Annotated in this window: 982 protein-coding genes, 23 tRNA genes, 2 rRNA genes, 2 other RNA genes and 2 riboswitches (2 of these 1011 cut by a window edge); of the genes, 485 read left to right on the top strand and 524 right to left on the bottom strand. The window is 29.1% G+C overall.

Annotated features, from left to right (window positions below; translation table 11 throughout):
• The 5 genes in view from ACTT88_RS05590 to ACTT88_RS05570 are tightly spaced (at most 9 nt apart) and all read left to right on the top strand, a layout consistent with a single transcriptional unit that may run on beyond the window.
• Positions 1-472 carry the 3' portion of a cytochrome c oxidase assembly protein gene (locus ACTT88_RS05590; protein WP_440908323.1) on the top strand. 62 nt of this gene lie to the left of the window's left edge, so 472 of the gene's 534 nt are visible here — the last part of the coding sequence; the start codon falls outside the window, past its left edge; its stop codon occupies positions 470-472.
• A gap of 9 nt (positions 473-481) precedes the next feature.
• A complete protein-coding gene (locus ACTT88_RS05585) occupies positions 482-1,270 on the top strand; it encodes a cytochrome c oxidase subunit 3 (protein ID WP_440908322.1) in 789 nt (262 codons plus the stop codon).
• A 9-nt stretch (positions 1,271-1,279) separates the two neighbouring features.
• Positions 1,280-1,933, top strand: coding sequence for an SURF1 family protein (locus ACTT88_RS05580; protein WP_440908321.1), 654 nt, complete (start codon positions 1,280-1,282; stop codon positions 1,931-1,933).
• Complete coding sequence (gene thrC / locus ACTT88_RS05575) at positions 1,934-3,316, top strand: threonine synthase (RefSeq protein WP_440908320.1); 1,383 nt, start codon at positions 1,934-1,936, stop codon at positions 3,314-3,316. It abuts the gene before it with no gap.
• Positions 3,313-3,801 (top strand): redoxin family protein, encoded by a 489-nt coding sequence (locus ACTT88_RS05570; protein ID WP_440908319.1) that lies wholly within the window; start codon positions 3,313-3,315, stop codon positions 3,799-3,801. Before thrC ends, ACTT88_RS05570 begins: the two co-directional genes overlap by 4 nt.
• Here the strand turns inward: ACTT88_RS05570 and rnhA are convergent.
• From rnhA to ACTT88_RS05495, 15 genes are read right to left on the bottom strand one after another with little or no spacing between them, the layout of a single operon-like run.
• Positions 3,793-4,218, bottom strand: coding sequence for a ribonuclease HI (gene rnhA / locus ACTT88_RS05565; RefSeq protein WP_440908318.1), 426 nt, complete (start codon positions 4,216-4,218; stop codon positions 3,793-3,795). The two genes, ACTT88_RS05570 and rnhA, sit on opposite strands and share 9 nt — an antisense overlap.
• Positions 4,218-5,183, bottom strand: a complete 966-nt coding sequence (locus ACTT88_RS05560; RefSeq protein ID WP_440908317.1) for a homoserine kinase — start codon at positions 5,181-5,183, stop codon at positions 4,218-4,220. The genes rnhA and ACTT88_RS05560 overlap by 1 nt, the downstream gene beginning before the upstream one ends.
• A 2-nt stretch (positions 5,184-5,185) precedes the next feature.
• Positions 5,186-6,130, bottom strand: a complete 945-nt coding sequence (gene ispH, locus ACTT88_RS05555; RefSeq protein WP_440908316.1) for a 4-hydroxy-3-methylbut-2-enyl diphosphate reductase — start codon at positions 6,128-6,130, stop codon at positions 5,186-5,188.
• Positions 6,120-7,055, bottom strand: coding sequence for a Brp/Blh family beta-carotene 15,15'-dioxygenase (locus tag ACTT88_RS05550; protein ID WP_440908315.1), 936 nt, complete (start codon positions 7,053-7,055; stop codon positions 6,120-6,122). The genes ispH and ACTT88_RS05550 overlap by 11 nt, the downstream gene beginning before the upstream one ends.
• Before the next feature lies 1 nt (position 7,056).
• Positions 7,057-8,121 carry a lycopene cyclase family protein gene (locus ACTT88_RS05545; protein ID WP_440908314.1) on the bottom strand — a complete coding sequence of 355 codons (1,065 nt, stop codon included), beginning with the start codon at positions 8,119-8,121 and terminating at the stop codon, positions 7,057-7,059.
• The gene (locus ACTT88_RS05540) at positions 8,108-8,959 is read right to left on the bottom strand and encodes a phytoene/squalene synthase family protein (protein ID WP_440908313.1); all 852 of its coding nucleotides are present in this window, start codon (positions 8,957-8,959) and stop codon (positions 8,108-8,110) included. The genes ACTT88_RS05545 and ACTT88_RS05540 overlap by 14 nt, the downstream gene beginning before the upstream one ends.
• Complete coding sequence (crtI, locus tag ACTT88_RS05535) at positions 8,959-10,419, bottom strand: phytoene desaturase family protein (RefSeq protein ID WP_440908312.1); 1,461 nt, start codon at positions 10,417-10,419, stop codon at positions 8,959-8,961. Before crtI ends, ACTT88_RS05540 begins: the two co-directional genes overlap by 1 nt.
• A 39-nt stretch (positions 10,420-10,458) precedes the next feature.
• The gene (locus ACTT88_RS05530) at positions 10,459-10,971 is read right to left on the bottom strand and encodes a F0F1 ATP synthase subunit B family protein (protein ID WP_440908311.1); all 513 of its coding nucleotides are present in this window, start codon (positions 10,969-10,971) and stop codon (positions 10,459-10,461) included.
• Positions 10,946-11,536, bottom strand: a complete 591-nt coding sequence (locus tag ACTT88_RS05525) for a F0F1 ATP synthase subunit B family protein (protein ID WP_440908310.1) — start codon at positions 11,534-11,536, stop codon at positions 10,946-10,948. Before ACTT88_RS05525 ends, ACTT88_RS05530 begins: the two co-directional genes overlap by 26 nt.
• 4 nt (positions 11,537-11,540) lie before the next feature.
• A complete protein-coding gene (locus tag ACTT88_RS05520; RefSeq protein ID WP_006997791.1) occupies positions 11,541-11,768 on the bottom strand; it encodes a F0F1 ATP synthase subunit C in 228 nt (75 codons plus the stop codon).
• Positions 11,769-11,785: 17 nt separating this feature from the next.
• On the bottom strand, positions 11,786-12,520 hold the full coding sequence (locus ACTT88_RS05515) for a F0F1 ATP synthase subunit A (protein ID WP_440908309.1): 735 nt from the start codon (positions 12,518-12,520) through the stop codon (positions 11,786-11,788).
• 9 nt (positions 12,521-12,529) lie between these two features.
• Positions 12,530-12,805 carry an AtpZ/AtpI family protein gene (locus tag ACTT88_RS05510; protein WP_075484905.1) on the bottom strand — a complete coding sequence of 92 codons (276 nt, stop codon included), beginning with the start codon at positions 12,803-12,805 and terminating at the stop codon, positions 12,530-12,532.
• A gap of 9 nt (positions 12,806-12,814) precedes the next feature.
• Complete coding sequence (locus ACTT88_RS05505; RefSeq protein ID WP_440908308.1) at positions 12,815-15,388, bottom strand: chromosome segregation SMC family protein; 2,574 nt, start codon at positions 15,386-15,388, stop codon at positions 12,815-12,817.
• Positions 15,389-15,396: 8 nt separating this feature from the next.
• Positions 15,397-15,975, bottom strand: a complete 579-nt coding sequence (locus ACTT88_RS05500) for a thioredoxin domain-containing protein (RefSeq protein WP_440908307.1) — start codon at positions 15,973-15,975, stop codon at positions 15,397-15,399.
• Complete coding sequence (locus ACTT88_RS05495) at positions 15,972-16,460, bottom strand: DUF721 domain-containing protein (protein ID WP_440908306.1); 489 nt, start codon at positions 16,458-16,460, stop codon at positions 15,972-15,974. Before ACTT88_RS05495 ends, ACTT88_RS05500 begins: the two co-directional genes overlap by 4 nt.
• On the opposite strand from ACTT88_RS05495, the gene ACTT88_RS05490 reads away from it, so the two are divergent.
• Positions 16,461-17,447, top strand: a complete 987-nt coding sequence (locus ACTT88_RS05490; RefSeq protein ID WP_440908305.1) for an A/G-specific adenine glycosylase — start codon at positions 16,461-16,463, stop codon at positions 17,445-17,447. It begins immediately after the preceding gene.
• Positions 17,444-18,586 (top strand): FAD-dependent monooxygenase, encoded by a 1,143-nt coding sequence (locus ACTT88_RS05485; protein WP_440908304.1) that lies wholly within the window; start codon positions 17,444-17,446, stop codon positions 18,584-18,586. The genes ACTT88_RS05490 and ACTT88_RS05485 overlap by 4 nt, the downstream gene beginning before the upstream one ends.
• Here the strand turns inward: ACTT88_RS05485 and ACTT88_RS05480 are convergent.
• The 3 genes from ACTT88_RS05480 to ACTT88_RS05470 form a co-directional block, all read right to left on the bottom strand.
• Positions 18,583-19,653 (bottom strand): site-specific DNA-methyltransferase, encoded by a 1,071-nt coding sequence (locus tag ACTT88_RS05480; RefSeq protein ID WP_440908303.1) that lies wholly within the window; start codon positions 19,651-19,653, stop codon positions 18,583-18,585. The genes ACTT88_RS05485 and ACTT88_RS05480 overlap by 4 nt on opposite strands.
• Before the next feature lie 104 nt (positions 19,654-19,757).
• Positions 19,758-20,318, bottom strand: coding sequence for a ribonuclease HII (locus ACTT88_RS05475; protein WP_440908302.1), 561 nt, complete (start codon positions 20,316-20,318; stop codon positions 19,758-19,760).
• The gene (locus tag ACTT88_RS05470; RefSeq protein WP_440908301.1) at positions 20,318-21,037 is read right to left on the bottom strand and encodes a uracil-DNA glycosylase; all 720 of its coding nucleotides are present in this window, start codon (positions 21,035-21,037) and stop codon (positions 20,318-20,320) included. Before ACTT88_RS05470 ends, ACTT88_RS05475 begins: the two co-directional genes overlap by 1 nt.
• A gap of 11 nt (positions 21,038-21,048) precedes the next feature.
• On the opposite strand from ACTT88_RS05470, the gene ACTT88_RS05465 reads away from it, so the two are divergent.
• From ACTT88_RS05465 to ACTT88_RS05450, 4 genes are all read left to right on the top strand, one after another.
• The gene (locus ACTT88_RS05465; RefSeq protein WP_440908300.1) at positions 21,049-22,734 is read left to right on the top strand and encodes a tetratricopeptide repeat protein; all 1,686 of its coding nucleotides are present in this window, start codon (positions 21,049-21,051) and stop codon (positions 22,732-22,734) included.
• Positions 22,735-23,580 (top strand): GHMP family kinase ATP-binding protein, encoded by an 846-nt coding sequence (locus tag ACTT88_RS05460; RefSeq protein ID WP_440908299.1) that lies wholly within the window; start codon positions 22,735-22,737, stop codon positions 23,578-23,580.
• 33 nt (positions 23,581-23,613) lie between these two features.
• Positions 23,614-23,687, top strand: a tRNA-Gln gene (locus tag ACTT88_RS05455).
• A 3-nt stretch (positions 23,688-23,690) separates the two neighbouring features.
• The gene (locus tag ACTT88_RS05450) at positions 23,691-24,965 is read left to right on the top strand and encodes a CCA tRNA nucleotidyltransferase (protein ID WP_440908298.1); all 1,275 of its coding nucleotides are present in this window, start codon (positions 23,691-23,693) and stop codon (positions 24,963-24,965) included.
• Here the strand turns inward: ACTT88_RS05450 and greA are convergent.
• Genes greA through ACTT88_RS05435 form a run of 3 tightly spaced genes read right to left on the bottom strand, consistent with a single transcriptional unit; the run spans position 24,962 to position 26,745 of the window.
• Positions 24,962-25,438, bottom strand: coding sequence for a transcription elongation factor GreA (gene greA, locus ACTT88_RS05445; RefSeq protein ID WP_440908297.1), 477 nt, complete (start codon positions 25,436-25,438; stop codon positions 24,962-24,964). The genes ACTT88_RS05450 and greA overlap by 4 nt on opposite strands.
• A 4-nt stretch (positions 25,439-25,442) precedes the next feature.
• Positions 25,443-26,270 (bottom strand): oxygen-dependent coproporphyrinogen oxidase, encoded by an 828-nt coding sequence (hemF, locus tag ACTT88_RS05440; protein ID WP_440908296.1) that lies wholly within the window; start codon positions 26,268-26,270, stop codon positions 25,443-25,445.
• A 1-nt stretch (position 26,271) separates the two neighbouring features.
• Positions 26,272-26,745, bottom strand: coding sequence for a tRNA (cytidine(34)-2'-O)-methyltransferase (locus ACTT88_RS05435; protein WP_440908295.1), 474 nt, complete (start codon positions 26,743-26,745; stop codon positions 26,272-26,274).
• 92 nt (positions 26,746-26,837) lie between these two features.
• Between ACTT88_RS05435 and petA the strand changes: the two genes are divergently transcribed.
• Genes petA through ACTT88_RS05420 form a run of 3 tightly spaced genes read left to right on the top strand, consistent with a single transcriptional unit; the run spans position 26,838 to position 29,397 of the window.
• Positions 26,838-27,347, top strand: coding sequence for a ubiquinol-cytochrome c reductase iron-sulfur subunit (gene petA / locus ACTT88_RS05430; protein ID WP_440908294.1), 510 nt, complete (start codon positions 26,838-26,840; stop codon positions 27,345-27,347).
• A gap of 6 nt (positions 27,348-27,353) precedes the next feature.
• The gene (locus tag ACTT88_RS05425; protein ID WP_440908293.1) at positions 27,354-28,616 is read left to right on the top strand and encodes a cytochrome b; all 1,263 of its coding nucleotides are present in this window, start codon (positions 27,354-27,356) and stop codon (positions 28,614-28,616) included.
• A gap of 1 nt (position 28,617) precedes the next feature.
• Positions 28,618-29,397, top strand: a complete 780-nt coding sequence (locus ACTT88_RS05420; protein ID WP_440908292.1) for a cytochrome c1 — start codon at positions 28,618-28,620, stop codon at positions 29,395-29,397.
• Here the strand turns inward: ACTT88_RS05420 and ychF are convergent.
• Genes ychF through lgt form a run of 7 tightly spaced genes read right to left on the bottom strand, consistent with a single transcriptional unit; the run spans position 29,374 to position 35,314 of the window.
• Complete coding sequence (gene ychF / locus ACTT88_RS05415) at positions 29,374-30,447, bottom strand: redox-regulated ATPase YchF (protein WP_440908291.1); 1,074 nt, start codon at positions 30,445-30,447, stop codon at positions 29,374-29,376. The genes ACTT88_RS05420 and ychF overlap by 24 nt on opposite strands.
• A complete protein-coding gene (gene pth / locus ACTT88_RS05410) occupies positions 30,447-31,007 on the bottom strand; it encodes an aminoacyl-tRNA hydrolase (protein ID WP_440908290.1) in 561 nt (186 codons plus the stop codon). Before pth ends, ychF begins: the two co-directional genes overlap by 1 nt.
• Before the next feature lie 41 nt (positions 31,008-31,048).
• On the bottom strand, positions 31,049-31,762 hold the full coding sequence (locus ACTT88_RS05405) for a 50S ribosomal protein L25/general stress protein Ctc (protein WP_440643626.1): 714 nt from the start codon (positions 31,760-31,762) through the stop codon (positions 31,049-31,051).
• 45 nt (positions 31,763-31,807) lie between these two features.
• A complete protein-coding gene (locus tag ACTT88_RS05400; protein WP_440908289.1) occupies positions 31,808-32,740 on the bottom strand; it encodes a ribose-phosphate pyrophosphokinase in 933 nt (310 codons plus the stop codon).
• A 9-nt stretch (positions 32,741-32,749) separates the two neighbouring features.
• Entirely contained in the window at positions 32,750-33,508 is a 759-nt protein-coding gene (pgeF, locus tag ACTT88_RS05395; protein ID WP_440908288.1) for a peptidoglycan editing factor PgeF, read from the bottom strand.
• A complete protein-coding gene (locus ACTT88_RS05390; RefSeq protein WP_440908287.1) occupies positions 33,505-34,557 on the bottom strand; it encodes an SAM-dependent methyltransferase in 1,053 nt (350 codons plus the stop codon). The genes pgeF and ACTT88_RS05390 overlap by 4 nt, the downstream gene beginning before the upstream one ends.
• Entirely contained in the window at positions 34,544-35,314 is a 771-nt protein-coding gene (lgt, locus tag ACTT88_RS05385) for a prolipoprotein diacylglyceryl transferase (RefSeq protein ID WP_440908286.1), read from the bottom strand. The genes ACTT88_RS05390 and lgt overlap by 14 nt, the downstream gene beginning before the upstream one ends.
• Before the next feature lie 32 nt (positions 35,315-35,346).
• On the opposite strand from lgt, the gene ACTT88_RS05380 reads away from it, so the two are divergent.
• A complete protein-coding gene (locus tag ACTT88_RS05380) occupies positions 35,347-35,598 on the top strand; it encodes a hypothetical protein (protein WP_440908285.1) in 252 nt (83 codons plus the stop codon).
• Here the strand turns inward: ACTT88_RS05380 and ACTT88_RS05375 are convergent.
• From ACTT88_RS05375 to ACTT88_RS05365, 3 genes are read right to left on the bottom strand one after another with little or no spacing between them, the layout of a single operon-like run.
• The gene (locus tag ACTT88_RS05375; RefSeq protein WP_440908284.1) at positions 35,576-36,895 is read right to left on the bottom strand and encodes an ATP-binding protein; all 1,320 of its coding nucleotides are present in this window, start codon (positions 36,893-36,895) and stop codon (positions 35,576-35,578) included. The genes ACTT88_RS05380 and ACTT88_RS05375 overlap by 23 nt on opposite strands.
• Positions 36,876-37,553, bottom strand: coding sequence for a response regulator (locus ACTT88_RS05370; protein ID WP_440908283.1), 678 nt, complete (start codon positions 37,551-37,553; stop codon positions 36,876-36,878). Before ACTT88_RS05370 ends, ACTT88_RS05375 begins: the two co-directional genes overlap by 20 nt.
• Positions 37,546-37,983, bottom strand: a complete 438-nt coding sequence (locus ACTT88_RS05365; protein ID WP_440908282.1) for a MarR family winged helix-turn-helix transcriptional regulator — start codon at positions 37,981-37,983, stop codon at positions 37,546-37,548. Before ACTT88_RS05365 ends, ACTT88_RS05370 begins: the two co-directional genes overlap by 8 nt.
• 73 nt (positions 37,984-38,056) lie before the next feature.
• Here ACTT88_RS05365 and ACTT88_RS05360 point away from each other — a divergent pair, with 73 nt between their 5' ends.
• The gene (locus ACTT88_RS05360; RefSeq protein ID WP_440643620.1) at positions 38,057-38,938 is read left to right on the top strand and encodes a branched-chain amino acid aminotransferase; all 882 of its coding nucleotides are present in this window, start codon (positions 38,057-38,059) and stop codon (positions 38,936-38,938) included.
• On the opposite strand, the gene pgsA is transcribed toward ACTT88_RS05360, so the two are convergent.
• From pgsA to uvrB, 6 genes are read right to left on the bottom strand one after another with little or no spacing between them, the layout of a single operon-like run.
• Positions 38,935-39,519 carry a CDP-diacylglycerol--glycerol-3-phosphate 3-phosphatidyltransferase gene (pgsA, locus tag ACTT88_RS05355; protein WP_075485313.1) on the bottom strand — a complete coding sequence of 195 codons (585 nt, stop codon included), beginning with the start codon at positions 39,517-39,519 and terminating at the stop codon, positions 38,935-38,937. The two genes, ACTT88_RS05360 and pgsA, sit on opposite strands and share 4 nt — an antisense overlap.
• Positions 39,520-39,521: 2 nt before the next feature.
• Positions 39,522-41,357, bottom strand: coding sequence for an excinuclease ABC subunit UvrC (gene uvrC / locus ACTT88_RS05350; RefSeq protein ID WP_440908281.1), 1,836 nt, complete (start codon positions 41,355-41,357; stop codon positions 39,522-39,524).
• Positions 41,344-41,769, bottom strand: a complete 426-nt coding sequence (locus ACTT88_RS05345) for a dihydroneopterin aldolase (RefSeq protein ID WP_440908280.1) — start codon at positions 41,767-41,769, stop codon at positions 41,344-41,346. The genes uvrC and ACTT88_RS05345 overlap by 14 nt, the downstream gene beginning before the upstream one ends.
• A complete protein-coding gene (locus ACTT88_RS05340; RefSeq protein WP_440908279.1) occupies positions 41,769-41,915 on the bottom strand; it encodes a hypothetical protein in 147 nt (48 codons plus the stop codon). The genes ACTT88_RS05345 and ACTT88_RS05340 overlap by 1 nt, the downstream gene beginning before the upstream one ends.
• Positions 41,912-42,667: an SDR family oxidoreductase gene (locus ACTT88_RS05335; protein WP_440908278.1), complete on the bottom strand. Its 756-nt coding sequence runs from the start codon at positions 42,665-42,667 to the stop codon at positions 41,912-41,914. Before ACTT88_RS05335 ends, ACTT88_RS05340 begins: the two co-directional genes overlap by 4 nt.
• Complete coding sequence (uvrB, locus tag ACTT88_RS05330; protein WP_440908277.1) at positions 42,649-44,823, bottom strand: excinuclease ABC subunit UvrB; 2,175 nt, start codon at positions 44,821-44,823, stop codon at positions 42,649-42,651. The genes ACTT88_RS05335 and uvrB overlap by 19 nt, the downstream gene beginning before the upstream one ends.
• A 36-nt stretch (positions 44,824-44,859) precedes the next feature.
• Between uvrB and ACTT88_RS05325 the strand changes: the two genes are divergently transcribed.
• Positions 44,860-46,059, top strand: a complete 1,200-nt coding sequence (locus ACTT88_RS05325; protein WP_440908276.1) for a pyridoxal phosphate-dependent aminotransferase — start codon at positions 44,860-44,862, stop codon at positions 46,057-46,059.
• Positions 46,059-46,706 (top strand): NAD(P)H-binding protein, encoded by a 648-nt coding sequence (locus ACTT88_RS05320; protein ID WP_440908275.1) that lies wholly within the window; start codon positions 46,059-46,061, stop codon positions 46,704-46,706. The genes ACTT88_RS05325 and ACTT88_RS05320 overlap by 1 nt, the downstream gene beginning before the upstream one ends.
• On the opposite strand, the gene ACTT88_RS05315 is transcribed toward ACTT88_RS05320, so the two are convergent.
• Together ACTT88_RS05315 and trxB are read right to left on the bottom strand one after the other, a co-directional pair.
• The gene (locus ACTT88_RS05315) at positions 46,707-47,729 is read right to left on the bottom strand and encodes an NAD-dependent epimerase/dehydratase family protein (RefSeq protein ID WP_440908274.1); all 1,023 of its coding nucleotides are present in this window, start codon (positions 47,727-47,729) and stop codon (positions 46,707-46,709) included. It lies immediately after the preceding gene.
• The gene (gene trxB, locus ACTT88_RS05310; RefSeq protein ID WP_440908273.1) at positions 47,730-48,677 is read right to left on the bottom strand and encodes a thioredoxin-disulfide reductase; all 948 of its coding nucleotides are present in this window, start codon (positions 48,675-48,677) and stop codon (positions 47,730-47,732) included.
• A 21-nt stretch (positions 48,678-48,698) separates the two neighbouring features.
• Here trxB and ACTT88_RS05305 point away from each other — a divergent pair, with 21 nt between their 5' ends.
• Entirely contained in the window at positions 48,699-49,643 is a 945-nt protein-coding gene (locus ACTT88_RS05305) for a mitochondrial fission ELM1 family protein (protein ID WP_440908272.1), read from the top strand.
• Positions 49,643-50,308 carry a hypothetical protein gene (locus ACTT88_RS05300; protein WP_440908271.1) on the top strand — a complete coding sequence of 222 codons (666 nt, stop codon included), beginning with the start codon at positions 49,643-49,645 and terminating at the stop codon, positions 50,306-50,308. Before ACTT88_RS05305 ends, ACTT88_RS05300 begins: the two co-directional genes overlap by 1 nt.
• On the opposite strand, the gene carB is transcribed toward ACTT88_RS05300, so the two are convergent.
• Together carB and carA are read right to left on the bottom strand one after the other, a co-directional pair.
• Complete coding sequence (gene carB / locus ACTT88_RS05295) at positions 50,305-53,529, bottom strand: carbamoyl-phosphate synthase large subunit (RefSeq protein ID WP_440908270.1); 3,225 nt, start codon at positions 53,527-53,529, stop codon at positions 50,305-50,307. The two genes, ACTT88_RS05300 and carB, sit on opposite strands and share 4 nt — an antisense overlap.
• A complete protein-coding gene (gene carA, locus ACTT88_RS05290; protein WP_440908269.1) occupies positions 53,507-54,703 on the bottom strand; it encodes a glutamine-hydrolyzing carbamoyl-phosphate synthase small subunit in 1,197 nt (398 codons plus the stop codon). Before carA ends, carB begins: the two co-directional genes overlap by 23 nt.
• A 126-nt stretch (positions 54,704-54,829) precedes the next feature.
• Between carA and ACTT88_RS05285 the strand changes: the two genes are divergently transcribed.
• The 7 genes from ACTT88_RS05285 to ACTT88_RS05255 all read left to right on the top strand — a co-directional run bounded on the left by ACTT88_RS05285 (position 54,830) and on the right by ACTT88_RS05255 (position 60,384).
• Positions 54,830-55,291: a GatB/YqeY domain-containing protein gene (locus ACTT88_RS05285; protein ID WP_440908268.1), complete on the top strand. Its 462-nt coding sequence runs from the start codon at positions 54,830-54,832 to the stop codon at positions 55,289-55,291.
• Entirely contained in the window at positions 55,291-57,066 is a 1,776-nt protein-coding gene (dnaG, locus tag ACTT88_RS05280) for a DNA primase (RefSeq protein ID WP_440908267.1), read from the top strand. Before ACTT88_RS05285 ends, dnaG begins: the two co-directional genes overlap by 1 nt.
• A gap of 72 nt (positions 57,067-57,138) precedes the next feature.
• A complete protein-coding gene (gene rpoD, locus ACTT88_RS05275; RefSeq protein WP_440908266.1) occupies positions 57,139-58,962 on the top strand; it encodes an RNA polymerase sigma factor RpoD in 1,824 nt (607 codons plus the stop codon).
• A gap of 3 nt (positions 58,963-58,965) precedes the next feature.
• A tRNA-Val gene (locus ACTT88_RS05270) sits at positions 58,966-59,040 on the top strand.
• 58 nt (positions 59,041-59,098) lie between these two features.
• Positions 59,099-59,647 carry a tetratricopeptide repeat protein gene (locus tag ACTT88_RS05265; protein ID WP_440908265.1) on the top strand — a complete coding sequence of 183 codons (549 nt, stop codon included), beginning with the start codon at positions 59,099-59,101 and terminating at the stop codon, positions 59,645-59,647.
• The gene (locus ACTT88_RS05260; RefSeq protein ID WP_440908264.1) at positions 59,647-60,255 is read left to right on the top strand and encodes a 2OG-Fe(II) oxygenase; all 609 of its coding nucleotides are present in this window, start codon (positions 59,647-59,649) and stop codon (positions 60,253-60,255) included. Before ACTT88_RS05265 ends, ACTT88_RS05260 begins: the two co-directional genes overlap by 1 nt.
• 52 nt (positions 60,256-60,307) lie before the next feature.
• Positions 60,308-60,384, top strand: a tRNA-Ile gene (locus tag ACTT88_RS05255).
• Positions 60,385-60,396: 12 nt separating this feature from the next.
• Here ACTT88_RS05255 and ACTT88_RS05250 read toward each other — a convergent pair.
• Both ACTT88_RS05250 and ACTT88_RS05245 read right to left on the bottom strand, forming a co-directional pair.
• Positions 60,397-60,987: an MlaC/ttg2D family ABC transporter substrate-binding protein gene (locus tag ACTT88_RS05250; protein WP_440908263.1), complete on the bottom strand. Its 591-nt coding sequence runs from the start codon at positions 60,985-60,987 to the stop codon at positions 60,397-60,399.
• A gap of 14 nt (positions 60,988-61,001) precedes the next feature.
• Positions 61,002-61,790: an MlaA family lipoprotein gene (locus ACTT88_RS05245; RefSeq protein WP_440908262.1), complete on the bottom strand. Its 789-nt coding sequence runs from the start codon at positions 61,788-61,790 to the stop codon at positions 61,002-61,004.
• Positions 61,791-61,895: 105 nt separating this feature from the next.
• Between ACTT88_RS05245 and ACTT88_RS05240 the strand changes: the two genes are divergently transcribed.
• From ACTT88_RS05240 to ligA, 20 genes are all read left to right on the top strand, one after another.
• A complete protein-coding gene (locus ACTT88_RS05240; RefSeq protein WP_440908261.1) occupies positions 61,896-62,633 on the top strand; it encodes an N-acetylmuramoyl-L-alanine amidase in 738 nt (245 codons plus the stop codon).
• A 41-nt stretch (positions 62,634-62,674) separates the two neighbouring features.
• Positions 62,675-63,032: RNase P RNA component class A (gene rnpB, locus ACTT88_RS05235), an RNA gene on the top strand.
• A gap of 178 nt (positions 63,033-63,210) precedes the next feature.
• Complete coding sequence (mraZ, locus tag ACTT88_RS05230) at positions 63,211-63,669, top strand: division/cell wall cluster transcriptional repressor MraZ (protein WP_075536451.1); 459 nt, start codon at positions 63,211-63,213, stop codon at positions 63,667-63,669.
• Positions 63,670-63,679: 10 nt separating this feature from the next.
• A complete protein-coding gene (ftsZ, locus tag ACTT88_RS05225) occupies positions 63,680-65,158 on the top strand; it encodes a cell division protein FtsZ (RefSeq protein ID WP_440908260.1) in 1,479 nt (492 codons plus the stop codon).
• Between the two features lie 18 nt (positions 65,159-65,176).
• On the top strand, positions 65,177-66,187 hold the full coding sequence (gene rsmH / locus ACTT88_RS05220) for a 16S rRNA (cytosine(1402)-N(4))-methyltransferase RsmH (RefSeq protein ID WP_440908259.1): 1,011 nt from the start codon (positions 65,177-65,179) through the stop codon (positions 66,185-66,187).
• Positions 66,184-66,489, top strand: coding sequence for a cell division protein FtsL (locus ACTT88_RS05215; protein WP_440908258.1), 306 nt, complete (start codon positions 66,184-66,186; stop codon positions 66,487-66,489). The genes rsmH and ACTT88_RS05215 overlap by 4 nt, the downstream gene beginning before the upstream one ends.
• Entirely contained in the window at positions 66,489-68,180 is a 1,692-nt protein-coding gene (locus tag ACTT88_RS05210; protein WP_440908257.1) for a peptidoglycan D,D-transpeptidase FtsI family protein, read from the top strand. Before ACTT88_RS05215 ends, ACTT88_RS05210 begins: the two co-directional genes overlap by 1 nt.
• Positions 68,181-68,182: 2 nt before the next feature.
• Positions 68,183-71,026, top strand: a complete 2,844-nt coding sequence (locus tag ACTT88_RS05205; protein WP_440908256.1) for a UDP-N-acetylmuramoyl-L-alanyl-D-glutamate--2,6-diaminopimelate ligase — start codon at positions 68,183-68,185, stop codon at positions 71,024-71,026.
• A complete protein-coding gene (mraY, locus tag ACTT88_RS05200) occupies positions 71,027-72,112 on the top strand; it encodes a phospho-N-acetylmuramoyl-pentapeptide-transferase (protein ID WP_440908255.1) in 1,086 nt (361 codons plus the stop codon).
• On the top strand, positions 72,112-73,410 hold the full coding sequence (murD, locus tag ACTT88_RS05195) for a UDP-N-acetylmuramoyl-L-alanine--D-glutamate ligase (RefSeq protein ID WP_440908254.1): 1,299 nt from the start codon (positions 72,112-72,114) through the stop codon (positions 73,408-73,410). Before mraY ends, murD begins: the two co-directional genes overlap by 1 nt.
• Positions 73,397-74,518 carry an FtsW/RodA/SpoVE family cell cycle protein gene (locus ACTT88_RS05190; protein WP_440908253.1) on the top strand — a complete coding sequence of 374 codons (1,122 nt, stop codon included), beginning with the start codon at positions 73,397-73,399 and terminating at the stop codon, positions 74,516-74,518. Before murD ends, ACTT88_RS05190 begins: the two co-directional genes overlap by 14 nt.
• A gap of 3 nt (positions 74,519-74,521) precedes the next feature.
• On the top strand, positions 74,522-75,586 hold the full coding sequence (locus ACTT88_RS05185; protein WP_440908252.1) for a UDP-N-acetylglucosamine--N-acetylmuramyl-(pentapeptide) pyrophosphoryl-undecaprenol N-acetylglucosamine transferase: 1,065 nt from the start codon (positions 74,522-74,524) through the stop codon (positions 75,584-75,586).
• A complete protein-coding gene (gene murC, locus ACTT88_RS05180; protein WP_440908251.1) occupies positions 75,576-76,973 on the top strand; it encodes a UDP-N-acetylmuramate--L-alanine ligase in 1,398 nt (465 codons plus the stop codon). The genes ACTT88_RS05185 and murC overlap by 11 nt, the downstream gene beginning before the upstream one ends.
• Complete coding sequence (gene murB / locus ACTT88_RS05175; protein WP_440908250.1) at positions 76,970-77,875, top strand: UDP-N-acetylmuramate dehydrogenase; 906 nt, start codon at positions 76,970-76,972, stop codon at positions 77,873-77,875. The genes murC and murB overlap by 4 nt, the downstream gene beginning before the upstream one ends.
• Position 77,876: 1 nt before the next feature.
• A complete protein-coding gene (locus ACTT88_RS05170) occupies positions 77,877-78,791 on the top strand; it encodes a D-alanine--D-alanine ligase (RefSeq protein WP_440908249.1) in 915 nt (304 codons plus the stop codon).
• Positions 78,772-79,440 carry a cell division protein FtsQ/DivIB gene (locus tag ACTT88_RS05165; RefSeq protein ID WP_440908248.1) on the top strand — a complete coding sequence of 223 codons (669 nt, stop codon included), beginning with the start codon at positions 78,772-78,774 and terminating at the stop codon, positions 79,438-79,440. Before ACTT88_RS05170 ends, ACTT88_RS05165 begins: the two co-directional genes overlap by 20 nt.
• Positions 79,433-80,137 carry a hypothetical protein gene (locus tag ACTT88_RS05160; protein ID WP_440908247.1) on the top strand — a complete coding sequence of 235 codons (705 nt, stop codon included), beginning with the start codon at positions 79,433-79,435 and terminating at the stop codon, positions 80,135-80,137. The genes ACTT88_RS05165 and ACTT88_RS05160 overlap by 8 nt, the downstream gene beginning before the upstream one ends.
• Positions 80,138-80,201: 64 nt before the next feature.
• A complete protein-coding gene (lpxC, locus tag ACTT88_RS05155) occupies positions 80,202-81,122 on the top strand; it encodes a UDP-3-O-acyl-N-acetylglucosamine deacetylase (RefSeq protein ID WP_440908246.1) in 921 nt (306 codons plus the stop codon).
• A gap of 46 nt (positions 81,123-81,168) precedes the next feature.
• Positions 81,169-82,017: an outer membrane protein assembly factor BamD gene (locus ACTT88_RS05150; protein ID WP_440908245.1), complete on the top strand. Its 849-nt coding sequence runs from the start codon at positions 81,169-81,171 to the stop codon at positions 82,015-82,017.
• Complete coding sequence (gene ligA / locus ACTT88_RS05145; protein WP_440908244.1) at positions 82,010-84,040, top strand: NAD-dependent DNA ligase LigA; 2,031 nt, start codon at positions 82,010-82,012, stop codon at positions 84,038-84,040. The genes ACTT88_RS05150 and ligA overlap by 8 nt, the downstream gene beginning before the upstream one ends.
• On the opposite strand, the gene ACTT88_RS05140 is transcribed toward ligA, so the two are convergent.
• Both ACTT88_RS05140 and ACTT88_RS05135 read right to left on the bottom strand, forming a co-directional pair.
• A complete protein-coding gene (locus ACTT88_RS05140; protein ID WP_440908243.1) occupies positions 84,023-85,717 on the bottom strand; it encodes a M24 family metallopeptidase in 1,695 nt (564 codons plus the stop codon). The two genes, ligA and ACTT88_RS05140, sit on opposite strands and share 18 nt — an antisense overlap.
• Positions 85,714-87,750, bottom strand: coding sequence for an ATP-dependent helicase (locus ACTT88_RS05135; protein WP_440908242.1), 2,037 nt, complete (start codon positions 87,748-87,750; stop codon positions 85,714-85,716). The genes ACTT88_RS05140 and ACTT88_RS05135 overlap by 4 nt, the downstream gene beginning before the upstream one ends.
• Before the next feature lie 34 nt (positions 87,751-87,784).
• Between ACTT88_RS05135 and ACTT88_RS05130 the strand changes: the two genes are divergently transcribed.
• Positions 87,785-89,275, top strand: a complete 1,491-nt coding sequence (locus ACTT88_RS05130) for a hypothetical protein (RefSeq protein WP_440908241.1) — start codon at positions 87,785-87,787, stop codon at positions 89,273-89,275.
• Here the strand turns inward: ACTT88_RS05130 and fumC are convergent.
• Positions 89,263-90,651 (bottom strand): class II fumarate hydratase, encoded by a 1,389-nt coding sequence (gene fumC / locus ACTT88_RS05125; RefSeq protein ID WP_440908240.1) that lies wholly within the window; start codon positions 90,649-90,651, stop codon positions 89,263-89,265. The two genes, ACTT88_RS05130 and fumC, sit on opposite strands and share 13 nt — an antisense overlap.
• A 67-nt stretch (positions 90,652-90,718) precedes the next feature.
• Here fumC and ACTT88_RS05120 point away from each other — a divergent pair, with 67 nt between their 5' ends.
• On the top strand, positions 90,719-91,090 hold the full coding sequence (locus tag ACTT88_RS05120; protein ID WP_075505028.1) for a nucleoside triphosphate pyrophosphohydrolase family protein: 372 nt from the start codon (positions 90,719-90,721) through the stop codon (positions 91,088-91,090).
• On the opposite strand, the gene nadC is transcribed toward ACTT88_RS05120, so the two are convergent.
• Both nadC and nadA read right to left on the bottom strand, forming a co-directional pair.
• Positions 91,087-91,920 carry a carboxylating nicotinate-nucleotide diphosphorylase gene (gene nadC / locus ACTT88_RS05115; RefSeq protein WP_440908239.1) on the bottom strand — a complete coding sequence of 278 codons (834 nt, stop codon included), beginning with the start codon at positions 91,918-91,920 and terminating at the stop codon, positions 91,087-91,089. The genes ACTT88_RS05120 and nadC overlap by 4 nt on opposite strands.
• Positions 91,921-91,924: 4 nt before the next feature.
• Entirely contained in the window at positions 91,925-92,914 is a 990-nt protein-coding gene (gene nadA, locus ACTT88_RS05110) for a quinolinate synthase NadA (protein WP_440908238.1), read from the bottom strand.
• Between the two features lie 55 nt (positions 92,915-92,969).
• On the opposite strand from nadA, the gene ACTT88_RS05105 reads away from it, so the two are divergent.
• Positions 92,970-93,055, top strand: a tRNA-Leu gene (locus ACTT88_RS05105).
• 296 nt (positions 93,056-93,351) lie between these two features.
• Here the strand turns inward: ACTT88_RS05105 and ACTT88_RS05100 are convergent.
• From ACTT88_RS05100 to ACTT88_RS05075, 6 genes are all read right to left on the bottom strand, one after another.
• Positions 93,352-93,795: a hypothetical protein gene (locus ACTT88_RS05100; RefSeq protein WP_440908237.1), complete on the bottom strand. Its 444-nt coding sequence runs from the start codon at positions 93,793-93,795 to the stop codon at positions 93,352-93,354.
• Positions 93,767-94,024 carry a hypothetical protein gene (locus ACTT88_RS05095; RefSeq protein WP_440908236.1) on the bottom strand — a complete coding sequence of 86 codons (258 nt, stop codon included), beginning with the start codon at positions 94,022-94,024 and terminating at the stop codon, positions 93,767-93,769. Before ACTT88_RS05095 ends, ACTT88_RS05100 begins: the two co-directional genes overlap by 29 nt.
• A complete protein-coding gene (locus ACTT88_RS05090; RefSeq protein WP_440908235.1) occupies positions 94,011-94,478 on the bottom strand; it encodes a hypothetical protein in 468 nt (155 codons plus the stop codon). Before ACTT88_RS05090 ends, ACTT88_RS05095 begins: the two co-directional genes overlap by 14 nt.
• Positions 94,478-96,478, bottom strand: a complete 2,001-nt coding sequence (locus ACTT88_RS05085) for an AAA family ATPase (protein WP_440908234.1) — start codon at positions 96,476-96,478, stop codon at positions 94,478-94,480. Before ACTT88_RS05085 ends, ACTT88_RS05090 begins: the two co-directional genes overlap by 1 nt.
• A gap of 1 nt (position 96,479) precedes the next feature.
• Positions 96,480-96,917, bottom strand: a complete 438-nt coding sequence (locus tag ACTT88_RS05080; protein ID WP_440908233.1) for a hypothetical protein — start codon at positions 96,915-96,917, stop codon at positions 96,480-96,482.
• A 413-nt stretch (positions 96,918-97,330) separates the two neighbouring features.
• The gene (locus tag ACTT88_RS05075; protein ID WP_440908232.1) at positions 97,331-98,380 is read right to left on the bottom strand and encodes a tyrosine-type recombinase/integrase; all 1,050 of its coding nucleotides are present in this window, start codon (positions 98,378-98,380) and stop codon (positions 97,331-97,333) included.
• Between the two features lie 128 nt (positions 98,381-98,508).
• On the opposite strand from ACTT88_RS05075, the gene ACTT88_RS05070 reads away from it, so the two are divergent.
• Complete coding sequence (locus ACTT88_RS05070) at positions 98,509-98,670, top strand: hypothetical protein (RefSeq protein ID WP_440908231.1); 162 nt, start codon at positions 98,509-98,511, stop codon at positions 98,668-98,670.
• 5 nt (positions 98,671-98,675) lie between these two features.
• Here the strand turns inward: ACTT88_RS05070 and ygfZ are convergent, their stop codons facing one another.
• Positions 98,676-99,566, bottom strand: a complete 891-nt coding sequence (gene ygfZ / locus ACTT88_RS05065; protein ID WP_440908230.1) for a CAF17-like 4Fe-4S cluster assembly/insertion protein YgfZ — start codon at positions 99,564-99,566, stop codon at positions 98,676-98,678.
• A gap of 43 nt (positions 99,567-99,609) precedes the next feature.
• Here ygfZ and ACTT88_RS05060 point away from each other — a divergent pair, with 43 nt between their 5' ends.
• Positions 99,610-100,917 (top strand): dihydroorotase, encoded by a 1,308-nt coding sequence (locus ACTT88_RS05060; protein WP_440908229.1) that lies wholly within the window; start codon positions 99,610-99,612, stop codon positions 100,915-100,917.
• Here the strand turns inward: ACTT88_RS05060 and ACTT88_RS05055 are convergent.
• Both ACTT88_RS05055 and ACTT88_RS05050 read right to left on the bottom strand, forming a co-directional pair.
• Positions 100,910-101,242, bottom strand: a complete 333-nt coding sequence (locus ACTT88_RS05055; RefSeq protein WP_440908228.1) for a DMT family transporter — start codon at positions 101,240-101,242, stop codon at positions 100,910-100,912. The two genes, ACTT88_RS05060 and ACTT88_RS05055, sit on opposite strands and share 8 nt — an antisense overlap.
• A complete protein-coding gene (locus ACTT88_RS05050) occupies positions 101,235-103,136 on the bottom strand; it encodes a propionyl-CoA synthetase (protein WP_440908227.1) in 1,902 nt (633 codons plus the stop codon). Before ACTT88_RS05050 ends, ACTT88_RS05055 begins: the two co-directional genes overlap by 8 nt.
• Positions 103,137-103,378: 242 nt before the next feature.
• Here ACTT88_RS05050 and ACTT88_RS05045 point away from each other — a divergent pair, with 242 nt between their 5' ends.
• The 5 genes from ACTT88_RS05045 (at position 103,379) to ACTT88_RS05025 (ending at position 107,244) form a co-directional block, all read left to right on the top strand.
• On the top strand, positions 103,379-104,119 hold the full coding sequence (locus ACTT88_RS05045) for a bacteriorhodopsin-like (RefSeq protein WP_440908626.1): 741 nt from the start codon (positions 103,379-103,381) through the stop codon (positions 104,117-104,119).
• Between the two features lie 100 nt (positions 104,120-104,219).
• Entirely contained in the window at positions 104,220-105,221 is a 1,002-nt protein-coding gene (locus ACTT88_RS05040; RefSeq protein WP_440908226.1) for a fatty acid desaturase, read from the top strand.
• Between the two features lie 62 nt (positions 105,222-105,283).
• A complete protein-coding gene (locus ACTT88_RS05035) occupies positions 105,284-105,604 on the top strand; it encodes a 2Fe-2S iron-sulfur cluster-binding protein (RefSeq protein WP_440908225.1) in 321 nt (106 codons plus the stop codon).
• Positions 105,605-106,621 (top strand): NAD(P)/FAD-dependent oxidoreductase, encoded by a 1,017-nt coding sequence (locus tag ACTT88_RS05030; protein WP_440908224.1) that lies wholly within the window; start codon positions 105,605-105,607, stop codon positions 106,619-106,621. It abuts the gene before it with no gap.
• Positions 106,618-107,244: a glutathione S-transferase family protein gene (locus ACTT88_RS05025; RefSeq protein ID WP_440908223.1), complete on the top strand. Its 627-nt coding sequence runs from the start codon at positions 106,618-106,620 to the stop codon at positions 107,242-107,244. Before ACTT88_RS05030 ends, ACTT88_RS05025 begins: the two co-directional genes overlap by 4 nt.
• A gap of 213 nt (positions 107,245-107,457) precedes the next feature.
• Here ACTT88_RS05025 and ACTT88_RS05020 read toward each other — a convergent pair whose 3' ends face one another.
• Positions 107,458-107,973: a TraR/DksA family transcriptional regulator gene (locus ACTT88_RS05020; RefSeq protein WP_440908222.1), complete on the bottom strand. Its 516-nt coding sequence runs from the start codon at positions 107,971-107,973 to the stop codon at positions 107,458-107,460.
• Positions 107,974-108,051: 78 nt separating this feature from the next.
• On the opposite strand from ACTT88_RS05020, the gene ACTT88_RS05015 reads away from it, so the two are divergent.
• From ACTT88_RS05015 to ACTT88_RS05000, 4 genes are read left to right on the top strand one after another with little or no spacing between them, the layout of a single operon-like run.
• A complete protein-coding gene (locus ACTT88_RS05015; RefSeq protein ID WP_440908221.1) occupies positions 108,052-109,374 on the top strand; it encodes a glycosyltransferase family 39 protein in 1,323 nt (440 codons plus the stop codon).
• On the top strand, positions 109,375-110,244 hold the full coding sequence (locus ACTT88_RS05010; RefSeq protein ID WP_440908220.1) for a glycosyltransferase: 870 nt from the start codon (positions 109,375-109,377) through the stop codon (positions 110,242-110,244).
• Positions 110,245-110,262: 18 nt separating this feature from the next.
• On the top strand, positions 110,263-111,696 hold the full coding sequence (locus ACTT88_RS05005; protein ID WP_440908219.1) for a DUF1800 family protein: 1,434 nt from the start codon (positions 110,263-110,265) through the stop codon (positions 111,694-111,696).
• Positions 111,693-112,844, top strand: coding sequence for a DUF1501 domain-containing protein (locus ACTT88_RS05000; protein ID WP_440908218.1), 1,152 nt, complete (start codon positions 111,693-111,695; stop codon positions 112,842-112,844). The genes ACTT88_RS05005 and ACTT88_RS05000 overlap by 4 nt, the downstream gene beginning before the upstream one ends.
• On the opposite strand, the gene ACTT88_RS04995 is transcribed toward ACTT88_RS05000, so the two are convergent.
• Positions 112,841-113,062 carry a hypothetical protein gene (locus tag ACTT88_RS04995; protein ID WP_440908217.1) on the bottom strand — a complete coding sequence of 74 codons (222 nt, stop codon included), beginning with the start codon at positions 113,060-113,062 and terminating at the stop codon, positions 112,841-112,843. The genes ACTT88_RS05000 and ACTT88_RS04995 overlap by 4 nt on opposite strands.
• Positions 113,063-113,147: 85 nt before the next feature.
• Between ACTT88_RS04995 and ACTT88_RS04990 the strand changes: the two genes are divergently transcribed.
• Genes ACTT88_RS04990 through ureG form a run of 7 tightly spaced genes read left to right on the top strand, consistent with a single transcriptional unit; the run spans position 113,148 to position 117,980 of the window.
• Entirely contained in the window at positions 113,148-113,957 is an 810-nt protein-coding gene (locus ACTT88_RS04990; RefSeq protein ID WP_440908216.1) for an urease accessory protein UreD, read from the top strand.
• A complete protein-coding gene (locus tag ACTT88_RS04985; RefSeq protein WP_440908215.1) occupies positions 113,958-114,260 on the top strand; it encodes an urease subunit gamma in 303 nt (100 codons plus the stop codon).
• Between the two features lie 7 nt (positions 114,261-114,267).
• Positions 114,268-114,573 (top strand): urease subunit beta, encoded by a 306-nt coding sequence (locus tag ACTT88_RS04980; protein ID WP_440908214.1) that lies wholly within the window; start codon positions 114,268-114,270, stop codon positions 114,571-114,573.
• Positions 114,570-116,279, top strand: coding sequence for an urease subunit alpha (ureC, locus tag ACTT88_RS04975; protein WP_440908625.1), 1,710 nt, complete (start codon positions 114,570-114,572; stop codon positions 116,277-116,279). Before ACTT88_RS04980 ends, ureC begins: the two co-directional genes overlap by 4 nt.
• A gap of 3 nt (positions 116,280-116,282) precedes the next feature.
• Positions 116,283-116,726, top strand: a complete 444-nt coding sequence (locus ACTT88_RS04970; protein WP_440908213.1) for an urease accessory protein UreE — start codon at positions 116,283-116,285, stop codon at positions 116,724-116,726.
• The gene (locus tag ACTT88_RS04965) at positions 116,692-117,372 is read left to right on the top strand and encodes an urease accessory protein UreF (RefSeq protein WP_440908212.1); all 681 of its coding nucleotides are present in this window, start codon (positions 116,692-116,694) and stop codon (positions 117,370-117,372) included. The genes ACTT88_RS04970 and ACTT88_RS04965 overlap by 35 nt, the downstream gene beginning before the upstream one ends.
• The gene (ureG, locus tag ACTT88_RS04960; protein WP_440908211.1) at positions 117,369-117,980 is read left to right on the top strand and encodes an urease accessory protein UreG; all 612 of its coding nucleotides are present in this window, start codon (positions 117,369-117,371) and stop codon (positions 117,978-117,980) included. Before ACTT88_RS04965 ends, ureG begins: the two co-directional genes overlap by 4 nt.
• Positions 117,981-117,989: 9 nt before the next feature.
• Here the strand turns inward: ureG and ACTT88_RS04955 are convergent, their stop codons facing one another.
• Both ACTT88_RS04955 and ACTT88_RS04950 read right to left on the bottom strand, forming a co-directional pair.
• Positions 117,990-119,267 carry a Y-family DNA polymerase gene (locus ACTT88_RS04955; RefSeq protein WP_440908210.1) on the bottom strand — a complete coding sequence of 426 codons (1,278 nt, stop codon included), beginning with the start codon at positions 119,265-119,267 and terminating at the stop codon, positions 117,990-117,992.
• Complete coding sequence (locus ACTT88_RS04950) at positions 119,245-119,640, bottom strand: LexA family protein (protein ID WP_440908209.1); 396 nt, start codon at positions 119,638-119,640, stop codon at positions 119,245-119,247. Before ACTT88_RS04950 ends, ACTT88_RS04955 begins: the two co-directional genes overlap by 23 nt.
• A 184-nt stretch (positions 119,641-119,824) precedes the next feature.
• Here ACTT88_RS04950 and ACTT88_RS04945 point away from each other — a divergent pair, with 184 nt between their 5' ends.
• From ACTT88_RS04945 to alaS, 7 genes are all read left to right on the top strand, one after another.
• The gene (locus tag ACTT88_RS04945; RefSeq protein WP_075522948.1) at positions 119,825-120,175 is read left to right on the top strand and encodes a cupin domain-containing protein; all 351 of its coding nucleotides are present in this window, start codon (positions 119,825-119,827) and stop codon (positions 120,173-120,175) included.
• Positions 120,176-120,191: 16 nt separating this feature from the next.
• On the top strand, positions 120,192-120,575 hold the full coding sequence (locus ACTT88_RS04940) for a VOC family protein (protein ID WP_440908208.1): 384 nt from the start codon (positions 120,192-120,194) through the stop codon (positions 120,573-120,575).
• Between the two features lie 12 nt (positions 120,576-120,587).
• Complete coding sequence (locus tag ACTT88_RS04935) at positions 120,588-120,953, top strand: GFA family protein (protein WP_440908207.1); 366 nt, start codon at positions 120,588-120,590, stop codon at positions 120,951-120,953.
• A 7-nt stretch (positions 120,954-120,960) separates the two neighbouring features.
• Positions 120,961-121,890 carry a uridine kinase gene (locus tag ACTT88_RS04930; protein ID WP_440908206.1) on the top strand — a complete coding sequence of 310 codons (930 nt, stop codon included), beginning with the start codon at positions 120,961-120,963 and terminating at the stop codon, positions 121,888-121,890.
• On the top strand, positions 121,887-123,179 hold the full coding sequence (locus tag ACTT88_RS04925; protein ID WP_440908205.1) for a TolC family outer membrane protein: 1,293 nt from the start codon (positions 121,887-121,889) through the stop codon (positions 123,177-123,179). Before ACTT88_RS04930 ends, ACTT88_RS04925 begins: the two co-directional genes overlap by 4 nt.
• A 107-nt stretch (positions 123,180-123,286) precedes the next feature.
• Positions 123,287-124,441, top strand: a complete 1,155-nt coding sequence (recA, locus tag ACTT88_RS04920; RefSeq protein WP_440908204.1) for a recombinase RecA — start codon at positions 123,287-123,289, stop codon at positions 124,439-124,441.
• Positions 124,442-124,534: 93 nt separating this feature from the next.
• A complete protein-coding gene (gene alaS / locus ACTT88_RS04915; protein ID WP_440908203.1) occupies positions 124,535-127,201 on the top strand; it encodes an alanine--tRNA ligase in 2,667 nt (888 codons plus the stop codon).
• Here alaS and ACTT88_RS04910 read toward each other — a convergent pair.
• Positions 127,193-128,407, bottom strand: a complete 1,215-nt coding sequence (locus tag ACTT88_RS04910; RefSeq protein ID WP_440908202.1) for an NADP-dependent isocitrate dehydrogenase — start codon at positions 128,405-128,407, stop codon at positions 127,193-127,195. The two genes, alaS and ACTT88_RS04910, sit on opposite strands and share 9 nt — an antisense overlap.
• A 76-nt stretch (positions 128,408-128,483) precedes the next feature.
• On the opposite strand from ACTT88_RS04910, the gene ACTT88_RS04905 reads away from it, so the two are divergent.
• The 9 genes from ACTT88_RS04905 to panB are packed head-to-tail and all read left to right on the top strand — an operon-like array spanning position 128,484 to position 135,800.
• A complete protein-coding gene (locus tag ACTT88_RS04905) occupies positions 128,484-129,131 on the top strand; it encodes a phosphatidylserine decarboxylase (protein WP_440908201.1) in 648 nt (215 codons plus the stop codon).
• Positions 129,132-129,134: 3 nt separating this feature from the next.
• Positions 129,135-129,944 carry a CDP-diacylglycerol--serine O-phosphatidyltransferase gene (pssA, locus tag ACTT88_RS04900; RefSeq protein ID WP_440908200.1) on the top strand — a complete coding sequence of 270 codons (810 nt, stop codon included), beginning with the start codon at positions 129,135-129,137 and terminating at the stop codon, positions 129,942-129,944.
• Entirely contained in the window at positions 129,944-130,855 is a 912-nt protein-coding gene (locus tag ACTT88_RS04895) for a glycosyltransferase (RefSeq protein WP_440908199.1), read from the top strand. The genes pssA and ACTT88_RS04895 overlap by 1 nt, the downstream gene beginning before the upstream one ends.
• Positions 130,856-131,467 (top strand): RlmE family RNA methyltransferase, encoded by a 612-nt coding sequence (locus ACTT88_RS04890; protein WP_440908198.1) that lies wholly within the window; start codon positions 130,856-130,858, stop codon positions 131,465-131,467.
• Between the two features lie 37 nt (positions 131,468-131,504).
• Complete coding sequence (gene guaB, locus ACTT88_RS04885; RefSeq protein ID WP_440908197.1) at positions 131,505-132,581, top strand: IMP dehydrogenase; 1,077 nt, start codon at positions 131,505-131,507, stop codon at positions 132,579-132,581.
• A complete protein-coding gene (locus ACTT88_RS04880) occupies positions 132,581-133,021 on the top strand; it encodes a tetratricopeptide repeat protein (RefSeq protein WP_440908196.1) in 441 nt (146 codons plus the stop codon). The genes guaB and ACTT88_RS04880 overlap by 1 nt, the downstream gene beginning before the upstream one ends.
• On the top strand, positions 133,011-134,573 hold the full coding sequence (gene guaA / locus ACTT88_RS04875; protein WP_440908195.1) for a glutamine-hydrolyzing GMP synthase: 1,563 nt from the start codon (positions 133,011-133,013) through the stop codon (positions 134,571-134,573). Before ACTT88_RS04880 ends, guaA begins: the two co-directional genes overlap by 11 nt.
• 21 nt (positions 134,574-134,594) lie before the next feature.
• Positions 134,595-135,014, top strand: coding sequence for a VOC family protein (locus ACTT88_RS04870; protein ID WP_440908194.1), 420 nt, complete (start codon positions 134,595-134,597; stop codon positions 135,012-135,014).
• Between the two features lie 15 nt (positions 135,015-135,029).
• Complete coding sequence (panB, locus tag ACTT88_RS04865; protein WP_440908193.1) at positions 135,030-135,800, top strand: 3-methyl-2-oxobutanoate hydroxymethyltransferase; 771 nt, start codon at positions 135,030-135,032, stop codon at positions 135,798-135,800.
• Here panB and ACTT88_RS04860 read toward each other — a convergent pair whose 3' ends face one another.
• Entirely contained in the window at positions 135,801-136,412 is a 612-nt protein-coding gene (locus ACTT88_RS04860) for a TerC family protein (protein WP_440908192.1), read from the bottom strand. It lies immediately after the preceding gene.
• 111 nt (positions 136,413-136,523) lie between these two features.
• Between ACTT88_RS04860 and ACTT88_RS04855 the strand changes: the two genes are divergently transcribed.
• The 3 genes from ACTT88_RS04855 to ACTT88_RS04845 are packed head-to-tail and all read left to right on the top strand — an operon-like array spanning position 136,524 to position 139,336.
• The gene (locus ACTT88_RS04855; protein ID WP_145597144.1) at positions 136,524-137,495 is read left to right on the top strand and encodes a TRAP transporter substrate-binding protein; all 972 of its coding nucleotides are present in this window, start codon (positions 136,524-136,526) and stop codon (positions 137,493-137,495) included.
• Positions 137,496-137,544: 49 nt separating this feature from the next.
• Positions 137,545-138,033, top strand: a complete 489-nt coding sequence (locus ACTT88_RS04850; RefSeq protein ID WP_440908191.1) for a TRAP transporter small permease — start codon at positions 137,545-137,547, stop codon at positions 138,031-138,033.
• Positions 138,026-139,336, top strand: a complete 1,311-nt coding sequence (locus ACTT88_RS04845; protein WP_440908190.1) for a TRAP transporter large permease — start codon at positions 138,026-138,028, stop codon at positions 139,334-139,336. The genes ACTT88_RS04850 and ACTT88_RS04845 overlap by 8 nt, the downstream gene beginning before the upstream one ends.
• Here the strand turns inward: ACTT88_RS04845 and ACTT88_RS04840 are convergent.
• Together ACTT88_RS04840 and ACTT88_RS04835 are read right to left on the bottom strand one after the other, a co-directional pair.
• Complete coding sequence (locus ACTT88_RS04840) at positions 139,333-139,830, bottom strand: tetratricopeptide repeat protein (protein ID WP_440908189.1); 498 nt, start codon at positions 139,828-139,830, stop codon at positions 139,333-139,335. The two genes, ACTT88_RS04845 and ACTT88_RS04840, sit on opposite strands and share 4 nt — an antisense overlap.
• A complete protein-coding gene (locus ACTT88_RS04835; RefSeq protein ID WP_440908188.1) occupies positions 139,827-140,600 on the bottom strand; it encodes a 5-oxoprolinase subunit PxpA in 774 nt (257 codons plus the stop codon). Before ACTT88_RS04835 ends, ACTT88_RS04840 begins: the two co-directional genes overlap by 4 nt.
• A 27-nt stretch (positions 140,601-140,627) precedes the next feature.
• Between ACTT88_RS04835 and ACTT88_RS04830 the strand changes: the two genes are divergently transcribed.
• The 10 genes from ACTT88_RS04830 to ACTT88_RS04785 all read left to right on the top strand — a co-directional run bounded on the left by ACTT88_RS04830 (position 140,628) and on the right by ACTT88_RS04785 (position 151,403).
• Entirely contained in the window at positions 140,628-141,305 is a 678-nt protein-coding gene (locus ACTT88_RS04830; RefSeq protein WP_440908187.1) for an allophanate hydrolase subunit 1, read from the top strand.
• Positions 141,295-142,239 (top strand): biotin-dependent carboxyltransferase family protein, encoded by a 945-nt coding sequence (locus tag ACTT88_RS04825; RefSeq protein WP_440908186.1) that lies wholly within the window; start codon positions 141,295-141,297, stop codon positions 142,237-142,239. The genes ACTT88_RS04830 and ACTT88_RS04825 overlap by 11 nt, the downstream gene beginning before the upstream one ends.
• Entirely contained in the window at positions 142,239-143,111 is an 873-nt protein-coding gene (locus ACTT88_RS04820) for a DMT family transporter (RefSeq protein WP_440908185.1), read from the top strand. Before ACTT88_RS04825 ends, ACTT88_RS04820 begins: the two co-directional genes overlap by 1 nt.
• A 30-nt stretch (positions 143,112-143,141) precedes the next feature.
• Positions 143,142-143,227, top strand: a riboswitch (glycine riboswitch).
• A gap of 77 nt (positions 143,228-143,304) precedes the next feature.
• Positions 143,305-144,408, top strand: a complete 1,104-nt coding sequence (gene gcvT, locus ACTT88_RS04815; protein ID WP_440908184.1) for a glycine cleavage system aminomethyltransferase GcvT — start codon at positions 143,305-143,307, stop codon at positions 144,406-144,408.
• Entirely contained in the window at positions 144,408-144,788 is a 381-nt protein-coding gene (gene gcvH, locus ACTT88_RS04810; RefSeq protein WP_440908183.1) for a glycine cleavage system protein GcvH, read from the top strand. The genes gcvT and gcvH overlap by 1 nt, the downstream gene beginning before the upstream one ends.
• Positions 144,788-147,658, top strand: coding sequence for an aminomethyl-transferring glycine dehydrogenase (gene gcvP / locus ACTT88_RS04805; RefSeq protein WP_440908182.1), 2,871 nt, complete (start codon positions 144,788-144,790; stop codon positions 147,656-147,658). Before gcvH ends, gcvP begins: the two co-directional genes overlap by 1 nt.
• Before the next feature lie 6 nt (positions 147,659-147,664).
• On the top strand, positions 147,665-148,903 hold the full coding sequence (locus ACTT88_RS04800; protein WP_440908181.1) for an NAD(P)/FAD-dependent oxidoreductase: 1,239 nt from the start codon (positions 147,665-147,667) through the stop codon (positions 148,901-148,903).
• Positions 148,896-149,660 (top strand): DUF1365 domain-containing protein, encoded by a 765-nt coding sequence (locus tag ACTT88_RS04795; RefSeq protein WP_440908180.1) that lies wholly within the window; start codon positions 148,896-148,898, stop codon positions 149,658-149,660. Before ACTT88_RS04800 ends, ACTT88_RS04795 begins: the two co-directional genes overlap by 8 nt.
• Complete coding sequence (locus tag ACTT88_RS04790; protein ID WP_440908179.1) at positions 149,660-150,838, top strand: class I SAM-dependent methyltransferase; 1,179 nt, start codon at positions 149,660-149,662, stop codon at positions 150,836-150,838. Before ACTT88_RS04795 ends, ACTT88_RS04790 begins: the two co-directional genes overlap by 1 nt.
• A gap of 4 nt (positions 150,839-150,842) precedes the next feature.
• On the top strand, positions 150,843-151,403 hold the full coding sequence (locus tag ACTT88_RS04785; protein WP_440908178.1) for a DUF3833 domain-containing protein: 561 nt from the start codon (positions 150,843-150,845) through the stop codon (positions 151,401-151,403).
• Here the strand turns inward: ACTT88_RS04785 and ACTT88_RS04780 are convergent, their stop codons facing one another.
• On the bottom strand, positions 151,404-152,162 hold the full coding sequence (locus ACTT88_RS04780) for an SDR family NAD(P)-dependent oxidoreductase (RefSeq protein ID WP_440908177.1): 759 nt from the start codon (positions 152,160-152,162) through the stop codon (positions 151,404-151,406). It lies immediately after the preceding gene.
• Between the two features lie 23 nt (positions 152,163-152,185).
• Between ACTT88_RS04780 and ACTT88_RS04775 the strand changes: the two genes are divergently transcribed.
• Positions 152,186-152,653, top strand: a complete 468-nt coding sequence (locus tag ACTT88_RS04775; RefSeq protein WP_440908176.1) for a TspO/MBR family protein — start codon at positions 152,186-152,188, stop codon at positions 152,651-152,653.
• A 2-nt stretch (positions 152,654-152,655) separates the two neighbouring features.
• Positions 152,656-153,759: an NAD(P)/FAD-dependent oxidoreductase gene (locus ACTT88_RS04770; RefSeq protein ID WP_440908175.1), complete on the top strand. Its 1,104-nt coding sequence runs from the start codon at positions 152,656-152,658 to the stop codon at positions 153,757-153,759.
• A gap of 2 nt (positions 153,760-153,761) precedes the next feature.
• On the opposite strand, the gene ACTT88_RS04765 is transcribed toward ACTT88_RS04770, so the two are convergent.
• Genes ACTT88_RS04765 through ACTT88_RS04740 form a run of 6 tightly spaced genes read right to left on the bottom strand, consistent with a single transcriptional unit; the run spans position 153,762 to position 161,374 of the window.
• Positions 153,762-155,207 carry a protein adenylyltransferase SelO gene (locus ACTT88_RS04765; protein WP_440908174.1) on the bottom strand — a complete coding sequence of 482 codons (1,446 nt, stop codon included), beginning with the start codon at positions 155,205-155,207 and terminating at the stop codon, positions 153,762-153,764.
• Between the two features lie 5 nt (positions 155,208-155,212).
• A complete protein-coding gene (fdhF, locus tag ACTT88_RS04760) occupies positions 155,213-157,981 on the bottom strand; it encodes a formate dehydrogenase subunit alpha (protein ID WP_440908173.1) in 2,769 nt (922 codons plus the stop codon).
• Positions 157,981-159,636 carry an NADH-ubiquinone oxidoreductase-F iron-sulfur binding region domain-containing protein gene (locus tag ACTT88_RS04755; RefSeq protein WP_440908172.1) on the bottom strand — a complete coding sequence of 552 codons (1,656 nt, stop codon included), beginning with the start codon at positions 159,634-159,636 and terminating at the stop codon, positions 157,981-157,983. Before ACTT88_RS04755 ends, fdhF begins: the two co-directional genes overlap by 1 nt.
• 18 nt (positions 159,637-159,654) lie before the next feature.
• Positions 159,655-160,494 carry a formate dehydrogenase accessory sulfurtransferase FdhD gene (gene fdhD, locus ACTT88_RS04750; protein WP_440908171.1) on the bottom strand — a complete coding sequence of 280 codons (840 nt, stop codon included), beginning with the start codon at positions 160,492-160,494 and terminating at the stop codon, positions 159,655-159,657.
• Between the two features lie 4 nt (positions 160,495-160,498).
• The gene (locus ACTT88_RS04745) at positions 160,499-160,975 is read right to left on the bottom strand and encodes an HPP family protein (RefSeq protein ID WP_440908170.1); all 477 of its coding nucleotides are present in this window, start codon (positions 160,973-160,975) and stop codon (positions 160,499-160,501) included.
• A complete protein-coding gene (locus ACTT88_RS04740) occupies positions 160,976-161,374 on the bottom strand; it encodes an iron-sulfur cluster assembly scaffold protein (protein WP_440908169.1) in 399 nt (132 codons plus the stop codon). It abuts the gene before it with no gap.
• 42 nt (positions 161,375-161,416) lie between these two features.
• Here ACTT88_RS04740 and mobA point away from each other — a divergent pair, with 42 nt between their 5' ends.
• Genes mobA through ACTT88_RS04715 form a run of 5 tightly spaced genes read left to right on the top strand, consistent with a single transcriptional unit; the run spans position 161,417 to position 166,557 of the window.
• Positions 161,417-162,025, top strand: coding sequence for a molybdenum cofactor guanylyltransferase (mobA, locus tag ACTT88_RS04735; protein WP_440908168.1), 609 nt, complete (start codon positions 161,417-161,419; stop codon positions 162,023-162,025).
• Positions 162,018-163,262, top strand: coding sequence for a molybdopterin molybdotransferase MoeA (locus ACTT88_RS04730; RefSeq protein ID WP_440908167.1), 1,245 nt, complete (start codon positions 162,018-162,020; stop codon positions 163,260-163,262). Before mobA ends, ACTT88_RS04730 begins: the two co-directional genes overlap by 8 nt.
• Before the next feature lie 49 nt (positions 163,263-163,311).
• Positions 163,312-164,217: a DMT family transporter gene (locus ACTT88_RS04725; protein ID WP_440908166.1), complete on the top strand. Its 906-nt coding sequence runs from the start codon at positions 163,312-163,314 to the stop codon at positions 164,215-164,217.
• A 1-nt stretch (position 164,218) separates the two neighbouring features.
• Complete coding sequence (locus tag ACTT88_RS04720) at positions 164,219-165,436, top strand: aminopeptidase P family protein (protein WP_440908165.1); 1,218 nt, start codon at positions 164,219-164,221, stop codon at positions 165,434-165,436.
• Positions 165,437-165,441: 5 nt separating this feature from the next.
• Positions 165,442-166,557 (top strand): serine/threonine protein kinase, encoded by a 1,116-nt coding sequence (locus ACTT88_RS04715; RefSeq protein ID WP_440908164.1) that lies wholly within the window; start codon positions 165,442-165,444, stop codon positions 166,555-166,557.
• Here the strand turns inward: ACTT88_RS04715 and ACTT88_RS04710 are convergent, their stop codons facing one another.
• Together ACTT88_RS04710 and ACTT88_RS04705 are read right to left on the bottom strand one after the other, a co-directional pair.
• Entirely contained in the window at positions 166,558-166,785 is a 228-nt protein-coding gene (locus tag ACTT88_RS04710) for a hypothetical protein (RefSeq protein ID WP_440908163.1), read from the bottom strand.
• A gap of 11 nt (positions 166,786-166,796) precedes the next feature.
• Positions 166,797-167,264 carry a hypothetical protein gene (locus ACTT88_RS04705; RefSeq protein WP_440908162.1) on the bottom strand — a complete coding sequence of 156 codons (468 nt, stop codon included), beginning with the start codon at positions 167,262-167,264 and terminating at the stop codon, positions 166,797-166,799.
• Positions 167,265-167,363: 99 nt separating this feature from the next.
• Here ACTT88_RS04705 and ACTT88_RS04700 point away from each other — a divergent pair, with 99 nt between their 5' ends.
• The 3 genes from ACTT88_RS04700 to ACTT88_RS04690 are packed head-to-tail and all read left to right on the top strand — an operon-like array spanning position 167,364 to position 170,241.
• Entirely contained in the window at positions 167,364-168,791 is a 1,428-nt protein-coding gene (locus ACTT88_RS04700) for a CRTAC1 family protein (RefSeq protein ID WP_440908161.1), read from the top strand.
• Between the two features lie 7 nt (positions 168,792-168,798).
• Entirely contained in the window at positions 168,799-169,491 is a 693-nt protein-coding gene (locus tag ACTT88_RS04695) for a hypothetical protein (protein WP_440908160.1), read from the top strand.
• 12 nt (positions 169,492-169,503) lie between these two features.
• The gene (locus tag ACTT88_RS04690; protein WP_440908159.1) at positions 169,504-170,241 is read left to right on the top strand and encodes a CDP-alcohol phosphatidyltransferase family protein; all 738 of its coding nucleotides are present in this window, start codon (positions 169,504-169,506) and stop codon (positions 170,239-170,241) included.
• Positions 170,242-170,246: 5 nt separating this feature from the next.
• Here ACTT88_RS04690 and ACTT88_RS04685 read toward each other — a convergent pair whose 3' ends face one another.
• The 3 genes from ACTT88_RS04685 to ACTT88_RS04675 are packed head-to-tail and all read right to left on the bottom strand — an operon-like array spanning position 170,247 to position 173,155.
• Positions 170,247-171,320, bottom strand: coding sequence for a Gfo/Idh/MocA family protein (locus ACTT88_RS04685; protein ID WP_440908158.1), 1,074 nt, complete (start codon positions 171,318-171,320; stop codon positions 170,247-170,249).
• Entirely contained in the window at positions 171,317-172,327 is a 1,011-nt protein-coding gene (locus ACTT88_RS04680; protein ID WP_440908157.1) for a Gfo/Idh/MocA family protein, read from the bottom strand. The genes ACTT88_RS04685 and ACTT88_RS04680 overlap by 4 nt, the downstream gene beginning before the upstream one ends.
• 3 nt (positions 172,328-172,330) lie before the next feature.
• Positions 172,331-173,155, bottom strand: coding sequence for a phytanoyl-CoA dioxygenase family protein (locus ACTT88_RS04675; RefSeq protein ID WP_440908156.1), 825 nt, complete (start codon positions 173,153-173,155; stop codon positions 172,331-172,333).
• 47 nt (positions 173,156-173,202) lie between these two features.
• Between ACTT88_RS04675 and ACTT88_RS04670 the strand changes: the two genes are divergently transcribed.
• Positions 173,203-173,649, top strand: coding sequence for an MOSC domain-containing protein (locus tag ACTT88_RS04670; protein WP_440908155.1), 447 nt, complete (start codon positions 173,203-173,205; stop codon positions 173,647-173,649).
• 6 nt (positions 173,650-173,655) lie between these two features.
• Here ACTT88_RS04670 and ACTT88_RS04665 read toward each other — a convergent pair whose 3' ends face one another.
• The 12 genes from ACTT88_RS04665 to rpsF form a co-directional block, all read right to left on the bottom strand.
• A complete protein-coding gene (locus ACTT88_RS04665) occupies positions 173,656-174,969 on the bottom strand; it encodes an MFS transporter (protein ID WP_440908154.1) in 1,314 nt (437 codons plus the stop codon).
• Positions 174,970-175,026: 57 nt separating this feature from the next.
• On the bottom strand, positions 175,027-175,887 hold the full coding sequence (locus tag ACTT88_RS04660) for a DMT family transporter (protein ID WP_440908153.1): 861 nt from the start codon (positions 175,885-175,887) through the stop codon (positions 175,027-175,029).
• Positions 175,884-176,810 carry a glutathione synthase gene (gshB, locus tag ACTT88_RS04655; RefSeq protein WP_440908152.1) on the bottom strand — a complete coding sequence of 309 codons (927 nt, stop codon included), beginning with the start codon at positions 176,808-176,810 and terminating at the stop codon, positions 175,884-175,886. The genes ACTT88_RS04660 and gshB overlap by 4 nt, the downstream gene beginning before the upstream one ends.
• Positions 176,800-178,095: a glutamate--cysteine ligase gene (locus ACTT88_RS04650; RefSeq protein WP_440908151.1), complete on the bottom strand. Its 1,296-nt coding sequence runs from the start codon at positions 178,093-178,095 to the stop codon at positions 176,800-176,802. The genes gshB and ACTT88_RS04650 overlap by 11 nt, the downstream gene beginning before the upstream one ends.
• 29 nt (positions 178,096-178,124) lie before the next feature.
• Positions 178,125-178,682: an HD domain-containing protein gene (locus ACTT88_RS04645; RefSeq protein ID WP_440908150.1), complete on the bottom strand. Its 558-nt coding sequence runs from the start codon at positions 178,680-178,682 to the stop codon at positions 178,125-178,127.
• A 3-nt stretch (positions 178,683-178,685) separates the two neighbouring features.
• Positions 178,686-180,167: an amidophosphoribosyltransferase gene (purF, locus tag ACTT88_RS04640; protein ID WP_440908149.1), complete on the bottom strand. Its 1,482-nt coding sequence runs from the start codon at positions 180,165-180,167 to the stop codon at positions 178,686-178,688.
• Positions 180,121-180,666, bottom strand: coding sequence for a CvpA family protein (locus ACTT88_RS04635; protein ID WP_440908148.1), 546 nt, complete (start codon positions 180,664-180,666; stop codon positions 180,121-180,123). Before ACTT88_RS04635 ends, purF begins: the two co-directional genes overlap by 47 nt.
• Entirely contained in the window at positions 180,666-183,062 is a 2,397-nt protein-coding gene (locus ACTT88_RS04630; RefSeq protein ID WP_440908147.1) for an efflux RND transporter permease subunit, read from the bottom strand. Before ACTT88_RS04630 ends, ACTT88_RS04635 begins: the two co-directional genes overlap by 1 nt.
• A gap of 21 nt (positions 183,063-183,083) precedes the next feature.
• On the bottom strand, positions 183,084-184,502 hold the full coding sequence (locus ACTT88_RS04625) for a replicative DNA helicase (protein WP_440908146.1): 1,419 nt from the start codon (positions 184,500-184,502) through the stop codon (positions 183,084-183,086).
• Positions 184,503-184,570: 68 nt separating this feature from the next.
• Positions 184,571-185,029 carry a 50S ribosomal protein L9 gene (gene rplI / locus ACTT88_RS04620; protein WP_440908145.1) on the bottom strand — a complete coding sequence of 153 codons (459 nt, stop codon included), beginning with the start codon at positions 185,027-185,029 and terminating at the stop codon, positions 184,571-184,573.
• A gap of 1 nt (position 185,030) precedes the next feature.
• Positions 185,031-185,303 carry a 30S ribosomal protein S18 gene (gene rpsR, locus ACTT88_RS04615; protein ID WP_440908144.1) on the bottom strand — a complete coding sequence of 91 codons (273 nt, stop codon included), beginning with the start codon at positions 185,301-185,303 and terminating at the stop codon, positions 185,031-185,033.
• Entirely contained in the window at positions 185,303-185,656 is a 354-nt protein-coding gene (gene rpsF, locus ACTT88_RS04610) for a 30S ribosomal protein S6 (RefSeq protein WP_440908143.1), read from the bottom strand. The genes rpsR and rpsF overlap by 1 nt, the downstream gene beginning before the upstream one ends.
• Before the next feature lie 86 nt (positions 185,657-185,742).
• Between rpsF and fabD the strand changes: the two genes are divergently transcribed.
• The 4 genes from fabD to gmk are packed head-to-tail and all read left to right on the top strand — an operon-like array spanning position 185,743 to position 188,332.
• Positions 185,743-186,669: an ACP S-malonyltransferase gene (gene fabD, locus ACTT88_RS04605; RefSeq protein WP_440908142.1), complete on the top strand. Its 927-nt coding sequence runs from the start codon at positions 185,743-185,745 to the stop codon at positions 186,667-186,669.
• Positions 186,666-187,403, top strand: a complete 738-nt coding sequence (gene fabG / locus ACTT88_RS04600; protein WP_440908141.1) for a 3-oxoacyl-[acyl-carrier-protein] reductase — start codon at positions 186,666-186,668, stop codon at positions 187,401-187,403. Before fabD ends, fabG begins: the two co-directional genes overlap by 4 nt.
• Before the next feature lie 48 nt (positions 187,404-187,451).
• On the top strand, positions 187,452-187,691 hold the full coding sequence (locus ACTT88_RS04595; RefSeq protein ID WP_008544320.1) for an acyl carrier protein: 240 nt from the start codon (positions 187,452-187,454) through the stop codon (positions 187,689-187,691).
• Positions 187,692-187,699: 8 nt separating this feature from the next.
• Entirely contained in the window at positions 187,700-188,332 is a 633-nt protein-coding gene (gene gmk, locus ACTT88_RS04590) for a guanylate kinase (protein ID WP_440908140.1), read from the top strand.
• On the opposite strand, the gene rsmA is transcribed toward gmk, so the two are convergent.
• The 6 genes from rsmA to ACTT88_RS04560 are packed head-to-tail and all read right to left on the bottom strand — an operon-like array spanning position 188,321 to position 195,817.
• Entirely contained in the window at positions 188,321-189,106 is a 786-nt protein-coding gene (rsmA, locus tag ACTT88_RS04585) for a 16S rRNA (adenine(1518)-N(6)/adenine(1519)-N(6))-dimethyltransferase RsmA (RefSeq protein ID WP_440908139.1), read from the bottom strand. The two genes, gmk and rsmA, sit on opposite strands and share 12 nt — an antisense overlap.
• A complete protein-coding gene (locus ACTT88_RS04580; protein ID WP_440908138.1) occupies positions 189,103-190,071 on the bottom strand; it encodes a 4-hydroxythreonine-4-phosphate dehydrogenase PdxA in 969 nt (322 codons plus the stop codon). Before ACTT88_RS04580 ends, rsmA begins: the two co-directional genes overlap by 4 nt.
• Positions 190,061-190,987, bottom strand: a complete 927-nt coding sequence (locus tag ACTT88_RS04575) for a peptidylprolyl isomerase (RefSeq protein ID WP_440908137.1) — start codon at positions 190,985-190,987, stop codon at positions 190,061-190,063. The genes ACTT88_RS04580 and ACTT88_RS04575 overlap by 11 nt, the downstream gene beginning before the upstream one ends.
• Position 190,988: 1 nt before the next feature.
• Positions 190,989-193,607, bottom strand: coding sequence for an LPS-assembly protein LptD (locus tag ACTT88_RS04570; RefSeq protein WP_440908136.1), 2,619 nt, complete (start codon positions 193,605-193,607; stop codon positions 190,989-190,991).
• Complete coding sequence (locus ACTT88_RS04565; protein ID WP_440908135.1) at positions 193,597-194,670, bottom strand: LptF/LptG family permease; 1,074 nt, start codon at positions 194,668-194,670, stop codon at positions 193,597-193,599. The genes ACTT88_RS04570 and ACTT88_RS04565 overlap by 11 nt, the downstream gene beginning before the upstream one ends.
• Before the next feature lie 4 nt (positions 194,671-194,674).
• Positions 194,675-195,817, bottom strand: a complete 1,143-nt coding sequence (locus ACTT88_RS04560; RefSeq protein WP_440908134.1) for an LptF/LptG family permease — start codon at positions 195,815-195,817, stop codon at positions 194,675-194,677.
• A 60-nt stretch (positions 195,818-195,877) separates the two neighbouring features.
• On the opposite strand from ACTT88_RS04560, the gene ACTT88_RS04555 reads away from it, so the two are divergent.
• Positions 195,878-197,332 carry a leucyl aminopeptidase gene (locus tag ACTT88_RS04555; RefSeq protein ID WP_440908133.1) on the top strand — a complete coding sequence of 485 codons (1,455 nt, stop codon included), beginning with the start codon at positions 195,878-195,880 and terminating at the stop codon, positions 197,330-197,332.
• Positions 197,325-197,735, top strand: a complete 411-nt coding sequence (gene ndk, locus ACTT88_RS04550; RefSeq protein WP_440908132.1) for a nucleoside-diphosphate kinase — start codon at positions 197,325-197,327, stop codon at positions 197,733-197,735. Before ACTT88_RS04555 ends, ndk begins: the two co-directional genes overlap by 8 nt.
• On the opposite strand, the gene purN is transcribed toward ndk, so the two are convergent.
• Both purN and purM read right to left on the bottom strand, forming a co-directional pair.
• The gene (gene purN, locus ACTT88_RS04545; protein WP_440908131.1) at positions 197,725-198,306 is read right to left on the bottom strand and encodes a phosphoribosylglycinamide formyltransferase; all 582 of its coding nucleotides are present in this window, start codon (positions 198,304-198,306) and stop codon (positions 197,725-197,727) included. The two genes, ndk and purN, sit on opposite strands and share 11 nt — an antisense overlap.
• Positions 198,284-199,312, bottom strand: a complete 1,029-nt coding sequence (gene purM / locus ACTT88_RS04540; RefSeq protein ID WP_440908130.1) for a phosphoribosylformylglycinamidine cyclo-ligase — start codon at positions 199,310-199,312, stop codon at positions 198,284-198,286. The genes purN and purM overlap by 23 nt, the downstream gene beginning before the upstream one ends.
• An 11-nt stretch (positions 199,313-199,323) precedes the next feature.
• On the opposite strand from purM, the gene ACTT88_RS04535 reads away from it, so the two are divergent.
• From ACTT88_RS04535 to aspS, 3 genes are read left to right on the top strand one after another with little or no spacing between them, the layout of a single operon-like run.
• Positions 199,324-200,412: a hypothetical protein gene (locus ACTT88_RS04535; protein WP_440908129.1), complete on the top strand. Its 1,089-nt coding sequence runs from the start codon at positions 199,324-199,326 to the stop codon at positions 200,410-200,412.
• Complete coding sequence (locus tag ACTT88_RS04530) at positions 200,399-201,061, top strand: DNA replication protein (protein WP_440908128.1); 663 nt, start codon at positions 200,399-200,401, stop codon at positions 201,059-201,061. The genes ACTT88_RS04535 and ACTT88_RS04530 overlap by 14 nt, the downstream gene beginning before the upstream one ends.
• Positions 201,062-202,846, top strand: a complete 1,785-nt coding sequence (gene aspS, locus ACTT88_RS04525; RefSeq protein WP_440908127.1) for an aspartate--tRNA ligase — start codon at positions 201,062-201,064, stop codon at positions 202,844-202,846.
• A gap of 1 nt (position 202,847) precedes the next feature.
• Here the strand turns inward: aspS and ACTT88_RS04520 are convergent, their stop codons facing one another.
• Positions 202,848-203,672: a TSCPD domain-containing protein gene (locus ACTT88_RS04520; RefSeq protein WP_440908126.1), complete on the bottom strand. Its 825-nt coding sequence runs from the start codon at positions 203,670-203,672 to the stop codon at positions 202,848-202,850.
• A gap of 114 nt (positions 203,673-203,786) precedes the next feature.
• On the opposite strand from ACTT88_RS04520, the gene ACTT88_RS04515 reads away from it, so the two are divergent.
• Both ACTT88_RS04515 and ACTT88_RS04510 read left to right on the top strand, forming a co-directional pair.
• Positions 203,787-204,146 carry an NADH-ubiquinone oxidoreductase subunit NDUFA12 family protein gene (locus ACTT88_RS04515; protein ID WP_440908125.1) on the top strand — a complete coding sequence of 120 codons (360 nt, stop codon included), beginning with the start codon at positions 203,787-203,789 and terminating at the stop codon, positions 204,144-204,146.
• Positions 204,109-204,516 (top strand): DUF2155 domain-containing protein, encoded by a 408-nt coding sequence (locus ACTT88_RS04510; protein ID WP_440908124.1) that lies wholly within the window; start codon positions 204,109-204,111, stop codon positions 204,514-204,516. The genes ACTT88_RS04515 and ACTT88_RS04510 overlap by 38 nt, the downstream gene beginning before the upstream one ends.
• On the opposite strand, the gene accC is transcribed toward ACTT88_RS04510, so the two are convergent.
• The 3 genes from accC to aroQ are packed head-to-tail and all read right to left on the bottom strand — an operon-like array spanning position 204,513 to position 206,721.
• Positions 204,513-205,850 carry an acetyl-CoA carboxylase biotin carboxylase subunit gene (gene accC, locus ACTT88_RS04505; protein ID WP_440908123.1) on the bottom strand — a complete coding sequence of 446 codons (1,338 nt, stop codon included), beginning with the start codon at positions 205,848-205,850 and terminating at the stop codon, positions 204,513-204,515. The genes ACTT88_RS04510 and accC overlap by 4 nt on opposite strands.
• Positions 205,851-205,853: 3 nt before the next feature.
• Positions 205,854-206,285 carry an acetyl-CoA carboxylase biotin carboxyl carrier protein gene (locus ACTT88_RS04500; RefSeq protein ID WP_440908122.1) on the bottom strand — a complete coding sequence of 144 codons (432 nt, stop codon included), beginning with the start codon at positions 206,283-206,285 and terminating at the stop codon, positions 205,854-205,856.
• The gene (gene aroQ, locus ACTT88_RS04495) at positions 206,272-206,721 is read right to left on the bottom strand and encodes a type II 3-dehydroquinate dehydratase (RefSeq protein ID WP_440908121.1); all 450 of its coding nucleotides are present in this window, start codon (positions 206,719-206,721) and stop codon (positions 206,272-206,274) included. Before aroQ ends, ACTT88_RS04500 begins: the two co-directional genes overlap by 14 nt.
• Positions 206,722-206,737: 16 nt before the next feature.
• Here aroQ and thiS point away from each other — a divergent pair, with 16 nt between their 5' ends.
• Both thiS and ACTT88_RS04485 read left to right on the top strand, forming a co-directional pair.
• Positions 206,738-206,956 carry a sulfur carrier protein ThiS gene (gene thiS, locus ACTT88_RS04490; protein ID WP_440908120.1) on the top strand — a complete coding sequence of 73 codons (219 nt, stop codon included), beginning with the start codon at positions 206,738-206,740 and terminating at the stop codon, positions 206,954-206,956.
• Between the two features lies 1 nt (position 206,957).
• Positions 206,958-207,731, top strand: a complete 774-nt coding sequence (locus ACTT88_RS04485; protein WP_440908119.1) for a thiazole synthase — start codon at positions 206,958-206,960, stop codon at positions 207,729-207,731.
• Here the strand turns inward: ACTT88_RS04485 and ACTT88_RS04480 are convergent.
• Complete coding sequence (locus ACTT88_RS04480; RefSeq protein WP_440908118.1) at positions 207,724-209,544, bottom strand: Rne/Rng family ribonuclease; 1,821 nt, start codon at positions 209,542-209,544, stop codon at positions 207,724-207,726. The two genes, ACTT88_RS04485 and ACTT88_RS04480, sit on opposite strands and share 8 nt — an antisense overlap.
• 100 nt (positions 209,545-209,644) lie before the next feature.
• Here ACTT88_RS04480 and ACTT88_RS04475 point away from each other — a divergent pair, with 100 nt between their 5' ends.
• The 3 genes from ACTT88_RS04475 (at position 209,645) to ACTT88_RS04465 (ending at position 215,498) form a co-directional block, all read left to right on the top strand.
• A complete protein-coding gene (locus ACTT88_RS04475) occupies positions 209,645-211,981 on the top strand; it encodes a penicillin-binding protein 1A (protein WP_440908117.1) in 2,337 nt (778 codons plus the stop codon).
• A protein-coding gene (gene prfB / locus ACTT88_RS04470; RefSeq protein WP_440908116.1) for a peptide chain release factor 2 occupies positions 211,981-213,082 on the top strand; the annotation gives its coding sequence in 2 pieces (ribosomal slippage) (positions 211,981-212,049 and positions 212,051-213,082; 1,101 coding nt in all). The genes ACTT88_RS04475 and prfB overlap by 1 nt, the downstream gene beginning before the upstream one ends.
• Complete coding sequence (locus ACTT88_RS04465) at positions 213,072-215,498, top strand: hypothetical protein (RefSeq protein ID WP_440908115.1); 2,427 nt, start codon at positions 213,072-213,074, stop codon at positions 215,496-215,498. Before prfB ends, ACTT88_RS04465 begins: the two co-directional genes overlap by 11 nt.
• Here ACTT88_RS04465 and tyrS read toward each other — a convergent pair.
• The gene (tyrS, locus tag ACTT88_RS04460; RefSeq protein WP_440908114.1) at positions 215,495-216,724 is read right to left on the bottom strand and encodes a tyrosine--tRNA ligase; all 1,230 of its coding nucleotides are present in this window, start codon (positions 216,722-216,724) and stop codon (positions 215,495-215,497) included. The genes ACTT88_RS04465 and tyrS overlap by 4 nt on opposite strands.
• Positions 216,725-216,769: 45 nt before the next feature.
• Between tyrS and ACTT88_RS04455 the strand changes: the two genes are divergently transcribed.
• Complete coding sequence (locus ACTT88_RS04455; protein ID WP_440908113.1) at positions 216,770-217,912, top strand: anhydro-N-acetylmuramic acid kinase; 1,143 nt, start codon at positions 216,770-216,772, stop codon at positions 217,910-217,912.
• Here ACTT88_RS04455 and ACTT88_RS04450 read toward each other — a convergent pair.
• Positions 217,909-218,553, bottom strand: a complete 645-nt coding sequence (locus ACTT88_RS04450; protein ID WP_440908624.1) for an alpha/beta hydrolase — start codon at positions 218,551-218,553, stop codon at positions 217,909-217,911. The genes ACTT88_RS04455 and ACTT88_RS04450 overlap by 4 nt on opposite strands.
• 149 nt (positions 218,554-218,702) lie before the next feature.
• Between ACTT88_RS04450 and ACTT88_RS04445 the strand changes: the two genes are divergently transcribed.
• From ACTT88_RS04445 to ACTT88_RS04405, 9 genes are all read left to right on the top strand, one after another.
• Entirely contained in the window at positions 218,703-219,128 is a 426-nt protein-coding gene (locus ACTT88_RS04445) for an Rrf2 family transcriptional regulator (protein WP_440908112.1), read from the top strand.
• Position 219,129: 1 nt separating this feature from the next.
• The gene (sufB, locus tag ACTT88_RS04440) at positions 219,130-220,572 is read left to right on the top strand and encodes a Fe-S cluster assembly protein SufB (protein ID WP_440908111.1); all 1,443 of its coding nucleotides are present in this window, start codon (positions 219,130-219,132) and stop codon (positions 220,570-220,572) included.
• A gap of 1 nt (position 220,573) precedes the next feature.
• Entirely contained in the window at positions 220,574-221,308 is a 735-nt protein-coding gene (sufC, locus tag ACTT88_RS04435; protein ID WP_440908110.1) for a Fe-S cluster assembly ATPase SufC, read from the top strand.
• Positions 221,309-222,556: a SufB/SufD family protein gene (locus ACTT88_RS04430; protein WP_440908109.1), complete on the top strand. Its 1,248-nt coding sequence runs from the start codon at positions 221,309-221,311 to the stop codon at positions 222,554-222,556.
• On the top strand, positions 222,553-223,770 hold the full coding sequence (locus ACTT88_RS04425; RefSeq protein ID WP_440908108.1) for an aminotransferase class V-fold PLP-dependent enzyme: 1,218 nt from the start codon (positions 222,553-222,555) through the stop codon (positions 223,768-223,770). The genes ACTT88_RS04430 and ACTT88_RS04425 overlap by 4 nt, the downstream gene beginning before the upstream one ends.
• Positions 223,770-224,234: a Fe-S cluster assembly sulfur transfer protein SufU gene (sufU, locus tag ACTT88_RS04420; RefSeq protein ID WP_440908107.1), complete on the top strand. Its 465-nt coding sequence runs from the start codon at positions 223,770-223,772 to the stop codon at positions 224,232-224,234. Before ACTT88_RS04425 ends, sufU begins: the two co-directional genes overlap by 1 nt.
• Before the next feature lie 3 nt (positions 224,235-224,237).
• Positions 224,238-224,537 (top strand): SUF system Fe-S cluster assembly protein, encoded by a 300-nt coding sequence (locus ACTT88_RS04415; RefSeq protein ID WP_075485463.1) that lies wholly within the window; start codon positions 224,238-224,240, stop codon positions 224,535-224,537.
• Positions 224,537-224,872 (top strand): HesB/IscA family protein, encoded by a 336-nt coding sequence (locus ACTT88_RS04410; RefSeq protein WP_072091219.1) that lies wholly within the window; start codon positions 224,537-224,539, stop codon positions 224,870-224,872. Before ACTT88_RS04415 ends, ACTT88_RS04410 begins: the two co-directional genes overlap by 1 nt.
• 66 nt (positions 224,873-224,938) lie before the next feature.
• Entirely contained in the window at positions 224,939-225,109 is a 171-nt protein-coding gene (locus tag ACTT88_RS04405; RefSeq protein ID WP_023855029.1) for a hypothetical protein, read from the top strand.
• Between the two features lie 9 nt (positions 225,110-225,118).
• On the opposite strand, the gene glnA is transcribed toward ACTT88_RS04405, so the two are convergent.
• Positions 225,119-226,525, bottom strand: a complete 1,407-nt coding sequence (glnA, locus tag ACTT88_RS04400; protein WP_075504285.1) for a type I glutamate--ammonia ligase — start codon at positions 226,523-226,525, stop codon at positions 225,119-225,121.
• Positions 226,526-226,662: 137 nt separating this feature from the next.
• Here glnA and ACTT88_RS04395 point away from each other — a divergent pair, with 137 nt between their 5' ends.
• Positions 226,663-227,145: a YbaK/EbsC family protein gene (locus tag ACTT88_RS04395; RefSeq protein WP_440908106.1), complete on the top strand. Its 483-nt coding sequence runs from the start codon at positions 226,663-226,665 to the stop codon at positions 227,143-227,145.
• Positions 227,142-228,029 (top strand): DMT family transporter, encoded by an 888-nt coding sequence (locus tag ACTT88_RS04390; protein ID WP_440908105.1) that lies wholly within the window; start codon positions 227,142-227,144, stop codon positions 228,027-228,029. The genes ACTT88_RS04395 and ACTT88_RS04390 overlap by 4 nt, the downstream gene beginning before the upstream one ends.
• Here the strand turns inward: ACTT88_RS04390 and ACTT88_RS04385 are convergent.
• Genes ACTT88_RS04385 through ACTT88_RS04375 form a run of 3 tightly spaced genes read right to left on the bottom strand, consistent with a single transcriptional unit; the run spans position 228,022 to position 230,301 of the window.
• A complete protein-coding gene (locus tag ACTT88_RS04385) occupies positions 228,022-228,927 on the bottom strand; it encodes a homocysteine S-methyltransferase family protein (RefSeq protein WP_440908104.1) in 906 nt (301 codons plus the stop codon). The two genes, ACTT88_RS04390 and ACTT88_RS04385, sit on opposite strands and share 8 nt — an antisense overlap.
• On the bottom strand, positions 228,927-229,517 hold the full coding sequence (locus ACTT88_RS04380) for a putative 2OG-Fe(II) oxygenase (protein ID WP_440908103.1): 591 nt from the start codon (positions 229,515-229,517) through the stop codon (positions 228,927-228,929). Before ACTT88_RS04380 ends, ACTT88_RS04385 begins: the two co-directional genes overlap by 1 nt.
• 37 nt (positions 229,518-229,554) lie before the next feature.
• Positions 229,555-230,301, bottom strand: a complete 747-nt coding sequence (locus tag ACTT88_RS04375; protein WP_440908102.1) for a sulfite exporter TauE/SafE family protein — start codon at positions 230,299-230,301, stop codon at positions 229,555-229,557.
• Positions 230,302-230,310: 9 nt separating this feature from the next.
• Here ACTT88_RS04375 and moaB point away from each other — a divergent pair, with 9 nt between their 5' ends.
• A complete protein-coding gene (gene moaB, locus ACTT88_RS04370; RefSeq protein WP_440908101.1) occupies positions 230,311-230,811 on the top strand; it encodes a molybdenum cofactor biosynthesis protein B in 501 nt (166 codons plus the stop codon).
• On the opposite strand, the gene ACTT88_RS04365 is transcribed toward moaB, so the two are convergent.
• Positions 230,812-231,057: a DUF1244 domain-containing protein gene (locus tag ACTT88_RS04365; protein ID WP_072091233.1), complete on the bottom strand. Its 246-nt coding sequence runs from the start codon at positions 231,055-231,057 to the stop codon at positions 230,812-230,814.
• Positions 231,058-231,078: 21 nt separating this feature from the next.
• Between ACTT88_RS04365 and ACTT88_RS04360 the strand changes: the two genes are divergently transcribed.
• From ACTT88_RS04360 to ACTT88_RS04330, 7 genes are all read left to right on the top strand, one after another.
• Positions 231,079-231,645, top strand: a complete 567-nt coding sequence (locus ACTT88_RS04360; RefSeq protein ID WP_440908100.1) for a CoxG family protein — start codon at positions 231,079-231,081, stop codon at positions 231,643-231,645.
• Positions 231,646-231,740: 95 nt separating this feature from the next.
• Positions 231,741-232,202 (top strand): (2Fe-2S)-binding protein, encoded by a 462-nt coding sequence (locus ACTT88_RS04355; protein ID WP_075504294.1) that lies wholly within the window; start codon positions 231,741-231,743, stop codon positions 232,200-232,202.
• A gap of 19 nt (positions 232,203-232,221) precedes the next feature.
• Positions 232,222-234,600 carry a xanthine dehydrogenase family protein molybdopterin-binding subunit gene (locus ACTT88_RS04350; RefSeq protein ID WP_440908099.1) on the top strand — a complete coding sequence of 793 codons (2,379 nt, stop codon included), beginning with the start codon at positions 232,222-232,224 and terminating at the stop codon, positions 234,598-234,600.
• Positions 234,601-234,607: 7 nt separating this feature from the next.
• Positions 234,608-235,393 (top strand): FAD binding domain-containing protein, encoded by a 786-nt coding sequence (locus ACTT88_RS04345; protein ID WP_440908098.1) that lies wholly within the window; start codon positions 234,608-234,610, stop codon positions 235,391-235,393.
• Between the two features lie 21 nt (positions 235,394-235,414).
• Positions 235,415-235,744 (top strand): XdhC family protein, encoded by a 330-nt coding sequence (locus tag ACTT88_RS04340; protein WP_440908097.1) that lies wholly within the window; start codon positions 235,415-235,417, stop codon positions 235,742-235,744.
• A complete protein-coding gene (locus ACTT88_RS04335; RefSeq protein WP_440908096.1) occupies positions 235,744-236,424 on the top strand; it encodes an XdhC family protein in 681 nt (226 codons plus the stop codon). The genes ACTT88_RS04340 and ACTT88_RS04335 overlap by 1 nt, the downstream gene beginning before the upstream one ends.
• Positions 236,421-236,996: a nucleotidyltransferase family protein gene (locus ACTT88_RS04330; RefSeq protein ID WP_440908095.1), complete on the top strand. Its 576-nt coding sequence runs from the start codon at positions 236,421-236,423 to the stop codon at positions 236,994-236,996. The genes ACTT88_RS04335 and ACTT88_RS04330 overlap by 4 nt, the downstream gene beginning before the upstream one ends.
• On the opposite strand, the gene ACTT88_RS04325 is transcribed toward ACTT88_RS04330, so the two are convergent.
• The 9 genes from ACTT88_RS04325 to ACTT88_RS04285 all read right to left on the bottom strand — a co-directional run bounded on the left by ACTT88_RS04325 (position 236,979) and on the right by ACTT88_RS04285 (position 243,468).
• The gene (locus tag ACTT88_RS04325; protein WP_440908094.1) at positions 236,979-237,560 is read right to left on the bottom strand and encodes a sulfite oxidase heme-binding subunit YedZ; all 582 of its coding nucleotides are present in this window, start codon (positions 237,558-237,560) and stop codon (positions 236,979-236,981) included. The genes ACTT88_RS04330 and ACTT88_RS04325 overlap by 18 nt on opposite strands.
• Before the next feature lie 6 nt (positions 237,561-237,566).
• Positions 237,567-238,472 (bottom strand): protein-methionine-sulfoxide reductase catalytic subunit MsrP, encoded by a 906-nt coding sequence (msrP, locus tag ACTT88_RS04320; RefSeq protein ID WP_440908093.1) that lies wholly within the window; start codon positions 238,470-238,472, stop codon positions 237,567-237,569.
• A 1-nt stretch (position 238,473) separates the two neighbouring features.
• Positions 238,474-238,920: a molybdopterin synthase catalytic subunit gene (locus ACTT88_RS04315; protein ID WP_440908092.1), complete on the bottom strand. Its 447-nt coding sequence runs from the start codon at positions 238,918-238,920 to the stop codon at positions 238,474-238,476.
• Positions 238,920-239,189 (bottom strand): MoaD/ThiS family protein, encoded by a 270-nt coding sequence (locus ACTT88_RS04310; RefSeq protein ID WP_072091250.1) that lies wholly within the window; start codon positions 239,187-239,189, stop codon positions 238,920-238,922. Before ACTT88_RS04310 ends, ACTT88_RS04315 begins: the two co-directional genes overlap by 1 nt.
• On the bottom strand, positions 239,189-239,734 hold the full coding sequence (gene moaC / locus ACTT88_RS04305) for a cyclic pyranopterin monophosphate synthase MoaC (RefSeq protein WP_440908091.1): 546 nt from the start codon (positions 239,732-239,734) through the stop codon (positions 239,189-239,191). Before moaC ends, ACTT88_RS04310 begins: the two co-directional genes overlap by 1 nt.
• Complete coding sequence (gene moaA, locus ACTT88_RS04300) at positions 239,734-240,726, bottom strand: GTP 3',8-cyclase MoaA (RefSeq protein WP_440908090.1); 993 nt, start codon at positions 240,724-240,726, stop codon at positions 239,734-239,736. Before moaA ends, moaC begins: the two co-directional genes overlap by 1 nt.
• A 62-nt stretch (positions 240,727-240,788) precedes the next feature.
• Positions 240,789-241,115 carry a GYD domain-containing protein gene (locus tag ACTT88_RS04295; protein WP_075504306.1) on the bottom strand — a complete coding sequence of 109 codons (327 nt, stop codon included), beginning with the start codon at positions 241,113-241,115 and terminating at the stop codon, positions 240,789-240,791.
• 209 nt (positions 241,116-241,324) lie between these two features.
• Entirely contained in the window at positions 241,325-242,338 is a 1,014-nt protein-coding gene (gene iolG, locus ACTT88_RS04290) for an inositol 2-dehydrogenase (protein WP_440908089.1), read from the bottom strand.
• Complete coding sequence (locus ACTT88_RS04285; RefSeq protein WP_440908088.1) at positions 242,323-243,468, bottom strand: Gfo/Idh/MocA family protein; 1,146 nt, start codon at positions 243,466-243,468, stop codon at positions 242,323-242,325. Before ACTT88_RS04285 ends, iolG begins: the two co-directional genes overlap by 16 nt.
• 28 nt (positions 243,469-243,496) lie before the next feature.
• Between ACTT88_RS04285 and iolE the strand changes: the two genes are divergently transcribed.
• A complete protein-coding gene (iolE, locus tag ACTT88_RS04280) occupies positions 243,497-244,399 on the top strand; it encodes a myo-inosose-2 dehydratase (protein ID WP_440908087.1) in 903 nt (300 codons plus the stop codon).
• 38 nt (positions 244,400-244,437) lie between these two features.
• Here the strand turns inward: iolE and ACTT88_RS04275 are convergent, their stop codons facing one another.
• Positions 244,438-245,403: a hydroxyacid dehydrogenase gene (locus ACTT88_RS04275; RefSeq protein ID WP_440908086.1), complete on the bottom strand. Its 966-nt coding sequence runs from the start codon at positions 245,401-245,403 to the stop codon at positions 244,438-244,440.
• 116 nt (positions 245,404-245,519) lie between these two features.
• Here ACTT88_RS04275 and ACTT88_RS04270 point away from each other — a divergent pair, with 116 nt between their 5' ends.
• The 3 genes from ACTT88_RS04270 to ACTT88_RS04260 all read left to right on the top strand — a co-directional run bounded on the left by ACTT88_RS04270 (position 245,520) and on the right by ACTT88_RS04260 (position 248,542).
• Positions 245,520-246,110 carry a TRAP transporter small permease gene (locus ACTT88_RS04270; protein ID WP_440908085.1) on the top strand — a complete coding sequence of 197 codons (591 nt, stop codon included), beginning with the start codon at positions 245,520-245,522 and terminating at the stop codon, positions 246,108-246,110.
• Complete coding sequence (locus ACTT88_RS04265) at positions 246,110-247,399, top strand: TRAP transporter large permease (protein WP_440908084.1); 1,290 nt, start codon at positions 246,110-246,112, stop codon at positions 247,397-247,399. The genes ACTT88_RS04270 and ACTT88_RS04265 overlap by 1 nt, the downstream gene beginning before the upstream one ends.
• A 90-nt stretch (positions 247,400-247,489) precedes the next feature.
• Entirely contained in the window at positions 247,490-248,542 is a 1,053-nt protein-coding gene (locus tag ACTT88_RS04260; RefSeq protein WP_440908083.1) for a TRAP transporter substrate-binding protein, read from the top strand.
• A gap of 40 nt (positions 248,543-248,582) precedes the next feature.
• Here ACTT88_RS04260 and ACTT88_RS04255 read toward each other — a convergent pair whose 3' ends face one another.
• Entirely contained in the window at positions 248,583-249,053 is a 471-nt protein-coding gene (locus tag ACTT88_RS04255; protein WP_440908082.1) for a tetratricopeptide repeat protein, read from the bottom strand.
• Between ACTT88_RS04255 and ACTT88_RS04250 the strand changes: the two genes are divergently transcribed.
• Positions 248,982-250,391, top strand: coding sequence for a cytochrome-c peroxidase (locus ACTT88_RS04250; RefSeq protein WP_440908623.1), 1,410 nt, complete (start codon positions 248,982-248,984; stop codon positions 250,389-250,391). The genes ACTT88_RS04255 and ACTT88_RS04250 overlap by 72 nt on opposite strands.
• Positions 250,392-250,421: 30 nt before the next feature.
• Entirely contained in the window at positions 250,422-251,504 is a 1,083-nt protein-coding gene (locus ACTT88_RS04245; protein WP_440908081.1) for a Gfo/Idh/MocA family protein, read from the top strand.
• On the opposite strand, the gene ACTT88_RS04240 is transcribed toward ACTT88_RS04245, so the two are convergent.
• The 4 genes from ACTT88_RS04240 to ACTT88_RS04225 are packed head-to-tail and all read right to left on the bottom strand — an operon-like array spanning position 251,497 to position 255,262.
• On the bottom strand, positions 251,497-252,420 hold the full coding sequence (locus ACTT88_RS04240; protein ID WP_440908080.1) for an NAD(P)-dependent oxidoreductase: 924 nt from the start codon (positions 252,418-252,420) through the stop codon (positions 251,497-251,499). The genes ACTT88_RS04245 and ACTT88_RS04240 overlap by 8 nt on opposite strands.
• 15 nt (positions 252,421-252,435) lie before the next feature.
• The gene (locus tag ACTT88_RS04235) at positions 252,436-253,416 is read right to left on the bottom strand and encodes a phytanoyl-CoA dioxygenase family protein (protein ID WP_440908079.1); all 981 of its coding nucleotides are present in this window, start codon (positions 253,414-253,416) and stop codon (positions 252,436-252,438) included.
• 31 nt (positions 253,417-253,447) lie between these two features.
• On the bottom strand, positions 253,448-254,317 hold the full coding sequence (locus ACTT88_RS04230; RefSeq protein ID WP_440908078.1) for a 2OG-Fe(II) oxygenase: 870 nt from the start codon (positions 254,315-254,317) through the stop codon (positions 253,448-253,450).
• Positions 254,318-255,262, bottom strand: a complete 945-nt coding sequence (locus ACTT88_RS04225; protein ID WP_440908077.1) for a ketopantoate reductase family protein — start codon at positions 255,260-255,262, stop codon at positions 254,318-254,320. It lies immediately after the preceding gene.
• An 88-nt stretch (positions 255,263-255,350) separates the two neighbouring features.
• On the opposite strand from ACTT88_RS04225, the gene ACTT88_RS04220 reads away from it, so the two are divergent.
• The 3 genes from ACTT88_RS04220 to ACTT88_RS04210 are packed head-to-tail and all read left to right on the top strand — an operon-like array spanning position 255,351 to position 257,585.
• Positions 255,351-256,328 (top strand): DUF1907 domain-containing protein, encoded by a 978-nt coding sequence (locus ACTT88_RS04220; RefSeq protein ID WP_440908076.1) that lies wholly within the window; start codon positions 255,351-255,353, stop codon positions 256,326-256,328.
• 28 nt (positions 256,329-256,356) lie between these two features.
• Complete coding sequence (locus ACTT88_RS04215; RefSeq protein WP_023854035.1) at positions 256,357-256,773, top strand: MarR family transcriptional regulator; 417 nt, start codon at positions 256,357-256,359, stop codon at positions 256,771-256,773.
• A complete protein-coding gene (locus ACTT88_RS04210) occupies positions 256,770-257,585 on the top strand; it encodes a 3-methyl-2-oxobutanoate hydroxymethyltransferase (protein ID WP_440908075.1) in 816 nt (271 codons plus the stop codon). Before ACTT88_RS04215 ends, ACTT88_RS04210 begins: the two co-directional genes overlap by 4 nt.
• Here ACTT88_RS04210 and ACTT88_RS04205 read toward each other — a convergent pair.
• Both ACTT88_RS04205 and ACTT88_RS04200 read right to left on the bottom strand, forming a co-directional pair.
• Positions 257,582-258,376 (bottom strand): HpcH/HpaI aldolase family protein, encoded by a 795-nt coding sequence (locus tag ACTT88_RS04205; RefSeq protein WP_440908074.1) that lies wholly within the window; start codon positions 258,374-258,376, stop codon positions 257,582-257,584. The genes ACTT88_RS04210 and ACTT88_RS04205 overlap by 4 nt on opposite strands.
• 2 nt (positions 258,377-258,378) lie before the next feature.
• On the bottom strand, positions 258,379-259,821 hold the full coding sequence (locus tag ACTT88_RS04200) for an NAD-dependent succinate-semialdehyde dehydrogenase (RefSeq protein ID WP_440908073.1): 1,443 nt from the start codon (positions 259,819-259,821) through the stop codon (positions 258,379-258,381).
• Between the two features lie 92 nt (positions 259,822-259,913).
• Between ACTT88_RS04200 and iolD the strand changes: the two genes are divergently transcribed.
• The 9 genes from iolD to ACTT88_RS04155 all read left to right on the top strand — a co-directional run bounded on the left by iolD (position 259,914) and on the right by ACTT88_RS04155 (position 269,011).
• Positions 259,914-261,758, top strand: coding sequence for a 3D-(3,5/4)-trihydroxycyclohexane-1,2-dione acylhydrolase (decyclizing) (gene iolD / locus ACTT88_RS04195; protein ID WP_440908072.1), 1,845 nt, complete (start codon positions 259,914-259,916; stop codon positions 261,756-261,758).
• A gap of 6 nt (positions 261,759-261,764) precedes the next feature.
• The gene (locus ACTT88_RS04190; protein WP_440908071.1) at positions 261,765-262,919 is read left to right on the top strand and encodes a Gfo/Idh/MocA family protein; all 1,155 of its coding nucleotides are present in this window, start codon (positions 261,765-261,767) and stop codon (positions 262,917-262,919) included.
• Positions 262,920-263,942, top strand: coding sequence for an NAD(P)-dependent oxidoreductase (locus ACTT88_RS04185; protein WP_440908070.1), 1,023 nt, complete (start codon positions 262,920-262,922; stop codon positions 263,940-263,942).
• 22 nt (positions 263,943-263,964) lie between these two features.
• Complete coding sequence (locus tag ACTT88_RS04180; protein WP_440908069.1) at positions 263,965-264,714, top strand: ATP-binding cassette domain-containing protein; 750 nt, start codon at positions 263,965-263,967, stop codon at positions 264,712-264,714.
• Between the two features lie 2 nt (positions 264,715-264,716).
• Entirely contained in the window at positions 264,717-265,730 is a 1,014-nt protein-coding gene (locus ACTT88_RS04175; RefSeq protein ID WP_440908068.1) for an ABC transporter permease, read from the top strand.
• Between the two features lie 119 nt (positions 265,731-265,849).
• On the top strand, positions 265,850-266,782 hold the full coding sequence (locus tag ACTT88_RS04170; protein ID WP_440908067.1) for a sugar ABC transporter substrate-binding protein: 933 nt from the start codon (positions 265,850-265,852) through the stop codon (positions 266,780-266,782).
• Positions 266,783-266,855: 73 nt separating this feature from the next.
• Complete coding sequence (locus tag ACTT88_RS04165) at positions 266,856-267,317, top strand: RbsD/FucU family protein (RefSeq protein ID WP_440908066.1); 462 nt, start codon at positions 266,856-266,858, stop codon at positions 267,315-267,317.
• 3 nt (positions 267,318-267,320) lie between these two features.
• Positions 267,321-268,235 (top strand): ribokinase, encoded by a 915-nt coding sequence (rbsK, locus tag ACTT88_RS04160; protein WP_440908065.1) that lies wholly within the window; start codon positions 267,321-267,323, stop codon positions 268,233-268,235.
• Between the two features lie 14 nt (positions 268,236-268,249).
• A complete protein-coding gene (locus tag ACTT88_RS04155) occupies positions 268,250-269,011 on the top strand; it encodes an SDR family NAD(P)-dependent oxidoreductase (RefSeq protein WP_440908064.1) in 762 nt (253 codons plus the stop codon).
• On the opposite strand, the gene ACTT88_RS04150 is transcribed toward ACTT88_RS04155, so the two are convergent.
• On the bottom strand, positions 269,008-270,003 hold the full coding sequence (locus tag ACTT88_RS04150) for a 4-hydroxythreonine-4-phosphate dehydrogenase PdxA (RefSeq protein ID WP_440908063.1): 996 nt from the start codon (positions 270,001-270,003) through the stop codon (positions 269,008-269,010). The two genes, ACTT88_RS04155 and ACTT88_RS04150, sit on opposite strands and share 4 nt — an antisense overlap.
• Positions 270,004-270,072: 69 nt before the next feature.
• Here ACTT88_RS04150 and ACTT88_RS04145 point away from each other — a divergent pair, with 69 nt between their 5' ends.
• The 15 genes from ACTT88_RS04145 to ACTT88_RS04075 all read left to right on the top strand — a co-directional run bounded on the left by ACTT88_RS04145 (position 270,073) and on the right by ACTT88_RS04075 (position 284,294).
• Positions 270,073-271,047 carry a Bug family tripartite tricarboxylate transporter substrate binding protein gene (locus ACTT88_RS04145; RefSeq protein WP_075485956.1) on the top strand — a complete coding sequence of 325 codons (975 nt, stop codon included), beginning with the start codon at positions 270,073-270,075 and terminating at the stop codon, positions 271,045-271,047.
• A 23-nt stretch (positions 271,048-271,070) separates the two neighbouring features.
• The gene (locus ACTT88_RS04140; RefSeq protein WP_440908062.1) at positions 271,071-271,577 is read left to right on the top strand and encodes a tripartite tricarboxylate transporter TctB family protein; all 507 of its coding nucleotides are present in this window, start codon (positions 271,071-271,073) and stop codon (positions 271,575-271,577) included.
• Positions 271,578-273,059, top strand: a complete 1,482-nt coding sequence (locus tag ACTT88_RS04135; RefSeq protein WP_440908061.1) for a tripartite tricarboxylate transporter permease — start codon at positions 271,578-271,580, stop codon at positions 273,057-273,059.
• On the top strand, positions 273,052-273,801 hold the full coding sequence (locus ACTT88_RS04130; RefSeq protein WP_440908060.1) for an SDR family NAD(P)-dependent oxidoreductase: 750 nt from the start codon (positions 273,052-273,054) through the stop codon (positions 273,799-273,801). Before ACTT88_RS04135 ends, ACTT88_RS04130 begins: the two co-directional genes overlap by 8 nt.
• A gap of 2 nt (positions 273,802-273,803) precedes the next feature.
• Complete coding sequence (locus ACTT88_RS04125) at positions 273,804-274,706, top strand: ROK family protein (protein ID WP_440908059.1); 903 nt, start codon at positions 273,804-273,806, stop codon at positions 274,704-274,706.
• 189 nt (positions 274,707-274,895) lie between these two features.
• Positions 274,896-276,152 (top strand): ABC transporter substrate-binding protein, encoded by a 1,257-nt coding sequence (locus ACTT88_RS04120; protein ID WP_440908058.1) that lies wholly within the window; start codon positions 274,896-274,898, stop codon positions 276,150-276,152.
• A 72-nt stretch (positions 276,153-276,224) separates the two neighbouring features.
• On the top strand, positions 276,225-277,100 hold the full coding sequence (locus tag ACTT88_RS04115; RefSeq protein ID WP_440908057.1) for a carbohydrate ABC transporter permease: 876 nt from the start codon (positions 276,225-276,227) through the stop codon (positions 277,098-277,100).
• Entirely contained in the window at positions 277,090-277,995 is a 906-nt protein-coding gene (locus tag ACTT88_RS04110) for a carbohydrate ABC transporter permease (protein ID WP_440908056.1), read from the top strand. Before ACTT88_RS04115 ends, ACTT88_RS04110 begins: the two co-directional genes overlap by 11 nt.
• A gap of 2 nt (positions 277,996-277,997) precedes the next feature.
• On the top strand, positions 277,998-279,092 hold the full coding sequence (locus tag ACTT88_RS04105; protein WP_440908055.1) for an ABC transporter ATP-binding protein: 1,095 nt from the start codon (positions 277,998-278,000) through the stop codon (positions 279,090-279,092).
• A 1-nt stretch (position 279,093) separates the two neighbouring features.
• Positions 279,094-279,855, top strand: coding sequence for an SDR family NAD(P)-dependent oxidoreductase (locus tag ACTT88_RS04100; protein ID WP_440908054.1), 762 nt, complete (start codon positions 279,094-279,096; stop codon positions 279,853-279,855).
• Positions 279,856-279,860: 5 nt separating this feature from the next.
• Positions 279,861-280,829 (top strand): aldose epimerase family protein, encoded by a 969-nt coding sequence (locus ACTT88_RS04095; protein ID WP_440908053.1) that lies wholly within the window; start codon positions 279,861-279,863, stop codon positions 280,827-280,829.
• 3 nt (positions 280,830-280,832) lie between these two features.
• Entirely contained in the window at positions 280,833-281,870 is a 1,038-nt protein-coding gene (locus tag ACTT88_RS04090; RefSeq protein ID WP_440908052.1) for a Gfo/Idh/MocA family protein, read from the top strand.
• Positions 281,871-281,920: 50 nt separating this feature from the next.
• Complete coding sequence (locus ACTT88_RS04085; protein WP_440908051.1) at positions 281,921-282,430, top strand: pentapeptide repeat-containing protein; 510 nt, start codon at positions 281,921-281,923, stop codon at positions 282,428-282,430.
• A 3-nt stretch (positions 282,431-282,433) separates the two neighbouring features.
• Positions 282,434-282,727, top strand: coding sequence for a hypothetical protein (locus ACTT88_RS04080; RefSeq protein WP_440908050.1), 294 nt, complete (start codon positions 282,434-282,436; stop codon positions 282,725-282,727).
• 127 nt (positions 282,728-282,854) lie between these two features.
• Positions 282,855-284,294 carry a sodium:solute symporter family transporter gene (locus ACTT88_RS04075; RefSeq protein WP_440908049.1) on the top strand — a complete coding sequence of 480 codons (1,440 nt, stop codon included), beginning with the start codon at positions 282,855-282,857 and terminating at the stop codon, positions 284,292-284,294.
• Here the strand turns inward: ACTT88_RS04075 and ACTT88_RS04070 are convergent.
• Positions 284,287-284,655, bottom strand: coding sequence for a thioredoxin family protein (locus tag ACTT88_RS04070; RefSeq protein WP_440908048.1), 369 nt, complete (start codon positions 284,653-284,655; stop codon positions 284,287-284,289). The two genes, ACTT88_RS04075 and ACTT88_RS04070, sit on opposite strands and share 8 nt — an antisense overlap.
• 68 nt (positions 284,656-284,723) lie before the next feature.
• On the opposite strand from ACTT88_RS04070, the gene ACTT88_RS04065 reads away from it, so the two are divergent.
• From ACTT88_RS04065 to ACTT88_RS04035, 7 genes are all read left to right on the top strand, one after another.
• The gene (locus ACTT88_RS04065) at positions 284,724-285,659 is read left to right on the top strand and encodes an ABC transporter ATP-binding protein (RefSeq protein ID WP_440908047.1); all 936 of its coding nucleotides are present in this window, start codon (positions 284,724-284,726) and stop codon (positions 285,657-285,659) included.
• A complete protein-coding gene (locus tag ACTT88_RS04060) occupies positions 285,652-286,416 on the top strand; it encodes an ABC transporter permease (RefSeq protein ID WP_440908046.1) in 765 nt (254 codons plus the stop codon). Before ACTT88_RS04065 ends, ACTT88_RS04060 begins: the two co-directional genes overlap by 8 nt.
• Before the next feature lie 173 nt (positions 286,417-286,589).
• Positions 286,590-286,859 carry a GNAT family N-acetyltransferase gene (locus tag ACTT88_RS04055; protein WP_440908045.1) on the top strand — a complete coding sequence of 90 codons (270 nt, stop codon included), beginning with the start codon at positions 286,590-286,592 and terminating at the stop codon, positions 286,857-286,859.
• Entirely contained in the window at positions 286,850-287,596 is a 747-nt protein-coding gene (locus ACTT88_RS04050; protein ID WP_440908044.1) for a sulfite exporter TauE/SafE family protein, read from the top strand. The genes ACTT88_RS04055 and ACTT88_RS04050 overlap by 10 nt, the downstream gene beginning before the upstream one ends.
• A gap of 54 nt (positions 287,597-287,650) precedes the next feature.
• Complete coding sequence (locus tag ACTT88_RS04045; RefSeq protein WP_440908043.1) at positions 287,651-288,205, top strand: hypothetical protein; 555 nt, start codon at positions 287,651-287,653, stop codon at positions 288,203-288,205.
• Between the two features lie 2 nt (positions 288,206-288,207).
• The gene (locus ACTT88_RS04040) at positions 288,208-288,774 is read left to right on the top strand and encodes an SOUL family heme-binding protein (RefSeq protein WP_440908042.1); all 567 of its coding nucleotides are present in this window, start codon (positions 288,208-288,210) and stop codon (positions 288,772-288,774) included.
• Positions 288,771-289,187 (top strand): carbonic anhydrase, encoded by a 417-nt coding sequence (locus ACTT88_RS04035; RefSeq protein WP_440908041.1) that lies wholly within the window; start codon positions 288,771-288,773, stop codon positions 289,185-289,187. Before ACTT88_RS04040 ends, ACTT88_RS04035 begins: the two co-directional genes overlap by 4 nt.
• Here the strand turns inward: ACTT88_RS04035 and ACTT88_RS04030 are convergent, their stop codons facing one another.
• Together ACTT88_RS04030 and ACTT88_RS04025 are read right to left on the bottom strand one after the other, a co-directional pair.
• Positions 289,188-291,722: an ABC transporter permease gene (locus ACTT88_RS04030; protein WP_440908040.1), complete on the bottom strand. Its 2,535-nt coding sequence runs from the start codon at positions 291,720-291,722 to the stop codon at positions 289,188-289,190.
• Positions 291,706-292,371: an ABC transporter ATP-binding protein gene (locus tag ACTT88_RS04025; RefSeq protein ID WP_440908039.1), complete on the bottom strand. Its 666-nt coding sequence runs from the start codon at positions 292,369-292,371 to the stop codon at positions 291,706-291,708. The genes ACTT88_RS04030 and ACTT88_RS04025 overlap by 17 nt, the downstream gene beginning before the upstream one ends.
• Here ACTT88_RS04025 and ACTT88_RS04020 point away from each other — a divergent pair.
• The 8 genes from ACTT88_RS04020 to ACTT88_RS03985 all read left to right on the top strand — a co-directional run bounded on the left by ACTT88_RS04020 (position 292,370) and on the right by ACTT88_RS03985 (position 298,224).
• Complete coding sequence (locus tag ACTT88_RS04020) at positions 292,370-292,981, top strand: arylesterase (protein WP_440908038.1); 612 nt, start codon at positions 292,370-292,372, stop codon at positions 292,979-292,981. The genes ACTT88_RS04025 and ACTT88_RS04020 overlap by 2 nt on opposite strands.
• The gene (locus ACTT88_RS04015) at positions 292,982-293,437 is read left to right on the top strand and encodes a hypothetical protein (protein ID WP_440908037.1); all 456 of its coding nucleotides are present in this window, start codon (positions 292,982-292,984) and stop codon (positions 293,435-293,437) included.
• A gap of 40 nt (positions 293,438-293,477) precedes the next feature.
• Positions 293,478-294,026, top strand: coding sequence for a tetratricopeptide repeat protein (locus ACTT88_RS04010; protein WP_440908036.1), 549 nt, complete (start codon positions 293,478-293,480; stop codon positions 294,024-294,026).
• Between the two features lie 93 nt (positions 294,027-294,119).
• Positions 294,120-294,857, top strand: a complete 738-nt coding sequence (locus ACTT88_RS04005; protein WP_440908035.1) for a WecB/TagA/CpsF family glycosyltransferase — start codon at positions 294,120-294,122, stop codon at positions 294,855-294,857.
• Entirely contained in the window at positions 294,844-297,294 is a 2,451-nt protein-coding gene (locus tag ACTT88_RS04000; protein ID WP_440908034.1) for a GcvT family protein, read from the top strand. Before ACTT88_RS04005 ends, ACTT88_RS04000 begins: the two co-directional genes overlap by 14 nt.
• A gap of 49 nt (positions 297,295-297,343) precedes the next feature.
• The gene (locus ACTT88_RS03995) at positions 297,344-297,553 is read left to right on the top strand and encodes a hypothetical protein (RefSeq protein WP_440908033.1); all 210 of its coding nucleotides are present in this window, start codon (positions 297,344-297,346) and stop codon (positions 297,551-297,553) included.
• A 69-nt stretch (positions 297,554-297,622) separates the two neighbouring features.
• Positions 297,623-297,699 (top strand) — tRNA-Met (locus ACTT88_RS03990).
• Between the two features lie 6 nt (positions 297,700-297,705).
• Complete coding sequence (locus ACTT88_RS03985; protein ID WP_440908032.1) at positions 297,706-298,224, top strand: phosphoribosyltransferase; 519 nt, start codon at positions 297,706-297,708, stop codon at positions 298,222-298,224.
• 1 nt (position 298,225) lies between these two features.
• On the opposite strand, the gene ACTT88_RS03980 is transcribed toward ACTT88_RS03985, so the two are convergent.
• Together ACTT88_RS03980 and ACTT88_RS03975 are read right to left on the bottom strand one after the other, a co-directional pair.
• Entirely contained in the window at positions 298,226-299,260 is a 1,035-nt protein-coding gene (locus ACTT88_RS03980) for a GMP reductase (protein ID WP_440908031.1), read from the bottom strand.
• Between the two features lie 70 nt (positions 299,261-299,330).
• Positions 299,331-299,858: an adenine phosphoribosyltransferase gene (locus ACTT88_RS03975; RefSeq protein ID WP_440908030.1), complete on the bottom strand. Its 528-nt coding sequence runs from the start codon at positions 299,856-299,858 to the stop codon at positions 299,331-299,333.
• Positions 299,859-299,899: 41 nt separating this feature from the next.
• Here ACTT88_RS03975 and ACTT88_RS03970 point away from each other — a divergent pair, with 41 nt between their 5' ends.
• Genes ACTT88_RS03970 through ACTT88_RS03930 form a run of 9 tightly spaced genes read left to right on the top strand, consistent with a single transcriptional unit; the run spans position 299,900 to position 307,468 of the window.
• Positions 299,900-300,772, top strand: coding sequence for an S-methyl-5'-thioadenosine phosphorylase (locus ACTT88_RS03970; protein WP_440908029.1), 873 nt, complete (start codon positions 299,900-299,902; stop codon positions 300,770-300,772).
• A complete protein-coding gene (gene mtnA, locus ACTT88_RS03965; RefSeq protein ID WP_440908028.1) occupies positions 300,769-301,839 on the top strand; it encodes an S-methyl-5-thioribose-1-phosphate isomerase in 1,071 nt (356 codons plus the stop codon). The genes ACTT88_RS03970 and mtnA overlap by 4 nt, the downstream gene beginning before the upstream one ends.
• Positions 301,836-302,501 (top strand): class II aldolase/adducin family protein, encoded by a 666-nt coding sequence (locus tag ACTT88_RS03960; RefSeq protein WP_440908027.1) that lies wholly within the window; start codon positions 301,836-301,838, stop codon positions 302,499-302,501. The genes mtnA and ACTT88_RS03960 overlap by 4 nt, the downstream gene beginning before the upstream one ends.
• 4 nt (positions 302,502-302,505) lie before the next feature.
• Positions 302,506-303,546: an adenosylmethionine decarboxylase gene (speD, locus tag ACTT88_RS03955; protein WP_440908026.1), complete on the top strand. Its 1,041-nt coding sequence runs from the start codon at positions 302,506-302,508 to the stop codon at positions 303,544-303,546.
• A 60-nt stretch (positions 303,547-303,606) separates the two neighbouring features.
• Entirely contained in the window at positions 303,607-304,458 is an 852-nt protein-coding gene (locus ACTT88_RS03950) for a transporter substrate-binding domain-containing protein (RefSeq protein WP_440908025.1), read from the top strand.
• A gap of 44 nt (positions 304,459-304,502) precedes the next feature.
• On the top strand, positions 304,503-305,195 hold the full coding sequence (locus tag ACTT88_RS03945) for an ABC transporter permease (protein WP_440908024.1): 693 nt from the start codon (positions 304,503-304,505) through the stop codon (positions 305,193-305,195).
• On the top strand, positions 305,195-305,866 hold the full coding sequence (locus tag ACTT88_RS03940; protein ID WP_440908023.1) for an ABC transporter permease: 672 nt from the start codon (positions 305,195-305,197) through the stop codon (positions 305,864-305,866). Before ACTT88_RS03945 ends, ACTT88_RS03940 begins: the two co-directional genes overlap by 1 nt.
• Positions 305,844-306,659: a nitrilase-related carbon-nitrogen hydrolase gene (locus ACTT88_RS03935; RefSeq protein WP_440908022.1), complete on the top strand. Its 816-nt coding sequence runs from the start codon at positions 305,844-305,846 to the stop codon at positions 306,657-306,659. The genes ACTT88_RS03940 and ACTT88_RS03935 overlap by 23 nt, the downstream gene beginning before the upstream one ends.
• A 14-nt stretch (positions 306,660-306,673) precedes the next feature.
• The gene (locus tag ACTT88_RS03930) at positions 306,674-307,468 is read left to right on the top strand and encodes a phytanoyl-CoA dioxygenase family protein (RefSeq protein ID WP_440908021.1); all 795 of its coding nucleotides are present in this window, start codon (positions 306,674-306,676) and stop codon (positions 307,466-307,468) included.
• On the opposite strand, the gene ACTT88_RS03925 is transcribed toward ACTT88_RS03930, so the two are convergent.
• Positions 307,458-307,847, bottom strand: a complete 390-nt coding sequence (locus ACTT88_RS03925; RefSeq protein WP_440908020.1) for a DUF6165 family protein — start codon at positions 307,845-307,847, stop codon at positions 307,458-307,460. The genes ACTT88_RS03930 and ACTT88_RS03925 overlap by 11 nt on opposite strands.
• 32 nt (positions 307,848-307,879) lie before the next feature.
• Here ACTT88_RS03925 and ACTT88_RS03920 point away from each other — a divergent pair, with 32 nt between their 5' ends.
• Positions 307,880-308,821 carry a glycosyltransferase family 9 protein gene (locus ACTT88_RS03920; protein WP_440908019.1) on the top strand — a complete coding sequence of 314 codons (942 nt, stop codon included), beginning with the start codon at positions 307,880-307,882 and terminating at the stop codon, positions 308,819-308,821.
• On the opposite strand, the gene ACTT88_RS03915 is transcribed toward ACTT88_RS03920, so the two are convergent.
• Positions 308,811-309,887, bottom strand: coding sequence for an AbrB family transcriptional regulator (locus ACTT88_RS03915; RefSeq protein WP_440908018.1), 1,077 nt, complete (start codon positions 309,885-309,887; stop codon positions 308,811-308,813). The genes ACTT88_RS03920 and ACTT88_RS03915 overlap by 11 nt on opposite strands.
• A gap of 222 nt (positions 309,888-310,109) precedes the next feature.
• Between ACTT88_RS03915 and ACTT88_RS03910 the strand changes: the two genes are divergently transcribed.
• From ACTT88_RS03910 to ACTT88_RS03900, 3 genes are read left to right on the top strand one after another with little or no spacing between them, the layout of a single operon-like run.
• Positions 310,110-311,090: a tripartite tricarboxylate transporter substrate binding protein gene (locus tag ACTT88_RS03910; protein WP_440908017.1), complete on the top strand. Its 981-nt coding sequence runs from the start codon at positions 310,110-310,112 to the stop codon at positions 311,088-311,090.
• Positions 311,091-311,117: 27 nt separating this feature from the next.
• Positions 311,118-311,588: a tripartite tricarboxylate transporter TctB family protein gene (locus ACTT88_RS03905; protein WP_440908016.1), complete on the top strand. Its 471-nt coding sequence runs from the start codon at positions 311,118-311,120 to the stop codon at positions 311,586-311,588.
• Positions 311,585-313,084: a tripartite tricarboxylate transporter permease gene (locus tag ACTT88_RS03900; RefSeq protein WP_440908015.1), complete on the top strand. Its 1,500-nt coding sequence runs from the start codon at positions 311,585-311,587 to the stop codon at positions 313,082-313,084. The genes ACTT88_RS03905 and ACTT88_RS03900 overlap by 4 nt, the downstream gene beginning before the upstream one ends.
• On the opposite strand, the gene ACTT88_RS03895 is transcribed toward ACTT88_RS03900, so the two are convergent.
• The 3 genes from ACTT88_RS03895 to ACTT88_RS03885 are packed head-to-tail and all read right to left on the bottom strand — an operon-like array spanning position 313,081 to position 315,604.
• Positions 313,081-313,971, bottom strand: coding sequence for a DMT family transporter (locus tag ACTT88_RS03895; RefSeq protein WP_440908014.1), 891 nt, complete (start codon positions 313,969-313,971; stop codon positions 313,081-313,083). The genes ACTT88_RS03900 and ACTT88_RS03895 overlap by 4 nt on opposite strands.
• Complete coding sequence (locus ACTT88_RS03890) at positions 313,968-315,050, bottom strand: glycosyltransferase family 4 protein (protein WP_440908013.1); 1,083 nt, start codon at positions 315,048-315,050, stop codon at positions 313,968-313,970. Before ACTT88_RS03890 ends, ACTT88_RS03895 begins: the two co-directional genes overlap by 4 nt.
• Positions 315,050-315,604: a thioredoxin family protein gene (locus ACTT88_RS03885; protein ID WP_440908012.1), complete on the bottom strand. Its 555-nt coding sequence runs from the start codon at positions 315,602-315,604 to the stop codon at positions 315,050-315,052. Before ACTT88_RS03885 ends, ACTT88_RS03890 begins: the two co-directional genes overlap by 1 nt.
• 19 nt (positions 315,605-315,623) lie before the next feature.
• Here ACTT88_RS03885 and ACTT88_RS03880 point away from each other — a divergent pair, with 19 nt between their 5' ends.
• Genes ACTT88_RS03880 through ACTT88_RS03870 form a run of 3 tightly spaced genes read left to right on the top strand, consistent with a single transcriptional unit; the run spans position 315,624 to position 317,021 of the window.
• On the top strand, positions 315,624-316,136 hold the full coding sequence (locus ACTT88_RS03880) for a gamma carbonic anhydrase family protein (protein WP_440908011.1): 513 nt from the start codon (positions 315,624-315,626) through the stop codon (positions 316,134-316,136).
• Between the two features lie 43 nt (positions 316,137-316,179).
• Complete coding sequence (locus tag ACTT88_RS03875; protein ID WP_440908010.1) at positions 316,180-316,692, top strand: RDD family protein; 513 nt, start codon at positions 316,180-316,182, stop codon at positions 316,690-316,692.
• 38 nt (positions 316,693-316,730) lie between these two features.
• A complete protein-coding gene (locus ACTT88_RS03870) occupies positions 316,731-317,021 on the top strand; it encodes a DUF1330 domain-containing protein (RefSeq protein ID WP_440908009.1) in 291 nt (96 codons plus the stop codon).
• Positions 317,022-317,034: 13 nt separating this feature from the next.
• On the opposite strand, the gene ACTT88_RS03865 is transcribed toward ACTT88_RS03870, so the two are convergent.
• Genes ACTT88_RS03865 through ACTT88_RS03855 form a run of 3 tightly spaced genes read right to left on the bottom strand, consistent with a single transcriptional unit; the run spans position 317,035 to position 318,725 of the window.
• The gene (locus ACTT88_RS03865) at positions 317,035-317,238 is read right to left on the bottom strand and encodes a hypothetical protein (RefSeq protein ID WP_440908008.1); all 204 of its coding nucleotides are present in this window, start codon (positions 317,236-317,238) and stop codon (positions 317,035-317,037) included.
• The gene (locus tag ACTT88_RS03860; RefSeq protein WP_440908007.1) at positions 317,239-317,844 is read right to left on the bottom strand and encodes a flavin-binding protein; all 606 of its coding nucleotides are present in this window, start codon (positions 317,842-317,844) and stop codon (positions 317,239-317,241) included.
• 5 nt (positions 317,845-317,849) lie between these two features.
• On the bottom strand, positions 317,850-318,725 hold the full coding sequence (locus ACTT88_RS03855; protein WP_440908006.1) for an NAD(P)-dependent oxidoreductase: 876 nt from the start codon (positions 318,723-318,725) through the stop codon (positions 317,850-317,852).
• 11 nt (positions 318,726-318,736) lie between these two features.
• Here ACTT88_RS03855 and ACTT88_RS03850 point away from each other — a divergent pair, with 11 nt between their 5' ends.
• From ACTT88_RS03850 to ACTT88_RS03830, 5 genes are all read left to right on the top strand, one after another.
• Positions 318,737-319,945 (top strand): MFS transporter, encoded by a 1,209-nt coding sequence (locus ACTT88_RS03850; RefSeq protein ID WP_440908005.1) that lies wholly within the window; start codon positions 318,737-318,739, stop codon positions 319,943-319,945.
• Between the two features lie 43 nt (positions 319,946-319,988).
• The gene (gene rpoZ / locus ACTT88_RS03845) at positions 319,989-320,525 is read left to right on the top strand and encodes a DNA-directed RNA polymerase subunit omega (RefSeq protein WP_440908004.1); all 537 of its coding nucleotides are present in this window, start codon (positions 319,989-319,991) and stop codon (positions 320,523-320,525) included.
• Positions 320,526-320,547: 22 nt separating this feature from the next.
• Positions 320,548-321,540 carry a tRNA dihydrouridine(20/20a) synthase DusA gene (gene dusA / locus ACTT88_RS03840; RefSeq protein WP_440908003.1) on the top strand — a complete coding sequence of 331 codons (993 nt, stop codon included), beginning with the start codon at positions 320,548-320,550 and terminating at the stop codon, positions 321,538-321,540.
• Between the two features lie 40 nt (positions 321,541-321,580).
• Positions 321,581-322,366: a sulfite exporter TauE/SafE family protein gene (locus ACTT88_RS03835; RefSeq protein ID WP_440908002.1), complete on the top strand. Its 786-nt coding sequence runs from the start codon at positions 321,581-321,583 to the stop codon at positions 322,364-322,366.
• A 217-nt stretch (positions 322,367-322,583) separates the two neighbouring features.
• Positions 322,584-323,687, top strand: a complete 1,104-nt coding sequence (locus ACTT88_RS03830) for a hypothetical protein (RefSeq protein ID WP_440908001.1) — start codon at positions 322,584-322,586, stop codon at positions 323,685-323,687.
• Here the strand turns inward: ACTT88_RS03830 and ACTT88_RS03825 are convergent.
• Complete coding sequence (locus tag ACTT88_RS03825) at positions 323,684-325,138, bottom strand: phosphomannomutase/phosphoglucomutase (protein WP_440908000.1); 1,455 nt, start codon at positions 325,136-325,138, stop codon at positions 323,684-323,686. The two genes, ACTT88_RS03830 and ACTT88_RS03825, sit on opposite strands and share 4 nt — an antisense overlap.
• Positions 325,139-325,318: 180 nt before the next feature.
• Between ACTT88_RS03825 and ACTT88_RS03820 the strand changes: the two genes are divergently transcribed.
• Genes ACTT88_RS03820 through ACTT88_RS03810 form a run of 3 tightly spaced genes read left to right on the top strand, consistent with a single transcriptional unit; the run spans position 325,319 to position 328,436 of the window.
• Positions 325,319-327,259: a ribonucleoside-diphosphate reductase subunit alpha gene (locus ACTT88_RS03820; protein ID WP_440907999.1), complete on the top strand. Its 1,941-nt coding sequence runs from the start codon at positions 325,319-325,321 to the stop codon at positions 327,257-327,259.
• Positions 327,250-328,257, top strand: a complete 1,008-nt coding sequence (locus ACTT88_RS03815; RefSeq protein WP_440907998.1) for a ribonucleotide-diphosphate reductase subunit beta — start codon at positions 327,250-327,252, stop codon at positions 328,255-328,257. The genes ACTT88_RS03820 and ACTT88_RS03815 overlap by 10 nt, the downstream gene beginning before the upstream one ends.
• A 5-nt stretch (positions 328,258-328,262) precedes the next feature.
• Positions 328,263-328,436 (top strand): hypothetical protein, encoded by a 174-nt coding sequence (locus ACTT88_RS03810; protein WP_440907997.1) that lies wholly within the window; start codon positions 328,263-328,265, stop codon positions 328,434-328,436.
• A 1-nt stretch (position 328,437) separates the two neighbouring features.
• Here ACTT88_RS03810 and ACTT88_RS03805 read toward each other — a convergent pair whose 3' ends face one another.
• The 4 genes from ACTT88_RS03805 to ACTT88_RS03790 are packed head-to-tail and all read right to left on the bottom strand — an operon-like array spanning position 328,438 to position 332,679.
• A complete protein-coding gene (locus ACTT88_RS03805) occupies positions 328,438-329,562 on the bottom strand; it encodes a bifunctional 2-methylcitrate synthase/citrate synthase (RefSeq protein WP_440907996.1) in 1,125 nt (374 codons plus the stop codon).
• Entirely contained in the window at positions 329,562-330,458 is an 897-nt protein-coding gene (gene prpB / locus ACTT88_RS03800; protein ID WP_440907995.1) for a methylisocitrate lyase, read from the bottom strand. Before prpB ends, ACTT88_RS03805 begins: the two co-directional genes overlap by 1 nt.
• Positions 330,458-331,960, bottom strand: a complete 1,503-nt coding sequence (locus ACTT88_RS03795; protein ID WP_440907994.1) for an MmgE/PrpD family protein — start codon at positions 331,958-331,960, stop codon at positions 330,458-330,460. The genes prpB and ACTT88_RS03795 overlap by 1 nt, the downstream gene beginning before the upstream one ends.
• 53 nt (positions 331,961-332,013) lie before the next feature.
• Positions 332,014-332,679 (bottom strand): HAD family hydrolase, encoded by a 666-nt coding sequence (locus tag ACTT88_RS03790; protein ID WP_440907993.1) that lies wholly within the window; start codon positions 332,677-332,679, stop codon positions 332,014-332,016.
• 69 nt (positions 332,680-332,748) lie between these two features.
• On the opposite strand from ACTT88_RS03790, the gene ACTT88_RS03785 reads away from it, so the two are divergent.
• The 10 genes from ACTT88_RS03785 (at position 332,749) to rpsD (ending at position 343,464) form a co-directional block, all read left to right on the top strand.
• Entirely contained in the window at positions 332,749-333,360 is a 612-nt protein-coding gene (locus tag ACTT88_RS03785) for a DapH/DapD/GlmU-related protein (protein WP_440907992.1), read from the top strand.
• Between the two features lie 3 nt (positions 333,361-333,363).
• The gene (glmS, locus tag ACTT88_RS03780; RefSeq protein WP_440907991.1) at positions 333,364-335,184 is read left to right on the top strand and encodes a glutamine--fructose-6-phosphate transaminase (isomerizing); all 1,821 of its coding nucleotides are present in this window, start codon (positions 333,364-333,366) and stop codon (positions 335,182-335,184) included.
• Between the two features lie 5 nt (positions 335,185-335,189).
• A complete protein-coding gene (locus ACTT88_RS03775) occupies positions 335,190-335,999 on the top strand; it encodes an FkbM family methyltransferase (RefSeq protein WP_440907990.1) in 810 nt (269 codons plus the stop codon).
• 73 nt (positions 336,000-336,072) lie between these two features.
• Positions 336,073-337,452, top strand: a complete 1,380-nt coding sequence (locus ACTT88_RS03770; RefSeq protein ID WP_440907989.1) for a class II 3-deoxy-7-phosphoheptulonate synthase — start codon at positions 336,073-336,075, stop codon at positions 337,450-337,452.
• A 38-nt stretch (positions 337,453-337,490) separates the two neighbouring features.
• Positions 337,491-338,228 (top strand): NAD(+) synthase, encoded by a 738-nt coding sequence (nadE, locus tag ACTT88_RS03765; protein ID WP_440907988.1) that lies wholly within the window; start codon positions 337,491-337,493, stop codon positions 338,226-338,228.
• 45 nt (positions 338,229-338,273) lie between these two features.
• The gene (cysS, locus tag ACTT88_RS03760) at positions 338,274-339,629 is read left to right on the top strand and encodes a cysteine--tRNA ligase (RefSeq protein WP_440907987.1); all 1,356 of its coding nucleotides are present in this window, start codon (positions 338,274-338,276) and stop codon (positions 339,627-339,629) included.
• Complete coding sequence (gene cimA, locus ACTT88_RS03755; protein ID WP_440907986.1) at positions 339,626-341,227, top strand: citramalate synthase; 1,602 nt, start codon at positions 339,626-339,628, stop codon at positions 341,225-341,227. The genes cysS and cimA overlap by 4 nt, the downstream gene beginning before the upstream one ends.
• A gap of 2 nt (positions 341,228-341,229) precedes the next feature.
• Entirely contained in the window at positions 341,230-342,093 is an 864-nt protein-coding gene (locus ACTT88_RS03750) for an urea carboxylase-associated family protein (protein WP_440907985.1), read from the top strand.
• Positions 342,093-342,806, top strand: coding sequence for an RNA methyltransferase (locus ACTT88_RS03745; RefSeq protein ID WP_440907984.1), 714 nt, complete (start codon positions 342,093-342,095; stop codon positions 342,804-342,806). Before ACTT88_RS03750 ends, ACTT88_RS03745 begins: the two co-directional genes overlap by 1 nt.
• Before the next feature lie 40 nt (positions 342,807-342,846).
• The gene (gene rpsD / locus ACTT88_RS03740; protein WP_440907983.1) at positions 342,847-343,464 is read left to right on the top strand and encodes a 30S ribosomal protein S4; all 618 of its coding nucleotides are present in this window, start codon (positions 342,847-342,849) and stop codon (positions 343,462-343,464) included.
• Here rpsD and grxD read toward each other — a convergent pair whose 3' ends face one another.
• The 9 genes from grxD to sfsA are packed head-to-tail and all read right to left on the bottom strand — an operon-like array spanning position 343,465 to position 350,691.
• Entirely contained in the window at positions 343,465-343,803 is a 339-nt protein-coding gene (gene grxD, locus ACTT88_RS03735) for a Grx4 family monothiol glutaredoxin (RefSeq protein WP_440907982.1), read from the bottom strand.
• Complete coding sequence (locus tag ACTT88_RS03730) at positions 343,804-344,034, bottom strand: BolA/IbaG family iron-sulfur metabolism protein (protein ID WP_440907981.1); 231 nt, start codon at positions 344,032-344,034, stop codon at positions 343,804-343,806.
• Positions 344,034-346,226 carry a phosphoribosylformylglycinamidine synthase subunit PurL gene (gene purL / locus ACTT88_RS03725; protein ID WP_440907980.1) on the bottom strand — a complete coding sequence of 731 codons (2,193 nt, stop codon included), beginning with the start codon at positions 346,224-346,226 and terminating at the stop codon, positions 344,034-344,036. Before purL ends, ACTT88_RS03730 begins: the two co-directional genes overlap by 1 nt.
• Entirely contained in the window at positions 346,223-346,906 is a 684-nt protein-coding gene (gene purQ, locus ACTT88_RS03720; RefSeq protein WP_440907979.1) for a phosphoribosylformylglycinamidine synthase I, read from the bottom strand. The genes purL and purQ overlap by 4 nt, the downstream gene beginning before the upstream one ends.
• 3 nt (positions 346,907-346,909) lie before the next feature.
• A complete protein-coding gene (gene purS / locus ACTT88_RS03715) occupies positions 346,910-347,152 on the bottom strand; it encodes a phosphoribosylformylglycinamidine synthase subunit PurS (RefSeq protein WP_440907978.1) in 243 nt (80 codons plus the stop codon).
• Positions 347,149-347,934 (bottom strand): phosphoribosylaminoimidazolesuccinocarboxamide synthase, encoded by a 786-nt coding sequence (purC, locus tag ACTT88_RS03710; RefSeq protein ID WP_440907977.1) that lies wholly within the window; start codon positions 347,932-347,934, stop codon positions 347,149-347,151. The genes purS and purC overlap by 4 nt, the downstream gene beginning before the upstream one ends.
• Positions 347,934-349,226 carry an adenylosuccinate lyase gene (gene purB / locus ACTT88_RS03705; protein ID WP_440907976.1) on the bottom strand — a complete coding sequence of 431 codons (1,293 nt, stop codon included), beginning with the start codon at positions 349,224-349,226 and terminating at the stop codon, positions 347,934-347,936. Before purB ends, purC begins: the two co-directional genes overlap by 1 nt.
• 3 nt (positions 349,227-349,229) lie before the next feature.
• A complete protein-coding gene (gene map, locus ACTT88_RS03700) occupies positions 349,230-350,000 on the bottom strand; it encodes a type I methionyl aminopeptidase (RefSeq protein WP_440907975.1) in 771 nt (256 codons plus the stop codon).
• Positions 349,993-350,691: a DNA/RNA nuclease SfsA gene (gene sfsA, locus ACTT88_RS03695; RefSeq protein ID WP_440907974.1), complete on the bottom strand. Its 699-nt coding sequence runs from the start codon at positions 350,689-350,691 to the stop codon at positions 349,993-349,995. Before sfsA ends, map begins: the two co-directional genes overlap by 8 nt.
• Positions 350,692-350,711: 20 nt before the next feature.
• Between sfsA and ACTT88_RS03690 the strand changes: the two genes are divergently transcribed.
• Positions 350,712-351,461, top strand: a complete 750-nt coding sequence (locus ACTT88_RS03690) for a competence/damage-inducible protein A (RefSeq protein ID WP_440907973.1) — start codon at positions 350,712-350,714, stop codon at positions 351,459-351,461.
• Positions 351,461-351,868, top strand: a complete 408-nt coding sequence (locus tag ACTT88_RS03685; RefSeq protein WP_440907972.1) for a gamma-glutamylcyclotransferase family protein — start codon at positions 351,461-351,463, stop codon at positions 351,866-351,868. Before ACTT88_RS03690 ends, ACTT88_RS03685 begins: the two co-directional genes overlap by 1 nt.
• An 11-nt stretch (positions 351,869-351,879) precedes the next feature.
• Here the strand turns inward: ACTT88_RS03685 and ACTT88_RS03680 are convergent.
• Together ACTT88_RS03680 and rlmB are read right to left on the bottom strand one after the other, a co-directional pair.
• Positions 351,880-351,955 (bottom strand) — tRNA-Thr (locus tag ACTT88_RS03680).
• A gap of 33 nt (positions 351,956-351,988) precedes the next feature.
• Positions 351,989-352,732, bottom strand: a complete 744-nt coding sequence (rlmB, locus tag ACTT88_RS03675; protein WP_440907971.1) for a 23S rRNA (guanosine(2251)-2'-O)-methyltransferase RlmB — start codon at positions 352,730-352,732, stop codon at positions 351,989-351,991.
• A 129-nt stretch (positions 352,733-352,861) separates the two neighbouring features.
• Between rlmB and ACTT88_RS03670 the strand changes: the two genes are divergently transcribed.
• From ACTT88_RS03670 to ACTT88_RS03465, 42 genes are all read left to right on the top strand, one after another.
• Positions 352,862-352,947 (top strand) — tRNA-Tyr (locus ACTT88_RS03670).
• Between the two features lie 44 nt (positions 352,948-352,991).
• Positions 352,992-353,065 (top strand) — tRNA-Gly (locus tag ACTT88_RS03665).
• Positions 353,066-353,111: 46 nt separating this feature from the next.
• A complete protein-coding gene (gene tuf / locus ACTT88_RS03660; RefSeq protein ID WP_075503663.1) occupies positions 353,112-354,302 on the top strand; it encodes an elongation factor Tu in 1,191 nt (396 codons plus the stop codon).
• A 10-nt stretch (positions 354,303-354,312) separates the two neighbouring features.
• Positions 354,313-354,388: transfer RNA gene (locus ACTT88_RS03655), tRNA-Trp, on the top strand.
• A gap of 17 nt (positions 354,389-354,405) precedes the next feature.
• Positions 354,406-354,597, top strand: coding sequence for a preprotein translocase subunit SecE (gene secE, locus ACTT88_RS03650; protein ID WP_072090353.1), 192 nt, complete (start codon positions 354,406-354,408; stop codon positions 354,595-354,597).
• Entirely contained in the window at positions 354,597-355,127 is a 531-nt protein-coding gene (nusG, locus tag ACTT88_RS03645) for a transcription termination/antitermination protein NusG (RefSeq protein ID WP_440907970.1), read from the top strand. Before secE ends, nusG begins: the two co-directional genes overlap by 1 nt.
• On the top strand, positions 355,127-355,552 hold the full coding sequence (gene rplK / locus ACTT88_RS03640) for a 50S ribosomal protein L11 (protein ID WP_440907969.1): 426 nt from the start codon (positions 355,127-355,129) through the stop codon (positions 355,550-355,552). Before nusG ends, rplK begins: the two co-directional genes overlap by 1 nt.
• On the top strand, positions 355,552-356,241 hold the full coding sequence (rplA, locus tag ACTT88_RS03635; RefSeq protein ID WP_440907968.1) for a 50S ribosomal protein L1: 690 nt from the start codon (positions 355,552-355,554) through the stop codon (positions 356,239-356,241). Before rplK ends, rplA begins: the two co-directional genes overlap by 1 nt.
• A gap of 5 nt (positions 356,242-356,246) precedes the next feature.
• Positions 356,247-356,765, top strand: a complete 519-nt coding sequence (rplJ, locus tag ACTT88_RS03630; protein ID WP_440908622.1) for a 50S ribosomal protein L10 — start codon at positions 356,247-356,249, stop codon at positions 356,763-356,765.
• Positions 356,766-356,770: 5 nt separating this feature from the next.
• Positions 356,771-357,136, top strand: coding sequence for a 50S ribosomal protein L7/L12 (gene rplL, locus ACTT88_RS03625; RefSeq protein WP_145597943.1), 366 nt, complete (start codon positions 356,771-356,773; stop codon positions 357,134-357,136).
• Positions 357,137-357,192: 56 nt separating this feature from the next.
• The gene (gene rpoB / locus ACTT88_RS03620; RefSeq protein ID WP_440907967.1) at positions 357,193-361,281 is read left to right on the top strand and encodes a DNA-directed RNA polymerase subunit beta; all 4,089 of its coding nucleotides are present in this window, start codon (positions 357,193-357,195) and stop codon (positions 361,279-361,281) included.
• On the top strand, positions 361,281-365,453 hold the full coding sequence (gene rpoC, locus ACTT88_RS03615) for a DNA-directed RNA polymerase subunit beta' (protein ID WP_440907966.1): 4,173 nt from the start codon (positions 361,281-361,283) through the stop codon (positions 365,451-365,453). The genes rpoB and rpoC overlap by 1 nt, the downstream gene beginning before the upstream one ends.
• A gap of 166 nt (positions 365,454-365,619) precedes the next feature.
• Complete coding sequence (rpsL, locus tag ACTT88_RS03610; protein ID WP_023853696.1) at positions 365,620-365,991, top strand: 30S ribosomal protein S12; 372 nt, start codon at positions 365,620-365,622, stop codon at positions 365,989-365,991.
• Positions 365,991-366,461, top strand: a complete 471-nt coding sequence (gene rpsG, locus ACTT88_RS03605) for a 30S ribosomal protein S7 (RefSeq protein WP_440907965.1) — start codon at positions 365,991-365,993, stop codon at positions 366,459-366,461. Before rpsL ends, rpsG begins: the two co-directional genes overlap by 1 nt.
• Positions 366,462-366,467: 6 nt before the next feature.
• A complete protein-coding gene (fusA, locus tag ACTT88_RS03600) occupies positions 366,468-368,546 on the top strand; it encodes an elongation factor G (RefSeq protein ID WP_440907964.1) in 2,079 nt (692 codons plus the stop codon).
• Positions 368,546-368,854, top strand: coding sequence for a 30S ribosomal protein S10 (rpsJ, locus tag ACTT88_RS03595; RefSeq protein ID WP_023853699.1), 309 nt, complete (start codon positions 368,546-368,548; stop codon positions 368,852-368,854). The genes fusA and rpsJ overlap by 1 nt, the downstream gene beginning before the upstream one ends.
• A gap of 2 nt (positions 368,855-368,856) precedes the next feature.
• A complete protein-coding gene (gene rplC, locus ACTT88_RS03590; protein ID WP_440907963.1) occupies positions 368,857-369,567 on the top strand; it encodes a 50S ribosomal protein L3 in 711 nt (236 codons plus the stop codon).
• Entirely contained in the window at positions 369,567-370,190 is a 624-nt protein-coding gene (rplD, locus tag ACTT88_RS03585; protein ID WP_440907962.1) for a 50S ribosomal protein L4, read from the top strand. The genes rplC and rplD overlap by 1 nt, the downstream gene beginning before the upstream one ends.
• A 1-nt stretch (position 370,191) precedes the next feature.
• The gene (gene rplW, locus ACTT88_RS03580; RefSeq protein WP_440907961.1) at positions 370,192-370,485 is read left to right on the top strand and encodes a 50S ribosomal protein L23; all 294 of its coding nucleotides are present in this window, start codon (positions 370,192-370,194) and stop codon (positions 370,483-370,485) included.
• Positions 370,486-370,488: 3 nt separating this feature from the next.
• A complete protein-coding gene (rplB, locus tag ACTT88_RS03575) occupies positions 370,489-371,328 on the top strand; it encodes a 50S ribosomal protein L2 (protein WP_440907960.1) in 840 nt (279 codons plus the stop codon).
• Entirely contained in the window at positions 371,328-371,624 is a 297-nt protein-coding gene (gene rpsS, locus ACTT88_RS03570) for a 30S ribosomal protein S19 (protein ID WP_023853704.1), read from the top strand. Before rplB ends, rpsS begins: the two co-directional genes overlap by 1 nt.
• 2 nt (positions 371,625-371,626) lie before the next feature.
• Positions 371,627-372,025 (top strand): 50S ribosomal protein L22, encoded by a 399-nt coding sequence (rplV, locus tag ACTT88_RS03565; RefSeq protein WP_440907959.1) that lies wholly within the window; start codon positions 371,627-371,629, stop codon positions 372,023-372,025.
• A complete protein-coding gene (rpsC, locus tag ACTT88_RS03560) occupies positions 372,009-372,689 on the top strand; it encodes a 30S ribosomal protein S3 (RefSeq protein WP_072091187.1) in 681 nt (226 codons plus the stop codon). The genes rplV and rpsC overlap by 17 nt, the downstream gene beginning before the upstream one ends.
• On the top strand, positions 372,689-373,099 hold the full coding sequence (gene rplP / locus ACTT88_RS03555) for a 50S ribosomal protein L16 (protein WP_023853707.1): 411 nt from the start codon (positions 372,689-372,691) through the stop codon (positions 373,097-373,099). The genes rpsC and rplP overlap by 1 nt, the downstream gene beginning before the upstream one ends.
• Entirely contained in the window at positions 373,099-373,290 is a 192-nt protein-coding gene (gene rpmC, locus ACTT88_RS03550) for a 50S ribosomal protein L29 (RefSeq protein WP_440907958.1), read from the top strand. The genes rplP and rpmC overlap by 1 nt, the downstream gene beginning before the upstream one ends.
• Positions 373,283-373,519 (top strand): 30S ribosomal protein S17, encoded by a 237-nt coding sequence (gene rpsQ / locus ACTT88_RS03545; RefSeq protein ID WP_023853709.1) that lies wholly within the window; start codon positions 373,283-373,285, stop codon positions 373,517-373,519. The genes rpmC and rpsQ overlap by 8 nt, the downstream gene beginning before the upstream one ends.
• Positions 373,519-373,887: a 50S ribosomal protein L14 gene (gene rplN / locus ACTT88_RS03540; protein WP_023853710.1), complete on the top strand. Its 369-nt coding sequence runs from the start codon at positions 373,519-373,521 to the stop codon at positions 373,885-373,887. The genes rpsQ and rplN overlap by 1 nt, the downstream gene beginning before the upstream one ends.
• Entirely contained in the window at positions 373,887-374,132 is a 246-nt protein-coding gene (gene rplX, locus ACTT88_RS03535) for a 50S ribosomal protein L24 (RefSeq protein WP_072091182.1), read from the top strand. Before rplN ends, rplX begins: the two co-directional genes overlap by 1 nt.
• Complete coding sequence (gene rplE, locus ACTT88_RS03530; protein ID WP_440907957.1) at positions 374,132-374,686, top strand: 50S ribosomal protein L5; 555 nt, start codon at positions 374,132-374,134, stop codon at positions 374,684-374,686. Before rplX ends, rplE begins: the two co-directional genes overlap by 1 nt.
• A 2-nt stretch (positions 374,687-374,688) precedes the next feature.
• A complete protein-coding gene (gene rpsN / locus ACTT88_RS03525) occupies positions 374,689-374,994 on the top strand; it encodes a 30S ribosomal protein S14 (RefSeq protein ID WP_023853713.1) in 306 nt (101 codons plus the stop codon).
• 11 nt (positions 374,995-375,005) lie between these two features.
• Positions 375,006-375,401 (top strand): 30S ribosomal protein S8, encoded by a 396-nt coding sequence (gene rpsH, locus ACTT88_RS03520; protein WP_075485249.1) that lies wholly within the window; start codon positions 375,006-375,008, stop codon positions 375,399-375,401.
• Complete coding sequence (rplF, locus tag ACTT88_RS03515) at positions 375,401-375,940, top strand: 50S ribosomal protein L6 (RefSeq protein ID WP_075503619.1); 540 nt, start codon at positions 375,401-375,403, stop codon at positions 375,938-375,940. The genes rpsH and rplF overlap by 1 nt, the downstream gene beginning before the upstream one ends.
• Complete coding sequence (gene rplR, locus ACTT88_RS03510) at positions 375,940-376,296, top strand: 50S ribosomal protein L18 (RefSeq protein WP_440907956.1); 357 nt, start codon at positions 375,940-375,942, stop codon at positions 376,294-376,296. Before rplF ends, rplR begins: the two co-directional genes overlap by 1 nt.
• Positions 376,297-376,298: 2 nt before the next feature.
• Positions 376,299-376,814 carry a 30S ribosomal protein S5 gene (gene rpsE, locus ACTT88_RS03505; protein WP_023853717.1) on the top strand — a complete coding sequence of 172 codons (516 nt, stop codon included), beginning with the start codon at positions 376,299-376,301 and terminating at the stop codon, positions 376,812-376,814.
• Positions 376,814-377,266: a 50S ribosomal protein L15 gene (rplO, locus tag ACTT88_RS03500; RefSeq protein ID WP_023853718.1), complete on the top strand. Its 453-nt coding sequence runs from the start codon at positions 376,814-376,816 to the stop codon at positions 377,264-377,266. Before rpsE ends, rplO begins: the two co-directional genes overlap by 1 nt.
• A gap of 9 nt (positions 377,267-377,275) precedes the next feature.
• Positions 377,276-378,556, top strand: coding sequence for a preprotein translocase subunit SecY (secY, locus tag ACTT88_RS03495; RefSeq protein ID WP_440907955.1), 1,281 nt, complete (start codon positions 377,276-377,278; stop codon positions 378,554-378,556).
• Positions 378,557-379,120 carry an adenylate kinase gene (locus ACTT88_RS03490; protein WP_440907954.1) on the top strand — a complete coding sequence of 188 codons (564 nt, stop codon included), beginning with the start codon at positions 378,557-378,559 and terminating at the stop codon, positions 379,118-379,120. It begins immediately after the preceding gene.
• Between the two features lie 55 nt (positions 379,121-379,175).
• A complete protein-coding gene (rpsM, locus tag ACTT88_RS03485) occupies positions 379,176-379,559 on the top strand; it encodes a 30S ribosomal protein S13 (protein WP_023853721.1) in 384 nt (127 codons plus the stop codon).
• A gap of 2 nt (positions 379,560-379,561) precedes the next feature.
• A complete protein-coding gene (gene rpsK / locus ACTT88_RS03480) occupies positions 379,562-380,011 on the top strand; it encodes a 30S ribosomal protein S11 (protein WP_440907953.1) in 450 nt (149 codons plus the stop codon).
• Complete coding sequence (locus ACTT88_RS03475; protein ID WP_072091166.1) at positions 380,011-381,039, top strand: DNA-directed RNA polymerase subunit alpha; 1,029 nt, start codon at positions 380,011-380,013, stop codon at positions 381,037-381,039. The genes rpsK and ACTT88_RS03475 overlap by 1 nt, the downstream gene beginning before the upstream one ends.
• Positions 381,039-381,473 carry a 50S ribosomal protein L17 gene (gene rplQ / locus ACTT88_RS03470; RefSeq protein ID WP_440907952.1) on the top strand — a complete coding sequence of 145 codons (435 nt, stop codon included), beginning with the start codon at positions 381,039-381,041 and terminating at the stop codon, positions 381,471-381,473. The genes ACTT88_RS03475 and rplQ overlap by 1 nt, the downstream gene beginning before the upstream one ends.
• A 10-nt stretch (positions 381,474-381,483) precedes the next feature.
• Positions 381,484-382,401, top strand: a complete 918-nt coding sequence (locus ACTT88_RS03465; RefSeq protein WP_440907951.1) for an RluA family pseudouridine synthase — start codon at positions 381,484-381,486, stop codon at positions 382,399-382,401.
• On the opposite strand, the gene lipB is transcribed toward ACTT88_RS03465, so the two are convergent.
• Entirely contained in the window at positions 382,379-382,996 is a 618-nt protein-coding gene (lipB, locus tag ACTT88_RS03460) for a lipoyl(octanoyl) transferase LipB (RefSeq protein ID WP_440907950.1), read from the bottom strand. The two genes, ACTT88_RS03465 and lipB, sit on opposite strands and share 23 nt — an antisense overlap.
• 61 nt (positions 382,997-383,057) lie before the next feature.
• Here lipB and mgtE point away from each other — a divergent pair, with 61 nt between their 5' ends.
• On the top strand, positions 383,058-384,431 hold the full coding sequence (mgtE, locus tag ACTT88_RS03455; RefSeq protein ID WP_023853727.1) for a magnesium transporter: 1,374 nt from the start codon (positions 383,058-383,060) through the stop codon (positions 384,429-384,431).
• Positions 384,432-384,433: 2 nt separating this feature from the next.
• Here mgtE and panC read toward each other — a convergent pair whose 3' ends face one another.
• Positions 384,434-385,279: a pantoate--beta-alanine ligase gene (gene panC / locus ACTT88_RS03450; protein ID WP_440907949.1), complete on the bottom strand. Its 846-nt coding sequence runs from the start codon at positions 385,277-385,279 to the stop codon at positions 384,434-384,436.
• A 4-nt stretch (positions 385,280-385,283) separates the two neighbouring features.
• On the opposite strand from panC, the gene ACTT88_RS03445 reads away from it, so the two are divergent.
• Positions 385,284-386,099 (top strand): sugar phosphate nucleotidyltransferase, encoded by an 816-nt coding sequence (locus ACTT88_RS03445; RefSeq protein ID WP_440907948.1) that lies wholly within the window; start codon positions 385,284-385,286, stop codon positions 386,097-386,099.
• Positions 386,096-387,394 carry a UDP-glucose dehydrogenase family protein gene (locus ACTT88_RS03440; protein ID WP_440907947.1) on the top strand — a complete coding sequence of 433 codons (1,299 nt, stop codon included), beginning with the start codon at positions 386,096-386,098 and terminating at the stop codon, positions 387,392-387,394. Before ACTT88_RS03445 ends, ACTT88_RS03440 begins: the two co-directional genes overlap by 4 nt.
• A 1-nt stretch (position 387,395) precedes the next feature.
• Here the strand turns inward: ACTT88_RS03440 and ACTT88_RS03435 are convergent, their stop codons facing one another.
• The 7 genes from ACTT88_RS03435 to ruvX are packed head-to-tail and all read right to left on the bottom strand — an operon-like array spanning position 387,396 to position 394,044.
• Positions 387,396-387,857, bottom strand: a complete 462-nt coding sequence (locus tag ACTT88_RS03435) for a RidA family protein (RefSeq protein ID WP_440907946.1) — start codon at positions 387,855-387,857, stop codon at positions 387,396-387,398.
• Positions 387,857-388,111 (bottom strand): hypothetical protein, encoded by a 255-nt coding sequence (locus ACTT88_RS03430; protein WP_440907945.1) that lies wholly within the window; start codon positions 388,109-388,111, stop codon positions 387,857-387,859. Before ACTT88_RS03430 ends, ACTT88_RS03435 begins: the two co-directional genes overlap by 1 nt.
• Entirely contained in the window at positions 388,108-390,699 is a 2,592-nt protein-coding gene (gene topA, locus ACTT88_RS03425) for a type I DNA topoisomerase (protein ID WP_440907944.1), read from the bottom strand. Before topA ends, ACTT88_RS03430 begins: the two co-directional genes overlap by 4 nt.
• Positions 390,700-390,736: 37 nt before the next feature.
• A complete protein-coding gene (gene plsY / locus ACTT88_RS03420; RefSeq protein ID WP_440907943.1) occupies positions 390,737-391,315 on the bottom strand; it encodes a glycerol-3-phosphate 1-O-acyltransferase PlsY in 579 nt (192 codons plus the stop codon).
• A 2-nt stretch (positions 391,316-391,317) separates the two neighbouring features.
• Positions 391,318-392,604 carry a dihydroorotase gene (pyrC, locus tag ACTT88_RS03415; protein ID WP_440907942.1) on the bottom strand — a complete coding sequence of 429 codons (1,287 nt, stop codon included), beginning with the start codon at positions 392,602-392,604 and terminating at the stop codon, positions 391,318-391,320.
• On the bottom strand, positions 392,605-393,546 hold the full coding sequence (locus ACTT88_RS03410) for an aspartate carbamoyltransferase catalytic subunit (RefSeq protein WP_440907941.1): 942 nt from the start codon (positions 393,544-393,546) through the stop codon (positions 392,605-392,607).
• A gap of 42 nt (positions 393,547-393,588) precedes the next feature.
• Entirely contained in the window at positions 393,589-394,044 is a 456-nt protein-coding gene (ruvX, locus tag ACTT88_RS03405; RefSeq protein ID WP_440907940.1) for a Holliday junction resolvase RuvX, read from the bottom strand.
• Positions 394,045-394,094: 50 nt separating this feature from the next.
• On the opposite strand from ruvX, the gene gatC reads away from it, so the two are divergent.
• Genes gatC through ACTT88_RS03370 form a run of 7 tightly spaced genes read left to right on the top strand, consistent with a single transcriptional unit; the run spans position 394,095 to position 400,752 of the window.
• Complete coding sequence (gene gatC, locus ACTT88_RS03400; RefSeq protein ID WP_075485199.1) at positions 394,095-394,382, top strand: Asp-tRNA(Asn)/Glu-tRNA(Gln) amidotransferase subunit GatC; 288 nt, start codon at positions 394,095-394,097, stop codon at positions 394,380-394,382.
• Positions 394,382-395,839 carry an Asp-tRNA(Asn)/Glu-tRNA(Gln) amidotransferase subunit GatA gene (gatA, locus tag ACTT88_RS03395; protein ID WP_440908621.1) on the top strand — a complete coding sequence of 486 codons (1,458 nt, stop codon included), beginning with the start codon at positions 394,382-394,384 and terminating at the stop codon, positions 395,837-395,839. Before gatC ends, gatA begins: the two co-directional genes overlap by 1 nt.
• The gene (gene gatB, locus ACTT88_RS03390; protein WP_440907939.1) at positions 395,836-397,299 is read left to right on the top strand and encodes an Asp-tRNA(Asn)/Glu-tRNA(Gln) amidotransferase subunit GatB; all 1,464 of its coding nucleotides are present in this window, start codon (positions 395,836-395,838) and stop codon (positions 397,297-397,299) included. Before gatA ends, gatB begins: the two co-directional genes overlap by 4 nt.
• 5 nt (positions 397,300-397,304) lie before the next feature.
• Complete coding sequence (locus tag ACTT88_RS03385) at positions 397,305-397,955, top strand: O-methyltransferase (RefSeq protein WP_440907938.1); 651 nt, start codon at positions 397,305-397,307, stop codon at positions 397,953-397,955.
• Positions 397,955-398,860, top strand: coding sequence for an oxygen-dependent tRNA uridine(34) hydroxylase TrhO (gene trhO, locus ACTT88_RS03380; RefSeq protein ID WP_440907937.1), 906 nt, complete (start codon positions 397,955-397,957; stop codon positions 398,858-398,860). The genes ACTT88_RS03385 and trhO overlap by 1 nt, the downstream gene beginning before the upstream one ends.
• Before the next feature lie 14 nt (positions 398,861-398,874).
• On the top strand, positions 398,875-400,212 hold the full coding sequence (locus ACTT88_RS03375; RefSeq protein WP_440907936.1) for an MATE family efflux transporter: 1,338 nt from the start codon (positions 398,875-398,877) through the stop codon (positions 400,210-400,212).
• Positions 400,213-400,224: 12 nt separating this feature from the next.
• Positions 400,225-400,752: a thermonuclease family protein gene (locus tag ACTT88_RS03370; protein WP_440907935.1), complete on the top strand. Its 528-nt coding sequence runs from the start codon at positions 400,225-400,227 to the stop codon at positions 400,750-400,752.
• 2 nt (positions 400,753-400,754) lie between these two features.
• Here the strand turns inward: ACTT88_RS03370 and ACTT88_RS03365 are convergent, their stop codons facing one another.
• Genes ACTT88_RS03365 through ACTT88_RS03350 form a run of 4 tightly spaced genes read right to left on the bottom strand, consistent with a single transcriptional unit; the run spans position 400,755 to position 405,846 of the window.
• Complete coding sequence (locus ACTT88_RS03365) at positions 400,755-401,318, bottom strand: sarcosine oxidase subunit gamma (protein WP_440907934.1); 564 nt, start codon at positions 401,316-401,318, stop codon at positions 400,755-400,757.
• Entirely contained in the window at positions 401,311-404,316 is a 3,006-nt protein-coding gene (locus tag ACTT88_RS03360; protein ID WP_440907933.1) for a sarcosine oxidase subunit alpha family protein, read from the bottom strand. The genes ACTT88_RS03365 and ACTT88_RS03360 overlap by 8 nt, the downstream gene beginning before the upstream one ends.
• A 1-nt stretch (position 404,317) precedes the next feature.
• Entirely contained in the window at positions 404,318-404,593 is a 276-nt protein-coding gene (locus ACTT88_RS03355; RefSeq protein WP_145597818.1) for a sarcosine oxidase subunit delta, read from the bottom strand.
• Positions 404,593-405,846: a sarcosine oxidase subunit beta family protein gene (locus ACTT88_RS03350; RefSeq protein ID WP_440907932.1), complete on the bottom strand. Its 1,254-nt coding sequence runs from the start codon at positions 405,844-405,846 to the stop codon at positions 404,593-404,595. Before ACTT88_RS03350 ends, ACTT88_RS03355 begins: the two co-directional genes overlap by 1 nt.
• Before the next feature lie 67 nt (positions 405,847-405,913).
• Here ACTT88_RS03350 and ACTT88_RS03345 point away from each other — a divergent pair.
• Positions 405,914-406,005 (top strand) — tRNA-Ser (locus ACTT88_RS03345).
• On the opposite strand, the gene ACTT88_RS03340 is transcribed toward ACTT88_RS03345, so the two are convergent.
• Positions 406,006-408,231, bottom strand: coding sequence for a lytic transglycosylase domain-containing protein (locus tag ACTT88_RS03340; RefSeq protein ID WP_440907931.1), 2,226 nt, complete (start codon positions 408,229-408,231; stop codon positions 406,006-406,008). It lies immediately after the preceding tRNA gene.
• A 43-nt stretch (positions 408,232-408,274) separates the two neighbouring features.
• Here ACTT88_RS03340 and dapA point away from each other — a divergent pair, with 43 nt between their 5' ends.
• The 10 genes from dapA to recO are packed head-to-tail and all read left to right on the top strand — an operon-like array spanning position 408,275 to position 415,603.
• A complete protein-coding gene (gene dapA / locus ACTT88_RS03335) occupies positions 408,275-409,156 on the top strand; it encodes a 4-hydroxy-tetrahydrodipicolinate synthase (protein ID WP_440907930.1) in 882 nt (293 codons plus the stop codon).
• Positions 409,156-409,626, top strand: a complete 471-nt coding sequence (gene smpB, locus ACTT88_RS03330; protein ID WP_072090643.1) for an SsrA-binding protein SmpB — start codon at positions 409,156-409,158, stop codon at positions 409,624-409,626. The genes dapA and smpB overlap by 1 nt, the downstream gene beginning before the upstream one ends.
• Positions 409,553-410,110 carry a 2-amino-4-hydroxy-6-hydroxymethyldihydropteridine diphosphokinase gene (folK, locus tag ACTT88_RS03325; RefSeq protein WP_440907929.1) on the top strand — a complete coding sequence of 186 codons (558 nt, stop codon included), beginning with the start codon at positions 409,553-409,555 and terminating at the stop codon, positions 410,108-410,110. The genes smpB and folK overlap by 74 nt, the downstream gene beginning before the upstream one ends.
• A 21-nt stretch (positions 410,111-410,131) precedes the next feature.
• On the top strand, positions 410,132-411,877 hold the full coding sequence (locus ACTT88_RS03320; RefSeq protein ID WP_440907928.1) for a RelA/SpoT family protein: 1,746 nt from the start codon (positions 410,132-410,134) through the stop codon (positions 411,875-411,877).
• Complete coding sequence (gene pyrE, locus ACTT88_RS03315; protein WP_440907927.1) at positions 411,834-412,421, top strand: orotate phosphoribosyltransferase; 588 nt, start codon at positions 411,834-411,836, stop codon at positions 412,419-412,421. Before ACTT88_RS03320 ends, pyrE begins: the two co-directional genes overlap by 44 nt.
• Positions 412,418-413,137, top strand: coding sequence for a pyridoxine 5'-phosphate synthase (locus ACTT88_RS03310; protein WP_440907926.1), 720 nt, complete (start codon positions 412,418-412,420; stop codon positions 413,135-413,137). Before pyrE ends, ACTT88_RS03310 begins: the two co-directional genes overlap by 4 nt.
• Positions 413,138-413,524: a holo-ACP synthase gene (gene acpS, locus ACTT88_RS03305; RefSeq protein ID WP_440907925.1), complete on the top strand. Its 387-nt coding sequence runs from the start codon at positions 413,138-413,140 to the stop codon at positions 413,522-413,524.
• Positions 413,521-414,258, top strand: a complete 738-nt coding sequence (gene lepB, locus ACTT88_RS03300; RefSeq protein WP_440907924.1) for a signal peptidase I — start codon at positions 413,521-413,523, stop codon at positions 414,256-414,258. The genes acpS and lepB overlap by 4 nt, the downstream gene beginning before the upstream one ends.
• Positions 414,258-414,926 carry a ribonuclease III gene (gene rnc, locus ACTT88_RS03295; RefSeq protein ID WP_440907923.1) on the top strand — a complete coding sequence of 223 codons (669 nt, stop codon included), beginning with the start codon at positions 414,258-414,260 and terminating at the stop codon, positions 414,924-414,926. The genes lepB and rnc overlap by 1 nt, the downstream gene beginning before the upstream one ends.
• Positions 414,923-415,603 (top strand): DNA repair protein RecO, encoded by a 681-nt coding sequence (recO, locus tag ACTT88_RS03290; protein ID WP_440907922.1) that lies wholly within the window; start codon positions 414,923-414,925, stop codon positions 415,601-415,603. The genes rnc and recO overlap by 4 nt, the downstream gene beginning before the upstream one ends.
• On the opposite strand, the gene hemB is transcribed toward recO, so the two are convergent.
• Positions 415,604-416,593, bottom strand: a complete 990-nt coding sequence (hemB, locus tag ACTT88_RS03285) for a porphobilinogen synthase (RefSeq protein WP_440907921.1) — start codon at positions 416,591-416,593, stop codon at positions 415,604-415,606.
• A 73-nt stretch (positions 416,594-416,666) separates the two neighbouring features.
• Between hemB and ACTT88_RS03280 the strand changes: the two genes are divergently transcribed.
• The 11 genes from ACTT88_RS03280 (at position 416,667) to ACTT88_RS03230 (ending at position 426,200) form a co-directional block, all read left to right on the top strand.
• On the top strand, positions 416,667-417,305 hold the full coding sequence (locus ACTT88_RS03280; RefSeq protein WP_440907920.1) for an aspartyl/asparaginyl beta-hydroxylase domain-containing protein: 639 nt from the start codon (positions 416,667-416,669) through the stop codon (positions 417,303-417,305).
• Position 417,306: 1 nt separating this feature from the next.
• Positions 417,307-417,732, top strand: a complete 426-nt coding sequence (gene rpiB / locus ACTT88_RS03275; RefSeq protein ID WP_440907919.1) for a ribose 5-phosphate isomerase B — start codon at positions 417,307-417,309, stop codon at positions 417,730-417,732.
• A 2-nt stretch (positions 417,733-417,734) separates the two neighbouring features.
• Positions 417,735-419,042 (top strand): serine hydroxymethyltransferase, encoded by a 1,308-nt coding sequence (gene glyA / locus ACTT88_RS03270; protein ID WP_440907918.1) that lies wholly within the window; start codon positions 417,735-417,737, stop codon positions 419,040-419,042.
• A gap of 3 nt (positions 419,043-419,045) precedes the next feature.
• Complete coding sequence (gene nrdR, locus ACTT88_RS03265; protein WP_072090630.1) at positions 419,046-419,504, top strand: transcriptional regulator NrdR; 459 nt, start codon at positions 419,046-419,048, stop codon at positions 419,502-419,504.
• Positions 419,485-420,588 (top strand): bifunctional diaminohydroxyphosphoribosylaminopyrimidine deaminase/5-amino-6-(5-phosphoribosylamino)uracil reductase RibD, encoded by a 1,104-nt coding sequence (gene ribD / locus ACTT88_RS03260; RefSeq protein ID WP_440907917.1) that lies wholly within the window; start codon positions 419,485-419,487, stop codon positions 420,586-420,588. The genes nrdR and ribD overlap by 20 nt, the downstream gene beginning before the upstream one ends.
• Positions 420,589-420,593: 5 nt before the next feature.
• Positions 420,594-421,187, top strand: coding sequence for a riboflavin synthase (locus ACTT88_RS03255; RefSeq protein WP_075503529.1), 594 nt, complete (start codon positions 420,594-420,596; stop codon positions 421,185-421,187).
• On the top strand, positions 421,174-422,274 hold the full coding sequence (ribB, locus tag ACTT88_RS03250; RefSeq protein ID WP_440907916.1) for a 3,4-dihydroxy-2-butanone-4-phosphate synthase: 1,101 nt from the start codon (positions 421,174-421,176) through the stop codon (positions 422,272-422,274). The genes ACTT88_RS03255 and ribB overlap by 14 nt, the downstream gene beginning before the upstream one ends.
• Entirely contained in the window at positions 422,274-422,663 is a 390-nt protein-coding gene (ribH, locus tag ACTT88_RS03245) for a 6,7-dimethyl-8-ribityllumazine synthase (protein WP_440907915.1), read from the top strand. Before ribB ends, ribH begins: the two co-directional genes overlap by 1 nt.
• Positions 422,660-423,064, top strand: a complete 405-nt coding sequence (locus ACTT88_RS03240) for a transcription antitermination factor NusB (RefSeq protein ID WP_440907914.1) — start codon at positions 422,660-422,662, stop codon at positions 423,062-423,064. Before ribH ends, ACTT88_RS03240 begins: the two co-directional genes overlap by 4 nt.
• Entirely contained in the window at positions 423,057-424,016 is a 960-nt protein-coding gene (gene thiL / locus ACTT88_RS03235; RefSeq protein ID WP_440907913.1) for a thiamine-phosphate kinase, read from the top strand. Before ACTT88_RS03240 ends, thiL begins: the two co-directional genes overlap by 8 nt.
• Before the next feature lie 78 nt (positions 424,017-424,094).
• Complete coding sequence (locus ACTT88_RS03230) at positions 424,095-426,200, top strand: sodium-translocating pyrophosphatase (protein ID WP_440907912.1); 2,106 nt, start codon at positions 424,095-424,097, stop codon at positions 426,198-426,200.
• On the opposite strand, the gene ACTT88_RS03225 is transcribed toward ACTT88_RS03230, so the two are convergent.
• Positions 426,187-426,672 carry a hypothetical protein gene (locus ACTT88_RS03225; RefSeq protein ID WP_440907911.1) on the bottom strand — a complete coding sequence of 162 codons (486 nt, stop codon included), beginning with the start codon at positions 426,670-426,672 and terminating at the stop codon, positions 426,187-426,189. The two genes, ACTT88_RS03230 and ACTT88_RS03225, sit on opposite strands and share 14 nt — an antisense overlap.
• On the opposite strand from ACTT88_RS03225, the gene ACTT88_RS03220 reads away from it, so the two are divergent.
• Genes ACTT88_RS03220 through ACTT88_RS03195 form a run of 6 tightly spaced genes read left to right on the top strand, consistent with a single transcriptional unit; the run spans position 426,671 to position 429,191 of the window.
• Positions 426,671-427,138 (top strand): ubiquinol-cytochrome C chaperone family protein, encoded by a 468-nt coding sequence (locus tag ACTT88_RS03220; protein WP_440907910.1) that lies wholly within the window; start codon positions 426,671-426,673, stop codon positions 427,136-427,138. The two genes, ACTT88_RS03225 and ACTT88_RS03220, sit on opposite strands and share 2 nt — an antisense overlap.
• Positions 427,139-427,140: 2 nt before the next feature.
• Positions 427,141-427,323 carry a 50S ribosomal protein L32 gene (gene rpmF, locus ACTT88_RS03215; protein WP_023853776.1) on the top strand — a complete coding sequence of 61 codons (183 nt, stop codon included), beginning with the start codon at positions 427,141-427,143 and terminating at the stop codon, positions 427,321-427,323.
• 20 nt (positions 427,324-427,343) lie between these two features.
• A complete protein-coding gene (gene plsX, locus ACTT88_RS03210) occupies positions 427,344-428,345 on the top strand; it encodes a phosphate acyltransferase PlsX (protein ID WP_440907909.1) in 1,002 nt (333 codons plus the stop codon).
• A gap of 1 nt (position 428,346) precedes the next feature.
• Entirely contained in the window at positions 428,347-428,646 is a 300-nt protein-coding gene (locus ACTT88_RS03205; RefSeq protein ID WP_440907908.1) for an integration host factor subunit alpha, read from the top strand.
• A complete protein-coding gene (locus ACTT88_RS03200) occupies positions 428,636-429,022 on the top strand; it encodes a MerR family transcriptional regulator (RefSeq protein WP_440908620.1) in 387 nt (128 codons plus the stop codon). Before ACTT88_RS03205 ends, ACTT88_RS03200 begins: the two co-directional genes overlap by 11 nt.
• Positions 429,000-429,191 (top strand): 50S ribosomal protein L33, encoded by a 192-nt coding sequence (locus tag ACTT88_RS03195; RefSeq protein ID WP_023853780.1) that lies wholly within the window; start codon positions 429,000-429,002, stop codon positions 429,189-429,191. Before ACTT88_RS03200 ends, ACTT88_RS03195 begins: the two co-directional genes overlap by 23 nt.
• Here ACTT88_RS03195 and ACTT88_RS03190 read toward each other — a convergent pair whose 3' ends face one another.
• Positions 429,192-429,482 carry a chorismate mutase gene (locus ACTT88_RS03190; RefSeq protein ID WP_440907907.1) on the bottom strand — a complete coding sequence of 97 codons (291 nt, stop codon included), beginning with the start codon at positions 429,480-429,482 and terminating at the stop codon, positions 429,192-429,194. It abuts the gene before it with no gap.
• Positions 429,483-429,525: 43 nt separating this feature from the next.
• On the opposite strand from ACTT88_RS03190, the gene ACTT88_RS03185 reads away from it, so the two are divergent.
• Positions 429,526-430,551 carry a COX15/CtaA family protein gene (locus tag ACTT88_RS03185; RefSeq protein WP_440907906.1) on the top strand — a complete coding sequence of 342 codons (1,026 nt, stop codon included), beginning with the start codon at positions 429,526-429,528 and terminating at the stop codon, positions 430,549-430,551.
• A gap of 29 nt (positions 430,552-430,580) precedes the next feature.
• Here ACTT88_RS03185 and ACTT88_RS03180 read toward each other — a convergent pair whose 3' ends face one another.
• Positions 430,581-431,909, bottom strand: coding sequence for an O-acetylhomoserine aminocarboxypropyltransferase/cysteine synthase family protein (locus ACTT88_RS03180; protein WP_440907905.1), 1,329 nt, complete (start codon positions 431,907-431,909; stop codon positions 430,581-430,583).
• A 1-nt stretch (position 431,910) separates the two neighbouring features.
• Positions 431,911-431,977, bottom strand: a riboswitch (SAM riboswitch).
• Between the two features lie 144 nt (positions 431,978-432,121).
• On the opposite strand from ACTT88_RS03180, the gene rplM reads away from it, so the two are divergent.
• The 7 genes from rplM to ACTT88_RS03145 are packed head-to-tail and all read left to right on the top strand — an operon-like array spanning position 432,122 to position 437,355.
• Positions 432,122-432,580 (top strand): 50S ribosomal protein L13, encoded by a 459-nt coding sequence (gene rplM / locus ACTT88_RS03175; RefSeq protein ID WP_440907904.1) that lies wholly within the window; start codon positions 432,122-432,124, stop codon positions 432,578-432,580.
• Position 432,581: 1 nt separating this feature from the next.
• Positions 432,582-433,019 carry a 30S ribosomal protein S9 gene (rpsI, locus tag ACTT88_RS03170; RefSeq protein ID WP_440907903.1) on the top strand — a complete coding sequence of 146 codons (438 nt, stop codon included), beginning with the start codon at positions 432,582-432,584 and terminating at the stop codon, positions 433,017-433,019.
• A gap of 33 nt (positions 433,020-433,052) precedes the next feature.
• Positions 433,053-434,075 carry an N-acetyl-gamma-glutamyl-phosphate reductase gene (gene argC, locus ACTT88_RS03165; RefSeq protein WP_440907902.1) on the top strand — a complete coding sequence of 341 codons (1,023 nt, stop codon included), beginning with the start codon at positions 433,053-433,055 and terminating at the stop codon, positions 434,073-434,075.
• Entirely contained in the window at positions 434,072-434,299 is a 228-nt protein-coding gene (locus tag ACTT88_RS03160; RefSeq protein WP_440907901.1) for a hypothetical protein, read from the top strand. The genes argC and ACTT88_RS03160 overlap by 4 nt, the downstream gene beginning before the upstream one ends.
• Positions 434,296-435,588, top strand: a complete 1,293-nt coding sequence (locus ACTT88_RS03155) for a homoserine dehydrogenase (protein ID WP_440907900.1) — start codon at positions 434,296-434,298, stop codon at positions 435,586-435,588. Before ACTT88_RS03160 ends, ACTT88_RS03155 begins: the two co-directional genes overlap by 4 nt.
• Positions 435,588-436,487 carry an AEC family transporter gene (locus ACTT88_RS03150; protein ID WP_440907899.1) on the top strand — a complete coding sequence of 300 codons (900 nt, stop codon included), beginning with the start codon at positions 435,588-435,590 and terminating at the stop codon, positions 436,485-436,487. The genes ACTT88_RS03155 and ACTT88_RS03150 overlap by 1 nt, the downstream gene beginning before the upstream one ends.
• 16 nt (positions 436,488-436,503) lie before the next feature.
• On the top strand, positions 436,504-437,355 hold the full coding sequence (locus ACTT88_RS03145; RefSeq protein WP_440907898.1) for a DMT family transporter: 852 nt from the start codon (positions 436,504-436,506) through the stop codon (positions 437,353-437,355).
• Positions 437,356-437,869: 514 nt separating this feature from the next.
• Here the strand turns inward: ACTT88_RS03145 and ACTT88_RS03140 are convergent.
• Both ACTT88_RS03140 and ACTT88_RS03135 read right to left on the bottom strand, forming a co-directional pair.
• A complete protein-coding gene (locus tag ACTT88_RS03140; RefSeq protein ID WP_440907897.1) occupies positions 437,870-438,139 on the bottom strand; it encodes a methylated-DNA--[protein]-cysteine S-methyltransferase in 270 nt (89 codons plus the stop codon).
• On the bottom strand, positions 438,139-438,390 hold the full coding sequence (locus tag ACTT88_RS03135; protein WP_440907896.1) for a hypothetical protein: 252 nt from the start codon (positions 438,388-438,390) through the stop codon (positions 438,139-438,141). The genes ACTT88_RS03140 and ACTT88_RS03135 overlap by 1 nt, the downstream gene beginning before the upstream one ends.
• A 55-nt stretch (positions 438,391-438,445) precedes the next feature.
• On the opposite strand from ACTT88_RS03135, the gene ACTT88_RS03130 reads away from it, so the two are divergent.
• Positions 438,446-439,399, top strand: a complete 954-nt coding sequence (locus ACTT88_RS03130; protein WP_440907895.1) for a site-specific integrase — start codon at positions 438,446-438,448, stop codon at positions 439,397-439,399.
• Positions 439,400-439,416: 17 nt separating this feature from the next.
• On the opposite strand, the gene ACTT88_RS03125 is transcribed toward ACTT88_RS03130, so the two are convergent.
• The 9 genes from ACTT88_RS03125 to ACTT88_RS03085 all read right to left on the bottom strand — a co-directional run bounded on the left by ACTT88_RS03125 (position 439,417) and on the right by ACTT88_RS03085 (position 446,009).
• A complete protein-coding gene (locus ACTT88_RS03125; RefSeq protein WP_440907894.1) occupies positions 439,417-440,250 on the bottom strand; it encodes a glycosyltransferase family 2 protein in 834 nt (277 codons plus the stop codon).
• Positions 440,251-440,265: 15 nt separating this feature from the next.
• A complete protein-coding gene (locus tag ACTT88_RS03120) occupies positions 440,266-441,204 on the bottom strand; it encodes a glycosyltransferase (protein WP_440907893.1) in 939 nt (312 codons plus the stop codon).
• A 15-nt stretch (positions 441,205-441,219) separates the two neighbouring features.
• Positions 441,220-443,322, bottom strand: coding sequence for a glycosyltransferase family protein (locus ACTT88_RS03115; RefSeq protein WP_440907892.1), 2,103 nt, complete (start codon positions 443,320-443,322; stop codon positions 441,220-441,222).
• 1 nt (position 443,323) lies between these two features.
• The gene (locus tag ACTT88_RS03110; RefSeq protein ID WP_440907891.1) at positions 443,324-443,581 is read right to left on the bottom strand and encodes a GIY-YIG nuclease family protein; all 258 of its coding nucleotides are present in this window, start codon (positions 443,579-443,581) and stop codon (positions 443,324-443,326) included.
• A gap of 4 nt (positions 443,582-443,585) precedes the next feature.
• A tRNA-Glu gene (locus tag ACTT88_RS03105) sits at positions 443,586-443,660 on the bottom strand.
• A 47-nt stretch (positions 443,661-443,707) separates the two neighbouring features.
• Positions 443,708-444,649 (bottom strand): class II fructose-bisphosphatase, encoded by a 942-nt coding sequence (glpX, locus tag ACTT88_RS03100; protein ID WP_440907890.1) that lies wholly within the window; start codon positions 444,647-444,649, stop codon positions 443,708-443,710.
• Entirely contained in the window at positions 444,649-445,641 is a 993-nt protein-coding gene (locus ACTT88_RS03095) for a putative transporter (protein WP_440907889.1), read from the bottom strand. The genes glpX and ACTT88_RS03095 overlap by 1 nt, the downstream gene beginning before the upstream one ends.
• 3 nt (positions 445,642-445,644) lie before the next feature.
• Positions 445,645-445,926, bottom strand: a complete 282-nt coding sequence (locus ACTT88_RS03090) for an ETC complex I subunit (protein WP_440907888.1) — start codon at positions 445,924-445,926, stop codon at positions 445,645-445,647.
• 6 nt (positions 445,927-445,932) lie between these two features.
• Positions 445,933-446,009, bottom strand: a tRNA-Pro gene (locus ACTT88_RS03085).
• A 94-nt stretch (positions 446,010-446,103) separates the two neighbouring features.
• Here ACTT88_RS03085 and ACTT88_RS03080 point away from each other — a divergent pair.
• Genes ACTT88_RS03080 through ACTT88_RS03070 form a run of 3 tightly spaced genes read left to right on the top strand, consistent with a single transcriptional unit; the run spans position 446,104 to position 448,328 of the window.
• Positions 446,104-446,601 (top strand): zinc-ribbon domain-containing protein, encoded by a 498-nt coding sequence (locus ACTT88_RS03080; RefSeq protein ID WP_440907887.1) that lies wholly within the window; start codon positions 446,104-446,106, stop codon positions 446,599-446,601.
• A 6-nt stretch (positions 446,602-446,607) separates the two neighbouring features.
• Positions 446,608-447,789 (top strand): Na+/H+ antiporter NhaA, encoded by a 1,182-nt coding sequence (nhaA, locus tag ACTT88_RS03075; protein ID WP_440907886.1) that lies wholly within the window; start codon positions 446,608-446,610, stop codon positions 447,787-447,789.
• Positions 447,786-448,328: a glutathione peroxidase gene (locus tag ACTT88_RS03070; RefSeq protein ID WP_440907885.1), complete on the top strand. Its 543-nt coding sequence runs from the start codon at positions 447,786-447,788 to the stop codon at positions 448,326-448,328. Before nhaA ends, ACTT88_RS03070 begins: the two co-directional genes overlap by 4 nt.
• Here the strand turns inward: ACTT88_RS03070 and ACTT88_RS03065 are convergent.
• Genes ACTT88_RS03065 through ACTT88_RS03020 form a run of 10 tightly spaced genes read right to left on the bottom strand, consistent with a single transcriptional unit; the run spans position 448,323 to position 457,474 of the window.
• Positions 448,323-449,093, bottom strand: coding sequence for an MBL fold metallo-hydrolase (locus ACTT88_RS03065; protein ID WP_440907884.1), 771 nt, complete (start codon positions 449,091-449,093; stop codon positions 448,323-448,325). The two genes, ACTT88_RS03070 and ACTT88_RS03065, sit on opposite strands and share 6 nt — an antisense overlap.
• Before the next feature lie 5 nt (positions 449,094-449,098).
• Positions 449,099-449,860, bottom strand: coding sequence for a TatD family hydrolase (locus tag ACTT88_RS03060; RefSeq protein ID WP_440907883.1), 762 nt, complete (start codon positions 449,858-449,860; stop codon positions 449,099-449,101).
• Positions 449,853-451,394 carry a methionine--tRNA ligase gene (metG, locus tag ACTT88_RS03055; RefSeq protein ID WP_440907882.1) on the bottom strand — a complete coding sequence of 514 codons (1,542 nt, stop codon included), beginning with the start codon at positions 451,392-451,394 and terminating at the stop codon, positions 449,853-449,855. The genes ACTT88_RS03060 and metG overlap by 8 nt, the downstream gene beginning before the upstream one ends.
• Positions 451,387-452,316 carry an AAA family ATPase gene (locus ACTT88_RS03050; protein ID WP_440907881.1) on the bottom strand — a complete coding sequence of 310 codons (930 nt, stop codon included), beginning with the start codon at positions 452,314-452,316 and terminating at the stop codon, positions 451,387-451,389. The genes metG and ACTT88_RS03050 overlap by 8 nt, the downstream gene beginning before the upstream one ends.
• Entirely contained in the window at positions 452,313-452,927 is a 615-nt protein-coding gene (gene tmk / locus ACTT88_RS03045; RefSeq protein ID WP_440907880.1) for a dTMP kinase, read from the bottom strand. The genes ACTT88_RS03050 and tmk overlap by 4 nt, the downstream gene beginning before the upstream one ends.
• Positions 452,920-454,071: a D-alanyl-D-alanine carboxypeptidase family protein gene (locus ACTT88_RS03040; RefSeq protein ID WP_440907879.1), complete on the bottom strand. Its 1,152-nt coding sequence runs from the start codon at positions 454,069-454,071 to the stop codon at positions 452,920-452,922. The genes tmk and ACTT88_RS03040 overlap by 8 nt, the downstream gene beginning before the upstream one ends.
• Positions 454,064-454,825, bottom strand: a complete 762-nt coding sequence (locus tag ACTT88_RS03035) for an SPOR domain-containing protein (RefSeq protein WP_440907878.1) — start codon at positions 454,823-454,825, stop codon at positions 454,064-454,066. The genes ACTT88_RS03040 and ACTT88_RS03035 overlap by 8 nt, the downstream gene beginning before the upstream one ends.
• On the bottom strand, positions 454,815-455,816 hold the full coding sequence (locus ACTT88_RS03030) for a lytic murein transglycosylase (protein ID WP_440907877.1): 1,002 nt from the start codon (positions 455,814-455,816) through the stop codon (positions 454,815-454,817). The genes ACTT88_RS03035 and ACTT88_RS03030 overlap by 11 nt, the downstream gene beginning before the upstream one ends.
• On the bottom strand, positions 455,803-456,684 hold the full coding sequence (gene rarD / locus ACTT88_RS03025; RefSeq protein ID WP_440907876.1) for an EamA family transporter RarD: 882 nt from the start codon (positions 456,682-456,684) through the stop codon (positions 455,803-455,805). Before rarD ends, ACTT88_RS03030 begins: the two co-directional genes overlap by 14 nt.
• Positions 456,685-456,688: 4 nt before the next feature.
• Positions 456,689-457,474: a class I SAM-dependent methyltransferase gene (locus ACTT88_RS03020; RefSeq protein WP_440907875.1), complete on the bottom strand. Its 786-nt coding sequence runs from the start codon at positions 457,472-457,474 to the stop codon at positions 456,689-456,691.
• Between the two features lie 93 nt (positions 457,475-457,567).
• Here ACTT88_RS03020 and ACTT88_RS03015 point away from each other — a divergent pair.
• Positions 457,568-457,657: transfer RNA gene (locus ACTT88_RS03015), tRNA-Ser, on the top strand.
• Here the strand turns inward: ACTT88_RS03015 and ACTT88_RS03010 are convergent.
• Complete coding sequence (locus tag ACTT88_RS03010; protein ID WP_440907874.1) at positions 457,658-457,921, bottom strand: succinate dehydrogenase assembly factor 2; 264 nt, start codon at positions 457,919-457,921, stop codon at positions 457,658-457,660. It lies immediately after the preceding tRNA gene.
• A 25-nt stretch (positions 457,922-457,946) separates the two neighbouring features.
• Between ACTT88_RS03010 and recG the strand changes: the two genes are divergently transcribed.
• Positions 457,947-459,998 (top strand): ATP-dependent DNA helicase RecG, encoded by a 2,052-nt coding sequence (recG, locus tag ACTT88_RS03005; protein WP_440907873.1) that lies wholly within the window; start codon positions 457,947-457,949, stop codon positions 459,996-459,998.
• Here the strand turns inward: recG and ACTT88_RS03000 are convergent.
• Positions 459,995-460,612, bottom strand: coding sequence for a DUF502 domain-containing protein (locus ACTT88_RS03000; protein ID WP_440907872.1), 618 nt, complete (start codon positions 460,610-460,612; stop codon positions 459,995-459,997). The genes recG and ACTT88_RS03000 overlap by 4 nt on opposite strands.
• Before the next feature lie 117 nt (positions 460,613-460,729).
• Here ACTT88_RS03000 and ACTT88_RS02995 point away from each other — a divergent pair, with 117 nt between their 5' ends.
• Positions 460,730-461,557: a M48 family metallopeptidase gene (locus ACTT88_RS02995; protein ID WP_440907871.1), complete on the top strand. Its 828-nt coding sequence runs from the start codon at positions 460,730-460,732 to the stop codon at positions 461,555-461,557.
• Positions 461,558-461,567: 10 nt separating this feature from the next.
• Here the strand turns inward: ACTT88_RS02995 and ACTT88_RS02990 are convergent.
• From ACTT88_RS02990 to ssb, 6 genes are all read right to left on the bottom strand, one after another.
• Positions 461,568-461,643 (bottom strand) — tRNA-Lys (locus ACTT88_RS02990).
• Positions 461,644-461,727: 84 nt separating this feature from the next.
• A complete protein-coding gene (gene tgt, locus ACTT88_RS02985) occupies positions 461,728-462,840 on the bottom strand; it encodes a tRNA guanosine(34) transglycosylase Tgt (protein WP_440907870.1) in 1,113 nt (370 codons plus the stop codon).
• 8 nt (positions 462,841-462,848) lie between these two features.
• Entirely contained in the window at positions 462,849-463,409 is a 561-nt protein-coding gene (locus ACTT88_RS02980) for a peptidylprolyl isomerase (protein WP_440907869.1), read from the bottom strand.
• Positions 463,402-463,896, bottom strand: coding sequence for a pantetheine-phosphate adenylyltransferase (coaD, locus tag ACTT88_RS02975; RefSeq protein WP_440907868.1), 495 nt, complete (start codon positions 463,894-463,896; stop codon positions 463,402-463,404). The genes ACTT88_RS02980 and coaD overlap by 8 nt, the downstream gene beginning before the upstream one ends.
• Positions 463,896-466,475 carry a DNA gyrase subunit A gene (gyrA, locus tag ACTT88_RS02970; RefSeq protein ID WP_440907867.1) on the bottom strand — a complete coding sequence of 860 codons (2,580 nt, stop codon included), beginning with the start codon at positions 466,473-466,475 and terminating at the stop codon, positions 463,896-463,898. Before gyrA ends, coaD begins: the two co-directional genes overlap by 1 nt.
• 5 nt (positions 466,476-466,480) lie before the next feature.
• Entirely contained in the window at positions 466,481-466,930 is a 450-nt protein-coding gene (gene ssb, locus ACTT88_RS02965; protein ID WP_075536288.1) for a single-stranded DNA-binding protein, read from the bottom strand.
• Between the two features lie 88 nt (positions 466,931-467,018).
• Here ssb and uvrA point away from each other — a divergent pair, with 88 nt between their 5' ends.
• Both uvrA and ACTT88_RS02955 read left to right on the top strand, forming a co-directional pair.
• Positions 467,019-469,871, top strand: coding sequence for an excinuclease ABC subunit UvrA (gene uvrA, locus ACTT88_RS02960; RefSeq protein WP_440907866.1), 2,853 nt, complete (start codon positions 467,019-467,021; stop codon positions 469,869-469,871).
• Between the two features lie 50 nt (positions 469,872-469,921).
• On the top strand, positions 469,922-470,524 hold the full coding sequence (locus tag ACTT88_RS02955; protein ID WP_440907865.1) for a urate hydroxylase PuuD: 603 nt from the start codon (positions 469,922-469,924) through the stop codon (positions 470,522-470,524).
• Positions 470,525-470,528: 4 nt separating this feature from the next.
• On the opposite strand, the gene ACTT88_RS02950 is transcribed toward ACTT88_RS02955, so the two are convergent.
• Genes ACTT88_RS02950 through ACTT88_RS02885 form a run of 14 tightly spaced genes read right to left on the bottom strand, consistent with a single transcriptional unit; the run spans position 470,529 to position 483,346 of the window.
• Positions 470,529-472,484, bottom strand: a complete 1,956-nt coding sequence (locus ACTT88_RS02950) for an acetoacetate--CoA ligase (RefSeq protein ID WP_440907864.1) — start codon at positions 472,482-472,484, stop codon at positions 470,529-470,531.
• A 60-nt stretch (positions 472,485-472,544) separates the two neighbouring features.
• A complete protein-coding gene (gene secF / locus ACTT88_RS02945; protein WP_440907863.1) occupies positions 472,545-473,444 on the bottom strand; it encodes a protein translocase subunit SecF in 900 nt (299 codons plus the stop codon).
• Positions 473,444-474,997: a protein translocase subunit SecD gene (gene secD / locus ACTT88_RS02940; protein ID WP_440907862.1), complete on the bottom strand. Its 1,554-nt coding sequence runs from the start codon at positions 474,995-474,997 to the stop codon at positions 473,444-473,446. Before secD ends, secF begins: the two co-directional genes overlap by 1 nt.
• Positions 474,998-475,011: 14 nt before the next feature.
• Complete coding sequence (gene yajC / locus ACTT88_RS02935) at positions 475,012-475,305, bottom strand: preprotein translocase subunit YajC (protein ID WP_023853826.1); 294 nt, start codon at positions 475,303-475,305, stop codon at positions 475,012-475,014.
• A gap of 55 nt (positions 475,306-475,360) precedes the next feature.
• A complete protein-coding gene (gene serS, locus ACTT88_RS02930; RefSeq protein ID WP_440907861.1) occupies positions 475,361-476,620 on the bottom strand; it encodes a serine--tRNA ligase in 1,260 nt (419 codons plus the stop codon).
• Positions 476,613-477,383 carry a twin-arginine translocase subunit TatC gene (tatC, locus tag ACTT88_RS02925; protein ID WP_440907860.1) on the bottom strand — a complete coding sequence of 257 codons (771 nt, stop codon included), beginning with the start codon at positions 477,381-477,383 and terminating at the stop codon, positions 476,613-476,615. The genes serS and tatC overlap by 8 nt, the downstream gene beginning before the upstream one ends.
• Positions 477,373-477,594: a Sec-independent protein translocase protein TatB gene (gene tatB / locus ACTT88_RS02920; protein WP_440907859.1), complete on the bottom strand. Its 222-nt coding sequence runs from the start codon at positions 477,592-477,594 to the stop codon at positions 477,373-477,375. Before tatB ends, tatC begins: the two co-directional genes overlap by 11 nt.
• A gap of 5 nt (positions 477,595-477,599) precedes the next feature.
• Complete coding sequence (gene tatA, locus ACTT88_RS02915; protein ID WP_023853830.1) at positions 477,600-477,800, bottom strand: twin-arginine translocase TatA/TatE family subunit; 201 nt, start codon at positions 477,798-477,800, stop codon at positions 477,600-477,602.
• Positions 477,801-477,847: 47 nt separating this feature from the next.
• Positions 477,848-478,549, bottom strand: coding sequence for an SMC-Scp complex subunit ScpB (gene scpB / locus ACTT88_RS02910; RefSeq protein WP_440907858.1), 702 nt, complete (start codon positions 478,547-478,549; stop codon positions 477,848-477,850).
• Positions 478,542-479,285 carry a segregation and condensation protein A gene (locus ACTT88_RS02905; protein WP_440907857.1) on the bottom strand — a complete coding sequence of 248 codons (744 nt, stop codon included), beginning with the start codon at positions 479,283-479,285 and terminating at the stop codon, positions 478,542-478,544. Before ACTT88_RS02905 ends, scpB begins: the two co-directional genes overlap by 8 nt.
• Positions 479,286-479,294: 9 nt before the next feature.
• Positions 479,295-480,245 (bottom strand): glycoside hydrolase family 3 N-terminal domain-containing protein, encoded by a 951-nt coding sequence (locus tag ACTT88_RS02900; RefSeq protein ID WP_440907856.1) that lies wholly within the window; start codon positions 480,243-480,245, stop codon positions 479,295-479,297.
• Positions 480,238-480,498 (bottom strand): hypothetical protein, encoded by a 261-nt coding sequence (locus tag ACTT88_RS02895; RefSeq protein ID WP_072090570.1) that lies wholly within the window; start codon positions 480,496-480,498, stop codon positions 480,238-480,240. Before ACTT88_RS02895 ends, ACTT88_RS02900 begins: the two co-directional genes overlap by 8 nt.
• Positions 480,498-482,231, bottom strand: coding sequence for an arginine--tRNA ligase (gene argS, locus ACTT88_RS02890; protein ID WP_440907855.1), 1,734 nt, complete (start codon positions 482,229-482,231; stop codon positions 480,498-480,500). Before argS ends, ACTT88_RS02895 begins: the two co-directional genes overlap by 1 nt.
• On the bottom strand, positions 482,228-483,346 hold the full coding sequence (locus tag ACTT88_RS02885; protein WP_440907854.1) for a deoxyguanosinetriphosphate triphosphohydrolase: 1,119 nt from the start codon (positions 483,344-483,346) through the stop codon (positions 482,228-482,230). The genes argS and ACTT88_RS02885 overlap by 4 nt, the downstream gene beginning before the upstream one ends.
• Positions 483,347-483,396: 50 nt before the next feature.
• On the opposite strand from ACTT88_RS02885, the gene ACTT88_RS02880 reads away from it, so the two are divergent.
• Complete coding sequence (locus ACTT88_RS02880) at positions 483,397-483,714, top strand: HesB/IscA family protein (RefSeq protein ID WP_023853837.1); 318 nt, start codon at positions 483,397-483,399, stop codon at positions 483,712-483,714.
• Positions 483,714-484,490, top strand: coding sequence for an exodeoxyribonuclease III (gene xth / locus ACTT88_RS02875; protein ID WP_440907853.1), 777 nt, complete (start codon positions 483,714-483,716; stop codon positions 484,488-484,490). Before ACTT88_RS02880 ends, xth begins: the two co-directional genes overlap by 1 nt.
• Here xth and ACTT88_RS02870 read toward each other — a convergent pair.
• From ACTT88_RS02870 to ACTT88_RS02855, 4 genes are read right to left on the bottom strand one after another with little or no spacing between them, the layout of a single operon-like run.
• Positions 484,482-485,480: an Ldh family oxidoreductase gene (locus ACTT88_RS02870; RefSeq protein ID WP_440907852.1), complete on the bottom strand. Its 999-nt coding sequence runs from the start codon at positions 485,478-485,480 to the stop codon at positions 484,482-484,484. The genes xth and ACTT88_RS02870 overlap by 9 nt on opposite strands.
• Positions 485,480-485,878: a Fur family transcriptional regulator gene (locus ACTT88_RS02865; RefSeq protein WP_075485722.1), complete on the bottom strand. Its 399-nt coding sequence runs from the start codon at positions 485,876-485,878 to the stop codon at positions 485,480-485,482. The genes ACTT88_RS02870 and ACTT88_RS02865 overlap by 1 nt, the downstream gene beginning before the upstream one ends.
• Positions 485,879-485,902: 24 nt before the next feature.
• Entirely contained in the window at positions 485,903-486,706 is an 804-nt protein-coding gene (locus ACTT88_RS02860; protein ID WP_075485720.1) for a metal ABC transporter permease, read from the bottom strand.
• Between the two features lies 1 nt (position 486,707).
• Entirely contained in the window at positions 486,708-487,454 is a 747-nt protein-coding gene (locus tag ACTT88_RS02855; protein ID WP_440907851.1) for an ATP-binding cassette domain-containing protein, read from the bottom strand.
• 71 nt (positions 487,455-487,525) lie between these two features.
• Here ACTT88_RS02855 and ACTT88_RS02850 point away from each other — a divergent pair, with 71 nt between their 5' ends.
• From ACTT88_RS02850 to ACTT88_RS02825, 6 genes are all read left to right on the top strand, one after another.
• Entirely contained in the window at positions 487,526-488,584 is a 1,059-nt protein-coding gene (locus ACTT88_RS02850; RefSeq protein WP_440907850.1) for a zinc ABC transporter substrate-binding protein, read from the top strand.
• Between the two features lie 129 nt (positions 488,585-488,713).
• Positions 488,714-489,595, top strand: coding sequence for a phytanoyl-CoA dioxygenase family protein (locus ACTT88_RS02845; protein WP_440907849.1), 882 nt, complete (start codon positions 488,714-488,716; stop codon positions 489,593-489,595).
• Positions 489,596-489,678: 83 nt separating this feature from the next.
• The gene (locus ACTT88_RS02840) at positions 489,679-489,900 is read left to right on the top strand and encodes a DUF6552 family protein (protein WP_072090559.1); all 222 of its coding nucleotides are present in this window, start codon (positions 489,679-489,681) and stop codon (positions 489,898-489,900) included.
• On the top strand, positions 489,900-490,334 hold the full coding sequence (locus ACTT88_RS02835; RefSeq protein ID WP_440907848.1) for an arsenate reductase ArsC: 435 nt from the start codon (positions 489,900-489,902) through the stop codon (positions 490,332-490,334). The genes ACTT88_RS02840 and ACTT88_RS02835 overlap by 1 nt, the downstream gene beginning before the upstream one ends.
• A complete protein-coding gene (locus ACTT88_RS02830; protein WP_440907847.1) occupies positions 490,324-490,974 on the top strand; it encodes an aquaporin in 651 nt (216 codons plus the stop codon). Before ACTT88_RS02835 ends, ACTT88_RS02830 begins: the two co-directional genes overlap by 11 nt.
• 260 nt (positions 490,975-491,234) lie before the next feature.
• Complete coding sequence (locus ACTT88_RS02825; protein WP_440907846.1) at positions 491,235-492,200, top strand: hypothetical protein; 966 nt, start codon at positions 491,235-491,237, stop codon at positions 492,198-492,200.
• A gap of 24 nt (positions 492,201-492,224) precedes the next feature.
• Here the strand turns inward: ACTT88_RS02825 and ACTT88_RS02820 are convergent, their stop codons facing one another.
• From ACTT88_RS02820 to ACTT88_RS02810, 3 genes are read right to left on the bottom strand one after another with little or no spacing between them, the layout of a single operon-like run.
• Positions 492,225-493,430 (bottom strand): sugar phosphate nucleotidyltransferase, encoded by a 1,206-nt coding sequence (locus ACTT88_RS02820; RefSeq protein ID WP_440907845.1) that lies wholly within the window; start codon positions 493,428-493,430, stop codon positions 492,225-492,227.
• The gene (gene ilvD / locus ACTT88_RS02815) at positions 493,430-495,148 is read right to left on the bottom strand and encodes a dihydroxy-acid dehydratase (protein ID WP_440907844.1); all 1,719 of its coding nucleotides are present in this window, start codon (positions 495,146-495,148) and stop codon (positions 493,430-493,432) included. Before ilvD ends, ACTT88_RS02820 begins: the two co-directional genes overlap by 1 nt.
• Complete coding sequence (locus tag ACTT88_RS02810) at positions 495,148-497,775, bottom strand: valine--tRNA ligase (protein ID WP_440907843.1); 2,628 nt, start codon at positions 497,773-497,775, stop codon at positions 495,148-495,150. The genes ilvD and ACTT88_RS02810 overlap by 1 nt, the downstream gene beginning before the upstream one ends.
• Positions 497,776-497,899: 124 nt before the next feature.
• On the opposite strand from ACTT88_RS02810, the gene ACTT88_RS02805 reads away from it, so the two are divergent.
• Together ACTT88_RS02805 and ACTT88_RS02800 are read left to right on the top strand one after the other, a co-directional pair.
• Positions 497,900-497,973 (top strand) — tRNA-Cys (locus ACTT88_RS02805).
• Positions 497,974-498,023: 50 nt separating this feature from the next.
• Positions 498,024-498,099: transfer RNA gene (locus tag ACTT88_RS02800), tRNA-Asn, on the top strand.
• A gap of 53 nt (positions 498,100-498,152) precedes the next feature.
• Here ACTT88_RS02800 and ACTT88_RS02795 read toward each other — a convergent pair.
• From ACTT88_RS02795 to ACTT88_RS02750, 10 genes are all read right to left on the bottom strand, one after another.
• Positions 498,153-498,524, bottom strand: coding sequence for a helix-turn-helix domain-containing protein (locus ACTT88_RS02795; RefSeq protein ID WP_075484522.1), 372 nt, complete (start codon positions 498,522-498,524; stop codon positions 498,153-498,155).
• A 189-nt stretch (positions 498,525-498,713) separates the two neighbouring features.
• Positions 498,714-499,448 carry an amino acid ABC transporter ATP-binding protein gene (locus ACTT88_RS02790; protein ID WP_440907842.1) on the bottom strand — a complete coding sequence of 245 codons (735 nt, stop codon included), beginning with the start codon at positions 499,446-499,448 and terminating at the stop codon, positions 498,714-498,716.
• Between the two features lie 3 nt (positions 499,449-499,451).
• Positions 499,452-500,894, bottom strand: a complete 1,443-nt coding sequence (locus ACTT88_RS02785) for an amino acid ABC transporter permease (RefSeq protein WP_440907841.1) — start codon at positions 500,892-500,894, stop codon at positions 499,452-499,454.
• Complete coding sequence (locus ACTT88_RS02780; RefSeq protein ID WP_440908619.1) at positions 500,895-502,040, bottom strand: amino acid ABC transporter permease; 1,146 nt, start codon at positions 502,038-502,040, stop codon at positions 500,895-500,897.
• Positions 502,041-502,109: 69 nt separating this feature from the next.
• Positions 502,110-503,150, bottom strand: a complete 1,041-nt coding sequence (locus ACTT88_RS02775) for an amino acid ABC transporter substrate-binding protein (RefSeq protein WP_075484502.1) — start codon at positions 503,148-503,150, stop codon at positions 502,110-502,112.
• 177 nt (positions 503,151-503,327) lie between these two features.
• Positions 503,328-503,404: transfer RNA gene (locus ACTT88_RS02770), tRNA-Arg, on the bottom strand.
• 28 nt (positions 503,405-503,432) lie between these two features.
• Entirely contained in the window at positions 503,433-504,698 is a 1,266-nt protein-coding gene (locus tag ACTT88_RS02765; protein WP_440907840.1) for a TrkH family potassium uptake protein, read from the bottom strand.
• A 145-nt stretch (positions 504,699-504,843) separates the two neighbouring features.
• Entirely contained in the window at positions 504,844-506,235 is a 1,392-nt protein-coding gene (trkA, locus tag ACTT88_RS02760; RefSeq protein ID WP_440907839.1) for a Trk system potassium transporter TrkA, read from the bottom strand.
• A complete protein-coding gene (locus ACTT88_RS02755) occupies positions 506,236-507,591 on the bottom strand; it encodes a sigma-54-dependent transcriptional regulator (RefSeq protein WP_440907838.1) in 1,356 nt (451 codons plus the stop codon).
• Positions 507,584-509,374, bottom strand: a complete 1,791-nt coding sequence (locus ACTT88_RS02750) for an ATP-binding protein (protein ID WP_440907837.1) — start codon at positions 509,372-509,374, stop codon at positions 507,584-507,586. Before ACTT88_RS02750 ends, ACTT88_RS02755 begins: the two co-directional genes overlap by 8 nt.
• Positions 509,375-509,398: 24 nt before the next feature.
• On the opposite strand from ACTT88_RS02750, the gene ispF reads away from it, so the two are divergent.
• Genes ispF through ACTT88_RS02735 form a run of 3 tightly spaced genes read left to right on the top strand, consistent with a single transcriptional unit; the run spans position 509,399 to position 511,451 of the window.
• Positions 509,399-510,499: a 2-C-methyl-D-erythritol 2,4-cyclodiphosphate synthase gene (gene ispF, locus ACTT88_RS02745; protein ID WP_440907836.1), complete on the top strand. Its 1,101-nt coding sequence runs from the start codon at positions 509,399-509,401 to the stop codon at positions 510,497-510,499.
• Positions 510,496-510,987: a phosphatidylglycerophosphatase A family protein gene (locus tag ACTT88_RS02740; RefSeq protein ID WP_440907835.1), complete on the top strand. Its 492-nt coding sequence runs from the start codon at positions 510,496-510,498 to the stop codon at positions 510,985-510,987. Before ispF ends, ACTT88_RS02740 begins: the two co-directional genes overlap by 4 nt.
• Positions 510,987-511,451: a CinA family protein gene (locus ACTT88_RS02735; RefSeq protein ID WP_440907834.1), complete on the top strand. Its 465-nt coding sequence runs from the start codon at positions 510,987-510,989 to the stop codon at positions 511,449-511,451. The genes ACTT88_RS02740 and ACTT88_RS02735 overlap by 1 nt, the downstream gene beginning before the upstream one ends.
• On the opposite strand, the gene ACTT88_RS02730 is transcribed toward ACTT88_RS02735, so the two are convergent.
• Genes ACTT88_RS02730 through tpiA form a run of 8 tightly spaced genes read right to left on the bottom strand, consistent with a single transcriptional unit; the run spans position 511,444 to position 517,894 of the window.
• Positions 511,444-511,899 carry a type II toxin-antitoxin system RatA family toxin gene (locus ACTT88_RS02730; protein ID WP_440907833.1) on the bottom strand — a complete coding sequence of 152 codons (456 nt, stop codon included), beginning with the start codon at positions 511,897-511,899 and terminating at the stop codon, positions 511,444-511,446. The two genes, ACTT88_RS02735 and ACTT88_RS02730, sit on opposite strands and share 8 nt — an antisense overlap.
• A complete protein-coding gene (gene lipA / locus ACTT88_RS02725; protein ID WP_440907832.1) occupies positions 511,899-512,819 on the bottom strand; it encodes a lipoyl synthase in 921 nt (306 codons plus the stop codon). The genes ACTT88_RS02730 and lipA overlap by 1 nt, the downstream gene beginning before the upstream one ends.
• A complete protein-coding gene (locus ACTT88_RS02720) occupies positions 512,809-513,111 on the bottom strand; it encodes an FtsB family cell division protein (protein WP_440907831.1) in 303 nt (100 codons plus the stop codon). The genes lipA and ACTT88_RS02720 overlap by 11 nt, the downstream gene beginning before the upstream one ends.
• The gene (gene eno, locus ACTT88_RS02715; RefSeq protein ID WP_440907830.1) at positions 513,111-514,367 is read right to left on the bottom strand and encodes a phosphopyruvate hydratase; all 1,257 of its coding nucleotides are present in this window, start codon (positions 514,365-514,367) and stop codon (positions 513,111-513,113) included. The genes ACTT88_RS02720 and eno overlap by 1 nt, the downstream gene beginning before the upstream one ends.
• Complete coding sequence (gene kdsA / locus ACTT88_RS02710; protein ID WP_440907829.1) at positions 514,367-515,191, bottom strand: 3-deoxy-8-phosphooctulonate synthase; 825 nt, start codon at positions 515,189-515,191, stop codon at positions 514,367-514,369. Before kdsA ends, eno begins: the two co-directional genes overlap by 1 nt.
• On the bottom strand, positions 515,188-516,804 hold the full coding sequence (locus ACTT88_RS02705; RefSeq protein ID WP_440907828.1) for a CTP synthase: 1,617 nt from the start codon (positions 516,802-516,804) through the stop codon (positions 515,188-515,190). Before ACTT88_RS02705 ends, kdsA begins: the two co-directional genes overlap by 4 nt.
• A gap of 44 nt (positions 516,805-516,848) precedes the next feature.
• The gene (secG, locus tag ACTT88_RS02700) at positions 516,849-517,148 is read right to left on the bottom strand and encodes a preprotein translocase subunit SecG (RefSeq protein ID WP_440907827.1); all 300 of its coding nucleotides are present in this window, start codon (positions 517,146-517,148) and stop codon (positions 516,849-516,851) included.
• Positions 517,149-517,153: 5 nt separating this feature from the next.
• Positions 517,154-517,894, bottom strand: a complete 741-nt coding sequence (gene tpiA / locus ACTT88_RS02695) for a triose-phosphate isomerase (protein WP_440907826.1) — start codon at positions 517,892-517,894, stop codon at positions 517,154-517,156.
• Positions 517,895-517,950: 56 nt separating this feature from the next.
• On the opposite strand from tpiA, the gene ACTT88_RS02690 reads away from it, so the two are divergent.
• The 7 genes from ACTT88_RS02690 to gltX all read left to right on the top strand — a co-directional run bounded on the left by ACTT88_RS02690 (position 517,951) and on the right by gltX (position 525,363).
• Positions 517,951-519,366, top strand: a complete 1,416-nt coding sequence (locus ACTT88_RS02690; protein ID WP_440907825.1) for a SurA N-terminal domain-containing protein — start codon at positions 517,951-517,953, stop codon at positions 519,364-519,366.
• Positions 519,366-520,823, top strand: coding sequence for an anthranilate synthase component I (trpE, locus tag ACTT88_RS02685; RefSeq protein ID WP_440908617.1), 1,458 nt, complete (start codon positions 519,366-519,368; stop codon positions 520,821-520,823). Before ACTT88_RS02690 ends, trpE begins: the two co-directional genes overlap by 1 nt.
• Positions 520,823-521,389, top strand: coding sequence for an anthranilate synthase component II (locus tag ACTT88_RS02680; protein WP_440907824.1), 567 nt, complete (start codon positions 520,823-520,825; stop codon positions 521,387-521,389). Before trpE ends, ACTT88_RS02680 begins: the two co-directional genes overlap by 1 nt.
• A gap of 4 nt (positions 521,390-521,393) precedes the next feature.
• Positions 521,394-522,386 (top strand): anthranilate phosphoribosyltransferase, encoded by a 993-nt coding sequence (gene trpD / locus ACTT88_RS02675; RefSeq protein ID WP_440907823.1) that lies wholly within the window; start codon positions 521,394-521,396, stop codon positions 522,384-522,386.
• On the top strand, positions 522,379-523,170 hold the full coding sequence (locus ACTT88_RS02670) for an indole-3-glycerol phosphate synthase TrpC (RefSeq protein WP_440907822.1): 792 nt from the start codon (positions 522,379-522,381) through the stop codon (positions 523,168-523,170). The genes trpD and ACTT88_RS02670 overlap by 8 nt, the downstream gene beginning before the upstream one ends.
• A gap of 89 nt (positions 523,171-523,259) precedes the next feature.
• Positions 523,260-523,937, top strand: coding sequence for a transcriptional repressor LexA (lexA, locus tag ACTT88_RS02665; RefSeq protein ID WP_440907821.1), 678 nt, complete (start codon positions 523,260-523,262; stop codon positions 523,935-523,937).
• 22 nt (positions 523,938-523,959) lie between these two features.
• Positions 523,960-525,363 (top strand): glutamate--tRNA ligase, encoded by a 1,404-nt coding sequence (gene gltX / locus ACTT88_RS02660; RefSeq protein ID WP_440907820.1) that lies wholly within the window; start codon positions 523,960-523,962, stop codon positions 525,361-525,363.
• Here gltX and lpxB read toward each other — a convergent pair.
• The 42 genes from lpxB to ACTT88_RS02450 form a co-directional block, all read right to left on the bottom strand.
• A complete protein-coding gene (gene lpxB / locus ACTT88_RS02655; protein ID WP_440907819.1) occupies positions 525,337-526,470 on the bottom strand; it encodes a lipid-A-disaccharide synthase in 1,134 nt (377 codons plus the stop codon). The two genes, gltX and lpxB, sit on opposite strands and share 27 nt — an antisense overlap.
• A complete protein-coding gene (gene lpxI / locus ACTT88_RS02650; protein ID WP_440907818.1) occupies positions 526,467-527,252 on the bottom strand; it encodes a UDP-2,3-diacylglucosamine diphosphatase LpxI domain-containing protein in 786 nt (261 codons plus the stop codon). Before lpxI ends, lpxB begins: the two co-directional genes overlap by 4 nt.
• 1 nt (position 527,253) lies before the next feature.
• Positions 527,254-528,036 carry an acyl-ACP--UDP-N-acetylglucosamine O-acyltransferase gene (gene lpxA, locus ACTT88_RS02645; protein ID WP_440907817.1) on the bottom strand — a complete coding sequence of 261 codons (783 nt, stop codon included), beginning with the start codon at positions 528,034-528,036 and terminating at the stop codon, positions 527,254-527,256.
• The gene (lpxD, locus tag ACTT88_RS02640) at positions 528,033-529,013 is read right to left on the bottom strand and encodes a UDP-3-O-(3-hydroxymyristoyl)glucosamine N-acyltransferase (RefSeq protein WP_440907816.1); all 981 of its coding nucleotides are present in this window, start codon (positions 529,011-529,013) and stop codon (positions 528,033-528,035) included. Before lpxD ends, lpxA begins: the two co-directional genes overlap by 4 nt.
• Positions 529,014-529,064: 51 nt before the next feature.
• Entirely contained in the window at positions 529,065-529,511 is a 447-nt protein-coding gene (gene fabZ, locus ACTT88_RS02635) for a 3-hydroxyacyl-ACP dehydratase FabZ (protein WP_440907815.1), read from the bottom strand.
• Positions 529,508-530,029 (bottom strand): OmpH family outer membrane protein, encoded by a 522-nt coding sequence (locus tag ACTT88_RS02630; protein ID WP_440907814.1) that lies wholly within the window; start codon positions 530,027-530,029, stop codon positions 529,508-529,510. Before ACTT88_RS02630 ends, fabZ begins: the two co-directional genes overlap by 4 nt.
• Positions 530,026-532,275 (bottom strand): outer membrane protein assembly factor BamA, encoded by a 2,250-nt coding sequence (gene bamA / locus ACTT88_RS02625; RefSeq protein ID WP_440907813.1) that lies wholly within the window; start codon positions 532,273-532,275, stop codon positions 530,026-530,028. The genes ACTT88_RS02630 and bamA overlap by 4 nt, the downstream gene beginning before the upstream one ends.
• A 6-nt stretch (positions 532,276-532,281) precedes the next feature.
• Positions 532,282-533,445, bottom strand: coding sequence for a 1-deoxy-D-xylulose-5-phosphate reductoisomerase (locus tag ACTT88_RS02620; RefSeq protein WP_440907812.1), 1,164 nt, complete (start codon positions 533,443-533,445; stop codon positions 532,282-532,284).
• Entirely contained in the window at positions 533,442-533,933 is a 492-nt protein-coding gene (locus ACTT88_RS02615) for a phosphatidate cytidylyltransferase (RefSeq protein WP_440907811.1), read from the bottom strand. Before ACTT88_RS02615 ends, ACTT88_RS02620 begins: the two co-directional genes overlap by 4 nt.
• A gap of 137 nt (positions 533,934-534,070) precedes the next feature.
• Entirely contained in the window at positions 534,071-534,745 is a 675-nt protein-coding gene (gene uppS / locus ACTT88_RS02610; protein ID WP_440907810.1) for a polyprenyl diphosphate synthase, read from the bottom strand.
• Positions 534,742-535,293 (bottom strand): ribosome recycling factor, encoded by a 552-nt coding sequence (frr, locus tag ACTT88_RS02605; RefSeq protein ID WP_440907809.1) that lies wholly within the window; start codon positions 535,291-535,293, stop codon positions 534,742-534,744. The genes uppS and frr overlap by 4 nt, the downstream gene beginning before the upstream one ends.
• Positions 535,294-536,145: a translation elongation factor Ts gene (tsf, locus tag ACTT88_RS02600; RefSeq protein WP_440907808.1), complete on the bottom strand. Its 852-nt coding sequence runs from the start codon at positions 536,143-536,145 to the stop codon at positions 535,294-535,296.
• Positions 536,145-536,954: a 30S ribosomal protein S2 gene (gene rpsB, locus ACTT88_RS02595; protein WP_440907807.1), complete on the bottom strand. Its 810-nt coding sequence runs from the start codon at positions 536,952-536,954 to the stop codon at positions 536,145-536,147. Before rpsB ends, tsf begins: the two co-directional genes overlap by 1 nt.
• A 130-nt stretch (positions 536,955-537,084) precedes the next feature.
• On the bottom strand, positions 537,085-540,501 hold the full coding sequence (gene dnaE, locus ACTT88_RS02590) for a DNA polymerase III subunit alpha (RefSeq protein ID WP_440907806.1): 3,417 nt from the start codon (positions 540,499-540,501) through the stop codon (positions 537,085-537,087).
• Positions 540,494-541,171, bottom strand: a complete 678-nt coding sequence (locus ACTT88_RS02585) for an ABC transporter ATP-binding protein (RefSeq protein WP_440907805.1) — start codon at positions 541,169-541,171, stop codon at positions 540,494-540,496. The genes dnaE and ACTT88_RS02585 overlap by 8 nt, the downstream gene beginning before the upstream one ends.
• A complete protein-coding gene (locus ACTT88_RS02580) occupies positions 541,164-542,396 on the bottom strand; it encodes a lipoprotein-releasing ABC transporter permease subunit (protein ID WP_440907804.1) in 1,233 nt (410 codons plus the stop codon). The genes ACTT88_RS02585 and ACTT88_RS02580 overlap by 8 nt, the downstream gene beginning before the upstream one ends.
• Complete coding sequence (gene proS / locus ACTT88_RS02575) at positions 542,393-543,727, bottom strand: proline--tRNA ligase (protein ID WP_440907803.1); 1,335 nt, start codon at positions 543,725-543,727, stop codon at positions 542,393-542,395. Before proS ends, ACTT88_RS02580 begins: the two co-directional genes overlap by 4 nt.
• A gap of 1 nt (position 543,728) precedes the next feature.
• Entirely contained in the window at positions 543,729-543,974 is a 246-nt protein-coding gene (locus ACTT88_RS02570; protein ID WP_075484785.1) for a DUF1467 family protein, read from the bottom strand.
• On the bottom strand, positions 543,974-545,632 hold the full coding sequence (locus ACTT88_RS02565; RefSeq protein WP_440907802.1) for a ribonuclease J: 1,659 nt from the start codon (positions 545,630-545,632) through the stop codon (positions 543,974-543,976). Before ACTT88_RS02565 ends, ACTT88_RS02570 begins: the two co-directional genes overlap by 1 nt.
• A 1-nt stretch (position 545,633) precedes the next feature.
• Positions 545,634-546,380 (bottom strand): type III pantothenate kinase, encoded by a 747-nt coding sequence (locus tag ACTT88_RS02560; protein ID WP_440907801.1) that lies wholly within the window; start codon positions 546,378-546,380, stop codon positions 545,634-545,636.
• Positions 546,380-546,916 (bottom strand): biotin--[acetyl-CoA-carboxylase] ligase, encoded by a 537-nt coding sequence (locus ACTT88_RS02555; protein WP_440907800.1) that lies wholly within the window; start codon positions 546,914-546,916, stop codon positions 546,380-546,382. Before ACTT88_RS02555 ends, ACTT88_RS02560 begins: the two co-directional genes overlap by 1 nt.
• A complete protein-coding gene (gene nuoN, locus ACTT88_RS02550) occupies positions 546,916-548,334 on the bottom strand; it encodes an NADH-quinone oxidoreductase subunit NuoN (protein ID WP_440907799.1) in 1,419 nt (472 codons plus the stop codon). The genes ACTT88_RS02555 and nuoN overlap by 1 nt, the downstream gene beginning before the upstream one ends.
• Position 548,335: 1 nt before the next feature.
• A complete protein-coding gene (locus ACTT88_RS02545; protein ID WP_440907798.1) occupies positions 548,336-549,817 on the bottom strand; it encodes an NADH-quinone oxidoreductase subunit M in 1,482 nt (493 codons plus the stop codon).
• The gene (nuoL, locus tag ACTT88_RS02540) at positions 549,817-551,727 is read right to left on the bottom strand and encodes an NADH-quinone oxidoreductase subunit L (RefSeq protein WP_440907797.1); all 1,911 of its coding nucleotides are present in this window, start codon (positions 551,725-551,727) and stop codon (positions 549,817-549,819) included. Before nuoL ends, ACTT88_RS02545 begins: the two co-directional genes overlap by 1 nt.
• A 2-nt stretch (positions 551,728-551,729) precedes the next feature.
• Positions 551,730-552,041: an NADH-quinone oxidoreductase subunit NuoK gene (gene nuoK, locus ACTT88_RS02535; protein WP_075501599.1), complete on the bottom strand. Its 312-nt coding sequence runs from the start codon at positions 552,039-552,041 to the stop codon at positions 551,730-551,732.
• The gene (locus ACTT88_RS02530; protein WP_440908616.1) at positions 552,034-552,666 is read right to left on the bottom strand and encodes an NADH-quinone oxidoreductase subunit J; all 633 of its coding nucleotides are present in this window, start codon (positions 552,664-552,666) and stop codon (positions 552,034-552,036) included. Before ACTT88_RS02530 ends, nuoK begins: the two co-directional genes overlap by 8 nt.
• Position 552,667: 1 nt before the next feature.
• Positions 552,668-553,153, bottom strand: a complete 486-nt coding sequence (gene nuoI / locus ACTT88_RS02525; RefSeq protein WP_440907796.1) for an NADH-quinone oxidoreductase subunit NuoI — start codon at positions 553,151-553,153, stop codon at positions 552,668-552,670.
• Positions 553,154-553,155: 2 nt separating this feature from the next.
• The gene (gene nuoH / locus ACTT88_RS02520) at positions 553,156-554,154 is read right to left on the bottom strand and encodes an NADH-quinone oxidoreductase subunit NuoH (protein WP_072090495.1); all 999 of its coding nucleotides are present in this window, start codon (positions 554,152-554,154) and stop codon (positions 553,156-553,158) included.
• Position 554,155: 1 nt separating this feature from the next.
• Entirely contained in the window at positions 554,156-556,183 is a 2,028-nt protein-coding gene (nuoG, locus tag ACTT88_RS02515; RefSeq protein WP_440907795.1) for an NADH-quinone oxidoreductase subunit NuoG, read from the bottom strand.
• A complete protein-coding gene (gene nuoF, locus ACTT88_RS02510) occupies positions 556,176-557,507 on the bottom strand; it encodes an NADH-quinone oxidoreductase subunit NuoF (RefSeq protein ID WP_440907794.1) in 1,332 nt (443 codons plus the stop codon). Before nuoF ends, nuoG begins: the two co-directional genes overlap by 8 nt.
• Positions 557,500-558,108 carry an NADH-quinone oxidoreductase subunit NuoE gene (gene nuoE, locus ACTT88_RS02505; protein ID WP_440907793.1) on the bottom strand — a complete coding sequence of 203 codons (609 nt, stop codon included), beginning with the start codon at positions 558,106-558,108 and terminating at the stop codon, positions 557,500-557,502. Before nuoE ends, nuoF begins: the two co-directional genes overlap by 8 nt.
• Complete coding sequence (locus ACTT88_RS02500; protein WP_440907792.1) at positions 558,105-559,280, bottom strand: NADH-quinone oxidoreductase subunit D; 1,176 nt, start codon at positions 559,278-559,280, stop codon at positions 558,105-558,107. The genes nuoE and ACTT88_RS02500 overlap by 4 nt, the downstream gene beginning before the upstream one ends.
• Entirely contained in the window at positions 559,264-559,869 is a 606-nt protein-coding gene (locus tag ACTT88_RS02495; protein ID WP_440907791.1) for an NADH-quinone oxidoreductase subunit C, read from the bottom strand. The genes ACTT88_RS02500 and ACTT88_RS02495 overlap by 17 nt, the downstream gene beginning before the upstream one ends.
• A 2-nt stretch (positions 559,870-559,871) precedes the next feature.
• A complete protein-coding gene (locus tag ACTT88_RS02490; protein WP_023853927.1) occupies positions 559,872-560,387 on the bottom strand; it encodes a NuoB/complex I 20 kDa subunit family protein in 516 nt (171 codons plus the stop codon).
• A gap of 15 nt (positions 560,388-560,402) precedes the next feature.
• On the bottom strand, positions 560,403-560,771 hold the full coding sequence (locus tag ACTT88_RS02485) for an NADH-quinone oxidoreductase subunit A (protein ID WP_023853928.1): 369 nt from the start codon (positions 560,769-560,771) through the stop codon (positions 560,403-560,405).
• 87 nt (positions 560,772-560,858) lie between these two features.
• Positions 560,859-560,935: transfer RNA gene (locus ACTT88_RS02480), tRNA-Asp, on the bottom strand.
• Positions 560,936-560,947: 12 nt separating this feature from the next.
• Positions 560,948-561,023 (bottom strand) — tRNA-Val (locus ACTT88_RS02475).
• Between the two features lie 49 nt (positions 561,024-561,072).
• Complete coding sequence (gene lon / locus ACTT88_RS02470) at positions 561,073-563,451, bottom strand: endopeptidase La (RefSeq protein WP_440907790.1); 2,379 nt, start codon at positions 563,449-563,451, stop codon at positions 561,073-561,075.
• Positions 563,452-563,511: 60 nt separating this feature from the next.
• The gene (gene clpX, locus ACTT88_RS02465; RefSeq protein ID WP_440907789.1) at positions 563,512-564,780 is read right to left on the bottom strand and encodes an ATP-dependent Clp protease ATP-binding subunit ClpX; all 1,269 of its coding nucleotides are present in this window, start codon (positions 564,778-564,780) and stop codon (positions 563,512-563,514) included.
• Between the two features lie 92 nt (positions 564,781-564,872).
• Positions 564,873-565,484 carry an ATP-dependent Clp endopeptidase proteolytic subunit ClpP gene (clpP, locus tag ACTT88_RS02460; protein ID WP_440907788.1) on the bottom strand — a complete coding sequence of 204 codons (612 nt, stop codon included), beginning with the start codon at positions 565,482-565,484 and terminating at the stop codon, positions 564,873-564,875.
• Between the two features lie 32 nt (positions 565,485-565,516).
• On the bottom strand, positions 565,517-566,941 hold the full coding sequence (gene tig, locus ACTT88_RS02455) for a trigger factor (RefSeq protein WP_440907787.1): 1,425 nt from the start codon (positions 566,939-566,941) through the stop codon (positions 565,517-565,519).
• A gap of 10 nt (positions 566,942-566,951) precedes the next feature.
• Positions 566,952-567,036: transfer RNA gene (locus ACTT88_RS02450), tRNA-Leu, on the bottom strand.
• 101 nt (positions 567,037-567,137) lie between these two features.
• Between ACTT88_RS02450 and ACTT88_RS02445 the strand changes: the two genes are divergently transcribed.
• From ACTT88_RS02445 to ACTT88_RS02435, 3 genes are read left to right on the top strand one after another with little or no spacing between them, the layout of a single operon-like run.
• Positions 567,138-567,389 carry a DUF1289 domain-containing protein gene (locus tag ACTT88_RS02445; protein ID WP_440907786.1) on the top strand — a complete coding sequence of 84 codons (252 nt, stop codon included), beginning with the start codon at positions 567,138-567,140 and terminating at the stop codon, positions 567,387-567,389.
• Between the two features lie 8 nt (positions 567,390-567,397).
• Positions 567,398-567,571 (top strand): hypothetical protein, encoded by a 174-nt coding sequence (locus ACTT88_RS02440; protein WP_440907785.1) that lies wholly within the window; start codon positions 567,398-567,400, stop codon positions 567,569-567,571.
• Positions 567,558-567,980 carry a hypothetical protein gene (locus ACTT88_RS02435; RefSeq protein ID WP_440907784.1) on the top strand — a complete coding sequence of 141 codons (423 nt, stop codon included), beginning with the start codon at positions 567,558-567,560 and terminating at the stop codon, positions 567,978-567,980. The genes ACTT88_RS02440 and ACTT88_RS02435 overlap by 14 nt, the downstream gene beginning before the upstream one ends.
• Here the strand turns inward: ACTT88_RS02435 and ACTT88_RS02430 are convergent.
• Positions 567,977-568,114, bottom strand: a complete 138-nt coding sequence (locus ACTT88_RS02430; protein ID WP_440907783.1) for a hypothetical protein — start codon at positions 568,112-568,114, stop codon at positions 567,977-567,979. The genes ACTT88_RS02435 and ACTT88_RS02430 overlap by 4 nt on opposite strands.
• Positions 568,115-568,125: 11 nt before the next feature.
• Positions 568,126-568,683, bottom strand: a complete 558-nt coding sequence (locus ACTT88_RS02425) for a histidine phosphatase family protein (protein WP_440907782.1) — start codon at positions 568,681-568,683, stop codon at positions 568,126-568,128.
• Positions 568,684-568,685: 2 nt separating this feature from the next.
• On the opposite strand from ACTT88_RS02425, the gene ACTT88_RS02420 reads away from it, so the two are divergent.
• The gene (locus tag ACTT88_RS02420; protein ID WP_440907781.1) at positions 568,686-569,366 is read left to right on the top strand and encodes a uracil-DNA glycosylase; all 681 of its coding nucleotides are present in this window, start codon (positions 568,686-568,688) and stop codon (positions 569,364-569,366) included.
• Here the strand turns inward: ACTT88_RS02420 and ACTT88_RS02415 are convergent.
• A complete protein-coding gene (locus ACTT88_RS02415) occupies positions 569,356-569,769 on the bottom strand; it encodes a YbgC/FadM family acyl-CoA thioesterase (protein ID WP_440907780.1) in 414 nt (137 codons plus the stop codon). The genes ACTT88_RS02420 and ACTT88_RS02415 overlap by 11 nt on opposite strands.
• A gap of 57 nt (positions 569,770-569,826) precedes the next feature.
• On the opposite strand from ACTT88_RS02415, the gene ACTT88_RS02410 reads away from it, so the two are divergent.
• Positions 569,827-569,970, top strand: a complete 144-nt coding sequence (locus ACTT88_RS02410) for a hypothetical protein (RefSeq protein ID WP_440907779.1) — start codon at positions 569,827-569,829, stop codon at positions 569,968-569,970.
• Here ACTT88_RS02410 and ACTT88_RS02405 read toward each other — a convergent pair.
• Entirely contained in the window at positions 569,967-570,617 is a 651-nt protein-coding gene (locus ACTT88_RS02405; protein WP_440907778.1) for a DUF3047 domain-containing protein, read from the bottom strand. The two genes, ACTT88_RS02410 and ACTT88_RS02405, sit on opposite strands and share 4 nt — an antisense overlap.
• 89 nt (positions 570,618-570,706) lie before the next feature.
• Here ACTT88_RS02405 and ACTT88_RS02400 point away from each other — a divergent pair, with 89 nt between their 5' ends.
• Positions 570,707-570,829 (top strand): hypothetical protein, encoded by a 123-nt coding sequence (locus tag ACTT88_RS02400; RefSeq protein WP_440907777.1) that lies wholly within the window; start codon positions 570,707-570,709, stop codon positions 570,827-570,829.
• Positions 570,830-570,831: 2 nt separating this feature from the next.
• Here the strand turns inward: ACTT88_RS02400 and ACTT88_RS02395 are convergent, their stop codons facing one another.
• From ACTT88_RS02395 to ACTT88_RS02375, 5 genes are all read right to left on the bottom strand, one after another.
• The gene (locus tag ACTT88_RS02395; RefSeq protein ID WP_440907776.1) at positions 570,832-571,578 is read right to left on the bottom strand and encodes an SDR family NAD(P)-dependent oxidoreductase; all 747 of its coding nucleotides are present in this window, start codon (positions 571,576-571,578) and stop codon (positions 570,832-570,834) included.
• Positions 571,579-571,584: 6 nt separating this feature from the next.
• Positions 571,585-573,042 carry a cytosine permease gene (locus ACTT88_RS02390; protein ID WP_440907775.1) on the bottom strand — a complete coding sequence of 486 codons (1,458 nt, stop codon included), beginning with the start codon at positions 573,040-573,042 and terminating at the stop codon, positions 571,585-571,587.
• A 25-nt stretch (positions 573,043-573,067) separates the two neighbouring features.
• The gene (locus ACTT88_RS02385) at positions 573,068-574,402 is read right to left on the bottom strand and encodes a TRAP transporter large permease (protein WP_440907774.1); all 1,335 of its coding nucleotides are present in this window, start codon (positions 574,400-574,402) and stop codon (positions 573,068-573,070) included.
• Positions 574,399-575,013 carry a TRAP transporter small permease subunit gene (locus ACTT88_RS02380; RefSeq protein ID WP_440907773.1) on the bottom strand — a complete coding sequence of 205 codons (615 nt, stop codon included), beginning with the start codon at positions 575,011-575,013 and terminating at the stop codon, positions 574,399-574,401. The genes ACTT88_RS02385 and ACTT88_RS02380 overlap by 4 nt, the downstream gene beginning before the upstream one ends.
• 68 nt (positions 575,014-575,081) lie before the next feature.
• Positions 575,082-576,176, bottom strand: coding sequence for a TRAP transporter substrate-binding protein (locus ACTT88_RS02375; protein ID WP_440907772.1), 1,095 nt, complete (start codon positions 576,174-576,176; stop codon positions 575,082-575,084).
• A 146-nt stretch (positions 576,177-576,322) separates the two neighbouring features.
• Between ACTT88_RS02375 and ACTT88_RS02370 the strand changes: the two genes are divergently transcribed.
• The 5 genes from ACTT88_RS02370 to ACTT88_RS02350 are packed head-to-tail and all read left to right on the top strand — an operon-like array spanning position 576,323 to position 580,490.
• A complete protein-coding gene (locus ACTT88_RS02370; RefSeq protein ID WP_440907771.1) occupies positions 576,323-577,918 on the top strand; it encodes a GMC family oxidoreductase in 1,596 nt (531 codons plus the stop codon).
• Complete coding sequence (locus tag ACTT88_RS02365) at positions 577,918-578,511, top strand: TerC family protein (RefSeq protein WP_075485547.1); 594 nt, start codon at positions 577,918-577,920, stop codon at positions 578,509-578,511. The genes ACTT88_RS02370 and ACTT88_RS02365 overlap by 1 nt, the downstream gene beginning before the upstream one ends.
• Positions 578,511-579,269 (top strand): SDR family NAD(P)-dependent oxidoreductase, encoded by a 759-nt coding sequence (locus tag ACTT88_RS02360; RefSeq protein WP_440907770.1) that lies wholly within the window; start codon positions 578,511-578,513, stop codon positions 579,267-579,269. Before ACTT88_RS02365 ends, ACTT88_RS02360 begins: the two co-directional genes overlap by 1 nt.
• Positions 579,254-580,054, top strand: a complete 801-nt coding sequence (locus ACTT88_RS02355; protein WP_440907769.1) for a M23 family metallopeptidase — start codon at positions 579,254-579,256, stop codon at positions 580,052-580,054. The genes ACTT88_RS02360 and ACTT88_RS02355 overlap by 16 nt, the downstream gene beginning before the upstream one ends.
• A 46-nt stretch (positions 580,055-580,100) precedes the next feature.
• Positions 580,101-580,490 carry a surface-adhesin E family protein gene (locus tag ACTT88_RS02350; protein ID WP_440907768.1) on the top strand — a complete coding sequence of 130 codons (390 nt, stop codon included), beginning with the start codon at positions 580,101-580,103 and terminating at the stop codon, positions 580,488-580,490.
• 13 nt (positions 580,491-580,503) lie between these two features.
• On the opposite strand, the gene ACTT88_RS02345 is transcribed toward ACTT88_RS02350, so the two are convergent.
• Entirely contained in the window at positions 580,504-581,808 is a 1,305-nt protein-coding gene (locus ACTT88_RS02345; RefSeq protein WP_440907767.1) for an NAD(P)/FAD-dependent oxidoreductase, read from the bottom strand.
• A gap of 387 nt (positions 581,809-582,195) precedes the next feature.
• Here ACTT88_RS02345 and ACTT88_RS02340 point away from each other — a divergent pair, with 387 nt between their 5' ends.
• Positions 582,196-583,188 carry a hypothetical protein gene (locus ACTT88_RS02340; protein ID WP_440907766.1) on the top strand — a complete coding sequence of 331 codons (993 nt, stop codon included), beginning with the start codon at positions 582,196-582,198 and terminating at the stop codon, positions 583,186-583,188.
• A 33-nt stretch (positions 583,189-583,221) separates the two neighbouring features.
• Here ACTT88_RS02340 and ACTT88_RS02335 read toward each other — a convergent pair whose 3' ends face one another.
• The 4 genes from ACTT88_RS02335 to xsc are packed head-to-tail and all read right to left on the bottom strand — an operon-like array spanning position 583,222 to position 587,370.
• The gene (locus tag ACTT88_RS02335; protein ID WP_440907765.1) at positions 583,222-585,057 is read right to left on the bottom strand and encodes a carbamoyltransferase family protein; all 1,836 of its coding nucleotides are present in this window, start codon (positions 585,055-585,057) and stop codon (positions 583,222-583,224) included.
• A 1-nt stretch (position 585,058) separates the two neighbouring features.
• Positions 585,059-585,208 (bottom strand): DUF5989 family protein, encoded by a 150-nt coding sequence (locus ACTT88_RS02330; protein WP_440907764.1) that lies wholly within the window; start codon positions 585,206-585,208, stop codon positions 585,059-585,061.
• Position 585,209: 1 nt separating this feature from the next.
• Positions 585,210-585,593, bottom strand: a complete 384-nt coding sequence (locus tag ACTT88_RS02325; RefSeq protein WP_440907763.1) for an SxtJ family membrane protein — start codon at positions 585,591-585,593, stop codon at positions 585,210-585,212.
• On the bottom strand, positions 585,586-587,370 hold the full coding sequence (xsc, locus tag ACTT88_RS02320) for a sulfoacetaldehyde acetyltransferase (protein WP_440907762.1): 1,785 nt from the start codon (positions 587,368-587,370) through the stop codon (positions 585,586-585,588). The genes ACTT88_RS02325 and xsc overlap by 8 nt, the downstream gene beginning before the upstream one ends.
• A gap of 111 nt (positions 587,371-587,481) precedes the next feature.
• Here xsc and ACTT88_RS02315 point away from each other — a divergent pair, with 111 nt between their 5' ends.
• From ACTT88_RS02315 to ACTT88_RS02305, 3 genes are read left to right on the top strand one after another with little or no spacing between them, the layout of a single operon-like run.
• Positions 587,482-587,766 carry a UxaA family hydrolase gene (locus ACTT88_RS02315; protein WP_075504801.1) on the top strand — a complete coding sequence of 95 codons (285 nt, stop codon included), beginning with the start codon at positions 587,482-587,484 and terminating at the stop codon, positions 587,764-587,766.
• 4 nt (positions 587,767-587,770) lie between these two features.
• On the top strand, positions 587,771-588,937 hold the full coding sequence (locus ACTT88_RS02310) for a UxaA family hydrolase (protein ID WP_440907761.1): 1,167 nt from the start codon (positions 587,771-587,773) through the stop codon (positions 588,935-588,937).
• 16 nt (positions 588,938-588,953) lie between these two features.
• Positions 588,954-590,021, top strand: coding sequence for a YeiH family protein (locus ACTT88_RS02305; RefSeq protein ID WP_440907760.1), 1,068 nt, complete (start codon positions 588,954-588,956; stop codon positions 590,019-590,021).
• Here ACTT88_RS02305 and ACTT88_RS02300 read toward each other — a convergent pair.
• The 12 genes from ACTT88_RS02300 to mnmA form a co-directional block, all read right to left on the bottom strand.
• Positions 590,018-591,097 carry a TSUP family transporter gene (locus ACTT88_RS02300; protein WP_440907759.1) on the bottom strand — a complete coding sequence of 360 codons (1,080 nt, stop codon included), beginning with the start codon at positions 591,095-591,097 and terminating at the stop codon, positions 590,018-590,020. The genes ACTT88_RS02305 and ACTT88_RS02300 overlap by 4 nt on opposite strands.
• A 232-nt stretch (positions 591,098-591,329) precedes the next feature.
• Positions 591,330-591,680, bottom strand: coding sequence for a hypothetical protein (locus tag ACTT88_RS02295; RefSeq protein WP_440907758.1), 351 nt, complete (start codon positions 591,678-591,680; stop codon positions 591,330-591,332).
• A gap of 21 nt (positions 591,681-591,701) precedes the next feature.
• Positions 591,702-593,561 (bottom strand): adenylyl-sulfate reductase subunit alpha, encoded by a 1,860-nt coding sequence (aprA, locus tag ACTT88_RS02290; protein WP_440907757.1) that lies wholly within the window; start codon positions 593,559-593,561, stop codon positions 591,702-591,704.
• Complete coding sequence (aprB, locus tag ACTT88_RS02285; protein WP_440907756.1) at positions 593,561-594,031, bottom strand: adenylyl-sulfate reductase subunit beta; 471 nt, start codon at positions 594,029-594,031, stop codon at positions 593,561-593,563. The genes aprA and aprB overlap by 1 nt, the downstream gene beginning before the upstream one ends.
• Positions 594,032-594,062: 31 nt before the next feature.
• Entirely contained in the window at positions 594,063-594,857 is a 795-nt protein-coding gene (locus ACTT88_RS02280) for an adenylyl-sulfate reductase (RefSeq protein ID WP_440907755.1), read from the bottom strand.
• Between the two features lie 115 nt (positions 594,858-594,972).
• Positions 594,973-595,368, bottom strand: coding sequence for an HIT family protein (locus ACTT88_RS02275; RefSeq protein WP_440907754.1), 396 nt, complete (start codon positions 595,366-595,368; stop codon positions 594,973-594,975).
• A gap of 2 nt (positions 595,369-595,370) precedes the next feature.
• Positions 595,371-596,114 carry an aminotransferase class IV gene (locus ACTT88_RS02270; protein ID WP_440907753.1) on the bottom strand — a complete coding sequence of 248 codons (744 nt, stop codon included), beginning with the start codon at positions 596,112-596,114 and terminating at the stop codon, positions 595,371-595,373.
• Positions 596,077-596,634 carry an aminodeoxychorismate/anthranilate synthase component II gene (locus tag ACTT88_RS02265; protein WP_440907752.1) on the bottom strand — a complete coding sequence of 186 codons (558 nt, stop codon included), beginning with the start codon at positions 596,632-596,634 and terminating at the stop codon, positions 596,077-596,079. The genes ACTT88_RS02270 and ACTT88_RS02265 overlap by 38 nt, the downstream gene beginning before the upstream one ends.
• On the bottom strand, positions 596,631-597,845 hold the full coding sequence (locus ACTT88_RS02260; protein WP_440907751.1) for a chorismate-binding protein: 1,215 nt from the start codon (positions 597,843-597,845) through the stop codon (positions 596,631-596,633). The genes ACTT88_RS02265 and ACTT88_RS02260 overlap by 4 nt, the downstream gene beginning before the upstream one ends.
• Positions 597,823-599,043 carry an MFS transporter gene (locus tag ACTT88_RS02255; protein WP_440907750.1) on the bottom strand — a complete coding sequence of 407 codons (1,221 nt, stop codon included), beginning with the start codon at positions 599,041-599,043 and terminating at the stop codon, positions 597,823-597,825. The genes ACTT88_RS02260 and ACTT88_RS02255 overlap by 23 nt, the downstream gene beginning before the upstream one ends.
• Positions 599,040-600,218 (bottom strand): trans-sulfuration enzyme family protein, encoded by a 1,179-nt coding sequence (locus tag ACTT88_RS02250; protein ID WP_440907749.1) that lies wholly within the window; start codon positions 600,216-600,218, stop codon positions 599,040-599,042. The genes ACTT88_RS02255 and ACTT88_RS02250 overlap by 4 nt, the downstream gene beginning before the upstream one ends.
• Positions 600,219-600,382: 164 nt before the next feature.
• On the bottom strand, positions 600,383-601,501 hold the full coding sequence (gene mnmA, locus ACTT88_RS02245) for a tRNA 2-thiouridine(34) synthase MnmA (protein WP_440907748.1): 1,119 nt from the start codon (positions 601,499-601,501) through the stop codon (positions 600,383-600,385).
• Positions 601,502-601,542: 41 nt separating this feature from the next.
• On the opposite strand from mnmA, the gene ACTT88_RS02240 reads away from it, so the two are divergent.
• Genes ACTT88_RS02240 through ACTT88_RS02230 form a run of 3 tightly spaced genes read left to right on the top strand, consistent with a single transcriptional unit; the run spans position 601,543 to position 602,623 of the window.
• A complete protein-coding gene (locus tag ACTT88_RS02240; RefSeq protein ID WP_440907747.1) occupies positions 601,543-601,713 on the top strand; it encodes a DUF3553 domain-containing protein in 171 nt (56 codons plus the stop codon).
• Positions 601,714-601,715: 2 nt separating this feature from the next.
• Positions 601,716-602,480, top strand: coding sequence for a 3'(2'),5'-bisphosphate nucleotidase CysQ family protein (locus ACTT88_RS02235; protein WP_440907746.1), 765 nt, complete (start codon positions 601,716-601,718; stop codon positions 602,478-602,480).
• Positions 602,480-602,623 (top strand): hypothetical protein, encoded by a 144-nt coding sequence (locus ACTT88_RS02230; RefSeq protein ID WP_179850730.1) that lies wholly within the window; start codon positions 602,480-602,482, stop codon positions 602,621-602,623. The genes ACTT88_RS02235 and ACTT88_RS02230 overlap by 1 nt, the downstream gene beginning before the upstream one ends.
• Here the strand turns inward: ACTT88_RS02230 and ACTT88_RS02225 are convergent.
• Positions 602,615-603,178, bottom strand: a complete 564-nt coding sequence (locus tag ACTT88_RS02225; RefSeq protein ID WP_440907745.1) for a regulatory protein RecX — start codon at positions 603,176-603,178, stop codon at positions 602,615-602,617. The genes ACTT88_RS02230 and ACTT88_RS02225 overlap by 9 nt on opposite strands.
• A gap of 26 nt (positions 603,179-603,204) precedes the next feature.
• On the opposite strand from ACTT88_RS02225, the gene ACTT88_RS02220 reads away from it, so the two are divergent.
• Positions 603,205-603,678 (top strand): ABA4-like family protein, encoded by a 474-nt coding sequence (locus ACTT88_RS02220; protein ID WP_440907744.1) that lies wholly within the window; start codon positions 603,205-603,207, stop codon positions 603,676-603,678.
• Entirely contained in the window at positions 603,671-604,249 is a 579-nt protein-coding gene (locus tag ACTT88_RS02215) for a 2-hydroxychromene-2-carboxylate isomerase (protein WP_440907743.1), read from the top strand. The genes ACTT88_RS02220 and ACTT88_RS02215 overlap by 8 nt, the downstream gene beginning before the upstream one ends.
• Here the strand turns inward: ACTT88_RS02215 and ACTT88_RS02210 are convergent.
• Positions 604,246-604,629 (bottom strand): rhodanese-like domain-containing protein, encoded by a 384-nt coding sequence (locus tag ACTT88_RS02210; RefSeq protein ID WP_440907742.1) that lies wholly within the window; start codon positions 604,627-604,629, stop codon positions 604,246-604,248. The genes ACTT88_RS02215 and ACTT88_RS02210 overlap by 4 nt on opposite strands.
• 25 nt (positions 604,630-604,654) lie before the next feature.
• On the opposite strand from ACTT88_RS02210, the gene ACTT88_RS02205 reads away from it, so the two are divergent.
• Together ACTT88_RS02205 and bcp are read left to right on the top strand one after the other, a co-directional pair.
• Positions 604,655-605,632, top strand: a complete 978-nt coding sequence (locus ACTT88_RS02205) for a glycosyltransferase family 2 protein (RefSeq protein ID WP_440907741.1) — start codon at positions 604,655-604,657, stop codon at positions 605,630-605,632.
• Positions 605,625-606,095: a thioredoxin-dependent thiol peroxidase gene (bcp, locus tag ACTT88_RS02200; protein WP_440907740.1), complete on the top strand. Its 471-nt coding sequence runs from the start codon at positions 605,625-605,627 to the stop codon at positions 606,093-606,095. Before ACTT88_RS02205 ends, bcp begins: the two co-directional genes overlap by 8 nt.
• 134 nt (positions 606,096-606,229) lie before the next feature.
• On the opposite strand, the gene ACTT88_RS02195 is transcribed toward bcp, so the two are convergent.
• The 3 genes from ACTT88_RS02195 to rseP all read right to left on the bottom strand — a co-directional run bounded on the left by ACTT88_RS02195 (position 606,230) and on the right by rseP (position 609,220).
• The gene (locus ACTT88_RS02195) at positions 606,230-607,531 is read right to left on the bottom strand and encodes an ammonium transporter (protein ID WP_440907739.1); all 1,302 of its coding nucleotides are present in this window, start codon (positions 607,529-607,531) and stop codon (positions 606,230-606,232) included.
• Positions 607,532-607,675: 144 nt separating this feature from the next.
• Positions 607,676-607,951: an HU family DNA-binding protein gene (locus tag ACTT88_RS02190; RefSeq protein WP_023853992.1), complete on the bottom strand. Its 276-nt coding sequence runs from the start codon at positions 607,949-607,951 to the stop codon at positions 607,676-607,678.
• Positions 607,952-608,107: 156 nt separating this feature from the next.
• On the bottom strand, positions 608,108-609,220 hold the full coding sequence (rseP, locus tag ACTT88_RS02185) for an RIP metalloprotease RseP (protein WP_440907738.1): 1,113 nt from the start codon (positions 609,218-609,220) through the stop codon (positions 608,108-608,110).
• Between the two features lie 111 nt (positions 609,221-609,331).
• Here rseP and ACTT88_RS02180 point away from each other — a divergent pair, with 111 nt between their 5' ends.
• Positions 609,332-609,817 carry a YajQ family cyclic di-GMP-binding protein gene (locus ACTT88_RS02180; protein WP_440907737.1) on the top strand — a complete coding sequence of 162 codons (486 nt, stop codon included), beginning with the start codon at positions 609,332-609,334 and terminating at the stop codon, positions 609,815-609,817.
• On the opposite strand, the gene ACTT88_RS02175 is transcribed toward ACTT88_RS02180, so the two are convergent.
• The 3 genes from ACTT88_RS02175 to ACTT88_RS02165 form a co-directional block, all read right to left on the bottom strand.
• Positions 609,818-610,438 (bottom strand): SOS response-associated peptidase, encoded by a 621-nt coding sequence (locus ACTT88_RS02175; protein WP_440907736.1) that lies wholly within the window; start codon positions 610,436-610,438, stop codon positions 609,818-609,820. It abuts the gene before it with no gap.
• A 24-nt stretch (positions 610,439-610,462) separates the two neighbouring features.
• Complete coding sequence (locus tag ACTT88_RS02170; protein ID WP_440907735.1) at positions 610,463-611,233, bottom strand: NAD kinase; 771 nt, start codon at positions 611,231-611,233, stop codon at positions 610,463-610,465.
• A 4-nt stretch (positions 611,234-611,237) separates the two neighbouring features.
• Positions 611,238-611,323, bottom strand: a tRNA-Leu gene (locus ACTT88_RS02165).
• Between the two features lie 97 nt (positions 611,324-611,420).
• Between ACTT88_RS02165 and ACTT88_RS02160 the strand changes: the two genes are divergently transcribed.
• Both ACTT88_RS02160 and ACTT88_RS02155 read left to right on the top strand, forming a co-directional pair.
• Entirely contained in the window at positions 611,421-612,224 is an 804-nt protein-coding gene (locus ACTT88_RS02160; RefSeq protein WP_440907734.1) for an HAD-IIB family hydrolase, read from the top strand.
• A gap of 11 nt (positions 612,225-612,235) precedes the next feature.
• A complete protein-coding gene (locus ACTT88_RS02155; protein ID WP_440907733.1) occupies positions 612,236-613,456 on the top strand; it encodes a glycosyl transferase in 1,221 nt (406 codons plus the stop codon).
• A gap of 125 nt (positions 613,457-613,581) precedes the next feature.
• Here the strand turns inward: ACTT88_RS02155 and ACTT88_RS02150 are convergent, their stop codons facing one another.
• Entirely contained in the window at positions 613,582-615,201 is a 1,620-nt protein-coding gene (locus ACTT88_RS02150; RefSeq protein WP_440907732.1) for an LIC_10190 family membrane protein, read from the bottom strand.
• Between the two features lie 15 nt (positions 615,202-615,216).
• Between ACTT88_RS02150 and ACTT88_RS02145 the strand changes: the two genes are divergently transcribed.
• A complete protein-coding gene (locus ACTT88_RS02145; RefSeq protein WP_440907731.1) occupies positions 615,217-615,915 on the top strand; it encodes a glycosyltransferase family 2 protein in 699 nt (232 codons plus the stop codon).
• A 10-nt stretch (positions 615,916-615,925) separates the two neighbouring features.
• Here ACTT88_RS02145 and ald read toward each other — a convergent pair whose 3' ends face one another.
• Together ald and ACTT88_RS02135 are read right to left on the bottom strand one after the other, a co-directional pair.
• On the bottom strand, positions 615,926-617,038 hold the full coding sequence (gene ald / locus ACTT88_RS02140) for an alanine dehydrogenase (RefSeq protein ID WP_440907730.1): 1,113 nt from the start codon (positions 617,036-617,038) through the stop codon (positions 615,926-615,928).
• Between the two features lie 9 nt (positions 617,039-617,047).
• Entirely contained in the window at positions 617,048-618,394 is a 1,347-nt protein-coding gene (locus tag ACTT88_RS02135) for an aminotransferase class III-fold pyridoxal phosphate-dependent enzyme (RefSeq protein WP_440907729.1), read from the bottom strand.
• Positions 618,395-618,575: 181 nt separating this feature from the next.
• Here ACTT88_RS02135 and ACTT88_RS02130 point away from each other — a divergent pair, with 181 nt between their 5' ends.
• The 5 genes from ACTT88_RS02130 (at position 618,576) to ACTT88_RS02110 (ending at position 624,611) form a co-directional block, all read left to right on the top strand.
• Positions 618,576-619,517 carry an ABC transporter substrate-binding protein gene (locus ACTT88_RS02130; protein WP_440907728.1) on the top strand — a complete coding sequence of 314 codons (942 nt, stop codon included), beginning with the start codon at positions 618,576-618,578 and terminating at the stop codon, positions 619,515-619,517.
• Positions 619,518-619,603: 86 nt separating this feature from the next.
• Positions 619,604-620,401, top strand: a complete 798-nt coding sequence (locus tag ACTT88_RS02125; protein WP_440907727.1) for an ABC transporter ATP-binding protein — start codon at positions 619,604-619,606, stop codon at positions 620,399-620,401.
• Entirely contained in the window at positions 620,401-622,326 is a 1,926-nt protein-coding gene (locus ACTT88_RS02120) for an ABC transporter permease (protein WP_440907726.1), read from the top strand. Before ACTT88_RS02125 ends, ACTT88_RS02120 begins: the two co-directional genes overlap by 1 nt.
• Positions 622,327-622,342: 16 nt before the next feature.
• Positions 622,343-623,347 carry an Ldh family oxidoreductase gene (locus ACTT88_RS02115; protein WP_440907725.1) on the top strand — a complete coding sequence of 335 codons (1,005 nt, stop codon included), beginning with the start codon at positions 622,343-622,345 and terminating at the stop codon, positions 623,345-623,347.
• 301 nt (positions 623,348-623,648) lie between these two features.
• Positions 623,649-624,611, top strand: coding sequence for a MarR family transcriptional regulator (locus ACTT88_RS02110; RefSeq protein WP_440907724.1), 963 nt, complete (start codon positions 623,649-623,651; stop codon positions 624,609-624,611).
• Here ACTT88_RS02110 and ACTT88_RS02105 read toward each other — a convergent pair.
• Complete coding sequence (locus tag ACTT88_RS02105) at positions 624,608-625,459, bottom strand: bile acid:sodium symporter family protein (protein WP_440907723.1); 852 nt, start codon at positions 625,457-625,459, stop codon at positions 624,608-624,610. The genes ACTT88_RS02110 and ACTT88_RS02105 overlap by 4 nt on opposite strands.
• 100 nt (positions 625,460-625,559) lie before the next feature.
• On the opposite strand from ACTT88_RS02105, the gene ACTT88_RS02100 reads away from it, so the two are divergent.
• Together ACTT88_RS02100 and hisD are read left to right on the top strand one after the other, a co-directional pair.
• On the top strand, positions 625,560-626,471 hold the full coding sequence (locus ACTT88_RS02100; protein WP_440907722.1) for a bifunctional enoyl-CoA hydratase/phosphate acetyltransferase: 912 nt from the start codon (positions 625,560-625,562) through the stop codon (positions 626,469-626,471).
• 60 nt (positions 626,472-626,531) lie between these two features.
• Positions 626,532-627,818, top strand: coding sequence for a histidinol dehydrogenase (gene hisD / locus ACTT88_RS02095; protein ID WP_440907721.1), 1,287 nt, complete (start codon positions 626,532-626,534; stop codon positions 627,816-627,818).
• On the opposite strand, the gene ACTT88_RS02090 is transcribed toward hisD, so the two are convergent.
• The 6 genes from ACTT88_RS02090 to ACTT88_RS02065 form a co-directional block, all read right to left on the bottom strand.
• Entirely contained in the window at positions 627,815-629,077 is a 1,263-nt protein-coding gene (locus ACTT88_RS02090; protein ID WP_440907720.1) for an MGH1-like glycoside hydrolase domain-containing protein, read from the bottom strand. The two genes, hisD and ACTT88_RS02090, sit on opposite strands and share 4 nt — an antisense overlap.
• A complete protein-coding gene (locus tag ACTT88_RS02085) occupies positions 629,077-630,270 on the bottom strand; it encodes a carbohydrate ABC transporter permease (protein WP_440907719.1) in 1,194 nt (397 codons plus the stop codon). The genes ACTT88_RS02090 and ACTT88_RS02085 overlap by 1 nt, the downstream gene beginning before the upstream one ends.
• Positions 630,260-631,519 carry a carbohydrate ABC transporter permease gene (locus ACTT88_RS02080; protein ID WP_440907718.1) on the bottom strand — a complete coding sequence of 420 codons (1,260 nt, stop codon included), beginning with the start codon at positions 631,517-631,519 and terminating at the stop codon, positions 630,260-630,262. Before ACTT88_RS02080 ends, ACTT88_RS02085 begins: the two co-directional genes overlap by 11 nt.
• Positions 631,520-631,566: 47 nt before the next feature.
• Complete coding sequence (locus ACTT88_RS02075) at positions 631,567-632,898, bottom strand: ABC transporter substrate-binding protein (protein WP_440907717.1); 1,332 nt, start codon at positions 632,896-632,898, stop codon at positions 631,567-631,569.
• Between the two features lie 143 nt (positions 632,899-633,041).
• Complete coding sequence (locus tag ACTT88_RS02070; RefSeq protein WP_440907716.1) at positions 633,042-634,097, bottom strand: ABC transporter ATP-binding protein; 1,056 nt, start codon at positions 634,095-634,097, stop codon at positions 633,042-633,044.
• 9 nt (positions 634,098-634,106) lie between these two features.
• On the bottom strand, positions 634,107-635,183 hold the full coding sequence (locus ACTT88_RS02065; RefSeq protein WP_440907715.1) for an ester cyclase: 1,077 nt from the start codon (positions 635,181-635,183) through the stop codon (positions 634,107-634,109).
• Positions 635,184-635,233: 50 nt separating this feature from the next.
• On the opposite strand from ACTT88_RS02065, the gene ACTT88_RS02060 reads away from it, so the two are divergent.
• From ACTT88_RS02060 to ACTT88_RS02030, 7 genes are all read left to right on the top strand, one after another.
• On the top strand, positions 635,234-636,178 hold the full coding sequence (locus ACTT88_RS02060; protein WP_440907714.1) for a cupin domain-containing protein: 945 nt from the start codon (positions 635,234-635,236) through the stop codon (positions 636,176-636,178).
• Positions 636,178-637,140 carry an ester cyclase gene (locus ACTT88_RS02055; RefSeq protein ID WP_440907713.1) on the top strand — a complete coding sequence of 321 codons (963 nt, stop codon included), beginning with the start codon at positions 636,178-636,180 and terminating at the stop codon, positions 637,138-637,140. The genes ACTT88_RS02060 and ACTT88_RS02055 overlap by 1 nt, the downstream gene beginning before the upstream one ends.
• 3 nt (positions 637,141-637,143) lie before the next feature.
• Positions 637,144-638,271 (top strand): cobalamin-independent methionine synthase II family protein, encoded by a 1,128-nt coding sequence (locus ACTT88_RS02050; protein ID WP_440907712.1) that lies wholly within the window; start codon positions 637,144-637,146, stop codon positions 638,269-638,271.
• Between the two features lie 82 nt (positions 638,272-638,353).
• Positions 638,354-639,574, top strand: coding sequence for an ABC transporter substrate-binding protein (locus ACTT88_RS02045; protein WP_440907711.1), 1,221 nt, complete (start codon positions 638,354-638,356; stop codon positions 639,572-639,574).
• Positions 639,575-639,624: 50 nt separating this feature from the next.
• Positions 639,625-640,653, top strand: coding sequence for a carbohydrate ABC transporter permease (locus ACTT88_RS02040; RefSeq protein WP_440907710.1), 1,029 nt, complete (start codon positions 639,625-639,627; stop codon positions 640,651-640,653).
• A 2-nt stretch (positions 640,654-640,655) separates the two neighbouring features.
• Positions 640,656-641,537: a carbohydrate ABC transporter permease gene (locus ACTT88_RS02035; protein WP_440907709.1), complete on the top strand. Its 882-nt coding sequence runs from the start codon at positions 640,656-640,658 to the stop codon at positions 641,535-641,537.
• Positions 641,534-642,196, top strand: coding sequence for an HAD-IA family hydrolase (locus ACTT88_RS02030; RefSeq protein WP_440907708.1), 663 nt, complete (start codon positions 641,534-641,536; stop codon positions 642,194-642,196). Before ACTT88_RS02035 ends, ACTT88_RS02030 begins: the two co-directional genes overlap by 4 nt.
• Here ACTT88_RS02030 and ACTT88_RS02025 read toward each other — a convergent pair.
• From ACTT88_RS02025 to ACTT88_RS02015, 3 genes are read right to left on the bottom strand one after another with little or no spacing between them, the layout of a single operon-like run.
• Entirely contained in the window at positions 642,183-642,938 is a 756-nt protein-coding gene (locus ACTT88_RS02025; RefSeq protein ID WP_440907707.1) for an alpha/beta fold hydrolase, read from the bottom strand. The genes ACTT88_RS02030 and ACTT88_RS02025 overlap by 14 nt on opposite strands.
• The gene (locus ACTT88_RS02020; RefSeq protein ID WP_440907706.1) at positions 642,935-643,540 is read right to left on the bottom strand and encodes a LysE/ArgO family amino acid transporter; all 606 of its coding nucleotides are present in this window, start codon (positions 643,538-643,540) and stop codon (positions 642,935-642,937) included. The genes ACTT88_RS02025 and ACTT88_RS02020 overlap by 4 nt, the downstream gene beginning before the upstream one ends.
• Positions 643,541-643,552: 12 nt before the next feature.
• A complete protein-coding gene (locus ACTT88_RS02015) occupies positions 643,553-643,963 on the bottom strand; it encodes a VOC family protein (protein WP_440907705.1) in 411 nt (136 codons plus the stop codon).
• Positions 643,964-644,043: 80 nt separating this feature from the next.
• Here ACTT88_RS02015 and epsC point away from each other — a divergent pair, with 80 nt between their 5' ends.
• Entirely contained in the window at positions 644,044-644,628 is a 585-nt protein-coding gene (gene epsC / locus ACTT88_RS02010; protein WP_440907704.1) for a serine O-acetyltransferase EpsC, read from the top strand.
• A complete protein-coding gene (locus ACTT88_RS02005; protein WP_440907703.1) occupies positions 644,621-645,622 on the top strand; it encodes a cysteine synthase A in 1,002 nt (333 codons plus the stop codon). Before epsC ends, ACTT88_RS02005 begins: the two co-directional genes overlap by 8 nt.
• Here the strand turns inward: ACTT88_RS02005 and ACTT88_RS02000 are convergent.
• Positions 645,619-646,035: a hypothetical protein gene (locus ACTT88_RS02000; RefSeq protein WP_271560130.1), complete on the bottom strand. Its 417-nt coding sequence runs from the start codon at positions 646,033-646,035 to the stop codon at positions 645,619-645,621. The genes ACTT88_RS02005 and ACTT88_RS02000 overlap by 4 nt on opposite strands.
• Positions 646,036-646,192: 157 nt before the next feature.
• Here ACTT88_RS02000 and ACTT88_RS01995 point away from each other — a divergent pair, with 157 nt between their 5' ends.
• From ACTT88_RS01995 to ACTT88_RS01960, 8 genes are read left to right on the top strand one after another with little or no spacing between them, the layout of a single operon-like run.
• Positions 646,193-646,669, top strand: a complete 477-nt coding sequence (locus ACTT88_RS01995; RefSeq protein ID WP_440907702.1) for a hypothetical protein — start codon at positions 646,193-646,195, stop codon at positions 646,667-646,669.
• Between the two features lie 11 nt (positions 646,670-646,680).
• The gene (locus tag ACTT88_RS01990; protein ID WP_075484765.1) at positions 646,681-646,971 is read left to right on the top strand and encodes a DUF3764 family protein; all 291 of its coding nucleotides are present in this window, start codon (positions 646,681-646,683) and stop codon (positions 646,969-646,971) included.
• Positions 646,972-646,988: 17 nt separating this feature from the next.
• Positions 646,989-647,273: a hypothetical protein gene (locus tag ACTT88_RS01985; RefSeq protein WP_075484762.1), complete on the top strand. Its 285-nt coding sequence runs from the start codon at positions 646,989-646,991 to the stop codon at positions 647,271-647,273.
• Between the two features lie 11 nt (positions 647,274-647,284).
• Positions 647,285-647,605: a nuclear transport factor 2 family protein gene (locus ACTT88_RS01980; protein WP_440907701.1), complete on the top strand. Its 321-nt coding sequence runs from the start codon at positions 647,285-647,287 to the stop codon at positions 647,603-647,605.
• On the top strand, positions 647,606-648,196 hold the full coding sequence (locus tag ACTT88_RS01975; protein WP_440907700.1) for a 2-hydroxychromene-2-carboxylate isomerase: 591 nt from the start codon (positions 647,606-647,608) through the stop codon (positions 648,194-648,196).
• Positions 648,197-648,234: 38 nt separating this feature from the next.
• The gene (locus ACTT88_RS01970) at positions 648,235-648,567 is read left to right on the top strand and encodes a DMT family transporter (protein ID WP_440907699.1); all 333 of its coding nucleotides are present in this window, start codon (positions 648,235-648,237) and stop codon (positions 648,565-648,567) included.
• Between the two features lies 1 nt (position 648,568).
• Positions 648,569-648,796 carry a DUF2798 domain-containing protein gene (locus tag ACTT88_RS01965; RefSeq protein WP_440907698.1) on the top strand — a complete coding sequence of 76 codons (228 nt, stop codon included), beginning with the start codon at positions 648,569-648,571 and terminating at the stop codon, positions 648,794-648,796.
• A 2-nt stretch (positions 648,797-648,798) separates the two neighbouring features.
• Positions 648,799-649,134, top strand: coding sequence for an SMR family transporter (locus ACTT88_RS01960; RefSeq protein WP_440907697.1), 336 nt, complete (start codon positions 648,799-648,801; stop codon positions 649,132-649,134).
• On the opposite strand, the gene ACTT88_RS01955 is transcribed toward ACTT88_RS01960, so the two are convergent.
• The 3 genes from ACTT88_RS01955 to ACTT88_RS01945 are packed head-to-tail and all read right to left on the bottom strand — an operon-like array spanning position 649,113 to position 650,852.
• Positions 649,113-649,484, bottom strand: coding sequence for a DUF952 domain-containing protein (locus tag ACTT88_RS01955; protein ID WP_440907696.1), 372 nt, complete (start codon positions 649,482-649,484; stop codon positions 649,113-649,115). The two genes, ACTT88_RS01960 and ACTT88_RS01955, sit on opposite strands and share 22 nt — an antisense overlap.
• A gap of 1 nt (position 649,485) precedes the next feature.
• Complete coding sequence (locus ACTT88_RS01950) at positions 649,486-650,049, bottom strand: DUF924 family protein (RefSeq protein ID WP_440907695.1); 564 nt, start codon at positions 650,047-650,049, stop codon at positions 649,486-649,488.
• On the bottom strand, positions 650,046-650,852 hold the full coding sequence (locus tag ACTT88_RS01945) for an inositol monophosphatase family protein (RefSeq protein ID WP_440907694.1): 807 nt from the start codon (positions 650,850-650,852) through the stop codon (positions 650,046-650,048). Before ACTT88_RS01945 ends, ACTT88_RS01950 begins: the two co-directional genes overlap by 4 nt.
• A gap of 67 nt (positions 650,853-650,919) precedes the next feature.
• On the opposite strand from ACTT88_RS01945, the gene ACTT88_RS01940 reads away from it, so the two are divergent.
• Positions 650,920-652,023 (top strand): TauD/TfdA family dioxygenase, encoded by a 1,104-nt coding sequence (locus ACTT88_RS01940; RefSeq protein ID WP_440907693.1) that lies wholly within the window; start codon positions 650,920-650,922, stop codon positions 652,021-652,023.
• On the opposite strand, the gene ACTT88_RS01935 is transcribed toward ACTT88_RS01940, so the two are convergent.
• The 13 genes from ACTT88_RS01935 to ACTT88_RS01875 form a co-directional block, all read right to left on the bottom strand.
• Entirely contained in the window at positions 652,013-652,600 is a 588-nt protein-coding gene (locus tag ACTT88_RS01935; RefSeq protein WP_440907692.1) for an FMN-dependent NADH-azoreductase, read from the bottom strand. The genes ACTT88_RS01940 and ACTT88_RS01935 overlap by 11 nt on opposite strands.
• A gap of 9 nt (positions 652,601-652,609) precedes the next feature.
• Positions 652,610-653,317 (bottom strand): cytochrome c biogenesis CcdA family protein, encoded by a 708-nt coding sequence (locus tag ACTT88_RS01930; protein WP_440907691.1) that lies wholly within the window; start codon positions 653,315-653,317, stop codon positions 652,610-652,612.
• The gene (gene ppc, locus ACTT88_RS01925; protein WP_440907690.1) at positions 653,318-656,008 is read right to left on the bottom strand and encodes a phosphoenolpyruvate carboxylase; all 2,691 of its coding nucleotides are present in this window, start codon (positions 656,006-656,008) and stop codon (positions 653,318-653,320) included.
• Positions 655,983-656,894 carry an SMP-30/gluconolactonase/LRE family protein gene (locus tag ACTT88_RS01920; RefSeq protein ID WP_440907689.1) on the bottom strand — a complete coding sequence of 304 codons (912 nt, stop codon included), beginning with the start codon at positions 656,892-656,894 and terminating at the stop codon, positions 655,983-655,985. Before ACTT88_RS01920 ends, ppc begins: the two co-directional genes overlap by 26 nt.
• On the bottom strand, positions 656,887-658,059 hold the full coding sequence (locus ACTT88_RS01915) for a mandelate racemase/muconate lactonizing enzyme family protein (RefSeq protein WP_440907688.1): 1,173 nt from the start codon (positions 658,057-658,059) through the stop codon (positions 656,887-656,889). Before ACTT88_RS01915 ends, ACTT88_RS01920 begins: the two co-directional genes overlap by 8 nt.
• A gap of 6 nt (positions 658,060-658,065) precedes the next feature.
• Complete coding sequence (locus ACTT88_RS01910; RefSeq protein ID WP_440907687.1) at positions 658,066-658,908, bottom strand: fumarylacetoacetate hydrolase family protein; 843 nt, start codon at positions 658,906-658,908, stop codon at positions 658,066-658,068.
• Positions 658,909-658,929: 21 nt separating this feature from the next.
• Positions 658,930-659,673 (bottom strand): SDR family oxidoreductase, encoded by a 744-nt coding sequence (locus ACTT88_RS01905; protein ID WP_440907686.1) that lies wholly within the window; start codon positions 659,671-659,673, stop codon positions 658,930-658,932.
• Positions 659,670-660,539, bottom strand: a complete 870-nt coding sequence (locus tag ACTT88_RS01900) for an NAD(P)-dependent oxidoreductase (RefSeq protein WP_440907685.1) — start codon at positions 660,537-660,539, stop codon at positions 659,670-659,672. Before ACTT88_RS01900 ends, ACTT88_RS01905 begins: the two co-directional genes overlap by 4 nt.
• Positions 660,536-661,852 carry a TRAP transporter large permease gene (locus ACTT88_RS01895; protein ID WP_023854093.1) on the bottom strand — a complete coding sequence of 439 codons (1,317 nt, stop codon included), beginning with the start codon at positions 661,850-661,852 and terminating at the stop codon, positions 660,536-660,538. Before ACTT88_RS01895 ends, ACTT88_RS01900 begins: the two co-directional genes overlap by 4 nt.
• 1 nt (position 661,853) lies before the next feature.
• Entirely contained in the window at positions 661,854-662,423 is a 570-nt protein-coding gene (locus ACTT88_RS01890; protein ID WP_440907684.1) for a TRAP transporter small permease subunit, read from the bottom strand.
• Positions 662,424-662,478: 55 nt separating this feature from the next.
• Positions 662,479-663,495 (bottom strand): TRAP transporter substrate-binding protein DctP, encoded by a 1,017-nt coding sequence (gene dctP, locus ACTT88_RS01885; protein WP_440907683.1) that lies wholly within the window; start codon positions 663,493-663,495, stop codon positions 662,479-662,481.
• A 125-nt stretch (positions 663,496-663,620) separates the two neighbouring features.
• A complete protein-coding gene (locus tag ACTT88_RS01880; RefSeq protein WP_440907682.1) occupies positions 663,621-664,589 on the bottom strand; it encodes a 2-hydroxyacid dehydrogenase in 969 nt (322 codons plus the stop codon).
• Between the two features lies 1 nt (position 664,590).
• Complete coding sequence (locus tag ACTT88_RS01875) at positions 664,591-666,375, bottom strand: IlvD/Edd family dehydratase (RefSeq protein WP_440907681.1); 1,785 nt, start codon at positions 666,373-666,375, stop codon at positions 664,591-664,593.
• A 46-nt stretch (positions 666,376-666,421) separates the two neighbouring features.
• Between ACTT88_RS01875 and ACTT88_RS01870 the strand changes: the two genes are divergently transcribed.
• Genes ACTT88_RS01870 through ACTT88_RS01860 form a run of 3 tightly spaced genes read left to right on the top strand, consistent with a single transcriptional unit; the run spans position 666,422 to position 669,675 of the window.
• Positions 666,422-667,927 carry a UxaA family hydrolase gene (locus ACTT88_RS01870; RefSeq protein ID WP_440907680.1) on the top strand — a complete coding sequence of 502 codons (1,506 nt, stop codon included), beginning with the start codon at positions 666,422-666,424 and terminating at the stop codon, positions 667,925-667,927.
• Positions 667,928-667,939: 12 nt separating this feature from the next.
• A complete protein-coding gene (locus tag ACTT88_RS01865; RefSeq protein ID WP_440907679.1) occupies positions 667,940-668,803 on the top strand; it encodes a DMT family transporter in 864 nt (287 codons plus the stop codon).
• A gap of 14 nt (positions 668,804-668,817) precedes the next feature.
• The gene (locus tag ACTT88_RS01860; protein ID WP_440907678.1) at positions 668,818-669,675 is read left to right on the top strand and encodes an NAD(P)-dependent oxidoreductase; all 858 of its coding nucleotides are present in this window, start codon (positions 668,818-668,820) and stop codon (positions 669,673-669,675) included.
• A 285-nt stretch (positions 669,676-669,960) separates the two neighbouring features.
• On the opposite strand, the gene ACTT88_RS01855 is transcribed toward ACTT88_RS01860, so the two are convergent.
• Both ACTT88_RS01855 and ACTT88_RS01850 read right to left on the bottom strand, forming a co-directional pair.
• A complete protein-coding gene (locus tag ACTT88_RS01855) occupies positions 669,961-670,488 on the bottom strand; it encodes a hypothetical protein (protein ID WP_440907677.1) in 528 nt (175 codons plus the stop codon).
• Positions 670,489-670,501: 13 nt separating this feature from the next.
• Positions 670,502-670,969, bottom strand: a complete 468-nt coding sequence (locus ACTT88_RS01850; RefSeq protein ID WP_440907676.1) for a cytochrome c — start codon at positions 670,967-670,969, stop codon at positions 670,502-670,504.
• On the opposite strand from ACTT88_RS01850, the gene ACTT88_RS01845 reads away from it, so the two are divergent.
• Complete coding sequence (locus ACTT88_RS01845; RefSeq protein ID WP_440907675.1) at positions 670,964-671,491, top strand: cytochrome b; 528 nt, start codon at positions 670,964-670,966, stop codon at positions 671,489-671,491. The genes ACTT88_RS01850 and ACTT88_RS01845 overlap by 6 nt on opposite strands.
• Before the next feature lie 2 nt (positions 671,492-671,493).
• On the opposite strand, the gene ACTT88_RS01840 is transcribed toward ACTT88_RS01845, so the two are convergent.
• Positions 671,494-671,931, bottom strand: a complete 438-nt coding sequence (locus ACTT88_RS01840) for a DUF4396 domain-containing protein (RefSeq protein ID WP_440907674.1) — start codon at positions 671,929-671,931, stop codon at positions 671,494-671,496.
• 22 nt (positions 671,932-671,953) lie between these two features.
• On the opposite strand from ACTT88_RS01840, the gene ACTT88_RS01835 reads away from it, so the two are divergent.
• On the top strand, positions 671,954-672,637 hold the full coding sequence (locus ACTT88_RS01835) for an MBL fold metallo-hydrolase (protein ID WP_440907673.1): 684 nt from the start codon (positions 671,954-671,956) through the stop codon (positions 672,635-672,637).
• Here the strand turns inward: ACTT88_RS01835 and ACTT88_RS01830 are convergent.
• From ACTT88_RS01830 to folE, 10 genes are all read right to left on the bottom strand, one after another.
• Positions 672,630-672,947 carry an AzlD domain-containing protein gene (locus tag ACTT88_RS01830; RefSeq protein ID WP_440907672.1) on the bottom strand — a complete coding sequence of 106 codons (318 nt, stop codon included), beginning with the start codon at positions 672,945-672,947 and terminating at the stop codon, positions 672,630-672,632. The genes ACTT88_RS01835 and ACTT88_RS01830 overlap by 8 nt on opposite strands.
• Positions 672,944-673,630 (bottom strand): AzlC family ABC transporter permease, encoded by a 687-nt coding sequence (locus tag ACTT88_RS01825; RefSeq protein WP_075536363.1) that lies wholly within the window; start codon positions 673,628-673,630, stop codon positions 672,944-672,946. Before ACTT88_RS01825 ends, ACTT88_RS01830 begins: the two co-directional genes overlap by 4 nt.
• A 12-nt stretch (positions 673,631-673,642) precedes the next feature.
• A complete protein-coding gene (locus tag ACTT88_RS01820; protein WP_440907671.1) occupies positions 673,643-674,704 on the bottom strand; it encodes an ABC transporter ATP-binding protein in 1,062 nt (353 codons plus the stop codon).
• On the bottom strand, positions 674,701-676,320 hold the full coding sequence (locus ACTT88_RS01815) for an ABC transporter permease (protein ID WP_440907670.1): 1,620 nt from the start codon (positions 676,318-676,320) through the stop codon (positions 674,701-674,703). The genes ACTT88_RS01820 and ACTT88_RS01815 overlap by 4 nt, the downstream gene beginning before the upstream one ends.
• 40 nt (positions 676,321-676,360) lie before the next feature.
• Positions 676,361-676,906, bottom strand: coding sequence for a peroxiredoxin (locus ACTT88_RS01810; protein WP_440907669.1), 546 nt, complete (start codon positions 676,904-676,906; stop codon positions 676,361-676,363).
• Positions 676,907-676,993: 87 nt separating this feature from the next.
• A complete protein-coding gene (locus ACTT88_RS01805; protein WP_440907668.1) occupies positions 676,994-677,179 on the bottom strand; it encodes a hypothetical protein in 186 nt (61 codons plus the stop codon).
• 6 nt (positions 677,180-677,185) lie between these two features.
• A complete protein-coding gene (locus ACTT88_RS01800; protein ID WP_440907667.1) occupies positions 677,186-678,214 on the bottom strand; it encodes an extracellular solute-binding protein in 1,029 nt (342 codons plus the stop codon).
• A gap of 128 nt (positions 678,215-678,342) precedes the next feature.
• Positions 678,343-679,230, bottom strand: a complete 888-nt coding sequence (locus tag ACTT88_RS01795) for a LysR family transcriptional regulator (RefSeq protein WP_440907666.1) — start codon at positions 679,228-679,230, stop codon at positions 678,343-678,345.
• A complete protein-coding gene (locus ACTT88_RS01790; protein WP_440907665.1) occupies positions 679,230-680,231 on the bottom strand; it encodes an MDR family oxidoreductase in 1,002 nt (333 codons plus the stop codon). Before ACTT88_RS01790 ends, ACTT88_RS01795 begins: the two co-directional genes overlap by 1 nt.
• A gap of 1 nt (position 680,232) precedes the next feature.
• A complete protein-coding gene (folE, locus tag ACTT88_RS01785; protein ID WP_440907664.1) occupies positions 680,233-680,853 on the bottom strand; it encodes a GTP cyclohydrolase I FolE in 621 nt (206 codons plus the stop codon).
• Positions 680,854-680,930: 77 nt separating this feature from the next.
• Between folE and hisI the strand changes: the two genes are divergently transcribed.
• Positions 680,931-681,398 (top strand): phosphoribosyl-AMP cyclohydrolase, encoded by a 468-nt coding sequence (gene hisI / locus ACTT88_RS01780; protein WP_440907663.1) that lies wholly within the window; start codon positions 680,931-680,933, stop codon positions 681,396-681,398.
• Positions 681,399-681,773 carry a DUF2237 family protein gene (locus tag ACTT88_RS01775; RefSeq protein WP_072090395.1) on the top strand — a complete coding sequence of 125 codons (375 nt, stop codon included), beginning with the start codon at positions 681,399-681,401 and terminating at the stop codon, positions 681,771-681,773.
• A 1-nt stretch (position 681,774) separates the two neighbouring features.
• On the opposite strand, the gene ACTT88_RS01770 is transcribed toward ACTT88_RS01775, so the two are convergent.
• Genes ACTT88_RS01770 through ACTT88_RS01690 form a run of 17 tightly spaced genes read right to left on the bottom strand, consistent with a single transcriptional unit; the run spans position 681,775 to position 699,226 of the window.
• Entirely contained in the window at positions 681,775-683,394 is a 1,620-nt protein-coding gene (locus ACTT88_RS01770; protein ID WP_440907662.1) for an electron transfer flavoprotein-ubiquinone oxidoreductase, read from the bottom strand.
• A gap of 23 nt (positions 683,395-683,417) precedes the next feature.
• On the bottom strand, positions 683,418-684,371 hold the full coding sequence (locus ACTT88_RS01765; protein WP_440907661.1) for an electron transfer flavoprotein subunit alpha/FixB family protein: 954 nt from the start codon (positions 684,369-684,371) through the stop codon (positions 683,418-683,420).
• Positions 684,371-685,120 (bottom strand): electron transfer flavoprotein subunit beta/FixA family protein, encoded by a 750-nt coding sequence (locus ACTT88_RS01760; RefSeq protein ID WP_440907660.1) that lies wholly within the window; start codon positions 685,118-685,120, stop codon positions 684,371-684,373. Before ACTT88_RS01760 ends, ACTT88_RS01765 begins: the two co-directional genes overlap by 1 nt.
• Positions 685,120-687,552: a GcvT family protein gene (locus ACTT88_RS01755; RefSeq protein ID WP_440907659.1), complete on the bottom strand. Its 2,433-nt coding sequence runs from the start codon at positions 687,550-687,552 to the stop codon at positions 685,120-685,122. The genes ACTT88_RS01760 and ACTT88_RS01755 overlap by 1 nt, the downstream gene beginning before the upstream one ends.
• Before the next feature lie 55 nt (positions 687,553-687,607).
• Complete coding sequence (locus tag ACTT88_RS01750; RefSeq protein WP_440907658.1) at positions 687,608-688,069, bottom strand: hypothetical protein; 462 nt, start codon at positions 688,067-688,069, stop codon at positions 687,608-687,610.
• Between the two features lie 9 nt (positions 688,070-688,078).
• On the bottom strand, positions 688,079-689,689 hold the full coding sequence (locus ACTT88_RS01745) for a hypothetical protein (protein ID WP_440907657.1): 1,611 nt from the start codon (positions 689,687-689,689) through the stop codon (positions 688,079-688,081).
• Complete coding sequence (locus ACTT88_RS01740) at positions 689,689-690,123, bottom strand: CoA-binding protein (protein WP_440907656.1); 435 nt, start codon at positions 690,121-690,123, stop codon at positions 689,689-689,691. The genes ACTT88_RS01745 and ACTT88_RS01740 overlap by 1 nt, the downstream gene beginning before the upstream one ends.
• The gene (locus ACTT88_RS01735) at positions 690,123-690,305 is read right to left on the bottom strand and encodes a hypothetical protein (protein ID WP_440907655.1); all 183 of its coding nucleotides are present in this window, start codon (positions 690,303-690,305) and stop codon (positions 690,123-690,125) included. The genes ACTT88_RS01740 and ACTT88_RS01735 overlap by 1 nt, the downstream gene beginning before the upstream one ends.
• The gene (locus tag ACTT88_RS01730; protein ID WP_440907654.1) at positions 690,305-691,084 is read right to left on the bottom strand and encodes an enoyl-CoA hydratase; all 780 of its coding nucleotides are present in this window, start codon (positions 691,082-691,084) and stop codon (positions 690,305-690,307) included. The genes ACTT88_RS01735 and ACTT88_RS01730 overlap by 1 nt, the downstream gene beginning before the upstream one ends.
• Entirely contained in the window at positions 691,085-691,936 is an 852-nt protein-coding gene (locus tag ACTT88_RS01725; protein WP_440907653.1) for a HalD/BesD family halogenase, read from the bottom strand.
• 6 nt (positions 691,937-691,942) lie between these two features.
• Entirely contained in the window at positions 691,943-692,317 is a 375-nt protein-coding gene (locus ACTT88_RS01720; protein ID WP_440908615.1) for a cytidyltransferase, read from the bottom strand.
• Positions 692,314-692,724 (bottom strand): adenylyl-sulfate kinase, encoded by a 411-nt coding sequence (locus ACTT88_RS01715; protein ID WP_440907652.1) that lies wholly within the window; start codon positions 692,722-692,724, stop codon positions 692,314-692,316. Before ACTT88_RS01715 ends, ACTT88_RS01720 begins: the two co-directional genes overlap by 4 nt.
• The gene (locus tag ACTT88_RS01710) at positions 692,724-693,959 is read right to left on the bottom strand and encodes a M24 family metallopeptidase (RefSeq protein ID WP_440907651.1); all 1,236 of its coding nucleotides are present in this window, start codon (positions 693,957-693,959) and stop codon (positions 692,724-692,726) included. Before ACTT88_RS01710 ends, ACTT88_RS01715 begins: the two co-directional genes overlap by 1 nt.
• On the bottom strand, positions 693,956-694,582 hold the full coding sequence (locus ACTT88_RS01705; protein ID WP_440907650.1) for a class I SAM-dependent DNA methyltransferase: 627 nt from the start codon (positions 694,580-694,582) through the stop codon (positions 693,956-693,958). Before ACTT88_RS01705 ends, ACTT88_RS01710 begins: the two co-directional genes overlap by 4 nt.
• Positions 694,582-696,987, bottom strand: a complete 2,406-nt coding sequence (locus ACTT88_RS01700; protein ID WP_440907649.1) for a GcvT family protein — start codon at positions 696,985-696,987, stop codon at positions 694,582-694,584. The genes ACTT88_RS01705 and ACTT88_RS01700 overlap by 1 nt, the downstream gene beginning before the upstream one ends.
• Positions 696,987-698,027 carry a homocysteine S-methyltransferase family protein gene (locus ACTT88_RS01695; protein ID WP_440907648.1) on the bottom strand — a complete coding sequence of 347 codons (1,041 nt, stop codon included), beginning with the start codon at positions 698,025-698,027 and terminating at the stop codon, positions 696,987-696,989. Before ACTT88_RS01695 ends, ACTT88_RS01700 begins: the two co-directional genes overlap by 1 nt.
• Positions 698,028-698,038: 11 nt before the next feature.
• Positions 698,039-699,226 carry an aromatic ring-hydroxylating oxygenase subunit alpha gene (locus tag ACTT88_RS01690; RefSeq protein WP_440907647.1) on the bottom strand — a complete coding sequence of 396 codons (1,188 nt, stop codon included), beginning with the start codon at positions 699,224-699,226 and terminating at the stop codon, positions 698,039-698,041.
• A gap of 271 nt (positions 699,227-699,497) precedes the next feature.
• On the opposite strand from ACTT88_RS01690, the gene ACTT88_RS01685 reads away from it, so the two are divergent.
• The 5 genes from ACTT88_RS01685 (at position 699,498) to ACTT88_RS01665 (ending at position 704,282) form a co-directional block, all read left to right on the top strand.
• Positions 699,498-700,508, top strand: coding sequence for a glycine betaine ABC transporter substrate-binding protein (locus ACTT88_RS01685; protein WP_440907646.1), 1,011 nt, complete (start codon positions 699,498-699,500; stop codon positions 700,506-700,508).
• Between the two features lie 48 nt (positions 700,509-700,556).
• Positions 700,557-701,444 (top strand): ABC transporter permease, encoded by an 888-nt coding sequence (locus tag ACTT88_RS01680; RefSeq protein ID WP_440907645.1) that lies wholly within the window; start codon positions 700,557-700,559, stop codon positions 701,442-701,444.
• A gap of 57 nt (positions 701,445-701,501) precedes the next feature.
• Positions 701,502-702,230, top strand: a complete 729-nt coding sequence (locus tag ACTT88_RS01675; RefSeq protein ID WP_440907644.1) for a methylenetetrahydrofolate reductase — start codon at positions 701,502-701,504, stop codon at positions 702,228-702,230.
• Positions 702,223-703,581 (top strand): aminomethyl transferase family protein, encoded by a 1,359-nt coding sequence (locus ACTT88_RS01670; RefSeq protein WP_440907643.1) that lies wholly within the window; start codon positions 702,223-702,225, stop codon positions 703,579-703,581. The genes ACTT88_RS01675 and ACTT88_RS01670 overlap by 8 nt, the downstream gene beginning before the upstream one ends.
• A gap of 155 nt (positions 703,582-703,736) precedes the next feature.
• Entirely contained in the window at positions 703,737-704,282 is a 546-nt protein-coding gene (locus ACTT88_RS01665; protein ID WP_440907642.1) for a hypothetical protein, read from the top strand.
• Here ACTT88_RS01665 and ACTT88_RS01660 read toward each other — a convergent pair.
• From ACTT88_RS01660 to ACTT88_RS01645, 4 genes are read right to left on the bottom strand one after another with little or no spacing between them, the layout of a single operon-like run.
• Complete coding sequence (locus ACTT88_RS01660; protein WP_440907641.1) at positions 704,279-704,446, bottom strand: hypothetical protein; 168 nt, start codon at positions 704,444-704,446, stop codon at positions 704,279-704,281. The genes ACTT88_RS01665 and ACTT88_RS01660 overlap by 4 nt on opposite strands.
• Positions 704,439-705,050, bottom strand: a complete 612-nt coding sequence (locus ACTT88_RS01655) for a DUF3726 domain-containing protein (protein ID WP_440907640.1) — start codon at positions 705,048-705,050, stop codon at positions 704,439-704,441. Before ACTT88_RS01655 ends, ACTT88_RS01660 begins: the two co-directional genes overlap by 8 nt.
• Before the next feature lie 2 nt (positions 705,051-705,052).
• Positions 705,053-706,714, bottom strand: coding sequence for a hypothetical protein (locus ACTT88_RS01650; RefSeq protein WP_440907639.1), 1,662 nt, complete (start codon positions 706,712-706,714; stop codon positions 705,053-705,055).
• A 2-nt stretch (positions 706,715-706,716) separates the two neighbouring features.
• Positions 706,717-707,682 (bottom strand): membrane dipeptidase, encoded by a 966-nt coding sequence (locus ACTT88_RS01645; RefSeq protein ID WP_440907638.1) that lies wholly within the window; start codon positions 707,680-707,682, stop codon positions 706,717-706,719.
• 94 nt (positions 707,683-707,776) lie between these two features.
• Between ACTT88_RS01645 and purE the strand changes: the two genes are divergently transcribed.
• From purE to ACTT88_RS01615, 6 genes are all read left to right on the top strand, one after another.
• Positions 707,777-708,268, top strand: coding sequence for a 5-(carboxyamino)imidazole ribonucleotide mutase (gene purE, locus ACTT88_RS01640; protein ID WP_440907637.1), 492 nt, complete (start codon positions 707,777-707,779; stop codon positions 708,266-708,268).
• Position 708,269: 1 nt separating this feature from the next.
• Positions 708,270-709,316, top strand: a complete 1,047-nt coding sequence (locus ACTT88_RS01635; RefSeq protein WP_440907636.1) for a 5-(carboxyamino)imidazole ribonucleotide synthase — start codon at positions 708,270-708,272, stop codon at positions 709,314-709,316.
• Positions 709,317-709,784: a GNAT family N-acetyltransferase gene (locus ACTT88_RS01630; protein WP_440907635.1), complete on the top strand. Its 468-nt coding sequence runs from the start codon at positions 709,317-709,319 to the stop codon at positions 709,782-709,784.
• A 117-nt stretch (positions 709,785-709,901) separates the two neighbouring features.
• Positions 709,902-710,108, top strand: a complete 207-nt coding sequence (locus tag ACTT88_RS01625; RefSeq protein ID WP_008545539.1) for a cold-shock protein — start codon at positions 709,902-709,904, stop codon at positions 710,106-710,108.
• Between the two features lie 141 nt (positions 710,109-710,249).
• Positions 710,250-710,996 (top strand): aspartate/glutamate racemase family protein, encoded by a 747-nt coding sequence (locus tag ACTT88_RS01620; RefSeq protein WP_440907634.1) that lies wholly within the window; start codon positions 710,250-710,252, stop codon positions 710,994-710,996.
• 3 nt (positions 710,997-710,999) lie between these two features.
• Positions 711,000-711,440, top strand: a complete 441-nt coding sequence (locus tag ACTT88_RS01615; RefSeq protein WP_440907633.1) for a hypothetical protein — start codon at positions 711,000-711,002, stop codon at positions 711,438-711,440.
• Here the strand turns inward: ACTT88_RS01615 and ACTT88_RS01610 are convergent.
• A complete protein-coding gene (locus ACTT88_RS01610) occupies positions 711,430-711,816 on the bottom strand; it encodes a hypothetical protein (protein WP_440907632.1) in 387 nt (128 codons plus the stop codon). The genes ACTT88_RS01615 and ACTT88_RS01610 overlap by 11 nt on opposite strands.
• Before the next feature lie 103 nt (positions 711,817-711,919).
• On the opposite strand from ACTT88_RS01610, the gene ACTT88_RS01605 reads away from it, so the two are divergent.
• Positions 711,920-712,768 (top strand): DMT family transporter, encoded by an 849-nt coding sequence (locus ACTT88_RS01605; RefSeq protein WP_440907631.1) that lies wholly within the window; start codon positions 711,920-711,922, stop codon positions 712,766-712,768.
• Between the two features lie 10 nt (positions 712,769-712,778).
• On the opposite strand, the gene ACTT88_RS01600 is transcribed toward ACTT88_RS01605, so the two are convergent.
• The 4 genes from ACTT88_RS01600 to ACTT88_RS01585 are packed head-to-tail and all read right to left on the bottom strand — an operon-like array spanning position 712,779 to position 717,885.
• On the bottom strand, positions 712,779-713,366 hold the full coding sequence (locus tag ACTT88_RS01600; RefSeq protein WP_440907630.1) for a sarcosine oxidase: 588 nt from the start codon (positions 713,364-713,366) through the stop codon (positions 712,779-712,781).
• The gene (locus ACTT88_RS01595; RefSeq protein WP_440907629.1) at positions 713,363-716,359 is read right to left on the bottom strand and encodes a sarcosine oxidase subunit alpha family protein; all 2,997 of its coding nucleotides are present in this window, start codon (positions 716,357-716,359) and stop codon (positions 713,363-713,365) included. The genes ACTT88_RS01600 and ACTT88_RS01595 overlap by 4 nt, the downstream gene beginning before the upstream one ends.
• Positions 716,359-716,628 carry a sarcosine oxidase subunit delta gene (locus tag ACTT88_RS01590; protein ID WP_440907628.1) on the bottom strand — a complete coding sequence of 90 codons (270 nt, stop codon included), beginning with the start codon at positions 716,626-716,628 and terminating at the stop codon, positions 716,359-716,361. Before ACTT88_RS01590 ends, ACTT88_RS01595 begins: the two co-directional genes overlap by 1 nt.
• Positions 716,629-717,885 (bottom strand): sarcosine oxidase subunit beta family protein, encoded by a 1,257-nt coding sequence (locus tag ACTT88_RS01585; protein ID WP_440907627.1) that lies wholly within the window; start codon positions 717,883-717,885, stop codon positions 716,629-716,631.
• Between the two features lie 129 nt (positions 717,886-718,014).
• On the opposite strand from ACTT88_RS01585, the gene ACTT88_RS01580 reads away from it, so the two are divergent.
• Positions 718,015-719,697: a formate--tetrahydrofolate ligase gene (locus ACTT88_RS01580; protein WP_440907626.1), complete on the top strand. Its 1,683-nt coding sequence runs from the start codon at positions 718,015-718,017 to the stop codon at positions 719,695-719,697.
• On the opposite strand, the gene ACTT88_RS01575 is transcribed toward ACTT88_RS01580, so the two are convergent.
• Both ACTT88_RS01575 and ACTT88_RS01570 read right to left on the bottom strand, forming a co-directional pair.
• On the bottom strand, positions 719,689-720,477 hold the full coding sequence (locus tag ACTT88_RS01575; RefSeq protein ID WP_440907625.1) for a glutamine amidotransferase-related protein: 789 nt from the start codon (positions 720,475-720,477) through the stop codon (positions 719,689-719,691). The genes ACTT88_RS01580 and ACTT88_RS01575 overlap by 9 nt on opposite strands.
• Entirely contained in the window at positions 720,477-721,634 is a 1,158-nt protein-coding gene (locus ACTT88_RS01570) for an iron-containing alcohol dehydrogenase (RefSeq protein ID WP_440907624.1), read from the bottom strand. The genes ACTT88_RS01575 and ACTT88_RS01570 overlap by 1 nt, the downstream gene beginning before the upstream one ends.
• 77 nt (positions 721,635-721,711) lie before the next feature.
• On the opposite strand from ACTT88_RS01570, the gene ACTT88_RS01565 reads away from it, so the two are divergent.
• On the top strand, positions 721,712-723,043 hold the full coding sequence (locus tag ACTT88_RS01565) for an NAD(P)-binding domain-containing protein (RefSeq protein WP_440907623.1): 1,332 nt from the start codon (positions 721,712-721,714) through the stop codon (positions 723,041-723,043).
• Positions 723,044-723,047: 4 nt separating this feature from the next.
• Here ACTT88_RS01565 and ACTT88_RS01560 read toward each other — a convergent pair whose 3' ends face one another.
• The 7 genes from ACTT88_RS01560 to ACTT88_RS01530 all read right to left on the bottom strand — a co-directional run bounded on the left by ACTT88_RS01560 (position 723,048) and on the right by ACTT88_RS01530 (position 730,703).
• Entirely contained in the window at positions 723,048-724,004 is a 957-nt protein-coding gene (locus ACTT88_RS01560; protein ID WP_440907622.1) for a 2-dehydropantoate 2-reductase N-terminal domain-containing protein, read from the bottom strand.
• A 7-nt stretch (positions 724,005-724,011) separates the two neighbouring features.
• Positions 724,012-725,490 (bottom strand): glycerol kinase GlpK, encoded by a 1,479-nt coding sequence (glpK, locus tag ACTT88_RS01555; RefSeq protein WP_440907621.1) that lies wholly within the window; start codon positions 725,488-725,490, stop codon positions 724,012-724,014.
• Positions 725,491-725,494: 4 nt separating this feature from the next.
• Entirely contained in the window at positions 725,495-727,648 is a 2,154-nt protein-coding gene (locus ACTT88_RS01550; RefSeq protein WP_440907620.1) for an ABC transporter permease, read from the bottom strand.
• A 3-nt stretch (positions 727,649-727,651) separates the two neighbouring features.
• Entirely contained in the window at positions 727,652-728,683 is a 1,032-nt protein-coding gene (locus ACTT88_RS01545) for a quaternary amine ABC transporter ATP-binding protein (RefSeq protein ID WP_075536409.1), read from the bottom strand.
• A 65-nt stretch (positions 728,684-728,748) separates the two neighbouring features.
• The gene (locus ACTT88_RS01540; protein WP_440907619.1) at positions 728,749-729,300 is read right to left on the bottom strand and encodes a hypothetical protein; all 552 of its coding nucleotides are present in this window, start codon (positions 729,298-729,300) and stop codon (positions 728,749-728,751) included.
• A complete protein-coding gene (locus ACTT88_RS01535; protein ID WP_440907618.1) occupies positions 729,300-729,677 on the bottom strand; it encodes a hypothetical protein in 378 nt (125 codons plus the stop codon). The genes ACTT88_RS01540 and ACTT88_RS01535 overlap by 1 nt, the downstream gene beginning before the upstream one ends.
• A gap of 81 nt (positions 729,678-729,758) precedes the next feature.
• Complete coding sequence (locus tag ACTT88_RS01530) at positions 729,759-730,703, bottom strand: ABC transporter substrate-binding protein (RefSeq protein ID WP_440907617.1); 945 nt, start codon at positions 730,701-730,703, stop codon at positions 729,759-729,761.
• Between the two features lie 104 nt (positions 730,704-730,807).
• Between ACTT88_RS01530 and ACTT88_RS01525 the strand changes: the two genes are divergently transcribed.
• From ACTT88_RS01525 to ACTT88_RS01460, 14 genes are all read left to right on the top strand, one after another.
• Positions 730,808-733,147 (top strand): DUF1989 domain-containing protein, encoded by a 2,340-nt coding sequence (locus tag ACTT88_RS01525; protein WP_440907616.1) that lies wholly within the window; start codon positions 730,808-730,810, stop codon positions 733,145-733,147.
• A 5-nt stretch (positions 733,148-733,152) separates the two neighbouring features.
• Positions 733,153-733,503, top strand: coding sequence for a hypothetical protein (locus ACTT88_RS01520; protein WP_440907615.1), 351 nt, complete (start codon positions 733,153-733,155; stop codon positions 733,501-733,503).
• 101 nt (positions 733,504-733,604) lie between these two features.
• A complete protein-coding gene (locus ACTT88_RS01515) occupies positions 733,605-734,933 on the top strand; it encodes an NAD(P)/FAD-dependent oxidoreductase (RefSeq protein WP_440907614.1) in 1,329 nt (442 codons plus the stop codon).
• Positions 734,934-735,002: 69 nt separating this feature from the next.
• Positions 735,003-736,472 (top strand): glutamine synthetase family protein, encoded by a 1,470-nt coding sequence (locus tag ACTT88_RS01510; RefSeq protein WP_440907613.1) that lies wholly within the window; start codon positions 735,003-735,005, stop codon positions 736,470-736,472.
• A 32-nt stretch (positions 736,473-736,504) separates the two neighbouring features.
• Positions 736,505-737,449 (top strand): glutamine amidotransferase, encoded by a 945-nt coding sequence (locus ACTT88_RS01505; protein WP_440907612.1) that lies wholly within the window; start codon positions 736,505-736,507, stop codon positions 737,447-737,449.
• Positions 737,437-738,291, top strand: a complete 855-nt coding sequence (locus ACTT88_RS01500; protein ID WP_440907611.1) for a GXGXG motif-containing protein — start codon at positions 737,437-737,439, stop codon at positions 738,289-738,291. Before ACTT88_RS01505 ends, ACTT88_RS01500 begins: the two co-directional genes overlap by 13 nt.
• Positions 738,291-739,703, top strand: a complete 1,413-nt coding sequence (locus ACTT88_RS01495; protein WP_440907610.1) for an FMN-binding glutamate synthase family protein — start codon at positions 738,291-738,293, stop codon at positions 739,701-739,703. The genes ACTT88_RS01500 and ACTT88_RS01495 overlap by 1 nt, the downstream gene beginning before the upstream one ends.
• Before the next feature lie 8 nt (positions 739,704-739,711).
• Positions 739,712-740,128, top strand: coding sequence for a hypothetical protein (locus ACTT88_RS01490; protein ID WP_440907609.1), 417 nt, complete (start codon positions 739,712-739,714; stop codon positions 740,126-740,128).
• Positions 740,129-740,254: 126 nt separating this feature from the next.
• A complete protein-coding gene (locus ACTT88_RS01485) occupies positions 740,255-741,655 on the top strand; it encodes an ammonium transporter (protein WP_440907608.1) in 1,401 nt (466 codons plus the stop codon).
• Positions 741,656-741,666: 11 nt separating this feature from the next.
• The gene (locus tag ACTT88_RS01480; protein ID WP_440907607.1) at positions 741,667-741,897 is read left to right on the top strand and encodes a hypothetical protein; all 231 of its coding nucleotides are present in this window, start codon (positions 741,667-741,669) and stop codon (positions 741,895-741,897) included.
• A gap of 50 nt (positions 741,898-741,947) precedes the next feature.
• Entirely contained in the window at positions 741,948-742,100 is a 153-nt protein-coding gene (locus ACTT88_RS01475; RefSeq protein WP_440907606.1) for a hypothetical protein, read from the top strand.
• Positions 742,101-742,117: 17 nt separating this feature from the next.
• Positions 742,118-743,443, top strand: a complete 1,326-nt coding sequence (gene glnT, locus ACTT88_RS01470) for a type III glutamate--ammonia ligase (protein WP_440907605.1) — start codon at positions 742,118-742,120, stop codon at positions 743,441-743,443.
• Between the two features lies 1 nt (position 743,444).
• Positions 743,445-744,578 (top strand): diaminopropionate ammonia-lyase, encoded by a 1,134-nt coding sequence (locus tag ACTT88_RS01465; protein WP_440907604.1) that lies wholly within the window; start codon positions 743,445-743,447, stop codon positions 744,576-744,578.
• A gap of 6 nt (positions 744,579-744,584) precedes the next feature.
• A complete protein-coding gene (locus ACTT88_RS01460) occupies positions 744,585-746,006 on the top strand; it encodes a cryptochrome/photolyase family protein (RefSeq protein WP_440907603.1) in 1,422 nt (473 codons plus the stop codon).
• An 8-nt stretch (positions 746,007-746,014) separates the two neighbouring features.
• Here ACTT88_RS01460 and ACTT88_RS01455 read toward each other — a convergent pair whose 3' ends face one another.
• Genes ACTT88_RS01455 through ACTT88_RS01420 form a run of 8 tightly spaced genes read right to left on the bottom strand, consistent with a single transcriptional unit; the run spans position 746,015 to position 753,469 of the window.
• Positions 746,015-746,434 carry a secondary thiamine-phosphate synthase enzyme YjbQ gene (locus ACTT88_RS01455; RefSeq protein WP_440907602.1) on the bottom strand — a complete coding sequence of 140 codons (420 nt, stop codon included), beginning with the start codon at positions 746,432-746,434 and terminating at the stop codon, positions 746,015-746,017.
• Positions 746,434-747,489, bottom strand: a complete 1,056-nt coding sequence (gene zapE, locus ACTT88_RS01450; RefSeq protein ID WP_440907601.1) for a cell division protein ZapE — start codon at positions 747,487-747,489, stop codon at positions 746,434-746,436. Before zapE ends, ACTT88_RS01455 begins: the two co-directional genes overlap by 1 nt.
• Entirely contained in the window at positions 747,489-747,920 is a 432-nt protein-coding gene (locus ACTT88_RS01445) for a hypothetical protein (protein WP_440907600.1), read from the bottom strand. Before ACTT88_RS01445 ends, zapE begins: the two co-directional genes overlap by 1 nt.
• A 2-nt stretch (positions 747,921-747,922) precedes the next feature.
• A complete protein-coding gene (locus ACTT88_RS01440; protein ID WP_440907599.1) occupies positions 747,923-749,221 on the bottom strand; it encodes a PQQ-binding-like beta-propeller repeat protein in 1,299 nt (432 codons plus the stop codon).
• The gene (locus ACTT88_RS01435; RefSeq protein ID WP_440907598.1) at positions 749,214-749,858 is read right to left on the bottom strand and encodes a hypothetical protein; all 645 of its coding nucleotides are present in this window, start codon (positions 749,856-749,858) and stop codon (positions 749,214-749,216) included. Before ACTT88_RS01435 ends, ACTT88_RS01440 begins: the two co-directional genes overlap by 8 nt.
• A gap of 2 nt (positions 749,859-749,860) precedes the next feature.
• Entirely contained in the window at positions 749,861-752,530 is a 2,670-nt protein-coding gene (acnA, locus tag ACTT88_RS01430; RefSeq protein WP_440907597.1) for an aconitate hydratase AcnA, read from the bottom strand.
• A 1-nt stretch (position 752,531) separates the two neighbouring features.
• Positions 752,532-753,125 (bottom strand): LysE family translocator, encoded by a 594-nt coding sequence (locus tag ACTT88_RS01425; protein WP_440907596.1) that lies wholly within the window; start codon positions 753,123-753,125, stop codon positions 752,532-752,534.
• Between the two features lie 2 nt (positions 753,126-753,127).
• The gene (locus ACTT88_RS01420) at positions 753,128-753,469 is read right to left on the bottom strand and encodes a tRNA-binding protein (RefSeq protein ID WP_440908614.1); all 342 of its coding nucleotides are present in this window, start codon (positions 753,467-753,469) and stop codon (positions 753,128-753,130) included.
• 27 nt (positions 753,470-753,496) lie between these two features.
• On the opposite strand from ACTT88_RS01420, the gene argE reads away from it, so the two are divergent.
• On the top strand, positions 753,497-754,675 hold the full coding sequence (gene argE, locus ACTT88_RS01415; RefSeq protein ID WP_440907595.1) for an acetylornithine deacetylase: 1,179 nt from the start codon (positions 753,497-753,499) through the stop codon (positions 754,673-754,675).
• Here the strand turns inward: argE and ACTT88_RS01410 are convergent.
• Both ACTT88_RS01410 and speB read right to left on the bottom strand, forming a co-directional pair.
• A complete protein-coding gene (locus ACTT88_RS01410; RefSeq protein WP_440907594.1) occupies positions 754,672-756,105 on the bottom strand; it encodes an aldehyde dehydrogenase family protein in 1,434 nt (477 codons plus the stop codon). The two genes, argE and ACTT88_RS01410, sit on opposite strands and share 4 nt — an antisense overlap.
• 20 nt (positions 756,106-756,125) lie before the next feature.
• Positions 756,126-757,085 (bottom strand): agmatinase, encoded by a 960-nt coding sequence (speB, locus tag ACTT88_RS01405; protein ID WP_075484331.1) that lies wholly within the window; start codon positions 757,083-757,085, stop codon positions 756,126-756,128.
• Between the two features lie 53 nt (positions 757,086-757,138).
• On the opposite strand from speB, the gene ACTT88_RS01400 reads away from it, so the two are divergent.
• Both ACTT88_RS01400 and ACTT88_RS01395 read left to right on the top strand, forming a co-directional pair.
• Positions 757,139-757,867, top strand: coding sequence for a putative zinc-binding metallopeptidase (locus tag ACTT88_RS01400; RefSeq protein WP_440907593.1), 729 nt, complete (start codon positions 757,139-757,141; stop codon positions 757,865-757,867).
• Complete coding sequence (locus ACTT88_RS01395; protein WP_440907592.1) at positions 757,864-758,514, top strand: peptidylprolyl isomerase; 651 nt, start codon at positions 757,864-757,866, stop codon at positions 758,512-758,514. Before ACTT88_RS01400 ends, ACTT88_RS01395 begins: the two co-directional genes overlap by 4 nt.
• Here the strand turns inward: ACTT88_RS01395 and ACTT88_RS01390 are convergent.
• The 7 genes from ACTT88_RS01390 to ACTT88_RS01360 all read right to left on the bottom strand — a co-directional run bounded on the left by ACTT88_RS01390 (position 758,507) and on the right by ACTT88_RS01360 (position 767,246).
• On the bottom strand, positions 758,507-760,729 hold the full coding sequence (locus ACTT88_RS01390; protein WP_440907591.1) for a 3-hydroxyacyl-CoA dehydrogenase NAD-binding domain-containing protein: 2,223 nt from the start codon (positions 760,727-760,729) through the stop codon (positions 758,507-758,509). The genes ACTT88_RS01395 and ACTT88_RS01390 overlap by 8 nt on opposite strands.
• Before the next feature lie 36 nt (positions 760,730-760,765).
• A complete protein-coding gene (locus ACTT88_RS01385) occupies positions 760,766-761,620 on the bottom strand; it encodes an ABC transporter permease (protein WP_075504029.1) in 855 nt (284 codons plus the stop codon).
• 2 nt (positions 761,621-761,622) lie between these two features.
• A complete protein-coding gene (locus ACTT88_RS01380) occupies positions 761,623-762,885 on the bottom strand; it encodes an ABC transporter permease (RefSeq protein WP_440907590.1) in 1,263 nt (420 codons plus the stop codon).
• 67 nt (positions 762,886-762,952) lie between these two features.
• Positions 762,953-764,071, bottom strand: coding sequence for an extracellular solute-binding protein (locus ACTT88_RS01375; RefSeq protein ID WP_440907589.1), 1,119 nt, complete (start codon positions 764,069-764,071; stop codon positions 762,953-762,955).
• A gap of 128 nt (positions 764,072-764,199) precedes the next feature.
• The gene (locus ACTT88_RS01370; RefSeq protein ID WP_440907588.1) at positions 764,200-765,285 is read right to left on the bottom strand and encodes an ABC transporter ATP-binding protein; all 1,086 of its coding nucleotides are present in this window, start codon (positions 765,283-765,285) and stop codon (positions 764,200-764,202) included.
• A 45-nt stretch (positions 765,286-765,330) separates the two neighbouring features.
• Positions 765,331-766,500, bottom strand: coding sequence for a M24 family metallopeptidase (locus ACTT88_RS01365; protein ID WP_440907587.1), 1,170 nt, complete (start codon positions 766,498-766,500; stop codon positions 765,331-765,333).
• A complete protein-coding gene (locus ACTT88_RS01360) occupies positions 766,500-767,246 on the bottom strand; it encodes a maleate cis-trans isomerase family protein (protein ID WP_440907586.1) in 747 nt (248 codons plus the stop codon). Before ACTT88_RS01360 ends, ACTT88_RS01365 begins: the two co-directional genes overlap by 1 nt.
• A 58-nt stretch (positions 767,247-767,304) precedes the next feature.
• Here ACTT88_RS01360 and ACTT88_RS01355 point away from each other — a divergent pair, with 58 nt between their 5' ends.
• The 3 genes from ACTT88_RS01355 to ACTT88_RS01345 are packed head-to-tail and all read left to right on the top strand — an operon-like array spanning position 767,305 to position 770,566.
• Complete coding sequence (locus ACTT88_RS01355; protein WP_440907585.1) at positions 767,305-768,177, top strand: DMT family transporter; 873 nt, start codon at positions 767,305-767,307, stop codon at positions 768,175-768,177.
• Positions 768,174-769,115, top strand: coding sequence for an NAD(P)-dependent oxidoreductase (locus ACTT88_RS01350; protein ID WP_440907584.1), 942 nt, complete (start codon positions 768,174-768,176; stop codon positions 769,113-769,115). The genes ACTT88_RS01355 and ACTT88_RS01350 overlap by 4 nt, the downstream gene beginning before the upstream one ends.
• Before the next feature lie 20 nt (positions 769,116-769,135).
• Positions 769,136-770,566 carry an aldehyde dehydrogenase family protein gene (locus ACTT88_RS01345; protein WP_440907583.1) on the top strand — a complete coding sequence of 477 codons (1,431 nt, stop codon included), beginning with the start codon at positions 769,136-769,138 and terminating at the stop codon, positions 770,564-770,566.
• Here ACTT88_RS01345 and ACTT88_RS01340 read toward each other — a convergent pair.
• Both ACTT88_RS01340 and ACTT88_RS01335 read right to left on the bottom strand, forming a co-directional pair.
• Entirely contained in the window at positions 770,550-771,701 is a 1,152-nt protein-coding gene (locus tag ACTT88_RS01340) for a TauD/TfdA family dioxygenase (RefSeq protein WP_440907582.1), read from the bottom strand. The two genes, ACTT88_RS01345 and ACTT88_RS01340, sit on opposite strands and share 17 nt — an antisense overlap.
• The gene (locus tag ACTT88_RS01335; protein ID WP_440907581.1) at positions 771,701-772,432 is read right to left on the bottom strand and encodes a class II aldolase/adducin family protein; all 732 of its coding nucleotides are present in this window, start codon (positions 772,430-772,432) and stop codon (positions 771,701-771,703) included. The genes ACTT88_RS01340 and ACTT88_RS01335 overlap by 1 nt, the downstream gene beginning before the upstream one ends.
• Positions 772,433-772,557: 125 nt before the next feature.
• Here ACTT88_RS01335 and ACTT88_RS01330 point away from each other — a divergent pair, with 125 nt between their 5' ends.
• From ACTT88_RS01330 to ACTT88_RS01290, 9 genes are all read left to right on the top strand, one after another.
• Complete coding sequence (locus ACTT88_RS01330; protein WP_440907580.1) at positions 772,558-773,583, top strand: quaternary amine ABC transporter ATP-binding protein; 1,026 nt, start codon at positions 772,558-772,560, stop codon at positions 773,581-773,583.
• A gap of 1 nt (position 773,584) precedes the next feature.
• Positions 773,585-774,046 carry a thioesterase family protein gene (locus ACTT88_RS01325; RefSeq protein ID WP_440907579.1) on the top strand — a complete coding sequence of 154 codons (462 nt, stop codon included), beginning with the start codon at positions 773,585-773,587 and terminating at the stop codon, positions 774,044-774,046.
• Positions 774,047-774,086: 40 nt separating this feature from the next.
• Positions 774,087-775,040, top strand: a complete 954-nt coding sequence (locus ACTT88_RS01320) for a DMT family transporter (protein WP_440907578.1) — start codon at positions 774,087-774,089, stop codon at positions 775,038-775,040.
• Positions 775,037-776,005 carry a 2OG-Fe(II) oxygenase family protein gene (locus tag ACTT88_RS01315; RefSeq protein ID WP_440907577.1) on the top strand — a complete coding sequence of 323 codons (969 nt, stop codon included), beginning with the start codon at positions 775,037-775,039 and terminating at the stop codon, positions 776,003-776,005. The genes ACTT88_RS01320 and ACTT88_RS01315 overlap by 4 nt, the downstream gene beginning before the upstream one ends.
• A 105-nt stretch (positions 776,006-776,110) precedes the next feature.
• A complete protein-coding gene (locus ACTT88_RS01310; RefSeq protein WP_440907576.1) occupies positions 776,111-777,277 on the top strand; it encodes an LLM class flavin-dependent oxidoreductase in 1,167 nt (388 codons plus the stop codon).
• A gap of 3 nt (positions 777,278-777,280) precedes the next feature.
• Positions 777,281-777,865: an amino acid synthesis family protein gene (locus tag ACTT88_RS01305; protein ID WP_440907575.1), complete on the top strand. Its 585-nt coding sequence runs from the start codon at positions 777,281-777,283 to the stop codon at positions 777,863-777,865.
• Between the two features lie 3 nt (positions 777,866-777,868).
• A complete protein-coding gene (locus ACTT88_RS01300; RefSeq protein ID WP_440907574.1) occupies positions 777,869-778,654 on the top strand; it encodes an alpha/beta fold hydrolase in 786 nt (261 codons plus the stop codon).
• On the top strand, positions 778,647-780,128 hold the full coding sequence (locus ACTT88_RS01295; protein WP_440907573.1) for an aldehyde dehydrogenase: 1,482 nt from the start codon (positions 778,647-778,649) through the stop codon (positions 780,126-780,128). Before ACTT88_RS01300 ends, ACTT88_RS01295 begins: the two co-directional genes overlap by 8 nt.
• A 109-nt stretch (positions 780,129-780,237) precedes the next feature.
• Positions 780,238-781,419 (top strand): ABC transporter substrate-binding protein, encoded by a 1,182-nt coding sequence (locus tag ACTT88_RS01290; protein WP_440907572.1) that lies wholly within the window; start codon positions 780,238-780,240, stop codon positions 781,417-781,419.
• 32 nt (positions 781,420-781,451) lie between these two features.
• Here the strand turns inward: ACTT88_RS01290 and ACTT88_RS01285 are convergent, their stop codons facing one another.
• From ACTT88_RS01285 to ACTT88_RS01210, 16 genes are all read right to left on the bottom strand, one after another.
• A complete protein-coding gene (locus ACTT88_RS01285) occupies positions 781,452-782,621 on the bottom strand; it encodes an MFS transporter (protein ID WP_440907571.1) in 1,170 nt (389 codons plus the stop codon).
• 76 nt (positions 782,622-782,697) lie between these two features.
• Positions 782,698-784,029: a branched-chain amino acid ABC transporter permease gene (locus ACTT88_RS01280; RefSeq protein WP_075484366.1), complete on the bottom strand. Its 1,332-nt coding sequence runs from the start codon at positions 784,027-784,029 to the stop codon at positions 782,698-782,700.
• Between the two features lie 35 nt (positions 784,030-784,064).
• Positions 784,065-785,075 (bottom strand): branched-chain amino acid ABC transporter permease, encoded by a 1,011-nt coding sequence (locus tag ACTT88_RS01275; protein WP_440907570.1) that lies wholly within the window; start codon positions 785,073-785,075, stop codon positions 784,065-784,067.
• Position 785,076: 1 nt separating this feature from the next.
• A complete protein-coding gene (locus ACTT88_RS01270) occupies positions 785,077-785,784 on the bottom strand; it encodes an ABC transporter ATP-binding protein (protein ID WP_440907569.1) in 708 nt (235 codons plus the stop codon).
• Positions 785,784-786,572 (bottom strand): ABC transporter ATP-binding protein, encoded by a 789-nt coding sequence (locus tag ACTT88_RS01265; RefSeq protein ID WP_440907568.1) that lies wholly within the window; start codon positions 786,570-786,572, stop codon positions 785,784-785,786. The genes ACTT88_RS01270 and ACTT88_RS01265 overlap by 1 nt, the downstream gene beginning before the upstream one ends.
• Before the next feature lie 5 nt (positions 786,573-786,577).
• Entirely contained in the window at positions 786,578-787,345 is a 768-nt protein-coding gene (locus tag ACTT88_RS01260) for a pyrroline-5-carboxylate reductase (protein WP_440907567.1), read from the bottom strand.
• 32 nt (positions 787,346-787,377) lie between these two features.
• The gene (glaH, locus tag ACTT88_RS01255; protein WP_440907566.1) at positions 787,378-788,289 is read right to left on the bottom strand and encodes a glutarate dioxygenase GlaH; all 912 of its coding nucleotides are present in this window, start codon (positions 788,287-788,289) and stop codon (positions 787,378-787,380) included.
• Positions 788,290-788,328: 39 nt separating this feature from the next.
• A complete protein-coding gene (locus ACTT88_RS01250; protein ID WP_440907565.1) occupies positions 788,329-788,652 on the bottom strand; it encodes an AzlD domain-containing protein in 324 nt (107 codons plus the stop codon).
• Positions 788,642-789,346 (bottom strand): AzlC family ABC transporter permease, encoded by a 705-nt coding sequence (locus tag ACTT88_RS01245; protein WP_440907564.1) that lies wholly within the window; start codon positions 789,344-789,346, stop codon positions 788,642-788,644. Before ACTT88_RS01245 ends, ACTT88_RS01250 begins: the two co-directional genes overlap by 11 nt.
• The gene (locus tag ACTT88_RS01240; RefSeq protein ID WP_075484363.1) at positions 789,346-790,131 is read right to left on the bottom strand and encodes an ABC transporter ATP-binding protein; all 786 of its coding nucleotides are present in this window, start codon (positions 790,129-790,131) and stop codon (positions 789,346-789,348) included. The genes ACTT88_RS01245 and ACTT88_RS01240 overlap by 1 nt, the downstream gene beginning before the upstream one ends.
• Positions 790,131-790,871, bottom strand: coding sequence for an ABC transporter ATP-binding protein (locus ACTT88_RS01235; protein WP_075484364.1), 741 nt, complete (start codon positions 790,869-790,871; stop codon positions 790,131-790,133). The genes ACTT88_RS01240 and ACTT88_RS01235 overlap by 1 nt, the downstream gene beginning before the upstream one ends.
• Complete coding sequence (locus ACTT88_RS01230) at positions 790,868-791,920, bottom strand: branched-chain amino acid ABC transporter permease (protein WP_440907563.1); 1,053 nt, start codon at positions 791,918-791,920, stop codon at positions 790,868-790,870. Before ACTT88_RS01230 ends, ACTT88_RS01235 begins: the two co-directional genes overlap by 4 nt.
• Positions 791,907-792,089, bottom strand: a complete 183-nt coding sequence (locus tag ACTT88_RS01225) for a hypothetical protein (RefSeq protein WP_440907562.1) — start codon at positions 792,087-792,089, stop codon at positions 791,907-791,909. The genes ACTT88_RS01230 and ACTT88_RS01225 overlap by 14 nt, the downstream gene beginning before the upstream one ends.
• A complete protein-coding gene (locus ACTT88_RS01220) occupies positions 792,086-792,979 on the bottom strand; it encodes a branched-chain amino acid ABC transporter permease (RefSeq protein WP_440907561.1) in 894 nt (297 codons plus the stop codon). The genes ACTT88_RS01225 and ACTT88_RS01220 overlap by 4 nt, the downstream gene beginning before the upstream one ends.
• Before the next feature lie 64 nt (positions 792,980-793,043).
• A complete protein-coding gene (locus tag ACTT88_RS01215; RefSeq protein WP_440907560.1) occupies positions 793,044-794,282 on the bottom strand; it encodes an amino acid ABC transporter substrate-binding protein in 1,239 nt (412 codons plus the stop codon).
• 86 nt (positions 794,283-794,368) lie between these two features.
• Positions 794,369-794,983, bottom strand: a complete 615-nt coding sequence (locus ACTT88_RS01210; protein ID WP_440907559.1) for a LysE family translocator — start codon at positions 794,981-794,983, stop codon at positions 794,369-794,371.
• A gap of 117 nt (positions 794,984-795,100) precedes the next feature.
• Between ACTT88_RS01210 and ACTT88_RS01205 the strand changes: the two genes are divergently transcribed.
• Together ACTT88_RS01205 and grxC are read left to right on the top strand one after the other, a co-directional pair.
• Positions 795,101-795,397, top strand: coding sequence for a TIGR03643 family protein (locus ACTT88_RS01205; RefSeq protein ID WP_440907558.1), 297 nt, complete (start codon positions 795,101-795,103; stop codon positions 795,395-795,397).
• A gap of 3 nt (positions 795,398-795,400) precedes the next feature.
• Positions 795,401-795,658: a glutaredoxin 3 gene (gene grxC, locus ACTT88_RS01200; RefSeq protein ID WP_440907557.1), complete on the top strand. Its 258-nt coding sequence runs from the start codon at positions 795,401-795,403 to the stop codon at positions 795,656-795,658.
• On the opposite strand, the gene ACTT88_RS01195 is transcribed toward grxC, so the two are convergent.
• The 24 genes from ACTT88_RS01195 to hflK all read right to left on the bottom strand — a co-directional run bounded on the left by ACTT88_RS01195 (position 795,655) and on the right by hflK (position 821,617).
• Entirely contained in the window at positions 795,655-796,887 is a 1,233-nt protein-coding gene (locus tag ACTT88_RS01195; RefSeq protein ID WP_440907556.1) for a YbiU family protein, read from the bottom strand. The two genes, grxC and ACTT88_RS01195, sit on opposite strands and share 4 nt — an antisense overlap.
• A 5-nt stretch (positions 796,888-796,892) precedes the next feature.
• Positions 796,893-797,267 (bottom strand): peptide-methionine (R)-S-oxide reductase MsrB, encoded by a 375-nt coding sequence (gene msrB / locus ACTT88_RS01190; protein ID WP_440907555.1) that lies wholly within the window; start codon positions 797,265-797,267, stop codon positions 796,893-796,895.
• On the bottom strand, positions 797,264-798,163 hold the full coding sequence (locus ACTT88_RS01185) for a histone deacetylase family protein (RefSeq protein WP_440907554.1): 900 nt from the start codon (positions 798,161-798,163) through the stop codon (positions 797,264-797,266). The genes msrB and ACTT88_RS01185 overlap by 4 nt, the downstream gene beginning before the upstream one ends.
• Positions 798,164-798,165: 2 nt before the next feature.
• Positions 798,166-799,116 (bottom strand): D-2-hydroxyacid dehydrogenase family protein, encoded by a 951-nt coding sequence (locus ACTT88_RS01180; RefSeq protein ID WP_440907553.1) that lies wholly within the window; start codon positions 799,114-799,116, stop codon positions 798,166-798,168.
• Positions 799,109-800,011, bottom strand: a complete 903-nt coding sequence (locus ACTT88_RS01175; protein ID WP_440907552.1) for a DMT family transporter — start codon at positions 800,009-800,011, stop codon at positions 799,109-799,111. The genes ACTT88_RS01180 and ACTT88_RS01175 overlap by 8 nt, the downstream gene beginning before the upstream one ends.
• A complete protein-coding gene (locus ACTT88_RS01170) occupies positions 800,012-801,253 on the bottom strand; it encodes an NAD(P)/FAD-dependent oxidoreductase (protein ID WP_440907551.1) in 1,242 nt (413 codons plus the stop codon).
• A 43-nt stretch (positions 801,254-801,296) separates the two neighbouring features.
• Complete coding sequence (gene rodA, locus ACTT88_RS01165) at positions 801,297-802,421, bottom strand: rod shape-determining protein RodA (protein ID WP_440907550.1); 1,125 nt, start codon at positions 802,419-802,421, stop codon at positions 801,297-801,299.
• Complete coding sequence (gene mrdA, locus ACTT88_RS01160) at positions 802,422-804,344, bottom strand: penicillin-binding protein 2 (protein ID WP_440907549.1); 1,923 nt, start codon at positions 804,342-804,344, stop codon at positions 802,422-802,424.
• A complete protein-coding gene (gene mreD / locus ACTT88_RS01155) occupies positions 804,337-804,855 on the bottom strand; it encodes a rod shape-determining protein MreD (RefSeq protein ID WP_440907548.1) in 519 nt (172 codons plus the stop codon). Before mreD ends, mrdA begins: the two co-directional genes overlap by 8 nt.
• Positions 804,855-805,703, bottom strand: coding sequence for a rod shape-determining protein MreC (mreC, locus tag ACTT88_RS01150; RefSeq protein ID WP_440907547.1), 849 nt, complete (start codon positions 805,701-805,703; stop codon positions 804,855-804,857). The genes mreD and mreC overlap by 1 nt, the downstream gene beginning before the upstream one ends.
• 5 nt (positions 805,704-805,708) lie before the next feature.
• On the bottom strand, positions 805,709-806,743 hold the full coding sequence (locus ACTT88_RS01145; protein ID WP_075504547.1) for a rod shape-determining protein: 1,035 nt from the start codon (positions 806,741-806,743) through the stop codon (positions 805,709-805,711).
• Positions 806,743-808,314, bottom strand: coding sequence for a 2-isopropylmalate synthase (locus tag ACTT88_RS01140; RefSeq protein ID WP_072090704.1), 1,572 nt, complete (start codon positions 808,312-808,314; stop codon positions 806,743-806,745). Before ACTT88_RS01140 ends, ACTT88_RS01145 begins: the two co-directional genes overlap by 1 nt.
• Before the next feature lie 102 nt (positions 808,315-808,416).
• Positions 808,417-810,099, bottom strand: coding sequence for a dipeptide ABC transporter ATP-binding protein (locus ACTT88_RS01135; protein WP_440907546.1), 1,683 nt, complete (start codon positions 810,097-810,099; stop codon positions 808,417-808,419).
• The gene (locus tag ACTT88_RS01130; RefSeq protein ID WP_440907545.1) at positions 810,096-811,034 is read right to left on the bottom strand and encodes an ABC transporter permease; all 939 of its coding nucleotides are present in this window, start codon (positions 811,032-811,034) and stop codon (positions 810,096-810,098) included. Before ACTT88_RS01130 ends, ACTT88_RS01135 begins: the two co-directional genes overlap by 4 nt.
• Positions 811,018-812,001, bottom strand: a complete 984-nt coding sequence (locus tag ACTT88_RS01125; RefSeq protein ID WP_256998075.1) for an ABC transporter permease — start codon at positions 811,999-812,001, stop codon at positions 811,018-811,020. The genes ACTT88_RS01130 and ACTT88_RS01125 overlap by 17 nt, the downstream gene beginning before the upstream one ends.
• A 61-nt stretch (positions 812,002-812,062) precedes the next feature.
• Positions 812,063-813,625 carry an ABC transporter substrate-binding protein gene (locus ACTT88_RS01120; RefSeq protein ID WP_075504551.1) on the bottom strand — a complete coding sequence of 521 codons (1,563 nt, stop codon included), beginning with the start codon at positions 813,623-813,625 and terminating at the stop codon, positions 812,063-812,065.
• 82 nt (positions 813,626-813,707) lie between these two features.
• Complete coding sequence (gene ilvC, locus ACTT88_RS01115; protein WP_145596083.1) at positions 813,708-814,730, bottom strand: ketol-acid reductoisomerase; 1,023 nt, start codon at positions 814,728-814,730, stop codon at positions 813,708-813,710.
• An 18-nt stretch (positions 814,731-814,748) separates the two neighbouring features.
• A complete protein-coding gene (gene ilvN / locus ACTT88_RS01110) occupies positions 814,749-815,297 on the bottom strand; it encodes an acetolactate synthase small subunit (protein WP_440907544.1) in 549 nt (182 codons plus the stop codon).
• A 5-nt stretch (positions 815,298-815,302) separates the two neighbouring features.
• Positions 815,303-817,069: an acetolactate synthase 3 large subunit gene (locus ACTT88_RS01105; RefSeq protein ID WP_440907543.1), complete on the bottom strand. Its 1,767-nt coding sequence runs from the start codon at positions 817,067-817,069 to the stop codon at positions 815,303-815,305.
• A 52-nt stretch (positions 817,070-817,121) separates the two neighbouring features.
• Positions 817,122-818,030 (bottom strand): tRNA (adenosine(37)-N6)-dimethylallyltransferase MiaA, encoded by a 909-nt coding sequence (gene miaA, locus ACTT88_RS01100; RefSeq protein WP_440907542.1) that lies wholly within the window; start codon positions 818,028-818,030, stop codon positions 817,122-817,124.
• Between the two features lie 2 nt (positions 818,031-818,032).
• On the bottom strand, positions 818,033-819,448 hold the full coding sequence (locus ACTT88_RS01095) for a Do family serine endopeptidase (RefSeq protein ID WP_440907541.1): 1,416 nt from the start codon (positions 819,446-819,448) through the stop codon (positions 818,033-818,035).
• Position 819,449: 1 nt separating this feature from the next.
• Entirely contained in the window at positions 819,450-819,635 is a 186-nt protein-coding gene (locus tag ACTT88_RS01090) for a DUF2065 domain-containing protein (RefSeq protein WP_440907540.1), read from the bottom strand.
• Positions 819,636-819,642: 7 nt separating this feature from the next.
• Positions 819,643-820,515: a protease modulator HflC gene (hflC, locus tag ACTT88_RS01085; protein WP_440907539.1), complete on the bottom strand. Its 873-nt coding sequence runs from the start codon at positions 820,513-820,515 to the stop codon at positions 819,643-819,645.
• A gap of 1 nt (position 820,516) precedes the next feature.
• On the bottom strand, positions 820,517-821,617 hold the full coding sequence (gene hflK, locus ACTT88_RS01080; protein ID WP_440907538.1) for an FtsH protease activity modulator HflK: 1,101 nt from the start codon (positions 821,615-821,617) through the stop codon (positions 820,517-820,519).
• 51 nt (positions 821,618-821,668) lie between these two features.
• Between hflK and ACTT88_RS01075 the strand changes: the two genes are divergently transcribed.
• The gene (locus ACTT88_RS01075) at positions 821,669-822,493 is read left to right on the top strand and encodes an Mrp/NBP35 family ATP-binding protein (RefSeq protein WP_440907537.1); all 825 of its coding nucleotides are present in this window, start codon (positions 821,669-821,671) and stop codon (positions 822,491-822,493) included.
• On the opposite strand, the gene thyX is transcribed toward ACTT88_RS01075, so the two are convergent.
• Positions 822,474-823,421, bottom strand: coding sequence for an FAD-dependent thymidylate synthase (gene thyX / locus ACTT88_RS01070; RefSeq protein ID WP_440907536.1), 948 nt, complete (start codon positions 823,419-823,421; stop codon positions 822,474-822,476). The two genes, ACTT88_RS01075 and thyX, sit on opposite strands and share 20 nt — an antisense overlap.
• Before the next feature lie 4 nt (positions 823,422-823,425).
• Between thyX and ssrA the strand changes: the two genes are divergently transcribed.
• The 4 genes from ssrA (at position 823,426) to ACTT88_RS01050 (ending at position 829,805) form a co-directional block, all read left to right on the top strand.
• Positions 823,426-823,724, top strand: a transfer-messenger RNA (tmRNA) gene (ssrA, locus tag ACTT88_RS01065).
• 164 nt (positions 823,725-823,888) lie between these two features.
• Entirely contained in the window at positions 823,889-825,598 is a 1,710-nt protein-coding gene (locus ACTT88_RS01060) for a type I restriction-modification system subunit M (protein WP_440907535.1), read from the top strand.
• The gene (locus tag ACTT88_RS01055) at positions 825,595-826,860 is read left to right on the top strand and encodes a restriction endonuclease subunit S (protein ID WP_440907534.1); all 1,266 of its coding nucleotides are present in this window, start codon (positions 825,595-825,597) and stop codon (positions 826,858-826,860) included. Before ACTT88_RS01060 ends, ACTT88_RS01055 begins: the two co-directional genes overlap by 4 nt.
• The gene (locus ACTT88_RS01050) at positions 826,857-829,805 is read left to right on the top strand and encodes a type I restriction endonuclease subunit R (RefSeq protein ID WP_440907533.1); all 2,949 of its coding nucleotides are present in this window, start codon (positions 826,857-826,859) and stop codon (positions 829,803-829,805) included. Before ACTT88_RS01055 ends, ACTT88_RS01050 begins: the two co-directional genes overlap by 4 nt.
• A 39-nt stretch (positions 829,806-829,844) precedes the next feature.
• Here the strand turns inward: ACTT88_RS01050 and ACTT88_RS01045 are convergent, their stop codons facing one another.
• From ACTT88_RS01045 to ACTT88_RS01025, 5 genes are all read right to left on the bottom strand, one after another.
• Positions 829,845-830,180, bottom strand: a complete 336-nt coding sequence (locus ACTT88_RS01045) for a hypothetical protein (protein ID WP_440907532.1) — start codon at positions 830,178-830,180, stop codon at positions 829,845-829,847.
• Positions 830,181-830,434: 254 nt separating this feature from the next.
• Positions 830,435-833,104 (bottom strand): pyruvate, phosphate dikinase, encoded by a 2,670-nt coding sequence (gene ppdK / locus ACTT88_RS01040; RefSeq protein ID WP_440907531.1) that lies wholly within the window; start codon positions 833,102-833,104, stop codon positions 830,435-830,437.
• Positions 833,104-835,170: a glycine--tRNA ligase subunit beta gene (gene glyS, locus ACTT88_RS01035; protein WP_440907530.1), complete on the bottom strand. Its 2,067-nt coding sequence runs from the start codon at positions 835,168-835,170 to the stop codon at positions 833,104-833,106. Before glyS ends, ppdK begins: the two co-directional genes overlap by 1 nt.
• Positions 835,170-836,051 (bottom strand): glycine--tRNA ligase subunit alpha, encoded by an 882-nt coding sequence (locus ACTT88_RS01030; RefSeq protein ID WP_440908613.1) that lies wholly within the window; start codon positions 836,049-836,051, stop codon positions 835,170-835,172. The genes glyS and ACTT88_RS01030 overlap by 1 nt, the downstream gene beginning before the upstream one ends.
• Entirely contained in the window at positions 836,041-836,847 is an 807-nt protein-coding gene (locus ACTT88_RS01025) for a S49 family peptidase (RefSeq protein ID WP_440907529.1), read from the bottom strand. The genes ACTT88_RS01030 and ACTT88_RS01025 overlap by 11 nt, the downstream gene beginning before the upstream one ends.
• Positions 836,848-836,961: 114 nt before the next feature.
• Here ACTT88_RS01025 and ACTT88_RS01020 point away from each other — a divergent pair, with 114 nt between their 5' ends.
• Complete coding sequence (locus ACTT88_RS01020) at positions 836,962-837,975, top strand: polyprenyl synthetase family protein (protein WP_440907528.1); 1,014 nt, start codon at positions 836,962-836,964, stop codon at positions 837,973-837,975.
• On the opposite strand, the gene pdxH is transcribed toward ACTT88_RS01020, so the two are convergent.
• Complete coding sequence (gene pdxH / locus ACTT88_RS01015) at positions 837,972-838,598, bottom strand: pyridoxamine 5'-phosphate oxidase (protein WP_440907527.1); 627 nt, start codon at positions 838,596-838,598, stop codon at positions 837,972-837,974. The genes ACTT88_RS01020 and pdxH overlap by 4 nt on opposite strands.
• A 33-nt stretch (positions 838,599-838,631) precedes the next feature.
• Here pdxH and aroC point away from each other — a divergent pair, with 33 nt between their 5' ends.
• On the top strand, positions 838,632-839,714 hold the full coding sequence (aroC, locus tag ACTT88_RS01010; protein WP_440907526.1) for a chorismate synthase: 1,083 nt from the start codon (positions 838,632-838,634) through the stop codon (positions 839,712-839,714).
• Positions 839,715-839,720: 6 nt separating this feature from the next.
• Here aroC and dxs read toward each other — a convergent pair whose 3' ends face one another.
• The 3 genes from dxs to ACTT88_RS00995 are packed head-to-tail and all read right to left on the bottom strand — an operon-like array spanning position 839,721 to position 842,738.
• Positions 839,721-841,637 (bottom strand): 1-deoxy-D-xylulose-5-phosphate synthase, encoded by a 1,917-nt coding sequence (dxs, locus tag ACTT88_RS01005; protein ID WP_440907525.1) that lies wholly within the window; start codon positions 841,635-841,637, stop codon positions 839,721-839,723.
• Positions 841,634-842,506 carry a polyprenyl synthetase family protein gene (locus tag ACTT88_RS01000; protein ID WP_440907524.1) on the bottom strand — a complete coding sequence of 291 codons (873 nt, stop codon included), beginning with the start codon at positions 842,504-842,506 and terminating at the stop codon, positions 841,634-841,636. The genes dxs and ACTT88_RS01000 overlap by 4 nt, the downstream gene beginning before the upstream one ends.
• On the bottom strand, positions 842,490-842,738 hold the full coding sequence (locus ACTT88_RS00995) for an exonuclease VII small subunit (RefSeq protein ID WP_072090936.1): 249 nt from the start codon (positions 842,736-842,738) through the stop codon (positions 842,490-842,492). The genes ACTT88_RS01000 and ACTT88_RS00995 overlap by 17 nt, the downstream gene beginning before the upstream one ends.
• 20 nt (positions 842,739-842,758) lie before the next feature.
• On the opposite strand from ACTT88_RS00995, the gene ACTT88_RS00990 reads away from it, so the two are divergent.
• Genes ACTT88_RS00990 through ACTT88_RS00980 form a run of 3 tightly spaced genes read left to right on the top strand, consistent with a single transcriptional unit; the run spans position 842,759 to position 845,207 of the window.
• A complete protein-coding gene (locus tag ACTT88_RS00990; protein WP_440907523.1) occupies positions 842,759-843,691 on the top strand; it encodes an L-threonylcarbamoyladenylate synthase in 933 nt (310 codons plus the stop codon).
• Complete coding sequence (locus tag ACTT88_RS00985) at positions 843,691-844,419, top strand: ABC transporter ATP-binding protein (protein WP_440907522.1); 729 nt, start codon at positions 843,691-843,693, stop codon at positions 844,417-844,419. The genes ACTT88_RS00990 and ACTT88_RS00985 overlap by 1 nt, the downstream gene beginning before the upstream one ends.
• A complete protein-coding gene (locus tag ACTT88_RS00980; protein WP_440907521.1) occupies positions 844,416-845,207 on the top strand; it encodes an ABC transporter permease in 792 nt (263 codons plus the stop codon). Before ACTT88_RS00985 ends, ACTT88_RS00980 begins: the two co-directional genes overlap by 4 nt.
• Before the next feature lie 2 nt (positions 845,208-845,209).
• Here ACTT88_RS00980 and ACTT88_RS00975 read toward each other — a convergent pair.
• Positions 845,210-845,286, bottom strand: a tRNA-Arg gene (locus ACTT88_RS00975).
• Between the two features lie 23 nt (positions 845,287-845,309).
• On the opposite strand from ACTT88_RS00975, the gene ACTT88_RS00970 reads away from it, so the two are divergent.
• The gene (locus ACTT88_RS00970) at positions 845,310-846,290 is read left to right on the top strand and encodes an RluA family pseudouridine synthase (RefSeq protein WP_440907520.1); all 981 of its coding nucleotides are present in this window, start codon (positions 845,310-845,312) and stop codon (positions 846,288-846,290) included.
• A gap of 53 nt (positions 846,291-846,343) precedes the next feature.
• Entirely contained in the window at positions 846,344-847,225 is an 882-nt protein-coding gene (gene rpoH, locus ACTT88_RS00965) for an RNA polymerase sigma factor RpoH (RefSeq protein WP_440907519.1), read from the top strand.
• Here the strand turns inward: rpoH and ACTT88_RS00960 are convergent.
• The 18 genes from ACTT88_RS00960 to ACTT88_RS00875 form a co-directional block, all read right to left on the bottom strand.
• A complete protein-coding gene (locus ACTT88_RS00960) occupies positions 847,222-848,514 on the bottom strand; it encodes an adenylosuccinate synthase (RefSeq protein ID WP_440907518.1) in 1,293 nt (430 codons plus the stop codon). The two genes, rpoH and ACTT88_RS00960, sit on opposite strands and share 4 nt — an antisense overlap.
• On the bottom strand, positions 848,514-849,326 hold the full coding sequence (gene thiD / locus ACTT88_RS00955) for a bifunctional hydroxymethylpyrimidine kinase/phosphomethylpyrimidine kinase (RefSeq protein WP_440907517.1): 813 nt from the start codon (positions 849,324-849,326) through the stop codon (positions 848,514-848,516). The genes ACTT88_RS00960 and thiD overlap by 1 nt, the downstream gene beginning before the upstream one ends.
• 1 nt (position 849,327) lies before the next feature.
• Positions 849,328-850,659, bottom strand: a complete 1,332-nt coding sequence (glmM, locus tag ACTT88_RS00950; protein ID WP_440907516.1) for a phosphoglucosamine mutase — start codon at positions 850,657-850,659, stop codon at positions 849,328-849,330.
• Positions 850,659-851,711, bottom strand: coding sequence for a dihydropteroate synthase (gene folP / locus ACTT88_RS00945; RefSeq protein WP_440907515.1), 1,053 nt, complete (start codon positions 851,709-851,711; stop codon positions 850,659-850,661). The genes glmM and folP overlap by 1 nt, the downstream gene beginning before the upstream one ends.
• Before the next feature lie 6 nt (positions 851,712-851,717).
• Positions 851,718-853,625 carry an ATP-dependent zinc metalloprotease FtsH gene (gene ftsH, locus ACTT88_RS00940; RefSeq protein WP_440907514.1) on the bottom strand — a complete coding sequence of 636 codons (1,908 nt, stop codon included), beginning with the start codon at positions 853,623-853,625 and terminating at the stop codon, positions 851,718-851,720.
• Between the two features lie 63 nt (positions 853,626-853,688).
• The gene (gene tilS, locus ACTT88_RS00935; RefSeq protein WP_440907513.1) at positions 853,689-854,717 is read right to left on the bottom strand and encodes a tRNA lysidine(34) synthetase TilS; all 1,029 of its coding nucleotides are present in this window, start codon (positions 854,715-854,717) and stop codon (positions 853,689-853,691) included.
• Positions 854,677-855,681 (bottom strand): tol-pal system protein YbgF, encoded by a 1,005-nt coding sequence (gene ybgF / locus ACTT88_RS00930; RefSeq protein WP_440907512.1) that lies wholly within the window; start codon positions 855,679-855,681, stop codon positions 854,677-854,679. The genes tilS and ybgF overlap by 41 nt, the downstream gene beginning before the upstream one ends.
• A gap of 86 nt (positions 855,682-855,767) precedes the next feature.
• Positions 855,768-856,259, bottom strand: a complete 492-nt coding sequence (gene pal / locus ACTT88_RS00925; protein ID WP_440907511.1) for a peptidoglycan-associated lipoprotein Pal — start codon at positions 856,257-856,259, stop codon at positions 855,768-855,770.
• Positions 856,260-856,356: 97 nt separating this feature from the next.
• The gene (gene tolB / locus ACTT88_RS00920) at positions 856,357-857,697 is read right to left on the bottom strand and encodes a Tol-Pal system beta propeller repeat protein TolB (RefSeq protein ID WP_440643767.1); all 1,341 of its coding nucleotides are present in this window, start codon (positions 857,695-857,697) and stop codon (positions 856,357-856,359) included.
• Between the two features lie 9 nt (positions 857,698-857,706).
• Positions 857,707-858,570 (bottom strand): cell envelope biogenesis protein TolA, encoded by an 864-nt coding sequence (locus ACTT88_RS00915; protein ID WP_440907510.1) that lies wholly within the window; start codon positions 858,568-858,570, stop codon positions 857,707-857,709.
• Positions 858,571-858,575: 5 nt separating this feature from the next.
• A complete protein-coding gene (gene tolR / locus ACTT88_RS00910; RefSeq protein ID WP_023854310.1) occupies positions 858,576-858,992 on the bottom strand; it encodes a protein TolR in 417 nt (138 codons plus the stop codon).
• A 3-nt stretch (positions 858,993-858,995) separates the two neighbouring features.
• Positions 858,996-859,670 carry a protein TolQ gene (tolQ, locus tag ACTT88_RS00905; protein WP_440907509.1) on the bottom strand — a complete coding sequence of 225 codons (675 nt, stop codon included), beginning with the start codon at positions 859,668-859,670 and terminating at the stop codon, positions 858,996-858,998.
• Between the two features lie 53 nt (positions 859,671-859,723).
• Positions 859,724-860,218: a crossover junction endodeoxyribonuclease RuvC gene (locus ACTT88_RS00900; RefSeq protein ID WP_145596142.1), complete on the bottom strand. Its 495-nt coding sequence runs from the start codon at positions 860,216-860,218 to the stop codon at positions 859,724-859,726.
• Positions 860,218-860,943 carry a YebC/PmpR family DNA-binding transcriptional regulator gene (locus ACTT88_RS00895; protein WP_440907508.1) on the bottom strand — a complete coding sequence of 242 codons (726 nt, stop codon included), beginning with the start codon at positions 860,941-860,943 and terminating at the stop codon, positions 860,218-860,220. The genes ACTT88_RS00900 and ACTT88_RS00895 overlap by 1 nt, the downstream gene beginning before the upstream one ends.
• 5 nt (positions 860,944-860,948) lie before the next feature.
• On the bottom strand, positions 860,949-861,752 hold the full coding sequence (locus tag ACTT88_RS00890) for a TIGR00282 family metallophosphoesterase (RefSeq protein WP_440907507.1): 804 nt from the start codon (positions 861,750-861,752) through the stop codon (positions 860,949-860,951).
• Positions 861,749-862,294: a 5-formyltetrahydrofolate cyclo-ligase gene (locus ACTT88_RS00885; RefSeq protein WP_440907506.1), complete on the bottom strand. Its 546-nt coding sequence runs from the start codon at positions 862,292-862,294 to the stop codon at positions 861,749-861,751. The genes ACTT88_RS00890 and ACTT88_RS00885 overlap by 4 nt, the downstream gene beginning before the upstream one ends.
• 4 nt (positions 862,295-862,298) lie before the next feature.
• Positions 862,299-862,745, bottom strand: coding sequence for a cell division protein ZapA (gene zapA / locus ACTT88_RS00880; protein ID WP_440907505.1), 447 nt, complete (start codon positions 862,743-862,745; stop codon positions 862,299-862,301).
• A complete protein-coding gene (locus tag ACTT88_RS00875) occupies positions 862,733-863,056 on the bottom strand; it encodes a 5-formyltetrahydrofolate cyclo-ligase (RefSeq protein ID WP_145596148.1) in 324 nt (107 codons plus the stop codon). The genes zapA and ACTT88_RS00875 overlap by 13 nt, the downstream gene beginning before the upstream one ends.
• A gap of 53 nt (positions 863,057-863,109) precedes the next feature.
• Here ACTT88_RS00875 and tkt point away from each other — a divergent pair, with 53 nt between their 5' ends.
• From tkt to ACTT88_RS00820, 11 genes are all read left to right on the top strand, one after another.
• A complete protein-coding gene (gene tkt, locus ACTT88_RS00870; protein WP_440907504.1) occupies positions 863,110-865,068 on the top strand; it encodes a transketolase in 1,959 nt (652 codons plus the stop codon).
• Position 865,069: 1 nt separating this feature from the next.
• The gene (gene gap, locus ACTT88_RS00865; protein ID WP_440907503.1) at positions 865,070-866,077 is read left to right on the top strand and encodes a type I glyceraldehyde-3-phosphate dehydrogenase; all 1,008 of its coding nucleotides are present in this window, start codon (positions 865,070-865,072) and stop codon (positions 866,075-866,077) included.
• Positions 866,077-867,255, top strand: a complete 1,179-nt coding sequence (locus ACTT88_RS00860; protein ID WP_440907502.1) for a phosphoglycerate kinase — start codon at positions 866,077-866,079, stop codon at positions 867,253-867,255. Before gap ends, ACTT88_RS00860 begins: the two co-directional genes overlap by 1 nt.
• A 1-nt stretch (position 867,256) precedes the next feature.
• Complete coding sequence (locus ACTT88_RS00855) at positions 867,257-868,267, top strand: class I fructose-bisphosphate aldolase (protein ID WP_440907501.1); 1,011 nt, start codon at positions 867,257-867,259, stop codon at positions 868,265-868,267.
• Positions 868,254-868,868: a thiamine phosphate synthase gene (thiE, locus tag ACTT88_RS00850; RefSeq protein WP_440907500.1), complete on the top strand. Its 615-nt coding sequence runs from the start codon at positions 868,254-868,256 to the stop codon at positions 868,866-868,868. Before ACTT88_RS00855 ends, thiE begins: the two co-directional genes overlap by 14 nt.
• Positions 868,865-869,425, top strand: coding sequence for an elongation factor P (gene efp / locus ACTT88_RS00845; protein ID WP_440907499.1), 561 nt, complete (start codon positions 868,865-868,867; stop codon positions 869,423-869,425). The genes thiE and efp overlap by 4 nt, the downstream gene beginning before the upstream one ends.
• 1 nt (position 869,426) lies before the next feature.
• Positions 869,427-870,167, top strand: coding sequence for an inositol monophosphatase family protein (locus ACTT88_RS00840; protein WP_440907498.1), 741 nt, complete (start codon positions 869,427-869,429; stop codon positions 870,165-870,167).
• 35 nt (positions 870,168-870,202) lie between these two features.
• Entirely contained in the window at positions 870,203-870,433 is a 231-nt protein-coding gene (rpmE, locus tag ACTT88_RS00835) for a 50S ribosomal protein L31 (protein WP_440907497.1), read from the top strand.
• Positions 870,434-871,015: a cell cycle transcriptional regulator TrcR gene (locus tag ACTT88_RS00830; protein WP_440907496.1), complete on the top strand. Its 582-nt coding sequence runs from the start codon at positions 870,434-870,436 to the stop codon at positions 871,013-871,015.
• Between the two features lie 63 nt (positions 871,016-871,078).
• Positions 871,079-871,273, top strand: coding sequence for a 30S ribosomal protein S21 (rpsU, locus tag ACTT88_RS00825; RefSeq protein ID WP_075484443.1), 195 nt, complete (start codon positions 871,079-871,081; stop codon positions 871,271-871,273).
• Between the two features lie 6 nt (positions 871,274-871,279).
• A tRNA-Met gene (locus ACTT88_RS00820) sits at positions 871,280-871,356 on the top strand.
• A 3-nt stretch (positions 871,357-871,359) separates the two neighbouring features.
• Here ACTT88_RS00820 and ACTT88_RS00815 read toward each other — a convergent pair.
• From ACTT88_RS00815 to ACTT88_RS00775, 9 genes are all read right to left on the bottom strand, one after another.
• Entirely contained in the window at positions 871,360-872,061 is a 702-nt protein-coding gene (locus tag ACTT88_RS00815) for a transaldolase family protein (RefSeq protein ID WP_440907495.1), read from the bottom strand.
• Positions 872,062-872,066: 5 nt separating this feature from the next.
• On the bottom strand, positions 872,067-873,461 hold the full coding sequence (locus ACTT88_RS00810) for an NAD(P)(+) transhydrogenase (Re/Si-specific) subunit beta (RefSeq protein ID WP_440907494.1): 1,395 nt from the start codon (positions 873,459-873,461) through the stop codon (positions 872,067-872,069).
• 3 nt (positions 873,462-873,464) lie between these two features.
• The gene (locus tag ACTT88_RS00805; RefSeq protein ID WP_440907493.1) at positions 873,465-873,773 is read right to left on the bottom strand and encodes a proton-translocating transhydrogenase family protein; all 309 of its coding nucleotides are present in this window, start codon (positions 873,771-873,773) and stop codon (positions 873,465-873,467) included.
• A 4-nt stretch (positions 873,774-873,777) separates the two neighbouring features.
• Positions 873,778-874,866, bottom strand: coding sequence for an NAD(P) transhydrogenase subunit alpha (locus tag ACTT88_RS00800; protein WP_440907492.1), 1,089 nt, complete (start codon positions 874,864-874,866; stop codon positions 873,778-873,780).
• Positions 874,867-874,884: 18 nt separating this feature from the next.
• Positions 874,885-874,995: an aa3-type cytochrome c oxidase subunit IV gene (locus tag ACTT88_RS00795; RefSeq protein ID WP_440907491.1), complete on the bottom strand. Its 111-nt coding sequence runs from the start codon at positions 874,993-874,995 to the stop codon at positions 874,885-874,887.
• 3 nt (positions 874,996-874,998) lie between these two features.
• Positions 874,999-875,124 carry a type B 50S ribosomal protein L36 gene (ykgO, locus tag ACTT88_RS00790; protein ID WP_008545413.1) on the bottom strand — a complete coding sequence of 42 codons (126 nt, stop codon included), beginning with the start codon at positions 875,122-875,124 and terminating at the stop codon, positions 874,999-875,001.
• A 2-nt stretch (positions 875,125-875,126) separates the two neighbouring features.
• Complete coding sequence (locus tag ACTT88_RS00785; protein ID WP_440907490.1) at positions 875,127-876,008, bottom strand: NAD-dependent epimerase/dehydratase family protein; 882 nt, start codon at positions 876,006-876,008, stop codon at positions 875,127-875,129.
• Between the two features lie 11 nt (positions 876,009-876,019).
• Positions 876,020-876,134, bottom strand: a 5S ribosomal RNA gene (rrf, locus tag ACTT88_RS00780).
• Between the two features lie 52 nt (positions 876,135-876,186).
• Positions 876,187-876,900: a glycosyltransferase family 2 protein gene (locus ACTT88_RS00775; RefSeq protein ID WP_440907489.1), complete on the bottom strand. Its 714-nt coding sequence runs from the start codon at positions 876,898-876,900 to the stop codon at positions 876,187-876,189.
• 110 nt (positions 876,901-877,010) lie between these two features.
• Here ACTT88_RS00775 and ACTT88_RS00770 point away from each other — a divergent pair, with 110 nt between their 5' ends.
• The gene (locus ACTT88_RS00770; protein WP_440907488.1) at positions 877,011-878,006 is read left to right on the top strand and encodes a hypothetical protein; all 996 of its coding nucleotides are present in this window, start codon (positions 877,011-877,013) and stop codon (positions 878,004-878,006) included.
• 10 nt (positions 878,007-878,016) lie between these two features.
• Here the strand turns inward: ACTT88_RS00770 and ACTT88_RS00765 are convergent, their stop codons facing one another.
• From ACTT88_RS00765 to ACTT88_RS00755, 3 genes are read right to left on the bottom strand one after another with little or no spacing between them, the layout of a single operon-like run.
• Positions 878,017-879,693, bottom strand: a complete 1,677-nt coding sequence (locus ACTT88_RS00765) for a hypothetical protein (RefSeq protein WP_440907487.1) — start codon at positions 879,691-879,693, stop codon at positions 878,017-878,019.
• 1 nt (position 879,694) lies between these two features.
• Positions 879,695-880,807, bottom strand: coding sequence for a UDP-N-acetylglucosamine 2-epimerase (gene neuC / locus ACTT88_RS00760; RefSeq protein ID WP_440907486.1), 1,113 nt, complete (start codon positions 880,805-880,807; stop codon positions 879,695-879,697).
• Positions 880,804-881,835, bottom strand: a complete 1,032-nt coding sequence (locus ACTT88_RS00755) for an N-acetylneuraminate synthase family protein (protein WP_440907485.1) — start codon at positions 881,833-881,835, stop codon at positions 880,804-880,806. The genes neuC and ACTT88_RS00755 overlap by 4 nt, the downstream gene beginning before the upstream one ends.
• Before the next feature lie 23 nt (positions 881,836-881,858).
• Between ACTT88_RS00755 and ACTT88_RS00750 the strand changes: the two genes are divergently transcribed.
• The gene (locus tag ACTT88_RS00750; RefSeq protein ID WP_440907484.1) at positions 881,859-882,530 is read left to right on the top strand and encodes a formyltransferase family protein; all 672 of its coding nucleotides are present in this window, start codon (positions 881,859-881,861) and stop codon (positions 882,528-882,530) included.
• A gap of 10 nt (positions 882,531-882,540) precedes the next feature.
• Here ACTT88_RS00750 and ACTT88_RS00745 read toward each other — a convergent pair whose 3' ends face one another.
• From ACTT88_RS00745 to ACTT88_RS00690, 12 genes are all read right to left on the bottom strand, one after another.
• Positions 882,541-883,266 carry a glycosyltransferase gene (locus tag ACTT88_RS00745; protein ID WP_440907483.1) on the bottom strand — a complete coding sequence of 242 codons (726 nt, stop codon included), beginning with the start codon at positions 883,264-883,266 and terminating at the stop codon, positions 882,541-882,543.
• Positions 883,267-883,352: 86 nt separating this feature from the next.
• The gene (locus ACTT88_RS00740) at positions 883,353-884,366 is read right to left on the bottom strand and encodes an STELLO glycosyltransferase family protein (protein ID WP_440907482.1); all 1,014 of its coding nucleotides are present in this window, start codon (positions 884,364-884,366) and stop codon (positions 883,353-883,355) included.
• A 2-nt stretch (positions 884,367-884,368) separates the two neighbouring features.
• Positions 884,369-885,403, bottom strand: coding sequence for a GDP-mannose 4,6-dehydratase (gene gmd / locus ACTT88_RS00735; protein ID WP_440907481.1), 1,035 nt, complete (start codon positions 885,401-885,403; stop codon positions 884,369-884,371).
• Between the two features lie 63 nt (positions 885,404-885,466).
• Entirely contained in the window at positions 885,467-886,921 is a 1,455-nt protein-coding gene (locus tag ACTT88_RS00730) for a hypothetical protein (protein ID WP_440907480.1), read from the bottom strand.
• Positions 886,905-888,197 (bottom strand): O-antigen ligase family protein, encoded by a 1,293-nt coding sequence (locus ACTT88_RS00725; protein ID WP_440907479.1) that lies wholly within the window; start codon positions 888,195-888,197, stop codon positions 886,905-886,907. Before ACTT88_RS00725 ends, ACTT88_RS00730 begins: the two co-directional genes overlap by 17 nt.
• On the bottom strand, positions 888,172-889,380 hold the full coding sequence (locus ACTT88_RS00720) for a glycosyltransferase (protein ID WP_440907478.1): 1,209 nt from the start codon (positions 889,378-889,380) through the stop codon (positions 888,172-888,174). The genes ACTT88_RS00725 and ACTT88_RS00720 overlap by 26 nt, the downstream gene beginning before the upstream one ends.
• On the bottom strand, positions 889,377-890,363 hold the full coding sequence (locus ACTT88_RS00715; protein WP_440907477.1) for a glycosyltransferase: 987 nt from the start codon (positions 890,361-890,363) through the stop codon (positions 889,377-889,379). The genes ACTT88_RS00720 and ACTT88_RS00715 overlap by 4 nt, the downstream gene beginning before the upstream one ends.
• The gene (locus tag ACTT88_RS00710) at positions 890,360-891,145 is read right to left on the bottom strand and encodes a glycosyltransferase (protein ID WP_440907476.1); all 786 of its coding nucleotides are present in this window, start codon (positions 891,143-891,145) and stop codon (positions 890,360-890,362) included. Before ACTT88_RS00710 ends, ACTT88_RS00715 begins: the two co-directional genes overlap by 4 nt.
• Positions 891,146-891,180: 35 nt before the next feature.
• Complete coding sequence (locus ACTT88_RS00705; protein WP_440907475.1) at positions 891,181-892,155, bottom strand: GDP-L-fucose synthase family protein; 975 nt, start codon at positions 892,153-892,155, stop codon at positions 891,181-891,183.
• Complete coding sequence (locus ACTT88_RS00700) at positions 892,139-892,924, bottom strand: glycosyltransferase (RefSeq protein ID WP_440907474.1); 786 nt, start codon at positions 892,922-892,924, stop codon at positions 892,139-892,141. Before ACTT88_RS00700 ends, ACTT88_RS00705 begins: the two co-directional genes overlap by 17 nt.
• Positions 892,924-894,138, bottom strand: a complete 1,215-nt coding sequence (locus ACTT88_RS00695) for a class I SAM-dependent methyltransferase (protein WP_440907473.1) — start codon at positions 894,136-894,138, stop codon at positions 892,924-892,926. Before ACTT88_RS00695 ends, ACTT88_RS00700 begins: the two co-directional genes overlap by 1 nt.
• Positions 894,135-895,613, bottom strand: coding sequence for a hypothetical protein (locus ACTT88_RS00690; protein ID WP_440907472.1), 1,479 nt, complete (start codon positions 895,611-895,613; stop codon positions 894,135-894,137). The genes ACTT88_RS00695 and ACTT88_RS00690 overlap by 4 nt, the downstream gene beginning before the upstream one ends.
• Positions 895,614-895,806: 193 nt before the next feature.
• On the opposite strand from ACTT88_RS00690, the gene ACTT88_RS00685 reads away from it, so the two are divergent.
• Positions 895,807-897,159 carry a hypothetical protein gene (locus ACTT88_RS00685; RefSeq protein ID WP_440907471.1) on the top strand — a complete coding sequence of 451 codons (1,353 nt, stop codon included), beginning with the start codon at positions 895,807-895,809 and terminating at the stop codon, positions 897,157-897,159.
• Here ACTT88_RS00685 and ACTT88_RS00680 read toward each other — a convergent pair.
• Genes ACTT88_RS00680 through ACTT88_RS00655 form a run of 6 tightly spaced genes read right to left on the bottom strand, consistent with a single transcriptional unit; the run spans position 897,130 to position 903,355 of the window.
• Entirely contained in the window at positions 897,130-897,996 is an 867-nt protein-coding gene (locus ACTT88_RS00680; RefSeq protein ID WP_440907470.1) for a hypothetical protein, read from the bottom strand. The two genes, ACTT88_RS00685 and ACTT88_RS00680, sit on opposite strands and share 30 nt — an antisense overlap.
• Entirely contained in the window at positions 897,971-898,894 is a 924-nt protein-coding gene (locus ACTT88_RS00675) for a glycosyltransferase (RefSeq protein WP_440907469.1), read from the bottom strand. Before ACTT88_RS00675 ends, ACTT88_RS00680 begins: the two co-directional genes overlap by 26 nt.
• The gene (locus tag ACTT88_RS00670; protein WP_440907468.1) at positions 898,888-899,937 is read right to left on the bottom strand and encodes a sugar phosphate nucleotidyltransferase; all 1,050 of its coding nucleotides are present in this window, start codon (positions 899,935-899,937) and stop codon (positions 898,888-898,890) included. The genes ACTT88_RS00675 and ACTT88_RS00670 overlap by 7 nt, the downstream gene beginning before the upstream one ends.
• Positions 899,930-901,075, bottom strand: coding sequence for a DegT/DnrJ/EryC1/StrS family aminotransferase (locus ACTT88_RS00665; protein ID WP_440907467.1), 1,146 nt, complete (start codon positions 901,073-901,075; stop codon positions 899,930-899,932). The genes ACTT88_RS00670 and ACTT88_RS00665 overlap by 8 nt, the downstream gene beginning before the upstream one ends.
• Positions 901,059-902,015: an NAD-dependent epimerase/dehydratase family protein gene (locus tag ACTT88_RS00660; protein WP_440907466.1), complete on the bottom strand. Its 957-nt coding sequence runs from the start codon at positions 902,013-902,015 to the stop codon at positions 901,059-901,061. The genes ACTT88_RS00665 and ACTT88_RS00660 overlap by 17 nt, the downstream gene beginning before the upstream one ends.
• A complete protein-coding gene (locus tag ACTT88_RS00655; RefSeq protein WP_440907465.1) occupies positions 902,012-903,355 on the bottom strand; it encodes a nucleotide sugar dehydrogenase in 1,344 nt (447 codons plus the stop codon). The genes ACTT88_RS00660 and ACTT88_RS00655 overlap by 4 nt, the downstream gene beginning before the upstream one ends.
• Positions 903,356-903,383: 28 nt before the next feature.
• Here ACTT88_RS00655 and ACTT88_RS00650 point away from each other — a divergent pair, with 28 nt between their 5' ends.
• Genes ACTT88_RS00650 through ACTT88_RS00630 form a run of 5 tightly spaced genes read left to right on the top strand, consistent with a single transcriptional unit; the run spans position 903,384 to position 907,566 of the window.
• Positions 903,384-904,076 (top strand): acylneuraminate cytidylyltransferase family protein, encoded by a 693-nt coding sequence (locus ACTT88_RS00650; RefSeq protein ID WP_440907464.1) that lies wholly within the window; start codon positions 903,384-903,386, stop codon positions 904,074-904,076.
• Positions 904,076-905,425: a glutamate-1-semialdehyde 2,1-aminomutase gene (locus ACTT88_RS00645; RefSeq protein WP_440907463.1), complete on the top strand. Its 1,350-nt coding sequence runs from the start codon at positions 904,076-904,078 to the stop codon at positions 905,423-905,425. The genes ACTT88_RS00650 and ACTT88_RS00645 overlap by 1 nt, the downstream gene beginning before the upstream one ends.
• Entirely contained in the window at positions 905,425-906,144 is a 720-nt protein-coding gene (locus ACTT88_RS00640) for an SDR family oxidoreductase (protein ID WP_440907462.1), read from the top strand. Before ACTT88_RS00645 ends, ACTT88_RS00640 begins: the two co-directional genes overlap by 1 nt.
• Positions 906,125-906,724: a GNAT family N-acetyltransferase gene (locus ACTT88_RS00635; protein WP_440907461.1), complete on the top strand. Its 600-nt coding sequence runs from the start codon at positions 906,125-906,127 to the stop codon at positions 906,722-906,724. The genes ACTT88_RS00640 and ACTT88_RS00635 overlap by 20 nt, the downstream gene beginning before the upstream one ends.
• Positions 906,725-906,726: 2 nt before the next feature.
• Positions 906,727-907,566 (top strand): hypothetical protein, encoded by an 840-nt coding sequence (locus tag ACTT88_RS00630; RefSeq protein WP_440907460.1) that lies wholly within the window; start codon positions 906,727-906,729, stop codon positions 907,564-907,566.
• On the opposite strand, the gene ACTT88_RS00625 is transcribed toward ACTT88_RS00630, so the two are convergent.
• Positions 907,567-909,276, bottom strand: coding sequence for an ATP-binding cassette domain-containing protein (locus ACTT88_RS00625; protein ID WP_440907459.1), 1,710 nt, complete (start codon positions 909,274-909,276; stop codon positions 907,567-907,569). It lies immediately after the preceding gene.
• Between the two features lie 21 nt (positions 909,277-909,297).
• Positions 909,298-910,893 (bottom strand): hypothetical protein, encoded by a 1,596-nt coding sequence (locus ACTT88_RS00620; RefSeq protein ID WP_440907458.1) that lies wholly within the window; start codon positions 910,891-910,893, stop codon positions 909,298-909,300.
• Positions 910,894-910,922: 29 nt separating this feature from the next.
• Between ACTT88_RS00620 and ACTT88_RS00615 the strand changes: the two genes are divergently transcribed.
• Positions 910,923-911,861, top strand: coding sequence for a hypothetical protein (locus tag ACTT88_RS00615; RefSeq protein WP_440907457.1), 939 nt, complete (start codon positions 910,923-910,925; stop codon positions 911,859-911,861).
• On the opposite strand, the gene ACTT88_RS00610 is transcribed toward ACTT88_RS00615, so the two are convergent.
• From ACTT88_RS00610 to ACTT88_RS00600, 3 genes are read right to left on the bottom strand one after another with little or no spacing between them, the layout of a single operon-like run.
• Positions 911,844-912,881 (bottom strand): nucleotidyltransferase domain-containing protein, encoded by a 1,038-nt coding sequence (locus ACTT88_RS00610; RefSeq protein ID WP_440907456.1) that lies wholly within the window; start codon positions 912,879-912,881, stop codon positions 911,844-911,846. The genes ACTT88_RS00615 and ACTT88_RS00610 overlap by 18 nt on opposite strands.
• Entirely contained in the window at positions 912,875-913,663 is a 789-nt protein-coding gene (locus tag ACTT88_RS00605) for an SDR family oxidoreductase (protein ID WP_440907455.1), read from the bottom strand. The genes ACTT88_RS00610 and ACTT88_RS00605 overlap by 7 nt, the downstream gene beginning before the upstream one ends.
• Positions 913,660-914,661, bottom strand: a complete 1,002-nt coding sequence (locus ACTT88_RS00600) for a Gfo/Idh/MocA family protein (RefSeq protein WP_440907454.1) — start codon at positions 914,659-914,661, stop codon at positions 913,660-913,662. The genes ACTT88_RS00605 and ACTT88_RS00600 overlap by 4 nt, the downstream gene beginning before the upstream one ends.
• Positions 914,662-914,703: 42 nt before the next feature.
• On the opposite strand from ACTT88_RS00600, the gene ACTT88_RS00595 reads away from it, so the two are divergent.
• From ACTT88_RS00595 to ACTT88_RS00585, 3 genes are read left to right on the top strand one after another with little or no spacing between them, the layout of a single operon-like run.
• Positions 914,704-915,543 (top strand): N-acetylneuraminate synthase family protein, encoded by an 840-nt coding sequence (locus ACTT88_RS00595; RefSeq protein ID WP_440907453.1) that lies wholly within the window; start codon positions 914,704-914,706, stop codon positions 915,541-915,543.
• 3 nt (positions 915,544-915,546) lie between these two features.
• Positions 915,547-916,257 carry an acylneuraminate cytidylyltransferase family protein gene (locus tag ACTT88_RS00590; RefSeq protein ID WP_440907452.1) on the top strand — a complete coding sequence of 237 codons (711 nt, stop codon included), beginning with the start codon at positions 915,547-915,549 and terminating at the stop codon, positions 916,255-916,257.
• 8 nt (positions 916,258-916,265) lie between these two features.
• Positions 916,266-916,835, top strand: a complete 570-nt coding sequence (locus ACTT88_RS00585) for a D-sedoheptulose-7-phosphate isomerase (protein ID WP_440907451.1) — start codon at positions 916,266-916,268, stop codon at positions 916,833-916,835.
• Here the strand turns inward: ACTT88_RS00585 and ACTT88_RS00580 are convergent, their stop codons facing one another.
• From ACTT88_RS00580 to ACTT88_RS00570, 3 genes are read right to left on the bottom strand one after another with little or no spacing between them, the layout of a single operon-like run.
• Positions 916,836-917,762 (bottom strand): Gfo/Idh/MocA family oxidoreductase, encoded by a 927-nt coding sequence (locus tag ACTT88_RS00580; protein WP_440907450.1) that lies wholly within the window; start codon positions 917,760-917,762, stop codon positions 916,836-916,838.
• A complete protein-coding gene (locus ACTT88_RS00575; RefSeq protein WP_440907449.1) occupies positions 917,755-918,894 on the bottom strand; it encodes a radical SAM/SPASM domain-containing protein in 1,140 nt (379 codons plus the stop codon). Before ACTT88_RS00575 ends, ACTT88_RS00580 begins: the two co-directional genes overlap by 8 nt.
• On the bottom strand, positions 918,894-919,703 hold the full coding sequence (locus ACTT88_RS00570; RefSeq protein WP_440907448.1) for a phytanoyl-CoA dioxygenase family protein: 810 nt from the start codon (positions 919,701-919,703) through the stop codon (positions 918,894-918,896). Before ACTT88_RS00570 ends, ACTT88_RS00575 begins: the two co-directional genes overlap by 1 nt.
• 66 nt (positions 919,704-919,769) lie before the next feature.
• Between ACTT88_RS00570 and ACTT88_RS00565 the strand changes: the two genes are divergently transcribed.
• Positions 919,770-920,612: an imidazole glycerol phosphate synthase cyclase subunit gene (locus ACTT88_RS00565; protein WP_440907447.1), complete on the top strand. Its 843-nt coding sequence runs from the start codon at positions 919,770-919,772 to the stop codon at positions 920,610-920,612.
• Positions 920,613-920,618: 6 nt separating this feature from the next.
• Positions 920,619-921,251: an imidazole glycerol phosphate synthase subunit HisH gene (hisH, locus tag ACTT88_RS00560; RefSeq protein WP_440907446.1), complete on the top strand. Its 633-nt coding sequence runs from the start codon at positions 920,619-920,621 to the stop codon at positions 921,249-921,251.
• Here the strand turns inward: hisH and ACTT88_RS00555 are convergent.
• Together ACTT88_RS00555 and ACTT88_RS00550 are read right to left on the bottom strand one after the other, a co-directional pair.
• Positions 921,248-922,456: an N-acetyl sugar amidotransferase gene (locus ACTT88_RS00555; RefSeq protein ID WP_440907445.1), complete on the bottom strand. Its 1,209-nt coding sequence runs from the start codon at positions 922,454-922,456 to the stop codon at positions 921,248-921,250. The genes hisH and ACTT88_RS00555 overlap by 4 nt on opposite strands.
• Before the next feature lie 85 nt (positions 922,457-922,541).
• A 23S ribosomal RNA gene (locus ACTT88_RS00550) occupies positions 922,542-922,746 on the bottom strand (it continues 2,548 nt past the right edge of the window).

The following is a 922,746-nucleotide window of genomic DNA, read 5'->3' as shown; positions in this document are numbered from 1 at the left end:
ATTGTCTTTTGCAGCAGTACCTTTGTATGACCTATTCTGCAGAGTTACAGGCTTTGGAGGAACAACCCAGGTATCTAAAGAAGCTCCTAAAATAGTATTAGATAAGGTTGTTAGTGTGAGGTTTGATACAAATGTAAACAATCTTGAATGGAATTTTAAAGCAAAATCAAACGTGATTGATGTGAAAGTTGGTCAGGTCAACAGAATAGAATTTGAAGTTGAGAATATTGGAGACGAAACTACTTATGGTGTAGCAAGTTTCAATGTTTCACCGGCAAGTTTTGGTAAATATTATAGTAAATTAGGATGTTTTTGCTTTGAAAAACAAGAGTTGAAGGCTGGAGAGAAAGCAACTTACGTAATGACTTTTTATTTAGACCCTGACCTTGTGAACGACCCAACAACAAAAAATTTACAAGATGTAACTATGTCGTACACTTTTTTCTCGACAGATTACTATAAACAATCATAATCACGAAAAATGTCAGCAGAGAAAAAACACGATTACCACTTAGTTGATCCAAGCCCTTGGCCAATCTATACATCTTTTGCATGCTTAGTATTAGCAATAGGTGCAATTTTTTATATGCATAACGGTATTTCCTGGGGAATGTATCTTGGTTTAGCGTTATTAATTTATGGTGCGTACATGTGGTTCAGAGATGTAGTTATTGAAGCTGAGCATCAAGGTCATCATACTCCAGTCGTTCAAATTCATCATAGATATGGAATGACTTTATTTATTGCTTCAGAGGTAATGTTCTTTGTTGCATGGTTTTGGGCTTACTTCGACATAAGTTTATTTCCAAATGAATTTGTTGGAAATGTATGGCCACCAAAAGATATTGAAACATTTGATCCTTGGGACATTCCTTTAATAAATACGTTAGTTTTATTATTATCAGGAACAACTGTTACTTGGGCTCATCACGCTTTATTAGAAGATGATAGAAAAGGCTTTATACAAGGTTTAACTCTGACTGTTATTCTTGGTTTCTTTTTTACATTATTGCAAGCATACGAATATCATCACGCTACTTTCACTTACTCAGGCCATATTTATGGAGCTGTATTTTATATGGCAACAGGTTTTCATGGTTTTCACGTCATAATTGGAACGATATTTTTAGCAGTATGTTTGTGGAGAGGAAAACTTGGTCATTTTACTAAAGATCACCATTTTGGATTTGAAGCGGCTGCTTGGTACTGGCATTTTGTTGACGTAGTGTGGCTATTCTTATTTGCTGCAATTTATATTTGGGGAAGTTAATATTTATACTTGAAAAATAAATTACTATTTTCAGTTTTTGTTTATTTTATTATTTTGACCCTGCTCTCTCTTGGGTTTTGGCAAATCTATAGATTAAATTGGAAATTAGATTTAATTGAGCAAATAGAAAATTCTTTAAAAAACGATCCTGTGGAATTATCTAACATTGAAAAAAAAAATTATCTAAGAATAAAGACAAGCGGAGAAATTGATCTTGATAAACAAATGTATTTATACAATTTAAATGATACAGGCAAACCTGGATTTGAGGTAATTAATCCAATAAAAATTGGTGATGAAAATTACTTAGTGAATAGGGGATGGATACCTTTTGAAAAAAAAGACCTACCTGAAATAAATTTAGTTGATCAAAATCAAATAGTTGGCACTCTTATGTTGCAAAATAAAGCAAGTACGTTTAAGCCTGAAAATGATATTGAAAAAAATTATTGGTTCACTTTGGATAGAGAAGATATTTTAAAATTTACTGGAAGAAATTTTTCAGAGTATGTAATCTATTTAAACGGTGATTATAAAATTCCAAAACCAAGAGTGATAACTGCTAAAATTTCAAATAATCACAAGAAGTATGCAATTACCTGGTTTACTATGGCGATTTCAATCCTTTTAATATATTTATATTTTAGGAAAAAAAATTATTAAATGAAATACGTAAGTACAAGAGACACATCAAAAACATTTGAATTTAAAGACGTTTTTATCAAAGGTCTTGCCGAAGATGGAGGTTTATTTATTCCAGAAACATTAGTGAAATATGGAGAAAATGAAATTAGAGATTTAAAAACACTTAGTTATTCAGAGTTAGCAAAAAAAATTGTTTATCCATTTATTGGTAATTTTATGTCTGAAGCTGAATTGGGCAAAATTATTGATAAATCTTACTCCACATTTAGAAAAGATAACGTTGTAGATTTCATAAAGCTTGGAGACAAAACAATATTAGAATTATTTCATGGTCCGACTTTAGCTTTTAAAGATGTTGCCATGCAACTTTTAGGTAACTTTTACGAATATTACCTAAACAATGAAAATCAAAAAATTAATATTGTTGTTGCAACATCTGGAGATACTGGTGCTGCAGCAATTGATGCAATTAAAGGTAAAAAAAATGTTAATATTTTTGTGCTTCATCCAGACAATCGTGTTTCACCAGTTCAAAGAAAATTAATGACAACAGGTAAACATGAAAATGTATTTAATATAGCTATAAAGGGAAATTTTGATGATTGCCAAAACCTAGTTAAATCAATGTTTGCAGATAAGCAGTTTTCAAATGATATCAAAATGTCAGGTGTAAACTCTATTAATTGGGCAAGGATTATTGCTCAAAGTGTTTACTATTTTTATAGTTATTCATTGGTTGAAAATACAGCTGAACCAACAAATTTTTCAGTACCAACAGGAAATTTTGGAGATGTTTATGCTGGATATTTAGCCAAAAAAATGGGCTTGCCCATAAATAAACTGATTGTTGCAACTAATCAAAACGACATTTTACATAGAGCAATATCAAAAGGTAGTTATGAAGCAGAAAAGGTTTCGGAAACTATTTCTCCTAGTATGGATATTCAAATAGCTAGTAATTTCGAGAGACTTATATTCGATCTTAATAATGAGGGTGATAAACAGACTACATTAGATATGAAAAATATTAAAGAGAATGGAAAATATTTAATTGGTGATGATAAATTAAATAAAATTAGAGAAAATTTTTTATCAGCTAGTCTGAGTGAAAATGAGACTTTGGAGGTTATTAAAAAGGTGTATGAAAAATTTTCCGTAGTTTTAGATCCACACACAGCAATTGGATATGGTGCATTCGACAAACACAACTTAAGAGGAAATAATATTGTACTAGCAACTGCACATCCGTGTAAATTTCCTGATGCAGTTTCCAAAGCTATTAATTTAAAATCTGATTTACCAAAAGAACTTGAGTTTATTTTGAATGAAAGAGAAGATTATGATATATTAGAAAATAATTTAGAAAAAATTAAAAACTATATTATAGGTAAAACAAAATGAAGATTAAAGAAGGCGAACAACTTCCAAATTCAGAATTTTATTATTTAGACTCAAGTGGAGCAGCAAAAAAAATAACTACAGCAGAAGTATTTAAAAATCATAAAACAATTGTGATTGGTGTTCCTGGAGCATTTACAAAAGTTTGTTCTGCAAAACATCTGCCAGGGTATGTTAATAATTATGAGGAAGCAAAGAACAAAGGGATTACAAAAATTATTTGTGTCTCCGTTAACGATCCAAATGTGATGAAAGCATGGGGTGATAGTCAAAAAGTTGAAGATAAAATATTCATGGCTGCAGACCCATATTGTGAATTTACTAAATCAATTGGAGCAGAAATAGATAGACACGACAGAGGCCAGGGAATGAGATCAGCAAGATATACAATGTTAATTGACAACAATGTTGTAAAGAAAATACAAGCAGAAGAAGATACTGCCACTTGTGAAATTTCAGCAGCTCAAAATTTTTTAAAATTAATCTAAATTTGCTGCTTTTTTAGCAAGTAAGTCCACCTCTTCATTTAAAGGGTTTCCATCATGAGCTTTAACCCAATTCCATTGAATATTAAGAGATTTATTTAAATTATATAGATCAATCCATAAATCTTTATTTTTAACATCTTCTTTTTTTGAGGTTTTCCAATTATTAGCTAACCAAGTATTAATCCAATCAGTTATTCCATTTTTTACATATTGAGAGTCAGTATATATTTTTATTTCAATACCAGGCTTCATATCTTTCAATGCATTAATTGGGGCCAACAATTCCATTCTATTATTTGTTGTATTTTTTTCGTTACCACTAATTTTTTTTATTTCTTTTCCATTATTTATAATTGCAGCCCATCCACCATTACCTGGATTTGTTAAACAAGAACCGTCTGTATAAATTGTAATCATTAATTTAAATAATCTTTAAATGAACTTAAATTATTGTGAGAAAGTAATTTTTGATAATATTCATTAGGGTCTTTAATTTTAATCAATGCTGTTTTTGGTGTATTTGAGTAGTCATACAATCTTGTTAATAAATATCTTAATGCTGCACCTCTACACAAAATATTTATAGATTTTTTTTCTTTCATTGAAATTTTTTTAACACTTTCATACCCTTTGATTAAATTTTTAATTTTTTTCTTATTTAAATGGAATTTTCTCTTTTTATAATCAAAACAAAGAGCATTGATGCATATAGCAATTTCATACATAAAATAATCATTAGCAGCAAAGTAGAAATCAATAATTCCAGAAAGTTTATTTTTTTTGAAGAAGATATTATCTATAAATAAGTCACCATGGATAATACCTTTGGGCAATTTTTTAGGCCAATATCTATTAATATGTTTTAGGTTATTGTTTAAGAATACTTTTAAATTTGAAAACTTTTTTGACTTAAATTTAATAGTTTCCAACAAAGGTTTTAAATTCTTAATACCCATCGAATTTTTTCTATTAAGCTTCATTGTATTTGTGACCACATGCATTCGAGCAATTGTTTTACCAACTGTATAACAATCATTTATATTTAATATTTTTTTATCTTTACCTTCCAAGAATGATACAATACATGCAGTTTTATTTTTTAATTTAATAAGATATTTATTATTTCTAGTTTTCAGAGGCTTAGGACAATTTATTTTTGAATTATTTAAAATATCCATCAATTTCATAAAAAATGGTATTTCTTTTTGTAAAACTCTTTTTTCAAATATAGTTAAAATGTATTTTTTCTTTTTTGATTTAAGAAGATAGTTTGTATTTTCTATTCCTTGCTTGATACCTTTAAAACTTATTACTTTATTAATATTAAAATTTTTATTTATAATATTAATTTCTTTTTGATTTATTTTTGTATAGACAGCCATTTTTAATTTAATTTTTTGGGAGCTTTAAATATTACATCTTCTTTAATTATTTCTACTTCATCAATACTTATAGAAAATTTACTTTTTAAATCATTAATAAAATTTTCAACTAATATTTCTGGCGCAGATGCTCCTGAGGATATACCTATAGTATTGCAATTTTCTATTTGATCAAACGGTATTGAGCTTTCTGAATGAATAAGTTGTGAATTTTCACAGCCTGATTTTTTTGCCACTTCAACTAATCTAACAGAATTTGAGGAGTTTCTACTTCCAATAACAAAAAACATATCACAATTTTTTGCAATATTTTTTACTGCCATTTGACGGTTAGTAGTTGCATAACAAATATCTTCTTTCATTGGTTCTTTTATATTAGGGAAATTAGTTTTTAAAATTTTGATTATTTGTTTTGTATCATCAACTGACAAAGTAGTCTGAGTAATATATGCCAATTTTTTGTCTAGTTTATTTTTATAGTTTTTAGCATCTTCCTCATTTTGGATTAAATCTATAGAACCTTCATTTAATTGACCCATAGTTCCAATTACTTCTGGATGATTTTCATGACCAATTAAAATTATATGGTAACCAGCTTTATTAAGATTTTCTGCTTCTCTATGAACCTTAGAAACAAGTGGACATGTAGCATCAACATAAGTCATTTTATAATTTTTTGCATCTTCAGGTATTTTTTTTGGAACACCATGTGCCGAAAAAATTACTGGTCTTGATTTATCTTTTATTTCCTCCAGCTCTTCGACAAATATTGCTCCTTTATTTTTTAAATCATCTACGACATACTTATTATGTACAATTTCATGTCGTACATAAACTGGAGATCCAAATTTTTGTATAGATTTTTCTACTATTTCAATTGCTCTTTCTACTCCAGCACAGAACCCACGAGGTGCAGATAATAATATTTTTAATTCTTTATGTTTCATTTTTTTCTAAAAAATATTCCAGCAATATATGTGGAAAGGTTAAAGACGCCAAACCTATAAATATTATTTTTAAAATTGCACTATCTAAATTATATGAATTATTCAGTAGATATAGCGCGATAAAAGAAAAAATAGCAGTTAAAATTGTTAAAGGTAAAGCTTTCTTAAGAAACAATTTAAATCCATTTACTATACTATTTGGATCAAGTTCAATAGCGAGGGAAATCGAATGTCTAATCGAGTGTAAAAAACAGAAATAAGCAGTAAAAGCTATTAGTGGAGATAAATAATAATTTAATATTAAAATTGAAAAATAATCTAAAAAAACAACAAATTTCTTTATTTCAAAATTCTTTAAGAAAAGAAAAATACTAGATAGAGTGCTGCAGAATATTCCTATTTGAATTACATTATTTGTCTCAATAAAATTTAAACTTGAATAAAATGTCTCATTATCGATTAATAATAATTTGAAAATCGCTATTGTTTCCTGAAAATGAAAATACAAAGGAGCAAGTATAATTAAAAATCCCTTAAAAAAATAAAGTATTTGAATGAAATAAGATCTATCAATAATCAAAAATTGTGTATCCTCTTTTCCAAAGTGATAAGAGGCAATCATTAAAAAAACAATTAAAGTTATTGATGGCAATATTATCCAAGTTAGTATTACTATTACTGCAATTAAAATATACGTGATATAGAATATATAGGTTGATTTTATATTAAATAATCTTAGCAGTTTTTTTCCTTTTATATGATCTAAAGACCCATGAGAAACACCTATAATTAAAATTAAAAGTAAACACAAAATTGAAGAAATATTTAAATTATTAAACTTAAATAGCAAAATACAAAAAAGGTTTACAACAAAGAAAAAAATAAATGAATGATTTAGATTTATTTTTCTTATTTTATTGATCATCTTAAATTAATTCTTTTAAAAATTTCCACTTTGGCATTTTTAGAATTACTTCTAAATCTTCAAAAAAACTACTTTTATTTGATAAAAAATTGATAGCTGTTTTAGGTTTTGAATTAAAAACTTTGAAAAATATATTTCCCATTTCATTGGAATTGTTTTTAAGAACCCTCAACAAAATTTTATCTAAAAAATCATATTTCGAATTAATTTTAAATAGATTTACATTTTTTATATTTTCTATGTTTTCTCTTATATATCTGCTTTGTTCCTGAATATTTAGGAAAGTATAGCCTGTACTTAATCTAGTCATTCCTCCAGCTGAGCCTATATAAATTTCATTTAATTTATTTACATTTTTTTGTCTAAAAAGTGGGATTGCTCCAGTTTCTTTGAAATTGATTTTACAGTTTCTGATATTTAGGTGGTTGCTTAAATAATTATCAATTTGTTCATCATAATCTTTTAGTTTTTCATTATTTAGTTCAGATATCCAAGTAGTTTCAACTAAGGCGTTTCTTTTTGTAAATGGTAGCGTATAAAAAAAATGAACTTTATTTCTTTGATCACAAGCAAAGTCCATCAAATTGAAAATTTCTTCATCAAAGAAGTCTTTATCTGTTTCTATTTCAACTCCGCAAAAGTGTTGCCATAACTCACTCTGTTTATTCTCAAAACTAGGTACACTATTAAATACAATTGAATTTGATTTATCTAATTGATCAATACTTTTAAAAAACTGAATATTTTTATTTAATTTAAGTTTTGAAAGTATTTTTTCGTAGAACATGCCACTATCTATCGTTTGATATGGTGTAGGCTCGCAATCTACATATTTTGTATTATTGGGTGTATTTATTGTAAAATTATTCCAACTCTTTTTGACACAGTCATCGAAGTTATGTGAAAAAACCTTCCAAAATGACCAAGTTTTATCTCTTTTATAATCTTCTCTTGGCTCAATAATTGCTAAAGTTTTATCTTTTAATTTATCATAAACTTCCAGCTCATATGCCAACGAAAGACCTGCGCAACCTCCACCTATAATTATGTAATCAAATTCTTTCATTTAAATTTATTTCTTCATTAATTAAATTATGATCATGATTAATATTATCATCGTTTTTGTTTATAAGTGATAACTTAATTAAGTCAAAAATAGATAAAAAAGTTTCAATAATTTTTTCAATATTTGAAACATAAATTTTTCCTGACTTTTTATAATTTTCTATGTTCTGTTTATTTAAAATTTTATATCCTATTTTTCTATAAACTCTTCTTGCAACCAAAATAGAAAATCTGAAACTTAATGGTATTTCTTTTATTGAGTAAAATGAGTTTTCATAAAACTTTTCTGAAAGCTCGATTGTAGTCTTTATGTCCTCAAAACTTTCATTTATATAAAATCTATTATTTTTTTTATCTTCAATAACATCCCTGGAAATATTTGTTAATTGCATAGCAATCCCAAGATCAATTGCTGATTTTAGAGATTGTTCTTTGTGAACATTCAATATTTTCGCCATCATCAATCCAACTGTTCCAGCCACCCTATAGGAATAAATTAATAATTCTTTTTTTGAATTAAGTTTAACATTTTCTTTTATATCAGAATTAATACCCTCAAATAAATCGTCTACAATTTTAGTTGAAATACTAAATTCATTAATAAGATCCCACATGTTTTTAATAACTGGATCATCATGATTTTTATTAACAAAATTATTCCTAAATTTGATAAAATTATCTTTTTTTATTTCAATCTTATTTGCATCGTCAGCAATATTATCTGCTTCTCTGCAAAAATCATAAAGTGCAGAGCATTTTTCATAGGTTTTTTTTGGTAAAAAAAAACCTGCCCAATTAAAAGATTTTGCGTAAATAGCTAAATAATTCTTTGTTAACATTAAAATAATTTATCTAAAACCTTTGCTGAAGAGAGAACACCTGGAACACCGGCCCCTGGATGTGTGCCCGCACCAACAAAGTATAAACCATCATATATTTCTGATTTATTATGAAATCTAAAGTATGCGGATTGTGTAAATTTAGGTTGAATCGAAAACCCAGATCCAAATTTTGTATTTAATTCCTTTTCAAAGTAATCAGGTGTTAGATAAAAATCCTCAACTATATTATTCTTAAGATCCGGCATTAAGTCTTTTTCCATTTTTTCAATTACAAGATTTTTCATTATCTCACCTTCAGTTTCCCAATTTATTTTTGACTGATTGTTAGGAACAGGCACTAAAACATAAAAACAATCATTTCCTTCTGGGGCCATAGTTTTATCAGTCGCTGTAGGTCTGTGAAGATAATAGCTAATATCGTTATTTAATTTTTTCTTATCAAATATGTCATCAAGATGTTCTTTATACTTGTTTCCAAACTTTATTGTGTGATGTTCAACATTATCATAAATTTTTTTTGTTCCAAAATAGTAAACAAATAAACCCATAGAATATTCCATTCGATTTTTTTTCCAATTAAACAATATGGAACTCTCGTTGCTTTTGCTTAACATTTTTTCATAAAATGCAGGTGGATCTGCATTACAAACAACATTATCTGCACCAACTTCATTTCCATTATTTAATTTTACACCACTTATTTTATTATTTTTTGTTATAATTTCGGTTACTTCACTGTTTTTTATTATTTCAATACCAACCTCATTCATTAACTTTTCAAAACCTTTAATTATATTTCCTGTTCCTCCAACTGAATAATGTATTCCCCATTTTTTTTCTAAATAAAGAATTAATCCATAAATAGAAGTGGTGGTAAAAGGATTTCCCCCAACTAGCAAAGGATGCATGCTAAGCATTCTTCTTAATTTCTCATTTTTAATATAAGATGAAACAAGTGAGTAAACTGATTTATAACTTTTAAGTTTTAATAGAGCAGGCAATTGTTGCATCATTACGAAAGGTTTATCAAATGGTACATCTGCAAGTTCTAAAAAACCTTTATCAAATATTTTTTTTGTAAAATTAACTAATTTTTCATATCCATTTACATCTTCTTTGCTAAGCTTCTCGATTTGGTCTTTCATCTCTATTTCGTCGCCTGAATAGTTAAATTTAGTTTTGTCCTCAAAAATAAACTGGTACCAAATTTTAAGTGGAGTTAGTTCTATATAATTTTTTGGATCTTTATTGAATAACTCGAACAATTCATTAATTAGGTAGGGTGCAGTAATTACTGTTGGTCCAGCATCATATATAAATCCATTTTTCTTAAAAACTCTTGCTCTTCCACCTAGGTCTGGATGTTTTTCTATTAATTTTACGGTATGTCCTTTTGCCTTAAGTCTTAGCGCTGCTGCAATCCCACCAAATCCCGATCCAATGACAATAGAGTTCATTTTAATAATTTATAGCTTTTTTGAAAAATTGTAAGTGTATTATGAGTTAATTTTTTTTAACTCTGCTTTAGTTTCATCTAGATTTTTTTGAAACACAGCATCTAATTTTGACTTGTCTACAGATGTAGTTATTATTTTTTTAACTGAGTCCACGGCAATCTTTATTGATGCATCCTTAATTTCTTTTAAAGCCGCTTCTTTCATCTGACTTATTTTATTTTCAGCTAAATTTTTTTTAATTTCTGATGATTTATGAAACTTATCATTCATCTCAATTATTAATCTATCTGCATCTTTTTTGGCGTTCTCAAGAATTTCGTTGCTAACAGACTTAGCTGTATCTAATTTTTTTTGTGAATTATCTAGTAGTGTTTTTGCCTCAGTTCTTAATTTTTCACTTTCATCAATTTCATTTTTAATGTCAGATATCATTTTATCTAACATTTCAGAAACTTTTTGAGGAATTTTAAGGTAAATTAGCACTCCAAAAAAAATAATAAATGATACGGCTACCCAAAATGTTGCATCAATTGCCATAGTATTTATCTCCATTTCTTTTAGATAGATCGTCAACTATTGCAGATATACTACTATTATTTACTTCAGCTCCAATTAGTTTTTGCAATAACTCAGATGATGTCTCAATAGCAATTTTATTTATTTTATTTGGCGCATTTTTTCTTAATGCATCTATTTCTTTTTCAGCCTCAGCAATTTCATTATCAATTTGCTTATCAAGCACTTCTCTTTTTGCGCCAATGTCTTTTAGTGCTTTTTCTCTTGCTTGATTGAAAATACTATTAGCCTCAAGTTTGCTCTTAGATATAATTTCATCATATTCTTTTAGTTTTGCATCACTATCTTCTCTTTGTTTCTCAGCAGCCTCAATATTTTCTAATACTTGTGATTTTCTCGATTCTAAGTTGTTACTAATTTTTGGTAGTATTAGTTTAGATAAAACTAAATACATAATACCAAAAGTAAGTATTAGCCAAAAAATTTGAGAAACCCAAAACTCTGGATTTAATTGAGGCATACCTCCGCTTTCAGCTGCAAAAGCTTCTTTAATAAAAAAGAAGCTAAAAAATATTGACTGAAAATATATTTTTTTAACCATCAATTTAAAACGCAAAGAGAATGATTAACGCAACTACTAATCCGAATAATCCTGTAGCCTCTGCAAGTGCGAAACCTAAAAGCAAGTTAGGAAATTGTTTTTGTGCTGCAGATGGATTTCTCATTGCACCAGACAAATAATTTCCAAAAATTATTCCGATACCAACACCGGCTCCAGCTAAAGCAATTGCTGCTAAACCTGCTCCGATCATTTTTGCTGCTTCTAATTCCATTATATCCTCCTCTGTTATTAATGGTGTAAATTTAATGCATCATTTAAATAGATGCAGGTTAAGATTGCAAAAACATAAGCTTGAAGAAAAGCAACTAAGATCTCCAAACCAGTTAACGCAACCGAAAAACTCAGTGGAAGCCACCCACCAACTATTCCAAGGCTAATCACAAAGCCTCCGAAAACTTTCATCATTGTATGACCAGCCATCATATTGGCAAATAATCTAACTGATAAACTTATAGGCCTACTTAAATAAGAAATAACTTCTATAACAACAATTAAAGGGAGTAATACCGCGGGTACTCCACTTGGAACAAATAATTTTAAATACCCAAATCCATGTTTAATAAAGCCAATTACAGTCACTCCAATAAATATAAATGCTGCAAGCACAAATGTTACAATGATATGACTGGTTACAGTGAAAGTATAAGGTATCATTCCAAACATATTACAAAATAAAACAAACATGAATAAAGAAAATATAAATGCAAAATATGGTTTAGCTTTTGATCCAGCTGTATCGCTAATCATTTTGGATACAAAGGTATAGCTAAGTTCTGCTAATAATTGAATTTTGTTTGGTAGTATTGAATTTTTTTTTGATCCTAAATTAAAGATTAACAAAATAGATACAGTGCTCAAAATCATAAACAAACTTGCGTTCGTAAATGATATATCGAATGCTCCAACTTTAATTTCTGGTCCAATTCTATAAACGTCGAATTGGGACATAGGATTTGCTGCCATAATACTTATTTATTTTTGCATTTTTTTTGCAGATCTAATCACATTGGTTATTCCAGCAACTACACCAACAAAAAAAAATATTAATATAAACCAGGGTTTAGTACCAAAGGTCTTGTCAAAAATAAACCCAATAATTGTCCCCACAGCCACTGCAGAAACAAGTTCTGTGCTCAATTTGAATGCAGTTCCTATAGGTGAGGGGTCATTCTTCTTGTTGTAGAGATTTTTCTTTGAAATCTTGCTTTTTGCAATCTCTAAGCGAGTTTTGAAAGGGTCTTTTGGCATTTATATAGTTTAAGCAACCATACTTTCTGCTTTTTGTAAATCAACAGCAACAAGCTGACTAATTCCTTTTTGAGGCATAGTTACCCCATATAGTCTGTTCATTTTTGACATAGTTAAAGCATGATGAGTTACAATTATGAATTTGGTGTTGGTGATTTTGATTAGTTCCTCAAGCAAACTACAAAATCTTGTTACGTTAGCATCATCAAGCGGTGCATCAACCTCATCTAATACACATATAGGTGAAGGGTTTGTTAAAAATACTGCAAATATTAAAGAGAGGGCTGTCAATGCTTGCTCACCTCCAGATAACAAAGTTATAGATTGAAGTCTTTTTCCTGGAGGACTAACTAACATTTCTAAACCTGCTTCAAGTGGATCATCAGAGTCCACCAATTCTAGTTTTGCATTTCCACCATTGAAAAGTTTTGTATAAACTTCATTAAATTTTCTATTAACTTTTTCAAAAGCTTCAATCAATCTTTGCCTTCCTTTTTGATTAAGTTCATTGATGCTATCTTTCAATTTCACGATAGCAGTAACAAGGTCAGCACGATCCTGTTCCATTTTTTTTATCTCTTCTTCATATTTACTTGTTTCTTCATCTGCTTTTAAGTTTACAGATCCTAATTTTTCTCTTTCTTGTTTTTTCTTGTCTAAAGCATCTTCTTGATCAACTGGATTTGGAAGCTCTTCTACTCCATTTAAATTCGAATTTTCTAAAATATTATCTTCATTAAAATTTAACTCAGAACTAATTCTATCAAGGAGATCACTTTTTCTTTTTTGTAGGCCTTCAATTGTAGCTCCTGAGCTTGCTTTTCTTTCTCTGATTTGAATTGATTGTTCTTGAATTTCATTTAATTGCGTTCTTAACATTTCAATTTTTTGATCTGTTTCATCTATAATCGCTTCATTATCAATTTTTTCTTTATCTGAAATTCTTAAATTTTCTGAAATTTGACCTTTTCTTTCTGCCTGTGCTCTAGGCTGGTTTTCTAAATCACTTAATTGTTTTGATAATTTTTCTTTTCTCTGTGTTAGTTCATTAACCATTTTTTCTGAGCTAGTTAATAAATTTTTCCAACTTTCAATTTCCGTTTCAATGGTTTTAATTCTTTCATTTCTTTTTATAGACTCATTTTTAATTGATTGATTTTTACTATAAGCATCAGCATATTTTTCTTGAAGTAATTTTATATTTTCTGATTTTTCACTAACTCCTAATAACTCATTTCTAGATTTTTCATTTTTTAAATCATTTAAAAAACTATCTAGCTCCATATTACATCTATCTAGAAGCGTTACTGCTTGATTTATTTCATTACTATCTATTAATTCTTTTACCCTTGATATTGTATTTTTTATATTTTTTATTGGTCCAACACTTATATTTACAGTTTCTTCAGCTAAATTGTTTACAACTTCATCAACAGCTTTTTGTTCTTCTTTAAGTTTATTTTTTGCATTTTCTAACTCTTCATTAGATAATTTTTCTGTTTCAAAATACTTCGAGTCTGTCTCAATTAATTCAGTTTTTTCTTCCTTCAATCTTTTTTCATTTGAGTTAGCGTCTATAATAATTCCTTTTTCTCTTGCGATATCATCATCAAGTGTTTGAATTGATTTTTTTATGTTTTCTATCTCATCTTGAATTCGTGTATTTTCCTCATCTAAACTTTGAAGTTCTAGATTAAGTCTTTGTATCCTTGATAAATTTTCTATATTTTTTTCTCTCAATGGATTTACTTTATCTGTAAAAGTTTTAATTGAATTTTCTAATTCAGATATTTTGTTATTAAATCCTTCTACTTCTCCTTCTGCCTCAGTATTAATTTCATTTTCTATTCTAATTTCTTTGTCTATTTCTAATAATTTTAAATAATACAAACCTGCTTCAATTTTTTTAATTTGATCTGAAATTAGTTTGTATTTTGTTGCCTCTTCAGCTTGTTTTTGAAGATTTGCTAATTGTTTTTCTTGCTGTCTTCTTAACTCATCTGCTCTTTTTAAATTATTCTCAGCTGCACCCAATCTTAACTCAGCTTCATGTCTTCTAACGTGTAAACCAGATATTCCTGCAGCTTCTTCTAAAATAGCCCTTCTATCTGTTGGTTTTGCAGTTACTAATGCACCTATTCTTCCTTGGCTAATCATAGATGGAGAGTGTGCACCAGTCGAAAGATCTGCAAAAAACATTTGCGCATCTCTGGCTCTTACTTCTTTATCGTTAATGTAAAATTTAGATCCTTTATCTTTTTCTATTTTTCTTCTAACTTGTATTTGCTCTAATTCACGGTATTGGATAGGGCCTTCTTTATCTTTGTTTTCAACTTCGATTGATACTTCTGCAATATTTTTTGATGTTTTATTGGATGTTCCTGAAAATATAACATCCTCCATACCAGATCCACGCATACTTTTTGCAGAGGTCTCACCCATTACCCATCTTAAAGATTCTACAATGTTAGATTTCCCACAGCCGTTAGGACCCACTATACCCGTAAGACCATCCTCAATTAAGAAGTTGGTTTTCTCTGCGAAAGATTTAAATCCGTTTAATTGGATTTTTTTAAACTCCATGCACTAACTTATATCAGTTTTTCTAGTGCTTTTTTTAAATTTTTATAACTTAAGGGTTTTTCAAATTTTTTATTGTTGATTATTATCGTAGGAGTTGCGTTTACTTTAAAGTTCTTTGCTCCATCGATTCGGTCGTTTAATACAAAATCTTCAATTTCTTTATTATTTATACAAGTATCAAAATCAATACTAAATCCCTCACTTTTTAAAAATTTTTGTAAGTTTTCATTTGCTTCCTCTATTGAACTTCCTTTAACCCATTTTTGTTGATTAGCATATAAACTTTCAAGGATATCAGCATTTCCGTCATTCTTACATTGAGAAACTTTTGACGCATTAAAAGCAGCTATGTCTAAAGGGAAATGTCTAAATTCAATTTTGGCAATTCCTTTATCAAGAAATTCTTCTTTTAATTGAGGGTAAACATTTTTATGAAAATTAGCACAATGACTACAAGTTAATGATTCAAAAGCTATAATAGTTATTTTTGCATCTTTGTTCCCAACAGCTATTCTTTTAATTTCCTCAGCTTGTACATTTAAGACTGTAGTAAAAAATATTAATATTAAGAATATAATTTTTTTCATTTCTCTCTAAAAACTCTTGTTAACTCTGTTAATGATTTTTTAATCTTTTCGTTTTTAACACCTTTAATCTTATCTTGATATTTACTAATTGCCACATTTTTAACTTTTGTTTCACTCGAGCCCGTCATTTCATGTTCGTCATCAAAACTTATAAATTTAATCTTTTCAACAACAGAATACCCAAAAAAATTATTCATTTTATCCAAAATATCTTTTTTCGAATATTCTACGTCAACTTCATGTCCTCGCTTGACCATAACCACTAAGGTGCTAACACCAAATTTATTTGAATTTTTAAATGTTTTTGGATAGCAAATTTTAAATAATTCGCTTCCAACTAAATATTTCCAATTGCTCAGCGTTTCTGAATAAACGTGACCTTTTTTATTTATTATTTTTTTGACATTTTTTGGCAAAGTGTCTTTGAAAGATCTTAATCCTTGAATGCTAGCGTTTCTCTGCTTAGTATTATTTTTAGATTGCATATGAAAGATCCAATAATAACAAATAATATTCTTAATTGGTATGATTTAAATAAAAGATCTTTACCTTGGAGAAAGAATGTTTCTCAAACAAAAAAGCAATACTACACTTTAGTAAGTGAATTTATGTTGCAGCAAACTCAGGTTGCAACGGTAATACCTTACTTTAACAGATTTATAAAAAATATTCCTACAATTGAAAAATTATCTAAATATGATGATAGAAAATTAATCAAACTTTGGGAGGGTCTTGGATATTATTCAAGAGTAAGAAATTTAAAAAAAACAGCTCAAATAGTTGTTAAAAATTTTAATAAAAAAATACCTAGAAATTTTGTAGATTTAAAGTCTCTTCCAGGAATTGGAGATTATACAGCAAGTGCAATTTCTGCAATTGCATTCAATGAACCAATAATTCCTCTAGATGGTAATATTGAAAGAGTACTAAAGAGATACTTATTTTTAAAAAAACAAGATCAAATAAAAAAAGAAAATTTACACGAGAAGAAAAAAATTTTTGGAACATCTATCAAAAGGTCTAGTGATTATGCTCAAGCTTTAATGGAATTAGGGGCACTAATTTGTAAACCTGTTAGTCCTAATTGTAAGAACTGTCCATTAGTAAAAAAATGCAAATCATTTAAAAATAAAAATTTTGATTTAGTAAAATTTAAAAAAAAAGATAAGGAAACTTTTTACAAGCTAAATGTTTATAAAAAAAATAATCATTATTTATTAATCAAAAATAATAAATTTAATTTTTTGAAAAATTTTAATATCTTCCCGATGGAGGAAGTAAATAATCCTAAAAATTTTGATAAAGATTTGAATTTTAAAATGTCTAATATGAGCATGAATATTAAAATCGAATTTAAAAATAAATATAACTTAAATAAAAATAATTATTGGATTGATCCAACAAAGCTTCAAAATTATACACTGCCAACATTTACAAAAAAGATAGTTAAATTTCTAGAAAGTCATAAATGAAAAAAATTGCAATAATTGGTGCTGGAATTTCTGGTTTGTACATTGCCAATTTATTTAAAGATCATAAGGATTATCAGGTTACGATTTATGAAAAAAGGAATTCAATAGAAATGGAAGAAGGCTATGGAATTCAGTTGTCGGTAAATAGTGTAAAGCTTTTAAATAAAATAGGCTTCACTTATTTTACTGATGAAGAAAAATTTAATCCAAAAAAAATTGATTTTTATGAAATTAAAAATTCAAAAAAAATTTGTGACTTAGACATTTCAAAATTTAATTCTGAAGATTGTAAATACACAACATTGAAAAGATCAAAATTGCTTCAATTTTTAAAAAAACAAATAAACGAAGATATAATTAAATATAACCATAGTATTGAACAGATTGTTTACGATAAAGATTCAATAAAATTAATATTTGATAAAAATAATATAACTTGTGATTACTTAATTATTTCAGACGGTGTTTTTTCTAAAGGGAAGTTATTAATTTCAAACTATAAATCAAAACCAATTTACAATGATACGATTGCTATTAGGGGCACTATATCGAGAGAAAATTTTCAAAATATAAATGAAGAAAATATTTCTTTGTTTTTAGGACCGAATTTTCATTATGTTGTTTATCCAATTAATAATGATAAAAAATTAAATTTTATTGGCATTTTAAAACATAAATTAGATTTAAATGAGCAAAAGAACTATAATCTTTTTAACGAAAGCCCTTTTATAAAAAATATTAAATTTATATTATCTCAAAAAGTCTCCCAAAGTTTTTTGGAAAGTCTTCAAAATATTAAATTATTTCCAATATTTGTAAGTAAAAATTTATACAATCCTCCAAAAAATATATTCCTTATAGGAGATGCATTTTTTGCTTTTTCACCTTCATTTGCGCAGGGAGCTTCCCAATCAATTGAGGGGGCTAATGAATTATATAAATGTTTAATAAATAATAATAATTTTTATGATATCAGATTAAAGAGAGTAAAAATGATTAATAGTAGATCTAATTTCAATCAATTTGCCTTCCATTTATCAAATCCAATTATGATCATATTTAGAAATATTTTTTTAAAACTTTTAACTAAAAATAAAAAATTTTTAGAAAGTTATTTGGGTAAAATTTATAAAAGTTAATTTTTAGAAATTAATCTTTGTCTTAGATAATCTATAGGATAAGTTCGTCCATTTATATCACAGTGCCAAAAAGTCCATCCGTTGCAACTTTCAGCTCCTAAAATAGTAGCCGCAACTTTGTGTATAGAACCCTCTGCTTGATTATGTTTTATACTGCCATCAGCCATAATTCTGGCTGTTATTTTTTTCTTATTATCAAAAATATTAGTTCCAGGTTTAATTATTCCAAGCTCGACTAATGAACCAAAAGGAATTCTTGGTTTTGATCTATTATTTTTTAGCGTATCTAATAAATCGTCTTCAATAGGCTTTGTAGTTTTTATACGTTGCTCAGCAGCTTTAAAATAATTTTTTTCTTTTTCTATTCCAAAATAATTTCTCCCTAGTTTTTTTGCTACTGTAGCTGTTGTTCCCGATCCTAAAAAAGGATCAAGTATCAGGTCATTTTTATTTGATGTAGCAAGTAAAATTCTATGTAATAGTGCTTCTGGTTTTTGTGTTGAGTGAATTTTTTTTCCATCCTTTTTAAGTCTTTCAGAACCGTTGCATATTGGAAGATCCCAATTAGATCTCATTTGAAGATCATCATTTAAACATTTTAAAGATTGATAATTAAATGTGTATTTTGATTTCTCACTTTTAGAGGCCCATATTAAAGTTTCATGAGCGTTAGTAAATCGTGTACCTCTAAAGTTTGGCATTGGATTTTTTTTATTCCAAATTACATCATTTAAAATCCAGAAACCTAGATTTTGTATTGCTGTGCCAACTCTAAAAATATTATGGTAGCTTCCTATAACCCAAATAGCTCCATCTTTTTTTAAAATTCTTTTACATTCACTAAGCCATTCATAGGTGAAATCATCATATTTTTTAAAATTTTCAAATTGATCCCACTTATCATTTACCGCACTAACCTTTGATCTATCGGGTCTAGTTAATTCACTTTTTAATTGTAAGTTGTAAGGAGGATCAGCAAAAATTAAATCAAAAGTTTCACGTGGAATTTTTTTTAATTCTTCGAGACTATCACCGTTAATTACTTTATTTTTGAAATCAGTTTTCATTTGTAAAAATTAATTAGACTCCAAATGGATTCTTCGGTCAACCTGAGATTGAAAAATTTGGATTCGATTAGTGTTTCTAAATTACAAGGTAACTAGATGTAGTGTTAATTTATTTTAGATATAGGTGAAAAAGTTTTTCTATGATGTTTAGTAATACCTAATTTTTTCAAAGCTTTTAAGTGATATTTTGTTCCGTACCCAAAGTTTTTATCCCAATCATAACCTTTATTTTTTTTTGACAAGGTGGTTATAAATTTATCTCTTGATACTTTTGCAATTATAGAAGCTGCCGAAATAGAGGGGATTTTTTTATCTCCTTTAATAACTGATTTTAAATTATAATTTTCTAACTCTGGAGTTTTATTTCCATCTATCAGAACGTGAGTTGGTTTTCTCTTAAGTTTTTTGATGGCTCTTTTCATAGCGAGCAAACTTGCTTGAAGTATATTTAGCTTTTCTATTTCTTTGACAGAAGCTTTGCCTATGGACCAAGTAGAATTTTTCTTTATATATGTACACAGATACTCTCTCTCTTTTTTACTTAATGATTTTGAATCTTTTAATAACTTTGAGTTAATTGATTTTTTTAAAATTACTGCTGAAGCATAAACAGGCCCAATTAAACTTCCTCTACCAACCTCATCAACTCCAGCAATTATCTTCATCAAATTTTTAACTTAAGATCTTTGATTTTATCTCTAATTTTCTTTAAATCTTCCCATGAGTGTTTTTTATTTTCTGGAAAACGGATTAAGTAAGATGGATTAAAAGTTATCATTAAAGGGAATGTTTTGTTTTTTAAAATTACTTCCTTCCAATGTCCTCTTTCAGTAGTTATTTTTTCACTTATTCCTGTTACAGCCTCCATTGCCGAACTACCCATCAAAACAATAATCTTTGGGTTTATAATCGATATATGCTCCTTCAAAAATACTGAGTATCTTTTAATTTCAGTTGAGGTTGGTTTTCGGTCATCAGGTGGTCTAAAATTGATTGCATAACTAGTGTAAATATTTTGTCTCTTAATATTGATGGCTATAAGCATTTTGTTAAGAAGTTCGCCAACTTCACCTTTAAATGGGACACCCAATTTTTCTTCTTCAGCCCCAGGAGATTCTCCAACTAACATCAAAGGGCTATTTATATTTCCCTCACCTAAAATGATTTTGTTTGAATTTTCTTTCAATTTACAATTTTCAATTGAATTTATTTGATCTTTTAAATTTTTAAGTAATTCTTCTTTATTAATTTGCAGGGTGTCATCGTCCGTTTCTAAAATATTAAATCTATTTATTGGCTTATCTGCAAATATAAATTTTGGCTCAATAGTATTAATTAGTTCTTGGTTTAATTTGGTATTTTGATTTATCACTTTTTTAGTCATAGTATGGTTACATGTTACTAAAATTTCTAAAATTATTACTATTAATATTCATATCTTATCAGACACCTTTGTATTCTAAAAGTGCTACTTTTAATGATTTCAACTCAAGAGATTTATCAAATTATTTTTCTGGAATTGTTGCATTTGAAAATCGAGATAATTCTGAAGCTTTAAAATTTTTTAACTTAACCAAAGTATTAATTAACAAACATGACAGTTATTTAAAAAGATATGTTAACTCTTTAGTTTTAGATAACAAAGTACCTCAAGCAATTAATGTATTAAATAACAATGCTAACAAATCTAACTCAGATTTTTATGATGCTTATATAATTTTAATAATTGATAGTTTAAAAAAAAATAACTTTAAAAAGGCTGACGAATATTTAACACAAAGTTTAAAATTTCAAGATGAAGATAGGATAAACCTAGTTATATTTGAAACTTTAAAACAGTACATTTATACATTTAAAAATAAAAAAATATTAGACAACAAAAAAAATTTTGGGAACCTGTCTCTTATAGCTGAGACATTCCAAAGATGTTATATTGAAGATAAAAGAACTTCATCATTCTTTCTTAATTTAATAAATAATCAACAAGGTGATTATTCAAGATACATTTTCTTTTATCTTAATCATTTAATTGACAACGATAAATTAAATGAAGCAAGATTAGTTGTTGAGCAAATTGATTACATAAATTCAACACTTTTACTTTCACAAAGTAAAAGTTGGGTAGACAAAGAAAAATTCGATGATTTTGGAAAAATTTTTTCATGCAAAGATCATAATGATCTTGTAAGTGAGTTTTTATTTTTAATTTCTAATCTTTATTCTTCTCAGGATAATTTTGAAAAATCAAATTTTTATTTAAATTTGTCAAACTATTTAAATCCTAAGTTTGAATTTAATCTGTCATTGGTTGCAGAAAATTTTTATCTTAATGATGAATTTGATAAAGTACAAAGAATCTTAAAAAACTTTAAAAAAGAAGATGAATTTTATTATTGGTTTAGATTAAAAAAAGAAGCCCAAATAATAATTCAAGAGCAGGATTATGAAAATGGAATTAAATATATAGATTCAAAATTTAATAAAATTGAAAATCCAAATATAAAAATGATTTTTGATTTAGCTAATTTTTATAAAAATTCTAAAAATTATGAAAAGGCAATAGATCGTTATACAGAAATTATTTTAACACTGGATGACAATTCACTAATTAAATCAGATGTATTGTATCGAAGAGGTGGTAGCTATGAAAGAATGGGCAATTATGAAAAGTCAGATGAAGATTTATTGCATGCGCTTAAAATTGATCCTAGTGATGCATATATTTTAAATTATCTTGCTTACTCTTGGTTAGAGCGTGATTATAAAATTAATGAAGCAATGGATATGTTGAAAACAGCATATGATTTAAAAAGCAATGATCCATATATTATTGATTCAATTGGATGGGCTTATTTTTTAATAGAGGATTATGTAGAAGCAGAAAAGTATTTAAAAAGAGCTGTAGAATTAATGCCAGATGACCCAATCGTGAATGATCATTATGGAGACATTTTATGGAAACTAAATCGAAAAATTCAAGCAAGATATTTTTGGAACAACGTATTAACATTTGATGACACCGAAGACGATATGAGAGAAAAAATCAATATTAAAGTAATTGAAGGTCTTAAAAACTCCTAAATGAAAATTAATAAAATCAAATCTAACGCAAAGTTAAATTTAGCACTAAATATCACTGGAAAAAAAAAGGTTTTTCATAAAATTGAAAGTATAATTGATTTCATAGATCTACATGATGTTATTTCGATAAATCAGTATAATGGAAAAAAACATGATATTTCTTTTTATGGAAAGTTTTCAAAAAATATTGGAAAAAAAAATACTGTTCAAAAATTATTTCAAATACTAGATGAAGAAAATTTATTAAAAAATAAAAAATTCAAAGTTAAAATTAAAAAATTAATCCCTCAAGAAGCTGGGTTGGGCGGGGGATCGATGAATGCAGCTAGTGTGTTTAATTATCTGGTTAAAAAAAAAGTTATTAATCCTAATCATCAAAAAACTCGAAGTATCTGTGACTTGGTTGGTTCTGATGTTATTTTAGGTACCATTTCATCCAGCTGTGTGTTGTCATCAGGTGGTAAAATAAAAAAGATTAATAATACTCCAAAATATTACTCTACTTTAGTAAAGCCTGATTTTGGGTGCTCAACTAAAAAAATATACTCAGCTGTTCGAAAGTATACAAAATCAAAATATAACATACCTAAAAAAAACATGTTTGGAGTAAAATATTTGATTGATCAACAAAATGCCCTTGAAACAATAGCACTAAAAAAATATCCAAAACTTAAAAAAATAAAGCTGTTCTTAGAAAGTATAAATAATCCATTATTTGTAAGAATGACTGGTTCAGGATCAACAATTGTTGCCTATTATAATTCATTAAAGAGTTGTAAATTGGCAAAAGCTAAATTTAAAAGAAAATATAAAAATTATTGGTGTGTTACAGCAAAAACTATATGAATTTTATATTTTTATGTTATAGGAAGCTAGTATTGGGGCGTAGCCAAGCGGTAAGGCACGGGTTTTTGGTACCTGCATCCTAGGTTCGAATCCTAGCGCCCCAGCCATTTATGAAAAATTTTTTAGATAAATTTTTTTCCCGATCAAAAAATCTTGATTATATCAGTCAAAATTTAAAACAAATTACTTTAACAACACCAGTAAATAAAATTTTTGAAGCAATTAATAATTTTTCAGAGAAAAGTGAAATCAGATATGTGGGCGGATGTGTAAGAAAAGTGATAAAAAAAGAAAACGTTGATGATATTGACCTAGCAACAAATTTAACTCCCCTGGAAGTTTGCGAGGCTCTTAAAAACAAACAAATAAGTTATTACGAAACAGGAATTGAACATGGAACTATAACTGCAATAATTGATGAATATAAATATGAAATTACTTCTTTAAGGAAAGACGTCTCAACTGATGGAAGGCATGCGGAAGTAGAATTCTCTTTAGATTGGAAGGAAGATGCCTCTAGAAGGGATTTTACTATCAATTCAATTTATGCAGATGGTCATGGTAATTTATTTGATCCGTTTAACGGTAAAAAAGATTTGGATGAGGGTCATATTAATTTTATTGGCAATGCGGAAAAAAGAATTCAAGAGGATTATTTACGTATTTTGAGGTATTTAAGATTTTATTTAAATTACTCAAATCATAAGCACCAGCCAGAAATAATAAAAAATATAAAAAAAAATATTGATGGAATTTCAAATATATCATCTGAAAGATTAATTGATGAACTAAAAAAAATAACTAGTTCTAATGGATTTTTAAAACTCTTTAAAGATAAAGAAAGTTTAGAACTCATAGAAATAATTTTCCCTCAATTAAAGAATATTAAAAATTTTAAAAAACAAAATTCTTATGCTGCAGAGAATCTTTTAAAAATTGACTTTATATTCTTGATTGCGCTTTTATTGATTGATGGGACTGATAATGTTGATTATTTTCTTTATAAATTTAGAATATCTAACAAAGATAAGAAAAGATTAAAATTGATAGATCTTTTTTATAGAGAAAAAGTAACTCTTAACAGCTTTACAGAGAAAAATTTGAATAAACTTTTTTATTTTAATGGGCGACAGGCTGTAATAGATATAATTAATTTTAAAATATTTATCTCAAACAAAGTAGAGAAAAAACTAATCAAACTATTAGATACTTATAAAGAGAAAGTAATTCCAACTTTGCCAATAGGGGCTGATCTATTAATGTCTAAATTTCAAATTCCTGAGGGTAAAACTTTAGGTAATAAATTAAAAAGGATAGAAGAAACTTGGGTTCAAAACGGATTTCAAATTTCAGACAAGCAGGTACAACAAATAGTTAAAAGTTAAATATATTTTACGTCTTTAATTTCAAAATTTTTTACACCAGAGGGTGTATTTATTTCAACTAAATCACTTTTATTTTTTCCAATCAAGCCTTTACCAATTGGTGATTGAAAGAAAATTAGTTTTTGTTTTAAATCTGCCTCATCTTTGCCAACAATTTTATAATTAATTTTTTCACCAGTATCTAAATCTTCTAAATAAACTGTAGATCCAAAAATTACTTTTCCTTCATTGTTTAGTTTTGTAACGTCAATAACATTTGCTCTTGCAATAATATCGTTAATTTCTGTAATTCTTCCCTCATTATGAGATTGTTCCTCTTTAGCTGCATGATATTCAGCATTTTCTTTAAGGTCTCCATGGGATCTCGCTTCGGCAATTGCAGCTACTATCTCAGGTCTTTTTTTTTCTTTTAAAAAAACTAATTCTTCTTTTAGTTTATTTAATCCGTTTAATGTTATTGGCTCTTTATCCATTTTTTTATTTCCATTTTGCAACCGGAGGTAATGACATCAAAATTCCTTCAACATTACCACCAGTTTGTAGCCCAAATTTTGTTCCTCTATCATAAAGCAAATTAAATTCTGCGTACCGACCTCTTTTAATATACTGAAACTCTTTATCTTTTAAAGTCCATTTTCTTTTTAATTTTTTTTTAATTATTTCATTAAATAGCATTTGAAATGTAACACCAACATCTCTGACAAATTTAAAGTCATTTTCAAAATTATCATTTTTATAATCAAAAAATATTCCACCTATTCCTCTTGCTTCTTTTCTGTGAGGTAGATAAAAATATTCATCACACCACTTTTTATATTTTTTATAATAATTTTTATTATGTCTATCGCACATTGCTTTTAATATTTTATGAAAGTTTTTCTTCTCTTTTTCATCTTTTATTGCTGGGGTTACATCCATTCCTCCACCAAACCAATTCTTTGTTGTACAAATAAATCTGGTATTAAAATGCATTGCAGGAATATGTGGATTTTGCATGTGCATAACTATTGATATTCCTGATGCCCAAAATCTAGGATCTTTACTTGCGCCTGGTATATTCTTTTGAAATTGCTTAGGAAATTTTCCATAAACTTTTGAAAAATTTACCCCTACCTTTTCAAAAATTTTTCCATTTTTTAGAATTCTATATTCGCCACCACCCTCATCTTTTGTATTGCTTCTTTTCCAAGAAGTTGATTCAAATTTTACTTTATTTTTTTCAATTTTTAAAATGTCGTCGCACATCGCATTTTGTAATAGCTTAAACCAGTTACACGCTAAGTCTTTTTTGATTGAAATATCCATTTTATAGTAATTCTATTTGACGCAAACTTTCTGCCAAAACAATGGCAACAGACGATGCAATATTAAGAGATCTTACTTGACTATTCATTGGTATTTTTAAACGATTTTTAATAATTTTATGAACCTTTTCGGGTACCCCAGCACTTTCTCTTCCAAACAAAATAGTATCATCAGGCTTAAATTTAAATTTAGTATAATTTACTGAACCCTTAGTTGTCATCAATACGACCCTTTGTTTCTTCTTTGCCTCAAAAAATTTTTCAGAACTTTGATAAAACTCTATTTGACTATAGTCCATATAGTCCATAACCACTCTTTTAAATCGTTTATCTGATAATAGAAAGCCACATGGTTCAATTATTTCTAGTTTAGTACCCAAACAAGCGCAGGTTCTTATGATTGCAGCAGTATTCTGTGGTATATCAGGCTCATACAAAGCTATTTTGGGTCCTAAAATTGTTGAATTCTGTGTCATTCTTTCAGTAGTAAAATAATTATTTTATATTATATGAATTCGTATATTAACTATTTTAAATCAAAAAGAGATAATAATAAAAGCTACTAAAAGTGTCTGAAAAAAAAACAAAAAGAAGAGATTTTTTATTTACAGCTACCACAGCTTTAGGAGCTGTTGGCGCAGCTGCAGTAGTGTGGCCAATGATAGATCAAATGAATCCAGACGCTTCTGTTAAAGCATTAGCCAGTACAGAGGTTGATGTAAGTTCATTAACACCTGGAAATACATTGACTGTTTTATGGAGGGGTAAACCAGTATTTATAAGAAGAAGAACTCAAGAAGAAATTGATGAGGCAAGAAATGTTAAGATGGAAGATTTAATTCATCCAGAAAAAGATGAAGATAGAGCAAAAAACCCTGAGTGGCTTGTTATGTTAGGTGTATGTACACACCTTGGATGTGTACCTCTAAATGATAAAGGTGACTATAATGGGTGGTTCTGCCCATGTCATGGATCTCATTATGATACTTCTGGAAGAATTAGAAAAGGACCAGCACCTTGGAATATGGAAGTGCCTAAATATGAATTCGTTGATGCAAATACAATTAAAATTGGATAATGAAAAATGAGTGACCACGATTACAGACCAAAAACGAAGGTAGGACAATGGTTTAATGATCGATTGCCACTATTAACTCTTGCAAATCATTTAACAGATTATCCAACTCCTAAAAATTTAAATTATTGGTGGACATTTGGTGGAATTTTAACTTTTTGCTTAATCACTCAAATTGTTACCGGATTAACTCTTGCAATGCATTACATTGCTCACGCAGATATGGCTTTTGAAAGTGTTGAGCACATCATGCGTGATGTTAACTATGGTTGGTTAATTAGATATATTCATGCAAATGGTGCATCTATGTTTTTCTTAGCAGTCTACATTCATATCTTCAGGTCATTATTTTATGGTTCTTACAAAGCACCAAGAGAAATAATTTGGATAATTGGAATAATTATTTATTTGCTAATGATGGCGGCTGCATTTATGGGTTATGTATTGCCTTGGGGACAAATGAGCTTTTGGGGAGCAACTGTAATCACAAATTTATTTAGCGCCATTCCATTAGTTGGAGAGGGTATTGTCACTTGGTTGTGGGGAGGTTATTCAGTCGACAACCCTACGTTAACTAGATTTTTTACTTTGCATTATTTAATTCCATTTTTAATTCTAGGATTAGTTATTTTACATATATGGGCTTTACATGTTCCTGGTAACAACAATCCAGTTGGAATAGATATAAAAAAACCTTCTAAAGATACTGTACCTTTCCATCCTTACATAGTAATTAAAGATGGTTTTGCTTTGTTGATGTTCATGATTGTGTTTGCTTTCTTTGTATTCTACGCACCAAATATTTTAGGTCACGCAGATAATTATATCGAGGCAAACCCAATGGTAACACCCGCACACATTGTTCCCGAATGGTATCTCTTACCTTTTTATGCAATATTAAGATCAGTTCCTGATAAATTGCTAGGAGTTGTGGCTATGTTATCTGCAATATTAATCTTAGCGGTTTTACCTTGGTTAGATACCTCAAAAATAAGATCTGCGGTATTCAGACCTTTATATAAACAATTTTACTGGATATTAGTTGCTGATGTATTGATACTTGGTTATGTGGGTGCGATGCCGGCTGAGGGACTTTACTTGTTGATAGCGCGAGTTGCAACAGCGTATTACTTTTTGCATTTTTTAGTTATTCTTCCTGTTCTAGGCTTTAAAGAAAAAACTTTACCAGTGCCTCTAAGTATTACCGAACCTGTTCTAGGTGGTTCACCAAATCTAGCTGCCGCCAGAAATAAAGAAAGTAAAATAGAATAAGGTGAAAAATTTATTTAAATTATTTTCTATAATAATCTTATTTATTACTTCAAATTCGAATTCTTTTGCTGCTGAAAAAGTAGAATATCTAAAAACTGACTGGAGTTTTAAGGGTGTATTTGGAAAATTTGATAGAGCTTCTCTTCAAAGAGGTTACCAAGTTTATACTGAAGTATGTGCCTCATGTCATTCGATGAAGTATTTAAGTTATAGAAATTTAGCAGAGCCAGGAGGGCCAGAATTCTCTGAAGCTCAAGCCAAAGCTATAGCAGCTTCATTTGAAGTAACTGATGGTCCAAATTCAGATGGTGAAATGTTTACAAGACCAGGTAAATTATCTGATAAATTTGTAATGCCATATGAAAATGTAAAAGCTGCCCAAGCGGCAAATGGTGGTGCATACCCTCCAGACATGTCTGTTTTGGTTAAAGCTAGAGGAGGTGGAGTTGATTATATATATTCCTTATTGCAAGGATATGAAGAAGCTCCTAGCAACGTATCTTTAGATGACGGAGTTTACTACAACAAATATATGTATGGTAATAAAATTAGAATGGCTGCTCCATTATCAGATGGATTAGTAGAGTATGGTGACGGAACAAATGCAACAGTAGAGCAGATGTCAAAAGATGTAACGACCTTCTTAATGTGGTCAGCTGAACCTCATTTAGAATCTCGACATCAGATGGGCTTTAAAGCGATTGTTTATTTAATTATTTTAACTGTTTTAGTTTATTTTAGTATGAAAAGAATCTGGTCACGTGTTGAATCTGAAGTTTAATACATCTCCATCTTTAACAATATAGTCTTTACCCTCTAATCTCATTTTTCCGTTAGCCTTAGAATTTACCCATCCATCATTGGCTACAAAATCCTCATAAGATATAGTTTCAGCTCTAATGAAACCTTTTTCAAAATCTGTATGAATTTCTCCCGCAGCTTTAGGTGCAGCACAATTTTTTTGGATTGTCCACGCTCTTGTTTCTTCAGGTCCAGAGGTAAAATATGTATCAAGTTCTAATATTTTATACCCCTTTTGAATTAACATACTTAAACCTGTATCTTTTAAACCAATCATATCCATATAATTTTTTTTTTCATCTTCTGCTAATTCATTAATTTGGTTTTCTATGTCTGCAGAAACAATCAGGGTGTTATCTTTTCCAAATTTTTCGATGAAGTCTTTAGTATATTTATTTCCATCCTGTACGCTTTGCTCATCTACATTACAAACAAAGATCTTTGGTTTTATTGATAAAAGACCACTTTGATTAAGTTGTTTTGTATCAAATTGAGAATTTAATATTGATATATCTTTGTCATTATTAATGCAGTCTAATGCAATCTCTAAAATCTTAAGCTGGTCTTCGTCCACATTTTTTTTATTATTTTTTTCAAGTCTTTTTTGGATAGACTCTAGGTCAGCCAACATCATTTCAGTTTCAATTATCTCAAGATCTCTTATTGGGTCAACGTTCGGATTAACATTTTGAATATCCTCCGAGTCAAAGCATCTAATCATATGAATAACTGCATCAACTTCTCTAATGTGGGATAGAAACTTATTGCCCAATCCTTCTCCTTTAGATGCACCTTTCACAAGACCAGCTATATCCACAAATGAAATAGTTGTATTTATTGTTTTTTTTGATTTTGAAACTTCTGATAATTTGTTTAATCTTTCATCTGGAACGGGGACTACTCCCACATTGGGATCTATTGTACAAAATGGGAAATTGGCAGCTTGGGCTTTGCTTGAGTTAGTAAGGGCGTTGAAGAGTGTAGATTTACCCACATTAGGCAAACCAACAATTCCACATTTAAAACTCATTATTTGTTATTTACTGTGCTAGAGAATAAATCTAATTTTTTGTCGATAAGTATTGAAATAGAATCTGTGATGTTATTGGTAATTTTTTCCAATCCAAGCATTTCATCCTCATCAAAATTTTGAAGAACAAAATCACTAACTTCCATTTTATCTTTTGGTTTACCAATTCCTATTCGCACTCTTGAATAATCTTTACCAATAAATTTATCTATTGATGCAATTCCGTTATGTCCAGCATCAGAGCCGCCAAATTTTGCTTTTATTTTTCCAAATTCTATATCTAGATCGTCATGAAAAACTATAACATCCTCAGCATCTATTTTGAAATATTCAATTAATTCTCTTATACAAATTCCAGAATTATTCATAAATGTTAAAGGTTTAATTGCATAAACTTTTTGTTCTCCAACATTACCAGTTGTAAGAAGTCCTTTGAATTTTGGTTTTTGTTTTGAAAGTCCAAATTTTTTATTTATTGCATCTATGATTTTGAAACCAATATTATGTCTATTGTTTTCACTGTCTGGGGTTGGATTACCTAATCCTACAAGTAGAAGCATAAAATATTAATATTGGAGGATAAAATTCAATTTTAATTAACTTATTTTTTTTCTTCAGCAGGTTTTTTATCTTCACCCTCTTTTTTATCACCTTCAGCTGCTGGCTTATCTCCACCTTCAGCTGCTGCTGCTTCTGCTCCTTCAGCACCTTCTCCCTCAGCCGCCTCAGCTTCTGCAGGTTTTTCAGGTTCTTTCATAACAGTCGGAGCTGCTAGAGTCGCAATTACGAAATCTCTTCCTTGAATTGTAGGAGTAACATCACTGTCAAGATTTATAGAAGAGATCTTAAAACTCTCTCCAATATCAACTCCATCAAGATCTATCACAAGATTTTCAGGAATTTTTTCGCTTGGACATTTTAGCTCAACTTTTCTTCTTACAATGTTTAAAACCCCACCTCTTTTCAAACCAGGAGATTTTTCATGATTTAAAAATTTTACTGGAACTTCAATTCTAACTTTTATGCCTGAAACTATTCTTAGAAAGTCTACATGAATTGGTTCATCTGAAATAATGTCATATTTTATTTCTCTTGGTAGAACTTTTTGAGGTTTACCATCAACATTTAAAGTTATGATGCTTGATAAAAAGTTTTCTTTTTCAATTAGTGACTTGAGTATCTTTTTAGATATTGAAATTTTCTCGTTTTGAGCCTCACCACCATAAATTATAGCAGGCACATTACCATTATCTCTTAATGAGTTTAATTCACCTTTAGTTTTGGTATTTCTGATGTTGGCGTCTAATGAATTCATAAAAACAAGGGTTTTTAGCTCAAGTTACTTAATAACTCAAGGTATTTATTTGAATAAATCTGATACTGAGGTTGAATTAGATATTCTTTTAATTGCTTCTCCCATAAGCCCTGAAATTGACAGAACTTCAATGTTTTTAGCACCTTTAACTCTGTTCATGTTATCAATTGTATCAGTTATTACTAAATTTTTAATTACTGATTTTTTAATTTTATTTACAGCTTCTCCACTAAGTACACCGTGAGTAATGTAAACATAAACTTCTTTGGCACCTCGATCTTTAAGAGCCTTAGCTGCGTTTACAATTGTACCACCTGAATCGATTATATCGTCAACAAGAATACAAGTTTTTCCTTTAACATCTCCAATAATATTCATTACTTGAGATTGACCTGGCTTTGGTCTTCTTTTATCTACAATTGCTAGTCCAACATTTAAAATCTTTCCTAGTGCTCTAGCTCTCTCAGTACCACCAACATCTGGTGCAACACAAATTAGATTTTTACTTTTTATCTTTTTTTTTACGTGTCTTGCAAAAATAGGTGTTGCGAACAAGTTATCTACTGGAATATCAAAAAATCCTTGAATTTGTCCTGCATGCAAATCAACAGTAACAACTCTATCTGCTCCTGCTTTAGTAATTAGATTTGAGACAAGTTTTGCTGAAATTGAGGTTCTTGGTGCAACTTTTCTATCTTGTCTAGCATAACCAAAGTACGGAATAACAGCAGTAATATTTTTTGCTGACGATCTCTTAAGAGCATCAATACATAGCAGTAATTCCATTAGGTTATCATTTGCAGGAGATGAAACAGATTGAATTAAAAAAATACTATTACCTCTAATATTTTCATTTATTTCCACATAGATTTCTCCATCAGAAAAATTTCTAATACTAGAGTTTACTAATTTAGATTTTAGATATTTAGCAATACTCTTGCTTAATGGTTTGTTGCTATTTCCGGATAATAATTTCATTAAAAAAGCCTAATAAAGCATAATTATTGAAATATTTCTACCATAATCATCATGATTTAGCCTTAACGCTCTTCTTGCACTAAAAAAATTATTATTAATATCAAATGTATCAATATTTAAAGACTCAATATTTTTTATTTTGTTCTTTAAAAGACATGATTTCACATATTTTGGTAAATCAAAATAAAGCTTTTTATATTTAATTTTAAAAAATTTATTATTTTTTTTATCCTTTTTTATAAATTTTCTTTTAAAATCTGCTTTTACTTCATAATTTTTAGCCGAGATAGCAGGTCCGATAGCTGCAGTAATATTTTTTGGATTAGATCCTTTTTTGATCATAAATTGGATTACTTTGCTAATTATATCTTTGTATGCACCTTTCCACCCCGCATGAATTGCTGCAACTAATTTTGTTCTTTTATCACAGATTAAAATTGGCACACAATCAGCAGTTAAAACACCAATTGGCATGTTTTTTTGATTTGTAATTACCGCGTCTGCTTTTGGTTTTGATTTAAATGTGTTTTTTTCATCAATATAAACAAATTTATTACTATGTATTTGATGAAGTAAAAAAATACTTTTAGCGGTGCTTTTTATTTTTTTTATAACTATTTTTAAATTTTTTTTAACATCTGACGGATTGTCTTTAGAACCAGGACCACAGTTTAAACTTTTATAAATTTTTTTTGATTTACCACCAGTTTTATTAAAAAAACCATGTTTAATATTTTTAATTTTTGAGAGTTTTTTTGATTTTATCAATTTTGAAAACCTGTTCTAAAATTATTTTTCTTATTTTTTATAAGCATGACTTTGAATAATTTACCCATCTGCTTGTCATCTATCAAACGTCTTACCCTATAAAATAAATCTGCTTTTTTAGAAAATGCTATATTTTTGCTGATTATTTCTGCTCTTTGAAGAATACCCATACTTGTTAAAAATTTTTTTTGATTTGTAAAAATTGAATTAATTTCTTTAAACTGACCTATAAATTTCTCAAAAGAATGAAAGTTTATATTGTAAGTAATATCAGAGTCTCCAATATTTTCTAAAATGTTAGAATATTTATGGTTATTTACCGCCTGAAGGGTTTCATGCATTTTGCTGTCTGCATAACCGTAATCAATTATTAACATTCCTCCATCATTTTTTTGCACTAGGTCGCAAATTGTTCTTAAATATTTAAAAGTGTCTGGTGAATATTCTATTATGTTCTGATTTTTTGATATTTCAAAATTTAGATATTTTTCAATTTTTTCTATATCTATTTTTTCTTCTTTAAATTCAGCTTTTTTTGCATCATTCATAAACACGTATCTTTCAAACCAACCATCTTTTTTTTTAAAAAATTGTTTGATTGGTACGGCATCAAAGAATTCATTAGCTAAAAAAATTGTTGGGTTAGAGTTTATTTTTTCAATATCTTTTAACCATGAAAATTTTTTAGAATTTAAATTTTTTTTTTGTTCATTTATTAAAAAATCACTTTTTTCATGAATTACAAAACTGCAGGCATTGTAACATTCGGGAAAATTTATAAGTGTCTCATCAATGACTTTCATCATTTCGCCATTTCCAGCTCCCAGTTCTAGCAAATTAAATTTTTTTGGAGAGCCTAAACTTTTCCAAAAAGTAATTGTCCAAATTGCAATAATCTCTGAAAATAATCTTGTGATATTGGGAGCAGTAATAAAATCTCCATCTTCACCAAAAGGATTCTTTTTCATATAAAAACCTTTATCCTTATCGTAAAGAGCAAAATTTATAAATTGATCTAATGGTAAATTATTTTTTTTAGCGAGTTTCATATTTTAAATAAAATAAGATTACCCCTGATAATATAAATATTAAACTTACTACTTGCCCTATCGTTAAGTTTAAAAATATATAACCTAGCTGTTCGTCTGGTACTCTATAAAATTCAACAATAAATCTGAAGATTGAGTAAATTATTAAAAATAATCCTGAAATTACACCAGGTTTATTTGAAAATTTGTTTTTAAAATAAATTAATAATAAAAATAAAAATAAACCCTCTAATAGTGCTTCATATAATTGCGAGGGATGCCTAGGGAGATTATCTATCTGAACAAATGTTACTGCCCAGGGCACATTAGTTATAGTTCCATATAACTCTGAATTTATAAAGTTTGCTATTCGTCCAAAAAATAACCCCACTGGAGCTACTAAAGCGACAATATCCATATATAAGAATGGGTTTTGATTATTTTTTTCAGCAAAAAATATAGATGCGAAAATAACTCCAATTAAACCACCATGGAAGGACATTCCTCCTTGCCAAATTTTAAATATATCTAATGGATTATTTATATAAAAACTTAAATTATAAATAATAATATAACCAAGTCTTCCTCCTAAAATTATACCTATAATTAAATAAGTTAAATAATCATCAAATTTATTTTTAACTTCTATGTCTTGGATAAATAATTTTTTTGCGAGAATCCAGCCTAATATAATTCCAAATATATAAGCTAAAGAATACCACCTGATTTCTAAAGAAAATATTTCTAAGGCTACTGGGTCAAAATTATTAATGAACATTTTTAATAATACTTATAATGTATATCTTAAATATGAAAAATTCTAAATTTATAATTGATAAGTTTGCTAAATTAATAGAGCAAGGATTAGTATCTTCAAAAGACTTAACTACTGAATTATTTAATATCTTAAAATCCAAAAGAGATGAGTTTGTTTTTAAAATGAAACTTACAAGTAAAGATGAGTTTGAAGTACTCTCAAAACGTGTTGAGAATCTCGAAAATAAAATAAATAAACTTGATAAAAAAAAAAATAAAAAAGTTAAACAGGCAAGAAAACCTTAACTCTTAAACCATTCATTTTTGATTTTTCTAACGTTATATTACCTCCATGAGATTTGATAATGTCTGATGAAATTGATAGGCCAAGACCAACACTTGATTTAGAGTCTGCTCGACCCTTATCTATTTTATAGAAAGGTTTAAATACATTTTCATACTCATTTTTCGGTATTCCAGGACCATCATCATCAATAATAATGAATAAGTTTGTATTTTTTTTACTTAAACTAATTCCAACATTATTTGCATATTTCAGTGAATTATCAATTAGATTATTTAGACACCTATTAATTAAATTTTTCCTACCATTAAAGTAAATTCTTGGTGTTAAGTTTTGTGAAATATTTTCATTATTATATTTTTCAATAACATCTGAAATTAATTCAGATAGATTAAACATTTCATCTTTTTCAACATATGATGAGCTAGTAAATTGCAAATATTCATTTAACATTTTCTCCATTTCATTGATGTCTTCAGTCAATTTATTAACAGTTTCTTTATCTTTTATAAAAGCTAATTGTAGTTTCATCCTTGTTAAGGGTGTTCTTAAATCATGACTTATTCCAGATAACATTTCTGTTCTTTGATTTATGTGTCTTTCAATTCTCTTTCTCATTTTATCAAATTCATGTCCTGCTTGTCTTATTTCGAGGGCTCCAGAAGGTTTGAACTCTTCAATATTTTCTCCTTTACCAAACCTCTCAGCCGCACGAGCCAGGTTAGTAATTGGTCTAGTTTGATTTTTTAAAAATATTAGAGAAATGATCACCATTATAATTGCAGGCACAGTGATCCAGAGCGCAAATATTCTTGCTGAAGAACTTGTAACCCTATCTTTAGGCACTAAAAATTTAAAATAACCATCTTCGTATTTAATTCTTAAATCAATTAATTCTTTATAACTTGTTGTATCAAACCAGTATTCATCTAACCCAAATTTAGATTTTAGTTCTCTTCTTAAAGTTCTGTCTATAGGACTAAACCATCTTTCAGTATCTGTATTTTGTAATTTTTCATTATTTTTAAATTCAATATTTAAATCTAAAAATATAGAGAAAAGATCTAACAATTCCTGTTTATTTTCTTGCTCACTTCCATATGCTTCAATAAATGTACTAATTTCGTTTACCAAAGTTCTTGTCATGCCTTTGTTTGTTTTGATCCAAAGGCTATCAAAAAAAACAATTGTAATTACTAGTTGTAAAACTAAAACTGGAATAGCAACAATAAGGAGTGCTCTATAAAATAATCTTTTTGGTAATATTTTTTTAAAGTAATCACTCAATCCAGAGAACATATCCCACACCCCTTATTGTCTGTAAAAATTTTGGATTTTTTGGATCAATTTCAATCTTTTTTCTAAGTCGAGTAATAATAACATCTATTGATCTTTCTTTATCTAGATTAATTAATTGACCAATATCTTCTCTTGAAAATGTTTTACCTGGATTATTAATCATTTTTTCTAAAATTGTTTTTTCGGTTGCATTAATCTTAAATTCTTTCTCACTTTTAAATATTAAAAGTTTATTCAAATCAATTTTCACATTTTCAAATTCTATAACCCTTTTTTGATCTGTTTTGATAGTTTTATTTAATATGTTTTGTATTCTTAGAATTAATTCTTTTGGTTCAAATGGTTTCGGTAAATAATCATCAGCACCAATCTCTAACCCTTCGACCCTTTCATTTGCTTCACCTTTAGCTGTCAGAAGTATAACCGGTGTATCTAATTTTTTTTTATTTTCTCTTAAAAATTCAAGCCCACTTTTACCTGGCATCATGATATCCAAAACTATCAAATCAAACTTAATTATTTTTATTTTCTCTAAAGCATTTTCTGCATTTTCTGCAGTTGTGACTAAGAATTTATTTTCATTTAAATACTTTTTTACAAGAGATCTAATTCCATTATCATCATCAACCACTAGTATATGTGCGATAAATTTATCCATCAATTATCTTACTTATTACATTATCAAAATTTATTACTTCTTCAGAACTTGAATTTAGCAAAGCATTATAAATTCTCTTTTTTTGTAAATTGAAAATTTCATTAAAAATTTTTTTACCTTTATCGTTAAGAAAAACATGCTTTACTCTTGTGTCTTTATCATCTTTTTTAAAAATGATGATTTCAAGTTTAATTAAATCTTTAAGAACACGATTTAAGCTTTGTTTTGTGACTTTTAATCTCTTAAGCAACTCTGAAATTGAGATGCCTTCATACATTGACAGTAAATGAATTACTTTATGGTGTGCTAAACCAATTGAATATCTATCTAATATTTTTTTAGAGTCAGAAAAGGTTTCTCTGTAACTTACAAATAGTTTTTCAATAAGATCTTTAAGCTGGTCATCTTTTAAATATAAAAGTTCTTTCATAATAGGTAAGTTATATTGACATATTAAAGATACAAAGATATTTTTCAGTTATAAATTAAAAAAATTTTCATACATGATACCTTACGACAAGAGATCTGGAAAAATATGGTACAACAACGAATTAGTTGATTGGGCTGACGTTAAACTACATGTTTTAAGCCATGGTATGCATTATGCTAGTTGTGTATTTGAAGGTGAGAGAGTTTATGATGGTTCAATTTTTAAATTGGAAGAGCACACAGCTAGATTTTTTCATTCTGCTAGAAGAATGGGTTTTGAAATTCCATATACAGAAGAAGAAATCAATAATGCATCAAATAAAATTATTGCAACCCAAAAAGTAGAAAATGGTTATGTAAGACCTGTTGCTTGGAGAGGTAGTGAGATGATGGCTATTTCTGCGCAACAAACAAAAATACATGTTGCAATTGCAACATGGGAATGGGGATCGTATTTTGATCCTAAACTTAAAGTAGAAGGAATAAGATTAAATATTTCGAATTGGAGAAGACCAGCACCAAATACTATACCGTGGGATACAAAGGCGTCAGGTCTTTACATGATTTGTACACTTTCAAAACACGAGGCAGAAAAGCAAGGATATACAGATTCTTTAATGCTTGATCATGAGGGAAATATTGCTGAAGCAACTGGAGCAAATATTTTTTTCAAAGATAAAAATGGAGAAATTCACACTCCTATACCAGATTCTTTTTTAGATGGTATTACAAGAAGAACTGTAATTGGAATTGCGAAATCAAAAAATATAAAAGTACATGAAAGAAAAATTAGTCCAACTGAATTACCTAATTTTGTTGGATGTTTTTTAACAGGAACAGCAGCAGAGGTAACACCAGTATCTTGTATTGCTGAAAATCAGTTTAAAGTTTGTGATACTATTATTGATTTAAATGAAAGTTATCAGGCATTAGTTAGAAAGAAAAAAGCAGCCTAGTCTTTACTGTCTTCAGACATAGCGTGATCAATACCTTTTCGCATATAATCATATGCAGTAAAAAGTGTTAAAGCAGCAGATAACCACAAAAGAATTATACCTATTGTTTGTGCGTTATAATCTTGAAAATTAATTATTTTATTTCCAGTATCTCCAGACAATAAAAGAGCTATCGATACCATTTGCAATACTGTTTTAAGCTTTGCAAGATTTGAAACAGGAAGTTTTATTTTTCCTTTTGCTAAAAATTCTCTCAAACCTGAAATTAAAATTTCTCTTGTAAGAATTATAATTGCTGCAATTACTTCATAATTTCTGATCGTTCCATCCATAACAAGAAGTATTAATGCTGTAGCTACAATTATTTTATCAGCTATAGGATCTAATAATTCACCCAGTTTTGACTCTACTCCAAACATTCTGGCCAACATACCATCTAAAAAGTCTGTAAATGATGCAACAATAAATAATATTAAAGCAGTAAGATCACCATAAAATCCTGGAAGATAAAAAGCTAAAACAAAAAATGGAACAATTATTATTCGCCCTATCGTTAATATGTTTGGAATTTTTTTTAACATAATTATTCGTGAAAAAAGTTATATATCTTTTTTGCTACTTTTTCCTCAACACCTTCTACAGATTTTATTTCATCTAAACTAGCAGACTCAACCGATCTTGCAGATCCAAAATGATTTAATAAAGCTCTTTTTCTTATTGCTCCAATTCCTTCTATTTGGTCTAACAGAGATTTGCTGATACCTTTTTTTCTCTTTGCTCTATGAGCACTAATGGCAAATCTATGCGATTCATCTCTTATTCTTTGAAGAAAAAATAGGGTAGGGTCGTTTCTAGTGAATTTATATTCTTTGCCATTGTGAAAAAAAGTTTCATTTCCACTATTTCTAAATTTACCTTTTGCTATTGCAATAATTGGAATGTCGTGAAGTCCTAGTTCATTAAGGCTTTCTCTAGCAACAGAATATTGACCTTTTCCTCCATCTACTACAACCAAATCTGGAAAAGCAAGGTAGTTGTCTTTTTCCTGAACTGCTCTTTTAAACCTTCTATTCAACACTTCTCTCATCATTCCATAGTCATCTTGCTCATTTTTTTTGTGTTTAATATTAAATTTTCTATATCTTTTTTTAATAAATCCCTCATCACCATATGCTATTAAAGCTCCAACACTATTCGTACCTTGAATATGACTATTATCGTAAACTTCAATTAAATTTATATTGTTTTCTAAATTAAATTTTTGAGCTACTGCATCAAACAATTCTTTATTATTCTGACTTTCATAAAGTTTTCTATTAAGACTATCTTTAGCATTTTTTATTGCCTGATTAATAACCTTTAGTTTTGATCCTTTTTTCGCAACTGAAATATTTATCTGTTTACCTTCTTTTTGTGTCAGAGTTTTTTCAATTAGTACTTTTTCTTTTATTTCTTCTGAAAGAATAATTGATGAAGGAACACTTTTATTTTCATAAAATTGAGAGACAAATGAATTTAGGATTTCACTAAATTTTTCATCTGGATCATGTTTTGGAAAAAAAGCTTGATTACCCCAATTTTGTTTTGATCTATAAAAAAATACTTGAATACAAGTTTTTCCAGATTCTTTATACCCAGCAATAACATCTGCCTCAACTAAATTTGCTTCGTTAATTCTCTGTGAGGATTGAATTATGTTTAACGCTTTAATTCTATCTCTTAATATTACAGCTTTTTCAAAATCAAGATCATCACTTGCTTTTTCCATCTGATTAGAAAGATTTTTTTGAATTTTCCTAGATTTACCTGAAACAAATTCAATAGCGTCGTTTACTGTTTGATTATAATCTTCTTTTTTTATGTAACCAACACACGGTCCAGAACATCTTTTTATTTGATACAAAATACATGGTCTTTCTCTATTTTTAAAAACGGTATCATCACAAACTCTTAAATGAAAAATCTTTTGGATCATTTTGATTGTCCAATTAGCAGAACCAGCAGAAGCAAAAGGTCCAAAGTAAAAACCTTCTTTTGTTTTTTTTCCCCTATGTCTTTTTATTTGGGGCCACTTATCTTTGTTGCTTATAAATATAAAAGGAAATGATTTATCATCACGAAGCAGGATATTGAATTTTGGTTTATACTTTTTGATTAAATTCGCTTCTAAAAGCAGTGCTTCACTTTCATTAGATGTTGTTGTTATCTCTAGCTTCCTAGTTTGAGATAACATTCGTTCAGTTCTAATTATATGATTTTTTTCAGCAACGTAACTCTTTAATCTGTTTGGTAGATTTTTAGCCTTACCTACATAAAGAATTTCATTTTTCTCATTAAGCATCCTGTAAACTCCAGGGAGTTTAGGCACTAAAGGCAACTCTTTTTTAATTACGTCTTTTCCTAATTCAGAACTTATCATTGCTTCTCTTTTTGGTAATTTGAATACCAACAGATGAACACTGTTTTAAGATTTCTAATTTTTCAATTTTTAACATTATTTTAGCAATTCTTTTGTCTTTAAATAGTTCATCAAAAACAGCTTCTGCCAAGGTTTCTAAAAAGTTATAATGTTTCTTTTTTACAAGTTTAGTAATTAATTTTACAATTGTTCCATAATTTACAATAGATTTTATATCTTTATCGCTAGAAGGTTTTTTATCCTCATAGTCTATTTCAAGACTAAATTTTACTTTTTGTGATTTTTCTTTTTCAGAGTCGTAATAACCAAGTTTTAAATCTAAAATTAACTCATTAATTAGTATTTTTTTCTCATAATTAAATAAAGTTTTATTTTTATCTATTTTGACAATTTTTAAATTATTTTTTTTCATTATTTAGTTCCAAAAATGGTAAGATTCCAACATGCATTCCCATCCTCAATACGAACATAGCAACCAAAAAATGACATTATTTTAAATGCAAAAAAACCACCAATTAAAATTATTGCTGCTGCAAGAAAAGGATTAATTTTTTTCATTCTTTGCTTCTCATTATATCTGGTGTTTGCCAGTTTAAATTCTGCCCACTATCTATTGCTAAAACTTGTCCTGTAATAGATATATTTTTTATAAAAAAGTCAACAGCATTACATATTTGTTCCACATCAACTTGTCTTTTTAAAGGTGTTGCTAAGTATTGTTTTCTAAAATGTTTTTCAGATTGTCTTTGATTTTTAATAGTTGGACCAGGTGCTATACCGTTTACTCTAATCTTAGGAGCCAAACTCATAGCACTAGTTTTAGTTAAAGTATAAAGTCCAGTTTTACTAATTGTGTAAGAAAAAAAATATGGAGTAAGTTTAAACACTCTTTGATCAATAATGTTAATTATATTGTTATTTATTCCTTTAACATTTTTTGCAAATTCTTTTGATAATAATGCAGGAGTTCTTAAATTTGTTCTTAAATGTTCCCCCCAACTATCTGTTGTAAAGTTTTCTAATTTATCATTTTCAAATAAAGAAGCGTTATTAATTAGACAATCAAAATATTTTAATTTTAATTTGGCATATTTAACAATTTTATTTACATCATTTTCTTTACTCAAATCACCATTAACTAAGTAAACTTTAGTACCATCATTTGATAGTTCTTTTTTTAACTTCTCAGCTTTTAATTTTGACTTATTGAAATGAATGAGAATTTCTTTATTAGGACCAGATAATTTTTTTGCAATTGCAGCTCCAATTCTGGTTGCTCCACCTGTAATAATTATTTTCCGTGCTTCCATTTCTTATCTCTTTTTTTTGTAACTTTAGTTCCTGGCATACCCATAGTTGATCTGCCTTTTGGATAAAGCTTATTCTTTACATCATACTTTCTTATTTTTGGATTTAATGTAATTTCTAATTCGGTGCTTTCTAACTTTCTTATTTCATCTCGTATTTTAGCTGCTTCCTCAAATTCTAAATTTGATGCTGCTTCTTTCATTTTTTTATCCAAACCTTTAAGATGTTTTTTAAGATTGCCACCAATATTTGAACCTTCACTTATTTTGACATAGTCCTTTTCATAAACACTCTCTAAAATATCGCTAATTTCTTTTTTTACCGACTTTGCATCTATTTTGTGTTTCTTGTTGTAAGCTAATTGAATTTTTCTTCTTCTTTCAGTTTCTGCAATTGCTTTTTTTATACTTTTTGTCTCTTTGTCGGCATACAAAATGACTTTACCGTCAACGTTTCGTGCTGCTCTTCCTATTGTTTGAATTAAAGATGTTTCAGATCTTAGAAAACCTTCTTTATCAGCATCTAAAATCCCAACTAACGCGCATTCAGGAATATCTAATCCCTCCCTTAATAAGTTAATTCCAACCAAAACATCAAATACACCCATTCTTAAATCTCTCATTATTTCAATTCTTTCTAATGTATCAATATCTGAGTGCAGGTATCTTACTTTTATACCGTTCTCATGAAGATATTCTGTTAAATCTTCAGCCATTTTTTTAGTTAGTGTTGTTACTAATACTCTATGATTATTTTCAATTACTCTCTTACATTCATGCATTAAATCATCAACTTGATTTTTTGCAGGTCTTATTTCTACAGGAGGATCAATTAATCCTGTTGGTCTAATTACCTGATCTATAAAATTACCTTTTGTTTGTTCCAACTCCCATGGTCCAGGAGTTGCTGAAACAAATACTGTTTGGGTTCTCATTAAATCCCATTCTTCAAATTTTAAAGGTCTATTGTCCATACACGAAGGAAGTCTAAATCCATATTCCGCTAAAGTACTTTTTCTAGATCTATCTCCTTTATACATTCCATTCAGTTGAGGCACTGTGACGTGACACTCATCTACAAATATCAAAGTATTATCAGGAAAGTATTCAAAAAGAGTAGGAGGGGGTTCTCCTGGCTTTCTTCCTGACAAAAATCTTGAATAGTTTTCGATACCAGCACAAGACCCAGTTGCTTCAATCATTTCAAGATCAAATTTAGTTCTCTCTTCTAATCTTTGTGCTTCCAGTAATTTATTTTCAGAACGGTGTTTTTTTAAAGTTATTTCTAATTCTTTTTTTATATTTATTACTGCTTGCTCTATTGTAGGTTTTGGGGTGATGTAGTGACTATTAGCATAAACTTTTACTAAACTTAATTCTCTTACTTTATCACCAGTTAGGGGGTCAAACTCTTCTATCTGTTCGAGCTTATCACCAAACAAACACAACCTCCAAGCTCTGTCCTCTAGATGTGATGGAAAAATTTCCAAGTATTCTCCTCTTGCTCTAAATGTTCCTCTATAAAAATTTTGATCATTACGTTTGTATTGAAGAGCAACTAAAGACTTAATTATTTCTTCTCTGTTATAATCATAATTTTTTTGGAGTGTTAAAGTCATTTTGCTATATGCTTCAACAGACCCGAGACCATAAATACAAGAAACGCTTGCAACAATTAATACATCATCTCTTTCTAAAAGAGATCTGGTTGCTGAATGTCTCATTCGATCAATTTGCTCATTAATAGAGGCCTCTTTCTCAATATATGTGTCTGATCTTGGGACGTAAGCTTCAGGAGTATAATAGTCATAGTATGAAACGAAATATTCAACAGCATTGTCAGGAAAAAAGGTTTTCATTTCCCCATAAAGTTGAGCAGCAAGAGTTTTGTTTGGAGCTAAAATCAAGGCAGGTCTATTAGTAGCTTCAATAACTTTAGCCATGGTAAAAGTTTTTCCAGATCCTGTTACACCAAGTAAAACTTGGTTAAATTGATCTTTGTTTGCACCATTTACCAATTTTTTTATTGCCTCAGGCTGATCACCAGCAGGTTTAAAATCAGATTTAATTTTGAATTTTTTTCCACCTTCCAGTTTTCCACCTATTTTAGGATTTTTACTCTGAATATCTGTAATTAAATCTTGATAAGTATTTTCCATATATTAAACAACGTAGTAGAATTTATTTATATTTCAATGAGCATAATATCAGACAGTTTAAAGAAGATTAAACCATCACCTACTATTGCTGTTACTCAAAAAGCAAGAGAATTAAAAGCTGCTGGAAAAGATGTTATTGGACTTGGTGCAGGAGAACCTGATTTTGATACTCCAGATAATATTAAGCAGGCAGCTATAAAAGCTATTAATGATGGTGATACTAAATACACTGCAGTAGATGGAACCCCAGCATTGAAAAAAGCAATTGTAGAAAAATTTAAAAAAGAAAATAATTTAGATTATACAACTGATCAAATTACAGTTGGTGCTGGTGGAAAGCATGTTATCTATAACGCTATGATGGCAACACTAAACGATGGAGACGAGGTAATAATTCCAGCTCCTTATTGGGTGTCATATCCAGATATAGTTTTATTGGCCGGTGGAAAACCGGTTGTAATGGAATGTGATGAAAAACAAGGCTTTAAAATAAATCCATCGGATTTAGAAAAATTTATCACTCAAAAAACAAAATGGATAATATTAAATTCTCCATCTAATCCAACTGGAGCTTGTTATTCTGAAAATGATATCAAAGCAATTGCTGCTGTTCTAGAAAAACACAAGCATATTTATATTTTAAGTGATGATATATATGAACACGTGACCTACGAAGGGTTTAAATTTTTTACTATTGCTCAAATAGAAAGTTTAAAAGACAGGGTTCTTACAATGAATGGTGTAAGTAAAGCGTACTCAATGACAGGTTGGAGGATAGGGTATGCAGCTGGTCCAAAAGATATTGTTAAAGCTATTGCTAAAATTCAATCACAATCAACAACTAATCCTTCATCAATTAGTCAAGCAGCATCAGTTGAGGCACTAAGCGGGACACAAGATTTTATAAAAAAAAGAGCTGACTCTTTTCAAGAAAGAAGAGATTTTGTAGTAAAAGCATTAAATGATATTGATGGCATCAACTGTTTAAATCCTGACGGAGCATTTTATGTTTTTCCCAGCTGTAAAGAATTAATGGGAAAAAAAGATTCTAGTGGAAAAGAAATTAAATCAGACACTGATTTTGTTCAATCTCTTTTAGAAAATAGTGGTATTGCTGTTGTTCAGGGTTCTGCATTTGGTTTAGAAGGATTTTTTAGAATTTCATATGCGACTTCAATGGAAAATCTAAAAAAAGCTTTAGAAAAAATTTCCTCTTTTTGTAAAAGTTTAACTTAATGAAAACAGCTATAGTATTTGGTTCCACTGGATTAATTGGTGGCCATTTAGTTAATCAATTAATTCAAGATAATTATTACACTAAAGTTAAGGTTTTCGTTCGTTCACAAACTTCAATTAATAATGAAAAAGTTGAGGTTATAAATATTGATTTTAATAATTTAGGAAATCATAAAACTGAAATTACAGGGGATGATTGTTTTTTTTGTATTGGTACTACAAAACAAAATTCCCCTAATAGAAATGAGTACCAAAAAGTAGAGCTACATATCCCAAAAGAAATTGGAAAAATCGCAAAAGCTAATTCAGTCAAGTCATTTATTTTTATCTCTTCAATATATGCTAATCCAAATAGTTCAGGGAATTATGTGAAATTTAAAGGTTTAGTTGAAGAAGAATTAAAAAGATTAAACTTCCTTAAATTAGGAATATTAAGACCCTCTTTTTTAATGGGGAAAAGAAAAGAAAACAGAGTGGGCGAAAAAATAGGTATTTTGACTTTTAGCGTATTGTCGCCTTTATTATTTGGACCGTTTAAAAAAATGAGACCTATCAGTTCAGAAATAGTTGCAAAAGCTATGATCAAAATTGCCAAACAAAATTTACAAAAAATTACGTTTGAATCTGATGAAATTTTAAAATTATAATTAAACCAAACCTAATCTCACAACAGATTTTGCATTCTCCGCCATACAATCTTTTGCAGCTTTAAATTTAAACCCTAATAATTCTTCAGCATAAGAAGGGTCAGTTTGCATTAAAATTCCAAGATCAGGTATCATCATTTTGGCACTTGAGTCTAAATAACTTATCAACTTAACCATGAAATTTGGAAGCTCTTTTTTTGGAAGCTTTTTTGCATAAGCAGGCATTGCTTCAGCCATCAATTGGGATAATTCGACTAATTTTTTTACTTCTTTTCCAACAATTAATCTTCTGCCTCCAACTTTATCATTTCCAATACAAGCAACATGAGCTTTTGCAATATCTTTTACATCAGAAATTAGAACGGCAAATTTAGGTGCTCCAGGGAATTTACCAGCCATGAATTGTCTAACATACTCAATTGAAGTACCTCCTTTTTTATCTAGAGCATCACCGAAGACTCCACCAGGACAAATTGTTGTTAATTTATTTTTTAATCCTTTGCTTTCCATCAATTCCCACGCAACTCTCTCAGCTTTCGTCTTTGATAAAAAATAATCATTTACCCCTTCTACCCAATTTTCATCAGTCCAATCTTGTTCTCCAAATGTATAAGGATTAGTTCTGTTAGGTTTTCTAAACATAGCAACAATAGAAGAAGTTTTAACAATTTGATCTACTCCAGCATTTATCCCAGCATTTAATACCCTTAAAGTACCATCTACTGCAGGAGGTAATAAGCTTTCTCTATTATTTGAAACTTTTATTGGAAAAGGAGATGCAATATGAAATATATATTTACATCCTTTAGCTGCATCATTCCATCCATCATCTTTAACAAGATCTAATTTAATAAAAGATAATTTATCTATAGGAGCATATTTACTAATAGTGTCTTTGGTTTGTTCTATTAAAGTTTCATTTCTTACTGTCCCAAGGACCTCGAAACCAGAATTTAATAATTCTATAGCTGTATGTTTTGCTATCCAACCGCTTATTCCAGTTAGCAATACTTTTTCTGACATTTAATTGTGAGATAGATGTTTTTCTGCTTCAAGAGCTGCCATGCATCCCATCCCTGCAGCTGTAACTGCTTGTCTAAAAATTTTGTCTTTTACATCTCCAGCTGCGAAAACTCCAGGTACATTAGTTTCAGTAGAGTCTGCTTTTGTGATTAAGTATCCTTCTTTATCCATTTCCAATTGATCTTTGAACAACTGGGTTGCTGGATCATGACCAATAGCAATAAATACACCATCAAGTTTTAACTCTTGTGTTTCATTTGTTTTAACATTTTTTATTTTAATTCCCTTAACATTTTTAGGATTTTTGTCACCCAATACATCTTCAACTACAGAGTCCCAAATAATTTCAATTTTTTTATTTTCCATTAATTTTTTTTGAAGCATTTTTTCAGCCCTTAAACTATCTCTTCTATGAATTAATTTTACTTTGGATGCAAACTTTGTAAGAAACATTGCTTCTTCAACAGCTGCATTGCCACCTCCAACTACTGCAACTTCTTTATTTTTAAAAAAGAAACCGTCACATGTTGCGCAAGCAGAGACGCCAAATCCTCTAAACTCTTGTTCTGAGTCTAAATTTAACCATCTTGCCTGAGCACCTGTAGAAATTATTATACTGTCAGCAGAATATTTTTGACCACTATCTCCAGTTGCCTCAAATGGCGAAGTTTTTAAATTAACATTACTAATGTGATCCTCTATCATTTCTGTACCAACAGCTTTAGCTTGTTCTTTCATTTGATCCATTAACCAAGGACCCTGTATAACCTCTGCAAATCCCGGAAAGTTTTCAACATCAGTTGTGGTTGTTAATTGACCACCTGGCTCAGATCCATGAACTAGAATTGGATTTAACATAGCTCGAGCCGCATAAACTGCTGCTGTGTATCCGGCAGGACCAGATCCAATTATTAACACTTTTGTGTGTTTAGTTGGATTTTGACTCATATGAAAGCTATATAGTGATTAATGACTAAATTAAAAGGTATTTTATTAACTCAAGGTATGCATGGAATGATAAGCCAAGTAGAGGGACTGGCTAAAGCTCTAGATATTGAATTCACACACCACAAGGTTGAACTAAATAATTTTTGGAATTTATTGCCACCAAAATTTACTCCTGTTTCACAAAATGTTTATAAAAAAATAGACCATTTGGATTTTGATATAATTATATCTTGTGGAAGAAAGAGTGTAATTCCGTCAATTCATTTAAAAAGTATTTCAAATAAAAAGGTGTTTAACATACATATTCAAGATCCAAAAGTAGATTTAAACCACTTTGATTTTGTAATAGCTCCTGAACACGATGGAATAAAAGGTTCAAATGTAATTTCCACTAAAGGGGCCATACATTATATTACAAAAAACGAAATCGAGGACAACACGGATTATTTAAAATCATTTATAAAAAAAGATGATAGAAAAATTTGGTCTTTAATTTTGGGTGGGCCTACCAAGTATTATGATTATTCAACAAAAAATATGAAACATATTTTTTCAATTTTCTATAAATTGTTAAAGAAACATAAATTTCAACTTGTTGTAATTCCATCAATGAGAACACCATTGAATACGATCCACTATGCTAAAGAATTTTTTGGAGAAAATCACACTATTATAATGGATGTTGATAAAAAAGCTTATTTATCAGCACTTGGTTTATCTGAAAATATTGTGGTTACCTGCGACTCTAGCTCAATGATATCTGAAGCAGCTTTGACCGGCAAACCCATTTATGTAGCAAATATTCTACCGAAAAAAAATGATAAGAGATTCCAAAACTTTAGAAATCTATTTAGAGAGTTAAATATTACAAGAAATTTAGGAGAAGAGATAGAAAATTGGAACTATGAAAAACTTGATGAAACTAATAGAGTTGCAAAAATATTAAAAAGTAAAATTCAAAGCTAATGTCATTTTTAAATTCAATTAAAAATAATTCAAAACAATACAATTTCCCTTTTGATCATTGGGAATATAGCAATGCTTTATCAGAGGAAGCAATTGATGAAATAGTGAAAGCAGATATTCCTGATGTAAGTAAACACAATCTTAATTATGATGGAACAAGAGCAATAGATGGTGGAGCTGCAGAATTTAGAGAAGGAATAGCATCAGGTGGACAAGCAATAAAATTTAGATGTTTTATAAACAAAGAAAATTCCACTAAATTTCCAAATTTAGTAAAATTTATAAACGAGCTCCAATCTAAAGAAACATATGAAACAATATCAAAAATGATAGATAAGGATTTATCAAATTCTTATGTAAGAGTTGAAGTTATATGTGATCGAGAAGGTTTTTGGCTCAAACCTCATTGCGATATAAAAGAAAAACTTATGTCAGGATTGATATTTGTTAATAAAACAAACGAGTCTGAGGACTTAGGAACAGATTTTTATAATGAAAAATTAGAGAAGGTTAAGACACTTCCTTATAAACATAACTATGGTTATCTGTTTACCAGTGGACCAAATACTTGGCATGGAATGGAAAAGAAAAAAATAATTAAAGAAAGACGATGTATTCAAGTAAATTATGTTACTTTTGAAACCGATTGGAAGGTAAATTCTTAAATATCTTGGAGTGAAGTTACTTCTAATTTCTTAGTTTTTAAAGATCTGATCGCTTCTAAACAGGCTTGAGCAGTAGACATATTAGTACAGTATGGGACTTTATTCTTTAATGTTGCTCTTCTTAAAGCTATAGCATCACTTAGTCGGTGTTCACTATTTCCACCCCCAGTGTTTATTACAAGTGCAATTTTTTTTGAGTCTAAAACATCAACTATATGAGGAGTTCCACTACTAACTTTATTTATAATTTTACATTTCATTCCATGTTTTCGAATATATTCAGCAGTTCCTTTAGTTGCACATAATGTAAATTTAAGTTTTAAAAGATCTTTTGCTAAATCCAATCCTTCGTCTTTATGTGAGTCTTTTAGAGATATAAAAGCCAATCCTTCTTTTGGTAATGAGTTGGCTGCTGCTATTTGACTTTTGGCAAAAGCCATTCCAAAATTTTTATCAAATCCCATTACTTCTCCAGTTGATTTCATCTCTGGTCCCAACAATAAGTCACTATTTGGAAATTTATTAAATGGGAATACTGCCTCTTTAACTGCATACATACCTTTGGATTTATCCTTTAAATTAAACTTAGATAATTTTTCACCAGCCATTACTCTTGATGCAATTTTAGCTAGAGGCAAACCTTTTGCTTTTGATACAAAAGGAACTGTTCGACTGGCTCTTGGATTAACTTCAATCACATAAATTTCATCTTTTTTAATTGCAAATTGTATGTTCATGAAACCTTTAACATTTAATGCTATTGCTAATTTCTTTGTTTGATTTTCAATTTCTTTAAGAAGGTATGGTTTTATAGATACAGGGGGAAGGCTACACGCTGAATCTCCTGAATGAATTCCAGCTTCCTCGATATGCTGCATAATACCAGCAACATGAACTTGTTTTCCATCTGATATGGCATCCACATCTACTTCCATTGCATGATCGATAAATTTATCAATTAAAATTGGGTTTTCTTCTGCTGCCTTGAATGCCTCTTCAACAAATTTCTTAAGCTGATTTTTTTCATGAACAATTTCCATTGCTCTTCCACCTAAAACATACGAAGGTCTTACCATTAATGGCAATCCTATTTTATCTGCAACTTGTATTGCCTGATTAAATGTCTTTGCAATTCCACTCTCTGCTTGCTTTAGTTTTAATTTATTTAATAAACTTCTAAATCGGTCTCTATCCTCTGCTAAATCTATAGAAGTATATTGCGTTCCTAAAATTGGAAGCTTGTTGTCATGTAAAAATTTAGCAAGTTTAATTGGAGTTTGGCCACCAAATTGAGCTATTACACCTATAAGATTTCCTTTTTCTTGTTCTTTTTTAATTATGTTAAAAACGTATTCTTCTTTTAAAGGCTCAAAGTATAATCTATCACTTGTATCATAGTCTGTTGAAACTGTTTCAGGATTACAATTAACCATTATAGTCTCAAAACCTGCGTCTTTTAATGAAAAACTTGCCTGGCAACAGCAATAATCAAACTCAATTCCTTGACCAATTCTATTTGGTCCTCCTCCAAGAATAATTATTTTTTTCTTATTGGATGGATCAGCTTCACATTCTGAGTTAATTGAAAAATTTCTTTGGTAAGTTGAGTACATATAAGGAGTGAAAGATTTGAATTCAGCAGCACAAGTATCTACTTTTTTATAAACTGGAAGTATTTTAAGCGCCGATCTTTTTCTTCTGATAATTTCTTCAGACGTTTTAGTTAATTCCGAAAGTTTTTTATCTGAAAATCCTATTGATTTTATTCTGTTAAATTCTACAAAATCCCTAGGGAGCCCTTTAGTTTTTAACTGTGTTTCACAATTAACTATTTCCTTAATTTGTTCTAAAAACCAAGGATCAATTTTAGATAAATTATATATTCTATTTAAGTCTATTTTTTTTCTAATTGCTTCAGCAACTAGCAATATCTTATTTGGAATAGTTTCTTTAAGTTTCCTTTCAATTTGTTTTTTATTTAAATCAAAAATTCTGTCTAAACCTGAAAAACCGGTTTCAAGAGACACTAACGCCTTTTGCAGGGACTCCTTAAAATTTCTTCCAATTGCCATTGCTTCACCTACCGATTTCATCGATGTCCCTAAAGTTGCAGGAGAAGTAGAAAATTTTTCAAATGTAAATCTTGGAATTTTAGTCACTACATAATCTATACTTGGTTCAAATGATGCAGGAGTAACTTTAGTTATTTCATTTTTTAATTCATCCAGAGTATAACCAACCGCTAATTTTGCAGCTACTTTCGCAATTGGAAATCCAGTTGCTTTTGATGCAAGTGCTGATGATCTTGATACACGTGGATTCATTTCAATGACAACCATTCGACCATTTTTAGGATTGATAGCAAACTGAACATTTGATCCACCAGTTTCAACTCCAATTTTTCTCAAACATGCAATAGATGCATTTCTCATAACTTGGTATTCTTTATCTGTAAGTGTAAGAGCGGGCGCAATTGTGACCGAGTCACCCGTATGAATTCCCATTGGATCTATATTTTCAATTGAGCAAATGATGATACAGTTATCTTTCTTATCTCTTACAACCTCCATCTCAAATTCTTTCCAGCCTTCTAAACATTCCTCTACAAGAACTTGGCTTACGGGAGATTCGTGCAATCCATTTTTAACAATCTTAAAATAATCTTTTTTAGTTTTAGCTATTCCTCCACCAAGCCCACCTAGTGTAAAGGCAGGCCTTATAATCGCTGGTAATCCAATTTTTTTTAATACTTTTGAAGCTTGATTATTATTATTTACGATTTCTGATTTTGGTAAATCTAAACCAATATCTATCATATTTTTTCTAAATTTCTTTCTGTCCTCGGCATTAGATATTGCTTTAGAATTTGCTCCTATCAACTCAATTTTGTATTTTTTTAGAATTCCTTTTTTCTCTGCTTCCATTGCAAGGTTAAGCGCAGTTTGCCCTCCCATTGTTGGAAGAATTGCATCGGGTTTTTCTTTCTTTAGAATTTTTTCTAATACATTTAGTGTAATTGGTTCAATATAAGTTTTATCCGCAACATCTGGATCAGTCATAATTGTTGCAGGATTTGAGTTTATCAAAACTACTTTATAACCCTCATCTTTAAGAGCCTTACATGCTTGTGTCCCTGAATAATCAAATTCACATGCTTGACCTATAATTATTGGACCAGCTCCCACAACTAATATTTTTTTAAGATCTTTTCTTTTTGGCATTTTTTTTCATGTTGTTAATAAATTCTTGAAACAAATAAACACTATCTTGAGGTCCTGGATTAGACTCTGGATGATATTGAACTGAAAAGACTGGTTTATTTTTTAATTTGATACCTTCAATACTATTATCAAATAATGATTTGTGTGTGACCTCGATATTTTTTGGTAATGTTTCTTTAACTACCTCAAATCCATGGTTTTGACTCGTTATCTCAACATTATCATGAATCAAATTTTTAACGGGGTGATTTGCTCCTCTATGACCAAGCTTCATTTTTTTTGTCTTGCCCCCTAATGCTAACGCTAAAATTTGATGACCCAAACAAATACCAAATATTGGTAAATTTTTTTTAATTAGATCTTTAATAATTTCTATAGCATATTTCCCTGTTGCAGCTGGATCACCAGGACCATTTGATAAAAATATTCCATTTGGTTTTAAAGCTAAAATTTTGTGGGCACTAGTTTTACAGGAGACAACTGTAACTTTACAGTTTAAGTCTGAGAAATATCTTAAAATGTTTTTTTTAATTCCATAATCAATTGCAACAACATGAAATGAATTCTTATTATTTTTTTTATATCCAATTTCTTTTTTCCAGGTTTGAAAACCTTTCCAAATATAATTTTTCTGTGTTGAAACTACTTCTGCAAGATCAAGATTTTTTAATCCACTCCATTTTATTGTAGAGTTAGTCAATTTATTAATATTAAATTTTCCTTTTTTTGAATAACTAATAGTACCTTTGGGGGCACCTTTGTCTCTTATAAAGTTTGTTAGGCTTCTGGTATCTAAGCCAGTAATTCCAATTATTTTATTTTTCTTTAGCCAAGTATCTAAATGTAGGAATGATCTGTAATTCGAGGGTGAAGTTATTTCAGAATTGATTATCACTCCTCTTGCCCATATTTTATCAGATTCATGATCTTCTTTATTGGTTCCAACATTTCCAATATGTGGAAAGGTAAAGTTAATAATTTGACCTGCATATGACGGATCAGAGATGATTTCTTGATAGCCTGTCAAGGATGTATTAAAGCAAACTTCGCCTGTGGCTTTTCCTTGGTATCCTATTCCAATTCCTTTGAATACCTTTTTATTTTCTAGAACTAAAACGCCTGTATTGATTTGAGATTTTATTTTTGAGTTAGTTTTTTTTGATTTTTTGTTCAATTACAACTCATGAGTTAAAGGTTAATACAATAATTGCTTTATTATCGCAACAGAGATGTAATATAAAATTGTAAAAAAACAATTTTTCTTTTGAAGAATTTTTTCTTTAAAGTAGATTAAAAAATTATGTCATTAAAACAGACCATCGAAAACGAATATAAAAATGCTTTAAAATCTAAAGATAAAAATAAAATATCAACCTATAGGTTAATATTATCTTCGATTAAGGATTTGGATATTGTTAACAGATCAGGCCCTAACAAAAAAGAAACTGATGATGAGGACATTAAGAAACTTTTAAAAAAAATGGTTAAACAACGAGCCGAATCGATCGATATTTATAAAAAAAATAATAGAACAGATCTTTTAGAGGTTGAGCAAAATGAATATGATATTTTAACAAGTTTTTTACCCAAACAGCTTAGCGAAGAGGAAACCAAAAAAATTTGTTCAGATATTATTTCGAAAATTGGAGCAAATTCATTGAAAGATATGGGAAAAGTTATGGGTGAGCTCAAAAAAAATCACGCAGATGAAATTGATTTTTCCAAAGCAGGATCAATGATTAAAGAATTGTTGAACAAATAATGAAATACCCAAAAGAGTATCTTGATGAAATTAAAAATAGGTTGAAAGTTTCAACAGTAGTATCAAAAACTGTTTCCTTAAAAAAAAGAGGTAAAGAATTTGTAGGTCTATCGCCTTTCAAAAATGAAAAAACACCCTCATTTACTGTTAATGATGAAAAAGAATTTTATCATTGTTTTGCAACCTCTGAACACGGAAATATTTTTGATTTTGTGATAAAAACTCAAAATTTGAAATTTGGAGAGGCAGTTAAATTTCTAGCTCAATTAGCAGGGATGCAGCCATATATGTTTTCAAAACAAGATGAAGAAAGAGAGAAAAAATGGAATGAGTATAAATCTATTTTTAGTAATTATGTAGATTTTTATCACAATGAACTTTTAAAAAATGAAAATTATTCAATTGCTAGAGATTATTTAAAAAATAGATCACTAAGTAAAGATGAAGTAAAAAAATTTAAAATAGGATACATAGAAAAAAATCCGAATTTTTTTGAAAAATTAAAAAAAGATTATAGCGAGCAAACTTTAGTAGAAACTGGTTTATTCTATTTAGACGAGAAAAAAAAAATTTATTTAGAAAGATTTAGAGGTCGATTAATATTTCCAATCAATAATATTTCAGGTCAACCAATTGCTTTAGGAGGTAGAATTATAGAAAATTTAGATTTTTTAGCTAAATATATAAATTCACCTGAGACAAATTTTTTTAAAAAAGGATCAAATTTATATAATTTAGATTTAGCAAGAAAACTTTCAAATAAAATTGATCATATTTATCTGGTTGAAGGATACATGGATGTAGTAGGTCTAAGTAAAAATGGAATAGATAATGTTGTAGCAAATCTTGGCACGTCTTTAACCGACAAGCAAATTTTAACTTTAAACCAATTTTTTGATGATATCATAATATGTTTTGATGGTGATGAGAGTGGATATAAAGCTGCTGTTAGAGCTGCTGAAAATTCAATTAAAGAACTAAAACCAGAAAAACAAATTTCATTTTTATTTCTACCAGATAAAGAAGATCCAGATAGCTATGTGAATAAAAATGGTAAAGCTAATTTTATAGATTTTACAAAGCAGAGCAAATTATCAATTCATCAATTTATTTTTAGTCATTATAAAAAACAAACCAAAAATAATCCTTCATCGATGGCTATTTTTGAGAAGAAACTTAGAGCAATTGCAAATACAATTAAAGATGATTTTATAAAAAAATATGTTTTAGAATATTTTTTAGAAAAAATTTCTGAACTAACGCCACATTCTAATCAAAATAATAAAAGATTTTACACAAAAAAAAAAAAATCTTTAGAGAGTACAAAAAAATATTTTCAAGAAAGTCAGTCTTTGACTGGAGTTGAATTAAAAGAGTTTTCTTTATTATATTTGGTCATAAATAAATTAGATTTGTTACAAGCAAATATTCATTTGATTGAAAATATTAAACTATTTACTGAGTTAAATAAAAAAATATTTGAAATGATTATTGAAAAATTGAAATCTGGTTCACAAATCAAAACCCAAGATCTTGACTTAGATGTTCAATTAATGGAAAAAATAAATAAATTTGCACCAATCAAACATATCTTAAAAAATCAATCTGATGATGATCAAAAAATAATTGAATTACTAGAGGACATCTCTAGAGATTTAATGAATTATGATCTTGAGTTTAGAATCCAAGAGTTAGAATCGAAGTTTTCAATTGATATGAGCGAGAGCACATTTAATGAGCTAAAAGAGCTTAAAAAAAAGCAGAATCTCAATTAATTGGGTAAAATTAATAATGGATTTTTATATAATTGAGATTATATAAGATCCTTCAGTTTACATTATATTGTTGTGGAAAGAATAATTACAAAATCATTTGCTAGATTAATGGGTCGTGGAACTCATAGAGGATTTATAACCCACGAAGAGTTAAGTAAGTCATTAGGAAAAAGAAATTTGTCTGATGAAAATTTAGCACAAGCTTTTATTCATATTTTGGATGAAAAAATTTCTTTAGTTGAAAAAAAATCAGATTTTAAAGTTTTAAGAAAAAAAGAAAATTCTAATAAAGAAGAAGGTAAAACAATTGAAAAAAGTGATGATCCTATAAGAATGTATCTTAGAGAAATGGGTGGTGTTGAGTTGCTATCCAGAGAAGGTGAAATTGCAATAGCAAAAAGAATTGAAGCAGGAAAAGATGTTATGCTAATTGCTCTATCTCAAAGCCCGATTACTGCTCAACAATTTTTTGAATGGAATGATAAATTACAAAAAGATGAAATTTTAGTTAGAGAAATTATAGATATTGATACAAATTACATGGAAGATGAAACCACAGGACCAAGTGCTAAACAAAAAAATTCAGGTGAAACAGATAAGGAAGACGGTTCAACTGATGAAGATGATGATTTTAATCCTACTCTTGCAGCCATGGAAACTGAAATCAAACCAAAGGTTTTAAAAACAATTAACACTCTTACAAAAGAATATATAAAATTAATTAAATATCAAAAAGAAAAGTTAGAATGTGTATTAAATAGCCATCCTTTTTCTAATGCTAAAGAAAAAGGATACGAAAAAATAGTCGATGATATATTAGAAAATATTAAATCATTACAACTATCGCCTTCTGTTTTAGAGGAGCTCGTTCAAAAACATTACGTTGAAAATAAAAAAATAATTTCACTTGAAGGAAATCTTTTAAGACTTGCAATGGATCATAAGATTCAAAGATCTGAATTTATTAAATTTTATGTTGGAAATGAAATTAATCCAAATTTTAAAAAATTTTTAGATACGAATATAATTTGGAAACAGTTTTTTGCAAAAAATAAAGATGAATTTAAAAATATAAGAGAAAGGCTTATAGAAATAAGTCATAAATTAGGAATTTCTGTAACTGATTTTAAAAAGTTAGTAAGTAGAGTTCAAAAAGGTGAAAAAGAGTCAAGAATAGCGAAAAAAGAAATGGTTGAAGCCAATTTAAGATTAGTTATCTCAATTGCAAAAAAATATACGAATAGAGGTCTTCAGTTTTTAGATTTAATCCAAGAAGGTAATATCGGACTTATGAAGGCTGTTGATAAGTTTGAGTATAGAAGAGGTTACAAATTTTCGACTTATGCAACATGGTGGATAAGACAAGCCATAACAAGATCAATTGCAGATCAAGCAAGAACTATTCGTATACCAGTCCATATGATCGAAACTATAAATAAAATTGTTAGAACACAAAGATTAATTTTAAGTGAATTTGGAAGAGAAGCTACGCCTGAGGAGTTAGCACAAAAGCTAAGAATGCCTTTAGATAAGGTTAGAAAAGTATTAAAAATTTCTAAAGAACCTGTATCTCTTGAAAAACCAGTCGGAGATGAAGAAGATAGTAGCTTAGGTGATTTTATAGAGGATACAAAAGCATTGGCACCTTTAGAGCAAGCAATTAAATCAAATTTAGGAGAGGCAACAACGAAGATTTTATCTACATTAACTCCAAGAGAGGAAAGAGTATTGAGAATGAGATTTGGTGTTGGTATGAACACAGATCATACTCTGGAGGAGGTTGGATTGCAATTCTCAGTAACAAGAGAAAGAATTAGACAAATAGAAGCTAAAGCTCTTAGAAAACTTAAGCATCCAAGTAGGTCAAAACAGCTAAAAAGTTTTCTAGAAAGCTAGTTGGGGCCGTTAGCTCAATAGTAGAGTACTGCATTGACATTGCAGGGGTAGTTGGAGCGTAACCAACACGGCCCACCATTTTAATTTATATTTCAAATTACTTTTTTTTTAGTAATATAATTTTCACTAAAAATTAATGTCAAATCAAACAAAACATCTTATAGTTGATAAAGCAACAAGTCTTATGAAAAGCTCTCTTTTTTTCGAGGCTATAGAATTAATTAATAGCTCTATTAAAATAGATAAGGCTGATTTTCAATTATATTTTTTATTAGGAACTTCTTACTTACAAATAAATAATTTAGATTTAGCAGAATTAAATTTAACAAAATCGGTAAAATTAAATGAAAATTTTAGTGGAGCAGCTCATAATCTAGGTGTTGTCTTAAATTTAAAGAAAAAATTTTCTGACGCTAAAATTCAATTTTTTAATGCTTTAAAAATTAAACCAGACAATCTAGACACTTTAATTGAACTTGGAAGAACTTATCAATTTTTAAATGATTTTTCTTTAGCAAAAAAGTATTATGAAGATGCGCTCAAGATTGATCCTGGTAATAAAAAAGCTAATGGTCTATTAGGAAAAATGAACTTAAATAATGGTTTTCATAAACAGGGTCTTATTTGTTTACAGAGAGCTCAAGGATTTATAAGAATTTATGATGAAAGTTTTGAGATAATTTAATGAAAAGAATTATGAGAGAAACTGATCAAGTTAATTTTATTGGAGAGTGGAATGTTCCAAACGATAGACTTTTTGATGATTTGGTAAATTTTTTTGAAGATAATAAACATTTGCATAAAAAAGGGGTAATTGGAGGAAATAAAAATTTAAATTTAGAGAAAAAAAAAACTACTGAAATATCAATAGATCCAATTAAATTAAAAAATCAACAATACTATATATTTAAAGAATATTTTGATGAATTGCTAAAGTGTTATAATGATTACAAAGAACAATGGCCTTTCTTAAAAGGAAAATTTAAATCATTAGATATTCCCAGTTTTAATTTGCAAAGATATTTGCCTGGAGATCATTTTTCTCAAATGCACTCTGAAAGAATCTCAACACCAACCATGCATAGAGTTTTTGCTTGGATGACCTATTTAAATGATGTCAAGGTTGAAGATGGTGGGTGTACAGAATTTATGCATTACAATATAAAAATTAATCCAGAAAAAGGAAAAACTTTAATTTGGCCAGCAGAATGGACTCATGCGCATGCTGGTCAAATTCTTAAGAAACATAAAAAATATATAATTACTGGATGGATGTGTTTTTCTTTTAATTAAAAATATCTTTGATTGATATGTTGGAAAAAATGATATAACTAATTTCTGTTTTGGGCCTGTAGCTCAGTTGGTTAGAGCAGTACACTCATAATGTATTGGTCCCAGGTTCGAGTCCTGGCGGGCCCACCAAAAAGTTTATTTTTATTTATTGGAAAACTCCTCTAGAGTTTTGAATAGAGCATTAATATCTCCATTATTAGAATTTAAAATTGATGAAAACTCCTCTTTTTGAGTTCTTGCTAAACTAAGACCTTCAATTATTAAATCTCTAATTAGTGGATTGTCAGGATTTTTAGTATATATCCTCCAATCAATTTTTACCTCAGGTCTATCCGATGTTCCTATTAGTAAGCTATTAACAATTGTATAATTTTTATTAAGAAATTCTTTACTTTGAACTTCAATTTCTGGATTAGTGTACTCTGCTAATCTACTAGAAAAACTTTTTAAAAAGTAAGACTCAAATAACTCTGAATACTTAATTTTTTGATTTTTATCTAAATTTTTTCTTGCTTGTCCAAGTGAATAAAAACCAACACCTTGAATATCGACGGTTTCTTTTGCTATTGCTTTTAATTCATTAATTTTTTCTTCTTTAGATATATCTTTAGATAAAACATTGGAAGCTCTATTTACAGTAGATTGAACAAATACATCTGGTTCTATTGAATAAGAATTTACAAAAGCTGATGTGTAAAAAAATAAAACTAATATAAAATTTCTAAATTTCATTAAGTTAGTTTTAATTACTGAGTTTCTATCTCTTCCCAATCACTATCATCTTGGGTTTCAATAATTTTATTTGTGTTTAAAATTTTCTGCTGTCTATCTTGTAAATATAAACTTTTTACTGAAGCGTAAAAATCAATTGAATTTTTTTCTAAATTTTCTATAGCATCATAGTTTTTAGCTCTAAAATCTATGCCACTTGTAACTCTTGATGCATAATAATCAAAATCACTGAAATGCTGTGTGTCGTTTACAACTGTTACATTATACCAAGCATCTCCGCCAACAAAGCTTGCTAAAGATGCAGTAGTATCTCTAACTGTACTAGGTCCTAAAACAGGTAAAACTAAATAGCAACCAGGACCGACGCCCATTGTTGCTAAAGATTGACCATAATCTTCTTTCTCATATTCAGGAAATCCTAAATGTTGAGCTACGTCAATTAAACCTAAAATGCCAACCGTTGTGTTAATAACAAATCTACCCGAATTAACTCCAGCTTTTTTATAATCTCCTTGCAAAATATTATTTGGAATTGTTACAAGTGTAGATAGATTATCAAGAGAGTTACTTACTCCATTTTTGACTGGAGAAGGCAGGACTCTGTATGCACTGGCAACTGGTTGAAACAATATTCCATCTAAAGCTTGGTTGAAAGCGAAAGAAGCTCTGTTTATAGTTTCAAAACAATCTTTAACTTCAGTGGGTTTATTTTTTTTTAAGATTAATTCACCATCGGATCCAGCATTCGCATTGAACGCTGTTAAAAAAATTACAGTTAATAAAAGTACTAATTTTCTAAACATTGCAACCTATATAATATATAAAATTTAATTGTAAATTAAGATTTATTTTAAAAAAATGACTATAAAATGTCTATAAAGTAGCCAAATTTAATAAATAATTAATAAATGAACATAAATACAACTCTGAATTACTCACCCAATTTTGATATTAAAAAAAGAAAATTTGAACAAATTAAATTTATTATTTTCCATTATACAGGTATGAAAAATGATAAAGAGGCAATCAATCGTCTTACTGATGTTAAATCAAAGGTCAGTAGCCATTTTTTAATAAGAGACAATGGAAAGATAATAACTTTAGTGCCAGAACTTTATGTTAGTTGGCATGCAGGAATTTCGTCATGGCAAAATTACAAATCACTTAATAAACACTCAATTGGTATAGAAATTAGTAATCCAGGTCACGACAATAAGTATAAAAAATTTTCAAAAAAACAGATTCAATCAATATTAAAACTAAGTAAATATTTAATTAAAAAATACAAAATTAAAAGTAAATTTATTTTGGGACATTCTGATATTGCTCCTTTAAGAAAAAAAGATCCTGGCGAAAAATTTCCTTGGAAACATTTATCAAAAAATAACGTTGGATTGTGGCACGATTTAAATGAAAAAAAACTTTTCAAAACAAGAGCATTGAAAGTTTATAAATATCACGAAATTAATTTTCTTAAAAATTTATATAAAATTGGTTATTCAAGAGTTTTTAATAAAGACAAAAATAAAAACATCAAATTACTTATAAAAGCTTTTCAAAGAAGATTTAGGCAAGCTTTAATAAATGGTAAAATTGATCAAGAATGCTTATTAATAAGCAAAAATATAGTAAAAAAATTTAAATAATATTTCTTGAAAATAAAAACTTAAGTAATAAATTGTAATTGCCAGATAAACGACTTATCACTTTAATTTATTTTAAAGAGGAAAGTCCGGGCTCTACAAGGACACAGTGCCAGGTAATACCTGGCGGGGGCGACCCTAGGGACAGTGCCACAGAAAATAAACCGCCATAACATGGCAAGGGTGAAAAGGTGTGGTAAGAGCACACCGGTTCTATTGGTAACAATGAACGCTGGAAAACCCCACTGGGAGCAAGACTAAGTAGAGATGACATTGTTGAAAAAACTAAAAGCCGTCCTTGGCTAGTCATCAGGGTTAGTTGCTTGAGCTTAAGAGTGATCTTAAGCCTAGACAAATGATAGGTTTAAATGACAGAACCCGGCTTATAGTTTATCTGGCACATCAAATCAAAAATCACTTTAAGTTTCTTAGTTTGTTCTCATTTTAAAAGTACGACTGACCATTTTATTTACTACTAAAACCATAATAGTACTAAAATATTAGGTATTGACGTCGAGTTATAAAACCCATAATATCCCATAAATTCCCATTTATGTGGGAACAAAGGAAATTATGTTTTATGTTTTTATCAACATACGAAAACAAATTAGACAAAAAAGGGAGAGTATCTGTGCCAGCTAGTTTCAGGTCACATTTGTCAAATTTAGGTTACAATGGTGTTATATGTTATCCATCATTTAATAACTCATCTATAGAAGCATGCTCCCAAGATAGAATTGAAAAAATTTCTTCAGCAATAGACTCTCTAAATCCTTTTGAGGAAAAAAGAGATTATTTTGCAACATCAATATTAGCAGAAAGTATAAATTTACAATTTGATAGTGAGGGCAGAATTTCACTTTCATCAAAATTATTAAAACATGCAAAAATAAAAAATAGCATGTTGTTTGTTGGTCAAGGCCAAACATTTCAAATATGGGAACCAACGGCATTTGAAAAATTTAAGATAACAGCGAGGAAAAAAGCAAATATTAATCGTGGTAATCTTAAATGGGAGCTTCAACATAACAAACAATAGGGGATAAAAGATGACAATTAATTTTAAAGCACCAGAAATAAAAGAGCTACAGCCACGACTACTAGTTTTAGGAGTTGGTGGAGCTGGCGGAAATGCAATTAATGAAATGATAGAAAATAATCTACAAGGAGTAGAGTTTATTGCAGTAAATACTGATGCTCAAGATTTGAAGCTTAGTAAAGCAAAAACGAGAATTCAAATTGGATTAAATTTAACAAAAGGTTTAGGAGCAGGAGCAAAACTTGATATTGGTCAAGCTGCAGCTGATGAGTCTTTAAATGAAATTGTAAATACACTTCAAGGTGCAAACATGGTTTTTATTGCAGCTGGTATGGGTGGTGGAACGGGCACTGGTGCTGCTCACGTCATCGCAAGAGCTGCTAAAGAATTAAATATCTTAACTGTAGGGGTTGTGACTCTTCCATTTTTATATGAAGGCCCCTCTAGAATGAGAAGAGCACAACAAGGTTTGGAAGAGTTAAGAAAACATGTTGATACAATAATTGTTATACCTAACCAAAATCTATTTAAAATAGCTAATGAACAGACTACTTTTGAAGAGTCATTTAATCTTTCAAACAATGTTTTGATGCATGGTGTACAAAGTATTACAGATTTAATGGTCAGACCTGGTTTAATAAACTTAGATTTTGCTGATGTTGAAACTGTTATGGCAGCAATGGGTAAAGCTATGATGGGTACTGGTGAAGCTGAAGGAGAAGGTAGAGCTCTAAAAGCTGCGGAAATGGCAATTAGCAATCCATTAATAGATGACTATACTTTAAAAGGTGCAAAAGGTTTATTAGTAAACATTACTGGCGGTAAAGACCTTAAACTTTTTGAAGTTGATGAGGCTGTAAATAAAGTTAGAGCAGAAGTTGACCCTGAAGCTGAGTTAATTATTGGTGCAATTACTGACACTGAACTTGATGGAAAAATGAGAGTTTCAATTGTTGCAACTTCTCTAGACGGTCAGCAACCTGAATCAAAATCTGTAGTAAATATGGTTCATAGAATTCAAAATCGTAATCCTGGTTATTCAGATTTTTCAAATATTGGATCCTCTCAATCCTTCAATTTTTCAAACACAACAACATCAAACCCAATTACACATGGTGCTAATGCTTTAAAGCTTGAAAATGAAATTATCCAAGAACAACAAACTGAAAGTTCTCACAATCAAATGATGAATGAGGAGGTTGTTCAAAATACCGGTATAGAAAGCAAAAGTATAGTTGAGGATAATTCAGTTAATGAAATAGAAAAATCTTTTGCTCAAGAGGCTATGGAAACAAATCATGAAGAAATCCAAGACAATAATGAACAAGAAGCTCCTAATGATCTAAAAGAATTTGGAGTTGATTCTAATGCCCCAGATTTATTTAGTTCAGAGTCTGAGAATTCAAGTCCTGATGATTTATTATCTTCCAATGAAGAGGAAGAAGATGATCTTGAGATACCAGCATTCTTAAGAAGACAAAAAAATTAATGGTCTTCCAAGAAATAAATGGACGCCACCATAGTACCGAAAATGCAAAAGCATTATCCGGTACTGCTAAAAGAAATTATTAGCGTTATTTCCCCTCAACATGGTGGCACATTTATTGATTGTACGTTTGGTCAAGGTGGTTACACCAGAAAAATTTTAGATTTTAACAATACAAAAGTAATAGCTCTTGATAGAGACATAGAGAGTGAAAAAATTGCTAATCAATTAAAACAAAACTTTGAAGATAGATTTATTTTTAAAAATATAAAATTTAGTCAATTAACTAATTTAAAGCTCAAAAATGAAAATATAAGAGGTGTAATTTTTGATCTTGGTTATTCTTATACTCAAATAAAAGACCCACAAAAAGGATTATCATTCGATACCAGCGGTAAATTAAATATGCAGCTGGGATTAAATACTTTTTCAGCAGAAGATGCAATTAATAAACTAGATGAAAAAGAACTGGAAAAAATTTTTAAATTTTTTGGAGAAGAAAAAGAAGCAAAATACATTGCGCGTAATATTTTAAAAGAAAGATCTAAAAATAAAATTGATACCAAATCTTTAGTTGAAATTATTGATAAATCGAAAAAAAGAAAAAATTTTAAAGTTCATAATGCAACAAAGGTTTTTCAAGCTCTTAGAATATTTGTAAATAAAGAAATAAGTGAGTTAATATTTGGACTCATCAATGCTGCGAAAGTTTTAAAAAAAGGTGGAATTTTAGGAGTAGTTACTTTTCATTCCTTAGAAGATAAAATTGTAAAATATTTTTTTAAAAGTCTTTCTGAAAATAAAAGCATTTCAAGATATAGTCCTGTCATAGAACAATCAGAGACTCTATTTAATTTAATACAAAAAAAACCAATAATACCATCACGTGACGAAGTAACCAAAAACCCACCGTCTAGATCTGCTAAATTTAGATATGCAATTAAAAAAACTGACTTTTATAATTTTGATACCGATATAGAGGAACAGTTCAGAAATTATATAGAAATAGAAAATTATGGAGACAAATTATGAAAAAGTTTTCTTTAGCAGTAGTTATATTTTTTTTAGTTTTGTCAACTGCAATCATAAAAAATACGACCAAACAGATTGAAGATGAAATATTTACAGCAAAAGAAAATATTAGAATTTTAAACTCTGAATTTGAAAATGCATCCTTGGAGTATGATTATTTAAGTTCTGCAGAAAGATTACTTGAGTATCAGTCTCAGTATTTTGAATATGAGTTAATTCAAAAAAATATGAACGATATAAAAATCTACAATATTTCAGATGATATAAATAAAATCCAAAATTTTAAAATTATTAAAGAGTAATGGCTGATAATAAATCAAAATTAACCATAGAAGACTACAAAAGTGATTTTAAATTTAAGAAAAAAGAGAACGGATTAAATATTCAATTTAATCGTGTAGCTTTTATTTTCTTTGTTTTTTTTATTATATATTTAATTTACACAATACACTTACTTCACTTAGGTTCACAAAAAAGTAAATTAGAAAAAATAAATAATCTTCCTGAATCTAAAAATCAGCTTTATCGAGCAGACATCATAGATATTAATGGAAATTATTTAGCTAAGACAGTTAAATCGATTGATATTGGTTTAAAAACCTCAGATATAATCAATGAAAAAAAATTACTTCTAAGTTTAAATATTATTTTTCCTGACAAAAATTTTGATGACATTAAAAAAAAAATAAAAACCAAGAAATTTTTTTATTTCGAGAAGAAAATTTCAGAGGAAAATTATGAAAAAATAATGAAATTAGGGGACAAATCTTTAGTTCCAGAAGAAAGAGTTTTAAGAATATATCCACAAAAAAATCTTTTTAGTCATGTTTTAGGTCAGATAGATGATGATAATAATGGTATTTCTGGATTAGAAAAATCATTAAATGATGAACTTAGAAAATCTAAAGAGTCAATTAAACTTACATTAGATAAAGATATTCAATTTTTAATTAGAAAAGAATTAATTAAATATCAGGAAATTTTTAAAAGCAAAGGTAGTGCAGCCATTTTAATGGATGTTAATAACGGCAATATTTTATCATTAGTTTCTTTGCCAGATTTTAATCCAAATGAAAGACAAAATATTACAGATGTAAATTATATTAACAGGGTAACTAAAGGAACATATGAACTTGGGTCTGTATTTAAAACATTTACTTTTGCAAGCGCACTAAATGAAAAAATAATTAAGCCAGAGACTGAATTTTTAGATTTACCTAAATCAATTAAATGTGATAAATTCAGAATAGGTGAGTACGACAATGAAATACCATCAGATTTAACTGCAGAGCAAATTTTAGTTAGATCTGGAAATATAGGATCGGTAAAAATTGCCCAAAAAGTCGGCTCAGAAAAATTTAAATTATTTTTAGAAAAAGTTGGTGTGTTAAGTGATATTGATTTTGATATTGAAGAAGTTGCTCCTCAAAAAAATTATGATTTTGGAAAATGCAGATTGGCTACAGCTTCTTTTGGACATGGAATAGCAACTACAATTCTTCAATTAGCAAAAGGTTATTCTGTTTTATCAAATGGTGGGTATGAAATTAAGCCAACATTAATTTATAAAGAAAATAAATTTAATAAAAAAAATAAAAGAATATTAAACATAGGTATTTCAGAACAAGTTGTTAGCGCTTTAAGAAAAATTGTAAATACTGAGGAAGGGACAGCTAAATTTGCAGATGTTCAAAATTATGAAATTGGTGGAAAAACAGGAACTGCTGATCAACCTGAAGGTGGAGCATATTCTGAGGCAAAAATAAATACTTTTGCTTCTGTTTTTCCCACATCAAATCCACAATTTGTTTTTGTTGTAATGCTAGATACTCCAAAAAAATCTAAAGATTATTATTATAAGTATAGACATCGAAAAGGAGGGTGGAAGGGCACACTTTATAATACTGCTGGCTGGACTTCAGTAGAGGTAGCTGGAAAAGTAATTGATAAAATTGGGCCTATTTTAGCCACAAAATATATAGAGGTTAATTAATTATGCTCCTAGGACACTACTTTCATAACATAAATAAAAATTATAAAAATTTTTCTTTTTCAGGAATTTCATTTGACACGAAGAGTATTAAAAAAAATAATATTTTTTTTGCAATCAAAGGAAATAGTATTGATGGTAATAAATTTATTCCTAAAGCAATTAAAAAAGGATCTAAAATTATTGTAACCGAAAGAAAAACAAATCAATTCCAAAATGGAATTTTGTATATTTATACAAATAATGTAAGAAAATTATTAGCTGAAACTGCTTTTAAAATTTATAATAAAAAACCAAAAAATTTAATTGCAGTTACTGGTACAAACGGAAAGTCATCAGTTGCAGATTTTTATTATCAAATATTAAATTTAAATAATAAAAAAGGTGCTACAATTGGCACACTAGGTGTTAAATCAAAAAGTATAAATTTGAATTTATCTAATACCACAATAGATCCAATAAAATTGGCTAAAATATTAAGCAAGTTAAAAAATAAAAAAATAGAAAATGTAATTATGGAAGCCTCAAGCCATGGTTTAAAGCAAAATAGATTAGATGGTTTAAAGTTTAATTCAGGTATATTTACTAATCTATCTCAGGATCATCTTGATTATCATAAAAATTTAAAAAACTATTTAAATGCAAAACTTTATTTATTTGAAAACCTAATATCAAAAAGAGGCAATGTAATTACAGATCAATTAATACCTGAGTTTAAAAACATAAAAAAAATTGCAATTAATAAGAAATTAAAATTACATACACTTAATGATGAGAAAAATAGTCTAGATCTTTTATCACATAATTTTAAAGGAGAGGGTCAATTTCTAAGAATTAAATCAAATAGTTTGATAAGGGATCTAAATTTAAATTTAATTGGAAAAATACAATTAAAAAATGTTTTGATGGCTATAATCGCAGCAAAATATAGTGGTATTAGTTTAGATAAAATTTTAAACACAATCCCAAAATTGAAACCAGTTGAAGGAAGATTTGAAAAAATTGGTAAAATTAAAAATCAATCAAAAGTAATTCTTGATTATGCTCATACACCTGATGCTTTAAAAACTTGTCTTTTAAATCTTAGAGAACAATTTCCCAATAAAACTATCAAAGTGCTATTCGGTTGTGGGGGAAATAGAGATCAAAATAAAAGATCCAAAATGGGGAAAATAGCTAGTGATTTTGCAGATAGTATCATTCTTACAAATGATAACCCTAGATTCGAAAATCCTCAAAAAATAAGACTAGATATAAAAAAGGGAATTAAAAAAAAGAGAATTACTGAAATATCAAATAGAGCAATTGCAATAGCACAAGCTATTAAAAATTTGAATTCAGGTGATATTTTGTTAGTTGCTGGAAAAGGACATGAGAAAACACAAGATATTGGAAATAAGAAAATTTTTTTTTCAGATAGAAAAGTAATCTTAAATGCTATCAAGAATAAAAATAATAATTTATCAGATAATTTAAAATTAAATGTGGTTAAAGAGTCAGCTAAAATTAAAAAATTGTCTGCTTCCATATCTTTAAAAACAGCAAGAATTAATTCTCAAGAAGTTACTAGAAATGATATTTTTTTTGCTATTAAAGGAAAAAAAAATGATGGTAATAAATATGTTGCAAAATCATTCAATAGAAAAGCATCATTAGCCGTAGTCAACAAAATTCAAAATAAATTAAATAAAAATCGTCAGATTAAAGTTAAAGATACTTTAAAATTCTTAACAGACATTTCAAAGACTTTTAGAAAAAGTATTGATACAAATATTATAGCTATTACAGGTAGTTGTGGCAAAACCACACTTAAAGAATTGTTAGGCAGTGTATTAAGTAAAATTACCAAAGTAAGCATTTCTCCAAAATCTTATAACAACAAATTCGGGGTTCCTTTAAGTCTTTTTAATTTAAAACAAAATGATGAATTTGGAATTTTAGAAGTTGGAATGGATAAAAAAGGTGAAATTGATTATTTATCAAAAATTATAGAACCAGATGTTGGAGTAATAACAAATATTAATTATGCACACGCTAAAAACTTTAAAAATATAAAACAAATCGCCTTGGCAAAATCTGAAATTATTAACAACATAAAACCTTGTGGTTATGTTGTGTTGAATGCAGATGATAATTTTTTTCAATTACATAAAAAAATTGCTAAAGAAAAGAAAATTAAAGTAGTTTCTTTTGGTATTAAAAGTCAGAAAGCAGACATTAAATTAATTAATATAAAGACTTTTGGAAAAAAATTTAAAATTAATATTAGGTTAAATAATAAAAAAAAGTATTTCATATTATCCAATGATTTTCAAAATAATTTATATAACACACTTTCAGCTTTAGCAGTTATTAGTATTTATAAAAATATATTTAAACTAAATAAAAATATTTTTCTTAATTTTAAAATTCCTGGAGGGAGAGGTGACCATTCTATGATAAAAATAGATAATAAAAAAATCAATTTAATTGATCAAAGTTATAATTCAAATCCTCTATCATTAAAAACAGCAATAAAAAATTTTGATAAAATAAAATCAAAAACATCAAATAAATATTTACTAATTGGTGACATGTTAGAGCTCGGTAGTCATTCTAAAAAACTTCATCAATCTATCGCTCCAATAATTAATCAAACCAATATAGACAAGGTGTTTGTAAAAGGTAAAATGGCACCTATAATATTTGCAAGTATCTCAAAAGCCAAAAAAGGCAGGATTTTATTAAACAATTCTCAAATTATTGAATTGATTAGAAAAGATTTAAACAATAATGATTATTTAATGATTAAAGCCTCACTTGCGACAGGATTCAACGACATAGTAAAAGATCTGAAAGGATTACATTAAATGCTTTATCAATTTTTATTAAATTTTGTTGATACTTTTAGTTTTTTAAATGTATTTAAATATTTAACATTTAGAACAGGTTTATCTTTTTTTACTTCATTAGTTATTGTGTTGATTATTGGAGGTCCTTTTATTAAATTTTTTTCAAAACAAAAAATTTTAAATCCAATTCGGGAAGATGGACCTGAAGATCATATAGTTAAAAAAATTGGTACACCAACAATGGGAGGTTTAATAATTTTATTAGGCTTATTGGTATCAGTAATATTTTGGGCAGATTTATCAAATATTAATATTTTATTTTGTATATATATAGCAATTACTTTTGGTTTATTGGGAGCATATGATGACTTTAACAAGATTAAATATAGCAACTCATCAGGAATTTCTTCTAAGTTTAAAATAACTTCACAAATATTGTTAGCAATTATTGGTGTAAGTTTTTTCGTTTATTTGAACGAATATCAAGATTTAAATAATTTATATTTTCCATTCTTTAAAAATTTAATCATAAACCTTGGATGGTTTTTTATACCATTTGCAATATTCGTAATTATTGGTTCCTCAAATGCTGTTAACCTTACAGATGGATTAGATGGTCTAGCAACAGTGCCTGTAATATTAGTTGCAGCATGTTTTGCTTTTATAAGTTATGTTACTGGAAACATCGTATTTTCAAATTATTTACAAATTCCCTACATAGAAGGAACTGGTGAAGTATCAATTTTTTGTGGTGCAATTATTGGCTCTTGTTTAGGTTTCTTATGGTTTAATGCTCCGCCTGCTAAAATTTTTATGGGCGATACAGGCTCGTTATCTCTTGGAGGATCTTTAGGTGCAGTAGGAATTATCACAAAGCATGAAATTGTTTTAGCTATTACAGGTGGACTTTTTGTACTAGAGGCAGTTTCAGTAATGGTTCAGGTGATTTCGTTTAAACTTACTGGAAAAAGAATTTTTAGAATGGCACCTATTCATCATCATTTCGAGAAAAAGGGATGGCCAGAGTCTACAGTTGTAATAAGGTTTTGGATTATCTCTATCATTCTAGCAATGATTGGTTTAGCTACATTAAAATTAAGATAATGAAAATATTTAATAATATTTTTTTTAGAAAAAAAATATTAATTTATGGTTTAGGAAAGAGTGGCATTTCATCTTTTAATTTTTTAAAAAATAAGTCTGATGTATATTTGTTTGATGACAATCAAAAAATTAAATTAAAATTAAAAAAAAAAATAATTAAGTTAGAGCAAATCCAAAAAATAAATTTTGATAGAATCATTATTAGTCCTGGAATTGATATTTCAAATTGTAAATTATCGAATTTTTTAAAGAAAAATTTAAAGAAAATTCATACTGACCTTGATGTTTTATTTTCATTTTATAACAATGAAAGTGTTACGATTACTGGAACAAACGGTAAATCTACAACTGCAAAAATTTTACATGATGCTTTAATCGATCAAAAAAGAGACTCAAGACTTATTGGAAATATTGGTAATCCAGCATTATCAGAAAAAAATATTACAAAAAAAACAATTTTTGTAATAGAGGCTTCTTCATATCAATTAGATTACAGTAGCGTATTTAGATCAAAATATGCTGTAATTTTAAACATAACTGCAGACCATATTGAGAGACATAAAAGTTTAAAAAATTATGTAAATGCAAAATTTAAATTATTAAAATCTCAAACAAGTGGATCTTTTGCTTACGTAAAAAAAGAGGATGAACTTATAACTAAAAAATTAAATAAAAATAAATATAGTTCAAAAATCTACAGAGTACAGACCTCAAGTATAGATAAAAAGTTTAATAAAATTACTAATAAATATTTTATATCTGATGGCAATAAAGAAAATTTATCATTTATATTTAAAATTGCTCCAAGATTAAAACTTAATTACAAAAAATTAATTAAAACTATTAATAAATTTAAAGGCCTAGATTTTAGACAACAAATTATATTTGATAAAAATAATCTCACAATAATTAACGACTCTAAATCTACAAGCTTTGCTTCCTCAGAAAATATATTAAAAAATTTAAATGATGCGTATTGGATCTTAGGAGGAATTCCCAAAAAGGGAGATAAATTTAAACTATCAAAAATAAAACATAAAAATATCAAAGCTTATATCTTTGGATCGTATCATAGAAAATTTATAAAAATTTTAAAAAATAAATTAAAAAATAAAAATTTTAAAAACTTACAAGAAACTCTTAAAGTTATTTTTTCGGAAATTAATAATCAAAAATCTAAACAAAATATTATTTTTTTCAGTCCAGCTGGAGCTTCATTTGATAGTTTCAAAAATTTTGAAGATAGAGGATATTATTTTAATAAAATTATTAAAAAGTATATAAATGCAAAGCAATAGTATTGTTTACAAATTTTATTATCAATGGTGGAAAAACATTGATAAATCTATTTTTTTATTAATAAGTTTATTATTTACTATTGGATTATTTTTTTCTTTAGTTTCAACTTCTCTAATAGCTTCTGATAAGTTAGATACCAACAGTTATTTCTTCTTTTTTAAACATTTGATTTATGTGTTAATTGGAATATGTCTTATCTTTATATTTTCCTCTTTAAATTCAGATCAATTATATAAATTCTCTATTTTTCTTTTTTTTATTTCACTTATTTCTTTATTTCTTGTGCCATTCTTTGGTGTTGAAGTTAAAGGTTCTAAAAGGTGGATAGATTTATTTATTTTACCAAGATTTCAACCCATAGAGGTTCTAAAACCATTTTTGATAATAATTTTATCAACTATTTTGTGCGATATTAGATCAAATATTTTATTTAAGTATTTGATATCAATTATTTTGATATCCGTCATTTCTTTACTTTTAATAGCTCAACCAGATATTGGCCAAACTTTATTAGTGGTATTTTCTTGGTCAGTTCTAATCTTTACATCAGGAATTAATATATACATTCTTTTGGCGGTAATTTTTATTGGTGCATTTTCGCTTGCTTATCTAATTATTTTTGTACCTAAGTTTGATTATATTCAAGGACGAATTTTTTCTTTTTTTAACAGAGAAACAGGTACTCATAATTTCCAATCCGATAAAGCATTAGAGTCAATTACAAGTGGAGGTTTTTTTGGCAAAGGTATAGGTGAGGGCGTTCTTAAAAATAGAGTTCCAGAGGCTCATACTGATTATATTATTTCAGTAATTTCTGAAGAGTTTGGTGTTGTTGCCATAATCTTAATATTATTATTGTTTTTGATCTTAATTTATATGGTTTTTAAAAAGATAAGTTTTGAAACAAATGATAAAGCTAAACTTATTTTAATCGGATCTATTAGTTTAATATTAATGCAGGCCACAATTCATATTGGAGTTAATATAAGATTATTTCCAACTACTGGAATGACACTACCTTTTTTAAGTTATGGTGGTTCATCAATAATAAGTACATCAATATTAGCTGGTATAATTTTAAATTTAACAAAAAGAAAAATAACTTAATAAATGAAAAAAAAAGTTTTAATTTCCACAGGTGGATCTGGAGGTCATGTAATACCGGCAATTACAATTTATAATCATTTGAAAAATACTCATGAAACCTTGATTTCTACTGATTTAAGAGGTCTTAAATATTTAGATAAGAATTATAAAGCATTTGTAATTAATACCCCAAAATTAAATAATTATTTCCTGCTTCCTTTTTCATTTTTAAAAATACTTTTTTTAACTGTTAAATCTTTTTTTCTTTTAAAAAAAAGAAACATTACAATTTTGATTTCCACAGGTGGCTATATGTCTTTACCACTATGTTTGGCAGCGAAAATATTAGGCATTAATATTTTTTTAATTGAACCAAATATGGTCCTTGGAAGAGCAAACAAATTTTTTTTAAATTTTTCAAGAAAATTAATATGTTATTCCAAGAATTTAATTAATTTGCCATCTGGAATTAATCACAAATTAACTACTATTAAACCTTTAATACGAAAGGAATATTATGAAACCAGTACGCATCAAAAACATGATAATTTATTCACTATTATAATCATAGGGGGTAGTCAAGGCGCAAAAATCTTTGATGAGCTTTTAAATAAATGTTTTGTGAGTATTGCAAAAAAGATATCTATAAAAATTATTCATCAAACTAGCGAAAAAAATATAAATTTCTTAAAAAATTTTTATTTTCAAAATAATATTGAAAGTAGAGTTTTCAGTTTTGATCACAATCTTAATGAAGTTTTAAAACAAGGAGACTTATGTATAACAAGAGCGGGAGCGTCTAGTTTAGCCGAATTATCATTCCTAAATATTCCATTTGTAGCAATACCACTTCCCTCATCAAAAGATAATCATCAATATAAAAATGCAAAATATTACAATGAACAGGATTGTTGTTGGATAATTGATCAAAAAAATTTTGATGAACAAAAATTTGAGAAATTTTTGCTAGAATTGACAAAAAAAAGTCAGGATTACATGACAAAAAAAAATAACTTGAGGAAATTAAATTACCAAAATACTTGGAATAATGTTAATCAAAAAATACTAAAAATTATTAATGAAAATTAAGTTAGCAAAATCTGAACTTATACATTTTGTCGGAATAGGTGGAATAGGTATGAGTGGCCTAGCATTAATAATGAAAGGAAAAGGTTTTAATGTTCAAGGAAGTGATATTTCAAATAATAAAAATATTGAAAGATTAAGAAAAGAAAAAATAAAAGTTTTTATTGGACATAAGAAACAAAATATAAATAAGGGAACCATTCTAGTTATATCTTCAGCTATAAAAAAAAATAATCCAGAGTTTGTTGCTGCGAAAAAAAAACAATTGCCAATTTATAAAAGAGGAGAGATGTTGGCCAACATTGTTTCTTTAACTAAAAATATTGTAGTTGTTGGATCACACGGCAAAACTACAACAACATCCTTGATAGCATCTATATTTCAAGAAACAAAAATTGATCCTACAATTATCAATGGGGGAGTAATAAATTCAATTAATAATTCTGCTAAACTAGGAAAAAGTGATTGGTCTATATTGGAGGCAGATGAGTCTGATGGAAGTTTTATTTTTATACCCTCAACATATTCAATCATCACTAATATAGATCGAGAACATATGGATTATTATGGCAATATGAATAAATTAAATAAATATTTTGAAAATTTTGTTAATAAAGTTCCTTCATTTGGAAAATCATTTATTTGTTTAGATGATAAAAATAACAAAAATTTAATTAAAAATATAAAAAATAAAAACTTTTATACATACGGCCTCGATGTAAATTCAAATTTTTGTATTAAAAATATAAAACAATTTAAAGATTACTCTGAGTTCGACTTAAGTATAAAATTACCCAATAAAAAAAATCAATTAATTAAAAAATTCAAAATTCCTTTACTAGGAATCCATAATATTAAAAATTCCGTAGCTGCTGCTGCATTAGCTTTAACAGTAGGTCTACCAATAAATAATATAAAAAGAGGACTTAAAAATTTTACAGGGGTTCAAAGAAGATTTAATAAACTTTTCAATTTTAATAATGTAGATTTTTATGATGATTATGCGCATCATCCTACAGAAATCAAAGAAGTGCTAGATGGTGTAAAAAAAGTTTATAAAGATTATGAAAAAATATGTATTTTCCAACCACATAGAATATCAAGACTAAAAGATTTAAAGAAAGAATTTACCTATGCTTTTAATAATGCAGATAAAGTTATCTTGTTTCCTATTTATACCGCCGGAGAAAAATTAAAGCTTGGATTTAGTTATATAAATTTTGCAAAAGAAATAATTAAAAACTCAAGAGTCCAGCTATTTTTAGTAGATGATAGATTTCAGTTAGCAAAATTTATTAAAGCAAATATATATGGAAAAAAAATTGTTATAGGAATGGGAGCAGGGACTATTTCAAGCTGGATGCGAGAATTACCTAAATTGTTATCATGAAAATTGATTTAAAAGAGCTGGTTCTAGAATTTAATAACAATTTAAAGTTAGATTATGATCTAAAAAAAAAAAATTGGTTTAACATAGGGGGCAAAACCAAAGCTTTCTATAAGGCAGGTGATTTAAAAGAATTAATTAAGTTTCTTAAAAAAATTCAAGATAAAGAAAAAATATTTATTTTAGGAGCTGGTTCTAATACACTTATATCCGATAACAAATTTGATGGAGTTGTAATAAAACTTACTCAAAATTTTAATAATATTTCTTTACATTCTGAAGAAATCATAGTCGCTGGTAGTGCTGTTACAGATAAATCTTTATCTGAATTTGCAATGGAAAATAGTTTAGGTGGTTTTGAGTTTCTTTCTTGTATACCTGGTACGGTAGGTGGCGGCATTAAAATGAATGCAGGTTGTTTTCAGAGGGAGTTTAAAGATATTCTTATTTCTATTCAGGCAGTAAATAAATCAGGTCAAGTAATTACTATACCTGCAAAAGACATTAATTTTAAATATAGAGACAGTGGATTATCTGAAGATCTTATTTTTTTAAGTGCATCATTTAGAGGTTTTAAGAAAGATAAGAGTTTAATAGAGAATGAGATAAGATTACTTAAAGAAAAAAAAGAGCAAGCTCAACCGACAAAAATTAGAACCAGTGGTAGCACATTTAAAAATCCCATAGATAAGTCTAATAAAAAAGTTTGGCAATTAATTAAAGAGTCTGTACCACTTGAAAAATCATTTGGGGATGCTTCAATTTCTGAAAAACACTGTAATTTTTTTGTAAACAAAGGTAATGCTAAGTTTGAAGATATGAAAAAATTAATAAATTTTGTATCCGATAGTGTCTTTAAAAAAACAGGTATTAAATTAGAAACAGAAATAAAAATTTTAGAATAAATTGAAAAAAAAAGTACTTATACTATCAGGTGGAATTTCTAAAGAGAGATTAATTAGTCTTGATACTGGGCAGCAGGTTGCTGGCGAGCTTAAAAAAAACGGTTACAGAGTTAAAATCACTGAACCAGATAATAATTTGGAAAAAAATATTAAATTTTTTAAACCAAATGTAATTTTTAATGCTTTGCATGGCCAATTTGGTGAGGATGGTTATATTCAAACTATTCTAGAGAGGTTTAAAATTCCTTATACACATTCAGGTGTAATTGCGTCGTCTATTGCAATGGACAAAGAAATTTCAAAAAAAATATTTATTAAAAATAAAATAAATACACCAAAATTTTTTACATATTCTTACGATGTTAAAAACGAGGATTTAATAAAAAAAATAAAAAAAAAATTAAGATTTCCAGTAGTAGTAAAGCCTTTAAATGAAGGTTCTAGTGTTAACGTATATATTTGCAATGAGAAAAATATAAATAAAATTCTAAATTCAATAAAGCAATATAAAAAAGTTATAATTGAAGAATTTATTGGAGGAAGAGAAATTCAAGTTGCAATAATGGGAAGTAAAAAACTTGGAGCAATAGAGCTAAAACCAAAAAGAAAGTTTTATGATTACAAGGCTAAATACAATACCAGCGCGAAAACAAAACATATAATTCCTGTAGATTTACCAAAGAGCAGATTAAATGAAGTATTAAGCATGTCTTTGAAAGCACACAAATTAATTGGATGTAAAGGGATAACAAGATCTGATTTTAAATTCAAAAATGGTAAATTTTATCTTCTAGAAATAAATACTCAACCAGGAATGACAAAACTTTCTCTTGTACCTGAAATAGCAGCGTTTAAGGGAATAAATTTTATTAAATTAATTGATTGGATTTTGAAAGATGCATCAACGAAAAGGTAAACAAGTATTAATTTATTTTTTTCTACTATTTTTATTTGGCTCTATAAATAATATCAATTTTAATAACATTCAATTATTAAATATAAATAAAATAATAGTCTCAGGCTTAGATGAAAAAAGTAATAGAGAGATTATAAATAAAATCAATAATTTAAAATTAAAAAATATTTTTTTTTTAAATAAAAATCAGATTAAAAATATATTAGAAATTAATACTTTAATTGAAAATTATAAAATTTCTAAAATATATCCGTCTACTCTAGATATAAAAATTAAGAAAACTCAATCTCTTGCAAAAATTAATCAAAATGGGAAAATATTATTTATAGGCTCAAATGGTAAACTTTCTGAAATAATTTCTCAAAATCAAGAATTACCTTTTATATTTGGTAAACCAAAAATTCAAGAATTTTTAGATTTTAAAAAAATTATTGATGAGTCAAAATTCTCTTATAATGAGATAGATAGTTTTTATTTTTTTCCATCTAAAAGATGGGATATAGAATATAATAATATAGTTATAAAATTACCTATGATAAATTCAAAAAATTCTTTAGATTATATATTTGAATTTTTAGTCAATAAAAACCTTAAAAACAATTCAATAATAGATGCCAGAGTTCAAGGCCAAATTATATTTAATGATTGACGAATTAGATTTTGAAACATATTTGAGTATATCACCTAAAAAAATTGGTATTTATTTACTGGATAAAAAAAAATTAAAAAATTTATATTTTAAAGAACAAGATTTAGAAAATGATAATGTTTTCTTTGATTTTTATATTTTAAAGAAATTTCTTGATAATAATATTTTTAAGATTGAAAAATTATTAGGAAAATTCATAAAAAATATAATTTTAATTATTGAGAGTGAAAATATTCTCAAAATTAATGTAGGTTTAAAAAAAAAAAATTATGAGAACATTATTTCTAAAAAATTTCTTGAAAATTCACTTTTTGAATTAAAGGATTTAATTAATGAAAATTATCAAGATTACAAAATCCTACATATGCATATAATTAGTTATTTATTTGATGAAAAATATTCTGATAAATTTAAATTTGATATGAATTGTAAAAATTTAGGTATAGAAACACAATTTATATCCTTACCTAATAATTTTATTTTGGAGATAGAAAAAATTTTAGAAAACTTTCATATAAAGACTACTAATTATTTAAATCAAAATTATATACGAAGTTTATTTAAAGAGGAAAAAATTGAACTTTCTGAAATGGCATATAAGTCACAACTGGGCCACAATACAAATGAGATATCTATTGTATCAAAAAATGTCAAAAAAGAGGGCTTTTTTGAAAAATTTTTTCAATTATTTAGTTAGTTTTGTTTTTTATCGTAACATTAGTTGTTTTTAATTTTATTTTAAATGGATTTAATAAAGATGAGTGTCGTATTTAACTCAAAAAACTATAAAAAATAAAGTTTCGTTTAGTGGAGTTGCCTTACATAGTGGATTAAATGTAAATGTTAGTCTTACACCTGCAGAGCCTAACTCTGGAATTATTTTTAAAAGAGTAGATTTAGATAAAAATAATTTAGTTTATCCAAATTTCATGAACGTGACAAATACTTCATTAAACACAACTGTTGAAAATGAATTTGGTGTAAGAATTTCTACTATTGAGCATTTGATGTGTGCTTTGTTTGGTTTAGGTATTGATAATGTAATTGTTGAGATTGATAACGATGAAGTTCCGATACTAGATGGATCAGCAAAAATATTTATTAAAAAAATTATTTCAGCAGGAATTGAAGTAAGCAATGAACCTATTAAAATTATTAAAATAAAAAAAGAAATTGAATTTTCTGATGGCAAAAGGTTTATCTTGATTAAACCTTCAACCCTAAGTCTCGATATTGATTTTGAATTAAATTATCATAACCCAATCATTGGGAATCAAAGAAACAAAGTAAAAGTTTTTGAAGATGATTTAACTGATATATATAATTCCAGAACTTTTTGTTTATTTGAAGATATAGAGTTAATAAAAAAAAATGGGCTTGCAAAAGGTGGTAGTTTAGAAAATGCTATTGTAGTTAAAGATAAGGAAATTTTAAATCCAGAGGGATTGAGAAATAAAAAAGAGTTTGTGAATCACAAAATACTAGACTGTATTGGTGATCTTTATACATCAGGATATAGAATAATTGCCTCGATAAAATGTTCTAGAGGAGGCCATTATTTAACTAATCAATTATTAAGAAAAGTCTTTCAAAATAAAGAAAATTTTTCAATATTAGAAATCAAAGAAAAGAGCCTCCCACATACATTAATAAATAGAAATTTATTAAGATCTATAGCATAAATGCATATATAACTTTAAGAATATCTTTTAAATTCGCTATTTTTAAATGAAAATTAAAATTTGTTTATATTTAATTATTTTAAGTTTTTTATTTATTTCCTGTGCAAAAAAAGAAACTAAAAAATCTATAATAAAAGAAAAAAGTTTAGATCTTCAAGTATATGAGGCTTACAGTGAAGGTAAAAAATCTTTAGAAAGTGGTGATGTTCTTTTTGCTGCAAAAAAATTTAATGAAGCTGAAATTTTATTTCCACAATCAGAATGGGCACCTAAATCAGCATTGATGGCTGCATATTCTTACTATATTCAAGATTACTATGGGGATGCAATTGCTGAATTATTAAGATTCAACAAAATATATCCAAATCACAAAAATATTGATTATGCTAATTATCTTCTTGCAATTTGTTACTATGAACAAATTGTTGATGAAAAAAAAGATTTACAATCAATAAATAATGCTAAAGAAAATTTTAATTTAGTTATTAAAAATTACCCTAATTCTGAATATGCTTTAGATGCTAAATTTAAGATAGAACTTATAAATGATATTTTAGCATCAAAGGAAATGTATGTTGGAAGATATTATTTTGAAAAACAAAAATGGATTGCTGCAATAAATCGTTTTAAAACTGTAGTTGATGAATATGATACAACTATATATGTTGAAGAGGCTTTACATAGATTAGTAGAGGTTCATTATACAATAGGATTAAAAGATGAAGCTAAAAAATATGCAAAACTTTTAGGTTATAATTATCAATCCTCTGAATGGTATGAGATGTCTTATGGCGTATTTGACGAGATGTATAAAAAAAAAAGAGCTAAAAGAATTAAAAAAAATAAGAATTCCATTCTAACAAAAGCGAAATCTCTTTTAGAATCAGATGAATAAAAAAGAGATTCAAAATCAGTATAAAAAGAAAATTAAATTAATCAGCAAATATAATGAATCTTATTATAATGAAAGCAATTCCTTAATTTCCGATAGTGAGTACGATGAATTAAAAGAAAAAATTTTATTTTTAGAGAAAAAATATAATTTTCTAAAATCAAAAAATTCGCCTTCAAAAATAGTTGGTCACAAACCCTCTAAAAACTTTAATAAAGATTTACACAGAGTTCCTATGCTTTCATTATCAAATGCATTTACGGAAGATGATTTAATAAACTTTGAAAAAAAAATATTAAATTTTCTATCAAAAGACAGCAACTTTAAACTTTCTTACAGTGCAGAGCCTAAAATTGATGGAATATCTGCTTCTCTTACTTATGAAAATGGAAAATTAAAAAAAGGCTTGTCTAGAGGAGATGGTAAAGAAGGTGAGGATATAACTGCAAATTTAGAAACAATAAAAGATATTCCAAAAATAATTAAAACTAAAGATTTTCCAGAAGATATAGATATAAGAGGAGAAGTATTTATACAAAATAAAGATTTTGATAATTTTAAAGAAAAATTTGCAAACCCAAGAAACGCAGCATCAGGATCTTTAAGACAAAAAAATCCAGAAGACACAAAAAAAATTCCTTTGAGATTTATCGCATATACTTTTGGGTATGAAAAAGGTTTAAAAGTAGATAATCAAACTGATTATCTTGTTAAGTTAAAAGAATGGGGATTTAAAACTAATCCATTGAATAAATTAATTTTTGGAACAAAAAATTTAATAAAAAATTATGATTTAGTAGAAAAGGAAAGAACAAAATTAGATTTTGACATAGATGGAATAGTTTATAAAGTTAATGATTTTACGCTTCAAAAAAGATTAGGAAATGTGGCTAATGCACCAAGATGGGCTATAGCTCATAAATTTTCCTCTAACAAAGCTATCTCTTTAGTTACGAATATAGAAATTCAAATTGGGAGAACTGGAGCTTTAACACCCGTTGCTAAAATTAAACCTGTTAACATAGGAGGTGTTGTTGTTTCTAATGCAACACTTCATAATGAAGACGAAATCACCAGAAAAGATATAAGGGTAGGAGATACTGTCATAGTTGAAAGAGCAGGGGATGTTATACCTCATATTTTGTCTGTAGATAAAACTAAAAGACCAAAAAAAAGTAATAAATTTATTTTTCCAAACAAATGTCCTTCTTGTGGCTCTAAAACTATAAAAGAATTTAATAAGATAACAAAAAAAACTGATGCTGTTAGAAGATGCTCAAGTGAGGGTTTTTTATGTGATAAAATTTCAATTGAAAAATTGAAACATTTTGTATCAAAAGAAGCTTTTAATATAGATGGTCTTGGGAAAAAAATAATTGAGCTATTTTGGAAATTAAAATTAATTAAATTTCCACATGATATATTTAAATTAAATTATGATAAAATTGAAAAACTTGAAGGCTGGGGAAGACTCTCGGTAGAAAATTTAAAGTATTCCATAAATCAAAAAAAAAAAATTTCTCTGGAAAGATTTATATTTTCTTTAGGAATTCGGCATATAGGATTAGAGAATGCAAAATTATTATCTAAGCATTTCATTTCTTATTTGAATTTTAAAAATTTGCCAAAAATTGAAAATTATAAAGACTTATTAAACATAGATGGAATTGGTGAAACTCAAATTAATTCTCTTAAGAGTTTTTTTTCTAATGAAATAAATTATAAAGTTTTAAATGAATTAGGAAAAGTATTAGAAATTAAAAATGCTACAACTATACAGAATAATGGGCTATTAAAAGATAAATCGTTTTTAGTAACAGGAAAGTTAAATGGTATTAGTAGAGCTGAGGTTAAATCATTAATTGAAGAAAATTCAGGAATTACAGTTAGCAGTGTTTCAAATAGATTAAATTATCTAATTGTTGGGGATAAACCAACTAAAAGAAAATTAGATAGCGCTAAACAGCTTAATATTAAAATAATAAACCAAGATGAATTTATGGAGATGCTAAATAAAACTAGCTAACCATTTTTTTTCATTTTGATTTAAATATTCTGATATTTTTGAGTAAATTTTTAAATGATACTTGAATAGATAATTTTTTTCAAAAGTAGTTAATAAATCAAAATTAATCAAATCTTTTTCAATAGGTGCCATCGTTAAATTTTCAAAATATATTTTTCTATTCTTCTTCTTAACATAAACTAAATTCTCAATACGTATTCCAAAATGGTTTTTTTTATAATAACCTGGCTCATTACTTAAAATCATTCCTGGTTTTATTTTGACCTTATTAATCTTTGTAATTGATTGTGGTCCTTCATGAACATTTAGAAAAAAACCAACTCCATGTCCAGTGCCATGAGCATAATCTAAATTACTTTCATTAAGGAATTTTCTTGCTCTTTTATCGATTTTTCTACCAATATTGTATTTATTTATATTTGTTGTAGCTACAGCAATATGACCTTTTAAAACTTTGGTATAAATATTTTTTATTTTTTGGCTTTGATTAGTAAAACAAATTGTTCTAGTTACGTCTGTTGTACCATATTTATATTGTCCACCTGAGTCGCATAAAAAAATATCTTTTTTATTTATATTTCTACAGTTTTTTTTCTCTGCACGATAATGAACAATAGCACCATTTTTTCCTGAGCCTGCAATTGTATCAAAACTGGGATAAAGAAAATTATTATTCATTTTTCTAAATTTTTCTAATTTTTCTGCTGCTTCTACTTCATTTATTTTTTTTTTATTAATTTTTTTTATCCAATAGATAAATTTTGTTAAAGCAACACCATCTAATATATGGGTATTAATCATATTATTAATCTCTACTTTATTTTTAATTGCTTTTAAAAAATAGGTAGGATCTTCTCTGCTAACAATTTTAAATTTGGAATTTATTAAATTTTCATAGAATATTGAACATGATTTATCATCAATTATGAACTTTTTACCCTTAATTTTAAGTATTTCATTTGGCAGTTCATTAGTTTCTAAGAACTGATTTAACTTGATAATTTTATTTTTTATTAATTTTTTGCATTTTTCTTTTTTACTAATTAATAATATTTTTTTGGTTTTACTTATTATTAATCTTGAATTAGGAATTGGGCTATTTGGACCATCTCCTCCTCTAATATTTAATATCCATGCAACATTTTCAGGTGCACTTATAAAAATATAATCTGATTTATTTTTTTTTAAATATTTTGAAATTTTATTAATTTTAGAATTGACAGTTTCACCAACTATATTTTTATTCAACGAAAAAAAAGGAATATTTAAGTAGTCTTTTGGTTTTTTAATTTCATCTATTAGATTTTTATTTATTACTTTAATTTTATTATTTTTTAAAAAAAAACTTTTAATTTGAGAGTTAGTAAATAATTTTGGATCAATACCTAAAGTTAAATTTTTAAATAAATTACAGTTTATTAATTTTTCAAATCCATAAATATTAAAATTTTTTCCACTCTCAGCTTGACTTTGAATCGTGTATCTTCCATCAGTAAATAAATAGTTTTTATTTTTTAATATAACTGCTAAACCAGCTGAACCACTAAAATTTGAGATAATTTTTAATCTATTAATTTTTGAATATTCTGTAAAATAATCATCATTTTTTGGTACTACGTATCCATCAATTTTATGTTTTTCAAATTTTTTTCTTAATATTCTAATATGTTGTTTCATTTTATTCTCTTTTGGTATCTTATCCACCCTGGGCTTCTAGTTCCTTCTTCAATTTCAAAATCTTGATTAAACTCGAAATCTTCATCATTATCTATTTCTTCATCAAAAAATGAGTTTTTCTCTAAGTTTTTTTCAGGCAGTTCATCTATAAATCTTGAGGCCATACTATCTATCCAGTCACCCTGATAAAATCTATTCATCGAAAAGGAAATTATAGCTTTTTTCTTTGCCCTGGTAATTCCAACATAAGCTAAACGTCTTTCTTCTTCTAAACCATTTTGTCCTTTTTCCTCAATAGACTTTTGATGTGGAAATAATCCTTCTTCCCAACCTGGTAAAAAAACTACATCAAATTCCAATCCTTTTGCAGCGTGCATTGTCATCATGTTTATTTTTTCACCATCCCACTCTTGATCAACTGAAGTTGCTAGAGATACATGTTCTAAAAAACTTTCTAAATTATCAAACTCCTTCATAGCACTTAATAATTCTTTGATATTTTCTAGTCTATTTTCATTATCCAAATCTTTTTTATTTTTTAACATTGCTGAGTATCCAGACTCATCTAAAACTGTTTGTAATAATTTGATATGATTTGATTTTTTTATTGCAAAATCATTTCTCCATTTAATTAAAGAATTTATAAATGAATTTAAACCAATTTTAGCTTTTGGTTTTATTAAATTTTGCTCAAGCATTTTATTTGATGCTCTTTCTAAGTTTAAATTATTTTCTTTTGCATACTCATGAATATTTTTTAAAGTACTATCACCAATTGATCTTTTTGGATTATTTACAATTCTTTCAAAAGCAAGATCATCTTTTTCTTGGTAAATTAATCTTAGATAAGCTACGCAATCCTTAATTTCAGCTCTTTCATAAAATTTTGTACCTCCTAATATTCTATAAGGCATACCAATTTTAAGGAAACGTTCTTCAAACTCACGTGTTTGAAAAATAGCTCTTACTAGGATTGCGATGTTATTATATGAAAATTTTTTTTTAATATTTTTCTCTATTTCGTCCGAAATTCCAATTGCTTCATCTCTACCATTTTTAAAACAGTTTAGTTTAACTAAATCCCCTTCATCCATAGTTGTAATTAATGTTTTGCCAACTCTTTTTTGATTGTTAGAAATAAGATTTGAGGCAACTGTTAAAATATTTTGCGAGGATCTATAATTTTTTTCTAATCTAATTACTTTTGTATTTTCATAAACTTGATCAAATTCTAAAAAATTTTTAATCTCTGCTCCTCTCCAGCTGTAAATCGACTGGTCATCATCTCCAACACAACAAATATTTTTATTTTTTTCTGACAATAGTTTAAGCCATTTACTTTGTATAAAGTTAGTATCTTGATACTCATCAACAAGAATATATTTAAAATTTTTTGAATATATTTCTCTGATATCTGAATTAAATTCTAAAATTTTTACAGCATGTAATATAAGGTCACCAAAGTCACAAGAGTTTAAGTCAGTTAATTTTTGTTGATAAATTTTATATAGTGGAAGAATTGTTTTTTCATAAAGATCTTTTTTATTTATTACTACTTCATTCGGATAAAATCCTTTATTTTTCCAACGATCAATTATTGCTAATATAAATCTTGGTGACAACTGTTTGATATCAATATTTTCTGCTTTACAAATATTTTTGATAAGTCTGATTTGATCGTCTGCATCAACAATAGTAAAATTAGAATTTAAGTTAGCTGCAGTGGCATGCTTTCTTAATAATTTTGCGCAAATAGAATGAAATGTACCAAGCCAGGAAAGTCCAACTGCTGTAGAGCCCAGAATATTACTTACTCTATTTTGCATTTCTTTAGCAGCCTTGTTAGTAAATGTGACCGCTAAGATTTGATTTGGAAATGCTTTTTTTTCTTTAATAATATTGGCAATTCTAGAGGTCAAAACTTTTGTTTTGCCAGAACCAGCTCCAGCCACAATTAAAAGAGGGCCGTCAAGATGTAGAACAGCTTCTTTTTGGGCACCATTTAAATTTTTTAAATAATCTTTGTTTATCATTTAAAATAATACTTTATAAGCTTTCTTGATTATAATGAGCAAAAAAAATTTTTTTTTAAAATATTTAAAAAACATAAGTAATTTTATTAATAATCTCTTAGAAAAAAATTTAAACAAGTTAAATTCAAAAAATATTAGCTTTTTATTTAAAAATAATAAAATAATTTTAACTTTTGTCGCACTTTTTGTAATTTTTATATCTTATTTGTTGCTGCCTACTTTTTATAATCAAAGTGATATTTCAAAAAGGTTAAAAGGAGAACTACTAGGTAAATTTGATTTAAATTTTAAATTTTCCCAAAAAATAAAATATAATTTTTTTCCAAGACCTCACTTCATAACTACAGGCTCAAAAATTTTTATTAATGAAAACGAAATTTCAAAAATTAGCAAATTAAAAATTTATATATCTTTCGACAATCTTTTTTCATTTAAAAATATTGAAGTAAGAGATTTAACTTTAGAAAAAGCTAATTTTAACCTTAATACAAAAAATTATAATTTTTTTTTAGAATTGCTTAATAAAAATTTTAAAAAGGCAAATTTAATAATAAAGGATAGTAATATTTTTTTTAGAAAATTGGAGAGTGATGTTTTGTTTATTAGTAAAATTTATAAAATGAAGTATTCTTATGATGCAAAAGAAACAAAAAATATTTTTTATTCAGAGAATGAAATATTTAATATTCCTTTTTCGATAAAATCTTTTTTTGGTAAAGACAAAAATAAATATTTTTCACTAATAAATCTCGATTTATTTAAACTTAAAATTGAAAATGAATTAAATATTGAAAATGAAAAAAAAATAGGGGTATCACACTTTTCTTCAAACAAATTAAAAAGAACTGCTGAATATAGAATTGAAAAAAATTCTTTCGAATTTCATATTTTTGATAAAAAAGATCAACCAAAACTTAATTACAAAGGAAAATTTAACTTTAAACCTTTTTATGCATATTTAGAGGGTAATTTAGATAAAATTAATTTAAATTATTTGTTTGGTTCCAATGCATTAATTGCTCAACTTTTAAAAACTGAAATTTTTAATAATAAAAATATTGATTTAAAATTAAATATAAATGCAGACAATGTGCTAAATAATTCCAATTTTAGAAATATTTATTTAAATTCAAAAATTCAAGCAGGTTTAATTGATGTAGATAATACAAAATTTAAATGGAAAGATATTGCAAATTTTGAATTGTTGGAAAGTTTAATTTTTGTTAGAGATGGAGAATTAGTTTTGGATGGAAAAATAAATATTATTTTAAATGATTATAATAAGATATACAAATTTTTGCTAACACCAAAAAATTATAGAAATCAGATAAAACAAATTGATTTTAATTTTACTTATAATTTTGATCAAAATGTAGCTGAGTTAAAAGATATAAAAATTGATAATAAAATAAACCAAAATGTAAATAAAATTTTAAATAATGTGATTTTAAAAAAAGATGATTTACAAAACAGAATTTATTTTAAAAATCTATTGAATCAAGCAATTAAAAGTTACGCTGGATAGATCATTTTTTTAGGATTAACAATTTTATTGTAATTTTTTTCGTTTATTAATCCTGATTTCAAAGTTTCATGTTTTAAAGTAGTATTATTTTTGAGTGCAGTTTTTGCTATCTTTGCTGCATTATCGTAACCAATATGAGGAGCTAAAGCAGTTACTAGCATAAGCGAATTATCTAGATGTTCTTGGATTTTCTTTTTATTAGCTTTTATTCCTTTGACACAATATTGAGCAAAATTTTTTGTACTGTCAGCAATCAAGTCGATTGATTGTAAGATATTATGAGCAATTAAAGGTTTAAAAACATTTAGCTCGAAATGACCATGAGATCCCGCCATAGTTATACCATTATGGTTTCCAATTACTTTTACGCAAACCATAGTAACAGCTTCACATTGTGTTGGATTAACTTTCCCTGGCATTATAGAAGAGCCTGGTTCATTTTCAGGTAAGATTAATTCTCCATATCCAGCCCTTGGGCCAGAGCCTAAAAAACGAATATCATTAGATATTTTCATTAAAGCAACTGCACAAGTGTTTAAAGTTCCTGAAAAGTTTACAATTGCATCATGAGCAGCAAGTTCAGCAAATTTATTTGGAGCTGGTTTGAATTTGATTTTTGTAAATTTAGCAATTTCTTTTACAATTTTTTTATCAAAATTTTTCTTCGAATTTATTCCTGTGCCAACAGCAGTACCTCCTTGAGCAAGAAATAGTATTTCTTTTAAAGCATATTCTATTCTTTCAATACTTTTTTTAACTTGAAAATGATATCCTGAAAACTCTTGTCCAAGAGAAAGTGGAGTAGCATCTTGTAAATGAGTTCTTCCAATTTTAACTATGTTTTTAAATTCATTGGATTTTCTTTTTAGTTCCTTTTCTAAAATTTTTAAGCTTGGTAGCATTTTGGAAATAGTTTCTTTAGCAATAGAGATGTGCATTGCAGTTGGAAAAACATCATTTGTAGATTGAGATTTGTTTACATGATCGTTTGGATGAACTGGCTTTTTTGTACCCTTTTTTCCACCTAAAATTTCTATTGCTCTATTTGCAATTACCTCATTAACGTTCATATTTGTTTGCGTACCAGAACCTGTTTGCCAAACTTTCAAAGGAAAATTTTCATCTAACTTACCTTTAATTACTTCATCAGATGCTTTAATTATTGCTTTAGAAATTTTGTTATCAATTAATTTGTCTTTTGAATGAACTATTGCAGCAGATCTCTTGATAATTGCAATTGATTTAATGATTGAAATACTAACTAAAATTTTACCTATATTAAAAAATTTATTAGATCTTTGAGTAGATGCACCCCAATATTTATCATTTGGGACATTTATGCTTCCAATACTGTCAAATTCTTTTCTTAATTTCATTGATTAATTTTTAAGTAACAAATAATTATTAACATACAATAAATTTTTAAAAACATACAGGAGCATTATGTCGAATTTTAGCAAAGTAGGTACATTTATGAAAACTTTTGGTCAGGAAGTTAAAACGAAACCATCATTTAGTACTGATAAAATAAATAAATTAAGGTTAGACTTAATCAAAGAGGAACTAGAAGAGCTTACAGAAGCTATGAATAACAAGGATTTATTGGAAGTAGCTGATGCGCTAACAGACATATTATATGTAACTTATGGAGCAGGGCACGCCTTTGGAATTGATTTGGATAAATGTTTTGATGAGGTCCAAAATTCCAACATGAGTAAGTTAGATGAAAATGGAAAACCAATTTACAACGAGTCTGGAAAAGTTATGAAAGGTCCTAACTATTTTAAACCGGACTTATCTAAGTTTGTAAATTAGATTTCTAACTTAAAGTCAACGGCAGGAGCACTGTGTGTAATGCTTCCAACAGAAATTCTATTAACTCCAGTAGATGCGATTGCTTTGACAGTCTTTAAAGTAACATTACCTGAAGCTTCAGTTTGGTAATACTTTCTAGCAATTTTAACACTATTTTTTAATTTTTTAATACTCATGTTGTCTAGTAGAACAGTATTAAATTTTAGACCTAATATTGATTTAAGTTGATTTATTGTATCAACTTCAACAGTAATTTTTTTTCCTTTTCTATTTTTTATAGCCTTTAAAACTAAAGTTTTTAAATCTGAGCTTGCTACATGATTATCTTTAATTAAATACTCATCACTTAAATTAAATCTATGATTTGTGCCTCCTCCTAATTTAACAGCATATTTTTGGATAACTCTTAAATTTGGAATTGTTTTTCTTGTACAACAAATTTTGGTTTTTTTTCCAGCTAATTTAACAAACTCATTTGTTTTAGTTGCTATTCCAGAGATGTGAGATAAAAAATTCAAAGCAACTCTTTCGGCAATTAAAATATTTTTTGCCTTTCCTTTAATCAAAGCAACTAAGGAACCTTTTTTTACTTTTGAACCATCTCTTTTCTTAATAATGAATTTTATTTTATCATCAATTAATGCAAAAGTTTGTTTAGCAAATAACAATCCTCCAATAAGTGCATTTTGATTTGCTATTAATTTAATTGTTACTACTTTTTCATCATTAATTAGACTTGAAGTGATATCTCCTAAAGGGTAAAGATCTTCATTCAATGCAAGCTTAACGGTACTTTTAATAAACTCTCTGCTTAATTTAATTTTTGACACTTAATTATCTGCCAATTGCTGCCATTCTTTCTACAGATATTCTGGCTTTCTCAATTGTTTCTTTGTCCATAATAATTTCACCAGTTTCGTTCTCTAGACAATCTAATATCTTTGGAAGTGTAATTTTTTTCATGTGAGGACACATGTTACATGGCTTTACAAAATCTACATTTGGATTTTCTATCTGGATATTATCACTCATTGAGCACTCAGTAACCATCATTACTTTTTTTGGTTGATTATCTTTTACATATTTGATCATACCAGATGTTGATCCTGCAAAATCACTTGCTTCAATTACATCAGGAGGACATTCTGGATGTGCAATAATTTTAATTCCTGGATTATTTTTTCTAATATCATCTATTTCTTTTTTATTAAATTGATCATGAACAATACAAATTCCTTTCCAAGAAATAATTTCAACATCAGTTTGAGAGGCTACGTATTTTGCCAAATAATCGTCAGGCAAAAATATTACTCTTTTTACACCCAGTGATTTAACTATTTTAACTGCATTTGCTGATGTGCAACAAACATCTGTTTCAGCTTTTACTTCAGCAGAAGTATTTACATAAGATACAACAGGTACTCCTGGGTATTTCTCTTTTAATAGCCTAACATCTTTACCTGTAATAGATGATGATAAAGAACAGCCAGCATCCATATCAGGAAGAATAACTTTTTTATTAGGGCTCATTAATTTTGCAGTTTCTGCCATGAAATGTACCCCAGCCATTAAAATAATATCAGCTGAAGTTTTTGATGCTTCAATTGCTAATGCAAGAGAGTCTGCAGAAAAATCTGCTACACCATGATAAATTTCAGGTGTTTGATAGTTGTGAGCAAGAATTACAGCATTCTTTTCTTTTTTTAATTTATTAATTTTATGAATATACGGAGCATGCACTGACCATTCAATTTCAGGCATTACCTTAGAAATTTTTTGATAAATAGGATCTGTTGCTTTACGTACTTCTTGTGTAAATTCCATGGGGATTTTTACCAATTTGAATCATGATTGTCATTCATTTATTATGGGACATATCGCGGTCGTGCTGAAATTGGTAGACAGGCACGGTTGAGGGCCGTGTGGACCTAGTCCATGAGAGTTCGAGTCTCTCCGACCGCACCAAGACTAAAAATAATCCTGCATTGTTGTTAGGTTATCTGATCCAAGAGTCATTGTCAAAGTGTGCTCAACTGTGCTCAGAGTGTGCTCGTTAGTGTGCTCGTTTTTTTTCTACTATGTCGGTCGGTCTGTTGACCTCCCTCCATGTCCACCAAGGGTGTACTAAAAAAGGATTGTTAAAAATCTGAAAAACGTAAAGTAGGTTAGGGGTGTCACCCCCTTTTTCAAATTAAGGTATAGATTATATGTCTATGTAATACAGAATCGATATAGTCGTCCTTAATCAGTGCAAAAATTTTTTAAATTTTTTTTGGCAAAAATGTTCCTAGTCCTTTGAAGTAATCTGGATCTGGTTTATTTCGATCATCTAATATTTTTTTTAACGTATCGTCTGCAGGTGCTGCAGCTGATGCTTTTATAAAATTTGGAATTTTAAGGGGTAGGGTAGTATCGGATTTAACGTTCAATGAGTCTCTACGTGGCTCTATGGAAGATTTTTTTTTATATTTTTTCTCAATATCTCTAAATTCTTTCTTTTCTTGATTGTTAGCTACTTTCTTTAAGAGCTCGTATTTTTCCTGAGCAGTAAATTTTTTTAACATTTCTGACTCTGTCATTATGGTATTATCGACTCCATCATATACGTAATTAGTTCCATCGTATGTATTAGATGCTTCTGTAAACGCTTCATTAAAAGTTTTGTTGAATGGTTGTTTAGTTTTCTGATCCTTTGATTTGCTCATCAAGTTCCTCCTCTGTTACGGCTATGTTTGGATCGCCTATTAATTTAGCTACGTTCTTAATACGTCTTACTAAATATCTATTTTTCCATTGTTCATGAAAGAGCTGCTGCTGCAGCCTCATATATTTTTTATTATTTTCAAAGTTCTGCTCCTCCATTTCCAACATTGTATTGGTGTTGTTTTCTAAGACTCTGAGTATCTTAATCATGTCATCTTTATTCAGTTTCATCTTTAACCCTCCTTACGCCGAAATCGTCCTCTATTTTTTGTAGCTTTTCTTCCAACTGTTCTTCAGACAAATCCTCTATTGTTTTATTGGCTATTAGTTTTCTTTCTACGTATAATCCTGCAGCTTTACCTCGATAAACTTCTGCATTCATAGCTGTATGGAGCTGTCCCTTTTGTTTAGCCATATCATGGATTTCATTTAGACGTGCCATGTGTTTTTCTTTTGTAACCTGATTACGTATTCTAAAATCTTCCTTAAGTTCCTCTATGTGCATATAAACATGTGGTTTAAGTTTATACGTAGTTAGTTCGTATGCCCTTTGATGAGCCGATTCTTTTGCATACCCTGCAGCAATAGCGATATCAGTATTTGTCCGAGTCTCATTTGAAAACATATTATCTACGTACAACCGAGCAAATAACTTCTCTTTATCAGTAAGGGTTTTTAGCTTCATCAAGTGTTTCCTCCATTAGATTTTTTTGGTCTTTGACAGATACATTTCCCACATTCTTGACAAGGAATACCGGTAGGGCATCTGCTACAGCTACCATCGGCGTCTGTTGATATTGGGCTACCACAGCTCCAACAACGTGTTTGTCTATTCTTTATGATTAGCTTTAATCTAGCCAATTCAAGATATAACCTGTCAACTGATGCTGAAGATAATGGAGGATCACCGATCTCTTTGTTCTTTGCCATATCACGTATTTGTTGCTGAGATAAACCCTGCTCATGTAGTTTAAGAATCTCAAAACTATTTTGTTTCAAAAATGGATAATGTTTCCATTCCCCTTGCTCTGACATTGTAACAATACGTTTCTTAGCCCATTCAGAACCACCGAAGCCTCTGCTCTTATCAAACTCAATAGAGCTTTGAAGATTTTTATTTCCTTTCATGGGAAACCTGTAATCTTCTTCTAATTTTGTGAGCTGAATAGACGTGTCTAACAATCGACCAATGGTACTTGAACCTGAAGATCCTTTGCCCTCTTTGTTCTTGTTAGCATGGTGAACAAACATTCCAGAGAAGCCTTTATGTTTTAGATCAGTTCCCCAATTTAAAAATGGGTTCCAATCTTGAGCTTTGTTCTCATCAATCGTAGATAGTTTTGTCATGTTATCTAAAAAGAAAAAAGGTTTTTTTCCTGTTCTCTTTTCAATTTTATGCAAATGATTTTCAATCATCTCTCGACCTCTACGTCCATAATCTTTAGCAGCATCTTTACCATGAGCTTTAGCTACAGCTATTGCACTGAAACCATATTTAAACCCTGCATCAATAAGATTGTCTTGATTTAAAGGAAAATAATTATTGTGATCGAACGTAAGATTTCTATCTAACATTCCAAGCTTAACTGTATCTCTTATTTTTCTGATTGTTGCACCTGGTAATTCAGACTCTAAATAAAAACAGGGTATTGTTTTATCACAAGTCCAACCAAGTAAATCATGACCACTGCACATGTGCATTGCAAGTGACATTCCAAAAACTGTTTTACCACTTTCATACCACCCAAACGTTTGATTAAAAGATCTACTGTTAATAATTGGATTCATCAAATATTCTACAGGAGCATATTCAATGAGTTCGTCCATGCCGCCATCTATAAGCGGATACTCTTTAGGCTCATCTTTGTAAAAATCTTCTTCCTGCAGCTCCTGCTCCTCTTGCTCATAAAGTAGGTTATAAGCCTCTAATTCGCTGACTAAATGACTACGTAATTCAGTTATGCCATAAACCTTTTTTTCATTTTTTAATGCAGCTCTTTGTTTTGATATTTTTTTTATTCTGTTTTTAATTTCACTATCATTAGTGTTGATACACAGCTGAGTTACATACGCTGTCAACAGATGCTCAGGATATTCGTCCTCAGGTAATCTAGCTAGAGCTCCTGCAAGACGTATATGAGCCTCATCTCTACCACCCTCCGCAGGCCAAGCTTTCTCACACTCTGTAAAGAAACAAATTAATTTTAATTCATTCTCTAAAGATTTTATATCAACCTCTGCAGGCGGAACATCGGAAGCAATAAACCTATCACCCCCTGTAAAGATAGTCTGTGTACTTGTTAATACCTCAAGCAGTAATCCTTTATTTTTAGAAATATTTTTAGGATATTTTTTTGAGCCACCAATAGTTGGTGCTCCACTACCATTTACTTTATACGTCTTATGAGTCATGACCTTTTGACCATTGACCACTTTACCATCAGTAAATGTTGGCGGTAGCAGATGCAGGTATCTGTGAGCTACGTTATCATCGTCATCAAAGTCTATTGTGAACACGCTGCTCTTTTCATGGAACATGCCTAAACGTTTAGCAGCAAGTAATTCATTGAATGACCATGTGTAATACCATTCACTATTTTTAGTTTCGGGGTGTTTATTATCCTGAACAGGAGTCATAACAAATCCGTAATCTTTCCATCTATTCAAATCATCAATCGATCTCATGTTAGTCCTCCTTACCTAATGACATACGTAACATTCGTATTACCAAGTCTCGCTCATCGTCTGTAAGCGATGATATAGTTTTTGCATGATCGAAAGCTGACGCTAAGTCTAATTTTTTAATTTTAGGATTTTTACTTTTTTTATATTTTGAAAAATCGATGACCTTACCTCCGTTAGCTAACTCTAACCTTTTGAAGTAATCATCTGGTTTAGACTCTAACCATTGGAAAAAATTTTGACCTTTTTTTCGCTCTTTCTCATAGTCCTCCTGCAGCTGTTGACGTATATCCTCTAGTACATCAAACCTAATATCGAATATATCTTTTTTGGCTGACAGCTCCTGCAGCTCCTTTTTACCGGTAGCCTTTGATTTATTTTCTACGTTACCGCCACCCTTATAGATGCTGTACGTAGGATCTTTTATTTCTTTAGTTTTCATAATCAATCACGTCCTTTCAACGTTAGTTAAAATTTATATGCAGCTCCCCTAGTGATTAGTTAGAGAAACTGCGATCGTGATGATTTGTGTGTAATTGGATTTATTACTTAAGAATCTCTTAACAGATAATCACAAACCATCAAGTGTTTCATGTTTCGTGGCTCATGATTAATTGTTAATGCGAACAAGTTTTTTAATTGGTAGCGTCCAATATTTATAAATACACGTTATGCAAATTCTGACTCACTCTGCAACAGTTTTTTTATTTTTTAAAATTAATGGCGTAAAGACTCAAGAATCGTGGATCATGAACCTTTGACCATGTGTGATATGGGGGTGATATGGTCGTGGGGTATGGCAGCGTCTGCTCCTCTCATGTCTTACGTAAATAAGAATATAAGAATATAATAATATTAAGAATTTATTTTCTTAAGTTCTCGTATGGTTGAGATCCTATTAACGTCATCAATTAAATCCTGTGCCTTGATCCTTGTATATCGCTTCATGGATCTATAATCCTTGTGCCCACTAATGGCTGCAACCGATGCCTCTGACATTCCACTCAATAGGGCATTGGTAATAAAACAAGCTCTCAGGTCATGCGATCTAAAATTTTCAATACCTGCTCTTTTACATGCCTGATTAAAAAACCAGTTGTAAGAGTCATAAGACGTAACTCTAAAAAATGTTTTTCCAAAAGGATATCTTTTTAAAATTTCCAATACATTATCTGCAAGAGGGATTGTTCGATCATCACCATTTTTAGTGTCCCTAAATGTCCCTACCTTTTTTTCAAAATCTACGTCATCTCTTAATAGGTTCATAACTTCAGAATACCTAGCTCCTGTAGAATAAAGAATCTCAATAAAGTCTCTGAGCAGGAGTAACTTAGACTCTGCAGCTGATGCTATTAGAGCGTCATATTCTTTATACGTCAGAACCCTATCTCTCTCATTGTCAACCTTGTCTAATGTAACCAACTCAAAAGGGGATTGTGCAGGTAGATTAATTGACCATTTTTTCTTGGTTGTATTCCATATCTGATGCAGGAGCTGCACGTAAATATTTATTGTCTTGGGAGCTGATCCCTCAGACTCAAGCTTTTTTTGAAAATTATAAACGTGTGAGCTTCTTAGTCTTAAAACAAACTGATTAGCAACATCATATCTAAGCAGCTTATTTAATTTATGTGTCGTTGACTTCTTTGCCTTGTGCTCAGGTACAATCTCGTCCCTGTATTTAATGATTAGATCTTTAATGGTAATAGTCTCTGCATTTCCATAATCAGTGTAGACATCTTTCTCAATCTGTGTCTCAACTGTTCTTGACCATTTTCTTGCTACCGCTTTTTCTATGAATGTTTTATAGATGCTCTTGTGATTTGACTTCCTAATGATAACCTGCCACTTACCAGATTTTAATTTACGTATGACCGCCATTTTAACCCCTTTCTGCTTTCTCACTGTGCTCACAGTGTGCTCGTTTTATTACAGGGTTAAATTAGAGGCTAAGTTACTGGCCAAAAGACACTGTCCCAAGGAGTTCGAGTCTCTCCGACCGCACCAAAGTGAATTTTATATAGGAGTTTTTGATGGATAAATTACTTTCAGTAATGTTTATGGTTGGGGTTTTGCTTTTAGTTCTACCAAGTTTTTTACAATCAAATTCTCAGTTAAAGCAATTTCTTAAAAATCTAAGTATTTGGATTATTGTAGTTTTTGTAATTTTAATGATTGTTTATTTATTTAAATAAAAAAATTAGTTTTTTATCCAATCAGGTTTATTGACATTTATTGAAGCTTCTTTAGTTTTAAAATTTGCTTTTTCATCAAAGTTTTCATTTAAGTATTTAATTAAAGCAAAAGGATAGTCGCTATCAATTAAAACCTTACCTATTTCAACTTCATTGTTATAAATACTTTCACCTTCGTGCAGTTTTCCATTAATTACATTTATTGGAAACAATCTTTTTGAAAGCTTGTTTTTTAATTTAATTCGTGCTGTATTTTCTTGACCAACATAACAACCTTTTTTGAAATCAATTCCGTTTAATTCTTCAAAATTACATTCAATACCAAACAATTTGTCTTTTAATTTATTTAAATCTTTTGGAACTATTCCAAGACTATGACTTAATGAATAATATTCTTTTAGGTTTGCATCATGAAGATCTAGTTTTTTCAAAGATAAATAAAGTTTTTCTAAATTAATAATTAATCTCGCACCTAAATTCTTATTTCTTGGATCTAAAAATATTGGATCTTCTCTATATTTTATTGTGTATCCAGGTTGATCTTTTGCTTCATCAAAAGTTAAAAATTTTTCATGAGAAAATGCTGCTACAACAAATTCATTACTTAAATTGAGAATTTCAACTTTTGATCTTAGCTTATATAGGGATAATTGTTTGAATAACTCCTCTGCCTGAGGTTTTTCACAATCCAAAAAATACCCAGACTTATGCTTTATAATTATAAATTCATATAAAAATTTACCTTGGGGTGTAAGTAATGAACTAAAACAACTATTTACATCGTTTACTTTGTTTATGTCGTTACTAATTAGATTTTGAAGAAACTCCTTTGCATCTTCTCCATTAATATAAAGAATTGCTCTATCATCTAAAATATAAACGTTTTTTATATTCATAATTGATTAATTATAGAATGTAATATAATAACAATTTTTCAAAATGTTAGATCTTATAATTAAAAACGGACAATGTTACATCGATGGTGATTTAAAAGATGTAGATGTTGCTATAAAAGATGGAAAAATTCAGCAGATTGGACAAATTTCAGAAAAAGCAAAAGATACAATTAATGCAGAAGGCCATACAGTATTACCTGGTTGCATAGATACCCAAACACATTTTAGAGAGCCAGGATCGACAGATACTGAAGATCTTCACTCAGGTAGTAGAGCAGCAATAGCAGGAGGTATTACAAGCGTATTCGAAATGCCCAACACTAATCCACCAACTTCTAATATGAAGGAATTTCAAAGGAAATTAGATCTCGCTAAAAATAGAATGTATTCTAATTATGCTTTTTATTTTGGGGCAACAGCAGATAATGCAGATGATTTAGCAAGTTTAGAAGGTTTAGAAGGATGTTGTGGAATTAAACTTTTTGCAGGATCCTCAACAGGTAATTTATTAGTTGCTGAAGAAGACGATATAGATAAAGTTTTTAAAAATGCTTCAAAAGTAGTAGCGGTCCATTCTGAGGATGAAGCAATTTTAAAAGTAAACAAGAAATTAATAAAAGAGGGCGATGTTCATACCCATCCAGTATGGAGAAGTGCAGAATGTGCAATAGCATCTACTAGAAGAATTGTTCGAATAGCAGAAAAGCACAATAAAAAAGCTCATGTACTTCATATTACAACAAAAGAAGAAATTGATTTTCTATCACAACATAAAGGAAACATTACATTTGAGATTACCCCTCAACATTTAACTCTTTATGCACCAGATTGTTATGACAAGCTTGGAACGTATGCTCAGATGAATCCACCATTAAGAGATAAATCTCATTATGATAGATTGTGGTATGGAGTGAGAAATAACTTCAATGATACTATCGGGTCAGATCATGCCCCCCATTTAAAAGAAAACAAAGACAAGATATATCCAAACACACCTTCAGGAATGCCAGGAGTTCAAACTTTAATGCCTGTAATGCTTAATCACATAAATGATGGAAAATTATCTCTTAACCAATTGATGAACTTTGTTTGTGAAAATCCAGTAAAGATTTTTGGGATTAAAAACAAAGGATTTATTAAAGAGGGTTATGATGCAGACTTTACAATTGTTGATATGAACAAAACAATCGAAATTAAAAATGAAAATATAGAAAGTAAATGTAAATGGTCACCATTTAATGGATTTAAATTTAAAGGAACACCCACACACACAATAATTGCTGGAAACATTAAAATGCAGGATGGAAAAATTTTAGGTGATCCTGATGGAACCCCTTTACAATTTAGCTAAGCTTACCAGTAAAACTATTTACAAGTATAACACCAATTACAATTAGGAATAAACCAATAATGGCTTGCCAAGCTAAAGTTTGCTTAAAAAATATATATCCAAGGATTGCAATAGTAAAAATTCCTAAACCACTCCATGTTGCATACACAATTGCTATTGGAAGCTTGTTGACTACAAAAGTTAAAAGATAAAAAGCTGTGAGATAAAAAGCTGAAAGAGCTAATGTTGGTATAAGTTTTGTGAAGTTTTGAGATAAGGGAAGTAACATTGTTCCAGCAACCTCACAAAATATTGCAGCGATTAAAAAAATATAAGTTTTAACCATTGTTTAAGATTTTGTGATTAATTAAATCTTCTTTTATTTCTGTTAAAATTGCTGGATCATCGATCGTAGGAGGCACTTTATATTCCTCGTTATCTGCAATTTTTCTTATTGTTCCCCTTAAAATTTTCCCTGATCTTGTTTTTGGTAATCTTTTAATAACTATTACAACTTTAAATGCTGCAACTGGTCCAATTTTATTTCTAACCATTTGTACACATTCTTTAGATATAGTGTCGTTATCTTTATCAACACCAGATTTTAGAACTACTAATCCAATAGGTAATTGACCTTTTAATTTGTCTGCAATTCCAAGTACTGCACATTCTGCAACAGATTGATGTTCTGACAAAACTTCTTCTATGGCACCTGTAGATAATCTATGACCAGCTACATTGATGATGTCATCAGTCCTAGACATTATCCAAATATATCCATCATCATCTATGTGACCTGCATCATATGTTTGGTAGTATCCGTCATAATTAGACATATAATTTTCTTTGTATCTTTCGTCCGCATTCCATAATGTTGGAAATGTTCCTGGAGGCAACGGGAGTTTCACAACGATGTCTCCCATCTCATTTGGTTTCGCCAAAGATTGGTCAGGCTTTATAATTTTTACATCATACCCAGGAACAGCTTTGCATGCTGAGCCATATTTTGTTTCCATCATTTCAATGCCAGTACAATTTGAGCTAATTGCCCAGCTAGTCTCTGTTTGCCACCAATGATCAATGACTGGAACTTGAAGCAAATTCTCAGCCCATTTTATAGTATCTGGATCAGCTCTTTCTCCAGCAAGAAATAAGCTTTCAAAACTACTTAAATCATATTTAGAGAAAAATTTACCCTCAGGATCTTCTTTCTTAATTGCCCTAAATGCTGTTGGAGCTGTAAAAAGAGATTTTACTTTATAATCTGAAATGATTTTCCAAAAAGCTCCTGCATCTGGAGTTCCTACAGGCTTGCCTTCGAACAAAACAGTGGTACATCCTTTAAATAAAGGAGCGTAAACAATATATGAGTGACCAACAATCCAACCAATATCACTCGCAGACCACCAAATATCATCTGTATCAATGTTATAGATATTTTTCATAGTCCACTTGAGAGCAACAATGTGTCCACCAATATCTCTTACTATACCTTTTGGAGTTCCTGTTGTACCTGAAGTATATAAAATGTATGCAAACTCATTTGAATTCATCTCAACACAATCAGCAATTTTAGCACTAGAGATAACTTCCTCCCAGCTGACCTCATCTGGAGCATTTAATTTAACTTCGTGACCAGGTCTTTGAAATAAAATCATCTTTTCGATTTTGTGACCAGCTATTTTAATTGCTTCATCAACTAGTGGTTTGTACTCAACTGTTCTTCCTGGCTCAAAACCACATGAAGCGGTCACTAATATCTTTGCTTTACTATCATCTATTCTACTTGCGAGCTCGTTTGAGGCAAAACCACCGAAGACGACAGAGTGGATTGCACCTATTCTTGCACAAGCAAGCATAGCAACCACTGCTTCAGGGATCATTGGCATATAAATGATCACCCGGTCACCTTTATTTGCTCCTTGAGCTTTCAATGCCCCAGCAAATTTAGATACCTTTGACCTTAATTCCTCATAAGTGAACTTACTTTTGTTATTTGTAATAGGACTATCATAGATTAAAGCTGTCTTTTGACCTCTTCCTTGATCAATATGGATGTCTAAAGCGTTATAGCAGGTGTTTGTGACCCCATCTTCGAACCATTTATAGAAAGGCGGGTTGGATTTATTTAAAATTTTTGTTGGTTTTTTAAACCAAAAGATATCTTCAGAGGCTTCTTGCCAAAATTTTTCAGGATTTTTTATAGAATTTTCATAAATTAGATTAAATTTAGAAGACATAAAAAGTTGATTCGAATTCCTTAATTTTTTTGGTTTTTAACTTATAAATTGTATTTAATTTTAAAAATTAAGTAAAATCAATGCTTATTAGTGACAATTAAGTCTTCATAAAACTAATTTAATTTGCTATTAACCGCGACATTGGCTTAAGGAAACTTAAGTCTAGTTTATATAAACTAAAATAAAAACTAACGAAGAGGGAGTTTTTTATGAAAAAACTTAAACTGTTTGCTTTAGCAGCTATGGCTCTGATTGGATTTTCAGGTATAGCTATTGCAGCAGACGCAACGATGTTGATGCAAGATGACTTCGTAGGAATTTCATTCTGGGTTATCTCTATGGGAATGTTAGCAGCTACTGCTTTCTTTTTCATGGAAGCAGGCAATGTCGCATCAGGCTGGAGAACATCAGTTATTGTTGCTGGTCTAGTAACTGGTATTGCATTCATACACTACATGTACATGAGAGAAGTATGGGTTGCTACTGGAGACTCGCCAACTGTTTACAGATACATTGACTGGTTAATCACTGTGCCATTACAGATGGTAGAATTCTATTTAATTCTAGCAGCTATTAACAAAGCAAACTCTGGAATGTTCTGGAGATTGTTAATTGGTTCATTAGTGATGCTAATCGGTGGATACTTAGGTGAAGCAGGATATATCAATGCTACACTTGGTTTCATCATCGGAATGGCAGGTTGGGTATACATTCTTTATGAAGTATTCTCAGGTGAAGCTGGTAAAGCTGCAGCGAAAAGTGGAAACAAGGCTCTTGTAACTGCTTTTGGTGCAATGAGAATGATCGTTACTGTAGGTTGGGCAATTTACCCATTAGGTTATGTATTTGGTTACTTAACTGGTGGTGTAGACGCTAACTCACTTAACGTCGTTTATAACTTAGCTGACTTCATTAACAAAATTGCATTCGGTCTAGTAATTTGGGCTGCTGCAACTAGTTCTGCGGGAAGAAGAGCTAAGTAATTTAGCTAAAATTTAAATTAAGGGCAGGTACAATTTTGTACTTGCCCTTTTTTTTTGCCTTTATTAAATTATGTATAATAACTATACATAATTTTTACCGATGGATGTTAAATTAGAAAAATGGCACAAATGCCAAATTGATAAAGAAGTTCTTAAAGAGCTTTCAAAGAAATCAGATATAAAAGGACTGCAACATGTTTCAGTTTTTTTTGGGCTATTATTAGTAACCGGAATTCTTGCATATCAAACTTGGGGCACATGGTGGTCAGTATTTTGGTTTTTAATTTATGGAAATATTTATTCCTTCTCTAATCCACTATGGCATGAGACAGGTCACAAAACTGCATTTAAATCAAAATTCTTAAACGAATTTTTTTATTACATCTCGTCTTACATGGCCAACTTTGAACCAACTAGATGGAGATACACACACTTTGTTCATCATGGAAACACTTATTCAACAGAAAATCCATTTGACCATGAAATTGAATATGGAAATGATTTAAAAGAAACCCCAAAAAGATTAATTATAAATATAATTCCATTTTTAGATTTAGTTTTTTTTAAAAAACATATTTCGTTTGAAATCATTCAACATGCCATGGGAATTAAAACAAAAGTGATGCAAGATAGCATTCCAGAAAATGCACAACCAAAATCAATTTTTATTTCAAGAATTTATGTTGCTATTTGGTTATCAATTATCTTATGGTCTATATTAGTTTCTTCTTGGATGCCTCTATTATTTTTTGTATTACCACAATTCTATGGAAAAACTTTACATAAACTTGTTGCATTCACTCAACATGCAGGACTTGCAAGGAACATAAAAGATCATAGAGTTACATCACGGGAAATGTATTTAAATCCAATACTAAGTTTTTTATATTGGAAAATGGAATATCATTTAACTCATCATATGTTTCCAACAGTTCCGTCATATAATCTTGATAAGCTGCACCAGCACATAAAAGACCAATTACCAAAGCCAAATCATGGTTTAATTGACGCTTATAAAGAAATAGTTCCAGCACTTATAAAACAAAAAGAAGATACAAGCTATTTTATAAAAAAAGAGCTACCTCAAGCTCAAAATATATAAAATATATACTAAGTATGATTTTACTTACTTGTTCAATTTAGATAAGAAACTATATATAACGCATGGCAAAAATTACTTATCACACACACGATAATAAAATTCATACAGTTGATGTTCAAAAAGGATTAACTGTAATGGAAGGCGCAATTCAAAATGATATTCCAGGAATTGATGCAGATTGCGGGGGTGGAATGTCTTGTGCCACTTGCCACGTTTATGTCAAAGAACAATGGTTAGATAAACTTCCAGCTAAAGAAGATGGTGAAGAAGATATGCTTGATATGGCTTTTGAGCCAAAAAATAATAGCAGGTTAAGTTGTCAAATAATTGTCTCAGATGAGTTGGACGGATTGGAAGTAAACATTCCTTCAAAGCAAGGTTAAATGAATAAAACAGATGTATTAATTATTGGAGCAGGACCAACAGGTTTATTTTGTGCTCATCAACTTGGAATTATAGGCTTGAGTTGTGAGATAGTAGACAATCTTGATAAAGCTGGAGGACAATGTATCGAACTTTATCCAGATAAACCTATTTATGATATTCCTGCAGTACCCGAGTGTACTGGTGAAGAGTTAACTAATAATCTTTTAAAGCAAATTAAACCTTTCAATATTAAATTTCATTTAAATGAAAGAGTAGAAGAATTAAAAAAAAATAAAAACAGATGGCATGTTAAAACCTCTGCTGGAATAGAATTTGATGTTGCAGCAATTGTTATTGCCGGTGGTGTTGGTTCTTTTGAGCCAAGGAAGTTTTCAGTTAAGGAGTGTGAAAAATTCGAAGGCAATTCTTTATTTTATTCAATTAAAGATAAATCAATATTTAAAGACAAAACTATTTCAATATTTGGAGGAGGAGATTCAGCTTTGGATTGGGCTATTGAATTATCAAACAACTCCAAAGTAAATTTAATTCACAGAAGAGATGGTTTTAGTGGAGCAGAAGCAAGTGTTCAAAAAGTAAAAGAGCTTAATGATCAAGGAAAGTTAAATTTATTTACAAAATATCAGATGGACTCTGTAAGTGGAGATAAACAAATCGAATCTGTTAAAATAAAACATGATGAAGGTGAGATTAAAGAGATTAAATCTGATTATGTCTTGGGTTTCTTTGGTTTAATTATGCAACTTGGTCCTATTTTAGATTGGGGCTTAAATATAAATAAAAAAACAGTTCAGGTAAATACTGAAAACTTTGAAACTAATGTTAAGGGAATATTTGCTATAGGTGATATTTGTTCTTATCCAGGAAAATTAAAATTAATTCTTTCAGGTTTTCATGAAGGTGCGTTAGCCGCAAGAGGTTGTTTTAAATATGCAAAACCAGATGAGAAATTAAGATTTGAATTCACAACAACTTCCAAAGCTGCACAAGAAAGACTTGGAATTAAAAAATGATAGAACTTTTTTCTGCTAATACTCCTAATGGTTGGAAAATTAGTATTATGCTTGAAGAAATTGGTTATGAGTACAAAGTAACCAAAGTTGATTTAGGTAAAAATGAACAATTCAAACCAGAATTTATAAAGCTAAGTCCTTTTGGAAAAATTCCTGTCATCATAGATCATAAAAACAATAAAAGTATCTTCGAATCTGGTGCAATCTTAATGTATCTAGGTGATAAAAGTGGAAAATTTTATAATGAGAAAGATAGAATGGTTATTAATCAATGGTTAATGGCTCAAATGGGAACAGTAGGCCCCATGATAGGTCAACACCACCAGTTTCATCATTATAATCCTGGTAAAAGTGATTTTGGTGAAGAGAGATATTTTAAAATTACTAAAAGAATTTATGGTGAATTAGACACAAGATTAAAAGAATCTAAATTTCTTGCAGGTGCTGATTACACAATTGCAGATATTGCAACATGGCCTTGGATGGCAAGACACGAATGGCATGATATTGGTTTGAAGAATTATAAAAATTTATCTAGATGGTATTTGGAAATAGCAGATCGCGAGGCTGTAATTAAAGGCTATAGTTTTATGGATAAAGATGCAAAAATTCCTAAAATCTAAAAATTTATCCAAATAATCTATAAAGGGTGCTTAGTATTCCATAACCCGAAAACTCAATAGCAATAATTACAACAATAATTAAAATTAATTTTTTATTCATTTTAAGAATAAATAAAGTAACAAAATTATCCAGAAAAAGGGATAGTAGAAATAGATATACTTCTTTGCAAAAAGAAAAGAAATTGAACTTTGTTTTGAAGATTTTTTTCTCATTTAGTCATCTGCATGAACTTTTTCTTCTTTTTCATGCTTTTCTTGAGCTGCAATAGTGTATTTAGCAACAGGTCTTGCCATTAATCTTTTTAATCCAATTGGCTCAGCTGTGTCAAGACAATATCCGTAAGTATCTTCTCTAATTCTTCTTAAAGCTTTATCAATTTCAGATATTAATTTAATTTGTCTATTGATTGCTTTCATTTCTACGTTGCTATCAATGTAGGAGTTTGCTTGATCAACAATATCAGCAGAAATATTATTATCATCCATACCACCATTATAAAGAGCTTCGTTATTTGCTTTAATTAATTCTTTTTTCCATTCAGTAAGTCTAATTCTGAAATACACTTTGTGTTTTTCACACATATATTTTTCAGTATCTTTTGGAACATAAGTTTTTGAAATTTTTATAGGACCTTTGGGCGTTGCTTTAGCTGTAGTTGGTTTTGACTTAGTTACAACTTTAGTTTTTGGTTTTGATACTTTTTTCTTTGCTTTAGCAGTCTTTGGCATACCTTAATTTTGATCGCTCGCAGTATATTCAGCAAATTAGGGGTGTCAAGCAAGCTTAATTGATATAAATATTTATAAATGACCATTAATAACAAAAATATCAATAATGTTTTTTATATTTTTGTTACAGCTCATCTAATTTTTTGGACTTTGATTCCATCGCTCACAAATCATAATTTACCTTTAGATACTATTGAAGCCTTAGCTTGGGGAAGTAATTTAGATTGGGGTTTTAATAAACATCCACCGATGAGTGCTTTTTTTCCAGAAGTTTTTTATCAAATTTTTAGATCACAAGATTGGGTTTATTATCTTTTAAGTCAAATTTTTGTAATTATATCTTTTTATTATGTATTTAAATTTTCAAATGAAATATTTAACAATAAGATTTTAAGTTTAATTTCTGTATTACTAATTGAAGGTATTTATTTTTATAACTTCACTACACCAGAATTTAATGTAAATGTATGTCAACTACCTTTCTGGTCTTTAACAGTCTATTACTCATGGAAAATTTATAGTAGCAAAGAAATAAAGTTTTTAGATTGTTTTTTAGTAGGTCTGTTTGCGGCTTTTGGCTTTTTATCAAAATATCTATTTATATATCTTTTAGTTTCAATTGACCTTCTATTTATTTATTTAATTTTTTTTAAAAAAGATAGAAAATTTGATTTTAAATATCTCATCACTATCGAAGTTTTCTTGATAGTTCTAGTTCCACATTTTATATGGTTATATAATAATGATTTTATTACTATTACATATGGATTAGCCAGAACTGGCTTAGAGCAATCTATTTTATTAGATCACATTAAATATCCATTAATCTTTTTGCTAAAACAAATAGGAATATTAATTCCATTTTTTATTTTAATTTGGTTATTAGTAAAAAAAATTAACTTTAAAATTAACTTTAAAGATAAAAATTTACTTTTTTTAATAGCCATTAATATTTTGCCAATTATTTTAATACTTTTAACTTCATTAATTACTGGATCAAAAATAAGAACTATGTGGATGACACCTTTTTATTTATTTTTTGGATCACTATTTGTTTATCTAATCCAGGGGCAAATAAATATAAAAAAACTAAAAGCATTTGTTATTGGTTTTTTTTTCTTTTTCTTTTTATCACCAGTGCTTTACGCTTATGTTTCAATCTCAAAAGATGACAAGAGAACTGATTATCCAGGCAAAGAAATTGCAATAAAAACACAATATGCTTGGGACCAACAATTTGATTCTGAAATAAATGTAGTTTTAGGTGACGAATGGAATGCTGGAAACTTATCTTATCATTTAAAATCGAGACCAGTTTGGGAAGGTATTGTTGAAAGAGAAAAGCTTGATCAATTGAAAGATTATATGTGTCTTGATAATATTTGTGTAGGATCAAGATAGATGAAGTACGTAATTTTAATTCCAATATATAACGATAGAGAGTCTTTAAAATTACTGATTGAAAATATTAATAACGAGGTAAAAGATTTAAATCATGAGGTATCAATTTTAGTTATTAATGATGCTTCTTCTCAACAGATAGTAGACAACTATCCAAACATTGACAATATTCAATCTATCGAAATTCTTAATATGAAAGAGAATATGGGGCACACAAGATGTATTGCGTTAGGATTAAAGTATATTTTTGAAAAAAAAGAGTTTGATTATGTAATTCCAATGGATGGAGATGGTGAAGATCGACCTGAAGAAATTAAAAATTTTATTGAATTTAGTCAAAATTCTGATGGAAAATCTATTGTTGGAGAAAGAGTAAAAAGATCAGAAAGTTTATTTTTTAAAATATGTTATCAGTTTCATAAATTTTTAACTTTATCATTTACTGGACAATCAATTAAGTTTGGAAATTTTACCTGTTTGTCAAAATTTACAGTTGAAAAAATGATTAATGAAAAAGCTACATGGAATAGTTTTTCAGGTTCACTAAAAAAAACAGAAAAAGTATTATTGACCATTCCGTCAATTAGAGGGCCAAGATATCATGGCCCTTCACAGATGAGTTTTTTTAAATTATTAAAACATTCGCTTGCAATAATTAGTGTTTTCAGAAAAAAAGTTTTAATTCGTTCAGCTTTATTTATTATTTTTTATATATTGCTAATTAAAAGCTATGCATCAGTAATTACTTCATTGCCATTAGTTTTGTTATTGATAATGATTTATTCAATCTCTAGTTTAGCCTTAAGAGAGAATATTGAGGAATTTAATAATTCCTTAATGAACATCCACGATATTGATAAAATTAAATGATGGTTATATTTTAACACTATGAAAAACTTTTTTAGAAAAGTTGCATATGGAATCGGACCTAATGAAAATATTCCCTCAGATCCTTTAAAATGGGCGCTTGGTCAACTCAATGATGTTCCAGAATTATCTTGGCAGGGCAAAATTTATACTGAAAAAGAACTTAGGGGTCATTATAGAGATTGGGTTTATAATGATAGAAAAAAATTAAGAAAAAAATATAAAGACAATAAAACGCTTTATAAAACTCACAAAGATATTTTAAGGCGAAATACAGGTCAAAAATTTTGGGAGTCTTTAGAAATTTCTATCAGGCACAACGAGGGCATTAATAGTTATCATCCTGTGCTCGCAAAACTTTGGATGTTTTGGGGAAACTTTTTTGCAATTAGTGAAAAAGATTTTTTAGCAAATTATTCAACAGGCCCCTATCATAGAGAAATTATTCGACCTAATTTAAATCAAACGTTTGAAAAAATGGTTTATGAAGTGACTACTTCTTGGGCTATGATACATCATTTAGACAACAGCGAAAGTGCTGGCCCTAAAAGTGTTACTGCTAGTCAGGATTGGAGAAGAAAAAAGAAGAGACCTGCAACAATTAATGAAAATCACGCACGAGAACTTTTAGAGCTTCATACAGTTTCACCAAAAGCAGGATATACACAAGAGGACGTAATACAACTTGCATACATCATGACTGGTTGGCAGCAAAGATGGAGTAAAAAAAACTTGGAAACAGGTAATGTCTATTTTAATTCTGAATATCATCAACCAGGTAAAAAAAATGTCCTTGGAAAAGAATATAAATCAGGGAGAAAAACATTGGCAGTGGTTATTAAAGATTTAGTTAATCATCCTAATTGTAGAGATTTTGTTGCTGAAAGACTTTGTAGATATTTAATTACAGATGAACCTACAAAAGAAATGAAGCAACCAATCATTGATGCATTTAAAAAATCAGATGGAAATCTTACAGAAATACATAAAGCAGCTATAAAAGTTACATTTGATTACAATAATAAATATAAAAAATTTCAAACTCCTGAAAATTGGTTTATTCAAGTTGCAAAATTAGGAGATTTACAATGGCCACCGTCTCCGGAAGTAATGGAATCTTATGAATTAGGAACACAACCAACAAGAAAACAAAGATCGCCTGAAAGATTATTAAGAAATATTGGACATCATCCTTATAGAGCTAAACAACCTAATGGTTGGTCAGATCATTCTGACGATTGGATTTCACCTGAGTTAATAATAAGAAGACTTGTTTATGCTAAGCTAAGCCACTCTTTCTCAAAAATGCAAAATAATAATGAAGGATATTATCAAAATATAGTTGAAAAAAATTTTGATAATCCTGATAAAATAATGAAATATTTAAACCAAAAAAATAGAATTGCTGAAAAACAAACTCTACTTTTTAACCATCCGGAGTTCTTAAGATCATGAAGATAACAAGAAGAGATTTTTTAAAAACTACAGCCATTACTTCATTGTATTTTGCTGGTTTTGGTGGAACAACTTATGCAAATGCTGGAACAAAGAAAAACTTAGTTATCATAATGCTTCGTGGCGGAATGGATGGTTTATGTGCAATTCCTGTTAAAGGAGATAAAAATTTTGAAAAATTAAGAAGTAAAATAAATCTTGATAGGACTTTAAAACTCACATCAGATTTCGATTTACATCCAGCATTAAAAACATTTAAAAATCTTTGGGATGAAAACTTAAGTGCAGCAGTTCATGCAACAAATATTCCTTATACAGGTAGATCACATTTTGATGGTCAAAATTTAATGGAGTCAGGTGGTAAAATACCTTACCAAGAAAAAACAGGTTGGCTTGGAAGAGGAATGAAAATTGCTGGATTAACTGGAAATGGATTAGCTTTGGCACTACCCATGCCTTTACTAATCAGAGGTGTTCCAATGAATAACAATTATTTTCCAGTGGGTCATAAATTGCCATATCCATCAACACTGAAGATTATTCAAGAAGTGTATAAAGATTATGATGAAAAACTATTAAGTGAAAATTTAGAAATCATACAAACAAGAGAATTAAGCAATACATCAACTGATAGTAGTTGGGTGCTTGCCTCAAATGCTGCTAATGAATTATCAAAAGTTAATGGACCAAGAGTAGCAGTATTTGAAGTTGATGGTTTTGATACCCATGCAGCTCAAGGTGCTACCAATGGAGCTCATGCAGATTGTCTTTCTGATTACGATAACATTGTTAAATCTCTTAAATCTTCAATGAGCAAAGAGGCTTTTGATAACACTTTAATTTTAACATTAACTGAGTTTGGAAGAACAATTAAACAGAACAGTAGCAATGGAACAGAACATGGTTACGGTTCAGCTATCTTAATGGCAGGAGGGCTTGTTAAAAAAGCACAAATTCATACCGATTGGCCAGGATTAAAGAGAAAAGAATTATTTGAAGGAAGAGATTTAAATTCTACAATAGACTCAAGAGCAATTTATGCATCTGCAATGTCTACAGTCTTTGATGTAGATTTCAAAAAAATTACCAAAAACGTTTTCTGGGGTGAAAATTTACCAAATTTATCTGATAAACTTTTTAAAGTTTAACAACAGCTACAGCTTTTTTTAGCAGCTTTCGGTTGTTCGTTATCTTTTGCAGCTTCTAATTCTTTTTGTTCATCTTCAATAGCTTTTTGTTGCTTTGAAATCTTATCTTCAAAGTAATCATAAAGAGAGGCAAATCCTAATTTGGAGGCTCTTTTTTCCTCATAATTTCTTCGCCCTTTAAGGTTTTCAATTATTTTAACTATTTCTTGGTTCTGCATGCTCTCTTTTTATTTAAAAAGGTAAATAATTCAAGTTATAAAATTGGCAAATTATAAACAGGTTTTTTTGTGTTAGGATGATGTGATGAATATAAGTCAAAAAAAATTAGAAAAATCTGAAGGCAGATTAGAAATAAAAATAAAAGACCAAAACTTACAAAAACTTTATCAACAGGGATCTTTAAAAGCTTTGATGCCAGATTTTCACGAAAATTTAAAACAATTAATGCTGATCAATACTGCTGGTGGTATTACTTCTGGGGATGGATATGACTACAAATTTGAAATTGATAGTTCGAAACTTTGTATTTCAACGCAAGCGGCAGAAAAAATTTATAGTGGTTTTGGTAATCCTGCTAATTTAGAAATTAACTTAAATTTATTAAATAATTCTAGTCTATTTTGGTTACCTAAAGAATTAATTTTATTTAATAATTGTAATTTAAAAAGAAAAATAAATTTTAATTTATCAAAAGATTCAAATTTACTTCTTTGTGAAAATATTATTTTTGGACGAACTTCTATGAAGGAAGAGTTTGAAAAAGGATATTTTTCAGATTTCTGGAATATTAATATTGATAAAAAATTAATTCATACAGAAGCAATAAATACAGGTTTATTCGAAAAAAAATATTTGAATAGTTTTTCGACATTAAATAACAATTCTGCAGTTGCGACAATTATTATTGTAGGAAATAAGTTTTTGAGTAACATTAATAATCTGTCTGAAACTTTAACTAACAATGAAAATACAACTTCAAATTATTCACATTGGGATAATAAATTGATCGTAAGACTTTTATCTAAAGATAGTTATAATCTTAAATTTGCAATTGATAAAATTTTGTCTTATTTTTTTGAAGGTTCAAAGATACCAAAAGTATGGAATATATAAATGAAACTTACTCCTAGAGAAAAAGATAAACTTTTAATTAGTCTTGCAGCAATTGTCGCTAAAAATAGATTATCAAAAGGTATAAAATTGAATTATCCAGAGGCTATCGCTTTAATAACAGATTTTGTTGTGGAGGGAGCTAGAGAGGGCAAAAGTGTTGCAGAACTGATGGAGGCAGGAGCTCATGTTATTAAAAAAAAGGATTGTATGGAAGGTATTCCAGATATGGTGAAGGAAGTTCAAGTAGAAGCTACTTTTCCTGATGGAACTAAATTAGTAACAGTGCACAAACCTATTAGATGATAATATTATGAAGCCAGGTGAAGTAATTACAAAAGACGAGCATATAGAATTAAATAAAGACACCAAAGTTACTAAGATAAAAATTTCTAATTCTGGAGATAGACCTGTACAAGTTGGAAGCCATTATCATTTTTTTGAAACAAATGAGTATTTAGTTTTTGACAGGGAATTATCATATGGAAAAAGATTAAATATCCCCTCAGGAACTGCTGTGAGATTTGAACCAGGTCAATCTAAAGATGTTGAGCTAATAGAAATAAATGGATTAAAAAAAATATACGGGTTCAATAAGAAAGTTATGGGTAATTTATAATGGCTAAAATTTCTAGAGCAGCTTATGCAGATATGTATGGGCCAACCACAGGAGATAAAGTAAGGCTCGCAGATACTGAACTATTTATTGAAGTTGAAAACGATCTAACCACTTATGGTGAAGAAGTAAAGTTTGGTGGTGGAAAAGTAATAAGAGATGGGATGGGCCAATCTCAAATCAGTAGAGAAAAAGGAGCTGCTGATACAGTTATTACCAATGCTTTAATAGTTGATGTAAATGGAATTTATAAAGCCGATGTTGGCTTAAAAGATGGAAAAATACTTGAAATTGGTAAAGCTGGTAATCCTGACACTCAATCTAAAGTAAATATTATTATAGGCCCAGGAACAGAGATAATTGCTGGTGAAGGAAAAATTTTAACAGCTGGAGGTTTTGACAGTCATATTCATTATATATGTCCTCAACAAATTGATGATGCTTTACACTCAGGTATTACAACTATGTTAGGAGGAGGTACTGGACCTGCTCATGGTACACTTGCAACAACGTGTACACCGGGACCATGGCATATACAAAGAATGATTCAATCTGCTGATGGTTTTTCTATGAATTTAGCTTTTGCAGGAAAAGGAAATTCTTCATTGCCAGAAGGCATTGAGGAACAAATTCTAGCAGGAGCTTCAGCTTTAAAATTACATGAGGATTGGGGAACCACTCCTGGGGCAATTGACAATTGTTTAAATATTGCTGACAAAAACGATGTGCAAGTAATGATTCATACAGACACTTTAAATGAAAGTGGATTTGTAGAAAATACAATAAAAGCAATTAACAAAAGAACTATACATGCTTTTCATACAGAAGGTGCTGGTGGTGGACACGCGCCAGATATAATTAAAGTTTGTGGCGAAGAGTATGTTATTCCTTCTTCAACAAATCCAACTAGGCCATACACAGTTAATACAATAGAAGAACATTTAGATATGCTTATGGTTTGTCATCATCTCGATAAATCTATTCCTGAGGATGTAGCATTTGCCGAAAGTAGAATAAGAAGGGAAACAATCGCAGCAGAAGATATTCTTCATGATATGGGTGCCTTTTCAATTATTGCATCAGATAGTCAGGCTATGGGTAGAGTTGGAGAAGTTATAATTAGAACTTGGCAAACTGCACATAAAATGAAAGTTCAAAGGGGGATTTTACCAGAGGAAAAAGGAGACAATGACAACTTTAGAGTTAAAAGATATTTAGCAAAATACACAATCAATCCTGCAATTGCTCATGGGATTTCAAAACATATTGGTAGTATTGAAAAAAATAAACGTGCAGATTTAGTTCTGTGGGATCCAGCATTCTTTGGTGCAAAGCCAGAGATGATTTTAATAGGTGGAAGTATAGCTTGTGCTCAAATGGGAGACCCAAACGCATCAATTCCAACCCCTCAACCAGTATACACTAGACCAATGTTTTCATCATTTGGAACTTCTTTAGAGAAATCTTCAGTAATTTTCACAAGCAAACTAGCTCTTGAAAAAAATTCTTTAAAAGATGCAAGTATTAGAAAAGACTTACTACCTGTAGAAAACACAAGAGCCATTTCTAAAAAAGATATGATTTTAAATAATAAGTGTCCAAAAATTGAGGTTAATCCCGAAACTTATGAAGTAAAAGCTGATGGTGAAATTATTACCTGTGAACCAGCTAAAGAACTTCCTTTGGCACAAAGATATTTTATGTTTTAGCTTATGGATAATTGTTTTTTAATAGTTAATAAAATTCCTAAAAATAAAGCAAAAGATCACATATCTTTATCTTATGATGAGAGATTTTTAAGAAGAAAAAAACTTGTTTCAGATAATGGTTTTGAATTTTTAGTCAATTTACCAGAGACAAAATCACTGTCAGAAAATCAAGCTTTTAGACTTCAAAGTGGAAATTTGATTTTAATTAAAAACAAAAAAGAAAGTTTACTTGAAATAAAAGGAAAAAATTTAATGCAATTAATTTGGCATATTGGAAATAGGCATATGCCATGTCAAATTGAAAAAGATAAAATTTTTATACAATATGATGAAGTAATAAAAAAAATGATACTTAAATTAGGGGGAAAGGTTAAGAAAGTTTTAAGACCTTTTAAACCAGAGGGAGGTGCATATGGAATTGGTAGAACCCATAGCCATAAACACTAAAATAAAAAATAAAAAAGATTTAAAAGAATCGTTACAAATTCTTCAAACTTGGTTTTCCCCTTCATTTCCTGTTGGAAGTTTTTCATATTCTCATGGTTTAGAGGCAATGATTAATGATAATTTAATTAATTCAAAAGAGGATATTTTGGATTATTTAAAATGTATCTTAAAATATGGAACTGGTAAAAATGATGTAATTTTAATGAAACATACTTATCAAGGAGAAGAGTTAAATGAATTAGCTTTATCTCTTTGCCCATCTAAAGAAAGAAAAATAGAGTCTGTTGAAATGGGTAATGCTTTTAGAAAAGTTTTAGCTGATAGTTGGGATTTTAAAATTCAAGAAAATACCGCTTATCCAATTGTAGTTGCTAAAGCAGCCAAACATTTTAATATACCCTTAAATTTAACGATAGTATCTTATCTACAATCTTTTGTATCAAATTTAATAAATGTTTGTATTAAACACATACCAATTGGCCAAAAAATTGGACAAGACTGTATTATACAGACTTATGACTTAATAAGGGAAATAGAAAAAGAAAGTGAAAATTTAAATTTAGAGGACTTAGGTGGAATTTGTTTTAATAGTGACATCTATAGTATCAAGCATGAAAATTTAAAAACACGAATTTACAAAACATGAAAAATATTAATGGACCATTAAAAGTTGGAATAGGTGGACCTGTTGGTGCAGGAAAGACAAGTTTAACAGCTGAATTGTGTAAGTTTTTATCAAAGAAAATTTCTATGGCTGTAATATCAAACGATATTTATACTAAAGAGGATGCAGAATTTTTAATGAAAGTTCAAGCTTTACCTCTTGAGAGAATTAAAGGAGTTGAAACAGGAGGATGTCCACATACAGCAATTCGTGAAGATGCTTCAATTAATATGCTTGCTGTAGAAAATATGAAAAAAAAATTTCCTGATCTTGATTTGATTTTAATCGAGTCTGGTGGAGATAATTTAGCAGCAACTTTTAGTCCTGAATTAGTTGATCTATCTATTTATATTATTGACGTTGGTATGGGTGGAGATATCCCTAGAAAAGGTGGTCCTGCCATTCAAAAATCAGACTTGTTAATTATCAACAAGACAGATTTAGCTCCTCATGTAGAAGTTAATCTCGAAACCATGAAAGAAGACGTAAAAAAGGCCCGAAATGGCTTACCTTATGTTTTTTGCCAGATGAAAAAGCAAATTGGTGTTGAAGATGTTGCTAAATTCTTATTTTCATCAGGTGGACTATAGAGTTTTTTATTATGCTCTAATTGTTGGTAGACAATAGAAATCAGCTGTATCAATTTTAGAAGAATACTGTCTTCGCATATTCCACTTCTTATGAACCCCAGCACTTGCAACACTCAATGTAGATCTTCCGTATCGATGATTAGTGTTATCAATTGAACGCATCAAGCTATTAATTTTTTCATCTTTTTCAGATGTAAATAAATTTGTTTTGTCACTTGCATTAGATAAACCCGTTAGCATTACACCTGCTTTTTGATAACGGTAACCATTTTTAAAAATACTTTCAAGTATTGAAACTGCTGTCTTAACTGTTTCAATACTATTGTTTGTTGCAATTGGAAAATCAACTGTCTTCGCATTTGAATAGTATCCAAAATTCCTTTGAAAGGGACTAGTTCTAACAAATACTGTAATTGCTTTTGCAACTAAAGATTCCGATCTAATTTTTTCAGATGCGTTTAAACAATAGTTAGCAACTGCTTCTTTTAATTCTTGGAAAGTTTCAATTCTTTTTCCAAATGATCTTGAAACCACACAGCTCTTTCTTTTTGTTGCAGTTGTCTCCAAACCTATGCAAGAAACTCCTCTAAGCTCCATTGCAGTTCTTGAACTTAGAACATTAGAAGATTTCTTGATCCAGGTGTTAGATTTATTCTTAAGTTGTTTAGCATTATAAATTCCATGCTTTTGATAAAACTTAGTTAATTGTCTTCCGACACCCCAGACATCATTAATTTCAACTTTTTCTAAAATAGGATCTAAATTTTCTATCCCAATTAAACTTGTCACTCCAGATTGTTTTTTCTTTGCAATATGATTTGCAACTTTGCTTAAAGTTTTTGTATTAGCTATTCCAATACTGGTTGGAATACCTGTCCATTGTAAAACTGTTTCTCTAATTTCTTTCCCAACTTTTTCTACTTCGCTATCAGGAAAGTTTGATAAATCTAAAAAGGCTTCATCAATGGAATAAACTTCTATTTCTGAATTAAACCTTTTAAGTGTTCGCATTACTCTTCTCGATAAATCTCCATATAAAGAATAATTAGATGAGAAAACTTCAACTTTGTTTTTAAGAATAATATCTTTTGCTTTAAAATAAGGTTCACCCATTTTAATTCCTAAAGCTTTTGCTTCATTTGATCTTGAAATAATACAGCCATCGTTATTAGATAAAACGACAACAGGCTTCCTTCTTATTTTTGGATTAAATAATCTTTCACAAGAAACGTAAAAAGAATTACAGTCAATTAATGCTATTTTTTTAGTACGTTGAATGGATGACATAAGTAACAACTCCCCAAATAAAAATATCTTGTTCTTCGTTAATTAAAATTCTGTCAGAAAATTCTTTAGATCCAGAAGTTAAAAATTTTTTATCTCGTTCTTGAACTAAAGTTTTAACTACAAGTTCGTCATGAACATTCGCAATCACTGTTGAAAAATTTTTTGGTTTTAAACTTTTATCAACCACTAACAAGTCACCATCATTAATTCCAACATCGACCATGGATTTACCTTGAACTCTGATGATAAAAGTTGCTGGAACATTTTTTATTAAATGCATGTTCAGATCAATATCTTCTTCAATGTAATCAGTAGCAGGAGAAGGAAAACCAGCGCCTGCTTTATGCAGATAATAAGGGATTGTTAGTTTCATGTTCTTGTTTTGTTCTAATTTATAGACCATTTATACAATACACTCAAGAGGTTGTATTTTGAGTCCGTAATTGAATCAAAAGTGAATCAAAAGGTGAACATCCAAACTACATTTTGTATGCTTGTGGATAAATCCAACCAAGGATAGTTTTAAATTCTAATTTAATTATAAAAGGAGAAAAATAATGAGTTCAATTGAAGTCAAAACTTTTGACAATCCAGATGAAAGTAACACGAATTTTAAAAATGCCAAAATAGATATTGTGAAAGTAGGAGATCAAAGAGTTATGAGATTAGTTTTACAACCAGGTTGGAAATGGTCACAAGACATTAAGCCAACAGTTGGCACAGATAGCTGCAAAGCAAAGCATCTTGGCGTAATTGTTTCAGGGGCAGTTTGTGCCAAACATGATGATGGAACTGAATTAACTTATAAAGCTGGTGATGCATATTCAATTGAACCAGGTCATGATGGTTGGGTAGTAGGCGATAAACCTGCGGTAGTTTACGAGTTTCATGGAAAATGGGGAGAATAGTAAATAAATATAAATTATGAATATTTTAGATTTTGTAATGGTGGGGTCTAATGACTATGAAAAGTCTAGTGAGTTTTATGATGTTATACTTGAACCATTAAAATTAAAAAAAACTTTAAAGACTGAAAAATATATTGGTTATTCTCATTTAGGTGAACCAGAAAAAGTAATTTTTTACGTTACAAACCCAGTAAATGGTGAACCAGCAACTTTTGGCAATGGAACACAAATTACTTTATTAGCAGACTCTAAAGAAGCGGTTAAAAAATTTTATGAAATTGCAATTTCTAAGGGTGCAGTTGATGAAGGAGGTCCAGGTGTGAGAAAAGATGGAAATTATTATGCTTATATTCGTGATTTAGATGGAAATAAGATTGCAGCAAAAAGTAATTTAAAATAAAAGAGGACTTATATGAAATTGAATTGTCATTGTGGAGCCGTAGAAGCAGAAATAAATGCTACAGTTAATGAATTAGCAAAAATTGTAAGATGCAACTGTTCTATTTGTAAAAGAAAAAATGCAACAATGGGAATGGTTAAAAACGAAGATTTTAAAGTTACTAAAGGACAAGACAAATTAAAACTTTATCAGTACCATACTAAAGTTGCTAACCATTACTTTTGTACTGAATGTGGAATTTACACTCATCACAATCCAAGAAGTGCACCTGCTATGACTGGTTTTAACTTAGGTTGTGTAGATGAAGTTAATGTAGAAGATTTAAAAGAAGTAGCAAACTTCGATGGTTTAAACCATCCGATGGATCAAGAAAAATAAAAGTCTAATGAAATTATCTGAAGAGTGTTTTAAGAAAGTTAAAAAAGATTGTTTTAAATTTATTAAATCACAAGAAACCTCAACTGAAAAGTTTGGTAATAAACAGGGAATGATCAAAAACTATTTAATCCCAATATCCTTTTGGATTGCAAAAAAAGCAGATAACAAAAAACCTTATTTTGTTGGATTAGCTGGAGGTCAAGGAACAGGCAAAACAACTATTAGCTCCATAATTAAGATAATATTAGAAAAGTATTTTAAATTAAAAGTATTCAAGATTTCTATTGATGATTTTTACAAAACTAGAAAAGAAAGAATAGCTTTATCAAAAAAAGTACACCCTATGTTGCTTACTAGGGGAGTTCCTGGAACTCATGATATCACTATGATGCTAGATTTCTTTAAAAAATCTAAAGCAAGAAAATTTAAAAATATGAAGTTACCAAATTTTAATAAGGCAATTGATGACAGATTTCCTAAAAAAAAATGGAACACGATTAATAAAAGACCAGATGTAATTATTTTTGAAGGATGGTGTGTTGGGGCAAGAGCAGAAACTAACAAGACATTGAAAAAATCTATAAACTCTATGGAAAAGGCCAATGATCATAAACTGGTTTGGAGAAAATATGTTAATCAACAATTAAAAACTAAATATAAAAAGCTATATTCTCAGTTAAATTGTATGATTTACTTAAAAGCAAAAAACTTTAGTTTACTCCAAAAGTGGAGATTAAAGCAGGAACATAAACTATGGTTAAAAACAAAGAAAAAAGGTGGTCATAAAATAATGAGTAAAGGGGACGTAATAAATTTTATGCAAACTTATCAAAGAATAACTCAAAACATGTTTAAAAACATGCCTAAATACGCCTCTATAATTTTAAATTTAAACAGTAACCATCAAATTAAAACTGCTGTATATAAATCGAAATGAAAAAAATATTTATCATAATTATCGCATCGATACTCTATTTTAGTAACGCATTTGCGGTTACCCTTCTTGATGCGTTAAATCAGACATATAAAAATAATATTCAACTAAATGCTGAAAGAGAAAATATTAAAGCATCAGAAGAGGATGTAAATATTGCAAAGGCAGACTATAAACCTGCATTAACATTAAGTGGAACAAAAAGTATTGAAGACACAAATAAACTTACTAATCGAAGTGGAGGTGATGCAAGTATAACTGATGTAGACCCATTCACTACTTCAATAAAATTAGAACAAACATTATTGGATTTTGGTAGAGACTTAACTCTTGAAAAAAATATTACTTCTTTAGATTTAGCAAAAGCTAAATTAATTAAAAAAGAACAAGATATTTTACATAAAGCAATTGATGCATTTACAAATTTAATTTTAGCTAGAGAAACTCTGGATATTAATGCAAAAAATTTAAATCTCTTAATCAGACAAGTTGAAAATGATCAAATAAGAAGAGACAGAGGTCAAATTACTAATACTGATTTAGCGCAATCAGAGTCATCACTTGCAGGAGCTCAAGCGCAATTTGCAAAATCTAAAAGTGATTTATTAATTAGTAAACTAAATTATGAGAATATAATTGGTAAAATCAGTGACCCAAACCAATTACAGAAAAATTCAACAGCAATAGTTAGTATTCCAAAATCTTTAAACGAGGCAATTAGTATTTCAAAACAAAATAATCCAGATATTCAAATAGCAAAATTTGATTTAGATAAAGCTGAAAAAGAATTAGCAATTTCAGAGTCAGACTTGAAACCATCTGCGACTTTATCTTTAGAAAGATCTTACACTGATGATCTAAGTTCTACATATGATGAAAGAGAAAAAGATGTATTAAAGGCAACAGTTAATTGGCCTTTTTATTCAGGTGGAAAAAAAAGATCAACTATTTCTAAAAATTCAAATTTAACTACTAGAAAAAGACTATTGTTAGATGATGCTGTAAGAACAAATGAAACAAATGTAGCAAGTGCATGGTCTAGCCTAGAGTCTTCAGAAAGTTTTTTAAATTCAGTTAAAGTTCAAGTAAGTGCAGCTGAAATAGCTAATGAAGGAATTGCAGCAGAGTACGAAAGAGGATCGAGAACAACTCTTGATGTTATTCAATCAAATGCTTTATTGCTCTCGGCTCAAATTTCTTTAGCAAGTTCTGAGAAAAATTATCTAATGGCTCAATATAATCTGCTCAAAGCCGTGGGTTTACTCAACAGCCAATATCTAAAACTTAAGTAATTATTTGATTTTTAGCAGCAAAAAATAAATATATTGCTAATGAGAACAAAATGTGTACATTTATTCCATGATTCGAGTGTTAAAAAATTTAAAAAAAGAGGCAAAAAATGACGAAAAATAACCTAAAAGTAGTTAAATCTACTAAAGATCAAGAAATGGATGTTAAAGAAAAGAACAAAGCGTTAGACGCTGCGATAGCTCAAATTACAGATAATTTTGGAAAAGGTTCTGTAATGAAGCTTGGTGAAAAAAGAGCGATGGATATCGAGTCTGTTTCAACAGGTTCTTTAAGTCTTGATTTAGCTTTAGGCATAGGTGGATTACCAAAAGGAAGAATTATTGAAGTTTACGGACCAGAGTCATCTGGAAAAACAACATTAGCATTACAAGTTGTTGCTGAAGCTCAAAAAGCTGGAGGAATTTGTGCATTTGTTGATGCAGAGCATGCATTAGATCCAGTTTATGCAAAAAAATTAGGAGTAAATACAGAAGAACTTTTAATTTCACAACCGGATACTGGTGAACAAGCACTAGAAATCGCTGATACACTAGTAAAATCAGGCTCTATTTCAGTAATTGTTATCGACTCTGTTGCAGCTTTAACTCCAAAAGCTGAAATCGAAGGTGAGATGGGAGATCATCACGTTGGTCTTCAATCAAGATTAATGAGTCAGGCATTAAGAAAATTAACTGGTTCAATTTCAAACACAAATACAATGATGATTTTCATCAACCAAATCAGAATGAAAATTGGAGTTATGTTTGGAAGTCCAGAAACAACATCGGGTGGTAATGCACTTAAGTTTTACTCATCTGTAAGAATGGATATTAGAAGAATTGGTGCCATCAAAGATAAAGATGAAATTATTGGTAACTCTACAAGAGTTAAAGTAGTTAAGAATAAAGTAGCACCACCATTTAAAGTTGTTGAATTTGACTTGATGTATGGAAGAGGAATTAGCAAGATGGGTGAATTAGTCGATCTTGGTTCTAAAGCAGATATAATTGAAAAATCAGGTGCATGGTATGCTTACAAAGGTGAGAAGATTGGTCAAGGTAGAGAGAATGCTAAGACTTATCTAGCTCAAAATCCTAAAGTTGCTGCAGAAATTGAAATGGCAATTAGAGAAAAAGCAGGCGTGATTTCTAAGAAAATAGAAGGAAATCCAATCGATCCTGAAAAATTGGAAAAAGAAAAGAAAGTAGCTGAAAAAGAAGAGGCTGATAAAGCAGAAGCTACTCCTCCAACTAAAAAGAATTAATAGGTCATCTTTATTAATAAAAGGCGCTTAAATTAAGCGCCTTTTTTCCTTTCGATATCTAGACATAGAATAAAAAAGCTGTATTTTAAAAATATGGCAGACAAAACACTCAATGAAATAAGAAATACTTTCTTAAAGTATTTTGAAAAGAACGATCACAAGATAGTAGAATCTAGCAATTTGGTTCCAAACAATGATCCTACATTGATGTTTGCCAACTCTGGAATGGTTCAGTTTAAGAATGTTTTCACAGGGTTAGAAAAAAGAGATTACGTAAGAGCCACAACATCACAAAAATGTGTAAGGGCAGGTGGTAAGCATAACGATTTAGAAAATGTTGGTTACACACCAAGACACCATACTTTTTTTGAGATGTTAGGAAACTTTTCTTTCGGTGATTATTTTAAAGAGCAAGCAATTCATTATGCTTGGGACTTAATTACAAAAGATTTTGGAATAGATAAAAACAGGCTTTACGTAACAGTATTTCACGAGGATGATGAAGCCTTCAATTTTTGGAAGAAAATAGCGGGTTTTAGCGATGATAGGATTATAAGGATAGCAACATCTGATAATTTTTGGTCAATGGGTGAGACAGGTCCATGCGGCCCTTGCTCAGAAATCTTTTTTGATCACGGAGATCATTTACCAGGAGGTTTACCTGGTTCAAAAGATGAGGATGGCGATAGATTTATAGAAATTTGGAATTTGGTCTTTATGCAGTTTGAACAAGTTACAAAAGACAAAAGAATAAATCTTCCAAAACCGTCAGTTGATACTGGAATGGGATTAGAGAGAATTGCAGCTTTATTGCAAGGTTCACATGACAACTATGAAACAGATCATTTTAAAAAAATAATTGGTTCTGCATCTGAAATTACAAAAGTTAAATCTGATAAATCTAATTTAGCAAGTTTCAGAGTTATTGCTGACCACTTAAGAGCAAGTTCGTTTTTAATAGCTGAAGGAGTTTTACCTTCAAATGAAGGAAGAGGGTATGTTCTTAGAAGAATTATGAGAAGAGGTATGAGACATTCTCATTTACTTGGATCTAAAGAACCAGTTTTTTATAATTTGTTTGACACTCTTAAAAATGAAATGTCAGGAAACTATCCAGAATTAGTTAGAGCTGAGTCTTTAATTAAAGAAACTTTAAAAATGGAAGAAGAAAAATTCTTAGTTCTTTTAGATAGAGGAATAAAAATTTTAAATGATGAAATATCTAAAATAGATAAAGTGTTGCCAGGTGAAGTAGCTTTTAAATTATATGATACCTATGGTTTCCCATTAGATCTTACCGAAGATATTTTAAGAAATAAATCAATGTCAATTGATACAGAAAAGTTTAATTCTTTGATGAAGGAAAGCAGAGAGCTTGCTAAGAAAAATTGGAAAGGTTCTGGTGATGCAGCAGTTGAAGATATCTGGTTTGGCATAAAAGATAAAATTGAGCCAACTGAATTTTTAGGATACGAAACTAATCAAGCAGAAGGTGTCGTGTTATCTCTTTTAAAAGACAACAAAGAGGTAGATCAGTTAAAAGAAAATGATGAAGGAATGATTATAGTAAATCAAACTCCTTTCTATGGCGAATCTGGAGGACAAGTAGGTGATACTGGTGAAATAGTATCGAATGATTTTAAATTTGAAGTCACCGATGTTCAAAAAAAACTTGGAGATTTATTTGTCCATTATGGAAAGGTAAAGAGTGGATCTATAAAATTACAGGAAAGTGTGGAATTAAAAATTGATATTGAAAGAAGAGATAATACGCGCGCTTATCATTCAGCAACCCATTTGTTGCACGAGTCTTTACGAAGGGTTCTTGGTACTCATGTAACTCAAAAAGGATCTTTGGTAGAGCCAAGTAGATTAAGATTTGATTTCAGTCACATGAAGCCAATTTTGAATGAGGAAATCGATAAAATAGAAGAGTTTGTAAATACAATGGTCTCTAAAAAATCTGATGTAAAAACTAGATTAATGACACCCGATGAGGCAGTTGAAAATGGTGCTTTAGCATTATTTGGGGAAAAATACGGAGATGAAGTAAGGGTTCTTTCAATGGGAGACGAGAATGGAAAGTATTTTTCAACTGAATTATGTGGTGGAACACATGTAAAAAACACTGGTGATATTGGTAAATTTAAGATTGTCAGCCAGTCTTCAATTGCTGCGGGGGTTAGAAGAATTGAGGCTTTGAGAGATAAGCAATTAGAGGAATATTTAAAAAATAAAGAAAAATTATCAAACCTATCTGCAGAAAAAGATGAGGAAACTATTAAAGATTTAAGTCAGCAAATTATAAAACTTGGCGGAAAGCCAAGTTTAGAAGAAGCTGATCAAAAGACTTTAATTAAAAATTTAACTAAACAATTAGAGGCAATCTCAGTAAATACAATTTTAGAGGATAAATCTAAAAATATTATTAAAGACGAAGAAATTAATGGAATTAAGTTAAGACTTCAAAAAATAGATGGATTGCCTCCAAAAGAATTAAGAAAACTTGTAGATAAAGGTAAAAAAGATTTAGGCGAAGGTATTGTGGTTGTATTTGCAAATAAAGATGACAAGGTTGGATTAGCTGTTGGAGTAACAGATAAATTAACAAGCAAATTTGATGCAGTTCAATTTGTTAAAGTTGGATCTGAAATAATTGGTGGTAAAGGCGGTGGTGGAAGAAAAGACTTTGCCCAAGCTGGTGGACAAGACCAGTCAAAAATTGAAGAAGCTTTTGAAAAGCTTAAGAGTTTAATTTAATTTCTTTTTTAAATTACAGTCAATTTCATCTAAAAACTGATTGGTAGTTAAATACTTGCTATCAGGACCAATAAGAATTGCCAAATCTTTTGTCATTGATCCACTTTCCACACATTCAATACAAACTTTTTCTAAAGTTTGAGCAAATTTAATTAGTGCATCATTATTATCTAACTTACCTCTGTGAGCTAATCCTCTAGTCCACGCAAAAATTGATGCGATAGGATTGGTTGAAGTTTCTTTTCCTTGTTGATGCATTCTATAGTGTCTAGTTACTGTTCCGTGTGCAGCCTCTGCTTCCATTATTTTTCCATCTGGCGTTAACAATGTACTTGTCATTAATCCTAAAGACCCATAACCTTGAGCCATAGTATCTGATTGAACATCACCATCGTAATTTTTACAAGCCCAAATATATTTACCACTCCACTTCATTGCACATGCAACCATATCATCAATTAATCTATGTTCGTAAGTCAAATTATTTTTTTCAAATTCACTTTTGTATTCTTTGTCAAAAATTTCTTGGAAAATGTCTTTAAACCTTCCATCGTACTGCTTTAGAATCGTATTTTTTGTAGACATATAAACGGGCCATTTTTTTATTAACCCATAGCTAAAACAAGATCTTGCAAAGTCCTCAATAGACTTATCTAAATTGTACATTGATAAAGCTACACCAGGACCTGTGAAATTAAATACTTCATATTTAATTTCATCTTTTCCATCTTCAGATGTCCACTTCACTTCCATTTTTCCTTTTCCAGGAACTTTAAAATCTGTTGCTCTATATTGATCACCAAAAGCATGTCTTCCAATAATTACTGGATCAGTCCAAGAGGGAACAAGTTTTGGAATATTTTTACAAATAATTGGTTCTCTGAATACTGTTCCTCCAATTATATTTCTTATGGTTCCGTTTGGAGATCTCCACATTTTTTTTAAATCAAATTCCTCTACTCTCGCTTCATCAGGGGTAATAGTTGCACACTTAATTCCAACACCAATTTTTTTAATAGCATTAGCAGAATCGACCGTAATCTGATCATCAGTATTATCTCTGCTTTTCATGCCTAAATCGTAGTATTCAATGCCAAGATCTAAATATGGAAGGATTAATTTGTTTTTGATGAACTTCCATATAATTCGTGTCATTTCATCGCCATCCAGCTCTACTACCGGGTTATTTACCTTGATTTTGCTCATTAAATAAAAATTATCTTAATAATTGAATTTGATCATTTTATATACATATTAATCGAAATTTAGCAAATAGAAGAATATGTTTAGTAAGATATTTCCAAAGATTCACACTGAAGGATACAAGTTTATAGTAATAGCTGTATTCATAACTATTATTTTTCTGATTATTAATAATTTTTTAGGATTAATAGGAATATTACTTACTGTTTGGGTTTATTATTTTTTTAGAGATCCAGAAAGAACAATTATAGGTGATGATAGTTACCTAGTTAGTCCTGCAGATGGAGAAGTGATAAAAGTTGAAGAAGTGGATGGACCAAAAGAACTTGGTCTAGAAAATAAAAAATTTAAAAAAATTAGTATTTTTATGAACGTCTTTGACTGCCATGTGAATAGAACACCATGCTCAGGTATTGTTGAAGATATTTTATATAAACCAGGAAAATTTTTAAATGCATCTTTAGATAAAGCAAGCGAAGACAATGAGAGAAATTATTATAAAATAAAAGACAAAAATGGAAATGATATTGTAGTCGTTCAAATCGCAGGATTAGTTGCAAGAAGAATAGTTTGTGAGACAAATAAAAACCAAGAATTGAGTCAAGGTGATAGAATTGGGATGATTAGATTTGGTAGTAGAGCAGATGTTTATTATGAAAATTATGAACCACTAGTTAAAGTTGGTCAAATAGCAATTTCAGGAGAAACACTGCTGGCTAAAAATTAATTTATGGAACAGCCAAAAAACAATTTAAAAATTGTTACAGATAAAAAAACAAACGCAAGAGTGATTTTACCTAACATGCTAACTCTTATTGGGGTTTGTATAGGTTTGTCATCAATCAGATTTGCATTGGATGAAAAATTTGAATTTGCAGTAATAGCAATCATATTGGCTGCAATAATTGATGGATTAGATGGAAGAATAGCAAGATTAATTAAAGGGACATCAAAAGTCGGTAAAGAGTTAGATTCTTTAACAGATATGATAAGTTTTGGAGTAGCACCAGCATTTATTATGTATTTCTGGAAACTAAATACATTAGGAAGATTTGGATGGTTGTTATGTTTAATATATGTAATTTGTGTTGCATTACGTTTGGCTCGTTTTAACGTAAATACAGGTCAAGCACCTTCTTGGAGAGATAATTTTTTTGAAGGAGTTCCATCTCCAGCAGGAGGTATCTTAGTTCTAACTCCATTAATTTTTAGTCTTACAAGCTTCGATTTTGTAAATATAAATTATAATATTGTTGTTCCAGTTTTTTTTATTGTAACATCACTATTACTGATTAGTAAATTTCCAAGTTATTCTTTTAAAAAAATCGTAATTCAAAGAAAAGCAACTATTTTTCTTTTATTTGGAATAGTTTTATTTTTTGGATTACTTCTAATATATCCATTTAATGTTATATCAATAAGTGCAATAATATATTTAGGCATGCTTCCAATTAGTTTTTTTCATTATCAAAAATTAAAAAAACAAAACGAAGATCAGAATTATAAAGATGAAGATGATGATCTTGAAGATATTTTGTGATGAAAAAAAATGTTATTGTATCATTAGCTGATTCAAATTATTTCCCTTTATTAAATGAGTTAATAGACTCTATAAAAAGATTTAAAGAGAGCTCTGAAGTTGCAATATGTATTTTGGATGCTGGTCTATCACAGGATCAAAAGACAGAATTATCATCAAAAGTAGATGAAATAAAATCAGCAGAATGGGATATAAAAGTTCCAGATAGTAAAATCAAAGGGCGTGAATGGTTAAAGAGCCAAGTATCTAGAGCTTTTTTACCCAAATATTTTCCAAGCTATGAAAAATATTTATGGATTGATTGTGATGCCTGGGTCAATGATTGGCAATCAGTTGAGCTTTATTTTAAAGCGTCTGAGAATGGCAAATTAGGAATTACACAAACTATTGGACCAGGTTACAAGATTACTTCGAGAGTAAATTGGGTTTTTGGAAAACTAGCAATTATTAAATCTCAAAATTTTAAACACGCAATAAAATCCAATATTAGTTTAGAAATAGCTAGAAAGTTAGCCTTTGCTCCTCATATCAATATTGGTGTTTTTTCTTTAGAAAAAAATTCAACGTGTTGGAATTCATGGCAGGAAAACTTAAAGCAAACACTTAAAGGTGGAGAAATATTTGGTTCTGAACAATTAGCGATGAATATGTCTGTTTATGTTGATAATGTCGAAACTGAATTTCTTCCTTTAAACTGCAATTGGATAACTAGTAACCTTTTACCAAAATTTGATGAGGATAAAGATACATGGGTAGAGCCTTATTTGCCAAACTATAAAATTGGAATTATGCATTTAGCTGCTGGTCTCTGGAAAGATAACGAAGATATGAGATTAAACAAGAATATTAAAATAGATATTCAAACTCTTACAGGTAAAATTTTAAATAAAAGTTTAAGATTTAATAATTAATTGAAAAAAAATAAAATCTCTAAGAACTGGGTTAATAAACAGCGTAGAGATATCTATGTTAGACAGTCCAAAGTGGATGGGTACCGTGCTAGATCAGCTTACAAATTAATTGAAATTGATGAAAAATTTAAAATTTTTAAAGGTGGATTATCAGTAATTGATATTGGTGCAGCTCCAGGAAGCTGGTCACAATATGCTATCAAAGCAGCTAAAAGTGGAAAATTGATATCTATAGATTTAAAAAAAATGGAACCCATAGGTAATAGTGTTCAAATCCAAGGAGATTTTACTGAGGAAAAAACTCAAGAAGAAATTAAAAAAAATATAAACGGCAAAGTTGATATCGTAATGTCTGATATGGCCGTAGATACAACTGGGATTAAAAATATAGATTCAATACAAACTGGAGAACTGTGTAAAGAGGCAATGTTTTTTGCTAAAGATTTAATGAAAGAAAATGGATATTTTGTTTCAAAAATTTTTATGGGAGGAACATTTAACGAAATCGTCGCAGAGGGAAAAAAATATTTTAAAGAAGTTAAGGTTTTTAAACCAAAATCTAGCAGAAAAGATTCAAAAGAAAGTTTTATAATTTGTAGAAAAATCCGATAGAGACTTTTAATTTAAAAGGAATCGTATATAAAAGATTATGGTTCCCATAAAAGAAGCACTTACCTTTGATGATGTTACATTAGCTCCAAAGTATTCAGAAATATTACCTTCTGATGCAGACACTAGTGTATCTTTAACAAAGCATTTGAAACTTAAAATTCCACTTTTATCATCTGCAATGGATACAGTTACAGAGAGCAGAATGGCAATAGCTATAGCTAAGGCCGGCGGTATTGGAGTAATTCACAGAAACCTTGATATAAAAACACAATTATCAGAGATAAAAAAAGTAAAAAAACAAAAACTAATTGTTGGAGCAGCTGTAGGTGCAGCACCAAATGAATTTATCAGAGCTAAAGAAATAATTAAAGAAGGTGTAGATTTAATTGTAGTAGACACAGCACATGGTCATACAAAGAAAGTTGCCGAAATAATCAGATATATAAAAAAAATAAAAAATAACAAAGTTGCTTTATGTGCGGGAAATATTGCTACACCTGAAGCTGCAAAATTCCTAATAAAATTAGGAGTAGATATAATTAAAATTGGTATAGGGCCAGGTTCTATTTGTACAACAAGACTGGTTGCTGGAATAGGAGTTCCTCAATTAAGCGCAATTTTAGCTGTAAGAAGTGGTTTAAAAAATAAAAATGTTAAAATAATTTCAGATGGTGGAATAAAATATTCTGGTGATTTAGCAAAAGCTTTTGCTGCAGGAGCTGATGCTGTAATGATCGGTTCGTTATTTGCAGGTTCAAACGAAACTCCAGGGAAATTAATTAAAAAAAATGGACAGCTATTCAAAAGTTTTAGAGGTATGGGATCTGTTGGAGCCATGAATAAAGGGTCAGCTGATAGATACTTTCAAAAAAAACAAAAAGACTCCTCAAAATATGTACCTGAAGGTGTTGAAGGTTTTGTAAAGTATAAAGGAGATGTTGGAAGTATTATTTATAAATTAATTGGTGGATTGAAATCTTCTATGGGTTATCTTGGATCAAAAACAATCATTAAATTAAGAAATAAACCACAATTTGTGAAAATTACAAAAGCTGGATTTTATGAAAGTATGGTTCATAATGTAGATGTGGTAAAAAACGATAGTAAATATTAATGAGCAAATTTTTAAAATTAATAGGATTAATACTTTTAACAGCATCTTTTAACAGCATATCTTTTAGTAAAGAAAATTTTTTTAAGGAAGCTTTAGAGCTGTTTAAAAAAGAAAAATATGAAGATGCACGTTTTTTATTTGAGAGAAATATAGTTTTTAATCCAAAAGATGCAAAGTCATATTTATATTTAGCTAAAATTTACAAACAAGAAGAAGATCAAAGAAAAGAAGAATACAATTTAGAAACGACACTTTTAATTGAGCCTGATAACGAAGAAGCTTTATTAATGTTAATGAAAATTGCTTTAGAAAAATCTAATTATGAAAAAGTCAAAGATCTTTCAGATAAGTTTGTAAAAGTTTGTAAAAATTTATGTGAAGAAAACAAAGATATTCAAGAGTCATTAAAAAATATAGAACCTGAAAATAATGAGTCTTGATCAAAACTTAAACAAAATCTTAATAATAGATTTTGGTTCTCAATTTACTCAATTAATTGCAAGAAGAGTAAGAGAATTAGGTGTGTTTTCAGAAATAGTGAGTCATAAAAAAATAAAACTAAAAGATATAAATCAAAGTATTAAAGGAATAATATTGTCTGGAGGTCCATTAAATGTTTATCAAATAAATAAATATTCATTTGATAAAAAAATTTTACAACTTGATGTACCAGTTCTTGGAATATGTTTTGGGCATCAAATTTTATCAAAACTTAATGGTGGAAAAGTAAAACAATCAAAATACAGAGAATTTGGTCTAGCTAATGTTTTAAAAAAAAATAGCAGTCTTTTAACATCCAATTTTTTTGGAAATAAAAAATCAAAACAAGTTTGGATGAGTCATGCTGATCAAGTTTCGAAACTTCCTAAAAATTTTAAAGTTATAGCATCAAGCACGAATTCAAAATTTGCAATTGTTGAAAATAAAATAAAAAAATATTATGGGGTACAATTCCACCCAGAGGTAACTCATACAGAGAATGGGAAAAAATTAATAAGTAATTTTATATTTTTAATTTGTAAAATTAAAAAAAATTGGTCATCTAGGGATCAAAAAAATCAGCTAATTAAAAATGTTAGAAAACAAGTTGGAAATAACAAAGTTATTTGTGCATTATCAGGAGGTGTCGATAGTAGTGTAGTTGCTCAGCTTTTGAATAAAGCTATTGGTAAAAAACTTTATTGTATTTTTGTAAACACTGGCCTTTTAAGAAAAAGTGAGGAAATACAAGTAGTTCAGACATTCAAAAAACGTTTAAAGATTAATTTAACCTATGTAAATGCTGAAAAGGAATTTTTAAAAAAGTTAAAAAATGTTTCTGATCCGGAGAAAAAAAGAAAAATAATTGGTAATTTATTTATTAAAATTTTTGAGCGATATGCCAAGAAAATTAAAAATGTTAAATTTTTAGCTCAAGGAACTCTCTATCCAGACTTAATTGAAAGTAAATCAGTTACTGGAAGCCAAACTTCAAAAATAAAATCCCATCATAATGTTGGAGGGTTACCAAAAAAAATGAATTTAAAGTTAGTAGAACCACTTAAATTCTTGTTTAAAGACGAGGTTAGAAAATTAGGATTAGAGCTTAAATTAAGTAAAGAAATTATTTCAAGACATCCTTTTCCTGGACCAGGTTTAGCTATTCGAATGCCAGGCATAATTACTAATGAAAAAATTAAAATTTTAAAAGAAGCTGATTATTATTTTATTCAAGCCTTAAAAGATCATGGTCTCTATCATAAGATTTGGCAAGCTTATGCAGCTTTGCTGCCTGTAAAAACAGTTGGAGTAATGGGTGATAATCGTACTTATGAATATCTTTGCTTATTAAGAGCTATTACCTCCGAAGATGGAATGACAGCAGATTATTATGAATTTAAAAAGTCATTTATGCAATCTATATCAAATAAAATAGTGAACAGTATTAGAGGTATCAATAGAGTTGTATATGATGTTACATCAAAACCACCAAGCACTATTGAATTAGAGTAATTTTTAACTATAAATATTGATATGAAATATTTACATACTATGATTAGAATTAGCGATGTTGATGCATCTCTAAAGTTTTTTTGTGAGGGTCTTGGACTTAAAGAAACAAGAAGAAAAGATAGTGAAAAAGGAAGATACACTTTAATTTTTCTCGCCCCACCAAATGACAAAAATGCAGAGATTGAATTAACATATAATTGGGATGGTGATGATCTAGGTGAGGGATCTAGAAATTTTGGTCATCTAGCTTATAGAGTAGATAATGTTTATGAGACATGCCAAAAACTTATGGACATGGGTTATACTATCAATAGACCACCGCGAGACGGTCATATGGCTTTTGTTAGATCACCGGATAAAATTTCAATAGAATTACTTCAAGATGGATATTTAGATCCTCAAGAACCTTGGGCTTCAATGGAAAATACTGGCATTTGGTAATTTCTACCAATGTGAATGAGAAAAATTAAAAAAATAATTTCTAAAAAAAACAAGACTAAAATAGTTAGTCTTACAGCATATTCAAAAAATGTTGCATCTATTTTAGATAATTATTGCGATATTATACTTGTTGGAGATTCTCTTGGCTCTGTTTTGTATAATTATAAATCTACGAGAGAAGTTACTTTGAATACTATGATTGAACATTCTAAAAGTGTAAGAATGGGTATTAAAAAAAGCTTAATGATTGTTGATATGCCACATAACACTTATCGAACTCCTAAAGATGCTTTAAAAAATGCAAAACAAATAATGAAAAAAACTAAATGTGATGGAGTAAAATTAGAAGGTGGAAAAAAAATTTATGAAACAATTAAAACTTTAGTTAAAAATAAAATTCCAGTTATGGGTCATTTGGGGTTACTTCCTCAGTCAGATAAAACTTTCAAATTTAAAGGTAAAAAAAACCTAGAGAGAGTTCACATTATAAGGGACTCGCAATTGTTAGAAAAAGCTGGAGTATTTTCTATTGTTTTAGAATGTGTTGAGACCTCTTTAGCAAAACTTATTACTCAAAATATTACAGTGCCAACAATAGGGATTGGGGCTTCTAAATATTGTGATGGTCAAATATTAGTCTTTGATGACTTAATTGGATTAAATCCAATTAATTATAAGTTTGTAAAAAAATATGCCAATATCAGAAACTATATTTCTAAATCTGTTTCAAATTATTCAAAAGAAGTTAGAAAAATTAAATTTCCTAATAAAAAAAATTCTTTTTAATTAAAAGTATTTTTTAAATTCTTCATTAATATTTAATATTTCAAGATCAACTAATCCACCTATTACTAACTGAAGACCAACAATTAAGATAAATACTAATCCAATGTAAGCTATCCAAATATGTCTTTGTATATAATTAGCCATATATGTCGCTAAAGCACCAGTTAAAACAACTGATAACATCAGTCCAAATATCATAAATCCAAAATATCCTTTTGCTGCTGCTACTACGCCAATGACATTGTCAAAACTAATCATAATATCTGCAAATAAAACTTTTCCAATGCTACTGATGTATGAAGGTTCTTTACCTTTTTTAGTAGTGGGTTTTACTTTTTTAATGTCTAGTAAATCTTTCCTTAAATCATTTACAATCCAAATTAACAATAAACCACCTAATATTTTTATAAAATAAAATTCAAATAAAAAAGTCGCAAAAATTGCAAAAAAAATTTTAAAAACAAAGGCTCCAATTACACCCCAAAGAATTATTTGTTTTCTATTTTTTGGAACAAAATTTGAAGCAATAGACCCAACTATTACTGCATTATCTGCTGTTAATATAATTGTGATAAAAATTATATTGGTTAAAATTATGAGCTCTTCAATCAAGATAACATTATAATAGTATAATCTGACAATTTTTCAATGAGACCATAATGATAATTTTATTGATTTAACCTCTAAGAGATAATTAAATGTTAGTTTTAAAAAGGAGGATAGATGAAATTATTCAAATTATTTATATCTATAATTACTTCAGTATTATTATTTGCAAACGTTTCTTTAGCTGAAAAATGGGATATGGCACTAGCTTATGGTGCTGGAAACTTTCATTCTGCTAATGCAACAGAATTTGCAAAGAATGTAACTGAAAAAAGTGGTGGAAAACTTACAATTGTTACTCACCCAGGTGGTTCATTATTTAAAGGTGGTGAAATTTTCAGAGCTGTAAGAACAGGTCAAGCACCTATTGGTGAAAGATTCATGTCTGCTCTTGGAAAAGAAGATCCTTTATATGAAATTGACTCGTTACCTTTCTTAGCAACTACTTATGATGATGCTATGAAATTATATGAAGCTTCAAAACCATATATTGTTAAGAGTCTCGATGAAAAAGGATTGGTATTTCTTTATGCAGTGCCATGGCCTGCACAAGGACTTTACAGTAAAAAGCAAATTAAAAAAGTTGGTGATCTAAATGGATTAAAATTTAGAGCATACAACTCTGCAACAATAAGAATTGCGGAGTTAACAGGAATGGCGCCAACTAAAATTGAAGCAGCTGAAATTAGCCAAGCTTTTTCAACAGGTGCAGTGGAAAGTATGATTACTTCTCCTACAACTGGTAAAAATAGTAAGATTTGGGAAAATGGTGTTAAATATTTTTATGATATAGCAGCATGGTTTCCAAAAAACATGATCATAGCTAATAAAGCAGCTTGGAATAAACTTGATAAAGCAACTCAAGATCTAGTAATGAACCAAGCAGCAATTGCTGAAGAAAAGGGTTGGGAATTATCTAAACAAGGTAATACTGGAGACAAGAAAGCTTTAGCAGATGCTGGAATGGAAGTAGGCGAAGTTAATTCAGCTTTGAAAAAACATTTTGAAAAAGTTGGAGCAACAATGTCTGAAGAATGGAAAGCAAAAGCTGGAGACAGAGGTGCTGCAGTTTTATCTGCTTACAAATAAATAGTCTTAAAAAAAAGGCCAACTTGTAGTAAGTTGGCCTTTTTACTAAATGTTTCAATCAATAAACAATAATCTAAAAAAACTTTATAAATTTTCAGGATATTTAGCTGCTTTTTTTTTAATACTTGTTGCAGTTTTTATTTTAATTGGAATTTCCTCAAGGATTTTTGGTTTTTACATAAGGGGTTTAGCTGAGTACTCAGGCTACTGCATGGCTGCAGCCTCTTTTTATGCTTTAGCATTTACTTTTGTTGAGGGTGGACATATTCGAATTACTCTTTTTTTAGAAAAAGCCTCTTTATCTTATAAGAAATTTTTAGAAATATGGTGTCTTATCGTAGCAACAATTTTTTCAGGTTATTTGTCTTTTTACTTATGGAAAATGTTATTAATCTCTTATGATTTTCAAGAGAGAAGCGAAGGTGCAGATGAGATCTTAATTTGGATACCTCAAACTAGTGTTGCTATTGGATCTTTGATTTTTTTTATAGCTGTTTTACATAAATTTATTTTAACAATTTTAAACAAGAATGACTGAAATATTTCTCATAATATTTTTTATAAGTGTACTTTTATTCTTTCTTGGATCTGGCATCTGGGTAGCGATAAGTATGATAGGAGTTTCAACAATTGGGATGATGTTATTTACTTCAAGACCAGTTGGGGATGCCATGGCAACTACGATATGGGGAACCTCATCATCATGGACATTAACAGCTTTACCATTGTTTGTTTGGATGGGTGAAATTTTATTTAGGACTAGGTTATCTGAAAATTTATTTGCCGGACTATCACCATGGATGCAAAAATTACCTGGTGGATTAATTCATGTAAATGTTGTTGGTTGTGCACTTTTTGCTGCAATCTCTGGCTCTTCTGCTGCAACCGTTGCAACAGTAGGCAAGATGTCTATCCCGGAACTAAGAAAAAGAAAATATCCAGAAAAAATTTTGTTAGGTAGTCTAGCAGGCTCAGGAACTTTAGGACTTCTTATTCCTCCTTCAATAATATTAATAATTTATGGAGTAACTGTTCAAGAGTCTATAGCAAAGCTATTTATTGCAGGAATTATTCCAGGGATAATGATTGCACTTATATTTATGTCTTACGTGATTATCTGGTCTTTAATAAATAAAAAAAGCATGCCAAAATATGTAGAAAATTTTTCCTTTCTAGAAAAAATAAGAAAATCAAAACAACTATTACCAGTAATTGTTTTAATATCAGCTGTGATCGGATCAATATACACTGGAGTTGCAACAGCAACTGAGGCTGCTTCCTTAGGTGTAGTAGGGGCTTTAATTTTATCTTACTTTCAAAAGAGCTTAACCATTGAAACATTTAAACAATCCTTATTGGGAGCAACTAAAACTTCCTGTATGATTGCTTTTATTTTAGCTGGCTCTACATTTTTATCATTAGCTATGGGATTTACTGGTCTTCCAAGAAATCTTGCTATCTGGATACAAAATATGGAGCTATCACCTTATGTATTAATTTTTGTATTAATGATTTTTTATATTATTCTTGGAATGTTTCTTGATGGAATTTCAGCCGTAGTATTGACAATGGCAATCATTGAGCCAATGATAAGACAGGCTGGTTTTGACATGATTTGGTTTGGAATATTTTTAGTTATCGTAGTTGAGATGGCTCAAATCACACCACCTGTAGGATTTAATTTATTTGTCTTACAGGGAATGGCCAATAAAGATATGGGATTTATTGCGAGAAGTGCTTTTCCATTATTTTTATTAATGATACTCGCAGTTGTTCTTGTTGTTATTTTCCCTGAAATTGCATTATGGATGCCTCAACAAATGGTTCAAAATATAAATTAATATTTTGATTGTTTTGTTCCAGCAATAATTTCTTTTAACTCTGTGTATTCTTCACAATTACAACTTTCTAATACTTTTAATCTTTCTTTTGCTAAAGCTAACCTATTTGTAACAACATATAATTCACCCAAATATTCATTTATGCCTATGTGATTTGGGTCAATTTCTAGGCCTAAGAGATAATATTTTTCTCCATTTTCAAAATCTCCAAGCTTTCTAGTAGTAAAACCAAGGTAGTTTAAAGTGTCAGCTTGATTTGGTTTTTTCTTGTTTGATTTGATTAACAATGCTTGAGCTTTTTCATATCGTTTGTTGGCTTTTTCAATTTTTCCTTTTTTTTCATATTTCTTAGCTGCTTTAATTAAAGTAACAGCTTTATCATAGTTAGACTTAACTTTACTTGAGTCGCCCCCATCACTTGAACTCCCAGCTGAGTAAGAATTAGTTGATAATAAAATTAATGTTAATAGTGTTAAAAAGGTTTTTTTAATCATATAAATTTTTTCATTTGGTTAAGTGGTTTTAATTGCAGCCCATTTTCTATTAAATTTTCTCTAATTGATTTTGCAGTAGACAATGAGCTTTCATTATCTCCATGTATGCACACAGAGTCTATTTCACAAGGTATCTGCTTTCCACTGTGACAATTAAGTGACTGATTTTTAACCATATTTAATACGTGTTTTTTAGCTTCTTCTGGATCAGTAATAAGAGCATGTGGTTTTTTTCTAGAAACTAAATTACCATCATCCTCATAATTTCGATCAGCAAAAATTTCACAAGCAATACGCATGTTTAGTCTTTTTGCTGCTTCTTCCATTTTAGACCCTGTAGGAACTAGATAAATTAAATCTTTGTTAATTTCATTTATAGCTTTTGCTAAAATAGTAGCTAAATCTATATCTTCACAAGCCATATTGTTTAAAGCGCCGTGTGGTTTTATGTGAGTAACATTCTCTCCATGATCTTGAGCAATTTTTTGAAGAATTTCATATTGATCAATAATTAATTGCCTTACCTCATTAGGTGGAATATTCATTCTTTGCCTTCCAAAATTTTCAGGGTCATTAAATGACGGATGCGCTCCAATACTAACACCATTTTTTTTTGAAATTTGAACAACTTGATTCATCGACTCATCATCACCTGCATGATAACCGCATGCGACATTTGCAGAATTAACTATTTCTAGCAAATCTGGATCATGCTTATTTGAATGATGTTTTGATTTTTCACCTAAATCGCAATTTATATTAATTTCCATAGTCTCTAATGTTAAGTATAACATGACATGATAAAAAATATATCAAATCTTGGTGACGCAGCTTTGTACTGTGATTTTGGTAATGAAGTAAATAAATCAATTAATTCAGAAGTTATAAAATATTTTAAAACTATTAAAGAAAAAAAATTTGAAGGGATAAATAATTTAACACCTTCTTATAATAAATTAATTATTTCTTATGATCTAAAAAAAACAAACTTTAAAGAAGTTAAAAATTATGTTGAAAATATTGATGCTAAAGAATCACAAGATATAGATTCTAAAAAATTAGAAATACCTGTTTGTTGTCATGAAAATTTCTCATTAGATATTAAAAGATTAGAAGAAATTTTAAAATTGAGTAGAGAAAAAATTTTAGAGAATTTTTTAAATAAGGAATATTTCTGTTACATGACAGGTTTTATTGCTGGTATGCCTTTTCTTGGTGATTTAGATGAGAATATGCGAGCGCAACGTTTAGAAACTCCAAGAGTAAAAGTTCCCAAGGGTTCTGTTGCTTTAACCGAGCAATTTGCGAATATTTATACATTTGAAAGTCCAGGTGGATGGAATATTTTAGGAAACACACCTTTGGATGTTTTTGATAGTTCAAAGGAGGATAAACCAAATCTAATTAACCCAGGAGATACAGTAATTTTCAAAGAAATTACTTTAGATCAGTATAAAAATTTTAATGAGCAATAATTATTTAGATATAATCAGACCTGGAATTAATACTACCTTTCAAGACAAAGGCAGAGATCATCTATATCATATAGGCATACCATTTAGTGGTGCTATGGACAATAGGAATTATCTTATAGCTAATAAACTTGTTAATAATAAATTAGACACAGCAGTTATAGAGTTTGCATATCAAGGTCCTCATTTAAAGTATTCAGGAGAAAAAATTAATTTTGTTGTTACCGGAGATGTAATTTTTTCAATAAAAAAAAAAGATAATGAAATAGAGGGCAATTGCTATCAAAGCTATCAAATTGAAAATGGAGATGAAATCAATATCATTTCTACAAATAAATCAGTTTATGGATATTTAGCATTAGGTGGAGAACTAGATTTAAAATTTCAATGGAATAGTTGTTCTATAAATACGAAAGCAAATATTGGATCCAATGATGGAAAAACATTAGATGTAGGTCAGAGAATTAATCTTAAAAAAATAAATTCAAATAAAGATATAAAAAAAATTAATTACATAAATACCAAAATAGAAAATATTAGGGTAATGAGAGGGACGAATTTTGATTATTTTTCAGAGCAAGGAAAACAAATATTTTATGAAAAAGAATTTATTGTGTCAAAACTTTCAGACAGAATGGGCATGAGGCTTGAAGGTCCTAAAATAGAGAATATCGTTAATACCAATATTAAATCAGAGGGATTAATCAAAGGTGTTATTCAGGTACCAGCTGACGGTAATCCAATAATAATGCTTTCAGATCATGGAACTGTTGGTGGCTATCCAAAAATTGGTGTTGTGGCTAGTGTTGATTATGATCGATTAGTACAAATGGCTCCAGGATCAAAAATAAAATTTAAAGAGATTAATTTATCTGATGCAGAGACTTTATTTAAGTTATATGAAATGGAAACTCAAAATTTACTATCACAAATTTAATGAATTTTTTATCAAAAATACCTGGACATTTTTTAGTTTTTTTAGGAGCTTGTGCACTAAGTTTTGGAGGTTTAATTGTTAAGTCTTTCGATGGATCCACACTTTGGCAAATATTATTTTGGAGATCACTTTTCTTTATTGGAGTAATTACGATTTTTTTAATTTTTACTTACAAAGGAAAAATTTTCAGTGCACTTTATAAATCTGGAATTCCAGGTTTATTTGGAGGTATAATTTTATCTATTGGATTTGCTAGCTATGTATTTGCTATGTACGAAACAACAGTAGCTAATGCAAACTTTATAATTCAAACTCAAGCTTTGTTTTTAGCAATTTTTGGTTACGTATTTTTAAAAGAAAAAATTTCAAAAATTACATTAACTTGCATTATTACAGCAGTAGCTGGTATTATATTAATGTTAGGAAGTTCACTAACACCAGGTCAAATGACTGGAAACTTAGTTGCATTTATTATGCCGATATCATTTGCAATCTTAATTTTAATTGTCAGAAAATATCCAAAAGTCGACATGATACCTTTACAACTGGTTGCTGGAATTTTTGCAACACTAATAGGTTTGTTCATGTCACCAAGTATTTTTGTTTCAACAAATGATATTTTTTTAGGTTTTCTTGCAGGATTTTTTCAAGTTGGACTTGGTTTCATACTTATAACAATTGGAGCAAGATCAACTCCTTCAGCATTTGTTGGAATCATTATGTTAACTGAAGCTGTTCTAGGACCTTTATGGGCATGGATGTTTGCAAACGAAAACCCACCACTTACAGTGCTTTTTGGTGGAGCGGTAGTTATAACAGCAGTGGTTATACAGTTTTTATCTCCATTACTTGTCAAAAAGGTAGCAAAATAAATTTCACATAAACATTTTAAATATGCTATAAATTTATATACGGGAGAGACTACTTTTGTAGCGCCGAAGGAGCAACCACCCCGGAAACTCTCAGGCAAAAGGACCGTACATATTAACTCTGGAAAGAGAATTATTCTCGCCGAAGGAGCAAATCTCTCAGGCACCAAGACAGAGGGGGCACAGAAGAGTTAATATGGAAATAAAAAAAACATCGCTAAATAAACTTCATCAAAGTAACAACGCTAAGTTTGTTGAATTCGCTGGTTACGAAATGCCCATTCAGTATAGCAAAGGTATTATTGAAGAACATAAATTCACAAGATCGAATTCTGGAATATTTGATGTATCTCATATGGGTCAATTATTTATATACGGTGATGAAAGTTTAACAGAAGAATTAGAAAAGATTTTTCCATTAGATTTAAAAAATCTAAAACAAAACTGCTCTAAGTATAGTTTTTTAATGAATGAAGATGCTGGAATTTATGATGATTTAATTATCACAAAAATAGAGAAGGGATATTTAATCATCTTAAATGCTGCATGCAAAGATAAAGATTATGATATTTTATCCAATTTACTAGGTTCAAAATTTAAAATGAATTTAGATAACAATAGATCTTTAATAGCAATTCAAGGACCTAAATCTGTTGAAATTTTAAACTCAATTATAAATGGGGTTGATCAACTAAATTTCATGACAGGAAATTGGTTTGATTCTGATAATCAAAAATTATTTGTCACAAGATCAGGTTATACAGGGGAAGATGGATTTGAAATTTCAATTTCTAACGATAAAGCTGAAACATTTGTTGAAAATTTAATAGAAAAGGGAGCACAACTTATAGGACTTGGGGCAAGAGATACCTTGAGATTAGAAGCTGGATTATGTTTATATGGTCACGAATTAGATATTAATAAAACACCAGTTGAGGCAAACCTTAGATGGGCAATCTCAAAATCTAGATTATCAAATGGGGGTTTTATTGGATCGAAAAAAATTATGAACCAAATGCAAGATGGAGCAAGCCAAATAAGAGTAGGGATTAAGCCTGTGGGGAGACTGATTGCAAGAGAAAAAACTAAAATATTTAATGATACAGATAAACAAATTGGTGAAATAACTAGTGGAACGTTTGGACCAAGTGTAAACGGTCCTATAGCGATGGGTTATGTTGATAAAGAGTTTTCAAAGGTTGATACAAAAATTTTGCTTGAGGTAAGAGGAAAAAAACATCCAGCAAATATTTGCGCATTACCATTTTATAAGAAAAATTATGTGAAAGGAGTAAATTAATGAGTGAAGTAAAATTTTCTAAAGAACATGAGTGGATTACTTTGGAAGGAGATGTAGCCACAATAGGAATTACAAAACATGCAACAGAAATGCTTGGAGACATAGTTTTTGCAGAACTTCCTGAAAAAGGATCTAATGTTGAAAAAGATGGTACTGCGGGTGTGGTAGAGTCTACAAAAGCTGCTAGTGATGTTTATACTCCAGTTAGTGGTGAAGTGGTAGATACTAATCAGTCTATAGTAGATGATCCTGCCAAAATCAATGAGGACCCTGAAGGTGGTGCATGGTTTTTTAAATTGAAAATTAAAGACACATCTGAGCTAGATAATTTAATGAACAAAGAAGAATACGATAAATTTGCAAAGGAGACATCAAGCTAATGCTACATAATTCACAAAAAGATTTTATTAGAAGACACATAGGTCCATCTGAAAAGGACCAAGAAAAAATGCTTAAAGATCTTAACTTTAAGTCATTAGATGAGTTTATTAATAGTACCATACCAGAAAAGATTCAGTTTAAAGGTGAATTAAATATCGGTGAACCAAATTCAGAATATGAAGCTTTAAGAAAATTAAAAGCAATTTCAAAAAAAAACCAAATTTACTCAAATTTTATAGGCATGGGTTATTATGGAACCTACACACCATATGTAATTTTAAGAAATATATTAGAAAATCCTGGATGGTACACATCATACACACCTTATCAGCCTGAAGTAGCACAAGGTAGATTAGAGATGCTATTAAACTTTCAACAAATGATTGTTGATTTTACAGGAATGGATATAGCAAACGCGTCTTTACTTGATGAAGGAACAGCAGCTGCCGAAGCTATGGGTTTAAGTCATAGACTTAATAAAAGTGATAGTAATTTAGTTTTTGTTTCAGAGAACTGCCACCCACAAACAATTGACGTTATTCAAACTAGAGCAGAGCCAATGGGTCTTAAAGTACTTGTTGGAAACGAGGATAAAGTTCTAGAGCAGTTAAAAGAAGATATTGTTTGCGGAGTTTTACAATATCCAGGAACTTTAGGTGATATTAAAGATCCTAGTGAGGCCATAAGTAAAATTCATAAAAAAAATGGAAAAGCAATTTTAGTTTGTGATCTCCTTGCACTATCTATGCTAAAAACACCAAGAGAGCTTGGAGCAGATATTGCAGTCGGAAGTTCCCAAAGATTTGGTATTCCAATGGGTTATGGAGGACCTCATGCAGCCTTTTTTGCAACAAAAGATGAATACAAACGATCTATGCCAGGTAGAATTGTTGGGGTTTCAGTGGACAGGCATGGAAACCAGGCCTATAGATTGTCATTACAAACTAGAGAGCAACATATTAGAAGAGATAAAGCTACAAGTAATATTTGTACTGCTCAAGCCTTACTAGCGATTGTTTCAGCAGCATATGCCATTTATCACGGCCCTGATGGAATTAAAAGTATTTCTGAAAGAGTATCTCAACTAGCAAAAAATTTTGCAGACAAAATAAAACAATCTGGATATGAATTATACTCAGATTATTTTTTTGATACTGTAACTATTATAACCAAAGAAAAGACAGATCAGATTTTCAAAAATGCTTTAGACCAAAAAGTTAATATTAGAAAAGTAAATTCAGAGATGCTGGCTGTTTCCTTCGACGAAAGAAAAAATGTTTATAGAGTAAACCAACTACTAAAAATATTTAATGCTGCAGAGTCAATTAAAAAAGAGGATCCAACTGTTAGTTTACCAAATATACCAAAAAATTTATTAAGAACTTCAAAATATTTAGAACATCCTGTTTTTAATTCATATCATTCAGAGACAGAAATGCTTAGATATCTTAAAAAGTTAGAGGATAAGGATATAGCTCTTAATAGAACAATGATTGCTCTAGGTTCATGTACTATGAAATTAAATGCTACTGCAGAAATGATACCTATTTCGTGGAGAGAATTGGCTGAGCCCCACCCATTCGTACCTGTCGAACAGATGGAGGGATATAGAGAAATGTTCACAGATCTTAAAAATTGGTTAAGATCTATTACTGGTTTTTCTGGTGTTTCACTTCAGCCAAATGCGGGAGCCCAAGGTGAGTATGCTGGCTTAATGGTAATAAGAAAGTATCATTTAGATAGAGGGGATGAAAATAGAAATATATGTTTAATTCCAAGCTCAGCACATGGAACTAATCCAGCAAGTGCACAGATGGTTGGAATGAAAGTTGTCGTTGTTGATTGTGACAAAGAAGGAAATGTTGATTTTGAGGATTTAAAGAAAAAAGCAGAATTGCATTCAGACAATCTTGGTGCATTAATGGTAACTTACCCATCAACCCATGGCGTATTTGAGGAAAAAATTAAAGATATATGTGAAGTAATTCATGAACATGGTGGTCAAGTTTATATGGATGGAGCAAACCTAAACGCACTTGTTGGAGTTGCAAAACCAGGAAATTTTGGTCCTGATGTTTGTCATATAAATTTGCATAAAACATTTTGTATTCCACATGGTGGAGGAGGACCTGGAATGGGACCTATCGCATGTAAAAGACATTTACAAGTTTATCTGCCTAATCATCCAGTCGTAAAAGATTGTGGACCTGCAAGTGGAATAGGTGCCGTTTCAGCAGCTCCTTGGGGAAGCTCAAGTATTTTATCAATTTCTTGGATGTACATTAAGATGATGGGATCCGAAGGTGTAAAACTTGCAACACAAATTGCAATCCTAAATGCAAATTACATAGCAAATAGATTAAAAGACCATTACCCAATTCTTTATAAAGGTTCAAATGGTAATGTTGCTCATGAGTGTATTATTGATATTAGATCAATTAAAAGCGAAACAGGTATTTCAGAAGAAGATATAGCTAAAAGATTAATTGATTATGGATTTCATGCGCCAACAATGTCATGGCCAGTTGCTGGAACAATGATGATTGAACCAACAGAGAGTGAGAGTTTATCTGAACTGGATAGATTTTGTGACACATTGATTAGCATTAAAGAGGAAATAGATATGGTTAAGTCAAGTAAGTTTGACAAAGTAGATAACCCTATTAAAAATGCACCTCACACCGATATTGAATTAGCTTCAGATGAATGGAATCATAAATATTCAAGAGAGCAAGCTGCATATCCTGCAAAATTCTTAAAAGCAAATAAATTTTGGCCTCCGGTTGCAAGAGTTGATAACGTGTATGGAGATAAAAATATTTTTTGTACTTGTCCAAGTATGGATGAGTTTAAAGAAGATGCAGCATAATAATTAATGAAAATTGCTGTCGTTGGGTCAGGTATTTCTGGACTAAGTGCTGCTTATTATTTATCTAAAAATCATCATGTAGATCTTTTCGAAAGAGAAGACCATTTTGGTGGACATTCTCATACAATAGATTTGTTTTTTGATGAAAAAAAAATATCAGTTGATATTGGCTTTATTGTTTTTAATTTTCAAACTTATCCAAATTTAATTAATTTTTTTAAGGAAAATGATATTCAAATTGAAAAAAGCAACATGTCTTTTTCAGTTTCAGTAGATAATACGAAATTTGAATATTGTGGAAAAGGATTGAGTGGGATTTTCTGCAATAAATCAAATCTATTTAACATTGATTTCTTAAAAATGTTTTTTGATATAATTAAATTTTATAAAAAAAGTGATCAAGCAATCATATCCAATGACAAAATTACCTTAGGTGAATATTTAAAAATTAATAAATTATCCAAAACATTTGTTGATTATCATATAATACCAATGGTATCTGCAATTTGGTCTATGCCCCCTTATGAAGCAAGCAAAATGCCAATTAGTTTTTTTCTTAGATTTTTTCAAAATCATGGTTTGTTTAAATTGAAAAATAGACCACAGTGGTACACAGTAACCAATAGAAGCAGAACCTATGTTAGTAAAATAATTTCACAATTAAGTGGGGAACATTATAAAAATTATAAAGTTACAAAAATAAAAAGAAAAATGTCAGGACTAGATTTATATTACGGTGGAGAAAGTGAATTTTTTGATTACGACAAGGTTATTTTGGCAACACATGCTGATGAAGCCTTAGAGATAATAGAAAATCCAACTGAGGATGAGAGAAATATTCTTTCGAATTTTAGCTACAAAGAAAATATAGCTTACATACATACAGATCAGCGTGCCATGCCAAAAAATAAAAAAGCTTGGTCTTCTTGGAATTCATCAATAGATGACAAGAATTTAGAGAAAAATTCAATAACTTACTGGTTAAATTTATTGCAAAATTTAAAGTGTGATGAAAATATTTTCTTAACACTAAATCCTTACTTCAATATTGATGAGAAAAAAATATTGAAAAAAGTAAAATTTACACATCCATATTACGATCAAAAAGCATTAGATGCTCAATCAGAGCTTATTAAAATACAAAATCAAAAAGATTTACTTTTTTGTGGCAGTTATTTTGGTTACGGATTTCATGAAGATGGAATAAAATCATCTCTTGAAATGCTGAAAAACCTTAATGATTAGTTCTTGTATATATAATGGAAACGTAATCCATAAGAGATTTAAACCAAAAGAACATTTTTTTAAATATAAAGTATTTTCACTTTTCATTGATCTATCAGAGTTAAATGAGCTTAATAATAAATTAAAATTTTTTTCATTAAATAAATTTAATCTTATTAGTTTTTACGAAAAAGATCATGGTGACCGTGATGGGTCATCTCTTTTTGAGTGGGTAAAAAAAAATTTAATTAATAACGAAATCAGTACAGACAACATAAAAGTTAAACTTTTATGCTATCCAAGAATATTTGGTTATGTTTTTAATCCACTAAGTATTTTTTTTGTTTACGATAATAATGAAAATTTAATTTCTATATTATATGAGGTTAAAAATACATTTGGTGAGCAACACACATATGTTTTTAAAGTTGAGGGACAAAATAAATTAATTCAAAATAATTGCTCAAAAAAATTTCATGTTTCACCATTCATTGAAATGGATTGTAATTATTTTTTTAGAATATTAAATCCAGACCAGAAGTTGTCAGTTGTAATTGATCAATATGATCAAGAAGGAAAAATTCTTTTTGCATCTCAAGATGGTGAAAGATCTGCTTTGACAAGTAAAAACTTAATGAATTCTTATCTTAAACACCCTTTAATGACATTTAAAATTATCTCTGCGATACATTTTGAAGCGTTTAAATTGTGGTTTAAAGGAATTAAATTAATTAAGAAAAAATTTAAAATTAAAAATAATATAACAGTAGAAAATTAATGTTTTTAAATAACACTGCAGATAAATTAGTTTTTAAATTTCTTAATAAAATAAATTATGGTTATCTAGAGCTTACTACACATGACGGAAAAGTTTTAAAGTTTGGAAATCCAAATGAAAAATTGCATGCAAATATTTCAATCAAAAAACCAGATTTTAATTATAATTTAATTAGAGGTGGTAGTATTGGATTTGCTGAGAGCTACATGAGAGGTGAATTTGAAACTAGTAACTTATCAAATTTAATCGAATTAACTGCAAGAAATATAGAAGTAATACATAAATTCTCAGGCCTTCTTGATTTTCCAATAATTAATTTTGTAAAAAATAAAATTATTAAAAATACAAAAAGTAGAAGTAAGGAAAATATTGCTAGACATTATGATCTAGGTAATGATTTTTTTTCTCTTTGGTTAGACGACACACTTACATACTCTAGCGCTATTTTTGATGATAAATCAAAAAATCTATCTGATGCTCAAAATAACAAATATCAAAAATTAATTGATCTAATTAAACCAAATAATGGTGACAAAATTTTAGAAATAGGATGTGGTTGGGGAGGTTTTGCCGAGTATCTAGGTAAAAAATACGATGTTAAACTAGACTGTATTACAATATCAAAAAAACAATTTGAATACGCAAAAGAAAGAATTTTTAATTGTGGTTTAAACGAAAAAGTAAATATTGAAATAAAAGATTACAGAGATCTTAAAGACAAATACAATTCAATTGCTTCTATAGAGATGATTGAGGCAGTTGGTCAAAATTATTTAGAGGGTTATTTTAAAACTATTAAAAATAACTTATCTGATGGTGGCAAAGCAGCTATTCAAGCAATTACTATCGATGATAGGTTATTTGATAGATATAAAAACAAACAAGATTTTATTCAAAAATATATTTTTCCAGGTGGTTTTTTGCCAAATAAAAATAGCATTAATCGATACGTTTCTGACAACGGTTTAACTGTTAATTCATATATTTCTTACGCTGATCATTATGCAAATACATTGGCTATATGGAGAAATGAGTTTTTAAAAAAATGGGATTTAATAAAAAATCAAGGTTTTGACTCAACATTTAAAAGAATGTGGGAGTTTTACCTTTCTTATTGTGAAGCAGGATTTAAGTCAAAAAATATAGATCTAATTCAGTTTTCAATGCAAAATAAATAAAATAATGGAGATATTTATGCGACATATAAAAATTATTAAGCCAATTTCGTTGATAATTTTATTATTCTTAATTACAAGTTGCTCGAATAATAGCGCTATGAAACCAGAAGATTTTAAAAATAAAGAACCGAGATTAATCATTGAAGAATATTTATCTGGAAATGTTAAGGCTTGGGGTGTTTTACAAAATAGATCAGGAAAAGTTACAAGACAATTTTCTGCAGACTTAAATGGAACTTGGGATGGAAATCAGCTAATTCTTAAAGAAAAATTTAATTGGGATGATGGTGAAGTTCAAGACCGAGAATGGAAAATAAATAAAATTGATGAAAACAATTATGAAGGGACAGCAGGTGATGTTGTTGGTAAAGCGAAAGGTTATTCTTATGGACCTGCATTTAAATTTGAATATGTTTTATTAGTTCCAGTCAAAGGTAAAGAGATAAAAATCACTTTTGATGATTGGATTTTTAAACAAGATGATAGAGTTGCAATAAATAGAGCAACTATGACAAAGTTTGGTTTTAAAGTAGCAGAATTAACAGTTGTATTTGTAAAAGATTAACTATTTTTTTTGATATTTTGTGAGTTTCCCAACTAATCCAAAATAAATTTTACTTGGTAAAAAACTAAGCAGCTTTAAGGTTATTGTAAGTGATTTTGGAAAATGTATTTCAAATGTATTTTTGTTTACTAAACCTTCAAAAATTTGATCTGCTGCATACTCGGGTGTTTTTAAAAAAGGCATTTTAAAATCATTTTTATCTGTCATTGGAGTTTTAATAAAACCAGGAGACACTAAACAAACACGTACATTGTGTCTTTTAAAATCAAAGTACAAACTTTCAGCTAAGTTATTTAATGCCGACTTTGATGGTCCATATCCAGTTGAATTAGGTAATCCTCTATATCCCGCAATTGATGACACAATAGTTATTATTCCTTTTTTTTTATCTCTAAAGTACTGTTCAACAGCTTTAATACAATTAACTGTTCCAAAAAAATTTACCTTAAATACGTCTTCCATTTGCTCGACATCTATTTCTTTCTCTTTTTTTGGATCCCATGTTCCTGTTGAAAAAAAACAAATATCTATATTTTCAAATTTGTTTTTAATTTCATTAAATACTTCTTTACACTTTTCTTTGTCGGTCACATCTAAAGGAAAACCTGAAATATTTTCATAAGAATTTGAAAGCTCATTCAATAATTCAGCTCGTCTTGCAGATATAGCAACGTTCCATCCCATGGCTGCAAACTTAATTGCTAAAGCTTTACCAATGCCAGTACTTCCTCCAGTAATCCAAATAGTTTTTTTACTCATTTTTTGTTATGTATATATTTAATATGCTTAAAAACAAATTTTTAACATTTCTGTTGTTTCTTGCTATTACATTCTCTGCCTCATTCATTGGAGGTTTGTCTACAATTACATTTAAAGAACCTTGGTACTCACTTTTAAATAAACCAACTTTTAATCCTCCAGATTGGATATTTGGTCCTGTCTGGACATCTCTTTATTTGATGATGACTTTCTCTATATGGCTTTATTGGCATACTAAAAATAGAGATATGAATACTGTTTATATTTACTTCATTCATTTAATTTTCAATACAACTTGGAGTGTAGTTTTTTTTGTTTTTCACAATATGGACTTGGCTTTATTAGTTTTAATCATTCTAATAGCATTGATAATTAACTTAATTTTAAGGTTTAAACGCGTCAAGATGTTGAGCGCCTACTTAATGATTCCATATTTACTTTGGTGTAGCTTTGCACTAATTCTGAATACAAGCTTAATTATGTTAAATTAGATATGGATGATGTTGTAGTAATTGGTGGTGGAATAATAGGGGCAGCAACTGCTTATTTTTTATCCAAAGAAGGTAGAAAAGTAAAAGTCATTGAAAGAGATCCTACTTATAAAACAGCTTCATTCCCATTATCTCTAGGAGGTTTTAGAAGACAATTTTTCCAAAAAGAAAATATTTTATTAGGAAAATTTGCAAGAGAATTTATTTTTCAAATACCAGAATTATTAAAAACAGAAAAAAATCCTAATCCAACAGCTAGTATGGTAACCAATGGATATCTTTTAATGTTTGGCCCTGAACATGCTGAAGAGCAATATAGAGCATTGGAAAACCATAAAGATTGTGATGCAGGAACAAAAAATATTAAAGGCTCAGAATTATCAAAAGTTTTTCCTTATGTTAATAGTGAGGGAATTGAAACAGCAACCTATACAGATAACCAAAGCGAAGGATGGATTGATCCATTTATGTTTCATAGCGCTCTTAAAAGTAAAGCTATAGAGCTTGGAGCAGAATTTATTAAGGGTGAAGTAAAAAGTATTTCTGAAATAAATGCCAAAACAATTGTTTCTGCGGCTGGTTGTTGGACGAAAGAATTGTTAGAGGATATTCCAGTTGTTCCTCAAAAGCATACCGTGTTTAGAGTAAAATGCCCAACATATATAAAAGAGATGCCACTAAGTGGAGATTTAACAACGGGTGTTTATTGGAGACCAGAAGGAGGAGAATATTTAGCAGGCTCACCTATTTCTGTATTCGACGCAGAAGATTTAGAACCAGCCTGGAATGACTTTGAAGAATTAGTCTGGCCAGCTCTAGCTAAACGAATACCTGCTTTTGAGGAATTAAAGTTAACTGGTGGATGGGCAGGTTACTATGACTGTAATAGATTGGATAATAATGCAGTAGTTGGTAAACATCCAAAATATGAGAATGTATACATGGCATCTGGGTTTACTGGACGAGGCTTAATGCAGGCACCAGGTATCGGTAGGGCCTTAACTGAATTAATCACAACAGGATCATACCAAACAATTGATATAAGTGATTTTGCAGTTGAAAGAGTTTTGGGTAAATCAGCTAGGCCAGAGCCTTACGTTTTATAATTTCAAGTTCCACAAAAAGTTTGATATTTTTCATTGTTTGATGGAGCAGGCGTTTGATATTCCTGAATATTATTTTGATTGTCGTAAGGATTTTTTAAAATAGCTAATAATTTTTTCATTTTATCTAAACTTCCTTTGTCTGCTTCAGCTAAGGCTTCCTCTACTTTATGATTTCTAGGAATAACAGTTGGATTATTTTTTTCCATAAGTTTGATTTGTTTTTCCTTAGTTGAATTATTTAACTCAGATCTTTTTTTCCATTCATTTTTCCAATTGACAAATTCAACATTTTTGTAAACTTCATCAGAATTAATACCCATTAAATGACAAAAAGTATTTGTGTAATCTGCTTTATTTTTTTCCATCCAATTAAACAAATCATTAATTAATTTTTTATCATTTTTTTCCTCACCAAATAGACCAAGCTTATCTCTGATCATATTTAACCACTTATCTTCATAAATATTTTGAAAATTATCTATTAAATCTGTAGCTAATTTTATTGCAGTATCTTCATCTTTATCAATTAGAGGGATCAAACATTCAGCAAATCTTGCTAAATTCCACTTTGTAATTGGCGGTTGATTAGAAAAGGCATATCTTCCAAACTTATCGATTGAGCTAAAGACAGTTTTTGGATCATAATGGTCCATAAATGCACAAGGACCGTAATCAATAGTTTCACCTGAAATTGCCATATTATCAGTATTCATAACCCCATGAATAAATCCAACTCGCATCCAATTGATTACAAGCTGACATTGCTTTTCCATAACAAGATTTAACAAATCTAATGCTTTTGAATTTGATGTTTTAATTTCTGGATAATGTCTGTTTATAGTGTAGTCGACTAAAGTATTTAAATTTTCAATGTTTTGAGTTGCAGCAATATATTGAAATGTTCCGACTCGAAGATGACTTGATGCAACTCTTGTTAATATAGCACCCTGTAAAAGATTTTCTCTTACAACTTTTTCTCCTGTTTTTACTACAGCAAGGCTTCTAGTAGTCGGAATATTTAATGAATGTATCGCTTCACTGATAATATATTCTCTTAGCATAGGTCCTAGTGCTGCTCTTCCATCACCCCCTCTAGAAAAAGAAGTTCTTCCTGAACCTTTAAACTGAATATCAAAACGATTGTCATTATTAACTAAATGCTCACCCAATAAAACTGCTCTACCATCTCCTAACATAGTAAAGTGTCCGAATTGATGACCTGCATATGCTTGTGCAATGGTATTAGTTTCTTCCGGTATAGAGTTTCCAGAAAATATTTCTGCTAATTTTTTTTTGTCAGTTTTTGAAAAATCTAAATTTAAAGTAGATGCTAGTTCCTTATTTAAAATTACTAATTCAGGATCATGAACAGGAGTTGGTTTAATATTTTCTTTAAAAGTATTTGATAACTTTGAATACGTATTATCAAAATGCCAACCAATGGTCATTTTAATTAACTAACTTCGGCTTGATTTTCTTTTGGTTTAACTTCTGTTTTAAATTGATTAGAAATTTTTTGTACTTCAACAGAAGATACTTTGTATTCTGCACACATTGTTTCTTCATCTTTACCATGACCTGTAACCATATTAACCATATGTTCTGGGAAATGGAATGTAGTAAAAACAATTCCTTCTTTAACCTTATCTGTAACCTCAACCTTAAGAGCAACCTCACCTCTACCTGAATAAAGTCTTCCGATATCACCAGTGTTTAGATCTCTATACTCAGCATCTTTAGGATGAATTAATAAAACATCTTCATCTACAATATTTATATTTTTTGTTCTTCTAGTCATTGTTGCGGCGTTGTAATGTTGTAAAACTCTACTAGTTGTCAAAATCAAAGGATAGTCTTTTTGATTAGCTTCAATTTCTGATGATTCTTTCCAATCAAAGTTTTTAAGTCTGCCTTTACCTAATTTAAATGTTTCTGTATGTAAAATTTTCGTATCAGTTCCATCTTCTTGAACTGGCCATTGTAATCCAAATTTTCCAAGTCTCTCTCTGGTAACTCCCTTAAAGAAGGGAACAATATCAGCAATTTCTGCTAGAACTTGATCTGCATCATAAGTTGGCTGGTTAAAACCTAATTTCTGCATCATCTCAGTTACAATTAATCCATCAGGTTTAGTTCCTGGAAGAGGAGGTACAGCTCTGTTCACTCTTTGAATTCTTCTCTCAGTGTTTGTAAAAGTTCCATCTTTTTCTAAGAAAGTTGTACCAGGCAATACAACAGTTGCTAATTTTGCTGTTTCACTCATAAATATTTCCTGTACAACTAAAAGTTCTAAAGAGTTCATAGCTTCAATAACATGTGCGCTATTAGGATCTGTTTGAACAATATCTTCTCCTATGATCCATAAACCTTTTAATTCCTTGTTTATTGCAGCTTCAAACATTTGAGGAATTTTTAATCCTGGTTTAGTCGGATGTGTTACTCCATATTTTTCAGTATAAAATTCTTGATGTTTTTCATCAGCTACAGGAAAATATCCAGCACCCTGGTGTGGTTGACATCCCATGTCTGCTGCACCTTGAACATTATTTTGGCCTCTTAAAGGATTAACTCCAACACCTTTTCGTCCAATGTTTCCTGTAATCATTGCTAGATCTGCAATTAACATTACAGTTTTAGATCCTTGTTCGTGTTCAGTAACTCCAAGACCATGAAACTCCATTGAATTTTTAGCAGTTGCATATGCAATTGATGCTTCTTTAACTAGTTGTTTATCTACTCCAGCTACTTTTGCTAAATGATCCACATCTTGTCTTTCAATTTCTTTTAAGAAATTATCAAAACCTTCAGTTCTATCTCTAACAAAATCTGCATTATAAAGTTTTGATTTAATAATAAAGTGCAACATCATATTTAGAACTGCAACGTTAGTTCCAGGTCTTAGTTTAATATGATAATCAGCAAGTTTCGCTAGTTCAGTTGTAACTGGATCAAGTACAATTAATTTTTTTCCTTTCATGATTTGCTGTTTTATTTTTGCACCTGTTACAGGATGAGCATTAGTTGGATTAGCTCCAATTACCAAAAATAAATCTGCATGATAAATATCTTCTGTAGAGTTAGTTGCTGCCCCAGTCCCAAAAGTTTGTTGCATTCCCCAAGCTGTTGGTGAATGACAAATCCTTGCACAACAGTCTACACTGTTTGTTCCAACTGCAGCTCTAATCATCTTTTGGAAAACATAATTTTCTTCATTCGTACATCTTGCAGAAGAAATTCCAGCAAAAGCATCTGGACCATTATCTTTTGTAATTCTGTTCATTTCCTTTTTTATAAAATCATAAGCTTCATCCCAAGAAGCTTCTTCAAATTTTCCATTTCTTTTAATTAAAGGTGTTTTTAATCTGTCTTGATGATCATAAAAACTAAATGCATATCTTCCTTTAATACACGTATGTCCAGCATTAACTTCTGTTTGTTTAGGTGTATCAATAGCCACAACCTTATCATCTTTAATCGAAGCCTCTAAATTACAACCAACACCGCAGTATGAACAAGTTGTTCTAACTTTTTTATCTACTGCAGCAGATTTTGATTGAAAAACATCTGAAATAGCATCTGTTGGACAAGTGTGAGCGCATGCACCACAAGAAACACATGAACTATCTCCAAACATCATGTCGTTATCAGTTGTTATTCTTGACTCAAATCCTCTTCCACTCATTGTAAGTACAAATGAACCTTGAATTTCATCACAAGCTCTGACACATCTTCCACAATTGATACAATTGTCTAAATTCATTCTCATGTAATCATGAGATGTATCTCTTGGAATACCTTTATGTTGTTTTGGACTGTTATATCTGTGATCAGAAATACCTAAGTCATTAGCAACAGTTTGAAGTTCACAATTATTATTTACCTCACAACTATCACATTCCATTGGATGGTCTGTTAATACTAATTCAACAATATTTTTTCTAAGATCTTTCAAAGATTCATTTGAAGTAAATATGTGTTGATTTTCAGCAACTGGAGTATGGCAAGAAGCAACTACTTTTGTAGGACCATCTTTTTCTAAAGCAACTTCGACCGAACACACTCTACAAGCTCCATAAGGTGCTAAATTTGGATCATCACATAAAGTAGGAACTTTTTTTTCACCTACATAGCTTTTTACAAATTTTAAAATAGACGAATGATTTGGTCCGATTTCATACGGTTTTCCATCAATATATGCAATTTTTCTTTTCTCTGAACTCATTAATTATCTTTAACCATATCATTTTTCATTTCATCCCCAAAGTACTTTAGAATGTTCTGAATAGGAGTGGGTATAGCTCCGCATAAAGCACATAAACAACCTTTTTTCATTGTAACAAGCAATTCTTCAAGCAATTTCAAAGGTATTTTGGCAGTTTTCTTTTTAGCTTGGTCAAACATTTCTTTACCTCTGTAAGATCCAAGTCTTCCAGGAAAACATTTTCCACATGATTCTTCAGCAGAAAATTCAAAAAGATGATGAATGTATTCAGCCATTGAAAAATCTTTAGGAATACTCACCACACTAGCATGACCTAACATGAAACCTTTTGCAGTAAACTCCTGAAAATCTAAATTAAGATTTTCTATTTCACTTAATGGAACCACACCACCAAGTGGCCCACCAATTTGAAAAGCTTTTAATGGTTCTTTATACCCTCCACCAATTTCATTAAATATTTTTTTCATTGGAGTACCCATATCAATTTCATAAACACCTGGGTTGTTAAAGAAACTATCCAAACAAACTAATTTAGTACCTGCTGATTTTTTATTTCCTATAGATGAAAACTTTTCAGAACCATTTATTAAAATTCCAGTTGCAGCTGCTAGAGTTTCAACATTGTTAACAACAGTTGGTTTTTTATATAATCCTTCTGTAACAGGAAAAGGAGGTCTAACATCAACTTCTGCTCTTCTTCCTTCAATAGATGCAATCAAAGCTGTTTCTTCTCCGCAGATATACGCACCTTGACCAATACAAATTCCTAAGTCGAATGAAAAATCTGTTCCTAAAATATTTTCACCTAATAATCCTAATTTTTTAAGTTCGTTTATACTACCATTTAATGCTTCAATCGATTTTGGATATTCTCCTCTTATATATAAAACACCCTCATCACTCCCAATTACATAACCACATATTACCATTCCAAAAATAACTTTCAAAGGCTGGTCTTCTAATAAATATCTATCTGAGAAAGCACCAGAGTCGCCCTCATCTGCATTACAGATAACATATTTTTTATCTCCTTTTGCTTTACTGCAGAAATCCCATTTCATTCCTGTTGGAAAACCTGCGCCACCTCTTCCTGTTAAATTTGAATCTAATAATGATTTTACTATTTCTTTTTTATCTGTTTTTAAAAATTTACTTAATTGCTCTTTGAATTGATCTGTTGAAGATAACTTGTCATCCATTAAAAAACTTGTTGTTGCATAACTTTTAGAGAAAAACTTATCTTGTTTAATTTCTTCACCTTTAATTATTTGGTCAATTTTTTCTATATCTTTACCAGCATAATTTTCTCCATCATAGTGAAATGCATGGTTTTCATAACAATGACCTAAGCAGAACATTTCTCCAACTTTGTCATCACCTAGTTTTTCCTTTAGTTTATCTTTTAATTTGTCTTGAGTACCCGCACACATGCATGCACTACCGTTACAAACGAACGCTTTTTTTTCTCTATGAGAAGGTCTTAAAAACTCATAAAAGGATTCTGCACCATGGAGAGTTGAAACACCTAGGTTATGTTTTTTGGCAATTTCTTTAATATCTTGTGGATTATCGCTTAAGGTATTTTCTGAGATTTGCTTAAATAAGTTATCTTTTAAGCCTATTCTGCCTGATAAATTACTTATATTTTTTGACACAAATACCCTTTTATTAATTTAGTCCACAATAACTTTTTTGTTATTTGTGTAAATATTAAAACTGTCCCTCTTTACGAAACCAACAAGGGTAATGTCAAATTTATTCGCTAAATCGATAGCAAGACTAGTTGGCGCACCAACGCCTATCATTATACCTATATCCGTCATCAGAACTTTTTGAACCAACTCAAAATTTAGTCTACCTGAGCATGTTATAAATTGGTTTTTAGGATCAATTTGGTTGCTCTTTAATGCACAACCAATAAGTTTATCTAGAGCATTATGTCTTCCTACATCCTCTCTGACAGCAACCAATTCTCCATTTCTATTAAAAAGACCGCTAGCATGAATTCCACCTGTTTTACTAAATTCCGATTGGCCTTCTCTCAATGTATCTGGTGATTTTACAATTACCTCTTTTTTTATTTTCGGCTCTAATGAATTTGTTTTATTTTTTTTTATTATTTCAAGAGCATCAAGTGAAGATTTTCCACATACACCACACGACGAATTAGTTAAAAAATCTCTTTTTATTTTTGAAATATTCACATTTTCAGAATTATTTAAAGTTGCTAATATTTTATTTTGAATATTGTATTGACCAACTTTATCTCCATAACTTTCTATTGAATCAATATCATCAATATTTTTTATAATTTGTTCATTATATAAAAAGCCTCTTACAAGATCCTCATCATCACCTGGAGTTCTCATTGTTACAGATAAACTTTGAATTATCCATTTATTAGACTTATTATATTTTAATGAAATCTCCAATGGTTCTTCAATTGAAATTAAATCATCTATATTCTCAAACTTATTAGATGAATATTTTAAAACTTTATATTTAGAATTCATTAAATTATTTTAATGGATAGTTTTTTTTTAATAAATATTTGTTAATTAAAATTGCTAATAATAATATAATTATAGAACCAAAAATTATTGGATTAATTAAATAATCATAAGAGGCACTTCCTATAATAACTATAATTGGATTTCCACCAGCAGGTGGGTGAACAATATTAAATAAAATCATTAAAAAAACTCCTGCTCCAACAGCGATTGCAATACTGATATAAATAGGGAGCGGAATATAGTTTACAAAAATTACTCCTACTAAAGCAGTTACCAAATGTCCAAAAAAAACATTTTTTGGTTGTGCAAATGGGCTTTCAGGAAAACCAAATAGTAAAACCATTGAAGAACCGAAAGAGGCTGCAATAAAATATCCGAGTGTACTTTTATAAGTAAGGACTGTTAGCACACCAATTGTAAATGCAGAAAAAAAACCTGCAATTAATGCTTTTTGCAATAATGGTTTTGTAATTTTAATCATTTATATTTTTAATGCTTTGGCAATAGTTCTTAATGGTAAAAGCAAACATTCTTTTCTTGAAAGATTTTTTTTATCTAAAATTTCTTTAAAGTCTTTCCAATGTTTTTCTATACTTACTTTTGCGTCCTCAAAAAGTTGCTCACCAACTTTTATAAATTTTTTTATGTCATCAACTTTTTTTTCCTTAATTTTTCTGGATAATAGACTGACTGATGCCTGACAATAAACACATGATTTACATTGATAACCCATATCCTTTATAACATCTTCTTTGACAATTAAGCTTATTTCCATCTCATCACCACATAATGGATTTTTGTGTTTTGACTTATGAGTATAGTTTTCAACAACTTTATTGTTTTCAGTATGGGCTGCTATTTCTAAAATTCTTAAATCCATTTAATTTCTTTAATTCAACTTGTAATGTTTTATATTTTATAGATGGATCATAACAATATTTTAGGCACTGTGCTAGCAGGCGGTAAGTCACAAAGGTTTGGAGAAGATAAATCCCAAGTAAAGTTAGCTGGTAAATTGTTAATTGATCATATGTTGACTGAAATTATTGATGAATTCAAAGAACTCTTAATTGTATCAAATAATAAAATTAATTTTCATAACTCAGAAAAAATTTCAATAATTGAAGATTTTGAAAAAGGTCATGGTCCGTTAGGTGGAGTTTTGTCAGCTATGAAATGGATAAAAGAAAATCAAAAAGACTACAAATGGATTGCAACTTTCCCTGTTGATACCCCTTTTTTTAAGAGACAAATACTTAAAGATTTTATTCTAAATATTAATTTTAATGAAAGTGATTTATTTTTCATTAAGTCAAACAACACACGACATAATATATTTGGCTTATGGTCGATTAATTTACTAGATAAGTTAGAGAAGGATTTAAAAAATGGAGAAAGAAAAGTAGAGTTATGGGCTAATAATACTGGGGTAAAAATAATTAATATGGAGTTTTCAAATAACAATCCTTTCTTTAATATAAATACAAAAGAAGATTTAAAAAAAGCCAAAGCAATACTCAAAAATGATTAGTTACGAAAAATCTAAGACAATTTTAAAAAAAGCAAAAATTAAAATTAAAGAAGAGACTATAAAGAGTATAAATTCTCTTAATAGAGTAGTTTCTATCAATGTTTATTCTAATATAAATTATCCAGCAGGAAATAATGCTGCATTTGATGGTTACGTAATTAATTCAAAAGATACTAATGGATTAAAGAAAAAATTTCCAAAAAAATTTAAAATTATTGGTTCAATTGCGGCAGGAATGAAACCATTTAAAAAAAAGATAAAAAAATTTGATACTGCTGAAATAATGACTGGAGGAATTATACCAAAGGGTTTTGATACAATTATTCCTATAGAACAAATAATTTTTGCACCTAATAAAAAATATATTTTAATTAACCACAAAATAAAAAAATTTAATCACGTTAGGTTTGCAGGCTCGGATTATAAAAAAGGGGAGGTTGTAATAAAAAAAAATACAATTGTTCAACCAAACCATATTTTAGCTTTTAAAAGTTTAGGTATTAAACAAATTAAAGTAAAAAAAAGAATTAACATATTATTTTTTTCAACAGGAAACGAAATATCAGACAAAGATAATATTCCAAATTGGATGGTAAGAAATTCCAATACATACTATATTAAAAACTTAAATCAAAATTTTTTATTTAATTTTAAAAGTGGGAGTATATTGAGAGATGATCATCAAAATATTTTTAAACAAAAAATAAATAAATTAATTAAATCTAAAGATGATATTATTATTACTTCAGGCGCAGTATCTGCAGGTAAGTTTGATTTCATACCTGATGTTGTTAAAAAATTTAAGTTATCAAGCTACTTTAAAAGTGCTGCAATAAGGCCTGGAAAACCAATTATGTTTGCAAAAATTAAAGGGAAAGAAAAGGCAATATTTGGACTCCCTGGAAATCCAATCTCATCAGCCGCATGTTTTAGATTTTTTGTAATACCATATATTTTAAATGTTTTAGGATTATCAGAAGAAAAATCAATTAAAGCTATTTTGATGAACGGTTTTAATAAAAAAAAAAATTTCACAAGATTTGTAAAGAGCCAATTAAGCACAACTAAAAATGGAAAAATAAATGTTAAAATTTTAAAAGGCCAAGAGTCTTTTAGAATTAAATCTTTTGTAAAATCAAATATTTGGGTTTTGTTACCATCGGGCAAATCAAAATTTAAAAAAGGAGAGATCGTTGATTGTTTTTTCCCCAACCTTTCAAATCAAAATTTAGTTTAGAAACGTATTTTTGTTGTAGAAATTTCTATTTACATTTAGATTTCTGAATATGTTAGAGTTGAGAAATCCAAGAATAGCTATTCCCGTTGTACTTTTTGCTGGTTTATTGTGGTCATTTGGCCCATTAGTAGTTCGATACATGGATAATCCTCAATTGGCACCTTGGCAGTATATTTTTGGGAGAGGTTTAACAATTTTCATTTTATTAAATCTTTATTTATTTTTTGAGGAAGGAAAAAATTTTTACAAAAACTATTATAAAATAGGTTTATCTGGAGTAATTGGTGGATCTGGGTTGGGGATTGCTATGATTACGTTTATTTATTCAATTACAAATACTAGTGCTGCAGTCACTTTGCTTTGTTTGGCAGCAATGCCTTTTTTTACAGCATTATTAGCATTTTTATTTTTGAGAGAAAAAATTTCTCTTAATGTGTGGATATCAATAATAATTGCAACAGTTGGTATCATTATTATGGCACTAGGAAACACTGGTGAAAAATCATTAATTGGTTTTGTATTCGGTTTAACTTCTTCAATTGGTTTCTCAGTTTTTTCTGTGACTCTAAGATGGAGAAAAGAAACACCAAAATTCACAACTGTAGCTTTTGCCGGTTTCTTTTGTTTTGTGTTTGCAACAATTATGATTTTATCAAACAATTTAGTTTTTTTTTCATCTAGCTATAATGGAGCTTTATTTTCTTTGCATGGGACACTAGTTTGTTTTGGTTTAATTTTATATTCAATTGGATCTAAAGCGATACCAGCAGCAGAATTGACCTTATTATCTTTAACTGAAGTTGTAGGCGGAATTTTTTGGGTCTGGTTGCCATTATTTGGCATTAACGAAGTGCCATCCACAAATACTATAATCGGCGGTTTTTTTCTTTTTGTATCGATATTTTATTACAGTTTAATAATGAGATGGAACAAAAGATACATAGCATTAAATTAATATGGAACGACCAGATTTTTTTGAACTTAAAAATGGTGAAAAAGTAAAATTACCTTTTACAGATAAAGAATATAATGATCGAGTAAGCAAACTTAGATCAGTGATGGATCAAAATGGTCTTGATATGGTTATCTTAACTTCAATGCATAACGTAGCATATTACACAGGTTTTATTTATTGCTCTTTTGGAAGATCTTACGCATGTGTAATCACTCAAAATAAAATCTCAACAATTTCAGCTAATATTGATGCAAGTCAACCTTGGCGTAGATCTCATTGTGATAACGTTATTTATACTGATTGGAAAAGAGATAATTTTTTAAGAGCTATTGTTTCAATAATTGGAAGAGATGAACCTCCAAAAAATATTGGAATTGAAAATGATCATGTCACTTTAGATATGAGAGAAAAAATAGGATCTATCTTTACTTTCTCTGTATTTAGCGATGTTTCAAAAGATCTAATGAAACTTAGAATGATTAAATCTGACGAAGAAATTGAGATGATTAGAAATGGTGCAAGAATCGCAGATATTGGTGGTGAAGAAATAGTTAAAAATATTAGAGAAGATAATACAGAGATCGAAGTAGCAATTGCCGCAAGAGATAGAATGGAAAGAGAGATTGTTAAAAGCTATCCAGGTGCAGAGTACATGGATACTTGGGTATGGTTTCAATCTGGTATCAATACAGATGGAGCTCACAATCCAAAGACTAATAGAAAATTAGTTAAAGGAGATATTTTATCTTTAAATACTTTTCCTATGATCTCAGGTTACTACACTGCATTGGAGCGAACTTTATTTCTAGATCATGCTGATGATGCTTCACTTAAAGCTTGGGAGGCAAATGTTAAAGTTCACAAACGTGGATTAGAACTAATTAAACCGGGTGTTAAGTGTTCTGATATTTGTCATGAGCTTAACGAACTTTTTACTGAGCTTGGTTATCTTCAGTATCGAACTTTTGGTTATGGACATTCATTTGGTATGCTTTCACATTTTTATGGAAGAGAGGCTGGATTAGAATTAAGGGAAGATATTGATACGGAATTAGAAGAAAATATGGTTGTTTCGATGGAGCCAATGATCATGATACCAGAAGGTAATCCTGGTGCAGGTGGATATAGAGAACATGATATTTTAGTGATTGGTAAAGATGGGGCAGAAAATATTACAAAATTTCCTTTCGGCCCAGAGCATAATATTATAAAAAACTAGTCTTTATGAATGAGAATAAAACTATTGTTAATAGTTGGAACGAATGGGATCCGTTAAAACATGTAATTGTCGGGAGAGCGGACGGTACATGTATACCAGCGCCTGAACCAGCATTAGATGCAAAAGTTCCAGAAGATAGCGATATGCGAGGTAAGTTTGGACCAAGAACAAAAGATACTGTCGATAAAGCAAATCAACTTTTAAATGATTTTTCAAGTATGCTTAAAAAAAGAGGCATTAAAGTTGATCGACCGACACCTATAGATTTTAATCAAAAAACTTCCACACCTGATTGGGAAGCAGAAACAATGTTTGGCTGCATGCCTCCAAGAGATGTTTTATTAACTGTGGGTAATGAGATATTAGAAGCTACAATGAGTTATCGTTGTCGATGGTTTGAATATTTGTGTTACAGACCACTTTTAAAAGATTACTATAATCAAGATCCTAACATGAGACACGAATCTGCTCCAAAGCCAAGATTAACTGATTCAGATTATAGAAAGGATTATTTATCAGATAAAATTGGTGTTCAAAAAAGATTAGAGTGGACTGAAAAAAAATATTTTGTAACCACTGAAGAAGAACCATTGTTTGATGCAGCTGACGTACTAAGATTTGGCAAAGATTTAGTTGTTCAACATGGTTTTACTACAAATTTGAAAGGAATTGATTGGCTAAAGAGACACTATAAAGATCACAGAGTTCATGCGGTTAACTTCCCAGGTGATCCTTATCCAATTCACATTGATGCAACTTTTACCCCAATTAAAGAAGGTTTAATTATCAATAACCCACAAAGAAGACTTCCTAAGGAACAAAGAAAATTATTTGTAGACAATGGTTGGGAAATCGTAGACAGTGCTCAACCAGCGCATAACGAACCACCTCCATTATGTTATTCATCAACCTGGCTATCAATGAATGTTTTAGTTTTGGATCCAAAAACTGTATGTGTGGAAAAAAGTGAAACTTATCAAGCTGAACAATTAGATAAATTAGGAATGGAAGTTATACCAGTAGAACTTAGAGATGCCTACGCTTTTGGTGGAGGCCTTCATTGTTGTACAGCTGATGTTTACCGAGAAGGTGAACTCAAAGATTATTTTCCAAAACAATAATTAATTTGGATTTTGTTTTAAAAATTCAACGTATTTAATTACATCCTCATATTTTTCATCTGGAATATCTTTGTAGCTGGCATTGAATTTGCTTTTCACACAAATAGCAACATGAGCATATGGGTTTCTTCCTTTAGGGTGATTTGGGTGATCAGGTAACTGACCTACCAAATAATCGCCAGCTTCCTGAATAATTTTCCAGAGTTTACTTGCGTTTTCTTCGTTCATGCTAATAAATTTTATCTAAAAAATAAACTTTTTCTTATATCTATAATTTCTCTGATCTTTTTTTCCTTAATAGCATTCCAAGAAACAAATAAAGTACACAATTGATACAAGGCAAATATCTCATTTTTTTCATTTTGGGATAAATCACTATCTGCCTCTATATAGTCTTCAAAATGAGAAATATTATTTCTTGCACAATTTAAATAATATTTACAAGCATCTGTTACTGTAGCGGTTGACCACCATTTTGAGTCTCTGAAAAGATTAGATATTTCTTTATAGAAATAACTTTTTTCAGATATAACCAAATCCTTTTGAACATTTTCTGAAAATTGATCCAATTCAAATTGAATTAAAGCTAATATTTTTTTTTCGCTACTTTTCTTCACAAGTAATTCGATGACGTTTTTATACGACATTGATTGGATTTTATTCCAATTATCAAAAAAATCGTTTGGTGCTTTGTTTAGATCGCTCATGATTAATAATATTTTTAAATTTATATTAAAATTACACTAAATTAACTATGCCAATATTAACAGTTTTAATTTTTAATTTTTAGTCTAGTTGGAAATTAAATGAAAAAATTATTTATATTTTTATTAATATTTTTAAATATTGTGAATTATTCAAAGTCAGACGATTTCTTTGAAGATATAACTTATCAAATATTAGAAAATCAACCCAGATTAAGTTATGGCGTATCAGTTTCAGACGTAAACAATGATGGTAACTTTGAATTTATAGTTACTGGATTTGGATTTAATAATTTAGCCTTAGCTCATAAAAAAGGTATTTTATTTAATTCAATTAACCAAAGTATATTTATAGACAAAAATCGTAAAACCATAGGAGTAGCATCCTGTGATATTGATCAGGATGGTTATGAGGAAATATATTTTTTAAATACAGATACTTATAGTGGAAACAAAAGATATTCTGACAGGTTATTAGATTTTGATGGGAATAAATTTTTTGATTTGTTTGAATTAAAAATAAACCAGAAAAATTTAAATCTTACAGCAGGTAGATCAGTTGTATGCGTAGATAGAAATGGAAATGGAGCTTACGGAATATACGTCGCAAATTATGGTGGACCAACAAGATTTTATGAGCAAGAAGGAAACGAAATAATTGATAAAGCTTCGGAGCTGGGTATTGATAAAATTACTGGAGGTAGAGCGGTTATTTCGGGTAATATTTTATCTGGAAGATCTGATATTTTTGCTGCAAACGAAAGAGGGGAGAATTTTTTATATTATAATAATAATGGAAATTTTGTCGAACTTGCGAAAGATTATGCTGTTGATGATATCTTTCAAAATGGCCGTGGAACTGCTCTAAGTGATATTTATTATAGAGGTAGATTAGACATTTTAACATCAAATTGGGAAGGCCCTCATCGAGCATTTGTTTTAAAAAATGGAAAGTTTGAAGACATAGCTGACAAAACTTTTAGCACTCCATCAAGAATTAGAACGGTAATTTCAGCCGATTTTGATAATGATGGTTATGATGAAGTGTTCATGAATAATATTGGCGAGCCAAATAAATTATTTAAAATTTTAGATAATGGTGAGTTCAAAGAAATAAATATTGGAAATGCTTTAGAAATTAATGGATTAGGAACAGGAGCTGCAGTAGCCGATATAGATGGTGATGGAATACTTGAGCTTTTAATATCTCATGGAGAATCTGGTTATCAGCCTTTAACTTTATATAAGGCAAATTTAAAAAAAAATAATTTCTTAAGGATTAAGCCAATTAATATGCATGGTGCTCCAGCAAGAGGCGCTACTGTAACTCTTGTTTCAAATTTAAGAACTCATTCTAAAACAATAGATTCAGGCTCAGGATACTTGTGTCAAATGGAGCCAGTGGCACATTATGGAATACGAAAAAATGAGAAAAATATTAAGATTATTGTTACATGGACAAACGGAGAAGAAAATACTTTTAAAATTAATGAATTAAATAAAACATTGGAAATTAAACAAAATAATTAATGTTTTTATGAAAAAATTTTTTTTTATAATATTTACTATATTTTTAGTTTTTTCATATAACTCAAGTTTAGAAGCACAAGCAAGAAATTATTATCAAGAGTTAGTAATTGAATGGAGTAAAATATTTCCAGATAGAAATAGAAATGCTGCTGGTCCAAAATTTTTTAAACATATATTGAACAAAGATATTACTTATCAAGAATTTGTTGAATTTAATAAACTTTATTGTGCTGTATCTGGTTCTTTAATAGATCCTAATGCTGATCCTGAAAAAGTATATTTACAAGAAGTTGGTACAAATAAAAAAGTTTGTGGTGATTATTTTAGGTGCTGCATCCCATGCTCATGTGATTTAATGAAATATTCAAAAGTTGATAAAATGAAACATAAATTTAAAGATGTAGAAAAAGAGTTTTACGTTTTAACTATTAAAAACCCTTGTGGTAAAAAAAATTTTCCTAAACAAGTAAATAGAGATTATTTTTGTGATGGTGAAAGTTTATCAAAAGATCAAGTTGTAGAACTAAATAACAGGCTAGTAATTGGATTATTCCATCAAGCTAAATCGTGTGATAAATCTGAAATTGTCAAAATAGATAATCATCAAGTGACTGGTTTATTTTGTGAATTTAGAAACAATACGCCTGATGAACAATTGCAAAGTGGAATGGGAGATATTTTCATAAAATTGGCTAGATAATTTTAGAAAAAAATGAGTAAAGAAAAAAATATTAAAACCTATGAACTTTTTAAACAAGATAGATTTCTTAGTATTCTTGTTCATTTATTGACTGGAATAGGAATTGTTGCTGGTTTTTTTGCTTTAATTGCTGTTATGAATAACAACCAAAAAGGGGCTTTTCTTTGGCTTGGGTTTGCTTTTTTAATAGACAGTGTTGATGGAACTTTAGCTAGAAAATTTAATGTGAAAAAAAATTTACCACACATTGATGGTAAAATGCTGGATAGTATAATTGATTTTTTTAACTATGTTATAATACCATCAGTAATGATTTATTGGTTTAGGTATGTACCAGACCAGTTTATTTTATTAATTCCTGTAATTTTGATTTTTATTTCTATTTATTCTTATGTGAATTTGAATATTTTAACAAATGATAATTACTATAATGGTTTTCCAGCTATTTGGAATGTAATCGTACTTTACTTTTATATTTTTGGTACCAGCCAAAATTTTAATTTGATATTTCTAATTTTGTTAATGTTACTAAAATTTTCTCCTTTAAAATGCATTCATCCTTTAAGAGTTAAAAAATTTAAAAGTTTATCAATTATTTTTGCAATATTTTGGTTCATTACTTCAATTTTGCTAATTTTAATAAAGGATTTAAACATAAACCCAGTATATGAGGTTTTCTTAATGTTTTTATGGGTTGTTTCAAATATTTATTTTATATCTGTAAGCATATTTAAAACATTCAAAAATTGATTAATTTAATTAAGGAGCCAGGAATTATAAAGTTTATTTTTTTTATCTATTGGAATTTCAATTGTTTTATTTTGTCTAGATGAAGCATAGACTGCGGTGACAAATTCTAAAGAATTTCTAGCATCTGTTAAAGTTACCTCATCACTAGGCAAACCGTTAAGTTTATTTGCTATTTCTTCAAACATACCAGCATACCAGGATTTAGTTTGTTTTACTTTAGATAATACATCTTGAATTTGACCTTGTGTTATTGGTGCTCTTGGTAAAAAAGTCCACTCATCATCAGCCGGGCTATAGGGTTTTTCAGGAGAAGCAGCAGACTCAGCAGTTAATCCCTCAAAACAAAATCGAAGTCTACTTGTATCGTTTGCAGCACCTAATGTGATAGAACTCGTCACCAGAGTTCCATTTTCCATTTCAATTGAAAGGGCAGCACAATCCTCAACCTCAATATTATTTACTCTAGTTGATAGCTTGGCAAAAACATTTGAAACAGGACCTAGAATCATACTAACTAAATCATGAATATGAATAGAGTGACTTAAAATAGCTCCACCTTGTTCACCTTCCCAAGTTCCTCTCCAAGGTTTTGAATAGTAATCTTTTCCTCTATTCCAATGAGTTTCTAAAGAAGCAATCAATGGTTTTCCTGCCAAACCAGATTTGATTAATGCTTTTAAATTTGAAAATCCTAGACCATATCGATATTGAAATACTGGAAAAATAATCTTGCCAGTTTCTCTGCTGATTGTTTCTAGTTTGTCCACTTCTTTAAGACTTGATACTAAAGGTTTTTCACAAATTACATGCTTTCCAGCCTCCATAGCTTTTTTACAAGCAGAAAAATGTAAATGGGGTGGTAGACAAATATCAATGATATCAATTTCTTTTACTTTTAATACATCGTCAAAATTAAGAGAAACTTTAGTATTTGTATTTGATATTAATATTTTATCAATAGATTCTCTTGTTAAACCACACAAAGTGTGAACATTAAATCTCTCAGATACTTTTTGAAAGTCCTCAAAATGTTTCGCTCCTATATTAGTTCCAATTATAGCTACTTGATATTTTTTCATTTTTTTTCAGCTTGCTCTTGTGCTTTAATAGCAAGTTCCATTGAAAGATAAGTTAGTTCCTGAGGACATGCAGTTTCTGTTCTATTTAAAACATCATTAATTAAATTATTAAAGTAGGGTAGCTTAATATTAGAGCAATCAATATGTGTTACTTCATCATTATTTGCTAAAAATAAATGATTACCTTTTTCTGATTTTGCTAAATCTGTATATTTTCTTATTTCAATAAAACCTTTGTCTCCAAGTATTAATAATCTTCCATCTCCCCAGGTTGGAAGAGCATCTGGAGTAAACCAATCTAGGCGAATATAACCATGACCACCATTACCAGTTAGGTTTAATTCACCAAAATCTTGAAAACCAGGCATATCTTTCTTTGTTGTATTTTCAACTAATGCATGATTGATTTTTGCCTGATTTGAATTTGTAAAAACTAAAAATTGATGAATTTGGTGGGAACCAATATCTGTAATTATTCCCCCATAACTTTTACGATTATAAAACCAATCAGGTCTTTCATAGTTTCCTTGTCTATGTGGACCTGTACCAATAGTTTGTTTTACTGTTCCTATTTTGCCTCCATTTACTAATTCTTCAGCTTTAGCAACTGCAGCAACGTGAAATCTTTCAGAAAAATTTACAGACCATATCTTTCCAGTTTCTTTAACAGCGTTTTTTAAATTACTTAACTGATCTAAGGTAGTACAGCCCGGTTTATCTACCATGACATCTTTACCAGCTTTTAAAGCATCTATTGAATGACCAGCTCTGTCTACAGGGATCGAAGATATTAAAATCATATCTATAGATGAGTCATTTAATATTTCCTCTTTATTTTCTTTTCTTTTAATATTTGGATATTTTTTATTAAATTCTTGAAGAGTTAAAGGATCCCCATCTGTCCAAAAGTAATTACAGCTACAACCCTCTTTGATCATTTCATCCAGCATATCGAAAATATGACCATGATCTATTCCGATCACTCCAAGGTTAAGTATTTTTTTCATAAACTAATAAGAACCTTTTTGTTTTGCGCCTTTATAAAAAATTTCTTGCAAGTAATCATTTTCTTTTTTTCGAAGCAAAATACTTTCTTCATTCATTAAAGAATTAGTTCTATTTATAATTTCATGATGATGATATTTATCCTCTCCTCTTGCAATTTGAACACTATTTTTACCTAAGGTTTGTTTTACGTTTGTACCTATATAACTTTGGATAACAAATCCTATTCTTCTATCATTACTCTTATTTATTCCTGAACCATGCACTATTCTTGGATGATGCAAAGACATTTGACCAGCTTTTAGTTTTATAGATTTAACTTCGTCTTCGGGTACATTTTCTACTGTTTGTCCTCTGGTAAGTAAATTTCCTTCATTAAATTTTTCATTGTGATCTTTAATATTTAAATGTGATTTAGGCCACATTTTCATACATCCGTTTTTTTCATTTGAGTCTGTTAATGCTACCCATGCTGTGACCCAATTATGAGGTTCTAATCCTATGTATTTTGCATCTTGGTGATAGCTTACAAATCCTTGCTCGTTAGGGTTTTTAATAAATAAAGTAGTGCTGCAAACTAAGATGTTTTTTCCAATAATACTTTCTACTGCATCTAAAATTTTTGAATTATGAACAATCGAATCAAGTTTTGGCGAAATTAAATGAACATTATATCTTCCTGACTTTTTTATTTCATTTGGTAATTTTTTTTCGATTAACTCAATTTCCTTTCTTGCCTCTAATGCTTCACTACATGACAAAACTTCAATAGGTGATATGTAACCTAGATCTTCGTACTGTTTAAGTTGATTTGATGATAGATAAGTCATATTATTTTGAAAAGATTATATGAGCTCAACTATTTCTTCAATATTTTATGGCCGAAGTATTTAAATTAGGAATTGCTGCTAATAACAATCAACCAATCAAGGAAGTAAATTCAATTGAGGTTTTAGCAAATAAAGGAATAGTAGGTGATCGACACTTTCATGACTTTAATGATCCTTACAATCAATTATCTTTAATTGAAGCTGAGAATATTGATGAATATAATATTAAATTTGGGCTCGATATACCTTACATCAATTTTAGAAGGAATATTGTTACAAAGGGTATTCAATTAAATGACTTAATTGGAAAAAAATTAAAGGTAGGAAGTGTTGAATTAGAGGTAATTGAATTATGTCGTCCGTGTAGACATTTGACTGAAATGCTCGATCAAAAAAATATTCTTAAAGAATTTATGAGAAAAGGTGGACTTAGATGCCAAATTCTATCCTCTTCTAATATTAATATCGGTGATAAAATAGAAAAATTGAGCTAAATATTTTTATTTTGAAGATTTATCTTCATTAAAAATAGAAACAGGATTATTTTTCACCGGTTCTTCAATTGGTTCAGTAGTTGGGTTTAGCTCTATACCAGCTGGTGTAATTGATTGAGGCATCGCAACAAATTGTGAATCAGGATTTTCAACAACAGGTCTTACTTTTGATCTATAAATACCATAAATTCCAATTAATATATGAAAAAACATCAAGAATATAAAAAAACCATTTAAATTAGTTAAGTCCATAAATATTGAACACAAAAAAGGTCCACCTATTGCGCCCATACCAAATGTGAATTGTAAACTAGCACCTGCAGCAACAAATTTTTCTTTTGGTATAAAATCATTTGTATGTGCTAAAATTAATGAAAACATAGGAAGACTACAAAATGAAAATAATATTAAGAAAATATAAAACCAAAACTTACTTGTAGCTAAACCATCAGGCATATACATCTGGCTAGAGGCAAAAATTGCACAAAGTGCAAAGAATGCTGCAGCAAAACTAACTGTAATAATTACTGTTCTTCTATCATACATATCGGAGAGTTTTCCTATTGGCCATTGTGAGATCGCTCCTGATACTGCTAATAAAAATGTTACAACTGAAATTTGAAATATAGAAAAATTCATTCCTGCTGCATATACAGCTAGTAAAGTAAATAATGCAGATTGAATTGTGCCATAAAAAAATGAACTGACCATTCCAAAAGGAGAAGAAATGTAAGCTTCTCTTAAGGTCATAGTCTCAATTTTTTTAAAAGTAGGAGGTTTTCTTTTTGTTAATAAAATTGGTATTAGAGCTCCCGAAGTAATTACTGATATCAAAATAAAAGGTTCAAAATTTATTGGATTGCTAAAATTTAAAAAAAACATACCACAACCCATTGCTCCATATAAAATCATCATGTATAATGATAAGACACTTCCTCTGTTTTTATTACTTGCTCTATCATTTAACCAGCTTTCAGCAACTGTATAAATAGAAACCATGCTAACTCCTGTTAGCACTCTTAACAAAAACCATACAAATGGGTTTATAAAAACCGCATGAATCAAAATAACTAAAGATGCAATAGATGCAAAAGCAGCAAAAATCCTAATATGTCCAACTCTGGAAATTAATTTTGGAATTGTAATCGCACCAATAAAATATCCCACAAAATATCCAGACATCATGAAACCTGTAGCAGCTAAACTAAATTCTTCTTTAACAGCTCTAACTCCTAGCAAAGATCCTTGAAAACCATAGGCAAGCATCAGAGCTCCCATTCCCAAAAATAATGCCCAAGAATTCTTTAATATTTTGTTCATATGAATCGCTATCTATTTCTGATTTGTGGCCAAATCAAGTTATTTGTAATTTAGGAATTAAGATTTTTTGAGCTTAAGAAATGAGTGAATTGCAATTGTTAGAATTATAACAATACCACCCTGAATCGTCTCTATGCTCGGTTGTTCTTTGATAATCATCCACACCCATATAGGACCAATTATAGTTTCTAATAAAAAGAATAAATTTACCTCCTCAGCTGGTATAAATCTTGGAGCTATAGTTACTAAAACAAATGGTATTGCTACGCATAAAATACACATTAAAGGAATATAAATCATATCATTTCCAACTAGGTCAAAACTTTCAACGAAGAAAAATGCAAAAATAGCAACACAAAATTTTCCTAAAACTGCAGAGGGAAGCAAATCTCTATCTTTTGCTGATCTTACAAGAACAGCATTAACCGCAAGTCCGGTAGCTGTGACCAACCCCATAAAATCACCGAAAATGTTCCCCAACTGAATTGAGTCATAAAATATATAAATAGCAGAAAAGAAAGTTATTAATATTGCAACCCACGTTTTTTTATCAGGTACTTCCTTTAAAAAAATCCCACCTAAAATTGCAGAGATCATTGGGGCCATAGCAACCATTACCAAAGTATTTGCTACATTAGTATTTTGAATAGATACAAGGAATGTAATGTTACAAATTGCAAAACTGATAGTATAAAATATTCCTGTATACCCTACATTAAATAAAGCATTTAAGAAATTTTTATTATAAAAAATTAATAAACCTAATAAAACTAGAATAAAAGGAATAGCTCCTCTATAAAATAACATTCCCCACGTTTCAATATTTGATAATCTTATTAATAGAGAGTCAGGCGTAATAAGCATTACCGCTATAAAGGCTAACAAAGAACCTTTTTGTTGATTAGTTAAATTATTCACACTTTAAGCTCTTTCCAAAAAGTTTTGGCTAAATTTTTTCCCGATAGATCGTAAAGTGTTTTAAGTCCTGTTGGAGATGTAACATTTATATCTCCGTTAAGTTTTTGATCTATAAAATCAATTCCTGCAAAAAAAATATTTTCTTTTTTTAAATCTTTTGCAATTAGTTTTGAAATTTTAATTTCTTTACTTGTTAATTTTATGTTAGTTGGTTTTGCTCCTTTACTCATGTTACTTAAAATTGAACCTTTCTTTGGAACCCTTGAAATTGCACCACATACTTTTCCATTTATAATAAAAACTCTTTTGTCTCCCTTATTTATTTTAGGAAGAAATTTTTGGCACATGATATGATCATGTTTTTTTATAAATTTATTAACCAATTTTGAATTAAATTTAGTTAGTAAATGAATATCATTTCCACTGAAACTATGGATGGGCTTTAAAATAACTTTTTTGTTTTTTTGGAAAAATTTTTTAATTTCATCCATATTTTGAGTAAAAATGGTAGCTGGCATGTATTTTTGATATTTAGATGAATACAATTTTTCAGAAATATTCCTTACAGAGGTAGGGTTGTTAATTATTTTAACTCTAGTCTTAATCGTATCCAAAATGTAAGTTGTTGAAATATACTCAAGATTAAAAGGTGGATCTTGGCGAATAAGAATAAATTTACATTTACTTAAGTCTAGATTTTGTTTTTTTGTGATTTTATAGAATTTTTTATTGCTATAGTTAAATTTAATAAAAAAACCCTTAGCTGTAACTTTTGAATTAACAACTGATAAGTCTTTTGGATCGTAATAGAAAATTTTATATTTTTTGTTCTGAATTTCGTTTGCTAAAAAAACACTTGTATCTGTTAAAGGATTTAGTTTAGAAGGATGATTTCCTTGAACAGCAACAATTTTATTTATCATACAATTCGTCTAAATTTTCGTTTTTTGAAAATTTACTAATCATATGATCTGCGTTTGTTGTCTTATTATCAATTACTTTTTGTAGATGGTTTAGAAATAAAGTCTCGTTATTACCTTTCTTACTTAAAATATCTCTATTCTCCAACCCTTTTCTTGAAAGATCTAAAAGTGTAGATGACCAATAAAGGAGATCTTTACCCATTAATTGAGTATTAAATCCTTTTTTTGGTGCCTCTAAATATGCATTAATTATTTTATCGTTTTCCCATTTCGAAATTAGTTCATGAACTTCATCTAAATTTCCATAAAGCATACCTATATTGAAAGCTGGTCCTGCACATAAACAATCCCAGCCACAGGTATCCATTGATCTCAATTCAATATATTTCTTAACTCTGTTTTCAGTAAATATTGTACTTAAGTGAGTTGTTAAGTCTGTTTCAGTTGGAAGCCTATTTCCAATTTCTTGAATTTTTCCTTCCATAAAATCCTTAAAAATATATTTCCTACCCGAAATATACTGATCTTCATTTTGTATAAATAATATGGGAAAATTAATTACAAAATTTGCATATTTTTCAAAATTCATATCTTCGAAAAATAATTTAGGCAATCCACCTCTAGAAGTGCTTTGCCACACTTTAGATCTATAAGATAAATAGTTACTATTTTTTTTCTCTACTATTGAGGAATTAGCAAACAAAGCGATTGCAATGGGAACAATTGAGTTTGCTACTCTAAACTTTTTAATAAAATCTTCTTCTGAGCTATAATCTATATTTAACTGAGTGCCACATGTTCTATACATCATATCTAAACTAAGTTCACCACCTAAAGGCATATCCTTGGTCATCAATTCATATCTTTGTTTAGGATTGTTTGGTATTTCATTTAATTTAGATATTGGATCAAAACCTGCACTAACAATTTTTATGTCTAATTTTTTTGTAACTTGTTTTAATTCAAACAAATAGTCTTGTGACTCCGCACAAGCTTCATGCATATGATTTAATTTATCTCCTGATAATTCTATTTGGTTGCCTGGTTCAAGAGTTATATTTTTTCCACCTTTATTAAGAGCAATGATATTTTGTTTTTCAAAAACTGGATTCCAGCCAAATTCAAGTAAGGCTGTAAACATCGCTTTAATTTTTGGATAATCAATCCTTTTATTGTCTGAATTATTAAATAAAAACTTTTCATGCTCAATCCCAATTTTGAAATTTTTGGACTCTTTAATGCCTGATTTAAAATAATTTATAATTTTTTCTATTGAATCAATCATGTGCTGTAAGTAGTGATTTATAGTTAAATTTAAAGATAATAATAAGGCTCTTTTGCGAATATTTTTTTAACTAATGGCTTAAAATCTTCCAAAGTCATACTTTTGTAATCAGGGTCAAAAGAGCATTGGTCATATTTTTCACAAAAATCTATCGTGTCTTGATAATACTTGTGATCTTTAAATTTATCTCTCGCATTTCTATCACCACCTAAATGATGAGCACTGTAGTAAGTTTGAAAAAGACCATGATGTAGAACAATCCAATAAGTTCTTTCCGAAACATAAGGTTTAAGTATGGATGCAGCATATTGGGAATGATTCATTGGTGCTAGATCATCTCCAATATCATGTAGTAAAGTTGCAACAACCATTTCATCACTTTCTTTATTTTTAAAAGCTCTAGTTGCAGCTTGTAATGAGTGTTCTAGTCTAGTGATTTTGTAACCCTCTAAAGTAGTAGTTTGTTTTGATAAATAATTTAAAACTCTCTCAGCTGTTTGTCTTTCAAAGTTTTTCTCAAATTTTTCAAGAAGCTCATAATCTTCCTTAGTTCCATTTTTCATTTCAGTAAAATTTACTGTTTTCATAATTTAATTGTTTGATCCTGTGCTTAGTAAAGATAACTGGGTTATTTTATTATCTCCTAATTCATCCACTAATTTAACAGGATATTCGCCTGTGAAATAATGATCTGTTAATTGTGGATATGTTTCGTTTCTTTTTTCAAAACCAATAGCTTTATACAATCCTTCAATTGATAAAAATCTTAAAGTTTTAGCTCCAATATATTTACAAATTTCATCATTAGTTTTATTTGCTGCTAACAATTCTTTTTTTGTAGGTGTATCTACACCATAGAAATCTGGATATCTTATTTCGGGGCATGCAATTTTAACATGAACTTCTTTTGCACCAGCTTCATAAAGCATTTTAACTATTTTATAAGATGTGGTTCCCCGAACAAGTGAGTCATCAATTAGAATTATTTTTTTATTTTTAATTGTTGTTTGATTAGCATTTAATTTTAATTTTACTCCCAAGCTTCTAATTTTCTGGCTTGGTTCAATGAAAGTTCTTCCAACATAATGATTTCTAATTAATCCATGTTCAAAATTCATTTTTAATTCTTGAGCAAAACCCATAGCAGCAGCATTTCCAGAGTCTGGAACCGGAACAACTATATCAGCATCAGTATCATTTTCTTTTGCTAGCTCTTTACCAATATTTTTTCTATGTTCATATGCTGTTTTTCCTCCAATCAGACTGTCTGGTCTTGAAAAATAAATATATTCAAATACGCATGGTCTAACTTTTTTAGCAGGAAAGGGCTTAATACTTTTCAGCTTATTATTTTCAATTAAAACTATCTCACCGTTTTCAACTTCTCTTACAAATTTTGCACCAATAATATCAAATGCACAAGTTTCAGATGCTAAGACATAACTATTACCAAGCTTACCAATTACTAGTGGTCTAATTCCGTAAGGATCTCTAACTCCAATTAAAGAGTTCTGAGTTAACATCACTAATGCATAACCACCTTGAATTTGAAAAATTGCATCAATTACTTTGTCAATTGTTTTTGGTCTTTTTGATTTAGCAATTAATTGAACAATCGTTTCAGTGTCTGAAGTAGTGTAAAATATAGCTCCATCTGCAACTAGTTTATTTCTCAAAGCAATTGAATTTGTAAGATTTCCATTATGTGCAACTCCAATACCACCTGCGTTGGTGTCAGCAAAAAAAGGCTGAATGTTTCTTAATATATTGTTTCCAGTTGTACTATATCTGTTATGGCCAATCGCATAATTTCCCTTAAGATTATTAAGTACTTTTTCTTTATTGAAATTATCACCAACCAAACCAAATCTTTTTTCAGAATAATATTTTTCTCCATCAAAAGTAACAATTCCACATCCTTCTTGACCTCTGTGTTGTAGGGCATGTAGCCCAAGTGCTGTAAGAGCTGATGCATCCTTAGCATTGCTAATACCAAAAACCCCACACTCTTCCTTAAATCTTGGATTATAGCTCTGTAATTTTTTCTTTAGAATCTTGATATGTTTTTTCATTAGGGAATTCTTTTATCAGATAACTACTACCTTTTTCTAAATATGGAAAGATGTATGATTTGTCATAATTTATTGGCCATTTATCATAATTATAAACGATATGAACACCCGAAAAGATACATACAGAAATAATGTAAGCTCTTATAAAACCAAAAAAGAATCCAAATGTCGTATCTAAGCCACCGATTCCTGTGTATCTGACTGCTTTACTGATTCCTTTATTAACTAATAGAACCAAAAAGATAACGACCACAAATATTAATATTCCTAAACCAACATCGAGCACATACTCATTATCAATTACGTCTTTTACATAGGGTTTAATTTTAGGAAATAGAAATAATGTAATTATATATGCCAACAACCATTTAGCTATTGAGAGAATACTTAAAATGAAGCCCTTTTTGTAACAATTTATCAAAGAAAGGATTGTTAAAATTAAATAAATTAAATCAATTATCGATATTGCTTTGTAAAAATCTTTTATGATTTCTAACATTAAGATGATTTACCAAAAGGTTTAATAATTAAGATTAACGCGGGAAGTAGTGTTAATACCAATATCATAGCTAATAACATAGCAACTCCTGTAAACACACCAAAATAAATTGTTGGAATAAACTTCGATAACACTAAAATTGAAAATCCAAAAACAATTGTAATTGAAGTGTTTAGAATAGCAACACCAACGGTTGAATGACACGTTTTTAATGTTTTGTTATAATCTCTAATTTTATTAAACTCTTCTTTAAATCTGTAAATATAGTGAATACTGTTATCTACTGCGATTCCTATTGTAATTGCTGCAATAGTTATTGTCATCATATCTAATGGTATTCCTAATAATCCAATTATTCCTAATATAAAAAAAGCAGCAATAAAATTTGGAACAACCCCAATCAATGAGAGCTTAATATTTCTAAATAAAATTATGAACATTGAAAATATTCCAATCATAACTAATCCCAACGTTAAAATTTGAGATTTAAATAAGCTTTGTAATAAATTATTAAATAATATTAATACACCTGCTAGTTTGTAATCTTTTTCTTCTAAACCAAATTTATCTTTAAGATCAAAATTAATTTTGTTAATTAAATCGTTTCTCCTTAAATCTTCCTGCGAGTCTATAATTCTTAAACTAATTCGAGCCTCATTATCTTTGATAGAAAGATAGGGGTCTATAATTTCAGTTTTAATTCTTTCAGGAATTTTAGAGTAAAGTACTCCCATTTCTAAAGTACCTAGAGGTTTATTGTTGTTTAATTGAGTAGCAACCTCAATAATAGATGAAAAAGATAGAACTTTGCCAATTTCAGGTAAGCCATCTAAGTAATTATGAACAGATGAAATTAGATCAATTTTATCTTTGGTAAACCAATATTTTTCATCATTAGTATCTTCCTCATCACCCCAATCGTCAAACTCGTCATCTTCCTCAGATTTTTTTACTTTCTCTTTTTGAGGAAATTTTATAATAACTTCTAAAGGAGTGGTTCCACCTAGCTCCTCATCTATAAGTTTCATACCCTTATAAATTTCAGTATTCTTATCAAAGTAATTTATAAAACTATTTTCAACTTCAAGCTTACTTATCCCAACAATACTGAAAATTATAACTATTCCAGTTACCAAGAAAATTGAGTTTTTATTATTTATAGAAATTATACTGAGTAAATTAGTAATTTTTGATTTCTGTTCTTTTTTTACTGAAATATTATTTGTGGGTGCAAAGTTTAAAAGGGTAGGTAGTAAAGTAAATGTAATGATAAATGATGTAATTAAACCAAAAGTCATCATCCAGCCAAAATCAATAATAGGTTTTATTTCACTAAAAATTAAAGATAAGAAAGCGAAAATTGTCGTTAGAACAGTATAAAGAATTGGCCAAAACATTTTTGAAGTTGTTAAGGAAATAATTTCAAAATTATTTTTTGATGGATAATCTTTTTTAAGCTGAAGAAACCTAGTACTCATATGAATATTCATTGCCATTGTTAAAATCAACATAAGTGCAATAAAATTAGACGAGATGACTGTAACTTTCCATCCTAACAATCCAAGTAATCCCATCATTATTATCACAGAAAAAAGACAACTACTTATAGGAACCACAATCCAAAGAAGGTTTCTAAAAACAAACCATAAAGTGGCAATTATAAATAATAGAACACCCAAACCAAAAATAATTATATCACTTTTGATAAAAGTCATCATATCATCAGCAATCATTGGTATTCCTCCTAGATAAATTTTTCCAATATCATCATAACTTTCAATAACTTGTCTAATTTCTAAAATATTCTGCTGGTTTTGTTTTTTGATTTGATCTTTAATAAGTTCAATTTCCTCTTTTGATTTATTTTCTATATCTTCTAATTTTTGAGAATATTTAATATTAACAATAATTCCACTAGTCTTGCCGTCTTCACTAATGACGAAATTTCGAAAAACAGGACTATTTAAAATTTCCTTAAAACCTCTATCTCTATCGACATCCTCATCTTTTAATGTTTTGAAGTTTTCTAGTCTTTCTTGAAGGGGAGCTTCTGAATTATTTAAAAGTGGAATGTCTAATAATGTAATCACACTATGGACCCAATTGAGGCTCTGAATTTTATACTTTAAACTTAATAAATTATTAATTGATGAGTCAGTTACCATTCCCTCATTTGGTGTATAAGTAAGAATTAAAAATTCTTTAGACCCATATCTTTCAGAGACTTCTTTCAAATATGCTAAATCTGGATCACCCTCTATCAATAAGGTTTCCGATGAAGCATCTAGCCTAAAATTTTTTGAATAGTATCCAAAACTTAAAATAGCAATGATTAACAATACAAATATTGCTTTTGGATTTTTTAGGATAACGTTTTGGTAAAAATGAGCTATCATTCAAGCTCTTTATATTGGAATTTAACTTAATTGAGTATCCTTAAATTTTGTAAATCTTTCTTCAAATTCAAGAGTTACATTGCCAATAGGACCATGCCTTTGTTTTCCAATTATAATTTGTGCCAAATGAGCAACCTCATTCATTTTTGCTTGCCACTCTGCATGTTCAACTGTAGCTTCTCTTGGCTCTTTTCTCTGTAAATAATACCCTTCTCTATAAACAAACATTACAACATCTGCATCTTGTTCAATAGATCCAGACTCTCTTAAATCTGCCAATTGAGGCTTGTGATCATCTCTTTGCTCTACTTGTCTTGACAACTGTGAAAGAGCAACAACAGGAACAGAAAGTTCTTTAGCTATTGCTTTAAGTCCTTGAGTAATTTGTGATATTTCTTGAACTCTTCCATCTTTGTTAAATGTAGTTCCTCTCATTAACTGGATGTAATCAACTACAATCATATCGAGACCAAAAAGCCTTTTAATACGTCTTGCTCTATTGCTCAAAGCTGCAATACTTATTGCTGGAGTTTCATCAATATAAAGAGGCAGTTCAGAAATATTTTTCGATGTTTCTAAAAACTTATCAAATTGGTCGTCAGATATTCTTCCTCTTCTAATATCATTAGAGCTAATTCTAGCTTGTTCAGAAATAATTCTTGTAGATAATTGTTCTGAAGACATTTCAAGCGAAAAGAAAGCTATAGAAGATTTCTTACCACTCTCTTGTAATTTTTGGGCGGCGTTGAAAGCAATATTTGTTGCAAGTGAGGTTTTACCCATTGATGGTCTACCAGCAATAATAATTAAATCTGATTGATGTAAACCACCGAGCTTATCATCTAAATCCCTTAAACCAGTTGGAACACCAACTATACCTTCCTCATTCTTATAAGCAGCTGAAGCCATTTCAATTGTTTGTTTCATTGCTTCATCAAATTTTACTAAAGAAGAATTGAAAGAACCTTTTTCAGCTAAGTCAAATAATAATCTTTCAGAACTTTCGATTATAGATTGTCCGTTAGTATCAAGATCATTTAATTTTGCACTATCAATAGTTTGTTCAGAAATTTTTATTAATTCTCTTCTTACAAACATATCGTAAATTATTTTTGAGTATTCTATTGCTTGCCTAACTGATGTAGAAAATTTTGTAATTTTAACTAAATATTCTGGAACATTTAGATCATCTTTTTCATCTTCAAAATAATTTTTTAAAGTAATTGGGTTAGCTAACATTCCTTTGTAGATAAGACTTTCAACTGCCTCAAATATTTTTTGATGCATTGGGTCATAAAAGTTAGTACTAGAAATTATTGTATTTATTTCATCAAAAATATCATTGCTTACAAGGATAGATCCTATAACTGCTTGTTCCGCCTCAATGTTATTTGGCAACTCTTTAAAGTGATCTTTAACTATACTTAAATTATTTTCCATTAAAATAAATTTACATGAAAATTAATCAAATCAAATTACTAATTGGTACTGGGGAAAAGAATGTATAATTATTGAATTGTATCAGCTGAAGAAACATTGATTGTAATTTCAGCATCAACTTCTGAGTGTAAAGTAATTTTAACTTTAAATTTTCCTAAAGCTTTTATTTCTTCAACTGGTTGTATCATTGAAGGCTTAATATCAATATTGTTCTCTTCCCGAATAAGTTTTGAGATTTCAGTTGGTTTAACTGAACCATATAATTCATTATTTTCTGTACTTAACTTTTTGACAGAATACTCTTTACCATTAATCTGATCAGCAATTTGAGAGGCTTCTTTCTTCTTTTCGTTATCTTTTTTAGATAACTCAGCTTTAATTTTTTCAACTTCTTTTATATTTTCTTTTGAAGCATAAAGAGCTTTTTTATTAGCAATTAAGAAGTTTCTAGCAAAACCTCTTTTTACATCTATTACTTCACCAATAGATCCAATTCTTTTTACGTTTTCTAACAATATTACTTTCATTTTATATTAATGCTAAGTTTCTTGCTCTTTTGATTGAAACAGAAAGTTCTCTTTGTTTCTTTTGAGAAACATTTGTTATTCTTGAGGGTAGAATTTTTCCATTCTCAGATACATATTTTTTTAAAAGTTTAATATTTTTGTAATCTACTTGAGGAGCACCCTTAGCTGATAATGGACAAGTTTTTTTGAATTTATATTTATTAGGTTGAAAAATACTTAATTTTGCAAAGTTACTCTGCTTACCTTTTTTATTTCCACTTTGTCTTTTTGGCATTAGTTTTTAACACTTTCTTTTTTTTCACTATCTTCTTTTTTTCCAAAATAGTTTGTTTCTAAATCAAATTTTTTTACTCTAACTGTTAGATATCTTAGTAATTTTTTATCTATAGACTCATTTTTCTCTAATTCATCAATAACATTACCTTTACCTTTTATTTTAAAGTGTATGTAACTTCCTTTTTTATTCTTTTTAATTAGATAAGATAAGTTTAGTAATCCCCAGTTTTCAGTTTTAACAACTTCACCATCATTTTTTTCAACAATTTTAGAATACTTCTCTGTTAGTTGCTTTAATTCACTTGGTGAAGTATCTTGCCTAGCTATAATAGTATGTTCGTATAAATTCATTTAAGTTCTTTAATAAAAAGTGAGGATATACTATTATAAAAGTTCAATTACAATAGTTAAAAAGGCAAAATGTCAGTTTTTTTTATATGTTTTCAGTAATTTTTCCAGGTCAGGGATCTCAAATAGTGGGAATGGGAAAAGAGATTTATGATAAATTTAATATGGTAAAAGACCTTTTTAAACAAGCAGATGATACTCTAAATTTTTCTATTTCTAAGCTTATCCTTGAAGGACCAAAAGAAGAGTTAGATCTAACAGCAAATACACAACCAGCAATATTTTTAATAAGTTACTCAATATTTAATTTAGTAAAAAATGAATTCAAGTTAGATTTAAATAAAGCAAAATACTTTGCAGGACATTCTTTGGGAGAGTATTCGGCTTTATCGTGTGCGGGATATCTGGATTTTTCAGATACTTTGAAAATATTAAGAACTAGAGGGGATGCTATGCAAAATTCTGTGCCTAAAGGACAAGGAGGGATGGTTGCAGTATTAGGTTCAACAGTTGATATGATTGAAAAAATTTTGACAGAAAATGTAGAAAATTTAAAAGTACAAATTGCAAATGACAATTCTGAGGGTCAAATTGTTTTGAGCGGAAAAACCGAGGATTTAGAAAAGTTAATTCAAATTTTAAAGGATAATTCAATAAAAAATACTAAACTTCCAGTAAGTGCACCTTTCCACTGTGATTTGATGAATAATGCTACAAAAATTATGAAAGAAGAGTTAAATAAACTTAATTTTAAAAATGGTCAAAATAAATTAATATCAAACGTTACTGCTGATGAGATTAAAGACCCAGATGAGCTTAAAAATCTCTTGATTAAGCAAATAGAGAGTAGAGTTAGATGGAGAGAAAGTGTGATTAATATGATAGAAAATGATGTAGACCATTTTATAGAAATTGGACCTGGGAAAGTTTTGTCAGGTTTAGTAAAAAGAATTAATAGAAATGTTAAAATTGATACAATTAATTCTCAAAATGATATTGAAGGTCTTAAAATATGAATGATTTAAAAGGTAAAAAAATTATTGTTACTGGTGCTTCAGGCGGGATTGGAAATTCAATAATTGAAAAATTAAATCAAGCAGAAGCAAATATTTTAGCTTCAGGAACAAGAATAGAAAAACTTGAGGAATTAAAAGATAAATATGGAAATATTAAAACATTAAAGTTTGATATTTCTCAAAGCGATAAAATTGAGGAGTTTATTGAAAACGCAACCAAAGAACTTGGTGGTAGTTTAGATTGCATAGTTAATAATGCAGGTATTACCCAAGATAATTTAGCAATAAGGATGAGCTTAGATGAATGGAAAAAAGTAATTGATGTCAACTTAACATCAACTTTTTTAATGAGCAAATCAGCAATTAAAAAAATGCTTAAAAATAAATCTGGAAAGATTGTTAATATTACGTCAGTTGTCGGACATACAGGTAATTTAGGACAGGCCAATTACACCGCTTCCAAAGCAGGTATAATTGCAATGTCTAAGAGTTTAGCAATAGAATATGCTAAGAAAAATATAAATATAAATTGTATATCACCTGGATTTATCAAAACAGCTATGACAGATAAATTAGATGACAAATTTAAAGAAGCAATAATATCAAAAATCCCTTCTGCCCGACTAGGAGAGCCAGATGATATTGCAAATGCTGTACTTTTTTTATGTTCTAGTCAATCAAGTTATATAAATGGAGAAACTTTGCATGTTAATGGAGGCATGTATATGGCTTGACAAAATAGGTTTTTAAACTAATAAGAATTTATAACAAAAAGGATCAATATGTCAGAAGACGTTTCAAGCAAAGTAAAAAAAATTGTAGCAGATCACCTAGGTATAGATGAAGCAAAAGTAACTGAAGAGTCAAGTTTTATAGATGATTTAGGCGCAGATAGCTTAGATACAGTTGAATTGGTGATGGCTTTTGAAGAGGAATTCGGATCTGAAATTTCAGACAGTGAAGCAGAGAAAATTTTAACTGTTGGAGATGCAGTTAAGTTTATCGAAGGAAAAGCTAACTAGAAATTTTAATGCCATCAGAAAAAGATGGAGTAATGATAATTTTATCCTCTCCTTCTGGAGCAGGTAAAACAACATTGGTAAAAAAGTTATCAGAAAAAGATAATTTTGAAATTTCAATATCACATACCACCAGACAACCTAGACCTAATGAAAATCATAATGAAGATTACTTTTTTGTTGATGAATTAGAATTCAGAAGGTTAATAAAGAATGAAGAATTCCTTGAATATGCAAAAGTTTTCAATAATTTCTACGGCACAACAAGAACACCAGTAATAGATAAATTAAATAAAGGTAAAAATGTTCTTTTTGATATTGATTGGCAGGGAGCCGATCAAATTAAAAATAAAAAATTAGATTATAAATTAATTACTTTTTTTATATTACCTCCAAGTAAAGAAGTTTTATTTAAAAGATTATCTAAAAGACATTCTAATGACAAATTAATAGCAGAAGAAAGAATGAAACAATTTGAAAGAGATGTCTTACATTGGATAAACTACGATTACGTGGTTATTAATAACGATTTGAATGAATGCTACTCCAAAATTACAAATTTAATCGATGCTGTAGTTAATGATGGCTCTAAAGATTATGATTTAGAGTACATAAGAAGCCATGTTAATAAACTAACCTCTTAAATTTTCATATTCGAAAGCCAGTTTATAGTAAGTTTCAAAATTCAAGTTTTGTGGTCTTAAATTTAAATCAATTTTAAGTTTATCCAACACTTTTTTATCTCCATTAAATAGTTGATTAAAAGGTTTCTTTAACATTTTTCTTCTTTGGTTAAAAAAAACTCTTGTAACTTTTTCTAAATTATTAGGATCATTAATTTTGATAAAATTTTGCTTTGGATGAAATAATAATAATGAGCTGTGAATTTTTGGTTTTGGTGAAAATGCTTTAGGTTCAATGTCACATATCTTTTTAATATTAAGCTTCCAATTACAAATTATAGATAATCTTCCATAATTTGATGTATTAAATTCTGCAATTATCCTATCAGCAACTTCTTTTTGAAACATTAAAACTAAACATTCAAACCAAAAATTATCTTTTAAATTAATTATCCATTTAGTAATAATTTCTGTTGAAATATTATAAGGTAAATTGCCAAAAACTATTGCCTTATCTTCTAAAAGATTAGTTTCATCTAATTTTAAAACATCATCGTTAATAATATTTATTTGATCACCAAATTTTTTTTTAAGATTGATTGCAAGCAAGTTATCTTTTTCAATAACAAAGATTTTTTGAGGTTTTTTTTTGAATATATACGAGGTAAGGTTTCCAGTTCCTGGTCCAATTTCAAGTACTAATTTATTTTTAATATCGGTTATATTTGTAATTTTCTCCAAAATATTCTTATCTGTTAAGAAATTTTGACCTAAACTTTTTTTAGCTCTTATCAATTTTTATCCAGAAAAGAAATTGCTTTTATTAAACTTAATGGATTAGAAATATTTTTTCCTAACATTTCTATATTTGGTCCATGGTCTGGAGAAACTCTAATAAAAGGCAATCCAAGAGTTATATTAATAGCATTATATTCAAATAAAGTTTTAATCGGTGTTAATACCTGGTCATGATACATGCCTATAATTACATTATATTTTTTTATATTGTTTTTCATAAACATTGTATCAGCAGAATATGGCCCGGAAATATCATAATTTCGCTTTTTTAAATTTATAATGGCAGGTTTGATAATTTTCTCATCTTCATTAAATTTATAAATACTTTCACAATGTGGATTAATTCCTAAAACGCCTATTTTAGGTTTTATTTTGAGTTTAATTTTATAAAACTTGTTTATCAATTCGACTTTTTCATAAATTAACTTTTTATTAATATTTTTTGGAACCGATTTTAAAGGTAAATGTGTAGTAAGAGGACAAACAGATAGTCTTTTATTATAAATAAGCATCGCATTTTTTTTTATATTAAATTTTTTTGAAATAAATTCAGTTAAACCTAAATATTTCTTTTTCAAAAATTTATCTTTGGAGATTGGACCTGTAATTAATCCTTTGAGGTTAAATTTTTTAATTAATTCAAATCCAACATTAAAACAGTTTTCAATATATTTGTTTGATTTTGATGAAATTTTTTCAAAAGCTTTAGATGTGTTGTATTTAACATCTATTAAATTAATACTTTTATTATCAAGCTTCAAATTTATTAAATTTTTAGTATTTAAAATATTAATCTTTTTTTTATATTTTAGCTTAGCCATCTGCAACTTTATAAGTTTATGAGATGCAATTAATATTAAGGGTTTTTTTATTTTAGTTCTTTTTAATGTTTTAAAAAAAATTTCTAAAAAAACACTATTAGGTTCACCAGAAATAATTAGTATTGAGTTTTTAAAATTCATTTATCTCGACTTCTTTCTTAACTCTATTAAAATAAATATTAGAAAATTGATTAAGTTGTTTATTTGCAACTTCTTTAGAGATTGTTTCAACTTCTTCATCTAGGTTAATTTTAATTTCTGTTTTTCTCTTGTCTTCAATTTTTATAATTAAAAAACCTCCTGGTACTAATATCGCATTAGTAATACTTCCAATTTTTGTGTTAATAACTTCTTTTTTTAATTTTTTATTTAAACTATTAAGTTTTATCCAACCTACTCTCCCGCCGTTTTTAGCCGAACTAGAGATGCTATGAATTAGAGCAGAATTGTTAAAACCATTTAATTCAATGTCTTTTTTAATTTTGTTGTATTTATTTTCTAACTTTTGATTCTCTTCCAATGTAAAAAGAATTTCTGATATAAAAAACTCCTCCTGAAATTTATTAAGATTAATTTCATTTCTTATTTTTTCTTTATCAATCTTAACATCTTTCGAATGTTTGTTAAAAATTAATTGATTCCACAATAATTCTATTTGTAATTTTTTTTTGATTGTTTCATATTTAATACCATTTTTTTTAATGTATATTTTTAATTCATCCTCATTATTTAAATTTAATTGGTTAATTAGATTTTTAATTAGAAATTCAAGGTATTGATCATCTACTTCAATTTTTTCAAAATATTTTGATAATTCAATTATTTTAATTTTTTCTCTAATTATCGAATTTTTTGAGATTTCAAAAATTTTTTCTTTTTCTAAATTTTCAAAATTTTTATTTATCATTTTAAGATATTCAATCTCTTCGAATATATCTATGGATGTAATTATGTGGTTATCCACCTTAAAAAGAATTTTATTTTCGTATGCTTTAGCTGTTAGAATTAAGAAAAAATAAACAATAATCACAATAGAGATATTAATTTTATTTAACATTTTACTGATCTATTTTTTGCTCAAAGGTGGTAATTGGAAATAGGGTAATTGTAAATATTAAGTCTTCTGATGGTTTTAAATCCCTATCTTCATAGTAAGTTTTTTTGTATTTGATACCAGCTGTTAAACAATCATTTTTATATTCGTAAACTAAATCATAATATTCTGTTAAATTAATTTTTCTATTTCTTCTTGTGTTAAATTTAAAATAATTATTTTCATCAATCTCAAAAGAAGTATTATTTTTTACAAAATTTTGATCACCCATATCATCTATTTCTTTTATATAATGGAAAGTACTAACAAAATTATTTAAAGATATTGTTGTACTTATATCATTATAATCTATTTCGTCTAAATTATTGTCTGCAGCAAAATTATATTTAAAATTTAAATTTTTAGAAAAGTTATTTGAAATAGAGCCAAATATATTTGAGGTTTTTTTATTTAATGTTGTGTTAGATGGCATAAAATTTTCCTCTTTATCTCTAAACACTGTCGCTAATTTAAATTCAAAGTATTTATTCATATCTTCTATTGTCTCTTTTTTATAATCAAAACCAACTGTCAACGATTTCCCACTCTCAAAAGAATCTTCTAATCCCAATCTATTGATTAAGAATATATTATCGTTGTTAATTGTTCTTTTGGTTGATGTATGATTTTTCATGTCACTAGGATTTGCTCTAAAGGATAATTTTGGTGTTAAATAATTAAAATAATTTGATGTTTGCTTTTTTAATGGAAGACTTGTTTGAAGTTCAAATATTGACGAAAATTCAATTTGTGGACTTGATTTATAATCAGAAATATTTTTTCCAAGTGAATTAAGATTTTTTAAATTAATGTTAAAATTATTTTTAAATCCATTTTTTGAAATATAATCTATACTAGAAAATGAAAAATTATTTATTACTTGTGATTTTAATTTATTTGTTTCGTTTAAGTCGTTACTTCCATTTGAATTAAATGTTACCGAGCCCTTTTGTAAATTAGTAAATAAGTTTTGATTATAATTATAATATGGAAGTATATATTGATACCTATCATTATTTTTTAATTGTAAATTTTCAAACGACTGAAAACCTGCAGTTAAATTCCCATTATCTTTTTCCAATATAACTTTTATTTCACTAGACAATTTATCAGTATTTTGAGGCTTTAATGAAGTTACCGTATCATTCAAATTATTATTAAATATTTTCAAGAAAGTATCATTTGTTATTTTTTCAAAATTAATATCCAATTTGCTCGTTTCAAAATTTTCTAAATTTAAATCAATATCTAAATCTGTGAATAAATAACTTGTATTTTGTTCTTTTTTTAAAGTTGAAGATTTATAGTCTCTAGAGTGTCCAAAATTCGTGATTAAACTAAAATTTTTTCCTACTTTTCTAAATTCATTTTGGATCATTTTAATTTTTCCGTCAAAAATTGATGGGCCAAATGTAAGATCGCTTTCTTCAGAAAAAACATGAAAATAAGGTATTATAATTGAATTACCAAGTAAGTTTGAATTATTTATAACTGGTTTGAGTAGTCCCGACTGTCTTTTTACTGTTGGGTCAGGATGAAAAAATTTTGGAAAGTATAAGATTGGAAAATCATATAATTTTAAATATGCATTTCTATAGTTTAATTGTTTTTTATCTTTATCATGTGTTATCTCATTTGCTTCGATAGACCATGGTGGACAATTATCATTCTTTTTGCAACTTGTAAAAACTCCTTTATTTATAACAGTTAAATTGTCTTTTTTAGACAGTGACAGTCCTTGCAGTCTTGGATCATTTTCTGAATTATCAAAAATATTTTTATGTAAATTTATTTTTATATCTTTTGCCAAAAAACTTTTGGTCTTTAAATTTATAATACCACTGGAGAAGTAAAATGTATCACTTTTAGGTAAGTTATAATTTGAATTTATTATTATTTTTTCACCTCTTAGTTCTTCCTCATTAATTAAGTATCTAAATTTTGAAAGTTTATATAAATTTGATTGATCGCTAATTTTTGTATTTTTTTCTGAAATTAATTGCATAGATTTTCTTAAAAAAATAACGTCTTCAGATGTAAAATTATATTTTGAATTTATTAATGCAGATGTTTTTCCTTTAGTAGAAATTTTTTCTTCGTTTATTAAATAAGATAAAAATTCTGCTTTAATTTTATAATCCTCTAGATCATTTACAAAATTAACATTTTTTTTTGCAACAATTAAATTTTGATTTATATTATACTCAAATTCATTTGCACTTATATTTACTTTATCTTTAAGACTAATTCCTCTTGATTTATTTTTTGTATAAATAATATTTTTATTTTTTTCAAAAACTATGCTATCTGAATAAATTATATATTCATTAATAGTGTCATTTATTTTAACTTCACCGCTTGCATTTAAAATATTTAAATTTTTATTATATTCAAATTTGTCAGCATCAATTATAATTCCATTATCTGATGTGATAGTTCCTCTTTTTAAACCTATAAATTTGTTGCCATTTTCAATAATTTGAACTTCTGTTATATTAAAATCAAAATCCTCAGCACCATAAGCATTAAAAAAAATTAAATTAAAAAAAAATATAAAAATTATTTTAAGAATATTATTTGTCATTTACTTTATTTAGTAGAAAACCATTTACACATGTTAAAATTATAAGTGGAAAAAAGATTGATATTAACAAAGAAATTCTTTCTGTACTACCAAGAACATAAGAAAAATTGTTAAAATAATATATTATTACAGAGAAAAATAAGCCTATTGAAATTTTAAATGTAGAGCTTTTTATTTGTTTAATTCTAAACATAATTAAAGATGCAAATATTGTAATTAATAATAAATATACAGGATTTGAAATAAGTTTTAACATATGTAAGTCCAAATCAGTAATTGAGTAATTTAGTTTTTTATAGTTTTTTCTCAATTCATAAAGTTCAATAAATGTCAAAGCAGATAAGTTTGAATATAAAGTTTGTATTCTTTCAGAATTAAAATTTGTATTTATTTCTAAATTTGAAATATTTCTATAATCATTTTGTTGATATACCCTAGCGTTAAAAATTATCCATTTTTTTTCAGTTATATCAATTTTATCACTTTGTATATTTCTAATAACATTAAAATTTTCATCGAATTCAGTTATAAAATTATTAATTAAATATTTATTTTCTATCGATGATGAATTGGTAATAATTATTTTATTATCAACTTTATCTTTTATCCATAAGCCGTTTTTAGTAACAACAGCAAGATATTTTCCATCTGATGTATAATTTGATTTTAGTTCTAAATAAACACTTTTTAAAGTAGAGGATACATTATAAAAAACGGATATTAGAAAAATACCTGTAATCAATGTTAAAACACCAAGAATTATTAAAATATTGGAATTTTTTAGTCCTGAATATCTAAAAATATCCAGTTCTTTATTTTCAAAAAATTTTATAAAAAAAAGTTGGACTGTAAGTAATATAATAAAAGGAAATATTTCAAAAACTAGTGCTGGTGAATTTAATAAAGACAAAAAAAGTGTAAAGCTAACATTTATGTTTTCATCTTTAAAAAATTCAATTTCGGTTAATAAATTTAAAATAAATACTAAACTGGTAATTACAAAGAAAACAAAAAATAAAGATTTAAAATAAACAGAAGAAATAAATTTTATATAAACTTTCATTTTTTTATGTTCGTATAAAGTTTGCTTTAAATTTATAAAATAAGAATAAATACAAAATTATAAATACTAATAACGGAATTAAAATTAAATTTATATTTTGAAAAGTAGAATTAGAAATAAATCTGATTGTTGTTTCGGAAAAAATAATAATTCCTAAACCAATCAAGAATGTTGAATACCTTAATTTTTGATAGCTAGCATTTTCCTTAGAAATTATAATTATCAAAAAAGGCAATAAAGATAATATTGGAATATAAAAAGGTATAATAAATCTTTTATACAACTCTTTAAAAATATTACTCATATTCTCAATAGTACAATTTTCAATTTTATTTGTTAGTTTTTCAAATATTATTTTATTAAATTTGTAAAAATTATTGATACATTTAATAAGCTTGAAAGACGAGATTTCTTGAGTTTTAATATAAGTAGTTGTATTTGACTTTAAATCAATAAGTGAAAAATCAGATTTAGAAAATGAAATATTAGTTATTTTATCATTTTTTGAAGTAATAGTAGAACCTTTGTAAAGGACTAGTATTTGTGAATTTTTTATTTCTTTAAATTCCCCTTTTTTTGCATATGTTATTTGAAATTCATTATTGTCGATTTCTCTTTTTATATACAAATTTTCTAGATCACCATTTTTATCTTTTTTATTAGCATAAATTGTTACCCCTTTTATTGTGTCATTAAATTTTTGTGGTTTAACAAAACTTCCTAAAAAATTTACATTTGAATTTCTCAGGAATGATCTAGCTAAATCTTGTGATTTTGGAACTATGATTGCGCTTAATAAAATCTGAAATAGCATTAATAAAATTGAGATTTTAAATATGAAATTAATTATTTCTATTTTATGGACTCCAAAATTCCAAAATATCATCAATTCATTACTAAGTTCATATTTTGTAGTTACATAAAAAATTGTAAAAAAAAGTACAAAAGGGAATATTTTGCTTAGTATTTTTGGAAAATTTAAAAGAGAAAAATTTAAATATACCAAATAATCTCTTCCATCTTCTATCATTATATCTAGATAATTAACTGATTGAAAAACCCAGATTACGACTGCAGTGCTTAATAATGAGAGAAAAAGAAAAGTTAAGTAATCATATAATAGTTTTCTGTATAATATTTTTTTCATTGAAAAATGTGATTTTTATACCTATATAGCATTATCTCGTAGAGATTGTATTTAAAATTTATGGCTGTCCAAATTTCTTATAAAAACAAGATATCGAAAAAAAACACTTATAATTTGGTTTTATTCGTTAATGAAACGTTCAATATTTCAAGCTTAAAAAAACATATTTCAACCAAAGAATATGCTCTTATTTCCGACCTTGTTAAAACGAAGGATATAAAAAAGAAAATAGTAGCTTTTGATATCAGCTCTAAAAAAAAAATAATATTAGTTTCACTTAAAAATAAAATTACTATTTCCGAGGTAGAAAATCTAGGTGCAGTTTTTTATGATAAATTTAAAAATGATAAAATAAATCATTTTGTTATAAATTCAGATTCTTCAATAAATCAACAAAGGAATTTAGTAGGTAATTTCGTACATGGTTTAAAATTAAAGTCTTATACTTTTGAGAAATATAAAACAAAAAAAAATAATAAAAATATTTCTATAATTATATTTGGTAAGAACCAGCCATCTGTTAAAGAACAGCTTAAATTTAAAGCTATTGAAGATGGAACATTTTATACAAGAGATTTAGTTTCTGAGCCTGGAAACATTCTACATCCTGATGAATATGCAAAAAGATTAATCTCATTAAAAAAGTATGGTTTAAAAGTTTCTGTATATGATGACAAAAAATTAAAAAAACTTGGAATGAATACCCTGCTTGGCGTAGGGCAAGGTAGTATTAGAGGATCGTATCTAGTTACAATGGAATGGAATGGTTTGGACAAAACATCTAAACCATTAGCATTTGTAGGAAAAGGAGTGTGTTTTGATACCGGAGGAATATCGTTAAAGCCTGCTAAATTCATGGAAGATATGACTTATGATATGGCTGGTTCCGCAGTTGTAGTTGGATTAATGAAAAGTTTAGCACTTAGAAAAGCAAAAATAAATGCTGTTGGTGTTGTGGGTTTAGTTGAAAATATGCCAGGAGGTAATGCGCAAAGACCTGGAGATATTGTTAAGTCTTACAGCGGTAAAACTGTAGAAATTTTAAATACTGACGCCGAGGGAAGATTGGTTCTAGCTGATGCTTTAACTTATACAGAAGAAAAATTTAAGCCAAAATTAATTGTAGATTTGGCTACTTTAACAGGAGCTATAATTGTATCTTTAGGTTCTGAATATGCAGGTTTATTTTCGAATGATGATAATCTATCAAAACAATTAATTAATGCCGGGGAAAAAGTAGAAGAAAAAGTTTGGAGAATGCCTCTAAATAAAAATTTTGATAAGTTAATAGATTCTAAAAATGCAGATATGCAAAATATTAATTATGTTGGGGGAGCAGGATCAACAACTGCTGCTCAATTTTTACAAAGGTTTATTCTAAACAAAACACCTTGGGCACATCTGGATATAGCTGGAATGGCTTTTTCAAAATATGGTGGAGCATTGAATTCTGGTGGTGCAACAGGTTATGGAGTGAGATTATTAAATAAACTAATAGAGGATAATTATGAGTAATTTAGAAAAAACTTTATCAATTATAAAACCAGACGCAGTGGAGAGAAATCTAGAAAATGAAATTAAAGAAATGTTTAAAAGTAATGGTTTTACAATTTTAAAAGAAAAAAAAATTCAAATTGAAAAATCAGAAGCTGAAAAATTTTATAAAGTTCATGAAACCAAGCCATTCTATAATGATTTATGTGCCTATCTATCCTCAGGCCCAATTGTTGTGATGGTTCTTGAAAAAGATAATGCAGTTTTAGGAAATAGAGAATTAATGGGTGCCACAAATCCAAAAGATGCAGAAGAAGGCACTATTAGAAAAAAATATGGAATTTCAATAGATAAAAATTCTGTGCATGGCTCAGATAGTGTTGAAAATGCTAAAATTGAAATAGATTTTTTCTTTAAAGATTAAGAACTTTTAATATTGCTTTTGGGTACAGTTTATGCTCTTGAACTAAAACTTTTTTAGCAAGAGAAGACTTGGTATCTTTTTTTGAAATTTTTACTTTCTTTTGTAGGATAATTTTCCCCGAATCTAATCTAGCATTTACAAAATGAACAGTGCATCCTGAGTATTTTTCCTTGTTGTTTAATACTCTTTGGTGAGTATTTAATCCTTTATATTTAGGCAGTAAGGAGGGGTGTATATTTAAAATTTTCCCTTTAAATTTTTTTATAAAATTTTTTGACAAAATTTTCATAAATCCAGCAAGACAAATCATTTCAATATTGTTTGCTTTTAAAACAGAAAGTAATTTTTTTTCACTTAAATTTTTATTTTTAAAATTTAATACCTTTTTTTTTATATTGTATATTTTAGCATAATTTAAACCTTTTGCTTTAGAATTATTTGAAACAACAAAATCAATAGATATAGGAGATTTATTAGTTTTTGAAAATTTAATTAGAGATTTAAAATTACTTCCTGTACCAGATATAAATACAGCTGTTCTAATTTTTCTATAACCAGTTGATAGACCCATTTAGTTTAACTTTATTTTTATCTTCAGAAATTTTTCCGATTACATATGGCTTATATTTTTTTGAAAAAAATTTACTTATTTTTTTTAGATTTTTATTTTCTATAATTATGCAAAAACCAACTCCACAATTAAATGTTTTGAGCATTTCTTTATTAGAAATTCCATTATTTTTAAGCCAATTAAATATTTTAGAAGTTTTAATTTTATCTAAGTTAATATTTGCAGAAAGTTTATCTGGTATAATTCTTTTAATATTATCTGACAATCCTCCACCTGTTATATTTGCACAACCATTAATTAATTTATTATTTATTAAATTCATTATTTCTTCGACATATATTTTAGTTGGTTTTAAAAGCTCAGATCTCAAAAAATTATTTTTTTTAATATTTATTTTTTTTTGTTTTAATAAATATCTCACAAGAGAATACCCGTTAGAATGTAAACCACTAGAAGGAATTGCTAATATCAGATTATTTTTTTTTATTTTATTTTTATTTAAAATTTTATTCTTTCCAACAACTCCTACAGCAAATCCCGCAATATCAAATTTCCCTTTTTCGTAAGTACCTGGCATTTCAGCAGTCTCTCCACCGACGAGTTCACATTTTGATTGATCACAACCTTTTTTAATTCCTTTTATTATTGCTTTAAGTTTTTTTAGATCAATTTTATTTATAGATATATAATCTAAAAAAAGTAAAGGCTTAGCACCTTGAACGATTAAATCGTTTACACTCATAGCAACTAAGTCAATTCCAATAGTGTCAAATTTATTTAAGGAATTAGCAATTTCTATTTTAGTACCCACACCATCCGTACAAGCTACGATTCTAGGTTGTTTGATAATACTTGGTATATTTGTTATTGAGCCAAACCCCCCTATATTAGAAAACTTTTTTTTGCCTCTTTTTTTTGCTGAAATTTTAGAGATGAAATTAACAAACTTATCTGCAGCTTTGATATTAACTCCACTTTTTTTATAGGTAAATTTTTTTTTATTCATTAATATGTTTTATGAAATTAATTTCTCTACTTTGTAATTTTAAGCTTTTATATAATTTTTTTTTATTTCTTGCTTTAATAAATATTTTCTTTTCCACAGGAAAAGGTCATGCAAAGACATTTTCTATAAATGATATTGAAATATCAACGCCTTTTGAAATAAATTTTAATAAAAATGAAATTATTGATGAAGGATTTGTAAAGGCATTTAATGAACTGATTTTGTCAATTGTTCAAAGTAAAGATCAGGTAAAATTAAAAAATACGTCAATTAATCAAATAAAAGGAATGATAGAAACTTTCTCAATTAAGGAAGAAAAGTTTATTGATGAAATTTATTATCTTACCCTAAATGTTTCATTTAATAAAAAAAATATATTTGATTTATTAGAGTCAAAAAATATATTTCCATCTTTACCTGTGAAAAAAGATTTTTTATTTATCCCTGTATTTGTTGATCAAAATAAAAATCAAGTTTTAATGTTCTCTGAGAATAAGTTATTTTCCAGTTGGAATTTAAATAATAAAAGAAACAGTCTTTTAAATTATATTTTACCTACTGAAGATTTAGATGATTTTAGATTGATAAAACAAAATATTAATATTTTGGAAACTTATGACTTCAAAGAAATTATAAATAAATACAATATAAATGACCACATCATTATGATTGTATTTAAGGATAATAATAAAATAAGAGTATTTAATAAAATTTTTTTTAATCAAAATAATAATTTAAAAAATTTAAATTATACTGAAGTTAATTTTGATGAAGAAGAAGACTTATTTAAATTTATTGATAATTTAAAATTAGTTTACGAAGATTTTTGGAAATCACAAAATCAAATTAATACTTCAGTAAAATTATCATTAAATATTTCTATAGATAATTCAAATAATATTAAAATTAATAAATTTGAAAAAATTTTGTCTGATATGGATTATATATATAATTTTTATATTTATAAATTTGATAATAAAAATAATTTTTATAAAGTAATTTTTAATGGTACACCCGATAAATTTTTAGAGGTCATGAGTTATCAAAATTATAATTTTGAAATAAAAAATAAAATTTGGGTTTTAAATGACAAATCTTAATCAACAAATACTTAAATTTGATTATGAGCAAAATTTTAAAGATCAAGATTTTTATGTTTCAAAAAGCAACGAACACTCTTTTAGACTTTTAAATAGCTGGCCAAAATGGGATAAAAATTTTATAAACTTAATCGGTGAAAAGTTTTCAGGAAAAAGTCATTTAATAAATATATTTTTAGAAAAGTATAGAGGAATTAAAATTAATGCAGAAGAAATTAATAATGACTTTCTTCAACAAATTAAAATATATGAAAATATTATTGTTGAGGATTTAACTGAAAAAATAAATGAAAAGTTATTATTTACACTTATCAATATAATAGATCAGGATAATAAGTATTTAATACTAACCTCAAAAATACCAATAGTTGACTTTAAATTTAAATTAAATGATCTGAATTCAAGATCTACTAATTTTATTTTATCTCAAATTGAAAAACCTAGTGACGATTTAATTTATGCGCTAATATTAAAAAATTTTTCAGATCGTCAAATATCAATAGACCAAAAACTTGTTGAATTTATAATTAAGAGAATTGATAGAACTTATGGCAAAATTTCCGATTTCATATATAAAATCGACGAAATTAGTTTAAAAAGAAAGAAACCAATCGATTTTAAAATTATAAAAGAAGCATTAGAGGTTTAATTGAATAAATACAGAACACACAAGTGTAATGAATTAAGAAAAGAGGATGTAGATAAAAAAATTTCTCTTTCAGGCTGGATAAATAAAAAAAGAGACCATGGGAATTTATTATTTATTGATTTAAGAGATAATTACGGAATTACCCAATGTATAATTGATAAGGATAATAAATACTTTTCTGATTTAGAAAAAATGCAATTAGAAACAGTAATTAAAGTTGAGGGGAAAGTTGTTAACAGATCTAAAGAAACAATTAATTCTGAAATTGATACTGGTGAAATTGAGGTTGTTATTGAGCAGCATGAAATTTTAGGCACTTGTAAAGAGCTTCCTATGCCAATCTTTAGTGATCAAGAATATGCTGAAGAAATAAGATTGAAATATAGATTTTTAGATTTAAGAAGAAAAAAAATTCATGAAAATATTATTTTAAGATCTAAAGTTATTTCATACATCCGAAATGAAATGACTAAATTAGGTTTTTTAGAATTTCAAACACCAATTTTAACCTCATCTAGTCCAGAGGGTGCTAGAGATTTTTTAGTACCTAGTCGTTTAAATCCTGGAAAATTTTATGCATTACCTCAGGCTCCTCAGCAATTTAAACAATTAATAATGGTTTCGGGCTTTGATAGATACTTTCAAATTGCACCTTGTTTCAGAGATGAGGATGCAAGAGCAGACAGAAGTCCTGGGGAGTTTTATCAATTAGATTTGGAAATGTCATTTGTTGAACAAGAAGATGTATTTAATGTTGTTGAAAAGTTAATGGTAAATACATTTAAAAATTTTTCTACCAAAAAACTGATGTTTGATAAATTTCCAAAGATTTCATACAAAGAAGCAATGCTTAAATATGGTACTGATAAACCAGATTTAAGAAACCCCCTAATTGTAAATGATATTACTAAAATTTTTACAAGAGAAGATGTTTCATTTGAAATATTTAAAAAATTAGTAAAATCTGGATCTAAAGTAAGATGTATTATTACAAAAAATACAAAAGATAAGCCCAGAAGTTTTTTTGATAATATTGATAGATGGGCTAAAGAAGAAGGTGCTTCTGGTTTAGCTTATTTTACTTTTGAAAAAGATAAAGATATTTCAGCAAAAGGTCCTATAGGAAAATTCTTTTCTCAAGAAGCGTTGGTTGAAATCATGAAAAAAACAAACTGTGAAATAGGGGATAGTATTTTCATGGCTTGTGGAAAACAAGATGAGTTAGAAAAAATTACTGCATTAGCAAGAGATAAAATTGCAAAAGATCTTGATTTAATTGATGAAAACGTTTTTGCATTTTGCTGGATTGTAGATTATCCAATGTTTGAAAAAGATGAGTTAACAAATAAGATTAAATTTAGTCACAATCCATTTTCAATGCCTCAAGGTGATCTAAGTGAAAAAGATTTTGAAAACCCGTTAGATATACTTGCTTATCAATACGACATAGTTTGCAATGGCATAGAACTATCTTCAGGAGCAATTAGAAATCATAAACCAGAACTTATGTATAAACTTTTCTCGATTGCTGGATATGATAAAAATCAAGTAGACGAAAAATTTAGTGGTATGATTAACGCACTTAGTTATGGTGCACCACCACACGGAGGAATAGCACCTGGTATTGATAGAATCGTAATGTTATTAGCTAATGAGAAAAATATTAGGGAAGTTACTATGTTTCCGATGAATCAAAACGCGCAAGATTTAATGATGAATGCACCATCTGAGGTAAATCCAGATCAATTAAAAGAATTAAATTTAGCTTTAAAAACTAAAAAATAAGTTATTTTTTGCCTTTTAAACTTATTTTTACATCCGAAAGATCAACTAGATTTTTTTTATAATTATTTCTCACGAAACCTTTGCTAGTTATATCCTTTACTATTTTTAATAATTGATTTTGATCTTCGGAGTTTTGATCTTCAGTATTAATTCCATCATTTCCTCCAATGGCTGGAGTATGAGCTAGATCTTCTCTATTTTGATATGAAATAGCTAATTCTCTGAAAATATAATCTAAGATTGATGTGGCACTTAAAATTCTATCATTACCATGGACTTTGCCAGATGGTTCAAATTTTGTTCCAACAAATGCACTTATAAACTCGTCCAATGGAACACCATATTGAAGGCCTAAAGAAACAGCAATTGCAAAGTTATTCATTAAAGCTTTAACAAGTTCGCCCTCTTTACTGGTATCAATAAATATTTCACCAATTTTTCCATCTTCATATTCCCCAGTATGAAGGTAGACTTTGTGATCACCGATAGTAGCCTTTTGAATATATCCTTTTCTTCTGTCAGGCATACTAAATCTTTTACCCGACTTCTCGTTAGTTGTGTTTATACTTGTTATTACGCTTTCTTTATTGATGGCGATTTTTTTATCTGTTTCGGTAACTACTTCTACTTTGTTATTTTCAAGGACTTTATTGTTTTTAGGGTCCAGACTTTTTGTTTTTCTGTTATCAAGTTTTACATCTAAAACTTCGAATTTCCCATCATCTCTCTTTTCTAAATTTTTTAACTCTGCTTCGTTAATATCATCTAAATAATGATTTACCTTAAAGGTACAGGTATAATATGTTTCAACTAAATACTTTGCCATTTGACCTCAATTTAAATTTTAATTTGAATAATGAATCAATTAATTTATATACATATTCATATTTTAGTCTAATTTAAATTTTACAATTTTTAATTGAATAAATAAAAAAATATTATGTTGACACTCTTAAGAAAAATTTTCACATGGTGGAATCAAGATACTTTTGGAACCAGACTAAAAACTATTTTTTTTGGAAAACTAGTTGGCACTGATGATCTAGGTAATAAGTACTATGAGAGTAAAAATGGAAAAAGATGGGTTATCTATTCAAACACAATTGATGCATCTAAAATTCCAGTTGAATGGTATTCTTGGATACATTTTACACCAAATAAAATTGAGAAAAAACATACCTTAGAAAAATACGAATGGCAAAAACCACATCAAGAAAATTTAACTGGAACTGACTCAGCATATTATCCAAATAAAAATAAAGATGGTGTTAAAAAGAAATACTCAAGTTGGAAAGAATAATTTAAAATTAATTTATTTAGTTTTTTTATTTTATTTTTGTTTAGTTTTTAATTCAAACTCAAAAAGTAATTTAGAGGGAGTTTTTACTGATATAAAAATTTTGGACAAAATAAGTTCAAAAAATACTTTGCTAAAATTAGAAAATGGAAAATTAAACAAATTTAAAGATCTAGAAATAAAAAGCATTAAATGTAAAAATTCTGAATTTGATGATAATCCTGAAATAACAGCCTATATTCAAGTTAGAGACTTAACAAGCAAAAATAATGATGAAGTTTTTGTCTTTAATGGCTGGATGTTTTCATCTAGTCCTTCAATAGAACCTTTTGATCACCCTGTCTATGATGTATGGTTGGTAAGCTGTTACTAAACAATTGAGTCTTTATCTAACCAACTTACATTAAAATCTGAATTTATAAACTTTTTGTGATTAAGTAATTTTTTGTGCAAAGGTATTGTTGTGGTTATTCCTTCAATAACAAATTCATCTAAAGATCTATTCATTCTTTGAATTGCTTCTGTTCGGTTTCTTCCATGACAAATTAATTTACAAACCATACTATCGTAATAAGGTGTTACTTTATATCCTTGAAATATTGCACCATCAACTCTAGTTCTAAAACCAGATGGTTGATGACACATCGTAATAACTCCAGGTGAAGGCTGGAAATTTTTGCTAGCATCTTCAGCATTTATTCTACATTCAATTGCATGTCCTCTAGGATTTATATCACTTTGTTTCAAAGCTGTTTCTCCTGAAAAAGCAATCCAAATTTGTTCTTTGATTATATCGATCCCTGTAACCATTTCTGTTACTGGATGTTCAACTTGAACTCTTGTATTCATTTCAAGGAAATAAAATTTCCCATCTTCATATATAAATTCAACAGTACCAGCTCCCATATAACCTATTTTAGCTACCATTTTGACTGTTCTTTCAAATAAATCTTTTCTTATTTCATCATTTAAAACTGGACTTGGTGTTTCCTCAATTAATTTTTGATGCCTTCTTTGAACCGAACAATCTCGCTCATGTAGGTGAACTGCTCTATTTTTTCCAGCTAATATCTGAACCTCAATATGTCTTGGATTTTGAAAAAATTTTTCAATATAAACTTCATCATTACCAAAGTATTTTTGTGCCTCTGATTTTGCAGTTGAAAACAACGTTTCAAATTCTTCTTCCTTATAAACTATTTTCATACCTTTGCCCCCACCTCCACCTGAGGCTTTGATTAAAACAGGAAAACCAATTTTTTTACAAAGTTCTTTTGCTTCAGAAACATCTTTTACTCCTCCTTCAGAACCTTCTATAACGGGCAATCCATTTTCTTTAGCTATTCTTTTTGCCTGGATTTTATCACCCATCATTTCAATATGTTTTGATGAAGCTCCAATAAAATTAATTTTGTTCTCTTCTAAAATTCTTGCAAAATTTGCATTTTCAGAAAGAAAACCATATCCAGGATGAACAGCATCAGCATTTGTAAGCTCTATTGCTGACATTAATGCTGGAATATTTAAGTAACTATTTGCTGGTTGATGAGAACCAATACAAACACTTTCATCAGCCATTCTTACATGCATACTTTCTCTATCTACATCAGAATGAACAGCTACAGTAGCAATTCCCCATTCCTTACATGCTCTAATAATTCTAACTGCAATTTCCCCACGGTTTGCAATTAAAATTTTTTTAAACATTATTTATTCTAGGATAATAATAGTTTGACCAAATTCTACTGGCTGACCATCTTCAACACAAATTTCTTTTACTATACCATCTACTGTTGAAGGTACATGATTCATTGTTTTCATTGCCTCAACAATCATTATTGTGTCACCTTTTTTAATTTTTTTTCCAATCTCAACAAATTTTTTGGCACCAGGTTCTGGAGCGTGATAGGCAGTTCCAATTATTGGCGAGGTAATTTCAGTTCCTGATTTTATATTTTGAGTTTGAGTTGTTGAGCTTGTTGAAGGAGATGAGGGTGAAATTACTTGTGGTTGATTACTTATTGAAATATTATTTTTAGAAACTTTAATTTTTGTATCTTTTTCAGTTATTTCTATTTCAGTAAGATTAAATTCTTTTAAATATTCACTTAACTCTTGAATTATTTTTTTATTTATTTTCATTTTGCAAAGTGTTTTGTAATGAAATTATGGCCAAAATATATCCTTCATCACCCAATCCAAAAATTCCTCCAGTTACGACACCACTTATAAGTGATTTATGTCTAAATTCTTCTCTTTTATAAATGTTAGATAAATGTAGCTCAATTATTGGTTTTTTGAATAAATCTAGAGCATCTCTTATGGCTACAGAGGTATGAGTAAATGCAGCAGCATTTATAATCATACCATCAAATTTTTTCCTAGCATCTTGAATAATATTAACTAGCTCTCCTTCAATATTAGATTGAGCAAATTCAACATCAAGACCAATTTCTTTTGCTTTTTTAGTACAATTCTCTTTAAGTTGGTCATACGAAGTTGATCCATATTGTGATTGTTCTCTTTCTCCTAATAGATTAAGATTTGGACCGTTAATAATAATTATTTTATTATTCATTCAGCACTTATATACGATGAAAAAAATAAAAAAAATAAAAATTAAAATAAATGGTAAAATCAAATCTATTATTCAAGATTCTAATCTTTCTATGGTGTTAAAAAATTTAAAAATACCATTAAATAAAGTAGCAATTGAGCTTAATGAGGAAATAATAGATAAAAAAAAAATTAATAAAATAAAATTAAATAAAAATGATAAAATTGAAATAGTTCATTTTATTGGAGGCGGTTAACTTGAAAAAAGATAGTCTAATTATTGCGAATAATAAATTTAATTCCAGATTAATTGTTGGAACAGGAAAATATAAAAGCATGTCAGAGTGCGCAAAAGCAATTAAACTTTCTGGAGCAGAAATTGTAACAGTTGCCGTAAGAAGGGTTAATATTTCAGATAAAAATAAGCCTTTGCTTATGGATTATATTGATCCAAAAAAAATTACATATTTACCCAATACCGCTGGGTGCTTTAATTCAAAAGAGGCCTTGAGAACTTTGAGATTAGCAAGAGAAATAGGTGGTTGGAAGTTAGTTAAATTAGAAGTTTTAGGAGATAAAAAGAATTTATTTCCCGACATGATTGAAACTTTAAAATCTACAGAAGTTCTAGCTAAAGAAGGTTTTAAGATTATGGTTTATTGTAATGATGATCCTTTAATGGCTAAGCGTTTAGAGAATTCTGGTGCTGATGCTATCATGCCTCTAGCTGCACCAATTGGATCAGGACTAGGTATACAAAACAAAATCAATATTCAAATAATTAGAAAACAAACCAAGCTTCCATTAATTATTGATGCTGGTTTGGGTCAAGCTTCAGACGCTACAATTGCAATGGAATTAGGATGTGACGGAGTGCTTGTTAATACCGCTATAGCAAAGGCAAAAAAACCATTTGAAATGGCTTTAGCTTTTAAAAATGCTGTTATTGCAGGAAGACAATCTTATAAATCTGGAAGAATAGATAAAATTTTAATGGGTAACCCATCCTCACCATCTAAAGGAATTATTTAGTCTTTTTATAATACCTTTTTTTATTAAATTTTTTTTTTTTCTTAATTTTTTTATTTTCTTTTTTTTCTGAAAATATGTCTTCTTTATTTTGTGGTTCTAGATTTTTTAATTTTTCATAATATTCTATTAGCTCTATCGTCTTTTTTGATTTATTTTTTATATCCATAATGTATTCAGGTATAATTAAAGAATTGTCACTAATAATATCTATTTTCACTTTATTTTTTTTTTCAAAATAAGTTAAGTCATTAACAAAATTTTCTTTAAGGAAATCTGAAATTTTTTCACAAACTTTTAATTCAACAAATTTAGCTTTGTTAATTACAGCTTTTAACTCAACAATTTTTAAAAGTTTTTGAGCAAAAGACTCGTCTGTTAATGTTACTTTCCATTTTATTGCGCTTTCCCTCAGTCTTTGTCTTGACATCTCCAGAAGACCAAAATTACTTATTCTTCCAATTTGAATTCTAGCTCTATCTGACCTGCATTTTTCTTTAAGTTTTCTTTCTACTAACCTCCTATTTCCATAACTTAGCATATCAATAAAATCAATAATGATTAAACCAGACAAATCTCTTATCTTTATTTGTCTTGCAATTTCTTCTGCAGCTTCAATATTCGTATCTAGAGCAGTGCTTTCAACATTTTTTCCTTTTATTGAACTTCCAGAATTTACATCAATAGAAACCAAAGCCTCTGTTGGGTTAATAACTAAATATCCTCCTGACTTTAACTTAATTTCAGAGTCAAAAATTTGATTTAACTTTTGTTCGATATTTTCTTGAATAAATAGTGGAATTTTTCCTCTATATTTTTTTACTTTTTTGACATTTGATGGCATCATTGATTTCATAAATGATTGAGCTTTTTTATAACCCTCGTTACCTTCTATAATTATATTTTGGGTATTTTCGTCAAACATATCTCTTAATGTTCTTTTTATTATTTCACTTTCTTGATGTATTAAAGAAGGAGCAATTGAGTTTATTGCATTTTCTTTTATTTGACTCCAAGAATTAATCAAAGTTTCTAAATCACTATTTATCTCATTTTTTGTTTTATTACTTCCAGCAGTTCTGACAATTAATCCCATCTCTTTAGGTATTTCAATTTCATTTAAAATTGATCTTATTTTTTTTCTATCAGCAGGATTAAATATTTTTCTTGATATACCTCCTCCTTTAGGAGTGTTTGGCATTAACACTATGTACTTACCAGCAATAGAAATAAAAGTACTTAAAGCTGCACCTTTTTGACCTCTCTCGTCTTTAATAACTTGTACAAGAATTACCTGGTTAGGTTTAATTACTTCCTGAATTTTATATCTTTTAAATTTAAATCTATGCTCTTTCTTTTTTTCTTTTCCATCATCTAAATTTTCTTTTTCAGCAATATTTTCTTTAGTATTTGAATCTTCTTCTATTTGTTGTTCTGATATCTTTTCTATAGGATCATCAATTTCTAGTTTTCCCTCAGCAATATTTTCTTCTTCTTTAGCCTCAACTTCTCTTGAAAGTTCTTCTCTAGCTTTTTCTTCCTCCTCTTTAATTCTTTCTAAATCTGCTTTTGGTATCTGATAATAATCTGATTGAATGTCATTAAAAGATAAAAACCCATGCCTCTCTCTTCCAAAATCAACAAAGGCTGCTTGTAACGATGGTTCAATTCTACTTACTTTTCCTAAATAGATATTATTTTTAATTAAGTTATTTTTTAAACCTTCGTACTCGTAATCTTCAATATTTTCACCTGATTTAAGAACAACTCTAGTTTCGTTAGGATGCGAAGCATCGATATATAAATTTTTTTCCATAATTTTGTGAATGTTAATTTCATTAGTAATTTAATTTTTAAAATTTTGTTTAATTTTCTTGCCATATCTTTAACAAATTCCAAGATATAATGAAATTAAAATGAATAAATTTTTTAAAAATATCTTTATTTTAATTACGTCTTTTATTCTATTATCAACAATTTCGATAATAAGTGTTTTATGGACTTATTCCAATGATTTACCAGATTATAAATTTCTTAAAAATTATAAACCTCCTGTTTCCAGTAAAGTTTACTCAAGTAATGGAGATTTGGTAGCAGATTTTTCACAGGAAAAAAGAGTATTTGTTCCATTTAATTCAATTCCAAAAAATGTAATTAATGCATTTTTATCTGCTGAAGATAAAAATTTTTTCAAACATCCTGGCGTTGATGCTAAAGGTGTTATTAGAGCTGTAATAAATAATATTTCAAATATTTTATCATCTAAAAGGTTAGAGGGAGCATCTACAATTACTCAACAGGTAGCAAAAAACTTTTTACTAACAAATGAAGTAAGTTTAAATAGGAAAATTAAGGAAGCAATTCTAGCTTTTAGAATAGAGAGAGCTTTATCTAAAGAAAGAATTCTTGAACTTTATCTAAACCAAATTTATCTTGGAAGTGGGGCATATGGAGTAGCTGCAGCAAGCTTAGAATATTTTGATAAATCTATTAAAGATTTAAATTATTCAGAAGCCGCTTTATTAGCAGCTTTGCCAAAAGCACCTAGTAGATATAATCCTTATAGAGATCCAGATATAGCAAAATTTAGAAGAAATTTAGTTTTAAAAAATTTGTTAGATAATAATTATTTAAGTTCAGAATGGTATGAAAAACTTACAAAAGAGGAAATAATTTTAAAAAAAAATAAAAAAATTTATTTAGAAGACGCTCAATATTTTATTGAAGATGTGAGAAAGAGCGTAATTGAAACTTTGAGTTATGATAAAGTTTACAAACAAGGTTTTAATATAAATACTCCAATAGATTTAGATTTACAAACAATTGCTACAAAATCACTTAGAGATGGATTAATTGCATACGATAAAAGAAAGGGATGGAGAGGACCACTTACTAACAAAATTTATAATTCAGAATGGAAAAAAGATTTAGAAAAGTATAAATTAGAAAATTCAATTAATTGGGAATTAGCAATAGTCAAAAAGATAAATAAATTTTCAGCAGAAATAGAAACAGAAGATAATATCGAAGGTGTTATTGAATATCAGAGTATTTCTTGGACAAAAAAAGAATTTAATAAATTATTAAAACCTGGAGATATTATTTATGTTAAAAATCTTAAAGAAAATATTTTTAACTTACAACAATTACCAAAGGTAAATGGCGGAATTGTTGTGATGGATCCATTTACTGGAAGAGTTTTAGCACTAAGTGGTGGCTTTAGTTTTAAACAAAGCGAATTTAACAGAGCAACTCAAGCTAAAAGACAGCCTGGATCAGCTTTTAAACCATTTGTTTATGCATTAGCCTTAGAGAACAATTTTACACCAACATCATTAGTTCTAGACGCACCACTGGTGTTAGACCAAGGAGATGATTTAAAAATGTGGAAACCAGAAAATTATGGAAAAAAATTTTATGGGCCTTCAACTTTAAGGGTTGGTTTGGAGAAATCTAGAAATTTGATGACAGTAAGAATAGCCCAAACTCTTGGTGTAGAAAAAATAGTTGATTTTTCAAAAGCATTAAAAATTTATGATAATCCAGAAGAACTTTTATCCATATCTTTGGGATCTACTGAAACAACTTTATTAAAACTTACATCTGCTTATTCAGTTTTTGTTAATGGAGGAAAACTTGTTGAACCAATACTGATAGATAGAATTCAGGACAGTGAGGGAAATACTATTTTTAATAATGATAAAAGAAAATGTATTAATTGTGATCAAATTTCATATTTAACCAACGATTATCCAGAGATTAAAAATAATTATACACAAATTTTTTCTCCAGAAACAGCTTTTCAAATGACATCAATTTTAGAAGGAGTTGTTCAAAGAGGGACAGCTAAAAAACTAAAAGATTTAAATTTAAATATTGCAGGTAAAACTGGAACAACAAACAAAAACACAGATACTTGGTTTATAGGTTTTACCTCAAATGTACTAGTCGGTGTTTATGTTGGTTCAGATAATCCAACACCATTAGGAAAATATGAAACAGGATCTAAAACAGCCTTGCCAATATTCAAAAGTTTTATAAGTGATTCTATTAACAAAAATGATGCAAGACCATTTAAGGCTGCTAAAGGAACAGTGATGATGGTTGTTGATCCTTTAACTGGTCAAAAAGCAAAATTTAACTCAAAGAATACTATTATTGAGGTTTTTAAAAAAGAAAATGTGGTTGATGGAAAAGTACTTTATTCAAATTCAGATAGATTAGATTCAAATAATATATTAAAGTTTTACTAATGGATAATAATTATCAAAATTTAAAAGAAGAGATTGAAAAGATAAATCAAAAAATACAGGAGTATCTTTGAAAAAAACAATATCCATTCAAAACTGCAATCTTTAAATTCACAAATGCTAAGTGCCGATTTTTGGCAAGATAAAAATAATTCTCAAAGAGTAATCAAAGAAAAGAAATTTTATGAAGATTTAACTAATTCTTTAAATAATAATGTCAAAAAACTTAAAGATTTAGATGATTTGAATCAACTGGCGTTTGAAGAGGAGAATTTACAGGTCAAAAAAGAAGTTCTTCAAAATATTAAAGACTTAAGAAGTGAGGTTAAAAAAAATGAAATTAAATGTTTTTTATCTAATGAAGCAGACCCTTTAAATTGTTATATAGAAATACATGCTGGTGCTGGAGGCACAGAAAGTCAAGATTGGGCTGATATGTTAAGAAGAATGTATTTAAAATGGTCTGATAAAAAAAATTTTAAATCAAGTTTGATTAGTGAACATAGAGGTGACGAGGCTGGTATAAAGTCTGCAACAATTAAAGTAGATGGTGACTACGTTTTTGGATGGTTGAAAAAAGAATCGGGAATACATAGGCTAGTTAGAATCTCTCCATTTGATTCCGGGGCAAGAAGGCATACAAGTTTTGCAAGTGTTTGGATTTATCCAGTTGTAGATGAAAATATAAATATAGAAATTTTAGAAAAAGATTTAAGAATAGATACTTATCGTTCTAGTGGAGCAGGCGGTCAGCACGTTAACACTACTGATAGCGCAGTTAGAATAACACACATTCCATCAAAAATTGTTGTTCAATGTCAAAATGAAAGGTCTCAACATAAAAACAAAGAAACATGCATGAATATGTTGAAAGCAAGATTATATGATTATGAAATTAAAAAAAGAGAGGAAGAAAATCAAAATGTAGAAAGTTCTAAATCTGAAATAGGGTGGGGACATCAAATCAGATCTTATGTTCTTCAACCTTACAGACTTGTAAAAGACAATCGAACTAATTTTGAAAGTACTAGTCCTGATAAAGTATTAGATGGTGATATCGATGAATTTTTAGAACAATCCCTTTATAAACTAAATGAAAAATAATATTTTAAAATATTTTACACTACTTCTGTCAGTGTTAGTTATTTTGACAGTTTACCTTAGTACTGTTGGTATAGAGACAGATAAATTTAACAATCAAATTAAAAAAAGAATTTCACTTATAAATAAAAATATAGATATAGATTTAAAAAAAATTAAATTAATTCTAGATCCTTTTAAACTAAAAATTTACGTAAAAACAGTTGGCACTACAGTATATTATGCAAAAAGACCCTTAGCTTTAGAAAGCATTAAAACTCAAGTTTCAATCAGTTCTTTGATTAAAAATGAGATTTCATCTTCAAATATAGAGGTAACAACAAAGTCTATATTATTAAATGATTTAATTAAATTTATTAGAACCACAAATAATAAACCAGAATTATTTATATTAGAAAAAATTGTAAAAAAAGGTCATGTAATTATAGATCTGAGTTTGAATATTGATGAAAATGGTAAACTTAAAAATGATTATATCATTGAAGGCTTGATAAAAGACGCAAGTATTAATTTTTTAAACAGGGGTAATTTTAAAAATATAAATTTTAATTTCAATTTTCAAAAAGATAATTATCGGTTTGATGAAATAAATTTTAAAGCAGAAGAAGTAAATTTTATTTCAAAAAAAATTAACATTAAAAAGAGAAAAAGTAGCTTTTTAATTGATGCTATTGTTGAAAACAATCAATCAAGTTTAAATTCAAATATATTAAAATTATTAAATTTAAGTTTTGAAAATATAATAGTTGATGATGCTAAATTTAAAACAAATAATGAATTTTCTTTTGAAATAAATGAAAAATTCAAAGTTAAAAATATTATTTTAAATTCTGATATAAATATTACTCAGTTAAAATATAAAAATCCAAAAATAATTAATAAATATTTTCCAGAAGTAAATGATCTAATTTTATTAGATAATCATAAATTAAATTTAAATTATAAGGACAAAAATTTATCAATTAAGGGTGAGGGACAAATTCTTTTAGATACTAGAGAAGTAGATAAAATTAAATATTTTATAAATAAAAAAGATAAGGATTTAAGTATAGATTCAGAATTATTTTTAAAAAATATAGTTTTAGAGCAGCAAGATTTTTTAAAAATTTTCTTCCCTGAAAATAATAAAAAAATTAATTTTAATAATCAGAAATTAAAAATTAATTTAAAAAATAACAACCTAACTCTTTCAGGTTCTGGAAAATTTAAAATCGATAAAAATTTTGAAGAAATTGATTATTTTATTGAGAAAAAAGAAAATAAAATAAGTTTTAATTCTAATTTAAAAGTAAAAAATACAAAATTTCAAATTGATAATATTAATTATGAAAAAAAAGATAAAAGTAAAATGAATCTTCAAATTAATGGAGAACTAAAAAATAATAAAAATCTTAATATAAATAAATTTATTATTAATGAAGAAAATAATAATATTAAAATTAAGAATTTATCTCTCAACGGATCTAATCAAATAATAAAAATTGAGCAGGCAAATTTTAATTATTTAGATACAGAAAATGTAAAAAATAATTACAATATAAAACAAATAAAAGGCCAAAATTATTTGATTGATGGAACTTCATTTAATGCAAATTCTTTAATTTCGAATTTACTAGATGCTGATGTAAAAAAAGAAAAAAATCTTTTTGAAAATAACATAAATATGGACTTAAATTTTGACGAAGTTTACTTAGATAAAATATACTTTGTTAAGAATTTATTTGGAAAGATTAAAATTGTTAATAATAAAGTTGAAGAAGCAGATATATTAGCCTTTTATAATAATTCACAAAATATAAAATTTACAATTAAAACAAATAATCAAGGTGAAAAAATTACCACTCTTTTCTCATCGAAGGCAAAACCCCTAGTAGATAGATATAAATTCATTAAAGGATTTAAAGATGACAGAGAAGGATATTTAGACTTTTACTCTTTGAAAAAAGATGGATTTTCAACTTCTAAATTAGTAATTGATAATTTTAAAGTTAAAGAAATTCCAGCGTTAGCCAAGTTGTTGGCTCTTGCATCTCTTCAGGGAATAGCGGACTTACTTACAGGAGAGGGGATTAGATTTACAGATTTTGAAATGAATTTTACCAATCAAAATAAACTCATGAAAATTCAAGAGTTATACGCAATTGGGCCAGCAATATCTATTTTATTAGAAGGATACATTGAGGAGGATAAATTAATCAGTTTAAGAGGAACCTTAGTTCCAGCTACAACAATTAACAGATCTATTGCTTCAATCCCTTTACTTGGAGATCTATTGATTGGAAAGAAAGTAGGTGATGGTGTTTTTGGTGTTAGCTTTAAAATTAAAGGCCCTCCTAAAAATTTAGAAACTACTGTAAATCCTATAAAAACTTTAACACCAAGGTTTATTACTAGAACTTTAGAGAAAATAAAAAATTAATTTAATTCTATTTTAATATGTCTCTTTTTTCCAAGGGAAAGTTTAATATAATTATCTTTAAATAAATTTTTATTGATTTCAAATTTTTCGTCTGAAATAACATCGTCATTTATTTTTACCGCGTTCCCTTTTATAAGTCTTCTGATTTCGCTTTTTGAGTTTTCTAGTTTAGATAATAAAACAAGGTCTACTATATTTATTTTTTTTTCTATTTTATTTAATTGAATATTAACTTTAGGTAAGTTCGAACCCAGAGTGTTTCCGGAGAAAGCTTCTTTTGCTGCTTGCTCAGAATTTTTTGCTGCTTTCTTTCCATGTAACATTTCAGTGGTTTTATTAGCAAGTAGTATTTTTAATTCATTTATATCTTTATCTTTAATTGTTTCTATTTCCTCAATTTCGATTTCAGTAAACATTTTTAAAAATTTAATTACATCTCTATCATCTACATTTCTCCAAAATTGCCAATAATCATAAGCTGATAAGTATTTTTCATCTAACCAAATAGCCCCACTTTCAGTTTTTCCCATTTTAGCACCAGTTGCTAGTGTAATTAATGGAGTTGTTAAACCAAAGGTTTGATTATTAGAATATCTTTTAATTAGTTCAACACCATTAACAATGTTTCCCCATTGATCTGAGCCTCCGATTTGTAAGACACAATTTTCTTTCTTATTTAATTCAAGAAAATCATATGCTTGTAAAATCATATAATTAAATTCCATATAGCTTAGAGATTGTTCTCTATCTAATCTGAGCTTTACACTATCAAATGTTAGCATTCTATTTATCGTAAAATGTTTTCCGATATCTCTCAAAAATGAAATATAATTTAAATCTTTAAGCCAAGTATAATTGTTTACAAATATTGGCCTTGTATTCTGATCATCATTATCTAAAAATTTTTTTAAAATATTTTTGATATTTTTAATATTTTTTTCAATCTCATCTTCACTTAATATTTTTCTAGTTTTATCTTTACCAGATGGATCACCAATTCTTGTAGTTCCTCCACCAAGTAAAACTATTGGTCGATGTCCATTTTTTTGAAGTAGTCGTAAACACATTATTTGCAATAAGCTACCCACATGTAAGCTTTCAGCTGTACAATCAAAACCTATGTAACCTTTTATCTTTTCTTCATCTAATTGTTTAGATAGTTCATCTTCACTTGTGCATTGATAGAAAAAACCTCTATCTTTAAATTCTTTTAAAAATTTATTCATAAGTTTATAGTTACACTATACAAATTTTTTTTAAAAAACATATTAATGAAAAAAAAATTATATACTGCAATTGGGCTAATGAGCGGAACATCTATGGATGGTATTGATTTATCTATAATTAGCTCAGATGGATACGATGAATTTTCAAATATTTTAGATGATTATTATGAGTATGATAAAAATCTTCAGGATCAGTTAGTTCGATTAAGAGATTTAGTTTTAACAAAGAAAGATCTTTTACAAAACTCAGAAAAATTAAGAGAATTGGAGCGTAATTTAACTCTTTTTCATGCCGATGCAGTTAATCAATCATTAAAAAAATATAGAGACCCCATTGATTTAATTGGTTTTCATGGTCAAACAATTTTTCATAATCCAAATGAGAAAATTACTAATCAATTAGGAGATGGGAAATTATTATCTCAACTAATCAAAAAAAAAGTCATATATGATTTTAGACAAGCGGATATTCAAAATTATGGCCAAGGTGCTCCTTTAACACCAATTTTTCATCACATTTTATCAAAAAAAATTAATCAAAATTTTAATATTAAATTTCCAATAGGTTTCTTGAATATTGGTGGTATCGCAAATGTTACAAAAGTTATTAATGAAACTGATAATTTTCAAAATAACCTTTCAGCTTTTGATATAGGTCCTGGTAATTGTTTAATTGATGAATGGATAAGAAATAATTCTAATAAAAAATTTGATAAAAATGGTGAACTAGCTAATGCAGGGAAAGTTGATCAATTAATTCTAAATCAGGCAATAGATAATTTTAAAATAAATTCTTACTCTCAGTCACTGGATATTAAAAATTTCGATGTATCCTTTGCAAGAGGTTTATCTTTAGAAGATGGTTGCGCTACTATAACAGCTTTTACAGCATATTTGATTTCAGAAGGGTTAAAATATATTAGCCAAAAAAAAAATATTACCTTTTTAGTCTGTGGTGGTGGTAGAAAAAATATTAATTTAATTAATTGTATAAAAAATTACACATCAAATGAAAATAATATTACTTTGGAAATTATAGATAATTATAATTTAAATGGTGATTATATTGAATCTCAGGCATTTGGATTTTTAGCTATAAGATCTTTTTTGAATTTACCAATTTCTTTTAGCACAACAACTGGATGTAAAGAATTTACAGTGGGTGGAAAATTGGTAGAAAATTTTTAATATAGTGCAGTTTCTTTTTTTATATATTTATCAAGATGTTTAATTAAAGAATCACTTGTTTTTGAAAAAAAGTGATTGGCATCTGATATTGCATTAAATTCTACTTTAATACCTTTTTGAGCGCTTAATCTTTTATTTAATTCTGTAATGTATTCTACTGGTACTAATTCGTCTTTTTTACCATACGCAACTAAACCAGAAGTTGGACATGGAGATAAAAAAGAAAAATCATAAACATTTGGTTGAGGTGAAATTGCTATAAACCTGTTTATTTCTGGTCTTCTCATTAATAATTGCATTGCAATTAAAGATCCAAATGAAAATCCCGAAACCCAACATTGTGAATTGTCAAAATTTTCTCTTTCTAACCAATCTAAAGCAGCTGCTGCATCAGCAAGTTCGCCTTGACCATTATCGAATTCTCCATCGCTTTTACCAACACCTCTGAAATTTACTCTGCAAACCGAAAAATCATTATCCATAAATGTATGAAAAGTATCTACTACTACTTTATTATTCATCGTTCCTCCATATTGAGGATGGGGCTGTAACACTAAAGCAATTGGTGAAGTATTTTTTTTACTTTTATAATATTTAGCCTCAAGTCTTCCTGCAGGACCAGGTATAAATATTTCTAAAATTTTATTGTCCATAAGCGATATTGATTATTATTCTCAAAAAAAATGTACGTTTATCACAAGTCAGCGACAAAATGTTAGTTTTTTTTTATACTCTAAACTTGACCATTTTGGTCAAGTATATATAAAAACCCACAATTTAAGGGTAAAAAATGAAACTTACATCAAAAGGTAGATATGCTGTAATGGCTTTAGTTGATTTAGCTAGGTTTGATAACATCAATCCAGTATCACTAAGAGATATATCATTGAGACAAGGTATATCTTTAGATTATCTAGAGCAAATTTTTTCTAAATTAAAAAAAAACGAAATTGTTAAAAGTATTAGAGGAACTCAAGGAGGATATGTTCTCAATAAAAATCCGAACGATATTAAATTAACAAATATTTTTAATGCTGTTGATGAAAAAGTAAGAACAGTTCAGTGTAAAAAAGAATCAAAAAGAGGATGTAATGGTAAAGCCACAAAATGTATAACTCATAATCTTTGGGATGAATTAGAGATTCACATAAATACATTCTTTGAAAATAAAAGCTTAAAAGATTTGTTAAATAACAATAAAGAAACAAGAGTTTAGAATGGATAACAGACAAAAAGAGATAAATAATTTAAAAGACTATAAATATGGTTTTTCGACAGACATAGAAAATATTCAAGCTCCAAAAGGTTTGAATGAAGATGTCATTAAATTTATATCTAATATTAAAAAAGAACCTGCATGGATGCTTGAGTTTAGACTAAAAGCTTTTGAAAGATTTAAGGTATTAAAAGAACCTGACTGGCAGAAACCTAAATTTCCAAAAATAGATTATCAAGATTTATATTATTATTCTGCACCTAAAAGTATGAAAGATAAGCCAAAGAGCTTAGATGAACTGGATCCTAAACTTTTAGAAACTTATAAGAAACTTGGAATTCCTTTGCAAGAGCAAGCGAGATTAAATGGAATAGCTGTTGATGCTGTATTTGACTCAGTTTCTGTAGCCACTACTTTTAAAGATGAATTAACTAAACAAGGAATTATATTTTGTCCTATATCAGAGGCAATTCAAAATCACCCTGAATTAGTTAAAAAATATCTAGGATCTGTAATTCCAACAAGTGATCATTTTTTTGCAACATTAAATTCAGCAGTTTTTACAGATGGTTCATTTGTATACATTCCAGAAGGTGTTAGATGTCCAATGGAACTATCAACTTATTTTAGAATTAATGCATCTAATACAGGTCAATTTGAAAGAACTTTAATTATTGCAGATAAAGGAAGTTATGTAAGTTACTTAGAGGGATGTACAGCTCCAATGAGAGATGAAAATCAATTACATGCTGCTAATGTAGAGCTAGTTGCGCTCGATGATGCAGAAATAAAATATTCAACTGTTCAGAACTGGTATCCAGGTGATCAAGATGGCAAAGGTGGAATTTATAATTTCGTAACCAAAAGAGGTTTATGCAAAGGTAAAAATTCTAAAATATCATGGACACAAGTTGAAACAGGTTCTGCAATTACTTGGAAGTATCCTAGTTGTATTCTTAAAGGAGATAACTCTGTTGGTGAGTTCTATTCAATAGCTATTACTAACAACCACCAAAAAGCAGATACAGGTACCAAAATGATCCATTTAGGTAAAAATACTAAAAGTAAAATAATTTCGAAAGGAATATCAGCTGGTAGTTCAGATATGACTTATAGAGGTTTAGTTGATATTTCATCAAAAGCAAAAAATTCAAATAATTATACTCAGTGTGACTCTTTATTAATGGGTAACAAATGTGGAGCTCACACTGTGCCTTATATAAAAAACAAAAATTCTGAGTCCAATATTGCTCACGAGGCAACCACATCCAAGATTAGTGAAGAGCAGCTACATTATTGTCAACAAAGAGGATTAAATCCAGAGGAAGCTGTTGGCTTAATTGTTAACGGTTTTTGTAAGGAAGTATTGCAACAATTACCTATGGAATTTGCTGTAGAAGCACAAAAACTTGTAGGTATCAGTCTGGAAGGAAGTGTTGGTTAATATGCTTAAAATAAATAATTTAAATGCAACCATCGATAATAAGTCTATTTTAAACGGACTATACTTAGATATAAATCCCGGTGAGGTTCATGCAATTATGGGCCCTAATGGATCTGGAAAAAGCACATTATCAAATATTCTATCTGGAAAAAAGGGTTATGAAGTTTCTGGGGAAGTTCTTTTTGAAGAAAAAGATTTATTTGAACTTGAAACAGAGGAAAGAGCACACAAGGGTATATTTTTAGCTTTTCAATATCCTTTAGAAATTCCAGGTGTAAATACAAATATATTTTTAAAAACTTCTTTAAATGCTGTTAGAAAAGCTAGGGGTGAGAAAGAGCTTGATGCTATTGAGTTTCTAAAATTGGTAAAAGAAAAGTCTAAAGAATTAAAATTTGATGAGGAAAAATTAAACAGACAATTAAATGTTGGTTTTTCTGGAGGTGAAAAAAAGAAAAATGAAATTTTACAGATGTCGTTGCTAGCTCCAAAACTTTCAATTTTAGATGAAACAGATTCTGGTTTAGATATTGATGCTTTAAAGATTGTTGCAGATGGAGTTAACACATTAAGAGATAAAAATAATTCATTTTTAATTATCACACATTACCAAAGATTACTTGACTATATAAAACCTGACTTTGTTCATGTTTTGATGAATGGAAAAATTGTAAAATCTGGTGGTCCAGATTTAGCTTTAGAATTAGAGAAAAAAGGATACGAAAATTTTAATTAAATGAAAGAACAATTACAAAAAGATTTTTATAATAGTATAAAAAATTTAAGTTTATCTCAAAAAGATATTGAGATAAAAAAATTTTGTTTAGATAATTTTATAGAGAAAGGTTTTCCAAATAAAAAAGAAGAAGATTGGAAATTTTCAGATATTAATCAAATAATAAAAAATAATATTGGAGAACTTAGTTTTTATAATGATCAAGCTTCTACTAATAAAGTTGATACCTCTGTATTTGTAGATGGATTAGAGCACAATAAAATAGTTTTTATAAATGGTAGAATTGAAAAAATTGATTTTGAATATGAAAAAAAAGATCAAATAGAAATAATTGATCAATCAGAAACTATAAATGAATTTGAAAATAGCAATTCATTATCTGACTTAAATAATGCCTTTACTAACAAATGTTTTAAAATATTGTTAAAAAAAGGTTATCAGTTAGCAAAACCTCTTATTATCTATCATACAACAAATTCAAAAATTTGGTCTAAAAACATTAATTTACGACTTAATTTTGAACTAGATAAAGATAGCTCATTAAGATTAATTGATTTGTTTAATGATGTATCTGAAAAGAATTTTTTAAATATATTTTATAACTTTGAATTAAAGGAAAATGCTGTTTTAAAAAACTACAAAGTAGATAAATTAGAGAATAAAAATATTAAGTATTCTTTTAATAATATTGATCAAGACAAGAACAGTATTTCTGAAACATTTATTTTATCTTCTGGATCAAATTTTTCTAAAAATGAGATAAACTGTAATTTAAACGGAGTTTATGCATCAGCTTTTGTTAATGGTGTTTTTTCATTAAGTAATGATAAACATCATGAAATTAGATCAATAATAAATCACTTAACTGAAAATACAAAAAGTTATCAATTAATTAAAAGTGTTTTAGAACAAAGCTCTAAAGCAGTTTATCAAGGCAAAATATTTGTAAATTCAGATGCTCAGAAAACTGATGGATACCAATTGAGTAAAGCAATATTGTTAAATAAAGAATCGGAGTTTAATGCCAAGCCAGAACTAGAAATTTATGCTGATGACGTTAAGTGTTCGCATGGTTCAGCATCAGGCAGTTTAAATGAAGACTCTATATTTTATTTAATGTCTAGAGGTTTAAATTATCAGCAGTCAAGGGAGTTATTGATTAATGGTTTTCTGCTTGACGTTGTGGAAAAAATTACTGACTCAGAAATAAAAAACTTAATAAAAAATATGCTTGGAATTAAAGAATGAATATTGATCAGATAAAAAAAGAATTTCCAATTTTTGATGAAAAAATTCAAAATAATGATCTAGTTTATTTAGATAGTGCAAATTCTTCACAAAAACCAAAAATAGTTGTGGATAGAATTAATGAATTTTATACCAAACAATTTTCTAACGTTGGAAGAAGTGTTCATTATCTTGCCGTAGCAGCAACAAATTTATACGAAAACACAAGATCATCAGTTCAAAAATATATCAACGCTAAAGATAAAAATGAAATTGTTTTTACAAAAGGTGCAACAGAAGCATTAAATTTAGTTGCTAATACATTAGGCCAAAGTTACCTAAAGGAGGGTGATGAAGTATTAATTACGGAACTTGAGCATCATTCAAATTATGTGCCATGGCATTTCTTAAGAAAATCAAAAAATATAAAAATTAATTTTGCTGAAATAAATGAAGAAGGTGAAATTACACTTGAAGAAATAGAAAAGAAAATAACTCCAAAAACAAAATTAATTTCTATTACTCATCTGTCGAATGTAACAGGTGCAATTTTACCCGTAAAAGAAATTACCCAGCTTGCACATTCAAAAGGAATAATTGTTGTAGTCGATGGATGTCAGGGAGCACCACATTTAAAACTAGATATGCAAGATTTAGATTGTGATTTCTATGCAATTTCATGTCACAAAATGTATGGACCTACAGGTTTGGGAGTTCTATATGGCAAAAAAAAATGGTTAGAAGAATTACCTCCATACCAAGGTGGTGGAGGAATGATAAATGAAGTTAAAAAAGATAGGATTTCCTATGGTGAACTACCTAATAAATATGAGGCTGGTACTATGGCTACAGCACAAGTAATTGCTTTTGACCAATCAATAAAATTTTTAGAAAGCATTGGTATCGAAAATGTTATGAAACATGAAGCTGATTTAGTTGAATATGGGCAAGAACTATTACAAAAAAATAACTCAGTTAAACTAATTGGAAATCCAAAAAATAAAGGAGGGGTTTTATCATTCAATATAGAAGGGGTTCACCCTCATGATATAGCAACTATCTTGGATGAAGACGGGGTTGCAATAAGAGCAGGACATCATTGTTGTCAAATTCTACATGACAAATTAAATATTCCAGCTAGTGCTAGAGCATCGGTTGGTATTTATAATACAAAAGAGGATTTAGATCAGTTGAATGAGTCAATTAACAACTGTAAAAAAATATTTAATTTATAATGAATTTAAAAGAACTTTACCAAGAAATTATATTAGAACACGGTAAGAATCCTAGAAATCTTAGAAAGACAGAAGGTTTTAATAAAGACGCTAAAGGTAATAATCCACTTTGTGGTGATAATGTTCATGTTTATTTAAAACTAAATGGACAAAAAATTGTAGAAGATGCATCCTTCGAAGGGAGTGGTTGTGCAATTTCAATGGCTTCAGCTTCTATAATGACAGATTTAATTAAAGGAAAAAATGAGCATGAGGCTAAAGAGATAGTTGAGGATTTTTTAGGAATGATTAAGGAAAATCCTGAATTAAAATCTAAGTATTTGAGTGAAGATGAAAAAACTAAACTAATGTGTTTATCTGGTGTTAAGCAATATCCAATGAGAGTTAAGTGTGCAACTTTATCTTGGCATACAATGGTTTCTGCTTTTGATGAAAAAACAGAGGAAGTAAAAACGGAAAATTAAATTATGTCAAAAAAAGAGCAGATAATTGAAGAAATAAGAAAAATTTATGATCCTGAGTTACCTGTAAATATCTACGAATTAGGTTTGATTTATGATATTAAGGTTGAGGACGATAAGTTTGCTAAAATTAAAATGACTTTGACCACACCAAATTGCCCAGTAGCTGAAAGTTTACCTAAAGAAGTTAAAGATGGTGCAATGCAAGTTGAAGGTATAGAGGATGTTGATCTTGAGTTAGTTTGGGATCCACCGTGGAATAAAGATATGATGTCAGAAGCAGCAAAATTGGAATTGAATTTATAATGAACCCTATTATTAAATTAAGTGATAACGCAGCATTACGAATAAAAGAGATAATGTCTAATGCTGAAAAAGATTCTATCGGAGTTAGAGTATCAGTGAAATCTGGTGGTTGCGCAGGGATGTCATACGTGATGGAGTACACAAAAGAGTTAAATCCTAATGATGAGGTTATAGAAGATAAGGGCGTGAAAGTATTCGTTGATTCAGCCGCTATTATGTATCTGCTTGGCACTGAAATGGATTATAAAAAGGAGGAATTGTCCTCATCATTTGTGTTCAATAATCCTAATGAAACTGAGCGTTGTGGCTGTGGAGAGTCTTTTAAAATATCATAAGTTGTATTATCCCAATAATTGCATATCTGTATTGCATTATATGCATATCTAGTATATAGATTCTTCATGAACAAATTTGAGTTTAAAAATCTTGTTAAAAACTTAAAAGACTCTTTAAAGGAAAAAACATTCTTTAAAGAACTACGTAAAGAAGTTGAAACCGGTGCGAACGGCACACAAGATTACGTAGTTAAAAAAGGTGTTAACAAAGATACAATTGCAACAACTAGACAGTAATTAAATTTATTAGCTACTGTAATACATCTCAAACTCTACAGGATGAGGTGCATGTTCAAATTTGTGAATTTCTTCAAACTTAAGAGCAATGTAAGCATCAATCTGATCGTCAGTAAAGACACCGCCTTGAGTTAAAAACTCTCTGTCTTTATCTAAACTTTCCATTGCTTCTCTTAAAGAACCACAAACTGTTGGGATAGCTTTAACTTCTTCAGGTGGTAATTCATATAAATCTTTATCAAAAGACTCACCAGGATGAATTTTATTTTTAATTCCATCAATTCCAGCCATCAACATAGCTGCGAAAGTTAAATACGGGTTTCCGGCAGCATCAGGGAATCTAATCTCACATCTTGCACCTTTTTTGCTTAATGTGATCGGTATTCTACAAGAAGCAGATCTATTTCTTGCTGAATATGCAAGAAGAACTGGAGCTTCAAAGCCTGGAATCAATCTTTTGTAACTGTTTGTTGTAGAGTTAGCAAAAGCATTAATTGCTTTAGCGTGTTTTAGAATTCCACCAATATAATGTAATGCGGTTTCACTTAATCCAGAATACGCATCACCTGAAAACACTGGAGTATCACCTTTCCAAATGGATTGATGGATGTGCATACCTGAACCATTGTCACCAGCAACTGGCTTTGGCATAAAAGTTGCAGTTTTTCCAAATGAATGTGTAACCATTTGAACAACATATTTATATAATTGCACGTTGTCAGCTTGGTTTACTAAAGTTCCAAAATACATTCCAAGCTCGTGTTGACTAGGAGCAACTTCATGGTGATGTTTTTCAACTTTAATACCAACTTCTTTCAAATTTTTAAGATATTCACCACGCATATCTTGTTCACTATCAACTGGTGGTACTGGGAAATATCCTCCTTTAATTTGAGGTCTATGACCCATATTTCCATTTTCATATTCTTTACCTGAATTGTAAGGACCTTCTTTACTATCTAATTTAAATCCACACTCATTCATATCATTTTTGATTCTTACATCGTCAAAAACAAAAAATTCGGGCTCAGGTCCAAAAAAAGCTTTATCACCTATACCTGATGCTTTTAAATATTCTTCAGCTTTTTTAGCAACACCTCTAGGATCTCTTTCATAAGGATCTTTTTTAATTGCATCTAGAATGTCACAAAACAAAACCACAGTATTATGAGACGTAAAAGGATCCATGAACATTCTTGCAGTATCAGGTTTTAAAATCATGTCAGACTCATTAATTGCTTTCCAACCAGCAATAGACGAACCGTCAAAAAATACACCTTCATTCAACATACCTTCATCAACTATTGAAGCATCCATTGTTAAGTGTTGAAGTTTTCCCCTTGGATCAGTGAATCTTAGATCCACAAATTCTGCCTCTTTTTCTTTGATAAATTTTAATACGTTTGCAGCACTCATTTTGTCTCCTATGTAATTTTGTCTGGCCTAATTAGCAAAAAAATACTTAAAAATATTGCTTATTTAATAAATAACACCTATGCAATTTTCACATAAGTAGTGTAATTAGTCACTAAAATAATAAATTAATTAAACTTGTGAATTCAATACTAAATAAAGAGCCAGTTATAAGAGCAGAAAAATCTCTAAAACAATTTAACCCAGATCTTAAAGTGATTGTTTTGGAGCAAACTGCCAGAACAGCTAACGATGCAGCTACAGCTTTAGGTTGCAAAGTAGGAGCTATTGTCAAAAGCTTACTTTTTAAAGCAGGGGATAGTTTTGTTTTATGTTTAGTTTCTGGAGATAAAAGGTGTTCATTAAATAAATTAAAAAAAATTTTAGATGAAAAAGATGTTTCAATGGCGGATCCAGAAGATGTTAAAAAAATTACTGGATATACAATTGGCGGAGTATCTCCAACAGGACATTTGACAAAAATAAAAATTTTTATTGATGAAACTTTAAATAGATTTTCTTCTATTTTTGCAGCTGCAGGTCATCCTAATGCAGTATTCGAAATAAATTTTGAAAATTTAATTGCCTTAACCTCTGGTGAGATAAACGAAATAACAGAATGAGAAAACCACAATTAGTTGATTATTTGTTGTTGACATTGTTGTCATTAATATGGGCGTCTGCTTTTTTTAATATAAAGATTGCTACATACTCATTTGGACCTATTACAATAGGTTTTTTAAGATCCTTTTTAGGAGCTATACCAGTTTTAATTTTATGTTTTTATAAAAATATAAAAATTGAAGCATTCTCAAATGACTGGAAGTGGTTTGCAATCATTGGATTGGTAAATTTAGCTATTCCATTCATACTAATATCTTATGGAGTGAATTTTGTTCAAAGTAACTTAGCTGCTATCTTGATGTCTACAACACCATTGAGCTCAACTGTTCTAGCTCATTTTTTTTTAAAAGGAGAAAAATTTAACTTATTAAAAACTATTGGATTATTAATAGGATTTTCAGGAATAGTTTTTTTATTTTCAGATAATTTTTTAATTAATGAAAATAACTTTGTTGCTGCACTTTTAATTCTACTTGGATCAACTTGCTACGTTATTGGAGGAGTAATAACTTTAAAAATAAGTAATAAAGAAAATGAAAATGTCACAGGTTCAATTTTAATTTGGTCAACAATTATACTTCTTCCATTTACTTTAATTTTTGAAAAACCTTGGATGTTAAATCCTTCTATGGACTCAATTATATCCGTGATATATTTAGGAATTTTTCCTACTGGGATAGCATGGTTATTGAGATTCAGAATTTTAAAAACAAATGGCCTTATATTTCATTCACAAGTTTCATATATCATTCCAATATTTGGAATTATTTTAGGATACATATTTCTCAATGAAATAATTACCTCAAAAATTATAGTTGCATTAATTGCTGTATTTATTGGAATATATTTAGCAAGAAAAGCAGATTATAAAAACATTACTTAAGGTTTGCGATTGCTTTTATGTGTGGAGGACTTGTTTCACAGCATCCCCCAAGAATAGTTGCCCCAGCGTCTTTAAATTTTTTAGCAATTTCTTGAATTTTAATTGGTGTTAAATCTTGTCTTTTTCCCAAAATTTCATTTGGATTAGATTTTTTTCCTAAAAAAACTGATGTGTAACTTTCTCTTAGTTTTGTGGTAACAAAACCATTTAATTTGAAGCCAAATGGTATATTTAAACTTTTTAATTCTTTTAAGTTTTTCTCAAAATTTTCGGGAGAAACACAAGACAAAAGTACCCCAAGAGCGTTTTCATCAATTATTTTTTTTACATCTTTGATCTTTTCCCCACTTGGTAAAGTTGTTCCTTCAGATACATGTAATCCAACTAAATATGGTTTTTTAAATTCTTTTATAGCCTCAATTCCACACTTAACCTCTTTAACACTACTCCAAACATCAAAGTAAAAAAAATCAACATATGGATTTAACACCTTTGCTTGACTATTAAAGTTTTCTGTAATTTCGAGCTTATCTCTATCATCTGCTTCATAGGTTAAATTTTGTGGAGGTATGCCACCAGCGATATAAGTATTGGGAAATTTTCGTTTTGCAGTTTGAGCAATTTCACCCGCTTTTTGATTTAAATATTCAAATTTATCTAAAAGATCATTCTCTTTTAAACGTTTTTGCCGTGTAGCAAAAGTTGTTGTGACAATGATTTCTGCACCAGCTTTTATGAAATCAATATGAGTGTCTAAAACAAGTTGATGATAATTTTCATCTAATATTGCATTAGCACTCCATAAGGTTGAATTTGGCTTCATCCCTCTCGCAAGTAATTCTTGACCCATTCCTCCATCTAATATTCTAATTTTTTTAAAAAAATTTTTGTTAATCATTATTTTCTAAAATTGATTTTAGCATTAAAAGAAAAAGATCTCCTTTCAGCATTAATATTAAATGGATATGCGGTATGCATTAAATAGTTTGGAAAAATTATTAAGTCTCTTTCTTTAGGCACAATATTAAAAATACTTCTGCTTAAAAACCCCCTTTGTCCGTTTATAAAATCAATTGTGCCATTAGTCTTATCCTTTTTGTTTTTTAAAAGTTTATTTTTAGTCATATCTTTTGGGACTTTTAAATAACCCACACCAGATATATCTCCATCATGATAATGAATAGGGTTATATTCATCTTTAAATTGACTAACTACCCATAAATTTAATATTTTAATATCTTTAATTTTTTTAATCTTTTCATTTTTTAGAAAATTTTTGACATTTTTTTTTATTTCTCTTTCTAAATTTTTTTTTATGAAATTATCAGAAATTTTAATTTCTTTTTTAATTTGACTAGCTAGTTTGGAGCTATAATCATTATTTTTTGTTAAAACTTTATTATCAATCTCTTTATTTAAGATATCTAAAAATTTCTTTGAAATTTTTGTCTTTCCTATTGATGGTCCAAAAGGCTTAATATTTTTCATAATGCTTTAAATATATTAAAGGCAAATTTATTCAATATTAAGCTATAAGTTTAATTCCCATTCTTATTGCGACAAAAATTACAAGAAAAGAAGTTAGTAGAGCTAATATTTTGTTCGATAAAAATTTAATGTTTAACACGCTACCAATTTGTCCTCCAATAAGTACAGATAAAAATAATGGCCAGTAGGTAATAACTTGATCTAAAACCTGATCTTTTGTCAGCTGTCCAACTATTCCAAAGATAGAATTGATTAATATAAATAAAGATGCACTACTTGTGATATGTCTAGGGTATCCAGCTTTCATTAAAAATAAAAAAGGGCTTAAAAAAATTCCTCCACCAATTCCCACTATACCTGACAGAAAGCCAATTATTGATCCAATAGAAATTGAAATTAATCTTGGTATTTTGTTAATTTTAATTTGCTCTTTATTAAAAGATTTACTCTCAATTAATAAAAAAATCCCTGCAACCAACAAAACACAAAATAATAAAATCTCAAATAAACTTTTTTCAATTGTTATTGATCCTCCGATAAATGCAAAAGGAATAGAGCCAACCAAATAAGGAAAAAGTAAATTAAAGTTTATATTTTTAGATCTTATAAAATTGATAGAATTACCAGATACAACAATAATGTTACATACAAGAGCTATAACGGGAAATATTGTGTAAGGTACACCCCAAATTAAAAGTATAGCAAGATATGTTGAGCCTCCCCCAAAACCCACACTTGAGTATATTAATGCAGTTACAAAAAAAAGAATTGATAATATAATCATTTTTAAATTATGGATGTAAATATAGCTTTATTAACTGTAACAGATACAAGAACTTTTGATAATGATAAATCAGGTGCAATCTTGGTTGAAAAAATTAAAGAAGCAAAACATCAATTAATTGATCGAAAAATTTGTAAAGATAATAAAGAGGATATTGTTAAAATTTTAAAAGAATGGACAAATCAAAAAGATATAGATGTTATAATTACTACTGGAGGAACAGGTCTTACTGGAAGAGATATAACTCCTGAAGCAGTTAATGAAATTGCAGATAAACATATACCTGGATTTGGAGAGGTTTTTAGAACAATAAGTCTAAAAACAGTCGGAACATCATCTATACAATCTAGAGCTTGTGCAGCTTTATCTAATGGTAAATATATATTTGCATTACCAGGATCCTCAGGCGGCGTAACTGATGCGTGGGATGGAATATTAAAGCATCAATTAGACGTTAATCATAAACCTTGTAATTTTGTAGAATTATTTCCAAGACTTAAAGAGAAATAATTATTTTTGATATTTGTCTTTCCATTCAGAATAAGGCATTCCATAAACATGCTCTCTTGCATCAGGATCAGAAATTTCAATTCCTTTTTTTCCTGCTTCTTCTCGGTACCACTTAGAAAGACAGTTTCTACAAAAACCTGCAAGATTCATTAGATCTATATTTTGTACATCTTTTCTTTCCCTAAGATGAGAAATTAATCTTTCAAAAGCTGCAGATTGTAATTCTTTTTTTGTATTTTCATCCATAATTTATTATATGTTTAATTTATGAAATTAACAGGATCTTATAAAATTAATTTAGAAAAACAAAAAATTTGGGAAGCATTAAATGATCCAGAAATACTTAAACAAGCAATCCCGGGATGTGAAGAATTTAATAAAAAATCTGATACTGAATTTTCTGCAAAAGCTACAAATAAAATTGGACCTTTTAATGCAACATTTTCTGGTGATATTGAGTTAAAAGATTTAAACCCTCCTAACAGCTATAAGATATTAGGTTCTGGAAACTCTTTAGTTGGTTTTGCTTCAGGAGAAGCTGAAGTTAAACTTGAGGACACAGAAAATGGAACAAATTTAATTTATTCTGTTGAAGCACAAGTAGGTGGTAAAATTGCACAAGTAGGTTCAAGGCTTATAGATATGACAGCAAAAAAAATGGCAGATATATTTTTTGGTAAATTTTCTGAATTAATTTCTTCTGAAAAGAATGAATCAAGTGAGATAGCCGAGTCCGATGACCAAAAAGTATCTGTGTCAAAAATGAATTATAGATATTTAACAGCTGTAGTTGTTCTAGGAATTTTCTTAATTTATTGGATGTTTTTAAAATAAATTCTAGTTTTACTAGAGTTAAATTTGATAGTTGCCTTTACATTCCCAAAATGATTAAATCTTAATGGGTAAGGATATTAATTAAAGGAGAGATTATGGGTAAAATTTCACTAGAAGTTAATGGAAGAAAAGTCGAAAAAGAGGCTTCAGATAACACTTTACTATCTACATTTTTAAGAGAGCATTTACAGTTAACAGGTACACATATTGGATGTGACACTAGTCAATGTGGAGCATGTGTAGTTCATGTTGATGGAAATTCTTTAAAAAGCTGTACGGCTTTAGCAGCTGACGTTAATGGATCAAAAGTTACAACAATTGAAGGTTTAGAAACAAATGGAAAAATGCATCCAATGCAGGAAGCGTTCAAAAAACTCCATGGCTTACAGTGTGGTTTTTGTACTCCAGGAATGGTTATGAGCGCAGTTGATCTTTTACAAAAAAATAAAAAACCATCAGATACAGAAATTAGAGATTGGCTAGAGGGAAATATTTGTAGATGTACTGGTTATCAAAATATTGTTGCAGCAGTTAAAGAAGCAGCAACAAAAATGTAATTTAAGGAGGAAATATAAAATGGCAAGTTTAGTAGGTTCTAGAGTTGAAAGAAAAGAAGATAAAAGATTTTTAACTGGTAAAGGTAGATATACAGCAGATATTAATTTAGCAAATCAAACTTATGCAATTTTTGTTAGGTCTCCACATGCCAGAGCATCTATTAAAAAATTAAATATTGATAAAGCTTTAAAATCATCAGGAGTAGTAAGCATACTTACTGGAAAAGAAATAGCAGATGATAAAATTGGAGGTTTAATTGCGGGTTGGGCAATAAGAAGTGAAGACGGTACAGAAATGAAATGTCCTGGAAACCCTCCGCTAGCAAAAGATAATGTAAATTTTGTTGGAGATCCTGTTGCAGTTGTAATTGCTGAAAGTTTAGCGGAAGCAAAAGAAGCTGCTGAAAAAGTTGAAGTTGATTACAAAGTATTAAAAGCAGTAACAAGCACTGCAGATGCAATGAATGGAGATACTATTCATGAAGGCATCGATAAAAATCTTTGTTTTGACTGGTTATTAGGTGATAGACAAAAAGTTAAAGAGGCATTTGATAAGGCTGATAAAGTAATTTCTATTGATATCATTAATAATAGATTAATTCCAAATGCAATGGAGCCAAGAGCATGTGTTGCTGATTACAATGCAGCATCTGAAGAGATCACTTTATACACAACAAGTCAAAATCCACATTTATCAAGATTGATAATGTCTGCTTTTGGAAATGTAGCTCCTGAACATAAGTTAAGAGTTGTAGCACCAGATGTTGGGGGTGGTTTTGGCTCTAAAATAAACGTTTATAATGAAGATATTGTTTGTAGCTGGGCTGCTAAAAAAATTAATAGAGCTATTAAGTGGGTTGCAGAGAGATCAGAGTCTTTTTTAACTGATATACATGGAAGAGATCATGTAACTCATGCAGAACTAGCGGTTACTAAAGATGGAAAGTTTCTTGGTTTTAAAAATGAGACCATAGCAAACCTTGGAGCTTATGCTCGAGTATTTGGAACAGTTACTCCAACTTATTTGTTTGGACCTTGTGCAACTGGAGTTTATGAAATTCCAGCAGCTTACACAAATGTAAAAGCCGTATATACAAACACAGCCCCAGTAGATGCTTATAGAGGCGCAGGTAGACCAGAAGCTACCTATACAATAGAAAGATTAGTTGAAAAAGCTTCAATGGAATTAGGGATAGATAAAACTGAACTTAGAATAAAAAACTTCCCTACAACATTTCCTTTTAAACAAACTTTAGTTCATACAGTAGACTCTGGTGATTATGTTGCTGGAATGGAAAAAGCAAAACAGATGGCAGATTACAAAGGTTTTAAGATGAGAAGAAAAGAGTCTGAAGCTAAAGGAAAACTAAGAGGAATTGGTGTTACCTCATATTTTGAAGCGTGCGGTATTGCTCCTTCGGCTGCTGTAATGTCTTTAGGATGTGGAGTTGGATTATGGGAATCTGCAGAGGTTAGATTTAATCCAACTGGACAAGTCACTGTTTACACAGGTTCACATAGTCATGGACAAAGTCACCAAACAACTTTTGCTCAAATAGCAGCTGATGAGTTAGGTGTACCAATAGAAAATATAGATATCGTTCATGGCGACACAGACAAAGGAACATTTGGTATGGGAACATACGGTTCTAGATCTTTAGCTGTTGGTGGTATCGCAATTGTTAATGCTTGTAAAAAAATAGTTGAAAAAGGTAAAAGAGTTACAGCAAAAATGTTAGAGGCAAATCCAGAAGATGTTGAATTCAAAGATGGAGAATTTATTGTTTCTAAATCAAATAAAAAGAAAACAATAGGAGAAGTAGCTTTTGCTTGTTATTTACCAGGTGTAAGAGATGAAATGAAATCTCCATTGCCTGAGGGTGATGAACCTGGTTTAAAAGAAACTTCTTTTTATGATCCTTCAAACTTTTCTTTTCCAGCAGGAACACATATTGCTGAAGTTGAGATTGATCCAGAAACAGGCCATGTGAAGCTAGAAAAATATACAGCTTGCGATGATTTTGGAAGAATAATTAATCCAATGGTTGTCGAAGGACAAGTTCATGGTGGTCTTGCTCAAGGTATTGGTCAAGCATTGTATGAAAATGCAGAGTATGATGAAACAGGTCAGTTGATGACTGGATCTTATATGGATTATACGATGCCACGTGCAGATAATTTTCCTGAGTTCAACATTGGTTATACTTGTACACATGCAACCACAAATCCTTTAGGAGTTAAAGGTTGTGGAGAAGCAGGAGCTATAGCAGCACCACCAACAGTAATGAATGCTGTAATTGATGCCTTAGGTGGACAAGAGGTTACTATGCCAGCTACTGCTGAAAAAGTGTGGAAGGCTTGTAAAAATCTAAAAAAATCTAACGCAAAAGCAGCATAGGAGGTTTATGAAGGATTTTAATTATCATTCAGCAAAAGATAGTAAAGAGGCATCGAAACTTGCTTCATCTAGTTCTGCTTTTTTAGCAGGAGGAATGACTACTATTCCTTCAATGAAATTAGGATTGGCTACTTACAAAGATTTAATTGATATAAAAAATATTAAAAAATTAAGTGGTATAAAAGTAAGTGGGAAGTCAGTTACAATTGGAGCTGCAACTAAACACGTTGAAGTTTCAAATTCTAAAGATGTAAAAAAAGCAATTCCATCATTATCTAGTTTGGCTGAAGGAATTGGTGATCCTCAGGTTAGAAATAGAGGAACGATAGGTGGGTCAATAGCAAACAATGATCCATCAGCAGATTATCCATCAGCCTGTATTGCTTTAAATGCAACAATACATACGAACGAAAGAAAAATTGAAGCGGCTAAGTTTTTTAAAGGAATGTTTGAGACAGCTTTAAAAAAGGGTGAATTAATTGAAGCTATCGAATTTCAAATACCAGAAAAATCTAGCTATCAAAAACATCCTAATCCTGCATCTAGATATGCAATCGTTGGAGTATATGTGGCTAAACATAAAGGAGATGTAAACGTTGCAGTTACTGGTGCAAAATCATGTGTTTATAACGATAAAGAAATGTCGAAAGCTCTAGTGGGTAATTTTTCCTCTTCTTCAATAGATGGAATGGATCTAGATAGTTCAGAAATGAACTCTGATATGCATGCTTCTGCAGATTTTAGAGCTAGTTTAGTTGTCACTCAGGCTAAAAAAGCCGTTGATGCTTGTTAGTTAGAAACTATATTTTATCAGATGAAAAATTCATTTGATGAGAAAATTTTAGACGAAGCTAACGATTGGATTAAAGCTAATCAAAAAGTAGTTTTAGCAACTGTAATTCAAACATGGGGATCATCACCTAGACAAGTTGGTAGCAGAATGATTGTGAATGAAAAAGGAGATTTTTCAGGATCAGTTTCCGGTGGATGTGTAGAGTCTGCAGTTGTAAGTGAGTGTCTATCATTAATTAAAGACAACAAGCCTTGTAAAAAAATAGAATTTAAAGTTTCGAATGAGAGCGCATGGGAAGTGGGTCTAGCATGTGGTGGTGAAATAGCGGTATATATTGAGCAGATACACTAATGAAAATCAAAACACTTGAAGAAATATTAAAAAAAAAATCGTCAAAAACCGAGTTTGCAATTCTTACAAATTTAGAAAATGGGAATAGTGAAATTTATTTACCTGGCACTACTCCAAAAGGAGAATTTTCAAAATATGCTGATGAAATAGAAAAATTCTTTAAATCAAAAAAAAACGGCGTTATAGAAAATTCAGAGATATTTGTTGAAACTTATATAAAACCAATAAAAGTAGTTATTGTTGGGGCTGTACATATTGCACAATATTTAGTTGATTTTGCAAAAAGTTTAAATTTTGAAATAAGTATTATAGATCCAAGAGGATATTTTGCATCCGAGCAAAGATTTCCTGATATTAAAGTTATTAATAAATGGCCAAAAGAAGCTTTTGAAGAAATTGAAACTAATTTAAGCACAGCCTTAATAGCTTTAACACATGATCCAAAAATAGATGATCCTGCTTTACAATACGCATTAAAAAATAAATTTTATTATATTGGAGCACTTGGTAGTAAAAAAACTCATGAAAACAGATGTCAAAGATTAGCCGAAGCTGGATTTACTAATGATGAAATTAATTTAATTCATGGACCAATTGGAATTAAGCTTGGTGGTAAATCTGCTCCTGAAATTGCTTTATCTATTATAGCTCAATTAGTATCAGAAACTTATAAAAAGTGATTAAAGCAATATTACTTGCAGCTGGTCAATCAAAAAGAATGAAATCAGAAAATAAACTTATTAAGTTATATAAAAATAAACCGTTAATAAATTATTCATTAAATGTATTAACAAAAAGTAAAGTAAACAAAATTATTATAGTTCTTGGTCATCAACACAAAGAATTGAAAAAAATAATAAAAAAAAATAAAAAAATTATTTTTACCTACAACAAAAATTACAAAAAAGGGATGGCCTCATCTATAAAAAATGGATTAAAAAAAATATCTAAAAACGACAAGGGCTTTATTGTAGCTCAGTCAGATATGCCATTTGTTAAACAATCAGATATAAATAAAATTTGTAGATCTATAAATTCTAAAAAATTTCTAATACATGCTTTAAAATATAAAACTAGAGTTGGTAATCCTATTGGTTTTGACAGTTCTTTAATAAAAAAATTTAAAAATATTAAAGGTCAGTTTGGAGCAAAATTTATGGTTAAAAGGCTCAAAAATAGAACAAATTTTATTAAAACTATGAGTATTAAATCATTTAAAGATTTTGATAAAGCCTCAGATTTTAGAAGCTGATCTAGTAATTTTAATTCTAAAAAGCAAAAGAATTATTAAAATAATTAAAAATATAAGTGGTTTGAAAAATATTGTTTTTGATAGCCAAATATAATGAAGTACGCCAAAGATCCCAATTATATAAATTAATCTATGAATTTTTTTCCAATTTTGTTTTAACAGTCTAACCATTCTCTCAGATGAAGTTACAGCAAGTGGGATTAATAACAACCAAGCTGAAAATCCTATAAAAATAAACTTCTTTTTTAAAACATCGTTTATCAGTGGCTCAAAATCAAATCTGTAATCAAGACCAACATAACTTAACATATGAATAGATGCATAAAAAAAAGTGAATAAACCAAGCATTCTTCTAAACTTGATCCACTCTACTGATTTTGTGATTTTCTTAAGTGGTGTCATTGAAAGAGTTAAAAGAATAAATATCAAAGTCCATTCTCCAAAGTGATTTATGATTCTATCAACAGGCTCTGGACCTAATTGATTAAAAATTATTTGATAAGAAATCACATAAATTGGCCAAAGAGAGAGAAAAAAAACTAGAGATTTAGAATATCTACTCAATTTAATTTAGAAATTTTTTTTTAAATCCATACCGCTATAGAGACTTGCAACTTCATCTCCATAACCATTAAACATTAAGGTCTTTACTCTAGGTGCCCAAACACCTTCGCCTATTATTCTTTCAGTTGCTTGTGACCATCTTGGGTGATCAACATTAGGATTAACATTTGAGTAAAATCCATATTCTCTAGGTGAAGCCCACATCCATGATGAGGTAGGCATGTTTTCGACAAATTTAATTTTAACAATAGCTTTTGCACTTTTAAAACCATATTTCCATGGAATAAAAATTCTTAGTGGTGCTCCGTTTTGATTAGGAAGTTTTTTACCATATAAACCTGTCACAACTGTTGTCAGAGGATGCATGGCTTCATCAATTCTTAAACCTTCATTGTAAGGCCAGTTTAAAACAGGGTATCTTTGACCTTTCATTTGCGCAGGGTCATATACACTTTCAAATTCAACAAATTTTGCTTTATTAGTTGGATTTACTTTTGATAGCAATTTACTTAAAGAAAAACCCATCCATGGAATAACCATAGACCAACCCTCAACACATCTTAATCGATATATTCTTTCCTCAGAAATAAACATTTCTGAGATTTCTTCCATAGATAATTTTATTGGTTTTTCAACTTCACCCTCAATAGCTATATCCCAAGGAGTTGTTTTAAATATTTGTGAATTTCTATAAGGATCACTCTTAGATGTTCCAAACTCATAATAATTATTATAAGTCGTAATATCTTTATAACTCGTTAATTTATCTCTCTCACTTGCTAAAGATTTATTTACAAAGGGTATAGTAGACATTGCTAATGTACTTGCGCCAAGACCTAAAGATTTAATGAAAGATCTTCTTTTTTTATAAATATTCTCTGGTGTAATTTCTGAATTTTTAAATTTTATCATTTTAATTATTAATAGATACTCCTTTCAACCACTCACTATCCTCATTTTCATAATGTTCTTTTTTCCAAATCGGAGATCTTTTTTTAATTTCTTCAATTATATATCTAGACAACACAAAAGCTTGATCTCTATGTTTGCAAGCTACACCAATAATGATGCTTTTTTCTTTTAAACCCACATATCCTTTAACATGCTCAATAAATACTGCTTTTTCTTTAATATTTAGTTTGTTACCGGCTTCTTCATAAATTTCTTCAAAACTTTTTATAACCATACTTTCTTTGGCATCATAGGTAATACCAGTAACTGTTTTATCTTCATTTAAATCTCTTACAGTCCCAACAAAATATATTACAGCGCCAAATTTCGATTGATTTAGAAAATTTTCTGCTTTTGAAATTTCTATCTTCTCATTTTTTGAAGCATCAATAATTTTAGTATGTAGCATTAACCGCCTCCTATAGGAGGTATAATGCTAAAGTTTTGTTTTTTAACTATTTTATAATTGTCTGAGACAATTTTATCATCAGACGAACAAAAAGCTGATGATTTAATAATTTTTTTAAAAGTTTCATTTCCTTTAAATTTCATATCAATAAACTCTATCATTTGGTTTCTAAGATCTTTTATTGAGGAATTTTCAATTAATTCAAAGTCTAAATGGGATTTAGTACTAAATTCTCTAGCTGCGCCAAATAGTTCAACTGATATTTTCATTAAAAAATATTTTTTAAAAAATCTGGAAGACCATCAGGGTTTTTCCATAATCCACTTTTTCCACCTTCTTTAATCAATAATTTTACGTTATCAATTTTAAGATGTGGATTTACTATTTTGCTTAAATCATAAATTGTGATTAAGGCAGAGTTAACACCCATTATAGCTTCCATTTCAACACCTGTTTTTGCTACTGCAGAAACTACGCAAAACACTTCTAATGAACTGTCTAATTCATTCATAATTATTTTAGTGGCCGTATGGTCAATTGGAAGTGGGTGACAAAGAGGAATAAGTTCACTTGTTTTTTTAACGCCCAATACAGCTGATACTTCAGCTAAAGTAATAGGATCTCCCTTAGGCATCTTCTTATTTTTAATTAGATCAAAAACCTCTTTTCCAACATAAATTTTACCTGACGCAAGTGCTCTTCTAAAAGTTTCTTTTTTTGAAGAAACATCAACCATATTGAAAGAGTTTTTTTGAAATATTTCTTTCGCCCAATCTTTAAGTTCTTCTTGATTTATAATTTTTAATTTTGACATTAGCCACCCGTGGTAGATAAATTTTTAGTTAAACCAGTTTCTCCAAGTTCCAAATGGTGAGATTCTTTTTTAAATTTCATTTGACCCATTATAAGATCCTGTAATTCTTCAATTTGATCATCTTTCTGTAATAAATGTCTTATACTTATTCCAGTATTTCCAAATAGGCATAATCTAAGATCTCCTCTTGATGTAATTCTTAATCTGTTACAGCTTCTACAAAAATCTTTAGAGTAGGGTGCTATGATTCCAAATTTTCCTTTATATTCTGGATGGATATAATTTAGAGACGGCCCAGCATCTTTACCTAAGGTTTGATAAATCCAATTATTTTTATTTAAGTATTCTTTGAAGATTTTTGAAGATACATGGTATTTTTTAAAATAATCTAAGTTATCACCTGTTTGCATTAGTTCTATATATCGAAAATCCACTTTATTCTTTTTTATAAAATTTCCCCAAGACTCAAAATCTTTTTCTGATACATTTATACCATTTAAAAGAACCGCATTAATCTTTATATTTTCAAAATTTAAATCTTGCAGGATGTTAATTCCTTCTAAAATCTCTGGTAATCGATCATGGCCAGTAACATTTTTGAATGTATTTCTATCTAGACTATCAATGCTAATATTAATGCCGTTTAAGCCACTATCTACTAACATCTTTGCTTTTTCATCTAAATGATAACCGTTTGTGGTAATTACAACTTTTTTTATTCCAGCTTCATTTTTTAAGATCTTGATTATATCAAAAAAATCTTTTCTTACCGTTGGTTCACCTCCAGTAAGTCTAATTTTGCATACACCCAATTTTGAAAAAACTTTTGCTAGACGTCTAATTTCCTCTAAGTGAAGAAATTTTCTATTATCGCTCTTATCAACTTGATAACCATTAGGTAGACAATACCCGCACTTAAAATTACATACATCGGTAATCGAAAGTCTTATATATGGAAAAGACCTACCAAAACTATCTCTTAACATTTTCATTTAAGTTAAAGCTATCATAATTAATAAAATTAATCATGATAGAATTAACTTAAAATCTAGCTTTAACCTGCTGGTTTATAATTAGCCATAGCCTTTGATGCCATGCCAGCAGCTTTACCCATATCCATTTCTTCTAATATGGTAAAATTTGTTATAGCTCCAGAAGCTTCAACTGCTAGCTTAACTGCTGCTGCGCCTTCAAATCCAATACTACCACTCACAACTCCTACAAAATCATAAGCTCCTCTTGTGATCATAAAAGATTCCATTTTTCCTCCTACTGCTTCTGATAAAGCAGTAGCTGCTGCAGCTCTGTCTTGGTCTGGATTACCTATAAATCCTTTAAAAGCTTGAGCTGTATAATTGCCCATTACTATAAATTTAGCCATAGTTACCTCCTTTTTATAAAGTAACATTATAGAAGAAAAACAATTAATGAAAAAATTAAATATTAGTTATGTTGATTTTAAATATATTAATTTCAACTATTACTAGACACTTAAGCGCATTTAAATACCATAAAACATAACTTCTATAAAAATAGTGATCTTGTTAAAAGTAAATTATTTTCAACTTTGTTTGAAAGAATTTAATTTAATTAAAATATAACTTTTTCAAATTTTTTAGATTTTAAAGACCTTTTTGCACTTTCTGCTAGTATAAGAGATTTTCTACCATCTTCAAAATTAGCTAAAGGTTTAGAATTTTTTTTACAAATTTTTACTAAGTCATCCAGTTGAATTTTGTAGGCTTCAGAATATCTTTCAATAAAAAAGTTTTTTAATTGAGTTTTGTTGTCGGTTGAATTTTTTGAATACAAAACTGTTTCCAAATCTCTTTGATTATCTGAAATGATCATTCCTTTAGAGCCAAAAAGCTCTATTCTTTGATCATAACCAAAACTACAATGCCTAGAATTAGTAATAATACACTGTACTCCTTTTTTAGTTTTCATAATTACAGTAGCTAAATCTAAATCATTTATTTTTTTTAGTTTTCTATCCGAGAAACGTTGCCCAGTAGCAAATATGGACTCAAATTCATCATTTCCAGCATAAAATCTTGCTAAATCAAAATCATGAATCATCATATCTTTAAATATACCTCCAGATGTCTTTAAATAGTTTATTGGTGGAGGCTCCGGGTCTCTGCTAGTAATAATTATTTTTTCTAATTTACCGATTCTACCTTTGAGTAAATTATGATTTAAAGAATTATGCGCTGGGTCGTACCTTCTATTAAATCCGAGTTGAATTTTTGGTTTATATTTGGAAATTCTTTTTTTACATTTGTTAATTTTATTTAAATCAAGGTCTAAAGGTTTTTCACAAAATACAACTTTCTTATTTACAACCGCTTCTTCAATAAATTTTAAGTGTGTGTTTGTACTTGATGCAATAAATATACATTTGATATTTTTATCTTTAAATGCAATTTTTGGATTTTGAATATCAATAGAGTTATACTTTTTGGATAGTTTTTTTGTTAATTTTTGATCTTTATCAAAAATATATTTCAGATTAAAATCTTTATGATTTATCAGGTTATTGGCGTGCATTTGACCAATTCTTCCAAGTCCAAATAGTGCAATATTAATTATATTTTTACCCATCTTTTTTTTCTTGAGGAAATTTTACACGCACTAATAAATTTTGCTGTTTCTAAACCCTCATCTTCATTTGGATAAAAGTATCTTTTTTTTGTTTTGTTCTTCAAAGAATCGGCAAACTCTTTATAAATATTAGCGAACGCATCAAGGTACCCCTCTGGATGACCAAATTTTATTCTAGAGAATTGCTTTGAAAATTCTGAATTATGAAATCCTCTTTCTAATAATTTTACAGCACCTTTTTCTGGATTTAATTTAAGATAATTTGGATCATTTTGAACCCACTCTAAACTACCTTTGGAACCAAATACTCTAATTCTTAAACCATAAACACCACCTTTTGCCATTACACTTGTCCAAAACATTCCTTTTGCGCCATTGTTAAAGTTGATCATAACCTGCGCATTATCATCCATTTTAATTTTTTTTGATATTTGCTTTATATCTGCAAAAACTGTTTGTCCTTTCAAACCCGAAATATAAGAGGCTAGATGGTACGCATGAGTTCCAATTTCATTTAAAACAGCGGATGCTCCAACTATTTTATTATCAATTTTCCATTTAAGTTTTCTTTTTGCATTTTTTGAATTAATTTTTGTTCCACCAGACCAATCTTGAATATATTCAACATTAATATATTCAACTTTACCAATTTTACCCTTTTCAATTAATTTTTTTGCTTCTCTCACCATTGGATAAGCAGAATAATTATGAGTTAGCGCATATTTTATTTTTTTATTTTTTTTAATTGATTTGAAAAGTTTTTTTGCTTGATCTAAATTTCCTGCAAAAGGTTTATCAGAAATTATATTTATATTTTTTGAAATAAATTTTTCAGCAATAATTTGATGACTTGATGGTGGTGTCATTATAGCAACTACATTAATTCCATCTTTTCTCTTAGTTTCTTTCTCAGCCATATCTTTATAATTTGAGTAACATCTATCAGATGAAATCCCTATACTTTTTCCAAACTTAGTAGAAATTTTTACATTTCTTGAAAAAACTCCTGCTACTATTTCATATTGATCATCAAATCTAGATGAGATTCTATGAACATGACCAATCCATGATCCAGGACCACCCCCAACTATTCCTAAACTTAATTTTTTAGTTTTATTTGATTTAAACATTGAATATATCTTAGCAAAAAAAATATTTATGTCAGTAAAATTAGGAATAGCACCAATAGCATGGAGTAATGATGACATGCCAGAACTTGGGGGCGATACATCTTTGGAACAATGTTTGTTAGAAGCAAGTCAGGCAGGATTTATTGGTATAGAGTCGGGTGGAAAATTTCCAAACAAGTCAGAGGAATTAATTCCTAAATTAAATGAGTTTAACTTAAACCTTTGTTCTGGTTGGTATGGTGCAAATTTAAGAAAAAATACAGTAGAAGAGGAAAAAAAAGTTATACAAGATCAATTGAAATTATTTAAAGATTGTAATGCACCTTGCATTGTTTTTGCAGAAGTTGCTGGATCGATTCAAGGAGATCCAGACAAAAAGCTTTCGACTAGACCAAAAATGGATGAAGAAGAGTCTAAAAATTACTATAAAAAAATTTCGGAAATGGGCAAGTATTTACAAGATCAAGGCATGCCACTTGCTTACCATCATCACATGGGGACGGTTATAGAAACCGAAGAAGACACTATAAAATTGCTAGAGAATACAGATGATAGTGTAAAACTTACTTTAGACACTGGTCATATGCTATTTGCTCAAGGTAACTCTCTTGAAATATTAAAAAATTTTAGTGATAGGGTTATTCATATGCATTGCAAAGATATTAGAAAAAATGTTTTAGATAAATCATTAAAAGAAGATTTGAGCTTTAGAGGTGCATTTTTAGAGGGTGCTTTTACGGTACCTGGAGATGGCTGTATTGATTACAAACCATTATTTGATGTGTTAAAAGAAAAAAATTATTCAGGTTGGCTAGTTGTTGAAGCAGAGCAAGACCCAGCAAAAGCAAATCCTTTTGAGTACGCAAAGATTGGTTATAAATATTTAACCGAGACCTTAAATAAAAGTAATATTCAGATCTTTAAAAATTAAAATCTGTTAATTAAAGTATGCTTGTTATTCCCTGCTGTTTATAATTTTACAATTTTAGATTTTTCTAATTTTTCTTCAAAAAAATCAATAATGTTTTGAATTGTTTCTTTTCCCATTCTAGTCATACACTCATCAGTAAAAGCTGCAGTATGCGGACTTAAGTAAACTTTTTCATTTTTAAGAAGTGGATTATTGTCGTCAGGTGGTTCTTTTTTAAAAACATCAATACCAGCTCCAAAAATTAAATTTTCATTGAGCGCTTTATCTAGATCTTCTTCATGAATAATTCCACCTCTTGCTGCATTAATAATAATGCAAGTTTTCTTCATTGTTTTTAGTAAATCATAATTTATTAAATTTTCTGTTTTGTCTGTTAAAGGCATATGGAGTGAAATAAAATCCATAGTTTTTACTGCCTCAGCTAGATCTTCTATTTTTTTTCCTCCTAATTCTTCAATTTTATCTTTGTCTACAAATGGGTCATATACAAAGACATTCATTTCAAAGCCCAGACATCTTTTGATTAAAGCTTTTCCTATTCTTCCAAAACCCATAATTAAAAAATTTTTTTTCCAAACTTCAATTGTTTTTGGTAATTTATTTCTGTCTTTAAAATTTCCTTCTCTTACTGTTTTGTCAAATAAGTCTTTTCTTTTTGCAATATTTAACAAAACAAACATTACATGTTCTGCAACCGTAACAGCATTGGCATTAGCTGTTATTGCTATTTTAATATCTTTTTCTTTAGCTTTTTTTAAATCGATATTGTCATAACCAACACCATGTCTTGAAATAATTTTTAAATTTTTTGCCTCTTCAAATGCTTCTCCAGGAAGATTTGCAATTCTTATTGATGCGCCATCACAATCTTTTAATTTTGATTTTAAATTTTCTACAGAAGTGTCATCAGTTACTTCAACATCAAAATTAGGATGATTATTGATTAATTCCATACCTTTTTCGTGGACTTTTTGAATAATTAATATCTTTTTTTTATTACTCATAATTGTAAAAAAATTTTTAGAGAGCAATTTTAATACGAGAATTATTCTATAAAGTAAATTAGTTTTTTGATTAAAGTTGTATTTATTAAATATTTAAAATAAATTTAGCTGTGAATTTGACAATTAATATTCTCCTATTTGTTTTTAATACCCTTGAGAAAATAAATACCTTTTTTTTAAGAATTGGCAGACAGTTTGCATGGATAGCAATACTCTTAATGGTGATTGTTATTTTGGTACAAGTGTTTTTTAGGTATGTATTAAATAATGCACTGCCGTGGCCTGACGAGGTTGCTAGATTTTTGATGTTATGGATGACAGGATTGATTGCACCCTCCGCGTATAGATGGGGTGGGTTTGTTTCTATTGATTTATTAGAGAGATTTTTGCCAAAACTTATTTCAACTCTTTTAACTTTGTTTTTGTTAATTGTATCTCTTTTTGTCTTAGTTATTGGTTTAGAATTAGGATTTAAACATATTAACGCTGGATGGATATTTAATTCCTCGTCGATAAAAATTCCTTTTCATTTAATTGGTGGTAAAGCAGAACCAATAAAATTAGCCTGGATGTATATGTCTTTGCCTGTTGGTATTATTTTTTTAATATCTGTGAACATAGAATTAATTTTAAGAAATATTCTTACTAATTTTACAAAATTAGACTTACCTGAAGACTACGATAAACAAAAGTTGGAGGCACAATAATGTTAGTCTGGTTTCTTCCATTGTTTTTAATATTTTTGTTAATTGGTTTGCCTGTATTTTTTGGATTGTTAGCAGCACCAGGAATTTTGCTTTGGTTAAATGATCAAGCTAGAGATGGAGCTATGCTTTATAGAAATATTTATAATGGAATAGATAGCTTCCCTTTGATGGCAATCCCATTTTTTATGTTAGCAGGGGAGTTAATGAATAGAGGAGGAATAACACATCGACTTGTAGAATTTAGTCAAGCGATGATGGGTCACTTAAAAGGGGGATTAGCCCATGTCAATGTGCTGACTTCAATGTTGTTCGCTGGTTTGTCAGGTTCAGCTGTAGCTGACACATCGGCGATTGGATCAATGCTTATTCCTGCAATGGAAAAACAAGGGTATACAAAAAAATTTGCAGCAGCTATCACTGCTGCTAGTTCTGTAATTGGACCCATAATTCCACCCTCAGGGATAATGATTATTTATGCGTATGTGATGGGTGAGAGTGTTGCTGCATTATTTTTAGCAGGAATTGTACCTGGTATTTTAGTTGGAGTTAGTTTGATGGTCACAATAAAATTTATGGCTAAGAGATATAATTTTCCTGCTGTAACAAAAAAAACTACTTGGAGCCAAAGAGGTAAAGCATCTCTTAAAGCTTTTTTTCCTTTAATGACACCTGTAATAATTTTAGGAGGAATACTTGGAGGAATTTTTACACCAACCGAAGCATCAGCTGTAGCAGCTGCTTATGCAATGTTCATCGGTCTATTTGTTTTGAAATCATTAAAATGGAAAGATGTTCCTAAAGTAATGACAAAAGCAGCCATGGTATCTTCAGTAGTTCTTCTTTTAGTTGGTGCTGCAATGGCTTTTAAAACAGTTGTAAGCTTATCACATGCTCCAGAGCACCTTGCTGCATTCGTCCTAGGATTAACTGATAATCCATATGTTTTGTTATTTCTTATAAATATTTTATTATTTGTTGTTGGAATGTTTTTAGATGCAGGTCCAGCGATAATTATTTTGGGACCAATTCTTGGACCAGTGTTTGTTGAGTTGGGAGTTCATCCTGTGCATTTTGCAATTATTATGTCTGTTAATTTAACAGTTGGTTTAGCAACACCGCCAATGGGTCTTGTATTATTTGTTGCGTCCTCTGTATCTGGGGAAAGAGTTGAAACAATAGCAAAAGCTATATTGCCATTCTTAGCAGTAGAAGCTATAGTTATTTTTTTAATAACCTATTTTCCATCAATATCGATGACTATTCCTTTGCTTACTGGTTTCGCAAAATAAGTATAATTTTTTTTTTACTACTCGATAGACTCTCTAAATCAATTTAAGTATAGTTTATATACATAAATATTTAAAGAGAGGGAAATAATTATGAGTAAAATAATAAAATCATTTTTTTCATTATTATTCTTAATTAGTTTTACTGCATCTGTTTCTGCTGCAGATTATAACTTGAGAATGACAATGAATTCTAATGATCAAGATGAAGATTATGATGGTGCTGTAGTATTTAAAAACTATGTAGAAGCAGCTTCAAATGGAAAAATAGCTGTAGAATTATTTGTAGGTACGCAGCTTTGTTCAAAAGGTGCTGAATGTTTACAAGGTGTATCTGACGGAAGTATAGATATTTATATTTCTACTTCTGGAGGTGCTGCAGGTGTATTTCCATATGTTCAAGTTTTAGACTTACCTTATCTAATGGCTGATGACAGAATTGCTGAAGATGTAATGCAAGGTGATTTTGTAAGAACAATGAGAAAAATGGCTCTAAAAGATTCCAATGACTCAATTAGATTGATGACAATTGGAAATACTGGAGGATGGAGAAATTTTGCTAACACAAAAAGAAGAATTGCAAATCCTTCTGACATGAAAGGTTTAAAAATCAGAACAGTTGTAGCTGATTTACCTCAGGAACTTGTAAGAGCATTAGGTGCATCTCCAACTCCAATTCCATGGCCTGAATTATTTACATCATTTCAAACTGGTGTAGTTGAAGGTTCTAAAAATGGAATTACTGACATTATGAACATGAAGTTTCCTGATGCAGGTTTAAAATACGTTACTTTAGACGGTCATGCTTATATGGGAGCATTATGGTGGATGAACAATGCAAAATATGAGTCAATGTCACCAGATCTAAAAAAAGTAGTGACTGATGGTTTCTATGCTTTGCAACAAGCAACTTTTGCTTCTCCTAAGAGAAAATCAATTAAAGCTTATGAGGACTTTGTAGCAGGTGGTGGAGATTTATACGTACCAACGCCTGATCAAAAAGCTAGTTTTAAAAAAGAAGCTAGCCCAGTGTATGATTGGTTTAAAGCTAATGTTAAAGGTGGAAAAGAAATTTTCAACGCTTTAACTAAAGCAGTAGCTAAAGCAGAGAAAAAAGCATCGAGCGCATACAAAAAAGATTTATAATTTTAAATTAATATAATGGGGCGAATTTAATTTCGCCTCATTATCTAAAAGGATATATCCAAGATTTATAATCTTTTATGAGAATATGAGCTTTTTCAATTTGTTCAGGAGTCATTTTTTTAATAACTTCTTCCTGAGAAATTGCAGCATCAGGATCTCCACCAATAGCAGACAAACCGTACCACATATAAGCTCTAACAAGATCGGGAGCAGGAAGTCCTCTACCAATTTCGTAATACCAACCAACACCAGATTGGGCACCAGGATGACCTTTCATAGAAGATCTGAGATACCATTCAAAAGCTCTAACATCATCTCTTTCAACACCAAGACCCATAGCGTACATAATTCCAATAAGCTCTTCAGCATCAGCATTACCAGATCTAGCTGCTGGCATAAGTTCTTCCATAGCTTCCTTAAATTTTCCTTCTTCCATCAAATCTCGAGCATTTTCTATTTCTGCAAAAACTATGGATGGAAGAAACAACAGTATAAAAAGATATTTAATCATTTAAAAATTATAATATTTATAATTCCATTTTTAATTTCAGTAAATAAATCTTACGCAATTGATTTACCAAAACCATTAAAGAGTGAAGATTTTCATAAAGTTGATATAGAAAAAGTTAAAATTGGAAGACTTTTATTTCATGATAAAATTTTATCTGCAAATCGAAACATTGCTTGCGCAACCTGCCATAGTCATGATCTAGGTGGTTCAGATGGACTTTCATTAGGAATTGGTGAAGGAGGACATGGTATTGGATTAAAAAGAACAGCTGGAACAGGGGATGATAAAATTAAAAAACGTATTCCTAGGAATGCTTTAGCATTATGGAATTTAGGATTTAAAGATATTACAACATTGCTTCATGACGGTAGAGTGACTAAATCTGATATATTTAGCAATGGTTTTAATACACCAGCGCAAGAACTACTTCCAAAAGGGCTTGATAATATAGTTGCGGTACAAGCTTTGTTTCCAATGACAAGACAATTTGAAATGGCTGGAAATCCAGGTGAAAATGAAATTATAGGACTTGTTTCTAAAGTTGGTAAAGACAGTATGAGAATAGATAGAGTTTGGCCGGTAATCACTCATAGAATAAGAGGAATACCTGAGTATGTTGAAATGTTTAAACATGCATTTGAGGATGTTGATAATGCTTTAGATATAAATATTACACATATAGTAAATTCAATTGCAGCTTTTGAAATTCATGAATGGACCTCTTTTGACTCTCCATTTGATGAATATTTAAATGGAAATAAATCAGCTTTAAATTCAAATCAGATCGCAGGTATGAATTTATTCTATGGCAAAGCTAATTGTAGCTCATGTCATTCTGGATCTTTATTGTCTGATCAAAAATTTCATTCAATAGGAATTCCACAATTCGGACCAGGCAGAACCAGACCTTTTGATCCTTATGCACGTGACGTTGGAAGGATGGTTGAAACAGATGATTTGGATGACATGTATAAATTTAAAACTCCTGCACTTAGAAATGTTTCTTTAACTGCACCTTACGGTCATAATGGTGCTTATCCAACTTTAGAATCAATAATAAAGCATCATTTAAATCCAATAAAAATGAATAAAAATTGGAAACCTGAATATGCAAATTTACCTAAAGCACCTTGGTTAGAAAAAATTGATTTTGTAACTTTTTCAGACAAAAGAGAACAAGATAGAATTCTATCAAGCATTGACATACAGCCTATAGAATTGAATGATAAAGAAATTGATGAACTTGTTTCTTTCCTCAAATCTTTAACTGGCAGAAGTGGAAATAAGAGACCGCTAGGTAAACCAGATAAAGTGCCAAGCGGGCTAAGTATTGATTAAGTTTTTAAATTAAACTGATACAAACAGAATATGAAAAAAATAAAATATGGAATTATTGGAGCAGGGACAATGGCTCGAGAACATATTTTAAATATATCATTAATTGATAATGCTGAAGTAGTTGCACTTGCTGATCCTCATGAAGATTCATTAAATCAGTGTAAAGAAATTCTAAAAACAAAAATTTTTTGTTTTAAAAATCATTTAGAAATGATTGAAAAAAATATTGTTGATGTATACTTAATTTCATCCCCCAACTTTACTCATTTAGAAATCTTGAAAGATGTAATCAAAACTAAAAAACACATATTAGTAGAAAAACCATTATGCACTAATACAAAAGATTGTTTAGAAATAAAAAAACTTACAAAAGATTATCCTTCAGTATTTTGGACTGCAATGGAGTATAGATATATGCCGCCAGTTTCAAAGTTTATTAATGAAATTCATAATAACAAAATTGGTATTTTAAAAACTTTAACCATAAGGGAACATAGATTTCCTTTTTTAAAAAAAGTAAATGATTGGAATCGTTTTGAAGAAAATACTGGTGGTACACTTGTTGAAAAATGCTGCCATTTCTTTGATTTAATGAGATTGATTGTCCAGAGTAAGCCACTCAGTGTTTATGCAAGTGGTGGTCAAGACGTTAACCATTTAGATGAAGTGTATAATGGAAAAAAGCCAGACATCATTGATAATGCCTATGTGATTGTAAATTTTGAAAATGGGGCAAGAAGTTTGCTTGAGCTTTGTATGTTTGCAGAAAATTCTGACATGCAAGAAGAGCTTGTAGCCACTGGAAATAAAGGAAAAATTGAAACTTCAGTGCCCTCCGATGACTCAGGTAAAACCTCATCAAATATAAGAATTGGAATGAGAGATGGTAAAACACATATCGAAAATATTGAAGTAGATAAAAAAATTCTTGAGGCCGGCCACCATCATGGATCTACTTACTACGAACACTTAGCTTTTTTGAAAGCTATTGAAAATAATTCAGATCCAGAGGTTTCATTAGAAGATGGGTTAATTGCTGTTGCTGTGGGAGAGGCTGCAGAGCAATCAATAAAACAAGGTCGATTAATAAATCTAGAAGAAATAATTAGTTAAAATAATCTGTAATTTTTTTAACTATAAAGTCACTCACTCTAATGTTTGACTCAGTTGTTACACCAGAAATATGAGGTGTTAATATACAATTCATACCTGGCTTTATCTTGTTGTAAAATTCACTCTCTATTGGTTCTTTTTCAAACACGTCTAGAGCAAAGCCAGAAATATTATTTTTATTGTAAGCGTCAATTAAATCACTCTCATTTATTATACCCCCTCTAGAGGTATTTATTAAAATCGGTTTATTTTTCATTTGAGAAAATGACGATTTATTTATCAAATTCTTAGTTTCATCAGTTAAAGGGAGGTGTATGGAAATGATATCTGATTTTTCATATATCTCCTTTAAACTTAATAATTTAGCTTCAATTTCTTTATTATTTATTTCCTTAACATAAGGATCGTACACTAAAATCTTTAAACCATTTTTTGAAGAATACTCAGCAACTTTTTTTCCAATTGTGCCAAATCCTATTATTCCTAAATACTTTTGGTTTATTTCTGTAGATTTAATGGTTGTTCTTGGCCATTCACCCTTGATAGTTCCGTTATGAAACATTGGAATTTTTTTAATAAGAGACATGGATGAAGAAACAACATATTCAGCAACAGAATCTGCATTCATGCCTGTAGCTGGTTGAACATGAATATTTTTATTTTTGCAATATTCTGTATCAATATTGTCTAAACCAACACCCAGCCTTCCAATAAATTTTAATTTTATTGCATTTTTTAAAATATTTGAATTTACCTGAGTTTTATTTCTAACAATCAAACCATCATAATCTTGAACCATTGTTATTAGTTTTTTTTCATTTTCACACAATTTTTCATCATACATAACATCAAATTTTTTATTTAAATTTTGTAAACTATTTTGGTTGATGAATTCTGTAATTAAAATTTTAGTCATTAATTTTTTTAAATATTAAACTAAATTAGACAAATCTCTTTTATTATTCTTATACGTTGGCAGAGGATACTTAAATGCATGTTTTCCAATACGTCTTTCTTTAGCGTTCTCCCACAGAGATAACCATTGTTTAAAATTTTGAACTATAAGATTTTTTTTATTTTTACTTCTAACATAAAAGTTTGGAAGCGGCTCCCTACCTGATGGTTGTCCTGCAACATTATATCTCAAATCAGCACTAATTCTAAAATCATTTGATCTATTCGGTAATGAGCAGTGAATAGAATGCTTGTGCAATAAAATTATATCACCCACATTTGCCTCTAAATAAATGTGTTCCATATCATCAAGTAATTCACTATTTTTTAATTCCACCTGTCCTCTATATCCTGATACGTGGTTTAATAATCCCATTTTATTAATTTTTTTTACTGTAATCATACATCCATTCTTTTTAGTAGTTTTGGTGAAAGGAATCCATACTGTAACCATATCAGTTAATTTTTGTCCTTTAGAATTCAAAACTGCAGCGTCTTGATGCCATGGTGTTCTACCACTTAAGCCGTCATGAATTGATCCTTTTGGTAATTTGTTTTCAGGTTGTTTGATTCTAGTATTTTGAACAGGGTTAGACATTATTTCTTTGCCTAAAATTTTTTCTACAACATCTAAAATACTTTTATTTGTAATTAAATTCCATAATGATTGAGTAGCGAAATAATCACTATCTCTTTTAACATGGTCTCTAGGTAATCTTGTATTAAAGTATTGATCTAGATCATAAATATTAAGTTTTGATATGTATGAATATTTTCTTTTAAAATTTAGATTAAGAACTTTTTTAACCTCAGTTTTTTTTGCATACTTTTGAATGAGACAATCCATGACAAATTCCATATCATTAAGAACTGGTTTTAAGTCTCTTCTATAGTTAAGTATATTTTTAACAATTAAGTAACCATTCTCATATAATTTTTTTTGAAAAGTATTTGTCATTGTTAAAATTTATTTTATCATTGAAATAATTTCAATGGTTTGGTGCTGTGGTTAAATAGTTCGCGTCATGAAAAGAGGTCAACATTCTTTTTTTGTTACTAACTATATGAGGATAATACGAGATTCCTTTATAATTCCATATAACTGGTTTGTTTAAAGCATAACTTCCATAAATAAAAAAACGTTTTGGACAATTTTTCTCTATAAAGCGCTTTACTCCATGATAGGAATTTGGAGTAGATTGAAAAAAAACAACAGTTCCTTTTTTGGGTGTAAAAGACTTAACTATTTCTAGCTCATTTATTTTTGGAAATCTTCTAAAACTTTTTCTTAAATTTTTTTTAATCTTTTTCCTATAGATAGTTAGAGAGCCGCCATTCTTTTTTGGTATGTCTGTTAGATAAATTAAGAAATTATATAACCTAGTTATATCATCCCTATGAGGCCTTAATCTATACCCTCCTTTTGATACTGAAAAATCTATATCTAAATTTACTTTAGGATTAGTATAATTATTACCCAACATTTTTTTTAATTCATTGGAATTTAATTTTTTTTTAATAGTGAACTTTTTAGGATTAAAGGATTTTGGTTTATGTAAATTAACCCACGATCCATCTTTAAAATTTTTTGTGAAAAGATTTTCAATTTTTTTATAAAAAGACTTACTATTAAAAAGCTTAAAAAGTTTTGCAGAGTTAACTGAGTTTTTAATATATGAATTAAAATTTTTCGAACCTTTATTTATTCTGCTTCTACCACCCATAATCATATCATCAAATGATTTAGACTTACTAATTTCTTTAATTAATAAATTACAAATACTTTTAGAAACAACATTGTCACCAACTAAAACTGGAAAGTTACTTTTGATTTTTTTTAATTTATTTGTACTAAGCATTTAGCTGTACATACCTTCTTTCACTTTAATCATTTTATACATAAGGTCATTTAATGGCGTCTTAACACCATGTTTTTTACCTATTTTTGAAACCGCACCACTAATAAAGTCTATTTCAGTTTTTCTCTTGTATTGAACGTCAAAAGCCATTGATGACTTGTTAGTTTGCATTGAATCTACAATTTTATTAAACATAAATAAGCATTCATCTTCAGAAACATTTACACCATCAGCAAGTGCAACTTCTCTAGTTTCTAAAATTATTTCTTTACCTAAACCACGAGATACTTCATTTGCTTTGTTGTTTATATACAAGTCGGTATGATGAAGATCAAAAATTGCAGATAAAGGTCCAATTGCTGTTAGAGCAAAAAGTTTCATCCATTTTCTTTTTTTTACATCTTCAGCCGCAATCATTTCCAAATTATGTGCAGTAAAAGTGTCAGCTATTTCTGTAATTCTTTCTGTTATTCCTCCTTCATATTCACCAATCCAAGATGGTAACGAACCATGATTCATTATATGACCTGGTCCTAAAATATTTGAAGCTTGAGTAGTTGTCCCACCAATTACTTTTTCATTACCCACAATACTCTGAATAATTGCTTCATGACCGATACCATTTTGAAAAGACATGAAGACTGTTTTTTCACCAATAATATTTTTAATACTATTTAGAGCTGGTTCTAATGCAGTTGCTTTACACATAACTATTACAGCATCTATTTTATCTAACGAAGATGGATCTGAAGTGGCTTTAACTTTTATTACTCGATCTCCGCCATGTCCATCCATCTTTAAACCATCTTTATTAATTGCATCAACATGCTCTTTCCAAACATCAATTAAAATTACATTTAAACCTTTTTCTGCAAGCAAACCACCAAATAAGCAGCCCATCGCTCCTGCACCAAGGACAGCTACTTTCAAATCTTTGTTAATCATCGTTACCTTATTTAAAATTATTTATGTATAGAAATTATATATATTATCTATAGACAATATGCAAAATAAATTATAGCTTATTATCATCATGCAATTAAAAATAGAAAAAGGAACTTTTAAAAATTATCTACTAGAAGATATTTCAGATGCGTTAAGAAAAGGATTGTCTGAAAATTTCAAAAACGTTGAGGTAGAAGTGGTAGATTGCCCAAATCTAAGAGATTGGGATTGTCCATCAGAAGGAATTAGTGGAAATCAAAAAATAATAGATGTTGGCGGAGAGCCTTATATGCATGATCCAAAATTTATTGGTGCAGAGTTTGACTATCAAGAAATATCTAAAATGATTGATTCTGAAAAATCTTATGCTTTAGGAGCTGGATCAGGTGCAATGTCATGTTTAGATGGTCATTGTGGAGAATTAGTTATTAATGAAAATTTGATAACTGATGAGTCTAAATCAATAATAGCAAGAGTGAGTCCAGACAAAAAATGTATTGTTGAAAAGTATTCTGCAAAAAAACACGGTGGACTTGGAAACATTTATTATACAGACGGCAAAAAAGGAAAAGTAATTAAAATTAAAATTAAAGGTAGAAATGGAGAACAAGGTTCTTTGCCTCAAGCAATGAGGTCTTCTTTATCAAAAAATTTAAAAATTAAAGATAATGAACATTTGTCTCTTGCTGGCGTATTTAGAGTATTAAATGGAAAAATTAGATCGCATGTGCAACCTGATTATAAAGATATTAAACACGAGTATTATGATCCAAAACAAATGAAATGTGTAAAAGATTTTCTTCAATTTTATGAACCGGTTGGACCAAAATTACAATGTTATTCTATTCTTTGGACTGGTGATCCTACTGGAGGAGAATTAAATCTAAGAGAGTCTGGTGAACATACTCATTTTCATTCTTACGAACATGACAGAGATGCAGGACATTATCATTTTGATGTATCACCTGAAGAAATAGAATATGAAGGTTATTTTAATACCGCAACAGAAGTACATAGAGTTAATAACATTTATAAAGAACTATTAAGTAAAAATAGTATTGAATAGAAAACTCAATGAGTTTAAATTTATTTAAATGAAAAGACAGTTCAAGTATCCTAAGCACTTCGAAGAACAAAAAAAAATTCCAAAACTTACTCAAAAAAGGATTCAATTAGCCGAAATATCACTTGGAGATTTTGAAGGAAGATTAGCTAATGAATTATTGAATTGGTTTTCTTTAACCCCACAACATTGGATAATGTTACATATGGTTATGCTTGCTTATTACAAAAATAAATCAATAACTAAAAATCAATTGCTTAAAGTAATTGAAAAATCATATTTAACCTCAAATGTTTATATCGATACTGCAATTAAAAAAGGTTATTTTAGAATTATAAGAAACGAGAGGGACAAGAGATCTATATTTATTTTACCTTCAGTAATTACCATTAAAACCTTTGAGGAATTTATTGATAGGAGAGATATTCTATATAAAGGAATTAAATGAAGAATATCTATACTTGGGCTGCTAAACCGGCAAGACGAACTTTGACTGTTGGGGATTTAAAAGCAGCAAAAGGAAAAAGAAAATTTACACAAGTTACAGCGAATAGTGTTGAAGAAGCCGAAGCAGCCGAAAAAGCAGGCTTTGATATGATTATATCAAATGCAAAAAATATACTTCCTGTAAGAGAAGGTTCAAAAAATTTATTTTTAACAGCTGCTTTGGTGTTGAATGAGTTTGTAACTGTAGAAGATATTGTGCGTGGAGCTTTTAAAGCATTAGAGAATGGTGCGGATGCAGTTATGACACCAAGAAGTATGGATATAGTTGAAATGTTGGCTAAGGAAGATGTTCCAGTAATGGGTCATTTAGGTTTAGTTCCAAGAAAATCTACTTGGATTGGTGGCTTAAGAGCAGTTGGCAAAACTGCTGATGAAGCTTACGAACTTTTTCAAAAATTTAAAAGATTAGAAGACGCAGGTGCTTTTTCGGCAGAGTGTGAAGTAATACCTGAAAACGTAATGGGTGAAATTTCAAAGCGTACAGACATAGTTACTGTTTCATTAGGTTCGGGTAAAAACGCTGATGTAATGTATTTATTTATGGAAGATATCTGTGGCGACACAGAAAATCCCCCAAGACATTCAAAAGCATATGGAAATTTATTGAGACTTAGAAATGAAATAAAACTAGAAAGAGTAAAGGCTCTAAAGGCTTTTAAAAAAGATTCAATGAATGGAAAATTTCCTGGAAAAAAACAATCTTCTAATTTAGAAGAAAAACAATTCGAGGAATTTTTAGAACAACTTGATTAGTAAGTTGAGTTATCGTCTTTTTTTGATAAAGAACCCTTCATTTTATCTACTGTGGCTTTAGCGCCAGCACTTAAAGCTCTTAAATCAGATGCTATAGTCACAAAATCAAAACCTTTTTCAATCATCTTGGTAGCATATTCTGTAGTACCATTATGAATTCCAGCAAAAATATTATTTTTTTTAGCATGTTCTAAAATTCTTAAAATTTCAGAATAAGCTTTTGTAGTCTCTGACCTATCAAAACCAGGTTTTTCACCTATTGCTAAACTTAAATCTGCTGGGCCAATATAAATACCATCGACACCTGGTGTAGACATTATCTCATCAAGATTTTCTAAAGATTCTTTTGTTTCTATCATTGCTAATTTTAGTATTTCTTCATTAGCGTGATCAGCATAATCAGCTCCACCATAAATTAGCCCTCGTATAGGGCCAAAACTTCTGTAGCCATCAGGTGGATACATGCATGCTTGAACAAAATTTTCTGCCTCTTTTTTATTGCTTACCATTGGACAAACAATTCCATAACACCCAGCGTCTAAAATTTTCATAATTTGACCTGGTTCATTCCAGTTAACTCTAGCTAAAGGAGTTACATCTGTTGTTGATATTGTTTGCATCATTGGAAGTGCATTACTGTAATCAACTAAACCATGTTGCATATCTACTGTAAGAGAATCCCATCCTTGATGAGCCATTGCTTCAGCAGATGCTGTGCTAGGAATGGCGCACCAACCATTGATTACAGGCTTACCTTCCTTCATCATTTGTTTGATTTTATTTTTTCTCATTTTTAGATTTTTAAACCCATGTGAGTGTATTTCACATTTAGATAATCTTTTATCGCACCTGAACCACCTTCACGTCCATAACCAGTTTGTTTTATTCCTCCAAAAGGTGCCTCAGCAATAGCAACAACTCCAGTATTAACTGCAACACAACCTGACTCTAATTTCTCAGATCCAATGTGAGCTTTGTCCATAGAGTTAGTGTATAAATAACTACATAGTCCTAAGTCATTATCATTTGCTCTTTCAATTACCTCATCAAAAGTTTTAAAAGTTAAAATTGGAACTAGTGGACCGAAAGGCTCTTCTTTCATGATTGTAAAATTATCTTTAACGTCATCAAAGACTGTTGGTTCATAATAATATCCCTTATTGAAACCAGAGGGTTTTTGTCCACCCATTAACACTTTAGCTCCTTCCTTTTTAGTAGTTTCAACTAGTCTTTCTATTTCCTCTAATCTCTTAGCAGTAGTTAAAGGGCCCAGATCCACACCCTCGTCCATACCGTTTCCAATTTTTAATTTTTTTGCTCTTTCAATGAAAGCATTAACAAAATCCTCTTTTCTGTTCTCTTGGATATAAAATCTATTAGGTGAAATACAGACCTGACCATTATTTCTAAATTTACCAGTTATTGCTATATCAGCTACTTTGTTCATATCTACATCTTCACACACAATAAAAGGTGAGTGTCCACTAAGTTCCATAGTAACTCTTTGAACTTTATCAGCTGCTTTTTTTAAAATAATTTTACCAACTCTAGTTGATCCAGTAACTGAAACTTTTTTAATTATATCCGATTCCATTAATTCATTTGAAATTTCAGCAGGATCGCCCGACAAAAGACTAACGACACCATCTGGTACACCTGCTTCTTTGCAAATATTTACTAATTCCATTACAGCGCCAGGAGTAATTACATCTGGTTTACAAATTACTGAACATCCTGCAGCTAAAGCAGTAGAAATTTTTCTAGATGCTAAAACTATTGGGAAATTCCAAGGAACTAAAGCTGCAACAACTCCCACGGGCTGATAGTAAACATGAACTCTAGTATCTGGAAATCTACTTTGTTGTGTTTGACCATAAATTCTTTTTGTTTCTTCAGCATTCCACTCAAAAATATCAGCTCCACCACCTACTTCACCAACAGCTTCTGCAAGAGGCTTTCCAACTTCAAGAGTTAACCATTTTGCTATTACATCTTTTTTCTCTCTCATCATGTCTGCAATTTTTCTAAGTACATAAGCTCTTTGCCATGGCGCAGTATTTTTCCAAACTTCCAAACCTTTTTCTGCAGACTTTAATGCTTTTTGTACTTCAATAGATGAAGCTTTTGATGCTTTTCCAATTACTTCTTCTGTTGCAGGGTTGATTACGTCGTAAGTTTCTTTTTTTTCTGCTTGTTGCCACTTCCCATCAATGAATTGTCCAAATTTTTCGTACATAGAATTTATTTTTAAGTTTACTTAGTTAGGTTTTTTATTTTATAAATAGAATTATATATAAACACTATACATATTAAAAGATAAACATATTAATGAAAAAAATTACTCTCACATGTGCTCACGCGATAGTAAAATATTTGATTGCTCAGAAAATATTAATTAATGGTAAAAAAGAACCGTTATTTCCAGGTGTCTTTGGGATCTTTGGACATGGAAATGTAGCTTGTTTAGGTCAAGCACTAGAAGAAAGTAAAAAAGAACTTCCAACATATAGAGGACACCATGAACAAAATATGGCTCTTACTGGAATTGGTTATGCTAGAGCAAAAAGACGACAACAAATTTTTGTAGCAACATCCTCTGTTGGGCCCGGTGCAACAAATATGGTTACAGCTGCAGCAGTTGCTTTGAGTAACAGATTACCTATTTTGTTTCTACCAGGAGATACTTATGCAAACAGAATGCCAGATCCGGTGTTGCAACAAGTTGAGCATTTTAATAATCCTGGAATAACAGCTAATGATGCGTTTAAACCAGTTACAAGATATTTTGATCGAATAACTAGACCAGAACAGATTATTCAATCATTCCCAGCAGCAGTTCATACAATGTTAGATCCTGCAGACTGTGGTCCAGCATGTATTGCTTTAAGCCAAGATGTTCAAGGTCAAGCCTTTGATTATCCAGAAGAGTTTTTTAAAGAAAGAGTACATACAATTAGAAGACCAAGACCAGATGAATTTCAAATTAAAGAGGCAGCAGAAAAAATTAAGTCATCTAAAAATCCAATTATAATTTCAGGTGGTGGGGTTTTTTACTCAGATGCAATGGAGGAGTTGAGTCAGTTCGCGATCAAACATAATATACCAGTTACGCAAACTGTAATGGGATATTCTACAATGAAAAGAGACCATTCTCATTTTGCAGGTCAAATTGGTGGTTTAGGTGGAAAAAATACAAATACTTTAGCAAAAGAAACAGATTTAGCAATTGCAGTTGGAACCAAACTTGCAGATTTTACAACTGGATCATGGGCAAATTTTGAAAACAAAAATTTTAAACTAGTTTCAATAAATGTATCAAGATTTGATGCTAACAAACATTTAGCGCAAGCTGTTATTGGAGATGCTAAAGTTTCATTAACAGAGCTTTCACAAGTATTAGGTAATTGGAAAGCTGGAGAAGAATGGAATAAAAAATCTCAAATTGAACTCAAATCATGGAATGATCATATAGATAAAGAGAGTGCGCCAACAAATCAAGAAGTTCCAAGTTATGTCCAGGTAATTGGTGCAATTTATAGAAAATCTGACCCAACAGATATAGCAGTTACCGCAGCAGGAGGCTTAGTTGGTGAAGTTGTTCAAGTTTGGAGACCTAGAGAATTAAATACTCATGAAACAGAGTGGGGTTTTAGTTGTATGAGTTATGAAATTTCAGGAGCACTTGGAATAAAAATGGCAAATCCAGATAAAGAAGTAATTTCTTTTGTAGGAGATGGCTCTTATCTTTTAAATAACACAGATATTTATTCATCAGTTATTACAAAAAATAAATTAATAATTATAGTTTGTGATAACGGTGGGTTTGCAGTTATCAATCGACTTCAATTATTTAAAGGTGGTAAAGAATATAATAACTTATTAAAGAGCTCTAATACTCCTGGATTAGTTGATGTTGATTTTGCAAAACACGCAGAAAGTATGGGAGCTAAATCAGAACATGTTAATTCAATTTCAGATCTTGAAGCTGCATTTAAAAGAGCAAAAGCATCTGATGTAACATACGTTATTTCAATTAAAACTCATGCCTATAAGTGGGTTGAGGGTTCTGCTTTTTGGGACAGTCCAACACTTGAAATTCCTAAAACTAAAGAAAATGAAGAGGCTTTAAAACTTTATAAAGAAGGAAAAGATAAACAAAGACAAGGCGTATAAATCTTTATGAATAAAATTTTTAAGGTCGGTCTTATAGGCTGTGGTCACATCGCCGAGACATACTTTAGAGGGCAACAATATTTTAATAATTTTAAAATAATTGCCTGTGCAGATATTGATCAAAAAGCAGCCGATAAATGTGCAAAATTATACAATATTAAATCTAAAACAGTTTCAGAAATTTTAAAAGATAATGAAATAGAAGTTATTTTAAATTTAACAATTCCACAATCTCATTATTCAGTATCAAAAAAAGTTTTGAACTCAGGTAAACATGTTTATTCAGAAAAACCACTAGCAACTTATTTTGCAAAAGGTAAAGAACTAGTCTCTCTAGCAAAAAAAAATAAACTTTATCTTGGAAACGCTCCAGATACATTTTTAGGTGGAGGAATTCAAAAAGCTAGAGAATTAATTGATTCAGATTTGATTGGAGAGATTAAACTTGGTAATGCAATTTTCGCATTTCCTGGAGTAGAGTCTTTTCATCCAAAACCTGAGTCTTGGTATAAAAAAGAAGGAGGTCCAGTAATCGATATGGGACCATATTTTTTTACAACATTGGTAAATTTACTTGGACCTGCAAAACAAGTTCAAGGAAGAACATTAACTGCTTTTAAAAAGAGAATTTATGGAGTGGGACCTAAAAAAAACAAATCATTTAAAGTGGAAACACCTACAACATATTTAGCGACAATCCAATTTCACAGTGGTGCTATAATTCAAGTAACACTCTCATTTGATGTAATTAATCATCAAAGAAACCATATGGAGCTTTATGGCACAAAAGGATCGATTATTGTTCCAGATCCCAATATGTTTGGGGGTTCTGTTTTTATTTCTGTTACAGAAGGTGGAAAATGGGGTGAACATAAAACAGACAAGATGCATTTAGGAAAAATAAACATAACCTCATCTAGTGGAAGATCAAATGAAGCTGCTACAAATGCAAACTATCGGAGTGTTGGTTTATCTGAAATGTTATATTCTATTCAAAAAAACAAAAAACATAGGTGTTCAGGTGATTTATCTTTACATGTATTAGATATAATCGAGTCAACCATGAGGGCAGCTAACACAGGGACTCCTCAAAAAATAGAAACAATATGTGATAGACCAAAAAAATTTACTGAAGAAGAAGTAAAAAAAATTTTAATTTAAATGTCAAAACCAATTGTTATATCTGATCCTTTTCCAAGAACATTGGATCTGATTTTTACAAAAAAAAAATTAAAAGAATTAAAAACAAAATATAAAGTTTTAATAGCACCTAATAAAAAAAAAAGACAATTTTATGAAAACTATATTAATAAAGCTACTTTCATAATGGGTCAGCCAGACTTAGATAAAAAAATTTTGTCAAAAGCAAAAAAATTAAAAGCAATAATAAATGTTGAAAGTAATTTTATGAACAATGTTGATTATACTTATTGTTCTCAAAAAGGAATTTATGTAATTGCAACCTCTCCAGTATTTTCAAAGCCTGTAGCAGAAATTGCATTAGGAATGACACTTTCTTTGTTAAGAAATATTCATAATGCTCATTTTGATTTTGTAAAAGGTAAAGAGAAATATGGATTAGAAAGTAATTTAAAAGCATCACTTTTATCAGGAAAAAAAATTGGATTATTAGGATTTGGCGACCTAGCAAAATCGTTATATCCATTGTTGCTGCCTTTTACTAAAGATATAAATGTTTATGACCCTTGGTTGTCTAAGAACAAAATTAAAAGCTTTGGATTTAATCCAGTTAGCTTAAATAATATGTTTAAAACGTGCGAAATTATTTACGTATTAGCAGCAGTAACAACTAAAAATAAAAATTTAGTAAACAAACGTTTAATTAATAAAATGAAAACAAACTCATTATTTATATTGATGAGTCGAGCAGCAGTTGTAAATTTTAAAGACTTGATCAAGAGAGTTAAAAAGGGAGATATTTATGTAGCTACAGATGTATTTCCTGAGGAGCCAGTGAGAAAAAATGACCCAATCAGAAAAGTTAAAAATATTTTGTTTTCAGCACACAGAGCTGGAGCTTTGACAGAGGCTTTTTTTGCTATGGGGGACATAGTTTTAAAGGACATGCATTTAATATCAAAAAATTTAAAACCTAAATTTTGTAAAAAGGCTGAATTAAAGACAGTAGGATTATTAGCTTCAAAACCAGTTGCAATTAATTGATATTTTAATAATTTTATAATTTATGTCATCAACTACTAATCCACTACTAGAAGCAAAAGGAATAACAAAATATTTTGGAACCATAACAGCTTTGGAGAATGTAAACTTAAAAGTTCACGCGGGAGAATGCTTAGGTGTTGTTGGAGATAATGGTGCTGGGAAATCAACTTTGATGAAAGTATTATCTGGTCTTTATAAACCTAGTGCAGGCTCATTATTCTTTCAGGGTAAAGAGGAAATTTTAGAAAGTCCAAGAGACTCTCAAAACTTAGGATTAGAAATGGTTTATCAAGATCTCGCATTAGCAGGTAACTTACCAATAGGAGAAAATATATTTCTTGGAAGAGAACCCACTAAAAATTTAGGATTTATAAAATTATTAGACTTTAATAAAATAAAAGAATTAACAAATGCTCACCTAGATAAATTAAAAATAAATGTAAAAAGTGCAGATCAAAAAGTGGAGGAACTATCAGGTGGTCAAAGACAAGCTGTTGCAATAGCCAGATCTACAGCTTTTAATGCTAAAGTAGTAATTATGGATGAACCAACTGCTGCATTAGCAATCAAAGAAGTGGGTAAAGTATTAGATTTGATTAATAGTTTAAAAAAAACAGGTGTTGGAGTGATTGTAATAAGTCATAGAATGGATGATATATTTACAGTATGTGACAGAGTAATGGCTTTGTTTCAGGGAACAAATTTTGCAGAAGCAAGTCTATCAAATACTTCTAGAGATGAAGTGATTGGTTGGATTATGGGAAAAAAATAAATATGGAAGATAAAGATAAAAAAATTGTAAGTCTTCATTTGAAACTAATGCCATATTTAGAAAAATATGGAATTCTTCTTTTATTAGTAATTATGATTTTGGTTATGCACATATTACAACCAGATGTTTTTTTATCTTGGAGAAATGTAACTAACGTTTTTAAACAAATATCTTGGCAGTCGATGTTAGCTTTGGGAGTATTTATGGTAATTGTGACTGCTGGAATAGATCTTTCAGTCGGTTCAATCATGATGTTATCGTTAATGATTTTAGCTGTAGTTGCTAAAGCTGGAGCGCCTTGGTACATTGTGGTTATTACACCTTTGATTGCAGGGTTTTTGTGTGGTCTATTTAATGGTCTTGGTATCACCTTACTTCGCATGCCTCATCCTTTTATAATGACTTTAGGTACACTTTATATATTTAGAGGAACTGGAAACCTAATCTCTGGTGGAACCCCTATAAGTGGTTTTACAGACGAAGTTAGGTACCTGGGTCATGGAAGAATTGATCTTCAATGGTTAGGATTAGAAAAATCGCAGTACCTTCCTGTAAGTTTAGTATTAATTGCAATTGTATATATAATTTTTTGGATTTTCTTAAATCATAGCAAAACTGGAAAATGGATTTATGCAATTGGAGGAAACCCAAATGCTGCTAGGGCATCAGGAATAAATGTTAACAAAATTTTAGTTATAGTTTATTCATTATGTGGATTTCTATCTGGCATTGGTGCTTTAATTTTAGCTGGCAGAACTGACTCGGGTTATCCCAACGCTGGACTTCAATCTGAACTTGATGCGATCGCTGCATGCATAATTGGAGGCGCAAGTTTTTTTGGTGGTAGAGGTACAGTTTTAGGAGTATTTGCAGGTGTAATGATTATGGGAATTTTAAGAAATGGTCTAAATTTGATGGACGTTAGTTCTTTTTGGCAGCAAGTTTTAATAGGTTCAATAATAGTTCTTGCAGTTTATATAGATGTATTAAGAAGAGATTTGGGAACTAGAAAGTAAATTATACGCACTTACACGCATTAGTTGTATTCAAAATTGTCTTAACACCTTTATAAACAGTTGAACTCTTCTCATTTTTTTTATTTAATTTAGTTATTAAATAACAATAGGGGAAATAAATGAAAAACTTAACACGAAAAATTGTTGTTTTTTTTACAGCAATTTTTTTATCAATCAGTTTAGGTTCAGTATCTTTTGCTGATGGACATGGTAAAAAAATCCTATTCAGTATTAAAGGTCCTGGATCTGGAAATCCTTTTTGGGCATCTGTAACAAAAGGTGCTGAAGAGGAAGCTAAAAAACTAGGCGTTAAATTAATTTTAATTGCACCTCCTCAAGAGGGAGATGTTCAGGCACAGATAAACCAAGTAGAAGACCAATTAGCGAAAGGTGTTGATGCTTTAGCACTAGCACCAGGAGATCCAAATGCTTTTGCTCCGATCGTTGATGATGCTATCAAAAGTGGAGTTCCAGTTGTATTCGTTGATACAAAGGGAATTAACGAAGGAGTAACTTTTATTGGAACGAACAACATGAATGGTGCAGAGTTAGCTGCAAAATTTATTTGTGATAAAACTCCTAAAGGTTCAGATGTTGCAATTTTAACTGGTATTGAGTCACAATCTACAGCGTTGTTAAGAAGAGATGGCGCTATAAAAGGTTTTAAAAATTGTGGATTAAATATTGTTGCAACTCAAACTGCTGAGTGGGACACCGCAAAAGGTAGATCTGTAACTGAGTCGATCATTTTAAAAAATCCAAACATCAAAGCAATATTTGCTTCAAATGATAATATGGGCTTAGGTGCTATGCAGGCTCTTAAAGATGCGGACATGAATGATGTGGTTGTGGTAGGATTTGATGCTACACCAGATGCAGCTACAAGTATCTTAAAAGGAGAGATGACAGCAACGATTGCTCAGTTTTCTTATAATATGGGTGCATATGGGGTTAAATATGCGCTTGAATTAGCTAATGGTGGAAGTATTGATCCAAATATCGATACAGGAACACAATTAGTAACAAAAGAAAACGCTAACGATTTTAAATAATCGATAGGTATATAATTTAAAAAAAAGGGTGGAATTTAATTCCACCCTTTTTTTTTATGTAATATAATAATTTATGCTTATTAAAATTGATCCAGTATTAAGCCCAGATTTACTTTTTCATTTAAGATCTATGGGTCATGGAGAAAAACTAATATTAGCTGATGCTAATTTTCCAGCAAATACTACCAACGATAAAATAATAAGATTAGACGGAGTCGGTATAAAAGAAGCTGCCTCTGCTATACTTTCAGTTTTTCCACTTGATAGTTTTATTAATTCAAAAGGAGGATCTCCAGCTTTAAGAATGGAAGTAGATGATAAACCTGAGGAGTTAACTGAAACACATAAAGAATTTATTGAAGTTGTAAAAAAAATTTCAGGAGATAATTGGAATGTGGGGTCAATTTCAAGACAAGAGTTTTATCAAGAGGCAAAGAAAGCTTATTGTATAGTTACTACAACAGACGCAAGACCATTTGGTTGTTTTATTCTCACCAAAGGTGTCATTTTACCTGACGGAAACGTTTGGACTTAAAAAATGAAAATCATTTCAGTTTTTGGTGTATTTGTTGCAGATCTTTGCTTCATATCTAATGCGATCCCTGAAAAAGGACAAACTATTCTAGGTTCGCAACATATTATTGGACCAGGTGGAAAAGGTTCAAATCAAGCAATAGCTGCAGCTAAACTCAATGGGAGTATAAATTTTATCACAAAAATTGGCAAAGACAAAAATGGTGAGATGGCTTTAACTTTATATAAAGAATTGGGCATCGACACTGCTTGCATAATTCAAGACGAAAATCACTCAACTGGAGTTGCAGGAATAATGGTAAATGAAAAAACAGGTGAGAATGCAATAAATATAATACCTGGTGCTGCTGGTACACTTACCCTTGATGATATTGATAGAAATTTAAATTTTATTGCAAAAGCAGAAATATTTTTAACACAATTAGAAACACCTTATGAGGTTACTAGCTATGCATTAAAAAAAGCTAAAGAAAAGGGATTAGCCACAATATTAAATCCAGCACCAGCATGCAAAATCAAAGATGATGATTTTGACTTAATAGATTTTTTTACACCTAATGAAACTGAAGCAGAATTTTATTTAAATAAAAAAATTGAAACAGAAAAAGATATCAAAAATGCCTCAGAAGAATTTTTAAAAAAAGGTATTAAAAACATAGTTATAACTTTAGGTGAAAAAGGATGTTATTTTGCAAATAAAAAAGAAAATTTTTTCGTAGAAGCATTTAAACTTAAAGACCCAGTCCTTGATACTACTGGTGCAGGAGATGCTTTCAACGGTGCTTTAGCTGTTGGGTTATCAAAAGATTTAGATATTAAAGAAGTACTTACTTTTGCGAATAAGGTAGGAGCAATTTCAACTACAAAACAAGGCGCAGCAGCCTCAATGCCATCAATGGAAGATTTAAATAATTATTAATACTATTTCCAAAAATGAAAACTGAATATTTTGATCTTAAAAAAAAAAGAGCTTTAGTTTCAGGTGGAGCTTCGGGAATTGGATCATCAATTGTTGAAAATCTTTGTGAGCAAGGAGTTGAAGTATATTTTTTTGATATTAATAAAAATGAGGCAAAAAAAACTATAAATAAAATTAAAAAAAAAAAATTTAAAACCCCTTCATTTGTAGAATGTAATATTACAAATATTAAAAAATATAAATCCTCAATTTTAAACATTATTAAAAAACAGGGTCCTATTGACATTTTAGTTAATAATGCCTCTAACGACCAAAGACATAGTTTAGAGAAAATTACAGAAAAATATTGGGATGATAGAATGGCAATTAATTTAAAGCATTATTTGTTTGCAATACAATCAGTTAAAAAAAGCATGATAAAAAACAAAGGTGGATCAATAATAAATTTAGGTTCTGTCAGTTGGGTTAGGGGAGCAGTAATGTTTCCAGCATATAGTACTGCAAAAGCAGGAATTCATGGATTGACAAGATCTTTAGCAAGAGATTTAGGAAAATATAATATAAGAATTAACTCAATTGCTCCCGGTTCTGTTGCTACCGAAAGACAATCAAAGTTATGGCTTAATCCAAAATTTAAACAAGAAATATTAAAAAATCAGGCTTTAAAAAAACAATTATTACCTAAAGATGTTTCAAAAATGGTTTTATTCTTAGCATCTGATGTTTCATCAGGATGTACAAAACAAAACTTTACAGTGGACGCAGGATTAATTTAGTTTTTCTTATTTTGCGACATTGATAAAGCAATTTTAAAAGAGTTTAAAATTGGATCTAAGTTAGCCTCATTTTTTCCTGCAATAGCAAATGCAGACCCATGAGCAGTAGTCGTTACTGGTACGGTTAATCCACCCTGAACTGTTACTCCTCTATCAAAACCAAATGCTTTAAGACCAGATTGTAACGCGTCATGATACATGCCAACCATACAATCATGGTTTTTATTTTTATAGGCTACGACAAAAGAGGTATCGCATGGCAATGGCCCATCAACATTGTAGCCAAGTTTTTTTGCTTCCTCAATTGCAGGAATGATTTCATCTTTTTCTTCTGTACCAAACTCTGCGTGAGGATTAAGAGCTTGAATGGCGATTCTAGGATTCTTTACACCATTTAACTCCATAACCTCATTTATTAATTTAATAGGCTTCATTATATTTTCTTTAGTAATGTGTTGAGCAACTTCTTTAATCGGAATATGAGATGTTACTCTTGCCGTCCAAAAATTATCTATTACATTAAACTCACAACAAAAACTATTTACTTCAAGTTTTTCAGCCATTAACTGTAATTCATCTGAATGTTTGTTGCCTCCAAGTTTTAAACTTGTCTTATTCATTGGCGCAAAATTAATTGCATCTATTTTTTTTTCCTTAGCAAGAGTTAAAGCTAAATCCAAAGCTTGTAGTACGCTTTCTCCAGATTCTTTTGATGGTTCCGCTAATTTATATTTATGATTTTTTCCTTTAGAAATATCTAATAAAAATCTATTTGATTTATCAAAATTTACCTCATCAAAATTTTCTACAACATCTATATTATGTGAAATTCCTGTAATACTATTTCCACTTTCAAATACTTGCTTTTCACCAATTATGACAATGTTTGCTTTTTTTGTCATCTCATCATTTAAAAGCTTTGAAATTAATTCTGGTCCAATCCCAGCTGGATCACCAAGTAGAAGAGCAATGTTAGATTTATTTTCAGTCATTTTTTTCTTTACGTCTTGTAGCAGATTATGTTTAAATTATTAAATATAAATTAACTAAAGAGGGAAATAATGAAAAAAAGCTTTAAACTATTTTTAGCAGCTGCTTTTCTAGTAACTGAATTTTTTGTTGTAGCTCTTCCATTAATGATCACATCAGCTAAAGCTGATGGTCATCCAATACAAGCAATTACACACGCTGGTTTTGGTGGTGGAACTGACGTTACTACTAGAATGATGCTGTTGAGAGCAAGAAGAGTTCTTAAGCAGGATATGCAATTAGTAAACAAAAAAGGTGGTGGTGGAGCAGCATCTATGGACTACATGATGTCTTTACCAGCTGATGGAAATCACACTTTAACTTGGACAACAGGTCATGCTGTATCTATGGCTTTAGGTAAAACTAAAGTTAAGTTAAGTGATATGCAACCACTTGCTAGAGGAACTGATGATCCTCAATTATTTGTTGTTAATTGTAAAAATGATATCAAAGATGCTAAAAAATTCATTAGCACACAAAAATCAAAATCATTAAAATATGGAACTACTCATACTGGTGGTATTGATGATGTTAGTGCAATCGCATTTACAAAAAAAGGTGGATTAAAAGATCCGACAATCGTTGCGTACAAAGGTGTTGCACCAATTAAAACAAACCTTATTAAAGGAGATATTGATGTAGGTGTTTTAAACCTAGGTGAAGCATTAACTGAAATTAATGAAGGTAAACTTTGTGTTTCAGTTGTATTGGCAAACAATAGAATGGCAAAAATTGGAGACTCTCCAACAGCAAAAGAATTAGGTATACCTGTTTCTTTATCTACTGTTAGAGGTTTCGTAACTAAAAAAGGTGCTCCAGCTGACAGAGTAAAACAATTAGAAGCTGGAATGATGAAAGCTATGAGCCACAACTACTACAAAAATTTCTTAACAGAAATTGGTCTTGATGAGACAAGTGTTGTAGGTGCAGATGAATGGGGTAAGCAAATGGAAGAAATGCTTGCTGAGATGACTGCACAGCTTAAAGCTTTAGGTTACATCAACTAATCTAATTAAAAGTACATTTGAATATGAAAAATGTACATAAACAAAAAAGGGCAAACAAAAGTTTGCCCTTTTTTTTTAGAGATGAGTTTAGAGTTTCTCTTGTAATTATTTTAATATCTGTAGCATTATTAATCACAACTTTTACTTTTGATATTGTTCCTCCAATTTTAAATAGAGGAATACAGCCAGCAACATTCCCAAAAGCGCTCTTGGTCCTAATAATAGTAATGACAATGTTAATCTATTATTTGGCAACTAAAAATCCTTGGAAAGTAGAAAAAAAATTACCAAGATCATTCTTTCTAACTTTATCAAGTTTTGTTATTTTTATAGTAGTTTCTAAAACGCTTGATTTCTTTTTAGCAATCTCAGCTTTATCTATCTTTGTATCTTATTGTTGGGGAGAAAAAAGATTTTTTTATTTATTACTAGTTGGGATTATTTTCCCAATTATTGTTTTTATATTTTTTGAAACTATTTTAGGTTTAAGATTTCCCCCAGGAATAATTACCAACATTTACTATAGTTAAATGGATAATTTATTATTAATGCTGGCACCACTTTTCAGTTCTAAACTATTACTAGTTTTATTTTTTGGAACTTTATTTGGTTTGATATTAGGTGTGTTGCCAGGTTTAGGACCAACAACAGGTGGAGCATTGATCTTACCTTTCACAATGACTCTAGATCCATTATCTGCAATTGTTTTATTAACATCTATTTATTGTGCAGGAACCTATGGTGGTGCAATAACTGCAGTACTTATTAATACACCGGGAACCCCAGCAGCTGCAGCCACTTGTTTAGATGGCTATCCTTTAGCACAAAAAGGCGAAGCTGGAAGAGCTTTAGGTATGGCAACAGTCTCAAGTACTGTTGGAGGTATTTTTAGTGTCGTTATATTAGTTTTCTTTGCTCCTATTCTAGCGCAACTTGCTTATGAGTTTGGTCAGCCAGAATATTTTGCATTAGCAATATTTGGTTTAACGATGCTTGCTTCAATAGGTGAAGGTAGTCCAATTAAAAATTTAATCGCAGGCGCATTTGGAATATTGATTTCTACAGTTGGAAAAGATTTTATGACTTCAATCGATCGTTTTACTTTTGGGATCAATGAGTTAACTGAAGGAATAGGATTTATACCAGTAGTAGTTGGACTTTTCGCAATTAGTGAGATGTTAACCCAATCGACTTTAATTAATCAAGTGTTTAACAGAATAGCTTTAAAAGCAATTAAGCTTCCTAGCAAAGATGATTACAAAAAAACTTGGAAAACAATATTACGATCAAGCGGGATTGGATCATTTATTGGAGTGCTACCTGCAGAAGGTGGAACAGTTGCATCTTTAATTGGTTATTCTGAAGCTAAAAGATTTTCAAAAAAACCAGAGGAATTTGGCAAAGGATCAATAGAAGGTATAGCTGGTGCTGAGGCTGCGAATAATGCTGCGACAGGTGGTGCGATGGTTCCAACTCTAGCACTCGGTATTCCTGGTAGTGCAACAACAGCTGTTATTCTTACAGGATTGATTATTCATGGAGTTAGGCCTGGTCCAGATTTATTTAGAGAACAACCTGATTTCTTATATGGAATATTTGGTGCTATGTTGATTGCCAATATTCTCTTTTTTATTTTTGGTTTTTTTGGAGCAAAAATATTTGCAAGAATAACTTTAGTTCCTAACAAAATCTTATGGCCAATGATATTCGCAGTTTCAGTATGTGGAACTTATTCTTTAAATCAATCCATAATAGATGTTTGGATAATGTTATTCTTTGGAGTGCTAGGTTTCTTTATGAGAAGATATGGTTTTTCAGTAGTACCAGTTATTATTGGATTAATTTTGGGTGAGTTAGTTGAAGGAACTCTAAGACAATCTCTAGTAATATTTGATGGTAATTGGCTGATGTTTTTCACAAGACCGATTGCTTTAACATTCTTTATTTTGTCTTTAATTGCTTTGGCTTTTCCTTTAATAAGATCGAGGAAATTAAAAAAAAATAATGATTAAGTATGATTTAAATAATCGAGTAGCAATTGTTACTGGTGGAGCCCAGGGGTTTGGTTTAGCAATAACTGAAAGATTTATTGAAGCAGGAGCTAAAGTTGTAATTTGGGATATTGATGAAAATGCTGTTAAAGAAGCGATTGATAAAGTTAAATCAGAAAACTTAAGTCATCAGGTCGTAGACGTAACTAATTTTGAAATAGTAAATAAAAATTTAGAAGAAGTAGAGAAAAAGCATGGAAAAATAGATATTTTTGTCAATAACGCAGGTATTGCAGGTATGAATACCACTGTCGCTGAATATCCTTTAGATGAATGGAAAAAAGTAATGAACTTAAATTTAAATTCAGTTTTTTATTGTTGTAAAGCAGTTGTTCCATTTATGTTAAAAAATGATTATGGAAGAATAGTAAATATTGCATCTATTGCAGGAAAAGAGGGCAATCCTAACGCAAGTGCATATAGCACCTCAAAGGCTGGAGTTATAGGTTTAACAAAATCTCTAGGTAAAGAGTTAGCACAAAAAAATATAGCTGTAAATTGCGTAACCCCAGCAGCAGCCAAAACAAGAATTTTTGATCAAATGACTGAGGAACATATAAATTATATGTTATCAAAAATTCCTAGAAACAAATTTGCTAAAGTTGAGGAATTAGCATCATTGGTAACTTGGTTGGCTAGTGAAGAAAATTCATTTTCGACAGCTGCAGTTTTTGATTTAAGCGGTGGAAGAGCTACATATTAGTTATGCAAGTAGGTATTGATGTAGGAGCAACTAAAATTGAGAGTGTTGTACTTGAAGAGAATGGGAACGAAAAACATAGATCAAGAATATCGTGTCCAAAGGAGTACACTAAAATTGTAACTGCGATAAGAGATATCCATAGAAAATTAGAACAAGAGTTTAAACAAGAACTACCAATTGGTGTTTGTCATCCAGGAGTTCATTCTCCTCAAACAGGATTGGTAAAAAATGCTCCAAATATAACTTGGTTAGAAAAAAAACCATTTCAAAGTGATCTACGTAAAGCTCTTGGAAAAGAAGTGTTTTGTGAAAATGATGCAAATTGTTTTGCTTTATCTGAGGCAATAGATGGAGCTGGTACACATTATAAAATCGTATATGGAATTATATTAGGCTCAGGTGTTGGAGGTGGTTTAGTAATAGATAAAAAAATTATTACTGGCTCTAATGGAGTAGCAGGGGAATGGGGGCATAACCAAATTCCATATTTTGCAGCTAAGAAAGAGAATTTTGACTCAAGTAATGCAAGGGAAGCAGAGATTGAAAGTTTTTTATCTGGATTAAGTTTAGCAAAAAGATTTAAGAAACTTTATGGAAAAAATTTAAAAACAAACGAAATTTTTGAATTAAATAGAAAACACGATTTAGATGCTGAAAGATTTATTGATGATTTTAAAGTAAATTTAGCAATGTCTCTTTCGAGTATTATAAATATTTTAGATCCTGATGCTTTTATATTTGGAGGAGGAGTTTCAAACGAAATTGATTTTTTGCACGAAATAGACTCATTAGTTAGAAAATTTGTTATTGGAAGAGAGTATGAGGGTGTTTTTTTAAAACCTAGATACGGAGATGCTAGTGGTGTTAGAGGCGCTGCTAGATTAGGAAGAAGCGCGACATATTAGAACTTCAACCAAAAGTAGAATCACAAAAAAAAAATTTTTTTTTTATGTAAAAAAATGTTGATAAATAGGGAAAAAAATCAATTTCAACTTATAGTAGCATAACGTTTTTTTAGTTATCAATTGGAATTTATTCTACTTATAGTTTCGTTTTTAAAAAATAGTTAACTAAAAAAAAGAGGAAGAGAAAATATGAAAAAACTAATGATCGCTTTAATTACATTAGCGTTCACTTCTACTTCATCAATTGCAGGACCTAAGATCGAGGTATTGCACTGGTGGACGTCTGGTGGTGAAGCTGCTGCACTTAAAGTTTTAAAAGATGATTTCGCTGCAAACGGTGGTGAATGGATGGACATGCCTGTAACAGGTGGTGGTGGAGATGCTGCTAATGTTGCACTAAAAGCAAGAATCGTTGCTGGAGATCCTCCATCTGCATCTCAAATTAAAGGACCTACAATTCAAGAGTATGACCAAGAAGGTGTTGTGGCTCCATATAACATTGATGCAATTGCTCAATCTGAAGGTTGGGATAAACTTTTAGATCCAATGATTGCTGCTGTACATAAATGTGAAAATAACAGTGGACCATATTGTGCTGCACCAGTTAACATTCATAGAATTGACTGGATGTGGGCAAACAAAGCTGTATTTGATGCTAATGGTATTTCAGTTCCAACAACTTGGGATGAAGTAAATGCTGCTGCAGAAAAATTAAAAGCTGCAGGAATAATTCCATTCGCTCATGGTGGTCAAGCTTGGCAAGATGCTACAGTATTTGAAGCCGTTGCTATGGGTATAGGTGGAAATAACTACTATAAAAACTGTTATGTTGATCTTAAAGAAAGTTGTTTAAGAAGCGAGACTACAGTTAAAGTTTTTGATCAAATGAGAAAACTTCAAAGCTATACAGATGAAGGTAGTCCAGGAAGAGACTGGAACGTTGCTACAGGTATGGTAATTGAGGGAAAAGCTGGTTTCCAAATTATGGGTGACTGGGCTAAAGGTGAATTTACAGCTGCTGGAAAAGTTCCAGGTGTAGATTACTACTGTGCTCCTACTCCTTCAAATAATGGATACTTATACAATGTAGATAGCTTCATATTCTACAAAACTAGCGATCCAGAAAAACAAGAAGGTCAAAAACTATTAGCGAAACTAATGATGGGTAAAAACTTCCAAAAAGTATTTAACCTATACAAAGGTTCAATCCCAGCTAGACTAGATGTTCCAATGGATGAGTTTGATAAATGTGCAAAAACTTCTAACTCTGATATTAAAACAGCAGGTGCAAGCGGTGGATTAGTTCCAAGTTTTGCTCATGGTATGGCTCAAGGAAATACTATGAAAGCTGCCCTACAAGATATCATCACAGAGCACTTTAACTCTGATATGTCATCTGTAGATGCTGCTAATGCTTTAGCTGACTCAGTTTTAGCTAATATGTAGTACATCAAAATTAAAAGGCCACTTTTGATTAAGTGGCCTTTTTTTTAAATCTAAAAATAAAAAATATTTATAATGTTCAAGTGGTTAGAAAAAAATTTACCTAAAATTGTAATGGCCCCAGCTGTTGGTTTAATCGGTTGGTTTGTTTATGGGTTTGTGCTTTGGACTTTATATATATCTTTTACAAATTCTAAAATTCTACCAAAGTATGAACTTTGGGGATTTGGACAATATGAAAAACTTTGGGCATCTAGAAAATGGCTTATTGCAGTAGATAACTTGCTTATTTTTACAGCACTTTTTTTAATCTTTTGTGTTGTTATAGGAATAATTCTTGCAATTTTTTTAGATCAAAAAATCAGAGCTGAGGGTTTACTAAGGACGATTTATTTATATCCAATGGCTCTATCTTTTATCGTGACAGGAACTGCTTGGAAATGGATATTAAATCCAACTTTGGGTATTCAAAAAATGTTCAGAGATTGGGGTTTTGAGAACTTTACCTTTGATTGGTTGGTAGATAGGGAAATGGCCATTTATACCATAGTTATTGCAGGTGTTTGGCAATCTGCAGGGTTTGTGATGGCCCTATTTTTAGCTGGATTAAGATCAGTAGAAGATGAAATTGTTAAGGCAGCAAAAATAGATGGCGCAAGTTTATTTACGGTTTACTGGAAGATTTTATTGCCAATGATGAGACCTGTATTTTTTACAAGTTTTGTAATTTTAGTTCATATATCTATCAAAAGTTATGATCTTATCGTAGCACTTACACAAGGTGGGCCAGGCATATCAACAACTATGCCCGCTTTATATATGACTCAAACTGCATTTCACAAAAGTCAAGTTGGTTTATCTGCTGCGAGTGCGATGATGATGTTTATGGCTGTAGCTGCTGTGATTATCCCATATTTATATTCAGAATTAAGGAGAGAAAATGCAAGATAGTTTGAAATCTTCTTCTTATCAGCAGTTAGAACAAAAATCTAAATATACAAATATGTTTTTGAGATGGTTTTTGTATTTTATTTTAATTCTTTTTGCTTCTTATTTTATTTTTCCACTTTACGTGATGGTTGTTACTTCGTTAAAGACGATGGAAGAGATCCGTCAAGGAACACTTTTAAGTTGGCCAAGTGGAATAAATTTGGAGTCTTGGGCTGTAGCTTGGGGTGGTCGAGGATATGGAGCTGGTGATACTTTTTTAAGACCATATTTTTGGAATTCAATCAAGATGGTTGTACCAGCAGTATTTTTTTCAACATTTATTGGAGCGATGACAGGTTATGTTTTAACTAAATGGAGATTTAAAGGAGATCAGTGGGTTTTTCTTTTTTTATTATTTGGATGTTTCATACCTTTTCAAGCAATATTGCTACCAATGGCCAGAACCCTTGGAGTATTAGGAATTTCAAATTCAGTGATTGGGTTAGTTTTAGTTCATACAGTTTATGGAATACCTTTTACCACATTATTTTTTAGAAATTATTATATTTCTGTTCCCACAGAATTAGTTAAAGCTGCAAGAATAGATGGAGCTGGGTTTTTTAAAATATTTTTCAAAATTTTACTTCCAATATCAGCACCAATTATTGTGGTAACTGTAATTTGGCAGTTCACACAAATATGGAATGATTTTTTATTTGGATCAACCTTTTCATTTGGAGAAGCAGCACCAATACAAGTTGCATTAAATAATATGGTTTTATCAAGTACAAGTGTGAAAGAATATAATGTAGATATGGCTTCAGCTATTATAGCCGGCATTCCAACACTTATAGTTTATGTATTGGCAGGTAAATATTTTATTAGAGGATTAACTTCAGGAGCAGTGAAAGGATAACAATGAAAACGTTAAAAATTGAAGAACTATCAAAAAACTTTGGATCGACTGAGGTTTTAAAAAAAATTAATTTAGAAATAGATGAAGGAAATTTTCTTGTTCTATTAGGACCATCTGGTTGTGGAAAATCAACTTTATTAAATATTATTGCAGGATTAGAAACGATTAATGAGGGTGATGTTTTTATAGATGATTATAATGTTAGCAAAGTAGAGCCAAAAGATCGTAATATTGCTATGGTTTTTCAATCTTACGCGCTGTATCCATCTATGAATGTTAAGGAGAATATGATTTTTGGTCTTAAACAGGCAAAAACATCAAAGGAAAAAATACAAGAACAATTAGAAAAAGTCTCAAAATTTCTACAGGTAGATCAATTGTTAGAAAGAAAACCTTCTCAATTATCTGGAGGACAACGACAACGTGTTGCTATTGGTAGAGCTCTAGTAAGGGAGCCAAGAATATTTTTGTTTGATGAACCTTTATCTAACTTAGATGCAAAGCTACGGGTTGAAATGAGGAGAGAAATAAAAAAACTTCATCAACAGCTTAAGACAACAGTTGTTTATGTGACCCATGATCAAACAGAGGCAATGAGTTTGGGTACTAACATTGCAATTATGAATCATGGAGTAATTCAACAAAATGATACTCCTGAAAAGATTTATAATAAGCCAAGCAATACTTTTGTTGCAGACTTTATTGGATCTCCATCAATGAATCTTATTAAGGGAATCTTAAAAGAAAATTCTGGAGACTTATTATTTACAGTGAGTGGATCAAATTTAGAAATTCCAATAAAAGATTATGATTTTAAAGATAAATCAAATTTAAATAATAAAGAAGTTTTCTTTGGTATTAGACCAGAACATATTTTCTTTAAAAAATTTAATGAAAGTGATTTTGAAATTAATTTAAGAGCAGATCTTAGTGAGTACATAGGTCATGAGCAAATAATGACATTTGATTATGCAAATCAAGAAATTTTAGCTAAATTTCCATCTACAATAAAAATAGATTTGGGGAAAGAAACAAAATTATACTTTGATTTAACACAAGCATCTTTATTTGATGCTCAAACAGAGGAAAGAATATAATATGAAAGTAAAATATTCAGATTTAAAAAATAAAAGAATATTTATAACTGGTGGAGGATCAGGAATCGGCGCATCAATTGTTGAGCATTTTTGTGAGCAAGGAAGTGAAGTTTATTTTGTTGATATTGATTTAAAAGAAACAAAAAAATTATTAAAAAAAATAAAAATAAATAAATTTAGATTACCGACATTTATTGAATGTAATTTATTAGATATTAATAAATTAGAAAAAATTATTAAAAAAATTATTTCTTCCAAAGGACCTATACATGCTTTAATCAATAATGCAGCGAACGATGATAGACATTCTACAGATCAAGTTGACGAAAAATATTGGCAAAACAGAATGGATGTAAATTTAAAACACTATTTCTTTGCAGCTAAGGCAGTCATAAAAGGAATGAAAAAAATTAAAGCAGGATCTATTGTAAATTTAAGTTCAGTCTCATGGATGTTAGGAGAAGGAGATAAAGTAGTTTATGAAACTGCCAAATCTGCTGTTGTCGGTTTAACAAGATCATTTGCTCAAGAATATGGAAAATACAATATTAGAACAAATTCAGTTGTACCTGGTTCAATTGCAACTGAAAGACAAATTAAACATTGGTTAACACCAAAATATAAAAAACTTATCTTGGATAGCCAAGCTTTAAAAAGACAGTTAAAACCAAACGATGTGGCTCAGTTAGTGATGTTTTTAGCATCAGATCAATCATCAGGATGTACAAAACAAAGCTTTATTGTTGATGGTGGTATAACTTAATCTAGGTGAAAGTTGAAAGCTCTACAATTCAAAATAAATATCTAAGAGTTCAAACTCTTAATTACGGTGCCAGTCTTTTTGAAGTTTATCAAAAGAAAAAGAAAATAAATTTAATTTTAAACTTAGGATCAAAAGAAAACTATCGGTATAAACATCCAAGTGTTGGATCTACTTGTGGAAGATATGCAGGTAGAATTTCTAATGCAAAATTTAAGATAGGTAATAAAAAATTTAGTTTAAATGCAAATGAGGGAAAAAACATTCTTCATGGTGGTAAAGTCGGTTTCTCAATTCTTCCATGGAAAAAATTAAATCAAACAAAAGATAAAATAGTATATCAAATACATTCAAAAGATAACGATCAAGGCTTTCCAGGAAATCTAGTTGTCAATTGTATTTATCAATTAAGAAATAAATTTCTTATTATAAAATACGAATATAAATCTAATAAAAGTACTCATGTTAATTTAACCAATCATAGTTATTGGAATTTAGAAAAAAATAACAAAAATATGATTTATGATCATGAATTAAAATTAAACTCATCTAAATATCTTCAAATAAATAAAAATCTAATCCCAACTGGTAGATTCAAAAATGTAAAAAAATCTATTTATAATTTTTTAAATTTTGAAAACATTGGAAGAAAATTAGATTATTTTAAAAATAAAAAACTCAATATTAAATTTAAGGGTTTTGATACCACTTTTGGTGTAAAAAAAAATAATAGAAATTATGTTGGAACTTTAAAAAATAATAATACTAATATTCAAGTTGATTTTTTTTCAAATTTACCTGGTGTTCAACTTTATTCAGCACAAAATCTAAATTACAAAAAAAAATTATTTCCTTATCAAGGCATTTGTTTAGAAACACAATATTTTCCTGATGCACCTAATAATAAAAATTTTCCAAGTACTTTAATTAAACCTAATAAAAGGTATACATGCTTTACAAAAATTAAAATTAGTTAATTGATGAGTAAAAAAATTAATATTTCTATAGTTGGAACAGGTTTAATGGGTTTACAACACATTAAAGCTATTCAAAATTCAAAGAAAGCAAATCTTCATTCTATAGTAGACATTAGTAATAATGCTAAAAATTTATCAAAAAAATATAAAATCCCATTATATTCAAATGTATCAGAGCTTTTAAATTCAAAAAAACTTGATGCTGTAATAGTTGCTACACCAAATCAATTACATGAAAAACATACTGTTAGTTTTTTAAAAAATAAAATACCTGTTCTATTAGAAAAACCTATTTCAGATAATATGAATTCTGCAAAAAAAATAATAAGCAGTTCTAATAAGAATAAAACTCCATTGCTGATCGGATATCATCGTAGACACAATTCAATAGTCTCTAAAGTAAAAGATGTTATTAACAAAGGTAAATTGGGCAACATAGTTTCTGCAAACGTTTTATGCTGGTTATATAAACACAAAGCTTATTACAATGAAAAATGGAGAGTTAGGAAAGGTGGAGGGCCTTTAGGTATTAATTTAGTTCATGACATTGATATGATTTGTTATTTATTGGGTTCAATAAAATATGTGCAAGCATTTACAACAAATAAAACTAGAAAATTTCAAGTAGAGGATACAGCTACAATTAGCTTGATTTTTAATTCAGGAGCGCTTTGCACACTAAATTTGTCAGATACAATTGTTGCACCGTGGAGCTACGAATTAACTGCTGGAGAAAATCCTGCATACCCAATTACTAACCAATCTGCTTATATGATTGGAGGTACCAAAGGTTCTTTACAGTTTCCTAATCTTAAATATTGGTTCTATAAAAAAGAACGAAGCTGGTGGAACAATATTTTTGTTAATGAAGATAAAAATAAAAAAGATGACAATACATTAGTAAACCAAATTGACCATTTTGCTGATGTAGTGACTAAAAAAGCTAAACCAAAAGTGAATGGTAATGACGGTTTAATTTCTCTCAAAATTTTTGCAGCAATAACTAAAAGTGCAAAAACTGGTAAAAAAATAAGAATCTAAATATTTCACTCATTCATTGTTTTGACATATTTTATTTGTTAAATTTGAATATGAAAAAAATTTTCCTACTAATCTTGCTTAGTTTATTATTTATATCAAATGCAAATGCTGCATGTGATGATCCTTTAACAGAGGGTGTTGATTATTCAAATTGTAGATTCTCAGACTCACAAGATTTACAAGGAAGTTATCTTCCAAATTCAAATCTTTCTTTTGCAAGTTTTATTCAAGTAAACTTTGATAAAAGTATTATGATGACTTCAAATTTATCTTTTGGCACATTTCCTGAGTCTACTTTTGTAAGAGCCAACCTTTACGAGTCTGTTTCTATCGGAGCAAATTTTGAAAAAACTAACTTTACTGGAGCTAACTTAACTAGAGTTGATTTTATGGGAGCAACTTTAATCGAAGCAAATTTTCAAAACTCTAATTTGATGGAAGCTAACTTTACTTCTTCTAACATTACCAATGCTAATTTTGATGGAGCTAATTTAACTGGAGCAACGTGGACTAATGGTCAAACTTGTGGTCCAGAGTCTATTGGTACCTGTAAACAATAATTAATGAATACTTCAGTAAATACTGATGATGTTATTTTTAATTTTTTTAAACAAATTTGTGATGAAAAAGATGATCATAAATGTGTTGCGCTTGGAAATGAATGGATAAAGGCAATGGAAACTAATTTGTCTGAAATGGAAAAGAATCTAAATGGAGCTGATTATATTAAGCATAAAGATGATATTCAAAGTAACAGAAATCATCTGGATAGCCTAAAGAACAAAACATCATCTGAGTGGAGAGCATATGCAACTCAATGCATGATTGAAATAATGAATCATAAGAGTCAAAAATAATTTAAGAAATCAATTTTAAATCACTAGCTATATTGACTAATATAATGTAAAGATTATTTTAAAGGGGTGTCTTAACAGACTGAGATCATACCCTATGAACCTGTCCGGTAATTCAGAAAGGGATAAAATGGATAAAACATATTTTTTAACTCAATCAACTTCATTAATATTAGTTATAGTAATTAGTTTAATATTTGCTTTTTTAGGAATTCTTCATTCTAAAAAATTTCCAGGAATTAATAATTATTTAACTGCAAATAGAAACATTGGTTTATTTTCTCTTACCACAAGTCTTGTAGCATCAGCTTTAGGTGCTTGGATTTTATTTGGTCCAGTTGCGGCCGCAACCTGGGGTGGGGTAGGTGCTATTATTGGTTATGCATTAGGCACCGCTTTTCCAATGATTTTCTTAATTTATTTTGGAAAAAAAATTAGAAATGAGTTTCCAAAAGGATCTTCTTTAGTTGAGTTTATGAGAAAGAAATTTGGCAAAAGTCTATTTAAGTTAATTTTGTTAATGACAATCTTTTATATGTTTATTTTTCTTTGTGCAGAAGTAACGGCAGTTGCTGTATTAATTAATTATATATCAGGAACAGAATTGTGGATTACAGCATTGATAGTTTTGGTAGCTACCTTAAGCTATACCCTTTATGGAGGACTAAGAGCCTCAATATTTACTGATAATATTCAAATGATTGTAATTGGTGTTTTATTATTTATTTTGATTTCAATTATTAGCTCATCTTCAGGAGATAATTTTTCTTTTTCTTTAATTAATGAGAAAAACCCTCAGCTAGTAAGTTCAAATTATATTCCAGGATATACTGCTGGATTAACTTTCTTTATAGCAGTTGCAGCAACTAATTTATTTCATCAAGGAAATTGGCAAAGAGTATATGCAGCAAAAAATTATCAAACATTAAAAAATGGTTTGTTAATTTCTTTCTTTATTATAGTTCCAATAGTTTTTTTAATGGGTTTTATTGGAATGGTTTCATTTTCAATTGATTCATCTGTTAGACCTGATTTGGGTTTTTTTAATTTATTATTAAAAGATCAAACAGAAATTTTATCCTTTTTGATTGTTATCCTTGGTCTTGCATTAACAATTTCTACTGTTGATACTTTGGTTAATGCTATTTCCAGTTTGTTTGCAGTTGATGGCAAAGCAACTTTTAACTTAGGAAAAAAAACTGATTACTTAAAAATATCTAAATATTTTATTTTAATCTTGTCTATCATTGCTTTTGGAGTTGCTTCAAGAGGATTTGATATTTTATATTTATTCCTTCTTGCAGATTTATTTTGTTGTGCGTTTGTAGTGACTGTTTTTTATAGTTTCTATAATAAAGTGGATGAAAAAACTGCTTATGTTTCAATTATAATTGGTCTAGTTGCTGGATTTTTAATGTTTCCATTTCCAGATTTTTCTAAAAGTTTGTTAGTGGGAGTATTTTTGTCTAAAGACTTGTTTTCACCTTTTATAGCTCAATCTTTATTATTTTTATCTTTTTTAATTGCAACATTTTTGCCTGCAATAATTTTAAAAATCAAATTCAAATAAAGGATTTTAAAGCATCATAAATAAGTTCTTTGGTAGTCTCACCAATACTTCTGTAAACTTCTTTATTATCTTTGAAAATTAAAAGTGTTGTTTGGTATTGAACGTTAAAAAATTTAGCAATTTCTTTATTTGTTACATCAAAAGCAAAGTATTCCATATTTTCAAAATCTTTTTTTGCTTTTTTTAACACTTCCATTTGACCTGCACATGATGAGCAATATTTAATCCAAGAACTTACTACAACAACTTTTCCCTCTGATAGAGCTTTATTGAACAATTCTTTACTGTAAGTAGTTTCTTTTCCAATTGCTTTGGTGCTAAATGTTAATACAAAACAGATAAATACTAAAAATTTTTTCATTGTGTTTAATTTAGGAAAATTAAAATTTATTGTAATACCATAAATTGTCTCTATATATGCTTATCTACATGTCAAACGATCAAATAAGCATAAATAACCTGTCAAAAGTATACGACAATGGTTTTGAAGCATTAAAAAACATAAATCTTAATATTAAGAAAGGTGAAATTTTTGCAATGCTTGGACCAAATGGCGCAGGAAAAACAACACTCATAAGCATTATATGTGGGATAGTAAGACCATCTTCTGGAAAGGTTACAGTAGACGAATTTGATATAATTGATGATTATAGAGAAACAAGGTCAAAAATTGGTTTAGTTCCACAAGAGCTTACTCTGGAACAATTTGAAACCGTATTTAATAACGTTTCCTATTCTAGAGGTTTGTACGGAAAGAAACCTGACGCAAAACATATTGAGAAAGTTTTAAAAGATTTAAGTTTATGGGATAAAAAAGATTTAAGACTTAGACAATTGTCTGGAGGAATGAAAAGAAGAGTTTTGATTGCAAAAGCATTATCTCATGAACCAACTATTTTGTTTTTAGATGAACCAACTGCTGGAGTAGATGTTGAGTTAAGACAAGACATGTGGAAAGTTGTTGAGAGTTTAAGAAAAACTGGCGTTACAATAATCTTAACTACACACTACATAGAAGAAGCAGAGGCTATTGCGGATAGAGTGGGAGTAATCAATCAGGGAGAAATCATAGTTGTTGATGAAACAAAAGAATTATTAAAGAAAATGGGTCATAAAAAACTTACAGTAGACTTACAAGAAGAGGTCAAAGAGATACCAAGTAGTTTAGAAAAATATAATCTTGAAATTGGAAAAGATAAAATATCCATTGATTATACTTACAATGTTCAAGCAAAACAAACTGGTATTACAAATTTACTTAAAGATTTAAAAGATGCAGGATTTAAATTAAAAGATTTAAAAACAGAACAAAGCACTTTAGAAAAAATTTTTGTAAGTTTAGTAAAGGAAAATAAAAATGTTTAATTATTATGCTTTTAAAGCAATTTATCTTCATGAGATGGATAGATTTAGACGAACATTGATGCAATCTTTATTATCACCAGTATTATCTACTTCTTTATATTTTATTGTTTTTGGTTCAGTTATTGGAGGCTATGTTGAAAATATTGATGGCATTAGTTATGGATCATATATTGTACCTGGTTTGTTGATGCTTACATTATTAACTCAATCAATAAGCAACACATCTTTTGGTATTTTTTTTCCTAAATTTAATGGAACAATTTATGAGATTTTAGCAGCACCAATATCAACATTAGAAATAGTTCTTGCATTTGTTGGCGCAGGAGCAACTAAAACTTTAATTGTAGGTTGTATGATATTTATTACCTCAACCTTTTTTGTTGAAGTTGAAGTAAAATTCCCAATATTAATGATTTTTCTTTTAGTGTTAGTTTCATTTACTTTTGCATTGTTCGGTTTTTTAATTGGATTGATGAGTTCTAATTTTGAACAAATGTCAATTATACCTACCCTTGTTATAACCCCCATGGTTTTTTTAGGTGGAAGCTTATATTCTTTAGATATGCTTCCTGAGTTTTGGCAAATAGTTACTTATTTTAATCCAGTAGTATATTTGATTAATGGACTGAGATTTTCATTTTATGGAGTATCAGATTTTAATATATGGATAAGTGTTGGTTTAATGTTAAGTTTTTTGATTATTTGTATAGTGATAGTAACAAGTCTTCTTAAAAAAGGTTATAATATAAAAGCATAAATAATGATTAAATTTATTCTTCCAGCAATTATTATTTTTTTGATTGTTTTGTTCTGGGAGAAAATTACAGAATTTGTAGAAAAAAAATTCAATATTAAGCTTAATTATATTGTCTTTAGCTCCATTATTGCTGCAATAGCGGTTATTCTTTTACTCCTAAATTACTAGGATTCATGAACAGTCTGGAAGTTACAAATTTTAAAATTGAGGAAACTGAGGGAGTTTTTACCTTTAAAAATGAAAATACAACAATAGGCTTTGTTAGATTTAATGAAAAAGGTGAGGTAGAGTATATTTTTGTTAATCCAATCTTTAGAAAACAAGGGTTAGCAACTAAACTATTACATTTAGTAAAGCAAAAAACTGGAAAAGAAATAATACTTCAGGAACCAATTAGCCCTTTAGGATCTAAATTATTAAAATCATTATATAAATGGAAATAAACTTATTATTTTTTTTCACAGTTGTTCCAGCCATAATTTTATACGGAATTGCAAAATCAGGCCTAGGTGGATCCATGACCTTAATTTCTGTTCCGTTAATGACAATAGTAATGCCGCTAAATCAAGCTTTAGGAATTATTTTACCGATTTTAATATTTTCAGATTTCATTGCTGTTTATAAATATAGAAAGGAATTTGACTTAGGAACTTTAAAATTAATGGTTCCATTTGCAGCTATTGGGATATTTATTGGATCATTAACTTTTTCATATTTTTCAGAAGAATTACTAAAATTCATAATTGGAGTTATGGGCTTCTTGTTTGCTGGTCATTACTTTTTTTTTAAAAAAAATAAAGAAAAAAAATCAGAAAAAAACTTTTTTAAAGGTGGTACTTGTTCGGTAGTTGCAGGATTTACAAGTTTTTGCGTTCATGCAGGAGGAACCCCAACTAGCCTTTATTTACTCCCACTTAGAATGAAAAAAGAGATTTATGTAGGTACAAGAATATTTTTTTTCACTTTCGTAAACCTAATTAAACTTCCTTTGTATATTAGTTTATCTATGACAAACTTTGAGTCTTTTAAACAATCAGCAACATTGTTTCCGGTTGCATTGCTTGGAATATTAATTGGATATCAATTACTTAAAATTATAGAGGAAAAATTATTTTACAATATTTTATATGCTTTAATTTTTGTTACTAGTGCAAAGCTTTTGTATGATTATCTGGTATGATTTAATAACGCATTAAAATTTTTAAATAAGTGTTAGATAATAATTGTTATAAAAATGAAAAAAAAATTTAAACCAAGAATTAAAGCAAGATTAAGAAAAAATAGACAAGCTTTAAGTAAAAATATTGATAATTTTTTTGGATGGGTTAAAGGTGCAAAACTTGTTGAGCTTAAAGAATGTAATCCTGAAGAGGATCCTGTTAGACCAGAATTAGATAACAAGTTTAGAACAGGATATGGAAGAAAGATTTTTGGTGTCGAATATCAAGGAGAAATTCATGCTGTAATGTGTTTTGCTTATACAAATGAAATTCCAAAAAGTGTTGATGAGTTAGAAAAATTAAGCACTGATGCATTTCTTCAAACAGCAATGAGAGATCAATCAGGTGGCCAAATAGCAATTGCTTATACTGTCTGGTCCAAAAAAAAGGGTGGGGGAAAATTAATTGTAAAAGAAGTATTTAAAAATATAAAAAAATCTAATCATTTAAATAGATTGGTAACTCTTTCACCTCTAACAGAAATGGCAACAAATTTTCATGAGAGAAATGGCGCTAAATTAATTCAAATTAATGAAACTACACAAAATTTTGAATATAAAGTTATATAACAATGAAAATTATTAAACTTTATTTTATAGTATTTTGTACTTTATTTATTTTACCTTATTCTGCAGTTATGGCTTATGAAGAAGCAAATTATGAAGTTGTCTCTAAAAATGAAGTTTATGAGATTAGAATATATTCTGATCGTTTAGCGGTGGAAACAATGAAATCTGGAATAGATAGTAATTTTAGAAAGTTATTTAATTACATTTCAGGCAGAAACGATACCCAAGAAAAAATTAAAATGACTACCCCAGTTACTCAGGTTGAGAAAAATGGAAATATGAGTATGCAATTTTACTTGCCCTCTAAATTTAATTCAGAAAATGCACCAAATCCAAGCAGGAAAGATGTTAAGATAGTTAACATTGAAGGAGGATACTACGCAGTACTGAGGTATTCTGGACGAGCATCAGATGGAAATTTTATTAAACATAAAGAAATTTTAGAAAAAGAGTTACAAAAAAACAATATATCAATTATAAGCCCACCAATTAGAGCAACTTATGACAGTCCATTTACCCTTCCAATGAATAGAAGAAATGAGGCTATGTTTAAAGTGGAATTAAATTGAAGAAATCAAAATTTAAAGCAATGGTGTTATCTTGTATGGATCCAAGATTTCAACATTTAGTTCATAATCACTTAAAGAAAAAAAAATTAATAGGAAAATACAGCGCTTTTACAATTGCAGGTTCAGCGGTTGGGGTTACACATAATAAATTTAAAAAATGGCATAAAGCGTTTTATGATAATTTAGAAACCTCTATTCAATTACATAAAATAGAAAAATTAATTGTGATTAATCATAAAGATTGTGGTGCAGCTAAAATTGTAAATGGAAAAAAAGAATTTAGTCCAGTAAATGAAAAAAAAATTCATAAAGAATCTTTCTCTAAAATTAAAAAACAAATAAAAAAAAGATTTCCAAAATTGAGAGTAGAATTAAATCTAATTTCTTTAGATAATAAAATTACTAAATTCTAATTATTGATTTCTTATTAGAGGATAAACTTTAGGATTTAGATATTTCAAGTTTGTTAGCAATATTAAAATTAAAGTAACAAAGCCAATTGAAAATCCTAAATAAATTAAAACTTTAAAGTCAAACATCCACACTAGCTCAAAAATATTTTCTATAATAAATTTTGAACCAATAACCGCAAAGAGTATTGCAATTAAAATTACAGATTTAAAAATAATAATGAATTCAATTAACGAAGAAAAAACAATTTGTTTTTTTGAAAAACCTAAAATTTTAAAGACTAAATTTTGATATTCTTTTACTTTTCCTTGAACCATAATTGCACTCGAAATTACAATTAAACCAATAACAATAGTAACTGCTGAAATTAAAGTAACTGCAATAAATACTTTATTTAAAACAGCTGTAACTTTAGATAAATAATCTGCAATTTTTATTATTGATAAACTTGGCATAATTTCAATCATTTCAGTTTCATCAAATTTATTTGAATTAAATTTTGCAGTAGCCAAATATTCGTGTGGAATATTTTTTGCAAATTGAGGGTTAAATAACATTGCAAAGTTGATGCTTAAATCTCGATAATCTACCTCTCTGAAATTAATTATTTTTCCTTCAATTTCACGCCCATAAACATTTAAAGTAAAAATATCTCCTAACTGGATATTTAAATCTTTAGCAACTTTTGCATCTAAAGATATTTGAAGTTGATTAGGGTTTGATAAATCCCACCATTCACCTTGTAAAATTGGATTGTCTACAGGTACATTTTCTACCCAAGAAGATCTTCGTTCACTACCAATTACCCAGTAACTATCATTATCTGGTTTAATATAAGTGTTAGGATCTATACCATTAATTTTAACAATTCCAGAGGATACCATTGGCACAATTTCAATAGATGCATTTGGATCCATATTTAAAATTCCTTGTTCAAATTTCTCTCTTTCTCCCTTTTGAATACCTACGAAGAAATAATCAGGCGCAATATCAGGAATAGATTTAGCAATTTCTCTTTGAAAATTTGTACCAACTAAAGCTAGGGTTAATAGCAAAGTAACCCCTAAGCCAAGAGACATAACTGTAATAGGAGTAATACTTTTTGTTTGGGTAATATTTTTAATTGAAACTTTTAAAGAAATTATTGAACTAGATTTGAATTTTTTTAGAAAAAAAATGATTAATTTTGAAAGCAAGAAAAATACAATTAAACACACAAAAAAAGCAACAAAGTAACCCAAGCTATAAAAAGGTTGTTCAGATCCAATCGTGAATAATAAAATTAAGATAGATAGTAAAACAAAGCTTAGAAAAACTGATCTCTTAGAATAATAAAATTGAAGGTTTTGAAATACGTTTCTAAATAAATTAGATGCTTTTACTTGATCAATAGAACTGATTGTTGGAATAGAAAAAATTATAAGAACCAACAAACCTACTAAAAATATTTTTAAAAAATTAAGTAATGAAAATACTGGATAAACATTCAATCCTAATCCATCAGATAAATATTTATCTGCTATTGGAACAATTAAAAAACTGGATCCATAAGCTAAAACAGTAATGATAAATAAAAGCATAAGTAACTGTAGATAATAAAGTGTTTTAATATTACCTGAATAAAAGCCAACTGCCTTTCTAACAGCTATCGACATATTGTTTTGATTAATAAAAGAAAGCAAAGTATTTGCTATTCCAATACCTGCTATCAACATTGCACTGATAGATACAAGAGATAAAAATTGAGAAAAATTATTAATAATTCTCTTTATACCACTCGCAGAATTTTCAGGATATCTAAGTTTAACTTTTTGATCGTCTTTAAAGATTTCTTCAATTCGTTGTTCAATTTCCTCTGGCTTATCATTTTCATTAAACTTTACTTTGTATTCATAGTTTAAAAAATTTCCAATACCATTAAGTTTTAAAATTTCTAAAGTTTGTTTTCCTGCTAAAGCCCAATCGCCAAATGCAACAAATCCACTTACATCTGGCACTGATTTAATAATTCCAATTACTTTAAAATTTTGATCTTGAACTTTTACTATTTCATTAATTTTAATATTTAAGGTTTTTGATAAACTTTCATTAATCAAGATAGTATTGGGCTCTTTTTGCATTCTTTCATAAGCACCAATTGGTTCATAAACAACATTTCCATATAAAGGATATTTTTCATCCACAGTTTTAATTCTAGTAAATAATGATTTATTTTTTTCTCTGCTAGTAGTTGAAAGCATAGTACTGAACTCAATCATTTGAGAAACAGTTGCAAATTCTTTTACTTGATTAACTAAATCTAAATTTCCCTGATTACGATTGTAATCAATTTCTAAATCTCCACCTAGAAGTGCTTTGGCATTATCATTAAGTTCTTTTTTAAGACTATCTTCAATTGTGAAAATAGCACTTAAGATAAAAAGACTTATAAATAGCGTAACAATGATACTAGAAATTTTATAATAATTTCTGCTTAAATCTTTTAAAGCATATTTGAAAATCAAACCAAATTCTGAAGGATTATTTAATTTTTCCATCTTTAATTTTTATTTTTCTTTTAGCTTTGTCAGCAAGCTTAGGATCATGAGTTACCATTATTAAAGACGAACCTTCTTCTTTTACATATTTAAATAAAATATTTGCAATCATGATAGAATTTTCTGTATCTAGGTTTCCTGTTGGTTCATCTGCTAAGATTAGTTCTGGTTTCATCGCAATTGCTCTAGCTATAGCAACCCGTTGCTGTTCACCACCTGATAATTGACTTGGTAAATTATTAAAACGGTGTTTCAAACCAAAACGATCTAATAAAATTTTTGCTTCTTTTTCTGGATTTTTAAAATTATTAAGTTCAAGCGTTAGAGCAACATTTTCAACTGCTGTATAATTAGGAATTAAATAAAACGACTGAAATATTATTCCAATATTTTTCTTTCTTATTTCCGATACTTCGTCTTCACCAAGTACTGTTATGTCTTGATCATTAAAAATAATTTTGCCAGAGGTTGGTTTTTCTAAGCCTCCAATTAACATTATTAAACTTGTTTTCCCTGAGCCACTTTCTCCAACTACTGAAACAGTTTCTTTTTTCTTAATATTTAAATCAATATTCTTTAAAACACTGATATTATCTTTACCAGTTTGGTATTTGAGATTTATTTTTTTTAATTTAAGAAGAGCACTCATGAATAAAACAATATTTATTAAAGTTTTGATACTCTTTCTAGTGCACATAAACGCAAGTGCAATAGAAAAGGTAGTTTTATTTGGTGATAGTTTGATGGCTGGTTATGGATTACCTAAAGAACATCATTTATCAATAGTTTTAGAAAACAATCTTAAGCAGGCTGGTTTAAATATCAAAGTTATTAATGGAAGTGTCTCTGGAAGCACTTCGTCAGGTGGGTTGAATAGAGCTGATTGGAGTTTATCAGAGTCAGGTATTGATTTAATTATTTTAGGATTAGGAGCTAATGATATGCTAAGAGGAATTCAACCAGAAGAAACAGAAAAAAATTTAGAACAAATAATAAAAGTTGCTCAGAATAAAAAAATTAAAATTATTTTAGCTGGAATGGTGGCGCCAGATACTCATGGGGAAAAATATAAAAAAGAGTTTGATGCTATTTATCCAAAGTTATCAAAAAAGTATAATTTAACATTAATCCCATTTCTTCTTGAAGGTGTGGCACTTAATCCAAGTTTAAATCAAGAAGACGGTATACACCCCAATAAAGATGGAACAATTAAAGTAAGTGAAACAATAAAAAAAAGTATTATTAATATAATTAATTAAATGAAAATCTTTCTATCAATATTCAGCTTATTATTTTGTATTAATTTTGCACAAGCTCAAAATACAAATATTACTCTAAATTCTGATTTGAATTTAAATTGTAAATTTGAAAAGGTTATACTTAAAAATCCAAACCATAACTTTGAGTCTTTCACTAAAGATCAAATTCAAAGAAAAGATATTGATAAGTTAATAATTGAGTCAAAAACACCAGATATTTTAATTGTTAAAAATTTATCAGAATTTTTTAATAAAATTGATTTAGAGGTTAAAATTTCGAATAAGGATATTTTTTTAATCCAGGCATTTGATAAAGAGAGGAATTACTCTGAGTCTGCAGTCTATACTAGAAAAACAGGTGAACTTATTCACGAAATCACAACCAATATAAAACAAGAGGAAAAAGAGAAAGATATTTCTTTTTATAGTTGTAAAAATAACAACAAAGACACTTAAGACCAAAGACTCTAATTCTAATATTTGATAATATCTAAACATGAAGAAATTATTCTTTGTAATTTTGGTTTATTTATTTTCACAGGTTAGCTCTTTAGCAAATGAAAGGGATACTAGACTGAACCAATTGTTTAATGAGTTAAAAGCAAATAAATCGAAAGTAGCTCTTATAATTGAACAAGAAATTTGGGCTTTATGGAGCACCCATCCAACAGATGAAAAACTTACTGCAAGATTAGAGGAGGGTTCTCAATTTGTGAGAGATCAAAACTATATAAAAGCAAAAGATATTTTTACTGAAGTTATTAATCTTGATCAAAGTTGGGCTGAGGCTTGGAATAAAAGGGCAACTGTACTTTATATGTTAGGAGAATTTCAAAAGTCACAAGATGATATAGATCAAGTATTAGCCTTAGAACAAAGACACTTTGGAGCTTTAGCAGGACAGGGTTTAGTAAATATTCAACTTAAGAATTATGAAAAAGCAATTAAAAGTTATGAGCAAGCTCAAGATATTTATCCAGCAATGCGGTCGCCAAAAATAATGATTAAACAAATAAAAGAATTGATAAAAGAACAAAGTATTTAATTTTCAAAATTGTAAATTTTTACTTAAAAGATAAGTTTTGGTTGTTGTCTGATTCAATCATGAGTATATTGTTTTAGTTAATCCCAAATCTAAATGAATAAAATTATTTTTGAAAAAATCAGATTTATTAATATCACTTTAAATGATTTACCTGAAATTCTCAAAAAAAATGGACTTTTCCTTTTTCCATCTGCTCCTGGATTAGCAAGTATTAAGAAACAAATTAATTATTATAATTCACTAAAACAAGCAGATTATGTTTTTTTTGATAGCAGTTTTTTCGTTATTTTGTTGAGAATTTTTAAGAATATAAAGTGTCATAGATTTTCAGGTTATACTTTTTTTAAATTTTTTTTGAAATATTTGAGCACAAAAAAAAATACAAGTATCTTTTTAATAGACCCAAAAATTAAATTTTCAAATAATAATAAAAAATTGATTAAAAATACTGGAGTAAAATCTAAAAATATAAATAACTACATAGCTCCAATTTATAATCCAAATAATTTAAAAGATTTAAAATTATTAAAACTATTAAAAAAAAATAGACCAAAAATTATTTTGATAAATATTGGAGGGGGTACACAAGAGGTATTAGGTCTTTATTTGAAAAAAAATTTGAAATTTAGATGTAAAATAATATGTACTGGCGCTGCAATTTCATTTTTTACTAAAGATCAGGCTCACATAAATGATTTTATTGATAAAAATTATATTGGATGGCTAGTAAGATTTTTGTTTAATCCAATAACTTTTGGCTTAAGATTAATTTATGCATTTAAATTAATTAAAATTGTAATCAACGGAAAAGTCAAAAATGTCTCTTATTAAAAAAAATCCAGCTTCTTGTAAAGTTGTAGTTATTGGTGGAGGTGTTGCTGGTGCCTCTTGTGCATACCATTTAGCTAAATTTGGTTGGAAAGATGTAGTTTTACTAGAAAGAGATCAATTAACATCGGGTACAACTTGGCATGCTGCAGGATTAATAGGACAATTAGGTGCATCTTCCACAATAACTAAATTAAGAAAATATTCCTTAGACCTTTATAAAGAATTAGAAATAACAACAGGACTATCTACAGGCCTTAAACAAAATGGAGCAATTACAGTAGCTTCATCTCAAGAAAGAATGCAGGAATTATTAAGACAAGCCACAACTGCGCAATTATCTAATGTTGAAGTAGAAGTATTAAGCAAAAAAAGAATAAAAGAATTGTATCCAGTCGTAAAAAATGAGGATCTTATTGGAGGTGTTTATATGCCGAAAGATGGTCAGGCAGATCCAGTTGGAGTTACCAATGTATTGGTTAAAGCAGCTAAAATGTTAGGTGTTCAAATATTTGAGAAATCACCAGTAAAAAAAATTTTAATTAAAAATAAAAGAATATGTGGTGTTGAAACTGCTCATGGAAAAATTGATTGTGAATATGTGGTTTTAGCCACAGGAATGTGGTCTAGACAAATTGGAGAAGATATTGGTGTTAGTGTTCCATTGTATCCTAATGAGCACTTCTACATAATTACAGAACCAATGAAAGATCTCCCTAAAGATTTACCAGTCTTAAGGGATTACAATGCTTGTTTATATTTAAAAGAAGATGCTGGAAAAATGTTAGTAGGAATTTTTGAACCTAATGCAAAACCTGCTTTTAAAGATAGCGGCAGGGTTCCTAATGATTTTTCATTTGGAGAATTTCCTGACGATTTTGATCATTTCGAGCCTTACCTTGAAAAATCTTTTCATAGACTTCCAATGTTAGAAAACGCAGGTATAAGAAAATTTTTTTCAGGACCCGAGTCGTTTACACCTGATACTCAATATTTACTTGGAGAAACACCAGAAGTTAAAAACCTTTATACATGTTGTGGTTTTAATAGTATTGGAATAGCAAGCTCTGGAGGAGCAGGAAGAGTAACCGCAGAATGGATGATTAATGGTCATATAAATGAAGATTTATTTTCTCTAGATATAAAAAGATTTCAAAAGTTTCACTCATCAAAAAAATTTATTATGGATAGGGTTACTGAAACATTAGGAGATTTATATAGTATGCATTGGCCTTTTAAACAGCATTCAACTTCAAGAAATGAAAAATTATTACCTTATCATGATGAATTGAAAAAAGCAGGTGCATGTTTTGGTGTAGTAGGTGGGTTTGAAAGACCTATGTGGTATTCCTTAAAAGGAGAAAAATCAGAGTATGAATATAGTTTTAACTATCAAAATTGGTATCCATCGGTAAAATACGAAACAATAAACTCTAGAAAAAATGTTGGGCTTTTTGATTTTTCAACTTTTTCAAAATTTGATTTAAAAGGTGAGAAAGTTCATAGTGATTTACAAAAAATTTGTACAGCTAACATTAAAAATGAAATTGGCAAATCTACTTATACACACATGCTAAATGAGGATGGTGGTATTGAAACAGATGTAACAGTTGTCTGTATTGATAAAAATCATTTTAGAATAGTTAGTTCAGCAGCAACTAGAGAAAGAGATAAGTTTCATATTTTAAAATATTTGTCTTATGAAGTTGAATTTATAGATGTAACTGAAACCATCTGTTGTCTTGGTTTGTTTGGTCCTAAAAGTAGAAATATGATTCAAAAGATAAGTAGTGATGACTTTACATCAGAAAATTTTAAATTTGGTACAGGTAAAAATATAAATATCAATGATATTAAAGTTTGGGCACAAAGAATATCTTATGTAGGTGAACTTGGTTTTGAATTATATGTAAAAAGTGAAGATGCTGTAGATTTATATAAAATTTTAACTAGTGAAGGCAAAAACTTTGACTTGTCTCATTGTGGTATGCATGCAATGGATATAATGAGAATGGAAAGTGGTTTTTTACATTGGGGCCATGATATTTCACCAGAAGAAAATCAGTATCAAGCAGGTTTAAATTTTACTATTAGTTATAAAAAAAATGTTAAATTTATAGGTAAAGATGCTTTATTAAAGATCAAAGATAAGCCACTAGATAAAAGAATGATGATGTTTACTTTAAAGGATAGTAAACCCGGTGAACCTTTGTTGTTACACGAGGAACCTATCTATTTAGATGATAAAATCATTGGAAGAACCACTTCAGGAAATTATTCATTCTGCTATGATAAAAATTTATCATTTGGCTATGTTAATTCAGGAAATACAATAGATACGCTTAAAGATAAAAATTTGTTCATAGAAGTAGAGAAGATCAAATATCCGATCGAAATTCTTTCAAAACCACTAAATACAAAAGATTTTAGAAAAATTTAGTTAATTTTAATTTTATTGTATTTAAGTAGATTAGCTGGTTAAATAAACTGTGAAAAAAAACGATAAAGACACATCACTATTTAAAAGTTATATTGCTAAAAATAAAGATTTTGAGGTAGATAAAATTAAAACTACTAATGTAAATATTTTACTAAACAGAGTTCGATTAGACCAAAAAAGAATTTTAAAAAAAAGAATTGTTTTTTCAATTATTTTAGCTGGTTTAGTTAGCTCATTAGCTATTTATTTTATTATTTAGTTTAGAATCTGATTTAAAAAAGTTTATTGAAACATTAAAGATTTATATTATAAACCATTTATCAATTAAGGCGGGGTAGCTCAGTTGGTTAGAGCGCGGGACTCATAAGCCCGAGGTCAGTGGTTCGATCCCACTTCCCGCTACCAAAAACTATGAAAGATATTTATATAACTTGGGAAGATTATCATAAAAAGATAGAGCAATTAGCTAAAAAAATTCATAATGATCATTTAAAGTTTAATCAAATAATTTGTATTGCAAAAGGTGGATTAAGGGTTGGAGATATTTTTAGTAGACTTTTTAATGTCCCACTAGCCATCTTATCTGTTGAGTCTTACCATGGTGATAGTGACGACATTAAAAATCAACAAGGACAGTTCACTTTTTCAAGAGATTTAGCAAAAACTACTCCAAATTTGGGATCGCATGTTTTATTAGTTGATGATTTAGCTGATACTGGAAAAACTTTAATAAAAAGTATTAAATGGTTAGAACATTTTTATGGTTTTTATTTTGATGAAAAAATTAAAACTGCAGTTTTATGGCATAAATCAACTTCAAAATTTAAACCTGATTATTCTGTAGATTACTTAAAAGATTCTCCTTGGATACATATGCCTTTTGAGAAATATGAAACTACAAATATTAAAGATTTTAAGTTTGAAAAATAAATTATTTAATTAAACTATCATTAAACTGATTTGATACTCTAACAAAAGTTGTGCATTTGCTTAATTGTTTAAGTGAAGGAGCACCAACATAAGTACAGCTACTTCTTATACCGCCAAGAATATTTAAAATAGTATCGTTTATTTTACCTCTATATTTTACTCTTACTTTTCTTCCTTCACTACTTCGATAATCTGATAGTCCGCCATAGTGTTTTTTATTAGCAACTTCAGAACTAGATCCATAAAACTCTATATATTTTTCTCCATTTACTTTTACGATTTTACCATTTCCTTCATCATGTCCCGCAAGCATACCTCCAAGCATTACAAAATCAGCACCACCTCCAAAACCTTTAGCCACATCACCAGGGCAAGTGCATCCACCGTCTGCTATTACATGTGCACCAAGTCCATGAGCCGCATCAGCACATTCGATTACTGCACTTAATTGAGGGTAGCCAACTCCGGTTTGAATTCTTGTTGTACAAACACTTCCAGGTCCTATTCCAACTTTAATAATATCTGCTCCACTTAGAACTAATTCTTGTGTCATATCTGCTGTTACAACATTACCTGCAATTATTGTTTTAGTTGGGTATTTATCTCTTACAGATTTAATGAAATTAGTAAAATGTTCTGTATATCCGTTTGCAACATCAATACAAATAAATTTAAAAAAACTAAATTCTTTTAATACTTTATCTAAATTTTGAAAATCCTCTTTTTTTATACCAACGCTTAGTGCAATATTAGGATATATTTTTTTTATATTTTTATTTTGTTTAATTTTTTTAACGTCATGTTGTTTGGTTAATGATGTGATCATTCCATATTCATTTAATTTTTCAGCAACACTCAGTTCTCCAACCCCATCCATATTTGCTGCCATTATTGGAATACCTGACCATTCATTTTTGCTATATTTGAATCTGTATGTTCTTAAAAGATTTACGTCTTTACGGCTTTTTAAGGTACTTCTTTTGGGTCTAAAAAGTACATCTGAATAATCTAACTTTAGCTCTTCTTCAATTCTCATCGGTAGTTAAGTTATAATCATAAAAATTAATTTCAAACATTATATGGCCTGTGGATAAGTTTTTTACTTTCTAATGTCCTGGAAATTCAATTAAATTCTCAACTTTGTAATTACTTTTTAATAAATTATCTGATCCACCTAGATCAAAGAGGTTTATTACAAATACAAATGCTGCAACTTTACCTTTTGAAATTTCAACTAATTTTGCTGCTGCTTCAGCCGTACCTCCAGTTGCAATAAGATCATCTATTATTAAAACTTCATCTTTTTCATTTATAGAATCTTTATGCACTTCTATTGTTGCTGTTCCATATTCAAGTTCGAAATCCACAGAATGAACATCTGCTGGTAACTTATTTTTTTTTCTAAGCATAATAAACGGTTTTTTAAGAACATACGAAACAGCCGAAGCAAACACAAAACCTCTAGACTCAATAGCAGCTATTTTTGTAAAATTATACTTTTTTGATCTTTCAATAATTTGATTAATTGTTTCTGCAAATGCATTTTCATCTTTAATTAAGGTAGTTATATCTCTAAATAAAATGCCTTTTTTTGGATAATCAGGTATAGATCTAATATAATTTTTTAAATTCATAATAGTAAAATATAAAAGTATAAATAATTAGTTTTTTAATTATGACAACAAATAAATTAGCAATAATTGGTGGCAGTGGTCTTTATGATGTTGAGGAATTCAAAGAAAGAGAGTTACTTGATTTGCAAACACCCTGGGGAAAAACCTCTGATCAGATTCTAAAAACTAAATATAATAACAAGGAAGTTTATTTTTTACCAAGACACGGAAGAGGACATTTTGTTTCTCCTTCAAATATAAATTTTAGAGCAAATATAGATGCACTTAAGCAGTTAGGTGTAACAGATATAGTTTCAGTGTCAGCAGTTGGTTCTCTTAAAGAAAATTTACCTCCGGGAAAATTTGTGATTGTAGATCAATTTATTGACAGAACTTTTGCAAGAAAAAAAACTTTTTTTGATGACGAGATAGTAGCTCATGTATCAATGGCACATCCAACTTCAAATGGTTTAATGAATGCATGCGAAGAGGCAATTAAAAAATCAAATATAGATTATCAAAGAAATGGAACATATGTTGTTATGGAAGGTCCTCAATTTTCTACATTAGCAGAGTCTAATTTATATAGATCTTGGAATGCAGATATAATTGGAATGACAAATATGCCTGAGGCAAAATTAGCAAGAGAAGCAGAAATTAGATATGCATCTGTCTCAATGGTTACAGATTTTGATTGCTGGCATCCAGATCATGAAAATGTTGATGTTCAGCAAGTTATTAAAGTTTTATTGGGAAACGCAGAAAAAGCAAAAATTATGATTAAAAATTTGATTGATAATTTTGAGAGTTATGTTGATCCAAATGATCCCACAAATAATTGTTTAGATGTAGCAATTATCACTGCTCCAGAAAAAAGAACAAAAAAGACTATAGAGAAATTAAAAACTGTAGCAGGAAGAGTTTTAAATAAATGAGAATAGAGGGAAAAGAGTATAGAACTATTTGGTTTGAGCATAATGTTGTTAAGATTATTGATCAAACAAAACTTCCTCATCAATTTGTAATTAAAGAACTTAAAACTGTAAATGATGCAATAAATGCAATTAAAGTAATGGAGGTAAGAGGTGCGCCTCTAATTGGAGGAACAGCTGCTTATGGTCTAGCTTTGGCAGTTCAAGAAAATAAAGATCCAGAATTTATAAAAAAAAATGCAAAAGAATTAATTCAATCAAGACCTACTGCTATTAATTTAAAGTGGGCTGTAGACCGAATGATAAAAAAATTGGCAGGAATTAACAGTGATCAAATATTAAGTATAGCTTTAAATGAGGCAAAAGAAATATGTGATGAAGATGAAAAATTTTGTGAAAATATTGGTATTAATGGATTAAAAATAATTGAAGAAATTTATAATAAAAAAAAAGATACAGTAAACATATTAACACATTGTAATGCTGGTTGGTTAGCAACTATTAATTGGGGTACAGCAACATCGCCAATTTACCATGCACATAAAAAAGGAATACCAGTTCATGTATGGGTAGATGAAACAAGGCCAAGAAATCAAGGTGCAAACTTAACTTCATACGAATTAAACGAAGAGGAAATCCCCAATACTATTATCGCTGATAATACAGGGGGTATTTTAATGCAAAGGGGTGAAGTTGATATGTGTATTGTAGGAACTGATAGAACTTTATCCAATGGAGATGTTTGCAATAAAATTGGAACTTATCTTAAAGCATTAGCTGCTCATGATAATAAAGTTCCTTTTTATGTGGCTCTTCCAAGCTCAACAATTGATTGGGACATCAAAAATGCAAATGATATTCCCATTGAAGAAAGAAATTCAGAGGAATTATCTCATGTTGAAGGCATAGATGAGAATAATAAGATTAAAAAAGTTTTGATATACCCAACTAAAAGTAAAGCTATGAATTTAGCTTTTGATGTAACACCTGCAAAATATGTAACAGGATTAATTACTGAAAGAGGGATTTCTGAAGCTTCTTTCGATGGATTAAGCAAATTATTTAGATGAAAAATTTAAAAGAAAGAGAAGAGGTAATTGAGTATTCAATTAAATTGAATACAACTAATTTATCTCCTTTGAGATCAGGAAATATTTCTGTGAGAGGAATTGAAGATGGTATTGAGGGTTTTTTTATAACTCCATCTGGAAAGAAGTATGAGTCTTTAAAACCAGAAGATATTGTTTTTTTATCTTTAACTGAGGAAAAAGACTTCTTATCTTGGTTTAATTCTGGAAAAAATCCATCATCAGAATGGCGTTTTCACCAAGATATTTATAAAAACAAGTGGGAAGCAAAAGCAATTGTCCATGCTCATTCACCTCATGCTACAGCAGTGTCTACTCATGGAAAATCTATTCCACCATTTCATTACATGATTGCTCTTGCAGGCGGTGAAAATATTAGATGCTCTGAATATGCAACTTTTGGTACCCATGAACTTTCGATGAATATGATTAAAGCCCTAAAAGATAGAAAGGCATGTCTTATGTCGAACCATGGACAGGTTGCATTTGGAGAAAATTTATCTAAAGCGTTCGAGCTTGCTCAAGAGGTAGAAAATATTTGCTATCAATATATTATTGCTTTAAAGATGGGTGAGCCTAAGAATCTTTCATTAGCTGAAATGAAAAAAATCTTAGAAAAAGTTAAAAATTATAAAAGTAGTTAGTTATATGACTAAAGTTGGGGAGCATATTACTCTAGACATCATTGGAACAACTAAAGAGTATGATCCATCTGTATTTGAAAAAGTAATTAATGATATTGCAAAAGCTGCAAAAGTAACAATTTTAAATATTTCAAAATATAAATTTGAACCCCAAGGATTTACAATTCTCGCTTTGTTGGCTGAAAGTCACATTAGTTTTCACACATTCCCCGAAAAAGGAATTATAAGTTTTGACTTTTTTACATGTGGAAAAGTTAGTCCATCGGTTGCTATTGATATAATAAAAAATGAATTTGAACACATAAGAATAGTTAAAAAAGAATTTAATAGAGATACAAAATCTCTTTATCATGATATCTATAGCTCACCAGGATTACAAAAATCATATGTAGTAAATAATGTTTTAGAAGATTTTAAATCTAAAGTAGGTCAACATATTGAGATTTTAGAATTAGAACAATTTGGTAAGTCTTTATTTATAGATGGTGAAATACAAGTGGCATCCACTGATGAACATTTATATAGCTCAACCTTTGTAGGCTCTGGTTTAGATTTAAATAAAGACAATGAAAGAGCGGCAATTATTGGTGGAGGAGATGGAGGAGTTGCACGAGAATGCATTTCAAAAAATTTTAACTTTATCGATTGGTATGAGCTTGATCCTGAAGTAGTCGATGTTTGCAATAAACATCTTGGAGATATTGGAAAAAAAGCAACAGAAAAAAATTCAGTGAAATGTGTATGGGGTGATGCTTTTGAAAGTATTAAATCAGTAAGTGATGATAGTTATGATCATATTTTTGTTGATCTAAATGACGATCAATTTTGTATAGATTTAGCTGCAAAAAATATGGATTCTTTAGTCAGAATATTAAAACCGAAGGGAGTAATTACAGCTCAAGTAGGGAGTCAGGATAAAAAACCACAACAGGTTGAAAATTGGCTGAATGTTTTTAACAAAAATTTTGGAAACGCGAAATTAGCAAGAGTTTACATACCAAGCTTTGATTGTTCTTGGAATTTTTCTTCATCAATTAATCATTAATTTTACTTTTTTATTATTAAAATCTGTGAAATAATTCTTCTTAAATTAAAGGAGAAAATAATGAATATATTCAAAAAAACTATTTTAACAGTTCTTGCTTATTTATTTATCATTGGAAATGTTTCTGCTGAAAAAATAAAAATTGGAACTGAAGGCGCTTACCCTCCATGGAATTCAAAAGATGCATCAGGTAATCTAATAGGTTTTGAAGTCGAGCTTGCTCAAGAACTTTGTGCAATTATGAAGTATGAGTGCACAATTGTTGAACAAGATTGGGACGGCATGATACCAGCTCTAGTGATGAGAAAGTTTGATGCAATAATGGCTGGAATGTCAATTACTGCTGAAAGACAAAAAACAATTACGTTTTCACAAGGTTATGCTGATGAAGTAGCCTCTCTTGCGGTAATGAAAGGTTCAAGCCTAGAGGGCATGGATACGCCAGAAGGTATTAATTTATCGTTAGGTGGATCTGATGTTAAAAAAGCTCTTAAAACTTTAACAGGAGCACTTGCTGGTAAAACTGTTTGTACTCAAACAGGAACAATTCACCAAAACTTTTTAGAGTCTGGTGATGTAGGAAGTGTAAATGTAAGAACTTATAAAACTCAAGATGAAGTTAACCTAGATCTAACTTCTGGAAGATGTGATGTTGCTTTGGCTGCAGCAGTTGCATTTACAGATTATGCAGATAAATCAGGTAAACCAGTTGTATTAGTTGGGCCAACTTTTTCAGGTGGTGCATTTGGTAATGGTGTAGGTGTTGGTATCAGACAAGCTAGCGATAGTGCTATTGGAAAAAGAGATGCCAAAATCTTAAAAGACTTCAACAAAGCAATTAACAAAGCTAGAAAACAAGGAATTATTAGTAAACTTGCTATTAAACACTTTGGTTTCGACGCTTCTATGTAATTCATTTCAGATCTGGCGACTATAATATATAGTCGCCAATCTATATGGAACTTCTCGTATTTGGTAAAACAGGTTGGGGGGATGAGTTATTTTACGCAACCTTAATGACAATAGCTGTATCAATTACAGCAATGTTGGTTGGATTCTTTTTTGCATTAATCTTTACTCCTTTAAAACTTTCAAAATACAAAACTTTAAATTTAGTTGGTAATTTTTACACCACAGTTATACGTGGAGTACCTGAACTATTAGTAATATACCTTTTCTTTTTTGGGGGCAGTGGAGCCATCATGTATGTAGCTTCTATTTTTGGTTATTATGAATACATAGAAATTAACGCTTTTATAACTGGTTCAATGGCTATTGGTATTATTTCTGGAGCATATTCAACAGAAGTATTTAGAGGCGCCATACAATCTATAGATAAAGGTCAATTTGAAGCTGCAAAGGTTCTTGGAATAAATAAGTTTGGGCAATTTTATAAAATAATACTTCCTCAGATGTTAAGACTAGCTATTCCAAATTTAAGCAATGTTTGGCAAATAACTTTAAAAGATACTTCTCTTATTTCAGTAACAGGATTGGTTGAAATAATGAGACAATCTTATATTGCAGCAGGATCTACTAGAGATCCACTATTCTTCTATTCATTTGCAGCAGTTTTATATCTTTTACTTACTTACGTGAGTATGAAATTAATTAACAAGTTAGAAGTTAGGTATAGCAGGGGGTATTAATGGATTTTGATTTAATGATCACTAGTTTTCCTAAACTTTTAGGTGCTACAGTTGTTACTTTAAAATTATTATCTGCATCATTATTTTTTGGATTATTCCTAGGTCTTTTCTTTGCAATTTTAAGATTAAATAAAAATATATTTATTTATAAATTTGCTTATGGCTATTCATATATATTTAGAGGAACACCATTACTGGTCCAGATTTTCATAATTTATTTTGGTTTAGGACAGATTGAATATTTAAGAACAACATTTCTATGGGTAATTTTAAAAGAACCTTATTGGTGTGCAATAATAGCATTTACTTTAAATACTGGGGCATATACTTCAGAAATTTTAAGATCAGCATTTCAAACAATAAAACCAGGAATTATTGAGGCTGGAAAAAGCTTGGGAATATCAAATAAAATTATCTTTTATAAAATCCAAATTCCAATCGCCATTCGACAATCATTACCTGCATATGGAAATGAAATAATATTAATGATGAAAGGAACATCTTTAGCCAGTACAGTAACACTAATGGATTTGACTGGTGTAGCAAAATATATTATTTCAACAACTTTTAAACCAATTGAAGTATTTATTGTTGCTGGTAGTATTTATCTATTCATGACTTTTATAATACATAATTTAATAAAGTTTCTTGAAAAAAAATATAGTTTCTAAAAAAATGAAAGTAGCTTGTATCCAACTATCCAGCACAGATGATTATAACAAAAATTGTAAAGAAATATTAAAGTATATAAATATTGCTATTTCAAAAAAATCTGACTTTATAATCACTCCAGAAACATCATCAATAATTTCAGACGATAAAAAAAAACTATTTAAATTTTCTTATGAAATGAAAAGCGATCCTCTAATTAAAGATGTAAAGAAAATAGCAAAAAATAAAAAAAAATGGATTATGATTGGTTCTTTGCCGATCAAAGCAGGAAAAAAACTTAGAAATAGATCAATTTTAATTAATAATCATGGAAAGATTCAGAAATATTATGATAAAATTAATATGTTTGACGTAAAAGTCTCAGCTAAGGAAATCCACAACGAAAGTAAAATTTACAAAGCAGGAAAAAAACTTGCATTAACAACTACACCATGGGGAAAATTAGGTTTTACAATATGTTTTGATTTAAGATTTCCTGAACTTTATAGAAGATTATCGATGAATAATCTTAATTTTATTACTGTACCATCAGCATTTACAAAGATTACAGGAAAAAAACATTGGTTACAGCTTCTCACAGCAAGAGCAATTGAAAATTTTTGTTTTATTTTTGCTCCAAACCAAACCGGCAAAAATACAAATAAAAGAGAAACTTTTGGTCATTCTGTTATAGTTTCGCCTGATGGAAAAATAATAAAATTAAAAAAAAAGGGAAAAGGGATAATTTATGCAGAAATTGATCCTAAAGAGTCCTCAAAGTTAAAGAAAAAAATTCCAACAATTATGAAATAATTTTTAATATTTTAGTGAAAAAATATTTAAGCAATAGACAAATTATAGATTATCAAAATTATGGTGCAATAATAATTAAGGATATATTTAAAGATTGGATTGAGCCACTTAGGAAAGGATTTCAAAAAGTTTTAGATAGGCCAAGTAAGCATGGAAGAGAAAATGTAACCGAAGATAATGGAAGATTTTTTGAGGATTATTGTAACTGGGAGAGGATAGAAGAATTTAAGGATTGTTTATATAATTCACCTGGAGCTCAAATAGTAGCAGAGGCAACTAATTCTAAATCTACTAAAATTTTTCATGAACATATTTTTATAAAGGATCCAGGTACACGCAAAGAAACACCTTGGCATCAAGATATGCCTTATTATTGTGTTGATGGCAATGATACTGGAAGTTTTTGGATTCCATTAGATGAGGTTGATCATAAAAATAATCTAAAATTAATTTTAGGTTCTCACAAATGGTCAAAGTTAATTCGACCCACAAAATGGTCAAATAACCAATCTTGGTATGATGACGATAGTGCTTTTATGGATTTACCTCCTTCAAAAGAATTTGAAAAAAATATTTTAATTCCGGAATTAAGTTTAGGGGATGCTGTTTTGTTTAATTTTAAAACCGTACATGGTTCAACAGGAAATAATTCTTCTAAATCACGAAGAGCATTTTCGATGCGATTTATAGGAGATGATGTAAAATATATTGATAGAGGAGGGCCAACCTCACCTCCATTTGATGGGATAAATTTAAAAACAGGAGATTTAATGAGAGATGATTGGTTTCCTAAAGTTTTTAGTAGCTAGTATATTCTTTAATCTCTTTGATAATTGATCCAGTGTGATTATTCATTTCTAATTTAATTTTTGCTCGGTCATCATTTAAAAAATGAACATCTCTTGATAATTTTATAAATTTATCACCAAAGTCCTTATTATTTTCGCAATCTCTTTTATCGTCCTCTATTACCCAAAGTTTGGCATTAATTTCTTTTAAATCTTGGAATAATTTATTTAGTTTATCGTCAGATTTAACATTTTTTTCTAATTGATCTTTAAGAATCGAATGTTCATTCGATATGAATTTTAGTTTTTCAGGGTCTTTAATTTTTTCTTTTTTAATTTCTAAGATTGAAATTTTGTCTAAAAGCTCACCAACCGATACTTCTACTATAATTTTATTCATTAAATTTTATACTATGTTAAATTGTTAAAAATATGTCTAATATTTTAATCATTAAACATGGATCTTTGGGTGATATAGCTCAAGCTTGTGGTGCAATTCAAGATATTTCTGAGAATCATAAAGGAGATGAAATTTATTTGCTAACAACTAAACCATATTTTGATTTATTTAAAAAAAATCCACATATCTCTGATGTTATTTTAGATAAGCGATTATCAAGACTAAACCTGATTTATTTATATTCATTAATGAAAAATATAAAAAAATATAATTTTTCTAAAGTTTACGATCTACAGAATTCAAGTAGAACAGCCTTTTATAAAAAAATTTTATTTCCAAAAGCAACAAAAGATACTTGGTCATCTACTGATACAACATTACCTGAAGGAACTTCAAAAGAAGATTTTGATAAAGACTCTGTTCTATCTAGATTTGATCATCAATTAAAAAGTTCAGGCATAAATACAAATCATACCTTAAATCCTGATTTTTCATGGAGCACAACAGACATATCTCAAATAAAAAATCACCATCAATTAGATAAATATATTCTTCTTTTTCCTTTTTGTTCTCCTCATTTAACTTCAAAGAAATGGCCTTATTATAATGAGTTAATTGCTATGATTAATCAAAAGTCAGATAACAAATTTAAAGTAGTTATTGCACCTGGACCAAGTGAAATTAAAGAAGCATCAAATATTAATGCACTTTGCGTTTTAGATAATGGTAAAGCTTTAGATATTTCTCAGTTAGCAACATTAATTAAAGATAGTTCATTTGTTATTGCAAACGATACTGGACCAGCGCATATGACAGCACATTTAGGTTCAAAAGGAATTGCTTTATTTGGATCTCACACAACACCTTTTAAAGTAAGTATTGAAAGAGAAAATTTTAAAGCAATACAAGCTCCTGAATTATCTAAACTCTCAGTAGAAAAAGTTTTTGAAAGACTTTCTGAAATTATTTCTTAATTTTTTCTAATACTCTTAAAAATACAGGAACTGTGAAGAGTATAAAAAGTAATCTTATTATATGGTGAAAAGCAACAAAATCTGGGTCTAGATCAAAAGCAATTGCTATAACTGCCACCTCATAAATTCCACCAGGACTATAAGATAATATTAAAGTTAAAATATTTGTCTCTACAAAGAATGTTGCAACATAGGCTGCAAACAAACCTAATACTACCAAAATAGTAGTAGCCACAATACTATGAAGAGAATTATTAGCTATCTCTTTAACAGTTTTTTCAGCAAATCTACAACCAACTGAAGAGCCGAGAATTAGCAAACAAAAATTTACTGTTTCATCTGGTAATTTATATGAGGCTATATCTGTAATTTGTAACAAACCACTTGCAAATAATGTTCCAGATAGTAAAGCTGCAGGTATTCTTATTTTATCAAAAACAATTATAAAAAACAAAGAAGCAAAAATAAGTAAAATTAAATTGAAATGATTTTGAGCTAAATAGTTGAAGTCATCATTTAACAAAACACTGTTGTCAGTATTATTAACTATAATAAATGGAATGACAGTTATTATGATTATTAATCTAATTAAGTGAGAAGTTGCAACTTGAGATAAATCTGTTTTTTCATTTTCTGCTAAAATCATTAAAGGACCAAGTGCACCAGGTGCTGCTGAAAATATTGAAGCTTTTTCTCCATAACTTGCAAATTTTTGGAGGTATTTAGCGACAACTAAAATACAAATTATTATGTAGATTAACATAATTAATGAAGTCCAAATCCAATCAAGCATTTGATTAAATAGATTTTGGTCTATGTAATTTCCAATATGCAAACCCAAAATTATCAAGATAAAACTTAATACAATTTTTGGCATAGTAATTTTAAGACCTGATAGAGCAGCAAGTGATGTGATAATCATTGGACCTAAAAACCAAGCAAGAGGAATATTAAAATAGTCAGCAATAATTGCGCTAGGAAAAGAAATTATCAGAACAGAAATAAATTTAATTGAAAATACTTGTTTAGCATTTTCAAGATAAGATTTGATTTGATGTTTAATCATTCACTAAGCTTCTATCATCAACTTTTTAAAAGATAAGAAAAAAGAAATTAAAACTAGTGAATTAAGTGAAATTTTAATCTGTAAAAAAAATAAAATATAATATTTGATTGATATTTTTTTTGTTAAAGAAGTTTCAATTAAAAGTTGTGTTACTTAATTACAGGTTGAATAAACATTAAGACTATAATTAACTAAAGTTTTTAAATTAGAGAGGGATAAATAATGAAAAACTTAAAAAAAATAGTTTCAGTATTATTCTCAGCAATCCTATTATTCTCAGCAACAACTACAAGCTCAGTTGCAATTGACAAATTGCACTTTGTAATTGGTGGTGGTGCTGGTGGTGGTTGGGATGGAACCGCTAGAGGTACTGGAGAGGCTTTAACAAAAGCTGGTATGTTAAGTAGTGCATCATTTGAAAATATGTCAGGTGGTGGTGGTGGTAAAGCTTTAGCTTACATGATCAATACTAAACCTGCTAATACAGTTTTAGTTCAATCAACACCATTAGTATTAAGATCAATTACTAGACACAAAGGTTATGTAAAAGGAAGTGGAACTTTATCTTATAAAGATGTTGTGCCAATAGCTGGTGTAATTGGTGACTACGGTGCTATCGCTGTTGCAAAAAGTTCATCTTTTAAAAATTTTAAAGATGTAGTTAATGCTTACAAAAAAGATCCAAATTCAGTTAAAATGGCTGGTGGATCAGTGAGAGGAAGTATGGACCATTTAATTGGTGCTTTAGCTTTCCAAGCTGCAGGTGCAGATCCGAATGCTGTTCAATACATTCCTTATGATGCTGGTGGAAAAGCTTTAGCTGGACTTTTATCTGGAGAAACTCAAATCATATCAACTGGTTTAGGTGAATTGATGGGTGCAAGAGATCAAGTAAGAATCATTGGTATCACTGCGCCTTCAAGAGTTTCTGATGCACCAGATGCACCAACTCTTAAAGAACAAGGATATGATGTACAATTCGTTAACTGGAGAGGTTTCTTTGGTCCTCCAGGTATGAGCAATGCTGATAGATCAGCTATTGCAAAAATGCTTGGCGATGTACAAAAAACTCCTGAATGGGAAACTGTCAGAGCAAGAAATGCTTGGGTTAATATATATAATCCAGAAGGCAAGTTTGTTTCTTTCTTAGAAAAACAAACTCAAGAAATGACAGCTCTTATGAAAAAACTAGGAGTGATATAATCCATAGGATTATTTGAAATAAGAGCAGTGAATATAAATACTACAAAAATTATATCACTGCTCTTTTTTATTTTTTCAGCATTTTATTTATACACTGCTTATCAAATTCAAGTATTTGCATTTGATGAAAATGCACCATTTAATGCACGAACATTTCCAATTTATTTAGGTTATGCAGGATTATTTTTTTCTGGATTAAAACTTATTTTACCAGATCCAAATACAATTAAAGTAGAACATAAAAGCTTAGAGTATAAAAAAACAGGTATACTTATATTAATTGCAATTATTTATGGAGCTACAATTTTAAAAGTTGGATATTTTTTAACTACGTCTTTATTTTTATTTGCGTCATATTATTTTTTAGGAGAACGAAGATGGATTTTAATGTTTTTATTATCCTTTCCATTTGTTGCTGTCTTTATGTACCTCCTACATGGTGTTCTTGATATATACTTGAGAGACCCATTCTTACAATCAATAGGAGTTATGGGATGATTGAAGGAATATTAATTGGATTAACAACAGCACTTACTTTTCAGAACATATTAATGGTTATGGTCGGTTGTTTTTTTGGAACAATCATTGGAATGCTTCCTGGTCTTGGGCCAATGACAGCTATCGCATTGATGATACCAATTACCTATGGTTTCGATCCTGCAACAGGATTAATTTTGATGGCTGGCGTTTATTATGGAGCAGTATTTGGTGGTTCTACTTCTTCTATATTATTAAACGCACCCGGTGTTCCTGGAACAGTTGCCACTTCATTTGATGGTTATCCTATGGCACAACAAGGTAAGGCGGGTAAGGCTTTAGCGATTGCAGCATGGAGTTCGTTTGCAGGTGGAACATTATCTGCAATTTATTTATTATTTATGGCTCCAAGTTTGTCAAAAGTAAGTTTATCTTTTAGATCACCAGATTACTTTGCTTTAATGATTTTAGGTTTAACAGCGATTGCTGCTTTTTCTTCTAAAGGACAATTTCTGAAAGCAATGATGATGGTAGTTCTTGGATTGATGTTAGCATCTGTTGGCCAAGATAGTTTGTCTGATATTACAAGATTTACATTTAATAATATGAACTTAACTGACGGAATTAGTTTTGTACTAGTTGTGATGGCAACTTTTGCAATGAGTGAAGCATTAACAATTATTTTAAAAAGAAATGATCCGACCAGTGCTGCTAAACAAGTTTCTTTAACTGAATTAGGCTCGATTAAGATTAATAAAGAAGAACGAACTAAAATGTATAAAACAATTCCAAGATCATCAATAATTGGTTTTTTAATTGGTGTTTTACCTGGAGCTGGTGCAACAATTGCATCTTTTTTAGCTTATGGAATGGAACGAAACGTAGTTAGTGATGAGGAAAAAGAAAAATTTGGTAAAGGCAGTGTAAATGGTTTGTCGGCACCAGAAACTGCAAACAACGCTGCTTGCTCAGGTTCTTTTGTGCCAATGCTCACTTTAGGAATTCCTGGGAGTGGAACTACAGCTGTAATGCTAGGGGCTCTTCTAGGTTTTGGGGTTCAGCCCGGTCCTAGACTTTATATGACGAATCCAGAGATTTTTTGGTCAATAATTATGTCTATGTATATTGGAATGGTAATTTTGCTGATATTAAACTTACCACTAATCCCTTATATAGCTAGAATTCTTGCTGTTCCTAAAAATTATTTAATTCCTCTTATTTTATTTTTCTCCGTTACTGGGATTTACGTAATGTCATTTAATAATTTTGATATTTATTTAATGATTGGGATTGCTGTAGTTGCAACTTTTTTAAGATTATATGATTTTCCAATGCCACCTTTAATATTAGCTTTTGTTTTAGGTGGATTGATGGAGGAAAATCTTAGAAGGTCTTTATTATTAAGTAATGGTTCATGGGAATTTTTGTGGGACAGAACATTAACTGCATGTATCTTAGCAACTACAATTTTAATTGTAGTTTGGCATATTTACAAAACCTTTAAGAGGAAAAATTAAGATTTAATATCTATACGTTTTCTAATAATTTCTTTATCAAGCTTCATTTCACGATACGACATAATTATAACCCCTATAAATATAACACCAGCACCAATCCAGGTAAAGAGATCGGGTGTTTCACTAAAAACATAGTATCCAATTAAAGATGCGAAGACTAAACTCAAAAAAGAATATGGTTGTGTCATACTAACATCAACTAATTTGTATGCGTGATTTATGCAAAGATGTAACAATGTACCAAATAAACCTGCAAAAAATAAATAAATCAAAGTTTGAAAACTAGGTGTTTGCCAATAAAACAACGCAATAATGAAACTAAAAATAGTCATATACGTATATCCATAAGATAAAATCGTAATTGAACTATCATCTTTTGCGATAGTTTTTGTAATTATAATTACTATTGACCACATAAAAGACGATGCCAGTGCCATATAAACTCCAAGAGAGATTTCAATTATTCCTGGTCTTAAAATTATTAACATTCCAATAAATCCTAAAACTAATGCAAAACTTCTATATATGTAAATTTTTTCTCCCAGAAACAAAACTGCCAATATTGTTACTATGAAAGGAACCACAAAAGATATAGCTGTAGCTTTTTCAATTGGCATCATTACTAAAGCTGAGAAATACAATAACATTGAAGGCAAGTTTAAAACCGCTCTTAAAAAATGTTTTTTATGATGATTTGTTTTAAAAACTGTAAAATTAGATTTTAGCATGTATGGAAAAATAATTAGTAAACCAAATAAAAATCTAAAAAATCCAGCAACATAAACATTAACTTCTTCTTGTGCTAATTTTAAAAAGGTTAACATCAATGTTCCACAAAAAACTGAGATTATAATTAAAAAAATTGCTAATTTATTTTTTGAAATCAATTTAGTATCTTTTTGTATTCTTCAATTATTTTTGACCATTGAAATTTATTAACAAATTCTTTTGCATTTTTCCCAAGGTTTAAATACTTTTTATTTTCTAACATTGAAGTAATTGAAGAATAAATATCATCAAGACTATTTCCATCACATATTAAACCAGTTTTTTCGTGATCAATTGCATCTGCTGCACCACCATCTTTACCACCAATTGATGGAATACCGTATTGTGCAGCTTCAACGTAAGATATACCAAAACCTTCAACTGATTTTTTATAGATTATGGATGGCATTACAAAGATATTTGATTTTGAAACTAATGCATTTTTTAAATCATTACTAATATCTTTAAAAAACATAACTTGTGCTTCAAGATCTAGTTCTTTTACCAGTTTCTTAATATTTTCCTCTTCTTCTCCATATCCAATACAAATGTAAACAATATCAGGATAAATTTGTTTTAAATTCCTTAAAGCCATTACTATTTTTTCATGATTTTTACGTTTATCAAATCTTGAAACTGTAATTAGTCTTGGATTTTTAACTTTAAGTATACTTTCAACTTTATCTAAAGTTTTTTTATTTAATTCTTCAGCAGGATATACACCTGGATTTATTACAATTACTTTATTTTTATTAACACCAAGTTCTATTGCTAGATTTTTTGTAAACTGAGAATTTGCTATAACTTTTTCAACATTATTTAAAACACTAACTGCTCTTTTATTTTGACTAGAACCTTTAGGATGGTTGATTTCTTTGCTATGAATTAAACAGTATTTTTTATTAGAAGTTTTAATAAGTTCTAAACTTTTCCAATGATCAGCAATAATTCCATCAATTTTATTTTCTTTTATATATTCATTAATTAATTGTGCTTTTCTATATTTTCTAAGCAATTTAATTCCTCCAACTCTTTCGATCGAAAAAGAGGCTTGCTCATCAAATTCTTTATGACCTTCTATATGATCTGCAAAAACTTTTATCATGAAGTTTTTAGATAATTCTCTTGAAAGGCCCCACATTAGATTTTGCATACCACCAAACTCAGGTGGGAATGATCTAGTTACAATTAGATACATTAATCATACTTCCATTTAATACCACAGCCCGCACTGGGTATTTGATCTTCAGGACCTTTTCCAGTTTCAGCTATTTGTCTCATAGCTGTAAGCAGATCACTTTCTCCTTCTTTAACTGGAATAAACTTTTTAAGTTCTCTTAATCGTCCTCTATATTGAAGTTCTAGATTTTTATTATAACCAAAGAAATCTGGAGTGCATACAGCATCATATGCTTTAGCAATTTCTTGAGTTTCATCATGCAAGTAAGGAAAATTGAAATGATTTTCATTTGAAAACTTAATCATGTTATCAAACGAGTCTTCTGGATAATTAACAAAGTCATTTGAGCAGATAGCAACTGAGTTGATACCAATTTTGTTTAATTCACTACAATCTTCAACTAATTCTTTTGTAATAGCTTTTACATATGGACAATGATTGCAAATGAACATTATCAAAGTTCCATTTTCACCTTTGATATCATTTAAAGACAGAATTTTATTATCAGTAGATTTTAATTCAAATGGGATAGCTTTTCGACCAAAATCACATATTGGAGTTTGAATGGGCATAATGTAAAATATATAGATTATGTTTTATGATTTAAAAGATAAAAAACCAAAAAACTCTGGCGAAAATTGGGTAGCTCCGAATGCTACAATAATAGGGGATGTTACTTTAGAAAAAAATACAAGTATTTGGTTTAATGCAGTGCTTAGAGGAGATATTGAAAATATTCATATTGGCGAAGGATCTAATGTACAAGATGGGAGTATATTACACACAGATCCTGGATGTCCTTTAAAAGTAGGAAAAAATGTTACTGTTGGACATTTAGTTATGCTTCATGGATGTACCATTGGAGATAATAGTTTAATTGGGATTGGAGCTGTTATCTTAAATAAAGCAAATATTGGAAAGAATTGTATCATTGGAGCTAAAGCTTTGATAACAGAAAATAAAATCATACCAGATAACTCTTTGGTTGTTGGCTCACCAGGTAAAGTTATTAGAGAAGTTTCAGAGGAAGAAAAAAAAGCAGTATTTGAAAATACAAAACACTATCAAGATAATTGGAAAAAATATTCTAAATCTATATTTTAATATTACACTATTGAAATAATAATTTGATTTGTTAGGATTAATTATGAGCATTGGTATATGGATATTTATAATTTTTTTTATTTATTTTGGTACCGCTCCTCTAATTTCACACTTTGTGTACAAGTCATTAAAGTTTTCTAAGTTACCTCAAAAAAAAAGATATATTGGTTTTTGGGTCAGATTTGGTGCTGGAGTAGCAGATACATTTATTTTAGTGGTTGTTGGTTTTGTTTTAGGTTTTCTTATTCAAATTATTTTGTATGATACTAATTTCGGTCCTGGTTCTGATTATATTCTTGGAATAGTAATCTCATGGTCATATTTCTGTTTATCTCATAGCTCAAAATATCAAGCAACTATAGGAATGAAAATGTGCAAAATAAAAATTTGTGATCAAAATTTTAAAAAAATAACTTTAGGGAGAGCAACATTGAGATATTTTAGTGCGCCTTTGTCAGGTATTATATTTTTAATAGGTTTTTTAATGATTGGTTTTACAAAAAAAAAACAAGGATTACACGATTTAATCACAAAAACCTTGCATATAAATAAATAACCATGAATTTAAAAATTAATTTTTATAGCTAAGAAATTATGTCAGCAGGCTACGTAATAGCTCAATTAAAAGTAACTAATCCAGAAAATTATAAAGAATATGTTGAAAAGGTCACACCACTTGTAAAAAAATTTGGTGGAGAATTCTTAGTAAGAGCTGGTGAATTTCAAATTTTTGATGGTGAAACAAATTTTCCTAGAATTATTATTCTTAAATTTCCTACATATGAAAAAGCATTAGAATGGTACAATTCTGAAGAATACAAACCAATAAAACAAATAAGATTAGATAATTCTGAGGGTACAAATATAATTATTAAAGGTATTTGAAATAATAATTTATTTAATTAAATAATAGATCGTTCACTGAATAAATGATCAATCCAATTATTGCTATAAATAAAATTAAGAAAGATAATTGCCCACTTAACTTAGACTTAATTTTGGTTTTACCTTCTTTAAATTTTTTAAAATGAATACTCCCAAATCTCATTACAGCTAATCCTAAAATTATAAGAAATGCTGTAAATATATATCCAGTAACCATCTAAGGAACTAACCAGGTATCTTTTTTATTTTCTAAATTAAACTTTGCTCTTCGATGGCCTTTAGCTGCTAAATAAAGCCATTCTATAGATTTAATTTTGCACTGAATAACAGTAAAGTTTTTATAACCCTCTTCGCTTTGTTCTTTAGTGTAATCAAAATTATCTAATTCTGGTTTTAGTCCGGACGTTGGTAGATCTGACTCAGTTCCTGGACCATTATCTACTAAATAACATTTTCTACTAATATGTTGGGTTTTAGACCAAGATTCTTTTGTTACATCATTATTGTGATTAACCGTACATTCAACTTTCAATCTGACCTGTATTTTTTCATCTTTATCGTAAAATAACATTGCTGCATTTTTATTTGCTCTTAATTTTTCAATTTTATCTGACCTAATATCGCTATGATATTGTACTAAATTATTTGATTGATCAGATTTTCTTAGAACAACAATTCTTCCATCAAAGTCTGATTGATCACCACAAATGAATACCGGTATTCTAAAAGGTGAACTTCTATCTTTAACAGCATTATCTAACATTGACCAAATTTTCTTTTTGATCTCCGTAAAGTCCTCGTAATAAGGAACTGTATCTGTCACAAATATTATTTTTTCTTTTTTAATCGAGCAATCAAACCTGAGCTATCCCAACGATTTCCACCCATCTGTTGAACTTCAGCATAATAACCATCAATAATTTCAGTTATAGGCACAGGTGACCCGTTTTTTTTTGCTTCCTCAATTGCAATTTTTAAATCTTTTCTCATCCAATCTATAGCAAAACCATAATCAAACTTATCATCTGTCATAGTTCGGTATCTATTTTCCATCTGCCAAGATTGTGCTGCACCTTTAGATATTGTTTCCATAACTTTATCCATATCTAAACCGGCGTTAATTCCAAAATTGATTGCTTCAGATAAACCTTGGACTGTTCCAGCAATACACATTTGGTTCATCATTTTTGTTAACTGACCACTTCCACAAGGACCAATTAATTTTACTTTTTTACTATAACAATCAATTACAGGCTCAGCTTTTTTAAATACTTCTTCATCACCTCCAACCATTACTGTAAGTATTCCACCCTCAGCACCAGCTTGTCCTCCTGAAATAGGAGCATCTAAAAAACTAAACCCTTTATCATTTGCTTTTTTATTTAATTCTCTTGATACTTCTGCAGATACAGTTGAGTTATCAATAAAAATAGACCCAGCTTTTGCTGTATTAAATAATCCATTTTCCCCAGTTGCTACTTCTCTCAAATCATTGTCATTACCAACACATGTAAAAATGAAATCAGCACAATCTGCAGCTTCAGCAGGTGTATTGGCCATTTTACCTTTATATTCACCAATCCATTTTTCAGCTTTAGATTTAGTTCTATTAAAAACAGTTACATTGTGCCCGGCTTTTGATATATATCCAGCCATTGGGTAGCCCATAACCCCAAGACCTATGAAAGCAACATTACATGTCATAATTTTTTTCTATGTTTAAAAGTTTAAGTTTAAAAGTAATTGTATTTGGATTTATTTTTACATTTTTTTCAAGCTTTGGACAGAGTTTTTTTCTAGGACTATTTAGTATAAGTATAAGGGATACTCTTTCAATAAGTCATGGACAATTTGGCACAATATATGCCTCAGCAACTTTATTTAGTAGCGTTATATTTATATGGCTTGGAAAAAAAATAGATGATGTAAATGTTTTCAAATTTTCTTTATTTGTAATACCGCTTTTAGCATTTTCATGTTTTTTCTTTTCAAAAATATTTTCCGTGGCATTTTTATTTGTAGCAATATTTTTAATGAGATTTTCAGGTCAAGGTATGATGTCCCATACTGCAAGCACAACAATTTCAAGATACTTTACCAAATCAAGAGGAAAAGCTCTTAGCGCAGGTTGGTTTGGATTATCATGTGGAGAATTTATTTTACCAATTTTAATAGTTTATTTGCTTACTTTATATACTTGGCAAAACATTTGGTTAACAATTTCTCTGATAGTAATTATTTTTTTACCAATTGCCTCTTATCTTCTTGTAAAAAATTTGAATTTAGATTCTAGAGAAACAGCTAGCGATCAAAACAAAGTAGATGAAAATATAAAACAATGGACAAGACTTGAAGTTTTAAAAGATTATAGATTTTATATTATTAGCTCAAATATGCTTGCTATGCCTTGGATTGCTACAGGAGTTTTTGTTTATCAATCTTTTGTAACAAGTTCCAAGGGATGGGGTGAGTTCACTATTGCACAATCATTCATGTCTTATTCTATTTTAACAGTATCAACATTGCTGTTAGCCGGCCCATTAATTGATAAATTTAGTAGTAGAAAGCTTTTAATCTATATGAATATCCCATTATTAATTTCTACTTTTATTATTATTCTTTTTGATTCTTCAATAACAGCGTTCGTATTTCTTGGGTTAATAGGTGTATCAAATGGATTTGCTAACGTATTGGGATCATCAACTTGGGCTGAGATTTATGGTGTAAAACACATTGGTTCAATTAAAGCTTTAACGACTGCTTTGATGGTGTTTGCAACAGCATTTGGTACAGCTTTGTTTGGAGTATTAATTGATAAAGGTTTTTCTATTGAGAAAATTGCAGTTATTTCTGCTGTTTATATATTTACCTCATTAGTATTACTGTTTTTTACAAGGAAAAAATTAAATCCAGTTTATATTTAGAAAATGCTTGATTTTTTAAGATGCCAGGTATAAATAACCGCCCATGGCTAGAGTCACTGTAGAAGATTGCATAGATAAAGTGGAAAGTCCTTACGAATTAGTATTGGTTGCTAAAGAGAGAGCCACTCAATTAAATGCAGGAATAGAACCAACAATTGATAGAGATAAAGATAAAAATACAGTTATTTCATTAAGAGAAATTGCTGAAGAAAAAATTAAAGTTTCAGATTTAACTGATAGCGCCATTTACAAACTTAGAAAACATGTTGAGCAAGTTGACGACACTGCTGAAGATGATGAAGAAATAGGTGATGATTTTGAAAATTTATATAAAGGTGAAATTTCAAAAAGTGGTACTCCAATTTTACCATCTAAAAGAGCAAGAAAAACTCCAGAAAAAATTCAAGTAACAAAAGAAGATTTGGCTGAGCTATCTGAAACAGCTACGGCAGAAATTGATAATTCAGTAGGGGAAGAAACTATGAATGAGCAAGGTGAAGTTTCTTTAGATGAAGTATCAGAATCAGAAAATCAAGAAGCAGACGTATCTTCAGATGACACTGAAGCTTCAAACTCATAAAAAAATAATATAAAGTTATACCATGAATAGGAAAGTATCAGTTGCTCCTATGATGGATTGCACAGATCGTCATGAAAGATTTTTTCTTAGATTAATATCCAAAAATACTCTGCTTTATACTGAGATGGTAGTTGATGAAGCTATAAATAGAGGAGATAAAAAAAAGTTGTTGGAGTTTAATATAAATGAGAAACCTGTGGCACTTCAATTAGGAGGTTCTTCTCCAAAACTTTTAGCTGAAGCCACTAAAGTAGGCGAAGATTTTGGTTATGATGAAATTAATCTAAACTTAGGATGTCCTAGTAAAAAAGTTGAAAAAAATAGATTTGGTGCTTGTTTAATGAAAGAGCCCAATTTAGTTGCAGATTGTTTAAGTAAAATGCAATCAGTTACAAAACTACCAGTAACTATAAAAACAAGAATTGGTTACGATAATGTAGAAGATTATGAAAATTTACATAGTTTTATTTCTACCTTAAAAGCAACTGGAGTTAAAACTTTCATCATTCATGCAAGAAAAGCAATGTTAGGTAAATTTACACCTAAGCAAAATTTAAATATTCCTCCTCTAAAATACGAATATGTTTATAAATTAAAAAAAGATTTTCCAAATGAAGAGATTATTATTAATGGAGGAATAACTTCAGTAGATGAAATAAAACCTCATTTAGAAAAAACAGATGGTGTAATGATAGGAAGAGCTGCGTATCATACCCCTTATTTATTAGCAGATATTGAAAGAGAAATATTTAATAATGACAATGTTCCAAGTAGACAAGATGTAATTGAACAACTCATTCCTTATGTAAAAGAAGAATTAAAAAAAGGAACAAGATTGAATCAAATTATGAGACACACTCTTGGTTTATTTCATGGTCAAACAGGTGCAAGTTATTGGAAAAGATATTTAAGTGAAAACATGTGTGTAAGAGATGCTGACGTGAAAAAAATTGATCATATCATGGATAAAATTAAATACAATAATGTAGATACTAGAGTAGGGCAGTCTGCTTAGTTCAATATTAACAAACGAATACAGTTATATTATTTTATTAATGGCTTTAACAGCTATTCCAGTAGGTTTTGTGGCTGGATTATTTGGCATTGGAGGAGGGTTAATAACTGTTCCTTTTTTATATTTTATTTTTGGTTCTTTAGAAATTGATCCTCAATATGTTATGCACCTTGCAGTAGGAACTTCCTTTGCAATTATAATACCAACATCTACTGTTTCAGTTTTAACACATCATAAATTTAAAGCAGTTGATTTTGATATTGTAAAGAATTACGGTCTTTTTGTTGTAATTGGAGTGATTGTTGGAACTGTTTTTGCAGCTTCTCTAAAAACAAAATCTTTGGTTTTATTTTTTTCTATAATGATCTTATTTTTAGGAATTTACTTACTTTTAATAAAAGAAAAGGAGCAAAACATAATTGTTAAAATGAAATTACATTTAAAAGTAATTCTTGGTTTTCTTGTTGGGTTTATATCTGCTCCTATGGGTATAGGAGGAGCTGTAATGAATGTACCTATCCTTAAGTTTTTTGGTTATTCAATAAATAAAGCTATAGGGAGTGCATCAGCCATAGGTTTTCTAATTGCTCTATTTGGAGCAATAGGATTTCTTCTTTCAGGAAGTTTTTTAAATTCTAGTCTTCCACTAAGCATTGGTTTTATAAACATACCAGCATTTTTAATATTTATACCAATTACAACTTTCATGGCTCGGATAGGAGCTAAAACAGTACACAGTATTGATAAGAATAAAATTAGTAATTTTTTTGGAATTTTTCTTTTAGTGGTTTCGATTAAATTTTTTTACGAATACTTAAAATTATAACAAGCAAAAAAAAAGAGGTGATTTCAGTCTCCCTCCATCACCTCACGAATCCAAACTAAGTGATTCTTCAAATATTTAAGAACACTTATTAGTTGAAAATGCCTTTTATTAACTAATTTAAAATCAGACAATCTTAAGTTGTATTTAGTCTGAAAAAAAAACTCAATTTAGCCACACATAATATTTAGTGTTATTATTCTAATTGATACTTTTTAAAATGGTTTCAATAAAAGACATTAATAAAAATATTAAAAAGAATTTATTTGATCCAATAGATCAAACTAAAAATAAGATTTCCTCGCTTTTAAAAGATTTTAAAAAAAACAAGGTTAAAAAAGATTTAGCATTAAAAAAACAATTAGAAAAAGAGAAGAAAAGAGAATTAATTTTAGAAAAAAAATTAGCAAAAAAAGCTAAACAAGACGAGCTTAAAGAAGAAAGAAAGAAACTTCTTTTTCAAAAAAAATTAATCATTGAAAATGAAAAGCAAGAAAAAAAGAATGAAGAAAAAAGACAAAAAGTAGAAGCTCAAAGAATTAAAATAGAACAGAAAAAAATTAAAGATGAAGAAACCAGAAAACTTAGAGAAGAAGCCAGAAAGCTTAAAGAAGAAGATTTAAGGCTAAAAATGTTAGAGAGACAAAGAATTAGAGAAGAAAAATTTAAAATTAAAGAAGAAGAATTAAAAAATAAGGAAATTGAAGCTCAAAAGAGAAGAGATGAAAAAGAAAAAGAAAGACAAGAAAAAATAAGATTAAAAGAAATTGAAAGGAAAAATAGACTTGAGGAAGAGCAAAGATTAAGAGAGGCAGCTAGGAAGCTGAAATATGAGCAAGAAAAACTTAAAGAAATGGAAGAAAGATTAAGAGATCTAGAAACTGAAAGACAGCAAGAAATTCAAAGACAAATTTTAAAAGAAGAGGCTGAGCAAAGAGCGAAGGAAGAGGAATTAAGAATTAAAGAAAAAGAACTTAAAGAAGCTGAACGTGAGAGAATAAATAAAGAAAATGAAAGACGTCAAAGAGAAAAAGAATTGAAAATAGAGGAGGAAAGACAAAAAAGAATTGATGAAGAAAACGAGAGAATTAGATTAGCTGAAATTGCTCAAAAAGAGAGAGAAGATGAGGAAAATAGGCGAATGAAAGAATGGGAGAAAAAATTTGATGAAGAACAACGACTTAAAGAGGAGGAATTGGTTAGAAAGTTTTATAGCGATGAAATTTCTGAACAAAAACACAATCAGGATAGTGATAATTTAGAAACTAACGTTGATAAAGATAATTTAGAAAATAAAAACGATGAAGATAATTTAAAAAATTAAATTTTCTGATCATATTCACCGACCTTACCTGTTTTTTGTAACAAATCGTCAATAAAATCAAAGATTTTTTTCTTTCTTTCATCTGATGTTGGGCTTTCAGTGACAATAACTAAAGATGGTTTGTTTGAAGAAGCCCTTATAAGCCCCCAAGAACCATCTTCGAATGAAAACCTAACTCCATTAACAGTTAAAATGTCATTAATAACTTGGCCATCCACTTCAGTTTTTTTTTCTTTTAAATTTTTAATTTGTTTAACAAGCTCTTCAACAACAATATACTTCTCTTCATCTTTGCAAAAAGGTGCCATAGTTGGTGTTTGAAATGTATTAGGTAATTCACTAATAATTTCACTCATTTTTTTATTTTGATTATATAATAGGTTGCACACTTGAATTGCTGAGTTAATTCCATCATCATAACCATATCCTAAAGGTTGATTAAAAAAGAAATGACCACTTTTTTCAAAACCAGCTAATGCTTTTTCAGTGTTCACTTTTCTTTTAATATGAGAATGACCCGTTTTCCAATAAATTGTTTCACAATTGTTTTCTAATAAGATTTTATCTTTTGTAAATAAACCCGTTGATTTTACATCAACCACAAACTTTGAATTTTTATGTTTACTTGACAAATTTCTAGCTATTAAAAGACCTATTTTATCTGAAAATATTTCATTGCCCTTATCATCAATAACCCCAACTCTATCTCCATCACCATCAAATCCAAAACCTATATCTGCATTATTCTCTTTAACTACTTTTGCTATTTCGTGAAGCATTTCTAGATCTTCAGGATTTGGGTTGTACTTTGGAAAATTCCAATCTAGGTTACAATCCAACTCTATTACTTCACACCCGATACCTCTTAGAATGTCTGGGGCAAAAACACCCGCTGTACCATTCCCACAAGCCACAACAGCTTTTATTTTTTTCTTAATTTTATTTCTACTAATTAAGTCTTCCTTATAAATTTTATCAAAATTTTTTATTTGTTTTTCATTACCTTTACCTTTTGTAAATTTTTCATTTAAGGTAATTTCTTTTAATTCTTTCATTTCTTCAGGCGCATGAGTGAGTCCTTTTTTGATTCCCATTTTCACACCAGTCCAACCATTTTCATTATGACTAGCTGTAACCATAGCAACTGCATCTGCATCTAAATTAAATTGTGCAAAATAAACCATTGGTGATAACGACAGGCCAATATCTTCTATATTGCATCCAGTAGATAATAATCCCTTTTTAAGAGCTGTTTTTATTTCTTCACTATAAGAACGATAATCATGCCCAACTATGATTCTGGGATTATCTTTTTTAGTATGTATTTTTATCTGTGTTCCAAGGCCTTTTCCTAGATTCTCTATTCCAGATTGGTTTATATCTTTCTCATACAACCATCGAGCGTCATATTCCCTAAAGCCAAATGGGTCTATTTTTATGTTTTGATTCATTACCTATTTTCTTACTCTTTTTTTGTTAATTTCTTGCAAAAAAATTTATTTTTTTATTGATTATCATTTTGTCGCGTTCTATAAATGTTCTATTGTACAAAAGTTTATATAGTATATTTACGATAAACGCCTACAACATATAGTTGTTTTCGTACTAATAACAAAATATAATTAAAATTTATGAATAAGATTCTTTCTCAAGCCCTCAAAAAAGCTGTCTCTGAATATAGCCCAGAAGTTAAGGAAGTTTCTAGGATAAATAAGCCCGATCTTTTCTCATTAAATAATGAAACAGAATTATTTCAAAATGACAAAGGTATCATAATTAAAATTGATCGTTCGAAAGATGCAAATCTTACAGACTTTGGTAAAGCAACTTTAAAAGATAGATACTTAGGTTTAAACGAATCTTATCAAGACTTATTTGCAAGAGTAGCAAGTACTTATGCAGATGATAATTTACATGCTCAAAGAATTTATAATTACATTAGTAACCTTTGGTTCATGCCAGCGACACCAGTGTTATCAAACGGTGGTACAAAAAGAGGATTACCTATTTCATGTTTTTTAAATGAAGCATCTGATAGCTTAGGAGGCATTCTTGATTTATGGAGTGAGAATGTTTGGTTAGCAGCGAAGGGTGGAGGAATTGGAAGTTACTGGGGCAACCTAAGATCTATAGGTGAAAAAATAGGAAGAGTTGGAAAAACTTCTGGAATAATTCCTTTTATAAAAGTTATGGACTCTTTAACAATGGCTATCAGTCAAGGATCATTAAGAAGAGGTTCTGCAGCATGTTATCTTCCAATTGATCATCCCGAGATAGAAGAGTTTATTGAAATGAGAAGACCTACTGGTGGTGATCCAAATAGAAAAGCATTAAATTTACATCATGGTGTTTTAGTTTCGGATGCGTTTATGAGAGCTGTAGAAACGGATGAACAATGGGCTTTAAAAAGTCCCGCTGATGGATCCATACAACAAACTATTTCAGCAAGAAATTTATGGATTAGATTATTAACTGCAAGAATAGAAACAGGAGAGCCATATATTATTTATATTGATACTGTTAATAGACAAATTCCACAGCACCACAAGTTAGCAAACCTTACAGTTAAAACTTCAAATTTGTGTAGTGAAATAACCTTACCAACAGGAATTGATAAAGATGGAAGAGACAGAACTGCAGTATGTTGTTTATCTTCTTTAAATTTAGAAAAATATGATGAATGGAAAGATGATCCAGACATGATTAATGATGTTATGAGATTTTTGGATAACGTTTTATCTGATTTTATTAACAAAGCTCCTGATCAGTTTAAAGATGCAAAATATTCAGCAGAAAGAGAAAGAAGTGTTGGTTTGGGTGTAATGGGTTTTCACTCTTTCTTACAAAAAAATAGAATTCCACTTGAGTCAGTAATGGCAAAATCATGGAATAAAAAAATATTTAAAAATATTGATGAAAAAGTAAATCAGGCATCTAAAGATTTAGCTGAAGAGAGAGGCGCTTGTCCAGATGCAGCTGAGTATGGTTACAAAGAAAGATTTTCTAATAAGACAGCAATCGCTCCAACAGCATCAATTTCAATTATTTGTGGTGGAGCATCTCCAGGAGTAGAGCCTATTGCAGCAAACAGCTATACTCATAAAACTCTGTCAGGTTCTTTTAATGTCAGAAATAGATATCTAGAAGAAATACTACAAAATCATGGTAAAAATGATGATGAAACTTGGTCTACTATTACTACTAATCAAGGGTCTGTTAGCCATTTAGATTTTTTAACTGATTTAGAAAAAGATGTATTTAAAACAGCATTTGAGCTTAATCAAAATTGGATAATTGAACTTAGTGGAGACAGAACTCCTTATATTTCACAAGCTCAATCAGTAAATTTATTTTTACCAGCAGATGTTCATAAAAAAGAGTTACACAAAATTCATTTTGATGCATGGAAGAAAGGCTTAAAAAGTCTTTATTACTGTAGATCAAAATCAATTCAGAGAGCTGAAAATATTAATGATGCTAAATCAACTGATATTACAGCAAATGTTTATAAATCTAAAAATCAACAATCTAACGAGCAGCCAGAATACGAGGAGTGTTTATCATGTCAGTAGCAGAAAAAATTAATAAAGAAATTATTCAACCAAAAAAGATGGGTCTATTAGTAGAAAACCCTGTGTACAAACCTTTTAGATATCCATGGTGTTATGATGCATGGTTAACTCAACAAAGAATTCATTGGTTGCCAGAAGAGGTACCTTTGGGAGATGATGTTAGAGATTGGCAAAAAAACCTGTCTGAACCAGAAAAAAATCTATTAACACAAATTTTTAGATTTTTTACTCAAGCCGATGTAGAAGTTAATAATTGTTATTTGAGACATTACACAACTGTATTTAAACCAACAGAAGTATTAATGATGATGACAGCATTTGCTGCAATGGAAACAGTTCATGTAGCTGCTTATTCTCATCTTTTAGATACTATTGGTATGCCTGAGTCAGAATACTCTGCTTTCATGAAATACAAAGAGATGAAAGACAAGTACGATTACATGCAGGGCTTCAATGTAAATTCTAAAGAGGATATTGCAAAAACAGTTGCAGTGTTTAGTGCGTTTACAGAAGGATTGCAGTTGTTTGCAAGTTTTGCAATTTTATTGAATTTTCCAAGACACAATAAAATGAAAGGAATGGGGCAGATAGTTACTTGGTCCGTAAGAGATGAAACACTTCATTGTAATTCTATGATCAGAATTTTTAAAGAGTTTATAAAAGAAAATCCTGAAATCTGGACGCCTAAACTTAAAAAAGAACTTTATGAAGCTTGTAGAATAATTGTTGAGCATGAAGACGCTTTTATTGATTTAGCTTTTGAAATGGGTCCAATGGAAGGTTTAACTGCCCAAGAAGTTAAAGATTATATTAGGTTCATTGCGAATAGACGACTTATTCAATTGGGATTAGAACCAATTTATGATGTTCAAAAAAATCCACTAACTTGGTTGGATACAATGCTAAATGCAGTTGAGCATATGAATTTTTTCGAAGGTAGAGCAACTGAATATTCTAAAGCATCAACGCAGGGTACATGGGCTGAAGCTTTTAGTTAAAACAAATGTTTAAAAAATATTATATAATATTTTTTTTTCTAATATTAACAGGTTGTAATACGGTAACAGGAACTATTGAAGGGACTGCCCTTGGAGTAGTTAAAGATGTTAAAAGCACCTATCATTACACAACTTGTGTATTTACAGATGTAACTTGTGGTGATTTAGACTTAGACTAAATTATCTTTGATTTAACTGCATCACTTTTCGATGCTTGCTACCTTTGTAACTAGCTAAAGGTCTAATAAGTTTATTAGCAGCATGTTGCTCCATTATATGAGCAGACCAACCAGTAATTCTTGAAATTACAAATATTGGAGTAAAAAAATCAGTTTCAAATCCCATTAAATGATAAGTAGGTCCTGTAGGATAGTCTACATTTGGATATATGTTTTTTTCTTTTATCATTACCCTTTCAACAATATCGTAAATTTTCTCGAATTTTTTATCTTTCTTAATTTTTGCAACTTTTGCAAAATATTTCCTCATGGTTGGAACTCTAGAATCACCTGATTTATAAACCCTATGCCCAAATCCCATCACCACCTCTTTATTTTTCAAGGCGTTGTTAATCCATTTTAAGGCATTTTCAGGCTTTTTAATTTTGTTCATCATATGCATAACTTCCTCATTAGCTCCACCGTGAAGAGGGCCTTTTAAACTGGCGATTGCACCTGTTATTGCTCCATGTATATCAGATAAACTGCTAGTGATTGTTCTTGCCGTAAATGTAGAAACATTAAAACTATGTTCCGCATATAATATTAATGATACATCAAAAGCCTTAACAATTTCTTTTTGAGGTACTTTTCCAAAACACATATAGAAAAAGTTTTCAGCAAAAGTTAAAGTTTTTTTTGGTTTAATAATTTTTTTCCCTTTCCTTATTCGGTAAAAAGCAGCAAGTGCTGTAGGAGTTTTTGCAAAAATTCTTAGTGCTTTTCTCATATTTGCTTCAGGTGAAGAGTCAGTAGTCTCTTTATCTTCCAATCCCATTACGCTTACAGCAGTCCTAGCTACGTCCATCGGATGAGATTTTTTTGGCATATGCCTAATAATCTCATATAAATTTTTAGTTAACTCCCTATGATTTCTTTCTTCTTTCTCAAATTTTCTAAGTTCAAGAGTATTTGGTAAATCTTTATTTAAAATTAAATATGCGACCTCCTCAAATCTACAATACTCACACAAATCTTGAGCAGCATACCCTCTATAAGTAAGCGAGTTAATCTCAGGCATTACTTTTGAAACCTCTGTTTCATCAACAACAATGCCTAGTAATCCCTTCTTGATATCATCACTCATTATTCATGTCCTTCTGTACTAAAATTATAAATTTTTTCATCCAATGAATTGTATTTTTCATAATCAACTAATTCATAAAGTCTTTTTCTAGTTTGCATTTTATCAATTATATTGTTTTGGTGTCCATTTGCATAAATGTCTCTTAATCCATCTTCTACATTTTTCATAGCCAATCTTTGTGTGGTAACTGGATAAATCACAATATTATATCCAAAATTTTCTAATTCTTTGTAAGTAAATAATTTCGATTTACCAAATTCAGTCATATTAGCTAACAAGTAACCAGACAATTCTTTACGAACTTTTTCAAAATCTTTTTCATCTTCAAGAGCTTCTGGGAAAATAATTTCAGCACCAGCATCAATGTAGGCTTTGCATCTTTCAATCATTTTATCTAAACCTTCAACACTTTTAGCATCTGAACGTGCAATAATTTTAAAATTTTGATCTTTTTTAGTAGCAACACATTCTTTAATTTTTTTAACCATAGTGTCGGTCGAAATAAGTTCTTTATTATCAAGATGCCCACATCTTTTTCTTTCAATCTGATCCTCTAAGTGGACACCTGTTATTCCAAATTCTTCAAATGTTTCTATGGTTTCTTTACAAGATTTAAATCCTGTATCGATATCAACTATTGTTGGAAGATTAGTTACTCTCGAAATTAGATAAGATCTTGTGCTAACATCTTGAAGAGTTGTTAAGCCAATATCGGGAAAACCAAGATCATTAGCCATTACTCCACCGGATACATAAACTGCATCATATCCAATTTCTTCTATTAGCTTTGCTGTCAAAGGATTGTATGCACCCGGAACTCTTAATATTTTATTTGATTTTAATTTTTGATCAAAATCTAATCTTTTTTGACTTGGTTCTTTTTCTACAAAGTGCATTAAAAAATTCCCTTTTTATTATTTCTTTTTAATTTATTTCTTCTTACTTCAATATTCAATTTATGAAGTTGACCTGATTTTAAATTTCTTAAATTTTGTACTGTTTTTAAAAAACGATCGCTTTCTTTTTTATCCAAAATACCCTCAGTTAAAGTTAAAAATTTATTTATATAATTTTCTCTCTTAAACGGTCTCGCTCCATATGGATGTGCGTCTGCTCTATCAAGTTCCTCTGTTATTTTTTTTCCATTGTTAAGTGTTACAACTACTTTAGCTCCAAAAGCTTTATTTTTTGGATTTGGATCATGATATTTCTTTGTCCATTTTTTATCTTCATATGTTTTAATTGATCTCCAAATTTTAATTGTACTTTTTCTATTCGCTCTTGCTTTAGTATAAGATTTAACATGATGCCAATCTCCGTCTTCTAAAGCTACAGCAAATATATACATTATAGAATGATCTAATGTTTCTCTACTAGCCTTGGGATCCATTTTTTGTGGATCATTAGCGCCTGTCCCAATTACATAATGAGTGTGATGACTTGTAAAGATATCAATTTTTTTAATAAGATTTAAATTAGGTATTTTTGTTTTTAATTTTTTAGCTAGATCTATTAAAGCTTGTGATTGGTATTCAGCAGAATATTCTTTTGTATATGTCTCTAAAATAGCTTTTTTACTTTCACCTTTCTTTGGTAATGGGACTTTATATTTAGCTTTTTTACCATCTAGTATTCTTGCTATAACACTATCTTCACCTTCATAAATTGGACTTGGAGCACCTTCACCTCTCATAGTTCTATCTACAGCTTCGATAGCAAGCTTACCAGCATGAGCAGGAGCATAAGCTTTCCAACTTGAAATTTCTCCTTTTCTAGATTGTCTTGTAGATATTGATGTATGTAATGCCTGTTGAACAGCTTGATATATAGATTCAGTATTTAATTTTAGCATTGTTCCTAATCCAGCAGCAACACTAGGACCTAAATGAGCGATGTGATCAACTTTATGCTTATGCAAACAAATACCTTTGACTAAATTTACCTGAACTTCATATGCAGTAATTATTCCCCTTAATAAATCCAATCCACTTTTTTTGTTTTGTTGTGCTACACTTATAAGAGGAGGAATGTTGTCACCTGGATGACTATAATCTGCAGCTAAGAAAGTATCATGAAAATCTAATTCTCTAACAGCTGTACCATTTGACCATGCTGCCCATTCACAATCAAATTTTAATTTTGAGTTTACACCAAATAAAGTTGCACCATTTTTTCTAAGGTGTCTTAAAGCCATTTCTCTAGATGAGATTACTGGCTTTCTATTTAATGAAGCAATTGCAACAGCAGCATTATCAATAATTCTATTGATAACCATCTCAATAGCATCTTTATTTAATTTAGCATTATCGCTTGCTATCTCTGCAATTTTCCATGCAAGCTGTTTCTTCTTTGGAAGATTAATTTTTGATGGATATACTTTAACTGTGTGTAATAGCAAAATTACTCCTTATTTGTGATTTTGTTTTAATAGTTAAAATAAATTAATCAATATTAAAGATATTCTGATACTATTTTCTCAATGCCTACAAAGTCTTTTATAATGTGATTATGATAAATATCTTCAGATCTTTTTTCTGTATATCCATATTTTAGTAATATTATTGGAATTTCAGCAGCCTTAGCAGCATTTGCATCTGTTTCACTGTCACCAATCATCAATGATTTATTTTTATCACCATCTAATATTTCTATAGTAGTTGTTAAATGTCGAGGGTCTGGTTTGCAATATTCAAAAGTATTATAGCCTGCAACATATTCAAAATAATCATAAATTCCGATTTTTTTTAAAAGATCAACTGCTAGGTGTTCAGTTTTATTAGTGCATACTGCCATAGAAATATTTTCATTTTTACACCAATTTAAAAATTCCTTAACACCATTAATTAATTTACTTTCATGTAAAATATTTTTTCCATAATAAGATAGAAATTCATCAGTCATTTCGTTTTGAATTTTTTCATCAAACCACTTCCATTGACCATTAGCTTTTGCCATCATAGCTTTAGCACCTTTGCCAACAGCATTTTTTAGTTCTCCTAAAGTTTTAGTAGGGTATCCAAATTTTTTCATTACGTGATTATGAGCACGTATCAAATCTGGAGCTGTATCCACTAAAGTACCGTCTAAATCAAATAAAATTGTAAATTTTTGTTTCATTTTAAAAGTATTTTAAAGAAATAAATTGTGAATTAATCAATATATATACTTAATGTAAATCAATTCTAAATGGAAGTTTTAAATCAAAAAAAACTTAGAGAAAAATTTATTAAGTCAGGTGTAAAGATGATAGGTCCTGAAACTATTTTTTTTTCAAAAGATACAAAGATTGGAAGTAACGTAACTATAGAACCTTATGTGGTTATCGGCTCTAAGGTTAAAATTGGGAATAATGTAATTATAAAATCTTTTTCACATTTAGAATCATGTAAAATTGAAAATAAAGTTGAGATTGGTCCATATGCCAGAATAAGACCTAATACAATTTTAAAAGAAGGATCTAAAGTAGGTAATTTTGTAGAGATTAAAAAAAGTACTTTAGGAAATAAATCTAAAGTTAATCATTTGTCTTATGTAGGAGATGCTCAAATTGGAAAATCAGTGAACATTGGAGCAGGAACAATTACTTGTAATTATGATGGAGTAAATAAAAATAAGACAAAAATTAAAGACAAAGTATTTATAGGCTCAAACTCTTCTTTAGTTGCTCCAATTACCATAAACAAAGATAGTATTGTTGGAGCTGGATCAGTAATTACCAAGAATGTTAAAAAAAAATCTTTAGCACTTACAAGATCGCCACAATTAGAAGTTAAGAATTACAAAAGAAAGAAAAAATAATTTATGTGTGGAATTATTGGCATATCAAGTAACAAACCTGTTTCTGCAAATATAATTAATTCATTAAAAAAATTAGAGTACAGAGGATATGACTCAGCAGGAATAGCCACACTTTCAGATGGTGAAATCAATGAAGTAAAATCAGAGGGAAGAGTTGATAACTTAGAAAATAATTTTGATTTAAAAAACTTAAGAGGAAATATTGGTATAGGTCATGTAAGATGGGCAACTCATGGAATTCCAAATAGTTTAAATGCTCATCCTCATTCTTCTCACAACGTATCTGTAGTTCATAATGGAATTATTGAAAACTCTACAATATTAAAAAAACATTTAATTAACAAAGGTCATAACTTCAAATCACAGACAGATACAGAAGTAATTGTTCATTTAATAACAGAACATTTAAAGACTTCAGAATTAGAAGAAGCCATCACAAAAACTTTAAAACAACTTCATGGTAGTTTTGCTCTTGGAATTGTTTTTAAAGATATGCCAGACTTAATAGTTGGTGCTAGAAGAGGATCACCCTTAGCTGTTGGTTATGGTCCAAATGAAAACTATTTAGGATCAGATTCCTATGCTTTAAAATCTATGACAAATAAAATTACTTATCTTGATGATGGTGAATTTTGCATTGTTAAAAAAGATCAAGTTCTTTTTTTTAACGATGAAGGAAAAAAAATTAATAAAAAAATATTAGAACTATCATTAGATCAAGCAAATTACGACAAAGGTGACTTTAAACATTTCATGGCAAAAGAAATTGAAGAGCAACCACTAACAATTAAAACTGGAATTAAGGAATATGTAGATAATGTAAATAAAGACATAAATATTTTTAATTTTCCTTGGAAAATTGAAGAAATTAATTCAATCACCTTAATAGGATGTGGAACAGCTTATCACTCTTGCTTAATGGCAAAATATTGGTTTGAAGAACTTACAAATTTAGACGTTAATATAGATATAGCGTCAGAATTTAGATATAGAAAAAATAGATTTAAAAAAGATAGTCTATATATCTTTGTTTCACAATCTGGGGAAACAGCAGATACTTATGCAGCTTTAGATATATGTAACAAAAACAGCATGAAAACATGTGCTGTTGTTAATGTAATCGAAAGCTCAATAGCAAGAGATTCCAATTTTGTTTTACCAATTCATTGTGGTCCTGAAATTGGGGTTGCATCAACAAAAGCATTTCTAGGTCAAATACTAGTTTTGTATATTTTAGCTTTAAAACTTGGGTCGTTAAGAAAGGAAATTGAGAAAAAAGAATACCAAGAAAAAATTAAAGACCTAAAAGCTTTGCCTGGCTTAATAGAGAAAACATTGCTTCATGATAATGATATCCAGGCAATATCTTCAACATTTAATGAAGCTAAAGGTTCAATGTTTTTGGGGAGGGGTTATTCATACCCGATAGCGTTAGAAGGAGCGTTAAAACTAAAAGAACTTTCATATGTTCATGCTGAGGGATATCCTGCAGGTGAAATGAAGCATGGACCTTTGGCTTTAATAGAAGAGGGTATGCCAGTGGTCGTCTTAGCCCCAAGAGATAATTATTACAAAAAAACTATTTCTAACATGCAAGAAGTTATTGCTAGAGGTGCTAAAGTTTTATTGATTACAAATAAAAGTAAGGATGAAATAATCTCTGAGAATATTTGGGAAACTATTGAAGTTGAAAATACAAATGATGATTTACTTCCTTTTCTTCTAACAATACCTTTACAAAAACTAGCTTACTATTCAGCATTGAAAAAAGGTTACGATATAGATAAACCTAGAAATTTAGCAAAATCAGTAACCGTCGAGTAACTCAATTGAAAAAATTAGATTTTTGGAAAATTACAGTCCATGCGATTAAAAATAAATTTTCTATTTATAAAGTTTTAGAAGCAGCAAAAAATAAAGAATTACTAATACCTGAAGATGAAAAAATACTTCTTAATTTTATTAACTATATTAAAAATTTAAAAAAAAATCATCATGCACAAATATTTCAAGATATTTTTGCATCTTTTATTGTGCAAAATAATTTTAAAAAAACATTTTTAGAATTTGGTGCAACTGATGGAATTAGTCTTTCAAATACTTACTTACTTGAAAAAGAATTAGGTTGGTCTGGAATTTTAGCTGAGCCTGATATTCAATGGCATGAAGTCTTAAGAAAAAATCGTCCTAAAACTAAAATTATTACGCAATGTATCTGGAAAAAATCAAATGAAAAATTGAAATTTTTTTCATCTAGTCAAGGAGTTCTCTCTACCTTAGAGGATTTTAAATTTAGTGATAAAGAAACTATGCCAGATAATTCAAATAACAGAAATATATCTGGTAAAAATATAATTGTTGAAACAATTTCATTAAATGATGTGGTAACAAAATATTTTGATGGTATAAGTCCTTCTTATATTTCTATAGATACAGAAGGTTCAGAGTTTGAAATATTGAATTCATTTAATTTTTCAAAGTTTAAACCAGCTGTATTTACAGTTGAGCATAATTTTACAAAATTGCAGCAAAAAATAGATGAATTGATGGTAAAAAATAACTATTCAAGAATTTTCCGTAAACTCACTTCTTTTGACGCATGGTATATCTCTGATGATGCACTAAATAAATTAAAATAAATAAAGCCAATTAAAGTAATCACATCAATCTTGTAAAATTTTATATCTCTGTTAAAACACTTCTAGGTTGAATATGAAAAGTTGGAAAAAAAATAGTTGGAGAAAATATCCTGTTAAACACATACCAGATTATCCAGACAAAAAGGGATTGGATAAGGTTTTAGATAAGATAGGAACTTTTCCTCCGTTAGTATTTGCAGGTGAAACAAGACATCTTAAAGATCAGTTAGCTGATGTTGTAGATGGAAAAGCATTTTTACTTCAAGGTGGAGACTGTGCAGAAAGTTTTGCAGAATTTAACCCAGATAATATTAGAGATACATTTAAACTTATGTTGCAAATGTCATTAGTTTTGACTTATTCAGCATCCTTACCTGTTGTTAAAGTTGGAAGAATAGCAGGACAGTTTTCAAAACCTAGAAGTGCACCAACAGAAATAAAAGATGGAGTAGAGCTTCCAAGTTATTTAGGTGACAATATTAATGGTATGGAATTTAATGAAAAAGCAAGAGTTCCAGATCCTAAAAGATTATTTAAAGCTTATTCTCAATCAGCAGCAACCCTTAATCTTATTAGAGCTTTTTCAAAAGGAGGTTTTGCAGATTTAAATAAAGTCCACTTATGGAATTTAGATTACATTAAACAAAGCCCGCAAGCTAAAAAATTCAAGGATCTTGAAGATAAAATTGCTGATGCTATTGCTTTTATGAGAGCATGTGGAATTACTTCAGATTTTAATAATAGATTGTACACAGTAAATTTTTGGACATCACATGAAGCTTTACTACTACCTTTCGAGGAGTCAATGACCAGAACAGATTCTACCACTGGTGAAAATCATGATACATCTGCTCATTTTGTTTGGATAGGAGATAGAACTAGACAATTAGACGGAGGACATGTCGAATTTTGTAGAGGTATAGAAAATCCAATTGGAATTAAATGTGGACCAACCTTAAAGGCTGATGATTTAATTAATCTTTGTAATAGAATTAATCCAAAAAATGAAAAGGGTAAAATTACTTTAATATCAAGATTTGGAGCAGATAATGTATCAAAATTTTTACCAAAATTAATTAGAGCAATAAAAAAAGAGGGATTAAATGTGATTTGGTCGTGTGATCCTTGTCATGGAAATACAATCAAAGCAGCAACAGGGTTCAAAACAAGACCATTCAACAGTGTTTTAAAAGAAGTAAAAGAGGTTTTTGCATGCCATCAAAGTGAGGGAAGTTATGCAGGAGGTCTACATATTGAATTAACTGGACAAGATGTAACTGAATGTATAGGAGGTGCTCAAAAAATATCTGAAAAAGATTTATCTTCTAGATACCACACTCACTGTGATCCAAGACTTAATGGAAATCAAGCTTTAGAATTAGCATTTTTAATATCAGATGAGATTAAAAAGAATAGCTCGTATTCAAAAAATGCAGACAGAGCGGCATCTTAATACATTGTAAAATTATTAATAATAAATAGTTTATAATTATGACACCTTCAGAAAAAGTTAAATTTATTTCTACTTGGATCAAAAACTATGTAGATAATATGCCAACAAAGGCGGGGTCGTTAGTAATAGGTATTTCTGGAGGAATTGACTCATCAGTATCGAGCACACTTAGTGCCATGACTGGAATAAAAACTATTGTTTTATCTATGCCAATCAAACAGAAATCACATCAACATGATTTAAGTATAAAGCATCAAGAATGGTTAGTAAAAAATTTCAAAAATGTTGAAGCGCATACAATTAATTTAGATGAGTTATTTTTAGCATTTAATGCAAGCTTATCAAAATTTGATAATGAACATGGTATGGCTAATTCAAGAGCTAGACTAAGAATGACCACTCTTTATCAGGTAGCAGCGGCGAATAAAGGAATTGTTGTAGGAACAGGAAACAAAGTTGAGGATTTTGGTGTTGGATTTTATACGAAGTATGGAGATGGTGGAGTAGATATTTCACCAATAGCTGATTGTAATAAAACACAGGTCTGGGAATTAGGAAAAGAGCTAGGAATTTTGCAAGAGATTATTGATGCACCTCCAACTGATGGTTTATGGGATGATGGTAGAACTGATGAAGGTCAACTTGGTTTAAAATATAATGAATTAGAAGAAGCAATGGAGAATCCAAATTCTCCGAATCGTGCAAAATACGAAATTATCAGAAAACAAAATATGCATAAAATGGAGCCAATTCCTGTATGCATAATTCCAAATTAATCAAATAGATTCACAAATCTATAATTTAAGTATATTTCTTCAACTATGAGTTTAGATATTTTTTTAACAAATAATCTTACTAACAAAAAAGAAAAATTTATTCCCAAAGATAAAAATAATGTGAGAATGTATGTTTGCGGTCCAACTGTTTATGATGATCCTCATATTGGTAATGCTAGACCAGTAGTTGTATTTGACATTCTTTTTAAAATTTTAAAAAATAAATATCCTAATGTAACTTATGTAAGAAATATTACAGATGTAGATGATAAAATAATAAAATCCTCAAAGGAAAATAATATTTCAATTTCAGAGCTTACTAAAAAAATTACTCAAAGTTTTAACGAAGATTGTATCTATCTAAATTGTGAACAACCAAATCATGAGCCAAAAGCAACTGAGCATATTTCTGAAATGATAGAAATGATCTCTGAATTAATTAAAAAAGGATTTGCTTACGAAAATAATAAGCATGTTTATTTTGAAGTAAAAAAATTTAAAGATTATGGGCAGTTATCAAACAAAAAGTTAGATGAATTAGTTGCAGGATCAAGAATTGAAGTAAGTGATAACAAAAAAAATCCTGAAGATTTTGTTTTATGGAAACCATCAGAAACAGATGAGCCTTCATGGGACTCACCTTGGGGAAAAGGTAGACCTGGTTGGCATTTAGAATGTTCAGCAATGTCTAAAAAATATTTAGGAAACGAATTTGATGTTCATGGAGGTGGCGTTGATTTGTTATTTCCGCATCATGAAAATGAAATAGCTCAATCAAGATGCGCAAATGATAGTAAGGCGTTTGCTAATTATTGGTTACATAATGCATTTATCACAATGTCCAATGAAAAAATGGCAAAATCACAGGGTAATATTTTAAAAATTAAAGATTTTAGAAATAATAAAAGTGGTCAAGTTTTAAGAATGGCTTTGATGAGTGCACATTATCGACAGCCACTCGATTGGAATGATAAGCTTTTAGAGGAATGTGAAAATACAATTAGTAAATGGTATAATGTTTATTTAAACATAAAGACAAAATTAAAAATTTCAGATGAAATTCTTAAACCTCTTCTCGATGATTTAAATACACCAGGCTATATTGCTAATTTACATAAACTATATGAGAAAGCAGCAAAAGGTTCTGATGAAGATAAAATATTATTTATTTCTGCCTGCAATTTTATTGGATTATTAAATGAAACTAAAGAGGATTGGGTTAAATTTAAGAAAAACAAAGTATCAATTTCTGAAAATGAAATTTTAATTAAAATTAATCAGAGAAATGATGCTAGAGTTAATAAAAATTATAAGGAAGCTGACAAAATAAGAGATGACCTATTAGACAAAGGTGTTTTAATAGAAGATAAAGATGGTAAAACGACTTGGAAATTTAAATGAGCAAGGAACAACTTTATATATTTGACACAACACTGCGTGATGGAGCGCAAACCCAAGGTGTAGATTTTTCAATTGATGATAAGGAAAAAATTTCATCAGCTTTAGATAAGTTGGGTGTGGATTATGTTGAAGGAGGTTGGCCAGGTGCAAATCCAACTGATACTGAGTTTTTCAATAAGGATCATAATTTTAAATCAACGAAATTAACTGCATTTGGAATGACTAAAAAATCTGAACACAGTGCAGAAAATGACCCTATGCTCTCATCATTAATTAATTCAAAAAGCACTTCTGTTTGCTTGTTTGGAAAATCATGGGATTTTCAAGTGGATGTCGCATTAGGAATAAGTAATGAGCAGAATATAATGAATATAAGTGAAAGTACTAAACACGTTGTTAAATCTGGAAAAGAGTTCATGTTTGATGCTGAACATTTTTTTGATGGATATAAAGCTAATCCAGAATATGCAATGTCATGTTTAAAAGCTGCTTTTGATAATGGTGCTAGATGGGTTGTATTATGTGATACTAACGGTGGTACACTTCCACACGAGATAACAGAAATTGTATCTAAAGTAAGCAAGCAAATCCCTGGAAAAAATTTAGGAATACATGCTCATAATGATACCGAAAATGCTGTAGCTAACAGTCTTGCAGCAGTTCAAGCTGGTGTTAGACAAGTCCAGGGTACAATCAATGGTTTGGGTGAAAGATGTGGAAATGCTAATTTAATGTCATTAATTCCCTCATTTTTTTTAAAGAAAGATTTTTCAGATAAGTTTGAACTAAATATCAAAAGAGAAAATTTAAAAAACTTAACTCAATGCTCAAGATTATTAGATGAGATATTAAATAGAAAACCCAATAAACATTTACCTTATGTTGGAGCTTCTGCTTTTTCTCACAAGGGTGGAATGCATGTTTCGGCTGTTCAAAAAGATCCTAAAACTTATGAGCACATAAATCCAGAAGAAGTTGGAAACTCTAGAAATATAGTTGTTTCAGATCAGTCAGGACAATCCAATATAATGTCGAGATTGAATTTAATAGGAATTAAAGTTGAGAAAAGCGATCCAAAAATTAAAAAACTTTTAGATGAAGTTAAAGATCGAGAATTTATTGGTTATAGTTATGATGGTGCTGACGCATCCTTTGAGTTATTAGCTCGAAGATTAATGGGAGAGATACCAAGATATATTTCTATTAACGAATATGATGTTTCAGTAAAGAAAGATAATGCTGGAGAAATAGTTTCATATGCAAAAGCTCAATTAGAAGTAGATGGAGATAAAATTTTGTGTGAAGGACAAGGAAACGGACCTGTTAATGCTCTAGATAATGCTATTAGAAAGAATGTTAACAAGCTTGCTAAATATTCAGAATATTTAAAAGATTTAAGACTAGTTGATTACAAAGTAAGAATTTTAAATACTGGTACAGAGGCTGTAACAAGAGTAAGTATTGAAAGCACAGACTCTAAGGGTGTGAATTGGTTCACTATTGGAGTATCACCAAATATTATTGATGCATCTTTTAAAGCTTTAGTGGACAGTCTAGATTATAAATTATTCAAGGATAAAGCTCCTGGAAGTTTGTAGGAATGAAAATTAAAAAATTTTCAAAAAAACCATCTGATATAAAAGATAGAATAGGAGCAAAACCAATAGTTTGTTACCCGAATACCAATATTGAAGAAAAAAATTTAAGTATTTTACATTCTGCTCGAGAACATTTGGTTAAAAAAGAAGAAGTTATAATACCTCCAAGAGATGCAAAAACGTTCGAAGTTAAATTTGGTGAGTTTTTTAGAATTGAAAGTGTAGAGGGACCTCAAGTGGGTGATTTAAATTTATTTAATTTAAATAATTTAGAGGAAAAATTTTACTCAGGAAAAACAAGAGCACTATATGGAACTCATCTTTCTGTTGGAGATAAAATGTTTAGTAGTTTTCCCTATCTTAGATCTTTGGCAACAATAACTTGGGATACTTTAGATTGGTATGAGTATGATCAAGATGGAGGATCGGTCCATGATGTCATTGGTACAAGATGTGATCCTTATACATCAAAACTTTTGAGCGATAAAGATTATCACTATTGTTGTCACTCAAATTTAACAAGAGCTTTAGTAAAAGAAAAAAATGTTGAATTGGATCATGCGGAGAAAATAGTTCATGATGTATTAAACGTTTTTATGTTAACTGGATTTACCAATGATACTAAACAATACTTTATGAAAGCAAGTCCTGTAAGACCTGGTGATTATTTAGAATTTTTCGCTGAAACAGATTTATTGGGTGCGCTTTCTGCTTGTCCTGGTGGTGATTGTGGATCTGAACACTCATCTGATGTTGCAAAATGCTATCCATTAAAAGTTTCTACTTGGACAGTAGATCCAAAATATTTAAATGATATTAAACCATCAGCTATTTCCAATTATAATAGAAATCATGGCATAGATTAATGTCTGTTAATAATATTTCTTTCATTTTACACAAACCGCAACTCTCAGAAAATATAGGAGCATGTGCAAGAGGAATGAAAAATTTTAATTTTAATAAACTTATTATTGTTAATCCTAAACCAATATTTCCAAATGATAAAATTTTAGCAACCTCAGTAGGAGCAAAAAATATAATTAATAAGGCAAAAAATTTTGAAAATTTAGAAAAATCTTTAAAAAATATTGATATTGTAATTGCAACATCAGCACGATTTAGAAATAAAAATATTAAACATATCCAATTAGAACATTTAAAAAAAATAAATTATAAAAAGAAAATAGCTTTTTTATTTGGCTCAGAAGCATCTGGTCTATCAAATAATGAAATAAGCTATGCTAATTATACTCTTCAAATTCCGACTAATCCTGATTTTAAATCATTAAATCTGTCCCACAGCTTAATAATAATTGCACAATATGTATCAAGTATAATTAATTCAAAAGCATCTTCTTTCAAGAAATCAAATAAAGTTAAATCAGCATCTAAAAAAGACATAGTTGCTATGGCAAATCTTTGTATAAAGAATCTTGAGGAAGTTAATTTCTTTAAATCAAAAGAGAAGAAACCGATAATGCTTGAAAACTTGAGGAATATTTTTTATAGGATGGAATTATCAACCAAAGAAACACGTATTTTATCAGGTGTATTTGCAAGTTTAGGTAAAAAACGTTGATTGACAAAATGATGAGTAAGTTTATAAAGCCCACTATCAAATGACAAAAAGATTAAACTCTAAACATAAAGTAGACAGAAGATTAAAAGTTAACCTTTGGGGAAGACCTAAAAGTCCTTTTAATACTAGAGCTTATGGACCAGGACAACATGGTCAAACAAAAACATCAAAGCCATCTGATTATGGAATACAGCTTCAAGCAAAACAAAAATTAAAAGCATATTACGGCAATATTAACGAAAGACAATTTAGAAATATCTATAAAAAAGCGGTTATGCTTAAGGGTGATACAGGAGAAAATTTAATTGGTTTATTAGAAAGAAGATTAGACGCAGTGATCTACAGAGCAAAATTTGCAACAACAATTTTTTCAGCAAGACAATTAATCAATCACGGCCATGTAAAAGTAAATGGTAAAAAAGTAAATATTGGAAGCTATTTAGTTAGAGAAGAAGATTCAATTGAGATAAGAGATAAATCTAAACAACTTGCAATAATCGATATTGCACTTGCAAATAAAGAAAGAGAAACTCCAGAATATATTCAGATGGATGAAAAAAACAAAAAATTAAAGTTTGTTAGAGTTCCTAAGTTTGAAGAAGTTCCATATCCAATTGTCATGGAGCCTAATTTAGTAATTGAATATTATTCTAGATAACTAGCTTTTAGCCTTAAAATTTATATTTTTGCTTTCAAAAAGTTTTGCTAATTCACCACTTTCATACATTTCTTTAACAATGTCACATCCACCTATAAATTCATTTTTAACGTAAAGTTGTGGTATGGTTGGCCAATCACTAAAAACTTTAATACCCTCTCTTAAATTTTGATTTTCTAAAACATTTACTCCTTTAAAATTTACTTCTAGGATTTTTAAAATATTTGAAGTAGCCATTGAAAATCCACATTGTGGAGCGTCAGGTGTACCTTTCATAAACAGACATACTTCGTTGTTTTCAATTTCATTTTTTATTAAATCATTTGTTTGTTGATCCATTTAACTCTCCTTTGTTTTAATTGCTAATGCATGTAGTTCATTACCCATTCTACCTTTTAATGAATTGTAAACCATTTTATGTTGCTCAATTTTACTTTTTCCAGAAAATTGAGACGAGGTAACGGTAGCTGAATAATGATTTCCATCACCTGCTAAATCTTGTATTTCAACAATTGCATCTGGCATTGCTTCTTTTATAAAATTCTCAATTTCTTTCAAATTCATCGCCATTATTTACTCATATAGTTTGTAAGCCAACTTTTATTAGAAGTTGATAATTCGTCAATTGTAACTTTTGTCTTATCATTAATATATAGTTCATTTTCATTAATTGTACCAAGTTCATCGAAATGGACTGCATTTTTATCCAATATATCAGCTACTTTTTTAAAATCATTTTTGTTTATTTCTATAATATATCTACCTTGATCTTCAGCAAAAAAGTATTCTATTTCATTAATTAGATATTTGGGTTTTTTAATATTTATTCCTTTTTTTCCTTTAATACACATTTTTGATACTGCAGCAATTATACCTCCTAAAGAAACATCGTGAGCACTTTTTATTAAATTATTATCAATTAATTTGAGTAAAGTTTCTCCATTATTTTTTTCATTAAATAGATTTACCTCAGGTGGAGGTCCATTTTTTTCATCTAAAATATTTCTTGCAAATAAACTTTGATCAATATGTCCTTCGGTTTTTCCAATCACTAAAACTAAATTATCAACTTCTTTAAAATCCATAGTGATCATATTCTGATAATTCTTGATTAACCCAACCCCACCAATTGCAGGCGTAGGTTTTATACCTTCCTCTTTTGTTTGGTTGTAGAAAGATACATTTCCAGATACTACTGGGAATTTTAAATATTCGCTCGCTTCACCAATACCTTGAACACATTCAACAAACTCACCCATGTTTTCTTCATTTTCAGGACTACCAAAATTTAAACAATTAGTAATAGCAATTGGTTTAGCCCCTACAGAAATTAGATTTCTAAAACTTTCACATACTACTTGTTTTCCACCAGTTAATGGATGAGCCCAACAATAAACTGCAGAAGAATCTACTGATGCGGCTACAGCTTTATCTGTACCATGAACTCTTACTACTCCTGCATCTCCACCAGGTTTTTGTATTGTATCTCCCATGACTGTATGATCATACTGTTGCCAAATCCATTCTTTGCTGCATACATTTGGATTTGCTAAAATTTTTTTTAAAACATCAATAATTTTTAAATGCTTAAGATCTTCTTTTTTAATTTTATTTTTTTTAGGTAACTTTGCTTTTTTCCATTTTCGATCATACATAGGAGAGTTTTCAACCAAAGTATTAACCGGAATGTCTGCAACTTTTTCTTCATCAAAATAAAGTTCTATTTTTTTTGATTTAGTAGTTTTTCCAATCACTGCAAAATCTAAGTTCCATTTATCAAATATTTTTTTTGCATGTTCTTCTTTGCCATTTTCTAGAACAATCAACATTCTTTCTTGGCTCTCAGAAAGCATAATTTCATAAGGTGTCATCTTGGCTTCTCTACAAGGCACTTTGTTTAAATTAATTTCAATTCCAAGGTTTCCTTTCGAAGCCATTTCAATACTTGAGGAAGTTAGGCCAGCAGCACCCATATCTTGAATGGCTATAATGGAGTCTCCTGCCATTAACTCTAAACAAGCTTCAAGTAAAAGTTTTTCTGTAAACGGATCTCCTACTTGAACAGTTGGTTTCTTTTCCTCTATTTTTTCATCAAAACTAGCTGAAGCCATACTTGCACCATGTATTCCATCTCTACCAGTTTTAGACCCAACATAAATAACTGGTTTATTTAAACCTGCAGCTTTAGAATAAAAAATCTTATCTTTTTTGACTAATCCCAATGTCATTGCGTTAACCAAAATATTTCCGTTATACGAGCTATCAAAGCTTGTTTGTCCAGCTATTGTTGGAACACCCATGCAGTTTCCATAACCGCCTATGCCATGAACAACACCTCTTAATAAATTTTTTGTTTTTTTATGTTGCGGTGACCCAAAATGAATGGAGTTCAAGTTAGCTATTGGTCTTGCGCCCATTGTAAATACATCTCTCATTATTCCTCCAACACCAGTAGCAGCACCTTGATATGGTTCAATAAATGAAGGGTGATTGTGACTTTCTATTTTAAAAACTATTGCATCATTATCCTCAATATCTATAACACCAGCGTTTTCTCCAGGACCTTGAATAACTTTCTTTCCTTTAGAAGGTAGTTTTTTTAGGTGTAATCTTGATGATTTATAAGAACAATGTTCATTCCACATTGCAGAAAAAATACCTAGCTCTGTGATATTGGGAGTTCTCTTTAATAGCTCACAAATTTTAGCGTATTCGTCTTTCTTTAAACCGTGATCAACTGCTACTTGCTCGTTTACAATCATTTTAAGTTGTTTATTAAGTTTTTAAAAAATAATGATCCATCCTCACCTGATAAAGATGTATCAATCATTCTTTCAGGGTGGGGCATCATTCCTAGAACATTTTTTTCTTTATTCAATATACCTGCAATATTTTTTAAGGATCCATTAGGGTTAAATTGATCTTCTATTTTTCCATTTTCATCACAATAGTTAATAGCTATTTGATTATTATCTTCAATTTCTTTTAATTGATCATTGGTACAAAAATAATTTCCTTCATTATGAGCGACATGAAATTCCAAAACATCATTATTTACATTTTTAAAATATTTATTTTTTTTATCATTAATTTTTACAAAAACATTTTTACAAATAAATTCTAAATATTTGTTTCTAAGCAAAATACCTGGAACTAAACCAGTTTCTACCAATATTTGAAATCCATTACAGATACCCATAACCATACCTCCTGAATTTGCAAAATTAATTACTGACTGCATTATTTTTGATTTAGATGCCATACTTCCACATCTTAAGTAGTCCCCATATGAAAAGCCACCTGGCAATACAACCAAATCACTTTTTGGTAATTCAGCATCAGTATGCCAAACCATTTTATTTTTAAATCCAAATTTTTTAAGAGCAACATCCATGTCTCTGTCACAATTTGAACCTGGAAAAGTAATAACTGATGATTTCATTAATTACTTTGGATCAATAATTTTATAATTTTCAATTACAAGATTTGCCAAAAGTTTTTTGCACATTTCTTCAACTTTTGCTTTTGCTTTGTCGTTATCAGTTTCTTTAGTGTTTATTTCAAAATATTTACCTTGTCTAACTTCATTAATATCCTGAAATCCCATTCCATCCAGAGTTTGATGGATAACTTTTCCTTGTGGATCAAGTACATCCTTTTTTAGAGTAATGATTACAGAAATTTTCATTTTTTCTTTCTTTTAACTGAAGATAATTTAGTTACATTTACTGCTGAAACATTAGATTGTTCATGAAGTATACCTAATCTTTTAGCAACCTCAGTATATGCTGGAATTAAATCACCCAGATCTTGTCTAAACCTATCTTTATCTAATTTTTTTTCTGTAATACTGTCCCACAATCTACATGTATCAGGGCTAATTTCATCTGCTAAAATAACCTCATTTTTTCCATCGATTTTAATTCTTCCAAATTCTAATTTAAAATCGATAAGTTTAATTCCAACACCTCTAAACATTCCAATCATAAAATCATTAATTCTAAAAATCATTTTTTTTACTTTATCGATCTCTGCTTTTGTCGCCCAATCAAATGCTAAAATATGCTCTTCAGATATCAATGGATCTCCAAGCTTGTCATCTTTTAAGCAGTATTCAATTAGAGGTTCTTTTAAAACAGTACCATCCTCAATACCCAATCTTTTAGTAATTGAACCTGTCGCAACATTTCTCACAATGAACTCGATCGGAATTATTTCTACAAGCTTTATAATTTGCTCACGCATATTTAATCTTTTAACTAAATGATTTTTAATTCCTATTTGAGAGAGATTAGAGAGTATATGTTCTGATATTCTATTATTTAGAACACCTTTACCTTCAATGGTTGTTTTTTTTTGATTATTGAATGCTGTTGCGTCATCTTTAAAATATTGGATAACTAAATTTTTATCATTTGTTGCATAAATGATTTTAGCTTTCCCTTCGTATAATTTTTTACCTTTTTTCATTATTTAAAAACTCTTCTAAAGATAAAATTTACATTTTTAAAGTGTTTAGAATAATTAAAAATAGATTTAAGTTTATTTGGGGGAATTTTACTCATTATAAATTTATCAGATGAAATGACGTCAATTAAGTTTAAATTTTCTGCAAAACATTTTTTTGCATAAGTTTGCACTAATCTATAAGATTTTTCTCTGCTCAATCCTGTTTTAGTTAATTCCAACATAACTTCTTGAGAGAAAATTAAACCTTTTGTTAAATTTAAGTTTTCAAGCATCTTTTTAGGATAAACAATCATGTTATCTAAAATATTTGTAAGTCTAACCAATGCAAAATCAGTTGTTATATTGGCATCTGGTCCGATATTTCTTTCAACACTTGAATGAGAAATGTCTCTTTCATGCCAAAGTGCTATATTTTCAAGTGCTGGTACAACTGCACTTCTAACCATTCTAGCTAAGCCTGTTAGGTTTTCGCTTAAGATTGGATTTTTTTTATGAGGCATTGCTGACGATCCTTTTTGATTTTTAGAAAAATATTCTTGTAGTTCATAAACTTCAGTTCTTTGTAGATGTCTTATTTCAACTGCTACTCTTTCAATAGACCCTGCAATAATACCTAAAACAGAAAAATAAAATGCATGTCTATCTCTTGGAATTACTTGTGTCGATATTGGTTCAACTTTCAGTCCTAATTTTTTTGCCACATGTTTTTCCACATTTGGATTAATGTTAGCAAATGTTCCAACAGCGCCAGATATTGCACATGTTGATACTTCATCGATTGCATTTTTCAATCTATTTCTGTTTCTTTTAAATTCCTCATAAAACGAAGCCAATTTTAATCCAAAAGTAATTGGTTCAGCATGGATGCCGTGGCTTCTTCCCATACATGGTGTAAATTTATATTTTTTGGCTTGTTTTTTTAAAACTTTTAAAATTTGATCTATATCTTTTAAAATGATTTTACCTGATTGGACTAATTGAATATTAAAACTAGTATCTAAAACATCTGATGATGTCATTCCTTGATGTAGGTAACGTGCTTTAATTCCAGCTTTTTCAGTTACAGAGGTAAGAAATGCTATTACGTCATGTTTTACCTCAGATTCTATTTTGTGAATTCTGCTTACATTAATGCTAGCTTTTTTTTTAACTATTGAAGCAACACCTCTTGGAATTTGACCAAGTTTTTCCATCGCTTCTGCAGCTGCAACCTCAACATCTAACCAGATTTTGTATTTATTTTCTTCTGACCAAATATCAGTTAATTCTTTTCGCGAGTATCTTTTAATCATTAATTATAAGTATGGAGGCTTTGAATAACCTTTAGCAGATTCTGTAAAGATTTCATAACCATTTTCAGTAATTCCTAACGTATGTTCAAATTGTGCAGATAAAGATTTGTCTTTTGTAACAGCTGTCCATCCATCATTTAACATTTTAACATCATATTTACCTGAATTAATCATTGGTTCTATTGTAAAGGTCATGCCTGGCTTTAATTCCATTCCTGAGTTTTTATTTCCATAGTGTAGAACATTAGGAGGCTCATGAAATGTTGTACTTATTCCGTGACCACAAAAATCTCTTACTACTGAAAATCCTTTTTCTTCTACATAGGATTGAATTTCATAACCAATATCTCCTAATTTAATTCCAGGTTTTAATATTTTAATTGCTCTCATCATAGATTCGTAAGTAACATCTATAAGATTGTTTAATTTTACTGGCGTTTTTCCAATACAAAACATTCTGCTTGTATCACCATAATGTTCATCAACAATTGCTGTTACATCTACGTTTACGGCGTCACCTTCTTGTAAAATTCTATCAGAGGGTATTCCATGACACACAACATGATTTAAAGATGTACATAACGATTTTGTAAAGCCTCTATAATAAAGTGGCGCAGAGTAGCCTCCATTATCTCTTATAAATTCATAACCTAGTTTATCTATGTGATCAGTGGACATACCTTCTTTGATATTCTCAGTTAACATGTCCAAAGTTCTTGCAGCTAAATTTCCTGCAATTCTCATTTTTTCAAACTTTTCTTTATAATCAGTCATCTATAATTTTTAATTTTTTATCTATAAAAATTTTTTTAGAACTTATATCACATCTATATGCTAAAAAATGTACACCAGCTTTTTTAGCTATTAAATAGTTCTTATAATATTGTTCATCTATGTCTTTGGCTATTTTAAAATATTTCATATTTTGGATTTGAACTAAAAATATTAAGTATGTTTTATAACTTTTTTTTATGGCATCAATAAGGGTTAATAAATGCTTAGTTCCTCTTGCTGTTGGCGCATCTGGAAATTCAGCAGTATCCTTATTTCTAAATAAAGTAACATTTTTAACCTCAACAAAAATATTTTGACCTTTTTTTTCTAACAAAAAATCAAACCTTGTTTCTTTATTAAAAAAAACCTCAGGTTTAATAATGTCATTATTCTTGAGTTCATTTACTAGATTGTTTTTAAGACCATGCTCAACTATTCTATTTGCCATATGAGTGTTAACTCCAACTAAATTTTTTCTAGATTTAATAATTTCTAATCCATATTTTAGTTTTCTTTTTGGATCGTTATTAGGAAGTAAATAAACTTCATTACCTTCATCTAGTAAACCTTTCATTGATCCTGTGTTAGGACAGTGAGCTGTGACAATTTCTTTACCTAGCTGCACATCAGTAAAAAACCTTTTATAACGTTTGATTAATTTGCCTTTTATTAAAGACTTGGTAAATTCCATTAGTAAATTATATATTTCATATGAATAAAAAAGTAAAAGTTAATGCTTCAATTTTAATAATAGGTAATGAAATTTTATCTGGCAGAACCCAAGATACGAATACATCTACTTTAGCAATCTGGCTAAATTCAATCGGTGTTAATGTTGGTGAAGTTAGAGTAATACCTGATGTTGAAGATATTATTGTTGATAGTTTAAATTTACTTAGATCTAAATATGATTACGTTTTTACAACTGGTGGTATTGGTCCAACACATGATGATATTACAGCTCAGTCAGTATCAAAGGCTTTTGGAATAAAATATGAAGTTCATAAAGAAGCTTTTAAAATTTTAGAAGCTTATTATCAACCAGGTGAATTTAATGATGGAAGACAAAAAATGGCCTGGATGCCAGAGAATGCAAATTTAATTTTAAATCCAACTAGTGGCGCACCAGGTTTTAATGTTAAAAATGTTTTTTCATTGCCAGGAGTTCCATCCATTTTGAAATCAATGTTGGGTGGTTTGACTAACAGGATAGTAGGAGGGAAGCCAATCAAAAGTCTTACTATAAGCTTAAGAACTGTTGAAAGTGAAATAGCAAATTCATTAACAAAGGTTCAAAATAATAATACTGATGTAGAAATTGGAAGCTATCCTTTCTTCCATGCAGGTAAATTAGGTGTATCAATTGTGATTAGATCAGAAGATCAGAATAAAATAGATGATTGTAATTCTCAAATTTTAAAATTTGTGAATGAAAAAAAAATTGAGGTAGTAGATAGATAATGCTGTATTTTGCTTATGGAAGTAATCTTCATCATTTTCAAATGAAGCGCAGATGTAAAGATAGTATTTTTTTAAAAAAAATAAATTTAAAGGATTTTAGATTAACATTTAGAAGCAAGTATAGAGCTGCAGACATAGAGCCTAAAAAAAATTCTATTGTTCCAGGCGCATTATTTGAGATTTCTAAAAGTGATGAAAAAAAATTAGATGTATATGAAGATTTTCCAATTCTTTATAAAAAATATTACTTTTATTATTATGGAAAAAAAGTGATGACTTATACAATGGTTAAAAAAACACCATTTAAATTTCCAACCGAGAGATATTTAAATGTAGTAAAAAAAGGTTATAAAAATTGTAAACTTGATCAAAGTCTTTTAACAAAAGCATTAAAATTAAAAGATTAACTTTTCGAAAATGGTGCCCCCGCACGGATTCGAACCGCGGACCTATTGATTACAAATCAATTGCTCTACCAGCTGAGCTACAAGGGCATGCGCAATAATTATTAACTATTTGTTAAATAATCAACTATTTTTTTTTATATAACTTAAGTGATGAAACACAATTGCTGCACTATTTGATATATTTAGACTTTCAATATCTTCATTAATATTAATTTTAACAAAAAAATCTGTATATTTACCTGTATGCTGTCTCATACCAGATCCTTCTGATCCAAATAGAAGGATATTATTTCCTTCCCATTTTATATCTGTGAAATCTTTTTGACCTTTTGCATCAAAACCATAAACCCAGAAGTTTTTTTCTCTTAAATTTTTTAATGTGGAATTAATGTTGGATACTTGGAATATATTCATGTGTTCCATACAACCACTTGCTGATTTATACATTAACTTACTGTTACGAGGAAAATGCCTCTCTTTAATTATTAATCCATCAATATCAAATGATGCTGCACTTCTAATTAATGAACCAATATTTCTTGGATCAGTAACTTCATCAAGACAGACAAATGTTAAATTATTTTTACCTTTTATAAATCGTTTCAGATCTGGTTGATCCAAATGTTCAATCTCTGCAACATACCCATTATGCATTAACTGTTCTTTTGATGTATACTTGTCTAATTCTTTTTTGGATTTAAAGTAAACTTTAACGTCTTCCAAAACATTTTTATTCGGATTTTTTCTATGAATATTTTTTTTAGACTCTTCAGTCAAAAAAACTCTTAAAACCTTTCTTTTAGGATTTCTAAGAGCTTCAATAACTGCGTGTTGACCAACAATGAAAAATGACGATTTATTCATAAATTAGTATCTGTTTTATACGGTTTTTTTAATATTTTCCTATTAAATCACGTGTTGCATTTGCATAAATAAAATATATAAAACGCTTGTTATTTGAAGCTTTATTGAACAAGGGGACACTTCCCCAAAGGAGGGGTTCCAGAGCGGTCAAATGGGGCGGGCTGTAAACCCGTTGACTTCGGTCTTCGAAAGTTCGAATCTTTCCCCCTCCACCATTTAATAAATTTTAGATAACATGGAGTGTTACTCTTGGGGTTGTGCGGGTGTAGTTCAATGGTAGAACGCTAGCCTTCCAAGCTGGATGTAAGGGTTCGATTCCCTTTACCCGCTCCAAGAAATTAAAATTATAAGAAACAAAAAAAACTGAGGTAGAAAAGTAATGTCAAAAGAAAAATTTGTAAGAAATAAACCCCACTGTAACATTGGGACTATTGGTCATGTCGACCATGGTAAAACAACTCTTACTGCCGCGATTACAAATGTATTAGCACAAGCTGGTGGTGGAACTGCAGTTGCTTATGATCAGATTGATAAAGCACCTGAAGAAAAAGAGAGAGGTATAACAATTTCAACAGCACATGTTGAGTATGAAACTGAAAAAAGACACTATGCTCACGTAGATTGCCCTGGTCACGCGGACTATGTTAAAAACATGATAACTGGTGCTGCACAAATGGATGGAGCAATTTTAGTTGTTAATGCAGCTGATGGTCCAATGCCACAAACAAGAGAACACATTCTTTTAGGAAGACAAGTTGGTATTCCTGCAATTGTTGTTTACTTAAATAAAGTAGACCAAGTTGATGATAAAGAAATGATTGAACTTGTTGAAGAAGAAATTAGAGAGCTTTTAACTTCATACAAATATCCAGGAGATAAAACACCAATCGTTAAAGGTTCAGCTTTAGCAGCAGTTGAAGGAAGAGATGATGAAATTGGAAAAAATTCAATTTTAGAATTAATGAAAGCTGTTGATGAGCATATTCCACAACCAGCTAGGGAAGTTGATAAACCATTCTTGATGCCAGTTGAGGATGTATTCTCAATTTCCGGAAGAGGAACGGTTGCAACTGGTAGAGTAGAGTCTGGTGTGATTAAGACCGGAGAAGAAGTTGAAATTGTCGGAATTAGAGAAACTAAAAAATCAGTTTGTACTGGAGTTGAGATGTTTAGAAAGCTTTTAGACTCTGGTGAAGCTGGTGATAACGTTGGAATTTTATTGAGAGGTATTGAAAGAACTGATATCGAAAGAGGTCAAGTTCTTTGTAAGCCTGGATCAATTACTCCACATACTAAATTTGAGGCTCAAGCGTATGTACTTAAAAAAGATGAGGGTGGAAGACATACTCCATTCTTTACTAAGTACAGACCACAGTTTTATTTTAGAACAACAGATGTTACTGGTGAAGTAGAATTACCAGCTGGTACGGAAATGGTTATGCCAGGTGATGATGCTAAATTTACTGTTAAACTTATTACACCAATTGCAATGGCAGAGAAATTGAACTTTGCTATTAGAGAAGGTGGAAGAACTGTTGGAGCAGGAGTAGTAACTAAAATTATAGAGTAACTCTATAAATAGGAGTGTAGCTCAATTGGTAGAGCGCCGGTCTCCAAAACCGGAGGCTGAGGGTTCGAGTCCCTCCGCTCCTGCCAATTTGAGCTTATATGTTATGAGAAACCCGATTAAATTTATTCAAGAAGTTAAACAAGAGGCTTTTAAAGTTACTTGGCCAACTTGGAAAGAAACATTGCAAGGTGCCTTAATGGTTTTTGTTATGGCAGTTGTTATGTCTTTATTTTTTCTTCTACTAGATCAGGTTTTAAAATTTTTCTTAGAACTTTTACTTAAAGTGAGCATTTAATGAAAAACTGGTACATAGTTCAGTCACACTCTAGTTTTGAGAATAAAGTTGCCTCTTTAATTAAAGAGGAGGCAGATAAAGCTAAAATTGCTGATAAATTTGAAGAGATTATTGTACCTACTCACGATGTTACTGAGGTTAAAAGAGGTAAAAGAGTTCAAAGAAAAAAGAAATACTTCCCTGGATATGTACTGATTAAAAGCGAGATGGATAATAATATTTATCACATGATTAAGAACATAAAGAGGGTTAGTGGTTTCTTAGGAACAAAAGGTATTCCTGTTCCAGTTTCAGACAAAGAAGTAGAGAAGATTTTAGGTCAGATTAAGGATGGTGTTGCTCAGCCAAAATCTGGCGTAGATTACAGTGTAGGTGAAAAAGTTCAGGTTGTAGATGGTCCATTTGCTTCATTTACTGGAATGATTGAAGAAATTGATGAAGAAAAAGCTAGACTTAAGGTGTCAGTTTCTATATTTGGTCGTCCTACACCGGTAGATTTAGAATATAATCAGGTTGAGAAGGTAAGTTAATGGCAAAAGAAATTAGTGGATTTATAAAACTACAAATTAAAGGCGGTCAAGCCAATCCAGCTCCTCCAGTTGGTCCTGCATTAGGTCAACGAGGTGTTAATATTATGGAATTTTGTAAAGCGTTTAATGATAAAACTAAATCAATGGCAGGCAAACCTGTTCCAGTTGAAATCACTGTATATAAAGACAAAAAATTTGATTTTAAAATTAAGTCACCACCAGCATCTTTTTATATTAAAGAAGCAGTAAAACTTAAAGGTGGATCAAAAGAACCTGGAAGAAACATTGTTGCTTCAATTTCTAAAAAACAATTAGAAACTATAGCTAAAGAAAAAATGAATGATCTAAATGCATATGATATTGAAGAAGCTATAAAAATTATTGCAGGATCAGCTAGATCAATGGGTATTGAGGTAAAAGAATAATGGCATCAAAAAGATACAAAAAATTACCTGAAAAGACAAAAGACTTAAACGCGGAGTCTATAGAAAAATTGTTACCTGAGCTTAAGAAAAATTGTACAACTAAATTTGACGAGTCATTAGATTTAAGTTTTCAAATAAATCACAAGCAAAAGAAAAGCGAAGTTAATATTAGAACAGTTGTTAATTTACCTGGTGGCACAGGTAAGAAAGTTAAAGTTGCTGTGGTTTGTGAAGATAATAAAGCGCAAGATGCAAAAGATGCAGGTGCAGATATCGTAGGTGGTGATGAATTTGTTGAAAGAATTAAAGGTGGAGAATTAAATTTTGAAAAATTAATTTGTACACCAGGAATGATGATTAAACTTTCTAAATTAGGAAAAGTTTTAGGACCAAAAGGTTTAATGCCTAACCCTAAACTTGGTTCAGTTTCTGAAAATATTAAAGAAGCAGTAACTAATGCTAAATCTGGTCAAGTAGAAGTTAGAAATGATAAAGACGGAAATATTGGAGTGAGTATTGGTAAAAAATCTTTTAGTGATGATCAATTACTTAAAAACTACAATGCAATTTTAGATGCTTTAGAAAAAGAAAAATCAAATAACACTTTAAAAGGTGATTTAATTAGAAGTGTATTTGCTACATCAACAATGGGCGTTTCGTACAAGGTTAAATTAGGGAAATCGATATAGTTATGATGAATAAAGAACAAAAGAAAAATTATATTGAAGAAATGACTAGTAAGTTTGAAAACAGCAAAGCTGTTATGGTTACTCATTACCAAGGTTTAACTATGATTCAGTTAGATGAATTAAGAGCCAAAATGAGGGAGCATGGAATCATATTTAAAATAACAAAAAATAGAATTACAAAATTAGCTTTAGAAAAAACTAAATGTAAAGATTTATCAAATTTATTTAATGGTCCTACAGCAGTAGCATTTGGAGAAGACGCTATAATGTCTGCAAGAATTCTTTCAAAATTTGCAAAAGACAACGAAAACTTAAAATTAATTGGTGGAATCATGGATAACGAGGTCTTAGATCAGGCCGGTGTCCAAAATGTAGCTAGTTTACCTACATTAGATGAAGCAAGAGCCAATATTGTGGGTATTTTGAACGCTTCTGCATCTAAATTAATCAGTATTTTGCTTGCACATTCAGAAAAAATGAGTAGTTTGTCCGCAGAAAATTCTGAAACACAACCCAAAGAGTAATACATATGCCTGACCTAAACAAAATTATTGAAGACTTATCAAGTTTGACTGTTGCGGAAGCAGCTGAACTATCAAAACAATTAGAAGAAAAATGGGGTGTAACTCCAATGGCTGCAGCAGCTCCAGCGGCAGCAGGTGGTGCAGCTCCAGCAGAAGATAAAGATGATTTTACAATTATGTTAGTTTCTGCAGGTGATAAAAAAATTAATGTTATCAAAGAAGTAAGAGCAGCTACTTCATTAGGATTAAAAGAAGCTAAAGATCTTGTAGAGGGAGCACCAAAAGAAGTTAAATCTGGTGTAAATAAAAAAGACGCTGAAGAGATCAAAGCTAAGTTAGAAGCTGCTGGCGCTAAAGTAGAACTTAAATAAATTAAATAGAAAGAATTCGAATACTGATTATTTTCAATCAGTATTAATAAACATAGATGCAATTATCTTTTACTGAAAAGAAAAACATTAGAAAAAGTTTTGGTAAACTAAAAGAGAGTTTATCTATACCTAACTTAATAGAAGTACAAAAAAATTCCTACAAAGAATTAACAGAATTTAATGTTGAGGCTACAGAACTTACTAAAGGTTTTGATAGAGTATTTAAAAGCATTTTTCCTATTGAAGATTTAAATGACAAGGCAACTTTAGAGTATGTTTCATATAGACTAGAGAAACCAAAATTTGATGTTGAGGAATGTATAGCAAGAGGACTTACATACTCATCAGCTCTTAAATGTACTTTAAGATTAGTAGTTTACGAAATAGATCAAGAAAATAATACAAAAGATATTTTATCAGCTAAAGAGCAAGAAGTTTACATGGGTGAAGTTCCTATGATGACCAACAGTGGAACATTTATAACTAACGGTGTTCAAAGAGTTGTAGTAAACCAAATGCACAGAAGTCCAGGAGTATTTTTTGATCATGATAAAGGAAAAACTCATGCGAGCGGAAAACTTTTATTTAATTGCAGAGTAATACCTAATAGAGGTTCTTGGTTAGATTTTGAGTATGATGTTAAAGATTTTCTATATTTTAAAATTGACAGAAAAAAGAAAATTTTTTCATCTACTTTATTATTAGCTTTAGGTTATACAAAATCAGAAATTGTGGATGAATTCTATGAAAGTGAACATTATACCTTTGATCCAAAAACAGAAAAGTGGAAAACTAAATTTAATCCTGAAAACTACAAAGCTAAAAATTTCTCAGAAGAAGTAATTGATGCAAAAACTGGTGAAGTGGTAATTAAATTAGGTGACAAGATTAATTTTTTAAGTGCAAAAAAATTGGCTAATGATGGTTTGAAAGACATACTAGTTTCTAAAGAGTCTTTGTTTGGTAAATTTTTACACAGAGATGTTAAAGTTAATGAAGAAGAGGAAGGTGTATTTAAAATTGGGACTGAATTAAATGATACAATTATTCAACAAATTTTAGATGCGAACATACATTCACTTCAAATTTCTGTTACAAACTCTATAAACAAAGGTCCTTATCTACTAACAACTATTTTAGCTGATAAAAATAATACTAAAGACGAAGCTATCACGGAAATCTATAAAATGTTAAGACCTGGAGAACCGCCAACTATAGAGATAGCAACTCAAATATTTAATAATCTTTTTTTTAGCTCAGATAGATATGATTTGTCTGATGTTGGAAGAGTTAAAATGAACTCAAGATTAAACCAAGAATGTTCTGATAAAATTACCATATTAAGAAATGACGATATCATAGCAATTATTCATAAAATGTTGGATTTACGTGATGGTAAAGATGATGTTGATGATATTGATCACCTAGGAAATAGAAGAGTTCGTTCTGTTGGAGAGCTAGTTGAGAATCAAGCTAGAATTGGTGTTTACAGAATGGAAAGAGCTATTAAAGAAAAAATGACAACTTTAGATGTTGAGTCAGCAATGCCACAAGATCTAATTAATGCAAAACCATTAACAGTTTCATTGAAAGATTTTTTTGCAAGTTCACAACTATCTCAGTTTATGGATCAAACAAATCCTTTATCTGAAATAACTCATAAAAGAAGAGTTTCAGCTTTAGGTCCGGGTGGTTTAACAAGAGAAAGAGCAGGTTTTGAAGTAAGGGACGTACATCCAACCCACTATGGAAGAATTTGTCCAATTGAGACACCAGAGGGTCCAAATATTGGTTTGATTAATAGTTTATCTACTTATGCAAAAATTAATAAGTATGGCTTTATTGAAAGTCCTTACAAAAAAGTAAAAGACGGTGTTGTCCAAGATAAAGTTGAATACTTGTCAGCAATGGAAGAAACAAAATTCACTATTGCTCAAGCAAATACAAAACTTGATAAAAATGGAAAAATCACTGAAGAACTAGTTTCATGCAGACAAAACCTAAACTTTCTTTTAGCAAAACCTGATTCTATTGATTACATTGATGTATCACCAAAACAATTAGTTTCAGTTGCAGCATCTTTAATTCCATTCTTGGAAAATGATGATGCAAACAGAGCTTTAATGGGATCAAATATGATGAGACAAGCAGTTCCATTATTAAAACCTGAGTCTCCACTTGTCGGTACAGGAATTGAAAGCGATGTTGCTTTAGATTCTGGGGTTACTATTGTTGCTAAGCGTGATGGAGTTGTTGATAAAATAGATGGTAAAAGAATTGTTATAAAAGTAACTGAGGAAACAGACTTTAGTAAGTCTGGTGTAGATATCTATAATCTTCAAAAATTTAAAAGATCAAACCAAAATACTTGTATAAATCAAAGACCACTAGTTAGAGTTGGTGATAAAGTTAAATCTGGAGATATTATTGCAGATGGTCCTTCTACAAAATTAGGTGAACTTGCTTTAGGTAAGAATGTTACTGTAGCATTCATGCCGTGGCAAGGTTACAACTTTGAAGACTCAATCTTAATTTCAGAAAGATGTGTTACAGATGATGTATTCACATCTGTTCACATTGTTGAATACGAAATAATGGCAAGAGATACAAAGCTTGGGGAAGAAGAAATAACTAGAGATATACCAAATGTAAATGAAGAGGCTTTAAAAAATCTTGATGAATCAGGAATAGTTTATATTGGTGCAGAGGTTAATGCTGGTGATATTTTGGTTGGTAAAGTTACTCCAAAAGGTGACTCAGCATCTGGTCCAGAAGAAAAATTATTAAGATCAATTTTTGGAGAAAAAGCTATTGATGTAACTGATACATCTTTAAGAATGTCTAGAGGATCAAGTGGAACAGTAGTTGATGTAAGAGTATTCAATAGACATGGAATTGAGAAGGACGAAAGATCAATAACTATTGAAAGAGCTGAAATTGAGCAAGTACAACAAGATAAAATTGTTGAGGAAGAAATATTAGAAAGAAGTATTAAACAAAGAGCTTCACAATTCTTGTCAGGATCATCTTTAACTAAAAAAGTAAAAGATTTATCAGAAGGAACTAAGTTAGATTTTGATACAATTAATACATTATCAATTAATGATGTATTCAAAATCACAGTAGGAAATGTAAATAACGAAGCAACATTAGCTCAATTAAAAGATCAATATAATAAAGCGAAACAAGACATAACTGAGAGATTTGAAGACAAAGTTTTAAAAATTAGAAGTGGTGATGATTTATTACCAAGTGTTATGAAAATGGTAAAAGTATTCGTTGCGATCAAAAGAAGATTAAGACCTGGTGATAAAATGTCTGGAAGACACGGAAACAAAGGAGTCGTAAGTAAGATTGTACCTGTTGAAGATATGCCATATAGAGAAGATGGTAGACCAGTTGATATTGTGTTAAATCCATTGGGTGTTCCAAGTAGGATGAATGTTGGTCAAATTCTAGAGACACATTTGGGTTGGGCATGTAAAGAATTTGGTGAACAAGTTAAAAATTTAGTAAACGAAAACAACAAAAAAATTGAAAGAACAGAAAAAATTGAAAAATTCTTAAAATCTGTTTATGGAGAAGAAATTTTTAATGATAAAGTTGACAAGTTAAGCAAGAGTGAATTTAAAGATCTTTGTGAAAATTTACAGAATGGTATCGCAATCTCAACGCCTGTTTTTGATGGTGCTAAAGAAAAAAATGTTACAGAGATGCTTGAACTAGCAAATTTACCAGGATCTGGACAAACATATTTATGGGATGGAAGAACAGGTGAGAAGTTTGATAGACCAGTTACTGTTGGAATAATCTACATGCTAAAACTTCACCACTTAGTCGAAGATAAAATTCATGCAAGATCTACAGGACCCTACAGTTTGGTTACACAACAACCACTTGGTGGTAAAGCACAATTGGGTGGTCAAAGATTTGGTGAAATGGAAGTATGGGCACTTGAGGCATATGGTGCATCATACACATTACAGGAAATTTTAACTGTTAAATCTGATGACGTTGCAGGAAGAGTTAAAGTTTATGAAACTATAGTTAAAGGTGAGGAAAATTTTGAATCAGGAATACCGGAGTCATTTAACGTATTAGTCAAAGAGATTAAATCATTAGCATTAAATGTGGAGCTTAATTAATGAAAAAAGAATTAACAGATCTATTTAAGGGCAGCGAAATTTCAGAAGCTCAAAATTTTAATAGCATTAAAATTTCACTTGCTAGCCCAGAGAAAATTAAATCTTGGACATTTGGTGAAATTAAAAAGCCTGAAACAATTAATTATAGAACGTTTAGACCTGAAAAAGACGGTTTGTTCTGTGCAAGGATTTTTGGACCAATAAAAGATTATGAGTGTTTATGTGGTAAGTATAAACGAATGAAATTTAGAGGAATTATATGTGAGAAATGTGGTGTTGAGGTTACAAAATCAAATGTAAGAAGAGAAAGAATGGGCCACATTAATCTTGCTACACCGGTAGCACATATTTGGTTCTTGAAGTCTCTTCCAAGCAGAATTGCTTTAGCAGTAGACATGAAATTGAAAGAAATAGAGAGAGTTCTTTATTTTGAAAACTTTATAGTAATAGAACCTGGTTTAACTGGTTTGCGGAAAAATCAACTCTTAAATGAGGAAGAATTAGCAAAATACCAGGATGAGTTTGGTGAAGAAAGTTTTACAGCAGGAATAGGGGCAGAAGCTGTTCTTGAGATGCTGAAAAATTTAGATTTAGAATTAGAAAGAAAAAACCTTGTAAGCTTTATTAAAGAAACCAAATCAAAAGTTAATGAAGAAAGAGCAATTAAAAGATTAAAATTAATCGAGTCATTTATTGAAACAGGTCAAAAACCTGAATGGATGATTATGACTGTAGTGCCAGTTATACCACCAGAACTAAGACCATTAGTTCCTCTAGACGGCGGAAGATTTGCTACTTCAGATCTTAATGATTTGTATAGAAGGGTAATCAATAGAAATAACAGATTAAAAAGATTAATGGATCTTAAAGCTCCAGATATCATTGTAAGAAATGAAAAAAGAATGCTTCAAGAGTCTGTAGATGCTCTATTTGATAACGGAAGAAGAGGTAGAGTAATAACAGGAACAGGTAAGCGACCACTTAAATCTCTTGCTGAAATGTTAAAAGGTAAACAAGGAAGATTTAGACAAAATTTATTAGGTAAACGAGTTGATTATTCTGGAAGATCAGTAATCGTTGTTGGTCCTGATTTAAAACTACATGAGTGCGGTTTACCAAAAAAAATGGCTTTAGAATTATTTAAACCATTTTTATATGCAAGATTAAACAAATTAGGCTTAGCTTCAACAATTAAACAAGCTAAAAAATTAGTTGAAAAAGAAACTAACGCAGTTTGGGATGCTTTAGAATTGATAGTTAGAGAACATCCAGTACTTTTAAATAGAGCACCAACACTTCATAGACTTGGAGTTCAAGCATTTGAGCCAAAATTAATTGAAGGAGATGCAATTGAATTACACCCTTTAACTTGTGCAGCATTTAATGCTGACTTCGATGGTGACCAAATGGCAGTGCACGTGCCGTTAAGTTTAGAAGCACAATTAGAGGCAAGAATTTTAATGTTATCTACAAATAATATTCTTTCTCCATCAAACGGTAAACCAATTATTGTTCCGAGTCAGGATATGATTTTAGGAATATACTATCTATCACAGGAACCTATATCTGATAAACCAGCCGGATACTTTACAAATTCAGATCAAATTGAATTTGCATTATCATCTGGTCAAATAAATGTTCATAGCACTATTATTTCAAGATATGAGACTGTAGATGAACAAGGTAACAAAAAAATAGAAAAATATACTTCCACCGCAGGAAGATTTTTGTTAGCTAATTTGCTTCCTAAGAATAGTAACATTAAATTCTCTTTAGTAGATAGATTATTACCTAAAAAAGTAGTTTCAGAAATAATTGATGTTGTATTTAGATTTTGTGGTCAAAAAACAACTGTAATTTTCTGTGATAAGCTTAAAGATTTAGGATTTAAACATGCGTTTAAAGCAGGAATTTCGTTTGGTAAAGACGATCTTGTAATCCCTGCAAATAAAACTCAATTAATTGATGATACTAAGAAATTAATCGCAGATTATGAAACCCAATATGCTGAAGGTTTAATTACAAGAGGTGAAAAATATAACAAAGTTGTTGATGCTTGGTCTAAGTGTACAGATAAAGTTGCTGGAGAAATGATGAAGGGAATTTCAGCTACAGAGAAAACTGACGAAGGATTAAAAATAAATTCTGTGTTTATGATGGCTGACAGTGGAGCCAGAGGATCTGCTGCTCAAATGAAACAATTAGCTGGTATGAGAGGTTTGATTGCTAAGCCTTCAGGGGAAATTATTGAAAGTCCGATTATCTCAAACTTTAAAGAAGGATTAACTGCTTTAGAGTATTTCAATTCTACACACGGAGCTAGAAAAGGATTAGCAGATACAGCTCTAAAAACAGCTAGTTCTGGATATTTAACAAGAAGACTATGTGATGTAGCTCAAGACTTAACAATAACCAAAGTTAAATGTGATGATCCTGGATTTATTGAGCTTTCTGAAATTTTAGAGGGTGGTAATGTTGTTGTTAGTTTATCTGAAAGAGCATTAGGAAGAGTTACAGCAGCTGAAGTTAAAAACCCTTTATCAGGTGAAGTAATAATTAAAAAATCTGAAATGATTGATGAAACAGGTTGCGATAAAATAGATGCAGCAGGTGTTAAATCAATAAAAGTTTATTCAGTCATGACATGTAGTTCTAAAGAAGGTGTTTGTGCTACTTGCTACGGGCGAGATTTATCAAGAGGTAAGATGGTTCATGTTGGAGAAGCTATTGGAATGATATCTGCTCAATCAATCGGAGAACCAGGAACACAGTTAACAATGAGAACTTTCCACGTAGGAGGAACAGCTTCAGTTAAGCAGGACTCACAAATTGTAACTAAAAATGAAGGAACATTAAAAATTATAAACTCAAATATATTAGAGGACTCTAAAAAGAATTTAATTGTAATGGGTCGAAACACTCAACTTTCAATAGAGGATGACAAGGGAGTACAGATAGCAGTTTATAAAGTTGCTTATGGATCAAGACTATTTTTTAATAACGGTGATAAAGTAAAAGCGAATACTAAAATATGTGAATGGGATCCTTATACTACTCCAGTTATAGCAGAGAAAAGTGGTACAGCTAGTTATGTTGATTTAATTGATGGTGTTTCAATTCAAGAAACTACTGACGATGCAACTGGAATTTCTTCTAAATCAGTTATTGATTGGAGAGGCCAATCAAAAAGTACTGATTTAAAACCTAGAATTACTTTAAGGGATGAAAAAGGAAATGTGATTAAAAAAGCTGATGATAATGAAGCAAGATATTATTTAGTACCAGATTCGATTTTATCAATTAAGGACGGTCAAAAAGTTTATGCAGGTGATGTAATTGCAAGATTACCTAAGGAAACTACAAAAACAAAAGATATTACCGGAGGTCTTCCAAGAGTTGCTGAGTTATTTGAAGCTAGAAAAGCTAAGGACAGTGCAATAATTGCTGAAAATGATGGTAGTGTTGTTTTTGGTAAAGAGGTAAGAGGCAAACAAAGAGTATCTATTGTTCCTGAAGATGGATCAGAACCTTCAAATTATTTAATTCCAAAAGGCAAACATATCAATTTCAACCCTGGTGAAAAAATTCAAAAAGGAGAATATCTTTTAGATGGTCAACCATTGCCACATGATATTTTAAGAATTTTAGGTATTAAAGATTTAACAGAATACTTTGTTAACCAAGTTCAAGAAGTCTATAGATTACAAGGTGTAATCATAAATGATAAACATATTGAAACTATTTTAAGACAAATGCTTAAAAAGATTGAAGTAAAAGTGTCAGGTGACTCAAGTTATTTACCTGGTGAAGTGATTGATAGAATTAAGTTTGATAATACAAACGAAAAATTAGTTGCTGAAGGCAAAACCCCTGCTGTTGGTGAGAGAGTTCTGATGGGTATCACTAAAGCCTCACTTCAAACAGAGTCGTTTATTTCAGCTGCTTCGTTCCAAGAAACAACAAGGGTATTAACTGATGCTGCAATTAAAGGAAAAGTTGACCCATTAAATGGGCTAAAAGAGAACGTAATTGTTGGAAGATTAGTTCCTGCAGGTACTGGTAATATTAAAAATAGATGGAACAATAAAGCTCTAAAGGATGATAATAATTTCTTAGCTGAGCAGGATAAAATAGAAGCTTCAGAACCTGAAGAAACACAGACAAATCAGTAAAAAAATCGCCTAAAAATTGCAGTTTTAGTTTGACAAAGGGCTATTAATAAGTAATTTGGCGATGTTTTTGGTTGGAATGTAGTGCTTCTAACGGTACTAAACGCTGCCACAAAATAACCTGTCAGTTATTTTCATCTAAAAATAAATTAATTAATTTTAAAAATTTATGCCAACTATTAATCAGTTGTTAAGAAAAAAAAGGGTTAAACCAGCGGCAAGGAACAAAGTTCCTGCTCTACAAAAACAACCTTTAAAGAGAGGCGTCTGTGTAAAAGTTTATACAACAACTCCTAAAAAACCAAACTCTGCACTAAGAAAAGTTGCTAGAGTGAGATTATCAAATGGATTTGAAGTTACAGCTTATATTCCTGGTGAAGGTCATAACCTTCAAGAACACTCGGTAGTATTGATTAGAGGTGGTAGGGTAAAAGATTTACCAGGTGTTCGTTATCATATTTTAAGAGGTAATCTAGATACACAAGGTGTTGCAAATAGAAAACAAAGAAGATCTTTATACGGAACGAAAAAAGGTAAATAATGTCTAGAAAAAAAACTCAACCTAAAAAAAATGTAGTTCCAGATCCAAAATTCAAATCAACCATTATTCCTAAATTAATCAACAATATCATGTATGATGGCAAAAGAGGTATTGCTACCAAAATAGTTTATGACGCTATAGATAAAATTAAAACAAAAACTAAGGATGAACCGATTAATATTTTTAATGAAGCAATTAATAACATCAAACCAACTGTAGAAGTTAGATCTAGAAGAGTTGGTGGTGCAACTTATCAAGTTCCTGTTGAGGTAAAAAGTAAAAGAGCACAAGCTTTAGCTATTAGATGGTTAGTTGAGTCAGCAAGAAAAAGAAAAGATAAACATATGGCAGATAAAATTTTTAATGAGCTTTATGATGCTTATGAAAAAAAAGGTGCTGCTGTTAAAAAAAGAGAGGATGTACACAAAATGGCAGAGTCCAATAAGGCCTTTGCTCACTTTAGGTGGTAATAAGATATGGCTAGAACTCACACATTAGATAAATACAGAAACATTGGGATCATGGCTCATATAGATGCTGGTAAAACAACTACTACAGAAAGAATTTTATATTACACAGGTAAAAGTCATAAAATAGGTGAAGTACACGATGGTGCAGCAACCATGGATTGGATGGAGCAAGAACAAGAAAGAGGTATTACAATTACTTCTGCAGCAACTACTTGTTTTTGGAATGATCACAGAGTTAACATTATAGATACTCCAGGCCACGTAGACTTTACTATTGAAGTAGAGAGATCTTTAAAAGTTTTAGATGGTGCAGTAGCTGTTTTTGATGGTGTAGCAGGTGTAGAACCACAATCTGAAACAGTGTGGAGACAAGCTGATAAATACAAAGTTCCAAGAATTTGTTTTGTAAATAAGCTTGATAGAACAGGTGCTGATTTCTTTAGATGTGTAGACATGATTAGAGATAGATTGGGTGCTAAGCCATTAGTATTACAAGTTCCTATTGGAATTGAAGCCTCTCTAACCGGAGTTGTTGATTTAGTTAAAATGAAAGCTCAAGTGTGGAAAAATGAGGCTTTAGGTGCAGAATGGGAATACAAAGATATTCCTGACGATCTTAAAGAAATAACTGAAAAGTATAGAACAGAATTAATTGAAACTGCTGTAGAACAAGATGAAAAGTTAATGGAGTCTTACTTAAATGGAGACGAAATTAAGGAAGAAGATTTAGTTAAATGTATAAGAAAAGGAACATTGAATTTTAGTTTTGTTCCTGTTTTAACTGGATCTGCCTTTAAAAATAAAGGTGTTCAGCCTTTACTGGATGCAGTTGTGAACTACCTGCCAAGTCCAGTTGATATTGGTTCAATCAAAGGAACAAAAGTTGGATCAGAAGATGAAATAGAAATGAAATTTGATGATGGTTCTTCTTTTTCTGGTTTAGCGTTCAAAGTTGCAAACGATCCTTTTGTAGGTTCTTTAACATTTGTTAGAATTTATTCTGGTACAATTAAGTCTGGAACTGCCGTATATAACTCTTCATCTGATAAGGAAGAAAGAGTTGGTCGTATGCTTTTAATGCATGCTAATTCAAGAGAAGACATTAAAGAGGCTAATGCAGGTGATATTGTTTCACTAGCAGGATTAAAAAATACAATGACTGGTCACACTTTATGTGACAAAGAAAATCCAGTTTTATTAGAGCCAATGGAATTCCCAGACCCAGTAATTGAAATTGCGGTAGAGCCAAAAACTAAAGGTGACCAAGAAAAAATGGGTGAAGCATTAGCAAGATTAGCTAAAGAGGATCCATCATTTAGAGTTTCTTCAGATGAAGAATCAGGTCAAACAATCATTAAAGGTATGGGTGAACTTCACTTAGATATTATTGTTGATCGAATGAAAAGGGAATTTAAAGTTGAAGCAAACGTAGGTGCTCCACAAGTTGCTTACAGAGAAACTATAGAAAAATCTGCTGAGTACGAATACATACATAAAAAACAAAGTGGTGGTGCTGGTCAGTTTGCAAAGGTTAAATTATTTGTTGAACCTCAAGAACCAGGAAAAGGAAGAGAAGTTGAAAGTGCTATTAAAGGTGGAGCTATTCCAAAAGAATTTATTCCTGGTGTTGAAAAAGGTATTGAAACTGTCTCTGATAGTGGAATTTTGGCAGGTTTCCCAATGATTGATTACAAAGTAACTATTGTTGATGGTTTACATCACGATGTTGACTCAAGCGTTTTAGCTTTTGAGCTTGCAAGTAGGGCATGCTTCAAAGAAGCTTGTACTCAAGGAGGATTAAAACTTCTAGAACCGATTATGAGAGTAGAAGTTGTTACTCCCGAGGATTATATGGGAGACGTTATTGGTGATTTAAACAGTAGAAGAGGGCAAATTAGCACTCAAGAACAAAGAGGAAATGCAACTGTAATTACAGCTATGGTTCCTCTAGCCAATATGTTTGGTTACATTAATAATCTTAGATCAATGTCACAAGGAAGAGCACAATATTCAATGTTCTTTGATCATTATTCTAAAGTTCCTCAAAACGTTCAAGACGAAGTAACTAAAAAGGTAGCAGGATAATGGAAAAGCAAAACATAAGAATAAAACTAAGAGCGTACGATAATAAGGTTCTAGACGCTTCAACAGAAGAAATTGTAAATACAGTTAAAAGAACTGGAGCTACAATTAAAGGTCCTATTCCATTACCTACAAGAATTGAAAGATACACTGTATTAAGATCACCTCATATAGATAAGAAAAGCAGAGAACAGTTTGAGTCAAGAACACACAAAAGATTAATAGATATCATTGAACCAACACCACAAACTGTAGAAGCATTGATGAAACTTGATTTAGCTTCTGGTGTAGATGTGGAGATAAAAATTTAATTATGAGCGAGATAGCTTTATTAGGAAAAAAAATAGGAATGACGAGAGAATTCTATAAATCTGGTCAGTTAGTTCCTGTAACTGTGCTTAAGGTTGAAAAAGCTAGAGTTATTCAGGTTATTGAAGAGGAAAAAAGAGGATACAAAGCTGTTCAGCTTGGATATGGAAAGATTAAAAATTCAAAATTAACAAAAGCAATGAAAGGTGTTTTTTCTAAAAAAAATACAGAAGCTAAAAAAAAATTAAAAGAATTTAGAGTAAATGATACTTCTGTTTACAAAGAAGGAAACGAGTTTGGTTTAGAAATATTCAAAGATATTAAATTTGTAGATACAAGATCAAAGACAATTGGTAAAGGTTTTGCAGGTGCTATGAAAAGACATAATTTTGGTGGTTTAAGAGCCAGTCACGGTGTTTCAATATCACACAGAGCACATGGCTCAACTGGACATAGTCAAGATCCAGGAAAAGTTTTTAAAGGAAAAAAAATGGCTGGTCATATGGGTGACAAGCTAAGAACAATGCAAAATATAGAAATAATAAAAACAGACTTAGAAAACGAACTTCTTTACTTAAAAGGATCAATTCCTGGTTCAAAAAATTCTGAAGTAATGGTTAAAAAATCAGTAAAAAATATAAGCAAAATGACAATTGGTGAGAAACAAGCAGCTGCTGAAGAGGCTAAAAAAACACCTGAGAAGAAGAAAAAATAATGAAATTAGATAAAATTAGCATTGACGGAAAAAAAGATAGTATCGAAGTTTTGGATAAGATTTTTTCTGCTAAAATTAACCATAAATTAGTTAGCGCTGTTCTTTATAAAACAAATGCTAATTACAAAGGAAGACATGCCAAAACTAAACAACAAAATGAAGTAAAAGGACCAACTTCAAAAATATATGCTCAAAAAGGAACTGGTGGTGCAAGGCATGCTAGTAGAAAAGCTCCTATATTTGTTGGTGGAGGTATTGCTCATGGACCAAAAGGCGAATTAGCATACAAGAAAAGAAAATTAAATAAAACTGAGAAAAAACAGAGCGTAGCTTCATTAATTACTGAAAAAAATAATAATAAAAATTTATTAATCTTATATGATTTTAGTTCTGAAATAAAAAAAACAAAAGAAATGAACTCAATTATTAATAAACTTGAAATTAAAAATTCACTAATAATTTTAGATAAAAATTCTAAAGAAAAAATTGAAAAATCAGTGAGAAATATTCCAAATGTTAAAGTTACTGATGTAAATCATTTTAGTGCTTACGATATTATTAAATTTAAAAAAGTTGTTTTTACAGAAAGTTCAGTGAAAGAATTAGAAAAGAGATATTCATAAAATGGAAAAAATACACTTATACGACAAAATTCTTTCACCAGTTGTTACTGAGAAATCAACTAACTTATCTGAACTGAATAAAATTGTTTTTAAAGTTCCAAATGGTGCAAATAAGAAAAATTTAAAAAAAAATATTGAGAAAATATTTAAAGTTAATGTGACTAAGATAAATATTATTAACAAACAAAATAGAATAAAAGTTACCAGAGGTAGAAAAGTAAAAGTATCTGGATATAAGAAAGCAATAATTACTCTAAAAAAGGGTCAGAGCATTGATCTAACAACAGGAATTTAATAAATGGCATTAAAAACTTTTAAACCATATACAAAATCTACAAGAGGCACTATTTTAGTTGATAGAACTGGTTTATGGAAAGGTAAACCATTCAAGACCTTAGTTTCACCTAAAAATGCGATGAAAGGTAGAAATAATAACGGTCATATTACCTCTATTAATAGAGCTGGTGGACATAAAAAAATGTACAGACATGTGGATTTTTATCGAAAAAAATTCGACATGGAAGCCAGAGTTGAAAGAATTGAATATGATCCTAATAGATCATGCTACATCATGTTAGTTAAATTTGAGGATGGAACTCACTCATATTTCTTAGCACCACAAAAAATTAAAGTTGGAGATAAAGTTGAAAGTGGTTCCAAAAAAGAAATTAAAATTGGTAATTGTATGCCATTGCAAGACATTCCAGTAGGTATCAATATACATAATGTCGAGATTCAGCCAGGTGGTGGTGGAAAGATTGCTAGAGCAGCTGGTTCATCAGTTACTATTAGTGGTCTAGATGGAAACTATAGTTTAATAAAACTAGCCTCAGGTGAAGTGAGAAAAATAGATTCAAGAGCTTTAGCTACAATTGGAATTTTAAGTAATCCAGATCAAAAAAATATTAAAATTGGAAAAGCAGGTAGATCAAGATGGTTGGGTAGAAGACCTCATACTAGGGGTGTTGTTAAAAACCCAGTTGATCACCCACATGGAGGTGGAGAAGGTAAATCTGCTGGAGGAAGACATCCAGTTTCACCTACAGGACAATCTGCTAAAGGTTTAAAAACTCGAGATAATAAAAGAACAGATAAATTTATAATTAAGAGAAGAAATAAGAGGAAGGATACTAAGTAATGGCTAGAGCAGTTTGGAAAGGACCGTTTGTAGAAGAAAGCTTGATGAAGAAAGTCGACAAGTATAAAGACGATCCAAAGAAAATTCCTATTAAAACTTGGTCAAGAAAATCTACAATTTTACCAGATTTTGTAGGGGTAAGTTTCCAAATTTATAATGGTAAAAAATTTATACCAATAACTGTTTCAGAAGATATGGTTGGACATAAATTAGGTGAGTTTGCGCCAACAAGAACATTTTTTGGTCATACACCGGCTGATAAAAAAGCTAAACCAGCAACAGCAGAGAAGAAATAATTATGGGCAAGAAAAAGAAAATAGATAAATCTAAAGAAAAAACAGTGAAGTCTGTTAATAACGGTATTAGATCAAGTGTTAGAAAGTTAAATCCAATACTTAGAAGTATTGTTGGTAAAAAAGTTGATGTTGCAATTAGAGATTTACAGTTTTCAGAAAAAAGAGTTACTAGAGATGTTAGAAAAACTATCAGTTCAGCAGTAGCCAATGCTGAAAATAATTTTCAATACGATATTGATAAATTAATAGTTAAAGAAGCATATTGTGGAAAGAAAATAGTTATGAAAAGATTTAGACCAAGAGCCAAAGGAAGAGCGGCACCAATATTAAAACCTTGGTCAACTGTTACAATAATTTTATCAGAAGCAAAACAAATGGAGAAGCATGGGGCAAAAAGTTAATCCTGTAGGTTTTAGACTAGGTGTCAACAGAGGATGGGACTCTGTATGGTATGCTAAGAAAAAAGATTTTGGAAATTACCTAATCGAAGATTTTAAAATTAGGGAATATATCAAGAAAAATGTAATCAACTCTGGTGTATCTAAGGTGATGATCGAAAGAACATCTAATAAATGTTATGTTACAATCTATACTTCTAGACCTGGATTTGTTATTGGAAAAAAAGGAAGCGATATAGACAAAATTAAAAATAATCTTTCAAAATTTACATCAAATGAAGTTAACCTAAATATTAAAGAAGTTAAAAAACCCGAAACTAATGCTTATTTAGTAGCTGAAAACATAGCTCAGCAGCTTGTTAAAAGAATTTCTTATAGAAGAGCCATGAAAAGAGCAATGCAATCATGTATTAGATTGGGAGCCAAAGGAATAAAAGTTTCAGTTAGTGGAAGACTTGGTGGAAATGAAATAGCAAGAACAGAGTGGTTAAGAGATGGAAGTATTCCATCACATACTTTAAGAGCTGATATAGATTATGCAGAAGCAGAGGCTCTTACGACATATGGAATTATTGGTATTAAAGTTTGGATTTATAAAGGCGAGGTATTTGCTAGAGAATTTAGTCAAGAAACTAACAAGGTAACACCAAAGGAAGGTAAACAATAATGCTTCAACCAGTAAGAACAAAGTGGAGAAAAGCGCATAAAGGTAGAATTCATGGTAATGCTACAAGAGCTAGTACTATTAACTATGGTGCTTATGCTTTAAAAGCTTTACAGCCTGAAAGAGTTACTGGAAAACAGATTGAAGCTGCAAGAGTTGCTTTAACGAGACACATGAAAAGACAAGGAAGAGTTTGGACAAGAATATTTCCAAATATACCAGTTTCAAAAAAACCAATTGAAGTCAGAATGGGTAAAGGAAAAGGTTCACCAGAATACTTCGCGTGTAGAGTAAAACCAGGAAGAATATTATTTGAAGTTGATGGTGTTTCGGAACAAATTGCAAAAGAAGCTTTATATAAAGCATCAGCAAAATTACCAATTAAGACCAAAACAATTAAGAGATTTGCATAATGAAAAAAAAAGAAATTAAAAAATTATCAAAGGACGAAATTGTGAAGAATATTGATAAACTTAAAAAAGATCTTTTTAATTTTAGATTTCAAAAAATGAATTCACAGGTAACAAACCCAGCTAAAATTGGGGAAACTAGGAAAACAATAGCAAGATTAAAAACAACTTTAAAAGGAAAAGCAAATGCCTAAAAAAATACTTACAGGTGTAGTTATAAGCGATAAACCAAATAAAACAGTTACTGTTATGGTAGAACGTAAATATTCTCATCCAGTTCTAAAAAAAGTAATCAGAGTTAGAAAAAACTATAACGCTCACGATGAAAATAATAAGTTCAAAACTGGTGATAAAGTTTCAATTATTGAGAGTAAACCTTTTTCTAAAAATAAAAAATTTCAAGTTATGGAGAGTACAAAGTAATGATTGGTGTTCAAACAGAGTTACAAGTAGCTGATAATACTGGTGCAAAAAGAATTGAATGTATTAAAGTTCTAGGTGGATCTAAAAGAAGATACGCTAGTATTGGTGATACAATTGTAATTGCAGTTAAAGAGGCGATACCTAAAGGAAAAGTTAAAAAAGGATCTGTCCATAAAGCTGTAGTTGTAAGAGTTAAAAAGGGAATTCACAGAAATGATGGTTCTAAAGTAAGATTTGACAATAATGCTGCTGTGTTAGTTGATGACAAAGGGGAGCCAGTAGGAACAAGAATTTTTGGACCAGTTACAAGAGAATTAAGAAGCAGAGGTCAAATGAAAATTATTTCTTTGGCACCGGAGGTTTTATAATGATTAAAAAAGGTTTGAAAGTAAGAGTTTTAGCTGGCAGAGATAAAAAAAAAGAGGGTGAAGTAATTGAAATCGATAGAGTTAATAATAGAGCTAAAGTTAAAGAAATAAACATGGTTAAAAAACACGTTAAAACAACAAAAGAGAAAAAAGGTGGAATTTTTCCAAAGGAAAGCTTTATCCATATTTCTAACTTAAAACTAATTGATGAAAAAACGGCTAAGAAAAAAGAGGCTAAAAAATAATGACACCAAGATTAAAAGAAGTATTCAATAAAGAAATACAGCCTGCATTAAAAGAGCAGTTTGGTTTTAAAAATATTTACATGACTCCTAGAATTGAGAAAGTTGTTTTAAATATGGGTCTCGGTTTAGATGCTACAGACTCTAAAATTTTAAAATCATGTGAAGAAGATATGGCTAAAATTACTGGACAAAAACCACTTACAACAAAATTTAAAAAATCAGTTGCTAATTTTAAAACCAGAAAAGGATCAAATGCTGGTTTAAAGGTAACATTAAGAAAAAATAGAATGTATGAATTCTTAGATAGATTGGTGAATATAGCATTACCAAGGATTAAAGATTTTAGAGGTTTGTCTTCAAAAGGCTTTGATAAATTTGGTAATTATACATTTGGAATTAAAGAGCATATAATTTTTCCAGAAGTAAGCTTTGATAGAGCAGACAAAGTTAGAGGTTTGGATATAGTAATAGTTATAAAAGCAATCAACAAAGAGCATAGTTTTGCATTACTAGAAAAAATGAATTTTCCATTTATCAAAAAAGGAGATAATTAAACATGGCAAAGTTAAGCGCTGTTAATAAAAATAAAAAAAGAATTAAGCTTTCAGATAGGCTTTATAAGAAAAGACAAGCATTAAAGAAGATTGTAATGGATAAAAAGATTCCACTAGAAGAAAGATTTAAAGCGCAACAAAAATTATCTAAACTGCCAAGAAACTCGGCTAAAACAAGAGTTATGAATAGATGTGAGATTACTGGAAGACCTCATGGTGTTTACAGAAAATTAAAGATTTCAAGAATTGCATTAAGACAATTAGGATTACAAGGAAAGATACCTGGTTTAGTTAAATCTAGCTGGTAGAAAGGAAAATTATGAGTTTAAGTGACCCGATAGGAGATATGATTGCAAGAGTGAAGAATGCTCAAGCTAGAAATCATAAAAAAGTTGAATTACCTTCATCTAATTTTAAAACAAAAATTGCAGATATACTAAAAAATGAAGGTTTTATAAAAGATTTTAAAGTAAGTTCTGAAGAAAAAAAACCAATTTTATCATTAGAGCTTAAGTACCATTCAGGTAATCCAGTAATTAGTGCTTTTGAAAGAGTGTCAAAACCTGGAAGAAGAATTTTTTCTTCTGCTGATAGCTTGCCTAAAATAAATAATGGTTTAGGAATTGCTATTGTTTCAACTCCAAAAGGAGTAATGACAGACATAGATGCAAGAAAACAAAAAGTTGGTGGCGAAATAATTTGTAAGGTATTTTAATGTCTAAAATAGGAAAAATTAACATATCAATCCCTGAAAAAGTAAAAGTTGCTTTAGCTGGAAATATTATAAATATAGAAGGACCTCTAGGGAAAAAATCAATCAATGTGGATCTAGATATGTTTAATTTAGACATAATTGAGGGTAAAGAAATTTCTATTAAACCAAAAAAAGTAGATCAAAACTCAAAAAGACTTTGGGGAATGAATAGAAGTTTAATCAATAATGCTGTTATTGGATCCAGCACAGGTTATGAAAAAACCTTAGAATTAGTTGGTGTTGGTTATAGAGCAGCCTTAAAAGGAAATCAGTTAAACTTACAATTGGGATATAGTCATGATATCAATTTTGACATACCAGAAGGCATTAAAATTGCTGTTGAAAAACAAACAACATTAAAAATTACAGGCTCTGACAAGCAGCTAGTAGGTGAAGTTGCTTCTAAAATCAAAACATTAAGAAAAATTGAGCCATATAAAGGGAAAGGTGTTCGAGAAAAAGGACAGTATGTTCTTAAAAAAGAGGGTAAGAAAAAGTAATGAAATTAAACACTAGTATAAGAAAAAGATTTAGAGTTAGTAATAAAGTTAAAAAAGTTGCTCCAAAAGATAGATTTAGATTAAGTATCTCTAGATCATCAAAAAATATTTCAGCTCAAATAATTGATGATACAAAAAAAGTAACCTTGTTATCAGCTTCATCTATAGAAAAAGACCTTAAATCAGCAGACAAAGTTAATAAAACTGAACTATCTAAATTGGTTGCTCAAAAATTAGCTAAAAAAGCTCAAGAGAAAAATATTACTAAAATTTACTTTGATAGAGGTTCTTACAAATATCACGGTAGAATTAAAGTTTTTGCAGAAACTTTAAGAGAAAATGGAATGGAATTTTAATTATGGAAAATTTAAAAGATAAAAAAACAGATGATATATTAGAAAAATTAGTCCACATAAATCGAATTACTAAAGTTGTCAAAGGTGGAAGAAGATTTGGATTTTCAGCGCTTGTAGTTGTTGGAAATCAAGCAGGTAAAATTGGTATAGCTCACGCAAAAGCTAAACAAGTACCTGATGCTATAAAAAAAGCAAATGAAATGGCAAGAAGAAAACTTACCCATATACCATTAAGAGAAGGCAGAACGATACATCATGACGTTAAGGCAAAAGATGGCTCGGGTAGAATAGTGTTAAGGGCTGCTTCTAAAGGAACAGGTATAATAGCAGGAGGTCCTGTTAGGGCAGTATGTGAAGTTTTAGGTGTAAAAGATATTGTTGCAAAATCTATGGGAACTTCTAATGCACATAATGTAATCAGGGCTACAATGAAAGCATTAATGAAACAAAGTTCACCAAAACAAATATCAGCGATTAGAAATAAAAAAATTTCTGAAATAATTGAAAAAAGAGGATAATGATTACTTTAAATAATAGAGAAAAAATCAATAAATCTAAAATAAGAGTTGGAAGAGGAATTGGTTCAGGCAAAGGAAAAACATCAGGAAGAGGTGTTAAAGGTCAAAAATCGAGATCTGGGGTAGCTATAAAAAGTTTTGAAGGTGGTCAAATGCCATTATACAGAAGACTTCCAAAAAGAGGTTTTAACCCAATATCAAAAGAGAGTGTTGCAATTTTAAATTTAGATAAAATACAATCTTACATAGACAAAAAAAATATTAATCCAAATGAAGTATTAAACTCAGAATTATTAAAAAAACTTAAATTAATTAATAAAAACTCAAAAAAATTAAAAATTTTAGGTTCTGGGGAAGTAAAAGATAAAATTAATATTGAAGCTGACCTAGCCTCTAAATCAGCAATAGAAAAACTAGAAAAAATTGGTGGATCTATTCAATTAAAAAAATAGTTTGTTTATATGAGCGCATCATCATCAACAAATGATTTAAGAAATAGAATAATATTTACTATTTTAATTTTAGCCGTTTATAGATTTGGAACTTTTGTACCTTTACCAGGTATAGACCCAGAGCAATTAAAAATAATGATGGAAGGCAATCAAAAAGGATTGCTAGGTATGTTTAATGTTTTTGCAGGAGGTGCAGTCAGTAGAATGGCAATATTTGCTTTAGGGATAATGCCTTACATTTCTTCTGCAATTATAGTTCAGCTTTTAACAGGAGTTACTGACTATTTTAAAAATCTTAAAGCTCAAGGAGAGATAGGAAGAGCTAAAATTACACAAATTACTAGATATGGAACAGTATTACTTGCAACAGTGCAAGGATATGGTTTATCTGTTGGTTTAGAGTCATCGGCCGACTTAGTAATTAATCCAGGAGCTTTTTTTAAAATTACTACAGTTACAACCATTGTTGCAGGAACAATATTTTTAATGTGGCTGGGAGAACAAATCACTCAAAGAGGTATTGGTAACGGTATATCATTAATAATTTTTGCTGGTATTGTAGCAGAAATTCCAAGAGCTTTGGTTACAACTTTTGAATTAGGTAGAACGGGTGCGGTTTCAACATTTATGATCCTAGCTATATTTGTTTTATTAATAGTTACAATTCTTTTTGTAGTTTTTATGGAAAGAGCATTAAGAAAAATTCTTGTTAATTATCCAAAAAGACAAATGGGAAACAAGATGTATGGAGGAGAGTCATCACATTTACCTTTAAAAATAAATCAGGCCGGAGTAATTCCTGCAATTTTTGCTTCTGCACTCCTATTACTACCAGTAACTTTCTCAAATTTCTCATTTTCTAACGATGAAACATTTTTAAACTTGAGCTCTTATTTTACACAGGGACAACCTCTTTATATGTTACTGTATGCATCAGGAATAATATTTTTCACTTTTTTTTATACTTCTATTACATTTAATCCAACAGAAACTGCTGAGAATTTGAGAAAGTATGGAGGATTTGTACCAGGAATTAGACCAGGTGAAAGTACTGCGTTATATATTGAAAATATTTTAACAAAACTAACTACGATTGGTGCTCTATATTTAACTCTAGTTTGTTTGATGCCAGAATTTTTAATTGCAAACTATCCAATACCCTTTTATTTAGGTGGTGCATCTATATTAATTGTTGTTGTAGTAGCTATCGATACTGTGACACAAATACAAACAAGATTAATGAGTTCACAATACGAACAACTGATTAAAAAAACAAAATTTGGTAAGTAAGTGAATATAATTTTATTTGGACCGCCTGGTGCTGGAAAAGGTACTCAGTCTAAATATCTTGTAAACAAATTAAATGCTTTTCAAATTTCAACAGGTGATCTTTTAAGAGAAGAAATCAAAAAAAATTCAGACATTGGTAAAGCAATAACCAATGACATGAAAAATGGTAAATTTATAAGTGATGATATTGTTAATAAACTTATAGAAAATTTAATATCTGATCCTCAAAAAAAAAATAAATTAATATTTGACGGATATCCTCGATCATTAACTCAGGCTAAAAATTTAGAAGTGTTACTAAAAAATTCAAATCAGAGCATAGACTTAATATTATTTCTAAACGTTGATAAAGAAACAATTCTCAAAAGGCTAGAGAAGAGAAAAATTATTGAAAATAGGTCTGATGATGATGCTCATACGATAGTTTCAAGGTATGAAAAATACATGCAAACAACCCAACCAGTTCTAAATTTCTACTCTCAGAATCCAAATTTTAAAGAGATTGATGGAAGCTTAGAAATTGAGGAAATAACAGCGAAAATAGACGCTTTTATCAATTTATAAGACGTTGACTTTGATTAATCTTCTTATATAAAAGGCACAATTTATCACAAAAATTATGGCTCGTATCGCAGGTATAAACATTCCACAGAATAAACTTGTTCATATAGGTTTAACTTATATTTATGGAATTGGTGATAAATTCTCTCAGCAAATTTGCTCATCTTTAGAAATTCCAAGAGCTAAAAGAGTAAATGAATTAACAGATGAAGAGATTTTAAAAATTAGAGAGTATATCGATCAAAACTTTAAAGTAGAAGGTGATTTAAGGAGAGATTATTCATTAAGTATTAAAAGATTAATTGATCTAGCTTGTTACAGAGGAACAAGACATAGAAAAAAATTACCTGTGAGAGGGCAAAGGACTAGATGTAATGCTAGAACAAGAAAAGGAAAAGCAATTGCTATTGCTGGAAAAAAATTAACACCAACTAAAAAATAGTTATGGCTAAGACTGATAAAGTTGAGAATAAAGATCAGAAAGTAGAAAAATCTACTAAGAAAAGTGTAAAAAGTTCTTATTCAAAAAAAAAGAAAGTTAAGAAAAATATTTTAAATGGAATTGCTTATGTGCAATCAACATTTAATAATACCATCATCTCTATTGCTGATACAAATGGAAATGTAATTTCATGGGCATCTGCTGGACAAAAAGGTTTTAAGGGATCGAGAAAATCAACTCCTTACGCTGCTCAGATAGCAGCTGACTCAGCAGCTTCAAAAGCTCTTGAGTATGGAATGAAAACTTTGTCAGTTGAAGTCAAAGGACCTGGATCAGGAAGAGAAACTGCTTTAAGAGCATTGCAAGCTAGAGGATTTAAGATTTTGTCAATTAAAGACACTACGCCTATGCCTCATAATGGAACTAGACCACCAAAGAAAAGGAGAGTTTAATGGAAGTCGAAAATGTTAATGTAAAAAATTGGAAGTCATTAATTAAACCATCTAAATTAGATGTTCAAATAAGTGACGACTTAACTCATGCAAAAATTGTAGCTGAGCCTTTAGAAAAAGGTTATGGATTAACTTTAGGAAATTCTTTAAGAAGGATTTTATTATCATCTATTAGAGGAGCTGCTGTAACATCAATTCAAATTGATGGAGTTTTACATGAATTTACTTCAATCAAAGGTGTTAGAGAAGATGTGACTGATATCGTTTTAAACGTTAAATCTTTAGCATTAAAAAGTAATTCTGAAGGTACAAAAAAATTAATTTTAGACGCAAAAGGACCTGGAGAAATTAAAGCTTCAGATATTGCTCCAGTTGCAGATGTTGAGATTTTAAACCCTGATTTAGTTATTTGTAATCTAGATGAAAATACTACTTTTCATATGGAGATGAATGTTAATACAGGTAAAGGATATGTACCTGCAGAGTTAAATAAACCTGAAGAGCCACCACTAGGTCTTATTGCTATAGACTCACTCTATAGTCCAGTTAAAAAAGTTTCATACTCAGTAAGTACTGCTAGAGAAGGTAAAGCATTGGATTATGATAAATTAATAATGGAAGTTGAAACTAATGGATCAATTTCTGCTGAAGATGCTGTAGCTTATTCAGCAAGAATTTTCCAAGATCAACTTAAAATGTTTGTAAACTTTGATGAGCCGGTTGAAGCTCCTGTTAAAGAAGTTTCTACTGAACCTGAATTTAACAAAAACTTACTAAGAAAAGTAGATGAGTTAGAGTTATCAGTTAGATCAATGAACTGCCTAAAAAATGATAATATTATTTATATCGGTGACCTAGTTCAAAAATCTGAAGGTGAAATGTTGAGAACACCTAATTTTGGGAGAAAATCATTAAATGAAATCAAAGAAGTTTTAACAGGTATGTCTCTATATTTAGGAATGGAAATACCTAACTGGCCACCAGACAATATTGCAGAAATGTCTAAGAAATTGGAGGAAGCAATTTAATGAGACATGGTTTGGCAAATAAGAAGTTAAATAGAACATCAGAGCACAGAAAAGCTTTGCTTAAGAATATGCTTAATTCCTTAATTAAGTATGAACAGATTAAAACTACTTTGCCAAAAGCTAAATTTTTAAAACCTCAAGCTGATAAAATAATAACATTAGGAAAAAAAGAAACTTTACAGACGACCAAAATGTTAGTTTCTAAACTACAAGATATTAAATCAGCTAATAAAGTAAAAAAAACACTTTCAAAAAGGTACGAGAATAGAAAAGGTGGCTACACAAGAATAATTAAAGCTGGATTTAGATATGGGGATAACGCTCCAATGGCAATAATTGAATTTGTTGATAGAGATGTTGAAGCTAAAAGAGTTGATAAACCAAAAAAAGAGTCTCCTAAAACTACTGAAGAGAAAAAACAAGCCTCAGCTTAAATCTTAAATCATGAAGAAATCTTACATCGTTGATTCAACGTGTAATGACATGCGTTTGGACAGATGGTTAAGATTAAAAATTGGTAAAATTCCACAGGCACTTGTGGAGAAATACTTAAGAACAGGAAAAATAAAACTCAATAGAAAGAAAGTTAAAAGCTCTTTTAAAGTAAAAACGAAAGATGAAATAAATATATTCAACATTGAATTTAAAGAGACAATTCAACAAAAAAAAATTAAGTTTTTACCATCAAAAGAAATTGTAAAATCAAATGAAGATCAAATTATCGACAACAATGACAATTTTGTTGTTATAAACAAAGCATCAGGCATATCAGTGCAAGGTGGAACTAAATCAAAAAAAAATCTAGTTGATATTTTTGCCAAAAGTGAAATTTTTGAGGGAACAAAACCATATTCTGTTCATAGATTGGATAAAGATACTTCTGGTGTTTTTATTATGGCTAAAAATAGAGAGAGTGCTCAATTGCTTACTTCTTTATTTAGACTAAGAAAAGTACACAAAACGTATTTAGCTATATGCCAAGGCGAAATTTATAACAAATCTGGCGTATGGGATGATGATTTAAGTAGGTACGATGGTGATAAAAAAATAATTGAAAAAGCAAAAACATTTTTTAAAGTTATTGATAAAAATTCTGAAGCAAGTTTATTAGAATTAAAACCTATTACTGGACGAAAACACCAGTTAAGAAAACAATTATATGCAATTGGAAATCCTATATTTGGAGATACGAAATATAAATTACCAAATTCCAATAAAGGAATTAATAAAAATTTAATGTTACATTCATATCAAATTAAATTTAAAATTAATGACGTAAAACATACTTATTCAGCATTGTTACCTGATTATTTTAAAAAACTTTTAAAATCTAAAAGACTTAGATTTTCAAATTTGAAATAAAATTTTTAACTAATATATCACTTAAATTTGAGTAATCCTGATCTAAAATATTTTTTAGATTAGTTACTCCTTTATCTGAAATACCACATGGTATAATTTTTTTATAATTTTCTAAATCATTATTGATATTTATTGCAAAACCATGATAGGCAATCCATTTACTAACTCTGATACCTATTGCAGCAATTTTTTTAAATTCATTATTATACTTGTGCCATATACCGATATTATCTTTATCTGGAAAAGTTTCTATTTTATAAAATTTTAAAGTTTGAATTATTGTCTTTTCGATAATTGTTATAAATTTTCTGATATCTTTTTTTTTCCTTAAATCTAAAACAAAGTAACAAATTAATTGACCCGGTCCATGGTAAGTAATTTTACCACCTCTATTCGTCTCTAATATTTTAATGGATTTATCAATAATCTCATTCTCTTTATAAGAAGTTCCTGCTGTAAAAACTTCATTATGCTCCAAAGTCCAAATTAATTCTTGCTCATTATTTTCATATAAATCCTTTAATCTTGACTCTAGTATGTTAATAGCATCAAAATAATTTACTGGTTTTATTGACTTTTTGATCTCTATGTTCATTTATAATTTGTATTATCTTTATTATGTATTAATAGTGCAAATCTAAATTATAGGTAGATTTATGTCTTTAACTAAAAAAACTAAAGATAAAAAAGTAAATTTTGAGTTTAATAAAGAATATATAAGAGTTGTTACCAGCAAAATAGCTAACAATGATGCTCAATTTATTACCAATTCATTTAACGAAATGCACCCTGCTGATGCTGCAGATATTATTGAACACCTTAGCGAAGGTGATAGAGAAAGCTTAATTAAATTAAATAATTTCAATATTGATCCAGAGGTCTTTGTTGAATTAAACGAATCTATTCAATCAGAAATTATTACCTATTTATCTTCAGAATCTATAGTAAGTATTCTTAAAGGTTTAGAGTCAGACGATGCTATATCTATATTGGAAAATGTTCCTGAAGAGGATAAAAATGCAATCCTTAGCTCTTTACCTCCTAAAGATAGATTTGCTCTACTAGAAAGCTTAAGCTACCCAGAGGATACTGCTGCTAGACTTATGCAGCGTGAGTTTACAGCTATACCAAGTAATTGGTCTGTAGGCCAAACAATTGATTATTTAAGAGAAAACAAAGATTTACCAGAAGAGTTTTTAGAAATTTTTATTGTTAATGAAGATTTCAAACCAATAGGAACTGTTCCTTCATCTAGAGTTTTAACAACACCTCGAGATACTAAAATGGCAACAATTATGTCAGAATCTCAATTATTAATTCCTGTTGAAATGGATAAAGAGGAAGTTGCTAACTTATTTGAAAATTACAATTTGAATTCAGCCGCTGTTGTAGACAAAAACAATAAATTAGTTGGTATGATTATGAACGATGATGTTTTAACAGTCTTGAAAGAGGAAGCTGAGGAAGATGCTTTAAGATTAGCAGGGGTAGGAGATGAAGAAATTACTGATGGAGTTGTAAAAAAAACAAAGAGAAGATTCAATTGGCTTTTACTTAATTTATTTACTGCCTTTCTAGCAACATGGTGTATTAGTTTATTTGGAGCAACCATTGAACAAATGGTAGTTTTAGCTTTTTTAATGCCTATTGTAGCTTCAATGGGAGGAAATGCTGGAATGCAAACACTTGCAGTTACAGTAAGAACTATAGCTACAAATGATTTAACTCAAAATAATTTCTCATCTAATGTATTTAAAGAATTTTCTATTGGTATTTTAAATGGGATTATATTTGCAGCAATAAGTGCTTTAATTGTACAGATATGGTTTCAAGACAGCATCCTTTCACTGATAATAGCAATATCAATGGTACTAACAATGATAATAGCTGGATTATTTGGCATACTAGTTCCTTTTACTTTGAAAAAAATGAATATTGACCCAGCAATTGCTTCAAGTGTTTTTGTGACAACAATTACTGATGTAATAGGTTTTGTTTCTTTTTTAGGTGTTGGAGCATATTTTTTATAAAATTATAGATTATCTATTAATCTGACGTTTTTTAAATAATAAGCAATAAACAATCTTGAATTATTTTTTGTGTTTGAAAGTTTTAGGTTTTTTATGTTTCTAAGCTCTAAATAATCAATTTTAATTTTATAACTATTTTTTAATTCTTTTTTTTTAAGATTTAAAAAGCTTGGAATATTTTTCTTTTTTTTTGTATTTTTTTTAATATCTACTAGCATTTCATAAATCTTTGCTGCGATGGTTAAACTAGATTTATTTAAAAGAAGATTTCTTGATGAAAGAGCTACATTATCCTTATCTCGAATTGTTTTGCAAGGAATAACCTTAGTTTTATATTTTTTTTCCAATTCTTTTTTTACCAAATATAGTTGTTGAAAATCTTTTTCTCCCATAAATATCATCTTAGGTTTTACAATTTTAGTTAGTTTATTCATTACATCTAAAACACCTTCAAAATGACCTTTTCTAAATTTAGCACATAAAATTTTATCTTTTTTTAGCAATGTAATTTTTGATTTTTTTTTATCTTTGTATATGTCTTTAAATTTAGGAAGATAAACAAAATCAACTTTTTTGCTTTTTTTAAGAATTTTTAAATCTTTCTTTATATTTCGTGGATAAGATTTTAAATCTTTTTTATTATTAAATTGTTTTGGATTAACAAAAATACTTACAATTGTTTTTTTACAAAGTTTATTTGATTTATTTATTAGTGATAAATGACCTTTATGTATTCCACCCATAGTAGGAACAAAACCCAGGTCATTAAATGGCCTTAATGATTCAAATAATGTCGTATTGTTTAATAAAATTTTCATTTGTATAAAAATATTTAATAAGTAAAACATTTAAATGATTAAACAAGCAATTATTCCTTTAGCTGGACTTGGAACTCGGTTACTACCTTTAACAAGTGTTTTTGCAAAAGAGCTTTTACCCATTAATGGAAGGCCTGGAATTGAATATATTATAGATGAATGTATTGATGCAGGTATTAAAGAGATCGTGTTTATTATCTCTACTAAAAAATTAATGATTAAAAAATATTTTTATAGTGATCAGTTTTATAAAAATATTATTAAAAAAAAAAAAGATCCTAGAATAATTAATGAATATAAAAAAATACTTAAATATAAGAATAAAATTAAGTTTGTTTTTCAAAATATTCCAAAGGGCACAGGTGATGCTGTTCTTAAGACACAAAAATATATCAAAAATAAATATTTTTTAATGTTGTTACCAGATGATTTAATAATTAGAAAAAATTGTTCTAAGTCAATGATCAAGATTCATAAAAAATATCAAGCTTCAGTTATGGCATCTATGAAAGTAAAAAAAAATAATGTCTCAAGATGGGGAGTATATAAAATTAATAAAAAATTAAATAAAAGAAATTATATTATAGATGGTGTAGTTGAAAAACCATCATTAAAAAAAGCACCATCTAACAATGCTGTTATTGGAAGATATATATTACCGCGTACAATTTTTAAAAAAATTAAATCTCTTAAACCTGGTAAAGGTAAAGAGATACATATCACTGATGCAATACAGCTATTAATTAATGATAAAGAAAAATTCATAGCTCATAATTTTGAAGGTAAGTATCTTGATTGTGGAACAATGAGTGGCTATATCAACTCTTCAAAAGAAATAGGCAAGATATGAAATTGTGTATGATCGGCACTGGCTATGTTGGTTTGGTAAGTGGTGTTTGTTTTTCGGATTTAGGTAATGATGTAATATGTGTTGATAAAGATATTAATAAAATTAAAAATTTAAAAAAAGGCATTATTCCTATTTATGAACCAGGTCTAGAAGAATTAGTTTTAAAAAACTATAAAAATAAAAGACTGAATTTTTCAACAAATCTAAAAGAGTCGGTTAAGAAATCAGATATTGTTTTTATATGTGTAGGTACACCAACAAAAAAAAATAGTAATAGTGCTGATTTAAGTCAAGTATACGCTGCTGCAAAAGAAATATCTAAATCTGTTAAAAAATTTAAAATTGTAATTAATAAATCGACTGTGCCTGTGACAACGGGTGATGAAATTGAAAAAATTATATCTAAAAAAGTTAATAAAAAATTTTTTTCAGTTGTATCAAATCCTGAATTTTTAAGAGAAGGCGAGGCTATTAGAGATTTTATTTATCCAGATAGAGTTGTAGTTGGATCAAATGATAGTAAGTCCCAGAGGATATTAAAAAATTTATATTCACCATTAATATCAAAAGGCGCAAAATTTGTTTCTACAAAAAGAAGAGCAGCAGAATTAATTAAATATGCTTCGAATGCTTTTTTAGCAACAAAGATTACCTTTATAAATGAAATATCAAATTTATGCGAAAAAACTGGCATAGATATAGAGGATATTTCAATAGGTATTGGACTGGATAAAAGAATTGGTAGTAGATTTTTAAGAGCTGGACCTGCATATGGTGGATCATGTTTTCCAAAAGACACTAAAGCTTTAGTTTCAACTGCTGATAAATTCAAAACTAATTTATCAGTCGTTAAAAGTGTTATTAGATCTAATGATTTAAGATCTGATTTATTATGTAAAAGAATAAATTTAATTTTGAAAAATAAAATTAAAAATAAAGTTGTATCTTTTTTAGGTGTAACTTTTAAAGCAAATACCGATGATATGAGAGATTCTTCTAGTCTTAAATTAATACCCTTCTTATCCAAAAAAGGTGCTAAAATTAAATATTTTGATCCTACTGGACCAAAAAATGAATTTAAAAAATTAAAAAATGTTGAATTTTCTGACTCAACATATGAGTCAATCAAAGGGTCTGATATTGTAATCATACATACAGAATGGAATGATTTTAAATCAATTAATTTCAAAAAATATTTAAAAAATAAAAAACTTATTATTTACGATATGAGAAATATTTATTCACCAAATAAAATTAAAAAACTAGGTTTTAAATATTTTGGTGTTGGAAGATAATTTAATTTAACTCAAATATTGCATCAACTTCAACAGATACACCAAGAGGCAAGCTATTTGTACTTACTGCTGCTCTAGTGTGCATTCCTGCATCACCAAAAATAGAAGCAATTATATCTGAAGCACCATTAATTACTTTTGGTTGCTCGATAAAATTTTCAGTTGAATTAACAAATCCATTTAATTTTATACAACACTTAATTTTATTTAAATCTCCATCACACGCTGCTTTTGCTTGTGCAACTATGCTTAATCCACATCGTTTAGCAGCTTGGTATCCGTCATCTGTTGACAACTCCTTTCCAATTTTACCTTTTATTAGTTGACCATTACTATCGATTGATATTTGACCTGATATATAAAGTAACTTACCAACTATTTTTGTTGCAACATATGAGCCTACTGGAGGTTTAGCCTCTGGTAATTTAACATTTAGTTCGTTAATTTTTTTTTCAAAATTCATTATTTTTTTTCAATAAATTCTGAGTGTGATTTGCTATTTTTAAATTTTGTTAATTTTTCCTTTAATTTTGAATTATTAAACTTGTTTTTCCATTCGCTAGCTTTTTTTGAAGTTTTATCTTTTAAATTTTCTGAAGTACATTTCGCATATTCTTTACTTAATTTATCAAACTTGTCACAATTTTCTTCAGCCATTACAGCCGTGTATAAAGATAATATAAAAAAACTTGATATTAATAGTTTTAATAATTTCATTTTTTCCTTTTTTTAATTTTGTTATTTTTTTTATTTTTATCGTATTCTCTTCTTTTCTCAATTAGTATAAGAGCCTCCTCCATTGTTAGTTCTACTGGGTCTTTTTCCTCTGGGATTGTTGCATTTAGAGATTTGTATTTAATGTATGGTCCATATTGACCTTTCATGATTCGGACTGGCTTTTTATCCTCAGGATGCTCCCCTAAATCTTTTATAATTGAAGAAGACATTCTTCCAGGTTTTGCCTCAGCTATAAGTGTAATTGCTCTATTTAATCCTATAGAAAAAATTTCTTCGACATTTTCTATTCTAGCTGATTTATTTTCACATTTTAAATATGGTCCAAATCTACCAGTGTTCAAAGTTATTTCTTTTTGATTTTCTGGATTAATGCCTAATGATTTAGGAAGTGAACATAAAAATTTTGCTTTATCTAAATCAATATTTTCTAATTCAATTCCTTTTGGTATAGATACATTTTTCAATAGTTCATTTACCTCAGATTTTTTTTTCTTTGTTTTTTTTCTTTTTTTAGGTTTTTCTTCTTCAATATTCTCCTCAAGAACTTTCTCATACTGAAGATAAGGACCAAATCTTCCATTTTTTAGAAAAATATCATTTCCATTTTCGTGTTTTCCAATAAATTTTGGTTCAGCTAGTTGTGATTGAGCAGCCGCTTTAGCTTTTGATAGTGGTCTTGTAAATTTACATTCAGGATAGTTTGAACATCCAATAAAGGCACCTCCTCTAAAACTATTTTTTAAACTAAGGGAACCCGTTTCACATAACTGACACTTTCTAACTATGTTTCCTTCTTTATCAGTGTCAAATATCAATGCTCCCAAACTTTCATTTAAAAGATCTAAAACCTCTCTAGTTCTTTTTTCTTTTACCTCTGAAACATTACTATTAAAATCTTTCCAAAACATTTCTAAGACCTTTAACCAACTTTCTTTTCCAGAAGTTATTTCATCTAGCTGATCCTCTAGTCCAGCTGTAAAGTTATAATCCACATACTTTGAAAATAATTTTTCTAAAAACGCAGAAATTAATTTACCTCTATCAGTTGGGAAAAATCTTTTACTAACTATTTCTGCATAACCTCTATTTGCTATTGTTGAAATTATACTTGCATAAGTTGAAGGCCTTCCAATTCCTAACTCCTCTAATTTTTTAACCAAACTCGCCTCAGAGTAACGTGGGGGAGGCTGGGTAAAATGCTGTTCATCAATAAGAGCTTCTATATTAATTGGTCCTTTTGACATCTCAGGTAAAATTTGCTCATCATCATCTTTGTTTTGATTTGAATAAACTTTTAAATATCCATCAAATTTCAAAACAGATCCGCTTGATTTACATATAGTTTTACCGTCTTCAGACTCAATCGTTATAGTATTTCTATCAAATTTTGCTGTTTCCATTTGAGACGACAGAGCTCTAGACCAAATTAAAGAATATAATTTTTGCTGGTCAGAACTTAAATACTTTTTAATAGAGTCCGGATTTCTATTAATATCAGTTGGTCTTATTGCTTCATGAGCTTCCTGAGCATTTTTTGCTTTTTTTCCTGAGTAATTATTTGGATTTTCTGGCAAGTATTCATTTCCATATTCTTTTTTAATAAAATTTCTAAAATCAGAGACCGCATCAGCTGATAAATTAGTTCCATCCGTTCTCATATAAGTAATTAATCCAACTGTATCTCCCTCAATTTCTATTCCTTGATAAAGTTTTTGTGCTATTTGCATTGTTCTTGATGCACCAAAACCCAATCTACTAGAAGCAACTTGCTGAAGTGTTGAAGTAGTAAAGGGTCCCGAGGGATTTCTGCTAACAACTTTTGAGGAAATATCAGTTATATTAAATTTTTTTGTCTTAATATTTGAAATTGCCTTTTCAATTTCCTCTTTATTTTTAAATGAGAATTTTTCTATTTTTTCTCCATCAAGTTGAGAAATACTTGCTGTAATTTTGCTTTTGTCTTTATCCTGAAAATTAATACTTAAAGTCCAAAACTCTTCAGGTTTGAATAATTCAATTTCATGTTCTCTTTCAGTAATCAATTTAAGTGCAACAGATTGAACTCTGCCTGCTGATTTTGAACCAGGTAATTTAGTCCAAAGTATTGGTGATATATTAAATCCCACCAAATAATCTAGTGCTCTTCTAGCCATATATGCATCAACTAATAAGGGCTCTATCTGTCTTGGATTTTCAATACCATGTGTTACAGCTTTTTTTGTTATTTCGTTAAAAACCACACGTTCAATTTCTTTATCCTTTAAAAGTTTTTTTTCATCTAAATATTCTTTTACATGCCATGCTATTGCTTCACCCTCACGATCTGGGTCGGTAGCAAGAATTATTTTTGAAGAATCTTTCGCAGCATCAGTAATTTCTTTTAAATATTTTTTTGAAAAGCTATCAACTTCCCATTCCATTTTAAAATTTTGATCAGGATCAACTGATCCATTTTTTGAAGGAAGATCTCTAATATGACCATAGCTAGCTAAAACGGTGTAGTTATCACCTAAATATTTATTAATTGTTTTCGCTTTAGCAGGGCTTTCAACTATGACTAGATTCATAAAATAACAAACTACTCAAAAGAGTTTGATAGTCAAATTAATAAATTTTTGTCTTAGTTTCTTCTTTATTTTTCAAGCGTTTAATATTTTCTCTATGAGTAAAAAATATTAAAATAAACATTATTACGTAAAAAAATACATTTTCTGAACCCTCAAAAATTAAAATGTAAACAGGTGTAGATAGTGATCCTATTAAGGAAGCTAAAGATGAATATCTAGAAATAAAAAAAATTATTAACCAACAAATACCAAATACTAAACTAAAAATTATATTTAAAGAAAAAAGTATCCCAACATATGTCGCTACACCTTTACCACCTTTAAATTTTAACCATACTGGAAACACATGACCTATAAAAGCGCATAAAGCTGATATATATAATGCATCAGGAAAATTAATTTTAACGTATAAAACAGGTATTACTGCTTTTAACACATCAAGTATTAGTGTTGAATAACCTATTAACTTATTACCTGTTCTTAAAGCATTTGTTGCGCCAATATTACCAGAACCGATTTCTCTAATATCTTTTTTTAAAAATATTTTGGTTAAAATTAATCCAAAAGGAATTGATCCCATCAGGTATGAGATTATACCTATTATAAAAAGTTCCATTTTTATATTTTAAATAATTCTATACCTTTTACAAATGTATTGGTTACTTTTCCTTGAAGTTTCTTATCTTCGATTGAAGTATTTTTAGATTTAGAGATTAAATTTTCTTTTTTTACAATCCATGGTTTATTGATATCTACTATACAAAAATCCGCATCATTACCAATAGACAGGTTTCCTTTATTTATATTTAATATTTTTGCTGGGTTAGAGGTTAATGCTTGAATTATAGTTTCAAGTTTTACAGATCCATTGTGAAATAATTCTAAACTTAAGGATAATAATGTTTCAATACCGGATGCACCAGTTGCAGCTTGTGCAAATGTTAATCTTTTAGATTCTTCATCTTCAGGTTTATGGTCAGAAACAATTACATCAATAGTTTTATCTTTTAATCCTTGAACTAAAGCTTCTCGATCTTCTTCTCTTCTCAGTGGGGGTGATAATTTTAAAAATGTTCTAAAATCTCCAATATCATTTTCATTTAATGAAAGATTATTAATTGATACACCGCAAGTAAATTTAACATTTTGCTTACGTTCCTTAATTATATCTACAGATTTTCCTGCTGATAGTTGAGATATATGATATCGACATTTAGTTTTTTCTAAGAGAGTAAGATCTCTTTCAATTATAATTCTTTCAGCAATATCTGGTATGCTTGATAAGCCTAGTTTTGTTGCAATAATACCAGAATTAATCATGCCATTTTTAGCTAAATCGTAATCTTCAGCATGTTGCATTATAAGACATCCTAAATCTTTAGCTGAATTCATAATTCTAGACATAAGTCTAGTATTTTGAATTGTTTTTACTCCGTCAGTAAAAGCAATAATTCCTTTTTTAGCTAGCAATCCGAATTCAGTCATATTGGTGCCATCAGTGTTTTGAGTTAAAGAGGCGCAAGGAAAGATATTTATTTTAGACTTATCACGTCCTCTTCTTTTTAAAAAATCTACAATTGATACATTATCTATAATTGGATCTGTATTAGGCATCGTTACAACTGAGGTAACTCCACCAGATAATGCAGCATTACTCAAAGTTCTAAAATTTTCTTTATATTCATATCCTGGCTCGCCTACAAAAACTCTCATATCTACTATACCAGGAAATATATATTTACCCTTTAAGTCAGTGGGCTTTTCTCTAGTTGGTAGATTGTTTGTATTTACCTTTTTTCCTATTGCTTCTATCTTTCCATCTTCTCCAATTATTAATCCACCATTTTCGTTAATGGAATTGTGAGGATCTATAATGTTTGCATTTATAAAGTATTGTTTTTTCATTTATTCACAAAATATTTTTAAACATGCCATTCTTACAGCAACACCTAATTCAACTTGTTCCTTAATTACACTTTTGTTTATGTCATCTGCTAATCTTGTATCAATCTCTATTCCTCTATTCATTGGACCAGGATGCATAATTAAAGCATCTGACTTTGCGTGATCAAGTTTATCTGGCGTTAATCCATAATATTCATAGTATTCTCTATTCGATGAAAGATATGAACTGGTCATTCTTTCATTTTGTAATCTAAGCATCATCACAATATCACAATCTTTGAGGCCCTTTTTCATATCAGTAAAAGTATTTACACCAAATTTTTCAATTTCTTTTGGCATCAGGTTAGATGGAGCAACTATATTAACCTCAGCTCCTAACATTGTAAGAAGGTAAATATTTGATCTAGCTACTCTTGAATGAAGTATATCTCCACATATTGCTATTTTTAATCCTTGAATTTTTTTTTTTCGATTTCTAATTGTTAATGCATCTAATAATGCTTGGGTAGGGTGTTCGCGTCTACCATCACCAGCGTTTAATACGACACAATTAACTTTTTGAGATAATAGATTACATGCACCAGAGTCTTGATGTCTGATCACAATTATATCAGGATGCATTGCATTTAAGGTCATTGCTGTATCAATCAAAGTTTCACCTTTCTTAATTGCAGAGTTACCCATATTCATTGACATAACATCCGCACCAAGTCTTTTTCCAGCAAGTTCAAATGAGCTTTGAGTTCTAGTTGATGGCTCAAAGAATAAATTTATTTGTGTTTTACCTCTTAACACATCAATTTTTTTATTTTTACTCTGATTTAATTTTATGAAAGCTTCTGACTCATCCAAGATATAATTAATATCATTAACTGATAAATCTTGAATACCTAACAGATGTTTTTGTGAGATTTTAATAGCTTTATTGATTTTAATTGCCATTAAAATTAACTCTATAGCTATAAAGTCTCTAAATGGCAAGGATTAATTATTTAAATAATCTATAGCTCCTTGAAGAATAAATGCAGCTGCGTTTTGATCTATGTTTTTTTCACGCTTAGAGACATTAATATCAAGCTGACTGGATAGATTAAATGCACCAACAGTTGAAAGTCTTTCATCCCATAAGCAAACTTCTACATCAATATTTTGGTCTATATTTTTAGATACATCACTTACTGATTGAGCAGAAGGACCTAATGAACCATCCATGTTAATTGGATATCCAATGATAATTCCTTTAATATTGTTTTCCTCTATTATTTTTTTTAATTCGTTGATTAGATCATCATTATTGGTTTTATTGATCGTTTTAAAGGGTGTGGCTATTGATTGTTTTTCATCGCAAATTGATACACCGATTCTTTTTGAACCAAGATCTAAACCAATCAATCTAGAGGTTTGAGACTGTTTTTTTTTGAATTCTTCAATAGTGATCATATTGTATATTTTAAACTTAAGTGATAGTTTGCGACATATTTAAATACCATATGAGCATCGATCTTAAAACAATAAAGCACATATCTAAGCTATCAAGGATTTCTGTAGATGAGAAAAAAGCAGAGAAACTTGCAGGAGATTTAAATTCAATTTTCGATTTTATTGAAAAACTTAACGAATTAAAAACTGACAATGTTGAACCATTAACTTCAGTTGCTGAAACAACTCTAAAACTAAGATCAGATGAAGTAAAAAGTAAAAACTTAAGAGATCAAGTAATAAAAAATTCCCCTAAGGAAAATGAAGATTATTTTGTAGTACCAAAGGTAATTGAATGATGTCAGATATAACTAAACAATCATTATTTGAGTTAGTAGAAAATATAAAAAGTAAAAAACTTTCCTCAAGTGAAGTTACTAAAGCATTTGTTGAAAGATCAGAAAAATCAAAAGAATTAAATGCATATATAACAGAAGATTATGCAAATGCTTTAAATAAAGCAAAAAAGTTTGATGAAAAACCTAATCTTGATCTGAAATTACCTGGCATTCCAATGGCTGTAAAAGATTTATTTTGTACAAAAGATTTAAGAACTACGGCAGGTAGTAAGATTTTAAATAACTTTGTTCCAACTTACGAGTCAACAGTCACACAAAACATTTGGAATGAAGGAGCTATCCTAATGGGGAAATTAAATTGTGATGAATTTGCAATGGGCTCATCTAATGAAACTAGTTTTTTTGGTAATGTACAAAACCCAATTGATAAGAATTTAGTTCCAGGAGGATCATCTGGTGGATCGTCTTCTGCAGTAGCAGCTCAATTAACACCAATAACTATTGGAACAGATACAGGTGGATCTATAAGACAGCCTGCTTCATTTACAGGAACTGTTGGATTAAAACCTACTTATGGTAGTTGCTCTAGATACGGAATTGTAGCATTTGCATCATCCCTAGATCAAGCTGGTCCAATGGCCCAAAATGTTAAAGATTGTGCATTGTTACAGGAAGTCATTAGCACTTATGATGAAAAAGATTCTACATCAATAGACTTTAAAAGAAACGAGTACAGCAAAGAATTAACAAAAGATATTAAAGGTAAAAAAATAGGAATACCCAAAGAATATAGAGTAGATGGCATGCCTAAAGAAATAGAAGACCTATGGAAAAAAGGTATTGAATACGCAAAAGATTGTGGTGCTGAGATTATCGATATATCCTTACCCCATACTAATTATGCACTACCAACTTATTATATCGTAGCACCAGCAGAGGCCTCATCTAATTTGGCTAGATACGATGGTGTTAAATATGGTTTTAGAGCTGAAGGAGAAAATCTTATTGATATGTATGAAAAAACTAGATCTGAAGGATTTGGTGCTGAAGTTCAAAGAAGAATAATGATTGGAACTTATGTTTTATCTTCAGGATATTATGATGCTTACTATCTAAAAGCCCAAAAGGTAAGAAAACTAATTAAAAATGATTTTGACGATGCTTATAAAAAAGTAGATGCAATACTAACCCCATCCACTCCAAGTTCAGCATTTAAAATTGGAGAAAAAACAAATGATCCGGTGTCAATGTATTTAAACGACATTTTTACTGTTCCTGTAAATTTAGCAGGTTTACCAGGAATTTCTATACCTGCAGGCCATGATGCTAAAGGGTATCCATTAGGATTACAGATAATTGGTAAAGCTTTTGATGAACAAAATATTTTAAACATTGCATATGCTATGGAAGAAAAAATTAATTTTAAAAATAATATTACCGATTGGTGGATTAAGTGAGTAAGAACAAATCTGAATATCTAATTAATAGACATGATAATCAATATGAAGTTGTCATTGGTTTAGAAGTTCATGCACAAGTTACGTCGCAGTCGAAATTATTCTCAACATCAGCGACCAAATTTGGAGCCGAGCCAAATACTCAAGTAAGTTTAGTTGATGCAGCATTTCCAGGAATGTTGCCGGTAATAAACGAGTATTGTGTAAAACAAGCTATCAAAACAGGAATTGGTTTAAAAGCCAAAATCAATAATAGATCTGTCTTTGATAGAAAAAATTATTTTTATGCTGACTTACCTCAGGGGTATCAAATCTCACAATTTAAAGATCCAATCGTAGGTGAGGGCAAAGTAATACTTGATATGCCAGATGGTCAAAAAGAGGTAGGTATAGAAAGATTACACTTGGAGCAAGATGCAGGTAAAAGCATTCATGATCTAGATACTAAAAATACTTTTGTAGATTTAAATAGATCAGGTGTGGCTTTAATGGAAATTGTAAGTAAACCTGACTTAAGGTCCCCAGATGAAGTAAATGCATATATTAAAAAATTAAGATCCATAATGAGATATTTAGGCACCTGTGATGGAAACATGCAGGAAGGATCTTTAAGAGCGGATGTGAATGTATCTGTTAGAAAAAAAGGTTCAAAAGAATTTGGAACCAGATGTGAGATAAAAAATGTTAACTCAATTAAGTTCATGCAAATGGCTATTGAATACGAAGCTAATAGACAAGTTGATTTAATTGAAGATGGTCAAACAATTGATCAAGAAACAAGACTTTTTGATACTAAAAAAAATGAAACTAGATCAATGAGATCAAAAGAGGATGCTCATGATTATAGATATTTTCCAGATCCAGACTTATTGCCATTAGAAGTTTCAGATGATTTTATTGAAAATTTAAAATCAGAAATTCCAGAGTTACCTGACGAAAAGAAAAAAAGATTTATTGAAAAATTTAAATTATCACCTTACGAAGCAAACATTTTAGTTTCTGATATTGAAACATCAAATTACTTTGAAAATGTAATTAAGAAGTCTGATGTAAAACTTGCAACAAATTGGATAATTGGCGAATTATTTGCAGCGTTAAATGAAAAAAATTTAGAAATAACTGAAAGCCCTATAAGTGCAGGCAACTTATCAAAATTAATCAATTTAATTAAAGATGGAACAATTTCTGGAAAAATTGCAAAAACAGTTTTTGAACAAATGATGGAAGGCGACAAAGATCCTAAGAAAATTGTTGAAGAAAAAGGTTTAAAACAAGAGAGTGATCCAAAAGCACTTGAGGCACTGATTGATAAGGTTATTGATGATAACAGAGACAAAGCTACAGAATATAAGTCAGGCAAAGTTAAATTATTTGGTTTTTTTGTAGGTCAAGTTATGAAAGTTTCTGGTGGAAAAGCAAATCCTCAATTAGTTAATGAGATATTAAAGAAAAAACTTTAGAATTTATGGGTTCAGACCTAAATATAACTAAAGAACTCCAAGAGTATATTTTAAGTCATGGATTCAATTTACACCCAGTCCAAAAAGAAATAATTGATTATAACGCATCTCTTGGCGATATCAAAAGAATGCAAATATCAATTTCTCAAAGTCAATTTCTGCATTTAATTATAAAAATTTCAAATATCAAAAAAATTTTAGAGATAGGTACATTTACAGGATTAAGTACGTTATCTATGGCTTTGGCATTATCAGATGACGGTAAAATAATTGCTTTAGATAAAAATGAAGAAACTAATAAAGTTGCAATAGATTTTTTTAAAAAAGCTAATCAAGATCATAAAATAAAAACATTAATTAAACCTGCTTTAGAAAGTTTAGATGAAATTAAAAATGAAAAGTTTGATTTAGTTTTTATTGATGCTGATAAAATGAATTATATTGAATACTATGAACGTTCTTTACAATTATTGAACAAAAATGGTCTAATAATCATTGATAATGTTTTATGGTATGGAGAAGTTGTGAATGAAAACAATAATGATAAATTTACTAAAAATATTAAAGAGTTTAATAGTCATATCTCAAAGGATACAAGGGTTGAAAAGTTAATAATTCCTCTTGGTGATGGTATGACTGTTTGTAGAAAATTATAATGTTTGAAGTTATTGGTTTTTATAAATTTGTCAAAATTCCTTATCTAAAGAAAAATCAAAAAGTTTTATTAGAAACTTTAAAAAAGAAAAACATTAGAGGTACTATAATTATTTCCAAAGAAGGTGTAAATGGAACTATTTCTGGTAAAGCTGCAGACATAAAATTCACAATTAACAATTTAAAAAGAACTCTAAAATTTAAAGAATTTAACAGCTGCAATAAGTCTAAAAGCTTATTCCAACCATTTCATAAACCTAAAGTGAAAATCAAAAACGAGGTTGTTCCTATGAATTTAATTTTAAACAAAAGAATAAAGAAAAAGGATAGCCATGTAGATCCAATCAAATGGAATAAGCTGATTAAAGAAAAGGATACTGTTCTTATAGATGCGAGAAAACCATTTGAGTATGATGTTGGAACATTTAAGGGAGCAATCAATCCTGATGTTGATAACTTTAGAGATTTTCCAAAATATCTAAAAAAATTAAAAAAAAATCAACCTATAGCTATGTTTTGTACTGGTGGAATTCGTTGTGAAAAGGCATCTGTTTATTTGGAGAATAAAGGCTTTAATAACATTTATCAGTTAAATGGTGGAATTTTAAATTATCTTAAAAAAACAAATAAGAAAAAAAGTTTATGGAAAGGTGAATGTTTCGTTTTTGATAACAGGATTAGTTTAAAACATGGTCTAAAAGTTGGTTCTTATTCAATGTGCAGCGGTTGTAGGAAGCCTGTATCTCGTAAGGATAAAAAATCAAAAAAATATGAAGAGGGTGTTTCATGTCCAAATTGTCACGACAATCTAACAGATTATCAAAAATCAAGATTTAGGATGAGACAAAAACAAATTAATCTTGCTAAAGAAGCAGGAAAAAGACATATCTTCCAAAAAGAGTATTAACAAATCTAAAATTAATGAATTTATTAAAAGATGAAGTCTCGTTGTTAGTAAGAAAACTTGCTGTACCAGCAAGTGTAGGAACCTTATTCCAAACACTTTATACAATCGTAGATACTTTTTATGCAGGAAAAATATCGCCAGAAGCCTTATCTGCTTTGAGCAAGTCTTTTCCGATATATTTTTTGATTATTGCGACATCCATTGGAGTTACCGTAGCTGGAACATCATTGATTGGAAGCAGTATCGGAGAAAAAAACGAAAAAAATGTTTTAAGTTATTTTGGAAATGTAATCATTTATTCAATTATAATCTCGGTTTTTGTATCTATTTTAGGATTTGCTTTTGGTGAAAAAATATTCTTATTAATGAATTCCTCTCAAGAGGTAACAATTCTTGGACTCGAATATATAAATATAATTTTTTTAGGTACGATATTATTTATTTTAGTAGTAGCATTAAATTCATTCTTACACGCAGAAGGAGATACTAAAACTTACAGAAATGTTCTAATATTTTCTTTTTTCTTAAACATTATTTTAAATCCAATTTTTATATTTGGTTTTTTATTTATACCACCATTAGGAATAACTGGTATTGGGATAGCAACTTTAATTGCTCAATTTGTATCTTTGTTGGTTATTTTGATAAAAATATTAAATAATCAAAGAATTAAACAAATAACTTTAGACCATTTCAAAGCTAAATTTTTTTTCTTAAAAAATATTTTTTTTCAATCAATGCCAATTACAATTGCTATATTAGGGTATTCTATTGCTGCAACAATTGTTTTTACATATGTTGGGTTATTTGGTGAATATGCTGTAGCAGGATATGGATCTGCCACAAGAATTGAGCAAGTGGTTTTGTTACCAATATTAGGAATTAATACAGCAATAATTTCTATAATAGCGCAAAATATTGGTGCAAAATATTACGATAGAGTGGAGCAATCCTATTTCACCTCAATAAAATACGGTCTATTTATTATGTTAATTGCTGGTGTAGTTATTTTTATAAGTGCTGACATTGTTCCTAAATTCTTTTCTTCAAATCCAGATGTAATTATGCATGGCTCGATGTACCTTAAAATTTCTGCATTTATTTTACCTGCTTATCCAATTTTTTTCTTATCAAATGGATTTTTTATGGCATTAAAAAAATCTGAAAAAGCCATGATTAATAATATTGCCAGAAATGTGATAGTACCAGTTTTATCCTTTTATATTGCAAAGTATTTAAATGCAGATTTTAAAACTTTTTTTTATATTTGGGCTATCTTTCAATGGTTGATATCATTGATATTACTATTTTATGTTAAGTATTATATTAAACATAAATTGGCTAATGTTTAATATTTTTTAAATATGTTTTTTACAAAAAAGAAAGCGATAATTTTAATTATAATCTGTTCGATATTTTTTATTCTCACATATAAAGATGTTAAATCTGAAGAGATAAAAGAAATTTCTGGAAATGCTCAAATTATTGATGGTGATACAATAAAAATAAATTCAAAAAAAATAAGATTACATGGAATTGATGCACCTGAATTCAAGCAAATGTGTAAAAAACCATATTTAACAATAAGTTTTTTTACTTTTACTAAAGATTATCCATGTGGAAAAATTTCAACTCAAAAATTACAAAAAAAAATAAATAACAAAGTAATAACTTGTAAAATTTTGGATATTGACAGATATAAAAGATTAATTGGAGAGTGCTATAAAAGAAATTTAAATCTGAATTCTTGGCTTGTTTCAAACGGGTATGCACTAGCTTATAGAAAATACTCAAAAAAATATATATCAAACGAAATTAATGCGAAAAATGAAAAAAAAGGTATTTGGCAAGGTAAATTTGAAATGCCATGGGACTTTAGAAGAAAAAAATAAGTTTATAATCTTGAAGCACAGTCTTCAATCCAAGAACAAAGATGTTCAGCAAAAGATCTTCTAACAAACAGATTTACAGTATTTTCATCTTTATGGTGTAGAATTACATCTATATGATTTAAAACTGTCTGAGTTGTTGATCCACTTTTTTCTTTAAATTCATTAAAGTTAAAGGGTGATCCTGCTGAAAAGATTTCATAAACATTTTCACCTTTAACTTCTAATTGAACAAATTGATCTGTTACATCTATAACAGCACCTAAATTTGCTTTTGAAATACTATTAAATAACATTTCATATAGATCGAATTTATTAGTGTCTTTACTTTCCAACTCATTTGAGATTATCATCCATTCGTCTGGACTAAGCCATATTGCTGTTAATTTATCACTCGTTGTTGATGTGTTTGCTTCTGTAGGTAAGATCATATTAAGATTTTTACCAACATTTGTTAAAAATTCTCTTTTTTTACCTCTCAAATTAATTTTTATTACTGGTGAGATTTCCTTTACGGAAATACTTTCTTGCTTAATTTCATTTTTAATAACTGAATTATAGTTAAGCATTTAACCTCTCATTTTTCTCATCATAAAATACTGGATTTGCAACAGTGACATTAATATTTTTATTTTCCATGGGCACAAAAAGTTTTTTTCCCATCATATCTTTTCCACCTCTAACTACTGCAAGTGCTATTGATTTCTTTAGGTTTGGACTGAAATAACTTGAAGTTACATGTCCAAGCATTTCTACTGGACTTTGATTTAACTCAGAAACTATTTGTGCTCCCTCTTCTAAAACAATATTTGGATCATCAGTTAATAAACCTACTAATTGCTTTCTATCTTCTTTCATTGTATCAGATCTATAAAGAGATCTTTTTCCTATGAAATCGTATTTCTTCTTGCTTACTATCCAATCCATTTGAAGATCGATAGGAGTCATTGTCCCATCTGTATCTTGACCAACAATGATGAAACCTTTTTCTGCTCTTAATAAGTGCATTGTCTCAGTTCCATAAGGAGTAATGTTAAACTCTTTACCTGCCTCTATACACTTTTCCCATAAATCTTTTCCATAACTTGCTTGAACGTTTATTTCGTAGCTGTGTTCACCAGTAAAACTAATTCTCATTATTCTGCATTTAATATTGCCAACTTTCGTATCTTTGAATGACATATGAGGAAAGTTTTCATCTGATAAATCTAAATCGGGAATTATTTTTTTAAGAATTTTTTTACTATTAGGTCCACATAAACTCGCTGTAGCATAATGGTCTGTTACAGAAGTTAAGTAAACATCAAGCTCAGGCCATTCCGTTTGAAGATAATCTTCTAGTTTTCCTAAAACATTAGCAGCACCACCAGTTGTTGTGGTCATGATGTAATGATTTTCACCTAATCTAGTGGTAACCCCATCATCATAAACCATACCATCTTCATTTAGCATTAGGCCATATCTACATTTTCCTATAGCTAATTTTGACCAAGCATTTGTATAAACTCTGTTTAAAAATTCAGAAGCATCACTTCCTTGAATATCAATTTTACCAAGAGTAGAGGCATCTAATATACCAGCACTTTCTCTAACAGCTTTACTTTCTCTTTGTACTGCTTGATGCATAGTTTCTCCGTTAACAGGGTAGTACCATGCTCTCTTCCATTGACCGACATTTTCAAATTCCGCTTTATTTTCAACATGCCAATCATTCATTGGTGTTCTTCTAAAAATATCAAAAAACTTTCCTACATTTCGACCCACAATAGTCCCAAATGTTAATGGTGTGTAAGGAGGTCTAAACGTAGTGGTCCCTAATTCTCCCATTTTAACACCAGCTGTGTCTGCAATTATGCCTAACGCATGCATATTTCCTAGTTTACCTTGATCAGTACCCATTCCAGTAGTCGTGTATCTTTTTACATGCTCAATAGATCTAAAACCTTCTCTTAATGCTAATTTGATATCTTTAGCTGTTGCATCGTTTTGATAATCTACAAATGGTTTAGTTTTACCTAAAGGTTTATCAGAAGGAAGTAACCAAATATTTCTTTTTGAATTTTCCTGATCGATTTCAACACTAATATTATCTAAATCTGTTTCTTTAATATTTAGATTATCTTTAAGCTTTTGATTTAAATTTTTAATGATTTCATCAATTTTAAAATCTCCACCACAAGATCCTACACTTAATTGATCAGATGTATTCTGATTTGGTAAGAAAATTTGTTTTTCCTCATCAAACTTAAGTTTACTACCTGATTGTGTATATAAATGTACAGCAGGTGTCCAACCACCAGCAACTCCCAAGCAATCACATGAAATAGAAATTTTACTTCCAGTCACTGAAGTACCATCATTAGATAGTTTCATGATTGAAATACTATTTAATCTTTTATAACCAGCTGTATCAACAATCGAGTGTGACCAGTAAACTTTAATACCTGCTTCTTTTACTTTTTTTACAATTTTACTTTCAGATTGTTCTCTTATATCAATAATAGCCTCAACATTTATACCTTTATTATATAGTGACAAAGCACTTTCATAAGCACTATCATTATTAGTAAAAAATACATTTTTACGACCACAAGCAACTCCATAAAATTCACTGTATTTTTTAACAGCAGATGAAAGCATTATTCCTGGTCTATCATTATTATTAAATATCAAAGGTCTTTCTAAAGCACCTGTGGCCAAAATAACTTTCTTAGCTCTAATTTTCAAAAGTCTTTGTCTGATTTTATTTGTTTTATCTTTTGCCTCTAAATGATCAGTTAGATTTTCTCTAGCCAAAAGATAATTATACTGATGGTAAGCAGCCACACTTGTTCTAGTTTTTATCTCAAGATTTTTGATATTTTTAAGTTCCTCTATTTCTTTTTTAAACCATTCAGAAGGAGTTTTATTATTAATTTTATTAAATTCATTGTTTTCATAAACAGTTGAGCCACCAAGTTCATTTTTTTCTTCAACTAACAATGTTTTATAATTATTTTTAGCTGCATTTTTTGCTGCTAATATTCCAGATATACCTGCACCTACAACCAATACATCACAGTGAATATTTCGGTGGTCATAAATGTCAGGGTCACTTGATGTTGGTGATTTCCCTAAACCGGCTGAGTGTCGAATAAAAAATTCATATTTCTCCCAGAAACTAGCAGGCCACATAAATGTTTTGTAATAAAAACCTGCTGGAAAAAAAGGGGAGAGAAAATTGTTTATTCCACCAATATCAAATTCTACACTTGGCCAACAATTTTGACTGGATGCCTCTAAACCCTCATAAATCTCGACTTCTGTTGCTCTAACATTAGGTTCTGTTCTGTTTGTACCAGGATTTACTTGAACTATAGCATTTGGTTCTTCAGAACCAGAAGTCATAATTCCTCTTGGTCTATGATATTTAAAACTTCTTCCAACTAAATGAACATCGTTTGCAAGTAATGCTGATGCTAAAGTATCACCTTTAAATCCATGATAAGTTTTGCCATTAAATTTAAAGGAAATTCTATTAGTTTCATCAATGTACTCACTGGATTTTACTCTTAAGTTTTTAGTCATTTTATTGAGCAGGTGGTTTTTCACCCATTTTGTAAATTGCTTTTATTTCGTCGTTAGAAGTATCTCTAACCATATTAAACCATTTACGACAACCATGTGCATGGTTCCATCTTTCAAATTGAACACCTTTAATATTTTTTCTCATAAATAAATATTCTGCCCACTCATCATCACTTAATTCTGTTGGTTGCTTAGGTCTCTCGATATGAGCTTCACCACCAGCCTTAAATTCTTGCTGATCTCGTTCTCCACAGTATGGACAGTTTATTAAAAACATTAATGAGCAACCGCTGCAGCACCATGTTCGTCAACAAGGTCTCCGCTTACAAATCTATTTAAATTAAATGCAGCATTAAGTTTGTGTGGTTCATCATTTGCGATAGTATGTGCAAATAAATCTCCAGATCCAGGAGTTGCTTTAAATCCTCCTGTGCCCCAACCACAATTAAAGTATAATCCTTTAATTGAAGTTTTACTTAAAATAGGACTAGCGTCAGGACAAATATCTACTATTCCTCCCCATTGTCTTAACATTCTCATTCTACTGAAAATTGGATATAATTCTAAAATTGCATTTAATGTTCCTTCAACTATTTGATGACTACCTTTTTGAGTATAAGAAACATAATCATCCGTTCCAGCACCAATGACCAATTCTCCTTTGTCAGATTGACTGACATAAGCATGCACTGCGTTAGACATTACAACTGTATCAATAATTGGTTTTACAGGTTCAGAAACTAAAGCCTGTAAAGGTTTACTTTCAAGTGGAAGTCTTAGACCCGCCATATTAGCTATTACACTAGAATGACCAGCTGCAACTACACCAACTTTCTTAGTTTTTATAAATCCTTTTGTTGTTTCTATTCCTTCAACACTATCACCATTTCTTTTTATTCCTTTAACTTCACAATTTTGAATAATATCAACACCCAATGCATCAGCTCCTCTAGCATATCCCCAAGCAACAGCATCATGTCTTGCTGTACCTGCTCTACGTTGTAAAGTTCCTCCTAAAACAGGGTATCTAATATCTGGTGATGTATTTATAATTGGACAAAATTTTTTAACTTCTTCAGTGCTCAAGTAGACTGCGTCAATTCCATTTAGTCTATTAGCATGTGTTCGTCTTTTTAAATCTCTAACATCTTGTAAATTATGTGCAAGGTTCATTACACCTCTTTGACTAAACATTACATTATAGTTTAGTTCTTGAGATAAACCTTCCCAAATTTTTAATGCATGATCATATAATCCTGCACTGGCATCCCATAAATAATTTGATCTAATAATTGTAGTATTCCGCCCAGTATTTCCTCCACCAATCCAACCTTTCTCGACTACAGCAATATTATTCATATTGTGTTTTTTTGCTAAATAGTAGGCAGTTGCTAATCCGTGGCCACCACCACCAACAATAACTGCATCGTACTCTTTTTTAGGAGCAGGATCTTTCCACGCTCTTTGCCAATTTTCATGATATGAAAGAGCGTTTTTGATTAACGAAAATACTGAGTACTTATTTCTCATAATAATTGAATAATTACTTTATATATATTGAATTTTCAATACAATCGCTTAATACACAATGTCATACGGAAGAGTGGGTGAGAGGCTGAAACCAGTCGTTTGCTAAATGACCGTGCGAGGAAACTTGTACCGAGGGTTCGAATCCCTCCTCTTCCGCCACTAAAATAGAGGCTGATCTTTAAAAAAGTTTTTCATAGTCACAGGTCGTTGTTCCAAAATATATCTATAGACATTATAATTTTCCATTACACGCTGTACGTAATTTCTTGTTTCTCTAAATTTTATTAATTCAACCCAATCAACATAATCAACTTGTTTTTTTTGTGGGTCTTTATTTATTTTTTTCCAATATTTAACTCTGTTGGGTCCAGCATTATACGCAGCGACTGCAAAAGGGTAGGCACCATCATATTGTAGAATTAAACCTGCAATATAATGCGAGCCTAAATTAATATTATATTCTGGATCAGTGGTTAATCTTGATTTTGAATAAGGAAGTTTAGCTTGTTTTGAAACTAATTTTGCAGTGTAAGGCATTAATTGCATTAATCCTTTTGCACCAGCATGACTGTTAGCCTCTAAATCAAATTCACTTTCTTGTCTAATTATAGATAAGATTAAAGCACTTTCTGGAATTTTTCTTTTATTAATATATTTAGGAGTACTAATTATTGGGTAGTTGTATTTATTATGAAATCTTTTTTGATAAGATGCAATTTTTGAAACCTGAATAGCAAAATCATATCTGTTTATACTTGTAGCTAATTCTGCAGCCAAAACTTCACTGCCTTTAGCTATATTGTCGTTAGCTAAATGCCTTAAAATATGTTTTGTGTATTTATCTTTCTTTAATTCATCTAGAAGATAAGAAATTTTTACAAGCTCTTTATTAAAAAATTGAATTCTATATTTAGGATCAATTTCCATATCTTTTTCTAACTCAAATTTTCCATCCGGATTTAATTTTAAAAAAGCTAGTTGACCATAGTATGTAGTAAGATATTTGGTGGCTTCTTTGTACCAATTATTTGATTGTTCTCTTTCGCCTATTTTCTCATATGCTCTTCCAAGCCAATAAGCACCTCTAGACAAGCTTATTGGATAACTAACATTATCATAAAAATTTTTAAAATGATCTTTAGCAGTCATGGGATCATTTAAAAAACTTAATGCTATCCAACCACTCATCCATTCTGCAGCAGCATATTCAGAGCCTTTTGTCATTCCATGATTACTTGAAATTTTATATGAAATTTCATATTTCTTTTTGTAAAGCAATGCTCTTGAGATAATTTCTCTTTCTTTCCACCATTTGTCAGGTCTAACTAAATATTCTTTATCATTTCTTATTTTCAATAAAATTTCTGTTGAAGAGTCTACACGTCCTTTTTTTCTTCTCCATTTCAATCGATCATAGTTTAATCCAGCATCATTTTTAAATTTTTCAGGAACATTTGCTATAGCTTGGTCAACCCCATAGCCTTTACTCATTAAAAGGTGTCTTGCGTTATATAAAAGTTCATAATCTTTTGGTAGATACCTTATCAACCTTTGTAAATCCCAACGATCACCGTTCCAAGCTAAATAATCAGCTCGTTTAATATAGTCATTTGCATTTAAATATTTTTTATATTTTTTTCTAAAATATTTTAATTCATTTTTAGATAAATCTGCTGTGACCCAACCTTCTTTAATTAATTTTGTACCTTTATTTTTATCTCCAATTAAAATATGACTTTCTCCAAGTATCATTTTTCCATAACCACTTAATGGATCATTTTCTCCGAACCATTTTACTATTTTTTTAGGTGAAACACTTTCTGTGGATAGTTTATGCTCAGCAAGATATTTTACTCTGCTTATTCTCGGATAATCTGAATTTTTATTTAAAAAAACTTGATAATCGTAAAAGGAAGCTTGATTACCAGAGGTTAAAAGATGTCTCCATTGTATAAAATTATAAATTGACTTGTCTTTTGCTTTTTTTGCAATTTTTAGTGCAGATGACCATTTACTTTTCTGCATTTCTGAAATGGCTTTTTTAGCTAACCCAAAGTCTCTTTTACTATAATATCTTGAAATCTTTATATTCATTGCTGAGCTAATGCCAGCTACAGTTGGTTTTTTCTTTGGTATTTTAAAACTTAATTTTTTTTCTTTTAAAACCAACTCTTTTTTAACAATCACTTCTTCGATTTTAATTTCTTTAGTTTTCTTAGGCTTCTTTAATGGCTTAAGGATATTTATAGATATTTTCTTTTGAATTTCTTCTTTACTTAAAACTGGTTTTTTTAAAGGTACAACTGAATTGATTTCAGCAAAGAGATTATTTGAAAATATTAATATTGATACGGTGAAACCTAAAAATAATATTTTTTTGAGCATAATCTTTTAGTATATGAATCTTTAAACTATGTTATAAGTATTTATGTTCAAAGGATCAAATGTTGCTTTAATTACACCATTTAAAAATAATGGTCTAGATGAGGAAGCATATATAAAATTAATCCATTTCCACATTGATAATGGTACTAATGGACTTGTGCCGGCGGGTACAACAGGTGAATCTCCTACGTTAAGTCATGATGAGCATCAAAGAGTAATAGATTTATGTATAAAAGAAAGTAATGGAAAAATTCCGGTTATTGCTGGTACGGGTTCCAACTCAACTGAGGAGGCTATTTCTTTAACCACACATGCAGAAAAAGCAGGAGCTAACGGCGCTTTGATAGTTACACCTTATTATAATAAACCAACTCAAGAAGGCTTGTATCAACATTATAAAGCAATTAATGACAAGTGTGGTATTCCAATTATAATTTATAATATTCCTGGTAGATCTGTGATTGACATGTCAGTGGATACAATGGCCAGACTCTATGAATTAAAAAATATAGTTGGTGTAAAAGATGCGACAGGTGATTTAGATAGAGTTAATCAGACCCTTGAAAAAATGGGTAAAGAATTTATTCAATTAACAGGTAATGATGATAATGCATTTGAATTTAATAAACGTGGTGGGGTAGGTACTATTAGTGTAACAGCTAATATTGCACCTAAACTTTGTTCAGATTTTCAAAAATACTCCAAATCAGATACCGATAACGAAATGAAAGAAGCAGAAAGATTAGATAAAATATTACAACCAGTTCATCACTCAATGTTTGTTGAGAGTAATCCTAGTCCTGTAAAATATGCTGCAAAACTTTTAGGACTTTGTGATGACAATGTAAGACTACCACTTGTAAAAGTAACAGATACAACAAAAGAAATTATAAAAAAAGCTCTTCAGTCTGCTAAGTTAATTTAATGAACAAAAAAACCAATCCTGGTTTGAAAATCATTTGTCTAAATAGAAAAGCTAGTTTTAACTATTTTTTTGAAGATCTTTTTGAAGCTGGAATTGTTTTAAAGGGATCAGAAATTAAATCAGTAAGAGAGGGCAAGGTAAATATCGCTGAGTCTTATGCTGTTGAAAAGAGAGGTGAAATTGTTTTAATTAATTCGCATATATCTCCATACAAGCAAGCCAGCTACTCTAATCATAATCCAACTGATGATAGAAAATTGCTTCTTAATAAAAAAGAAATAAACAAATTAATAGGTAAAATGCAAAGAGATGGTTTCACATTAGTTCCAACAAAAATGTATTTTAAAAAAGGAAAGGCTAAAATAGAACTAGCTGTTGCAAAAGGGAAAAAGCAATATGATAAAAGAGCAACAAAAAAAAGTAGAGATTGGAACCGTGAAAAGGCAAGATATATTAGAAAATCAAGCTAAAATTGTTTTTTTAGGAATAGGTTCAAATTTAGGTATAAGAAAAAGAAATATAGAAAAAGCAAAATTTTTGTTATCAGAACATAACTTAGATTTTCTCTCGGTATCTAGTTATTATGAAACCCCTTCCTGGCCTGATCCAAGAAAACCTAAGTTCTTAAATATAATTTTAAAATTAAAATGTTTTTACAGTCCTCAAGAACTATTAAAAATATGTAAATTTATTGAAAATCAATTAGGTAGAAAAAAAGCAAAAAAAAATGCTCCTCGTACATGTGATTTAGATATAATCGATTTTAATAATTTGGTATCAAAAAAAAATTCTAAAATTAATTTACCTCATAAAATGATGCACAAAAGAAACTTTGTATTATTTCCATTATTTGAGATTCAAAAGAATTGGATCCATCCTGATAAACAAATTGATGTTAAAACCTTGATTTCTCTGCTTCCAGATAGAGACATTAGATCTATTAAACAAATTTGATTTAGTGGTATAATGTTAATTATGCTTAATTCAAATGAACTTATAAATAAAGTTAAGAATTATAATAAATTTCTAAATCCTGAAAAATTGGATAAAGCATATAATTTTGCTGTTAAGGCACATGAGAGTCAAAAAAGAGCATCGGGTGATCCTTATTCTGTTCACCCAATTGAGGTTGCAAATATTTTAACTGAATTAAAATTAGATAGCGCTACAATTACAACAGGTCTATTACATGACACTATAGAAGATACTTTTGCAACTTATGAAACTATAAAACAAGAATTTGGAGATGAGGTTGCTGATTTAGTTGATGGTGTAACGAAAATTTCAGCATTTGAAAATTCAGCTGGAGCTAATTCCAAAGTTGAGAATTTCAGAAAATTAATTTTAGCAACATCAAAAGACATAAGAGTTCTGTTAGTCAAAATTGCTGATCGCCTTCATAATATGAGGACCATTAAAGCGATTGCAAAAGAAGACAAAAGAAAAAGGATAGCACAAGAAACTATGGAAATTTATGCACCATTAGCCGATAGAATGGGTATGCATAGAATAAGGGACGAACTTGAGGATTTATCTTTTGAAATTTTAAATAATGATGCAAGAAAATTAATTAAAAAAAGACTTGATGAAATAAAATTAGATAGAAAAGATTTATTTGAAGAACAATCTTTTGAGTTAAGTGAAATCTTGAATGATAATGAAATTAATGCCGAGATTCATGGTAGGGAAAAAACACCTTTTTCAATTTGGAGAAAAGTTCAAAAAAAAAGAGTTTCGCTTGAGCAAATAACAGACATTATTGGATTTAGGATAATTTTAAAAAATGTAGACGATTGTTACAAAACTCTTGGTATTTTTCATAAAAAATGGAATTGCATACCAGGAAAATTTAAAGACTATATTTCATCTCCGAAAATTAATGGTTATAAATCTATTCATACTTCTGTAATTGGTTCGAATAAAAAACCAATAGAAATTCAAATTAGAACACACGAAATGCATGAATTTGCAGAAAGAGGTATCGCGTCTCATTGGCAGTATAAATCTTCTGAAAAATTTAATTCTTTAAGTTGGAAGGAGTATGATTGGTTAAAAGATCTTGTTGAGATTATAGAAAAAAATGAAAATCCCGAAGATTCATACGAGTATACAAAACTACAAATGTTTCAAGAAAACGTATTTTGTTTTACACCAAAAGGTTCAGTTATAAAATTACCTAAAGACGCAACTGCAATAGACTTTGCATATGCTGTTCATACTAAAATTGGTAATTCAGCAGTTGGTTGTGAAATCAATGGTAACAAAAGCGAATTACAAACTATTTTGAGAAATGGCGATCGAGTAAATATTATAACATCTAAAAATAATTCACCATCACTTCATTGGATACCAACAACTAAAACAGGTAAAGCTAGAGCGGCAATAAGAAGATATTGGCACGATAAAGGAGAGCAAAAAGAGGAAAAAACAAAAAAATACAATACCACTCTATGGATGTCATTACCTGATAAGCCAGGTCAGTTAGGAGATATAAGCTCACTTATTGGAAGTCATAAATTAAATATATCTAGCTTAGAAATGGTTGGTAAAAATCCCAATTATATTAATTTTAAATTTAAATTAATTATTAGAAACCTTAAGAATTTTACTAATTTTATTGCAGAGCTAAAACAAAAGAGTATAAAATTTAAGATAATTAGACACGAAGAAAAAAGAAATGCTTTCACTCAAAAAATCCTTAAATATTTTAAAAAAAACTAATGCATTATTAGAAGGTCACTTTGTTCTATCCTCAGGTCTACACTCTTCAAAATACATTCAATGTGCAAAACTTTTAAGTCGCCCCAATTTATCTGATAAAATTTGTAAATCCTTAGCAAATAAAATTAAAAAAAAATTTAAAAAAATTGATTTAATATTAGCTCCTGCAATGGGGGGAGTAATTATTGGATATGAAATAGGAAAATTGCTTAAAAAAGAAACAATTTTTTGCGAAAGGGTAAATGGTAAATTTACTCTCAGAAGAGGTTTTACTATTAAAAAAGGTGCTAGAGTATTAATTATAGAAGATGTAATCACTACGGGAAAATCAAGTTTAGAGTGTGTTAAATTGATTAAAAAATCAAAAGCAAAATTAATTGGATTTGCATCTATTATAGATCGATCAACTAAACAATCTTTAAAAATAAAAATTGGAATAACATCTCATTTAAAAATTGATGTTCCAACTTATAAATCAAATAAATTACCACCAGAACTTAAATCTATACCAATAACAACCCCAGGAAGCAGATACATTAAGTGAAAAGGTTAGGTGTAAATATAGATCATGTTGCAACTTTACGAAACGCTCGTGGAGAGAAGCATCCAGATCCATTATACGCAGCTAAAAAGGTTATCAGTTATGGAGCTGATTCTGTAACAATTCATTTAAGAGAAGATAGAAGACATATAAATGATATTGATGCAAAAAAAATCTGTGGTTTAAGAAATGTACCTGTAAACCTTGAAATTTCTATGAACAAAGAAATTGTTAACAAAGCACTTAAGATAAAACCAAATTTTATTTGTTTAGTTCCAGAAAATAGAAAAGAAATTACTACTGAGGGAGGTTTAAATATAAAAAACAATCATAATAAATTGGAGAAAATAATTAAAAAATTTAAAAAAGCAAAGATAAGAACAAGTTTATTCATTAATCCATCTCCAATTGATATTAGACTTGCTAAAAAATTAAATGCTGATTGTATTGAGATACATACTGGAAAATTAGCAAACCTAGTTAAATCAAAAAAAAATTATTCTAGTGAATTAAACAGAATTAAAAAAAGTGCAAAATTAGCATCAAGTTTAAATATAGAAGTCCATGCTGGTCATGGTTTAGACTATAAAACCACCAATATATTAACAAAAATAATAGATATTGAGGAGTATAATATTGGACATTTTATAATTGGAGAGTCAATATTTGATGGACTTTCAAAAGTAATTAAAAACTTTAAAAAAATTATAAAAAAATAAATGAAAATTTTAGGTATTGGTGTTGATATTGTTGAAAATAAAAGAATTCAAAAATCGATTAAAAATCCTTTATTTAAAAAAAGAATTTACTCATCTGAAGAATTGAAACAATCTAATACTGTAAACAATAAGGTAGCTTATTTTTCGAAGAGATTTGCTGCAAAAGAAGCATTTTCTAAAGCTCTTGGCACAGGTTTTCGTATGAATTTAAATTTTAAAGATATAGAAGTTGTTAATAATAAAATGGGAAAGCCTTATTATGTTAAAAATAAAAAAATTACCAAAATCATTCAAAAGAACTTTAAAATTAAAAATTTTAAATGTTTTCTATCAATCTCTGATGAAAAAAATTATTCAACAGCATTTGCAATTATTCAAACATCATGAAATTAGATAAAAATTTTTTTTCAGAAAATATAAAAACTTTAATTTATGCATTAATAATTGCAGTAATAATTAGATCGCTTTTAGTACAACCATTTTATATTCCATCATCATCCATGGAACCTACTTTATTAGTTGGTGATAGGTTGTTTGTAACAAAATATACCTATGGATATAGCAAACACTCATTTCCTTTTAGTCCTCCGATATTAAGCAAAAGAATTATGTTTAGAGGCCCTGAAAGAGGTGATGTAATTGTATTTAAAACGCCAGTAGATAATCGAACAGATTACATTAAAAGATTAATTGGTTTACCTGGTGATAAAATTCAGTTTATAGACTCTAATTTATATTTAAATAATTCTGAAATTCTTAAATCTAAAATTAATAATAAAACCACTATTTTCTGCGGAGATAAAAGTATTGATGTTCATAGATTTGAGGAAAAGCTTTCAAATGGAAAAAAGTTTCATACTGTTTATCTAAAAGATTATACCTATCAAAATTCTGACGTGTTTACTGTACCAAAAGATCATTATTTTTTTTTAGGGGATAACAGAGATTGTTCTAAAGATAGCAGGTACTTAACAAGTGTAGGGTATGTGCATAAAGATAATTTAGTAGGAAAAGCTCAATTTATATTTTTTTCATCTGATAAAAAAATAGGAAGTTTTATAGAATTTTGGAAATGGCATAAGTCAATTAGATTTAATAGAACATTTAATAAAATTAATTAATGAAAATTAACTATCAGAGTTTAGAAAAAAAAATTGACTTAAAATTTAAAAATAAAGATCTACTTATTCAAGCCCTCACACATAAAAGTTTTAATCCAAATGAAAATAATGAAAAGATAGAGTTCCTGGGTGATAGAGTTCTTGGCTTGGTGATAGCAAAAAAACTTTTAGAAATTTATCCAGGAGAAAAAGAAGGTGTTCTTGATAAAAAATTTGCATCGCTAGTGAATAAAAAAACTTGTCTGGATATAGCAAAAAAAATCAATTTAGCTAGTTATGTTAAAACATTTAACCCTAACAATAAAAAAATAAAAATTGAGGACAAAATTATATCTGATAGCTGTGAGGCATTAATTGGTGCTATTTATCTTGATAAAGGTTTTACAATTGTTGAAAAAACAATTTTAAATTTGTGGCAAGATCATATTGAAAAAAGTGTAGTTACAGAAATAGATGCAAAAACAAAGTTACAGGAATTAACTTTAAAAAACTTCAAAAAATTACCTACTTATAAATTAATTTCAAATACAGGTCCAAGACACAAACCCATATTTAAAGTTGGAGTAAAATTGCCCAATACAAAATATTTTATAGCCACTGGAAAATCAAAGAAAGAAGCTGAACAAAATGCTGCTATAGAATGTTTAAAAAATACAAATAAAAAATGAATTGGTCAGACGAAGGGTTTTTAATAAGCAAAACAAGATATAATGAAAATTCATTAATTGCTGAATTATTTACAAAAGATAAAGGAAAGATATCTGGAATAATATTTGGTGGTACTTCCAAAAAAATTAAAAATTACCTTCAAGTTGGTAACAAACTCCATGTTAATTATAATTCTAAAAATGAAAATAAAATAGGTTATTTTAAAATTGAAATTTTAAATGCCTATACACCATTATACTTTGATCATAAACAAAAGTTGTCTTGTATTACATCTGCAATGAATTTGATTAAAATATTAACAGCAGAATCTCAATCTAATGATAAAGTTTATTTTATAATTCAAAATTTATTTTTAATTTTAAAAGAAAAAGATTGGTTAAAAAAATATATATTTTGGGAATTAGAGTTACTTAAAATATTAGGATATGACTTATCGCTCGAAAATTTAGTTGAAAAAGATTTGGAAGGTAACAAAACTGTATATTACGCTAATTCTTTAAATGAAAAAAAATATGTACCCAATTTTTTGATTGAAAGAGATATAGAGGTTAATGATCTTGGGACCTTATTGAACGGTTTGAAATTAGTAGGTGATTATTTGGATAAAACCATTTTAAGACCAAATAATTTAAGTTATCCAAATAGTAGGTTGTTATTTTTAAATACGTTAAAATAATTATTTTATTATTTTATCAATTCTATCAGCATAATAACTTACTATAGCATTGGCACCAGCTCTCTTAAAAGCTACCAAGCTTTCATATATAGCATCTTTATTAATTAATTTTTTCGTTATAGCTGTTTCAATCAAGCTATATTCTCCTGATACTTGGTAGGCAAATACAGGTAATTTAAATTTCTCTTTTATTGATTTTATTATGTCTAAGTAGGGCATACCTGGTTTAACCATTACCATATCGGCACCTTCTTTAATATCTAATGCAACTTCTCTTAAAGCTTCATCAGAATTTCTATAATCCATCTGATAAGTTTTTTTGTCTCCTTTTAACGAACCTTTAGAACCTACTGCATCTCTAAAAGGGCCATAAAAGCTTGAAGCATATTTTGCTGCATAAGATAATATTTGAACGTTTTGGAATTTATTTTTATCTAAAGCTTTTCTGATTTTACCTATTCTACCATCCATCATGTCTGAAGGAGCTAGTATATCACAACCCATCTCTGCTTGAAGTAATGATTGATTAATAAGAACCTCTATAGTTTCGTCATTAAGTATTGTGTTAGATTTGATTAAACCGTCATGACCATGTGATGTGTAGGGATCTAATGCCACGTCACACATAATACCTATTTGATTTTTGTATCTTTTTTTAATTTCTTTAATTGCTCTACAAACTAAATTTTTTTCGTTGAGTGATTCTGTACCCAATTCATCTTTACGAACATTTTGGGTTTTTGGAAAAAGAGCAACCATTGGTATCTTTTTTTTTATTGCTCTATCTACTATTTGGCTCAATCTATTAATAGTATACCTGTATACACCGGGCATAGATGAAATTGGTTGCCGTTTATTAGATCCTTCTATTAAAAAAATAGGTAATATAAAGTCATTTGGACTTAAAGTATTTTCTTGAATCAGTCTTCTTGACCAAGATTCTTTTCTAGTTCTTCTAAGTCTAAGATTGGGATATTTACCAATAATCATGTTTTAATTTACTTTTAAATTGCGACAAATGTAATATACACATATACAAAAAAAAGGGTAGAAAGCAATCAAGATGACGGTAGAAAATTCAAAAGTAATAGACTTAAATGTCAAAAAGGAAGATAGAGTTTTAGACTTTAGTGATTTCCAAAAGCAAGAAATCAAATTTGATATCGAAAAATTACAAGAGGCTTATCAACAAATAGTTAAAATTAAAAAATTTGAAGATGCTGGTGTAACACACTTTGGAGCGATATCATTAACTCAAATACCTGGTGACCCAGACTCAATTAAAGGTAACAAGGCTAGAGGAGTATATTGGACAAAACCTGATAAATCAGGAAAAGAGGTTGTTAGAGATGAGACACTTGATGAGTCGTTATATTCAGAATTTATAAAAGATTATGAAAATACTTATTTCAAAGAAGTATATGACACTCTTTCATCTAGATATAAACTTGGTAGAGTAAGAATTCTTTTAAAAGAGCCAAGATCAACTTTAAGCTGGCATAGAGATCCTGAGCCGAGATTACACATACCTTTAATTACTAATCCTGGCTGCATCATGGTTATTGATAACGTTGCAAAACATATGCCTGCTGATGGTTCTGTTTGGATTACAAATAATACCAAGTATCACAATGCGTTTAATGGTGGAGAAGAGAATAGAATACATTTAGTCGCTTGTGTTTTAGATTACAAATTTAATTAATTTGAAAAAAATATTTATTTCATCAGATCACGCTGGATTTAAATTAAAAGAGATAATTAAAAATTATTTAAAAAATAAAAAAGTTAAATTTGAGGACCTGGGTCCAAATGATGACAGCAGTGTTGATTATCCTGACTATGCTCATAAAGTTGCTAGAAAAGTCAAATCAAACAAGAGTAATGTTGGTATTTTGGTGTGTGGATCTGGGACTGGTATGAATATTGCGGCAAATAAGCATAAAAATATTCGTGCTGCACAATGTTTTAATCTAAAATCAACGAAATTATCCAGATTGCATAACGATGCAAACATCATTACATTAGGGTCAAGGTTGATAACCAAAAAAAATGCTTTGAAATTTATCAGTGTTTTTTTAAGTACAAAATTTGATGGTGGTAGACACTTGAGAAGGGTTAAGAAAATATAATTATGTCGAGCGAAAAAAGTTATTTAAATGATAGTTATAAAAGTTTTTTTGAGGATAGTTTATCTGTAAAAGATCCAGAGCTTTATAAAGCTATTAAAGATGAGTTAATCAGACAACAACAACATATTGAGCTAATTGCGTCTGAAAATATAGTATCTCAAGCAGTATTAGAGGCGCAAGGATCGGTTTTAACTAATAAATATGCCGAAGGTTATCCTGGTAAAAGATATTATAATGGATGCGAACACGTTGATGTGGCTGAAAATCTTGCTATTGAAAGATTAAAAAAATTATTCAATTGTAAATTTGCAAATGCACAACCACACTCAGGAGCTCAAGCTAATGGAGCAGTATTTTTAGCTTTGTTAAGCCCTGGTGATACATTCATGGGTATGAGTTTAAATTCAGGTGGCCATATTACTCATGGATTAAAAATCTCAATGTCTGGCAAATGGTTTAACGCCGTAGGGTATGATGTAGACAAAGAATCTGAGTTGATAGATTATGATAATGTTGAAAAACTTGCTTTAGAACATAAACCTAAACTAATCATTGCAGGTGGAAGTGCTTATTCTAGAGTAATTGACTTTAAAAGATTCAGAGAGATAGCAGATAAAGTTGGAGCTTACTTAATGGTTGATATGGCTCACTTCTCAGGATTAGTTGCTGGTAAAGGATACCCTAACCCTTGTGATTATGCACATGTAGTTACATCAACAACTCACAAAGTATTTAGAAGCGCAAGAGGAGGAATAATTTTAACTAATCATGAAGATCTTGCTAAAAAATTTAACACAGCTGTTTTTCCTGGTTATCAGGGAGGACCGCTAATGCATATTATTGCTGCAAAAGCAGCTGGTTTTCTTGAAGCACTTCAACCAGAATTTCAAGATTATATTAAATCTGTTTTAGCAAATGCAAAAATGTTGGCGGAAACTTTAAAAAATAATGGATTTAAAATTTATTCAGATGGAACAGATACACATTTAATGCTGGTTGATTTGAGACCTTATAATGTAAAAGGCAATCTTGCTGCTGAGAGTTTGTCTAGAGCAAACATTACATGTAATAAAAATGGAATTCCATTTGATACAGAAAAACCAATGGTTACATCTGGAATAAGATTAGGAACTCAAGCGGCCACAACTCGTGGATTTGGTTTAAATGAGTTTAAAACAGTAGGTGAATTAATAACAAAAACTTTAAAAGGTTTATCTGAAAACCCAACGGATAACAGCAAAATAGAAAACGAAGTTAAAAATGAAGTTATTTCTTTAACTTCATCATTTCCGATATATAAGAACTTATAATAGATGATTTGTTCAATATGTAAAAAAGGGGAGACCTCTGTTGTCGATTCTAGACCAACTGAAGATGGCACAGCTATAAGAAGAAGAAGACTATGCGTCTGCGGAGCTCGTTTTACAACTTTTGAAAGAGTACAATTCAGAGAGCTTATGGTTGTTAAAAAAAATGGAAGAAAATCAGGATTTGATAGAGATAAATTATCTAAATCTATTTATATTGCTCTTAAAAAAAGACCTATTGATACAGAAACAATAGAAAAATTTATTAGTAATATTTCAAGATCTTTGGAAGAACTTGGCCAAAGTGAAATATCTACTAATACAATTGGAACTATGGTTATGGATGGATTAAAAGATTTAGACCCAGTTGGATATGTAAGATTTGCATCAGTATATAGAAATTTTAGAGAAGAAAAAGATTTCGTACAATTCGTGGACAAGCTTGATGTCTACAAAAAAAGATAAATTTTCATCAAAAGATAAATTTTATATGGAATTAGCCTTGGACTTGGCTAAATCTCGTCATGGACAGACCGGATCTAATCCTTCTGTAGGCTGTGTTATTGTCAAAAATGATAAAATTATTTCCATAGGACAAACCTCATTTAATGGAAGACCACACGCTGAATTAAATGCGATTAAAAATAGTTTTGAAAAATTAGAAGGCTCAAAAATGTATGTTACTTTAGAGCCATGTTGTCATCATGGATTAACACCACCATGTACTGACGCGATAATAAAATCTAGAATTTCAGAGGTTATATATGCAGTTACCGATATAGATAAAAGAGTAAGAAATAAAAGTTTTAAAATTTTAAAGTCAAAAAAAATAATTGTAAAAAAAGGTTTATTAAAAAGCAAAATTGAAAATTTTTATTTACCGTATTTTTTTAATAGAAAAAAAAAATTACCGTTCGTCACTGGCAAAATAGCTATTTCAAAAAATAATATTATTTACAGTAAGAACCAGAAAAAGATTACAAATTCTTATTCAGATCAATTTACACATATGTTGAGATATCAAAATGATAGTTTGATGATTACTCACAAAACACTTAATAAAGATAATCCAAAATTAAATTGTCGTTTGAAGGGTTTTGAAAAATTTTCTCCAAAAAGAATTATTTTAGATAACAAGTTAAATTCTAAAATAAACAGTTATATAATAAAATCCTCTAATAACAAAAATACTTTAATTTTTTATAATAAAGCAGACAAATTAAAAATTTCAAAATTTAAAAGAAAAGGAATTCATCTAATTAAATCTAAAATTGATCGAAATAACAGATTTGACATCAAATTAATTTTGAAAAAATTACATAATTATGGATGCAGAAATTTGTTAATTGAAGGGGGAGATAAATTAACAAATTCACTGATTAAGGATAAAGTATTTAATAAATTTTATTTATATAAAAGTCCAAAAAACCTTTCTAAAAACTTCGAATATTTGAAATTTAGTAGTCAAAATATATTAAATCAAAAATATAAAACAAAAATTAATCTAAATCTCAATTTACGAAAAGACAGAATAACACTATATAGTTAGAAAAAATGTTTAACGGAATAATTTATAACCAAGGTACAATTACTAAAATTATTAAAAGACCTAAAGGTCTTAACATTTTTGTTAAAAGTAATGTTAAAGTATCCAATAAAGACATGGGTTTATCTGTTGCCTGTGATGGTGTTTGTCTAACTTTAATTTCATATAAATCCAAAATTATGGAATTTTATCTTTCGAAAGAAACGATAATTCGATCAAAATTCAAATTTTTAAAAATAAAAGATAAAATAAATTTAGAATTACCTTTAAAATATGGGACAAAAATTTCAGGACATATTTGTCAAGGACATGTTGATACTGTTGGTAAAGTATTAAGTATTAAAAAAATAGATAAATCATTTCTTTTTGACTTTGATTTACCTAAAAAGGAAAGAAAACACTTAATAGAAAAAGCGTCTATCTGTGTGAATGGTATTTCTCTTACAATTTCAAAAGTGACTAAAAAAGGTTTCCAAATTTGGATTATCCCTCACACCTACAAAGAAACGAATTTATCAACTTTAAAAAAATCTAGTTTAGTCAACATAGAGATAGATATCTTGTCTAAATACGTTAGGAACTATTTTAATGGAAAAAAATAACTTTACCTCAATAGAGTCAATTATAAGCGTAGCCAAAAAAGGTGGTATGTTTATTTTAGTAGACGATGAAAAAAGAGAAAATGAAGGAGATTTAGTTATTTCAACATCAGACTCAAATGCAAAGAACATTAACTTCATGGCAAAATACGGGCGTGGTTTAATTTGTTTAGCGCTTGATTCACTTCAAGCAAAAAGATTAAATTTATCTTTAATGTCACCAGTAAATCAATCAAGAAACAAGACGGCTTTTACAATTTCTATTGAAGCAAAAAAAGGAATAACAACAGGTATATCTGCCAAAGATAGAGCGAAAACAATCAAAATTGCATCAAAAAAAAATGTAAATAAAAATGAGATTGTTTCACCGGGTCACGTGTTTCCAATTATAGCTAAAGATGGTGGAGTGCTCGTTAGAGCAGGGCACACTGAAGCTTCAGTTGATATATCTAAATTAGCAAAAAAAAATAATTCTGCTGTAATTTGTGAAATTATGAATGAAGACGGAACAATGGCCAGAGGTCAAGATTTATTTAATTTTGCAAAAAAACATAAATTAAAAATTGGAAAGATAGAAGATCTGATCGCATATAGACTAAAAAAAGAAAAGCTTATTAAACTTAAAAAGCAAAGCAAGATTGATGTAAAAAATCAAAAATACAATATTAGAATTTATGAGAATCTTTTAGATGGATCAGAACATTTTGCATTAATAAAAGGTAAAATAAAAAAAGGTATTACTCCCAGAGTAAGAGTAATTTCATCTAATGTCGTCCAAAACTATCTAATAAATCAATCATTACCAAATTCATTTAACAAAACCTTAAATTATTTTAGAAAATATCAAAATTGCGTTTTAGTATTTATCAAAGACTCAAATTTAAAATCAGTAACTCAGACTTTAAAAGATTATAAAAACAAAGACTTTTATAAAAAGGGAAATGACAAGTTAATAAGAAATTATGGTATTGGAGCTCAAATTATTAAAGACTTAAAAATTAAAAATATGATATTAATCACAAAATCACCAAAAAAAGTTATTGGTCTTGATGGTTATGGTATAAAAATTACAAAACAGGAATTAATTTGATGAAAAAAAAATATCTAATTGTTGTAGCGGATTATTACAAAGACATTGCTGAAGGCTTAATAAAAAGTGCATTAAAAGTAATTCCAAAAAAAAATATAATTAAAATTATCAAAGTGCCTGGTGCTTTTGAAATTCCAGTTACAATCTCTAAAAATTTAAAAAAATATGATGGTTTTTTAGCTTTAGGATGTGTAATTAAAGGTCAAACCCCACACTTTGATTTTATTTCTCAAGCTTCAACAGATGCCATAATGAAATTATCTATAGATAGTAAAAAACCAATTGGAAATGGAATAATTACCTGTCTTAATATGGCTCAAGCAAGAGCAAGAAGAAAAAAGGGTGCTGAAGCTGCAGATGCTGTCATTTCAGTTTTGTCTCAAAAATGAGAACTCATTTTAATCCAAAAAATAACCCTAGAGTTATAATTATTCAGAAATTATATGGTAAATTTTATAATGAAGATGATGATTTAGATTTTCCAAAACACAGATTTAAAAAATTTATTAAAGATATTGTTTTAGGAACGATAGAAAGAAACGATCTTATTTTAGATGAATTAAATAATAAATTAGGTGATGAATTTATATTTGAAAAATTAGACAAAGTTTTTCAAATAATTTTAAAAGCAGCAACTTATGAATTTATGTATAGGCCAAATTTATCTATTAATATAATTATTAAAGAATATTTAAATTCATCTAATTTTTTTCTTGAAGATTCACAAACAAAGTATCTTAATGCTTTATTAGATAACGTTGGAAAAAAATTAAGATCTAACAATGCATGAATTTGATCTAATAAATAATTATTTTTTTAATATAGCAAAAAAAAATAAATCTGCTCTTAATCTAAACGACGATGTTTTTTTTGACAAAAAAAAAGGTGTTGTTATATCTGTTGATACATACAATATTGGTACGCATTTTTATGATTTTAAATCCCCAGATTTAGTAATTAAAAAAATATTAAGATCATCAATTTCTGATTTAATTTGTAAAGGAGTAATACCAAAGTTTTATTTTATTTCTGGTTCAGGTAATAAAAAAACATTTACAAAAAATAATTTATATAAAATATCAAAGTCACTTAAATCAGAACAAAATAAATTTAATATTGACTTATGTGGTGGAGACACAACTCTTTCAAACAAACTAAGTTTCACAATCACCTCATTGGGATATTCAAATAAAATAATTTATCGTAATAAAGCTAAATTAAATGATGACATTTATGTGACAGGAAATTTGGGAGATAGTTTTTTAGGTCTTAAAGCATTAAGTAATAAAGTTAAATTTAAAAATAAAGACAAATTATTCTTTATTAACAAATATTACAAACCAGAGTTACCTTTAAATTTAACAAAATATTTATTGAAATTTGCAAACTGCTCGATTGATGTTTCAGATGGATTAATTGATGATTTAGCAAAAATGATTAATAGACAAAGTTTATCATTTCACTTATTTGAAAATAAAATACCTGTTTCCAGCAAATTAAGTAATTATGTTAAAAAACAAAGATTAAATAAAGTTAATCTAATTTCTAATGGAGATGATTATCAGGTACTATTTACTGCAGATATTAAGAAAGCTAGAATCATTAAAAAAGTTTCTAAAACAACTGGAATTAAAATAACTAAAATTGGTAAAATTGTATCTGGTAAAGATAGATCTTTGATATTCGATGAAAAAGGCAAGCAAATACGAGCTAAATCCAAAGGTTATATTCATCGGTTTTAAAAGTTAATCGTTGTCTTTTTTATCTTTTTTTGTATTGTGCGGGCTTAAAAATTTAACAACCAACAACTTAAGGTTAATATGAGCGGAACAGTCGAAACAATACTATTATACACAATTGGAGCTGGTTTATTATCTATCGTTTATGGATTTTTAACTGGTAAAAACATTCTTAATTCAAGTGCAGGAAATGCAAAAATGCAAGATATTGCATCTGCAATTCAAATTGGTGCAAAAGCATATTTAGCAAGACAATACAAAACTATTGCTATTGTTGGTGCTGTAGTTTTAGTGATTGTCAGTATTGCATTTAGTCCACTAGTAGGTCTTGGTTATTTAATTGGTGCTGCTCTATCAGGTATTGCAGGGTACGTTGGTATGTTAGTTTCTGTAGAAGCCAACGTAAGAACAGCAGAAGCATCTAGAAAAGGTTTAGCTCAAGGTCTATCCATTGCATTTAAATCTGGTGCTGTAACTGGAATGTTGGTTGCTGGTTTGGCACTATTATCTATAGCTGTTTATTATTATATACTGTTAAAATCTAATGTAGATGAAAGAGAAATTGTAAATGCTTTAGTTGCATTGGGTTTTGGTGCTTCTCTAATTTCAATTTTTGCAAGATTAGGTGGTGGAATTTTCACAAAAGGTGCTGATGTTGGTGCTGATTTAGTTGGAAAAGTTGAAGCTGGAATTCCAGAGGATGATCCTAGAAATCCTGCTGTGATAGCAGATAACGTTGGCGACAACGTAGGAGATTGTGCTGGTATGGCTGCTGATTTATTTGAAACATATGCTGTTACAATCGTTGCAACAATGGTTTTATCTTCAATTTTCTTTGTTGGTGATCTTAATATGATGATTTACCCTTTATCCATTGGTGCTGCATGCTTGTTAACATCTATTGTTGGAACTTTTTTTGTTAAACTTGGAAGAAGTAATAACGTTATGAATGCTTTGTACAAAGGATTTGTTGTTTCTGCAGTAGCTTCTTTAGTAATTTTATGGCCAGTTACAGATCACGTAATAGGTTTTACAAATGAATATACAATTAATGACAAAACTTTTAATGGAATGGATCTATATTATTGTGGTGTTATTGGGTTAGTTATTACTGGTTTATTGATCTGGATAACTGAATACTACACAGGAACAAGTTATAGACCGGTTAAATCTGTTGCTTTGTCATCAACAACTGGTCATGGTACAAACGTTATTCAAGGTTTAGCTGTTTCTATGGAAGCAACTGCTATTCCTGCATTAATAATTGTTGCAGGTATTCTAATTACAAATTCTATTGCTGGACTTTTTGGTATTGCTATAGCTGTAACTACTATGCTTGCATTAGCAGGCATGGTTGTTGCTTTAGATGCATATGGACCAGTTACTGACAATGCTGGTGGTATAGCAGAAATGTCAAATTTAGATAAAAAAGTTAGAAAAACAACTGACGCTTTAGATGCTGTAGGTAATACTACAAAAGCTGTTACAAAAGGTTATGCAATTGGTTCTGCTGGTTTAGGTGCTTTAGTTTTATTCGCCGCTTACACAGAGGACATCAAGCATTTTTCAAAAGAGGCTGGATCTGCATTAGAAGGGATTGTTGTAACTTTTGATTTATCAAACCCTTATGTAGTTGTTGGTTTATTAATTGGTGGAATGTTGCCTTATCTTTTTGGTTCAATGGGAATGCAAGCCGTTGGAAGGGCAGGTGGTGCAGTTGTAGTTGAGGTAAGACGACAATTTAAAAAATTCCCAGGAATAATGAAAAGAAAACAAAAACCTGATTATGCTAAATTAGTAGATTTACTTACTGTTGCTGCTATCAAGGAAATGATTATACCATCACTTTTACCGGTTTTATCTCCAGTTGTTTTATATTTTATAATTCTATCAATTGGTGGACAAGTTGCTGCCTTAGCTGCGGTTGGTGCAATGTTACTTGGCGTTATCATCACTGGCTTGTTTGTTGCAGTTTCAATGACTGCAGGTGGTGGTGCTTGGGATAATGCAAAAAAATACATTGAAGATGGAAATCATGGTGGTAAAGGCTCTGAAGCTCATAAAGCTGCTGTAACGGGTGATACTGTGGGTGATCCATATAAAGATACAGCAGGACCAGCAGTAAACCCTATGATAAAAATTACAAATATCGTAGCCTTACTTTTATTAGCAGTTATCGCTGGCTAATCTCTTTACGTTTTTTGGCCCTCACTCCAAGAGGGTCATTAACTCTTTGCCTCATACTTGATAAAAAATTATAAATAAATGCATCTTTCTGGTATTTATTTTTTGTAATTGTCTCCACAATTTCAATTTTTTCCATATCATCTTTATTATAAAAATCTTTTTTTTTAAGTATACCGTAATTATCTAATTCAAGAACTAACACATTATTTGTGAAGATTTCCATTTTACCCAAATTTTTTATTTTTGATTGAGTTTGCTTTCTTTCAATGAATATCCACACATCGTTATCAAATTTACTTATTGTTGATGGATTTCCCAATATTACTTTTATATCATTTTTATTACTTTTATTTACTATAAGTTTTGACTGTTTTTTTTCTAAAAAAGGCACACCATGATGTTTTACCACAGGTTTAAATGAGCAATTTGAAACTATAAAAGATATTAAAATTATATATAATATTTTACTCATGAATGAAAAATATATACATATCTATAATAATTTAATTAATTACACTAGAAATAAAGATTTATATAGAAATCTTGATAGAGAAGATAATTTTTCTGATCGATTAACCTTTTTTTTACTGCATTTCTCTTTTTTTCTGAAAAATTATAAAAATGAAGAAAATAAGATAATTTTACAGGAAATTTATGACTACAATTTTAGGCAACTTGAATTAAGTATAAGAGAAATAGGATATGGAGATCAGTCTATAAATAAAAAGATGAAAGATTACATCAACTTATTTCATTCTATGGTTTCTGAAATACATTTCTGGGATGATTTATCAAAATCTGACAAATTAAAAAAAATTTCCATTTTTTTAAGTGATTTTAAAAATAATGAGGAATTACTGGAATATTTTGATCTTTTTAATACGAATTTATCAAAAAAAACTTTGAATTCTTATTTAAAAAGTGTAAGTAACCCATAATTATGGCAGTACCAAAACGAAAACAAACCCCTTCCAGAACAGGGATGAGAAGAGCACAAACTATGAAATTTTCAACTAAAAATATAGTTGAGGATAAAAAATCAGGTGAATATAGGCTATCTCATCATTTAGACCTTAAAACTGGCATGTATAAGGGAAGACAAGTTTTAGATCCAAAAGAATAGTATATTATAATCTATTAAAAATGTCAGATTTGATAAAAATTGCAGTAGATGCAATGGGTGGTGATGGCTCTCCAAAAAAAATAATAGACGGTATTATTTTTAATCATTCTTCAAATCAAAATATTTTTTTTAAAATTTTTGGAGATAAAAATCAGATAGATCCATTAATCGATGGAAAAATTTCAAGTGATTTTTTTGAAATAATTCATACAGAAAAAAAAATCGAAAGCACAGACAGTCCTTTAGAAGGAGCAAAGAGAGGTAAGGATACAAGTATGTGGCTTGCTATTCAAAGTGTTAAGGATAAAAAAGCAGATATAGTAATATCGGCTGGTAATACAGGCGCATTATTGGTTGTTTCAAAATTAAATTTAAAAATGATTGAAAATATAGACAAACCTGCTTTGTCTGCATTATGGCCAAACAAAAAAGGAATGAGTGTTGTATTAGACTTAGGTGCAAATATTGAGTGTAGCTCAAAAAATCTATTAGACTTTTCAATAATGGGAGCCTCATTGTACACTTCACTTTATACTAATGATAAACCTAATGTTGCTTTATTAAATATTGGTTCAGAGGAATTAAAAGGAAATGAAACTATTAAAGAAACTTATCAATTATTAAATGAAAAAAAATCAGATAATTATAATTTTGCTGGATATATCGAAGGTAACCATCTTATGGATGGAGATGTAAATGTAATTGTTTCGGATGGTTTCACTGGAAACGTTGCATTAAAAACTGCTGAAGGCACTGCTAATTTTATAACAAGTGAATTAAAAAATGCTATGACTGGTACATTAATGGGTAAAATTGCATCTTTGCTAAATATCTCAAACTTAAAAAAATTTAAGAAAAGACTAGATCCTAGATTGTACAACGGAGCTATATTTATTGGATTAGACTCTCCAGTTGTTAAAAGTCATGGAGGAACTGACTATATAGGCTTTTCAAACTCTTTAGATGTTTGTTATAGAATTGTAAAAGGTAATTTGATAGAAAAGATTAAGCAAAATATTTAATATGAGAATTAATTTAACTAAAAAAGACTTAGTTAATTTAGTTTATATGCAGCTTGGTTTCTCAAAACAAATATCTGAAAATTTAATTGAAGATTTTTTATCAACGATTGTATCCAATATTAAAGAAGAAAATAAATTAAAATTATCTAAATTTGGCACTTTTTCTATAAGACAAAAAAAATCAAGAATTGGAAGAAATCCAAAGACAAAAGAGGTAAAAGTAATTTCAAGTAGAGATGTTGTTTTGTTTAAACCATCAAAAGAATTTAAAGAATTCATTAATTTGAAGGATAATGAATAAATTAGATAGTGCTTACAAAACTATTGGTGAAGTAGCTAAAATATTAAATCTTAAATCTAATGACAAAGGAGCTTTACCGACCCATATTATTAGATTTTGGGAGACTCAATTTAAACAAATTAAACCAAAAATATTAAATTCTAATAGAAGGTATTATGATGAGAAAACAATAAATCTTTTAAAAAAAGTTAAATTTTTACTTAAAGATCAAGGTATGACAATAAATGGTGTTAAAAAAATATTAAATAATGAAGATTCTTTAAAGCTTGACGAAATTGCAGATAAATCTATAAGGACTGAAAATTTAAAGATTAAGTTAAAAAAAATTTCAGATAAATTAAAAGATTTAAAAAATGGCAAAAAAAACACACGTTAAAGTAAGAATGGTACCTGAGGCGAAACCAGATAGTCCTTACTTTTATTACGTCAAAAAACCTGCTGGAGGCGAGAAAGCTAAAGTAAAACTTTCAGCAAAAAAATACAACCCAGATACAAGAAAACACGAAATGTTTGTGGAAAAAAAGCTTCCACCACATAGTAAATAATTACTTCCTTTTAAAGTTTCTTTTTTCGTAATCGATATAAGATAAAATCATATTTTTCCAAATACGATTAGTTATTTTTGGATCAATCTTTAGTTTCTTAGATTTTGAGTGAATTTTTTTAAGTATAAAATTGATACGTTTTTTATCCACTATTTCTTTTTTAAATTCTTTAAGTTTTAAAACTTCTTTTACAAGATTTGTTCTAAATTTAATCAATGATAACAACTTATTATCTAACTTATCTAATTTAGATCTTATTTTTTCTAATTTTTTTTTGTTTTTAGGCGACATTTAATTTATTGGTATAATTAATAATTATTATATTTATCTAATCATGTACAGCCAGAATTATTCTTTAAATTCTCAATTAAAAATTTGGATGATCACTTTATTATTAATGATTGTGCTTATAATTTTAGTAGGCGGCTTAACCAGATTAACTGACTCTGGCCTATCTATAACTACTTGGGAGCTTTTTGTTGGTACATTGCCTCCTTTAACAAGTGATAAATGGATAGAATACTTTGATCTTTATAAAGCAATACCTGAATTTAAAGAACAAAATTTTAATATGACTTTAAATGAATTTAAAATAATTTTTTGGTGGGAATGGGCACATCGTCAATTGGGTAGATTAATTGGTTTAACTGTTCTTTTGCCAATGATTTATTTTACAATTAAAAATGGTGTTTGGATTTTAAGAGAATATTCAATTATTTTTTTCTTAGTGTGTTTTCAGGGATTTATTGGATGGTACATGGTTTCAAGTGGTTTAGTTGATAGAGTTGATGTTAGTCATTATAGATTGTCACTACATTTATTTATTGCTTTTATTATTTTATCTTTAGTTTTTTGGAAGTTTTTAAAACTAACAAATATAAAAATTAATCAAATTAATATAAAATTAAATTTAATTAAATTTTTTCTTTTATTATTATTTTTACAATTAATAATTGGAGCATTTGTTTCTGGAATGGATGCAGGAAAAATTTACAATACTTGGCCTTTGATGGGCTCATCATATTTCCCGGATGACAGTGTAATCAATGATTTGTTTAATTTCACAGTCTTTGATGATCAATCACTAGTTCAATTTATTCATAGAAATTTAGCTTATTTAATAGTTGTATTATATTTTTACATACTTTTTTTTGTTTTAAAAAATGGAAATCTTAATTTAAGAATTCCAATTTTTGTTATTGGAATTAGTTTAATATTTCAAATTGTTTTGGGAGTTCTAACGATTTTATCTGGAGTAAAAATGCTCTATGCATCTCTACACCAGATAAATTCTATTTTAATAATACTTTCAACTTTGTATTTTCTTTATATTGTAAAATATAAAAAAACTATTTATTAGTTTTTATTTATAGACATTAAAACTTAAAATTAACTTACAGCTTTTAAATTACCCTTTGAAGATTTATTCAATGCTTGATCAAGATCCTCAATAATATCATCGATGTGTTCAATACCGATACAAAGTCTTACATAACTTTGGGTAACACCTGATGCAGCTAGTTCTTTCTCATTTAATTGACTATGAGTTGTACTTGCTGGATGAATTGCTAAACTTCTAGCATCACCAATATTAGCTACGTGGTAGAACATTTTTAATGACTCGATAAATTTTTTACCAGCTTCAATTCCACCTTTAAGCTCGATACCAATCATTGGTCCATTTCCACCTTTAAGATATTTTTTTGCTCTATCGGCAATGGGTTTATCGTGCTCTGTAGAATAAATAACTTTTGTAACTTCTTTATGTTTTTTAAGAAAATCAACAACATACTCGGCGTTAGCACAATGTTGTCTCATTCTTAAAGCAACCGTTTCAAGTCCTTGAATTATTGCAAAAGCATTATCTGGAGCCAGAGCTGAACCCAAGTCTCTCAATAAACAAACTCTTGCTCTAACAGCGAAGGGGACATTAGCACCAGTTAATTCCGGTACAGCTTTTCCCCAAACAACACCACCGTAACTTGCATCTGGTTCGTTAAATAACGGTTGTCTTTTAGGATCTGCAGTCCAATCAAAGTTACCACTATCAACTATACTTCCTGCAACTGCTGTACCATGACCACCTATATATTTTGTAAGTGAGTGAATTACTACTGCAGCTCCATGTTCAATCGGTTTGCATATTACTGGTGCAGCTGTGTTATCCATGATTAATGGTATATTATATTTCCTTCCAATATCAGAAACTTCCTTTATTGGAAAAACTCTTAAATATGGATTGGGTAGAGTTTCGCCATAAAAAGCTCTAGTTTTACCATCTATTAACTTTTCAAAATTTTCAGGATTATTTGGATCTGCATATCTTATCTCTATACCAAGTTTACTAAGCGTATGTGTGAATAAAGATACTGTTCCACCATAAAGATCGGTTGAGCTCACTATATTATCACCGGCTTGGGCTACATTTAATACAGCAAACGTTGAAGCGGTTTGGCCTGAAGATACAGTTACACATGACAGACCTCCTTCAAGAGCGGCAACTCTTTTTTCCAGGACATCATTTGTAGGGTTCATTATACGAGTGTATATGTTACCAAATTCTTTAAGAGCGAAAAGGTTAGCAGCGTGCTCTGTGTTGTTAAATTGGTACGATGTTGTTCTATAAATTGGAACAGCTACTGCGTTTGTCGCTGGATCACTCCTATAGTCACCACCATGTATGGCAATAGTTTCAGGGTTATTTCTTTTTTTAGTCATTTTACTCCTTTTTTAGTGCTTCAACATTATGTTAGGCGCACAATACAGTTCAAATGCCTACCGATTTAATTTATTTTTTGAAATTTCCATTTTAGCAGTTATAAGCCCGCAATAGGATCAAATCGGCAAGAGATTTCTAGCATATAAGCTACATAATTCAAGCTAAATATAAAATTGACTTTGTAATTATTAATAGTATTAATCCTGGCACAATGACAAAATTCACTAAAAAAGACCAACTATCTTCATCTTGGTATGAAATAGACGCAAAGAATGCAGTAGTTGGAAGATTAGCAACTGTAGTTTCAAATATTATAAGAGGTAAGAATAAAACTACATACACTCCTCATATGGATGATGGAGATTTTGTTGTTGTTAAAAATATTGAACAAGCAAAATTTACTGGAAAAAAATTTCAAGATAAAAAATATTACAGACACACTGGTCATCCAGGTGGAATTAAAGTTACAACACCTGAGAAACTTCACGAAAAAAAACCTGGAGAAACTTTAAAAATGGCAGTTAAAAGAATGTTACCTGGTGGAGTATTGGGTAGAAAACAATTAACAAAATTAAAAATCTATGCAGGAAATGAACATCCTCATTCAGCACAAAATCCAACAGTTATCGATTTAGACAAATTAAATAGTAAAAATATAGCAAGAAACTAAAATGGAAAATACTCAATCAGCTTCAAAATCTCCTAAATTAAAATTAGATTTTAAAGATAGCAAATATGCTACAGGAAGAAGAAAAACGTCAATAGCTAAAGTTTGGTTAAAAAAAGGTTCTGGTAAAATTTATGTTAATGGGAAATTATTTAGTGATTATTTTGCTGATGAAACTCATAAAATGCAAATTACGAGACCTTTTGAAATTATAAATCAAGCTACAGACTATGATGTAAGATGTAGTGTAAAGGGTGGAGGTCCAACAGGCCAAGCAGGAGCTATGGTTCATGGTATTTCAAAAGCTTTAGTATTATTTGATGAAAACCTAAAAGCCACCTTAAAAACAGAGAAACTTACTACCAGAGACTCAAGAGCAGTTGAAAGAAAAAAACCTGGTAGAAGAAAAGCTAGAAGAAGCTTCCAATTCTCTAAAAGATAATTTTTTTTTAATTTTTAACTGTTATAATAAAAAATGCCTAAGCTTAACGCATTAGTTGCTGGATCAACTGGATATATTGGTGTTCAATTAATTAAATTATTAGTTAAGCACAAATATATCAATATTAGATACCTTTGCGGAAATTCCTCTGTAGGTAAAAACATTAAATCTTATGATAAATCTTTATCTAAATATAAATTACCAAAAATTTTAAAATTTAATAAAAAATTATTAAAAGACGTAAATGTTATTTTTACAGCACTTCCAAATGGGGAAGCACAAGATATATCTAAACATTTAAGCAAAAATCATACTCTGATCGATCTTGCTGCAGATTTTAGATTAGAAAAAGCTTCTGATTATTTAAAATGGTATAAACAAAAACATCGAGCAACTAATTTAATAAAAAAAAGTATTTATTTACTTCCTGAAATTAATAGAAAAGAGATTAAAAAATATAATATTATTTCATGTCCAGGATGTTATCCAACATCAATATTGCTTCCTCTATTTCCTTTATTTAAGAAAAATTTAATTAAATTTAATAACATTATAATTGATTCAAAATCTGGATATTCAGGTGCTGGTAGAGGTGTTCACAAAAAATATAAAGATAAAAATCTATATCATTCTTTGAGCGCTTATGGGGTCGGTTTTCATCGTCACAATTCTGAAATAGATCAAATGTTAAGAAAATTTACTAAAAAAAAATTTCAATTTAGTTTTACTCCTCACTTATCACCAATGTTTAGAGGCATTTTGAGTACTATATATGTTGATTTAGAAAATAATATTTCACAAACAAAAGTATTAAAAACATTAATTAGTTTTTATAAAAATGAAAGTTTTGTTAAAATATTAAAGTCAGGCACATTGTTAAGCACCAATGAGGTAATAAATACTAACAATTGTTATATTTCAGTGTGCAAATCTAAATATAGTAATAAAATAATAATTCTGTCTGCTATTGATAATTTGATTAAGGGTGGGGCGGGTCAAGCTGTACAAAATTTAAATAATAAATTTAATTTTCCTGAAAAGACTGGATTAAAATGAGAATATTTATAATAATTTTTTTTTCATTAATATTAGCCAATTGTTCTTTAAACAAAGATTCTCAATATTGGACAGAAAATTCTATCGAAAAAAAAAATAATCAAAAAAAATTAAATGAAATATTAAAAAAGGCAGACGATATAACGTCAATGACATTAGAGGAATATGAGATTTATATAGATGACTATACAAAAAAAAGTAAATATCCAGATATAAGTAAATGAGTAAATTAATTAATATTGCAGTAGTAGGACTTGGTCAGGTTGGCAATTATTTGCTAAACGAACTAAATACAAAAAAGAGAGATATTGAGCTTAAAACAGGTAAGAAAATAAATGTAGTTGCTGTATCTGCAAGAAGTATTAATAAAAAACGAAAATTTAAAGTTAATAAAAAAATATTTTACAAAAATCCTTTAGAAATTTTTAAAAAAAATAACATTGATATATTATTCGAAGCTATAGGTTTATCAGATGGAGTTTCTAAAAAAGTTGTAGAAACTGCTTTAAAAAGTAAAATCCATGTTATTACACCTAATAAAGCTTTAATATCAAAACATGGTAATGAGTTAGCAAAACTTGCAGAAAAAAATAAAGTTAATTTGGAATTTGAAGCATCAGTTGCTGGAGGTATCCCGATATTAAGATCTATTAAAGAAGGATTAGCAACAAATAAAATATCAAAGGTTTATGGAATTCTGAACGGTACCTCAAATTATATTTTATCTGAAATGGAAAATTCAAATGAAAATTTTGCTGAAGTTTTAAAAAAAGCACAGATACTTGGTTATGCTGAACCTGGTAATCCTAAATTAGACTTAAATGGTTTTGACGCTTTTGCAAAAGTAAGAATTTTGTCTGCTTTAGCCTTTAATAGTAAAATTTCAAAACATAAATGTTTAATGGAAGGAATAGAAAAAATTGAATTAAAAGATATTAAAATTGCAAATCAATTAGATTTAAGAATAAAGCTACTGGGAATTTCTGAGTTAAAGAATAATCATCTTTTTGAAACTGTTCATCCATGTTTGGTTAGTAAAAAATCTTATATTGGTAATGTTAACGGTGTAATGAATGCAGTAATTCTGCAAGGTAAACCTGTTGGAGAAAGTGTATTGCAAGGGGAGGGAGCTGGACCAGGCCCTACTTCTTCATCATTACTTTCTGATTTATTATCAATTTTGCGTGGAAATATAAAAAAACCTTTCGGTGTTAGTGTTTCTAAGCTTAAATCTTTAAAGCCATATAATGTAAATAATTATGTAAATTCATTATATTTAAGATTTGAGGTAAAAGATAAGCCTGGTGTATTATCCGAAATAACTAATCGTTTAGCTAAATACAAAATTTCAGTTAAAAGGTTAATCCAGACACCTGATAAGAAAAACAATAAGGCAACAATAGTTATTATAACTCATAAAACATCTGAAACTAATATTCATAATTGCTTGTCTATTTTCAAAAAAAATAAAAATATTTTAAAAACACCAACATTAATTAGATTGCTTGGTTAATGGAAATTTATTTAAAACTTTTTGAAGTTTTATTTCCAGTATTCCTAATAGTAGGTCTTGGATATCATTTGGGTAAAAAAAATCCCAATTTTGATACATCATTTATAACTACATACGCTGGTAATTTTGGAACTCCAGCTCTCGTTATTTTTGCTATTACTGCAGGTGGAGTAACTTTTGATTTATTTAGTGAATATTTTGGTTACGCAATTATCTTATTAACATTATTTGGGATTGTAGGTTTAATTTTTCTTGTTCTTATGAAGAAAGATTATATTCGTGAATTACCAACTTTTATCTTACCAAATACTGGAAATATGGGTATTCCGATTTGTTTATTTGCCTATGGTGAATTAGGAATGGGTATAGCAGCAGCAATTTCATCTCTAATTGTTTTACTCCACTTTACTTTAAATATTTTTTTAGCAAAACGAGCCTTTGATTTTAAAACAATATTAAAAAGTCCATCATTTTATGCAATTTTAATAACAGTACTCTTTTTGTATTTTGAAATTCCATTTCCTCAATTTGTATTAAATACTGTAATGCTTTTAGCTTATGGAATGATTGTAATGATCCTTATGTCGCTAGGTGTTGCTCTTACACAAATGAAAGTATTTTCTTTTAAAGATGCATTAATAACTTCTTTTGGAAGAGTAATATTAGGTCCTATTATAGGATTTGCTGTTATAAAATTTTTTAATTTATCTGGTATACCAGCTGGTGTTTTATTAATTCAATCTTGTATGCCTAGTGCAATTTTATGTTATTTGATTGCGCACATGTATTCTCCTAAAGAAATTGTAGATAATATATCTAGCACAATTGTAGTATCTACAATCATGTCCTTATTCACTATTCCGATTACATTATTCTTTGCTTTAAAATACTTCTATTAAGAGATATCCTTCTTTTATGAAGGCTATAATTTTAAATGCATCTGCTTGGATGATTGTTCCTGTAATGGATGCTTTTGCTAAATATTTAAGCTCATCTATGGATGTTTTGCAGATAACGTGGGCAAGATATTTTTTTACTGTAGTCTTTACATTATCCCTAATGCTTATCTTTTATAGGCATTCATTAGTTTGGACGAAAAAACCAGCCCTTCAATTAATTAGAGGATTAATTTTTGTTTTTTCTACTTATTTATTCTTTTATGCAATATCGGAAATTTCACTTCCTAAAGCCTTAACCTTAGCTTTTGTTGCTCCAATTTGTGTTACAGCCTTATCTCCATTTTTTTTAAATGAGAAAGTAGGGGTGAAGAGGTGGACTGCTGTATCATTAGGGTTTATTGGAACTTTAATTGTAATCAGACCTGGGTTTATAGAACTTAATTTAGCTACCATGGCTGCTTTAGGTAATGGAATTTGCTATGGGTTTTATCTTATTATCACGAGGAAGCTCAGTACCTCTGACAATCCTCTTTTAACCCTTTTACTATCAGGTTTAATAGGAACCATTATAATTAGCCTATTTATGCCCTCAGTTTGGGTTAATCCTACGTCAAATCAGTGGATTTTAATGGCTTTAATCGGCCTTATAGCCTCTGTAGCGCATCTTTTTCTCATATTATCACTCAAATACGCTGATGCTTCTAAATTAGCTCCTTTGGGCTATACAGAGATAATTACCAATATACTAATTAGTTATTATTTCTTTCATGAATTACCAGATAACTGGACTTATTTAGGTTTATTTATCATTGTTCTTAGTGGTCTATATATTTCTAGAAGAGAATATTTGCTCAATCATTCTAATTAATAGTAAATAAATAGTTACTAGTATATAATGTAATACTTTAATATATTAAATTAAATTATTGTAATTATTACATTTTTTAATATTTAATATATAGATAAATTAATACAAATTATCACATAAATTACTATTATCTTAAATAGATAAAGACATAAATAGCAATATTAATAAAGAAAATAAACAATAATACTTAAAAGTGTTTAATACCAATGGTTTTATTAGCTAATTAAATACTAAATTCAAAATTCTTATTTTAATAAGTGAATAGGGGAACGAAAATTTTTAAAAATTCTATAAAAATTGATACTAAATTTTGCCTTGGTATCATTGAAAAGTAGAGCAATGCAGTTATAGAATATATGTTTTAAACGGCCATAGAGGTGCTTTATTTTGTTATATCTCGATATATAGTGCAACTGAAGGGTGAATATCACTATTTATGTTTAAATAAGCTTAAATATTAAAAAAACGTTGATTTTACTAGTCTTTTTGACTATAAAATAGGCCAAAAAAGCCGCTAAATATCAACTTTTTCGGATCTCAATAAACGCAGTTTTGTCTTAATTCCACCTGTCCCTGAGTATCCACCAAGGCCTCCATCGGACCGAATTACTCTATGACAGGGTATTTTGGGGGCATAAGGGTTTTTTCCACATGCATTAGCTACAGCACGCGCTGATTTAGGGCTTTTTATAGCTATTGCTACCTGTTTATAGGTTTTAACGGTGCCTTTTGGTATTGTTTTAAGGTAATTCCAGACTTTTAATTGAAATTTAGTACCTTTCATCAATAAAAATTTAAAATAATGAAACAAACTATAAAGAAAACAGTTAAAATTGAAAGATAAATAGTTTCAAGAGTTTTTCCAGATTTTCTATAATTAATAAAGCTTAATATTGCAAAACCAAAAGATGTTATTAGGAAATATATCGGTTCAATTATTCCGTCTATGCCCATCCATAAGTTATATTTCATCATTATTGAGCTCGCAATATCATTAATTGTCCCTAAAAAATGACTAATTATTTCATTTGACATTAGAAAACTCTTAATATATTACTAATGATAATTAATTGTTATCAATAGTAATTATATGAATGAAATAACAACAGAACTAAAAACACTTCATGAGGCAACTCTAAATAACCTTAAAAGCTCTAAGGCAAACAATACTTTAAGAGCTTATAAATCTGATTTCAAAGACTTCAGACTTTTTTGTGTAAATCATGGGTTAAATTCATTACCAACGGAGCCAAAAATAGTTTCCTTATATCTAACCCATCTCTGTAAAAACTCAAAAATAAGCACGTTAAGACGAAGATTAGTATCAATAAGCATGGTTCATAGACTCAAAGGGCATTATTTAGACACTAAACATCCAATCATCGTTGAAAATTTAATGGGTATAAGAAGGGTCAAGGGAAGTATTCAGAAAGGTAAAAAACCTATATTAATCAATCATTTAAAATCAATTATAAATGTAATTAATGAACAAAAATTTGATGATATAAAAAAACTAAGAGACAAATCAATAATCTTAATTGGCTTTGGAGGAGGCTTTAGAAGAACAGAACTCATTTCAATTGATCATGAGGACTTAGAATTTGTTCCCGAAGGTCTAAAAATTACTATTAAAAGATCAAAAACTGACCAATTCGGAGAAGGTATGACCAAAGGACTACCCTACTTTGATAATAAAATTTACTGTCCTGTTACGAATCTAAAAAAGTGGTTAGAAATTTCTAAAATTAAGTCTGGGCCTATTTTTAAAAGATTTTCAAAAGGTTTATCATTAACAGATAAAAGATTAACTGACCAATCTGTAGTTATATTAATTAAAGAGTATTTGAAGTTAGCAGGTATAGAAAACAAAAATTTTGCAGGACATAGTTTAAGATCGGGTTTTGCAACAGCAGCTGCTGATTCAGGCGCTGATGAGCGAAGCATAATGGCCATGACAGGTCACAAAACAACACAAATGGTAAGAAGATATATTAGAGAGGCAAATATATTCAAAAATAATGCATTAAATAAGATTAAAATATAAATTATGTTTAATTAGTTTTAGAAAATTTTATGATATATAAATCTTAATTTACATTTAATAAGGTCCAAATAGTAATACAAATTTTTTTTTGGTTCGTATAATTTATCAGTGTAAATTTCATTAGATCTTAAATAATATTTTTTGAAAAATTTAATACTAATACCCCACTTTAATAGAAAAACTTTAGCACCGTTATTCCAAACTTTTTTTCTTAAAGATATTGATGAAAAATGATAAACTCTACACTTTCCTAAGCCTTTAAAAATTCTAATTCCTCTTTTCCATAATTTCATATTAAAATCTGGATCAGATCCCAAACCTGGAAAAAATTCTTCGCTAAATCCATTTACACTATCCCAAGTTGATTTTGCAATAAGTGAGGGTTGCCAATGAGTTCCTTGAAAATCCTCAAACTTTATTAAAGGAAGCTCATTTAATAATTTTTTTTCATTGAATGTTTCAGGATTTTTTCCACAGTCTATATTTATTGGACCATTAGAATTTTGAACCATAGTCCCAGATAAGAAAAAATTTTTATGATTAATTTTATTTAATTCATTTACAAAATAAATATCCCAATCTGGACAAAAATACATATCATCATGACCCAATACAATATATTCATTTGATGAAATTTTTGCAGATTTATTGTATGCACTACAAACACCTTCATTTTTGGATGAAAAAGTATATTTAATGCCTGAATTTTTAACATAATCAAAAGTTCCATCAGTTCCTTCATTAATATGAATAATAATTTCATGTTCATATTTTGAATTTTTTTTAATACTATACAAGCATAGCTTTAAGAAATTTAAATTATTAAAAGTGGGAATTAAAATAGAAAACATATATTTTTAGTAAAATTAACTAATAATTAATTTATTCCATTTTTTTACTATTTGCTCAAATTTGTATTTAGAACTAAAGTTAACTGAAGATTTTGATAGTTTGGCTTTATCTTTTAAACTTAATTTTAAAAATTTAATAATTTTTAAATGAATTTTATTAATATCATTAACTTTATATCCATTTTTATTGTTAATTATTATTTCGTTAAGAGCTGTTTCTCCCAAAGATATTACAGGCAAACCCATACTCATACCCTCAATAGCGTTTAAACAAAACGTTTCATCATAACCTAAACAAATCATGCCTACACTTTTTTTATAAAAATTCAAAAGGTTATTTCTAGGTAATCTTCCATGAAAATAAATATTGTAATTAGTTAAAAAATTTTTGTTAATATTTTTATTAAAAATATGCAGTTCACAATTTAAATTTAGAGGGTGAATCTTATTAATCCATACATCAATAAAATCTTCTAAACCCTTATTTCTTTGAACCGACCAAACAAATATATTTTTCTTAGAATTATATATTTTTTTAAATTTAATTTTAGAATAAATACTGGGTAAAAAATTAGGTATAATAAATCTTTTTTTAAAATTATAAATTTTTGATGTGTTATCTTCTAAATATTTACTTACAAAAACGGTTTCTATTTTATTAAACATAATTGGAAAAAATTGTTTTTTTCTTATTGCTTTTTCAATTTGAAGCTTATTATGTAACCATAAAATTTTCCTTTGTGCTTGGATTTCATTAAAAACAGAGGCATCGTTAGAACTAATAACTATATCCCAACATATTTTTTTAATACCTTTTGTAATCGAATTAATTAGCTTAACATTATATGTTTTTTTTAAATATAAAAATAATTCATAGTTTAAAATTTCAATTCCACCTAATTTATTTGGTTCAGTAAAATTTTGTTTAGTATTTACAAATAATAAGATTTTCATTAAAGATATTAAAAACTAATCCCACAAAAATTTTTCTCTTGATCTTATATTCATGGTTTTTGAAATAATGTATTTTGATACTTTTTCTGAATTAAATTCTTTCAAATATTTTTTTTTACCGTTATTAGCAATTAATTTTCTTTCTTTATCGTTTTCAATAAAATATTTAATCTTTCTAACTAAATCATTAAAATTTTTATATATAACTATTTCTTTATTATTAAAAAAATCTTGATATTTTACATTTTTATGAATTAATGTTAGCAGTCCATTCCCCATGTATTGAGCTATCCTATCACTACTATAGTATTTGAAGGGCTTTCCCCTACTTAAATTTAATCCTATTTTAGATTTTGATATTTTGTTTAGAAAATTATCCCCCCATATTGGCTGTATATTATTTACACCATAAAAATCATATTTAATTTTATTTATCTTTAAAAGTTTTTTTAAAATTTTTTCTCTATCATCATATTTACCTGATTTAAGATTTCCTCTGTGTACACCGTGGCTCATTGCAAAAAAAACATCATTGTCCAATTTTTTTTTTGAATTATTTAAAATTTCAAATGATCGATCTGCAGGATTTGGAATAAAAAAACATTTTTTAATATCAAAATCTAAAGATTTTGGATCAGATGTTATAAAAGTAGAATCAATTAAATCTATTTTATCTAATATTCTTTTTCGATTATTTAAATAATCCGGACCATATCTAGACAATGGATCTAAGAACCATTGAGCAATTTTGATATTTTGATTTCTTTCTCTTAAAATTTTTAAAGTTTTTTTTTCAACTTGGTCAGCATGACCTAATATAATTAAATTGGGTTTAAAATTCTCATAAATATCAATTATTTTTTTATTTAAATTTTTTTTTGAGGATGGATCTAAAATAGTTCTACTTGATGAAATTATATCTCTATCACTTAGTTGGTATACATTATGACCTAGTCTAATCAAACCATTGTTAATTCTTTTACCTGTATTATAATGCAATCTACCATTAAATCTTTCATTAAAATTAGTTATGTGTAAAATTTTTAAACATTTGTCATTTATTTTATAATTTTCATTATTCAAAAGTAATTTCTTTCTAATATTATCTAATAAATTTATAGAATTCTGGTTAGTGAGTTTAAAATTTTTATAATTTTGTTTTTGAAATTCAATTAATTTTTTTTTATTTTTGATTAAAAAACTTATTTTTTTAAATAATTCTTCTGATGTCATTTTTTTTAGTACAATGGCATGATCAGTAGTTTCTTTAAGTCCACCTGTATCACTTCTGATAACCGCACACCCTCTACTTGAAGCCTCTAAACTAGATCTTCCAAATGGTTCGTCCCAACGTGAAGGAACTACAGATATGCTAACTTCCTCAAGTTTTTTAAGAACAAATTTATTACTTTTAAATCCTGCATTTATTAGATTTTTATGATAATAAAATAATTTTTGTCTAGGTTCATTTCCAATAACAATACCTTTCCAATCACTGTAACTATCAAGAATTTTTAAAATTGCTTCCCCAAATAAATCATATCCTTTTGAAGAATTAAGCTTTCCTACAAAAGATATAATTTTTTTCTTTTTAGAAAAATTTATTCTAACTTTTGTTGTCGATTGTGGAATTATTTTGATTTTATTATCATTTTTATAAATTTTCAAACCTTCCAAAAATTTTAATTTTGTCCAACTGCTGTTAAATATTAACATATCAGAATTCTTAATGAGATTTTCTCTTTCTTTAACTGTTATAGAGCCCTGCATTTCTATAGGATTATTGTGAAAGAAAAGAATTTTTTTTGTATTATTTAATTTTAATAAATATTTCAAATAATGCGGTCTATTGTGAATTTCTAAAATATCAATTGTTTCATTTTTAATACTTTTTAAAAAATCTTGAACATAAACTTTACTTGAACTCTGAAAAAATTTTTTTTTTAAAGATAAATTTTTATAATTTTGAGATAAAGGCTTATGAGTAGTAGAACCATAAATTTTTATATTATCCTTATATTTACTTAAATTATTTACACCATTAACAAAAATTGAAACTGCACCTGTATCAAATTTAGAATAATTCTCTTTATAAGGTAGAAGTATAGCTATTTTCATATTATTTAAACTTATCTAAGTATTCAAATTTAATTTTGTTTCTCAACGTTCTATTTTTTTTTAATAAGATTTCACTTTTAATAGCTTCAGATTTTGATGCACATTTTAACTTATATATTATTTTCCATTTTCTTCCTCTTGTAAATTTAGCACCTTTACCATTATTGTGAAGTTCTAGCCTCTTATTCAAATTATTTGTATAACCAACATAAGAAATTTTATCGTCGGTATCTAATAACATGTATAGAAAATATGTCATTTAGTGGCGGTCCCTAGGGGAATCGAACCCCTCTTTCGAGGATGAAAACCACGTGTCCTAACCGATAGACGAAGGGACCGAATTGCTGCTTTTTATTGTATAATCAACAATTAATCAAGTATATCATTATAAATTTTGTTTTAGTTTTATTACTTTTTTAAGACATGACGATTTATGAGTCACTAATGTCTCTGAAACAAAATCATTACCTTGTATTTCGATACCCTTTACCAAATCGCCTGAAGTAATTCCTGTCGCACAAAAAATAGAATCGCCTGTGACTATTTCGTTTAATTCATATTTTTTTCTTAAATTATTTATACCCATTTTTTTTGCTCTTGATTTATCCTTTTCTGTTTTAAACAAAAACCTACCTTGAAAATTACAATTAAATGTATCCAAAGCAGCTGCGGCAAGCACACCCTCAGGGCCACCACCAATACCTAAAAATATGTCAACATTATATTTTTCATCTGTTACTAACAATGCTCCCGACACATCACCGTCTGTAATTAATTTCAAATTAACTTTTAATTTTTTTAGTTCTTCAATTATCTCTTTGTGTCTTGGCCTATCAAGAATACATGCAGTTAATTCTTCTGGTTTTTTATTTAAATAATCACTTAAATTGGAAATATTTTGTTTAACTGTATAATCTAAATCAATAACATTTTTTTCAGTTATTTTAGTTGATATTTTTTCCATGTAAGTTTCTGGAGCATTAAATAAACTATTTTTTTCTGCAACAGCTATTACAGATAATGCTCCAGGTAAATTGTTTGCTGCAAAATTTGTGCCTTCCAATGGATCTACAGCTATATCAAATTCAGGTCCATTGTTTGTACCAAGTTTTTCTCCAATATATAACATTGGAGCTTCATCCAATTCACCTTCTCCTATTACTATATGACCTTTCATTTCTAAGTTGTTTAATTCAGATCTCATGGAGTCTACAGCTGCTTTATCAGCTGCAATTTTATCTTTTTTTCCAATCAAATATGATGATGCTAATGCTGCTTTAGAAGTTATATTAACAAATTTATCTATAAAATTTTTATCTATAGTCATTAAGCTTTTTCATCTATTAATTCTTCTTGATTAATTTTAGACTCAAATTCTCTTAATCGTTTATAAACACTAGCAAGTTCAATTATAGTTGGCCATGCTTTCAATATATATTGCATAGAACCCTCTACTCTACCAAAAGCTCTTATTATTTGTTGCATAACACCAAGAGTTACTGCTCCAGCAACTATAGCAGGTGCTAAAAAAACATATGCTGACAAAACATTTGCCTGTAAATATGCTATTCTTCCAATATTAAAATACAAATATCTAATATAACTTAAAAAATGTATACTTCTAACTCCATCAAATAATTCTTCTATTGTTTTAGGTCTTATAGTTCCATCATCTTCAGCAATCACAAGTATTTTCCTATAGGCTGCTTCTTTTTTTTGTAGATCGTATTCAACACCTACTAATCTCAAAACTAAACCAAGTACAATTAAAAATATTGTTCCTCCAACCGACCAAATTAAAGCACCAACTATTAAACCATAATCCCAATCACCAAAAAAGAATATTGGTATTCCTATACTTAATCCAAATAAGATGGGCATAAACTCAATAAGTATCATTAAAGCTTCAATTAGGCTGGTACCTAGAGACTCCATTATTCTCGAAAACTTGATGGTATCCTCTTGAACTCTTTGAGCTGCACCTTCAATTTTTCGAGCTTTATCATAAACACTATGATACCACTCAACCATAGCTGTTCTCCATCTAAACAAATAATGTGAAGTAAAAAAACTTACTATTACTGCTACACCAACGTACATAGCTGCTAACGTTATGAAAGACAATAAACTTGCCCAGTACTCTTCTATAGTAATAGAGTTTGGGGCTCCAAGAGCTTTTTGAATCATATCATAAAATTCACCAAACCATTCATTAATTTTAACGTCTATCTTAACTTGTATCCAAAGAGATGATAAAATAACAGCCGAACCTATCCAAGACCAAAGATACCAATTTTTTTGTGTGAAAAATCTAAACATTAATTATTTCAAAAAATTATCTGCGTAAGATTTTTTTACAGTTTTTCTTTTTTTAGGTTCTATTAATTCAAAATCAATTTTTTTTTTATTTGCATAATTAATAGCTAATTCTCTTGATGAAAATTCTAATTTTAATTCTGTATAAGTGTCAGATGAACTTTCCCAACCCATCAAAGGATTTTTTGTTGGATCTTTGGTTTTAAATTCTAAAATCCATTTATCATTCTTTGCTAATCCTGATTGCATTGGATTTTTATTTGGAATGTAAATTATAGCTTTTTTCATAAATGATGGTCGGAGTGGCAGGATTCGAACCTGCGACCCTCTGGTCCCAAACCAGATGCGCTACCAGGCTGCGCTACACTCCGATCCGAGTACTAATACAGCAGTTATTGATAATTTCAATGTATAAAGATACCAAAATTAAAAGAAATTTGAATAAAATCTGGTATATAACGAAGCATGATAATTACTTGTCCAAATTGTAACAAGCAATTCAAAATTGATAATTCTTTAATACCAGATGAAGGTAGAGATTTGCAATGTGGATCATGTGATCATATTTGGTTTTATAATGTCCAAGAAAAAAATAACGAAGTATTAGAGTTAAAACAGGAAATTATCAGTGAAGACATTGAAACAAAAGCTGAAAATAAAGAGGATAAAATAGAAGAGAAACAACAACCAGAAGAAATAATTAAAACTGAAATAAATAATAAAAAAAAAGAAAAAAATTCAGAAAAACAAAAAAATACAAGTACACTTAAAAAAACAGAAAATAAGGGAAGTAAGTTTTTTTCTTATTTAATAGTATTTATTATATCTCTTGTTGCATTAATTATCTTGGTAGATACTCTAAAAACTCCACTAATTAATGTATTTCCAGGAATAGAAATTATACTATTTAACCTTTTTGAAACATTGCAAGATATAAAACTATTTATTATAGACCTAATTTAATTTTTTATGATTAATTATATATCTAAGCCTTTTAGATGGTTTTTTAAATTAGAAGCTGCCAGTGGACTTGTATTATTGTTTGCTGCGATAATTGCATTATTTATAAGCAATTCTGTACTAGCAGATTTATATTTTGCTACTCTAAATAAGTATTTGTTCATAGGTATTAATAATTTTGGATTAAAGTTATCAGTATTGCATTGGATTAATGATGCCTTGATGGCGATTTTCTTTTTCTTTGTTACTTTAGAGATTAAGAGAGAATTTTTACAAGGTGAACTTTCTAATATTAAACAAGCTTTATTGCCTATAATTGCTGCTGTAGGGGGAATGTTAGTTCCTGCACTGTTTTATGTTTTTATAAATTTAGGCGATAGTGAAACTTTAAATGGATGGGCAATTCCCTCAGCAACTGATATCGCTTTTTCTTTAGGAGTTTTATCTTTGTTAGGTAAAAGAGTTCCTTTGTCATTAAAAGTATTTTTAACTGCATTAGCTATAATTGATGATTTAGGAGCAATAGTAATTATCGCCTTATTCTATTCTGGAGATTTGAGTATTAAGTATTTAACTTTAATGTTATTAGCTTTTATTGTTTTGTTATTAATTAACAAATTTAATATTAAAAAGTTTCTACCTTATTTGGTTGTAGGACTATTCCTTTGGGATTTTACGCATAACTCAGGAATACACGCTACTATTGCTGGTGTCTTGTTAGCCATGACAATACCTCACAGAAAAAAAGAAAAAGATTTTTCTTTATTAATAAAAATTGAACATGCAATTAGTCCATATGTTGCTTTTGGAATAATGCCTTTATTTGCATTTGCCAATGCTGGTGTATCTCTAGAGGGTTTATCGTTTGCTTCATTACTTGATAAGGTTCCACTAGGAATCGTATTAGGTCTATTCCTTGGTAAACAACTAGGTGTTTTTGTATTTTCTTACGTTTCTATAAAATTGAAAGTAGCACAAATGCCAAACGACACAAGTTGGTACAATTTTTATGGAGTAGGAGTTCTTACTGGCATTGGTTTCACAATGAGCTTATTTGTTGGAAATTTAGCTTTTGTTGAAAATATGCAATATATGGATGGTGTAAAAATAGGTGTGTTAACTGGATCATTGTTATCTACTTTATTTGGTTATTTTTTAATATTACTTACGCCAAATAAACCTAGCAAATGAGAAAAATAATATTTCTATTATCTATAATTATGCTTTTCTTTAAAACTTCAGCAACTGCGAACTATGAAAAAATAATTTATGAATTCAGAATAGAGAGCATAACTGGAGAGACAATTAATTTTAAAGATTATAAAAATAAAGTTATTTTAGTTGTAAATACAGCAAGTTACTGTGGATTTACAAAACAATATGATGAATTACAAGAATTGTGGGATTTATATAAAGAAAAAGGTTTAATTGTTCTTGGTGTTCCATCTAATTCATTTAATCAAGAAAAAAATAACAATAAAGATATCAAAGAATTTTGTGAAGTAAATTTTAATATTAGCTTTCCTCTAACTACATTAACTGAAGTTAAAGGTAAAAATGCTCATGAACTTTTCAAATGGGCAAAAAAAAATCATGGTAAGTCGGCTGAACCAAAGTGGAATTTTCATAAAATTTTAATTAATAAAGAAGGTAAAGTTCAAGATACATTTGCATCATTTACAAAACCAACTTCAAAAAAAATAATTAAAGCCATAGAAAATATCTTATAAGTTTATTGTTAATCCATCATGTGCAGGAATAACATTTTTAGGTAACATTTTTTTAAGCACTTTATAATCTAATACTGGAGATAAGTTAGTAAGAATAGCTTTTTTAGGTTTGAATTTTTTAATTACAGCAAGTGAAGTTTCTAAATTAAAATGTGATGGATGATAATTGTACCATAAGCAATCAATAATTAAATATTGAAGATTTCTAAAATATTTATGATCTTTATTATAAATTTTACTTACATCACTTATATAAGCTAATTTTTTATTAATTATAAAGCAATTTGATTTCACTTTACCATGCTCAACCATAATTGATTGAATACCAATTTTTTTATTATTATTTTTTGTAAATATTTTTTTTGGTAGTTTATTGAGTTTTAGTGTTGCAGGATATTCTTTTGAATAGCTTTTAAATATATAGGAAAATGTAGAATTTAGATATTTTGAAGTATATTTATCTGCGTAAACATCAAGCTGTTTTTTACTGTTTATATAAAAAGATCTTAAATCATTTATTCCATGAGTTTGATCACCATGCATATGAGAATATAATACTTTATTAATTTTTTTTATTTTTTGTTTTAAAAGTTGTTGTCGTAGGTCAGGAGATGTGTCTATAAGAATATTCTCATTTGTGGTTTTTATTAAAGCTGAACATCTTGTTCTATAATTTTTTTTATTATTAGGATCACAATTTCCAAAGAAACCATCTGGTCTTGGCACACCCATTGAACTACCACAGCCTAAAATAATAAATTTCATTAATTTCAACTAAAAAATAGTTTATTAAAGTTATCTGTAGTTTTTTTTATAAGATCTTCTTTAGATATATTTTTAATTTCAGCTAATTTTGCAGCAGTAAAATCAATGAATGATGGTTCATTTTTTTTTCCTCTTTTAGGAACGGGCGCTAAAAATGGACTATCAGTCTCAATTAAGATATTATCCATTGGAATAGATTTGAACGTATCTCGTAAATCCAATGAGTTGTTAAATGTAATGATACCACTTGCTGAAAAGAATGAATTTAAAGTCATTAGTTTTTCTGAGAATTCTTTAGAACCAGTAAAACAATGCATCAAAATTTTAAGGTTTTCATTTTTATATTCATTTAAAATTTCAAATGTTTCTTTTTCCGCATCTCTTGAATGAACAATTAATGGAATATTGGTTTTTATGGATGCATCTATATGTTCTTTAAAGCTTGCTATCTGCTTGTTTTTTTCACTATTATTATAATAAAAATCTAACCCAGTTTCTCCAATTCCAATAATTTTTGAGTTTTCATTAAGCCTTTCAATGATCTGCTTTGAAGTGATAATATTTGTGGAGCTTTCATGAGGATGAATGCCAATAGTACCATAGATCATCTCATCTCTATTAATTAAATCTTTTACTCTAGCAAAACTTTCAAACGAAGTTGAGATAGTTAGTAATTTTTCTATACCCACTTCTTTTGATCTTTGTATTACATTAGCTAAATCACTTAATAATGGTTCATGATCTAGATGACAGTGTGAGTCAATCATTGTTTTTCTCTATTTTTTTAAAAAGTATGTCTATTTTATTAATATTATTACCTTTTGTTAAATACTCATTATTACAAACTGTGTCTAATTTTATATTTTTTTCTTCAATATCAAAGATCTTTAATGCCTTTAAAGAAGATTCAGGAATAATTGGATATAGTAAAAAACTTATTTTTCTTACAATTTCTAAAGTGGTATAAACAATAGTATTTAATCTAATTATATTGTCTTTCTTTTTCCATGGTTCTTGATCATTAAAATATTTGTTAGCTTCAAAAAGTGAATTTACTATATAATCAATGTAAAAATTAATATTTTGATTGTCAATTTGTGACCTAATATAATCTAAATTATCTTTATACTTATTTAATATTAATAAATCTTCATCATGAAATTTAACTTCCAATGGAATTTTCCCGTTACAATTTTTTATTGCAAAAGTAGTTACACGCTGACATAAATTTCCATAATTATTAGCTAGATCACTATTAATACAATCTTCAAGTCTTTCTTGAGATATGTTTCCATCGTTCCCAAAAGAAACTTCTTTAATTAAGTAGTATCTTAAAGGATCTAGACCATACTCTTTAATTATTTCAAGTGGATCAAGTATATTTCCTTTAGATTTAGACATTTTTTCTTCCCCAGATAATATCCATCCATGCCCGTAAACTCTCTTTGGTAAATCAATTTTTGCTGCTAATAAAAAGGCAGGCCAATAAACAGCATGGAATCTAAGTATATCTTTTCCAATTAAATGTATTGAGGCTGGCCAAAATTTTTTAAACAAATCATCATTTGTATTAGGATAGTTTAATGCACTCAAATAATTTGTTAAAGCATCGAGCCAAACATATATCACGTGGTTTTTATTATTTGGAACAGGTATGCCCCATGAGAAACTTTTTCTACTAACAGAAAGATCTTTAAGACCACTTTTTACAAAACTAATAACTTCATTTTTCCTAGATTGTGGAGAAATAAAATTTGGATTAGCTTCATAATATTCTAATAACGGTTTTTCCCACTTTGAAAGTCTAAAAAAATAAGATTCTTCTTCAATCCATTCAACAGGAGATTTTGATGATATAGAAATTTTTTTTCCTTCTAATTCCTCAATTTCGTCTTCGTTATAAAAGGCTTCATCTGATACTGAATACCATCCAGAATAGTTTGATAAGTATATATCATCATTTTTTTCAAGTTCATTCCAAAGATGTTGAACTGTTTTTTTATGTCTAGCTTCTGTAGTTCTTATAAAATCAGTATTTGACAAATTCAAAGTATCAGAAAGATCTCTAAAGGTTTGACTAATTTTATCACAAAATACGAGAGGCTCCTTCCCCGCTTTTTCTGCGGATCTTTGAATTTTTAATCCATGTTCGTCTGTGCCAGTAAGAAAATGAACCTGATATTCATCAATTTTTTTAAATCTTGCAAAAAAATCAGCGATAATGCTTGAATATGCATGACCCATATGTGGCTTAGCTGATGGGTAGTAAATAGGCGTGGTAATATAATAAGTTTTATCCATTTAGTATTTTATCCTCAAATTCCATAAACAATGTTTCCTCATCTAAATTATAAGTTCTAGTATTATTAATTTTTTCTAAAAAATAATGGTATGGCTTTAGTAAACTAATATTTTCAATAGATATATTGTTTCTAAAATAAAGTTCAATAAAAGAATAAATGATTTCAATAATTGATTTATCTTTTTTATAAATTTTATTTTTGATTATGGTAGTTAAAGTTGTATCTAAATCAAAATTAACAAGATCAAAGTCATATTCTTCAGACAACTTAATTAATTTAAATAATTTTCCAGGAGTTGCATAATAATCAAATAACTTATTATTGATAATAGTATTTATGTCATCGTTTAGTAATTGATTAACAATTCTAGTAGACTGATCTTTTGTTAAAAAAACTTTGAAATTCAAACATCTAGATTTAAGTGTTGGTAGTATTCTTTTATTATTATTAATTAAAATAAAATTTATATTTTCATTAGGTTCTTCTAAAATTTTTAACAATGCATTAATAGAATTTAAGTTTAATAATTCAATATTATCAATTAAAACAAATCTTTTTTTATTATTAAATGAGGATTTGTTTAGATTTATTATTAATTCCCTAATTTGATTTATATCAATATTTTTCTTTTCTTCTAAGACATCAATCAAGTAAAAATTTGGGTTAGATTTATTTAGTATAAGTTTATATGACTTATTATCTGGATTAATTTTATTATTTTTATAATCGTAGGGATGTTCTTCATTTTCCGATAATACAAAATTGATTAAATGATATGCTAAAGTTGATTTTCCAATACCTTTTTCACCAGATAAAAGAATTTTATTAGGTAAAGTATCGTTTTTAGATAATTTATATAATTGACTAAAAATTTCTTTGTGCTCAAATAAATTTATTTGAGTTAGAGGATTTAAATTCATTTAATTAATTTTTTAATTTGATTTATTATTAAATCTTCATTTTTTTTTATATCTAAATTAGAATCAATAATTTTGTATGATTTTTTATTTAATTTAGCTAATTTTAAAAAACCTTTTTGAACTTTATTGTAAAAATTCATATTAAACTGATCATATCTATTTAAAGATTTTCTATTTTTTAATCTTTGGAATAGATTTTTTTTATTTACAATATTGAGAAAAGTAAAGCTAACTTTAATGTTTTTTAATAGAAATTTATTTATGATTTTTATTATTTTTAAATCAGCACCCATTCCATAATGCTGATATGCAATAGTTGAGTCTATAAATCTATCAATCAAAATAATTTTTTTTTTGTACGATTTTTTTATAAGATTTATATTTTCACTACGTGCTGCTAAATATAAAAGTAAGTCGGTATATATGTTAAAATTAGATTTTTTATTTAAAATCAATCTCCTTATTTTTTCAGAATTAAGACTTCCACCTGGTTCTCTTATCTTTATATATTTAATTTTCTTTTTATCTAAATATTTAGATACTTTATTTATATGATGACTTTTGCCACTACCCTCTATACCCTCAAAAACAATGATGGGTTTTTTAGACATCACCCCAAATTAAATAATTTATTGATTTTATTAATCTTGTAAAAAAATTAACTTTTTTAACTTCTTTCGATGAAAGTAAATCATACTCACCAACAAGTTCTTGATCATAAACAACTCTTAGAGTGGCTATTTTTTGATCTTTTTCAATTGGTGCTTCGACTGGTCCGTCATACTTAACAACAACTTTTAGAAGCTTTTTTTTCGCTTTTTTGATTGTTTTATAAATATCTTCATTTGTATATGCTTGCACACTATTCTCTTTTCCTAACCAAACATCAATTTTGTGTAATGGTTTGTTAGCTTTAGCTATTTCTACAAGATCATAGTTTGTAAGACCAAATGTAAGTAATTTTGTGCTCTCTTTAGATCTAGAATTTTTTGAATTAAAACCGCTTCCTACAGCAATCAATCTTCTGCCATTTCTATCTATTGATGATGCTAAAGAATATTTTTCAACAGCTAAATAACCGGTTTTAATTCCATCTGCTCCAAGATTTTTATAAAGCAAAGGATTTCTATTTCCTTGTGTTATTGGATCACCCCCTGTTCTATCCCACGTAAATTCTTTTTCAGCAAACATTTTGTAAAATTCAGGATGTTCTTTGATTAAATATCTAGACATTTTTAAAATATCTCTAACAGTTGAGTAATTATCGGGGTCATTTATTCCTGATGAATTAGAAAAATTTGTATTATCCATACCTAATTCTTTTGCTTTAGCAGTCATTAAAATTGCAAATTCTTCTTCAGTACCTGCTATACCTTCAGCCAATGCAATACATGCATCATTACCTGAAGCAACGATAATACCTCTTAATAAATTTTCTACAGAGACTTGATCACCAACCATTATAAACATAGATGAATATCCAGATGTAGATAATCTCCATGCTCTCTCTGATATTATAAATTTTTCATCTAAACTAAGATCACCTGATTTAATTAAATCAAAAGCAATAATTGCTGTCATTATTTTTGTCATAGAGGCTGGATAAATTGAAATATCTGGCTCCTTTTCATAAAGAATTTCCCCAGAATGATAGTCTTGTAATATAGCAGTTCTTGCTTTTACATCAAAATTAGCTTTTGAAATATTTATAAAAGAAAAACTAAAAACTATTACAATTAATAATATCCTAAACATCTTTTAATATTTCTATATTTTCAAAGTTTAAAACTTTTATTTCATTAAATGATTTTTCTAGTTTTTTTATATCATTAAATGGACCCAATAATACCCTATATTTAGTTTTAGATAATTTCTTAATTACAGATTTTTTTATATTTGTCTCATCTTTTATTCTATTAACCATATTTTCTGCTGAGTCTCTGTAATAAAAATCTGCAATTTTGATTGAATATAAAAATTTATGTCTTTTTATTTTAATTTTTTTTCCTTTCTCTTTGCTAAGGTTATCTATAGTAATTCCATCTACTGGAGCCTTTTCAGCTACTTTTTTTTCTTCATCAAATGTTTTAGCCTTTTTTGCCACAAAAGTTGAGTTTTTAGAGATTAAAACAAGATCAATATAAGGTTCTTTAGCATCAAGAGATAGCTCCTCAGCAATTCTTTTTGTAATTACAGAGTTGTAAAAAGTTGAGAATTTAACATTATTAGAAATTACTTCTGCTATAACTGACTTGTCATTAATTGGGTTGGTAATTTTAACAAATGAATTTTTTTTGATTTTATTATGAAAAATTAAAAGAGATCTATTGTCAATTTTTTTAGATATTTTTTTTTCTTTTTTTAATTCATCGTCATAAATTAGAGCAAATCCAGTATTACTATATTTTTGATCACTTATATAAACTAATGATTTATTATTTTGATCAAATTGATTACATGCAGATAAAAAAAATATAGAAATAATTAATATAATTTTTTTAAAGTTCATTCTTAAATTTATCTTTTAAAGTACAAACGGCTAGAGCAAATCGCAGTGACCTGTTCCATTTTAATATTATCTCATAGTTATCAAAAACGATATATGCTGGATTTAAAGTTTCTGCATCAGGTATAATATCTTTATCTGGCGTTATAATCGCTACCTTTAAAGCATTATACTTGTTATCTATTTTATCATCATTTTTAATATATTTTCTAAAATATTTTAATTTTTTTTTATCATGAAGTTTTTTTGCAGAAATGTTTAGATACTTACCTGGTATATTATCTGATAAATCAATTCTATAAAAACAAGGACTCTCACTTTTCCAACCGATTTGATTTAAATAGTTTGATGCAGAAGCATATGCATCATCATAATTTTTTAAATCTATATATCCGTTACCATCATGGTCAATTGCATAATTTTTCATTGTAGATGGCATAAATTGAAAAAAACCAAAAGCTCCTGCCCAAGATCCATACAAGGTTTTGTGGTCTATTTGTTTATCTTCAATTAATCTTAAAAGAATTAATAATTCATTTGTAAAAAATTCTGATCTTCTTTTATCAAAACTTAAAGTTGCTAAAGATGACAAAATATCCATTTTGCCAACATATGTACCAAAATTAGTTTCTATACCCATTAAAGCTAATAACAACTCTCTTTCCACATTAAATTTGTTTTGAACAGAGTTTATTAATTTTGAATTTTTCTCATAAAATTTTTTTCCTATCAAAACTTTTTTTGATGATGTTCTTTTTGAAATATACGTTTTGGTATCCTCATAAAATTCTGGTTGATATCTATCATATTTAATTACATCTGATAGAAATGTTGTATCCATCATAACTAGATTGAATGTTTCCTCAGAAATATTATTTTTTAATGCAATTTTTTTGAAATTGTTCCTCCAGATTTCAAATTCTTTATTTGTGTCAGCATAGGAAACAGTGCATATAAAAAAAAAGATAATATAATAAAATTTAATTTGTTTCATGTAAGTCCATTAAATATATAAATACAGCAATCCATATGAAAATAAAACCAACTAATTTTGTCATTGAAAAAGGCTCATTATAATAAAAATACCCAAGTATAAATTGTAAAGATGGAGTAACGTAAAAAATCATACCTGTGGGTCCTAAACCACTTAATTCAACACCTCTTACGTATAAGAATAATGGTATAACTGTCATTGGTCCTGCTATAAATAACAAAAACATTATTGACGGATCAGATAATTTAAAATCGTTATATCCACTTTTCATAATTAAATAAAAAATTATTAATGCAATAGGAAAGATAAATAAACTTTCTATAAATAGACCGATATCAGTATCAACGTTAATTTTTTTTCTGACTAGATTGTAAAAACCCCAACTTAGAGCAACTATTAACCCTACCCAAGGAAATGAATTTAAATTAACAAAAATCAAAAATAAAATTGATATTATGACTAATAAAATTGAAAAAACTCTTTTTTTATTTAATTTTTCTTGAAAGTAATAATAACCTAATAAAACACTTAAAATTGGCATAATAAAATAACCAAAACTAGCGTCTATAATTCTATTTGTTGCAATTGCATATATCCACACTCCCCAATTGATGAATATTAAAAAACCTGAAATAGCTAAATAAAAAATTTTTTCTTTTTTTTTTAAGATATCAAAAAAAACATTCCATTTTCTTAATAATGAAGTTGTAATAAATAATGTTAATGTTGTCCAAAGACACCTATGAATCACTAATTCCAAATGTCCAATATATGCAAAGAATTTAAAATATATAACTCCAAAAAAACCCCACCAGAAGGATCCTGAAAAAGCATAAAGAATACCCGAATTAAAATTAAAAGATTTCAATAAATTATTTTTTAAAAATATTTTTTTTAGTGTGATTAATATGAAATTGATTCCAATAATCACCAAGATATTTGTTTTGTTTATTATCTAAAGCACATTCAAATGTTGCTCTTCTTATTGGGTATGGTTTTTTTAAAAAAATTCGTTTTAAAAAATTTCTTGGAGCAACAGAATAAGTTATGTTTTTAACTTTTAAACCTAACGATGACAGAGTTTGAATTAATCCTATTTCGTTGTAAAAAGTACAACTAGTTTTATCATACGGATTATCTTTATCAAAAGGACAATATAATAAAGGAATTTTTTTATCTCCAAGTATATAAATAGCAGTTTCCAATAGTAATTTACCATTTGGATTAAGTGAGTCTTTAATAATTTTAAGGGCCCAAAAAGGATATCTTAGATGGTACAAAACTCCATAAAAAATAATTAAATCAAATTTTTTTTCAAGTTTATTTAAATTATATAGATTCATTTTTTTCATTTTTACTTTTGATTTAAAAAAAGGTATTAAAAATTTAGTAGCTCCTAAAGATAAGTCGTTGTCTATTCCTAGAATTTCTTTAGCACCTAGTTTTTCTGCCTCAAAAGAAAAAAGACCATCTCTACATCCAATATCAAGAACTTTTTTATTTTTTAAATTATATTTTTTTAGAATTTTTAGAGGAATTTTTTGAAATTTTATAAGTCCTTCATTTCCTTTAGTATAAATATCGTTATTAATTTTTATCTTGTGATAAAACTTATATTTATTCAATTGTTTTATTATTGATTTATTAGATAATTTCATATTCTCATTTCTATTATAAAAAAATAAAATTAGTAGTTATATGTTATTTTTTTTTGTTGATATTTAAAATTATACTTATAAAACCTTGCTCATGGAGAGATGGCTGAGCGGTTGAAAGCACCGGTCTTGAAAACCGGCAAAGGGGCAACTCTTTCCTGGGTTCGAATCCCAGTCTCTCCGCCATCATTTTTGTGTATAATCAAAATTTTTATATAAGAAATTAATGTTGTTATTTTCAAACTCAAAATCGGTTTTAAAACCATTATAAAAATTATACAAATTAGTGTCATCAATGTTCAGTAGTTTTTCTAAATCAAGAAGATCATTTTCATTTAAATTATTTATATATTTTTTTGTAAATGCACCCAAAAGATTATCCATTTCTTTTGTGCCTCTATAATTAGATCTGTAAATAATTTTTTTTTTTAATTCATCTATGTTGATCATAATAATTAGAATATATTAGTTGTTAATGAATAATAAAACAAATTATGAATATTTATTGTCAGATTTAAGTTCTTTAAAAGGTGTAGGAACTAAAACAAAAAATTTATTAAAGAAGAAAAATATTAATAATTTGTTTGATTTACTTTGGAAACTTCCAAAATCTTATACGGATAGAAGCTTGTCATCAAAAATAAAAGATTTAAAAATTGGTGAAATACAAACAGTAACTATAATTCCACAAAAGTATAATTTTCCAAGAATAAGGAAATTACCAAATAGAGTTTTATGTAGTGATGAAACTGGTGAAATAGATTGTATTTTTTTTAATAGTTATGAAGGTTACATTAAAAAAATCCTACCCTTAGGCAAACAAATTACTGTTAGTGGTAAAATAGGTCATTTTAGGAATAAATACCAAATTACAAATCCAAAATATGTTTCTGAGGATTCCTCTTTAATCAAACAAACTCATAATAAATATTCGTTAACTGAAGGTATTTCTGAAAAAATATATAATAAAATCTTAAATCAAATAATCAATAATTTACCAGTTTTTAATGAATGGCACTCTAAAAGTATTTTATCTAAATTTAAAAATATAAGTTGGAATAGCTCAATTAAAGAACTGCACAAACCTGAAAATATTGGAAATTATAAATCAAATTTCTATCAAAGACTCGCTTTTGATGAAATATTTTCAACATTTCTTGTTAATTCTGAAATAAGAAAAAAAATAAGAAAAATAAAAAAAAAAAATAAAGTTATTAATATAAATAAACAAAATTCAATAACAAATAAATTAGATTTTTCTCTTACAGGTGATCAACAAAAATCACTTAACGAAATAAACAAAGATTTAAGTTCACCAAATAAAATGTTTAGACTTTTGCAAGGAGATGTTGGTAGTGGAAAAACAATAGTATCTCTTTTAGCGGCAATAAATAGTATAAATTCTGGTTTCCAAGTTGCTTTTATGGCTCCTACAGAAATTCTAGCGAGACAACATTTTATGCTTGCAAAAAAAATATTTCCTAAAAATATGAATATAGATCTGATTTCTGGAAAATCTGAATATAAATTAAAAAAAGAAATTCATAAAAAATTAGAAAATAATAAAATTGATATTATTTTTGGAACACATGCAATATTTCAAAAAAAAGTAATTTTTAAAAAATTAGGATTAATAATTATAGATGAACAGCATAAGTTTGGAGTGAGTCAAAGAAAAAGATTGTCAGATAAAGGTGGACCAAATTGCGACGTATTATTAATGACAGCAACACCTATACCTAGAACTCTAACAATGACAATTTATGGTGATATGGATATTTCAATAATTAGAGAAAAACCTAAAAATAGAAAGCCAATTAAAACATATAGTAAATTAGAGATTAAAATTGAAGATGTTTTAAAATTTATAAAAAAAGAAATTAATATAGGAAATCAAATTTTTTGGGTTTGTCCGTTAATTGAGGAGTCTAAAAAATTGGATCATTCATCAGCTGTAAAAAAGTATGAATATTTAGAAAAAAGGTTTCCAAATCAAGTATGTTTACTCCATGGCAAAACTGATGTGGATGAAAAAAATGAAATACTAAACAATTTTTTGAATAATAAATTTAAGATTTTGGTTTCTACAACAATTATTGAGGTAGGAATAGATTTTCCAAATGCAAATACGATTATAATTGAAAATGCCAACAAATTTGGTTTATCTCAACTTCATCAATTAAGAGGTAGAGTTGGTCGTGGAGATAAAGACTCTACATGCATATTAATGTTTAAATCTAATCTAAGCGATAACGCAAAAAAAAGAATAAAAATTTTAAAAGAAACTAATGATGGTTTTTTAATATCTGAAGAAGATATGAAATTACGAGGGTTTGGAGATATTTTGGGATTTAAACAAAGTGGTGTAAAAAATTTTAAGTTAGCTGATCCAATTCAGAATAGTGATCTTTTCTTATTAGCTGAAAAGGAAATGAGAAGAATAGAAAAATCAAATGAAGATATAAGTAAATTTAAGCCTTTGATAAAATTGTACGACAGGGCAGATATAATAAATGATATTGCCTAACTTTTTTTAGTAGAGGTTCCTGCTGAAACTATAAATTTAGATGCTTCTTCAAAAGACATATTTAAATAAATAACATCTTCTATAGGGAACATTAATAAAAAACCACTAGTAGGATTTGGAGTTGTTGGTACAAAAACATTAATTAAATTCTTACCAGTTTTTTGAGCCATCTCACCTTTATTTTCTTTTGTAGCAAAACCAACTGCCCAAACTCCTTTTCTTGGATATTCAATTAAAACTACACTTCTTTTTCCATCATCTTTTTTGGAAAAGGTTTCGGTCATTTGAACAATTGCAGAATAAACTGTTCTTAAAAATGGAATTCTTTTAAATAAATCATCAATTAATTTAAGTATTCTTCTTCCAAAAAATGACAATGAAAGTCCACCTACAATAGTTATAAGTAAAATTGAAATAACAATTTCAACACCAGGTATATTAAAAGGTAAATAACTATTTGGATTTATATTTTTTGGTATTAAATTTGAGGAGATACCAATTAAAATCTTTGTAAGATATAATGTAAAACCAATTGGTATTAAAACAACTACTCCAGCAATAAAGTAGTTTCTTAAGGTTAATGAAAAAGATTTTTTTGACCCTTTTTTTGACATATTTTCAATTAACTATAACTAGCATAGACAACAAAAACAATTGCAATGATAAATAATACAATTAAAATTTTGTTATTAAGATTCATGTTAAATTATTATTATCAATTTTAGTTACTTATGGATAGAAGAAAATTTTTGACTTACATGGGCTGTGGTTGTGGTAGTCTACTTTTTCACTCTTGCTCTACAGCACCAATAACTGACAGAAAACAATTAAAAATTATACCTGAAGCAAAATTAAATGCTCAAGCTGCACAAATTTATGAAAAAATCAAAAAAAAAGAAAAGATGAGTGAAGACACAAAAACATTAAACGAAATTAAAGATATTGGTAAAAGAATGGAAGATTCGATAAGCGAATATTTCTATAGAGCAAATTTAAATGATCCAACAGCAAATTTTGATTGGGAATATATTTTAATTGATAATAAAAAAGTTAGAAATGCATGGTGCATGCCTGGAGGTAAGATTGCTGTTTATACGGGTATACTTGATGTAACAAAAAATAAAAATGGTTTAGCAGCTATTATGGGTCATGAGGTTGCTCATGCAGTAGCAAAACATTCTGTTGAAAGAGCAAGTCGAGGTGTTTTATTAAACACTGGAGCAAGAATTATAGATATTGCAAGTGGAGGCGTATTATCTGATATAAACAGAACTACCGGAATGGATACAGTTGGATTATTAGCTCAATTAGGAATAATGAATCCTTTTAACAGAAAGCAAGAGAGCGAAGCTGATTATCTTGGTATGATTTTTTCCTCTTTATCTGGTTATGATATTAGAGAAACAGTAAAAATCTGGGAAAGAATGAAAGAAGCAAATAAAGGTAAAGAACCACCAGAATTTATGAGTACCCATCCTTCTTCTGATACTCGCATTAAACAATTAAATGAATGGATGAACGAAGTAATTTTAGATTATCCGCCTATTAATCTAAGCTAATTGAAATTAGTGGTGAGCCCTGATGGACTCGAACCATCGACCCATTCCTTAAAAGGGAATTGCTCTACCAACTGAGCTAAGGGCCCCCAAATTATTCAAATTGAATAATTGTTATATACAGAATTATTATTTTTTTTCAAATGTCAATTTTAACCAAATCTATATACGTTCTACAACTTATCAATGTATTTATTGTGAAATTGATCAAAAGTACCGTCATTAATATTTTTTCTGATCAAGGCCATTAATTCTTGATAAAAATTAATATTATGTAGAGTGAGTAACATTGAGGCTAAAATTTCATTAGTATTAAATAAGTGATTTAAATAGTTTTTTGAATATTTATTTAAATTAAGATTTTCACAATCAGGATCTAAAGGAGTGTTATCATTTTGATATTTATTATTTTTAATATTAATTCTTCCCTGCCAAGTAAATGCCAAACCTGTTCGTCCTGATCTAGTTGGCAAAACACAATCAAACATATCTATACCTCTTTTTACAGCACCTAAAATATCTGATGGCGTTCCAACACCCATTAAATAGTGAGGTTTTTCTATAGGTAAATATTCTTTAATATCATCTAAAACATTAAACATTTCATTTTGTGTCTCTCCAACGGCTAATCCTCCAATAGCATAACCGTCAAAACCAATTTTAACTAATTCCTCAAGTGATTTAAGTCTTAAATCTTTAAAGAGACCTCCCTGAACAATTCCAAATAAACCTTTATGAGTATTACTCCCAAAAGCTACTTTAGATCTTTCAGCCCAGTAAAGTGATAAATCCATTGATTTTTTGATTAGATTATAATCATTAGTTTTTTTGGGGCATTCATCCATAATCATTACAATATCTGAATTTAATCCTAATTGAATTCTTATACTCTCCTCTGGACTTAAATAAAATTTTTTACCGTCAACGTGAGAGTTAAAAATAGCACCTTTCTCTCTGTCAATTTTATTCAATTTTGAGAGAGACATTACTTGAAAACCACCAGAGTCAGTTAAAATAGGTAAATCACAATTCATAAAATTATGAAGTCCACCAGCAGACTCTATTCTTTCAACACCTGGTCGTATCATTAAATGATAAGTATTTGAAAGTATTATTTCAGAACCTGTTTTTTTAATATCGTCTATTGTACAAGCTTTTACAGTAGCTTGAGTTCCAACAGGCATAAAAGCTGGAGTTTGTATATTACCACGATGTGTTTCGATTAAACCGCATCTAGCAAATTTATCTTTTTTTAAAACTTTAAAGGCAAATTTTTTTAATGCCATTAATAAAATTATTGAGATTTGAAACTAATAATCTTATCTGGATCAGTTACAGCGCCGTTATTATTTTGATCGCCTCTTTTTATTTTATCTACAAATTCCATTCCCTCTATCACTTTTCCAAAAACTGTATATTGACGGTCTAAAAAAGGAGCTGGCTGAAAACAAATAAAAAACTGACTATTTGCACTATTTGGATCTTGAGCTCTCGCCATTGATAAAGTACCTCTATCATGTGGTAGACTATTGAATTCTTGCTCTAAGTCAGGAAAATCTGATCCTCCCATTCCTGCTCGTCTAAGATCAAAATCTTTTGATTCTGAATTTCCAAATTTAACATCCCCTGTTTGAGCCATAAAACCATCTATAACTCTATGAAAAACAACGTTATCATATTTACCACTATTTGCTAATTCTTTTATTCTTTTAACATGATTTGGCGCAACATCCTCAAACAATTCAATTTTAACGTCACCATCTTTTAATTTTAATATCATTATATTCTCCTCAGCTATTGATTGATTAGTAATTAAAAAAAACAAAATAAGTATTTTAATAAAAATTTTATTCATATTTCTCTTTTAAAGACTTGATCGTACTTTTGGTAGTAAATTTTTTAATATCACCTTTTAATTTAACAATCTCTTTTACAAATTTAGATGAAATAATTTGATTTTCTACATCAGACATTAAAAAAATTGTTTCAATATTTTGGTTCAATTTTCTGTTCATACCAGCTAATTGAAATTCATATTCAAAATCAGATACAGCTCTCAATCCTCTTAAAATAATGTTTGATTTGTATTTTTTACATAAATCAGTGGTTAAAGAGCCAAATGATACTACTTTTATTTTTCTTCTATTTAACTTTAGATCTTTGAATAAAGCTTTATTTACTATTTCTATTCTTTCTTCAGAACTAAATAGATAATTTTTGTTACTTTCATCTGAAACACCTACTACTATTTTATCAAATAGTTTTAATGATTTATTAATTACATCTATATGTCCGAAAGTAATTGGATCAAATGTTCCAGGATAAATTGCAATTTTACTCATTAAATTAAATTATCATCAATTTTGATAGCTGAAACAACTTTTTCTTCTCCTGATAATTTAATTATTCTAACCCCTTGGGTATTTCTTCCTGCAGTTCTAATTTCTTTAACAGCTACTCTAATAACCCTTCCTTTATTAGTAGAAATTAAAATTTCATCACCTTCAAAAACTGGAAATGATGAAGTAATATTTCCATTTCTTGGTGAATTTACTATTCCTATAATTCCTTTACCACCTCTGTTAGTAACTCTGTAATCAGTATGAGAAGTCTTTTTTCCATAACCATTTTCACTTATTGATAAAACAAATTTCTCTTTTGCTCTTAATTCAGATTTTTCGTCTTTTGATTTTTTTCCATTTTTATTAATTTTATCGTTGTCAATAACTGACAAGGATACTATTTGATCACTTGGTGCTAACTCTATTCCTTTAATCCCTTTAGAAGATCTACCTTTAAAAACTCTTAACTTTTTGGCTTCAAATCTAATACATTTTCCAAATTTTGTGCTTAAAATTACATCCTGATCGTCTTTACAGATTTTGACACCTACAATTTTGTCATTGTTATCTAATTTCATCGCAATTTTTCCAGATGCATTAATTGATGAAAAGTCTTCTAAACTATTTTTTCTTACTTTGCCTTGAGATGTAGCAAATATAATTTGATAATTTTTTAAATCAGTTTCATCTTCTGGCATTGGCATAATTGAGCTTATTGCTTGGTGACTCTTTAAAGGTAAAATATTAAATAAAGACTTACCTTTAGATGATGATGAACCCTCTGGGATTTTCCATGCTTTGATCTTATAAACTAAACCCTCTGTAGAAAAGAAGAGTACTGAAGTATGAGTATTTACGGATAATGTTTGAACAACAGAGTCTTGATCTCTAGTTGTTATACCTGATTTTCCCTTACCGCCTCTTTTTTGTTTTTTTACTCCATCCAAAGAACCTCTTTTTATGTATCCTTGTAATGTAACTGTAATTATTACTGATTGTTTTTGGATAGTTTCTTCAATATCATAATTTAAAACAGCATCTATAATTTTAGTTCTTCTTGGAATTGCAAATTTATCTTTAATATTTTTTAACTCTTCGCTGATTACTTTCAAAAGTTCTTTTTTTGATGAAATAATCTTTTTATACTTAGTGATTAGTTCAGCTAATTTTTTAATTTCAACTTCGATTTCATTTATTCCTAATGCAGTTAATTTTTGAAGTCTTAATTCTAAAATAGCTAAAACTTGTGGTTCAGATAAAGAATAAAGATTTTTACCTTTTTTCCCCTCAACTAAAGAAATTAATTTTTGTGATTTATTTATCTTCCATTTGGTTTTTAAAATTGACACTTTAGCATCATCTGGTGTTTTAGATGATCGAATAATTTTTATTATTTTATCTAAATTTTCAACTGAAACTGATAATCCTATTAGTATATGAGCACGTTCCTCTGCTTTTTGAAGATCAAATTTAGTTTTCTTAATAACTACATCTTCTCTAAAAGTTAAAAAGTTAGATAAAAAATCTTTTAGTGTGCAAGTTTGAGGTTTGCCTTCAACTATCGCTAAAGTGTTAAAACCAAATGAACTCTCTATCTGAGTATTTTTATATAATTGTCTCTTTATGGTTTCTGGTTCTACACCGTTTCTTAAATCTATTGCTACCCTAATACCTTCTCTGTTAGACTCGTCTCTAATATCTCTTATTCCTTCAATTTTTTTTTCTCTTACTAATTGAGCAATCCTTTCATTTAAAACTGATTTGTTGACTTGATATGGTATAGAAGTTATTACAAGTCTTTCACGACCATTTTTTTGTTGTTCAATTGAGATTTCACCTCTAATCTTAAATGATCCTCTTCCATTGTTATATCCTTGTTTAATTATATCTTTACCTATAATTACACCACCAGTTGGAAAATCTGGACCAGGTATATGTTTCATCAATTCTTTAATTTTAATGTCTTTGTTATCAATTAAGGCCAAAGTACCATCTATAATTTCACCTAAATTGTGAGGAGGTATACTTGTTGCCATGCCAACAGCAATACCACCAGCTCCATTTACTAATAAATTTGGAAATTGAGATGGTAAAACGCTGGGTTCTTTCTCTGTTTCATCGTAATTGCTTTTGAATGAAATTGTGTTTTTCTCTATATCATCAATTAAATATTGAGAAACTTTTGATAAACGAGTTTCAGTATACCTCATTGCTGCAGCAGGATCGCCATCTATAGATCCAAAATTTCCTTGGCCTTGAATTAACGGAAGGCTCATAGAGAAATCTTGCACCATTCTAACTAAGGCATCGTAAACAGACTGATCTCCATGAGGATGATATTTACCAATAACATCTCCAACTATTCTTGCAGATTTTCTAAATTGTTTAGACCAATCATATCCGCCTTTGTACATTGCATATAAAATTCTTCTATGAACTGGCTTTAATCCATCTCTTACATCAGGAAGAGCACGACTAACAATTACACTCATTGCATAAGAAAGATATGATGAGCTCATCTCATCATGCATTGAGATTAATTTTATATTTTTATCTTTTAACTCTTCAGTATTTTTCATAGAAATTAAAATGGAATTTCATCATCCATATCTGACACTTGAGAAGAATCCTCAATATTATTTTGTTGAGTTGTGTCGTTTTGAATTCCACCACCAGAATTTCCACCACCCAACATTGTGAGTGAAGAATTATATCCCTGTATAACTATTTCAGTTGAGTATTTATCTTGTCCAGATTGTTCATCTTTCCATTTTCTTGTTGTGAGTTGTCCCTCAACATAAACTTGAGCACCTTTTTTTAAATATTGTTGAACAACATTTACTAAACCTTCATTAAATACAACTACACGGTGCCACTCAGTTTTCTCTTTTCTTTCACCTGTGTTTTTATCTTTCCATGATTGACTTGTTGCAAGGCTTAATCTAGCTACACTTTTGCCATTTACCATTTGCTTAATTTCAGGATCTGCGCCCAAACGACCAATTAATAATACTTTATTTAAACTTCCAGCCATAATATTTAATATTTGTTAAATTAGTTAATTAGAATTATATCACAATTCCTCTGAATATTAATTTTATTAACTCAAAGCAACTAAAATTATGATGAAAAAGATAGTTATTAAGGGCGCTAAAGAACATAATTTGAAGAATGTTACTGTAGAGATTCCAAAAGACAAATTTGTGGTCATAACGGGTCTATCAGGGTCAGGAAAATCATCTTTAGCTTTTGATACAATCTACGCAGAGGGTCAAAGAAGATATGTTGAAAGTTTATCTGCATATGCACGTCAATTTTTAGATAAAATGAAAAAACCAAATGTTGATTTAATTGAAGGATTAAGTCCTGCTATTGCAATAGAACAAAAAAATACTTCAAAAAACCCAAGATCTACTGTTGCGACTGTAACAGAAATTTATGATTACATGAGAGTATTATACGCTAGGGCAGGTATCCCCTACTCACCATTTACAGGTAAACCAATAACCTCTCAAACAATTACACAAATAGTAGATTTAGTTAAAAAATTACCAAAAAAATCAACAATATATATTTACGCTCCAGTGGTAAGAGGTCGTAAAGGTGAATATAAAAAAGATATTTTAAGCTACAAGAGAAGAGGATTTAGAAAAATTAAAATTGATAATGTTTTATATGATATAGAAAAATCACCTAATCTAGATAAAAAACTTAAACATGATATTTCAATCCTAGTTGATAGAATAGTTTTAAATTCAAAACTAGGAAATAGATTGGCTGAAAGTATTGAAACAGCTGTAAATTTAGCAAACGGTTTAGTGTTTGTCGAATATGAAGATGAAACACTTCCTCAAAAATTTAGAAAACTTGAAAAATTAATTTACTCTACAAAGTTTGCATGCCCTGAGAGTGGTTTTACAATTGAAGAAATTGAACCAAGACTTTTTTCATTTAACAGTCCCTATGGAGCTTGTGAAGAGTGTGAAGGAATCGGAATGAAATTAAACGTAGATCCAAATTTAGTCATTCCTGATGAAAGAAAAAGTTTAGCTGATGGTGCAATTGAACCTTGGTCAAAATCTACCACATTATATTATGCTCAAACTTTAGCATCTTTAGCAAAACATTATGGTTTTTCTTTAGATGAAAAATGGAAAAAATTACCCAAAAAAATTAAAGATATTATTCTTTATGGTTCAGATGAGGATGAAATTAAATTTAATTATGATGATGGATACGAAAAATATTCCTACAAAAAAACTTTTGAAGGTGTAATTAATAATCTTGAAAGAAGATTTTTAGAGTCAGATAGTGAATGGAAAAGAGAAGCTATTGCTGAATATCAATCGGATACAGCATGTGAAACATGTAATGGTGACAGATTAAAAGAGGAAGCTTTATGTGTTAAAATTAATGATCTTAATATTAGTGAAGTAACAAAAAAATCTATTTTAGATGCTGCAGAATGGTTTAAAAATTTAGAAAATAATCTTGATAAAAGACAATTCAAAATTGCCGAACATGTTTTAAAAGAAATAAATGAAAGATTAAATTTTCTTCTAAACGTTGGTTTAGATTATTTAACATTGTCCAGAGAATCTGGAACTTTATCTGGTGGTGAGGCTCAAAGAATAAGATTAGCTTCACAAATTGGATCTGGTTTAACAGGTGTATTATACGTTTTGGATGAGCCTTCAATTGGATTACATCAAAAAGATAACGTTAAACTAATTAATGCATTAAAAAGATTGCGAGATCTTGGTAATACAGTCATTGTTGTTGAGCATGACACAGAAACAATGGAAAATGCGGATCATATTATTGATCTTGGTCCTGAAGCTGGAAGTAATGGTGGTGAGATAACAGCACAAGGATCATATGATGAAATTAAAAAAGATAAAAATAGTATTACAGGTCAATATCTTGCTAATAAAAAAACAATTGAAATTCCAAATTCAAGACGTTTAGCTAAAAACGGAAGATTTGTAGAAATCAATGGTGCAAGTGGAAATAATCTAAATAATGTAAATCTTAAAATTCCAACTGGGACTTTTACATGTGTTACTGGTGTTTCTGGAAGTGGTAAATCTACCTTAATATTACAAACACTATTTCATGCTTTAAATTTAACATTAAACAATAAAGCAAGAAAAGCACCCAAATCATTTAAAGGTTACAAGGGCGTAGAGTTAATTGATAAAATAATTGATATTGACCAATCTCCTATTGGAAGAACTCCAAGATCAAATCCAGCAACATACACAGGAGCTTTTGGGCCTATTAGAGATTGGTTTACAAGTCTACCAGAATCCAAAACAAGAGGATATAAACCAGGAAGATTTTCTTTCAATGTTAAAGGAGGTAGATGTGAAGCTTGTGAGGGTGATGGTGTAATTACATATGAAATGCATTTTTTACCTGATGTTTATATACAATGCGATGAGTGTAAAGGAACAAGGTACAATAGAGAAACTTTAGAAATTAAATTTAAAGGTAAAAGTATTGCTGATGTTTTGGATATGTCAGTTGATGAAGGGTGTGAGTATTTTGAAAATATATCTAATATAAAAACAAAATTATTAACTCTTAAAAAAGTTGGATTGGGTTATATAAAAATCGGTCAGCAAGCAACTACCTTATCAGGAGGCGAAGCTCAACGAATTAAGCTTGCAAAAGAACTTTCAAAAAGATCAACAGGAAGAACAATGTATATATTAGATGAACCAACTACAGGGTTGCATCAACATGATATTAAAAAACTTTTAGAAATACTTCATACATTTGTAAAACTTGGAAATACAGTCGTTGTTATTGAGCATAATCTAGACGTTATTAAAACTGCCGACTACATTGTGGACATGGGTCCTGAGGGCGGTGTGAAGGGTGGTAATATTGTCGCCGAAGGAAAACCTGAGGAAGTATGCAAAGTTAAGGAGAGTTATACCGGTCAATTTTTAAAACCTCTTTTGAACTAGATTTAACAACTTAAAAAAATTCAAAAATTAGTATATAATAATCAAGAATCATGAGTAATTTATTATCATCTTTGTCAAAAACAGTTCACGCATCACTTGCATTAGCAATAGTTTTGTTTTTAGGATTATTTTATTTAAATGATGGAATAGCTTTTGATACATTATTCTGGAGCTGGTTGTTTAGATACATTCATGTGATTGTTGCAATTATGTGGATTGGATTACTTTGGTATTTCAATTTTGTCCAAATTCCTAATATGGGAAAAATTCCAGATGAACAAAAACCAGCCATCGGTAAAGTAATAGCACCAGCTGCACTATTTTACTTTAGATGGGCTGCTGCATTAACTGTTCTTTCAGGTTTAATTCTAGCTCTTCTTAATGGATATCTTCATGATGCAATGACTTTAAGTATTGGTTCGGGTGTACCAAAACATACTGCAATAGGTATTGGAATGTGGCTAGGAATTATAATGGCATTTAATGTATGGTTTGTAATTTGGCCAAATCAAAAAAGAGCTTTGGGAATTGTTGAAAGTGATCCTGACACAAAAGCTAAATCTGCTAAAACAGCAATGCTATTTTCAAGAACTAATACTCTGTTATCTTTACCGATGCTCCTTTCAATGGTTGCAGCACAAAACATATATTAAAAAATTAATATTGTAACTCTTTAATATTTTTGAATTGACTTAATGATTCAGGGTTAGCTAAGGCTTCTTTATTTTTTATTTCATTTCCTTCAATTATATTTTTGACAGCTAATTCAACAATTTTACCACTTTTAGTTCTTGGTATATCGTGTATTTGAATTATTTTTCTTGGCACATGTCTAGGTGATGCATTTTTTCTAATTTGTAATTTTAATTTTTTTAATAAGTTATTATCAAGTTGATACTTTGAATTTAAAATTACAAATAAAATTATCCTAACATCATTATCCCAAGATTGTCCAACAACTAAAGACTCTTTAATTTCTTTAAACCTCTCTACCTCAGAGTAAATTTCGGCAGTTCCAAGTCTTACACCACCAGGATTTAAAGTTGTATCTGATCTTCCCGATATTATTAATCCATTATTATTTGTTATTTGTGCGTAATCACCATGATGCCATATATTTCTATATTTATTAAAATAAGCTTTTTTAAATTTAGTATCTTTATAATCGTTCCAAAATTTTGAAGGCATTGACGGAAAAGGATTGGTACATACCAATTCCCCTTTCTGATTTAAAATAGATTTTCCTTTTTCGTTAAATACTCGAACATCCATACCCAAACCTTTGCTTTGTATCTCCCCTGCATGAACGGGTTGATATAAATTGCCCAAAACAAAACAAGAAACAATATCTGTCCCCCCAGAAATAGATGCTAAATGAATATTTTTCTTAATATTTTTATATACAAATTTAAAACAATCTGATGATAATGGAGATCCAGTAGAGCAAATAGTTCTTAGCTTTTCTAACTTATGAACTTTCTTAAAATTTTTTTTCGTTTTTCTTAAAGAATCGATATATTTGGCACTAACTCCAAATAAAGTTATATTTTCTTTATTGGCTATCTTTATTAGTAGATCATCACGTTTATACATTGGAAAACCATCAAATAATACAATTGATGCTTTTGAGGCTAAAACTGAAATTAGCCAATTCCACATCATCCATCCACATGTAGTGAAATAGAAAACATTATCATTTTCTTTAATGTCACAATGCAATTGATGTTCTTTCAAATGCTGTACTAATACACCTCCATTTTTATGACAAATACATTTGGGTTTTCCTGTTGTACCACTAGAATAAAGAATTATTAAATCATGTTCAAAATCAAATTTAGGAAATTTAAATTTTAAAACATCCTTCTTAATAATATTGTTCCAATAATGCGTTTTGATATTTTTGTAATTTGGTAGTTTTTTTAAAACAGGCTGACCAGGATAAATAGATATAATTACATGCTTTATAGAAGTAATTTTTTTAATTATTTTAGGAATTCTTTCTAAAATATTAATTTTTTTTCCATTGTAAAAATATTGATTAGTAACAATTAAAATTTTAGGTTTAATTTGAGAAAATCTCTCTATAACACCGTTAATTCCAAAATCAGGCGAACAAGATGACCATATAGCTCCAATAGCAACAGTGCCCAAAAAAGCTTCTACTGTTTCAGGTATGTTTGGCATATAAGCTGCTATTCTATCTTTTGGCTTAATATTTAATTTTTTAAAATTATTTGAAATATTTTTTACATTTCTATTTAATTCATTCCAATTACGTATTTCACGATAACCATTTTCACTAATAAAAGTAATTGCTTTCTCTTTTGTATTTTTTGAAAGTAAATTTTCACAAAAATTTAATCTTGAATTTGGTAAAAAAGTATTTTTATAAAATTTTTTTGATTTTTTAACTTTAGTGTTACTTTTAATACCTTTAACTTTTGAAAAATCCCACACACTGCTCCAAAAATCACCTTGGTTCTTAACTGACCAATCATGAATTTTTTTGAAATTTTCATTAAAATTTTTATTAAATCTTTTAGAAATAAATTTTTCAAATTTAAATAAATTTGAATTTTTTTTTGTTTTGCTGGAGGGTTTCCAAAGTCTCATATTCATAAAATAATTATAATACTTTGAAATAATATAATGAAATTTTAATTATTTTAATGATTAATTCAATTTATTTTGATCGTCTTCTCTCAAAACTGTTTTTTGAGAAACTCTTAATCTCACTAGAACAGTATTAGCTATATATATTGAGGAATAAGTTCCAAAAACGACACCTAATATCATAGCAAGTGAAAATCCTTTAAGTATCTCTCCACCAAAAAAATATATAGCTAATAAAGCTAGTAAAGTGGTTGCAGATGTTATGATTGTTCTTGATAAAGTTTCGTTAATTGAAATGTTTGTTAATTCAAAAATTTTAATATCTGAATATTTTCTTAGATTTTCTCTGACACGATCGAAAATGACTACTGTATCATTCATTGAGTATCCTACTATTGTTAATACAGCTGCTATAATTGATAAGTTTATTTCTAAACTAAATAGTGAAAAAACTCCTAGTGTTACAATGACATCGTGAAACAAAGCTAAAATTGCTCCTAGACTAAATTGCCATTCAAATCTAATCCAAATGTAAATTAACATTAATGCTAATGACAAAGATATTGCTATTACCCCTGATTTTAATAATTCGGCACTAACTTTAGGACCAACATTCTCAACTCTTCTAAAATCATAATTGTTTCCAAAAGATTTATCTAAGTTGGCTTTAATTTCTTCTATGATGTTCTTCTTATTGTCTTTATTTTCAAATTTTACTAAAAAATCAGTATCATTACCAAATTTCTTTACCGAAACATCACCTAAGTTCATTTGATTAAATCTATCTCTTAATGAACTAACATTTATTTTTGAGTCTGAGGCTCTTAATTCAATTAATGTACCACCTTTAAAGTCTATCCCAAAATTAAGTCCTTTAAATATTAACAATAATAATGAAACAACAATCAAAACTGATGATAATAAATTAAAGTGATTATAATATTTATTAAAAGCAATCATTAAATTAATTTTTCCTTATTTTTATTTCTTGATACATAAATACTAGTGAATAATCTTGCTATAAAATAAACTGAAAATAGTGTTGTAAATATTCCAACTCCTAAAGTTACAGCAAAACCTTTGACTGGACCTGAACCCATAAAAAATAAAATAATTGCAGCTAATAATGTAGTAATATTAGCATCTAAAATTGCTGTTCTTGATTTGGTATAACCACCGTCAAAAGCCAAAATATTATTACTCTCGTCTTTTAATTCTTCTTTAATCCTCTCAAAAATTAAAACATTTGCATCAACAGCCATACCTACAGTTAGAATAATCCCTGCAATACCAGGCAATGTTAAAGTAGCTTCAAATAAAGTTAATACTCCTAAAAGTATAAATAAATTAACTATCAAAGTTACATTAGTAATTAATCCAAAGATTTTATATTTTACAAACATAAAAATTATAACCAACATAAAACCTATTGCTAAAGCAATCATTCCTGCATTAATTGAATCTTGTCCAAGATCTGGGCCTACTGTTCTTTCTTCAATAATTTCTAATGGCGCTGGTAATGCTCCTGATCTTAATAATAAAGCTAAATCAGTTGCTGTTTGAAAAGTAAAGCCACCACTTATTTGACCAGATCCACTTGCAATCGTGTCTCTAACCACAGGGGCACTAATAATTTTACCATCTAAGACAATTGCTAGTTGCTTTCCAATACCAGTTGAAGTTGCCTTACCAAACCTTTTTGCACCTACTCTATCTAAAGTAAATGAAACAATTGTTTGGTTAGCTTGAGTGTCCATTTTTGGTTGAGCATCAAGTAAATTTTCACCACTTATTATAATTCTTTTACTAACTGTGACTTCATCTAAACCATTTTCAAATTTTAACTTTTCAACTCCAAAACGATCATTTTCGTCATTTGTTACAAATCGAAAAGTAAGGTTTGCAGTTTTACCAAGCAATGATTTTATTCTCGTTGGATCATCTAATCCAGGAAGCTCTACTAAAATACGGTTGTTTCCTCTTTTAAGTATGTTTGGCTCATTAGTTCCAACCTCATCTACTCTCCTTCTAACTATTTCTATAGCTTGATCTTGAGAAGAAGTTTTAAGTTTAATTAAACCCTGTTTTGAAAAATTAACTTTAAAATTTAAACCTGTATCTTCGATTTCTAACTGATGTGATTTAAATCTTGGGTAATAAGGGTTAAGGTCACTATTTTCGTCCTGAAAAACATCTAAGATAGATTGCTTATCATTTTCTATTACATTAAAAAAAATATTCTGGTTTTCTATCTTTATATTATTGATCTTAATATTTTTTTCTTTGAAGTAATTTCTTATAGTTGTTGTTAAGTTTTGTAGCTTTTGTTCAATTACAGGTTCATTATCGATTTCAAGTAATAGATATGATCCACCCTGAAGATCTAATCCAAGATTAATTTTTTTATCAAAAAAATTATCATCAAATTTAAAAAGATTTGATGAAGCAATTAAAATAAATAAAACTGAAAAAAGAGTTATAAATAAAATTCTTAACTTAGAGAAATAAAGCACTTAACTAAAAATAATTATTTTTTAACTTCTTGAGTATTTGTATTAACAAGACTTTGAATACCAGTTGATTTAACTATCTCAACTTTTACGTTTTCAGCTATTTCTACTTCAACTTTATCATTGTCTATAAGTCTCTCCACAGTACCTGTAATTCCACCAGAAGTAACAACCTTGTCACCTCTCTTAAGACTTTCAACCATTGCTTTGTGCTCTTTAACTTTTTTTTGCTGTGGTCTGATTAAGAAAAAATAAAAAATAACAAAAATTAAAATTAACGGTATAAATTGTCCTATTCCTGAACCTTCCATAAATCTCCTTATAAATTATGTGAATACTTATACTATCTGTGTAATTAAAACAACTTTATTTAGCTGAAATCAATTCCAAATTATTCATATACGGTCGCAGCACTTTAGGAACAATAATCGAACCATCTTTTTGTTGATAGTTTTCTAATACAGCAATTAAAGTTCTACCCACTGCTAAACCACTTCCATTTAATGTTCCAACAAAAATAGTTTCCTTGTTTTTATTTTTATATCTTGATTTCATTCTTTGTGCCTGAAATGTCGAACAAGATGAGCATGATGATATTTCACGATACTTGCTTTCTGATGGTAACCAGACTTCAATATCATAGGTTTTTTCTGCACTGAAACCCATATCACCTGAACATAAAATTACTTTTCTATAAGGTAACTCTAGCTTATCAAGAATATCTGTTGCACAATTTGTCATTCGCTCTAATTCTTCTAAGCAATTTTCTTTTTGTACAATACTAACCATCTCAACCTTATAAAATTGATGTTGTCTAATCATTCCTTTGGTGTCTTTCCCATAACTGCCTGCCTCTTTTCTAAAACAAGGTGTTGAGGCAACAAATCTCATTGGTAAATCTTTTTGGTCTACAATTTTATCTTTAACCATGTTTGTTAAAATTACTTCAGCAGTTGGAATTAAAAATTTTCTATCAGATCCTTCATCAAATTTTATTTCAAATTGATCGTTTTCAAATTTTGGTAATTGGCCAGTTCCATACATTGTATTATCAGATACAATCAATGGAGGTGAAATCTCTTGATAGCCATTTTTAACAATATGGGTATCTAACATATAGTTAGATAAAGCTCGTTCTAATAATGCTAGCTCTTTTTTAACAAATACAAATCTTGATCCGGTTGTTTTTGTTGCAAGATCAAAATCAAGCATGCCTAAATTTTCACCAAGTTCATAATGAGATTTAGGTTTAAAATCAAATTCAGGAACTTTTCCAGCTTTTAAAACTTCCACATTATCATTTTCATCTTTTCCAATTGGAACATCTTTATGAGGTATGTTTGGTATACTTGATAAAATATTGTCTAATTCAATTTTAGTATTTTTTTGCTGCTCGGTAATCTTTTCTAATTCCATGGATATTTCTTTAGATTTTTTAAATAAACTTTCATCTTTTGATTTTGAAATATCTTTTTTCTCTTTTTCTAAGTTTTCTTTCTTTTGAATTAAATCTCTATTTAATTCATCAAGTTTTTTTAAATTATTAAAATTAATTTTAACTGAACGTTTTTCAAGATCTTTCTCAAATTTTGAAAAATCTTTTCTAATTTCTTTTAAATTATGCATCAGTTTTTTCTAAATTTTTGTTTTCTATAATTTTTACTGAAAATATTGATAATTCATATAAAATTAATAAAGGAATAGCTAAACCTATTTGAGTAATTGGATCTGGTGGTGTAAGTAATGCAGCGGCAGCAAATATAATTACTACAACATACTTTCTTCTTTCTTTTAAAAATTGACTGTCAACAACACCTATTCTTGCTAATAAACTTAAAACAATGGGCAGTTGGAAACTTATTCCAAATGCAAAAATTAACTTCATAACAAGTGACAAGTATTCATTTACTTTTGCTTCTAATTGAATTGGTAGACTTGTAGACATCCCCGTACTTTCAAATGATAAAAAAAATTTAATAGCAAGAGGCATTATCAAATAATAAACAAGCATACCTCCCAAAAAGAAAAGAATAGGTGTTAAGATAAGGTATGGGAGTATCGCAACCTTTTCATGTTTATATAAACCTGGAGCAATAAATTTCCAAATTTGCATTAGAATAAATGGACAAGTCACAAAGAAAGCTGTGAAAAAGGATACCTTAATATATGTTAAAAAAGTTTCTTGTAATGCTGTAAAAATAAGCCTTCTATCAGACCCATCATCTTTTACAGCTTGAGCAAATGGATCAACTAAAAAACCATAGATATGTTCTGCAAATATGTAACAAATAACAAAAAAGATTATTAAAAATATAAAACTATGTATTAATCTTTTTCTTAGTTCTGTTAGGTGGCTAACAAATCCACCTTCATTTTCTTCATTGCTCATCTTTTTTTGTTTCTTTTTTTATTTCATTATCAATTTTTTCATCATCAATATCTAAATTTGAAACTTCATTCTGAATATTGCTCACATATCTTTTTGCAGTACCTATCCAAGACCCTGCTTTTTTTAACATGATTGGAAAATCTTTAGGACCAAGAACAACAATTGCAATGCCAACAACAATTAATATCTCAAACCAACCAATAGTAGGCATGTGATTTAATCTTTGTTTTCTGAGTCTTTATTTTCGTCGGAAATATTTTTTGGCTCTGTATCGTCAGTAACGTCTGAAGCCATTCCTTTTTTGAAACTTTTAATTCCCTTAGCAACATCACCCATCAGACTAGAAATTTTACCTCGTCCAAATAATAAGACTACTAATATAACTACGATTGCTATTTGCCAAATTCCTATGCTCATGAAAAACTTATAACCTTTTTATGATTAATTTAAAAGTTACTTTTTTGTTAATCTTTCTCTTCAGTATCAAGAGTACTGTTTAACATTTCATCTATATTAGAATAAATATCCTCTTTTTTTTCTTCTTGTTTTTCTTTGTAGAATTTACCAGTTCCAAAAATCGCATTATCAATACTGGTACTATCAATTAAACCAGCCGCACCTAGTTCATCAATTGTTGGTAAATCAGATAGTTTTTGTAGATTAAAATGGCTTAAAAATTCGTCTGTTGTAACATACTGAATTGGTCTTCCTGGTACATCTTTACGACCACCTGGCTTTACCCAATTAAGTTCCATTAATATTTCAAGAGTATTCGTTCCAAATGCAACACCTCTTATCTCCTCAATCTCAGCTCTAGTAACGGGTTGGTGATAAACGATTATGGCTAAAGTCTCAACTGCAGCTCTAGAAAGTTTTTTTTCTACCGTTCTCTCCTGTGACATAATATTTGACAAGTTAGGAGAAGTTCTGAAGGACCACTTTTCTTTTATACAAACTAGATTAATTCCACGTTTAGAGTATTCTTGCTGCAACTTTTCTAATGATTTAGATACGCTACCTTTTTTAGTAACTTTGCTTTCGATAGTATCAACATCTAATGGCTCAGCAGCAGCAAAAATTACTGCTTCAATTTCTTTTTCCAAATCAGATAGCTTAGATGGAAATTTAACGATATTATCTTTTGAAATTTTTTCTTTTTTAATCATTATTTTCCTTCACATAAATATCATCAAATAATTTATCTTGTTTCATAGTCAGGTTTCCTTCTTTAACTAATTCTAATGAACCAGCAAAAATTCCTGCTTTGCCAGTACGTTTATATTTTGTGTCGCTTTTAAAATTTTTAGGAATTAGATCATCTAATTTTTTCCAATCAATTAATTTACCAAAAAACTCTCTTATAGTTTTAATTCCGTCCTCTGCAGTAAAGACAGGTAATTTTGGAATATTCATTTTTTGAAAGTCTTTGGTCATAATAATTATTGAATATGACTTAAGTAGTTCAAATAAACTTAAATTATATTCTGCACTATAAATAGATCTGATATTTCCTTTCATTCCTCTTGATCTAATTTCTCTTCCCAATCTTTTTCTTTTTAGCATTTGTTCAGAAAGTAATCTTATTAGTTCTAATTTTTTTAGTTGTAATTTTAATTTTTCAGCAACTTCTTGAACTTTAAATTCTTCTTCTGGAGTTCCCGGAAGTAATAATTTAGATTTTAAATATGCTAACCAAGTTGCCATCAATAAATATTCTGAAGCAATTTCTAAATTTAAATCTTTTTCTTTTGTAATATAATCGTGAAATTGATCTGCTAACTTAGTTATTGATATCTCTTCAAGATCTACTTTTTGAGCTTTTGCTAAATCTAAAAGGACATCTAGAGGGCCATTATAATTATTTATATCAACATTGAATAATGCAGAATCAGAAATAGTCATACTCAGATATTAACTTAAAATTTTATAAAATAGCGATGTTTTTTTTATGATAAAATTACTAACCTTTGGTGAATTATCACCAACCACCTTCATTTCAGACAATTTGCCATTACAATGAAGAGCAAGATTACAACCTGCACTAAACGTTTTAATGGTATTAGTTTTTAAATCATCTTTTAAACTTTTCATTGATAAATCATCTGAAATTAAAATGTTTTTAAAGCCGATTTTTTTTCTAATTAAATTTATAATTTTTTTAGAGTGTGTAGCTGTATTAAACTTATCTATATTTCGATATATTACATGTGCAGTCATTGCAAAATAGCTTTGTTTTTTCTTGAATGGAAAAAAATCATTTTTATTCAAATAATTTAAGTTTTTGGTTACTACAGGAGTAAATTTATGACTATCTACCTTAGCTAATCCATGCCCTGGTATATGCTTCATCACAGTTCCAATAGAATTTTCGTGAAAATAATTAATACAAATATCTCCAATTTTAGAGACATTTTTTTTATTTTTTGAAAAAGACCTATCACCAATAATGTTGCTAGCTCCTTTAACACGAAGGTCTAAAACAGGAATTGTATTTATATTAACACCAATTGATTTAAGTAAATACGAAGTCTTATCGATAAATAATTTATAAATAATATTAAATTTTTTCTTATCTTTTTTGAATAAATTACCAAAATATTCAGAGGTTAAATTGTCAAATGAGATAATTTTACTTAATCGATTTATTCGGCCACCTTCTTGATCAATTAGTATTGGGTATTTTTTATCTTTAAATATCTTTTTTATTTTGTCAGTTAATTTTTTAGTTTGCTCAATTGAACTTATGTTTCTTGAAAATAAAATTACTCCCCATGGTTTATATTTATTTAAAAAAGTAATCTCTTTGTTTGATAATTTTGATGATTTTAAACCAACAATAAAAGCTCTTCTATTCTTAATCATTCTCTAAAAGTTTCCAAAAATTAAACTTTTTTTTCTTTTTTTTGTTTGTTTGCTTAACATATTCTATTACATTTTGTGTGTCGTTTTCCAAAACAGGTAGATTTTTTGAATATAATTTAATTTTTTCATCGTTATTTTTATAAGATCTGTATGATTTCTTTTTATTTTCATCTGAAAAATAATATCTACCAGTCAAAAAAATAAATAAAGCAATTACAACAATAAAGATTAAATACTTAATTTCTTTTAGCATTACATTTTATCTGGTGTATCTACACCAACTATATCCATTCCTGATTTTACTACGTTAGATATTGCTTTTAAAAAAATTAATTTATCTGGTGAAACTTTTTTTTGATCATTAATAAATCTTTTTTCTGGGTTTTGTTTACCAAGATTCCAATACGAGTGAAATTCTGAGGCAAGATCATATAAATAAACAGGTATTCTATGTGGTTCTAATTTTGAACTAGCTGCATCAATACATTTTGGCCATTCTGAAATCTTTTTTAAAATTTTGATTTCATCATTTGAGTATTCAAAACTTAAATCAACTAATTCAATTTTTGAATTTAAATCTTTATCAATATGTCTAAAGACAGATGAAATTCTAGCATAACAATATTGAACGTAATATAACGGATTATCTTTAGATTTTTCTTTTACAGCATCAAAATCAAAATCTAATTCTACATCACTACTTCTGTTAAGCATAATAAACCTAGTTGCATCTTTTCCAACTTCTTCAATTAAATCATCAACCGTAATGTAGTCACCTTTTCTTTTAGACATCTTAAATGGTTTGTTATCTTTAATTAATTTTACAAGCTGACTAATTTTACAAATCAATTTATCTTTTTTTCCTGATAGAGCTTCAACTGAAGATGAAATTCTTTTGATGTAACCAGCATGATCTGCACCAAGAATATTTATTAAATAATCAAATTTACGATCTACTTTATTTTTATGGTATGCAACATCGCTTGCAAAATAAGTCCATGTTCCATCTGACTTTTGTAATGCTCTATCTTTATCGTCACCAAAATCAGTAGATTTAAAAAGTAACTGTTCTCTTTCTACCCAGTTTTTATCGTCTTCTCCAGCTGGAGCTTTAATTTTTCCTTTGTATACAAATTTATTCTTTTCTAAAAATTTTATTACATTCTCTACTTCTTTGTTTGAAACAATACTTTTTTCACTAACAAAATTATCGTGGTTAATTCCTAAACTCTTAAGGTTTTTTTTAATTAAAATTAGCGCCTGTTCTATAGATAATGCTGTTAACTTATCACTTATTTCATCATAATCATCAAAATTCAAATCTGAATTATCCAAAACTATATTTTTAGCAAAATCGACAAGGTAATCTCCTGGATATAGATCAGGGTTATCCTGAGGAAATGTTTCGTTAAATTTTACTTCCCTAATTCTAAAGTATACGGATTTTGTAAAATTTATAATTTGGTTACCATAATCATTTACATAATACTCTTTTGTAACCTTGTGTTTATTAAATATTAAAACATTAGATATGACATCACCTAGAATAGCTCCTCTACAGTGACCAACGTGCAAAGGTCCTGTGGGATTAGCTGATACAAATTCAACTAAATATTTATTTTTTTTCTCTTTTTCATTAATTCCAAATTTTTCAGCATTATCAATTATTTCTTTAATAAAGTTTGACCAAAAAGATGGCTTAAATTTAATATTTATGAAACCAGGTTTAGCAATGGATATTTTATCTATTTGATCATCACTATTTTTTATTTCAGGTACAAGTTTTTCTGCCAATTCTATTGGGGAAGTTTTATTTAGTTTAGATAAAACCATTGCAACATTAGTTGAAATATCACAATCAAATTTTGGCGGTGGTATTTCAGCATTAATACCATTGAAACTTTCAGGAATGATAAGTTGATTTTTTTTACTAAGTTCAACAATAATAGATTTAATTTTATCTAAATATAATTCAAAAATATTCATTTATTATCGTTATAAAGGTTAATTGCATATCTGTCTGTCATACCAGATATAAAATCTGAAATAGCTCTATATTTGTCTTTAGTCAATTGCTCTTTAGTAAGAAATTTTCTAGGATTTAATTTAATTATTTTAAATAATTTCTTAATTATCATTTTACCTCTTTGATTCTTATTAAGCACCGATTTATTGTCATACATTCTATGTCTTAAAAATGATCTAATTTCTTGTTCTGAATTTTCTATTTTACCTGAAAAAGAAACTATTAATTGATTTGATTTTGATACGTCTTTTAATGACTTAATATTAAATTTTTTAATATTTTTTTCTGTATTACTTAGTAAATCTCTTATCATAATATCTATTGAGTCTCTTATGATTTGGTAAATAGCAATTTTATAATTTTTTTTATTTATTTTGTTTTTATATCTTTGGTAAATATTTTTGAAAAAATCTAATTCTACTAATTCTTCAAGCTTAAATAAATTAGCTTTGATTCCATCCTGAATATCATGATTATTATAAGCAATATCATCTGATATTGCTGATATTTGAGCTTCTAATGATGGATACGTATTAAAATTAATTTTATTTTTGAAAAATTTTATACCAATTAGTTTGTTGATCATGCTTTGATCGTCTACTGGTCCATTATGTTTTAAAAGTCCTTCTAAAGTTTCAAGAGTTAAATTTAATCCAGCAAATTTGAAATATTTATTTTCTAAAAACATTACAATTCTTAGTGTCTGAAGATTATGATCAAAACCACCATAGTTTTCCATACATTCATCTAAAGCATCCTCTCCAGCATGACCAAATGGTGTGTGACCTAAATCATGAGCAAGACTTAAAGTTTCTGCTAAATCCTCATTTAATTTTAGATATTTTGCAATTGATCTTGCTATTTGAGCAACTTCAATTGAATGAGTAATCCTTGTTCTAAAATGATCGCCTTCTGTGTTAACAAATACTTGGGTTTTATGCTTTAATCTTCTAAATGATGCACTATGAATTATACGGTCTCTATCGCGCTGAAAAGGAGATCTATATTTTGAATTAGCCTCTTTATTAAGTCTACCTTTACTTTTAAACACGCCTAACAAAGTGTCCTTTTTCATCCTTTAATTTAAATAATTAAGTATTATATTAGTAATATCAGTGTTCAGACATGATTAAAGAAATTAAATTTACAGATAAAGCGTTAAAACAAATAGATAATTTGTTATCAAAAAAAGACAAAGGATCATTCTTCAGAATCGCTATCAAAGGTGGAGGATGTTCTGGTTTTCAATATGAATTTACATTTGATAAATCAAAACAAGATGATGATTTAAATTATCAAAATATTTTAATTGATAAAACTTCAGCTGATTTGCTTAAAGGATCTGAGGTTGATTATGTGTCTGAACTTATAGGTGAACAATTCAAAATTTCTAATCCACAAACCAAATCTTCATGTGGTTGTGGAGTGTCTTTCTCACTTTAATGCTCATTTCATCTTGGAATGTAAACTCGGTAAGAGCAAGAATCGAAAATATCAAAAGCTATTTATTAAAATATAAACCTGATATTTTAATGATGCAGGAAATCAAAACTGAAGATGTTAATTTTCCATATGATGATTTTTCATCAATGGACTATGAAAGTCATGTGTTTGGTCAAAAAAGTTATAATGGTGTAGCGATCATCTCAAAAAATAAATTAAAAAATGTAAAAACAGATTTAATTAAGGATAAGTTAAAACAATCAAGAATAATTTCAGCTGAGTTTGAGCACAAGAAAAAAAATATACAATTAATTAATATTTATACCCCTAATGGTAATCCTGTAGATACAGAAAAATATGATTATAAAAAAGAATGGCTTGATCAATTAATAAAACAATTAAAAAGTTTATCTAAAAAAAATTCAAATATTATTTTAGCTGGTGATTTCAATATTATCCCTTCAGCAGAAGATGTTTATAATGTTAAAAGTTTTGAAGATGATGCTTTATACCGACTTGAGATAAGAAAGAAATTTAGAGAAATGATTAATCTTGGTTTTAATGATGTCTACAGACATTTTTATGAAGATAAAGAAGGATATACATTTTGGGATTATATGAGAGGTGCATGGCAAAAAAATAATGGCATGAGAATTGATCATTTTTTAGTTTCAAATTCTATAATTGATCAAATTAAAGATATTAATATTAATAAAGATCCACGTGGAAGAGAAAAGCCTTCTGATCACACACCAATTGAGATTAATTTAGCTTAAAGATTTAATTTTATTCACTAATTCTTTGTTAATATTTCTTGCACCAGTGTCCATTCTATTTTTATGACGTCTTTCTCCAGGTAATCTTACTTCACCCATTGATTTCATTTTTTCAAAAAAATCATCAGCATGTTTTTGCCAATTAGTTCCTGAGGTTTTATCTGGGTTAATGGCAAGAATAAATTCACCACCACTTGGAGGACCACCATCATTATTATCTTTGGCAGCAGTTTCAAAACTAAAATTATCTCCAACTAATGCTCCTGCCATTAATTCAACCATCATTGCAATTGCAGATCCCTTGTAACCACCAAAGGGTAATAAAACTCCACCATCAGCAATTTCACCTGGATCAGTTGTTTCTTTACCATCTTTATTTAAACCAGTTCCAAGTGGAACTTTGTGCCCTTCTCTTTTAGCAACTTGAACTTCTCCCATTGCCATTGAAGCAGTTGCCATATCATAAACAACTGGTGTTTTACCTGGACGTGGCCAAGCAAATGAAATTGGGTTCGTTCCAAATAATGGTTTAATAGCACCAGCAGGTGCAACTGCAGGCTTGTAAGATGTACAAGCAAATGCAACTAAACCTTCCTCTGCTAATTTTTCTGTTTCAGGCCACATAGCAGCCATATGATGTGAATTATTTATTGCTAATACTGCAACACCATTTTCTTTTGCAGCTTTGGTTAATTCTGGTAATCCTTTATTTAATACAACAGGTGCTAAGCAATTATTTCCTTCAACTTTAATTACTGATGGAGATATTTTTTTAACTTCAGGTTTACCCTTACCATTAATCTTTCCACCTTTAAGACCTGTTACATATGCTGGTAATCTAAATAGACCATGTGATACCGAGCCATCTCGTTCAGCATTTCTAATCAAGTCTGATAGTATTGATGCTGTTTCATCATCACAACCGTTAGCTAAAAGAGTTTTTTTAGCTAGTTCAAATATTTCGTCTAAAGTTAATGAAACTGTGCTCATTATTTTGATTTACATTTTTTACATAAACCAAAAAATTCTAAATTGTATTTGCTATATTTCATTCCAGAGTTATCTGAAAAATTAGATAAATATTTTGAAAGTTTTGAATTACTTATTTCAGATACATTTTCGCAACTTTCACAAATTGAAAAAGCTGTTGCTTTTGAAACCTGACAACTTGAATTTTGACAAGCTATAAAAGCATTTCTACTTTCAATCTTATGAATTTTTCCAATTTCAACCAACTTATCTAGGGCTCTATAAACTTGCAGTGGTGCTTTTATTCCCTTTTTTTGGACATTAAATAAAATTGAATAAGCTTTCATAGGTCCACCAGATTTATCAATAAGATCAAAAATGATTTTTTGATTTTTGGAAAGGTTATGTTCTTTTTGCATCTTTAAATTCTTATCAATTAGTTATCAGTTTTTCAATTTAATCGATTGTTTAATGTTAAGTAAAGATAATATAAATAAAATCAAAGAAGCCATTATAATTGAAGGCCCAGATGATGTATTAAATTCTAAGGACGAAAATAGTCCTAATAATACTGACAACAATCCTCCAATTATTGAAAATAACACCATCTTTTGAGGGCTATCAGAAATATTTCTAGCCATCGCAGCTGGGATAATTAGCATACCTGTAATCAATAATAATCCTACCATTTTAATTGATATGGCTATAACAGCAGCCATAAGAATTGTAAAAATAGCTTTTGCTCTATCAGGGTTTAGTCCTTCTGCTTCTGCTAACTCATAATTAACTGTAGATGCAAACAATGGTTTCCAAATCAATTTAAGAACTAATAAAATTACAGCGCCACCAGTCCAGATAATTAATAAATCATCAGTTGTCACAGCTAATATATCACCAAATAATAGACCCATAATATCAAAACGAATAAAAGTTAAAAAACCAATCACGACTAGTCCGACTGCTAATGATGAGTGAGCTAATAGACCAAGCAAAGCATCACCAGGTAAATTAGTTTTCTTCTGTAATTGAATTAAAATCAATGCAATTAGAGATGAAATAATAAATACTGAAAGAGCTATGTTTAATTCAAACGAGTAAGCCAAAGTTACACCAAGTAAAGCTGAGTGAGCTAATGTATCGCCAAAGTAAGATAATCTTCTCCAAACAACAAAACAACCAAGAGGTCCAGTTACTAAAGCTATTCCTAAACCTGCAATTAGTGCTCTTATAAAAAAATCATCAAACATATTAGTTTTTCTTTATTTCACCTTTATCTGAATGAACGTGATCATGTTTATGTTCATATACAGAAAGAATTTGAGATGCTTGTTCACCAAATAAGGTTTTGTATTCATTGTTTTTAGCAACATCCATTGGTGATCCGGAGCAACATACGTGACCATTTAAACAAACCACATGATCAGTTGCAGTCATAACTGTATGTAGATCATGTGAGATCAATAGAATTCCACAATTTAGTGTATCAGAAATTCTTTTAATTAATTCATACAAAGCAATCTCACCAGTATAATCAACTCCTTGAACAGGTTCATCAAGAACTAATAATTCAGGTTTTTTTGAAATAGCTCTTGCAATTAAAACTCTTTGAAATTCACCACCTGATAAATTTCCTAAATTTTTATTCTTAAGATGGATAACGCCTGTTAATGTAAGTGCTTCATCAATTGCCTCATCTTTAATATTTTCAGTTAGAAGCATAAAATCATAAACTCTTAAAGGTAAGGTCCAATCAATAGATATTTTTTGAGGAACATATCCAACTTTATTTGTGTATTTCTCAACACTTCCTTCTATGTTTTTGTAAATTCCCAATGCAATTTTTGCGGTAGTACTTTTTCCAGATCCATTAGGTCCAATAAGGGTAACAATCTTTCCTTTTTCAACAGTTAATGAAACTCCTTCCACTAGCCATTTATCATTTTGTTTAAAACCAGCGTTATTTAATTTTACTAATGTACTATTTTCTGAGCTCATATATTGCTTGACTTATAAATGTTATATTATTACATAACGTTATATTATAACAACTAATTAAATTACTTATTATGAAAAATATTAAAAAAATACCACTTATATTCTCAATATTATCAATTTTAACATTCTTTACACCAGCAAATGCTGAAATAAAAGTAGTTGCTTCTATTAAACCAATTCATTCATTAGCCAGTTATTTAATGGATGGTATTGCTAAACCTGATTTAATAGTTGATGGATATGCATCCCCACACGGATTTGCAATGAAACCCTCACACGCAAAAATGCTTCAAAATGCAGACCTAATATTCTGGGTTGGTGAAGATTTAGAGAGTTTTTTAGAAAAACCATTGAGTTCAATTGCTAAGAAAGCAGAAAAAATTGAATTAATGGAAACTAAAGGATTACAGGTATTAAAATTTAGAGAAAGAAATATTTTTGACGAACATGATCATGACGATCACGGACATGACGATCATGGTAAAAAAGAAGATGATCACGACGATCATGGACATGATGACCACGGTAAAAAAGAAGATGATCACGACCACGATCATGACGATCATGGTAAAAAAGAGGATGATCATGACGACCACGGACATGACGATCATGATGGACATGCACATGGTGAATTTGATCCACACATTTGGTTGGACCCAATTAATGCAAAAGCTATTTTAAATGAAATGGCAGAACATTTAATTGAAAATGATCCTAAAAATGAAACTAAATATAAAAGTAATTTAGCTAAAGCTTTACAAGAAATCGATAAACTTACAATTGATTTAATGACTGATTTAAGTAGCAGTGTTGCTTCAATTGTATTCCATGATGCTTATCAGTATTTTGAGAAAAGATTTAATGTAAATATATTAGGTGCATTTACTGTCAATACAGATGTAATGCCTGGAGCTGAACAACTTGCTGAAATTAGAGAAATTATCGAGCATGACAAAGTGGCTTGTGTATTCTCAGAACCTCAGTTTAATCCTGATATTATCAATGCAGTAGCAAAAGATATGAAGATTAAAACTGGTGTTCTAGATCCTCTAGGTGCAACATTAGATCCAGGAAAAGACTTATATTTCAATTTAATTAGAAATATGTCTGCATCTTTCAAAGGTTGTTAATTAAAAATTAGGTTTAATCCGGGAATTTTTTTAAATTCTCGGATTAACAAATAACATTAACTGATATTTTTATAACACAATAATCATTGTAATTTTTTCTAAGAAGATTTATTTTTATAATCTGATCTTATGAATGATTTAAATTTATTTAAAAAAAATGGCTTTCTTGTTAAAGAAAATCTAATTTCTCAAACAAAGATAAATAAAATAAATAAAATTGTTAATGAAGTAATTTCAAAAGAAAAAAAAAGAAAAAAAGGTAATGGTGGAAATGGAACTCAATCCTATGATAATTACCATTTTGTCTACAATTCAAGCTCTTCTAAAAATAAAGAAATTCTAAGACTAAATAATCCTCAGAACAGACATAAAATCTTCTATGAATTATCTAGAGATAAAAAGATTATATCCATAGCTAAAAAATTATTAGGTGGAACAGTGAGATTTCATCTAGGTAAATTAAATTTTAAGCTTCCAAATAAGAAAAAAGGTAGTGAAATTGGATGGCACCAAGATTGGGCTTTTTACCCTCATACAAACGATGATTTAATCACAGTTGGTATATATTTAGATGATTGCTACGAGAAAAATGGGCCACTTAAAATAATAAAAAATTCACACAAAAAGAAATTGTACAGCCACCACAGCAAAGAAAATTATTTTGTTGGAAAAATAGACACTAAGAAAAATAAAATAGGAACTAAGGATAGTGTTTCCATAACTGGAACAGCCGGAACAGTAGTATTTTTTCATTGTAGATCAGTTCATGGGTCTGGACACAATCAAATGAATAACTCAAGACCCTTAATTTTATTTGGTTATAGAGCTTGTGATGCGTGGCCATTAATCAATGATGGAAACCCTCATCCTGAGGTTAATTTAGATAATTATGACAAAAATATTATTGTAGGAAATAAATCAATAAAACCAAGATTGACTAAAGTTCCAACCATAATCCCACTCCCTAAGAAGAAACATTATGTTTCTATCTTTGAACTTCAAAAAAATTAAACTATAAAATTAAAATCTTTCTTTTAGTTAACCTCAATATTTTATAAATAGAACAATTATTTAAAAAATTTAGAGAGGAAATCATGTTTATTAGAAAATATCTTAAGTGGATAAGTACATTTTTGGTACTAACAGGAATACTTTTAACTAATTTAAATATATATCCATTAAATATATATTTTCATGGATTAGGAGTTATTGGATGGACTATTGCTGGTTTTATTAGCAAAGATAAGGCTATCTTAACTAATTTTGGATTACAAATACCTTTATTTTTAATAGGAATTTATAAAATCATAATTTAATGAAAAATATACTGTTTGTATGTACTGGTAATTCTGCAAGAAGCATCATAGCTGAAAGTATTATTAACAATAAATATTCATATAAGTTTAAAGCTTACAGTGCTGGTAGTAATCCTACAGGAAAAATTAACGAAAATATCAAATTATATTTAACCAAAATAAAAAATTTTAATCTTGAAAATTATTCTTCAAAAAATTTTGAAATATTTTTAGATAAGAAATTTAATATAGATCATGTAATTACAGTGTGTAATAACGCAAATAACGAGGTTTGCCCTATATGGCCAAACAATAACAAAATTATTCATTGGGATATTGAAGATCCTGTATCAAAATTTAAAAATTCTGATGAAAATCAGATAAACGAAATAATTAATGTGACTTATGATAAAATAAATGAAAAAATTAATATTTGGTTAAATAATGAAAATTAAAAAAAATATATTAATTGGTGAATTTTTAGGAAGTTGTTTTCTTGTTATGATTATTGTTGGATCTGGGATCATGGCAGAAAATCTAACTAATGATGATGGCATTAGGCTTTTAGCTAATACAATTGCTACTGGAGCTGGATTATTTGTCTTAATCACAGCCTTTGCTGATATTTCAGGGGCTCATTTTAATCCTTTTGTAAGTCTTGCGATGTTTTTTAGAAAAAAAATTAAAGGTAATCTTTTAAAATATTACATTCCTGCACAAATATCTGGTTGTTTATTAGGAGTAATGTTTGCAAATGTCTTTTTTGAACACAGTCTTTTAGAGTTATCAACCAAAAATAGAGATGGGTTACATATATTTATTTCTGAAATTGTAGCAACTTTTGGTCTAATATTTATAATTTTTGCAACTTTAAAGGACGGAAAAACAATAGTTGCTATTAGCGTAGCGACATATATTTCCGCTGGCTATTGGTTTACTTCATCAACATCTTTTGCAAATCCAGCTGTATCTTTAGCAAGAACATTTACTGATTCTTTTACAGGAATTAATTATCTTAATACGCCAACATATATTTTAGCTGAGTTTATTGGATTAATTTTAGCAGCGTATATTCTTAGAATTATCTATAAATAACACAACTTATACATGTAAAATATATAAAATTTTATTTACATAATTTTGAAATAATATAAGTAAAACGAATCTGCTTCTGCTTTTCAAAGTAATTAAATTCATTTGTAGACTTATCTCTAGCTTGTAATAATGATCAATGAATCTTCGCGTTGATTCTCAAATAAATAAATTTAATCATAGATTATTTTCTCATTAATGAATATTTACATTCTCAAGTCATTATTAGACAGAACCGAAAACAATAATATATAGGAGAAAAAATGGAAATGACTTTAGTATATACAGTTATAGGGTTTGCCCTTGCTGGATATAGCGTAATCGCTAACGACTCAATTCAAACACTTGGTACCTTTATAGCTTCAAAAAAGAAGTGGTTTAAGTGGTACGTACTAGCTGGATCGGCATCAGCAGTTATGATTTTTGCGTTAGCTTGGGGGTGGTATGCGTATGATGGTGATATATCTTACGGAAGATTAACTAGAATACCTTATCAAGAGATTCAATGGTATCATGCAGTAGCACCTGCAATACTATTATTATTAACAAGAATTGGAATACCAGTATCAACAACCTTTTTAGTTCTTTCAGCATTTGCTTCAACTGTTGTGCTTGAAAAAATGTTGTTAAAAAGTGTTGTAGGTTATGGATTAGCAGCAATGGTTGCTTATATAGCCTGGATATTGGTATCAAAGTTCATTAATGAAAAATTTGATGAAGTAGACGAAAAATGGATAGGTTTTTGGAGAAATGCAGTATGGGTTTCTTCAGGTTGGTTATGGTGGGTATGGTTATCTCACGATGTAGCTAATATTGCAGTCTATCTACCTAGACAATTAGACTTAACGTTGCTTTTAATTGTTATGGCTTATTTTACTTCATTATTATTTTACATTTTCTACATTCAAGGTGGACCAATTCAAAAAGTTGTTCTTGAAAAAACAGGAACAAGATATGCAAGATCAGCTACAATTATTAACGTAATTTATGCTGGAGTTTTATTCTACTTTAAAGAGCTAAATGATTTACCGATGTCAACAACGTGGGTATTCGTTGGTCTATTGTGTGGTAGAGAGCTTGCAATATCTACAATGAACAAAGAATATAAATTTAAGTATGTCTTTCCATTAATTGGTAAGGACTTTCTTAAAATGATTTTTGGATTAAGTGTTTCAGTAGGTATTGTTTTAGCGATCCACTACATAATTATTCCAAATAATTGGTTTTAAATAAATCTTTATGGCCGTGTTATATTATTTAACACGGCCATATATATCCTGATATCTAACAATATCACTTTCTTTTAAAATTGAGCCAACTTGAGCTTCAACAATTTTAACAGGTTTTTTTCCTGGATTTTGAACTCTGTGGATTGCCTCTAATGGAATGAATATATGTTCACCTGGTTTTTTAACAATTATATCTTTATTAAGAGTTATTTTAGCATTGCCTTGGGTCACTAACCAATGTTCAGCTCTATGATGGTGTTTTTGTAAACTTAGAACGCCTTTTGGTTTTACGTATAGTTCTTTTATTAAAAACTCTTTTCCTTCAAAAAGATTGGTGTATCTGCCCCATGGACGGTAATACACATTTTTTTTCTTAATATATTTGTTTTTATTTTTGTCATACATTTTCAGAATTTCTTTCCAACTACCAAGATCTGACCAAGGAATGTCTAATTTGATAGCGTTAATTTGTTTGTTTTTTTCTAGAATTGCATAATCAAATGATTTGGCAGTCGCCTTAATAAACGAAGTTTTGTTTAGATAATATGTATTAGCTTTATATTTTGCTTTATTGACTGCTTTTAAACAATTTCTGTAAGTTTTAGCCTGATATTTTTTAAAGTTATTAATAATGGAATCTTTTCTAAGATAAAACATTCCAGAATTCCAATAGCCTTTATTTTTTATAATTTGTTTTGCTTTAGCTTCTTTAGGTTTTTCAATAAATCTTGTTACTTTATTGATATTTCCTTTGATTTTTTTTGTTAAAAAATAACCATAATCACTCGTTGGAGATTTAGGTTTAATTCCAAAAACAAATATATTTTCTTCATTAAGATTTGATTTATTTTTATTTATCGCCTTATTAAAAATACTCATTTTTTCAATCAAATGGTCTGCTGTAAAAAACATTAAAGGTTGATTGTCTGGAATATCTTTAATTAAAGCTGTACTTAATATCGCTGGTGCTGTGTTTCTTTTAGCTGGTTCAACAACAATTTTATATTTGCTTATTTTGTTTTTTCTTAAATGCTGTTTTACTTTGCTTAAGTATTTCTTATTAGTGCTAATAATTGGAGAGTCATAAATTGATGCTTTAGTTCTCTCAAGTGTTTTTCCAAGTAAAGTCCAATTACCAAAATCAATAAATTGTTTTGCTTGATGATTTTTAGAATTTGGCCAAAGTCGAGTTCCAGCTCCTCCACACAAAATAACTGGACGAATTTTCATTAAATTTCTGAATAATCCTTAACTTCTTTTTTCTTACCTGGGTGTGTTGGTGCACCTAAATATGCAGGTCCAACTGTTTGTGCATATTTCCATAAAGTACCAGATCCAAAATCTGATTTTCTAGCCTTCCATTTTCTTTTTCTTGCAGCTAATTCTTTTTTAGTAAGCCTTACATTGATCGTTCCTTTTTTGGCATCGATATCAATAATATCTCCAGTACGTAAAAGGCCTATAGGACCCCCTAGAGCGGCCTCAGGGCCAACGTGACCCACACAAAAGCCTCTTGTAGCCCCAGAGAACCTACCATCAGTTATAAGGGCTACTTTCTCCCCTTTTCCCTGTCCATAAATTGCACTTGTTGTTGATAACATTTCTCTCATACCTGGACCTCCAACAGGTCCTTCGTATCTAATTATAATTACATCACCATCATTATACTTTTTGCTTTGAACAGCTTTCATTGCACTTTCTTCATTTTCAAAGCATCTTGCTTTTCCAGTAAATTGTAATTTTTTAAGTCCAGCAACTTTAACAATTGCACCTTCAGGTGCTAAGTTTCCTTTTAATCCAACAACACCACCAGTTGGTGATAATGGATTTTTATAAGACCTCATTACTTTTTGTTTTGGATTGAATTTAATTGCTTTTAAATTTTCCTTCATAGTTTTTCCAGTAACCGTCATACAATCACCATGAATATATCCACCTTCATATAAAGTTTTTAATAACATTGGAACACCACCTGCTAACCACATATCTTTTGCAACATATTTTCCTCCTGGTTTTAAATCTGCAAGATAAGGTGTTCTTTTAAAAATTTTAGCAACGTCCATTAAATCAAATTTAATTCCTGCTTCATTTGCAATAGCAGGTAAATGCAATCCTGCATTTGTAGAACCACCAGTTGCAGCAACAACTGTTGCAGCATTTTCTAAAGCTTTTCTTGTAACTATATCTCTTGGTTTAATTCCTTTTTTCAAAAGGTTCATAACCGTTTTACCACTAGCTTTTGCGTATTTATCTCTTTCTTCATATGGAGCTGGTGTTCCTGCTGAATAAGGAAGTGCTAATCCAATTGCTTCAGATACACATGCCATTGTATTTGCAGTAAATTGACCTCCACAAGCACCTGCACTAGGACAAGCAACTAATTCTAATTTTCTAAGTTCTGCCGCAGACATTTGACCTGTTGAGTGTTTTCCAACCGCCTCAAATACATCTACAACTGTTACGTCTTTTCCTTTATATTTACCTGGAAGGATTGATCCACCATATATAAATACACTTGGTACATTTAATCTAACCATAGACATCATTAGACCTGGTAAAGATTTATCACATCCTGCAATCCCTACTAACGCATCGTAACAATGACCTCTAACAGTAAGTTCTGCTGAATCAGCGATTACTTCTCTAGATATCAATGAAGATTTCATTCCTTCATGACCCATCGCAATACCGTCAGTAACAGTAATTGTGCAAAATTCTCTTGGAGTTCCACCATTAGCTCTAACTCCTTTCTTAACTGATTGAGCCTGTCTCATTAGAGCAATGTTACAAGGAGCTGCCTCATTCCATGTAGAAACGACACCAATAAAGGGTTTTGCTACATCTTTCTCAGTTTCCCCCATAGCATAATAAAACGATCTATGTGGAGCCCTATCTGCTCCTAATGATGTATGTCTGCTTGGAAGTTTCTTTTTATTGAATTTAGCCATTATATACCCTTTATTGTTACTGATATTTTCTCAATATCATTCTTTAAATTATTATAATTATTTTTTTCTTGTTCAACAATCTCTTTTGGAGCACGATCAACAAAACTTTTATTTTCTAATCTTTGAGATATTTTATTCATTTCTTGCTCTAATCTACTTTGTTTATTTGTTAAATTTTCTTTAATTAATTTTAAATCAACATCTTTATCAAAATAAATCTTAAACAAATCACCAGAAACAACCATTGTCGCAGCTGGTTTATCTAAATCCTTATCTAATATACTGTTTATTCTACCTAGTTTTTTTAAAATAATTTCATTTGTATTAATAAAGTCTTTTTGATTTTTATTAATTTTGCTTATTGATACATCAATAAATGATCCTGGACTTACATTTAGCTCATTTTTAAATGATCTAATTTCTGAAATAATGTTGATGATATTTTCAACTTGTTCGGTGCTACTATCCCTATTTATTTCGCCAGATAACCAGTTTTTAAGCATTAAATAATCACTACCATCATTGTCAAATTTATTTTTAAGCCAAATTTCTTCGGTAACAAATGGAATAAAAGGATGTAACAAAATCAAAATTTGTTTGAATACAAAAGATGATACTTTTTTAACCTCTGCTTTAGCTTTTTCATCTTCTGAAAAGAGTATAGTTTTAGATAGTTCTAAATACCAATCACAATACGAATGCCATGCAAATTGATAAGCATTTTTAGCTGCTTCATCAAATCTATAATCCTCAAGGTTTTTTTCTATTTTATTTTTTGTTTCAATAAGTTCTGAATAAATCCATTTATTAATATTTACATTTAAACTTGAAACTTTATCTATATCTTTAAAATCACACTCATTAGTGATTAAAAAATTATTCGCATTCCATAATTTATTTAAAAAATTTCTATAACCTTTAACTCTATCCTCAGAAAGCTTTACATCTGTTCCTGGTGAGGCCATAGATAACAAGGTAAATCTGAGTGCATCTGCACTATATTTTTCAATTAAATCTAAAGGATCAATTACATTACCTTTCGATTTAGACATTTTTTGTCCCTTCTCATCTCTAACCAATGCATGAACGTAAATATCTTTAAAAGGTTCTTTGTTTAAAAACTCTGTACCAAACATTATCATTCTAGCTACCCAGAAAAATATAATGTCAAAACCTGTAACTAATACTGACGTTGGGTAAAATTTATCAACAAATTTATTGTCATCTGGCCAACCAAGTGTAGCAAAAGGCCATAAACCAGATGAGAACCAAGTATCTAAAACATCTGGATCACGATTTAATTCAACATCTTTACCATAATGTTTTTTAGCTTGTTGTTTTGCATCATTTTCATTTTCAGCAACAAAAATTTTTTCATCAGGACCATACCAAGCAGGTATTTGATGGCCCCACCAAAGCTGTCTTGAAATACACCATGGTTCAATATTGTTCATCCACTGGAAATAGGTTTTCGACCAATTCTCAGGAAAGAAATTTGTTTTTTTTGATTTAACAACTTCTTTTGCTTTAACAGATAATTTACCAGCATCAGCAAACCATTGCTCTGTTAAAAAAGGTTCAATTACTGAATTAGATCTATCTCCATAGGGAACTTTGTTTTTTATATTTTCTTCTTTTACAAAAAATTCCTTTTCTTTAAGTTCTTTTAAAATTCTTTTTCTAGCTTCAAACCTATCAAGACCCACATAATTTTTTGGAGCGTTTTCATTTATTTTACCAGCTTCAGTAAAAATATTAATTATTTCAAGATTGTTTCTTTGACCAACGTTATAATCATTAAAATCATGCGCTGGTGTAATTTTTAATGCACCCGTTCCTTGTTCAGGATCTGCATAGTCATCTTCAATAATTTTTATTTTTCTTCCAACAATTGGAATGGTAACTATTTTTCCAACAAAGGATTTAAATCGTTCGTCTTTTGGATTTACAGCTATAGCTGTATCACCAAGCATAGTTTCAGGTCTTGTTGTTGCAATTGTAATAAATTCTTCAGTCCCATCTATAGGATATCTGATGTAATAAATTTTAGAATTTACCTCTCTTTGATCTACTTCTAGGTCTGAAATAGCTGTTTTTAAAACTGTATCCCAGTTAACTAATTTCTTATCTTTATAGATTAGTCCTTTGTTATAAAGGTCTACAAAAACCTTAATTACTGACTTGGATAAATTCTCATCCATGGTGAAGGCATTTCTTGACCAATCACAAGAACAACCCAGTTTTTTTAATTGATTAATTATTATGTCTCCATATTGCTCTTTCCATTCCCATACTTTTTCAATAAATTTTTCTCTACCAATTTCATTTTTATCAATTTTTTCAAAGGTCAATTTTTTCTCTACTAAAGCTTGAGTAGCTATACCTGCATGATCTGTACCTGGTTGCCATAAAGTTTCAAAATTATTCATTCTATGGTAACGCACCAATAAATCTTGGATAGAATTGTTGAGAGCATGACCCATATGCAAACTACCAGTCACATTTGGTGGAGGAATTACAATTGAGAATTTTTTTGAATTTTCCTTTGGTTTAAATAGACCATTTTTTTCCCAATAAGAATAAATTCTATTTTCTACATCAGAATGTATATATTTATCGCTACTCATTGATTTTAAAGTTTATAATTTAATAATCTAAATTAACAATAATCAATTTGGATCGTTATTTAATAGACTAATAGAAAAAATTTATTATAAAAAGGCATCTGTAGCTATTAGCTAAAAATAAGATGGCAACGTGGCGGAATGGTTACGCAGAGGATTGCAAATCCTTGTATCCCGGTTCGATTCCGGGCGTTGCCTCCAAAAAAAATCTTGTTTTAGTTATAAAAAAAAGTAAGTTGGCTTTTTTACATTCCTCGGTAGCTCAGTTGGTAGAGCAGTTGACTGTTAATCAATTGGTCGCAGGTTCGAGTCCTGCCCGAGGAGCCAAAAAGAAATCAAATAGTATAAAAAATTAATATGGGGTCAGTTACAAATTAATTTTAAACTGCTTTTGAAATTCCTGATCCTGATATTTGTAACGATTTATTAAATTTCAGTTTTTGATCAGCATTAAGTTCTGAATATAATTTTACTAAAAAATTATAATTAACATTCATGTGACCTTCTTGTGATTTTTCCAAATTCACTAAATATTCTGAAAAGTCTTCAAAGAAATAATTAATCGGTACTTTTAAATAGTTTGAAAGTTGAAGTAATCTTATCGAACTCACACCGTTAGTTCCTTTTTCATATTTTTGAATTTGTTGAAATGTTACATTGATTGCTTTTGCTACTTTAGTCTGTGTTAAACCTAAAGCTAATCTTCTTAGCTTAAGCTTGTTGCCTAAGTGTTTATTGAAATTATCTTCCATTAAGACCCCTCTTAATTAAATTTTATAAATACTATTGAACCTATTTATTAATGTTACTGCAATAGAAAAATTTATTTTTTTTTGTAAGAAACTTAATATAATTGAAATACTGTCAAGCATTAGTTGAATGTAAAATGAACATATTTCGATTGATTTAATTAAAATTTATTGCTTAAAATTATATATTTTCTATAGTATCTGACTTAAAAATAGCTTAGTTCTATCGCTCTTTGGATTAGCAAAAAACTCTTTAGTCTCAGCCCTTTCAACTATCATTCCCTCATCCATAAAAATAACCTCATCAGCTACTTCTTTAGCAAATCCCATCTCATGGGTAACAACTATCATTGTCATACCTTGGTTTGCTAAATCAACCATTACGTCTAAAACTTCTTTAATCATTTCTGGATCTAAAGCTGATGTAGGCTCATCAAATAACATTATTTTAGGTTCCATACAGAGAGCTCTAGCAATAGCCACTCTTTGTTGTTGACCTCCTGATAATTGACCTGGAAATTTTTGTGCTTGATCAAGAATTTGAACTCTTTCTAAATGTTTTAAAGCTAATTCTTCAGCTTCTTTTTTTGGCATTTTTTTTACCCAAATTGGTGCAAGTGTACAATTATCTAAAATTGATAAATGAGGAAATAAATTAAACTGTTGAAATACCATTCCAACTTCTGCTCTAATTTGTTCAATATTTTTTGTATCTTCCGTTAAAATATTTCCATCAACAATAATATCACCCTGCTGATGCTCTTCTAATCTATTGATGCATCTAATTAATGTAGACTTACCTGATCCTGATGGACCACAAACAACGATTTTTTCTTTTGGTTTAACTTCTAGATTGATATCTTTTAAAACTTGAAAATCACCAAACCATTTATTTACATTTTTTATTTGAATAATACTGTCAGACATAGTTTATCGCTCTGTTTTATATTTCTGTTCTAGATTATAGCTATACTTACTCATTGCATAACAAATAATCCAGAAAATTATTGCAGCAAAAACATAGCCTTCCATAGCAAAACCTAACCACTCTGGATTAGTTTTTGCTAAATTTAACATTCCGACAATTTCAAGTAAACCAACTACAAATATTAAAGGTGTATCTTTAACTAAAGCTAAAAAAGTATTAGCAATACCTGGAATTACTAATTTTAAAGCTTGAGGAAGAATTACAAATATATGCATTCGCCAATATCCCATACCTAATGATTTTGCAGCTTCGTATTGACCACGTGGTAATGCTTGTAAACCTCCTCTAATAACTTCAGCAACATAAGCTGCTTCAAACAAAGAAATAGCTATTATACATCTCACCAATTTATCTATAAAAAAATCCGCAGGTAAAAACATTGGAAACATCACAGCAGACATAAATAAAACTGTAATTAACGGAACACCTCTCCAAAATTCAATAAACCCAATTGATATATATCTTATTAATGGAAAATCTGATCTTCTACCAAGAGCAAATGCCATTCCTATAGGAAAACAGAAAATTAAACAGAAAAATGAAATTATAAATGTAAGTGATAATCCCCCCCAAGCTCCAGTTTCGACCCAATTTAATCCATCGAGTTTACCTAATTCAATTAATTCCTCGTAAAAGATGAAATATTTTAAAGCGATATAAAGAGTAATTGGCACAAATATAAAATAATAAAATTTAAATTTACTTGGAATAAAGAAACCAATAATTATTGAAATTACTGCTGCAATTATTCCATAAGAAAAATCAAAAAATACAGGACCACCTGATATAAAAAAGAAAATAAATAGGAATGCTATAAATGGATAAATTACAACATAATATAAAGTTAAATATTTTTTAAATTTTTCTGTAGCAAAATATCCTACAGAACCTAAAAGAGCTAAAGCAATAAAAGATAAATTTATTCTCCACTGTTCTGCATTTGGATACATTCCATACATAAATCTTCTAAACCAAACTTTAATGTAAGTCCAACAAGCACCAGTGCCTGAGCAAACATCTTTACTATCACCAGCAAAACTTGCATCAACTACGAACCAACTTAAAACTGGTGGTATTGATTTAATAATTATAAAAATAATTAATAAGGATAAGATTGCATTAAAATTACTTGTATTAATATTTTTATTTACTTGATCCAGAAATTTATTACCACTGTGTTCAATTCTAATAAAATACAGTCCTATAAAACCTAATATAATTGGAATTACAAAGCTTAATGATGCAGGTAAAAATCCAGTGATGTTTAAACTGAAGAATGAATTAAGAAAAACATCAATAACACTAATAACAAATAAAAATGAACCCATATATAAAAAGGTAGTCAAATTTTCTTTATCTGGTTTTAAAAAATTAATTTTTGACATTTATTTTTCCTTAATAGCAATTTTTTTATTGTACCAATTCATAAGAATTGAAATTGAAATACTTAAGCTTAGGTAGGTAAACATCGTTATTGAAACTATTTCAATCGCTTTACCAGTTTGCATTAATGCTGTTCCCGCAAAAACTAGTACTAGATCAGGATAAGCAATTGCAGCAGCTAATGAAGAATTCTTAGTTAAATTTAAATATTGGTTTGTGGTTGGTGGAATAATAATTCTTAATGCTTGTGGCATAACAACTAATTTTAAAACTTGGTTAGGATTCAATCCAATAGATGCAGCTGCTTCTTTTTGACCTTTACCTACACCTTGAATTCCAGCTCTTACACACTCAGCAATAAAAGTTGCTGTATATAAGGCCAGCGATAAAGTTAAAGCTATTAATTCAGGGGGTAAGCTTATACCGCCTTCGTATTTGAATGATGTTGCAGCTAATTGCTTTAATTTAGGAATTTCAAACGATAAACTCACACCTCCAATTAAAAAGCTAAGTAAAGGTAATATAAAAATTAAACCTACTGATATCCAAAAAACAGGTAACTGTTTACCTTGCGTTTCTTGAACTTTTCTTGCATGAATTCTAATTACAACTATTGCAATTATTGCTGCAATTATAGAATATAAAAACACGTTAAGATTTTCCCAAACGAATGCTGGAACATACAAACCTTTAATCGTTAAGAAAAAAACACCTAACATTGCATCCGCATCTTGAGGCAATGGTAGAGCTCTTAAAGCAGCAAAATACCAAAAAAATATTTGTAAAAGTAATGGGATGTTTCTAAAAAACTCCACATAAAAAGCAGCAAACTGATTTATTAAATAGTTTGGCGAGAGTCTTGCAACACCAACAATAACACCTAAAATTGTTGCAATTATAATTCCAATTACAGAAACTAAAATAGTATTAAGTAAACCAACTAAATAAGCTCTAAAATATGAATGTGACCCATCATATTCAATAAGAGAAAACTGAACATCAAAAGATGACTCTTGAGAAAGAAACCCATATCCAAAATCAATACCTCTATTCTCCATATTGATTTGGGCGTTATATGTAAAAAATCCAAAAACTAATACTACAACTAAAACGGTAATTAATTGGGGAATGATTTTTTGTAATTTCAGGTCCATTTGAACGCTTATAAAAAAAAGGGCTAGAAAAATCTAGCCCTTTTTAATTAGTTAAATGTGCAATTATCTTGCAGGTGGTACATAAAGAATTCCACCTTTAGTCCATAATTCATTTGGACCTCTGTCAGGTAAAATCCCAGTGTCAGCTATATTTCTTTTGTAGCTTTCACCATAGTTACCAACTTGCTTAATAATTCTTAAGCTCCACTCATTGTCTAGACCAAAAGCAGCACCTAATTCACCTTCAGCACCAACTAGTCTTTTTACAGCTGGGTTGTCTGAAGTTTTCATTGAGTCTGCGTTTGCAGAAGTGATTCCATACTCTTCAGCTTCGATCATAGCATTTAAAGACCATCTAACGATATCTTCCCATACAGAGTCACCTTGTCTTACAACTGGTCCTAAAGGCTCTTTAGAAACAGTTTCAGGTAATACAATGTGTTCATCTGGGTTAGACATTTTAGTTCTTTGTGCAGCTAGACCTGATTTATCAGTAGTGTATGTATCACATCTACCAGCATCATAGGCAGCTACGACTTCATCAGCTTTTTCGAAAGCAACTGGCTCATAAGAAATTCCTTTAGAATTAAAGAAGTCCCTCATGTTTAACTCAGTTGTTGTACCAATGTTAGTACAAGCTGAGATACCATCTTTGAATTGGCTTGTTGAAGTAATACCAGAACTTTTTCTAACCATGAAACCTTGACCATCGTAGAAGTTTACTCCAACGAAAGTAAGTCCGATATCAGCATCTCTAGAAAGAGTCCAAGTTGTGTTTCTTGATAAGATATCAATCTCACCAGAAGTTAAAGCTGTAAATCTTTCTTTAGCACTTAATGGTGTAAACTTAACTTTGTTTGCATCACCTAGTACTGCAGCAGCTACCGCTCTACATACATCAACATCTATACCAGTCCAATTTCCTGCAGCATCAGCATTAGAAAATCCTGGGAGACCTTGAGATACTCCACATCTTACAAAACCCTTCTTTTGAGTGTTTTTAAGTGTTTTAGATTTTTTAGCAGCCATAGTTTCTGTTGTAAAAGTAAACAACACTGCAACCATAGCAACTAAAGAAGTTAATTGTTTTAAGTATTTAAACATTATTCTTCCTTTATGTTATTTTTATTTGTTAACAAATAATTCAAAATTACTTTTGAATATTCTTAATTTAAGCATGTAAGAAAATAGTGTTCAAGAAAAAATAATATATTAATTGGATTTAATTCAAATTCTCGTCAAGCAAAATTATATATGATTAATGCGTTAAAAACTGAGAAATGGCGCGCCCTGAAGGATTCGAACCTACGACCCTCGGTTTAGAAAACCGATGCTCTATCCAGCTGAGCTAAGGGCGCAAAATTTATTGATATATATAATACTATATTAATTTTTAAAAAAGAATTTTTTAGCAATCAACAATAAAGATATTAGTTCAACCCTTCCGATAATCATAAAAAATATAAGAAAATATTTGGTTAAAAAGTGCAAATTTTGAAAATCAAAGTCTGATAGACCATAAGCAGATGAATTAACTGTATTCATCAATGTCAATACAGCCAATTTAAATGAGTATTCAAATTGAATATTAGACAAAGATAATAAGATGGTTAAAGAAAACAGAGAAATAACAAAAATTAATATTGTTAAAAAATATTTATTTATGTCTTTTGTGTCAAAATTAATTTTAGAAAAAAACAATTTATTCATAAATACATTTTTTGGCCGGCTAAAAGAAAGAATTTGATTAATAGAATATTTAGTTAAAGAATATATTTTTAAAAACCTTAAACCTGAGCTCGTAGAAAAGAAAGATCCCCCAATAATTACAAGTAAGATATATATAAAATGTAAGTTAGCTTGAGCAACTTCAAGTGAGATACCTATATTTGTAATACTGCTAACTAAAGATAAAAAACTATATGTGAAATTAGTATCATAACTAAAGAATACAAAAAATATACTTACAACTACAATAAAATATAAAAATAAATGTATATCTTCATAAAAAAAATTTAAATTTTTTTTTCTTAAAAAAATTAAATTGTATGTAAAAAAAATACTAAAAAAGGAAATCAGCATTAAAAAAGAAAACATAATTATTTGAAAATCATTTATTAAAATTGTCGAAAGATCATTTGTAGGCAGAAATCCACCTGATGAAATAACTGTCATTGCTAGATTCAGTGAATTAAATGATCTAATTCCAAAAATATTTAAAATAATAAAAATTGATATAGTTAATCCTGAGTAAAGTAAAATAATTTTAATTGATTGTTTTAAAATCTCAGACGAATTAAAAGATAAAAAATTAGTTAATGATTTTTTTAAACTTTCATCATAAATATCAATTAAAAAAATAATTGAATATAAAAAATACAACCCACCTATCCATTGTATTGATGATCTCCATAAAATTAAGCCTTGATCAATATGTTTGATATTTTCAAAGATAGTAAAACCTGTTGAAGTAAACCCAGAAACTGCCTCGAATAAAGAATTTAAAAAAGATAAATTATAAATACTTAAATAAAAAGGTATCGATAAAACTAAAGGCATTAAAAAATATCCCAATAAGACAGTTAATATTTTTTCAAATATTGTGGGTTTTTTGGGATCAGTTTTAATTTTGTAAAAAATTATTCCAATCACTGTGGAAATAATTAAGCTAAAATAATATGTGTTTAGATTTAGATATAAATTAAAATAATATGAATAAATAATATTTAAAAAAGAAAAAATAGATATCAATATAAAAAAGAAACTTAAATACTTTACTCTAAAAAATGACATTTAATTAAATAGAACTAATTCTAAATATATTTTCTACTACTGAAATTGAGTCTTTCTTTGCTAAAAAAACTACTTTATCCTCTTTTTGAAAAACAAAATTTGATCGAGGTATTATAACTTTGTTGTCTCTTAAGACCGCTCCAATTCTTATTTCGTCAGGTAAGTTTGAATTTTTTAATTCTTTATTAATAAGCTCTGATGTTTCAATAATTTCAGCTTCAATTACTTCGTATTCACCATTCATAATTGTGTAGGCAGTTTCTATAGTCCCTTTATGGATATGTTTTAAAATACTTGATACTGTGTTCATCCTAGGATCTATAAGATCATCAATTTTTAATGAATTTTGTAACAAAGAATAGTTTGGCTTATTAATTAAAGCCATTGTCCTTTTGTCATCTACATCTTTTTCATCTTTTGCAAATTTTTCAACAAGAACACTTACCATCAAATTATCCTCATCATCATTTGTTAAAGCAAGAACTGTTTCAGCTTCTTGTAAATTAGCCTCTGCAAGAACCTCCTCATCTAAAGCATCTCCGTTAATAACAATAGTATTGTTTAATTCACTGGCAAGAAATTCAGCTCTTTCTTTGTTTTTTTCTATAATTTTTACTCTCGCTGCATCTAAAGTTTCTTCAATATTTTTTGCTAAGTTAAAACCTATGTTACCACCACCTACAATCAAAATATTTTTAGATACTTTTTCATCATGTCCGAAAGCTTCTAAGGTATCAGACATTTGTGAAGAATTGATTATTACGTAAATTTTATCATTTTTTTTAACATCGTCGTTTTTCTTTGGAATTAAAAATTTTTCATCTCTTATTATTCCAATTATATTTGCATCTAAATTTGGATGTTTTTTAGTTAAATCGTTAAGTTTAATATTTATTAATTTACAATTTTCATTAATTAAAATTTCTAATAATCTAATTTTATTATCAGCAAATGGAACACTGTCCAATGCTCCAGGTGCTTCGAGTTTTCTTTGAATTGATTTTGCAATTTCAATTTCTGGTGAAATGATCACATCTATTGGTAAATTTTCTTTATTATAAACCCTTGTAAATTTAGGGTTTAAGTAATCTTGAGATCTAATTCTTGCTATTTTTTTTGGAATTTTAAAAATTGAAAATGCTATTTGGCAAATTAGCATATTAATTTCATCGTTTCTAGTAACTGCAATGATCATGTCTGTCTCTGCTGCATTAGCTTTTTCTAAGATCGATGGATATGTGCCTTTTCCAACAATAGCCTTAACATCTAAAGCATCGTCAATTTTTTGAATATCTTCACTAGAAGGATCTATAACGGTTATCGAATGGCTCTGTTCACTTAGCTGTTTAGCTATAGTAAACCCTACTCTACCGGCTCCACAAATGATTATATTCATCTAATTAAATTCTTTGATACCCAAAACTTTTAATTTTCTATGCAATGCGCTTCTTTCCATACCAACAAAATTAGCTGTTTTAGAAATATTTCCATTAAATTTTTTCAATTGAATAGTTAAATACTCCTTTTCAAATTTTTCTCTAGCTTCTTTTAATGGCACAGAAAGGCTATTTTCAGCCAATTGATCATCAAAATTTGTATTTTTTAATGACTCTTTAATAATATTTGAAATTTTGTCTTTAGTATCTGGTTGCAATATTGCTATTCTTTCAATCAAATTTCTTAACTCTCTAACATTACCATGCCAATTATGATTAAGTATGTAGCTATTATTCTCATCAATAGTCAATTCTCTTATTTTATAATTTTCAGATATTTGTTTTGAAAAATATTTGATTAATAAAGGAATATCAGAAATTCTTTGATTTAAAGGTTCAATATTTATCTCAAAAACATTTATTCTGTGAAATAAATCTTCTCTAAAATTACCAATTTCTATTTCTTTTTTTAAATCTTTACTTGATGAACAAATCAATCTTACATCTACACTTACATCATTAGTTCCATTTACTCTTTTAAATTTTTGATCTGTAAGGACTCTTAAGATTTTAGATTGAATATCTAAAGGTATTTCTGAAACTTGATCAATTAAAAGTGTTCCTTTATTAGCTTTTTCAAGCGCACCGTATGAGATAGAGCCATTTTCTTTTTCTTCACCAAATAATTCTAACTCATATTTATTTATATCAAGCAAGGCGCCATTTAATACAATAAATGGTTTTTTGCTTCTAGAAGAAGCTTTATGAATTTTTCTAGCTATTAATTCTTTACCCGAACCAGAGGGTCCGCTTATGAAAACTCTACTTTCAGTTACTGATATTTTTTTTATTTGGTCGATTATATTTACTATGTTTTTACTATTACCTATTAATTCATAAGATGAAAATAATTTACTTTCGTATTCTTTATTTTGTTTTTTTAAATTAAAGTTTTCAACTGCTCTTTTAACAAAATTTATTAATCTTTCCTGATCAAATGGTTTTTCTATAAATTCAAAAGCTCCGTGCTGTAATGATTTAACAGCCATTTCAATATTAGCATGTCCAGATATAATTATAACTGGTATATCTTTATTTTTTGACTTAATATGAGATAAAAGTTCAATTCCATCATTATCACCTTTATCCAATTTAACATCAAGAATTGCTACATCTGGAAGTTTTTTGTCAATCTCAGCGAGCGCTTGATTATAATTTGCGGCTAAACGTGTTTTATAACCAGCATCAATGATTAGCTCATTAATGATATTCCTAATATCAACGTTGTCATCTACAATTAAAATTTCTTCACTCATTTTTATTTAAAAATATAACATTAATTCTTGCACCATTTTCAATTGGTATGAAATCGATTTTTCCATTGTGGTCATTAATTATCTTGTTAACTATAGATAGCCCCAATCCTGTTCCATTTTTCTTAGTTGTGAAATATGGGTTAAGAATTTCTTTTATATTATTTTTTAGTTCACTAAAACCAATACCATTATCTTCAATTATTACTTTTATGTGGCTATCATCTTGATGAAGTTCAATAGCAATTTTTTTGGTAAAATTACTATCATTTTTAGCTTTTTGATTAATACTTTCAATTGAATTTTTAATTAAATTTAAAAAGACTCTGCTTAATTGCTCTTTATCACTTTCAATCAAAATTTGATCAGAATTTTTATTAAATATAATATCAATTGACTTATCTAGTTCACTAAGTAATTTTATATTTTCACTAATTATATCAACTAAATTATTTTTTCTAAAAACAGGTTTTGGCATTCTTGCAAAATCAGAAAATTCATTAACTAATTTTTCAATTTGTTTTATTTGATTATTTATAATTTTTAAATTATCCTTAAAATTTTCAGTGTCATTTTCATTTAATTGATTAGAATATTTATTTTTAAGTCTATCTATAGTCAATTGAATAGGTGTTAGTGGATTCTTAATTTCATGAGCAAGTTTTCTAGCTAAACTACCCCAAGCTTCATGTCTTTCATTTATGATTAATTTTTCTTGTTGAGATTTAAGTTTATCAATCATTAAATTAAAATTTTTATTTAATGTTTCTAGATCTTTATCAGTTTTAACCTCTGGTACTTTTGCATTTAAATTCCCTTCTCCAATAGAGCTTGAAGCAGATATTAAATTATTTATTGACCTAAAAAATCTTGATGAAAATCTTATAGCTATAGATATGGAGACAAACAATAAGACACTAACAACTATAATATAAATAATAGCAAATGAAATTTTTATACCTGAGCTTTTTTCTTCAACTGTATAATAAAAATTAATAGCTTCCTGCGATTCATTTAAATATTTTGATATATCTTTGTCTAAATATTTTATGACATATAAAAATCTATTTTCAAAATTTTGCAATCTCATAATAGCTGCAGAAATATTTTCAGGAGCATTAATGATTTTTAAAGGTCTATCATCATCTAATACTAAATTCAAAGCCTTATCAACAGGAGGTATATAAGGTTGATTGTCATTTAAAGTTGTATGCAAAATTTTTTTATTAATATCGATAATATGTATTTCATCTACATTTCTAATTATTTTTTGTGTATCCAAAAATCTTTTGTATTCAATTTGATTATCATTTAAAAATTTTTTACTTTTGTTTGTGTCAAAAGCAATTAATACAATATCAGACTGAATTTTATTTCTAATTTCCTCAACATAATTCCTTGCTAATTCATAGGAATTGTTAACGACTGTGGTAACTTTTTTATCAAAATACTTCTCTAAAGCAAAAGAAAATAAAAATAATGAAAATATAGAAATCAATACTGATGGAATTAAAGTAAATAAACCAAAGTATGTAATATATTTTTTATTTGATTTTAAACCATCTTTATCAATATCATTTTTGATAGCGCTCTTAATTTCAATAAAAATAAAAATAAAAAGCGCTACTAAAAGAACAATGTTTAGAACTAATAAAATTTGTAAATTTTGATCAGTTAACTTAATAAAACCTTTGTCTATAAAAGTTAAAAAGGTTAAAAAACCTATCGATAATGTTATAATAAATAATATTATTAGATATATATTTTTTTTAATAAATTCGTACATTTGAATATAAAAACTACCATATAAATGAATAATTATTTTATAATACTAGCATCAGGACAAAGCAAAAGGTTTAATTCAAAAAAGCGAAAGCAATTCAGTATTTATAAAAACAAGGCTCTTTTTAAACATTCCTTAGAAAAAGCAATGAAATCAAAGCTGTTTAAAAAAATTATACTAGTTGTAAATAATAAAAAAAGTATTACAGAAAAATTTCCAAAAAATGTATCAATTATAAAAGGTGGTAAAGAAAGATCTGATTCTTCTTTAATAGCCTTAAAATATATTAAAAAATTAAAACCCAATAATGTTTTAATACACGATGCTGCTAGGCCAAATTTTACAATCAAGCTTTTAAAAACGTTGCTTAAATCTCTCAAGAACAATAAAGCAGTAATTCCGTCCATAAAATCAAAAGACTCCATTAAATACAAAGTAAAAAATCAATTATTTAATCTAAATCGAAATAATTCAATTCTTACTCAAACTCCTCAAGCATTTAAATTTAAAAATTTATATAAACTTTCAAAAAATCAAAAAAATAAAATTACTGATGAAGCAACATTATTTATTGAAAATAATCTTAAAATTAAATTTATTAAAGGAGAAAATTTAAATAATAAAATTACCTTTAAAGAAGATATAGAAATTAATAAAACTTATTTTGGTATTGGCTTTGATATTCACAGGTTAATAATAGGCAAAAAACTTTTTTTAGGTGGAATAAAGATCCCTTATCACTCAGGACTTAAAGGGCATTCTGATGGAGATGTGATTATTCATTCAATAATAGACTCTCTCCTTGGGGCCATGAGAAAAAAAGATATTGGTACTTTTTTTCCAGATAGTCAAAAAAAATATAAAAATATTAGATCACCCAAAATGCTTAAACCTATTGTTGAAATATTAAATAATAATAATTTTTATATAAATAATTTAGATATAAATTTAATATGTGAACAACCAAAAGTCTCAAGGTATCGCGATAAAATAATCAAGTCTCTATCTAATTTATTAAATATTGATAAAGAATTAATTAACTTAAAAGGTAAAACAGTAGAAAAACTTGGGTTAATTGGAAAGGAAAAAGCAATAGCTTGTGAAGTTATTTGCTCAATTGCAAAATGAAAAAAATAAATGTTTTGTTATCCACTTTCTTTGGATATGGATATTTAACCAAAATTCCTGGAACTGTAACTTCTGCTGTAATAACTGTTTTTATTTATATTGCTTATGAAATTTTAGGTTACACAGATCTTAAGTTTTCAATTATTTTTTTTATACTTTTACTCTTTTATTCATTTTATGCCGTAAAAGACTCTGAACCTGAATTTAAAAATAAAGATCCAAGGCAAATAGTAATAGATGAAGTTTTAGGGCAATCCATGCCTTTAATTTTGATATTGTATTTAAATCAAACTAATCAAATAAGTATTTCAATTGAAATTTATTATATTTTGTCTTTTGTTTTTTTTAGATTTTTTGACATTCTAAAACCTTTTCCAGTAAGTTATTTTGACAAAAACCATAAGAACTTTTTTGGAATAATTATGGATGATATAATGGCCGGGTTATATTCAATGATATTAATATATTTAATAAGTCTAAAATTCTAATGAGTATTCAATTGCTTCATAAAAAATTAATTAAAAAAAAATTAACTATATCTGTAGCTGAGTCTTGCACGGGTGGATTATTGTCTAATAATTTAACTAAATTAGCTAATTCATCTAAATATTTTCAAATGGGTCTGACCACCTACTCTAATCAAGCCAAAATAAAGATATTAAAGGTTAATAAAAATATTATTAGAAAATATGGTGCAGTAAGCTATGAGTGTTGTAAGGCAATGGTTCAAAATTTATCGAAAATTTCAAAGAGTAAAATTAACGTTTCTATAACAGGAATTGCTGGACCCGGAGGTGGATCAAAAGAAAAACCAGTTGGTCTTGTTTATATTGGTGTCAAAAAAGGTAAAACTTTGCTTATTAAAGAAAACAAATTTAAATCAAGAAACCGTAATTTGATTCAAAAAACAACGGTTAGTAGTGTAATTAAGATAATTAGTAAAATTATTTAATACTTTCAGCTCTTTTTTGAAACGCATCTGCTATTTTTTCCAATCCAAATTGAAAAGATTTAGTCATTAAAATATTTAAAAACTTATTTTCTATTTCAAAATCAATATCAAATAAAACTTCTGTTTTGTAACCATCAGTATCATTACCTACTTCAGTAAATTTCCAATTATTTTCTAAATGATTTAATGGTCCACCTAAATTAACAACATGAATATGATCATTTTTTTTATTTAATTTAACGTCACTTTTAAATGTATCTTTAAACGGCCCCTTGCCTATTGTAAGATCAGCAATTATATTTATTGTATCTCCGTTATCACTTCTCTCATAAACTTTTGAGTTATCACAGAAAGGAATAAATTCTGGGTATTTATCGATATCTAAAACAAACTCAATTAGCTTATCTTTTCTGTTATCAATTAATCGCTTAACTGATGCTTTCGGCATTAATTATTTTTTAATCTGTTTTGTTGAAGTTTCGCAAAATCTTCATCTGCATGATATGAAGATCTAGTTAAAGGGGATGAAGACACTAACAAAAATCCTTTAGCTTTTGCAATTGTTCCTAAATCATCAAATTCTTTTGGTGTATAATATCGGTCTAATGGATAATGTTTGGTTGAAGGTTGTAAATATTGACCAATCGTTATGAAATCAACATCTGCAGCTCTTAAATCATCCATGACTTGTAAAATTTCATCTCTTGTCTCACCTAAGCCGACCATTATTCCTGATTTAGTAAAAATATTTTTATTAACTTTTTTTGCATTTTTTAAAAGTTCTAAAGATGCAAAATATCTAGATCCAGGTCGAACTTTTAAATAAAGACTAGGGACAGTTTCAATATTATGATTAAAAACATCTGGTTTAGCATCTAAAACTTTTTTATAAGCATCTCCTTTTCTTAAAAAATCAGGTGTAAGAACTTCAATAGTAGTATTTGGATTTGATTTTCTAGTTTGATTAATTACTTCAAAAAAATGTTCTGACCCACCATCATCTAAATCATCTCTGTCCACTGAAGTAATTACTACATGTTTTAAATTTAATTTTTTTACTGCTTCTGCAATCTTAACTGGTTCAAGTTGATCTAATTTTCCTGGTACGCCAGTTTTAACATCACAAAAAGCACAAGCTCTTGTACAAGTGTCTCCCATAATCATAAAAGTTGCATGTCGCTTACTCCAACATTCAGTTATATTAGGACAGTTTGCTTCCTGACAAACAGTTACAAGATTATTGTTATTTACTATTGTTTTAGTTAAAAAAAATTCCTTACTATTTGTAAGTTTTGATCTAATCCATTCTGGTTTTTTTTTAATTGGATTAACTGGTTTGTTTTCTTTTTCTGGATGTCTACTTTTCATCTTTTTTAATTATATAAATTGTCTCATTTTTTTTACCAAATAAAAATCGTTCTCTAATTAAAGTCTCAATATAATCAAGATCCAAATTAGTACTTAGAAGTGAATTTTTATGATCCATATCTTCTATTTTATTAGTTAGGTTTAATTCTTCTTTTTTCAAGTTAGACAAAAGTTCCTTCTTTTCTATATACGAAAAAAGGCCTCTTTCTCCAGATACTAAGTTGAAAACAAAATAAAAAATAAGAAAAACAGATATTAATAAAAAATAATTTCTTTTTATTAATCGAAGCATTAATTGATCTTATTCATCTTCGCTTTTTTTCCAAGTTCTTCTTCAATACGGATTAATTGATTATATTTTGCAACCCTTTCAGATCTAGCTAAGGATCCTGTTTTAATTTGATTTGAATTTGTACCAACTGCTAAATCAGCAATAAACGTATCCTCACTATCACCTGATCGATGAGATATAATTGTTTTATATCCAATTATTTGAGCAAATTTAATTACATCTAACGTTTCTGAAACAGTGCCAATTTGATTTAGCTTTATTAAGATAGAATTTGAAGAAATATTTAAGAAACCTTTCTTTAATCTTTCAAGATTTGTTACATACAAATCATCTCCAACAATTTGAACTTTTTTTATTGATTTCATTAATTTATTCCACGCTAACCAATCATTTTCAGCAAATGGATCTTCAATAGACTTAATTTTATATTTTTTTATAATTTTTTGATATTCTTTAATGGATTTATCTACTGAAATATAACTTTTAGAATGAATAGAGTATTTGTTCTTTTTAAATAACTCATTAGCAGCCACATCTAGGCAAATAGAAACATCTTTCCCATTAATAAATCCTGATTTTTTAATTGCACTCACAATTAAATCTAAAGCTTGATTATTACTACTGATCATGGGTGCAAACCCACCTTCATCACCTACGGAAGTTGATAAACCTTTAGCTTTAATTAATTTACTTAAATTTTTAATAACAACAAAGCAAATCCGCATAGCCTCAGAAAAACTTTTTGCTCGATCAGGTCTAATCATAAACTCTTGAATTCTAAGACCGTTATTTGCATGTGCTCCACCATTAATAATGTTCATTAATGGATAAGGTAATTGGAAGTTATTTTTTTGAGAAAAAGTTTTATACAAAGGTAATTTTTTTGCTTTTGCAGATAATTTTTTAACCGCCATAGAAACAGCTAACATCGCATTAGCTCCTAAGTTAGTTTTTTGTCTTGTGCCATCCAAGTTAATTAACAAAGTATCAATTCTCTCTTGATTATGAATGTTTTGTCCTTTTAATTTTTTTGAAATGTTTTTGTTGACTAAATTAACTGCATTTAAAACACTTTTTCCTAAATAACGTTTATTATTTTTATCTCTTTTTTCAAATGCTTCAAAAGTACCAGTGGAAGCGCCTGAAGGGCAAATAGCAGATGCGCTATTATTTTTAATATAAACTTCTGCCTCAACTGTTGGATTTCCTCTACTGTCAAAAACTTGACGTGCTTTTACTTTTAAAATTTTACTCACTATTTTTTTATTAGATTATCTATATCGTGTAATTGTTTTAATAGATTCTCTAATTTATTCAATGGTACCATGTTTGGTCCATCTGATGGAGCATTATCAGGATCCTGATGTGTTTCAATAAATACACCTGCAACTCCAACCGCAACTGCAGCTCTCGCTAAATATTCAACAAATTCTCTTTGACCACCAGAGGACTCGCCTTGGCCACCTGGTTGTTGAACAGAATGAGTTGCATCGAAAATTACTGGATAACCATTCTTTGCCATTATAGGTAATGATCTCATGTCAGAGACTAAAGTGTTGTATCCAAAACTTGCACCTCTTTCTGTGACTAGGATGTTTTTATTTCCTGAGTCTGAAATTTTTTTAGTTACATTCACCATATCCCAAGGTGCTAGGAACTGACCTTTTTTTACATTAATAATTTTATTTGTTTTAGCTGCAGCAATTAATAAGTCTGTTTGTCTACATAGAAAAGCTGGGATTTGTAAAACATCAATATGTTTTGAAACAATTTCACATTGTTCAGCATTATGTATGTCTGTTAAAATTGGAACGTTCAGCTCCTTTTTAATTTTATCAAATACAGGAAGTGATGCATCTAAACCTGCTCCCCTTTTGCCTTTTAAACTAGTTCTGTTCGCTTTATCAAATGAGGTTTTGTAAATAAATCCAAGGCCAAATTTTGAGGTAATTTCCTTAATTTTTCCTGCCATATCGAGTGCATGTTGTTCTGTCTCTAACTGACATGGACCTGCAATAATACAAATTTTATTGTTGTTTGAAATTTCTATATTTTCACAATTTACTTTAATCGCACTCATCTATGATTTTTTGCTGCTTTGATAAAAGAAGAGAATAAAGGATGTGGGTTCAAAGGTCTAGATTTAAATTCAGGATGGAACTGAACTCCTATAAACCAAGGATGATTTTTAAGTTCTATTATCTCTGGAAGCTTATGATCTGGAGATAAACCTGAAAATATTAATCCTTTCTTCTCAAATCTTTCTTTATATGAAATATCCACTTCATATCTATGTCTATGTCTCTCTTTTATTAATCTAGATTTATAAATATCTCTAATTTTAGATTTATCTTTTAAGATAGCATCATAAGAACCAAGTCTCATGGTACCTCCTAAGTCTTTATCTGTTCCTTTAACTTTTCTGCCACTTTTCTCCCATTCATGCATCAAGCCAATAATATGAACACCACCTTTATCAAACTCAGAAGAAGTTGCTTTTTTAATCTTTAATTGATTTCTAGCAAATTCAATTATTGCCATTTGCATACCATAACAAATTCCAAGGAATGGAATTTTATTTATTCTCGCATATCTTATCGCTTCAATTTTACCTTCAGTTCCTCTCTTACCAAATCCACCTGGAATTAAAATTCCTGAAACATTTTTAAGTTTATTTTTTATTTCTGAAACTTTTAATTTTTCAGAATCTATTCTAACCAAATTAACTTTAAGATTATTGGAAATTCCTCCATGTGTAAGTGCTTCATCTAAAGATTTATAAGCATCCTTTAATTCAACGTATTTTCCAATAATTGCGATATTAACATGTCTATTAGTATTAAGAGTGATTTTGGTTATTTTCTTCCAAGGTGTTAAATTATTTGATTTTTTAGATTTTATTTTGAAATAATTTAAAACTTGAACATCCAATTTTTCTTTTGCAAAGCTTATTGGTGCCTCATAAATAGTTTTAACATCAACAGTTTCAATTACATTTTTAATATCAACATTACAAAACAAAGATATTTTTTTTCTATGGTCTAAAGGAATAGGTCTTTCAGATCTACAAATAATAATATCAGGTTGAATACCAATGCTTCTTAATTCTTTAACAGAATGTTGAGTTGGTTTTGTTTTTATTTCATCGGATGCTTTTAAATAAGGAACTAAAGTTAAATGAATAAATAATGCATTCTTTTTACCAATATCATTGGAAAATTGTCTTATTGCTTCTACAAATGGTAAGCTTTCTATATCTCCTACTATTCCACCAATTTCACAAATTACAAAATCTTCTTTAGAAGTGTCGTGTTTTATAAATCCTTTAATTCTATCTGTGATATGAGGAATAACTTGAACTGTTTTACCTAAATACTGACCTTTTCTTTCTTTTCTAAGAACATCGCTATAGATTTTTCCTGTTGTAATGTTATCGGTTTTTTTTGCAGTTACTCCTGAAAATCTTTCATAGTGACCTAAATCTAAATCTGTTTCAGCACCATCGTCTGTTACAAAAACTTCTCCATGTTGAAAAGGGCTCATTGTTCCTGGATCGACATTTAGATAAGGATCTAACTTTCTTAATCTAACTTTGTAGCCTCTGGATTGTAATAAATACGCTAGGGATGCTGAAGAGAGACCTTTACCAAGGGAAGAAACCACGCCGCCAGTGACAAATATATATCGCGCCATGGAAGTATCTTATAGCGAATAAAAAATGAATTGAAAAGAATTAATTAATTATTTTCTGGAATTGAAGGTGTATCTTCAGTTTTTTCTTCGACTGTGTCCAATACTGAGCTAGTTGGAGCAAGTTCTGCTCTAGATATTATTGTTAGAGCTAAACTGCAAATAATAAAAAGTGTTGCAACTATTGCTGTAGCTTTTGTCATAAAACTACCAGCAGATCTCGACAACATAAAATTTTCTTGCGAAACTCCAATACCAAGAGCACCGCCTTCTGATTTTTGTAATAAAACCAAAAGAACTAAAATAACTGCGAGTATGATATTGATTACAAGTAATAAAGTTTCCATGTGGGTTAATTAATGGTTTTTTGAATTATATCAATAAATTTTTTTGAATTCTGTGATGCTCCACCAATTAAAAAACCATTAATGTTAGGAATTTTTTTTAATTTTTCGGCATTATTACTGTTTACAGATCCGCCATATAAAATTATTGGATATTTTTTTATAAATCTACTTTTAATATATGAAATAGTTTCCGTTAAAGCTTCCTCTTTGGGAATTACACCTGTGCCGATAGACCATACAGGCTCATAAGCTATAATAATTTTGGATTTATTCTTTATAGATTTTAATCCTTTTTCAATTTGTTTTTTTAAAATATAATTAGTCTTTTTGGCTCTTCTTTCTTTCAAGGTTTCACCAATACAAAATATAATTTTGAGACCTGCTTTAATTGCACTTTTAATTTTTAAATTAATTAGATTGTCTGTTTCTCCTAACTGCCTGTTTTCTGAGTGTCCCAAAATAACATACTGCGCACCCACATTTTTAAGCATATTAGAATTTACTTGACCAGTATACGCGCCATAGTCATAGCTGTGATGACAGTTTTGGGCACCTACCTCTATTTTAGTTTTTTTAAGCCTTCTTGAAAGTGGACGAATTAATGTGTTTGGCGGGCAATAAACTATTTTAAACTTATTATTTTTATTCATTTTTGAAAACTTAATTACTTTATCAAGTGAATTCAGCGTTCTTAAATCTCCAAACATTTTCCAATTAGCTATAAAATACATATATTTATTTGTCATATTTGAATTTTTAATCTATAGATTTGTTTTTTATAGATCAAATATTATATAACAGCATGATAAGCAATTTTAGAAAATTCTCTTCCTCAAAAATTGCAGCTGTATTTGTATTCTTGATCGCGGCTCCACTTGTCTTTGCAGGATTCTTTGGTGGTTTTGGTTCAAATAACCAAAATAATATTGCCAAAATAAATAAAACAAATGTTACCACTCAAGAATTTATTGATTATGTAAATCAAAGTGGAATTTCACAAGAAGCTATTAGGGATAATTTAGATAACAACATTATAGAAGAATTATTATCAGGATTAATATCAACAACTTTAATTGATTTAGAAGTTAAAGACTTTGGTTTATCAATAAATGAAATCACAGTACTAAAAAATATTAAAGAAAATAAAAATTTTCATGATGAAAATGGAATTTTTCAAAGAGTGAAATATGAAAAATTTTTACTATCTAATAACATGTCTGCTCCCATGTTTGAGTTACAATTAAAAAATAGAGAATTACAAAAACATTTATTTGATTTTATTGGTGCGGGCACAATAACACCAAATTTTTTAATAAATAATAAGTTTGAGGAAAATAACAAATCTTTAGATATTGAGTATTTTAACATGGAAAATCTCTATAAAAATAAAGATGATTTTACAGCTAATGAGATTGAGGAATTTTTAAATGAAAATAAAGATCAGTTAAAAAGAGAATATATTGATTTTAGATACGTAGTTTTAAATCCAAAAAACCTAATTGGAATTGAAGAGTTCAACCAAGACTTTTTTGATGAAATTGATTCAATTGAAAACAAAATTTCACAAGAAAGTTCCTTCAACTCTATAATAGAGGACAAAAATATTGAGGTCGTTGAAGTAAGAGAATTTGTGCCCAGTTCTAACAAACAAACAAATGAAGATTTAATTTATTCAAAAAAAACATCAAAATTAGATCTAATAGAAAGTGGAGACAATTTCTTGCTTTATAATATAGATAATGAATATGATCGTGCTCCTGATTTAAGTGATGAAATAATTAAAGAAGAAATTGTAGAATTAATTTATCAAAAAAGTAAATTTGATTACAATAGGGAAATTATAAAAAAAATTCAAAACAAGAAATTTGATAATTTAAAATTTGAAGAATTAGCAGGATCAAATAAAGAATATTCTTCTATTAAATCTATAGAAGATGATAAGCTCATAGATATTAACTCAGTAAAAATGCTATATGCACTACCTGTAAACTCTTTTGCTCTAGTAAATAAAGAAGATAAAATTTTTTTAGTAAAAATTATTGGAACAAATAAAAATTCATTTAACAAAAATGATGAAAAATATATCAAATTTGTAAATTCACAAAACACTAATAATAGAAAAAGTATCTTACAATCGTATGATCAGTTGCTAAATAGCAAATATCAAGTTCAATTAAATCAAAAGACTATTGATCGACTTAAAAATTACTTCAAATGATAATTAATCGAGACTTCAAAGATTTTAAGTTTCGACACAGAAGCAAAAAAAATCAAATTATTTTTACTAAAAAGAAAGTTAAAAATGATGAGGAAGTATTAAACTTAATTGATAATTTTCTAGAGGAGAAAAATAGTTTTATTTTTGAATCTGTAGAAAAAGGAAAAATTAAAGGCAGATATACAATATTTGGTAAAAATCCTGATAAAATTTGGGAATTTAATAATAATAATTCTTATCTAATTCAAAAAAATAAAAAGAAAAAATTAAATGATAATCCGGAAAAATTAATTGAAAAAATCATTGAAGATTTCAAGTTTGAAACTCCTAAAAATTTGCCTAACATTTGTTCATTAATCTCTGGGTATTTTTCTTATGACTCAATCAGATACATAGAAAAAATTCCGAATAATTGTAAAAATGATCTTAATTTACCTGATGTGAGACTTTTACGTCCAAGAACTTTAGTCATTCATGACAATTTAAAAAAAGAAATATTTTTCATATCAAACATTTTTAGAGATGAAAAAATTAAGAGCTATAAAAATAAATATGAAGAAGTTAAATCTGATTTGTTTAAATTACTCATTCAATCATCTATTAAAAATATTGATAAAAAAATTATTCAAAAATCAAAAAATATAAAAGTGAAATCTAACACCTCAAAGAGTAAATTTTTATCAATGGTAAATAAAGCAAAAAAATATATTGGATTAGGAGATATTTTTCAGGTTGTTTTGAGTCAAAGATTTGAGGCAAAATTAACAAAGAAACCATTAGATATTTATAAAAAACTTAGAGTAACAAACCCTTCTCCTTTTATGTTTTTTTTCAATTTTGAGGATTTTCAAATAATTGGTGCAAGTCCTGAAATACTTGTGAGACTTAGGGATAATAAAATTACTGTAAGACCAATTGCAGGTACTCGACCACGTGGTAAAACTAAAAAAGAAGATCTTTTTTATGAAAAAGACCTTCTTAAAGATAAAAAAGAACTTTCCGAACATTTGATGTTACTTGATTTGGGTAGAAATGATGCTGGTAAAGTCTCAAAGATAAATTCGGTAAAAGTTACAGAAAGCTTCATTATTGAGAGATATTCTCATGTAATGCATATAGTTTCAAATGTAGTTGGGGAATATAATAAAAAGTTTTCAAAATTTAAATCGCTGTTAGCTGGTTTTCCAGCAGGCACTGTTTCTGGAGCTCCAAAAATTAGAGCTATGGAGATTATAGATGAATTAGAAACAACAAAAAGAAAAGTTTACGCAGGTGGAATTGGATATTTTGCTGCAAATGGAGAATTTGATACATGCATAGCCTTAAGAACCGCAGTTGCTAAAAATAAAAAATTTTATGTGCAAGCAGGTGCAGGTATAGTTGCAGATAGTAAACCTAAAAATGAATACGAGGAAACAGTTAATAAAGCGAAAGCTTTAATTAATGCATTAAGATAATGAAAGTTTTGTTAATAGATAATTACGATAGTTTTACTTTTAATTTGTATCACTACATCTCCTCATTAAATGTTAAAGTTGATGTAGTCAGAAATGATAAAATTAATTCTAAAGAAATCATTAAAAAGAAATATGATAAAATTGTTATTTCACCAGGACCAGGCAACCCAAATCAATCTGGCAATTGTATTAAAATATTGAATTCACTTTACGAAAAATTACCTTTTTTAGGTGTGTGTTTGGGTCATCAGATAATTGGACAAGTTTTTGGATCAAAAATTGTCCAAGCAAGAAAGTTAATGCACGGTAAAACAAGCAAAATCAAATCTAAAAAAATCGGTATTTTAAAAAACCTCCCAAATACATTTGAAGCTACTAGATACCATAGTTTGATAATTGATAAAAAAACTTTATCAAAAGAATTAGAGATTACAGCAGAGACAGAAGATGGAATTATAATGGGTGTTCAACATAAAAAATTTAATATTCATGGTGTACAATTCCATCCTGAAAGTATTAAAACTAAGTTTGGAATGAAAATACTTAAAAACTTTATTAACAATTAAAATTATGGATCAAATTTTAGAAAAACTTAAAAATAAACAAGATTTAACTTTTGAAGAAAGTAAAACTGCTTTTGAAATATTAATGACAGGGAAAGCCAGTGATGATGAAATTTTTAGCTTTTTAACTTTGCTATCTGAAAAGGGTGAAGTTTCAGATGAAATAGCGGGTGGAGTTTTTGTTCTTAGAGAAAAGTCAAAAAGAGTAAATGTAAGTGATTGTATTGATACTTGTGGTACAGGAGGTGATGGCATGAATACCCTCAACATTTCAACTGCTTCTGCACTACTTTTAGCAAGTATGGGTGCAAAAGTTGCTAAACATGGCAATAAAGCTGTTTCTTCAAAATGTGGATCTGGTGATGTTTTAGAAGCTTTAAAAATTAAAATTGATTTAGAACCAGAAGATATTGAAAAAGAAATTAATAACAATAATTTTGGTTTTATGTTTGCACCAAATTATCATAGTGCAATGAGATTTGTAGGTCCTGTAAGAAAGAAAATTGGAAAAAGAACGATTTTTAATATGATTGGTCCATTAAGCAATCCAGCTCTGGTAGAGAGACAAGTAGTTGGTGTTTTTGATAAAAAATTATTAAAAATTTTTGCAGAAGGACTTAAAAATTTAAATTTAAAATTTGCTTGGATAGTAAACAGTGAAGATGGATTAGATGAAATATCTCCATACGCAAACACTAACGTTATTCAATTAAAAAATGGCAAAATATCAGAAATAAAAATAAACCCAAATACTTTAGGGGTTAATGCAGAAAATTTTAAAAATTTAATTGGTGATGACGCAAAATTTAATGCTGATAAGATGATTGAAATATTTAAAGGTGAAGATAATGATTTTTCAAAAGCAGTAAGCTTAAATGCTGCAGCAGGTTTAATTGTTGGAGAAAAATTTTCTGACTTTTCTGAAGCTTATAATCATACAAGAGAATTTATCCTTTCTGGAAAAACATTCTCACATCTAGAAAAAATTCAAAATGTCTGAAAATATACTTCAAAATATTATTAAAAAGAAAATTGAAAAGGTTAATAAATTAAAAAAAACCTTAGATCTTAAAACTTTGGATGAATTAATTAATAAAAACAATAGCTTTATTAATTTTAAAGAGAAAATAGAAAACAATTTAAAAAACAATAAAATTTCAATTATTGCTGAAATTAAAAAAGCAAGTCCTTCAGCAGGTATAATAATTGATGATTATAATCCTGTGGATATTGCTCAAATTTATTTAAATAATAAAGCTACCTGTCTTTCAGTTTTAACTGAAGAGGATTATTTTTTAGGAAATTTAATTCACATTAGCAAAATAAAAGATAAAATAAATTTACCTGTATTGTGTAAAGATTTTTTTATCGATAAATTTCAAATACCTTTAGCAAAAAGTTATGGTGCAGATGCTATTTTAATTATTTTGGCTGGGGTTTCAGATGATCTTGCTTCTGAGTTATATGATGAAGCTATGAAATATAATATGTCAGTTATTGTTGAAGTTCATACAGTAGGAGAAGCTAAAAAGGCTTTAAATTTTAAAAATGCATTAATTGGAATAAACAATAGAAATTTAAAAACACTTAAAACTGATATAAATACAACTTATGATATTTATGATGTTGTAAAAACTCACAAGGGTCCTTTAATATCTGAAAGTGGAATTAAGAATAAAGAAGAGTTATTAGATCTAAATAACAAAACATCAATTAACACATTTTTGATTGGTGAATCACTTTTGAAAAACTTAGATAAAAATTCTATTTTTTCAGTTTTATAGTCAAATAAAGCCCTATTTTCCTTGTTTTTTTTAGTATTGTTAATTTAAAAGAACTTTTATAGAACATTGTTTGTACGATATTTGTTCTTATGCTAACAAAAAAACAAAAAAACCTACTTTTATTTATCAACAAGAAGTTGAGAAATTCAGGCGTATCTCCTTCTTATGAGGAGATGAAACAATCTCTTAATTTAAAATCTAAATCAGGAATTCATAGATTAATTAGTGCTTTAGAGGAAAGAGGTTTTATTAAACGATTAGCACACAAAGCAAGAGCCTTAGAAGTAATTAAATTACCAGAAACAGCTTCTGCAAATGATATTTATAATAACTTTTCACCTAGCGTGATTAAAGGTGGACTAGATGAAGAACAAACTACTTCTGATGAATTAGAGGTGCCGGTACTTGGAAAAATTGCTGCAGGAACACCTGTTGAAGCAATACAAAATGAGGTTTCTAGAATTCCGCTACCAAATAATTTAGAAAAAAATGGTGATTACTTTGGATTAAAAGTTCAAGGTGACTCCATGATAGACGCAGGTATTCATGAAGGTGATACTGTTATAATAAAAAGAACTGATACTGCTGATAATGGCAAAATTGTCGTTGCATTGATAGATGAACATGAAGCAATGTTAAAAAGAATTCGAAAAAAAGGTAAAGTTGTAGCGCTTGAAAGTGCTAATAGAAACTATGAAACTAAGATTTTTGGACCTGATAGAGTAAAAGTTCAAGGAGTTTTAGTATCTTTATATAGAAACTTTTAAAAAAATAGTCTAAATAACATTGATGTCTAAAGTAGCAACACGTTTTGCTCCATCCCCTACTGGAGCTCTTCATATTGGAGGGGTTAGAACTGCCTTATTTAATTGGTTGTTCTCTAAAAATCAAAAAGGAACTTTTCATCTAAGAATTGAAGATACTGATAAAGAAAGATCTAAAGAGGAACACAAAATACAAATTATTAAATCATTGAAGTGGATAGGGATTGAGCATGATGGTGAAGAATATATTCAGTCACAAAAAATAGAAGATCACATTAAAATTGCTAATGAATTATTAAAAAAAGGTAATGCATACAAGTGCTACTGCTCTGCTGAAGAGATAGAGGAACAAAAAAAAAGAGCTAGGCAAAAAAAGTTGCCATATATTTATAATAGAAAATGGAGAGATGTTGATGAAAAAAATGCTCCTAAAGATATTAAACCAGTAATTAGATTTAAAAGTAAAATACAAGGAAATTTTAAACTTAAAGATTTAGTTCAAGGAGATGTGGAAATTGAAAATAATACGATAGAAGACTTTATAATTTTAAGAAACGATGGAACGCCAACTTACAACTTGTCTGCAACTGTTGATGATCATCAAATGGGAATGACTCACATAATTAGAGGAGATGATCATAAGATAAACACTTTTAAACAAATACAAATATACCAAGCAATGGGTTGGGATGTTCCAAAATTTGCACATATTCCATTAATTCATACTATTGGAGGTAAAAAACTGTCTAAAAGAGATAATGCCTCAACTTTAGATGATTACTCAAAAATAGGAATAATGCCTGATGCATTAAGAAATTATTTACTTAGACTAGGATGGTCATATCAAGATAAAGAAATATTTACTCTAGAGGAAAGCATTAAATACTTTAATTTAGAAGGTATTGGTAAATCACCATCAAAACTAGATATGAGCAGAATATTATCAATAAATGAGCACTATATAAAAACAATTAATGAGAAAGATCTTTATCAATGTCTAGATGAATATTGCAAAATCTACAAAGAAGAGATTCGAGATGATAAAGAAACAAAAGTTAAATCCTCATTATCGTTTTTAAAAAATAAGGCTAAAACCTTAGAAGACATTTATAATAATTCAAAATTCATTATCAATAATGAAGTTAAAATTAATGAAGATGATATTAAATTAATAGATGATAAAGCAAAAAAAATTATTTCAGAATTTATTAAAGAATTATCATCTATATCAAATATAAATAAGGAAAATTTAGAACCTTTAGTAAATAATTTAATAAAAAAAAATGATACAAATTTTAAAGGAGTTGGTCAGCCTATAAGGATTGGTTTAACAGGATCAAAATTTGGTCCTGGATTATATGATATAGTTATGGCTCTTGGTAAAGAAGAAGTTTTAAAAAGACTAACTAAGATAATTCCTCAAAATTAAACTAGCCTCCTGAGAGGAAGAAGTTTTAGATCTTATTCCTTCTAATGTTTTTGAGCAATCAAGTAATTGTTTTTTTATAAGATCAGGGTTTTTTAAGAGATAAATTACAGATCTGTAAATTTCATCAGCGTTACATTCATTTTGTAACAATTCTGGAATAACTTCTCGATTATTGATAATATTAATTATGTTTGCAAATTTAACATTAACTAACATTTTAAAAATCATAAAATTTATAAAACTTAGTTTATAAATAATTATTGATGGTATTTTTGAGCTAGAAATTTGTAATGAAACTGTACCTGATTTAGATACAGCAAAAACAGAATTAGATAAAATTTTAGATTTAATACTTTCGTCTGAAACTACATCAACATTTTCAATATTAAATTTTTTAATTTCTGACAAAATTAAATTTTTGTTTTCATCAGTTGCATGAAAGTAAAAATAAAAATCAGTGTGTCTTTTATTCATTAGTTTTATAAAATCAATTAAAATATTTAATAAGGCGTCCGTTTCAGATTTTCTACTTCCAGGAAAAATTGAAATAATTTTTTTATTTTTAGGAATTATATTTTCAATAATTTTTTTATTATCTTCATTATTTTCAATTAATGGATGTCCAACAAAAGTATTATTTATATTTTCTTCATCAAAATATTTTTTTTCAAAGTCAAATAATAAAAGAATATGATCAATAAATTTTTTAATTTTTTTTACCCTATTTTTTCTCCATATCCAGACTTGAGGAGCCACATAGTGAATTGTTTTGATGTTAGTATTAATTTTTTTAACTTTCTCAGCAACTCTCATGGTAAAATCAGGACTATCAACAGAAAATAATATATCAGGTTTAAATTTTATTATTTCATTAACAGTATGATTAATTTTATTTCTGATTTTAAATATATTTAATAAAATACTAGTAAAACCTAAATAGGTTATTTCTTTTAAATTAAAAATACTTTCAATTCCCAATTTTTTTAAATGATTTCCACCAACAGATAAATATTCAATATCAGGATTTTGAGATTTTAACTTAGAAATAACTGTTGAGGCTAATTTGTCTCCAGAAGGCTCTCCAGTGAGTATAAATATTTTTTTCATATAATATTAATAAATATCTTGTTTTTATTAGCAAATTTAATGCATTCAGATTTATCAAGAAAAATATTTTTTTTTGATTGTAATACTACACCACGTAATCCATATTTTTTAGCATCTTTAAAAGTTTGTAAACCAATTGTGGGTAGGTCAATTCTCAAATCTTGTTTCTTTTTTGGTAATTTAATTAAAATACCATCAGTTTTTTTCTTTAATGTTGATAACATTTTTTTTGTACCCTCTTTTCCTTCTTTAGCTAAAATTTTATTGCCTTTAACTACTAATGCTTGAATGTGGTCTAAACTTTTGGTTTTATTAAAAAAAAATTTCCCTATTTTAATTGATATTAAATCTTGTTTATTTGGCTTTAGTTGAGTGTAACAACCTTTCTTTAAAGATAGCTCTGGATTAAAAAATATAGAGCTAATAACTTTTATTCCTTCATTATTTAAAATTTTTATTATTGATTTAATTATAGCTGCATCACCTATTTTAGCTGCTCTTATTACGCTTGGCATATAATAAATTCCTTTAAAATCTAATCTTAAAGAAGAAAAATTTGGTTTTGAAATTTTGCCTGCAAACAAAACTTTTTTACATTTCTTTTGTTTAATTAAATCTATGATTGCCCCAAATCTTCCAATGCTTATTCTAAAAGAATTCTTGTCTTTATTAAACTTATTATTTTTTGAAAAATCTATAATGAAATATTTTTTTTTTTGTTTTTTTATTTTACTAAGAACTATTTTTGAAAAGTCTGTGTCACCTAAAAATAAACCTATCATTTTATTTTGAAAATGGAGTACAAATTGGTCTTTTCTTATCTTTTTCTATAAATCCAATAACTTCTGCCACTAGTTCATTGCTCTTAAAATCTTTTGATAGATTACTTAAATTCTCTGTTAAATTTTCATTTTTAAAAATTTCTTTATAAGCATCGCTTAAAGTTATTATTTCTTTGTTTGGTATGTTTTTTCTTCTTAAACCTATTAAATTCAACCCTTGTAAAACACTTCTATTTCCATGCGCAATACCGTATGGAATTATATCTCGTACAACACCACACATCCCTCCAATCATTGCTGACTTACCTACTCTAGTAAATTGCTGAACAGCTGAATTACCACCGATAATAGCATTATCATCAATATGTGCATGTCCTCCTAATGGGACGTTGTTAGCTAAAATTACATTGTTTCCAACAAAACAATCATGAGCAATGTGAGCTGAAACCATAAACAAACAGTTGCTTCCAACTTTTGTTAATCCACCGCCACCTTTTGTTCCTGGATTAATTGTAACATATTCTCTAATTTTATTATTATTTCCAATTTCTAGCTTAGTTTCTTCACCTTGAAATTTTAGATCCTGTGGATGATTTCCTATTGATGCGAATGGATAAATTTTATTGTTTTTTCCAATTTTAGTATTCCCAGTGATATTAACATGAGATTGAATTTCTGTTTCTTCATCTATTTCCACATTAGGACCAATAATAGTATAAGGACCAATTTTTACATTTCTTGAAATCTTTGCTTTTGAGTCAATTATAGCTGTTTTATCTATCATTTATTATTTCTTAAAAATTCTTTAATATTTTTTGCTGGGTAACCCATTACTTTCGTGTTGTCAGGAACATCTTTAATAACTCCAGAACCACCTCCAATTTCTACATTATTTCCAATTTTAAGATGACCTGATATTCCAGCTTGACCACCAATTTTAACATTATTACCAATAATGGAGCTTCCAGCTATACCTACTTGTCCTGCTATAATTGTATTTTCCCCAATTTTAACATTATGAGCTACATGTATTTGATTATCTAAATAGGTATTTTTTCCTATTATTGTGTTTGACATAGAGCCTCTATCAATTGTAGTGCCGCAACCAATTTCGCAATTATCCTCAATTAAAACTACTCCTATATGGGGATATCTTAAATTATTATTCTTGATTGGAAAAAAACCAAAACCATGTTTGCCAATTACACAATTATCTAAAATTCTTACATTATTTTTAATTAAAGTGTTTCTAACAATATTATTTGATCCTAAAGAGCAATTGTCACCAATAGTAACGTTCTTTTCTATAATTGTATTGTGTCCAATCTTACAATTTTCACCAATTGAAACATTATCACCAATCAAAACATTTTGACCAAAATTTACTTTTATATTAAATTCTGTGTCACTTATATCTTTTGCAGTTTTGTCAAAACCATCATTTATTGCATCTGGATAAAATAAAGAAGTGATTTTTGAAGTGGAAACCAAAACATTCTCAACTACTAAGGCAAAACAATTTTTTGGTAATTCATATTTTAAGTTATTTGTAGTTAAACAAAAAGAAGCTTTAGTTCTTTTTGCAACATCTTTATATTTTTTTGAATGGAAAAAAGTAATATCATTATGTTCAGATGAAGTAAGATCTTTAATATCATAAATTTCTTTATCTTTATATGCTTCAGCAACATTGATATTTAGAGATTTAATAATTTCAGATATCTTTAAAGGACCATGGTTTTTAAAAAATGGATTGGACATACTTGCTTTTACCAAAGCAATTTTAAAAAAGTTATCAACTATTATTGCTATTTATTTCTTATCAACTATCGTAGCTGACCATATAGCGTCTGCCATTTTCATTTGATCAACAAATGCCTCACCTTTGTATTTCCAAACTCTACCATGCGATCTTATCGCTTCAATTTTAAGAATTAATTTACAATTAGGTATAACAGGATTCCTAAATCTAGCTTTTTCAACGCCCATTAAAAACACTAATTTATTTTCATATGTTGATTTATCTAAACCATGAGCAGTGAGTGCGGCAGCAGCTTGACCAAAGGACTCAACTATCAATACTCCAGGCATTACAGGTTGATCCGGAAAATGACCTTGAACGAAAAAACTATCTTTTTTAACATTAACAACAGCTGTAGCAGAAAATAATTTTTTTATATCATATAATTCGTCAATTAATAACATGGGTTCTCTATGTGGTAACAAGCCTCTTATTTGACTTTTATTTAATTTTATCATTTAAATTTAATTTTGTTATTGATCTCATTAATTATAGTAATTGTTATATCTGAATTATTTTTTCCTATAAACACATTTTTTCTTTCAAGTAAAATATTTATTGAATTTTTTTCCATATAATTTTGAATTATTGGATTAATTTCTTTGAAAAATTTTTTTAAAATAATTTTTTTTTCTTGTTCTATTTTATCAACCATCTCTTTTTTTAATTTTCTGTAATCATTAATTTTATTTTTCAAGGATGCTAACTCTTTATCAAATTCATTTTGTGAAATTACATTTTTTTTATTTTTAATATTTTGCTCACTTTTTTTTAGTTCATTTTCAATTGACGTAAGTTTAGAAATATTGTCTTGATTTAATTTTTCAATATCTTTCAATAAAGCTTGACCAAAATCTGAATTATTAAAAACCGTGTCTAAATCAATAATTGCAATTTTATCATTTCCAAATGAGTTATTAATATTAAAAAAAAAAAATATGAATAATAGAAAATATAATCTGTGAAATTTAATCAAAATGTTGTTCCTAAATTAAAACTAAATGATTGTGTTACATCAGTGTCTGCTTTAGAAAGTGTTTCAGCAAATGAAAAATTTAATGGACCTATAGGTGTGAGCCAATCAACACCTAAACCAATAGAGCTCCTTATCTTGCTACTATCATTAAGTGAATTATCATAGTCAACACCCCATAAGTTTGCTGCATCAACAAAAAACAAAATGTCAATACTTTGAGAATTTTCAAATAATTGAGGTATTGTTGAAGAAAAATTGATTGCAGTAGCATAATTGCCTCCAACAAAATCATTTCCATCTTTTGGACCCACTTTACCGCTTTCAAAACCCCTAAGTCTATTGGATGGTATAAAAATTCTTTCAGAAAGTTTTACATCATCATTAGATAATGAATTAATTGATTTCATATATAAAGATATATTTGATACATTACCCTCATATAGTTCAGAGTAATATTGATAGTTATATGTATTGCTTAAACTGTTTGTTTTACTAACGATTGGAACTGAAATAAAATACTGACTTCTATAACCTTCTGTAGTTTGAAATTTCTGATTTCTTTTATCATAATCAAAATCTATATTTAAAAAGCTGTCCCAATAATTACCTTCTTGTTTTTTTTGCCTTTCTGAAGCAGAACTATCTGTCACCATTTTTTCATAATAATTAGAATTTCCTAGACCTAGATTTAGATCATCATAAAACTCAAAATTTGTTCCAAATGAAAAACCTGTTTTAGTAGTTTTATATCCAAAGTTTGCCAAACGATTTGTTTCTGAGGACTCTAAATTAAAATTAACTGCTTTATCAGAATTATTAAAATTTGGATTATTAACTTGAAAAATTCCTTTAACAGAATCTTCTCTAATAAGTGCACTGGTTTTCAACTGTATTCCTTTTCCTAAATAATTATTCTCTTTTACACTAAACATAACACTTCCACCATTTGTACCAATACCAGCACCAGCTGCTATTTCTCCAGTTGGTTTTTCCTCTACAGAAATATTGATTATTTTTGAGTTGGGATCATTTCCTTCAACTACCTCAGAGTCTACAGATTTAAAAAACCTTAAATTTTTGACATTATTAATTGTTTTTTTTCTCAATATTTCATTAAAAGGATCACCTTCATCAAATTCAAATTGATTTCTAATTACATTTTCTCTTGTAACGTTATTGCCAAAAATATTAATTTTTTCAACAACTTGTCTTTTTGTTTTTTCAATTGTAAAGAGTAAATTAATTTTATCATCCTCTAAAGTTTCTACTACATTGGCAGATATTGACTCGAACTGTTCAAGCAAAGTTACTTTATCTATTTCTTCTAAAATATCATCAACCTTATTTATTGAATAAACTTCTCCATTTAATTCTTTAAAAAGTTTAAATAAATTAGAAAAATTATCCTCCTCAAAATCATCAGGTAATTTAAGAGATAAATTATTAAAATAAAACTTTTTGTTTGCATCAATATTAAATATTAATTCAAACTCATCCTCATCAACTAGTTTTGCAAATGAAGATTTTATATTAGCTTTAAAAAAACCTTTATTTAAATAAAAGTTTTTTAACAATCTTTCATCAAAATTAATTAAACTTTGATTTAAATATTTTTTTCCAGAAATTATTTTCCAAAATTTGTATTCTTCGCTAACTATTAATCTTTTTAATTTTTTATCTTTATAAATTTTATTACCAATAAAAGATATTTTTTTAATCTTAGCCTTTTTCCCTAATTCAACATTATAAGTAATGTCTACTTTATTATCCTCTAGATTTATTAGATCAACATCAACTTTTGAAAAATAATACCCTAGTTCTTTTAATGAATTTTCAATTTTTTTTTTATCGTTTTGTAAAAAAATTTTTACAAAGGATGATCTTGGTTTTAACTTTAAATTGTTAAAAACAACATCTTTAATTTTGTTTGCCTTGATTCCATTGTAATTTATATTTTGAATAATTGGATATTCAATTACATTTATTGTTAATATGTTTTTATCTAGATTAACTGAAACATTTTCAAAAAAATTTGTTTCATAGATTTTTTTTAAAATATCATTTAAGTCTACAGAATTTACATTATCACCAACTTCTATATTGCCAAACATTTCTATTGTTTTGTTTGAAATTCTGTCATTACCATTTATCTGGATGGATTTTAATACCTCTGAATATGCACTGTTTATTAAAAAAAAATAAATAAATAAAATAAGTTTAAGGTGATTTAAGTATTTAAAAATCATTCGATGTTATACACTTTTTGGATTTATTTTTAAACGAACATATTTATTTAAATTAACAATTTCAGATATTTTTTTGGGTATTTTTTTTTTATAAACTTCAAATTCCTTTAAATTAATAAATTTAAATAATTTTTTTGATATATCAGTGAATTTTATTTTTTTTTTTAAATACAAATTAACTAATTCGTCGTTAATAGTAACTAATATAGTATCAAAAAGTGTATGATTGTTTGGTAATATGTTTAACAACTTGACGATAGGGTATCTTTTTGTATCAACAAAATTTAAATTTAAGTTGTTTAATTGATTAACATTTAAATTTTTAGTTTTTAATATCTGATTTGAATTATAAAAAAGAGTATTAAATATAGGTATTTTCATTGTAGTATCATGAGCTACAATTTTAATTAATCCATTCTTATATTTTATTAGTGCATGAATGTATGATTTCGGATGTATCAAAATATTAATATTTCTGTAATCTATATTAAATATATTTTTAGCCTCTATGACTTCATAAACTTTATTAATCATAGTAGCTGAATCTATTGATATTTTGCTACCCATTTTCCAATTCGGATGTTTAAGTGCTTGATTTATTTTGATATTTTTAAATTTTTTTAGCGGTGTTTTGTAAAATGGTCCACCAGAAGCCGTTAAATAAATTTTATCAACAAGATTTTTATTTATATTTAACAATCCAAACCACAAGGAAAAATGCTCAGAGTCTACTGGTATAAAATTGGTTTTGTTTTTTTTTAATTCTTTATTAATTAATTTCCAACCACAAATAATTGATTCTTTATTAGCAATAGCAATTTTTTTTGTATATTTGATAATTTTTATAGTCGGATACAGTCCTTCAATTCCTGTGATAGCACTCATTACATAATCTATTTTTCTCAAAAAGATTTTTTCATAGCTGGTAAAATTATAATAAATTTTGATTTTGTTATCTAAAAATTTTTTTTTCCATAATAAATATTTTTGGTAATTTGTAATTATAACATTTTTTACTTTATATTTCTTTGCTTGTTTAAAGAGTTTAGAGGCATTATTATTTGTTGATAACAAAATAACATTAAATTTTTTTGGATTTTGATTAATTATTTTGAGCGTCTCAATACCAATTGATCCGGTTGAACCTAATATTGCAATTTTTTTTTTCATATAATGATATAATCGTTTAATTTAATTAAATAATACGATGGAAAGGCAAATATCATACCATCAATTCTATCAAGTAATCCTCCGTGTCCAGGTATAATCATACCTGTATTTTTGATTTTTGATTTTCTTTTAAAAAAGGAAACAATTATATCTCCAACTTGGCTTACAGTTGAAATTATAATTATCATTATATAAAATTGAATTTGTGTAGTTTTACTGTCTGCTATGTAATTAAAAATTAAAGTTAAAAAGATTAAAGATAAGACATAACCTCCAATCATTCCTGCATATGTCTTATTAGGACTTATCTTTGTCAATTTAGGGCCTTTAAATATTTTACCAAAAACATAGCCACCTATGTCCGTTGAGATACAAATTGAAATTATAAATAAAATATTCCATTTATTTTCGGAAACAACATAAAATGTATAAAATGAAAAAAATAAAAATATTATTCCATAAGTTTTAATATATTTGTTTTTTTCCATCGTATGCCATTCAAAACTGGCAATGACAAATAAAAATAAAGAGAACAAAATTATAATTAGTGATTCTTGAATTAAAAAAAAATACACTAAAGGTATAAGTATTATTGAGCTCAATGTTCTTTTGAGAAAGTTGCTCATTAAATATTTCCAAAATTTCTTTTTATTTTTTTAAATTTTTTTATTATTCTGTTGTAATCTTTTTCATTAAATTCTGGCCACAATTTTTTTTCAAAAAAAATCTCAGAATAGGCCAATTGCCATAATAAAAAATTACTTAGTCTTTTTGTGTTACCTGTTCTTATTAAAATATCAGGATCAGGTATGTCTTTTGTATATAAATATTTAATAAAGTTTTTTTCGTTTATTGTATTTTTACTTTTAGACATTGCTTTAAGAGCGTTGATGATTTCAAGCTTCGATCCATAATTTAATGCCAAATTTATTTGCAGTACATGATTTTTTGATGTTTTTTTTTCAGAAAAAGCTAATAATGTATTTAATTTCTTTGAAAAGTTTTTAGTACCTAGTATTTTTAATTTAATTTTTTTTTTATGAAGCTCATCAATTCTTTTTACTAAAAAATTTTCTAATAAATTAAAAAGATATTTAATTTCTTTTTCTGGTCGTCTCCAATTCTCTGTAGAAAATGCGTACAATGTTAAATATCTTATTTTATTTTTAACTGTTTCTTTAATTATTTTTTCAACAGTTTTTAATCCTTCTTTATGTCCTAAATTTCTTGATTTTTTATATTTAACACCCCATCTTCCATTACCATCCATGATAATGGCTACATGTTTTAGATGGTTCATATTGTCATTATTTCTTTTTCTTTTAAGGAAACTTTTTCTTCTACTGATTTGATATGTTCATCTGTAATTGTCTGGACTTTCTTTTCATGACTCTTTTCAACATCTTCACCAATTTCTTTCAATTTTAATTGTTTCTTTAAGTCCTCGTTTGCCTCCCTTCTAATATTTCTGATTGAAACTTTACACTTCTCACCTATTGATTTGATTAATTTTTTAAGTTCTGTTCTTCGTTCTTCGTTGAGCTCTGGCACTGGTAATCTAATTAATTGACCATCTATTTGAGGATTTAAACCTAAGTCAGATTTTTTAATTGCAGCATCTACCAAAGCAACATTGTTAATATCCCATACCTGAATATTTATCATTCGTGGTTCAGGTGTTGTTATACTACCAATTTGATTAATCGGCATTTGCTGTCCATAAACATCGACTTTTATTAAATCTAACATTGAAGCATTTGCTCTTCCGGTTCTAAGTGAAGATAATTCTTTTGAGAATACCTCTATGGCTTTATCCATTTTAAGGCTGTATGATTTCTCATCAAACATTTATTCTCCTATCTTTATCCTATAAAACTCTTTAATTTTTAAATCAGCTATGGATAATTCCTTCAACACATCTTGAACTTTCTTTTTAGGCTCCATTACCCATGCCTGTGTTAAAAGTGCATTTTCTTCCTTAAATTTATTCATCTTACCTAGGCTAATTTTTTTTGCAATATCATCTGGTTTTCCTGAGTTTTTCAATTCTTCAGTAACTAACTCTTGCTCTTTATCAATAATTGATTGCTCTATTAAATTAGATTCTAATGCTAAAGGATTTGAGGCAGCAATATGCATTGATAATTGTTTGCTAAATGTTTTAACAGTGTCTGAATTATCTTTAGTATCCAATGAAACCATAACGGCTAATTTTGCAACATTGTCTTTAACGACTGTGTGAAGATAGTAATTGTTTACTCCTTCAGAGTTTTGAATAGTCTTTGCTTTTCCTATTGTAATTTTTTCACCAATTTTAGCAATTAAAGAAACTAAATTATCGTCAACTGTTTGACCATTTTTCATTTTTGCTGTTTTTAAATCATCAATGTTTGAATTTTTTTGATTATTTAATTCACTTAGCTCTTTAACAAAATTAATAAAATCATCATTTTTAGCAACAAAATCTGTTTCACAATTAACTTCTATCACTGAAGTTTTAGTTTCGTCACTGCTTAGTACAACAACACCCTCTTTTGCGTCTCTGGACATTTTTTTGGATGCTTTTGAAATTCCTTTAACTCTTAAAATTTCAATCGCTTTATCTAGATCTCCATTTGACTCTTTTATAGCTAAGTTACAATCTTTAAAACCAGCGCCCGTTGCTTCTCTAAGTTTTTTTACCTTATCTATATCGCTCATTAGTTTAATTTCTCCTTATCTTCTTTAGAAAATTTTTTCTCTAACTTTTCTCTATCTAATTCATGGAAAGTTTTTGTTTTATTCTCATCTCTAACTTTATCATTTTTTGTCTCTGTTGAGGGTACAAAACTTTTAGCACTGTTAATTGTTTCTTTAATTAAATTGCAATAAAGATCAATAGCTCTTCTTGCATCATCATTACCAGGTATTGGATAATCAATGTTATCCGGGTTGGAATTACTATCCAAGATAGCAATAATTGGTATTCCTAATTTAGCAGATTCAGCAATAGCTAATGACTCGTAATTTGTATCTATCACAAATACTAAATCTGGAACTTTTTTCATTTCAGCTATACCGCCTAAAGATCTTTGAAGTTTGTCTTTTTTAACACTCATTTTTAAAAGTTCTTTTTTTGTAAAACCTCTATTTTCAGATACCAAGTCGGTTTCTAATTTTTTTAATTTTTTGATTGAGTTTGAAATTGTCCCCCAGTTGGTTAACATTCCACCTAGCCATCTGTAATTTACAAAATATTGATCTGTTTCTTTAGCAACTTCAGCTATAGCTTCTGAAGCTTGTTTTTTTGTAGATACAAATAAAATTTTTCCATTATTTCTAATCGTTTCATAAACTTTTTCTAAAGCAACTTTTGTTAGTTCAAGTGTTTGGGTTAAGTCTATAATGTGAATAGAATCTCTTTTTCCAAAAATATATTTCTTCATTTTTGGATTCCATCTCAAAGTTTTGTGTCCAAGATGAACGCCTGCTTCAAGTAATTGTTGTATTGTAATATTAGGTATTTTCATATTTATTCCCGGTTAAGCCACCACAGCAATTTCCAATTAAGGACCGGAGGTATAAAACCAATAACTGTGTGCGTGTTAATTTAATTTAGGGATTATTTACAAATATTTACTAAATTTAACAAGTGATTATTTAATTAATTATTGCTTGAATTTCATGATTTCTTAGGAGATTTAGAGCTTTTCTGTCTAATTTACGGGTATTTTTTAATCTAAATTTAAGAATATTGTTATCATTTGCTAAATTAATATTTACTACAGTTTTACCTTCATCAGTCAAAATTGTAGAAATTTTTTTTATCTGTTCTTCAGAATTAAGTTCGAACAAAACCTCGTTTATAGGACTATTAAATAATTCTTTAAGTGAAGCAATTTTCTGTACATTAAGTCTAGTTAGTCTATTTTCATCATTAGAAACATTTTTAAATAATGTTAAAATAAGAGAACTACCCTCTTTTAAAATTTCTCTATTTAATTCTAAAACATCAGAGAAAACGAATAGTTCAAATACACTTGATAAGTCAGTTAATTTTAAAACAGCATAAGAGTTTCCTTTTGCTGTTTTTCTTTCTTGAACCTTTAGCAATGTTGCAGCTATGTTAGAAGCTCTTAAATCTTCTTTTGAAATGAAACTTGAATAATCAGTTATTTTATAATCGTTAAAGATTTCTTTAAATTGATTTAATGGATGATCTGAAATAAAAAAACCTACTGACTCAAATTCTTTTGACAATCTTTCTTCAAATTTCCAATCCTCAGCTTTAATTAAAATATCATCCTGGGAACTTTCATCCTCTGAGAATAAATCAATCTGATTGATAGATTTATTCTCATATATATTTTTATTTTTAACTATCATAGCTGGTATAGAATTATATAAAGCTTGTCTATTTTCGTTTAATTTATCAAAAGCACCTGCTTTAACTAAACCTTCTAATTGAAGTTTGTTTATATCTTTTGGATTTACTCTAGTTATAAAATCATGAATTGAATCGAATTTTCCATTCAAAATTCTTTCTTCAACTATATTTGATATTGCTTCGTAACCCACCGCTTTAATACCTCCTAAGGCATAATAAAATTTTTCATCAATTGTTCTAAAATCAGCAAAACATTCATTGATATCAGGACGTACAACTTCAACATTTAATCTTTTTAATTCTTCATAAAACTCACTTAATTTATTTTGATTAGATATATCCATGGTCATTGATGCAGCAATAAATTCTTTAGGATAATATGTTTTTAAAAAAGCAGTTTGATAGGAAATAATTGCATATGCAGCAGCATGACTTTTATTAAAGCCATATTCTGCAAACGGTTCTATTTTTAAAAAAATTCCAGCAGCAATATCTTTTGCTATTCCATTTTTAACAGCTCCAGCAATAAATCCTTGTTTCTGTTTTTCAAGTTCTGCTCTTTTCTTTTTACCCATTGCTCTTCTTAAAAGATCAGCTTGTCCTGCTGTAAATCCTGACAATTTTTGTGCAATCTGCATTACCTGTTCTTGATAAATAATTACGCCATAAGTTGGTTTTAAAATATCTTCTAGAAGTGGGTGTAAATAATCTGGTTTTTGCTTTCCATGTTTGCAATCATTATATGTTGGAATATTACTCATTGGTCCCGGTCTGTATAGAGCAACTAAGGCAATAATATCTTCAATATGATTTGGTTTCATTTGGATTAATGCTTCTCTCATACCAGCGCTTTCAATTTGGAATAAGCCAATTGTTTTACCTGTTGACATTAGATCAAAAACTTTTTGATCTTCATAACTTATATTTTCTATATCAAAATCTTTAATTTTTTTTCTTACAAGTTTTTGTGTATTGTTAATCACAGTTAGCGTTTTTAAACCTAAAAAATCAAATTTTACTAAACCTGCATTTTCTGCTGAGTACATATCGAATTGAGTAGATGGTAGTAATAAATCTGCAGAAACATCTTTGTATAAAGGAACAACTTCAGTGAGTTTTTTATCTGCTATTACTACTCCAGCAGCATGTGTAGCAACGTTTCTGTTAAGACCTTCTAATTTTAAAGAGAGATCGGTAAGTTTTTTTACTCTTGGATCATCATTTATAAGTTTTTGTAATCGTGGCTCTCCTGCAATGCACTGAGTTAAATTTTGCGGTCTAGATGGATCAAAAGGTATCATCTTTGATATACTGTCAACAAACCCATATGCTAATCCCAAAACTCTTCCAACGTCTCTAATTACCATTCGGGCTTTTAATTTACCAAATGTTATAATGTGAGCTACACTGTCTTTATATTTTGTAGTTAGATACTCAAAAACTTGATCTCTTTTATCCTCGCAAAAATCTATGTCAAAGTCTGGCATTGAAATTCTATCTGGATTTAAAAATCTTTCAAAAATAAGATTAAATTTTATTGGATCAACGTCTGTAATTGATAAACACCAAGCTACTAAAGAGCCTGCACCTGAGCCTCTTCCCGGACCTACAGGGATATCATTATTTTTAGCCCATTTAATATAGTCGGCAACTATAAGAAAATAACTAGAATATTTCATTTCTATAATAATAGAAAGTTCATGATTAAGTCTGTTCTTATATTCTCTATAAGAATTGTTATTTTCTAAATCTTTATCACTTAAATTAAAGATCTTATTAAATTTGACTTTTAATCCCTCTATAGAATCTTTTTTTAAAATTTCATCCGCATTTCCATCTTTATCACTACTAATATTAGGCAATATTGGGTTTGAAAATAACGGTCTATAACTACATCTTAATGGAAAATTATAATTATTTTCTAAAGCCTCAGGTAAGTCAGCAAATAATTCGGACATCTCTGAGTTAGTTTTTAAATAATGTTGGTCAGTAAATCTTAATCTATTTTTTTCATTTACATATGTCTTGTTACCGATACAAATTAAAGCATCATGTGCTTCATGCATTTCTTTATCTAAATAAAAAACTTCATTAGTTGCAATAATAGGTATATGTAGATCTAAAGATTTTTTTAAATTAAATTTTTCAAATCCAATTTCATTTTGATCATTATGTCTTTGAATCTCTAAATAAAATCTGTCATCAAAAGCATTTTTAATTTTATTATAAAGCTCATCAATTTCACTAAACTTTCCTTTATCAAATAATTTACCAAATAAACCAAAAATAGTTCCTGAAAATACAGCGACACCTTCGGAATTGCTTAATAATAATTCAAAATCTACATGTGGGTCTGACAATTCATCATTTTCCAAATAAGATAACGATGAGAGTTCTATTATATTTTTATATCCAGCTTCGTTTAGAGCAAACAAAGGGAGTAAACCCATTGTTTCTCCGATTTTAAAATTAATTTGAGTTCCAATTATTGGTTGAGTTCCAGATTTTGAGATCTTTTCGGCAAATTCAAGAGCTCCACATAAATTTGATGTATCACACAAACCAAGCGATTTTATTTTATTTTTCTTAGAATATTCTTGTAAATCATCAATTCTAGCTGCTCCTTCACAAATAGAATATTGAGTATGAATTTTAAGATGATTGAAATTATGAGAATGAGACTCAGACATTTGACGATTTTATACTACCATCTATCATCTCCAATAGGCAATCTGCCTTATTAGCAAAGAATCTATTATGAGTTGCAAATATAATAAGTCTATCCGACCTTTTTTGTTTATATAAAAGTTCAAAAACATCTTTTGCAGTTTCCATATCTAAACTTCCAGTTGGCTCATCTGCTAAAATAATTTCAGGATCATTTACAATTGCTCTTGCTATAGCAACTCTTTGAGCCTCACCACCTGATAGTTGAGATGGAAAATGATCTGCCCTCCTCGAAAGACCAATTCTTTTGAGTAATTTTTCTGCATTAGATATTGCTAATTCTTTATCGTCATTAATTGCAAGTGAGGCCAAATATATATTTTCTAAAGCAGTAAAATCTGGGAGAAGATTATTTTGTTGATAAACTATTCCTATTTTTTTGGATCTATAAACATCATTTTTTTCAGATTCATTGAAATTTACAGGCATTTTATCGAAATGGATTGACCCAGATGATGGTCTATCGATCAATGATATTAAATTTAATAGAGTTGATTTACCTGACCCAGATGGCCCCATTATAGAATAGCTTTTACCTTTATCAAATTTTTGAGAAAGATTTTTTAATACTTTAACTGTGTTTTCAGTTTTAAAAGTTTTAAATATTTTTTTTAATTCAAGAAAATTATTCATATTTTAAAGATTTAATTGGGTCTAGTTTGGCTGCTTTAAAGGCAGGAAAAATTGAAACTATTATTGTTATAATTATTGAACAAATTGATATTAAAAAAATTGATGTTGGATCTATTTCTGAAGGCATCTTGCTTAAAAAATAAATCTCTTCTGGAAATAAACTTATATTAAATGTTGAGCTAAGAAATTGTCTTAAATTCTCTATGTAAAGAGAAAACATTACACCTAAAAAAATTCCAAAAATAGTAGCTGATGTCCCTATTATTAAACCTACTAAAAAAAATATTTTTACAATTGATTTATTTAACACACCCATTGACTTTAAAATTGCGATATCTCTTGTTTTATTTTTAACTAAAATTGTTAACCCAGAAATTATATTAAAGGCTGCAACAATAATAATTAAAGATAGGATAATAAACATTACATTTCTTTCTACTTTTAAGGCAGAAAATAATGAACTATTCATATCAGCCCAACTAACAACAAATTCTTCATCAAAAATTTCTTGGACAATAAATTTTTGCTGGTCAATTTTATTTGGGTTCTTTAGATAAATTTCTAAATTTCTATCCTCAGACTTATAGTCAAAAAAATCCTCAAGAGTTCTTAAGTTAATAAATGCTATATTATTATCAAACTCTGCTAAACCACTATTGTAAATTGATGCTACCAAAAAAGTTTTTTGTTTTGGCATACTACCAATAATTGTTTCTACCCCTGATGGTGAAAGTAAAGTTAATTCATCACCTATTTTTAGATCTAAAGAAAAACTTAATTCATTGCCTATAGAAATATAGTTTTTATTTAATTGATTTTTATTACCTTTAAATTTTTCATTTTTGACTATTTCTAAAGTTGGAAAGTCATTTGTTTTATATCCACGTAATACTATACCTTTTGATGTATCGTTTTTAAGTATAATAGCTTCACCAGAGTTACTTAAAATAATATTTTCTGAAATTAATTTTAAATTTTTTTTATTTATTTTTGTTTCATCAATTGGATTTCCATAAGTTTTTACTGTTATGTGTGAGTTAAAGCCGACTATTTTGTTAATCAGCTCGGTCCTAAATCCATTCATAACTGACATCACAATAATTAGAACCGCAACTCCAAGACTTATTCCTATAAAAGAAAAAATAGATATAACATTCAAAAAGCCATCTTTTTTTCTGGCTTTTAAAAATCTAAAAGTAATTTCTTTTTCTAAAGTAGAAATCAAATTGAATTTTTTTGTTTAGTTAAAATTTCTATAATTTTACTTAATGGTAAATTTTGAGTTTCACCACCGGTTTCCTTGAACTCTAACAAATCACCCTCACTTTTCTTACCAATAATAATTTGATATGGGGCACCAATTAAATTCATTTTTTTAATTTTTGATGAGAAATTCTCATCTGTATCATCAATGATTGCATCAATATTGTTTTTGAGTAATTCTATATTGATATTATTTGCTTTATCTAAAGCTGAGGTGTCATTTTTATTTATCATAGGTATTAAAGCAATATCATAAGGAGCAACAGACAATGGCCATTTCATGATTTCGTTTTTATCATCATATTTTGCCTCAATTATCGCGCCTACTAACCTTGATACACCAATTCCATAAGAACCCATTTTAACAAAATCTTTTTTTCCTCCTGGTAAATCAACAGATGCTCCCATTGCTTTTGAATACTTGTCACCAAAATAAAATATATGACCTACTTCGATACCTTTTGTAATCAATTGATTTTCCTTAGAAACAATTTTTTCAAACTCTTCTTTATTAAACTTTTCATCAGTTACAGCATAAAACTGTTCATATTTTTTTCGCATACTTTCCAATGATACTTTTTCTATTTCAGTATCATCACTATCAAGATCAAATATTCTTTTATCTGTGAAAATTTTACTTTCTCCAGTATCAGCAAGAATAATAAATTCATGAGATAAGTTTCCACCTATAGGTCCAGTATCAGCAGCCATGGGTATTGCTGTCAAAGATAATCTTTTAAACGTTCTTAAATAAGACAGAAAGAATTTATTATAAGAATAAAAAGCTTCTTCGTCTGATATATCAAATGAATATGCATCTTTCATATAAAACTCTCTACCGCGCATAATTCCAAATCTAGGTCTAATTTCATCTCTGAACTTCCATTGAATATGATACATAAGTTGTGGGAGTGATTTATAAGATTTAATTGAAGATCTAAAAATTTCAGTGATTTGCTCTTCATTGGTTGGTCCATATAACATTTCTCTATTTTGACGGTCGGTTATTCTTAACATCTCTTCACCATAATCGTCATAACGACCACTTTCTTTCCAAATTTCGCTAGATTGAATTGTTGGCATTAATATTTCTTGAGCTCCAATTTTGTTTTGTTCTTGCCTTACAATGTGTTCTATTTTTTTCATTACCTTAAAACCTAAGGGTAACCATGAATAAATTCCTGCAGAGGCTTGCTTAATCATGCCTACTCTCAACATCAATTGATGAGATTTAATTTTTGCTTCTGAAGGATTATTTTTTAATATTGGTATAAATGAATTTGATAAAAGCATCTTAATTAATCATATTTCTTAAATTTAAATATTCAAATTTTATTAATAAGTAAATTATTATGAAAATGACAGTAGTAATTCCAGTGCAATAAAGGAATTTTTTCAGCATTTTTGGATTTTCAGGTGAGCCAGGATCCTCACCGTCAATTTTTACAGTCTTTGTTCGATTCACATCAATAGGTAGAATAGCAAAAAAAACTATCCACCATATAATTATATAGATAATAGCTAAGCCTGTTGCGCTCATTAAATTCTTACTAAATTGATATTGGTAAAAGGTTTTTTTCCTGTTCTTTCTTTAGAAAATTTTCTACAAGCTATTTTTAATGCATCAATTAAGTTGTGCTCTTGTTGTTTGCTTCCAACTTTAAAAGTTCTTGAAATTATTTCTATTTCTTCAACTAACCCATAAGTAAACTCATCTTTATCTTCTATTGGCAAGCCTCTAAAAGAAAGCACTGGATCATTATGTATGTTACCCTTTGGAGTTATTATAATAGTTACCTCTAAATATCCATTTGCACTTAAATTTTTCCTATCTTTTATCGATTGTGAATCTGGATCAACACTAACACTGCCATCTAAGTAGAGTCTGCCACTTGGAGCTTTGTCATATACTTCAGGTTTTTCACCTGGATATAACTTAACGATATCACCATTTTCTACTTGAACTGGATGTGGCACTTGCATTTCTTTTGCAAAATTAATGTGCTCTATCATATGTCTATGTTCACCGTGCACAGGTATTACGCACCTAGGTTTTACCCATTGATACATCTCTTTAAGATCTTCTCTATTTGGATGTCCAGAAACATGTACAAATTCAGTTTCTTCAGATATTACCTCAATTCCGTCTTTAACAAGTTGATTGTGAAGTTTATAAAGTTTTTTTTCATTACCAGGTATAATTTTAGAAGAAAAAATGACAGCATCACCTTTTTCAATAAAAACATCTGGATGAACATAGCTAGAAATTCTCATCATTGCACCCATTGGTTCGCCTTGACTTCCAGTACATAAATACACAATTTTTTCTCTTGAAAAATTTTTAGCTTCTCTTGGATCAATTGGCTCAATTGTATTTTTTAAATAACCACATTGACGTGCAGCTTTATAAATACGATGCATTGATCTACCAACTAATGAGATTTGTCTTCCTGTTTGTTCTGCACAATAAAAAGCTGTCTCCATTCTAGCTACATTTGAGGCAAAGGAAGTTATTATAATTCTTTTTTTTAATCGTGACATGACGTTTAACATATTTTTTCTTACATCTAATTCTGAACCTGATCTACCAGCGCTAAAAACATTTGTTGAGTCACAAATCATTGCTAACACACCTTCTTCACCAATTTCCTTTAATCTTTTTTCGTTTATATTTTCTCCAATCAAAGGATTTGGATCTACCTTCCAGTCACCAGTATGCAAAATAACTCCTGCAGGAGTTTTGATTCTAAGTCCGTTTGGTTCTAATATAGAATGTGTTAATGTAATGTATTCAATCTCAAATGGATCTAAGGAGACTTTTCCATTTAACTCAACAATCTGTAAATCATTGGTTATATCGATTTGCTTTTCTCTAAATTTTTCTCTAATTAATACAGCTGTAAAATGAGTTGCAAAAATTTTACATTGTAATTTTGGCCATAAATGAGCAATTGCACCGATGTGATCCTCATGAGCATGTGTTAAAACTATTCCTAGTAAATTATCTTTTCTTTCAACTATAAATCCAGGATCTGGATAAATTAAATCAACACCAGGAATAGTATCATCCGCAAATGTTACCCCTATGTCGACCATAATCCATTTATGATCACTAGGCTGTCCATAGCCAAACAAATTCATGTTCATTCCTATTTCACCTGATCCACCTAAGGGACAAAATAATAGTTCATCTTTCATATTATTTAATTAATTTTGAAATCTTTATTAAGCCTTTAATTGTAATATCTTTATTGTGACTTGCTTTCGTTTTTATTGAGTTTTTAAATAAATCTGAAAATCCACCAGTAATAATTACTTTAAAAGACTTTCCAGTCTCCTTCTTAATTAAATTAATAATATTGTCAATTAAACCTGCATAACCCCAAAAAAAGCCTGATCTAACAGCAGAGATTGTATTTTTGCCAATGACTTTATTAATCTTTTTTAAATCTATTTTAGGAATCAAAGTCGCTTTGTCAGACAAGGTATTAAGAGATAATCTCACACCCGGCGCAATAACTCCTCCAAAATAAGTATTTCTAATTAGTACATCGAAAGTTGTTGCTGTACCAAAATCTAAAATTATAAAATTATTTTTATTATTCATTAAACTTATAGCATTAGTAATCCTATCTGAGCCTACCTGTTTATAATCTACTTTGATTTTTATAAGTGATTTTAAGTTTAATTTTTTAACCTCATAGCATTTTAGTTTAACTTTTTTTGATAAAAATTTATTAATTATAGAAAATGTTTTTGGAACGACACTACAAAATAATATTTTTTCAATATTATTAAATTGAATTTTATTTTTTTTAAATAAAATGTTAAGCTGCCTGTTATTTACAAATTTTGATGAAAAAGTAATTTTTTTTGAAATTTTATTATTTTTAGAAACAATACATAATTTTGTTTCCGTATTACCAATATCGCCTAGAATATACATTATTTAATTTTATACAATTTAGATAAATTTTTTTCAAAAAGTTGTTTTAGTTTATTTTCTACAATTAATTTACTAATACTTTTTTTAGTTACCTCTTGCAAGTTTGTGGCAGGATAATTCCTTATAATTGGATTTTTTTTAATATTTATCCCTATGCCAGTAATTAAAAATTTTTTACCTCTTACAAATATGATTTCTTGTAAAATGCCACTAATTTTTTTTTTATCAATTAATAAGTCGTTCGGTTTTTTAAATAAAATTTTTTTTCTTGTAAATAACGATAGTAATTTTTTGACTAAAAGACAATTAACTTTTGTTATAGAATTAATCGATAGTTTCGTTTTATTAAGTTCATTAAAAAAAGAGACAAATAAATTTCCTTTTGATGATATCCATTTTCTTCCATACTGTCCTCTACCATTTACTTGTGTTTCAGCAACAACCATACCTAAGTTGTATTTAGTTTCTTTGACAATTCTTATTGCAGTATTATTTGTGCTTTTAACTTTTTTAAATTTAAATTTTTTTAATTTCATCAAATAATATTAATTCTTGAAACAACTTCTATTAACTGGCTTGGGAATATGAAGTATAAAAGGATTAATATCGTTGAAACTGTGAGTGAAAATTTTAACCATAAACTATGGTCAGTATCGTATTTGTCTTTTTCTTTATCAAAGTATATGATTTTTATAATTCTTAAGTAATAGAATGCTGCAATTACAGTAGATAATAAACCTACTATAGCTAAGAAATACATTGATTGTTCTAACACTGCTATAAAAACATAAAATTTTGCAAAGAAACCAGCAAGGGGCGGGATACCTGCTAAAGAAAACAGTATTACAAGTAAACATAAAGATAACATCGGATGGTTTTTTGATAATCCCGAAAGATCGCTAATATCCTCATAATATTGATCCTTTCTTCTTAACATTAATAGACAACAGAAAAGAGCTAAATTCATTACAACATATATTGAAATATAGATTATTGAGCTTTGAATTCCTTCATTAGATACAGTAGCTAATCCTGCTAAAGTATAACCAATATGACTAATAGAACTGTAGGCAATTAGTCTTTTAATATTAGTTTGTCCTATTGCTGCAACTGCTCCAAAAATCATTGAAGCAATTGATAAGAAAACAATTATCATTTGCCACTGATCGATTAAATTTAAAAAAGGGACATACAAAAACCTTATAAATACAGTTAAAGCAGCTATTTTGGGTACCATTGTAAAAAATAAAGTTACAGTTGTTGGTGACCCTTCGTAAACATCAGGTGCCCACATATGAAACGGAACTGCAGAAATTTTAAAAGCTAAACCAACTAAGATAAACACTATTCCAAATGTTAAAACATATTCATTAGAATTTAGTTGATTTGATATTATATCAAAATTAGTTGAACCAGAAAAACCATACACCAATGAGCATCCATACAACAATAATCCTGAGGATAATGCACTTAAAACAAAATATTTTAAACCAGCTTCGGATGATTTTAGTTGATCTCTATTATATGTGGCTAAAACATAAAGAGCTAATGATTGCAATTCTAAACCCATATAAAAAACAATTAAATCATTTGAACTGATCATTACCATCATACCCAGAATAGAGCTCAAAATAAGAATAGGGTATTCGATATTGTATATTTTAAATATTTTTAAATAACTTGAAGAAATAACTAAAACTAAAAAACCTCCAACCAATGTTATAATTTTCATTAGTGAAGACAAACTATCAATCACAACACTTTCATTAAATAAAGTTTCCCTGCTGACAGAGAAAGTTTCATTAATTGTTATTATCGCTGTAATTAAAATTGCGAATAAAGACAAAATAAATGTGATTTTAGAACTATCTTTTTTAAACACACCCAAAACAAGTAAAAACATTATTGAAAGTGAGATAAAAATTTCAGGTAATACTAAATTTAAATTTTCCATATTATTTACTAGCTATATTTGAGTTATGCATATTAATTAGATCGGTCACAGAAACTTCAATAGTGTTTATTAATGGATCGGGATAAAAACCAAAAAATAAGATTGGTGCAGCTAAGCAACTTAAAATAAAGTATTCAGATCTATTTAAATCTAAAATTTTTTTAAGATCTTCGTTTATTAATTTTCCAAATACTACTCTTTTATATAGCCACAACATGTATGCAGCTCCTAAAATCACGCCAATACTTGCTATAACTGCCACTAAAAAATTATCTTTAAAAGCTCCCATTAATATTAAAAACTCACCAATAAAACCACTAGTTCCAGGTAAACCTAGAGATGCCAAAGCAAATAACATAAATAGTATTGAATATTTTGGAATTACAGAAACTAGTCCGCCATAAGTACTTATCAATCTGGAATGCATTCTGTCATAAACTACACCAACAGTTAAAAATAATGCTGCCGAAACTAATCCGTGACTAATCATTTGAATTATACTTCCTTCAATCCCTTGTTGTTGCAAAGTGAATATACCCAAAGTTACAAAACCCATATGCGCAACTGATGAATAAGCAATTAACTTTTTCATATCTTCCTGCATTAAAGCTATCAGTGATGTAAATATGATTGCTATAACGCTCAGAGTGTAAATTAATGGTGTAAATACTTCAGATGCAATCGGGAATAGACCTAAAGAAAACCTTATAAAACCATATCCAGCCATCTTTAATAATATGGCAGCTAACAAAACAGATCCAGCGGTAGGAGCCTCAACGTGAGCATCAGGTAACCATGTATGAACTGGCCACATAGGTGTTTTAACAGCAAAAGAACTAAAAAATGCTAACCACAATAGATTTTGGTATTTAACATCAATACCAATTTCATATAGTTGGACTACGTCAGTTGTTCCTGTGATCCAATAAATTGAAATTATTGCAACCAACATTAAAACAGATCCCAATAGTGTATATAAAAAGAATTTAAATGCTGAATAAACTCTTCTTGCGCCTCCCCAAATACCAATAATTAAAAACATTGGGATCAATCCGGCTTCAAAAAATAAATAGAATACAACTAAATCAAGTGCACAGAAAACACCTATCATGAAACTTTCCATGATTAGAATTGCAATTAAAAAATCTCTTAATCTATTTTTGACTGAATTATTTACAGATATAATACAAATGGGAGTTATAAATGTGGTTAAAATAATAAATAAAATTGAAATACCATCTACTCCAACTTTATAATTAATAAATCCTTCAATCCATACTCTATCTTCTACAAATTGAAAACTAGATGTTGATTGGTCAAAAGAAATCCACAGATAAATTGAAATTAAAAAATTTACTACTGTTGTAAATAAAGCAACATATTTAGCAGTTAAATTATTTCCTTCTTTATCTTTAGTAAAAAATAAAAATAAAGCACCAACTATTGGCAATAATATTAAAGATGAAAGAATAGGAAAATTCATTATTTAACTATTAAAAAAGTTAGTAAAGCAGAGAAACCTAATAACATTACAAATGCATATTGATAGATAAAACCACTTTGAAATTTAGTTGCTTTGATTGAACATTTTTTTATAAAAGAAGAAATTCCATCAGGACCAAAACCATCTATAATAGTTCCATCGCAAAATTTCCATAAAAATAGACCTAGTTTTTTTGAGGATTTAATAAACAACACATCATACAACTCATCAAAATACCATTTGTTAACTAAAAAATTATACAAAGGTTTGTTTATAGAAACTATTGAATTAGGAAGCTCTTTGTTTTTTACAAATAAGTAATAAGCAATTGGAATGGATACTAAAACTAAACATGGTGTTAAAAGTAAAAACCATAAAGGTGGGTGCTCAGCACTCAAAGGTTCTAAGAACTTAATAGACTCTGCCCAGAATAAATTCTCACCATGACCAATAAATAGTCCTTTAAATAGAAAACCAGCAAAAACAGCTCCTATTGAGAGAATAAATAATGGAACGAGCATAACCAATGGGGACTCATGTGTTTCCTCTATTTTGATCTCTTTGTTATTATACTCTCCATGGAAAGTTTTAAATATCAATCGCCATGAATAAATAGATGTTAAAAATGCTGTAATTATTCCAATTCCAGCTGCATAATAACCAGTGGTATTACCTTTTAAATATGCAAATTCTATAATTGCGTCTTTAGAATAAAATCCTGATAAAAATGGAAAACCTGTTAATGCAAGTGTTCCTATTATCATTAAAGTATATGTATATGGTAACTTTTTCCATACACCTCCCATGTTATTTATATTTTGCTCATCTTTAAATGCATGGATTACTGAACCAGATCCTAAAAATAATAAAGCTTTGAAAAATGCATGAGTAAATAAGTGAAACATTGCAACATTGTATGCACCTACTCCAGCTGCAAAAAACATATAACCAAGTTGGCTACATGTAGAGTAAGCAATAATTTTTTTTATATCTGTTTGAACTAGAGCGACGGTTGCTGCAAAGAATGCTGTAGTCATTCCAACGATAGTTATAAAATTTAGTATCAATGGTGAATATTCATAGATTGGAGAACATCTTACAACTAAGAAAACACCAGCTGTTACCATTGTTGCTGCATGAATTAATGCAGAAACAGGTGTTGGACCTTCCATAGCATCAGGTAACCAAGTATGCAGTAATATCTGTGCAGATTTACCCATTGCTCCAATAAATAAAAGTAAACAAATTAGATCTATTGCTTTAACTTCAAAACCTAAAAAGGATAAATTTTTATCTACAACAGTTGGAATTTGTTGAAAAACTTCAGAGTAATTAACAGTTCCAAATAAATAAAATATTAAAAAAATTCCTAAAGCAAAGCCAAAGTCACCTACTCTGTTTACAACAAATGCTTTTATTGCTGCAGCATTTGCACTTTCTTTTTTAAACCAAAAACCTATTAAGAAATAAGAACAAAGACCAACACCTTCCCAGCCAAAAAATAATTGAATAAAATTATCTGATGTTACAAGCATCAACATAGCAAAAGTGAATAATGATAAGTAAGCCATGAATCTTGGCTTATGAGGATCATGAGACATGTAACCAATTGAATAAATATGCACTAAAGCAGATACGGAAGTTACAACTACTAACATTACTGCTGATAATGGATCAATTAACATTGACCAATTTACATCAAGTGAACCCGAGCTTATCCATGTAGCTATGACAATATTTTCTTCATATTGATTTACGATTACTTGATAAAGGACATAAATTGATAAAAGTGCAGAAATTGAAACTAGAGCACTTGTTACTATTTCAGAATTTCTATCACCTATATATCTGCCAAAAAAACCAGATACAATTGAAGCAATAAGTGGAAGAAATATAATTGATAATTCCATGGTTATCCTTTTAACTTATCTATTTCTTCAACTCGTATTGTTCCAGAGTTTCTGAAATACACGACAATGATTGCTAATCCAATAGCTGCTTCTGCTGCTGCAACAGTAAGAATGAATAAAGTAAAAACTTGTCCTGCCAAATCTCCTAAATAAATAGAAAAAGCAACTAAATTGATATTTACAGCAAGTAATATCAATTCAATACTCATTAATATAACAATGATGTTCTTTCTGTTTAGAAAAATACCAATGACTCCAATTGAGAAAATCACAGCACCTAGAGTTAAATAATGTCCTAAACCTATCTCAGTCATCTATTTTAACTCCTTTATTACTTTGAACCTCTAGAACCTCAACACCTTCTGCTCTTTCTCTGGATATTTGCTTGATATAACTTTGTTTTTTAACACCTGATCTTTGTCTAAAAGTTAATACTATGGCCCCTACCATGGCAACTAAAAGGATCATTCCACTAATTTGAAATACGTGGATATAATCAGTATATAAAACTTGACCTAATGAATGGGTATTACTTACACTTGTACTAGCAAGTGAATTATTAATATCAAAAATTTCTGGTTTATATTTCCAACCACCTATTACAATTATAATTTCAAAGAAAATTAATGTACTTATAATTAGACCAACTGGGATATGTTTTGAGGTTGCTTGACCTGCAAACCATTGATTTTTCTGTTGTGCTACATTTAACATCATCACTACAAATAAAAACAAAACCGCTACAGCTCCAACATAAACAATTAGCATTATCATTCCCAAGAATTCAGCACCAATCATTATGAAAAGACAAGAAATACTTATGAAATCAAGAATTAAGAAAAATACTGAATGAACAGTATTTTTAGAGGCTGTTACCATTATAGCTGAAACAACAGCAATTATTGAAAATGTATAAAAGAAAATAGCATGTGCAATCATTTTATCTATGGATATTGTCAGCTTTAATATTAGCCTCCAAAACATTCTCCCATCTGTCGCCATTATCTAATAACTTTTCTTTAGTGTAATAAAGTTCTTCTCTTGTTTCTGTTGAAAATTCAAAATTTGGACCTTGTACGATTGCATCTACAGGGCACGATTCTTCACATAAACCACAGTAAATACATTTCATCATGTCAATATCGTAACGTGTAGTCTTTCTACTTCCATCTTCTCTCGCAGCTGACTCGATGGTTATTGCTTGAGCAGGACATACTGCTTCACATAACTTGCAAGCAATACATCTTTCTTCTCCGTTTGGATATCTTCTCAAAGCATGCTCACCTCTAAAACGAGGACTTATTTTACCTTTTTCAAAAGGGTAATTAATTGTTTTTTTTGGTTTAAATAATTCTTTAATAGCAATTAACAAACCGCTAATGAAATCTGTCATTAATATTGTTTTAAAAAATCTTGTACTCTTCATTATTAATTCACAGGTAAAAGGTTAAAATAAAATAAATAGCTAGCTGTTAATACCACCCAAGTTAAAGAAAGAGGAAGAAAAACTTTCCAACCAAGTCTCATTAATTGGTCGTATCTATATCTTGGTACTATCGCCTTAACTAAAGCAAAAAGGATGAATAGAAGAAGAATTTTTAATATTAACCATATTGCACCTGGAACTAATGTAAATGGATAAACATCAATTGGGGACATCCAACCACCTAAAAATAATATTGCTCCCATTGCACACATCAATAAAATATTTGCATATTCACCTAACCAAAACATTGCATACATCATTCCTGAATATTCTGTTTGATAACCAGCAACCAACTCTGCTTCTGCCTCCGGTAAATCAAAAGGTGGTCTGTTAGTTTCAGCTAAAGCAGAAATAAAGAATATTACAAACATTGGAAATAATGGAATTACAAACCACATATTTTGTTGAGCAATAACGATGTCGTTTAAGTTTAATGAACCAACACAAAGTAAAACATTTATAATTATTACCCCAATTGAAACTTCATAAGATACCATTTGAGCAGCAGAACGAATTGCTCCTAGAAAAGGATATTTGGAGTTTGATGCCCACCCGCCCATGATTATTCCATAGACACCTAGTGAAGAAACGGCAAATAAATAAAGTATTCCAACATTAATATCAGCCAAAACCTGAGTTGCACTAAATGGGATTACAGCCCAAGCGATTAAAGCTAAAGTCATCGTGACTATTGGAGCCAATATAAAAATTACCTTGTTTGAGCTAGATGGAATAATGATTTCTTTAAATATATATTTTAAAGCATCTGCTAAAGATTGTAATAAGCCAAACGGACCAACAACGTTAGGTCCTTGTCTTTTTTGAACAAAAGCCCAAACTCTTCTATCTAGCCAAACAATCATTGCTACAGAAACAAGAACAGGAACTAATAAGAATAAAATCTTATAAACCTCTTGAAAAACTATGCTCAAGTATTCCATATTAACCTTCTGTACCTGTTGATTTTAGATTTAATTTAGAGTTATTACATTCAACCATCGTTTTTGATGATCTTGCAATAACATTCGAAAAATAATAATCTTTAACTTTGATTATTAAAGTTTCATTTTGAAACTCATTAGTAGAATTATTAATGTCATTTACCTGTTTTTCCTTTTGTAAATTTAAATAATTAAACATGCTGCTTTCTAATTCATCTTTATCATTAAATAATTTTCTATTATTCATAACTTCAGCAAGTTCGTTTATTATTTGCCAATCTTCTTTTGCTTCGCCTGGTGGATATGATGCTTTGTAGGCTTTTTGAATTTTTCCCTCTAGATTGGTAAAGTATCCATCTTGTTCAGTATATGCAGAGCCTGGTAAAATAATATCAGCGGACTCAGCACCTTTGTCACCATGGCTACCTTGATAAATTATAAATTCATCTTTTTTATCAAATTCTAAATTGTCTTGACCTACAAGATAAACAATATCAAATTTATGTTCTTTTAAATCACTTATTAAATTATTTTCATTATTAATTAATCCAAGGTCAAAATTTCCTACTGTTGCTGCATCTGTTGATAAAATATTTAAAGAATTCCATTCATCTGAAATTTTATTATTTTTTGATAAAAATTCTTTCATTTTATTAAACAAAAAATCTGAAGACTTTAATCTAAGCAGAGACTCACCAATAATGATTATTGGTTTTTTTGAATTTATAATTTCTTTAGATATGTCATGATTTCCCTCAAGAATATTATTTAAAGTTTGCGTTTGACCATCTAAACTTTGATAAGGATAAGTTAAATCACCAACATTATTAAGTGAAATAATTTTTGTATTATTGTTTAAGTAAGCTTTTCTAATTCTAGCATTTAAAATAGTTGCTTCATATCTTGGATTTGAACCTGCTATAAAAATTAAATCTGCCTCTTCAATGCCATTTATAGAAGAATTAAATAAGTAGTTTTCTCTTTTTGAAGTATTTATAAATCTGTTATCAGATCTTGACTCGTAATTTTTAGTATCAATTGTTCGATCAAAAAATTCTTTAAAAATATAACAAGTCTCCATATTGGTTAAATCACCAACAAAACCACAAATTTTTTCTTTAGATGTGTTTTCAAATTTAGATTTAATTATTTTATACACCTCACCCCATGAGGCCTTTTCAAATTTGCCATTGTATTTGATAAATGGAGTATCTAATCTTTGATGAAGAAGACCGTCGCAAGCATATCTTGTTTTGTCTGAGATCCATTCCTCATTGATATCTTCATTTATAATTGGAAGTACCCTTTTGACTTCCCAATCATATGTATCTACTCTTACATTTGATCCAATTGCATCCATTACATCAATTGTTTCTGTTTTTTTTAGTTCCCATGGTCTAGCTTCAAATACATAAGGTTTTGATGTGAGTGCACCCACTGGACATAAATCTACAACGTTTGCAGATAATTCAGATTGCATTGATTGTTCCAAATAAGTTGAAATTTGCATATCTTCACCTCTTCCAATAGCACCAAGCTCCGGGACTCCTGCAACCTCAGTTGCAAATCTTACACATCTCGTACAATGAATACATCTGGTCATTTGAGTTTTAATCAATGGTCCCATATTTTTTTCAGGAACTGCTCTTTTATTTTCTTTATACCTTGATTTGTCTATTCCATAATACATAGATTGATCTTGAAGATCACATTCACCTCCTTGATCACACACTGGACAATCTAAAGGGTGGTTAGCTAATAAAAATTCCATAACCCCTTTACGAGCTTTTTCTACTAAAGCAGTATTTGTTTTTATATTCATGCCTTCTGCAGCTGGCATAGCACATGATGCAATTGGTTTAGGAGATTTTTCCATTTCAACCAAACACATTCTACAATTACCTGCAATCGATAATTTTTCATGATAACAAAATCTTGGAATTTCAACACCAGCTTTTTCGCAGGCCTGAAGAACCGTTAAACCTTCTTCAACTTCAACTTCGATTTCGTTAACTTTTAATTTAAGCATTTTTTTTATCTAATAAATGTTGATCAACTAAATATGGAATATTGTTTTTCTTTTGAACAATAGGGTCTAAATTATTTCTTTTCTCAATTTCTTTTTTAAAATGTCTAAGCAATCCTTGAACTGGCCAGGATGAACCTTCACCAAATGCACAAATAGTATGTCCTGCTATTTGATTTGTAACATCACCCAACATATCAACTTCGTCTTTGGTTGCCTCACCTTTTGCCATTCTTTCAAGCATTCTCCACATCCAACCAGAACCCTCTCTACATGGTGTACATTGTCCACAACTCTCATGTTTATAAAATCTTGCAATTCTTGCCATGCATTTAATTATGTCTTGATCTTTATTAATGACAACAATACCTGCGGTTCCTAAACCACTTTTCTCAGCCATAAGTGAGTCAAAATCCATAGTTAATGTTTCGCATTTCTCTTTTGGAATTAGTGGCATTGATGAACCACCCGGAATTACTGCTTGAAGATTATCCCAACCTCCAATAACACCACCTGCATGAACTTCAATTAATTCTTTTAAAGGAATGTTCATTTCTTCCTCAACATTGCATGGAGTATTTACATTTCCAGATATACAAAATATTTTTGTGCCTGTATTTTTTTCTCTTCCAAGAGAAGCAAACCATTTTCCACCTCTTCTAAGAATTGTTGGTACTACCGCAATAGTTTCTACATTATTAATTATTGTTGGACATCCATAAAGACCAATTAGAGCTGGGAATGGTGGTTTTAATCTAGGTTGTCCTTTTTTACCTTCGATACTTTCTAATAAAGCTGTTTCCTCTCCACAAATATAAGCACCGGCACCATAATGAATATAAATATCTAAATCCCATCCTGTACCAGCTGCATTTTTACCTAACAATTTTTTTTCATAAGCTTCATCAATTGCTGCTTGAAGTTTTTGACCATCAACAAAATATTCACCTCTTATATAAATGTAACAGACATGTGCTTGCACTGCATAAGATGCAATTAAACAACCTTCAATTAACTTGTGAGGTTCAAATCTTAAAATATCTCTATCTTTGCAAGTTCCTGGTTCAGACTCATCACCATTAATAACTAGGTAATGTGGTCTAGATCCAACTTCTTTTGGCGCAAATGACCATTTTAAACCAGTAGGAAATCCTGCACCACCTCGACCTCTTAGTTGAGACTCTTTAATTTCATTAATTATCCAGTCTCTTCCTTTGTCAGTAATTTCTTTTGTATTTACCCAATCACCTCTCTCTTGTGATGAAGATACATCTGAGCCTTTGTCATTATATAAATTTTGAAAAATTCTATCTTGATCTTTAAGCATTTTTTAAATCCATCAAGGTTTTCCTGTTATTTTCTGGTTCATTATTTACTCTTCCTCTATACGAACCAGGTTTTGGAGTTTCTCCATTTAAAATTTTATCTAAGATATCTAAAGTTTTTTGTTTGTCTAAATCTTCATAATAGTCATCATTAATTTGCATCATTGGAGCATTGACGCATGCCCCTAAACATTCAACTTCCATCCATGAACAAATTTTATCATTAGATAATTCGCACTCATTTTCAGAAATTTTTTCCTTGCATGCCTCAACTAATTTATTTGCGCCTCTTATCATACAGGGTGTTGTTGTGCATACTTGAACAAAGTATTTACCTACAGGAGCCAAATTATACATTGTATAAAAAGTAGCTACCTCATAAACTTTAATATAAGGCATGTCTAAAAACTTAGCGATGTATTTCATTGCAGCTAATGGTATCCAATTATTATTTTGTTTTTGAGCAATATAAAGTAAAGCCATCACAGCACTTTGCTGTTTACCTTCAGGATATTTTCCAACAATTAAATTTGCTGCTTCTAATGATGAAGCATTAAATTTAAAACTTTCTGGTTGATCTTTAGCAGGTCTTCTTAAACTCATCTATCTACCTCACCAAAAACAATATCTAAAGAACCTAATACCGCAGGAACATCAGCTAACATATGACCTTTAATTAAATAATCCATTGATTGTAAGTGTGAAAATCCTGGTGCTCTTATTTTACATTTGTAAGGTTTGCTTGATCCATCAGATATTAAGTAAACACCAAATTCTCCTTTTGGTGCCTCAACAGCTTTATAAATTTCATCTTTTGGAACTCTGTATCCCTCTGTGAAAAGTTTAAAATGATGTATTAGAGCTTCCATTGATTGTTTGATTTCTGCCTTAGGTGGAGGGCTAATCTTTCCATCTAATGATTTAATTGGACCCTTTTCCATTTTAGCTAGACATTGTTTGATAATTGAAACACTTTCTTTCATTTCTTCAATTCTACATAGGTATCTGTCGTAACAATCTCCATTTTTTCCAACTGGAATTTTAAATTCTAAACTTTCATAGCAATCATAAGGCTGAGATTTTCTTAAGTCCCATGGAACACCTGAGCCTCTAATCATAACTCCTGAAAAAGAATAATCTAAGGCATCTTCTTTTGTGACTACTCCTATATCGACGTTTCTTTGTTTAAAGATTCTATTATCAGTTAACAAACTTTCTAAATCGTTAATTATTTTCGGAAACGTTTCACAAAATTTTGCAATATCTTCTTCTAAACCTTTTGGCAAATCTTGATGAACACCTCCTGCTCTAAAATAATTTGCATGAAGTCTTGACCCTGAAGCTCTCTCATAAAATGTCATTAGAGTTTCCCTTTCCTCGAAACCCCAAAGAGATGGTGTTAACGCTCCTACATCAAGAGCTTGAGTTGTAACATTTAAAATATGACTCAGAATTCTTCCAATTTCACAAAATATAACTCTTATGTATTGGGCTCTAATTGGTACATCTATTTTAAGTATTTTTTCAACCGCTAATGCAAAAGCATGTTCTTGATTCATTGGGGCGACATAATCTAAACGGTCAAAATATGGAACAGCCTGCATATAAGTTTTGTTTTCTATAAGTTTTTCTGTTCCTCTATGAAGTAAACCGATGTGAGGATCCGCCTTCTCTACCACCTCTCCATCAAGTTCTAGAATTAATCTAAGAACACCATGAGCCGCAGGATGCTGAGGACCAAAATTTAAATTTAAATTTTTAATTTTTTTTGTCATTATTCTCAATTTCTTCTTTAATATATTTTGTTCCTTCCCAAGGACTTTCATAATCAAAATTTCTATAATTTTGCTCGAGCTTAACCGGTTCACTAATTACTTTTTTTTGATCTTCGCTATATCTGACCTCTGTGTGACCAGTTAATGGAAAATCTTTTCTTAATGGGTGACCTTCAAATCCATAATCAGTTAGTATTCTTCTTAAATCAGGATGATCCTTAAAAGATACTCCATACATATCAAACACTTCTCTCTCCATCCAGTTTGCTGATGGAAAAATGCTAGTTAATGATGGAATAACCTCATTCTCAGCAATTGAATATTTTACAATCAATCTTTGATTAAATTCATGGCTTAAAAACAAGTAAACTACTTCAAACCTTTGATTTTGTTCAGGGTAATCAACAACTGTTATATCTACAAGTTGCCTAAATTTAGTATCTTGATTTGTTTTTAAAAATATAGCAACATCAACCATGTCTTCTTTATCTGTTTCAATATAAATTTGGTTATGTTTAATTTCTGTATTGTTAATTTTGGTAGTTAACTCAGAATTAATTTTTTTTTCTAGATCTTCTAAACTTTTCATAACTATCTAATAAAAGATCCTTTTTTTCTAATTTTTTTTTGTAGTTGTAGTATTCCATACAACAATGCCTCTGCTGATGGAGGGCATCCTGGTACATAAACATCCACAGGCACAATTCGATCACAACCTCTAACAACTGAATATGAATAATGGTAATATCCACCCCCATTTGCGCAACTACCCATTGAAATTACATATCTTGGTTCAGGCATTTGGTCATAAACTTTTCTTAAAGCTGGCGCCATTTTATTTGTTAAAGTTCCTGCAACTATCATAACGTCTGATTGTCTTGGTGAACCTCTTGGAGCTGCTCCAAATCTTTCTAAATCGTATCTTGGCATAGCTGTTTGCATCATTTCAACAGCACAACAAGCTAATCCAAAAGTCATCCAATGAAGTGATCCAGATCTTGACCAGTTAATTAAATTATCAAGTGATGTAGTTATAAAACCATTCTTGCTAAAGTCTTCAGCAAGTTGTTTAAATTCCTCGGGTACTTGATCTATTTTATTATTCATTATGGTTTATAATTTTTATTCCCAGTCTAAAGCACCTTTTTTCCATTCATAAATAAAACCTATTGTAAGTATGAACAAAAAAATCATCATTGATGAAAAACCTAATAATCCAATATTTCCAAGAGATATTGCCCATGGAAATAAAAATGCTATCTCTAAATCAAAAATAATAAATAGGATTGCAACTAAATAAAATCTCACATCAAATTCCATTCTTGAGTCCTCGAAAGGTTCAAAGCCACACTCATAAGCTGAAAGTTTTTCAGGATCAGGTTTTTTTGGTGATAGAATAAAGTTTACAACTACAAAGGCACAACTTAACCCAAGAGCTAATACTAAAAATATTATTATTGGTAAGTAATCTTTTAAAAAATCAGATAACATGAAAATCTATATATCAGTTTTTATCTGTTGTTGAAGGGTTGATACGTCACATTTTTATTAATATTAACGTAAAAAAATGCTTAAAAGTGGCGGGAGTGAAGGGACTCGAACCCTCGACCTATCGCGTGACAGGCGATCGCTCTAACCAACTGAGCTACACCCCCACTTAGAAGTTTTGGTGGGCAGTAAAGGACTCGAACCTTTGACCCCCTCGGTGTAAACGAGATGCTCTACCAACTGAGCTAACCGCCCAAAACAAGGCTACTTATTACATCAACACATAAATAATGTAAATTAATTATTATTGAATACTAGCTTGAGATTTATCGTCTTTTTTAGATATATCAACCTCAACCCACTCTGTTGGTTTAAGTTCTTTTGTTAAAGCTATTTTTATAACCTGATCAGCATATTCAACTGGAGTTATCTTAATGTCATCTATAATTTTTTTAGGCATATCTACTAAGTCTTTTTCATTTTCTTTGGGAATTAAAACTTCTTTTATTCCAGCTCTATGTGCAGCTAATAATTTTTCTTTCAAACCACCAATTGGTAGAACTTGGCCTGTTAATGTTACTTCTCCTGTCATTGCTAAATCTCTTCTTATAGGAATGTTGGTAATTGAAGATACTATAGATGTGACCATTCCAATACCAGCGGATGGTCCATCTTTTGGTGTTGCTCCTTCTGGAACATGAATATGAAAATCTTTTTTTTCAAAAATAGGAGGTATAATTCCATACTCTAAACATTTTGATCTTACAAAAGATTTTGCTGCTTTAACTGATTCTTGCATTACGTCACCTAATTTACCAGTAATTTGCATTCTTCCTTTTCCTGGCATTGTAACAGTCTCAATTTTTAAAATTTCTCCACCATATTCAGTCCAGGCAAGTCCTGTTACTATGCCCACTCTATTTTCGGTCTCTAACTCTCCAAACTTAAACTTTGGAACACCTAAAAAATCAGATAAATTTTTATTATTTATTCCAACCTCTTTTTCTTCACCAGCTACAATTTTTTTTACAACTTTTCTTGCAAGTTTAGAAATTTCTCTTTCAAGATTTCTTACACCAGACTCTTTTGTGTATCCTCTAATAACTTCTTTTATAATATCATTATCCAGTTTCATTTCTTTCTCTTTAACACCGTTATCTTTAATTTGTTTAGGTAATAAATACTTATTCGCGATGCTGATTTTTTCATCCTCTGTGTAACCTGCTAATCTAATTACTTCCATTCTATCTAATAAAGGAGGTAAAATATTTAAAGTGTTGGCAGTCGTTACAAACATCACATCAGATAAATCATAATCAACTTCTAGATAATGATCATTAAACGTTGTGTTCTGTTCAGGATCTAGAGCTTCTAATAATGCTGAAGACGGGTCTCCTCTATAATCATTTCCAATTTTATCTATTTCATCTAATAAAATTAATGGATTTTTTGTGCCAGCTTTTTTCATCATCTGAATAATTTTTCCTGGTAAAGAACCAATATAAGTTCTTCTATGACCACGTATTTCAGCTTCATCTCTCATTCCACCAACAGACATTCTTACAAATTCCCTATTTGTAGCTTTTGCAATTGATTTTCCTAAAGAGGTTTTTCCAACACCTGGAGGTCCAACCAAACATAAAATTGGTCCTTTAATTTTTTCCATTCTTTTTTGAACAGCTAAAAATTCTACTATTCTCTCTTTAACTTTTTCTAATCCAAAGTGGTCTTTATCAAGAATATCTAGAGCTTTCTTTAAATCTATATCTACTTCACTTTTTTTATGCCATGGAAGTTCAGTCATCCAATCTAAATAATTTCTAACAACTGTTGCCTCTGCAGACATAGGACTCATATTTTTTAATTTCTTTAATTCTTGTAAGCATTTCTTCTCTACCTCTTTTGGCATCTTTGCTTTTATAATTGCTTTATTCAGACTGGTTGTTTCATCTTTGCCATCTTCAATTTCACCAAGTTCTTTTTGAATAGCTTTTAGTTGCTCATTTAAATAATACTCTCTTTGTGTTTTTTCCATCTGGGTTTTAACTCTGCCCCTAATTCTTTTTTCAACACCAATGATGCTTGTTTCATTTTCCATTATTTTAATAATGGCATTTAATCTTTTCTTTAAATCTACAGTTTCAAATATTTGTTGTTTTTCAGAAATAGTAGCTGTTATATGAGATGCAATATTATCTGCAATTTGTGAAGGATCTTTTAATTGTTTAATTGTGTTTATGGTTTCATTAGAAATTTTTTTATTTATAGATGTTAATTTTTCTAACCTTCTTAAAGCTGTAGCAGCTAAAGGAAATAAATCCTCATCTTTAGATAAAACATCGTTATAGTGTGTGTAATCACATGTTATAAACTTTTCATTATCCTTAAAGTCCAAAATTTTTACTCTTTTAATGCCTTCTACTAAAACTTTAACTGTGCCATCTGGTAATTTTAACAATTGTAAAATACTTCCTTCACAACCATACATAAATACATCTGTTTTCTTAGGATCATCAATTTCTGAATTTTTTTGAGTTACTAAAATAATTTTCTTATCTTTTTTCATCACTTCATTAAGTGCTGAAATAGACTTATCTCTTCCTACAAATAAAGGTATCACCATACTTGGAAAGACCACAATGTCTCTTAAAGGAAGTAGGGGCAGTGAAATTTTAACATCCATATGAACAATATGGATATTATATTTTATAATGCAATAGGTATTTATTACTTATTAAGGATATTAAGCCGCTGTTGTCTTAGTAGACTTAGATTTATTGTCACCTTTAGCATGAACTAAAATTGGTTGTGACTGTCCTTTTGCTGCACCAGAATCAACAATAACTTCTTCTATATTATCTTGGCTTGGAAGATCGTACATTGTTTTCAACAAAATATTTTCTAGAATTGACCTCAAACCTCTTGCTCCAGTTTTTTTGCTAATTGCTTTTTGCGCTATTTCTTTTAGAGCATTTTCTTTAAATATTAGTTTAGCACCATCCAATTTAAACAACTCTTGATATTGCTTTGTTAAAGAATTTTTAGGTTCTTGTAATATTTTTATTAAAGATTTTTCATCTAAATCTTCAAGTGTTGCTATCATTGGAAGTCTTCCAATAAATTCTGGAATTAATCCAAATTTCAATAAATCTTCAGGCTCTAATCCTTTCATCCATTCACCAGTTTTCTTATCTTGTGTATTTTTTACATCCGCACCAAAACCAATTGAAGAACCTTTATCTCTTTGAGAAATTATTTTATCAAGACCTGCAAAAGCTCCTCCACAAATAAATAAAATATTTGTTGTGTCTACTTGTAAAAATTCTTGTTGAGGATGCTTTCTTCCTCCTTGAGGTGGAACACTTGCAACTGTACCTTCCATTATTTTCAGAAGAGCTTGCTGAACACCTTCACCAGATACATCTCTTGTAATTGATGGGTTTTCAGATTTTCTACTTATTTTATCAACTTCATCAATATATACTATTCCTCTTTGAGCTTTTTCCACATTATAGTCAGATGCTTGCAACAATTTTAAAATAATATTTTCTACATCTTCTCCAACATAACCTGCTTCTGTTAGAGTTGTTGCATCAGCCATTGTAAATGGAACGTCTAAAATTCTAGCAAGAGTTTGTGCAAGCAATGTTTTTCCACAACCTGTAGGACCCACTAAAAGTATGTTAGATTTTGAAAGCTCAACATTTTTACTTGTTTTGCTTTCATAATTTAATCTTTTGTAATGATTGTGTACTGCAACAGATAATACCTTCTTAGCATGAGCTTGACCAATTACATAATCATCTAATACTGAACAAATTTCTTTTGGAGATGGAAGTCCATCTTGATGTTTTACAAAAGTATCTTTGCTCTCTTCTTTTATAATGTCCATACATAACTCAACACATTCATCACAAATGAAGACCGTTGGACCAGCAATCAACTTTCTTACTTCGTGTTGACTTTTTCCACAAAAAGAACAGTAAAGAATATTTTTATTATTTGTAGTCATTTTAATTTTTATAACGAATCAATTAAATTACTTTATTATAGAAGACTCACACTAATCAAGTTTCGATTAATAATGACTCAATATATTGTGTATTAAGATCTTTTTTCTACTACTTTATCAATAAGACCAAAAGATTGTGCGACATCTGCAGTCATAAAATTATCTCTTTCAAGAGCAGATTTTATTTCTTCAACACTTTTTTCAGTATGCTTTGAATAAATTTCATTAAGTCTTTTCTTTAAAGACAAAACTTCATTAGCATGAATTTCAATATCAGTTGCCTGACCTTGAAAACCTGCAGATGGTTGATGAACCATTATTCTTGAATTTGGTAATGAAAATCTTTTTCCTTTTGTACCAGCTGCAAGCAAAAAAGAACCCATTGAAGCTGCTTGACCTATGCATAAAGTAGAAATATCTGGTTTTACATATTGCATTGTATCATAAATACCAAGTCCTGCTGTAACCAAACCTCCAGGACTATTAATGTATAAATAAATTTCTTTTTTTGGATCTTCAGCTTCTAAAAATAGTAATTGAGCAGTTACTAATGAAGCAACGTTATCATTGATTTGACCTGTTAAAAAAATAATCCTTTCTTTTAATAATCTTGAGTAAATATCGTAAGCTCTTTCACCTTTGCTAGATTGTTCAACTACCATTGGTACAAGATTACTCATATGTTCTGATAATTTTATTGTCATAAGTTGATTCGTTCTACTTATACAACTTGAGATTACTTTTTGCTAACTTTTTTTGTCTTTTTCGCTGCAGGCTTTGATTTTGCCTTTTTAGTTGCTGATTTTTTTTCTTTCGCAGATATTTTGGAGGATTTTTTCTTCTTATCTTTTTTTTCTTCTCCATGATCATGTTTATGAGCTTCTTTTAAAATCTTTTCAGCCTCTTCTTTTGAAATTTCTTTCTTATTTGCTTTACCTTTTTCTTTAATTAAACTTAAAATTTTTTCTTCATATACACTTCCTCTTAAACTTGCTAACGCAGAGGGGTTTTTTTGATAAAAATCCATAACCATTTTTTCTTGTCCAGGCATCATTCTTAGTTGTTTTTGTACTTCGGCCTGAACCTCTTGTTCTGTTACTTTAATTTGATTTTTTTCACCAAACTCATTTAGAATTAATCCAGTTTTAATTCTTGTTTTTGCTTTTTCTTCAAAATCTTTTTTATTTTTCTTCACTTCATCCTCAGACATGCCTTGTGAAAGAACTTTAACTTCTTCCTCAACTAAGTTTTCTGGAACTTCATCTATTTTAATTTTTTCTATTTCTTTTAAAATTTGGTTTTTAGATAATTGATCTAGAGAATTTTTATATTCATCATTAATTTGTTTCGAAATTAATACTTTTAAATCTTTTAAATCTTTTGCTCCTAAATTTTTTGCAAAATCATCGTCAATTTTTACTTCTTCTGATTGCTTAACATTTAAGATCTTGCAATTGAATTGGGCTTTTTTATTTACTAATTCTTTTTCAGGGAAATTTTCTGGCAAAGTTGCTTCTACAATTTTTTCATCATCTTTTTTTACTCCTATCAATTGTTCATCAAATCCTTTCAGGAATAAATCTTTACCTAAAGTTAGCTGAGTGTTCTTTCCTTCGCTTCCTTTAAAGTCCTTTCCATCAACTGTTGCTTTGTAGTCTATGGAGACTAAATCACCTTTTTTAGCTTTTGTATCAGGGCTTACTTCCTTAAAATTTGGTTGGTTTTTTGCAATTTCTTTTATTCTTTTATCAGTTTCACTCTCATCAATTTTAACAGTGTATTCGTCAAATTTAATATTTTCTAAAGACTTAATTTCTACTTTTGGTAACTCCGTGACTGACAAAACATACTCAAGATCTTTATCTTCACCATAAGTTTTTAAGTCAAGCTTGGGTTGACCGGCCGGTTTAATTTTATTTTCTTCTAGTGCTTTAGTTGATGTTTCTTTTAAAACTTTATCTAAGACCTCTCCAAAAACTGCTTTACCAAATTGTCTTTTTAAAATTTCTTTTGGAACTTTACCTGGTCTAAATCCTTTAAGATTTACACTACCTTTAATCTCTTCATATTTTTCATCCAAATAAGAGTTTATTGTCTCTTTATCGATAAAAACTTTAAGATCTTTATTTAAACCTTTTTTATTTTCTACTGTAACTTTCATAATATTTTAATGGTAGGGCGAAAAGGACTCGAACCTTCACATGTTGCCATATTGGTTCCTAAGACCAACGCGTCTACCAATTCCGCCATCGCCCCACAAATTACGAGGTTTTATATATTATTGAAACTATTTGTCCAATGACAATTGTTAAAAAATTATCTATTTATCTAACATAATTTATACTAATTTATAAAAAATGATTATTTCACCTTGCATAAGCATATGTAAAACTGATCCATCAACAGGTTATTGTTATGGTTGTGGAAGAAGTAATGAGGAAAAAAGACTTTGGAAGTTAGAAGAAACAACTGATGATTGGAAAAAAGAAAATATAATCGAAATTGAAAAAAGGCTTACTGGTTGGCAACTTGAAAGTTTTAAAGAATCATACTCTTACAAAATCAAGAATGGCATGTCTCTTTTCAAGAAAAACTTAATCAAAGAGTAAAATAAATTATGAGTAAAGTTAAAATTGTAAGTATTGTCTATGCTATAGGGATTATTATTGGTGCTTTATTCTTTGATGTTTGGGGGGCAGACACTACTCCTTTAAAAACATTGTCGATATTTGCCTGGACTGTAATTTTTATTATAGCTTTATTTTTTGTAGATAAGAATGAAAGAAAATAAGTTTTTAATATTTTTTTTATCATTTTTTTTTATATCCCTTAATTCTCAATCAGAAATAATTGTATTGAGCAAATGTGATCATAAGGAGGATGGTTTTTTAAAAAATGAATATATTTTGAATCTTAATGAATTAATTATGACAAGAAATTATGTTTATAACGAAAAAACATATCAAAAATACAGAATTACAGATTTAAGTGTAAAAAAATCAAACACTTATGTTAGAAATATTTATCAAGAAGAGGGAAAAATACTGACACTTAAACATGGGTATCCAAAATTTTATACCCAAATATTATTTGAGAAAGATAAACCAGATATTTATATTAAAGCTGTTTTAAACGATGTTGAAAGTTTATCAAAAATGTCAACTTGTAAAAAAATAGAAAAATTTGATCAACAAAGTTAATCTTTATTTTTTTTTTCCTCTTTATTTTTTGTTAGAAACTTTTTTTTGAGTTCAAATCTACTATTTGTAATATTTGAACGATGCTTTGCATATGCTTGCTTTTGTGCCTGTCTCATGGCTCTTTTTGATGACATAATTATTTAATTTAATATTCAATTTCTAAAGTATCAATAACTTTTAAGCTATTATCAGATATAACAATCTCTCCAGATGATGGTGAGTAATTTAAAATTTCAGAAATCACTACATAATGTGTAACGAAAACTAAATTTTGATCTTTATCCCAAGTACTAATAAATTTATCAAAATCAATAATTTGCTTTTTTCTATTATTGGCAAATTTTGTACTAAAAAATGAATTTAGAAAATTTTTAGTTTCATATTCTTCAAAGGCAATAGATGCTGTTTCTTTACATCGACACCATTCACTAGAATAAACTTTTCCAATTGAAATTTTATTTTTCTTAAAAAAATTACCAATTTTTTGTGATTGAACTCTACCACTATCACTTAAATTTCTTTGAGTTGTACATTCGTTAATATCGAAATTATCTGGATCGCCGCCACCAGGGGCATAAGCATGTCTTATAAAAATTAATTTTCCACCCTTTTGCAATTCGTCTATTAAAGTTTTTTTTGAATCTCCTTTAACTGAGGGATTAATACATATAAATATTATGACTAAATAATTTAAAATTTTCATTTATGAATATTAAAATAGATAGTTTAAATAAAACAATTCTTAAATGTAAAAAATGTCCAAGACTTGTTAATTTTGTAAAAAAAATTTCAACAGAAAAAAGAAAGCAAAATATAAATGAAACTTACTGGGGAAAACCAGTCACAGGTTTTGGCGAAATTCATGCAAAAATTTTAATAATTGGATTAGCCCCAGCAGCGCATGGGGGCACACGAACAGGAAGGGCTTTCACGGGAGATAAATCTGGAGATTTTTTATTTAAATGTTTATTTAAAGCTAAAATTTCAAACCAACCAAATTCAGAAAATCTAAATGATGGTCTTAAATTAAAATCAACATATATAACTAATATTTTAAAATGTGTTCCTCCAGGAGACAAACCTAAAATAGAAGAGCTTAATAATTGTTCAAAATATTTTGATAGCGAGATTTATAATTTAAAAAAATTAAAAACTATTATTGCATTAGGAAAAGTGGCTTTTGATAATTGTATTAAATTTTATAAAAAAAAATACAATTTAAAAGAAAAGATAAAATTTATTCACGGAAAATCCTATTTACTACCAGGAAATATTAAATTAATTGCCTGTTATCACCCTAGCCCTAGAAATGTAAATACTAAACTTATATCTGAAAGAATGATTGTAGACTTATTTAAAAAAGCTAGAAAAATATCTATGAACTAGAAGTATAGGGTTGAAAGTCTGATAAGATTTTTTCTGGAATTTTAACTGGCTTAAATTTTTCATTTATAAATACTAGATGAATTTTAGCTTCTACGATCAATTCCTCTTCTTTAAATATTGATTGATTCATTAAAAACGAAGTTTTTGAAGTAGAGTCTACAAAAGATTTAATTTGTAAATCATCTTCTAAATATGCAGATTTTTTATATTCAATATTGCACGATTTAACAATTATAAGAGCACCAAAATCATTTTTTATTTTTGTATTGCTTAATCCAATAGTTGATAACGCTTCAGTTCTGGCTCTTTCTAAATATTTTAAATAGTTAGCATAATACACGACTCCGCCAGCGTCTGTGTCCTCATAATATACTTTAACATTATGAGTAAAGTTTTTATGCATAAATTAATAATATCAAATAAATAAAAATTTAATAGAAACTAAGATACAATATCTAAGATGAAAATTTATATAATTTGGTTAATCGGAGTAATTATATGGAACTTTGGATTTCCAAATGCAATTCCAATTGCTGATGTTATCGCAGCTATTTTATTATCGTTTTTAAGTATTGGATTAAAAAAGTATATAAATGATAATTAATCTGCTGAAAAATAAATATTCTGAAAATAAGAAATTGATTTCATTTTAGAATTATCAGTATCAGCCATTATAGCCAGACCATCTAGTTCATTCACATCTAGATCATGAAATTTTTTAAAATCCTCTTTAACATTGGCTTTTACTGTTACCCATTCATTTAAGTTGTCTTTAGTAGTTGCTAATACATTGTCTATAGATTTTTTTGTATAAGGACTGGGTCTATTTTCACCAACTTCACTATTACTTGAAAAAACATAATTAATTGCTCTATTTGATAAAGGTGTAGCTCCAGTTTTTTTAATCGCAAAAACACGGGCAGCATAATCATGTCCTTTTTTCGTATTCTCTTTAATTCCACGAAGATCTTTCTCAATTTTCCATGTAATATTGATAAAAGGTGTTTTATTTAGGTCAATTTTGATCTCTTTTCCTAGGCCTGAGGCAGCATTATCTGCTACGGCTTTTAAATAATTACCATTTTCATTTGATCCAACAGTATAAGAAGTCTTGTTATCTGCTCCTCTTACTTTACGGATCTCAAGTGCTGATAATTCTTTTTCAGTAAATTCAAAAACTTTTACAGTTTCTGCATGTGCCGAGCTAAGAAAGATAAATGATGTAATAAAAATATAAAAAATTTTTAACATGTTCTTCTTATAGATAGATTATTTATAAATTCAATATTCAGTCACAATTTCAACATTCTAAATTCAAAATTGATTGTTACATAAGTCATATGAAAATAATTTCTGTGTTTATGCTTCTTATATATTGGTCAATAATGATCACAGCGCCAGTTATGGGTAAAAATTCTATCAAAAATCAAAATAAAGATCGAAAAATAGTTTCAAATTTTTGAGACTAATATGTGGATCTACCTCCACTAATATCAAATACCGCAGCTGTAGAAAAAGTGTTTTCTTGTGAAGAAAGCCAACAAACTAATGAAGTGAACTCATGTATTTCAAGAAATCTTCCTCTTGGCACCTTTGACAGCATTCTTTGTACATGCTCTTTACTCATTTGATCTAAAATTCTAGTTTTAGCACCTGCTGGGGTGACAGCGTTTACAGCTATATCTTTGTCAGCTAATTCTTTACCCAAAGCTTTCGTTAACCCAATTGCGCCAGCTTTTCCTGAACTATACGCGCTTGCATTTGCATTACCATCTTTGCCTGCAACGGAAGCAACATTAACAATTCTTCCATAGTTGTTTTTAATCATATTTGGGACAATTGCTCGGCAGCAGTTAAAAGTACCCATTAAATTTATCTGGACTATTTTATTCCACATTTCGACATCATACTCCCATAAAGGACCTGTAGGACCTGTTATCCCGGCATTATTGATTAAAATATCTATATTTAATTTTGAAGTTATGTCTGCAACGTTTTTCTCTACATCTTGATAATTTGATATATCAACTACATTGTAAAATAAGTTTGGGTTTTTTACTTCATCAACTGCTGATTTAAGAAGCTTTTCATCGATATCCCATATAAACACTTTAGCACCAGACTCTAAAAATCTTTTTGCAACATCTAAACCAAACCCTTGAGCTCCACCAGTAACTACAGCTGTTCTATTTTTAAAATCAAATGTGTGCATTAAAAATTATTTTTTTGCTAACAAGTAGTATGTTATCCACGCAACAAATGCACCTATTATCCAAGCATAAGATTGTAAAAACATTAAATTAGTATTCCAAATTGTTGACGCTGAAAAAATAAATCCTAATATTAAAGAATAAACACCTTTTATATGCCAACCACCTGAATAATAATAAGCACTCTCTTTATCTATAGAATATAGGTCTTTATTACTTAATTCTTGATTTTTAATTAAATAATAATCAGCTGCCATCACCCCAAATAAAGGACCAAAGAAAGCACCAAAAGTATCAACAAATGATAAAATTCCTATTTGACTCAATATAGTCAGCCAGAAGATTGCGATAAACAAACCAAAAAAAGCAATTAAATAACTAGCGCTTTTTAAACTTAATATTGAGGGAGCAAAATTTATTAGAGAGTACTGAGATGGGATAAAATTGGCAACTAAATTTGTAGAAGCTGAAGCGATTATAATAAAAAATAAAACTACTATTGTTATTTGTATGTTGTCTAACTTTCCAACTATATCTGTAGGATTAGTAAAAATTCTATCTATATCTGAAAATTTCTGATTAAGAAAAACATCAGTACCTGTGACGATAAAAACAGATAAAAAAGAAAAAATAATTAAATTCAAAATTAAACTTAAATTTCCTTTTTTTAATTCTTGCTCATTTTTTACATACCTAGAAAAGTCACCAAAACTAATGATTGAAATTGAAAAATAAGCAAATATTGTTCCGGAAACTGTTAGTAAAGGAGCCAAATTATTAACGTCTAAAAAACTATTTAGACTAAAAATATTTGAAAAAGCATCGGTAGTTATTTTTACATCACTTAATAAAACAACAAAGAAAAAAATAAGCATACCAACATAGACTGTCATAGCTGAAAAATTAATTATTGTTTTATTATACTGCATCCCAACTGTAAAAAACAAAGTCTGCAGAACAATTGTTATTACTATTGCAAACCAGTCAATAATATTTAAACCAAAATAAAAAATAATGAAAATTTCTTGCTCTAATAAGGAATTATCAATTGAAAAAATTGTTATTCTTATCAAGTATACTAATATTTTAGATAAAAAATAAGTTTGGATACCAAATAAAAAAATGCCAACCAAACTTCTGACTAATCCAAATAATTTAGCACCATTAAATCCTAAAGAAGATCTTAATAATACTGCAAAAGGTAAACCAAATTTTTGAGAAGGCTTTCCAATTGCATTTGAAAATAAATAAACAAACAAAGATCCCAATATTATTCCGAAAAATACTACAAATACATTTAAGCTATACATTAAGTAAAGCGAAGAGATTAACGAGAAACCAATTACACTTTGTACATTAGCACCCCAAAAACAAAAAAGATCTTTCCAATTCCAAGTTTTGTAATTTGGGTTAACTGTCACCAGGTCCCAATTTGAAAGAGAATATTTTACTTTTGGCTGATTCACTAAATTTATTTTAAACTAATAAATTCTACTGTCCATATAAGAGAGTTGGCAACCATAAAGCAATTTTAGGAAATATAATAATTAAAACCAAACCTATTATTTGAAGAACCATAAATTGCATCATTCCGTAATAAATATCTTTTAAATCCCATTCTGGAACTACACCTTTTAAAAAATATGCTGAGAGTGCAACAGGTGGAGATAACCAGGCGGTCTGGAGATTAACAGCTACTAGTATTGCAAACCAAGTTAAATTAAATCCTAACGCTTCTACTAATGGCAAAATTATTGGAACAATAATCATAACTATCGGTACCCATTCTAATGGCCAACCCAACAAAAATATCATGACCATAATCATTCCTAAGATCAGATATTTATTCATTTCTAAACCTAATAAAAACTCTGTTAATAAAGTTGGTGTTCCCAATCTTGCAAATACTGCTCCAAAAAAATTTGAGGCAGCAACTAAAACCATAATCAAAGCTGTAATTTCTAAAGTTTTAACTAAAGCCTCTTGGAGTTTTGATAATGTTAATTTTTTATATGCTAATGAAAGTAGCAATGCACCCATTGCACCACACCCAGCAGCCTCTGTTGGTGTAGCAAAACCAAATAAAATACTTCCTAATGCTGCAAAAACTAATGCTGCGGGTGGAACTAAACCTAAAAAAAACTCAACCCAAACTTCTTTCATACTAGCAGCTCGCATTTCTTCTGGAAGAACAGGCCCTAGTTTTGGGTTTATCATACATCTGATTGTGGTGTAGCCTGCATATAAACTTGCGAGAAGGATTCCTGGAATAATTGCAGCAGCAAATAAATCTATAACTGGAATTTCCATTATCGGCCCCATAACTACAAGCATGATACTGGGTGGAATTAGAATTCCCAAAGTTCCACCAGCTGTAATTGTACCTGCAGCTAGTTTTACATCGTAATTTGATCTGTTCATTGATTTTGCAGCCATAATTCCCAAGATAGTAACTGAAGCACCAACTATTCCAGTTGCAGCTGCAAAAATAACTGAAACAAATAATACTGCGTAGTATAGTGAGCCCTTTACTCTAGCTAACATCATTTGAAAAGCTGAAAATAACCTTTCCATTAAACCTGCTTGTTCCATCATTATTCCCATAAATACAAAGAGCGGAACGGCGGCGAGAGTTTGTTCTGTCATCACCATCGAAAATTGGAGCGTCATTAAATAAAAAACTAATTTTCCAAATCCTAAATAACCAAATACAAAACCTAAAAAAATTAACGTAAAAGAAATTGGAAATCCAACAAAAATTGCAAAAAGCATTACTCCAACTAAAATAAAACCTAAAATAGCTGGATCAATTAATTCTGCTATCATTTATCTTCTCCTGGCCATTCACCCTTTTTAGCTGCCCAGTAACTCTTTAGTAATTCTGAAAATCCTTGAATAAGTAAAAATATAATTCCAATTAATAAACATGATTTGATTGGCCACATATATGGCATCCAGGTAGTGTCCATTCCTCTTTCACCTCTTTGGATAGACTCTACAACAAATCCAAAAGTCATATAAAAAAATACTATTAAACCTGGGAAATAAAATAAAAGATACAGCCAAAAATCGATTAATCCTTGGTTTTTAATTTTAAAATTTCTGTATAAAAAATCTGCTCTAATATGAACTCCTTTTGAAAGTGCATAACCTGCACCTAGCATAAAAAGAGCTCCATATAAAAATCTGCTAATATCATAAGCCCATATTGTCGGTGCTAAAAATAATTTTCTAGCAAGTACCTCATAGGTCATAGCAAAAATAAGTGGCATTAATATCCAACAGACTACGCTACCAACTCGCTTGCTAAATTTGTCTATATTAATTATAGACTTTGCCATCCAAGATGGCATATCTTCTGGCATTTTCCCTGAACCACCTCGCCTTTCGGCAATCATTTCATCTGAAATATCTAATTTACTTGGTTCGTCTGCCATAGAAATTTTTATTAAAAAAAATTAGAGCGGACTTATTAGTCCGCTCTAATGTTTTAATTATTTAATGATTACTTTAATGTTGCTGCGTGAGCCATTCCTAGCTTCGCATTTGACATTTGAGCACCACTCCAGAAAGGAACTGCTTTATCAGCAAATACTTTCATAGAGTCATAAACTTCTTTGAAAAATGCATTTTTTTCAGCATTTTTGTTCAAAGTTGCTTTAGCTGCTGCCATATACTCAGTGAAGTAGTCAGATGGAGTATCTTCTAAAATCACTCCATGTTTTGTTGTAAGTTCTTGTAAAGCTTCACCATTTGATAAAATTCTATAACTTAAAGATTTTATCAAAGACGCATCAGCCGCCACTTCAAGAGACTTCTTCTCATGTGCAGTCATAGCATTATATGTTTTTCCAGTAATATAAAAGTCAGCATTTACCACTACTTGGTGTAAACCTTGTAAATAATAGTGCTTTAAAACTTTTTGGAAACCAAAAGTTAAGTCTGGCTTTGGACAACACCATTCAGCCGCATCAATAGTTCCTGCTTCTAAAGCTGGTAGAATGTCTCCACCACCCATAGCAACAGATGCTATACCGATGTCTTTATAAGTTTGTCCTGGAATTCCTGGAGGAGTTCTGAATTTATATTTTCTAAAATCAGCCATATCTTTAATTGGTTTTGGAAACCAACCTAAAGCCTCTGGCCCAACAGGTTGAAGCATAAATCCTTTGATGTCTCTTCCCATTTCTTTCCATAATTGATCATAAAGCGCTTTTCCGCCACCATATTGGAACCAAGATAAAAACGCTAAATTATCTATACCTATTCCACCACCAGCTACAGGAGAACCAAATAGCATTGCAGCAGGGTGTTCACCTGACCAATAGTGAGTCCATGCAAATCCACAGTCAATTAAACCTTTGTCAACAGCATCAAGAGTCTCTTTAACTCCAACAACTGCTCCTGCAGGTAAGATTTCGAATTTTAAAGATCCACCAGTTAATTCAGTTACTGTATCAGTAAAGTCCTTTAACATCTTAACTTCATCAGCTTTAGTGTTAAGAACTGTCTGACATTTTAGTGTTTTTGCAGCATTAGCATTTGAAATAAATCCAAATACCATCGTAACTGCAAATAACATTGAAATGATTTTTTTCATATCGTTTTTCCCTCTCTATATTTTTAAAAATGAAAGCTTGTCAAAGAATGAAATCTAAAACAAGTGTTAATATTGGATTATTTTAATTTTTTTTTGTACAGAAATGTTACAAATAAAAAAAATTTAATTTATAAGAGTTCTAAGTAATGGATAATTTTGATTATATTATAATTGGTGCTGGATCAGCTGGATGTGTTCTTGCTAATAGAATTTCATCTAATCCTAAGAATAAAGTCTTACTTTTAGAGGCAGGGGGTAAGGATACTAATCCATGGATACATATTCCTGGAGGGTATTTTAAAACAATGCATAATCCTGAGACAGATTGGTGTTTTAACACAGAGGAAGAGCCTTTCTGTGACAATAGAAAGATGACTTACCCAAGAGGAAAAACACTTGGAGGAAGTTCTTCTATTAATGGAATGCTTTATATTCGAGGGCAATCAAATGATTATAATTATTGGAGACAATTAGGAAATGTTGGCTGGTCATGGGATGATGTGCTTCCTTATTTTAAAAAATCTGAAGATTTCCAATTTGGAAAAAATGAATTTCACGGTTCTGGCGGACCTTTAAAGGTAGAAAAAATTAGATCTACATTCAAAGTTTTAGATTTGTTTTTAGAAGCTGCAGAGGAATTTGGATATAAAAAAACTGATGATTTTAATAACGGCGATAATGAGGGAATGGGATATTTCCCTTTAACTGTAAAAAATGGTTTTAGATGTAGCACAGCAGTTGGTTATTTAAATCCTATAAAAAGTAGAAGTAATTTAAAAATTATAACTAAAGCTCATATCAAAAATATTGAATTTGAAAATAAGATTGCCAAAAAGGTCAATTTTTGGACTGGTGATAAATTAAATACTGTTGAGGCAAATAGTGAAATAATTTTAAGTGCTGGTACTATTGGATCTCCACATATTCTTCAAGCTTCAGGTTTGGGGCCAGCAAAATTATTAAAAGATAACGGTGTTGAAGTATTAATGGAAAATAAAAATATAGGCCAAAACTTAACTGACCATCTAATGTTAAGACCTGTATATAAAATAAAAAATTTAGAAACATTAAATGATATTTATTATAGTTTTACTAAAAAAATATTTACTGGATTAAAATTTTTATTAACACGAACTGGTCCTCTTACAGTTGGTGCTAGTTATTTGTGTGGTTTTGTTAAGAGTGATCCACATTTAGAAACACCTAATCTACAATTTCATGTTTCTCCTGCTAGTACAGATCTCTTAGGAAAATCATCTTTACACAAATTTCCTGCTTTTACACCAACCATTACAAATGTAAGACCTACTAGCAGAGGATCTATTGAACTTAAATCTTCAGATACAAGAATTCCTCCAAAGATTAAAATGAATTATCTATCTACAGATGAAGATAGAGAAATAGCAGGAAAGTCTATTAAAATAGTAAGAAAAATAGTTATGGAGTCCAAAGCCTATAAAGATTATAGACCAGAAGAACTAAGACCAGGCATAAATGTTACTGACAATGAGCAGTTAGCTGTTGAAGCGGGAAAATATGCTAATACAATTTTTCATCCTGTAAGTACATGTAGGATGGGAAAAGATGAAAATGCTGTTGTGTCTGATCAATTAAAAGTTCATGGAATTAAAAACCTAAGAGTGATAGATGCGTCTGTAATGCCATATATTACTTCTGGAAATACTAATGCACCTACTATTATGATTGCAGAAAAAGGTGCTGACATGATACTACAGCAGTAATGTTTGCAGAATTTTTTACACCTGAACAAATAGCAATATTAACTCAAATTATTCTTATTGATTTAGTTTTAGCTGGAGACAATGCAATTATAATTGGAATGGTCGCATCTAAATTTCCACCGGAACAAAGAAAAAAAGTTATTTTCTGGGGAATTGGTGGCGCAGTTATTTTAAGAATTATTTTAACATTGCTTACCGCATATCTTTTACAAATTACAGGTTTAAGGTTAATAGGTGGATTACTGCTACTTTATATTGTTTACAAACTTTATGTGGATGTAATAAAAGGCTCGGAGACCGAAGAAGACATTAAAGTAGATAGCTCTAGTTTTTTAAAGGCTATTTGGACTGTTCTATTAGCTGATTTTACAATGAGTTTAGATAATGTCCTGGGTGTTGCGGGTGCAGCTGGCGAACATTATGGACTACTTGTATTTGGATTAGTTTTATCAATAGTTTTAATGGCAACTGCAGCAACTTTAATTTCTGGATGGATTAAAAAATATAGATGGATAGCTTGGCTTGGATTGTTAGCCATTTTAATTGTAGCAGTTGAGTTGATTTACACAGATATTAAAATATTATTCTTTTAATGTATCTTCAAAAAATAAATCTTAAAAACAAATACGCTTTAGTTACTGGTGCAGGTAAAGGATTGGGAAGAGCTTGTTCTATTGCACTAGCTGAAGCAGGGGCAACAGTTATAGCTTTAAGTAGAACTCCTTCAGATTTAAATAAATTAGAAAAGGATATTAAAAAAGCTAAAGGGAAAATTATTAAGGTTTCGTGCGATGTAACGAACTATGAAGATTTAAAACAAAAATTAGATAAAATTAAAATTATTGATGTATTGGTAAATAATGCAGGAACTAACATTCCAGAACCCTTTGAAAAAATTAAACAAAAAAGCATGAATTATCTTGTAGATTTAAATCTAAAAGCAGCATTTAACGTGGCACAACTTGTTGTAAAAAAAATGCTTAAAAATAAAAAAAGACCTGGTTCAATTGTAAATATGTCATCACAGCTTGGTCATGTGGGTATGGGAGGAAGAAATATATACAACATGACGAAATTTGGTATTGAGGGACTGACTAAAGGAATGGGGGTAGAGTTGGCTAAAAAAAATATCAGAGTTAATACGGTAGCGCCTACTTTTGTTGAAACGCCTATGGTTAAAAATTTTTTTAAAAATAAAAAATTTAAAAAATTAGCTCTTGGAAATATTCCTATGGGTAAAGCAGCTACTGAAAGTGATGTTGCCACAACTGTTTGTTTTTTAGCATCATCTGCATCTTCAATGATTACGGGAACATCAATAATTATAGATGGTGGATGGACAGCTCAATAATTTATAGACTTTTTTTTGTTTTTTTAATTTTTATATCACCAGTAAAAGCTATTGAATTTCAAGGTAAATTTCTACAAGGTCATTTTATATTAGGTAAAACTGATCCTAACGCTAAAATTTTAGTTGGAAAAAAAGAAGTTAAAGTATCAAAAGATGGTTTTTTTGTTTTTGGTATAGATCGAGATCAAAAATATGATCTAAAATTTACAAAAATTATTAATGGAAAAAAATTAATAATTACAAAAAAAGTTTTAAAGAGGAAATATAATATACAAAGAATAGATGGTTTGGCAGAAAGTAAAGTCACCCCACCTGAGTCTGTTTATAAAAGAATTAAAAAAGAAAATAATGCAATTGGAGAAGCAAGAGCAATAAATTCTGATCTGCAATTTTTTAAAGAAAAATTTATTATGCCAGTTGAGGGTATAATCAGTGGTGTTTATGGTAGTCAAAGAATTTTAAATGGTAAACCAAGATGGCCTCACTATGGAATTGATATTGCGGCCAAACAAGGAACGATGATTAAATCATCTGGTTCGGGTGTTGTTACTATGGCTGAAGATGATTTATATTATACTGGTGGAACAGTTATAATGGATCATGGTCATGGAATATCCACTATATATTCTCATTTAGAAAATGTTTTGGTCTCAGTTGGTGATCAAATAAATCAAGGAGACATAATTGGAACTGTAGGGTCAACAGGAAGATCAACAGGACCACACTTAGATTTTAGAATTAATTGGTTCCAAACAAGACTTGATCCGATGTCAGTGATAAATTAAAACTATTCTTTGAAATGTACCTTTTTAAATATTTAGCCTATTCTATATGAAAAAGTTATTATTTTTTTTCTGTTTTTTTTTTAGTTTATCCTCAAAAACATTATCATCCGAATATCATTGGATAGAAGTTTTAAAAACGGACAATGGAAATATTTTCTTTATTGATAAAAATTCGTTAAACAAAGAAGATGATAAAGTTTTTTTTATCAAATTGCATGAATATTCAGATTTTAATGATTATGGAGAAAAATCTAGCATTATTCATCATAAAGTAGATTGCCTGAAATTTAGAATAAAATATTTGAAAGACTTTTACTACAAATTACCTATGGGCAAAGGCGAGTTATCTTTTTTTGGTGAAGAAGAATCAAAATGGATTGAAGCAAAGAAAGATAGTCTTTTATTATTTTTCATTAATTTTGTTTGTAATTACTAAAATATTAATTTTACTAAATTTCAGATTTTGCTCTAATGCGCTCATAAATCAACCTAGCTCTAACTCCTAAACTTAAAATTGGATCAGAAGGAAGCCAAGTAGGTTTATTTCTTGCTTCAATAACTTCTATCTCTTTTGTATTTTCATTGCTTGCTTTGATTGCTATTTGTTCTCCAAATAAGGTACCAACTCCAATTCCAGAACCATTATAACAGCCTGCTACAAATATATTATCATCAATTTTTTCAAAAATTTGAGAACTATTTCTTGTTCTTGAAACAATGCCTGACCAAGAAGATTGAATAATATCATCAGGTAATTCAGGAAATCTTTTTTTAATTCCAAGTCTTTGTTTTAATGATCTTTTCTTCAATTCAGTTTTAGGCATTTGATAAGGATTATAAACCTCTGCAGTATTTCTTATTAAAATTCTTCTATCTTTAGTCATTCTTATCGTAGCCCCCATTGGTCTAACAGGTAACACTCCCCACTCTTTAGGCTCTCCAAGAGATATAAACTCCTTATCCAATAAAGGCCTAGTCATACTAGCTGTCAAAGTAATAGGAAAATTATAATTAGACTTTACACCTAAAGACTTGAGAAATCCGTTTGTAGCAAAAATAATCTTTTTAGTTTTAATTAAACCATTTTTAAATTTACAAATAACTGTGTCTTTAACCTTCTCCCAATTTAATAATAAAGAATTTTCATAAAGATTTATATTTTTGGGCAAGGTGTCAATCATAGCTCTAACTAATTTACCTGGATGTAATAAAATTCCCCCCTTTGTATGAAGAGCTATATTGTAAAAATTAGTACCTAGTCTTTTTTTAAGTTCTTTGTTAGATAATAAATTGTGTTCAAAACCTAATTTAGTTAAGGTGTTAGAAAAATTTTCTAATATTTTTTTATCTTCTAGCTTTGATGAGGCAAAATATTTTCCACATTCATTCCAATCACAATCTACTTGATATTCTTTAATAAATCTTTTGATGGTCTCTATTCCTAATTTATAAATATCTGTCTTTTTTTTATAATTATCTAATTCTTTATTAGAAGTAAAACCATCATTTAATGTTGTATCGACTAGATAACCAGAGTTTCTAGCACTTGCACCCTCTCCTGCCAGCTGAGCATCAACAATAAATATTTTTTGCTTTGGGTGTAATTCACTTAATTTTCTTGCAGCAGATAAACCTGTGTAACCTGCTCCAATTATTAGCCAATCACAAGTTTTATTTTTTTTTATTTCAATAATATTTTTTCTTACATTTAAATTTTTTAACCATGCACAACTATTATCATTTACAACTTGCATAAAAATTAATTTAATTTATTTTTATAATAATTAAAAAAAATTATTTAGTAATTATTAATTGTAAAAAAATGTTTTAAAAAAATAAAAATTTAATTTGTCTTAAATAAAATGAGTAAGCATTATTTCTCAAAACTTTTTTTGTTTTTTTTTCTTTTTTTAAGTTTTTTTTTAATTATAGAAACTGAGAATTATAAATTTCCAACTTCAAAAACTTTTATCGCACTATTTATATTTAATATAATAATTATAAGTATTTTTTTCTTTAAAGAAAAAAGATTTTTAATTTATGTAAATTTATTTGTATTTTTTATTTTAATATTTTTTATAAATTTATTTCTTTTTATAAAAAACCCATCAAATACTTCGACTATTAAAAAATTTAAATTTGTGAATGAAAATAACTATTTTCCTGAAGTCCCACCGATAACACATTTAAAAAATAATCTTGAAATTCTTCCACTTTCAGGTTTGTCAAACGTTATGACAGTAACAGCAAATGAAAACAATTATTGGGGTACATATTTATCAGATGAATATGGTTTTAATAATGAAAAAGAACAACATATTAAAATAATTAACGCAAAAAATAATAAACTAATTTTTTTGGGAGATAGTATGACACAAGGAAGTGCAGTTTATCAAAATGAAAATTTTGTAAGTATTATTAATGAAAATAAAAATTTTACAGCCTTAAATCTTGCTTATGGTGGAAATGGATTGCTCCTCTCTTTAGCAACTTATATAGAGTATGGAAATCATATTCAAAATTCAAATATAATTTTTTGTTTTTATGAAGGTAACGATTTTTTTGAATATGAAGTAGAAGAAAAAAAAAATAAAAAATTAAAAAAATATTTAACTGGAAATTTTTCTCAAAATCTAATTAGCTTAAACGAAAAGAAAGATAGTATTGTTAAGGATAAGGTTTCACAGCAAAATAAACTTATAGAGGAAGATAATTTACTTAATAAAATTAATTACTATTACAATGAAATAATAAAAATGAATACTATTAGAAAAAGAATAGGCTTGTTAAATAATAAAAAAGAAATTTACGCTTATAGCTCTGAAAATTTTAATGTACTAGAAGAAATACTGGATTTATATAAAGTGTTGGCAACTAAAAATAACTCTTCATTTACTTTTATTTATATACCTGCGAGAGAACATTTTTATGTTGGAAATACGTACCAAGATAATTATGAAAAAATAATAACAATCCTAAATAGAAAAAATATTAAATACATAGACTTATATCAAGAAATGAAAAATTATGGTGATCCTTTGAGTTTTTTTCCAGCAAAAATAATGAGGCACTTTAGTGCTGAAGGTCATAAAAAATTGTCAAAAATATTAATTAAAAATTTAATTAATTATTAAATTATATTGATCTATAATTTTTATTTTAAGTTTTTAGTCCAATAAAAACTTATATAAATAGTTTTTTTTTAACTTAGGATCTTGTTTTTTTTTATCTAAAATGCAGTTTCCTATTACCAAGTAATCTAGATCTGTTCCCATAAAACAATTAAAAGCATCTATTGGTGTATTCACAATTGGTTCACCTCTTACATTGAAAGAAGTATTCACTATTACTGGACAGCCAGTTTTTTCCTTAAACTTTGAAATTAAATCATAGTAACGATTATTTGTACTTTTTGTAACTGTTTGAATTCTAGCTGAATAATCAACATGGGTTACAGCGGGAATTTCTGACCTCTTAATATTTAATTTATCTATACCAAAAAGATTTTTTTGTTCATCATTTATTTCAATTTTTTTATTTGAATTTATATTTGCTACTAATAACATATATGGACTATCCACATTCATCTCAAACCAGTCAGATAAATCTTCTCTCAAAACTGAAGGTGCAAAAGGTCTAAAACTTTCTCTATATTTAATCTTAAGATTTAAATTTTTTTGCATCTTGTTAGATCTTGGATCTGCTAAGATTGATCTTCCTCCTAGGGCTCTAGGACCAAATTCCATTCTACCTTGGAACCATCCTATAGCTTTTTCATTTGATAAAAGTTCTGCTGTTTTATTAATCAAATGTTCATAGTTTAACGTTTCAAAATTAGCACCCATGTCTTTCAAATCTTTTTCAATATCATCTTGACTGAATTTATTTCCTAAATATGAGCCTTTCATATCATCATTTGAGTTTACTGTTCTTTTGTGTCCAAGATCAATATGCCACAATGCTAAAGCCGCACCTAAAGAACCTCCTGCATCACCGGCAGCAGGTTGGATCCAAATATTATCAAAAATTTTTTCTTTAAGAATTTTTCCATTTGCAACACAATTTAACGCTACACCTCCGGCTAAACATAAGTTTCTAATTCCATATTCCTCTCGAATAGATTTTGCCAACTTAATCATAATTTCTTCGGTAACTTTTTGAATTGATGATGCAATATCCATATGAAATTGAGTTATTTCTTCATTCTTTGGATTACGAGGTTTTTGACCAAATAAACTATTAAATTTTTCATTTATCATCGTGAGTCCAGTTGCATAATTAAAATATTTTTGATCTAGTCTAAAAGTACCATCTTCTTTCAAATCAAATAATTGTTTTACTTTATCCTCATAAATAGGAGTTCCGTATGGAGCTAAACCCATCAATTTATATTCACCACTGTTTACTTTAAAACCTGTATAATACGTAAATGCTGAATAAAGTAATCCAAGTGAATGAGGAAAATGAATTTCTTTTTTAATTTCTAAAGTTTCATTTTTTCCTACTGCAACTGTAGTTGTTGCCCACTCACCTACGCCATCTGCAGTTAAAATAACTGCTTCATTAAAAGGTGATGGAAAAAAAGCACTCGCTGCATGACTTAAATGATGATCTGAAAAAAAAATATTTTCGTCAGAGTTATAATTTTCATCATGTTGCTGAAGTTTATTAAATAAAAGATTTTTTTGAAAAAGCTTTTCTTTAATCCATAAAGGCATAGCTTTTGCAAAAGAGACAAAACCTTTAGGTGCAAAAGCTACATAAGTTTCTAATAATCTTTCAAATTTTAAAAATGGTTTTTCAAAAAAAACTATTTGGTCTACTTCACTTAACTTTAAATTTGAAAATTTTAAAACAAACTCAATTGCATTATAAGGATAGTTTGCATCATGTTTTTTTCTAGTAAATCTCTCCTCTTGTGCTGCCGCAACAATTTTCCCATCTACCAAAATACAAGCGGCACTATCATGATAAAAAGCTGAAATACCTAAAATTGAACTCACTTTAAAAAATTGTGTATATAAATGGAGCTACTGCTGAACCTTGAGTTAAAACAATTAAACCTCCAAATAAGACTAAAACGATTATAATTGGTAAAAGCCAATATTTTTTTCTTACTTTCAAAAATTCCAAAAATTCTTTGATAAAACTCATATTAAAATTGATTTTTCATTTTACTTTTTGGACCTTTTTTTTCAATCCAATAAGATTTATTATTATTATATTTCAAATTTATTAAGTCTTTTCCTAATAATCTCATTAATAAACCTATAGGTGTTACTACTAAAAAAAAGATTATTCCCATAATTATTGGAGATATTATTTTCCCAAGAAATATTCCAAATTTAAACCAAAGTTTGTTTAAAGGAGTTAAAATTTTAGAATTTAATAAACCTAGGACTAAGAAGATTATAGAAATTATTGCTGACCATACTCTTATATCTTGACTATAAGTTAAGGGATATAAAGTAATAAGCAAAAAAACTACAAAAAAAACAATTCCAAAACTTCGATTAGAACTTATTTTTATATCATCCATTTAAAGATTTTTGAGGCTTCATGTCCTTTTTATTTATACCTGCAACTCTTACAGGTTTTTTCATTGCATCTCTTCTAAATGGTTCCCCAAGCTCTTGGTTAAGAATTACTTCGATAAATGTTGTAATTCCTTTCTTTTGATCTTCACAAGATTGTTTGATTGCATTTGTAGTTTCTTCCATTGTTCTAACAGTTACACCTTTTAAACCACAAGCATCAGCAACTTTAGCGTAACTTAACTCTGGATCTAATTCAGTACCAACAAAATTGTTATCAAACCAAAGTGTCGTATTTCTTTTTTCTGCACCCCATTGATAATTTCTAAATATCACCATAGAAATAGCTGGCCATTCTTCTCTTGCGCATGAGCTCATTTCATTCATACTGATACCAAAAGCACCATCACCAGCAAATCCGATAACAGGGGTATCAGGACAGCCAATTTTTGCTCCCAATATTGACGGAAAACCATAACCACAAGGACCAAATAAACCTGGTGCTAAATATTTTCTTGGCTTTTCGAATGTAGGGTAAGCATTACCTATCGCACAATTGTTTCCGATATCACTTGATATAATTACATCATCAGGCATTCCTGCTTGAATTGCTCTCCAAGCTTGTCTTGGTGACATTCTATCCGCATCTCTTTCTCTAGCTTCTTTATTCCAAACTGTTCCTTCATCATCATCTTCATGATCTAAACTTGAAAGTTTTTGTAACCAAGCTGATTTAGTTTGATGAATTAAATCTTTTCTAGCCTGTCTGTCAGTATCACCAGCGTTTGAAGATAATTTTTCTAAAATTTGTTCAGCAACTAATTTTGCATCACCACTTATTCCTACAGTAACTTTTTTAGTTAAACCTATTCTGTCAGGATTAATATCAACTTGAATAATGTTTGCACTCTTTGGCCAATAATCAATTCCATAACCAGGTAAAGTAGAAAAAGGATTTAATCTTGTTCCTAAAGCTAATACGACATCAGCTTTTGAAATTAATTCCATTGCAGCTTTTGATCCATTATATCCTAGAGGACCAACAGCTAAAGGATGGCTTCCTGGGAAACTGTCATTATGTTGGTAACCTGAACAAACGGGTGAATCTAATTTTTCTGCAAGTTTTTTTGTAGCTTCTATAGCTCCTCCAATAACAACACCTGCTCCAGATAATATTACTGGAAACTTAGCTTTAGATAATAAGTCAGCTGCTTTAGCTACAGCATCATTTCCTCCTCCTTGTCTTTCGAGTCTTACAATTGGAGGAAGATCTATATCAATTACTTGGCACCAATAATCTCTTGGAACATTTATCTGCGCAGGTGCAGATCCTCTTATAGCCTTTTCTATAACTCTATTTAGTACTTCAGCCATTCTTGATGGATCTCGTACCTCTTCTTGATAACAAACCATGTCTTTGAATAAATTCATTTGCTCTACTTCTTGAAATCCACCTTGCCCCATAGTTTTGTTAGCAGCTTGTGGTGTAACTAATAAAAGAGGAGTATGATTCCAATAAGCTGTTTTAATTGGTGTAACTAATCCAGTAATTCCGGGTCCGTTCTGAGCAATAACCATTGACATTTTACCAGTAGCTCTTGTGTAACCATCAGCAATTAAGCCGCCGTTTGTTTCATGAGCAACATCCCAGAAAGTAATACCTGCATCTGGAAAAATATCTGAAATTGGCATAAAGGCTGAACCGATAATTCCAAACGCATGTTCAATGCCGTGCATTTGTAAAACTTTTACAAAAGCTTCTTCTGTTGTCATTTTTGTCATAAAACTAGAACCTCTCTAAAGTGTAATTATACTATTTATAAAATTCGTTTGTTAATTTGTGCGATTAATATATAAGATTTTAGAAATTTCAAACAAACAAATCGACACGATATGGCAACAGATATAATCATACATGATAAAAAAGACAACGTAGGAGTAGTTGTTATTGAAAAAATCACTCCTAAACAAGACTGTGCTTGCTGGATAATGGAAGACGACAGTTCAACAAATATTCAATCCGTAGATGAAATACCTTTAGGTCATAAAATTGCAATGGTTGACCTTAAAGAGGGCGATACTATTTTAAAGTATGGTCACGATATTGGTAAAGTTGTTAAATCAATCAAAAAAGGTGAGCATGTACATGTTCACAATGTAAAAACAAAGAAGTGGTAATAGTATGGAAATCCCAAAGAGCTTTTTAGGTTATAAAAGAGAAAACGGCAGAGCCGGAACAAGAAATCATGTAATTATTTTGCCAGTTGATGATATTTCGAACGCATGTGCAGAGGCAGTTGCAAATAACATTAAAGGCACAATCGCTCTTCCTCATTCTTACGGAAGACTTCAGTTTGGTGCAGATTTAGAGCTTCATTTTAGAACAATGATAGGAACTGGATGTAATCCAAATGTTGCAGCTGTAATTGTAATAGGTATTGAGCCGAAATGGACAAAAAAAATTGTAGATGGAATTGCTAAAACTGGAAAACCAGTTGAAGGATTTCATATTGAGCGTACAGGCGATATTGGTACGACAATGAAAGCATCAAAAAAAGCACAAGAATTTGTTATGTGGGCTTCAGAAAAACAAAGAGAAGAGTGTCCTTTAAGTGATTTATGGATTTCAGTTAAATGTGGAGAATCTGATACTACTTCAGGACTTGCTGCAAACCCAACTGTTGGAAATTTAATGGACAAACTTGAGCCATTAGGTGTTCACTTGTGTTTTGGTGAAACATCTGAATTAACTGGTGCAGAACAAGTATGTGCAACTAGAGGAGCTACAAAAGAAGCATCTGACAAATTTATGAATACCTGGAGCTCTTATAATGATTTTATTTTAAAAGAAGCAACAGATGATCTTTCTGAAAGTCAACCTACAGCTGGAAATATAGCTGGTGGACTTACAACAATTGAAGAAAAAGCTTTTGGTAATTTTCAAAAAATTGGAAATTGTAAATTTATTGATGTTCTTGAACCAGCAGAAGAACCAACTAAAGGAAAAGGTTTGTATTTTATGGACACTTCATCTGCTGCTGCAGAATGTGTAACGCTTCAAGCTGCTGCTGGTTTTAATATTCATTTATTTCCAACTGGACAAGGTAATATCGTTGGAAATCCAATTGAACCTGTTGTTAAATTAACAGCTAATCCATTAACTGTAAAAGGTATGGGAGAGCACATTGATTGTGATGTTTCAAAAATTCTTTCAAGAGAAATGAATTTATCTGAAGCAGGTGATGAATTAATTAAAACGACACTTAGAGTAGCAAACGGTAGATTAACTTGTGCTGAAGCTTTGGGTCATAAAGAATTTGTTATGACTAAACTTTACAGAAGTGCTTAATTAGCTTTGGTCTTTCATGAATATTAAGAAATACCTGGTTGTATTACCAGGTATTATATTGGCATTTGTTCTTTACACTTTATCTCAAGGTTTCAATAATATTCTTGGTATTGAGCTATTAGGCTATGAAAAAAGCCCAATATCTACTGCAATGATTGCTATTTTATTAGGAATGTTTTTCGGAAATGTTTTTAAAATAAGAGAAAGTTTTTTAAAAGGATTAGATTTTACACAAAAATATATTCTAAAACTAGGTATTATTTGTCTAGGTATTCAATTGAAGCCATTTGAATTTTTAGAATTTGGAAAAATAGCAATTCCATTAATTATAATCTGTATAATTAGTGTGTTAATAGTAATTAAACTTCTTATTAAAAAATTAAAAATACCAACAAGAATGGCTTACTTGATATCTATAGGCAGTACTGTCTGTGGCACTACTGCAATTATGGCTACTGCTCCTGTTATTAGTGCAAAAAAAAACGAGGTGTCGTATGCAATTGCTAATATTACATTGTTTGGAATACTTTCGATGCTTATTTATCCTTATTTTGCTAACTTTTATTTTGAAAGTGAGCCTTTACTAATTGGATTGTTTTTAGGAACCTCTATCCATGAAACCTCTCAAGTTGCAGCTGCAGGATTGATTTATGACCAACAGTTTAATAGTCCTGAAACTTTAAATATCGCAACAGTCACAAAATTAATAAGGAATACCTTTTTGATTATCATGATCCCTTTATTTGCATTTCTTTATAATCGAGGAAAAACTACAGAAAGGAAATACTCAATAAAAGATATTTTTCCTTACTTTGTATTAGGTTTTGTGGCCATGATAATAATTAGAAATTTAGGTGATCTAATGTACTCAAATAATTACAAATGGTCGGCTACAATTGAGGGTATTCAATTGTTCTCAAAAATATTTTTAACAATGGCAATGGCAGCAATTGGTCTTTCTACCAACTTAAAAGAAATTAAAAATATGGGTTACAAACCATTTGTTGTTGGTTTTATAAGTATGGCAACTGTTGGTTTAGTTTGTATTACAACTATCGAATTATATCTAAGTTATTTTAATTAAGATTTAACTAATAATTTTTTTCTAAAGTTTGAAATAAATCGTCTTATAAAAGCAGCTCCAACACCTAAAATAATTGCAAACATAATTGTAAATAGTCCGTAAAAGAAAGGCATCTCTTTAGAAAAATCAATTATAAATTCAGAAAAGAAGTTTAAATTTGAACTAGTGGCTTTAGCAGTTCCATTTATAATTTTTTCTGCAAAAAATGTATCGTATGCAATTGCTATTCCAACAATCAGTAATAAAATTGCCAATAAGGCTCTTAAACCAGAACTATCGATTCTTTCTCCTAATTTTTGTCCAACCTGAACTCCTATTATAGATCCTACAACCAACATGAGAACTAGAAATAAATCTATAGATCCATAATTAAATGAATGAAGAAAAGTAACAACCACACTTACAAAAATTGTTACAAATAAAGATGTACCAGGAACTAATTTGGTAGGCATTTTAATTATATAAATCATTGCAGGAACTAAAATAAAAGCACCTCCGATTCCCATAATGGCAGCAATGAATCCAACTAATAGACCAATTATAATTGGTGTAAAAATACTCTCATATAATTTAGACTTTGGAAATCTCATTCTTAATGGAAGACCATGAATCCAATAATGAACATGTAATTTTTTTTTAACTACAATGTTTCTTTTTGCTTTATCTATTTCACCCAAACTCTCAACCAACATTAAAGTTCCGATTATTGCTAATATATACATGTAAGCCAGAGAGATTACTGTATCAATTTTTCCAATACCTTTAAAATATGTAAAAGTGTAAATTCCTAAAGAAGTTCCAATTACACCTCCTATCACAATCATTGAACCCATTTTATAATCTAAAGTATTTTTTAAATAATGCGTGGTAGATCCAGAAACTGAAGTAGCTAAAATATTATTTGCTTCATTAGCAACTGCATATGCAGGAGGTATTCCTAAAAAAATTAAGAAAGGTGTCATCAAAAACCCACCACCAACACCAAATAAACCTGAAAGCACTCCAACAATCGCACTTAATAAAAGTATCTCGATAGGGTTAACAAAAACTTGAGCTATCGGTAAAAATACTTCCATAAAAAATTTAAAAGTTGTTAAAAAACAACTTAGTTAAAAGTGATAAAAGTTCCAACTAAAATCACTCCCCAGTAAGCTGTTAAGCTTGCTATAATTCCTGCCTTAATAAATATAGTTTTAAAATTTGAGAGTTTATTGATAATTTTTACGTTAGAAAGTAACATTAAATTCGTCAATACACCCACAACGAAATTTGTCAAACAATTATTTATTATTAAGCAATTTTTTTTGCCTAGTAGATGGTAGCCCCAAAAACTTTAATTGTGTCGTCCTCAACTCCTAAAACCAATCTTCCAAGGAATTCTCCTGGGATCTCTTTATTTGTCTGTTTAATTAGAACAGTTATATAGTCTCCTCTTCTAAGACATCCAAACGGTTCAAAAGTCTCTTTAAGATTAGTAATTAGCTTGTTATTAGCCCACTGCTTACCAAGCTCTACTTCGTTAGCACCAAATAGCATTTGAGTGGAAAAATCTTTAGTGAAACCACCGTAATCTTTAAGATTAGATGATTTAACCAAATTATCCCAAATAGGTTTAGCTAATTCAAATATCTCATCATCTGTTTTAGATAAAATATCCATTAAATTTAATTAAAAAGTTAATTAAGAAGCTTTTTTCTTCTCGTTCTCATCCACTATATGGTAGACAGGAACTTTCTCCATACTAAACTTACCAGTCTTAGGGTCTCTTCTAGAAACTGTTAAACAATGCCAATTATCATCATCAAGTTTCATATGATCACCTCTATAATAATATCCAGGCCATCTAGTTTCTTCTCTAAACATAGTATGTTCTGTTACGCACTGAGATGTCAAAGCTCTGTGTTTAAGCTCCCATGCTCTCATAAGCTGGTGATAATCCTCAGCTCCCACGTTTTCAAGATCTTCCTCAAGCCAAGCTAACAATTCTAATCCTCTTTTTAGCATATTAGCATTAGTCATATAGTTTGTAGCTATTCCACCCACATATTCATCCATTATTCTTTGTAAACGTTGTAAGCCTTGAATAGGTGAGATATAGCTTGGAGATACAGTTCCTCCAGTAATCTCATTTTGAGCTACTGTGTAATTTTCTAAAGGTTTGTAAACTTTAACTTTGAAATCTTCACATTGTTTATCTGATACTTTTAATCCCTCAGCTTTTTTATCTTCAATATATTTTACAGCTGCTTTTGCTGCTAATCTACCTTCTGTAAAGGAGCCTGACGAAAATTTGTGAGCACTTCCACCTACAGTATCACCTGCTCCAAATAATCCATCAATTGTTAACATTCTATTATAACCCCAGAAATACTCCGGTGGAGACAAATCTTCTGGTCCACTTACCCAAGCTCCAGAACAAGTAGCGTGAGAACCCATTACGTATGGTTCGGACGTTGTTAATTCAGGATTTGTATATTTCGGGTCAATATTTTGAGATGCCCAAACAACAGCTTGACCTACTGTCATTCCTAAGAAATTCTCCCAACCAACAGTTTCTAAATGTGGGTCTTGAAAAGCCTCAGTAGTAACCATATGGATTGGTCCACCACCTGCAATTGTTTCTTGAATAAAAGCATGATTTCTTAAACACGTAGGTGTTGGATGGTGATCTATATATTCACCTACTAACTCTTTAGTCTGATCGTACCATTTTTTCTCATAGTTTTCACCATTTGCATTTTGTGTATACGTTTTTAAATGAAGAAAATAAGCTCCAACAGGTCCATATCCATCTTTAAATCTACATAACACAATTCTATTTTCCATTTGAGTCATTTTAGCACCAGCTGCAATTGGTAATGCGTACGCTGAACCATTACTCCAAGGAGCATACCAAGTTCTTCCCATACCTTCTCCAACAGCTCTAGGCTTAAATATGTGCGAAGCTCCTCCTGCTGCAACAATTACAGCCTTCGCTCTAAATACGTGGAAATCGCCTGTTCTCATATTAAATCCAACAGCTCCACCCACTCTATTCTCTTGAGCCTCATCCATTAAAAGATGAGTAATCATAATTCTATTATAAATTTTGTCTGCAGATTTTTTTGCTGCTTCTGCAACAATTGGTTTATAACTTTCACCGTGGATCATTATCTGCCACTTACCTTCTCTTAAATATCTTCCAGTCTCTTCATTTTTCATCATAGGAAGACCCCACTCATCAAACATATGAACAGTTGAGTCTACATGACGAGCCATGTCATACCCTAAATCTTCTCTAACCATTCCCATCAAATCATTTCTTGCATATCTGACATGATCTTCAGGTTGATTTTCGCCCCACTGCATACCCATGTAACAGTTAATTGCGTAAAGACCTTGAGCTACTGCGCCACTTCTATCTATGTTTGCTTTTTCAACACAAACAATTTTCATATCTCTACCCCAGTGCCTTGCTTCAAAAGTTGCACCAGTACCAGCCATACCTCCACCAACAACTAATACATCACAATCTTCGTAATGAGTTTTATGCTTAGCCATTAATAATAAACTCCTTTTTTAAAAGACTCTTTTGGAACTGCAGGAAGTTCACCATCGATATTTAGTCCTTCAGGTTCAGTATAAAGTCTCTGTGAGTTTAATTCTCCTTGTTTAATTTTTTCACCATCTGCAAGTTTAGGAATAAACTTTCCCCATGGTTTTGTTGTTATTGGTGAAACAAAGTCTTTTGTTGTTCCATTTCTAAATTTAATTTTCCAAGAAATAGTTCCTTTTTCCTCTTCACGTCTTACTCTAACGCTATGCCCCATCGGAGCAAAATCTGCATAACCTCTTACATCAATCGCATGATTTGGGCATGCTTTAACACAAGAATAACATTCCCAACAAAAATTAGGTTCTATATTTTTCGCACGTCTAATGTTCTCATCAATGTGCATTATATCAGATGGACAAATATCTACACAGTGACCACATCCATCACATCTAGTCATATATACAAAAGTTGACATAATTTATTTTCTTTCCTTTTTAGTTATCATATTAATAATGTTTTGGCTCTTCTCTTTTTATTCCTAAGCCAAATTGCTCAGGGGCATCCGCAGGAGGTGGTAAATTATCTCTAGAACCGTCTGCTTCAGCCAAATTTTTCTGTATTGCTGCTCCAGGCTTGTAGAACATGTGAGCAAATTTTGACCAATAAACTCCACCAAATAAAACTAAATTTGAAACTACAAACAATGCAAAAAATAAGAATGATAAACCTACTTGACCATTAAATTGAGTGTAAGACCAAGCTAGTCCAAAAGTTGAACATGCTAATAATGCTAAAACAAACAAATCAGCTTTAATAATTCTATACCAAGGGTGTGCTTCAGCAGAAACATCTACTCTTAAAAAAAACCAAAACCAAAACCCACCAACACATGTAAGTATTGCGCCTGCATGCCATAGCATTGGCCACAATGTAGAAGAAGTTTTATCTGCACCTGTATAACAAAACACTAACATTGCTGAAGCAATCCAAAAGATTATAGTTCCATACATACCAAGAACATGTGCCAATCTTCTTTTTCCAAAACCTAATTCTGATGTTGTCCCAATGTCATAGACAGTAGTCTTAACAATAATTTTTGCTTTCTCAGCAGCTCCAACATCTCTTGTTGCCTGCAATTTTGCTTTTTTTGCATTATTAAAAAAATAAGTTAAATTTTTGTGATGTATCATCTGAATAATTGTTCCAAAAACAATTAAAAGAACCATTGCAATTATAAAACCTTGCATAACAACAGTAGGAACTACCTCTGATAATAACGAAAATGGATTTGTTTCAAGCATTTTACCCTTATGTTAAATTATTTTTAAATAATTTCAAAGTTTTCTAATCTAGTTAACTCATCAGATCAACAAAAACTATTGATAAATTTGTCTTTAATAACAACTAATAAAATATTTACTTTCTTTTGTAATGTTGTTTTTTTGGGATCACAGACCTAACACCACCCTGGGGATTCTCAACATCCCCTTCTCTTCTTGGAATTAAATGAATGTGACAATGCATAATTGATTGGCCTGCAGATTTTCCTGCATTTGTGCCTATATTGAAACCTTTAACAGTAGAATCTTGTTTTAAAATTTTTTCTTTAGTATTTAAAATTAACTCGTTACATGCATGAATTTCTTCTTTAGTAAGCTCAAAGTATGTCTCTACATGTCTTTTAGGAACGATAAGACTATGAAATTCTGAGACTGGATAGCTATCTATGGATGAGTAAGCTAACTGATTTTCAAACTGCAGCTCTTCTTTTCTGATTTTGCAAAATATGCACGGGTTGTTTGGATCTTTCATATTTAAATAAGAGAATTATATATTTTATTTAACTTAGTGTAACAATTTTTATTTCTTCTCCTCCATATAAGATCATTTATTTTTGAAACTGATGTTACTCCTTTACCAGATCCAATGAGAATAATTTCATCATAATCATCGATTGATTTAATAAAAATATCTTTAAAATTAATTTTAATTTTCTTACTTATAAATTTAAGTGTGTTTCCTAAATAACAATCTTTTTTAGGTGAAAAAATCTTTCCATTTTTCACAAAAACTAAGTTTGAAGTACCTGTTTCTAAAATTTTCTCATTTGCTACTAGAGCAATATCAAATTTAGTTGAGTCAACTTTGCTTAATTTTGCTAATATTTTTTTATAATATAAATTTTTATAATTTGGCTCTACTCTTTTATATCTAAACAATAATAGATTAAAATTACTTTTTGGTTTTGGTCTTTTTCTAATTGAGATTGATATTAGTTTTTTATTTAACGCTATACGAAATAAATTATCAGGGCCTTTGTACAGAGTGTTTTTATTAATTAAACCTTTAATAGTATTTTTTAAATTTTTTTTTCTAATTCCATATTTTTTTGTAGATTTTATTAAGTTTTCTATATGAGGTTTTAAAAGTATTAACTTAGGAGGTTTTCCAACCATTCGCATTGTAGTAAATACGCCTCTAGATCCCCAAAGGTCTTTAAAAGTAACTTCTTTAAGATTACTAAGCTGATAAGATTTTTTTAATAAGAGTGTTGCCATTTTCTGTTAAAAAAGATTCTGGATGAAATTGAAATCCATATATTTTGTTTTGATTATCCTCAAGGCCCATTGGTATTTTTGTTTTACTACATCTCATAGTTATTTTAATAGAATTCGATTTAAATGGCTCCATTAATTTTAATGAATGATATCTTCCAACTTTAAACTGTTGATTATTTTTAAAAATTTTACTTTGATTATTTGTTTTAATTTTAGATTGAAATCCATGGTAAATTTTTTTTTGTTGTATTATTTTGCCTCCTTCATTATGCAAAATCATTTGATAACCAAGACAAATACCAATAATTTTTTTCCTGCCTTTGTATTTTTTATAAATTTTTGAAGTATTAGGGTAATCCTTTGGTGATCCAGGTCCTGGTGATAAGACGATCACATCACTTTTATCAAGTAATTTGTTATTTACCTCGAAATAATTTGAGCAAAAAACTTTATCAAATTTTGCAAATTGATGAACAACATTCCAAGTAAAAGAGTCTTGATGATCTATAATGTAAATCATTTAAATAACTCCAATAAGGATTTTGCTTTAATATAATTTTCATTAAATTCTTTCTTAGGTGAACTATCTAATACTACTCCAGATGCAGCAGAGATCTCTGATTGATTTTTGTAATTTAATATAGATCTAATTATAATATTAAACTTCATATCTTGATTAAATTTAATATACCCAAAACTTCCTGTAAAAATATTTCTACTTTCTTTTTCTTGATTATTTAGAAGTTCTAAGGTTCTAATCTTGGGACAACCAATTACAGATCCGCCGGGCATCATAGCTTTGATGATATCAATCAATTTTGTATTTTTATTTATTATCCCACCTATTGAAGTCACATAGTGAAAAAGATGCTTATATTCTTCAACATATTTTTTTTTTAGTATTTTAACACTTCCAGGCTTACAAATTTTAGATAAATCACTTCTTTCCATATCAACTATCATGTTGTGTTCTTTTGTTTCTTTCTCATTATTTTTGAAATATTTAAGAGCTATATTTTTATTGGATAATATTTTTTTCTTAAAAGTTCCAGCTATTGGTTTTGTTATAATTTTATTTTTTTTCTTATCAATTAATGTTTCAGGTGAGCAACTTACTATAGAATAATCCTTGTCTTTTATCATAAACGACTCTGGGGACGCATTAACACGCATTAATTTCCAAAAAAAATTAACAGGATTAATTAATGATTTATTCTTATATTTTGTACAAATTTTAATTTGATAAGTCTCACCTTCTCTTATTTTTTTTGAAAATAATTCAAATATTTTTTGATATTTTGCATATGAAATATTAATCTTAAAAGGACTTAATATTTGAGTTTTGTTGAATTGATAATTAAATGTATGTTTTTTTATATTAGATATAACTTTGATATCTTTTCTAATTTTAATTATAGTCTCAGGTTTATAAAAAATTCCTTTATAAAAGTTTATCCTTTTTTTATTTTTTAAATTAATACCAATCAAATTACATAAAATTTCATAGCCAAAAAATCCAAGATATAAATCTGTTTCTTTGTTATATTTTTTTTTCTCTAACGAATTAAGAAATTTATGTATATTTTTTTTTGTTAAAATGATCTTTTTTGAAAAATCTGTATAAATATTATAGCCATCTTCTACTTTATAAATAATTAAAGGTTTATCTGATTGATACAGATCCTCTAAATAAGGGTTAAATTTAAACTTATGCTGGCTGAGTTCTTTCAATTGCTTTCTCTACTATAGGTAAATGTATCAGACCTGCAAAAATTGATAATGCGATAGATCCGTACCATGCATAGTCAAAATTTCCATTTAATTCATAAAATACACCACCTAGATATGCTCCTAGGAAAGAACCAATTTGATGGCTTACAAAAACTATTCCATATAAAAGTCCAACATATTTTGTACCAAATATATGTGCAACAATTCCATTTGTTGGAGGAACTGTAGATAGCCATAAAAAACCAAAAGTAACTCCAAAAACTACAGAATTAAAAATACTTGGTGGTAAGAAAATAAAATAGATAATTGAAACGCCTCTTAAAAGATATATTGCACTTAATATTTTTTTTTTACTATACCTTGTTGCTAAATAACCACTTGTAATAGTGCCAGCCATATTAAACACTCCTATCAAAGCTAAAACCATTGCTGGTGTCCAATCAGGCAAACCTTTATCTGCCATATAGGTAGGAATGTGTGTTGCTACTAGAGCAATATGCCAACCACAAACAAAAAAACCTAAAGTGAGATAAATAAAACTTTTATTTGCAAATGCCTCTTTTAGAGCCTCTCTTGCTGTTTGATTATTATCTTGATTAACTCCTACAGGTATTTTTGGAGTACTAACAAACAAAGCTACCACTAATCCTAATCCTAAAAGAAGTGAAAAATATAAAAGAGTATTTTCCCAGCCTGTTTCAACTAAAGAATATCTTACAAGTAAAGGTGATACAAAATATCCAAATGAACCTGCACATGTAACAATTCCTGTTGCAATAGTTCTATTAGATGCTGGAAAATGTTTAGCTACTACTGATACCGGAATACCTATTGCAGTGGAGCCTAAGCCTATTCCAATCATCACTCCTATAGTTAAAGTAAAATAACCTCCAGTATTATAGCCAGAATAAAAAAGCAAAACCCCAACTAAATAAAAAACAAAACCAATAAATATTGCAACCGCTCCTCCATATTTATCAGTAATTACACCAAACAACGGACTGAATACTCCCCAAAGTAATAACTGCAATCCCATAACAAAACCAAAATGAGAAATGGAAATATCTAAGTCAGTATTAAAATCAAAATAAAACAACCCAAAGGTCTGTCTTATTCCTAAAGAAATAATTACAACTATAGAAGCTGCAATTAAAGTGATTAGTGCTCTTTTGCTTATAGTAAAACTTTCTGAACTCATTTAATAAATTTTAATGCTTGTTTTATATCATCTATAATGTCTTTAGGATCTTCAAGTCCAATATGCATCCTTATTATATGTTCATCTTTATTTATATGTGTAAATTGTCTCTTACCTAATGCTTGGTGTGTTTGATAAAGTGCTAAGCTTTCGAAACCTCCCCAACTGAAGCCATAACCAAAAAGTTTTAAAGAATTAACAAATTTTAACACTGAGTTTTTATTTTTTGATTTTATTTTAAATCCCAATAAACCCGATGCTCCAGAATAATATTTTTTCCATAATTTATAATTTTGACTACCTTTTTTATATGGATAAAAAACTTTAATTATTTTTTTCTGTTTTGATAAAAACTTAGAGACTTTAAGCGCATTTTCCTGATGTTTTTCTAATCTTACATCTAAAGTTCGAATACCTCTTAGAATTAAATATGCATCATCAGGACCTAATCTTAATCCTGAAACTTTATTTGTTGCTTCTACTAATTTAAAAACTCGTTTACTTATAGCTAAACTGCCACCCATTACATCTGAGTGACCAGAATAATATTTCGTTGCAGAGACAATCGACATATCAAAACCTAGCTTTATTGGTTTCAGAAAATAAGGTGTTCCCCAAGTGTTATCTATGGCTGTATAAATTTTATTATTTTTTGCCAATGCAACTATTTTTGATAAATCTTGAAATTCAAAAGTGTTGCTTCCAGGATTTTCAACAAAAATAAGCTTTGTTTTTTTTGTAATCTTACTTTTTAGATCATTTAAGTCGTTTGGATTATAAAATATTGCTCTGATATTAAATTTTTTAAGGTATGTTTCTGTTAAAAATCTTGATGGTGAGTAAACCGAGTCTGTAACAAGTATTTCATCATCTGGTTTCACAACGCTTAACACACAAAGAAATATTGCACCAAAACCAGTAGGGGTTAAATAAACCTTATAACATTCTTCAATTTTTCTTAAAATTTGTTGTAAAGCATATGTTGTGGATGTTCCCTGTCGACCGTAATCAAAATTTCCACTTACTGGATCTTTCAAATATTTATTCTGAGTTTTTTTAATATCCTGCATGGATTTAAAAATAATAGTAGAAGCTCTAACCACAGGAGGATTTACAGACTGATTATGAAAATCTTTAGCTGTATGTTTGAGAAAAGTCTTAAAGGAATTACCCATAATAAATTTGATATGTTATTAAGACAATGCTATATCCCATGAAAAACGTCAATAAAATTAAAATAGGACTAAATGAGTTACCCAAAGAAACATAGAGGCCGAAGAAAACAAGGGTCTAAAAAAAGAAGAGCTAAAAGAAAAAATAAGAAGAAATAATTCTTCTGCTATTCTTTAATCCAACCACCACCAAGCACTTTGTGGCCAAACTGGTCTTTACGATAAAAAACACATGCCTGACCAGGCGAAATACCATCTTCAGGAATTGCTAAATTAACTTTAGCATTATTGTTATCTATAAGATCAACTTTTGCTTCTAGAAGACTTCCAGTAGATCTAACTTTAACAAATAAATTTTGATCTAAATCCTCTTTGTTAGTTAATAAATTTATTTCCTTTAAAGAAATTGTTTTTTTTCCAAGTTTTTCTTTAGGTCCAACGATTATTTCATTTTTATCCGAATTTATCTTTAACACATAAAGAGCTTCTTTATCTGAAACTTTGATTCCTTTTCTTTGACCAATTGTGAAATTAATAATTCCATCATGAACACCAATTACCTCACCGTTTAAATTTTTTATATTTCCTTTCTGAAAGGAGTCTGGTCTGAACTTTTGTATTACTGAAGCATAATCACCATTTGGCACAAAACAGATATCTTGACTATCGGGTTTATCTGCAACGTTTAAATCAAGATTTTTTGCAATTTCTCTAGTTTTGTCTTTTAACATTCCACCTAAGGGAAATCTTAAATAATCTAATTGTTCTCTAGTTGTGTTGAATAAAAAATAACTTTGGTCTCTATTTTCATCTATTGCTCTATACATGTTTGTAGTTTTATTTTCTGTAATACTTTTTACATAATGGCCCGTAACTAACGCATCCGCTTTGAGTTCTTTTGAAACTTCAAATAAGTCTTTAAATTTTACAGTTTGATTACACTGAACACATGGAATTGGAGTTTCACCTTTTAAATAACTCTCAACAAAATTATCTATAACACCTTGTTTAAACTTATCTTGATAATATAAAATTTTATGATCTATACCTAACTTATGTGCAACACGTTTAGCATCCATTATATCTTGACCAGAACAACACTGTTTAGACGCAGCTACTTCTTTACCATCATCATAAAGTTTTAAAGTTATACCAATTACATTATAACCCTCCTTTTTCATAATTCCTGCAACAGTGGAAGAATCTACTCCACCCGACATTGCAACAACTACGGTGGTATCTGAAGGTTTTTTATCTAAACCAATAGAATTCAAATCTTTATTCATAAGGTGGTATTTATACTTATTTACAATATAAGTTAAATTAAATGATTTTAGATTATGAACCAGGTGACAAAGTCACTAATCCTCAAAAAAAAGAATGGGGAATTGGGCAAGTGCAATCTATAATTAACGATAAAGTGACAGTTAATTTTGAAAATGCTGGAAAAAAAGTGATTAATGCAAAAAAAGTTGAATTAAAAAAATTAGGAAAATGAAGATGAACTTAAAAGAGATTGTTGAAAATTTAATTGATAATTTTTTAGAGGCTGGAGATTTAGCTATACAATTAAGAAATAAGGGTTTGATAAAAAAAATAAAATCAGACAATACACCGGTAAGTAATGGTGATTTAGAAGTAAATAAATTTATATCAAAAAAAATTTCTGAGGTTACTCCAACTTTACCTATCATTTCAGAGGAAACCTCTGAAAATAAAGATAACCTAAATTTAAAAGATTTCTGGCTGGTTGATCCTATTGATGGAACATATGATTATATTAATAATTTAGAAGAATTTACTATTAATGCTGGTTTGATTATTAATAATAGACCTGTTGCTGGATTAATAAATGCTCCAGCAAAAAAAAGAATGTTTTACTCATTTGAAAAAGGTAATGCTTTTGAGTTTAGCAATGGTAAAAAAATAAACTTAAATAATTTACCTACTAAAGAAACAGATAATTTAAAATTTATTTCGTACTCAACTAAAATAAAGCCTGAAATTCAAAAAATTTATGATGATTTAGGAGTAAAAGAAAATACTAAAATGAAAAGTTCTTTAAAATTCTGTGTCGTTGCTGCTGGTGAATACGATGGTTATGTTGCTGAACCCAGAGCATATGAGTGGGATATAGCAGCTGGTCATGCAATTTTAGAACATTCAGGTGGAACTGTGACTGATTTTGAGGGAAATGAAATTTTGTACGGTAAAAAAGATTTAAAAAATCCAAGTATAATTTTGAAAAATAAAAATATTTTATAATGGATGAACAATTAAGAATAATATTAATAATTATTGTTTCAGTATCAATTTTTGGATTGTTAGTATTTGTGTTCGTAAAAAATTACATAAGAAATAAAATAAATCAGCTTGTTAAAGAAGAAAAAGATAAAAATTCAAAGTAGATTTATTATTTTTAGATATTCATCTTTTTCTATATCCATTACCTTTTTAGATGTTTCAAAATCAAATCCATTTCTTGCAAGTAGAGATATATCTTTTTTGTAAAATAAAGTTCTATTATCTTCTGCTCTTGCTGGACCAATTCTTTTTTTTTTACATAATTTTATTGCCGAAAAAAAATCCTGATCAGAATTATCTTTCTTAATTTTTTCAACTGTATCTTTGATAAATGTTTCATTAATCCCTTTTCCAATTAAATAATTTCTAATTTTATTAATTGAGTTTCCTCTTTGAATCATACTTTTAGCTTTACTTTCAGAATAAAATTTATCATTTATAAATCTGTTTTTTTCTAGGTCAGACAAAACAATATCAATCAATTTATTTACATCTTTTTTTCTTACATCAGATGCTGATAGTTTCATGTATTTTTTTAGTAAATAAGTTTTGAGTTGTTGTTTTGAAGGAGCATACTTTTCAACATAAGCAAAGGCAAAATTACGCATCTCATCGACAGTTACTTGAAGTGTTTTTTTTCTATTTCTTATAGGAATCATTGTTAGATTTAATATAATATATCTAAATGATTGAACAAATTTATACTTATTTCACAATTGAGACACTTTACATGTGGATCAACCTTGGAGTTCTACCTTTTTGGTTTATCTTGATAGCGTTTCCTCAATCACATTTAAGTAGAATTTTTGTAACATCAATTTTTCCTTTTTTCATATTAAGTGGTGTTTATATTTTCATTTTATATAAATCTTATTTAATTGGTTATGATTTTGATGGAAATTTTTCCCTTTATCTTGGTCTTAGTGAGCTATCTAGATTGTTTGAAGACCATTTATACATAATGATATTTTGGACTCATTTCATAGCAATAAATTTATTTATTGGTGGTTGGATTGTTAAGGATTCTCAAAAATTTTCTATAAACAAAGTTTTGATGGCTGTGCCATTAATTGTGACTTATTTAATTGGTCCTATAGGTTTAATTTTATATTGGATTATTAGAATCTTTTACGCAAAAAGAGTTAGTTTATATGAGTAATCATGTAGATTTTTATTTTGATATAATTAGCCCTTATGCATATATCGCACACAAAAAAATTCTTAAACATAAAAATATTACATTTAATTACAAACCAATTTATTTAGGAGGTCTTCATAAGCTAGCTGGAATTGATTCTCCTGCATTTAATAAATATAAACTAAGAAATAATATAAATGATTGCAACCTGGTATCTGAAAAAAATAATATTGAATTCAAATGGAATTCTAATTTTCCAATAAATTCTTTAAATATAATGAGAGGATATATTAGTGTTAATAAGGATAAGCAAAACGATTACTTGAATTGTTTTTTTGATGCTTATTGGAAAGATAATCATGACTTATCAAATGTTGAGAATATGTCTAAATTAATAAGGGATTTAAATATTGATAGTGAAAAATTTTTTCAATCTATAAAAGAACAATCAGTTAAAGATAAATTAATTGAATTAACTACTGATGCTTTTCAAAAAGAAGTTTTTGGAACTCCAACCTTTATAGTCAACGATAAAATTTTTTGGGGACAAGATAGACTTGAATATGCTTTAGAAGAATTAAATGCTAATTAAATTATTTTAAATTTGCTGCTAGCTAAAGAGCCAAACCCACCGTCAATATGTGATACTTTTTGATATCCCATATCTTTTAATGATTTTACGGCTAAAGCTGATCTAACACCTCCAGCACAAAATAAAACAAATTCTTTATTTTGGTCTATTTGTCCATTTTGAAGTACTGGACTATTAGGATCTAAATATACTTCAAGCATTCCTCTTGGGATATGACTTGCTCCTTCAACGCTTCCTGTATTTTCTAGTTCATTACTTTCTCTAATGTCGATTAGATTACAATTTTTATCTTGGACCATTTGATAAGCTTCATCCGTATTGATTGTCTTAATCTCTTTTAAAGTTTCGCTAACTAGAGTTTGTAATGATTTAATGACCATAATATTATAAAACGTATAACACATTATGAAAAAATTTTTTATCAAAATATGTAAATTTTTAGGTTATGAAATTTTAGATCAAAATCATTTTTCGTCACCAACATTAGGAAAGGAATTAAATGAAGAACTGTCGATTTTGAATGAAAAATCTATAGTTTTACCTTTGGGTGAAGTCAAAATTACAAAAAAAGTAAATTCAATATTAATTGTTCTAAGGATGAATACAGATATTGAAATTTGGGATCAAAATAGGAGAAGGTTATTTGAATATCCAAAAATTGAATATTCTAAAAGATCATTAAATTCACTTATAAGATCAATTAATTTTTTAAAAAAGAAACACCCCACTATAAATGTTAAAACAATAATTGTTGATGATAATTCAAGTACTGAAAACCTTAATATAGTTAAAAAAGTAATTGATGGATATAATATAGAGATAATCAATTTAGATTACTCAAAATATGAAAAGAAAATATCAGAACAAAAAAATAAAGAAACTTTTGCAAATCTTGCAAGTTTACTTCAAAGTTTTGAGATTGGAAAAGATACTGGTGATGACTTAATTTACTTTGTTGAGGATGATTATTTACATTTTGAACCAATGTTGGAAGAAATGGTGGCTTCTTATGAAAGAATCGCATCACAACTAAATAAGGATATTTTTATGTGTCCATCTGATTATCCTTATCTTTACATGAATAATGAAAAAACAAATGTTTTGATTGGAAATAAACGTCATTGGAGAACTGTAGATAAAACACTATGTACCTTCCTGACAAATAAAAACTTATTAAATAAATATTGGGATAACTTTTATAAGAATTGTCTAGACAGACATGATCCATTTGAAAAATATTTAAATGAAATTTATTCAAAAGAAATTTGTATTTCTCCCTTAAAAAGTTTATCAATACATCTAACAAATATTAACTCAAGTTACGGCTTGTCACCATTAATTGATTACAAAAAACTTTGGGAGGAGAACGAAATAAATGATTAAAGAAAACACAAAAGCACCAATTTTTAAATTACCATCTACAAATAAAAAAGAATACTCCCTTAAAGAATCAATAGGAAATTATGTGATTATTTATTTTTACCCTAAAGATGATACTCCAGGGTGTACGATTGAAACAAATGATTTTAATAAATTACTTCCAAAATTTAAAAAGTTGAACTGTGAAATTCTGGGTATTTCTAAAGATAATTTAAAAAGTCATAATAAATTTAAAGATAAATACAAAATTAAATTTGATTTACTTGCTGACGAAGAATTAAAAGTGCTTAAAAAGTATAAAGTTTGGGGCAAGAAAAAATTTATGGGCCGTGAATTTATGGGAATAATCAGATCGACTTATTTAATCGATAAAAAAGGCAAAATACTTAAAGTTTGGGATAAAGTTAAAGTAAAAGACCATGCTAAGGAAGTATTAAAAACTCTGCAAAATATTATAAAAAAATAAAAAAAAAGACCCCTTATTTCTAAGGGGCCTTTTCTTAACTAACTAGAGAGAGAGATTATAGTTAATTCTTTTTATTAGAGGCTCTTCAATGAGATAACGACATGGAGATCGAAGAGCCTCTATATTACATGCAATTAGTCACGTATTGCGTATGCTATTACTCCTGTTTCAGTTACGTCAGTACCTTTGGCTTCAGCCTCTTTACTTAGTCTAATTCCAAAAGTAGCTTTCATAGCAGAGAACACGATGTATGACACCACAAATACAAAAATGTTAATTGATAGCACACCAATTAATTGTGCACTAAACGATGCATCGGTATTTGTTAATGGCACAGCTAATGTTCCCCATATTCCAGCAAACATGTGAGCCGGAATTGCACCTACTACATCGTCAAGTTTGAAGCTAAAAAGTAGTTTAGTTCCAAATACAACAATTAAACCACCTACAGCTCCTATGAAAATAGCTGCTAAAGGCGATGGTGCTAATGGTTCAGCTGTTACTGCCACAAGACCACCAATTGCTCCGTTTAACATTTGAATAACATCAGTTTTACCAAACATTAATCTTGTGATTATTGCAGCAGCCATTACACCACCAGCAGCAGCAAGATTAGTGTTAATAAAAATACTTGATACAGCAACTGCATCATCAAATGTTCCTATAGCAAGTTGAGATCCACCATTGAATCCAAACCAACCCAACCACAGGATGAAAACACCAACTGTTACTAATGGAATTGAAGAAGCAGCAAAAGGTCTAATAGCTTTCGCTTCACCTTTACTACCAAATCTTCCATATCTAGCACCTAACAACATAATACCAGCTAAAGCTGCTGCACCACCTGTTGAGTGAACTAGTGTTGAACCAGCAAAATCAGAGAAGCCTAGTTCTGCTAACCAGCCTCCGCCCCATTGCCAACCCATAACGATTGGATAAATAATTCCAGATAAGATAGCTGCAAAAAGAAAGAAGGGCCAAAGTTTTACTCTTTCAGCCATCGCTCCTGAACAAATTGAAACTGTCGTTGCACAAAAAACCATTTGAAAATACCAGTCAGATCCATCAGCATATCCAGTATCAACTGAACTTGCATCAGACCAAGGTGTGAATGTTCCAATATATCCACCTTCAGGTATTCCATATGCTAAGTTATATCCAAACAACCAAAACATAATTCCGGCAATTGAGTAAAGACCAATGTTTTTTGCACAAATTACAGAAACACTTTTGGAAGTTACCATTCCAGATTCTAGCATTGCAAAACCTGCTGCCATGAACATGACCATGAAACCACACATTAAAAATAGAAGCGAGTTAAATATCGCTTGAACTTCAGCAGAAACTGTTGTCTCTGCCATACCCGCAGTGCTCATGTTTAATAAAAATATTAAACTAAGAATTGGTGCGGACATTTTTTTTATAAATTTAGTCATAAGACCTCCACTTGTTTAAGAGGTGTTTTATAGTTTTAATAAAATTTTAAAGTAACGCTGATTAGGAAAAGTGGCTATGCATTTTTTGCATATAGTAACAGCCCTGAACGTATTTTAAAACGTTAGGGCTGTTAAAAAAAAATATTATCTGTTGAATACTTCTTTTAAAGCTTTGGCTGGTAAGAATTTTACCTTTTGAGAAGCAGCAATTTGTATCTGCTCACCTGTTCTAGGGTTTCTTCCAACTCTTGCTTTTCTCTTAGCTACTTTGTACGTACCGAACCCAGCAATTTTAACTGAATCATCACCTTTTAGAGCATCTAAAATAGTGTTGGTAATTGTATCAAAAGTTCGCTCAGCATCTGCTTTGCTCAAATTTAATGAGCCAGAAAGCTTTGCAATTAGTTGTTTTTTGTTCATTTTAGCTCCGGTTTTGTTGGTTGATATTTATACTTGTCATAAACGTTGATAAATCAAGCTTTTTTTTAGTGCTTAGTTATCTAAAACACACAACATCTTGTAAAAACTTAAATAAATGTTGAATTTATTGACTTTTTTAAACTTTTAGAATGTGAATTATCTAAATAAACCCAGGTCTTTTAGATCATTAAATGTGGTGAAAAACATTAATGATAGCAACAAAAACAATCCGATTCGAAAAAAACCCTCCTGAGTTTTTTGAGATAAAGGCCGGCCTAGAACTTTCTCAAATGCATAAAACATTAAATGTCCTCCATCTAACATTGGTATTGGAAATAGATTAATAAGCCCTAAACTTATTGAAATATAAGCCATCATACTGATAAATGCCAACACTCCAAAGGTTGCAACTTGTCCAGAAATTTTAGCAATTCTAATTGGGCCTCCCAATTGAGAAGTATCAGCTTTACCTAAAATCATACTTCCGATGTATTTAAGTGAGGAAACACTTACAAAATAAACCTCATAACCTGCGTGATATAAAGCCTGAGCAGGTCCTAATTTAACATGGTTAACTTTATTATTGTAAGCCCCAAGCTTAATACCAACCATTCTTTTATTAATTTTATTTCCCAATCCATCATCACCTTCAACAATATTGGGTTTTATTTTTAATATTAATTCATCATAAGATCGCTTAACTTTAAAATTTATAAAATCACCAGTAGACATTGTGATAAACTTAGAAACTTCCATAATGCTTTTAACTTCATTGCCGTCTATTTCTAAAATTATATCCTCAGCTTTTAGCCCTCCTACCATTGCAGGACTATCTTTTTGAACTTCATTAATGACTGCGGGAGTAAAATCTTTTCCTATAAACGTATATATTGAAAAAAATATTATTAAAGCTAGTAAGAAATTAGCTAAAGGACCACCAAATACAATTAAAACTCTTTGGTACAAGGGTTTTAAGATAAATAATTTTTCCCTTTCCTTTTCATTATATTTTTCTAAAATTTCTTGATGATCTGCTTGTGAATAAACATTCCTATCCCCAAAAAATTTTACATATCCGCCTAGAGGAATTGCACATATTTTCCATCTTGTACCTGATTTATCATTCCAACCAAATAACTCTTTACCAAAACCAATTGAAAAATCTGTAACACCTACTCCATATTTTCTTGCAAAATAGTAGTGTCCATATTCATGTATAAAAACGACCACTAAGATAAGTATTAAAAATGGGACGATATAACTAAGCATGATCTAAATATATTATTATTTACAATTAACTCAATAAGCTAAAATGCCTTATTATCACTAGATTTTATAATTTAGTTTAAATTTTGATCATTAATACTGTATAATATATTTATGCCATCATTTGATGTAATAAGTAAAATTAATTATCAAGAATTTGATAATGCCTTAGCTAATTGTTTAAGAGAAATCAGTAATCGTTATGATTTTAAAGGGCTTCATATTTCAATTGAGAGAAAAGATAAATCAGTCACTACTAATGCGCCTGATGAATTAAAATTAAAGCAAGTAAATGAATTATTACAAACCCATTTAGTTAGAAGAAAAATAGATCCAAGGATTTTAGAAGTTAAAAGTTCTGAAGGAGCGTCAGGAGGATCTATTAGACAAGTCAGTGAATTAAAAGAGGGAATTAGTCAAGAAAATGCTAAAAAAGTTATTGCTGATATCAAAAAACTAAAACTTAAAATTCAAATTAAAATCCAAGGCGATGAATTAAGGGTAGATGGCAAAAAAAAAGATAACCTTCAAGAAGCTATCGCTGCAATCAAAGCAATTGATATTGGGCTTCCAATTGATTTTGTTAATTTTAGAGACTAATTAAACTTTTTGAATTAGGGATGCGCTATTATTAGTAGGCTTATTAACATCTTTTGAAACTTCATGAAAAATCAAATTAGGAATTTTACGTTCTTTTAAAAATGTAGAGCCTTGTAATTCTAAATTTAAATAACGATTAATATCAGCTTGATTTAAAATAACTGGTTGTCTATGGTGAATTTCATTTATGTTTTCTTTTGCTTCCTCTGTAATTAAACAGAACTGATCGTTTTCAAAGATACCAGCAAAAAAAATAGGATTTGTGTCTTCACGAGCAAAATAATGAGGAGTTTTTTCTTTCTCTTCTCTTTTCCATTCATAAAAACCATCTGCAACTGCAACACATCGATTGTTTTTAATCAATTTTTTAAATGAAACCTTTTCATCAATAGTCTCAAGTCTTGCATTAATTAAAGATTTAAAATCTTTGTCCTTAGCCCATCCTGGAACCAAACCCCATTGTAGATTTTCTAAAGTATTTCCATTTTTATATTTTTTTATTACAGGCAGTTTTTGATAAGGATGAGCATTATAGTTTTCGCTATCGTCAACCTGAATCGCAGATTTAACTAGTTTGCTTGTTTTCGTTACTGGATTTTTTATTACGTATCTGCCACACATATTAATAATCTAAATTTATTTTAATTAACTAGTTTCTTTTCGTAATTGTTCGATTTTAATTTTTTTTTGTAAGCTTCTATTTTTATCATATAAAAGATTAAATTTAATTTTACTATTTGTTCTTATGATAATTGATTTAGCATTTCTTACTTCTAAATTATCTGCAACAGCACTGATTGGTCGTTTAGATGGATTTAAATTTTTTATAAGTATTTTTGATTTATCATTTACAATTTTACCTTTCCATCTTCTTGGTCGGAAAGCGCTAATAGGCGATATAGATAATTTTTTTGAATGCAAGCTTAATATAGGTCCATGAACAGATAAATTATAGGCTGTGCTTCCGGCAGGTGTAGATACTAAAACTCCATCGGAAACTAATTTTTTTATTATTTGTGTAGAGCCTTGTTTTATAGATAGATAAGCTGCTTGTCTACTTTGTCTAAGTACAGAAACTTCATTAATTGCTATAGATTTTTTAATTTGATTTTTCTTATTTTTAACTGTCATTTCTAATGGAGATATTGAAACTATATTGGCTCTTAATAAATTTTTTATAATATTTTTTTGTGAAAATTTGTTCATGAGAAAACCATAATTTCCAGAGTTAATTCCATAAAAATTTTTTTTTAAATTTTTATTTTTCTTTAATGTTTGAAGCATAAAACCATCTCCACCAATAACAATTGTAAGGTTTTCTTTTTTAAATTTATGAGATTTGATTTTTTTTAATAATAAATTTTTAATCTTATAGGATTTTTTATTTTTATCAGAAATGATCTGAAATTTAGTCATTTAGTGGTGCCCTCGGCCAGACTCGAACTGGCACTCCGCAAGCGGCAAGGATTTTAAGTCCTTTGTGTCTACCAATTTCACCACGAGGGCATTAATGAATTTCATGAGTATTTATGCTATTATTTATATTTCAACAAGCTTAATATGTAAAATTGTTATTTTTGAATATTTTTATAAATATTAATTGATGGAAAGAATATTCAAAGTTTTAATATTTACTGACCTTGATGGTTCACTTCTTCATCGAGATACATTCAAATTTGATGAAATAAAAAATTATTTGAGAGAACTAATCTCTAAAGGTATTTATATTATACCTAACACTAGCAAAACGGAGAAAGAAATTTTAGAATTTAATTACGAGTTAGGTTCAAATTTGCCTTTTATTTCTGAAAATGGAGCAGCAATAAATGGTTTGAACTTATTAAATTCAGATTTACCTAAGGAATTAATTCTAAGTCGAGAAAAAGATAATCTTTTAAATATTTTTAAAAAAATTGTTCCAATAAATTTACAAAATAAATGCATGTGGGTCTCTAGTATGGAAAAGAAAAGGCAAAGCTTAATTTTTGGTTTAGATGATGAAAAATTGAATTTAGCTTTAAATCGTAAATACACAATTCCATTTATATTTAACGGAACCAAAACTGAAAAAAATCAATTATCGAAAATTATAAGAACAGAAGGTCTTTTCTTACAAGAAGGTGGAAGAGTGATTAATTTAACCGACAGAACAAACAAAGCTAAAGCTCTTCAAGTATTTGTTAGATTCTATAAAAAATATCATAAAAATGTAAAAACAATAGCTGTGGGGGATAATTATAATGACCTAGAAATGCTTAAAATAAGTGATTATCCCTGCTTGGTATTTAATGATGAATTCACTTTAGATGAAATTCCTATAAATAATTTGATTGCAACTAACAAGCCATCACCTCAGGGCTGGGCAGATGTGATTAAAATGGCTCTAGTTAAAATAAATAAAAATTAATAAAATATAATATGAGTGATTTTTCTCAAAACGGTATTATTTCAACACTTCACGATTTTGGAACAAAGTCAACAAAGCAAATAGAAAAAGAACTTTTGAGTTTTTCAAAAGAAAGAAAAATGGAACTGATACTACCGTGTCTTTATAGTGAATTAAACGGTGATGCTTTACCAAGGATAGTTTCTGAAATTTCTAAAACTAATTATCTGCATCATATTATTATTGGGTTAGATCAGGCTAATGAAAAACAGGCGAGAAAGGCCTGGACTTTTTTTGAAAAATTAGAAACTCCGTTTACAATATTATGGAATGATGGTCCTAATTTAAAAAAATTGGATAAAGAATTACAAACAAAATCATTAGCACCGAATGAAAAAGGTAAAGGAAGAAACGTTTGGTATTGTATTGGAATGTCTATAGCAAGAAACAGCGCTAGATCTGTTGCTTTACACGACTGTGATATAAAAACATATGACCGTAGAATGTTGGCAAAATTATTTTATCCAGTTGTAAATCCCTTATTTAATTTTGAATTTTGTAAAGGTTACTATCCCAGAGTTGCTGATAATAAAATGAACGGAAGAGTAGCAAGACTTTTGGTATTTCCATTATTAAACGCTTTAGAAAAAACTATTGGAAAAAGTGAATATTTAGATTTTATGAAATCATTTAAATATCCACTAGCTGGAGAATTTTCTTTTAGAAGAAATATTCTACCCGAATTAAGAATTTCATCAGACTGGGGAATAGAAATTGGAATTTTGTCGGAAATGCAAAGAAACTTTTCTCCTCAAAATATTTGTCAGGTTGATTTAGCTGATACTTATGACCATAAACATCAGGATTTATCTTCTGATGATGAAAATAAAGGTCTTTCAAGAATGTCCATTGATATAATAAAAACCTTTATAAAAAAACTTGCTACACAAGGTCACTCATTTAGTAGAGAGCAATTAAGATCACTTAAAGCAACTTACTATAGGTCAGCACTTGATTTAATTGACGCTTATCGTGGCGATGCTGAAATGAATGGTTTGAAATTTGACTCTCATTCTGAAGAAAAGGCTGTAGAATTATTTTCTAAAAATATAATTAAAGCAGGAGAAGATTTTTATTTAAATCCAATGGATGCTCCATTTATACCAACTTGGAGTAGAGTTAAGAGCGCTATACCAGATTTTTTAATAAGATTAGAAAAAGCTGTTAACGAAGATAATAAATTTTATCTTTAAAGGACTTTAAGTCCTTTGTGTCTACCAATTTCACTACGAGGGCATTTATGAATTTCATGAGTATTTATGCTAATATTTATAATTGAACAAGGGAAATAAGTAAAATTTTTTTAATTTTAATAAGTTTATTTGGAACTAAAAAATTTATAACTATGCCTTACTTTCATTGTTAATTGGTTGTTAATATAAGATGTGCATAAATTAATATCATACATACAAAGTGAATTTAAAGTCAAATTATAATAACTATCATCTTGTATTATAATTTTTTTGAACTTTTTTTCACTATTATAAAATTCTGGAATAATACTTCTTGTTTCATAAAATCGAATATAACGGTCAGTTTGTTTATAAACATATGATGTTAAAAAAATAAATAAAACAAATACACACAGTTTTTTAATTTTTTCTTGGTCATAAAATTTAATTAATAAAATTGAAATTAAAATAAATGCAGAAATTAGATAAGAATATCCATATCTATAAATTGGAAATTTTAAAAAAAATATAGCGCTTCCAAGAAGACAGATAAAAAGAGGTAATTTAATATTTTTAAAATAAAATTTTTTTTTATTTCTAATTTTAAAATATAAAGTTATTAAAAACAAAAGTAATAAATAAGGAGTTAAAATATTTGCAACTTTCTTAAAGTGATTTTTTAACCATGTCGAAAGCCAATTAAAATTTTTACTATAGTTTTCCATAGAGGTATTTTTGTCAATTCTATTTGGCCAGTCTTTTGCCCAAGCTTCAGCTGAATGACTTTCTATTATTATTTTATCCTTGTTTGACCAATCAAGATTAACAAAACATGTGTTTGTTTGAGGAAAAATTATACACCCAGAAGTAATTATATTTCTTATTATCCACAAGATTAAAAAAATAGTAGGTAGTGATAACAATGTTTTTTTAAAAGGTATTTTATTTTTTATAAATAAATAGGCAGGTATTAATATGGAAAAAATTAAGGTAAATTTATTTAATATTGTAAAAATTGATAATAAGTAAATTTTATTAAAATTTTTGTAATTTAAATTTTCTAAATTAATTAATTTTGAAATTAAATAAAAAAATAGTAAATGTCCTATGGCGTCATTACCAAACTCGCTATACCTATTAATTTTGTAAGAGATATAAAGCAAAACTAAACAAGAAAAATAAATTGATGTAAAATTAAAATTTTTATTTTTACTATTAAATATATAATTAAGTATATCTGCTAAAAAATAAAAAGTTAGTAAACTATAGATACAAAGCAAAGGTATTAAAATACCTATCTCTCCTAAAAAAAAATTATTATTAAATGCTGATGAATATTGAAGAATTGATATATGTCCAAATCGTGCATGTAAGTTGAATAAGCCAAAAATTATTTTTTCTTCATTTAAAATTTTTATGAAAGGTAAGTGATATAAACCTGCATCTGGTCTGTATACGGTATCAAGCAAGATTAAAAAAAAACCAAAAAAAGTTAATAATATTAAAAACAATATTTCTTTTTTCGAAAAAACAGTTTTTTTTATAAAAAATGCGATGACAAACGAAACTAAAATTATTGAATTAAGTGTAGGATTTAGTGAACTAAAAAAGTTAATCAAAAGTGCTATGAAGGAAAAATATATAAAACCAATTATTGCTGTGTCAGTGTAATGTTTTAAAGAATTACTGCTTTCATTGGTAAGTAATTTACCAATAAGCAAATAAATAATGTTGGTTAATGCAATAGATGATATTAGACTAAACATAAAGAATAATAACTTATGAAACTTTCTATAATTATTCCAGTGTATAATGAGATGAATACAATCCAAGAAATTTTGAAAAAAATTGAGGACTTACATGAAATTAAAAAACAAATAATTATCATAGATGATGGATCATCCGATGAAACATTTAACTTAATACAAAATTACAAATTTAAAAGTGAACATAAAATAATTAAACATAAAGTTAATTCTGGCAAAGGTGCAGCCATAAAGTCTTCAGTTAATTATATTTTGGGAGATATTGTTATTATTCAAGACGCAGATTTAGAATATGACCCAAAAGACTATAAAGAAGTAATATTTCCAATTATTAAAAATAAAAGTAAAATTGTCTACGGTTCTAGAGTACTGAATAAAAAAAGGTACAATCAAACAAATTTCATATCTAATTTTAGAATTTTTTGTAACCATATATTAACCTTACTTACTAATTTACTTTATAGACAAAATCTTACTGATGCTCATACGTGTTATAAAGCTTTTGATGCTAATATCTTTAAACAAATAAATCTAAAAGAAAATGATTTTGCTTTTTGTCCTGAGATAACTGCTAAGGTTTCGAAATTAGGTTTTAAAATTTTTGAAGTTCCCATTAATTATGTTGGTAGAAATTATAATGAAGGAAAAAAAATTTCTTTTTATGATGGAATAAGAGCGGTAATTGTTTTGCTTAAATACAGATTTTTTAATTAATTTATTTTAATTAAACTACTTTTACAGGGTCTGTATAATTGTAGCCGAAAGCATCAGCTACAGCCTTGTAAGTTACTTCACCTTTATAAACATTTAAACCTGCTAAGAAATTTTTATCTTCACTAAGTGCCTTTTGATAACCTTTGTTAGCAAGTTTTACTAAAAAGGGTAACGTAGCATTATTTAACGCTAAAGTAGAGGTTCTCGGAACCCCTCCAGGCATGTTTGACACACAATAATGAACCACATCATCAACAATATATGTTGGATCACCATGTGTGGTTGGTTTACTTGTCTCAACACATCCCCCTTGGTCTATTGCGACATCAACTATTACAGATCCTCTTTTCATTGTTTTGATCATTTCTTTAGTAATTAATTTTGGTGCTTCTGCACCTGGAATTAATACTCCACCAACTAAAAGATCAGCCTCAGAAACTAATTTATCTAAATCAGTTTTATCACTTTGTTCTGGAATAATTTTATCTCCAAACATCTCAACAAGTTGTTTTAATCTAGCTTCAGATTTATCTACAATATGAACTTTTGCTTGCATACCGGTTGCAATAACTGCAGCATTCTCTCCAACAACTCCCCCACCTAATATAACAACTGTACCACCTGTTACACCTGGGGCCCCACCTAAAAGCAAACCCCTACCGCTTTGGTTTTTCTCCAAACAATGGGCACCTGCTTGTACAGACATTCTTCCTGCAACAGCACTCATGGGTGCAAGTAAAGGCAGTCTTCCATTGTCATCTGTTACAGTTTCGTAAGCGATATTAATACTTTTAGATTTTATTAAACCCTCAGTTAATTCTTTTGCAGCAGCCAAATGAAGATAAGTGTATATAATTTGATTTTCTCTAATCATATCAACTTCTACTTTTTGAGGTTCTTTTACTTTAACAATTATTTCTGCATCATTAAAAATATCAGCTGCCTTGTTAGCAATTTTAGCACCGGCTTTTAAATATTGATCATTCTCAAAACCCGCTTCAAAACCAGCGTTATTTTCAACCAAAACTTCGTGACCTTCTGAAACTAAAGATTTAACACTATCCGGTGTTAAACCAATTCTATTTTCTTGTGGTTTTATTTCTTTAGGAACTCCAATTTTCATAAACGAAAATTAATTCTTTTTACTTTTAGCGTAATTTGTTATTCCTGTTCGAAGTTTTTCAATTATTTCATCAATGTGTTTTTTTTCACAAATAAACATTGGAGCAATGATCAAACAATCACCTGTAGCTTTGAAATTTACTCCTGCCTCATAGCAATGTTTGAAACAAGTTAATCCTGCTGCGCCTGGTTTTTTATCCATAACAATATCAATTCCACCCATCATTCCGTATCCTCTAATGTTATCAACAACGTCGATATCTTTTAAAGACATTAAACCCTCTTGGAAATAAGGTGCTAAATTTTTGGCTCTGTTGAAAATGTCGTCTTTTTCAATAATATCCTGTACAGCCAAACCAGCAGCTACAGAAATTGGAATTCCAGAATAAGTATAGCCATGGAATAATTCTATAGTTCCTTTAGGAGCATTTTCTGCAATTGCATCATAAATATCCTCTTTACATGCAACAACTCCCATTGGGCTAATTCCATTTGTTGTAGCTTTTGCCATTGTCATCATATCTGGAGTTACTCCATACTCTTGTGATGCAAATGGAGATCCAGTTCTTCCCCAACCAGTAATTACTTCATCAAAAATTAAAAGTATTCCGTGTTTGTCACAAATCTCTCTTAATCTTTGTAAATATCCTTTTGGTGGAACTAATGTACCTGTTGATCCTGCAATAGGTTCAACAATACAAGCTGCTATATTTTCAGCTCCAAAGTTCGTACAAATTCTCTCTAAATCCTCTGCTAATTCGACACCTGTTTCTGGCTGGCCACTTACAAACTTGTGTTCTGGTAAATGAGTATGTCTCATATGCACAACACCTGGCATTAAAACACTTGCAAATGTTTTTACGTTATTAACCATACCTCCAACTGAAGTCGCACCAATATTCATTCCGTGATAACCTCTTTCTCTACCAACAAATCTAAATCTTTGACTGTCACCTCTTGCTCTATGATAAGCAATTGCAATTTTAATTGCAGTTTCAACAGCTGTTGAACCACAAATTGTGTAAAACATTCTATTTAAGTTTCCTGGAGTATGTTTTGAAATTCTAGTAGCTAATTCAAATGATCCACCAAAACCTTGTTGGAATGGTTGACAATAATCTAAAGTTTTCAATTGATTTGTTATTGCCTCAATAATTTCTTCTCTACCATGCCCTAAAGGATTACAAAATAATCCCGAACTTGCATCGATTTGAGTTTGTCCTTGATGGTTTTTTAAATACACACCTTTAGCTTCAACAATTAATCTTGGGTTCTCTTTAAAATCTTTGTTAGATGTAAATGGCATCCAGTGCTCATTTAAAGAATTTGGAATTGCTGTTTTGTTTTGTGTGCTCATAAAAATTTCTTTCTAAAAATATTTTAATATAATCTTAAAGCCTGTTTAGACTAAAATAAATGGATTAACTACCACATTATTGACACAACCAATGATTGTATAAACTTTCTTTTTTGTTTTACTTCGGAGAGAATTTGAATTTAAATATCCAGAATTTAATTAATTAAACATAGGGGAATAAATGAAAAAAATACTAAGTTTTATTCTAGGATCTATTTTTGCACTTAACCTATCAATTTCAGTTGCTAATTCAGCTGCAAATGAAGTTAGAGTTGCATACTTTCTAGAATGGCCAAGCCCAAACCTAGAGGACATGATGAAGAAAAATTACTCAAAAGCTTTAGGTGTTCCAGTCAAGTGGACAAGCTTCAATACTGGTGTGGAAATGACAGAAGCCATGCTGGCAGGAGATATTGATATTTCTTACTCACAAGGTTTAGTGCCTTTTATCAATGCTGTAAAATCTAATGCACCTATCAAACTGATTGATATTGCAATGGAATACGGAATGGGTGGAACTACATGTGTTACATCTAATGCATCTGGAATTACAAAAGCAAACGCTAGTGAATTAGAGGGTAAAAAAGTTGCAGTGCCTTTAGGTACTATGGCTGATTATGTTTTTACTGCAAGTATGGAAATTGTTGGTGCCGATCCAAGCAAAATGACTGTTATTGATATGGTTCCAGAAGATGGAGCTGCAGCTTTAGTAAGTGGTGATGTTGCAATGGCATGTTTATTTGGTGGTAATTCAATTGCAGCAGCTACAGAAGTTGGTTCTAGATTAATTTCAGTTGAAGAAGCTAGAGCTGGAGGTATTCTAGGAATAGATATTACTTCTGTAACTAATAAGTTTATGAATGAAAATCCAGGTATGGTAAGGACTTTTGTTGAAGTTACTCATGAAGCTAACGCAAGATATAATTCAGGTAAAAGCGATATGAATTCTATGTCTAAAGCATCTGCGATGGAAGTATCAAAAATGAAAGGTACTTTAGATGGATTTAAATTCTTAACTCCTGAAGAAACTAAAAAATCTATGGAGAGTGGTAATCTAGCTGGTTTCTTGGATGGAATGGGAACTCCAAAAGGAAACGTCGATACAAGTTTCTTACCTTTATAATTTTAAAGGTTTAAAACTTTTTAAATAGGCACTGATTTAATAATTAGTGCCTATTTTTTTTAAAAAATTTCAAATATAAGGGCACTATGAGTGATCTTGTTTCTCAAAATCTAAATATGATTTTTAAAACTCCAAAAGGAGAAACAGTTCATGCGCTTAAGGATGTAAGTTTTACTTTAAAAAAAGGAGAGTTGCTTACGGTCCTTGGTCCTTCTGGTTGTGGAAAAACAACCCTATTAAATATTACCGCTGGATTTTTAAGACCTACTTCGGGAAAAATTACATTAAATAATAATGAAATTGATGGGCCTGGTGTTGAAAGAGGAATGGTATTTCAACAAGGTGCTTTGTTTGAATGGTTAACAGTAGCTGAGAATGTAAATTTTGGACTTAGGATGAAAAAAGAAGATACTGAAGTTACAGCTAAGAAAGTTGATGAGTGGTTAGATATAGTTGGACTGAAAGGTTTTGGTAACACACCTACTTATCAATTATCTGGAGGTATGCAGCAAAGAGTTGCGCTTGCAAGATGTTTAATTAATGATCCGGATTTAATTTTAATGGATGAGCCATTAGGTGCATTAGATGCATTAACAAGAGAGAAGATGCAGTCTTTAGTTTTAAAAATTTGGAAAGAAACCGGAAAAACTATTATTTTAATTACTCACTCCGTAGAGGAGGCTCTCTTACTTGGTGAAAGATTATATGTTATGGCACCAAGACCAGGAAGAATACATAAAGAATATAATCTACCATTTGCAGAAATGGGTCTTACAAAAGATTTAAGAGAAATAAAAAAAAACAAAGAATTTTCATCTACGAGGGAAGAAATTTTATCCATGATCTGGAACATGGAAGAAGAAATAATGGGAAAAGAGAATTAATGCTAACCCAAATTGTAACAATACTAATTATAGTATCTATTATTGGATGCATTCTTTATGGAAGAAGATTAATTAAAACTGAAAAAGTTGATGCTGTATTTGGTAATCCAGAAAGATCTAAAGGTGGAACGCACTGGGTAATTGTTGGTAGTAGTGTAATATTAATGCTGTGGCTTTATTATTCATGGGATATAGCAAGAGGTTTTTTTCCAAAATCTGCAAACGAATTGTGTCAAGTTGCTAAAATAAATGAATCATTATTAGGTTTAAAATATCAATTTCCTATTGAAGAGAGAGAGTTCAAAAGTACATCTATTATAAAAATTGAAAATAAAAATCTTATAAAGATTGCAAATGAAATAAAAGGATCTACAGATCTAAATGATCAACAAAAAACAATCCTTGTAAGTTACATTGATAGAACCTCAAAATTAATTCCTTTCTTAACCAGTGAGGAATTAATAGAAACGGATACCAAAATAAAAATTCAAGAAATGACTGAGCAAATAAAGCAACTCAGTATTAATTTTCAAAAGGAAAATTATCCTTTTGAAACAGACGCTCAAAAAATTGAAAGACAAAAACTTATTGATGAACAAGGTGGTTGGGGAATTGTCACAATAGATTCTGGTAGTGGATCAATAGAAAACACTATTGAGATACCAACTGCTCCTCAGACTAAAAAAGGGTTAAAATTTCATGCAGCGGCAAAAGAACTAAGTTCAATAAATGACAAGTTTTTTAAATTAAGAAATCACAATCCATTATTCAAAAGCGCAATACAACAATTAAAAGATGATATTAAAGCTTATAGAAAAAGTTTAGATGATAGTGGTGAGATAGCATCTGAATATGCAAAAAATATCGTTAAAATTGCAAGAAGAATAGAATTTGCAAGTATTTATCCTCCTAATGCTTTAAATGAAATGCAAAAAGCAATCTTAGAGTTTGATGAATTGCAAAACAAAGAACAAGGTGGATTAAGATTAATTGATATCCTTTTGTTTCCTTCAGGAACAATTGTAGCAAGTGGAGCAACTTGTTCTGAACAGGGTTCAGGTAGATGGCTGCCTAAACCATCTGATACATTTAATAAATTTGTGGAACTATCAAAACCAAGTGTTGGATACAAAAATGTTCCTCTTTTATGGATTGAAATGGTTGATGTCAGTAAAATGATAGGTTTCATTTTACCAGATTGGATAGCTGATATATTGCCTGGTGAATACCCAGTTCATACAAAAGATGGAATTGTAAAAGAAAACTTTAAAAGTAATGTTTTAAAAGTTGCAACAGGCGACTTTAAATTACTGAAAGTTCCTGTTCCATACGGACATATCTGGGACTCTTTTATGAGGGTGTTTTTAGGATTAGTGTTTGGAATTATTATTGGTGTTCCATTGGGTTTATTTATGGGTCTAAATAGGTTTGCCAAAGGTTTCTTTGATCCGTTAATTGAACTTTATAGACCGGTCCCGCCTCTTGCATGGGCACCTTTAATTATTTCAGTTCTTGGAATTGATAACTCAGGAAAAGTATTTTTATTATTTATGGTCTCATTATCGATTATGATTATTTCTGCAAGAGCTGGTGCTTCAGGAACACAACTATCAAAAATTCATGCAGCCCACTCATTAGGAGCTACTAAAAAACAAATTTTAAGACATGTAATTTTTCCAAATTCACTTCCTGAAATTCTTACAGGAATTAGAGTTGCTGTTGGTATGTGTTGGGGAACGCTTGTTGCTGCAGAGTTTCTAGCAGGTACAACTGGTATTGGTTTTGTTGAAAATGTTGCAAAAAAATACTTCCAGTGGGAAGTTATTTGGATAACGATAATTATTATGGGTCTACTAGGTCTTTTATTCGATATTACATTAAGAAAAATAATAGATAAAACTATTCCTTGGCGTGGAAAAGGATAAATGTTAAGGGGATAAAATGAAGACCCCAGTTTTAAAAAAACAAGTCATTAAAATATTCCAAAAATTTGGTTTAAGTAAAGATCATGCTCTAATTTCTACTAATGCATTAATTAATGCGGAATTAGTTGGTGCATATGGTCATGGTTTATCAAGACTTAAAATGTATTGTGATAGAATTTCTAAAAAAGTAATTAATCCAAAACCAAAAATTAAAATTAAAAAAATTTCTTCTTCTATTTCTCATATTGATGCAAATAATGGTATTGGTTTTGTTGCTGCAGATCTAGGAATTAAAACTGCAATTAAACATGCCCAAAAAACTGGAATAGGAATGGTAGCGGTTAAAAATAGTGGTCACTATGGTTTATCTGGTTATTACGCTGAACAAGCAGTAAAAAAAAATTTAATTACAATGATATATACCAATGCTCCTCCAGCAGTTGCTCCACATGGTGCATTAAAAACTTTATTTGGAACAAATCCAATTTGTTTTGGAACCCCCACTGGTTCTAAAATTCCATTTATTTTAGATACATCAATTTCAATGATTAATAGAGGAAAAATTCGAGTTGCGGCGAGAAACAATCAATCAATTCCTGCAGGAGTTGCTTTAGATAAACTTGGTAAACCAACTACTGATGCAAAAAAAGCATTAGCGGGAGTTCAATTGCCAATTGCAGGTTATAGAGGCTCAGGACTTGCTTGGATGGTAGATATATTAAGTGGAGTTTTAACTGGAGGAAACCACGCAGGAAGAGTTAAAGATCCATTTGATGATTTTTCAGGTCCACAAAATATTGGACATTTATTTATAACCTTTAAAGCAAATTTATTTCAAAAGAATTATAACCAACGAATTAAAGATAATATTAAAACAATAAAAAAACTCCCCAAGATTAAGGGAGTTAAAGAAATAATGTATCCAGGACAAAATAAATTTAACCGGTATAAAAATAACTCAAAAAAAGAAATTTCTATACCGGATATAATAAAGAAAGATTTGGAAACCTTAATAAGTTAACATCGTTAGAGCACCCAAAGAAACGATAACAGATGATAAAATTATTGTTCGTTTAACTTTTTCCTTCTTTTTTTCTTGTAGAAGTCTTTGCTTTAGAACATCCACGTTAACCCTTTTGGGAGTTTCGACATATTGAGAGGGGGTCTCTGCAATCTCGGATGTTCTATGTAAGCTTTCTGTACTCATATTTCGTTTATAAGTTTAATTTTAATCATTATTAGTTAAATTTTTACATACTAGGGTTGTCCAAAATGGGTTGACTCTAATATTGCTTTTGTTCATATTGGGTTTTTTTTAAAATATGAGCACATTACCAAGTATTTCTGAACATATTGATGAGAAGGTAATCAATAAAATAATTCAAGATAATTTTGCCGCACTGGCACCGGCTTATTTTACTTTAACAAGTAACTGGTTTGTAAGAGCCTATGATCATTATAAAGACATAGATAAGTTTGTCCTCATTATATATTTGATACATCAAGACCTTATATATTTCAGACAAAATGGAGTAAAAATTAACTACGACACATTTTATAAGGATAAACCAATCGAAATTAATAAAATTAATATTTCAGACATCTCAAAAGATCTAGGAATTCCGAAAGAAAGTATCAGAAGAAAAGTTTTAGAATTAGAAAAACTAAAAGTAATTAAAAGAACTGGTAAGAAAATTTTTGTTGTTCGAGATACGCTTTACTCAGCTAAAGCGGTAGACACTCTTACAGAGGTTGCAAATATCTTGTATGAATTTAATAAAATTTTAAAAAAGGAAAAATTAGTAACCGAAGTTTACTCCGTTAAAGAAATAATATTAGCAATAAAAGAAAATTTTTCTTACTGCTTGTATCAGTTTAATAAATTTTGGTTTATTTTTATTAAAAGATGGAGAGAAGAATTGAAGGATTTAGAAGTTTTTGCAATCGGCATGGTTGTGGTAATAAATACAATTAAAAATCCAAAATTTAAACCAAAAAAACCTAATTTAGACTCATATAGAAAAGAGATTCAGGGGTCAGATAAAAGAGGCGTTAATGCCATGTCAATTTCTGAGATAACAGGTATTCCTAGACCTACAGTTGTTAGAAAAATAAAATATTTAGTTGATAAAAAATTTCTTCATATTAATGATAAAAAATTAATTACATACAATGCTAAAGATAGTGCTTTTGTAACAACAAAGGGAATGGTTAATAAAAATGTTCTTAGCTTAAGTCATTTTATTTATAAAGTTTTTAATCAAATAAGAATAATCAATAACTAATTAGACTTTCTTAAAAAATAAATAAAAATAAATCCAGTTATATACATGATTAGTGCATAAGCACCTGTTGGTAATGCATACAATATATCTGTACCAAATATTTGCGTAGAAACAAATAAGGCTAACGTACCATTTTGTAATCCACATTCTAAAGCAATACACTTCATTTGTTTAACACCTGAAGCAAAAGCTTTTGCAATGTAATATGCGATAACCATCATTGAAATATTTAAAATTAAAGCAATTAAACCTGCTTGTTTGATAAAGCTAAGAATATTTTCTCTTTCTTCATAAAACGCTGCTACAAAAAAAACAATAAACAAAACTATGTTGAGTTTATTAAATATTTCAACTTTAGATGATATGAAATTTTCAGCAAATTTTCTAATAATCATTCCTAATATTACAGGTACTGTTACAACTAAAAACATTTTTAGTGCTATTCCCGTCATTGAAATGTTTTGAGAAACTTCTGTTATCCCTAACATGTCTGCAGATGTAAAGATTATTAATGGAACTGTAATTATACTTAATAAACTAATTACAGCAGTTAAAGATATTGATAATGCTACATCACCATCAGCAAACTTTGTCATTACATTAGATGTTACACCTCCTGGTGCTGCAGCTATGATCATAACCCCTATTGCTATTTCAGGTGGTGTTTTTAAAACTAAAATTAATATGTATGCTACAATTGGAAGAATTATTAATTGAGAAATAAAACCAACAATAAAATCTTTTGGTGTTTTGAATACTCTTCCAAAATCTTCCAGTTTTAATCCTAGGCCTAAGCCTAACATTATCAAGGCCAAAATAATTGGCGCAATTTTAGTTACAATTTCCAAAGTCTCCCCCGCTCAAAACCAATTATATAAACTTGTTAAATTTATATAAAGAATTTTTTTTTATATACATGTTCAGTTTTTTCACTTATTTGTAGAAAAAATGCTTTCAAACAAAGAAATTGTCTGTCCAAACAACTTATTAGATTTAGCTCATAAAAAAAAAGGAGTTACAGTTGCGGTTGTAAATGCTGGTAAACCTTTACCCATGTTATCAGTTCAAGATGCGGTTAATGAAAATTTAATTGAGCCAATATTTATTGGTCATGAAGTAGAAATTCAAAAATGTGCTGAAGATATCAAATGGGATATTTCTAAATATGAACTTATCCATGAACCTGTAGAAAATGATACTGCTAAAATTGCTGCTAAATTAGCAAGTGAAGGCAAGGTGCAAATAATAGTGAAAGGCCATATTCATACGGATGTGCTTATGAAAGAAGTGCTTAAACGTGAATATAATTTATTGGGAAAAACAAGATTAAGTCATATTTGGCATATGACTATCGGTAAAGATGATAAACCATTAATTATTACTGATGGAGCATTAAATGTTTTACCAAATGTTAAAACAAAAATGCATATTCTTAAGAATGTAGTAAATTTTTCAAATAGAATAGGAATAGAAAGACCAAAAGTTTCCGTATTATCTGCAACAGAGGAAGTTTTAGAAAGTGTGCCAAGTTCTATTGAAGCTGCAGAAATTACTAAATTAGCGAAAGAAGGAAATTTAAATGCTGATGTTTTCGGTCCATTAGCATTTGACAATAGTATTTCAAAAAAGTCAGCAGCAATAAAGGGTATTAAAAACTTAGTTGCTGGTGAGGCAGATGTATTATTAGTTCCCAATGTAGAAGCTGGAAATGCTTTAGTAAAAATGCTTATATATTTTAGTGGTGCATGTGCCGCAGGAGTTGTTGTAGGTGGAAAAGTACCTGTGGTAATTACTAGTAGATCTGACGAGGCTCAGGCACGATTGGCCTCTATTGCTGCAGCAGTAGTCGCTTTAGACTAAATGATTCATTGAATTTCAAAAAAAATTCATTTAAATAAACTGAAATTTTAAAGGAGAGAAATGGCAATAACATATCTTAAAAGATCACCTAAAACTTCATCTACAGATGATACTAAAACAAGAGAAATAGTTGAAAATATTTTAAAAGACATTGAGAAAACTAAAGAAGAAGGATGTAAAGAGCTTTCTAAAAAATTTGATAAATATGAAGGTGATGTAATTGTTTCTAAAGAAAAAATAGAGGAAATTAAAAAAAATTTAGATCAAAAAACAAAAGATGACATTCAATTTTCCCATGAAAGAGTAAGAAAATTTGCAGAAGCACAATTAAAAAATTATGGTCAAGATTTTGAGGTTGAGTTATCTGATGGTTTGTTCGCAGGTCAAAAACTAATTCCAGTAAATACAGCAGGGTGTTATGTGCCTGCAGGAAGGTATGCCCATATAGCTTCAGCTGTCATGAGTGTGACAACAGCAAAAGTAGCAGGGGTTAAAAATATAATAGTCTGCAGTTCTCCTAAACCTGGTGTTGGTGTACATCCATCAATTGTTTATACAGCTGATTTATGTGGTGCAGATGTAATTATGAATTTAGGTGGTGTTCAAGCTATTGCAGCAATGACTAACGGATTATTTGGAAATGCACCAGCTGATATTTTAGTCGGTCCTGGAAATCAATTTGTTGCAGAAGCAAAAAGACTTTTATTTGGAAAAGTTGGTATTGATTTATTTGCTGGACCTACAGAAATTGCAGTAATTGCAGATGAAACAGCTGATCCTGAAATGGTTGCCTACGATTTAGTTGGACAAGCTGAGCACGGTTACAATTCTCCAGCATGGTTATTTACAAAAAGCAAAAAAATTGCTGATTATGTATTGCAAAGAGTTCCAGAATTAATTGAGGATCTACCAGACTTGCCAAGAGAAAATTCTGGGGCAGCATGGAGAGATTATGGTGAGATAATATTATGTGATACTGACGAAGAAATCGCAAAAGTAAGTGACGATTATGCACCGGAGCATTTAGAAGTACAAACAAAAAATTTACAGTGGTATCATGATAGACTTAAAAATTATGGTTCTTTATTTATCGGAGAAGAAACAACTGTAGCTTACGGGGATAAATGTTCAGGTACAAATCATATTTTGCCAACTAAAGGTGCCGGAAAATATACGGGTGGTTTATTTGTAGGAAAATTTATCAAAACACTTAGCTTCCAAAGAATGAGTAAAGAAGCAACTAAAGAAGTGGGAGCAGCTTGTGCTAGAATTTCTAGATACGAGGGCATGGAAGCGCACGCTCGAACAGGTGATGTTAGATTAAGAAAGTACGGTTTTTCAAACTAATTTTTATTAAGTTTTAAGTCTAAGTAAAGAGCTGCTGACCAAGAAAAATTTTTTGCCCCCATTGGTTGACCGCTCTTACAGCTAAAATATTCAAAAAATCCTTTTTTTTCAAGTATTTGGATAGTTTTGTTTTTTATTTTGTCAGAAAATAACCTATCTTTATTTTTTAATCCTTTATAAATAAACCAATTGCAATTAATCCAAACAGGTCCACGCCAATATCTTTTCTCCTCAAAACTTTTATGGTTTGATTTGATTGACGAAAAAAAATATTTTTCTTTTAAGTTATGTTTTTTAAGATTTTGAATTAGTCTTTTATTAATTTTATCATTATTTAAATCAGCAAATAATAAAAAATAATTGGTTATTGATGGAATATAGATCTTTTTATTATTTTTTATATCTTTTGAAAAAAAAGTTTTTCTTTTTTTATCATATAATTTAAGAAAATTTTTTTCTGTCACTTTGATATAATTATCAATTTTTTTTTTGTTTAATCCAAATGTATCCAATAATTCAACGAGATCTTTGTTTGCTTTTAAAAAAATTGAATTAAAACCAACATCTACAACATTAAAAAATGAGGATTTATAAACTTTTTTTGGATTATATTTCAATTTTCTTAAATTGTTTTTGATTGTTACATACCTATCATAATCAATATCTAGCGGTCTAAAATCTGGATTTACAACTTTATTATCAGCTCTTTTATATTTTATATTTTTCTCAATTTTTACTTTATTCATAGGTTCATCCCATATAGGAGAATTATCATATCCACTTTCCCAAGGATGTAAAATAGATACTAAACCAGTTTTTTTTGGATCTCTAAATTGAATAAACCATTCATGAAATTTTTTAATTTTTTTAATTATTTTTTTTATATTTAACAATTGTTTTTTATTGATTTTATTTTTATTTAAAATTTCTTTTAAAATTGTTGCTAATATTGGTGGTTGAGTTATTCCAGATGAGTGGATTTTATTACCACAATTCCATGCTGTATAATTTGGGTAATAATTTGTTTTTGTGTTATGAAATAAAATGTGAGGGACCATTCCATCCTTCCATTGTCCATCTAACAATGTATTTATTTCTTTTAATGCAAAGTTTAAATTAAAATAAGAATACCCTAAAGCTATAAAGCCAGAATCCCAATTCCACTGAGCAGGATAAAGTTTGTTGTTGGTTGGTAAGGTATAACCCTTTCTTCTATTACCAATTAAAGTTTTTTTTGCTCTATTAATTGAGACTTTCATTAGCCTTTTACACTCCCCGCTGTTAAACCACTAACTAAATATTTTTCAAAATAAACAAATATAAAAAGTACAGGCAATGTTACTACAACTGATCCTGCCATTAAATATTGCCTTGGGGTTTCGGCATCACCACTTAAATATTGAATTGCTCTTGATAATGTAAATGAGTTTGGATTATCCAAAAACATTAACGAAAACAAAAACTCATTCCAGGCAATCATAAATACATATAATGCAACAGAAGAAATAGCTGGAATACTTAGAGGAATTATAATTTTTATTATAATTCCAAACCAACTTAATTTGTCTAAAATTGCAGCTTCCTCTAATTCTTTTGGTATACTTTTGAAGTATCCTTGTAACATATAAATAGCTACCGGGAGTGTTGTTGCCGTATAAACAATTAATAAACCCTCTATTGAATTACGTAAACCTAATTGACTAAATATTGTATACAACGGAATAACAAGAACAATTGCAGGAAACATATATATTATAAGTATAGATGTAGATAAAAATGTTTTTCCAAAGAAATTTAATCTTGCAACTGCATAAGCAGCAGGTATTGCAAAAAGAAGAGTGACAATAACAGTGCCGACAGAAACAATAGTACTAATCAAAATATATTTTCCAAATTTATAAGATTTAAAAATTACAAAATAAGATTTAAATAAATCTTTTATATCTTGACCAAAATTTATACTAAAATCTAAAGGATTCACTAATAATGCTATTTGTGTTTTAAAACTTGTTACTAACATCATGTAAAATGGAAAAAGTATTACAAATGAAAAAAATAGAATTCCAAATAAAGTTAAAAAATCAAATAAAATTACTTGAGTAGAGTGCTCTTCTTTTAAACCTATAAAAGTATATTTGCTAATTTTATTGGTAAAAAAATATAATATTAAAAATACCCCTACATTATACCAAATTGGTAATTTTTGTATTAAGTAACCATCACAAAAAACGAATATGGAAGAAAAGATGATAGATTTATAAAATGATTTAATTCTATCGCCTATTACTAAATGAGCTAATGATATTAAAAAACCAAATATAAAAATTATTTCTATATTAAAACTATTAATACTTAAACCTTGTAATGTTGATAATATTTTCCAAATCGAAATTAAAAAAATTAAAAAAAAAGTAGATATCAACGAAAATAATATTGTATTTTTAGTTCTCATCTACTCTTTTTCCTAAAAGTTTAAAATAAAAAAACATAAACATTAAGAGCAATACAACGATTACTATTGAAACAGCTGAGCCCATTCCAATGTCTGATATTGCAAAACCTTGTTGATAAACATTTATTGGTAAAGTTCTTGTTCCTGATGCACCTCCAGTTAATAAAAAGACATCCTCAAATTTATTAAAATTCCATATAAATCTAATCATGAATAAAATCGAAATTACTGCAGTTATTTGAGGGAGTGTAATATTAAAAAATTTTTGAAAGGGACTAGCCCCATCAACATCAGCTGCCTCATATAATTCTTTTGGAATAGCTTGAAGTCTTGCAAGAATAAATAAAAAAGCTAGAGGGAAATATCTCCAAATTTCAAACATTATAACTGTTGTAAGCGCTAATCTTAATTTAAAATCAAAACCCAAAATACTAATTTCAATATATTTTTGTCCAAGAAGGTTTATTGGAGTTTCAATAATTTGATAATTTAATAATAAACTATTTAATGTACCGCTATTTGGGTCTAGTAAAAGTTCCCAGGTATAAGCTAAAGCTACAACTGGAGCAACATAAGGAAAAAGCAGAACACTTCTCATAAATGTTCTTCCATAAAATTTTTGATTTACCATTTGAGCTGTTAAAATCCCAAATATTATTGAGCCAACAGTTCCAAAAAATGTGTAATAAAAAGTTGTTAGTAATAAATCTATAAATTCATTTTCAAATAAAACTTTTTTAAAGTTTTTGAGAGTAAAGTTAGTATTAAGCAATATGTTGTCAGATTTCCCCTCTAATTTTGGTTTAATTGATTTAAGATTTTTTTTGTCTATTTTAGATCCATCATTTGTTGCAAATATTACTTGGAAATTTTCTCTATATTTAGCGGGCCAATTTCCAAATTCACATTTTAATTTATACTTTTCGTAAGAACATCTTGGATCTAAATTTTCAATTTCAAAATTTTTTGGAAAATTATCTTGAAACGAAACATCTCTAATTTCTTGAATTAATGAACTATTTCTTAACTTATATAATATTTTTATTTTAGTAGGTTCATCAGAAATAGATTTTACAATTTTTTTTGCTCTTGGTTCTGGAATCCGAATATCTTTTAATTCAACTTCTTTAAAACTAATCCAAATATTTGCAAAAATTGGAAATAAAATTATTGAAAAAACTAAAAGAACTGCAGGTAAAGTTAGTATGTATGCAGTTTTTTTTTCTGTATTTGCTAGAGTGTCATTCATAAAAAAAGCGGATAATTTATATTATCCGCTTTTTTATAAAATTAAAATTATTTGAATTTAGCTAATGATTTGTTAATCATATCAACAGCTTCATCGACATCAATTTGATCATCAATATAAAGTCTAGTAATTCTATTTATAAATTGAGAATTTATGACTTTTGACGCTCTTGATAGTTCGCCTTCTTTAACACCCCATCTATTTGCAGTATCTAAACCAGCTACAATGTTATTAATAACATCTGGGTCATATAGATCTGATAAAGGAGCTTTTCTATCAACTCCAACAGGTAGTTTACTCCAAGCTTTTGTGAAAGCCTCAGGGTCACTAGAATTTCCTCTTCTTACTGGAAATTTACCTTCAGGAGCTATCGATAAAGTGCTTGTGTAACCTTCATCCATTGAGTACATGATAAATTGTTTAGCTTCATCTGTATCAGCATCAGCTGTTATACCAAAATATCTAACATCTGCCCATGCAGCACCTTTCTTATTACTAGGTCCACTAAAATTAGTAATGAAACCAGTTTTAGAAGCTAGCTCAGGTGATGTTGGATCACTGTTAATTGTTGGTGGAGCCGAGTCTCTTAAACCTGCAAGCTCATCCATGATAAATGGAGACCAAATAATCATTGGAGTTTTTCCTGCAAAGTAAAGTGCTCTAGATTGTTTCCAGTACAATTCACCTGGAGGACTTGCTTTAGCAATTACTTTATAAAACTCTAATGCTTCTTTTAGTTTTTTACCTTGTTTCTTGATACCACCCTTTTTAACAATATTAACCCCATTTGCTAAAAGAACGTGTTCTAAAACCTGACTCATGAAATTTTCATCAGTTTTAGTTGCAGCAACAAAACCAAACATTCCGTTTTGTTTTGATAGCTTCTCAACAGCAGCTACGATATTTGCATAACTTGTCGGTGGCGCTAAATCAGCATTTTCAAAAAGATCCTTTCTATAAACAACCATTTGTGTCCATCCATCAACTGGTACGGCTGCAATCTTTGAACCTTTTTTTGCCATGTTAAGTGCACCTGGTGCAAATGTATTTTTACCTAATTCTTTAACAACAGCATTGTTAGCATCCACATCTAATATTCCTGCTTCAGCCCATGGCAATACATATTGAAGAGTATGGTAGATCACGTCTGGTAAATCACCTGCAGCAGCAGCAGCTGTAGCTCTAGTTCCCAAATCTTTTTCTTCAACCGGGATGACCTCTACTTTAATTCCTGTTTTAGCTTCAAAAGCTTTTGCCATTTCCTCTTGCTTAGCCATTCTGGCAGGCTGAACTTCTGTAGTCCAAAACTTTATGTCTGCGTAAACAATACTTGAAATAAAAAAAGATATTACGCAAAACAACCTTATTATATTTTTCATTTCCCCTCCTATTTATAGTTAAAACTATATTAATTTGAGAATGTTTCGCAAACTACTCACTGTCACATATCAGGTATGTGTTAGTCTCATAGCAAATACTAAAAAATTGGGGAAAAATTGAATTTTGTCAATTGTAAGTTGTGCTAAGATTTTAGTCTTTTTCCATTTTCATCAAAAATGAAAATGTCATTTAGATCAAATCCAATTTTACTTCCAATTTCTATGTTGCTCGGGATTTTGGCACTTAATTGATGTTCCTCTTTTTTCATGTAAGCAATTTTTTCATTACCTAAGTTTTCAATTAATTCAATCTCAGGATTAAAAGTAAATTGATTTTCTTGATTTGCTTTTAAGTGTTCAGGCCTAATACCTATAAAGTGTTTTGATTTGTTGAGTTTTAACTTATTAAACATTATATCATTACCTAATAACTTAATTTTGTTATCAGAAATTACGTTTTTTTCATCAATTTCTAGAATATTCATTTTGGGTGTACCAATAAATTGAGCCACAAAAATATTTGCAGGGTCATTATAAATTTCTTCAGGAGTTCCAACCTGTTCAATGTTACCTTGATTTAGAATAACTATTCTATCTGCTAAAGTCATAGCTTCAACCTGATCATGAGTAACATATATCATGTTGGTTTTTATTTGATTGTGTAATTTTGATATTTCCACTCTCATTTCAGCTCTTAAAGCGGCATCCAAATTTGACAACGGTTCATCAAATAAGAATATTTTTGGATTTCTTGTGATAGCTCTTCCTATTGCTACCCTTTGTCTTTGACCTCCTGATAATTGTTTTGGTTTCCTCTCAAGAAGTTCTTCAATTTTTAGAATTTTTGCAGCTTGCATAACTTTTGTATTGATTTCTTCTTTTGGTCTTTTTTCTATTTTCAAACCAAAAGACATATTTTCATAAACATTCATGTGAGGGTAAAGTGCATAAGATTGAAAAACCATTGCAGTTTGACGTTTCGAGGGATGAAGTTCATTAATTTTTTGATCATTAATAAAAATTTCACCTTCATCTATTTTTTCTAATCCAGCAATCATTCTCAATAATGTTGATTTTCCACATCCTGATGGTCCAACAAGAACAAGAAACTCATCCTCTTTTCCTAAAAGATTAAAATCAGTAATAATTTTGTTCGATCCAAATGATTTATGTACACCAGTAAATTTTATATTTGCCATTATTATTTTTTAGGTATTTAGAATATCAACTCCAATTTGTTTTAATATATGGACTATATCAATTGGAACCCAATTTTCACGAATTTTTCCTTCATCATGATGATAAAAGTCCATAACTCTCATGGTTACTTTTTGATTTTCAGATTTATAACCTAGCCAATCGTCAGATCCATATATAGCTTGAATACTATTCCATCCAGCAGTTAAAGAAAATTTTCCATCCCCTAATTCACAATAATGACCAAGTTCCCAATAATTTCTTTCTTTAAAAGTTTTTCTAAACGGTAATTGATGATTATCTACAAATCCCTCTAAAGTTCTTGCAGTACCAATTCCACTTGGTCCATACCAAATCATTTTTTCATGCCAATAATCACTTTGTGGATGATTGATTAATCTTTCTTTAAGATCCTTGTCAGAAGATACTTCTAATTCAGGTTTTATATTTAAGCTTCTCTGCATAGTAAGTGACTGTTCCAAATTATTTATCGAAATTTGCATATCCTTTTCGAAAAAATTAACACCATCAGTATTAATTGGGTTCAACCAATTGCCTTCAGAGCCTCTTGAATTATTTAATGGATTTGTTCCAGTTTGAATTAATAGATCTATTAAATCAATTAAAATATAACTCTCAATAATCTTGTTATCCTTTAGTTCGTGAATTTCACAACATTTTAGATTTATCATTTTATTGTTTGGTTTGATACCCAACCAAGTTTTTTTAAATACACCTGATAAAGTAGAAATTGTTCCGACCTGAATTTTGTCCCTAAAAGCCCCACTAATTACTAACTGTTCTCTTCTTTCAAGATCAGGAAATGAGTTAAACAATGGTTTCCAGAAATTTTCCTTAAAATCATGAATTCCAATAAATTCATTTAATGGATAGAAACAATTAATACTAACATCTTTAGAGAACATATTTTGAAGGTTTTGATCGAGCCTGGAGATACCCTCTTTTACTATCGTACCTAAATATTTTCTAACAACCTGTTTATAATTATAGTTTTCCTCGGGAGTTATAACTATTTTTTCTACGTTCTCCTGACCCTTAAGACCTGTATCAAATTGTTCTATTTGCATAAATTTTTTGTTAGATAAATTTAGTATCACAAAATATAGTTTAAAAAAATATGAATAATCGATTAGCTAAATTTGAAGATCTTATACCAAGCACTTTACCATTTGTTGAGGGGAAGCTTGAGGGACACAAAGAAAGAAAAAATTATTCCATTGTAGGTCCTGGAGTTGCAGAAGACAGTAAACAATTCGTTAAAATAGCAATGCCCCATAGCTTTAATCTAGGTGCCGTCTCTGCATTGCCAAAAAATGGCTCAGGCCTGCACAGTCATACAACTGCTGAAGTTTTTATTATTTATTCTGGCAAGTGGAGATTCTATTGGGGCGCTGAAGGTAAAGATGAAATACTTCTAAGTGCAGGGGATATAATTTCTATGCCAACAAATATGTTTAGAGGATTTGAGAATGCAGGAAATAAAGAAGGATTAATTTTTGTTGTATTAGGTGGAGATGATCCTGGAATAATAACTTGGGTTCCAAGTGTCTTAGAAAAAGCTAAACAGACAGGAATGGCTCTTTTAAATGATAATTCTCTAATTGATTTATCTATAAATGATATTCCTAAAGACAAATCTTTACTAGAACCAATTTCTTCTGAAGAAATTAAGAAATTTGATAATTACAAATTAAATGAACTTGAAAAATATATTTTTAAATTTTCTGACAGAATTAATTATGAAAATAAAATAAATGATAATTTTAATTTAATTCAAGTATTAGGCGGCACTTTTCAAGATAAAAACTTAAATCCTGTCATAAATCAGAATACAGGTTTTAACTTATCAATTTTAAAAGCAAAAAAAGGTAAATTAGAAAATTTGAAATTTTTAAAGCCCACAATAATGTTCTCGCAAAAAGGAAGTTGGCAAATAAAAATTGATGATTTTTTAATAAAACTCAATCCTAGAGATACAATTTCTATTCCAATTAATTCACAAATAAATATTGAAATTAATGATGATGAAGAAAGTTTATTGAACTGTGTAACTCAAATCTGATGAAAGGGTTTGACAAAAAATATAAAAGTTTTCCTGATTTTATACTGAAGATTACAAAACAAATTTGGGAAGGTAAAGACGTTAACTCTATAGCAAATTTTTATACCAATGATATTCCTGTAAGATCTCCTTTTGGAGTTACTTATGGAAATAAACCAGTTATTGATGCAACGTTTAAAACATTAAAAGAATTCCCGAACAGACAATTATTGGGAGAAGATGTTATTTGGAATAGAAATAATGATGACGGTTATCATTCCTCTCACAGAATTTTAAGTAAAGGTACTCATCTTGGAGAAGGTTATTACGGTAAACCAACAGGAAAAAAAATTTATTATAGAGTTATTGCAGATTGTGCGTGTAAAGATAATCAGGTTTACGATGAGTGGATTGTAAGAGATCAAGGTGCTATGGTGAGACAGATAGGTTTCACTCCTAAAGAATTTGCTCAAAAAATTATTGAAAATGAGGGTGGATTAGAAAAAGCACAAAAATTATTTAATTCTAAATCTGATATGAGTTCAGATTATAAACCAAGCCCAATACCACAAAACTCTGTTGGAATAAAATATTCAAATATACTTAATAAAATATTCAAAAATGATTATGATTTTTCTGATTATGCCAGGGCAGCAAGTATTTACTGGCCAGGTAATAGAATTGGACATGGTAGAGAGGATGTTGTGAAATTTTGGAAATTAATAAAGGATGCTTTAGGTAATATAAAATTTTCTGTTGAACATATTGGATACTTAGAAGAACCAAATAAAAATTATAAGGCATCAATTAGATGGTTTTTAGAAGCTGTTCATTTAAATGACACCTCTGAATTTGGTAAAGCGACAAATAAAAATATTTTTATAATGGGTATTAATCATGCAGAAATATGTGATGGAAATGTTATAAGGGAGTGGGTTTTATTTGATGAAGTGGCGATCTGGAAACAAATTTTAATGAAATAATTTATGGTCAAAATTAAAACAACACATGTTGGGAGTCTACCAAGATCAAATGAATTATCAGATCTTTTATTTAAGAAAGATCAAAAGCAAAAAATAAATTTAGATGTATTTGATCAAATAATTAGCAGAGATGTGAATGAGGTTGTTAAAAAACAAATCGATGTAGGTATAGATTTTATCAGCGATGGTGAAATGTCTAAAATAAGTTATGCTACCTATGTTAAGGACAGAATTGATGGTTTTTCTGGCGAAAGTGAAAGAAAAGCGCCAAAAGATTTAGATGATTTTCCATCTTTTAAAGAAAGAATAGCAAGAACAGGTGGAACACCCACCTATACAAGACCTTGTTGCACAAGTGAATTAAAAATAAAAGATAAGACTTCACTTTCAAAAGATATTAAAAATTTTAAAGAAGCATTAAATAAAAATAATCATAAAAACGGGTTTATGAATGCTGCTTCACCTGGTGTTATATCTGCATTCTTACCAAATAAATTTTATAAAAACGATGATGAGTATTTAGAAAATTTATCAAATGTAATGAAAACAGAATATGAAGAAATTACCTCAAATGGAATAAAATTACAGTTGGATTGTCCTGATTTAGCGTTAGCTAGACACATGACATTTAAAGATTTTTCTGAAAATGAATTTTTGTTAAGAGCTGAAAAACAAATTGAATGTCTTAATAATGCAATTAGTAATATTGATAGTTCAAAAATAAGACTTCATATTTGTTGGGGTAATTATGAAGGACCACATATACATGATATTGGCCTAGAAAAAATAATGCCGATAGCATTAAAAGCAAATGTACAAACTTATCTAATTGAGTCATCTAATCCAAGACACTCTCATGAATGGCAAATATTTGAAAATTTGAAAATCCCAAAAGATAAAATTATTGTACCAGGAGTAATAGACTCTACAACTAACTTTGTTGAGCATCCAGAAGTTGTGAAGCATAGAATTTTAACATATGCAAAAGTGATTGATATAGAACAACTATTAGCTGGCACTGATTGTGGATTTAGTACCTTTGCTGGTTTTGGAAATGTAGATGAAAATATAGTTTATAAAAAACTCGAAGCACTTGTAAGGGGCTCAGAGCTTGCGTCAAAAGTGATTTAATTATGTCTTTTATTCTTTTTGAGGAATAGATATAGTTTTTAAACTTAAATTATAATTTAACTAACAAAATAGAGAGAAAAATATGAGAAAAATACTAGTTACTTTATTGTTTCTACTATTTGGGACTTCTGCTTTTGCAGATTGTAACATTAAAAGTGGTTCAATAAATATTTTGGCTAATGATTTTCCTGCATTAAGAACTTTCGTCGAAACTTCTAAACAATGTAAAGGAAGTGCTGATTTTAAAGTGACTCATTCATCTGAGCATAACAAAATCGCAGTGCCAGCATTAACTGCAAATCCTTCTGAGTTTTCTGCTAGGATTGCAGCTAACAGTTCAATTGTTCCTTTAATGAACCAAGATTTAATTAGACCATTAGACGATCTTGTTAAAAAATATGGTAAAGGAATTCAGGACTCACAATTAATCACAATTGATGGAAAAGTAATGGCTGTAGCTTTTATGGCTAATACTCAACACTTATACTACAGAGAAGATGTTTTAAAAGATCTTGGTATAGCAGTTCCAAAAACATACGAGGAAGTAGTTGCTGCATCTGAAAAAATTAGAGCTTCAGGTAAAATGCAATATCCTTATGCCGCTGCATATAAAGCAGGTTGGAATTTAGCAGAAGAGTTTGTAAATATGTTTATTGGTCATGGTGGTGAATTCTTTAAAGCTGGAGGTGCGCAACCTAACATTAATAACGCAAAAGGTGTTGCTACTTTAAACATGCTTAAAAAATTATCTGAACTAAGTAATCCTGATTACTTAACTCACGATAGTGAAGCTATTAAAGTTGAATGGGAGTCAGGTAATGTTGCATTAATGACATTGTGGGCTTCAAGATCAGGTACTCTTTTAGATGATGAAGGAGATCCAAACATTACTAAAGCAACAAAACTAACTGGACCAGCTACAGTGGGTGGTGGAAATATTCCAGCAGCTACATTATGGTGGGATGGTTTCACGCTTGCTAAAAATAGATCTGATGCAGACGCCGAAGCAACATTTAGAGCTTTAGCACATGCTGCTTCAAATAAAAAAATGGTTGCTGACGCCGCTGACCAAGCTGTTTGGTTAGTTGAAGGATTTGTTCCAGGACCAAAATCTATTGGTGTAATTGAAGCTGTAAAAATGGGAGCAAAACCATATCCAATGTTACCGCAAATGGGTTTAATGCATGGTGCATTAGGAAGTGAAATTGTTGAATTTTTACAAGGAAAAGAATCTGCAGAACAAGCATTGAAAGATGTTGAGGCTGCTTACATAAGTAAAGCTAAAGAACAAGGCTTTCTATAAAATATAAAAACTTTTAAGTGGGGATTAATTCCCCACTTACTCAAAATTTAATGCCTAATAAAACTTTTTTTTGGTTTTTTTTACCAACAGGTTTAGCAATGATCCTGTTTATTGGGCTACCAATCATTTCTACAGGAATTCAATCTTTTTATGCTCAACACGACCAAGTAGTAAAAGAAGTTAAAAAGTGTGATCCTTTTGGTTGCACCGTTTCAATAGTTGTAGATAACGAAGAAACTACAAAATTAAGAGAAGCAAAGCCACTTGGTAAATTTAATGGGTTTGGAACTTATGTAGATAGAAATCATCTAGCTATTGATGAAATTAAAAAATTTTGGAATGAAACTGAGAGTTTTGTTGGTTTCGTAGATCAAGTAACCAATCTTCCATTTTACAAAGCATTAATATTTACCCTAACCTATTGTTTGTTTGTTACACCAAATGTTCTCTTATTAGGATTTATTATTGCTTTAAGTTTAAACGCAGTTGCAAGAAAAATTAGGGGGCCACTAATTTTTGGTACAATATTACCGATGATAGTTACACCTCTAGTAGGGTCTCTTGTATTATTTTGGATGATAGACTCTCAAGGAATTATTGGAGCTAATATTCAAAATTTAATGAATGATCCGTATTTATCACTTAAATCCTCTAAAACATTAACCTGGATAACTATTATTATATATGGAATTTGGCATCATTCTCCTTTTGCATTTGTTGTATTTTATGCAGCTCTTCAAACAGTTCCACAAGAACCAGTGGAAGCCGCAATTATTGATGGTGCATCAAGGTTTCAAAGAATTAAACATATAGTGTTACCACATATTTATCCTGTAGTTACTTTTGTAGCTTTGATTTCATTAATGGATAACTTTAGAGTTTTTGAGCCAATAATTGGCTTTAGTGCTGAGGGCAGTGCGCAATCATTATCATGGTTAATATATGACAATTTGGTCAATGAGGAAGTAATATTATTTGGATCTGCTGCAGCAACCTCAATGATGACAATTGTTGGTATAGCAATTTTATTAGCACCAGTTTTAATTAGAACATGGAAAGAATTTAAGACAGCGAGATAATTATGGATTATGGTTTAGATAAAAAATCAACAAGTTTAAAAACTTTTAACACAATATTTATTATTGTTTGGCTTTTAATTGCTTGCTTTCCTTTCATTTGGACTTTTTGGGGATCATTTAAAGTTAGAGCTGATTTTTTTTCAAGATCAGATTGGTGGTATGCAATTTCTGCTTTTAACACTTTAATTGAAACAGGTGGAAAATTTACCACAGACGCATATACCCAAGCTTGGACTGAAGGAGAATTTTGGAAAGCTTCAAAAAATACAATAATTGTAACTGTATTTGTCGTTAGTATTTCTTTGTTTTTAGGAACACTTGGTGCATATGCGCTTTCAAGATCAACTGAAAGATATGCATTTTGGATATTAATTGCAGCATTAATATTTAGAGCAATGCCTCACATTACTTTAGTATCCGGATATTTATTTCCATTTTTTCAATTACAAATCTGGGGTATTCTTCCCACAACTATAGTTGTATTAGTAGCAATTAATCAACCATTTACTTTATGGTTACTATATTCATTTTTTAAAACGGTACCTAAAGAACTTGATGAAAGTGCTTTAATAGATGGATGTTCATACTTTCAAGCATTTAGACATATTATCATGCCAGTGATGTGGCCAGGTGTAATTACTGCGGGATTATTTAGTTTAATGCTTGCTTACAATGATTTCACAGTAACTGCATTACTTTTAAACCAAGAAAATCATACCATGGTTCCAAAAATTCAAAGTTATTTAGGAACAAATCAACATGAAGGAAATTTAATGTGGGCAGTTTCTGCTGTTGTTTCAGCGACAGCTCCTCTATTTATGTTGGTGATGTTTTTTCAAAGACAGGTTATTAGTGGTTTAACTGCTGGGGCTGTAAAAGGTTGAAGTATTACAAAGCTTTACTTTTTGGTTCTATTGGATCAATTGTCGAAACTTCAGAGATTCAAAGAAAGTCATTTAACAAAGCATTTAAACAATATGGGCTTAATTGGAATTGGACTAAGCGAGAGTATTTAAGCTTACTAAATAAATCTGGGGGAAAAGATAGAATATCTAGATACGCAAAGAAGAATAAAGAAATTGTAAACTCTACATATTTAAGAAATTTAAAAACTAAAATATTCAATAATTATCTTAAAAAAAACCAGCTTAAATTAAGACCTGGTGTTAAAAATTTAATTTTATTCTGTAAGAAAGAAAAAATAAAATTAGCTTTTGTCTCATCAACATCTACAAATAATATAAATGCAATATTATATTCATTGAGAAATTCAATAAATAAACAAGATTTTAGTTTTGTAGGAAATTCAAAATTAGTTAAAAAATTTAAACCAAATCCTGCAATATACTTGCTAGCGCTTAAAAAACTTAAGCTTAAAGCTAATGATTGTTTGGCTATTGAAGATACACAAGAAAGCCTAAATTCAGCTAAGCGAGCTAAAATAAAATGTATAATTTTTCCTGGAAAATTTCATTCTTCAAGAAAATTTAGTGGAGCTTTAAAAAAAGTTTATAGACTGAATAAAAATATTATTCTGAGATAAATTTTTTTACTAAATTATTAAATTGATCGGGCTGTTCTAAATGAACATTATGAGCACAATCCTTAAAAATTTCTAAACGACTATTCTTAATATTTTTGTTTAGTGTATCAACCTGATCAAAATTGTACGATGTATCTTTATCCCCCCAGATAATCAAAGTTTCATTCTTTATATTTTTTAAATTTTCTTTACCTCTCCAATTTTTCATTGCCAACAAAGCATTATCAGCGGTCTCTAAAGAAACATCTTTAACTGCTTTTTTGCATAAATAATAATTTTTATCTTTATCTCCTTTAACAAACCATTTTTTTGGAACTCTAGAAAATGAAACCTCAATTCCATCTTTTTTTAATTTTTCTCTTGTTTCATCTATTGTTTCAAATCTACCAGGTATTTCTCCAATTGATCCGGTAGCAAAACAAATTAATTTATTAACTCTATCACCAATTAGTTTTGTAATTTCTTGAACAATCATTCCTCCCATTGAATGACCAATTAAATTGAATTTATCTATCTTTTTTTGATCTAACACATTTATAATTTCTTTAGCCATTTTATTAATAGAATCTAAAGATTTTAAGTTATGACTTTCTCCAAATCCTGGGAGAGCTGGAATTATTACACGATAATATTTTGAAAAAAATTCTTTTTGAAAAGTCCACATTTCAGATGAGCCTAAATAACCATGAACTAAAACAAAAGGATACCCATGGCCTAAGTCATCTACGTAAATATCACTCATGATATTTCCTTAATAATGAATAAAGTTAAAATAGACATAAAACATATAATAAAAATATTAATTACTTTCCAAATTTTTTTACTATTAGCATACTTCGATAAATAATTAGATAAATATCCTAATATAAAAAAAAATAAAAATGATGCTATAGATGCACCTACCCCAAATAAAATTTTTTGGTTAAGTAAATAATTTTTAGAAAAATTTCCAAGAAAAAAAACTGTATCTGAATAAACATGTGGATTTAAATATGTAAATCCTAAAGTTTTAAATACAATATTTAATTTTGAAATATTATTTGTCTCAGTACTAAAATTAATATCAGAATAATGAGATTTTATTTTTTTAAAAATAAAGTGAAGTAAAAATAAAATTAAAAATAAATTTAAAATTAATTCAATTAAAGAGTTAAAATATTGATTAAAATAATGGAAAAGAAAAATACCCAAAAAAATTAATATCAAATCTGATAAAGAACATATTAAGCAAACAATAAATATATGTTGTTTTTTTAAACCTTGCTCAATAACAAAAATATTCTGGGCACCTATTGCTAAGATTAAGCTGATCCCAGTAAAGAAGCCTAATACCAGGTATTCCATTAGGCTTTAAGGTTACTCTGGATTCGCCGTTAATGTTTTAATTTCTAGAATATTTTCGTTTGGGTCTTTAACGAAGAAAGTTTCTTGCTCGTATTTTGTTCCTTTAAATCTCAAATAAGGTTCGTCGTAATACTTAGTTCCACTCTCTTTTAATCTTTGTTTTAGAGCATCAAAATCTTTTCTTGATAAATGAACTCCAAAATGAGGAACTGATACATTGCCCATATCAACATCGTGTCTTTCACTGTCAAGTTTGTGTTCACTTTTGTGAAGAGTTAACTCATTGCCCCAAAAATCAACATCTGCCCACTCTTGCGCTGAGTTATCTAATCTGCATCCCAAAGTTTCACTGTAAAATTTTTTTGCAACCTCTAAGTCTCCACAAGGGATAGCTAGATGAAAACAATTTGTGTTTTTATACATATTAACCTCTTTAAATTGAGCAATTAAGTACTATATAAGGCATATTATTTTTTAATCAACAGCAACTAAACTAAAGAAATATGAGTGATTTTTTACAATCCATAATTGATAGAGATCCTGCTGCAAGGTCTAAGTTAAGTTTAATATTAACTTATCCAGGAGTTAAAGCAGTTTTTTTTCATCGAATAGCAAATTTTTTTAGTACTGCAAAATTTCATTTGATAGCAAGAATCATTTCTCAATTTTCAAGATTCTTAACTGGAATAGAAATTCATCCTAATGCAAAAATTGGAAAAAATTTGTTTATAGATCATGGAATGGGTGTTGTGATTGGTGAAACTTCAGACATTGGAGATAATGTAACTATCTATCATATGGTTACGTTAGGAGGAATAGCTCCAAGTATTAATTCAAATGACCAAAGAAATATGAAAAGACATCCTACTATTAAAGAAGATGTAGTTATTGGTTCTGGTGCTCAAGTTTTAGGTCCAGTAGTCGTTGGCAAAGGTGCTAGAATAGGAGCAAATGCAGTTATTACGAAAGATGTTTCAGAAAATGCTGTAATGGTTGGAATTCCTGCAAGAAGTGTTGGAATAGCAGATAGTGAATTTAAACCTTATGGAATTACGTCTGATAGTGATAAAAAATCAGATAATGAATAATACCCAAAACGATTTTATTTCTGGAATAGGAAATACTCCATTAATTAAACTCAGAGCAGCCTCTGAAATTACTGGGTGTAACATTTATGGAAAAGCAGAATTTTTAAATCCTGGAGGATCAGTAAAAGATAGAGCTGCACTTGCTTTAATTAAAGATGCTCAAGAAAAAAAATTAATTTCTAAAGGTGGGACTGTTGTTGAGGGAACAGCTGGTAATACAGGAATAGGTTTGGGTCTTTTAGGCAACTCTCTTGGTTATAAAACAATTATTGTAATGAATGACAATCAAACACAAGAGAAAAAAGATTTACTTAGAAACCTTGGAGCTGAATTAAGATTGGTTCCACCAAAGCCTTATAAAGATGACAACAACTTTGTAAAAGTAGCAGCAAGACTCGCAGATGAACTAAGACCTTCTAATAACAATGGAGTGATTTGGGCTAACCAATTCGATAATACTGCAAATGCTAAAGGGCATTATGAAGGCACAGGTCAAGAAATCTGGGAACAAACCGATGGTAAAGTTGATGGTTTTGTTTGTTCTTCAGGTACTGGAGGCACAATTTCAGGTGTTAGCAATGCTCTTAAAGAAAAGAACAAAGATATAAAAATTTATTTATCAGATCCAAAGGGTTCTGCTCTTTATAATTACATTAAAAATGGTGAACTTAAATCGGAGGGTGGTTCAATTACTGAAGGTATTGGCTCAAGTAGAGTGACTGCCAACTTTGGTGAGGCAAAAATTGATGACGCATATTCAATTGATGACCATGAGGCTCTGCCTATTCTATATGATTTAATTCAAAACGAAGGTTTAAGTCTAGGAACAAGCTGTGGGATAAATATTGCAGGAGCAATTAGAATGGGAAAAGAAATGGGTCCAGGAAAAACTATTGTTACTATTCTTTGTGATAGAAGTGACAAATACGCAACTAAAATGTTTAATAAAAAATTTTTAGAAGAAAAAGGTCTACCAATGCCTAATTGGTTTTAAATATAAATTTTATCAGCTAATCCGTAAGTAAGAATAGCACTTAAAATTGTAAGTACTCCAGCAGCTATTACACCTTCACTGTTAGTTTTTTCAGTGTGTCCAAGTTTATTAATATAAATGGTATAAATACCAAATATTAAGTACATTAAATTTTGGACAAATACTAAATTAAAGAATGCCCACGTTCCATTTACTCCACCATCTCTTACAAACATGATATAAAGAGCCATTAAGAAAGACCCAACAAAAGGAGCTCCAAAAAATCTAGTGATCACTGCTGCTGAATGATCGATATTATATTGATCCATAAAACTCTTGGTTCCAACTATAGCTCTAAAAGCATAAACAGCGTAAACAAGGAAATGAACAATAAAAATTATTAGATAAACAATTCCATTAAATTTTTCGATCATAAATAATTATTATCAAATATTTAAATTAAATAAAACAGCATAATTAACATTTTTTATGCTCTGAAATTGCATAACTGTCGCGCGCTATAAACACGAGTGACTCCTTAACAATTATGTAACAGTGTTCTATTAAATTAAATAACTTTAAGGAGGTAAAATGAAGAAAATTTTAATTTTAATAATTTTTTTAACAATCTCAAATTACTCATTAGCAGAGTCAGGAAAATTTAATGCTGCTGGAGCAGGATCTTGGTCATTGAATGCAATGGATGCTGGAAATGGAAATATGAGTATTACTTACGATGGTAATGCCGGGCTTATGGATAAAGAACCTGGTAGTATTTTTGATAAATCTACTATGCATTGTATTGGCGGGTTAACATTGGTAGCTGGAAAGTTTGATGATGAAACAGGTATGTGTACTTTTTATCTAATGGATGGAGAAAAGGTTTACATAAATTATAAAGGCAAAGGAACTGGCGGCCAAGGTGGAACTGGTACTTTTGTTATTGTTGGTGGAACTGGAAAATATGAAAATATTTCTGGAAGTGGTAATTCAAGTCGACAGAATATTAGAGGTAAATCTGGTATGGCACACTCTATGAATCAAATGAGTGGTGAATATACTTATTAGAAAGAAAATATATGATTATAAAAATAGAGGAAAATATAAAATCGTTTTCAGCATGGAGGGATATGGTTAAAGATAATGCTGAAAAAATTAAAGGATTTGGTGCAACCATTATTTTTGCTGGTGTATCAAAAGAAGATGCTTCAAAATTTACAGTAATTGTAAAATATGCAACTATGGAGGGGTTTGAGGCATTTAAAAATGATAAAGAACTTCACGCTGCAAGAGCTGCAGCTGGAGTTGATTTAGATTCTGCAAAAATCACTCCCATGGATGGAGACTTTATGGAAAATTTTTCAGGATAATAAAATAGGAGGAAAAAATGGAAAAAGAAATGCTAGTAGTAGCAAAGTTAAAAGAAGGTACTTTTGAGAAATTCATGGGATTTATGCAATCTCCTGAAGGACTTGCTGAAAGAGCAAAAGTTGCAGTGGTTGAAAAAACAATTGGAACTGTAACTCCAGACAAAAGTACTGTAATGTTTAAAATATTTTGTACTGATGAAGCTGCACTTCATAAGTTTATAGAAGGTACTGAGGTATCAAAACCAATAATGGATGAAGTGTTAGACAGTTACTCAATATATAATTTAACTAAGGTTAAATAGAAAGGAATAACATGTCTATATTAGAGAAATATAGTGCTGCAATAAAAAATAAAGATGAAGCAGTGATGAATGATCTTTTGCATGATGATTTTAAATTCACAATGCATAAGTCAGGAAATGTTTTAGGCAAAAGTGATGTTATCAAATGGGCAATGAGCGGCGATATAAATCAAGATAAAGTAAGAGTTGTTTATGAAAATGACGAAGTTGGTGTTCATCATTCATTTGTTACTTTTGATGATGGAAATGTAGAGGCTGTAATGGCAGTTTATAAATATGACAATGGAAAAATTGTCAGTTTAGAAACTGGTGCTACACCAATGCCAAAATAAGTGAGTGAAATCGATTTTTATTTTTCTATAGGAAGCACATACACCTATCTTTCTGTAACAAGGTTACTTGATGTTGAAAAACAACATCAAGTAAAATTTAAATGGAAACCTTTTTCAGTGAGAGCAATCATGAAAGAGATGAACAATATCCCATTTCCAAAGGATAAAATGAATAAAGTTAATTACATGTGGAGAGATATTGAAAGACGTGCAGAGGGATATGGTTTTTTCGCTAAAACACCAGTTCCCTACCCTTTATCTGAATTCGATTTAGCAAATCAAATAGCAATCTTAGGTTTTGACAAAGGTTGGGGAGAAAAATTTGTGATGCTAACTTATAAAAAATGGTTCCAAGAAGGCAAAGAACCTGCCATTGAACCTAGCATTTCTGAGGTTTGTGCTGAATTAAATTTAAATAAAGATGAAATCATATCCAAAGCAAATTCTGAAAATATTGAGACAAAATATAACGAGAACACAAATTCAGCTCGTGAAAATAAAATTTTTGGTAGTCCATCTTTTATAGTGAAAAATGAAGTCTTCTGGGGAGATGACCGAATGGAAGATGCTATTAAATGGTCATTTAAATAATTATATATATTTTCGTTAAATTAATTTAGAATCTTGGTATGAGTCTTGTTACTTCGTATTTTTTTTTAGGTGTTGCAGTTTTTTTAGGTGTTACCTCAAATAGTTTTGCAAAAAGTGCTGAAGGATTTACACTTCTTGTTCCAAGTATAATTACAGCAATTACAATTGTATTGTGTATGTATGCACTTTCATTAGTAATGAAAAATATTCCTATGGGAATTACTTATGCTTCATTTGCAGGACTAACGATAATTGCAACAGTAGTTGTTGGGGTAATAAGATTTAATCAAGTACCTAACTTATATTCATTAATTGGTTTAGCGTTCATTATAATTGGTGTACTAATGGTTAACTTACTTGGGAATAACTAATATGCTTAAAAAAAAATATGCTCAACCTCTGTTTGTTATTTTAATGTCTTTCAGTATGAGTGTAATTATGTGTGGAGTTGTGGTTGCTGTTAATACAGGCATTAGTGAAGGGTTTCTGGGTAGATGGTTTTATTCATGGACTTTTGCATTTCCTGTCGCTTTGATAGCAGCTTTTACAATGGCTCCCATTTTAAAACCCTTTGTGGATAAAATTGCATCTAAAGATTAATCATGAAACCTTTATTTGGATATATATTTTTAGCTATAGGTATTTCTTTTGGTATTGCATCAAATAGTTTAGCTAAAATTTCAGAAGGGTTTACCAAACTAACACCATCTGTTTTGTGCATCTTATTTATGTGTATTACGATGTTTTCAATTGCAAAAGCAATGCATGCTCTTCCTGTGGGTTTTGCGTACGCAACTTATAGCGGACTAACTGTAACTGGAGTTGTACTGTTTGCGGTGTTGAAACTTAATCAGGTACCAAATATTTATGGAATTATAGGAATTATATTAATTATTATTGGTGTAATAATGGTTAATTATCTTGGACGGCTAAACTGATATTTTTTTAAAATCTCTGGAAGCTCGTGACTTCCATCTTCATTTAATGGTAACTCGTATTCATTAACAACAGTGCTGGTATCTAAAGGTGAGTATAAATGAGGATACATATCTCCATTAGATGCCTGCTCCCATAACAAATGTTCAAGCTTAAAAGCATTTACTCTTAATAAAACTAGATTTTCTTTTTTAGGATAATGTTTGTTTAAAGTTTCTTCTACCTGATCCTCCTCTGAAAAATGAATATATCCATCTTTAAGATCTTTTTCTGATCCACCATATGTCCCTGATTGCTTAGCTTTTTGCCATTCGTCTTTATCTATAACTTTAAAAATAAATTCTAAATTCATTTCACCAAGAAGTATTTGGACTTTTTAAAAATTCTATTTCTTCTTCAGTAGATTCTCGTCCTAATATTTCATTTCTATGCGGATATCTATGAAATTGTCTAACTACTTTTGTATGATCTTGCCAAAATTTTTTTATTTCGTTGTAACCTTCATGCTCCCTTAAATATTTATTTAACAAATAATAAGCCATTTCATGATCGCTGATTTCTTCACTATGAATTAATGGTAATAACATAAACAATCTTTGATTAACGTTCATAGCCTCTAAATAACCTGAATAAACTGCATCATTTACAATCAACCTGGTTTTTTGATCTTGTGCAAAAGCCTTTTTATCATTTCTAAACATATTTCTTGAAAATTGATCAAATAAAATAACTAACGCTAAACAACTCATAGGGTTATCCTGCCAATCATCATATTCATTTTGAAAAGCTAATTCATAATCTTTTAAAAAATTATCTTTAATTTTTTGATCAAACTTATCATCTTTTTTAAAACGTATTTCAGAAGGAGTTTCTTTAAACCAGAAATCTAAAATGACTTGTGCTCTTTCTGGTATCATTTAGAGACTGGTTTTAATAATTTTAGAAAATTATTATGAATTTTTTTATTTGAAGAAACTAAGATATTTCCAGCATTAGCGGCATCTCTATTATCCCAAGTACTAATAATACCACCTGCTGCCTTAATAATTGGTATAAGTGGGTGAATATCCCAAATTTTATTTGAGCACTGTATTACAATGTCAACTCTTCCTTCCGCTAAATGAGAATAACTTAAAGCGTCACTGCATGGAAATTGCATTAATTTCAAAATTTTTGGAATTTTTTTTTGTTTATTTAATGACAACCACCCATGAAATGCTGCAGAAACCTTTACATTTTTAAATGTAGCTTTTTTATTTACTGATAATTTTTTCTTTTTTCCTTGAGAAACAACATAAGCAAGTTTATCAGAATAATTTAAATAATATTTTTTAAGAACTGGAAAGTTTGCTAATCCCAAAATTGGTATTCCTTTAAAATTTAATGAAATTAAGTTACTCCATGTTGGGTTTCCTATAACGTAGGATCTTGTTCCATCTATAGGGTCAATTACCCAAGTATAATCGCTTTTTGAATTTGTTGAACCATATTCTTCACCGATAACTTGGTGTGTAGGAAATTTTTTTTTAATCCTTGAACGTATAAATTTTTCAAAAGCTCTGTCTGAAGTAGTTACTGGATCATAACCTTTACCTTTAAGCTTGTTAGATACTTTAAAGGTTCTATTCAATTTTGAATTATAGAACTTAGTTAAATCCTTTGCTAATTGATTTAAAAAACTAGCGTATATAGGGTATTTTTTTCTATCAAAATTAATCACACAGAACTCTTACTATTTAATTTATGTTGATTAAAGTTAAATTTTAAATAATCCTCAGGTGGTAATTATGAAAATTGAGCTAAATCAAAATAAGGTTTTTTACAATAATGGATCTGAAAAAAAAGAAATTCACCCATTCTGGTTACGTGAAAGAGTAAATGGCGAAGATTACCTAGATAAAGGAACTCAACAGAGACTTTTCGATCCTACCTCCTTAAGTAGTGATATTTCAATAAATAAGGCAAATATTAATGAAAAATATTTGGAAATTGATTTTAATGATGGTGTTACTTCAAAACTAGAAATTGATAAAATTGCTTTAGAATTTTCTAAAGAAGATATTGTTATTAAATCAATAGAAAAAACCAAATGGGACTCGCAACTTAAAAATATTAAAAATTTTCAATATCAAAAAGATTTTTATGAAAGTAAGGAAATGCATGATTTGCTTGTTTCTTTTTATAAATATGGATTTGTCATTATAAAAAATATTCCGATATCAAAAAACTATATTGTAGAATTTGCAAACTCTATCGGAAGTGTTCGGAGAACAAATTTTGGAGAATATTTTAATGTTAAATCTAAACCAGACCCTAATGATCTTGCTTACACATCTTTAGCCTTAGCTCCTCATACTGATAATCCTTATAGAAATCCAGTACCATGTATTCAATTATTACATTGTATTGAAAGTAAAGTATCAGGAGGACTGTCATCTTTAGTTGACGGTTATACTGTTACGGAAGAATTAAGAAGTAAATTTCCAGAATTTTATAGTATTTTAACAGAAGTAAAAGTTAGATTTAGATTTGTAGATAAAGAGGTAATTCTTGAAAACATCTCTCCCTTAATCGAACTTAACGATGATAAAAGTTTTAAACAAGTTAGATTTAGTCCTAGACTAGACTACGTTCCAATTTTAGATAAAGAAAAATTAGATCTTTATTATCAAGCAAGAAAAAAACTATCTGAAATGTATAATTCTGATAAATATAGAATTGAATTTAAACTTGAGCCTAAAGACTTAATAATGATGGATAATCATCGATTACTACATGGTAGAACATCTTATGAAACTAAAGAAGGTGAAAGATTTTTACAAGGTTGTTATATTGATTTTGATAGCACTGAGGGTAAACTTAGACACTTAAAAAGAAAGTTTAATCTTTAAATAATTTTTCAATTTGTGCCTCTGCATCACTTATTGATTTTTCATAATCTAATGCCATTTGATCTGCACTAATAATATCTACTTTTTCAATCCCAAAAAAATTAAGAATAAATTTTAACCAAGGGGTTAGGAAGTCCTCAGAGCTATTTAATTTTGTTCCTCCAGAGGTTATTACTAAATAAGCATGTTTATTTTTTAATAACCCTTCTCTTCTGCCATTTGGTTTAAATCTAAATGTTTCCCCTATTCTAGCTGCTAAATCTGACCAGGCTTTAAGTGTTGCTGGAGGACCATAATTGTAAATAGGAGCTGAAATTATAATCACATCACTTTCTTTTAACTCCTTTACTAATTTATCAGAAAGTTCGAACATTTTTTTGTGGTGCTCTGTCTGATCTTTTTCATCAATTTTCATACCCGACTCTGTAAGTCCACTTACAAAAAACATCTCATCGTCTAAATCACGATAAATCACCTCATCTCCAGGTTTTTTAATTTTCTCTAAAATTTTTTTAGCAAGTGCGCGCGAGGTTGATCCTTTTTTTCTAGCGCTTGAATCTATTTGATAAATCTTCATTAATACCTATTATCCGAATTTTTGCATAAAAGGAAAGATTTCAATTATATAAAATCCAATTGCTTGTAATTGATTGGTTAATATTAAAATACCTGTAATTAAAAGAATTATTCCACCAATTTTTGAAATTAAATTAATATTTTTCCTAAAGTTCTTTGAAAATAATAAAAATTTTTGAATTAAATATCCTGATAAAACAAAAGGAATTGCAAGACCTAATGAATATAAAATTAATAATATTACTGCTCTTGATAAGGTTTCTTCAATAGATGCTAAAGCTAAAATTGAACCTAAAATTGGACCAATACAGGGTGTCCATCCAAAACCAAAAGCAACACCGATTACATATGGAAAAAGAATATTTCTTGATTCCTTAGCATCAAATCTTTTTTCAAAATTTAGGTAGGGGATATTAATTATTCCAATTAATTGAAGAGAAAAAATTATAATAATTATTCCAGCTACAATTCTTAAAATTTCTGAATTTTGTAAAAGTGTTTGACCTAAAAATGATGCGGATGCTCCTAAAATAACAAAAACAGTTGAGAACCCAAGACAAAATAAAATTAACGGAAAAAAGTTTATTTCTTTTTTATTTAGTATTTCTTGTAAGGATTGACCAGAGATATAAGAAATATATCCAGGTATTAAAGGTAGAACACATGGAGATAAAAAACTAATAAGTCCTGCTCCAAAAGCAATTAAATATTCAAACATTTATCCAGTATTTTTCATTGCAGCAGATATGCCTGCGATAGATGTCATTAAAGCGTCATCAAGAAATTTTTTATCTAATTTTGTATATTTTTTATTTGTTAATTTATTCATTATATTTGCCTGCAATATGTTCAACATCTCAGTATAATTACTTCTTATAAACAATGCTTTTCTAAATTGTTTTCTTTCTTTTACCACTTCCTTTGGTGTTATTTTATTATGCAATTTGACCAATGCATCAAATTGAAATCTTAACTTTTTGCCAATTCTTCTTAATGAGGCGTCTGCCAAATTATTCTCATAAATAACCGATATCTCTGGATCTACTTTTGAAATTACCATGTCTAAAATATCCATGGTCGAAACAAAATATGGCCAGTTCTTTTCCATATCTGTAATAGTTTTTTTAAATTTTTTAATTGATCCATATCTTAAAGCTTCAGTTGTTCCAAGCCAAGCTGGTAACATTAATCTAATTTGTGTCCAAGCAAATACCCATGGTATAGCTCTTAAACTTTGAATATTATCAACGTTCTTCCTTTTTGTTGGTCTGGAACCTATGGCTAATTTTCCAAGTGATTTATGAGGAGTTACAGTTTTAAAATATCTAATAAAATCCTCATTTTGATTTAAATATTTCCTATATGCGGAGGTAGAAATTTCAGACATGTTCTGAATTAACTCTCTCCAATTAGGCTTAGATCGTGGAGGTGGATTTAAGGAAGCATCCATAACTGCTCCTATATAGCTACAAAGATTGTATTCAGCTAATGGCTTATAACCATATTTTTGTTGTATTACTTCACCTTGATCTGTGATTCTAATTTTTCCATTCACAGTTCCTGCTGGCTGAGATTTTAATGTTGCTTGAATTGGTCCGCCGCCTCTTCCTGGAGATCCTCCTCGTCCATGAAAGAATACTAAATCAATTTTGTATTTTTTTGATATAGCTCTTAACTCCTCTTGAAGTTTGTATTGATGCCAACTTGCTGATAATTTTCCTGCATCTTTACTTGAGTCTGAGTATCCAATCATTACTTCCTGTTTAGAATTAATCAATTTTCTATACCAAGAAAGTTTGAATAAATTTTTCATAACATCTTTGGCATTTATTAAATCATCTAAAGTTTCAAACAGTGGAACAACTCTTAATAAATTTTTAATTTTCGCTTGTTTTTGCAAAAAATATACCGACAAAATGTCAGAAGCATTAGATGTCATTGATATTACATATGCACCTAAACACTCATTTGGGGTAGATGAAATCAGCTTAAAAGTATTCCACACCTCTCTATTTTCTTTATTTTGTAGTTTAATTTTATCTACAAAAAATTTCTTATCTTTAATTGATTTATTCAATAATTTAATTTTATCTATCTCACTTAAATTAGAATATTTAATTTTACTTTTCTTTTTGAAAATTTCATTTAAGAGTTTTTCATGTCTATCAGCTTCTTGTCTGATATCTAATCTTGCAAGATTAATACCAAAACACCTAACTCTCCTCATTAAATCTAATAGATCTGCATTAGCAATATGATCTCCTTTATTTAGTTTTAATGAGTTTCTTACTTCTCTTAATGGAATAGTAATTTCATGTTTGTTTTGAATTAACTTTTTTTCATTTAATTTTGAATTATAATTTAAATGATTTTCAATTAATTGATGGGTTAGTCTTACTTTATCTCTTATTGGCCTTAAATACACTCTATACGGTTCAAAACTATTTCCAGTCGCTTTTTTAATTTTTGCAGAACATTCTTCCATGGATAAATCTTGAATTAACTTAGTAAGTTCTTTTTCATATAATTTTGCAGCTTGCCACCTAGAAAATAATATTACTTTCTTAGTTACTTCAGCTGTCACATTAGGATTTCCATCTCTATCACCGCCCATCCATGATCCAAACTGAATAGGGTTAAAATCTCTTGGTAAATCCTTTTTTAAATTTTTTCTAAATATATCGTTTAGTCTTTTGTAAACTTTAGGAATTGTGTCCCACAAACTATCCTCAATAACAGCTAAACCCCATCTAGCCTCATCTAATGGAGAGGGCTTAGTTCGTTTTAACTCATCTGTTTTCCATATAATTGCTATTTCTGAATATAATTGTCTATCTAGTTCGATAATCTTTGATGGATATTTTTTATATAGATGTCTCTGCTCCATAATATAAATCAAATTTGCATATTTTTGTATTAAAGTTCTTCTTTTTACTTCTGTTGGATGAGCAGTAAGAACAATCCCAATATCAAGTTTTTTTGCCTGCTCATAAATATTTTTGTCAGAAATTTTTTTGTTTTTAAATAAGCCCTCAATTATATCTTCTATAAATAAATTTTGATTTTTACTTTTAAAATACGGATTTTCGTACTCATTTAACTTTCTTGATGCATCAAGGGACTCTACTAGATTAAGTAAATTTAAAATGTGTGAAAATGCTCTACTTAATTTAAATGTGTTCTCCGGAGTTAGTTTTTTAACTTCTTTTGAAATTCTTGATAATACTTTTCTTTTATTTTTATCAGAGAGAGTATTTTTTGATAGCACTCTAAATTTTTCAACAATTTTAAAAAATGCTAGACCTTCTTGATCTTTAATAACTCTACCCAGGAAAGTACCTAATAATCTAAAATCCTCTCTTAAAAGCTTAGTAGGTATTCTCTCATAGTAAAGATCTCTTTTCTTCATTATTTAAAACAAATTTTTTTTGTAAAATTCCTTTTACGTTTGTTTTTACACTAAAAAAGAACCCAGAATATCTAAATTTTTGCAAATCTGCTTTGTTCATGCCTTTAGTTGCTGTTGAAACATAAAGTTCTTTAGTATTTTTACCTCCAAATGCACAATTAGTTATATTTTTTGCAGGAAACTGAATTCTGTGAATTAATTTTGCTTTTTTATTAAAAACAGAAATACAAGCACCATGGAAATGAGCTACCCATAAATTTTTATTTTTATCTAATGTCATTCCATCTGGCGAACCTTCATCAGAAGATAATTTTTTAAATATTTTTTTGCTAACTATTTTATTATTTTTATTTATTTTAATTTTATAGATAGTTTTTTTTGGACTATCTGTATGATAAAAATTATACTGATCGATAAACGCTGGTCCATTAGTAATTCTATAATGTTTATCAACTTTTATTAATTTAAAATTTTTATCTAATTTATATAAAGAACCTTTTTCAATTTTTCTTTCCAAGTTGTCCATAGTGCCAAACCAAAGATTTCCTGCAGGATCTGTTTTACCATCATTAATTCTATTTAGTTTCAAGTTTGGTTCTATCTTAATTGATTTTAAAATTTTTTTTGATTTTAGATTTTGAATTCTTAATTCTCCCTGAAGACCTAAAATAAAAATATAATCTTTGATATGAGCTATAAAACCAATTTCTTTATTTACTTTAAAGGTTTTCTTTTTTTTATTTTTAATATTGAAAGAGCAAATTTTCTTTTTTTTAATATCTACAAAATAAATTGAGTTATGTTCACTAACCCATAACGTTCCTTCACCTAAAGTACATCTTAATTTCCAAAGAGGTTTTGGTTCTGATGTTTTTATTTTATTCATTTACTTCAAACTCTTTAATAAAATCTTTATTCGGGCTTATACCAATACCTATATTGTCTGTTACTGATGCATAACCGTTATTGTTTTTAACTTGGTCTAAAATTGAAAATTCTTCTTTAGGTAAATCTGTGATAAAAATATTTTTTTCTGTTGTATCAAACTCAAGCATTGATTTTGATGGAAATAAACCACCAGGCATATCTGGTTGTGCTGTCAATAAATGAAGATTCACTGCGATACTAACTGCAGAACCCCACACATGATTAATTACTGGTATAAAATTTGCTTGCGCTAGTGCTGCAACTTTTAAATACTCAGTAATTCCGCCAAGTCCACAAACCTCTGGTTGAGCTATATCAATACATTTATTTGATATTAATTTATTCCAGCCATATTTGGTAAATTCAGCTTCCCCTCCTGCAATGCTAGTGGAAATTTTTTGTTTTAATTCTCTGTAACTCTCATAATCTTCAGGAGCCACAGGTTCTTCAAACCAATGAATATCAAGTTCATCTAAACCTTTTCCAACATAAAGAGCATCTTGCAAATTATAAGCATGATTTGCATCAACCATTAGTTTAAAATCTTTTCCAACAGAATCTCTTACAGCTTGAACTAACTTTAAATCCTCTTTTGGACCTAATCCAATTTTCATTTTCATAGCTTTAAAATTTTTTGATTTTATTTCCTTAGATTCCTCTTTGAACAAGGCGATCAATTCATCAACTGATTTTTTTTGTAACATCATTCCATACCCATAAACAGGGACGTCATTATTACATTTGCCACCAACAAGTTGATAAAGAGGAGAGTTTGTTTTCTTTCCAAGAATATCCCACAAAGCAATATCTACTCCTGATAATGCTTGAATTGGCATTCCCTTTTGACCACTATCTCTTAAAAGATTGTATACTTTTTGCCAGATGTATTCTTTGTTTATAGGGTCTTCACCAATTACTAAAGGCTGTATAACCTTTTCAACAATAAACTTGTTCGCTAAAGCTATATTTCCAGGACCAAAACATTCACCCCAACCTGTTATTCCTTCGTCTGTTTGAACTTCAACGAGATGAGCTGTACGATGTTTATAATACTGTTGTGAGTAACCAAGTTCTTTTTCTAACTCATATCTAAGTACATGACTTTTAATAGAAGTTATTTTCACAATTAATTATATAGCAACTACCTTCGAGTTTTGCTCTCCTAGGTTTTCAATTGATAATTTCATTGTATCACCTGCTTTTAAAAACTGTTGAGGTTTCATTCCCATGCCAACACCTGGAGGTGTTCCAGTTGTAATTATATCACCTGCTTGAAGAGACATATATTTACTCAAATAAGAGACAATCACATCAACGTTAAATATCATTGTACTTGTATTACCTGTTTGCATTCTTTTTCCATTAACATCTAAACTCATCTTTAAATTGTTAACGTCTGCAATTTCATCTTTAGTAACAAAGTAAGGGCCGATTGGTCCATAAGTGTCGTGAGATTTTCCTTTAACCCATTGACCCATTTTTTCAATTTGCCATTCCCTTTCACTTACATCATTAACCAAACAATAACCTAAAATATGATCTTGGGCTTGGCTTTCAGAGATATGTTTTGTTTCTTTTCCTATAACGATCCCAAGTTCAACTTCCCAGTCTAATTTTTTAGATCCAGAAACTATTTCGACATCATCATTAGGTCCAACTATACAAGAAGTAGCTTTCATAAAAACTATAGGTTCAGAAGGAACATCAGCTCCAGTTTCAGCAGCATGATCAGAATAATTTAATCCAATTGCAACAAATTTACCTGGCTTAGTAATACAAGATCCTATTCGATCACTTGCAGATAATTCTGGTAAAGAAGATAAATCAGCACTTTGTAATTTAGAAATAGTCTCAAAATTTAAATGATCAGGATTTAAATCTTTAACATGAGAACTAATATCTCTAATTTTACCATCTTTATCTAAAACACCAGGTTTTTCGTCTCCTTTATTTCCTATTCTTAATAATTTCATATTTATCCTTTTGTTATTTGATTATATTGAAATTCCACCATCGACATGAATTGTACTTCCTGTTGTAAATGTTGCATCATCGCTAGCTAAATAAACAGCCACAGCTGCTATCTCTTCTGCTGTACCTAATCTTCCCATAGGTTGTCTTGCAATAAAATCTTTTTTTGCTTGAACGGGATCTGGGCTTTGATTGACCCTATCTTGCCAAGAAGGTGAATAAACTGTACCTGGCGCGATTGAATTACATCTAATATTTTTTTTAACGAAATCTGCTGCAATCGCTTTTGTTAAACCAATCACTGCACCTTTTGTTGTTCCGTAAACAAATCTATTTGGAAAACCTTTAAAGCTAGATGCGCATGAAGAAATATTAATAATACTTCCACTATTTTGTTTTATCATTAAAGGTAAAATAGCTTTACACATAAAGTACATCGACTTTACGTTTACGTTAGAAGAAAAATCCCAATCTTTTTCATCACATTCCAATATTGTTCCATGATGAACAAATCCAACAGCATTAAATAAAACATCAACTCTATCTAAAGTTTTAGTAAATTCTAAAATTGCATTGTTGTCTGTTGAGTCTAGCTTTTGCACTTTAATCTCTGGATATTCTTTGTTTAAATCAGCTAAAGTTTTATCATTCAAATCAGTTGCAGTTACATGAGCGCCCTCTTTATGAAATGCTATTGCTGTTGCCTTTCCAATCCCTTGGCCTGCTGCTGTTACGAGAATTTTTTTACCTTCTAATCTTCCACTCATTTTTTATTTATCCTTTCGATTTCATTATAAAGTGAACTATGATCAGTGTTTCCATGACCATTATCGACAAGGGTTTTATACATTTCTTTCACTAAATTTGAAATAGGTAAATGTGTATTATATGAATTTGCACACTCTAAAATGTTATTCATATCTTTTAAATGGGTAAAAGTTTTACCTTTTGGAGTAAAATCTTTATCTATCATTCTTTTTCCATGTGTTTGTAAAATTTTACTATCTGCCCAACCTCCAGTAAGAGCTTTAATTAGTTTTACTGGGTCAGCTCCAGCTTTTTCACATAAAGTTATTGCCTCTGCAACTGCTCCTATGGTAACCCCTACCACAATTTGATTTGCTAACTTTGAAACTTGCCCACTGCCAATAGGTCCAACTAAAGTTGGATTTCCCATAGCTTTTAAAATATTTATAGAATTATCAAAGACACTTTGCTCTCCTCCAACCATTATAGCTAATGAAGCCTCCTCAGCTCCAATTGTTCCTCCTGATACTGGTGCATCTAAATAATTTATATTTTTTGATTTTAAACTGTTTCCATATTTTGTTGCTGTCGTTGGTTTAACCGAACTCATATCAATAACAGTTGATCCAGATTTTAAATTTTCTAATAAATCTGAATTATTCATTATTGCATCAACAGCGCTATCATCTGTTAACATTGTAATAATAAAGTCATTATCTTTAACAACTTCACCTAATGTTTTTGATATTTCAGCGCCAAACTCTTTCAAAGGTTCTGCTTTATTAATTGAACGATTGAATACTTTTAGTTTAAAATCTGATTTTAATAAATTTTTAGCCATTGGCAGGCCCATAAGACCTGTTCCAATAAAGCCTATTTTCATCATGGTTTCGGTTTAAACTCGTGGAAGTTTTGCGTCATTGCTTCTGGGAAAAACATAACACATGCTAATACAATTAACTGAATAACTATAAATGGAGCAAAACCTCTAAATATATCTGTTAATGAAATATGTGGAGGAGCAACAGATTTTAAATAAAAAGCGGCAGGCCCAAACGGTGGACTTAAAAATGAAACTTGCATATTTACACAAAATAATATTCCAAACCAAATTGGATCAAATCCAAGAGCTATAACTATTGGTAAAAATACAGGCATTGCTAACAATACAATTCCAACCCAATCCATAAATGCTCCCATAATCAAAAACATAATCTGCATCATGAAGATTAAATACATTGGTTTTAAATCATAAGCCAAAATAGTTTCTGCTACATATTTAGGACCTCCAGCAAGAGAATAAGCACCTGCTAAAACTGTAGCACCAAAAGTAATAGTTAAAATAGTTCCAGATGCTTTGAAAGTTCTTGTTAATGCATCTTTAAATAAAAACCACGTAAGTTCTTTTCTCGCAAAAATTATAATTAATGTAGCAACTACACCCATACCAGCTGCTTCTGTTATTCCTGTCATTCCAGAATAAATTGAACCTAATACAATTATTACAATACCAATAGGTGGTAAAAGACCTGGGAGGTATGACATTTTTTCTTTTAAAGTTAAAGCAGGCTCATCACTTAAAGGTGCCAAATGCGGTTGTAATCTTGTACGAATTAAAATGTATGTAATAATTAAACCTGAAATCATTAAACCAGGAACAATGGCTTCTTGGAATAACATCGTAATAGAAGTCTCTGTTGTTAATCCATAAATAATTAAAACAATTGAAGGTGGTATCATTGTTCCCAAAGATCCTGATGCACAAATAATACCGATCGACATATCCTGATCGTATTTTAATCTCAACATTTGAGGCAGTGCAATCAAGCCTAATAAAACTATTTCTCCACCAATAATTCCACTCATCGCAGCCATAATTGTTGCCATGATGGCAGTTACAACACCTACTCCACCTCTAGTCTTTCTTAACCACGCATTTAAAGCATCATATAAATCTCTAGCTATGTTCGAACGTTCGAGCAAGGAGGCCATAAATATAAATAATGGAACAGATAAAAAAGAATAAGTGACAACAAGAGAATAGTATCTTGAAAGTAATATGCCTAATGCATGTTCACCTATGTATAAAAATACTAGTACTGCACCCATAAAACCAGATGCAAAACCCATTGGAACACCTATAGATATAAGTAATAACAATCCTACTATTAGTATTATCGAAAGTGATCCTATATCCATATTATTTTAATTCTTTGGAAGGGTCGTATTGTTTTTCTTTAGGATTTCTCCAATCAATAATTAAATTATTTACAGATTGAACAGCAATAAGAAAAACACATATAAGTGTTAGTGGTTTCATAGTAGCAGGAATTGGTGGATCCCAATAAGTTGCAAATCTCTCCCAATTTATGAATGATCTGTATGCATCTTCCATACCTCCATAAATTACAGCTGCTGCGAAAAGAACAATAATTAAAGTGCTGATTAGATCAAAAATTCTCTGTGTTGGTCTACTAACCCAATCATACAATAATACTATTCTAATATGGCTTCTTAATCTTGTTGCATATATACCGCCAACCAAATAACAAACACCGGCAAGCCATAGACATAGTTCATTTGCCCACAAAGTTGGTTTAAACAATACATATCTCATAAAAATTTCGTACATCATCACAATTACAATTACAGGAATTAAATATTTAATTGTGTGACTTAAAAATAAGGAAACTCTATCAATCCAATTTATTGGAAAATCATCTTTACTCGCAACTTTTTCATTTTGTTCTTGTAATTCTTTATCGATCATTGCGTAAAATTTATTTAATTCGAAGGGCCTTTTTAGGCCCTCCAAAATTTCTTTATTACATGATACCGTTAGCTTTCATATAAGCTTTGTGTATCTCGATAAGTGCCGCAGCTTCTGGAGATTTAGTCTTCCATTCTTCCCAAGCAGCTAGAGCAGCTTGTCTGAATTTAAGTCTGTCTTCTCTAGACCAGTCATGAAGAGTAACGCCCATTTCATTTAAGGCTTTAACAGCTTCTGCGTTTTTTCTCTCAACTAAGCTAGTGATAGTTCTCCCAGCAATTTCAATACCTGCTTTCATTGCACCTTTTTCATGAGGCTTTAACTTGTTCCATACTTTTGTGTTACAAGCTAAGTGGTCAGCTGGCATAGAGTGGAAACCTGGGTATGTAGCATATTTATTTTGCTCATAGTGTCCACCTGCATAGTTAGTAGCTAAAGATGAATAGTCTGCACCATCAATTAGACCAGTTTGTAAAGCAGTTGGAACTTCACCAAAGTCCATCACAATTGGCTTAGCACCTAATGCTGTAAAGATCATACTTTCCATTCCTGGAGGTGATCTAAATTTGAAGTCTTTCAATGAAGCAACATCTGGGATTGGTCTGCTAGATATTAAAGACTCATGTCCTGGTATCCACCAACCGATTAATGTCATTCCATATTTGTTGTAAAGTGCATCAACAGCTTCTTGAGCCCCTGGGAAATTCAAGAATTCATATTGTTGATATGGGTTATCGTATCCACCCATTACATCACCTGCGAATTGGAATGCTGCATTTTTACCTGTTTGGTAACCTGCACCAGTCATATCACAATCAATAATTCCAGTTTGTGCAGAGTTAAATACCTCAGCAGATTTACCTGTTACTGATGATGAGTAGAACATTTCTACTTTTAAGCTTCCGCCAGAAAACATTTCAACGTTTTTAGCGAATTGAGCAGCAACTTCACCATTTGGTGAACTAGCTGTAAAGTGTGTTTCAATCTTTAAAGTCTTTGCATTTGCAGAGCCAAATAAAGCAACTGAAACAATAGCTACAGCTGCTATAGTTTTAGATATAAGTTTAAACATTATCTTCCTCTCGTTTATGTTTTTTTTGAAAGTTAACCATAAATGATTTTTGAGATCAATAATTTCGTTTAATTTTTATATATAGAAATTATATATATTTATTGAACTGACAACTTATAGTTGTTCTAAACAACTTCAGAAATAAGAGGTTTTTTATTGAAATAACAATAAATATTATCCACTGCCATCATACTCATTGCCAATCTAGTCTCATGAGTCGCACTACCGATATGAGGTAGAACAAAACAGTTATCTAATTTTAAATATCTTTTATCTAAATTTGGTTCATTATTAAAAACATCTAATCCTGCTGCATAAATTTTTTTATTTTCTAATGCATCTATCAATGCATCATCATCAATAGTTGATCCTCTTGAAGTATTAATAACTACAGCATGCTTTGGTAACAAACTTATTGTTGATGAATTTAGAATATGTTTAGTCTCAGCTGTTGCAGGTGTGTGAATACTTAAAAAATCACACTCTGGTAGCATTGTATTTATATCAGAATAATACTTTGCACCATCTTCTAGATCATCAGAAAGTTTGTTTCTATTATAATAAATAATCTTCATACCAAATGCCCTAGCAGATTTTGCAGCCATTCTTCCAATGCGACCCATTCCAATGATACCTAAAGTTTTACCTGTAACAGAATTTCCAATCATAAATTTAGTTAAATCCGGTTTTTGGTTTTTCCAGTTATCGGTTCTCACTAGATTGTAAGCTTCTCCAATTCTTCTAGATGCAGCTAAAATTAAAAGGATTGTAGTTTCTGCTACTGCTTCATTTAATACATTAGGAGTATTTGTTACTTTAATTTTTTTTTCTTCTGCTGATTTGATTGATATATTGTCATAGCCCACACCAACTTGAGCTATTATTTTTAATTTCCCATTTAAATTATTAAAAAAATTTTCACTAATTTTATCAAACCCTGTTGAAATCATTCCATCATAATCATTAATCAATTTTATTAATTCGCTTTCTGGAATGGGTTCATCTTTTGGATTAAGTGTTGCCTCAAATTCTTTTTGAAGTTTTTCTTCTGCTAAATCTGAGATTTTTCTACAAACTAATATTTTTGGCCTCATATTAGTGAGAATCTCTTGGTAAACCTTTGGTGTGAGATACGTCTAAATATTTGCCTCGAGAATTAATGCATGCACCATCATCCAATTGACCAACAGTGTTTCTAAATATTTCCTGCCAAGGAGTTTGATTATTTGGTTTAAATATTTTTTTATTTTTTCTTCTTTTTTTAAATTCAGCTTGAGAAATCAATAAATCAACTCTTCTTTTATTGAGGTCTATTTTTATTTTATCATAAGTTTTTACAATTCCTAGATCTCCACCTACTGCTGACTCTGGAGAAACATGAAGTATTGATGGACTTTCTGATGTTCCACTTTGTCTTCCGTCTCCAAGGGTTGGTAGATGTCTTATTCCTTTTTTTAATAATCTGTCTGGTGGTTGCATATTAACTACTTCAGCTGATCCAGGATAACCAACAGGTCCGCACCCTCTAATAATTAATAGAGAATTTTCATCAATTTTTAATTTCTTATCATTAAGTCTTTTATGATAATCCTCAGGACCTTCAAAAACTATGGCTTTACATTCAAAAACATTTGGGTGTTTAGGATTTGATAAATATTGATCTCTAAATTCTTTACTGATTACAGATGTTTTCATGATAGCAGATGAGAAAAAGTTGCTTTTCATAACTAAAAAACCAGCTTTTTCAGTCAATGCATTCTTAAATGTTTTAATTACTTTGTTATCTACATCAACTTTCTTTCTTAAATTTTCACCTACAGTCTTTCCGGTAACTGTCTTAATTTTTGTATGAATTTTTTTGTTTTTAATTAGTTCTTTCATAACAGCAGGTATTGCTCCAGCTCTGTGAAAACTTTCCATTAAGTATTCTCCCGCAGGTTGGCAATTTACCAATAAAGGAATGTTGTGCCCAAGTTTTTGCCAATCAGAAAGATCAAATTTAATTCCCATATGTTTTGCAATAGCACTTAGATGAGCAGTGCAATTACTTGAGCCACCAATAGCACTTGCAACTACTACTGCGTTTTCAAAAGCTTTACGTGTCATAATTTTTGATGGGGTTAAATTTTCATGAACCATTCCAACGATTCTTTTTCCTGTTTCATAAGAAATTTGCTCTCTTTCTCTATAAGGAGCTGGAATAACTGCGCCCCCTGGTAAAGACATTCCTAATGCCTCTGCTACAGAGTTCATTGAAGAAGCTGTTCCCATCGTATTACAATGTCCAGCACTCGGTGCAGAAGATGCTACCATATCCATAAATTCTTCATACTTTATATCGCCCTTTGCTAATAATTTTCTCGCTTCCCAAACAACCATTCCTGACCCAGCTAATTTTCCTTTGTAAACTCCATCCAACATTGGGCCACCAGATAAAACTATTGCAGGAATGTTTACCGTTGCTGCAGCCATCAAAGCTGCTGGAGTAGTTTTATCACATCCTGTTGTTAGGATAACTCCATCAATTGGGTATCCATACAAAACTTCAACTAGTGACAAGTAAGAAAGATTTCTATCCAACATTGCTGTCGGTCTTTTTCCAGTTTCTTGAATTGGGTGAGTAGGAAATTCCATTGGTATACCGCCTGCTCTTCTAATTCCATCTTTTATCCTTTTGCTTAAAGACATAAAATGCCTATTACATGGTGATAGATCACTGCCAGATTGCGCTATTCCTATAATTGGATTACCAGATTGTAATTCTTTTCTTGTAAGACCATAATTTAAATACCTTTCTAGATATAAGGCCGTCATGTCAGGGTTTTTTGGATTATTGAACCACTGTTGACTTCGAAAACTCTTTTTTCTTTTTTTTGGCATAATTTAAATAATGGTTTGTTTAAGTTATTGGTTATATAATAAATTTATGAATAATCTAATAGTTTTAAACAAGAATGACAATGTGGGCGTTAGCCAATTTATTATTCCTGAAAAAACTAAAATTGAAGGTCATGAAATCAGCACTATTGATCCAATCCCTTTTGGACACAAAGTTTGTTTAAAAACTATTAAAAAAGGTGATCCAATCATAAAATATGATCAAATTATTGGATTTGCTTTAGATGATATTAAACCAGGACAACATGTTCATTCTCATAATTTAGAATTCAGAGAATTTAAAAGAGATTTTAAAGTTACAGATAAAAAATATGTTATTGATGAAAAAGCAGACACCTTCTTTAATGGAATTTTAAGAGATAATGGACAGGTTGCTACCAGAAATTACATTGGAATTGTAAGTACTGTAAATTGCTCAGCTACTGTCACTAAAATGATAGTTGAGAGGATTAAATATTCTGACATTTTAAAAGATTATCCAAATATTGATGGGATAGTTCCGATTACTCACTCAACAGGATGTGGAATGAATACTGAAAGTGAAGGAATGCAAATTTTTCAAAGAACTATAGATGGATTTAAAAATCATCCCAATTTTTCTCATGTATTTGTTATTGGTTTAGGATGTGAATGTGCGCAAGTCAGTTTATTTGATGAATCATTAAAAAAACATGACCGAATTCATTTTCTAACAATCCAAGATGAAGGTGGAACAAAAAAAATAGTAGAGAAGGTATTGTCTCAAATTAAAAATTTGCTTTCAGAAGCTAATAATGTTCAAAGAACTTCACAACCAGTAAGTCATCTAACTTTAGCTCTTCAATGTGGTGGTTCAGATGGATATTCAGGAATAACTGCAAATCCAGCACTAGGAGTTGCAGCAGATCTCTTGGTTAAAAAAGGTGGAAGTTCAATTTTATCTGAAACTCCAGAGATTTATGGAGCTGAACATTTATTAATTAATAGAGCAAGCTCACAAGAGACTGCTGATAAACTTATTAAAAGAATTGAATGGTGGAAACATTATACTTCAATTAATAATAGTTCTATGGACAACAATCCTGCGCCAGGAAATAAAAAAGGTGGTCTAACAACCATATTAGAAAAATCCTTAGGCGCTGTTGCAAAAGGAGGAAACTCTATCCTTCAAGATGTATTGCACTATGCAGAACCTTTAAAAAATAAAGGTTTTAATTTTATGGACTCTCCTGGTTACGATCCCGTATCTGTAACTGGTCAAGTTGCATCAGGTGCTAATGTTATTTGTTTTACAACAGGACGTGGATCTTGCTTTGGCTGTAAACCAGTTCCAAGTTTAAAACTTTCAACAAACTCAGCGATGTTTGAAAGAATGTCAGAAGATATGGATATTAATTGTGGCACAATTGCTGAAGGAAAAGAAAAAGTTGAAGAAGTTGGTCAAAAAATATTTGAATTAGTTGTAAATACTGCTTCAGGGAATAAATCAAAAAGTGAAATCAACGGCTACGGTGATGAGGAGTTTAATCCTTGGCAAGTTGGTGTTGTAATGTAATTTATTTTTCTTGTGCATCAACAAACATCCTTAATTAACGTAATTTTATTAGCTGCCGGTGGTTTTTTCATGTTTGTTTGTATGGACTCCATGGCAAAATATCTTGGGACTGTTATGCCAATTACCCAAGCAATTTGGGGAAGATTTTTTTTTCACTTGGTATCTTTAATTATATTTTTTTTAATTTTTAAGCCAAAAGTAAATTTAAAAAAAAATTTTAAAGTCCAAATAATTAGATCGATATTAATGGTTACTGCAACCTCTTTTATGTTTTATTCTTTACAGAAATTTGACTTGGTAGATATTTATGTTGTTTTCTTTACAGCTCCTTTAATCGTTTCACTACTTTCAGCATACTTCCTAAAAGATATATTGAGTACAAAAGGTATACTTTTAATGTTATTGAGCTTTGGCTCGATTGTTTATTCACTAGGTCCAAGTATGAGAATATTTAGTTTAGATTTAATATTCCCTATTGTTCCTCCAATTTGTTGGGCTCTTTATCAATTTTTTACCAAAGTTGTATCAGGCGATAACGATCCTTTTGCTGCTATATTTTATACTTCAATTTTAGGTGCAATAATTTTTAGTATTTTTATATTTTTTAATTGGGTGCCATTAGAGAAGAATATCTTTTGGCTTTATTTGGTAATTCTAGGTGTGGCAGGTTTTGTAAGTCATTCTTTAATTATATATGCAATACAACTTTCTAACTTGTCATTTGTAACTAATTTTCAATATTCGCAATTAGTTTGGTCTACAATTATTAATTTCTTAATTTTCGGCGTACCTTTTGATTATAATAAAATTGTTGGGGTTATAGGAATTATTGTTTTTGGTATTATGTTCATAAGAACAGAAGGTAAAAAAAGTTAAATAGTGAGGTTTAAATGAAAAATATAGGTTTTATTGGTGTTGGATATATGGGCTATGGAATAGCTAAAAATATTTTAAAACACAAAAATAAACTCTTTGTAATTGCTAATAAAAATAGAAAACCAATTGAGAAAATTGTTAGCGATGGAGCTGAAGAAGTAAAATCTTTTGAAGATTTTTCTAGTAAAAATTTAGATGCGATGTTTATGTGTGTTACCAACACTCCTATAGCAAAATTAATTTCTGAAAAAATATCTGATATTTTAGATAGTAAAACTTTAATTATTGATATCACCACTCACAACAAAACTGGTTCAATGGAAACTGAGGCCATATTCAAAGAAAAAAAAATAAATTATGTTGAGTGCCCTGTAATGGGAGGACCTGTTCAAGCAGAGGAAGGTATATTGGGAGGAATTGTTGGAGCGTCAGATGAAAATTTTAAAATTGCTGAACCATATTTTAATTTTTTCTGTAAAGAATATTTTCATTTTGGATCTGTTGGAATGGGAGCAAAATCTAAGCTTTTAAATAATTTTTTATCCCTTGGAAATGCTGCATTAGTTAATCATTTGGCTAAAAGTGCTACAGAAATGGGTTTAGATTTAAAAAAAGTATTTGATGTTGCAAAACTTGGTTCTGGAAATTCTGCAGCACTTAATAGAGTTTTTGATAATCTGTTAAAAGGAGACTTTACTGGATTTAAATTTACGGCAAGTAATTCCGTAAAAGATTTAACTTATATTCAAGATTTATTAAAAGATTTTCCTGAAGCTGAAAAAGTTGCTGAAATAAATAAAAATTATTTTCAAAAAGCTGTTGATGATGGTTATGGTGAAAATTTTATTAGCGAATTAATAAATAAAAAATAATTTTGGAAGTAACTTAAGTTAGCGGGAATCTACTAAAGCACTAGGTTGTATTCAATAAATATATTTGCTCAAAATTAAAATAAATTAATTGAAATTGTATAATTTATAATTACCTTTTTTATAGAAGGAGGTTTATGTTAATACTTTCACCACCTGATACTTAGCTGAACAGCTCATATTTCAAAAAATATAACGAAAAATAAATTCCTCTCGGAATTATAATGCCAAAGAGGCGATACAAGGGAGCTCTTTAGGTATACACTTAAAGAGCGAACCCTTTAAAAACTAATTTACAGATGTTAATATTTCTAGTGGAAGTGGAGCTTCTGGGTATTTTTTTTGACACAATTTTTCATAGTTTTCACAAAAACTCATGATAGTTTTTTTAACTTCTTTTTTATTTTTATTTGAAAGATTAAGGTCTTTAATTAATTCACTGCAATTTTTTTCTAATTCTTTTATTTGCTCTCCTGAAAAAAATTCTCCTGTTTCTATTTCCCAATAAGTGTCTTCAAGCTCATCATCAGTTAAATCATTTAATTTTTTCTGCAATAATTTAATAGTTTCGTCCTCTGTTGCTTTATCTCTCATAGGAGAATCTTTAAGTTTTCCAAGACATTTATCCCTTAATCCATCAATAAAATGAAAATAAGGTTTACCCTGTGAAAAATCTCTAAAATGATTTGTATTAAAATATTTATCAATGGCTATTTCTGTTGAAACCTTTTCCTTACCCTTAATTATGGCTATTTGAACGTACACTTCTTGGCTAATATATTCTTCAATATGGTCTTTAACTTTTTGAGGTATCATTCTAACTTAGTAATTAATGTTCTTCTCTGTACCTGCTGTGACAAGCCTTACAATTACTCCACATAAATTGTTTCAGAGTACCTCTTATATCTTCAGCATCTTCAATTACAGATGTAAGCTTTATCATGTCATCAGAGGCTTTTTGCATTAATGCATTGAAGTCGTCTTTTTCATCCCAAATGGTTAGTAAAGCTTCAGTATCAAAACCCTCTTGAGTATTTTCAGGAAACAAATCTATTAAAACTTTGTAATTTTCACTCATTTCTAGCATAAGTTTTTTTGCTTTTTCAAAATCTCCTTTTGATGAGAAAGCTTGTACTCTTTTGGCTGTACTATAGTTTTTGCTAAACAATGCTTGTCTACTTTTAATAATATCTTCAACTGTTAACTCAGCATTGGAATATGAGACGAAAAATACGCTTAAAATTGAGAATAAAATTATTTTAATATATTTTTTTATGTGATTAAATAAATTATGCATGTAACAAATACCTTAACAGAGTATGGAATTATCTCAAAGGTGTTACATTGGCTCAGCGCTGCTATTCTATTCATACAAATACCTTTGGGGTTTTATCTAGTTGATTTAGATTTTGGTGATCAAAGAATAACTATTGAAGATATACACGTTACGTTAGGTTTAACTGTGTTTTATATAATAATAATTAGATTAATAAATAATATACTTAATCCAACTCCAAAATTAGATCCAAGTATTTTTAAAGGACAGAGGTTTTTGGCAAAAATGAACCATGTGCTTTTATATATTGCTATTTTAGCAATAACAATTTCAGGAATATTAAAAAAATTGTTTAATGGGGAAACATTAACAATATTGTTTAAGGAAATTCAAATTAATGAAAATTTTGATTTAGCAGATCAGTTTTATGAAATTCATATTCTTTCGAATTATACCCTTATCGGTTTAATAGTGATTCATATATCTGCTGTTATTGTTCACAAACTATTTTTTGGGGACAATTTATTAAAGAGAATTCTTTAATCTTAATGACAAGCAATTCCAAATTTTTTTAATCTCCAATAATTATAAGGCCAAGGAGTTAAAAAACCTACGATCAGCATTATTGGTACAACCCACCATGTTAAAATTGCGCCTCCAGTTAAAACATAGTCAGTTAAATTCATCATGATTTCCATGCTAATCATTGAAATTAAACTCATACCACAAGCTGTTTTGAATGCGTTAACAAAATTAAAATTTTGTGTCATTAAAATTATTGTTTCTAAAATAATACTCGTAATCAATCCGTTAATGATTGCTAAAATCATTATTCCTAAAACTGGAAAAGGAATTTGAGTTAATTGAAAAAATAATATTGTTCCAAAATCTCCAATTGCACAACCAAGTACGCACCAGGCTGTATTTTTTGCGCTTCTTTTCCAGGTATGTCTACAAGACCAATGAAATGTAGAGGTATTCATTATAATTTGATATTAATGATAAATGATTTTTAGACAAGTTTTCGATAATAAATCATCAACTTATACTTATTTAATTGCGTCGGCAAAAGGTCGCGAGGCAGTCATAATTGATCCAGTAATAGAAAATGTTGAAAACTATATTGAGTTACTAAACGAATTAGATTTAAAATTAGTTAAAGTAATAGATACACATATACATGCTGACCATGTAACTGGTGCAAGTAAACTTAAACTAGCAACAAATTGCTCTACAATTATGGGGGAACATACCCCTGCTGATGCCGTCGAAATTAAAGTAAAAGACGATGAAATAATAAAAATTGATCAAATAGAAATCAAAGCGATGTATACACCTGGTCATACTTCTGACAGTTATAGTTTCTTAATGGATAACTATTTATTTTCAGGAGATACTCTTTTAATTAATGGCACTGGTCGAACTGATTTTCAAAACGGTAGCTCAAAAGATGCTTATAATTCTATTTTTAATAGATTATTAAAATTACCTGAGGATACCATTTTGTATCCTGGTCATGACTATAATGGGAAAGAATCTAGTACAATTGGTAATGAAAAAAAATTTAATCCAAGATTGCAGGTTAAAAATGTTGATGAGTATGTTGAACTTATGTCAAATCTTAATTTAGCAAAACCAAAATTAATAGATATCAATGTAAGTAGAAATATAAAATTAGGTGCTAATTAAATACTACAAATATTAAAAACCAATAAGAAACTAATCCAGCTGAAATTGTTGCAATAATATTTTTTGAGAAATAACCTACAATTACAGCAACTAATGCTCCAAAAATTTTGGGATCATTCATTTCTATAAAAGTTCCAAAATCATTTATAAATATTCCTGGAAATATTATTGCTGGGAATACTGCAGAAGGAACATATTCCAATACTGCTTTAATTTTATCTCCCAACATATCTCTACTTATTAAAGCGATCATAGTCATTCTAGTAAAGTAAGTTAATATTCCAGCAAAAATTATTGCAGTAAGAGTCATTTTTTTAACCTCAATAATAGTGCAGCTACAAATAAAGCAATTATGGGTGAAATAATTATGTAAGATTTAAATGGAGCATCAAAAAATAATAATGAACTCAAACCACAAGTAATCATTACAATTACATGGTCTAATTTTTTTAAATCCTGAACAACAATTGCTATAAACGTTAGAGGAATTGCAAATTTTAATCCAAGTTCCTCTGGGACAAATGATCCTAAAACAATTCCTGATAATGTTGCTATCTGCCAACAAACCCACATTGTGCAACCTGTGCCAATTAAATGATAATGTAAAAATTCCTCACTTCTATTTTTTTTGAAAAACTTATTAGACTCTGCAAAGCCTTGATCTACAACGACATAAGAAATTAATAATTTTTTTATAAAAGATAACTTTTCTAAATATTCAGATAAAACAGCTCCATATAATAGATGTCTAGAATTTATAATTCCAACAGATGCAACAGCAACTAAACTAGATGCACCTCCTGATAACAACTGCAAAAATACTATTTGTGAAGCTCCGCCAAAAATTATGAAAGACATCGCGTAGACTAAATACGGATGAAATCCAAGTTCAACACCGATTGCTCCACAAATTATTCCAAATGGAATTACTGAAAGCATATGTGGGGAAATATCTAACATCCCTCGAGTGAATAATTGTTTTTTAGTAAGCATTTGTTTGTTTTATTAAAAACAAACTATGTGATCAATATGAATCGGTCTTTTAATTCCAAACTTTTCGTCTGCTTCATGTTGATGTTCATGATGAGAATGAACAAATACTGGTATTAACAAATCGCTACTAGTTTTTAAGGTATAAATAAAGTTGGTTCCTCTAAATTTTCTATCAACTACCTCCAATTTTAGATTGCTTTTATCGTCGTGCTCAAGATCCTCTGGTTGTAATAATAATTGCACATTTGATCCTTTTGGATAATGTTTAATAAAATTCCCATTAATTGTTCCAAGATCTTTATTTTCTAATGAATTTTCTCCAGTTACTTTTGCTGGAATTAAAATTCCACGATTTAAAAAATTTACTACTTCGACTGAGTTTGGAAAATGATAGACATTATAAGGATCGTCAAACTGTTTTATTTGACCATCTAATATAATTGCGCATTTATGACCTAAATAAAAAGCTTCATAAGAGTCATGAGTAACTATTATTGTTGTAATTTTTAGTTTATTTAAAATTTTTTTTAATCTTACTTGAATTTCTTCTTTAAAACTTTGATCAACATTTGATAACGGTTCATCTAATAACAAAAGATCAGGTTGTGTTAGTAAAGATCTTGCAAGAGAGGCTCTTTGGGCCTCTCCAGCACTTATTTCATGAGGATATTTTTTAAGTATTTTTGAAATATCTAGTAAATCAATAATCTCTCTAAAAGTTAGTTTTTTTTTCTTTTTAATTTTATTTCTCTCAGCGCCTAACAATATATTCTTTTCAACAGTGTAATGCGGAAATAAGCTATTATCTTGAAAAGCTAAAGATACATTTCTATCTTCAGGCTCAACATGTTTATCTTTAGAAGATATTAATTTTCCATTTAATTTAATTGAGCCTTTCTCAATATTCTCCAAACCAGCTATTGTTCTAAGGATTGTTGTTTTTCCAATTCCTGAGGGACCTAAAATACACAAAGTTTCTCCTTCATTTTCAATTTCAAATGAAGCGTTTTTAACTTTGGTTTTTCCACCAATTATAAAATCAACACCTTTAATCTCTAAAAAATTATTTTTCATTTTTCTCTAAGAATATATTTAGATGTAAACATAATAAATATAGTTGCAATTAAAATTAATAATAATGAAGGAACAGCTGCGGCTTCTAATAAGTCTTCTGAAGCAGATATATAAGCTGTAGTTGCAAATGTTTCAAAATTAAAAGGTCTTAAAATCAAAGTGATTGGCAATTCTCGTATTATTTCTAAAGAAATTAGTATTCCAACAAATAAAAGTGAATTTCTTAAGAAAGGAACGTGAATATTCATGAAGGTTTTCTTTTTGGAATAACCAAGTAGATATGAACTTTCATCAACTGAAATATTTATTTTTTCATAGCCTGACTTAATTCCATTAAATGCTAATGAATAAAATCTTACAAAATAAACTAAAACAAGACCAAGAACAGAACCAATAAAGATTTTTTTAATAGACAAAAATCCTAGAGTTTTAACAATGTTTTCATCAAACCAAGCAATAAAAGTAATAAATGCTACAGCTAAAATAACACCTGGAATAGCATAACCTGATATAGATATAGTTGATAAAAAATTTAAAACTTTATTTCTAGAAACTCTATTTCCATAATTTGAAATTAAAGAAAATAAAATCAAGACTATGCTAGATAAAATCACCAAATAAATTGTATTTAAAGTAAGTGAAATTACATCAAGATCAAAGAGATTTTCTGGAAATTTAATTGTCCAATATAACATTTGGCTTAAAGGAAATAAAAAACTTAAAAAGAAAATAATAAAACAAAACAAAAATGCAAAAAAAGATTTTTTTCCAGACAATGTAATTTTTTCTTTTTGTTTAAATCCACCTCTTGAATTAAAATGATATTTAGCTTTTTTTCTAGAAAAATTCTCAATTATAAAACATGCAAATATAAATATTAGTAAGAAAAAAGATAATCTATTTGAAAAAGCCAAGTCATCAAATGTAATCCACGAATTATAAATTCCAGTAGTTAAGGTGTTTATTGAAAAAAAATCAACTGCACCAAATTCTGCTAATGTTTCCATTGCAACAAGAGATAATCCAGCGACTATAGCTGGCCTAGCAGCTGGTAATATTAAAGAATATAAAGATTTAAATTTTGAAAAACCTAAACTTCTTCCTAAATCAATTAAGTTTTGAGATTGATATAAAAATGAGGCTCTAGAAAGAATATATACATAAGCGTATAATGAAAATGAAAGGGAAAGTACTGCTCCAAGAAGACCATCGAACTTTGGGATATGTTTGTTGTATTCCCCTTCCCCAAATAAATTTGTCAATATTGTAAAAGCTGTGCCATAATTTTCAAAAAAAGCCGTCAAAGAATATGCATAAATGTAAGGTGGAACAGCGAAAGAAAGTATAAGGCCCCATTTAAAAAAATCACTAAAAGGAAATTTATAAAATGAAACCAAGTATGCAGATGTAGTACCTATTATAAATGTTAAGATTAAGACACAGAATAGTAGTGTGAAAGAATTAAAAATATATTCAAATAAAAAAGTATCTTTTAATACTTGATAATAATTTGAGGTCTCTTCAAAAAAACTAAAAAAAACTGTAACTATTGGAATTAATACGCCTATAGACACCAATAAAGAGGATAGAAACCAGATATTTAAATTCTTTAACATTAAGGGTCTTATAATATAAAAAAATTTTTTTAATATGATTTTACTTTGATGCAGAAAGGTATTTTAGTGTATTTTCTGGTGTTGTTTCTATATATGGGTCATCATCTAAGCCTGAATTATTAATTCCAGGCTCTTGCCACCATTTTTCAACAATACCGTCATTAATAACTGCCATATATCTCCAACTTCTTTGGCCAAATCCATCATGGTCTTTGGAGATTAACATTCCCATATATTTTGTAAAAAGTCCTGATCCATCTGGTATTACTTTAACATTAGAAATACCCATTTTTTTTGCCCAAGCATTCATAACGTATGAGTCATTTACTGAACAACAATAAATTTCGTCAATGCCAAGTTTTTTTAATTCATCAGCATTTTTTTCAAATCCAGGTAATTGTTGAGAGGAGCATGTTGGTGTAAATGCACCAGGTAAACTAAATAAAATTACTCTTTTATTTTTAAAAAAATCATCAGTAGATTTATTTGTCCACTTCCCACCAATTGCACATGCAATTTCATTATCCGAAGTATCACCTTCTCTAATTCTAAAAGTTACTTGGGGTATTTTAAATCCTTCAATCATATTTTTTAATGCCCACGACAATTTTTAGGAAAGGGTAAAGATCCTAAAGGAGAGTGACGTGGGCACCATCTAAAAAAAAATATATCATCATTTAAAAGGAGTGAGGATGTCTAGAGCCTCGTCTTTTTCAATCTCAGATAATTTTCTATTATTTATTTTTCTTTTAATCTTTTCACACTCTGATGAGCATGGTTCACATGTTATCTGACCCTCAAGTGAACTGCTCATTACAGAAGAATTACTTAAATCAAAGTTAAATAAATTCTTTTTCACTATATGTTACTTCCAACCAGCAGCTGTCATAACTTCTAATGCAGCAGCTTGATTTTTTCCATAAGTTGAAACTTTAGTTGCTAAATCTTGCTTAAAATCTAGCCCTAAATTATTTACTACTAATGGACTTGGAGATACACCACCAATCATAGGAAACTCAAACGTATTGTTCGTAAAGTGTTCCTGAGATTCTGGTGATAATAAAAAGTCAACAAGTGCAATTGCATTTGCTTTGTTAGGCGCACCTTTAACTAAAGCAGCACAGCTAATATTCATATGTGTTCCTCTATCATTTTGATTGGGGAAAAACGCTTTTACTTTTTTTGCAGCTTCTTGTTGTTCAGCACCTTTTTTACCTGAAAGCATAAGTGCTAAATAATAAGTATTAGCTACAGCAATATCAGCTTCTCCTGCTGCAACAGCCATGATTTGAGCTCTATCGTTTCCTTTTGGCTCTCTTGCCATATTAGAAACAACACCTTTTGCCCATTCGGCTGTAGCTTTTTTTCCATTATTTGCAATTAATGAAGCTACAAGTGATTTATTATAAATGTTACTAGATTTTCTTATTACTAATCTACCTTTCCATTTTGGATCAGCTAAACCTTCATAAGTTAAACCTGACAACTCAGCACCACTAACTCTTTCAGGTGAGTAATAAATAATTCTTGCTCTTTTAGCTACTCCAACCCATTTGTTAGTTCTAAAGTTTTTGGGAACAGACGCTTTAATTGTTGCAGATGATAAACCTCCTTGAAGCAAACCTTTTGCATCCATAGCACCACATCTTCCAGCATCAGCAGTGATGTATAAATCAGCTGAAGAATCTGCTCCTTCTTCGGCTATTCTTTTTTCTAAAGCTCCTGATTTACCATTAATTAAATTTACTTTAATTCCTGTAGCTGCTGTAAATTTTCCATACATTTCAGCATCAGCCTTATAATGTCTTGCATTAAATACATTTACCTCATTCGCAATTGCAAAAGTTGATACGAATAAAGATGTAATTAACGCCAAAATTGATAATTTTCTCATTAAACTCCTTAAATTATTATGTTATTGTTGAGAATGAGAACTATTCTCAATGCGAATGATTATCAATCGCAATAGTGTCGCAGATTTTTAAATTTTTTAATAATTTAGGGAGTTTTGGCTATTTTTTTCTATTTCCAGTCGCCAATTTTACTGAATAGGAAATTTCTGAAAGCTTGAACTCTAGCTGTATTTTTTAATGATTGCGGGTATACAAAGTGAGCTTCAGTTATAGGACCTTCTACTTTTGGAAGTACTTTAATTATATTACTAGTATTTGAAACTAAATATTCTGGTAATGCGGCCAAACCCACTCCAGACTCAACGCCATATAATAAACCACTAACACTATTAACCTTCATAATAGATTTTCTTTTTTTTCCATCATGCATTCCTATTTTTAAAGCCCAATCAGGATTATAAACTGGCGAAGGAGCACCTTTTCCAAATGAAATAAATTTATGTTTGTTTAAATCATGAACTGTTTTTGGCATCCCATTTTTTTCTAAGTATTTATTTGATCCATAAATATAATACTTAATATCAACTAATTTTTTTTGAATATAGTTAAGCTGTTTAGGTCTTCTCATAAAAATTCCAATATCAGCTTGACGAGTACTCAAATCTAATTCTTTATCATCAAAAACTAGTTCAATCTCAATTTCTGGATTAAGTGTCATAAATTCTTGAATTCTTGGTGTTAACCAATGTGTTCCAAAACTTCTTACAGTTGTGATTGTTAATTTTCCTGTTGGTTTACTCTTTTGATCTCCTAATGATGTCTCAACTTCTTTAAGTTTGCTAATCACTTCATGAGCAGTTTTAAAAACATATTCTCCATTTTGTGTGAGAGTTAAGCCTCTTGCATGTCTTTCAAACAATTGCACTTTTAAATCTTGCTCTAATGATTGTATTTGTCTACTTATAGCTGATTGGCTAAGATTTAAATTAACAGTAGCATTCGTAAAACTACCTGCTTCTGCTACAGCATGAAAAATTTTTAATTTATCCCAATCCATTATTTATTTAAATCAACTAATACTCTTCCAGAAATTTCACCTTTTAAAATTTTAGGATAAGTCTCAATCAATTCCTCCAAGCTTACTGTTAAAACTGATTTTTCCAATAAATCAAAATCAATTAAATTTGTTGCTTCTCCCCAAATAAAACCTCTTCTTTTTATGCTACAATTAGCAGAATCCATGCCCCAAACTTTAATACCTCTCAACATAAATGGTAATAAATTCGTATTAAGTTCATTACTGTTTGCATTTCCACAAACTGAAATTATCCCATTTGATTTTGTTTGAGCAATTGCATTTGCCAAAATTTTTCCACCAACCGTGTCTACTACTCCATCCCATAGACCTTTATCTATTGGACGTGGATCTTTGTCAAATTCAGCCCTATTTATAATGTTTTTTGCACCCAATGATTTTAAATAATCCGATTTTGAATCTTTTCCAGTAACAGCAGAAACATTATATCCCATTTTGGTTAATGCCATTATTGCTACACTACCAACTCCTCCAGTTGCACCTGTAACTAAAACATCATTAACTTTTTCACCTAATAAAATACTTTCCCTTGCTTGAATTGCAAAAGCACTCATTAAGGAGGTAAAACCTGCAGTACCTAAAATCATGGCTTGCTTAGTTGTTAAGCTATCTGGTTTTTTTACTAAAAAATCTGCATTTACTTTTGCAATTTGTGAATATCCGCCAAAGAATATTTCTCCAACTCTAAATCCAGTTAAAATTACCTCATCTCCTTCTTTGAATTTTGAATTTTCACTTTCTATTACTTTTCCTGAAAAATCTATTCCTGGAATATGTGGAAATTCTTTTACTAATCGTCCACCGTTTTTTAAAATCATTCCATCTTTAAAATTAAGGTCAGAATAATCTACTTTTACAGTTACATCTCCATGCTTTAGAAAACTCTTATCAATAGATTTAACTTCACGTAAGAAGTTTTCACCCTCTTGATTAAGAATTAGTGCTTTAAATTGGTCAGACACACTAGTCTTTTAACTCAGTGCTGATAAATCGTAAATATCTATTTTGATAACTCAGATCTTCTTTAAATTGACCTAAGTAAAAATTAGTTACAGTTGTTGCTTGTTCTTTTTTAATACCCCTCATAGTCATACACTGATGGGTTGAATCTATTGTAACAGCTACACCTTTTGCATCTAAAGCTTCCATTAGAGAATTTGCAATCTGAACAGTTAATCTTTCTTGCGTTTGTAGTCTTTTTGAAAATATTTCAACTACTCTTGCAATTTTACTTAATCCCACAACTCTCTCATTTGGTATATAGGCAACATGTGCTTTCCCAATAATTGGAGCCATATGATGTTCACAATGACTTTGTACTGAAATATTTTTTTGAACCACCATATCGCTATAACCTTCTACATCACCAAAAGTTTTATCTAAAACTTTTTTTGCGTCTTCGTTATAGCCTTGAAAATATTCTTTAAATGCTTTTACAACTCTTTTAGGGGTTTCCAACAATCCTTCTCTTTTTGGATCTTCTCCCATCCATGACAAAATTGTTCTGATAGCTTCCTCTGCTTCTTTATCTGAAACTTTTTTTGTCTCTAAATTATTGCTGTCTGTGTCTTTTACTAATTTCATAGCGCCTTTTTATACAGTAAATACCTTAAATTAAAAATATTTAATATATTTAGATATGTGCTAAATAATCACCCCGTATGTTCAAAAAAAGAGAAAATATCAATGATATTGAAGAAGGAAATCTTCTTTCACCCAAGTTTGATAATGATGGGCTGATTCCTGTGATTACCATGTGCTCAAAAACAAAAGATATTTTAATGCATGGATACATGAATGTAGAAGCTCTAAAAAAAACAATTGAAACTAAAGAAGCACATTATTATAGCAGATCTAGACAAGCTATTTGGCATAAAGGTAAAACTAGTGGGTTTACCCAAAAAGTGACAGAAATTCGAATTGATGATGATCAAGACTCTATATGGTTAACAGTCGATATAGGTGATGGGGCTAGTTGTCATGTTGGTTATAGATCATGTTTTTATAGATCTATTCCTATGGGACCAATAGAAAACGGAAGAAAAGTTGAAATGGAATTTCTTGAAAAAGAAAAAAAATTCGACCCTGAAGAAGTTTATAAAGGTCAACCAAATCCTACAAAAATTTAAATGAGTGAGAAACAAAAAAATGTTCTAGGTGAAGATCTTGAAGAATGTTCAAATGATCCTTTAACAGGTTGGTTTCGTGATGGTTGTTGTAACACTGACGAGAATGATCATGGACTTCATACAGTTTGTGCTAAAGTTACTACCGAATGCTTAGAGTGGATGAAAGAAGCAGGTAACGATTTAATTACTCCACATCCTGAATTTGGGTTTCCAGGTTTAAAGGATGGAGATGGATGGTGTTTGTGTGCTAGTTGGTATGCGAGAGCAGTTGAAGCTGGTAAAGGATGTCCAATATTTTTGAAAAGAACCCACGAAAACACTCTTAAATATGTACCTATTGAAACTTTAAAAAAGTTTGCAATAGACTTGTCCTAATTTACATATTTCCATATCTTGGACCACCACTTCCTTCTGGTGTAACCCAAGTAATATTTTGAGAAGGTTCTTTAATATCACAAGTTTTACAATGAATGCAATTTTGAGAATTGATCACAAATTTATTTACATCATTTTCTTTTTGGACTTCATACACACCTGCAGGACAATATCTTTGAGCAGGTTCATCAAATTTTTCTAAAGTATAATTTATTGGTAAATCAGGATCTTTAAGCTTTAAATGAACTGGTTGATTGTCTGCATGATTAGTTCCTGTTAAATACACTGAACTTGTTTTATCAAAAGTAATTACGTTATCATACTTCGGATAATCTATTTTAGGCATTTGGTTTGCAGGTTTTAATGTTTCGTGGTCAGCATGCTTATGTTTAAGGGTAAAAGGAAGTTTTCCTCTAAATAAAATTTGATCGATACCTGTAAAAATAATTCCTAAAATTAGCCCCCAACTAAAACTAGGTTTTACATTTCTAGCTTCATAAAGCTCTTTATATAACCAACTATTTTTAAATTTATTTTCATAAATTGATAAATCTTTGTTTTCTTTTAAATGTTCATTAATAGTTTCGGCTGCAATGATCCCACTTTTCATCGCTGTATGAGAACCTTTAATTTTTGGCATATTTAAAGTTCCAGCGTCACAACCAACTAGTAAAGCTCCGGGCATAAACATTTTTGGCAAACTTTGAAATCCACCTTCAATTAAGGCTCTTGCACCGTACGAAATTCTTTTTCCACCTTCTATAATTTTTTTAATTGCTGGATGTATTTTAAACCTCTGAAATTCATCATAAGGTGATAAATGTGGATTTTTGTAATCTAGACCAATTACATAGCCCAGAAAAACTTGTTTATTTTCTGCATGATACATAAAACTACCACCATACGTATTGTTATCTAGTGGCCATCCAGCTGTATGCATAACTAAGCCTTCTTCGTGATTTTTATCCTCTATTTCCCAAATTTCCTTAAAACCAATTCCATATTGTTGAGGATCTTTACCTTTATTTAGTTCAAATTTTTCAATCAATTGTTTTCCTAAATGACCTCTACACCCTTCTGCAAAAACAGTTACTTTGCCTAAAAGCTCAATACCTGGTTCAAAACTATCTTTTTTATTACCATCTTTATCTATACCCATATCTTGAGTTGCAACACCTTTAACAGATCCATCTTCGTTATATAAAATTTCACTTGCTGGAAATCCTGGAAAAATTTCTACACCTAAATTCTCTGCCTGTTCAGCAAGCCATCTACACAGATTTGCTAAACTGATAATATAATTTTTATGATTTTGCTGTACTGCAGGTAGTAACCAAGTTGGCCAACTTAAAGATTTGGTTTTTCCTAAAAATAAAAATTTTTCTTTAGTTACTTTTGTTTTGATGGGAGAATTTAACTCTCTCCAATTTGGTAATAATTCATCTAGAGCACGTGTTTCAAACACATTACCGCTCAAAATATGAGCTCCAATCTCAGATGCTTTTTCTAATAAACAAACATTTAAATTTGCATCTAGTTGTTTTAACTTTATTGCGGTTGATAATCCTGATGGTCCTCCACCTATAATTACAACATCATATTCCATCGATTCTCTAGACATACTCTAGTTTTTAACTGTAAGGATTATTTTTGTATAGTGTTTAATTTGTTCAGCTCTTCCATAAACTGAGGTATTGCCTCAAATAAATCTGCTTCAAGACCATAATCTGCCACACTAAAAATTGGCGCTTCACCATCTTTATTAATTGCAACAATCACTTTGCTTTCCTTCATTCCAGCTAGATGCTGAATTGCTCCTGAAATTCCAACAGCGATATATAGATCTGGCACTACCACTTTTCCTGTTTGACCTACTTGATGATCGTTACTTATGTATCCAGCATCTACTGCTGCTCTTGATGCTCCAATTGCTGCACCTAGTTTATCAGCAATTTCTGTAATTAATTTAAAATTATCCCCGCTTTGCATTCCTCTGCCACCTGATACAACAATTCTTGCTGTTCCAAGTTCAGGTCGATCAGATTTAATTTCTTCTCTTTTGATAAATTTTGTATTTGAAAACTCTTCACTAGCATCCACTTTTTCAATTAAGGCTGATCCGCCTGTACTCTCACATGGATCGAATGAAGTAGGTCTAATTGTTACACACTTTTTAGCATCATTACTCTTAATTGTTGCAAAAGCGTTACCGGCATAAATTGGCCTTAAAAAAATATCTGGTGATATTACTTTAATGATGTCACTTACTTGCGATGTGTCAAGATGAGCAGCAATTCGTGGCATCAAATTTTTTCCAAATGTATTTGCTGAACAAACAATGTGAGAATAATTCTCTGCAAGTTTAACAATCACCGGAGCAAAATTTTCTGCTGTAAAGTTTTCATAGTGGGCTGCTTCCACACTTAATACTTTTTTAATTACCGGAAGTTCAGATAATTGTTTTGCAGCATCTGCAGAGTTTTGACCAATAATTACAGCATGTAAATCTGAATCTATTTGAGATGCTGCTGTAGCTGCATTAAGAGTGAATGGTCTTAATTCTTTATTATTATGTTCTGCTATAAGTAAGACTGCCATTAAATTACTTTCGCCTCATTTTTTAACTTTTGAACTAATTCAGCAACATTTGCTACTTTTATACCTGCTTTTCTTTTTGGAGGTTCCTCTACTTTTATTTGTTCTAATCTTGGTGATACATCTACACCTAAATCAGTAGCAGCAATTTCCTCGATAGGTTTTTTCTTAGCCTTCATTATATTTGGTAATGATGCATATCGTGGTTCATTTAGCCTAAGGTCACAAGTCACAATAGCTGGAACATTTATTTCAATTGTTTCAAGTCCTTCATCTATTTCTCTAGTTACTTCTAATTTATTATCTTTAACATCAATCTTTGAGGCAAATGTTGCTTGTGGCCAATTTAATAAAGCGCTCAACATTTGACCTGTTTGATTACAATCATCATCAATTGCTTGTTTGCCCATAAATACTAAATCTGGTTTTTCTTTATCTACTATTTTTTGTAAAATTTTTGAAACAGCGAGTGGTTCTAATGTTCCATCCACTTTTACATGAATGCCTCTGTCCGCTCCAACAGCTAAAGCTTTCCTAACTGTCTCTTGAGCTTTTTCTTCACCGACAGTTACTGCTACTACTTCTGTAGCTTGGCCTGCCTCTTTAATTTTTACAGCCTCTTCTATTGCATTATCATCAGGGGGATTGGTTGACATTTTAACGTTGTCAGTAACTACACCCGTTCCGTCTTCTTTAACTCTTATTTGAACGTTGTAATCAATAACCCTTTTTACAGCTACTAAAATTTTCATTAAGCTCTCAATAAATTATTTTCTGAATCGTATGGACTTTCATCTAGTACAGTAGCGTCGTACATTTCACCTAATATATCAACTTGTAATTTGTCGCCCACATTTGAGCAATTTGGTTTAACCATTGCAAGAGCTATTGATTTATCTAATCTAAAACCAAATTCACCTCCGGTTGCTCTTCCAACAACTTTTCCATCTTTGAAAATAGGATTATTTCCTAATACATCTGCATCTTTGGTGTTATGAACCTCTAAAGTAACTAATTTATTGTCAAAACCTTTTTCTCTCCATTTATTAAGTGCCTCTAAACCAATAAAGTTTCCTTTATTTGGGTGAACAAATCTATCAAGACCAGATTCATATGGTGAGTATTCAATTGATAATTCTGTACCAACTAGTTTGTAAGATTTTTCAACTCTTAAACTATTCATAGCTCTAATTCCAAAAGGTTTAATTCCTAAATCTTTTCCCGCTTCCATTAATTTATCAAAAATATGATTTTGATATTCAATTGGATGATGTAATTCCCAACCAAGCTCACCAACAAAGTTTACTCTCATTGCATTTACTGGAGCGTATCCAACATTTACATTTTTTGCAGTTAGCCATTTGAAATTTTCATTTGAAAAATCATCTGTTGAAACCTTTTGCATTAACTGTCTGGCTTTTGGACCAGCTACAACCAAAACTCCTGTACTGTTAGTAAGATCTTCAAAAATTACAGATCCATCATCTGGCATCCATTTTTGTATCCAGTCATGATCTAATCTTAAATTTGCTCCTGCAGAAACTAGATAATAACTATTTTCCGCTTCTTTCATTATCGTAAATTCTGAATGTACTCCACCTTTAGTGTTCAAGGCATGACACAGATTTATCCTTCCAATCTTTTTTGGAAGTTTATTAGCTACTAAATAATCTAAAAATTCCTCTGCTTTAGGTCCTCTAATTCTACATTTTGCAAACGCAGTCATATCTAAAAGACCCACGTTTTCTTTTACATTTTGACATTCTTTCTTAATTGCGTCGAACCATTTTGATCTTCTAAATGACCAATCATCTTTTTGTTCCATTCCATCTGTTGCAAAAAAATTAGGTCTTTCCCATCCAAACTTCTGACCAAACACAGCGCCTAAATTTTTCATTCGTTCATAACAAGGAGCTGTTCTTAGAGGTCTTGCTGCTGGTCTTTCTTCATCTGGATAATGGACAATAAATACATGACTATATGCTTCTTCATTTTTTGCTTTTAAATAAGATTTAGTTGCATAGTTTCCGTAACGTCTTGGTTCTACTCCTAACATGTCAATTGTAGGTTCGCCATCAACAATCCACTCTGCTAGTTGCCAACCTGCACCACCTGCTGCTGTTATTCCAAAACTATGTCCTTCATTAATCCAAAAATTCTTAAGTCCCCATGCAGGACCAACTATTGGATTACCATCTGGAGTATAACAGATTGCTCCATTATAAACTTTCTTTACTCCAACTTCTCCAAACGCAGGAACTCTATGAATTGCTCCTTCTATATGTGGAGCTAATCTGTCTAAGTCTTCTTGAAATAATTCATATTCAGAATTTTTTGATGGCCCCTCTACATAACAAGCTGGTGCACCATCTTCATAAGGGCCTAAAATTAATCCTCCAGCTTCTTCTCTCATATACCATCTGCTATCGCTATCTCTTAAGACTCCCATTTCTGGTAATCCATCTTTTTTTCTTTTTTGAATTGCAGGATGCGGTTCTGTAACAATGTATTGATGTTCAACTGGTATTACTGGAATATCTAATCCTACCATTTCACCTGTTTGTCTAGCAAAATTTCCAGAACAAGTAATAACATGTTCGCACTCTATTGATCCCTTATCTGTTTCTACAATCCATCCATCTTTAGTTTGCCTCATTGATAGGACAGTAGTGTTTCTATAAATTTCTGCTCCTCTATTTCTTGCACCTGTTGCTAATGCTTGCGTTAAATCTGCTGGTTGAATATATCCATCTTCGGGGTGTTGTATTGCGCCAACTAAGTCATCTGTATGACATAAAGGCCAGATTTCTTTTACTTGTTCCGGTTTCAAGAATTTTACATCTACTCCAATAGTTCGAGCAACACCTGCATATTGATGATACTCATCCATTCTATCTTTTGTACTAGCTAAACGAATATTTGAAACAACGCTAAAGCCAACATTTTTTCCAGTTTCTTCCTCTAATGTTTTATAAAGATTAACTGCATATTTATGTAGTTGTCCTACAGAATAACTCATATTAAACAAAGGCAATAAACCAGCAGCGTGCCAAGTTGATCCTGAAGTTAACTCTTTTCTCTCAACAAGAACAACGTCGGACCAACCTTTTTTTGCTAAGTGATAAAGAGCACTAACACCTACGACACCTCCACCAACTACTACAACTTTGGTTTTTGTTTTCATTCAAGGATTCCTACTAAATTTTTAATTGTTACGAAACAAAAATGTATGTTTAAAATCAAATTGAGCTTCCTAGAGGGATCGGGCTAGATACCATTGTAGTCAACCAACAGTCTTTTAAATTTCCATCCAAAGTATACTTTTCAACTTGCCAATTAAACTTGTGATAAATCTTGTTTTTATCAAGAATGATTACCTCAAATTGTGCCCATTTGTCACTACTTCCAAGCTCAGTAATTGTATGACTTAAGTGATTAATCATCATCCCATAAGAGTCACTTTTTAACATCATCTTAAAATTGCTTAATGGCCCTGTAACTCTCTTGTTATTTGGGTGAGCAAATTTCCATGTTTGTTCAATTCCACTATCTTTAAATTTAGAGTCATTTTGTTGAAGCCCATTAAGTTGAATCTTTATAACTTCTTTCGGTTTAATATTGCTATTTGGATTTAATAGTTCAGCGTTTGAAAAAGTCGAAGTTATCAATAATAAAATTAATACTTTAAAAATAGTTTTCATTTAAAAATATTACTCAGATGTTTTGTATTTACTGTTATTGATAATAATTACAAATAATATTGGAAGAATTAATGTCAAAAGTGTCACAACAATTAATAAAATCCCAAGTTCAGAATAATCTGCTGTTGTTTGGATTTCACCTGAAACTTTATCTTTTACTTCTCTTGTAACAGTAAAGATTTCATTTAAATACTTAGTTCCTAGTGCACTTGCTGATAACGCAAGATTTGTAAAGGATGCAAAAACTGCAAAAAAAGTTGCTTTTAAATGTGCTGGAGCATTTTTTGCTATCCATGCTAAAAGAGGAATCATTGAAACTTGTCCCAAAGGGGATTCGAGAGCTGTGTTTATTAATGCAATGAACTTAGCATCTACTACTCCACCTGTTAATGAAGCTGTCCAATTATGAAAACCATAATACATTCCAACACTTGGTAAAAACAAAATTGCTCCTGCAATACTTAAAACAACAATTATTTTAGCAATTGAATTATTTGCCATAAACGGTCTTAATAAAACAATACCAGCTAATGTTAAAATTGATGCCAGTAGTGATAGAATTGAAAAAAACTGTTCATTAAATCCTAGCTCATCAATTTCGAACCATGTTAAACCAGGGCCAGGACCTGGCATGGCTCTAAATACAAAAATAATTACTGCTGTACCTACAATTGTTAATCTTAGTTCCTGAGGTAATTCCTTGATAAGTTTAAACATTAAAAACAAAATAATTATAACTGAGCCTATAAAAACAATTTCTTGTGCAAACGGAACTTTAAAGGAACCAATAGATAATGTGAAAATAACAAAAACTAAACTTCCTCCTAATATCCACCAGTTTATTTTTGTTTTTTCGTTATCTCTTTCCTCTTTAAATTCTAAACCTTTAGATTTTAAAGTTTGTATTTTTTTATGTCTTAAATAATTAGCTAAAATCACACCTAGTATAGAAACAAAAGGTATTACAAGAGCATAAATATAAATAGTTCCGTATAAATTTATTTTATCAGCCTGCTCAAGGCTTTCCACATCTCTAAACAATATTACATTAACTAATGCAACAAGTACTGAACCGCCAATAATGGCAAACCTTCCAAGTGTCTGCATTGTTGTGTGCATTATTTTTATTTGATCTTTAGAATAATCATTTCCTGTTTCATCAACCAAAGGAACTGCCTCAACTGTCATAGCATCGGCTACAACATCCTGAACCACGTAACCAACTGGAGCCAAAATCACACTTATCACAAACCATGTTTCTACCGAAAATACCTGGGACATATCTTCAGTATGAATAATCAATCCATACATAATTAGTAAACTAAGAGCTATCAATGAAGCTCCAAAGTAGACCATGTAATTTTTTCTCTCCCAGATTAGATCTACTAAATGTCCTAATGGCATTTTTAATGCCCAAGGAATTCCAGCCCAAAAACCTAGGCCTGCCAAAAATGCTGCTGATAAATTTAAATAATCTTTAACAAAAAATGTACCAACTATACCTGTTAAACCAGAAATACCTGCAGCCATATAAACCATTAATGGAGGTAGATAAGTCCATTTAAATTGACGACCCAAATCTAAAAATGTGCTGTCTAAAAATTTAATTATTTTGCTCATTAGTCACTTAAAACTGGAAAAGCTTGTCTAACTTTTAAAAAATATTTTTGATATTCCATTTTAGTACATTTGTTTTCAATATACTTAATATCATTTTTTTTCATCAATTCTTTTGCCTTTTCGTCTCGTATACCGAGCTGTAACCATAAAACTTTAGCCCCAATTTTAATTGTATCCTCTGCTATGGCATAGACTTCTTTAGATGGTCTAAACACATCTACGATATCAATATGATCTTTAATATCTGATATTTTAGCAAAAACCTCTTGCCCTAAAATTTTTTGACCCTCGGCTCTGGGGTTAACTGGATAAACTTTATATCCATATTCTTGCATGTATTTCATTACAATAGTTGATGCTTTAGTAGGATCATTACTTACTCCCACCATAGCAATAGTCTTATATTTTGAGAGAATTTCCTTAATATCACTCATTATTTATTTTTAATCTGTTTCTCACAAAATATTCTAGCTTCAGAAGCAGTCATTGGTTTTTCCAATGTTTTAGTTCCAGCCACACATGCTTCAATTGCTCTTTTTTGATTATGATCTTTAAAATTATAAATTACTAATGCACCAATAATAATAAAAACTACTATTAAAATATTTTTTATCACTATTTATTTTTCCAATTTGGTTTTCTTTTTTCTAAAAAAGCAGAAATTCCTTCTTTAGCATCCATTGCCATCATGTTAAGGGTCATCATTTTACTTGTATAAGCATAAGCTTTATTTAAAGGCATTTCTAATTGTTTGTAAAAAGCTTGTTTTCCAATTTTAATTGTCAAATTAGATTTTGAGGCAATTTTGTTTGCCACCTTTAATACTTCATTATTTAATTTTGATTTTGAAAAATAATCATTTATTAATCCTATTTCTTTTGCATAATTTGCTTTTATAGGTTCTCCAGTTAAAAGCATTTTCATCATTGGTTTTCGATTTATCTTTCTGCTTACAGCAACCATTGGTGTACTACAAAATAAACCGATATTTACACCTGGGGTAGCAAACAATGCATCTTTAGTACTGTATGCTAAATCACAACTTGCAACCAATTGACACCCAGCTGCAAATGCCGCCCCATGAACTTTAGCAACTACCGGTTTTCTTCCTTCAACAATTTGAAGCATCACTTTTGAACAAAGATTAAATAATTTTAAATATTTATCTCTCTTTTTTAAACCTCTAACTTCTTTTAAATTGTGTCCTGCACTAAATCCTTTACCAGCACCTTCTAATATTATTACTTTAACTTTTTTATCAGTATCTAATTTTTTTAATGCTTTTAATAAATCTGAAAGATTTTTGAATGATAAAGAATTATAAGTTTTTGGTTCATCAATGATAATTGATGAAACTTCGTTGCTAATTTTTTTAATTTTAATGTTACTAGTCATTTAATCAGTTAATCCATCGGATCTAGCCTGATTTCTTTCTATATGAATTGGTAAAACTTTGCCATAAATAGCTTTGGAATGTTCTGGGGTGTTTACTCTCCATGGGTCTAAAACATAAGCTGGAATACACATATATCTTGATTTTTGTCCTTCAACTTTTGTTACTCTATGTAAAGTAAATCTACCTTTAAATATTTGTAAATCTCCTGGCTCTAATTTCAATTGTCTCACTCTAGTTCTGTCTCCTGCTATAACTTTTTGAACTTCTTCGAAATTTTCATTTCCTGGTTCTCTAATATTTGGACAGTACTCAAATATTCCTCCCTTCTCAGCTTTTTGTATCATTAAACTAAGTGTAAATTCACAACTATCAAAATGCCATGGGAGTACCCCATCTGGTTTCATAACATTATACGCATGACATGCTAAAGGATCTGCCCATCTGTAAATAGGTGAGACGCCTAAACAAGCAGATACAAATTTTAAAAGTTCTTCAGTTTCGTAAAGATATTTCATTTCAGAGTCTTTTGGGAAACAATCTGAATTTAAATATCCATTATATCTATTCATAAAAGTTCTTTTTGGATGATCTTTTGGTAACGAAGGATCGTCCTTAGCATACAAATATGCATTTATACTTTCTTTAGACATATAAACTTCATCTAATTGTTTTTCTAACTCAGAATTCATTACCTTAAGTGATTTAGGTAAAATAAAATTTGGAATTGTTGAACAACTATATTGATCAAGTTCATCTTTGCATTTTTTAATTAGATTTTTAATTATTGGTGAATTTAAATCGTATATTGGATATTTTTCTAAATCTACAATAGTCTTAAGTCTATCGTTCATTTAAGTTTATTTTAACTTTCCCTCTTCTCTCATTTTTGCTCTTATCTTAGTAGCTGATATTTTTTGAGTTTCTTCATCCAAAACTATTTCCTCAATCTTATATCCAACTCCTCTACCATAACAAATATTTGTAATATTAGGTACTAACATTATTTTAAATTGTCCTTCAAATTCAGGATTTAATCTGTCTTCAATATTTTTTTTAACGGTTTCAAAATCAAAAGGATTATCGTCTACACCCTGTACATCTCTAATTTGAATACAAACTTGTCCAGTTTTTTTAATAATTTCTTTAAACAAAGTGAAATGTCCATCGTGAAAAGGTTGCCATCTTCCTAGCATTTGTGCTGTTGGTTTTTTGTTATCCCATTGGTGTGTCATTTTTTTATCTCCTCTATTATTTTTGGTGCCCATATTTTTGCATCCTGACTTGTTACATGAAAATCAAAATTCTTAGGATTAACAAACATTTGGTTAGTGTCTTCAAATCTTCCTTTTTTAATCGTATCTACCCACACTCTAAAATCTGCTGGAAACAAACTTCTTGCTTCGGGAGTTGGTGCTATAAAATCTGCAATTACATAATGACCATCTGCTTTTAATTTTAAAGCTGCCTCAGCCATTCTTTTTGCCTGTCTTACTCTTCCCTGTTCGGAAAAATCCCAATCGTTTGCAGCTTTTCTTACCTCGTCTGCATTTAATCTTTTTGCATTTAATAGTGGTGCCATTTCATTTGCTAGAGTTGTTTTACCTGCTCCAGGTAAACCCATTACTAAAATAATTTTCATTAAATATCTTCTAACGGATGATGGGACATTAATTCAAGTCCATTTTCACCTACAAGATACTGTTGTTCAAGTTTTACACCTTCTTTACCACCAACTTTACCAATATAACTCTCAAGTGTAATTGTCATGTTCTTCTCAAAAGTTCCACCTTCTTCTCCACCATCAGTTGGATATCTTATTTGGGGCCACTCATCACACAGCCCAATTCCATGAACCATACATGAATACCTATTTCCATAATACTCATCAGGCAAAACCCAAGATTTTTTTATAAATTCTTTAAAACTCATTCCTGGTTTTATTAATCTAAAATTATGATCAATTTGATTTCTAGCCATTGAATATAGTTTTTTTTGCTCATCATTAAATTTATGTCCAACTACAAAGGCTCTTGATATGTCGGCACAGTATCCATAGGGACCAACCATATCTGTATCAAAAGCAACAATTTCTCCTTGTTGCATAACTTTATTACTGCTCTCTTGCATCCATGGATTTGTTCTTTCACCAGAAGATAAAATCCTACACTCAATCCACTCACCTCCATTTTCAATATTCGTTTTATGTAAAATTGACCACAATTCATCTTCAGTCATTCCTGGCTTAAGATCTGATCTCATTTTTAATACACCTTTTTCTGCAACTTCTATTGCTGCTTTCATACAAGTCAATTCATCAGGTGATTTTATTACTCTTGCTTGTTCTAAAATCAATTTTGCATCTACAACTTCAATTCCTTCTTTATTTAAAGCTATAACTGCAGGACCATTTAAAACATCGATTGCAATTTTTTTTGTTTTAAAATAATTTTTTGATAAATCTTTAACTTCATTTATCCATTTTGATAATTGTAAATTTGTTTGATCTCCATTGCTAAAATAATCCCATGTGATTGCAGGTCTGATTTCGTCAATTAGATTTAAATGCTTCGATAATATTTCACAATTAAAATACTCATAAAGAATAGTTGGTCCATTGACTGGTACAAAACAATATCTTGTTAAGTTATGCATATTATAGACACTCATGTTTACAGTATCTAAAGCATAACGAACATTCACTGGATCAAAGAGAATACAAGCCTCTAAATTGTTTTTTACTAATTCTTTTCTGACCCTATCTAAACGATATGATCTTAATTTATCAAAATCAATCTCATCTTCTCTTAATCTTTTTTTAGTAATAAAATTTTGTCTTGGTTTTATCTCAGGAGCTATTTTTCTACTAAACCTCATAATACCCTATACAAACCTAACCATGCGTTAACATCTTTACTCGCAATATAGTCAGATTTAAAAAATTCTACTTCTTCCCACTTCTTGCTATCTTTCAGTATATCAATTTTTTTATCAAAACCATACTCTTCATGAATTCCTTCATTAATCGTGAAGCAAATTAAACCACCTGGTTTTGTTATTCTTATAAATTCATCTAATGCATTTGGTTTTACATGCCCAAAAGTAAATGTTCCAACACACATAACTCCACCATAAAAGTTGTCCTCAACCTCTATTGGTTTATTTAAATCAACCTTTACTAATTTTTGATAAAGGTCTTTTGGTACAGTATCTAATAAAGTTTGAGATAAATCGGCTCCATGAAAATTTTCGAACCCATATTTTTTTAATTCGACTCCAACTAGACCTGTTCCACAGCCTGCATCAAAGATTAGTGTGTCTTTATTATTTTCGTGCTTATTGAAAGTTGCTACGGTTTCCTTTGGGCCTGTATAGTTCCAATCAACCATATCTTTATTATACTTATCTTTTTCTCCCCACTCATCGTAGTACCTCATAACTTCATCAGTAGTTTTAAGTTTATAAATTGGAATTTTGTTTCCTACGTCTTTTTGTGCCATTAGCTTCTCATTTTTTGACCACTTGGATCATAAAGTGGTTCTTTAATAATTGAGCAATTAAATAAATCTCCATTTATCTCTACTTGAATTTTATTTTCAGAATTAATGTTTTTTTGATCAACAAAAGTAAACGCCACACTTTTATTTACAAAATGAGCAAAACCACCTGAAGTAACGTAACCTATACTTTGATCTCCATTCATAACAGCTTCATTATTTGTTACATCAATATCATTTGTTTCAACAATTAATGGTATGAGTTTATTTGAAGAATTTTCCTTTTGTGCACTTTCTTTACCAATAAACTCTTTATCCCAATTAATAAAAGCATCTAAACCTGTCTCTTTTGCTGTAAAATCTGGTCTATAATCTAATGTCCAAGCTCCCCAATTTTTCTCTAACCTCATTGACATTAATGCTCTTCCACCAAATGGTTTAATATTAAATTCTTTTCCAGCCTCCATTAATTCTTCATAAAGTTTTAATTGATAGTGAGGTGCTACATAAATTTCATATCCGAGTTCGCCAGTAAATGAAATTCTATTTATTATTGCTGGAACTCCCCCAACAAACATTCTTCTAGAGTCTCTAAATTTAAATTTTTCATTTGAAACATCATCTCTTACAATTTTTTCCAAAACTTTCCTTGAATTTGGTCCTGCAATAGACAAACCATGATACTCATCAGATCTATTAGAATAACTTAAATTAAATTTATCTATGTGACTCTCAAACCAACGTCTATGCATTTCTTGAGCAGCTCCAGAACCAAATACCATAAATTCATTTTCATCTAAACAAGCAACCGTTAAATCACCACACAATTTTCCTCTATACGACAACATTGGAGATAAAGATATTCTTCCTGGTTTTGGAAGTCTTCCAGCCATTATGTGATCTAAAAATTTTCTAGCATCAGGACCTTTGAATTCGTGTTTTGAAAAGTTGGCAACTTCGATTAAACCAACATTTTCTCTTACATTAATAACTTCTTTTGAAACATAGTCATGTGATCTTGATCTTTTAATAGTAGGTTCTTCATGAGCATCTTCTTTATTATTTGCAAACCACAAAACATTTTCTAATCCAAAGCTATCTCCCATAACAGCACCTTGATTTACAAAACGATCATACAGTGCAGTAGTTTTTTGTTTTCTTCCCTTTGGTAAAGTTTCGTTTGGAAAAGTCATAATAAATCTTCGCTCATAATTTTCTGAGGATTTTATTGTTCCATATTGAGGTGATGCATAATCTCCAAATCTTGCAACATCCATTGCCCAAACGTCAATTGATGGTTCTCCGTCAATAATCCACTCTGCTATACATTTTCCAACACCACCGCCTTGGCAAAATCCAGCCATAACACCAACAGCAACCCAATAATTTTTCATTCCTGGTACTGGACCAATAAGAGGGCTTCCATCTGGACCAAAAGTAAAAGGTCCATTAACTATATTTTTTATTCCTGCCCGCTCTAATGCTGGCATTCTCTCAAACCCAATTGCCAATCTATCTTCAATGTTATCTAACTTTGGCTCAAGTAACTCATGTCCAAAATTCATTGGTGTGCCTTCAACTTTCCAAGGAGTTGATTTTGGCTCATAAGTTCCAAGCAACATTCCTTTTCCTTCTTGTCTAAAGTAAATATTTCCCTCAAAATCTGTTCCAATTGGTAATCTTTGGTCACCCATTGCTTCAATTTCTGGAATAGGTTCAGTGATCAAATAATGATGCTCCATTGGTTGAACTGGAAGATTAAGCCCAGCTAGTTGACCAACTTCTCTTGCCCAAAGTCCTCCTGCATTAATTACTATTTCAGCATTGATGTTTCCTTTTTCAGTAAAGACATCCCAAGTTCCGTCTTCTTTTTGTTTCGTATCTTTAACAACAGTGTGAGTATAATATTTTCCACCATGAACTTTTGCAGCTTTTGCAAAAGCGTAAGTAACTCCTGATGGATCGACTTCACCATCAATAGGATCCCATAAAGCTAACAAATATCGAGATGGATCAATTAAAGGATGTTTTTTTTTCACTTCCTCTAGAGAAATAAATTCTTGATCAAGTCCCATATATCTTGCTTTTGATCTTTCTCTCTTTAAATAATCAGCCCACACTTCATTTGACGCTAAGTAAAAACCCCCGCTAGGTTTAAATCCAGTTGAGTGACCAGACTCTTTTTCAATCTCTTTGTATAAACCTATTGTGTAAGCCATCATCCTAGAGATATTAGGGTCAGATGAAATCACATGAACATTTCCTGCAGCATGCCAAGAAGAACCTGATGTTAGTTCATTTCTCTCAAGTAAAATACAATCCTTTAATCCAAATTTAGATAGATGATAAAGTATAGAGCACCCAACTACACCACCTCCTATGATTACTACTTTGGCATTCTTTTCCATTAATATTTAATTTCCTTGTTTACTTTTTTCAAAGATTTATCAGTACCGTGATGAAAATGTTTGCTCATGTCAGGCATATATTTCATTGAAATTGGTTTCTTTCCAATCGCAACTGACATTTCTCTAACGTGGTGAGCTTCAGCACCACAACATATACCAATAAAATTTATTTTATTTTTTACACAATCTTTTGCAAATTCTGCCATTTCAAATCTGTTACAAAATAAGTTATCTAACGCGACTGGAAATGCATTTCCACCTGGAATACAGTCACATCCATGATCAGTGATATTCAAGAAACCAGGTTCTTCTTCAGTAGTTCTATAAGGAACAGGAAGTCCTGATACATGGCATGAAACTTTATCTCTAACTTTTTTTAAAAGTTTCATTGTCATCTCGGGTCCTCTGTAACAATTTAGTCCAACGACATCAGCGCCTAAATCCTCCATCATCTTACATGCATCCTCAGCACTATGACCTTCTCTAGTTTTATCCCCTCTAGGGATTGCAAAATTACAAACTGCAATAAGTCCAGCATCTTTAATTGCTTTTAATGCAATTTTCATTTCGTCAGTCCAACTTATTGTTTCAGCAATAACAAAATCAACACCAGCTTCTTTTGCCCAAGCTACTTGTTCTTCATACATTTGTTGACACTGTTTATGAGTATTGGCATCACCTGGATCAAATACATTGGTGTTTGCCACATCTCCACAAACCATAAGATCTAAATCTTTAAACTCAGCTGCAGCATCTTTTGCAATTTTAAGAGCACCTTTTTGCATTGGTTCTAACAAGTGTTCTTTGCCAATTATTCTCAACTTTTCTCTATGACCATAATAAGTAAATGCCTGAACAACTTCTGAACCAGCTCTAATAAATTCTCGATGTAATTGAGTTACTACCTCTGGATGTTCTAAAACCACTTCTGGAACAAATGGACCTGCTGAAAGATAACCTCTTCTTTCCATTGCAAAAAGATAGCCTTCTGCACACATTATTGGACCTTCATTTAATCTTGTAATTAGATCTTTTTTCATAATTTACCCTCTCATTTTGTTAAGTTGGTTGCAACCCACTTATGAAACATCAAAGTAGGAGTATCCATTACAGGTGAAAAATTCCCACCATTGTAAGCTGGGGAATTTCGCCCGTCTTGCATTCCTTCTATTGCAGTTACATCTTCATTCATAACTTCTTGCCAAAATGCAAAATTTTTTTCTCTTATATCCTTAAACTCATCACTAGAAGCACTTTCATCTCCAACATAATATAATTCAAAATGTTCTTTAGTTTGATTGTTAGAAATTGGCTCTAACCAAAATGCATAAAAATGATCAATATGTATTCCTAACATTACGTTTGGATATAACGACACATATTCAGATTTTTCAGAAAGTTCAGTTGGCCAATTGGGAAAACATTTAAATTTAATGTTTCCGTCGAACTGTTGTGAATATTTATTACTTCCTTGTCCTGAAAAATTAAAATTCTCATCTTCAATATGATAGTGATCCGAAATATTTGAAACTTTATTAAGTTCTGGATGTATCCAAGGCAAATGATAGCTTTCGCAATAATTCTCAATTGCAAATTTCCAATTACTATTTACTGTCATATTAAAATATCCGTTATCAGTTGAATGTCTTATTAATTTTTGATCTTTTTTAGAAATGAACTTAGACCATCTATCCTCTAGAGGTTTAATAAAATCTTCAAATGGTTTTGCATTAGAATTAATATTAATAAAAATTAAATCCATCCAAATATTTGATTTAATTTCTTTTAAGTTACTCTTGTTTTTATCGAACCCTTCAACCTCATGTTTTCCTAGTCCTCCTATATGTGGAGTAACAGTTAATTTTCCATTAAAATCATAGGACCAAGAATGATAAGGGCATCTTATCACATTTTTTAATTTACATTCCTGATCAACTAATTTGAAACCTCTATGACTACAAACATTATGAAAAACTTTTACTTCATTCTCTTTGTTTCTAACTATTAGTATTGGTATCCCTAAAAGATTAAAAGGTTTTGCATCGCCTGGATTTGGTACAGAACTTGCAACCCCAATCATCGTCCAATTATTTTTAAATATTTTTTCTTTCTCAAACTCTAAATAATCATTATTCAAATAGCATTCATTAGGTAATCCATGAGCTTTCTCTATAGGATTTTTAACAACTTCTATTTTATTGGGATCTAGGATGTCTGATAATTTTTTATTTAAATTCATAAACCTCCTTTTTTTAATTAATTAAAAAATTAATCGAGGCTTAAAATTATCTTTCTCTAATTATGATTTGTTGAAAAACAGTTTTGCAATTTAAAATATAAACAAATTCTTTGAAAAAAAAATTTGCAGAAAAAGTCATGCCAAAACCCTAAACAAAAATTTAGGTCAGTTAAAGACAATTTTACTGCAACCAGTAGTTGAATTAAATTTGCATTATAAGCCACGATATGTTCAATTTAACTTTTAAATGAATCAAATGTTGGGAGATATAATGAAGATTAAAAGAATACTTCTTTCACTAGCTGTTGTGTTTGGTCTTACTTCTTTTGGAAGTGTTGCAAATGCAGCTTGTGGAAATATAACGATTGCTAATATGAACTGGGCTTCAGCAAACTTTATGGCTGAAGTTGATAAGATCATATTAGAAGAAGGTTATGGATGTTCAGTAGAGTTAGTACCTGGTGCTACAATGCCTACGTTTACATCTATGCAAGAAAAAGGTGAGCCAGATGTTGCTCCTGAGTTTTGGGCTAACGCTGCTATCATCGCTTTGAATAAAGCTGTTGATGAAGGTAAAATGCACACACTTAACAAAGCACCAATTACAGGTTTAGGTGAAGGATGGTGGGTATTACCTCACACTCTTAAGAAGCATCCAGAGCTTACAACTGCTGAAGCAATTTTAGCAAGACCGGATCTTTTCCCTCACCCAGAGGATCCATCAAAAGGTGGTTTCCATATTTGTCCTCCAGGCTGGAACTGTGAATTAAGTAACAGAAACCATTTTAGAGCTTGGGACATGGAGGCAAAAGGTTGGGCTATTGTTGAAACAGGTTCTGCTGCAGGACTTGATGGTTCAATAGCTAAAGCTGCTGAGAGAGGAGAAAACTGGTTTGGTTATTATTGGTCACCAACAGCTATAATCGGTAAATACGATATGAGAGCTGTAGACATGGGAGCATGGGGTGGAAAAGATAACTGGGACAAATGTATAGTTTTACCTGAGCAAGAATGTGCTGACCCTAAAAAAACTTCATGGACAAAATCTGAAGTTTACACAATCGTAACTGACAATTTCAAGAATACAGCTGGAAGTGCTGGTATGGAATACTTTAAAAAAAGAACATATCCAGGTCCAGTAATGAACGGCATGTTAGTTTGGATGGGTGAAAACCAAGCAGAAGGTGCTGATGCTGCAATTGAATTCCTAAAAACACAAGAAAGTGTTTGGGGTAAATGGGTTTCAAGTGATGCCGCAAAAAAAATCAAAAAAGCACTTTAATTAAAATATTATCAAACCCGCTTCGGCGGGTTTGATTTAATAAAAATTATGGATTTCTTTAATAAAATTCCTGTAATGGATCGAACAGCTCTAAGAGAGCTTAAAAAAGGAATTGATTCTAGTTTTAAGGAATTTTCTAGAGCATATGGGGACGGGATTGAAGGTTTTTTCGATCCACTTTTACATTTTTTAATTTGGTTAGAAAAATTATTAGTAAATAGCCCTTGGCCTTTAGTAATTGGTGTGTTTGCTATATTAGCTTGGATTGGATCAAGAAGTATTAAACTTGTAATTGGAACAGTGGCTTGTTTTATAGTTATTGGTTATTTTGGTATGTGGAAAAATTGCATGGCAACTGTTGCTATAATTTCGGTTTCGACATTAGTTTGTATAGTTGTAGGAATTCCAATTGGAGTTTTAATGTCAAAATCAGCGAGAGCAGAAAAAGCAATTTTACCTGTTTTAGATATGATGCAAACAATTCCTAGCTTTGTATATTTAATTCCAATCATTATGCTTTTAGGTATTGGTAAAGTTCCAGGATTACTTGCTGTTTGTATTTATGCTTTACCTCCAATCGTAAGATTAACCAATCTTGGAATTCGAGAAGTTGATAAAGAAACTTTAGAGGCCAGCGAAGCTTTTGGAGCAACACCAATGCAAAAATTAAGGTCAGTTCAGATACCACTATCTTTACCAACTATTTTTGCTGGAATTAATCAGACAATCATGATGGCCTTAGCTATGGTTGTAATAGCATCTATGATAGGTGTAAAAGGTTTAGGCGTGCCAATTTTACAAGCTATTTCAAACCAATATTTAGCTCTTGGAATGATGAATGGTTTAGCAATTGTTGCTCTAGCGATTATCTTTGATAGGGTAACTCAGCAGTACGGGCAAAGAATTCAAAAGCACAGAGGTCAGCTAAAAAAGTAAATTAGTCTCAATCGAATTTTCTAGACTCATATTTCAAAATAAATAAAGATCTTCCCTATGAATTTTTCATTGGAAATAGGTCCTAAAACTGAGGTTGATACAGTCCCAGCATTGTCAGACATATATATTACAATGCTACCTGGAGGCGATTACAGAGAGACTGCTGATAAAGCAGTAGAGCTTGTAAAAAAAGGATTTAATCCCGTACCTCATTTTCCTGCTAGATCAATGCATGACGAAAAAGAACTTAAAGATTATGTTTCCAGATGTAAAGACGGAGGAGTAAAGCAAGCCTTAATTATTGGAGGTGGGAGAGAGCCAGCAGGAAAATTTGATAGTTCGTTTCAACTTTTGGAGACAGGTTATTTTGAAAAAATGAAAATAGGAATTGCTGGACATCCCGAGGGGAGTCCTGATATATCCGACTCAGATTTAGAAAAAGCTATGATAGATAAAAAGCCTTATGCTGACTACATCGTAACTCAATGGTTGCTAGATCCTCAGCCTATTATAGATTTTATTTCTAAACAAAGCGTACCAGTGCATGTGGGAATTACTGGACCTTTAAAAATATCTAGCTTAATTAAATTTGCTAATATTGTAGGGGCAAAAAATTCCATTAACTTTCTTAAATCTAATTTTACTAAGGCATTAGATTTATTGAAACCTAAAGACCCTAATGATTTAATTGGGAAAGTTAAATCGCATACTGATAACTTCCACATTTATACATTCGGCGGCTTGAAGGAAACTAACAAGTGGTTGAAGGAGAATAGTTATGTCTAAAGAATTTGACTATACTAAAGTACAACATGTTACTTCTGTTGATCAATCAGATAGAGAAGTACCATACAATTTAAGACAGAGTGGGCCAACTAAAGTTGAATTATTAATTTCAACAAGGGTAAGAAAGTCACCTTATTGGCATTTATCAATGCAGGCAGGTTGTTGGAGAGCAACAGTGTACAATCGAATTTATCATCCAAGAGGTTATGTAAAACCTGAAGATGGTGGAGCAATGGTTGAGTATGATGCAATAGTTAACCATGTAACAATGTGGAATGTAGCTGTTGAAAGACAAATAAGAGTTAAAGGTCCTGATGCAGAAAAATTTACTGACTATGTTATAACTAGAGATGCAACAAAAATTTCTCCTATGAGAGCAAGATATGTAATATTATGTAATGCTTACGGAGGAGTTTTAAACGATCCAATTCTTTTAAGAATTTCAAAAGATGAATTTTGGTTTTCGTTATCAGACTCTGATATTGGAATGTATTTACAAGGTGTAAATGCAGATGGAAAATTTAATTGTACAATTGAGGAAATAGATGCATGTCCAGTACAAATTCAAGGTCCTAAATCAAAAGCTTTAATGCAAGACCTTTGTGGTGACCAAGTTGATTTTGATAATATGCCTTTCTATGGATTAGCAGAAGCAACAGTTGGCGGAAGAAGTTGTGTAATTTCTCAATCTGGTTTTTCAGGAGAAGCTGGTTACGAGATATATTTAAGAAATGCAACTTTATATGCTGAAGATATGTGGAATGCAGTATTAGATGCAGGGAAAAAACATAAATTGATGGTTATTGCACCTGCACACCATAGAAGAATACAAGCAGGTATTCTTTCTTGGGGACAAGACATGGATCAACAACATAATCCGTTTCAATGTAATTTAGGTTATCAAGTTTCATTATCAGGTAAAGGTGAATGGAATAAAAAAGCTGATTATGTTGGTAAAGCTGCTTTGGAGAAAATGGGAGCAGATATTAAAGCTGGGAAAAAACCATACAAACTTCAATTAGTTGGAATGGAGTTAGGCGGTAAACCAATTGACGATTATGCGCCTGATTTTTGGCTGGTGTCACCAGAAAGTGGTGGAGAACCAGTTGGATTTCTTACTTCACCATGGTGGCATCCTGAGAAGAAAACCAATATTGCTATGGGATACGTTCCGTTTGATGGAACTTTAAACCCTAATGGATTTCCAAAAAATAAAATTGGAACTAAGTTTAAAGTACATCTTCCAGAAAAATACTCTGATACTCCAGGAACACCTGTAGATGCTGTGGTTGTGGATATTCCATTCAAAGAGTCTTTCAACGCAAATACAAGAGAAGTTGTAAAAGGCTAAAATTTACTATGGGGGAGCTAATTTCAGCTCCCCTTTTCAATTCTCATGACCAAAAGTTTTTTAATAGCAGTTTGCATTATCATTGCTATTGCTTTAATAATATTTCCATTAATTGTTTCTTATAAAGCTCAAAAAAATAAAAATAAAAAAAATTAATGTTTGCTGAATTTTTAAATATAATTTTTAAGTCAATTAAATTAGACAAAACTCTTTATTCAGATAATAAAAATTTTGGAGAAGCATCAATATACTTTGCTGGGATTATAATGATCTTAGATGGTATTGCTGGCGCAGTAGCAGCTAACACGATTATTAAAACAGCTATTGCAATGTCTGGTCTAACTGCAATAATTACTTGGCTAATATGGGCGATATTTATTTTTGTAATTGGAGTTAAATTATTTCCTGATAAGCAAACTAAAGTTTCATTCAAAAAAGTTTTAACAGCTGTTGGATTTGCACATGCCCCAGGTTTATTAAGATTTTTTGCGGTCACACCAGATTTAATGATACCAATAATTTTTCTTACCCAATTTTGGATTTTTGCAGGTTTAATAATTTCAACTAAACAAATATTGAGTTTAAAATCTAATTTTAAATCTTTTGGGATTGTACTTTTATCTTTTTTAATAATTGCATTTTTATCTATCTCATTTGTGATGAGTAGAATGAATATGCTTCCAGTTAGTCAAATTAGTTAAAGCGGAAAAATAGTCTTAGATACTCTACAAGATTTACATAATTTAAACCCAGTAAGAATTAAATTTTGAGTGACACTTTCGTCTTCCTCTTTGCATTCATCGCAAATATTGTTTAATTCTTCAGTATCTGTATTAATATATTTCTCATCAATTTTATCAGTCATTATCAGTCAAACCAGCACCTGCCGCACCTTCTTTTAAACTGTCGCTTTCTTCAACAAAAGTTTTTTCAGATAACTTGTATAAATTATTCCATTCATCATCTGTAAAGTTGTCTTCATTTTCTAGTAGATTTACCTCAATTGTATTCACTAATTTTGGAAATTCTTTTTCAATAAAATCTGAACTAATATTTACATTTAAATTTAGTAAAATTTTTTTTTCATCCATTTTTACATAAATTTTTTTTCCAATAATTTCTGATGAACGACTTATAAAGGAAATAAAAATTATTGGATAAGCAACATTTTTGAATTCAATTTTTTTTAAATTTTCTAAAATATTTATTTGATCTAAAAAACTAACACCTAAAGTGATTGGACAGTAAGGATTTTTTGATGAAGAATTATTTTCACTAATTAAATTTAAATTTTCAAATTTACTTTTGTTTTTTTCATTAAAATATTCATTAAGGTGCTTAATACCTGGTAAACTAAATAGCTCTAACAACCTTATACTTTTTCCTGTTTCCTCAGAAACTCCCCAAGAATATCCTGCTGCCTTTGAAGCTCTTTTAACAGTTGTTTCAATTTCACTCAGTGATTTCATTATTAAATATTGGTTTTATATACCCACTGCTCGTCATAACTTTTTAACTCATTTGGAAGTGGAGCACCTTGGAACATACAAATTCTTAACCATTTGTCAGATCGCGGATCAAATTTTAATGCCCCAAAAAAAGATAATTTTAGTCTTAGCATATCAATTGGCATTAAATCTTTACCAATTGTATTATCTTGTATTTCTGAATAAGGAAATTTTTCTACAATGAACGCTCTTCTTACAACATGTCTTAACTCAGAATTTGATGTTAAAAACTCAGCAATAGTTAAACTATTTTTTGAGACTAATAATTTGTCATAAAGTTTTTTTATATCTCTTGCTATTGCTAAAGGTTGTTCTAATTCTGATCCATGTTCTTCAAAACGATCCGCCAATCTAGGTTCTTCTTTATTTTTTGAAATAAACCAAAAGTTTTTATTATTTTCTTTTTCTTCAAAATTAATATCTAGAATATTAGGATACTTTGCTTCAATGATATTCCTCAATTCATCAACTTTTCTATAAGTTGGAATATTAAAATATTTTTCTTCGTCTGAACTCATTTCTTTTACCAAAGGATTTATAATATAATTATAAGGTTCCATCATTATTGAAACTATGTATTCAATACATTCCTCACAAGTATTATCCTCTAACCATTGATAGATTTTGTTAAAAGGATATTCGCTCTTAAAATTAAAATCTTTATCTATAAAATTTAAGAATTTTTCAACATCCTTTAATAATGAAGAAATTTTTTTTTGCTGATATTCGCTATCAGTATTCCAGCTTGTAATATTTTTTAATGATTTTTTTACACAATCTATAAACAAATCGCTATCTTGACTTTCTACATCTTTAATTTCTCTAATTTTCTTAAGTGCTTTTTCTCTACTTAAAATCCAATTATTTAATAGAGTTGGGTGATTGACTATAAATGGAGCCATACCCAAGCCTGTGGAATTACCTATTCCCAAGTTTTTACAAATATTATCATCTAGCTTAACAGCTGTTTTTGGATTTTTATGATAAGCAACATGATTAACTTGATCAAAAGTGAATTGTCTTACCAAATAAACTAACATCATTTCTAATCTGAATGGACCATTAATTTCTTCACGATTTTGAATTCTGAATCGATCTGCAAGACCAAATTTGCCTGAGCCATATACTGCTGTAGTCCTATATAAATAGCCTACTTTTGATAATAAGTTTAAATCTGGCTGCTTACCTTTGCTCAAACTTTCAACTACATGATTATAAATTCTTAATGATTTGTTTGCTCTCGATAAAGTTAATTCTTTATAAGAAAGTCTGCCAACTTCTTGTTTTGGAACTTCATTTTTTAATCTTTCAATGTCTTTTTTTGTAGGAACTCCATCATGTAATGTAAAAGCTGCATCCCATTTTGTTGCAATAACTCTGTCTGATCTTTCTTCATCTTTGATTTCATTTGCAAAACAAATTAAAGAATAAACTCTTTTATTTTTTTTAAATGAATAAACAGCTTCTCCAAAACCATTTTCATTTAAATTAAATAAATCTCTTTTATACTCCCACTCTTTAAATTCATTAAGAAAACTTCTTAAAAAAGATAATTTTGATTGATGAAAAGATCCTAGCCTAGATAATTTCATTATCTTATTCGGGTCTCTTAATTCAACTTTCATAATTAAATAGTTTTATAAAAATTGTACCAGTTATTTCCAAGTATTCCATGTGTCTCGGTATCTGAAAAACCTACTTTTTTTAGACCTTTTTCAATATTTGAGAACCCTCTTGCATCAAGAAACCATTCAGGTTGTTTAGGAAAACCTGGTTTATTTTTTGAACCTTCACCATAATTTTTACTTTTAGACCAAGAGCCGTTTCTCATCCATTCAACAACAGTATCAGGATGATCTAAACAAAGATCTGATCCTATTCCTATTTTTTTTACATCCATTATTTCAGCTGTTTTTGCAACCATTTCACAAAAACTATCTAAAGTACAATTTGTGTTATCTTTTAAGTGATGAGGATACAATGACAAACCCAACATACCACCACTATCACTTAAAATTTTTAATAAATCTGAGGATTTGTTTCTTTTAGCTGGATGCCAAAAAGAAGGATTGGCATGAGTAATTGCAATTGGTTTTTCGCTAAACTCAATTGCATCTATAGTACTTTTTTCTGCAGAATGTGACATATCAACCACAAGACCAAGTCTATTCATCTCTCTTATAACCTCACGTCCAAAATTTGTAACTCCACTATCTACTTTTTCATAACAACCTGTTGCAAGTAAAGATTGATTGTTATACGTCAACTGCATAAATCGACATCCTAATTCATGAACCTTTTCAACAAGATTTATATCGTCTTCAATTGGTGAACAGTTTTGAAAACCAAAAAATATTGCAGTTTTGTTTTCTTTGTTAGCTTTATCAATATCTTGAAAATTCTTACCAAGGAAAATTAAATCAGAATTTTCATGAAATAATTTTTCCCATTTTTTTATTTCGAGTTGTAATTCATCAAAATCTTCATGGTAGACAATGGTAACATGGACAGCATCTAATCCGGCAGATCTATTGATCTCAAAGACTTTCCTAGACCAATTACAATATTGAAGATTATCGATTTTATAATTCATAGTATGCTTAACTCTAATCAATATGTATTTTAAATACTATTAATTTTATTGAAATTTTAAGTTAATTTTGAAATAAACAGATTGATCAATTTTCATGAAAAAAAATAGTAAATTAAAAGTTTCAATCATAATGGGAAGTCAATCTGACTTTAAAGTAATGAAACTAGCCGAAAAAACCCTAAAAAAAATTGGAGTTTCATTTGAAACAAAAATTATATCTGCTCATAGAACACCACAAAGAATGTATGAATATGCTGCAAAAGTTGAGCAAAATAATATAGGAGTAATTATTGCGGGTGCTGGAGGATCTGCTCATCTTCCAGGTATGGTATCAGCACTTACACATGTTCCAGTACTTGGTGTTCCTGTTGAAAGTAAAAAACTTAAAGGTTTGGATAGTTTGTTATCAATTGCACAAATGCCTAAAGGAATTCCTGTAGGAACGCTTGCTATAGGAGAGGACGGCGCTATTAATGCTGCTTTATTAGCAGCAGCAATAATTGCTAATAATAATTCAAATGTTCGAAAAAAACTTAAAAATTTTAGAACATCACAAGCTAAATCTGTAAAGAAATCTCCAAAATAAAATGTCAGAAATTACTCTTGGTATCATTGGGGGTGGTCAACTCGGAAGTATGCTTACAATAGCTGCTAAAAAATTAAATATTAAAACTGTTATTTTTTGTGATGACGTAGATGCACCAGCACAAAATTTTTGCAATCAGTTTGTTACTGGAGATTATGATAATAAAGAGAAAATATCAGAATTTATAAATCAAGTTGATTTGGTAACTTATGAATTTGAAAACATCCCATTTGAAACATTAAATGAAATAAATAAATTTAAACCTGTTATGCCAAAGCCTTCAGTTAACAGATTAATTCAACATCGATTGGCTGAAAAAGATTTTGTTAATAAATTAAATATTAGAACAACTAGATATGTTTCAATAGAAAAAAAATCTGACATAGATGCTTTAGAGGATTTTTTACCAGGTATCCTCAAAACTACAACACTAGGATATGACGGTAAAGGTCAATATCCAATAAAATCAGTTAATGAACTTGATTCATTAAATATTGATTTTTCAAAAGGATATATTCTTGAAAAACTTGTAAAATTAAAAAAAGAAATTTCAATTATTATTACAAGATTTAGTAATAATAAATACGAGATATATGAACCAATAGAAAACACTCATGAAGATCAAATTTTAAAATATTCAAAAATTCCTGCAGAAATTAATGAAAAAATTTTAAGTCAATCTAAAGATTGGGCAATGTTAATTGCTGAAGAACTAAAATATGTTGGAACTATGTGTGTAGAATTTTTTATTGATAGAAATGATAATCTTTATGTTAATGAGATTGCTCCAAGAGTACATAATTCAGGACATCTAACAATAAATGCTTTTAATGTGAGTCAATTTGAAAATCATATTAGAGCTGTATGTGGTTTAGAACAAATCCCTTTGAAAAAAATATCTAATGCTAAAATGATGAATTTGCTTGGCAATCAAATTACTCATTATAGAAATATACAAAAGTTTAACGAAAATGAATTTTTCTTTGATTATTTAAAAAAAGATATAAAAGAAAAAAGAAAAATGGGTCATATCACAACTTTAGTATAAATGTTAAAATCAATAGAAGGCAATTTTGATAATCCAGAAGTTAATGAGCTTCTAACTAAACATTTTGTTGAGCTTAGAGCTGCTTCACCAGAGGGAAGTGCTCATGTACTAGATATTCCAGGTTTAAAAGTACCATCAATTAAATTTTGGAGTTTGTGGGATGATGAAAAACTAATCGGTTGCGGTGCTTTAAAATTTTTAGATAAAGAACATGGGGAATTTAAGTCGATAAGAATTCACGACAATTTTAGAAATCAAGGGCAAGGGATTAATGTAATTAATCATTTAATTAATGAAGCTAAAAATCTTAAAATAAAAAGATTAAGCATTGAAACAGGAGCAGGTGATTTTTTTATACCAGCAAGAAAACTATTCAAAAAAACTGGTTTCACAGTATGCGAACCTTTTGCACACTATAAGGTAGACATCAATTCTGTTTATTTAACTATGATAATTGACGATATTTAAAAAATTATTTTTAATTGTTCATCTATTTTGTTGACAAAACCCAATAAAATCTAAAGAAAGCCAATATTACTTAATTATAAGTAATTATTAAACATAACAAAAAGTAAGAAGATAAATATGAGTCTACAAGGTAAAGTAAAGTGGTTCAATCCAACCAAAGGTTTTGGTTTTATTGAAAGAGAAGATAAAGAAAAAGATGTGTTTGTACATGTTTCAGCAGTAAGAGATGCTGGTATGAACGGTTTAGATGAGGGTCAAGCTTTGACTTTCGATGTTGAAGATGGTCCTAAAGGTCCTTCAGCAGTTAACTTAAAAACTGCATAATTTCACACTTCCTATTGGCTGAAAAATTTATTCAACTTTAAAAAATTTATTATTCAGCCAATACCTTAATTTAATAACAATCTTTAAACACAATTATTAATTATGGATTTAAAATAAAAAATTAATAAATTAATCAAAACTATGATTGGAATTTTAGGTGGAATGGGAACTCAAGCTGGTCTTGATTTTTGTAACAAACTTGCAGTTTTAAATAGAGGAAAAATTGATCAAGAGTATCCATTGTTCATACTTTATAATAAGTCAAATATTCCTGGCAGACCTGAATCTATCGGCTCTCAAACTAAAAATCTTTCAAACAAATCTACAAATAAATCAAGTAGAGCTAAATATGATAAAGTTTTAAAGAGTTTGCTTAAAGGTTGTAAACTTCTCGAAAAGAATAAATGTAAATTTATAGTTATACCTTGTAATACAGCTCATTATTGGTTTGATGATTTACAAAATAAAATTAATATTCCAATAATCAATATGCCAAAAGAAGTTTTCAAATTTACAAAAAAAAAATGTAAAAAAAACTCCAAAGTTGGTCTCTTAGCAACTGAGGGTACTCTTAAAACTGGAGTTTATAAAAAATTTTTTGAAAAAGATTATCAATTAATAGAGCCATCTCAAAAAATACAAAAATTGTCAGTTAATAAAGCAATCAAATTAGTTAAAATGGGCAATGTAAAGGCTGCAGCAAAAGCAATTAAACCTGCAATTAATTCCTTAATTAAAATGAAATGTAAAAAAATCATTTTAGGTTGTACAGAACTACCTATTGCGATTTTTGCATTTAAATCATTTAAAAATGTTAAATCCTCAAAAGTTTTCTTAGATCCTAACTTAATTTTGGCTCATTCAGCTATGGTTAAGCACAAAAATTAGTTTATGTCTAGCAAGAGTGAAAAGCCATATGTGCTGAGAGCTGCTGAATTTGTTTATTCAAATATAATGGAAATTAAAAAACAAAATCCTGAAATCAATAATATACAAGCTTTTGAAATATTTATGACTACTAAAGAATATGACATTCTAAGTTCTGGAGAATTTCATGATAAATGGTTTTTAGAACTCAAGAATAATAAATTTATTGACCAAATAACTAAAAAAGAAATAAATCAAGAAACTTTAAGACTTTTAGAACTACAAAAAGATTCTATGGTAAAATTTTTAATGAAGATACCAAAGCTTTATTATACAAAGAGTCATTTTCCACTAGAAATTTCACAAAGAGCTTTTGATCACTTGTGGAGGGTTTGTGAAAGCTATGAAATGTGGTGTAAAGAAACTAAACAAGAAAACTTGATATATCTAAATATTATTGAGTAGTATTATCTATATTGAGTATTGATCTAGTAATCTCTATTCGTTTTTTAAGCAATTTTTGTAAATCTTGATTATATAATTTTTGTCTAGTCATTTTAATTCTTGTTTCGACTAATTGTCTTAAATCTTCATCAAATGAATTTTTTTTTATTTTTATATCTGTTTCTTCGATTAACGTTTCTTTAATTAAAGTTAAAGAATTTTTCCCAGTTTCTTTTTCTATTCTTTGATTAACTATGTATTGAGCACTTGCTTTATAGATATTACCTGAAGTAAGAACTGTAACGCCTGGTCCAACAAATGAAAGAATGGGTACAAAACCTGTCAAAAAGAAAAAGGACAGTATTATTGTTAAAATTCTAAATAATCTAAACTTCATGACTGAACTTTAGGTGATTTGGTATTTTGTTTCTACATCTAATTTGTTCATTATAGGTACTGAATTGTTTGATTTTATTTAATTTATTTGTTTATTAAACATGATGATTAAAATATTCCCTTTTATATTTATACTTTTATGGTCCTCTGCTTTCATAACAACCAAACCTATTATAGACAATAGTGATCCATTTTCGGCTCTGGCTTTTAGATTTGCTTTGGTTGCTTTAGGTTTTTTTTTATTTTCTATTTATTCAAAACAAAAAATTCTAGTAAGCAAAAGAAACTTTTTTGAGTCTTTTTTTAGTGGTGTATTATTTCATGGTTTTTATCTTGGTGGTGTCTTTTACTCAATTTCAATAGGTATGCCTACAGCAATTGCAGCATTAATTGTAACACTTCAACCAGTTCTCACAAATGCATTAAGTGGTCCAATTTTAAATGAGAAAGTATCTACAAAACAATGGATAGGTGTTTTGTTAGGATTTGCTGGTGCAGGACTTGTATTGGGTTTTGATGTTGGTTCCAAAATACCAGCAACAGGATTGATCGCAACAATAATAGCTTTATTAGCAATTACATTTTCAACTTTATGGCAAAAAAAATTAAGTAACAACTTACCGTTGTCTGTGAGTAATATGAATCAAGCTATTGGCGGGTGTTTGTTTCATTTATTAATAATTCTTTTGTTTGTTGATCCATATATTGAATTCTCACAAACATTTATTATTGCAATGAGCCATCAAATATTCTTGGTATCCTTTGGGGCATTTACAATATTAATGTTTTTAATTAAAAATAATTCAGCAAGCAAAACTGTTTCTATATTTTTTTTAATTCCGGCAACTTCTGCTTTTATGGCATGGCTTTTCTTAAATGAAAGTTTAACTAGTTTAGATTTAATTGGATTTCTAATTACTTCTATAGGTGTTTATATTGCAACAAGAGATTGAAAATTTAAGTTTATAAAGTTTCAAAGCCAAACTCTAGAGATGCGTCCGTGATAGAATGATATAAAGATTCGCCAAAACTTCTCAAACCAAATAACCTTACTTTATTTGGATTATCACCCAACTTATCTACTGTAAAAGCTATTCCATTATAAGTTGAGTTTATTGAATTATTTTTATCTAATGTATTAAAATTAAAGGGACATCCTTTTTTCAAAACTTCTATCGAATCATTTCCTTCGATTTCAATAATAGCTCTAGAATGAGATAAATCTGTTATAGCAAAATCTGTATCTTTAAAATTATCTGATACATTTTTAATTAAATCTTTTTTTGTTGAAACTAAAAGCCAATTTTTTGGTCCATTCCAAATAATCCTTGTATTTTCATTAAATACTACAGTTAAAGGTTCATTTTTTAATTTTAAACCATCAATATCAATACCCTCAAATGAAAGTGAAGAATTTTTGTACTGAACTATTTGAACAATTAATAAATTTTTGATTTCAGATATTTTAAGTAAATCATTTTCATTTTTACCCTCAAAATCTCCGAATTGACCTTTTGTATGAACATTTGATAAAGCTGAAATTAATGTCATGATCTAACTCTTTCACCTTTCGGGTCTACATAATGTGATGAAACTATCTCTACTGGTATTACTTTGTTTTTAAGTGGCGACATCGCAAAAAGCTTTTGACCGATCATATTTTTTCCATCTTTCAAAATTGCCAAAGAAAAAGGATTGTCATATTCAACACTCCAGCAAGATGCAGAGATATGACCTAATTTTGGATTTGGTAATGGTGCTTTATCATCTTTAACTAAGTGAGAGCCTTCTGGTATACTTGTTTGTTTATCTAATGGAACTACGCCCACTATTCTTTGTCTATCTTCAGCTATAAATGCAGATCTTTGTAATGATCTTTTTCCAATAAAATCTTTCTTTTTACTAACAAGACCTTCTAAGGCGTTGTCGAATGGAATTGTTCTACCATCAAGTTCTGATCCAGCAACATGTCCCATTTCAATTCTTAGAGTTGATAATGCTTCTGTTCCATATGGTTGAATTTTAAATTCTTCACCAATTTCCATTATCTTTTCCCACATAAAATTTCCATAATCAGACTCAACATTTACCTCATAAGCAAGTTCACCTGAAAACGAAATTCTAAATATTCTTGCTTTAACACCAAATAAATCTCCCTCCATATAGCCCATAAAAGGTAAGCCTGCATTTGATACATCAGAGTTTGGAAATAATTTTTGTAATAAATCTCGAGATTTAGGTCCAGCAATAGCTGCTCCAGCCCACTGTTCTGTAGTTGAAACTACATTCACATTTAATTCAGGCCAAACGAGTTGCAAATAATATTCTAAATGCGAAAGAACATTTGCTGCTTGAGCTGTTGTCGTCGTCATATGATAATGATTTTCAGAAATTCTTGTAGTTGTACCGTCATCCATTACAATTCCATCTTCTCTTAACATTACACCATATCTAGCTTTACCGACTGGCAGCTTCAACCATGCATTTGTATAGACTCTATTTAATAACTCTGCTGCATCAGGACCTTTGACATCAATTTTTCCTAAAGTTGTTACGTCACAAACTCCAACATTTGTTCTTACATTTTTAGCCTCTCTTTTAGAGGCCTCAAATAAATTTTCATTTCCTCTTTTATAATACCTGGGTCTTAACCAAACACCTGCATCAACAAAGACTGCATTATTTTTTTCATGCCAAGAATGCATTGGAGATTTTCTTGTTGGTTTTGAATGTTTTCCAACCTCTCTTCCTACTATTGCTCCAATAGAAATAGGAGTATATGGAGGCCTAAAAGTCGTATGACCCACAGCAGGAACAACTTTGTTTTCAATTTCGGATACTAATTGTAATCCATTTAAATTACTTGTTTTTCCTTGGTCTGTTGCCATTCCTAGAGTGGTGTATCTTTTAACGTGTTCAATTGATCGATATCCCTCTCTTAAAGCTATTTCTATATCAGATACCGCTACATCATTTTGGAAATCTAAAAATCTTTTATAATTTTTACCTTTTGGCAATGGAACACACCAAAACTTATCATGTTGAGAAGATTTCTTTTCAACAACATTTGGAATAGTTATCTCATTATCATTTTCAGTAATTTTTTTTGCTAATTCACTTCCTGCTTTAAATGAAGTTTTTAATGTTTCATCAAGCGAAAATACTCCATTTGCTGCACCTAAAGTAATTTCATTTTGTTTTGATTGACCTGGAACAAATGCATCAATTTCTTCTTTAAACTTTGTTTTATTTCCTGATTGTGAAGCTAAATGAATAGTTGGCGTCCAAAAACCTGAGACGCAAATGCAATCACATTGTATATTTTCTATTTTACCAAGTTGTTTTTTGTCCTCAGAAATACTTGCAATATCTGCCGATTTTACTTTTTTGTATCCTTGTGCTGCAACCACAACATATGAATTTTTAATATTAATTCCTAAATTTTTTGCCTCATCAATTATTTCTGACTCAGGGTTTTTTCTTGAGTCTAAAACAACTGGATCTACTCCATGTTTTTTAAATTCAATTGCTGTTTCGTATCCACTATCGTTATTTGTAAATACCAATGGTTTTCTTCCAACTAAAACACCATATACTTTTAAATATTCTTTAGCAGCTGAAGAGAGCATTACCCCTGGTGTATCATTATTTCCAAATACTATTGGTCTTTCAATTGATCCTGAGGAAATTAAAACTTCTTTTGCTCGAATGTACCATAATCTTTTGTTAGGGTGATATTTTTTAGTTGATGGTAAATGATCACTAACTTTTTCTGACATCACAAGCATGTTGTGATCATAGTATCCAAAAATTTGAGATCTATTTTTCACAATAACATTTGGCATAGTTTTGAGTTCTGCAATTATCCCTTCAGCCCAATCTTTTCCTGATTGATTTCCAATATTGACATCACTAGTTAATAAAGATCCACCAAATCTTGGTTTATCTTCAGCTAAAATTACTTTAGCTCCATTTTTTGCTGCTGCATATGCACCAGCTAATCCCGAAGGTCCTGAGCCTGCAATTAATAAATCACAATATTCGTATTTATGTTCATACCTTTCTTTATCATGTTTTGTTGAAGCAACACCTAAACCAGCTGCTTTTCTTATGAAAGGCTCATAAATTCGATACCAAAAACTTTTTGGCCACATAAAAGTTTTGTAGTAAAAACCTGCTGGTAAAAAAATTCTCAAAAAATTATTTATTGCACCAATATCAAAATTAACACTTGGCCAACAATTCACACTTTTTGCTTCTAAACCTTCAAATAGTTCCTGCTCTGTTGCTTTAATGTTAGGTTCTGTTTCACCATTTCTATAAAGTTGAACAACTGCATAAGGTTCATCTACACCAGCTCCAAAGAAACCTCTAGGTCTGTGATATTTAAAACTTCTTCCTACTAAATGAACTCCATTTGCCAATAAAGCTGAAGCTAATGTGTCACCCTCATAACCAAAGTAATTTTTACCATTAAATTTAAAAGATAATTTTTTATCTCTATTTATTAATCCCCCATTTTCAATTCTAAAAGCTTGTGTCATTAAGCAACTTCCTCGTCAGCTTTAAAAGTTCTAAATATTTCATGAGTTGCGGTATCTCTCTCAACTTTAATCCATTGCCTGCATCCAGAAATATGTTGCCAAAGCTCCAAGTGTTTTCCTCTTAAACTTTTTCGGTTATAAACAAAATCATCCCAATCTTTATCAGAAATTTCTGTATTTAATTCTGGTCTCTTAACACTTGCATCACCACCGTATGAAAATTCATTCTGAGATCTCATTCCACAGTGTGGGCAATTTATGTAAAGCATTTATGATATCCAAGTTTTTGTTCCAAGTCCCTTTTCATCAATAAGGTGGCCAGTACTAAATCTATTTAAACTGTAACCAGCGTTTAATTCATGAACTCTATCTTGTGCAATAGTGTGAGCAAATGTCCAACCTGAGGCAGGTGTAGCTTTAAATCCTCCATAACACCATCCACAATTTAAATACAAACCTTCAATATGAGTTTTATCAATAATTGGTGAACCGTCCATTGACATATCCATAATACCACCCCAAGTTCTAAGCATTTTTAATTTGCTTAAAAATGGCATCATCGCAATCCCTTCTGTCAATACATGCTGTAATGTTGGTAAGTTTCCTCTTTGAGCATAACTATTATAACCATCAAGATCACCGCCCATTACCATCTCACCTTTGTCAGATTGACTTACATAAAAGTGTCCTGCACCAAACGTAACTACATTATCTAAAACTGGTTTAACTGGCTCAGAAACACATGCTTGGAGTAAATGAGTTTCAATTGGTAATGTCATATTTAATTTTTCTGCTAAAATATTTGTGCTACCAGCAACACATAAACCAACTTTTTTTGCTTTAATATTTCCTCTTGAAGTTCTAATGCCATTTATTTTTCCTGCTGAAACATCAAATCCAATTACTTCACAATTCTGAATAATATCTACCCCCATTGAATCTGCCTGACGTGCATAACCCCATGCAACAGCATCATGTCTTGCTGTGCCTGCACTTGGTTGCATCAAACCACCAAAAATTGGAAATCTCACGTTTTCAGAAAAATCAGCCATTGGAATAATTTCTTTAACTTGCTCTTTATTTAAAAGAACAGCATCTATTCCATTTAATCTCATAGAATTTCCTCTTCTCGCGTATGCATTCATTTGTGCATCAGAATGCGCAAGATTAATTATTCCTCTTGGAGAAAACATTACATTGTAGTTAAGATCCTGACTCATCTTTCTCCATAAATCCATTCCAAACTCACTGAACAAACCATTTTCGTCATGCATGTAATTGGATCTAATAATTGTAGTGTTACGTCCTACATTTCCTCCACCAATCCACCCTTTCTCAATAATTGCAACTTTTGTAATGTTGTGTTCTTTTGCAAGATAATACGCTGTAGCTAATCCATGGCCTCCACCACCAATAATTACAACATCATATTCTTCCTTAGGTGTTGGATCTTTCCAGGCTAAATCCCAATTCTCATGGTTTGAAAAAGCGTTTTTAACAAGGTTAAATATAGAATATTTTTGCATTTAATAATTTTATAACAATCAATTTAAATAGTGCTTATTTTTTTTATATATATTTTTTAGAAGTTTCCAAAAATAGCAAAAAAGGATAAGAAGTCACAGATAAAAAACTTTTAATTTATTTGATTATTTATGGCCGAGGTAAAATCTGACATTCAAATAGCTCGAGAAGCTAGGATGCAACCAATAAAAGATATTCTTTCCAAGGTTGGTGTCCCTGATGAAAATTTTGCTTTTAGTCCAATGGGAAGACACATAGCCAAAATAAATCTGGAATATTTAAAAACTCTTAAAAAAGAAAATGGTAAATTAATTTTAGTTACAGCAATCACTCCCACTCCTGCTGGGGAGGGTAAAACAACAACTTCAGTTGGGTTGAATGATGGTTTAAATAAAATTGGAAAAAAATCTATTGTTTGTTTAAGAGAACCAAGTCTTGGTCCATCATTTGGAATGAAGGGTGGAGCTGCTGGCGGTGGTTATGCCCAAGTAGTACCAATGGAACAAATCAATCTTCATTTTACAGGTGACTTTCATGCTATTACATCTGCACATAATTTACTATCTGCATTAATTGATAATCATATTTATTGGGGTAACAAACTTAACATTGATGTTAGAAGAGTTGTTTGGAGAAGAGTAATGGATATGAATGATAGATCCTTAAGATCGATCATCGTTGATCTGGGAGGAGTGGCTAATGGTTACCCTAGACAAGATAGTTTTGATATTACAGTTGCGTCTGAGCTAATGGCTATTTTTTGTTTAGCAACAGACCTTAAAGATTTAGAAAATAGAATTGGTAATATTACAATTGGTTATACAAGAGATAAGCAATCAATTTATGCAAAAGATTTAAATGCACAAGGTCCAATGACCGTTTTACTAAAAGAAGCGATAAGACCCAATGTAACTCAAACTCTAGAAAACAATCCTGCAATAATTCATGGTGGTCCTTTTGCGAATATTGCTCACGGATGTAATTCGGTTATTGCAACTAAAGCTGGACTTAAATTAGCTGACTACGTTGTAACAGAGGCGGGATTCGGAGCTGATTTAGGAGCAGAAAAATTTCTTGATATTAAATGTAGAAAATCTGATCTCAAACCAGATTGTGTTGTTATTGTAGCAACAATCAGAGCACTAAAAATGCATGGAGGAGTTGCTAAAGAAGATTTAAAAAAAGAAAATGTATCTGCACTAAAAGAAGGAATGGTAAATTTACGTAGACATATAAATAATATTAGAAAATTTGGATTACCTGTTACTGTTGCAGTTAATCATTTTATCACTGATACAGAAGATGAAATGAAAACATTGTTAGATTTTTGTGAAACTCAAGGAGTAAAAGCTTCTAAATGTACTCATTGGTCAAATGGAAGTGAAGGAACTATTGAATTAGCTAAAAATGTTACAGAAATTTGCGAGGACAAAAAAGATACATTTAAATTTTTATATGAAGATGATCTCCCACTATTCAAAAAAATAGAAAAAATTGCACAAGAAATATATAGCGCCTCTGAAGTAGTGGCAGATACAAAAGTTAGACAACAGTTAAAAGATTTTGAAGAAAAAGGTTACGGTAAGCTACCTGTTTGTATAGCAAAAACTCAATATAGTTTTTCAACAGATCCAAATTTAAAAGGTGCACCCACAGGTCATGTTTTGCCTGTAAGAGAAGTAAGACTTTCTTCTGGTGCTGAATTTATAGTTGTTGTGTGTGGAGAAATTATGACAATGCCAGGCCTTCCAAGAGTTCCTGCAGCCGACTCTATAAAATTAAATGACAAAGGTGAAATAGAAGGTTTATTCTAAATTTAAGTAGTTTAACCAATTCTCTAATTCTCTCATTCTAGAAACTTTATCTAATTTATTATTCTCAGTTTCTATATGTTTAATGTGATTATCTATCTCATTCTCATCTTTAAATGCACCTTTTTCTAAAAGTCTTTTTTTTCTGAAAATAATCAAATTGATCATTTTATTATAAGTAATCTCAGGGTGGTATTGAAGGCCCCATATATTACAGTTACCAACTTTAAAATTTATTCCTTGAACATTATTAATTGAGTTTGAGGCTAATAAAATTGAATTTTCTGGCATTGTAACTACTTCATCAAAATTAAATGCAGGTGTATTAAATTTTTGATCTTTATTTTTATAGAGTGGATGATTTAAACCAATTTCATTAATTTCTACATTTGAGGCAATCCCTTTATGAGATCCTTTTGTCGCTTTTTTTACATCCCCTCCTGCTGCAGTCACAGCTACTTGCATACCCCAACATATTGCTAGAATTTTTTTAATTTTTTTCTGACACTCTTTCATAAATTCAATTTGTCTTTTTATTTCTGGAGTATTGTTATAAATATTTAAACTACTCCCACCCCAAATAAGGCCATCGTAGCTTTCAAGTACATCAATATTTTTATCAATATTCTCATCTGAGGAAGGATTAACCACGTCGGTTTCTAATTTATCTGTAAAATACGCTAAACTATCTTTAAGACTTTCCGTATGTGTTTGAATACCAGCTGCAGAAAAACTTTGATTTTCTTCTCGTAAGTTTCCTTCTACAATTAATATTTTTTTCATTAAAATAATTCTCCAGAAATGCTTTTTATATAAATTTCTTTTAGATCATTTTGACTTAATTTTTTGGGATTTCCTCCTGTAGATGGATCTTCAAAGGCCATTAAGGAAAGTTCATCTAAATCAACATTATTACAATCCATTACATCTGACAATTTATGTGGAATATTTAAATTATTTCTTAATTCTAAAATCCAATTTAAAAAACTATCAAATTTTTTATTTAAATTAAGATAATCACAAATCGATATTATTTTATTTTCAATTGAAGGTTTATTAAATGTTAAAACATAAGGCATAAATATTGCATTAGATAAACCATGGTGAACATTAAATTTACCGTTTACAGGATGGCTCAAAGAGTGAATTGCACCCAGTCCCTTTTGAAATGCAGTCGATCCCATTGAAGCAGCTGAAAGCAAATCCATTCTAGCCTTAACATCTTTTCCATTTGTGAATGCTTTGATTAATGAATTTTTAATTAATTTCATTCCTTCTATTGCCATACCATCAGCCATTGGATGGTATCCTGGTGCACAAAACGCTTCTAAATTATGTGCAAGCGCATCCATTCCTGTTGCCGCTGTTAATCTTGGAGATAAATCTAATGTAAGTAAAGGATCTAAAATAACAATCGAAGGTAACATTTTTGGGTGAAAAATAATTTTTTTTGCACCTGTTTCTTTGTTTATAATTGCAGATGCTCTACCTGTTTCGGATCCTGTTCCAGCAGTGGTTGGAACTGCAATAATTTTTGAAATTTTAGAACTATCAGCTCTTGTCCAGTAATCACCAATATCCTCAAAATCCCATATTGGTCGAGATTGATTGCACATAAATGCTATAGCTTTTCCAACATCTAAACCACTTCCGCCTCCTAAAGCTATTACACCGTCACAGTTCGAGGTATTATAAACTTTAACACCTTGTTCTACATTTTCTCCAATTGGATTTCCCGTAAAATTAGAAAAGATAGCTAAATTTTCAAAACTTTTTTTTAATCTTAATATTATATTTTTTATTAAATCTAAGTTAATTAAATCCTTGTCTGTTACAAATAATGGATTTGAAATATTTAACTCTTTACAGGCTAAGGATAAATCTTCAATTCTATTTTCTCCTATCCACATAGTGGTTGGATAATTCCAATTAATACCCATAACAAAATATAATTTTATTTTTTTAAAAATTGTTAGTAAGATATATTTATAAATTTATTAATGATAGGAAAAATTCTATGTCAAAAGTAGCAATCATAGGCGCTGGTCCATGTGGACTTTCAATTTTAAGAGCATTTGAGCATTTAGAAAATAAAGGAGAAAAAATTCCAGAAATAGTTTGCTTTGAAAAACAAGAAAGTTGGGGTGGTTTATGGAACTACAACTGGAGAACTGGTTCAGATCAATACGGAGATCCTGTGCCTAACAGTATGTACAGATACTTATGGTCTAATGGACCTAAAGAGTGTTTAGAATTTGCTGATTATTCTTTTGATGAACATTTTGGAAAACCAATTCCCTCTTTCCCTCCAAGAGAGGTGCTGCAAGATTATATTTTAGGAAGAGTGAGCAAAGGAAATATAAAAAGTAAGATTAAATTTAATACAAGAGTTACAAATACTGTTTATAAAAATGATAGGTTTGAAATTAGCTACCAGGACAAAGTAAATAATAAAATTTTAAATGAAACGTTTGATTATGTGGTAGTCTCGACGGGTCATTTTTCCGTACCTTTTATTCCTGAGTATGAAGGAATGAATTCTTTTCCAGGAAGAATAATGCACTCACATGATTTTAGAGATGCTGAAGAATTTAGAGGAAAAGATGTAATTGTTTTAGGGAGCAGTTATTCTGCAGAAGATGTGGCTCTACAATGTAATAAGTATGGTGCTAAAAGTGTAACAATCGGTTACAGGCATAACCCAATGGGTTTCAAATGGCCAAAAGGTATGAAAGAAGTTCATTACTTAGACAGGTTAGAAGGGAAAAAAGCCATATTTAAAGATGGAACTGAACAAAATGCTGACGTAGTTATTTTGTGTACAGGATATTTGCATCATTTCCCATTTTTAGATGAAAGCTTAAAATTAAAAACACATAACAGATTATATCCACCAAAACTTTACAAAGGAGTTGTGTGGCAAGATAATCATAAACTTTTATATTTAGGTATGCAGGATCAGTTTCACACATTTAATATGTTTGATTGTCAAGGATGGTATGCAAGAGATGTGATAATGGGAAAAATCAAAATGCCTAGTAATGATGAAATAGATAAAGACATTAATAAGTGGGTTTCAATGGAAGAAAAATTAGAAAATCCTGATCAAATGATTGATTTTCAAACGGAATATACCAAAGAACTTCATGATATGTCCGATTATCCTAAAATTGATTTTGAATTAATTAGGAAACATTTCAAAGAATGGGAACATCATAAAGTAGAGGATATTCTAACTTATAGAAATAAATCATTTTCATCTCCTGTAACTGGATCAGTTGCACCAATTCATCACACACCTTGGGAAAAAGCGATGGATGACTCTATGAAAACTTTTTTAAATAAATAGAAAATTAATATTTAATTTTTAATTTTTTGTTTTTAACAATTGCCTCTAATAAAGAGATCATTAACGGAACTTTTCGTTTATTAATTTTTTTAAATACAAAAGGAGCAATTTCTATTGCTAAATCAGCACCTTCTACTGTATCATTTTTCATAAACTTTTTCTTTGCCCGGGTAAAAGTATAGCCTTTTCCAAGATATTCTCCCATTTTACTATTTCTTCCTCCCATTGCACTCACGTATAAATCTCCTAAACCTGCCAGACCATAAACAGTTTCTTTTTTTCCTTTAAAATAATTTGCAAGATATTTCATTTCATCAATTGATTTTCGGAATAAAGCCGATGATGTATTATGCCATTGTCCAGCTCCAATGATCATTGAATAAATATTTTTTATAGCAGATAAAAATTCAACTCCATTAACATCTCTACTAAATTCAGTTTGATAATAATTTGTTGAAATAAATTTTCCAATTTTTTTTGCAGTATTAATATTTTTGTTTGCAACAACAGTGAAGCTTTTAACTTTTTTAGCTAATTCTTTTGCTAAACACGGGCCTTTCAAAACTGAAATATTTAAATTTTTATTATATTTTTTTAATAGGCTAGACATTGAAATTAAATTACTACCATCTAATTTAAGACCTTTTGTTAATACTAAAATAGGCGATTTATTTTTAATTTTTGAAAGATTTTTTCCAATTAAGTCTATTCCAATAGAACTCACAGCAATTACAATTAAGTCCCATTTCTGATTTAAGATGTCGCTTGAAAATTTATATATTTTTAATTTTTGTGGTAAATTTATATTTAATGATGGGTGAATTTTTTTTTTTAAGTTTAATTTTTGTAATAATTTTAAATTATATGGCTCTGTTAATGTAACCGAGTGACCATTATCTAACAATGGTATCGAGAAAGCAGCTCCCATAGCTCCAGCACCAACAATTAATATTTTTTTCATTTTATCTTTATGCTAAGGTTTTTTTAATTGCTTGCTTCCAACCATGCAATATATGATTTCTTAGTTTTTTATTAATTTTCGGCTTAAAAGCTGTATCTTTTTTCCATGTTTTTTTAATTTGATTTAATGATTTGAATTCTCCTACTTGATAACCTGCAAACAAAGCTGCTCCTAAAGCAGTGGTTTCTAAGACTTTAGGTCGAATTACTTTTAAATTAATTACATCTGCCAAAAATTGTGAGAACCAATTATTAGCTACCATACCCCCATCAATTTTAACTATTCTAGGCTTTAAACCATCTTTATTCATTGAGTAAAATAAGTCATAACTTTGATAAGCAACAGACTCGACGGTTGCTCTCACTAAAGTTTTCCAATCACTATCTCTTGTAAGTCCTGTTATTAAACCTCTGGCGTCAGGTCTCCAATAAGGTGCGCCTATTCCACTAAAAGCTGGGACAACATAAACTTCATTATTGCTTTTTGTTGATTTAGCTATTTTTTCAGTTTCATAAGCATTGTTTATTAATTTAATTTTATCCCTTAACCATTGTACGCCTGCTCCTGCTATGAAAATAGATCCTTCAAGAGCATACGTAGTCTTATTATTCAGTCGGTAACAAATTGTAGTTAATAACTTATTTTTTGAATTTATTTTTTTTGATCCAGTGTTCATTATTACAAAAGCACCAGTGCCATAAGTACTTTTTATAGATCCTTTTTCAAAACAAGCTTGCCCTACAGCTGCTGCTTGTTGATCTCCTAAAACAGCTGAAATGGGTATTTCTTTTCCTGTAAGTCTTTTATCTGTTTTTCCAAAATTATCTGCAGAATTTTTTACCTCAGGCAAGATACTCCTTGGAATTTTTAATTTCTGTAAAATTTCATTATCCCATTTATTGTTGTTGATATTAAACAACATGGTTCTACTTGCGTTGGTAGCTTCGGTTAAATGCTGTTTACCTTTGGTTAATTTCCAGATCAAGAAGGTATCCACCGTACCAAACAATAAATTATTAGTTTTTAGTAATTTTTTTGAAACTTTAACATTATCTAAAATCCATTTTATTTTAGTTGCAGAAAAATAAGGATCTATAAATAACCCTGTTTTTTTTCTGAAAGTATTTTCATAATTTATATTCTTTAGAGATTTACAATATTCCTGGGTTCTTCTATCTTGCCATACGATCGCATTATAAATAGGTTTTCCAGTTTTTTTATTCCACAAAATTGTAGTTTCCCTTTGATTTGTAATTCCAATAGTAAGTATATTACCTTTTAAACTTTTAGCTTTTTTAATTACTTGCTTTAATGCTTTAAGTGTTGTCGACCAAATTTCATTTGGATTATGTTCTACCCATCCATTTCTAGGAAAGTATTGTTTAAATTCATATTGAGAAATAAATTTAATGTTCCCTTTAGTGTCAAACAAAACAACTCTTGACGAGGTTGTTCCTTGATCAATGGAGACAATAAATTTTTTCAAAATACTAAGCTATGCCAAGATGTTTTTTTCTTTTTCCAACCCAAGTTCTAATCAAATTATCAAAAATCAATCCTATAAACGCAACACAGATACCGAGAGTTAAACCAATTCCTGCTCCATTTTTATCTGAAAGTGCTTTTAAAATGTATTGACCAAGATCTTCTGTTCCAATGAAAGCTCCAATTATCACCATAAATAAAGCAAAAACTATTGTTTGATTTAAACCAAGCATCATATGTGGAAATGCTAATGGAAACTCAATTTTTGTTAATCTTTGAAATTTATTTACACCAGACATTGTTGCAGCTTCATGTAAGCCAACAGGAACACTTCTAAGTCCTTCTATTGTATATCTAGTTGCAGGAATTGTTGCATAGACAATTACAGCAATTAAAACAGATGTATCTGTTATTCCAAAAAGCATCATTACAGGAATTAAATATACAAATGATGGGAATGTTTGAAATATATCGCAAACACCTAGCATAAATGCTGCGGATTTTTTGTTTTGAAAACATAATGTTCCAACTGTAAATCCTATTAAACAAGAAATAACTACACCAAAAGTCGCCATGTATAACGTTACTAGCGCTCTATCCCACCATGGACTTAATGCTATAAATAAAGTCAAAGCTGCAACAACTAATGCTGATCGAACTCCTCCAATTAAATATCCTGCACCAACTGCTAGTACCAATGTAGCTACTGCAGGCATTCTTAAATATAAAGCTCTCATCGGCTGAAGCACATCTTGAATTAACCATGTATTGAATGCTTTAATATACACGAAGAAAGTATCAAAAATCCAATCAACTCCTTTATTCCAAAAATCTGCTGTTGATATTCCTTTATTATGAGGAATTTCAAAGAAGTAATTAAAACTACCTTTGAAAATAAAAGTCCCAACGTATGCAAGAATTATTCCAATTACGAATGAAGCTGCAAAAAATATTGCGTTTTTATTTCTTTGGAAAAATGTCAGATTACCAAAATAATCTGTTTGTTTATTTGCCCATGCTAAAGACATTTTATCAAGTAAAATTGCAATTAAACTAATACATAAACCAGCCTCAAGTGCCAGCCCTATATTGAGCTGATTAAGTGCTAACAACAAATTAAATCCTAATCCTTTCGCACCAATGAACGCAGATATAACTGCCATTGAAAAACAAACCATAATAACTTGGTTAACTCCAATTAAAATATCTCTTCTTGCTGTTGGAATTAGTACCTTCAACATTAATTGCCAATTGGTACAGCCACTCATTCTTCCAGCTTCAATAACTTCTGGTGGTATAGCTCTTAAACCTAATATTGTTAATAATATCATTGGTGGAACCGCAACAACCATAGTAATAATTACAGCAGCGTGATCACCTACTCCAAATAAAACAAGTGCAGGAACTAATACAGCGTATTGTGGCATAGTCTGCATTACTAGAAGAATTGGGTACAATGCTTTTTCAACACGTTTACTTTTGTAAGCTGCAATACCCAGGCCTAAACCAAAAATAAATGAAAGTGGAGCTGCAACAAGTATAAAAGAAAGCGTTTGCATTGATGGTTTCCACTGACCAAATATAGAAATATAGATCATTGTTAAACCTGCAAACAAAGCCAATCCTTTTCCACTTAATTTATAAGATAGTAGAGCTGCTCCAGCTGCAACAATGGTCCAAGGTAAACCTGGTAACTCTAACCATGGATAAGCATCAATAAAATCCCAACTTGTAAATGCAACAATAGTTTCTAAACCTCCAAGTAAAATTTCCCTAATTAATTCAATTAAAAAAGTCATAAATGAAGTTAAATTTCTACTTATCTCTAATAATAATGGTCGAGTTTTAAATTCTTGAGTATCTTCGTTCCAAAACTCCATTGGCATCCATTCATTCATTAAGAAAAATAAAGAGTCGTTTATCCAAATAGGCAGCCATCCTAGAAGTGGAGGCAATCTCCAAAATACATCAAAGGCATAATACCTAACCTCTTTACCTAGAAAAAAGTAAACACTTTGGTTTGGATCTTTAACAAATTCAGCCTGGCCTCTTATAAATTTATAAGTTTCAGGAACATCAATTGCAAAACATAAAGAAAAAAATACAATTAATAAAAATAACCATTGAAATAATTTTGGATATTTTTTTAAATACTCCATATTTTAACTACCATTTTTTCTTCCTCCAAAAACTGTATCTATTATTTTTGAAGGTTTAATTGATCCTACAATATTATTATTTGAGTCAACTACTCCTACTAATTTTTCTTGAGTAAGTATTTTTTCTGCAACATTTTCTATAATTTCATCTTTTGATACTTTTAAATCTCCTAAATTATCTTTACTTGAAGCATCCATTACATCCTCAATAATCAAAACCTTCTCTCTCGGTACTTCTTCAGTAAACTTTCTTACATATTCAGTTGCTGGATTTAGCACGATATTGGCCGGTGTATCTAATTGTTCAATTATACCATCTTTCATAATTGCTATTCGATCAGCTAACTTTAATGCCTCATCAAAATCATGAGTGATGAACATGATGGTTTTCTGTAATTTTTCCTGAAGTCTTAAAAACTCATCTTGCATTTCTTTTCTAATCAATGGATCTAATGCAGAAAAAGGTTCATCTAAAAACCAAATATCAGGCTCTACTGCTAATGACCTTGCGATTCCTACCCTCTGTTGTTGTCCACCCGAAAGTTCTCTTGGAAAATAATTCTCTCTTCCATCTAGTCCAACTAGTTTTACCATTTCCATTGCTCTACTAATACTCTCTTCAGTATTAGTGCCTTTTATTTGAAGCGGAAAAGCAATATTTTCAACAACTGTTTTATGAGGTAACAAAGCAAAGCTTTGAAAAACCATTCCCATTTTATTTCTTCTAAGCTCAATAAGCTCTTTATTGTTTAATTCTAATAAGTCTTGACCTTCGATAAAAATTTTTCCACCAGTAGCATCCGTTAATCTTGAAATACATCTAAGAAGTGTTGATTTACCCGAACCAGATAAACCCATTACTACTAACATTTCTCCTTTTGCAACTTCAAAAGAAGCATTATTTACTCCAACAATACATCCTCTTTCCTGAAAGGTTTTTGCATCTACATTGCCATTAGATTCTTCAAGCATCTTTTTGGCATTTTCTCCAAAAATTTTATAAACCGACTCGCATTTGATTACAGTCTCAGACATAAATTGTTTTAAAGTTATATTAAATTCTATAAAATTAAAATGTTAATAATTGTTGCCTTTCCTCATTAAAAATTTTTAATAAAATAAACTCTAGTATCAATTCCAGTACTTAAAAAACTTAAAGCTTCTCCACTTATAGTAATACTTTCATCAACACCTACATTGTTTCCACTAACTGTAAAACCCGCAAAACATTTGTTTTTTTCTTCATCCCATTTGACAAAAGTCTCATCAATTTTATTTCCATTAATTGTATATAGCTCATGTGCTCTAAAATTTAAGAAATTAGCACCCATTATTGCTCTTTGAGGAATTAGTTTTGTAGCTTTACAAACCTGCTCATATACTTCATCTGTTAATTTGTAGTGATCAGTTCCATCAAATGAGACCAATATTCCAGAGGGTAGTTTAGAAATTAACTCACTTAGTTTTTTTTCTTCAGCAATTCTTTCTTCTTCTAACTTCATTCTTTTTACTAAATCATCACCTTGTCCAAAAATTCCATTTAAAATACTAAAAGATAAAATTACTATTAGAGTAATAGATATAAGACCAATAAATTGTCTCAAAGACTCAGGTAAATCTTTTATTTTATTAATATAATTTTCTTTAGACATTATTCTTGTAACTTACCGTTCTTCCAAATACCTGTTTTTTGTTTTCCATCAGCCCAAGTAAATGTTCCTTGACCATTCATAAAACCATTAGCCCACTCCCCTTCATAAGTAGAGCCATCAGGAAATGTTAATGTTCCAATTCCACTCCAAACACTATTTTTAAATTCACCTTTATAAATATATCCATTTGGCCAAGTCTCTACACCTTGTCCTTGTTTTTTTGTTGAAACCCACTCCCCTTCATAAGTGGTTTTATCAGTGTAAACCCACTTACCATAACCATTATCACAATTACCCTCTTTGCAACCGGTGCTTCGGGCAAATACAGAAGAACTTATTAAAAAGCTTAATGATATAAAAAGTAGAAATTTTTTCATGAATTTATTTTACACAAAATCATTTAAAAAAAAATCCCCCCCAACAAGTTGGGGGAGATTTTAAATTTTTAACTTTAATCCTTATTTAGTAAATGCTTTCCAAACTGACTCGTTATCAGCTAACCATTTTTTAGCTGCATCTTCGTGAGTCATTTTGTCAACGTCAACTAAAGCTGCCATAGCTCCAATTTGACTTGTAGAGAATGACATTTTCTTAAACGTTGCTGCTGCATCAGGATGTGTTTTTGGGAAATCCTCATGAACTGCTTTTTTCAAGTATCCATCAGGAGAACCACATTTACCATCTCCACCATCTTCTGGTCTGCAACCAGCTGTGTATGGAGGGAAGTCAATAAATGTAAAACCAGCACCATCCGTAAAGTTAGGCGTCCAGTTGAATATAATTGTTCCTCTTCCTTCTTTTTCAGCTGCAGCTAATTCTGCCCAAAGTGCATCAGCACTTCCAGCAAATTTAACCCACCATAAATCACCTAAACCTAGTGCATCAACCCTTTGTGGAATTAAGTCACCATGCCAAGTTTGTGGACCTTCCAACATTCTTCCTTTTCCATCTGGAGAGTCAGGTGTTGTAAAGTTTTTTGCACAATCTGGATTTTTTAAAGCTGTCCAATCTGGTAGTCCTGGGCATAATCCTTTTTCAGCAACCCAGTTTGGATATCCCATATCCTCAAGAGTTCTTGCTTCATGATCACCCCAATCTAATAAACCACCTTTATCTAAAGCAGTAGTAAAAGATTTACCGAATGCAGATTCCCATACCTCGTGAGATAAAGTTACATCTCCAATTCTAATTGACTCATAAACTGCTTGTGAGTCAGCGTTTACGTATTTTACGTTATTACCCATACTTTCGAAAATTCCACCAATAACATAAGCCATAACAATTTGAGATGACCAGTTATGTGTTGGGATCACGATGGGCTTTTTGCTATCAGCATTTGAAATTCCTGCAAAACTTACAACAGAAATAACTAGAGCAGATAGTAAAGATATTATTTTTTTCATATATACCCCTCTATTATTAATATATTAATACTGAAAGTATGTTCCTATTTAAAGTTATAGTCAACTCGTTTTGATTATATTATGGTCTCACTTAAATTTAAAAAATGTTAGGCACAAGCAAAGATATCAAATATCCTGGTTTGAATATTTTACCACCTGGAGTTGAAAGACATGTTGTTAATGGTGGTGGTCTAACTGGTTTTCAGATTTTTCCTGATGATGAAGTAGAAATAATAAATAATGAAGGAAATCAAATATGTGAGATTATTTGTTTTGGAAAAGATGGAAATTCAGATCTCGGAATTTTAAATCTTAAATCAAACAATGAAAAAAACTTTATAAGAAATATTCTTAATGGTAATGATGAAACAATTTTAGCGACCAACTATCAATTAAAAAAAAGAAATTTAAAAATTTCTAATTCAAAATCATCAATTATATTTGATCTAGACGCAGAACCTGGTGAAAAAATTAAATTAAAATCAAAAGATAAATGTTACGCAATATTTTCAGCACCTGGCGAAGATATGGATGTTACAAAACAAAATCCACCAACTGATTTAACTATATTTGTTAAAAGAGCTAAAATTGTTAATGATAAGGAATTAAATGTAATTCCTGATCCTGTTTTCGAACCTGTTTATGAAGAAAATATAAATAAAGAATCTTCAATATCTTATGAGGTTAAAGAAGGAGATTATATTCAAGTGATAAGTCCGACTGGCAGACAATGTTCTGACTTTGTGGCTTTCGATACAAGAAAATTAGAAAAAGGAATTGAAAAAGGATTAGACTGGCAAACCACGAGAACATTCATGGGTAATACTTTCCCAGGACCAGGTTTGTTCTCTAAATTTTATGATACAGATCATGAGCCACTTGTTGAAGTAATAAGAGATACTGTTGGTAAACACGATACTTTTAATCTCGCATGTACTTCAAAATATTATGAAGATGCGGGATATTTTGGTCACCCAAACTGTTCGGATAATTTAACTGAAAGTATGTCGAAATATGGTGTTCAGAAACAAAAAGGTTGGCATGCAATTAATTTATTTTTTAACACCTCAGCTGGAGGATTGAATTCTGTTATTTCTGATGAATCTTATTCAAGGCCTGGAGATTATGTAATGTTTAAGGCTTTAAAAGATTTAACAATAGGAACAACTGCATGTCCAAGTGATATAGATCCTTGTAATTCATGGAATCCTACAAATATATTTGTTAGAACTTACGATAAAAATAAAGAATTTAGAAAGTCATTTGGTTTTAGAATGAAAACAGACTCTGAAAATAAACTTACTAGAAATTCTGGCTTTTATGAAAAAACTTCAAAATTAACTAGAAACTTTGTTGATGCTAGAGGGTTTTGGCTTCCAAATGATTACACCAAGCATGGCTTGGTTAATGAGTACAATGCTTGCAGAAATGATGCTGTATTAATTGATTTATCATCACTAAGAAAATTTGAAATAATTGGTCCTGATGCTGAAGAGTTAATGAATTACACTCTTACAAGGAATATAAAAAAACTTTCTGTTGGACAGGTTGTATATTCTGCAATGTGTTACGAAAATGGAATGATGTTCGATGATGGAACTCTTTTAAGATTAAGCGAAACAGGTTTTAGATGGATATGTGGAGATGAGTATGGTGGAGAATGGCTTAAAGAAATTGCAAAGAAAAAGAATTTTAACGCTATTGTTAAAAACTCTACTGATCAAATTAGCAATGTATCTTTGCAAGGTCCAAAAAGTAGAGAAATTTTAAAAAAAATTATCTTTACACCACCTACACAGCCTTCGATAGATGAGTTGGGCTGGTTTAGATTTACAATTTGTAGAATAGAAGAGCTTCAAGGTATTCCATTAATTGTTTCTAGGACAGGTTATACTGGTGAGTTAGGTTATGAAATTTGGTGTCATCCAAAACATGCTCCTGAAGTTTGGGATAAATTAATGGAAGCAGGTAAAGATGATGGATTGATACCAGCAGGGTTTGCTGCCTTAGACAAACTAAGAATTGAGGCAGGTTTAATTTTATTTGGCGCAGAGTTTGATGGAGAGCAAGATCCTTTTGAAGCTGGTATTGGTTTTGCCGTTCCACTGAAAACAAAAGAAGAAGATTTTATTGGTAAAGAGGAATTGATTAAAAGAAAAGCTAACCCACAAAAGAAATTGGTAGGCCTAGAACTTAATGGAAAAGAAATAGCAGGCCATGGAGACTGTGTTCATATTGGAAGATCACAGGTTGGTATAGTTACCAGTGGATGCTTGTCCTCTACTTTGAATAAAAATATTGCTCTTTGCAGAATAGATGTTCAATACTCAGAAATCGGTACTGAAGTTGAAATAGGTAAAATCGATGGTCATCAAAAAAGGATTGGTGCTAAAGTTGTTGGTTTTCCATTCTACGATCCAACCAAATCAAGAGTCAGAGCTTAAAAATAATGCCAAAAGAAAAAAAGACGTTATTAGATTTTTGGGAAGATCAAATGAGACAATCTCATACCGCTAGTAACTATTTTTTTAGAAAATCTCCTTCTCACTATCATATGATGTTATTAGTAATGTCTGCACATAAAGAAAATAAAAAACTATCTGTTGAGGAACTTAAAACTAAATTATTTAAAACATCTAGACCTAAATCTGCATTAATTATTACTGAAGCTTGTGAAAAAGGATTCTTTCGTCTTGAAAAAACATCAACAGACCAAAGGGTAAAAAATATAATACCTAGTGATTCTTTTGTTAAAGAATTTAATGAATACCTGAATACCTTAAAAAATATAAGTTATTAGAGGTAAATTTCACAAAAATTGAAATATCTAAATTATATATATAATTTTTAGTTCTATAAAAAATTATATTAATTACTATTTGCAAAAAATAATGTTTTTATATGACGACATTACCTTCGAAAGCAAAAGTAGTTATCATCGGTGGTGGAATTCACGGTCTTAGTACTGCTTGGAAACTTTCTGAAACATATAAAAATCCTGGCGACATAATTGTATTAGAAAAAAAAGATACTGCAGCTGGTGCAAGTGGAATTGCTTGTGGTGTTGTAAGAAATAATTATTTCCAACCAGCAATGAGAGAGCTTATGGCTCACTCAGTTTCTGTTTGGGAGAGTGATCCCAAAGCATTTAAATACAATCCTGTTGGCTACTTACAAATTTCACCTGAAGTAATGCATGAAGATGTTGCAAGTATTTATGAGCAACAAAAAGCAATTGGTTATGAGTCAGTATTTATTGAAGGTGAAAAAGATTGTTCAAATTATATGAAAGGTATTTTTGATGATTGGCAAGCACAAGGCATCACTTCAATACTTCATGAAAAAAAAGGTGGATACGCATTTAACAAAGATTCAATAAAAGCACTTGAAAGTAAATCTACATCAAACGGTGTTCAGGTTATGAAAGGTGTAAAAGTAACAGGTTTTAAAAGAGGAAGTAACAGTCAAGCTGTTACAGGAGTGGAGACAGACAAAGGTACAATTGAGTGCGAACAGGTTGTTATCGGTGCAGGTCCATGGGCGAGAGATTTTTGGAATATGTTAGAGTTACCTAAAACGGCTAACATTAAAGGCAAAGATGGTAAAATGCATGTAACAGATATGTGGACATACTGGATGCTACAAGAAGGTGTTATTGGTGTTGAGCCAGATTTTCTAAAAACAAATGATGGAAAACAACCTCCTGTGGTTCATGTAGACTCGACTGCTCCGTTATATTCAGACAAAACAAAAAAATTATTGACAGATAAAATTTGGGGAATTTATTACAAGCCTGACATTGAAGGTTTAGGTGTACAAGGGGGAACTTCTCCTTACATAGTTAAAAAACATTTTGATCAAGTTAATGTTGATCCTTATGGAATAGAGTCGCCTGAATATCAAACAACAGACGCATTTAGTGAAATGTGGTGTTCAGCTTTAGCGCATTGTCAAAAAAGATTTGAGGGTAAATCTGATTTATATAGAAAAGGACCATCGGGCGGACTTGGATGTATGACACCAGACTCGTTTCCAATCTTTGATAGATTTTTTGAAAACGTTTACATGATTGCAGATGCCAATCATGGTTATAAAATGATTGGGGTCGGAGAACTTGTTGCAAAAGAAATTCTTGGTACTGAAAGTGATTTATTAAAACCATTTAGATTCAACCGTTACGAGAAGGGCGAACTTCACCCTACTTCGAACAGTCCGTTTCCTTGGAGCTAGACTCTAAGCCTAGACACAAATAAATTTTTCAGCTACGTTTGAATAAATTAAATTCATTGAGGGGTGAAAATGACAGATCTAGAGAAACACGTTAACCAGCCAGGTAGAGCGAAATTAGTTAAAAAAGTTAGAGAAAAAATTAATGAACTTGGCATCACTTATATTTATTATCAATTCATTTCTGTAACAGGCAGAGTTGTTGGTAAAGGTATACCTGCAGATCACTGGGAAAGAACAGCTGAAAAAGGATTTCAATTAGTTTACGGTGCTACAGCAAACTTGTTCTTAGATCGTCATAATAATTACATTGGATATGGACCAGAGGCTATGGAGCTTGTTGGAATACCTGATCCTGAAACTTTTGTTCAATTACCATGGGATAAAAGAGTTGGAAGAGTATTTGTAACTTGTTTTAGAAACAGAGAAGAAAGAAAAAATCCAGGTGGTCATTTAACTTCAGACTGCAGAGGAAATCTTAGAATTTTTATGGATGAATTTAAGAAAAAACATGGTCTAGAATTAAGAGTTGGAACTGAGCCTGAAATGATGTGGTTAACAAAAAATGAGGATGGAACTCCTACAGGTAAAGGCTTTTCTAAACCATTCTGTTATCACATTGATCAATTTGAGTCATTAAGACCAGTCTTTATGAAGGTTATTGAGTACGCAAAAGCAATGGGTCTTGATATGATTCAAGGAGACCATGAAGATGCGCCAGGTCAATTAGAATTAAACTGGACCTATGATAACGTTTTAAGGAACGCAGATAGATTATCAACCTACAGACAAATTTGTGCTCAAGTTGCTAGAGAACATAATTTAATTGCCTGCTTTATGACAAAGCCATTTATGGGTGTTTCTGCAAGTGGTTGTCATACAAATATGTCTTTATGGAAAGGTGGAAAAATTAAACTAAACAAACTTGGTAACAAAACACTTCCGGGTGTTGAAGAAGTATTTAGTTATGTTGAAGGCGGAACTAATACTTTCATGCCAGATACAAAAGATATGCAATTACCAGGTAAAATTGGTTTGCAATCAATTGCGGGTATCATGAAGCACTTACCAGCATTGACAGCTCTTGGATCTTCAACTGTAAATTCTTACAGAAGATTATGGGATCAAGGTTTTTGGGCTCCTGTTTACGCTGACTGGGGATATCAAAATAGAACTTGTGGTTTAAGAGTTTCTGCTCCAGGAAGATTTGAGTATAGATCGGTAGATTCTATGCATAATCCTTATCTATTAGGTGCTGCTTTATTAAAAGCTTGCGATGAAGGTATAAGCAAGAAGATGAAACCAGCAGCTCCTGAATCTAGAAATATTTATGAGGCTCAAAAAGCTGGTAAAGATGTTAAAAAACTTCCATTAAGTTTAGGTGAAGCTTTAGATAGATTGGCAGAGGATGAAGTAATCAAATCTGCAATGCCAGATGAAATGTATAAAGTTTTCCATTGGTACAAAAACGATGAGTGGGAAAGATTTCTTGGTGCTACTACACAATGGGATCTGGATACTTATCTTGATTGTCTACCGTAGGTCAAAGAAATAGATAGAAAGGGTATAAATATATGTGTGGAATAGCAGGTTTAATTCATAGAGGGAAATCTTCAAATGTCGGAAGCGAACTACAAGGAATGCTCCAAGCATTAAAGCATAGAGGAGAAGATTCTACAGGTTACGCTTTATATGGAGATACTGATGGAAAAAACTTCATTATGCGTTTTAAAGTTGGAGAAAACGTAGGAGAAGGAAGTTCATCTGTTATGGAAGATGTGTCGGTTTACGATGAAAGAAAAAAAATTGTAGATGAAACTTTGGCTGAGATGGGTGCAAAAGTTGTTAAGGAAGAGAGAACTCTTCCATACTCACTAAGATATGAGATTGATTATGATACAAAAGATTTGTTAGACTTTTCGCAGAGAATTGAAAGTATTCCAGGTGTTGAAATTCTTTCTATGGGAAAATCTTTAGAGGTAATTAAAGATCTTGGAAATGCTAAAATGGTCTGTGACAGATATAGTTTAGATAAAGTAGTTGGAACACATGCAATCGGCCATGCTAGAATGGCTACAGAGTCTGGTGTAGATATCAAATCTGCACACCCTTTTTGGGGCTATCCATTTAGTGATGTATCTGTAGTACATAATGGACAATTAACTAACTATTGGAATAACAGAAGAGTTTTAGAAAACAAGGGAATGAGATTTATGTCAGAATGTGACTCAGAATTAATTGCAGTTTATATTGCAGAAAAAATGAGACATGGAGCAACTTTAGAAGAAGGAATGAAAGAGTCATTAACAGGTCTCGACGGAGTTTTCACATACTTTGTTGCAACTAAAGACTCATTAGGAATGGCTAAAGATACAATGGCTGCAAAACCTTTAGTTTTGTATGAGTCTGATGATTTAGTAGCAATGGGATCAGAGGAAATTGCAATTAGGTCTGTATTACCACAAGAAATTGAAACATATGATCCATTTGATGGGGAGGTGAAAGTATGGCAAATCTAAAAACTGTGTCGAAAAAATCAAAAGCACAATCAATGGGAATGCACACTGAGGTATTAACAGGAAGAACTCAACAAAAATTCTTTAATCCTGACGAAGCAGAAAACTTTTATTACTTTGGTACGTATGATGTAGATTTCAATAAAAGAACTGAGCTTGATGTTAAAGATATGACTGCACCAGAAGCTAATAAAGAAATTGATAACTTAATGAGCCAAGGGTATGGAACAATAGTAATTAAAAACCCACAAGGTAAACATAGTCTTGGAGTTGGTATTTTAAATAAACTGAATTTAATTTTTGAAGGAAGTTTAGGATACTTTGGAATGGGTTCTTGTGATGGTCCAATAGTCAGAATTAATGGAAGAGTTGGATGGTCATGTGCAGAAAATTTGATGGCAGGTAAAGTGGTAATTGAAAAAAATGCTGGATCATGTTTTGGTGCGGCAATTAGAGGTGGAGATTTAATTTGCAAAGGTAGTGTTGGTGCCAGAACTGGAATTGACATGAAAGGTGGAACTATCATTATTGGTGGAGATGCGGGTGCATTCACAGGTTTTATGATGCAAAGAGGAAGAATAATTATCCTGGGAGATGTTGGAATTAACCTGGGTGACTCCATGTATGATGGGACAATTTTCGTAGGTGGAGAAATTGGGTCATATGGTAGTGATGCTGTAGATTCGGAATTAACGTCAAGTGATCAAGATTGGCTTAAAAGAAAATTAAAAGTTGCTGAGATTGGTGAAAATTTCGATGTAAGTAAAATGAAAAAAATTGTAGCAGGTAAAAAACTTTGGAATTATGATAATTTGGAACCTACAGAGAAGAAGGGAGCAATTTAATGCCTAAGAAAAAAAGTAAAAAAGTTAAAAAAAATGGAAAAGGTGTTGGTGGAAAAGCAGATGTACATGTGCACGAAGAAGGTAAAAGAAATAAAAGTTTATTAGGACATAATGCTATCTTCACTCCTGAAGTAATAGACGACATTCATATAAAAGCTCAATTAGGAAGATACAGAATGCGTGGAATGGCATTAATGAAAAAAATTCCTACTTTTGATGATTTAGTTTTTTTGCCTGGAACACTAACTAGATTTGTAATCGAAGGTTACAGAGAAAAATGTGAAACAAAAACAGTAATTGGTCCAAGATGTGAAAATCCAATTGAGTTAGATATTCCAGTTTATATTACAGGAATGAGTTTTGGTGCTCTATCTTATGAAGCAAAAACTGCTTTAGCAAGAGGAGCAACTATGGCAGGTAGTGCTACATGTTCTGGTGAAGGTGGAATGATACCTGATGAAAGAAGATATTCTGAAAAATGGTATTACCAATGTATTCAATCAAGATATGGTTTTAACCCACACCACGCGCAATTAGCAGATGGTATTGAGGTGTTTATTGGACAAGGTCAAAAAGTTGGAATGGGTGGACACTTAATGGGTCAAAAAGTTACTGACCAAGTTGCTGAGATGAGATCATTACCATCTGGTATTGACCAAAGATCTCCTGCGAGACACCCAGACTGGTTAGGTCCAGATGATTTAGCTTTAAAAGTAGAGGAATTAAGACAATTAACAAAAAATAAAGTGCCAATTCAATTAAAGTTAGGTGCATCTAAAGTTTATGATGATGTGCGTATGGCTGCAAAATGTGACCCAGACTCAATTTACTTAGATGGAATGGAAGGTTCTACTGGAGCTGGCCCACATATCGCTGCTGCTAATACTGGAATTCCAGGAATTGCAGCGATTAGAGAAGCGAGAAGAGCAATCGATGATGTCGGAAAAACTGGAAAAGTAACATTAATTTATGCAGGTGGTGTAAGAGACGGTGCTGATATGGCAAAAGCTTTAGCTCTTGGAGCTGATGCTATAGCAATTGGTACTGGATCGATGATAGCATTAAATTGCAATAAAGATATTCCAGAGGCAGATTTTGAAAAAGAAATGGGCGTAAAAGCAGGTGAATGTTATCACTGCCACACTGGAAGATGTCCAGTTGGTGTTGCAACACAAGATCCTAAGCTTAGAGCTAGATTAAATCCCGATGATGCAGCATTAAGAGTTTACAATTATCTTCACTCAATGACTTTAGAAGCTCAGTTGTTAGCTAGAGCGTGTGGAAAAACAAATATCCATTCTCTAGAACCTGAAGATTTAGCTGCTTTAACATCAGAAGCATCAGCTTTAGCAAAAGTTCCATTAGCTGGAACTAACTACACTGTTGGAGTTGATAACTATCACAAAATATAGAGATAATTATGCCAAAGAAAAAAAATAAAAAGGTATCAAAAACGAAGTCAAAAGAGATTAAAGGTCAATTAGGTAAAAAGAAAGAGACAGCCAGAGAAAAAATGATTGGCCAGTCTATTGGCTATAGATATGATGTTAATCTTTTGCCTGATTATAGTAAAATCACCCCTTTTCTAAAAAAATATATAGAGGCGATGGGATGGGATGATCTGAATTGGTTGGAAGACGTGCACATGGGTTATGAAGAAGATAGACCTGCAGTTTTTTGCAGAAATGCAAATGGTTGGGTTACTATTCCAAGTTCCATTAAGTTACCAAACAATCAACAAGATAGAGATATGATTGCAAGAGAGCTTTTGGTTAAGTTTCAAATGTCTCCAAAACATCCACTTGTTGATTTGAAAAAAGCTTACTTGAAGTTTTAATATTACAATCAATAGTTGATTATTTTTTAAATCTGGTGTTCATAACTGGATTTTTTCAATCTCTTTATATTTGTAACGACTCAGAAAATTTAATAGGGTTTAAATAAACAAATATGGAGAGAGAATATGACTGATCAGTTAGGTGCTCTTACCACGATATTTACAGAATTTTACTACTGGACAACAGTGGTACTAATGTTTTTAATTCACGTTGGTTTCTGTATGTATGAGGTTGGAGCTTCAAGATACAAACACCATCAACATACTCTTATGAAAAACACAATGCTGATACCATTGGTAACAGTAACTTGGTTTTTGTTTGGTTGGTGGATTTATTGGGCTTTTCCAACTGGACCTGGATTAGCTCCGTCAATAATGACAGAAAGTACAGGGCTTGTACTAGGTGGAGGATTTGGAGGTAATGATCTTGCTAATCCTACAAATGCTCTTATGGCAATCAATCTTAATGACCATATAATGGGTGTGTTCTGGGCAGCATTCCTTTTATTTTCATGGACCGCAGCTTCTATAGTTTCGGGTGCAGTTATTGAAAGAATAACAACATTTGCATTTGGAGTTTTAGCAATTGCAATAGGATCTGTTTTCTGGTCAATAGATGCGTCATGGGGATGGCACTTTGATGGTTGGATGCTTAAAATCTTAGGTTATCATGATGCTTATGCATCAGGTGTAATTCACGCTATTGCTGGTGGATTTGCCTTAGGTGTACTTATGGTTTTAGGTCCAAGAATTGGAAAATTTTCATCAAGTGGTGAACCAAGAAATATTGGTCCTCGAAATCCTTGGTTAGTAACAATTGGATTGTTCTTAATTTACACCGGATTTTGGGGATTTTATGCGGCTTGTAACGTTCCAATATATGATCTGGGCCCGGAGTATGGCATGGAAGGTATATCATTCTGGACAGCAACTAATATTTATTTAACACCTACTACTTTAAGTGGAATTACAATGAACTTTTTGATGTCATTGTCAGGAGGTTTATTGGCTGGATATGTTATCGCTAAAGGTGACCCTTTCTGGACTTACTCAAGTGGACTTGCTGGCATTATATGTGCGTCTGCAGGAAACGACTTATATCATCCAATTCAAGCATTAATTATTGGTATGATCGGAGTTGTTATTGCCTACAAACTTCATTACTGGGTTGAACGAAAGTTCAAAATTGATGATGCAGTTGGCGCAGTAGCTGTACATGGTTATGCTGGTTTTGTAGGTCTTGTAATTTGTGGATTCGTCTTAAATGGTTATCCTTCATCTGGTTACAGTGTTGGAGCTATGTTTGATGGAACAACTTATGCAACAATTAATCCATTAGGACAATTTATTGGAGCAATAATAATGTTCTTTGTTTTAGGATTAATACCTGGCTATATCATCGCTAAAGTTCTTAATGGTATGGGTAAATTAAGAATCCCACGAGAAGTTGAAATAGCTGGACTAGACTATGAAATGATGGAAAGTGCTAAAGAAGATGAAAAAGCAGTTTCATCAGCAACCAGGTAAAGGAGAAAAATATGGCAACAGTATCAAACTGGATAGATCATCTTAATAAACCAGCTGAAGAAGTTGGTGGATCGGTTTATCCTGGAGCTGGATCTAGTGAATTTATACTAGTTCTTTTGTTAATTGCTGTGTGGATAGGATGGACTGTAATTACAAGCAAATCTGAAAGTGATGAGCTGAACGCATTATCCAGAAAAAGACACGGTGCTAACGACCATAAAAGTAATATTACTGAATGGTAAAATAAAATTTGGGCGCTACAAAATTGTAGCGCCCTTTTTTAATGATTTAAATGAGTGAAGACAAAAACGAACAACTAAGACCGAGTAAAATGAGAGGTGTTGCTTTTCCAAAAGCAAAGTATGGAGTAATTCTTGCAATTATTCTGATAATTTTAGTTAATTTTATTTATTATAAAGAAACTATCTTTTCATTTTTCAAATAATTGTGGTAGCCTTAGCAATGGCTAAAAACTTATTTAAAATAGCTAAACAAAAAAAAATTAAATATTTTTTAATTAGTTTTGTAGATTTGTTTGGTGTATTAAGATCAAAACTAGTCCCTGCACATGCTATTAAAGAAATGCAAGTTACAGGAGCAGGTTTTGCAGGTTTTGCTGCTTGGTTAGATATGACACCTGCTGACTCTGATATGTTTGGAATTCCTGATCCAGATAGCTTAATCCAGCTTCCTTGGAACAAAGAGGTAGGATGGTTAGCTTCTGATCTATGGATGAATGGTAAACCAGTAGATGCGTCGCCTAGGGTGATGCTAAAAAATCAAATAAAAAAACTTAAAAAACAAAATTTAACAATGAAATCAGGCGTAGAGTGTGAATACTTTTTAATCTCACCAGATGGAAACTCAATTGCAGATCCGAGAGACACTCAATCTAAACCTTGTTACGACCAATCTGCGTTAATGAGGAGATATGATTTAATCAAAGAGATTTGTGACTGTATGATTGAAATGGGATGGGGCCCATATCAAAATGATCATGAAGATGCTAATGGACAATTTGAAATGAATTGGGATTATTCAGATTGCTTAAAAACAGCAGATAGACATGCTTTTTTTAAATTTATGGTAAAAACAATTGCTGAAAAGCACGGATTGAGAGCAACATTTATGCCTAAACCATTCGAAAATCTGACAGGTAACGGTTGTCATGCCCATGTATCTGTTTGGCAAGGTAGTAAAAATAAATTCTTAGACAATAAAGATAAACTAGGTTTAAGTAAAATGGCGTATAATTTTTTAGGTGGAGTAATTAAAAATGCTTCATCTTTATCTGCTTTTTTTAACCCAACAATAAATAGCTATCGGAGAATTAACGCACCACCAACTAAGTCTGGAGCATCGTGGTCACCAAGTAGTATATCCTATACGGGTAATAATAGAACACATATGATTAGAATACCTGATCCAGGAAGGTTTGAATTAAGATTGATGGATGGTTCTGCTAATCCTTACTTGTTACAAGCAAGTGTGTTAGCAGCAGGGTTGAATGGATTAAAACATAAAATCAATCCAGGTAAACCTTTGGATTGTAATATGTATGAAGACCATGCAAAGTATCCTGACTTACCAAAACTGCCTGATAAACTTACACAGTCTTTAAATTTATTACAAAATAATAAAGAAATGAATGAAGCTTTTGGAAAAGAAACAATCAATAGTTATATAAAACTTAGAAAATCTGAAATTGAGGAATTTGATAATAAAGAAAACTTCGATAAGTCCAAACCTGTAACTCAATGGGAAAGACAAAATACTTTAGACTGTTAAAGTGAAGAGTTTAAAAAGTATTAAGAACTGGACACTTACAAAATCTTTAAAAAATAATAATTTTGGTTTTAAAAGAAATTATGTTTTAAGATTTGTCCCGTCATTACTATTAACAAACGCTTTTAAATCAATTTCCAGTTGGAAAAATTATAAAGCAACCCCACTATTAAAGCTTGAGAAATTACAAAAAAATTTAAAACTTAATAATGTTTTTTATAAAGATGAATCTAAAAGATTTCATTTAAAATCATTTAAAGCTTTAGGTGGAGCTTATGCTGTTGAAAAAATATCTAAAGGAAAAAAAAATATAATCATTTCCTCAGCAACTGCTGGGAACCATGGAAGATCCGTAGCATGGGGTGCGAAAAGGTTGGGTTTAAAATGTAAAATATTTGTTAGTCAATACGTTAGTGACACAAGAGTTAAAGAAATTAAAAAATTTGGAGCCGAAGTAATAAGAGTTAAGGGAGATTATGAAAATTCACTTAACGAATGTAAAAAGTTATCAAAAAAAAATAATTGGAAAATTGTTCAAGATGTTTCAACAAAAGAATATAAATTAGTTCCTCAACTTACCATGGCAGGGTATTCCATAATGATTAAAGAAATTTCTAAACAAACAAATCAATATATAACCCATATTTTCTTACAAGCTGGTGTTGGTGGTATGGCTGCTGGTGTAGTTGCTGGTGTTGCAAAATATTTTAAAAGAATTCCAAAGATCATAATTGTTGAGCCTGATAGAGCTGATTGTGTTCTTCAAAGCATAAAACACAATAAATTAAAAAAAATTAAAATTAAAAAGGAGAGCATCATGGGTGGTATGTCATGTAATGAAATGTCATATATTCCTTGGCAAATATTGAAAAAAACGAGCAATTGTTGTGTGTCTGTAAGTGATCGAAATATTGCTAAAACTGTAGCGATGTTGAAAGACAAAAAGCTTAGTAAAAATTCAATAATTGGTGGAGAGTGCTCTGCACCTGGTATTATAAGCCTGGTAGGCGTTTGTAATAATACTAAAACTAAAAAACTTTTAGAACTTAACGAAAATTCTAATGTTTTGGTAATAGGATGCGAAGGTAATGCAGATGTAAAACTTTACAAACAACTGTTATCTAAAGGCAGAAAATAAATTCATATGAAAAAAAATGCAATATTTTGGATTAGGGAAGATTTTAGAATTGAACATAATCCTGCATTATCTTTTGCGAGTCAAAATCACGATAACGTTGTAGCACTGTTTATTTATAATAAAACTGATTTTGATAAAAAAAGGGAAGCACAAAAATGGTGGTTATATAAGTCTCTAGAGGAATTTAAATCAGAATTATTTAAATACAAAATCAATCTTCAGATATTAGAAGGAGACGAGCTAGATGTATTATCGAAAATTAAAAAAAAAGATAATATTTCTGTCTATTGGAATAAGATATATGAACCAGATGTAATTGCTAAAGGAAAAAAAATAAGAGATGCTTTTCAAAAAAACGAAGTTGAGTTCAAATATTTTAAAGGAAATATTCTTAATGAGTTTCAAGAAGTAACTAAAAATGATGGTACACCTTTTAAAGTATTTAGTCCATTCTGGAGAAATGCTGAAGAGAAATATCTTAGTTTGCCCCCAAGCAAAAATTATATTGTAAAAAAAAAAGTTAAATTAATTTCTTTTTTTAAAAACAGTATTGAACCTAAAAACATTTTACCAAAAAAAAATTGGTATAAAAAATTTGAGAAATACTGGAAAGTTTCTGAAAATGATTCGAAAAAAGTTCTTAATAATTTAATTGAAAAAAAAATTAAACATTATGGGACAGCTAGAGATTATCCATCAATAGAGGGTACATCAAAATTGTCTCCATATATTAAACATGGTCAAATTCACGTGAGTACTATTTGGCAAAAATGTAATGAAATAAAATCTAAAGGAATTGGCTATAGGAAATATATCAATGAATTAGGGTGGCGTGAATTTTCACATAGTTTAATTAATTATTTTCCCGAATTTTTAAAAGGTAATTATAGAAAAGAATTTGATAAATTTCCGTGGGTAAAAAATGATAAATTTTTGAAGGCATGGAAATCAGGAATGACAGGCTATCCTATTGTGGATGCTGGAATGAGAGAATTATATGAAACTGGATGGATGCATAACAGAATTCGAATGGTCGTGGGTTCCTTTCTTGTAAAACATTTAAGAATTAATTGGACTGAAGGTGAGAAACATTTCAGAAATTGTTTATTAGATTTCAATAAAGCAAATAATGTAGCTCAATGGCAATGGGTTGCTGGTTGTGGTGCTGATGCTGCACCTTACTTTAGAATATTTAATCCGATTTTGCAGGGAGAAAAATTTGATAAGGAAGGTTTATATGTAAAAAAATGGGTTCCTGAATTAAGCAAAGTGCCAAAAAAATTCATTCATAAACCATGGGAAATGGAATTAAAGTATCAAGAAGCTATAAAAACAATTATTGGCAGAGATTACCCAGGCCCTATTGTTGTTCACGAAAAAGCTAGAGCTGCAGCTCTTGAAGCGTTTCAATCTTTGAAGAAAAAATAAATTTAATTTTATTCTCCAATAAAATGATGAATTATAGTTCTTTTTTGAGCCTCTAATCTGTGTTCAAATAAATATATGCCCTGCCAAGTTCCGAGCATCAATTCACTATCTTTCACACTAAGAGAAATTTGATTATTTGTTAATGCCGATTTAATATGTGCAGGCATATCATCTTTTCCCTCCGTAGTATGAACATATAGTTTGTTGTCCATAGGAGCTAATTTATCAAAATAATTTATCAAATCTGTTTGTACATCTGGATCTGCATTTTCTTGAACAATTAATGAGGCGCTTGTGTGTTGAATACTTAAATTAAGAATACCATTTTTAAAGTTATTTTGACCAATCCAATGAATTGTATCATTAGTAAACTCATATAACTTTTGACCATTAGTCTTAATTTGAAGATTATAAAATTCTTGTTTCATCAATTATACTCCTTCGATGTAAGCTCATACAAACGACTAATGGTTCGTTTAAATGGTTTTTCTAACAATCTTGAAGAGGTAAATTGATCTAAATTTAGATCAGCTGTAACTGCTAATGAAATATTTTTATCATAAATTACATCTAACAAAGTGATAAAACGTTTTTGTTGATTTGAATTGACATCATTAAATTGAGGTATTTGGTCTATTACCATAAATTTACAGTTTTTAATTATTTCCAAATAATCTTCCGCTCCTAAATTTTGATCACAAAGTTGATTAAAGTCACATCTAACAATTCCCTCATAAAAGTTTTCTATTTTAAATTCTCTTCCCTTGACATTAACTGTTATTGAAGATTGTTTTTTATCCTTAGTTATGGTTCTAAAAAATTTATTAATCTTAAAATTGGTTTCTTGATTAAGTGGAAAAAAATATCTTTGTTTTTGATTATCATTAGATTTTCTATAATCATCCTCAATTTTTAATTCATGCTCGATTGATTGATCTTCCATTATTTTTATAAAAGGTATAAATTGTTCCCGTTGAAGACCTTCTTTATAAAGTTCTGAAATTTCAGTATTTGAGGTAAGAATAATTTTAATATCTTCTTTAAATATTTGTTCAAATAATTTTCCTAAAATCATTGCATCAACAATGTTTGTAACTTGGAATTCATCGAAATAAATTAATGAAGCTTTTGATTTTAAATTTTTAACAAATTGATTGATTACATTTTCTTCATTTTTTTCTTTTTGCTCATGGACAAAATCATGAAAACCTAACATAAATTCATTAAAATGCTTTTTTAATTTTTTTTCTTCAAGATGATCATAAAAGAAGTTTAAAATCATTGTTTTACCAACCCCTACACCACCATACAAATAAAATCCTTTTTTAGTTTTTTGTTTAGAAAATAATTTTGAAAAAAATGATTTGTAATTACTATTATGGTAATCTTCTAATTTTTTAATAACTTTGATTTGATAAGGATTAACTTCTAAATTTTGATTTTCACAATAAGATATGAATTCTTTTTCAAATTTTTTTGGCATCAATTTTTTTTAGTTTTAAAGTCAATACCATACTCTGATCTTGGTCCTTTCCTTAGCCCGAATGGACCTGAGATAAATAAAGTTAATGGTCTGGTTCCTGGTTCCAAATCTACTCGATGCAAATTATTTGCTGATCTAAAACCAATATACCCTGGTGGACGCCAAAACTTGCCAGTGCTTAATGTCTCCCAATAACCACCTCTTAAAATTATAGTAATATAAGGAAATGTGTGATTATGAACTCCTTCTCCATGGTCATCTGCTAGCATCTCATGAATTAATATATTGAATGGAAACCATTTAGGTCGGTACCTCATCAAAACATAGTATCGGTTCATCCAAGGCTTTGCCTCTTTAAAATTAGGATGTGAAGGTCCTCTATCTAATACAACTTTTTTTCTACCAATTTTTTCTAAAAATTTTAAGAACATGTTTAGTTATATTGTACAATTGAACCATTTCTTACTACATATAAATTGTTATTAAATATAAAAGGTTCAGATACTAATTCACCAGAAACTTTTTCAATTTTTATTATTTTTCCATCCTCAATCCCGGCTATAATCATCTTACCATCTGAGTTAGTTAAAAATACGTTTTTGTCTCCAATTACAAAACCAATTGGATAAATATTTTTTCTTTTTTTATCTTTATAATTCAGAAATAGATCTGTAATTCGAACTATATTGCCTTTATTTTTATCAATTAAATAGAAATAACCTTCATTAGAGATTGTAATTATTAGATTTCCAACCAAAATAGGTTTTACATTAGAATTAACTTCATTTATCCAGTTTATTGTTCCTGTTTTTAAATCGATTGAATAAAACTGATTTTTATTATTTGAAAAAAATACTGAGTTTCCATCTGATACTAGTTTTGAAATCTTAAAGTTATAAGTTTCATTTATTATCGAGCTATTCTGTGTAGGTAGTTGCCATGTAATTAAACCTGTTTCAATATCTACAGCTGTAATATCTCCTATAGAATTATTAAAAATAACATTATCGTTTAAAATAATTAAAGAATATTTAATATTTGAAATTGTAAATGAGTCCTCTGTTTGCAAATTCCAACATTCAGACCCATCTTTTATTTTAAAACATCTCAATGTATTTTTATAATCAATAACAAATATTTTATCCTTATACTTTTTAATATTTGAATTAAACGGATAATCATTATTTTTTGACCAATTTAATTCTCCAGTACTAATATTCACAGAATAATATTTTGCTATGCTATCGGTTACTAAAAGATTTTGCCCATCTACTAAAAAATTAAGTTTTGGTTTTAATTTTTTTTCAGCTTTTGAATAATGGTTTTTTTTCCAAATAACTTTCTGATTATTATCATATCTAATAATTGAACCTTTTTTATCAAAAAATATTATTCCATTATTCAAAAAAATCGGTTCGAAATCTAATTGATTAAGTTCCTCTAACTTTGAAAATTTAAAGTTACCAATCTTTGCTAATTCACCTTTGTAATTTTGCAAACCAAGATTATTTTGATTTTCATTATTTTTATTATTTATTTTTATTGATGATAGATCTAATTTTAAATCTCTATTAAATTCTGAAACACTTAGATTTTCTTCAGCAAAAACTTTTGTTATTTTTTTATCTGTCTCTAATTTATCTTCTTTGTCTTTCCAAATTCTTGAGTTTTCGTTAAATGAACAGTTATTAAGAAAAAATAATACAACGAAAGTAAAAATTAATTTATTCACTCAAGTCTCTGTTTAATCTTCTCTCTGCTTGAAGCCTTATATCTGGATTTGAATTTTCTAAAACTATTATTTGGTTGAAAAATTCTTTAGCTTTTTGTTTTTGATTATTTGCATAAAAATATTCTGCCATTAAATATAAAGAATGTGATTTCCAGACACTTTTTGAATTGATTAGTGGATTTAACATATTTAGAAGATCACTCTCCTGAGCGTTATCTGCATTGTAGAGTGCCTTCTTGTATATAATTAAGTTGTTAATCTCACTGTCTAACGAAGTATCGTTTATCAATATATCAAATAATGAATTAATTCTGGACTGATCTCTTACAAGATTATTATCAATAATGAAATAAAGAGATAAAGGTGAATAAGTTGGATCTTTCTTGTTTATTATTTCAATCAGACTGCTAGCTGTTTTTTCTTTTGTTTTTTCAGAATAATCGATGATTATTGAATTATAACTATCTGAGATATCTTTTTTTTTATTAATTAAATATTTATCGTAACTAAAAACACCTACTATAATAATTATTAAAATAATTATACCTGAAATAATTTTATTTTTATTGTTTACAAAAAAATTCTTAATTTTTTCATTTCTAGTATTAGTATTTATAATTGATAAATCTTCGTCCATAACTAAATCATATTCCTTAAAACGTACTGCAGAATACCTCCGTTTTTATAATACTCTAATTCATTTTTTGTATCAATTCTGCATAAAGTTTTTATTTTCTTTATTTCGCCAGAAACATATTTTATTTCGACTGTCACTTCATCTGAGGGATTAACACCCTTTTCTATATTTAAAATACTAATTAATTCAGAACCAATTAATTTTAGGTTTTTTCTGTTTACATTCTTGATAAATTGTAACGGTAATATTCCCATTCCAATCAAATTAGATCGGTGGATTCTTTCAAAACTCTCTGCAATTACTGCTTTTATCCCAAGTAATTTTGTACCTTTAGCTGCCCAATCTCTAGACGATCCAGTTCCATACTCTTTTCCACCAATAACAACTAAATCTGTTCCTCTTTTTTTATATTCTACTACCGCATCATAGACAGGAAGAACTTTTTCTTCTGGATATAACTTTGTAAAACCACCTTCTGTACCAGGAGCCATTTCATTTCTAATTCTTATATTTGCAAAAGTTCCACGCATCATAACTTCATGGTTACCTCTTCTTGAACCATATGAGTTATAATCTTTAGGTAAAATTTGGTGTTCCATGAAATATTCACCAGTTGGACTATCTTTTTGAATACTGCCTGCTGGCGATATATGATCAGTGGTAACCATATCACCTAAAATTAATAATGGTCTTGCATCCTTTATTTCTTTAAATCCTTCTGGTTTATCTGGTAACGAGTCAAAAAAAGGAGGTTTTTTTACATATGTTGATCCCTCGTCCCAATTATAAATACTGCTTTTATCAGTTTTAATTTTTTGCCATTGAGTTGGGCCTTCTGAAACATTTGAGTATCTTTGTATAAACATTTCGGCATTAAGTGAATCTTTTAAAGTTTCTTCTATCTCTTTATTTGAAGGCCAAATATCTTTTAAAAATACATCCTTTTCTTCTTTATCTTTTCCCAATGGATCTTTGTATAAATCAACTTCCATATGGCCAGCTATTGCATATGCAACAACAAGTGGGGGTGAAGCCAAATAGTTAGCTTTTATATGTGGAGAAATTCTTCCCTCAAAATTTCTATTTCCTGATAAAACTGAAACTGCATAAATATTTTCTTTTTGGATCGCTTCTACAATATTTTCTGGAAGTGGTCCTGAATTTCCAATGCAAGTTGTACAGCCATACCCGACTAAATTAAAGCCAAGCTGATCTAAATAAGTGTTTAATCCAGCTTTTGCCAAATAGTCTGTAACTACTTGAGATCCAGGTGCTAAAGAAGTTTTTACCCAAGGTTTAACCTGTAAACCTTTTTCAATAGCTTTTTTAGCTAATAGTCCAGCCCCGATTAGAACATTTGGATTAGAAGTATTAGTACAAGAAGTTATTGCAGCAATTAATATTGAGCCATCTTTAATTTCGTAATCTGTATTCGATACTTTCGAAATTGACTTTTCATTTTTATTTGAAGCTTCCTGCAATACTTTTTGAAACGAACTAGGTGCATCTGTTAACAGAACTTTGTCTTGAGGTCTTTTAGGTCCTGAAATAGTTGGTACGACTGTGGACATATCTAAAGATATAATCTCAGTAAATTCTATTTCGCTACTCGCCCATAAACCTTGTTCCTTGGCATAATTTTCTACGATATCAACAGTTTGTTGATCTCTTCCAGAAAATTTCAAATACTTTAATGTTTCTTCATCAATAGGAAAAAAACCACAAGTAGCACCATATTCTGGTGCCATGTTTGCAATTGTTGCTCTATCTGCTAGTGTTAAATTTTTTAAACCCTCTCCATAAAACTCAACAAACTTACCAACCACTCCTTTATCTCTTAACATTTTAACAACAGTTAATACTAAATCAGTTGCAGTAGTTCCTTCTGGCATTTTGTTCTTCATTTCAAAACCGATGACTTCTGGTATTAACATGGAAATTGGTTGACCTAACATTCCTGCTTCAGCTTCAATTCCTCCAACGCCCCATCCTAAAACAGATAAGCCATTTACCATTGTTGTATGACTGTCTGTTCCAACTAAAGTATCTGGAAAAAGATATTTTTCCCCTTTAAATTCTTCTGACCAAACAACTTTTGATAAATATTCTAGATTTACTTGGTGACAAATTCCTGTTCCTGGTGGAACTATTCTAAAATTATCAAATGCCTGTTGTCCCCATTTTAAAAAAGAATATCTCTCACCATTTCTTTCAAATTCTATGTCGACATTTTTTTCAAAAGAATCTGCTTTTGCAGATTGGTCAACTTGTACGGAGTGATCAATTACAAGATCAACCGCAGATAATGGATTGATTGTATTTGGATCTTTATTTTTTTCTTTAACTGCTTCTCTCATTGCAGCTAAATCTGCAACTGCAGGTATTCCTGTATAATCTTGGAGCAAAACTCTTGCTGGTCTATATGCAATTTCAGTTTTAGATTTTTTTGTCTTTAGCCAGTTTTTAATCGCTTCTATTTGAGATTTTGTTACACTTAAATCGTCTTCGTATCTTAATAAATTTTCTAGCAAAACTTTAAGAGATTTTGGTAGTTTATTAATTCCTTCAAGTCCATTTTTTTCTGCTTCATTTAATGAGTAATAATTATACTCATTGTCATTAACTATGATTTTTTTAAGTGAATTATAAGAATTTTTGTTTCCTGGGGTCATATTATAAATAAAAAGTTATTATGCTTATTAAAAGAAGCAGTGACATAGCATAATTAAAGTAATTAATAAATTTCTGATTTGTCGCAAATTTCCTGAAAAATTTACCTAAAAAAGTCCACAGAGTTATGCTAGTGACTGAAACAATTAAGGCCATAATTATAATTTGAGTCGTATAATTTACAAATGTTTCTCCTGGATTAATATAAGTTGAAACAAGAATAATTGATGCAATAACTCCTTTAGGATTTAAAAATTGGAAAATAAAAGTTTCATGAAACTTAATTGGATTTTTATTTTTATTTTCCTGATCTGAATGTCCTGAAAAAGAAATTTTGTATGCTAAATAAATTAAAAATAGAGTTCCTAAATATTTTAATATATCTTGAATTAAAGGATAAAACTTAAAAATATTTATCAGCCCTAGGGCTAAACATAATAACAAAAATGGAAATCCTAAAGTTACACCAATTATATGTGGTAGTGTTCTAAGAATACCAAAATTGAAACCAGAATAGAAAGCAACAAAGTTATTTGGTCCAGGGGTAAATGCTGCAACAATTCCAAATAAAGTTATAGAAAGAATTTCAGGATGCATTATTAAGCAATCGGTAATCCGTTTTCTGCTTTCTGAGAAGGATGAACAAGTGTAACTTTGCCATCGGCATCAATTGCTCCTAAAACCAATACTTGAGAAACTATTCCAGCAATATTTTTTTCAGGAAAATTACAAACAGCAATAACTTGTTTTCCTTTTAAATTCTCCTCGTTATAATAATGAGTAATTTGAGCCGAAGATTGTTTAATGCCAATTTCGCTTCCAAAATCAACTTCAACCACTAAAGATGGCTTTCTCGCCTTTTCATTTTTTTTTACAGAAATTACAGTACCAATTCTAATATCTACTTTATCAAAATCATTATAGGTAATTTGCTCTTTAATCATAATATAATATAGTGTTTTAAATTTATGAGTATAGATAACAATTTATATGAAAAATCAATCAAGATTTTAACTGACTTAATCGCATTTAAAACTATCTCTGGTCAAGATAACAGTAATTTAATTGATTATTGTGAAAAAATTTTAAATAACATCGGAGTAGATACTTTCAAAGTTTATGATGATGATAAAAAAAGAGTAAATCTTTTTGGAACTATAAAAGCAAAAAATCAAAGCACAAAAAAGCCAATTATATTATCTGGTCACACAGATGTGGTTCCCGCATCTAAAGGTTGGAGCAGTGATCCATTCGTTGCAAATATTAAAAATGATAAATTATATGGAAGAGGCTCATGTGATATGAAAGGTTTTATCGCGTGCACACTTGCTTATGCACCTATCTTCAAAGAAAGTAATTTAGATAGAGACTTACATTTCTGCTACACATTTGATGAAGAGACTGCATGTATTGGAGCTCCTTTATTAATAAAGGAATTGAAAAAAAGAGAAATCAAAAATGGAATTTGTATAATTGGTGAACCAACTAAAATGAAAATTATTGATGCCCACAAAGGTATGAATGAATACACAGTTCATTTTGGAGGACTTGCAGGACATAGCTCTAAACCACATTTAGGAGTAAATGCAGCTGAATATGCTACTAGATATGTTGGAAAACTTTTAGAAATTAGAGAAGAATTAAAAAAAAGAGTTCAAAAAGATAGTATTTTTGATCCTCCACATTCAACTTTATCAATTGGCGGAATTAAAGGTGGTATTGCTCATAATGTAATTGCAGATAGATGTAGTGTTGAATGGGAAACAAGACCAGTAGTTAAAGAAGATGGAGAGTTTGTTACGAAAGAAATTGATAAATATTCAAATGAAGTACTTCTACCAGAAATGAAAAAAGTATTTCCAGATTCTTATATTAAAAAAGAAGTAATAGGTGAAGTTATTGGTTTTAACAGATTAGATGAGTCTGAAGCATGTGAATTTGTATCAAATATAACTGGTGATAATTCTAGAGAAGTAGTTTCTTTTGGGACGGAAGCTGGTTTATTTCAAGAGCTAGGGATCAGTACTGTTGTTTGTGGACCAGGATCGATAGAACAAGCTCACAAAATTGATGAGTTCATAGAATTAAATGAAATGAAAAAGTGCCTTAAGTTTTTAGAAGGTGTAAAAGATAAATCAGTAAATTAACTCCAACCACCTACGGCTTTTACTTCTAAAAACTCTTCTAATCCGTGTTCACCTGCTTCTCGACCTATTCCAGAATGTTTAAAACCACCAAAAGGTGCATCAACTGCAATACCAGCTCCATTAACATCAACCATTCCAGATCTTAATTTTCTTGCAACTCTTTGTACTTTTTGAGAGTCTTGGGTTTGGATATAGTTTGTTAGTCCATAAGAGGTGTCATTTGCAATTTTAATTGCATCTTCCTCTGTTTCAAATGGAATAACAGATAAAACAGGCCCAAAAATTTCTGTTCTTGCAACTTCCATATCATTATTTACATCTGCAAAAACAGTTGGTTTAACAAAATAACCTTTGTCTAATCCATCAGGTTTACCTGTTCCTCCAGCAACTAATTTTGCACCTTCATCTATTCCTTTTTGGATTAAAGTTTGTATTTTAATGTATTGAGTTTCTGAAATAACTGGACCTATATGTTCTCCTTCTTTTTTGGGATCACCCACCTCAAAACTTTCGGTATATTTTTTTAATCTCTCAATAGCATCTTCATACATTGATTTTTCAACCAACATCCTTGTAGGTGCATTACAAGATTGTCCAGAATTTCTAAAACATCTTAAAGCACCTCTTTCAATAGCTTCTGGATCAGCATCTTTAAAAATTATATTTGCACCCTTGCCACCTAATTCTAAGCTTACTCTTTTAAAATCTTTAGCAGCATTTTGTGAAATCAAAGCTCCTGCTCTTGTTGATCCTGTAAAAGAAATCATATTTATATCTGGATGACTTGTAAGAGCATCACCTGTTGTTGCTCCATCTCCATTAACTAAATTGAACACACCTTTTGGAAATTTTACTTCATCAATAATTTCAGCAAGTATCATTGATGAAAGTGGTGCTAATTCTGATGGCTTTAAAACCATTGTACAACCTGCGGCTATTGCTGGCATTACTTTTAAACAAACTTGGTTCATTGGCCAATTCCATGGTGTTATTAATGCACAAACACCTTTTGGTTCATAAATCAACCTTTGGTTAGGAGCATGATCTCCTAAAGGTTTTTCAAATTCAAAATGTTTTAAATATCTTATGAATGATTTGATATGACTTGCTCCTGTGCCAGCTTGTAATTTTGTTGCAAAATCTTTTGGAGCACCCATCTCAAGAGTTATAGCTTCTGCAATATCTGCCCATCTTTTCTTATAATTTTCATAAAGTTTTTCTAATAATCTTATTCTTTCTTCCTTAGAAGAGAAGGCCCAAGTATCATAGGCATCCTTAGCTGCATTAACTGCAATATCCACATCAGCTTTGTTCCCCAAAGTAATTACTGCACAATTTTCCTCTGTAGCAGGATCAATTACTTTTATTTCCTCTGAGCTATTTGGTTTAACCCAAGCTCCATTAATGTAAAAATTTTTTTTGTCTAACATGTTTCGACGTTATCCTTTCCTTATGTTTTTGCAAATAAATTAGTTAATTCATAAACAATAGTTGCTGCTGCTAAAGAAGTTACTTCTGCATGATCATATGCTGGAGAAACTTCAACAACGTCAGCTGAAACTAAATTTAATCCAGACAAACCTCTTAAAACATTTACCATTTCTCTTGTAGTCATCCCTGCAATTTCTGGTGTACCAGTCCCTGGAGCAAATGCAGGATCTAAAACATCAATATCAATTGATAAGTATAGAGGATTATCTCCCACTCTTTTTCTAATTCTTTCTGCTATTTTATCTGTGCCTTCTGTTTGAAACTCATCACAATGAATTATTTTAAATCCAAAACTTTCATCATTTTTAATATCATCTCTACTGTAAAGTGGCCCTCGAATTCCAACATGCATAGACGCATCGTCTAAAAATAATCCTTCTTCTCTAGCCCTTCTGAATGGAGTTCCATGAGTATAAGGTGCACCAAAATATGTGTCCCAAGTATCTAAGTGGGCATCAAAATGAACTAAAGATACAGGGCCCTTATTTTTTTTATTGATTGCTCTTAACAAGGGTACTGCAATAGTGTGGTCTCCACCTAAACTTATAATTCCTCCAACCTTATTTAATAAATCTGTTGCGCCTACTTCTATTTGTTTAATTGCCTCATCAATACTAAATGGATTACAAGCGATATCACCAGCATCAGCAACTTGTTGGATTTTAAAAGGCTCAACATCATAGTTGGGATGATAATTAGTTCTCAAATGTCTAGAGGCTTGTCTGATGCTTTGTGGACCAAATCTTGCTCCAGGTCGATAACTTGTGCCAGCATCAAACGGAATTCCAACAATTGCAACGTCACAACTTTCCACATCTCTTAGTTCAGGTAATCTTGCAAATGTGCTTGGGCCAGCAAATCTTGGAACTTTAGTTCCGCTAACTGGTTGAATTGGATTTTTGTTTCTTTCTTTTTTCATTTTTTAATAATCTAAGATAATATTATCTCATCTAATTCGTCTATAATAATTTAATGAAAATTTTATTTTTATTTATTCTTATTTTTCATATTTCGCATGTAAATGCTAATGAAATTTATAATCTGATAAAAATTCCAAATTTAGAAATCTATAAATTAAAAAATGATAATAATATTCGTTATTTGAGCGCTAAAGGTAATTTTAAAATTGGTATAAATAAGAACATTTCTTGCGATAAAGTTAATATAAATAATTTAAATTCAAAATTTCCTTTAATTGAAAAAAATCTTAATCTATATAATTCTAATTTTCTTGATAAGATAAAATTAAAATATATTGTATTTTGTGAAAATTTATTCATCTCTGAAATTAATACTGGGGGAATACCTGATAATAAAAACAGGACATTAATTTTAGATATTAATTTTAATAAAAAATATTTTGAAAGAATGATGCACCATGAAATTTTTCATATGATACAAAATACTCATATTGAATATTTCGATGAGGATAAATTTTCTTCTTTTAATCTAAAATCATTTAATTACGCTGAATGTTCAACTTGTTCTGATAGATTAAATTTAGATCTATATGAAAAAACTGATGGTTTTTTAACAGAATATTCTAAATCTATCCCATCTGAAGATATGGCGGAAATTTTTTCATTTTTAATGACTGATAAAGAAACAATTGAAGATAAAATTAATAGTGACAAAATCCTTAACAATAAAGTGAATTTTATAAAATCAAATTTGGCTAAAATAGATGAAAATATTTTATGATCAAAACTATTAAAGTCTCGAAATCAGAAAAAATTTTATTTATATTTTTAATTGGTCTTTCAATTTTTGCTTTTACCTCTTTTTTTTTATTAAAAAATAAATGTCTATTTGTTGAAAAAAATAATTTAAGTAAATTTAATTTTAATGAGCCAAACAATATTGCAGTAATGAATGTTGAGTGTGGAAATGTAATCATTGAACTTTATCCAGATATTTCCCCTAAAGCAGTAGAAAGATTTAAAATTTTAATTGAAAAAAAAATGTATGATGGTTCTGCTTTTTATAAAGTTTCAGAAAATACTTTTGTACAAGCTGGAGATATTGAGTATGGAAATATAAATAACTTAGATTATTCCAAAATTGGTAGCGGAAAGTCTGGACTGGGATTGTTAAAATCAGAACTAAGCAACGATTTTAAATTTACAGTAGGAAGTGTTGGTTTTGCTAGAGCAACAGAATTTAATACAGAAGATAGTGAATTCTTTATTACATTGAAAGAAATTCCAATTTATCAAGGAGAGTATACTCCAATTGGTAAAGTAGTTTACGGTTTAGATATTTTAAATAAAATTAAAACAGGTAATAAAGCAATTTATGTTTTAAGACCTGATTATATTAAAACCTTTAGAATGTTTAATTCTAATTAATCAAAGGTTTACCCGTCGATAATGTATGTCTAATTCTTTCTTGAGTTTGTTTTGTTTCTATCAATCTCATAAAAGAATCTAGTTCTAATTTATACAGATCATCCTCTGACAGTGCTTTTTCAATAGTAGTGTCTCCACCACTTAAAACATTTGCAAGCTCAGTTCCAACATGCATACCATGATCTAAAATTATTTTTTCGTTGTATAATTTCTCTAAAACCTTAATCATTTTATCTTTCAACGGCTTTCCAGAAAGCTTAAATTTACACTCTTCTGGAGGAACAAAATCATTATTTTGATTAATTAAATTTTTTGCTTCCTCAAAAAGACTATTTCTGTTCATTATTTTTCTATCCTCTGTTCTTAAATACTTTAATGGTTCAGCCTCGATTGGAGATGTAGCTGTTTTAGCATAACCAATAATATCAAAAACTTTTAGTGGGGCATAATCTGGATCTGATTTTGCTTCCTCTGTTTGTGACCATCTCCACAACATTTCTTTACATCCTCCGCCTGCTGGAACTAATCCAACAATAGTTTCAACTAATCCAATAACTAAATTTGTGTGTGAGGCAACAAAATTACTTTGAACTAAAACCTCAAAGCCTCCTCCAAGTGTAAGTCCAGAAGGTGCTGATACAACTGGGTGCTTAGAGTATTTTAAAGTTTTGCAAGTATCTTGAAAATATTTAATAAATTTTTCAATTGATTTAAAATCACCTTTGTCAGCAAAATTCATAGTATAACTTAAATTCACACCTGCTGAAAATTGCATGCTTTCATTAATTACTATTAAAGGTTTGTCAGTTGCATTTTTTAATGCATCCATTGAGTCATAATCTAATGCACAGGCTTTTGTTGTAAACTCAACAATATTAAAATCTTTAAATCTATGAATTTCAGCTGAATTATTTTTATCTAGTTTAATAGCTGATGGTCTTATTTTTCCTAGGGTTTGAATATCTGTATAAAGTTGTCTTTCTCCATAGAAGTTTTCATCTTTTGTTTTTGATAAATTTTCTAAAAATTTATTATTTTCAAAACTATCAATTCTTTCAAAGAAATTCTTTACCCCTATGGATTTCAACATTTCAAAAGGACCCATTGCCCAATTAAAACCAAGCCTCATAGCTTCATCAATATCGTTAAACTGATCAGTAATCCCAGGAACAAGTGAAGAGGCATATTTAATTATTTTTGAAATTACAATCCAGGCATACTCACCAAACTTATCTTTTCGATTAATTAAATTACTAATATCAACAGTCTCTATTCCTAAATCTATTTTTTTTGTTGCAGAATACTTTCCTGTTTCTAAATTTATTGCTTCTAAAATTTTTTGATCTCCACTTTTATTCATTCTATAAAAGCCGCCTTTTCCTTTACGCCCTGTATAGCCTGTCTCAATTAATTTTTTGACTAATGGAATTTCTTTTGCAACAATTTGAAATTCATCTTTTTCTGAAAGTTCTTTTATAAAGCTCTTTAATACATCAGCCATCAAATCAATTCCAATTAGATCGTATAATCCAAATACGCCTGTTTTGGGTATTCCCATCGGTCTACCAAAAACTGCATCGGCTTCTTCTATTGAAAGTTTCATTTTGAATGCTTCTGTCATAGCAACTTGCATTGCATAAACACCGATTCTATTACCTAGAAAACCTGGGGTATCGTTGCAAACTATAGCACCCTTACCGAGCTCTACTTCACAAAATTTCTTTAAAGAATTGATTTTATTTAAATCGTTATTTTCGTTTTTAACAATTTCTAACAATCCCATGTATCTAACTGGATTAAAAAAGTGAGTGATACAAAAATCTTTTTTTTCTTCATCATTTAATTTTTCTGATAAAACTTTAATTGGAATTGATGATGTATTTGATGAAACTATTGCGCCTTTTTTTCTATTCTTAAATATCTTCTCATAAATATTATGTTTAATATCAATTCTTTCCACCACTGCTTCTACCACCCAATCTGCATCTTTTACTACGTCAAAATTTTCTTCAATATTTCCAACATTAATATTGTTAATTTTACTTTTATCTATTAGCAAAGGAGGTCTAGATTTATGAATTCTTTCTCTAGCTTTTTCACTGATTTCAGTAGTTAGATCTAAAAGAGTAACTGGTATACCTGCATTACATAAATGGGCAGCTATCCCACTTCCCATTGTGCCAGAGCCAATAACTACAACTTTTTTAATTTCCATAACAACTTCTATATATGATAAAATTATTTGGGTAAATTATCTATTTATTCCTCTTAATCTCTCAGATCTTCTTCTTAACAATTCAGCACTAATTAAGATTAACGTAGATAGAATAATTAAACATGTAGCTACAGCAAGAATTGTTGGGCTTAATTGCTCCCTTAATCCAGTCCACATCTGTATAGGAATAGTTGTATTTTCTAAACCTGCCAAAAATAACACAACTACAACTTCATCAAAGGAAGTTACAAACGCAAATAATCCTCCTGAGATCACACCTGGTAAAATTAAAGGAAGAGTAATTTTCATAAATGTATTAACTGGATTACTTCCTAAACTTGCCGCCGCTCTTGTAACACTGTGATCAAATCCAGAAAGTGTTGCTGTTACAGTAATCACAACAAATGGAGTACCTAAAATTATATGTGCTAGGACTATTCCTGTATGAGTAGCTGCTAATCCGACCTTTGCCATAAAAAAGAAGATCGCAACCCCAGAAATAATTAAAGGAACAATCATAGGCGAAATTAAAGTAGCCATTATAATTCCTTTGTATGGCATATGCCTGCTACTTAATCCTAAAGCAGCTAAAGTGCCTAAAATTATTGAACCAATTGTAGCGAATATTGCAATTATAAAACTATTTTTTGCTGCTAATCCCCAAGGATTTTTGGTTCCATAAATCATATCTTTATACCATCTTAAAGAAAATGCATCCGGATCAAGATTTTTCATTCCCTCTGAAAAAACTAAAAACTCTTCTGCATTAAACGATAGTGGGAAAATTACAAACAAAGGTGCTATCAAAAAGAAAAATACAAAAGTACAAATTGCAATATAAATATAATGCCAAATTCTATATCTAGTTTCTGTATAACTTGGTAATGCCATTATTATCCCAATTTAATATTGTCCACTCCAACTAATTTATTGTAGATCCAGTAAATAACTAAAACTCCGCTAAGTAGCATTAACCCCATTGCAGATGCAAAGCTCCAATCTAAAGTTTGTTTCATATGAAATGCAATTTGATTACTTATTAAGGTTCCAGATGCACCACCAACTAACGCTGGTGTAATGTAATAACCAATTGCTAAAATAAACACCAGTAAGCATCCTGCACCAATTCCTGGAATAGTTAATGGAAAGTATACTTTCCAAAAAGCAACAAAAGGAGTTCCTCCCAATGATTTTCCAGCTCTCATTAAGCTAGGAGAGATGGTTTTCATTACACTGTAAAGTGGAAGAACCATAAAAGGTAATAATATTTGCGTCATAGCAACATAAGTACCTACTTTATTATACATCATTTCAGGCCTATTATCGTCTGCAACGAGCCCTATCATAACAAAGAAATCGTTTACTACACCTTGTTGTTGAAGCAAAATCATCCAACTAGCAGTTCTCACTAGTAATGATGTCCAAAAAGGTAAAAGTACACAGATCATTAATAAATTTGAATATTTCATAGGAAGAGTTGCAAGCAAATGTGCAATTGGATAACCCATTAAAAAGCAGAATAGTGTAACAAAAAAAGCTATTTCAAGAGTTCTTAGCCAAAGAATTCTGTGTATTCTTCTATCTTCATCAACTTGAGCAATACTTCCGTCAGCTGCATAATACATATCCATACCTTTTAAGTATTTTGACATTGTATAAGGTGGAGCAGTTCGTTTAATTGCTTGCCAATACTCAACATTTCTCCAACGCTTGTGAACTTTCATTACCTGTTCTTTAATACTTATACTTTCATCAATCTTCTTTCTCTTAACTTGTCTAAAAAGTTTTTTTGTAATGGAATTGAAACCATTTTTTTCTTTATTTAATCTTTGACCAAGTTTTCCGTGTTCTTGTTTTTCAACAAGAACTTTAAAATCATAGTAAAAAGCTGCAAATACTTCTTCCGAAGGTAATTCCTTACCATCCCATTTTTCCATTTCTTTAAAAGTTTTTGGAAGCATATTTGTTATCATTTTATCATCTACGCTTCTGCTGAACATTTCTCCTATTGGAAAGACATATGTAATGATTAAAAATAAAAGTAATGGTGCAACAAGCAGAAATGCTTTAATTTTATTTTTTTTCTCAGCTTTTTTTAAACTGACTTCTAAGGGAATTCCGTCAGTTGTTAATATTTGTTTTGTTTCAGAGCTCATAAAAAAATAGGGCGGTTAGTAATAACCGCCCTAAATATATTATATAAATTCAGTGATTAAAACTGAATTATAGGCCTGCTTTCATTGCTTCCCATTTTTCACCAATCTCTGTTCCGTTATCTGCCCAGTAGAAAGGATCAACTAAGAAATAATTCTTAGTGTTTGCAGGAGCTGTTGGCATTTGTGGCATCATCTCAGTTTTACCATCTTTATACCATGGCTCATTAGCTTTGATTATATCTAAAGATGATAATCTGTATGGAGCATAAGCAATGTACTTCGCACTACCTGCTAACATTTCAGTGTTAGTCATCATAGCTAAAGCTTTTTTAGCATTTGCTTCATCTGGACCACCTTTAACAAGCGCGAAATATTCATAGTCAAGACCTTGACCATCCCATACTTGTTTAATTGGAGCTCCTTCACCTATTTCAGCATTGAAGAATCTTCCGTTCCAACCAGTTGCCATTACAACTTCACCTGAAACTAATAGTTCAGGCGGTTGAGCACCAGCAGACCAGAATACACATCCGCCATTAGGATCTGTACAAAGTTTCTTAATCTTATTCATTGCTCTATCTAAACCACCTTCAGCTTCAAGTTTTCTGTAGATTAAGGCTCCACCTTTACCCATTTTTACACCGTCAGCAGCTAATGCAATTTCTAAATTAGTTAAAGCACTTTTGTAGATCGCTCTTTTTCCAGGGAATTTTTTAGTGTTAAAGAAATCCTTAATTGTTTTAGGCTCTTTACCACCAAATGCTCTTGTATCAAAAGCATAGTTCCAAGAATATAAAATGTTTCCTACTGCACATTCACTTGGCATTGGAGCAAAGAAGTCTTTACTTGCAGGAGTTCCATCTGGAGCAGCTGGAAAATCTTTGTCAAAATCAAATTTAACAAATAAACCTTCATCACATCCATTAATAGTATCAAATGCAAATACGTCTATAATATCCCAAGTTATAGCACCAGCTTCTTTTTGTGCTTTGATTTCTGATAAACCACCAGAATAGTCAACCCAATTGATCTCTATTCCAAGTTTTTTAGCAGTGGGATCACCATACCCAAGCTTTTGTGACTCTGTATAAGCTCCACCCCAAGATGCAACAGTAACTGCAAATGCTGATGAAGTTATTGAAAGTACAAAAGAAAGAGCTAGTAATAATTTACTTAGTTTTTTCATTATTCCTCCGTTTAAACGTTGATATAAATTAATTTATATAAGTAAAATTACAACAAATAGCTAATGTGAAGTCAACAGCTGATTTTGTCTATAAATATATATAGTAGATATACGTATTTTAATTGTAATTATTTTGGGTCTAACGCTCTCGCATCAGCACTATTCCAACCAATATTTATATCTTGGCTTACTTTGAGCTCTAAATTTGATGTGCTATTAGGTACTTTTAGAATAAACTCTGAACTTCCCAAAAGATTAAGTCTTACTCTAGTGTGATCACCGTGATAAATTACTTCCTCAATCTTTCCACTGAACATGTTATCCATTTTATCTGTTGGATTTATTAAGGCTCTCTCAGGTCTTAATGATACAGTTGTTTTTTCCCCTTTTGACTTAACAGATATCGGATTAGCTAATATCTCTGAGTTTGCTAATTTTACTTTACATTTGTCTTTATCGATATCCACAACTTCACCATTAAAAGTATTATTCTCTCCTATGAACTCAGCAACAAATGAGTTTACTGGCTTCTCATATAGTTCTGCAGGATTTGAAAGCTGTTGAACTTTTCCATCATTAAATACTGCAATCCTATTTGACATAGTTAATGCCTCACTTTGATCGTGAGTTACATATACAACTGTTACACCAATACTTTCATGAATATGTTTTATTTCATATTGCATGCTTTCTCTTAAATTTTTATCTAATGCTCCTAGAGGTTCATCCATTAAAACAACAGCGGGGTCAAATACTAAAGCTCTTGCTACTGCTACACGTTGTTGTTGACCACCAGAAAGTTGTGCTGGCATTCTAGATTCAAAACCATTAAGAGAAACCATCGATAAAGCCTTATCTACTTTTTTGTCAATTTCATCTTTTTCAACTTTTCTTACTCTTAATGGAAAAGCTAAATTTTCATAAACTGTCATGTGTGGAAACAAAGCATAATTTTGGAAAACCATACCAATACCTCTTTTATGTGGAGGTATGTTGGAAATTATATTTCCATCTAATAATATTTCACCGTGAGTTGGAGTTTCAAAACCAGCCAACATCATCAGACAAGTTGTTTTACCTGAACCAGATGGACCAAGCATTGTTATAAATTCACCTTCTGCAATATCTAATTGAAGATCTTTAACGACAAGAACTTTACCGTCATAACTTTTATCTACTTTATCGAATTTTACAAATTCTGGATTTTTAGACATAAAGGTGCATATAAAACATTTGTGTAAAAAGATTTCAATAGCTAATTAACTCTTAATATGAAGCTCTTTTGGAAAATTACAGAACAATTCTGATCCATTCTCTGTAACTCTTATTGCCTCAGATGCTTCGACACCCCAATCACCAAACTGCATTACAGCTATCATGTGAAAACAAACATTAGGTTCTAGAACTGTCATATCTCCCTTATAGATATTAAGAGTGTGCTCACCCCAATCAGGAGGATAACCAATTCCAATCGAATAACCTGTTCGAGATTTTTTTTCTATTCCATATTTATCTAATATTTTCCAAAAAGCTTGCGCAACATCGTCTGCTGTATTCCCGGGTTTAATTTGACTTATGCCAGCATTTAAAGCTTCAATTGTTTTGTTCATAGTATCAATTTTTATTTGATTAGGTTTTCCAAGCAGAACTGTTCTCGCCATTGGGGCATGATATCTCTTATAAACCCCAGATAATTCAATAATTGTAGCTTCTCCCTCCACAAATTTATCTTGTGTTGCAGTTAAATGAGAAGCAGAAGTCCCTTTCCCTGTTGGAAGCAATGTTGCAATACTAGAATATTCACCTCCAAATTCCTCTGTTCCATAAAATAAAGTTTTTTGAATTTCACCAACCGCATCACACTGTCTGACACCTGGTTTAATAACTTCCATTGCTGTTTTCATTCCTTTTTCAGAAATTTTTGCTGCAGATTTCATGAAACCTATTTCAGCATCAGATTTTACTAATCTTGCCCAATTAACTAAACGATCACTATCTTTGATTTTTGCATTAGGTAATCCTTTTTTTATTTTTTCATAACAAAACGCAGTGAAGTAATGCGCATCCATTTCTAATCCAATGCATAACTTATCCCATTTTCTTTCTTTTATAATCTCTACCAAATTATCATAAGGATGTTTTGGCCATGTATGAATATAATTTTCGTCATAAACTAAAATATTCTCATCCTTTAAATAAGTTTTAATATATGCACCACCTGCATCTTGAGCTCTAACAAAACATAGGGGCTCGTCTCTATCTATATGCACAATTGCACATTGGGCATAATAAAAAGACCAAGCATCATAACCTGTTAGGTAATTCATGTTGTTAGTGTCATGTGAGATTAAAAGATCGATGCCTTTTTCTTGCATCATTTTTTTAACCTTTGTTAATCTTTGCTTATATTCTTCTTTTGTGAACAACATTAATTTTCATTAAATAATTTACCGAAACCTTCGACAGAATTATTTTTGTTTATTTTAACAAGCGTATCCCAAATTAAAGCCTGATTGCTAGATAAAACTGTAGTATTTAATTTTTTCTCTAATTTATCAATAATTGGCAATACTGGTAAAGCAGTACAAGAAACAAAGAGTGCCTCTGCCCCATTTAAATCTATTTCGGATAGAACATTAAATAAATAATTCTGATCAACTTTTCCGATATCGTAATCAGCTTCTATATCAAAGTAAGAATTTGAGGTAACTTCAAATCCTTCGCTTTTAAAATATTCCAAAACTTCATCGTTAAGTTTTTTACTATAAGGTGTAAATAGACTTATTTTATTTATATTTAATTTCTTTAAAGCTTTGATTGCAGCGGTACTTGGAGTTGTTACTTCTGCCATAGGTTTTGCAGCTTTTACTTTTTTTTCAATAGATTCATAACCTGCAGCTATTGTTCCAGAGGTACAGCCATAAACAACACAATCGATATCCTGATCAGGTAATATATCTTTTGTTACCTCAGTTACTTTGTTTGACATTTTGATCAAATTTTCTTTTGTAAGCGGGTTGTAGCATTCAATACGATTTACAAAAAAATCAACTTCTCTGTCTTTAATTACGTTAATAAAATCTCTTTCAATCATAAAATCGCTTGCAAGCGCAATAAGTCCAATTCTTGGATTTGATTTAGTAATATATTTAGGATCTATTTTTGTTGAATTCATAATTTAAAAGGTGAATATATCAGAAGTTCTTTAATAATCATTAATATAAAAAATAGGTATGAATATAAAAGATACTTTCGTAGCATCCTTGGTGCCTATTTTTTTAGGCTTCGGTTTTGTAATAGCTAAACCAGCATTTGAATCTTTTCCTCCTATTCTTTTGATGGGTATCAGATTTACGTTTGCTGCATCATTATTAATTTGGTGGTTTCCAATACCAACAGGATATTTAAAAAGAATTTTTGCGGCATCATTAGTGGCTAATACTTTACAATATAGCATTACGTATTCTGGTTTAGATTTAATTGATGCATCTGCAGCAGTTCTTTTGGTTCAAACAGAAGTTCCATTTGGAGTTATTTTTGCTTACTTCATACTTAAAGAAAAACCAACGATCAGAGCTTTGATTGGTATAGCTATCGCATTTGTTGGAGTTTATATTTTAACTGGATCTCCTAACTTAGATGGAAAATTTATTGGAATTGGACTCACGATTTTAGGATCTGCTGTATGGGCTCTTGGACAAGTTATGGTTAAACCTTTAAGTAAAGAAATAAATCCTTTAGCGTTAGTTGCTTGGTTAGCATTATTCTCTGGACCAATATTAGTAATGTCATCTGCGATAATTGATGGAAATACAATTAATTATCTAACAAATGCAAAATTTGATCATTGGATTATTGCTATTTATATTGGTTTCATTATGCAACCAATTACATACGGTTGTTTCTATTATGTTTTAAAAAATAACCCACTTTATAAAGTTCTACCTATTGTAACTATGGGGATACCACCAACCGGTTTATTGGCAGCAATATTTCTTTTAGGTGAAAAACCAACTTCAGAATTATTTATAGGTGGTACAATAATCATAGTTGGTGTGATTTTAATTGTATTTACAAAAAACAAAAAGGAAGAGGAAATAAAATGAAAATTGGATTTATTGGTTTAGGTAATGTTGGAGGAAAACTTGCTGGAAGTTTATTAAGAAATAACTTTGATCTTACAGTAAGAGATATAGATAAAAATTTAACAAATCCTCTAAAAGACTTAGGTGCTAAGGTAGCAAAATCACCAAAAGAATTAGCAGAAAAAACTGATTTAATAATTACATCTCTTCCTTCCCCTGAAGTATCCGCTGAAGTTATGGAGGCTGATGACGGAATTATAAATGGACTGTCAGAGAATAAAATTTGGTTAGAAATGAGTACCACAGACGAAAATGAGGTAAAAAGAATTGGAAAAAAAGTAATAGAAAAAAAAGCTATACCTATGGATGGACCTGTTAGTGGAGGATGTCATAGAGCAACAACAGGTAATATTTCTATATTCGTGGGTGGAGAAAGAAAAGCATTTGAAAAAATTTTACCTGTATTAACTGTTATGGGGAGAAAAATATTGCACACTGGTGAGCTTGGTACAGCAAGTGTATTAAAAGTAATTACAAATTATCTAGCATCTGCGCATTTAGTTGCATTAGGTGAGGCTTGGACTGTAGCAAAAAAATCTAATTTAGATTTAGCAAAAACTTATAAAGGGATTGCTATTTCCTCTGGTAATTCATTTGTGCATGAAACTGAAAGTCAGGTTATATTAAATGGATCTTATAATATAAACTTTACAATGGATTTGGTTTTAAAAGATACAAGTCTATTTGATAATCTTGCAAAAAAAATAAATGCTCCTTTAGAAATTTCTCCACAAATAGTTGAAATTTTCAAAGATGGTCAAAAAAAATATGGTTCTAGAGCTTGGTCATCAATGATTGTGAAAAGGATGGAGGATTTAAATAATATTAATTTTAGAGCTAATGGTTTTCCTGATGAGTTGGTTGATAGCGAACCTGAGGAAAAAGGATATGAAATTTAATTAATGTGTTAAGATAAAAAATGTTAGATAAAAGAAAATTTTACATAAATGGTCAGTGGGTTAATCCAATTAAAAAAAATGATTTTGACGTAATTAATCCATGCAATGAAGATCCGTTTGCTGTTATTTCTTTAGGTTCAAAAGAGGATACAGATTTAGCAGTCAAATCAGCAAAAAATGCCTTTAATACTTGGAAAGAAACTAGCAAGAAAGAAAGGCTCAGTTTACTTAAAAAATTATCATCAGTTTATAAAAAAAGATTTAATGAAATGGCTGAGGCTATTTCTCTTGAAATGGGTGCACCAATGGATTGGGCAAAAGATGTTCAAACAGCTTCAGGGAAAGATCATTTAGATGATTTTATTATAAGATTAAAAAATTTTAAATTTGATGAACATTTTGATAATAAATCAAATAATCATATCTATTATGAGCCAATTGGAGTTTGTGGATTAATCACACCGTGGAATTGGCCAATTAATCAAATTGCTTTAAAAGTCGTTCCTGCATTCGCAACTGGATGTACAATGATTTTAAAACCATCAGAAATTGCTCCTATTTCTGGAATGATATTTGCAGAAATGATTGATGAAGCAGGTTTTCCAAAAGGTGTATTTAATTTGGTAAATGGAGACGGTGCAGGAGTGGGAACCCACATTTCAAGCCACCCTGATATTGATATGGTTTCTTTCACAGGTTCAACAAGAGCAGGAAGATTAATTTCAAAAAACTCTGCAGAAACAATTAAAAGAGTTTGTCTTGAATTAGGTGGAAAAGGTGGAAATATTGTTTTTGCTGATAGTTATAAAGATGCAGTAAGAGACGGTATTAGAAATGTAATGAGTAATTCTGGTCAATCTTGTGATGCACCAACAAGGATGCTTGTTGAAAAATCAATTTACGAAAGAGCTGTTAAAGAAGCTGTAGATGAAGCAAACAAAATTAAAGTAGATCAAGCTTCAAAAAAAGGAGATCATATAGGACCAGTAATTTCTAAAATTCAATATGATAAAATTATAAATCTTATTGAAAGTGGAATTTCTGAAGGCGCAACTCTTGCAGCAGGTGGACCTGAGCTACCAAACGGGTTGAACAAAGGATACTTTATCAAACCAACTATATTTACAGATGTAACTAATGAAATGAGAATTGCCAAAGAAGAAATTTTTGGACCTGTGTTATCTATAATTCCCTTTGAAACTGAAGATGAGGCGGTCAATATTGTAAACGATACTTCTTATGGACTTGGAAATTATTTGCAAACTGAAGATAGAGAAAAAGCACATCGTGTTGCAAAAAAATTAAGATCAGGCTGTGTTTACATTAATGGAAATGGAGCAGATGCCGGAACTCCATTTGGTGGTTACAGACAATCAGGTAATGGGAGAGAAGGAGGTGTTTGGGGCCTTGAGGAATATCTTGAAGTAAAGAATGTTACTGGTTGGAGTTAACCGAATTTTTTAAATATCTTAGTCTTCCAATAATTTCATCTCGATCCATGTAATAACCTTGTAAATGTCTATGTCCTGAGTTTGGATCATATTCAGTTCTACCGTGTAATAATCGTCTGTTGTTAAAAGAAAAAATATCACCTGGTCCTAATCTAAATTTAATCTGGAATTGATCATCATGAAGCAAATTTCCAAATCGATGATGAGCTTTGTAAACTTTATCCATCAAGTCAGGATGACAGTCTAAAGCATCCATAGTTGCTACGCTAAACCGAATATCATGGTAATCATTATCTTTTGTTAGAGATATCGCGGGTGCGTAATAACTTCTAACAGACTCTTGTGTATAATCCATGTCTCTAAATTTTAAATGAACGTTTACTAGTGTATCAAATATTTCTTTCTCATTTTTTCTTAAATAATCTGCAACTGCAAATCCATCTACAGCGGATGAGTCTCCTCCTGTTGCAGAATTAACCAAACAATGAAGAAATTGATAACCAGGTGGTGTTTCAAACCATGGTAAATCCATATGATTTCTTAGGGCATGTGTTGTGTAAGCAGAATTATTTGGTTTAGGAATATTAATTACTTCAAAAGGTGTTTTAAAAAAAGTTTCTCTAGTATGGCTAATTCTGTTTAAAATTTTAAAGCCAGAATTATTTTCAGTTGGAGCATTTTTTACTATAGCAATTCCAGTGTGGTGTAAGAGCTCTAACCATCTGACAAGTCCCTCATATGAACTCATAATTTCATCATGTTCAATCTCAATTGACTTCAGGTCATTTTGTAAAGAGTTGTCCCAAAGTTTATATGGGGATTTATATTCTAAATTATTTTTTATAGTATAGCAGTTTTCTCTTAACCAATTTTGGTCATAATAACTTATATGGTCACCTTCACTCCATTCAATTTCAAGCTTACCTTCATTATTTACTGCAAATTTTTTTGGATTAATTTTGTTTGATACTTTTAAAATATTAAACATTCTATGACGTGAGTCTTTGTCATGTGCAGTTGGACAATTGTCTCTTAGCCATAAATAATTAAATTTACTTTTTTTTCCATCGCTCCAGTCAACTTCTAAATTTGTAGAATTTTTAGTTATATTTTTTATTGTAAAATTTTGTTCCATTAATTTTTATAATTTGAATGTTCTCTCTCTAGTTTTCTTAATAAAGCAGCCCACTCCGTTTTTCCATCATAATTATAATCATCAGAGTCACTCATGTTTTCCCAAAAATATGCAGCTTTTTGTTTATCTATTTCATGTTTGTTTAACCCCATTGCAAGGTTTTTTACCTGAACTGAACATGCTTGCTCTAGATAATAAGCTCTGAAAAATGCTTCTGCAGCAGTTTTTCCTACTGTGTAATATCCATGATTTCTTGTAATCAAAATATCGTGTTTGCTAATTAGGTTTTCAAACTTGCTTCCAAATTCTTTATCCTCAACAAATTCATAATCAATATATCCAACAAGATGATTTAAATAAACTGCGGCTTGTGAAAGATACATCAAACCTTCTTTGGTACCTCCAACTGCCATCACATCATTAGCATGTCCGTGAACATAAAAATTAACATCATTTCTTTTATTAAAAATCCATTGAGCAAGATTAATACATCCGTCATTTAACCAAGGTCCGTCTGAATCTAATTTTTTTCCGTTTTGATCAATTTTAACTAAAGATGAAGCAGTAATTTCTTCATAAAACATTCCATATGGATGAACGAAAGAACAATTCTTATCTTCAGCAGATCTTGCCCCGGCACATTGATTAGCAAGGTCTGTCATGCCGTACATATGCAAAATTCTATAGAGAGCAGACAACTCTAGTCGCACATCTTTATCTGTTTGCGCCATATATAAAATTCTTATTTAAAAAATAAGCAAAAGCAAATAAATACAACTGTTATTTCTTAAAACAATTATAAGTTGTATAATATTTGTTTTACATATGATGATTGTAACTGTTAGAACATTACATCATGTCAAAAATTGAGATCAACAACGTATACAAAATTTTTGGAAACAACCCTTCTTCTGTGCTGCCAATGGTAAAAGATGGTGCAACAAAAGACGAAATTTTAGAGCAAACTGGTCATACCATTGGATTAGATAATGTTTCTCTTAAAATTGAAGAAGGAGAAACCTTTGTTTGTATGGGTTTATCAGGATCAGGAAAATCAACATTAATAAGACATTTAAATAGACTAATCGATCCAACTGATGGTGAAATTTTAGTTGAGGGCACGAATGTAATGTCACTTGATAAAGATAAACTTATTGAATTTAGAAGACATAAAATGAGCATGGTGTTTCAAAGATTTGGTTTATTCCCGCATAAAACAGTAATTCAAAATGTTGGTTACGGACTAGAAATGCAAGGAAAAGGTGAAGATGAAAGAAATAAAATCTCAATGGAAAAAATCGATGCAGTTGGTCTAACTGGTTTTGAAAATCAATACCCTGCTCAATTATCAGGAGGAATGCAGCAACGTGTTGGTTTAGCAAGAGCGTTGGCTACTGATACAGATATTATGTTAATGGATGAAGCTTTCAGCGCTCTAGATCCTCTTATTAGAAGTGATATGCAGAAACAATTAATTGATCTTCAAGCAGAATTAAAAAAAACAATTGTATTTATTACACATGATTTGGATGAATCATTAAGATTGGGAGATCATATCGGGATATTAAATTCTGGAAAATTAGTGCAAGTAGGAACCCCAGAGGAAATTATTATGAACCCCGCTGATGATTATGTAAAAGCTTTTGTAAAAGATGTGAACAGAGCAAAAGTTATAAAGGCAAAAATTATTATGAAAACTGCTGATCAAGCTAATGACATAGATAAATCAAACTTAATAAAAGTAAATGAAGATGAATTTATAGAAGATTTTTTACCAAAAATCGTTTGTTCTGACTCAAATTGTGAAGTGGTTGATAAAAGTGGGAATGTTAAGGGATACATTTCAAATCAAGAATTACAGTCTTCATTAACAAGATCATAAAGTGTTATTAAAAAATTTTGAAGTAAAAAAGGAATGGGTTGATTACAACAATCATATGAACATGGCATATTATGTTCTTGTTTTTGATCAAGCATGGGAAGTTGCACTTGAAAAATTTAAAATGGGAGGAACTGCAGCAAAAGATCTTAATAGAAGTACAATGGTTGTTGAAACTAATACTAAATATTTAAATGAGGTAAAAGAGGGAGAAATGGTCAATGTTAATCTGACTTATTTTGATCATGATAAAAAAAGACTTCATTTAAAAATGGAAATGATTTCTCAAAAAACTAACAAACTTTCAGCTTCTATGGAATGGATATCGCTATATATAGATTTAAGTAAAAGGAAAGTTGCTGAATTTGAGGAAGAAAAAGTAAAATTAATGAAAGATTTTATTCAAGAAAATAAGTCAAAATTTTCAAGCGAAGGTCTTCTATTCTCTTCTAAATTAAAGAAATAATTAAATATTCTAGACAATTTTTTTTTGATATAGGTGCATAATGGGCACTAATAATAATTCAAAAGGAATACTTTTAATTATTACTGCAATGACATTTTTTGCAATGCAGGATGCTTTAATTAAATTCATTTTTGAAAAAGCAGCTTTATATGAAATATTTTTTGGAAGATATTTTGTTGCAGCAATTTTGCTATTTGGTTATATAAAATTCAGAAAACAAAAAGTCTCTCTTAAAACTCACTATCCTTTTTTAACAATACTAAGAGTATTTTTACATTTTATTGCTTTTTCTGCTTTTTTTATCTCATTAACTTTTATGCCATTAGCAACAGCAAATGCTCTATTTTTTTCCTCCCCTTTTTTCGTATCAATATTTGCAAAATTATTTTTAAAAGAAACTATTGGTATTAGAAGGTGGTCAGCAATTGTTTTTGGTTTTATTGGCGTTTTTATAGTCTTAAATCCAAATTTTTCAGACTTTGAATATCGAAGTCTTTTACCAGTTTTTTGTGCATTTTGTTATGCGGCCTCTATGACAATCACTAAATATACATCCGATAAAGATGATGTTAACACCCAACTATATTACTTTTATCTAATTGCAATATTGCTGTGTGTAATTTTGTATTTTTTTATGGGAAGTGGTCAGCTAAATAATTCAAACTTTGATCCAACAATACAATTCATCTTTAGAGAATGGTTTTCAAATATTGAATATACATGGAAATTTATTTTATTTTTTGGTTTTGCTGCATCAATAGCTTTTGTTTGTATTTTTTCAGCATATATAGTTGCATCACCTTCTGTTGTTTCTTTGTTTGAGTACTCATTAATAATTATGTCTATGATACCTGGCTACTTTTTATTTAATGAGGTACCAACAACCAGAACTTTTATTGGTGTTGCGTGTATTATAGCTGCTGGAATTTATATTTACATGAGAGAGAGAGTTAGAGATCAATTTATTGCAACAGAAACACCAGTTAGAAGATGAGCAAGAACTTTATACCAACAATTAATATTTCTTCTTTAATAAAAAATAATTTTGAAACTCAAAATGCATTTAAAACAATTAAAGAAATTGAAAAAGCTTGTGTCAATGTAGGATTTTTTCAAATTACTGGACATGGAATTAATATAAAAGAAATTAAAAAAACATGCGAAGTTGGGAATAAATTTTTTAATTTACCAGACAGTAAGAAAAGAAAATTATCACCTAAAAAATGGAATAAAAAAAATAAAAATCTTTACAGAGGATATTTTCCTAATGATGTGAACGGAAAAGAAGGTTTGGATCTAGGTGATTTAAAAGTAACTAGAAAATATTCTTTAAATCTAAATAATCAATACATAGAATTTCTTAATCTAGATGAGTGTTTTAAAAAAAGTTCAATAAATATTTTAAGCAAATATTTTGATAATATTTATAGATTGAGTGAAACTTTATTTAAAAGTGTAATTAAACTTAATAAAAAAAATCCTGATATTTCTAGTGCAGCTTTTTCAAGATTAAAAACGTTAAGCACATTAAGATTTAATTATTATCCTAATCAGACAAAACCGGTAGAAATATCTAAACAAGATGGGGTTGCTCTTGGATGTGAAACGCATGTTGATAGTGGTGTGTTCACAGTTCTCTATCAAGATAGAAAAGGTGGATTGCAGGTACAAAATAGAAAAAACAAAAAATGGTATGATGTACCATTTAATAAAAAAGCTTTAGTAGTAAACACTGGTAGAGCTTTAGAATATTTAAGTAAAGGCAAATTTAAAGCAACTAATCATAGGGTTTTGTGGAATAAAAGTAAGAGGCTCTCTGTTCCTTTTTTCTTTGAACCTTCCTATGATTTCAAAATGAACCAATCATTTTTAAACGGAAGCAAATTAAAAAATAATGGTCCAATTTATGAGAAATTTCTTAACAAATCCTTAAAGAAATTTATTGAATATCAGCGCTAGTAATAATAAAGTTTAATTATAAAGCGATACATAACTCGTCGTTAAATTCAAAAATTTACGAAAGTGGGATCGGTCGTCTTTAAATTAATTTTTAAAGGAGGCTTTATGAACTTTGGATATTTTTGTAATACTACTAATTGGGATAAAAAACCTTATACCCAACTTCTAGACGAAGCTAGAGAAATCACTGAATATTGTGATCAAAATAATTGGAATTCTATTTGGTATACCGAACATCATTTTAATCATGAGGGAATGGAGTCTTGCACTAATCCACTAATGATGTGTACTGATGCTGCTGCAAGAACCAAAAATATTCGTTTAGGACAAGCTTGCAACGTAATAACATTTCATAATCCTATAAGACTTGCAGAAGATATTGCTACCCTTGACCAAATGTCAAAAGGAAGAGTGGAAGTTGGTATTGGAAGAGGAGTTTACGGAAGAGAAGCCATTAACATGAACAAAGAAGCTGACTTAAAAGATCAAGCAAAAAATTTTAGACTATTTTCTGAAACATTGGACATAATGAAAAAAGCTTGGTCTGAGGACTTCTTTTCTCACCAAGGTGAATTCTATACTTATCCCTCACCAAATTTTATTTGGCAACACGATATGAGTCCTCCAAAAGAAAATGTTGTCGATTTAAAAACAAATGAATTAAAACAAATATCTGTATTACCAAAACCTTATCAAAAACCTTTTCCACCAATTTCTCAAGTAGTTGATGGAGAAAGATCAATTCAGTGGGCAGCAGAAAATGGGCTTAATACAATTATGTGGATACCAACTGTAAAAGCTTTGAAAAAAAGATTTGAAATTTATAAAGATGCAAAATCTAAAGCTGAAAATAGAGATGTACCACTAGGGGAAGGTATTAGTTTGGTTAGAGATATGTTTGTTGCAGAAACTATGGAAGAGGCTGAAAAAATGGCTGGAGAACATATTGTAAATTATATGAGATGGGTTTGTCATTGGAGAGGATTGGGAAATCATATGGATCCAGATGAAAAATTACCAGAGACAAAAAATAAACTAGATTTATTAAATTATGAATTTCTTCATAAAAGAAATCTATTGTTTGGAACACCTGAGTTTGTAATTGAAAAAATAAAAGAACTTCAACAAGAATTAAATCTTCAAAACTTACAAGTCTGGTCTAACTTTCCAGGAATTAAACACGAAGACTGCATGAGAAGCATCAAATTATTTACAGAAGAAGTAATTCCAAATATAAAACCGATAGAGACGAACATTCAAAGAGCTAGCTAGTAAATGGATTTAAAACTTAGAAAATTTGCAAAATTTGTAGATAAAACTTTTATAGAGGGTGGAAAAAAAGCTAAAGAACCTGTTTTGTTAGTTTCAGTTGCAGCTGTTATAGAAAATCCTTGGGCCGGACAAGGTTTTGTAGAAGATTTAAAACCAGAAATATTAGATCTTGCACCTCAATTAGGAGACCTTTTGGTGCCAGAGTTAACAAAAGAAATTGGATCAGGTGAAAAAATTTTAGCTTATGGGAAAGCTGCGATGGTTGGATTGAACGGTGAAATAGAACATGCGTCTGCATTTATTCATACTTTAAGATTTGGAAATAAATTTAGAGATGCTGTTGGTGGAACTTCTTATTTAAGTTTTACTAACACTAGAGGTCCTGCGGGAGCAAAAATTTCAATTCCAATGATGCATAAAACTGATGCTGGATTAAGACCTTTTTATCTAACGCATGAATTTACAATTCACGATGCCCCTAATGAAGATGAAATAGTTGTAGCTATTGGAGGTGCTCCAACTGGACGAGCTCATGCAAGAACAGGTGACAGATATCAAGACATGAAAGAGATGGGCATCGATAAATAATTGATGTCTTACAATTTTGATAACAATCAAAATCATTATTATTTTAATAATAAAAATTCGTTACCAATAATTTTTATTCATGGGGTTGGTTTAAATCAGCAAATGTGGAAACCACAAATTGAATTTTTTAAAGATAATTCATTGATAACTTACGATCTGTTAGGACATGGAAAAACACCCTTTAAAGAGCCAAATTTATCAATGGAAAATTTTACTGATCAATTATCAAATTTAGTAAATAACCTAAAGATAGATAAATTTAATTTAATCGGCTTTTCTATCGGATCTTTGATTGCAATTGAATTTGCCTCAAAATATGAAAATTATTTAAATTCCTTAACTCTAATTTCCACTACTTACAAAAGGACAGCTGAAGAAAGACAAAATGTAATTGATAGAGTAAATTTAGCAAAAAAAAATATGCCAATATCTCAAATGGCAATGAAGAGATGGTTTTCAGATGAGTACCTTGAGCAAAACCCTGAATTATACGATGAGTTTATGAAAATTCTTAATAAGAAAGGAATTGATCAAGAAAATTTTATAAAAGCTTATGAAATATTTGCAAACTATGAGGACAATCTTGAAAATATAAAAAATATTAAATCAAATACCTTAATTATAACAGGATCAGATGATCCAGGATCTACGCCTGATATGTCAAAAAATTTAAATAAAGATATACAAAATTCAACATATGTTGAAATTAAAAATGGAAAACATTTATGCAGTATTGAATATGCAGACGAAGTAAATAATGCAATAATGAAACATATAAATAATGTCTGAGTTAAAAAAATATCAAATGTTTATAGACGGTCAGTGGGTAGACTCTGATACAAAAAAAACTTTTGAAACTTTAAATCCAGAAAATAATAAGCCTTGGGCTGTAGTACCTGAAGCTAGCGCAAATGATGTTGATAGAGCTGTAAAAGCTGCACAAAAAGCTTTTGAAGGTGAATGGCCAAAAATGCTAGCAAGAGATAGAGCAAAATATTTAAGAGCCATTGGAAATAAGCTGAGGGAAAATTCTGAATTATTAGGAAAGATTGAAACAATTGATACAGGAAAACTATATAGAGAAACTTATCAACAAGCAAAATACATTGCAGAATATTATGACTACTATGCAGGTTTAGCTGACAAAGTTGAAGGAACAGTTCTTCCAATAGATAAACCAAATATTCAGGCAATCACAACAAGAATTCCAATAGGTGTTATTGCAGCTATCATTCCTTGGAATTCTCAAATGTTTTTAACCGCAACAAAAGTTGCTCCTGCTTTAGCTATGGGTAATACAGTTGTAATTAAATGTTCTGAATTAGCGCCAGCAACTATGTTTCAATTTGCAAAGTTAGTTGAAGAAACTGGAATACCAAAAGGTGTTGTAAACGTAGTTTCTGGTTTTGGAGATCCATGTGGTAAAGCTTTAACTACTCACAACTTAGTTGAGAAAGTAGCTTTTACAGGAGGTCCTGAAACTGCAAGGCATATTATTAGAAACTCTGCAGAAAATTTATCTGAAGTAAGTTTAGAATTAGGTGGAAAAAGTCCTGTAGCTGTTTTTAATGATGCTAAACAAGAAAATGCAATTAATGGAATAACTGCTGGAATATTTGGAGCAAGTGGTCAAAGCTGTATAGCAGGTTCAAGGTTGTACTTACAAAAAGGAATTTATAATGAATTTTTAGATAAATTAGCATCAAGAGCGGAAAAAATTAAAATAGGTGCTCCAATGGACTCTGATACTGAAATGGGTCCCTTGAGTAACTTTAAACAATTAGAAGTAATAGAAAAAAATATTAAATTAACTGTTGAACAAGGTGGAAAAATTAAATGTGGTGGTAAAAGACATCCTTTTTCAAATGAAGGTTATTATTTCCCACCAACAATTATTGAATGTGAAAATCATAATCTGCCAGCAGCTGAGAATGAACTTTTTGGCCCTGTGTTATCAGTAATGAAATTTGATACAGAAAAAGAGGTAATAGAATTAATGAATGATAATCAATATGGTCTCTCTTCAGGTGTTTATACTAGTGATCTCGCAAGAGGAATGAGGGTATCTAATGCTATCCGGGCAGGTATAACTTTCGTTAACACTTATAGATTAATTTCTCCTTCAGCTCCTTTTGGAGGTATCAAGGATAGTGGATATGGAAAAGAAGCAGGAATTGACTCAATTAAAGACTATACAAGAGTAAAAACAACATGGTTCTATACATCTGATGAACCTTCTCTAGACCCTTTCTCAATCAGATAATTATCAGCGTTAATTAACTGTCTAAAATAGGATAATTTTGTCATTGAATATTGATTGTATTCATACTTAAATTGGCTTTTATAAATTGTTAACAATAAAGAGGAAGATAATGAGAAAACTATTTATCGCTGCATTTATGTTTGTTTCTATTTTTGGAACAAAGGTAATGGCAGATATTAAAATGGGGATCATCTTAGGATTCACTGGTCCTATTGAGTCTCTAACTCCAGCTATGGCTGCATCTGCAGAGCTTGCGTTTAAAGAAGCTTCTGATTCAGGTTCACTATTAGGTGGAAAAAAAATTGAGCCAGTAAGAGCAGACTCAACTTGTGTTGACTCAGCAGCGGCAACAGCTGCAGCTGAAGGTTTAATTTCAGGTGGTGTAGCTGCAATCATGGGAGCAGACTGTTCAGGTGTAACTGGTGCTATTGCAACTAACGTTGCTGTACCAAATGGTGTAGTAATGATTTCACCTTCAGCTACTTCTCCAGGATTAACAACTCTAGATGATAAAGGGTATTTCTTTAGAACTGCTCCATCAGATGCTAGAGGTGGCCAAATTTTAGCTGACATAACTAAAGATAGAAAAGTAAAAAGTGTTGCAATCACTTATACTAACAATGACTATGGTAAAGGCTTAGCTGATGTTTATAAAGCAGCAGTTGAGGCTCATGGTATTAAAGTTACAACTGTAACTGCTCACGAAGATGGAAAAGCAGATTACTCATCTGAAGTAGCAACTCTTGCTTCTGCTGGTGGTGATGCTGTAGCAGTTATTGGTTACCTTGACCAAGGAGGAAAAGGAATTATTCAAGCTTCTTTAGACTCTGGTGCGTTTGATAGATTTATTTTATCAGATGGTATGATTGGTCAATCTTTAGTTGATGCATTCGGAAAAGATTTAAGTAAATCATTTGGATCATTACCAGGTTCTACTGGTAAAGGTGCAGGTATATTTGCTGAAGTTGCAAAAGCTGGGGGTGTAGAAGCTTCTGGTCCTTACACAGGTGAATCTTACGATGCAGCTGCTTTAATCGTTCTTGCAATGCAAGCAGGTAACTCTGCTGACAGAGCATCAATTGCAAAAAATGTAATGGATGTTGCTAATGCTCCTGGAACTAAAATTTATCCAGGTGAACTTAAGAAAGGTTTAGACTTACTAGCAAAAGGTAAAAAGATTAATTACGAAGGTGCTACTGGAGTAACTTTTACTAGTGTTGGTGAAGCTGAAGGTTCTTTCTTAGAACAAGAAGTTAAAGGCGGAAAATTCAAAACTAAAAAACAAAGATAATTTTTTATCTTAATTCAAAAAACCCCGGTAATTTAATTACTGGGGTTTTTTTTTAGATCAGCTCTTATGGTAGATAGAGCTATGATAATTAGAAAAATCAAACATATTAAATTCATAGTTTTCCAGCTAGTTAAGCTAAGAAATACTCCAGCAGACAAACTGGCTAATGCTTGTATAGAATAAACAATTAAATCATTATACCCTTGAGCTCTAAATTTTTCCTCTTCTCTGTAACACAAAACAAGTAAGCTCGTTCCTGATATAAATAAAAAATTCCAGCCTAGCCCTAGGAAAATAAGTGCAACCATATAGTTAATATAATTCTGTTCAAATAAACTGGTAATAATTGTGACTAAAAACAACAAAACTCCCACATGCATTATTTTACTATGACCAAATCTTTTAATTAAATTTCCTGTAACCAGTGAAGGTAAAAACATGGCTGCTATATGAAGCTGAATAACAAATCCAGTCTTGCTTAAACTTATTTTCTCCATCAGATGCATACTTATAGGAGTTGCTGTCATTAAAAAAGTCATTACTGCATAGGCAAAAGCTGAAGCTACGAGCGCCTGTAGAAATCTAGGTTGAGTGATAAGCTCAAAAAAACTTCTTCCAGTTTTATATTGATTACTAGATATCGGTTTTGGTTCCTGATAAAAAATTAAAAATATTGTTGATGAGATAGATAAAATAGCGAGTGCAATATAAGAACCAGCATACATATGATTTGAGATAAGTCCTTTAGAAATGTTTGCAATGTTTGGACCAATAAACGCCGAACCTATTCCTGCTAACAAAATGATAGAAATTGCTTTTGGTGCATAATCCTTATCCACAACCTCCACTGCTGCAAAACGATATTGATGGCTAAAAGCTATTCCTCCACCAATTAAAAAGCATCCTAAATTATATAAGACAAAACTTTCTATAATTATGGAGTATGCAGTTAAAAGAGATGCAAAACATGTACCTATTGATGCAAAAATAAAACCTAATTTTCGTCCAATTATACTCATTAGCTTTGCAGCAAAAAAAGCGAATAGCGCAATTCCAACAACTGACAAAGCCATTGGAAGAGTAGCTAAAGATTTTATTGGACTAAATTTTGAACCAATTATGCCGCTTAAAAAAACGGTGACCGGTGCAGCTGTAAAAGCGAAAATCTGGCTTAATATAAGTAAAGAAAGATTTTTATTCATTAAAAGAATAAATACTTATCAGCCATATACAATGCCCAAGCAGCAGCAGCACCTAATATAATATATTTCATTATGTTTACTTTATTTCTATTTTTTCAGGAAGTATACCTTTAGGTCGATACCTCATGATAAACAACAATCCTAATCCCATCAGTAAAAATCTAAAATAAGGAACGCTTTCAATTAAATGAGCTTTAAGTGCATTTGTTTCAGGAATTCCAGCAGTGAAAAAGTTTATTAAAAATAATGATATTGGTGCAGCTTCAATCCATAAGAACCAAACAACAAATCCTCCTAAAATTGCCCCAAAATTATTTCCACTTCCTCCAACAATTACCATCACCCAAATCAAAAAAGTATATCTCATAGGTCTATAACTTCCTGGAGTAAATAAACCATCTTGTGTAACAAGCATTGCGCCCGCAATTCCAACAATTGCAGAGCCTAAAATAAAAATCAATAAATGTTGCTTAACAACATTTTTACCCATTGCATTTGCAGCTTCCTCATTATCTCTAATTGCTCTCATCATTCTTCCCCAAGGAGAATAAAGAGCTTTTTGAGTTAAAATTAAAAGAATAATCACTACTACTAAGAATAATCCTGAATAACACAGTTTTACAAATACTGATGAACCTTCAATAACAAGTTGGTTTAAAGCAGCTTGTCTATCAGCTAAATTCTCAATTACACTTAATTTTCCTGCATTAAACTTTTCAACTAATTTAATAAACCAATCAGTTGTTTGAAGATCTACTTCATAAGGTGCAGGTCTTTTTAATCCAATAACATTTTTAACTCCTCTTGTGAGCCAATCTTCGTGTTTAATAATTGCAATAACAATTTCAGAAATAAGAAGAGTAGCAATAGCTAAATAATCTGCTCTAAGACCAAGTGCAACTTTTCCAACTATAAATGCTAAACCCCCTGCAAAAAGAGCTCCAACTATCCAAGAAAATATAATTGGTAATCCAAATCCTCCTAAGAAACCAGTTTTAGCAGGATCAACCGCTTCAATAGCTTCTATACCTGGCTCTGCAGAAAATCTAATTAGTAAAATACCTGAAATTATTATTGCAGCTATACTGTATGTTCTGATTTTTGATTTTTCAAATCTTTTTAAAATAAACCTTATAACTAATACCATTACTACTATCAGCCATAATGACATTAGAATATCGAAACCTCCTGCCCTCCAGGCTTCTTGAACAGGATCGACAGATATCAATACTGCAGCTAAACCACCTAAAGCTGTATAACCCATAATTCCAAAATTAATTAAACCAGCGTACCCCCATTGAATATTCGCACCCATTGTCATGACTGCAGAAATCAAACAAAGATTAAATATTGATAAAGCAATATTCCAAGACTGAAATATCCCAACCATTAGAATAAGCACCATCATGATGCTGTAAGCTGCAATTACATTTAGGTTTTTTCTCACAATACTTTCCCCTTAAATATTCCCGATGGTCTATAAATTAAAACAATTACAAGAATAGAGAACGATACAGCAAACTTGTAATCTGTTGACAGTAGCTGAACTAAACTATTTGGCTCCATACTTTCTGGTAAAACATACATAAAGAATTTTTTATATGCATAAGTGAGGAGTATTTCAGAAAAAGCAATTACATATCCACCTAAAAAGGCTCCAAATGGATTTCCAATTCCTCCAACAATTGCAGCAGCAAAAATAGGAAGCATATTATTAAAATAAGTAAATGGTTTAAAACTTTTATCTAAACCATACAAAGCTCCACCAATTGTAGCTAAAATACCAGCAATAACCCAAGTAACTAAAACTATTTTTTTTGGATCAATACCTGATAGCAAAGCGAGATCTTCATTATCAGAATAAGCTTTCATACTTTTTCCAGTTTTAGTTCTATTTAAAAACCAAAATAATAAAGAGACTAAAACTATTGTTACAAAAATAGTAATCACTTGAGTAGATTTCAGTGCAAGACCTTCGTTTAAACCTGTCATCTCTTTAAATTCACGAGCTTTAATAATGAATTTTTCACCATCAAAAAATCTTCTATCACCAGGTCCAATTATAATTCTGACCACCGCTTGTGTTACAAACATTACACCAATACTCACCATTGCAAATTGAACTGGGGGACTTTTTTGATTTCTGTAATACTTAAAGACAAACTTATCTATTAAAAGCATGTAAAATATCATGAAAATTATTCCAAAAGGAATAGCCAATAAAGCAGTAGGTAAAACACCCAAAGAAACACCTAAAGATTGAAAATACCATGTAAATAAAATCGTTGCCATGGTCCCAAAAGACATCATGTCACCAGTTGCGAAGTTTGCAAATCGTAAAATTCCATAAATAAGTGTTACAAATATTGCACCCAGTGCTAACTGAGAACCATAAGTTAATGCAGGAATGAAAATATAATTTAATAAAAGAATTATTGCATTTACAAAATCCATATTACCCTCCCAAAAAAGAGCTTCTTACTCTTGGATCGTCTAATAATTCTTTTCCAGTTCCTGAATAACGATTTTCTCCAGTCACTAGTACGTAGCCTCTATCTGAAATGCTTAGGGCTTGTTTTGCATTTTGTTCTACCATTAAGATAGCAACGTTTGTTCTTTTTACTTTAACAATATGATCAAATAATTCATCCATCACAATTGGCGATACACCAGCAGTTGGCTCGTCTAACATTAAAACAGTGGGTTTAATCATTAAAGCTCGGCCTAAAGCTACTTGTTGTCTTTGACCTCCAGAAAGTTCACCAACTAACTGATTTCTTTTCTCTCTTAAAATTGGAAATAATTCATAAATTTCCCCAATTATATTTTTGATCTCATCCTCAATAAGAAATGCACCCATTTCTAAATTCTCTTCAACAGTCATCCCTGCAAAAACATTTTTAGTCTGTGGCACAAAAGAAATACCTTGCTTAACTCGATCTTGAGGAGATAATTTTGAAATATCCTTACCATCAATCTTTACTGATCCAGACTTTAAATTCAGCAAGCCCAACATTGCTTTCATGGCAGTTGATTTACCAGCTCCATTAGGACCTAAAATAGAAACTATTTCACCTTTATTAACATTTACTGAACACGAACTAATAATGTCAGGACCATTACCATAACCACCTGTCATTTCTATTCCCTCAAAATATGCCATTAATTTGTATCCTTTAATTTTGATCCTCTTCCAAGATAGCTTTCGATAACTTTCTCATCTTTTTTTGCTTCTTCAACACTTCCTTCAAACAAAACTGATCCTTCAGCCATAACAATTACTGGATCACATAATCTTCCAATAAAATCCATATCATGTTCAATCATACAAAAAGTATAACCTTTTTCTTTATTTAACTTTTCTATTGCAGTACCAAGATCTTTTAACAAAGTTCTGTTAACTCCGGCTCCTACTTCATCTAATAATACTAATTTTGCATCAACCATCATGGTTCTTCCAAGTTCTAATAATTTCTTTTGTCCACCTGAAAGATTTCCAGCTAGCTCATTTGATAAATGTCCTAAATTTAAAAATTCAACAACTTCTTTCGCTTTCTCTTTAACCACAGCCTCTTCTCGTGCAACTAAACCTGGTTTAAATAATGCTGTCATTATTTTTTCTCCAGATTGATTTCCTGGAACCATCATTAAATTTTCTAAAACAGATAAATTTGAAAACTCATGAGCAATTTGAAATGTTCTTAACAACCCTTTAGAAAATAATTCATAAGATGGAACATCAGTAATATTTTCATCATCAAAAACAACATTACCACCAGAGGATTTTAAGTTTCCAGCAATTAAATTAAATAAAGTTGTTTTACCAGATCCATTTGGCCCAATAATACCAGTGATAGTTCCTCTTTTAACTTTTATTGAACAATCTGAAACTGCAGCTAATCCACCAAAATATTTACTTAAATTATTAATCTCTAAAATATTTTCAGACATTTGATTTATTTGTTAAGTCTTCTGTGAATACTATTTAATGTTCTTTCTAGAGATTTATAAAATCCAGCTTTAGTTAATTCTTTGACACCTTGTTCATTTAAACCTTTTGGCGTTTGAGACTCTTTTACTAAATTCTTTAAATTTTCTTTTGAATTTACTACAGCATCTTCAGATAAAGCTAAAAATAAAGAAGTAATATATTTTTGAGCATTGTTTCTTTTTACCCCTCTTTTTACCAACCAATCAGTCATTACTCTCAACATCTCATAAAAAGGCGCCATCATGCCAGAGGTTGACCAAAAATTTATAGACGATTTTTCATTCTTAATTTCTACAGTTGTGCCCAAGTTATTGAAAAACGCTTTAACTTTTGAATTAGGGGGACAAATAGGTACAGGACCTTTCTTTAATGAAATTGGAGGTAGAGGTATTGCTCTTACAATTTTTGCTTTTACTTTAATTGCTTTCTTTAATTGAGATAAAGTAATTGTTGAAATAAAACTAACAACTGTTTGGGTCGATTTAAATTTTAAATCTTTAATAATTTTTTCACCAACAGTAGGTGTTACAGATAAAAATACCCAATTAGATTGATCTACAATTTCTTGATTATCCTTGGCAATAAGTATTTTTTTAAACTTTCTTTTTAACCCAAGAGCTATTTTTTTATTTCTTGGAGAAATAATAATTTTCTTATAGGAAATTTTTGATTTACATATTCCAGTAATCACTGAAGCTGCAATTTTTCCGGTACCGATAAAACCTAAATTCATAATTTTGGATACTTTATATTGATTATATTGAATTAATTAACAAAAAAAGAACCTCTAATTCTTAGTAATTCTCTGCTTAATTCCTTGTTTTCTTTGAAGGGTTTTCTGCCATGAAGCCAGAAATAATTATTTGCAATCACAGAGAATCCAACAGGTAATTTTGTAATTATTTTATTTTTACTTTCCTCTAATCCATCAGATAATCTTTGTAAAAAATTTCCTTGATCCATATTTTGAGGTTCTGGAAATTGATCTATATAAGATATCGTTGGTCTTCCCTCTTTATCAGTTGAAAAAACTGGGTGCTCTACCTTGTAATCAATATTTTTACTTTTTGGTGACCCCCAAACAAAATTTTGTCTCCCAACTGGATCATTGTATAAATCATCACAATGCTCCCAGTCATCAAGGTGTAACATAGCTGTTTCACCACCTTCAACATTTTGCTCATCAATTTTTGTCATAATTAACCAATCGGTTACATCTTTCACATATGTCCCATCTGTATGAAGATCCATATTCCTATAAGCCTTTCTTAAATAAGAGTCGCTACTATCTTCGTGTTTAACATGAAAACGAGCATAATATTTTCCTGCCATTGCATCATGATTAGGTACACCAATCAAATGAGCTATCGCGGTTGATAACTTAACTAAAAACGTGTCATTAATTTTTGCAGTTATATTTTTTGGTCCAATAATAAAGCAACCTGTAGATCTATCTCTAATAATTGAGTTCATTAATTCGCTTAATTTATTATTTGTTAAATCATCTAAACTTTTTGCTAAAGTAAATCTTGTAAATGGTTTTAGTTCCAAAGCTGTTAAATCGAATTTATTAAACGGGAAAATTAATTTATCTATAATATTATTTTCTAAACTAATTTTTATAATTCTTTTTGATTGATCATGCTCTTGAATATCTATGCCTGTAATTTTTTGCATTATAAATTTTATTTTACCTTATTTTATAAATTAATCTAATTAGATATAATTATTAAGTATTGCCATACAAATAGCTGAGAAAATTGTTGGATAAACAAAATTTTTATTTGACGCAAAAAAAACAGCTAAAGATAGCGCTACAACAATAAATCTACTTGAATAACTAACCTCTACTAAAATACCAGCAGGAAAAATAATAGTTCTAGCTATTAGTGCTGCTAAAGTTGCGTAAGCTAAACAATTAAACCACTTAAAAAGCTTGGAAGTTTCTTTTATGCCCTCAGATGTAAGAGCACCCAAAAATCTAGATAAAAAAGTTGCTAAAGAGGTAACAAGGATTGCATAAACGATATTAGCTGACACTATGCTCTCCTATTAGATAAGCTATGGTTCCACCAATTACACCTGCTAATAATATTGACCACTCAGGTGAAAATAAATAAATAAGTGGTCCTAATATTGTTCCAAGAAAAACAGACAATGAAACTGGAATAGTTCTTGATGCTCCAACCATCATACATAAAAAGTACACTGGATTAAGAATTGCTAATCCCATCATCATATCTTTATTCAAATACTCAGAGAAAGAGAAACCTAATAACGTTCCGATAACTGATACACTTACAGTTGCACTTCCAATACCAATCCAATAATCAATTCTATGTTCTTTTGGGATTTTTTTATAATTGCTTTTCATGATTAGCCATGCAGAAACAGCAATGAAATGACAAGAAAAGTAATACTTCCACTTAGGTTGACTCTTGTGCATCATTAACGGAAATAAAGATACAGCCATTGGGTAAAGTCTTGCGTTAACAAACCAAACTGCCAAAAAAATATTTAACAAAGATGCTCCAATTAACATGGACTCAGCCATTACTAGTGAGCCTGGTAAAGCATAAGTTAAAACAGTTGAAAAAATACTTTCCTGAATATTAAAACCTAAATTTTTAAAGAGAGCACCAATTGCTATAAAGCAACAAGTAAGAGCTATAGCTGGACTATCATGAGTAAAAATAGATCTATATCCTTTAAAGAAAAAATTTTTATTAATCATTATCCACCTAGGAACAGTCTACCAACATCAGGATTTTGAAGTAAATCGTCTCCTTTACCTGCAATCGCAGTTTGCCCAGATACTAAAACGTATCCTATATCCGCAAACTCCAATCCTTTTTTGGCATTTTGTTCTACTAGAATGATTGTTTTTTTTTCATTTTGCTGAAGATCTCTTAATATTTCAAAAACCATTTCAATATATCTGGGTTCAAGTCCAATTGACGGTTCGTCTACTAAAAGCACTGAAGGTTTCATAACTAATGCTCTAGATATTTCTAGCAATCTTCTCTCCCCACCAGATAAAACTTTTGCTGGTTGGTTTCTTCTATTTCTTAACCTTTCATATTTTTCAAAAATTCTTTCAGCCTCCTCATATGACTCATCTGTTTTTTCTTTTATATATCCTCCCATTAATAAGTTTTCTTCTACTGTCATATCTGGAAATACAGAGTTATCTTGCAATATATAAGCTATACCGACTGACTTTAGCTTTTCTGCTGGGGTAAGATTTGTAATTTCTTTTCCTTCAAGTTCAATTTGACCAGAAAAAATATTTGTAAAACCATATATTGAATGAAGAATTGTAGATTTACCTGCACCATTAGGCCCAATTAAACACAAAGACTGAGCTTTATTTACGAATAAATCAAAGTTATGTAAAATTTCCATTTTTCCATAACCTGCGTTTAAATTTTTAATAGTTAAATGAACTTCGTTTGGAGATAATTTTTTTAAATCATCTGGTGTCGGAGCCTTTCCTAATACTTCATATTGGTTAGACATTATTGAGCTCCTAAATACGCGTCAATGACACGTTTATCATTTTTAATTTCATCTGGCGATCCATTGGCTAACATTTTACCATGAGCTAAACAAAAAATATTCTCAGCTAATTGCATAATGACTCTCATGTTGTGCTCAATAACCAAAAGAGTTATTCCAAAATCTTGGTTTACTTTAATTAATCTATCAATAATACCATTTATTAGTGTTGGATTAATCCCAGCTGTAGGCTCGTCTAGTAATAGCATCTCTGGTTCATTCATTAATGCCATAGCAAGCTCCAGTAATTTTTGTTGACCAAAAGATAAATCTCCAGCTCTTAGCTTTCTTTTTTGATATAATCCCACAAAATTTAATAAATTTTCAGCTTTATCTGTTAATTCTTTTGGGATCTTTGAAAATATTTTCATTAGATCTGCGTCACTACCTTTATGACTAATAAGCATATTTTCTATACAATTAAGCTTTCCATAAATTCTTGTTTGCTGAAAAGTTCTCAATAATCCTAACTTAGCAATTACAGGGACTGGTAACTCAGAAACTTCTTTTCCATTGAATTTAATAGATCCATTATCGATTGGATAAGTTCCTACAATCGAATTAAATAATGTAGTTTTTCCTGAACCATTTGGCCCAATCAATCCAACTATCTTCCCTTTTTCAACATTCATTGAAATGTCAACGTTTGCTTTAACACCACCAAAAGATTTACTTACATTGCTAACTTCTAAAATACTCATTTAAGTTCTACCTGTGCTTTACGATCTTTTTCATCAATCACTTCACCAAATCGTTCTGGATATTTTTCTCTTAACCATCCCATAATTCCTTCTGGGAAATAAATTACAATTACTACAATCAAAACTCCAAGAGCAACATACTGCCAACCCAAAAAGAATGTCCAAAAGCCTTCTTTAAAAATATGAAATATAGTTGCACCAATAATTGGGCCCCAAAGAGTTCCTTTACCTCCAAGTATTGCCATCAGTACCATGAATACTCCCATTTCTCTTCCATCAAATGCAACATCTGTTGAATCGATGTATCCAACCAAGCCACCCATAATTCCTCCTGCCAATCCACAAAAGAAAGCTGAGATCATCCAACCAATAATTTTGTACTTCATTGTTTCAATACCCATTGCTTCAGCTTTATCCTCATTGTCTCTGATGGCATTAAGTATTAATTTAAATCTCGTAGAATAAATTGAACGCACTGCAATAAATGTCAGAATTAAGGTAAAGAAACTTAAGAAGTAAAAAAACTCTCCTCTTGCTTCTAAACTCCCAACGTCTGGAAATGGAGGTGTTGTAAATCCTTGACCTGCACCAATAATTTCTATTCCCCCAGAAATTTCACCTGCAGCCACTCCTAAACCTAATGTGCAGATTGCAAAGTAATGTCCTCTTAGACCTAAAATTGAATATCCAATTAAGCCAGCAATAATGGTTGGAACTATAGCTGCAACAACCAACCCAACAGCCATTCCTTGAAAAAATTGAGCAGGAGTATGAACAAATGTTTTTTCACCACCACTCTCCGTCCATTCCGCTAACGGAAAGAACATCCCAACTTGAACCGATGCACAAAGATACATCCCAAGACCATAGAACAAAATATTTCCAAACGAATTATAACCCATTTCGCCACCTTGGATATTCCAAGTAGTCGCTAGAACTATTAATACACATAGTATTGATAACTGAACTTTAAAAGCTGGAAAAAGGAATGGCGCTACTAAACCAAATATTAAAATACCAGTGTATAAAATTAAATTATTCTTGTTCATATAGGCTGTTTATTTTATCTCTAAATTTTTGGTCAACTGTAAAATAATGTCCATTTTCTTCATGTACGCTTGATCCATTTAAATGATACTTATCTAAATGTTTTTTAAATTTTTCGATATCAACTTTAATTATTTTTCCAGTATCATCTGTAATTTCAACTTTTTTCATTTTAGGTACTCTCTTTTTCTCGAAAGTTTAAATCTTCTGTAAACTAAAATTAGTACTAATAGTAAAAATACAGAGCCAATTCTAAATTCTGTTCCTAGAATATAGTCTGCAAATTCTTCAAATACACCAAGACCCATACCAGACATTGCGACTCCTGGTAAATTTCCTAGGCCTGCAACAATAACGATCATAAATGATCGAATTGTATATGGTAATCCCATGTAGGGGTGAATTGTAAATGTTATAGAAATTAAAGCTCCAGCAACGCCACATAGAGCAGCATTAATTCCAAATGTTGCTGCATAAACTTTTTCTGTATCAACACCTAAAATTTTAGCAGCTCTAGCATTTTGTGCAGTAGCTCTAATTGCACGTCCAAGCTTAGATTTTTTCATGTATATTACCAGACATATTGCAAATAAAATACTTATAAAAGCTGAAAACAATTTTGAGTTTGGTAAAACCACATTATTGTTAAATAACATTGTTGTTCCATAATCTGAGTTTGCAAGTACAACGTCTGCACCAAATGCAAAATTCATTAATTGCATGAAAAGAATACTTATTCCAAAAGTTGCTAATATGGAGATAAACAAATCTCTATCTACTACTTTATTAATAACTAATTTGTAAATTAGAACACCTAGGAAATACATTATTACTGGTGCAACAATCACACCCCATGCTGGGTGAATTCCATAAAGATACATAAAATAAGCAATATATCCTCCCAAAATAACAAGATCTCCTTGTGCAATGTTAATTATATTCATCACTCCCCATTGAAGAGCCATCCCATAAGCAATCAATGCAAATAAAATTCCAAGAAGGATTCCATCCAAGCAAGCTTGGACTGTTATCATCGGATATTGGAAAACCATGAAATCCATAAAAAGTATTTGGGTTATATAAAAAAAAGCCCCCTAATACTAGGGGGCTTTAATATTTTTTATTTTATCTTTCTGACCACTTAGGAACAGGATGTATTAACTTAGCTGATGCCCATTTAGTTGGCGCAACAACTTTGTTCTCACATTTTCCTGAGTCATCACACATTACTTGGAAAAGTACCATAGGTTTGTCAACATTTTGACCACCAGGTGCAAATTTAATATTTCCATAGAATGTTTGCATGTTAGTAGCTGCAAGAGCGTCTCTTACTTTTTTTTGATCAAACGAATTTGCTCTCTCAAAAGCATCTTTAAATACTAACAATGCAGCAGAAGATTCTGCAGATTGATAAGGTGGATCATATCCAAACTCTTTCTCAAAGTCAGCCGCATAAGTCATTCCATCTTTAAAGAAATTATCTTTATATGTTAATGTTTTGTGCCATTGAGAAGCGCATAATGCGTACTGTGAGTTTTTGCCATGCTGTTTTGATAGCTTAGCAGCATCACAGTGAGTCATAGCTAACATTGGAACATCTACCTTCATTTCAGCAATTTGTCTAATTGCAGTAAGTGCACCTTTTGTGTGACCTGATACAACAAGAACATCTGGCTTCATTTGTTTAACTTTAACTAATGTTGCAGCCATATCATTTAACTCTTTTGGTAATTTATCATCAATTACTTTTTTTGAGCCAGTTCTTTTAATTGCATCTAAAACTCCCAATCTAACATCTTGAGAAAACGCATCTTGTTCAAATGCCATTGCTACTGTGACTGGTTTTCCATTATTCTTTTCAACTGCTAAATCAATAGCAACATCAAGATATAAATTAGCTGGGGCTAATACAGCAAATAGATATTTGTAACCTTTTGTAAACAAAGATCTAGATGCACCATTTGCTTCAACCATTGGAACACCATATTTTTCAGTTACTGGTGCAATCGCTTTAGTTAAACCAGAACTGTAAGGGCCAAGCATAAACTCAACACCATCTTGTGATATTAATCTTTCTGCAAGCTGTGCAGCTCTCTTAGGATTTGATTCATCATCGTAATAAATAATGTCAAACTTATAAGTCTTTCCACCAACTTTAACACCACCCATGCTGTTAATTCTATCAACGGCCATGTTATAACCATTTTGAGTATGAACACCATTAGATGAGTATTTACCAGTTAAGGAAATCGCAGCACCTAAAATAATTTTGTCACCAACTACTTTTGCAAAAGATGCAACAGAAGTTGAAAATAAAATTACTAATGCAGAAACAAAACTTAAAATTATTTTATTTAATTTCATTTTATTTCCTCTTTAATTAATTAATTATATAATGATTAAATAAAGAAATTTTATTTTATGCAAGTGGCAATAAAGGCCAAATCTAATTAATATTGTTGAGTTACAACAATTATTACAGCAATAATTACTAAAACACTCGCAGAAATTGTATTAATCGTTTTTGGATTAGCAGTTATCCACTTTATTAATTTTTGCGCGAGCATTGCATAGCCAATCAAAGATAAAAAATCTAAAACGATGTAAGTTGTAATTAAAATTACAAATTGAGCCAATAAATTAGAATTAAAGTCAATAAATTGAGGAAAAATAAAAGGAAAAAACATCCAGGCCTTAGGGCTTGTACCAGCAACTAAAAAACCATCTCTAAAAAAAGATAAGTTACTTTTTTTTATTTCTCCTTGATTTGAAATACTTTTTGGTCGAGATTTATAAATATCATAAGCTAAATATAATAAATAAACTATTCCGATCCATTTAAACGCATTAAGTGCCATTGAGTTCTCTGAAAAAAAAGATCCAATTACAAAAATAACTAAAGTTGCCTGAATCAAATTTGCAGTTACGTCTCCTAATGCAGACCAAATACATTTTCCGACTCCATAATTCATTGAATAAGAGATAATTACAATCCTGGGAGTTCCTGGTGTAATAAATAAAAAAATAATTATCTGTAGATAAAGTATAAAATCTAGGGGGAGCATAAAAAAAGATAGTCCTTAAAAACCGGGAGCTAAAGATGGCTAAGAAGGACTATCTAACAGATAATATCAGAGGCTAAAAAAAATGCATTAAATATTTTTTTCAAATATAAAGGATTTATGAAAAAAAAAGGTCACAGGCCAATTACTAAAGTCAAAAATCCAGAACCCAAAATGGACGATCCTGACTGGATCATTTGGGCAGCCTGGGCAGATAGGATAACTTTTGAGGAAATTGAAAAAAAAACTGGGAAGAAAGAATCTGATGTAATTAAAATTATGAGAAGGTCTCTAAAACCATCATCTTTCAGATTATGGAGAAAAAGAGTAAATCAAAAAAGTATAAAACATCGCAAAAAGTTTGAATACTCTAGAAAAGAAATTACTAGTAAAATTAAAAAAGGTGATTATTTATAAGTCATGAAAAAAATTACAATGTATACAGGTCCCTTTTGCAATTATTGTGAAGCTGCTAAAAGATTATTGGCAAGAAATAATGCAACATATAATGAAATTGATATTTCAAAAGTTGATGGAGCAATGGATGAAATGATTAAAAAAGCAAATGGTAAAAGAACAATTCCCCAGATCTTTTTTGATGAAGAGCATATCGGTGGTTACGATGAAGTTAGAGCATTAGAAAAAGAAAATAAACTACAAGATCGTCTAAAAAATTAATTCCAATCTTCTAAAGCTAATTGTTTCTTAGCTAATAAACTTAAATCTCCTATTTTAATTCTACCTTTGTAATTGATCTCATAATCTTCAGGAGCAAAGTCAGGTGGGCTCTTGCCTTCTAAAAATTTTTTCGATTGTTTTATAGTATAATCTAGGTTTTTTTTACAGTAAGGTGTTGCACCAACATAAACTACATTAGAATAATTTTTACCTGAATGTTTATCTTCAACAGCATGCACAACATCAGGATGCCACCAAACTGTATCTCCTGGTTTCATCTTTGGAATTGAAACTAATCCCTTTAAAAGTAAAGAATGATATTCATTGTTTACAGATAAAGCTCTACCTAATTTTGATCCACATAGTTCATTTTTTGGAACATCATCTAGTAAAGCTCGTGTTAGAACATATGCAATACCTTTTGAGATAGGTATTAATTGTAAAGTTCCATCACTTGGTCCTTGCTCAGTTAATGCTGTCCATCCTTGAAATGTTCTAAAAACATGAGCAACCGCTGGAGACTCAAATTCTTTTGTTTTGTCTCTATATTTTGCATCGAATGGATCAAATTTTTCAAAACTATCCGCAAATATTTTTTTGTAAATTTTTTGATAAAAACTATCAGTCCACCTCTCAATGGATCCAGCATCACAATGAGGAGATAAACCTAAGGTATTGTCTCCTGGCTCTCTTCTCCTTACTCTATCTGCATAAGATAGTTCTTTATTTGGATTAAAGACTTCATATTCATCATTTTTATAAAGCCAAAGATTATTTAACCATTTCTTAACTTTAGCCATTTTCTCCGAATGTCTAATTTCGATTTGAGCTTTTGACCAATAAAGACCATAAATTTGAGGTTTTGCAGATTTCAGATCACTAAAATATTTGTCTAAATCAGACTTTTCCTGTTGATCTTCATAGTAGTTATTTTCATCAATATATTTTTCTAATTGAGTATTTAGTTCAAAGATCGCTTTATCCTCAAATACATTCCTTATTATAAGACATCCTCTTTTTTTTACATTTTTTATAAAATCAATATTTGGTTGATCTAACTCACTGAAATCAATTTCTGGAATTACAGCTTTTTGAGAATTTTTTAATTGTTGTATTTTATCTACTTCAGATTTAATAAAATTTTCAATTTTAAGGAAATTTTGCTCATAGTTTTTTGAGAGACTTTTTAAGTAATTTTTTACATTGTTTATATCAATATCTTCTAACATTAAATTTAACTCTTTGGTTTGAACACTAAACAAACTCCATTGTTACAAAATCGCTTACCAGTTGGTTCAGGTCCATCATCGAATATGTGACCGTGATGGCCTCCACATTTTTTACAATGATATTCGGTTCTTGCGTATCCTATGTGGTGATCGGTTTTAGTTTCAAATACATCAGGCAAAGATTTGTAAAAAGAAGGCCAACCCGATCCACTTTCATATTTAGTATTTGAGTCAAATAATTTTTCATCACAGTTTGCACAATGAAAACTTCCCTCCCTTTTTTCGTGATTAAGTTCACTTGATCCAGCACGTTCAGTACCTTCCTCGAATAAAATTAATTTTTGCTCAGCGGTTAAATTTGGATTTATTTTTTTTGTCATGATCCTATATATTTAGCACAAGATTGATGTAACATTGAGTGTAATTCAACAAGTTTATTAAAATCTTTGTTATAACCACCACCCAAAACTCCACAAAATGGTATTCGTCTAGAAAAAAAGTTTTCTACTACTAGCTCATCTCTTAATTTAATACCCTCATCAGAAATTTTTAATTTACCTAATCTATCATTTAAATGAATATCAACACCCGCTATATAAAAAACAAAATCAAAATTTTCTTGATTAAGCTCATTTAAATAATGTTTAAGTGTTTTTATATAAGCACCATCCTCCAAATTGTCTTCTAGCTCTACATCTAAATCACTGTTTGATTTTTTTGCTGGATAGTTAGTTTTAGAATGCATACTAAAAGTAAAAACACTTCTATTATCTTTAAAGATTTCTGAATTTCCATTTCCTTGGTGAACGTCTAAATCAACAATCAAAATTTTATTTGCTAAACCTCTATTGAGTAAATAATGCGCAGCAACTGCTACATCGTTAAATACACAATAACCTGCTCCACCATTATAACTTGCATGATGGCTACCTCCTGCAGTGTTACATGAGATACCATAATTGATTGCAAGTTTAGATGCTAAAACAGTACCGCCTGTAGCAACTAACGACCTTTGAATAACACTATCTACAAGTGGAAATCCAATTTTTTTAACTCCTTCTTTGCTTAAAGTTTTATTTTTAATATCTAATATATAATTTTTTGAATGTGCGTAGCTTAATGTTTCAAATGAACAGGCTGAAGGTTTATGAAATTTATTTACTATTTTTTTTTGAGTTAAGTAGTTTGCTAGCTCTCCAAATTTATTAATTGGAAATTTATGATCATCACCAATTTTAGCAAAATAATCCTCGTGATTAACAACAGGTAGCTCCATTTTTACTCTAGCACTCTAATAGGCTTTCCATTCACACAAGCCTCTAGTCCTTCAATCATTTGGTTGTAAAAAATGCTATAGTTTTCAGCTGTTACATAACCTATGTGAGGAGTAAGAAGCGCATTAGGTAAAAATCTAAGTTTGTTATTCTCTGGTAGAGGTTCTTTATCATAAACATCTATACCTGCACCAGCAATTACATTTGTTGATAAAGCAATAATTAAATCATCTTCATTTACAATAGGTCCTCTTGAAGTATTTATTAAAAAAGCTGTTTTTTTCATTTTATCCAATTCTTTTAAAGTAATGCAATCTTTGTATCTTGCTCCTCCTTGAACATGAATTGAAAGTACATCAGAATTTGTAATTAAATCTTCTTTGCTGCAAGGTAATACGTCTAATTCTTTACATTTATCTAAGCTCAAGTTTTCACTCCAAGCCATTACTTGCATTCCAAATGCTTTTCCAATTTTTGCAACTTCTGTACCTACTCTGCCTAGACCAATTAAGCCTAGGATTTTTCCTTTTAATTCTACTCCGATTGTAGTTTGCCAATACCCTTGATACATATTGTCAAACTCCTCTTTAAAATTTCTAGCTAAACCAAGAATTAGCCCCCAAGTTAATTCAGGTGTTGGGTTTAAATTTATATCTGTACCACAAACTGTAATTTTTCTTTTCTTTGCAGCTTCTAAATCAACAGATCTATTACGTAATCCACTTGTGATTACAAATTTTAAATCATTTAAATTATCAATTAAATTTTTTGTGATTGGAGTTCTTTCTCTCATTATTAATAAAGCTTCAAAATCAGCTAACTGATCAATTGCATCTGCTTCATCTAAAAAAGGTTCGCTAAAAATCTTAAACTCATATTTCCCAGATAGTTTTTCTAAATCTACAAACTGTTGGGCAACATTTTGATAATCATCTAATATAGCAACTTTAAGCATTTTTAACTTTCTTATTTGATAACAATATTCCTGTAATAATAAAACAAGCGCCTAAAATATGATAAAACATAAATTTTTCACTAAAAAAAATCATTGCCATTATTGCGCTCAAAATTGGCATTAAGTGTAAAAAAACACCAGAACGATTAGCACCAATCATAGATATTCCTTTTATCCATAAAAGAAAAGATGCCAAACCTGGAAACAAAACTACATATGATAAAATTAAAATAAAAGGTAGTTCTAAATTAATTCTAAAGCCAATTTTATATTCAATAAAATAAACTGGTATTAAAAATACTAAACCAAAAGTAATTACTACTTGAAGTAATGATATTTGGGTTAATTCATATTTTTTTCCTTTTAACAATGTAGAATATAAAGCCCATGAGAACATTGCTATAACCATGGTTATGTCCCCTTTATTAAAATCTAAATTTTTTAATATCTCTATATTTGCTTTTGTTATAATCATAATTACACCTGCAAAAGAAAATACTACCCCTATAAGTTGAAAAATATTTGTCTTTTCAATTTTTAAAATTGAAGAAAACAACATGATCATTACAGGTATAGTCGAAATCATTAAAACGCCACTAATCACCTGAGTAAAATTTAATGAATAGTAAACAATAGAATTAAATACCGTTATACTAGTAACTCCCAAAACAATAAAAAGTTTATAGTTTTTAATTATATAGTTTCTTTTCTCTAATATTTCAGGAATTGTAAAAGGTGCTAAAATTAACCAAGCAAAAAGCCATCGATAAAAATTTAATGAAAATGGAGGAACTTCATAAAAACTTGCAAGTTTACCTACTACAAAATTTCCTGCCCAAAAAGTTACTGTTAAAAATAGATATAAATAAGCTAAAAAATTATTATCTTTAGTCACTTAACTAAATCTAAGCGAACTATAAGGTTTTAAATCTAAATTTGTATTTTCGTTCGCTATCATCCCTGAAACAATCTTTCCAGAAATTGGACCTAAAGTCCATCCTAAATGATGATGCCCAAAACAATAATAAATATTTTTGTAATTTTTTGATGGCCCCATAACAGGTAAAAAATCTGGTAAAGTTGGTCTAAAACCTAGCCACTCGTCCTCATGTTCTGGTAAATCACCAAGCATGTATTTTGCATTATTTATCAAATTTTTAACTCTTGATTTAGATAATGGATTATCTAATCCACCAAATTCTACAGTTCCAACAACTCTTAAACCTTGTTCCATCGGTGTAATTCCAAATCCACGATTGGAAAATATTACAGGTCTACTTAATAAATGATCACAATTTTTGAAATGAACATGGTATCCACGCTCTGTATCTAAGGGTATTTTTTCACCAAGATTATCTGTTAATTTTTTTGAAAAAGCTCCACAAGCTATTACTGCTTTATCAAAAACATAACTTTGCGTTTCAGTTTTAAAAACTGGTTTTTCTTCATCAAAACTAATATCTTTAATATTTACTTTGTTAAATTTTCCACCTTTTTGCAAAAATAAATCAAACAATTTTAAAAGAATTTTTTTTGGATTTCTTGCATGTCTTGCATAAGGATAATATACGCCTGCATGGTAAAATGGTTTAATATGTGGTTCAAGATCGTGTATTTCAGCTTTAGTGACTAATTGTTGTTCAACACCCAATTCATCTCTAACTTTAATTTCTAATTCTCTACTTTTTAAATCTTTATTATTCCATATATAAAGAATTCCTTTGTTTTCTACCAAACCTTCTAAGTCTACCTCTTCAAATAATTCATCATATGCGGGTAAAGCTAGGTCTAAAATTTGGTGCATATTTTTAGCAGTATGCATCATCTTTGTTTTAGTAGTATTCATTATAAATTTTATAAACCATGGAATCATTTTAGGAACATAATTCCATTTTAAAGCAAGTGGACCTGAAGAACTAATCAACATTGCAGGCACATCTGCTAGAACATCAGTTCTGTTTAAAGAAAGAGATGCATATGGTGAAAAGTGACCTGCATTACCATAAGAGGCGGCTTGGCTACCTGGGTTATCTCTATCAAAGATAGTTACATCGAAACCTTTTTTTTGAAGAAACAAAGCATTAGACACACCTTGAATCCCTGCTCCAACTATTCCTACCTTGGTATTTTTATTCATAAGTTTCTTATACAATTAAAAATTAAATTAAGAGAGTGACAAATTATGCAATCATTTGTTTATGATTAATTTTTGCACTCAATACTATACCAAATCCAATCATAGTGGCTAACATAGAGGAACCTCCATACGACATGATGGGTAAAGGAGAACCAACTATAGGTAGCAGACCCAAAACCATAGATAAATTTACTACAATATAAATAAAAATTGCAAAAGCATAACCAAAACAAAAAAGTCTAGCAAAATTGCTTCTCGAAATTGTGCCTATTCTTATAATTCTAAAAATTATTATTGAGTATAATATCAAAAGACCAACTGAGCCTATAAAACCAAACTCTTCTGAAAATAAAGTGAATATAAAATCTGTATGTTTTTCAGGTAAAAAATCTAAGTAGCTCTGAGTTCCTTTTAAAAAACCTTTTCCGTTAAGGCCTCCTGAGCCAATAGCTATTTTTGACTGTATAATTTGATATCCGGCGCCCAAAGGATCTCTATCTGGATCTAAAAAAGTTAATATTCTTAATTTTTGATATGGTTTAAGAAATGAGATTATAAATGGAAGCGAAATTAAGAATGTAATAAATGAGTATATAAAATATTTAATTTTAATTCCTCCTAACCACAATATAATTAATCCACTTAACGCAATTAATATAGATGTACCAAGATCAGGTTGAGCAATTACAAAAATTATTGGAATTATTATAATCGATAACACAATTGTTATACTAGTAAATGAATTAACATTTTCTATTTTTATTCTATGAAAGTATTTTGCAAGACACATTATGATTGCTATTTTCATAAGTTCTGAAGGTTGCAGAACAAATAAATAAAGATCCATCCATCTTTGTGAACCAGAGGACTTTAGTCCAAAAAATGAAACATAAATTAATAAAAGTATTACTATAAAATAGATTATATAAGAAAAGTTATGCCAAAATTTTATATTAAAGAAAGCCACAAAAATCATTAAAGGAAAAAAAACTGCAAGTTTTACAAAATGATTTTTTGTATGAAAAAGTATTTCACCACCATCTGTAGAATACATAACAAAAACACTTAATACAGAAAGAAGTATAACAGAAATCAATAATATATAGTCTAGGTTTTTTATTTTTTGAAATAATGTAATCTCATTATTCAATCTATCGTGCTGAAACATTTAAACAGTAATCCTCTCAAAATTTGATTGTTTATTTCTTAAATCATGTCTGTCGATTATTAATTTAAATAATTTTTTTGCAATTGGTGCTGCCGCCTTACTTCCTGAACCACCATGCTCAACAATTATACTTATCGCATATCTTGGGTTAACATATGGGCCATAAGCAACATACAAAGCATGATCTCTATCTTTGTATGGTATTTGCTCTAATTCTAAATCCAATTCCCTCTCTCTTTTGCTTATTCTTTTTACCTGAGCTGTTCCTGTTTTTCCTGCAAATTGATATTTAGGATCATCAATTCTTGATTTATAAGAAGTTCCAAATCTTTCATTAGTTGAAGCAAACATGGCTTCTTGAACAATCTTAATATTTTTTTGGTTTTTAAATAATTTTTTGTCCAACAATTTCTCAGAATCAGAATCAAATAATAACCCACTCTCCATTGATTGTTTTGCATCTTCATAAGAAATTGGATTACTATCCACAACGATTTTCGGTTTTACAGCAAAGCCTCCATTTGCAATTTGTGCAGTCATCATACAAAGTTGTAAGGGTGTCGTTTGTATATAGCCTTGACCAATACCTGTTATTAAGGTCTCCCCTAATACCCAACCCTTCCCAAGATTATTTTTTTTCCATTTTGTATTCGGAAATAATCCTTTTTTTTCAATATCAAAATAATCTCCAAGTACTTTTTTACCTAAACCAAACTTTTCAGCTGTAATTTTTAATCTATCAACACCTAATAACCTAGCTACCTCATAAAAATATGTATCACAAGATTGTTTCATTGCATTTTTCAAACTAACCCAGCCATGTCCCTTTTCCTTCCAACAATGAAATGTTTGTCCATATAACTCCATTTTTCCTGTGCATTTAACTTTAAACTTTGTATCTATTACTTTGTTTTCTAAAGCTGAAAGCGCAACGATAGGTTTTATTGTTGAGCCTGGTGAGTATAGACCTGAAAGAGTTTTATTTATTAATGGTTTTAATGGATTATTTCTAATTAATTGCCACTCATCTTGACTTATTCCGAATAAAAATAAATTTGGATTATACGATGGAGATGAATACATTGCTATTATATCTCCAGTATAGATATCCATTACACTTATAGATCCTGCTTTTTCATTTAACAATTTCCCACAAGCTTTTTGTATTTCTGTATCTAAAGTTAAACGTATTTTTGATCCTTGCTCACCTTTTTGATGCTCCAGTTGATTAATTCTTTTACCGTAAGCATTTACTTCATATCTTTGAATAGCATTTGTTCCAATTAAATGATTTTCAAGTCTTTTCTCTAAGCCTAGTTTTCCAATTTTCATTCCTGGTACAAATCTTTCTTGGATAATTTCATTTTCTAAAATTTCTTGTTCATTTGGTTGACTCACATATCCAAGAACATGTGTATATACATCATTAAATGGATAGTTTCTGGATATTGTCATTACTGGTTTAACACCAACAAGATCGTATAAGTAATTATTAATTTTTACAAATTGACTCCAGCTTAAGTTTTCTGAAACAATAATACTGTCCCACGGTTTTAGTTCTGCTTTTAATTTATTTATTCTTGTAATTCTTTTGTCACTTAGATTTAAGAGATTTTTCAATCTAACTAGTAAATAATTGAAATTCTCAACTTGCTCTGGAATTATATGTAATTGATAAACTTTTAAATTCCCTGCAATTACATTTCCAAAATAATCAACAATATTTCCCCTTGTAGGTGGAAGTTTCCATTCTCTAATTCTATTTTTATCTGAAAGTGTTAAATATTTTTTATTTTCGTTTATTTGAAGAGAAAATAAACGAGCAACGATACCAACAAAAACTACTAGTTTTGCTGCTCCGATTATGAACATCCTTCTATTAATTACATCTGTTTTTCTTATTCCTGAATTAGATTTAATCATTTGTTTGATATGAAATTTTTTCGTTTAAAAAATTAAAAAATAAAAAAAATATTGGATAAAATAAAAAAGTAAAACCTGAGTTAATCAAATAATTTGTGTAATCAACTTTAATCAAAAAGACTAAATCCAAAATAATCACTTGAATTGAATTTATTAATAAAATTGTGAATAATAATGATATCCAGTCCTTCATAAAATTTGGGGTTAAAGTAATGTTTCTTATGTAAGCTGTTACTGAGCAAAGAATAAGGTAACAAAAACTACTAATTCCTATTGGTATACCTATTACAACATCATTAATTATTCCTGCAAAGAAAATTGCTAGATAACCTAATTGATCAGGATTTCTTAAAGTCCAAAAGAAAATTAATAGATGAACAAAATTAAAAGCAAAATAATCAAGTTTTAAGTAATTAAAATCAAATTCATTAAATACAGAAAAAAATAACATTATAAATGGTACGTAGGATAAGAATATTTTTAAAAAAGGACTTTTATTAAGTGATGACATTATTCTTCTCCGCCTATTTTATAAGAAACTATTTTTACATAGTTGAGTTGTGTAAAATCAGAAAAAAAATAAATTTTTCCTTCTGATATGTTGTTAATTTTTCCAATTGGTATACCAGGTTTGAATAAACCACCAAGACCTGAGGTGTAAGCAAAAATTTCTTTATTTTTAAAATCTTCTCTAAATTCTTCTTGAGTATGTTCGATTTTTCCAAATTCACTTCCTGTACCAGAAATAACAGCTTGTATGTCATCTGGCTCTAGAACAGATGGTATTTTACTATTAAGGTCAGACAATAGTAATGCCCTTGAATTAGTATAATTTACCTCAATTATCTGGCCAACTAGATAAACATCATCAATAACTGCCATTCCAATTTTTACTTTATCTTTTGTGCCTTTATTTAATACTACTGATTTTAAATATGGGCTGTCTTTATCAATTAAAACTCTGGCAAAAATTTCTTGTGAATTTATACTTTCGTCAAGTAACTCTCTAAGCTTTTTATTTTCTGCAGTTAAAAACTCATTTTGTAATTTAAGTTGATCAGAATTTTCTATTTTAATTAAATCTTTCTGATGACTTTCATATAAGTCTATATGTGATTTGAATTTTGAAGTTATTTCTTTTAATTTATTTTCTGGGATTGATGCAATATGAGATGATCTATAAATTACTTCATTAATTCCTAATTTAACAAATTGTATTGCTTTAAAATTAAAATTACTTAGAACAATTACAAAAATTGACAAAATAATTAAAGTGAGTAAAGAAAATTTTTGTTTATCTTTTTTTTTTAAGAAAGCTGACCTAATGGCAATTACAAAATCATCTCTGCCAGTAGCCATTTTTCCTAATATTCAGATAACATAGTAGAAAAAGTTTCTTCTTGATCCAAAGCTTTACCTGTACCGACAGCAACACAAGATAATGGATCATCTGCTATATGAACTGGTAAACCTGTTTCTTTAGAAAACCTTTTATCGATATTTTTTAACAAAGCACCACCACCTGTTAAAGTTAAACCCATATCAACTAAATCAGCTGACAACTCAGGAGGAGTATTTTCTAACGCATCTTTAATTGCACCAACCATCTGTTTCATAATGTCGTTTAGTGCTTCAGCCGTATCTTCTTCTGTAATATTAACTTCCTTTGGAGTACCTGATCTTAAATCTCTTCCTTTAACTGGATAAGTATTTGTCCCAGTTGGAACAGCTGTTCCCATTTCTTTTTTTATTTTTTCTGCAGTAGTATCACCAATTAATAAATTGTATTCTTTTCTCATGTAATCCACTATTGCAGTATCCATTGAGTCACCTGCAACTCTTAAAGATTTAGAGTAAACTAATCCACCTAAAGACATTACTGCAATTTCACTTGTACCCCCGCCAATATCTACAATCATTGAACCGGTTGCTTCAGAAATTGGTAGATTTGCTCCAATAGCTGCTGCAATTGGTTCCTCAATTAATTGAACTCTTCTTGCACCTGCTGCTAGAGCACTATCTTGAATTGCTTTTCTTTCAACTGGTGTTGAACCAGTTGGTACACAAATTAAAATTCTAGGATTTGCAAATGTGCTTCCTTTATGAACTTTTTTAATAAAATGTTTAATCATTTCTTCAGTAACTATAAAATCTGCAATAACTCCATCTCTTAAAGGTCTAATTGCACTAATATTACCTGGTGTTCTTCCAAGCATTGTTTTAGCTTCGTCTCCAACTGCTAGTACATTTTTTTTTCCACCTTGATCAACTATAGCAACAACTGAAGGTTCATTAAGAACTACTCCTTGACCCTTTAAAACTACAAGTGTATTGGCTGTTCCAAGATCAATCGCCATATCTTGGCTCCATATTTTTTTAACACTGCTAAATAACCCCATTATATCCCTCTTACTTTCTGACTTTCTTGCTCCATGGGAGCTGTTTTATCTCTTTTGATTATCATTTTATTTAATGCATTTATGTAAGCATTTGCCGATGCAACCAAAGTATCTGTATCTGCTGCTTGACCCACAGTTGTTTTACCCTTTTCCTCTATTTTTACACTTACTGTTGCTTGTGCATCTGTTCCCTCTGTAACAGCATGAACTTGATAAAGCTGTAAGTTAACATCGTGAGGATATAAAGTTTTAATGCATTTGAATATCGCATCCACTGGACCATCTCCAGTTTCTGTTGCATTTTTAACATCACCGTAAACATCCAAAGTCATTTCTGCTTTTTGTGGTTCTCCTGTTCCAGCAAAAACTTTTAAAGATTTTAGAGTTATTGCATTTACTTTATTATCTACGATTAAACTATCATCTACTAAGGCAATAATATCTTCATCGTAAACATGTTTTTTCTTATCTGCTAAGACTTTGAATTTTGCAAATGCATTTCCTACTACGTCGTCAGTTAAATCTGGATAGCCTAAGCTGTTTAACTTGTCTTTAAATGCATGTCGACCAGAATGCTTTCCCATCACTAACGATGTTTGTTTAACCCCTACGCTTTCAGGTGTCATTATCTCATATGTTTGTCTATTTTTTAACATTCCATCCTGGTGAATTCCTGCTTCATGAGCAAAAGCATTTTTTCCAACGATAGCTTTATTATATTGGACAGGAAAACCTGTTGCGTTTGAAACAATTTTTGAAGCTTTGCTTAAAAGTGTTGTATTAATTCCAGTTTCATATGGCATTAAATCGGGTCTTGTTTTAATTGCCATAACAACTTCCTCAAGAGCAGCATTTCCTGCTCTTTCTCCTAATCCATTTATTGTACATTCAATTTGTCTTGCTCCAGCTTGAACTCCAGCTAACGAGTTGGCTACTGCTAAACCTAAATCATTATGACAATGAGTTGATAAAATTGCTTTATCAATATTTGGAACTTTATTTAACAAAGTTTCTATAATTGTAGTAAACTCAGATGGTATTGTGTAACCAACTGTATCAGGAATATTAATTGTTGTAGCTCCATTTTTAATTGCAAGCTCTACAGTTTTACACATGTAATCCATATCAGTTCTTGTTCCATCCTCACAAGACCACTCAACATCATCAGTAAACTTTCTTGCATAAGCAACATGTTTTCCAATCGATTCATAAACATCTTCTGGGGACATATTTAATTTATGCTTCATGTGTAAAGGGCTTGTAGAAATAAATGTATGTATTCTAAATCTTGGTGCATGCTTTAGAGCTTCATAAGCTCTATCAATATCTTTTACTGAATGTCTTGAAAGTCCTGCGGGAATAGAGTTTTTTAAAATTTTACTTACTTCTGAAACAGCTTCAAAATCCCCTGGTGAAGCTATTGGAAAACCTGCTTCAATTATGTCTATACCTAATTCATCAAACACTCTAGCAATTTGAATTTTTTCCTCTAAACTCATAGATGCTCCTGGCGATTGCTCACCATCACGCATAGTAGTATCAAATATAAAGACTCTATCTTTGTTGCTCATAACTAAAATTTTTAGAAAATCTATAATACAATCTATGAGAGAGATTGCAAAATAATTAGTTAAATAATCAATTTTAATCGACCATTTTAGGCTTACAAAAAATTAATTATAAATAGACTCAATTTTAGGCATTAACCGTAAAAGCTCTTTTGTATATTCATGGTCGGGTTTTAAAAATAAATCCTCAGTGTTTGAAACCTCACACAATTTGCCATCTTTTAAGACTCCAATTCTATCACACATTTGTCTTACAACCGGTAGGTCATGGCTAATAAATAAAATTGTTAAATTTAATTGTTCTTGTAGATCTTTAAGTAAATTTAATATTTGGGCTTGTATACTTACATCCAAAGCAGAGGTAGGTTCGTCACAAACCAAAAGTCTTGGTTGTGTGGCAAGCGCTCTTGCAATTGATATTCTCTGTCTCTGTCCTCCTGAAAATTCATGTGGATATCGATATGCAGATTTTTGAGTTAATTCTACAGACTCAAGTAAATCATAAATATAATTATTTAAATCTATATTTGATATGGATGGGTTGTGAAGTGTGATTGGTTCTGCAATTATATCTTTCACTTTTAATCTTCCATTTAGTGAAGAATAAGGATCTTGAAATATCATTTGAATTTGTTTTCTAAATTTCATTAATTCTGATCTTTGTTTTATTTTTGTAATACAAACGTTGTCAAAGAAGATATTTCCAGAAGAAGGTTTAAATAAATTTACAATCATTTTTGCAATTGTAGATTTTCCACTTCCACTTTCTCCAACTAAACCAAAAGACTCACCTTCTTTTATGTCAAAAGAAACATCATTAACAGCCATCACAGAATTCTTAGAACTTTCTGTAAAAAAATTATCGTCAAAACTTTTACTCAAATTTTTTATCTGTACTAAATCTTGATCTATAATTACTTTTTTTGTCCATCTATTTAATATTTTGATATTATTTTCTTTTTTGTCACTGTTTTCTTTTTCAACTATTACAAATCTTGAAATTTTTTTGTTAGTTGGTGGAACTGAACTTACTAAGCTTTTAGTATAATTTTCTTGTGGTTTAGTTAATATTTTTTTGGTTTCACCAATTTCAACTAAATTGCCACTTTTCATAACTGCAACTCGATCTGCAGTTTCAGCTATAACCCCCATGTCATGAGTAATTAAGATGACTGCAAGGTTTCTTTCTTTTGTTAATTTTTTAATTAGTTCTAAAATCTGAGATTGAATTGATACATCTAATGCTGTTGTTGGTTCATCTGCAATTAACAGTTCTGGTTCGCAACATAGAGCTAAAGAAATTACTACTCTCTGTCTCATTCCACCTGAGAATTGATGAGGATAATTATCAAATCTTGTCTCCGCATCTTTTATACCAACTTCTTTTAATAAATTTAAAGATTTATTTTTTGCTTCCTCTTTGCTTAATTTAATATGAGTTTGAATTGTTTCAATTAACTGTTCCCCCACTGTAAGAATTGGATTAAGTGAAGTTTGAGGATCTTGAAATATCAATCCAATTTTATTTCCTCTGTATTTAACAACGCTTTCAGAATTTTCATGAATGTTAAGATCACCTAAAATAACTGATCCACTAGATACCTTGCCTGGCTCATCAATTAAATTTATAATAGCGTTTCCTACTGTACTTTTTCCTGATCCAGATTCTCCAACTAATCCTAAAATTTCTCCTTTATTAACCTCAATATTCACATTCTTAGCAGCGTTTACTGTTTCTTTTCTCATTTGATAATCAACACTAAGATTATTTATTTTTAAAAAAGTCATTTTTTTAATTTTGGATTTAAAGTATCTCTCATCCAATCCCCTAGCAAATTTATTGAAAATGCTAAAATAACCAGGAAAATTGCTGGAAAAAAAGTAATCCACCATTCTCCTGAAAATAAAAAGTCATTACCGAGACGTATCAATGTCCCTAAAGAAGGTGTTGTTGGAGGTACGCCAACTCCTAAAAAACTTAAAGTAGACTCAGCTAAAATAGCAAGTGCTAAACCAATTGTTCCAATTACTAAGACCGGTCTTAAAATATTTGGTAAAATATGTTTAAACATAATAATTATATTTGAAACCCCAATTATTGTTGATGCTGAAACATAGTCTTTATTTTTTTCCACCAAAGTTGCAGCTCTAGAAACTCTAGCAAATTGTGGCCACTCTGAAATCCCAATAGCAAATATTAAAACATAAATTGCCATTTCATCATGCATTTCTCTCGAGATTAATCCTCTTGCTATTCCATCAACCAACAATGCCATCAAAATACTTGGTACTGTTAACTGAACATCGGTTAGCCTCATTACTATCATTTCATATTTTCCCCCAAAAAATCCAGCCGTTAATCCCAATCCAACTCCAAGAATTAAGCTAAAAATTATCGCAGAAAAACCTACAATTAAAGAAATCCTACATCCATACAAAATTGTCGATAACATATCTCTTCCTTGTCCATCAGTACCTAAAATAAATTTAGCAAGACCATCTTCTGTCCATGAAGGAGGGGTGAATGCATCCATCAGTGATAGAGAGGATGGGTCAAAGGGATTGTAAGGTGTTACGAGCTCAACAAAAAAAGAACAGAAAAAAATTATAAATAAGATTGTAGATGATACAATGGCAGTAGGCGATTTAATAAAGCTATGATAAATATCATTATCTTTGATTCTTTCCCAAGTACTTAAAGTTTTATTATCCACTTGCAGCATCTCCTTTAACTCTTATTCTTGGATCAATTAAATAATAAAGAATATCAACTATAAAATTTATCATTACGAAAACAAAAGCTATAAAAACTAAATAAGCTGACATAATTGGTATATCTACGAATTGAACTGCTTGAATAAATAAGAAGCCCATACCAGGCCATTGAAAAACAGTTTCGGTAATAATTGAAAACGCAATTAGAGTTCCGATATTTATTCCTGCTATAGTTATTACTGGTATCAATCCATTTTTTAATGCATGTTTGTATTTAATACTATTTTCACTAATTCCTCGAGCACGCGCAAATTTAATATAATCTGTTTGTAATATTTCCATCATCTCTGCTCGTACAAGTCTGATGATATAAGTCATTTGGAAAAGACTTAATGTTACAGAAGGAAGTATAATTGCTTTAAGTCCAGAGACTGTTAAAAATCCTGTAGTCCAAAAACCTAAATCAACAACTTCTCCTCTTCCAAAAGAAGGTAATATCCCTAATATTACTGCAAACAAATATATAAATAATATACCAATTACAAATGTGGGGAGCGAAACCCCCAACAAGGAGACTGCCAAAACAAAATCACTTAAAAAGCCTTTTCGATTTATGCCAGTATAAACTCCTAATAATGTACCAGTTATAAGAGCAATTAATGCAGAAATAACAACAAGTTCAATAGTTGCAGGCAATCTTTCAACTATTAATTCTGAAACAGGTCTTCTTAATTGATATGAAATTCCAAACTCACCCTTTGAAGCATTAACTATAAATCTTGAAAATTGAACATGAATTGGATCCATCAAACCTAATGTTTCTCTTAATTCTGCTCTTTCCTCATCAGAAGTTTCTTCTCCAACCATGTTATTAATCGGATCTCCAACAAAATTAAATAAAGAGAAAGACACAAAGGCGACAACCAACATCACCAAAGCAGATTGAAACAGCCTTTTAAAAAAATATTTTATCAATTTGTGAAGGTTTAAACTTACAAGCCCTTTAAAAATTTAAAGGGCTTGTAATAATTTTTAATTAGTTAAAACTAGCAGTTCTGAATAACGGCTCGTTATTCGGTCTGATAGGAACATTAACATTGCTTTTAGATGCCCAAGATATTACTTGGTGATGTAAAGGAAGATAAGAAATATCATCTTTTACAATTTTCCAAGCTTTTGCAATTGCAGCATTTCTTTTATCTAAATCAACTTCACCTTCCATAACTCTAATTGCAGCATCAACATCAGCATTACTAAAGTTAACTTTGTTCCAGCTAGCACCAGTTTCATACAGGTAATGGAAAACATAGTGGCTATCTAAAGTTGGAACACCCCATCCTAGCATATAGAAATCACCTTGATCGTCTTTAAGCTCTTTGAAGTGTTTACTTTTAGTTTGAGCAAATAAGTTAACGTTAACTCCAATTTTACCCAACATTCCAACAACTGCAGTACAAATTGCTTCATCGTTTACATATCTGTCATTAGGACATCTAAGTTCAACGTCAAAACCATTAGGATAACCCGCATCAGCTAAAAGTTTTTTTGCAGCATTAACATCGTAAGGTAATCTTTTATCAAGATCAGCTGTATATCCATTTACACCTGGGAAAGTTATAATTCCTGCTGGTTCACTTAAACCTCTCATAACTTTTTTCTTGATCGCTTCAATATCAATTGCTTGATAAAGAGCTTGTCTTACTTCTTTTTTCTTAAATGGATTATCACCTGTATTTCCAGTTCTTAATTTGTCAGCTGCTTGATCCATACCTAAGAAAATTGTTCTCATTTGAGCTGTACTTTCAACTTTATGACCTGAGGAAGATCCGATTCTTTTTAAGTCTTGGACAGGAGCATCAGTAACTATATCAATTTCACCAGATAATAAGGCTGCTACTCTTGTAGCTGCATTTTTAATAGGCATTAATTCAATTTGAGTTACTTTTTTGTCCTTCATTTCACCCCACCAATGTTTATTTCTTTTAAACACTGTCTTGGTGTTAGGCTCTCTTAAAGTTATTTTAAAAGGACCAGTTCCCATAGCATTAGTAGCAGAGAAAGTTTCTTGTCCTGCATCCCAATTTTGTGGAGACATTGCAAAGTTTTTCTCTGACCAAGCTTTAGACATTATAAAAATGTTTGATAGTTGGTTTAAAAGTATAGGATTTGGTTTACTTGTAGTTATTTTAACAGAGTAATCTCCAACCGCTTCAACATTAGCAACTGTACTGATGTATTCTTTAAAGTCAGATGTTCTTTGCTTGGCTCTTAATATACTAAAAACAACATCTGCTGATGTCATTCCAGAACCATCTGAAAACTTAGCATCTTCTCTTAAAGTAAAAATCCAAGTATTTGGATCAGTAGCTTTCCATTTTGTTGCTAAAGCAGGCCCTATTTTCATGTCCAAGCCTCTTTGAACTAGAGCTTCGTAAACTTGTCTAGATACTTGAGTAGTTGGACCCTCATTTTGTGCATGTGGATCTAGTGTTAAACTGTCTCCTTGCATAGACCATTTAATAGTTTTTGCCCATGCTGAAGAAAATCCGAATACTAGAACTAATGACAATAGTATTCTTACTATATTTTTAGTCTTCATTATTCCCCTCGTTTTTTAAATTTATATAAAAAAGTATAAGTGAAATAATTGAATTATAGTAGCAATAATTTACTGATAAAATTTAACTTTTATCGCTATCTACTAATTTTTTCTTACCTATCCAAGGCATCATAGCTCTTAGTTCTGCACCAACTTTTTCCACAGGATGTTCGGCTAATTTAGCTCTCGTAGCAAGGAAATTTTTTTGACCATTTTTGCATTCATCCATCCACTCTTTAGTGAATTTTCCAGATTGAATTTCAGCCAAAACTTCTTTCATTCTTTTTTTAGTTTCTTCTTTATTAACTACTCTGGGTCCAGATTGATATTCACCATATTCAGCCGTATTAGAAATAGAATAATTCATGTTTGCAATTCCACCTTCATAAATTAAATCAACAATCAATTTAACTTCATGAACTGTCTCAAAATATGCCATCTCTGGTTCATATCCTGCTTCAACTAAAGTTTCATAACCATTTTTGATTAGTTCAACCAAACCTCCACATAATACAGTTTGTTCACCGAATAAATCTGTCTCAACTTCATCTTTGAATGTAGTTTCAATAATTCCTGATCTTCCTCCACCAACTGCTGAAGCATAAGATAAAGCTAGGTCTCTTGCCTTTCCTGAACCATCTTGATGAACAGCAAATAAACAAGGCACTCCACCTCCTTTTTCATATTCACTTCTAACTAAGTGACCAGGTCCTTTGGGAGCAACCATAAAAACATCTAGATCTTTTCTAGCTTTAATTAAATCGTAATGAACATTTAAACCATGAGCAAAAGCGATACTTGTCCCCTCTCTTACTCGTTGTTCAATATGATTTTTATAAATTTCCGCTTGTAGTTCATCTGGTGTAAGAATCATTACTACATCAGCCCACTCTGCAGCATCAGATAAATTCATTACCTTTAATCCTTTTGATTCTGCTTTAGCTGCGCTCGATGAACCTTCTCTCAAAGCTACAACAATATCTTTTACTCCACTATCTTTTAAATTTAATGCGTGAGCATGCCCTTGGCTTCCATAACCGAAGATAGCAACTTTTTTGCTTTTAATTAGATTAACATCTGCATCTTTTTCATAAAACATTTTCATATCATCTCTCCTTTTAAATTAATTAAATATTTTAGCACCCCTAGTCATTGCTACTGCCCCAGTTCTCGAAGTACTGATAAGTCCTAAGGGCTTCAATTTTTTATTCATTTTATCAATTTCTCTTCTAAGAGCAGTTATTTGAATTACTGCTGAAGTTTTTGTTTCATCTAATATTACGGGATTAAATTTTTTACAAGCATTTAAGCATTTTTCAATTTTATTTCTTTTTCCTACAACTTTAAATAAAGCCATTTCTTTAAAAATTACACCTTTATCCTCTCTTTTAAATTCAGCAACTTTATGAACAGGCACTAACTTTGTTAATTGGAGTCTTATTTGATCAATTACTTGAGGTGTTCCAGTGGTAACAATTGTTATTCTTGAAATATTTTTAACCGCATCAACCTCAGCAACTGCCAATGACTCGATATTGTACCCTCGGCCTGAAAATAAACCGACAACTCTTGCCAAAACTCCAGCCTCATTATCTACCCATACTACAAAAATATATGTATCTGGTTTTTGTCTCTTCGTAGGTATGCTGTAAGCTGACTTTGATTTCGGCATTATGATTATACTAAGGCTTTGCCTTTTCCTTTGATTTTATTTTCCTCTTGATCATTTGGGCCTAAAATCATTTGGTTATGTGGTTTTCCAGATGGAATCATTGGAAAACAATTTTCATTAGGATCCACATGACAATCAAATATAACTGGTCCATCATAATCGATCATTTCTTGAATTTTATCATCAAGATTAGCTGGATTGTCTGCTTTAATTCCTTTGCATCCATAAGCTTCTGCCATTTTCATAAAATCTGGTAATGCTTCTGAATAACTTTCAGAATAATTTTTTTCATGCAGCAATTCCTGCCATTGTCTAACCATTCCCATATATTGATTATTTAAAATAAATATTTTTATAGGAAGATTATATTGAACCGCAGTAGACATTTCTTGCATGGTCATTAAAACTGAAGCTTCTCCAGCAATATCAATTACTAATTTTTCAGGATGAGCAATTTGAACACCAACTGCTGCTGGCAATCCATATCCCATGGTTCCTAAGCCACCAGATGTCATCCATCTGTTTGGTTTATTAAATTTATAGTGTTGAGCAGCCCACATTTGATGTTGTCCAACCTCAGTAGTAACATAAGTATCTTTATTCTTAGTTAATTCATAAAGTCTTTGAACGGCATGTTGAGGTTTTATACTTTCATCACTATTTACAAAATTAAGAGAATCTTTTTCTCTCCATTTTTCAATTTGTTCCCACCATTTAGCTAAATTCGATTTATTTGATTTACTATGACCATTTTTTCTTTTAGCAATTGTTTTATTAATTTTACTTATTACAGTCGTAACGTCTCCAACTATTGCAAGATCTACTTTGATAATTTTGTTAATTGATGATGGATCTATATCAATATGGACCTTTTTTGAATTTGGTGAAAACTCATCAATTTTTCCAGTAATACGATCATCAAATCTTGCGCCAATGTTAATTAATAGGTCACAATCATGCATAGCATTATTTGCTTCATAGGTACCATGCATACCAAGCATTCCTAAAAACTGATTATCATCACCAGGGTATGCACCTAATCCTTGAAGTGTTGAAGTTATAGGAAAACCAGTTAGCTCAACAAATTCTCTTAAAGTCTGACTTGCTTTTGGTCCTGAATTAATTACTCCTCCACCACTATAAATTATTGGTTTTTTAGCTTTGCTTAATAATTTTACTAATTCATCAATTTGATCTTTAGAAAATTTATTATGGGATTTTCCATTTAATTTTTTTTCTTTATTTGGTTTTTTATATTTTGCTTTTGCAAACTGGATATCTTTTGGAATATCAATCAAAACTGGTCCAGGTCTTCCAGTTGTTGCAACTCTAAAAGCTTCATGCATAACTTTTGAAAGATCATTTATATCTTTAACTAACCAATTATGTTTTGTGCAAGGTCTTGTAATTCCCGTAGTGTCACATTCTTGAAATGCATCTGTTCCAATTAAATGAGTTGGAACTTGACCAGAAATACAAACTAATGGTACAGAGTCCATATAAGCATCTGTTAAAGCTGTAACAACATTGGTTGCTCCAGGACCTGATGTAACTAAAACTACACCTGGTTTTCCTGATGATCTAGCATAACCTTCTGCTGCGTGACCAGCGCCTTGTTCGTGTCTAACCAAAATATGTTTTATAGAAGGGTGGTTTTTTAATTCATCATAAATTGGTAGCACTGCACCACCTGGGTAGCCAAAAATATGTTCTACCTTTTGGTCCTTAAGACATTTGAATACAATTTCTGCTCCAGTTAATAATTTTGGCATTAGGCAATCTAGCTGAAGTTGTGCTCATTGGTCAAGTTTAAGAATGAGAATTTTAAATTTTTTTCAAAAATTTATTTATGTCTTGTGGCTTTAGCTTTATCCAATTCATCATATTGCCTCTAGCCCATGTACTTTGTCTTTTGGCGTATTGTCTAGTTTTTATGGCTATTTTTTCTTTAGTATCATGCAAATCTTTTTGTTTTTTCAAATATTCTCTAATTTCATTAACTCCAATGGCCTTGTTAGCGCTTTTATCTTTTCTAACCCTTAGCTTTATGAAATCTTTTACTTCTTTTAGCGCTCCATTTTCTATCATCTCACTTGTTCTTACATTAATCCGCTCAATCAATTCTTGTCTAGGGTAATCAATGTAAACTTTAAAAAAATCATCTTCTATGAAGTTTGATTTTGTGTTTTTAAACCATTCATGTAAAGATTTTCTTGTAAACTTTTTTACTTCATAAGCTCTGATGGATCTTTGAGTATCTGTAGGGTTTATTTTTCCTCTTGAGGATGGATCTAATTTTAATAGTTTTTCATAAAACTTCTTTTGACCAAGTTTTTTTTGTAAATCTCTAATTTGAGTTCTTAATTTTAATGAAATATTTGGTATTTTAACTAAACCGTCAGTTAAAGCTTTAAAGTATAAGCCTGTACCCCCAACAAGAATTGGAGTTTTTTTTCTTTTTTGAACTTCTCTAATTTTTTTAATTACTAGCTTAAGCCAATTACCTGTTGAAAAGTTTTTTGTTACATTATGAAAACCATATAAATGATGTTTAATTTTCTGGTATTTTTTTGGATCCGGACTAGCTGATAATACCTTAAGCTGTTTATATACTTGCATACTATCTGCATTAATGATCTCTCCATCAACTTTTTTTGCAACTTTAATTGCAAAGCTTGATTTACCTGAGGCTGTAGGACCTGAGATTAATATGATCTTGGATTTTAAATCCATAATCAGTCTAACTTAACACCGATGTATCTTCGTTGATTTTGATTGTTATAGATTGCAAGTAAAACTGTCTTTTGATTTGAATTAAGAACTTCTTTGGTAATATCTCTTAAATCATCAGCTGATCTAATTTTTTTCTTCTGAGCTTCAACAATAATGCTATTAAGCTCAATTGAATTTGCTACAGGACTATTATTTGCAATTTTTGTTATTACAAGTCCTGTCGTTTGGTTTGGTAATTTTCTCTTTTTAATATCTTCTTTAGTTAATAGTCTTACTGCTATTCTTAAACTTTCGATGATCTCTTCATTATTTTGTTTTTCGGTTTCTTGATTTTTACTTATTTTAAAATCATCTGAAGTTTCTAATCTTCCTAAAATAACATTTTTAATTATCTCTTTTTTATCTCTCCAAACTTTAACTTCAACTTTTTTTCCAACTTCTGTTCGTGCAACAATCGCTGGAAGTTCTTTCATTTGATTTATTTTTTCTCCATTAAATTCTAAAATAATATCACCAGCTTGTATTCCTGCTTTTTCTGAAGGACTGTTTTCAGCAACACTAGCAACTAATGCTCCTCTTGCTTTGTCTAATTTTTCAACTTCAGCAATTTCTTTTGTTACATCTTGAATTCTAACTCCTAACCATCCTCTTTTTGTTTCGCCAAATTCTATAAGTTGTTTAATAACTCTTTGCGCACTATTTGAAGGAATGGAAAATCCTATTCCTACATTTCCACTTCTCCCAAGTATAGCTGTATTTATACCAACAACATTCCCCTGCATATCAAATAGAGGACCACCAGAATTTCCTGAATTTATCGAAGCATCTGTTTGAATAAAATCTTCATATCGTGATAAACCAATTGATCTATTTCTAGCTGAAATAATTCCAGCAGTAACAGTTCCACCTAAACCAAATGGATTTCCAATTGCTAAAACCCAATCACCAATTCTTGCTTTGTCAGAGTCGCCAAATGCTACAGGTATAAACTTTTCATCTGTTTCTAATTTTAAAACAGCAATATCCATAAGTGGGTCAGCGCCAAGAACCTTAGCTTTAAATTCCTTGTCTCCATACACTCTTACAATAATATCGTCAGCATCTTGGATAACGTGATTATTCGTAACCACAATTCCTTTCTCATCTATTATAAACCCAGAACCCAAAGCAGCTGATTGTTTTTCCTGAGGTGTCCCAAATTCTTTAAACATATCCTCAAAAGGAGACCCTGGAGGAAATTGAAAAGGAAAAGGATTAGAATTTGTTGTGATAGTGGTTGTTGTAGAAATGTTTACAACTGATGGCATTAATTTTTCAGCAAGATCTGCAAAGGAAGCAGGAACTGGTTTAGAATTCACATTCAATGAAAAAGTAAATGAAATAACTAGCGTTAAGAATATTAGTTTAATCTTATTCATATTAGCTCTTAATAAAATAAATAATTATAAAACCTATTAGTGCAAAAATAAGTCCACCTGATCTAAGCTGACTATCTTTAACAAGTTCTAATTTTTTCAACATATTTTTCATTTTTGCTGGAAATAAGGCGTACAAAATTCCTTCAATAAATAAGAAAAGACCAAAAGCTATAACTAGCTCACGCATTTAAGGATTATTGTTGAATTTCAGGTTTTATGTTCCCAAAAAATTTAAAAAATTCACTATCAGGTGATAAAATTAGAGAGGTTTCACCACCAATAAGAGCTTTTTCATATGCTTGCATAGCTCTATAAAAAGCAAAAAATTCTGGATCTTGACCAAAAGCATCAGCAAATATTTTATTTCTTTCTCCATCACCTTCACCTTTCATAATCTCAGATTGTTTTTGGGCATCTGCTAAAATTACAGTAACTTCTTTATCAGCTGTTGATGTAATAGTGACGGCCATCTCTGCTCCTTTCGCTCTAAATTCTTTTGCTTCTCTCTCCCTTTCAGTCTGCATTCTTCTATAAATTGCATCACTGTTAGCTTGAGGTAAGTCTGCTCTTTTAATTCTGACATCAACAATGTTAATTCCAAAATTTTGCGCTTCGTTATTAACACCTTCTTTAATTAATGCCATCTGTTTAGATCTATCTTTAGATAATAAAGTTTGTAATTCCTCTTGACCTAATACATTTCTAATTCTTGAATTTATAATTGTTGATAATCTTGATCTCGCAACTCTTTCATTTCCAACTGAAATATAAAACTTCAGAGGATCTACGATCTGAAATCTTGCAAATGCGTCTACAATCAAACGTTTCTGATCTGATGCAATAACCTCTTCAGGAGGAGCATCTAAATTTAAAATTCTTTTATCTAAATAAACAACGTTTTGAATAAATGGAATTTTAAAATTTAAACCTGGTTTCATTATAATTCTTTTTGGATCACCAAATTGAAGAATAATTGCTTGGTTAACCTCTTTAACTATAATTATTGATAAAAAGGCCACAACTCCAATTGCAACTAATACTCCTGCTAATATTTTTCCAGCTTTCATTTTAATTTGTCGCTTTCTTTTTTAACTCGGGTAAAGGTAAGTACGGAACTACACCTGAACCTGCATTTTTTTCAATAATTACTTTGTCAATATCTGCTAAAACTTTCTCCATGGTTTCTAAATACATTCTTTCTTGAGTAACTGCTTTTGCATTTTTGTATTCGTTGTATATAGCTATAAATCTACTTGCTTCACCCTCTGCTTTTGCAACAACTTCTTTCTTGTATGCTTCTGCAGCTTGTAAAATTTTTTGCGCTTCTCCCCTTGCTCTTGGAATAACATCATTTGCATAGGCTTCGGCCTCATTTTTTGATCTTTCCATATCGGCTCTTGCAGCCTGTACATCTCTAAATGCATCAATTACTTGATCAGGTGGGTCAGCCTTTTGTGTTTGAACTTGTGTAATTTGAATTCCACTTTCATAGTCATCTAAAATACTTTGTATTATATTTTGTGTCTCAACCTCAATTTTAGATCTACCTTCTGTTAAAATTGGCTGGATATCACTCTTTGCTATCACTTCCCTCATTGCAGTTTCAGCAGCTGCTTTAACTGTGCCCTCTGGATCTTGAATTTTGAATAAAAAATTACCAGCGTCTTTAATTACCCAAAATACTGAAAAATCTATATTAACAATATTTTCATCTCCAGTTAACATCAAGCTTTCTTGTGGTACATCAGCAACTCCACCACCTGTTGAAAAACCACTGTCCCTTTCAGACCTAAATCCTATATCCATTCTATTAACCTTGGTGACTTTTGGTGTTTGAACAGTTTCAACAGGAAAAGGTATATGATAGTTCAAACCAGGCTGTGTAGTTTTTACAAACTTACCAAATCTTAGTACAACGCCTTGTTCATCGGGTAATACTCTATAAAGTCCGCTCGCTAACCATACAAAAACTAAAACTAATAAAATTAAACTTATTGATTTTCCTCCTGAAGTTTTTCCACCAGGTAAAAATTTTTTAATTTTATCTTGAAGGTCTCTAATTAATTCGTCTAAATTTGGTGGAGTAGGACCTCTACCTGATCCATTGCCACTACCACCTCCACCAGGAGGTGCTCCCCAAGGACTTTGACCTTTAAAATTGTCTGACATAAGTCAAAGTATATAGTGTCTTTATTGCAAAAAACAAGTAATGATACTTTTATGACTGATAAAAAATCTGAACTTAGTGCCGCAATGAAAAGTAAGCTAGAACCTAAAAAATTCACTAAAAATCCTATTCTTGGAACTAAGTTTACAATTGCAATATCTAGTGCAAAAGGTGGTGTTGGAAAATCTACATTTGCAACGAATCTTGCTTTAGCTTTAAAAAAAGTTGGATGCAAAGTTGGTCTTTTAGATGCAGATATTTATGGTCCATCAATTCCTAAAATGTTCGATATTAATGAAAAACCAAAAAGTGATGGTCAAAAATTAGATCCAATTACAAAATATGACATTCAGTGTATGTCGATTGGTTTTTTAGCTGATCAACAAACTCCAATGATATGGCGTGGTCCTATGGTGACAAGTGCAATTAAAACTTTTACTCAGAAAGTAAATTGGAAAGATTTAGATTTTATTATTGTTGATATGCCACCAGGAACTGGTGATACTCAACTTACATTTTCTCAAGAAATAAAAATGGATGGTGCAATAATTGTAAGTACACCTCAAGAAGTAGCTCTTTTAGATGTTAAGAGAGGAATTAAAATGTTTGATAAACTTGGAGTTAAAATTTTAGGTTTAGTTGATAACATGAGTTTTTTCATTGGAGACGATGGAAAAAAATATAAAATTTTTGGAGAAGGTGAAGTTAAAAAAACTGCTGAAGAATTCCAAAAAGAATTTTTAGGTGAAATACCAATTAATCCTGAGGTTGGCAAAACTAGTGATGAAGGAAAGCCAATTGTAGAATCTAGCCCTGAACACGTAATTTCTAAAATATATTTAAATTTTGCAGAAAAAATTAAATCAACTTATCTTTAAGATCAAAAGCGTTCATTAATTCATTCCACTCTCTTTTAGACAATCCAGAACTTTCAACATCTACTCCTTCACCTTTAATAAGTTTTTGAATAATTAATTTTCCTTTTGCAGAAACCTCAGTACCACCAACTCTATAATCCATAAAAGCATCATAAGTTATAGGGACCCATTTTTTTACAGTATCCAGCATAATGTCTGCATAAACTCTAATTTCATATTGAGCGTGACTATCAGCTCTTAATCTTAAAAAATTCATTAAATTTAATAAATCAGTTTTCCAATACCATTGTGTATAAGTATTTAGTGTTAAATTCATTCTTGCAAGTTCTCTTGCTAGACCTTTTTTATTTTCATCAATAGTTGATCCATCAAATCTTTCATTAAGCATAGTTTCATAATTATCATATGTTCTTTCTGCATCACTTTTTAGAAGTTCTAAAACTTTCTCTGCCTGTTTTCCTTCCAAGACATCTCCTCTACCCTGTCTGTTACTAGTTGATTGAGCAGCTAAATTCTCTTTTGATGGCAAATAAAATTCTTTATCCAAAATTGAATACCTTGCAGAATATTCATTTACATTTGCAGTTCTGTGTCTAATCCATTGTCTTGCAATAAATATTGGAAGCTTAACATGATATTTAATTTCACACATTTCGAATGGAGTGCTGTGCCAATGCCTCATCAAATATTTTATCAAACCCTTGTCAGTTGAAACTTGTTTAGTTCCTTTTCCGTACGATACTCTGGCTGATTGAACTATAGATGTGTCATCACCCATATAATCAACAACTCTTACAAAACCATGATCTAAAGCAGGAATTGCTTCATATAGGATTTTTTCAAGCTCAGGAGCAGTAACTCTTTTTGTTTGGTTGCTTTGAGATTGTTGATTTTTTATTTCTTCTTGTTGTTCTTTAGTTAATTTCATGATTGTTATTGAATCTGTTGTAATTACTTTTATATTAATAATGTTGGTTTTCCAACTACGACGATAAACGAATTTCGTAATAACCATTGCGGACGTGGGGGCAGTACCCACCACCTCCACCATTACAACTTATGGGGGTGAACTAGATTCGACGGGTGACTAAAGGCTATTCTTTCGTTCGGGATTGTTCCACCGTAACGGGCTATTTTATAATTGCTAACGAAAGTTATGCACTTGCTGCCTAATTAACTTAGTTAATTAAGCAAACGGGGTCTGGGGCACCTGGCAACAGAACGCCCCTTTCCAAAAGTTTCCATTGTCCCCAGTCATTTTCCAAAAAGAATTTACATTGAAGTTTACATTGAAGTTACAATGAAGTCAGAAAACAATTTTTTACCGTTATACACGCATTTGCAAGAATAACAGTTTAAATTCAAATTTAGTCTTTAGTTTGCTACTATTAAATTATGGAAAAACAAAATCTTTCTTCACTTATATGGTCTACAGCAGATGATATTTTAAGAGGTTTATTTAAACCTAGTGAGTATGGTCGAATAATTCTTCCTTTTGTTGTTTTAAGAAGACTAGACTGTGTATTAGAACCTCAAAAAGATAAAGCATTTGAACTTCACGAAAAATACAAAAAAAAACTCAAAGATTTTACACAAGTAATTCAAAGTCAATTAAATTTACCATTCTTTAATGTTTCAAAATTTGATTTATTAAGAATTAAAAGCGATCCAAACAATGTTTACAAAAATTTTAATAATTATATTCAAGGTTACTCAAAAAATGTACTGGATATAATTGAAAATTTTCAGATAGATCCATTGATAACAAAATTAAATAAAAATAAAAAACTTTATCTTCTTATAGATAAATTTACAGAGTTCGATCTTCATCCTAAAAAAATAGACAATCACATGATGGGTTCAGTTTATGAGGAACTTTTGAGAAGATTTTCTGAAATGTCAAATGAGGAAAGTGGTGATCATTTCACTCCAAGAGATATTGTAAAACTTTTAGTCTCGTTGGTATTTGAAGGTGATAAAGAAAACTTGAAAGGCGAAGGTAAAATTAGATCATTTTATGACTCATGTTGTGGAACTGGAGGAATGTTAACTATCGGTAAAGAGTGGATAAAAAAAAATATTAACAAAGACTTAAAAGTAGAGTTATTTGGACAAGAATTAAATGACACAACTTATGCAATATGTAAATCAGATTTTTTAATGTCTGATGAAAACCCTGAAAACATAAAAGGTCCTTTTTCATCTTTGTCTCAAGATGGTTTTGCAGATCGAAAATTTGATTATATGATTACTAATCCTCCATTTGGAGTAAGTTGGAAGTCAGATGAAAACTTTGTTAAGCAAGAGTCGAAAGACTCTAATGGTCGATTTTCAGTTGGTACTCCTAGAATTTCCGATGGTTCTCTTCTATTTTTACAACATTTAATTCACAAAATGGAACTATCAGGTTCTCGTATTGGCATTGTGTTTAATGGTTCCCCGCTTTTTAGTGGGGATGCAGGAAGTGGTGAAAGTGAAATTAGAAAATGGATAATTGAAAATGATTGGTTGGAAACCATTGTTCAACTGCCTGATAGTATGTTTTTTAATACTGGTATTACAACTTATCTTTGGATAGTTACAAATAAAAAAAACTCAAAACGAAAAGATAAAATTCAATTAATTGACGGATCAAATCATTTTAAAATATTAAAAAAAAGTTTGGGAAATAAGAGAAAAGAAATTTCAGATGAAGGATTTAAAAAAATACTAAATTCTTATTTAAATTTTCAAGAAGATGACATAACAAAAATCTATAAAAATTCGCATTTTGGATATACTAAAGTTTTAATTGAACAACCGCTAGAGGAGAATGGAATAATACAAAAACTTAAATCTGGTGAATTAAAACCAGATACAAAACTCCGTGATTACGAAAGAATTCCACTAAATGACTCAATAGATGAATATTTTGAAAGGGAGGTTAGACCCTATTTACCAAAATCATGGATTGATCGTTCAAAAGATAAGATTGGATATGAGATAAATTTTACAAAATATTTTTACCAATACAAACCTCTTCGTTCATTAAATGAAATAGTTAATGATTTATTAGCATTAGATAAAGAAAACAAAGATCTTCTAAATCAGATTGTAGAAAAATGAAGACATATAACTCATATAAAGATTCAGGAAATGAATGGATTGGAGAAATTCCATCCGAATGGGAGTGTATACGTTTGGGAATGTTAGGTTCTTTTTCATCAAGTGGTATTGATAAAAAATCAAACGATGGAGAGATAGATGTTAGAATGGTTAACTATACTGATTTAATCCAAAGTCGTAGATACAATCCTATACAAACAGGTGAGAAGAATTATATGAGTGTTACCACAACTCTTTCCAAATTAAATGAACACAGATTAGAAAAAGGAGATATGGTTCTTATACCAAGTTCAGAAACCCATGAAGATCTAGGTTATGCATCTTTAATTGATTTTGATGAGGATGATATTGTGTATTCTTATCACATAATTCGTTATAAAATAAAAAAACCTATTTTTCATTATTTTAAAAAATATTTAATCAATCATCATTCTGTATTAAATCAATTTTCCTTACAATGTAAGGGAACTACAAGAAAAATTATTGGAAGAGATGTATTCAACAACATAAAAGTTGTTTTGCCTTCTATTTTAGAGCAAGAACAAATCGTAACCTTCTTGGATAAAAAAACCACCCAAATAGACTCTATTATTGAGAAAACCCAAAAAAAGATTGAACTGCTCAAAGAGAAAAGATTAAAACTAATAGAAAATGTTTTGCTGAACCCCAATATTAAAAAGATTAAACTTAAACACTTAGTCAATTTGATTAAAAGACCAATTCAAAGAAAAGAAGATAAAATTTACACTAAAATTGGAATGTATAATTGGGGCAGAGGAATTTTTAAATATCCAAGTGAAATGGGATCTGATTTAGGGGACTCTTCATTCAATTATCTTAAAGAGGGGGATCTCTTGTTAAGTGGTCAATTTTCGTGGGAAGGTTCTGTTTCAATTGTTGAGAAAGAAGAGAATAACTGCATCTCTTCGCATAGGTTTCATATTCTCAATGTCAAAAAAAAAGAACTTATAAATGAATATTTGTGGTCTTATTTTACATCACAGGAAGGACATTTTTTATTAAATGAGAACTCTCCAGGTTCTGCGGGAAGAAATCGACCATTAAATATTGAAAATTTATTAAGAGAGAAAATTCCTGTTCCAGAAATAGAAGCACAAATAGAAATTCAAAAATTAGTAATTGCAACTAAAAAGTATGAAAAATATGCAAAACCTAAAATTAAATTTCTAAAAGAATTTAAACAATCATTAATCTCATCTGTTGTAACTGGAAAAATAAAAGTAACAAAGGATATGATATGAGTGACCTAAAACCTACAGAAAAGAAATTTGAAAATCATATTGAAAAATATTTCAACTCTATTGAATATAAATCAATTCATTATGAAAAATATGATCGTACATTATGTTTAATTAAAGATGAAGTTCTAGATTTTATCAAAAAGTCTCAAAAAGAAAAATGGGATACATTGAAAGATGCTTACGGTGAAGAAGTAGAGAGCAAAGTTCTTGATCGAATTTCATCAGAAATTTCTAGAAGAGGTGTTATTGACGTTCTTCGTAATCAAGTTTCAGATCGTGGAGTTTATTTAGATCTTTGTTATTTTGAACCTAAAAGTGATTTAAATCCTGATCATTTTAGTTTATTTGAATCAAATCAATTTAGTCTAGTTCGGCAACTTCATTACTCCACAAAAAATGAAAACTCTATTGATATGGGTTTATTTTTAAATGGAATTCCAATTGTTACTATGGAATTAAAAAATCAATTAACAGGACAAAATTATAAACACTCAGAAAATCAATATCGTTTTGATCGTGATCCTAAAGAACCTCTTTTACAGTTTAAAAGAGTTCTCGTTCATTTCTGTGTAGATAACAATCAAGTTTCAATGACTACAAATCTAAAAGGAGGCAAGACAAGATTTTTTCCATACAATAAAGATATAGAAAATCCACCTGTTGAAAATGATTACAGATCTTCTTACCTATGGAAAGAAGTTTTAAATCCTAATTCACTTTTAGATGTAATTGAGAATTTTGCACATATTTCAAATGAAAAAGAGTATTACTATAATGAAGAAAAACAAACAGTTGATACAAAAAAATTTGATGTACAAATATTTCCTCGTTACCATCAACTTGAGTTAATTAGAAATCTTAAAGAACAAATTAAAAATGATGGTGCAGGTAATAACTATTTAATTCAACACACTACTGGATCAGGTAAGTCATATTCTATTGGTTGGTTATCTCATCTTCTAACCTCTCTGTATAAATCTAAAGATGATAAGAGAAGAATTTTTGACAGTATAATTGTTGTAACAGATAGAACAAATTTAGATGATCAATTAAGAGGAACTGTCAAATCTTTATCAAAGGTAGATGGTGTAGTTTTTGGTGCAGAGAAAGGTTCTAAAGAACTAAGAGAATTTCTTGAAAAAGGTAAGGACATTATAATTACAACAATACAAAAGTTTCCTTACATTTCTGAAGATATAGTTGCATTAGGTGACAAAAAATTCGCAGTCATTATTGATGAAGTTCACTCTAGTCAAAACGGTGAACTATCAAAAGAATTAAAAAGAACATTAACTAGAAATGAAGATGATGAAGAAGAGGATTTTACATTAGAGTCATACTTAGAGGAACAAATTCAAACAAGAGGAAGACAAAAACATATTTCTTTCTTTGGTTTTACAGGAACCCCTAAAGAGAAAACTTTAGAGATCTTTGGAACAAAACTACCAGATAATAAATTTAAACCTTTTCATGTTTATTCAATGAGACAGTCTATACATGAGGGATACACTCTTGATGTTCTACAAAACTATTCAACTTACAAAAGATATTTTAAAGTTAAAGAAGTAAAAGAAGATGCAATTGAGATTGATACTGCACAAGGCACTAAAGAAATTTTTAATTATGTAGACTCACATCAAATAACTATTGATAATAAAGTTAAGATAATTCTTGATCATTTTTTCAATAAATCTTCAAAAGAAATACAAGGCAAAAGCAGAGGAATGATTGTTGTAAAAACAAGAAAACTTTGCGTTCAATATTTTAAAGAAATAAACAGACAACTTGATGAGAGAAAATCAAAATTTAAATGTCTAGTAGGTTTTTCTGGCGAAGTTAAATTTAAAGGTGATCCTGAAAGGTATACTGAAAAAGGTTTAAATTTAACAATTGGTCATGACGGCGATGTTCCATTAGGTCTAAAAAATCCAAAATATAGATTACTTGTTGTTGCAAATAAATTTCAAACTGGATTTGATGAACCTATGCTTCAATCTATGTATATAGATAAACCTTTAAAAGATGTTCAATGTGTTCAAACATTATCTCGTTTAAATCGAACAATGTCAGGTAAGGCATCTACTTTTGTATTAGATTTTGCTAATGACCCGGAAGCAGTTAGATTTTCATTTCAAAAATTCTATCAAGAAGTTGGTCTAGAAGAAGAAACTGATCCTAATACACTTTATAATATTCAAACTTCAATTGATGAATTTAAAATATTTTCTGGTGAACAAGTTGATATGTTTTGTTCAATATTTTTTGATAAAGACAGAGAAGAAGGAAATCTTCATCCTGTTTTAGATGAAGTTGTTGATAATTGGAATGAACTGGATGATGATGAACAGAGAGAAGATTTCAGACTGAAAGTTGCATCTTATATAAGATTATATAGTTACTTATCTCAAATAATTAATTTTTCAGATGTTGAATTAGAAAAAAAATATATTTTTTATAGATATTTATCTAAAAAATTAAGACCAAAAACAAAAGAAAAAGTTAATATTGAACATTTAATTGACCTTGAATCTTTAAGAATACAAAAGTTACATGATCAGATTGATCCTTTAGAAAAAATAGATCATGAATATGAAGGTATCAAAACTACTGTAGGTACATTTACTCCACCCGCTAAAGACTTACTTTCAGAAATAATTGAAACGATTAACTCAAGATATGGAATAAATTTAACTGATGATGATAAAGTGAATATTGATACTGTAAGACAAAAGATATTTGAAGATGAAGAAATTGAAAAATATATGAATGGAGCAAATTCAGAACAAAACAAACAAGATTACTTCAAAAAACAATTTGATAATGTGATTTTGTCTCTTCTTAAAGATAGATTTGATTTCTATAAAAAACTTGATGAAAACTCAGGATTAAAAAATCTTATTTTTGATAAGATTTATAAAGACTATAAAGAGAGTAAGAATAAATAAATTTTATTAGATAGTAATAGTATTAATTACTTCAACTTATTAAACTGCTTCATCCCATAGTCCTTCATCATATTTAATTTGTTTTTTATCTAATAATTGAATTAAACAATCTTTCTTTGATTGTTTTTCTTTTGGTTCTATATTTTTTAAATAGAACAATAGTTGTTCAAAAGTAATTCCTTTTAAGTCTTCTTTTTTGATGTTTATGTAGTCATCAAATTCTGCAAACATATTACTATTTTTAGGATGTATTATGTCAGAGTATTTTATCATTTCGCCATAATCAGTTAGTGCTGAATAGTATTTTGCGATTGGATTTTCATTTTTATCAAATACTTCGTATTTCCAACCTTTCGGCAGATTATATTTTTCCATAAATGTAAGTGAGTTTTTTATTTTTTAAGAAGGTTAACAATTAAATATATAATATTTAAATATGGTAAGATTATGTTTTAGATTGAATATATCTACGAATACTACCTTCCACGATATTTTAGTATTTACAATGAAGTCGAAAAACAATGTTCATGTCAAAAATGCTAAACTTACATTGAAGAATACATTGAAGTGTTTCAAAAAGTCTTTATTTTCTGTTAGTATTTAAATTATAGGGGGAAACAGAACGCCCCCTACTTAATTTTATTTTTTTTAATTTCAGCTTGAGCAGCAGCTAATCTTGCAACAGGAACTCTATAAGGTGAACAAGAAACATAATTCAATCCTACATTAGAACAAAAAGATATACTATGAGGATCTCCTCCATGCTCTCCACAGATACCTAACTTTAGATTTTTGTTTTGTTTTCGTCCTTTTTCTACTGCTATTTCAACTAAATCTGAAACTCCTTCATCTATTGAAACAAAAGGATCAACAGAAAATATTTTATTTTCTAAATAATCATTTAAAAATTTACCACTATCATCTCTACTGATACCAAAAGTAGTCTGAGTTAAATCATTTGTTCCAAAACTAAAGAATTCTGCATGCTTAGCGATCTCCTTTGCTTTTATTGCCGCTCTAGGTAATTCAATCATCGTTCCTACTAAAAATTCTATTTTCAATTTATTTTCTTGTTGAACTTGACTGGCAGTTATAATTACTAATTCTTTCATTATTTTAATCTCAGCCTCTGTAGATACTAAAGGTATCATTATTTCAGGAAATGCAGATTTAATTTTATTTTTTTTAAGGTAAACCAAAGCTTCGAATATTGCTTTGCATTGCATTTCATAAATTTCAGGGAAAGATATTCCTAGACGACATCCTCTATGACCTAACATAGGATTTTGCTCATGTAGCTCTTCAATTCTTGACTCAACCTCATTAACTGAGAGATTAACTATACTAGCAACATCATTAATTTCTTTTTTTGTACGTGGTAAAAATTCATGTAATGGTGGGTCCAACAATCTAATTGTGACTGGTAATCCACTCATGATTTTAAATATATCTATAAAATCTTTTCTTTGATGCGGTAGCAGTTTTTGTAATGCTGTTGCTCTGTCTTCTTTCGTTTTAGATAATATCATTTCTCTTACAGACAAAATTCGTTCTTCATCAAAAAACATATGTTCGGTTCGGCATAATCCAATACCCTCTGCACCAAAATCTTTTGCTGTTTTGGTATCTTTTGGAGTCTCGGAATTTGTTCTTACTTTTAATTTCCTAAAGCTATCTGCCCAAGACATTAACTTTGAAAAATCACCAGATATTTCAGGCTTCACAGTTGAAACACTTCCAGCAATAATTCTTCCGGTTGAGCCATCAATAGTGATTACGTCTCCTTCTTTAATCTCCATTGAAGAAGTTTTAAAAGATTTATTTTCATAGTTTATATCAATTTCACTCGATCCTGAAACGCATGGTCTGCCCATACCTCTTGCAACAACAGCCGCATGACTTGTCATTCCTCCTCTAGCAGTTAAAATTCCTTTAGCAGCATGCATACCCTGTATATCTTCTGGAGAGGTCTCTACTCTGACCAAAATTGTATCTTGCATCATTGCAGTCAATCTTTCTGCCTCTTCTGAAGTAAATACAACTTTACCACTGGCTGCACCTGGTGATGCTGGCAATCCATTTGCTATTACATTAATTGAGCTTTTTTCATTTAAAGTAGGATGCAAAAGTGTATCTAAAGAGTTTGGGTCAATTCTTAATACAGCTTCTTTTTTAGAAATTAATTTTTCTTTAACCATATCAACTGCAATCTTGACTGCTGATTTTGCTGTTCTTTTTCCTGATCTTGTTTGAAGCATCCATAGTTTGTTACTTTCAACTGTAAACTCTACGTCTTGCATATCTTTGTAATGCACCTCTAATTTTTTCAAAATTTTTTTTAATTCTTTAAATACTTTTGGCATAGATTCTTCCATTGATAATTCTTTTACGTTAGCGTCTTGCCTTGCTTTTTTTGTAATGTACTGAGGTGTCCTTGTCCCTGCTACAACGTCTTCACCTTGTGCATTAATTAAATACTCTCCATATATTTCATTTGATCCATCTGATGGATTTCTTGTAAACACAACTCCTGTTGCACAATTATCACCCATATTTCCAAAAACCATCGATTGAACATTTACCGCAGTTCCCCACTCAGCAGGAATTTGATTTAGTTTTCTATAAACTTTTGCTCTGTTACTTTCCCAAGATAAAAATACTGCACTTATTGCTCCTAGCAATTGTTCATAAACATCTTGAGGAAAATCTTTTTTTGCCTTTTCTCTTACTTTTTTTTTAAAATCTTCAATTAATCCGTCCCAATCACTCTCGTCTAAATCTGTATCTAGCAAAACACCTTTAGTAAGTTTATAATTTTCAATTAATTCCTCAAAATGATAACCTTCAACACCCATTACAACATTACCGTACATTTGAATGAATCTTCTATAACTATCTTTAGCAAATCTTCCATTTGAAGTTTTGATTGCTAAAGCTTTAACTGTTTTATCGTTCAGACCCAAATTTAGAATGGTATCCATCATGCCTGGCATTGATACTCTTGCGCCAGAACGTACTGACAACAAAAGTGGATTTTTTAAGTCACCAAATTTTTTAGAAACATCTTTTTCAATTAATTTTAACTCTTTTTTAATTTGAGAAATTAAATTTTTATTTAATTTTTTTTTATCCTTATAAAAAATTTCACAAACTTTTGTAGATATTGTAAAACCAGGGGGTACTGGAAGACCCATTCTTCCCATTTCAGAGAGATTAGCACCTTTTCCTCCTAAAAAGTTTTTAGGATTTTTAATTTTTTTACTATCCTTAGAATTAAAGTTTAAAATAAGTTTTTTCATTAACGGGAGTCGATTAAAGCAAAATTAACATAATTGTTGAACGTTTTACACATCATTTGGATTAGTTCCAGCCTATTCTTCTTTATGACGAGATCATCTTCGTTAACAATTACATTATCAAAAAAGTCAAAAACCTCTCTTTTGACGCTAGCTAAATTGTCCAATGTTTGAACATAATTTTCATCTTTGTTAATGCCTGAAAAATATTTTCTTAACTCACTAATTTTTTTAAATAGGTTTTTTTCTAACTCAGTTTTAAAAATACCAGGGTCAGTTGTATTTGATAATTCTATTTTATCTTTTTTTAATTCACTGTCTAAAATGTTTGAAGCTCTTTTATAGCTCGCAATAATGTCTAAACCATTTGGCTTGTTAATAATTTTATTTAAATGTTTAGCTTTATTAAAAATGATAACAGTTTGATCTAAGTTAAAAGAACTGGTTGATGCTTGAATTATATCATTTCTAATATTTTCTTCCTTCATGTGATATTTTAATCTATCCATTAAAAAATCTGATAATTCATTTTGTAGAGATTGGCTATCAATTTCAAAACCTTGATCTAAATACAAGCTTGAAGAATAATTAATTAGATCTTTTATTTTAAAATCTTTTTTATTTTCGACTATTATTCTTATTACCCCCAATGCTAATCTTCTTAGAGCATACGGATCTTTAGAACTTGTTGGCTTTTGATTTAAACCAAAAAAACCAACTAAAGTATCTATCTTATCAGCCAAAGAAAGAGTTATGCTAAATGGTTTTTTTGGAACTCTTGAACCTGAACCTGTAGGTAAATATTGCTCACTTATTGCCAAAGCTAAATCTTTATCAAAACCTTGTACGTTAGCAAAATAGCCTCCCATTACACCTTGGAGTTCTGGAAATTCACCTACTAGTTCTGATAATAAATCAACTTTACAAATTGATGCTGACAATTCAACTTTTTCTTTACTGATTAAAAGTTCATCAGATATCATTCCACCCAATTTTCTCATTCTTTGGGCTTTATCGAAATAACTTCCTAATCCTTTAAAATAATTCATTGATTTTAATTCAGTTACTTTTTTGACCATATTTTGAGATTTATCTTTTTTCCAAAAAAATTCTGCGTCACTTAATCTTGCTTCAACTACTCTTTCATTTCCTAATTTAATTAATCCCTTTTTGTCTTTTTTGTTTGCAACCACTAAAAACTCATTGGTAATATTTTCTTTATTATCAAATAAAGGAAAATATTTTTGATGGTATTGCATGGTAATAATTAATATTTCTTTTGGAATTTTTAAAAATTTTTTATCAAATTCACAAAGAAGGATATTTGGTTGATCTGTTAAATCTACAACTTCATTAAGTAATCTAGGATTATCTTGGATCTTAATATTTTTATTTTTTAATATATTGTTAAATTTTTTTTCTATTAATTTTTTTCTTTCATTATGATCAACGATAATGTCAATTTTTTTAAAAAATTTTTTATAATTTTTAAATTCAAAGAAAGACTTTTTATTTTCCTCAAATTCTTTATCAATAAAAGTTGAGTTAGAAGATGTTAGGTGATGAAAATTAAAATTTAACTTTTTTTTATCAAATACAGCTAGAATTGACTTTAAAGGTCTACCCCAATTTAGGTCAAAAGTTCCCCAATACATTGATTTTTTCCATTGAATTTTATTTAATAATATTGGGATAAATTCCTCTAATAATTCATGTGTGTGCAATTTTTTTGATTTTGTCTTGAAAAAATAAAATTCTCCTTTGTCTGTTTTCTTTTGGTAGAGATCCTTTTTTAGGATTTTATTTGACCTTACAAACCCCTCTAGTGCTTCCTCTGGTGACTTAATGTTTGGACCTTTAATCTCCTCAGATTTTAGTACAACATTTTTTTGAACACCTTCAAATAATACCACTAGTCTGTTTGGTGTTGAATATGACGAGCTTTTTTTAAATAAAATTGATTTTTCTAAAAATAAATCATTAAAACTTTTAAGTAAGTCTTTCCTTAAATTTTGTTGAAGATTTGAAGGAATTTCTTCACTAAATAATTCTAAAAAAAACTCTGACATTATTTTTGACTATCTAACCAAACGCCAGCTGCAGATTTTGTAATATCTCTTATTCTTGCAATATAACCAGCTCTTTGTGCAACACTGATTGCACCTCTTGCATCTAGAATATTAAATACATGACTGGCTTTTAAACATTGATCATATGCTGGTAATGAAATTTTCTTTTCTACCAAATCTTTTGCCTCTGACTCATGCATTTCAAACATTTTCAAAAGTGTTTCTACATTCGCATGTTCAAAATTGTATGCTGAAAATTCTTTTTCGGCTTGATGAAAAACTTCGTGATATTTTACACCTTCATCATTCCACAATAAATCATAAACATTTTTTTCTTTTTGGGTGAACATACAAATTCTTTCTAAGCCATAAGTGATTTCAACTGATACAGGTTTACAATCAAATCCAGCCATTTGTTGAAAATAGGTGAATTGAGTGATTTCCATTCCATCACACCACACTTCCCATCCCAATCCTGCTGCACCTAATGTCGGACTTTCCCAATCATCTTCAACAAACCTTATATCATGATCATTATGATCTATTCCTATAGTAGACAAACTATTTAAATAAAGTTTTTTTATATTTTCAGGAGAAGGTTTGATTAAAACTTGAAATTGATAATAGTGTTGTAACCTGTTTGGATTATCTCCATATCTTCCATCTGTGGGTCTTCTTGATGGTTGTACGTAAGCTGCTTTCCATGGTTTAGTTCCTAGTGATCTTAGGGTAGTAGCTGGATGAAAAGTTCCTGCACCAACCTCCATATCGTAAGGCTGAAGAATAACGCATCCCTTTTTACTCCAAAATTTCTGAAGATTTAAAATTGTATCTTGTAATGTTTGAATTTTTTTTTTTTCTTTTTTTGCTTTAGAAACCATATCTTTGCCAAATTGATCTTTCATCTAAAATACTTGCTATTTGATCTACTTGATTGCTAGATGAAGAAAGTTTTTGACTTAACCATCCTTTTGATTTTTCAAATTTTTTAATAATTACATCATCACCAAATTTATCTTTTAATATTTCATGTGCGTTACCTATTCCATCAATCAATCCTAAATTTTTTGCTTTACTGCCTGACCAAAACTCACCTGAAAAAAGTTCTACATCAGATTTGTTTAATTTTGATCCTCTACTTTTTTCAACAACATCTATAAAGTCTTGATGAAGATCCAATTGAATATTTTTTAATCTTTCAATATCCTCGTTTTTTTCTTCTAAAAATGGATCAAGTGTGCTTTTGTTTTTACCAGCAGTATGAACTCTTCTTTCAACCCCAATTTTTTTTATTAACTCTGTAAATCCAAAAGAAGAATATATCACTCCTATGGATCCAATTATTGAACTTGAATTTGCATAAATTTCGTCCCCAGCACAAGAAATCAAATAACCTCCAGAAGCTGCTACATCTTCAGCGAATACAATAACTTTTTTTTTGTATTTTTTTGCTTGTTGTCTAATAAAACTGTAAATTAAATGAGATTGAACTGGTGATCCTCCTGGAGAATTGATTGATATAGCAACACATGTTGCTTTTTTCAGAGAAAAAGCCTTTTTAATTAGTTCTTCTTGACCCGCAAAATCAATACCTTGTTTAAATTTTCCAGCATTACCAATGACTCCACTTAATTTTAAGTGAGCAACAATTTTTTTCTTTTTAAAAAAAGAGAACATAGGTAAGTCTTATAGAATTATTTATTGAATATAAAGACTACTTATAATTGAAGAAACTGGTGCGTCAATTGATAAGTAATATATATAAACAAATTATACTAATTTAAAAATCTTATGGGAACAGTTGTACAGCTTAAAAATCAAATAAATGATTCATATTTTCAGCTTAAAGACTCGGTTGAAGAAAAACTGGTTTTAACCGAAGAAAAAATAAAATCAAAATTATATAGTGACGTACAGCTGGTTCAAAAAATGACAGATTATCATATAGAAACTGGAGGAAAAAGACTAAGAGCTTTACTAACATTGGGTAGTGCAAAATTATGTGGTTACTCTAAAGGCTCTAGAGATATAAATTTAGCTGCGTGTGTTGAATTAATTCACAGCGCTACATTGATGCATGATGATGTAATTGATGAAGGCACTGTTAGAAGAGGAAAAGAAACTTTAAACAAAGTTTGGGATAATCATTCGTCAGTTTTAATTGGAGATTATCTATTGAGTAGATGTTTTGAAATGATGGTAGAAGACGGCAACCTAGAAGTTTTAAAATTATTATCATCCACTTCATCTAAAATTGCTCAAGGAGAAGTTCTACAACTTCAACACAAAGGTGAAGTTGATATGCTGGAAGAGACATATTTGAAAATAATCTCAGCTAAAACCGCTGAGTTATTTGCAGCAGCAACTAAAGTTGGAGCAATTTTATCTGATACAGAAAATAAAGAAAAAGATGCTTTAGAGTTTTATGGAAGAAACTTGGGATTAACTTTTCAAATAGCTGACGACACACTAGACTATAATGCTGAGCTCAAACTATTTGGTAAAAAAATTGGTCAAGATTTTTTTGAAGGAAAAATTACCTTACCAATAATTTTACTTTTTCAAAAATTAGGAAATGATGAAAAGAAAATTTTATCAAATATGTTTAAAAAAGAGTTAAGAACAAAAGATGACTTTAATGAAATTATTGCTCTTATAAATAAGTATAAAATAATTCAGGAATGCTATCAAAAAGCACAGCACTATATAAATTTAGCCTCAAATTCTCTAAGTGTATTTAAAGATTCTGAAGAAAGAAATATTCTTAAAAGATTAACATCATTTAGTTTATCAAGAAATTTTTAAGGACTTAATAAAGACTTTATCCACTTCCCGGATTTATCTTTATTGTATTTTAATCTCTCGTGAATTCTGTTCTCACCATCTAACCAAAATTCAATACTATTTGGAGATAAAACCCATCCAGACCAGTGACCTGGTCTTGGTACATCTGATTTGTTGCTATATTTTTTTTTGTAATCTTGCATAGATTTTATCAATTGTTCTCGCGAATTTAATTCTTCACTTTGCTTAGAAGCCCATGCTCCTATTCGACTTTCATACGCTCTAGATGAATAATATTCATCTGCAACCTGATCAGAAACTAATGACACCTTTCCATTAATTCTTATTTGTCTTAGGAGACTTTTCCAATGGAAACACATCGCAGCATATGGATTTTCTTTTAATTCATTTCCCTTTTGACTATTTAAATTTGTATAAAATACAAATCCATCTTTGTTGAAATCTTTAAGTAAAACCATTCTAACCGAAGGAATATTTTTTTTATTTGACGTGGCCAAAGCAACAGCGTTTGGATCATTTGGCTCAGTTTTCTTTGCTTCCTCCATCCATTCATGAAATAATTGAATTGGATCATCTATATCAAGAAAGCAACTATTAAGACCTAAAGAGTTTTTTTGATTCATAATTTAAACAAAATAATCTATATAATATAGATAATGTCATTTAATACTTTTGGAAAGCTATTTCGTTTCACCACTTGGGGAGAGTCTCATGGGCCTGCAATTGGTTGTATTGTTGATGGTTGTCCTCCAAATATAAATCTTAAAGAGCAAGATATTCAAATAGAATTAGACAAAAGAAAACCAGGTCAATCTAAATTCACAACTCAGCGAAAAGAGGATGATAAAGTTCAAATATTGTCAGGAGTATTTGAGGGTAAAACTACAGGAACACCTATTTCTCTCATAATCTACAACAAAGATATGAGATCTAAAGATTATACTAATATTAAAGATAAGTTCAGGCCAGGTCATGCGGATTTTACTTATTTTAAAAAATATGGAATTAGAGACTATAGAGGTGGTGGCAGATCTTCTGCTAGAGAAACTGCAGCAAGAGTTGCGGCCGGTGCAATAGCAAAAGTTGTACTTCAAAAAAAATTAGGTAAAAAATTTAAAGTAATTGGTGCAGTAACTCAGCTAGGAATTCTTGGATGTGATACAAATCAATGGAACGATAAAGTAATTTCAAAAAATCCATTTTTTTGTCCAGATAAATCAATGATTAAATTATGGGAAAAATATTTGCTTGGTGTAAGAAAATCAGGATCCTCATGCGGAGCAGTAATTGAAATAAGAGCAAGAGGTATCCCGGTTGGTTTAGGTGCTCCAATTTATTCAAAATTAGATACTGACATAGCTTCAGGTCTAATGAGTATTAATGCAGTTAAAGGTGTAAATATTGGAGCAGGAATGAACTCAGCACAATTAAGCGGAGAACAAAATTCAGATGAAATTTCTTCAATAGGAAATAAATTAAAATTTAATTCAAATAAAGCAGGTGGAATTCTTGGTGGAATTTCTACGGGCCAAGAAATTGTTGCATCTTTTGCTGTCAAACCAACATCGTCAATTTTAACTAGAAGAAAAACTATAAATAAATTTGGGAAAAATACTTCAATATCTGTTAAAGGTAGACATGATCCTTGTGTAGGAATTAGAGCTGTACCAATTGGTGAAGCTATGATGAACTGTGTTTTACTTGACCACTACTTAATGAATAAAGCCCAATGTAGTTAACTTAAATTAATTTTTCACAACTCTTATTGTCTCCTTTTGAAACAAAATATCAGCAATTTTCTTAGAAATTTGAGAACTGTTTAATTCAGCTTTATCGTACATTTTTTTTGGATCATCTTGTTCAATAAATTCATCTGGTAAAGTCATTGATCTAAATTTTAAACCTTTATCAAATACTCCTCTTTGAGCTAATAAATTTTTAACATGGGAACCGAAACCACCTATTGATCCCTCTTCAATAGTTATCATAATCTCATGTTCCTTGGCGGATTTTAGTATAAGTTCTTCGTCTAAAGGCTTGGCAAATCTGGCATCTATCAAAGTTGATGAAACTCCCTTTGCTTTTAATTCCTCTACGGCTAACTTACACTCCTCAAGTCGAGTACCGAGGTTTAAAATACAAACTTGTGTCCCTTGTTGAACGACTCTTCCTTTACCAATTTCAATTTTTTCGTCTATTGATGGGAGATCAACACCTACTCCAGTTCCCCTTGGATATCTAATTGCAGAAGGTCTGTCATTTATATCTACTGAAGTATTAATCATTTTAACTAGTTCAGCTTCGTCACTTGCTGCCATTACTACAAAGTTAGGCAAAGTTGATAAGTAAGTTATATCAAATGAACCAGCATGTGTAGATCCATCAGCACCAACTAATCCTGCTCTATCTATCGCAAATCTAACTGGTAAACTTTGGATGGCAACATCGTGGACAACTTGATCATATGCTCTCTGTAAAAATGTAGAATAAATTGCAGCATATGGTTTGTACCCTTCGGTTGCTAGACCGGCTGCAAAAGTTACAGCATGTTGTTCCGCTATTCCTACATCAAACATTCTATTTGGAAACTCCTTGCCAAAAATATCCATACCAGTCCCTCCTGGCATCGCTGCTGTTATTCCTACTATTTTGCTGTCTTTTTTGGCATGCTTAACTAACGTGTTTGCAAATACTTTTGTATAAGCTGGAAGGTTTGATTTACTCTTTACTTGTTCGCCAGTCTCAACATTAAATTTTGACACCCCATGATAATGATCATTTGCTTTTTCTGCATAAGAATAACCTTTTCCTTTTTGAGTTTTGATATGAATCATTATAGGGCCCTCATGTCTTGATTCTTTTGCGTTTTTTAAAATTTGAATTAGGCTTGATAAATCATGACCATCTATAGGACCTGCATAATAAAAACCAAGTGAACTAAACAATGTACCTCCAGTAACTGCTGAACGGAAAAAATCTTCTGCTTTTCCTGCTTTAGCACTAAACCTTTTTGAAAATGCAGATGTAATTAATTTTAAGGTTTCTCTAAGACTAAAATATATTTTACCAGTAAATAATTTTGCCAAGTAAGTTCTCATTGCTCCAACTGGTTTTGCAATTGACATGTCGTTATCATTTAAAATAACAATTATTTTTGTTTTAGATGCCCCGGCATTATTCATGGCCTCATAAGCCATACCTGCGCTAATTGCTCCATCACCTATTACAGCTATTACATTGGAAGACTTATTTTCTAATTTATTTGCCTCTGCAATTCCTAATGCAGATGAAATAGATGTTGAACTATGTGCTGCTCCAAATGGGTCATACTCACTTTCAGATCTTTTTGTAAAACCTGATAAACCATCGCCCTGCCGTAAAGTTCTAATTTTATCTTTTCTTCCAGTTAAAATTTTATGTGGGTAAGATTGATGGCCAACATCCCATATTAATTTATCATTTGGGGTATCAAAAACATAATGAAGTGCAACTGTCAATTCAACAACTCCTAAACCAGCACCAAGGTGACCTCCTGTTTCTGAAACAGCACTTATCATTTCCTCCCTAACCTCATCTGCTACTTTTTGTAAATTATTTTCAGAAACTTTTCTTAAATCAGATGGAAAGTTGATATTATTTAAAAATTGGTAATTTTTTTTCATTTTTTTCTATTCAATATATAGCCTAATGTTTCATTTATTTTTTCAGATCTTGTACCATATTTTCTTAAATTCTTATTAATATCTTTTATTATCTTATCACAATACTTAAGTGAGTCATCATAGCCTATTAAATTTATAAGTGTTGCCTTGCCTTTTTTTTGATCTTTTCCTGTTTTTTTTCCAGCTTCCTTAGAATTACTTTTCAGATCAATTAAATCATCAGCTATTTGGAATAATAAACCAATTTTCGATCCAATATTTTCAAAAAATTTAATTTCTCGGATTGTTTTTTTTTTAATTATTGCTGGAGCTGCACAACAAAAACTAAATAACATTCCAGTTTTTTTTATTTCCATTTCTAATATTTTATTCCTTGATATTTTCTTTCTCTCATAACTTAAATCTAAATATTGCCCACCAGCTATTCCTAAATGTCCTGAACATTCTGATAATTTTTTGATTAGGTTGATCTTTATCTTTTCATTTAATTTCAATTTAGGACTTGATAAAATTTCAAAAGCTAAAGTCAGTAATGAATTTCCTGCTAGAACTGCTGTAGACTCACCAAATTTAATATGAGCCGAAGGTTTTCCTCTTCTTATATCATCATCATCCATGCAGGGTAGATCATCATGAATAAGAGAATAAGCATGAATACATTCAACAGCCGACCCAACTATTATCAATGTTTTATAATCTATTGAAAATAATGACCCTAAGTCCATTAAGATTTTAGATCTAATTTTTTTTCCACCTGGAAACAAACCATACTTCATGGGTGACTTTAGCTGAGAATATTTCTGTGAATTAATATATTTTTTAAGGAAAATATTTGTATCCTTAGCTATTTTATTAAGCTGTTTTTTCATTTTTTTTAGTTATCTCTTTAATCTTTTTATTTGTCTCTTCCCCAATAGATTTAAAATTTTTATGAAATTTCTTTTCAATAATATTATTTAATTTTAGAAGTTCTTGATAACTGTCAACTGAATTGTTTAAATCATTTTCCTTCTCTAGAGACTCTATGATCTTATTTGCTTTTTCTGTAAGCTCCTCAACTGAATACTGATCATAATCAAGTGGTAATATTTTATCTTTCATATAATAATAATTATTAATACATGAAATCTATTCAATCAAATATCAAAAAAGCAAAAAAATATTTAGATAATAATCATTGTGTTGCGGTACCAACAGAAACTGTTTATGGATTGGCTGCAAACGCTTACTCAAATAGTGCAGTTAAGAAAATATTTAGTCTTAAAAAAAGACCATTAAATAATCCTCTAATTGTCCATTATTACGATATTCAAAGACTTAAAGAAGACTGTGATATAAATGATAATTTAGTTAAACTTTACAAAAAATTTTCTCCAGGTCCGATAACTTATGTTCTGAAATTAAAAAATAACTCAAAAATATCAAAATTTGTCACTAATAATAAAAAAAGTATTGCTGTACGTTTTCCTAAACATAAATTGTTAAGAAATTTATTAAAAAATTTAGATTATCCGGTTGCGGCACCTAGTGCAAATATATCCTCAAGATTAAGTTCAGTTAAACCATCTGATGTAAAAGAAGAATTTGGTTCAAAAATAAAATATATTTTAAATGGAGGAAAAAGTAAAATTGGAGTTGAGTCTACAATACTAAACCTTTTAGAAAAGCCCTCACTTTTAAGATATGGAGGCCTAGATACTAAAAAAATCGAAAATGTTTTAAAAAAAAAATTATTAATTAATACAAATTCAAAAAAAAAATTATCACCTGGTTTATTTCCGTTACATTACTCACCTGGGATACCTTTAAGAGTCAATGTTAAAAAACCAAAAAAAGATGAGGCTTATTTATTAATTAAAAAAAGAAAATCAAAATTAAAAAACTATTATTATTTATCCAAAATGAAAAATATAGACGAAGCTGCAAAGAATTTATATTCAACTTTAAGAAAAATTAAAAACGATGGTTTTAAAAAGATTGCAGTCGAAAAGATACCAAACAAAGGTCTTGGCAAAACAATTAATGATAGATTAAAGAGAGCCTCTAAATATTGATGACAAATTCTATTGAAGTAATAAATCTATCAAAAAAATATAAAGATAAAATAGCAGTAACTAATATAAATTTTAAAATTAATGAAAATGAAATGGTTGGTTTATTGGGACCTAATGGATGTGGAAAAACTACAACTATTGGAATGATTTTAGGATTATTAAAACCAAGTAGTGGTGAGGTTTTAATCAACGGAGAAAATATTGAAAAAAACAAAATCTCACTTCTTCACAAAATGAATTTTATTTCACCATATATTGAATTACCTAAAAAACTTAAAGTTAAACAAAATTTAATTGTTTATGGAAAATTATATAATATTCAAAATTTAAATGACCGAATAGATCACCTTGCAAATAAACTTAGATTAAAAGACCTTTTAAACAAAATTACAGGTGAACTTTCTTCTGGACAAAAAAACAGGGTAAGTCTTGCTAAAGCTTTAATAAATGATCCAACGGTACTTTTGTTGGATGAACCCACTGCTTCATTAGATCCTGAAACTGGTGATTTTGTAAGATCGTTTTTAGAAGAATACAAAAAAGAAAAAAAAATATCAGTTTTGCTTGCCTCTCATAATATGAAAGAAGTAAAAAGATTATGTAGTTCTGTTTTAATGATGAAAGATGGTTTAATAGTGGATAGAGGAACTCCTGAAGAGTTAATAACAAAGTATGGAAGAAGAAATTTAGAAGAAGTATTTTTAGAAATTGCGAGAAAACAAAAATGAATTTAATGAGAATTTATGGTCTTTTTTTAAGACACTTTTATTTAATAACTAGATCATTTCCAAGAATATTAGACTTAATTTATTGGCCTTCAATTCAAATTACTCTCTGGGGATTTATTTCTAATTTTTTTGCAGCTCATAGCACTTACTATAGTGGTGCGGTAGGAGTTATTCTTTCATGTGCAATTCTTTATGATTTTTTATTTAGAACCAGTATTGGCTTTAATATGTTATTTTTGGAGGAAATTTGGAGCAGAAACTTTACAAACCTATTTATTGCTCCTATGAAAATTAGTGAGATTATTATCTCTTTAGTTTTAACAGCTTTAATTAGAGCTTTAATTGGTTTAATACCAGCAATATTGTTAACTTCTCCATTGTTTGGAATTTCATTGTTAAAACTTGGTCTTCCTTTGGCTTTTCTTTTCTTAAGTTTATATTTATTTGGAATTACGCTTGGTCTACTTGTGTCAGCAGGATTATTAAGATTTGGTCCATCTTTTGAAAATATTGCATGGTCTACTATGTTTTTGTTAGCACCTTTTGGCTGTATATACTGCCCAGTTGAAACACTGCCAGGAATCTTCCAATCAATCGCTTTCGCGTTGCCATTAGTATATATTTTTGAGGAGACTAGAAATATTTTAGTTAATGGAACAGTGAATTATGAAAATATAATAAATGCCGTCTATCTTAATGGGTTTTATTTAATTTTATCAATATCCGTATTTTATTACTCTTTCGATAAAGCAAGAGAAAAAGGAACTTTGATAAACATGGGAGAATAAATTGGTGCGCCTGCTAGGAGTCGAACCCAGAACCTCCTGATCCGAAGTCAGGCGCTCTATCCAGTTGAGCTACAAGCGCATATAGTATTAATATTATATTTTATGGAAAAAAACATTAATTTTATAGTGAATGAGAATGAGAAGAATTTAAGGGTTGATGTTTTAATTAACAAAAGAGAGGAATTAATTAGTAGAACTAGGATTAAAAATTTAATTTTAAAAGAAAAGTTAACACTAAATAACGAAATAATTAAAAGTCCGTCAAAAAAAGTCTCAATTGGTGATACTATAAATCTTAAGATTCCAGAGCCTGAAATAGCATCCCTTAAGCCTTACGAATTTAAATTAGTAATAATATACGAAGATGATGATCTATTAGTAATTAATAAACCTGCCGGAATAATCATGCATCCAGGAGCTGGAAATTATGATAAGACAATTGTTAATGCATTGATGCATTATGACAAGGATTCTTTATCAAATATAGGTGACGAGTTAAGACCTGGTATTGTTCATAGAATTGATAAAAATACATCTGGTTTAGTTGTAATTGCAAAAAACAATGAAACTCATGAAAATTTATCAAAACAATTTAGTGATCATACAATTATAAGAGAGTACCAACTTTTAATATGGGGAAAATTAAGACCCTCCTCAGGAAGAATTGAGACATTTATAACTCGTAGTTCAAAAAATAGACAACTTATGGAAGTTAGTAGTTCTAAAGGCAAGAAAGCTATAACAAATTATAAAACACTTGAAATTTTTGAAAATCAGAAAACACCAACCTTAAGTTTAGTTGAATGTAAATTAGAAACAGGAAGAACACATCAGATAAGAGTACATATGAATTATAAAGGTAATAGCCTAGTTGGAGATGATAAATATAAAAAAAAATATAAAAAGTTAAAAAATATTGATTTAGATATCCAAAATTCAATTACTAAATTAAATAGACAATTTCTACATGCAAAAACTTTAGGATTTATACATCCACGAACTAAGAAAGAGATGATTTTTTCCTCACTTTTGCCACAAGATCTAAATAATATTCTAAAAATGCTTAGAAACACTGAAGAATAAATTATTGAAAATTAGGTATAATTAATTAAATAAACACCTCTATGAGCACAACAATGAGTAATAATCTGCCAACCCTTTCTAATGAAGGTGGACTATCTGCATATTTAGAGCAGATTAAAAAATTTCCGATGTTAGCTGCAGAAGAGGAATATATGCTAGCAAAAAATTGGAAAACGACTGGTAATATTAAAGCTGCAGAAAAACTAGTTACTAGTCATTTAAGATTAGTTGCAAAGATTGCTATGGGTTACAAAGGATATGGTTTGCCTATTAATGAAATGATTTCAGAGGGAAATGTAGGTCTTATGCAAGCTGTCAAGAAATTTGAACCAGAAAAAGGTTTTAGATTGGCAACTTATGCAATGTGGTGGATTAAGGCTTCTATTCAAGAATATATTTTAAGATCTTGGAGCCTTGTCAAAATTGGAACTACTACTGCTCAAAAAAAATTATTTTTTAATTTAAAGAAAATTAAAAATCAAATTTCTCCAGAAACTGAAGGAGATTTAAGAGATGAACACGTTGATCATATAGCTAATAAGCTCGATGTAAGCAAAGAAGAAGTCATTTCTATGAATAGAAGACTTTCTGGAAAAGAGTTCTCGCTTAATGCTCAAGTTGGAGAAGATGGTGATGAATGGCAAGACTGGTTGGTAGATAAAGAGCTTGATCATGACTTAAAATTTGCTCAGCACGAGGAAATGGAGCAAAGAAAAGATTTATTAAAAGACTCTATTAAAGTTCTTAACGATAGAGAAAGAGAAATTCTATACTCAAGAAGACTAAATGATGACCCGACTACACTAGAAGACTTAAGTAAAAAATATAAAATTAGCAGAGAAAGAGTTAGACAAATAGAAAATAAAGCATTTGAAAAACTTCAAAAGCATATGCTTTTATTAGCTAAATCAAAAAATCTTTTACCCGCAAATTAAACTTCAAAAGGGTTTTCAATTAAAATAGTATCATCTCTTTCTGGACTAGTAGAGATACTTGATACCTTTGCACCAATAAAATCTTCAACAGCAAAAATATATTTTTTTGCGTTTTCAGGTAACGAGTCCATATTTTTGACTCCACTTGTAGAAACTTTCCAACCTGGAAAAGTTTCATAAATTGGTTTTATTTTAATCTGGTCCTCTACAGCGGCAGGTAAATAATCTAATCTTTTACCATCAAGCTCATAAGCAACACACATTTTAATTTCATCTAATTCATCAAGTACATCTAATTTTGTTAAAGCGATACCGTCAATCCCTGAAACTTTAATAGTTTGCCTCACCAAAACACCATCAAACCATCCACATCTTCTTTTTCTACTTGTAACAGTTCCAAATTCTTTTCCACGTGTTCCTAAAAGTTCACCGATATCATTTGTTAACTCAGTAGGAAAAGGGCCCTCTCCAACCCTTGTTGTATAAGCTTTTGTAATGCCAAGAACATAATTTATAGAATTAGGACCACACCCAGTTCCTGTCGCTGCGCTCGAAGCAACAGTATTAGATGAAGTTACAAAAGGATAAGTTCCATGATCTACATCAAGTAAAATACCTTGAGCACCTTCAAATAAAATTTTCTTTTTTTGTTTTTTAAATTGATCAATTTTTAACCAAACTGGGTGGGAGAATTCTAATATTTTAGGTGCTATTTTAAGCAAATCAGATTTAAGCTGATCCTTTTCAAAAGTTTTTTTTCCTAGACCTTTTCTAATCGCATTATGATGAACTAATACAGAATCGAGTCTTTGATCTAAATTTTTTTCAGATCTTAGATCCATAACTCTTATAGATCTTCTTCCAACTTTATCTTCGTATGCAGGCCCAATTCCTCGTCTTGTAGTTCCTATTTTACTTTTTCCTGCTGCATCTTCTCTAATCTCATCCATTTCTCTATGAAAAGGCAAAATTAAATTTGCCGACTCCGAAATAATAAAATTATTTACATTTACTTCTACGCCTTTAGATTTTATTTCTTCTATTTCCTCTAATAATGCCCATGGATCAACGACAACTCCATTACCAATAATTGATATTTTACCTTTTCTAACTATTCCAGATGGCAATAGTCTCAATTTATATGTAACACCATCAATCACTAAAGTATGGCCAGCATTATGACCTCCTTGGAATCTTATTACAACATCAGCCTGTTCAGATAACCAATCAACAATTTTTCCTTTACCTTCGTCACCCCATTGAGATCCAACAACGACTATATTTTTCATTATTTAAATTTTCTGTTTAATTTTAAGGAAGTTAGATGGTTAATTGGTCCATTACCTTTTCCATATTTAGGGTTTGATTTTATTGCAGAATTTACATACTTAATTCCAAGCTCACAAGATTTCTTTACTGTTTTTCCACATGATAAAAAAGTTGTAACTGAGCTAGATAAAGTACAACCTGTACCATGAGTATTTTTTGTTTTGTGACGCTTGCTTTTGAAGATCTTTAGATCTTTTGTGTTTATTAAAATATCTAATACATTTCTATGTTTTAAATGACCACCTTTTATAAGTACATTTTTAGCTCCTAAATCCATAAGTTTATTAGCGGCAAAAATCATATCCTCTTTTGTTATAATTTTTGTTTTAGTTAAAATTTCTGCCTCAGGAATATTGGGAGTAATAAGTGATACTTTTTTAATTAGTTTTAATTTTAAAAATTCAATAGCTTTACTATCTATCAGTTTAGCCCCACCTTTAGCAACCATTACTGGGTCTAATACGATTTTTTTAACTTTAATTACATCCAAAGCTTTTAGTACCATTCTAATAACCTCTGAAGAATGCAACATACCAATTTTTATTGCATCAGGTCTTATGTCTTTACAAGTATAAATAATTTGATTAAAAATTTCTTTTGGATTAATCCCAACAATTGATTTTACACCTGTGGTATTTTGTGATGTAACCGCTGTTATTGCTGTCATTGCATAAGAACCAAGAGCAGTAATAGTTTTTATATCAGCTTGAATACCTGCCCCACCAGATGAGTCAGATCCTGCAATAATTAAAATTTTAGAATTAGGTTTCAATTTATTTAATTTTTTTTGTAATCATGTTCACACATTTATATAGAAGAGCTTTGTTTTCACTCTCTCCCATTACTCTTATTTTAGACTCTGTACCTGATTTTCTTACTAAAATTCTTCCTTTACCTTTAATTAATTTATGTGCATTTTTTATAATTTTTTTTATCTCAGATTTATTAATAATATTTTTATCTTTTACCTCGATATTTTTTAAAAGTTGAGGTGTTTTCTTAAATTGTTCAAAAAATTCACTTGCCTTTTTTCCTTTTCTTAGAGCAAAAAGAGCTTCTAAAGCTACTAATAAACCATCTCCTGTAGTTGCAAATTTACCTAAAATAATATGTCCCGATTGCTCACCACCTAAATTAAAATTATATTTTTGCATTTTTTCTTTAACATATCTATCTCCAACATTTGCCCTTAAAAATTTTATTCCTATTGATTTAAAATATTTTTCTAAACCATAATTTGACATTAATGTTCCAACAACTCCTCCTTTTAACATTTTTTTATTTTTCCATCTTGTTGCTAAAGCGGCTATAATTTGATCTCCATCAATTATATTGCTTTTCTCATCACACATAATAATTCTGTCAGCATCTCCGTCTAAAGATATTCCGATATGAGCTTTATATTTTTTTACAGCAGACCTAATATTTCTTGGAAAAGTTGATCCACATTTTTTATTAATATTTAAACCATTTGGTTTAATACCTATTGCTAACACTTTAGCTCCTAATGATTTCAATAATTCAGGACCTGCCTTATAACCAGCACCGTTTGCACAGTCGATTACTATTCTTAGTCCTCTTAAATTGAACTCTTTTGTGAAATTTTTTTTTAATATTTTAATATAATTTTTGGTACCTGTTTCTAATCTTTTAACTCTTCCTAATTTTTCAGAATGCGAGAGATTTTTTGAGATTTTCTTATCAATGAGACTCTCAATTTTTTTTTCTATTTTATCTGATAATTTCATTCCATCAGGACCAAACAATTTTAAACCATTGTCAAAATGTGGGTTATGAGAAGCGGTAATCATTATACCCATATTTGCCTTCATCTCTTTTGTTAACATAGCCAATGCGTTAGTTGGTAAGGGTCCTAGGGTATAAACATGCATACCAGCAGAAGCCAAACCTGAGACAAGAGCTGGTTCAAGGGTATATCCAGACAATCTCGTATCTTTTGCAATTATTGCTGTTTGTTTTCTTTTTTTTTGAGATTTAAAGTATGTTCCACTAGCAAGTCCAAATTTAAAGAACATATCTCCATTTATATATTTGCTATTGACTGCTCCTCTTATTCCATCTGTTCCAAAATATTTTTTTGCCATTAATTTTTGATTATCTGATTAAAAACTTTAATACCTTGCATAACTTCATTAACATCATGAATTCTTAAAATCTGAATTCCTTGCATCATTAAATAAATTGAAGAAGCCATAGTTCCACCAATCCTTGTTTTGCTATCATTTTTTTTTGATATATCTTTAATAAATCTTTTTCTTGAATTACCTACTAGTATAGGAAAACCTAATGAATGAAAAATAGAAACATCTCTTATAAGATTCATATTATGTTTCAAATTTTTTCCAAATCCAATTCCTGGATCTAAAATTATATTATTATGTTTAATACCTTTAGACCTTATTAACTTAATCTTATCTTCAAAATAATCATATATATCTAATAATTCATTTTTATATATTGGATTCTTTTGCATATTTTCTGGTGTCCCAACTGAATGCTGTATCACAAATGGAATTTTATACTTTTTTAAAACATTTATTGTTTTAGGATCATAACTTAATCCTGAAACATCATTAATAAGTTTAACCCCCATTCTAATACCATTCTCCATAATTGCAGATTTTCTTGTGTCTAAAGATATTGGTATTTTTTTTACAATTAATTTTAATGTCTTATTAATTCTATACCATTCTCGATTTTCATTTACTTCCCTTGATCCCGGTCTTGTAGACTCTCCACCAACATCTACCAACGAAGCACCAGTTTTATATAAATTGATCGCATGACTGACGCCTTTATTTTTTTTGTTGAATTTTCCTCCATCGGAAAAACTATCAGGAGTTAAATTTAAAACACCCAATATATTTGGAATTTTTTTAAAATTTAAATTTGAAAAATTTGATTTTTTTGACCTAATTTTTTTTAGATCTGAATTTATTTTTGTTTTTAGTTTTTTTGGTAAATTTCTTATTTTATTTATTGAAATTTTTCTAATTTTTTTTCTTGTAATTATCTCAACATGGTCGAAGGATATTTCTTTAATCTGATGTAAAGGGATAGATTTTTTTTTATTTACTAAAATTTTTGATTGTTTGCCGAAATAGAAATTACACGCTCTTGTGTAATATCTTGGCATTATTTATTAATGAACAATTTTTGGTTTCAAACCCATTGCACCCAAAGCTGAATCTTGATCATCTTTTGATTCTGGATCATCTAAAATTTTATCTTTAGGATATAAATTTTTATTAATTATATTCTCTATTTCTTCACCAGTTAAAGTCTCATAAGTTATTAGAGCTTTTGCAATTTTATGTAGATCATCTATTTTTTCTGTCAAAATTTCCTTAGCTTTATTATATCCTTCGTCTACAAGCTTTCTTATTTCTTTATCAATTTTCTGAGCAACTTCCTCTGATACAGATTGAGTTTGAGTAACTGATCTTCCCAAAAACACTTCTTCTTGGTTTTCCCCATATTCAACTGGACCCATTTCTTCACTCATTCCATATTTTGTCACCATTGCTCTTGCTAACTGTGTAGCTTGGTTAATATCAGACCCATTTCCTCCACCTGCTCCTGTAGATATGTTATCTTTTCCAAAAATTAATTCTTCAGCCACTCTTCCTCCAAAACAAACAGCTAGTCTCGCTTTAAGATATTTTATTGAGTAACCGTGTTTATCTCTTTCAGGTAAGTTCATTACCATTCCAAGAGCTCTTCCTCTTGGTATAATAGTTGCTTTATGAATTGGATCATAACTTGGCATATTAAACGACACCAGAGCATGTCCACCTTCATGATATGCAGTTAGTTTTTTCTCATCTTCTGTCATGACCATTGAACGTCTTTCAGCACCCATCATAACTTTATCTTTTGCTTCCTCAAATTCTAACAATGTAACTATCCTTTTATTTTTTCTCGCTGCTAACAAAGCTGCTTCATTAACTATATTTGCAAGATCAGCACCTGAAAATCCTGGCGTACCTCTTGCAATTGTTCTTAAATTAACATCTGGCGCCATTTTTATTTTTTTTACATGAACTTTTAAAATTTTTTCTCTTCCTATTATATCTGGGTTTGAAACTACTACCTGTCTATCAAACCTTCCTGGTCTTAGTAAAGCTGGATCAAGCACATCTGGTCTGTTTGTTGCAGCTATAATGATTACACCTTCATTTGTATCAAAACCATCCATTTCAACTAACAGCTGGTTTAAGGTTTGTTCTCTCTCATCATTTCCACCCCCTAGACCTGCACCTCTACTTCTTCCAACAGCATCTATCTCATCTATAAAAATAATACATGGAGAATTTTTTTTACCTTGTTCAAACATGTCTCTTACTCTAGATGCTCCTACTCCAACGAACATCTCAACAAAATCAGAACCTGAAATAGTGAAAAACGGAACACCTGCTTCACCCGCAATTGCCCTAGCTAATAAAGTTTTACCAGTTCCCGGGGGTCCAACAAGTAAAGCTCCTCTTGGAATTTTACCACCCAACCTACTAAATTTTTTTGGGTCTTTTAGGAACTCTACCATTTCTTCAACTTCTTCTTTAGCTTCCTCTACACCAGCAACATCATTAAAAGTAACCTTTCCTTTTAATTCATTCATCATTTTAGCTTTTGATTTTCCAAATCCCATTGCTCCACCTTTGCCACCTTGCATTTGTCTCATAAAGAAAATCCATACTGCAATAAGCAGTAACATAGGAAACCATGATAAGAGTACACCAAACAATGAGGGCATTTTTTCATCTAAAGGTGCTGCTGAAATACTCACACCTTTCTCTGATAATTTTTCTATAAGATTTGGATCATTAGGAGCATAAGTTGAAAAAGAATTTCCATTCGAATAAGTGCCTTTGATGTTATTTCCTTGAATCTCAACTTTTAGAACTTCACCATCTTCAACTGAATTTAAAAAATCTGAAAATATTATTTGATTTCCACCTCTAACATTAGACTGTGGGTTTTTAAACATGTTATAAAGACCTATAGTTAAGAAAACTATTATCCCCCACATTGCAAGATTTTTTAAATTCATATGTTTAAAATAAGAATTATTATTAAATTAACAAGTGACAAAATATCAGTTATTTCATCAACTTTAACGCTCTTTTGATACTATAACTGAGTTATTTACCTTCTTTATTACACAGTTTCCTAAAGTAGTCATGAGTGAGTTATCATTTTTAATTTTATAAATTAATTTTTCAATTTTTTTTCCTCTTACTGGATAGTATTTTTTACCAACACTTTTTAGCACCTCGGTGAAAGACCTAAAAACTACTTCCTCTGGCTGAAGAAAAAAATTTTTATTCAAAATAACAAACCCATTAATATTTAAAATTGTTGAATTGTCTTTTAAATTTTTTTCTACAAAGTATTTAATTGACTCATTTGCAAATCTTAAGTTTTTAATAGTTAGATAAAATTTATCATTATCTAATCCCTCTAATTCCAAGTTTTTTATAAAATTTCTAATTTTTACTCTTTTAAATTGATCATTTTTATTAGAGGGATCTTCAACATAATTTTTAAAAACTTTTTTGGTGATATATTCTAAATTTTTTTTAGAAAATTTTAATAAAGGTCTAATCAAATTAATATTTTTTAACTTAGTTCTTTGATCAAATGACACCATACCATTTAAACCACTGCCTCTTAAAATTCTAATAAAAAAATTCTCTATTAAATCATCCTTATGATGGCCTAATAAAATATTATTTATTTTTAATTTTTTTGCCTTATTTAACATAAGTTCATATCTTTTATCTCTTGCAATAGATTGGATGTTGCTTTTTGGTTTTTTTCCAACCCAGGTTAAAATCTCAAGATTAGTAGACAATTTTTTTAAAAGTAATTTTACAAATTTTGCCTCTTTTGTTGAATTATTTCTAAGTTTATGATCAACGTGAAAATATGTTACTTTTAGATGTTTTTTAATCGAATAAATTTTTGATAAAAAACATAAAGCTAGACTGTCTGGTCCACCAGAAACTGCAACTATAAAATCCTCATTTAATCTAAAATTTTTTTCAAATTTTTTATAAATTTTAGAAGTTTGTTTATCTTTTAATTGATTTAATAAAAACTTATGAGTCTTGTTTGATACATTCAAATTTTTTGGACTCATATTTTGCTTTTTGTATTACAGACTGATTTGCATTAGGATATTGTAATTCTACACCATTTATCATTTTACATCCTTGGTCTTTTTCACCAATTTGAACCATTGATACTCCAAGTTTTAATAGATTAATTGGAGCTTTTTTTCCTTTAGGATATTTTTGGTAACCCTCTAAATAAGCAGAAGCTGCATCAGTATATAATTGTCTAATTCTGAATGTTTCTGCATACCAGTATTGTGCACTACCCGCTAACTCATGATCGGCATTAGAAAGAACAAATTCTCTAAAAGCTCTTTCCGCTGTACTGTAGTCTCCAACTTTTAAAAAACTTGTTGCAAATTCATATTGCTCCACTGGATTTAAATCTTGAGGAAGTATTTTTTCTTCAGACTGAAAAGTTTCTGTTACAATTGAAGCTGTAGTATCTACAGATTGAATTTGTTGTGATGTTTCCTTTGTCTCCGTATCTTTATATGAAATTGTTCCTAAATCTTGGGGCTGTGAACTACCAGGTAAAATTTTTTGTTCATCAGTCTTTGGTTTTGAACTTAATTGATTTTCCTCGCTACTTATATTTACAGAGCTAATGTTTGTCTCTATATCTTGAAATCTTATTTGGTTATCTGCTTGAATTTTTGAAACACGAGTAGATAATTTATCCAACTTAAAATTTATTTCTTCAAATTTATTAGTTAGTTCTCTAAACTGATCCTCAACTTCTGACAATTTTAATAAATGTCTAGTTAAAACATCTTCTGAGTTTTGGTCTAAGTTTGAAACCGAACTATCATTAGTACTTGCTTTTACTTCTATAGATCCAGAGTAAACTGCTCTTTCGAGTGTTTTAAGATCATTTTTTATTATTTCTAATGTTTCATAAATATTATGGTTATCTGCAAAAGAAATATTAATAAACACCCAATTTAAAATTAAAAATAATTTTAAAATTACTAATTTAAATATGAGCATCATTTAAATTAGATTTATGATTATAAAAATGGCAAAAAAAAGACCCTAAATCCAATAAAGGTTTTAGGGTCTTAGATTTTAAATAATTAATTTGCTTTAACAGTTACTGATCTTCTGTTTTTTGACCAAGCCAATGGGTTTGAACCAGAGTCAACTGGTCTCTCTTTACCATAACTTAATACTGTAATTCTGTCAGAAGATATTCCGTAAGTCATTAAATAGTCTTTAGCTGCATTTGCTCTTCTTTCACCAAGAGCCAAGTTATATTCTCTTGTTCCTCTTTCGTCAGCATGACCTTCAAGAACTACGTTTATGTTTGGATTCTTTCTTAACCAAGCTGCTTGGGCTCTTAAAGTTTCTCTTGATGCAGTTGTTAATATCGACTCATTTGTTGCAAAGAAAACTCTGTCTGGAACACCATCAGCTAAATATTCAACTGTGTCTGTTCCTGTGTAAACATCACCTTGCATTTGACCTTGAATGTCTGTTGCCACTTCTTTTTTAGTTGCACATGCAGATAGCACCAGGCAAGCTGTTAATACTAAAAGTGTGTTTTTTAAAATTTTGTTTAATTTCATTAAATTGCTCCTTGCTGCTAATTTCAATTTCTTAACTTTTTCACAACTAAATAGAGGTTTCAAGTCTAAAAATCAAGAAATTTAGAAAAATTAATCTTTAATTACTTAATAAAGATGACCATGATGGGTCTGAAGCATCTGTCGGTGTCTTTATTTGCCGTTCATTATAACCAGTTAAATCTATAGACCACAATTTTGCAGAAAAACCTTCTCCCTTGGAGTTAGTTTTTGTCTCTCTATAAAATATTAATACCCTTCCATTTGGAGACCAAGAAGGTGCTTCTTGATAATAATTTTCTGTTAACAACCTTTCACCACTACCATCGGTTCTCATTACACCTATATAAAATTTACCTTTATGTAATTTTGTAAATGCAATTAAATCTCCTCTTGGAGACCATACAGGTGTTCCATATAAACCGTTACCAAAAGAAATTCTTTTTACATCACTTCCATCATTCTTCATTACATAAATTTGCTGATAACCACTTCTATCAGAATTAAATGTAATATATTTTCCATCAGGAGAATAAGATGGAGAAGTGTCAATTGATGGATGATTGGTAATTTTTTCTACAATTCTATTTTCTAAATCCATAGTGTAAATATCTGACTTTCCATCTTTAGCAAAACTCATAATTATTTTTTTACCATCAGGTGAAAAACGTGGTGCAAACGTCATTCCAGGAAAATCTCCAACTACCTCTTGTGTACCAGTTTCTATATCTAATAAATAAACCCTTGGCATATTTTTAAAGTATGACAAATAGGTTACCATTTGACTTGCTGGATTAAATCTTGGTGTTAAAACTAACTCATTCCCTAATGTCAAAAATTTATTGTTAGCTCCGTCTTGATCCATGATTGCTAATTTTTTTATTCTTTGTGTTTTTGGTCCTTCTTCTGAGACATAAATTATTCTTGTATCAAAATAACCTTTTTCTCCAGTCAGCCTTTCGTAAACCTTATCAGAAATAATATGCCCTACTCTTCTCCAATTGTTAGGAACTGTGGTAAAAGCTAAAGCCATCATTTCTTTAGCAGCTAAAACGTCCCATAATCGAAACTCAACTCTTAATTTATCGTCAACATAATTTACTTTGCCAGTAATAAGTGCTTGAGCTTTAATTAAATTCCAATCTTCAAATCTTGGTTTTAAATTTGCAATATCAGGAGCTTGTAAAAAAGCCTTTTTGTCTAGAGGATTAAATAATCCCGAGGTTCTTAAATTATTCTCAACGATATTTGATATCTCCGAGCCAATATTTTCTTTTTTAAGTATTTTTTCAAAACCTTTTCTAGACTCTTCATCAATTGATAGGGGAGAAACTGCTAATGGAAGTGGATTTAAATTTCCCCTAGTTATATCAACTTCAATTAAAGCATTTGCTTTGATAGGTATTAATATAAATAATAATATTAAAATTTTTTTTGTCATTTAAATATACTACCCTTCTAGCATCTCTCTTGCATCAAAATTTAATTGTAATTCTTTCCATCTTTCATATCCAGTTGTTGGAACTCTTAATGGTTGGCATAACTTGACAGCTCTCAAAGCACTTTCTGCTAAAACCTTGTAAAATCCTTGGCCTGGTTTATTCATTCTTGCATGGTCCAAAATTTCTGTTTTTGATACTGTTCCATCAGGTTTTAATTTTAACTTTATTCTTACCAACAAATTTTCATTGTATGGTAATCCTAATGGAATACTCCAGCACCCAAATATTTGTGCCTTAAGAGCATCCTCTTCGCTTAGTGTAAGACCTGTGTTTTCTACATTTCTTTCTTGATCTTGAGTAATGTCATCATTTGTTTTTAAAACTTCTGCACTCTCTTCTTTTGATTTATCAATTAAAGCGGCAATATTATTTGGATCAAACAAATCTTTTTTTTCAAATTCTGATACTTGTTTAACTTCATCATCTACTTTTTCAGGATTTTGTTTTTTTTCTTCTTTTGTTTCAACCTTTTTTAAAGTTTTTTCTGGAAGTGGAATTGCCTCAGGTGTTTCATTTTCAATTTTTTTATTATTTTGATCAGGAGCTAGGACTGTTTTTGTTTTAGTTTTTTCAACTTTTTTTGGTGGAGCTTGTTCTGAAACAAGTTTTTTTTCTTTCTCTTTTACTTTCTCAATTATTTTTTTAGCCTTAGGTGCAAATGGAATATTGGTTTTTTCTGCTATTTGAATTAACTCAACTGATACTATTGGTGGAATATCAAGTGGTTTCTTTGCCAAAAAGGGTAAACTCATAGCTGTAATGAAAATCAACAAAGCATGTAAAACAGAAGAAATAATTAAACTTCTATTCACTTTAATTACCTTTGCTTATACGGTTCTGAAATCAATGCTACTTTAGTAAAACCAGACCCTGATAGTAATCCCATAATTTCTAAAACTCTTCCATAATTTATAGTTTTGTCACCTCTAACATAAATTCTGGTATCAGTTCTATTTTTTGAAACCGCTAAAACTTTCGCAATAATATTATCGTATTCAACTTTTGCTTCTTGAATAAAAATTTCACCTTTTGCGTTAATTGACAGTGTTAAAGGTTCTGTTTCTTCTGGTAAAGAGTCTGCCGAACTTTCTGGTAAATCAACTTGAACGCCTACCGTTAACAATGGTGCTGTTACCATAAATATAATTAATAATACCAACATAACATCTACGAATGGAGTAACATTTATTTCACTCATAGGTTCTTTTGATGAGCGATTAAATTTGAAAGCCATTTGTTAGATGATTGTTAAAAATCTTTTAGAGAAGTTTTCTAATTTTTCAGAATATTTTTTAGCGTCATTATTGAATTTGTTGTAGGCAACTACTGCTGGTATTGCGGCTAACAGACCAAGTGCAGTTGCAAATAAAGCTTCGGCTATTCCCGGCGCAACTATCGCAAGACTTGTGTTTCTTGAAATAGCTATAGACTGAAAAGAATTCATAATTCCCCAAACAGTTCCAAACAATCCAATAAATGGTGCTGTTGAACCTACTGTTGCCAAAAAAGTAAAGCCTTTTTCAATTTTTGTCATTTGTTTTTCAATACCAGCCTCGAGAGACGCGCTCATTCTCTCACTAATGTTAGTTCTTGATTTTTTTTTAAGCAATCCTTCCATTGCATCTTGAAACACAAGTGACATTGGATCCTCAAGTTTGCTAGGTAAATTATTGTAAAAAGTTTCAGCAGATTTAGAATTCCAAAATTTTTCTTCGAATTCTTCTGAGGATTTAGTTATTTTTTTAAACAAACGAAACTTTTCAATAATTACAGCCCAAGAATATATTGAGCACAATATTAATATAATCATTACAGACTTAACAATTATGTCTGCTCTAAAAAATAAACTGAATAGTGAAAAATCAGTATTTGTTCCTAATTCAACTGCTTTTGCTGCTATATCTGCTTCCATGATTACTCATCACACGTAAATGTGTCATGATTTTGTCTTTTAATTTGAATTGATTATTCTTCTTTTTGATAAGTTTCGTAGAAAAAACTGGCTATTAGTATTGCATCTGCCTTGTTATTATCTTTCTTTTTTGACAATTGTGATGAAAAATATGGAAAAATTTCAATAGCTCTTGTTCTACTTGCATCTTTTTCTGAATTAATAAGGTTAAAATATTTTTTCCACTTAGCAGGCCTAACATAATAAACAGGTAAATGCATTGCACTGCATATTCCTTTTAAAATACCAAAAGATTGACCAAAATTAAACATACTGGTAACGCCTTGTCCAGGCATTGCAGAAACTTGTTCAATTACAACTTTTATGTTTTTTTTATCAAATTTGTTTATCCTTTCACTAATTTCATTAAATATTTGAGCACCATTTACTTGTCTTTTATTCTTCTTGCCATCTGTCATGGTTGGCATTTCAATTACATCTTTAATTATACCATCTTGAAAAAAACAGATTGAACCTGAGATGCCTGGATCAATTCCAATAATCATCATTAAATACCACCTAAATTAAGGTTTGAATAAACGTTCTGAACATCGTCATCTTCCTCAAGAGTTTCTAAAAAATCTACGACATTATCTTTATTTTCTTTATTTACCTCAACACTATTTAATGGGACCCATTCAATTTCTGTAGAAATAAAATTCGCAATAATTTTCTCAAGATTTTTTTTTACATTATATATTTCACTCATTTGACACTGGACCTCATGATAATCCTCATAAGAAAAACATTCATCAGCTCCAGACTCGATCGCTAAATCTAAAATATTTTCATCAGATATCTCTTTTTTATCAATTTTGATTATACCTAATTGTTGAAAATTGTGAGATGCTGAACCTTGTGTTCCTAAACTCCCACCACTTTTTTGAAAAATAGTTCTAATATTTGATGCGGTCCTATTTTTGTTGTCTGTTAAAGTTTCAACTATAACAGCAATCTTTTCTGGTCCAAACCCCTCGTATCTTAAATTTTCAAAATTTGCTCCTGTAGCTGCAGAAGATTTATCTATTGCTCTTTCAATATTATCTTTAGGCATATTTGCAGATCTAGCAGCCTGTACTGCAGATCTTAGTCTAGGGTTCATTGCTGGATCTTTGTCACCAAGTTTCGCTGCAACAGTAATCTCTTTAGATAATTTTGAAAATATCTTTGATCTTTGCTTATCAGCTTTACCTTTTTTATGTTTTATTCCTGCCCAATGTGAATGACCTGCCATGATCTTTAAATATTTTTTAGTTGATCTCCGTATACATAGCTTTTGATGTCTATTGCTAAACCTGTTTTTATATCACAATCTACTATAACACCAGACAAAGTAGCATCTCCAGTAGCGGGAAAGTGTTTCACTGAATTCTTTTTTAAAAATCTATTCAAGGAATTTTCTTTATTCATTCCAATCACTGAGTCATAATCCCCACACATGCCTGCATCGGTTTGATATCCAGTGCCATTATTAAGTATTCTGGCATCATTTGTTGGAATATGAGTATGGGTTCCAACCACGAGAGTTGCCTTTCCATCAAATAGATGTCCTATAGCATTTTTTTCGCTAGTAATTTCACCATGAAAATCAACTACAAGTAAATCAAAATCTTTTTTTATTTCATTTTCTTTTAAAAATTTTTGAGAAACTTCAAAAACATCTTCACACTTTTTCATAAAAACGTTACCCATCAAATTAAGAACTCCAATTTTTATATCATTCTTTGTTTTATAAATCTGAAAACCTTTTCCTGGTGCAGGCTCAAATAAATTTTTAGGTCTTAATAATCTTTCTTCTTTATCAATAAATTCCATAATTTCTTTTTGATCCCAAACATGATTGCCGGTTGTAATAACATCAACTCCACAATTAAAAAAATCCTTACAAATTTCTTTAGTTAGCCCCACACCTTGAACTGCTGCATTTTCACCGTTTACTATTACAAAATCGATTTTGTTTTTATCAATTTCATTTAATAAATTACTTGTTAATTTAGAACATCCTGAAATTCCAACAACATCTCCTAAAAATAAAATTCTCATTGTATAATTTTTTTCTCGGTTATTATTAAATCAAGTTTCTTATCATACTTATTGATAGGTATTTTTTTTATCTCCTGGTATGAAAATCCTAATCCAATTTTAAATATTTTTTTAATTTTAGATACTTTTTCTAAATAACGATCATAAAATCCTCCACCATAGCCTAATCTATTCAAATCATCATCATAAGCTACTAAAGGAACAAATATTATATCTGGGTAAATTTTCTTTCCTAAAGTTGGCTCAGCAATTCCATACTTATTAATTTTTAAAGGATCTTTATTTGTCCATTCAAAAAAATCCATTTGGTTATTTTCTCTAATTATTGGTAAGGAAATATTTGCCTTTTTGTTTCTTAAAAAATAAAGCATATCCAAGTCATCAATCTCATGATTACAAGGGTAATACCCTCCTACATTTTTGAAATTAATTTTATTTTTTTTTAAAAATCGATAAATTCTGTGAGAATTGAGACTAAGTTTTTTATTCGAATTTTTTTTTCTAAGATTTAAAATTTTACGTCTTAGCTTAGATTTACTCACAGACCTACTTTGAAATATTTTCTAATTTTGCTTTTTTTACAAAATTTGATATTTGATCAGCAGCCTCATCAATTAAATTTTCGTATTTTTTTTGATTATCGTCAATTTCTTGTTTCAAATTTTCGTGATCAATATTTAGTTTTTCAATTTCAGATTCTTTTGTGTTCCTATAATCGTAAATTAGAGATTTTAGTTCTTTAAATTTTTTTGATAGATCATTTAATTCTTCTTTTTTTTGATCTACTTTTTTCTTAGTTTCGTAATATTCATCCATTATTTTTACAGCTGTAATTAGTAATAATTTATTTTCACCTAGATTTCCCAAATCATTTTTTAAATTATTAAACTTTTTGTTAATCTGAATTAACAATTCTTCTAAGTGCTCCTCTTGTCCATCTTCACAAGCGAGCAAAAACTCTTTATTGTTAAATTTTATACTTACATTTGCCATTTATCTATTTCATCCAATAGTGTGTCAGTTTCTTGATTAAGTTCGTCAATTTTTTCAGAAAATTCAATTTGTTTTCTTTCTTCCAGTTTTTCTTTATTTTTTAAATCCTCAAGTTTTTTTGATAGGTTTTCATGTTCCTCGAGTAACGTTTTATATTTTTCTTCAATCTGTGTTTTTTCAATTTCTAATTGATTTTGTTTTGTGCTTAAATTTTCGATATTTTTTTGTAATTCAGGATTTGTTAGATCTAAATTTTTTAATTCCTCTAATGCAATATTTAATTTTTTTTCTTTTTCGTTTATAGAATTCATATATATATGTTTATATTATTAAATAGATTCTTCTTAGTCTAGTCAGGATAATTTTGAGAAAACTACACAATGATTTGGCCAATTGCATCAGATTTTTATCGATTGATGCTGTTCAAAAAGCAAATTCAGGTCACCCAGGAATGCCAATGGGTATGGCAGATGTTGCAACAGTGTTATTCAAAAAATTTTTAAGATTTAATCCAAAGAATCCTGATTGGTTAAACAGAGACAGATTTGTTTTGTCTGCTGGTCATGGTTCTATGCTATTATATTCTTTGCTTTACCTAACTGGATATAAAAGCATATCAATTAATAATATTAAAAAATTTAGGCAGCTTAATTCTATTTGTGCTGGACATCCTGAATATCATCCAAAAACAGGTATTGAAACTACAACAGGTCCTCTTGGACAAGGCATATCTAATGCAGTTGGTTTTGCAATAGCTGAAGAAATTTTAAAAAATAAATTAGGTAAAGATTTAATTAATCACAAAACTTATGTTTTAGCTGGAGATGGATGCTTAATGGAAGGAATAAGTCATGAAGCGATGAGTTTAGCGGGACATTTAAAACTTAAAAATTTAGTTATGCTATTTGATAACAATTCAATTTCAATTGATGGTCCAACAAATCTCGCAGTTTCAGATAATTTTAAAAAAAGATTTGAAGGATATGGTTGGGATTATATTTCCATCAACGGTCACAATGATAATGAAATTTTTAAAGCACTAAAAAAAGTTCAAAAAGCTAAAAAACCTACTGTGATTTCTTGTAAAACAAAGATCGGATATGGTTCACCGAATAAATCAGGAAAAGCATCATCCCATGGAAGTCCATTAGGAGTAGATGAAATCAAGCTTGTAAGAAAAGCCTTAAATTGGAAAACCAAACCTTTTGTTATCCCAAATAAAATTTTAAATGAATGGAGAAAAATTGGCCAAAGAGGTGAAATTTTAGAAAAAAAATGGAACAAAGCATTAAAAAGAAAAAAAATAAAATTTAACCAAACTTTAAAAAATAACTTTACTACGGTGCTTAAGAAAGAAAAAGAGAATGCAATAAAAGAACCAAAAAGTTTAGCTACTAGAAAATGTTCAGAAATGACATTGAATGCATTAACAAGACAAAAAAATAATTTAATTGGTGGCTCTGCTGATTTAGCGGGATCAAATAATACAAAAACCAAAAACCATAAAATAATTAAACCTGGAGATTTTACTGGTGACTACATTCACTACGGAGTGAGAGAACACGCAATGAGTGGGGTTATGAATGGTATCGCACTACACAGCAATCTAATTCCTTATGGAGGTACTTTTTTAATATTTTCTGATTATTGCAAACCTTCAATCAGATTGTCTGCTTTGATGAAAAAAAGAGTGATTTATGTAATGACCCATGACTCCATTGGGCTTGGAGAAGATGGCCCTACCCATCAACCTATAGAGCAGCTTTCGGGCTTACGTGCTATACCTAACCTAAATGTATTCAGACCTGCAGACAGAATTGAAACTATCGAATGTTGGGAACATGCATTAAAAAGCTCAAAAACACCTAGCGTGCTATCTTTAACAAGACAAAATTTAAATCCAGTAAGAAAAAAATACCCAAATAAAAACTTATGCTCATTAGGTGCTTATGAGGTTTTAAGAACAAATAAAAAGATTAATCTAACAATATTAGCGAGTGGATCTGAAGTTAATCTAGCGTTAGAGGTTAGCCATAAATTAGCCAAAGATAAAATATATTCCAAAGTAATATCAATGCCTTGTATGGAACTTTTTGAATTACAATCTAAATCTTATAAAAATAAAATTTTAGAAGAAACAAAATTTAAAATATCCATTGAAGCTGGATCAAGCAATTGTTGGAAAAAATATGTAGGTGATAACGGTATTGCTTTTGGAATTGATGAATTCGGCAAAAGCGCTCCATATAAAGATATTTACAAATATTTTGGACTAGAGAGTACAAACATTAAAAATATCACTAAAAAATTATTAAATAAATAAAATGACAATTAAAATTGGAATTAATGGAATGGGACGTATTGGTCGTATGGTTGTTAGATCAATTGTCGAAAGTAAAAATAAAAATTTAAAAATAAATCATATAAACAACAGGTCAAATTCAGAAACTACTTCTAAATTAATCAAATATGATTCTATACATGGAAAATTAAATGCTGATTTAGATTATGATCCAAATCATTTAATAATTAATAAAAATAAAATTACATTTTCTCAAGAGACAAAAATTGAAGACATAAATTGGAAAAAACATGATGTTGATTATGTTTTCGAATGTACTGGAAAATTTAATTCAAAAGAAAAACTTCTTGCTCATATAGAAAATGGTGCAAAAAAGGTAATCGTATCTGCTCCGTGTAAAAATGCTGATAAAACAATAGTATTTGGTGTTAATGAAAATATGATTACCAAAGATGATAAAATAATATCTGCAGCTTCATGCACTACCAATTGTCTAGCGCCAGTTGTAAGTGTTCTTAATGAAAATTTTGAAATTGAAAAAGGTTTTATGACTACAATTCATGCATTTACTAGTGATCAAAGAATTTTAGATAATTCTCACAAAGATCCAAGAAGAGCAAGGTCTGCGAGTCAATCAATAGTTCCTACTTCAACAGGAGCTTCGAAAGCAATAGGAGAAATAATACCGAACCTCAAAGGAAAACTGGAAGGTGTTGCCATGAGAGTACCTACTCCTAATGTTTCTCTTGTTGAATTAATTTTTTGTACAAAAAAAGATATTAATATAAAAAAAATTAATAATGTCTTTGAACAAGCGTCAAAAAATAAATTAAAAAATATATTAGAAGTTACTCAAGAAAAATTAGTATCTATAGATTTTAATCATCATCCTGCTTCTGCAATAGTGGATGCTTCTTTAACAAATGTAGTTGGAACTAATATGGGTAAAATAACAGCCTGGTATGATAATGAATGGGGCTTTTCTAACAGAATGTGCGATATTGCTGAAACTTTGCATAAAATCTCTTAATGAGAAGTATAATTAACGAAAAAAATCTAAAGAATAAAAAAATTTTATTAAGACTAGATTTAAATGTTCCATTAGATAAAGGAAAAATAACAGACACAACAAGAATCGATAAAATTCTTCCTACTTTAAATTTTTTGATCAAAGAAGAAGCTAAAATTATCATTTTATCTCATGTTGGAAGACCAAAAGGCAAAATTGTCAAAGAGCTATCGCTAAAACCAATTTGCCAAGAATTGCAAAATAAATTAGGGAAAAAAATAAGACTTATTGATGAAAATATCGAAGAAATAAAAAATAAAAATTTTTTCAATAACTTTAATGAAGAAATATTTATTTTAGAAAATATTAGATTTTATTCTGAAGAAGAGCAAAATGACAATAAATTTGCTGAACTCCTGTCAAATCTTGGAGATATGTACGTCAATGATGCTTTCTCTTGTTCGCATAGAGCTCATGCCTCAATTTTTGAAATTCCAAAGTTCTTGCCTTCATTTTCTGGATTACAGCTAGACTTAGAAGTGAATGCACTTAATAAAATAACTTCTGAAATAATAAGACCAATTACTTGTATTATTGGGGGGTCTAAAATTTCAAGTAAGATTAATGTTATTAAAAATTTAATTCCTAAATTTGACAATATTATAATTGTTGGAGGTATGGCTAATAATTTTATAGAATATTTTGGAAATAGTGTTGGTAAATCAATTAAAGAAAAAAATTGCAATAAAATTGTTGAAGATATTATCTCTCTTTCAAAAAAAGAAAAATGTAAACTAATATACCCTGAAGATGTGATTGTATCTAAAGATTTAAATGGATCTCCTGAAAATAAAGAATTAAACAAAATATTATCTGATGAAATGATATTAGATATTGGTCCAAAAACTATAGATAAAATAGCAAAAATTATTGATAATAGTAAAACTATACTTTGGAATGGACCCGCAGGATATTTTGAAAATCCAAATTTTGCTTATGGAAGTATTCAAATAGCAAAAAAAATAATTGAAAATAATAAAGCAAATAAAATTTTTTCAGTTGCTGGTGGTGGGGACACAGTTTCTTTATTAAATAATTTAAACGCAGTTAATGAGCTTAATTTTGTTTCAACTGCTGGTGGAGCTTTTTTAGAATATCTTGAAGGTAAAGACCTTCCTGGTATAAACGCATTAAACTAAAATGTCAGAATTAAACAAAATTGCACTTAAAATAATTTCCAATGGCAAAGGCATACTTGCGGCTGATGAAAGCAATGGAACTATGACAAAAAGGCTTGAGTCAGTAAATGTCAAATCAACTCCAGAAAATAGACTTTCATTCAGAGAAATTCTTTTTTCATCAGATGGAATGAAGAATTATATAGGTGGTGTTATTCTTTATGATGAAACCATAAATCAAATTTCGAGCACAGGAAAATCAATACCAGATTTAATATCTAGTTCAGGTACAGTTCCTGGAATTAAAGTTGATACTGGGGCAAAAGATTTAGCAAATTCCCCTAAAGAAAAAATTACAGAAGGATTAGATGGCCTAAGGGATAGATTAAAAAAATATTATGATCTTGGAGCAAGATTTACAAAATGGAGAGCTGTCTATTCTATTAGTGAAAAATATCCAAGCGAAATGGCAATTAGTAGTAATGCTCATGCCTTAGCTAGGTACTCTGCATTAGTTCAAGAAAGTGGTATGGTTCCAATAGTAGAACCTGAGGTATTGATGGATGGAAACCATTCTTCTGAAGTCTGTTTAAATAAAACATCAGAGGTAATTAAAAAGTGTTTTGAAGAACTAATTTTACACAAAGTTGATCTCTCAGGAATAATATTAAAACCAAATATGGTTTTGCCTGGTAGCACATCAGAAAATAAAATTTCCAATGAAGAAGTTTCCATCAAAACCTTAGAATGCCTTAAAAATTCTGTACCCAATGAAGTTCCTGGAATAGCCTTTTTATCTGGAGGGCAATCTGAAATTGAAGCTACAGAAAATTTAAATTTAATTAATAAAAATAATAATACAAATTTTATAATGACCTATTCATATGGAAGAGCTCTTCAGCAAAGTGCTTTAAAAATTTGGTCTAATGATGTTAAAAATGTAGAAGCAACTCAAACTACTTTTAATCATAGAGCTAAAATGTGTACTTTAGCTGCTCAAGGGAAATGGTCTAGCGATCTTGAAAATAAATAAAAAAAAATTTATTTATCTTATTTCTCCTAACAAGATATCTAATTCTTTCTATAACAATCTAAAGTTAGTTTTAAAAACAGGAAAAGTAAGTTTTTTTCAGCTTAGACTTAAAAATTATTCTCAGAATAAGAAAGTGATAATTGGAAAAAAAATTAAAAATATTTGTAAAAAAAATAAAGTAAAATTTATAATTAATGATGATCCTTTGCTTGCTATAAAATTAAACGCAGATGGTTGCCATCTAGGTCAAAAAGATATGAATATTAACATAGCAAAAAAAATACTTGGTAAAAAAATTATAGGAATTACCTGTCATAATTCTTTGAAATTAGCAAAAAAAGCAATTAACGCAAAAGCTGATTACATTGCCTTTGGTGCTTTTAATCAATCTAAAACTAAAAAAACTAAGCATGTAGCCTCTATAAAGATTTTAAATAAAATTAAAAAATTTACTAAAACTCCAACGGTAGCTATTGGTGGAATTAATGCTGTTAATTATAAAAATCTGTTATTGAATAATGCTAATTTTTTAGCTATTTCAGGCTACATTTGGAAAAATAAAAAATATAAACCATTGCAAGCTATAGAAAGATTGAAATGAAAATTAATGCTGGAGAAATAAGAGTTGGAATGCTCTTAGAATATAAAAATGACTTATGGCAAGTTTTGAAAACACAACATGTAAAACCAGGAAAAGGTGGTGCATTTGCTCAAGTTGAAATGAAAAGTTTAAATAAAAATACAAAATTAAATGAAAGATTTAGATCAAGTGAAACAGTAGAAAAAGCATCATTGGAGGAAACGGCTTTCATTTATCTTTATAGTGATGAAGCTAATTATTTTTTTATGGATCCAAAAACATTTGAACAAATAGAAATAAAAAAAGAAAATGTAGGAGATAAGGGAAAACTTTTAACTGAAAACCTGCAAGTTTCTGTAAGCTTTTATAATGAAAACCCATTATCAATTGAATTACCTAACCAAGTACAGTGTAAAATTGAAACTACTGATGCAGCCCTTAAGGGACAAACTGTGTCATCATCTTATAAACCAGCAACTCTTGCTAATGGCTTAAACATTCAAGTTCCACCGTTTATTGAAACAGGTGACGAAATCTTAGTTGATACTAGAAGTTTAGAATACATTAAAAAAATCTAAAATGATATCTATATCCTCAAATTTAAATATTATGATCAAAGCAGCTGAAAAAGCCTCAAAGTCTGCCATAAGAGACTTTGGAGAAGTTGAGAAACTACAAGTATCTAAAAAAGGGCCACGAGATTTTGTTACAAAAACTGACAAACATGTAGAAAAAATTCTTATTGAAGAACTTTCTAAAACAAAAAAAAATTATTCTTTTTTATCAGAGGAAGTTGGTTCAATTGAAAACAAAGATAAAGATAATATTTGGATTATCGATCCTATAGATGGTACAACAAATTTTTTACATGGTATTCCTCATTTTGCAATTTGTTTAGCTCTTGAATCTAAAAAACAGATAATTAGTGGTCTAATTTATGATCCTATTAAAGATGAAATGTTTTATGCAGAAAAAAATAAGGGAGCTTATCTAAATAATCAAAGATTAAGAGTATCAAATAAAAACTTGATTGATGAATGTTTGTTTTCTAGTAATCATGAGGGAGTCAAATTCAGCAATTTGAATATGAGGTACAGCGGATGTGCAGCTCTAGACTTAGCTTATGTAGCTTCAGGTAGATTAGATGGTTTTTTTCATAATAAAATTAACATTTGGGACGTAGCAGCTGGAGCCTTATTGGTAGAGGAGGCAGGTGGGATAGTTAATGATTTAAATAAATTCGATCATAATAATATAGATATTCGAGCATCAAGTGGTGCAATTAACGATAAAATGCATGAAAATTTAAAGAACTTTTAATTGTGTTCTAAGTTTCTTTTGCTATAAGTCTCGATATGAAAAAAGACATACACCCAAACTACCACACTATTAAGGTTGAGATGACTGATGGTACTCAATTTGAAACTAAATCAACTTGGGGTGCCGAGGGGGATGTATTAAAATTAGAGATAGACCCTAAATCTCACGCTGCCTGGACTGGTGGAAAACAAAAATTAATGGATAAAGGCAGAATAAGTAAATTTAATAAAAAATTTCAAAATTTTAAATCGGAAAAAAAAAGCTAAATGTCAAACGCGCCCTTAATGCCAATGGCAACTGCCGTATGGTTAGTAGAAAATACAACTTTAACATTCAAGCAAATTGCAGATTTTTGTAAACTGCATGAAGTGGAAATTCAAGGGATTGCCGATGGAGAAGTTGCAAAAGGTATCAAAGCTTATAACCCAATTATTTCTGGACAACTTTCAAGAGAGGAAATTGATCTATCATCAAAAGATGAAAATAGACCATTAAATATTAAAAGCAGTGATATTGAAATTTCAAATAATGAAAAAAAAATAAAGAAATATATCCCTCTATCAAAAAGACAAGATAAACCCGACTCAGCTTTATGGTTAATTAAACATCACAACATATTAAAAGACTCTCAAATAGCAAAATTGGTTGGGATTACTAAAAATTCTGTGACATCAATTAGAAATAAAAGTTATTGGAATTATAATAATTTAAATCCAAAAGATCCCGTTGCTTTAAATTTATTTACTCAAAAAGATTTGGTAGAGGCTATTGAAAAAGCGGAAAGAAGAATAAAAAGAGAAAAAAAAGAAAAAGAAAAACAAAGTAAGTCAAACCAGGTATCTCTTTGATAAATAAAAACGATAGACATAAATTTATAAAAGTGTTAATTAACCACTTTTTTGGAGGTAGTTATTAAAATAGAAGTTAAAGATAATAATGTTGAACAAGCTTTGAGAGTTTTAAAAAGAAAACTTCAAAGAGATGGTTTCTTTAAAGTTATTAAATTAAAGAATACTTATGAGAAACCATCAGAAAAGAAAAAAAGAATTCTTCAAGAAAATATAAAAAGAGTTAAGAAGTTAAATAAACTCAAAAATAGAATTTAAAAATACCGCGGGGTGGAGCAGTCTGGTAGCTCGTCAGGCTCATAACCTGAAGGTCGGCGGTTCAAATCCGTCCCCCGCAACCAATCTTATAATATTTTAAAATTTGATTTTTTACTATCAACAAGAAATGCTTTAACTGTTTCTATAGTTAACTGATTAAATGATTTTCCAAATTTTTCTATTTTTTCAATTACAGTTGGAGGAATAGTAATTATATGACAGCCCAACTTTTTAGCTTGTAAATAATTATATGGCTCTCTAACACTTGCCCATAGAATTTCTACATTTTTGAATTTCTTTGCTAATTTTATACTCTTGGAAAATTCTGGTATTGGATCTTTGCCAGTATCGCCTGCTCTACCTGCAAATATTGAAATTATAACTTTTGTTTTTTTATTAATTACCTTGAGTATTTTTGCAGTTTGATTGGCTGTGTATACTGCTGTAATATTTAATTTAATATTTTTATCATTAAGCTCTTTAATTACATATCCTGAAAATTTATTTTTTGAATTCACTACTGGAACTTTAACATACACATTTTTACCCCAACTATTTATTTTTTTTCCTTGCTCAATCATAGAGTACTGATCGTCAGCAAATACTTCAAATGAAATAGGTTTATTTCTACAAATTTTGAGTATTTGTTTAGAGTAAGATTTATAATCTTTTGCACCCGCTTTTCTCATTAGGCTTGGATTAGTTGTAAATCCTTTTACAATTTTTTTTTTGTTAAATTTTTTTATTAAAGATATGTCTGCAATGTCACAAAAAATCTTTGTATTCATATGATCTACAAATTCTTAGTAATATCTTCTGTCATTTTTTTTGCATCTGCAAACAACATCAAAGTATTTTCTTTATAGAATAAATCATTATCTATCCCTGCATATCCAGGTGACAAGCTTCTTTTTACAAACAATACAGACTTACATTTTTCTACATCTAAAACTGGCATTCCATAAATTGGACTTTGTGGATCTGTTTTTGCAACTGGATTGGTAACGTCATTTGCACCAATAACAAAAGCAACATCTGCATTTGCAAAATCATTATTTATTTCCTCTAACTCAAAAACCTCATCATATGGAACATTAGCTTCTGCCAATAAAACATTCATATGTCCTGGCATTCGTCCAGCAACTGGATGAATAGCGTATGATACTTTAATATCGTTCTTTTTTAATGTATCTACCATTTCTCTCAAAGCATGTTGAGCTTGAGCTACCGCCATTCCATAACCTGGAACTATTATAACTGAAGAGGCATTTTTCATTAAAAAAGCTGCATCGTCAGCATTACCACTTTTAACTGGTCTTTGTTCTTTATTTTGACTTTGAGATGTTTGATCTGTTGCCCCAAATCCACCTAAAATAACATTAAAGAATGATCTATTCATTCCTTTACACATTATATATGAAAGTATTGCTCCAGACGATCCAACTAATGCACCGGTAATAATTAAAGCAGTATTTTCTAAAGTAAATCCAATTCCAGCTGCAGCCCAACCAGAATAAGAATTTAACATTGAAATTACAACAGGCATATCTGCACCACCAATTGGAATAATAATTAAAAATCCAATTAAAAAAGATACTGCTATTAATATCCAAAATAAATTAGCTGATTGTGTTGAGCAAAGGTAAATAGTTAAAATTATAATTAAAACTAATAATAATGCATTTAACAAGTGCTGACCTTTAAAGGTAATAGGCGCACCTGACATTATTCCTTGTAATTTTAAAAAAGCTATAACAGATCCAGAAAAAGTGATCGCACCAACCGCTGCTCCGATTGCCATTTCTATTAAACTTGCAAGCTTAATATTTCCCGGTGTCCCTAAATTAAATGCTGCTGGATTAATAAATGCTGAGATTGCAACAAATACTGCAGCTAAACCAACTAAACTATGAAAACCAGCCACTAATTCTGGCATTGCAGTCATTGGTATTCGATATGCAATAAATGCTCCTATGCTTCCACCAATGGCTAAAAATATTAAAACATATATAAATCCAGAACTAAAATTTCCAACTGAGAGAAATGTTACAGTTACAGCTATTAACATTCCAATAATTCCAAATAAATTACCCTGTCTTGAAGTTTCTGGAGATGACAAACCTCTTAAAGCTAAGATAAATAAAACCCCAGATACCAAATATAAAATTGCAGATAAATTTGCTGACATTTATTATTTATCCTTTTTCTTTTTTTTATACATAGCAAGCATTCTTTGGGTAACTAAAAATCCACCAAAAATATTAACAGCTGCTAAAATAATCGCTAAAAATCCGTAAATACTAGATGAAGAAAACACTAATTCATCACTGCCCGACAAAGCTGCAATAATTGCACCTACGATAATTACTGAGGAGATTGCATTTGTAACAGACATCAATGGTGTATGTAACGAGGGCGTTACACTCCACACCACATAATACCCAACAAATATTGATAATATAAATATGCTTAATCTGAATATAAAAGGATCTATTTCCATAATACTATTTAATAAGTGTTTTCTCTATTATTTCATCTTCTAAATTAATATTTAGTTTCTTATTTTCTTTATCATATAAATTAGAGATAAAATTAAATACATTTTTAGCATACAAATTAGAAGCTGATACAGGTAATTTATTTAATATATTTGCCTCCCCTAAAATTTTAACACCATCTTTTTCGACAATCTTGTCAACTTCAGTGAAAGCAGTATTTCCTCCTTGAACAGCTGCTAAATCATAAATGACTGAACCTGGTTGTAAATTTTTAAACATATCTTTTTTAATAATTTTTGGAGCTTCTCTACCTGGAATTAAAGCAGTGCAAATTATTATATCAATTTTTTTTAATGTCTCTGTTAATAATTCTTCCTGTTTCTTTTTAAATTCATCTGAAGCTTCTTTTGCATAACCACCTTCTGTTTCTAAATTTTCAGATCCTTCAACAGTTAAAAATTTACCACCTAAACTTTCAACTTGTTCTTTAGATGCCATTCTGACATCGGTTGCAAATACAACAGCGCCCATTCTTTTAGCTGTTGCTATAGCTTGTAATCCTGCAACTCCCGCTCCAACCACTAATACTTTTGCTGCAGGAATAGTTCCAGCTGCTGTCATCATCATCGGAATTGCTTTTTCATAAACTTGAAAAGCCTCCACCACAGCTTTATAACCAGCAAGGTTAGCTTGTGAGGATAGAATATCCATTGATTGAGCTCTTGTTATTCTTGGTAACAACTCTAATGAAAAACAATTTATTTTTTTAGTCTTTAAATTTTCTAATTTTTCTTTGTTTATATAAGCATTCAATGATCCTATTAAAGTTTGATTTTCTTTAAATTGTGAAAACTTTTTATCATCTGGCAATCCTAATTGAATAACAATGTCAGAATTTTTAATTATTTCGTCTTCATTTTCTAAAAAATTAACTCCTAAATTTTTATAGTCCTCATCACTAAAACCTAAATGAGTTCCGTAATCATTTGATAATGTTAAATTAAATCCTAAGCTGATATATTTTTTTGCAATTTCTGGAGTAATCGCTATTCGCTTCTCAATATTATGGTTTTCTGAAATTGAGGCTAAATTCATAAAAAATAAATTAAGATACTATAAAAGAAATATTGCCATTAAAATTAAAACCGTAATAATAACAACTGTTCCCCATAAAACAAATTTAGTAAAATTATTCCAAGTATTTTTATGGTTTTCATTATCCATAAATTACTTCTGTCTTGCTTTGAATTTTGGGTTTGTTTTGTTAATGACGTAAACTCTTCCTCTTCTTCTAACAAGTTTTGAGTTTAAATCTCTTTTTTTAATAGATTTTAATGAACTTTTAATTTTCATAATCAGGAGCCTTTAATAAAGGAACTTATATAATCTTTCAATTGTATTTTTCCATATTTTTGAATTATTTTGTTATCATTAGAGATTTTGGTCAAAGCAGAGGCATATCGCTCACCCAGCCTAGGTTTTAACATCACTATTTTACTCTTAAACATCTTTGCAACTTCTAATATTGAATACGAGTTAATGCTGCTAATACTGTAATACTTACACTTGTTTTTTTTAAAGGCTTCGTAACAAATTTGAACTGTGTCATTAATATGAGTAAATCTTCTTGTCTGAGAACCAGGTTTGACAACAGTTAAAGGTTTATTATGTAAATATTGATTTTCAAATATGCCTATTACCGTCGCCATATCTCCAACTTTAATTTGTCTTGGACCATAAACATTGTAAAAAAAAATAACTTCGTATTTAAAATCAAACCATTTTTTTAAATTTTCCAATAATTCTAAATTTTTTGATTTTGTAAATGCATAAGGAGAAAGGTTTTTATCTTGACCTTTGTTTCCTAGACTTGCAGAAGTTGCTGAATAAATAAGTTTTATTTTGTTATCTAAACAGAACTTAAAAACAGATTTTGAACCAATTGAGTTTGATCTATAACATTCATCAAATTTTTCAAAACTTTGAAAAATTCTAGCAAACTCACCAAAATGAAAAACAGAATTAATTTTATTATAATATTTATTTAAAATTTTGCTAATATTTAAAGTATCACCTTTTAAATATTTTACCCTTTTATTTTTAATATGATTTTTTTTAAACCCTGATGAGTAATTATCTAAACTTAGAATATTAAAGTTAGTTTTTCTCAAAAGTAGATCTATTAAGTTTGATCCAACAAAACCTGCTCCACCAGTCACAACTATGAAATTTTTCATTTAAGATTTTAGCCTGGCAATGTCCTACTCTTCCATGTCTTAAGACAAAGTACCATCGGCGCAGAAAGGCTTGACTTCCGAGTTCGGAATGGGATCGGGTATAACCCCTTCGCAAAAATCACCAGGCACAGTCTTTTACTTAATTAAAATAAAAATGTAAAGATTCTTTTTTATTAAATTATTTGAATATACTATATCTAAATATGCAGAATAAAGCTCTAAATGCATCTTTTATAGTTATTTTTTTTCCTTCAGCATAAGATCTGCCATTATAACTAATTGGTACCTCAAAAAATTTTGCATTTTTTTTTGATAACTTAATTGTTAATTCAGGTTCAATTCCAAAAGAATTTTCTTTTAAATCTAATTTCAGGAGAATATTTCTTTTAAATACTTTATATCCAGTTTCCATATCTGTTAAATTTAAATTTGTAAAAAAGTTACAAATAAAAGTTAAAATTTTATTAGCTAAAAAATGCCAAAAAAAATGAATTCGAACATAATTGCCTCCACCTATAAATCTTGATCCATAAACTACATCTGCATCTGTTTCTTCAAAAGGAATTAACAGTTTTTTATAATCTCTAGGGTTATACTCCAAATCAGCATCCTGTATAATAATCAATTCACCTTTAGAAACTGAAATCCCAGATCTTACTGCAGCTCCTTTGCCCATATTTTTATCATGATTAATAATTTTTAAATTTTCGTTAACTTTTAATTTTTTTAAAATATTTTCTGTATTATCAGATGAGAAATCATTGATTATTATAATTTCGTAAGAGTAATTTATTTCATCTAAATTTTTTTTTACATCAATTAAAACTTTTTCAATTGTTTTAGCCTCGTTATAGCAAGGAATTATGACGGTTATTTTAATATTTTCTTCCATTTAATTTTTAGTTATCAATATTCTATTTGTTTTATATAAGCTGAATAATTATTAATAACAAATTAGTTTTTTATATTAAATTATTATTTTTAGTTTAGATTAATAAAAAGATGATCTATGTTTACCTAACATGTATATATTTTGTACTGATTTTCTTCACAATTATATTATCCAGAAAATTCTCTTTTTATGATTTCCCAAATGATAGGAAAGTTCATAAAATAAAAATAATCAATACATCAGGCTTATCTCTCTATATTTTTTTATTAATAATAATTTCAATTTATGAATATTCTTACGAATTAGAATTAATAATTTCATATGGCATATTCATAGTATTTTTTGGATTTTTAGACGACAGAATATCGCTAAGTGCTAGCATAAAAATAATTTGTATTTTTTTTCCTGTATTTTTTTTGATATTTAATGGATTTGAACTTAAAAGTTTAGGTGATTATGAAATCATTGGATCTCTGGGTCTTGGAAAGTTAAGTATTTTTTTTACTCTATTATCTGTTGGATTACTTATTAATGCTTACAATTATACAGATGGTATAGATGGGTTACTTAGCTCTTTATCAATAGTAATGATATTGTATATTATTTTTTTAATTGATAATAAAAATGTAATAAGTTTATTATATTTTTTTTTAATTCCCCTGATTATCAACCTTTTATTTAACGTCCTACCAAGCTCAAACAATTATAAAATTTTTTTAGGAGATTGTGGAAGTTTATTTTTAGGTTTTTTTCTAAGTTTTTTAATAATTTATGCAAATATTTATGAAAATATTCATCCTTCTTACTTGATATGGTCATGCTGGTATCCTGTCTATGATTTTTTGTACGTAACTTTCAAAAGAATCATGAATAAAAAAAATTTTTATCAGCCTGATAATAACCACTTACATCACTTAATTTTGATAAAATTTAAAAATAATCATCTTAAAACATTGCTCATGATTAATTTTATAAACATTTTTGTTTTATTAGTTGGATTTCAGGTAGCTAAAAACATTGGAAATTTTTACTCATTAATACTATTTATTTTTTTATACTTTGTATTTTGGGCAGTAAGAGGAAAAATTAAGTTTGGAAAAATTTAGTTTTTATCAATTATTGAAAATTATATTCATTAAAAATAAAATTTTTATTAAAGTTCAAATTTTTTAAACTTTCTTTGTCTATACTACAAGGATTAGGTGTAAACCCACATAATTTGTAATTTGAAAAATTATTTTTCTTTACAATATTAATTTTTACACCTTTTTTATTTATATATTCAACATAGATATCATTAGATTTAAATTTTTCAGCAAGTCCTACATAATTAATTAAATATAAATTTTTAATAGACAAAATACTCAAAAGTAAAATTATCAGTAAATTAAATTTTTTTGATAAATTAAATAAATCAAAAAGTCTATTTATCATATTTAATTTCTTTAATATGTTAAAAATTATAATTGAACAAATTATAAAAATTGTTGACCATACAAATCTTAAGTCTGGCGATAATAAGAACCAAAAAATTATACCAACAAAATGTAAAATTAATATTTTTTTCCAGGTTTGGATTTCAAAAGATTTATTTATATTGAATTTTTGAATCTTTAAAATAAATAGAAAATTTACAGTTAGCAAAGTTAAAAAATAAATAAAAAAAGATGTTGATAAAAAATAATTTTTGAACCAATAAATAACCCAAGAAAAATCCAATAGAGAGCTTACATTTGTGGTATATCCTTTCCAAGATATAGATGCTAATCCTAGGGTATTTATAATGTTACTTGAATACCAACTGACATTTTGACAAGTGAATTTTAAATAAGGATAAAAACATCCTGTGCTTAAAAAAGATTTTGAAAGAAAAATTACAACAAATGAAATTAATAATAAATATTGTTTTGGAAATTCTTTTAACATTCCTGCAATATGATTTCTTTGTAAAAAAATTAACCATAAAAAAATAAAAAAAATTGGAAAAATTGTAGGTTTTATAAATATTATAAGTAGAAGTAATATTAAAATATAAAAATTATTTTTTATTTTATCATTTAAAATATTTTCAATAACGTAAAACACTGTGTATATGTGAAGTAGTCCTACCAACAAATCATATTCAGGAACGCCTAATCTGCCCACAAATAATCCAAGCGGTAGAGGATGTATCAAAGCATCAATTAATATAAATAAAATTAAAATTATTAAAATATATGTTGAAGTTGTTTTTTTTTTTAAATTTTGATCTAAAAAATATTTTATGACAAATATAAAAAATACAGAATTTAAAAGAAATGAAGAATTATATTCTGTAATTGGTAAATAAAAACTTGAATATAATCCATATATTAAAGTGGGTGTTCCAAATCTAAAATTAATATTTGATTGGCCTAAAACTAAATTGTTTTCTATTAGTAAATTTATAAGAGGAATATGATATAAAAAATTATCAAAAAAAAATCCATCTCTAATTGAAATTAAAGATACAAATGGTATTAGAGTAATGAAACTAAAAGTATTGTTTTTTTTGATTTCATTGATTTTTCTATAAAAAAAATAAAAACCTATAGAAATTAAAAATATATTAACAACAAAATTTAAGCTAAAAAAAAAATTTAAAAAAAAAATTAAAATTATTTTAACTAAAACTCCATAAAAAAATAACTTTTCTAACTTAAATCCAATATTAAAAAATTTATTTAATATTAAACCTGTTCCACATACAGATATTGAAATAATAGAAATCGAAATTATATTTAAAAAAAAGTAATTAAGAATAGTTAAAAGCATCCTATTTTAACAAATTCTTTAGTTTTTTAACAATATTTAAAGAAGTATTTTTTTTATAATATGGGTTTTGTAATTTAATTTCTTTATAAGAAAGTAATTTATTAAATAGTTTATTTATCTTTTTTGAGTTAAAAGGGCAGTTATGTACATTTTTTGGGGCAAATCTATTTTTTTGCCTGTCTCCTAAATTTATTGTAGGTAAATTAAAGGAAGCACTCTCAATTATACCACTTGATGAATTTCCAATTAAAATTGAGGCTTTTCTTAACACAGAATAATAATTATCTATACCAAGATTGCTTATTAAATAAATATCTTTACTCAAATTTTTTTTTAATAATTTAATAAATTTTTTGTAACCAGCATCAGCATTTGGGTATGTAAATATCACATTAAAATCTTTTAATTTATTTAAAAAATAAATTAATTCTTTTAAGTTTTCTAAATTTTTATTTATCTTTTCTGTAGTCTCAGGATGAAAACATGCAAGAATAATTTTTTTATTATTGTCTAAATTTGGAAAATAATTGTTTTTAACTAATGTAAAATTATTTATTTTTTTATTAAAATTTTCTAATGCTGGAGCACCAACAACAAATACATTTTTGTTTATACCCATTCTATTTAATTTTTGTTTGTGATATTTTGTTTCTACAAAATGAAATTTTGACATTTGAGAAATTGAATTCCTATACTCGTTATCAATTGACCCATAAGTTTCACTACCACCACATACATGAGCTATTGGTATATTATTATTAAGACAAACAAGTGCTAAAGCTAGCATTTCATATCGATCTCCCATAATTAAGGCGCAGTCAATCTTTTTATTTTCAAAAAAGTCTTGCGCCATCAGCATAGTTTTTGAAAAATTATTTAAAATATCTTTAATATTAGAATTTGAACTGTAACTAAAATTAAGTCTCGATTTTTTATTTAATTTAATTTTGTTAATTTCATCAATTGTGCATCCAAACGATTTTGAATAATGTGCAGAACCAATAAGTAAATAGAAATTTATCTTTTTATCATTATTAAGTCGTATAATAGTTTTTTTCATTATACCAAAATCAGATCTAGCTGCAGTAAAAATAACAATTCTTTTTTTTTTCATATCAGATCTTTAAATTTAATTTGATATAGTTTGCCAATATTTTTTTTAACCTTTTTATTTATTATTTTATCTAAATCCTTAATTGAGATACCATGCTTAAGAGGTCTCAATGGTATTAAATCTTTCAAATTTATTTTTTGATGTTTAGAAAGATTTTTATTTATAAAAATACTTTTTTTAGCAATAAATTTTGTTTTAACTTCCTCAGAAGTTATACTTCTTTTTTTAAAATCTCTAAGTTTTTCCATTGTTCTAAGAGTATCAACAAATTTTTTTAAATCTTTTACATTAAGGGACGCAAGATGATCAGGTCCTTTCATTTTATTATCTAATGTAATATGTTTTTCTATAATTTGTGCACCAAAACAAATTGCACCAATAGAAGCTTCAAACCCTACTGTGTGATCAGAAAATCCAACTATATATCCAAATTTCTTTAATTCTTTAATTACACCTAATTGAGAGTCTGAAAGTTTTGTTGGATATTCGCTTATACAATGAAGAATTGATAACTTATTTTTTTTAATATTCAATTTTTTCAATATTTCCTTGATTTCACTATTATTCATCATTCCAAGAGATAATATTATTGGTTTTTTAAATTTTTTAATATGATTTAACAAAATTAAATTATCATTATCACCTGAAGATACTTTAAATGCAGGAACCAAATTTTTTAAAAAATTTGCACTTTTAATATCAAATGGTGTTGATAAAAAAATAATTCTTTTTCTATCACAATATTTTTTTATTTTAATAAAGTCTTTGTAACTTAGTTGATATTTTTTTAACATTTTTTTTTGATTATTAGAGGTAAATTTTTTTTGATAATTAGCAAGCTCTGCACTTTCGTGAACCATGGTATCTACATCAAAAGTTTGGAATTTTACTGCATTGCATTTTGCTGTTGAGGCAGCATCAATTAGTTTAAATGCATTCTTTAAATGACCATTATGATTAATACCAATTTCAGCAATAATAAATGCATTAGTATTTTTATTAAATTTTATATTTTTTATTTTGAACATTCTATAGTAATTAATAATAGACGATGAAATCTAATTTAAAAGTACTTTTATTTACGAGAAAAGAATTAAAAGAAGAACTTGATATAAATAATATAAGAAAAAAATTTAAATTAATGAATGTTATATATGACAGCGAATTTAATTATAAAACTAAAAAATTAAAAAAGAGATATGACTTTTTGATATCCTATAGATCAAAAAAAATACTTGATGATAGAATATTAAAGAAAGCCTCTTGCGCAGCAGTAAATTTTCATCCTGGCCCTCCCGAATTTAGAGGAATAGGTTGTGCAAATTTTGCATTAATTAAGAATGTAAAATTCTATGGTTTTACAATTCACGTTATGGATAGAAAAGTTGATCATGGAAAAATATTGTTAAGCAAAAAATTTAAAATAAAAAAAAATACAACTATTACAAGACTTTTAAAGCAAACTCATAGTTTGATGAAAAAATCATTTTTAAAGTTTATAAAAGATATAAGTTTAGGCAAGTTTTCAAAGTATAAATTAAAAAATTCTAGTAATATAGACTGGTCTAAGAAAATGTATAATAAAAAAAATTTAGAAAATATTTATAAAATTAAATTACCAATAAAAAAAAAAGAACTTGAAAAAATTATACGTGCAACTTCTTATAAAAAATTTAAACCCTTTATAATAGTAAATGGCTATAAATTTGTTTTAACAACATAATTTTAAAAACCTAAATTTTAAAAATTTTTAAATATAGAATTTTAAAAAAAATTTTAAAATAAGATAGTTTGTTAAGTAGGTTATTTCTAGACTCTCCATCTGATCTTTTAATCCATTTGTAATATACCTCAGAAACTTTTGTTTCTTCATTCAAGAGAGGTAAAAGTAATGTTTCCAATGAGAAATTTTGATCATAGCTAGTATAATTAAATTTTCTAAAATATTCTGTTTTATATAGTCTGTACCCAACAGTATAATCAGTTATTTTATTATTAAAAAAAATTTTACAAAAAAGTTGAAATGTATAGGTAAGTATAGATGATACTAAACCATAACCTTCGATAATTATATTTTTATTTTTAAATCTAGATGCGTTAACAATGTTAATGTTTTGATTTTCTAACACAATTTTATACATATTTTCTAAATATGATGGATCAGTTTCTCCATCTCCATCTAGCCAACAAAAATATTTTGTATTTACAAAATTCAATCCGTACTTCACAGCTCCTCCATAACCTGGATATTTTTCTGATTGTATCAAACATTCAATATTAGAATATTTTTCTGAGAGAACTTTTTGAGTTTTTAAACATTCAATTGTAACAAAATTTGGAGAGACTATAATTATTTTTTCTAGGAATTTAAAAGACAATAATTTTTTAACGACCTTTTCTAATGAAAAGGTTTCATTGCTCGCTAAAACTAAAGCTGTTAGTTCCTTATTGTTTAACACTAAATCTTTTGATTAATTTATCTTTAAAATATAGTTGAATTAAACTTTTATGAATATTAATTAATTTAAAAATCTTATAAAATTTTTTATTCATATTCTTTTGAATTCTCTATTAATTCAATATCATTAATCCATAACCTTAAAATACTCATCTCTTTTTTATTTAAAAATTGATTTTTTATCAAAAATTGATAGCAAAGAATAAGATTCTTGTTTATATTTTTTAAACCAGGTTTTAATTTTAATCTTTTTAGACCATTAACTAATTTATCAATTCTAATATAGCCATCTACCTCATTTTTAAAATCATCAATTAAATCATGGCTGTTTCGAATTTGTTTTACTGTTGCCGGATGAAACGATAAATTCATTTTACATTCATGTAATATTCTTTGTGCAACATAGGATCTATATATGTCAGTTAATCTAAACGAACATGTTGACGGCAAATACATTAGTGAAAATACTGACTTATGCCATATTGTATTTTGACTGTTGAAAGGACAATAAGAGTGTTTTGGTAAATAAAAGCTATTTTTTGATTTTTTGAAGTCTTTGCTTGGGAATAATAATCTAAAAATTGCATCTACATCAGGCTCTCCATCGGCAAGAAACTGTTGTATAGGTGAAGTTACCAAATTTTTTTTTAGTTTTGAAATACTTTTAACTTTTTCTTTTATAAACTTTAGTGGAAATCCTCTTGGCCAAATAATTTGATTTGAATAATATTTATATATATTAACAAAAGTTTTTTTTTCAGTTTTGTAGCAATATATTTTTAAATTTCTTTTATTATAGAATTCCTTATAAGGTAAATTATCATCATCAGTTTCATATATAAATTCAAAATTATTTTTAAAGGCAATTAAATAACCTATGTTTTTTCGAGAATAGTGATTGTAACTAAGCAATTTATTAATTTTAAAACCAAAGTTGTTTTGATGTAAAATCGAAAAATAATTTGAATTTTTTAATTTAAATTTCTTTGGTGATTTTTTATCGCCAATTATTATTAATTTATTTTTTTTTCCAATATTTTTTGCAATTGATTTTAAGCATTTATTTGGATTGGAAATTGTAGTTATGACAACTGAAAACATTTTTAAATGACTTTCATTTCAAAATCAATCATATCATCTATTAAGTGGTCAATATTTGTCTTACTTTTCCAATTTAATAACTTTTTTGCTTTATTTGAGTTTCCTAAAAGAGTTTCTACTTCTGTTGGACGATAATATTTTTTGCTACAAATAATAATTTTTTTTCCATTTTTATCTACAGCACACTCATTTAATCCTTTTCCTCTCCACTTAATTTTAATATTTAGTTTTTTACAAACTCTATTAACAAAAAATTTTACACTATATTGTTTTCCTGTAGCCACAACAAAATCATCGGGTTTTTTATACTGTAGTATTTTCCACATTGCTTCTACATAATCCTTTGCATGTCCCCAATCCCTCTTTGCATATAAATTTCCTAAAACTAAAATTTTTTCTTTACCTTTTTTGATTTTACATAAAGTATTTACAATTTTTTTAGTTACAAATGTTTCTCCTCTCAATGGGCTTTCGTGATTAAAAAGAATTCCATTTGAAGCAAATAAACCATATGCCTCTCTGTAGTTGACTGTAATCCAGTGGGCATAAACTTTTGCAACTCCATAAGGGCTTCTCGGATAAAAAGGAGTATTTTCACTTTGAGGTGTTTCCCGAACTCTTCCAAACATTTCTGATGTGCCAGCTTGATAAAATTTTGTTTTTTTCTGTAATTTTAAAGACTTTATTGCCTCTAAAATTCTTAAAGTACCAAGTGCATCAGAATTTGCTGTATATTCTGGAACCTCGAAAGAAACTGCAACGTGAGATTGAGCTGCCAAATTATATATTTCATCTGGCTGAGTTTTTTCAATGATATGTAGTATACTAGAGGAGTCTGTCACATCTCCATGGTGAAGTATAAATGTTCTATTTTTTTTTGTAGGATCTTGATAGATATCATCAATTCTCGATGTGTTAATTGAAGAGCTTCTTCTTTTTACACCATGAACTAGGTAATTTTTTTTTAGTAAATATTTGGCTAAATATGAACCATCTTGTCCTGTTATACCAAATATTAATGCTGTTTTTTTTTTCATAATTATAAGTCACTAATTAGACTATTTTTATTTAAATTAAAAGAAAATACAATTAATTAACAATTAGTATAAAATCTCCACAATAAAATTATTTTTAATTTTATTTTTAAATATTTTTTCTTTAATAGCTGAGAATTTATCATATTCGAAATTTTTGAGCTTTAATGAAGATTTAGCTTTAGTAAAATGTTGGTTGACTAAATTTACATCATTCTGATTATCATTTGCTATAAAAGTTTTGATTATAAATGTGCAATTATAATTATTTTTTTTTAAAACTTTTGAATTAATCACATAATTATTATTATTTTTAATATAGAATTTGATATTTAAATTATGAGTAAATATATATTTAATTTTGCATTCATTTTTTTCATTCTTTAAAAATACTAAAATTTTTTTTATTGGTAAATTTATATTATTTTTAATAAGATTTTCTTCTTTAATAGTATTATTTATTCCAAAAAAAGTAAAAATTATAAAAATAACAATACTTAATCTTTTTAAAGTTAAATTTTTCAAAAAAATTAAATTTATAAAAAAATATATTATAAAGATATAATTTAGAATTATTGAGTGTCTAGGTTTATGACCTAATTTAAATAAAAAAATAATTATAAAAAAAAGAGAAAAGAAAATAATTAAATTTTTAAAATTTTTAAAAATTTTTTTTTTGAATATGTCTATATTTTTAAATAATATTAATATTAATATAAAAAAAAATAAAATCGAAATTATTTCTAATGGAAAAACACTATTACCAAATACTATTGTGATCGCTGGATATAAAAAAGAGAAAAAATAATCTCCATATTGAGAAGAGGAATTCATCAAATGATTACTAAGAAAAAAATATATTTGAGGAATATTGATAAAAAAAATTAAAAGAAATAAAAAAATTTTATTTTTAATAAAATTAAAAAATTCTTTATTTATTTGTTTAAAATTTGAAGAATACAAACAAAATATAAAAATTATTGTTAGGTAATTCAAATGAAACATTAGGGTAAGGGATGTTAAAATTAAAAATATTTCTTTAAAATCTCTATGTTTTTGAAAAAAAATTTTTCCAATTATATACAACGCTAAAGGTACCCATAAACTATACCATCTTAATGAAGTACACCAGAGAATAAAAATAGGATTTAAAATAATACAAATTAAATAATAGAATTTAATTTTATTATCTTTAAAAAAAATTTTACTAGTAAGTTTTATAAATGAATTTAAACAATATATCTGTAAAGGTAAAAATAATAGTGGTGCATACTGAAAACCAAAAATTTTTTCTCCAATATAAATTAATATATAACTTAAGGGTGGAGATACATCCCAATGATTTACATAACTATAAATAGAAAAAATATCTCTTTCGTTAATAATACCTATGGTCGCAATCTCATCATCAAAAAATGTTTTTGAATGAAGTCTAAAGTAAATGAGTAATGAAAAGATAATAAATAATAAAATTTTAAAAATGAAAAAATCTTTATTTTGGGTTTTACTTAATAAACTCATTCAATTTTAATATGGCAATATAACTAGAAATAAAATAAAAAATAATACCTCCATTATAGCTTGAAAATAAACTTCCTGAGGGCAAAATGGGTATTAAAATAAATAAAATCAAAGATGATAACATTAACATACTTATGTCGTTTGATTTTTTAAATACTTTAAAAGATTTTTTTATAAATATTAGAATTAAAAACAAAAAAGTTATAATTCCTAAAATGCCCAATTCAGACAAAATTTCCATATAAGTATTATGTGGATGTGTGGTGCAGGAACTATTATCTAATATATTTTTTATTTTATACTCTTCATTGTCACACGACAAAACTCTGAAATTTTTTAGACCCACACCAGTTAATTTATTGTCTTGGTAAATTTTATTTGCCACCAGCCAATGTGAAATCCATGGTGAATTTAAAAGATTATTTTGTCCATATAAGTTTTGAATAGAAATATTAAATTCATAATTTGTATTAATACCACTCATAAAAAGAGTTTCATATACTCGATTTTTAAAAGCAGTATTAAAAGCAAAAAAAGTAATTATTGATAAGATAATAATAGCTCCTGCTAAAAACTTCTTCCAAAAATTTATTTTTAAAAAAATTAACAAACAAAAAATTAAAAATAAAATTCTTATTAAAGCTAATCTTTCCCCAGTTATAATAATAGTTGATAAAAAAAATAAAATAGATGTAAATAAGATAATTAAGTCAAATTTATTGTTTAATTCAAATTTCTTTGAAATAATAAAATATATAAAAAAAAAGGATATAAATGATCCAGCTACGAGTTCTTCATCTAAAAAACCACTATATCTGTCATCATGAATAGGTTTGTATCCAAAAAAATCGTACCCAAAAATAAATTGAAAAATTATATCTATAGATAAAAATATTGTTACCACCCCAGAAATTATACCTAAAATTTTAAAGAATGATCGAGAATTTACAAAATTATAAAATATTATTGGAATAATACCAAACTTAATTACAGAAATAGATCTGATTAAACTTGAAGTATTTTTATAATCAGAAAATAAATAAGATGTGAGGATTATTAAATAAGTAAATATTATATATGTAATTAATTTTTTTTGGAAATTTGAATGAAATTTAATTTCTTTAATCTTTGCTAGGAATAAAATTACTATGATCAGATAAAAAATATTGATTACTAATGAACCCATTATTGCAAATAAAGGAAAAGATACTAGTAACTTTTCAATTATATTTAGACTACTAAAATGATTTTTAATATTTAAAATTATCGAAGTCATATATTTTATTTAAAAAATTTTTGTAATAGTGTTTTTTTGAATAATGTTGCAAGTTGTTAATATATTTGAGTTTTTTATTCTTGAAATAATTCATTCCTTTAATTAAATCATCAATTCTAAATTTTTTCGCTAGAAAACCATTTTTTTTATGAATAATTAATTCTCTATGGCCAGAACAATCAAAAGCAACAACAGGAGTCTTATTTACGATACTGTCTGCGGTTAATTGAGAAAACGTTTCCTGACGTGAAGTCAAAATAAAAACATTTGATAGTTTATAAAGTTCATCAATTTGATTATTTTCAACAAAACCAAAATCATAAAATATTAAGTTATTAAATTTTTTAAATGGAAAATTATGCGAATTATTTCCAAAAACAATAAAGTATTTAAATTGAGAAGAATTATTTATTTTACTTAATAATTTAAATAAATAATCATAAGCTTTTACATAGTTATTTCTTTTTTCAAAATGAATTAAACATTTAAACTCTTTTTTTGGAATAAGTTTTAAATCTTCTAAATTAGAGTATTTAGCATTTTTTTTAAAATCAACTACATTTCCAATTATAAAAATTTTAGGAAGCTGTTTGTTATTGGTATTATACTTTTTTAGAGTTTTAATAAATTTCTGCTTTGACCAATTGGAAGGCACAGTAAAAATTATATTATCTCGTTGTAGTATTTTTTGACATTTACGTTTCAGTAAATACTCCTCAAAAAACCTTGAAAAAATATTTATTTTTCCTGGATCGTAGTGGAATGTACCATTACAAAACCAAAGATCATGCAGAGAGATGACCAACTTTTTTTTTATATTTAAAATTTCGTTTAAAGAAACAACCTCATTATAAAACCAATGTACATGAACAATATCAACATCCGTTAATTTAATACGATTTAATAATCCAGTATCTATTAAACACATGCTTCTTTTGATTTTATTCTTTGTATTAAAGATTAAAAAAAGTACTTGAGATAATAAAATTGAAACAAAAATTTTTAAATAAGAAATAATAGTAATGTTTATTTTTTTTACTCTTTTATCATTTGTTTTTTTAGTTATACAATTTAATTCTAATTTATACTTTTTTGATGAAATAGATTTAAACATATTGAAACTTGCTATTGCTGCGCCACCAAAAAAATCATTATAAGATAAATATAATATTTTCTTTTTCATGAACTTAATTTTTTTATAAATTTAAAAAATTGAATTCTCCAGATTTGAAGTGATCTTTTCTCTGAAAGTTTTGAGCTCAACAAAGACTTTTTTATCAAATCTCTATCTTTCGTATTTAAAACATTTTCCATTTTTTCATATAAATCCTCCTCATTATAAGGATCAAAGTCATATCCATTTCTTTTAAGAAACTCTTTTTTTGCACCAACATTGTTACTTAAAATCAATAAACACCCACAACAAGTTGCCTCGTGAACTACGACTCCCCAATTATCTTCATAACTAGGTAAAACCAAACATTTAGAATTGTTCATAAGATTTACAATTTTTTTGGAATTTATATGAGGTATTATTTTTACTCCATCTATTTTTTTTACATTATATCCTCCAACTAATAATAAATTAGAATTGATATATTTTTTTTTTAATCTTTTAAAGGCTTTCAGAAGAGTTTCAAGGTTCTTTCGTGGTATAAATTTTCCTACGAATATAAAATCATATTTTCTTTTTGTAATTTTTTTTTTATTTTCAAATAAATTATTATTACAAGAATATAATCCAGTTAATATTAACTTTCTAAAACTAAAATATCTCAATAAATTTTGAGTATTTTTACCTGGTACAAATGCAGCATCAAAAATATTATTTAAAAAAAATTTAAAATAAAATCTTCCAAGAAATTGTCTAAAATTTTTTTTTATGTTATTATCAATTAAACAAATATTTTTGGTCTTTTTTTGCTTTGCCAAAGAAATAAAAGCTTTATTATTCCATCCAGTGAAAAAAAAATATTTAGGTTTAGAAATACCAATGCTTTCCCAAGTATAATTTTTCTGTAATGAAATAACTTTTACTACTGAATATTTTATTAATTTTTTAGCTTTTTTATTGTCTGTTAGTATAATTATTTTATTTCTGAGATTTAAAAAGTTGATACAATCAATTGCATAACTTGGTAACTCACTCCAACCTATTACTATCATTTATTTTTTTTAATTAGATATAATTTATTGTCATAAAAATTAAAATTATTTAAATAATTTAAAATTCTATCAATAAAATAGAATATATAATTAAATTTAACTTGTTTTCTAAAAAATTTTTTAATTTGTTTTGTTTCATTTAATCCTTTATTTTTATTTTTTTCACCAAAGCTACTATTATGTTTATTAAAAGTTGCAGAGTTTGAATTTAGGTATGCAATTTTTTGTGATCTTAATAAAATACTCCCTATAAAATGGAAGTCAGAACATACCTTATATTTAAGGTTAAATCTCTTGTTTTTAAATTTATGATGCCAAAAAAAAGTATGTTGGCAAAAGGGCATTCCCAAAGTAATTAAATATCTATTTTTAAATTTTAATGGTTTAAAAGTTTTTGTTGACCCGGTATTTAAATTTTTAACCTGATACCCCGAATAAATACAATCAACATTATTTTTTAAAAAAGTGTTTTGAATTTTTTCAAAAAATTCAAAATCTTCATATAAATCATCAGAATTAATGTATCCAATTACTTTTCCCCCACAGTATTTAAGAGCATTATTTATTCCTTTGTACATATTTAAATCTTTTGAAACCAAAACCTTATCAATTTTTTTAATTTTTTTAAGATAATCTATCGTACCGTCAGTTGAACCTCCATCAGCAATAATATGTTCAAAATTTTGTAAAGATTGTTTTTTTAAATTTTTTATAAGTTTTTTTAAATTTTTTTTATCATTTAATGTTGGTGTAATGATTGAAATAAAAGGTTTTTTTTTCATTAAAATTTTACAATTACAATATACTTAAATTAAAATTATTTTTTTTTATTTTTTTTTAAAAAATCATCGTAAGTTTTTGATAATCCATTTTCTAATTTAACAAAATTTCTTTTTTCTTTTAAAAAACTATTTAATGATGAATTATCTAATAGTTTTCTTGGAGTTCCATCTTTCTTAGTTTTATCAAAAATAATTTTTCCATCAAATTTAGTTATTTTTTTTATGATTTTTGATAGTTTTTTAATACTTAATTCTTGACCTGATCCAATATTCAAAAAACTTATTTTTTTTCTTTTTAAAAATTTATAATATTTTTCTTTTGGTTTTAAAAAAATTTTTAAACAAAGTTTAACCATGTCATCGACATATATAAATTCTCTTTTGGCTTTACCAGTACCCCATACTTTTACAAATTTTTTATTTTGTGATTTTGCTTTATGAAATTTCATTATCATCGCTGGAATTACGTGAGAGTTTTTTTCATGGTATTTGTCATTCAATCCATAAATATTTGTTGGCATAACTGATCTAAAATCAGTAGAAAATTGTTTATTAAAAAATTCACACATTTTTAATCCCGCTATTTTTGCCACTGCATATGCTTCATTAGTTTTTTCTAAATAGTTACCTAATAAATATTTTTCATGCATGGGTTGTGAACAATTTCTTGGATAGATACAAGAACTTCCAAGGAATAATAATTTCTCGATTTTATATTTATAGCAAGATTTTATTACATTATGTTGAATGATTAAATTTTTATCAATAAAATCAGCACTGAAAGTTTCATTAGCATATATACCTCCAGCTAAAGCTGCTGCATTAATTACCATGTCTGGTTTGTTTTTTTTAAAAAATAAATCAACTTTTTTTTGATTTTCAAGATCAAGTTTTTTTCTATCTGCTACAATAATTTTAAATTTTTTTTTTTTTTTTAAAATTCTTACAAAAGCTGAGCCCACCATTCCTTTATGTCCAGTAACAAATAATTTTTTATATTTTAATTTCATAAGCTTTATTAGAGTAAATTTTTGATAAAATTATTTCTGAAATAAAATTCAATTTTAACTGATATAATAAAAGTTTTACAAAAAGGTTAATCTGATTTCTCAAAAGAACATCAAAATTCTGATAAATTGAATCAATCTCATAAAGTTCTCTAGAAATTTTAATATAATTTTTGAAAGTATAAGTGCTTGAAATTCCACCAAGATAATGATTTGAAACAATAAAAGGTATAAATGATACTTTGTATTTTCTAAGAAGTGTTAATTTATACTCATAATCTGCAGCAACAACATATTTGGTATTATAAGTGTGTTTTTTATAAAAATTTTTATTAAATAAAATTGATTGATGTACTGGCACAGAGTCTCCTGGAAAAATTTTTTTTACATTATTTGGAATGTTCCAACTTTTATTTTCTCCTATGACTTTAGAAATAAAAAAATAAGATAAATTTTTTGAAAGTGAATAATTTTTTATATTTTCTAAAACATAATTATTATTTAATATATCTCCTGAATTTAAAAACAATATATGATTTCCTTTTGCTAATTTTGCTCCTTGATTCATAGCATTATAAATTCCACTAGATATATCTTCATAGACATATATTTTAATATTTTTATTTTTAAAATTTTTTTTAAGTTTTTTACCTCCATTAACTATAATTAACTCAACGTTTTTTTTATCTGTCTGATTAAAAATTGAATTTAAAGTAGTATTTAAATCTTTGGGGTTATTTTTGGTCACTGTTACAATTGATAAATCTATCATTATATTATTTCAATTTGTGGTAATGGAAAAATTAATTTTATTCCTTTTCTTAATAACCTTTTTTCTCTTTTAATAATATGATCTTTAAAATGCCATGGTAAAACAAGTAAATAATTAGAATTTTTATATGTTATCTTTTTATCACTTAATATTTTTATTTTAGTACCGGGTGTATATTTTTCAAATTTATCCTTGTTAATCTCATAAATATTCTTAACCAAATTTTTATTAATATTACAATACTGCAGAATAACATTACCTTTAGTAGATGCACCAAGCCCACTTACACTTTTATTATTTTTTTTTAATTTATTAAGTAAATTGTTTAAAGATTTTTTATGATATTTTATTTTTTTATTAAACATCTGATAAATTTTAATATCATTTAATTTCATTTCTTTTTCCTGATTTAATAACCAATTTATAACTTTGTTATTACTTTTTATTTTTGATTTTTTATGAGTAGCACTTACAGAAAAACTACCTCCATTTATATTATTAAATTCTACATCTAAAATTTTTAAACCTGCTTTGTTTAAAATTTTTTTTACTACATTTAAGGAATAATATTCTAAATGTTCATGACATATAGTGTCATATGAATTTTGTTTCAACATGAAGGGCATATAGCTTTGCTCAAAATGCCAAATTCCATTTGTATCAAGTATTTTTTTAATATTTTTTACAAATTCTAAAGGATCTTCAAGGTCATAAAACATGGAAATACAAGTAATCAACTTTGCTTTTTTTGATATAATTTTTTTTGAAGGAAAAAAATCGTTGATAGTAATTATATTCTTTTTATAATATTTTTTAAATTTTTTAATGGTTGGATCTATTCCAATTAGATTTTTAAAACCTTTGAATGCATTTAAAAATGTTCCATCATTACTGCCAATATCAATAACAAAATCATTTTTTCTTATTTTATATTTTTTAATTAAATTGTATGATTTATTATGTAAGTGATTAACCATAGATGAATTTAGAGATGATCTATAACCATAATTTTTTCCATACATTTCATTTAAATTAAAAGAGTGTCTAAGTTGTAAAAGACCACAATTTTCACATAAACATACAGTTAATGGACCTTTTGAAATTTTTATATTCTTGCTTGATGGAAAAACACCAGTTAAAAATTGATTGCCTAAATTAATGACATCTTTTAAATTTTTTGATTTACAGAATCTACAATTTACAATTTTTTTCATTTAAAAATTTCTAGCATTACTTTATTTGTATTTTTTTTGAATAATTTGTCTTCTTTAAATTCATTTAAAATATTTAAAGAATTTTTAAAACTGAATAAATTATTTTTTTTATCACTCAAGTCTTCGTCAAGGGTATCTTCTCTGAAAGAAGTGGATTTACTAAACCTCCACATATAATTAAATTCCAATACATCTTTTAAATTTATTCTGTTTTTAATCTGATCAGCTTTATATATCAATTTTTTATAATCATTAATTGATTTAATTGGTTGACCAAATTTATAGTTAACACTCACATTATCTGTAACAACAACAGATGGAATATTCATAAAAGCAAATTCATGAACTGCTGATGACTGAAAAGTAAACATTGAGGCAAATTTATTTTTTTTGAATGTTAAATTTGAAGTATTTGAGTCTAAAAATCTTATAGTAGGATATTTTTTTTCAAAAAATTTATATACATTAAAGTTAATTGGTAAATTGTTAGGATGAGGTTTAACAAACCACTCAAAATCCGTTTTACTTGCATGATTTAGTGTGAAGTCCATCCATTGATACACATCAGGAAATAAAGAGTATCTAAAAAAATGATGCGCATCAAAGAAACATGATGGCATTATTGCAATTTTTGGTTTGTTACTTTTTATTTTTAAAATATTTCTCTTTGAATAAGAAGCAACATTACCTACCTTCCAATTTGTTTTATTTTTATATATTCTTTTAATTAATTCTTCTCTAGATTGTCTTAAAATTTGAGATTTATTTTTTTTCTTTTTAAATTCTTTTTTATATTCATAATATTTATCAATTTGTAAGAGATTTTTTTTATCAACAGATAATGTTCTTATATATGAATAATTTTTTTCAGGATAAATAATCTTGATTTTAGTATCATATTTTTTTGCGACAAGAGCAAGTGCCCCATAATTAACAAAAACTACATGAGTTGTAATTAAATATTTAATTTTTTTCTTTAAGAAAAAGTTTTCTAAATAATCTATTTGAGCATGGGATAAACTAACAAGCTTATACAACTTCTCATCTTCTAAATTTAGTGATGATTTTAAATATAATCTACAATATGATTGATAAATATATTTGCCAATTTTATAACCTTTATAATTATAATTTATACACTGTTTTAAAGATTTAAATTTTTTTATGTTATTTTTAATTTTTGGTTTTACAGATAAATTAATCACTTCAAAATTTTTTTTTTTTAAAAAATATCTTAATAAAGATGTAAATAAATTTATTTTATAACCACCAAAATAAAAAAAAATAATTTTAAATTTTCTTATTAATATTAAAGACACTAAAATATGAAATGTTGTCTGCAAATTTATTAATGGACACAATTCTATAAGAATTATTTCATTATTGGTTTTTGGAGAATTAATAAATTTATTTTTATACGATAGAAATTTTGAAATAATCGATAGGTGATTTAATAAAATACTTATATATTTCATGAAAATGTATTATCAATTTAATAAGATATATCAACAAAAACAGATTTACTCTAATTTATTAATTTATATTGTAGTTTTATTTATCTTTGTTTCTCCCAAGTTAAATCTTTACATTTTAAGTATACAGTTAAAGACGGATTATATTATTTATTTGGTAATACTATTTGTAAATATTTTTTTCTCAAAAAATAATTTGAAAAGGAATGATTACGTCCTAATAGGATGTTTTTTTTTATTAAACTTTGTTTTAAGTTTTTATGAAAATTCATTTAAGCAATTTTTAAAACAATTTATTCTAATTCTAATAGCTTATGTATCATTAAAAAATTATAGTAAAAATTTTGATGAAAATAAATTTATTGAGATTTACAAAAAATTTGGTTTATTTGTAATTGCATTAGGATATTTAATATTCATTTTAAGTTTTACTCAGAGTGTATATTTTGAGAACATGTTTCAATTAAATAAAATTGAAATTAAAAATATTTATAATCAATTATCAACATATAAAGAAGGTTATTTTCTTTTTTTAAGTGATATTTTACAAATAAAAAACCCTTCTAGATTTCAAAGTATTTGTTCTGAGCCTGCAACGTTTGCAATTTTAACTTCTCCACTTTTATACTTTTATTTAAATAATGTTAAAAATAACATATTTAAAATTTTAATTTTAGTATTGTCTATAATTCTAAGTCATTCTATATATGGTCTTATAGGTTTAATTTTATCTATTTTATTTAAATTTAATTTTAATATTAAAACATTACTCGTATCATTTTTATTTTTAATTTTAATTTTAATTATGCCTGGAGGAAAAGTTAAAAATTTATTTACCAAAAGTTTCTCTGTTTTTAATATAGGATACAATGAAAAAGTCTGGGAAAATCATATAACTTATATAGCTGAAGTACACAATTCTGGTTTTATAGCTGAAAGGTTTGAAAAATATAATTCAATATTTTTAAAAAATTTTACAAATGAGGATAAAAGAAAATTACTTTTTTATGATGATAAGTTTTTAATTCATCCTTTTAATACAACAAGAAAAATAAAACCTAAAGTATTGAAAAATTTAATGAATCAATATGACTTTCATATTTATCATCCTGGACCAAATTATATAGGAACTTCAGGATGTGCTTATCTAAGTAATATATATATATCTATTGATAATTTAAAAAATTTAAGATTTTTAGGATCTGGGATTGGTAGTCATGAAGTAATTTACATAAATAAAATTAAAAATTGGATATTTATAAAATCTAATTCTTCACACTGCCTTGGTTTAAACTTTAAAGATGGTAAAAGTTATTTTATAAGATTTTTCACTGAATTTGGAATTCTAGGATTAATGTTATTATTATTTTTAATGGTTAAAATAAAAAATAAAAATAAAGATTTAGAAATTTTTTCAAAAATTTTAATTTTTTTACTATTTTTACAAGTTGGGAACTATGGATTGCTCAAAATAAATATAATCTTATTATTACTTCTCAAAAACTCAAATTTATCAGACTTATTTTACAAGCTTAAGAAAAATAACTGATCTTGCTGAAGCGGCTTTATCTTCAGGATTTAACTCCTGTTGTGTTCTAAACTTAGTATCCTTGCATTCATCCTCCTCACATTTATGCCAACCAAATTTTTTATATATATAATAGCTTTTAATAACAGAGGTTGGTGAAAATTTCTCAATTAAACAATCTATCTCTTCCTTATCAAATTGTTGAAGATGATTAAATACTTCTTTGTAACCAAAAGGTAATGTCAAGTAAAGGGCTCCTGCAGGTTTCAAAATAAATTTAAAATTATCAATTACCTTCAAATAGTCTTTGGGATTATTTTGTTTATTTTTTTGCTCAGAATTTTTTTTGTAATCATATTGTGAATTATCAAAACCAACATGCTCTAAAGTAGAAATACATGCTATATAGTCAAATGAATTTTCTATATAAATTTTTTTTGATAAATCTGAGTAAATATAATTAACAGAATAGTTATAAAAATTATTTTTTTCAGGATAAAGAGTTTGGATAAAAACTTCAAATTTATTTAATTTTTTAATAATAGGTTCGTAGTTTAATGTTGAACCAGCATCTAGTAATTTTCCACTTTTTCCCTCAAGTTCATTTAATAACCATTTGTATTCAATTATTCTTTCATCAATGCCTTTTGAGTTAGATTCAGAGACTTCTTTACTTTCGCTATTGATTTTTTTTTGTATTTTATACCATTTGTATTCATCATATCCTATTCCAAAAGATTTCCTATGAAGTAGATAAATTATTATTTTGAAATAATTTAAAAATATTTTGATTAATTTTAATGCACTTTTTATAATTTTTTCAAAAATATTTTTAAAAGATTTTAATAGATAGGTCATAAAATATTGATAGATAATTTTTTAATTTATATTTTTTAAATTGTTTATTATTTAAGTTGAAAAATAATGAAATGAAAAAACCTTTAATTAAATGGATTAATATTAAATGTCTACCAATTAAATTTTTTATTTTTACAATATCTAAAAATATTTTTTTTGCCACCCAATAACCAAATCTAAGATTGCTTGAGCCATATTGAATACTCATGGAGTCAGAATGTGATGAAAATTTCGCCACTACATTTTGAGTAACTATTGTGTTATTCAATTTATAGTCATATTCCAAGCTTAATAAATATAGTAATAAATCTGGGCCAATATTTTTTTTAATCATCAAGTGCTCTGATATTTCATCTTTAATTTTGTTTTTAAGAACATAATTCCATTTTTTTACAATTTTTACATTAAATATAGAGGTAATTGGACTATTGGGTAAAACTTTAGTGCTCTTTATTTTAAAATATTCTGCAAGAAAATTTATATCTTTTTTAGATATAGACTTTATTCGTGGCTGTTTAAATTTAAATAATTTTTTTTTTGGATGAATTATTCCATATCCATATATTTGCTTATTTTTTTTGCAGGAATAATTTACTAGCTTTCCAAAATAAGGAGATAAAATATCATCATCATACATAAAAGTAAAAAAACCTTTGTCTAAATGTTTAATTGCTTCAAAACAAGCATTCATAAAACCATTTTTTTTTTGTTTTATAATTTTTATGTCTACTTTTCCTTTAAAATACTTAATCTTATGACTTAAATAATTATTTTTATTTCCATCCAATATTATAATTTGCAAGTTTTTATGATATTTTTTAATTTTTAAGCACGAATTTAATGACTTAAATATGTCAGTCCTATTTTTTGTGATAAACAAAATAGTAAATTTTACCATTTTATTTTTAATTTTCTAAAATCTAATAAATCATCTGGAGTTCCAAGATCATACCATTTTTCATATATTGGATAACTAATTATATTTTTTTTATTTTTTTTTAATAACTTAATAAAATTTACAGCATCTATACTTTGATTTTTTTTTATCAATTTCAAGCAATTTGGATTAAATAAATATATCCCTGTATTTATGTTAAAACTGAGAGATGGTTTTTCATGTATAGAGTCTATTTTTAAATTTAAATTGTTTAAGAGGCCATATTTCAATTGTATTTGTTTTTGAGAAGTCACTATAGTAAAATCTGATTTATTATTTATATGAAAATCTATGATTTTTCTATAATCTATATTACAGACAACATCAGCATTAATTAATATAAAAATATTATCATTTTTTTTTGTTTTTAAATTACCAAGTCCACCAAAAGTTCCTAATGGTTTTTTTTCATAAAAAAAATTAGAATTAACATTTTTATAATTATTTTTTATATATTTAAGAACTTGATCGCTTCTATAATGTAAAAAAAAATTTACCTCTTCAAAATTTAATTTTAAAACATTTGCTAAAGCATAATCTATTATTCGCTTTTTTTTTGTTATATGAACTAAGCACTTGTTTAGTTTGTTAGTATATGGTCTTAATCTTTTTCCATATCCTCCAGCCATTACATTAATAGTAACTTTACGATCTTTTTTTAATATTTCTAATTTATTAAAACTTTTAATATCAATTATTTTTTTATTTTTTAAAATTGGTAGATAATCAATTTTATTTTTTTTCATAATCTGATATGCGGCTTGATCTGATAAATTATATTTACCGACTACTGGTTTTTTATTTATAATTTTTAATATATGAAAGTCTAGATTTTGAAATTTTAAAATAGCTCTTCTAATGTCACCGTCATTTACAACACCAATTAATTTATGGTTATTATTTACATAGCATAACATCTTGATTTCATTTTTTTCTAATTTTGCTAGAGCTTTTTTTAAATCTATATTTTTTTTAATGATTATATTTTCAATTTTCTTATTCATTTTTAAAATTATTTATTAAATTTATTACATAATCGATTTCTTTTTTTTTTATAAATGATGATGATGGGATTAGCACAATTCTTTTATATAATTTATCAGTAAATTTCATATTTTCCCAAATAAAGTACCTTTTTATCGGTTGTAAATGCATTGGTTTCCAAAAATAATCTGTGCTAACTTTGTTTTTCTTAAGATAATTGATTAGTTTTTTCGAAGTATTTTCAGATTTGCATAATACAAAATTAAGCCATGATATATTATTTGAAATTTCTTCATTAAAAAAAAATTCTAAATGTTGGCTTTTAATACTTTTTTTATATTTTTTAAAATTAAAATGAATTTTCTTTTTTATTTCCTTGAAACGAAGTAATTGTGACTTCAAAATTGCTGCATGAATATTGGTCATTTTATAATTATGACCTACAGCAATGTAATTGTAATTCCCTTTAAATTTACCATTTTCTGACAAAATTTTTGCGTTTGTAAATACATTTTTTTTATTAGTAGATAATGCGCCACCTCCTCCTGAAGTAATATTTTTATTCCCATTAAAAGAATAAACTACAACGTCAGCAAATTTTGATAAACTCTTATTATAATATTTATTACCAAAAGCACAAGCAGCATCAATAATAATTTTTAAATTATATTTAGTTGCAATTTTTTTTATCTTGGAAAGATTTGGAATGATCCCAAAGCTAGTAACAGGACAAATAGCATAAACTCTTTGTTTTTTTTTTTTAAGAAATGTTTTCCCATTTCTAATAAATGTTTTTTTTTCTAATTGTTTTTGTAATTGGTTTAAATCTAATGATAGCGAAAATTTATCAACGTCAAATAACCATGGTTTAGCTTGAGCATTTAAAATTGCATTTGTTGTTGCCCCAAAAGTAAATGACTGGGTAATAACAATATCTCCTTTTTTTACTCCTAATGATTTAAAACCTAATAATAAAGCTGCGCTTCCTGAATTCAAAGGTAAATTGTATTTTGCATGAGAATAAACACTTAAGTCTTTTCCAATATTATTTGCTAATTTTCCATAGGTAGATATTTCAGATTTTTTTAGACATTTTAAGACTTCTTTTAATTCTTTACTTGTAATATCAGGTTCTTTTATATTAAGAATTTTTTTCATACCAACTAATAGTTTTTATTAAACCTTCATTTAAATTAACTAATTTTTTTAATTTACAAATCTTTTGAATTTCTCTCGTATCTGGAACTCTTCTTATGGGTGATCCTAGAGTATTTCCTTTTAATTTTAAATTTTTTTTGGAATTTAAAAGATGTTTTATTTTTTTAACTAAATCAATTATCCTAATTTCTTCATTCATATTTCCAATATTAAAAATTTTATTTAAAGAAACTTTTTTAAAGCAAGTACCCAAGATTAATTTGATAGCGTCATCGATATAACAGAATGCTCTTTTGTGATATGGAGAAAATACTTCAACTTTATCTTTTGTTTTAAATTTTGAAATTAATTCAGGAATTACATGAGAGTAACCCATCCTAGGACCATAAATATTGTGAGGTCTGTAAATTATATAATTAAAATCTGAAATTTGTAAAATAATTTCTGAAAAAAACTTTGATAAATAATATGATTGTCTAGAATTAAAAGATGATGGATATATAAAATTTTGTTTTTCTAGAGTTGGAAACTTAAGTTTTTTTTTATCTAACAAAGGTTGATAAATTTCGCTTGTTGAAAAAAAAATAAATGTAGGTTTTTTTTTTTTACTTTTGAAGGCATTTAAAAGATTAAGCGTAGAATTTAAATTTGTATCAAATGTTTTTACAATATCCTTTTTAACGTTTTTAACACCAACAATTGCTGCAAGGTGAAAGATATATGAAAAATTTTGATTTATTTGAAATTTTTGTGTTAGATCTATTTTTTTTATTTTTATATTTTTTTTTTTCTTTATCAAACTTATAAACTCATTATCTTTTTTACCTCTAGAAAAATTATCTAAAATTGTAATATTGAAATCAGAATTTTTTGAAATTTCTTTTAAAAGATTGAATCCAATGAAACCTGCTGCTCCCGTTACTAAAATGTTTTTTTTCATAAAGGTCGAGATATTTCAAAAAATTTAATCTTTTTTTTTTTTAGAATTTTGTAGTTAATATTTTTAAATATATTATTTAAATCAAAATACATAGGTTTTTTGTTAAGATAATTTATATTTATTTTTTTTACTTTCTTATGTCCTACACAAAAAAGAACACAATCATATTTTGAAAAATCCGGTTCTTTAACAAAGTTAAAGGGTAATAAATTATTATTTGTCAACAATGGGTCATTAATTTCAACCTTTGCCCCAACATTTTTAAGTTTCTGAGCTAAATCAACCGATGGACTAAATCTAATATCATCAACATCCTCTTTATAACTAATGCCAATCAATAATATTTTTTTATTTTTAAATGATATTATTTTTTTTTTGATATATTTAAGTGATGTAGTCACCATCTTTGAATTTATTAATATTGATTTTTTTGTTATGGGAAATTTATTATTAGTATTTAATATATTTTTGGCTGAATATTCTAAAAATTTTGGATCTTTAGTTAAACAATAACCTCCAACACCTAAACCAGGATTCATTATATTGCTGTGGGTTTTTCTTATCCTAATTGCATTTAGTATATTTTTTATATCAATACTATTTTCAATAGAAAAATTTGTAAATTCGTCAATCAAAGCTATGTTAACTGCTCTATAAGTATTTTCTATTATTTTGCAAGTTTCACAGTCTTTAAGTGAATTTAATTTTGTAAGAGGAAATTTTTTTGTATTTATTATTTTATTTAAAAAAATTTTACACTTTTGCGAAGAAATATTATTAACACCAGCATACACTCTGTAGTAATTAGAAATCGAATTATAATAATTCTCCCCGGGGGTAACTCTTTCATACGAATAGGCAAAATAAATATCATTCAGCCTCATTTTACGTTTTTTTAAATTTTTTTCTATTTCAGGAACAATTATTTTATCACATGTACCAGGTGGGAGTGTAGTTTCAAGAATAATTAAAGTTTTTTTTTTTATTTTTTTTATTATATTAAAAAAAAGTTTTTTTAAATTTTCTAGACTGTTTTTCGACTTAAAATCAAAACTTATACTCACAATAATAGTGTTACAATTTTTAATTGGTTCTAAATTTAAGGAAATTTGATAATTTCTTTTCTTTTTAACTTTTTTAAATTTTCTTATTAGTTCAACGTCATTTGATTTAAAAGGAAGTAAATTATTATCTAAAATTTCTTTTAATTTTTTTCCTCTAAAATCATTTTTGTCAATACCATGCACTAAACAATTAATTTTGTCTGCAATTAATATAGACATAGGAATCCCCACAAACCCCTGACCAATTACTGCAATTTGATTTTTAGATTTTGACATTAAGATATATTAATCTAATTATTTAATAATGTACAAAAACAAAAAAATATTCTGCATAATTTTAGCAAGAAAAAATAGCCAAGGTATTAAAAATAAAAATTTACAAAAAATAAAAAATAAACCACTAATTTGGTATCCTTTAAACGCTGCCAAAAAATCCAAATATATAGACGAAATATATTTTAATTCAGATTGCAAAAAAATGACTTCCTATGCTAGTCGTTTTGGAGCAAATATTGACTTTTTGAGACCAAGTTATCTTGCTAAATCCAACAGCACATCTGCTGATGTTATAATACACCACATTAATAAATCAAATTTAATATCTAAATTTGATTACTTTATTTTATTAGAACCCACATCCCCTCTTACCGATAAAAATGATATTGATAGGGGTATAAAAAAACTAATTGATAAAAAAGAAGCAACTTCTTTGTTATGCATAACAGGACATTCTATTCCAAACAAAAACTATATTTGCACAATAAAGAAAGGTTATTTAAAATTTGGTAAAAATATTAAAAGTACACTAAGACAAAACTACAAAAAAAAATTTTTTCTTACTGGCAATTTATACATTTCTAGAATAGATAGCTATTTAAAACAAAAAACTTTTTTTCAAAATAAAACAAACTTTATGAAAATTAATTTTTTAAAATCATTTGAAATTGATACAAATGATGACCTTTACTTAATAAGAAAACTTTTTAAGAAAAATTAATGAGAAAAATAGATAAAAAATTAAATTCATTAATACCTGGTGGTGCTCATACTTACAGTAGAGGATTCGACCAATTTCCAGATAATTCACCTCAAATTTTAAAGTCAGGCAAAGGAGTTTATGTTTTTGATGAAAAAAATAATAAATATATAGATTATGGGATGGGTTTAAGATCGGTTATTTTAGGATATGCAAACAAAGAAGTTAATAAAGCCGCAATAAAAGCAATTCAAAATGGAAATAATCTTACCAGACCTTCTACAGTAGAATTGGATCTTGCTAAGTATATTGTAAATAATTTTAAACACGTTGATATGGTCAAATTTTGTAAAAATAGTTCAAACGCAGTTACTGGTGCAGTAAAACTGTCTCGTGCCTATAATAAAAAAAATATTATTTTGAGATGTCAAGATCATCCTTTTTTTTCATTTGATGATTGGTTTATAACTTCAACAGATTTAAAAAGAGGTATTCCTTCGGTTTATTCTAAACTTACATTGACTTTTAATTATAATGATTTGGAAAGTTTGAAAAAAAAAATAAAAAAATATAACAGACAAATTTCTTGCTTAGTAATGGAAGCCTCTACTTTTGAATGTCCTATGATTAATAATGAAAGAGGATGTTGTCAAAAATTAAATTGCACTAGAAATTATAAAAAAAATCATCTTTTGAAAGAAATACAAAACTTATGTAAAGAAAATAATATAGTATTCATAATTGATGAAACAATTACAGGATTTAGATGGCATAAAAAGGGTGCGGTTGAAAAATATAATTTAGACCCTGATTTAGTAATTTATGGTAAGGCTATAGCAAATGGCTTTTCTTTAGCAGTTTTGGGTGGGAAAAAAAAAATCATGGACCAAGCAACAATCACAAAAAAAGGAATGGAAAGAGTTTTTTTTCTCTCATCAACTCATGGTGGTGAGATGAGTTCACTAGCAGCTGCAAAAAAAACTATGGAAATTATCAACAAAACTGATGCTATTCAAAAAATATGGGAGCATGGTATAAACCTAATTAATGAGGTTAACGAAATATCTAAAAATCTTGGTATATTTGAGAATTTTCATTTATTTGGTTTACCATGCTCACCCTATGTCCAGACAAATTATAAAAATAAACCTGATCTAAAACTTAAAACTATAATACTTAAAAATTTAATTAATCATAAAATACTTATGCCTTGGATATCTATATCCAGTTCACATAACCAAAATCATTTGAAATATGTAGTTTCTGCTTTTAAAAAAATTTTACCCAATCTTAGAAACGATTTATCAAATTCAAAAAAAATTTATAAAGTAAAAAATCCAGTTAAACCTGTTTTTAGGAAATTTAATTAATGAAAAACATTATCATCATTGGCTCAAATGGTTTAATTGGAAAGGCATTAGCTAAAGGTCTATCCAAAAAGTATCGAGTTATAGAAGTGGATATATTAAATTTGAAAAAACAAAATTATTTTCAATGTAATATTTTAAACGAAATAGAAGTAAAAAAAGTTTTTTCAAAAATCTTTAAAAAATATAAAAAAATAGATTGTTTAATTAATTCTGCTTATCCAAGAAAAAAAAACTTTTCTAAAAAGTTTCTAGAAATTAATTTAAATGATTTTAATCAAAACTTATCAATAAATGTTGGTTCATTATATTGTTTAATTAAAAATATATTTCCATATTTTAAAAAAATTAAAAAAGGCAACATAATCAATATCGCGTCTATTTATGGTAAAATCCAACCAAAATTTGATATTTATGAAAAAACGCCAATAAATCCCCCAACAGTATATGGACCTATCAAATCAGCTCAAATCATGATGATAAACTATTTTGCAAAAATATTTGCTTATAAAAAAATCAATATAAGATGCAATACGATAAGCCCCGGAGGTGTTTATGGCGGTCAGTCAAAAAAATTTTTAAATAATTACAAAAAATACTGTAAAAGTATAGGTATGATTTCACCTAACGATTTAGTTGGTGTAGCTGATTTTTTAATTTCTGAAAAATCATTGTTTATTACAGGTCAAGATATTCAAGTAGATGATGGTTTCTCGATATAAAGAATACAAAAAGGACAATCTAATAATTAAAATATTAACAACTCAAAACTACAGTGAAAATTATGTTTTGTGGTTGAAAGATAAAAAAACTAATAAATTTTTAGAAGAAAAAAAAATTAAGTTCAATAAATCAAAAATAGAAAAATTTATAAAAAATTGTTTTAAAAGTAATAATATTCTTCTTTTTGGAATTTTTTATAATTCTACTCACATTGGAAATATTAAAGTTGATTTTGATAATATTAATTATAATTGTACAATAGGTTATATCTTAGGTGAAAAAAAATTTCTTGGAAAAGGAATTACTTATAAATCATTGAGAAAAGTTATTGATTTTTTATTTAATAAATTAAATATACGAATTATTTCAACAGAGGTATTAAATGGAAATATAAAAAGTATTAAACTCTTAAAAAGAAACAAATTTAAGAAAATTTATATATTAAAAAAAAGAGTTTTCTTAAATAAAAAAATATTAGATGTGATTGGTTTTCAATTATTAAATAAAAAAACTATAAACAAAATTTTTTCTACCAAATTAAATTTTTCTAATAAAAACTACAAATTAAATGTGATCTAAACATGAAAATATTTGATTGTATAACTTTTTTTGACGAACATAAATTATTTGATGTTAGATATGAACTTCTCAAAAATGATGTAGATTATTTTATAATCATAGAAGGTTCTAAAAAATTTAATGGAGAGAGTAAAGATTTTTGTTTTAACGAAAATAAATATGACAAAAAAAAAATTAGATATATAAAAATAAATGAATTTAATAAAAAAGTTAACTTAGCAAATTTTCCAGGTTATCTGGACGATGTTAGTAAAAATAGAATGTTAGATGGATTATATGGTGCAACATATAATGATATAATTTTATTTTCTGATTGTGATGAGATACCTCATCCTCAGACAATTAAAAAAATTAAAAAAATTAAAAATTCAAAAATTGGGATATGTTATCAAAACATGTCTTGTTTAGACTTTAAGCACTTTGTAAAAACTAATTGGTTTTGGTTATATAAATGGCCAGGCACTAAATTTATGAAATATCAGAATCTAATACACCCAAAATCTTTAAAATGGTATCATCAACCAAGATTATACGATCCAAGAAATTATCTAAAATATAACATTATTTTAGACAAAGGGTTTCATTTTACATGGATAGGAAATTTTGAGAAAATTATTGAAAAATATGTAACTTTTAAAAATGTGCATGATCAAGAACATTTGTTTCGTCAAAGAAATTCTAAAAAATTTTCTTATGACGAGATAATAAATTCATTAAATAAATCTAAAAATCTAGAAAAATTTACACTACCTTTCTTAAGGTATGAGATACAAAAGAAAGATCCTACAAATACTTATGATAATTTATTTTTGGAAGTTTTAAAAAAAAATAATTTAATCTAATTAACTTAAATTATTTTTATTAATAAATATCTTTTGGTCTTTAATATCAATAAATTTATTGCAGTATTTTAAAATATCTTCATTGTGAGAGGATATAAAAACATATTCCGCTGTATTATTTAAAAATATATCTTTTAATACTTTTGTTTCTGTATCAGTATCTAGAGCGTTTGTGGCTTCATCCAAAATTAAAATTTTTGGTTTTTTATATAAAGCCCTTGCAATACCTATTCTCTGAATTTGACCTCCACTTAAATTTTCTCTACCAAAACTAATGACCTCATTTAATCTATTCTTTTCTTTAATTAAAAACTCACTACAGCAAGATATATCAATAACTTTTTTAAATAGGTTTTCATCAAAATCAGATTTTAGAGTTATGTTATTCTTAATTGTATCATGAATTAAAAAAATTTTTTGTTGAACATAAGAAATTTGATCAAAAAAATTTTCTCTATTATAATTATTAATTTTACTATCATTTACAAATAATCCACTTTTTCCTTGGATTAAAATTAAACCTGAAAGTATATCCAACAAAGTTGTTTTTCCTGAGCCACTGTGACCTCTGACTGCGACTATAGATTTTGGTTCAATTTTAATCGTATTATTTAAAATCAAGTTTACTTTTTTTTCTTCATAACCAAATTCAAATTTTCTCAAGTCTATAGAATTAATTTTAGAAATTTTTTCTGATATAACTTCATTATTTGATATATTAATTTTTATACTTTCCCTAAGTTTCTCAACATTATCAACAGATTGTCTATGAGTTTTCCATAATGAAAAATTTAAATAAATAACATTTACATAAGGCAGCATTTTAAATATTACAAATAAATAAAAAGCCATTATTGAAATAACTCTATCATTTAAATTATCGTATGAGTTAAGCAAAATAATTGTTATTACAAAGATTGAAAAAACTAAAAATTCAATTCCATATCTAGATGAGATGACAATAAATTTTATTCCCTTTAGTACATCAGACATCTTTAGTTGATTGGTCTTAAACTGAAAAACACTAATATCAATTAAGTTATTAAGTTTGATATCTTTGAAACCATAAAATGCATTAGAAATATTTGAGGTAACTTCTTTATCATAATTAGTGAGTTTTTTTCCGTAAGTAAGAATTTTTTTACGATTAATTTTATAAAAAATTGTAAAAATTAAAGAAAATATTATAAAAGCACTTATGGTAATCCACGGCTCATAGACTATTAATCCCACAAAAACAAAAAAAAGTATGACGCCTTTGGATAGTATTAGATAGTAGGGTATAATTACAAATTCAGAAATCTTTCTAGTCTCATTTAATACCTTTGTAGAAATTTCCGAAAAACTTAAAGAGTTAATTTTTATATATTCTGAATTAGCAAACTCTTTAAATACCCTAGTGACAATGTCTACGTAAATTTTAAAACCAAAATCAATTATTTTGTAATTAATAATTAGATTCAATAAAAAAGTGATAAATAAAAAAAAAAGCGAAAATAAACTTAAATATAAAATAGAGTCACTTTTAGATATTCCATTTAAAATTTCAAATTCATTTTCAACATTAAGTATTTGATTTAATAATAATAAAATAACAAAGATCGTAGATATTTCTAAAATTGATTGTGCAATAAAAAGTAAATTTAATACAAATGGTTTTTTTTTAGAAAATTTCTCTATAATTTTTTTTGTTTCGAAAAAATTTTTCATCTAAATAAAATATCTACTGGTTTACTTTTTAGTATCCTTAAATAATTTTTCGCTATATTTGTTAAAATTTTTATAAATTTGATCAAAGTTCTTAACAAATTTTATTAAGTTTCTTGAGGAATTTGACTTAGATATGTCATCAAAGCTAAACATATCATCATTTATTAAATTTTCTCTATCATATAAAGTGTAAAAATAGTGATAGTGCATATAGCAAAATTTATAAATATCTTCTTTATTGAAATTAATTTGTTTTTTATAGTAATCAATATTTAAAATTTTATTTTTGTAATCTTTGTAATTTTTTGCAGTTAAACAAAAATTAAAACTAACATGATGATTATCACCGGCATTTAAAACTGGTATTTTTTTTAAAGGAAGCTCATGGCCAACTGTTCCATAAACTGAGATTACAAGCTCTGGTTTTAATTTCGTAATATAATTTAAATTATGCACATTGCTTAAAATAATTATTTCTGGATATTTATTTTTTATAAGTTTTAAAGTTTTTATATTATTTTGATAATCATTTGGGTGTGGTTTAATAAAAATTTGAATATTTTTTTTTTTTTGCAATATTTTTATAGTTTCCTCGATCCAATGTTGAAAATCATAAAATATAGAATGTCTGAATTTATGAACATAATCCCAAAAACAATGTGAATAAATAACATATTTTTTTTTATTTTTTTCTAATTTAAAATTTTCTACTAAATTTTTATCTTGTTCATTCCAATTCTTCATATGAGGCAGATATTTTCCATAACTTCCAGAAAAACGATTCTGTATTATTTGTTTTCCTATTTTTATATTTTTTCTTTTTTCTTTTATGTTTAAAGAATTAAATATTTTTTTATAATTGTGATAAGGATCAAAATACCTTAAAGTTTTTTTATCTGCTAATTGCATGCCAAGACGCTTTCTTCCCTGAGAGGTTCCTCTAGAACAATACACGGGAATTTTTTTCTTAAAGGCACACCTTGCAACTAAACCATATTGAAAATAACATGTATGACTTGAAATAACAGATTTAACGTCATATTTTTTAAAAATTTTTTCAATTTCATTAAAATTTATTAGTGCCCTTATAAATAAATCTTCAATCAACTTATCATTTAGATTAATAAGAGTTGGCTTTAAAGTAACTCTTAAATAACTATCATAAATTAAATCTCCAAACTCAATACCTTTATATGAAAAATTTAATAAATCACTCTTGGATCTTATTTTTTTTTTAAAAATTTTCTTATAAAATTGAATTTTTCTTTTGTTAGTTTTAAAGTTAATTTCATTCAAAATCTCATAAGCATTGAATGAATTATATATTTTTTTTCTTACTCTTAAAAAAAAATTGTGTTTGGCTAAAGGAGATTCATATAATGGAAAATAAAAGTATCCAATTCTAGCTTTATATTTTTTCGACAAAAAATTTGCAAATAAAGACCAGATTAATATCCAAGGATACCAGTCAAAAAAATCTACCAAAATTATTCTATTTTGATTAACTTTATTATTGTTTTTTGACCAAAAATCTTTGTTAAAATCGATAAACTTTGATGTGTTTTTATCAATTATACAATAATGATAAAGGACTTTTAAATAATCAATAATTTTCATAAGTATAGATTAAGATATTTTAAAAAAAAATGTTATATCAAAAAAAATTAATTATTAATATTGAAATTTTAAAGTTACTAAAAGAATTATTAAAAAAAAATAATCTTTTTGACATTTGGGTATATGGAAACAATTCTGATAAATACTCAGATTTGGATTTAATTTTTATATATAAAAAAAACTCAAATAAAAAATTATTTAAAAATAATATTTTTAATATTAAAAAAGATGCAAGTATTATCATTACCACAAAAAAAGTTTGTACGGATATATTTTATTTTGATTATTTAAATATTTACTCTGTAAAAAAAAATGTAATGATAAAAAATAAATTAAATAAAAAATATGAAAAAAATATTTTCTTTTTGTCAGTAATAGATAGATATTTTGAAAGAAGATCAAAAATTCTTAAAATAAAATCAATAAACGAAAAAAATTTAAGAATAATCAAATCATACTTTTATTCCATAGCTCATTTTTTAAAAATACAAAATTCTTTAAAATTAAAAAAAATTTTTAATTCAAATTTAAAGAATTATTGGATTATAAGAAAACTATCTAAGAGTGGTCAATCTAAAGAATTTATTAACAAAATTAGAAAAGATGATATTGAAGTTTTTTATCCACTGATAAATAAATATTGTGAAACAAAATATCCTCTTAATGATTTTAACGGAAATCTTAAAATAAAAAATGCAATGAAATTTCAATCTATAAATAAATATAAAAAAAATTTTGTACCTAAAATTGTAATCAGAATTTATTACGAATATTCTAGAAATAACTTTTATATTTTTAAAAGATTAAGAAAATGTATTAATCTTAATAAATTTTCTAAAATTGAAAAAATTGATAAAAATATGAATTTTATAATTAATAAAAAAAAAAATTTTCTCATTAATTCGTGTAAAAAAATAAACCAACTTAAAATTAAAAGTGGTTTGTACAGATTAAATTGGTTTGTTTAATTTAATCATTTTTAATAAAAAACAATAATTATTGTAACTTTCCTCTAAATAGTTACTACCTAATATTTCAATTATTTTTTTTGGTATTCTCTCATGTCTATTATAAAAATTTCTTTTCCACTCTTTTCTAACTTTTTCACCTTTGTTTAAAAATTTTTTAAATTTTTTATTTTTAAAATACTTATTAATAACACTAAATGATTTCTTTTTTGAAGTTGAATTATTTATACTGGTTAAAAAATAAGCTGGTAAGGTATTATTATAACCAACTTGACAAAAAAGTTGATACATTTGAAATTTTTTTGATGACAATGGATGATATAAAGGAATTCCATGTCTTTTATGATGATTTAAAAAACCTGTTTGCAAAGCTTTTTGTAAGGAATTTTTTCTATCTAAAATACTTTTAATTGAATTATTAAATTTTTTTTTATTTTCATAAACAAAAAAATTTTTTTTGTTAGAAAAAGAAAAATTATATTTTAAAGCTTCTAATGGCATATAAGCTTTCAAATAATTATCTAAATCATGTGTCGAAAAACAAATTAAACCATGGTGTTGTAAAGGACACACTTGAAAAAAAATATCGTATAATTTTTTTACATACTCTCTAAGAGAAATCAATCTTTCTCTAGTTTCAAGAACAGTATTTCTAATAACAACAAAAGTATCAATATCACTCCATCCACTTATATAGTCCTTCGAAGCAAAACTTCCATGAACTAAAAATTCCTCAAAAAATTCAGACGAATTAACTAATGTATTTAGCTTTTTAAATCTAATATCAAAAAATTTTTTATTAAAAAAATTTGATTTATATTTATTTATTTTGATTATTTTTTTTTTTCTATTTATTTTTTTTTTTTTTAAAAATTTATTTAACTTTATTATCTTCCTGATTAAAGTTTCAATATCTATTTTTTTTAATTTCTGGGAATTATCGTAAATACCTTTGGTATCAAGAAATAAATTAATTGATTTATTTAAGATAAACTGTTTTCTTTCGGTATCATCTACCATATACTTCTCCCACCATCTATAACTATATTACTTCCTGTCATATACGATGATGAGTCTGATAAAAGATATATTATAATCGAGGTCATATCATCTCTAGTAGCCATGCGGTTTAATGGAATTAATTTTGATATTTTATTAACAAACTTCTTTGGCTGATCTTTATATATTCCTCCAGGAGAAATTGAATTAACTCTAATTTTTTTATTGGCTAAGTAGGTTGCTAAATACTTTGTAAAACCGATTAATCCGTGTTTTACAACAGAATATGAAATCGGTTTCGATCCAGAAATTTTTTTTTTATTGTAGAGTCTGTGGTCTGGAGAAATTATAGATAGATCAGATGATAAATTTACTATCGAACCACCATTTTTATTTATAAGTGGCACTAAATGTTTACATACCAACATTATACTTGTTAAACCAATATTAATATCATTTGACCAGGAAACTACATCTGTTTGAAAAAAACTTTTAAATTGATTTTTCTCTTTAACTTCCGGGTTATTAGCTATTAAATTTAATATTCCATCTATTTTTTTAAATTTTTTATTAATAATTTTTTTTATAAAAATGAAATTTTTTTCTTTAGATAAATCAATTTTTAAAAAATGAACTCTTCCATTATAACTCTTAAGTTTATTTTTTAATAATTTTATATTTTTTAAATTGTTATCAATTACAAATATTTCTGCACCATTATCAAGTAATTCATTCGAAATAAATTGACCAATAAATCCTGCTCCTCCTGTAATTACTATTTTTTTATTTTCTATATTTATCATTTAGCAAATTTTAAACATAAATTTAGAGTTTCAATACTATCCTCAAAATTACAAATAATAGTATTCTTGCTCTTATTTTTTTTAGATAGAATTTTTATATATTCATTCCACTGTTCTTCAAACATATCATTTCTTGTAAAATTTATATAAAACATTTTTTTTAACTTTCCTGAATTATATTTAATTTGAATATATTTTGAAAAATAATCCCAATAAACTGTGCCATTTTGAAAATTAATTTCAATTTCATTTTTTGGGGGATTTGTTAAAAAATTTACATTCAAAAAAACAGACTTAAATTTATTGAAAATTAAGATTGAGCTTAAATAATCTTCTACGTCTGTTTTTAAATGACTTCCTTTGCCAGTAAAACTGTATATTTTTTTTGGATTTCCCACTAAATATCTTACTAAATCAATCTCATGGCTTAAACATAATATAGGACCACCACCTTCAATTTTTTTTGCCATATGAGTATTTTTATAATCCTCATATTTATGCATAAGAGGCAAATATTCACCAAATTTAAAAAATCCAGACACCAATTCGCCAAGCTCTTTTTTTTCTATAATTTTTTTTAAAATTTTAATTCCTGGATGATATCTAAGCTGATAACCTACAAATAATTTAATATTATTTTCTTTAATAATTTTTTTTAAAATTTTAATTTTTTTCAAATTATTAGATATAGGCTTTTCAATAAATAAATTAATTTTTTTTTTAGCTAGCCTAAGTGCAGTTTCCAAATGTTTGTTTATGGGATTAGCTATTACCGCAAATTCAAATTTTACTTGATCAAGATCTTCATAAGAAATTTCATTTAAATTATAATATTTAATTAAAGATTTAACTTTTTTAGTCTGTAAATTATCTGAAATAAAAATATTTCTTTTTGTATTTCTTATGCAATAAAATTTAGAATTTGAAAATTTTTTTTTTAAAATTCTTAAATGTCTTTGGCCTGCTGAGCCAAGTCCGCAAAACAATATATTTTTCAAAATTTTCCTTGCATAAAGTTATTTACTATATATATATTTATTATGTTTATCATAGCAGAAATTGGTATTAATCATAACGGTGATTTAGATATTGCAAAAAAACTGATTGATGTTTCAAAAGATGCTGGAGTTGATGCTGTAAAATTTCAAAAAAGAAATATTTATAAAGTTTATAATAAAGAAAAATTAAAATCATTTAGAGAAAGTCCTTGGGGAAAAACTGAAGAAGATCAAAAAAAAGGTTTAGAGTTAGGTGAAAAAGAATATGATGAAATTAATAAATACTGCAAAGAGAAAAAAATTCATTGGCTAGCGTCAGCTTGGGACTTAGATAGTTTAAAATTTTTAGATAAATATGATTTTAAATACAACAAAATTGCTTCTCCTATGTTGGCTAGTGAAAAATTCTTAAATGAAGTAGCTGAAAGAAAAAAATATACTTTTATTTCAACAGGAATGTCAGACATTAAAATGATTTCTAATGCAGTTGATATTTTTAGAGGTAAAGATTGTGAATTTGAATTAATGTATTGCAAGTCAGTTTATCCTTGTCCAAAAGAGATAATAGATTTGAACACTATTAAATATTTGAAAAATAAATTTAATTGTAAAGTGGGATATAGTGGACATGAGGGAGGTATTGCTATTACAATTGCTGCTGTAGCACTAGGCGCTAGTTCAATTGAAAGACACATAACTTTAGATAGAACTATGTATGGTTCAGATCAAGCAGCATCTATTGAGCCACTAGGGCTAAAAAATATGGTTAGCTCAATAAAAAAAATAATTCCTACATTTGAAGGCAAGAATGGTGAAATTAAAATCAATGATGAAGAAAAACCGCAAATTGATAAGCTAAGGGCACATTTAAACAATATATAATCAATGAAAATAGTTGCTTTAGTTCCAGCGAGATCAGGATCTAAATCTATAAAAAATAAAAATTTAAAGAAAATAAATAATAAACCTCTAATATATTACGCAATAAATACAGCTAAAAAGAGTAGATTAATAAATGAAGTTTATGTATCTACAGACTCTCCAAAAATTAAAAATATAGCATTAAAATATGGGGCAAAAGTACCTTTTTTACGACCAAAAAAAATTTCTGGGGATTTGTCTAAAGACATTGAGTACATAAGGCACTTTTTTAATCATATGAAATTTAAAAAAAAAACTGTTCTTGTAATTCTACAACCAACTACTCCTGGAAGAAGTGTAAAAATTATAGATAATGCTATATTTCAATTTATAAAAAAAGGTGGAGACTCGTTAAGGTCAGTATCATTAGCGAGAGAAACCCCTTATAAAATGTGGGTCAAAAAAGGTAAATTTATGGATCCATTTCTAGGAAAAAAATTTATAAACCTTTCCAATAAACCAAGACAAGCTCTAAAAAAAGTATATTGGCAAAATGGATATGTGTATATTACGTCTAACTTGACTGTAAAGAAATTTAATAATGAACTTGGAAAAAAAATAATATTTTTTGAAAATGATTTCTTAGTGGATGAAATTGATTATAATTTTCAGTATAAGAATATTCAAAAAAAAATGAATAATAGAATTAAAACAAAAAAACTATACTCATCATAAAAATCTATATGAATAATCTTAAAAATGAATTAGATCAACTTTCAAGTCTTCTTAAGCAGATACAAAGTCAAGAAAAAGAGATAAATAGAATTATTAAATTAATTACTTATGCTTTAAAAAAAAATAAAAAAGTAATGATATGTGGAAATGGTGGATCAGCAGCAGAGGCACAACATTTAGCTGCAGAATTTATTGTTAGATTAAATCCAAAAGTTAACAGAAAAGCATTTCCAATTATTCCGTTAGGAAATGATGCTTCAACACTTACAGCTTGTTCAAATGATTATGATTTTAAATATATATTTAAAAGAAATTTTGAAGCAATTAAGCAAAGTGGAGATATTTTATTGACACTTAGTACTTCTGGAAATTCAAAAAATATTATTGAAGTTTTAAAATGTGCAAAAAAAAATAAAATTAAATCAGTTTCACTTTTAGGTATGAAAGGTGGTTTGGCTCTTAAAAATTCAGACTATAAAATTTTGATTCAAAATAATAATCCTGGAAGAATTCAAGAATGTCACTTATTTTTAGGACATTATATTTTAAATGAGGTTGAAAAAAAACTTCTTCAATAATTATATTACCATTTTATTACTATCTAAAGAAACATTGTAATCTTTTATTGGAAATTTTTTATTTTTTTTTATAATTCTTAAAAAATAATTAACGCTATTATAGAGAGACAAATCGTAATCTTTTTTGTGCTTAATAATAATTTTTTTTCTAATCTTTGGGGGTAAAAAATTTCCACTTTTATCAAAGTTATCTCTTGGATTTCGTAAAATAATTTCTTTATCATTGATCTCTAAAATACCATTCTGAAATACAATGTCCCATTTTTTAATCATTGGACCGTAATAAGTAGAAAAAACTTGAACAATGCCATTATCATTTAATATTATCCTACAATCTGAAGTATCAATACCATCTTTTATGTTTGAAAGATTTTGTAAAATATTGAATTTTACTTTTTTAATTCCAAAATAATAATTAAGTAAATCTATTGTATGTATTGAAACTAACTCAAAAACTCCAGTCTTACATTTTTTTCTTTCTGATCTCCAATTATCTTTATAAAATTTTTTATAGGCGAGTCCTTTAGAAGAGATAATAGAACCATAAAGTAATTTTCCTAACTTGTAATCTTTAATTTTGCTTAAAAAAAGGCCGATAGTTGAAAACCGGTAATTGTAATTAAAAAAAATTTTTTTAGAATTATTTTTTTTTAAATAAGTTAATTGCCTCTTCGAAGTTACAGGTGGTTTTTCACAAAAGATATATTTATTTCTTAATTTTTTTAAATAACTAAAATGAGTACTATTTGGTGAACAAATAAAAACAGCCCTTGATTTTTTTAATATTTCAAATTTTTTTTTGTCAAAATAATTATTTTTTCTTGGTGGTTTATAAATTTCAAATTTTTCTTTTTTATTTTTTAATATTTTCTGAATTCTTTTTGAGTGAACACCATTGCCAATAATTACAAAAATATTTTTACACAAAAGAAACTCCACACCTATCACATGGTTTAACTTTTACTCTATTTTTGTTTAAATGTTCTTCTCTAAGCATTTTAATTTTCTGTGACGACCAAATTGATTTAAGAGTATCCTTTGATGCATCTCCATAGGATAAATAACTTTTATAATCTGCATCACAAGGATTTACCTTTCCATCAAACCAAATATACATCCTATCCCATAGCCTCTCACAAGGGTCAATAATATCTTCATGAACATCGTTTTTATATGTATCCCATCTTTCTAAAGGTGGGCCGATAGATACGTGATCTGATCTTTGTATCCAAAAATCTCTAAATTTCTTCTTATCTATATTAAGGTCAGCATCTACACCAGAAACTCTAATTTCTGTTGCACTATTTGGATATTCTGAATTTCTAATAGAATATAGTTTATCAACATTTTGTAGAATTTTTTCATAATTTGAACCTTTTCGGAGTCTTTCATAGTTTGTTTTTTCATAATGATCTGCAGATATTACTATTTGAGTAATATTGGCTTTCAGTATCGCATGAATTAATTTTTCGTTTAAAAAAGTTCCATTAGTATTTAGCTTGATTTCAAATATATTTTTTTTTAATGCTGCATATTTAAGCATCTCTCCTAATTGTTTATGTAATGTTGGTTCTCCTCTACTTGCAAGAGTAATAGCACCAACTTTAAATTCGTCTGCCTCATCTATAATTTTTTTAAATAAATCAAATTTCATTACACCCATAAATGGTTTTTTAGTAAAACTTTTGTCTGTTTGAAAACAAAAAGGACATCTTAGATTACACGTACTTACTGGCTCAAGTAATAAATACTGAGGTAAATCAAATAAAACTTTTTGTGAACCAGAAAGTCTAAACTTGTATCTAAAAGTTAGATACTTTATTAGTTTATTTACATCATTGACTTTTGAACAATACAATTCTTCATGCTTATTAATTGCAAAATGTAGTTTGCCAAAATTAATTAAATTTTTATATATCTCATTTTCATATTTGTCTTCAGACAAATTAATTAAATTGATTTGATTTAAAATTTTTTTTTCTAATGAAATTTGATCAACATTTGCTTCTAGTGAAACTTGTCTTAAGTTAGCGCGCCCTAAACTATTTTTATCTTTCATTAATGATATACTTTATTAGGAATTTTTTTTAATTTTTTTACTTTTGATATTAATTTTTTATCTATAGCACCTTTTCCGTAAATTTTAGGATATTTTTTTTTTGTTTTTAAATGTATTGCTTTGCCATCAAGCAAACATACAGTGAATGCAAGTCTATTTTTACGCGTTTTATTTTTATCAGAGCCATGTACTAAATGGTTGTCGAACAAAATTGCCTCACCACTTTTAAGCTCTATGTATTCAATATTCATTCCTTTCAATTTAATGTTTTTCTCATCTATTAAATGCCCTTTATTTATAACACCCAAACGATGAGAGCCATTGATTACTTTTAAACAACCATTATTTTTGTTTGCACCATTTAACGACATCCAAATAGTGAATTTAGGTTTTAATGACATGTTCCAGTCATTAGAGACATCTTGATGAAATGGTAGAATACTTGAGTTTTTATAAGACTTATTAAAAATCATAGCTCTCATACATGAAACGTTTTTACCAATTAATCTTTCAGAACAGAATTTTACGATTTTTTTTTGAAATATTTTATTAAATAAATCATCATATTCTAGATCTTTAATTTTTCTGTATCTTAAGGAAGGACCTACAAAAGTTTCTAAATTTTTGTTTATAGTTGAATATTTTCCATCATGACTCTCAAGTTGAAAAAACATATTTTCATATCTTATTTTACCTAACATTAAATCCTTTACCCTTTTTTTAAGTTTTTCTAATTGATTATTAGTAAATATTTTTCCTAATCTAACATATCCATTTTTATAATATTGATTAAGTAGTTTATTATTCATATACTTTGATTTACGATTTTTTACTAATTCACAATATTAAAAAAATTTCTTTAAATAAAGCAAAATATGAATTTACGTATAATCCCGAAACTAGATATTAAAAATGAAAACTTAGTAAAAGGTGTAAATCTAGAAGGTCTAAGATCATTGGGTAATCCAAAAAAATTCGCAGAAATTTATTATTCTGAGGGAGCAGATGAATTAATTTATCACGATGTTGTTGCTAGTTTATATGAAAGAAATAGTACACCTGAATTTATTGAAAAAACATCAGAGAATATTTTTTTACCTATGTTAGTTGGTGGAGGTATTAAAAATTTGAAAGAAGTTGAAAGAATACTAAAGTCTGGAGCTGATAGAATATTTATTAATACAGCTGCAATAAATAATCCTAGATTTATTGACAATATTATTAAATTCTTTGGTGCTTCTACACTAGTAGTATCAGTAGAAGTGGTGAAAAGAGATAAAAAATATTTTTGTAGAAAGGACTTTGGGAGAGAACAGACTAACTTAATACTTGATGATTGGTGTAAAAAAATTCAAGATAAAGGAGTTGCCGAAATTATAGTAACATCTATCGACAGAGATGGGACAGGTGAGGGATTTGATTTAGATATTGTTAAGATATTAAAAAAACATGTAAACATTCCATACATACTCAATGGTGGCTTCTCAAAACTAAAACACTTTGAGGAAGTTCTAAATTTGGATATACCATCTGGTTTTGCAATTGGATCAGTGTTTCACTATAATCATTTAAAAAAAATTTCAGATAAGAACGAATATTCAGATGGCAATTTCGAGTTTATAAAAAACCAATCCAGGTATAATAATTTTAAACCATTATCAATCAAAAAAATCAAAAAATTTCTAATAAAAAAATTCTCAGCAAAATTTAAAGACTAAAAATTTATGAAAAAAAAAATTGCAATAATTGATTATGGAATGGGTAATACTTTCAGTATTCAATGTGCATTAAAAAATGTTGGTTTAGACTCTATTGTCACAAGTAAAAAAAAACAAATTCTGAATTCTGATGCAATTATTTTACCTGGAGTAGGAGCTTTCCCAAAAGCAATGGAAAAAATTAGAATAAATAATTTAGACAATATAATATTGAAAGCACACAAAAGTAATAAGATAATTATTGGGATATGTTTGGGTATGCAACTATTGTTTGAAAAAAGCTATGAAAATTCACTAACTAAAGGGTTGGGAATTTTAAAAGGTAAAGTGATTTATTTTAAAAAAAATAATAAAATAAAAAATAAATTTAATGTAGGATGGAACAAAATTGTTTTAAATCATAAAAATAAGGACAGAAATCTTAAAAATTTAAATAAAAAATATATGTATTTTATTCATTCCTGTTACGTAAAAGTTGGAGAAAAAAACATAGAGACTAGCTTTTCAAGATTTAATTCAAAAATATTTACATCTTCTGTAAGAAAAAATAATGTTTATGCATATCAGTTTCATCCTGAAAAAAGTGCTGAAAATGGAATAAATATGTATAAGTCTATAAAAAATATATTAAGTAGTTAATATACTGGGTTTCTTAATTTCCACTTATTTTTAGTTTTTTTCCATATATGAGGAGATCTAAATTTATCTACCAGTTTAAAAAACGAGGCTTTTTTTATATCTAAATAATCTAAAACTTCATCTATATATCTATTAGGAATCTCACCATCAAATTTAGATACAAGTTTAACACCTTCGTCCCTTGTTATATGTTTATTTCTAATCTCCTGAGACGCATCATAACTTGCTCTACCTATACCAAATTTAATATAAGACGTAAAATAATGTAAATCATCTATCTTATCGTCTATACTATTATATTTACTGTATGTTCCCTCGGTTCTAAAAGGTCTAGCTTTAAAGTTTGTATTTTCAACTGAATAGTAATAAGCTTCTTGAGGTGTCCATTTAATAAAATATCCTAAATAACAATATTTTATTTTAGTATTACCAAGTTCTTTTTTATCTAATGGTAAATAATTTTGTAAATCCTTAAAACTAATATTGTAATTATTCATTAATTTTTTAATTGGTAGTCCAGAGAGATAAAACTTATTTTTATTTGAATTTAACCAATATTTTTGATCTCTTATCGCTGAGAACTCAGATATAGGGTTATTATATTCCGCATCACTTTCTCCATAAAAAACTAAAGGAATTTTAAATTTAGCTGCCATTCTTGCGCCAATATTTTTTTGACCCAATATAAATGTCTGAAATGGGTGTAGTAAATTTTCAATTGATAGTTTAGTTAAAATTTTTTGAACTTTTCCATTAGGTTTTAAAGATATGTTATCAAAGCCTCCAATTTCAATCCAATTTTTAAAGTTTTGATAGCCATAATCAGTATAAAGTATTGGTGGCCAAGTAACCGTTAAAGGATGCATTCCATATTTGTACTTCAACAAATGGGCTGCATAAACACTGTCTTTTCCCCCACTGCCAGGCACTACACAATCATATTCACCTTTTTTACTTCTGTATTTGTCCAGTAATTTTAATAATTCTTTTTCTCTTTTGTCCCAGTCTGTTTTATTTTTCATTTCATGAACTTTGCAGGGAGCACAAGTACGTCTACCGTTTTTATCTCTATTTATCTCTAAATATTTGGATCCTTCACGTGACGGCTTGTGAAGAAATTCTGGTATAGAAGAAGGTACCTGATTAGATAGAACGCATTTTTCACAAAAGTAAATTTCTTTAGGAAGATTATAAAACGTTTTCATGTCAAATTATTTAAAGTTTTGAAATTTCATTATGGAAATTAATATACTTAATATCTAGATTGTTATAAAAATTTTTTTCAGTGCATAAATCAAGCCAATTGAGCTATTAGTACTGGTCAGCTGCACGCATTACTGCGCTTCCACATCCAGCCTATCAACGTGGTGGTCTACCACGGCTCTATAGGAAGAACTAGTTTTGAGGTGAGTTTCCCGCTTAGATGCTTTCAGCAGTTATCTCGTCCATACTTAGCTACCCGGCACTGCAGCTGGCGCTACAACCGGTCCACCAG

It is taken from the genome of Candidatus Pelagibacter sp. (genome assembly GCF_052046145.1).
GTDB lineage: Bacteria > Pseudomonadota > Alphaproteobacteria > Pelagibacterales > Pelagibacteraceae > Pelagibacter.
This window is presented reverse-complemented; position numbering and strand designations above follow the sequence as displayed.

Excerpts from the sequence above, each read along its gene's own strand:
- ACTT88_RS05585 (WP_440908322.1), top strand. The coding sequence starts at position 482 with ATGTCAGCAGAGAAAAAACACGATTACCACTTAGTTGATCCAAGCCCT.
- thrC (WP_440908320.1), top strand. The coding sequence starts at position 1,934 with ATGAAATACGTAAGTACAAGAGACACATCAAAAACATTTGAATTTAAA.
- ACTT88_RS05570 (WP_440908319.1), top strand. The coding sequence starts at position 3,313 with ATGAAGATTAAAGAAGGCGAACAACTTCCAAATTCAGAATTTTATTAT.
- rnhA (WP_440908318.1), bottom strand. The coding sequence starts at position 4,218 with ATGATTACAATTTATACAGACGGTTCTTGTTTAACAAATCCAGGTAAT.
- ACTT88_RS05560 (WP_440908317.1), bottom strand. The coding sequence starts at position 5,183 with ATGGCTGTCTATACAAAAATAAATCAAAAAGAAATTAATATTATAAAT.
- ispH (WP_440908316.1), bottom strand. The coding sequence starts at position 6,130 with ATGAAACATAAAGAATTAAAAATATTATTATCTGCACCTCGTGGGTTC.
- ACTT88_RS05550 (WP_440908315.1), bottom strand. The coding sequence starts at position 7,055 with ATGATCAATAAAATAAGAAAAATAAATCTAAATCATTCATTTATTTTT.
- ACTT88_RS05545 (WP_440908314.1), bottom strand. The coding sequence starts at position 8,121 with ATGAAAGAATTTGATTACATAATTATAGGTGGAGGTTGCGCAGGTCTT.
- ACTT88_RS05540 (WP_440908313.1), bottom strand. The coding sequence starts at position 8,959 with ATGTTAACAAAGAATTATTTAGCTATTTACGCAAAATCTTTTAATTGG.
- crtI (WP_440908312.1), bottom strand. The coding sequence starts at position 10,419 with ATGAACTCTATTGTCATTGGATCGGGATTTGGTGGGATTGCAGCAGCG.
- ACTT88_RS05530 (WP_440908311.1), bottom strand. The coding sequence starts at position 10,971 with ATGGAGATAAATACTATGGCAATTGATGCAACATTTTGGGTAGCCGTA.
- ACTT88_RS05525 (WP_440908310.1), bottom strand. The coding sequence starts at position 11,536 with ATGGTTAAAAAAATATATTTTCAGTCAATATTTTTTAGCTTCTTTTTT.
- ACTT88_RS05520 (WP_006997791.1), bottom strand. The coding sequence starts at position 11,768 with ATGGAATTAGAAGCAGCAAAAATGATCGGAGCAGGTTTAGCAGCAATT.
- ACTT88_RS05515 (WP_440908309.1), bottom strand. The coding sequence starts at position 12,520 with ATGGCAGCAAATCCTATGTCCCAATTCGACGTTTATAGAATTGGACCA.
- ACTT88_RS05510 (WP_075484905.1), bottom strand. The coding sequence starts at position 12,805 with ATGCCAAAAGACCCTTTCAAAACTCGCTTAGAGATTGCAAAAAGCAAG.
- ACTT88_RS05505 (WP_440908308.1), bottom strand. The coding sequence starts at position 15,388 with ATGGAGTTTAAAAAAATCCAATTAAACGGATTTAAATCTTTCGCAGAG.
- ACTT88_RS05500 (WP_440908307.1), bottom strand. The coding sequence starts at position 15,975 with ATGAAAAAAATTATATTCTTAATATTAATATTTTTTACTACAGTCTTA.
- ACTT88_RS05495 (WP_440908306.1), bottom strand. The coding sequence starts at position 16,460 with ATGCAATCTAAAAATAATACTAAGCAGAGAAACGCTAGCATTCAAGGA.
- ACTT88_RS05490 (WP_440908305.1), top strand. The coding sequence starts at position 16,461 with ATGAAAGATCCAATAATAACAAATAATATTCTTAATTGGTATGATTTA.
- ACTT88_RS05485 (WP_440908304.1), top strand. The coding sequence starts at position 17,444 with ATGAAAAAAATTGCAATAATTGGTGCTGGAATTTCTGGTTTGTACATT.
- ACTT88_RS05480 (WP_440908303.1), bottom strand. The coding sequence starts at position 19,653 with ATGAAAACTGATTTCAAAAATAAAGTAATTAACGGTGATAGTCTCGAA.
- ACTT88_RS05475 (WP_440908302.1), bottom strand. The coding sequence starts at position 20,318 with ATGAAGATAATTGCTGGAGTTGATGAGGTTGGTAGAGGAAGTTTAATT.
- ACTT88_RS05470 (WP_440908301.1), bottom strand. The coding sequence starts at position 21,037 with ATGACTAAAAAAGTGATAAATCAAAATACCAAATTAAACCAAGAACTA.
- ACTT88_RS05465 (WP_440908300.1), top strand. The coding sequence starts at position 21,049 with ATGTTACTAAAATTTCTAAAATTATTACTATTAATATTCATATCTTAT.
- ACTT88_RS05460 (WP_440908299.1), top strand. The coding sequence starts at position 22,735 with ATGAAAATTAATAAAATCAAATCTAACGCAAAGTTAAATTTAGCACTA.
- ACTT88_RS05450 (WP_440908298.1), top strand. The coding sequence starts at position 23,691 with ATGAAAAATTTTTTAGATAAATTTTTTTCCCGATCAAAAAATCTTGAT.
- greA (WP_440908297.1), bottom strand. The coding sequence starts at position 25,438 with ATGGATAAAGAGCCAATAACATTAAACGGATTAAATAAACTAAAAGAA.
- hemF (WP_440908296.1), bottom strand. The coding sequence starts at position 26,270 with ATGGATATTTCAATCAAAAAAGACTTAGCGTGTAACTGGTTTAAGCTA.
- ACTT88_RS05435 (WP_440908295.1), bottom strand. The coding sequence starts at position 26,745 with ATGACACAGAATTCAACAATTTTAGGACCCAAAATAGCTTTGTATGAG.
- ACTT88_RS05425 (WP_440908293.1), top strand. The coding sequence starts at position 27,354 with ATGAGTGACCACGATTACAGACCAAAAACGAAGGTAGGACAATGGTTT.
- ychF (WP_440908291.1), bottom strand. The coding sequence starts at position 30,447 with ATGAGTTTTAAATGTGGAATTGTTGGTTTGCCTAATGTGGGTAAATCT.
- pth (WP_440908290.1), bottom strand. The coding sequence starts at position 31,007 with ATGCTTCTACTTGTAGGATTAGGTAATCCAACCCCAGACAGTGAAAAC.
- ACTT88_RS05405 (WP_440643626.1), bottom strand. The coding sequence starts at position 31,762 with ATGAATTCATTAGACGCCAACATCAGAAATACCAAAACTAAAGGTGAA.
- ACTT88_RS05400 (WP_440908289.1), bottom strand. The coding sequence starts at position 32,740 with ATGAAATTATTATCCGGAAATAGCAACAAACCATTAAGCAAGAGTATT.
- ACTT88_RS05390 (WP_440908287.1), bottom strand. The coding sequence starts at position 34,557 with ATGAAACTCGCTAAAAAAAATAATTTACCATTAGATCAATTTATAAAT.
- lgt (WP_440908286.1), bottom strand. The coding sequence starts at position 35,314 with ATGTTCATTAATAATTTTGACCCAGTAGCCTTAGAAATATTTTCTTTA.
- ACTT88_RS05380 (WP_440908285.1), top strand. The coding sequence starts at position 35,347 with ATGAAAAATTCTAAATTTATAATTGATAAGTTTGCTAAATTAATAGAG.
- ACTT88_RS05375 (WP_440908284.1), bottom strand. The coding sequence starts at position 36,895 with ATGTTCTCTGGATTGAGTGATTACTTTAAAAAAATATTACCAAAAAGA.
- ACTT88_RS05370 (WP_440908283.1), bottom strand. The coding sequence starts at position 37,553 with ATGGATAAATTTATCGCACATATACTAGTGGTTGATGATGATAATGGA.
- ACTT88_RS05365 (WP_440908282.1), bottom strand. The coding sequence starts at position 37,983 with ATGAAAGAACTTTTATATTTAAAAGATGACCAGCTTAAAGATCTTATT.
- ACTT88_RS05360 (WP_440643620.1), top strand. The coding sequence starts at position 38,057 with ATGATACCTTACGACAAGAGATCTGGAAAAATATGGTACAACAACGAA.
- pgsA (WP_075485313.1), bottom strand. The coding sequence starts at position 39,519 with ATGTTAAAAAAAATTCCAAACATATTAACGATAGGGCGAATAATAATT.
- uvrC (WP_440908281.1), bottom strand. The coding sequence starts at position 41,357 with ATGATAAGTTCTGAATTAGGAAAAGACGTAATTAAAAAAGAGTTGCCT.
- ACTT88_RS05345 (WP_440908280.1), bottom strand. The coding sequence starts at position 41,769 with ATGAAAAAAAATAATTTAAAAATTGTCAAAATAGATAAAAATAAAACT.
- ACTT88_RS05340 (WP_440908279.1), bottom strand. The coding sequence starts at position 41,915 with ATGAAAAAAATTAATCCTTTTCTTGCAGCAGCAATAATTTTAATTGGT.
- ACTT88_RS05335 (WP_440908278.1), bottom strand. The coding sequence starts at position 42,667 with ATGGAAGCACGGAAAATAATTATTACAGGTGGAGCAACCAGAATTGGA.
- uvrB (WP_440908277.1), bottom strand. The coding sequence starts at position 44,823 with ATGGAAAATACTTATCAAGATTTAATTACAGATATTCAGAGTAAAAAT.
- ACTT88_RS05325 (WP_440908276.1), top strand. The coding sequence starts at position 44,860 with ATGAGCATAATATCAGACAGTTTAAAGAAGATTAAACCATCACCTACT.
- ACTT88_RS05320 (WP_440908275.1), top strand. The coding sequence starts at position 46,059 with ATGAAAACAGCTATAGTATTTGGTTCCACTGGATTAATTGGTGGCCAT.
- ACTT88_RS05315 (WP_440908274.1), bottom strand. The coding sequence starts at position 47,729 with ATGTCAGAAAAAGTATTGCTAACTGGAATAAGCGGTTGGATAGCAAAA.
- trxB (WP_440908273.1), bottom strand. The coding sequence starts at position 48,677 with ATGAGTCAAAATCCAACTAAACACACAAAAGTGTTAATAATTGGATCT.
- ACTT88_RS05305 (WP_440908272.1), top strand. The coding sequence starts at position 48,699 with ATGACTAAATTAAAAGGTATTTTATTAACTCAAGGTATGCATGGAATG.
- ACTT88_RS05300 (WP_440908271.1), top strand. The coding sequence starts at position 49,643 with ATGTCATTTTTAAATTCAATTAAAAATAATTCAAAACAATACAATTTC.
- carB (WP_440908270.1), bottom strand. The coding sequence starts at position 53,529 with ATGCCAAAAAGAAAAGATCTTAAAAAAATATTAGTTGTGGGAGCTGGT.
- ACTT88_RS05285 (WP_440908268.1), top strand. The coding sequence starts at position 54,830 with ATGTCATTAAAACAGACCATCGAAAACGAATATAAAAATGCTTTAAAA.
- dnaG (WP_440908267.1), top strand. The coding sequence starts at position 55,291 with ATGAAATACCCAAAAGAGTATCTTGATGAAATTAAAAATAGGTTGAAA.
- ACTT88_RS05265 (WP_440908265.1), top strand. The coding sequence starts at position 59,099 with ATGTCAAATCAAACAAAACATCTTATAGTTGATAAAGCAACAAGTCTT.
- ACTT88_RS05260 (WP_440908264.1), top strand. The coding sequence starts at position 59,647 with ATGAAAAGAATTATGAGAGAAACTGATCAAGTTAATTTTATTGGAGAG.
- ACTT88_RS05250 (WP_440908263.1), bottom strand. The coding sequence starts at position 60,987 with ATGAAATTTAGAAATTTTATATTAGTTTTATTTTTTTACACATCAGCT.
- ACTT88_RS05245 (WP_440908262.1), bottom strand. The coding sequence starts at position 61,790 with ATGTTTAGAAAATTAGTACTTTTATTAACTGTAATTTTTTTAACAGCG.
- ACTT88_RS05240 (WP_440908261.1), top strand. The coding sequence starts at position 61,896 with ATGAACATAAATACAACTCTGAATTACTCACCCAATTTTGATATTAAA.
- mraZ (WP_075536451.1), top strand. The coding sequence starts at position 63,211 with ATGTTTTTATCAACATACGAAAACAAATTAGACAAAAAAGGGAGAGTA.
- ftsZ (WP_440908260.1), top strand. The coding sequence starts at position 63,680 with ATGACAATTAATTTTAAAGCACCAGAAATAAAAGAGCTACAGCCACGA.
- rsmH (WP_440908259.1), top strand. The coding sequence starts at position 65,177 with ATGGACGCCACCATAGTACCGAAAATGCAAAAGCATTATCCGGTACTG.
- ACTT88_RS05215 (WP_440908258.1), top strand. The coding sequence starts at position 66,184 with ATGAAAAAGTTTTCTTTAGCAGTAGTTATATTTTTTTTAGTTTTGTCA.
- ACTT88_RS05210 (WP_440908257.1), top strand. The coding sequence starts at position 66,489 with ATGGCTGATAATAAATCAAAATTAACCATAGAAGACTACAAAAGTGAT.
- ACTT88_RS05205 (WP_440908256.1), top strand. The coding sequence starts at position 68,183 with ATGCTCCTAGGACACTACTTTCATAACATAAATAAAAATTATAAAAAT.
- mraY (WP_440908255.1), top strand. The coding sequence starts at position 71,027 with ATGCTTTATCAATTTTTATTAAATTTTGTTGATACTTTTAGTTTTTTA.
- murD (WP_440908254.1), top strand. The coding sequence starts at position 72,112 with ATGAAAATATTTAATAATATTTTTTTTAGAAAAAAAATATTAATTTAT.
- ACTT88_RS05190 (WP_440908253.1), top strand. The coding sequence starts at position 73,397 with ATGCAAAGCAATAGTATTGTTTACAAATTTTATTATCAATGGTGGAAA.
- ACTT88_RS05185 (WP_440908252.1), top strand. The coding sequence starts at position 74,522 with ATGAAAAAAAAAGTTTTAATTTCCACAGGTGGATCTGGAGGTCATGTA.
- murC (WP_440908251.1), top strand. The coding sequence starts at position 75,576 with ATGAAAATTAAGTTAGCAAAATCTGAACTTATACATTTTGTCGGAATA.
- murB (WP_440908250.1), top strand. The coding sequence starts at position 76,970 with ATGAAAATTGATTTAAAAGAGCTGGTTCTAGAATTTAATAACAATTTA.
- ACTT88_RS05165 (WP_440908248.1), top strand. The coding sequence starts at position 78,772 with ATGCATCAACGAAAAGGTAAACAAGTATTAATTTATTTTTTTCTACTA.
- ACTT88_RS05160 (WP_440908247.1), top strand. The coding sequence starts at position 79,433 with ATGATTGACGAATTAGATTTTGAAACATATTTGAGTATATCACCTAAA.
- ACTT88_RS05150 (WP_440908245.1), top strand. The coding sequence starts at position 81,169 with ATGAAAATTAAAATTTGTTTATATTTAATTATTTTAAGTTTTTTATTT.
- ligA (WP_440908244.1), top strand. The coding sequence starts at position 82,010 with ATGAATAAAAAAGAGATTCAAAATCAGTATAAAAAGAAAATTAAATTA.
- ACTT88_RS05140 (WP_440908243.1), bottom strand. The coding sequence starts at position 85,717 with ATGAAACAACATATTAGAATATTAAGAAAAAAATTTGAAAAACATAAA.
- ACTT88_RS05135 (WP_440908242.1), bottom strand. The coding sequence starts at position 87,750 with ATGATAAACAAAGATTATTTAAAAAATTTAAATGGTGCCCAAAAAGAA.
- ACTT88_RS05130 (WP_440908241.1), top strand. The coding sequence starts at position 87,785 with ATGAGCAAAAAAAATTTTTTTTTAAAATATTTAAAAAACATAAGTAAT.
- fumC (WP_440908240.1), bottom strand. The coding sequence starts at position 90,651 with ATGAAATTAAGAAAAGAATTTGACAGTATTGGAAGCATAAATGTCCCA.
- ACTT88_RS05120 (WP_075505028.1), top strand. The coding sequence starts at position 90,719 with ATGTCGAATTTTAGCAAAGTAGGTACATTTATGAAAACTTTTGGTCAG.
- nadA (WP_440908238.1), bottom strand. The coding sequence starts at position 92,914 with ATGGAATTTACACAAGAAGTACGTAAAGCAACAGATCCTATTTATCAA.
- ACTT88_RS05100 (WP_440908237.1), bottom strand. The coding sequence starts at position 93,795 with ATGAGCAAATCAAAGGATCAGAAAACTAAACAACCATTCAACAAAACT.
- ACTT88_RS05095 (WP_440908236.1), bottom strand. The coding sequence starts at position 94,024 with ATGAAACTGAATAAAGATGACATGATTAAGATACTCAGAGTCTTAGAA.
- ACTT88_RS05090 (WP_440908235.1), bottom strand. The coding sequence starts at position 94,478 with ATGAAGCTAAAAACCCTTACTGATAAAGAGAAGTTATTTGCTCGGTTG.
- ACTT88_RS05085 (WP_440908234.1), bottom strand. The coding sequence starts at position 96,478 with ATGAGATCGATTGATGATTTGAATAGATGGAAAGATTACGGATTTGTT.
- ACTT88_RS05080 (WP_440908233.1), bottom strand. The coding sequence starts at position 96,917 with ATGAAAACTAAAGAAATAAAAGATCCTACGTACAGCATCTATAAGGGT.
- ACTT88_RS05070 (WP_440908231.1), top strand. The coding sequence starts at position 98,509 with ATGGATAAATTACTTTCAGTAATGTTTATGGTTGGGGTTTTGCTTTTA.
- ygfZ (WP_440908230.1), bottom strand. The coding sequence starts at position 99,566 with ATGAATATAAAAAACGTTTATATTTTAGATGATAGAGCAATTCTTTAT.
- ACTT88_RS05060 (WP_440908229.1), top strand. The coding sequence starts at position 99,610 with ATGTTAGATCTTATAATTAAAAACGGACAATGTTACATCGATGGTGAT.
- ACTT88_RS05055 (WP_440908228.1), bottom strand. The coding sequence starts at position 101,242 with ATGGTTAAAACTTATATTTTTTTAATCGCTGCAATATTTTGTGAGGTT.
- ACTT88_RS05050 (WP_440908227.1), bottom strand. The coding sequence starts at position 103,136 with ATGTCTTCTAAATTTAATCTAATTTATGAAAATTCTATAAAAAATCCT.
- ACTT88_RS05045 (WP_440908626.1), top strand. The coding sequence starts at position 103,379 with ATGGCTCTGATTGGATTTTCAGGTATAGCTATTGCAGCAGACGCAACG.
- ACTT88_RS05040 (WP_440908226.1), top strand. The coding sequence starts at position 104,220 with ATGGATGTTAAATTAGAAAAATGGCACAAATGCCAAATTGATAAAGAA.
- ACTT88_RS05035 (WP_440908225.1), top strand. The coding sequence starts at position 105,284 with ATGGCAAAAATTACTTATCACACACACGATAATAAAATTCATACAGTT.
- ACTT88_RS05030 (WP_440908224.1), top strand. The coding sequence starts at position 105,605 with ATGAATAAAACAGATGTATTAATTATTGGAGCAGGACCAACAGGTTTA.
- ACTT88_RS05025 (WP_440908223.1), top strand. The coding sequence starts at position 106,618 with ATGATAGAACTTTTTTCTGCTAATACTCCTAATGGTTGGAAAATTAGT.
- ACTT88_RS05020 (WP_440908222.1), bottom strand. The coding sequence starts at position 107,973 with ATGCCAAAGACTGCTAAAGCAAAGAAAAAAGTATCAAAACCAAAAACT.
- ACTT88_RS05015 (WP_440908221.1), top strand. The coding sequence starts at position 108,052 with ATGACCATTAATAACAAAAATATCAATAATGTTTTTTATATTTTTGTT.
- ACTT88_RS05010 (WP_440908220.1), top strand. The coding sequence starts at position 109,375 with ATGAAGTACGTAATTTTAATTCCAATATATAACGATAGAGAGTCTTTA.
- ACTT88_RS05005 (WP_440908219.1), top strand. The coding sequence starts at position 110,263 with ATGAAAAACTTTTTTAGAAAAGTTGCATATGGAATCGGACCTAATGAA.
- ACTT88_RS05000 (WP_440908218.1), top strand. The coding sequence starts at position 111,693 with ATGAAGATAACAAGAAGAGATTTTTTAAAAACTACAGCCATTACTTCA.
- ACTT88_RS04995 (WP_440908217.1), bottom strand. The coding sequence starts at position 113,062 with ATGCAGAACCAAGAAATAGTTAAAATAATTGAAAACCTTAAAGGGCGA.
- ACTT88_RS04990 (WP_440908216.1), top strand. The coding sequence starts at position 113,148 with ATGAATATAAGTCAAAAAAAATTAGAAAAATCTGAAGGCAGATTAGAA.
- ACTT88_RS04985 (WP_440908215.1), top strand. The coding sequence starts at position 113,958 with ATGAAACTTACTCCTAGAGAAAAAGATAAACTTTTAATTAGTCTTGCA.
- ACTT88_RS04980 (WP_440908214.1), top strand. The coding sequence starts at position 114,268 with ATGAAGCCAGGTGAAGTAATTACAAAAGACGAGCATATAGAATTAAAT.
- ACTT88_RS04970 (WP_440908213.1), top strand. The coding sequence starts at position 116,283 with ATGGATAATTGTTTTTTAATAGTTAATAAAATTCCTAAAAATAAAGCA.
- ACTT88_RS04965 (WP_440908212.1), top strand. The coding sequence starts at position 116,692 with ATGGAATTGGTAGAACCCATAGCCATAAACACTAAAATAAAAAATAAA.
- ureG (WP_440908211.1), top strand. The coding sequence starts at position 117,369 with ATGAAAAATATTAATGGACCATTAAAAGTTGGAATAGGTGGACCTGTT.
- ACTT88_RS04955 (WP_440908210.1), bottom strand. The coding sequence starts at position 119,267 with ATGTCATCCATTCAACGTACTAAAAAAATAGCATTAATTGACTGTAAT.
- ACTT88_RS04950 (WP_440908209.1), bottom strand. The coding sequence starts at position 119,640 with ATGAAACTAACAATCCCTTATTATCTGCATAAAGCAGGCGCTGGTTTT.
- ACTT88_RS04945 (WP_075522948.1), top strand. The coding sequence starts at position 119,825 with ATGAGTTCAATTGAAGTCAAAACTTTTGACAATCCAGATGAAAGTAAC.
- ACTT88_RS04940 (WP_440908208.1), top strand. The coding sequence starts at position 120,192 with ATGAATATTTTAGATTTTGTAATGGTGGGGTCTAATGACTATGAAAAG.
- ACTT88_RS04935 (WP_440908207.1), top strand. The coding sequence starts at position 120,588 with ATGAAATTGAATTGTCATTGTGGAGCCGTAGAAGCAGAAATAAATGCT.
- ACTT88_RS04930 (WP_440908206.1), top strand. The coding sequence starts at position 120,961 with ATGAAATTATCTGAAGAGTGTTTTAAGAAAGTTAAAAAAGATTGTTTT.
- ACTT88_RS04925 (WP_440908205.1), top strand. The coding sequence starts at position 121,887 with ATGAAAAAAATATTTATCATAATTATCGCATCGATACTCTATTTTAGT.
- recA (WP_440908204.1), top strand. The coding sequence starts at position 123,287 with ATGACGAAAAATAACCTAAAAGTAGTTAAATCTACTAAAGATCAAGAA.
- alaS (WP_440908203.1), top strand. The coding sequence starts at position 124,535 with ATGGCAGACAAAACACTCAATGAAATAAGAAATACTTTCTTAAAGTAT.
- ACTT88_RS04910 (WP_440908202.1), bottom strand. The coding sequence starts at position 128,407 with ATGAGCAAAATCAAGGTAAATAACCCGGTAGTAGAGCTGGATGGCGAT.
- ACTT88_RS04905 (WP_440908201.1), top strand. The coding sequence starts at position 128,484 with ATGTTTAGTAAGATATTTCCAAAGATTCACACTGAAGGATACAAGTTT.
- pssA (WP_440908200.1), top strand. The coding sequence starts at position 129,135 with ATGGAACAGCCAAAAAACAATTTAAAAATTGTTACAGATAAAAAAACA.
- ACTT88_RS04895 (WP_440908199.1), top strand. The coding sequence starts at position 129,944 with ATGAAAAAAAATGTTATTGTATCATTAGCTGATTCAAATTATTTCCCT.
- guaB (WP_440908197.1), top strand. The coding sequence starts at position 131,505 with ATGGTTCCCATAAAAGAAGCACTTACCTTTGATGATGTTACATTAGCT.
- ACTT88_RS04880 (WP_440908196.1), top strand. The coding sequence starts at position 132,581 with ATGAGCAAATTTTTAAAATTAATAGGATTAATACTTTTAACAGCATCT.
- guaA (WP_440908195.1), top strand. The coding sequence starts at position 133,011 with ATGAGTCTTGATCAAAACTTAAACAAAATCTTAATAATAGATTTTGGT.
- ACTT88_RS04870 (WP_440908194.1), top strand. The coding sequence starts at position 134,595 with ATGAAATATTTACATACTATGATTAGAATTAGCGATGTTGATGCATCT.
- panB (WP_440908193.1), top strand. The coding sequence starts at position 135,030 with ATGAGAAAAATTAAAAAAATAATTTCTAAAAAAAACAAGACTAAAATA.
- ACTT88_RS04855 (WP_145597144.1), top strand. The coding sequence starts at position 136,524 with ATGAAATTATTCAAATTATTTATATCTATAATTACTTCAGTATTATTA.
- ACTT88_RS04850 (WP_440908191.1), top strand. The coding sequence starts at position 137,545 with ATGTTTCAATCAATAAACAATAATCTAAAAAAACTTTATAAATTTTCA.
- ACTT88_RS04845 (WP_440908190.1), top strand. The coding sequence starts at position 138,026 with ATGACTGAAATATTTCTCATAATATTTTTTATAAGTGTACTTTTATTC.
- ACTT88_RS04840 (WP_440908189.1), bottom strand. The coding sequence starts at position 139,830 with ATGATTAAAAAAACCTTTTTAACACTATTAACATTAATTTTATTATCA.
- ACTT88_RS04835 (WP_440908188.1), bottom strand. The coding sequence starts at position 140,600 with ATGGAAATTAATATAAATTGCGATTTAGGTGAAAAATCAAAACATCAT.
- ACTT88_RS04830 (WP_440908187.1), top strand. The coding sequence starts at position 140,628 with ATGATAAAAAATATATCAAATCTTGGTGACGCAGCTTTGTACTGTGAT.
- ACTT88_RS04825 (WP_440908186.1), top strand. The coding sequence starts at position 141,295 with ATGAGCAATAATTATTTAGATATAATCAGACCTGGAATTAATACTACC.
- ACTT88_RS04820 (WP_440908185.1), top strand. The coding sequence starts at position 142,239 with ATGAATTTTTTATCAAAAATACCTGGACATTTTTTAGTTTTTTTAGGA.
- gcvT (WP_440908184.1), top strand. The coding sequence starts at position 143,305 with ATGGAAATAAAAAAAACATCGCTAAATAAACTTCATCAAAGTAACAAC.
- gcvH (WP_440908183.1), top strand. The coding sequence starts at position 144,408 with ATGAGTGAAGTAAAATTTTCTAAAGAACATGAGTGGATTACTTTGGAA.
- gcvP (WP_440908182.1), top strand. The coding sequence starts at position 144,788 with ATGCTACATAATTCACAAAAAGATTTTATTAGAAGACACATAGGTCCA.
- ACTT88_RS04800 (WP_440908181.1), top strand. The coding sequence starts at position 147,665 with ATGAAAATTGCTGTCGTTGGGTCAGGTATTTCTGGACTAAGTGCTGCT.
- ACTT88_RS04795 (WP_440908180.1), top strand. The coding sequence starts at position 148,896 with ATGATTAGTTCTTGTATATATAATGGAAACGTAATCCATAAGAGATTT.
- ACTT88_RS04790 (WP_440908179.1), top strand. The coding sequence starts at position 149,660 with ATGTTTTTAAATAACACTGCAGATAAATTAGTTTTTAAATTTCTTAAT.
- ACTT88_RS04785 (WP_440908178.1), top strand. The coding sequence starts at position 150,843 with ATGGAGATATTTATGCGACATATAAAAATTATTAAGCCAATTTCGTTG.
- ACTT88_RS04780 (WP_440908177.1), bottom strand. The coding sequence starts at position 152,162 with ATGAGTAAAAAAACTATTTGGATTACTGGAGGAAGTACTGGCATTGGT.
- ACTT88_RS04775 (WP_440908176.1), top strand. The coding sequence starts at position 152,186 with ATGCTTAAAAACAAATTTTTAACATTTCTGTTGTTTCTTGCTATTACA.
- ACTT88_RS04770 (WP_440908175.1), top strand. The coding sequence starts at position 152,656 with ATGGATGATGTTGTAGTAATTGGTGGTGGAATAATAGGGGCAGCAACT.
- ACTT88_RS04765 (WP_440908174.1), bottom strand. The coding sequence starts at position 155,207 with ATGACCATTGGTTGGCATTTTGATAATACGTATTCAAAGTTATCAAAT.
- fdhF (WP_440908173.1), bottom strand. The coding sequence starts at position 157,981 with ATGAGTTCAGAGAAAAGAAAAATTGCATATATTGATGGAAAACCGTAT.
- fdhD (WP_440908171.1), bottom strand. The coding sequence starts at position 160,494 with ATGAATTCTAAATATAAAGTTTTAAAATATTCATCTAATAAGTTTGAG.
- ACTT88_RS04745 (WP_440908170.1), bottom strand. The coding sequence starts at position 160,975 with ATGATTAAAATTACAAAACCATTATTGCAAAAAGCATTAATTGCAGGT.
- ACTT88_RS04740 (WP_440908169.1), bottom strand. The coding sequence starts at position 161,374 with ATGGATTTAAGAATTTTAGAAATAGCAGCCCATACTGAAAACAATAAA.
- mobA (WP_440908168.1), top strand. The coding sequence starts at position 161,417 with ATGGATCATAACAATATTTTAGGCACTGTGCTAGCAGGCGGTAAGTCA.
- ACTT88_RS04730 (WP_440908167.1), top strand. The coding sequence starts at position 162,018 with ATGATTAGTTACGAAAAATCTAAGACAATTTTAAAAAAAGCAAAAATT.
- ACTT88_RS04725 (WP_440908166.1), top strand. The coding sequence starts at position 163,312 with ATGTTAGAGTTGAGAAATCCAAGAATAGCTATTCCCGTTGTACTTTTT.
- ACTT88_RS04720 (WP_440908165.1), top strand. The coding sequence starts at position 164,219 with ATGGAACGACCAGATTTTTTTGAACTTAAAAATGGTGAAAAAGTAAAA.
- ACTT88_RS04715 (WP_440908164.1), top strand. The coding sequence starts at position 165,442 with ATGAATGAGAATAAAACTATTGTTAATAGTTGGAACGAATGGGATCCG.
- ACTT88_RS04710 (WP_440908163.1), bottom strand. The coding sequence starts at position 166,785 with ATGAACGAAGAAAACGCAAGTAAACTCTGGAAAATTATTCAGGAAGCT.
- ACTT88_RS04705 (WP_440908162.1), bottom strand. The coding sequence starts at position 167,264 with ATGAGCGATCTAAACAAAGCACCAAACGATTTTTTTGATAATTGGAAT.
- ACTT88_RS04700 (WP_440908161.1), top strand. The coding sequence starts at position 167,364 with ATGAAAAAATTATTTATATTTTTATTAATATTTTTAAATATTGTGAAT.
- ACTT88_RS04695 (WP_440908160.1), top strand. The coding sequence starts at position 168,799 with ATGAAAAAATTTTTTTTTATAATATTTACTATATTTTTAGTTTTTTCA.
- ACTT88_RS04690 (WP_440908159.1), top strand. The coding sequence starts at position 169,504 with ATGAGTAAAGAAAAAAATATTAAAACCTATGAACTTTTTAAACAAGAT.
- ACTT88_RS04685 (WP_440908158.1), bottom strand. The coding sequence starts at position 171,320 with ATGAAAAAATATCAAGTAGCTATAATTGGAACTAATATAGGAGCGAAA.
- ACTT88_RS04680 (WP_440908157.1), bottom strand. The coding sequence starts at position 172,327 with ATGAAAAAAATACTTAACCTTGGAGTGATCGGAATAGATCATGGTCAT.
- ACTT88_RS04675 (WP_440908156.1), bottom strand. The coding sequence starts at position 173,155 with ATGACTTATCTATCATCAAATCAACTTAAACAGTACGAAGATCTAGGT.
- ACTT88_RS04670 (WP_440908155.1), top strand. The coding sequence starts at position 173,203 with ATGGCCGAAGTATTTAAATTAGGAATTGCTGCTAATAACAATCAACCA.
- ACTT88_RS04665 (WP_440908154.1), bottom strand. The coding sequence starts at position 174,969 with ATGAACAAAATATTAAAGAATTCTTGGGCATTATTTTTGGGAATGGGA.
- gshB (WP_440908152.1), bottom strand. The coding sequence starts at position 176,810 with ATGATAAATAAAATTGTTGCTGTTCAAGGAAATCATCCTTCTAAACTA.
- ACTT88_RS04650 (WP_440908151.1), bottom strand. The coding sequence starts at position 178,095 with ATGATTGATTCAATAGAAAAAATTATAAATTATTTTAAATCAGGCATT.
- ACTT88_RS04645 (WP_440908150.1), bottom strand. The coding sequence starts at position 178,682 with ATGAAAACAGTAAATTTTACTGAAATGAAAAATGGAACTAAGGAAGAT.
- purF (WP_440908149.1), bottom strand. The coding sequence starts at position 180,167 with ATGAAAAAACATATCAAGATTCTAAAGAAAAAATTACAGAGCTATAAT.
- ACTT88_RS04635 (WP_440908148.1), bottom strand. The coding sequence starts at position 180,666 with ATGTTAGAAATCATAAAAGATTTTTACAAAGCAATATCGATAATTGAT.
- ACTT88_RS04630 (WP_440908147.1), bottom strand. The coding sequence starts at position 183,062 with ATGATAGCTCATTTTTACCAAAACGTTATCCTAAAAAATCCAAAAGCA.
- ACTT88_RS04625 (WP_440908146.1), bottom strand. The coding sequence starts at position 184,502 with ATGGAAAATAATTTAAGTATAGTTAAAGATCACTTTAAAGAGTTGCCA.
- rplI (WP_440908145.1), bottom strand. The coding sequence starts at position 185,029 with ATGAAAGTAATATTGTTAGAAAACGTAAAAAGAATTGGATCTATTGGT.
- rpsR (WP_440908144.1), bottom strand. The coding sequence starts at position 185,303 with ATGCCAAAAAGACAAAGTGGAAATAAAAAAGGTAAGCAGAGTAACTTT.
- rpsF (WP_440908143.1), bottom strand. The coding sequence starts at position 185,656 with ATGAATTTATACGAACATACTATTATAGCTAGGCAAGATACTTCACCA.
- fabD (WP_440908142.1), top strand. The coding sequence starts at position 185,743 with ATGTTTTCAGTAATTTTTCCAGGTCAGGGATCTCAAATAGTGGGAATG.
- fabG (WP_440908141.1), top strand. The coding sequence starts at position 186,666 with ATGAATGATTTAAAAGGTAAAAAAATTATTGTTACTGGTGCTTCAGGC.
- ACTT88_RS04595 (WP_008544320.1), top strand. The coding sequence starts at position 187,452 with ATGTCAGAAGACGTTTCAAGCAAAGTAAAAAAAATTGTAGCAGATCAC.
- gmk (WP_440908140.1), top strand. The coding sequence starts at position 187,700 with ATGCCATCAGAAAAAGATGGAGTAATGATAATTTTATCCTCTCCTTCT.
- ACTT88_RS04580 (WP_440908138.1), bottom strand. The coding sequence starts at position 190,071 with ATGAATTTTAAAAACTCAATACTAATTATTTCTGGTGAACCTAATAGT.
- ACTT88_RS04575 (WP_440908137.1), bottom strand. The coding sequence starts at position 190,987 with ATGTTAAATAAAATTAATATCTCTATTGTGATTATTGTTTATTTTTTC.
- ACTT88_RS04570 (WP_440908136.1), bottom strand. The coding sequence starts at position 193,607 with ATGACAAATAATATTCTTAAAATAATTTTTATATTTTTTTTTAATTTA.
- ACTT88_RS04565 (WP_440908135.1), bottom strand. The coding sequence starts at position 194,670 with ATGAAAGTTTATATAAAATTTATTTCTTCTGTTTATTTTAAATCTTTA.
- ACTT88_RS04560 (WP_440908134.1), bottom strand. The coding sequence starts at position 195,817 with ATGAAAAAAATATTATACAGAAAACTATTATATGATTACTTAACTTTT.
- ACTT88_RS04555 (WP_440908133.1), top strand. The coding sequence starts at position 195,878 with ATGGCTGTCCAAATTTCTTATAAAAACAAGATATCGAAAAAAAACACT.
- ndk (WP_440908132.1), top strand. The coding sequence starts at position 197,325 with ATGAGTAATTTAGAAAAAACTTTATCAATTATAAAACCAGACGCAGTG.
- purN (WP_440908131.1), bottom strand. The coding sequence starts at position 198,306 with ATGGGTCTATCAACTGGTTATAGAAAAATTAGAACAGCTGTATTTATA.
- purM (WP_440908130.1), bottom strand. The coding sequence starts at position 199,312 with ATGAATAAAAAAAAATTTACCTATAAAAAAAGTGGAGTTAATATCAAA.
- ACTT88_RS04535 (WP_440908129.1), top strand. The coding sequence starts at position 199,324 with ATGAAATTAATTTCTCTACTTTGTAATTTTAAGCTTTTATATAATTTT.
- ACTT88_RS04530 (WP_440908128.1), top strand. The coding sequence starts at position 200,399 with ATGACAAATCTTAATCAACAAATACTTAAATTTGATTATGAGCAAAAT.
- ACTT88_RS04520 (WP_440908126.1), bottom strand. The coding sequence starts at position 203,672 with ATGGCAAAGTATTTAGTTGAAACATATTATACCTGTACCTTTAAGGTA.
- ACTT88_RS04515 (WP_440908125.1), top strand. The coding sequence starts at position 203,787 with ATGTTGACACTCTTAAGAAAAATTTTCACATGGTGGAATCAAGATACT.
- ACTT88_RS04510 (WP_440908124.1), top strand. The coding sequence starts at position 204,109 with ATGGTGTTAAAAAGAAATACTCAAGTTGGAAAGAATAATTTAAAATTA.
- accC (WP_440908123.1), bottom strand. The coding sequence starts at position 205,850 with ATGTTTAAAAAAATTTTAATTGCAAACCGTGGGGAAATTGCAGTTAGA.
- ACTT88_RS04500 (WP_440908122.1), bottom strand. The coding sequence starts at position 206,285 with ATGAAAATAAATAAAAAAATAATTCAAGAGTTAAGTGAATATTTAAAA.
- aroQ (WP_440908121.1), bottom strand. The coding sequence starts at position 206,721 with ATGAATAATAAAATAATTATTATTAACGGTCCAAATCTTAATCTATTA.
- thiS (WP_440908120.1), top strand. The coding sequence starts at position 206,738 with ATGAAAAAAATAAAAAAAATAAAAATTAAAATAAATGGTAAAATCAAA.
- ACTT88_RS04480 (WP_440908118.1), bottom strand. The coding sequence starts at position 209,544 with ATGGAAAAAAATTTATATATCGATGCTTCGCATCCTAACGAAACTAGA.
- ACTT88_RS04475 (WP_440908117.1), top strand. The coding sequence starts at position 209,645 with ATGAATAAATTTTTTAAAAATATCTTTATTTTAATTACGTCTTTTATT.
- ACTT88_RS04465 (WP_440908115.1), top strand. The coding sequence starts at position 213,072 with ATGAAAAATAATATTTTAAAATATTTTACACTACTTCTGTCAGTGTTA.
- tyrS (WP_440908114.1), bottom strand. The coding sequence starts at position 216,724 with ATGAATAAATTTTTAAAAGAATTTAAAGATAGAGGTTTTTTCTATCAA.
- ACTT88_RS04455 (WP_440908113.1), top strand. The coding sequence starts at position 216,770 with ATGAAAAAAAAATTATATACTGCAATTGGGCTAATGAGCGGAACATCT.
- ACTT88_RS04445 (WP_440908112.1), top strand. The coding sequence starts at position 218,703 with ATGAAACTTACATCAAAAGGTAGATATGCTGTAATGGCTTTAGTTGAT.
- sufB (WP_440908111.1), top strand. The coding sequence starts at position 219,130 with ATGGATAACAGACAAAAAGAGATAAATAATTTAAAAGACTATAAATAT.
- sufC (WP_440908110.1), top strand. The coding sequence starts at position 220,574 with ATGCTTAAAATAAATAATTTAAATGCAACCATCGATAATAAGTCTATT.
- ACTT88_RS04430 (WP_440908109.1), top strand. The coding sequence starts at position 221,309 with ATGAAAGAACAATTACAAAAAGATTTTTATAATAGTATAAAAAATTTA.
- ACTT88_RS04425 (WP_440908108.1), top strand. The coding sequence starts at position 222,553 with ATGAATATTGATCAGATAAAAAAAGAATTTCCAATTTTTGATGAAAAA.
- sufU (WP_440908107.1), top strand. The coding sequence starts at position 223,770 with ATGAATTTAAAAGAACTTTACCAAGAAATTATATTAGAACACGGTAAG.
- ACTT88_RS04415 (WP_075485463.1), top strand. The coding sequence starts at position 224,238 with ATGTCAAAAAAAGAGCAGATAATTGAAGAAATAAGAAAAATTTATGAT.
- ACTT88_RS04410 (WP_072091219.1), top strand. The coding sequence starts at position 224,537 with ATGAACCCTATTATTAAATTAAGTGATAACGCAGCATTACGAATAAAA.
- ACTT88_RS04405 (WP_023855029.1), top strand. The coding sequence starts at position 224,939 with ATGAACAAATTTGAGTTTAAAAATCTTGTTAAAAACTTAAAAGACTCT.
- glnA (WP_075504285.1), bottom strand. The coding sequence starts at position 226,525 with ATGAGTGCTGCAAACGTATTAAAATTTATCAAAGAAAAAGAGGCAGAA.
- ACTT88_RS04390 (WP_440908105.1), top strand. The coding sequence starts at position 227,142 with ATGAGAAAACCACAATTAGTTGATTATTTGTTGTTGACATTGTTGTCA.
- ACTT88_RS04385 (WP_440908104.1), bottom strand. The coding sequence starts at position 228,927 with ATGATTAACAAAAATTTTTTTAAAAAAATTAGAATATTAGATGGAGGA.
- ACTT88_RS04380 (WP_440908103.1), bottom strand. The coding sequence starts at position 229,517 with ATGAAAAATATTAAGCCTTTTGGACCATCAATAGGAAAGACAAAAATT.
- ACTT88_RS04375 (WP_440908102.1), bottom strand. The coding sequence starts at position 230,301 with ATGATTATATTATCAATTCTTTTTTTTGTAACTGCATTAATATACTCA.
- moaB (WP_440908101.1), top strand. The coding sequence starts at position 230,311 with ATGGATGTAAATATAGCTTTATTAACTGTAACAGATACAAGAACTTTT.
- ACTT88_RS04365 (WP_072091233.1), bottom strand. The coding sequence starts at position 231,057 with ATGGATGAAAATACAAAAAAAGAATTACAATCTGCAGCTTTTGAAAGA.
- ACTT88_RS04360 (WP_440908100.1), top strand. The coding sequence starts at position 231,079 with ATGAAATTAACAGGATCTTATAAAATTAATTTAGAAAAACAAAAAATT.
- ACTT88_RS04355 (WP_075504294.1), top strand. The coding sequence starts at position 231,741 with ATGGGTAAAATTTCACTAGAAGTTAATGGAAGAAAAGTCGAAAAAGAG.
- ACTT88_RS04350 (WP_440908099.1), top strand. The coding sequence starts at position 232,222 with ATGGCAAGTTTAGTAGGTTCTAGAGTTGAAAGAAAAGAAGATAAAAGA.
- ACTT88_RS04345 (WP_440908098.1), top strand. The coding sequence starts at position 234,608 with ATGAAGGATTTTAATTATCATTCAGCAAAAGATAGTAAAGAGGCATCG.
- ACTT88_RS04340 (WP_440908097.1), top strand. The coding sequence starts at position 235,415 with ATGAAAAATTCATTTGATGAGAAAATTTTAGACGAAGCTAACGATTGG.
- ACTT88_RS04335 (WP_440908096.1), top strand. The coding sequence starts at position 235,744 with ATGAAAATCAAAACACTTGAAGAAATATTAAAAAAAAAATCGTCAAAA.
- msrP (WP_440908093.1), bottom strand. The coding sequence starts at position 238,472 with ATGATAAAATTTAAAAATTCAGAAATTACACCAGAGAATATTTATAAA.
- ACTT88_RS04315 (WP_440908092.1), bottom strand. The coding sequence starts at position 238,920 with ATGCTACATACTAAAATTATTGATGCTTCAAAAAATGAGAAGATAGAA.
- ACTT88_RS04310 (WP_072091250.1), bottom strand. The coding sequence starts at position 239,189 with ATGAAAATATCAGTTGAACTATTTGGCGCAGCTAGAGAATTTAGTACT.
- moaC (WP_440908091.1), bottom strand. The coding sequence starts at position 239,734 with ATGTCAAAATTAAAAATTATAAATCAAGAAGAACTTAAAGATTGGGCG.
- moaA (WP_440908090.1), bottom strand. The coding sequence starts at position 240,726 with ATGAAAATGTTAAGAGATAGTTTTGGTAGGTCTTTTCCATATATAAGA.
- ACTT88_RS04295 (WP_075504306.1), bottom strand. The coding sequence starts at position 241,115 with ATGGCTAAATTTATAGTAATGGGCAATTATACAGCTCAAGCTTTTAAA.
- iolG (WP_440908089.1), bottom strand. The coding sequence starts at position 242,338 with ATGGGTAAAAATATAATTAATATTGCACTATTTGGACTTGGAAGAATT.
- ACTT88_RS04285 (WP_440908088.1), bottom strand. The coding sequence starts at position 243,468 with ATGTTTAAATCAAATAAAACTAAAAAATTAAGTTTAGGAATAGTTGGG.
- iolE (WP_440908087.1), top strand. The coding sequence starts at position 243,497 with ATGTCAGTAAAATTAGGAATAGCACCAATAGCATGGAGTAATGATGAC.
- ACTT88_RS04275 (WP_440908086.1), bottom strand. The coding sequence starts at position 245,403 with ATGAGTAATAAAAAAAAGATATTAATTATTCAAAAAGTCCACGAAAAA.
- ACTT88_RS04265 (WP_440908084.1), top strand. The coding sequence starts at position 246,110 with ATGTTAGTCTGGTTTCTTCCATTGTTTTTAATATTTTTGTTAATTGGT.
- ACTT88_RS04260 (WP_440908083.1), top strand. The coding sequence starts at position 247,490 with ATGAGTAAAATAATAAAATCATTTTTTTCATTATTATTCTTAATTAGT.
- ACTT88_RS04255 (WP_440908082.1), bottom strand. The coding sequence starts at position 249,053 with ATGATTAAATATCTTTTTATACTGTTGTTTCTTCCATCCATAGTTTTT.
- ACTT88_RS04245 (WP_440908081.1), top strand. The coding sequence starts at position 250,422 with ATGAAAAAAATAAAATATGGAATTATTGGAGCAGGGACAATGGCTCGA.
- ACTT88_RS04240 (WP_440908080.1), bottom strand. The coding sequence starts at position 252,420 with ATGACTAAAATTTTAATTACAGAATTCATCAACCAAAATAGTTTACAA.
- ACTT88_RS04235 (WP_440908079.1), bottom strand. The coding sequence starts at position 253,416 with ATGACAAATACTTTTCAAAAAAAATTATATGAGAATGGTTACTTAATT.
- ACTT88_RS04230 (WP_440908078.1), bottom strand. The coding sequence starts at position 254,317 with ATGCTTAGTACAAATAAATTAAAAAAAATCAAAAGTAACTTTCCAGTT.
- ACTT88_RS04225 (WP_440908077.1), bottom strand. The coding sequence starts at position 255,262 with ATGATTAACAAAGATTTGAAAGTAGCTGTCCTTGGTGCAGGAGCGATG.
- ACTT88_RS04220 (WP_440908076.1), top strand. The coding sequence starts at position 255,351 with ATGCAATTAAAAATAGAAAAAGGAACTTTTAAAAATTATCTACTAGAA.
- ACTT88_RS04215 (WP_023854035.1), top strand. The coding sequence starts at position 256,357 with ATGAAAAGACAGTTCAAGTATCCTAAGCACTTCGAAGAACAAAAAAAA.
- ACTT88_RS04210 (WP_440908075.1), top strand. The coding sequence starts at position 256,770 with ATGAAGAATATCTATACTTGGGCTGCTAAACCGGCAAGACGAACTTTG.
- ACTT88_RS04205 (WP_440908074.1), bottom strand. The coding sequence starts at position 258,376 with ATGAGAAAAAATAAAATCAAACAAATGATGAAGGAAGGTAAGCCTGTA.
- ACTT88_RS04200 (WP_440908073.1), bottom strand. The coding sequence starts at position 259,821 with ATGTACGAAAAATTTGGACAATTCATTGATGGGAAGTGGCAACAAGCA.
- iolD (WP_440908072.1), top strand. The coding sequence starts at position 259,914 with ATGAAAAAAATTACTCTCACATGTGCTCACGCGATAGTAAAATATTTG.
- ACTT88_RS04190 (WP_440908071.1), top strand. The coding sequence starts at position 261,765 with ATGAATAAAATTTTTAAGGTCGGTCTTATAGGCTGTGGTCACATCGCC.
- ACTT88_RS04185 (WP_440908070.1), top strand. The coding sequence starts at position 262,920 with ATGTCAAAACCAATTGTTATATCTGATCCTTTTCCAAGAACATTGGAT.
- ACTT88_RS04180 (WP_440908069.1), top strand. The coding sequence starts at position 263,965 with ATGTCATCAACTACTAATCCACTACTAGAAGCAAAAGGAATAACAAAA.
- ACTT88_RS04175 (WP_440908068.1), top strand. The coding sequence starts at position 264,717 with ATGGAAGATAAAGATAAAAAAATTGTAAGTCTTCATTTGAAACTAATG.
- ACTT88_RS04170 (WP_440908067.1), top strand. The coding sequence starts at position 265,850 with ATGAAAAACTTAACACGAAAAATTGTTGTTTTTTTTACAGCAATTTTT.
- ACTT88_RS04165 (WP_440908066.1), top strand. The coding sequence starts at position 266,856 with ATGCTTATTAAAATTGATCCAGTATTAAGCCCAGATTTACTTTTTCAT.
- rbsK (WP_440908065.1), top strand. The coding sequence starts at position 267,321 with ATGAAAATCATTTCAGTTTTTGGTGTATTTGTTGCAGATCTTTGCTTC.
- ACTT88_RS04155 (WP_440908064.1), top strand. The coding sequence starts at position 268,250 with ATGAAAACTGAATATTTTGATCTTAAAAAAAAAAGAGCTTTAGTTTCA.
- ACTT88_RS04150 (WP_440908063.1), bottom strand. The coding sequence starts at position 270,003 with ATGACTGAAAATAAATCTAACATTGCTCTTCTACTTGGTGATCCAGCT.
- ACTT88_RS04145 (WP_075485956.1), top strand. The coding sequence starts at position 270,073 with ATGAAAAAAAGCTTTAAACTATTTTTAGCAGCTGCTTTTCTAGTAACT.
- ACTT88_RS04140 (WP_440908062.1), top strand. The coding sequence starts at position 271,071 with ATGAAAAATGTACATAAACAAAAAAGGGCAAACAAAAGTTTGCCCTTT.
- ACTT88_RS04135 (WP_440908061.1), top strand. The coding sequence starts at position 271,578 with ATGGATAATTTATTATTAATGCTGGCACCACTTTTCAGTTCTAAACTA.
- ACTT88_RS04130 (WP_440908060.1), top strand. The coding sequence starts at position 273,052 with ATGATTAAGTATGATTTAAATAATCGAGTAGCAATTGTTACTGGTGGA.
- ACTT88_RS04125 (WP_440908059.1), top strand. The coding sequence starts at position 273,804 with ATGCAAGTAGGTATTGATGTAGGAGCAACTAAAATTGAGAGTGTTGTA.
- ACTT88_RS04120 (WP_440908058.1), top strand. The coding sequence starts at position 274,896 with ATGAAAAAACTAATGATCGCTTTAATTACATTAGCGTTCACTTCTACT.
- ACTT88_RS04115 (WP_440908057.1), top strand. The coding sequence starts at position 276,225 with ATGTTCAAGTGGTTAGAAAAAAATTTACCTAAAATTGTAATGGCCCCA.
- ACTT88_RS04110 (WP_440908056.1), top strand. The coding sequence starts at position 277,090 with ATGCAAGATAGTTTGAAATCTTCTTCTTATCAGCAGTTAGAACAAAAA.
- ACTT88_RS04105 (WP_440908055.1), top strand. The coding sequence starts at position 277,998 with ATGAAAACGTTAAAAATTGAAGAACTATCAAAAAACTTTGGATCGACT.
- ACTT88_RS04100 (WP_440908054.1), top strand. The coding sequence starts at position 279,094 with ATGAAAGTAAAATATTCAGATTTAAAAAATAAAAGAATATTTATAACT.
- ACTT88_RS04090 (WP_440908052.1), top strand. The coding sequence starts at position 280,833 with ATGAGTAAAAAAATTAATATTTCTATAGTTGGAACAGGTTTAATGGGT.
- ACTT88_RS04085 (WP_440908051.1), top strand. The coding sequence starts at position 281,921 with ATGAAAAAAATTTTCCTACTAATCTTGCTTAGTTTATTATTTATATCA.
- ACTT88_RS04080 (WP_440908050.1), top strand. The coding sequence starts at position 282,434 with ATGAATACTTCAGTAAATACTGATGATGTTATTTTTAATTTTTTTAAA.
- ACTT88_RS04075 (WP_440908049.1), top strand. The coding sequence starts at position 282,855 with ATGGATAAAACATATTTTTTAACTCAATCAACTTCATTAATATTAGTT.
- ACTT88_RS04070 (WP_440908048.1), bottom strand. The coding sequence starts at position 284,655 with ATGAAAAAATTTTTAGTATTTATCTGTTTTGTATTAACATTTAGCACC.
- ACTT88_RS04065 (WP_440908047.1), top strand. The coding sequence starts at position 284,724 with ATGTCAAACGATCAAATAAGCATAAATAACCTGTCAAAAGTATACGAC.
- ACTT88_RS04060 (WP_440908046.1), top strand. The coding sequence starts at position 285,652 with ATGTTTAATTATTATGCTTTTAAAGCAATTTATCTTCATGAGATGGAT.
- ACTT88_RS04055 (WP_440908045.1), top strand. The coding sequence starts at position 286,590 with ATGAACAGTCTGGAAGTTACAAATTTTAAAATTGAGGAAACTGAGGGA.
- ACTT88_RS04050 (WP_440908044.1), top strand. The coding sequence starts at position 286,850 with ATGGAAATAAACTTATTATTTTTTTTCACAGTTGTTCCAGCCATAATT.
- ACTT88_RS04045 (WP_440908043.1), top strand. The coding sequence starts at position 287,651 with ATGAAAAAAAAATTTAAACCAAGAATTAAAGCAAGATTAAGAAAAAAT.
- ACTT88_RS04040 (WP_440908042.1), top strand. The coding sequence starts at position 288,208 with ATGAAAATTATTAAACTTTATTTTATAGTATTTTGTACTTTATTTATT.
- ACTT88_RS04030 (WP_440908040.1), bottom strand. The coding sequence starts at position 291,722 with ATGGAAAAATTAAATAATCCTTCAGAATTTGGTTTGATTTTCAAATAT.
- ACTT88_RS04020 (WP_440908038.1), top strand. The coding sequence starts at position 292,370 with ATGAATAAAACAATATTTATTAAAGTTTTGATACTCTTTCTAGTGCAC.
- ACTT88_RS04025 (WP_440908039.1), bottom strand. The coding sequence starts at position 292,371 with ATGAGTGCTCTTCTTAAATTAAAAAAAATAAATCTCAAATACCAAACT.
- ACTT88_RS04015 (WP_440908037.1), top strand. The coding sequence starts at position 292,982 with ATGAAAATCTTTCTATCAATATTCAGCTTATTATTTTGTATTAATTTT.
- ACTT88_RS04010 (WP_440908036.1), top strand. The coding sequence starts at position 293,478 with ATGAAGAAATTATTCTTTGTAATTTTGGTTTATTTATTTTCACAGGTT.
- ACTT88_RS04005 (WP_440908035.1), top strand. The coding sequence starts at position 294,120 with ATGAATAAAATTATTTTTGAAAAAATCAGATTTATTAATATCACTTTA.
- ACTT88_RS04000 (WP_440908034.1), top strand. The coding sequence starts at position 294,844 with ATGTCTCTTATTAAAAAAAATCCAGCTTCTTGTAAAGTTGTAGTTATT.
- ACTT88_RS03985 (WP_440908032.1), top strand. The coding sequence starts at position 297,706 with ATGAAAGATATTTATATAACTTGGGAAGATTATCATAAAAAGATAGAG.
- ACTT88_RS03980 (WP_440908031.1), bottom strand. The coding sequence starts at position 299,260 with ATGAGAATTGAAGAAGAGCTAAAGTTAGATTATTCAGATGTACTTTTT.
- ACTT88_RS03975 (WP_440908030.1), bottom strand. The coding sequence starts at position 299,858 with ATGAATTTAAAAAATTATATTAGATCTATACCTGATTATCCAAAAAAA.
- ACTT88_RS03970 (WP_440908029.1), top strand. The coding sequence starts at position 299,900 with ATGACAACAAATAAATTAGCAATAATTGGTGGCAGTGGTCTTTATGAT.
- mtnA (WP_440908028.1), top strand. The coding sequence starts at position 300,769 with ATGAGAATAGAGGGAAAAGAGTATAGAACTATTTGGTTTGAGCATAAT.
- ACTT88_RS03960 (WP_440908027.1), top strand. The coding sequence starts at position 301,836 with ATGAAAAATTTAAAAGAAAGAGAAGAGGTAATTGAGTATTCAATTAAA.
- speD (WP_440908026.1), top strand. The coding sequence starts at position 302,506 with ATGACTAAAGTTGGGGAGCATATTACTCTAGACATCATTGGAACAACT.
- ACTT88_RS03950 (WP_440908025.1), top strand. The coding sequence starts at position 303,607 with ATGAATATATTCAAAAAAACTATTTTAACAGTTCTTGCTTATTTATTT.
- ACTT88_RS03945 (WP_440908024.1), top strand. The coding sequence starts at position 304,503 with ATGGAACTTCTCGTATTTGGTAAAACAGGTTGGGGGGATGAGTTATTT.
- ACTT88_RS03940 (WP_440908023.1), top strand. The coding sequence starts at position 305,195 with ATGGATTTTGATTTAATGATCACTAGTTTTCCTAAACTTTTAGGTGCT.
- ACTT88_RS03925 (WP_440908020.1), bottom strand. The coding sequence starts at position 307,847 with ATGAATAAAATTATAGTAGAAGTATCGGTTGGTGAGCTTTTAGACAAA.
- ACTT88_RS03920 (WP_440908019.1), top strand. The coding sequence starts at position 307,880 with ATGTCTAATATTTTAATCATTAAACATGGATCTTTGGGTGATATAGCT.
- ACTT88_RS03915 (WP_440908018.1), bottom strand. The coding sequence starts at position 309,887 with ATGATTAAACATCAAATCAAATCTTATCTTGAAAATGCTAAACAAGTA.
- ACTT88_RS03910 (WP_440908017.1), top strand. The coding sequence starts at position 310,110 with ATGAAAAACTTAAAAAAAATAGTTTCAGTATTATTCTCAGCAATCCTA.
- ACTT88_RS03900 (WP_440908015.1), top strand. The coding sequence starts at position 311,585 with ATGATTGAAGGAATATTAATTGGATTAACAACAGCACTTACTTTTCAG.
- ACTT88_RS03890 (WP_440908013.1), bottom strand. The coding sequence starts at position 315,050 with ATGTATCTAATTGTAACTAGATCATTCCCACCTGAGTTTGGTGGTATG.
- ACTT88_RS03885 (WP_440908012.1), bottom strand. The coding sequence starts at position 315,604 with ATGCCCATTCAAACTCCAATATGTGATTTTGGTCGAAAAGCTATCCCA.
- ACTT88_RS03880 (WP_440908011.1), top strand. The coding sequence starts at position 315,624 with ATGTTTTATGATTTAAAAGATAAAAAACCAAAAAACTCTGGCGAAAAT.
- ACTT88_RS03875 (WP_440908010.1), top strand. The coding sequence starts at position 316,180 with ATGAGCATTGGTATATGGATATTTATAATTTTTTTTATTTATTTTGGT.
- ACTT88_RS03870 (WP_440908009.1), top strand. The coding sequence starts at position 316,731 with ATGTCAGCAGGCTACGTAATAGCTCAATTAAAAGTAACTAATCCAGAA.
- ACTT88_RS03865 (WP_440908008.1), bottom strand. The coding sequence starts at position 317,238 with ATGGTTACTGGATATATATTTACAGCATTTCTTATAATTTTAGGATTA.
- ACTT88_RS03855 (WP_440908006.1), bottom strand. The coding sequence starts at position 318,725 with ATGACATGTAATGTTGCTTTCATAGGTCTTGGGGTTATGGGCTACCCA.
- ACTT88_RS03850 (WP_440908005.1), top strand. The coding sequence starts at position 318,737 with ATGTTTAAAAGTTTAAGTTTAAAAGTAATTGTATTTGGATTTATTTTT.
- rpoZ (WP_440908004.1), top strand. The coding sequence starts at position 319,989 with ATGGCTAGAGTCACTGTAGAAGATTGCATAGATAAAGTGGAAAGTCCT.
- dusA (WP_440908003.1), top strand. The coding sequence starts at position 320,548 with ATGAATAGGAAAGTATCAGTTGCTCCTATGATGGATTGCACAGATCGT.
- ACTT88_RS03835 (WP_440908002.1), top strand. The coding sequence starts at position 321,581 with ATGGCTTTAACAGCTATTCCAGTAGGTTTTGTGGCTGGATTATTTGGC.
- ACTT88_RS03830 (WP_440908001.1), top strand. The coding sequence starts at position 322,584 with ATGGTTTCAATAAAAGACATTAATAAAAATATTAAAAAGAATTTATTT.
- ACTT88_RS03825 (WP_440908000.1), bottom strand. The coding sequence starts at position 325,138 with ATGAATCAAAACATAAAAATAGACCCATTTGGCTTTAGGGAATATGAC.
- ACTT88_RS03820 (WP_440907999.1), top strand. The coding sequence starts at position 325,319 with ATGAATAAGATTCTTTCTCAAGCCCTCAAAAAAGCTGTCTCTGAATAT.
- ACTT88_RS03815 (WP_440907998.1), top strand. The coding sequence starts at position 327,250 with ATGTCAGTAGCAGAAAAAATTAATAAAGAAATTATTCAACCAAAAAAG.
- ACTT88_RS03810 (WP_440907997.1), top strand. The coding sequence starts at position 328,263 with ATGTTTAAAAAATATTATATAATATTTTTTTTTCTAATATTAACAGGT.
- ACTT88_RS03805 (WP_440907996.1), bottom strand. The coding sequence starts at position 329,562 with ATGAGTGATGATATCAAGAAGGGATTACTAGGCATTGTTGTTGATGAA.
- prpB (WP_440907995.1), bottom strand. The coding sequence starts at position 330,458 with ATGCACTTTGTAGAAAAAGAACCAAGTCAAAAAAGATTAGATTTTGAT.
- ACTT88_RS03790 (WP_440907993.1), bottom strand. The coding sequence starts at position 332,679 with ATGAAACAAAAATTTACAATTTTATTTGATTTAGACGGTACTTTAGTG.
- ACTT88_RS03785 (WP_440907992.1), top strand. The coding sequence starts at position 332,749 with ATGGAAGTTTTAAATCAAAAAAAACTTAGAGAAAAATTTATTAAGTCA.
- glmS (WP_440907991.1), top strand. The coding sequence starts at position 333,364 with ATGTGTGGAATTATTGGCATATCAAGTAACAAACCTGTTTCTGCAAAT.
- ACTT88_RS03770 (WP_440907989.1), top strand. The coding sequence starts at position 336,073 with ATGAAAAGTTGGAAAAAAAATAGTTGGAGAAAATATCCTGTTAAACAC.
- nadE (WP_440907988.1), top strand. The coding sequence starts at position 337,491 with ATGACACCTTCAGAAAAAGTTAAATTTATTTCTACTTGGATCAAAAAC.
- cysS (WP_440907987.1), top strand. The coding sequence starts at position 338,274 with ATGAGTTTAGATATTTTTTTAACAAATAATCTTACTAACAAAAAAGAA.
- cimA (WP_440907986.1), top strand. The coding sequence starts at position 339,626 with ATGAGCAAGGAACAACTTTATATATTTGACACAACACTGCGTGATGGA.
- ACTT88_RS03750 (WP_440907985.1), top strand. The coding sequence starts at position 341,230 with ATGAAAATTAAAAAATTTTCAAAAAAACCATCTGATATAAAAGATAGA.
- ACTT88_RS03745 (WP_440907984.1), top strand. The coding sequence starts at position 342,093 with ATGTCTGTTAATAATATTTCTTTCATTTTACACAAACCGCAACTCTCA.
- rpsD (WP_440907983.1), top strand. The coding sequence starts at position 342,847 with ATGACAAAAAGATTAAACTCTAAACATAAAGTAGACAGAAGATTAAAA.
- grxD (WP_440907982.1), bottom strand. The coding sequence starts at position 343,803 with ATGGATCAACAAACAAATGATTTAATAAAAAATGAAATTGAAAACAAC.
- ACTT88_RS03730 (WP_440907981.1), bottom strand. The coding sequence starts at position 344,034 with ATGGCGATGAATTTGAAAGAAATTGAGAATTTTATAAAAGAAGCAATG.
- purL (WP_440907980.1), bottom strand. The coding sequence starts at position 346,226 with ATGATTGTAAACGAGCAAGTAGCAGTTGATCACGGTTTAAAGAAAGAC.
- purQ (WP_440907979.1), bottom strand. The coding sequence starts at position 346,906 with ATGAAATCATCAGTTATTACTTTTCCAGGTTCAAATTGTGACAGAGAC.
- purS (WP_440907978.1), bottom strand. The coding sequence starts at position 347,152 with ATGAAAATTTCTGTAATCATTACTCTAAAAAAGGATGTACTTGATCCA.
- purC (WP_440907977.1), bottom strand. The coding sequence starts at position 347,934 with ATGAAAAAAGGTAAAAAATTATACGAAGGGAAAGCTAAAATCATTTAT.
- purB (WP_440907976.1), bottom strand. The coding sequence starts at position 349,226 with ATGATTAAAAGATACTCGCGAAAAGAATTAACTGATATTTGGTCAGAA.
- map (WP_440907975.1), bottom strand. The coding sequence starts at position 350,000 with ATGACTGATTATAAAGAAAAGTTTGAAAAAATGAGAATTGCAGGAAAT.
- sfsA (WP_440907974.1), bottom strand. The coding sequence starts at position 350,691 with ATGGAATTTACCAAGTCTTTAATAAAAGGCAAATTAATCAAACGTTAT.
- ACTT88_RS03690 (WP_440907973.1), top strand. The coding sequence starts at position 350,712 with ATGAATAAAAAAGTAAAAGTTAATGCTTCAATTTTAATAATAGGTAAT.
- ACTT88_RS03685 (WP_440907972.1), top strand. The coding sequence starts at position 351,461 with ATGCTGTATTTTGCTTATGGAAGTAATCTTCATCATTTTCAAATGAAG.
- rlmB (WP_440907971.1), bottom strand. The coding sequence starts at position 352,732 with ATGAATAAATCGTCATTTTTCATTGTTGGTCAACACGCAGTTATTGAA.
- tuf (WP_075503663.1), top strand. The coding sequence starts at position 353,112 with ATGTCAAAAGAAAAATTTGTAAGAAATAAACCCCACTGTAACATTGGG.
- secE (WP_072090353.1), top strand. The coding sequence starts at position 354,406 with ATGAGAAACCCGATTAAATTTATTCAAGAAGTTAAACAAGAGGCTTTT.
- nusG (WP_440907970.1), top strand. The coding sequence starts at position 354,597 with ATGAAAAACTGGTACATAGTTCAGTCACACTCTAGTTTTGAGAATAAA.
- rplK (WP_440907969.1), top strand. The coding sequence starts at position 355,127 with ATGGCAAAAGAAATTAGTGGATTTATAAAACTACAAATTAAAGGCGGT.
- rplA (WP_440907968.1), top strand. The coding sequence starts at position 355,552 with ATGGCATCAAAAAGATACAAAAAATTACCTGAAAAGACAAAAGACTTA.
- rplJ (WP_440908622.1), top strand. The coding sequence starts at position 356,247 with ATGAATAAAGAACAAAAGAAAAATTATATTGAAGAAATGACTAGTAAG.
- rplL (WP_145597943.1), top strand. The coding sequence starts at position 356,771 with ATGCCTGACCTAAACAAAATTATTGAAGACTTATCAAGTTTGACTGTT.
- rpoB (WP_440907967.1), top strand. The coding sequence starts at position 357,193 with ATGCAATTATCTTTTACTGAAAAGAAAAACATTAGAAAAAGTTTTGGT.
- rpoC (WP_440907966.1), top strand. The coding sequence starts at position 361,281 with ATGAAAAAAGAATTAACAGATCTATTTAAGGGCAGCGAAATTTCAGAA.
- rpsL (WP_023853696.1), top strand. The coding sequence starts at position 365,620 with ATGCCAACTATTAATCAGTTGTTAAGAAAAAAAAGGGTTAAACCAGCG.
- rpsG (WP_440907965.1), top strand. The coding sequence starts at position 365,991 with ATGTCTAGAAAAAAAACTCAACCTAAAAAAAATGTAGTTCCAGATCCA.
- fusA (WP_440907964.1), top strand. The coding sequence starts at position 366,468 with ATGGCTAGAACTCACACATTAGATAAATACAGAAACATTGGGATCATG.
- rpsJ (WP_023853699.1), top strand. The coding sequence starts at position 368,546 with ATGGAAAAGCAAAACATAAGAATAAAACTAAGAGCGTACGATAATAAG.
- rplC (WP_440907963.1), top strand. The coding sequence starts at position 368,857 with ATGAGCGAGATAGCTTTATTAGGAAAAAAAATAGGAATGACGAGAGAA.
- rplD (WP_440907962.1), top strand. The coding sequence starts at position 369,567 with ATGAAATTAGATAAAATTAGCATTGACGGAAAAAAAGATAGTATCGAA.
- rplW (WP_440907961.1), top strand. The coding sequence starts at position 370,192 with ATGGAAAAAATACACTTATACGACAAAATTCTTTCACCAGTTGTTACT.
- rplB (WP_440907960.1), top strand. The coding sequence starts at position 370,489 with ATGGCATTAAAAACTTTTAAACCATATACAAAATCTACAAGAGGCACT.
- rpsS (WP_023853704.1), top strand. The coding sequence starts at position 371,328 with ATGGCTAGAGCAGTTTGGAAAGGACCGTTTGTAGAAGAAAGCTTGATG.
- rplV (WP_440907959.1), top strand. The coding sequence starts at position 371,627 with ATGGGCAAGAAAAAGAAAATAGATAAATCTAAAGAAAAAACAGTGAAG.
- rpsC (WP_072091187.1), top strand. The coding sequence starts at position 372,009 with ATGGGGCAAAAAGTTAATCCTGTAGGTTTTAGACTAGGTGTCAACAGA.
- rplP (WP_023853707.1), top strand. The coding sequence starts at position 372,689 with ATGCTTCAACCAGTAAGAACAAAGTGGAGAAAAGCGCATAAAGGTAGA.
- rpmC (WP_440907958.1), top strand. The coding sequence starts at position 373,099 with ATGAAAAAAAAAGAAATTAAAAAATTATCAAAGGACGAAATTGTGAAG.
- rpsQ (WP_023853709.1), top strand. The coding sequence starts at position 373,283 with ATGCCTAAAAAAATACTTACAGGTGTAGTTATAAGCGATAAACCAAAT.
- rplN (WP_023853710.1), top strand. The coding sequence starts at position 373,519 with ATGATTGGTGTTCAAACAGAGTTACAAGTAGCTGATAATACTGGTGCA.
- rplX (WP_072091182.1), top strand. The coding sequence starts at position 373,887 with ATGATTAAAAAAGGTTTGAAAGTAAGAGTTTTAGCTGGCAGAGATAAA.
- rplE (WP_440907957.1), top strand. The coding sequence starts at position 374,132 with ATGACACCAAGATTAAAAGAAGTATTCAATAAAGAAATACAGCCTGCA.
- rpsN (WP_023853713.1), top strand. The coding sequence starts at position 374,689 with ATGGCAAAGTTAAGCGCTGTTAATAAAAATAAAAAAAGAATTAAGCTT.
- rpsH (WP_075485249.1), top strand. The coding sequence starts at position 375,006 with ATGAGTTTAAGTGACCCGATAGGAGATATGATTGCAAGAGTGAAGAAT.
- rplF (WP_075503619.1), top strand. The coding sequence starts at position 375,401 with ATGTCTAAAATAGGAAAAATTAACATATCAATCCCTGAAAAAGTAAAA.
- rplR (WP_440907956.1), top strand. The coding sequence starts at position 375,940 with ATGAAATTAAACACTAGTATAAGAAAAAGATTTAGAGTTAGTAATAAA.
- rpsE (WP_023853717.1), top strand. The coding sequence starts at position 376,299 with ATGGAAAATTTAAAAGATAAAAAAACAGATGATATATTAGAAAAATTA.
- rplO (WP_023853718.1), top strand. The coding sequence starts at position 376,814 with ATGATTACTTTAAATAATAGAGAAAAAATCAATAAATCTAAAATAAGA.
- secY (WP_440907955.1), top strand. The coding sequence starts at position 377,276 with ATGAGCGCATCATCATCAACAAATGATTTAAGAAATAGAATAATATTT.
- rpsM (WP_023853721.1), top strand. The coding sequence starts at position 379,176 with ATGGCTCGTATCGCAGGTATAAACATTCCACAGAATAAACTTGTTCAT.
- rpsK (WP_440907953.1), top strand. The coding sequence starts at position 379,562 with ATGGCTAAGACTGATAAAGTTGAGAATAAAGATCAGAAAGTAGAAAAA.
- ACTT88_RS03475 (WP_072091166.1), top strand. The coding sequence starts at position 380,011 with ATGGAAGTCGAAAATGTTAATGTAAAAAATTGGAAGTCATTAATTAAA.
- rplQ (WP_440907952.1), top strand. The coding sequence starts at position 381,039 with ATGAGACATGGTTTGGCAAATAAGAAGTTAAATAGAACATCAGAGCAC.
- ACTT88_RS03465 (WP_440907951.1), top strand. The coding sequence starts at position 381,484 with ATGAAGAAATCTTACATCGTTGATTCAACGTGTAATGACATGCGTTTG.
- lipB (WP_440907950.1), bottom strand. The coding sequence starts at position 382,996 with ATGAACATAGAGATCAAAAAGTCAATAAAACCAGTAAATTATTTTGAT.
- mgtE (WP_023853727.1), top strand. The coding sequence starts at position 383,058 with ATGTCTTTAACTAAAAAAACTAAAGATAAAAAAGTAAATTTTGAGTTT.
- panC (WP_440907949.1), bottom strand. The coding sequence starts at position 385,279 with ATGTTTTACTTATTAAATATTTTTATACAAATGAAAATTTTATTAAAC.
- ACTT88_RS03445 (WP_440907948.1), top strand. The coding sequence starts at position 385,284 with ATGATTAAACAAGCAATTATTCCTTTAGCTGGACTTGGAACTCGGTTA.
- ACTT88_RS03440 (WP_440907947.1), top strand. The coding sequence starts at position 386,096 with ATGAAATTGTGTATGATCGGCACTGGCTATGTTGGTTTGGTAAGTGGT.
- ACTT88_RS03435 (WP_440907946.1), bottom strand. The coding sequence starts at position 387,857 with ATGAATTTTGAAAAAAAAATTAACGAACTAAATGTTAAATTACCAGAG.
- ACTT88_RS03430 (WP_440907945.1), bottom strand. The coding sequence starts at position 388,111 with ATGAAATTATTAAAACTATTAATATCAAGTTTTTTTATATTATCTTTA.
- topA (WP_440907944.1), bottom strand. The coding sequence starts at position 390,699 with ATGAATCTAGTCATAGTTGAAAGCCCTGCTAAAGCGAAAACAATTAAT.
- plsY (WP_440907943.1), bottom strand. The coding sequence starts at position 391,315 with ATGGAACTTTTTATAATAGGTATAATCTCATACCTGATGGGATCAATT.
- pyrC (WP_440907942.1), bottom strand. The coding sequence starts at position 392,604 with ATGAAAAAACAATACTTTATAAATGCAAACATTATAGATCCTCACAAT.
- ACTT88_RS03410 (WP_440907941.1), bottom strand. The coding sequence starts at position 393,546 with ATGGCAATTAAAATCAATAAAGCTATTAAAATCTCACAAAAACATCTG.
- ruvX (WP_440907940.1), bottom strand. The coding sequence starts at position 394,044 with ATGATCACTATTGAAGAATTCAAAAAAAAACAGTCTCAAACCTCTAGA.
- gatC (WP_075485199.1), top strand. The coding sequence starts at position 394,095 with ATGAGCATCGATCTTAAAACAATAAAGCACATATCTAAGCTATCAAGG.
- gatA (WP_440908621.1), top strand. The coding sequence starts at position 394,382 with ATGTCAGATATAACTAAACAATCATTATTTGAGTTAGTAGAAAATATA.
- ACTT88_RS03385 (WP_440907938.1), top strand. The coding sequence starts at position 397,305 with ATGGGTTCAGACCTAAATATAACTAAAGAACTCCAAGAGTATATTTTA.
- trhO (WP_440907937.1), top strand. The coding sequence starts at position 397,955 with ATGTTTGAAGTTATTGGTTTTTATAAATTTGTCAAAATTCCTTATCTA.
- ACTT88_RS03375 (WP_440907936.1), top strand. The coding sequence starts at position 398,875 with ATGAATTTATTAAAAGATGAAGTCTCGTTGTTAGTAAGAAAACTTGCT.
- ACTT88_RS03370 (WP_440907935.1), top strand. The coding sequence starts at position 400,225 with ATGTTTTTTACAAAAAAGAAAGCGATAATTTTAATTATAATCTGTTCG.
- ACTT88_RS03365 (WP_440907934.1), bottom strand. The coding sequence starts at position 401,318 with ATGCTTAACTATAATTCAGTTATTAAAAATGAAATTAAGCAAGAAAGT.
- ACTT88_RS03360 (WP_440907933.1), bottom strand. The coding sequence starts at position 404,316 with ATGACTAAAAACTTAAGAGTAAAATCCAGTGAGTACATTGATGAAACT.
- ACTT88_RS03355 (WP_145597818.1), bottom strand. The coding sequence starts at position 404,593 with ATGTTTTTAATAAACTGTCCATACTGTGGAGAACGAGATCAGCAAGAA.
- ACTT88_RS03350 (WP_440907932.1), bottom strand. The coding sequence starts at position 405,846 with ATGAGAAATAAGTACTCAGTATTTTCGTTAATCAAAAACGCTCTTTCA.
- ACTT88_RS03340 (WP_440907931.1), bottom strand. The coding sequence starts at position 408,231 with ATGCTCAAAAAAATATTATTTTTAGGTTTCACCGTATCAATATTAATA.
- dapA (WP_440907930.1), top strand. The coding sequence starts at position 408,275 with ATGTTCAAAGGATCAAATGTTGCTTTAATTACACCATTTAAAAATAAT.
- smpB (WP_072090643.1), top strand. The coding sequence starts at position 409,156 with ATGAACAAAAAAACCAATCCTGGTTTGAAAATCATTTGTCTAAATAGA.
- folK (WP_440907929.1), top strand. The coding sequence starts at position 409,553 with ATGATAAAAGAGCAACAAAAAAAAGTAGAGATTGGAACCGTGAAAAGG.
- ACTT88_RS03320 (WP_440907928.1), top strand. The coding sequence starts at position 410,132 with ATGCTTAATTCAAATGAACTTATAAATAAAGTTAAGAATTATAATAAA.
- pyrE (WP_440907927.1), top strand. The coding sequence starts at position 411,834 with ATGCTTTCACTCAAAAAATCCTTAAATATTTTAAAAAAAACTAATGCA.
- acpS (WP_440907925.1), top strand. The coding sequence starts at position 413,138 with ATGAAAATTTTAGGTATTGGTGTTGATATTGTTGAAAATAAAAGAATT.
- lepB (WP_440907924.1), top strand. The coding sequence starts at position 413,521 with ATGAAATTAGATAAAAATTTTTTTTCAGAAAATATAAAAACTTTAATT.
- rnc (WP_440907923.1), top strand. The coding sequence starts at position 414,258 with ATGAAAATTAACTATCAGAGTTTAGAAAAAAAAATTGACTTAAAATTT.
- recO (WP_440907922.1), top strand. The coding sequence starts at position 414,923 with ATGAATTGGTCAGACGAAGGGTTTTTAATAAGCAAAACAAGATATAAT.
- hemB (WP_440907921.1), bottom strand. The coding sequence starts at position 416,593 with ATGATTATTGGTAAATATCCCAATCTTAGACTTAGAAGAACTAGAAAA.
- ACTT88_RS03280 (WP_440907920.1), top strand. The coding sequence starts at position 416,667 with ATGACGGTAGAAAATTCAAAAGTAATAGACTTAAATGTCAAAAAGGAA.
- glyA (WP_440907918.1), top strand. The coding sequence starts at position 417,735 with ATGTCGAGCGAAAAAAGTTATTTAAATGATAGTTATAAAAGTTTTTTT.
- nrdR (WP_072090630.1), top strand. The coding sequence starts at position 419,046 with ATGATTTGTTCAATATGTAAAAAAGGGGAGACCTCTGTTGTCGATTCT.
- ribD (WP_440907917.1), top strand. The coding sequence starts at position 419,485 with ATGTCTACAAAAAAAGATAAATTTTCATCAAAAGATAAATTTTATATG.
- ACTT88_RS03255 (WP_075503529.1), top strand. The coding sequence starts at position 420,594 with ATGTTTAACGGAATAATTTATAACCAAGGTACAATTACTAAAATTATT.
- ribB (WP_440907916.1), top strand. The coding sequence starts at position 421,174 with ATGGAAAAAAATAACTTTACCTCAATAGAGTCAATTATAAGCGTAGCC.
- ribH (WP_440907915.1), top strand. The coding sequence starts at position 422,274 with ATGAAAAAAAAATATCTAATTGTTGTAGCGGATTATTACAAAGACATT.
- ACTT88_RS03240 (WP_440907914.1), top strand. The coding sequence starts at position 422,660 with ATGAGAACTCATTTTAATCCAAAAAATAACCCTAGAGTTATAATTATT.
- thiL (WP_440907913.1), top strand. The coding sequence starts at position 423,057 with ATGCATGAATTTGATCTAATAAATAATTATTTTTTTAATATAGCAAAA.
- ACTT88_RS03230 (WP_440907912.1), top strand. The coding sequence starts at position 424,095 with ATGAGCGGAACAGTCGAAACAATACTATTATACACAATTGGAGCTGGT.
- ACTT88_RS03220 (WP_440907910.1), top strand. The coding sequence starts at position 426,671 with ATGAATGAAAAATATATACATATCTATAATAATTTAATTAATTACACT.
- ACTT88_RS03225 (WP_440907911.1), bottom strand. The coding sequence starts at position 426,672 with ATGAGTAAAATATTATATATAATTTTAATATCTTTTATAGTTTCAAAT.
- rpmF (WP_023853776.1), top strand. The coding sequence starts at position 427,141 with ATGGCAGTACCAAAACGAAAACAAACCCCTTCCAGAACAGGGATGAGA.
- plsX (WP_440907909.1), top strand. The coding sequence starts at position 427,344 with ATGTCAGATTTGATAAAAATTGCAGTAGATGCAATGGGTGGTGATGGC.
- ACTT88_RS03205 (WP_440907908.1), top strand. The coding sequence starts at position 428,347 with ATGAGAATTAATTTAACTAAAAAAGACTTAGTTAATTTAGTTTATATG.
- ACTT88_RS03195 (WP_023853780.1), top strand. The coding sequence starts at position 429,000 with ATGGCAAAAAAAACACACGTTAAAGTAAGAATGGTACCTGAGGCGAAA.
- ACTT88_RS03190 (WP_440907907.1), bottom strand. The coding sequence starts at position 429,482 with ATGTCGCCTAAAAACAAAAAAAAATTAGAAAAAATAAGATCTAAATTA.
- ACTT88_RS03185 (WP_440907906.1), top strand. The coding sequence starts at position 429,526 with ATGTACAGCCAGAATTATTCTTTAAATTCTCAATTAAAAATTTGGATG.
- ACTT88_RS03180 (WP_440907905.1), bottom strand. The coding sequence starts at position 431,909 with ATGACTAAAAAAAGAAATAACCCTGAAACTATTGCCATACATGGTGGT.
- rplM (WP_440907904.1), top strand. The coding sequence starts at position 432,122 with ATGACAAAATTCACTAAAAAAGACCAACTATCTTCATCTTGGTATGAA.
- rpsI (WP_440907903.1), top strand. The coding sequence starts at position 432,582 with ATGGAAAATACTCAATCAGCTTCAAAATCTCCTAAATTAAAATTAGAT.
- argC (WP_440907902.1), top strand. The coding sequence starts at position 433,053 with ATGCCTAAGCTTAACGCATTAGTTGCTGGATCAACTGGATATATTGGT.
- ACTT88_RS03160 (WP_440907901.1), top strand. The coding sequence starts at position 434,072 with ATGAGAATATTTATAATAATTTTTTTTTCATTAATATTAGCCAATTGT.
- ACTT88_RS03155 (WP_440907900.1), top strand. The coding sequence starts at position 434,296 with ATGAGTAAATTAATTAATATTGCAGTAGTAGGACTTGGTCAGGTTGGC.
- ACTT88_RS03150 (WP_440907899.1), top strand. The coding sequence starts at position 435,588 with ATGGAAATTTATTTAAAACTTTTTGAAGTTTTATTTCCAGTATTCCTA.
- ACTT88_RS03145 (WP_440907898.1), top strand. The coding sequence starts at position 436,504 with ATGAAGGCTATAATTTTAAATGCATCTGCTTGGATGATTGTTCCTGTA.
- ACTT88_RS03140 (WP_440907897.1), bottom strand. The coding sequence starts at position 438,139 with ATGAAAGGTACTAAATTTCAATTAAAAGTCTGGAATTACCTTAAAACA.
- ACTT88_RS03135 (WP_440907896.1), bottom strand. The coding sequence starts at position 438,390 with ATGTCAAATGAAATAATTAGTCATTTTTTAGGGACAATTAATGATATT.
- ACTT88_RS03130 (WP_440907895.1), top strand. The coding sequence starts at position 438,446 with ATGAATGAAATAACAACAGAACTAAAAACACTTCATGAGGCAACTCTA.
- ACTT88_RS03125 (WP_440907894.1), bottom strand. The coding sequence starts at position 440,250 with ATGTTTTCTATTTTAATTCCCACTTTTAATAATTTAAATTTCTTAAAG.
- ACTT88_RS03120 (WP_440907893.1), bottom strand. The coding sequence starts at position 441,204 with ATGAAAATCTTATTATTTGTAAATACTAAACAAAATTTTACTGAACCA.
- ACTT88_RS03115 (WP_440907892.1), bottom strand. The coding sequence starts at position 443,322 with ATGAAAATAGCTATACTTCTACCTTATAAAGAGAATTATTCTAAATTT.
- ACTT88_RS03110 (WP_440907891.1), bottom strand. The coding sequence starts at position 443,581 with ATGACATATTTTCTATACATGTTATTAGATACCGACGATAAAATTTCT.
- glpX (WP_440907890.1), bottom strand. The coding sequence starts at position 444,649 with ATGACTATAGATAAAAATTTTATAGATAAATTTGTTAATATAACTTCT.
- ACTT88_RS03095 (WP_440907889.1), bottom strand. The coding sequence starts at position 445,641 with ATGTTTAGATTTTTCACACAAAAAAATTGGTATCTTTGGTCTTGGATA.
- ACTT88_RS03090 (WP_440907888.1), bottom strand. The coding sequence starts at position 445,926 with ATGAAAAAAGCTATAATTTACATTCCAAATAAAAATCCAATGCAATCA.
- ACTT88_RS03080 (WP_440907887.1), top strand. The coding sequence starts at position 446,104 with ATGATAATTACTTGTCCAAATTGTAACAAGCAATTCAAAATTGATAAT.
- nhaA (WP_440907886.1), top strand. The coding sequence starts at position 446,608 with ATGATTAATTATATATCTAAGCCTTTTAGATGGTTTTTTAAATTAGAA.
- ACTT88_RS03070 (WP_440907885.1), top strand. The coding sequence starts at position 447,786 with ATGAGAAAAATAATATTTCTATTATCTATAATTATGCTTTTCTTTAAA.
- ACTT88_RS03065 (WP_440907884.1), bottom strand. The coding sequence starts at position 449,093 with ATGAAATTTATTATTTTAGGCTGTGGTAGTTCAATGGGTGTGCCAAGA.
- ACTT88_RS03060 (WP_440907883.1), bottom strand. The coding sequence starts at position 449,860 with ATGATTGACTCACACTGTCATCTAGATCATGAACCATTATTAAGTGAT.
- metG (WP_440907882.1), bottom strand. The coding sequence starts at position 451,394 with ATGGATAAAACTTATTATATTACCACGCCTATTTACTACCCATCAGCT.
- ACTT88_RS03050 (WP_440907881.1), bottom strand. The coding sequence starts at position 452,316 with ATGAATTTAAATCCTCTAACTCAAATAAATTTATTTGAGCACAAAGAA.
- tmk (WP_440907880.1), bottom strand. The coding sequence starts at position 452,927 with ATGTCTAAAAAACCCATCATTGTTTTTGAGGGTATAGAGGGTAGTGGC.
- ACTT88_RS03040 (WP_440907879.1), bottom strand. The coding sequence starts at position 454,071 with ATGTTTAGGATATTATTAATTGTAATAGTTTTTAGTTTTTCTTTTATA.
- ACTT88_RS03035 (WP_440907878.1), bottom strand. The coding sequence starts at position 454,825 with ATGAACTTTAAAAAAATTATATTAATTATTTCTATATTTTTTTTATCT.
- ACTT88_RS03030 (WP_440907877.1), bottom strand. The coding sequence starts at position 455,816 with ATGAAACAAATTAAATTTTATTATATTATCTTTTTTTTTATATGCACT.
- ACTT88_RS03020 (WP_440907875.1), bottom strand. The coding sequence starts at position 457,474 with ATGAAATTATCTAATAAATCAATAATAAAACAATTGAATAAATATAAG.
- ACTT88_RS03010 (WP_440907874.1), bottom strand. The coding sequence starts at position 457,921 with ATGATCAACATAGATGAATTAAAAAAAAAAATTATTTACAGATCTAAT.
- recG (WP_440907873.1), top strand. The coding sequence starts at position 457,947 with ATGAATAATAAAACAAATTATGAATATTTATTGTCAGATTTAAGTTCT.
- ACTT88_RS03000 (WP_440907872.1), bottom strand. The coding sequence starts at position 460,612 with ATGTCAAAAAAAGGGTCAAAAAAATCTTTTTCATTAACCTTAAGAAAC.
- ACTT88_RS02995 (WP_440907871.1), top strand. The coding sequence starts at position 460,730 with ATGGATAGAAGAAAATTTTTGACTTACATGGGCTGTGGTTGTGGTAGT.
- tgt (WP_440907870.1), bottom strand. The coding sequence starts at position 462,840 with ATGGCATTAAAAAAATTTGCCTTTAAAGTTTTAAAAAAAGATAAATTT.
- ACTT88_RS02980 (WP_440907869.1), bottom strand. The coding sequence starts at position 463,409 with ATGAATAAAATTTTTATTAAAATACTTATTTTGTTTTTTTTAATTACT.
- coaD (WP_440907868.1), bottom strand. The coding sequence starts at position 463,896 with ATGAGTAAAATTGCAATTTATCCTGGAACATTTGATCCAATTACTTTC.
- gyrA (WP_440907867.1), bottom strand. The coding sequence starts at position 466,475 with ATGAAAAATACTGAAGAGTTAAAAGATAAAAATATAAAATTAATCTCA.
- ssb (WP_075536288.1), bottom strand. The coding sequence starts at position 466,930 with ATGGCTGGAAGTTTAAATAAAGTATTATTAATTGGTCGTTTGGGCGCA.
- uvrA (WP_440907866.1), top strand. The coding sequence starts at position 467,019 with ATGATGAAAAAGATAGTTATTAAGGGCGCTAAAGAACATAATTTGAAG.
- ACTT88_RS02955 (WP_440907865.1), top strand. The coding sequence starts at position 469,922 with ATGAGTAATTTATTATCATCTTTGTCAAAAACAGTTCACGCATCACTT.
- ACTT88_RS02950 (WP_440907864.1), bottom strand. The coding sequence starts at position 472,484 with ATGAGACTTTGGAAACCCTCCAGCAAAACAAAAAAAAATTCAAATTTA.
- secF (WP_440907863.1), bottom strand. The coding sequence starts at position 473,444 with ATGATTGCTTTTAATAAATATTATAATCACTTTAATTTATTATCATCA.
- yajC (WP_023853826.1), bottom strand. The coding sequence starts at position 475,305 with ATGGAAGGTTCAGGAATAGGACAATTTATACCGTTAATTTTAATTTTT.
- serS (WP_440907861.1), bottom strand. The coding sequence starts at position 476,620 with ATGCATAATTTAAAAGAAATTAGAAAAGATTTTTCAAAATTTGAGAAA.
- tatC (WP_440907860.1), bottom strand. The coding sequence starts at position 477,383 with ATGAGCAATGAAGAAAATGAAGGTGGATTTGTTAGCCACCTAACAGAA.
- tatB (WP_440907859.1), bottom strand. The coding sequence starts at position 477,594 with ATGCCTACTATTGGTTGGTTTGAGATATTAATTGTTGTTGGCATTGCA.
- tatA (WP_023853830.1), bottom strand. The coding sequence starts at position 477,800 with ATGAGCATAGGAATTTGGCAAATAGCAATCGTAGTTATATTAGTAGTC.
- scpB (WP_440907858.1), bottom strand. The coding sequence starts at position 478,549 with ATGATTAAAAAAGAAAAAATTTCAAAAGATAATATCGTTAAATTTCCA.
- ACTT88_RS02905 (WP_440907857.1), bottom strand. The coding sequence starts at position 479,285 with ATGACTATTTCTGATTCTGCATTATTCAATGTTGATATAAATAATTAT.
- ACTT88_RS02900 (WP_440907856.1), bottom strand. The coding sequence starts at position 480,245 with ATGATTAAGAATAGAAGAGCTTTTATTGTTGGTTTAAAATCATCAAAA.
- ACTT88_RS02895 (WP_072090570.1), bottom strand. The coding sequence starts at position 480,498 with ATGCTAAAAGAAATTAAGTATTTAATCTTTATTGTTGTAATTGCTTTA.
- argS (WP_440907855.1), bottom strand. The coding sequence starts at position 482,231 with ATGAATATTTTTGAATTATATTTAGATAAAATTAAATCTATTATTGTT.
- ACTT88_RS02885 (WP_440907854.1), bottom strand. The coding sequence starts at position 483,346 with ATGAAAAAGGACACTTTGTTAGGCGTGTTTAAAAGTAAAGGTAGACTT.
- ACTT88_RS02880 (WP_023853837.1), top strand. The coding sequence starts at position 483,397 with ATGATTAAAGAAATTAAATTTACAGATAAAGCGTTAAAACAAATAGAT.
- xth (WP_440907853.1), top strand. The coding sequence starts at position 483,714 with ATGCTCATTTCATCTTGGAATGTAAACTCGGTAAGAGCAAGAATCGAA.
- ACTT88_RS02870 (WP_440907852.1), bottom strand. The coding sequence starts at position 485,480 with ATGAGCACAGTTTCATTAACTTTAGACGAAATATTTGAACTAGCTAAA.
- ACTT88_RS02865 (WP_075485722.1), bottom strand. The coding sequence starts at position 485,878 with ATGCAAAAAGAACATAACCTTTCCAAAAATCAAAAAATCATTTTTGAT.
- ACTT88_RS02860 (WP_075485720.1), bottom strand. The coding sequence starts at position 486,706 with ATGTTTGATGATTTTTTTATAAGAGCACTAATTGCAGGTTTAGGAATA.
- ACTT88_RS02855 (WP_440907851.1), bottom strand. The coding sequence starts at position 487,454 with ATGAGCTCAGAAAATAGTACATTAGTAAAATTAAATAACGCTGGTTTT.
- ACTT88_RS02850 (WP_440907850.1), top strand. The coding sequence starts at position 487,526 with ATGAAAAATATTAAAAAAATACCACTTATATTCTCAATATTATCAATT.
- ACTT88_RS02845 (WP_440907849.1), top strand. The coding sequence starts at position 488,714 with ATGAATGATTTAAATTTATTTAAAAAAAATGGCTTTCTTGTTAAAGAA.
- ACTT88_RS02840 (WP_072090559.1), top strand. The coding sequence starts at position 489,679 with ATGTTTATTAGAAAATATCTTAAGTGGATAAGTACATTTTTGGTACTA.
- ACTT88_RS02835 (WP_440907848.1), top strand. The coding sequence starts at position 489,900 with ATGAAAAATATACTGTTTGTATGTACTGGTAATTCTGCAAGAAGCATC.
- ACTT88_RS02830 (WP_440907847.1), top strand. The coding sequence starts at position 490,324 with ATGAAAATTAAAAAAAATATATTAATTGGTGAATTTTTAGGAAGTTGT.
- ACTT88_RS02825 (WP_440907846.1), top strand. The coding sequence starts at position 491,235 with ATGGAAATGACTTTAGTATATACAGTTATAGGGTTTGCCCTTGCTGGA.
- ACTT88_RS02820 (WP_440907845.1), bottom strand. The coding sequence starts at position 493,430 with ATGAAAATTCGTCCAGTTATTTTGTGTGGAGGAGCTGGAACTCGACTT.
- ilvD (WP_440907844.1), bottom strand. The coding sequence starts at position 495,148 with ATGGCTAAATTCAATAAAAAGAAACTTCCAAGCAGACATACATCATTA.
- ACTT88_RS02810 (WP_440907843.1), bottom strand. The coding sequence starts at position 497,775 with ATGAGTAGCGATAAATATATACATTCTGATGTAGAAAATAGAATTTAT.
- ACTT88_RS02795 (WP_075484522.1), bottom strand. The coding sequence starts at position 498,524 with ATGGAAGATAATTTCAATAAACACTTAGGCAACAAGCTTAAGCTAAGA.
- ACTT88_RS02790 (WP_440907842.1), bottom strand. The coding sequence starts at position 499,448 with ATGTCTGACAGTATTATTCAAATAAAAAATGTAAATAAATGGTTTGGT.
- ACTT88_RS02785 (WP_440907841.1), bottom strand. The coding sequence starts at position 500,894 with ATGTCAAAAATTAATTTTTTAAAACCAGATAAAGAAAATTTGACTACC.
- ACTT88_RS02775 (WP_075484502.1), bottom strand. The coding sequence starts at position 503,150 with ATGTTTAAATACTTAAAACAATTAACTTCTTTAGTTGCTATGGTTGCA.
- trkA (WP_440907839.1), bottom strand. The coding sequence starts at position 506,235 with ATGAATATAATCATTTGTGGAGCCGGTAGAGTAGGGTTTACTATAGCT.
- ACTT88_RS02755 (WP_440907838.1), bottom strand. The coding sequence starts at position 507,591 with ATGAGTGAAGAAATTTTAATTGTAGATGACAACGTTGATATTAGGAAT.
- ACTT88_RS02750 (WP_440907837.1), bottom strand. The coding sequence starts at position 509,374 with ATGTACGAATTTATTAAAAAAAATATATATCTAATAATATTATTTATT.
- ispF (WP_440907836.1), top strand. The coding sequence starts at position 509,399 with ATGAATAATTATTTTATAATACTAGCATCAGGACAAAGCAAAAGGTTT.
- ACTT88_RS02740 (WP_440907835.1), top strand. The coding sequence starts at position 510,496 with ATGAAAAAAATAAATGTTTTGTTATCCACTTTCTTTGGATATGGATAT.
- ACTT88_RS02735 (WP_440907834.1), top strand. The coding sequence starts at position 510,987 with ATGAGTATTCAATTGCTTCATAAAAAATTAATTAAAAAAAAATTAACT.
- ACTT88_RS02730 (WP_440907833.1), bottom strand. The coding sequence starts at position 511,899 with ATGCCGAAAGCATCAGTTAAGCGATTAATTGATAACAGAAAAGATAAG.
- lipA (WP_440907832.1), bottom strand. The coding sequence starts at position 512,819 with ATGAAAAGTAGACATCCAGAAAAAGAAAACAAACCAGTTAATCCAATT.
- ACTT88_RS02720 (WP_440907831.1), bottom strand. The coding sequence starts at position 513,111 with ATGCTTCGATTAATAAAAAGAAATTATTTTTTATTAATATCTGTTTTT.
- kdsA (WP_440907829.1), bottom strand. The coding sequence starts at position 515,191 with ATGAGTGCGATTAAAGTAAATTGTGAAAATATAGAAATTTCAAACAAC.
- ACTT88_RS02705 (WP_440907828.1), bottom strand. The coding sequence starts at position 516,804 with ATGGCGCGATATATATTTGTCACTGGCGGCGTGGTTTCTTCCCTTGGT.
- secG (WP_440907827.1), bottom strand. The coding sequence starts at position 517,148 with ATGGAAACTTTATTACTTGTAATCAATATCATACTCGCAGTTATTTTA.
- tpiA (WP_440907826.1), bottom strand. The coding sequence starts at position 517,894 with ATGACAAATAAATATATGTATTTTATAGCTAATTGGAAAATGTTTGGA.
- ACTT88_RS02690 (WP_440907825.1), top strand. The coding sequence starts at position 517,951 with ATGATAAGCAATTTTAGAAAATTCTCTTCCTCAAAAATTGCAGCTGTA.
- ACTT88_RS02680 (WP_440907824.1), top strand. The coding sequence starts at position 520,823 with ATGAAAGTTTTGTTAATAGATAATTACGATAGTTTTACTTTTAATTTG.
- trpD (WP_440907823.1), top strand. The coding sequence starts at position 521,394 with ATGGATCAAATTTTAGAAAAACTTAAAAATAAACAAGATTTAACTTTT.
- ACTT88_RS02670 (WP_440907822.1), top strand. The coding sequence starts at position 522,379 with ATGTCTGAAAATATACTTCAAAATATTATTAAAAAGAAAATTGAAAAG.
- lexA (WP_440907821.1), top strand. The coding sequence starts at position 523,260 with ATGCTAACAAAAAAACAAAAAAACCTACTTTTATTTATCAACAAGAAG.
- gltX (WP_440907820.1), top strand. The coding sequence starts at position 523,960 with ATGTCTAAAGTAGCAACACGTTTTGCTCCATCCCCTACTGGAGCTCTT.
- lpxB (WP_440907819.1), bottom strand. The coding sequence starts at position 526,470 with ATGAAAAAAATATTTATACTCACTGGAGAGCCTTCTGGAGACAAATTA.
- lpxI (WP_440907818.1), bottom strand. The coding sequence starts at position 527,252 with ATGATAGGTTTATTTTTAGGTGACACAGACTTTTCAAAAATAGTTCTT.
- lpxA (WP_440907817.1), bottom strand. The coding sequence starts at position 528,036 with ATGATAGATAAAACAGCTATAATTGACTCAAAAGCAAAGATTTCAAGA.
- lpxD (WP_440907816.1), bottom strand. The coding sequence starts at position 529,013 with ATGTCCAATCCATTTTTTAAAAACCATGGTCCTTTAAAGATATCTGAA.
- fabZ (WP_440907815.1), bottom strand. The coding sequence starts at position 529,511 with ATGATAAAATTAAATAAAAGTCAAATAAGAGGCTTGTTACCACATAGA.
- bamA (WP_440907813.1), bottom strand. The coding sequence starts at position 532,275 with ATGATTTTTAAATACTTAAATCACCTTAAACTTATTTTATTTATTTAT.
- ACTT88_RS02620 (WP_440907812.1), bottom strand. The coding sequence starts at position 533,445 with ATGAAAAAAAAAATTGCAATATTAGGTTCAACCGGATCAATTGGTATT.
- ACTT88_RS02615 (WP_440907811.1), bottom strand. The coding sequence starts at position 533,933 with ATGGAAAAAAACAAATATATTAAAACTTATGGAATAATATTTTTATTT.
- uppS (WP_440907810.1), bottom strand. The coding sequence starts at position 534,745 with ATGAACCATCTAAAACATGTAGCCATTATCATGGATGGTAATGGAAGA.
- frr (WP_440907809.1), bottom strand. The coding sequence starts at position 535,293 with ATGTTTGATGAGAAATCATACAGCCTTAAAATGGATAAAGCCATAGAG.
- tsf (WP_440907808.1), bottom strand. The coding sequence starts at position 536,145 with ATGAGCGATATAGATAAGGTAAAAAAACTTAGAGAAGCAACGGGCGCT.
- rpsB (WP_440907807.1), bottom strand. The coding sequence starts at position 536,954 with ATGAAAATACCTAATATTACAATACAACAATTACTTGAAGCAGGCGTT.
- dnaE (WP_440907806.1), bottom strand. The coding sequence starts at position 540,501 with ATGTCTGAGTCTCATTCTCATAATTTCAATCATCTTAAAATTCATACT.
- ACTT88_RS02585 (WP_440907805.1), bottom strand. The coding sequence starts at position 541,171 with ATGAATAATTTTCTTGAATTAAAAAAAATATTTAAAACTTTTAAAACT.
- proS (WP_440907803.1), bottom strand. The coding sequence starts at position 543,727 with ATGCTTTTATCAAATTCATTTATACCAATATTAAAAAATAATCCTTCA.
- ACTT88_RS02570 (WP_075484785.1), bottom strand. The coding sequence starts at position 543,974 with ATGAGCGCAACAGGCTTAGCTATTATCTATATAATTATATGGTGGATA.
- ACTT88_RS02565 (WP_440907802.1), bottom strand. The coding sequence starts at position 545,632 with ATGAAAGATGAACTATTATTTTGTCCCTTAGGTGGATCAGGTGAAATA.
- ACTT88_RS02560 (WP_440907801.1), bottom strand. The coding sequence starts at position 546,380 with ATGTATATTCTAGGCGATATTGGTAATACGGAAACAAAATTATGTATT.
- ACTT88_RS02555 (WP_440907800.1), bottom strand. The coding sequence starts at position 546,916 with ATGAAATTAAAAAAATTTAAATTTAAAAAAGTTAAAAGCACAAATAAT.
- nuoN (WP_440907799.1), bottom strand. The coding sequence starts at position 548,334 with ATGGAAAATTTAAATTTAGTATTACCTGAAATTTTTATCTCACTTTCA.
- ACTT88_RS02545 (WP_440907798.1), bottom strand. The coding sequence starts at position 549,817 with ATGAATTTTCCTATTCTTTCATCTTTAATATTATTGCCAATAGTTGGT.
- nuoL (WP_440907797.1), bottom strand. The coding sequence starts at position 551,727 with ATGGAATTATCAATTATATTTCTTCCACTTATTGCTTCAATTGTATCT.
- nuoK (WP_075501599.1), bottom strand. The coding sequence starts at position 552,041 with ATGACTGAGATAGGTTTAGGACATTATTTAACTCTAGGTGCTGTGATT.
- ACTT88_RS02530 (WP_440908616.1), bottom strand. The coding sequence starts at position 552,666 with ATGATTGCACATGCTATTTTCTTTTATACATTTTCAATAATTGCTGTT.
- nuoI (WP_440907796.1), bottom strand. The coding sequence starts at position 553,153 with ATGAAGAGTACAAGATTTTTTAAAACAATATTAATGACAGATTTCATT.
- nuoH (WP_072090495.1), bottom strand. The coding sequence starts at position 554,154 with ATGGAATACTTGAGCATAGTTTTTCAAGAGGTTTATAAGATTTTATTC.
- nuoG (WP_440907795.1), bottom strand. The coding sequence starts at position 556,183 with ATGCTTAAATTAAAAGTTAACGAAATCGAAGTTGAAGTTGAAGAAGGT.
- nuoF (WP_440907794.1), bottom strand. The coding sequence starts at position 557,507 with ATGCTTAAAGATCAAGATAGAATTTTTCAAAATTTATATAATGACAAA.
- nuoE (WP_440907793.1), bottom strand. The coding sequence starts at position 558,108 with ATGAGTTTAAGAAGACCTGCTAAAGATCAACCAGAAAGTTTTAAATTT.
- ACTT88_RS02500 (WP_440907792.1), bottom strand. The coding sequence starts at position 559,280 with ATGACAAAAAAAATTAAAAATTTAAATTTAAATTTTGGTCCTCAGCAT.
- ACTT88_RS02495 (WP_440907791.1), bottom strand. The coding sequence starts at position 559,869 with ATGAAAAGTTTAGAAGATCTAGAAAAAAAAATTAATTCTGAGTTAACT.
- ACTT88_RS02490 (WP_023853927.1), bottom strand. The coding sequence starts at position 560,387 with ATGAATAATAAAATAGATCAAGTACCCGAGGAATTTAAACAACTTGCT.
- ACTT88_RS02485 (WP_023853928.1), bottom strand. The coding sequence starts at position 560,771 with ATGTTATCTGATTTTTTAAAAGATTACTTACCAATAATAATATTTTTA.
- lon (WP_440907790.1), bottom strand. The coding sequence starts at position 563,451 with ATGGATGTTAAAATTTCACTGCCCCTACTTCCTTTAAGAGACATTGTG.
- clpX (WP_440907789.1), bottom strand. The coding sequence starts at position 564,780 with ATGACTACAAATAATAAAAATATTCTTTACTGTTCTTTTTGTGGAAAA.
- clpP (WP_440907788.1), bottom strand. The coding sequence starts at position 565,484 with ATGACAATAAAATTATCAGAACATATGAGTAATCTTGTACCAATGGTA.
- tig (WP_440907787.1), bottom strand. The coding sequence starts at position 566,941 with ATGAAAGTTACAGTAGAAAATAAAAAAGGTTTAAATAAAGATCTTAAA.
- ACTT88_RS02445 (WP_440907786.1), top strand. The coding sequence starts at position 567,138 with ATGATTATTTCACCTTGCATAAGCATATGTAAAACTGATCCATCAACA.
- ACTT88_RS02440 (WP_440907785.1), top strand. The coding sequence starts at position 567,398 with ATGAGTAAAGTTAAAATTGTAAGTATTGTCTATGCTATAGGGATTATT.
- ACTT88_RS02435 (WP_440907784.1), top strand. The coding sequence starts at position 567,558 with ATGAAAGAAAATAAGTTTTTAATATTTTTTTTATCATTTTTTTTTATA.
- ACTT88_RS02430 (WP_440907783.1), bottom strand. The coding sequence starts at position 568,114 with ATGTCATCAAAAAGAGCCATGAGACAGGCACAAAAGCAAGCATATGCA.
- ACTT88_RS02425 (WP_440907782.1), bottom strand. The coding sequence starts at position 568,683 with ATGAAAATTTTAAATTATTTAGTCATAATATTTATATGTATTAATCCC.
- ACTT88_RS02420 (WP_440907781.1), top strand. The coding sequence starts at position 568,686 with ATGAATATTAAAATAGATAGTTTAAATAAAACAATTCTTAAATGTAAA.
- ACTT88_RS02415 (WP_440907780.1), bottom strand. The coding sequence starts at position 569,769 with ATGCATAAAAACTTTACTCATAATGTTAAAGTATATTATGAGGACACA.
- ACTT88_RS02410 (WP_440907779.1), top strand. The coding sequence starts at position 569,827 with ATGAAAATTTATATAATTTGGTTAATCGGAGTAATTATATGGAACTTT.
- ACTT88_RS02405 (WP_440907778.1), bottom strand. The coding sequence starts at position 570,617 with ATGTTAAAAATTTTTTATATTTTTATTACATCATTTATCTTTCTTAGC.
- ACTT88_RS02400 (WP_440907777.1), top strand. The coding sequence starts at position 570,707 with ATGAAAATAATTTCTGTGTTTATGCTTCTTATATATTGGTCAATAATG.
- ACTT88_RS02395 (WP_440907776.1), bottom strand. The coding sequence starts at position 571,578 with ATGCACACATTTGATTTTAAAAATAGAACAGCTGTAGTTACTGGTGGA.
- ACTT88_RS02385 (WP_440907774.1), bottom strand. The coding sequence starts at position 574,402 with ATGATAGCAGAATTAATTGATCCAGCTATTTTAGGTTTTATTTTAGTT.
- ACTT88_RS02380 (WP_440907773.1), bottom strand. The coding sequence starts at position 575,013 with ATGGCAGACGAACCAAGTAAATTAGATATTTCAGATGAAATGATTGCC.
- ACTT88_RS02375 (WP_440907772.1), bottom strand. The coding sequence starts at position 576,176 with ATGAAAAAAATCATTTCAATGTTATTTGCAGTTACGATGGTATTTGGA.
- ACTT88_RS02370 (WP_440907771.1), top strand. The coding sequence starts at position 576,323 with ATGGATAATTTTGATTATATTATAATTGGTGCTGGATCAGCTGGATGT.
- ACTT88_RS02365 (WP_075485547.1), top strand. The coding sequence starts at position 577,918 with ATGTTTGCAGAATTTTTTACACCTGAACAAATAGCAATATTAACTCAA.
- ACTT88_RS02360 (WP_440907770.1), top strand. The coding sequence starts at position 578,511 with ATGTATCTTCAAAAAATAAATCTTAAAAACAAATACGCTTTAGTTACT.
- ACTT88_RS02355 (WP_440907769.1), top strand. The coding sequence starts at position 579,254 with ATGGACAGCTCAATAATTTATAGACTTTTTTTTGTTTTTTTAATTTTT.
- ACTT88_RS02350 (WP_440907768.1), top strand. The coding sequence starts at position 580,101 with ATGAAAAAGTTATTATTTTTTTTCTGTTTTTTTTTTAGTTTATCCTCA.
- ACTT88_RS02345 (WP_440907767.1), bottom strand. The coding sequence starts at position 581,808 with ATGCAAGTTGTAAATGATAATAGTTGTGCATGGTTAAAAAATTTAAAT.
- ACTT88_RS02330 (WP_440907764.1), bottom strand. The coding sequence starts at position 585,208 with ATGAGTTTTATCAAAGAATTTTTGGAATTTTTGAAAGTAAGAAAAAAA.
- ACTT88_RS02325 (WP_440907763.1), bottom strand. The coding sequence starts at position 585,593 with ATGGATGATATAAAAATAAGTTCTAATCGAAGTTTTGGAATTGTTTTT.
- xsc (WP_440907762.1), bottom strand. The coding sequence starts at position 587,370 with ATGACAAAAATGACAACAGAAGAAGCTTTTGTAAAAGTTTTACAAATG.
- ACTT88_RS02315 (WP_075504801.1), top strand. The coding sequence starts at position 587,482 with ATGGCAACAGATATAATCATACATGATAAAAAAGACAACGTAGGAGTA.
- ACTT88_RS02310 (WP_440907761.1), top strand. The coding sequence starts at position 587,771 with ATGGAAATCCCAAAGAGCTTTTTAGGTTATAAAAGAGAAAACGGCAGA.
- ACTT88_RS02305 (WP_440907760.1), top strand. The coding sequence starts at position 588,954 with ATGAATATTAAGAAATACCTGGTTGTATTACCAGGTATTATATTGGCA.
- ACTT88_RS02300 (WP_440907759.1), bottom strand. The coding sequence starts at position 591,097 with ATGGAAGTATTTTTACCGATAGCTCAAGTTTTTGTTAACCCTATCGAG.
- ACTT88_RS02295 (WP_440907758.1), bottom strand. The coding sequence starts at position 591,680 with ATGGATATTTTATCTAAAACAGATGATGAGATATTTGAATTAGCTAAA.
- aprA (WP_440907757.1), bottom strand. The coding sequence starts at position 593,561 with ATGGCTAAGCATAAAACTCATTACGAAGATTGTGATGTATTAGTTGTT.
- aprB (WP_440907756.1), bottom strand. The coding sequence starts at position 594,031 with ATGTCAACTTTTGTATATATGACTAGATGTGATGGATGTGGTCACTGT.
- ACTT88_RS02280 (WP_440907755.1), bottom strand. The coding sequence starts at position 594,857 with ATGCTTGAAACAAATCCATTTTCGTTATTATCAGAGGTAGTTCCTACT.
- ACTT88_RS02275 (WP_440907754.1), bottom strand. The coding sequence starts at position 595,368 with ATGAAAGATCCAAACAACCCGTGCATATTTTGCAAAATCAGAAAAGAA.
- ACTT88_RS02270 (WP_440907753.1), bottom strand. The coding sequence starts at position 596,114 with ATGGCAACACTCTTATTAAAAAAATCTTATCAGCTTAGTAATCTTAAA.
- ACTT88_RS02265 (WP_440907752.1), bottom strand. The coding sequence starts at position 596,634 with ATGATTTACATTATAGATCATCAAGACTCTTTTACTTGGAATGTTGTT.
- ACTT88_RS02255 (WP_440907750.1), bottom strand. The coding sequence starts at position 599,043 with ATGAGTTCAGAAAGTTTTACTATAAGCAAAAGAGCACTAATCACTTTA.
- ACTT88_RS02250 (WP_440907749.1), bottom strand. The coding sequence starts at position 600,218 with ATGGGTAATTCCTTTAAGACTTTTCTCAAACATACAGCTAAAGATTTT.
- mnmA (WP_440907748.1), bottom strand. The coding sequence starts at position 601,501 with ATGAATAAAGATTTGAATTCTATTGGTTTAGATAAAAAACCTTCAGAT.
- ACTT88_RS02240 (WP_440907747.1), top strand. The coding sequence starts at position 601,543 with ATGATTTTAGATTATGAACCAGGTGACAAAGTCACTAATCCTCAAAAA.
- ACTT88_RS02235 (WP_440907746.1), top strand. The coding sequence starts at position 601,716 with ATGAACTTAAAAGAGATTGTTGAAAATTTAATTGATAATTTTTTAGAG.
- ACTT88_RS02230 (WP_179850730.1), top strand. The coding sequence starts at position 602,480 with ATGGATGAACAATTAAGAATAATATTAATAATTATTGTTTCAGTATCA.
- ACTT88_RS02225 (WP_440907745.1), bottom strand. The coding sequence starts at position 603,178 with ATGATTCCTATAAGAAATAGAAAAAAAACACTTCAAGTAACTGTCGAT.
- ACTT88_RS02220 (WP_440907744.1), top strand. The coding sequence starts at position 603,205 with ATGATTGAACAAATTTATACTTATTTCACAATTGAGACACTTTACATG.
- ACTT88_RS02215 (WP_440907743.1), top strand. The coding sequence starts at position 603,671 with ATGAGTAATCATGTAGATTTTTATTTTGATATAATTAGCCCTTATGCA.
- ACTT88_RS02210 (WP_440907742.1), bottom strand. The coding sequence starts at position 604,629 with ATGGTCATTAAATCATTACAAACTCTAGTTAGCGAAACTTTAAAAGAG.
- ACTT88_RS02205 (WP_440907741.1), top strand. The coding sequence starts at position 604,655 with ATGAAAAAATTTTTTATCAAAATATGTAAATTTTTAGGTTATGAAATT.
- bcp (WP_440907740.1), top strand. The coding sequence starts at position 605,625 with ATGATTAAAGAAAACACAAAAGCACCAATTTTTAAATTACCATCTACA.
- ACTT88_RS02195 (WP_440907739.1), bottom strand. The coding sequence starts at position 607,531 with ATGACTAAATTTATAAAAAAAATGTCCGCACCAATTCTTAGTTTAATA.
- ACTT88_RS02190 (WP_023853992.1), bottom strand. The coding sequence starts at position 607,951 with ATGAACAAAAAACAACTAATTGCAAAGCTTTCTGGCTCATTAAATTTG.
- rseP (WP_440907738.1), bottom strand. The coding sequence starts at position 609,220 with ATGCTTAGTTATATCGTCCCATTTTTAATACTTATCTTAGTGGTCGTT.
- ACTT88_RS02180 (WP_440907737.1), top strand. The coding sequence starts at position 609,332 with ATGCCATCATTTGATGTAATAAGTAAAATTAATTATCAAGAATTTGAT.
- ACTT88_RS02175 (WP_440907736.1), bottom strand. The coding sequence starts at position 610,438 with ATGTGTGGCAGATACGTAATAAAAAATCCAGTAACGAAAACAAGCAAA.
- ACTT88_RS02170 (WP_440907735.1), bottom strand. The coding sequence starts at position 611,233 with ATGACTAAATTTCAGATCATTTCTGATAAAAATAAAAAATCCTATAAG.
- ACTT88_RS02160 (WP_440907734.1), top strand. The coding sequence starts at position 611,421 with ATGGAAAGAATATTCAAAGTTTTAATATTTACTGACCTTGATGGTTCA.
- ACTT88_RS02155 (WP_440907733.1), top strand. The coding sequence starts at position 612,236 with ATGAGTGATTTTTCTCAAAACGGTATTATTTCAACACTTCACGATTTT.
- ACTT88_RS02150 (WP_440907732.1), bottom strand. The coding sequence starts at position 615,201 with ATGTTTAGTCTAATATCATCTATTGCATTAACCAACATTATTTATTTG.
- ACTT88_RS02145 (WP_440907731.1), top strand. The coding sequence starts at position 615,217 with ATGAAACTTTCTATAATTATTCCAGTGTATAATGAGATGAATACAATC.
- ald (WP_440907730.1), bottom strand. The coding sequence starts at position 617,038 with ATGAAAATTGGAGTTCCTAAAGAAATAAAACCACAAGAAAATAGAATT.
- ACTT88_RS02135 (WP_440907729.1), bottom strand. The coding sequence starts at position 618,394 with ATGAGCACACAAAACAAAACAGCAATTCCAAATTCTTTAAATGAGCAC.
- ACTT88_RS02130 (WP_440907728.1), top strand. The coding sequence starts at position 618,576 with ATGAAAAAAATACTAAGTTTTATTCTAGGATCTATTTTTGCACTTAAC.
- ACTT88_RS02125 (WP_440907727.1), top strand. The coding sequence starts at position 619,604 with ATGAGTGATCTTGTTTCTCAAAATCTAAATATGATTTTTAAAACTCCA.
- ACTT88_RS02120 (WP_440907726.1), top strand. The coding sequence starts at position 620,401 with ATGCTAACCCAAATTGTAACAATACTAATTATAGTATCTATTATTGGA.
- ACTT88_RS02115 (WP_440907725.1), top strand. The coding sequence starts at position 622,343 with ATGAAGACCCCAGTTTTAAAAAAACAAGTCATTAAAATATTCCAAAAA.
- ACTT88_RS02110 (WP_440907724.1), top strand. The coding sequence starts at position 623,649 with ATGAGCACATTACCAAGTATTTCTGAACATATTGATGAGAAGGTAATC.
- ACTT88_RS02100 (WP_440907722.1), top strand. The coding sequence starts at position 625,560 with ATGCTTTCAAACAAAGAAATTGTCTGTCCAAACAACTTATTAGATTTA.
- hisD (WP_440907721.1), top strand. The coding sequence starts at position 626,532 with ATGGCAATAACATATCTTAAAAGATCACCTAAAACTTCATCTACAGAT.
- ACTT88_RS02090 (WP_440907720.1), bottom strand. The coding sequence starts at position 629,077 with ATGAAAGTCTCAATTAATAGAGCAAAAAAAACTTTAATTGGTAATAGA.
- ACTT88_RS02085 (WP_440907719.1), bottom strand. The coding sequence starts at position 630,270 with ATGAGAACTAAAAATACAATATTATTTTCGTTGATATCTACTTTTTTT.
- ACTT88_RS02080 (WP_440907718.1), bottom strand. The coding sequence starts at position 631,519 with ATGAATGACACTCTAGCAAATACAGAAAAAAAAACTGCATACATACTA.
- ACTT88_RS02075 (WP_440907717.1), bottom strand. The coding sequence starts at position 632,898 with ATGAAAAATATAATAAGGTTGTTTTGCGTAATATCTTTTTTTATTTCA.
- ACTT88_RS02070 (WP_440907716.1), bottom strand. The coding sequence starts at position 634,097 with ATGGCAAATATAAAATTTACTGGTGTACATAAATCATTTGGATCGAAC.
- ACTT88_RS02065 (WP_440907715.1), bottom strand. The coding sequence starts at position 635,183 with ATGCAAATAGAACAATTTGATACAGGTCTTAAGGGTCAGGAGAACGTA.
- ACTT88_RS02060 (WP_440907714.1), top strand. The coding sequence starts at position 635,234 with ATGAATAATCGATTAGCTAAATTTGAAGATCTTATACCAAGCACTTTA.
- ACTT88_RS02055 (WP_440907713.1), top strand. The coding sequence starts at position 636,178 with ATGAAAGGGTTTGACAAAAAATATAAAAGTTTTCCTGATTTTATACTG.
- ACTT88_RS02050 (WP_440907712.1), top strand. The coding sequence starts at position 637,144 with ATGGTCAAAATTAAAACAACACATGTTGGGAGTCTACCAAGATCAAAT.
- ACTT88_RS02045 (WP_440907711.1), top strand. The coding sequence starts at position 638,354 with ATGAGAAAAATACTAGTTACTTTATTGTTTCTACTATTTGGGACTTCT.
- ACTT88_RS02040 (WP_440907710.1), top strand. The coding sequence starts at position 639,625 with ATGCCTAATAAAACTTTTTTTTGGTTTTTTTTACCAACAGGTTTAGCA.
- ACTT88_RS02035 (WP_440907709.1), top strand. The coding sequence starts at position 640,656 with ATGGATTATGGTTTAGATAAAAAATCAACAAGTTTAAAAACTTTTAAC.
- ACTT88_RS02025 (WP_440907707.1), bottom strand. The coding sequence starts at position 642,938 with ATGAGTGATATTTACGTAGATGACTTAGGCCATGGGTATCCTTTTGTT.
- ACTT88_RS02020 (WP_440907706.1), bottom strand. The coding sequence starts at position 643,540 with ATGGAATACCTGGTATTAGGCTTCTTTACTGGGATCAGCTTAATCTTA.
- ACTT88_RS02015 (WP_440907705.1), bottom strand. The coding sequence starts at position 643,963 with ATGTATAAAAACACAAATTGTTTTCATCTAGCTATCCCTTGTGGAGAC.
- epsC (WP_440907704.1), top strand. The coding sequence starts at position 644,044 with ATGAGTGATTTTTTACAATCCATAATTGATAGAGATCCTGCTGCAAGG.
- ACTT88_RS02005 (WP_440907703.1), top strand. The coding sequence starts at position 644,621 with ATGAATAATACCCAAAACGATTTTATTTCTGGAATAGGAAATACTCCA.
- ACTT88_RS02000 (WP_271560130.1), bottom strand. The coding sequence starts at position 646,035 with ATGATCGAAAAATTTAATGGAATTGTTTATCTAATAATTTTTATTGTT.
- ACTT88_RS01995 (WP_440907702.1), top strand. The coding sequence starts at position 646,193 with ATGAAGAAAATTTTAATTTTAATAATTTTTTTAACAATCTCAAATTAC.
- ACTT88_RS01990 (WP_075484765.1), top strand. The coding sequence starts at position 646,681 with ATGATTATAAAAATAGAGGAAAATATAAAATCGTTTTCAGCATGGAGG.
- ACTT88_RS01985 (WP_075484762.1), top strand. The coding sequence starts at position 646,989 with ATGGAAAAAGAAATGCTAGTAGTAGCAAAGTTAAAAGAAGGTACTTTT.
- ACTT88_RS01980 (WP_440907701.1), top strand. The coding sequence starts at position 647,285 with ATGTCTATATTAGAGAAATATAGTGCTGCAATAAAAAATAAAGATGAA.
- ACTT88_RS01970 (WP_440907699.1), top strand. The coding sequence starts at position 648,235 with ATGAGTCTTGTTACTTCGTATTTTTTTTTAGGTGTTGCAGTTTTTTTA.
- ACTT88_RS01965 (WP_440907698.1), top strand. The coding sequence starts at position 648,569 with ATGCTTAAAAAAAAATATGCTCAACCTCTGTTTGTTATTTTAATGTCT.
- ACTT88_RS01960 (WP_440907697.1), top strand. The coding sequence starts at position 648,799 with ATGAAACCTTTATTTGGATATATATTTTTAGCTATAGGTATTTCTTTT.
- ACTT88_RS01955 (WP_440907696.1), bottom strand. The coding sequence starts at position 649,484 with ATGAATTTAGAATTTATTTTTAAAGTTATAGATAAAGACGAATGGCAA.
- ACTT88_RS01950 (WP_440907695.1), bottom strand. The coding sequence starts at position 650,049 with ATGATACCAGAAAGAGCACAAGTCATTTTAGATTTCTGGTTTAAAGAA.
- ACTT88_RS01940 (WP_440907693.1), top strand. The coding sequence starts at position 650,920 with ATGAAAATTGAGCTAAATCAAAATAAGGTTTTTTACAATAATGGATCT.
- ACTT88_RS01935 (WP_440907692.1), bottom strand. The coding sequence starts at position 652,600 with ATGAAGATTTATCAAATAGATTCAAGCGCTAGAAAAAAAGGATCAACC.
- ACTT88_RS01930 (WP_440907691.1), bottom strand. The coding sequence starts at position 653,317 with ATGTTTGAATATTTAATTGCTTTTGGAGCAGGACTTATTAGTTTTTTA.
- ppc (WP_440907690.1), bottom strand. The coding sequence starts at position 656,008 with ATGAAGAAAAGAGATCTTTACTATGAGAGAATACCTACTAAGCTTTTA.
- ACTT88_RS01920 (WP_440907689.1), bottom strand. The coding sequence starts at position 656,894 with ATGAATAAAATAAAAACATCAGAACCAAAACCTCTTTGGAAATTAAGA.
- ACTT88_RS01910 (WP_440907687.1), bottom strand. The coding sequence starts at position 658,908 with ATGAAATTATTAAGAATAGGAAATAAAGGAGACGAAAAACCTGGTGTT.
- ACTT88_RS01905 (WP_440907686.1), bottom strand. The coding sequence starts at position 659,673 with ATGAGTGGAAGATTAGAAGGTAAAAAAATTCTCGTAACAGCAGCAGGC.
- ACTT88_RS01900 (WP_440907685.1), bottom strand. The coding sequence starts at position 660,539 with ATGATGAAAATAGGCTTTATTGGAACAGGTCTTATGGGCCTGCCAATG.
- ACTT88_RS01895 (WP_023854093.1), bottom strand. The coding sequence starts at position 661,852 with ATGGATATAGGATCACTTTCGATAATACTAATAGTAGGATTGTTATTA.
- ACTT88_RS01890 (WP_440907684.1), bottom strand. The coding sequence starts at position 662,423 with ATGATCGATAAAGAATTACAAGAACAAAATGAAAAAGTTGCGAGTAAA.
- dctP (WP_440907683.1), bottom strand. The coding sequence starts at position 663,495 with ATGTTTAAACTTATATCTAAAACTATAGCAGCTGTAGCTATTGTTTCA.
- ACTT88_RS01880 (WP_440907682.1), bottom strand. The coding sequence starts at position 664,589 with ATGAGGCCAAAAATATTAGTTTGTAGAAAAATCTCAGATTTAGCAGAA.
- ACTT88_RS01875 (WP_440907681.1), bottom strand. The coding sequence starts at position 666,375 with ATGCCAAAAAAAAGAAAAAAGAGTTTTCGAAGTCAACAGTGGTTCAAT.
- ACTT88_RS01870 (WP_440907680.1), top strand. The coding sequence starts at position 666,422 with ATGAATAATCTAATAGTTTTAAACAAGAATGACAATGTGGGCGTTAGC.
- ACTT88_RS01860 (WP_440907678.1), top strand. The coding sequence starts at position 668,818 with ATGAAAAATATAGGTTTTATTGGTGTTGGATATATGGGCTATGGAATA.
- ACTT88_RS01855 (WP_440907677.1), bottom strand. The coding sequence starts at position 670,488 with ATGATACCTCAAAAAGTTAAAGACCATATTGAAGAATATATTAGCCAA.
- ACTT88_RS01845 (WP_440907675.1), top strand. The coding sequence starts at position 670,964 with ATGCATGTAACAAATACCTTAACAGAGTATGGAATTATCTCAAAGGTG.
- ACTT88_RS01850 (WP_440907676.1), bottom strand. The coding sequence starts at position 670,969 with ATGCATAATTTATTTAATCACATAAAAAAATATATTAAAATAATTTTA.
- ACTT88_RS01840 (WP_440907674.1), bottom strand. The coding sequence starts at position 671,931 with ATGAATACCTCTACATTTCATTGGTCTTGTAGACATACCTGGAAAAGA.
- ACTT88_RS01835 (WP_440907673.1), top strand. The coding sequence starts at position 671,954 with ATGATTTTTAGACAAGTTTTCGATAATAAATCATCAACTTATACTTAT.
- ACTT88_RS01830 (WP_440907672.1), bottom strand. The coding sequence starts at position 672,947 with ATGACTCTTACTGCAATAATTTTTGCTGGAATATTAACTTACTTTACT.
- ACTT88_RS01825 (WP_075536363.1), bottom strand. The coding sequence starts at position 673,630 with ATGCTTACTAAAAAACAATTATTCACTCGAGGGATGTTAGATATTTCC.
- ACTT88_RS01820 (WP_440907671.1), bottom strand. The coding sequence starts at position 674,704 with ATGAAAAATAATTTTTTAGAGATTAAAGGTGTTGATTTTATAATTGGT.
- ACTT88_RS01815 (WP_440907670.1), bottom strand. The coding sequence starts at position 676,320 with ATGTTAAAGAATTTAAATATCTGGTTTCTATCCTCTTTATTGGTGTCT.
- ACTT88_RS01810 (WP_440907669.1), bottom strand. The coding sequence starts at position 676,906 with ATGATTGAAGGATTTAAAATACCCCAAGTAACTTTTAGAATTAGAGAA.
- ACTT88_RS01800 (WP_440907667.1), bottom strand. The coding sequence starts at position 678,214 with ATGAGAAAATTATCAATTTTGGCGTTAATTACATCTTTATTCGTATCA.
- ACTT88_RS01795 (WP_440907666.1), bottom strand. The coding sequence starts at position 679,230 with ATGGATTGGGATAAATTAAAAATTTTTCATGCTGTAGCAGAAGCAGGT.
- folE (WP_440907664.1), bottom strand. The coding sequence starts at position 680,853 with ATGAAATTAGTAAAAGACACAGACAGCAATAATTTAGAGACAAAAAAA.
- hisI (WP_440907663.1), top strand. The coding sequence starts at position 680,931 with ATGTTCAAAAAAAGAGAAAATATCAATGATATTGAAGAAGGAAATCTT.
- ACTT88_RS01775 (WP_072090395.1), top strand. The coding sequence starts at position 681,399 with ATGAGTGAGAAACAAAAAAATGTTCTAGGTGAAGATCTTGAAGAATGT.
- ACTT88_RS01770 (WP_440907662.1), bottom strand. The coding sequence starts at position 683,394 with ATGTCTAGAGAATCGATGGAATATGATGTTGTAATTATAGGTGGAGGA.
- ACTT88_RS01765 (WP_440907661.1), bottom strand. The coding sequence starts at position 684,371 with ATGGCAGTCTTACTTATAGCAGAACATAATAATAAAGAATTAAGACCA.
- ACTT88_RS01760 (WP_440907660.1), bottom strand. The coding sequence starts at position 685,120 with ATGAAAATTTTAGTAGCTGTAAAAAGGGTTATTGATTACAACGTTCAA.
- ACTT88_RS01755 (WP_440907659.1), bottom strand. The coding sequence starts at position 687,552 with ATGAAAACAAAAACCAAAGTTGTAGTAGTTGGTGGAGGTGTCGTAGGT.
- ACTT88_RS01750 (WP_440907658.1), bottom strand. The coding sequence starts at position 688,069 with ATGAAAACTATTTTTAAAGTATTAATTTTATTATTGATAACTTCGACT.
- ACTT88_RS01745 (WP_440907657.1), bottom strand. The coding sequence starts at position 689,689 with ATGAGCAAAATAATTAAATTTTTAGACAGCACATTTTTAGATTTGGGT.
- ACTT88_RS01740 (WP_440907656.1), bottom strand. The coding sequence starts at position 690,123 with ATGAGTGATATTAAGGAAATTCTCTCAAAATATAAGACTATTGCTATG.
- ACTT88_RS01730 (WP_440907654.1), bottom strand. The coding sequence starts at position 691,084 with ATGACTAGTAACATTAAAATTAAAAAAATTAGCAACGAAGTTTCATCA.
- ACTT88_RS01725 (WP_440907653.1), bottom strand. The coding sequence starts at position 691,936 with ATGAACGATAGACTTAAGACTATTGTAGATTTAGAAAAATATCCAATA.
- ACTT88_RS01720 (WP_440908615.1), bottom strand. The coding sequence starts at position 692,317 with ATGACACACCAATGGGATAACAAAAAACCAACAGCACAAATGCTAGGA.
- ACTT88_RS01715 (WP_440907652.1), bottom strand. The coding sequence starts at position 692,724 with ATGAAAATTATTTTAGTAATGGGTTTACCTGGAGCAGGTAAAACAACT.
- ACTT88_RS01710 (WP_440907651.1), bottom strand. The coding sequence starts at position 693,959 with ATGAGGTTTAGTAGAAAAATAGCTCCTGAGATAAAACCAAGACAAAAT.
- ACTT88_RS01705 (WP_440907650.1), bottom strand. The coding sequence starts at position 694,582 with ATGGCACAAAAAGACGTAGGAAACAAAATTCCAATTTATAAACTTAAA.
- ACTT88_RS01700 (WP_440907649.1), bottom strand. The coding sequence starts at position 696,987 with ATGGAAAAGAATGCCAAAGTAGTAATCATAGGAGGTGGTGTAGTTGGG.
- ACTT88_RS01695 (WP_440907648.1), bottom strand. The coding sequence starts at position 698,027 with ATGAAAAAAGATCTAATTACAAGATTAAATGAAGGTCCAATAATGTGT.
- ACTT88_RS01690 (WP_440907647.1), bottom strand. The coding sequence starts at position 699,226 with ATGAATTTAAATAAAAAATTATCAGACATCCTAGATCCCAATAAAATA.
- ACTT88_RS01685 (WP_440907646.1), top strand. The coding sequence starts at position 699,498 with ATGAAGATTAAAAGAATACTTCTTTCACTAGCTGTTGTGTTTGGTCTT.
- ACTT88_RS01680 (WP_440907645.1), top strand. The coding sequence starts at position 700,557 with ATGGATTTCTTTAATAAAATTCCTGTAATGGATCGAACAGCTCTAAGA.
- ACTT88_RS01675 (WP_440907644.1), top strand. The coding sequence starts at position 701,502 with ATGAATTTTTCATTGGAAATAGGTCCTAAAACTGAGGTTGATACAGTC.
- ACTT88_RS01670 (WP_440907643.1), top strand. The coding sequence starts at position 702,223 with ATGTCTAAAGAATTTGACTATACTAAAGTACAACATGTTACTTCTGTT.
- ACTT88_RS01665 (WP_440907642.1), top strand. The coding sequence starts at position 703,737 with ATGTTTGCTGAATTTTTAAATATAATTTTTAAGTCAATTAAATTAGAC.
- ACTT88_RS01660 (WP_440907641.1), bottom strand. The coding sequence starts at position 704,446 with ATGACTGATAAAATTGATGAGAAATATATTAATACAGATACTGAAGAA.
- ACTT88_RS01655 (WP_440907640.1), bottom strand. The coding sequence starts at position 705,050 with ATGAAATCACTGAGTGAAATTGAAACAACTGTTAAAAGAGCTTCAAAG.
- ACTT88_RS01650 (WP_440907639.1), bottom strand. The coding sequence starts at position 706,714 with ATGAAAGTTGAATTAAGAGACCCGAATAAGATAATGAAATTATCTAGG.
- ACTT88_RS01645 (WP_440907638.1), bottom strand. The coding sequence starts at position 707,682 with ATGAATTATAAAATCGATAATCTTCAATATTGTAATTGGTCTAGGAAA.
- purE (WP_440907637.1), top strand. The coding sequence starts at position 707,777 with ATGAAAAAAAATAGTAAATTAAAAGTTTCAATCATAATGGGAAGTCAA.
- ACTT88_RS01635 (WP_440907636.1), top strand. The coding sequence starts at position 708,270 with ATGTCAGAAATTACTCTTGGTATCATTGGGGGTGGTCAACTCGGAAGT.
- ACTT88_RS01630 (WP_440907635.1), top strand. The coding sequence starts at position 709,317 with ATGTTAAAATCAATAGAAGGCAATTTTGATAATCCAGAAGTTAATGAG.
- ACTT88_RS01625 (WP_008545539.1), top strand. The coding sequence starts at position 709,902 with ATGAGTCTACAAGGTAAAGTAAAGTGGTTCAATCCAACCAAAGGTTTT.
- ACTT88_RS01620 (WP_440907634.1), top strand. The coding sequence starts at position 710,250 with ATGATTGGAATTTTAGGTGGAATGGGAACTCAAGCTGGTCTTGATTTT.
- ACTT88_RS01615 (WP_440907633.1), top strand. The coding sequence starts at position 711,000 with ATGTCTAGCAAGAGTGAAAAGCCATATGTGCTGAGAGCTGCTGAATTT.
- ACTT88_RS01610 (WP_440907632.1), bottom strand. The coding sequence starts at position 711,816 with ATGAAGTTTAGATTATTTAGAATTTTAACAATAATACTGTCCTTTTTC.
- ACTT88_RS01605 (WP_440907631.1), top strand. The coding sequence starts at position 711,920 with ATGATTAAAATATTCCCTTTTATATTTATACTTTTATGGTCCTCTGCT.
- ACTT88_RS01600 (WP_440907630.1), bottom strand. The coding sequence starts at position 713,366 with ATGACATTAATTTCAGCTTTATCAAATGTTCATACAAAAGGTCAATTC.
- ACTT88_RS01595 (WP_440907629.1), bottom strand. The coding sequence starts at position 716,359 with ATGACACAAGCTTTTAGAATTGAAAATGGGGGATTAATAAATAGAGAT.
- ACTT88_RS01590 (WP_440907628.1), bottom strand. The coding sequence starts at position 716,628 with ATGCTTTACATAAATTGCCCACACTGTGGAATGAGATCTCAGAATGAA.
- ACTT88_RS01585 (WP_440907627.1), bottom strand. The coding sequence starts at position 717,885 with ATGCAAAAATATTCTATATTTAACCTTGTTAAAAACGCTTTTTCAAAC.
- ACTT88_RS01580 (WP_440907626.1), top strand. The coding sequence starts at position 718,015 with ATGGCCGAGGTAAAATCTGACATTCAAATAGCTCGAGAAGCTAGGATG.
- ACTT88_RS01575 (WP_440907625.1), bottom strand. The coding sequence starts at position 720,477 with ATGAAAAAAATATTAATTGTAGAAGGAAACTTACGAGAAGAAAATCAA.
- ACTT88_RS01570 (WP_440907624.1), bottom strand. The coding sequence starts at position 721,634 with ATGGGTATTAATTGGAATTATCCAACCACTATGTGGATAGGAGAAAAT.
- ACTT88_RS01565 (WP_440907623.1), top strand. The coding sequence starts at position 721,712 with ATGTCAAAAGTAGCAATCATAGGCGCTGGTCCATGTGGACTTTCAATT.
- ACTT88_RS01560 (WP_440907622.1), bottom strand. The coding sequence starts at position 724,004 with ATGAAAAAAATATTAATTGTTGGTGCTGGAGCTATGGGAGCTGCTTTC.
- ACTT88_RS01550 (WP_440907620.1), bottom strand. The coding sequence starts at position 727,648 with ATGGAGTATTTAAAAAAATATCCAAAATTATTTCAATGGTTATTTTTA.
- ACTT88_RS01545 (WP_075536409.1), bottom strand. The coding sequence starts at position 728,683 with ATGTCTGAGACTGTAATCAAATGCGAGTCGGTTTATAAAATTTTTGGA.
- ACTT88_RS01540 (WP_440907619.1), bottom strand. The coding sequence starts at position 729,300 with ATGTCTAAAGAAAATTATATTAATAAAATAAAAGATTTACCTGAGTCT.
- ACTT88_RS01535 (WP_440907618.1), bottom strand. The coding sequence starts at position 729,677 with ATGAAAAAATTTCTACTTTTTATATCATTAAGCTTTTTAATAAGTTCT.
- ACTT88_RS01530 (WP_440907617.1), bottom strand. The coding sequence starts at position 730,703 with ATGAAAAAAATAATATCTTTACTATCTGCTCTAGTTATTTCTGTTGTA.
- ACTT88_RS01525 (WP_440907616.1), top strand. The coding sequence starts at position 730,808 with ATGTTAGGCACAAGCAAAGATATCAAATATCCTGGTTTGAATATTTTA.
- ACTT88_RS01520 (WP_440907615.1), top strand. The coding sequence starts at position 733,153 with ATGCCAAAAGAAAAAAAGACGTTATTAGATTTTTGGGAAGATCAAATG.
- ACTT88_RS01515 (WP_440907614.1), top strand. The coding sequence starts at position 733,605 with ATGACGACATTACCTTCGAAAGCAAAAGTAGTTATCATCGGTGGTGGA.
- ACTT88_RS01510 (WP_440907613.1), top strand. The coding sequence starts at position 735,003 with ATGACAGATCTAGAGAAACACGTTAACCAGCCAGGTAGAGCGAAATTA.
- ACTT88_RS01505 (WP_440907612.1), top strand. The coding sequence starts at position 736,505 with ATGTGTGGAATAGCAGGTTTAATTCATAGAGGGAAATCTTCAAATGTC.
- ACTT88_RS01500 (WP_440907611.1), top strand. The coding sequence starts at position 737,437 with ATGGCAAATCTAAAAACTGTGTCGAAAAAATCAAAAGCACAATCAATG.
- ACTT88_RS01495 (WP_440907610.1), top strand. The coding sequence starts at position 738,291 with ATGCCTAAGAAAAAAAGTAAAAAAGTTAAAAAAAATGGAAAAGGTGTT.
- ACTT88_RS01490 (WP_440907609.1), top strand. The coding sequence starts at position 739,712 with ATGCCAAAGAAAAAAAATAAAAAGGTATCAAAAACGAAGTCAAAAGAG.
- ACTT88_RS01485 (WP_440907608.1), top strand. The coding sequence starts at position 740,255 with ATGACTGATCAGTTAGGTGCTCTTACCACGATATTTACAGAATTTTAC.
- ACTT88_RS01480 (WP_440907607.1), top strand. The coding sequence starts at position 741,667 with ATGGCAACAGTATCAAACTGGATAGATCATCTTAATAAACCAGCTGAA.
- ACTT88_RS01475 (WP_440907606.1), top strand. The coding sequence starts at position 741,948 with ATGAGTGAAGACAAAAACGAACAACTAAGACCGAGTAAAATGAGAGGT.
- glnT (WP_440907605.1), top strand. The coding sequence starts at position 742,118 with ATGGCTAAAAACTTATTTAAAATAGCTAAACAAAAAAAAATTAAATAT.
- ACTT88_RS01460 (WP_440907603.1), top strand. The coding sequence starts at position 744,585 with ATGAAAAAAAATGCAATATTTTGGATTAGGGAAGATTTTAGAATTGAA.
- ACTT88_RS01455 (WP_440907602.1), bottom strand. The coding sequence starts at position 746,434 with ATGAAACAAGAATTTTATAATCTTCAAATTAAGACTAATGGTCAAAAG.
- zapE (WP_440907601.1), bottom strand. The coding sequence starts at position 747,489 with ATGCCAAAAAAATTTGAAAAAGAATTCATATCTTATTGTGAAAATCAA.
- ACTT88_RS01445 (WP_440907600.1), bottom strand. The coding sequence starts at position 747,920 with ATGTTCTTAAAATTTTTAGAAAAAATTGGTAGAAAAAAAGTTGTATTA.
- ACTT88_RS01435 (WP_440907598.1), bottom strand. The coding sequence starts at position 749,858 with ATGGACGAAGATTTATCAATTATAAATACTAATACTAGAAATGAAAAA.
- acnA (WP_440907597.1), bottom strand. The coding sequence starts at position 752,530 with ATGACCCCAGGAAACAAAAATTCTTATAATTCACTTAAAAAAATCATA.
- ACTT88_RS01425 (WP_440907596.1), bottom strand. The coding sequence starts at position 753,125 with ATGCATCCTGAAATTCTTTCTATAACTTTATTTGGAATTGTTGCAGCA.
- argE (WP_440907595.1), top strand. The coding sequence starts at position 753,497 with ATGAGTATAGATAACAATTTATATGAAAAATCAATCAAGATTTTAACT.
- ACTT88_RS01410 (WP_440907594.1), bottom strand. The coding sequence starts at position 756,105 with ATGTTAGACAAAAAAAATTTTTACATTAATGGAGCTTGGGTTAAACCA.
- speB (WP_075484331.1), bottom strand. The coding sequence starts at position 757,085 with ATGAAAAAAGAAAGAAACAAAAATCCAATTCAACCAGTTAGCGGAACT.
- ACTT88_RS01400 (WP_440907593.1), top strand. The coding sequence starts at position 757,139 with ATGAAAATTTTATTTTTATTTATTCTTATTTTTCATATTTCGCATGTA.
- ACTT88_RS01395 (WP_440907592.1), top strand. The coding sequence starts at position 757,864 with ATGATCAAAACTATTAAAGTCTCGAAATCAGAAAAAATTTTATTTATA.
- ACTT88_RS01390 (WP_440907591.1), bottom strand. The coding sequence starts at position 760,729 with ATGGAAATTAAAAAAGTTGTAGTTATTGGCTCTGGCACAATGGGAAGT.
- ACTT88_RS01385 (WP_075504029.1), bottom strand. The coding sequence starts at position 761,620 with ATGGCATTACCAAGTTATACAGAAACTAGATATAGAATTTGGCATTAT.
- ACTT88_RS01380 (WP_440907590.1), bottom strand. The coding sequence starts at position 762,885 with ATGAGCTCTGAAACAAAACAAATATTAACAACTGACGGAATTCCCTTA.
- ACTT88_RS01375 (WP_440907589.1), bottom strand. The coding sequence starts at position 764,071 with ATGAAAAAACTAAGTAAATTATTACTAGCTCTTTCTTTTGTACTTTCA.
- ACTT88_RS01370 (WP_440907588.1), bottom strand. The coding sequence starts at position 765,285 with ATGTCTAAAAATCCAGAATTTGTAAAATTCGATAAAGTAGATAAAAGT.
- ACTT88_RS01365 (WP_440907587.1), bottom strand. The coding sequence starts at position 766,500 with ATGTTGTTCACAAAAGAAGAATATAAGCAAAGATTAACAAAGGTTAAA.
- ACTT88_RS01360 (WP_440907586.1), bottom strand. The coding sequence starts at position 767,246 with ATGAATTCAACAAAAATAGATCCTAAATATATTACTAAATCAAATCCA.
- ACTT88_RS01355 (WP_440907585.1), top strand. The coding sequence starts at position 767,305 with ATGAATATAAAAGATACTTTCGTAGCATCCTTGGTGCCTATTTTTTTA.
- ACTT88_RS01350 (WP_440907584.1), top strand. The coding sequence starts at position 768,174 with ATGAAAATTGGATTTATTGGTTTAGGTAATGTTGGAGGAAAACTTGCT.
- ACTT88_RS01345 (WP_440907583.1), top strand. The coding sequence starts at position 769,136 with ATGTTAGATAAAAGAAAATTTTACATAAATGGTCAGTGGGTTAATCCA.
- ACTT88_RS01340 (WP_440907582.1), bottom strand. The coding sequence starts at position 771,701 with ATGGAACAAAATTTTACAATAAAAAATATAACTAAAAATTCTACAAAT.
- ACTT88_RS01335 (WP_440907581.1), bottom strand. The coding sequence starts at position 772,432 with ATGGCGCAAACAGATAAAGATGTGCGACTAGAGTTGTCTGCTCTCTAT.
- ACTT88_RS01330 (WP_440907580.1), top strand. The coding sequence starts at position 772,558 with ATGTCAAAAATTGAGATCAACAACGTATACAAAATTTTTGGAAACAAC.
- ACTT88_RS01320 (WP_440907578.1), top strand. The coding sequence starts at position 774,087 with ATGGGCACTAATAATAATTCAAAAGGAATACTTTTAATTATTACTGCA.
- ACTT88_RS01315 (WP_440907577.1), top strand. The coding sequence starts at position 775,037 with ATGAGCAAGAACTTTATACCAACAATTAATATTTCTTCTTTAATAAAA.
- ACTT88_RS01310 (WP_440907576.1), top strand. The coding sequence starts at position 776,111 with ATGAACTTTGGATATTTTTGTAATACTACTAATTGGGATAAAAAACCT.
- ACTT88_RS01305 (WP_440907575.1), top strand. The coding sequence starts at position 777,281 with ATGGATTTAAAACTTAGAAAATTTGCAAAATTTGTAGATAAAACTTTT.
- ACTT88_RS01300 (WP_440907574.1), top strand. The coding sequence starts at position 777,869 with ATGTCTTACAATTTTGATAACAATCAAAATCATTATTATTTTAATAAT.
- ACTT88_RS01295 (WP_440907573.1), top strand. The coding sequence starts at position 778,647 with ATGTCTGAGTTAAAAAAATATCAAATGTTTATAGACGGTCAGTGGGTA.
- ACTT88_RS01290 (WP_440907572.1), top strand. The coding sequence starts at position 780,238 with ATGAGAAAACTATTTATCGCTGCATTTATGTTTGTTTCTATTTTTGGA.
- ACTT88_RS01285 (WP_440907571.1), bottom strand. The coding sequence starts at position 782,621 with ATGAATAAAAATCTTTCTTTACTTATATTAAGCCAGATTTTCGCTTTT.
- ACTT88_RS01280 (WP_075484366.1), bottom strand. The coding sequence starts at position 784,029 with ATGATGGTGCTTATTCTAATGGTTGGGATATTTCAGTCTTGGAATATT.
- ACTT88_RS01275 (WP_440907570.1), bottom strand. The coding sequence starts at position 785,075 with ATGGATTTTGTAAATGCAATAATTCTTTTATTAAATTATATTTTCATT.
- ACTT88_RS01270 (WP_440907569.1), bottom strand. The coding sequence starts at position 785,784 with ATGGCATATTTTGAGGGAATAGAAATGACAGGTGGTTATGGTAATGGT.
- ACTT88_RS01265 (WP_440907568.1), bottom strand. The coding sequence starts at position 786,572 with ATGTCTGAAAATATTTTAGAGATTAATAATTTAAGTAAATATTTTGGT.
- ACTT88_RS01260 (WP_440907567.1), bottom strand. The coding sequence starts at position 787,345 with ATGAATTTAGGTTTTATCGGTACCGGAAAAATTGCAGCTTCAGTGATT.
- glaH (WP_440907566.1), bottom strand. The coding sequence starts at position 788,289 with ATGCAAAAAATTACAGGCATAGATATTCAAGAGCATGATCAATCAAAA.
- ACTT88_RS01245 (WP_440907564.1), bottom strand. The coding sequence starts at position 789,346 with ATGATTAATAAAAATTTTTTCTTTAAAGGATATAGATCTATTTTTACT.
- ACTT88_RS01240 (WP_075484363.1), bottom strand. The coding sequence starts at position 790,131 with ATGTCTAACCAATATGAAGTATTAGGAAAGGCTCCGACACCAGATGAT.
- ACTT88_RS01235 (WP_075484364.1), bottom strand. The coding sequence starts at position 790,871 with ATGAGTATTTTAGAAGTTAGCAATGTAAGTAAATCTTTTGGTGGTGTT.
- ACTT88_RS01230 (WP_440907563.1), bottom strand. The coding sequence starts at position 791,920 with ATGAACAAGAATAATTTAATTTTATACACTGGTATTTTAATATTTGGT.
- ACTT88_RS01225 (WP_440907562.1), bottom strand. The coding sequence starts at position 792,089 with ATGAAAAAAGTTGAAATTACAGATGATACTGGAAAAATAATTAAAGTT.
- ACTT88_RS01220 (WP_440907561.1), bottom strand. The coding sequence starts at position 792,979 with ATGGATTTCATGGTTTTCCAATATCCGATGATAACAGTCCAAGCTTGC.
- ACTT88_RS01215 (WP_440907560.1), bottom strand. The coding sequence starts at position 794,282 with ATGAAATTAAATAAAATAATTTTAAGTTTTGTTTCTGCATTAGTAATT.
- ACTT88_RS01210 (WP_440907559.1), bottom strand. The coding sequence starts at position 794,983 with ATGCTCCCCCTAGATTTTATACTTTATCTACAGATAATTATTTTTTTA.
- ACTT88_RS01205 (WP_440907558.1), top strand. The coding sequence starts at position 795,101 with ATGAAAAAAAAAGGTCACAGGCCAATTACTAAAGTCAAAAATCCAGAA.
- grxC (WP_440907557.1), top strand. The coding sequence starts at position 795,401 with ATGAAAAAAATTACAATGTATACAGGTCCCTTTTGCAATTATTGTGAA.
- ACTT88_RS01195 (WP_440907556.1), bottom strand. The coding sequence starts at position 796,887 with ATGTTAGAAGATATTGATATAAACAATGTAAAAAATTACTTAAAAAGT.
- msrB (WP_440907555.1), bottom strand. The coding sequence starts at position 797,267 with ATGACAAAAAAAATAAATCCAAATTTAACCGCTGAGCAAAAATTAATT.
- ACTT88_RS01185 (WP_440907554.1), bottom strand. The coding sequence starts at position 798,163 with ATGGAGCTACCTGTTGTTAATCACGAGGATTATTTTGCTAAAATTGGT.
- ACTT88_RS01180 (WP_440907553.1), bottom strand. The coding sequence starts at position 799,116 with ATGCTTAAAGTTGCTATATTAGATGATTATCAAAATGTTGCCCAACAG.
- ACTT88_RS01170 (WP_440907551.1), bottom strand. The coding sequence starts at position 801,253 with ATGAATAAAAATACCAAGGTAGGAATAGTTGGAGCAGGGATTCAAGGT.
- rodA (WP_440907550.1), bottom strand. The coding sequence starts at position 802,421 with ATGTTTCAGCACGATAGATTGAATAATGAGATTACATTATTTCAAAAA.
- mrdA (WP_440907549.1), bottom strand. The coding sequence starts at position 804,344 with ATGATTAAATCTAATTCAGGAATAAGAAAAACAGATGTAATTAATAGA.
- mreD (WP_440907548.1), bottom strand. The coding sequence starts at position 804,855 with ATGTCATCACTTAATAAAAGTCCTTTTTTAAAAATATTCTTATCCTAC.
- mreC (WP_440907547.1), bottom strand. The coding sequence starts at position 805,703 with ATGGCTACTGGCAGAGATGATTTTGTAATTGCCATTAGGTCAGCTTTC.
- ACTT88_RS01145 (WP_075504547.1), bottom strand. The coding sequence starts at position 806,743 with ATGGGGTTATTTAGCAGTGTTAAAAAAATATGGAGCCAAGATATGGCG.
- ACTT88_RS01140 (WP_072090704.1), bottom strand. The coding sequence starts at position 808,314 with ATGAGCAACAAAGATAGAGTCTTTATATTTGATACTACTATGCGTGAT.
- ACTT88_RS01135 (WP_440907546.1), bottom strand. The coding sequence starts at position 810,099 with ATGACTTTTTTAAAAATAAATAATCTTAGTGTTGATTATCAAATGAGA.
- ACTT88_RS01130 (WP_440907545.1), bottom strand. The coding sequence starts at position 811,034 with ATGCTGCAAGTGGATAATAAAACTTTAAGTACTTGGGAAAGAATCAAA.
- ACTT88_RS01120 (WP_075504551.1), bottom strand. The coding sequence starts at position 813,625 with ATGAAGACTAAAAATATAGTAAGAATACTATTGTCATTAGTTCTAGTA.
- ilvC (WP_145596083.1), bottom strand. The coding sequence starts at position 814,730 with ATGAAAATGTTTTATGAAAAAGATGCAGATGTTAATCTAATTAAAAGC.
- ilvN (WP_440907544.1), bottom strand. The coding sequence starts at position 815,297 with ATGCCGAAATCAAAGTCAGCTTACAGCATACCTACGAAGAGACAAAAA.
- ACTT88_RS01105 (WP_440907543.1), bottom strand. The coding sequence starts at position 817,069 with ATGCCAAAATTATTAACTGGAGCAGAAATTGTATTCAAATGTCTTAAG.
- miaA (WP_440907542.1), bottom strand. The coding sequence starts at position 818,030 with ATGGATTTAAAATCCAAGATCATATTAATCTCAGGTCCTACAGCCTCA.
- ACTT88_RS01095 (WP_440907541.1), bottom strand. The coding sequence starts at position 819,448 with ATGAATAAGATTAAACTAATATTCTTAACGCTAGTTATTTCATTTACT.
- ACTT88_RS01090 (WP_440907540.1), bottom strand. The coding sequence starts at position 819,635 with ATGCGTGAGCTAGTTATAGCTTTTGGTCTTTTCTTATTTATTGAAGGA.
- hflC (WP_440907539.1), bottom strand. The coding sequence starts at position 820,515 with ATGAAAGCTGGAAAAATATTAGCAGGAGTATTAGTTGCAATTGGAGTT.
- hflK (WP_440907538.1), bottom strand. The coding sequence starts at position 821,617 with ATGTCAGACAATTTTAAAGGTCAAAGTCCTTGGGGAGCACCTCCTGGT.
- ACTT88_RS01075 (WP_440907537.1), top strand. The coding sequence starts at position 821,669 with ATGACTGATAAAAAATCTGAACTTAGTGCCGCAATGAAAAGTAAGCTA.
- thyX (WP_440907536.1), bottom strand. The coding sequence starts at position 823,421 with ATGAAATTAACTAAAGAACAACAAGAAGAAATAAAAAATCAACAATCT.
- ACTT88_RS01060 (WP_440907535.1), top strand. The coding sequence starts at position 823,889 with ATGGAAAAACAAAATCTTTCTTCACTTATATGGTCTACAGCAGATGAT.
- ACTT88_RS01055 (WP_440907534.1), top strand. The coding sequence starts at position 825,595 with ATGAAGACATATAACTCATATAAAGATTCAGGAAATGAATGGATTGGA.
- ACTT88_RS01050 (WP_440907533.1), top strand. The coding sequence starts at position 826,857 with ATGAGTGACCTAAAACCTACAGAAAAGAAATTTGAAAATCATATTGAA.
- ACTT88_RS01045 (WP_440907532.1), bottom strand. The coding sequence starts at position 830,180 with ATGGAAAAATATAATCTGCCGAAAGGTTGGAAATACGAAGTATTTGAT.
- ppdK (WP_440907531.1), bottom strand. The coding sequence starts at position 833,104 with ATGAAAAAACTTATTTTAAACTTTAATTCTAAGGATAGTAAAAAAATT.
- glyS (WP_440907530.1), bottom strand. The coding sequence starts at position 835,170 with ATGTCAGAGTTTTTTTTAGAATTATTTAGTGAAGAAATTCCTTCAAAT.
- ACTT88_RS01030 (WP_440908613.1), bottom strand. The coding sequence starts at position 836,051 with ATGGTTTCTAAAGCAAAAAAAGAAAAAAAAAAAATTCAAACATTACAA.
- ACTT88_RS01025 (WP_440907529.1), bottom strand. The coding sequence starts at position 836,847 with ATGTTCTCTTTTTTTAAAAAGAAAAAAATTGTTGCTCACTTAAAATTA.
- ACTT88_RS01020 (WP_440907528.1), top strand. The coding sequence starts at position 836,962 with ATGGGAACAGTTGTACAGCTTAAAAATCAAATAAATGATTCATATTTT.
- pdxH (WP_440907527.1), bottom strand. The coding sequence starts at position 838,598 with ATGAATCAAAAAAACTCTTTAGGTCTTAATAGTTGCTTTCTTGATATA.
- aroC (WP_440907526.1), top strand. The coding sequence starts at position 838,632 with ATGTCATTTAATACTTTTGGAAAGCTATTTCGTTTCACCACTTGGGGA.
- dxs (WP_440907525.1), bottom strand. The coding sequence starts at position 841,637 with ATGAAAAAAAATTACCAATTTTTAAATAATATCAACTTTCCATCTGAT.
- ACTT88_RS01000 (WP_440907524.1), bottom strand. The coding sequence starts at position 842,506 with ATGAAAAAACAGCTTAATAAAATAGCTAAGGATACAAATATTTTCCTT.
- ACTT88_RS00995 (WP_072090936.1), bottom strand. The coding sequence starts at position 842,738 with ATGAAAGATAAAATATTACCACTTGATTATGATCAGTATTCAGTTGAG.
- ACTT88_RS00990 (WP_440907523.1), top strand. The coding sequence starts at position 842,759 with ATGAAATCTATTCAATCAAATATCAAAAAAGCAAAAAAATATTTAGAT.
- ACTT88_RS00985 (WP_440907522.1), top strand. The coding sequence starts at position 843,691 with ATGACAAATTCTATTGAAGTAATAAATCTATCAAAAAAATATAAAGAT.
- ACTT88_RS00980 (WP_440907521.1), top strand. The coding sequence starts at position 844,416 with ATGAATTTAATGAGAATTTATGGTCTTTTTTTAAGACACTTTTATTTA.
- ACTT88_RS00970 (WP_440907520.1), top strand. The coding sequence starts at position 845,310 with ATGGAAAAAAACATTAATTTTATAGTGAATGAGAATGAGAAGAATTTA.
- rpoH (WP_440907519.1), top strand. The coding sequence starts at position 846,344 with ATGAGTAATAATCTGCCAACCCTTTCTAATGAAGGTGGACTATCTGCA.
- ACTT88_RS00960 (WP_440907518.1), bottom strand. The coding sequence starts at position 848,514 with ATGAAAAATATAGTCGTTGTTGGATCTCAATGGGGTGACGAAGGTAAA.
- glmM (WP_440907516.1), bottom strand. The coding sequence starts at position 850,659 with ATGGCAAAAAAATATTTTGGAACAGATGGAATAAGAGGAGCAGTCAAT.
- folP (WP_440907515.1), bottom strand. The coding sequence starts at position 851,711 with ATGCCAAGATATTACACAAGAGCGTGTAATTTCTATTTCGGCAAACAA.
- ftsH (WP_440907514.1), bottom strand. The coding sequence starts at position 853,625 with ATGAATTTAAAAAATCTTGCAATGTGGGGGATAATAGTTTTCTTAACT.
- tilS (WP_440907513.1), bottom strand. The coding sequence starts at position 854,717 with ATGAGTCCAAAAAATTTGAATGTATCAAACAAGACTCATAAGTTTTTA.
- ybgF (WP_440907512.1), bottom strand. The coding sequence starts at position 855,681 with ATGCTCATATTTAAATTAGTAATTTTAAAATTATTTTTAATTTTAAAT.
- pal (WP_440907511.1), bottom strand. The coding sequence starts at position 856,259 with ATGAAATTAAACAAAATTTTAAAAAACACACTTTTAGTATTAACAGCT.
- tolB (WP_440643767.1), bottom strand. The coding sequence starts at position 857,697 with ATGACAAAAAAAATTTTAATATTATTATTTATATTAATACCTATCAAA.
- tolR (WP_023854310.1), bottom strand. The coding sequence starts at position 858,992 with ATGGCTTTCAAATTTAATCGCTCATCAAAAGAACCTATGAGTGAAATA.
- tolQ (WP_440907509.1), bottom strand. The coding sequence starts at position 859,670 with ATGGAAGCAGATATAGCAGCAAAAGCAGTTGAATTAGGAACAAATACT.
- ACTT88_RS00900 (WP_145596142.1), bottom strand. The coding sequence starts at position 860,218 with ATGATGATTATTGGAATTGATCCAGGCATCTCAGGTTCAATCTGTTTT.
- ACTT88_RS00895 (WP_440907508.1), bottom strand. The coding sequence starts at position 860,943 with ATGGCAGGTCATTCACATTGGGCAGGAATAAAACATAAAAAAGGTAAA.
- ACTT88_RS00890 (WP_440907507.1), bottom strand. The coding sequence starts at position 861,752 with ATGAGAATTTTATTTTTAGGAGATGTTGTTGGAATTTCAGGATGTTCT.
- zapA (WP_440907505.1), bottom strand. The coding sequence starts at position 862,745 with ATGGCAAATGTAAGTATAAAATTTAACAATAAAGAGTTTTTGCTCGCT.
- ACTT88_RS00875 (WP_145596148.1), bottom strand. The coding sequence starts at position 863,056 with ATGAATTCTATAAACGAAAAAGAAAAAAAATTAAATATTGCATTAGAG.
- gap (WP_440907503.1), top strand. The coding sequence starts at position 865,070 with ATGACAATTAAAATTGGAATTAATGGAATGGGACGTATTGGTCGTATG.
- ACTT88_RS00860 (WP_440907502.1), top strand. The coding sequence starts at position 866,077 with ATGAGAAGTATAATTAACGAAAAAAATCTAAAGAATAAAAAAATTTTA.
- ACTT88_RS00855 (WP_440907501.1), top strand. The coding sequence starts at position 867,257 with ATGTCAGAATTAAACAAAATTGCACTTAAAATAATTTCCAATGGCAAA.
- efp (WP_440907499.1), top strand. The coding sequence starts at position 868,865 with ATGAAAATTAATGCTGGAGAAATAAGAGTTGGAATGCTCTTAGAATAT.
- ACTT88_RS00840 (WP_440907498.1), top strand. The coding sequence starts at position 869,427 with ATGATATCTATATCCTCAAATTTAAATATTATGATCAAAGCAGCTGAA.
- rpmE (WP_440907497.1), top strand. The coding sequence starts at position 870,203 with ATGAAAAAAGACATACACCCAAACTACCACACTATTAAGGTTGAGATG.
- ACTT88_RS00830 (WP_440907496.1), top strand. The coding sequence starts at position 870,434 with ATGTCAAACGCGCCCTTAATGCCAATGGCAACTGCCGTATGGTTAGTA.
- ACTT88_RS00815 (WP_440907495.1), bottom strand. The coding sequence starts at position 872,061 with ATGAATACAAAGATTTTTTGTGACATTGCAGACATATCTTTAATAAAA.
- ACTT88_RS00810 (WP_440907494.1), bottom strand. The coding sequence starts at position 873,461 with ATGTCAGCAAATTTATCTGCAATTTTATATTTGGTATCTGGGGTTTTA.
- ACTT88_RS00805 (WP_440907493.1), bottom strand. The coding sequence starts at position 873,773 with ATGGAAATAGATCCTTTTATATTCAGATTAAGCATATTTATATTATCA.
- ACTT88_RS00800 (WP_440907492.1), bottom strand. The coding sequence starts at position 874,866 with ATGAATTTAGCCTCAATTTCAGAAAACCATAATATTGAGAAGCGAATA.
- ACTT88_RS00795 (WP_440907491.1), bottom strand. The coding sequence starts at position 874,995 with ATGGATAATGAAAACCATAAAAATACTTGGAATAATTTTACTAAATTT.
- ykgO (WP_008545413.1), bottom strand. The coding sequence starts at position 875,124 with ATGAAAATTAAAAGTTCATTAAAATCTATTAAAAAAAGAGATTTAAAC.
- ACTT88_RS00785 (WP_440907490.1), bottom strand. The coding sequence starts at position 876,008 with ATGAAAAATTTCATAGTTGTGACTGGTGGAGCAGGTTTTGTTGGATCA.
- ACTT88_RS00775 (WP_440907489.1), bottom strand. The coding sequence starts at position 876,900 with ATGGAAGAAAATATTAAAATAACCGTCATAATTCCTTGCTATAACGAG.
- ACTT88_RS00770 (WP_440907488.1), top strand. The coding sequence starts at position 877,011 with ATGATCTATGTTTACCTAACATGTATATATTTTGTACTGATTTTCTTC.
- ACTT88_RS00765 (WP_440907487.1), bottom strand. The coding sequence starts at position 879,693 with ATGCTTTTAACTATTCTTAATTACTTTTTTTTAAATATAATTTCGATT.
- neuC (WP_440907486.1), bottom strand. The coding sequence starts at position 880,807 with ATGAAAAAAAAAAGAATTGTTATTTTTACTGCAGCTAGATCTGATTTT.
- ACTT88_RS00755 (WP_440907485.1), bottom strand. The coding sequence starts at position 881,835 with ATGTTCAAAATAAAAAATATAAAATTTAATAAAAATACTAATGCATTT.
- ACTT88_RS00750 (WP_440907484.1), top strand. The coding sequence starts at position 881,859 with ATGAAATCTAATTTAAAAGTACTTTTATTTACGAGAAAAGAATTAAAA.
- ACTT88_RS00740 (WP_440907482.1), bottom strand. The coding sequence starts at position 884,366 with ATGTTTTCAGTTGTCATAACTACAATTTCCAATCCAAATAAATGCTTA.
- gmd (WP_440907481.1), bottom strand. The coding sequence starts at position 885,403 with ATGAAAAAAAAAACAGCATTAATATTTGGTATAACAGGACAAGATGGT.
- ACTT88_RS00730 (WP_440907480.1), bottom strand. The coding sequence starts at position 886,921 with ATGAGTTTATTAAGTAAAACCCAAAATAAAGATTTTTTCATTTTTAAA.
- ACTT88_RS00725 (WP_440907479.1), bottom strand. The coding sequence starts at position 888,197 with ATGACTTCGATAATTTTAAATATTAAAAATCATTTTAGTAGTCTAAAT.
- ACTT88_RS00720 (WP_440907478.1), bottom strand. The coding sequence starts at position 889,380 with ATGAAAAAGAAAATATTATATTTATCTTATAATGATTTTTTTGGTGGC.
- ACTT88_RS00715 (WP_440907477.1), bottom strand. The coding sequence starts at position 890,363 with ATGATAGTAATAGGTTGGAGTGAGTTACCAAGTTATGCAATTGATTGT.
- ACTT88_RS00710 (WP_440907476.1), bottom strand. The coding sequence starts at position 891,145 with ATGAAAAAAAAACCTTTTATTTCAATCATTACACCAACATTAAATGAT.
- ACTT88_RS00705 (WP_440907475.1), bottom strand. The coding sequence starts at position 892,155 with ATGAAATTAAAATATAAAAAATTATTTGTTACTGGACATAAAGGAATG.
- ACTT88_RS00700 (WP_440907474.1), bottom strand. The coding sequence starts at position 892,924 with ATGATAGATTTATCAATTGTAACAGTGACCAAAAATAACCCCAAAGAT.
- ACTT88_RS00695 (WP_440907473.1), bottom strand. The coding sequence starts at position 894,138 with ATGAAAAAAATTGTAAATTGTAGATTCTGTAAATCAAAAAATTTAAAA.
- ACTT88_RS00690 (WP_440907472.1), bottom strand. The coding sequence starts at position 895,613 with ATGAAATATATAAGTATTTTATTAAATCACCTATCGATTATTTCAAAA.
- ACTT88_RS00680 (WP_440907470.1), bottom strand. The coding sequence starts at position 897,996 with ATGACCTATCTATTAAAATCTTTTAAAAATATTTTTGAAAAAATTATA.
- ACTT88_RS00675 (WP_440907469.1), bottom strand. The coding sequence starts at position 898,894 with ATGGTAAAATTTACTATTTTGTTTATCACAAAAAATAGGACTGACATA.
- ACTT88_RS00670 (WP_440907468.1), bottom strand. The coding sequence starts at position 899,937 with ATGAATAAGAAAATTGAAAATATAATCATTAAAAAAAATATAGATTTA.
- ACTT88_RS00665 (WP_440907467.1), bottom strand. The coding sequence starts at position 901,075 with ATGAAAAAAATTCTTAATATAAAAGAACCTGATATTACAAGTAAAGAA.
- ACTT88_RS00660 (WP_440907466.1), bottom strand. The coding sequence starts at position 902,015 with ATGAAAAAAAACATTTTAGTAACGGGAGCAGCAGGTTTCATTGGATTC.
- ACTT88_RS00655 (WP_440907465.1), bottom strand. The coding sequence starts at position 903,355 with ATGTCAAAATCTAAAAATCAAATTGCAGTAATTGGTCAGGGGTTTGTG.
- ACTT88_RS00650 (WP_440907464.1), top strand. The coding sequence starts at position 903,384 with ATGTACAAAAACAAAAAAATATTCTGCATAATTTTAGCAAGAAAAAAT.
- ACTT88_RS00645 (WP_440907463.1), top strand. The coding sequence starts at position 904,076 with ATGAGAAAAATAGATAAAAAATTAAATTCATTAATACCTGGTGGTGCT.
- ACTT88_RS00640 (WP_440907462.1), top strand. The coding sequence starts at position 905,425 with ATGAAAAACATTATCATCATTGGCTCAAATGGTTTAATTGGAAAGGCA.
- ACTT88_RS00635 (WP_440907461.1), top strand. The coding sequence starts at position 906,125 with ATGATGGTTTCTCGATATAAAGAATACAAAAAGGACAATCTAATAATT.
- ACTT88_RS00630 (WP_440907460.1), top strand. The coding sequence starts at position 906,727 with ATGAAAATATTTGATTGTATAACTTTTTTTGACGAACATAAATTATTT.
- ACTT88_RS00625 (WP_440907459.1), bottom strand. The coding sequence starts at position 909,276 with ATGAAAAATTTTTTCGAAACAAAAAAAATTATAGAGAAATTTTCTAAA.
- ACTT88_RS00620 (WP_440907458.1), bottom strand. The coding sequence starts at position 910,893 with ATGAAAATTATTGATTATTTAAAAGTCCTTTATCATTATTGTATAATT.
- ACTT88_RS00615 (WP_440907457.1), top strand. The coding sequence starts at position 910,923 with ATGTTATATCAAAAAAAATTAATTATTAATATTGAAATTTTAAAGTTA.
- ACTT88_RS00610 (WP_440907456.1), bottom strand. The coding sequence starts at position 912,881 with ATGGTAGATGATACCGAAAGAAAACAGTTTATCTTAAATAAATCAATT.
- ACTT88_RS00605 (WP_440907455.1), bottom strand. The coding sequence starts at position 913,663 with ATGATAAATATAGAAAATAAAAAAATAGTAATTACAGGAGGAGCAGGA.
- ACTT88_RS00595 (WP_440907453.1), top strand. The coding sequence starts at position 914,704 with ATGTTTATCATAGCAGAAATTGGTATTAATCATAACGGTGATTTAGAT.
- ACTT88_RS00590 (WP_440907452.1), top strand. The coding sequence starts at position 915,547 with ATGAAAATAGTTGCTTTAGTTCCAGCGAGATCAGGATCTAAATCTATA.
- ACTT88_RS00585 (WP_440907451.1), top strand. The coding sequence starts at position 916,266 with ATGAATAATCTTAAAAATGAATTAGATCAACTTTCAAGTCTTCTTAAG.
- ACTT88_RS00575 (WP_440907449.1), bottom strand. The coding sequence starts at position 918,894 with ATGAAAGATAAAAATAGTTTAGGGCGCGCTAACTTAAGACAAGTTTCA.
- ACTT88_RS00570 (WP_440907448.1), bottom strand. The coding sequence starts at position 919,703 with ATGAATAATAAACTACTTAATCAATATTATAAAAATGGATATGTTAGA.
- ACTT88_RS00565 (WP_440907447.1), top strand. The coding sequence starts at position 919,770 with ATGAATTTACGTATAATCCCGAAACTAGATATTAAAAATGAAAACTTA.
- hisH (WP_440907446.1), top strand. The coding sequence starts at position 920,619 with ATGAAAAAAAAAATTGCAATAATTGATTATGGAATGGGTAATACTTTC.
- ACTT88_RS00555 (WP_440907445.1), bottom strand. The coding sequence starts at position 922,456 with ATGAAAACGTTTTATAATCTTCCTAAAGAAATTTACTTTTGTGAAAAA.